At 72.5% G+C, this 922,746-nt stretch carries 756 protein-coding genes, 1 tRNA gene, 6 rRNA genes, 15 pseudogenes and 2 riboswitches (2 of these 780 cut by a window edge); of the genes and pseudogenes, 431 read left to right on the top strand and 347 right to left on the bottom strand.

Annotated features, from left to right (window positions below; genetic code table 11):
• On the bottom strand, nt 1-907 hold the 5' portion of the coding sequence (locus OG294_RS12715) for a cobyric acid synthase (protein ID WP_327066594.1). The gene continues 620 nt to the left of window position 1, outside the view; the window shows 907 of its 1,527 coding nt (coding positions 1-907); the start codon lies at nt 905-907; its stop codon lies off the left edge, out of view.
• Nucleotides 904-1,869, bottom strand: a complete 966-nt coding sequence (locus OG294_RS12710; protein WP_327066593.1) for a cobalamin biosynthesis protein — start codon at nt 1,867-1,869, stop codon at nt 904-906. The genes OG294_RS12715 and OG294_RS12710 overlap by 4 nt, the downstream gene beginning before the upstream one ends.
• 32 nt (nt 1,870-1,901) lie before the next feature.
• Nucleotides 1,902-2,083: riboswitch (cobalamin riboswitch) on the bottom strand.
• A gap of 210 nt (nt 2,084-2,293) precedes the next feature.
• Here OG294_RS12710 and OG294_RS12705 point away from each other — a divergent pair.
• Entirely contained in the window at nt 2,294-3,019 is a 726-nt protein-coding gene (locus tag OG294_RS12705) for an XRE family transcriptional regulator (RefSeq protein ID WP_327066592.1), read from the top strand.
• A 24-nt stretch (nt 3,020-3,043) separates the two neighbouring features.
• On the opposite strand, the gene OG294_RS12700 is transcribed toward OG294_RS12705, so the two are convergent.
• The 3 genes from OG294_RS12700 to OG294_RS12690 are packed head-to-tail and all read right to left on the bottom strand — an operon-like array spanning nt 3,044 to nt 4,869.
• Nucleotides 3,044-3,274, bottom strand: a complete 231-nt coding sequence (locus OG294_RS12700) for a hypothetical protein (RefSeq protein ID WP_327066591.1) — start codon at nt 3,272-3,274, stop codon at nt 3,044-3,046.
• 50 nt (nt 3,275-3,324) lie between these two features.
• A complete protein-coding gene (locus OG294_RS12695; RefSeq protein WP_327066590.1) occupies nt 3,325-4,509 on the bottom strand; it encodes a WXG100 family type VII secretion target in 1,185 nt (394 codons plus the stop codon).
• Nucleotides 4,510-4,521: 12 nt separating this feature from the next.
• On the bottom strand, nt 4,522-4,869 hold the full coding sequence (locus tag OG294_RS12690) for a type VII secretion target (protein WP_327066589.1): 348 nt from the start codon (nt 4,867-4,869) through the stop codon (nt 4,522-4,524).
• A gap of 280 nt (nt 4,870-5,149) precedes the next feature.
• Here OG294_RS12690 and OG294_RS12685 point away from each other — a divergent pair, with 280 nt between their 5' ends.
• Together OG294_RS12685 and OG294_RS12680 are read left to right on the top strand one after the other, a co-directional pair.
• Nucleotides 5,150-6,274, top strand: coding sequence for an alpha/beta hydrolase (locus OG294_RS12685; RefSeq protein ID WP_327066588.1), 1,125 nt, complete (start codon nt 5,150-5,152; stop codon nt 6,272-6,274).
• Between the two features lie 314 nt (nt 6,275-6,588).
• Nucleotides 6,589-8,040: a hypothetical protein gene (locus OG294_RS12680; RefSeq protein ID WP_327066587.1), complete on the top strand. Its 1,452-nt coding sequence runs from the start codon at nt 6,589-6,591 to the stop codon at nt 8,038-8,040.
• A 131-nt stretch (nt 8,041-8,171) separates the two neighbouring features.
• Here OG294_RS12680 and OG294_RS12675 read toward each other — a convergent pair whose 3' ends face one another.
• The 9 genes from OG294_RS12675 to OG294_RS12635 form a co-directional block, all read right to left on the bottom strand.
• Complete coding sequence (locus tag OG294_RS12675) at nt 8,172-9,068, bottom strand: CDP-alcohol phosphatidyltransferase family protein (RefSeq protein WP_391447205.1); 897 nt, start codon at nt 9,066-9,068, stop codon at nt 8,172-8,174.
• Nucleotides 9,055-9,747: a phosphatidylserine decarboxylase gene (locus tag OG294_RS12670; RefSeq protein ID WP_327066586.1), complete on the bottom strand. Its 693-nt coding sequence runs from the start codon at nt 9,745-9,747 to the stop codon at nt 9,055-9,057. The genes OG294_RS12675 and OG294_RS12670 overlap by 14 nt, the downstream gene beginning before the upstream one ends.
• A 285-nt stretch (nt 9,748-10,032) precedes the next feature.
• Nucleotides 10,033-11,235 (bottom strand): acyl-CoA dehydrogenase family protein, encoded by a 1,203-nt coding sequence (locus tag OG294_RS12665; protein ID WP_327066585.1) that lies wholly within the window; start codon nt 11,233-11,235, stop codon nt 10,033-10,035.
• Between the two features lie 147 nt (nt 11,236-11,382).
• Complete coding sequence (locus OG294_RS12660; protein WP_327066584.1) at nt 11,383-11,886, bottom strand: MaoC family dehydratase; 504 nt, start codon at nt 11,884-11,886, stop codon at nt 11,383-11,385.
• A gap of 16 nt (nt 11,887-11,902) precedes the next feature.
• Nucleotides 11,903-12,916: an HpcH/HpaI aldolase/citrate lyase family protein gene (locus tag OG294_RS12655; RefSeq protein ID WP_327066583.1), complete on the bottom strand. Its 1,014-nt coding sequence runs from the start codon at nt 12,914-12,916 to the stop codon at nt 11,903-11,905.
• Complete coding sequence (locus OG294_RS12650) at nt 12,913-14,955, bottom strand: protein meaA (protein WP_327066582.1); 2,043 nt, start codon at nt 14,953-14,955, stop codon at nt 12,913-12,915. The genes OG294_RS12655 and OG294_RS12650 overlap by 4 nt, the downstream gene beginning before the upstream one ends.
• Nucleotides 14,955-16,325 carry a crotonyl-CoA carboxylase/reductase gene (ccrA, locus tag OG294_RS12645; protein WP_327066581.1) on the bottom strand — a complete coding sequence of 457 codons (1,371 nt, stop codon included), beginning with the start codon at nt 16,323-16,325 and terminating at the stop codon, nt 14,955-14,957. Before ccrA ends, OG294_RS12650 begins: the two co-directional genes overlap by 1 nt.
• A gap of 309 nt (nt 16,326-16,634) precedes the next feature.
• On the bottom strand, nt 16,635-17,537 hold the full coding sequence (locus tag OG294_RS12640; RefSeq protein WP_327066580.1) for a TetR family transcriptional regulator: 903 nt from the start codon (nt 17,535-17,537) through the stop codon (nt 16,635-16,637).
• Nucleotides 17,538-17,728: 191 nt separating this feature from the next.
• The gene (locus OG294_RS12635) at nt 17,729-19,537 is read right to left on the bottom strand and encodes a 3-hydroxyacyl-CoA dehydrogenase family protein (protein ID WP_327066579.1); all 1,809 of its coding nucleotides are present in this window, start codon (nt 19,535-19,537) and stop codon (nt 17,729-17,731) included.
• Nucleotides 19,538-20,104: 567 nt separating this feature from the next.
• Here OG294_RS12635 and OG294_RS12630 point away from each other — a divergent pair.
• Nucleotides 20,105-21,550, top strand: coding sequence for a glutamine synthetase family protein (locus OG294_RS12630; RefSeq protein WP_327066578.1), 1,446 nt, complete (start codon nt 20,105-20,107; stop codon nt 21,548-21,550).
• Nucleotides 21,551-21,559: 9 nt separating this feature from the next.
• On the opposite strand, the gene OG294_RS12625 is transcribed toward OG294_RS12630, so the two are convergent.
• From OG294_RS12625 to OG294_RS12600, 6 genes are all read right to left on the bottom strand, one after another.
• Nucleotides 21,560-21,892 carry an ArsR/SmtB family transcription factor gene (locus OG294_RS12625; protein ID WP_327066577.1) on the bottom strand — a complete coding sequence of 111 codons (333 nt, stop codon included), beginning with the start codon at nt 21,890-21,892 and terminating at the stop codon, nt 21,560-21,562.
• A 78-nt stretch (nt 21,893-21,970) separates the two neighbouring features.
• Nucleotides 21,971-22,765 carry a hypothetical protein gene (locus tag OG294_RS12620; protein ID WP_327066576.1) on the bottom strand — a complete coding sequence of 265 codons (795 nt, stop codon included), beginning with the start codon at nt 22,763-22,765 and terminating at the stop codon, nt 21,971-21,973.
• 64 nt (nt 22,766-22,829) lie between these two features.
• A complete protein-coding gene (locus tag OG294_RS12615; protein ID WP_327066575.1) occupies nt 22,830-23,162 on the bottom strand; it encodes a helix-turn-helix domain-containing protein in 333 nt (110 codons plus the stop codon).
• A 214-nt stretch (nt 23,163-23,376) separates the two neighbouring features.
• Entirely contained in the window at nt 23,377-27,579 is a 4,203-nt protein-coding gene (locus OG294_RS12610) for a WD40 repeat domain-containing protein (RefSeq protein ID WP_327066574.1), read from the bottom strand.
• Nucleotides 27,576-27,947, bottom strand: coding sequence for a CU044_2847 family protein (locus tag OG294_RS12605; protein WP_327066573.1), 372 nt, complete (start codon nt 27,945-27,947; stop codon nt 27,576-27,578). The genes OG294_RS12610 and OG294_RS12605 overlap by 4 nt, the downstream gene beginning before the upstream one ends.
• Before the next feature lie 224 nt (nt 27,948-28,171).
• A complete protein-coding gene (locus OG294_RS12600) occupies nt 28,172-29,053 on the bottom strand; it encodes a HipA family kinase (protein ID WP_327066572.1) in 882 nt (293 codons plus the stop codon).
• 66 nt (nt 29,054-29,119) lie between these two features.
• Here OG294_RS12600 and OG294_RS12595 point away from each other — a divergent pair, with 66 nt between their 5' ends.
• The 9 genes from OG294_RS12595 to OG294_RS12555 all read left to right on the top strand — a co-directional run bounded on the left by OG294_RS12595 (nt 29,120) and on the right by OG294_RS12555 (nt 39,813).
• On the top strand, nt 29,120-29,560 hold the full coding sequence (locus OG294_RS12595; protein ID WP_327066571.1) for an SRPBCC family protein: 441 nt from the start codon (nt 29,120-29,122) through the stop codon (nt 29,558-29,560).
• Nucleotides 29,561-29,810: 250 nt separating this feature from the next.
• Nucleotides 29,811-30,938, top strand: coding sequence for a glycosyltransferase family 4 protein (locus OG294_RS12590; RefSeq protein WP_327066570.1), 1,128 nt, complete (start codon nt 29,811-29,813; stop codon nt 30,936-30,938).
• A gap of 438 nt (nt 30,939-31,376) precedes the next feature.
• The gene (locus tag OG294_RS12585; RefSeq protein ID WP_327066569.1) at nt 31,377-32,885 is read left to right on the top strand and encodes an exopolysaccharide biosynthesis polyprenyl glycosylphosphotransferase; all 1,509 of its coding nucleotides are present in this window, start codon (nt 31,377-31,379) and stop codon (nt 32,883-32,885) included.
• A 7-nt stretch (nt 32,886-32,892) separates the two neighbouring features.
• On the top strand, nt 32,893-34,275 hold the full coding sequence (locus OG294_RS12580; RefSeq protein WP_327066568.1) for an O-antigen ligase family protein: 1,383 nt from the start codon (nt 32,893-32,895) through the stop codon (nt 34,273-34,275).
• A complete protein-coding gene (locus tag OG294_RS12575; protein WP_327066567.1) occupies nt 34,272-36,020 on the top strand; it encodes a lipid II flippase MurJ in 1,749 nt (582 codons plus the stop codon). Before OG294_RS12580 ends, OG294_RS12575 begins: the two co-directional genes overlap by 4 nt.
• Nucleotides 36,010-36,801 (top strand): polysaccharide deacetylase family protein, encoded by a 792-nt coding sequence (locus OG294_RS12570; RefSeq protein WP_327066566.1) that lies wholly within the window; start codon nt 36,010-36,012, stop codon nt 36,799-36,801. The genes OG294_RS12575 and OG294_RS12570 overlap by 11 nt, the downstream gene beginning before the upstream one ends.
• A complete protein-coding gene (locus OG294_RS12565; protein ID WP_327066565.1) occupies nt 36,798-37,928 on the top strand; it encodes a glycosyltransferase in 1,131 nt (376 codons plus the stop codon). Before OG294_RS12570 ends, OG294_RS12565 begins: the two co-directional genes overlap by 4 nt.
• The gene (locus OG294_RS12560; RefSeq protein ID WP_327066564.1) at nt 37,925-38,644 is read left to right on the top strand and encodes a Wzz/FepE/Etk N-terminal domain-containing protein; all 720 of its coding nucleotides are present in this window, start codon (nt 37,925-37,927) and stop codon (nt 38,642-38,644) included. Before OG294_RS12565 ends, OG294_RS12560 begins: the two co-directional genes overlap by 4 nt.
• Nucleotides 38,641-39,813: a GNAT family N-acetyltransferase gene (locus OG294_RS12555; protein WP_327066563.1), complete on the top strand. Its 1,173-nt coding sequence runs from the start codon at nt 38,641-38,643 to the stop codon at nt 39,811-39,813. Before OG294_RS12560 ends, OG294_RS12555 begins: the two co-directional genes overlap by 4 nt.
• Here OG294_RS12555 and OG294_RS12550 read toward each other — a convergent pair.
• A complete protein-coding gene (locus OG294_RS12550; protein WP_327066562.1) occupies nt 39,785-41,260 on the bottom strand; it encodes a glycoside hydrolase family 26 protein in 1,476 nt (491 codons plus the stop codon). The genes OG294_RS12555 and OG294_RS12550 overlap by 29 nt on opposite strands.
• A 426-nt stretch (nt 41,261-41,686) precedes the next feature.
• Between OG294_RS12550 and OG294_RS12545 the strand changes: the two genes are divergently transcribed.
• The 9 genes from OG294_RS12545 to OG294_RS12505 all read left to right on the top strand — a co-directional run bounded on the left by OG294_RS12545 (nt 41,687) and on the right by OG294_RS12505 (nt 48,781).
• Nucleotides 41,687-42,625 carry a hypothetical protein gene (locus OG294_RS12545; protein WP_327066561.1) on the top strand — a complete coding sequence of 313 codons (939 nt, stop codon included), beginning with the start codon at nt 41,687-41,689 and terminating at the stop codon, nt 42,623-42,625.
• Between the two features lie 230 nt (nt 42,626-42,855).
• Complete coding sequence (locus tag OG294_RS12540) at nt 42,856-44,454, top strand: ABC-F family ATP-binding cassette domain-containing protein (protein WP_327066560.1); 1,599 nt, start codon at nt 42,856-42,858, stop codon at nt 44,452-44,454.
• Between the two features lie 437 nt (nt 44,455-44,891).
• Entirely contained in the window at nt 44,892-45,125 is a 234-nt protein-coding gene (locus OG294_RS12535) for a helix-turn-helix domain-containing protein (protein ID WP_035843861.1), read from the top strand.
• 274 nt (nt 45,126-45,399) lie between these two features.
• Complete coding sequence (locus OG294_RS12530) at nt 45,400-46,209, top strand: enoyl-CoA hydratase/isomerase family protein (RefSeq protein ID WP_327066559.1); 810 nt, start codon at nt 45,400-45,402, stop codon at nt 46,207-46,209.
• A gap of 188 nt (nt 46,210-46,397) precedes the next feature.
• On the top strand, nt 46,398-46,871 hold the full coding sequence (locus OG294_RS12525; protein ID WP_327066558.1) for an Asp23/Gls24 family envelope stress response protein: 474 nt from the start codon (nt 46,398-46,400) through the stop codon (nt 46,869-46,871).
• Between the two features lie 42 nt (nt 46,872-46,913).
• Nucleotides 46,914-47,105 carry a hypothetical protein gene (locus OG294_RS12520; RefSeq protein ID WP_327066557.1) on the top strand — a complete coding sequence of 64 codons (192 nt, stop codon included), beginning with the start codon at nt 46,914-46,916 and terminating at the stop codon, nt 47,103-47,105.
• Nucleotides 47,105-47,488: a hypothetical protein gene (locus tag OG294_RS12515; protein ID WP_327066556.1), complete on the top strand. Its 384-nt coding sequence runs from the start codon at nt 47,105-47,107 to the stop codon at nt 47,486-47,488. The genes OG294_RS12520 and OG294_RS12515 overlap by 1 nt, the downstream gene beginning before the upstream one ends.
• Nucleotides 47,481-48,083, top strand: a complete 603-nt coding sequence (locus tag OG294_RS12510) for a DUF6286 domain-containing protein (protein WP_327066555.1) — start codon at nt 47,481-47,483, stop codon at nt 48,081-48,083. Before OG294_RS12515 ends, OG294_RS12510 begins: the two co-directional genes overlap by 8 nt.
• Nucleotides 48,084-48,121: 38 nt before the next feature.
• Entirely contained in the window at nt 48,122-48,781 is a 660-nt protein-coding gene (locus OG294_RS12505; RefSeq protein ID WP_327066554.1) for an alkaline shock response membrane anchor protein AmaP, read from the top strand.
• 54 nt (nt 48,782-48,835) lie between these two features.
• On the opposite strand, the gene OG294_RS12500 is transcribed toward OG294_RS12505, so the two are convergent.
• Nucleotides 48,836-49,606, bottom strand: coding sequence for an SDR family oxidoreductase (locus OG294_RS12500; protein WP_327066553.1), 771 nt, complete (start codon nt 49,604-49,606; stop codon nt 48,836-48,838).
• A gap of 116 nt (nt 49,607-49,722) precedes the next feature.
• The gene (locus OG294_RS12495; protein WP_327066552.1) at nt 49,723-50,727 is read right to left on the bottom strand and encodes a DEDDh family exonuclease; all 1,005 of its coding nucleotides are present in this window, start codon (nt 50,725-50,727) and stop codon (nt 49,723-49,725) included.
• Between the two features lie 145 nt (nt 50,728-50,872).
• Between OG294_RS12495 and OG294_RS12490 the strand changes: the two genes are divergently transcribed.
• The 4 genes from OG294_RS12490 (at nt 50,873) to moaA (ending at nt 55,372) form a co-directional block, all read left to right on the top strand.
• Nucleotides 50,873-51,916 carry a zinc-dependent alcohol dehydrogenase family protein gene (locus OG294_RS12490; protein WP_327066551.1) on the top strand — a complete coding sequence of 348 codons (1,044 nt, stop codon included), beginning with the start codon at nt 50,873-50,875 and terminating at the stop codon, nt 51,914-51,916.
• A 346-nt stretch (nt 51,917-52,262) separates the two neighbouring features.
• Nucleotides 52,263-52,658 (top strand): DUF485 domain-containing protein, encoded by a 396-nt coding sequence (locus tag OG294_RS12485; protein WP_327066550.1) that lies wholly within the window; start codon nt 52,263-52,265, stop codon nt 52,656-52,658.
• Nucleotides 52,655-54,277 (top strand): solute symporter family protein, encoded by a 1,623-nt coding sequence (locus OG294_RS12480; protein ID WP_327066549.1) that lies wholly within the window; start codon nt 52,655-52,657, stop codon nt 54,275-54,277. Before OG294_RS12485 ends, OG294_RS12480 begins: the two co-directional genes overlap by 4 nt.
• Before the next feature lie 105 nt (nt 54,278-54,382).
• Nucleotides 54,383-55,372 carry a GTP 3',8-cyclase MoaA gene (gene moaA / locus OG294_RS12475; RefSeq protein WP_327071522.1) on the top strand — a complete coding sequence of 330 codons (990 nt, stop codon included), beginning with the start codon at nt 54,383-54,385 and terminating at the stop codon, nt 55,370-55,372.
• A 7-nt stretch (nt 55,373-55,379) separates the two neighbouring features.
• Here the strand turns inward: moaA and OG294_RS12470 are convergent, their stop codons facing one another.
• The 6 genes from OG294_RS12470 to OG294_RS12445 all read right to left on the bottom strand — a co-directional run bounded on the left by OG294_RS12470 (nt 55,380) and on the right by OG294_RS12445 (nt 61,326).
• The gene (locus tag OG294_RS12470) at nt 55,380-55,643 is read right to left on the bottom strand and encodes a hypothetical protein (RefSeq protein WP_327066548.1); all 264 of its coding nucleotides are present in this window, start codon (nt 55,641-55,643) and stop codon (nt 55,380-55,382) included.
• A 312-nt stretch (nt 55,644-55,955) separates the two neighbouring features.
• Complete coding sequence (locus OG294_RS12465; RefSeq protein WP_442789146.1) at nt 55,956-56,354, bottom strand: DUF3099 domain-containing protein; 399 nt, start codon at nt 56,352-56,354, stop codon at nt 55,956-55,958.
• Nucleotides 56,355-56,460: 106 nt separating this feature from the next.
• Nucleotides 56,461-57,024: an RNA 2'-phosphotransferase gene (locus OG294_RS12460; RefSeq protein ID WP_327066546.1), complete on the bottom strand. Its 564-nt coding sequence runs from the start codon at nt 57,022-57,024 to the stop codon at nt 56,461-56,463.
• Nucleotides 57,025-57,045: 21 nt separating this feature from the next.
• A complete protein-coding gene (locus tag OG294_RS12455) occupies nt 57,046-58,458 on the bottom strand; it encodes a metallopeptidase TldD-related protein (RefSeq protein ID WP_327066545.1) in 1,413 nt (470 codons plus the stop codon).
• Entirely contained in the window at nt 58,458-60,038 is a 1,581-nt protein-coding gene (locus OG294_RS12450; RefSeq protein WP_327066544.1) for a TldD/PmbA family protein, read from the bottom strand. The genes OG294_RS12455 and OG294_RS12450 overlap by 1 nt, the downstream gene beginning before the upstream one ends.
• A gap of 142 nt (nt 60,039-60,180) precedes the next feature.
• Nucleotides 60,181-61,326, bottom strand: coding sequence for an MBL fold metallo-hydrolase (locus OG294_RS12445; RefSeq protein WP_327066543.1), 1,146 nt, complete (start codon nt 61,324-61,326; stop codon nt 60,181-60,183).
• Nucleotides 61,327-61,600: 274 nt separating this feature from the next.
• Here OG294_RS12445 and fabG point away from each other — a divergent pair, with 274 nt between their 5' ends.
• Nucleotides 61,601-62,320, top strand: coding sequence for a 3-oxoacyl-[acyl-carrier-protein] reductase (fabG, locus tag OG294_RS12440; RefSeq protein ID WP_327066542.1), 720 nt, complete (start codon nt 61,601-61,603; stop codon nt 62,318-62,320).
• Between the two features lie 4 nt (nt 62,321-62,324).
• On the top strand, nt 62,325-63,098 hold the full coding sequence (gene fabI, locus OG294_RS12435; protein ID WP_327066541.1) for an enoyl-ACP reductase FabI: 774 nt from the start codon (nt 62,325-62,327) through the stop codon (nt 63,096-63,098).
• Between the two features lie 131 nt (nt 63,099-63,229).
• Here the strand turns inward: fabI and OG294_RS12430 are convergent, their stop codons facing one another.
• Nucleotides 63,230-63,913 (bottom strand): FadR/GntR family transcriptional regulator, encoded by a 684-nt coding sequence (locus OG294_RS12430; RefSeq protein WP_327066540.1) that lies wholly within the window; start codon nt 63,911-63,913, stop codon nt 63,230-63,232.
• A gap of 150 nt (nt 63,914-64,063) precedes the next feature.
• Here OG294_RS12430 and OG294_RS12425 point away from each other — a divergent pair, with 150 nt between their 5' ends.
• The 3 genes from OG294_RS12425 to OG294_RS12415 all read left to right on the top strand — a co-directional run bounded on the left by OG294_RS12425 (nt 64,064) and on the right by OG294_RS12415 (nt 66,194).
• Nucleotides 64,064-65,425 (top strand): CynX/NimT family MFS transporter, encoded by a 1,362-nt coding sequence (locus tag OG294_RS12425; RefSeq protein WP_327066539.1) that lies wholly within the window; start codon nt 64,064-64,066, stop codon nt 65,423-65,425.
• 69 nt (nt 65,426-65,494) lie between these two features.
• A complete protein-coding gene (locus OG294_RS12420; RefSeq protein ID WP_281404038.1) occupies nt 65,495-65,617 on the top strand; it encodes an SGM_5486 family transporter-associated protein in 123 nt (40 codons plus the stop codon).
• A gap of 49 nt (nt 65,618-65,666) precedes the next feature.
• On the top strand, nt 65,667-66,194 hold the full coding sequence (locus tag OG294_RS12415; protein ID WP_327066538.1) for a SixA phosphatase family protein: 528 nt from the start codon (nt 65,667-65,669) through the stop codon (nt 66,192-66,194).
• 76 nt (nt 66,195-66,270) lie between these two features.
• On the opposite strand, the gene serB is transcribed toward OG294_RS12415, so the two are convergent.
• The gene (gene serB / locus OG294_RS12410) at nt 66,271-67,539 is read right to left on the bottom strand and encodes a phosphoserine phosphatase SerB (protein ID WP_327066537.1); all 1,269 of its coding nucleotides are present in this window, start codon (nt 67,537-67,539) and stop codon (nt 66,271-66,273) included.
• Nucleotides 67,540-67,825: 286 nt separating this feature from the next.
• Here serB and OG294_RS12405 point away from each other — a divergent pair, with 286 nt between their 5' ends.
• Both OG294_RS12405 and OG294_RS12400 read left to right on the top strand, forming a co-directional pair.
• Nucleotides 67,826-70,516, top strand: a complete 2,691-nt coding sequence (locus OG294_RS12405; protein ID WP_327066536.1) for an FHA domain-containing protein — start codon at nt 67,826-67,828, stop codon at nt 70,514-70,516.
• Nucleotides 70,517-70,615: 99 nt separating this feature from the next.
• A complete protein-coding gene (locus tag OG294_RS12400; protein WP_327066535.1) occupies nt 70,616-72,145 on the top strand; it encodes a helix-turn-helix domain-containing protein in 1,530 nt (509 codons plus the stop codon).
• Between the two features lie 125 nt (nt 72,146-72,270).
• Here the strand turns inward: OG294_RS12400 and OG294_RS12395 are convergent, their stop codons facing one another.
• Together OG294_RS12395 and OG294_RS12390 are read right to left on the bottom strand one after the other, a co-directional pair.
• Nucleotides 72,271-72,459 (bottom strand): hypothetical protein, encoded by a 189-nt coding sequence (locus OG294_RS12395; protein WP_327066534.1) that lies wholly within the window; start codon nt 72,457-72,459, stop codon nt 72,271-72,273.
• Nucleotides 72,456-72,809, bottom strand: a complete 354-nt coding sequence (locus tag OG294_RS12390; RefSeq protein WP_327066533.1) for a hypothetical protein — start codon at nt 72,807-72,809, stop codon at nt 72,456-72,458. Before OG294_RS12390 ends, OG294_RS12395 begins: the two co-directional genes overlap by 4 nt.
• Before the next feature lie 185 nt (nt 72,810-72,994).
• Between OG294_RS12390 and OG294_RS12385 the strand changes: the two genes are divergently transcribed.
• Nucleotides 72,995-73,567, top strand: coding sequence for a Uma2 family endonuclease (locus tag OG294_RS12385; RefSeq protein WP_327066532.1), 573 nt, complete (start codon nt 72,995-72,997; stop codon nt 73,565-73,567).
• A gap of 72 nt (nt 73,568-73,639) precedes the next feature.
• Here OG294_RS12385 and OG294_RS12380 read toward each other — a convergent pair whose 3' ends face one another.
• Nucleotides 73,640-74,509: a TIGR03619 family F420-dependent LLM class oxidoreductase gene (locus tag OG294_RS12380; RefSeq protein ID WP_327066531.1), complete on the bottom strand. Its 870-nt coding sequence runs from the start codon at nt 74,507-74,509 to the stop codon at nt 73,640-73,642.
• Nucleotides 74,510-74,720: 211 nt separating this feature from the next.
• On the opposite strand from OG294_RS12380, the gene OG294_RS12375 reads away from it, so the two are divergent.
• From OG294_RS12375 to OG294_RS12355, 5 genes are all read left to right on the top strand, one after another.
• Complete coding sequence (locus tag OG294_RS12375; RefSeq protein WP_327066530.1) at nt 74,721-76,286, top strand: phytoene desaturase family protein; 1,566 nt, start codon at nt 74,721-74,723, stop codon at nt 76,284-76,286.
• Nucleotides 76,287-76,432: 146 nt separating this feature from the next.
• Nucleotides 76,433-76,624, top strand: coding sequence for a ferredoxin (locus OG294_RS12370; protein ID WP_327066529.1), 192 nt, complete (start codon nt 76,433-76,435; stop codon nt 76,622-76,624).
• A 186-nt stretch (nt 76,625-76,810) separates the two neighbouring features.
• The gene (locus tag OG294_RS12365; protein ID WP_327066528.1) at nt 76,811-77,824 is read left to right on the top strand and encodes a hypothetical protein; all 1,014 of its coding nucleotides are present in this window, start codon (nt 76,811-76,813) and stop codon (nt 77,822-77,824) included.
• Nucleotides 77,825-77,879: 55 nt separating this feature from the next.
• Nucleotides 77,880-78,677 (top strand): alpha/beta fold hydrolase, encoded by a 798-nt coding sequence (locus tag OG294_RS12360; RefSeq protein ID WP_327066527.1) that lies wholly within the window; start codon nt 77,880-77,882, stop codon nt 78,675-78,677.
• A gap of 176 nt (nt 78,678-78,853) precedes the next feature.
• Nucleotides 78,854-79,159 carry a hypothetical protein gene (locus tag OG294_RS12355; RefSeq protein ID WP_327066526.1) on the top strand — a complete coding sequence of 102 codons (306 nt, stop codon included), beginning with the start codon at nt 78,854-78,856 and terminating at the stop codon, nt 79,157-79,159.
• A gap of 85 nt (nt 79,160-79,244) precedes the next feature.
• Here the strand turns inward: OG294_RS12355 and OG294_RS12350 are convergent, their stop codons facing one another.
• The 5 genes from OG294_RS12350 to OG294_RS12330 all read right to left on the bottom strand — a co-directional run bounded on the left by OG294_RS12350 (nt 79,245) and on the right by OG294_RS12330 (nt 82,406).
• Complete coding sequence (locus OG294_RS12350; RefSeq protein WP_327066525.1) at nt 79,245-79,433, bottom strand: DUF397 domain-containing protein; 189 nt, start codon at nt 79,431-79,433, stop codon at nt 79,245-79,247.
• Nucleotides 79,434-79,450: 17 nt separating this feature from the next.
• Nucleotides 79,451-79,642 carry a DUF397 domain-containing protein gene (locus OG294_RS12345; protein ID WP_327066524.1) on the bottom strand — a complete coding sequence of 64 codons (192 nt, stop codon included), beginning with the start codon at nt 79,640-79,642 and terminating at the stop codon, nt 79,451-79,453.
• On the bottom strand, nt 79,639-80,520 hold the full coding sequence (locus OG294_RS12340) for a helix-turn-helix domain-containing protein (protein ID WP_327066523.1): 882 nt from the start codon (nt 80,518-80,520) through the stop codon (nt 79,639-79,641). Before OG294_RS12340 ends, OG294_RS12345 begins: the two co-directional genes overlap by 4 nt.
• A 108-nt stretch (nt 80,521-80,628) precedes the next feature.
• Entirely contained in the window at nt 80,629-81,498 is an 870-nt protein-coding gene (locus OG294_RS12335) for an ABC transporter permease subunit (protein ID WP_327066522.1), read from the bottom strand.
• On the bottom strand, nt 81,495-82,406 hold the full coding sequence (locus OG294_RS12330; RefSeq protein ID WP_327066521.1) for an ABC transporter ATP-binding protein: 912 nt from the start codon (nt 82,404-82,406) through the stop codon (nt 81,495-81,497). Before OG294_RS12330 ends, OG294_RS12335 begins: the two co-directional genes overlap by 4 nt.
• Nucleotides 82,407-82,538: 132 nt before the next feature.
• Here OG294_RS12330 and OG294_RS12325 point away from each other — a divergent pair, with 132 nt between their 5' ends.
• Complete coding sequence (locus tag OG294_RS12325) at nt 82,539-83,753, top strand: sensor histidine kinase (protein WP_327066520.1); 1,215 nt, start codon at nt 82,539-82,541, stop codon at nt 83,751-83,753.
• Nucleotides 83,750-84,421 (top strand): response regulator transcription factor, encoded by a 672-nt coding sequence (locus OG294_RS12320; protein ID WP_327066519.1) that lies wholly within the window; start codon nt 83,750-83,752, stop codon nt 84,419-84,421. Before OG294_RS12325 ends, OG294_RS12320 begins: the two co-directional genes overlap by 4 nt.
• Nucleotides 84,422-84,428: 7 nt before the next feature.
• On the opposite strand, the gene OG294_RS12315 is transcribed toward OG294_RS12320, so the two are convergent.
• Entirely contained in the window at nt 84,429-87,095 is a 2,667-nt protein-coding gene (locus OG294_RS12315) for a hypothetical protein (RefSeq protein WP_327066518.1), read from the bottom strand.
• A gap of 64 nt (nt 87,096-87,159) precedes the next feature.
• A complete protein-coding gene (gene eccCa / locus OG294_RS12310) occupies nt 87,160-91,116 on the bottom strand; it encodes a type VII secretion protein EccCa (protein WP_442789145.1) in 3,957 nt (1,318 codons plus the stop codon).
• A 169-nt stretch (nt 91,117-91,285) separates the two neighbouring features.
• On the opposite strand from eccCa, the gene eccD reads away from it, so the two are divergent.
• The 14 genes from eccD (at nt 91,286) to OG294_RS12240 (ending at nt 142,074) form a co-directional block, all read left to right on the top strand.
• A complete protein-coding gene (gene eccD, locus OG294_RS12305; RefSeq protein ID WP_327066517.1) occupies nt 91,286-92,668 on the top strand; it encodes a type VII secretion integral membrane protein EccD in 1,383 nt (460 codons plus the stop codon).
• A 79-nt stretch (nt 92,669-92,747) separates the two neighbouring features.
• Complete coding sequence (gene eccB, locus OG294_RS12300) at nt 92,748-94,199, top strand: type VII secretion protein EccB (protein WP_327066516.1); 1,452 nt, start codon at nt 92,748-92,750, stop codon at nt 94,197-94,199.
• Nucleotides 94,200-94,261: 62 nt separating this feature from the next.
• The gene (locus OG294_RS12295) at nt 94,262-94,606 is read left to right on the top strand and encodes a hypothetical protein (RefSeq protein ID WP_327066515.1); all 345 of its coding nucleotides are present in this window, start codon (nt 94,262-94,264) and stop codon (nt 94,604-94,606) included.
• Nucleotides 94,607-94,666: 60 nt separating this feature from the next.
• On the top strand, nt 94,667-94,951 hold the full coding sequence (locus OG294_RS12290; RefSeq protein ID WP_327066514.1) for a WXG100 family type VII secretion target: 285 nt from the start codon (nt 94,667-94,669) through the stop codon (nt 94,949-94,951).
• Nucleotides 94,952-94,961: 10 nt separating this feature from the next.
• Entirely contained in the window at nt 94,962-95,381 is a 420-nt protein-coding gene (locus OG294_RS12285; RefSeq protein ID WP_327066513.1) for a hypothetical protein, read from the top strand.
• A 112-nt stretch (nt 95,382-95,493) separates the two neighbouring features.
• The gene (locus tag OG294_RS12280) at nt 95,494-97,695 is read left to right on the top strand and encodes a hypothetical protein (protein WP_327066512.1); all 2,202 of its coding nucleotides are present in this window, start codon (nt 95,494-95,496) and stop codon (nt 97,693-97,695) included.
• 113 nt (nt 97,696-97,808) lie between these two features.
• Entirely contained in the window at nt 97,809-98,252 is a 444-nt protein-coding gene (locus OG294_RS12275) for a YbaB/EbfC family nucleoid-associated protein (protein ID WP_327066511.1), read from the top strand.
• Nucleotides 98,245-98,550, top strand: coding sequence for a hypothetical protein (locus tag OG294_RS12270; protein ID WP_327066510.1), 306 nt, complete (start codon nt 98,245-98,247; stop codon nt 98,548-98,550). Before OG294_RS12275 ends, OG294_RS12270 begins: the two co-directional genes overlap by 8 nt.
• A 56-nt stretch (nt 98,551-98,606) precedes the next feature.
• Entirely contained in the window at nt 98,607-133,763 is a 35,157-nt protein-coding gene (locus tag OG294_RS12265) for a protein-glutamine glutaminase family protein (RefSeq protein ID WP_327066509.1), read from the top strand.
• Between the two features lie 19 nt (nt 133,764-133,782).
• Nucleotides 133,783-134,262 carry a hypothetical protein gene (locus OG294_RS12260; RefSeq protein WP_327066508.1) on the top strand — a complete coding sequence of 160 codons (480 nt, stop codon included), beginning with the start codon at nt 133,783-133,785 and terminating at the stop codon, nt 134,260-134,262.
• A 157-nt stretch (nt 134,263-134,419) separates the two neighbouring features.
• On the top strand, nt 134,420-135,997 hold the full coding sequence (locus tag OG294_RS12255) for a hypothetical protein (RefSeq protein WP_327066507.1): 1,578 nt from the start codon (nt 134,420-134,422) through the stop codon (nt 135,995-135,997).
• A gap of 79 nt (nt 135,998-136,076) precedes the next feature.
• Nucleotides 136,077-139,445 (top strand): right-handed parallel beta-helix repeat-containing protein, encoded by a 3,369-nt coding sequence (locus OG294_RS12250; protein ID WP_327066506.1) that lies wholly within the window; start codon nt 136,077-136,079, stop codon nt 139,443-139,445.
• A 14-nt stretch (nt 139,446-139,459) separates the two neighbouring features.
• Nucleotides 139,460-140,779, top strand: a complete 1,320-nt coding sequence (locus OG294_RS12245; RefSeq protein WP_327066505.1) for a S8 family serine peptidase — start codon at nt 139,460-139,462, stop codon at nt 140,777-140,779.
• Nucleotides 140,780-140,994: 215 nt separating this feature from the next.
• Nucleotides 140,995-142,074, top strand: coding sequence for an alpha/beta hydrolase (locus OG294_RS12240; protein WP_327066504.1), 1,080 nt, complete (start codon nt 140,995-140,997; stop codon nt 142,072-142,074).
• A gap of 73 nt (nt 142,075-142,147) precedes the next feature.
• Here the strand turns inward: OG294_RS12240 and OG294_RS12235 are convergent, their stop codons facing one another.
• Together OG294_RS12235 and OG294_RS12230 are read right to left on the bottom strand one after the other, a co-directional pair.
• Entirely contained in the window at nt 142,148-142,381 is a 234-nt protein-coding gene (locus tag OG294_RS12235; RefSeq protein ID WP_327066503.1) for a DUF397 domain-containing protein, read from the bottom strand.
• Nucleotides 142,378-143,232: a DUF5753 domain-containing protein gene (locus OG294_RS12230; RefSeq protein WP_327066502.1), complete on the bottom strand. Its 855-nt coding sequence runs from the start codon at nt 143,230-143,232 to the stop codon at nt 142,378-142,380. The genes OG294_RS12235 and OG294_RS12230 overlap by 4 nt, the downstream gene beginning before the upstream one ends.
• Before the next feature lie 276 nt (nt 143,233-143,508).
• On the opposite strand from OG294_RS12230, the gene OG294_RS12225 reads away from it, so the two are divergent.
• The 4 genes from OG294_RS12225 to OG294_RS12210 all read left to right on the top strand — a co-directional run bounded on the left by OG294_RS12225 (nt 143,509) and on the right by OG294_RS12210 (nt 147,395).
• Nucleotides 143,509-143,955 (top strand): ATP-binding protein, encoded by a 447-nt coding sequence (locus OG294_RS12225; RefSeq protein WP_327066501.1) that lies wholly within the window; start codon nt 143,509-143,511, stop codon nt 143,953-143,955.
• A 62-nt stretch (nt 143,956-144,017) separates the two neighbouring features.
• On the top strand, nt 144,018-144,938 hold the full coding sequence (locus tag OG294_RS12220; RefSeq protein WP_327066500.1) for a radical SAM/SPASM domain-containing protein: 921 nt from the start codon (nt 144,018-144,020) through the stop codon (nt 144,936-144,938).
• Nucleotides 144,935-145,963 (top strand): mevalonate kinase family protein, encoded by a 1,029-nt coding sequence (locus OG294_RS12215; RefSeq protein ID WP_327066499.1) that lies wholly within the window; start codon nt 144,935-144,937, stop codon nt 145,961-145,963. Before OG294_RS12220 ends, OG294_RS12215 begins: the two co-directional genes overlap by 4 nt.
• An 82-nt stretch (nt 145,964-146,045) precedes the next feature.
• A complete protein-coding gene (locus OG294_RS12210; RefSeq protein ID WP_327066498.1) occupies nt 146,046-147,395 on the top strand; it encodes a phosphomannomutase/phosphoglucomutase in 1,350 nt (449 codons plus the stop codon).
• A gap of 17 nt (nt 147,396-147,412) precedes the next feature.
• Here OG294_RS12210 and OG294_RS12205 read toward each other — a convergent pair whose 3' ends face one another.
• Nucleotides 147,413-148,876 (bottom strand): hypothetical protein, encoded by a 1,464-nt coding sequence (locus OG294_RS12205; protein WP_327066497.1) that lies wholly within the window; start codon nt 148,874-148,876, stop codon nt 147,413-147,415.
• A gap of 274 nt (nt 148,877-149,150) precedes the next feature.
• Here OG294_RS12205 and OG294_RS12200 point away from each other — a divergent pair, with 274 nt between their 5' ends.
• Nucleotides 149,151-149,459: a hypothetical protein gene (locus tag OG294_RS12200; RefSeq protein WP_327066496.1), complete on the top strand. Its 309-nt coding sequence runs from the start codon at nt 149,151-149,153 to the stop codon at nt 149,457-149,459.
• 263 nt (nt 149,460-149,722) lie between these two features.
• Entirely contained in the window at nt 149,723-150,388 is a 666-nt protein-coding gene (locus OG294_RS12195) for a sigma-70 family RNA polymerase sigma factor (protein ID WP_327066495.1), read from the top strand.
• 58 nt (nt 150,389-150,446) lie between these two features.
• Here OG294_RS12195 and OG294_RS12190 read toward each other — a convergent pair whose 3' ends face one another.
• Nucleotides 150,447-153,590, bottom strand: coding sequence for an AfsR/SARP family transcriptional regulator (locus OG294_RS12190; protein WP_327066494.1), 3,144 nt, complete (start codon nt 153,588-153,590; stop codon nt 150,447-150,449).
• Nucleotides 153,591-153,852: 262 nt separating this feature from the next.
• On the opposite strand from OG294_RS12190, the gene OG294_RS12185 reads away from it, so the two are divergent.
• The 3 genes from OG294_RS12185 to OG294_RS12175 all read left to right on the top strand — a co-directional run bounded on the left by OG294_RS12185 (nt 153,853) and on the right by OG294_RS12175 (nt 158,753).
• Entirely contained in the window at nt 153,853-156,816 is a 2,964-nt protein-coding gene (locus tag OG294_RS12185) for an AfsR/SARP family transcriptional regulator (RefSeq protein ID WP_327066493.1), read from the top strand.
• 220 nt (nt 156,817-157,036) lie between these two features.
• On the top strand, nt 157,037-158,113 hold the full coding sequence (locus tag OG294_RS12180) for a GAF domain-containing sensor histidine kinase (protein WP_327071520.1): 1,077 nt from the start codon (nt 157,037-157,039) through the stop codon (nt 158,111-158,113).
• Nucleotides 158,106-158,753, top strand: a complete 648-nt coding sequence (locus tag OG294_RS12175; RefSeq protein ID WP_327066492.1) for a response regulator transcription factor — start codon at nt 158,106-158,108, stop codon at nt 158,751-158,753. The genes OG294_RS12180 and OG294_RS12175 overlap by 8 nt, the downstream gene beginning before the upstream one ends.
• A 32-nt stretch (nt 158,754-158,785) precedes the next feature.
• On the opposite strand, the gene OG294_RS12170 is transcribed toward OG294_RS12175, so the two are convergent.
• Nucleotides 158,786-159,562 (bottom strand): hypothetical protein, encoded by a 777-nt coding sequence (locus OG294_RS12170; RefSeq protein WP_327071519.1) that lies wholly within the window; start codon nt 159,560-159,562, stop codon nt 158,786-158,788.
• Between the two features lie 290 nt (nt 159,563-159,852).
• On the opposite strand from OG294_RS12170, the gene OG294_RS12165 reads away from it, so the two are divergent.
• From OG294_RS12165 to OG294_RS12140, 6 genes are all read left to right on the top strand, one after another.
• Nucleotides 159,853-160,644, top strand: coding sequence for an ABC transporter ATP-binding protein (locus tag OG294_RS12165; RefSeq protein WP_327066491.1), 792 nt, complete (start codon nt 159,853-159,855; stop codon nt 160,642-160,644).
• Between the two features lie 216 nt (nt 160,645-160,860).
• Entirely contained in the window at nt 160,861-161,283 is a 423-nt protein-coding gene (locus OG294_RS12160) for an NfeD family protein (protein ID WP_327066490.1), read from the top strand.
• Between the two features lie 60 nt (nt 161,284-161,343).
• On the top strand, nt 161,344-162,402 hold the full coding sequence (locus OG294_RS12155; protein ID WP_327066489.1) for an SPFH domain-containing protein: 1,059 nt from the start codon (nt 161,344-161,346) through the stop codon (nt 162,400-162,402).
• A 167-nt stretch (nt 162,403-162,569) separates the two neighbouring features.
• The gene (locus tag OG294_RS12150; protein ID WP_327066488.1) at nt 162,570-163,328 is read left to right on the top strand and encodes a sulfite exporter TauE/SafE family protein; all 759 of its coding nucleotides are present in this window, start codon (nt 162,570-162,572) and stop codon (nt 163,326-163,328) included.
• A 100-nt stretch (nt 163,329-163,428) separates the two neighbouring features.
• Nucleotides 163,429-163,728: a 4a-hydroxytetrahydrobiopterin dehydratase gene (locus OG294_RS12145; protein WP_327066487.1), complete on the top strand. Its 300-nt coding sequence runs from the start codon at nt 163,429-163,431 to the stop codon at nt 163,726-163,728.
• Between the two features lie 139 nt (nt 163,729-163,867).
• Entirely contained in the window at nt 163,868-165,802 is a 1,935-nt protein-coding gene (locus OG294_RS12140; protein ID WP_327066486.1) for an outer membrane protein assembly factor BamB family protein, read from the top strand.
• Between the two features lie 107 nt (nt 165,803-165,909).
• Here OG294_RS12140 and OG294_RS12135 read toward each other — a convergent pair whose 3' ends face one another.
• Nucleotides 165,910-166,458, bottom strand: a complete 549-nt coding sequence (locus tag OG294_RS12135; protein WP_327066485.1) for an HNH endonuclease — start codon at nt 166,456-166,458, stop codon at nt 165,910-165,912.
• Nucleotides 166,459-166,631: 173 nt separating this feature from the next.
• Here OG294_RS12135 and OG294_RS12130 point away from each other — a divergent pair, with 173 nt between their 5' ends.
• The 7 genes and pseudogenes from OG294_RS12130 to OG294_RS12100 all read left to right on the top strand — a co-directional run bounded on the left by OG294_RS12130 (nt 166,632) and on the right by OG294_RS12100 (nt 177,008).
• Nucleotides 166,632-167,297 (top strand): DNA-3-methyladenine glycosylase, encoded by a 666-nt coding sequence (locus OG294_RS12130; protein WP_442789144.1) that lies wholly within the window; start codon nt 166,632-166,634, stop codon nt 167,295-167,297.
• 99 nt (nt 167,298-167,396) lie between these two features.
• Nucleotides 167,397-168,662, top strand: coding sequence for a tyrosine--tRNA ligase (tyrS, locus tag OG294_RS12125; RefSeq protein WP_327066484.1), 1,266 nt, complete (start codon nt 167,397-167,399; stop codon nt 168,660-168,662).
• A 640-nt stretch (nt 168,663-169,302) separates the two neighbouring features.
• A 16S ribosomal RNA gene (locus OG294_RS12120) occupies nt 169,303-170,824 on the top strand.
• A gap of 276 nt (nt 170,825-171,100) precedes the next feature.
• Nucleotides 171,101-174,220, top strand: a 23S ribosomal RNA gene (locus OG294_RS12115).
• A 163-nt stretch (nt 174,221-174,383) separates the two neighbouring features.
• Nucleotides 174,384-174,500: ribosomal RNA gene (gene rrf / locus OG294_RS12110) — 5S ribosomal RNA — on the top strand.
• Together the 16S, 23S and 5S rRNA genes form the textbook arrangement of a ribosomal RNA operon.
• A gap of 324 nt (nt 174,501-174,824) precedes the next feature.
• Nucleotides 174,825-175,943, top strand: a pseudogene (locus OG294_RS12105) (hypothetical protein); the annotation flags it as partial.
• Between the two features lie 147 nt (nt 175,944-176,090).
• Nucleotides 176,091-177,008, top strand: a complete 918-nt coding sequence (locus OG294_RS12100) for a tetratricopeptide repeat protein (RefSeq protein ID WP_327071517.1) — start codon at nt 176,091-176,093, stop codon at nt 177,006-177,008.
• 92 nt (nt 177,009-177,100) lie between these two features.
• Here the strand turns inward: OG294_RS12100 and OG294_RS12095 are convergent, their stop codons facing one another.
• The gene (locus OG294_RS12095; protein ID WP_327066483.1) at nt 177,101-178,480 is read right to left on the bottom strand and encodes a DUF1015 domain-containing protein; all 1,380 of its coding nucleotides are present in this window, start codon (nt 178,478-178,480) and stop codon (nt 177,101-177,103) included.
• Nucleotides 178,481-178,839: 359 nt separating this feature from the next.
• On the opposite strand from OG294_RS12095, the gene OG294_RS12090 reads away from it, so the two are divergent.
• Complete coding sequence (locus OG294_RS12090) at nt 178,840-179,382, top strand: tetratricopeptide repeat protein (protein ID WP_327066482.1); 543 nt, start codon at nt 178,840-178,842, stop codon at nt 179,380-179,382.
• Nucleotides 179,379-180,422 carry an HAD-IIA family hydrolase gene (locus OG294_RS12085; RefSeq protein ID WP_327066481.1) on the top strand — a complete coding sequence of 348 codons (1,044 nt, stop codon included), beginning with the start codon at nt 179,379-179,381 and terminating at the stop codon, nt 180,420-180,422. The genes OG294_RS12090 and OG294_RS12085 overlap by 4 nt, the downstream gene beginning before the upstream one ends.
• A gap of 22 nt (nt 180,423-180,444) precedes the next feature.
• On the opposite strand, the gene OG294_RS12080 is transcribed toward OG294_RS12085, so the two are convergent.
• Nucleotides 180,445-180,792 carry a sterol-binding protein gene (locus tag OG294_RS12080; RefSeq protein WP_327066480.1) on the bottom strand — a complete coding sequence of 116 codons (348 nt, stop codon included), beginning with the start codon at nt 180,790-180,792 and terminating at the stop codon, nt 180,445-180,447.
• A 151-nt stretch (nt 180,793-180,943) separates the two neighbouring features.
• Here OG294_RS12080 and OG294_RS12075 point away from each other — a divergent pair, with 151 nt between their 5' ends.
• The 4 genes from OG294_RS12075 to OG294_RS12060 all read left to right on the top strand — a co-directional run bounded on the left by OG294_RS12075 (nt 180,944) and on the right by OG294_RS12060 (nt 183,888).
• Nucleotides 180,944-181,795 (top strand): hypothetical protein, encoded by an 852-nt coding sequence (locus tag OG294_RS12075; RefSeq protein ID WP_327066479.1) that lies wholly within the window; start codon nt 180,944-180,946, stop codon nt 181,793-181,795.
• Nucleotides 181,788-182,069 carry a hypothetical protein gene (locus tag OG294_RS12070; RefSeq protein ID WP_327066478.1) on the top strand — a complete coding sequence of 94 codons (282 nt, stop codon included), beginning with the start codon at nt 181,788-181,790 and terminating at the stop codon, nt 182,067-182,069. Before OG294_RS12075 ends, OG294_RS12070 begins: the two co-directional genes overlap by 8 nt.
• Before the next feature lie 20 nt (nt 182,070-182,089).
• Nucleotides 182,090-182,896, top strand: a complete 807-nt coding sequence (locus OG294_RS12065) for a TlyA family RNA methyltransferase (RefSeq protein ID WP_327071516.1) — start codon at nt 182,090-182,092, stop codon at nt 182,894-182,896.
• 92 nt (nt 182,897-182,988) lie between these two features.
• Entirely contained in the window at nt 182,989-183,888 is a 900-nt protein-coding gene (locus OG294_RS12060; protein ID WP_327066477.1) for an NAD kinase, read from the top strand.
• Between the two features lie 13 nt (nt 183,889-183,901).
• On the opposite strand, the gene yczR is transcribed toward OG294_RS12060, so the two are convergent.
• Entirely contained in the window at nt 183,902-185,410 is a 1,509-nt protein-coding gene (gene yczR, locus OG294_RS12055; RefSeq protein WP_327066476.1) for a MocR-like transcription factor YczR, read from the bottom strand.
• Nucleotides 185,411-185,527: 117 nt separating this feature from the next.
• Between yczR and yczE the strand changes: the two genes are divergently transcribed.
• From yczE to OG294_RS12040, 3 genes are all read left to right on the top strand, one after another.
• Nucleotides 185,528-186,157, top strand: a complete 630-nt coding sequence (yczE, locus tag OG294_RS12050) for a membrane protein YczE (protein ID WP_327066475.1) — start codon at nt 185,528-185,530, stop codon at nt 186,155-186,157.
• 75 nt (nt 186,158-186,232) lie between these two features.
• Nucleotides 186,233-187,966 carry a DNA repair protein RecN gene (gene recN, locus OG294_RS12045; protein WP_327071515.1) on the top strand — a complete coding sequence of 578 codons (1,734 nt, stop codon included), beginning with the start codon at nt 186,233-186,235 and terminating at the stop codon, nt 187,964-187,966.
• Nucleotides 187,967-188,053: 87 nt separating this feature from the next.
• Entirely contained in the window at nt 188,054-189,238 is a 1,185-nt protein-coding gene (locus OG294_RS12040) for a glycosyltransferase family 4 protein (protein ID WP_327066474.1), read from the top strand.
• A gap of 76 nt (nt 189,239-189,314) precedes the next feature.
• On the opposite strand, the gene OG294_RS12035 is transcribed toward OG294_RS12040, so the two are convergent.
• Nucleotides 189,315-191,318 carry a glycoside hydrolase family 15 protein gene (locus OG294_RS12035; protein WP_327071514.1) on the bottom strand — a complete coding sequence of 668 codons (2,004 nt, stop codon included), beginning with the start codon at nt 191,316-191,318 and terminating at the stop codon, nt 189,315-189,317.
• Nucleotides 191,319-191,993: 675 nt separating this feature from the next.
• Here OG294_RS12035 and OG294_RS12030 point away from each other — a divergent pair.
• The 10 genes from OG294_RS12030 (at nt 191,994) to OG294_RS11985 (ending at nt 204,468) form a co-directional block, all read left to right on the top strand.
• A complete protein-coding gene (locus tag OG294_RS12030; protein WP_327066473.1) occupies nt 191,994-193,670 on the top strand; it encodes a CTP synthase in 1,677 nt (558 codons plus the stop codon).
• A 114-nt stretch (nt 193,671-193,784) separates the two neighbouring features.
• On the top strand, nt 193,785-194,435 hold the full coding sequence (locus tag OG294_RS12025; RefSeq protein ID WP_327066472.1) for an NUDIX hydrolase: 651 nt from the start codon (nt 193,785-193,787) through the stop codon (nt 194,433-194,435).
• Nucleotides 194,436-194,627: 192 nt separating this feature from the next.
• Nucleotides 194,628-196,457, top strand: a complete 1,830-nt coding sequence (locus OG294_RS12020; protein ID WP_327066471.1) for an AAA family ATPase — start codon at nt 194,628-194,630, stop codon at nt 196,455-196,457.
• A gap of 356 nt (nt 196,458-196,813) precedes the next feature.
• On the top strand, nt 196,814-197,932 hold the full coding sequence (gene ald, locus OG294_RS12015) for an alanine dehydrogenase (RefSeq protein WP_442789143.1): 1,119 nt from the start codon (nt 196,814-196,816) through the stop codon (nt 197,930-197,932).
• Between the two features lie 420 nt (nt 197,933-198,352).
• Nucleotides 198,353-199,408, top strand: a complete 1,056-nt coding sequence (locus tag OG294_RS12010; RefSeq protein WP_442789324.1) for a ParA family protein — start codon at nt 198,353-198,355, stop codon at nt 199,406-199,408.
• A gap of 41 nt (nt 199,409-199,449) precedes the next feature.
• Complete coding sequence (locus tag OG294_RS12005; RefSeq protein ID WP_327071513.1) at nt 199,450-199,977, top strand: hypothetical protein; 528 nt, start codon at nt 199,450-199,452, stop codon at nt 199,975-199,977.
• 29 nt (nt 199,978-200,006) lie between these two features.
• Nucleotides 200,007-200,930, top strand: coding sequence for a segregation and condensation protein A (locus tag OG294_RS12000; RefSeq protein WP_327066468.1), 924 nt, complete (start codon nt 200,007-200,009; stop codon nt 200,928-200,930).
• A 262-nt stretch (nt 200,931-201,192) separates the two neighbouring features.
• Complete coding sequence (gene scpB, locus OG294_RS11995; protein ID WP_327071512.1) at nt 201,193-201,828, top strand: SMC-Scp complex subunit ScpB; 636 nt, start codon at nt 201,193-201,195, stop codon at nt 201,826-201,828.
• Nucleotides 201,829-201,880: 52 nt separating this feature from the next.
• Nucleotides 201,881-203,293, top strand: a complete 1,413-nt coding sequence (locus OG294_RS11990) for a pseudouridine synthase (RefSeq protein WP_327066467.1) — start codon at nt 201,881-201,883, stop codon at nt 203,291-203,293.
• Between the two features lie 194 nt (nt 203,294-203,487).
• Nucleotides 203,488-204,468, top strand: coding sequence for a helix-turn-helix domain-containing protein (locus OG294_RS11985; RefSeq protein ID WP_327066466.1), 981 nt, complete (start codon nt 203,488-203,490; stop codon nt 204,466-204,468).
• Between the two features lie 40 nt (nt 204,469-204,508).
• Here OG294_RS11985 and OG294_RS11980 read toward each other — a convergent pair whose 3' ends face one another.
• The 3 genes from OG294_RS11980 to OG294_RS11970 are packed head-to-tail and all read right to left on the bottom strand — an operon-like array spanning nt 204,509 to nt 208,642.
• Nucleotides 204,509-204,871, bottom strand: coding sequence for a DUF952 domain-containing protein (locus OG294_RS11980; RefSeq protein WP_327066465.1), 363 nt, complete (start codon nt 204,869-204,871; stop codon nt 204,509-204,511).
• A gap of 20 nt (nt 204,872-204,891) precedes the next feature.
• A complete protein-coding gene (locus OG294_RS11975) occupies nt 204,892-206,508 on the bottom strand; it encodes a DUF4139 domain-containing protein (RefSeq protein WP_327066464.1) in 1,617 nt (538 codons plus the stop codon).
• Between the two features lie 4 nt (nt 206,509-206,512).
• Entirely contained in the window at nt 206,513-208,642 is a 2,130-nt protein-coding gene (locus OG294_RS11970; RefSeq protein WP_327066463.1) for a DUF4139 domain-containing protein, read from the bottom strand.
• Between OG294_RS11970 and OG294_RS11965 the strand changes: the two genes are divergently transcribed.
• From OG294_RS11965 to der, 3 genes are all read left to right on the top strand, one after another.
• Entirely contained in the window at nt 208,609-209,931 is a 1,323-nt protein-coding gene (locus tag OG294_RS11965; protein WP_327066462.1) for a prephenate dehydrogenase, read from the top strand. The genes OG294_RS11970 and OG294_RS11965 overlap by 34 nt on opposite strands.
• 95 nt (nt 209,932-210,026) lie before the next feature.
• A complete protein-coding gene (cmk, locus tag OG294_RS11960; RefSeq protein ID WP_327066461.1) occupies nt 210,027-210,743 on the top strand; it encodes a (d)CMP kinase in 717 nt (238 codons plus the stop codon).
• A 107-nt stretch (nt 210,744-210,850) separates the two neighbouring features.
• Entirely contained in the window at nt 210,851-212,305 is a 1,455-nt protein-coding gene (gene der / locus OG294_RS11955) for a ribosome biogenesis GTPase Der (protein WP_327066460.1), read from the top strand.
• 116 nt (nt 212,306-212,421) lie between these two features.
• Here the strand turns inward: der and OG294_RS11950 are convergent, their stop codons facing one another.
• Entirely contained in the window at nt 212,422-213,093 is a 672-nt protein-coding gene (locus OG294_RS11950) for a hypothetical protein (protein ID WP_327071819.1), read from the bottom strand.
• A gap of 184 nt (nt 213,094-213,277) precedes the next feature.
• Complete coding sequence (locus OG294_RS11945) at nt 213,278-214,285, bottom strand: hypothetical protein (RefSeq protein WP_442789142.1); 1,008 nt, start codon at nt 214,283-214,285, stop codon at nt 213,278-213,280.
• A 584-nt stretch (nt 214,286-214,869) separates the two neighbouring features.
• Between OG294_RS11945 and OG294_RS11940 the strand changes: the two genes are divergently transcribed.
• The 15 genes and pseudogenes from OG294_RS11940 (at nt 214,870) to OG294_RS11870 (ending at nt 232,130) form a co-directional block, all read left to right on the top strand.
• Complete coding sequence (locus OG294_RS11940; protein WP_327066458.1) at nt 214,870-215,640, top strand: transglycosylase family protein; 771 nt, start codon at nt 214,870-214,872, stop codon at nt 215,638-215,640.
• Between the two features lie 345 nt (nt 215,641-215,985).
• On the top strand, nt 215,986-216,423 hold the full coding sequence (locus tag OG294_RS11935) for a transglycosylase family protein (RefSeq protein WP_327066457.1): 438 nt from the start codon (nt 215,986-215,988) through the stop codon (nt 216,421-216,423).
• 120 nt (nt 216,424-216,543) lie between these two features.
• The gene (locus tag OG294_RS11930; RefSeq protein WP_327066456.1) at nt 216,544-217,443 is read left to right on the top strand and encodes a ribokinase; all 900 of its coding nucleotides are present in this window, start codon (nt 216,544-216,546) and stop codon (nt 217,441-217,443) included.
• A 67-nt stretch (nt 217,444-217,510) separates the two neighbouring features.
• On the top strand, nt 217,511-218,314 hold the full coding sequence (locus OG294_RS11925) for an alpha-ketoglutarate-dependent dioxygenase AlkB (protein WP_327071511.1): 804 nt from the start codon (nt 217,511-217,513) through the stop codon (nt 218,312-218,314).
• A gap of 225 nt (nt 218,315-218,539) precedes the next feature.
• Complete coding sequence (locus OG294_RS11920) at nt 218,540-219,403, top strand: acyl-CoA thioesterase (RefSeq protein ID WP_327066455.1); 864 nt, start codon at nt 218,540-218,542, stop codon at nt 219,401-219,403.
• Between the two features lie 149 nt (nt 219,404-219,552).
• The gene (locus OG294_RS11915; protein WP_327066454.1) at nt 219,553-220,338 is read left to right on the top strand and encodes a DUF1684 domain-containing protein; all 786 of its coding nucleotides are present in this window, start codon (nt 219,553-219,555) and stop codon (nt 220,336-220,338) included.
• 84 nt (nt 220,339-220,422) lie between these two features.
• Nucleotides 220,423-221,814 carry an MFS transporter gene (locus tag OG294_RS11910; RefSeq protein ID WP_442789141.1) on the top strand — a complete coding sequence of 464 codons (1,392 nt, stop codon included), beginning with the start codon at nt 220,423-220,425 and terminating at the stop codon, nt 221,812-221,814.
• A 150-nt stretch (nt 221,815-221,964) separates the two neighbouring features.
• Nucleotides 221,965-222,038 (top strand) — tRNA-Pro (locus OG294_RS11905).
• Nucleotides 222,039-222,788: 750 nt separating this feature from the next.
• A pseudogene (locus OG294_RS41095) lies at nt 222,789-223,406 on the top strand (Fic family protein); the annotation flags it as partial.
• Between the two features lie 825 nt (nt 223,407-224,231).
• A complete protein-coding gene (locus OG294_RS11895; protein WP_327066452.1) occupies nt 224,232-225,371 on the top strand; it encodes a hypothetical protein in 1,140 nt (379 codons plus the stop codon).
• A 239-nt stretch (nt 225,372-225,610) separates the two neighbouring features.
• Nucleotides 225,611-227,332, top strand: a complete 1,722-nt coding sequence (locus OG294_RS11890) for a hypothetical protein (protein WP_327066451.1) — start codon at nt 225,611-225,613, stop codon at nt 227,330-227,332.
• 429 nt (nt 227,333-227,761) lie between these two features.
• Complete coding sequence (locus OG294_RS11885) at nt 227,762-229,234, top strand: hypothetical protein (RefSeq protein ID WP_327066450.1); 1,473 nt, start codon at nt 227,762-227,764, stop codon at nt 229,232-229,234.
• Between the two features lie 196 nt (nt 229,235-229,430).
• Nucleotides 229,431-230,042, top strand: a complete 612-nt coding sequence (locus OG294_RS11880) for a DUF5753 domain-containing protein (RefSeq protein WP_327066449.1) — start codon at nt 229,431-229,433, stop codon at nt 230,040-230,042.
• 133 nt (nt 230,043-230,175) lie between these two features.
• Nucleotides 230,176-230,976: a restriction endonuclease gene (locus OG294_RS11875; RefSeq protein WP_327066448.1), complete on the top strand. Its 801-nt coding sequence runs from the start codon at nt 230,176-230,178 to the stop codon at nt 230,974-230,976.
• A 113-nt stretch (nt 230,977-231,089) separates the two neighbouring features.
• Nucleotides 231,090-232,130 (top strand): DUF4365 domain-containing protein, encoded by a 1,041-nt coding sequence (locus tag OG294_RS11870; protein WP_327066447.1) that lies wholly within the window; start codon nt 231,090-231,092, stop codon nt 232,128-232,130.
• 284 nt (nt 232,131-232,414) lie between these two features.
• Here OG294_RS11870 and OG294_RS11865 read toward each other — a convergent pair whose 3' ends face one another.
• The 4 genes from OG294_RS11865 to OG294_RS11850 form a co-directional block, all read right to left on the bottom strand.
• Nucleotides 232,415-234,676: a tetratricopeptide repeat protein gene (locus OG294_RS11865; RefSeq protein ID WP_327066446.1), complete on the bottom strand. Its 2,262-nt coding sequence runs from the start codon at nt 234,674-234,676 to the stop codon at nt 232,415-232,417.
• A 343-nt stretch (nt 234,677-235,019) separates the two neighbouring features.
• The gene (locus OG294_RS11860; RefSeq protein ID WP_327066445.1) at nt 235,020-235,505 is read right to left on the bottom strand and encodes a hypothetical protein; all 486 of its coding nucleotides are present in this window, start codon (nt 235,503-235,505) and stop codon (nt 235,020-235,022) included.
• 1,221 nt (nt 235,506-236,726) lie between these two features.
• Nucleotides 236,727-237,152: a tyrosine-type recombinase/integrase gene (locus OG294_RS11855; RefSeq protein ID WP_327071509.1), complete on the bottom strand. Its 426-nt coding sequence runs from the start codon at nt 237,150-237,152 to the stop codon at nt 236,727-236,729.
• Nucleotides 237,153-237,190: 38 nt separating this feature from the next.
• Entirely contained in the window at nt 237,191-237,877 is a 687-nt protein-coding gene (locus OG294_RS11850; RefSeq protein ID WP_327066444.1) for a hypothetical protein, read from the bottom strand.
• A 535-nt stretch (nt 237,878-238,412) separates the two neighbouring features.
• Between OG294_RS11850 and OG294_RS11845 the strand changes: the two genes are divergently transcribed.
• Nucleotides 238,413-238,562 (top strand): hypothetical protein, encoded by a 150-nt coding sequence (locus OG294_RS11845; RefSeq protein WP_327066443.1) that lies wholly within the window; start codon nt 238,413-238,415, stop codon nt 238,560-238,562.
• On the top strand, nt 238,559-238,774 hold the full coding sequence (locus tag OG294_RS11840) for a helicase associated domain-containing protein (protein ID WP_327066442.1): 216 nt from the start codon (nt 238,559-238,561) through the stop codon (nt 238,772-238,774). The genes OG294_RS11845 and OG294_RS11840 overlap by 4 nt, the downstream gene beginning before the upstream one ends.
• A gap of 196 nt (nt 238,775-238,970) precedes the next feature.
• Here the strand turns inward: OG294_RS11840 and OG294_RS11835 are convergent, their stop codons facing one another.
• The 11 genes and pseudogenes from OG294_RS11835 to OG294_RS11785 all read right to left on the bottom strand — a co-directional run bounded on the left by OG294_RS11835 (nt 238,971) and on the right by OG294_RS11785 (nt 247,727).
• The gene (locus OG294_RS11835) at nt 238,971-239,672 is read right to left on the bottom strand and encodes a twin-arginine translocation signal domain-containing protein (protein WP_327066441.1); all 702 of its coding nucleotides are present in this window, start codon (nt 239,670-239,672) and stop codon (nt 238,971-238,973) included.
• A gap of 132 nt (nt 239,673-239,804) precedes the next feature.
• Nucleotides 239,805-240,128 carry a hypothetical protein gene (locus tag OG294_RS11830; protein ID WP_327066440.1) on the bottom strand — a complete coding sequence of 108 codons (324 nt, stop codon included), beginning with the start codon at nt 240,126-240,128 and terminating at the stop codon, nt 239,805-239,807.
• Between the two features lie 8 nt (nt 240,129-240,136).
• On the bottom strand, nt 240,137-242,332 hold the full coding sequence (locus OG294_RS11825) for a glycoside hydrolase domain-containing protein (RefSeq protein WP_327066439.1): 2,196 nt from the start codon (nt 242,330-242,332) through the stop codon (nt 240,137-240,139).
• 729 nt (nt 242,333-243,061) lie between these two features.
• Nucleotides 243,062-243,740: pseudogene (locus OG294_RS41090) on the bottom strand (transposase).
• A gap of 211 nt (nt 243,741-243,951) precedes the next feature.
• The gene (locus tag OG294_RS11815) at nt 243,952-244,176 is read right to left on the bottom strand and encodes a hypothetical protein (protein WP_327066438.1); all 225 of its coding nucleotides are present in this window, start codon (nt 244,174-244,176) and stop codon (nt 243,952-243,954) included.
• Nucleotides 244,154-245,239: pseudogene (locus OG294_RS11810) on the bottom strand (integrase core domain-containing protein). The gene OG294_RS11815 and the pseudogene OG294_RS11810 overlap by 23 nt, the downstream one beginning before the upstream one ends.
• 353 nt (nt 245,240-245,592) lie before the next feature.
• A complete protein-coding gene (locus OG294_RS11805) occupies nt 245,593-245,943 on the bottom strand; it encodes a hypothetical protein (RefSeq protein ID WP_327066437.1) in 351 nt (116 codons plus the stop codon).
• A gap of 181 nt (nt 245,944-246,124) precedes the next feature.
• Nucleotides 246,125-246,349, bottom strand: coding sequence for a hypothetical protein (locus OG294_RS11800; protein WP_327066436.1), 225 nt, complete (start codon nt 246,347-246,349; stop codon nt 246,125-246,127).
• Nucleotides 246,350-246,438: 89 nt separating this feature from the next.
• On the bottom strand, nt 246,439-246,903 hold the full coding sequence (locus OG294_RS11795; RefSeq protein WP_327066435.1) for a DUF488 domain-containing protein: 465 nt from the start codon (nt 246,901-246,903) through the stop codon (nt 246,439-246,441).
• Between the two features lie 2 nt (nt 246,904-246,905).
• Nucleotides 246,906-247,121, bottom strand: coding sequence for a helix-turn-helix transcriptional regulator (locus tag OG294_RS11790; RefSeq protein ID WP_327066434.1), 216 nt, complete (start codon nt 247,119-247,121; stop codon nt 246,906-246,908).
• A 21-nt stretch (nt 247,122-247,142) separates the two neighbouring features.
• Nucleotides 247,143-247,727 carry a hypothetical protein gene (locus OG294_RS11785; protein WP_327066433.1) on the bottom strand — a complete coding sequence of 195 codons (585 nt, stop codon included), beginning with the start codon at nt 247,725-247,727 and terminating at the stop codon, nt 247,143-247,145.
• Between the two features lie 502 nt (nt 247,728-248,229).
• Here OG294_RS11785 and OG294_RS11780 point away from each other — a divergent pair.
• Complete coding sequence (locus tag OG294_RS11780; protein WP_327066432.1) at nt 248,230-250,485, top strand: hypothetical protein; 2,256 nt, start codon at nt 248,230-248,232, stop codon at nt 250,483-250,485.
• 1,048 nt (nt 250,486-251,533) lie between these two features.
• Here OG294_RS11780 and OG294_RS11775 read toward each other — a convergent pair.
• Nucleotides 251,534-253,783 (bottom strand): MMPL family transporter, encoded by a 2,250-nt coding sequence (locus tag OG294_RS11775; protein WP_327066431.1) that lies wholly within the window; start codon nt 253,781-253,783, stop codon nt 251,534-251,536.
• A gap of 280 nt (nt 253,784-254,063) precedes the next feature.
• On the opposite strand from OG294_RS11775, the gene OG294_RS11770 reads away from it, so the two are divergent.
• The gene (locus tag OG294_RS11770) at nt 254,064-255,299 is read left to right on the top strand and encodes a sensor histidine kinase (RefSeq protein ID WP_327066430.1); all 1,236 of its coding nucleotides are present in this window, start codon (nt 254,064-254,066) and stop codon (nt 255,297-255,299) included.
• Complete coding sequence (locus tag OG294_RS11765) at nt 255,296-255,997, top strand: response regulator transcription factor (RefSeq protein WP_327066429.1); 702 nt, start codon at nt 255,296-255,298, stop codon at nt 255,995-255,997. The genes OG294_RS11770 and OG294_RS11765 overlap by 4 nt, the downstream gene beginning before the upstream one ends.
• 98 nt (nt 255,998-256,095) lie before the next feature.
• Here the strand turns inward: OG294_RS11765 and OG294_RS11760 are convergent, their stop codons facing one another.
• The 3 genes from OG294_RS11760 to OG294_RS11750 all read right to left on the bottom strand — a co-directional run bounded on the left by OG294_RS11760 (nt 256,096) and on the right by OG294_RS11750 (nt 258,840).
• Nucleotides 256,096-257,268 carry a serine hydrolase domain-containing protein gene (locus OG294_RS11760; protein WP_442789140.1) on the bottom strand — a complete coding sequence of 391 codons (1,173 nt, stop codon included), beginning with the start codon at nt 257,266-257,268 and terminating at the stop codon, nt 256,096-256,098.
• Between the two features lie 112 nt (nt 257,269-257,380).
• Nucleotides 257,381-258,547 (bottom strand): serine hydrolase domain-containing protein, encoded by a 1,167-nt coding sequence (locus OG294_RS11755; RefSeq protein ID WP_442789139.1) that lies wholly within the window; start codon nt 258,545-258,547, stop codon nt 257,381-257,383.
• A gap of 161 nt (nt 258,548-258,708) precedes the next feature.
• Nucleotides 258,709-258,840 (bottom strand): DUF6192 family protein, encoded by a 132-nt coding sequence (locus OG294_RS11750; RefSeq protein WP_327066428.1) that lies wholly within the window; start codon nt 258,838-258,840, stop codon nt 258,709-258,711.
• Nucleotides 258,841-259,106: 266 nt separating this feature from the next.
• Here OG294_RS11750 and OG294_RS11745 point away from each other — a divergent pair, with 266 nt between their 5' ends.
• Nucleotides 259,107-259,925, top strand: a complete 819-nt coding sequence (locus OG294_RS11745; protein ID WP_327066427.1) for an SDR family NAD(P)-dependent oxidoreductase — start codon at nt 259,107-259,109, stop codon at nt 259,923-259,925.
• An 857-nt stretch (nt 259,926-260,782) separates the two neighbouring features.
• Here OG294_RS11745 and OG294_RS11735 read toward each other — a convergent pair.
• Entirely contained in the window at nt 260,783-261,454 is a 672-nt protein-coding gene (locus OG294_RS11735) for a hypothetical protein (RefSeq protein ID WP_327066426.1), read from the bottom strand.
• Between the two features lie 112 nt (nt 261,455-261,566).
• Between OG294_RS11735 and OG294_RS11730 the strand changes: the two genes are divergently transcribed.
• The 4 genes from OG294_RS11730 (at nt 261,567) to OG294_RS11715 (ending at nt 263,318) form a co-directional block, all read left to right on the top strand.
• On the top strand, nt 261,567-262,001 hold the full coding sequence (locus OG294_RS11730) for an Hsp20/alpha crystallin family protein (protein ID WP_327066425.1): 435 nt from the start codon (nt 261,567-261,569) through the stop codon (nt 261,999-262,001).
• 114 nt (nt 262,002-262,115) lie between these two features.
• Nucleotides 262,116-262,409 (top strand): STAS domain-containing protein, encoded by a 294-nt coding sequence (locus OG294_RS11725; protein WP_327066424.1) that lies wholly within the window; start codon nt 262,116-262,118, stop codon nt 262,407-262,409.
• Between the two features lie 52 nt (nt 262,410-262,461).
• Nucleotides 262,462-262,866: a DUF2267 domain-containing protein gene (locus OG294_RS11720; protein ID WP_327066423.1), complete on the top strand. Its 405-nt coding sequence runs from the start codon at nt 262,462-262,464 to the stop codon at nt 262,864-262,866.
• 56 nt (nt 262,867-262,922) lie between these two features.
• Nucleotides 262,923-263,318, top strand: a complete 396-nt coding sequence (locus OG294_RS11715; protein WP_327066422.1) for a DUF2267 domain-containing protein — start codon at nt 262,923-262,925, stop codon at nt 263,316-263,318.
• A 224-nt stretch (nt 263,319-263,542) separates the two neighbouring features.
• On the opposite strand, the gene OG294_RS11710 is transcribed toward OG294_RS11715, so the two are convergent.
• A complete protein-coding gene (locus OG294_RS11710; RefSeq protein WP_327071506.1) occupies nt 263,543-263,713 on the bottom strand; it encodes a hydrophobic protein in 171 nt (56 codons plus the stop codon).
• A gap of 128 nt (nt 263,714-263,841) precedes the next feature.
• Here OG294_RS11710 and OG294_RS11705 point away from each other — a divergent pair, with 128 nt between their 5' ends.
• Nucleotides 263,842-264,015: a CsbD family protein gene (locus OG294_RS11705; RefSeq protein ID WP_327066421.1), complete on the top strand. Its 174-nt coding sequence runs from the start codon at nt 263,842-263,844 to the stop codon at nt 264,013-264,015.
• Between the two features lie 126 nt (nt 264,016-264,141).
• Here the strand turns inward: OG294_RS11705 and OG294_RS11700 are convergent, their stop codons facing one another.
• The 4 genes from OG294_RS11700 to OG294_RS11685 all read right to left on the bottom strand — a co-directional run bounded on the left by OG294_RS11700 (nt 264,142) and on the right by OG294_RS11685 (nt 266,256).
• Nucleotides 264,142-264,504, bottom strand: coding sequence for a hypothetical protein (locus tag OG294_RS11700; RefSeq protein ID WP_327066420.1), 363 nt, complete (start codon nt 264,502-264,504; stop codon nt 264,142-264,144).
• A gap of 161 nt (nt 264,505-264,665) precedes the next feature.
• Nucleotides 264,666-264,815, bottom strand: a complete 150-nt coding sequence (locus OG294_RS11695) for an amidohydrolase family protein (protein ID WP_327066419.1) — start codon at nt 264,813-264,815, stop codon at nt 264,666-264,668.
• On the bottom strand, nt 264,812-265,639 hold the full coding sequence (locus tag OG294_RS11690) for an amidohydrolase family protein (protein ID WP_327066418.1): 828 nt from the start codon (nt 265,637-265,639) through the stop codon (nt 264,812-264,814). Before OG294_RS11690 ends, OG294_RS11695 begins: the two co-directional genes overlap by 4 nt.
• Complete coding sequence (locus tag OG294_RS11685) at nt 265,636-266,256, bottom strand: NAD(P)-dependent oxidoreductase (protein ID WP_327066417.1); 621 nt, start codon at nt 266,254-266,256, stop codon at nt 265,636-265,638. Before OG294_RS11685 ends, OG294_RS11690 begins: the two co-directional genes overlap by 4 nt.
• Before the next feature lie 123 nt (nt 266,257-266,379).
• Between OG294_RS11685 and OG294_RS11680 the strand changes: the two genes are divergently transcribed.
• The 3 genes and pseudogenes from OG294_RS11680 (at nt 266,380) to OG294_RS11670 (ending at nt 267,941) form a co-directional block, all read left to right on the top strand.
• Nucleotides 266,380-267,057 (top strand): TetR/AcrR family transcriptional regulator, encoded by a 678-nt coding sequence (locus tag OG294_RS11680; protein WP_327066416.1) that lies wholly within the window; start codon nt 266,380-266,382, stop codon nt 267,055-267,057.
• A gap of 186 nt (nt 267,058-267,243) precedes the next feature.
• A pseudogene (locus OG294_RS11675) lies at nt 267,244-267,444 on the top strand (hypothetical protein); the annotation flags it as partial.
• A 224-nt stretch (nt 267,445-267,668) separates the two neighbouring features.
• Complete coding sequence (locus OG294_RS11670; protein WP_327066415.1) at nt 267,669-267,941, top strand: hypothetical protein; 273 nt, start codon at nt 267,669-267,671, stop codon at nt 267,939-267,941.
• Between the two features lie 29 nt (nt 267,942-267,970).
• Here the strand turns inward: OG294_RS11670 and OG294_RS11665 are convergent, their stop codons facing one another.
• The gene (locus tag OG294_RS11665) at nt 267,971-268,789 is read right to left on the bottom strand and encodes an alpha/beta fold hydrolase (RefSeq protein WP_327066414.1); all 819 of its coding nucleotides are present in this window, start codon (nt 268,787-268,789) and stop codon (nt 267,971-267,973) included.
• 2 nt (nt 268,790-268,791) lie between these two features.
• Nucleotides 268,792-269,610 carry an alpha/beta fold hydrolase gene (locus OG294_RS11660; protein ID WP_327066413.1) on the bottom strand — a complete coding sequence of 273 codons (819 nt, stop codon included), beginning with the start codon at nt 269,608-269,610 and terminating at the stop codon, nt 268,792-268,794.
• A 113-nt stretch (nt 269,611-269,723) separates the two neighbouring features.
• Between OG294_RS11660 and OG294_RS11655 the strand changes: the two genes are divergently transcribed.
• The 3 genes from OG294_RS11655 (at nt 269,724) to OG294_RS11645 (ending at nt 271,383) form a co-directional block, all read left to right on the top strand.
• A complete protein-coding gene (locus tag OG294_RS11655) occupies nt 269,724-270,311 on the top strand; it encodes a TetR/AcrR family transcriptional regulator (protein ID WP_327071505.1) in 588 nt (195 codons plus the stop codon).
• A gap of 126 nt (nt 270,312-270,437) precedes the next feature.
• A complete protein-coding gene (locus tag OG294_RS11650; protein WP_442789323.1) occupies nt 270,438-270,875 on the top strand; it encodes a winged helix-turn-helix transcriptional regulator in 438 nt (145 codons plus the stop codon).
• Nucleotides 270,876-270,951: 76 nt separating this feature from the next.
• On the top strand, nt 270,952-271,383 hold the full coding sequence (locus tag OG294_RS11645) for an SRPBCC family protein (RefSeq protein ID WP_327066412.1): 432 nt from the start codon (nt 270,952-270,954) through the stop codon (nt 271,381-271,383).
• Nucleotides 271,384-271,411: 28 nt separating this feature from the next.
• On the opposite strand, the gene OG294_RS11640 is transcribed toward OG294_RS11645, so the two are convergent.
• Nucleotides 271,412-271,831: a hypothetical protein gene (locus OG294_RS11640; RefSeq protein ID WP_327066411.1), complete on the bottom strand. Its 420-nt coding sequence runs from the start codon at nt 271,829-271,831 to the stop codon at nt 271,412-271,414.
• A gap of 200 nt (nt 271,832-272,031) precedes the next feature.
• Entirely contained in the window at nt 272,032-272,313 is a 282-nt protein-coding gene (locus OG294_RS11635; RefSeq protein WP_327071503.1) for a helix-turn-helix domain-containing protein, read from the bottom strand.
• A gap of 901 nt (nt 272,314-273,214) precedes the next feature.
• Between OG294_RS11635 and OG294_RS11630 the strand changes: the two genes are divergently transcribed.
• A complete protein-coding gene (locus OG294_RS11630) occupies nt 273,215-273,439 on the top strand; it encodes a hypothetical protein (RefSeq protein ID WP_327066410.1) in 225 nt (74 codons plus the stop codon).
• 277 nt (nt 273,440-273,716) lie between these two features.
• Here the strand turns inward: OG294_RS11630 and OG294_RS11625 are convergent, their stop codons facing one another.
• Nucleotides 273,717-274,115: an STAS domain-containing protein gene (locus OG294_RS11625; protein ID WP_327066409.1), complete on the bottom strand. Its 399-nt coding sequence runs from the start codon at nt 274,113-274,115 to the stop codon at nt 273,717-273,719.
• A gap of 359 nt (nt 274,116-274,474) precedes the next feature.
• Between OG294_RS11625 and OG294_RS11620 the strand changes: the two genes are divergently transcribed.
• The 5 genes from OG294_RS11620 (at nt 274,475) to OG294_RS11600 (ending at nt 278,398) form a co-directional block, all read left to right on the top strand.
• Nucleotides 274,475-275,536: an acyl-CoA dehydrogenase family protein gene (locus OG294_RS11620; protein ID WP_327066408.1), complete on the top strand. Its 1,062-nt coding sequence runs from the start codon at nt 274,475-274,477 to the stop codon at nt 275,534-275,536.
• A complete protein-coding gene (locus OG294_RS11615; protein ID WP_327066407.1) occupies nt 275,533-276,345 on the top strand; it encodes a PIG-L deacetylase family protein in 813 nt (270 codons plus the stop codon). Before OG294_RS11620 ends, OG294_RS11615 begins: the two co-directional genes overlap by 4 nt.
• On the top strand, nt 276,342-277,007 hold the full coding sequence (locus OG294_RS11610; RefSeq protein ID WP_327066406.1) for a class I SAM-dependent DNA methyltransferase: 666 nt from the start codon (nt 276,342-276,344) through the stop codon (nt 277,005-277,007). The genes OG294_RS11615 and OG294_RS11610 overlap by 4 nt, the downstream gene beginning before the upstream one ends.
• Nucleotides 277,004-277,720, top strand: coding sequence for a glycosyltransferase (locus OG294_RS11605; protein ID WP_327066405.1), 717 nt, complete (start codon nt 277,004-277,006; stop codon nt 277,718-277,720). The genes OG294_RS11610 and OG294_RS11605 overlap by 4 nt, the downstream gene beginning before the upstream one ends.
• 141 nt (nt 277,721-277,861) lie before the next feature.
• The gene (locus OG294_RS11600) at nt 277,862-278,398 is read left to right on the top strand and encodes a ferritin-like domain-containing protein (protein WP_327066404.1); all 537 of its coding nucleotides are present in this window, start codon (nt 277,862-277,864) and stop codon (nt 278,396-278,398) included.
• Nucleotides 278,399-278,626: 228 nt separating this feature from the next.
• Here the strand turns inward: OG294_RS11600 and OG294_RS11595 are convergent, their stop codons facing one another.
• The gene (locus tag OG294_RS11595; RefSeq protein ID WP_327066403.1) at nt 278,627-278,854 is read right to left on the bottom strand and encodes a hypothetical protein; all 228 of its coding nucleotides are present in this window, start codon (nt 278,852-278,854) and stop codon (nt 278,627-278,629) included.
• Nucleotides 278,855-279,361: 507 nt separating this feature from the next.
• On the opposite strand from OG294_RS11595, the gene OG294_RS11590 reads away from it, so the two are divergent.
• The 7 genes from OG294_RS11590 (at nt 279,362) to OG294_RS11560 (ending at nt 283,702) form a co-directional block, all read left to right on the top strand.
• On the top strand, nt 279,362-279,565 hold the full coding sequence (locus OG294_RS11590; protein ID WP_099897249.1) for a cold-shock protein: 204 nt from the start codon (nt 279,362-279,364) through the stop codon (nt 279,563-279,565).
• A 376-nt stretch (nt 279,566-279,941) separates the two neighbouring features.
• A complete protein-coding gene (locus OG294_RS11585; protein ID WP_327066402.1) occupies nt 279,942-281,513 on the top strand; it encodes a DEAD/DEAH box helicase in 1,572 nt (523 codons plus the stop codon).
• Nucleotides 281,514-281,715: 202 nt separating this feature from the next.
• Nucleotides 281,716-282,087 carry a CBS domain-containing protein gene (locus tag OG294_RS11580; protein WP_327066401.1) on the top strand — a complete coding sequence of 124 codons (372 nt, stop codon included), beginning with the start codon at nt 281,716-281,718 and terminating at the stop codon, nt 282,085-282,087.
• A 388-nt stretch (nt 282,088-282,475) separates the two neighbouring features.
• On the top strand, nt 282,476-282,889 hold the full coding sequence (locus tag OG294_RS11575; protein ID WP_327066400.1) for a CBS domain-containing protein: 414 nt from the start codon (nt 282,476-282,478) through the stop codon (nt 282,887-282,889).
• A gap of 85 nt (nt 282,890-282,974) precedes the next feature.
• A complete protein-coding gene (locus tag OG294_RS11570) occupies nt 282,975-283,226 on the top strand; it encodes a hypothetical protein (RefSeq protein ID WP_327066399.1) in 252 nt (83 codons plus the stop codon).
• An 89-nt stretch (nt 283,227-283,315) separates the two neighbouring features.
• Nucleotides 283,316-283,519, top strand: coding sequence for a CsbD family protein (locus OG294_RS11565; RefSeq protein ID WP_327066398.1), 204 nt, complete (start codon nt 283,316-283,318; stop codon nt 283,517-283,519).
• Between the two features lie 18 nt (nt 283,520-283,537).
• On the top strand, nt 283,538-283,702 hold the full coding sequence (locus tag OG294_RS11560) for a hypothetical protein (protein WP_327066396.1): 165 nt from the start codon (nt 283,538-283,540) through the stop codon (nt 283,700-283,702).
• 165 nt (nt 283,703-283,867) lie between these two features.
• Here the strand turns inward: OG294_RS11560 and OG294_RS11555 are convergent, their stop codons facing one another.
• Nucleotides 283,868-284,509, bottom strand: coding sequence for a carbonic anhydrase (locus OG294_RS11555; RefSeq protein ID WP_327066395.1), 642 nt, complete (start codon nt 284,507-284,509; stop codon nt 283,868-283,870).
• 134 nt (nt 284,510-284,643) lie between these two features.
• Entirely contained in the window at nt 284,644-285,399 is a 756-nt protein-coding gene (locus OG294_RS11550; protein WP_327066394.1) for a TetR/AcrR family transcriptional regulator, read from the bottom strand.
• Between the two features lie 95 nt (nt 285,400-285,494).
• Between OG294_RS11550 and OG294_RS11545 the strand changes: the two genes are divergently transcribed.
• Together OG294_RS11545 and OG294_RS11540 are read left to right on the top strand one after the other, a co-directional pair.
• Complete coding sequence (locus OG294_RS11545) at nt 285,495-286,619, top strand: FAD-dependent oxidoreductase (protein ID WP_327066393.1); 1,125 nt, start codon at nt 285,495-285,497, stop codon at nt 286,617-286,619.
• A gap of 412 nt (nt 286,620-287,031) precedes the next feature.
• Nucleotides 287,032-287,883: an NDP-sugar synthase gene (locus tag OG294_RS11540; RefSeq protein ID WP_327066392.1), complete on the top strand. Its 852-nt coding sequence runs from the start codon at nt 287,032-287,034 to the stop codon at nt 287,881-287,883.
• Between the two features lie 9 nt (nt 287,884-287,892).
• On the opposite strand, the gene OG294_RS11535 is transcribed toward OG294_RS11540, so the two are convergent.
• The 8 genes from OG294_RS11535 to OG294_RS11500 form a co-directional block, all read right to left on the bottom strand.
• Nucleotides 287,893-288,702, bottom strand: a complete 810-nt coding sequence (locus OG294_RS11535) for an inositol monophosphatase family protein (protein WP_327066391.1) — start codon at nt 288,700-288,702, stop codon at nt 287,893-287,895.
• Nucleotides 288,702-289,880: a phosphotransferase gene (locus OG294_RS11530; protein ID WP_327066390.1), complete on the bottom strand. Its 1,179-nt coding sequence runs from the start codon at nt 289,878-289,880 to the stop codon at nt 288,702-288,704. Before OG294_RS11530 ends, OG294_RS11535 begins: the two co-directional genes overlap by 1 nt.
• Nucleotides 289,881-289,886: 6 nt before the next feature.
• Entirely contained in the window at nt 289,887-291,533 is a 1,647-nt protein-coding gene (locus OG294_RS11525) for a 1-deoxy-D-xylulose-5-phosphate synthase N-terminal domain-containing protein (RefSeq protein WP_327066389.1), read from the bottom strand.
• A 74-nt stretch (nt 291,534-291,607) separates the two neighbouring features.
• On the bottom strand, nt 291,608-292,888 hold the full coding sequence (locus tag OG294_RS11520; protein WP_327066388.1) for an aromatic ring-hydroxylating dioxygenase subunit alpha: 1,281 nt from the start codon (nt 292,886-292,888) through the stop codon (nt 291,608-291,610).
• A gap of 126 nt (nt 292,889-293,014) precedes the next feature.
• Nucleotides 293,015-295,399 carry a peptidase domain-containing ABC transporter gene (locus OG294_RS11515; RefSeq protein WP_327066387.1) on the bottom strand — a complete coding sequence of 795 codons (2,385 nt, stop codon included), beginning with the start codon at nt 295,397-295,399 and terminating at the stop codon, nt 293,015-293,017.
• 54 nt (nt 295,400-295,453) lie between these two features.
• The gene (locus OG294_RS11510; RefSeq protein ID WP_327066386.1) at nt 295,454-296,752 is read right to left on the bottom strand and encodes a condensation domain-containing protein; all 1,299 of its coding nucleotides are present in this window, start codon (nt 296,750-296,752) and stop codon (nt 295,454-295,456) included.
• Between the two features lie 276 nt (nt 296,753-297,028).
• Complete coding sequence (locus tag OG294_RS11505) at nt 297,029-297,541, bottom strand: phosphopantetheine-binding protein (RefSeq protein ID WP_327066385.1); 513 nt, start codon at nt 297,539-297,541, stop codon at nt 297,029-297,031.
• The gene (locus OG294_RS11500) at nt 297,525-299,084 is read right to left on the bottom strand and encodes a class I adenylate-forming enzyme family protein (protein WP_327066384.1); all 1,560 of its coding nucleotides are present in this window, start codon (nt 299,082-299,084) and stop codon (nt 297,525-297,527) included. The genes OG294_RS11505 and OG294_RS11500 overlap by 17 nt, the downstream gene beginning before the upstream one ends.
• Before the next feature lie 126 nt (nt 299,085-299,210).
• Here OG294_RS11500 and OG294_RS11495 point away from each other — a divergent pair, with 126 nt between their 5' ends.
• The 9 genes and pseudogenes from OG294_RS11495 to OG294_RS11460 all read left to right on the top strand — a co-directional run bounded on the left by OG294_RS11495 (nt 299,211) and on the right by OG294_RS11460 (nt 305,799).
• Nucleotides 299,211-301,634 (top strand): ROK family protein, encoded by a 2,424-nt coding sequence (locus OG294_RS11495; RefSeq protein WP_327066383.1) that lies wholly within the window; start codon nt 299,211-299,213, stop codon nt 301,632-301,634.
• On the top strand, nt 301,631-302,707 hold the full coding sequence (locus OG294_RS11490; RefSeq protein ID WP_327066382.1) for a hypothetical protein: 1,077 nt from the start codon (nt 301,631-301,633) through the stop codon (nt 302,705-302,707). Before OG294_RS11495 ends, OG294_RS11490 begins: the two co-directional genes overlap by 4 nt.
• Nucleotides 302,700-302,945, top strand: a pseudogene (locus OG294_RS41085) (alcohol dehydrogenase catalytic domain-containing protein); the annotation flags it as partial. The gene OG294_RS11490 and the pseudogene OG294_RS41085, both read left to right, overlap by 8 nt.
• Nucleotides 302,946-302,963: 18 nt before the next feature.
• Complete coding sequence (locus OG294_RS11485) at nt 302,964-303,719, top strand: FAD-dependent monooxygenase (protein WP_327066381.1); 756 nt, start codon at nt 302,964-302,966, stop codon at nt 303,717-303,719.
• Nucleotides 303,720-303,835: 116 nt separating this feature from the next.
• Nucleotides 303,836-304,318: pseudogene (locus OG294_RS41080) on the top strand (hypothetical protein); the annotation flags it as partial.
• 245 nt (nt 304,319-304,563) lie between these two features.
• Nucleotides 304,564-304,782, top strand: a complete 219-nt coding sequence (locus OG294_RS11475; RefSeq protein ID WP_327066379.1) for an MbtH family protein — start codon at nt 304,564-304,566, stop codon at nt 304,780-304,782.
• Between the two features lie 61 nt (nt 304,783-304,843).
• On the top strand, nt 304,844-305,200 hold the full coding sequence (locus tag OG294_RS11470) for a nuclear transport factor 2 family protein (protein WP_327066378.1): 357 nt from the start codon (nt 304,844-304,846) through the stop codon (nt 305,198-305,200).
• A 48-nt stretch (nt 305,201-305,248) separates the two neighbouring features.
• Complete coding sequence (locus OG294_RS11465) at nt 305,249-305,563, top strand: hypothetical protein (protein WP_327066377.1); 315 nt, start codon at nt 305,249-305,251, stop codon at nt 305,561-305,563.
• A gap of 2 nt (nt 305,564-305,565) precedes the next feature.
• Entirely contained in the window at nt 305,566-305,799 is a 234-nt protein-coding gene (locus tag OG294_RS11460; protein WP_327066376.1) for a hypothetical protein, read from the top strand.
• Between the two features lie 431 nt (nt 305,800-306,230).
• On the opposite strand, the gene OG294_RS11455 is transcribed toward OG294_RS11460, so the two are convergent.
• Nucleotides 306,231-307,196 (bottom strand): phosphatase PAP2 family protein, encoded by a 966-nt coding sequence (locus OG294_RS11455; RefSeq protein WP_327066375.1) that lies wholly within the window; start codon nt 307,194-307,196, stop codon nt 306,231-306,233.
• Between the two features lie 487 nt (nt 307,197-307,683).
• On the opposite strand from OG294_RS11455, the gene argB reads away from it, so the two are divergent.
• The gene (gene argB, locus OG294_RS11450; protein ID WP_327066374.1) at nt 307,684-308,511 is read left to right on the top strand and encodes an acetylglutamate kinase; all 828 of its coding nucleotides are present in this window, start codon (nt 307,684-307,686) and stop codon (nt 308,509-308,511) included.
• Between the two features lie 347 nt (nt 308,512-308,858).
• Nucleotides 308,859-312,818 carry an amino acid adenylation domain-containing protein gene (locus OG294_RS11445; RefSeq protein ID WP_327066373.1) on the top strand — a complete coding sequence of 1,320 codons (3,960 nt, stop codon included), beginning with the start codon at nt 308,859-308,861 and terminating at the stop codon, nt 312,816-312,818.
• A 181-nt stretch (nt 312,819-312,999) separates the two neighbouring features.
• Here the strand turns inward: OG294_RS11445 and OG294_RS11440 are convergent, their stop codons facing one another.
• Nucleotides 313,000-313,794, bottom strand: coding sequence for a thioesterase II family protein (locus tag OG294_RS11440; RefSeq protein WP_327066372.1), 795 nt, complete (start codon nt 313,792-313,794; stop codon nt 313,000-313,002).
• A 548-nt stretch (nt 313,795-314,342) separates the two neighbouring features.
• Here OG294_RS11440 and OG294_RS11435 point away from each other — a divergent pair.
• Together OG294_RS11435 and OG294_RS11430 are read left to right on the top strand one after the other, a co-directional pair.
• Nucleotides 314,343-315,131 carry an SDR family NAD(P)-dependent oxidoreductase gene (locus tag OG294_RS11435; protein WP_327066371.1) on the top strand — a complete coding sequence of 263 codons (789 nt, stop codon included), beginning with the start codon at nt 314,343-314,345 and terminating at the stop codon, nt 315,129-315,131.
• Nucleotides 315,132-315,220: 89 nt separating this feature from the next.
• Nucleotides 315,221-315,757, top strand: a complete 537-nt coding sequence (locus OG294_RS11430) for a GNAT family N-acetyltransferase (protein ID WP_327066370.1) — start codon at nt 315,221-315,223, stop codon at nt 315,755-315,757.
• Here the strand turns inward: OG294_RS11430 and OG294_RS11425 are convergent.
• From OG294_RS11425 to OG294_RS11400, 6 genes are all read right to left on the bottom strand, one after another.
• The gene (locus OG294_RS11425) at nt 315,741-316,469 is read right to left on the bottom strand and encodes a class I SAM-dependent methyltransferase (RefSeq protein WP_327066369.1); all 729 of its coding nucleotides are present in this window, start codon (nt 316,467-316,469) and stop codon (nt 315,741-315,743) included. The genes OG294_RS11430 and OG294_RS11425 overlap by 17 nt on opposite strands.
• Entirely contained in the window at nt 316,466-317,329 is an 864-nt protein-coding gene (locus OG294_RS11420) for an alpha/beta fold hydrolase (protein ID WP_327066368.1), read from the bottom strand. The genes OG294_RS11425 and OG294_RS11420 overlap by 4 nt, the downstream gene beginning before the upstream one ends.
• A gap of 675 nt (nt 317,330-318,004) precedes the next feature.
• The gene (locus tag OG294_RS11415) at nt 318,005-320,797 is read right to left on the bottom strand and encodes a helix-turn-helix transcriptional regulator (RefSeq protein WP_327066367.1); all 2,793 of its coding nucleotides are present in this window, start codon (nt 320,795-320,797) and stop codon (nt 318,005-318,007) included.
• Nucleotides 320,798-321,019: 222 nt separating this feature from the next.
• Nucleotides 321,020-321,211, bottom strand: coding sequence for a ferredoxin (locus tag OG294_RS11410; protein ID WP_327066366.1), 192 nt, complete (start codon nt 321,209-321,211; stop codon nt 321,020-321,022).
• Nucleotides 321,212-321,243: 32 nt separating this feature from the next.
• A complete protein-coding gene (locus OG294_RS11405; protein ID WP_327066365.1) occupies nt 321,244-322,464 on the bottom strand; it encodes a cytochrome P450 in 1,221 nt (406 codons plus the stop codon).
• A gap of 48 nt (nt 322,465-322,512) precedes the next feature.
• Entirely contained in the window at nt 322,513-323,742 is a 1,230-nt protein-coding gene (locus tag OG294_RS11400; RefSeq protein WP_327066364.1) for a cytochrome P450, read from the bottom strand.
• 311 nt (nt 323,743-324,053) lie between these two features.
• Here OG294_RS11400 and OG294_RS11395 point away from each other — a divergent pair, with 311 nt between their 5' ends.
• The 10 genes from OG294_RS11395 (at nt 324,054) to OG294_RS11350 (ending at nt 353,882) form a co-directional block, all read left to right on the top strand.
• On the top strand, nt 324,054-325,004 hold the full coding sequence (locus OG294_RS11395) for a proline iminopeptidase-family hydrolase (protein ID WP_327066363.1): 951 nt from the start codon (nt 324,054-324,056) through the stop codon (nt 325,002-325,004).
• Nucleotides 325,001-325,936: an ACP S-malonyltransferase gene (locus OG294_RS11390; protein ID WP_327066362.1), complete on the top strand. Its 936-nt coding sequence runs from the start codon at nt 325,001-325,003 to the stop codon at nt 325,934-325,936. The genes OG294_RS11395 and OG294_RS11390 overlap by 4 nt, the downstream gene beginning before the upstream one ends.
• Nucleotides 325,937-326,008: 72 nt before the next feature.
• Nucleotides 326,009-326,260, top strand: a complete 252-nt coding sequence (locus tag OG294_RS11385) for a phosphopantetheine-binding protein (RefSeq protein ID WP_327066361.1) — start codon at nt 326,009-326,011, stop codon at nt 326,258-326,260.
• Between the two features lie 36 nt (nt 326,261-326,296).
• Complete coding sequence (locus tag OG294_RS11380) at nt 326,297-327,823, top strand: AMP-binding protein (RefSeq protein WP_327066360.1); 1,527 nt, start codon at nt 326,297-326,299, stop codon at nt 327,821-327,823.
• Nucleotides 327,824-327,854: 31 nt separating this feature from the next.
• Nucleotides 327,855-329,384, top strand: coding sequence for an AMP-binding protein (locus OG294_RS11375; RefSeq protein WP_327066359.1), 1,530 nt, complete (start codon nt 327,855-327,857; stop codon nt 329,382-329,384).
• A complete protein-coding gene (locus OG294_RS11370) occupies nt 329,381-330,619 on the top strand; it encodes a type III PLP-dependent enzyme (RefSeq protein WP_327066358.1) in 1,239 nt (412 codons plus the stop codon). The genes OG294_RS11375 and OG294_RS11370 overlap by 4 nt, the downstream gene beginning before the upstream one ends.
• A complete protein-coding gene (locus OG294_RS11365; protein ID WP_327066357.1) occupies nt 330,619-331,131 on the top strand; it encodes a cobalamin B12-binding domain-containing protein in 513 nt (170 codons plus the stop codon). Before OG294_RS11370 ends, OG294_RS11365 begins: the two co-directional genes overlap by 1 nt.
• Nucleotides 331,128-332,414, top strand: coding sequence for a methylaspartate mutase (locus tag OG294_RS11360; RefSeq protein WP_327066356.1), 1,287 nt, complete (start codon nt 331,128-331,130; stop codon nt 332,412-332,414). The genes OG294_RS11365 and OG294_RS11360 overlap by 4 nt, the downstream gene beginning before the upstream one ends.
• A 131-nt stretch (nt 332,415-332,545) precedes the next feature.
• A complete protein-coding gene (locus OG294_RS11355; protein ID WP_327066355.1) occupies nt 332,546-343,369 on the top strand; it encodes a type I polyketide synthase in 10,824 nt (3,607 codons plus the stop codon).
• A 19-nt stretch (nt 343,370-343,388) separates the two neighbouring features.
• Nucleotides 343,389-353,882 (top strand): type I polyketide synthase, encoded by a 10,494-nt coding sequence (locus OG294_RS11350; protein WP_327066354.1) that lies wholly within the window; start codon nt 343,389-343,391, stop codon nt 353,880-353,882.
• A gap of 199 nt (nt 353,883-354,081) precedes the next feature.
• On the opposite strand, the gene OG294_RS11345 is transcribed toward OG294_RS11350, so the two are convergent.
• The gene (locus tag OG294_RS11345; protein WP_327066353.1) at nt 354,082-357,003 is read right to left on the bottom strand and encodes a helix-turn-helix transcriptional regulator; all 2,922 of its coding nucleotides are present in this window, start codon (nt 357,001-357,003) and stop codon (nt 354,082-354,084) included.
• 615 nt (nt 357,004-357,618) lie between these two features.
• Between OG294_RS11345 and OG294_RS11340 the strand changes: the two genes are divergently transcribed.
• The 10 genes from OG294_RS11340 (at nt 357,619) to OG294_RS11295 (ending at nt 397,011) form a co-directional block, all read left to right on the top strand.
• On the top strand, nt 357,619-363,063 hold the full coding sequence (locus OG294_RS11340) for an SDR family NAD(P)-dependent oxidoreductase (protein WP_442789138.1): 5,445 nt from the start codon (nt 357,619-357,621) through the stop codon (nt 363,061-363,063).
• Nucleotides 363,063-367,829, top strand: a complete 4,767-nt coding sequence (locus OG294_RS11335; protein WP_327066352.1) for a type I polyketide synthase — start codon at nt 363,063-363,065, stop codon at nt 367,827-367,829. Before OG294_RS11340 ends, OG294_RS11335 begins: the two co-directional genes overlap by 1 nt.
• A 69-nt stretch (nt 367,830-367,898) precedes the next feature.
• Nucleotides 367,899-383,339: a type I polyketide synthase gene (locus OG294_RS11330; RefSeq protein ID WP_327066351.1), complete on the top strand. Its 15,441-nt coding sequence runs from the start codon at nt 367,899-367,901 to the stop codon at nt 383,337-383,339.
• The gene (locus OG294_RS11325) at nt 383,336-387,241 is read left to right on the top strand and encodes a type I polyketide synthase (RefSeq protein WP_442789137.1); all 3,906 of its coding nucleotides are present in this window, start codon (nt 383,336-383,338) and stop codon (nt 387,239-387,241) included. The genes OG294_RS11330 and OG294_RS11325 overlap by 4 nt, the downstream gene beginning before the upstream one ends.
• A gap of 246 nt (nt 387,242-387,487) precedes the next feature.
• Nucleotides 387,488-388,288 (top strand): ABC transporter ATP-binding protein, encoded by an 801-nt coding sequence (locus OG294_RS11320; protein WP_327066350.1) that lies wholly within the window; start codon nt 387,488-387,490, stop codon nt 388,286-388,288.
• Nucleotides 388,288-390,801 carry an FtsX-like permease family protein gene (locus OG294_RS11315; protein ID WP_327066349.1) on the top strand — a complete coding sequence of 838 codons (2,514 nt, stop codon included), beginning with the start codon at nt 388,288-388,290 and terminating at the stop codon, nt 390,799-390,801. The genes OG294_RS11320 and OG294_RS11315 overlap by 1 nt, the downstream gene beginning before the upstream one ends.
• A gap of 414 nt (nt 390,802-391,215) precedes the next feature.
• Nucleotides 391,216-392,430: a sensor histidine kinase gene (locus tag OG294_RS11310; RefSeq protein WP_327071500.1), complete on the top strand. Its 1,215-nt coding sequence runs from the start codon at nt 391,216-391,218 to the stop codon at nt 392,428-392,430.
• Nucleotides 392,394-393,038 carry a response regulator transcription factor gene (locus tag OG294_RS11305; protein WP_327066348.1) on the top strand — a complete coding sequence of 215 codons (645 nt, stop codon included), beginning with the start codon at nt 392,394-392,396 and terminating at the stop codon, nt 393,036-393,038. The genes OG294_RS11310 and OG294_RS11305 overlap by 37 nt, the downstream gene beginning before the upstream one ends.
• Nucleotides 393,039-393,261: 223 nt before the next feature.
• On the top strand, nt 393,262-396,273 hold the full coding sequence (locus OG294_RS11300) for a non-ribosomal peptide synthetase (RefSeq protein ID WP_327066347.1): 3,012 nt from the start codon (nt 393,262-393,264) through the stop codon (nt 396,271-396,273).
• 162 nt (nt 396,274-396,435) lie between these two features.
• Nucleotides 396,436-397,011, top strand: a complete 576-nt coding sequence (locus tag OG294_RS11295) for a DUF5994 family protein (protein WP_327066346.1) — start codon at nt 396,436-396,438, stop codon at nt 397,009-397,011.
• A gap of 379 nt (nt 397,012-397,390) precedes the next feature.
• Here OG294_RS11295 and OG294_RS11290 read toward each other — a convergent pair whose 3' ends face one another.
• The 3 genes from OG294_RS11290 to OG294_RS11280 all read right to left on the bottom strand — a co-directional run bounded on the left by OG294_RS11290 (nt 397,391) and on the right by OG294_RS11280 (nt 399,973).
• Nucleotides 397,391-397,762, bottom strand: coding sequence for a CBS domain-containing protein (locus OG294_RS11290; RefSeq protein ID WP_327066345.1), 372 nt, complete (start codon nt 397,760-397,762; stop codon nt 397,391-397,393).
• Between the two features lie 114 nt (nt 397,763-397,876).
• Nucleotides 397,877-399,400: a DEAD/DEAH box helicase gene (locus OG294_RS11285; RefSeq protein ID WP_327066344.1), complete on the bottom strand. Its 1,524-nt coding sequence runs from the start codon at nt 399,398-399,400 to the stop codon at nt 397,877-397,879.
• 369 nt (nt 399,401-399,769) lie between these two features.
• Nucleotides 399,770-399,973 carry a cold-shock protein gene (locus tag OG294_RS11280; RefSeq protein ID WP_030918248.1) on the bottom strand — a complete coding sequence of 68 codons (204 nt, stop codon included), beginning with the start codon at nt 399,971-399,973 and terminating at the stop codon, nt 399,770-399,772.
• A 397-nt stretch (nt 399,974-400,370) separates the two neighbouring features.
• On the opposite strand from OG294_RS11280, the gene OG294_RS11275 reads away from it, so the two are divergent.
• Entirely contained in the window at nt 400,371-400,592 is a 222-nt protein-coding gene (locus OG294_RS11275; RefSeq protein ID WP_327066342.1) for a hypothetical protein, read from the top strand.
• Here OG294_RS11275 and OG294_RS11270 read toward each other — a convergent pair.
• From OG294_RS11270 to OG294_RS11240, 7 genes are all read right to left on the bottom strand, one after another.
• Nucleotides 400,582-401,901, bottom strand: a complete 1,320-nt coding sequence (locus tag OG294_RS11270) for an LLM class flavin-dependent oxidoreductase (protein ID WP_327066341.1) — start codon at nt 401,899-401,901, stop codon at nt 400,582-400,584. The two genes, OG294_RS11275 and OG294_RS11270, sit on opposite strands and share 11 nt — an antisense overlap.
• On the bottom strand, nt 401,898-403,019 hold the full coding sequence (locus OG294_RS11265; protein WP_327066340.1) for an LLM class flavin-dependent oxidoreductase: 1,122 nt from the start codon (nt 403,017-403,019) through the stop codon (nt 401,898-401,900). The genes OG294_RS11270 and OG294_RS11265 overlap by 4 nt, the downstream gene beginning before the upstream one ends.
• A gap of 1 nt (nt 403,020) precedes the next feature.
• Nucleotides 403,021-403,815 carry an ABC transporter ATP-binding protein gene (locus OG294_RS11260; RefSeq protein ID WP_327066339.1) on the bottom strand — a complete coding sequence of 265 codons (795 nt, stop codon included), beginning with the start codon at nt 403,813-403,815 and terminating at the stop codon, nt 403,021-403,023.
• Nucleotides 403,791-404,681 carry an ABC transporter permease gene (locus tag OG294_RS11255; protein WP_327066338.1) on the bottom strand — a complete coding sequence of 297 codons (891 nt, stop codon included), beginning with the start codon at nt 404,679-404,681 and terminating at the stop codon, nt 403,791-403,793. The genes OG294_RS11260 and OG294_RS11255 overlap by 25 nt, the downstream gene beginning before the upstream one ends.
• Nucleotides 404,682-404,683: 2 nt before the next feature.
• On the bottom strand, nt 404,684-405,751 hold the full coding sequence (locus OG294_RS11250; protein WP_327066337.1) for an ABC transporter substrate-binding protein: 1,068 nt from the start codon (nt 405,749-405,751) through the stop codon (nt 404,684-404,686).
• A gap of 106 nt (nt 405,752-405,857) precedes the next feature.
• On the bottom strand, nt 405,858-406,808 hold the full coding sequence (locus tag OG294_RS11245) for a TauD/TfdA dioxygenase family protein (protein ID WP_327066336.1): 951 nt from the start codon (nt 406,806-406,808) through the stop codon (nt 405,858-405,860).
• Nucleotides 406,809-407,225: 417 nt separating this feature from the next.
• Nucleotides 407,226-408,413, bottom strand: coding sequence for an ROK family protein (locus tag OG294_RS11240; protein WP_327066335.1), 1,188 nt, complete (start codon nt 408,411-408,413; stop codon nt 407,226-407,228).
• A 385-nt stretch (nt 408,414-408,798) separates the two neighbouring features.
• Here OG294_RS11240 and OG294_RS11235 point away from each other — a divergent pair, with 385 nt between their 5' ends.
• Nucleotides 408,799-410,133, top strand: coding sequence for a lipase family protein (locus OG294_RS11235; protein ID WP_327066334.1), 1,335 nt, complete (start codon nt 408,799-408,801; stop codon nt 410,131-410,133).
• 120 nt (nt 410,134-410,253) lie between these two features.
• Here OG294_RS11235 and OG294_RS11230 read toward each other — a convergent pair whose 3' ends face one another.
• From OG294_RS11230 to OG294_RS11190, 9 genes are all read right to left on the bottom strand, one after another.
• Nucleotides 410,254-412,047 (bottom strand): HNH endonuclease, encoded by a 1,794-nt coding sequence (locus OG294_RS11230; protein ID WP_327066333.1) that lies wholly within the window; start codon nt 412,045-412,047, stop codon nt 410,254-410,256.
• 89 nt (nt 412,048-412,136) lie between these two features.
• Entirely contained in the window at nt 412,137-414,302 is a 2,166-nt protein-coding gene (locus OG294_RS11225; protein WP_327066332.1) for a DEAD/DEAH box helicase, read from the bottom strand.
• Nucleotides 414,302-415,636 (bottom strand): BREX system ATP-binding protein BrxD, encoded by a 1,335-nt coding sequence (gene brxD, locus OG294_RS11220; protein ID WP_327066331.1) that lies wholly within the window; start codon nt 415,634-415,636, stop codon nt 414,302-414,304. Before brxD ends, OG294_RS11225 begins: the two co-directional genes overlap by 1 nt.
• 134 nt (nt 415,637-415,770) lie before the next feature.
• The gene (gene pglZ, locus OG294_RS11215; RefSeq protein ID WP_327066330.1) at nt 415,771-418,653 is read right to left on the bottom strand and encodes a BREX-2 system phosphatase PglZ; all 2,883 of its coding nucleotides are present in this window, start codon (nt 418,651-418,653) and stop codon (nt 415,771-415,773) included.
• Nucleotides 418,650-422,582: a BREX-2 system ATPase PglY gene (gene pglY, locus OG294_RS11210; protein WP_327066329.1), complete on the bottom strand. Its 3,933-nt coding sequence runs from the start codon at nt 422,580-422,582 to the stop codon at nt 418,650-418,652. Before pglY ends, pglZ begins: the two co-directional genes overlap by 4 nt.
• A 92-nt stretch (nt 422,583-422,674) precedes the next feature.
• Nucleotides 422,675-423,142 carry a type II toxin-antitoxin system VapC family toxin gene (locus tag OG294_RS11205; RefSeq protein ID WP_327066328.1) on the bottom strand — a complete coding sequence of 156 codons (468 nt, stop codon included), beginning with the start codon at nt 423,140-423,142 and terminating at the stop codon, nt 422,675-422,677.
• On the bottom strand, nt 423,132-423,401 hold the full coding sequence (locus OG294_RS11200) for a type II toxin-antitoxin system Phd/YefM family antitoxin (protein ID WP_327066327.1): 270 nt from the start codon (nt 423,399-423,401) through the stop codon (nt 423,132-423,134). The genes OG294_RS11205 and OG294_RS11200 overlap by 11 nt, the downstream gene beginning before the upstream one ends.
• A gap of 616 nt (nt 423,402-424,017) precedes the next feature.
• A complete protein-coding gene (locus OG294_RS11195) occupies nt 424,018-424,311 on the bottom strand; it encodes a hypothetical protein (RefSeq protein WP_327066326.1) in 294 nt (97 codons plus the stop codon).
• 50 nt (nt 424,312-424,361) lie between these two features.
• A complete protein-coding gene (locus OG294_RS11190) occupies nt 424,362-424,808 on the bottom strand; it encodes an ATP-binding protein (RefSeq protein WP_327066325.1) in 447 nt (148 codons plus the stop codon).
• Nucleotides 424,809-425,063: 255 nt separating this feature from the next.
• Here OG294_RS11190 and OG294_RS11185 point away from each other — a divergent pair, with 255 nt between their 5' ends.
• Nucleotides 425,064-425,927, top strand: coding sequence for a helix-turn-helix domain-containing protein (locus OG294_RS11185; RefSeq protein ID WP_327066324.1), 864 nt, complete (start codon nt 425,064-425,066; stop codon nt 425,925-425,927).
• 17 nt (nt 425,928-425,944) lie between these two features.
• Nucleotides 425,945-426,154, top strand: a complete 210-nt coding sequence (locus OG294_RS11180) for a DUF397 domain-containing protein (RefSeq protein WP_327066323.1) — start codon at nt 425,945-425,947, stop codon at nt 426,152-426,154.
• Between the two features lie 62 nt (nt 426,155-426,216).
• Here the strand turns inward: OG294_RS11180 and pglX are convergent, their stop codons facing one another.
• From pglX to OG294_RS11160, 4 genes are all read right to left on the bottom strand, one after another.
• Nucleotides 426,217-429,804: a BREX-2 system adenine-specific DNA-methyltransferase PglX gene (pglX, locus tag OG294_RS11175; RefSeq protein ID WP_327066322.1), complete on the bottom strand. Its 3,588-nt coding sequence runs from the start codon at nt 429,802-429,804 to the stop codon at nt 426,217-426,219.
• Nucleotides 429,801-434,510, bottom strand: coding sequence for a BREX system serine/threonine kinase PglW (pglW, locus tag OG294_RS11170; RefSeq protein WP_327066321.1), 4,710 nt, complete (start codon nt 434,508-434,510; stop codon nt 429,801-429,803). The genes pglX and pglW overlap by 4 nt, the downstream gene beginning before the upstream one ends.
• Nucleotides 434,511-434,651: 141 nt before the next feature.
• Nucleotides 434,652-435,689 (bottom strand): CBS domain-containing protein, encoded by a 1,038-nt coding sequence (locus tag OG294_RS11165; protein ID WP_327066320.1) that lies wholly within the window; start codon nt 435,687-435,689, stop codon nt 434,652-434,654.
• Entirely contained in the window at nt 435,686-437,503 is a 1,818-nt protein-coding gene (locus OG294_RS11160; protein ID WP_327066319.1) for a GmrSD restriction endonuclease domain-containing protein, read from the bottom strand. The genes OG294_RS11165 and OG294_RS11160 overlap by 4 nt, the downstream gene beginning before the upstream one ends.
• A 354-nt stretch (nt 437,504-437,857) precedes the next feature.
• On the opposite strand from OG294_RS11160, the gene OG294_RS11155 reads away from it, so the two are divergent.
• Both OG294_RS11155 and OG294_RS11150 read left to right on the top strand, forming a co-directional pair.
• Nucleotides 437,858-439,348 carry a lytic transglycosylase domain-containing protein gene (locus OG294_RS11155; protein WP_327066318.1) on the top strand — a complete coding sequence of 497 codons (1,491 nt, stop codon included), beginning with the start codon at nt 437,858-437,860 and terminating at the stop codon, nt 439,346-439,348.
• A 123-nt stretch (nt 439,349-439,471) separates the two neighbouring features.
• On the top strand, nt 439,472-441,643 hold the full coding sequence (locus tag OG294_RS11150; protein WP_327066317.1) for a hypothetical protein: 2,172 nt from the start codon (nt 439,472-439,474) through the stop codon (nt 441,641-441,643).
• Between the two features lie 215 nt (nt 441,644-441,858).
• On the opposite strand, the gene OG294_RS11145 is transcribed toward OG294_RS11150, so the two are convergent.
• The 3 genes from OG294_RS11145 to OG294_RS11135 all read right to left on the bottom strand — a co-directional run bounded on the left by OG294_RS11145 (nt 441,859) and on the right by OG294_RS11135 (nt 444,772).
• Nucleotides 441,859-443,229, bottom strand: coding sequence for an MFS transporter (locus OG294_RS11145; RefSeq protein WP_327066316.1), 1,371 nt, complete (start codon nt 443,227-443,229; stop codon nt 441,859-441,861).
• Nucleotides 443,230-443,376: 147 nt separating this feature from the next.
• Nucleotides 443,377-443,733, bottom strand: a complete 357-nt coding sequence (locus OG294_RS11140) for an ArsR/SmtB family transcription factor (RefSeq protein ID WP_327066315.1) — start codon at nt 443,731-443,733, stop codon at nt 443,377-443,379.
• Between the two features lie 136 nt (nt 443,734-443,869).
• Nucleotides 443,870-444,772, bottom strand: coding sequence for a helix-turn-helix domain-containing protein (locus OG294_RS11135; RefSeq protein WP_327066314.1), 903 nt, complete (start codon nt 444,770-444,772; stop codon nt 443,870-443,872).
• A 162-nt stretch (nt 444,773-444,934) separates the two neighbouring features.
• Between OG294_RS11135 and OG294_RS11130 the strand changes: the two genes are divergently transcribed.
• The 7 genes from OG294_RS11130 (at nt 444,935) to OG294_RS11100 (ending at nt 455,335) form a co-directional block, all read left to right on the top strand.
• Complete coding sequence (locus OG294_RS11130) at nt 444,935-446,173, top strand: MFS transporter (RefSeq protein WP_327066313.1); 1,239 nt, start codon at nt 444,935-444,937, stop codon at nt 446,171-446,173.
• Nucleotides 446,174-446,236: 63 nt separating this feature from the next.
• Nucleotides 446,237-446,458 carry a type II toxin-antitoxin system VapB family antitoxin gene (locus tag OG294_RS11125; RefSeq protein WP_327066312.1) on the top strand — a complete coding sequence of 74 codons (222 nt, stop codon included), beginning with the start codon at nt 446,237-446,239 and terminating at the stop codon, nt 446,456-446,458.
• Between the two features lie 740 nt (nt 446,459-447,198).
• Nucleotides 447,199-448,720, top strand: a 16S ribosomal RNA gene (locus OG294_RS11120).
• Between the two features lie 277 nt (nt 448,721-448,997).
• Nucleotides 448,998-452,117: ribosomal RNA gene (locus OG294_RS11115) — 23S ribosomal RNA — on the top strand.
• Between the two features lie 86 nt (nt 452,118-452,203).
• A 5S ribosomal RNA gene (gene rrf / locus OG294_RS11110) occupies nt 452,204-452,320 on the top strand.
• Nucleotides 452,321-452,647: 327 nt separating this feature from the next.
• The gene (locus OG294_RS11105; protein ID WP_327066311.1) at nt 452,648-454,093 is read left to right on the top strand and encodes a glyceraldehyde-3-phosphate dehydrogenase; all 1,446 of its coding nucleotides are present in this window, start codon (nt 452,648-452,650) and stop codon (nt 454,091-454,093) included.
• A 189-nt stretch (nt 454,094-454,282) separates the two neighbouring features.
• Nucleotides 454,283-455,335: a TIGR03617 family F420-dependent LLM class oxidoreductase gene (locus OG294_RS11100; protein ID WP_327066310.1), complete on the top strand. Its 1,053-nt coding sequence runs from the start codon at nt 454,283-454,285 to the stop codon at nt 455,333-455,335.
• A 62-nt stretch (nt 455,336-455,397) separates the two neighbouring features.
• On the opposite strand, the gene OG294_RS11095 is transcribed toward OG294_RS11100, so the two are convergent.
• From OG294_RS11095 to OG294_RS11080, 4 genes are all read right to left on the bottom strand, one after another.
• The gene (locus OG294_RS11095) at nt 455,398-458,151 is read right to left on the bottom strand and encodes an FtsX-like permease family protein (protein ID WP_327066309.1); all 2,754 of its coding nucleotides are present in this window, start codon (nt 458,149-458,151) and stop codon (nt 455,398-455,400) included.
• Complete coding sequence (locus OG294_RS11090) at nt 458,148-458,924, bottom strand: ABC transporter ATP-binding protein (protein ID WP_327066308.1); 777 nt, start codon at nt 458,922-458,924, stop codon at nt 458,148-458,150. Before OG294_RS11090 ends, OG294_RS11095 begins: the two co-directional genes overlap by 4 nt.
• A 121-nt stretch (nt 458,925-459,045) precedes the next feature.
• Nucleotides 459,046-459,564, bottom strand: coding sequence for a hypothetical protein (locus OG294_RS11085; RefSeq protein ID WP_327066307.1), 519 nt, complete (start codon nt 459,562-459,564; stop codon nt 459,046-459,048).
• A gap of 49 nt (nt 459,565-459,613) precedes the next feature.
• Nucleotides 459,614-461,527 carry a putative Ig domain-containing protein gene (locus tag OG294_RS11080; protein WP_327066306.1) on the bottom strand — a complete coding sequence of 638 codons (1,914 nt, stop codon included), beginning with the start codon at nt 461,525-461,527 and terminating at the stop codon, nt 459,614-459,616.
• A 466-nt stretch (nt 461,528-461,993) separates the two neighbouring features.
• Here OG294_RS11080 and OG294_RS11075 point away from each other — a divergent pair, with 466 nt between their 5' ends.
• On the top strand, nt 461,994-462,938 hold the full coding sequence (locus OG294_RS11075; RefSeq protein WP_327066305.1) for a hypothetical protein: 945 nt from the start codon (nt 461,994-461,996) through the stop codon (nt 462,936-462,938).
• A gap of 115 nt (nt 462,939-463,053) precedes the next feature.
• Here OG294_RS11075 and OG294_RS11070 read toward each other — a convergent pair.
• Nucleotides 463,054-463,155 (bottom strand): annotated as a pseudogene (locus OG294_RS11070) (VapC toxin family PIN domain ribonuclease); the annotation flags it as partial.
• 56 nt (nt 463,156-463,211) lie between these two features.
• Nucleotides 463,212-463,412 carry a type II toxin-antitoxin system VapB family antitoxin gene (locus OG294_RS11065; RefSeq protein WP_327066304.1) on the bottom strand — a complete coding sequence of 67 codons (201 nt, stop codon included), beginning with the start codon at nt 463,410-463,412 and terminating at the stop codon, nt 463,212-463,214.
• A 250-nt stretch (nt 463,413-463,662) separates the two neighbouring features.
• On the opposite strand from OG294_RS11065, the gene OG294_RS11060 reads away from it, so the two are divergent.
• From OG294_RS11060 to OG294_RS11045, 4 genes are all read left to right on the top strand, one after another.
• The gene (locus OG294_RS11060; RefSeq protein WP_327066303.1) at nt 463,663-464,022 is read left to right on the top strand and encodes a hypothetical protein; all 360 of its coding nucleotides are present in this window, start codon (nt 463,663-463,665) and stop codon (nt 464,020-464,022) included.
• Entirely contained in the window at nt 464,019-465,836 is a 1,818-nt protein-coding gene (locus OG294_RS11055) for a GMC family oxidoreductase (protein ID WP_327066302.1), read from the top strand. The genes OG294_RS11060 and OG294_RS11055 overlap by 4 nt, the downstream gene beginning before the upstream one ends.
• Nucleotides 465,833-466,723: a hypothetical protein gene (locus OG294_RS11050; protein ID WP_327066301.1), complete on the top strand. Its 891-nt coding sequence runs from the start codon at nt 465,833-465,835 to the stop codon at nt 466,721-466,723. The genes OG294_RS11055 and OG294_RS11050 overlap by 4 nt, the downstream gene beginning before the upstream one ends.
• Before the next feature lie 69 nt (nt 466,724-466,792).
• Nucleotides 466,793-468,262 (top strand): MFS transporter, encoded by a 1,470-nt coding sequence (locus tag OG294_RS11045; RefSeq protein WP_327066300.1) that lies wholly within the window; start codon nt 466,793-466,795, stop codon nt 468,260-468,262.
• On the opposite strand, the gene OG294_RS11040 is transcribed toward OG294_RS11045, so the two are convergent.
• Nucleotides 468,204-468,833, bottom strand: a complete 630-nt coding sequence (locus OG294_RS11040) for a TetR/AcrR family transcriptional regulator (RefSeq protein WP_327066299.1) — start codon at nt 468,831-468,833, stop codon at nt 468,204-468,206. The two genes, OG294_RS11045 and OG294_RS11040, sit on opposite strands and share 59 nt — an antisense overlap.
• 317 nt (nt 468,834-469,150) lie before the next feature.
• Here OG294_RS11040 and OG294_RS11035 point away from each other — a divergent pair, with 317 nt between their 5' ends.
• Entirely contained in the window at nt 469,151-470,803 is a 1,653-nt protein-coding gene (locus OG294_RS11035; protein ID WP_327066298.1) for a hypothetical protein, read from the top strand.
• Nucleotides 470,804-470,932: 129 nt separating this feature from the next.
• On the opposite strand, the gene OG294_RS11030 is transcribed toward OG294_RS11035, so the two are convergent.
• Both OG294_RS11030 and OG294_RS11025 read right to left on the bottom strand, forming a co-directional pair.
• Complete coding sequence (locus tag OG294_RS11030) at nt 470,933-471,625, bottom strand: response regulator transcription factor (protein WP_327066297.1); 693 nt, start codon at nt 471,623-471,625, stop codon at nt 470,933-470,935.
• Entirely contained in the window at nt 471,622-472,911 is a 1,290-nt protein-coding gene (locus OG294_RS11025) for a sensor histidine kinase (RefSeq protein WP_442789136.1), read from the bottom strand. Before OG294_RS11025 ends, OG294_RS11030 begins: the two co-directional genes overlap by 4 nt.
• A gap of 214 nt (nt 472,912-473,125) precedes the next feature.
• Here OG294_RS11025 and OG294_RS11020 point away from each other — a divergent pair, with 214 nt between their 5' ends.
• Together OG294_RS11020 and OG294_RS11015 are read left to right on the top strand one after the other, a co-directional pair.
• Nucleotides 473,126-473,854: an ABC transporter ATP-binding protein gene (locus OG294_RS11020; protein WP_327066296.1), complete on the top strand. Its 729-nt coding sequence runs from the start codon at nt 473,126-473,128 to the stop codon at nt 473,852-473,854.
• Nucleotides 473,851-476,319, top strand: coding sequence for an ABC transporter permease (locus tag OG294_RS11015; protein WP_327066295.1), 2,469 nt, complete (start codon nt 473,851-473,853; stop codon nt 476,317-476,319). The genes OG294_RS11020 and OG294_RS11015 overlap by 4 nt, the downstream gene beginning before the upstream one ends.
• 41 nt (nt 476,320-476,360) lie before the next feature.
• Here the strand turns inward: OG294_RS11015 and OG294_RS11010 are convergent, their stop codons facing one another.
• Both OG294_RS11010 and OG294_RS11005 read right to left on the bottom strand, forming a co-directional pair.
• Entirely contained in the window at nt 476,361-477,290 is a 930-nt protein-coding gene (locus OG294_RS11010; protein ID WP_327066294.1) for a hypothetical protein, read from the bottom strand.
• A 78-nt stretch (nt 477,291-477,368) separates the two neighbouring features.
• Nucleotides 477,369-477,740 (bottom strand): DUF4190 domain-containing protein, encoded by a 372-nt coding sequence (locus tag OG294_RS11005; protein ID WP_327066293.1) that lies wholly within the window; start codon nt 477,738-477,740, stop codon nt 477,369-477,371.
• A 136-nt stretch (nt 477,741-477,876) separates the two neighbouring features.
• Here OG294_RS11005 and OG294_RS11000 point away from each other — a divergent pair, with 136 nt between their 5' ends.
• Both OG294_RS11000 and OG294_RS10995 read left to right on the top strand, forming a co-directional pair.
• Nucleotides 477,877-479,139 carry a sensor histidine kinase gene (locus OG294_RS11000; RefSeq protein WP_327066292.1) on the top strand — a complete coding sequence of 421 codons (1,263 nt, stop codon included), beginning with the start codon at nt 477,877-477,879 and terminating at the stop codon, nt 479,137-479,139.
• Nucleotides 479,136-479,816, top strand: a complete 681-nt coding sequence (locus tag OG294_RS10995; RefSeq protein WP_327066291.1) for a response regulator transcription factor — start codon at nt 479,136-479,138, stop codon at nt 479,814-479,816. The genes OG294_RS11000 and OG294_RS10995 overlap by 4 nt, the downstream gene beginning before the upstream one ends.
• A gap of 209 nt (nt 479,817-480,025) precedes the next feature.
• Here OG294_RS10995 and OG294_RS10990 read toward each other — a convergent pair whose 3' ends face one another.
• The 3 genes from OG294_RS10990 to OG294_RS10980 form a co-directional block, all read right to left on the bottom strand.
• Nucleotides 480,026-481,810, bottom strand: coding sequence for an ice-binding family protein (locus OG294_RS10990; RefSeq protein ID WP_327066290.1), 1,785 nt, complete (start codon nt 481,808-481,810; stop codon nt 480,026-480,028).
• A 316-nt stretch (nt 481,811-482,126) separates the two neighbouring features.
• Nucleotides 482,127-482,606: a hypothetical protein gene (locus OG294_RS10985; RefSeq protein ID WP_327066289.1), complete on the bottom strand. Its 480-nt coding sequence runs from the start codon at nt 482,604-482,606 to the stop codon at nt 482,127-482,129.
• A 28-nt stretch (nt 482,607-482,634) separates the two neighbouring features.
• Entirely contained in the window at nt 482,635-483,081 is a 447-nt protein-coding gene (locus tag OG294_RS10980) for an ATP-binding protein (RefSeq protein WP_327066288.1), read from the bottom strand.
• A gap of 258 nt (nt 483,082-483,339) precedes the next feature.
• On the opposite strand from OG294_RS10980, the gene OG294_RS10975 reads away from it, so the two are divergent.
• Nucleotides 483,340-484,236 (top strand): DUF5753 domain-containing protein, encoded by an 897-nt coding sequence (locus OG294_RS10975; RefSeq protein ID WP_327066287.1) that lies wholly within the window; start codon nt 483,340-483,342, stop codon nt 484,234-484,236.
• Nucleotides 484,205-484,426, top strand: coding sequence for a DUF397 domain-containing protein (locus tag OG294_RS10970; RefSeq protein WP_327066286.1), 222 nt, complete (start codon nt 484,205-484,207; stop codon nt 484,424-484,426). Before OG294_RS10975 ends, OG294_RS10970 begins: the two co-directional genes overlap by 32 nt.
• 132 nt (nt 484,427-484,558) lie before the next feature.
• On the opposite strand, the gene OG294_RS10965 is transcribed toward OG294_RS10970, so the two are convergent.
• Nucleotides 484,559-487,846: a BTAD domain-containing putative transcriptional regulator gene (locus OG294_RS10965; protein WP_327066285.1), complete on the bottom strand. Its 3,288-nt coding sequence runs from the start codon at nt 487,844-487,846 to the stop codon at nt 484,559-484,561.
• Between the two features lie 491 nt (nt 487,847-488,337).
• On the opposite strand from OG294_RS10965, the gene OG294_RS10960 reads away from it, so the two are divergent.
• Nucleotides 488,338-489,507: a globin domain-containing protein gene (locus tag OG294_RS10960; RefSeq protein ID WP_327066284.1), complete on the top strand. Its 1,170-nt coding sequence runs from the start codon at nt 488,338-488,340 to the stop codon at nt 489,505-489,507.
• Here OG294_RS10960 and OG294_RS10955 read toward each other — a convergent pair.
• Nucleotides 489,504-490,457 (bottom strand): IS481 family transposase, encoded by a 954-nt coding sequence (locus OG294_RS10955; protein WP_327066283.1) that lies wholly within the window; start codon nt 490,455-490,457, stop codon nt 489,504-489,506. The genes OG294_RS10960 and OG294_RS10955 overlap by 4 nt on opposite strands.
• 140 nt (nt 490,458-490,597) lie before the next feature.
• Here OG294_RS10955 and OG294_RS10950 point away from each other — a divergent pair, with 140 nt between their 5' ends.
• Together OG294_RS10950 and OG294_RS10945 are read left to right on the top strand one after the other, a co-directional pair.
• The gene (locus OG294_RS10950) at nt 490,598-490,786 is read left to right on the top strand and encodes a hypothetical protein (RefSeq protein WP_327066282.1); all 189 of its coding nucleotides are present in this window, start codon (nt 490,598-490,600) and stop codon (nt 490,784-490,786) included.
• A gap of 18 nt (nt 490,787-490,804) precedes the next feature.
• Entirely contained in the window at nt 490,805-491,284 is a 480-nt protein-coding gene (locus OG294_RS10945) for a D-alanyl-D-alanine carboxypeptidase (protein ID WP_327066281.1), read from the top strand.
• Between the two features lie 64 nt (nt 491,285-491,348).
• Here the strand turns inward: OG294_RS10945 and OG294_RS10940 are convergent, their stop codons facing one another.
• The 6 genes from OG294_RS10940 to OG294_RS10915 all read right to left on the bottom strand — a co-directional run bounded on the left by OG294_RS10940 (nt 491,349) and on the right by OG294_RS10915 (nt 497,773).
• A complete protein-coding gene (locus OG294_RS10940; protein ID WP_327066280.1) occupies nt 491,349-492,044 on the bottom strand; it encodes a hypothetical protein in 696 nt (231 codons plus the stop codon).
• A 191-nt stretch (nt 492,045-492,235) separates the two neighbouring features.
• A complete protein-coding gene (locus tag OG294_RS10935) occupies nt 492,236-493,576 on the bottom strand; it encodes a glycoside hydrolase family 10 protein (protein WP_327066279.1) in 1,341 nt (446 codons plus the stop codon).
• Between the two features lie 73 nt (nt 493,577-493,649).
• A complete protein-coding gene (locus OG294_RS10930) occupies nt 493,650-495,206 on the bottom strand; it encodes a hypothetical protein (RefSeq protein ID WP_327066278.1) in 1,557 nt (518 codons plus the stop codon).
• The gene (locus OG294_RS10925; protein ID WP_442789135.1) at nt 495,191-496,009 is read right to left on the bottom strand and encodes an ABC transporter ATP-binding protein; all 819 of its coding nucleotides are present in this window, start codon (nt 496,007-496,009) and stop codon (nt 495,191-495,193) included. The genes OG294_RS10930 and OG294_RS10925 overlap by 16 nt, the downstream gene beginning before the upstream one ends.
• A 117-nt stretch (nt 496,010-496,126) precedes the next feature.
• Nucleotides 496,127-497,377: a flavin-dependent oxidoreductase gene (locus tag OG294_RS10920; protein WP_327066277.1), complete on the bottom strand. Its 1,251-nt coding sequence runs from the start codon at nt 497,375-497,377 to the stop codon at nt 496,127-496,129.
• 3 nt (nt 497,378-497,380) lie between these two features.
• On the bottom strand, nt 497,381-497,773 hold the full coding sequence (locus OG294_RS10915; RefSeq protein ID WP_327066276.1) for a YybH family protein: 393 nt from the start codon (nt 497,771-497,773) through the stop codon (nt 497,381-497,383).
• A gap of 106 nt (nt 497,774-497,879) precedes the next feature.
• On the opposite strand from OG294_RS10915, the gene OG294_RS10910 reads away from it, so the two are divergent.
• The 4 genes from OG294_RS10910 (at nt 497,880) to OG294_RS10895 (ending at nt 501,275) form a co-directional block, all read left to right on the top strand.
• On the top strand, nt 497,880-498,764 hold the full coding sequence (locus tag OG294_RS10910) for a LysR family transcriptional regulator (protein ID WP_327066275.1): 885 nt from the start codon (nt 497,880-497,882) through the stop codon (nt 498,762-498,764).
• Between the two features lie 66 nt (nt 498,765-498,830).
• Complete coding sequence (locus OG294_RS10905) at nt 498,831-498,980, top strand: hypothetical protein (RefSeq protein ID WP_327066274.1); 150 nt, start codon at nt 498,831-498,833, stop codon at nt 498,978-498,980.
• A 99-nt stretch (nt 498,981-499,079) separates the two neighbouring features.
• Nucleotides 499,080-500,261, top strand: a complete 1,182-nt coding sequence (gene tuf, locus OG294_RS10900) for an elongation factor Tu (RefSeq protein WP_327066273.1) — start codon at nt 499,080-499,082, stop codon at nt 500,259-500,261.
• A gap of 90 nt (nt 500,262-500,351) precedes the next feature.
• A complete protein-coding gene (locus tag OG294_RS10895) occupies nt 500,352-501,275 on the top strand; it encodes an oxygenase MpaB family protein (RefSeq protein ID WP_327066272.1) in 924 nt (307 codons plus the stop codon).
• 30 nt (nt 501,276-501,305) lie between these two features.
• On the opposite strand, the gene OG294_RS10890 is transcribed toward OG294_RS10895, so the two are convergent.
• Entirely contained in the window at nt 501,306-501,872 is a 567-nt protein-coding gene (locus tag OG294_RS10890) for a helix-turn-helix domain-containing protein (RefSeq protein ID WP_327066271.1), read from the bottom strand.
• Between the two features lie 103 nt (nt 501,873-501,975).
• Between OG294_RS10890 and OG294_RS10885 the strand changes: the two genes are divergently transcribed.
• From OG294_RS10885 to OG294_RS10870, 4 genes are all read left to right on the top strand, one after another.
• Nucleotides 501,976-502,911: a class I SAM-dependent methyltransferase gene (locus tag OG294_RS10885; RefSeq protein WP_327066270.1), complete on the top strand. Its 936-nt coding sequence runs from the start codon at nt 501,976-501,978 to the stop codon at nt 502,909-502,911.
• A 622-nt stretch (nt 502,912-503,533) separates the two neighbouring features.
• Nucleotides 503,534-504,646: a GNAT family N-acetyltransferase gene (locus tag OG294_RS10880; RefSeq protein WP_327066269.1), complete on the top strand. Its 1,113-nt coding sequence runs from the start codon at nt 503,534-503,536 to the stop codon at nt 504,644-504,646.
• Nucleotides 504,643-505,842: a LuxE/PaaK family acyltransferase gene (locus tag OG294_RS10875; protein WP_327066268.1), complete on the top strand. Its 1,200-nt coding sequence runs from the start codon at nt 504,643-504,645 to the stop codon at nt 505,840-505,842. Before OG294_RS10880 ends, OG294_RS10875 begins: the two co-directional genes overlap by 4 nt.
• Entirely contained in the window at nt 505,839-508,388 is a 2,550-nt protein-coding gene (locus OG294_RS10870; RefSeq protein ID WP_327066267.1) for an acyl-CoA reductase, read from the top strand. Before OG294_RS10875 ends, OG294_RS10870 begins: the two co-directional genes overlap by 4 nt.
• 59 nt (nt 508,389-508,447) lie before the next feature.
• On the opposite strand, the gene OG294_RS10865 is transcribed toward OG294_RS10870, so the two are convergent.
• Entirely contained in the window at nt 508,448-509,746 is a 1,299-nt protein-coding gene (locus OG294_RS10865; protein WP_327066266.1) for a phenylacetate--CoA ligase family protein, read from the bottom strand.
• Between the two features lie 448 nt (nt 509,747-510,194).
• Here OG294_RS10865 and OG294_RS10860 point away from each other — a divergent pair, with 448 nt between their 5' ends.
• Complete coding sequence (locus tag OG294_RS10860; protein WP_327066265.1) at nt 510,195-510,770, top strand: DUF5919 domain-containing protein; 576 nt, start codon at nt 510,195-510,197, stop codon at nt 510,768-510,770.
• A 91-nt stretch (nt 510,771-510,861) separates the two neighbouring features.
• Here the strand turns inward: OG294_RS10860 and OG294_RS10855 are convergent, their stop codons facing one another.
• Nucleotides 510,862-511,932: a bile acid:sodium symporter family protein gene (locus OG294_RS10855; RefSeq protein ID WP_327066264.1), complete on the bottom strand. Its 1,071-nt coding sequence runs from the start codon at nt 511,930-511,932 to the stop codon at nt 510,862-510,864.
• Between the two features lie 126 nt (nt 511,933-512,058).
• On the opposite strand from OG294_RS10855, the gene OG294_RS10850 reads away from it, so the two are divergent.
• Entirely contained in the window at nt 512,059-512,937 is an 879-nt protein-coding gene (locus OG294_RS10850; RefSeq protein WP_327066263.1) for a LysR substrate-binding domain-containing protein, read from the top strand.
• Between the two features lie 76 nt (nt 512,938-513,013).
• Here OG294_RS10850 and OG294_RS10845 read toward each other — a convergent pair whose 3' ends face one another.
• Entirely contained in the window at nt 513,014-513,655 is a 642-nt protein-coding gene (locus OG294_RS10845) for a hypothetical protein (protein WP_327066262.1), read from the bottom strand.
• 386 nt (nt 513,656-514,041) lie between these two features.
• Here OG294_RS10845 and OG294_RS10840 point away from each other — a divergent pair, with 386 nt between their 5' ends.
• Nucleotides 514,042-515,466, top strand: coding sequence for an amino acid permease (locus OG294_RS10840; protein ID WP_327066261.1), 1,425 nt, complete (start codon nt 514,042-514,044; stop codon nt 515,464-515,466).
• 19 nt (nt 515,467-515,485) lie between these two features.
• Here the strand turns inward: OG294_RS10840 and OG294_RS10835 are convergent, their stop codons facing one another.
• A complete protein-coding gene (locus tag OG294_RS10835; protein ID WP_327071497.1) occupies nt 515,486-516,283 on the bottom strand; it encodes an MgtC/SapB family protein in 798 nt (265 codons plus the stop codon).
• Nucleotides 516,284-516,316: 33 nt separating this feature from the next.
• Nucleotides 516,317-516,847 carry a class II aldolase/adducin family protein gene (locus OG294_RS10830; RefSeq protein ID WP_327066260.1) on the bottom strand — a complete coding sequence of 177 codons (531 nt, stop codon included), beginning with the start codon at nt 516,845-516,847 and terminating at the stop codon, nt 516,317-516,319.
• A gap of 1,172 nt (nt 516,848-518,019) precedes the next feature.
• Here OG294_RS10830 and OG294_RS10825 point away from each other — a divergent pair.
• Genes OG294_RS10825 through OG294_RS10785 form a run of 9 tightly spaced genes read left to right on the top strand, consistent with a single transcriptional unit; the run spans nt 518,020 to nt 530,281 of the window.
• A complete protein-coding gene (locus OG294_RS10825) occupies nt 518,020-518,808 on the top strand; it encodes a glycosyltransferase family 2 protein (RefSeq protein WP_327066259.1) in 789 nt (262 codons plus the stop codon).
• Entirely contained in the window at nt 518,805-519,356 is a 552-nt protein-coding gene (locus OG294_RS10820; RefSeq protein WP_327066258.1) for a hypothetical protein, read from the top strand. Before OG294_RS10825 ends, OG294_RS10820 begins: the two co-directional genes overlap by 4 nt.
• Complete coding sequence (locus tag OG294_RS10815; protein ID WP_327066257.1) at nt 519,353-520,102, top strand: polysaccharide deacetylase family protein; 750 nt, start codon at nt 519,353-519,355, stop codon at nt 520,100-520,102. The genes OG294_RS10820 and OG294_RS10815 overlap by 4 nt, the downstream gene beginning before the upstream one ends.
• Entirely contained in the window at nt 520,102-521,247 is a 1,146-nt protein-coding gene (locus OG294_RS10810; protein WP_327066256.1) for a glycosyltransferase family 4 protein, read from the top strand. Before OG294_RS10815 ends, OG294_RS10810 begins: the two co-directional genes overlap by 1 nt.
• Nucleotides 521,244-523,649 carry a DUF2206 domain-containing protein gene (locus tag OG294_RS10805; protein WP_327066255.1) on the top strand — a complete coding sequence of 802 codons (2,406 nt, stop codon included), beginning with the start codon at nt 521,244-521,246 and terminating at the stop codon, nt 523,647-523,649. Before OG294_RS10810 ends, OG294_RS10805 begins: the two co-directional genes overlap by 4 nt.
• The gene (locus tag OG294_RS10800; RefSeq protein WP_327066254.1) at nt 523,646-524,902 is read left to right on the top strand and encodes a glycosyltransferase family 4 protein; all 1,257 of its coding nucleotides are present in this window, start codon (nt 523,646-523,648) and stop codon (nt 524,900-524,902) included. The genes OG294_RS10805 and OG294_RS10800 overlap by 4 nt, the downstream gene beginning before the upstream one ends.
• Nucleotides 524,899-525,423 carry a hypothetical protein gene (locus OG294_RS10795; protein WP_327066253.1) on the top strand — a complete coding sequence of 175 codons (525 nt, stop codon included), beginning with the start codon at nt 524,899-524,901 and terminating at the stop codon, nt 525,421-525,423. Before OG294_RS10800 ends, OG294_RS10795 begins: the two co-directional genes overlap by 4 nt.
• Nucleotides 525,420-528,005 (top strand): polysaccharide pyruvyl transferase family protein, encoded by a 2,586-nt coding sequence (locus OG294_RS10790; protein ID WP_327066252.1) that lies wholly within the window; start codon nt 525,420-525,422, stop codon nt 528,003-528,005. Before OG294_RS10795 ends, OG294_RS10790 begins: the two co-directional genes overlap by 4 nt.
• The gene (locus OG294_RS10785; RefSeq protein ID WP_327066251.1) at nt 528,002-530,281 is read left to right on the top strand and encodes a glycosyltransferase family 4 protein; all 2,280 of its coding nucleotides are present in this window, start codon (nt 528,002-528,004) and stop codon (nt 530,279-530,281) included. The genes OG294_RS10790 and OG294_RS10785 overlap by 4 nt, the downstream gene beginning before the upstream one ends.
• A gap of 385 nt (nt 530,282-530,666) precedes the next feature.
• On the opposite strand, the pseudogene OG294_RS10780 reads toward OG294_RS10785, so the two are convergent.
• The 4 genes and pseudogenes from OG294_RS10780 to OG294_RS10765 all read right to left on the bottom strand — a co-directional run.
• A pseudogene (locus OG294_RS10780) lies at nt 530,667-531,362 on the bottom strand (cellulase family glycosylhydrolase); the annotation flags it as partial.
• 318 nt (nt 531,363-531,680) lie between these two features.
• Nucleotides 531,681-532,808, bottom strand: coding sequence for a HoxN/HupN/NixA family nickel/cobalt transporter (locus OG294_RS10775; protein ID WP_327066250.1), 1,128 nt, complete (start codon nt 532,806-532,808; stop codon nt 531,681-531,683).
• Between the two features lie 34 nt (nt 532,809-532,842).
• Nucleotides 532,843-533,057: riboswitch (cobalamin riboswitch) on the bottom strand.
• A 46-nt stretch (nt 533,058-533,103) separates the two neighbouring features.
• Entirely contained in the window at nt 533,104-534,192 is a 1,089-nt protein-coding gene (gene tsaD / locus OG294_RS10770) for a tRNA (adenosine(37)-N6)-threonylcarbamoyltransferase complex transferase subunit TsaD (RefSeq protein WP_442789134.1), read from the bottom strand.
• A gap of 59 nt (nt 534,193-534,251) precedes the next feature.
• The gene (locus OG294_RS10765; protein WP_327066249.1) at nt 534,252-535,409 is read right to left on the bottom strand and encodes a HoxN/HupN/NixA family nickel/cobalt transporter; all 1,158 of its coding nucleotides are present in this window, start codon (nt 535,407-535,409) and stop codon (nt 534,252-534,254) included.
• Between the two features lie 376 nt (nt 535,410-535,785).
• On the opposite strand from OG294_RS10765, the gene OG294_RS10760 reads away from it, so the two are divergent.
• Nucleotides 535,786-536,388, top strand: a complete 603-nt coding sequence (locus OG294_RS10760) for a superoxide dismutase (RefSeq protein WP_327066248.1) — start codon at nt 535,786-535,788, stop codon at nt 536,386-536,388.
• Between the two features lie 52 nt (nt 536,389-536,440).
• Here OG294_RS10760 and OG294_RS10755 read toward each other — a convergent pair whose 3' ends face one another.
• On the bottom strand, nt 536,441-536,755 hold the full coding sequence (locus OG294_RS10755; RefSeq protein WP_327066247.1) for a hypothetical protein: 315 nt from the start codon (nt 536,753-536,755) through the stop codon (nt 536,441-536,443).
• 227 nt (nt 536,756-536,982) lie between these two features.
• On the opposite strand from OG294_RS10755, the gene OG294_RS10750 reads away from it, so the two are divergent.
• From OG294_RS10750 to OG294_RS10735, 4 genes are all read left to right on the top strand, one after another.
• Nucleotides 536,983-537,756, top strand: coding sequence for a hypothetical protein (locus tag OG294_RS10750; protein ID WP_327066246.1), 774 nt, complete (start codon nt 536,983-536,985; stop codon nt 537,754-537,756).
• 671 nt (nt 537,757-538,427) lie between these two features.
• Complete coding sequence (locus OG294_RS10745; RefSeq protein ID WP_327066245.1) at nt 538,428-539,453, top strand: tetratricopeptide repeat protein; 1,026 nt, start codon at nt 538,428-538,430, stop codon at nt 539,451-539,453.
• A 41-nt stretch (nt 539,454-539,494) separates the two neighbouring features.
• Nucleotides 539,495-540,031, top strand: coding sequence for a SigE family RNA polymerase sigma factor (locus tag OG294_RS10740; protein WP_327066244.1), 537 nt, complete (start codon nt 539,495-539,497; stop codon nt 540,029-540,031).
• Nucleotides 540,032-540,086: 55 nt separating this feature from the next.
• Nucleotides 540,087-541,310, top strand: coding sequence for a hypothetical protein (locus tag OG294_RS10735; protein WP_327066243.1), 1,224 nt, complete (start codon nt 540,087-540,089; stop codon nt 541,308-541,310).
• A 19-nt stretch (nt 541,311-541,329) separates the two neighbouring features.
• On the opposite strand, the gene OG294_RS10730 is transcribed toward OG294_RS10735, so the two are convergent.
• Nucleotides 541,330-542,484 carry a serine hydrolase domain-containing protein gene (locus OG294_RS10730; RefSeq protein ID WP_327066242.1) on the bottom strand — a complete coding sequence of 385 codons (1,155 nt, stop codon included), beginning with the start codon at nt 542,482-542,484 and terminating at the stop codon, nt 541,330-541,332.
• A gap of 197 nt (nt 542,485-542,681) precedes the next feature.
• Here OG294_RS10730 and OG294_RS10725 point away from each other — a divergent pair, with 197 nt between their 5' ends.
• From OG294_RS10725 to OG294_RS10710, 4 genes are all read left to right on the top strand, one after another.
• The gene (locus OG294_RS10725; protein WP_327066241.1) at nt 542,682-543,206 is read left to right on the top strand and encodes a PadR family transcriptional regulator; all 525 of its coding nucleotides are present in this window, start codon (nt 542,682-542,684) and stop codon (nt 543,204-543,206) included.
• Nucleotides 543,203-543,892, top strand: a complete 690-nt coding sequence (locus OG294_RS10720; RefSeq protein ID WP_327066240.1) for an ABC transporter ATP-binding protein — start codon at nt 543,203-543,205, stop codon at nt 543,890-543,892. Before OG294_RS10725 ends, OG294_RS10720 begins: the two co-directional genes overlap by 4 nt.
• A gap of 11 nt (nt 543,893-543,903) precedes the next feature.
• Nucleotides 543,904-546,234, top strand: a complete 2,331-nt coding sequence (locus OG294_RS10715; RefSeq protein ID WP_327066239.1) for an FtsX-like permease family protein — start codon at nt 543,904-543,906, stop codon at nt 546,232-546,234.
• A 219-nt stretch (nt 546,235-546,453) separates the two neighbouring features.
• Complete coding sequence (locus OG294_RS10710) at nt 546,454-547,254, top strand: helix-turn-helix transcriptional regulator (protein WP_327066238.1); 801 nt, start codon at nt 546,454-546,456, stop codon at nt 547,252-547,254.
• Nucleotides 547,255-547,266: 12 nt separating this feature from the next.
• Here the strand turns inward: OG294_RS10710 and OG294_RS10705 are convergent, their stop codons facing one another.
• The 5 genes from OG294_RS10705 to OG294_RS10685 form a co-directional block, all read right to left on the bottom strand.
• On the bottom strand, nt 547,267-548,907 hold the full coding sequence (locus OG294_RS10705; RefSeq protein WP_327066237.1) for an FAD-dependent monooxygenase: 1,641 nt from the start codon (nt 548,905-548,907) through the stop codon (nt 547,267-547,269).
• A gap of 6 nt (nt 548,908-548,913) precedes the next feature.
• On the bottom strand, nt 548,914-549,666 hold the full coding sequence (locus OG294_RS10700; RefSeq protein WP_327066236.1) for a VC0807 family protein: 753 nt from the start codon (nt 549,664-549,666) through the stop codon (nt 548,914-548,916).
• 45 nt (nt 549,667-549,711) lie between these two features.
• Complete coding sequence (locus OG294_RS10695; RefSeq protein ID WP_327066235.1) at nt 549,712-550,311, bottom strand: TetR/AcrR family transcriptional regulator; 600 nt, start codon at nt 550,309-550,311, stop codon at nt 549,712-549,714.
• A gap of 128 nt (nt 550,312-550,439) precedes the next feature.
• On the bottom strand, nt 550,440-551,216 hold the full coding sequence (locus OG294_RS10690; protein ID WP_327066234.1) for a YoaK family protein: 777 nt from the start codon (nt 551,214-551,216) through the stop codon (nt 550,440-550,442).
• A 126-nt stretch (nt 551,217-551,342) separates the two neighbouring features.
• Nucleotides 551,343-552,269 carry a LysR family transcriptional regulator gene (locus OG294_RS10685; protein ID WP_327066233.1) on the bottom strand — a complete coding sequence of 309 codons (927 nt, stop codon included), beginning with the start codon at nt 552,267-552,269 and terminating at the stop codon, nt 551,343-551,345.
• 284 nt (nt 552,270-552,553) lie between these two features.
• Between OG294_RS10685 and OG294_RS10680 the strand changes: the two genes are divergently transcribed.
• From OG294_RS10680 to efeB, 3 genes are all read left to right on the top strand, one after another.
• Nucleotides 552,554-553,435, top strand: a complete 882-nt coding sequence (locus tag OG294_RS10680; protein WP_327066232.1) for an alkaline phosphatase family protein — start codon at nt 552,554-552,556, stop codon at nt 553,433-553,435.
• 131 nt (nt 553,436-553,566) lie between these two features.
• On the top strand, nt 553,567-554,778 hold the full coding sequence (locus tag OG294_RS10675) for an EfeM/EfeO family lipoprotein (protein WP_327066231.1): 1,212 nt from the start codon (nt 553,567-553,569) through the stop codon (nt 554,776-554,778).
• Between the two features lie 65 nt (nt 554,779-554,843).
• Nucleotides 554,844-556,082 (top strand): iron uptake transporter deferrochelatase/peroxidase subunit, encoded by a 1,239-nt coding sequence (gene efeB, locus OG294_RS10670; protein WP_327071495.1) that lies wholly within the window; start codon nt 554,844-554,846, stop codon nt 556,080-556,082.
• Nucleotides 556,083-556,143: 61 nt separating this feature from the next.
• Here efeB and OG294_RS10665 read toward each other — a convergent pair whose 3' ends face one another.
• The 6 genes from OG294_RS10665 to OG294_RS10640 all read right to left on the bottom strand — a co-directional run bounded on the left by OG294_RS10665 (nt 556,144) and on the right by OG294_RS10640 (nt 561,166).
• Entirely contained in the window at nt 556,144-556,986 is an 843-nt protein-coding gene (locus OG294_RS10665; protein ID WP_327066230.1) for a hypothetical protein, read from the bottom strand.
• A 107-nt stretch (nt 556,987-557,093) separates the two neighbouring features.
• Complete coding sequence (locus OG294_RS10660; protein WP_327066229.1) at nt 557,094-557,870, bottom strand: class II glutamine amidotransferase; 777 nt, start codon at nt 557,868-557,870, stop codon at nt 557,094-557,096.
• A 39-nt stretch (nt 557,871-557,909) separates the two neighbouring features.
• Nucleotides 557,910-558,710, bottom strand: coding sequence for an amino acid ABC transporter permease (locus OG294_RS10655; RefSeq protein ID WP_327066228.1), 801 nt, complete (start codon nt 558,708-558,710; stop codon nt 557,910-557,912).
• Entirely contained in the window at nt 558,707-559,363 is a 657-nt protein-coding gene (locus OG294_RS10650) for an amino acid ABC transporter permease (protein ID WP_327066227.1), read from the bottom strand. Before OG294_RS10650 ends, OG294_RS10655 begins: the two co-directional genes overlap by 4 nt.
• Complete coding sequence (locus OG294_RS10645; protein WP_327066226.1) at nt 559,360-560,316, bottom strand: glutamate ABC transporter substrate-binding protein; 957 nt, start codon at nt 560,314-560,316, stop codon at nt 559,360-559,362. Before OG294_RS10645 ends, OG294_RS10650 begins: the two co-directional genes overlap by 4 nt.
• A 52-nt stretch (nt 560,317-560,368) precedes the next feature.
• Nucleotides 560,369-561,166: an amino acid ABC transporter ATP-binding protein gene (locus OG294_RS10640; protein WP_327066225.1), complete on the bottom strand. Its 798-nt coding sequence runs from the start codon at nt 561,164-561,166 to the stop codon at nt 560,369-560,371.
• 118 nt (nt 561,167-561,284) lie between these two features.
• Here OG294_RS10640 and OG294_RS10635 point away from each other — a divergent pair, with 118 nt between their 5' ends.
• Entirely contained in the window at nt 561,285-562,250 is a 966-nt protein-coding gene (locus OG294_RS10635) for a LysR family transcriptional regulator (RefSeq protein WP_327066224.1), read from the top strand.
• 88 nt (nt 562,251-562,338) lie between these two features.
• Here the strand turns inward: OG294_RS10635 and OG294_RS10630 are convergent, their stop codons facing one another.
• Nucleotides 562,339-563,055: a TetR/AcrR family transcriptional regulator gene (locus tag OG294_RS10630; protein WP_327066223.1), complete on the bottom strand. Its 717-nt coding sequence runs from the start codon at nt 563,053-563,055 to the stop codon at nt 562,339-562,341.
• A gap of 154 nt (nt 563,056-563,209) precedes the next feature.
• Between OG294_RS10630 and OG294_RS10625 the strand changes: the two genes are divergently transcribed.
• Together OG294_RS10625 and OG294_RS10620 are read left to right on the top strand one after the other, a co-directional pair.
• Nucleotides 563,210-564,169, top strand: coding sequence for an MFS transporter (locus OG294_RS10625; RefSeq protein ID WP_327066222.1), 960 nt, complete (start codon nt 563,210-563,212; stop codon nt 564,167-564,169).
• Complete coding sequence (locus OG294_RS10620) at nt 564,160-564,798, top strand: hypothetical protein (RefSeq protein ID WP_327066221.1); 639 nt, start codon at nt 564,160-564,162, stop codon at nt 564,796-564,798. Before OG294_RS10625 ends, OG294_RS10620 begins: the two co-directional genes overlap by 10 nt.
• A gap of 76 nt (nt 564,799-564,874) precedes the next feature.
• Here the strand turns inward: OG294_RS10620 and OG294_RS10615 are convergent, their stop codons facing one another.
• The 5 genes from OG294_RS10615 to kdpB form a co-directional block, all read right to left on the bottom strand.
• Nucleotides 564,875-565,810 carry a terpene synthase family protein gene (locus tag OG294_RS10615; RefSeq protein WP_327066220.1) on the bottom strand — a complete coding sequence of 312 codons (936 nt, stop codon included), beginning with the start codon at nt 565,808-565,810 and terminating at the stop codon, nt 564,875-564,877.
• Nucleotides 565,811-565,872: 62 nt separating this feature from the next.
• Complete coding sequence (locus OG294_RS10610; RefSeq protein WP_327066219.1) at nt 565,873-566,727, bottom strand: DUF5753 domain-containing protein; 855 nt, start codon at nt 566,725-566,727, stop codon at nt 565,873-565,875.
• A gap of 12 nt (nt 566,728-566,739) precedes the next feature.
• Nucleotides 566,740-567,252 (bottom strand): DUF6879 family protein, encoded by a 513-nt coding sequence (locus OG294_RS10605; protein ID WP_327066218.1) that lies wholly within the window; start codon nt 567,250-567,252, stop codon nt 566,740-566,742.
• Complete coding sequence (locus OG294_RS41075) at nt 567,230-567,352, bottom strand: hypothetical protein (RefSeq protein WP_442789133.1); 123 nt, start codon at nt 567,350-567,352, stop codon at nt 567,230-567,232. Before OG294_RS41075 ends, OG294_RS10605 begins: the two co-directional genes overlap by 23 nt.
• 211 nt (nt 567,353-567,563) lie before the next feature.
• Nucleotides 567,564-569,651, bottom strand: coding sequence for a potassium-transporting ATPase subunit KdpB (gene kdpB / locus OG294_RS10595; RefSeq protein WP_327066217.1), 2,088 nt, complete (start codon nt 569,649-569,651; stop codon nt 567,564-567,566).
• 280 nt (nt 569,652-569,931) lie between these two features.
• Here kdpB and OG294_RS10590 point away from each other — a divergent pair, with 280 nt between their 5' ends.
• Nucleotides 569,932-571,272, top strand: coding sequence for a DUF2254 domain-containing protein (locus OG294_RS10590; RefSeq protein ID WP_327066216.1), 1,341 nt, complete (start codon nt 569,932-569,934; stop codon nt 571,270-571,272).
• Nucleotides 571,273-571,294: 22 nt separating this feature from the next.
• On the opposite strand, the gene OG294_RS10585 is transcribed toward OG294_RS10590, so the two are convergent.
• The 3 genes from OG294_RS10585 to OG294_RS10575 form a co-directional block, all read right to left on the bottom strand.
• Nucleotides 571,295-572,290: a phosphotriesterase family protein gene (locus OG294_RS10585; protein WP_327066215.1), complete on the bottom strand. Its 996-nt coding sequence runs from the start codon at nt 572,288-572,290 to the stop codon at nt 571,295-571,297.
• Nucleotides 572,291-572,510: 220 nt separating this feature from the next.
• On the bottom strand, nt 572,511-572,966 hold the full coding sequence (locus tag OG294_RS10580; RefSeq protein ID WP_327066214.1) for a hypothetical protein: 456 nt from the start codon (nt 572,964-572,966) through the stop codon (nt 572,511-572,513).
• Nucleotides 572,967-573,109: 143 nt separating this feature from the next.
• Complete coding sequence (locus OG294_RS10575) at nt 573,110-573,484, bottom strand: SAV_915 family protein (protein ID WP_327066213.1); 375 nt, start codon at nt 573,482-573,484, stop codon at nt 573,110-573,112.
• A 425-nt stretch (nt 573,485-573,909) separates the two neighbouring features.
• On the opposite strand from OG294_RS10575, the gene lysA reads away from it, so the two are divergent.
• Nucleotides 573,910-575,268 carry a diaminopimelate decarboxylase gene (gene lysA, locus OG294_RS10570; protein ID WP_327066212.1) on the top strand — a complete coding sequence of 453 codons (1,359 nt, stop codon included), beginning with the start codon at nt 573,910-573,912 and terminating at the stop codon, nt 575,266-575,268.
• Between the two features lie 103 nt (nt 575,269-575,371).
• On the opposite strand, the gene OG294_RS10565 is transcribed toward lysA, so the two are convergent.
• Nucleotides 575,372-577,621, bottom strand: coding sequence for an MMPL family transporter (locus OG294_RS10565; protein WP_327066211.1), 2,250 nt, complete (start codon nt 577,619-577,621; stop codon nt 575,372-575,374).
• A gap of 127 nt (nt 577,622-577,748) precedes the next feature.
• On the opposite strand from OG294_RS10565, the gene OG294_RS10560 reads away from it, so the two are divergent.
• Together OG294_RS10560 and OG294_RS10555 are read left to right on the top strand one after the other, a co-directional pair.
• Entirely contained in the window at nt 577,749-578,381 is a 633-nt protein-coding gene (locus OG294_RS10560; protein ID WP_327066210.1) for a TetR/AcrR family transcriptional regulator, read from the top strand.
• Nucleotides 578,382-578,524: 143 nt separating this feature from the next.
• Nucleotides 578,525-579,301 (top strand): class II aldolase/adducin family protein, encoded by a 777-nt coding sequence (locus OG294_RS10555; RefSeq protein WP_327071494.1) that lies wholly within the window; start codon nt 578,525-578,527, stop codon nt 579,299-579,301.
• 45 nt (nt 579,302-579,346) lie between these two features.
• Here the strand turns inward: OG294_RS10555 and OG294_RS10550 are convergent, their stop codons facing one another.
• Nucleotides 579,347-580,735, bottom strand: a complete 1,389-nt coding sequence (locus OG294_RS10550) for a S53 family peptidase (protein ID WP_327066209.1) — start codon at nt 580,733-580,735, stop codon at nt 579,347-579,349.
• A 321-nt stretch (nt 580,736-581,056) separates the two neighbouring features.
• On the opposite strand from OG294_RS10550, the gene OG294_RS10545 reads away from it, so the two are divergent.
• The 7 genes from OG294_RS10545 (at nt 581,057) to OG294_RS10515 (ending at nt 586,595) form a co-directional block, all read left to right on the top strand.
• Nucleotides 581,057-582,016, top strand: coding sequence for a metal ABC transporter solute-binding protein, Zn/Mn family (locus OG294_RS10545; protein ID WP_327066208.1), 960 nt, complete (start codon nt 581,057-581,059; stop codon nt 582,014-582,016).
• Nucleotides 582,013-583,071 carry a metal ABC transporter ATP-binding protein gene (locus OG294_RS10540; RefSeq protein ID WP_327066207.1) on the top strand — a complete coding sequence of 353 codons (1,059 nt, stop codon included), beginning with the start codon at nt 582,013-582,015 and terminating at the stop codon, nt 583,069-583,071. Before OG294_RS10545 ends, OG294_RS10540 begins: the two co-directional genes overlap by 4 nt.
• Nucleotides 583,068-584,009 carry a metal ABC transporter permease gene (locus OG294_RS10535; RefSeq protein WP_327066206.1) on the top strand — a complete coding sequence of 314 codons (942 nt, stop codon included), beginning with the start codon at nt 583,068-583,070 and terminating at the stop codon, nt 584,007-584,009. The genes OG294_RS10540 and OG294_RS10535 overlap by 4 nt, the downstream gene beginning before the upstream one ends.
• Nucleotides 584,006-584,863, top strand: coding sequence for a metal ABC transporter permease (locus OG294_RS10530; RefSeq protein WP_327066205.1), 858 nt, complete (start codon nt 584,006-584,008; stop codon nt 584,861-584,863). The genes OG294_RS10535 and OG294_RS10530 overlap by 4 nt, the downstream gene beginning before the upstream one ends.
• A 132-nt stretch (nt 584,864-584,995) precedes the next feature.
• Nucleotides 584,996-585,196 (top strand): hypothetical protein, encoded by a 201-nt coding sequence (locus OG294_RS10525; protein WP_327066204.1) that lies wholly within the window; start codon nt 584,996-584,998, stop codon nt 585,194-585,196.
• Nucleotides 585,197-585,250: 54 nt separating this feature from the next.
• Nucleotides 585,251-585,691, top strand: a complete 441-nt coding sequence (locus OG294_RS10520) for an SAV_915 family protein (protein WP_327066203.1) — start codon at nt 585,251-585,253, stop codon at nt 585,689-585,691.
• Between the two features lie 175 nt (nt 585,692-585,866).
• The gene (locus OG294_RS10515; RefSeq protein ID WP_327066202.1) at nt 585,867-586,595 is read left to right on the top strand and encodes an SDR family oxidoreductase; all 729 of its coding nucleotides are present in this window, start codon (nt 585,867-585,869) and stop codon (nt 586,593-586,595) included.
• A 44-nt stretch (nt 586,596-586,639) separates the two neighbouring features.
• Here OG294_RS10515 and OG294_RS10510 read toward each other — a convergent pair whose 3' ends face one another.
• The 7 genes and pseudogenes from OG294_RS10510 to OG294_RS10480 all read right to left on the bottom strand — a co-directional run bounded on the left by OG294_RS10510 (nt 586,640) and on the right by OG294_RS10480 (nt 592,082).
• Nucleotides 586,640-587,488: a helix-turn-helix transcriptional regulator gene (locus OG294_RS10510; protein WP_327066201.1), complete on the bottom strand. Its 849-nt coding sequence runs from the start codon at nt 587,486-587,488 to the stop codon at nt 586,640-586,642.
• 191 nt (nt 587,489-587,679) lie between these two features.
• A complete protein-coding gene (locus tag OG294_RS10505; protein WP_327066200.1) occupies nt 587,680-587,892 on the bottom strand; it encodes a DUF397 domain-containing protein in 213 nt (70 codons plus the stop codon).
• Nucleotides 587,889-588,203, bottom strand: a complete 315-nt coding sequence (locus OG294_RS10500) for a Scr1 family TA system antitoxin-like transcriptional regulator (RefSeq protein WP_327071493.1) — start codon at nt 588,201-588,203, stop codon at nt 587,889-587,891. Before OG294_RS10500 ends, OG294_RS10505 begins: the two co-directional genes overlap by 4 nt.
• Nucleotides 588,204-588,239: 36 nt before the next feature.
• Nucleotides 588,240-588,794: pseudogene (locus tag OG294_RS10495) on the bottom strand (transposase); the annotation flags it as partial.
• A 104-nt stretch (nt 588,795-588,898) separates the two neighbouring features.
• Nucleotides 588,899-590,368: a group II intron reverse transcriptase/maturase gene (gene ltrA / locus OG294_RS10490; protein ID WP_327065651.1), complete on the bottom strand. Its 1,470-nt coding sequence runs from the start codon at nt 590,366-590,368 to the stop codon at nt 588,899-588,901.
• 592 nt (nt 590,369-590,960) lie between these two features.
• Nucleotides 590,961-591,478, bottom strand: a pseudogene (locus OG294_RS10485) (winged helix-turn-helix domain-containing protein); the annotation flags it as partial.
• A gap of 43 nt (nt 591,479-591,521) precedes the next feature.
• Nucleotides 591,522-592,082 (bottom strand): Scr1 family TA system antitoxin-like transcriptional regulator, encoded by a 561-nt coding sequence (locus tag OG294_RS10480; RefSeq protein WP_327066197.1) that lies wholly within the window; start codon nt 592,080-592,082, stop codon nt 591,522-591,524.
• Between the two features lie 107 nt (nt 592,083-592,189).
• On the opposite strand from OG294_RS10480, the gene OG294_RS10475 reads away from it, so the two are divergent.
• The 6 genes from OG294_RS10475 to OG294_RS10450 all read left to right on the top strand — a co-directional run bounded on the left by OG294_RS10475 (nt 592,190) and on the right by OG294_RS10450 (nt 595,167).
• Complete coding sequence (locus OG294_RS10475; RefSeq protein ID WP_327066196.1) at nt 592,190-592,492, top strand: hypothetical protein; 303 nt, start codon at nt 592,190-592,192, stop codon at nt 592,490-592,492.
• The gene (locus OG294_RS10470) at nt 592,492-592,686 is read left to right on the top strand and encodes a hypothetical protein (RefSeq protein ID WP_327066195.1); all 195 of its coding nucleotides are present in this window, start codon (nt 592,492-592,494) and stop codon (nt 592,684-592,686) included. The genes OG294_RS10475 and OG294_RS10470 overlap by 1 nt, the downstream gene beginning before the upstream one ends.
• A 324-nt stretch (nt 592,687-593,010) precedes the next feature.
• Entirely contained in the window at nt 593,011-593,523 is a 513-nt protein-coding gene (locus OG294_RS10465) for an NUDIX domain-containing protein (protein ID WP_327066194.1), read from the top strand.
• Between the two features lie 444 nt (nt 593,524-593,967).
• Nucleotides 593,968-594,096: a hypothetical protein gene (locus tag OG294_RS10460; RefSeq protein ID WP_327066193.1), complete on the top strand. Its 129-nt coding sequence runs from the start codon at nt 593,968-593,970 to the stop codon at nt 594,094-594,096.
• Between the two features lie 105 nt (nt 594,097-594,201).
• A complete protein-coding gene (locus tag OG294_RS10455; RefSeq protein ID WP_327066192.1) occupies nt 594,202-594,324 on the top strand; it encodes a hypothetical protein in 123 nt (40 codons plus the stop codon).
• A gap of 135 nt (nt 594,325-594,459) precedes the next feature.
• Nucleotides 594,460-595,167, top strand: coding sequence for an aminoglycoside phosphotransferase (locus OG294_RS10450; protein ID WP_327066191.1), 708 nt, complete (start codon nt 594,460-594,462; stop codon nt 595,165-595,167).
• Nucleotides 595,168-595,298: 131 nt separating this feature from the next.
• On the opposite strand, the gene OG294_RS10445 is transcribed toward OG294_RS10450, so the two are convergent.
• On the bottom strand, nt 595,299-597,089 hold the full coding sequence (locus OG294_RS10445; protein WP_327071492.1) for an APC family permease: 1,791 nt from the start codon (nt 597,087-597,089) through the stop codon (nt 595,299-595,301).
• Between the two features lie 643 nt (nt 597,090-597,732).
• Here OG294_RS10445 and OG294_RS10440 point away from each other — a divergent pair.
• The gene (locus tag OG294_RS10440) at nt 597,733-598,278 is read left to right on the top strand and encodes a TRADD-N-associated membrane domain-containing protein (RefSeq protein WP_327066190.1); all 546 of its coding nucleotides are present in this window, start codon (nt 597,733-597,735) and stop codon (nt 598,276-598,278) included.
• 140 nt (nt 598,279-598,418) lie between these two features.
• Nucleotides 598,419-599,870, top strand: coding sequence for an amidase (locus tag OG294_RS10435; RefSeq protein WP_327066189.1), 1,452 nt, complete (start codon nt 598,419-598,421; stop codon nt 599,868-599,870).
• Between the two features lie 13 nt (nt 599,871-599,883).
• Here OG294_RS10435 and OG294_RS10430 read toward each other — a convergent pair whose 3' ends face one another.
• On the bottom strand, nt 599,884-601,086 hold the full coding sequence (locus OG294_RS10430; RefSeq protein ID WP_327066188.1) for an FAD-dependent oxidoreductase: 1,203 nt from the start codon (nt 601,084-601,086) through the stop codon (nt 599,884-599,886).
• A gap of 104 nt (nt 601,087-601,190) precedes the next feature.
• Here OG294_RS10430 and OG294_RS10425 point away from each other — a divergent pair, with 104 nt between their 5' ends.
• From OG294_RS10425 to OG294_RS10415, 3 genes are all read left to right on the top strand, one after another.
• Nucleotides 601,191-601,808: a PadR family transcriptional regulator gene (locus OG294_RS10425; RefSeq protein WP_327066187.1), complete on the top strand. Its 618-nt coding sequence runs from the start codon at nt 601,191-601,193 to the stop codon at nt 601,806-601,808.
• Nucleotides 601,809-601,841: 33 nt separating this feature from the next.
• Entirely contained in the window at nt 601,842-602,417 is a 576-nt protein-coding gene (locus OG294_RS10420) for a hypothetical protein (protein ID WP_327066186.1), read from the top strand.
• A gap of 136 nt (nt 602,418-602,553) precedes the next feature.
• On the top strand, nt 602,554-603,771 hold the full coding sequence (locus OG294_RS10415; protein WP_327066185.1) for a CobW family GTP-binding protein: 1,218 nt from the start codon (nt 602,554-602,556) through the stop codon (nt 603,769-603,771).
• Between the two features lie 73 nt (nt 603,772-603,844).
• On the opposite strand, the gene OG294_RS10410 is transcribed toward OG294_RS10415, so the two are convergent.
• Both OG294_RS10410 and OG294_RS10405 read right to left on the bottom strand, forming a co-directional pair.
• Nucleotides 603,845-604,294, bottom strand: coding sequence for a MarR family winged helix-turn-helix transcriptional regulator (locus OG294_RS10410; RefSeq protein WP_327066184.1), 450 nt, complete (start codon nt 604,292-604,294; stop codon nt 603,845-603,847).
• Between the two features lie 126 nt (nt 604,295-604,420).
• Nucleotides 604,421-604,957 carry a hypothetical protein gene (locus OG294_RS10405; protein WP_327066183.1) on the bottom strand — a complete coding sequence of 179 codons (537 nt, stop codon included), beginning with the start codon at nt 604,955-604,957 and terminating at the stop codon, nt 604,421-604,423.
• Between the two features lie 470 nt (nt 604,958-605,427).
• Here OG294_RS10405 and OG294_RS10400 point away from each other — a divergent pair, with 470 nt between their 5' ends.
• Nucleotides 605,428-609,012, top strand: coding sequence for an Ig domain-containing protein (locus tag OG294_RS10400; protein ID WP_327066182.1), 3,585 nt, complete (start codon nt 605,428-605,430; stop codon nt 609,010-609,012).
• Between the two features lie 94 nt (nt 609,013-609,106).
• On the opposite strand, the gene OG294_RS10395 is transcribed toward OG294_RS10400, so the two are convergent.
• A complete protein-coding gene (locus OG294_RS10395; RefSeq protein WP_327066181.1) occupies nt 609,107-609,760 on the bottom strand; it encodes a ScbR family autoregulator-binding transcription factor in 654 nt (217 codons plus the stop codon).
• Between the two features lie 427 nt (nt 609,761-610,187).
• Here OG294_RS10395 and OG294_RS10390 point away from each other — a divergent pair, with 427 nt between their 5' ends.
• Nucleotides 610,188-610,817 (top strand): DsbA family oxidoreductase, encoded by a 630-nt coding sequence (locus OG294_RS10390; protein ID WP_327066180.1) that lies wholly within the window; start codon nt 610,188-610,190, stop codon nt 610,815-610,817.
• A gap of 34 nt (nt 610,818-610,851) precedes the next feature.
• Here OG294_RS10390 and OG294_RS10385 read toward each other — a convergent pair whose 3' ends face one another.
• Nucleotides 610,852-611,355 carry a MarR family winged helix-turn-helix transcriptional regulator gene (locus OG294_RS10385; RefSeq protein ID WP_327066179.1) on the bottom strand — a complete coding sequence of 168 codons (504 nt, stop codon included), beginning with the start codon at nt 611,353-611,355 and terminating at the stop codon, nt 610,852-610,854.
• 253 nt (nt 611,356-611,608) lie between these two features.
• Between OG294_RS10385 and OG294_RS10380 the strand changes: the two genes are divergently transcribed.
• The 8 genes from OG294_RS10380 (at nt 611,609) to OG294_RS10345 (ending at nt 622,399) form a co-directional block, all read left to right on the top strand.
• Nucleotides 611,609-613,090: an amidase gene (locus tag OG294_RS10380; RefSeq protein WP_327066178.1), complete on the top strand. Its 1,482-nt coding sequence runs from the start codon at nt 611,609-611,611 to the stop codon at nt 613,088-613,090.
• A gap of 2 nt (nt 613,091-613,092) precedes the next feature.
• Nucleotides 613,093-613,752 carry a thermostable hemolysin gene (locus OG294_RS10375; RefSeq protein WP_327066177.1) on the top strand — a complete coding sequence of 220 codons (660 nt, stop codon included), beginning with the start codon at nt 613,093-613,095 and terminating at the stop codon, nt 613,750-613,752.
• Nucleotides 613,739-616,279: an AMP-binding protein gene (locus OG294_RS10370; protein WP_327066176.1), complete on the top strand. Its 2,541-nt coding sequence runs from the start codon at nt 613,739-613,741 to the stop codon at nt 616,277-616,279. Before OG294_RS10375 ends, OG294_RS10370 begins: the two co-directional genes overlap by 14 nt.
• Before the next feature lie 117 nt (nt 616,280-616,396).
• Nucleotides 616,397-617,089, top strand: coding sequence for an O-methyltransferase (locus OG294_RS10365; RefSeq protein ID WP_327066175.1), 693 nt, complete (start codon nt 616,397-616,399; stop codon nt 617,087-617,089).
• Nucleotides 617,086-619,038, top strand: a complete 1,953-nt coding sequence (locus tag OG294_RS10360; RefSeq protein ID WP_327066174.1) for an FAD/NAD(P)-binding protein — start codon at nt 617,086-617,088, stop codon at nt 619,036-619,038. The genes OG294_RS10365 and OG294_RS10360 overlap by 4 nt, the downstream gene beginning before the upstream one ends.
• Nucleotides 619,039-619,147: 109 nt before the next feature.
• Nucleotides 619,148-620,269, top strand: coding sequence for an alkene reductase (locus OG294_RS10355; protein WP_327066173.1), 1,122 nt, complete (start codon nt 619,148-619,150; stop codon nt 620,267-620,269).
• The gene (locus OG294_RS10350; RefSeq protein ID WP_327066172.1) at nt 620,262-621,314 is read left to right on the top strand and encodes a class I SAM-dependent methyltransferase; all 1,053 of its coding nucleotides are present in this window, start codon (nt 620,262-620,264) and stop codon (nt 621,312-621,314) included. Before OG294_RS10355 ends, OG294_RS10350 begins: the two co-directional genes overlap by 8 nt.
• A 98-nt stretch (nt 621,315-621,412) precedes the next feature.
• Nucleotides 621,413-622,399 (top strand): ParB/RepB/Spo0J family partition protein, encoded by a 987-nt coding sequence (locus tag OG294_RS10345; RefSeq protein WP_327066171.1) that lies wholly within the window; start codon nt 621,413-621,415, stop codon nt 622,397-622,399.
• On the opposite strand, the gene OG294_RS10340 is transcribed toward OG294_RS10345, so the two are convergent.
• The 4 genes from OG294_RS10340 to OG294_RS10325 form a co-directional block, all read right to left on the bottom strand.
• Complete coding sequence (locus tag OG294_RS10340) at nt 622,368-623,120, bottom strand: polysaccharide deacetylase family protein (RefSeq protein WP_327066170.1); 753 nt, start codon at nt 623,118-623,120, stop codon at nt 622,368-622,370. The two genes, OG294_RS10345 and OG294_RS10340, sit on opposite strands and share 32 nt — an antisense overlap.
• Before the next feature lie 70 nt (nt 623,121-623,190).
• A complete protein-coding gene (locus OG294_RS10335) occupies nt 623,191-624,360 on the bottom strand; it encodes an FAD-dependent monooxygenase (protein ID WP_327066169.1) in 1,170 nt (389 codons plus the stop codon).
• On the bottom strand, nt 624,357-624,914 hold the full coding sequence (locus tag OG294_RS10330) for a hypothetical protein (protein ID WP_327066168.1): 558 nt from the start codon (nt 624,912-624,914) through the stop codon (nt 624,357-624,359). Before OG294_RS10330 ends, OG294_RS10335 begins: the two co-directional genes overlap by 4 nt.
• 128 nt (nt 624,915-625,042) lie before the next feature.
• On the bottom strand, nt 625,043-625,528 hold the full coding sequence (locus OG294_RS10325) for a carboxymuconolactone decarboxylase family protein (RefSeq protein WP_327066167.1): 486 nt from the start codon (nt 625,526-625,528) through the stop codon (nt 625,043-625,045).
• Between the two features lie 422 nt (nt 625,529-625,950).
• On the opposite strand from OG294_RS10325, the gene OG294_RS10320 reads away from it, so the two are divergent.
• From OG294_RS10320 to OG294_RS10270, 11 genes are all read left to right on the top strand, one after another.
• Nucleotides 625,951-627,048: an AMP-binding protein gene (locus tag OG294_RS10320; RefSeq protein ID WP_327066166.1), complete on the top strand. Its 1,098-nt coding sequence runs from the start codon at nt 625,951-625,953 to the stop codon at nt 627,046-627,048.
• Nucleotides 627,048-628,499: an aldehyde dehydrogenase family protein gene (locus OG294_RS10315; protein WP_327066165.1), complete on the top strand. Its 1,452-nt coding sequence runs from the start codon at nt 627,048-627,050 to the stop codon at nt 628,497-628,499. The genes OG294_RS10320 and OG294_RS10315 overlap by 1 nt, the downstream gene beginning before the upstream one ends.
• On the top strand, nt 628,496-629,863 hold the full coding sequence (locus OG294_RS10310) for a 3-deoxy-7-phosphoheptulonate synthase class II (RefSeq protein ID WP_327066164.1): 1,368 nt from the start codon (nt 628,496-628,498) through the stop codon (nt 629,861-629,863). The genes OG294_RS10315 and OG294_RS10310 overlap by 4 nt, the downstream gene beginning before the upstream one ends.
• Before the next feature lie 68 nt (nt 629,864-629,931).
• On the top strand, nt 629,932-632,058 hold the full coding sequence (gene pabB, locus OG294_RS10305; protein WP_327066163.1) for an aminodeoxychorismate synthase component I: 2,127 nt from the start codon (nt 629,932-629,934) through the stop codon (nt 632,056-632,058).
• 29 nt (nt 632,059-632,087) lie between these two features.
• On the top strand, nt 632,088-633,569 hold the full coding sequence (locus OG294_RS10300) for an AMP-binding protein (protein ID WP_327066162.1): 1,482 nt from the start codon (nt 632,088-632,090) through the stop codon (nt 633,567-633,569).
• A gap of 61 nt (nt 633,570-633,630) precedes the next feature.
• Nucleotides 633,631-635,235 carry a class I adenylate-forming enzyme family protein gene (locus OG294_RS10295; RefSeq protein ID WP_327066161.1) on the top strand — a complete coding sequence of 535 codons (1,605 nt, stop codon included), beginning with the start codon at nt 633,631-633,633 and terminating at the stop codon, nt 635,233-635,235.
• A gap of 40 nt (nt 635,236-635,275) precedes the next feature.
• A complete protein-coding gene (locus tag OG294_RS10290) occupies nt 635,276-636,523 on the top strand; it encodes an FAD-dependent oxidoreductase (RefSeq protein ID WP_327066160.1) in 1,248 nt (415 codons plus the stop codon).
• A 3-nt stretch (nt 636,524-636,526) separates the two neighbouring features.
• Nucleotides 636,527-637,375, top strand: a complete 849-nt coding sequence (locus OG294_RS10285) for an aminotransferase class IV (RefSeq protein WP_327066159.1) — start codon at nt 636,527-636,529, stop codon at nt 637,373-637,375.
• On the top strand, nt 637,372-638,901 hold the full coding sequence (locus tag OG294_RS10280) for an FAD-binding oxidoreductase (RefSeq protein ID WP_327066158.1): 1,530 nt from the start codon (nt 637,372-637,374) through the stop codon (nt 638,899-638,901). The genes OG294_RS10285 and OG294_RS10280 overlap by 4 nt, the downstream gene beginning before the upstream one ends.
• A gap of 327 nt (nt 638,902-639,228) precedes the next feature.
• Nucleotides 639,229-639,654, top strand: coding sequence for a TOBE domain-containing protein (locus OG294_RS10275; protein ID WP_327066157.1), 426 nt, complete (start codon nt 639,229-639,231; stop codon nt 639,652-639,654).
• A gap of 85 nt (nt 639,655-639,739) precedes the next feature.
• Nucleotides 639,740-640,447 (top strand): RraA family protein, encoded by a 708-nt coding sequence (locus OG294_RS10270; RefSeq protein WP_327066156.1) that lies wholly within the window; start codon nt 639,740-639,742, stop codon nt 640,445-640,447.
• 12 nt (nt 640,448-640,459) lie between these two features.
• Here OG294_RS10270 and OG294_RS10265 read toward each other — a convergent pair whose 3' ends face one another.
• Nucleotides 640,460-641,635, bottom strand: a complete 1,176-nt coding sequence (locus OG294_RS10265) for an alpha-hydroxy-acid oxidizing protein (RefSeq protein WP_327066155.1) — start codon at nt 641,633-641,635, stop codon at nt 640,460-640,462.
• An 85-nt stretch (nt 641,636-641,720) separates the two neighbouring features.
• Nucleotides 641,721-642,506 carry an amidohydrolase family protein gene (locus tag OG294_RS10260; protein WP_327066154.1) on the bottom strand — a complete coding sequence of 262 codons (786 nt, stop codon included), beginning with the start codon at nt 642,504-642,506 and terminating at the stop codon, nt 641,721-641,723.
• A gap of 57 nt (nt 642,507-642,563) precedes the next feature.
• Here OG294_RS10260 and OG294_RS10255 point away from each other — a divergent pair, with 57 nt between their 5' ends.
• Complete coding sequence (locus OG294_RS10255) at nt 642,564-642,938, top strand: MerR family transcriptional regulator (RefSeq protein WP_327066153.1); 375 nt, start codon at nt 642,564-642,566, stop codon at nt 642,936-642,938.
• A 7-nt stretch (nt 642,939-642,945) separates the two neighbouring features.
• Here OG294_RS10255 and OG294_RS10250 read toward each other — a convergent pair whose 3' ends face one another.
• Together OG294_RS10250 and OG294_RS10245 are read right to left on the bottom strand one after the other, a co-directional pair.
• Complete coding sequence (locus OG294_RS10250) at nt 642,946-643,827, bottom strand: diacylglycerol/lipid kinase family protein (protein WP_327066152.1); 882 nt, start codon at nt 643,825-643,827, stop codon at nt 642,946-642,948.
• A gap of 1 nt (nt 643,828) precedes the next feature.
• Entirely contained in the window at nt 643,829-645,523 is a 1,695-nt protein-coding gene (locus tag OG294_RS10245; RefSeq protein ID WP_327066151.1) for an FAD-binding oxidoreductase, read from the bottom strand.
• A 46-nt stretch (nt 645,524-645,569) separates the two neighbouring features.
• Here OG294_RS10245 and OG294_RS10240 point away from each other — a divergent pair, with 46 nt between their 5' ends.
• Nucleotides 645,570-646,331, top strand: a complete 762-nt coding sequence (locus OG294_RS10240; RefSeq protein WP_327066150.1) for a TetR/AcrR family transcriptional regulator — start codon at nt 645,570-645,572, stop codon at nt 646,329-646,331.
• Nucleotides 646,328-647,893 (top strand): glycerol-3-phosphate dehydrogenase/oxidase, encoded by a 1,566-nt coding sequence (locus OG294_RS10235; RefSeq protein WP_327066149.1) that lies wholly within the window; start codon nt 646,328-646,330, stop codon nt 647,891-647,893. Before OG294_RS10240 ends, OG294_RS10235 begins: the two co-directional genes overlap by 4 nt.
• A gap of 205 nt (nt 647,894-648,098) precedes the next feature.
• Here the strand turns inward: OG294_RS10235 and OG294_RS10230 are convergent, their stop codons facing one another.
• The 5 genes from OG294_RS10230 to OG294_RS10210 all read right to left on the bottom strand — a co-directional run bounded on the left by OG294_RS10230 (nt 648,099) and on the right by OG294_RS10210 (nt 653,382).
• On the bottom strand, nt 648,099-648,452 hold the full coding sequence (locus OG294_RS10230) for a DUF6204 family protein (RefSeq protein WP_327066148.1): 354 nt from the start codon (nt 648,450-648,452) through the stop codon (nt 648,099-648,101).
• A 123-nt stretch (nt 648,453-648,575) separates the two neighbouring features.
• Nucleotides 648,576-649,406, bottom strand: a complete 831-nt coding sequence (locus OG294_RS10225) for a class I SAM-dependent methyltransferase (protein ID WP_327066147.1) — start codon at nt 649,404-649,406, stop codon at nt 648,576-648,578.
• Nucleotides 649,407-649,457: 51 nt separating this feature from the next.
• Nucleotides 649,458-652,013, bottom strand: a complete 2,556-nt coding sequence (locus OG294_RS10220) for an FtsX-like permease family protein (RefSeq protein ID WP_327066146.1) — start codon at nt 652,011-652,013, stop codon at nt 649,458-649,460.
• Nucleotides 652,010-652,867 carry an ABC transporter ATP-binding protein gene (locus OG294_RS10215; protein WP_327066145.1) on the bottom strand — a complete coding sequence of 286 codons (858 nt, stop codon included), beginning with the start codon at nt 652,865-652,867 and terminating at the stop codon, nt 652,010-652,012. Before OG294_RS10215 ends, OG294_RS10220 begins: the two co-directional genes overlap by 4 nt.
• A 125-nt stretch (nt 652,868-652,992) precedes the next feature.
• Nucleotides 652,993-653,382, bottom strand: a complete 390-nt coding sequence (locus tag OG294_RS10210; protein WP_327066144.1) for an RNA-binding S4 domain-containing protein — start codon at nt 653,380-653,382, stop codon at nt 652,993-652,995.
• Nucleotides 653,383-653,850: 468 nt separating this feature from the next.
• Between OG294_RS10210 and OG294_RS10205 the strand changes: the two genes are divergently transcribed.
• The 3 genes and pseudogenes from OG294_RS10205 (at nt 653,851) to OG294_RS10195 (ending at nt 658,263) form a co-directional block, all read left to right on the top strand.
• Nucleotides 653,851-655,122 carry a S53 family peptidase gene (locus OG294_RS10205; protein WP_442789132.1) on the top strand — a complete coding sequence of 424 codons (1,272 nt, stop codon included), beginning with the start codon at nt 653,851-653,853 and terminating at the stop codon, nt 655,120-655,122.
• A gap of 154 nt (nt 655,123-655,276) precedes the next feature.
• Nucleotides 655,277-656,215: pseudogene (locus tag OG294_RS10200) on the top strand (ADP-ribosylglycohydrolase family protein); the annotation flags it as partial.
• A gap of 527 nt (nt 656,216-656,742) precedes the next feature.
• Nucleotides 656,743-658,263: an MFS transporter gene (locus OG294_RS10195; RefSeq protein WP_327066143.1), complete on the top strand. Its 1,521-nt coding sequence runs from the start codon at nt 656,743-656,745 to the stop codon at nt 658,261-658,263.
• Between the two features lie 16 nt (nt 658,264-658,279).
• Here OG294_RS10195 and OG294_RS10190 read toward each other — a convergent pair whose 3' ends face one another.
• Together OG294_RS10190 and OG294_RS10185 are read right to left on the bottom strand one after the other, a co-directional pair.
• Nucleotides 658,280-658,789 (bottom strand): DinB family protein, encoded by a 510-nt coding sequence (locus tag OG294_RS10190; protein WP_327066142.1) that lies wholly within the window; start codon nt 658,787-658,789, stop codon nt 658,280-658,282.
• A gap of 141 nt (nt 658,790-658,930) precedes the next feature.
• Complete coding sequence (locus OG294_RS10185) at nt 658,931-659,821, bottom strand: aldo/keto reductase (RefSeq protein ID WP_327071490.1); 891 nt, start codon at nt 659,819-659,821, stop codon at nt 658,931-658,933.
• A 233-nt stretch (nt 659,822-660,054) separates the two neighbouring features.
• On the opposite strand from OG294_RS10185, the gene OG294_RS10180 reads away from it, so the two are divergent.
• A complete protein-coding gene (locus OG294_RS10180; RefSeq protein WP_327066141.1) occupies nt 660,055-660,651 on the top strand; it encodes a GNAT family N-acetyltransferase in 597 nt (198 codons plus the stop codon).
• A gap of 48 nt (nt 660,652-660,699) precedes the next feature.
• Nucleotides 660,700-661,089: an NAD(P)H-binding protein gene (locus OG294_RS10175; RefSeq protein WP_327071489.1), complete on the top strand. Its 390-nt coding sequence runs from the start codon at nt 660,700-660,702 to the stop codon at nt 661,087-661,089.
• Here OG294_RS10175 and OG294_RS10170 read toward each other — a convergent pair.
• On the bottom strand, nt 661,049-662,233 hold the full coding sequence (locus OG294_RS10170; protein WP_327066140.1) for a tetratricopeptide repeat protein: 1,185 nt from the start codon (nt 662,231-662,233) through the stop codon (nt 661,049-661,051). The two genes, OG294_RS10175 and OG294_RS10170, sit on opposite strands and share 41 nt — an antisense overlap.
• Before the next feature lie 170 nt (nt 662,234-662,403).
• Between OG294_RS10170 and OG294_RS10165 the strand changes: the two genes are divergently transcribed.
• The gene (locus OG294_RS10165) at nt 662,404-663,060 is read left to right on the top strand and encodes a response regulator transcription factor (RefSeq protein WP_327066139.1); all 657 of its coding nucleotides are present in this window, start codon (nt 662,404-662,406) and stop codon (nt 663,058-663,060) included.
• Between the two features lie 41 nt (nt 663,061-663,101).
• Here the strand turns inward: OG294_RS10165 and OG294_RS10160 are convergent, their stop codons facing one another.
• A complete protein-coding gene (locus OG294_RS10160; RefSeq protein ID WP_327066138.1) occupies nt 663,102-664,376 on the bottom strand; it encodes a sensor histidine kinase in 1,275 nt (424 codons plus the stop codon).
• Between the two features lie 167 nt (nt 664,377-664,543).
• On the opposite strand from OG294_RS10160, the gene alr reads away from it, so the two are divergent.
• Together alr and OG294_RS10150 are read left to right on the top strand one after the other, a co-directional pair.
• Complete coding sequence (gene alr / locus OG294_RS10155; protein ID WP_327066137.1) at nt 664,544-665,821, top strand: alanine racemase; 1,278 nt, start codon at nt 664,544-664,546, stop codon at nt 665,819-665,821.
• Nucleotides 665,814-666,908 (top strand): D-alanine--D-alanine ligase family protein, encoded by a 1,095-nt coding sequence (locus tag OG294_RS10150; RefSeq protein WP_327066136.1) that lies wholly within the window; start codon nt 665,814-665,816, stop codon nt 666,906-666,908. Before alr ends, OG294_RS10150 begins: the two co-directional genes overlap by 8 nt.
• A 142-nt stretch (nt 666,909-667,050) precedes the next feature.
• Here OG294_RS10150 and OG294_RS10145 read toward each other — a convergent pair whose 3' ends face one another.
• Complete coding sequence (locus tag OG294_RS10145; RefSeq protein ID WP_327066135.1) at nt 667,051-667,515, bottom strand: GNAT family N-acetyltransferase; 465 nt, start codon at nt 667,513-667,515, stop codon at nt 667,051-667,053.
• 179 nt (nt 667,516-667,694) lie between these two features.
• On the opposite strand from OG294_RS10145, the gene OG294_RS10140 reads away from it, so the two are divergent.
• Complete coding sequence (locus tag OG294_RS10140; protein WP_327066134.1) at nt 667,695-668,366, top strand: hypothetical protein; 672 nt, start codon at nt 667,695-667,697, stop codon at nt 668,364-668,366.
• Nucleotides 668,367-668,370: 4 nt separating this feature from the next.
• Here the strand turns inward: OG294_RS10140 and OG294_RS10135 are convergent, their stop codons facing one another.
• Nucleotides 668,371-669,123 (bottom strand): 3-hydroxybutyrate dehydrogenase, encoded by a 753-nt coding sequence (locus OG294_RS10135; RefSeq protein ID WP_327066133.1) that lies wholly within the window; start codon nt 669,121-669,123, stop codon nt 668,371-668,373.
• 178 nt (nt 669,124-669,301) lie between these two features.
• Between OG294_RS10135 and OG294_RS10130 the strand changes: the two genes are divergently transcribed.
• On the top strand, nt 669,302-669,916 hold the full coding sequence (locus OG294_RS10130) for a cysteine hydrolase family protein (protein WP_327066132.1): 615 nt from the start codon (nt 669,302-669,304) through the stop codon (nt 669,914-669,916).
• 82 nt (nt 669,917-669,998) lie between these two features.
• Nucleotides 669,999-671,027 (top strand): GlxA family transcriptional regulator, encoded by a 1,029-nt coding sequence (locus tag OG294_RS10125; RefSeq protein ID WP_327066131.1) that lies wholly within the window; start codon nt 669,999-670,001, stop codon nt 671,025-671,027.
• On the opposite strand, the gene OG294_RS10120 is transcribed toward OG294_RS10125, so the two are convergent.
• Nucleotides 670,933-671,520 carry a DUF6817 domain-containing protein gene (locus OG294_RS10120; RefSeq protein WP_327066130.1) on the bottom strand — a complete coding sequence of 196 codons (588 nt, stop codon included), beginning with the start codon at nt 671,518-671,520 and terminating at the stop codon, nt 670,933-670,935. The genes OG294_RS10125 and OG294_RS10120 overlap by 95 nt on opposite strands.
• 222 nt (nt 671,521-671,742) lie before the next feature.
• Between OG294_RS10120 and OG294_RS10115 the strand changes: the two genes are divergently transcribed.
• Nucleotides 671,743-672,642 carry a LysR family transcriptional regulator gene (locus OG294_RS10115; protein ID WP_327066129.1) on the top strand — a complete coding sequence of 300 codons (900 nt, stop codon included), beginning with the start codon at nt 671,743-671,745 and terminating at the stop codon, nt 672,640-672,642.
• A gap of 19 nt (nt 672,643-672,661) precedes the next feature.
• On the opposite strand, the gene OG294_RS10110 is transcribed toward OG294_RS10115, so the two are convergent.
• From OG294_RS10110 to OG294_RS10100, 3 genes are all read right to left on the bottom strand, one after another.
• Complete coding sequence (locus tag OG294_RS10110) at nt 672,662-673,864, bottom strand: winged helix DNA-binding domain-containing protein (RefSeq protein ID WP_327066128.1); 1,203 nt, start codon at nt 673,862-673,864, stop codon at nt 672,662-672,664.
• A gap of 26 nt (nt 673,865-673,890) precedes the next feature.
• Entirely contained in the window at nt 673,891-675,102 is a 1,212-nt protein-coding gene (locus OG294_RS10105; RefSeq protein WP_327066127.1) for a permease, read from the bottom strand.
• A gap of 216 nt (nt 675,103-675,318) precedes the next feature.
• Complete coding sequence (locus tag OG294_RS10100) at nt 675,319-676,656, bottom strand: hypothetical protein (RefSeq protein ID WP_327066126.1); 1,338 nt, start codon at nt 676,654-676,656, stop codon at nt 675,319-675,321.
• A gap of 151 nt (nt 676,657-676,807) precedes the next feature.
• Between OG294_RS10100 and OG294_RS10095 the strand changes: the two genes are divergently transcribed.
• A complete protein-coding gene (locus OG294_RS10095) occupies nt 676,808-677,281 on the top strand; it encodes an ATP-binding protein (protein ID WP_327066125.1) in 474 nt (157 codons plus the stop codon).
• Between the two features lie 6 nt (nt 677,282-677,287).
• Here the strand turns inward: OG294_RS10095 and OG294_RS10090 are convergent, their stop codons facing one another.
• Nucleotides 677,288-677,824 carry a winged helix-turn-helix transcriptional regulator gene (locus OG294_RS10090; RefSeq protein WP_327066124.1) on the bottom strand — a complete coding sequence of 179 codons (537 nt, stop codon included), beginning with the start codon at nt 677,822-677,824 and terminating at the stop codon, nt 677,288-677,290.
• A gap of 168 nt (nt 677,825-677,992) precedes the next feature.
• Between OG294_RS10090 and OG294_RS10085 the strand changes: the two genes are divergently transcribed.
• Nucleotides 677,993-679,438: an MFS transporter gene (locus OG294_RS10085; RefSeq protein ID WP_327066123.1), complete on the top strand. Its 1,446-nt coding sequence runs from the start codon at nt 677,993-677,995 to the stop codon at nt 679,436-679,438.
• A gap of 59 nt (nt 679,439-679,497) precedes the next feature.
• Here OG294_RS10085 and OG294_RS10080 read toward each other — a convergent pair whose 3' ends face one another.
• The 3 genes from OG294_RS10080 to OG294_RS10070 all read right to left on the bottom strand — a co-directional run bounded on the left by OG294_RS10080 (nt 679,498) and on the right by OG294_RS10070 (nt 681,801).
• Nucleotides 679,498-679,929 carry a hypothetical protein gene (locus tag OG294_RS10080; protein ID WP_327066122.1) on the bottom strand — a complete coding sequence of 144 codons (432 nt, stop codon included), beginning with the start codon at nt 679,927-679,929 and terminating at the stop codon, nt 679,498-679,500.
• A 141-nt stretch (nt 679,930-680,070) separates the two neighbouring features.
• Nucleotides 680,071-680,817: an N-acetyltransferase gene (locus OG294_RS10075; protein ID WP_327066121.1), complete on the bottom strand. Its 747-nt coding sequence runs from the start codon at nt 680,815-680,817 to the stop codon at nt 680,071-680,073.
• A gap of 51 nt (nt 680,818-680,868) precedes the next feature.
• Nucleotides 680,869-681,801 (bottom strand): 1-phosphofructokinase family hexose kinase, encoded by a 933-nt coding sequence (locus OG294_RS10070; protein WP_327066120.1) that lies wholly within the window; start codon nt 681,799-681,801, stop codon nt 680,869-680,871.
• 146 nt (nt 681,802-681,947) lie between these two features.
• On the opposite strand from OG294_RS10070, the gene OG294_RS10065 reads away from it, so the two are divergent.
• Nucleotides 681,948-684,044 (top strand): FUSC family protein, encoded by a 2,097-nt coding sequence (locus OG294_RS10065; RefSeq protein ID WP_327066119.1) that lies wholly within the window; start codon nt 681,948-681,950, stop codon nt 684,042-684,044.
• Between the two features lie 14 nt (nt 684,045-684,058).
• Here the strand turns inward: OG294_RS10065 and OG294_RS10060 are convergent, their stop codons facing one another.
• The gene (locus tag OG294_RS10060; protein ID WP_327066118.1) at nt 684,059-685,564 is read right to left on the bottom strand and encodes a carboxyl transferase domain-containing protein; all 1,506 of its coding nucleotides are present in this window, start codon (nt 685,562-685,564) and stop codon (nt 684,059-684,061) included.
• Nucleotides 685,565-685,676: 112 nt separating this feature from the next.
• Entirely contained in the window at nt 685,677-686,678 is a 1,002-nt protein-coding gene (locus OG294_RS10055; protein WP_327066117.1) for an ArsR/SmtB family transcription factor, read from the bottom strand.
• A 67-nt stretch (nt 686,679-686,745) separates the two neighbouring features.
• Between OG294_RS10055 and OG294_RS10050 the strand changes: the two genes are divergently transcribed.
• Together OG294_RS10050 and OG294_RS10045 are read left to right on the top strand one after the other, a co-directional pair.
• Entirely contained in the window at nt 686,746-687,969 is a 1,224-nt protein-coding gene (locus tag OG294_RS10050; RefSeq protein ID WP_327066116.1) for an MFS transporter, read from the top strand.
• A gap of 210 nt (nt 687,970-688,179) precedes the next feature.
• Nucleotides 688,180-689,832 carry a chitinase gene (locus OG294_RS10045; protein ID WP_327066115.1) on the top strand — a complete coding sequence of 551 codons (1,653 nt, stop codon included), beginning with the start codon at nt 688,180-688,182 and terminating at the stop codon, nt 689,830-689,832.
• A gap of 59 nt (nt 689,833-689,891) precedes the next feature.
• On the opposite strand, the gene OG294_RS10040 is transcribed toward OG294_RS10045, so the two are convergent.
• The 4 genes from OG294_RS10040 to OG294_RS10025 form a co-directional block, all read right to left on the bottom strand.
• The gene (locus OG294_RS10040; protein ID WP_327066114.1) at nt 689,892-690,716 is read right to left on the bottom strand and encodes a nucleotidyltransferase domain-containing protein; all 825 of its coding nucleotides are present in this window, start codon (nt 690,714-690,716) and stop codon (nt 689,892-689,894) included.
• A complete protein-coding gene (locus OG294_RS10035; protein ID WP_327066113.1) occupies nt 690,655-691,122 on the bottom strand; it encodes a cupin domain-containing protein in 468 nt (155 codons plus the stop codon). The genes OG294_RS10040 and OG294_RS10035 overlap by 62 nt, the downstream gene beginning before the upstream one ends.
• Nucleotides 691,119-692,390 (bottom strand): M48 family metalloprotease, encoded by a 1,272-nt coding sequence (locus tag OG294_RS10030; RefSeq protein WP_327066112.1) that lies wholly within the window; start codon nt 692,388-692,390, stop codon nt 691,119-691,121. The genes OG294_RS10035 and OG294_RS10030 overlap by 4 nt, the downstream gene beginning before the upstream one ends.
• A gap of 80 nt (nt 692,391-692,470) precedes the next feature.
• On the bottom strand, nt 692,471-693,601 hold the full coding sequence (locus tag OG294_RS10025) for a PP2C family protein-serine/threonine phosphatase (protein ID WP_327066111.1): 1,131 nt from the start codon (nt 693,599-693,601) through the stop codon (nt 692,471-692,473).
• A gap of 154 nt (nt 693,602-693,755) precedes the next feature.
• On the opposite strand from OG294_RS10025, the gene OG294_RS10020 reads away from it, so the two are divergent.
• Nucleotides 693,756-695,069 carry an outer membrane protein assembly factor BamB family protein gene (locus tag OG294_RS10020; protein WP_327066110.1) on the top strand — a complete coding sequence of 438 codons (1,314 nt, stop codon included), beginning with the start codon at nt 693,756-693,758 and terminating at the stop codon, nt 695,067-695,069.
• A 36-nt stretch (nt 695,070-695,105) separates the two neighbouring features.
• Here OG294_RS10020 and OG294_RS10015 read toward each other — a convergent pair whose 3' ends face one another.
• Nucleotides 695,106-695,540 (bottom strand): hypothetical protein, encoded by a 435-nt coding sequence (locus OG294_RS10015; RefSeq protein ID WP_327066109.1) that lies wholly within the window; start codon nt 695,538-695,540, stop codon nt 695,106-695,108.
• Between the two features lie 212 nt (nt 695,541-695,752).
• Entirely contained in the window at nt 695,753-696,226 is a 474-nt protein-coding gene (locus OG294_RS10010) for a gamma-glutamylcyclotransferase family protein (protein WP_327066108.1), read from the bottom strand.
• A 186-nt stretch (nt 696,227-696,412) separates the two neighbouring features.
• On the opposite strand from OG294_RS10010, the gene OG294_RS10005 reads away from it, so the two are divergent.
• From OG294_RS10005 to OG294_RS09970, 8 genes are all read left to right on the top strand, one after another.
• Entirely contained in the window at nt 696,413-697,381 is a 969-nt protein-coding gene (locus tag OG294_RS10005) for an EamA family transporter (RefSeq protein WP_327066107.1), read from the top strand.
• Between the two features lie 126 nt (nt 697,382-697,507).
• Nucleotides 697,508-697,741, top strand: a complete 234-nt coding sequence (locus tag OG294_RS10000; protein ID WP_327066106.1) for a hypothetical protein — start codon at nt 697,508-697,510, stop codon at nt 697,739-697,741.
• A 319-nt stretch (nt 697,742-698,060) separates the two neighbouring features.
• The gene (locus OG294_RS09995; RefSeq protein WP_327066105.1) at nt 698,061-699,887 is read left to right on the top strand and encodes a peptide-N4-asparagine amidase; all 1,827 of its coding nucleotides are present in this window, start codon (nt 698,061-698,063) and stop codon (nt 699,885-699,887) included.
• Nucleotides 699,888-700,653: 766 nt separating this feature from the next.
• Nucleotides 700,654-702,726 (top strand): ATP-binding protein, encoded by a 2,073-nt coding sequence (locus OG294_RS09990; protein ID WP_327066104.1) that lies wholly within the window; start codon nt 700,654-700,656, stop codon nt 702,724-702,726.
• The gene (locus OG294_RS09985) at nt 702,723-703,271 is read left to right on the top strand and encodes a roadblock/LC7 domain-containing protein (RefSeq protein ID WP_327066103.1); all 549 of its coding nucleotides are present in this window, start codon (nt 702,723-702,725) and stop codon (nt 703,269-703,271) included. Before OG294_RS09990 ends, OG294_RS09985 begins: the two co-directional genes overlap by 4 nt.
• 32 nt (nt 703,272-703,303) lie before the next feature.
• On the top strand, nt 703,304-703,786 hold the full coding sequence (locus tag OG294_RS09980) for a DUF742 domain-containing protein (RefSeq protein ID WP_327066102.1): 483 nt from the start codon (nt 703,304-703,306) through the stop codon (nt 703,784-703,786).
• The gene (locus tag OG294_RS09975) at nt 703,767-704,402 is read left to right on the top strand and encodes a GTP-binding protein (protein WP_442789131.1); all 636 of its coding nucleotides are present in this window, start codon (nt 703,767-703,769) and stop codon (nt 704,400-704,402) included. Before OG294_RS09980 ends, OG294_RS09975 begins: the two co-directional genes overlap by 20 nt.
• A 67-nt stretch (nt 704,403-704,469) precedes the next feature.
• On the top strand, nt 704,470-705,708 hold the full coding sequence (locus OG294_RS09970) for a styrene monooxygenase/indole monooxygenase family protein (RefSeq protein ID WP_327066101.1): 1,239 nt from the start codon (nt 704,470-704,472) through the stop codon (nt 705,706-705,708).
• Between the two features lie 58 nt (nt 705,709-705,766).
• Here the strand turns inward: OG294_RS09970 and purN are convergent, their stop codons facing one another.
• Nucleotides 705,767-706,408: a phosphoribosylglycinamide formyltransferase gene (gene purN / locus OG294_RS09965; RefSeq protein ID WP_327066100.1), complete on the bottom strand. Its 642-nt coding sequence runs from the start codon at nt 706,406-706,408 to the stop codon at nt 705,767-705,769.
• Nucleotides 706,409-706,551: 143 nt separating this feature from the next.
• On the opposite strand from purN, the gene OG294_RS09960 reads away from it, so the two are divergent.
• The 5 genes and pseudogenes from OG294_RS09960 (at nt 706,552) to OG294_RS09940 (ending at nt 710,285) form a co-directional block, all read left to right on the top strand.
• Nucleotides 706,552-707,082 carry a GNAT family N-acetyltransferase gene (locus tag OG294_RS09960; protein ID WP_327066099.1) on the top strand — a complete coding sequence of 177 codons (531 nt, stop codon included), beginning with the start codon at nt 706,552-706,554 and terminating at the stop codon, nt 707,080-707,082.
• Between the two features lie 44 nt (nt 707,083-707,126).
• Nucleotides 707,127-707,789: a DinB family protein gene (locus tag OG294_RS09955; protein WP_327066098.1), complete on the top strand. Its 663-nt coding sequence runs from the start codon at nt 707,127-707,129 to the stop codon at nt 707,787-707,789.
• Between the two features lie 114 nt (nt 707,790-707,903).
• Nucleotides 707,904-708,377, top strand: a pseudogene (locus OG294_RS09950) (MarR family winged helix-turn-helix transcriptional regulator); the annotation flags it as partial.
• A 119-nt stretch (nt 708,378-708,496) separates the two neighbouring features.
• A complete protein-coding gene (locus tag OG294_RS09945; RefSeq protein WP_327066097.1) occupies nt 708,497-709,399 on the top strand; it encodes an ABC transporter ATP-binding protein in 903 nt (300 codons plus the stop codon).
• Nucleotides 709,359-710,285: an ABC transporter permease gene (locus OG294_RS09940; RefSeq protein WP_327066096.1), complete on the top strand. Its 927-nt coding sequence runs from the start codon at nt 709,359-709,361 to the stop codon at nt 710,283-710,285. The genes OG294_RS09945 and OG294_RS09940 overlap by 41 nt, the downstream gene beginning before the upstream one ends.
• Nucleotides 710,286-710,391: 106 nt before the next feature.
• Here the strand turns inward: OG294_RS09940 and OG294_RS09935 are convergent, their stop codons facing one another.
• From OG294_RS09935 to OG294_RS09885, 11 genes are all read right to left on the bottom strand, one after another.
• Complete coding sequence (locus OG294_RS09935; protein ID WP_327066095.1) at nt 710,392-711,045, bottom strand: hypothetical protein; 654 nt, start codon at nt 711,043-711,045, stop codon at nt 710,392-710,394.
• Entirely contained in the window at nt 711,042-712,472 is a 1,431-nt protein-coding gene (locus OG294_RS09930; RefSeq protein ID WP_327066094.1) for a DUF58 domain-containing protein, read from the bottom strand. Before OG294_RS09930 ends, OG294_RS09935 begins: the two co-directional genes overlap by 4 nt.
• Nucleotides 712,469-713,506: an AAA family ATPase gene (locus OG294_RS09925; protein ID WP_327066093.1), complete on the bottom strand. Its 1,038-nt coding sequence runs from the start codon at nt 713,504-713,506 to the stop codon at nt 712,469-712,471. Before OG294_RS09925 ends, OG294_RS09930 begins: the two co-directional genes overlap by 4 nt.
• A 106-nt stretch (nt 713,507-713,612) precedes the next feature.
• Nucleotides 713,613-714,221: a hypothetical protein gene (locus OG294_RS09920; protein WP_327066092.1), complete on the bottom strand. Its 609-nt coding sequence runs from the start codon at nt 714,219-714,221 to the stop codon at nt 713,613-713,615.
• Complete coding sequence (locus OG294_RS09915) at nt 714,221-715,231, bottom strand: DUF4129 domain-containing protein (RefSeq protein WP_327066091.1); 1,011 nt, start codon at nt 715,229-715,231, stop codon at nt 714,221-714,223. The genes OG294_RS09920 and OG294_RS09915 overlap by 1 nt, the downstream gene beginning before the upstream one ends.
• A gap of 205 nt (nt 715,232-715,436) precedes the next feature.
• Nucleotides 715,437-717,992 carry an ABC transporter permease gene (locus tag OG294_RS09910; RefSeq protein ID WP_327066090.1) on the bottom strand — a complete coding sequence of 852 codons (2,556 nt, stop codon included), beginning with the start codon at nt 717,990-717,992 and terminating at the stop codon, nt 715,437-715,439.
• Between the two features lie 71 nt (nt 717,993-718,063).
• Entirely contained in the window at nt 718,064-718,825 is a 762-nt protein-coding gene (locus OG294_RS09905) for an ABC transporter ATP-binding protein (protein WP_327066089.1), read from the bottom strand.
• 225 nt (nt 718,826-719,050) lie between these two features.
• The gene (locus OG294_RS09900; RefSeq protein ID WP_327066088.1) at nt 719,051-721,189 is read right to left on the bottom strand and encodes a restriction endonuclease; all 2,139 of its coding nucleotides are present in this window, start codon (nt 721,187-721,189) and stop codon (nt 719,051-719,053) included.
• Nucleotides 721,190-721,261: 72 nt separating this feature from the next.
• Nucleotides 721,262-721,996, bottom strand: coding sequence for a succinate dehydrogenase/fumarate reductase iron-sulfur subunit (locus tag OG294_RS09895; protein WP_327066087.1), 735 nt, complete (start codon nt 721,994-721,996; stop codon nt 721,262-721,264).
• Entirely contained in the window at nt 721,993-723,951 is a 1,959-nt protein-coding gene (locus OG294_RS09890; RefSeq protein ID WP_327066086.1) for a fumarate reductase/succinate dehydrogenase flavoprotein subunit, read from the bottom strand. Before OG294_RS09890 ends, OG294_RS09895 begins: the two co-directional genes overlap by 4 nt.
• On the bottom strand, nt 723,948-724,667 hold the full coding sequence (locus OG294_RS09885; RefSeq protein ID WP_327066085.1) for a succinate dehydrogenase cytochrome b subunit: 720 nt from the start codon (nt 724,665-724,667) through the stop codon (nt 723,948-723,950). The genes OG294_RS09890 and OG294_RS09885 overlap by 4 nt, the downstream gene beginning before the upstream one ends.
• A gap of 84 nt (nt 724,668-724,751) precedes the next feature.
• Here OG294_RS09885 and OG294_RS09880 point away from each other — a divergent pair, with 84 nt between their 5' ends.
• Both OG294_RS09880 and OG294_RS09875 read left to right on the top strand, forming a co-directional pair.
• Nucleotides 724,752-725,741, top strand: coding sequence for a LysR family transcriptional regulator (locus OG294_RS09880; protein WP_327066084.1), 990 nt, complete (start codon nt 724,752-724,754; stop codon nt 725,739-725,741).
• A 267-nt stretch (nt 725,742-726,008) separates the two neighbouring features.
• Nucleotides 726,009-727,835 (top strand): hypothetical protein, encoded by a 1,827-nt coding sequence (locus tag OG294_RS09875; RefSeq protein WP_327066083.1) that lies wholly within the window; start codon nt 726,009-726,011, stop codon nt 727,833-727,835.
• A 98-nt stretch (nt 727,836-727,933) separates the two neighbouring features.
• Here OG294_RS09875 and OG294_RS09870 read toward each other — a convergent pair whose 3' ends face one another.
• Nucleotides 727,934-728,326 carry an SCO5389 family protein gene (locus OG294_RS09870; RefSeq protein WP_327066082.1) on the bottom strand — a complete coding sequence of 131 codons (393 nt, stop codon included), beginning with the start codon at nt 728,324-728,326 and terminating at the stop codon, nt 727,934-727,936.
• Nucleotides 728,327-728,613: 287 nt separating this feature from the next.
• Nucleotides 728,614-729,108, bottom strand: coding sequence for a hypothetical protein (locus tag OG294_RS09865; RefSeq protein ID WP_327066081.1), 495 nt, complete (start codon nt 729,106-729,108; stop codon nt 728,614-728,616).
• Between the two features lie 478 nt (nt 729,109-729,586).
• Here OG294_RS09865 and OG294_RS09860 point away from each other — a divergent pair, with 478 nt between their 5' ends.
• Together OG294_RS09860 and OG294_RS09855 are read left to right on the top strand one after the other, a co-directional pair.
• The gene (locus OG294_RS09860) at nt 729,587-736,360 is read left to right on the top strand and encodes an RHS repeat-associated core domain-containing protein (RefSeq protein ID WP_327066080.1); all 6,774 of its coding nucleotides are present in this window, start codon (nt 729,587-729,589) and stop codon (nt 736,358-736,360) included.
• 103 nt (nt 736,361-736,463) lie between these two features.
• A complete protein-coding gene (locus tag OG294_RS09855) occupies nt 736,464-736,937 on the top strand; it encodes a hypothetical protein (protein WP_327066079.1) in 474 nt (157 codons plus the stop codon).
• A 93-nt stretch (nt 736,938-737,030) separates the two neighbouring features.
• Here the strand turns inward: OG294_RS09855 and OG294_RS09850 are convergent, their stop codons facing one another.
• The gene (locus tag OG294_RS09850) at nt 737,031-739,073 is read right to left on the bottom strand and encodes a transglycosylase domain-containing protein (RefSeq protein ID WP_327066078.1); all 2,043 of its coding nucleotides are present in this window, start codon (nt 739,071-739,073) and stop codon (nt 737,031-737,033) included.
• A 227-nt stretch (nt 739,074-739,300) separates the two neighbouring features.
• Complete coding sequence (locus OG294_RS09845) at nt 739,301-739,489, bottom strand: hypothetical protein (RefSeq protein WP_327066077.1); 189 nt, start codon at nt 739,487-739,489, stop codon at nt 739,301-739,303.
• A gap of 192 nt (nt 739,490-739,681) precedes the next feature.
• Here OG294_RS09845 and OG294_RS09840 point away from each other — a divergent pair, with 192 nt between their 5' ends.
• On the top strand, nt 739,682-740,032 hold the full coding sequence (locus OG294_RS09840; RefSeq protein WP_327066076.1) for a hypothetical protein: 351 nt from the start codon (nt 739,682-739,684) through the stop codon (nt 740,030-740,032).
• 24 nt (nt 740,033-740,056) lie between these two features.
• Here the strand turns inward: OG294_RS09840 and OG294_RS09835 are convergent, their stop codons facing one another.
• Both OG294_RS09835 and OG294_RS09830 read right to left on the bottom strand, forming a co-directional pair.
• The gene (locus OG294_RS09835) at nt 740,057-742,147 is read right to left on the bottom strand and encodes a S9 family peptidase (protein WP_327066075.1); all 2,091 of its coding nucleotides are present in this window, start codon (nt 742,145-742,147) and stop codon (nt 740,057-740,059) included.
• Between the two features lie 74 nt (nt 742,148-742,221).
• Complete coding sequence (locus OG294_RS09830) at nt 742,222-742,668, bottom strand: MarR family winged helix-turn-helix transcriptional regulator (protein WP_327066074.1); 447 nt, start codon at nt 742,666-742,668, stop codon at nt 742,222-742,224.
• A 229-nt stretch (nt 742,669-742,897) separates the two neighbouring features.
• On the opposite strand from OG294_RS09830, the gene OG294_RS09825 reads away from it, so the two are divergent.
• Nucleotides 742,898-743,254, top strand: coding sequence for a hypothetical protein (locus OG294_RS09825; RefSeq protein WP_327066073.1), 357 nt, complete (start codon nt 742,898-742,900; stop codon nt 743,252-743,254).
• Nucleotides 743,255-743,356: 102 nt separating this feature from the next.
• Here OG294_RS09825 and OG294_RS09820 read toward each other — a convergent pair whose 3' ends face one another.
• The 3 genes from OG294_RS09820 to OG294_RS09810 all read right to left on the bottom strand — a co-directional run bounded on the left by OG294_RS09820 (nt 743,357) and on the right by OG294_RS09810 (nt 747,261).
• Nucleotides 743,357-745,021 carry a sigma-70 family RNA polymerase sigma factor gene (locus OG294_RS09820; RefSeq protein WP_327066072.1) on the bottom strand — a complete coding sequence of 555 codons (1,665 nt, stop codon included), beginning with the start codon at nt 745,019-745,021 and terminating at the stop codon, nt 743,357-743,359.
• 115 nt (nt 745,022-745,136) lie between these two features.
• Nucleotides 745,137-746,501: a sensor histidine kinase gene (locus OG294_RS09815; RefSeq protein ID WP_442789322.1), complete on the bottom strand. Its 1,365-nt coding sequence runs from the start codon at nt 746,499-746,501 to the stop codon at nt 745,137-745,139.
• An 82-nt stretch (nt 746,502-746,583) separates the two neighbouring features.
• Entirely contained in the window at nt 746,584-747,261 is a 678-nt protein-coding gene (locus tag OG294_RS09810; protein WP_327066070.1) for a response regulator transcription factor, read from the bottom strand.
• A gap of 518 nt (nt 747,262-747,779) precedes the next feature.
• On the opposite strand from OG294_RS09810, the gene OG294_RS09805 reads away from it, so the two are divergent.
• Both OG294_RS09805 and OG294_RS09800 read left to right on the top strand, forming a co-directional pair.
• Complete coding sequence (locus OG294_RS09805) at nt 747,780-748,895, top strand: MGDG synthase family glycosyltransferase (RefSeq protein WP_327066069.1); 1,116 nt, start codon at nt 747,780-747,782, stop codon at nt 748,893-748,895.
• A complete protein-coding gene (locus tag OG294_RS09800) occupies nt 748,892-749,605 on the top strand; it encodes a polysaccharide deacetylase family protein (protein ID WP_327066068.1) in 714 nt (237 codons plus the stop codon). The genes OG294_RS09805 and OG294_RS09800 overlap by 4 nt, the downstream gene beginning before the upstream one ends.
• Nucleotides 749,606-749,652: 47 nt before the next feature.
• On the opposite strand, the gene OG294_RS09795 is transcribed toward OG294_RS09800, so the two are convergent.
• From OG294_RS09795 to OG294_RS41070, 6 genes are all read right to left on the bottom strand, one after another.
• Complete coding sequence (locus tag OG294_RS09795) at nt 749,653-750,792, bottom strand: cytochrome P450 family protein (protein WP_327071487.1); 1,140 nt, start codon at nt 750,790-750,792, stop codon at nt 749,653-749,655.
• Nucleotides 750,774-752,258 carry a cytochrome P450 gene (locus tag OG294_RS09790; RefSeq protein ID WP_327066067.1) on the bottom strand — a complete coding sequence of 495 codons (1,485 nt, stop codon included), beginning with the start codon at nt 752,256-752,258 and terminating at the stop codon, nt 750,774-750,776. The genes OG294_RS09795 and OG294_RS09790 overlap by 19 nt, the downstream gene beginning before the upstream one ends.
• Nucleotides 752,255-752,893, bottom strand: a complete 639-nt coding sequence (locus tag OG294_RS09785; RefSeq protein ID WP_442789130.1) for a GTP-binding protein — start codon at nt 752,891-752,893, stop codon at nt 752,255-752,257. Before OG294_RS09785 ends, OG294_RS09790 begins: the two co-directional genes overlap by 4 nt.
• Nucleotides 752,871-753,227: a DUF742 domain-containing protein gene (locus tag OG294_RS09780; RefSeq protein ID WP_327066066.1), complete on the bottom strand. Its 357-nt coding sequence runs from the start codon at nt 753,225-753,227 to the stop codon at nt 752,871-752,873. Before OG294_RS09780 ends, OG294_RS09785 begins: the two co-directional genes overlap by 23 nt.
• On the bottom strand, nt 753,224-753,649 hold the full coding sequence (locus OG294_RS09775; RefSeq protein WP_327066065.1) for a roadblock/LC7 domain-containing protein: 426 nt from the start codon (nt 753,647-753,649) through the stop codon (nt 753,224-753,226). The genes OG294_RS09780 and OG294_RS09775 overlap by 4 nt, the downstream gene beginning before the upstream one ends.
• A gap of 69 nt (nt 753,650-753,718) precedes the next feature.
• Nucleotides 753,719-755,515: an ATP-binding protein gene (locus OG294_RS41070; RefSeq protein WP_442789129.1), complete on the bottom strand. Its 1,797-nt coding sequence runs from the start codon at nt 755,513-755,515 to the stop codon at nt 753,719-753,721.
• A gap of 220 nt (nt 755,516-755,735) precedes the next feature.
• Here OG294_RS41070 and OG294_RS09765 point away from each other — a divergent pair, with 220 nt between their 5' ends.
• Nucleotides 755,736-757,568 carry an NAD-binding protein gene (locus OG294_RS09765; protein ID WP_327066064.1) on the top strand — a complete coding sequence of 611 codons (1,833 nt, stop codon included), beginning with the start codon at nt 755,736-755,738 and terminating at the stop codon, nt 757,566-757,568.
• 16 nt (nt 757,569-757,584) lie between these two features.
• On the opposite strand, the gene OG294_RS09760 is transcribed toward OG294_RS09765, so the two are convergent.
• From OG294_RS09760 to egtA, 6 genes are all read right to left on the bottom strand, one after another.
• The gene (locus OG294_RS09760; protein WP_327066063.1) at nt 757,585-758,490 is read right to left on the bottom strand and encodes an AurF N-oxygenase family protein; all 906 of its coding nucleotides are present in this window, start codon (nt 758,488-758,490) and stop codon (nt 757,585-757,587) included.
• A 1-nt stretch (nt 758,491) separates the two neighbouring features.
• Entirely contained in the window at nt 758,492-759,175 is a 684-nt protein-coding gene (locus OG294_RS09755) for a TetR/AcrR family transcriptional regulator (protein ID WP_327066062.1), read from the bottom strand.
• A 129-nt stretch (nt 759,176-759,304) separates the two neighbouring features.
• Nucleotides 759,305-760,279: an L-histidine N(alpha)-methyltransferase gene (gene egtD, locus OG294_RS09750; protein WP_327066061.1), complete on the bottom strand. Its 975-nt coding sequence runs from the start codon at nt 760,277-760,279 to the stop codon at nt 759,305-759,307.
• Between the two features lie 63 nt (nt 760,280-760,342).
• Nucleotides 760,343-761,095 carry an ergothioneine biosynthesis protein EgtC gene (gene egtC, locus OG294_RS09745; RefSeq protein WP_327066060.1) on the bottom strand — a complete coding sequence of 251 codons (753 nt, stop codon included), beginning with the start codon at nt 761,093-761,095 and terminating at the stop codon, nt 760,343-760,345.
• On the bottom strand, nt 761,095-762,480 hold the full coding sequence (egtB, locus tag OG294_RS09740) for an ergothioneine biosynthesis protein EgtB (RefSeq protein WP_327066059.1): 1,386 nt from the start codon (nt 762,478-762,480) through the stop codon (nt 761,095-761,097). The genes egtC and egtB overlap by 1 nt, the downstream gene beginning before the upstream one ends.
• The gene (egtA, locus tag OG294_RS09735; RefSeq protein ID WP_327066058.1) at nt 762,474-763,889 is read right to left on the bottom strand and encodes an ergothioneine biosynthesis glutamate--cysteine ligase EgtA; all 1,416 of its coding nucleotides are present in this window, start codon (nt 763,887-763,889) and stop codon (nt 762,474-762,476) included. Before egtA ends, egtB begins: the two co-directional genes overlap by 7 nt.
• A 254-nt stretch (nt 763,890-764,143) precedes the next feature.
• On the opposite strand from egtA, the gene OG294_RS09730 reads away from it, so the two are divergent.
• The 3 genes from OG294_RS09730 (at nt 764,144) to OG294_RS09720 (ending at nt 767,888) form a co-directional block, all read left to right on the top strand.
• Nucleotides 764,144-764,821 carry a TetR/AcrR family transcriptional regulator gene (locus OG294_RS09730; RefSeq protein ID WP_327066057.1) on the top strand — a complete coding sequence of 226 codons (678 nt, stop codon included), beginning with the start codon at nt 764,144-764,146 and terminating at the stop codon, nt 764,819-764,821.
• 150 nt (nt 764,822-764,971) lie between these two features.
• A complete protein-coding gene (locus OG294_RS09725) occupies nt 764,972-766,480 on the top strand; it encodes an MFS transporter (RefSeq protein WP_327066056.1) in 1,509 nt (502 codons plus the stop codon).
• A gap of 313 nt (nt 766,481-766,793) precedes the next feature.
• Nucleotides 766,794-767,888: a S66 family peptidase gene (locus tag OG294_RS09720; RefSeq protein ID WP_327066055.1), complete on the top strand. Its 1,095-nt coding sequence runs from the start codon at nt 766,794-766,796 to the stop codon at nt 767,886-767,888.
• A gap of 78 nt (nt 767,889-767,966) precedes the next feature.
• Here the strand turns inward: OG294_RS09720 and OG294_RS09715 are convergent, their stop codons facing one another.
• Complete coding sequence (locus OG294_RS09715) at nt 767,967-768,563, bottom strand: O-methyltransferase (protein WP_327066054.1); 597 nt, start codon at nt 768,561-768,563, stop codon at nt 767,967-767,969.
• 208 nt (nt 768,564-768,771) lie between these two features.
• Here OG294_RS09715 and OG294_RS09710 point away from each other — a divergent pair, with 208 nt between their 5' ends.
• Complete coding sequence (locus OG294_RS09710) at nt 768,772-770,724, top strand: phosphocholine-specific phospholipase C (protein ID WP_327066053.1); 1,953 nt, start codon at nt 768,772-768,774, stop codon at nt 770,722-770,724.
• 172 nt (nt 770,725-770,896) lie between these two features.
• On the opposite strand, the gene OG294_RS09705 is transcribed toward OG294_RS09710, so the two are convergent.
• The 6 genes from OG294_RS09705 to OG294_RS09680 form a co-directional block, all read right to left on the bottom strand.
• Nucleotides 770,897-771,025, bottom strand: a complete 129-nt coding sequence (locus OG294_RS09705) for a hypothetical protein (RefSeq protein WP_327066052.1) — start codon at nt 771,023-771,025, stop codon at nt 770,897-770,899.
• Between the two features lie 142 nt (nt 771,026-771,167).
• On the bottom strand, nt 771,168-771,350 hold the full coding sequence (locus tag OG294_RS09700) for a hypothetical protein (protein ID WP_327066051.1): 183 nt from the start codon (nt 771,348-771,350) through the stop codon (nt 771,168-771,170).
• A 113-nt stretch (nt 771,351-771,463) separates the two neighbouring features.
• Nucleotides 771,464-771,655: a hypothetical protein gene (locus OG294_RS09695; RefSeq protein WP_327066050.1), complete on the bottom strand. Its 192-nt coding sequence runs from the start codon at nt 771,653-771,655 to the stop codon at nt 771,464-771,466.
• Between the two features lie 220 nt (nt 771,656-771,875).
• Nucleotides 771,876-772,724, bottom strand: coding sequence for a helix-turn-helix domain-containing protein (locus OG294_RS09690; RefSeq protein WP_327066049.1), 849 nt, complete (start codon nt 772,722-772,724; stop codon nt 771,876-771,878).
• A gap of 16 nt (nt 772,725-772,740) precedes the next feature.
• The gene (locus OG294_RS09685; protein ID WP_442789128.1) at nt 772,741-773,256 is read right to left on the bottom strand and encodes a DUF6879 family protein; all 516 of its coding nucleotides are present in this window, start codon (nt 773,254-773,256) and stop codon (nt 772,741-772,743) included.
• Nucleotides 773,231-773,461: a hypothetical protein gene (locus OG294_RS09680; RefSeq protein WP_327066048.1), complete on the bottom strand. Its 231-nt coding sequence runs from the start codon at nt 773,459-773,461 to the stop codon at nt 773,231-773,233. Before OG294_RS09680 ends, OG294_RS09685 begins: the two co-directional genes overlap by 26 nt.
• A 352-nt stretch (nt 773,462-773,813) precedes the next feature.
• On the opposite strand from OG294_RS09680, the gene OG294_RS09675 reads away from it, so the two are divergent.
• Complete coding sequence (locus tag OG294_RS09675; protein WP_327066047.1) at nt 773,814-774,821, top strand: GNAT family N-acetyltransferase; 1,008 nt, start codon at nt 773,814-773,816, stop codon at nt 774,819-774,821.
• Nucleotides 774,822-774,834: 13 nt separating this feature from the next.
• Here OG294_RS09675 and OG294_RS09670 read toward each other — a convergent pair whose 3' ends face one another.
• The 3 genes from OG294_RS09670 to OG294_RS09660 form a co-directional block, all read right to left on the bottom strand.
• Nucleotides 774,835-775,044 carry a DUF397 domain-containing protein gene (locus tag OG294_RS09670; protein ID WP_327066046.1) on the bottom strand — a complete coding sequence of 70 codons (210 nt, stop codon included), beginning with the start codon at nt 775,042-775,044 and terminating at the stop codon, nt 774,835-774,837.
• Between the two features lie 99 nt (nt 775,045-775,143).
• Nucleotides 775,144-775,356, bottom strand: a complete 213-nt coding sequence (locus tag OG294_RS09665) for a DUF397 domain-containing protein (RefSeq protein WP_327066045.1) — start codon at nt 775,354-775,356, stop codon at nt 775,144-775,146.
• On the bottom strand, nt 775,353-776,183 hold the full coding sequence (locus tag OG294_RS09660) for a helix-turn-helix domain-containing protein (RefSeq protein WP_327066044.1): 831 nt from the start codon (nt 776,181-776,183) through the stop codon (nt 775,353-775,355). The genes OG294_RS09665 and OG294_RS09660 overlap by 4 nt, the downstream gene beginning before the upstream one ends.
• Before the next feature lie 106 nt (nt 776,184-776,289).
• Here OG294_RS09660 and OG294_RS09655 point away from each other — a divergent pair, with 106 nt between their 5' ends.
• The gene (locus OG294_RS09655) at nt 776,290-776,598 is read left to right on the top strand and encodes a hypothetical protein (protein WP_327066043.1); all 309 of its coding nucleotides are present in this window, start codon (nt 776,290-776,292) and stop codon (nt 776,596-776,598) included.
• A gap of 263 nt (nt 776,599-776,861) precedes the next feature.
• A complete protein-coding gene (locus tag OG294_RS09650) occupies nt 776,862-777,362 on the top strand; it encodes an NUDIX hydrolase (RefSeq protein WP_327066042.1) in 501 nt (166 codons plus the stop codon).
• Between the two features lie 61 nt (nt 777,363-777,423).
• Here OG294_RS09650 and OG294_RS09645 read toward each other — a convergent pair whose 3' ends face one another.
• Nucleotides 777,424-778,341 carry an NAD(P)-dependent oxidoreductase gene (locus tag OG294_RS09645; RefSeq protein ID WP_327066041.1) on the bottom strand — a complete coding sequence of 306 codons (918 nt, stop codon included), beginning with the start codon at nt 778,339-778,341 and terminating at the stop codon, nt 777,424-777,426.
• Between the two features lie 170 nt (nt 778,342-778,511).
• Here OG294_RS09645 and OG294_RS09640 point away from each other — a divergent pair, with 170 nt between their 5' ends.
• Entirely contained in the window at nt 778,512-779,744 is a 1,233-nt protein-coding gene (locus OG294_RS09640) for an alpha/beta hydrolase family protein (RefSeq protein WP_327066040.1), read from the top strand.
• 41 nt (nt 779,745-779,785) lie between these two features.
• On the opposite strand, the gene OG294_RS09635 is transcribed toward OG294_RS09640, so the two are convergent.
• A complete protein-coding gene (locus OG294_RS09635; protein WP_327066039.1) occupies nt 779,786-780,199 on the bottom strand; it encodes a RidA family protein in 414 nt (137 codons plus the stop codon).
• 95 nt (nt 780,200-780,294) lie between these two features.
• Here OG294_RS09635 and OG294_RS09630 point away from each other — a divergent pair, with 95 nt between their 5' ends.
• Nucleotides 780,295-781,722: an FAD-binding oxidoreductase gene (locus OG294_RS09630; RefSeq protein ID WP_327066038.1), complete on the top strand. Its 1,428-nt coding sequence runs from the start codon at nt 780,295-780,297 to the stop codon at nt 781,720-781,722.
• A 7-nt stretch (nt 781,723-781,729) separates the two neighbouring features.
• Here OG294_RS09630 and OG294_RS09625 read toward each other — a convergent pair whose 3' ends face one another.
• The 3 genes from OG294_RS09625 to OG294_RS09615 all read right to left on the bottom strand — a co-directional run bounded on the left by OG294_RS09625 (nt 781,730) and on the right by OG294_RS09615 (nt 785,724).
• Nucleotides 781,730-782,707 carry an NAD-dependent epimerase/dehydratase family protein gene (locus OG294_RS09625; RefSeq protein WP_327066037.1) on the bottom strand — a complete coding sequence of 326 codons (978 nt, stop codon included), beginning with the start codon at nt 782,705-782,707 and terminating at the stop codon, nt 781,730-781,732.
• Nucleotides 782,708-782,830: 123 nt separating this feature from the next.
• Nucleotides 782,831-784,582: a glycosyl hydrolase family 18 protein gene (locus OG294_RS09620; protein ID WP_327066036.1), complete on the bottom strand. Its 1,752-nt coding sequence runs from the start codon at nt 784,580-784,582 to the stop codon at nt 782,831-782,833.
• 320 nt (nt 784,583-784,902) lie between these two features.
• Nucleotides 784,903-785,724, bottom strand: coding sequence for a class I SAM-dependent methyltransferase (locus OG294_RS09615; RefSeq protein ID WP_327066035.1), 822 nt, complete (start codon nt 785,722-785,724; stop codon nt 784,903-784,905).
• Nucleotides 785,725-786,157: 433 nt separating this feature from the next.
• Between OG294_RS09615 and OG294_RS09610 the strand changes: the two genes are divergently transcribed.
• The gene (locus OG294_RS09610; protein ID WP_327066034.1) at nt 786,158-786,970 is read left to right on the top strand and encodes a transglycosylase SLT domain-containing protein; all 813 of its coding nucleotides are present in this window, start codon (nt 786,158-786,160) and stop codon (nt 786,968-786,970) included.
• A 75-nt stretch (nt 786,971-787,045) separates the two neighbouring features.
• Here OG294_RS09610 and OG294_RS09605 read toward each other — a convergent pair whose 3' ends face one another.
• The 10 genes from OG294_RS09605 to OG294_RS09560 form a co-directional block, all read right to left on the bottom strand.
• Nucleotides 787,046-787,960 carry an ABC transporter substrate-binding protein gene (locus OG294_RS09605; RefSeq protein ID WP_327066033.1) on the bottom strand — a complete coding sequence of 305 codons (915 nt, stop codon included), beginning with the start codon at nt 787,958-787,960 and terminating at the stop codon, nt 787,046-787,048.
• Between the two features lie 43 nt (nt 787,961-788,003).
• Nucleotides 788,004-788,699, bottom strand: coding sequence for an ABC transporter permease (locus OG294_RS09600; protein WP_327066032.1), 696 nt, complete (start codon nt 788,697-788,699; stop codon nt 788,004-788,006).
• Nucleotides 788,666-789,334: an ABC transporter permease gene (locus tag OG294_RS09595; protein ID WP_327066031.1), complete on the bottom strand. Its 669-nt coding sequence runs from the start codon at nt 789,332-789,334 to the stop codon at nt 788,666-788,668. Before OG294_RS09595 ends, OG294_RS09600 begins: the two co-directional genes overlap by 34 nt.
• Nucleotides 789,324-790,517 carry an ABC transporter ATP-binding protein gene (locus OG294_RS09590; RefSeq protein WP_327066030.1) on the bottom strand — a complete coding sequence of 398 codons (1,194 nt, stop codon included), beginning with the start codon at nt 790,515-790,517 and terminating at the stop codon, nt 789,324-789,326. Before OG294_RS09590 ends, OG294_RS09595 begins: the two co-directional genes overlap by 11 nt.
• A gap of 223 nt (nt 790,518-790,740) precedes the next feature.
• The gene (locus tag OG294_RS09585) at nt 790,741-791,139 is read right to left on the bottom strand and encodes a rhodanese-like domain-containing protein (RefSeq protein WP_327066029.1); all 399 of its coding nucleotides are present in this window, start codon (nt 791,137-791,139) and stop codon (nt 790,741-790,743) included.
• Entirely contained in the window at nt 791,133-791,669 is a 537-nt protein-coding gene (locus OG294_RS09580) for a cysteine dioxygenase (RefSeq protein WP_327066028.1), read from the bottom strand. Before OG294_RS09580 ends, OG294_RS09585 begins: the two co-directional genes overlap by 7 nt.
• A gap of 417 nt (nt 791,670-792,086) precedes the next feature.
• Nucleotides 792,087-792,365 (bottom strand): hypothetical protein, encoded by a 279-nt coding sequence (locus OG294_RS09575; RefSeq protein ID WP_327066027.1) that lies wholly within the window; start codon nt 792,363-792,365, stop codon nt 792,087-792,089.
• Entirely contained in the window at nt 792,362-792,775 is a 414-nt protein-coding gene (locus OG294_RS09570; RefSeq protein ID WP_327066026.1) for a hypothetical protein, read from the bottom strand. The genes OG294_RS09575 and OG294_RS09570 overlap by 4 nt, the downstream gene beginning before the upstream one ends.
• A 140-nt stretch (nt 792,776-792,915) precedes the next feature.
• Nucleotides 792,916-794,385, bottom strand: coding sequence for a sensor histidine kinase (locus OG294_RS09565; RefSeq protein WP_327066025.1), 1,470 nt, complete (start codon nt 794,383-794,385; stop codon nt 792,916-792,918).
• Complete coding sequence (locus OG294_RS09560) at nt 794,382-795,116, bottom strand: response regulator transcription factor (protein ID WP_327066024.1); 735 nt, start codon at nt 795,114-795,116, stop codon at nt 794,382-794,384. The genes OG294_RS09565 and OG294_RS09560 overlap by 4 nt, the downstream gene beginning before the upstream one ends.
• 233 nt (nt 795,117-795,349) lie before the next feature.
• Between OG294_RS09560 and OG294_RS09555 the strand changes: the two genes are divergently transcribed.
• Nucleotides 795,350-795,616 carry a GlsB/YeaQ/YmgE family stress response membrane protein gene (locus OG294_RS09555; RefSeq protein WP_327066023.1) on the top strand — a complete coding sequence of 89 codons (267 nt, stop codon included), beginning with the start codon at nt 795,350-795,352 and terminating at the stop codon, nt 795,614-795,616.
• 133 nt (nt 795,617-795,749) lie between these two features.
• Here OG294_RS09555 and OG294_RS09550 read toward each other — a convergent pair whose 3' ends face one another.
• The 3 genes from OG294_RS09550 to OG294_RS09540 form a co-directional block, all read right to left on the bottom strand.
• On the bottom strand, nt 795,750-797,747 hold the full coding sequence (locus OG294_RS09550) for a putative Ig domain-containing protein (RefSeq protein WP_327066022.1): 1,998 nt from the start codon (nt 797,745-797,747) through the stop codon (nt 795,750-795,752).
• A 488-nt stretch (nt 797,748-798,235) separates the two neighbouring features.
• Entirely contained in the window at nt 798,236-798,874 is a 639-nt protein-coding gene (locus OG294_RS09545; RefSeq protein WP_327066021.1) for a TetR family transcriptional regulator, read from the bottom strand.
• A gap of 89 nt (nt 798,875-798,963) precedes the next feature.
• Nucleotides 798,964-799,986 carry an aldo/keto reductase gene (locus OG294_RS09540; RefSeq protein WP_327066020.1) on the bottom strand — a complete coding sequence of 341 codons (1,023 nt, stop codon included), beginning with the start codon at nt 799,984-799,986 and terminating at the stop codon, nt 798,964-798,966.
• Between the two features lie 261 nt (nt 799,987-800,247).
• Here OG294_RS09540 and OG294_RS09535 point away from each other — a divergent pair, with 261 nt between their 5' ends.
• The 7 genes from OG294_RS09535 to paaE all read left to right on the top strand — a co-directional run bounded on the left by OG294_RS09535 (nt 800,248) and on the right by paaE (nt 808,204).
• On the top strand, nt 800,248-802,755 hold the full coding sequence (locus tag OG294_RS09535; RefSeq protein WP_327066019.1) for an RICIN domain-containing protein: 2,508 nt from the start codon (nt 800,248-800,250) through the stop codon (nt 802,753-802,755).
• Nucleotides 802,756-803,199: 444 nt separating this feature from the next.
• Nucleotides 803,200-804,405: a M20 family metallopeptidase gene (locus tag OG294_RS09530; protein ID WP_327066018.1), complete on the top strand. Its 1,206-nt coding sequence runs from the start codon at nt 803,200-803,202 to the stop codon at nt 804,403-804,405.
• A gap of 147 nt (nt 804,406-804,552) precedes the next feature.
• Complete coding sequence (gene paaA, locus OG294_RS09525) at nt 804,553-805,482, top strand: 1,2-phenylacetyl-CoA epoxidase subunit PaaA (RefSeq protein ID WP_327066017.1); 930 nt, start codon at nt 804,553-804,555, stop codon at nt 805,480-805,482.
• Nucleotides 805,475-805,762, top strand: coding sequence for a 1,2-phenylacetyl-CoA epoxidase subunit PaaB (gene paaB, locus OG294_RS09520; protein ID WP_327066016.1), 288 nt, complete (start codon nt 805,475-805,477; stop codon nt 805,760-805,762). The genes paaA and paaB overlap by 8 nt, the downstream gene beginning before the upstream one ends.
• Before the next feature lie 11 nt (nt 805,763-805,773).
• Entirely contained in the window at nt 805,774-806,649 is an 876-nt protein-coding gene (paaC, locus tag OG294_RS09515) for a 1,2-phenylacetyl-CoA epoxidase subunit PaaC (protein ID WP_327066015.1), read from the top strand.
• Nucleotides 806,643-807,137, top strand: coding sequence for a 1,2-phenylacetyl-CoA epoxidase subunit PaaD (gene paaD / locus OG294_RS09510; RefSeq protein WP_327066014.1), 495 nt, complete (start codon nt 806,643-806,645; stop codon nt 807,135-807,137). Before paaC ends, paaD begins: the two co-directional genes overlap by 7 nt.
• A complete protein-coding gene (paaE, locus tag OG294_RS09505; protein ID WP_327066013.1) occupies nt 807,137-808,204 on the top strand; it encodes a 1,2-phenylacetyl-CoA epoxidase subunit PaaE in 1,068 nt (355 codons plus the stop codon). The genes paaD and paaE overlap by 1 nt, the downstream gene beginning before the upstream one ends.
• A 55-nt stretch (nt 808,205-808,259) precedes the next feature.
• Here paaE and OG294_RS09500 read toward each other — a convergent pair whose 3' ends face one another.
• A complete protein-coding gene (locus OG294_RS09500; protein WP_327066012.1) occupies nt 808,260-808,631 on the bottom strand; it encodes a YbjQ family protein in 372 nt (123 codons plus the stop codon).
• Between the two features lie 102 nt (nt 808,632-808,733).
• Between OG294_RS09500 and OG294_RS09495 the strand changes: the two genes are divergently transcribed.
• Together OG294_RS09495 and OG294_RS09490 are read left to right on the top strand one after the other, a co-directional pair.
• Nucleotides 808,734-809,654, top strand: a complete 921-nt coding sequence (locus tag OG294_RS09495) for a hypothetical protein (protein ID WP_327066011.1) — start codon at nt 808,734-808,736, stop codon at nt 809,652-809,654.
• A gap of 9 nt (nt 809,655-809,663) precedes the next feature.
• The gene (locus OG294_RS09490) at nt 809,664-810,401 is read left to right on the top strand and encodes a peptidyl-tRNA hydrolase (protein ID WP_327066010.1); all 738 of its coding nucleotides are present in this window, start codon (nt 809,664-809,666) and stop codon (nt 810,399-810,401) included.
• A 192-nt stretch (nt 810,402-810,593) separates the two neighbouring features.
• On the opposite strand, the gene OG294_RS09485 is transcribed toward OG294_RS09490, so the two are convergent.
• The 3 genes from OG294_RS09485 to OG294_RS09475 form a co-directional block, all read right to left on the bottom strand.
• Complete coding sequence (locus tag OG294_RS09485; protein WP_327066009.1) at nt 810,594-811,481, bottom strand: alpha/beta fold hydrolase; 888 nt, start codon at nt 811,479-811,481, stop codon at nt 810,594-810,596.
• A gap of 290 nt (nt 811,482-811,771) precedes the next feature.
• Nucleotides 811,772-812,548, bottom strand: coding sequence for an SDR family NAD(P)-dependent oxidoreductase (locus OG294_RS09480; RefSeq protein WP_327066008.1), 777 nt, complete (start codon nt 812,546-812,548; stop codon nt 811,772-811,774).
• Nucleotides 812,545-813,264, bottom strand: coding sequence for a DUF998 domain-containing protein (locus OG294_RS09475; RefSeq protein WP_327066007.1), 720 nt, complete (start codon nt 813,262-813,264; stop codon nt 812,545-812,547). Before OG294_RS09475 ends, OG294_RS09480 begins: the two co-directional genes overlap by 4 nt.
• A gap of 59 nt (nt 813,265-813,323) precedes the next feature.
• On the opposite strand from OG294_RS09475, the gene OG294_RS09470 reads away from it, so the two are divergent.
• On the top strand, nt 813,324-813,932 hold the full coding sequence (locus OG294_RS09470) for a TetR/AcrR family transcriptional regulator (RefSeq protein WP_327066006.1): 609 nt from the start codon (nt 813,324-813,326) through the stop codon (nt 813,930-813,932).
• 135 nt (nt 813,933-814,067) lie between these two features.
• On the opposite strand, the gene OG294_RS09465 is transcribed toward OG294_RS09470, so the two are convergent.
• The 3 genes from OG294_RS09465 to modA are packed head-to-tail and all read right to left on the bottom strand — an operon-like array spanning nt 814,068 to nt 816,803.
• A complete protein-coding gene (locus tag OG294_RS09465) occupies nt 814,068-815,147 on the bottom strand; it encodes an ABC transporter ATP-binding protein (protein ID WP_327066005.1) in 1,080 nt (359 codons plus the stop codon).
• Complete coding sequence (gene modB / locus OG294_RS09460; RefSeq protein ID WP_327066004.1) at nt 815,144-815,947, bottom strand: molybdate ABC transporter permease subunit; 804 nt, start codon at nt 815,945-815,947, stop codon at nt 815,144-815,146. The genes OG294_RS09465 and modB overlap by 4 nt, the downstream gene beginning before the upstream one ends.
• A gap of 10 nt (nt 815,948-815,957) precedes the next feature.
• Nucleotides 815,958-816,803: a molybdate ABC transporter substrate-binding protein gene (modA, locus tag OG294_RS09455; protein ID WP_327066003.1), complete on the bottom strand. Its 846-nt coding sequence runs from the start codon at nt 816,801-816,803 to the stop codon at nt 815,958-815,960.
• A gap of 349 nt (nt 816,804-817,152) precedes the next feature.
• Here modA and OG294_RS09450 point away from each other — a divergent pair, with 349 nt between their 5' ends.
• From OG294_RS09450 to OG294_RS09440, 3 genes are all read left to right on the top strand, one after another.
• Nucleotides 817,153-818,220, top strand: a complete 1,068-nt coding sequence (locus OG294_RS09450) for an RNA ligase (ATP) (RefSeq protein ID WP_327066002.1) — start codon at nt 817,153-817,155, stop codon at nt 818,218-818,220.
• An 81-nt stretch (nt 818,221-818,301) separates the two neighbouring features.
• Complete coding sequence (locus tag OG294_RS09445; protein ID WP_327066001.1) at nt 818,302-819,327, top strand: hypothetical protein; 1,026 nt, start codon at nt 818,302-818,304, stop codon at nt 819,325-819,327.
• A 76-nt stretch (nt 819,328-819,403) separates the two neighbouring features.
• Nucleotides 819,404-820,075 carry a response regulator transcription factor gene (locus OG294_RS09440; RefSeq protein WP_327066000.1) on the top strand — a complete coding sequence of 224 codons (672 nt, stop codon included), beginning with the start codon at nt 819,404-819,406 and terminating at the stop codon, nt 820,073-820,075.
• A 57-nt stretch (nt 820,076-820,132) separates the two neighbouring features.
• On the opposite strand, the gene OG294_RS09435 is transcribed toward OG294_RS09440, so the two are convergent.
• Nucleotides 820,133-820,600 (bottom strand): nuclear transport factor 2 family protein, encoded by a 468-nt coding sequence (locus tag OG294_RS09435; RefSeq protein WP_327065999.1) that lies wholly within the window; start codon nt 820,598-820,600, stop codon nt 820,133-820,135.
• A 224-nt stretch (nt 820,601-820,824) separates the two neighbouring features.
• Between OG294_RS09435 and OG294_RS09430 the strand changes: the two genes are divergently transcribed.
• From OG294_RS09430 to OG294_RS09410, 5 genes are all read left to right on the top strand, one after another.
• A complete protein-coding gene (locus tag OG294_RS09430) occupies nt 820,825-821,760 on the top strand; it encodes a TIGR03619 family F420-dependent LLM class oxidoreductase (protein WP_327065998.1) in 936 nt (311 codons plus the stop codon).
• Between the two features lie 17 nt (nt 821,761-821,777).
• A complete protein-coding gene (locus OG294_RS09425; protein ID WP_327065997.1) occupies nt 821,778-823,259 on the top strand; it encodes an MFS transporter in 1,482 nt (493 codons plus the stop codon).
• A gap of 68 nt (nt 823,260-823,327) precedes the next feature.
• Nucleotides 823,328-824,020: an HAD family hydrolase gene (locus tag OG294_RS09420; RefSeq protein ID WP_327065996.1), complete on the top strand. Its 693-nt coding sequence runs from the start codon at nt 823,328-823,330 to the stop codon at nt 824,018-824,020.
• A gap of 140 nt (nt 824,021-824,160) precedes the next feature.
• Nucleotides 824,161-825,522 (top strand): diaminobutyrate--2-oxoglutarate transaminase family protein, encoded by a 1,362-nt coding sequence (locus OG294_RS09415; protein ID WP_327065995.1) that lies wholly within the window; start codon nt 824,161-824,163, stop codon nt 825,520-825,522.
• The gene (locus OG294_RS09410) at nt 825,519-827,045 is read left to right on the top strand and encodes a pyridoxal phosphate-dependent decarboxylase family protein (RefSeq protein WP_327065994.1); all 1,527 of its coding nucleotides are present in this window, start codon (nt 825,519-825,521) and stop codon (nt 827,043-827,045) included. The genes OG294_RS09415 and OG294_RS09410 overlap by 4 nt, the downstream gene beginning before the upstream one ends.
• Nucleotides 827,046-827,110: 65 nt before the next feature.
• Here the strand turns inward: OG294_RS09410 and OG294_RS09405 are convergent, their stop codons facing one another.
• Nucleotides 827,111-827,914, bottom strand: a complete 804-nt coding sequence (locus OG294_RS09405; protein ID WP_327071484.1) for an inositol monophosphatase family protein — start codon at nt 827,912-827,914, stop codon at nt 827,111-827,113.
• Nucleotides 827,915-828,096: 182 nt separating this feature from the next.
• Nucleotides 828,097-828,852, bottom strand: coding sequence for a MerR family transcriptional regulator (locus tag OG294_RS09400; RefSeq protein ID WP_327065993.1), 756 nt, complete (start codon nt 828,850-828,852; stop codon nt 828,097-828,099).
• Nucleotides 828,853-829,003: 151 nt separating this feature from the next.
• Between OG294_RS09400 and OG294_RS09395 the strand changes: the two genes are divergently transcribed.
• The 6 genes from OG294_RS09395 to OG294_RS09370 all read left to right on the top strand — a co-directional run bounded on the left by OG294_RS09395 (nt 829,004) and on the right by OG294_RS09370 (nt 836,381).
• A complete protein-coding gene (locus OG294_RS09395; protein ID WP_327065992.1) occupies nt 829,004-830,566 on the top strand; it encodes a flavin-containing monooxygenase in 1,563 nt (520 codons plus the stop codon).
• Nucleotides 830,563-831,483 (top strand): alpha/beta fold hydrolase, encoded by a 921-nt coding sequence (locus tag OG294_RS09390; protein WP_327065991.1) that lies wholly within the window; start codon nt 830,563-830,565, stop codon nt 831,481-831,483. The genes OG294_RS09395 and OG294_RS09390 overlap by 4 nt, the downstream gene beginning before the upstream one ends.
• The gene (locus tag OG294_RS09385; protein ID WP_327065990.1) at nt 831,480-832,370 is read left to right on the top strand and encodes an SDR family oxidoreductase; all 891 of its coding nucleotides are present in this window, start codon (nt 831,480-831,482) and stop codon (nt 832,368-832,370) included. The genes OG294_RS09390 and OG294_RS09385 overlap by 4 nt, the downstream gene beginning before the upstream one ends.
• Before the next feature lie 89 nt (nt 832,371-832,459).
• The gene (locus OG294_RS09380; protein WP_327065989.1) at nt 832,460-833,509 is read left to right on the top strand and encodes a glycosyltransferase family 2 protein; all 1,050 of its coding nucleotides are present in this window, start codon (nt 832,460-832,462) and stop codon (nt 833,507-833,509) included.
• A 117-nt stretch (nt 833,510-833,626) separates the two neighbouring features.
• On the top strand, nt 833,627-834,400 hold the full coding sequence (locus OG294_RS09375; RefSeq protein ID WP_327065988.1) for an SDR family NAD(P)-dependent oxidoreductase: 774 nt from the start codon (nt 833,627-833,629) through the stop codon (nt 834,398-834,400).
• Nucleotides 834,401-834,512: 112 nt separating this feature from the next.
• A complete protein-coding gene (locus tag OG294_RS09370; protein ID WP_327065987.1) occupies nt 834,513-836,381 on the top strand; it encodes an ABC transporter ATP-binding protein in 1,869 nt (622 codons plus the stop codon).
• Here OG294_RS09370 and OG294_RS09365 read toward each other — a convergent pair.
• A complete protein-coding gene (locus tag OG294_RS09365; protein WP_327065986.1) occupies nt 836,354-837,022 on the bottom strand; it encodes a lysophospholipid acyltransferase family protein in 669 nt (222 codons plus the stop codon). The two genes, OG294_RS09370 and OG294_RS09365, sit on opposite strands and share 28 nt — an antisense overlap.
• Before the next feature lie 126 nt (nt 837,023-837,148).
• Nucleotides 837,149-838,210: a glycosyltransferase family 2 protein gene (locus OG294_RS09360; RefSeq protein WP_327065985.1), complete on the bottom strand. Its 1,062-nt coding sequence runs from the start codon at nt 838,208-838,210 to the stop codon at nt 837,149-837,151.
• Nucleotides 838,211-838,827: 617 nt separating this feature from the next.
• Here OG294_RS09360 and OG294_RS09355 point away from each other — a divergent pair.
• The 3 genes from OG294_RS09355 to OG294_RS09345 all read left to right on the top strand — a co-directional run bounded on the left by OG294_RS09355 (nt 838,828) and on the right by OG294_RS09345 (nt 839,854).
• Nucleotides 838,828-839,094, top strand: a complete 267-nt coding sequence (locus tag OG294_RS09355; protein ID WP_327065984.1) for a hypothetical protein — start codon at nt 838,828-838,830, stop codon at nt 839,092-839,094.
• Nucleotides 839,095-839,206: 112 nt separating this feature from the next.
• Nucleotides 839,207-839,629: a YjbQ family protein gene (locus OG294_RS09350; RefSeq protein ID WP_327065983.1), complete on the top strand. Its 423-nt coding sequence runs from the start codon at nt 839,207-839,209 to the stop codon at nt 839,627-839,629.
• Between the two features lie 15 nt (nt 839,630-839,644).
• Nucleotides 839,645-839,854: a hypothetical protein gene (locus OG294_RS09345; protein ID WP_442789127.1), complete on the top strand. Its 210-nt coding sequence runs from the start codon at nt 839,645-839,647 to the stop codon at nt 839,852-839,854.
• 13 nt (nt 839,855-839,867) lie between these two features.
• On the opposite strand, the gene OG294_RS09340 is transcribed toward OG294_RS09345, so the two are convergent.
• Both OG294_RS09340 and OG294_RS09335 read right to left on the bottom strand, forming a co-directional pair.
• Entirely contained in the window at nt 839,868-843,029 is a 3,162-nt protein-coding gene (locus OG294_RS09340; protein ID WP_327065981.1) for an SMC family ATPase, read from the bottom strand.
• Nucleotides 843,026-844,195 (bottom strand): exonuclease SbcCD subunit D, encoded by a 1,170-nt coding sequence (locus OG294_RS09335; RefSeq protein WP_327065980.1) that lies wholly within the window; start codon nt 844,193-844,195, stop codon nt 843,026-843,028. The genes OG294_RS09340 and OG294_RS09335 overlap by 4 nt, the downstream gene beginning before the upstream one ends.
• Nucleotides 844,196-844,459: 264 nt before the next feature.
• On the opposite strand from OG294_RS09335, the gene OG294_RS09330 reads away from it, so the two are divergent.
• From OG294_RS09330 to OG294_RS09320, 3 genes are all read left to right on the top strand, one after another.
• On the top strand, nt 844,460-845,068 hold the full coding sequence (locus tag OG294_RS09330; protein WP_327065979.1) for a hypothetical protein: 609 nt from the start codon (nt 844,460-844,462) through the stop codon (nt 845,066-845,068).
• Nucleotides 845,069-845,217: 149 nt separating this feature from the next.
• Nucleotides 845,218-845,577 (top strand): glyoxalase, encoded by a 360-nt coding sequence (locus OG294_RS09325; protein ID WP_327065978.1) that lies wholly within the window; start codon nt 845,218-845,220, stop codon nt 845,575-845,577.
• Between the two features lie 236 nt (nt 845,578-845,813).
• Nucleotides 845,814-846,608: an SGNH/GDSL hydrolase family protein gene (locus OG294_RS09320; protein ID WP_327065977.1), complete on the top strand. Its 795-nt coding sequence runs from the start codon at nt 845,814-845,816 to the stop codon at nt 846,606-846,608.
• An 86-nt stretch (nt 846,609-846,694) separates the two neighbouring features.
• Here the strand turns inward: OG294_RS09320 and OG294_RS09315 are convergent.
• The 9 genes and pseudogenes from OG294_RS09315 to OG294_RS09275 form a co-directional block, all read right to left on the bottom strand.
• Nucleotides 846,695-847,357: pseudogene (locus OG294_RS09315) on the bottom strand (carbohydrate-binding protein); the annotation flags it as partial.
• A gap of 346 nt (nt 847,358-847,703) precedes the next feature.
• Nucleotides 847,704-848,540: a hypothetical protein gene (locus OG294_RS09310; RefSeq protein ID WP_327065976.1), complete on the bottom strand. Its 837-nt coding sequence runs from the start codon at nt 848,538-848,540 to the stop codon at nt 847,704-847,706.
• Complete coding sequence (locus OG294_RS09305) at nt 848,524-849,420, bottom strand: aldo/keto reductase (protein WP_327065975.1); 897 nt, start codon at nt 849,418-849,420, stop codon at nt 848,524-848,526. Before OG294_RS09305 ends, OG294_RS09310 begins: the two co-directional genes overlap by 17 nt.
• Nucleotides 849,417-850,586: a cupin domain-containing protein gene (locus OG294_RS09300; protein ID WP_327065974.1), complete on the bottom strand. Its 1,170-nt coding sequence runs from the start codon at nt 850,584-850,586 to the stop codon at nt 849,417-849,419. Before OG294_RS09300 ends, OG294_RS09305 begins: the two co-directional genes overlap by 4 nt.
• 14 nt (nt 850,587-850,600) lie before the next feature.
• Nucleotides 850,601-850,735, bottom strand: coding sequence for a hypothetical protein (locus OG294_RS09295; RefSeq protein ID WP_327065973.1), 135 nt, complete (start codon nt 850,733-850,735; stop codon nt 850,601-850,603).
• Nucleotides 850,736-850,908: 173 nt separating this feature from the next.
• Entirely contained in the window at nt 850,909-851,433 is a 525-nt protein-coding gene (locus OG294_RS09290; protein ID WP_327065972.1) for an NUDIX domain-containing protein, read from the bottom strand.
• Between the two features lie 96 nt (nt 851,434-851,529).
• Complete coding sequence (locus tag OG294_RS09285; RefSeq protein WP_327065971.1) at nt 851,530-851,826, bottom strand: hypothetical protein; 297 nt, start codon at nt 851,824-851,826, stop codon at nt 851,530-851,532.
• Nucleotides 851,827-851,873: 47 nt separating this feature from the next.
• Nucleotides 851,874-852,224, bottom strand: coding sequence for a hypothetical protein (locus tag OG294_RS09280; RefSeq protein ID WP_327065970.1), 351 nt, complete (start codon nt 852,222-852,224; stop codon nt 851,874-851,876).
• Nucleotides 852,225-852,312: 88 nt separating this feature from the next.
• A complete protein-coding gene (locus OG294_RS09275; RefSeq protein WP_327065969.1) occupies nt 852,313-852,786 on the bottom strand; it encodes an ATP-binding protein in 474 nt (157 codons plus the stop codon).
• 255 nt (nt 852,787-853,041) lie between these two features.
• On the opposite strand from OG294_RS09275, the gene OG294_RS09270 reads away from it, so the two are divergent.
• Both OG294_RS09270 and OG294_RS09265 read left to right on the top strand, forming a co-directional pair.
• Nucleotides 853,042-853,881 carry a helix-turn-helix domain-containing protein gene (locus OG294_RS09270; RefSeq protein WP_327065968.1) on the top strand — a complete coding sequence of 280 codons (840 nt, stop codon included), beginning with the start codon at nt 853,042-853,044 and terminating at the stop codon, nt 853,879-853,881.
• A 2-nt stretch (nt 853,882-853,883) separates the two neighbouring features.
• On the top strand, nt 853,884-854,129 hold the full coding sequence (locus tag OG294_RS09265) for a DUF397 domain-containing protein (protein ID WP_327065967.1): 246 nt from the start codon (nt 853,884-853,886) through the stop codon (nt 854,127-854,129).
• Nucleotides 854,130-854,390: 261 nt separating this feature from the next.
• Here the strand turns inward: OG294_RS09265 and OG294_RS09260 are convergent, their stop codons facing one another.
• Nucleotides 854,391-854,702, bottom strand: a complete 312-nt coding sequence (locus OG294_RS09260) for a hypothetical protein (protein WP_327065966.1) — start codon at nt 854,700-854,702, stop codon at nt 854,391-854,393.
• Here OG294_RS09260 and OG294_RS09255 point away from each other — a divergent pair.
• On the top strand, nt 854,695-855,459 hold the full coding sequence (locus OG294_RS09255) for a hypothetical protein (protein ID WP_327065965.1): 765 nt from the start codon (nt 854,695-854,697) through the stop codon (nt 855,457-855,459). The genes OG294_RS09260 and OG294_RS09255 overlap by 8 nt on opposite strands.
• Before the next feature lie 617 nt (nt 855,460-856,076).
• Here the strand turns inward: OG294_RS09255 and OG294_RS09250 are convergent.
• The 14 genes from OG294_RS09250 to OG294_RS09185 all read right to left on the bottom strand — a co-directional run bounded on the left by OG294_RS09250 (nt 856,077) and on the right by OG294_RS09185 (nt 861,740).
• Nucleotides 856,077-856,442, bottom strand: coding sequence for a hypothetical protein (locus OG294_RS09250; protein WP_327065964.1), 366 nt, complete (start codon nt 856,440-856,442; stop codon nt 856,077-856,079).
• A 35-nt stretch (nt 856,443-856,477) separates the two neighbouring features.
• The gene (locus OG294_RS09245) at nt 856,478-856,684 is read right to left on the bottom strand and encodes a hypothetical protein (protein WP_327065963.1); all 207 of its coding nucleotides are present in this window, start codon (nt 856,682-856,684) and stop codon (nt 856,478-856,480) included.
• 28 nt (nt 856,685-856,712) lie between these two features.
• Nucleotides 856,713-857,192: a hypothetical protein gene (locus OG294_RS09240; protein ID WP_327065962.1), complete on the bottom strand. Its 480-nt coding sequence runs from the start codon at nt 857,190-857,192 to the stop codon at nt 856,713-856,715.
• A gap of 93 nt (nt 857,193-857,285) precedes the next feature.
• Nucleotides 857,286-857,780 carry a hypothetical protein gene (locus OG294_RS09235; RefSeq protein WP_327065961.1) on the bottom strand — a complete coding sequence of 165 codons (495 nt, stop codon included), beginning with the start codon at nt 857,778-857,780 and terminating at the stop codon, nt 857,286-857,288.
• Nucleotides 857,781-857,832: 52 nt separating this feature from the next.
• On the bottom strand, nt 857,833-858,033 hold the full coding sequence (locus tag OG294_RS09230; protein ID WP_327065960.1) for a hypothetical protein: 201 nt from the start codon (nt 858,031-858,033) through the stop codon (nt 857,833-857,835).
• Nucleotides 858,034-858,101: 68 nt separating this feature from the next.
• On the bottom strand, nt 858,102-858,572 hold the full coding sequence (locus tag OG294_RS09225; protein WP_327065959.1) for a hypothetical protein: 471 nt from the start codon (nt 858,570-858,572) through the stop codon (nt 858,102-858,104).
• A gap of 56 nt (nt 858,573-858,628) precedes the next feature.
• Nucleotides 858,629-858,862, bottom strand: coding sequence for a hypothetical protein (locus OG294_RS09220; protein ID WP_327065958.1), 234 nt, complete (start codon nt 858,860-858,862; stop codon nt 858,629-858,631).
• Nucleotides 858,859-859,032 (bottom strand): hypothetical protein, encoded by a 174-nt coding sequence (locus tag OG294_RS09215; RefSeq protein WP_327065956.1) that lies wholly within the window; start codon nt 859,030-859,032, stop codon nt 858,859-858,861. Before OG294_RS09215 ends, OG294_RS09220 begins: the two co-directional genes overlap by 4 nt.
• 161 nt (nt 859,033-859,193) lie before the next feature.
• Nucleotides 859,194-859,526 (bottom strand): hypothetical protein, encoded by a 333-nt coding sequence (locus tag OG294_RS09210; RefSeq protein WP_327065955.1) that lies wholly within the window; start codon nt 859,524-859,526, stop codon nt 859,194-859,196.
• A 112-nt stretch (nt 859,527-859,638) separates the two neighbouring features.
• Nucleotides 859,639-859,947 (bottom strand): antirestriction protein ArdA, encoded by a 309-nt coding sequence (locus tag OG294_RS09205; protein WP_327065954.1) that lies wholly within the window; start codon nt 859,945-859,947, stop codon nt 859,639-859,641.
• A gap of 45 nt (nt 859,948-859,992) precedes the next feature.
• Nucleotides 859,993-860,178, bottom strand: a complete 186-nt coding sequence (locus tag OG294_RS09200) for a hypothetical protein (RefSeq protein ID WP_327065953.1) — start codon at nt 860,176-860,178, stop codon at nt 859,993-859,995.
• Between the two features lie 53 nt (nt 860,179-860,231).
• A complete protein-coding gene (locus OG294_RS09195; RefSeq protein ID WP_327065952.1) occupies nt 860,232-861,065 on the bottom strand; it encodes a hypothetical protein in 834 nt (277 codons plus the stop codon).
• A gap of 29 nt (nt 861,066-861,094) precedes the next feature.
• Entirely contained in the window at nt 861,095-861,490 is a 396-nt protein-coding gene (locus tag OG294_RS09190; protein ID WP_327065951.1) for a hypothetical protein, read from the bottom strand.
• A 37-nt stretch (nt 861,491-861,527) separates the two neighbouring features.
• Nucleotides 861,528-861,740, bottom strand: a complete 213-nt coding sequence (locus OG294_RS09185; protein ID WP_327065949.1) for a hypothetical protein — start codon at nt 861,738-861,740, stop codon at nt 861,528-861,530.
• Between the two features lie 573 nt (nt 861,741-862,313).
• On the opposite strand from OG294_RS09185, the gene OG294_RS09180 reads away from it, so the two are divergent.
• From OG294_RS09180 to OG294_RS08965, 44 genes are all read left to right on the top strand, one after another.
• Entirely contained in the window at nt 862,314-862,634 is a 321-nt protein-coding gene (locus OG294_RS09180; protein ID WP_327065948.1) for an HNH endonuclease, read from the top strand.
• Nucleotides 862,634-862,984, top strand: coding sequence for a hypothetical protein (locus tag OG294_RS09175; RefSeq protein WP_327065947.1), 351 nt, complete (start codon nt 862,634-862,636; stop codon nt 862,982-862,984). The genes OG294_RS09180 and OG294_RS09175 overlap by 1 nt, the downstream gene beginning before the upstream one ends.
• Before the next feature lie 12 nt (nt 862,985-862,996).
• A complete protein-coding gene (locus OG294_RS09170; protein WP_327065946.1) occupies nt 862,997-863,227 on the top strand; it encodes a hypothetical protein in 231 nt (76 codons plus the stop codon).
• Between the two features lie 10 nt (nt 863,228-863,237).
• Entirely contained in the window at nt 863,238-864,938 is a 1,701-nt protein-coding gene (locus tag OG294_RS09165) for a terminase (protein WP_327065945.1), read from the top strand.
• On the top strand, nt 864,938-866,398 hold the full coding sequence (locus tag OG294_RS09160) for a phage portal protein (protein ID WP_327065944.1): 1,461 nt from the start codon (nt 864,938-864,940) through the stop codon (nt 866,396-866,398). The genes OG294_RS09165 and OG294_RS09160 overlap by 1 nt, the downstream gene beginning before the upstream one ends.
• Nucleotides 866,319-867,209: a VG15 protein gene (locus tag OG294_RS09155; protein WP_327065943.1), complete on the top strand. Its 891-nt coding sequence runs from the start codon at nt 866,319-866,321 to the stop codon at nt 867,207-867,209. The genes OG294_RS09160 and OG294_RS09155 overlap by 80 nt, the downstream gene beginning before the upstream one ends.
• 9 nt (nt 867,210-867,218) lie before the next feature.
• A complete protein-coding gene (locus tag OG294_RS09150) occupies nt 867,219-867,707 on the top strand; it encodes a hypothetical protein (protein WP_327065942.1) in 489 nt (162 codons plus the stop codon).
• Between the two features lie 58 nt (nt 867,708-867,765).
• Nucleotides 867,766-868,800, top strand: coding sequence for a P22 phage major capsid protein family protein (locus tag OG294_RS09145; protein ID WP_327071483.1), 1,035 nt, complete (start codon nt 867,766-867,768; stop codon nt 868,798-868,800).
• Nucleotides 868,801-868,809: 9 nt separating this feature from the next.
• Nucleotides 868,810-869,238: a hypothetical protein gene (locus OG294_RS09140; protein ID WP_327065941.1), complete on the top strand. Its 429-nt coding sequence runs from the start codon at nt 868,810-868,812 to the stop codon at nt 869,236-869,238.
• Nucleotides 869,235-869,624 (top strand): hypothetical protein, encoded by a 390-nt coding sequence (locus OG294_RS09135; RefSeq protein WP_327065940.1) that lies wholly within the window; start codon nt 869,235-869,237, stop codon nt 869,622-869,624. The genes OG294_RS09140 and OG294_RS09135 overlap by 4 nt, the downstream gene beginning before the upstream one ends.
• Nucleotides 869,625-869,628: 4 nt before the next feature.
• Nucleotides 869,629-869,886: a DUF5403 family protein gene (locus OG294_RS09130; protein WP_327065939.1), complete on the top strand. Its 258-nt coding sequence runs from the start codon at nt 869,629-869,631 to the stop codon at nt 869,884-869,886.
• Complete coding sequence (locus OG294_RS09125) at nt 869,883-870,308, top strand: phage tail termination protein (RefSeq protein WP_327065938.1); 426 nt, start codon at nt 869,883-869,885, stop codon at nt 870,306-870,308. The genes OG294_RS09130 and OG294_RS09125 overlap by 4 nt, the downstream gene beginning before the upstream one ends.
• A 21-nt stretch (nt 870,309-870,329) precedes the next feature.
• Nucleotides 870,330-870,935: a phage tail tube protein gene (locus OG294_RS09120; protein WP_327065937.1), complete on the top strand. Its 606-nt coding sequence runs from the start codon at nt 870,330-870,332 to the stop codon at nt 870,933-870,935.
• 81 nt (nt 870,936-871,016) lie between these two features.
• Nucleotides 871,017-871,358, top strand: coding sequence for a hypothetical protein (locus tag OG294_RS09115; protein WP_327065936.1), 342 nt, complete (start codon nt 871,017-871,019; stop codon nt 871,356-871,358).
• Complete coding sequence (locus tag OG294_RS09110; protein ID WP_327065935.1) at nt 871,319-871,858, top strand: hypothetical protein; 540 nt, start codon at nt 871,319-871,321, stop codon at nt 871,856-871,858. Before OG294_RS09115 ends, OG294_RS09110 begins: the two co-directional genes overlap by 40 nt.
• Nucleotides 871,859-871,869: 11 nt before the next feature.
• Nucleotides 871,870-874,089 (top strand): hypothetical protein, encoded by a 2,220-nt coding sequence (locus OG294_RS09105; protein WP_327065934.1) that lies wholly within the window; start codon nt 871,870-871,872, stop codon nt 874,087-874,089.
• A gap of 117 nt (nt 874,090-874,206) precedes the next feature.
• Complete coding sequence (locus tag OG294_RS09100; RefSeq protein ID WP_327065933.1) at nt 874,207-875,001, top strand: phage distal tail protein; 795 nt, start codon at nt 874,207-874,209, stop codon at nt 874,999-875,001.
• 13 nt (nt 875,002-875,014) lie between these two features.
• A complete protein-coding gene (locus OG294_RS09095; protein ID WP_327065932.1) occupies nt 875,015-876,166 on the top strand; it encodes a hypothetical protein in 1,152 nt (383 codons plus the stop codon).
• Nucleotides 876,166-877,341: a hypothetical protein gene (locus OG294_RS09090; RefSeq protein WP_327065931.1), complete on the top strand. Its 1,176-nt coding sequence runs from the start codon at nt 876,166-876,168 to the stop codon at nt 877,339-877,341. The genes OG294_RS09095 and OG294_RS09090 overlap by 1 nt, the downstream gene beginning before the upstream one ends.
• Complete coding sequence (locus tag OG294_RS09085) at nt 877,338-877,859, top strand: hypothetical protein (RefSeq protein WP_327065929.1); 522 nt, start codon at nt 877,338-877,340, stop codon at nt 877,857-877,859. The genes OG294_RS09090 and OG294_RS09085 overlap by 4 nt, the downstream gene beginning before the upstream one ends.
• Before the next feature lie 79 nt (nt 877,860-877,938).
• Nucleotides 877,939-879,822, top strand: coding sequence for a LysM peptidoglycan-binding domain-containing protein (locus OG294_RS09080; protein WP_327065928.1), 1,884 nt, complete (start codon nt 877,939-877,941; stop codon nt 879,820-879,822).
• Entirely contained in the window at nt 879,822-880,064 is a 243-nt protein-coding gene (locus tag OG294_RS09075; protein WP_327065927.1) for a hypothetical protein, read from the top strand. Before OG294_RS09080 ends, OG294_RS09075 begins: the two co-directional genes overlap by 1 nt.
• Nucleotides 880,065-880,067: 3 nt before the next feature.
• The gene (locus tag OG294_RS09070; protein WP_327065926.1) at nt 880,068-880,379 is read left to right on the top strand and encodes a hypothetical protein; all 312 of its coding nucleotides are present in this window, start codon (nt 880,068-880,070) and stop codon (nt 880,377-880,379) included.
• Between the two features lie 132 nt (nt 880,380-880,511).
• A complete protein-coding gene (locus OG294_RS09065; protein WP_327065925.1) occupies nt 880,512-881,210 on the top strand; it encodes a hypothetical protein in 699 nt (232 codons plus the stop codon).
• Nucleotides 881,211-881,331: 121 nt separating this feature from the next.
• Nucleotides 881,332-881,886 (top strand): deoxynucleotide monophosphate kinase family protein, encoded by a 555-nt coding sequence (locus tag OG294_RS09060; protein ID WP_327065924.1) that lies wholly within the window; start codon nt 881,332-881,334, stop codon nt 881,884-881,886.
• Nucleotides 881,883-882,080 carry a hypothetical protein gene (locus tag OG294_RS09055; RefSeq protein WP_327065922.1) on the top strand — a complete coding sequence of 66 codons (198 nt, stop codon included), beginning with the start codon at nt 881,883-881,885 and terminating at the stop codon, nt 882,078-882,080. Before OG294_RS09060 ends, OG294_RS09055 begins: the two co-directional genes overlap by 4 nt.
• A gap of 75 nt (nt 882,081-882,155) precedes the next feature.
• Complete coding sequence (locus OG294_RS09050) at nt 882,156-882,953, top strand: hypothetical protein (RefSeq protein WP_327065921.1); 798 nt, start codon at nt 882,156-882,158, stop codon at nt 882,951-882,953.
• Nucleotides 882,954-883,170: 217 nt separating this feature from the next.
• A complete protein-coding gene (locus OG294_RS09045) occupies nt 883,171-883,923 on the top strand; it encodes a recombination directionality factor (protein ID WP_327065920.1) in 753 nt (250 codons plus the stop codon).
• Nucleotides 883,924-884,230: 307 nt separating this feature from the next.
• The gene (locus tag OG294_RS09040; RefSeq protein WP_327065919.1) at nt 884,231-884,572 is read left to right on the top strand and encodes a hypothetical protein; all 342 of its coding nucleotides are present in this window, start codon (nt 884,231-884,233) and stop codon (nt 884,570-884,572) included.
• A complete protein-coding gene (locus tag OG294_RS09035) occupies nt 884,569-885,186 on the top strand; it encodes a hypothetical protein (protein WP_327065918.1) in 618 nt (205 codons plus the stop codon). Before OG294_RS09040 ends, OG294_RS09035 begins: the two co-directional genes overlap by 4 nt.
• Before the next feature lie 11 nt (nt 885,187-885,197).
• On the top strand, nt 885,198-885,503 hold the full coding sequence (locus tag OG294_RS09030; protein ID WP_327065917.1) for a hypothetical protein: 306 nt from the start codon (nt 885,198-885,200) through the stop codon (nt 885,501-885,503).
• Nucleotides 885,500-885,679, top strand: a complete 180-nt coding sequence (locus OG294_RS09025; protein ID WP_327065916.1) for a hypothetical protein — start codon at nt 885,500-885,502, stop codon at nt 885,677-885,679. The genes OG294_RS09030 and OG294_RS09025 overlap by 4 nt, the downstream gene beginning before the upstream one ends.
• Nucleotides 885,676-885,855, top strand: coding sequence for a hypothetical protein (locus OG294_RS09020; RefSeq protein ID WP_327065914.1), 180 nt, complete (start codon nt 885,676-885,678; stop codon nt 885,853-885,855). Before OG294_RS09025 ends, OG294_RS09020 begins: the two co-directional genes overlap by 4 nt.
• Nucleotides 885,856-885,899: 44 nt before the next feature.
• Nucleotides 885,900-886,259 (top strand): hypothetical protein, encoded by a 360-nt coding sequence (locus OG294_RS09015; RefSeq protein WP_327065912.1) that lies wholly within the window; start codon nt 885,900-885,902, stop codon nt 886,257-886,259.
• Between the two features lie 20 nt (nt 886,260-886,279).
• Nucleotides 886,280-887,185, top strand: coding sequence for a toprim domain-containing protein (locus OG294_RS09010; protein ID WP_327065911.1), 906 nt, complete (start codon nt 886,280-886,282; stop codon nt 887,183-887,185).
• Nucleotides 887,182-888,723, top strand: coding sequence for a DNA primase family protein (locus OG294_RS09005; protein WP_327065910.1), 1,542 nt, complete (start codon nt 887,182-887,184; stop codon nt 888,721-888,723). Before OG294_RS09010 ends, OG294_RS09005 begins: the two co-directional genes overlap by 4 nt.
• A gap of 11 nt (nt 888,724-888,734) precedes the next feature.
• Nucleotides 888,735-890,594, top strand: coding sequence for a DNA polymerase (locus OG294_RS09000; RefSeq protein WP_327065909.1), 1,860 nt, complete (start codon nt 888,735-888,737; stop codon nt 890,592-890,594).
• Complete coding sequence (locus tag OG294_RS08995; protein ID WP_327065908.1) at nt 890,584-891,030, top strand: endonuclease domain-containing protein; 447 nt, start codon at nt 890,584-890,586, stop codon at nt 891,028-891,030. The genes OG294_RS09000 and OG294_RS08995 overlap by 11 nt, the downstream gene beginning before the upstream one ends.
• A gap of 726 nt (nt 891,031-891,756) precedes the next feature.
• Nucleotides 891,757-892,809: a hypothetical protein gene (locus OG294_RS08990; protein ID WP_327065907.1), complete on the top strand. Its 1,053-nt coding sequence runs from the start codon at nt 891,757-891,759 to the stop codon at nt 892,807-892,809.
• Nucleotides 892,810-892,867: 58 nt separating this feature from the next.
• Nucleotides 892,868-893,044 carry a hypothetical protein gene (locus OG294_RS08985; protein ID WP_327065905.1) on the top strand — a complete coding sequence of 59 codons (177 nt, stop codon included), beginning with the start codon at nt 892,868-892,870 and terminating at the stop codon, nt 893,042-893,044.
• Nucleotides 893,045-893,059: 15 nt separating this feature from the next.
• Complete coding sequence (locus OG294_RS08980; RefSeq protein WP_327065904.1) at nt 893,060-893,383, top strand: hypothetical protein; 324 nt, start codon at nt 893,060-893,062, stop codon at nt 893,381-893,383.
• A complete protein-coding gene (locus OG294_RS08975; RefSeq protein ID WP_327065903.1) occupies nt 893,380-893,547 on the top strand; it encodes a hypothetical protein in 168 nt (55 codons plus the stop codon). Before OG294_RS08980 ends, OG294_RS08975 begins: the two co-directional genes overlap by 4 nt.
• Entirely contained in the window at nt 893,531-894,130 is a 600-nt protein-coding gene (locus tag OG294_RS08970) for a hypothetical protein (protein WP_327065902.1), read from the top strand. Before OG294_RS08975 ends, OG294_RS08970 begins: the two co-directional genes overlap by 17 nt.
• Complete coding sequence (locus OG294_RS08965; RefSeq protein ID WP_327065901.1) at nt 894,127-894,321, top strand: hypothetical protein; 195 nt, start codon at nt 894,127-894,129, stop codon at nt 894,319-894,321. Before OG294_RS08970 ends, OG294_RS08965 begins: the two co-directional genes overlap by 4 nt.
• A 74-nt stretch (nt 894,322-894,395) precedes the next feature.
• Here the strand turns inward: OG294_RS08965 and OG294_RS08960 are convergent, their stop codons facing one another.
• From OG294_RS08960 to OG294_RS08950, 3 genes and pseudogenes are all read right to left on the bottom strand, one after another.
• Nucleotides 894,396-895,982, bottom strand: coding sequence for a recombinase family protein (locus OG294_RS08960; protein ID WP_327065900.1), 1,587 nt, complete (start codon nt 895,980-895,982; stop codon nt 894,396-894,398).
• Nucleotides 895,983-896,042: 60 nt separating this feature from the next.
• Nucleotides 896,043-896,750, bottom strand: a pseudogene (locus OG294_RS08955) (chitinase); the annotation flags it as partial.
• A gap of 190 nt (nt 896,751-896,940) precedes the next feature.
• Nucleotides 896,941-898,767, bottom strand: a complete 1,827-nt coding sequence (locus OG294_RS08950; protein ID WP_327071482.1) for an AMP-dependent synthetase/ligase — start codon at nt 898,765-898,767, stop codon at nt 896,941-896,943.
• Between the two features lie 311 nt (nt 898,768-899,078).
• On the opposite strand from OG294_RS08950, the gene OG294_RS08945 reads away from it, so the two are divergent.
• The 5 genes from OG294_RS08945 (at nt 899,079) to OG294_RS08925 (ending at nt 904,634) form a co-directional block, all read left to right on the top strand.
• Nucleotides 899,079-901,898, top strand: a complete 2,820-nt coding sequence (locus tag OG294_RS08945; RefSeq protein ID WP_327065899.1) for a sensor histidine kinase — start codon at nt 899,079-899,081, stop codon at nt 901,896-901,898.
• Complete coding sequence (locus tag OG294_RS08940; RefSeq protein WP_327065898.1) at nt 901,895-902,302, top strand: roadblock/LC7 domain-containing protein; 408 nt, start codon at nt 901,895-901,897, stop codon at nt 902,300-902,302. The genes OG294_RS08945 and OG294_RS08940 overlap by 4 nt, the downstream gene beginning before the upstream one ends.
• A gap of 122 nt (nt 902,303-902,424) precedes the next feature.
• Nucleotides 902,425-902,772, top strand: coding sequence for a DUF742 domain-containing protein (locus tag OG294_RS08935; protein WP_327071481.1), 348 nt, complete (start codon nt 902,425-902,427; stop codon nt 902,770-902,772).
• Nucleotides 902,753-903,361 carry a GTP-binding protein gene (locus OG294_RS08930; protein WP_327065897.1) on the top strand — a complete coding sequence of 203 codons (609 nt, stop codon included), beginning with the start codon at nt 902,753-902,755 and terminating at the stop codon, nt 903,359-903,361. The genes OG294_RS08935 and OG294_RS08930 overlap by 20 nt, the downstream gene beginning before the upstream one ends.
• Before the next feature lie 505 nt (nt 903,362-903,866).
• Nucleotides 903,867-904,634 (top strand): winged helix-turn-helix domain-containing protein, encoded by a 768-nt coding sequence (locus OG294_RS08925; protein WP_442789321.1) that lies wholly within the window; start codon nt 903,867-903,869, stop codon nt 904,632-904,634.
• A gap of 102 nt (nt 904,635-904,736) precedes the next feature.
• Here OG294_RS08925 and OG294_RS08920 read toward each other — a convergent pair whose 3' ends face one another.
• Complete coding sequence (locus OG294_RS08920) at nt 904,737-905,552, bottom strand: IclR family transcriptional regulator (protein WP_327065896.1); 816 nt, start codon at nt 905,550-905,552, stop codon at nt 904,737-904,739.
• A 312-nt stretch (nt 905,553-905,864) separates the two neighbouring features.
• Between OG294_RS08920 and OG294_RS08915 the strand changes: the two genes are divergently transcribed.
• The 6 genes from OG294_RS08915 (at nt 905,865) to OG294_RS08890 (ending at nt 911,578) form a co-directional block, all read left to right on the top strand.
• Complete coding sequence (locus tag OG294_RS08915; protein ID WP_327065895.1) at nt 905,865-906,872, top strand: ABC transporter substrate-binding protein; 1,008 nt, start codon at nt 905,865-905,867, stop codon at nt 906,870-906,872.
• Between the two features lie 50 nt (nt 906,873-906,922).
• Nucleotides 906,923-907,957 (top strand): NrtA/SsuA/CpmA family ABC transporter substrate-binding protein, encoded by a 1,035-nt coding sequence (locus tag OG294_RS08910; protein WP_327065894.1) that lies wholly within the window; start codon nt 906,923-906,925, stop codon nt 907,955-907,957.
• Nucleotides 907,954-908,802, top strand: coding sequence for an ABC transporter permease (locus tag OG294_RS08905; protein WP_327065893.1), 849 nt, complete (start codon nt 907,954-907,956; stop codon nt 908,800-908,802). The genes OG294_RS08910 and OG294_RS08905 overlap by 4 nt, the downstream gene beginning before the upstream one ends.
• Nucleotides 908,799-909,530, top strand: a complete 732-nt coding sequence (locus OG294_RS08900) for an ABC transporter ATP-binding protein (protein ID WP_327065892.1) — start codon at nt 908,799-908,801, stop codon at nt 909,528-909,530. Before OG294_RS08905 ends, OG294_RS08900 begins: the two co-directional genes overlap by 4 nt.
• Nucleotides 909,531-909,606: 76 nt before the next feature.
• Nucleotides 909,607-910,518, top strand: a complete 912-nt coding sequence (locus tag OG294_RS08895; protein WP_327065891.1) for an ABC transporter substrate-binding protein — start codon at nt 909,607-909,609, stop codon at nt 910,516-910,518.
• Nucleotides 910,508-911,578, top strand: coding sequence for an LLM class flavin-dependent oxidoreductase (locus tag OG294_RS08890; protein WP_327065890.1), 1,071 nt, complete (start codon nt 910,508-910,510; stop codon nt 911,576-911,578). Before OG294_RS08895 ends, OG294_RS08890 begins: the two co-directional genes overlap by 11 nt.
• A 39-nt stretch (nt 911,579-911,617) precedes the next feature.
• Here the strand turns inward: OG294_RS08890 and OG294_RS08885 are convergent, their stop codons facing one another.
• A complete protein-coding gene (locus OG294_RS08885; RefSeq protein ID WP_327065889.1) occupies nt 911,618-912,607 on the bottom strand; it encodes an aldo/keto reductase in 990 nt (329 codons plus the stop codon).
• A 355-nt stretch (nt 912,608-912,962) separates the two neighbouring features.
• On the opposite strand from OG294_RS08885, the gene OG294_RS08880 reads away from it, so the two are divergent.
• The gene (locus OG294_RS08880; protein WP_327065888.1) at nt 912,963-913,997 is read left to right on the top strand and encodes an LLM class flavin-dependent oxidoreductase; all 1,035 of its coding nucleotides are present in this window, start codon (nt 912,963-912,965) and stop codon (nt 913,995-913,997) included.
• A gap of 28 nt (nt 913,998-914,025) precedes the next feature.
• Here OG294_RS08880 and OG294_RS08875 read toward each other — a convergent pair whose 3' ends face one another.
• Complete coding sequence (locus OG294_RS08875) at nt 914,026-914,613, bottom strand: Clp protease N-terminal domain-containing protein (protein WP_327065887.1); 588 nt, start codon at nt 914,611-914,613, stop codon at nt 914,026-914,028.
• A gap of 2 nt (nt 914,614-914,615) precedes the next feature.
• Nucleotides 914,616-914,846: an RNA polymerase subunit sigma-70 gene (locus OG294_RS08870; RefSeq protein WP_327065886.1), complete on the bottom strand. Its 231-nt coding sequence runs from the start codon at nt 914,844-914,846 to the stop codon at nt 914,616-914,618.
• An 89-nt stretch (nt 914,847-914,935) separates the two neighbouring features.
• On the opposite strand from OG294_RS08870, the gene OG294_RS08865 reads away from it, so the two are divergent.
• Together OG294_RS08865 and OG294_RS08860 are read left to right on the top strand one after the other, a co-directional pair.
• Nucleotides 914,936-915,409 (top strand): group III truncated hemoglobin, encoded by a 474-nt coding sequence (locus OG294_RS08865; RefSeq protein WP_327065885.1) that lies wholly within the window; start codon nt 914,936-914,938, stop codon nt 915,407-915,409.
• Between the two features lie 206 nt (nt 915,410-915,615).
• Nucleotides 915,616-916,221 (top strand): hypothetical protein, encoded by a 606-nt coding sequence (locus OG294_RS08860; RefSeq protein ID WP_327065884.1) that lies wholly within the window; start codon nt 915,616-915,618, stop codon nt 916,219-916,221.
• Nucleotides 916,222-916,226: 5 nt separating this feature from the next.
• Here the strand turns inward: OG294_RS08860 and OG294_RS08855 are convergent, their stop codons facing one another.
• The 5 genes from OG294_RS08855 to OG294_RS08835 form a co-directional block, all read right to left on the bottom strand.
• Complete coding sequence (locus tag OG294_RS08855; RefSeq protein ID WP_327065883.1) at nt 916,227-917,201, bottom strand: DMT family transporter; 975 nt, start codon at nt 917,199-917,201, stop codon at nt 916,227-916,229.
• Nucleotides 917,188-918,672 (bottom strand): pyridoxal phosphate-dependent decarboxylase family protein, encoded by a 1,485-nt coding sequence (locus OG294_RS08850; protein ID WP_327065882.1) that lies wholly within the window; start codon nt 918,670-918,672, stop codon nt 917,188-917,190. The genes OG294_RS08855 and OG294_RS08850 overlap by 14 nt, the downstream gene beginning before the upstream one ends.
• Nucleotides 918,672-919,373: a GNAT family N-acetyltransferase gene (locus tag OG294_RS08845; protein ID WP_327065881.1), complete on the bottom strand. Its 702-nt coding sequence runs from the start codon at nt 919,371-919,373 to the stop codon at nt 918,672-918,674. Before OG294_RS08845 ends, OG294_RS08850 begins: the two co-directional genes overlap by 1 nt.
• Nucleotides 919,366-920,115 carry a gamma-glutamyl-gamma-aminobutyrate hydrolase family protein gene (locus OG294_RS08840; RefSeq protein ID WP_442789126.1) on the bottom strand — a complete coding sequence of 250 codons (750 nt, stop codon included), beginning with the start codon at nt 920,113-920,115 and terminating at the stop codon, nt 919,366-919,368. The genes OG294_RS08845 and OG294_RS08840 overlap by 8 nt, the downstream gene beginning before the upstream one ends.
• Nucleotides 920,116-920,332: 217 nt before the next feature.
• Nucleotides 920,333-921,373: an Lrp/AsnC family transcriptional regulator gene (locus tag OG294_RS08835; RefSeq protein ID WP_327065879.1), complete on the bottom strand. Its 1,041-nt coding sequence runs from the start codon at nt 921,371-921,373 to the stop codon at nt 920,333-920,335.
• 109 nt (nt 921,374-921,482) lie between these two features.
• Between OG294_RS08835 and OG294_RS08830 the strand changes: the two genes are divergently transcribed.
• Nucleotides 921,483-922,746, top strand: the 5' portion of a protein-coding gene (locus OG294_RS08830) for a carboxylesterase/lipase family protein (protein ID WP_327065878.1). It continues 104 nt past the right edge of the window; 1,264 of the gene's 1,368 nt are visible here — the first part of the coding sequence; the start codon lies at nt 921,483-921,485; the stop codon falls past the right edge of the window.

Genomic DNA, 922,746 nt, shown 5'->3' with positions numbered 1-922,746 from the left:
GCAGCACCACGAGGTCGGCGTCGGCCAGCTCCTCGGGGCGGGTGGCCCAGCGCACCAGCACCCCGGGTTCCTGGGCCAGCGCGTCCAGGTCGGTGAAGTTGGACAGCCGGGGGAAGCGCGGCACGGCCACCCGCAGCACGTCCGCGCCGTACGGGCCGACCGCCTCCGTGTGCGCCACCGCGGTGGACAGGTCCAGCGAGTCCTCGGCGTCCAGCCACAGGCCCGCCAGCATCGGCAGGGTGCCGAGCACCGGACGGCCGGTCAGCTCGTGCAGCATGTCCAGGCCGGGCTTCAGCAGCCGGGCGTCGCCGCGGAACTTGTTCACCAGCCAGCCCGCCACCAGGCGCTGGTCCTCGGCCGAGAGCAGCGCCAGGGTGCCGAACATCGCGGCGAACACCCCGCCGCGGTCGATGTCGCCGACCACCACCACCGGCAGCTCGGCGGCCCTGGCCAGGCCCATGTTGGCGATGTCGCCGGCGCGCAGGTTGATCTCGGCGGGTGAGCCCGCGCCCTCGCAGATCACCACGTCGAAGCGGCGGCGCAGGTCCGCCAGGCACTCCAGCGAGCGCTCCAGCAGATAGGGCTTGCGGTCCCGGTAGTCGAGCGCGCCGACCTCGCCGACCGGGCGGCCGAGCAGCACCACCTGGCTGCGCCCGTCGGCGCCCGGCTTGAGCAGCACCGGGTTCATCGCCGCCTCCGGCTCGACCCGGGCCGCCTGGGCCTGCATCACCTGGGCGCGCCCGATCTCGGCGCCGTCCAGGGTGACCATCGAGTTGAGCGACATGTTCTGCGCCTTGAACGGGGCCACCTTGACGCCCCGGCGCACCAGCCAGCGGCAGATCCCGGCGGTCACCACGCTCTTGCCGGCATCCGAGGTGGTGCCGGCCACCAGCAGTGCGTTGCTCATATCCGCTCCTTGTGGGTCAGCGTCCGCACGGCCAGGCGCAGCGCCACCGTGGTCCCCAGCGCCAGCAGCCCGACCCGGCGCGAGAGCCGGCAGGCCCGCTCGATGTCCGCCACCGCGACCGGGCGCAGTTCGGCGCCGAGCACCGGCCGGTGCTCCACCTTGGCGCCGTAGTGCAGCGTGCCGCCCAGGCGTACGCCCAGCGCGCCCGCGAAGGCCGATTCGGCCTGCCCGGCGTTCGGGCTCGGGTGCGCGCCGCCGTCGCGCCGCCAGACGCGCCAGGCGGTGTCCCGGCGCTCCGCCGCGGCCACCGTGAGCAGCGCGGTCAGCCGGGCGCCGGGCCAGCCGGCCACGTCGTCCAGCCGGGCCGCGGCCCAGCCGAACCGGCGGTAGCGCGCCGACTTGTGACCCACCATCGCGTCCAGCGTGTTGACGGCCCGGAACGCGAGCAGCCCGGGGGCGCCCGCGACCGCGCCCCAGACCAGGGCGTTGACCACGGCGTCGGCGGTGTTCTCGGCCACCGACTCGACCACGGCGCGGGCCAGCTGCTGCTCGTCCAGCGCGCTCGGGTCGCGCCCGCACAGGTGCGGCAGGCGCCGGCGGGCGGCTGCCAGATCACCGGCGGTCAGCGCGGCGCCGACGGTACGGGCCTCGCGGGCGAGCGAACTGCCGCCGAGCACGGTCCAGGTGGCGGCGGCGGTCAGCGCGGCGGCGCCCGCCCGGTGCCGGCCGGCCAGCTGCTGCACGCCCGCCGCGCCCGCCGCCACCGCGGTGACGCAGAGCGCGGTGTGCAGCGCCCCCGCCCCGCGGTGGTCGCGCCAGAGCGCGCGTTCCAGCCGTCCGGCCGCCCGGCCGAAGGCGGCCACCGGGTGGCCGCGGCGCGGGTCGCCGAACCGGGCGTCGGCGGCGTAGCCGGCCAGGGCGCCGAGGGCGTACGGCAGCGCGCGGTGGGAAACCCCCGCCATCTGTTGCGTGTCCTCACTCAGGGTCCGCGCCCTGGATCGACGAAACGGGGGCGAGAGTCTCCTGGCTCCCGGGTGGTGACGCACCCCCGGGCCTTCCAACGGCCCTGTGGCGGACCGCCGTGACCGTTCGTCGGGCGTGCTCCCCGGTGACAGTGGCGGGACCGCGCCGGATTCGCACCGGCTTCCTCTCCATGCCTCCGATTGGCCCAAGGATCCCATCACGCGCGCGAAGCGGGAGTCAACCAGGTCACCGGCCGAGTCGGTCACACCACCGGGGCGCCCGGGCCGGTGCCGGACCAGCGGCGGGGGCGCCGGCCGGCGCCCCCGCCGCTGGCCGATCGTCCAACGGCGGTCGGCGGGCCGCCGACCGGCTTCGTGCGTTCCGCGGGTGGGGGCGCCGCGACCCCGACTCTAGCGTCGGCCCATGCGAAGAAGCAGGCCACCGGCCCCCACCCCGGTCCCGTTCTCCCCGCGGGCCGCCCGCGCCCACCGCGAGAGCCTCGGCCTGACACCCGAACAGGTGGTGCGCGCGATGTCCGCGCACGGCGTGCGCCTGCTCGCGCCCCACCTGACCGCCTGGGAGAGCGGCGAGCTGCGCCCCACCGAGCGGGAGTTCATCGCGCTGGCCCGGGCCCTGTGGTGCCCGGCGGCCGAGCTGATGGGCGCACCGCCCGCCTCGCTGCGCGACTTCCGGGTGGCCCGGGAGCTGACCGTGGAGCAGGCCGCGGCCCGGATCGGGATGGGCCCGGACGCCTACCTCGGCGCCGAGCGCACCGGGCGCTGGAGCGGAACCCCGGAGCAGAGCGCCGCGCTGGTCGAGGTGCTCGGCCTGACCCTGCGGGACCTGGTGCTGCGGGTGTGCGGCGCGGGCGAGGCGCTCGACCAGCGGCTGCGGAGTTGCGTCGAGGGGCGCTGGCAGGCCCAGCTGCCGGCGGTGGCGGCGCTGGTGCCGGTGCCGCGGCCGAGCCTGGCCGCGGTGCTGGCCGCGCTCCCGGGCGAGTACCAGGTGGCCTCGCACTGGGGCGCCGGCTCCTGGGGCACCCCGGCGCCCGCCGCAAAGGGCCCGCGGTCCGCGGAGCCGGCGGTGCCGCGGCTCGACCGCTTCTGGGCGCTGCTGGCCCGCCAGGACACCGGTGGGATCCCGGTCTGACCTGCCGCCGGGGTGCTCCGCGGCTCAGAAGAGCGCGTAGCCCAGCCACCCCGCCAGCAGGCCCGCCGCCAGCAGCACCGTGCCGAGCCCGTAGGCCCGCCCCCGCTTGTCCGAGTGGCGGGCCAGCAGGAAGAGGAAGACCAGGCCGAACCCCGCCAGCAGCACGGCCACCACCATCACGGCCCCGCCGAGGACGGGCCCCAGCGTGCCGGAGTGGTCCGCGGGATTGGGGTGCGCTATCGCGGCAAGTTCCACAGCGCCGTCCTATCTGTTCTCATCTGTTCCCACCGCGGCCGGGCCGCGGACTAACCCGTCGGCTGTTCGGCCGGCGGGAGGTTGATCTTCGGCATGTCCTTGAGGCCAGCCTCGATCTTGGACAGTGTCTGCACGTCCGACTCGATACCGCCGCCAGCAGCATAGATGGCCGTGTTGAGACCGGTGCTGAAGCCGTCCTTGGCGCCGGTCTCGCGCAGGGTGGCGCGGTAGCTGAGGTTCTCACCGCCCAGCAGGCCCTTCTCCTCCAGGGCGTTGAAGACCTCGTGGTTGGTCGCGTTGCCGAGGCCGCCGGTGGCGGCGTTGGTGAGCGCGTCCTGCCAGTCCTGGCTGCCGGTGGCGCCGCCCCACAGGTCGGCGGTGAGTCCGCCGGAGACGTTGCCCAGCGCGCCGTTGACGGTGGTGCCCAGCCGGCCGTCCCCGCTGAGGATGTCGGCCAGCTTCCCGGACGCGCTCGGCGCCAGGCCCGCGCCGAGGCCGGTGACGACCGCGGTGCCGAGCGCTTCGCGCGACCCGGTGGTCATGTCCCCGGTGAGGTCGACCTTCTGCCCGGTGGCAGCCTGGTTGAGCGCCATCGCGCCGGTGTCGGCCACGAAGTTGGTGACGAAGGCTTCGCCGCCCTTCTTGAGGAAGGCGGCCCCGAACTTCGCCACGAAGACCAGCATCTTCTCCAACAGCTGCGCGTACTTCTCGGCCATTCCGGTGAACTTCGCGATCAGCGCGGCGACCTTCTCGGCCGCCGTGGTAAAGGCCTTCACCAGGTCCGTGATCTTGGCGACCTTGGAGACCACCGCCGCGTTGGCCAGCAGGTCGGACAGGAATCCGGTGAAGAGCGAGAGCGCGGCCCCCGCCACCTCCATCTCGGCGATCTGCACCCCGATGTCGATGATCTGCTCGTTGATCGAGTCGATCGTGTCGGCGTACTCGCGCAGACCGGCGGCGACCTGGTGGAAGTTGCCGGCGACATCCTGGATGACCTTCTTCTGGGCGGCCCATGCCTGTCCGAAGGCCGTGCGGGCCGCGCCCGACCAGTCCTTCTGGTCCAGGCCCTCGATGGCGAGGTCGATGCCGGTGGCCAGGCCGGTGAGCTCATCGCCCATCGCGTCCCAGGCAGCCGCCATCTTGCGCAGCTGGTCGCCGTCGCCGCCCGGCAGCTCCACGCCGCAGGCCTGCAGGACCTCAAGGACCTTGTGGTCTATCGCACCGTTGAACGACATGCCGTCAGCCTCTCAGGCCGTCTGTCCGACGGAGGACATCTTCTGGTGCGCGGCGGCCTCCGCCGCCGCGTAGGCGGACGCGGTCGCCCGCAGCCGGTCGGCGTTGCCGCCCAGCACCTGGTGCAGCTGCCCGAGCGCCTTGGTGGTGCTGCCGAGCAGGCTCTGGTACTGGCTCAGCGCGCCGTCGCAGGCCCCGAGCAGGCCGAACGCCTGGCCGGCGGTGTCCGCGGCCGAGGTGAAGGAGGACACCTGCCCGTTGAACTGCCCGGCCTCGGTGTCGAACCTGCCGGCCAGCGAGGTGAGTGAGGCCGGGTGGACCTCGAACTGGCCGCCCCCGCCGCCGTCTGTGCCCGCGTTCATCGCTGTTCTCCCGTTGCTCCGGCGTTCAGGCCCCCGTGGCCGCAGTCGCGCGCATCATGTTAGAGCGTCCCTCCAGCCGCGGACGGCCGGGTCCCCGACACCCGCGCAGAGCTTGCGCAAGACCGCCGCGGGGTCCGACCAATGGTGCCGATGCGGTGCGCCCGAGGTGCCCGGACGGCGGTGCTGCGGTGGCCGGACGGCATGACGCGCGGTGGACTGGGAAGGTCGTGTCCGACCCGCCGTCGCCGTGTACACCGCCGTCACCAGTCCCGGGAGAGCCATGCGTTGGGGAACCGCCGTCGTCGCAGCCACCGCCGTCGCCGCCGCGGGGGCGGCGGCCCTGCTGATCGGGCGCCGGGTCGCCGATCTGAGCCTGCGCCCCGAGCTCGCCGAGGACGGCGGCCTCAAGGGCGAGCCCGCCCTGCGGGTGCTGGAGGTCGGCGCCCAGGAGGTGAGCCTGACCCGCACTCAGGCCGGCCTGCGCCGCGGTCGCTACGCGCTGGACTGGCCGGGCGGCCACGCGGTCGTCGGCCAGGTGCTGCGCACCGGCCCGCGCAGCGTCACCCGCCGCCTGGAGCTGACGGCCGGCGCCCCGCTGACGGCGGGCACCGAGGTGGAGCTGAGCCCCCGGGTGCTGCGCGGCGACCCGGGCTCGGCCTGCGGCCTGGACTACATGGACGTGATCGTCGACGGCGAGCTCGGCGCGCTGCCCGCCTGGTACGTGCCGGCGGTCCGCGGCACCTGGGTGATCGCGGTGCACGGCCGGCTCGCCGACCGCCGCCAGGCGCTGCCCGTGCTGCCGGTGCTCAAGCGGCTCAACCTGCCCGCGCTGGTGGTCAGCTACCGCGGCGACCAGGGCGCCCCGGCCTCGCCGGACGGGATCGGGCACTTCGGCGAGACCGAGTGGCACGACGTGGAGGCGGCGATCCGGTTCGCCAAGGAGGCGGGCGCCGGGCGGATCGTGCTCTACGGCTGGTCGGTGGGCGCGTCGACGGTGCTGCAGACCGCCGCCCGCTCCGACTACCGCGAGTCGGTGGCCGGTCTGGTGCTGGACTCGCCGGTGCTCGACTGGTCGGCCTCGGTGCGCGGGGTGGCCGCCCGGTCCGGCGTGCAGGGCGCGCTGGCGGGGAAGCTGGGGGCCTGGTCGGCCGAGGCCCGCACCGGCGTGGACCAGGACGCCTTCGCCCGGATCGCCGACGGCGCCGAGCTGGCCGCGCCCACCCTGCTGCTGCACAGCCCGCAGGACACCGTGGTGCCGTTCGCCGCCGCCCAGCGCCTGGCCGACCGCCGCCCGGACCTGGTAAGCCTGTACCCGGTGCCGGACGCCGGGCACGCCGCGCTGTGGAACGCCGACCCGCACGGGTACGAGGAGCGGCTGCGGCGCTTCCTGACGCCGCTGCTCTGATCCGGCCGCCGCGCTGATCCGGCGCCGCTCCGATCCGGGGGCAGCCGCCCGTGCCGGATGCGCGCACTGGGTCACCCCTTGACCACGGTCCGTGCCCCCCACTAGTGTCGTGCACAAGTCACGCGGCCGTCCCTGGGCCCGGTTTGGCCGCTCTTGCCCCGAGTCCGCCCGGCCGGCCACCCCAGTCCGTCGAAGACGCGCCGAACTCGATGTGACAGAAGCCCCGTACACGGGGAAGACTGCACGGCGTGACGTCTCGGAATCCGCGCGACCGTGATGCCCCGCTCCCGCCGACCACGGGTACCGGCGCGACGGTGACCCGTCTACCCGGTACGACCCGGCGCGTCGACGGCACCCAGCCGGGCCGCCCCGCCGCACCGCGCCGGCGCCCGCCCAAGCCGGCCCCCGGCCGCGGCCGGCTCCCGGTGCCCGAGGGCTTCCCCGGCCCCGCCGAGCTCGCCCCGCTGGCCCGCCGGATGCTCACCGACGCGGTGCGCATCGCGCGCTGGGCCGGCGAGCTGGAGGCCGTCGACAAGCGCGGCGAACTGCTCCCCGACGACGCCCGCGCGGCCGGCCGCGCGCTGGCCATGACGGTCGGCGCCGCGGCCAAGGCCTGGGGCCAGGCCCTGCTGGTCGGCCTGGTCGAGCCGCGGGACGGCGGCGCCGCCCCCGGCTGGCGGCTGCACGCCTGGGAGCACGACGACGAGGCCGTGCTGCGCGGCTGGTCCGCGCTCTTCGACGCCTGGACCCTGCTCGCCCCGGTGCCGCCCGCCGCGCTGCGCGGCGTCTTCGCGGTGCTCGCCGGACAGGCCGTGGACCAGGCGCCCCAGCTGCTCTCCTTCCTCCACCTGGTGGACGGCCCGGTGGCCGAGAGCGAGCTGATGGAGCTGCTGCGGCGCGGCCTCGGGGCGCCGCCCGGCCACCAGGCCCACGGCGCCGGTGCGGGCTTCGTGAGCCTGTCGCCGGTGCCGCACGCGGCCTCCGCCGTCTCGGCCGTGCGCGGCACCTGCCGCGAGCCGCAGATCGACACCCCGCCCGCGCCCTCCGACATCGCCGCCGTACTGGACTGGATGCTGGACGGCCTGACCGCCGTCGGCGCCGTGGTGCGGGCCGACGCCGCCGCCGAGCTCTCCTCGCTGGGCCACTGGGCGGTGCGCGCCAAGCTGGAGGAGATCTGCACGGTCGCCCAGACCGCCGCCGGCCACATCGAGCAGAGCGCGCTGGAACTGCTGGACGCCTGCGCCCACTACTCCCCGGGCCCGGCCCGGGCCGAGTACCGGGCCTGGGTCGCCGCCCGCCCGGTGGACCGCGCCGTCCACGAGCTCCTGGAGGCCGCCCGCGGCGAGGACGCGCTGCTGCGCGGGCTCGCCTTCGAGGCGCTGCGGGTGGCCGGCGGCACCGCCGAGCAGGCCGTGCGGGCCGCGGTCGACGAGCCGGTGCTGCGCCCGTACGCGCTGCTCTGGCTGGCCGAGCAACTGGACGAGGACGGCGTGGTGCCGTCCGACGTGCTGAGCGCCGAGGACGCCGCCTGGCTCTGGGTGGACACCGCCGCCGCCGTGCTGGACCACGGCGAGGTCGAGCTGCTGGTGGGCCACGTGGAAGGGGCCAGCGCCGGCGACCCGGTGCGGCTGTTCGCCCGGGCCCGCCAGTCCGGCCACGCGCGCGCGGCCTCGGTGCTCACGGCGGTGGCCGGCGTGCACCCCGACGCCGCAGTCGCCCGGGCGGCCCGGCGCTCGGCGTTCAGCGTCCACCACGGCGGCGCCTGACCGGCCGCCCACGGCCACGACAGCCACGACGGGGCCCGCGGCCACGACGACGGAGCCCGCGCCCGCAGCAACGACCGCGGCCCCCTGATCCGGTGTGGATCAGGGGGCCGCGGTCGTTGCCGGGTGGCGGATCAGCAGCCGCGGGACTCCGCGCGGCGGGCCCGCACGTCGCCGACCTTCTGGCCGACCTTGCGGCGGATCACCAGCAGCGGGGCCATGGCGGCCAGCGCGATCTGGGCGACGGCGCCGATGTGCATCAGCACGTCACCGCCGGGCAGACCGGCGGCCCAGGCGGCCAGGCAGCCGATCGAGACCACGATCCAGGCCAGCGTGGCGGTGGCCAGCAGGCCCTGCGGCTTGGGGTACTCGACCTTGCTGACCATCAGGTAGGCCACGCCGAAGATGGCCAGCAGGCCGGCCAGGAACGGCGGGTCGAGCAGCACGATGGCGATCACCGTCATCGCGCCCATCGGGCAGGGCATGCCCTGGAAGACGCCGGGGCGCATCTTGACCGCGGAGAACCGGGCCAGTCGCAGCACCACCGAGAGCAGCACGGTCAGCGCGATGAAGGCGGACAGGCCCTGGCCGTTGCCGCCCGAGCCGCCGACGATGCCCCAGACGGCGACGAAGTAGGCGGGGGCGATGCCGAAGCTGATCAGGTCGGCCAGGTTGTCCAGCTCCGCGCCCAGCGCCGAGGAGCGCAGCTTGCGGGCCACCAGGCCGTCGAAGAGGTCGCACATCGAGCCGAGCAGCAGCAGGGTCACGGCGGTGGCCGCACCGTGGCGGATCATGCCGCCGGTGCCGTCACCGGTGCCGCTGATGTGCGGGATGAGCATGTTGGTGGTGATCGAGTAGATCGCCAGGAAACCGCAGACGGCGTTGCCCAGGGTCAGGAAGTCCGCCGTGGACAGGGTCTGCGGTGAACGCGGCGCGCGTAGCTCGCGGTCGCGTGCCCAGCGGCGCCGGCGCAGCTCGGTCTCCTCCGAGTCGCCGATGCCCACCAGGGTCTCGGGATCAGTCACGGTCAAGGCGTGTCACCCCCGCGGTCGTCTTCTGGCCGACCTCGACGCCGACCTCGACGCCGGGCGGCAGGTAGGTGTCGACGCGGGAGCCGAAGCGGATCAGGCCGATCCGCTCGCCCTGCTCGACCTTGGTGCCGGCGGGCACGTACGGCACGATGCGGCGCGCCACGGCGCCGGCGATCTGCACCATCTCGATGTCGCCGAGCTCGGTGTCGAAGTGCCAGACGACCCGCTCGTTGCGGTCGCTGTCCTTGTTGAACGCGGGGACGAAGCCGCCGGCGATGTGCTCGACGGAGGTCACGGTGCCCGGCAGCGGAGCCCGGTTGACGTGCACGTTGAGCGGGCTCATGAAGATCGCCACCCGGGTGCGGCCGTCGGGCCAGGCGTCGATGCTCTGCACCACGCCATCGGCCGGCGAGATCACTCTGCCGGCGCCGATCTCGCGCTCGGGGTCGCGGAAGAACCACAGCATGCCCGCGCTGAGCGCGCAGGTCGGTACCGCCGCGAGAGCCCACTTGCCGTTCCGCTTGGTGAGAGCGGTGGTCAGGGCCGCGGTGGCCAGGGTCGGGACGAACCAGGGGGTGGCTCCGCGCGCGATGGTGACGCGGGGTCGCCGGCCGGCCGTCTCGGGAGCGAGGGCATCGCGTTCCGTGACGGAGGAGCGTGGGGACGGGCTGATGGGCATCGAAGACCTTTATCGCGGGGGATCTTGGCCTGCACGGGGGCCAACCGCGGGGATCGGGTGATAAGGGGACAGCTGCTGTCCCGGTGGATGCTATCGGGAGCAGGTGGTGGGTGGGCAACCCGCCTGCTCGTTCAACTGTCTCCTACCGTGCCGGAGCACACGCGCTATGTATACGACCGTAGCGGGCCGGTGGTCGGTTCCCAAGGGACCGTCAAGATCCGTGAAACATCTCTCAGCCCCGTGGGTGGGCCTCGCGCGCGGCGGCGGCCCACCCACGGGTGGTCGCTACTCGGCGAGCCGGTACTCCTCCAGCAGGCGGCGGCCGACGATCATCTTCTGGATCTCCGCGGTGCCCTCGCCGATCAGCAGCATCGGCGCCTCGCGGTACAGGCGCTCGATCTCGTACTCCTTGGAGAAGCCGTAGCCGCCGTGGATCCGGAAGGAGTCCTCGACGACCTCCTTGCAGTACTCGGAGGCGAGGTACTTGGCCATGCCGGCCTCGAGGTCGTTGCGCTCGCCGCTGTCCTTCTTGCGGGCGGCCATCACCATCATCTGGTGCGCGGCCTCGACCTTGGTGGCCATTTCGGCCAGCTTGAACTGGATCGCCTGGTGCTCGGCGATCTTCTTGCCGAAGGTGGAGCGCTGCTGGGCGTAGGAGATGCCGAGCTCGAAGGCGCGCCGGGCCACTCCGCAGCCGCGCGCGGCCACGTTGACCCGGCCGACCTCGACGCCGTCCATCATCTGGTAGAAGCCCTTGCCGGGGACGCCGCCGAGGATCCGGTTGGCCGGAATTCGTACGTCCTGGAGCACCAGCTCGGTGGTGTCGACGCCCTTGTAGCCCATCTTCTCGATCTTGCCGGGCACGGTCAGACCGGGGACGGTCGGGTTCGGGCCGAAGCCGGGCGTCTTCTCGATCAGGAAGGTGGTCATGTTGCGGTAGGGGGTGTCGGCGCCCTCGTCCGTCTTGCAGAGCACCGCGACCAGGGTGGAGGTGCCGCCGTTGGTCAGCCACATCTTCTGGCCGTTGAGGACGTAGAACTCGCCGTCCTTGACGCCCTTGGTGCTGATCGCCGAGACGTCCGAGCCCAGGCCCGGCTCGGACATCGAGAAGGCGCCGCGGATCTCGCCGGCGGCCATCCTGGGCAGGAAGTACTCCTTCTGCTCCTGGGTGCCGTGGGCGTTGATCATGTGGGCCACGATGAAGTGGGTGTTGACGATGCCGGACACCGACATCCAGCCACGGGCGATCTCCTCGACCACCAGGGCGTAGGTGAGCAGCGACTCACCGAGGCCGCCGAACTCCTCGGGGATGGTCAGGCCGAACAGGCCCAGCTGCTTCATCCCCTCCACGATCGCGGCGGGGTACTCGTCCTTGTGCTCCAGCTCGGTGGCGACCGGGATGATCTCCTTGTCGACAAAATCCCGCACGGTGGCGAGGATGTCCCGCTGGATCTCGGTGAGGCCGTCGGTCTGTGCGAGGCGTCCCATCGTGCGGCTCCGAATGCTCTGGGTGTTCAGGAAAAGGCTCGGGAGGGGGTCGGGGGCCCCGCGAAGCGTGACTTTCGCGGAGCCCCCTGGACCGGCCAGGGGCCGATGACGGCGGCCCCTGACCGGGGGCATGGCGGGTGCGGCCGGTCAGGCCAGCGGGGTCGGGCGGCCGGGCTGCTCGCCGCCGCGCGCCTGGGTGTAGGTGGCGGTCGGCACCATCACCTTGCGGCGGAAGAGGCAGACGACGGTGCCGTCCTGCTTGTAGCCCTTGGTCTCGACGTAGACGATGCCGCGGTCGTCCTTGGACTTGGACGGCCACTTGTCCAGCACCGTGGTCTCGCCGTACAGGGTGTCGCCGTGGAAGGTCGGCGCGATGTGCCGCAGCGACTCGATCTCCAGGTTGGCGATCGCCTTGCCCGAGACGTCCGGGACGGACATGCCGAGCAGCAGCGAGTAGATGTAGTTGCCGACCACGACGTTCTTGCCGAAGTCCGTCGTCTTCTCCGCATAGTTGGTGTCCATGTGGAGGGGGTGGTGGTTCATGGTCAGCAGGCAGAAGAGGTGATCGTCGTACTCGGTGACGGTCTTCCCGGGCCAGTGCTTGTAGACCGCGCCGACCTCGAACTCCTCGTAGGTGCGTCCGAACTGCATCTCAGATCCCTCTTCCCTATGCCTGCGGGGGCTCGAACTTGGAGGTGCGCTCCATGCCCGCGGCACGGCCCTTGCCGGAGATCACCAGCGCCATCTTGCGGCTGGCCTCGTCGATCATCTCGTCGCCGAGCATCGCCGAGCCCTTGAAGCCGCCGGCCTCCGAGGTGCACCAGTCGTAGGCGTCCAGGATCAGCTCGGCGTGGTCGTAGTCCTCCTGGGAGGGCGAGTAGATCTCGTTCGCCGCGGCGACCTGGTCCGGGTGCAGCACCCACTTGCCGTCGAAGCCCAGCGCGGCGGACCGCCCGGCCACCTCGCGGTAGCCCTCGGCGTTGCGGATCTGCAGGTAGGGGCCGTCGATCGCCTGCAGGTCGTTGGCCCGGGCGGCCATCAGGATGCGCATCAGGATGTAGTGGTAGGCGTCGGCGTTGTAGCCGGGCGGCTGCTCGCCGACCACCAGGGACTTCATGTTGATCGAGGCCATGAAGTCGGCCGGGCCGAAGATGATGGTCTCCAGCCGCGGCGAGGCGGTGGCGATCGCGTCGACGTTGATCAGGCCCTTGGCGTTCTCGATCTGGGCCTCGATGCCGATCCTGCCGACCTCGAAGCCCATCGTCTTCTCGATCTGGGTGAGCAGCAGGTCCAGCGCCTTGACCTGCTCGGCGTCCTGCACCTTGGGCAGCATGATGCAGTCCAGGTTCGGGCCGGCGCCCTCGACCACCGTGATCACGTCGCGGTAGGTCCAGTGCGTGGTCCAGTCGTTGACCCGGACGACCTTGGTCTTCTTGCCCCAGTCGCCGTTGTTCAGCGCGTCCACGATGCTGTGCCGGGCGCTCTCCTTGACCAGGGGGGCGCAGGCGTCCTCCAGGTCGAGGAAGACCTGGTCGGCGGGCAGGCCTTGGGCCTTCTCCAGGAAGCGCGGGTTGCTGCCGGGGACGGCGAGACAGGAGCGGCGCGGGCGCAGGCGGTTGGGGGCGGCGGCGGAGCCGCTCGAAAGGAGGGTGGCGGCGGGCGACGGGTGGGCGTTGGTCATGAGGCGAGGGTCTCTTCCTTGGTCGGGGCCAGGTGGTTGGCCAGGCGGATCTCGTCGACGATCCGGCCGATGATGGTGGTGATGCCGAAGTCCTTCGGGGTGAACACGGCAGCGACGCCGGCGGCCTTGAGAGCCTCGCCGTCCGCTGCCGGGATGATGCCACCCACGATCACTGGCACATCCTCCACCCCGGCCCGGCGCAGCCGCCGCAGCACATCGGGGACCAACTCGGCGTGCGCGCCGGAGAGGATCGACAGGCCCACGCAGTGCACGTCCTCGGCCACCGCCGCCGCCACGATCTGCTCGGGGGTCAGCCGGATGCCCTGGTAGACCACCTCGAAGCCGGCATCCCGGGCGCGCACCGCGATCTGCTCGGCGCCGTTGGAGTGCCCGTCCAGGCCGGGCTTGCCGACCAGCAGGCGCAGCTTGCCGCAGCCCAGCTCGGCCGCCGTGGCGGCGACCGCCGCGCGCACCGCCGCCAGCTCGCCGCCGGGCTCGGCCGGCACCGCGACCGGCGCGCCGCCGACCCCGGTGGGAGCCCGGTACTCGCCGAAGACCTCGCGCAGCGCGAAGGCCCACTCGCCGGTGGTCACCCCGGCCCGCACGCAGTCCAGGGTGGCCGCCATCAGGTTGACCCCGGTGCCGGCGACCGCCTTGAGCTCGGCCAGCGCGCGCTGGGCCGCCGCGTCGTCGCGGGTCGCCTTCCAGGCCGCCAGGCTGTCCAGCACGCCCTGCTCGGCGGCCGGGTCGACCACCATGATCGCGGCGTCCAGGTCGGCGGTGAGCGGGTTCTCCTCGGTGGTGTCGAAGCAGTTCACCCCGACGATCTTGTCCTCGCCGCTCTCGATCCGGGCCCGGCGCTCGGCGTGCGAGGCGACCAGCGCGGACTTCAGGTAGCCGGACTCGACGGCGGGGATGATGCCCTCCCGCCCGTCACCGCTGCCCATGCCCAGCACCTTGGCGATCTCCGCCTCGGCGCCGGCCAGCAGCTCGGCGGTCTTCGCCTCGACCACGTGCGAGCCGGCGAACAGGTCCTCGTACTCCAGCAGGTCCGACTCGTAGGCCAGCACCTGCTGGATCCGCAGCGACCACTGCTGGTCCCAGGGCCGGGGCAGGCCCAGCGCCTCGTTCCAGGCGGGCAGCTGGACGGCGCGGGCGCGCGCGTCCTTGGAGAGCGTGACGCCCAGCATCTCCAGCACGATCCGCTGGACGTTGTTCTCCGGCTGCGCCTCGGTCAGACCCAGCGAGTTGACCTGCACGCCGTAGCGGAACCGGCGCTGCTTGGGGTCCTGGATGCCGTAGCGCTCCAGGGCGACCTTCTCCCAGAGCCGGCCGAAGGCCCGCAGCTTGCACATCTCCTCGACGAAGCGGACGCCCGCGTTGACGAAGAAGGAGATCCGGCCGACCACCTCGCCCATCCGCTCCTGGGGCACCTGGCCGCTGTCGCGGACCGCGTCCAGGACGGTGATCGCGGTGCACATCGCGAAGGCGATCTCCTGCACCGGGGTGGCGCCGGCCTCCTGCAGGTGGTAGCTGCAGATGTTGATCGGGTTCCACTTGGGGATCCCGGCCACCGTGTAGGCGATCATGTCGGTGATCAGCCGGATGGAGGGCCCGGGCGGGAAGACGTGCGTCCCGCGCGACAGGTACTCCTTGACGATGTCGTTCTGGGTGGTGCCGGTGAGCCTGGTGATGTCCGCGCCCTGCTCCTCGGCGACCACCTGGTAGAGCGCCAGCAGCCACATCGCGGTGGCGTTGATGGTCATCGAGGTGTTGGTGCGCTCCAGCGGGATCCCGTCGAAGAGCGCGCGCATGTCGCCGATGTGGCCCACCGGGACGCCGACCCGGCCGACCTCGCCGCGGGCCAGCACGTGGTCCGAGTCGTAGCCGGTCTGGGTGGGCAGGTCGAAGGCGACCGAGAGGCCGGTCTGGCCCTTGGCCAGGTTGCGCCGGTAGAGCGCGTTGGAGTCCGCGGCGGTGGAGTGGCCGGCGTAGGTGCGCATCAGCCAGGGCCGGTCGCGGTTCTGACGATCGGTCATCAGATGTCCCGGCTGCCCTGGTGCTTCCGCTCGTCGAGCTCGCGGAAGATGTTGATCGCCGGCAGGTGCTTGGCGCGCAGCTCGGCGTCGCGCACGCCCAGGCCCTCCTCGGGGGCCAGGCAGAGCACGCCCACCTTGCCCTGGTGCTTGTTGTGGTGGACGTCGAGGGCGGCCTGGCCGGTCTCCTCCAGGGAGTAGACCTTGGAGACGGTGGGGTGGATCTTTCCCTTGGCGATCAGGCGGTTGGCCTCCCACGCCTCGCGGTAGTTGGCGAAGTGCGAGCCGACGATCTTCTTGAGCGACATCCACAGGTAGCGGTTGTCGTACTGGTGCATGAAGCCGGAGGTGGAGGCGCAGGTGACGATGGTGCCGCCCTTGCGGGTGACGTAGACGCTGGCGCCGAAGGTCTCGCGGCCCGGGTGCTCGAAGACGATGTCCACGTCCTCGCCGCCGGTCAGCTCGCGGATCCGGCCGCCCAGGCGCTTCCACTCGCGCGGGTCCTGGGTGTTCTCGTCCTTCCAGAACTTGTAGGCCTCGGCGCTGCGGTCGATGATCGCCTCGGCGCCCATCGCCCGGCAGATCTCGGCCTTCTGGGGGCTGGAGACCACGCAGATCGGGGTGGCGCCGCCGGCCAGCGCGTACTGGGTCGCGTAGGAGCCGAGGCCGCCGCTGGCGCCCCAGATCAGCACGTTGTCGCCCTGCTTCATGCCGGCGCCGTTGCGGCTGACCAGCTGGCGGTAGGCGGTGGAGTTGACCAGGCCGGGGGAGGCGGCCTCCTCCCAGGTGAGGTGCGCGGGCTTGGGCATCAGCTGGTTGGTCTTCACCAGGGCCAGCTGGGCCAGGCCGCCGAAGTTCGTCTCGAAGCCCCAGATCCGCTGCTCCGGGTCCATCATCGTGTCGTCGTGGCCGTCCGGGCTCTCCAGCTCGACCGAGAGGCAGTGCGCGACCACCTCGTCGCCCGGCTTCCAGGCGTTGACGCCCGCGCCGGTGCGCAGCACCACGCCGGCCAGGTCCGAGCCGAGCACGTGGTACGGCAGGTCGTGGCGCTTGGTCAGCGGGGACAGCCGCCCGTAGCGCTCCAGGAAGCCGAAGGTGGAGACCGGCTCGTAGATCGAGGACCACACGGTGTTGTAGTTGACGGCGCTGGCCATCACGGCCACCAGGGCCTCGCCCGGGCCCAGTTCGGGCACCGCGACCTCGTCCAGGTGGAGCGAGCGGCGCGGGTCCTTGTCCCGGCTCTCCAGCCCGGCGAACATCTGCTCCTCGTCCTTGTGGAGCGTCACCGCCCGGTAGGACTCGGGCAGTTTCAGCGCGGCGAAGTCCGCCGCCACGCTGTCGGCGCTGAGGATCGCGTCGAGGATTTCCTTCATGGCTGCCTCCGAAGGCGTACCTGTGAGGGCGCACAGGGCGTCTGGGGGAGCCGGGAGCGGACACCGGCTTCGCTGGGTGGACTGCTGGCCCCCGGGGTGTGGGGACGCCGGACGGCGGCGCGCCGAGGTGGGGAGCCGCGGCGCCGCGACTGGTGAGTAACAAGCTACTGGCACCCTGTGCCACTCGTAAAGACACTGGGTGCCATGATTTTTGAGCCCGCTGCGAGGGCTTTCCGGCCAGCCCCGAGGCAGCCGAAAGGCCCACCCCGAATCTCGGAATGGGCCTTCTGACCTGCGGTTATCCGGCGCTCAGCGACTGAGCGCGGCCTTGATGCTGTCCAGCACCTGCTCCAGCGGCGCGTCGGTTCTGGCCACTGTGATGACCACCTCACCGCCCGGGGTGGCACTGAGGGCACTCGTGGCCAGCGGTTCCAGCGCGCCCTCGGCACCCTCGGTGGCACCGGGTGCCACAAGCGTGCCGCGGCGCCGCACCCCGCGCGGCGCGGTGGCCCAGAAGGTCCCCCGGATCACCTCGAAGGAGTGCTCCAGCTGCGCCTCCACGTCCCCGTGGCCGCCGGCCCGCAGCCAGCGGCGCAGCACGTGGTTGTGGGCCGCGACCACGGCCGCCGCCGAGACCTCGGCGAGCATCGAGTCGTCGTCCCCGCCGTGCTGCCAGCCCGGCGGGATCGCCGTCCCCTCCGTGCCCGTCCCCACCGCCGCGTCGAACCGCCCGAGCAGGTATCGCGTGAACAGCCGCTCGTAGCGGGCCACCACCGCGATCTCCCGCTCGCGCAGCGCCGGCACCTGACGGATCAGCTGGTAGCGCGCCACCGAGACGGCAGGGGTGGCCGCGTACATGTGCAGCACCTCCTTGATGCCGCGGCAGACCACGTCCAGCGGGTGCTCCTCGGGTTCCGCGCTGGCCAGCAGGTCGGCCACCCGGACCAGGGTGTCGTCGTGGTCCGGGAAGATCGCCTCCTCCTTGGAACGGAAGTAGCGGAAGAAGGTGCGCCGGGCCACCCCCGCGGCGGCCGCGATCTGATCGACCGTGGTCTCCTCGTACCCCTGGGTGGCGAACAGCTCCATCGCGGCCTGCGCGAGGTCCTGACGCATCTGCTGGCGCTGCGCGGCGGCCCGGCGATGGCCAGGGGCGTGTTCGGCGACCGCGGTGGTGCGCCCGCCCCGCTCGGTGGCTGACTGTTCCGCATCCATGGCTGGAACGCTACACGCCTGGGCGAGCGCTCCCGGCGCCGTTGCCCGGACCGGTCGCCGCACCGCGGCGGCGGCCGGGCTCACCGCGGGGCGGGGCCAGCGGCTCGCGACGGCCGCCTCGTCCCAGACCGGGCGCAGCGGGCGCGGGGGGCCGGGCCGGGTGGGCTCCTGGCCGGCGCCCTGGGTGCCGGTCATCGGCGCGCGTGGTCGCGGAAGCCGCGGCCCGTCTTGCGGCCCAGGCAGCCGGCCGCCACCAGGTGCTCCAGCAGCGGCGCCGCGGCCAGCCCCGGTTCGCGGAACTCCTGGTGCAGCACCCGCTCGATGGTCAGCGAGACGTCCAGGCCGACCACGTCGAGGAGCTCGAAGGGGCCCATCGGGTAGCCGCAGCCCAGCTTCATCGCGGTGTCGATGTCGTCGACCGTCGCGTAGTGCTCCTCCAGCATCCGCACCGCGTCGTTCAGGTAGGGGAAGAGCAGGGCGTTGACGATGAAGCCGGCCCGGTCGCCGCACTCCACCGGATGCTTGCGGACCCTGGCGCAGACCTCCAGCACGGTCGCGGTGACGTCCGGGGCGGTCAGCACCGTGGAGACCACCTCGACCAGCTTCATCGCGGGCGCCGGGTTGAAGAAGTGCATCCCGACCACGTCGCGCGGTCGCCCGGTGGCGGTGGCACAGCTGATCACCGGCAGGCTGGAGGTGGTGGTGGCCAGCACGGCGCCGGGCCGGCAGATCTTGTCCAGGGTGGCGAACAGCTCGCGCTTGACGGCCAGGTCCTCGGCCACCGCCTCCAGCACCAGGTCGGCCTCGGCCAGGTCGGTCAGCTGGGCGGCCGGCGTCACCAGGGCGAGCGCCGCCTCGCGCTGCTCCTCGGTGAGCCGGCCCTTCTCCACCGAGCGGGCCAGCGAGCGGGCCAGCTGGGACTTGGCCCGGTCGGCCTTCTCCTGGCTGCGGGCGACCAGGGTGACCTGGTAGCCGGCCTTGGCGAAGACCTCGGCGATGCCGGTGGCCATCGTCCCCGAGCCGCAGACGCCGACCCGCTCGACCGCGCGCCCGGCGGTCCTCGCGACGGTGCCCGCGCCCGGTTCGGCCACCACCTTGGAGGAGCCCGGCGCCTCGTAGGTGTAGAAGCCGCGCCCGGTCTTGCGGCCGAGCAGGCCGGCCGCGACCAGCTGGCCGAGGATCGGCGCCGGGGCGTGCAGCCGGTCCCTGGACTGCTCGTACATCGCCTCCAGCACGGTGCGGGCGGTGTCCACGCCGATCAGGTCGAGCAGCGCGAGCGGGCCCATCGGCAGGCCGCAGCCCAGCCGCATCGCCGCGTCGATGTCCTCCCGGGTGGCGTACTTGGACTCGTACATGGCCGCCGCCTGGTTGAGGTAGGCGAAGAGCAGCCCGTTCACCACGAAGCCGGCCCGGTCGCCGGCGGCCACCGGCTCCTTGCCCAGCGAGCGGGCGAACCCGGCCGCCTCCTCGGCGACCTGGCCGGCGGTCAGCACGGTGCGGACCACCTCGACCAGCTTCATCGCGTGCACCGGGTTGAAGAAGTGCAGCCCGAGCACCCGGTCCGGGCGCCCGGTGGCGGCGGCGATCCGGGTCACCGAGAGCGAGGTGGTGCCGGTGGCCAGCACGGTGTGCGGCGGGCAGATCTTGTCCAGCTCGGCGAACAGGTCGCGCTTGAGCTCCAGTTGCTCGGGGATCTCCTCGATCACCAGGTCCGCCGCGGCGGCGGCGTCGAGCTGCGCGCCGACGCCGATCAGCGCGAGCAGCGCGGTGCGCTCCTCGGCGGTGAGCCGCTCGCGCTCCACCGCATGGGCGGTGGCGGCCTCGATCCGGGCCAGCGCCCGGGCGGCGCCGGCGGCGTTGGCCTCGATGCCGATCACGCGGCGGCCACTGCGGGCGATCGCCACGGCGACCCCGGCGCCCATGGTGCCCAGGCCCACCACCGCGACGGTGGGGAAGGGCTGCGCGGTGGTGCTGCTGCTGGCAGAGTCGGGAGCCTGCATCTTTGCTGGTCCTTTCGGGAGGCCCGACCGGACTGCCGAGGCGGTGGCCGGGGGCGGGCGGGGCAGCCCGTGGGCGCGTGGCGCCGCACCGGGGCGGTGGCTGGACGGGCGCAGGCGTGCGGCGGTGGCGCGCTGGCGGCTGCTGCCGCGACGGCTGCGGGGGTGGTGGCGCACGGTTCGGCGCACCGAAGGGGCGGCGCGCGGTCCGGCGCGCCTGGGCGTCAACGGGTGTGAGGCGCGGCTCCCGGGCCGGTCCGGTCCGCTCCGGCCGTACCACGAGATCTCCGCAGGCCAGCACGGCCCCTGGGATCAGGCGGCCCGGCTGGTGAATGACGCAGAAGTGGCACCCGCCGCAGGCGTGACCCGCGGTGACTCGCCGGTGCGGCTCCCGAAGCCCGGCGGTGGTGCGTGCGGTCACTGTAGCGAAGTTGCCGGGACGCCGGAAGAGGGCATCCGAGCCCGGTGCGGGTGATCGCCGTCGCATCCGACGGACCGTCAGCTTCCGGAGAGCAGAACCACTCCTGCGGGTAATGGCCGGGCACCGGACCGCGCGACAGCATGGGTCGTATGAGCACCACCACGGCCGAGCAGGCGGAATCCTGGAGCAGCGAGCAGGTCGGCGAGCCGCCGTTCGGCGACGAGCCGCTCACCGCCGAGCTGCGGGCCGAGCGGGCCGCCCGGGCGCGGGTGGCCGCCGCCCGGCTGGCCGCCGAGGGCGTCGAGGGCGTGATCCTCGGCTGGGTGGACAACGCCGGCCTGGCCCGGGTCAAGACCGTCCCGGTCCGCCGTCTCGAACAGGCGGCCGCCTGGGGCGTCGGCGCCGCCCCCTCCTTCGACGTCTTCCTGGTGGACGACTCGATCACCACCAGCCGCCACATCGGCGGTCCGGCCGGCGACCTGCGGCTGATCCCCGACCTCGGCCGGCTGACCAGGCTGGCCGCCCAGCCCGGCTGGGCCTGGGCCCCCGCCGACCGGTACGCCCAGGACGGCACCGTGCACCCCGGCTGCCAGCGCCGCTTCGCCCAGCGGATGATCCACGCGGCCCGGTTGCGCGGCCTCGACCTGCGGGCCGGGATCGAGATCGAGTGGGTGGTGGCGCTGGCCGACGCCCCCGAGCAGCCGCCGGTCTACCCCACCCACGGCCCCGCCTACGGCCTGCACCGCCTGGTCGACCTCTCCGACTACCTGCGCGACCTGCTGCACACCTTCGACGAGCAGGGCCTGTCCGTGCTCCAGCTCCACCCCGAGTACGCCCCCGGCCAGTTCGAGCTCTCGCTGGCCGCCCAGGGCCCGCTCGGCGCCGCCGACACCACTGTGCTGGCCCGCCAGACCATCCGCGCGGTGGGCCGCCGGCACGGCCTGCGCACCTCCTACGCCCCCGCCGTCGAGCCCGGCGGCGTCGGCAACGGCGGCCACCTGCACCTCTCGCTCTGGCGTGAGGGGCGCAACCTCGCCCAGGGCGGCCCCGGGCCCTACGGCCTCAACGGCGAGGCCGAGTCCTTCCTGGCCGGGGTGCTGGCCGAACTGCCCGCACTCCTGGCCCTCGGCGCGCCCAGCCCCGCGAGCTACCTGCGGCTGCTCCCGCAGCGCTGGGCCGGCGCCTTCCAGTGCTGGGGCATGGAGAACCGCGAGGCCGCGCTCCGCCTGATCCCCGGCCCGCCCGGCGAGGGCGCCGGCAGCGCCAACGCCGAGTTCAAGTGCTTCGACGCCGCCGCCAACCCGTACCTGCTGCTCGGCGCCGTGCTCGCCGCGGGCCTGACCGGAGTCGACGCCCGCCGCGCACTGCCCGCCGAGACCTGCGACGACCCGGCGCTGCTGCCGGAGGGCGAAGTCCCGCGGCTGCCCGGCACCCTGGCCGAGTCGGTGGCCGCATACCGCACCTCGGGCGTGCTGCGGGAGGCGATGGGCGATCCGCTCTACGAGGCGGTGCTGGCGGTGCGGCTGGGCGAGATCGAACTCTTCGCGGGCCACAGCCCCGAGCAGTTGGCCGCGGCCACCCGCTGGCGGTACTGAGTACCGCGATCAGGCGGCGGACAGAGCACGGTCGGAGATCACGCCGCTCAGCACCGCGTCCAGCAGCCCGGGGTAGCGGGCGTCCAGGTCCTCGCGGCGCAGCGAGAGCAGGTGCTCCCGCCCGGCCGGCCGCTGCCGGATGACCCCGCTCTCGCGCAGCACCCGCCAGTGGTGCGTCATGGTCGACTTCGACGGCACGCTCAGGGTGCGCAGCACGCTGCTGCAGTTGTGCTCACCGGTGCCGTCGAGCAAGCGGATCACGGCGAGCCGCAGGGGACTGCCCAGGGCCGACAGGACGCTGTCGATCCGGATCTGCTCGCGCTCTGGATGGTGCAGGGTCATGTCACCACGGTACCGCGCGGCTCGAACTGGGCTGCCCTGCCTTCGACTTCCGGTGTCATGGCGCCCCGCGCGCGGAGCTCAGCAGTGGCAGAGGAGCTGCACGAGCAGCGCGTCCTCGGGCAGCCCGCGCAGGTAGGCGTCGGCCAGCCGCCAGTACGCGCCGCCCTCGGACTCCTCCGGGCGCACCTCGCCCAGCGGACGCGCGTTCCACTGGTCGGCCCACTGGCCGTCCAGGGTCAGCAGCGCGGTGGTGGGCACCGCGACCGCCGCCGCCCGCTCGACGTACTCCTGCTCGGTCCCCGAGAAGAGCGCGACGGGATCGTGCATCACGAAGCTGTTCGGATAGTGCTCGTCCCCACCGGTGACCGCGTACTGCGCCAGCGCCTGCACCAGCGGCTGCGCCAGGTGCTCCCGCTTGGCCCGCTCCAGATCGGGCGAGGCGGCCTCGGCGTCCACCCCGTAGCGCGCGAGGAACGCCGACCGCGGCTCGGCCGGCGGATGCTGAGCGGCAAAGCGCGCCCACACCGCCCAGGTGGCCGCCGCATCCGCCGCACTGATCGCCCGCATCCCGTCCAGGTCGAGCAACCCGCGCGGCCCTCCGTCGCACCGCAGCGAACCGCGCGGCCGCGGCTCCCCGTTCGGCCGCACCGCCTGGTGGATCAGCCGCGGGTCCCCGTCGTGCGCCGGCAGCACCACCAGGTTGTCGTAGCTCGATATCTGCCACCAGTCCCACTCGCCCTGGGGATTGAACCCGTCCCCACCGGTGGCCGGATCGACGTTCATGTCGAAGGGACGCATCGCCTCGGCGATCGCCGCCAGCGGATCAGCCTGCGCGGCAGCCGGCAACGTGACGGTCACCCGGAACTTCGCCATACATCCCCCATGCTCACCGGTTTCACAGCAGGTCAGCAGCCTACGGGATGCCGAGCCGGCGGTCTCAGGCAGCGTGCGGCGTGAAGACGACGCTGGACGTGCCGTCATCGAGCGCGATGTTGAGGGAGGCATCCAGTGCCTTGGCGAGGCGTGCCAGTAGCGGCAGCGTCGGCACCGTTCCGCCCAGTTCGAGCTTCGACACCTGGGGCTGCGTCATGTTCGCCCGCTTGGCCAGTTCCGCTTGGGACAGTCCCAGAGCAGTCCGGCGGTCGTAAACAGCCTGGCCGAGGTCGAAGGCCAAGCGGATCTCCGTGCGCATCGCCTCAACCTCGGGCGGATCCTGCTGCCCCTCGGCGACCGCGCGCTCGCGGGTGAGCTTCCATCGCGTGTGGTTCATCGTGCTTCTCCCTTCGTCATCGCCCGGCTGAACTCATCGTGTGCGGTGTGCCGTTCAGCCTCGCATGCCTTCCTGGCCTGCTGGGCGCGATCCACTTCGGCGCTTTGTCAATGCCGCGATGCGGCAGATGGCAGAGACGGGGGCGGCGGGCGCGCGGTCCGCCCGCTTGGATGCCGGGAGCGCCGCCGAGGTCGAGCCGCGGCGAGCGTGACTGTCAGGTATCGGCGTCCGGCGGGAGGGCGATGGCCATCACGCCGGTTTCGAGGCCGATGACGAGGGTGTCGCCGACCTGGACCAGGTCCTGCGGAGCCTGCCGGACCGGGATTTCCAGGACCTGGTGCAGGGAGTTCGGCTCCCAGAGCCTGATCGTTCGGTCGTCCTGGCCGACCGTTGCCAGTAGGTGGGCACCGTCGACCTCGACGACGCGTACGGAATTGACCCAGCCACGATGGACCTCCCGGCTGCGGACCACCTCTCCCGTGAGCGGGTCGGAGAGGGAGAGCCAACCGATTCTGAGCTCGTCGTCCGAATCGTCGTGGACATGGGAGACGGTTGCCAGCAGTGTGGTTCCGTCGATATCCAGTGCGTGCATTGTCGAGTACGAGGTGCCGGTCACCTTCATGGTCCGGACGGAATCGCCGGTCGAAGGGTCCCAGAGACATACCCGCGTGTTCCCGTAGGAGCCGACCTCGCAGTTGGCGGCGAGGAGCGCCCGTCCAGCGACCATGATGGTGCGGAGGTGGTGAATTCCGGATGTGGTAATGCCGATTTCCCTGATGAGCGTGCCTTCGAATGGGTCCCAGAGCTGCACCTGGGAGTGCCTGTCGGAGCGCGAAACGCCAAGTGCGAGGAGTAACTGCCCACCGACCTCGATCGTGCACATGGCCGGGACCCAGTGCAGGTCTTCCACGACGATGCTGACCGGACTGTTCTCGCCGGGAACAATGACGTGTACCGCGTCCGTATCGCCGGTGCGGCAAATGGCAGCCACGTAGGAGCGGTCTCCGCACTTCAGTGCGCAGATGTCGCGGATGTAGCCGGGAAAAGCATGCGTGCGAACCCGGTGTCCCGTGGTCGGATCCCAGAGCACGACCGCCGAATCGGCGATGCCGGCGACCAGAGTACGGCCGACGGCGTCCACGGTGCAGAGGTCTCCGACCCGACCGATGGGGTCGGCGCCGTCCGCCGGATCGGACTGTGAGTCCAGGTCCCAGAGACGCACCATGCCGTCCTGTCCACCTGTGACGATCAGCTCGCGACCGTCAGCCTCGACATTGCACAGAGCCCAGACCCAGCCGCCATGGCCCTCCAGGGTGCCGATGGCGCTCCCCGTCGCGATATCCCAGATGATCGCGCTGCCGCATTCGTCCTCGCCGTAGCCTGCGGCCAGCACGCGGTGGCCGCGGAAGGTGAAGCTGCGCAGGGAATGAACCGACCCGACACCGCCGTCGAACCAATCAATGGCCCGGCCTGACGTCGGATCGATCAGCTCCACACCGTCCTCATCCGTGGCGCCCGAACTGAGCGCAAGGAGATCACGGCCCGCGAGTTCAACCCGGCAGATCTGCCGGAACCAGCCGCCTCGCGTCCTGATGGTGCGGCTGGTCTTCCCGAGAACGGGGTCCCAGAGCCGCACGAACCACCTGTCGATGCCGCCACTCAAGAGGGCGAGATGCGTGCGGCCGTCGAATCGAATCGGGCAGAGGGCCTTTACGGCGTGCACCCGTCCGCGGAACGTCTGGAGCAATTCTCCGGTGGCCGGGTCCCAGACCCGCAGGCGCCGGTCGCGGCCTGCGCTGGCAATCAGGCTCCGGCCGTCAATCTGGAAGGAGCAGAGCGCAGAGACCAGCTGATCGTGGCCCTGCAAGGTACGGAGCAGCGCACCGGTATCGAGGTCCCAGAGCCGGATCAGTCCATCTCTACCAGCACTGGCGATGGCGACGGTGCCGTCGACCGGCACTGCGCAGACCGACTGGATCCAGCCTTCGTGGTCGAACACATGCACCGGCTCACCGGTGGCGGCGTCCCAGGTCCGAACGGTGCGGTCGTTGCCGGCGCTGACGATCAGCTGGCGGCCACCGACACCGGCCGCGCAGAGGTCGGCAACATGCCCGTTGTGGCCTTCGAGGATCGCCAGTTGAGCCGGCACCCGGTCCACCGCCGCCCACACCGCACGGTACGGCGCCCGCACCGCGCTCTCCCGGAACGCGCTCCCCAGCTCCTCCTGGGCCTCCGTCACGCTGAACTGCGCGACCCGCTCCGCCGCCGAGGCCCCGATCGCGCGCGGCGTCTTCCGCAGCAGCCTGGCGAGTTCGCGCCCTCGGGGAGTCTGCGCCCGCATCGCCAGCGGGACCAGCCGCCGCAGGTCAGCGTGGAGCAGGTACCGCTCGTCGGTCAGCAGCTCGTCGATGATGCCGCCTCGCACGGCGTGGAAACCGAGCGAACCCAGCAGGTACGACGGCGCGTTCTCCCAGCCGCACCGCCGCCGCTGCGCCATGAACGCACGGGCGAGGGCCGCTTCGTCGTCGGCCCGGGAGGCGGTCTCGGCACGGGCCCGCCCCAGCGACTCGTTCAGCGCGTAGTGGAAGGGTCGGAAGACCTCCTCGTCGTCGCTGGAAACCCCGCTCACCAGAACGAAGTTCGCTGCCGAGGACCGCACGAAGCGAAGCAGCTCCGCAGGATCGGGAGCCTGCGAGTACAGGGCCGCGATGGCCGTCCGCCACAGGCCCAGGGACAGGCCCGACCCCTCCGCGAGCGCCAGCGCGGTGAGCACCTCCGTCGCGGAGAGCGTTCCTACGTCGGGCAGGCGGCCGAGATAGCCGCTCAGCGCGGCGTCCAGCGTGGCAGGGAAGGAAATGAGACCCGGCCGGACCGCCTCCTTGTCGTGCAGCCCGTGCCCGCGCGCGACGAGGCCCGCCACCAGGAAGTTGCCCGCCGCCAGCGCCGCGATCCGCCGTGCGACCGGCGCGGCCACCGCCGCCTCGGCGTAGGGGTTGTCACTGCGCTCGTCGCCCGTCAGCCGCAGCGTGGCCATCGCGTAGGCCTCGAGATCGGCCTGCGCGAAGAACTCCGGGTCGTCAAGGTCCAGGACGTGCGATGCCGGTCCGAAGACGGTGAGCAGATCCCCGGCGTCGTCCCTGCGTCGGGTGCCGACGATCACGCGCACGCCCAGGTCGCCCGCGCAGGTCTCCACCAGGGGCAGCACGATGCCGCGCACGATCGTGCGGGCCTCCGCCGGTGTGACCGCCTCGTCCAGTGCGTCGATCACCAGCGTGAACGGTCGACGCGCCCCGTCGGCCGGCGGCTCCAGGCTCTCCAGGGCCTCCCGCAGGGCCGTCGCGAGATCATCGGGACGGGCCGGCAGCGCGGCGGAGGCGGCCCGGGCTATCTCGTGGGCGACCTCCACGGCCGTCTTGCCCTTAGCGTGCACGGCGCAGGAGACCGAGCCCGGCGGCATGCGGACGGCCGTGTCGGTGGCGGGGAGCTCCGCCGCGGCCTCGGGGTCGGCGGTGGTCACCACGCGTCCGAGGACCGCCGACTTCCCGGATCCCGGGCGCCCGGTGAGCACCTGGGCCTGGCGCGGCGGGTTCGTGTCGGTGAGCCACGCGGCGATGGCCCTGAGCACCGCCGTCCGGCCGCTGAACCGGTGGCCGCGCTCGGCACCGGTGCTCACGCCCCGGGCACGCGGGTGCCAGTGCTGTCGCGCCTCGGGGTCCGTCCCCAGCGCCCAGCCCCAGGCCGTCCGGGCCGTCTCGTCAGCGGTCCTGAGCGACCAGTCGGTCAGCAACTGGAGGCGCTGCTCCGGCAGAGCCGCAGCGACGGCCCGCAGGCTGAGGGCGAGGGCGTCCCCCGTGCTGCCCTGGGCCTGCCCCACCATGCCGACCACCGCCTGGTAGTCGTGCGACCACACCGCCGCACCGCTGTAGCCGGCCTTCACCGGTGAGCCGCTGCCTCCGGTGTCCAGCCGGGCCCAGAGGTAGGCCAGCGCCTCGCCGACCAGGCCGCTCGCCGAATTTCCGATCGAGCCGTTGGGGAAGCCGAACGCCCACCAGGCGGTGCCCACCAGATCTTCCGGCGCCGGTTGCCGCAGCGGGGCGGCGAGGTGGCCCGGCAGGTCCGCGTCGAGATCGAGGAGCAGGGCCGCCGCGTCCTGCAGCTCGTGGTCCTGCTCCGGCGGAGCGAGGACCTCCCGCACCCGGACGCGACGGTGCATCAGCTCCTCCGCCTTCGGGAAGGCGATCCACAACTCCCCGCCCCTGGACCACTCCGGCCACGCCACGTGGGCGCAGGTGAGCACCCTGCGGCCGTCGATCAGGAAGCCCGAACCGATCGGCGCCCGGTCGTGCTCTGTGCGGTGGACGGCCACCACCCAGGTGTCCGAGCCGGGACGCGGCCCGGCCCCGGGCGATCGGGTCATGCGGTGCCGGACTCCCCGCCGCCCGACTCCCCGCCGCCCGACTCGCCGGCCGCCTCGCCGGGCGCGGTCGGGGCCGAGGGCTTCCAGGTCAGAGTGATCTCGAAGTTGGCCTCGGTGGCGGCCTTGGCGACCAGCCAGTTGGCCGTCCCGTTGACCTTGATGCCGAACTTGACCTCCACCGCGGCCGGCTGGAGCTCAGCCACCTTGTCCAGCACGGTGCGGGCGGCGGCCACGGCCGGGCTGACGGCGTCCCGTACGCGGCCGACGATCTCGTCCGTGCCGACCGGGTGCCAGTCGTCCGTGGGCTCGACCTCGAAACGGACCACCGTCTCCTCGTCGAGCGCGTAGGACACGATCTGTGACGCCATGCCATCTCCCCCCTCGGAGCTGAGTAGGCAGAGCCTACTGCGATGCCGGCAGGCCGATTCGTGCCGGGCGCGCGACGCGCAGAGGGCCGCCGCCACCCACCTGGAGGCCCGCCCGGGGGTGACCCCCGCGGCACTGCTCACGCTGCGCGCCTACGACCGCGCGGCCCGGCTGAGCCGCCCGAGCCGGAGCGCGACAGGCCCGGCTGAGCGGAAGCCGACGGCGCTCAGCGCTCCCCGTGCAGATCGGGCACCTGCTGCAGCCAGGCCGGCCGCCCCGCCTGGGCGCGCCGGACGCGGGCGGCCTCGGCGGCGCGCAGCTGCTCCTCGGTGGCGAACTCACGCGGCAGCCAGTGCGCGGAGGCCGCCGCCCGGGCCGCCAGGTGCCGGACGTACGCCTCGCGCAGCTCGGCCGCATCCGCGAAGCCGTCCTCCGCGGGGGCCAGCCACTCCGCGGGGACCAGGGCGACGACCTCGCGCAGCAGTTCCTCGGTCACCTGCGGCGCGAGTTCGGCGTCGGCGGCGGGCAGGTCGGGGGAGTAGCCGCCGAGCGCGTGGCCGCTGAGGTCGTAGGCCCGCTCGACGACGGCGCCGGCGGCGGACCAGCGGTGGTGGAAGACCAGCGCGGCGCCGTTGTCGATCAGCCAGAGCCGCCGGTGCCAGACCATGAGGTTGGGGTTGGCGCGGGTGCGGTCGACGTTGGCGGTCAGCGCGTCCAGCCAGACCACCCGTCCGGCCTCCAGCGGGTCCACCGTGGGCAGCGCGGGCTCGGCGGCCCTGAAGTCGCGGGCTCCCGGCAGGTAGTCCATGCCGAGGTTGAGCCCGGTGGAGGCCCGCAGCAGGTCCTGGATCTCGGTGTCCGGCTCGTGCTCGGCGACCGCCGGGTCGAAGTCGACCAGCACCAGCTCTGGCACCCGCAGGCCCAGCCGCCTGGCCAGTTCGCCGACGATCACCTCGGCCACCAGGGCCTTGTGGCCCTGGGCGGCGCCGGTGAACTTGACCACGTAGGTGCCCAGGTCATCGGTCTCGACGATGCCTGGCACCGAGCCGCCGGCGCGCAGCGGGGCGAGGTAGTGCAGGGCGGTCACCCGGGTCAGCTGTGAAGACACCCGGCCAGCCTAAGCTGTGCCCCGACGCACACCACCACGTATTTCGGCACCGAAGGAGCTCCACCCATGGCCCAGGTCCAGGCCCGCACCGAGCGGACCTACTCCGCCACCCCCGAGCAGGTGTACGAGGCGATCGCCGACTACAGCACCGTCCGGCCGACCCTGCTGCCCGCGCAGTACAGCGAGTACGAGGTGCGGGCCGGCGGCATCGGCGCCGGCACCCAGGTGCACTGGAAGCTGCAGGCCACCGAGAAGCGGGTCCGGGACTGCCTCTTCACCGTCAGCGCCCCCGCGCCCGGCACCCTGGTGGAGAAGGACGCCAACTCCTCGATGGTGATCACCTGGACCGTCTCCGGCGCCGGTGCCGACCGGACCACCGTGGCGATCGAGACCACCTGGCAGGGCGCCGGCGGCATCGGCGGCTTCTTCGAGCGCACCTTCGCGCCCAAGGGCCTGAACCGGATCCACGACGAGGTGCTCGCCAAGCTCGCCGACCACCTGAAGTAGGCCGGTCGCCTGCCACAGGCTTCCTGCCGCAGGAAGTCTGAAGCAGGAAGTCTGAAGCAGGAACCCAGACGCAGGAGATCTGGAGCGGGGAGCCCGGACCGGCCCGAGCGGCCGGAGATCCGAACAACGCGGACACCCGTACGACCTGCCCGCCCGTACGAGTGGACCGCGCCCCCGGGCGGGTGACGGCAGGCGGTCCGCCGCGCCGCGCCACCCTAGGCTCGCGGCCGTGCATCTGACGATCCTTCACGTGTCCCAGCCCGTCGACGGCGGCGTGGCCCAGGTGGTCACCGACCTGGTGCGCGGGCAGCGGGCGGCCGGCCACCGGGTGCTGCTGGCCTGCCCGCCCGGCGGCCGGCTGGCCGCCGGGGCCACGGCGGCGGGCGCCGAGCTGCTGGAGTGGCCGGCCCGCCGGTCGCCGGGTGCGAGCGTGCCGGCCGAGACCGCCCGGCTGCGCCGGCTGGTGCGCAACTCCGCGCCCGATCTGGTCCACCTGCACAGTGCCAAGGCGGGTCTGGCCGGGCGGCTGGCGCTGCGCGGCCGGCTGCCCACCGTGTTCCAGCCGCACGCCTGGTCCTTCGCCGCCGCCACCGGTGCGCTGGCCACCGCCAGCACGCGCTGGGAGCGGTACGCGACCCGCTGGGCCACCAGTGTGCTCTGCGTCAGCGAGCAGGAGCGGCTGGACGGTGAGGCGGCCGGGATCAGCGCCCCGTTCGCCGTGGTGCCCAACGGGGTGGACCTCGGCCACCACACGCCGGCCGAACGCCGGTCCGCACGGCTCTCGTTGGGCCTGGACCTGTCCGATCCGCTGGCGGTCTGCGTGGGGCGGCTGTGCCGGCAGAAGGGCCAGGACCTGCTGCTCGCCTGCTGGCCCGCGGTGCTGCGCCGGGTGCCGGGCGCCCGGCTGGCGCTGGTCGGCGGCGGTCCGGACGCGCAGGCGCTGGCCGCGCAGGCCCGGGCGCTGCCCGAGCCCTACCGGGTGCGGCTGGCGGGCGAGGTGCTCGACCCGCGGCCCTGGCTGGCGGCGGCCGATCTGGTGGTGCTGCCCTCGCGCTGGGAGGGGATGGCGCTGGCACCGCTGGAGGCGATGGCGATGGCCCGCCCGGTGCTGGTGGCGGAGGTGCCCGGTGCGCGTGAGCAACTGCCGCCGGAGCAGCGGGAGACCGGGCTGATCCCGGTGCAGGATCCGGCGGCGCTGACCAATGCGCTGGCCGAGGCGCTGTCCGACCCGCTGGAGTGCGCCCGCCGGGGGGCGGTCGCCCGGGAGTGGGTGGCGGCCCGGCACGACGTGCGCACGGTGGTCGCGCGAGTGTCGGATCTCTATCAGAAGTCGATCAGTGGAGGCCAGTCGACTCCCCGTGTCCCCGCGCGGATCTGATCGTTTCTCAGGCAGTGAAAAGCAGGCCGTTCCGATCGGGTGCGGACGCGTTCTTTCCGTTTGGCGGCGCTTGTCGCCCTTTTCGGACAGGCGTGCCCAACGACCCGTACGGGCGTGCTCGTTGCCCCGGATCGCTCTCGCCGCTCACCCTTTTCGGTCGCGCCCAGCGACCAAATCGGAAATTCCTATTAATGGGCGGGTGGAATGAAATGGCAAGTCAGCTTCCGGAAATGTAGCAGACATTCGGTAATGTCTGATTTTGCCTGCTTCGTTCTCCAAGTGCGAGAACCTTGACCGCCCCGGTGGTCGAGAACCCTCACCGCTCACACGGCAGCAGGTGCTACCCGGACCGCGCCCACGGAACCGGGCTCCGCGGTGCCGGGCACCCGGTGCCGGGATCCGCCACCAAGGGCACACAGCAGGGGAGTTCGTGCGCTGATGACCATTGACCACGAGAGCGTGCCGCGGCCTGGGCGAGTCGCGGCCGACAGCCGGCGGCTGGCGACCGAGTTGCTGGAGCGGCCGAGCCGGCCCGCGCAGTCCCAAACGGCGACCCAGCTGGGCCGCCACCGCCGGGGCCTGCGCTCCGCGGTGGCGCTGCCCGCGGCGCTGTTCGTGGTCGACGTGCTGGCCACCTGCGCGAGCGCGGTCGGCTGCACCGCCGAGTCCGGCTACCCGGTGGGCACCGCGGCCGCCGTACTGCCGGTCCTGCTGCCGCTCAACCTGGCCGGCGGCCTCTACCGCACCCGGATGACCCCGTCCGTGCTGGACGAACTGCCCGCGCTGATCGGCCGCGCGGCCGTCGCGCTCGCCTTCGCCGTCACCCTCTCCGGCTGCCTGCCCGGCGCCTGGCCGGCCTGCGGTCCGCTGGGCTGGGCCCGGCTGCTCGCCCTGCTCACCGCGCTGACCGCGCTCGCCGCGCTCGGCCGCGGGATGGTCTACGCCCTGCTGCGCCGCCTGCACCGGCGGCGTCCGGTGCCCGTGCTGGTGCTCGGCGCGGGAGCGCTCGGCCAGCGGGTGACGGCGGCGCTGCGCGAGCACCCCGAGTACGGGATGCGCCCGATCGGCTACCTGGACCCGGATCCGGTGCTGCTGCCCGGCGACTCCCCGGTGCCGGTGCTCGGGGGCCGCGAGGCGCTGGAGCGCGAGGTGCGCCGGCACGGCGTGGTGCGGCTGATCGCCACGGCCGGCGCCGCGGACGAGGCGGAGACGGCCGTGGCGATGCGCGAGGCGGTCCGGCTCGGCTGCCAGGTCTGGCTGGTCCCGGCCCTGCGCGAGCACGCCGCGCTGGGCGCCGGAGCCCGGCAGCTGCCCGACCACCTGTGGGGCTACCCCTGCCTGCGGCTGCCGCGACCGCCGCGCCGCCGGCCCGGCTGGCTGGTCAAGCGGGCCGTCGACATCGCCGCCGCCGCCCTGGGCCTGATCGCCATCTCCCCGGTGCTGGCCCTCTGCGCGCTGGCCGTCCGCCTCGACACCGGCCCCGGCGTGCTCTTCCGCCAGCAGCGCACCGGGCTGGACGGCCAGGTCTTCACCTTGCTCAAGTTCCGCACCCTGCGCCCCGCCAACGAGCACGAGTCCGCCACCCACTGGAACATCTCCCAGGACCACCGGATGAGCGCGGTCGGCCGGCTGCTGCGCCGCAGCTCGCTGGACGAGCTGCCGCAGCTGTGGAACGTGCTGCGCGGCGACATGACCCTGGTGGGCCCGCGCCCCGAGCGCCCGTACTTCGTCATGCGGTTCAGCCAGGCCTACCCGGAGTACGCCGACCGGCACCGGGTCCCGGTCGGACTGACCGGCCTGGCCCAGGTCAACGGGCTGCGCGGGGACACCTCGATCGAGGACCGGGCCCGCTTCGACAACCGCTACATCGAGAGCTGGAGCCTCTGGCAGGACGTCAAGGTCCTGCTGCGCACCGCCGTGCTGATGCTCCGCCCGGACGGGAGCTGACCCCACCGTGGCCCTGACCCTTGCGCCGCATCCCGCTTTAGCCGCCGACCGCCCGCCAGCCGACCGCCCGCCGGCCGATCGGCGCCCGGCCGATCGGCCGCCGACCGCCCTGCCGCGTGCGGCGGTCGCCGCCGTGCTGCGCCGCCCGAGCCTGCTGGTCGCGCTGACCGTCCTGCTCGTCTGCGTCCCCACCGGCGAGGAGAACGTCACCGCCGCCGTCCACATCACCCCCGCCGACCTCGCCTCGCTCGCGCTGGTGGGCCTGCTCGGCCTGGACCTGCTGCGCGGGCGCCCCCCGGCGCTGAGCCGGTCCGCCTGCCTGGTCCTCAGCGGCGTGGTCGCCGCTGCCGCCGCCGCCACGATCACCTCGGTCGACCCCGCCGCCAGCCTGACCGGCTTCATCCGCCTGGTGCAGATCTTCGTGCTGGTCCCGGCCGCGGTGCTGACCGCGCTGCGCGACCGCACGGACCTGCGGCTGGTGCTGGGCGCCTTCGTGCTCGCCGCGCTGATCGAGGGCGGCCTGGGCGCCGAGCAGTACCTCACCGGCACCGGCGCCTCCTACACCGGTGAGCCGATCCGGGCGGTGGGCACCTTCGGCGCGCTCGACATCATGGCGATGTCCGGCGTGGTCAGCTTCGGCCTGCTGGCCGCCCTGGCCCTCGGACTGATGGAGCGTCAGAGAACGTGGTGGCGGCGCGGGTTGCTGGCCGCGGCGGCCTTCCTGGTGTTCCCGCTCGCGGTCTCCTTCAGCCGGGGCAGCTGGATCGCCACCGCGGTGGCCGCCGCCGTGCTGCTGCTCAAGGCGGACGCCCGGCTCGCGCTGCGCTGGGCGGGCCTGGGGCTGGCGGCGGCGATCGTGCTGGTCGGCGGGCTCGGCGCGGGCGGCGGTGGCGTGGCCGAGCGGCTGAGCAGCATCGGCTCGGTCTCCGGCGGCAACGAGGACCACTCGGTCAGTGACCGGTACGACCTGTGGGCCACCGCCCGGTCGATCTGGGCCGATCACCCCGCCACCGGCGCCGGACCCAAGAGCTTCCCCCAACTGCGCGACTCCCACGCCCCGTTGCGGCTCTCCTCGGGCAGCGACGCGGCCGACGCCACGATCGGCTTCGAGCGCGAGCCGCTGCTCTCGCCGCACAACATGTACTTCCTGGTGCTCTGCGAGCAGGGCCTGGTCGGCATCGTCGCGTACGGCGGGCTCTTCCTGTCCCTGCTGCTCGGCTGCCTGCGCCGCGCCGGGGCCGCGGGCCCCGCGGCGCTCGGGCTGCTCTGCTGGGTGCTGGTCGACTTCCTCTACGCCGACATCGGCGGCACCACCACGGTGCTGACCTCGGTGATCCTGGGGGTGGCCGCCAGCTGGGCGCTGCCCGCCGAGCGGGAGCAGATGGCATGACGATCAGTCAGGAACTGCCCACCGTGGCGCCGGTGGCACCGGACCCGGTCCGCCGCGGCCCGTCCTTCCTCGCCAAGGCCTTCGGGATCACCGCCGTGCTCAGCGCGGCCGGCTCCGGGCTCGGTCTGCTGCGCGACCTGCTGCTGGCCCGGTTCTTCGGCGCGGACGAGGGGACGGACGCGTTCCTGGTCTCCTGGACCGTGCCGGAGACCGCCGCGCCGCTGCTGATCGAGGACGCGATGACGTTCCTCATGGTCCCGGCCTTCAGCCTGGCCCTGGTGCTGCGCGAGGAGCGGCCCGAGGGCGCCGACCCGGTGCGGCAGCTGACCGCCGACACGCTGCCCTGGCTGCTGGGCGGTCTGTGCGCGCTGTCCGGTGCCACCGTCCTCTGGGCGCCCGAGGTGGTGCGGCTGCTGGCCCCCGGCCTGGCCGACCCCGGGCTCGCGGTGACCTGCACCCGGATCACCGCCCTCACGGTGCTGCCGTTCGGCCTGGCCGGCTACCTGGGCGCCGCGCTCCGCGCCCACCACCGGTTCACCGCGCCGGCCGCCATCTACGTGGCGTACAACCTCGGCATCCTCGCGGTGCTGACCCTGCTCCACCTGGCCCTCGGGGTGCGGGCCGCCGCGCTCGGCGTGGCCTTCGGCAGCCTGCTGATGGCCGGGCTGCTGATCGCGCCGTTCCTGCGGGCCCTGCGCGCGGGCCCTGCGCGCGGGCGCGCCGCCCGCGGCGGGCGCGGACTGCTGCTCAGCCCGCTGGCGCTGCTGCCGGTGGCGGCCTTCACGATCACCCGGCAGTCCCAGGTCTTCATCGAGCGCTCGCTCGGCTCCGACCTGCCGGTCGGCACCATCTCGCACCTCAACTACGCGGCCAAGGTCTCCCAGCTGGCGATGACCACCGCCCTGCTGATCTGCACGGTGACCTTCCCGCTGGTCGCGCGGGCGCTGGCCGCCGGCGACCTGGCGGCGGCCCGGGACCGGGTGGAGAAGGACCTCGGGCAGGCCGCGGCCGTGGTGCTGGCCGGCACCGCCTTCCTGATCGCCTGCGCGCACCCCGTGGTCGCCCTGCTCTTCCAGCGCGGCGCGTTCGGCCCGGCCGACACCACCGCCACCGCCCAGGTGATCCAGGTCTACAGCTGCGGGCTGCTGGCCCAGGCGCTGATCGGCGTGATGGTCCGGCCGTTCTTCTCGATGCGCCCGGCCGTGCGCCGGGCGGACGACCCGCGCCCGATCCAGGCGGGCCACCCGCTGCTCGACTGGTACCCGGTGGCCGCGATGGTGATCGGCCTGGCCGTCACCACCTCGGTCGGGGTGCTCAGCACCCACCGGTTCGGCGCACTCGGGCTGGCCGCGGGCAACGCGGCGGGCATCACCACCACCGCCGTGCTGCTGCTGCGCGGGCTCGCACTGCGCGGCATCGCGCTGCGGATGCCCACGGTGCTGGCCGGCCAGGCCCGGCTGCTCGCGGCGGCCGGCGGTGCGGCGGCGGCCGGCACGCTGACGACCCGGCTGGTCCACGCCGAGGCGCCGTCCATCGCGGCCGGCGGGGCCGTGGTGCTCGCCGTCTACCTGGCGCTCGGCGGGCTGCTCGGCGCCCACGAGCTCACCGCACCGCTCACCAGGGCACTCGCGATGGCCCGCGGCCGGCGGGCCCGGACCGGGCCGCAGGCCCACGCAGGGCCGGGGGGACGGCGTTCGGCAGGAGAAGAACTCCTGGAGGAAGGAACGGTCCCCGATGGTTGCTGAACTCGTCCACCGGCCGCAGCTGCCGCGCCAGGGCGGTGCCACCGCCCGATGGCCCAGGGCGCCGTGGATCCTGATGTACCACTCGGTGGCCGTCGAGGAGGAGGATCCCTACCTGCTCACGGTCAGCCCCGACCGGTTCGCCGCCCAGCTGCGCTGGCTGGCCGCCCGCGGCTGGCGCGGTGTCAGCATCCGTGAGCTGCTGCGTGCCCGCGCCGAGGGCCGCCGCGAGCGCCTGGTCGGGCTGACCTTCGACGACGGCTACGCCGACTTCGCCGGGCACGTGGTCCCGGTGCTGCGCGGCTACGGATTCACCGCCACCGTCTTCGTGGTGGCCGACCGGCTCGGCGGCGACAACTTCTGGGACGCCAAGGGCCCGCGCAAGCCGCTGCTCAGCGTCGATCAGGTGCGCGAACTGGCCCGCAGCGGCTGGGAGATCGGTTCGCACGGGATGAGCCACCTGGCCCTGCCCGGCCTCCCGGCCGGCCTGCTGCGCTCGGAGGTGCGGGAGAGCCGGCGGGCGCTGAGCGAGCTGCTCGGCGGCCCGGTCGGCGGCTTCTGCTACCCGTACGGCGCGGTGGACGAGCCCGCCGCCCGCGCGGTCGAGGAGGCCGGCTACGACTACGCGGTGGCGATCGGCCACAGCACGCTGGCCGGCCGCTTCGCGCTGCCCCGCTGCTACGTGGGCGACCGCGACGGCGCGTGGCGGCTGCGGGCCAAACGCGGCCGGTGCGGGCTGCGGGACGTGGTCACCGAGCTGCGGCGGCGAGGGGAGCAGCGATGAGGGTGCTGCACGTGATCACCGGCCTGGCGGCGGGCGGCGCCGAGCAGCAGCTGCTGCTGACGGTCCGGCACCTGCCGCCGTCGGTCGAGTGCGAGGTGGCCACGCTGACCAACCCCGGCAGCGTGGCCGCGGCGCTGCGCGCCGAGGGCGTCACCGTGCACGAGCTCGCGATGCGCGGCAACCGCGACCTCGCGGTGCTGCCCCGCCTGGTCCGGCTGATCCGCCGGGGCCGCTACGACGTGGTGCACACCCACCTGTACCGGGCCGGCCTCTACGGCCGGCTGGCCGCCCGGCTGGCCGGGGTGCGCACGGTGCTGGCCACCGAGCACTCGCTGCACGCCGGGACGATCGAGGGCCGGCCGGTCGGCACCGGGGTCAAGTCCCTCTACCTGGCGGCCGAGCGCCTCGGCGTCACCACCGTGGCGGTCTCCGGGCGGGTGGCGGGCACGCTGACCGCGTGGGGCGTGCCGGCGCAGCGGGTGGCGGTGCTGCCGAACGGCATCGAGGCGGCGAGCTTCGCGGTGCCCTGGGACCGGCGGACGGCGGTGCGGCGCAGGCTCGGCATCGCGGCCGATGCCGTGGTGATCGGCGCGGTGGGGCGGCTGGTGCCCGGCAAGCGGTTCGACGTGCTGGTGCAGGCGCTCACCGTGCTGCCCGAGGCGGTGCTGCTGGTGGTGGGGGAGGGGCCCGAGCGTGCTGCGCTCACCGAACTGGCCCGCGAGCTCGGGATCGGAGCCCGGGTCCTGCTGATCGGCGAACGCGCCGACGTGCCCGACCTGTTGAGCGCGATGGACGTGCTGGCCGCGCCCTCGGTGGAGGAGACCTTCGGCCTGGCGGTGCTCGAAGGGCTGGCCGCCGGCCTGCCCGTGCTGCACAGCGGCTGCCCGGCGCTGGAGGAACTGCCCGCCGCGGACGCACCCGGCGCCCGCAAGCTGCCGTCGACGGTGGCGGCCTACCAGGAGGCGCTGCTGGCGCTCGGCCCGGCGCCGCTGGCCGTCCCGCTGCCCCGGCCACCGGCGGTGGCGCACTACGACATTGTCCGCACAGCGGCCCGACTGGGCGAGTTGTACGAGCGGCTGGGGCAGGCCGAGCGGCCTGTACCGGCCGGGAGGGAGTCTGGAAGATGACCGAGCAAGGGATGGCCGGGCCGACGAAGCGCGACCGGGTCCTGACGGCGGCCAAGCGCTGGTGGCCGCTGGCCGCCGCCGTCCCGCTGGGCGCGGTGGCGGGGGCCGGCTACGCGGTGCTCGCGCCGCCGGTCTACACGGCCAACTCCTACGTGGTGGTGGTCCCGGACAGCAGCGGAGAGGCGGGCCTCGCGGTCAACTTCGCCCAGGCGTACGGCCGGCTCGCGGCCCAGCCGCAGGTGCTGGCGATGGCGGCCCCGGACGCCGGACGCACCGGGGCCGAGCTGGCCAGCCAGGTGACCGGGACCACCTCGCCGGACGCCCCGGTGATCGAGATCGCCGGCAGCGGCCGGCACCCGGACCAGGCGGTGAAGGCCGCCGACGCGGTGGCCAAGGCGCTGGTCTCGTTCGCCAACACGAGCAGCAAGGAGACCGGCGTCAAGCTGGTGCCGCTGGCCGCCGCGGCCGACCCGGACAAGCCGACCACGCCGAGCCGGCAGCTCGACGTCGCGGTGGGCGGCGCGGCCGGGGTGCTGGTCGGGTCGCTGGCGATGATGGCCCGGCGCCGGGCGACGGGCGAGGCCGGGGCGGCCGGACCGGTGGCCGCCGAACCCGTGGCCGGCGAACCCGTCGCCGCCGTGCCCACCCCGAGCCGGGAGCCGAGCGAGAGGCCGGAGAAGGCCGAGAAGACGGCGAAAGCGGGGAGCGCGACATGACGGCCCTGCACCCGGGCCCCGCGGCACCGGCGGAGCCCGGAGGACCTGCCGCGCCCACCGGGTGGACCACCGAGACGCACCGGGACGACCAGGCGCTGACCCGGCTCGCCCCCGAGTGGGACGCGCTGGCCGCCCGCTGCCGCACCGCCACACCGTTCCAGTCGGCCGCCTGGCAGGCCTCCTGGTGGCGCGGCTACGGCCGCCCCGGCGCGCTGCGGGTGGTGCTGGTGCGCCGGGACGGCGTGCTGGTCGGGGCCGCCGCCCTGATGCGGACCAGGACCGGCACGCTGACCGGCCTGGGCGGCGGGCTGATCGACTTCACCGACGTGCTGCTCGACGAATCCTGCGCCGCCGAGGCCGCCGCCGCGCTGGCCCGCGCGCTGCCGCTGCGCCGGCCCTGGCAGGCCCTGGACCTGCGCGAGGTGCGGCCCGGCTCGGCGGCGCACCAGGTGTACGCGCACTGGCACGGGCGGCGCCACCAGCTGCTCGACTCGGTCTGCCAGCAACTGCCGGCCGTCCCGATGGAGCAGTTGCTGTCCCGGCTGCCGGGGCGCACCGCGCAGCGCAGCCGGGCCAAGCAGCGCAAGCTGCTGGAGAGCGGGGTGGTGGCCCGCCGGGTGCCGGCCGAGGAGGTCGGCCCGGCGATGGACGACCTGCTGCGGCTGCACGCGCTGCAGTGGCAGGGCCGGACGGTCACCGCCGAGCACACCAGCGAGCGGTTCGCCACCCACTTGCGCGAGTCCACCGCCGCGCTGGCGCTGGCCGGCCAGGCGGTGGTCTACCGCTACTACCTGGACGAGGAGCTGATGGCGGTGGACCTGCTGCTCTGCTGCCGCTCCTTCGCCGGCCTCTACCTCTACGGCGCGCACCCGCAGCTGCGCGAGCGGATCGACATCGCGGGCCTGCTCTTCGGCACCTCGCTGGAGGAGACGGTGCGCGCGGGCATCCCGGAGATAAGCCTGATGCGCGGCGAGGAGCCGTACAAGGAGCGCTGGCGCCCCGAACGCGAGCACAACCACCGGCTGCTGCTCGGGCCGCGCCACTTCGCCGGCGCGCTGAGCCTGCGGCTGTCGCTGGCCCGGGTCCGCGCGGCGGCCGTGCCCAGGCTGCGCGGACCGGTCCGCCGGCTGCGCGGGCTGCTCAGCCGTCCAACGACCGCCAGCCACTGATCGCCGGCGGGGTCGAGGACGGGGCCGCCGGTCGCGACGGCGTCGTGGAGGGTTTGGCCGAGGGCGTGGCCGCGGTGCCGGCGGACGGCGAGGGTGCCGCGGAGGGCGCCGGGGCGGCCGTGGCGGACGGGCTGGGCGAGGGCGAGGCGGAGGTCGCCGCGTCGGTCGGCGTCGCCGAGCCGCTCGGCCCGGTCGGCAGTGCGGTCGGCAGCCCGGTCGGCAGTGCGGTCGGTGAGGTGCTCGCCGACGGTGCGGCCGAGGTGGCCGGGCTGCCCGCGCCTGCGGGCTGCCCCTGGCCGGAGCAGCCCCGGGAGAAGAGCGGCGGGCGCAGTCCGGGCCGGTTCGGCAGCGCCCCGAGGCCCGGCAGCCGGCACGGCGGCTCGGTCGGCACCGGCGCGCCCTTGGAGCCGCTGAGCAGCTCCCGGTAGACGGCGCTCGAGCGCGGATTGCTGCGGCACTGCCAGAAGCCGTGCGGACAGTAGTCGGTGACGGTCTGGTAGAGGGTGTCGTGGGTGCGCATCCAGTCGACCATCCGCCGCACGAACTCGGGGTTGTCGCCGTTGCGGAACAGCCCCCACTCCGGGTAGGAGACCGGCTTGCCGCGCCGGGCCGCGAACTCGACCTGGTCCTCCAGGCCGTAGGGCTCGTGCACGTAGTCGTCGAAGGTCGCGCCGGCCGGCTGGTCGTAGCTGTCGGTGCCGATCACGTCCACCACGTCGTCGCCGGGGTAGCACTTGGTCCAGGCGATCGCGTCCAGGCCGCGGTTGGGGGTGAAGTCGAAGCGGAACTTCTGCCCGGGCACCGAGCGCATCACACCGATGATCCGCCGCCAGTACGCCTTCCAGGCAGCCGGGTCGGGCCCGCAGCGGCTGGTGTAGGTGATGCCGTTCATCTCCCAGCCGAGCACGATCACGGTGTCGTTGCCGCCGAGCGCGACCAGCCTGCGGGCCAGCCGCAGGAAGTGCTGGTCGAAGGCGCCGTGCGCGCCCTGGTTCAGCAGCTCGGCGACCTGGTCGTCGGGCAGGTCGCCCTCGTTGGGCACCAGCATCGGCACGTTGAGCACCAGCGTCCGGCCCTGGTCGCTCATCCGCCACTGCGACCAGAGCGCCAGCACCTTGGCGTCGCCCTCGACGTCGGCCCAGCTGTTTCCGGCCAGATAGGTGTGGCCGACCTGGAGGTTGGCGCCGTCCAGCCAGCTGGAGAGCCGGGCGATCTGCGGGATGTAGTTGTCCCAGGAACCGACGAAGGCGCCGAACGCGACCTCGTGGCTGGCCCGCCGGGTGCTCGGCCGGGGTGCGGCCGAGCGCGGCCGGGCGCCGGGGCCCGCCGCCTGGTCGCCGCCCGGCCAGCGGTCGGCGGCGGTGAGCGGAGCGCCGCCGGCGCCGAGCCCGGCCGTGGTGAGCAGGAGCAGGGCGGAGGCGGCCAAGGCCAGCCGGCCGATTCGCATGGTCTCTCCTCCACCACGGATTGAGTTCCGCTTCATGGACTGTTCCTTCGCTGCGGGCGGGTGCCGCCTCGTTCCTCGGCGACCCCCACCCTTCGCTGCGTCGCAGCCCAGCCGCGGGAGGGACGCCGACCCGGACGCCAGTCGTAGGCATCCGCCTACCGACAGTAAGCTGAGGCGCATTCAGAAAAGCCGAATGTCACCCTAAAGTGGACAATTGTCGCGAGCCTGGTCGACCTCGACTGGTGATCCGGAGCGCCTTGATCGATCGTCAGCACTTTCCGGTCGCCACGGACGGCCCGACGGCCGTGCGCGAGGCGCTCGATCCCCGTCCACCGACCCCCGCCGAATGTCCGGTTATCCGTCGGTAGGCCCGCGGGGTGGCCCCGCCATGCTGACGGTCGAGCGCCCACCAGGTACCCTCCCGAGGTGTCCTGGAAGCCGCTTCGTACCCTGACCCCCCGCTCCGCCCTGCCTGCCGTGGCGGTGCTGCTGGTGCTCGGCGTGGGCGCCGCGGCGCACGCCAACCGCCCGGTCCCGTTCGGCGACCAGGTCTCGGAACCCGGTAACGCGCAGGCCAGCCCGGTGGGCGCCCAGTCGGCGGATCCGGTCGTCCCGGACTTCCGGGTGGGCCCCGGCCTGGAGGCGTACGACCCTTCGAGCGGCACGCTGCTCTGGTCCTACCGGCGCGACGGCGCCACCGCGCTGCACGTGACCCTGGTCGGCCAGAGCGCCATAGTGGTCTGGGACGACGGCATGGTCACCTCGGTGGAGATCAGCGACCACGAGGTCCGCTGGCACCGCGCGATGCCGGGCCTGGCCGAGTGGCTGCACGGGGACGGGGAGCCGGGCGCCGACCAGCGCACCGCGGCCCAGCGCAAGCAGCTGGAGCTGACCCGGGCCGCCGCCGCGGTGCAGGTCGCCTCGCAGACCCAGCCCTGGGTGCAGGTGCTCAGCCCCGGTCTGACCATGGGCTTCCGCGACAGCGACGGGGACCTGCGGTTCAACGCCCGCCCGCAGGCCGGCTGCGTCTTCGACGTGCTGGGCGCGGTCAGCACCGACGGCGCCGTGCTGGTGCCGCGCACCTGCACCGGCACCACCGGTTCCGGTCACCCGCTGCCCGGCTCGATCACCGGGTTCCGGATGGACCAGCCCGGCTACGTGCTCAACGCGGGCCCCACCGTCAAGCTCACCAAGCTGGACGGCACCCGGGTGCTGATCGACGACGGCCCGGTGCTCGGCAGCCGGGTCTTCGACACCGATCAGGGCGCCTCCGCGATCCCGTGCGGCAGCCCCGAGGAGCCGTTCGCCGCGGTCAAGCCGCCGGCCGGCTGCCCGGTGGCGGGCGGCGACAGCGGCGCCCACTGACCGGAAATTCATCGAGGGACGTCCGGCGCGCCCGGTAGACTGGCCGGCATGGCTGTTCTCCTCGGGCATTAGCGGCGGCAGTCGGTAGGCAAATCGGTCCGCGTCGGTAGTCGCGGGCCGCTGCCGTGCCGGACCGCCCAGCACCGCCCATACCCCCGCCGCGTCCCCGTGTCCGACCGCGCTGCCGCCCGCGTGCGCCGGTCCGCCCAGTTTCAGGAGTCTTCCCAGCCATGATTGCCGCCAACGCCCTCGAACTGCGCGCCGGTGCCCGCATCCTGATCGAGTCCGCCAGCTTCCGGGTCACCCCCGGTGACCGGATCGGTCTGGTCGGGCGCAACGGCGCCGGCAAGACCACGCTGACCAAGGTGCTGGCCGGCGAGGGCCTGCCGGCCTCCGGCACCGTCACCCGCTCCGGCGAGGTGGGCTACCTGCCGCAGGACCCGCGCACCGGCGACCTCGACGTGCTGGCCCGCGACCGGATCCTGTCGGCCCGCGGCCTCGACACCGTGCTCAAGAAGATGCGCGAGAACGAGGAGCGGATGGCCACCGGCAAGGGCGCCACCCGCGACAACGCGATGAAGAAGTACTCGCGCCTGGAGACCGAGTTCCTCACCAAGGGCGGGTACGCCGCCGAGGCCGAGGCCGCCACCATCGCCGCCGCGCTCGGGCTGCCCGACCGGATCCTCGGCCAGGAGCTGCACACGCTCTCCGGTGGCCAGCGCCGCCGGGTCGAGCTGGCCCGGATCCTCTTCTCGGACTCCGACGTGCTGCTGCTGGACGAGCCGACCAACCACCTCGACGCCGACTCGATCGCCTGGCTGCGCGACTTCCTGAAGACCTACAAGGGCGGCTTCATCGTGATCTCGCACGATGTCGAGCTGGTCGAGACGGTCGTCAACAAGGTCTTCTACCTGGACGCGAACCGCTCCTGCATCGACGTCTACAACATGGGCTGGAAGCAGTACCAGCAGCAGCGCGAGGACGACGAGAAGCGCCGCAAGCGCGAGCGGGCCAACGCCGAGAAGAAGGCGGCCACCCTCAACGCGCAGGCCGACAAGATGCGCGCCAAGGCCACCAAGACGGTCGCCGCGCAGAACATGGCCCGCCGTGCCGAGAAGCTGCTCTCCGGCCTGGAGGAGGTGCGGGCCTCCGACAAGGTGGCCAAGCTGCGCTTCCCCGACCCGGCCCCGTGCGGCAAGACCCCGCTGACGGCCAGGGACCTGTCCAAGTCCTACGGCTCGCTGGAGATCTTCACCGGCGTCGACCTGGCCATCGACCGCGGCTCGCGGGTCGTGGTGCTGGGCCTCAACGGCGCGGGCAAGACCACCCTGCTGCGGATGCTGGCCGGGGTGGAGGCGCCGGACACCGGCGAGGTGATCCCCGGCCACGGCCTGAAGATCGGCTACTACGCCCAGGAGCACGAGACGCTCGACCCCGAGCGCACCGTGCTGGAGAACATGCGTTCGTCCGCGCCGGACACCGACCTGGTGCAGATCCGCAAGATCCTCGGCTCCTTCCTGTTCTCCGGCGACGACGTCGACAAGCCGGCCGGCGTGCTCTCGGGCGGCGAGAAGACCCGCCTGGCGCTGGCCGCGCTGGTGGTCTCCTCGGCCAACGTGCTGCTGCTCGACGAGCCGACCAACAACCTGGACCCGGCCAGCCGTGAGGAGATCCTCGGCGCGCTGCGCACCTTCACCGGTGCGGTGGTGCTGGTCACCCACGACGAGGGCGCCGTGGACGCGCTGGAGCCGGAGCGGATCATCCTGCTGCCGGACGGCGTCGAGGACCTGTGGACCCCGGCGTACCACGATCTCGTCTCGCTGGCCTGACCGGCGGATCACCGGCCCCGACCGGTGACCGCCGGCGCTGATTTCCGCGTCGGATCCGCGCTGTCGCGGATCACCGCTCTGACCTCGCCCGTGACCGGTCCGCCGGTCGCGGGCGCTCGGCTTTCGTAGACACACGCTCCTGCATCCGGCCGAGCCTTTCTCATCAGAGATCCCCAATCGGGAATCCCGGGGCCTCGGATTCCGTTTTATTCGGACCCGCTGCTTTCACCGCCGGTCCGACCCTGCTGATCAGCTCTTTCGTCCGCCGACGCGGATTCGGCCGGGGTCGTGTACACCCAGGGTGAGCGCCACGACGCGCGCAAGGCGCCCCCGGGCGGAGCCCTTTTCGCAGGACAGACCTTGTCGAATGGGTGGCCAGGACGCTGGGGATGGGTGATCATGGGAATCTGACCGAGCACAGCTACGAGGAGGCACGGGTGGCCGAGACTCTGAAAAAGGGCAGCCGGGTGACAGGTGCCGCGCGTGAGAAGCTCGCGGCCGAGCTGAAGAAAAAGTACGACTCCGGCGCGAGCATTCGCGCACTCGCGGAGGAGACCGGCCGCTCGTACGGCTTCGTGCACCGGATGCTGAGCGAGTCCGGAGTCAATCTCCGGGGTCGTGGTGGCGCCACGCGTGGAAAGGCCAAGGCTGCTGCGGCAGCCGGTTCCTGACGTATCGTCAGACCGGGATGGTGGCCCTTCCTCCCGGTCGGCCGGTCGACACAGGCAGCAGGTTCCGACAGTTCGTCAGCACACCCCGACGCATCGGCGACCGTGACAGGTGCCCTCCCCCAGCCTCTGGCCGGGGGGACCCCCATGGCCGCCGATCGTCATGCCCGCGAGCTGCCGCGGATGGCGGTATCCAAGGCGCGGGCAATTAAGTTACTCTCCGGTAGATGAGTGGGCAGCGCGCTGGAGCCTGTCCCGACCCGTGCCGGAGGTGCCCATGACCGCGCCCGTCTCCACCCCTGCCACGCCGGACGCGTGGCGGCAGGCCGGTGTCGGCCTGGAGGTCGAGGGCGAACTCGCGACGGTGACGCTCTGCCACCCCCAGCGGCGCAACGCCCAGACTCCCGCGATGTGGCGCGCGCTGGCCGCGATCGGCCGCGAGCTGCCCGCGACCGTGCGGGTAGTGCTGCTCCAGGCCGAGGGCCTGTCCTTCTCGGCCGGCCTGGACCGGGCCATGTTCACCCCCGAGGGCCTGCCCGGCGAGCCGAACTTCCTGGCCCTGGCCGCGAGCCCGGACCAGGAGCTGGACGCCGCGATCGCCGGGTTCCAGGAGGCGTTCAGCTGGTGGCGCCGTCCCGACGTGATCACGATCGCCGCCGTGCAGGGGCATGCGGTGGGCGCCGGGTTCCAGCTCGCACTCGCCTGTGACCTGCGGATCTGCGCCGAGGACGCGCAGTTCGCGATGCGTGAGACCTCGCTCGGCCTGGTCCCCGACCTGACCGGCACCAAGCCGCTCACCGACCTGGTCGGCTACGCCAGGGCGCTGGAGATCTGTGCCACCGGCCGCTGGGTGCCCGCCGCCGAGGCGGTCGCGATCGGACTGGCCAACCAGGTGGTGCCGGGCACCGAGCTTTCCGGCGCGGCGCGCACGCTCGCCGCCGCGCTGCTCGCGGCGCCGCGCAACGCCGTGATCGAGACCAAGGCCCTGCTGCTCGGCGCGGGCGACCGCTGCTACGAGGAGCAGCGGGCCGCCGAGCGCGCGGCGCAGGCCCGTCGGCTGCGCGACCTGGCGGGGATCGGCGACTGACGCCGACCTGGACCGTCGGCCGCCCCTCGGGGCGGCCGCGATGCTGTGGGGCCCGGCTCTTGGAGGGGGAGAGCCGGGCCCCACTGTCATGCTCCGGAGGGCAGGCTCCGGGCGCGGGTTTCGTGGCGGAATGTCAGAGTTGGGACAGATTGCGGTATAGCTAGGGACATCCTTCAGGAGGCACCCCCATGCCCGAGACCCCCAAACCGTCCGATCTGACCAAGCCCGGGACCGCGCAGCACGGCACCCCTGCCGAGGAGCGCGGGCGCACCGCGCTGGCCGACGGAGTGGTGGAGAAGATCGCCGGCATGGCGGCCCGGGAGGTCCCGGGGATCCACGCGCTCGGCTCGGGACTGGCCAGGACCTTCGGGGCGGTGCGCGACCGGGTGCCCGGCGGGCGCTCCAGCATCTCGCGCGGCATCAAGGCCGAGGTGGGCGAGCGGCAGACGGCGATCGACATCGCGCTGGTCGTGGAGTACGGGGTGGTGATCCCGGAACTGGCGGCGACCGTGCGGCGCAACATCATCCAGGCGGTGGAGCGGATGACCGGCCTGGAGGTGGTCGAGGTGAACATCGCCGTCAACGACGTCCACCTGCCCGACGAGCCGGACGAGGAGGAGGGCGAGCCGCCCTCCTCGGAGCGGCGCGCCCGGGTCCAGTAATCAGCCCGTCCGACCGAAGACCGCACCGCTCGGGAGCTCATCTTGAATCTCGCCTTCATCGGCCTGGTCGCCGGCATGGCCCTGGGCTTCGCCGGCTACTTCGGCGGCTTCGCGGCCTTCCTGCTGGTCGCCGTGCTCGGCGCGGTGGGATTCGTGGTCGGGCGGGTGCTGGAGGGCGACCTCGACCTCGGCGACCTCGGCGACCTGCTGCGCAGCCGCGACCGGCGCCACTGATGACGGCCGGGGCGGGCGGCTCGGCCGGCTCCGCGATCGAGCGGGGCTGGGGGCGGGACACCGGCCGGGCCACACCGGCGGCCCGGCGCGGACGCCTGCGGATCGCCGACCGGGTGCTGACCCGGATCGCCCTGGTCGCGGCGCGCGGTGCGCTCGGGCACGGCGGTGCGGGGGAGGAGCCCCGGGTGGCGGTGGCCGTGGCGGACGGCGTGGCACGGGTGCGGGTGGGGGTGGACCTGCCGTTCCCCAGCGACCTGACCGCGCAGGCCGCGGCCGTGCAGGCGGCGGTCGCCGACCGGGTCGGCGCGCTGACCGGGATCCCGGTGCGCGAGGTGGTCGTGGTGGTGGAGCGCCTGCATCCGGTGGGCGGATCCGGTGACTGACCTCGCGCCGCAGCCCGCGGGCCCGCAGGAGCCGCCGCCGGCTCCCGGGGAGCGCCCGAGCGGGCCCGGCTACCGGGCGCCGCGCTCGCCCCGCACCAGGGCGGCCGCCCTGGTGGCGGTGCTGCTGCTGGCCGGCAGCGGGGTGCTGCTCTACGACGCGGCCTCCTCCTGGGCCGGGCACCGGCCCGGCAGCTGGCGCAGCTGGCTGGCCGGGCAGCTCGCCACCCGGCCGGTGGACTCCGGATGGGTGCGCGGCGGTGCGGTCGTGGTGCTGCTGCTCGGCGGCTGGCTGCTGTGGCTGGCCGTGGCCTCCGGCTCGCGGCGCTGGCTGGTGCTGCGCCAGGCCCCCTGGGTGGTGATCGACCGGATGGGGGTGGCGGCGCTGCTGGAGACCCGGGCGCTGGACCTGCCCATGGTGGCGGCGGCCCGGGTGCGGGTGGGACGGCGGCGGGTGCGGGTGACGGTGCACGGCAGCGCCGACCTGGCCGCCGCCCGGTCGGCGCTCGCGGCCGAGCTGGCGGCGGTCGGGCTGCTCCGGGAGCCGGGTCTGCAGGTGCGGGGCCGACCGGCCAAGCACCGGCCGCCGATGCACTAGGGCTTGTCCGGGGCGCGTTTCATCGAGGAGGTGTGGTGATGAGCCGAGCCACCGTCAACCGGTTGCTGCTCGGGCTGGTCGGACTGGTGCTGGTGCTGGGCACGCTGCTGGTGCTGGCCGGCGGCCTGCACGTGTACCGGCACCTGGGGGTGACGCCGCCGCGATGGTGGCCGCTGACCTCGCCGGGCCGACCGGTGCTGAGCACCGCCTCGCGCACCCGCTGGCGGGACCGGGGCTGGTGGTGGCCCGCGGTGGTGGCGGGCCTCGCCGCGGTGGCGCTGCTCTCGCTGGCCTGGCTGGTGGCGCAGCTGCGCCGCCCCGCGCCGGCCGAGCTGGAGCTGCCCACCCCCGGGGTGCCGGGCCTGCGGCTGCGGCTGCGCGGTGCGGCCTTGGCGGCGGCGGTCCAGTACGCGGCGCTGGACGTGCCGCAGGTGACGGCGGCGCGGGTGAGCCTGGTGGGAGGCGGCAAGGGGCTGCGGCTGCGCGCGCTGCTGCTGCTGGAACCCGGGGCCCGGGTGACGCGGGCGGTGCGGGAGTTCCGGTCCGGACCGCTCGACCACGCGGCGGCGGCGCTCGCCCACCAGGGCGAGCTACCGCAGGACCTGCGGATCCAGGTGGCCCCGACCGAGCCGCCCCGCCCCCCGCGGCCCCCGCGGCAGCCGCGCGGCCGGGCCGGGCGGGCCGCCCGGGTGCGGTGAGCCGAGCGGGCTCGGTGACCGGGTTGGTCACCGGATCGCTCACCGGGCGGGCGGTCAGAGAGCGTGCAGGGCACCGCCGTCGACCGGGATCATCAGGCCGGTGAGGTAGGAGGCGGCGGGGGAGAGCGCGAAGGCGGCGACGTTGCCGAACTCCTCGGGGGTGCCGTAGCGGCCCAGCGGGATCCGGGCACTGGCGGCGGTGCGGGCGGCGGCGGGGTCCGGGGCGAGGGAGTCCAGCTCGCGGACCCGGTCGGTGTCGATCCGGGCCGGCAGCAGGCCCAGCACCCGGATGCCACGCGGGCCCAGCTCGCCGGCCAGCGCCTTGGCGGCCATCGCCAGACCCGGGCGCAGGCCGTTGGAGATCCCGAGACCGGGGATCGGCTCGCGCACCGAGCTGGAGAGCACGAAGGCGATCACGCCGCCCTCGGTCAGCACGGCGGCGGCCGCACGGGCCAGCCGCAGGGCGCCGAGGAAGACCGTCTCGAAGGAGTCGCGCCAGGTCTCGTCGGTGGCGCTGAGCACCGGGCCGGCGGGCGGGCCGCCGACGCTGATCAGGATGCCGTCCAGCCGGCCGAAGCGGCGCAACGCGGCGGCCACCACCTGCTCGGCGGCGGCCGGGTCGTTGTTGTCGGCGACCAGCGCGGCGGCCGGGCCGTCGGGCGCGCCGCCGCCCAGGGCGGTCACGGCGGCGTCCAGGGACTCCTGCCGACGGCCCGTCAGAAGCACCTTGGCGCCGTCGGCGGTCAGCGCGCGGGCGGCGGCGAAGCCGAGTCCGCGGCTGGCGCCGGTGACCACGTACACCTTGTCCTGCAGTCCGAGATCCATGGCCTCATCCTGCCGCAGGGCGGTCCGGGGGTGCTGGGGCGGGCACCGGACGTCGGTTCGCGGGGCGCTGGGGAGTGCCCGCTCGATCCCGTCGGATCGGCGTGCGGAGCCGCAGGTCAGGCGTCCGGGTGCGGCGAGACGTCGGCCAGCAGCTGGAGGAAGGCGTCCTCGCCGATCACCGGGGTGCCCAGCTCGCGGGCCTTGCGGGCCTTGCCGCTCCAGCTGCCCGGCTCGTTGGTGACCAGCACGCTGGTGAGCCGGCTGACCGAGCTCGCGATGTGCAGGCCGGCCGCGATCGCGCGGTCCTCCAGCAGCTCGCGGTCGGTGGCGGTGTCGCCGGTGATCGCCACCCGCATGCCCTGGACCAGCGGGCCGTCCTGCTGCCAGCGCCCCGGGTTCGGGTACGGGCACGGCGGGCGCTTGCGGCTGGGGCGGTAGGAGGAGGACCACGAGCCGCGGGCGGCGGAGGGGGCGGGTGCGGTGGCGTCCTCGCCCAGGTCGGTCACGGCCACGCAGGTGGTCAGCGGCAGCGGCACCCCGCCGCTGAGGGCCAGCTGCAGGCTGGGCCGGAAGGCCTCGGCGAGCACCCGGGCGTCGTCGAGCGCGTTGTGCGCGTTGCGCTGCTGGACGCCGAAGTACTCCGCGAGGGTGGCGAGCTTGCCGTTGGCCAGCGGCAGGCCGAGGTCGCGGGAGAGGACCATGGTGCACAGCCGCTGCTCCACCGGGGCGCGCAGCCCGGCGCGGGAGTACTCACGGGAGATCATGTTCCAGTCGAAGAGCGCGTTGTGGGCGACCATGACCCGGTCGCGCAGCCGCTCGGCCAGCTCCTCGGCGATCTGCGGGAAGGTCGGCGCGTCGGCCAGCATCGCGGTGGTCAGGCCGTGGATCCAGACCGGGCCCGGGTCGCGCTCGGGGTTGACCAGGGTGTACCAGTGGTCGACCACCTCGCCCTCGGCGTCCAGCCGGTAGACGCCCGCGGAGATCACCCGGTCGGTCCGGCCCAGGCCCGTGGTCTCGACGTCGACCACCGCGTAGCCCGCGGGGCTCTCCTGCGGCAGGGCCGCGGGCGCGCCGGTGCGCTGGGTCGGGAACGGGCGAGCCGTGGGCTGGAGCGGATGCATGGTGCACCACTTTAAGGGGCGTCACCGTCGGCGCACGACGTGATCGTCCGGCACGCTGGTCGGGCGGGGCGGGAATAGAGTGGCCGAGGGGGCGGTCGTACTTGCGGAGCAAGGTATTCCGTTTCTCTGTTCGAAGGACATCGACATGCGTGCCACCGTGATCCACGGCCCCCGTGACATCCGGATCGAGGAGGTCCCCGACCCGGTGGTCCAGCGGCCGACCGATGCCGTGGTGCGGGTGGTCAACGCCTGCATCTGCGGCAGTGACCTGTGGGCCTACCGCGGGGTGGCCGCCCGTGAGCCGGGGCAGCGGATCGGGCACGAGTTCCTCGGCATCGTCGAGGAGGTGGGCTCCGAGGTCGGCCGGTTCGAGGCCGGGGACTTCGTGGTCGCACCGTTCGTCTGGTCGGACGGCACCTGTGACTTCTGTCGCGACGGGCTGCAGACGTCCTGTCCGCACGGCGGCTTCTGGGGCAGTGTCGGCTCGGACGGCGGGCAGGGCGAGGCGGTGCGGGTTCCGTTCGCCGACGGCACCCTGGTCAAGCTGCCCAGGGACGCGGCCACCGACCAGGCGCTGCTGCCCAGCCTGCTCGCGCTCTCCGACGTGATGGCCACCGGGCACCACGCGGCGGTCTCGGCCAGGGTCCGCCCGGGGTCGACGGTGGCGGTGGTGGGCGACGGCGCGGTGGGCCTGTGCGGGGTGCTGGCCGCACACCGGCTCGGCGCCGGCCGGATCATCGCGCTGGGCCGCCACGAGATGCGCACCGGGATCGCGCGCAGGTTCGGCGCCACCGACGTGGTGCCGGACCGCGGTGAGGCGGCGGTCGAGAAGGTGCGCGAGCTGACCGGCGGTCAGGGCGCGCACGCGGTGCTGGAGGCGGTGGGCACCGAGGAGTCGATGCGCACCGCGATCTCGATCGCCCGGGACGGCGGCGCCGTCGGCTACGTCGGGGTGCCGCACGGCGGCAGCGCGGGCGTGGACATCGGCCAGATGTTCGGCCGCAACGTGACGCTGGGCGGCGGCGTGGCGCCGGCCCGTGCGTACATCCCCGAGCTGCTCGCCGATGTGCTGGCCGGGGACATCGAGCCGGGCCTGGTCTTCGACCGCACGGTCGGGCTGGCCGAGGTGCCGCAGGGGTACCAGGCGATGGACGACCGCTCGGCGCTCAAGGTGCGGATCGCGTTCTAGGGCCCGCGCGGCGCGGGGCCGGCTGAGGTCATCCGGATAATCTGATAAGACGTCAACTTCTTGAGGGGCTTTACCAGTTATTGGTGAAGCCCCTCAAGTCGTGTCCGAAGATCGGCGCTGGACGGCGCCTTTCGGCCAGTTTCCTACGGCGCCGGTGTGAAGAGTGCGCCGAACGTGTCCAATTCGCGTTTCGCAGGGAACCACTCGCTCTTAGCATGCATCGGCACGCACAGGACGCGTGATGCCCATCACGTCCCAGGTGCCCCACCGGCGCAGCTCCGCGCGGTCGTTCCCCGTCCCCCCTTGGCCGCGCGGCCTGTCCCCCCAAGACGTCAGGAGAGACGGAGTGGACCATCCCCCGCAGCCCGGAATCCGACCCGACGGCCCCGCCGCCGGTCCCGCTCCCACCACCGGTGCGGTGGCACAGATCGAGCGGAGTCCCGAGTTCCGCGCCCTGCGCAGCGCCTTCCACGGCTTCGCCTTCCCGGTGACCGTGGCCTTCCTGTTCTGGTACCTGCTGTACGTGCTGCTGTCCTGCTACGCGCACGACTTCATGGCCACCACCCTGTTCGGGCATGTCAACACGGCCCTGCTGCTCGGGCTGCTGCAGTTCGCGAGCACCTTCGCGATCGCCGCCCGGTACGCCGGCTTCGCCGCCCGCCGGCTCGACCCGCGCGCCGCGGAGCTGCGAGAACGCCATAGTTCCGCCATGCCCGCCCCCTCCCGGGAGGCAGTCGAATGACCCACCCGAGCAGCCTCGCGCTGGCCGGCCCCGCCGACCACCGAGCCCTGACCATCTCGCTGTTCGCCCTGTTCGTGCTGGCCACCCTGGCCATCACGCTCCGGGCCGGGCGGCAGACCAGGACCGCGACCGACTTCTACGCCGGCGGGCGCGGCTTCAGCGGCCTGCAGAACGGGCTCGCGATCTCCGGCGACTACATGTCCGCCGCCTCGTTCCTCGGCATCGCCGGCGCCATCGCGCTGGCCGGCTACGACGGCTTCCTCTACTCGATCGGCTTCCTGGTGGCCTGGCTGGTCGCGCTGCTGCTGATCGCCGAACCGCTGCGCAACTCCGGCCGCTACACGATGGCGGACGTGCTGGCCTTCCGGATGCGCCAGCGCCCGGTGCGCACCGCGGCGGGCATCTCCACCATCGTGGTCTCGGTCTTCTACCTGCTGGCCCAGATGGTCGGGGCCGGCTCGCTGGTCGCCCTGCTGCTCGGCGTCCACGGCGAGGCCGCCCAGCGCTGGACGGTGGTGGCGGTCGGCGCGCTGATGGTGCTGTACGTCACCGTCGGCGGGATGAAGGGCACCACCTGGGTGCAGATCGTCAAGGCGGTGCTGCTGATCCTGGGCGCCGCCCTGATGACGGTCCTAGTGCTGGCCAGGTACGACTTCAACCCCTCCACCCTGCTGGGCGCCGCCGCGCACGCCAGCGGCAAGGGCTCGGCGTTCCTGTCCCCCGGGCTCAAGTACGGGGTGAGCGGCACCAGTCGGCTGGACTTCGTCAGCCTGGCCCTGGCCCTGGTGCTCGGCACCGCCGGACTGCCGCACGTGCTGGTCCGCTTCTACACCGTGCCCACCGCGCGCACGGCCCGGACCTCGGTGCTCTGGGCGATCGGGATCATCGGCGTCTTCTACCTGATGACGCTGGTGCTCGGCTTCGGCGCGGCGGCCCTGGTCGGGCCGAAGGCGATCAAGGCCTCCAATACGGCGGGCAACACCGCGGCCCCGCTGCTGGCCCAGCAACTGGGCGGCGGCGCGGGCTCCACCGGCGGCGCGCTGCTGCTCGCGGTGATCTCGGCGGTGGCCTTCGCCACCATCCTCGCCGTGGTCGCCGGGCTCACCCTGGCCTCCTCCGCCTCCTTCGCCCATGACCTCTATGCCGGAGTGCTGCGCCGGGGCCGGGTCAGCGAGGGCGAGGAGGTGCGCTCGGCCAAGCTGGCGGCGGTGGTGATCGGGGCGGTGGCGATCGCGCTGAGCATCTACGCGGACAAGCTGAACACTGCCGCCCTGGTCGCGCTGGCCTTCGCGGTGGCGGCCTCGGCCAACCTGCCGACGCTGCTCTACTCGCTGTTCTGGCGGCGCTTCACCACCAGCGGCGCGGTCTGCTCGATCTATGCGGGGCTGGTCAGCTCGGTGCTGCTGGTGGTCTTCTCGCCGGTGGTCTCGGGCAGCCCGGCCGCGCTCTTCCCGCACGCGGACTTCCACTGGTTCCCGTTGGAGAACCCCGGGCTGGTCTCGATCCCGGTCGGCTTCCTGGCCGGCTGGCTCGGCACCCTGTTCTCCCGCCGCCCGGCCGATCCGGCGAAGTACGCTGAACTGGAGGTTCGTTCCCTCACCGGGATCGGCGCGCACTGAGGCCCGAGATCCCGCCGGTCTATGCTTGCGCCCGGTCCGCCGTCGGCGGGCCGGGCGCCGGTTCGGCGCTGGGGAGCGCCGGACGAGAAGGGACTGGTGGGCACCGTGCTGCTGGACAGCCATGGACGGCAGGCCGTCGATCTGCGGGTCTCGCTCACCGACCGGTGCAACCTGCGGTGCACGTACTGCATGCCCGAGGAGGGCCTGCAGTGGCTCGGCAAGCCGGAGCTGCTGACCGACGAGGAGATCGTCCGCCTGGTCTCGCTCGCGGTGACCGCGCTCGGGGTGCGCGAGGTGCGGTTCACCGGGGGTGAGCCGCTGCTGCGGCCCGGGCTGGTCGGTATCGTCGCGGCCTGCGCACAGCTGGCGCCGCGTCCCGAGCTCTCGCTCACCAGCAACGGCATCGGCCTGGCGCGCACCGCGCGGGCGCTGCGGGAGGCGGGTCTGGACCGGGTCAACGTCTCGCTGGACACGCTGGATCCGCAGACCTTCCACACCCTGACCCGCCGCCGTCGCCACCAGGACGTGCTCGACGGCCTGGCCGCGGCCGAGGCCGCGGGGCTGACGCCGGTCAAGCTCAACGCGGTGCTGATGCGCGGGGTCAACGACCACGAGGCGCCCGAGCTGCTCGCCTGGTGCCTGGAGCGCGGCTACCAGCTGCGGTTCATCGAGCAGATGCCGCTGGACGCGCAGCACGGCTGGGACCGCTCCCGGATGGTCACCGCCGAGGAGATCCTCGACCTGCTCGCCGCCCGCTTCACCCTCACCCCCGAGCCCAGCACGGTGCGCGGGGCCGCGCCGGCCGAGCGCTGGGTGGTCGACGGCGGGCCCGGGACGGTCGGGGTGATCGCCTCCGTCACCCGCCCGTTCTGCCGGGCCTGCGACCGGACCCGGCTGACCGCCGACGGCCAGGTGCGCAACTGCCTCTTCGCCACCGGCGAGACCGACCTGCGCACCGCGCTGCGGGCGGGCGCCTCGGACGCCGAGCTGGGCGACCTGTGGCGGGCGGCTATGTGGGGCAAGAAGGCGGGCGCGGGGATAGACGACCCGCAGTTCCACCAGCCGGACCGGCCGATGTCGGCGATCGGCGGCTGACCGGCGGTCAGTGCTCCGGGGGAGTGTCCGACTGCGCCGCCCAGTCGGCCAGGGCCACCACCTCGCGCAGGAAGCCGCGCACGCCCAGGAACTGGGACAGGTGCTCGCGGTGCTCGGCGCAGGCGAGCCAGGTCTTGCGGCGCTCGGGGGTGTGCAGCTTGGGGTTGTTCCACACCAGCACCCAGACGGCGTCCGCCTGGCAGCCCTTGGCCGAGCAGACGGGGGGACCGGAGGGGCCGCCGGCCGCGTTGCCGAAGAAGTCGATGCTCATGATCGAAGTTTCTCACCCGGCGGGGCTGAGCAGGATTGCACCATGCTCTTGAAGTGGACATGGCGTCGCGTGGACATGGCGACGCCGGGCAGCCACGGGGGGAGCCGCCCGGCGTCGGTCCATCGCCCCGACGGGGGATGCGGAGCGCGTACGCAGTATGTCACGGAAAGGAGGGGGTTTGGCTAGAGCCCGCATGACTTATTTGAGCTTCTCCTGAGGTTCAGTGGCCCCATAGGGCAGCAAAATTGGGCAATCCGGGCACAGCTGATATGAAACCTCAGCTGTGCCGTCGACGTGCCTGTGTACGGAGAGTCAGCATGCGGTGCTTGTGTCCGGCTCGCCGTCCGCGGGGCCGGTGGCGGTCTCGGCGCCCAGCGGGCCGGTGCCGAGCGGGCCGGTGCCGCCCGGGCCGAGCATCAGGGGGGTGGCGGCCGGCACGTCGAAGGTGCTCGGCAGACCCGGTGCGCGCTCGCGCCCGGCGTTGGCGATGATCACCGCGAAGTACGGCAGCAGCACCCCACCGACCAGTGCGCCGATCGCCACGTAGCGCTCGACGTTCCACAGGGCCACCGCCAGCAGCACGCAGAGGGTGCGGACCAGCATCGAGATCACATAGCGGCGCTGGCGCCCGCGGACGTCCTCGGTGAGGCTGGTCCGGGCCCCGGTGATCCGGAAGACCTGCTTGTCGTCCGTGCTCCTGCCCACCTGCATCGCCGCCTCAGCTCCCGCCGCTCCCACCCGCGCGACACCGATTCCGCCCGGTTTGGTCCACGGTACGCCGGGCCGCGCCCGGGAAGGAGAGCGGGGGAGCCGGCCGTTACGGCGCGCCGGTCGGGGTGTGAACGGTGAGGTGGGTGGGCGGGACGTGGTCGGTGAGCCAGACGCCGTTGTCGCTGCGCCGGAACCGGTGCCCGGCGGCGGCCAGCGCGGCGGCGTCGACCCGCAGCACCACCGGGCTCCCGTGCCGGGCACCGACCTTGAGCGCGGTCGCCACGTCGGCCGAGAGGTGGACGTCCTGACGGCTCATCGGGCGCAGGCCCTCGGCGAAGATGGCCGGCAGCGAGCGGCCGGCGGTGCCGTGGTAGAGCACCGCGGGCGGCTCGGCCGCGGCCAGGCCGAGGTCGACGGCCACCGAGTGGCCCTGGTTGGCGCGGATCCGCCGCCCGTCCTCGGAGAAGCCGAAGCGCTGCTTGTCGCTGGTGGCCACGATGTGGTCCAGGTCGGCGCGGCCGAGCCGGTTGCCGTGCCGGGCGAGGGCGGCGAGCAGCGCGTCGATCGCCACCCAGCCGCCCTCGTCCAGGGTCAGGCCGACGGATCCCGGGTCGTGCCGGAGTATCCGGGAGAGCCGCTTGGAGGCCTTGACCGTGTGCTTGTCGTCCAAAGAGGGTTCCTTGCTCACGGCCTAGGAGGCCTGGCTGACCGAGCTCATGTTGAAGTCCTTGACCCGCACCGGGGGCATCGCGGCGCGGCTGAACCAGTCGCTCCACTCGCGGGGCAGGCAGTGCTCGGTGCGGCCGGCCTCGGTGATCCGGCCGAGCAGGTCGACCGGGGACTCGTTGAAGCGGAAGTTGTTGACCTCGCCGACCACCCGGCCGTCCTCGACCAGGTAGACGCCGTCCCGGGTCAGGCCGGTGAGCAGCAGGGTGGCCGGGTCCACCTCGCGGATGTACCAGAGGCAGGTGAGCAGCAGCCCGCGCTCGGTGCTCGCGACCAGCTCGGCCATGGTCGGGGCGGCGCGCTGGTCGGCCAGTTCGAGGATCAGGTTGTCGGCCGCCGGGCGCAGCGGCAGGCCGGTGACGGCGGCGGTGTGCCGGGTGGTCTGCAGGCCGGCCACCTCGCCCTTGGAGATCCACTCGGTGGCGCCCACCGGCAGGCCGTTGTCGAAGACCGAGCGGTCGTCGTGCGAGGCGTGCGCGAGGACGAACGGCGCGCTCTGCAGGCCGGGTTCGGCCGGGTCGGAGCGCAGCGTCAGCGGCAGGTCGGTGAGCCGCTCGCCCAGCCGGGTGCCGCCGCCGGGGCGGCTGAAGACGGTGCGGCCCTCGGCGGCCTCGCGGGCATCCATCGCCCAGCACAGCGAGATCATCAGGTCGGCCAGCGCGGAGGGCGGCAGCAGGGTCTCGTAGCGGCCGGCCGGCAGCTCGATCCGGCGCTTGCCCCACTCCAGGCGCTCGGTGAGCGAGGCCTGCAGGGCGGCCACGTCCACGTCGGTGAAGTCGCGGGTGGCGGCCCCGGCCCAGGCGGAGGAGCCGTGCGCCTTGGCGTTCAGCTCCACGGTGCCGGTGGGCTGGTCGTGGCGCAGCCGCAGGCCGGTGGAGCTGCCCAGGTAGGTGCTGGTCAGCTCGTGGTGGGCGAAGCCGTAGAGCGCCTGGCCGGCGGACCTGGCCCGGGCGAAGGCCGCGCCGAGCTCGGGGGCGAGGGCGGCGAAGACGTCGATCGAGGTCTCGGCGGGCGGCGCGGTGAAGTCGGCGGAGACCGGAGCCGCGGGCAGCAGCGGCTGGGCGTCCTCGGCCGGGCCGGCCGCCCGCGCCGCGTCCTCGGCGGCGCGGACCAGCTCCGCCAGCTCGTCTCCGGTGACCGCCTCCCGGGAGACCACGCCGGCGGCGGTGCCCTCGGTGCCGTCCACGGTGGCCACCACGGTCACCCAGCGGCCACGGGTCACGCCGTTGGTGGTCAGCGCGCTGCCGGGGCGCGAGTCCACCGCGGCCCAGCGCAGGTTGGCGGTGGACTTCTCGTCGACCAGGACCACGCAGCCGTCGGCCCGGGACAGCTCCAGGGCGCGTTCGACCAGCTCGTGGGGGGTGTGCTGGGTGGCCATCAGTGCGCCGCCTCCTGCTGCGTGTTGAGGATGCTGACCTGCTCGAAGAGGGCGGACGGGCAGCCGTGGCTGACCGCGGCGATCTGACCCGGCTGCGCCTTGCCGCAGTTGAAGGCGCCGGCCAGCAGGTAGGTCTGCGGCCCGCCCACCGCGCGCATCGAGCGCCAGAAGTCGGTGGTGGTCGCCTGGTAGGCGAAGTCCTTGACCTGGCCGCCGAGCCGGCCGTTCTTGATGGTGTAGGCCCGCTGCGCGGTGAACTGGAAGTTGTACCGCTGCATGTCGATCGACCAGGAGCGGTCGCCGACCAGGTAGAGCCCGTTCTCGACCCCGGCGAACAGCTCGGCGGTGTCCGGCCCGTCGGCGGCCGGCTGGAGCGAGACGTTGGCCATCCGCTGCACCGGGACGTGCGCGGGGGAGTCGGCGAAGGCGCACCCGTTGGACCGGCCCAGGCCCTTCGCCTTCGCCATCCGGCGGTCGAGCTGGTACCCGGTCAGGACGCCGTCGGTGACCAGGTCCCAGGACTGGGTGGCCACCCCCTCGTCGTCGTAGCCGATGGTGGCCAGGCCGTGTTCGGCGGTCCGGTCGCCGGTGACGTGCATCAGCTCCGAGCCGTAGCGCAGCGTGCCGAGCTGGTCGAAGGTGGCGAAGGAGGTGCCGGCGTAGGCGGCCTCGTAGCCGAGCGCGCGGTCCAGCTCGGTGGCGTGGCCGATCGACTCGTGGATGGTCAGCCAGAGGTTGGTGGGGTCGATCACCAGGTCGTAGCGGCCCGCCCGGACGCTGGGGGCCTTGACCTTCTCGGCCAGGTGCTCGGGCAGCTGGGCCAGTTCGCCCTGCCAGTCCCAGCCGGTGGCGTGGCGGCCGGGTCCGGCGCCCGGGGCCCCGGCGAGGTACTCCCAGCCGCGCCCCACCGGCGGGGCCAGGGTGCGCATCGACTCGAAGGCGCCGGTGCGCTCGTCCACCGAGACCGCCTCCAGCGTGGGATTCAGCCGGATCCGCTGCTGGGTGGTGACGGTGCCGGCGCTGTCGGCGTAGAACTTGTTCTCCTGCACGGTCATCAGCTGGGCGTCCACGTGCGAGACGCCCTCGGCGGCCAGCAGGCGGGCGCTCCAGTCGGCCAGCAGGCCGGTCTTCTCGGCGTCCGGCACGTCGAAGGGGTTGATCTCGTAGGAGGAGACCCAGGTGGCGTCGGCGTGCACCGGCTCGTCGGCCAGCTCCACCAGGTCGTCGGAGCCGGCCGCCCGGCTGATCCGGGCCGACAACCGGGCCACCGCGACGGCCTGTTCGGCCACCTTGGCGGCGGCCTGCTCGGTGAGGTCGACCCCGGCGGCGAAGCCCCAGGCGCCGTCCAGCACCACCCGCACCGCGTAGCCGAGGCTCAGCGTGTCGGCGCTGCCGGCCGGCTTGGCGTCGCGCAGTCGCAGGGTGCCGTTGCGCACCCGCTCCAGGCGGAAGTCGGCATGGGAGGCGCCGAGTTGCCCGGCCCGCTCGAGGGCGGCGGCGGCCAGCCGATGCAGCGGCAGGGCGAGGAAGAGCGGATCGACCGGGCGGCCGGACGGTGCGCTGCTGGTGGTCGGCGGCATCGGACTCCCTGGGTGTGACACGGCGATGCGGGGCCCCTTGAGCACAACAGGGGCTCCCGCATCGAATCATGTCCTGTCACCGGGGTTCTCGGCCAGGAAATATCGCGCCGTCTGCCTGACGGAACGTCAGATTCCGGCCGTCTCAGGCCAGGTCGGCCCACCAGGGGTCGAGCTCCGGCGGGTCGGCCACGTCGACCCGCTCACCCGGACGCGGCACGGCGACCGGCACGCCCTGGGCCTTGGCCTCCGCCAGCAGCCGCTCGACCGGCTCGGCCCACGGGTGCAGGCCCAGGTTGAAGGTGCACCAGTGCACCGGGACCAGCAGCCCGCCGCCCAGCTCCCGGTGGGCCAGGACGGCGTCCTCGGGGCTCAGGTGGATGTCCGCCCAGTACTGGTCGTAGGCGCCGATCTGCACCAGGGCGGCGTCGAAGGGGCCGTGCGCGGCGCCGATCGCGGTGTAGCCCTCGAAGTACCCGGAGTCGCCGGTGTAGAAGACCTTGCGGGTGGGCCCGGCGATCACCCAGGAGCCCCAGAGGGTGGTGTTGCGGGTCAGCGAGCGGCCGGAGAAGTGGTGTGCGGCGGTGAGCGTGACGGTCAGCTCGCCCAGCGTGCACTTCTCATCCCAGTCCAGTTCGATGATCCGGTGCTCCGGCACGCCCCAGCGCCGCAGGTGGCCGCCGATGCCCAGCGGTACCGCGAAGGGCGCGGACTGGCTGCGCAGCAGGCGCTTGACCGTCGGCATGTCCAGGTGGTCGTAGTGGTCGTGCGAGATCAGCACGACGTCCACGGCCGGCAGGTCCTCCAGCTCGACCGGCACCGGGTGCAGCCGCTTGGGGCCGACCAGGCCCGAGGGCGAGCAGCGCTCGCTCCAGATCGGGTCGAGCAGCACCCGGGTGCCCTCGATCTCGACCAGCGCGGAGGCGTGGCCGTACCAGGTGATCGCCACGCCGGAGGCGGCGGGCTGCGCCGACAACTGGTCGGCCAGCGGGATCGGGCGCCTCGGTGCGCGCCCGGCGCGCTCGGTGAGGAACCGGCGCAGGGTGCTGGTGTTGAGGGGGGAGAACCCCAGGGGGGTGCGGGCGAGCTCGGACGGGGAGTTGTGGAAACTGCCGTCGGCGAACTGCGGGGAGTTACGGATGCGGTCGTCGTGCTCGGCGTCCGGGGTCCGGCCGAAAGCGGCGGGGACCTCGCGCAGGGCCCAGGCCGCGGCGCCGAGGCCGGCGGCCACGGTGGCCAGGGTGAGCAGCCGGCCCCGGTGCCAAGAGGTCCGGGGGTTTGCCTCGCTCATCGGGATGCCGCCCTTTTCTGGAGAGTTCTCGGCAGTCGGTCGGGGCACAGGCTACGACTGCACCGGCCCGCACCGACAGGGCAACGGGTACTCGGCGTTCGGCGTTCCCGACAGTACCCGGGGGTCGGCCGGACGGGCGAATTGTCGGAATGTGACAGAACCGGACCGGATCACCTGTGGAGGCCCGATTCGCCGCGGTACTGATGCGACCGATAGCGTCACAGTGCGTACGTTCACCTGCGCGCCACAGGACACGACAGGGAGAGGTGGATCGTTGAGCCGCTCGGTTCTCGTCACCGGAGGTAACCGGGGCATTGGCCTCGCCATCGCCCAGGCCTTCGCCGAGGCGGGCGACAAGGTCGCCATCACCAGCCGTTCCGGCGAGGTCCCCGAGGAGCTGGCCAAGTTCGGCGTCCTCGCGGTGCGCTGCGACATCAACGACGCCGAGCAGGTGAACGCCGCCTTCACCGAGGTGGAGGCCGCCAACGGCCCGGTCGAGGTGCTGGTCGCGAACGCCGGCATCACCAAGGACATCCTGATGCTGCGGATGACCGAGGAGGACTTCACCTCGGTGGTGGACACCAACCTCACCGGTACCTTCCGGGTGGTCAAGCGTGCTTCGGCGAAGATGCTGCGGGCGCGCAAGGGGCGCATCGTGCTGGTCTCCTCGGTGGTCGGCCTGACCGGCTCGCCGGGCCAGGCGAACTACGCGGCCTCCAAGGCCGGCCTGGTCGGCTTCGCCCGCTCGCTGGCCCGTGAGTTCGGCCCGCGCAGCATCACCGTCAACGTGGTCGCCCCCGGCTTCGTGGACACCGACATGACCGCGGTGCTCAGCGAGGAGCGCCGCGCGGAGATCGTCTCGGGAGTGCCGCTGGGCCGGTACGCCGCGCCTGCCGAGGTCGCCTCCACCGTGCGGTTCCTCGCCTCCGACGAGGCCGCGTACATCACCGGAGCCGTCATTCCCGTGGACGGCGGATTGGGCATGGGTCACTGAGGACATGAGCGGAATTCTCGACGGCAAGCGGATCCTGATCACCGGAGTGCTGATGGAGTCCTCCATCGCCTTCCACACCGCGAAGCTGGCTCAGGAGCAGGGTGCCGAGATCATCCTGACCGCCTTCCCCCGGCCCAGCCTGACCGAGCGGATCGCCAGGAAGCTGCCGCGCCCGGAGAACGTCAAGGTGCTGGAGCTGGACGTCAGCAACACCGAGCAGCTGGACGGCCTGGCCGACCAGGTGCGCGAGCACCTCGGCAGCCTGGACGGCGTGGTCCACTCGATCGGCTTCGCGCCGCAGGACGCGCTCGGCGGCAACTTCCTGAACACGCCGTGGGAGTCGGTGGCCACCGCGATGCACGTCTCGGCGTACTCGCTCAAGGCGCTGACCATGGCCTGCCTGCCGCTGATGCCCGAGGGCGGCTCGGTGGTCGGCCTGACCTTCGACGCGCAGGTCGCCTGGCCGCAGTACGACTGGATGGGCCCCGCCAAGGCCGCGCTGGAGGCGACCTCCCGCTACCTGGCCCGTGACCTCGGCAAGCAGAACGTGCGCTGCAACCTGATCTCGGCCGGCCCGATCGGCTCGATGGCCGCCAAGTCGATCCCGGGCTTCGGTCAGCTGGCCGACACCTGGAACGCCCGCTCGCCGCTGCCCTGGGACGTCTCGGACCCCGAGCCGGCCGGGCGCGGTGTGGTGGCGCTGCTGTCGGACTGGTTCCCGAAGACCACGGGCGAGATCATCCACGTGGACGGCGGGCTGCACGCGATCGGCGCCTGAGGCTTTAGGCCGTGTCTCACAATTCCCGCCAGGCGCGCGTTGTGAGACACGGCCCAGCGCCGAGCAACGGTGAACGCCCCCTGGTCTCGACCAGGGGGCGTTCACCGTTTCCGGGTTCCGGTGCGGGCCGGTCAGTGGCCGGCCCGCTCCATCCGCTCGCAGGCGCCGATCACGGTGGAGGAGTGGGTGGCCGCCGCCGCCGCGTCGCCGGCCCGGATGGCGGTCAGGATGCCGTCGTGGCCGACGTAGCGCTCGGGCGAGAGCACCGGGCCGATGTCCTGGCGCAGGTGCGCGCGGGTCACCTCGCCGAGGTCGGCGTAGAGCGCGGCCAGCACGTCGTTGTGGGAAGCGGCCACCACGGCCTGGTGGAAGGCGGCGTCGGCCTGGACGAAGAGCTCGGTGTCGCCGCCGAACCAGGCCTCCTCGCGCCGGGCGAGGGTGGTCTCCAGCAGCGCCAGGTCCCGCTCGGTGCGCCGCTCGGCGGCCAGTGCCGCCGCCGAGGCCTCCAGCAGCGAGCGCAGCTCGGCGACCTGGTCCGGCTCGGCGTCGGCGAACCGGCGGTGCATCACCCCGGCCAGCTCGCTGGTGGCCAGCACGTACGTCCCCGAGCCCTGGCGGATGTCCAGCAGCCCGTTGTGCGCCAGCGCCCGGACCGCCTCGCGCACGGTGTTGCGGGCCACGCCCAGCTGTTCGACCAGCGCCGTCTCGGTGGGGATGCGGGAGCCGACCGGCCACTCGCCCGAGGTGATCTGGGCCCGCAGCTGGGCGATGACCTGATCGGCCAGCGGGGTCCGCCGGGGCGAGGACAGCGTCATGGTGCTCCTTGGATGGCTCGGGTGGGGACCATCTTCCCTCCTCCGGCCCGGGTCCGGGTGATGGGTGCGGGAGTGGATTCCGGGGAGTGGATGTCAGGGAGTGGATCAAAACGGGTGGCTAAATCATCCCATCATTCTATGATGGCGCTCATGTCCTCCGCAGCAGACACCACGACCGATCCGACCGCGCCGGCCGCCGGCCCTGCCACCGACGGCCCGGCGGCCGTGGCCGACCACCCCCGCGCCCGCCTGCTCGGCGTGCTGCTGGCCGTCGCGGTGGCGCTGGCCGCCGTCAATCTGCGCCCCGTCGTCAGCAGCCTCGGTCCGCTGCTCCAGCGGGTCCGGGACGACCTGCACATGAGCGCCGCGGTGGCCGGGCTGCTCACCGCGGTGCCCTCGTTCTGCTTCGCGGTGCTCGGCTTCGCGGCCCCCGTGCTGGCCCGCCGGTTCGGGCCGATCGTGGTGGTCGCCGCCGGGATGGGCGCGATCACGGCCGGCGTCGCCGCGCGTTCGTTCGCGGGCGGGACGGCCGCCTTCCTGCTGCTCACCGCGCTCGCGCTGGCCGGGGTGGCGGTGTCCAACGTGCTGATCCCGGTGGTGATCAAGCGGTACTTCCCCGAGCGGGTCGGTCCGATGATCGGCCTGTACTCGATGGCGCTGTCGGCCGGCACCGCGCTCGCCGCCGCCGTCACCGTGCCGCTGACCAGCGCGCTCGGCGGCAGCTGGCGGGTGGGCCTGGGCATCTGGGCGGTGCTGGGCGGGCTCGGGCTGCTGAGCTGGCTGCTGGTCCTGCTGCTGCGGCGCGACGGACGGCGGGGCGGTCCGGCGGGCGTTCGGGCGGGCGTTGAGGCGGGCGGTCGGCCGGACGTCCAGGCGGGCGGGGGGCCGGGCGGGCAGTCGGCAGCCGCGGAGGCTGCGGCGGGTGACCGGCTGGCGATCACCCGCAGCCGGACCGCCTGGGCGCTGGCCTGCTTCTTCGGCATCCAGGCCACCGGCGCCTACGCGGTGATGGGCTGGCTCTCGAAGATCTTCCAGGACGCCGGGGTGAGCGCCGGCACCTCGGGCCTGCTGCTGGCGCTCACCATGGCGGTCGGGGTGCCGGTCTCCTTCGTGCTGCCCAACTGGGCCGCCCGGCGCGGCGACCAGCGGATCTTCGTGGTGGCGCTGGCCGCCTGCGGGGTCGCCGCCTACCTGGGCCTGATGATCGCGCCGGTCGGCGGGGCGTGGCTGTGGGCGGTGCTGCTGGGCCTGTCGAACTGCGCCTTCCCGCTGACCCTGACCATGATCGGCCTGCGGGCGCGGACCAGCGGTGGCGTCTCGCAGCTGTCCGCGTTCTCCCAGGGGGTCGGCTACCTGATCTCCATCCCCGGCCCGATCCTGGTCGGCGCGCTGTACCAGAGCACCAACGGCTGGACGGTGCCGCTCGGGTTCCTGGCGGTGCTGCTGGTGCCGCAGGTGCTGATCGGGCTGCGCGCGGCCCGGGCCCGGCACATCGAGGACGAGGTCGGCTGAGGGCCGCTGCCGCGGGTGTCCGTCCACCCCGGGTGCCGTCCGGTCGGGAACGGGTGCGAGACTCTGGCCATGCCAGTTCTCGAACCCAACCCCACCGACGGCCGCAAGAAGCTGCTGCTGGTCTTCGCGGCGATCATCGGCATCGTGGTCCTGATCTCGATCATCGCGACCATCGCCCAGTCGATGGGCTGAGAGGTCCGCCGACCCGCGGCCGGGCGGGGTTTTCTGCGAAGCTTTTCCAATGAGCGTCAACGCGTCCCGCAGGATCATCGTGCTCCGACACGCCAAGGCCGACTGGCCGGAGGTGACCGACCACGAGCGGCCACTGGCCGACCGCGGCCGGCACCAGGCACCGGCGGCCGGCCGGTGGCTGGCCGACTCGGGGATCGACCCCGACTACGTGCTCTGCTCCACCTCCCTGCGCACCCGGGAGACCTGGAAGCTGGCGGCACACGAGCTGCCCAAGCGGGCCCGGAAGACGGTCTTCGAGGACCGGATCTACGACGCGACCGCGGGCGAGATCATCGAGGTCCTGCAGGAGACCCCGGACGCGTACGCGGACGTGCTGCTGGTCGGCCACAACCCCGGGGTGCAGAACCTGACCGAGGTGCTGGCCGGGGACGCGAGCCTGGGCGACGAGCTGGTCCAGCTGCGCCGGGGCGGCTTCCCGACCGCCGGCATCGTGGTGCTGACCTTCGAAGGGTCCTGGAAGGACGTCGAGCCGGGCGTGGCCACGCTGGTCTCGTACTTCGCGCCGGCGCAGGACTGAGCGGCGAGCTGCCCCCTCGCCACCTCGGACGGGCCCGGTACGCCTCGCGCACCGGGCCCGTCCGGGTGGTCGGGGCTCAGGACCCCGGGAGGTCCTGCGGCTCGTACTCCGGCGGGGTGCCGTGCAGCTCGTCGGCGGCCTCGACCTCCTCGCGGGTGATCCCCAGCAGGTAGAGCACGGTGTCCAGGAACGGCACGTTGACCGCCGTGTCCGCCGCCTCCCGGACCACCGGCTTGGCGTTGAAGGCGACCCCGAGCCCGGCGGCGTTGAGCATGTCCAGGTCGTTGGCGCCGTCGCCGATCGCCACCGTCTGCTCCAGCGGCACCCGGGCCCGCTCGGCGAACCTGGTCAGCCAGCGCGCCTTGCCGGCCCGGTCCACGATCTCGCCGGTGACCCGCCCGGTGAAGCGGCCGTCGGCCACCTCCAGGGTGTTGGCCGCGGCGAAGTCCAGTCCGAGCAGCTCCACCAGGTAGTCGGTGACCTGGGTGAACCCGCCGGAGACGATCCCGACCTGGTAGCCCAGCCGCTGCAGGGTGCGGATCAGTGTGCGCGCCCCCGGCGTGAGCCGGACCTCCGAGCGGACCTTCTCCACCACCCCCGCGTCCAGCCCGGCCAGCAGCTCGACCCGGGCCCGCAGCGACTCGCCGAAGTCCAGCTCGCCGCGCATCGCCGCCGCCGTCACCTCGGCGACCTCGGCCTCGCAGCCCGCGTGGGCGGCGAACAGCTCGATCACCTCGTCCTGGATCAGCGTGGAGTCCACGTCCATCACGACCAGGCGCTTGGCCCGCCGCTCCAGGCCGGCCGCGACCACCGCGATGTCCACCCGCTGGGCGGCGGCCTCCAGGGCGAGCACCGCCCGCAGCCGGTCGGTGGCCACGCCCGAGACCGCCAGCTCGACGGCGGTCACCGGGTACTTGGCCAGGCGGAACATGCGGTCGATGTTGCCGCCCTCGGCGGTGATCTGGTGGGCCAGCGCGCAGACGGCCGCGGCGGTCAGCGGGTGGCCGAGCACGGTGACGTGCGAACGCCCCTCGGCGCGCGGCCGGTTGTCGCCGGTGCCGGAGATGATCTCGGCCTGGAGGTGCTGCTCCTCGGCCCAGCGGTGCACGGTGACGCGCAGTGCGCCCTCGGCGCCGGGGCCGCCGCCGGTCGGCGGGGTGACCAGGGCACAGAGCGTTATCCGGCCCCGGGTGACCACCTGTTCGAGGTCGATCACATCGACCTCGAAAGCGGCCAGCGTGGCGAAGAGTCCAGTGGTGAGGCCCGGGCGGTCCTTGCCGAACACCTTGACCAGCAGAGTGCGCTTGTCGTCGGCGGACCGGGGCTGCGGGGGTGTGGTGTCCATGGTACGGACCACGCTACCCGGACCGGGCGCGGGAGCCGGTGCGCGTCCGTCCCGTGGACGCCCGGTGTGCACCGTGAACCGGTCCGGTGGACCCGGCGGGCACCGGGCCGGGCGGGCTGTCACCGGGGGAACCTGGGAACGTTGCCGCCTGGTCACAGTCGTCGGGGGCGACTTTTCGCCCTCCGGGCCAAGCTGGAATGATTACCCCCCGTCAGACGCGATATTCCTCACCCTCCCCGCTCACGGGGAAACCATCGGGGGACCGAGAGAGCGGGGCAGGCGGACAGTGCCGCAACTCGTACTAGAGATCAACGGGCAGCAACGGACCCTCGAACCGGGGCGTGCCTACACCATCGGACGGGACCCGCAGGCGGACTTCCCGTTCGAGGACGCCAGGGTCTCCTGGCGGCATGCCACCATTTCGTTCACCGGTGCCGCTTGGCAGTTGGAGGACCACGGCAGCACCAACGGGACCTGGGTCGCCGGCGGACGCACCCTGCACGCGCAGCTGGTGCCCGGCACGGTGCTGAACCTGGGCAACGGCGAGAACGGGCCGCGGCTGGTCTTCTCGGCGCCGGCCGCCGCGGTGCCCGCCCAGCAGGGCGCGCCCGGCTACCAGGCCGCGCCCGCGCAGACGGCTCCGGCGCAGGCCGCACCGGTGCAGGCAGCTCCGGCGCAGGCGGGGGTGCAGGGGGCGCCGCCGCAGTGGCAGGGCGGGCCGCCGGCCCAGCCGCAGCACGGGTACCAGCAGCAGGGGTACCCGCAGGGATACCAGCAGCCGCCGGCCTTCCCGCAGCAGCAGGGGCAGCCGCCCCAGCAGGGCTACCCGCAGCAGGGGCAGCCGCAGGCCGGGTACGCGCAGGCGTCCGCGCCGTCGCCCGCGTACGCGCAGCCGGGCCCGCCGGCCTATCAGCAGGGGGCGGCGCAGCCGCAGTTCGCCGATGCTCCGGGCACCGGCCTGGGCGAGCGCAACCCCACGATGGTCCGCAACCTCACCGCGGGCATGCGGATCGTCCGGATCGGCCGCGCCCTCGACAACGACGTCGTCGTCTCCGACCTCCAGGTCTCCCGCCACCACGCCGAGCTGCGCCAGCTGCCGGACGGCCGGTACGAGATCGTCGACCTCGGCTCGCACAACGGGATCTTCGTCAACGGCATGCCCGCGCAGCGCCAGCTGCTCGGCCCGCAGGACCGCCTGACGGTCGGCCACTCCTCGTTCCAGCTGGTCGGCGACCAGCTGCAGGAGTTCATCGACAACGGCCCGGTCTCCTTCTCCGCCCACCACCTGACGGTGGAGGTGGAGCACAAGGGTGCCAAGAAGATCCTGCTCAACGACGTCAGCTTCGGCGTGCCGGAGAAGTCGCTGGTCGCCGTGATCGGCCCGTCCGGCTCCGGCAAGTCCACCCTGCTGCGCGCGCTGACCGGCTACCGCCCCGCCGACCGCGGCGAGGTGCTCTACGACGGCCGCAACCTCTACAAGCAGTTCGCCGAGCTGCGCCAGCGCATCGGCCTGGTGCCGCAGTCGGAGATCCTGCACAAGGAGCTGACCGTCCGCACCGGCCTGAAGTACGCGGCCCGGCTGCGGTTCCCCGGTGACACCGAGCCCGCCGAGCGGCAGCGCCGGATCGACGAGGTGCTCTACGAGCTGCGCCTGGACAAGCGCGCCGACAACCGGATCACCGCGCTCTCGGGCGGCCAGCAGAAGCGCGTCTCGGTCGCCCTCGAACTGCTCACCAAGCCTTCGCTGATCTTCCTGGACGAGCCCACCTCGGGCCTGGACCCGGGCATGGACCGCGAGGTCATGCAGATGCTGCGGGGCCTGGCCGACGACGGCCGCACGATCCTGGTGGTCACCCACTCGGTGGCCGAACTCGCGCTCTGCGACCGCCTGTTGGTGATGGCGCCGGGCGGTTCGGTGGCCTACTTCGGCCCGCCGGACGAGGCGCTGCACTTCTTCGGCTACGAGACCTGGGCGGACGTGTTCCAGGCCTTCGAGAACTACCCCGACCACGACTGGGCGGGCCGCTACCGCGGTTCGGTGCACTTCCAGCAGTACTCGGCGGACGTGGACGCCGTCGCCGTGCAGCACGCGCCGGTCAACCACCAGCCGGTGCAGCTCTCCAAGCCGCAGAGCTGGGGCTCCCAGCTGTGGACGCTGATCCGCCGCTACCTGTCGGTGATCGCCTCCGACCGGGGCTTCCTGGCGCTGTCGGTGCTGCTGCCCGCGGTGCTCGGCGTGGTCTCCACGGTCGTCCCGGCCACCCACGGCCTGGCGCCCAATCCCCAGGGCGGCTCCAACAACGCGGCCGGCACCATCATGCTGGTGCTCGCGATCGGCGCCTGCTTCTCCGGGGCGGCCAACTCGGTCCGTGAGCTGATCAAGGAACGGGCGATCTACGAACGAGAACGCGCCACCGGCCTGTCCCGGTCCGCGTACCTGATGTCGAAGATCATCGTGCTCGGCATCTTCAGCGTGCTGCAGGGCGCGATCATCGCGGCGGTGGGCTTCTCCACCCGGGCGCTGCCCACCCAGGGCCTGATCTTCAAGAACGCGCCCGCCATCGAGATGGCGATCGGCATCATCCTGCTGAGCTTCGCCTCGATGATGTTCGGCCTGGTCATCTCGGCCCTGGTGAAGACCGCCGAGAAGACCATGCCGCTGCTGGTGATGTTCGCGATCATCCAGGTCGTCTTCACCGGCTGCCTCTTCCAACTCTTCGACAAGGCCGGGCTGGCGCAGTTCGCCTGGCTGATGCCGGCCCGCTGGGGCGTCGCGGTGGTCGGCACCACGCTGGACCTGGGCCACATGATGATCCTCGATCCGGCGCACATGAACGAGCATGACGGCCTGTGGAAGCACTCGGTGCTGCAGTGGTCGATCGACTCGGCGATGCTCGTGGTGCTCTCCACCGCGCTGGCCTTCCTGGTGCTGCGGCTGCTGCGACGGCACGAGCCGGAGGTCATGCAGAAGGGCTGAGGCGCCTGACGCGTCTTCATCGCAGGTCAGGGCGGGCGGTACTCCGAACGGGGGGTACCGCCCGCGCCCGTATCTCATACGTGAGATATCGTCTCGGCTATGGCAGATGACTACCTCTCGCGCATCGGCAAGCTCATCCGTGACGCTCGCAAGCACCGTGGCTGGACGCAGGCGGAGCTGGGGACCGCTCTCGGCACCAGCCAGAGCGCGGTCAACCGGATCGAGAACGGCGGACAGAACATCAGCCTTGAGATGATCGCCCGCATCAGTGAGGCCCTGGACAGCGAGATCGTCTCGCTCGGCTACGCCGGTCCGATGCACCTGCGGGTGGTCGGCGGGCGCCGCCTGTCGGGCAGCATCGACGTCAAGACGAGCAAGAACGCGTGCGTCGCGCTGCTCTGCGCCTCGCTGCTCACCACCGGGCGCACCACGCTGCGCCGCGTCGCCCGGATCGAGGAGGTCTACCGCCTGCTGGAGGTGCTGCACAGCATCGGCGTGAAGACCCGTTGGATCAACGACGGCGCCGACCTGGAGATCACCCCGCCGGCCGAACTGGACCTGGACGCGATGGACCAGGACGCGGCCCGCCGCACCCGGTCGATCATCATGTTCCTCGGCCCGCTGATGCACCGGGTGGACCGCTTCAAGCTCCCCTACGCGGGCGGCTGCGACCTCGGCACCCGCACCGTGGAGCCGCACATGGCCGCGCTGCGCCGCTTCGGCCTGGAGGTCACCGCCACCACCGGCCTCTACCACGCCGAGGTCGACCGCACCGTCAGCCCCGAGCGCCCGATCGTGCTGACCGAGCGCGGCGACACCGTGACCGAGAACGCGCTGCTCGCCGCCGCCCGGCACGACGGCATCTCGGTGATCCGCAACGCCAGCCCCAACTACATGGTCCAGGACCTGTGCTTCTTCCTGGAGCGCCTGGGCGTCAAGATCGAGGGCATCGGCACCACCACGCTCACCGTGCACGGCCGGGCCGTCATCGACTGCGACGTGGACTACGCACCCTCCGAGGACCCGGTGGAGGCGATGAGCCTGCTGGCCGCCGCCGTGGTCACCGAGTCCGAGCTGACGGTCTGCCGGGCGCCCGTGGAGTTCCTGGAGATCGAGCTGGCGGTGCTGGAGGAGATGGGCCTGGACTACGACCGCGGCCCCGAGTACTTCGCCGACAACGGCCGCACCCGGCTGGTCGACCTGACGGTCCGCCCGTCCAAGCTGCACGCGCCGATCGACAAGATCCACCCGATGCCGTTCCCCGGCATCAACATCGACAACGTCCCGTTCTTCGCGGCGATCGCCGCCACCGCACAGGGCTCCACGCTGATCCACGACTGGGTCTACGACAACCGCGCCATCTACCTCACCGAGCTGACCCGCCTCGGCGCCAACGTCCAGCTGATGGACCCGCACCGGGTGCTGGTGGAGGGGCCGACGCGGTGGCGCGCCGCCGAGATGATGTGCCCGCCGGCGCTGCGCCCCGCGGTGGTGGTGCTGCTGGCGATGCTGGCGACCGAGGGAACCTCGGTGCTGCGCAACGTGTACGTGATCAACCGGGGGTACGAGGACCTGGCGGACCGGCTGAACTCGATCGGGGCGCAGATCGAGACGTTCCGGGACATCTGAGGGGACGGGAGGCATGGGGGCGGAGCACATCGACGAGCGGGGTCTGCGCTCACGGCGTCAGCCGTAGTGGTGAACCCTGACGATGTAGATCGCTTCGCCTCTGACGTCCGTGATGCAGAAGACCATCAGGTCCGGCCTGGAGACACTGCGCAGGCCGGGCCGGCATCCTGGAAGTCCGGGCCGTCCAGGCAGACCATGGAGTTGACGACGGACAGCTCCGTGGCGATCTCCTCCACCTCCTTGACCACCTCGGGAGGCAGGCCCGCGACCACCGCGTCGGCGTCCGGGAGGAACTCCCAGGTCCACTGGCTCACGCGGAGATCTCCTGGTCGGCCTCGGCCAGCAGGGCGGCGAGCTCGAGAGCCGCGGCACGCCGCTCGGCGGGATCTTCGGACTGGGCCACCAGCCGTTCGCAGCTGTGGAAGCGCTCCGCCCGAGCGGGCACGCGCTCGATCGCGACGATGACGCCCCACTTGCGGTGGAAGAGGTGGACCGGCGCCAGGCTGTCACGCTCGGAGGCCCAGGTGAAAGCCTGCTGCATGTCCTCGAACAGTTCGGGCAGGCGGGACGGAACGAGCACCGCCACCGCCTTCCGGAGAGCCGGGTACTCCAGGGGCGGCATCGGGATACGAGGCTCGTCGGAGTGGTGCGCTGCGCTGGTCACGGTGGACTCCAAGGGCTGTGCGGCCACCGTACGGCAACGGGGTGGTGGGGCGCCAAGAGCGACGGGCTCAGTGGGCGGGGCCGGATGAACTCGATCGGGGTGCAGAACGCGACGGTCCGGGACATCTGAGGAGGCGGGTGGCTAGGGTCGTGGGCGGAACAGCTTGGTAGAGGGAGGTTCTGCCCGTGATCGGGAGCGGTGATCGGGCGCAGCTGTGGCCCGAGGCGTTCGAGGAACTCGCCCGTGCTGCCCACCGGGTGGCGGAGGGGCTGCGGCTTGAGTATCTGGACGGGAAGCTGCGGGCAAAGCCAGGAGCGGACGGCAGCCACGCGACGATGGTCGGGTGGCTGACACGGGTCCTGCTGATGGAGCGGCCGGAGGCGTTCCTGCACAAGCAGGGCCTGCGGATTCCAGCCGGGTACGCCTGCCCGGATCGGGTGTTCGCTGTGAGTGATGCCTTCGCGGGGCTGGGGGAGTGGGCGAGCGCCGGGGACGTGCTGATGGCGGTGGAGGCCACGGCGGGCGAGGCTGACGCCGATCGCTCGGCGAGGGTTGAGAAGCCGCGTGTCTATGCGGTGGCCGGGATCCCGGTCTATCTGCTGATCGACCGGGATTCGTGTGAGGTGAAGGTCTACAGCGAGCCCGACGGGGTCCGGTACGAGAACCTCCAGATCGTGCCGTTCGGGAAGTCGGTGACGCTGCCGGACCCGGTGGGGATCACGCTGGAGACGGAGCCGCTCAAGGAGTGGGTCCGGTGAGCTGCGGGCGGTCCCGTCGGGCAGTCCACCGGAACGTCGTGGTCCAGGGGTAGCTGCCGCCCGGAGGGCTGCTCAGTGGGCGGGGTGGAGCCAGTGGGCGGCGAGGGCGTCGACCCAGGCGGCGGCTTCGCGCGGGGCGGCTGGTGGGGCGCCGACCACGACCAGTTCGGTCACTCCTGCCGAGGCCAGCGCGGGGAGCAGGTCCGGGGTGCCGTCGGTCAGGGCGACCGCGACCGAGAAGCCCGCAGGGCCCTGGTCGAGCCGCGCGCCGTGTGCGGCAAGGGTGTTGACGTGGGCGGCGACCTCGGCGGCCGGGAGGTTGAAGCCGTACCAGCCGTCTGCGAGGGTGGCCGCCCGGCGCAGGGCCGCCTCGCTGTTGCCGCCCAGCACGACCGGCAGCTGCCGGTCCCGCACCGGCCGGGGGTTGACCCTGATCCCTTCGAAGCGGACGAACTCCCCCTCGAAGGAGGCGACATCGTCGGACCAGAGCACCCGCATCGCGGCGAGGTACTCCGCCGTGCGCCGGCCGCGACGGGCGAAGGGCACGCCGAGCGCGGCGAACTCCTCGGCGGACCAGCCGACGCCGACGCCGAGGGTGAACCGCCCCGCGGAGAGCACGTCCAGCGTCGCGGCCTGCTTGGCGACCAGCACCGGGTTGTGCTCGGGCAGCAGCAGGACACCGGTGGCCAGCTCGATCCGGCTGGTCGCCGCCGCGGCGAAGGCGAGGGTGAGCAGCGGGTCCAGCCAGTCGGCATCGGCGGGGACGGGAATGCTGCCGTCGGCGGCATAGGGGTAGCGGGACCGTGGTTCGTCCACCAGCACCACGTGCTCGCCCACCCAGAGCCGCGCGAAACCGCGGGCCTCGGCGGTGCTCGCCACCGCCCGGATCACCTCGGGGCGGGCGCCGTCTCCGATGCCCAGCGCGTGCAGTCCGATCTGCATCGTCCCACCTCCTGCGGCCGCACCGCCGTACGGGCGGGAACCGGGGAGGGGCTCACCCGACGGGACTGGGGGCCTACCCGTCGATCGTAACGAGGACGGCGCGGCGGTCGCCAACGCTCGCGCTCGGAGTGCGGAGCCAGGAGCCCGGCAGGACCGGGTCGGGTCGGACACGCACCTAGCCGGTCGGGATGGCTGCGTGTTACCAAGGGGTATGGCGACGTATGACGCGGTGATCGTCGGTGGTGGCCACAACGGGCTGGTCGCGGCGGCCTATCTGGCCCGGGCCGGGCGGCGGGTGGTCGTGCTGGAGCGGCTCGGGCGGACCGGGGGTGCGGCGGTCTCCACGCGGCTGTTCCCCGGGGTCGACGCCCGGGTCTCGGCCTACTCCTATCTGGTCAGCCTGCTGCCGTCGAAGATCGTGACGGACCTCGGTCTGCGCTTCGCCGTGCGCAAGCGTGCGGTCGCCTCCTACTCACCCGCCGTGCGGGCCGGGCGGCCGACCGGGCTGCTGGTGGAGCGCGATCCGGTGCGCACCCGCGAGTCGTTCGCCCGGTTCACCGGCTCGGACAAGGAGTTCGACTCCTGGCAGCGGTTCCAGGGCATGCTCGGGCAGGTGGCCGAGCGGGTCTTTCCGACCCTGACGGAGCCGCTGCCCACGCGCGGCGAACTCCGTGCCCGCGTTGATGATCCGGCGGCCTGGGAGGCGCTCTTCGAGCGCCCCATCGGCGAGGCGATCGAGGCGGCCTTCGAGGACGACCTGGTGCGCGGCACGGTGCTCACCGACGCGCTCGTGGGCACCTTCACCCACGCCCACGACCCCTCCCTGCGGCAGAACCGCTGCTTCCTCTACCACGTGATCGGCGGTGGCACCGGCGACTGGGACGTCCCCGTGGGCGGGATGGGAGCCCTGACCGACGCCCTCGCCGACGCGGCCCGTGCGGCTGGTGCGGACATCCGCACCGCGTGTGAGGTGACGGGCATCGCCACGGACGGCAGGACGGCCGAAGTGGCCTCCACGGGCGGCACGTTCGCGGCGCGGTACGTCCTGGTCAACGCCGCTCCGCACGAGCTGGCCCGGCTGCTGGGGGAGCAGGCTCCGCCGCCGTCCGAGGGGTCCCAGCTCAAGGTCAACATGCTGCTGCGGCGGCTGCCGAGGCTGCGCGACAGCGCCGTCGAACCGCGCGCCGCCTTTGCGGGGACCTTCCACATCAGCGAGGGGTACGAGGAGTTGGAGACCGCCTACCGGCAGGCGGACGCGGGCCGGATCCCGTCGGCCCCGCCGTCGGAGATCTACTGCCACTCGCTGACGGACCCCTCCATCCTCGGCCCCGAGCCGGCCCGCGAGGGGTATCACACCCTCACCCTCTTCGGCCTGCACGCTCCCGCCCGGCTGTTCACCGCCGACCACGGGACCACGCGCGAGCAGCTGCTCCGGGCCACGCTGGACCAGCTCGACTCCCACCTCGCCGAGCCGATCGCCGACTGCCTGGCCCTCGACAGCGACGGCCGTCCGTGCTTGGAGGCCAAGAGCCCGCTGGACGTGGAGCGGGAGATCGGGCTGCCCGGCGGCAACATCTTCCACACCGCGCTCGACTTCCCCTACGCGGAGGGCAGCGGGGAGGGGGAAGGGGAGAGCGAGGGGGAAGGGGCGGCGGCCCGGTGGGGGGTCGGGACCGCCCACGCCAACGTGCTGCTGTGCGGGTCGGGTGCGGCGCGGGGCGGCGGGGTCAGCGGCATCCCCGGCCACAACGCGGCGATGGCGGTGCTGGGGCGGTGAGGGGCGGGGAGGGTTGGAGGGGGAGCAGGGGTTGGGTTGGGGGTTGAGATCGCGGGTCCGGGCAATCGCCTGACGGCTGGTCATGCCGGTCCCTATGCTTCGACCGCTGTTGACGATCGAGCTGACGTCCTAGCTGTGGAGGCACGATGAGAATCTCCGTGGACCATGACCACTGCATTGGCTCCGGGATGTGCGAGGTGACCGCACCGAAGGTGTTCACCCTGAACGACGACGGATACGCCGAGATCATCGCCGGGGCGCAGGACGGCGCGGGCGACCCGATGGTGAAGGAGGCCGTGCGGGGGTGTCCGGTGCAGGCCATCAAGATCGGCGAGTAGCGGGCGAGTAGAGGTCCGGAACGGGCAGAGGTCCGGAACGGGCCGGTCGTGGCCGGGTGTTGGCGGCCGTGGCCGGCCCGTTCGCCGCGCGGCGCGGGGCGGTGAACCGAGGAGTGGTCCGGGGCGTTGTTCGGGGTGGGCGCGTGTGCTGCCCATCGTGTGTGCGGCAACCTCGGGAGGACAGCGGTGCTCAGGTTCGAAGGTGCGTGGCGGATCACCGTGCTGAGCAAGAACGCCGACTTCGAGCAGCGCGCGGTGGTGCGGGGGAAGTACGGCGCCAAGGTGCTGCCCGGGGTGGCCGGGGCCAGCATCGAGGTCGACATGGAGAGCTGGGGCCTCGCGCTGGAGCACCTGTTGTGGGGGCGCAACTGGGAGCAGAACCTGCGGACCATTCCCGGGCCGGTCACCGAGCAGGGTGGGGTGCGCAGTCAGGTGCTGACCAGCAACGACTGCCACTGGCCCGGGAAGGCGATGGACTACCCCAACTTCGTGGTGCGGCTGGACCAGGTGGTGGCGGAGAAGGTCGAGCGGCGCGCGGCGCCCGGGGTTGCGCCGGTGACGGCCGCGACGCAGCATGTGCGGACCTCGACGGGGTCGGGGGCGGGGTTCGGGGCGGTGCCGGGAGTGCCGGGGGTGCCGGTCGCGGGGGCGGGGTCGGGGTCGGGGGCGGGGTCTGAGCAGGGGTGGCGGACGGGGACCTCGGAGGCGGAGTGGTCCGGTGCGCAGCAGGCTGTGCAGCCCAGGCTGGTGCCCGCTTGGCGGCGTTCCGGCCCGGTGGCTCCGGCGGGCGGGGAGGCGCCGGCCACTGGTGCCGCCGCAGGGGAGCGTGGGCCGATGGGTAGGGGGCAGCAGACCTCCCCGGGAGTTCCGGGGCAGCTCGGAGCGGGGCAGGGGGTCGTCAGGGCCGAGCGCGGGGTGCTGCCGGTTCCGGGGATGCCGGGGACTCCGGCGGAGCGTGCGGTGCGGCCTGCTGGGGCGGATGAGGTGCAGGGGAATCTGGTGCCAGGGGTGCGGAAGGCGCGGTCGGTCGCACCCGGGGTTCCGGCGCAGCCCGCCGTGCGGCCCGGTGCGAGGCCTGAGGTGGCGCGCGAGGTGACGCGTGAGGCGGGTGGGAGCGATGGGTGGTGGCCGAGTACGGTGAGTGCCGGGGAGGATCTCGGTAGCCTGATCGAGCGGGAGTTGCGTGCTGATGGGTCGTGAGAAGCCCGTTCTTGAGCGGGTCACCATTCAAGTGGGCCCGCATGCGCATGGTGCGTTGGCGGCTGGCCCGGTCGAGGGCGAGCTCGTGCTGTTGCTGCACGGCTGGCCCGAGTTCGCGGACTGCTGGACGCCGGTGCTGCACGCGCTGGGCTCGGCCGGCCTGCGGGCCGTCGCTGTCGACCAGCGGGGATACGCCCCCGGTGCCCGGCCCGGCGAGGTCGCCGACTACGCGGTGACCGAGTTGGTCGCGGATGCCTTGGCCTTCGCCGACGCGCAGGGCGCCGAGCGGTTCCACCTGGTCGCCCACGACTGGGGCGGCCTGGTGGCCTGGGTGCTCGCCGCCGAGCATCCGGAGCGGCTCAAGTCGCTGACCGTGCTGGCCACTCCGCACCCGAACGCGCTCGCCCAAGCCGCCGCCGAGGACGAGGAGCAGGACCGCCGGCTCGACTACGTGCGCGTGTTCCGCAGGGAGGGCGGTGTCGCGGAGGAGCGCCTGCTCGCCGAGGGCGCGGCGCGGCTGCGGGGCGTCTACGGTGGTCGGGTGGCGGCGGAGTTGGTGGAGGAGAACGTCCGGCGGCTCTCCGAGCCCGGGGCGCTCACCGCCACGCTGAACTGGTACCGGGCACCGTCTGGTCCGCTGGCCGTCGAGGCCGGTCGGATCACCGTGCCGACCCTGTTCCTGTGGGGGAGCGGGGACTTGGCGCTGGGGCGTGGTGCGGCCGAGGCCACGGGAGCTTGGGTGGACGGCCCGTACCGGTTCGAGGAGTTGGTGGGTGCCAGTCACTGGCTGCCCGAGGAGGTCCCCGAGCTGGTGATCCCGCGGCTCCTGGAGCACCTGTCCGGCCGGGACTGACCGGGCGGGCAGGGCGATGGCCCGGACGATCTGTGGGGGATCGTCCGGGCCGTTGTGTGTCCGGGCGCAGCCGCCCGGCGGTTGAGTGGTTGAGTGGTTCAGCGGTCCGAGGGCGGTGGCAGAGTGAGGGCGAGCGGCCTCACGCGTCCGGGGCCCCAGGGGGGGGAGGGAGCGCCATGAGTATGCCGTTGTGGAGTGGGCTGGTCATGGGCGGTGCGGTCATGACCACGGGAGTGGCGACCCTGCGGGGGTGGCAGGCGGCCGGCTACAAGCGGCCCCGTGCTGCCGGGTGGGCGGGCCTCCTGAGCGGCCTGGGGATCGTGATGGGCACGCTCCTGGTCATGCTCGGAGTCTCCGACGGCGCCCTGCGCTGGTGGGCGTGGGGCATCGGGGGCCTGCTGCTGCTCGGGCTCGTGCTGCTGGTGGTCAGCGGGCCGCCGACGCGTTTCGGCTCCCGTGCCAGGCGGGGCGGCGATCGCTGAGCAGCCCGCGACAGCAGCGGCCCGGACGATCGGCGGGGATCGGCCGGGCCGTGGTGCAGGTGCAGGTGCAGGTGCGGGTGCGGGGTTAGAGGGTGGTGGTGGCGAGGGTGAGGAAGGCGGTCCAGCTGGTGGGGGTGATGGTGAGCTGGGGTCCGGCCTGGTCTTTGGAGTCGCGGATGTGGATGGTGTTGGGGGTGGCGGCGATTTCGATGCACTCGCCGCCTTCGCCGCCGCTGTAGCTGCTCTTGAACCAGGTGAGTTGGGTGCTGGCCACTGTCGCTCCTCGGGGGGTTAGAGGGTGGTGGCGAGGGTGAGGAAGGCGGTCCAGCTGGTGGGGGTGATGGTGAGCTGGGGTCCGGCCTGGTCTTTGGAGTCGCGGATGTGGATGGTGCTGGGGGTGGCGGCGATTTCGATGCACTCGCCGCCCTCATTGCCGCTGTAGCTGCTCTTGAACCAGGCGAGTTGGGGCGCTTCGATGTTCATAGTTCTCCCAGCATCTTCTCGATCAGGGTCTGTGACTCCCGAGGCGTGAGTGCTTGCGCTCGCATGGTCCCATACTTCGCAGCGAGCAGCCGGACCTCCTCGAAATCGGTGATCAGGCGGCTGACCTGCTGGACTTCGACGTAGCCAACCTGCGGTCCGCCCTTGGGAGTCAGCAAGGTGAAGGATCCGTCAAGGGCGGTGTGATCCTGACAGCTTGTCGGCATGACCTGGAGTTCGCCGTTTCTCAACGTACTGAACGTCAGGAGGCTTTCCAACTGTCCTTTCTGAATCTGCCTGCCGCCGATCGGGCGTTGCAGGACCGACTCTTCGATGAGACAGCTCACCATGGGTGGTGGCCACTTTCGGTTCATGATTTCCTGCCGGGCCAAGCGCGCTGCCAGGCGCCACTCGATTGTCTGCTCATCCCAGAGTGGGCGCCGGACATTGAAGAGGTGGCGGGCATACTCGGGGGTCTGTAGCAGTCCAGGGACGGCCATGGTGCTGTAGTAGTTCAGCTCCACTGCCTCCGGCTCCAGGCGGGCGTAGTCCCGGAAGAAGACCGGATGCCGCACACGTGGTTTCTTGGCCTTCTTCGTGTCCTCGACGCCGGCCTTCAGTAGGCCTCCGGCGTCCAGGAAGTCGTCAGCAGCGATGAGCAGGTCCTCCTGCGCATTGCGGCGACCGCGTTCGATGGAGGAGATCAAGTCTTCGCTGTAGCCGAGCCGGACGGCCAGTTCGCGCTGGGTCAGGCCCTTACGTTCGCGCAGGATCTTCAGTTGTTTGCCCAGGATGGTGGAGAGCGCCTGGGACTCGTCCGCAGCTTCGTCATCATCCAACTCGATTGGCTGCTCCGGGATCTGCCCCTCCGGAACGGTCACCGTGACCACCGCCTCGCCCGCGTGCGTTCGTTTGCTGGCGAGCGTACGCGCGGCCGTGCGCGGCGGACGGGGAACAGCGGAACTGAACTCGTTTGGAGTAGTCGGTAGTCAGTGGTCCCGGTGGCGGACGATCAGGAGGGGGAGCAGCACCGCGACCAGCGGCCAGAGCAGGAAGACCACGGCTGACCCCGTCAGCGTCGGGTGGAAGCCCGGGTCGCCCAGCATGTCGGCATCGAGGACGAAGACCAGGCGCTGCCAGGCGGCGATGGGTGTGGCGTTGTGGAGGTCGATGACCCACTGGTGGAGGCTGCTGTTGAGGAGGGTCGGCAGCAGGAGGAGCGCCACGGATACCATCACCATGGTGGTCGCGCTGTGCCGGATGAGGGCACCGAGGCCGAGCCCGACCAGCGCGCAGACCACCGGGAACACCGCGTCCGCGAGGATGCAGCGCAGGGCGTGCGGCTGGCTGATCGAGATGCCGATGTGCTGGGTGGACAGGATGGCCTGGGAGATCCAGAACGAGCCGAAGGCCATCACCAGGCCCGCGACCAGCATCAGCGCGGTCAGCACGACCACCTTGGCGGCCAGTACCGCCCGGCGGGCCGGGACGGCCGCGAAGGTGGTGCGGATCATGCCGCTGCTGTACTCGCCGACGATCGCGATGGCGCCGATGCTGCCGGTGGCCAGGGCCAGGATGAACGAGGAGTTGTTGGGGAACGCGTCGCCCATCGACCAGAGCGGGACGAAGTCGGCCTTGGTCGACGGCGGATAGTCGGGCCAGTTGCTGAGGTCGGAGCGGGCCGCGTTGGCGCTGATGGCGAGCACCGCCAGCACGGTGGTCAGCAGGGCCCAGCGGATCGAGCGCAGGGACCAGAGCTTGGTCCACTCGGAGGCGAGCAGGTCGCGGAACCGGGCGCGGGGATCGTCGACGATCTGCGGGGAGGCCGGGGTGGAGATCGAGGCGTGAAGGGCGGTCATCGGGGGTCTCCGGCGAGGTATTCGACGCTGTCGGCGGTCAGTTCCATGAACGCCTGCTCCAACGAGGCGTGGCGGGTGGTCAGTTCGTTCAGTCGCAGCTGGTGCTGGAAGGCGAGTTCGCCGACCCGGTCGGCGTCCAGGCCGGTCACCGTGAGCTGGTCGGGCCCGTCCTGGTGGACGCCGGCGCCGTGGCCGAGCAGCAGGGCGGTCAGTGCGGCGGCCTGCGGGGTGCGGACGGCCACGCTCGCCCCCGTGGCGCGGGCCGCGAACTCCGCGATGGTGGCGTCCGCGAGGAGTTCGCCGCGGCCGATCACGATCAACTGCTCGGCGGTGCTCTCCATCTCGCTCATCAGGTGGCTGGAGACGAAGACGGTGCGCCCCTCGGCGGCCAGCCGCTGGAAGAGGCCGCGCACCCAGAGCACGCCCTCGGGGTCGAGGCCGTTGAACGGCTCGTCGAAGAGCAGCACCGGCGGGTCGCCGAGCAACGCGGTGGCGATGCCCAGGCGTTGGCGCATGCCGAGCGAGAAGCCGCCGATCCGGCGCCCCGCCGCGCCGGCCAGGCCGACCTCGCGCAGCACCTCCTCGACCCGGGTGCGCGGGATCCGGTTGCTCTGGGCCAGCGCCGTCAGGTGGGCCCGGGCGCTGCGTCCGCCGTGCACGTCGCTCGCGTCGAGCAGGGCGCCGACGTGGCGCAGGCCGCGCGGGTGGTGCTGGAAGGGGCGTCCGTCGATGGTGGCGGTGCCGCTGGTGGGCGAGTTGAGGCCGAGCAGCAGGCGCAGCGTGGTGCTCTTGCCCGCGCCGTTGGGGCCGAGGAACCCGGTGACGTGGCCCGGGCGGACGGTGAAGCTCAGCTGGTTGACGGCGGTGGTGCGGCCGTAACGCTTCGTCAGTTCGTTGACTTCGATCACGGGATCCACCGTGCCCCCCGGCGGTGCCGCCGCGCATGGGGCCGTGGGCTGCACCGGTGGGGGCAGGGTAGCCCCGGGGTGTAAGCCCGTGGGCCCATGCCTGGTCAGCGGGCTGACGGCTACCATCGCGGGGTGAAAACACCCTTGCTCAAGCGGATACCTGCCAGGGTATGGACCGGCCTGGTGTGGGGAGTGGTGCTGGCCTCGCCCGTCGCGCTGTTGCTGACCGTGCGCCCCGGGGTGCAGGCGGGTACGCAGGCGGTCCTTCCCGTGCTCGCCACGCTGCTGCCGCTGGTGCTGCTGCGCCGACAGCCGCTGCTCGGGCTGGCGTTGATGCTGGGCGCCGCGTACTTCGGGGTCGTGACGTTCTGGTGGTGGTGGTTCGGGGCGATCGAGTGCCTGGCCGCGGACCTGGCGCTGGTGTACATCGCCCGCAGCAGGCCGCGCCGGGAGTCGCTCTGGAGCGCGGCGCTGATCTGCGTCGCGATGGCGGGCGCGGTGCCCAACTGGCTCGGGGCGCACGGCCTCGGGTACCGCGGGTTCGACTACTCGCTGGGGGTTCCGTTGGCGCTCGTCTACCTGCTGGCGACCTGCCTCGCCTGGCTGGTCGGCCGCTACCTGCACCAGCACCGCGCCTACACCGAGTCGCTGCGCAGCCAACGCGCCGCTCAGGCGGCCACGGCCGAACGACTGCAGATCGCCCGCGAGTTGCACGACATGGTCGCGCACAGCATCGGCATCATCGCGATCCAGGCCGGGGTGGGCAGCCGGGTGATGGACACCCAGCCGGAGGAGGCCCGCAATGCGCTGCGGGCGATCGAGGCGACCAGCCGGGAGACCCTGGCGGGGCTGCGGCGCACCCTCGGCGCGCTGCGCCAGCCGGTCGCGGGCCAGACCGCGGGAGCCTCGCCGCGGGAGCCGGCGCCCGGTCTCGGGGACGTCGGGCGGCTGGCGGAGGCGACCGGGCAGGCGGGGGTGCGGGTCGCGGTGCGGTGGACCGGGGAGCGGCGTGCGCTGGCGCCGGAAGTCGACCTGGCCGCCTTCCGGATCATCCAGGAGGGGCTCACCAACGTGGTGCGGCATGCCGGAGTGATGTCCTGTCAGGTGCTGGTCGACTGCCGGGAGGAGGAGTTGGTCATCGAGATCACGGATCGCGGGAGCGGTGGTGGCAACGTGGGTATGAGTGGGGCCGGGTACGGGCTGATCGGGATGCGTGAGCGGGTGGCGCTGTTGCACGGTGAGTTCGCGGCCGGGCCGCGGGACGGGGGCGGGTACCGGGTGGCGGCGCGGCTGCCGCTGGTGGCGGGTGCGCGTGCGGGAGCAGGAGCGGGGGCGGGGAGCCGATGACGGTACGGGTGGTGCTGGCCGATGACCAGCCGCTGGTGCGGGCCGGGCTGCGGGTGCTGGCGGCGGACACCGAGGACCTGGTGGTCGTCGGCGAGGCGGGGACCGGGACCGAGGCGGTGCGGCTGGCCCTGGAGGAGCAGCCGGACGTGGTGGTGATGGACATCCGGATGCCCGGCATGGACGGGATCGAGGCCACCCGGGCGATCACCGCCGGGGGCGGTCCGGTGCGGGTGCTGATGCTGACCACCTTCGACGAGGACGACTACGTCTACGCCGCGCTGCGCGCCGGGGCGAGCGGGTTTTTGGTCAAGGACATGGCGCTGGAGGACATCCTCGGCGGCATCCGGGTGGTCGCCGCCGGGGACGCGCTGATCGCGCCGGCTGTCACGCGGCGGCTGATCGAGGAGTTCGTCAGCCGGCCCGAGCGGCCGGGAGCCCTGCACGTGCCACCGGCGGTCGAGGGGATCACCGAGCGCGAGCGCGAGGTGCTGACGCTGGTGGGGCGGGGGCTCTCCAACAGCGAGATCGCGGCCGAGCTGTTCATCAGCGTGGCCACGGCCAAGGCCCATGTGGCGCGGCTGTTCAGCAAGTTGGCGGCGCGCGATCGGGTGCAGCTGGTGATCACGGCGTACGAGCTGGGGCTGGTGAGGGTGGGGGAGCGGGGGTAGGGCCTGGTCAGGCGGCGCCGAGGTCGAGGTGGAAGTGGTCCGGGTGGGCCGGGCGGACGCGGGCGTCGGGGGTGGTGGCGTCGCGGCGGGCGAGCCAGGCGCGCAGGCGCTCGGGGGACGGGCGGGGGCCGGCGATCTCGTGGAGCAGGACGCGGGTCGGGCGGTTGACCGAGAGGTCGGCGGGCTCGACTTCCAGGACCTCGAAGGTGCTGCCCGGGGCGAAGACCACGGTGGGCTGCTCACCGGGCTCGCCGAAGGCCGAGGTGCGGCGGCCGGTGGCGGACCAGAGGGCGAACTCGACCTCGACGTCCTCGCCCAGGTCGGCTGCCACGGCGCTGATCCCGCTGATCGGGGCGGACTCGGTGAGCAGCGCGCCCGGGGTGTAGCGGTCCAGCTCGAAGGGGCCCGGCGGGGCGCCGACCAGCACCGCGCCGTGGTGGCTGGGCAGTCGGCGCAGGCCGGCGGCGAGGCAGCGCAGGTAGGGGAGCAGGGTGCCCGGGTTGCCGGAGCGGGCGGCGGCGGCCAGCGCGGTGCGGGAGGCGGGGACGGGGGCGTCGACGTGGTGGAGCAGCACGGCGACGAGCTCGGGGCGGAGGTCCTCGCCGGCGGCCGGGCGCAGGCCGGGGAGGCGGGTGGCCACCTGGTCGGCGCGGCTGGCCCAGCGGATGTAGGGCTGGCCGAGGAGGGCGACCAGGGCCTCGCGGTCCTCGTAGGGGGTGGTGGAGGGGGCGGGAGCGGGTGTGGGAGTGGGTGGGGTGGGAGCGGGTTCCGGGGCCGGGGCGGGCTCGGGGAGGGGTTCAGGGGCAGGGGTCGGCTCGGGCTCGGGGGTGGGCTCCGGGGCAGGGGTCGGCTCGGGGGTGGGTTCAGGTTCGGGCGTGGGCTCCGGCTCCGGGACGGGCTCGGGCTCGGGCTCGGGCTCGCGGACGGGCTCCGGGACGGAGGTCGCCTCGGGGGCAGGCGTCGGCTCGGGCGTGGGCTCCGGCTCCGGGACGGGGGTGGGCTCGGGTTCGGGTGCCGGCTCGGGTTCGCGGGCGGGCTCGGGTGCCGGCTCGGGCTCGGGGGTGGGGGCAGGCTCAGGGGTCGGCTCGGGTTCGGGCGTCGGCTCGGGCTCGCGGGCGGGCTCGGGGGCAGGCGTCGGCTCGGGCTCGGGGGTCGGGGTGCGGACCGGGGACATGGAGAGGGTGGGGACGTCGTCCGGGTTGGCCGTGCTCAGCATCGTGGTGGGCCGGTCGGCCGAGGTGGGGATGGGAATGGCCAGGCCTGCCATCTCCGACGCGGTGGGGATCGGGATGGGGAGCTCCGGCTCCGGCGCGAGGGGTGCGACGGGCGCCGGGGCCGGAACAACCACCGGCTCCGCTACCGGTACCGGCTCCGCTACCGGCGCCGGAACAGCCGCAGGCGCCGCCCGCCGCACCGCCCCCTCCGTGCCCAGCCAGGTGAGCTTGTGGATCCGTGCGCTGAACCGCCCCACCGTCTCCGACTCGGCGTCCATCGACCCCGCCACCGCGACCGCCAGCCCCAGCGGCCCGCTCGGCCCGGCGCCGAGCGGGGGGAAGCCCGGGAGCAGCGTGCCCAGGTGCTCCCAGACCTCCTGGGTCACCGGGAACCCGGCCGCGCCGACCACCAGCACCGGCTGCGCCGGGTCGGGTCGGCGCAACCGGGGGGCGCGGTCGGCGGTGCCGATCGCCGGGCGCAGCCAGAGGCCGGCCGAGATGGCCTCCAACTCCCAGCCGGGGAAGGCGTGGTAGCGCGCCGGTCCGGCCGGTGCCCAGGAGGGGTGGCCGCGCCAGGCGACGGCGGTCACGCTGCGCCTGACCGGGCAGGCGGTCAGCTCGGTCAGGTAGGGCTCCCAGCCGGGCGTGCCGTCGGGGGCGAGGTGCACGCTGGAGTAGCCGCTCGCGGTGAGCAGCGGCAGGCCCATGGCGGCGTGCACCTCGCGGTCGAGCGAGGCGGCCAGGATCGCGGAGAGTTCGACCAGGGCGACGGGGTCGGCCCAGGGGGCGCTGAGCAGCAGCCGCAGGTCTCCGGCGGTGGGGGCGGCGGTGGCGAGCAGCGATGCTGCCACCGAGGCGAGTTGCACGCCGGTGGGCAGCGGCGCGCCGGGCTCGCCGAGCACCAGGAGCAGGGTCCCGGTCGGCGCCGAGGCGAAGTCGAGGATGGCGGGCGCGAAGGCGGGGGCGGTGGCGGTGATCCAGACGCCGCCGCTGCGCAGCGGGTTGATCGCCGCGTCGCCCGGCCAGCGCTCGCCGAGCGCCTCGGGCTCGCCCGCCGGCCGGCAGCGCCACCAGGAGCCGCCCGTCACCAGCAGGGTCCCGTCCGGCTCGATGGAGACCAGTGCGTCGGGTGCCACCACCGTCAACCCGGTGCGCTGGGACAGGAGTTCGGCCGGACGCCGGCCGTCGGGGCCGCTCGCGCCGAGCCCGGAGGCGGCCAGCACCAGGGTGTCGGCCCCCCGGGCACCCGCGTTGCGGGTCAGCTCGCCCAGCGATTCGCGCAGCACCGGGGCGGCGTCCGGCGCGGCGGCGAGCAGCACCAGGGCCCGGGGGTCGGCGCGCACCGGGCCCATGGCCGCGGCCAGGCCCTCCTGCTCGGCGCCCGGCGGCGCGATGAGGAAGTGCGGACCCACCGCGCGCAACGTGGACCGCTCGGTGACCTGGGATTTTGCCGAGTCCATGGCCTGGCCTCCGTTCTGCTGAGTGAGCCCCAGCCGGGACTACGGGCCCGTCACCCCCGCCGGTTCACCCGTCCTTGCCCAGGTGCCCGGTCTGCACCTGCACGGTGCGCCGGCGGGTGATGTAGAGGCCGCGGCCGGTGGTGAGCTGCCTGGGCTTGATGTTGCCGAACAGGTAGCCCTCGGAGGGCGGGCAGGACATCAGCAGGGCCGGCGAGTTGACCTCCTGCAGCTTGCGCAGCAGCGGGTCGCTCATCGCCCGCCCGATGCCGTTGGCGCCGCGCGCCACGATCAGGTGCAGGCCGATCTCGGCGCCCTGGGCCAGGTTGTCGAGCACCGCGGCGAAGGGGTGGCTGCCGGAGCCCGCGCCGACCAGGTCGTAGTCGTCGACCAGGATGAACAGCTCCGGACCCTCCCACCAGTCGCGCAGCTTGAGCCGGGCGGGGCTGATGTCGTCGGCGGGGATCCGGTTCTTCATCGCGCGCGCCGCGCCGTCGACGATCTGGCGCAGCATGTCGACGGCCACCGCGTAGCCGAGCTGGTACTCCTTGGGCACCACGTCGTAGAGCCCGCGGCGGTAGTCGACCACCATGATCCGGGCCTCGGCGGGCGTGTAGGCCCGGGTGATGGACTGGGCCATCAGCTTCAGCAGGTTGGTCTTGCCGGACTCGGTGTCGCCGATGACCAGCAGGTGCGGGTTCTCCTCGAAGTCGTGCCAGAGCGGCGCGACCTCGGTGTCCTCCAGGCCGATCGGCACCCGCAGGCGTCCCTCGGGCGCCGGCAGGTCGGCGGCGTCCAGGGTGAGCGGCAGCATCCGCACCTCGGGGGCGCGCGGCCCGGTCCAGTGCGCGGCGATGGCGTCGACCAGGTCGGCGATGCCCTCGCCGAGGTCCTCGGTGGTGCCGGTGCCGTCGATCCGGGGCAGCGCGGTGAGGAAGTGCAGCTGCTCGTCGGTCAGGCCGCGGCCCGGACTTTTGGGCACCTTGCCCGCCGCGCGCATGTTGATCACCGAGTCGACCGGGTCGCCCAGCCGCAGCTCGAACCGGGTCTGCAGCAGGTCGCGCAGTCCGGCGGTGACCTCGCCCCAGCGCGTGGTGGCGACCATCAGGTGGACGCCGTAGTTGATGCCGCGCTGGGCGATCAGGGTGAGCACCTGGGCCAGGTCGTTGAACTCCTGGCGCAGCGTGTTCCAGCCGTCGATCACCAGGAAGACGTCACCGTGCGGGTCCTCGGTCAGCTGGCCGGCCGCCTTGCGGCGGCGGAAGTTGGCGATCGAGTCGATGCCCAGCTCGGCGAAGTACTTCTCGCGCCGGGTGATGACCCCGTTCACCTCGGCGATGGTGCGCAGCACCCGCTCGCCGTCGTGCCGCCCGGTCACCCCGCCCAGGTGCGGCAGGCCGCGCAGGGTGGAGAGCGTGCCGCCGCCGAAGTCCAGGCAGTAGAACTGGACCTCGCGCGGGGTGTGGGTGAGCGCGAGACCGGTGATCAGGGTCCGCAGCAGCGTGCTCTTGCCGCTCTGCGGGGCGCCGGCGATGCCGACGTGGCCGCCGGCGCCCGACAGGTCGGCGGTCATCAGGTCGCGCAGCTGGTGGAACGGGCGGTCGATCACGCCGACCGGGACGTTGAGCGCGCCGTGCGTCTGGGCCGCCTCGGTGGTCAGGCCGCGCTCGGGGTGCGCGGTGAGCGGCGGCAGCAGCTCGTCCAGGGTGGGCGGCACGTCCAGCGGCGGCAGCCAGACCCGGTAGGCGGGCGGGCCGACGTCGTAGAGCTTGGCGGCCGCGATCTCCAGCAGCGTGCCGGCCGCCTCCTCCTCCACCGGCTCCTCGGCGACGACGGGAAGCTGTTGGGGCGCCACGTAGTTCGTGCCGTACGCGACCACCTGGCCTTCGAGCACCGCCTGTTGGGCCGCCCGGCGCTTGGGCTTGTACGGGCCCGAGACGTAGGCCGCCTTGAAGCGGGTCAGGGTGGAGATGTCGCTGCGCAGGAAGCCGTTGCCGGGGGCCGAGGGCAGCTGGTAGGCGTCCGGGACGCCGAGCACGCCACGGCTCTCCATCGCGGAGAAGGTGCGCAGACCGATCCGGTAGGAGAGGTGGGACTCCAGCGCGTTCATCCGGCCCTCGTCCAGGCGCTGCGAGGCCAGCAGCAGGTGCACGCCCAGCGAGCGGCCGAGCCGGCCGATCATGATGAACAGCTCCATGAAGTCGCGGTGCGCGGCGAGCAGTTCGCTGAACTCGTCGACCACCACGAAGAGCACGGGCATCGGCTGCAGCGGGGTGCCGTTGGCTCGCGCGGTCTCGTACTCGAGCAGCGAGGCGTAGTTGCCGGCTGCCCGCAGCCACTCCTGGCGGCGGACCATCTCGCCGTGCAGCGCGTCGCGCATCCGGTCCACCAGGGAGGCCTCGTCGGCCAGGTTGGTGATCACGGCCGAGGTGTGCGGCAGTGCGTCCAGGCCGAGGAAGGTCGCGCCACCCTTGAAGTCGACCAGGACGAAGTTGAGCACCTCGGAGGAGTGCGTCACGGCCAGCGCCAGCACCAGGGTGCGCAGCAGCTCGGACTTGCCGGAGCCGGTGGCGCCGATCAGCATGCCGTGCGGGCCCATGCCGCCCTGCGCGGACTCCTTGAGGTCCAGGTCCACCGGGCGGCCGTCCGGGCCCAGGCCCAGCGGCACCCGCAGCCGCTGCGGGATGCCGCGCTGGGCCCAGAGCGCCTCGACGTCCAGCTTGTGCAGGTCCGCGATGCCGAGCAGCGCGGTCAGGTCGAAGTCGGTGGCCAGCGGCTCGGCGGCCTCCACCGTGTCGCCGATCCGGTAGCGGGCCAGCCGGGTCGCCAGGTGGGTGGCCTGACGGGTGGTCAGCAGGTCGGGGCGGCCGAGGTCGGTGACGGTGTCCTTGCGGTTGCGGTCCGCGCCGATCATCGTGAGGCGTCCCTCGGTGATCCGCAGCCGCAGCGTGGTGCGGGCCGGGCGCCACTCCAGGCTCTCGGTCAGGTCGATCAGCACGGTGTTGCGGTAGCCGGTCAGTACGGCCCGGCTGCTCGCGTGCGCCCCGGGGCCGTCCAGCACCAGGACGGTGAACGGCTCGTCGCGGTTCGGCGTGGCGTCCGGCTCGTAGCCCGGGCGGCCGGTGAACTCCTCACCGAGCAGCTGCTCGGCCTCGCCCAGACTGGCCGCCACCAGGCGCAGCGGCCCGGCGCCGTCGCTCTCGCTCGGGTGCAGCGCGTGCGGCAGCCACTTGGCCCACTCCCACTGCGCGCGGTGCTCCGGGGCCGCCACGATGGCGACCCGCAGCTCGTCCGGGCCGTGCACCACGGTGAGCTGGGCCAGGATCGCGCGCACCATCGCCCGGGCGGCGGAGGGATCGTCGGCGCGCAGCAGCACCTGCGCGAAGCCGCGCAGGTGGATCGCGATCGGCTGGTCGTCCAGCGTGCCGTAGGCGTGGATGAAGCGGCGCAGCGCGTGCGCGCAGAGCGGCTCCAGGTCCTCCACCGGCTTGGTGGAGAGCGGGGCGAGCGGGGTGGCCAGGCGCTGCGGCCCGGTACCGATCCGCACGTCACTGAAGTCCGGGTGGGCGGCGCGCCGCTCCCACAGCCGGGAGGTGTCCACCAGCGAGGAGAGCTCGCGCGGCTCCGGGTGCCGCCAGGCCAGTGCCTGCTGCTGCGCGGCGATCGACTTGCGCACCTGGCGACGGATCTGCGAGAGGTAGCGCAGGTAGTCGCGGCGCTCGCCGCGCAACTGCTGCTTGCGGTCGCTGGAGCCGCGGATCAGCTGGGTGACCAGCATGCCGATGGCGGAGAGCGCCATCATGCCCATCCCCAGGTAGCTCATGGCGCCGCCGCCCTCACCGCCCGGGCGCAGGAACATGAAGACCATGGAGAGCGAGCCGAGCGCCATCGGCGCCATGCTGATGATGCTGGACATGCCGCTCTGCTTCTCCGGCAGGACCGGCGGCTCCTGCAACTGGATCTCGCCGTCGGGCATCTCGGGCCCCGGACGCCGAGGCGTTCGGTTGACCAGGACCACGCTCACCTAACAGCTCCCTTGCTCGCGCAACCGTCCTCAGGAGGTGACGGGTGGTGGGGCGAGGCGGGTTCACCAGGTTTGAACCCGGCTGAACGCGTCGCGGCATCCGGCCCGTACAGCTGGGAGGAGTGGGCCTTTCGTGGAGTGGGCCCCCGTGGAGCTTGTGGGGAGTGGCGTGAACAGCAGTGCCGTCGCCGGGCTGTGCCGGTTGAGGTTCCACGCACCGGGGACGGCCTTCGAACTCGCCGTCCCCGCCGACGTGCCGTTGGCCGACCTGCTGCCGGCCGTGCTCGGCCACGCCGGACCGGAGCTGGCCGAGGCCGGCCTGGACCACGGCGGCTGGGTGCTCCAGCGGCTCGGCGAGGAGCCGCTGGACGAGGAGCAGAGCGCCGAGGCGCATCTGCTGCACGACGGCGACGCGCTCTACCTGCGCCCGCGTCGCGAGGCCCTGCCGCCGGTGCACTTCGACGACCTGGTGGACGGCGTGGCCACCGGCATGAACGAGCGCGGCGACAGCTGGCGGCCGGCGCTGACCCACCGGCTGGCGCTCGCGGTGACCATGCTGGCGCTGGCCGGGGGCTGGCTGCTGCTCGCCCTGCCGGGCGCCAGCGGGCCGCGCGAGGCGGTGGCCGCCGCCACGGCGGTGCTGCTCCTGCTCGGCGCGACCAGTGCCGCGCGGGCGATGGCCGACCCGGCCGCGGGCACCGCGCTGGGCGCCGCCGCCGTCCCGTTCCTGACCCTGGCCGCTCTGCTGCTGCCCAGCGGGCCCACCGGCGAGGTGCTGCTCGGCGCCCGGGTGCTGGCGGCGGCCTCGGGCGCGGCCGGTGCCTCGGTGCTCGCGCTGGCGGCGGTCGGCGGCTCCGCGCCGCTCTTCCTGGGCCTGGTGCTGGTGGCGCTGCTCGGGATGGTGGGCGGCGGGCTGGTGCTGGCCGGGATGTCGCTGGACCAGCTGATGGCGGTCATCGCGGTGGTGGCCGTGCTGGTCGGCTCGTTCGTCCCGTCGATCTCCTTCCGGCTCTCCGGCCTGCGGCTGCCGATGCTGCCGCGCAACGCCGAGGAGCTGCAGGAGAACATCGAGCCGTTCCCGGCCCCCGCGGTGCTGAGCCGCAGCCTGATCGCCGACGACTACCTGATGGCGCTGTACACGGCGATCGGCGCGGTCTGCGCGGTCAGCCTGACGCTGCTCGCCTTCACCCGCGGCTGGGCGGGCCCGGCCCAGGCCGGCGCGCTGAGCCTGCTGCTCCTGCTGCACGGTCGGGCGATCGGCAGCATCCGGCAGCGGCTGAGCGTGCTGCTGCCGGGCGTCTACGGTGTGGTGGTGCTGGGCGTCAAGCTGGCGATGAGCCAGCCGGCGAGCGGGCGGCTGATGCTGCTGGGCGGTCTGCTGGCGGTGGCCGCGGCGCTGTTGGTGGTGGCGTGGACGGTGCCGGGGCGCAGGCTGCTGCCGTACTGGGGGCGGCTCGCGGACGTGCTGCACACGCTGAGCGCGGTGGCGCTGCTGCCGCTGGCGCTGCTGGCCTGCGGGGTCTACCACACGCTGCGGGCGATGAACGGCTGAGTCGTACCGGCTGGTTGGAGCGGCTGGTCGTACCGGCCGGGTGTGCGTTGAGTCAGGGCCGAACCCGAGGAGAAGCAGGATGCAGTCCCGACGCGACCAGGTGCAGGCTCACCTGTTCGTGATGAGCAGGCTCGCCTCCGGCATGCTGCGGGCCGAGCCCGACGCGCCGGACACCCCCACCGGACGCACCACCCGCGGCGCCCTCACCGGCCTCGCGCTGGGCATCGTGATCGCGCTGGTGGTGACCGTCTACGGGGTGATGAAGCCCGGCGGCAGCACCAGCTGGCAGAAGCCCGGTGCGCTGGTGATGGTCGAGGAGAGCGGCGCGCGCTACCTCTACCTGGGCGGGGTACTGCACCCGGTGCTCAACCAGGCCAGCGCCAAGCTGCTGGCGGGTGACCAGATGACGCTCCAGCAGGTGAGCGAGGGCTCGCTGAGCGGCGTGCAGCGCGGCGCCCCCGTCGGCCTGGTCGGCGCGCCGGACGCGCTGCCGACGGCGGCCGAGCTGAAGCCGGCCGCCTGGCTGGCCTGCGGCCTCCAGCAGCCCGCCACCACCCCCGGTGGCAGCAGCAAGCCGCAGCTGGCCCTCAGCATCGCCGCGGCGCAGCAGGGCACCGCACTGACCCCCGGTCAGGGCGCGCTGGTCAGCGCCCCGGACGGCAACACCTACCTGCTCTGGCAGGGCCGCCGGCTGCGGGTCGACAAGCAGAACAGCGCGCTGCAGGCGCTCGGCTACCCGACCGCGACGCCGTTCCCGGTCACCGCCGCGATGCTCGGCACGCTGCCGGCCGGCCCCGACCTGGCCTCGCCCGACATCCCCGGGCGCGGCGGTGCGGGCCCCACGCTGGCGGGCCGTCCCACCAAGGTCGGCCAGCTCTTCACCGACCCGACCGGCAGCCACTACGTGCTGAGCTCGGCGGGCCTGGTGCCGCTCACCGTGCTCCAGTACGACCTGCTGCTCGGCGACCCGCGCACCCAGGACAAGGCCTACGGCGGCTCGGCCGGCACCCCCGCGCCGATCGGGCCCGCGGACCTGGCGGCGCACACCGCGGCCGGCCCCGGCCTGCCCGGCGGACTGCCCGCCGAGCCGCCCGCGCTGGTCGACCCCGGCCAGAACCAGGCGCTCTGCGCCGACCTGCACCCGAGCACCGACGGCAACCCCGTCACCTCCGTCGCCGTGCTGGACGCCGGCGCGCTCGGCGGCCAGGCGCCGGACAGCGAGCCCGGCGTGGCGCCCGGCTGCGCCGCCGCCGACAGGATCGCGGTGCGGCCCGGCGCGGGCGCGCTGGTCCGCGCGCTGTCGGGGTCGGGGGCCGGGACGAGCCAGTACCTGGTGGCGGACAACGGCGTGAAGTACCCGCTGCCCTCGGCCGCCGCGGCCAAGCAGCTGGGGTACGCGGCCGTGGCGACCCAGGCGGTGCCGCAGGCGTTGCTGGCGCTGCTGCCCAGCGGGCCGAGCCTGGACCCGAGCGTGCTGTCGGGGGCCCAGATCGTCTCCCCGGCGGCCGGTGGTAACGGCTGTTCCGGCTGAACCGCCCTGCGCGGCAAGGCCGTTCTCATCACTGACAGATTCCCCGACAGAGGAGATCCGCGATGACCACGCCCGGTGGCAACATGTTGAAGACGAGCGACCAGTCCATCCAGAACGCGCTGATGAGTCTGGAGGGTCAGATCTCCGCGATGATCAGCTCCGGCCAGACGGTCGAGCGGATCAACGAGGAGATCGCCGCCCACTACGTCTCCGGCGCGAGCACCGCCTTCCAGGGCAAGATCAACGACTGGGTCACGCGCTACAAGAAGATCATGCAGGCCTTCCAGCAGCTCTCCGAGAGCACCCAGGGCGCGAGCAAGACGCTCACCAAGGCCGAGGAGGACGCCCATGTGATCGGCGGCAACTGGGGCGCCTCGGACGGCGTCTACAGCGCGCTGAACGGCTGACCGCTGCTCCGGTAGCCGACCACCCCCTCTCCCTTCCAGTGACAGCGAGGACCCATTCCCATGGCTGACATCCAACTCCAGCACGAGTCGATCGACCAGGCCTACACAGATCTGCTCCAGGCGGCCCACACCATGGAGAGCAACCTCAACGAGCTGGTCCAGCGGCTCACCCCGCTCCGCGAGGAGTTCCAGGGTGCCGCCGGTACCGCGTTCGAGGAGTTCTTCAAGGTGGTGCAGGGGAACGAGGGCCAGATGCACGAGGACATCCACCAGGGCGCCCAGATCCTGGACCAGATGAACCACACCATGAAGTACGCGGACCAAGCCGCCGCACAGGGCTTCTGAGTAGGCCGGCATGGGCGACACGCTCAAGGTCACAGACGACATCCTGACGGGGTACGCGAACGGCCCGGTCGCGGAGCTGTACCACCGGTTCAACGGGGACAGCACCGTCGACACGGACGGAGCGGCGCTGATCCAGCTCCTCAACGAGTACGCCAACGGCTCGACGCCCGGGAAGGACAGCCTGGGCAACTACACCATGCTGATGGGCGGAACCTCCGTCGAGGCGAAAGCCATGCAGGACAAGTTCAAGGCCTACGCCGGAAACATCGTCGCGCAGTTCACCGCGCTGAAGAACGACATGACCACGCTCTCGACCGCCATCAGCAATGCGAAGACGACCCTTAACAACGCTGAGGAAGACGCCCTCACCGCTGCCCAGATGTTCGAGATCCTCGGCGGCTCGCCCCTGACGCCGCCCCCGAAGCCCTGAGGCACTCTCCCCGTCGCGTGGGTCCGGCTCCTGACGGCAGGTCCGGAGCCGGACCCGCGCGACGGGCCCGTATCCCTGATCAACCATCCAACGCGCTGGGAGTCGAACACACGTGGGAGCCTGGGAAGACACCATGAAGAGCCTGGCCGGTACCGACGTGGCCGGCGGCTCCGTCGACCGGGGGGACGTGGCCAAGCCCGGCAACGGCGACTGGGTGACGGGTTACGGAGTCTCCATCGTCGACGCCTCCACATGGAACTGGGACAAGCCCCCGTGGGACGTCAACTGGCTCTCCGACGCCTTCCAGGTCACGACCCACACCACGGCGAGCGGCAATCCGCACCGGGACGACTACGTCCCGGCCGGTTCCTCCACCGGGGTCTACTACGTGGTGGCCCACTGCAACACCAACTGGTCCGACAGCGGTATGAGTGACAACAGCAAGTGGTCCAAATTCGTCAGCTTTCCGAGATCCATTCTGCCCCTGCTGGTCAACAGCCCGCACGAGACCCTGGGCAGCACGAGTCTGCCGAGCTTCGACGCGGCCGCCGCGATCTTCGGCAAGGTGAGCACCTTCATTACGAACCAGCAGAAGTACATCAGTGACTGGGCCAAGGAGGTCGACAGCGAGGACAGCGACTTCCAGGGCAGCGCGGCCGGGGAGCTCAGGTCCTACCTCGACAGCCTCGGCACGGCCCTCGGGGACCTCCAGCACCAGATCAACTGGCCCAACGATCCGGTTGCGGCGATCAACGCTGCCAGTACGGCGCTCCGGGGCCCCAATGGCTTCCTGGCTCTGCAGAACGCGTACAACGCGTGGTACCCCGTCGCCAGCCCCGTCTACCAACTGAAGCTCGCGCTGCGGGATGCCATCTGTGGAACGACGGGCGGTAAGCCGACGGTCAAGCTGAACAGCCTGACCGACTACTCGATCACCACGTTCGACGGCAAGGCCGTCAACAGCCAGGACTTCTTCAACGCGGTCGAGACGAGCGGCAAGAACTACTGGATCAACTCGATCGTGACCAACCTGGACGCCGGCGTGACGACGTACGCGAAGGTCGCCGCCCCTGCCTTCACCGCCGTCAAGAGCGCGGTCGACAAGACGCTCACGGTGCAGAGCCCGAAGGGCACCGCGATAACGCCGCCCGGTGGTGGCGACGGCGGTGGTGGCGACGGCGGAGGTGGTGGCGGTGGAGCCGGTGGTGGTGACGGCGGCGGCGGCGCGCCGCCGCCCCCCAACGTCAAGGACCTCGGGCCCGGTGCGGGCGGTGGCGGTGGGAACAACCCGAACCTGCACATGCCGCCGCCACCGCCCACGGTCACCGACCTCGGCCCCGGCGGCGGTCAGCAGCGGCAGCAGTTGCTCGGCCCGGACGGCCAGCCGCTGCCGGGTATGACGGCGCCGCCCGGCTCGCACATCGACGCCAACGGTCATGTGATCGGCCCGGACGGCAAGCCGGTGCTGGGTCCGGACGGCAAGCCGGAGATCGTGCCGAAGGGCAGCACGATCGGTCCGCCGATCGCCTCGTCCTTCGGCGGCGGCCCGTACATGGTGCCGGCCGGGTCGCACGTCGACGACAACGGGATGGTGATCGGCCCGGACGGCAAGCCGGTGCTGGACCGCAACGGCAACCGCGTGTACGCCGGCAAGGGCGCCAAGATCGACAAGGACGGCAAGGTCCTCGACCCCAACGGCAACCCGGTCGACGATCAGAGCCAGCTGCTGGCCGACGAGGAACACGCGATGGGTGACTCGATCTCGCCGCTGAACCCGAACCTCGGTGGTGGCGGCGGCATCGGTTACCTGCCGCCCCCGCACGAGATCTTCGGCAGCTCGCCGCTCAGCTCGGGCCTCGGCGGATTCTCGGGGGACTCGTACGCGCCGAGCATCAGTGGGCTCGGTGGTGGACTCGGCGGCGAGTTCGGTGCCGGACTCGCCGGTACTTCGTCGCGGCCGCTCCCGGCCGGCAGCATCAGCAACGGCGAGGGCGTCATGGCCCTGAGTCCCAGGGCGGTGGCCTCCGGCGCCACGCTCTCGCCCAAGGAAATCGCGGCACAGGAGGCCGCCCAGCAGGCGCAGGCCGAGCGGGCCGCGGCCAGCGAGCAGGCCGAGGAGGCCCAAATGATGGGCCGCTCCGTCGCCACCACCGGCGGCGCCGGAATGCCGCCGATGATGCCGCCGGGCGGGGCGGGCGCGGGGGCAGGAGCCGGACAGAACGACAAGGAGCGGCAGCGCACCACCTGGCTGTCCGAGGAGGAAGAGGTCTGGGGCACCGACAGCGGGACGATCGGCGGTGTGATCGGGCGCTGAACGGCATCCGGTGCCACAGCCGTAGGTACCAGATGACGAGCTGTGCGCCGACGCGCATCGGCCCCCGGGGAAATCCGGGGGCCGATGCGCGTCGCCGAATCGAGAGGTGCGAGATGGCGGTTTCCCCGTTCGCGGAGCAGATCGAGCAGACCATGGCCAACCTGCGCGAGCAGCAGATCAAGATCGCCGAGGCCACCAAGGAGTTGCAGGCGAGCACTGCCTCGATCACCTCCAAGGACCGGATGGTCACCGCCGTGGTGGGCGCGCAGGGCCAGGTCGTCTCGCTCACCTTCCACACCACCGCCTACCGCTCTATGGCCCCGGCCGAGCTGTCGAAGGTCCTCACCGACGTGCTCAACGAGGCCCGCGCCGACATGGGCGCGAAGGTCACCGAGTCGATGCGTTCCTTCCAGGGCCTCGGCGAGATGCTGCGGAACTCGATGACCGGCGGGACCGAGCTGGACGAGCTGCTCGCCCCGCTCCAGGCGATGCGCCCCAGCGTGGCGAGGGGCCAGGCGGAGCGTCAGCACGGACGGCAGGAGGAGTTCCGTGGCTAACCGGCTCTCCGCCCTCTCGGACCTGCAGGGATTCAGCAAGTTCGGCGACGCCTCGGACATCCTCAAGCGGATGCAGAAGAAGGTCGACGAGATCAACAAGTACAACAAGGACTCGGCCGGCAACGACGACATCGGCAAGCAGTACCACCAGACGGTCGACCAGCCGACCTCGGACCTCACCGACCTGCTCGGCCAGGTCAGTGACGCGCTCGAGAAGGTCCGCCAGAGCGGCAAGTCGACCTCCGACCTCTTCAACAGCTCCGATCAGGACCTGGCGGACAACGTCAACGGGTCCTGATCCGACGCCGCCGACGCCACTGCCGCCACTGCCGCCACACCAGGAGTGCCACCCGCATGTCGATTGAGATCTCGGACGGGCTCGCCAAGCTCTTTTCGGGCCTGACCGGCATGCAGTGGCCGCAGGCGGACGAGGACAAGCTGCGCGCCGTGGGCGACGACTACAACGACGTCTCTCAGGACATGCCCCAACTGAGGGACGACATAGCCCAGTTGGTGTACTACTGCACCACCCAGATCGAGGGCCAGGCGGCCGACGCGTTCGTCTCGACCATGGGCCAGCTGATCGGCAACGGCGGTGGCGACGACTACCTCAGCGCGGCCGGCAAGCAGGCCGCCGACCTGGCGAAGACCGCGCACGACACCGCCAACCAGGTCGAGTACGCGAAGTGGATGACGATCGCCCAGCTGGTCCAGCTGCTGGCCGAGATCGCCTGGGCGATCGCCTGGGCGCCGTTCACCGGCGGCGCCTCTCTGGGCGAGATCGTGGCCGAGAAGCTGATCGCGGAAGGGATCATCCGCAAGATCTTCGCCTGGCTGCTCGACAAGATCGCCATGCACACCTTCCTGAGCATCGTGGGCGGCGTGGGCCTGGACGCGATCATCCAGATGGTGCAGATCGCCGAGGGGCACAAGAGTTGGAGCGACTGGGACACCAAGTCCACCCTCCAGGCACTGGAGTTCGGTGCGCTCAACGGCCTCATCGGCGGACCGCTCGACCTGCTCGGCGGCGCGCTGGGCAAGCTCTTCAAGAACACGATCGGCAAGAGCCTGGGCAAGGACGCGCTCGAAACCGCGTTCAAGGACCTGTCGAACGGACTCGCCAAGGACGGGCTCAAGACGCTCTCCTCGGACGCGCTCAAGACCATCGAGAACGACCTGCTCAAGACCGTCGAGAAGGACGGCCTCAAGACCGTCTCCAACGATGCCGCCAAGACCGTCGAGAAGGACGCCGCCAATGCGGCCGAGAGCAGCGCGGCCAGGGAGATCCAGCAGACGGCGGCGCGGAAGGCCGAGCAGTCCGCGGAGAAAACCGCGGAGGCCGCGGCGGAGAAGACCACCGCGGCTCAGAAGGCGGCCATCGCCCAGGCGGAGAAGACCGCCGAGTCGGTGTCCCACGTAATGTCCGAAGGCCTGTCGCGGGCGACCAAGGACGGCGAGGCCTGGCTGGAGAAGGAGGCCGCCCAGAAGTTCGGCCGTGAGCTGGGCCAGACGATCGGCCGCTTCTCCCACGAGTTCGGCACCCACTTCATGTCCGCCGCCGAGAAGTTGGACGAGAAGGCGCTCGCCAAGTTCGAGGGCGAGATGGGCAAGGTGTTCCAGGAGCACCTCAGCGGTCTGCTCGGCAAGGAGGAGTCGCAGCAGCTCGGCAAGGACTTCGGCAAGGTGCTGGCCACGGCCAGGGCCGCCGAGGCCAAGGGGCTCGGCACCCTGGACGGCGGGATGCGCGACGTCCTCAAGAACGCGGGGATGCACGGCGGTGCGATCGACACGCTGGCCAAGCAGGTGCCCGGCCTGCTCGACAAGGTCGGCGGCAACACCCCGCTGTTCAAGCTGGGCGCCGCACTCGGCGACTACCTGAAGAGCGGGGTGCACAACAGCCTGACCGAGGGCTTCTACAACCTCACCTTCGGCGACGACCACACCTTCTCGCTCACCTGGCAGACCTTCGTGTCGGGCATCGGCATGGGCGCCCTCGGGCACGGGGCGCACGTGGTGGCCGATCACACGTTCGGCAAGAAGTACGTGAGCTGGGCGAAGGCTTATCTGGAGAAGGAGAACGAGGGCTCCACGGGCAAGTTCTACGGTCCGCTGCACCCGCTCACCCTGATCTCGCTGCTGGGCAACCTGACCGGGCACTCGGCGCCGTTCCCTGTGCCGCGGCCCAGGAGGACGCAGGAGGGCGGGGACGAGACGGCGGCGAAGGGGTCGGCATCCACGCCCGACCGGCCGAGGACGGTGTCCGCGGGCTCCGAGGAGGAGCTGCCGGCGTACTCCCCCGAGCGGCCGCCGGCGTACACCCCCGCCGAGGCGCCGCCGACCTACTCCGCCGGCCCGACGCACTCGTCCGGCTCGACGCACTCGTCCGGCGAGGAGCCGGTGGGGGCGCCGCAGCGGCGGTCGACGGTCTCGCCCGGGGGCGGGCAGGAGCAGCAGCACGAGCAGACCGAGCAGCCGCCGGCCACCGAGCCGAAGACGGCCACCGCCGGGAGCGAGATCCCCGCTCCGGCGCGGCCGCGGATGACCTCCTCCGACTCGCCCGCGCCCGCGCCCACGCCCGCGCATCGCGAACCGGCGCCGGAGCCCAGGCTGTCGGAGCCCAAGCCGTCCGAGCAGCCGAAGGCGTCGGAGCTGCCCGAGGTCCCGGCGCCGCCCAAGGCGTCCGAGCGGCCGCAGACCTCGGTGGACCACGAGCAGCAGCCGAACTCGGCCGAGCTGCCCACTGCGCCCCGCGCACCCCACCACAGCGACCCGCCCATCGTGCCGTCCGGGCCCCGCGAGAGGGTGGTGACCGAGCAGATCGGCCGGCCCGGCCAGCCGCAGCAGACGTATCGAATCCACCAGCCCGACCAGCCCGACCAGCCCGACCAGCCTCGGCAGCCCGAGCAGACCCACGAGTCCGACCAGCCCAACCAGTCCGGGCACACGGACCCGTCGCAGCAGCACCAGGGCCCGGTACCGCCGGGCCACGAGACCAACGAGCAGCCCGACCCGCAGCAGCCGCAGCCCGAGCCCACCCGCTCGTACCACTACACGCCCGCGCCCGAGTTCACCAAGAGCGTGCCGGAGGCTCGGCGCAAGGAGGTCGACGAGCGCGCCGAGCAGTGGCAGCAGGCGCAGCGCGACCTGCAGGACGCGTACGACGCCAAGCTCCGCGAAGCGCTCAAGAACCCGTCGCCGAGCCCCGAGGACGGCGAGCAGCCGGCCGCCCCGGCGGACGCGGAGGCCGAGGCGAAGCTGAGCGAGTCCGTCGGCCGCACCCTGCCCGGGGGCGTCGACCAGCGGGTCGCCGAGGCGGTCCGGCAGCGGGCCAAGAACCTGATGTACGAGCAGCTGAAGGCTCGTCCGGAGGAGCGCGAGCAGGTGCTCGCCGAACTGGACGGGCTGGCCCGGCTCGCCGGTGTCCGCGAGGCGGCGCTGCAGGTCGCGATGGAGCGCTTCGACCGCGCGGTGACGCTGTGGGGCACCCCGTCCCGTCGCCTGGGCGACGGCGGCGAGGGCGAGGCGCCGACCGGCGGGGCCCGCAGGGACATCCCGCCGACCACCCTGGCCAAGATCCGTCGTGAGATGTCCGGCCGGTTCCGCAACGACGCCGAGAAGGCCGTCACCGAGCTGTACGCCAAGCCGGAGGACGCCGCCCAGGAGGGCAACGCCAGGGCCGCCCAGCGGGAGCTGGCGGGGATGCTCACCCGGCTGAATCACGACCTCGACCTGCGGGCCGACTACGAGACGGCGCTGGACCAGGTCGAGCGCCTGACGACGGAGACCGCACGGTCCTGGCGTTCGCGCGTCGACGAGACGGACAGCGAACTGCTGGCCTCCGTCAAGCTCCCGGAGAAGGCCGAGCTCTCCGAGGAGAGCCTGGAGCTGATCAAGGAGTCGCTGCGCGACAAGCTCTCCGCCGACTTCGAGGAGATCGCCGGCTCGACCCGCTCGGCCGCCGGCCACTTCGCGCGGGCGCTGGCCGCCCACGCCGACGGGCTGCCGCACGAGTTCGCCGTCCAGGCGACGCGGGAGGCGGCGATCCGCCGGGCCGTCGAGGCCACCGAGAAGGCCGTCTCGACCTGGGGCAAGGACGGCGGCCAGGACCGGCTCGTCCCGGAGCTGGCCAAGACCCTCGGACTGACCGACCTGCAGATCCACCAGGCGCGCGGCGTGGTCGGCCGCGAGCTGGCGAAGGAGCTGGACGAGCAGGTCACCGTCCACCTGAGCCTGCTCAGGGGCGACCGGAGGACGGTCTCCGTCGAGCCCGGTGAGGAGGTCGTCGAACTCGACGTCCGCGACAAGAGCACTGCCCCCGGCGAGTCCGACGGGGCCGCCGCCGAGCCCGGTACCGAAGGCAAGGCCCCCGCTGCCGCCCAGGCTGATCTCGCCAAGAAGATCGCCGAACTCACCGACCCCAAGCGCCTGTACGACCGGCTGAACCTCGAGGCCGCCCGTCAGGCCATGACGAGGAACGCCGAGGCAGCCGCCGGCGACGCCGCGACGCGCGGCGGGCTCCCCCCGGGGAGCCGTGAGCGGGTCCGGCAGGCCCACGTCCGCCGGGTCGGCGAAGCCTTCGAGAAGATGTTCCGGCGGCCGGGTGACCTCAGCCAGGGCCGTGTCCGCCAGGCCGTCGAGGCCTACGAGAAGCTGTCCCGGCAGTCGGGGGACCTCGGGGCTCCCGAGTCCGCGGGGGGCTGGAAGGCCCTCCAGGCGGACCTCGACGCCCTGTTGACGTCGCATGTCCTCTTCGAGACCGAGGTCATGCCCGCGCTCAAGGACGCGGCCGAGGGCTTCGAGGACCTCGCCGCGGAGCACAGCGGGAGCGAGGCGGCGAAGGCCGCGGGCCACAGCGCCACCGAGGCGGCGATCGCCGACCTCAAGCGCACGTACGGCGCGGACTTCTTCGACAAGTACCACGAGCTGTGGGGCCCGGGAGACCTGGACACGGCCCGCTGGCGCGAGCACGAGCGCGCGGACGGGGACGTCTTCGCGCACCAGGAACGGCCGGTCGAGCGGCGCACCGAATCCGCGGAGCCGACCGAGGAGCAGCACAACGAGCAGCAGCACGCCGAGGAGCCGCACACCGAGCAGCAGCACGCCGAGGAGCACGTCGAGGCCTCGGAGAGCGAGCGGCGCGTCGCCACGATCGAGGACATCCTCAACGGCACCGCGCCGGCGCGGCAGGAGGCCCCCCAGCGGCCGGACGAGCGGCAGGAGCCGCAGAGCCGGCTCCCCGACCTCGCGTACGTCGACCTCGCCAATCCGCGCATGGAGGAGGCGCTCTACGACTTCCCGGTCGACAAGGAGCACTTCGTCATCGCCCTGGAGGTCGGCAAGGACGGCCCGCTGGCCTCCGTCGCCCAGGTGGTCGAGGACCTCCACCAGGCGTACCTCGACGACCGCTGGGACAACACCGTCCCGGTGCGCTTCGTGGCCTGTGGGCTGGCCCACGACCACGAGGCGTACGTGCATGCCGTGGTCGACACCATGCGCGCCGAGCACGGGCTGGGCATGGACGCGAAGGCGGCGAACGGTCCGGTCCTGTTCGCGCCCAGCCGCACCGGCGGCGCGGGCGAGCTGGTGGTGGCGCAGCACGTCGGCTACGACGCCGACGGGCGCCCGGTGGTCTTCGGCGCCGGCCACTGGCAGGAGTACAGCTCCGGCCTGGCCAAGGCCCCGGTGGTGGAGTCCGGGGTGCCGGAGGGCTACCGGGAGGTGGCCACCAAGGACGAGATCGACACGCTGTTCAAGGGTGTCGTCGCGTTCGGCGCCAACCGCGAGCTCTACAAGGACCCGGCGTACGTCACCAAGTCCAAGGAGTTCGAGACCCGGCTGGGCGGCTACGCCTACGGCCGTCCCGAAGCGGTGAAGGCGGCGCGCGGGGTCGTCACCCGGCTCTTCGAGGTGCTGAAGGCGGCCCACGAGGACCCGACCGGGGAGACGGTCTACAAGGTCTTCCTCAACGACGCGGTGAGCTCGGCCGGCCAGGTCGGCACGCACCTGACGCTGGACGAGTTCACCGAGATGCTCGCCCACGGCAACCCGCGCGAGCTGATGACGGCGTTCTACAACGCGGCCTACGTCAACGACTCCAGGTTCAACCTCAAGAACCTGCTCGTCGAGGTGGCCGGCTCCCGCGACCTGCAGAGGGGTGAGCAACTCGGCCTCAACCTCCAGGAGTTGAAGGCCCACGGCGACTTCCTGAACAGCAACGTCCGCTCGCTGCTGGACGCTTCCGTCAACACGTTCACCAGCAAGCGGGAGTACACCTTCGCGAAGGACCCGTTCGCCACCGGTGCCTCGATGGCCCGCTCGGGCAAGGCCCTGGAGTACCTCAAGAGCAACTCGGCGCGGAAGGTGATCCCCGCCGACCAGCGGACCCTCAACCACCTGCCGTCCGACTACGACCTGCTCGGCGCGTCGCTCAGCCCGCGCGAGACCGAGTTCCAGAACCGGCAGCAGGACCCGCAGAGCCCGCAGGGGCCGCAGCGCTCGCTCACCTGGCACGCGGGCCGCGACGCGCTGGCGCTCAAGGAGAACTCCTGGACCAAGCAGACCGCCGACAAGGGCCTGTCGACCATCGCCGGCCTCTCCGCGACCGCCGCCAAGATGATGGGCGGCTACAAGGTGCTGGACGTCGAGGGGGTCTCGCCGAAGGACATGACGCTGGCGCTCTTCGGGTGGATGCTCACCCCGGGCGACCACTCGGTCTACGAGATCCTCAAGGGCATCGAGCTGTCGGGCGAGAAGCTGGACCTGCCGTCGGGCGCGCTGGACGACGCGGCCACCATGCTCCAGCACCTGCCCGGCATCACGCCGGACCAGCTGCGGGCCCAGGTGGGCGAGAACGGCATGCTCCCGCACGAGGTGGTCTACCACGACAAGGTCAACCTGCGGGAGCGCAGGGCGGATCTGGAGACGCGGATCGGGGCCGTCGAGGCGGCCGAGGCCCTGGGTCACGACGAGGGTCGGCAGGAGTCGCTGCGTCAGCTGAAGGAGGAGCTGGCGGCGCTGCCGCCGGCGGACTCCGGCTTCGGTGAGCCGGGTTCGGGATCGCTGGCGAAGGTGCGTGCCCGTCGGGCGGCCTTCCAGGCGATCGCGGACGGCAACCGGGCTGGTCACGACCGGGACACGCAGGAGCTGATCGATCAGCTGGACCGCTGGCTGGCGGACAACGGGATGACCGCGGCCGAGGTGCTGCGGACGATGACTCCGGCGCACTTCGAGGCGCTGGCGGTGTACACCGGTCCGGCCTTCAAGCTGATCAACCCGCTGATGAGGGCCCCCGGCCGGATGAGCCAGCTGGTGCTGCGCAGCGAGGCCCACAAGGTGCTCCGGATGCTCCCCAAGGACGTCCCGGCCGTGCTGAAGGACCACCCGGACCTGCGGGACCTGGTGCGGCAGCCGCTGCACCGGCTGACGGGCCAGCAGAAGGCCGAACGCCTGGCGAAGATGGACGAGATCGCCGACCGGCTGATGCCCGCCATCGAGAAGGAGATGCGGGAGCACATCGAGCTGGTCAAGGAGGCGCTGAAGCAGCTGCCGCCGGTCAAGGGCACGGTCTACCGCGGCGGCACGGCCGTGGGCTCGAGGGCGAGGTCGCTGGAGAACAACGACCTGATGAGCACCAGCCGCGAGCAGAGCGTCGGCAAGAACTTCACGCAGTCCGCGAAGCCCCACCCGGCCGCGCACCGGATCCTGATGGAGATCGAGCTGAGCGGCGCCGGGGCCGGGCGGGACGTCTCGGCGTTCTCGGTGATGCCTCCCGAGAAGGAGGTGCTGGTCGAGCCCGGGAGCTCGTTCAAGGTGACCGGGCGCCGGGCCGGTGAGACGGACGAGGCGTACAACCCCAAGCCCTACGAAGTGGTCAGCGCCAAGGAGCGCGATCCCGAGTTCCCGGCCGAGAACGGCCCGAACCCGGCGGTGAACCGGGCGGACGCGCAGGAGCTGTCCTCCGCGCTGGCCGACCTGGCGGGCGTGACGCGGGTGGAGCGCCGCGAGGACCTGTGGCCGCTGGCGGAGAAGATCGGGGCCGGGCACGGGGCGTCGGGCTCCGCGCAGGTCACCCACCTGCTGCTGCCGGGCGCGGCGATCCGTGCCGCGGGCCTGCGGACCTGGTGGACGGGCCGGCTGGCGGCCGATCTGCACGGCGGCGTGGACAGCCTGACCGTCGAGCAGCTGACGGCCGTGCGGCGAGCGGCGGACGTGGTCCGTGCGGACCTGGGCCTCAAGCACGACGCCCAGGTCGGCAAGGATGAACTGGACAGCTACATCCGGAAGTTGAACGGCTCGCCGGACGATGCCCGGGTCAGTCCCGCGGACCGGCAGCGGCTGGTGGAGACGGTGGCCGGGCTCAAGCAGCCGGGTCGCCGGGTCACCGGCCAGGAGGTGGCGGCCGCCTGGGGTGGCGGGAGCACGGTCCACTCGGCGCACGACGCCGCCGCAGGGCCGGGGCCGCGGCCGCGGGTGGCGTGGATCGGGGACGCGCACCCGGAGCAACTGCGGCTGACCGGCGAGGTGTTCGCCGACTTCCCGGCGGACGACCGGTTCCAGCCGGTGGCGATGCACACCAGGGACGGTGTGCCGACGCGCAACGGCGAGCCGATCCCGGCCGTCGAGCTGGCGAACGAGCTGCTGGGGATGGCCGATTGGGACCGTGCCACGCCGCTGCAGTTCGTCGCCTGCGACCTGGGCAGGATCGACTCGGCCTATCTGGCCGAGGTGATGACCGAGCTGTGGAAGCACGGAGCCACCGCGGACGCCTACGCGGCTGACGCGCCGGTCTGGTTCGCCCCGAAGGTGCCGACCCCCGGCACGCACGACGGCCCCGGGGCGGGCGACCTGGTGGTCACGGCGAAGCTCGGCTTCGACGCCAACGGCCGCCAGGTGCTGGTGCCGGGCGGTCACTGGATCAAGTTCAGCCGGCCCAAGGACGGTTCGCTCGAACCGGTCACCGAGCGGCTGGGCGCCACCCTGCCGATGGAGGGCGGCTCGCGTCCGCGCCCGGACAACTACCTGCCCGCGGCCGAGGACAGGATCACCGGGGACATACCCGGCGCGGTCAAGTTCGGGGCCGGCGCCGCGAAGAGGGGGCCGGAGCCGGAGCCGGCCCGGCCGCTGACCGATCCGTCGGTGGAGGATCCGCTGACCCGGCCGGACGTGGAGCCGTGGCTCGAACCCGGGCACGAGTCGGAGTCGCAGGACGGGTTCGAGGCGGAGCCGCAGGCCGAGCCGGACTTCGGGCCGGAGCCGGCGCGTCCGCTCACGGACTCGTCGGTGGAGGACCCGCTGACCCGGCCGGACGTGGAGCCGTGGCTCGCGTCCGCGCACGAGTCGGAGCAGCAGCACGAGCCGGAGCACGAGCAGGAGCTGGTCGCCGAGCAGCAGCAGGCCGTCCAGCAGCACGAGGAGGCCGAGCAGGAGCACCGGGAGGTCGTCGAGGAGGCCCAGCAGCAGGTCACCGAGCAGCAGCAGGAGCAGGAGCCGGACCAGCACGTCACGCAGCAGCAGGACGAGCCGGTCACCCAGCAGGAGCAGGTCACCCAGGAGCAGGTCGCCCAGCAGCCCCAGCACGACCAGGTCGCCCAGCAGCAGGTCACCCACCAGCCCCAGCACGACGAGATCACCGAGCTGGTCGTCGCCCCCGCCCCCACCCTCGTCCCCCCGCACGCCCCGGCCCCGGAGCGGCCGACCGGCCCCGAGGCTCCTCAGCGGTTCGCGGACCACCACCTGGCCGCCTATGACGTGCTGCGCGGTCTGGACCACGACGAGGCCGTCATCGACCAGCTCACCCAGCGGTTCTCCCAGGCGCTGCACGGCGACGAGCCGGCCGCGCGGACCCTGGCCGAGTACCTGTTCGGCAGCGACACCCTGCAGCCGAAGTTGTCCGCGCTCTCCCGCGGCGATGCCTGGGAGGTGCCGTTCTCGGCCGGCAACTGGTCGGGCACCGTCCGGGTCCGGGCCTCGGTCGAGGGCGGCGAGTACCTGGAGACGGTCGACAAGTTCGAGTTCGAGTACGGCACGGAGCACCAGTCCTCGGTGGGCATCACCGGTGACACGCTCTGGCAGTTGAGCCTGGGCGGGCAGGCGAAGTTCAAGTTCGGCAGCAACGGTGACCTCACCGAGGCGCTCGCCTACCAGCACGGCTGGATGCGCGGCAAGAGCAGCGTCGACGCCAGCCGGACCATCGCCCGGGGCAAGACCGTCGAGCCGGCCGCGCTCTTCCGGACCAGGTTCAACCTCGCGGTGGAGTTCCGCGACGCCAAGCACTTCGGGGTCGACCGTCCCGTGGCGGTGACCCACCAGGATCCGCTGGAGCTCACCGGTCAGGTGGCCGTTCCGGTCCGGGAGACCGGCAGCGAGCCGAAGGTCCTCGACCAGCACTTCACGGTCCCCACGCAGGTCGTCGAGCAGCACCGGCTGGCCGGTTCGCACATCGTCAGTGACGTCTGGGTCCTCAAGGACCCGGCCGAGACGCCCGTGACCGCGGCCCCTGGCGAGGGGGCGCCGCAGCATCAGTTCGACGACTTCGTCGCGCAGTTCGACGAGCAGGCCCGGGAGTTCTTCGGCAGCGAGTGGCCCGACCTCAGGGCCAAGCTGGTTGACGAGGTCGACCTGGTCACGCTGCACCAGGAGCTCAAGGGCCTGATGTCGGGCCAGGAGCACTCCGTCGAACTGGTCGGCCCCGCGCTGGTCAGCAGGAGCGGCGTGAGCCAGTTGGCCCGGGACGTCAAGAACCTGCTGCCGGGGCAGGAGCGGTCCGCCGAGTCGGGCGGGCTCAACCGTCCCAGCTCCGTGATCACCTTCAAGCGGGCCACCGTCGCGAAGATGCAGCAGGTGGACAACCTGCCGACCACCGAGTTCACCATCGGTACCGCGACCTCCCGTTCGCAGGCGAAGCAGGCCACCGACAGCGACAGCCTGCAGCTGCCGTTCCCCGGCACCGGCAACGGCGCCGCGAAGGCGGGCTACGGCGGCGGCAGCGGCGGCCTGCGGTTCGGCCGGGACAAGGTCGACCTGAAGGGCACCGGCGACGACCTGGCGCTCACCACCAAGCTCAAGTCGCCCGCCGTCGTCTACCAGGGCGAGGCGAGGCTGCAGATCGAGTTCCGGCAGACCACGCGCGTCGGCTCCGTCAAGGAGGAGACGGCGCTGGCCGGCCTGGGCTTCCGGGCCGTGGTCGACCGGGCAGAGGCGCAGGAGGTGGCGATCACCACCGACCCGCTGACCCGGGAGCGCTCGCGGCCGCCCGTCTTCGAGGTTCCCGAGGCGCCAGAGGCGCCCATGGTCCCCGAGGTTCCCGAGGCGACCCAGCACGAGACGGCGCCCGACGAGATCGAGCTGACCCCCCTCCACCCGTCCGGGCCCGCGGCCACCACCGAGTCCGACTCCAGCTCCGTCTCCGAGTCGGTCTCCGAGTCGGTCTCCGAGTCGATCTCCGAGTCCGAGACCACCGTCGAGTACCCGAGCCCGCCGGACGAGGTCTGGAGCGAGGACCCGGACACCACGGGTCTGCCCGACACCACCACCGTCCGCGACCTGCGCGACATCTCCCCGCTGCACACCCAGTTGGACCGGGCCGGGCGGGAGCTGCTCGGCGAGAAGCGCTGGCGGGAGATCCGCGGTGAGGTCCTGCAGACCTTCTCGCACTCCTCCGTCTCCGCCCACCTGACCGCGATGACCCGCAAGGTCTCGCTGCACACCCCCGAGGTGACGGCCGGACCGCTGAGGAACGTGCACATCTCGCTGGTCGCCAAGGTGACGGAGATGGCGCACAAGCGGCCCCAGGAGCTGGCCGACCTGAACACGGTGCGCGAGAGCAGCATCTTCCAGTCCTCCCGTCGCCTGCTCTCCGACACCAAGAGCGTCCAGGTGCAGGGCGGCGGCAAGATCCCGCTGAAGCAGGAGGAGGAGCTCAGGGACATCCACGGGAAGGCGCTGAAGGACAGCCTGCAGATCAGCCCCACGGTCAGCCGCGAGGTCCGCGACCGCGACGGCTGGCGGGACGGCGAGTCCACCAAGAGCTACGCGAGCGGCAAGTTCCGCAGTCCGCAGGAGCTCTTCGACTCCAAGGTCGAGCTGGAGCTGACGTTCAGCCACGGCGACCGCACCGCGCCGGTGGACCCGATCGAGCTCCGGGCCGAGCTCGGCCTGGAGCAGAAGCTCACCCACAACCACCCGGAGGGTGCGAACGACCAGGGCGCGGGCGGCGTCTTCACCGGCCCGGCCCGGCGGACCGAGGAGCAGGCGGAGGAGCAGTCCGACCAGCACGTCGGGGAGCATGCTGAGCAGCAGTCCGACCAGCAGTCCGACACGTCGTCGGTGCAGGCGCCGAACGCTCCGAAGCGGCTGGCGGGCGGCCGGCTGGACCACTCCGACGTGCTGGTCAGCCTGGGCAACGGCGGCCACAAGGTGCTCGCCGCGGTGAAGAACACCCTGACCGACCAGCTCGGGAGGGTGCCGGCGGAGCTGGCCGGGGACCTCGCCCAGCGGCTCGACCCGTTCGCGCTCAAGTCGGCGCTGTCCCGGCTGAGCCGGGGCGGGGACATCCGCGTCCCCGTCGACTACGGCGGCTGGCACGGCGACGTGGTGGTGAAGGCCAGGCTGGACCGCTTCGCGCACCAGGAGTCCGTGACGGGCTTCGAGTTCGAGCTGGGCGGCCAGCAGCGCACCTCGGCCGGATTCACCTGGGACAAGCTCACCCGCACCAAGATGAAGATCGCGGTCAAGGGCAACGGCTGGCACCTGACGGCCAGCGGCGAGTACGCCCGCACGACGGACTCGGTGCGGGGGCTGAGCGTCGACCGGACCGGCGGCACCGGGAGCCGTGGCAAGAGCGTCGAAGCGGCCGATCTCTTCGACGGGAACGCGAAGTTCGACATCACCTTCCGGCCCAAGCGGCTGAGCCGGGCCCTGCCCAAGCCGCCGGACGTCGATGTGCCGGCCGTGGTCGCGGTGCCGCACCGCGACGTGGTCCGGGACGAGGCGCAGCGGGAGGCGGAGCGGGCGGCGCAGGCGGCGGTCGCCGCGGGGCAGCCCGAACCGCCGGCAGCGCCGAACCTGATCGACGCGCGGGGCGGCCGGCTCGGCTCCTCCGACATCGTGACCAGCGTCGTCCCGCTCACCGAGGTGCGCCCCGGGCAGCGCCAGGTGGACGCGGTCATCGACCGGATGGACACCTGGGGGAAGAAGGTCCTCGGCTTCGACTGGCCGGGGATGAAGACGAAGCTGGCGGCGGAGCTGGACTTCGAGCGGCTGCACGCGCTGCTCAAGCCGATGATGTCGGGCCACGAGATCCTGGTGACGCACAACGGCGCCAAGGCGTGGGTCTCGGCCGAGCTGGCCACCCTGACCCACGAGGGCGACGCCCCCGAGGTCGAGTTCAACACCGGGACCAGCGCCCAGACTTCGCTCACCAGCTCGGACGGCGCGACCAACACCGGCGGCGGCCACGCGAACGCGATCACCGTGGCCCTGCTGGGCACCAGCGACCCGCTGGGCACCGGCACGGCGCTGACCGGCGGCGTCAGCGTGACCGGTGCCCGGGGCGTCGACCACCTGGACCAGCAGAGCGGGTCGTCCAGCACCGGCACGGCCGTCAAGGCCAAGCTGGCGGCCGATGCCCTGGACGGCACGGTCCGGCTGAAGGTCCGCATCGAGCGCAGCCCGCTGGTGAAGGTGGCGAGCCCCGACAAGGTGCTGCCGGGCTGGGCGCGCAGGTGGCAGGCCGAGCGCTCCCGGGGCGAGTCCGAGCAGGCGAGCCCGTTCAAGAGGGTGCTCGACGCCGGCAAGGGCGTCGTCGCGCGGATCGGCTTCTACCAGCAGTACCACGCCAGGGTCGAGGTCGGCGTCAAGGTGCTGGCCGAGTCCGGCCGGTACCGGCTGCCGGTCGAGCACACCCCGACCACCGAGCACGCCCCGACCACCGAGCACGCTCCCGCGACCGAGCACACCGCGCTCACCGAGCAGCAGCCGGTGCCGCAGAAGACCGTGTACGCGCCGCCGTCGGGGGTCTTCACCCACGGCCTGCGGGACGTGGACGTGCTGCGCTGGATCCAGGACTCCTCCGGCGTGCGGGACCTGATGAGGAACTACGGCCCGCGCGCCTTCGGCCGCCGGGACTGGAAGTCGATCGAGGCGCTGACCCGGAACTCGCACAGCCACGCCCAGCTCTCGGCCCGGTTCGGCACGACCTTCTCGACGCCCTCCTCGGGTCACCGCCGGCTCGTCGACGACCTGAGCGTCAAGGCGACCTTCAAGGTCGTCCACCTGGACTACCAGGGCGAGAACAAGAAGGCCGCCCTGAGCCCGGCGAACGAGAGCTCGGGCGGTGCGCGGCACATCCGCCTGGACTGGCAGCAGGAGAGCGGCCAGCTGCAGTTCGGGGCGCAGAGCGAACTGCGGGGCGGCTACGACGTCACCGCGACGGCCAGTGCCGGTCTGAGCCACCGCGGGCGCGAGGGGGCGAGCGAGGGCACCGGCGGCAAGGTGGTGGCCGGCGCGAAGATCCCGACCGAGATGATCCGCTACGAGGGCAGCGCGCAGGTCGAGCTGACCTTCAAGAAGGGCGACAAGGAGTGGGTCGAGCGCGGCCTGGTCCCGGTCGAGCTGGAGATCCCGAAGGCGGACACCACGCCGACCGTGGTGGCGAGCGACCGGCAGGTCTTCTTCACCCCGGAGAACCACAGCGGCGTCGCCCGGGTCGCGGACATGGCCCGCGCCCTGGCGACCGGCCACGGGCCGGCCGACGTGCACTGGCCGATCGAGCCGCTGAAGGGGGACGAGAGCGAGAGCACCCTGCGCAGCCGGCGGGAGATCGAGGAGGCGCTCGCCCACATCACGCCGGACCCCGACTCGTTCACCCTCGCGTACCACAGCACGAGCGGCCACGGCGGCCCGACCTGGGAAGGCCGCCCGGTGTCGGCGGCGGAGCTGGCCGACGTGCTGCTCGACCTCCACGACCGGGGCGTCTGGGACGGCCGCCCGCTGCGGCTGCTGGGCTGTGACGCGGGCACCAGCGACACCCGGCGCCCGGCCGGTGCACCGGACACCCCGCGCACCGAGCCGCATGCCGAGGCCTCCTTCGCCGCCTCGGTGCTGAAGGAGATCCACAAGCGGCGCCCCGACATGGCGCTGGAGTCGCTGGCGCCCGCCGGACAGCTCTGGGTGATCAGGCCGGAGCACACACCGGACGGCCGGAGCCGGATGCTGGTGGGCTCGGCGGTCGGCTTCGACGCGGCCGGCCACCCGGTGGTCACCCCGGACGGGCACTTCCGGCGGATCACGCTGCCCGCGGGCCGGGACGCCAGGCTGACGGCGACCGACCTGCCGGTCGAGCCGCACGAGCAGGCCACCGGTGCCCAGCAGATCGTGCGCCCCATCCCGGAGGGCGGGGCGACGGTGTTCGGCCTGCCCAAGCAGCCGCTCTACGCGAACGACCACTATGCGGCGCACGCCAAGGAGTTCGAGGAGAGCCTCGGCGCATTCGCGTTCCGGCACCCGAAGGCCCGGCAGGCGGCCGGCAACAGCGTGCGCCGGCTCTTCGAGGCGCTGAAGGCCGCCCATCCGGAGCTGGACGAGGCGCAGGTCGCCCAGGTCTTCCTCAAGGACGACAAGGGCTCGGCCGGACAGGTCGGTGAGAACCTGTCCCTGGAGCAGTTCCACGAGATGCTGCGGAACGGCAACCCCAGGGAGCTGATGACCGCGTTCTTCAACGCGGCCTACGCCAAGGACTCGCCGCTCGGCCTCAAGGCCGTCCTGCTGGACGTCCTGGCGAAGAACGACGAGGCGCGCGCCAGCGCCATGGGGCTGGACCTGCACGAGGTGCGTGCGCAGTCGGACTTCCTCAACGGCGGGCTGCGCGCCACCCTGGAGAAGCTGCCCGGCGTCGGCACGATGGCGCAGAAGGACTTCTTCGCCACCGCGGGCGTCATCAAGCAGGGCGATGCGCCGCTGAAGAACGCCGCGGAGTACCTGAGCAGCCTGAAGGCCCGGGTCCGGCGGGAGGACGCGCTCAACACCCTGACCGTCGACGAGCTCAACCGGCGCGGTATGCCGCTGAGTTCGCGCGAAGCGGCGTTCCAGACCGGGCCCGACGGCCGGGTCGGGCTGCAGTGGCAGGCCGGCGCGGACCTCTACCGGCTCAACGACAAGACCGGCTGGTACGCCGGGGCCCACGACGACAAGGGCATGGCGCTGAGCACCGGCATCTCGGCCACCACGGCGAAGATGCTGAACGCCTTCAAGCTGCTCAAGGTCGAGAACACCAGCTCGCAGGAGATGCTGCTCGCGCTGATCGGATGGATGCTGCCGGTCGGTGACCACTCGCTGTACGAGATCCTCAAGGGCGCCGAACTGCTGGACGAGCTGCCGCCGCTGCCGCCGCACGCGCTGGCGGACGCGGCGACGATGTACCAGCACATCCCGGGCGTCTCGCAGCAGGAGGTGCGGGAGCAGGTGGCGGTGGAGGGCATGCTGCCGCACGAGCACGGCTACGACGCCCTGGTCAACACCCCTCGTGAGCAGGGCGGTTACTTCGACGACAAGATGGTCAAGGCCCGGCAGAACCGGCAGCAGTTCGAGGCCGCGCGCGACGGCGATCCCGACGTGAAGCAGGGCGTCACCGACTGGCTGGCCCACAACAACCTGACGGCCGCCGAACTCCTGGACAAGCTGACGGTGGCGCACTTCGAGGCGCTGGCCGTCTACACCGGGCCGACCTTCCCGCTGATCAACGTGCTGCTGCGGCACGGCCCGGCCACCCGGCAGGCCGCGCTGGCGTTCCAGGCCAAGAGCCTGCTGGACGACAAGCTGCTGAATCAGGTGCCCTCCATCCTCAAGGAGAACCCGACCCTCAAGGCACTGCTGAACAACACCCAGCCGAGGAACCGGACGCTCGAGCAGAAGACTCAACTTGCGCTGGCGATACCGAAGCTGGTCCCCGAGATCGAGCGGGAGCTGCTGGTCCACACCGAGCTGATCAAGGAGTCGCTGGAGAAGCTGCCGCCGGTGTCGCAGCCGCTGTGGCGCGGCGACCGCGGCTGGCTGCGGCGGGACTCGGCGTTCAGCGGCCGGCTGCTGAGCAGCAGGCTGGTCAACCGCGACTTCCTCAGCACCAGCACCGACCGCTCGGTGGCCGAGAGCTTCGCGAACGGCCGCAAGCAACTCCCCACCACCCACAAGGTGCTGATCCAGTTCGAGCTGAAGGGCGGCGGCAGCGCCTACGACATCGAGCCGTTCTCGGTCAGCGCGGGCGAGAAGGAGGTCCTGATCAAGCCGGGCGCCTCCTTCGAGCTGTCCGCGCCGCACGGGCAGCAGCGGACGGATCCGTTCGAGGTGGTCGTCGCCACCGAGTCGACGCCCCCGCCGCCGCCGTTCCCGCACGACGGTGACGAGAACCAGGCGTTGCACGAGGTGCTGACCAAGCTCGCCAACGTGCCCGAGCTGAAGACCCACGAGGACCTGTGGCCGCTGGCCGAGCACATCGGTGCCGACCACCGGCGCGGGCTCGCCGGTCAGGTCACCGACCTGATCGCCGGGCCCGAGGCCCGCCGCGCGGCGACCGAGCACGCCTGGCGCACCGCCAAGCTCACCCTGGAGCTGACCGGAACGCCCGAGCGGGTGACCCTGGACGAGCTCACCAAGGTGCGCCGTACTGCCGACCTGGCCCGTGAGGAGCTGGGGCTCGACGCCGACCACCAGCTCACCAAGGCCGACCTGGAGCGCTACGTCCGCCGGCTGAACGGCTCGGCGGAGACGCACCCGGTCGCGCCCCGCGACCTCGACCGGCTGGTCGGGCTGGTCGACACCCTCAAGCGCCCGGGCCACGCCGTGACCCGGCAGGAGGTGCGGCAGGCCTGGAACCACGAGGCTCCCCGGGCGACCGACCTGGGCGCGATCCCCCAGCAGCCGCACACCTACTGGATCGGCACCCGGCACGGCGACTGGAACCACCTGACCCGCGAGGTGTTCGGCCGGTTCCCGGACGCCGACAAGTACCTCACCCTCGCCATGCACACGGTCGACGGCCTGCCCGTGCTGGACCACGCCGCACTGGCACCCATGGACATCGCCCGCGAGTTGCTCAGGCTCCGCGACGAAGGCCTCTGGGACGAGGACAAGCCGCTGCGCTTCGTCGCCTGCGACCTCAACTCGGAGCTGAACGGCGGGTACGCCCAGGAGGTCATGCAGCACCTGTGGGACGCGGGCCTGACCAAGGCCGTGGCGTACGCGGCCGACGGTCCGGTCTGGTTCAGCGACGCGCTCACCGAGCAGGGCGCGGCCGACCGCGGGGTCAACGGCCACCTGCTGGTGACCGCCAAGGTCGGGCTCACCGCCGCCGGTCGTCCGGTGATCACGGAGGGCGGCAACTGGCTCAGGATCAGCCACGGTGCCGCGACGCCGGAGAAGCTCGGCCCGCGCCTGCCGGAGGACACCGGCGCCGCGCGCTACCCGGAGGTCCCCGAGCACCGGATCACCGCCCCGATGCCGGGCGCCGTCCGGTTCGCGATCAGCCGTCAGCAGGCCGACACGCTGTTCCACGACCTCGTGGCCCGGGCCGCCACCGCGCCACCCCCGGACCCCTTCGCCGTCAACGAAGCCGACTTGCCGATCTCCTTCGACCACCCCGACGACGGGTGCTACAACCGGGCGCACCAGATGGCCCTGCACCTCGATGCCCAGGGCGTCCAGTGCAAGAAGATCTTCGTCACCTACCGGACCGGTACGCCGACGAACTACTCCGAGGCCCTCGCGGTGTCGTCCGACCTCAGCCGCACCGCGCTCCCGGGCTGGCCGGGCCCGATCAACTGGGGCTACCACGTCGCGGTGGTCGTCCAGGTGCTGGAGCACGGCTCGACCGTCCCCAGGGAGATGGTCGTCGATCCGTCGATCAACTCCACCCACCTGGTGACCACGGACGAGTGGCTGCAGTCGATGGGTGTCACCCCGGGGACGTACGACCGGATCGGCGAGTCCTTCAACGAGGCGCTCCAGAACCTGGGCACGCGCTACGCGGGCCAGCCGACCGTACGGAGCTACCCCCTCAACAGGGCGGTCGTCTGCACCACCGAGAGCGACGTCTACCTCGCGCCGGAGTACGACAACAACGGCCAGCCGTACCCGGCGATCAGGCTGCACGAGCCGGCGTTCTTCACCCGCTTCATGGACTACCGCACGGAGGTGACGGACCACGCACTGGAGGTCCCGCGCCTCGCCCAGCTGCGGCAGGCCGTCACCGTGCCAGGACCGCACACCACCCGTCAGCTCCTCGATCAGCACGGCAATCCGCTGCGGTTGGTCACGGTCAGGTCCACGCTCTACCCGCACACCACAGACCACACGCAGCCGGCCGCCAGCACGGTCGCGCTCTACAGCCACGACTTGGGGCCGACGCAGACGCTGCTCAGCAGCAACGGTCAGCCACTGATCCCGGTCCACACCGCTCAGGACCCCTTCGCCGGCCTACTGCCGATGAGGGCCAGCGCCGTCCTCTGGGGAGCGCAGGGCCAGCCCCCGGTGACGCACACCAGCCGCACGCTGCTGGACGACCAGGGCAACCCGATCCTCACGGTCACCACGGCCGTGACGGTCCTCGACCGGAACAGCCAGGTCATCCAGCCGGCCGGCACCACCAGCACCACCGTCAACTTCGCGCTCGACACCGGCGACCCGACGGACGCCGTGATCCAGTTGCAGCACAACGGCAACCCGCTCCCGGTCGCGGCCACGGTCGTGTACGACGGGACCGGTGGGCTCGCGATCGGCCCCACCGTTGGCCTCGACAGCACCGGCCAGCCCTTGGAGCCGGTCGTCAGGACCGACACGACCGACCAGCACCAGCTGACCCAGGTCACGCACCCCGGCGCGCCCGCACCCGACCACACCGAGAGCCTGTACGTTCCGGAGAACCTGTCGGGCACCCTGCACGACCTGGTCGCCGCGGAGCAGGATTCGCGGTGGGCGCAGCCGGTGGAGCATCCGGTCACCGTCGACCAGTGGCAGCATCGGCGTGGTTCGGCGCCGGCGGTGGTGCGGCACACCGAGCGGTTCGCTCCGTCGGACAAGCCGTTCGAGAACCGTCGGCCGGGTCTGCTCGACGGCCGGATGGTGTACGTCCGTAACACGGTGCGCCGGATCCAGGCGGACGACGGGCGCTGGGTGCGGGTGGTCTCCTTCCACCTGCCGGTGAAGTACGGCACCGGCATGACGCACGAGCAGTTGGAGGGCTTCCAGCAGCGGGCCCGTGACCTGCTCGACCGGCACCTCAACATCGGCCACGTGCTGCCGCGTTCGGGCGACCAGGTGCACTTCGAGGTGAGCTTCAGCCACGCCCCCGGGCACGGCGAGGCGATCGAGCTGACCGACGCGCCGGTGTCGCCCGTCACCGGCCGCCCGGGCCGGGCCGACCAGCTCCACCTGGACCTCAAGCACAGCAATGCGGTGGTGCTGCACGAGCTGCTGCACTACGCGGGCCTGCGGGACGAGTACCGCAGCAGCACCTCGCTGTTCCGCAACACGGCGGCGAAGTCCGAGCGGACCGGGTTGATGGCGGACGTCCTCACCCCGCTCACCAAGGCTCTCCCGCACCGCTACCTGAGCGAGATCGAGACGCTCAGCGAGGACGGCGCGCCGTTGCGCGACCACCCCCTGACCACCCGCGAGGAGCAGTCACTCCCGACGGTCGGCGACACGCCGGCGCCCGGCGAGCACGAGCCCACCCACCCCGCGGCGCCGATGCCCGAGGAGTCGCCCTCCGGCTCCTCGGCGAACCCGCCTGCCGCTCCCCACCACGAGCAGCCCCCGGCCGGGCAGCACGAGCAGCAGCACGAGCAGCAGCCGCCCGCCGAGCAGCAGCCTGCCGCGCAGCCGCCCGCCGAGCCGCAGCAGCCGGTGCTGGAGCAGGTCGTGACGGAGCAGCGCGCCCGCGACGCGTTCCAGGAGATCTTCGCCCGCCGGTTCATCGAGCTGCGACCGGAGAGCATCGCCGGGGTGCCCGAGTCGGGACTGACGGTCCCGTTCGACCACCCCGAGGACGGCTGCTTCAACCGGGCGCACCAGATGGCCATGCACCTCAACAGCCTGGGCATCGCCAACAAGAAGATCTTCATCACGTACTGGACCGGTACGCCCGCAGCGCCGAAGCAGTCCCTCATGGTGCGTTCCGGGAACGCCCGGACCGCGCTCCCGGGCATGCCCGCGGAGGTCAACTGGGGCTACCACGTCGCGGTGGCCGTCCGGGTGCGGGAGGAGGGCCAGACTCCCGAGGGTCAGAGCACCGAGGGCCAGAGTACCGAGGGTCAGAGCGCCGGGGGCGAGGACACCGGGAAGGAGATGGTCTTCGACCCGTCGATCCACCCCGAAGGCCCGGTGCCCACCGAGAGCTGGCTGCAGTCCATGGGCCTCGCCCCCGGGATGTACGACCGGATCGGCGAGTCGTTCAGCGAGGCGAGCCAGTACCTGGTCGGTCTCGATCAGACGAGCCCCCCGGGTGAACTCCACCAGGGATACCCCCTCAACCGGGGGATCCTCCTCACCAGCGAGAGCCACATCTACAACCGGCCGGGGATGTGGCCCTACAACGGGGCCAACCTGCCGTTCGACCCGATCGACCTGTCCACCAACGACCAGAAGCGGACGGAGTACCGCGACACCACGCTGCAGCACGCGCAGGAGGCGAGCGTCCGAAGGGCGGTGCGCCAGGCCGTCACGGCGCCGGAGGGCCGCACCGCACGACCGGTGGGAGTGCCGGAGACGAGCACCCCCAGGCTCGTCGACCACTACGGCAACCCGCTGAGGCTGGTCGCGACCGCCACCACGCTGTACGAGCGCGGTGTTCCCGATGCGTCGTCGGCCCACGAGGAGCCGGTCGCCAGCACGGTCGCGCTCTACGTCCACGGCGAGCCGGTCGAGCACGCGGCAACGGCCCAGGTGATCGACGTCAGCAACCGGAGGATCCTGCCGCCGACCGCCGTCAGCGAGGACCTGCTGCCGGCCACGGTCAGGGCCACGCTGCACGGCCCCCACGGCGAGCCGCTCAAGCCGACGACCCCGACCACCGTCACGATCCTCGACGGCAACGGCCGGCCCCTGCGGTCGGTCACCACGGTCGTCACGTTCTACGGCCGCTCCGGCGAGCCCCTGCTGCCGACCGGCGCCATCACCAGCCTGCACGGCGAGTCCGCCGACGGTCCGCCGTCGTACGCCACCGTCGATGTCTTCCGCAACGGCATCACGGTGAAGCCGATCGCCTCGGCGCTGTACGGCGCCGACGACAAGTTCCTGCGCAGGCTCCCCACGGGGTCGGATCCCGCGGGATCGAACACCGCCGAGAACCTGCCGACGACCCTCTCCACCAACGTCGTGTTCGAGCCACCGATGATCTCGGCCTTCGACCCCAACGCTCCCCAGCCGATGGCCGGCGAGTCGATGGAAGGGATCGAACAGGGGGGCGTCCCGCAGCCTCCGGCTCAGCTGCCCGGTGAGGACACGACCATGGCGGCGCCGCCCGTCGCGCTCTTCGACACCAACGTGGTGATGTCGGCCGACGAGATCGATGCGCTCTTCGACAACAGTACTTTCCTGCCCGGGGGCGAGTTCTACGGCGTGGGCACCAACGCTCTGATGTCGGAAGCCGAGATGGCGGCGTTCTTCGCTGCCACCGGCCCGCTGCCCGGGGACCAGCTCCTCGGCACGGGGAACAACGTGGGGATCGCGGGCACCGATCCGCTGGACTTCTTCACCAGCGGGGGCGGTTCCACGCACGAGTCCACGAACCAGCCCACCGACCAGTCCACCGACCAGTCCACGCACGGGTCCACGCACGAGTTCTCGCACGATTCCGCGCAGCAGCCCGAGCAGCCGGAGCGGTCCGAGGGCCTGTACCTGCCCGGGAACGTGTCGGGCACGTTGCACGATCTGGTGGCCGCGCACGAGCCTTCGCGGTGGGCGCAGCCGGTGGAGAAGCCGGTCACGGTGGATCAGTGGCAGCACCGGCGTGGTTCGGCGCCGGCTGTGGTGCGGCACACCGAGCGGTTCGCTCCCTCGGACAAGCCGTTCGAGAAGCACCCGGCGGGTTATCTGAACGGCCGGATGGTGTACGTCCGTAACACGGTGCGGCGGATCCAGGCGGACGACGGGCGCTGGGTGCGGGTGGTCTCGTTCCACCTGCCGGTGAAGTACGGCACGGGCATGTCGCACGACCAGCTGGAGGGCTTCCAGCAGCGGGCCCGTGACCTGCTCGACCGGCACCTCAACGTCGGTCATGTGCTGCCGCGTTCGGGTGATCAGGTGTACTTCGAGGTGGCTTTCAGCCACGTCCCGGCGCACCGGGAGGCGATCGAGCTGACCGATGCGCCGGTGTCGCCCGTCACGGGCCGCCCGGCTCGGGCCGATCAGCGTCACCTGGACCTCAAGCACAGCAATGCGGTGGTGCTGCACGAGCTGCTGCACTACGCGGGTCTGCGGGACGAGTACCGCAGCAGCACCTCGCTGTTCCGCAATACGGCGGCGAAGTCGCAGCGGACCGGGTTGATGGCGGACGTCCTCAGCCCGCTCGGCCAGGGGATCCCGCACCGCTACCTGAGCGAGATCGAGACGCTCAGCGAGGACGGCGCCCCGCTGCGCGACCATCCGCTGACGTCCACGGGCCGGCCGTCGGCGACCGTCGGTGACACGCCGGCGCCCGGCGACCACGAACTCACCCACGAGGCGGCGCAGATGCCGCCGGATTCGACCCCCGGCAGCTCCGTGAACGAGCCTGCCGCGCCCCACAACGAACAACCGCCGGACGCTCAGCACGTCCAGCCCCCGGCCGGGCAGCACGAGCAGCAGCAGTCCGCCGACCAGAGCAACCCCCCGGCCGCCGGCGAGCAGCGGCCGGTTCCACAGCGGGTCGTGACCCACGAACGAGCCAATGAGCTGTTCCAGGAGATCTTCGCCCGCCGGTTCACCGAGCTGCGACCGGAGACCATCGCGGGCGTACCCGAGCTGGGACTGACGGTCCCGTTCGACCACCCCGAGGACGGCTGCTTCAACCGGGCGCACCAGATGGCCACGCACCTCAACAGTCTGGGTGTCTTCAACAAGAAGATCTTCGTCACCTACTGGACCGGTACGCCCGCAGCGCCGAAGCAGTCGCTCAGGGTGGAGTCCGCGAACGCCCGGAGCGCGCTTCCGGGCATGCGCGCGGAGCTCAACTGGGGCTACCACGTCGCCGTGGCCGTCCGGGTGCGGGAGGAGGGCCGGCCGGCCGGCAGCGAGGGCCAGGAAGCCACCACGGAGATGGTGTTCGATCCGTCGATCCATCCCGAAGGCCCGGTGCCCACGGCTACCTGGCTGACGTCCATGGGCCTGACGGAGACGATGTACGACCGGATCGGCGAGTCCTTCGACGACACGGGCCGCGCCCTGATGGATCTCTATACGAACCATCCGGATGGGACCCACCAGGGGTACCCCCTCAACCGGGCGGTCGTCTGCACCACCGAGAGCCAGATCTACAACCGGCCGGGGGTCTGGGTCTTCGACGGAGACAACATCCCCCGTCTGTTCGACAAGATCGAGCTGGCCACCAACGACGACAGCCGGACGAAGTACCGCGCGACCACGCTGGAGCACGCACAGGAGACGAAGGTCAGAAGGGCGGTGCGAGACGCCGTCATCCCGCCGAACAACAGCACCTCCAAGCTCCTCGACCGCTTCGGCAACCCGCTGCGGCTGGAAGCCACAGCCATCACGCTGTACGAGCGCGGCGGCGGTGCCGGAGAGCCGGTCGCCAGCACGGTCGAGCTCTACAGTCACGATGAGCAGCCGCAGCCGCAGCCGCAGCCGACTCAGCAGCCGGGCCAGCCGCTGGAGGTGCCGGCCCAGCAACAGGGGCTGGCCCCGGTGCTCCACGACAGCAACAGCAGGGCCCTGCAGCCGGTCGCCGGCTCTGGGGACCTCCTGCCGCCCGCTGCCAGGGCCACGCTCTTCGGCCCCCTCGGCGAGCCCCTCCACCCGACGACGCCCACCACCGTCACGTTCTTCGGCCCCGCCGGTGAGCACCTGCGATCGTTCACCACGGCCGTCACGGTCTACGACAGCCTCGGCGCGCGCATGCGGCCGGCCCGCGTCGTCACCAACCTCCAAGGCAGGACCGCCGACGATCCGCCGTCGCATGCCACCGTGGATGTCTTCCACAACACCGCCCCTGTGAAGCCGATCGTCTCGGCGCTGTACAACGCCGACGGCATCTTTGTGCGGAAGCTCAGCTCGGAGTCGGATCTTGCTGCAGGCGTGCGGCCGACCATCACCACCAGTGCCACGTTCGAGCCACCGCACATCACGCTCACCAACCACGACGCTCCTCAGCCGGTGGCCGGCGAGTCGATGGAAGGGATCGAACAGGGGGGCGTCGACTTCAACGTGGTGATGTCGGATGCCGAGCTTGCGGCGCTCTTCGACAGCACTGGCCTGTTGTCCGGGGGCGAGCTCCTCGGCGCGGGCACCAGCACTCAGATGTCGGATGCCGAGTTCGATGCGCTTCTCACCAATGGTGCCTTCCTGCCCGGGGGGGAGTTCTCCGACGTGGGCACCAACGCTCTGATGTCGGAAGCCGAGATGGCGGCGTTCCTCGGTGTCACCGGCTCGCTGCCGGGGGATCAGCTTCTCGGCGCGGGGAACACCGCAGGGCCCTCGGGCACCGATCCGCTGGACTTCTTCATGGGTGGGGGCGGCTCCATGGACTCGTCCATGGACGAGTCCATGCACGATTCCGCGCAGCAGCCCGAGCAGCCGGAGCGGTCCGAGGGCCTGTACGTTCCGGAGAACCTGTCGGGCACGCTGCACGATCTGGTGGCCGCGCACGAGCCTTCGCGGTGGGCGCAGCCGGTCGAGCACCCGGTCACCGTCGACCAGTGGCAGCACCGGCGTGGTTCGGCGCCGGCTGTGGTGCGGCACACCGAGCGGTTCGCTCCGTCGGACAAGCCGTTCGAGAACCGTCGGCCGGGTCTGCTCGACGGCCGGATGGTGTACGTCCGTAACACGGTGCGCCGGATCCAGGCGGACGACGGGCGCTGGGTGCGGGTGGTCTCGTTCCACCTGCCGGTGAAGTACGGCACGGGCATGTCGCACGACCAGCTGGAGGGCTTCCAGCAGCGGGCCCGTGACCTGCTCGACCGGCACCTCAACGTCGGTCATGCGCTGCCGCGTTCGGGTGATCAGGTGCACTTCGAGGTGGCTTTCAGCCACGTCCCGGCGCACCGGGAGGCGATCGAGCTGACCGATGCGCCGGTGTCGCCCGTCACGGGCCGCCCGGCTCGGGCCGATCAGCGTCACCTGGACCTCAAGCACAGCAATGCGGTGGTGCTGCACGAGCTGCTGCACTACGCGGGTCTGCGGGACGAGTACCGCAGCAGCACCTCGCTGTTCCGCAACACCGCGGCGAAGTCCGAGCGGACCGGATTGATGGCGGACGTCCTCACCCCGCTCACCAAGGCCGTTCCGCACCGCTACCTGAGCGAGATCGAGACACTCAGCGAGGACGGCGCCCCGCTGCGCGACCACCCGCTGACGTCCACGAGCCGGCCGTCGGCGACCGTCGGTGACACGCCGGCGCCCGGTGACCACGAACTCACCCACGAGGCGGCGCAGATGCCGCCGGCGCCGATCCCCGGCACCTCGGTGTTCCGGGTGGAGCCGCCGGCCGCCAATGGGCCCGCCGCCCCCGTGCAGCAGCATCCGGTGGCCGAGGTGCGGGGCATGCTGCCCGGCGCCGTACGGGACCTCGCGGCCGAGCTGCACCGGCAGTTGACGGCCGCGCAGCTCAACCCGACCGCCGTCCACGTGCTGTTGGACAGCCTGGACGGTGACCCGAGGAACGTCGCCGCGCTGGAGCGGCGCTACCGGCAGGAGTTCGGGTCCTCGCTCACGGCGACGCTCTTCGAGGCGGCGCAGAGCGGCCGGTTGGGAGCGGGCCCCGACGCGGCGCGGCAGGCCGTCTCCGACCTGCTCGGGATGACGCAGACCTTCGCCCTCGGCGGGCTGCGGGAAGTGCCGTCCACGCACGAGGAGTTCGTGGCGCTGGCCCAGCGGGTGCGGACCGCGATCGGCAACCGCAACCAGCGCGAACTGCTCGGGCTGATCCGCCCGTTGCGGCGCGACCTGCCGGTGCTGTGGCGGCTCGCCGACACCTACCAGGGCCTGCACCACACCTCGCTCTCCGAGCACGCCCGGGCCAACCTGCCCGAGGCGCCGTTCCTGCACTCGTACCTGCTGGGCAGCGAGGCGCTGGAGCGGCAGACCCAGACCCGGGCGCAGGCCGAGGACCTGTTCCGGCAGTTGGCGCAGCTGCAGTTCACCAGCCGGACCGGTGACTCCATCCAGGTTCCGTACGACCACCCGGAGACCGGCTGCGCCGACCGGGCCCACCTGATGGCCATGCACCTCACCAAGCTGGGCATCGCCAACAAGAAGATCTTCGCCAACCACATGCGCTCCGACGGGTCCGCGCTGCAGGTGCAGTCCGAGAACGCCCGCGACGCTTTCCAGGGCGTCCCCCTGCCGGTCGTCTGGCGGTACCACGTCGCCGTGGTGATCCACGTGGAGGAGGCCGGGCAGCTGGTGGAGATGGTGATCGACCCGTCGGTCGCCGACCGCCCGCTGACCACGCACGAGTGGCTCTCCCTCATGGGCATCCGGCCGGACGAGGCGGTGCAGCGGGTCGGGGAGAGCTACCACGAGGCGCTCGGCTTCCTCCAGGCCGCTGCCGGCCTGGGGATGCACATCGATCCTCATGCCGGGTACCCCTACGACGTGCCGATCGTCTTCACGGCCGAGCGGCACACGTACACCAGGCCGGCGCTCGGTCAGCACGCACAACCGGAGGCGGACCTGCGGGCCGCCAACGCTTTCTTCCGGACCTCGGGCGTGCAGACGGCCGAGGAGCACGCGGCGGAGGCCGAGCGCAGGCGGCAGGAGCGGGCGCAGCTCGATGCCCTCTGGGAGCAGCATGCGCAAGCCGCCCTCCAGAACTGGCAGCCGCACGAGCCGGCGCAGGCCGGTGACGTCAACGCCGTTGCCCAGCCCGGATTCGACGACCTCGCGAACCTGCTCTTCGGGGACCTGGGCCTGGGCAACGCCAACCCGCAGCCCGAGGTCCAGCACCTGGAGAACCTGCTCTTCGGCGACCTGAACCTCGGCGACGGCAACCCCCCGTTCGACCCGGGCCCGTTCGGCGGTCCGGGCAACGGCGGTCCGGGCAACGGCGGGCTGCCGGGGGCCGCCCACTTCGGCCTGCCGCAGCGCGACCTGTCGGTGCCCTACCAGGGCGGCCACGAGCTGCTGGCGGACCTCGGCGACACCAGCACGGTGCCGGACCTCCGGGAGCTCCCGCAGCAGCCGGGGCCGATCGGCGTCGACCTGTTCGGGATCCTGCAGCCGCGTCCGGCACCGGAGTTCATGACCGACCCGGCGACCGGAAAGGCGTACGACTACCGCGATCTGACGGCAGATCAGCTCACGCCCTTGATGGACGCGATGGACATGCGCCATGACGTCGACCCCACGCGGATGGATCCGGCCTCGCCGGCCTGGCAGAAGCAGCCCGGCACCTTCAGCAGCGTCCACGACCGCGAGGACACCCGGTGGGCGCCGAGTGCCGACGCGCCCGAGCCGGCCTCCGCGCGGGTGCAGATCCCGCTGATGGTGCACGCGGTCTGGTTCGGCCCGTTCCGCGAGCAGGGGGCCTCGGCCACCTTCTGGCACGGGTACGGGGAGTCGGCGAAGTACTTCAAGGACGAGGCCGCGTTCGTCCTGTGGACCGACGTGCCGCGCGAGCACTTCGCGGCCGTCCGCGACCTGACCGAGGCGCCGCAGGACCCGCAGCTGGCCGACGCCTGGAGGATGCTCCAGTGGGCCGACGAGGGCGACATCCGTTTGGTCAACCCGTTCGAGGTGTTCCACAGCGAGCGGCCGATGAGCCTGCACGACGAGGTGCTGACCGAGCTGGCCAAGCAGACCGGGGCGGGCAGGGCGGCGGCCAGCGGCGCGTTCCGGGTGGTGATCGGCGAGGAGTTCGGCGGTCTCTACAGCGACGGCGAGAACCAGATCCTCTCGTTGGACGACCTCTACGAGGTCGGGGGCACCGAGGCCGGCTTCGCCGTGCACGCCGGGGCCGGTGAGAACGGCGAGGCGGCCACCTTCGGCGACTCCGCCTTCGTCGCGCCCAAGGGGCACCCGTACCTCCTGGGGCTGCGGGACGAGATCCGGGCGAACTACCGCAAGACGCAGACCGAGTTGGACCACGAGGCGCCCGGGCTCGCGCCGGTGGCCAGGAAGCTCGGCTACAGGAGCGCCGCCGACCTGCCCGCGCTGGACCGGACGAAGATCACCGTGGAGTCCGACAGCAGCCGGCCGCACCCCGAGCACACCGAGCTGCCGCGCGAGTGGTCGGCCCAGGAGACGCTGGAGTTCACCCAGCGGGTGGTGCACACCCTGGTCCGCGACCTGTTCGACCGCAACGGCGATCTGCACCTGACCCAGGTCCACGAGGCGATCGCGCAGCACCCGCACCCCGAGCAGATCTGGCACGCCGCGCTGCACTACCTGGCCGGGCGCGAGGACCTGCGCGCGCTGGTCAAGGGCGTGACCCGGACCAAGGTGGCGAACGACGGGACCACCACCGTGGTCGAACTCCCGTCGAGCGTCGCGCACTTGCTCCAGCCGCAGCACGACGTGCCGGCCCCGGTCGGCGACCGGGACGGCTGGCGGCTCTCCGAGAAGTCGGAGCCGGTCTCGCTGCTCGCGCCCGTCGTCGAGCACGTCGAGCCTGTCGCGCAGATCGCGCAGATCGCGCACATCGCGCACGAGGACGTGCCGTTGTCGGATCTCGGTGGTGCGGCGCACGGTCGGTGGATCCGCAGCTCCACGGGTTCGCCGGAGGCGGATGCGGCGGTGCGTGCGGCGTTGGCGCATCTGCCGGTGCGGGAGGGTGTGTTCACGGTCGCGGTGCACACCGATCCGCGTACGGGGTTGCCGGTGCGCGACGGGCGGCCGATCAGTGCGGAGGAGTTCGCCGGGCTGCTGAAGAAGTGGTTCGACGACAAGGTGTGGAACGGCACCGACCGGATCGAGTTCGTCTCCTGCGGTCTGGGTCTGACCGGTGCGCGCAGTTATGTGCCGAAGGTGTTGGAGAAGCTCGCCGAGTACGGGATCCACGCGTCGGCGCGGGCGGCGACGGAGACGGTCTGGTTCGTGCCGAAGGTGGACGGGTCGGGCAGGGTGCTGCCGGATGCGCCGGGGCATCTGGTCTCGGCGAAGGCGGTCGGGTTCGGTCCGGACGGGCGTCCGGCGATCACCGAGGGTGGTCAGTGGTTGGAGTTCGACGGCCCGGGGCAGGCGCCGCGCGTGGTCGGCCAGCAGCTGCCCGAGGGGTACGGACACGCGACGGCGGAGGAGCTGGCCAAGCTCCCGGGCCGGGCGAGGTTCACGCTGGGGTCCGATGACGAGGATCCCGAGCACGGCCGTCCCCCGACCGCCGAGGAGGAGAGGCAGCTCGCCGTTCCCGGGGGACGGCACCTCGGGCCCAACCGCCCGCTGGCCGACCAGGTCCTGTTCAAGCCGTCCATCGAGGGGAAGCCCGGCGGATTCGCGTTCCAGCGCGTTCCGGGGACGCTCCCTCCCGAGACCCTGCGGCGTGAGGCGGAGCTTGCCTCGGTCGTGTACCGGGGTGTGGTCGAAACGGAGCCCGGCCCGGACGGTGCCCCGTACGTCCGGCTGTACACCACGATCTTCAAGCGCGAGGGAGCGCTCGCGGACGTCGACCCTGAGACCGGTCTGGCGACCTCCGATCACAAGGACGTCCATCAGGACCCCGCGTCCGGACGGATCCTGATCTCGCCGGGGGACGGCGACGGGGTCTTCTGGATCGGTGCCGGCAGTCCGTTGCGGGCGATGAAGTGGGCCGAGAAGTACCGCGCCCAGGCGCCGGAGACGAAGAACGGGGTGCGGCAGCCGGAGGAGGAGGTCGCCCGGCCGCTGGTCCGCTCCTACCTCGTGCCGTTGCAGACGTACCACGAGGTGTTCGGTCACGCGATCCACGAGGACGACCGCCGGAACTGGCCGATGAGCGACGAGCAGATCGCGAACCTGGGTGATCTGAAGGCCGAATACGAGCGGAAGATCGGGCAGGCACGCGATGCGGGAGCCAATGCGGACCAGCTGGCGTTCGTGCGCTGGAACACACCGGACGAATTGCTCAAGGAGCCCAAGCGCCTCAAGGAGCAGACCCGCTCACCTCTCTTCGAGAGGCCGTTCAATGTGGACCACCGTGGCGAGGAGAACCAGTTCGGAGTCCGTGGGGAGGCGCTGAGGGCGCTGAGCGCCAACGCCCTGGCGAAGTCCCTGGTCACCTACCACTACGACGACACGACGCCGCCGCCGCCCGGCGAGGGCGACAGGTTCGCGAGGGACGGCAGGGTTCAGCACATCAACGTGCTGCGCGAGTCGGTCGGTGCGCCGACGCTCGACTTCCCTCCGCCGAAGGGCATGGACCCGTGGCTGAGTGGCACCGGGTTCCAGATCAAGGCCGGCGAACTGAACAGGATCGCCCTGACGCTGCGTCTGCATCTGGTGACCTGGCGCCAGTTCCATCAGGAGCCGGAGGATCGCCGTCCCGAGGCGCTGCTGGACGGGGCCAAATTCGTCGACCAGTTCGCGAACCGGCTGGTGCAGCTCAACAAGTTCCTCGAGGAGAACGATCTGCCGGACATGACCCCGGAGGACCCAGGGGGCCGCATCAGCGAGTTCATGACGAAGCGGGTGGAGCCCTGGGCGAACCAGGCGGCCATCGGCGAACTGCTCTCCCGTGGCTTCGACGAGCTGCAGGCGAGCTTCGACGTGCTCCGGGAGTCCAGCCCGACCGACTACCTCGCCCTGTTGGAACGCCTCCCGGAGGAGAGGAGCCTCCAGTGGTGGGTGGGCGAGAAGCTGACCCGGAGCTGGCACGCGGGCGCGGATCCGTCCGAGATGATCAGGACGATCACGGAGAACTTCCCCCACCTGGTCCGCAAGTACGACGAGATCGCCGCCGCCAGCGAGAAGTACACCTTCCACGCGCACGCCCAGATGGTGCTCGGCCAGTACCGCAAGCTCGTCGAGGGCTCGGCTGCGAAGCGCTTCGTCCCGCAGGAGGTGATGGCCAAGGCGATCCTCTTCCACGACATCCAGAAGCAGAACTCCAAGGACATGTTCCCCTCCCCGAAGGGCGCCAGGATTCCGCACGACCGGGAGCCCGAGCACATCGGCTCGGTCGAGATGATCAGGAACCTGCGCCACCTGTGGACCGCCGAGTTCGAGCCGAGGGCCGAGGAGCGCCCGTCGGACCCGAACGAGGAGTACTGGGGTTCCGACGAGCACCTGCGGTCGACCGACGAGCGTCAACTGCTGGCCGCCGCCCTGCTGGTGGACTCCGACCCGATCGGGTTTTTCCTGCGCAACGACCACTCGGCGGACACGGCCTTCGGCTACATCGCCCAGAGCACCCTGCGGATCAGGGGCGAGGACCCGCGGGCCGCGGAGCTGACCGAGGAGCAGGCACAGGACATCCAGCGCTTCTTCCACGAGTTCCACCAGTACTACCAGGCCGACTTCTCCTCCTACACCAGGTCCAGCAGCTACCTGGACGCCGAGGGCAACAGGCGGACCGGCAAGTCGACCTTCGACAGGTCGTTCTCCTTCGTCGACGCAACGGGGAACGAGCTGCGCACCATGGCGACGCCGGCCGGGCGCCGCTTCGTCTACAACGAGGACTACGAGCAGAGGATCGCCGGGCTGACGGGCCTGTTCGACGACACCCGCAGCATCCAGGAGAAGTTCCGGACGCTCGTCCAGGCACGGTCGGAGCGGGAGCGGCGCGAGCTGAGCACCACGAGGGCGGAGCGCGTCAAGCCCCAGCCGACGGAGCCGGTGGTGGAGGAGGAGGTGGACTACGGCGGCCTGGGCTTCGACGAGCCCGACCCGTCGGACGACGAGGGGCTGACCTTCGCCGAGCACTTCGAGGACGACGAGGACGACGAGCACGCCGAGGACGCCGCGCACCCCGAGAGCCCGGAGGGCCCCGAGCTCCCTCCCGCACCGAGCGAGGTCGTCGAGTACCCCCTCCTCGACTCCGGCAGCCACCTGTCCAACAGCGCCGGCGAGCAGCACGGCTGGTGGATCGGCGACAAGAACCTGCCCGCCGCCACCCGGTCGGACCTGGAGGCGATCCTCCGTCGGTTCCCGTCCCGTCCCGGCCGCTTCCTGCTGGCCGCCCACGGTGACCCCGAGACCCACCGCCCGGTCCAGGACGGGAAGCCGATGACCGAGGGCGATCTGGTGGACCTGATCGTCCAGCTGAAGAAGGCCGATCACTGGAACGGCAAGGACGAGCTGCAGTTCGTCTCGTGCGGGCTGGGCGCCGCCCCGGACCACGAGTACCTGCGGGCGGTGATGAAGCAGCTGAGCGACACGTACGGGATCCACGCCACCATCCGGGTCGCCAAGCAGGCTGCCTGGTGGGCGCCGAAGCTGAACACGAAGGGCGAGGAGGAGGCCGGCGACGGCGTCGTCGTGGTCGCCGCCGCCCTGGGGATCAACGCGGCCGGCAAGCCCGCGGTGACCCTGGACGGCTCGTGGCTGGTCTTCGACAAGGAGGGCGGCGAGCCGACCGAGGAGCCCCAGAAGCAGCCGCAGGGCTACCTCGCGGCCAAGGAGGGCGAGAAGCTCCGCGAGCTGTGGGGCAGCCAGAAGTTCTCGGCCGGCCCACCGGCCACCACCGGCCGTCCGGAGCCGGAGCCGGAGCCGGAGCCCGAACCCGAGCCGGAGCCCGAGCCGGTCGCCCCCGTTGCCGCCGTCGACCCGGTCGACCTGATCGAGCAGATCCTCTCCGGCCGCCGGCACCCGGAGCCCGACAGCGACGAGCCGCCCGCCAAGCGGCCGCACACCCGCGCCTACGAGCTGACCGACGGCCCGCTCGACGCCCGCGGCCTCAAGCGCTGGACCGAGGAGCAGGAGGCGCAGCTGCACACGTACCTCGACGACCTCGGCGAGGGCTACCACCCGCCGACCGAGAAGCTGCTCGAACTGATCAACCCGCACGACCTCGCCGAGGACGGCGCCACGCTGCACCACTGCCTGGAGACGGTCAGCGCCCTGCGCGACACGCACTACGGGAACCGGCGCCCGGCCGCGCTCCCGAAGGAGGGTGTGCCGGAGCCCAGGCCGGCCTGGACCCTGCAGAAGCTCCACGGCCTGACCCAGGACCACGGGCTCGGCGACGACGCCCTCGCCGACCTGGTGCACAAGGTCGAGGAGGCCGGCCCCGGCACGTTCGCGACCGTCCTGCTGGTCCGCCCGGACCAGCAGGAGGGCCACGCCCTGGCCCTGGTCCACGGCGAGGACGGCAAGCTGCGCTGGGTCGACCCGAGCCAGCGCAAGGTGCGCGTGGTGGGGGAGGAGCACCCGGACCCGCTGCCGTCCGGGTTCACCTCCGACACCCAGGTCCGCTCGTCCGCCACGGACGCCGACGACTGGCCGCTGCCGGGCCACGCCGACCTGAGCCTCTTCGAGGAGGGCGCGCCCCTCTTCGGAGCGTTCGAGCCGACGGGCGACCACGTGCGCGAGGCGGGCGAACTGCTGACACTGGTGGCGCCTCAGGTCCTGCAGCAGTTCACCGACCACACGGAGACCCGGGCGGCGGCGGTCCTCCGGCTCGGACAGCAGGAGGCCTGGTTGTCGACGACCCGGAAGAGCGGCTCGGACGGGGCCAGTTGGAGTGGGCTCGACACCGACAACGTCGCCTGGCAGGAGGTCGAGGCGTGGGGAGAGAAGAGCGGACTCAAGACACAGAAGAACGATGCCGAGGTCAAGGTGCTGGCGGAGCTGTACAACCGCTTGGCGGACGCGGGCTTTCCGCTGACCTGGAACGCCGCACAGGAGGTGTGGACACCCAATCCCACGCCCACGGGCAGCGTCGCCATCATCTCGACCAAGGGAACCTGCACCAGCTGCCGGGCACAGGTCACGACCTTCCGCAGGCTCTACCCGAACATCCGCAGCTACATCGCCTACCCCGACACCTCGGAAGCCGCCTACACCAAGAAGACGCGCGAGGGTGAGAGGTTGGGCAGCACCATACCCCTCACCTACGGTCTGCCGGCCGACGAGCGGGCCGAGCTGCAGATCGGCGGGCGCAAGGTGTACTGGCGCACCGATGCCCGGCAGCAGTCGACCGCCGCCGCACCGACCGGAGCGGCGGGTGTCGCGGCCGCTCTGAACGGGCACACGCTGACCGCCGCACGGCGGGCGGTCATCACCGAACTCACCAGCAGTTTCGGCCTCACCTCGAAGGAGTTCAGGAGGCAGCTCACCAGCAAGCTCAACAACCTCCTCGGCGTGCGACTGCCCACCGGGCTCGTCCCGGCCCTGGTGAAGTGGTACGACGACCAGCTCACGAAGACCCCGGCTGAACGCAGGCCGCTTACCCTGCCGTAGACAGAGACGTAGCAGCAGGATGATCCACAGGACGGAGCAGTACACGATGACGGAGCGGCCCGAGCACGCGACCTTGTCCACCCCGTTCCAGCTCGCGGCGGTGTTCGACAAGGTGGACCCGGTGACCGGGCCGGCCTTCGCCGAGGACCACCCGCGGCTCGCGGACGGGCCCGAGCGCGCGGTGGTCGCCGACTACCTGCGGTCGGGGCCGCACGTGCTGATGACCCCGATGCTGATGGACGACGTGCTGGACCCCGAGCGGCGCGGCGTGGTGCCGATGAGCTTCCGCACCGACGGCGAGTGGATCTGGACCGACACCATCGCCTACTACCTCGACGAGTACGGCCTGGCCCCCGAGCCCGGACTGCTCGCGCACATCCGGGCGCAGGCCGACGTGCAGCGTGCCGAGCCGGCGCCCGAGGTGCTGGAGCAGGCCGTCGCGTTCATCCTCACCCCGCCCGCCGAGGAGGACGAGCCGGTCTGGAACGTGGGGCAGTAGAGCGGGCCGGCGAACACCGGGCAGCAGCGGTGCTGAACCCTGCCCACCTCCCCGTCCGTCACACCGGCAGGAGTGTTGTCGAAGGCAGGGGACGACGGTGGGCGAGGAAAAGCGCGGCTCTGGGGAGCAGCCGGCGCGTGGGTACCAGCTTCCGGCGGTGAGCTGGGCATTCGAGGAGGAGGCCGAGCCGGCGCCTTCTCCTGCTGCTGCCCCGGTGCCGCAGGAGCAGAAGGCTCCGGCGGTGCCCGGCCAGGCCGCGAAGCCGCCTGCGGCCTCGGCTGTGATCGGCGCTGCGCCCGAGATCGCGGCCCCGGCCGCGCCGGGCGCCGATGCCAAGGCAGGCGCCGATACCAAGGCGGGCAGCGACGCCAAGGCGGACGCCGACCCGAAGAAGTCCCTGGGGACCGCCGCCCCGGCCGCTGCCGCCAGCACCTCTGCCGCCACCTCCGCCGCCGCTGCCAAGGCGGCCCCCGCCGCCGGTGCGGCCGGGACGGTCGCGGCCTCCGCCGCCGGCCGGGCGCTGCCCCAGGTCGAGGCCGCCGCCGACCTCGCCACGGGAGCCGAACCCGCCGATCCCGAGAACGGGCCCAAGCCGGGCCGGATCTCCAAGCCGATGATCGCCGCCGCCGTCGCGGTGGGCCTGGTGCTGGTCGGCGTGCCGCTGGGGCTCACCCAGCTCGGCGGCGACAAGCCGCCGCACGGGCCGAACCAGGGCAGTGCCCCGATGGGGTACAGCCAGCAGGGCGGCAACGGGGGCGGCAACGGCTTCGTCCCCGGCTTCGACTCGCACGGTGACACGGGCGGCGCCGCCGCGTCCGGCTCGTCCTCCCCCTCCCCGTCGGCATCCGCCGGCTCGCCCGCCGCCGGCGCCTCCGGCTCGCCCGCGCCGGGCCAGAGCAGCCCGAACGGCCAGAGCAGTCAGGGCAGTTCGAACAGTCCGACGGGCACGGCCAACCAGGCCAACCACCCCGCCGGCGGGGCGAGCTCCGGCGGTTCGACCTCCGGTGGCTCCAACTCCGGTGGTGGCTCGGGCGGTTCGGGCGGCTCCAGCGGCGGCGGTGCCGGTGGCTCCGGCGGCGGCAGCTCCAGCGGCGGCTCCGGCGGGACCAGCGGTGGCGGCGGTACCGGTGGCGGCAGCGGCAGCAGCAGCGCCCCCCAGCAGCCCGCCCCGCAGCAGCCCGCGCCCACCACCGCCGCCGCCCAGCAGCCCGCTCCGCCGGTCGCCCCGCCGCCGCCCGCCCCGGTGGTCGCCGTGGCCGCCCCGTTCTGCACCTCCGGCGGCGGCTCCATCACCTCGGCCGGCTCCGGCTCCGGCTCCGGCTGGGGCACCAACAGCGCCGGCGGGTTCACCGGCAGCGGCTGCAACGGCAAGTACTGGTCGGTGCCCATGTCGGGCGACGCCAACAAGGACGACGGCTCCAACTGGGTCCGCTGGACCTTCAACGTCAGCTCGGTCGGCAGCTGCGACATCGCCGTCTACGTCCCGGACAACGGCAACGTCCAGCAGGTCGGCGGCAACCCGACCTACTACACGGTCAACAACGGCAACGGCGGCATCGGCTCGTTCTCGATCAGCCAGGTCAACAGCACGGGCCAGTGGGTGGACGAGGGCAGGTTCCCCTACAGCGGCTCGCTCTCGGTGACCATGCACAGCCGGGGCCAGGACTGGAACAACAGCGGCAAGACCAACGCCCACCACGCCGCCGACGCGGTGCGGGCCACCTGCACGGCCTGACCCGCTCCGGCCCCAGCACGTCACGAGCGGCTGCCCGCCCCAGGGCAGCGCTCACCACCAACGAAGGGAACCCCTGGCAATGTCGCGCCCGGTGCTGACGGTCTGCGCGGAACAGCGGGAGTCCGGCTCCTACCGCACGATCGGTGAAGCCTTGCAGGCCGCCCGCAGCGGTGCGGTGATCTCGGTGCGTCCCGGCCGCTACGAGGAGAACCTGGTGATCACCAAGATGGTGACCATCACCGCCGAGGACGTGCGCGGCAGCGTGCGGATCAGCCCCAAGCGCGGCGCGGTGCTCCAGGTGGTCGCCGAGGCGGTGCAGCTGACCGGCCTGGTGCTGCACGGGCAGGACGACGACCTGCCCACCGTGGACGTGCCGCGCGGCCAGCTCGCACTGCAGGACTGCGAGGTGATCGGCAACTCGTGGACCGCGGTGCTCACCCGCCAGCAGGGCTCGCTGGCGATGCGCGGCTGCCGGGTGGTCAACTCGGCCGGCGCGGGCCTGGTGGAGACCTCCAGCGGCACCAGCGTGATCGAGGACAGCGTGATCGAGCACCTGGGCACCTCCGCCCTGGTGATCGGCGAGCGGGCCAACCCCACCGTGCGGCGCTGCGTGATGCGCGACGCGCGCGGCAACGGCATCTGCGCCAACGGCGAGTCCCGCGGGGTGATCGAGGACTGCGAGATCTCGGCCACCGACAAGCCGGCCGTCGCGCTGGAGGAGAACAGCACCACGCGCCTGCTGCGCACCGAGATCCGGGACAGCGCGCTGGGCGTCTACCTCAGCTCCACCGCCCAGGTGGTGCTGGAGGAGGTCACCGTCACCGGGGTGCGCGGCCACGGCATCGCCCTCGCCAACGGCACCGACCCGCTGCTGCGCCGCTGCCGCGCGGTGCGCACCCAGGGCCACGGCCTGCACATCGCCGGCCGCGCCCGGGGCACCTTCGAGGACTGCGAGGTGATCGGCGCCGCCCAGGTCGGCATCCACGTCGGGGAGTCGGCCGGCCCCTCGCTGGTGCGCGCGGTGGTGCGCGACAGCGGGTCCGACGGCGTCGAGCTGACCGGGGAGAGCAGCGCCGAGTTCGACCGCCTGGAGGTGTACGACGCCTCGGGCAACGGGGTCGTGGTGCGCGAGGGCGCCAACCCGCTGCTGCGCCGGATCACGGTGAACGGTGCGACCGGCCACGGCGTGGCCGTGCTGCGCGACGGGCGCGGCCGGCTGGAGGACGCCACCGTGGTCGACGCGGGCCAGGCGGGCGTGTGGATCGCCGAGGGCGGCAACAGCTACCTCGGCAGCTGCACCGTGCGCGGCAGCGGCGCCGGCGGGATCGTGATCGGCGACGACGGGATCGCCACCCTGCGCGACTGCGAGAGCGCCGACAACTCCTACGACGGCGTCAGCGTCGAGCGGGGCGGCGAGCTGACGGCGACCAGGTGCCGGCTGCGCGCCAACCGTCGGCACGGCCTGCACCTGCAGGCCGGCTCCCGGGCCACCCTGACGGACTGCCGGCTGACCGACAACACGGTGGACGGCGCCCGGGTGGAGACCACCGAGGCGGTCCGGCTCACCGACTGCCTGGTCGCCGAGAACCAGGGCGCCGGGCTGCGCCAGAGCGAGCCGAGCGACCGCCTCGCGGTGGAGAACCTGGACAGCCGCGACAACCGCTCGCCGGACGCGCACGGCACCGCCACCGCCGCCCCGACCGCCGGCGGCCCGGGCGGGAGCGACGACCCGTCCGGGGAGCAGCACCAGCAGGCCGCCGCCCCCGCCGAGGTACGCGGACCGCAGGCCGTGCTGCAGACCCTGGTCGGCCTGGAGGGCGTCAAGGAGCAGGTCGCGACCCTGGTCAACCTCAACAAGCTGGCCAAGCGCCGCGAGCAGGCCGGCATGCCGGCGCTGCCGATGAGCCGCCACCTGGTCTTCGCGGGCCCGCCCGGCACCGGCAAGACCACCGTGGCCCGCCTCTACGGCGCGATCCTGGCCGAGCTGGGCGTGCTGCGCAGCGGCCACCTGGTCGAGGTGGCCCGCGCCGACCTGGTCGCCTCGATCATCGGCGGCACCGCGCTGAAGACCACCGAGGTGGTCAAGGAGGCGTTCGGCGGGGTGCTCTTCATCGACGAGGCCTACACCCTGTCGGCCGGCTCCAACGGCGGCACCGGCCCCGACTTCGGCCGGGAGGCGATCGACACCCTGGTCAAGCTGATGGAGGACCACCGGGACGACCTGGTGGTGATCGTGGCCGGCTACCAGGAGGAGATCCAGGAGTTCCTGGCCTCCAACCCGGGCCTGGCCTCCCGGTTCAGCCGCACCATCGAGTTCGAGAACTACAGCGTCGAGGAGCTGGCCACCATCGTGGAGATGGCGGCCACCGGCCACGGCTACGAACTCGCCGAGGGCACCCGCGAAGCGCTCGTCCTGCACTTCGAGGCGGTGCCGCGCGGCGCCGACTTCGGCAACGGGCGCGCGGCCCGCAAGGTCTTCGAGGAGATGGTGGACCGCCAGGCCTCCCGGCTCGCCACGCTGGAGAGCTTCGACAACGCCGCCATGGCGCTGCTGCTCCCCGAGGACGTCGGCGAGCTGGCCGCCGCCGCACTGGCGAAGGCCAACGGCGCGGAGCAGGAGCCCGAAGGTCCGGGCCTGCTCGACCAGTTGCGCGACATGGTCGGGCTCAGCGAGGCCAAGGAGCAGGTCGAGGACCTGGTCAACCTCACCCAGCAGACCCGCCGCCGGGTGGAGGCCGGGCTGCCCGCCCCGCAGATCAGCCACCACGTGGTCTTCTCCGGCCCGCCCGGCACCGGCAAGACCACGGTGGCCCGCCTCTACGGCCAGCTGCTGGCCGAGCTGGGCGTGCTGCCGACCGGCCAGCTGATCGAGACGGCCCGCGCCGACCTGGTCGGCCGTTACATCGGCCACACCGCCCAGCTGACCAAGGAGGTCTTCGACAAGGCCCGCGGCGGCGTGCTCTTCATCGACGAGGCCTACACCCTGACCCCGCGCTCGGGCGGCGGCGGCGACTTCGGCCAGGAGGCCGTCGACACCCTGATGAAGCTGATGGAGGACCACCGCGACGAGGTGGTGGTGATCGTGGCCGGCTACCAGGAGGAGATGCAGGGCTTCCTGGCCTCCAACCCGGGCCTGGCCTCCCGGTTCTCCCGGGAGATCACCTTCGCGCACTACTCGGACGAGGAACTGGTCACCATCGTGCGCCTGCAGGCCGAGAAGGCCGGCTACCACTGCGCACCGGAGACCATCGCCGCGCTCCTCGCGATGTTCCAGTCCGTCGCGCGCGACCGCACCTTCGGCAACGGCCGGTTCGCCCGGCAGACCCTGGAGGCGATGATCACCCGCCAGGCCGGGCGCCTGGCCAAGCTGGACGTCTCGGACCTGGCCGAGCTGAGCCTGCTGCTGCCGCAGGACATCCCGGCCCAGCGGATCGGCAGCCTCGCGTGAGGCGGGGACGCCGGGTGGCGACCGTCGCCGTGCTGGCCGGCGCCCTGCTGCTGCCCACCGGCGCGGCGCTGGCCAGCGGACCGGGGGCCTCGCCCTCGCCGTCCGGTTCCGGCTCCTCCTCCGGCTCCGGCTCCGGTTCCGGCTCCTCCGCCTCCTCCTCGGACGACACCCTGCCCGGCGTCACCCAGCTGCTCACCTCCCAGAACGGACAGGCCCCCTCCTGCCTGACCCCGTCGACCAAGAACACCCAGGCCACGCCGTGGCCGCAGACCTTCCTGCGGCCCGACCAGGCCTGGCAGCTGAGCCAGGGCGCGGGCGTCACGGTCGCGGTGCTCGGCTCCGGGGTGAGCGACGGCGCCGGGCTGCTCTCCGGCCGGCTCGACGACGCCCCGAAGCTGCCCGGCGGCGGCGACCCGGCGCACGACTGCGTGGGCCACGGCAGCTTCCTGGCCGGCCTGATCGCCGCCGCTCCCCGCGGTGACACGGGCTTCGCGGGCCTGGCGCCCGGGGCCCGGATCCTCGCGGTCGGCGTCACCGACAACACCGGCGCCAGCAGCCCCGACCTGCTCGCCAAGGGCATCAGGGCCGCCAGCGACAAGGGCGCCCGGGTGATCGACGTGGGCGTCACCCTGCCGGGCGGCAGCGACGCGCTCGCGGCGGCCGTGCACGACGCGGTGGGCAAGGGCGCGCTGATCGTGGCCCCGGCGGCGGCCGACACGGTGCCCCAGACCCAGGACGGCTCCTCGCCGCCGCCCCCCGCGCCCGTCTACCCGGCCGCCTACCCGGAGGTCCTCGCCGTCCGCGACCTCGGCCCGGGAGGCACCCTCACCCAGGGCAGCACCCCGGTCGGCGGCCGGGTCGACCTCGCCGCCCCGGGCGACGCCGTGATGAGCGTCGGCCCGGCCGGCAGCGGCTACTACACGGGCGCGGGCGCCAGCTTCGCGACGGCCTTCGTGGCGGGCTCCGCCGCGCTGGCGCTCTCCTACCGGCCCGACCAGACCGAGGCCCAGCTCGCCCACCGCCTGGAGGCCACCGCCTACCGCCTGGGCGGCGCCTTGCCGGACCCGCAGTTCGGCTACGGCTCGGTGGACCCGGTGGCCGCCGTCACCACCGTCCTCCCCACCCCCTCCGGCGCCGCCCCGACCGTCCGGGCCGCCAAGCTCGCCATGCCCCCGGCCCGCCCGGCCTCCAGCGCCCCGAGCACCGCGGTCACCGTGGCCCTGGCCGCCCTCGCGGTGATCGCCCTGGCCGCCCTGGCCGCCGTCGTCGTCCCCCGGGGCCGCGCCCGCGGCTGGCAGCCGCCGCAGCGCGGGACGCAACGCGAGTTCGGTTAGTCATTCAGGAAACTGTCAGGGTTGATCCAGCGTCCTACCTCCAGGACGACGTCCCGCTCCAGCCGGAGCAGGTGCGCCGTCCCGAGGTCGGGAGGAGTGCAACCCGGCAGCCCGCCGCCGGTCCACCGGCTCACTGCTCGCGACCTCCCGCCCCACTCGGGGGCCACCGCCCGGATCCGTCCGGCCGGGCGTGCTATCGATCGGAGAGTTCCACCGTGCAGCCGCAGCAGTCGCAGCCGCAGTCGCAGCCCACCCGCACCCGCGCCGTCCTGGCCGGTATCACTGCGCTCGCACTGTCCGCCGCGCTGGCCGCCTGCAGCAGTGGCAGCAGCAAACCGGCCGCCGCGCCCAAGCCGGGCGGCAACGCGGCAGCGGTGGCCACCCCGCCCGCCGGCAGCCCGGCCGCCACCCCGGGCGCCCCGGCGAGCAGCGCGCCGCCGGCGGACGGCAAGGTCGTGATGCCGACCGGTCCGGCCGCCGACCTGAAGAAGGACCATGACACCAAGGCCGGCCCGATCATGGTGACCACCCTGGCGGGCCAGAAGTCCGGCGTCTCCGGCCGTGTCTGGGTCTGGCTGCCGCCGCAGTACAACGACCCGAAGTACGCCAAGTTCGGCTTCCCCGTGCTCACCCTCTTCGCGGGCGGTCAGAGCAACGGCTACAACACCTGGACGGACGAGAAGCAGCTGCCGATCGAGGACATCGACGCCCAGCTCTCCCAGCAGCAGCAGGCGCACCCCTTCATCATGATCATGCCGGTGCAGAACCTGACCAGCGACGAGCACAAGTCCTTCGACTGCTCGGACATCCCCGGCCAGCCCAAGATGGGCACCTGGCTGTCCCAGGACATCCCGGACTTCGTGCACGCCAACTTCCGCACCCTCAAGGGCCGCGACAGCTGGGGCCTGATGGGCGCCTCCAGCGGTGCCGACTGCAGCGCCAAGCTGGCCATGCAGCACCCCGACCTCTACAAGGCCGCCGTGCCGATCGACGGCGACTTCAAGGCGGACTCCACCCTCTGGAAGGGCCACGAGGCCGAGCAGGCCGCCAACAGCCCCGACAAGCTGATCTCCACCAGCAAGGCCGACGTCAAGATGCTCGCCACCGCCGGCGGCGGCAGCGCCTACGAGGTCGGCGTGGTCAAGAAGTGGGTCGCCAGCGCCGCCGCCCCGACCACCGTCGAGTACTACGAGGAGCCGGGTGGCAAGCACCTCACCACGGACTTCGAGAAGCTGATCCCGATGTCCCTCCAGTGGCTCACCAAGAACCTCACCGGCCCGCAGAGCGACAGCTGAGCGGCCGAGACAAGTGGGAAGGCCCCGGCCCCTGGGTTTTTTCCAGGGGGCCGGGGCCTTCGCACTCTGGTCGCTACGGTGTGAACCGCGGATCGCCGGCCTCGATGGCGGCCACCACGGCGGCCCACTCGTCACGGCGGAAGGCGAGGTGCGGCCTGGTCAGGTCCTTGTCGTCGCCGAGCCAGATGTCCCCGTTCGGAAACCGAGCACTGAGAACGCAGTTGCCGCTGCCGTCCCCGGAGAACCGGGACTTGCCCCAGTCGGCCTCGGAGGGGTCGTGGTCGTAGGGGTCGTGCTGCTCGCTCATGTGATCTCTTCCAACTTGCGCTCAAGAGCTGTGATGGTGTCCTCCGGCGACAACGCGTACCGCTTCACACGGTTGAAGGCCCGCTCGGCTCGCCGCACATCGCGTCCCGACCTACGCGGGAGCATACCGCCCACCGCCTCGATGAAGACGAACTCCGCATCTGCCCCTTGCGGGAACCGCAGCAGCGTGACGCCCGAGGCCAGGACCGCCGGCCGACCGGCACTCAACGGGATCATCCGCAGTGTCACGTTCGGGTACCGGGCCACCTTGATGGCGTGCCTGATCTGTTCGGCCAGGACCTCCTGGTCGCCTGCGATCAAGAGCGTGACTTCTCCGAAGTACGCCTCGACAGTGAGGATCGGTTCCTCGGTCAGCCTGCGTTGACGGAGCATTCGAACTTCGGTCGCAGCCTCGATCTGCTCCTCGCCCGGGCTGTCGAGCCCCGCCGCGATCATCTCGTTGGCGTAGCCCTCGGTCTGAACCATGCCGGGAAACCCGGTAGGGAAGTACTCCATCATGTGCGCCGCTTCGGCTTCGAGGCCGAGATACTCGGCGTACGCAGCGGTGATCGTGTCGTTGAAGTCGCGCCACCAGCGCCTGGACGGGCCGTCCTCCAGCAGGCCCTCCATCTCCTCGCGCTCCTGGCCCGTGATCCCGCAGTGGTCCAGGAGTTCGGCGAGGTCGGCTGCCGTGATCGGTAGTAGGGCGCGTTCGACCTTGCTGAGCCGGGCCGCATCCCAGCCCTTCAGGCCGGCTGTCGCCTCGGCGAGCGTCTTGCTGTTCTCCAGCCGCCAGCTGCGCAGGTCGTCCCCGAGACGGATCTTCTTGTAGGCGGACAGGTCTTTGCCCACTCAGCCCCTCCTTCCGATGCAGCTGCCAGTCTCTCCGGACGGCTGCGCCAGCTCAACCCTCAAACTTTTTCCAATTTGGTTCACCGTTTGAGTTGCAATTTTCTGTGCATGCCCGCCACACTCAACGTGACGACACAGAGCAGTCACTGACTAGCTGTCAGTGACATTGCCCGGTGCCCCGGCCGTGCTGTGCCCAAGTCGGCGACCGGGGATCTGGTTCACCACATGACCGCCGCGCCCGGGCTACGCCTTGGCCATCGGCGAAGGGACTGGACTGTGGACATCATCAGTAGAGCGGTGCTGCGGCGGTGGCAGCTGGAGCTGGCGGCAGATCCGCGTTCGGCCAGCCTGGCCCGCCGTCAGGTGCGGGAAGTCCTCGCGGAGTGGGGCTGGACCGGTGAGCGGGTGGACGACGTGCTGACGGTCTGTTCGGAGCTGGTGGCGAACGCGGTGGAACACGCGAGCCCGCCCGGCGCCGTGGTGGTGGTCCGGCTGCAGGAGATCCGTGGCGACTGCCGTCTCGAGGTGGTCGACGGGCGTGCCGATCTGTGGCCCAGGGAGCGTTCGGCGGCGCTGGGGGAGAGGGGTCGGGGCCTGCTGCTGGTGCGCTTGCTCTCGGAGGACTTCGGCGTGGTGCGGCAGCTGCGGCAGGGCCGGAAGACGGTGTGGTCCCGGATCCTGCTGAGCCGCCCGACAGATGGAGAGCCGGGGGTCGCGGCCTGAACCACCGGACCACACTGGGTCAACCGCCAACCACGTCAAGTGATTTCGACTGAGGATTCGCCATGGCTGAGCCGCTCTTCCTGGCCGGTGCCGTCATCCCGACGGCGCGACCGCACCTTCCGTTGGTCCCACCGCCGGACCGACCGCTGGCGGGTGTGCGGTATGCGGAGATCGAGACTTCGCGGCTGTGCAACCGCTCGTGCTCCTGGTGCCCGACGGGGCAGACCGTCTGGCGCAAGCACCAAGAGCTGATGGACTGGAGCCTGTTCGCGAAGGTCACCGCCGAACTCGGAGCCGTCGGCTTCGACGGATACTTCGCGTTCCACAACTACAACGAGCCTTTGGCCAATCCGAGGCTGCTGCGCGAAGTCGTCCGGGTCCGGACCGAGGTGCCCCGGGCGAAGCCTTCGGTCTACACGAACGGCGACCTGCTCAAGCGCGACCTGCTGATGCAACTGCGCGACGAGGGCGTGAAGTACATCAGAGTCACCCGCTACCCGCACCGTGCAACCACGGTCCCGACGTACGAGGCGCTGCGACGCTGGCTGAAGCTGGCCGGGCTCGACGGCCCGGAATTCGACTGGCGGTTCTCCGAGGTCCGGCAGGGGCTGGCCGCTACCTGGACGGACACGGTCACCGGGATCAGGACCGAGGTCATCCGGCCGGCGATCGACACCTACAACGACCGCGGCGGCACGGCGGTGGTGCCGAAGAGTGGTGAGCCCCGCAGGTTCCCGTGCCTGATGACGGCAACCTCGATCAGCGTCAACTACCTCGGTGACGTCAAGATGTGCTGCAATGTCGAGCCGCTTGAGGAGCAGCACCGGCAGTATGTCGTGGGCAATGTGCGCGACGCCAGCCTCGGCGAGTTGTTCGGCGGCCCTCTGATGGCTCTCTGGCGTGAGCGGCAGGCTCAGGCGGACTGGTCCGCTTCCGCCGCCTGCCGCACCTGTGTTCAGCCACTGCCGGACACCCGGCGATGACCGACGTGGAACTCCGGGTGGTGACGGCCTCCGCACCAGGGCGGCTCTGCCTCGCGGGGGAGTCGTTGGACTGGATGACGGGCGGCTCCTCGGTGGTCGCCGCGGTGCCGCTGCGAACCCGGGTGAGCGCCTGGCGAGCTCCAGGTGGCGACGCCTTGGCCCTCTCCTCGGGCGCACCGTTGCACCGTACTCGACTGCTGCCCGCCCAGCGCGCGGCCGAACGCCGTTACGACGGCGACGAGCTGGACCACCTCCAGGCAGCGGCTCGGGTCGCCCTGCGCGAAGTCGGCCGCATCGCCGGAACCGTCCTCACCGCGACCACCGACCTCCCCGTCTCCGCGGGGCTGTCCTCCAGCGCCGCTCTGACCCTCTCGGCGGTCGCCGCGCTGGCCGGCCTGAGCGGCGCCGCACTCGACGTGGACGCCGTCTGCTGCCTGGCTCGCCGGGCCGAGGCGGGCGAACTCGGTTCGGGGGCGGGCTGGATGGACTTCCTGGCCTGCGCGCATGGTGGCGTCAACCAGGTGGATGCCGGTGAAGTGCCAGGCGTCCGGCGCCTGGCGGCCACCCTCGGTGTCCCCGTGATCCTCATCGACACCCGGCAGCGCCGCGCCACCAGGACGGTCCTCGCCTCCAAGCGCGACCGATTCCAGGCGCGCGAGCCGGACATGATCGCGTACTCCCGGGAGGCTCCGCTTCTGGTCGACGTGCTGACCGGCGTGCTCACCGCCTCGGTGGTCGACTTCCGGGAGGCCGGGCGCCTCGTCAGCGCCTACCACGGCCTCCTGCGGGACAAGGTGCGTTGTTCCACCGGACTGATCGACACATGCGCTCGACTGGTTGTCGCGGCGGGCGCATTCGGCGCCAAACTCAGCGGATCCGGACATGGCGGCTGCCTGTTCGCCTTGGTCCCCGGCGACGCCGTGACGTCGGTCCTGCGGTCCCTGGCGGACCTGCCCGTCCACACCATCGTGCTGCCCGATGGCGAGCCTGACGGGCTGATCGTCAACGGGCGGTCGGCCGGGTAGACCCTCTTCCCTTCCGAACTGTGGCGATCCGGCCACGGTCGGTAATCTCCTCCCAAGGTCCAGCAACCCAGGAAGGCACCTCATGCCCGACTACTCCCGCCTCGTGAAGGCGTACGACATCCGTGGCCAGGTTCCCGAGCAGCTGAACACCGAGATCGCCACCAAGGTCGGTGCGTTGTTCGTCCGTCTCACCGGGGCGGACCGGATCGTGGTCGCCCAGGACATGCGCACCACCTCCCCGGCGCTGGCCGAGGCGTTCGCGGCCGGGGCCAACAGTGCGGGAGCCGACGTCATCGACGCCGGACTCGGTTCGACCGACTATCTGTACTACTGCTCCGGCAGTCTTGACCTCCCCGGTGTGATGATCACCGCGAGCCACAATCCGGCCCGCGACAACGGCATCAAGCTCTGCCGCAAGGGGGCCGCCCCGATCGGCGAGGACACCGGCCTGGCCCAGATCCGCACCTGGCTGGAGACCGACGACCTCCCCGCCCCTGCACCGACGCCCGGCACCACCACCCGGCGCGAGCTGCTCACCGAGTACGCGGCCCACCTGAACTCGCTGGTGGACCTGTCCGGCAGTCGCCGCCTGAAGGTCGTAGCCGACGCCGGGAACGGCATGGCCGGGCACACCGTCCCCGCGGTGTTCGCCGGCCTGCCGATCGACCTGGTGCCGCTCTACTTCGAACTCGACGGCAGCTTCCCCCACCACGAGGCCAATCCGCTGGAGCCGAAGAACCTCCTCGACCTCCAGGCCAAGGTCACGGAGGTCGGCGCGGACATCGGTCTGGCCTTCGACGGCGATGCCGACCGGTGCTTCTTCATCGACGAGAAGGGCGAAGCCGTCCCGCCCTCGGCGATCGTCGGCCTGGTCGCCGTCCGCGAGCTTGCCAAGGACCCCGGGTCGGCCATCATCCACAACGTCATCACCAGCGCCGCGGCCGTGGAGATCATCCGTGAGCACGGTGGCACCCCGGTCCGTTCCCGCGTCGGCCACTCCTTCATGAAGGCCCTGATGGCCGAGCACGACGCGGTCTTCGGCGGCGAGCACTCCGGGCACTACTACTTCCGCGACTTCTGGCGCGCCGACACCGGCATGCTCACCGCCCTGCACGTCCTGGCGGCGCTCGGCGAGCAGGGGCGACCCCTGTCGGAGCTGGTCGCGGACTACTCCCGCTACGTCGCCTCCGGGGAGATCAACTCCGAGGTCGCCGATGTGCCCGGGGCGCTCGACGAGGTCGAGGCCGCCTACCGGAAGGCCGACCAGGTCACGAGCGACCGCCTGGACGGCCTCACCGTCGACTTCGGCGACGGCCGGTGGTTCAACCTCCGCCCCTCCAACACCGAACCCCTGCTGCGGCTCAACGTCGAAGCGCCTGACGAGCGGTCCATGGCGGCCCTGCGGGACGAAGTTCTCGCCCTCATCCGCTGATCCGGCTTCTGGCCCTGCTACCAGGGCCCGGCGGCCGGCGGCTGCTGCCGGGCCATCGCCTTGCCCACCAGGGCGGCCAGCTCCAGGCAGGCCTGGCGGGTCCTGGGCTTGAGCCTGGCCGGGTCCACCTCGCCGCCCGCCGCGAGGTGGGCGTCCGCGGCGATCACCGCCACGCCGCCGCAGCGGGTGCGGAAGTGTGCGGCCAGCTCCTGGGCCGGCAGCGGTCGGCCCTGGCCGGCCTCGGTGGCCGGGACGGTGGAGATCACCGTGACGCTGGTGCGGACCAGCTCCCCGTGGCCCTGGGCGACCAGCTGGTCCAGGGTGGCGGTCGCGCCGTCGGCGCCCGCCACCGACGCGCTCGCGCAGATCACCAGCTGGTCGGCGAGTTCGACCGCGGCCCGCCGCACGCCCTCCGGCGCGGTGCCCGTGTCGCTGAGGATCACCGGGTACTGGCTGCTCAGCACCGACAGCACCTGCCGGTAGCCGTACTCGTCGAAGCCGGCCCCCGGTGCGCCCGGCAGTTCGGCCAGCACCTCCAGGCCGCTGGCCGCGCGCGAGGTGAAGGCGCGCAGCTGCTGGTAGCTGTTGAGCGAGGGGAGCACCGCGAGCAGGTCGCCCAGGCTCCGCGTGGTCTCCCGGCGCACCCGGGCGCCCAGGGTCTTCGCCGGCCCGCCCGGACCTGCTCCGGCGAGATCGAGGGCGATCACCCGGTCCGGGCGGTTGGCGGCCAGCAGCGTGCCGAGGGTCAGGGTGACGGCGGTCTGCCCGGTGCCGGCCGGGTGGCCGAGCACCGCGATCCGGTGGCAGCCGTGCAGCGGGGTGCGGATGCCCTCCAGCAGGCGCCGCTGCTCCTCCTGTCCGCCGCCCGCGAACGGCCGCCGCAGGGCGCGCGGGCCGCGGGCCGCCGCGCGCCGCAGCAGCCGCTCGGGGCTCAACTCGTGGGCGGCGGCGCGCCCGAGCGAGAGGTCCGGGCGCGGAATGAGCCGGTTCGGGGGCTCGGCAGGCCCGCCCACCGCGGGCACGGCCGCACCGAACGGCGGCGGCGCGGACGCCTGGACCGGTGGCGGCCCGACCACCGGCAGCGGACCAGCCACCGGCAGCTGCACCGGCACCGGCTGCACCGGCAGCTGCACCGGCGCAGGCATCGGCTGCACCGGCACCGGCTGCATCGCCATCGGCAGCGGAGAAGCCGCCGGCTCCGCCCCCGGCCCGCGGGTCAGCACCGCCCGGACGTTCGGCGGGATCAGCACCGTGCCGAGCGGGTCGAGCGGGGTCCGGGCGACCACCACCACGGCCTCGGGCCAGCGCGCCGGGGTGTAGTCGGGTGCGTCCGCCGCGCCGGCCTCCGGCCCCAGCCGCAGGATCGCCGCCACCGGGCCCGCTCCGGCCACCGTCCCGCCGCCCCCGACGGTCCCAGCAGCCCAGCCGGCCCAGCCCGACCCACCCGTCACACCCGGGGCACCGCCCGAAAGAACCGTCATGTGTCCTCCCGCTTTCCGGCTCGCCCCCATGACCCCCGTCCAGTCAGGGAGAACGGCTTTTCGGTCCGCCCCGGTTCATCCTGCCCGCCGATATACGCCTGCTGAACCGGGCTACCACCCGGTACCGTCCCTCTTGGATGGCACGCGAGCCCGGGTGCCATGACAGGTCGACAGGTCGGGCCCGGCAGCGGGCGGACGTCCCGCCGCGGGACAGGGGGAGGTGCTGATGTCCGGAGACGGGTCGTCATCGAGACCGCGTCAGCTCATCGCGTCCTTGGTCTCCCGGCCGCAGGAGAGCCTGCCGGGGCAGCCCGCGCTGCCGGTGCCCGAGGCCCCGGCGGCCGAGGTGATCGCCACCGCGCAGCGGATCACCCAGCTCGGCCGGCCCGGTGAGCGGGCCTGCCCGACCCCGCGGCCCGACCTGCTGCGCCTGGCGACGGTGCTGGTGGTGGACGAGCACCCGTCCGCGCCGGGCTGGTCGGCGGCGGACCGGGGCGCGCTGAGCCGCTGGGTCGCGGTACTGATCGAACGGCGCGGGGAGGACGGCGTGCAGCACCTGATCAGGGCGCTCAACCGGGCCTGAACCGTCGTCCACCTGCACGTACGCCCTGCCGGCGCCCCCGCAGACACCCCGCCGACGTGGCCGCCCAGGTGGCCGCCAAGGTGCGCCAATGTAACGGCCAAGGTCGCCGCGCCCCCGCATTGGCGCCGACGTTGGTGGCTCGTTGGTGCATCCTTGGCGCTCCCCGGCAACGTACTTCTGGCGAGGCCGGGGGACCCCCGCCCGGCCTCGCCCAGGCCCCGCCCGGCCTGCTTCGAGACCCCGCCGGACCCAAGAGGTAGTGCGTGTCCACTAAGCCCGTCGCCCCGCCCGTCGTGCCCGCCGCCCTGCCGCCCGCCGACTCGCCGGCCGCCCCGGCCGCCGTGCGCCCCACCCTCGACCAGGAGACGCTCGCCGAGCTGTACCGCCTGCACGGCGGTTACCTGCTGCGCGCCCTGCTGCGGGTGACCAACGGTGACCGCGGCAAGGCCGAGGACATCCTGCAGGAGACCCTGCTGCGTGCCTGGCAGCACCCGGAGGCGATCTCCCGCGGCCCCGAGCACAGCCGGCCCTGGCTGTTCACGGTGGCCCGCCGGATCGCCATCGACCACTTCCGGATGGCCGCCGCCCGCGCCCAGGAGGTGGCCGGCGAGATGCTGGAGGACCGGCCGCTCGCGGAGGACCCCTACGAACAGGTGCTCGCCTCCCGGGACATCGCGCAGGTGCTGGAGCGGCTGCAGCCGCACCACCGCGACGTGCTGGTCGAGCTGCACCTCAAGGACCGCTCGGTGCTGGAGGCGGCCGAACGGCTCGGCGTGCCGCCGGGCACGGTCAAGTCCCGCAACTTCTACGCGATCCGGGCGCTGCGCCCGGTGCTGGCGGCGCAGAGCGAGTACGCCCCGTCCGTGCTGCCGACCGGCCGGAGCAAGTCTGCCGCCAAGGCCACCGGCAAGGCGGGCGCCGCGGCCTGACGCGCCGGCGCCCGACCGGCTCGCTCAGCAGGGCTCCAGTCGCTGCCAGGCCCTGTCGTCAAACCCCCTTCTGTTCGGCGACAGGCCCTGGCTGGGGCAGCGACCGGCTGCCCGGCCGGCAGATCAGCGACTGCTCGACCACCGCGAGCAGGTCGGTGACGGCCCCCGCCAGATGGCCGTGCAGCCGGTAGAGCCGGACGGCCGCACGCAGGTGCTCGGCCGCCTCCCGCTCCCGGCCCAGGGCCAACAGGAAGGTGGCGTACGACTGTTCGGAGATGGCGTGCAGGTGCAGGAAGCCCGCCTCCTGGCAGGTGGTCAGCAGTCGCGACCAGACCCGCTCGGAATCCTCGGTGGCGCCCAGCGCCTGCAGTGCCTGTGCCTCGGTCAGCATCGCCCAGGCGTGGATGGTGGCGCCCGGGTGGCCGGCCAGCAGCCGCTGCGACTCGCGGGACTCGCGCAGCGCCGCCTCGGCCTCGCCGGTCATCAGGTTGATCGCGGCGGCGTAGCCCAGCACGAAGGAGAGCTGGGTGGGCGAGCAGCTCGCCTTGGTCAGCTCGACGGCCGCGGCCGACAGCCGCACGGCCTCGGCCGGGTCGCCGAGGGCCGCGCTGATCAGCGCCAGGGTGACCTGCGAGCGGGTGTGCGCGAAGCCGTCCGCCGGCGTCGTCCCGGCCACCGCCCGCTGCGCCAGCTCGAGGGCCTCCTGCGGACGTTCGACGCCGATCAGGGCGTTGGCCATGGTGCTGCAGAGCAGCGCGGCAGCCGCCGTGGAGCCGCACTGCTCGGCGGCCCGCTGCCCGGCGCGCAGGCAGCTCAGCCAGTCGGTCAGCCGGCTGGCGCCGTAGTACAGCGGGCTCGCCGCCAGGCTCAGCCGCCAGGCCCGCTCCGGGTCGCCCGCGACGCCCGCGGTGACCAGGGCGCGGATCGTCGGCTCCTCGGCCCGGAACCAGTCCAGCGCGGTGCGGGCGTCCGCCGGCCGCGGCAGCGCCGCGGGCGGGTGGGACCGCTCCCCGAAGGGGCCGAGGCTCGGCTCCAGGTGGTCGCCGCAGCGCAGGGACGCCGCCACGTAGTAGTCCAGCAGCCGCTCGGAGCTGAGCCGTCGCACCTCGGCGGGCTGCTCGGCGAACAGCTCCACGCCGAACAGCCGGATCAGGTCGTGCCGGCTGTAGCGGCCCGGGGTGCTCTCGGTGAGCAGGTGGTAGGCGGCCAGCTCGCCGAGCGCGCCGCGGGCGGTGGCCGGGTCGGTGCCGAGCAGCGCGGCCCCGGCGAAGGTGTCCACCTCGCAGCCCGGGTGCGCGGCCAGCACGGTGAGCAACCGGGCCGCCTCGGCGGAGAGGTGGCGGTAGGTCAACGTCAGGGCGGTGCGGATGCTCACCGCCCCCTGGGTGTCCAGGGTGAGCAACCGGGTGCGCTCGTCGGCCAGTTCGGCCACCAGGTCGGCAATCGTCCAGTCCGGCCGGGCGGCCAGCCGGGAGGCCGCGATCCGCAGCGCCAGCGGCAGGTGGTCGCAGAGCTCGATCAGCTGCTCGGCCGCGGCCACCTCGGTGTGCACCCGCCCGGGGGTCAGCCCGCGTTCGAGCAGCCGCAGCGCGTCGCCCCCGGGCAGCGCCTCCAGCCGCAGCAGCGCGGCGCCTTCGGTGACCACCAGGTCCTCCAGCGTGTTGCGGCTGGTGACCACGGCGGCGCAGTCGGGCCCGCTGGGCAGCAGGTCGGTGACGTGTTCGGCGCTGCGCGCGTTGTCCAGCACGACCAGCAGCGCGCGGGTGCCGGTGCGGGCGCGGTAGAGCGCGACGCGGCCGGGCAGGTCCTCGGGCACGGCGGACTCCGCGACGCCCAGGGCGAGCAGGAACCGGCCGAGCACCTCGGCCGGTTCCGCCGGTCCGGCCGGATCGAAGCCGCCCAGGTCGACGAAGAGCTGGCCGTCCGGGAAGCCCGCGGCGACCTGGTGCGCCCAACGGATCACGGTGGCGCTCTTGCCCGCCCCGGCGGGGCCGACCACCAGCGCCAGGCCGTCGCCGGTGCGCTCGGGCCCGCACTCCCGGTCCAGCCAGCGCGACTCCAGCGTGCGGCCGACGAAACCGGCCGGCTGGCGGGGGAGCTGGCGGGGCGCCGGCGGCTCGACGGAGTCGGGCTCCGGGTCGGCCTCCGCGGTGAGGGCCTCCACTGCCGGGAGCACCGGGGTCAGCGCGCTCCCCGGCAGCATCGGAACCAGCAGCCCGTGCTCGGCCGCGTCCCCCTCGCCGTCCCCGGCGTCCTCCGGTCTGCCGCCCGGGTACTCGCCGCCCGGGTGCTCGACGGCGCCGTACGCGACGCCCCCGTACCCGGCGCCCGGGTAGCGGACCTCCCCGAGCCCCGCGTTCTCCTCGGCGAGCACCTGCGCGAACGCCGCCTGCAGCTCCGCGCCCGGCAGCATGCCGAGCTCGCTGTCGAGCAGCTCGCGGGCGTGCTGGTAGGCCGTCAGCGCGTCGGAGGGTCGCCCGGCCTGGTGCAGGCAGCGGATCAGCAGGGCCACCACCGACTCCCGCAGCCCGTCGGCCCGCACGCTCTGCTCCAGGGCCGGCACCGCGGCCGCCCCGGTGCCCCGGCGCAGCCGCAGCTCGGCCCAGTTGATCAGCACCCTGGTCCGCGCCTCGTCCAGCTGTCCGACCATGGCCCGGCGCAGCTCGGTGTCGGGCAGGTCGGCCAGCGCGGCCCCGGTCCACAGGCCCAGCGCCTGTTCCAGCAGCCCGATCGCCTCGGCGTCCGCGGCCCGGCCGTCGTCTCCCGGCCGGTCCGCCGCCTGGCCGAGCCCTGACTGCCCGAGCCCTGCCTGCCCGAGCCCTGACCCTCCGGCCGCCACCGCCTGCCCACCGCCGCCCGCCGCGCGCTCCCGGGCCGCTGCCGCGAGCGCCTCGAAGCGCAGCACGTCCACCAGCTCGGCCGGCCCGATGAGCAGATAGCCCGGCGCCCGGGTGTGCAGCGTGAACGTGGTGTCGGCGAGCACCTTGCGCAGCGCGGCGATGTGCCCCTGCAGCGCGGCCCGGGCGCGGGCCGGCGGCTCCTCGCCCCAGAGCAGCTCGAAGAAGTGGTCCACCGCCACGACCCGCCCCAGGCGCAGCGCCAGCAGGGCGAGCACCGCGCGCCGCTGGGAGCCGGAGAGCGGTACGAGCACGCCGCCGCGGGTCTTCCGCAGCTCTACCGGACCGAGGAGCCGGATGCCCATGCGTCCCCCACAGTCGCCCACCCCGAAGCCGTCGGGCTCGAATCTTGGACTGCAGTCTAGCCACGCCGTTCGACTGACCAGGACGCCTGCCCGGGCCCGGGGAAGCGTGGATAAGATTGCCGCCCCCGGCGACCGGATCAGCGGCCCGACACGTCTTATCCTCTGACGGAATCGGGCCCCACCGGCCCGACCACGGGGGCGGGGCGACAAGTCGGACGTGAACTGCCAGGTATGAGCTGTCAGGCGTGAACTAGGGGCGTGGATGCGGATCGATCTGCTCGGCGCGGTCGCCGTCCGGTACGACGACGGGGCCGCGGCCACGCCCTCGGCGCCCAAACGCCGCGCGCTGCTCGCCGCCCTCGCCGTCCGGCTCGGCCGCCTGACGCCCACCGAGCAGCTGATCGAGCTGGTCTGGGACGGCAGCCCGCCGCCGACCGCCCGGGCCGCGCTGCAGGGCCACATCGCCGAGCTGCGGCGGCTGCTGGACGGCCGCCTGGAGCTGGCCACCCGGGGCGCCGGCTACCTGCTGGCCGGTGACCCGGACCAGGTGGACGCGCTGCGCTTCGAGCGCCTGTGCCGCGAGGCCGGCCTGTTGCTGCCCGACCCGGCCGCGCCCGCTGCCGCCCGCGCTGCCACCCGAGCCGCCGCCGACCCGGTCGCCGCCGCCCCGCCCGCCGGGAGCGAGCCCGACCCCGCGCTGCCCCTGCTGCGCGCGGCCCTCGACCTGTGGCGCGGCCCGGCCCTGACCGACTGCGGCTCCGCCCTGCTGCGCGAGCGGACCGCGCCCCGGCTGACCGATCTGCGCCTGCGCGCCCTGGACCGGCTGGCCGACGGGCTGCGCCGGCGCGGCCGCGGCGCCGAGCTCATCGCCGAGCTCACCGAGGCCGTGCCGGCCCACCCCACCCATGAGCAGCTGGCCGTGCACCTGCTGGCCTGCCTCGATCAGGCCGGGCGCGGCGCGGAGGCGCTGGAGTGGTACGACCGGGTGGCGGCCCAGCTGCCGGCCGCCCCGGGCCCGGCGCTGCGCGCCGCCCGCGACCGCCTCGCCCGCACGCCGTCGCCGGTCCCCGGCGGGGCCGTCGCCTACGCCGACGACGCCAGCTCCCCGCGCACCGCGACGCCGTCCGGGGCGAGGGCCGCGGTCGCCCCGCCCCGGCACCTGACGCCCGCCCAACTGCCGCGCGCCAACCGGCGCTTCGTCGGCCGGACCGGCGAGCTCGACCACCTCGACGGTGCGATCGCCGCCGGGCGCGAGAACCGTCCGATCCTGGTCACCGGGCCGGCCGGGGTCGGCAAGACCAGCCTGGTCCAGCACTGGGCGCACCGGGTCGCCCACCGCTTCCCCGACGGCCAGCTCTACGCCGACCTGCGCGGCTTCGACGAGACCGAACCGCGCGAGGCGGCCGAGGTGCTGGCCTGCTTCCTGGCCGCGCTCGGGGTCGCCGAGAGCGCGATGCCCAGCACGCTGGAGGACCGCTCCCGGCGGTACCGCGAACTCCTCTCTGGCCGGCGGCTGCTGGTCGTGCTCGACAACGCGCGCTCCTACGAGCAGCTCTCCCCGCTGCTGCCCGACCCGCCCGCCGACGACGCCGCGCCCGACGGCGGTCCGGTCACCGTCATCACCAGCCGCAGCCGGCTCGGCGACCTGCTCGTCCAGGAGGGCGCCGCCCCGCTCTCGCTGGACGTGCTGACCCCGGCCGAGGCCCTGGAACTGCTGGCCCGGGTGCTGGACCCGGCCCGGGTCGCCGCCGAACCGCAGGCCGCCGCCGAACTGGCCGAGCGCTGCGACCGGCTGCCGCTGGCGCTGCGCCTGGCCGCCGCCCGGCTGGCCACCCGCCCGGGCTGGGCGCTGCGCGACCTGGTGACGGAGATCTCCGACGAGCAGGCCAGACTCGCCTCGCTCTCCTGCGCGGGCCGCGGCTCGCTGGGCGTGGCGGCCACCCTCAACCTCACCTGCCGGGCGCTGCCGGCCGCGGCGGTGCAGCTGTTCACCCTGCTCGGCCTGCACCCGGGCGCGGTGATAGACGCGCACACCGCCGCCGTGCTCGCCGACGTGCCGCCGGTCGAGGTCCGCGGCGTGCTCGCCCAGCTCGACGCCGCCCACCTGATCGAGGAGACCGCGCCCGGCCTGTTCGCCCGGCACGACCTGGTGCGCCTCTACGGTGCCCAGCTGGCCGCCGAACTCACCTGTGACGAGCGGCTGGCGGCGATGGACCGGATGATCGACCACTACCTCGCCGCGACCGCCGCCGCCTGCGCGGGCCTGAACACCCACAGCGTGCTGCCCACCGGCACCCCCGCAGCCGCCGGCACCGCCATGTCCGCCGGCACCGCCGCGTCCGCCGGCACCGCCGCGTCCGCCGTCGCCTCGCCATCCACCATCACCTCGCCGTCCACCGCCAGCCTGCCGCCGCTGGCCACCCCGGGCCAGGCCGTCGACTGGTTCCGCCGCGAGGAGCGCGCGGTGCGCGGCGTGGTGCTCTGCGCCGAGCACTACGAGCGCTCCGCCGCCGCCTGGCAACTCGCCCACCAGGCCGGGGTGCTGTACTACAACGCCAACCACGGCCGCCCCGAGTGGCGCAGCACCGCCGAGGCCGGCCTGCGCGCGGCCCGCGCCTGCGCCGACCCCGCCGCCCTGGTGCGGATGCACGCCGACCTCGCCGTGGTCCTCATCGACCAGCGCGAGTTCCGCGCCGCCTCCGACCACCTCGACCAGGCCATCGCCCTCGCCGACGAACTGGGCGACCCGGTGCTGCGCCACCAGTGCCGCACCCGGCTGGCCAACGGCCTGGTCCGGGCCGGCCGGCAGGCCAGCGCGATCCCGCTGATGACCGACATCGTGGACCGCGCCCGCGAGCTGACCGACGACCGGCTGCTCGCCCAGGCCCTCAACAACCTCGCCAACGCCCTGGTGATCGCCGGCACCCCCGAGCTCGCCCTGCCGCACGCCGACGAGGCCGTCCGCATCCTCACCGCCCGCCCCGAGGACCCCAAGCTCCCGCTCGCCGCCCACACCCGCGCCGAGGTGCTGCACGCCCTCGGCCGCCACAACGCAGCCCTCGCCGCCGCCCGCCACGCCCTCGCCCTCGGCCGCGCCCAGGGCAACCTGCGCATCGAGTCCCAGGCCCACGCCCTGCTCGCCACCCTCCTGCACGCCCTCAGCCGCACCGCCGAAGCCCTCGCCGAGGAGCGCCTGGCCGACACCCTGCCCCCCGACGCCGGCTGAGCCCGCGCCCCCGGCTGCGGCACCACCTCCGCCGCACGCCCTACGCCCCCCGTCCCACCCGCGCCCCGCCCACCGCCCCACGCCCGCTCCCGCACCCCGGCGGTACGGTGGCCGCATGGGGATCAAGCACCAGCCACCGTGCGAGCACCCGCTCGACGACCCGTGCCTGGACGACGCGTGCCTGGACGGCCTCGAAGCGGTGAGCGACGCGGTGCTCGCGATGAGCGCGCACCTCGAAGTGCGCGAGGTGCTGCGCCGCATCACCGCTTCCGCGCGCTCGCTGCTCGGCGCCCGGTACGCCGCGCTCGGGGTGCCGGACGACCACGGCGGCTTCGCCCAGTTCGTGGTGGACGGGGTGACCGACGAGCAGTGGAAGGCGATCGGGCCGCTGCCGCGCCAGCACGGGGTGCTCGCCACGATGCTGCACGAGAGGGGGCCCACCCGGCTGGCCGATGTCCGCAAGGCACCGGCGTTCGGCGGCTGGCCCAGTGCGCACCCGGAGCTGACGGACTTCCTCGGGATGCCGATCCTGGACGGCGAGGAGATCCTCGGCGCGATCTTCCTGGCCAACAAGGAGGGCGGCTTCACCGTCCACGACGAGCGGCTGCTGCGGATCCTGGCCGCGCACGCCTCGATAGCGCTGGCCAACGCCCGGCTCTACGAACGCAGCCGCGAGCTGACGCTGGCCGGCGAGCGGGCCCGGATCGCGCACGACCTGCACGACGCGGTCTCGCAGAAGCTGTTCAGCCTGCGGCTGACTGCCAAGGCCGCCGCCAAGCTGCTGGACCGCGACCCCGAGCGGGCCAGGGCCGAGCTGACCGAGGTGGCCCGGCTGGCCGCCGAGGCCGCGGACGAGCTGCGGGCCGTGGTGGTCGAGCTGCGCCCGGCCGCGCTCGACGAGGACGGTCTGGTGGCCACCCTCGCCTCCCAGGTGCAGGTGCTGGACCGCGCGCACACCGCCGGCGTCGAGTTCACCGACGACGGCGGGGTGCGCACGCTGCCGCCGGCCCAGGAGGCGGCGGTGCTGCGGATCGCCCAGGAGGCGCTGCACAACGCGCTGCGGCACGCCGACGCGACCAAGGTCACGGTCACGCTGCGCGGCACCGCCGGCCGCGGCGCCGTCCTGCGGATCACCGACGACGGACGCGGCTTCGACCCGGACGCGGTCCACCGGGCCGGCCGGCACCTCGGGCTGGTCTCGATGCGCGACCGCGCGCAGAGCGTCGGCGGCCGGCTCACCCTCACCTCGGCCGCCGGCCGGGGCACGGTCATCGAACTGGAGGTTCCCGGTGCCTGAGACCCACGCGCCGATCCGCGTCCTGCTGGTCGACGACCACCAGGTGGTCCGCCGCGGGCTGCGCACCTTCCTGGAGGTGCAGGACGACATCGAGGTGGTCGGCGAGGCGGCCGACGGCGCCGAAGGCGTGACGAAGGCCCAGGAGCTGGCCCCGAACGTGGTCCTGATGGACCTCAAGATGCCGGGGGTGGACGGGCTGGAGGCGCTCAAGCGCCTGAAGGCGGAGGGCAATCCGGCCCGGGTGCTGATCGTCACCAGCTTCACCGAGCACCGCACCGTGGTCCCGGCGCTGCGCGCGGGCGCGGCCGGGTACGTGTACAAGGACGTCGACCCGGAGGCGCTGGCCGGGGCGATCCGCTCGGTGCACGCCGGACACGTGCTGCTCCAGCCCGAGTTGGCCGGCGCGCTGCTGGCCGACGACGCCCCGCGCGCTCCGCAGGGCCGGGGCGGGACCCTGACGGAGCGTGAGCGCGAGGTGCTCGGCCACCTCGCGGACGGCCGCTCCAACCGGGAGATCGCCCGCAGCCTCAGCCTGTCGGAGAAGACGGTCAAGACGCACGTCTCCAACATCCTGATGAAGCTGGACCTGGCCGACCGCACCCAGGCCGCCCTCTGGGCGGTCCGCCACGGCGAGGGCTGAACGCCCCCGAACACGCCCCCGACCGGAGCCCCTCAGTCCTCCCGCTCGTCCACCAGCGCGTTGTACGCCGCCACCTGTGCCCGCCGCGCGATCCGCCGCAGCGGCGCCAGCACCGCCGCCCGCGCCGTCATCTCGGCGGCGCTGACCGCCGCGCCGTGGCCGCCGGCCGCGATCGACAGCAGCGCCGAGACCTGCCGCGCCGACTCCAGCACCCGCACCGCGCGCGGCGGGTAGCCGGGGGCCAGCAGCTTGCTGTGCCCGCGGCGCCGGTACTGCTCCAGCGCGCGCAGCGCCTCCGGCCCGGCCCCGGCCACGTCCAGCCGGGAGAGCAGCACGGTCGCCTCGCGCAGCCCCTCCACCAGCTCCCGCTCGGCCTCGTGCAGCGAGGGGACGTCGGCGGGCGGCGCCGGGCGCACCTCGTGGCAGCGCCACAGCACGGTCACCGCCTGGTCGCCGGGCGGCCCGTACACCTCGATCTCCGGGACCAGCCCCAGCGGCACGCCGACCGCCAGCACCGCCTCGCCCACCGCGAGCGCCGCGGCGTTGAAGGGGGCCGGCCCGGTCAGCCCGAGCGGATGCCCCTCGGCGGGCAGCGCCAGGCGCAATCCGGTCACCCCGAGCACCCGCAGCCGGCCCAGCGCCCAGCTGAGCGCGTGCTGCTCGCCCTCGACGTCGCCGGGCAGGCCGATCACGCGGTGTCTCTCGTCCTTGCCGACGACCTCCTCCACCACGTGGTCGGGCGGGGCGAAGCCGGCCAGCAGCGAGTTGCCCCACGCGGTCAGCCGCGCGGAGCGCGCCTCGGCGAACAGGCCGGCGGACGGGTCGGCGAACGGGTTTTCGGCAGGAGTCAGCGGCATCCCGCCAGCCTACGGACAACCCGGCCACCCGCGTGGCGTAGGTTGGCCCTGTGCTGTGCGAGTAACCGCGCTGCCGTGCGAGTGGCGGCGCTCCCTCCCGCCTACCCGGTCGGCGGAGTAGGCTGCCCGCCCGCACCGACTTGTCGACACGAGTGGACCGCACCCCGAGGACCCCGCCGCGCCGCACCCCGCCGCGTAGGACCCCGGACGGCCGAAAATCTGTATTGGGGAAGGCGTTAGGCATGAGCGACGTGCTGGAGCTGGTGGACGTTTCCGTGGTCCGGGATGGACGTGCGCTGATCAGCCAGGTCTCCTGGTCGGTCGCCGAGGGGGAGCGCTGGGTGATCCTGGGCCCCAACGGCGCCGGCAAGACCACCCTGCTCCAGGTCGCGTCCAGTTACCTGCACCCCACCAGCGGCACCGTCGCGGTGCTGGGGGAGAAGCTCGGCTCGGTCGACGTCTTCGAGCTGCGCCAGCGGATCGGCCTGGCCGGCGCCTCGCTGCTGGACCGCATCCCGCGCGAGCAGACCGTGCTGCAGACGGTGCTCACCGCCGCCTACGGCATGACCGCCACCTGGCAGGAGACCTACGACAAGGTGGACGAGTCGCGCGCGCTGCTGCTGCTCGACCGGCTCGGCATGGGCGGCTACGAGCAGCGCAGCTTCGGCACCCTCTCCGAGGGCGAGCGCAAGCGCACCCTGATCGCCCGCGGCCTGATGACCGACCCCGAGCTGCTGCTGCTCGACGAGCCGGCCGCCGGCCTGGACCTGGGCGGTCGCGAGGACCTGGTCCGCCGCCTGGGCGCGCTCGCCCAGGACCCCTACGCGCCGGCCATGGCCGTGGTCACCCACCACGTCGAGGAGATCGCGCCCGGCTTCACCCACGTCCTGATGATCCGTCAGGGCAAGGTGCTGACCGCGGGCCCGATCGACACCGAGCTGACGGCCCGCAACCTCTCGCTCTGCTTCGGGCTGCCGCTCACCCTGGAGCGTCACGGCGACCGCTGGTCCGCGCAGGGCCTGCCGCTCGGCTGACCCCGCCCGCGGACACAGCCCGCGGACCCCGCCCCGGGCCAGCCCGTCGCCGAACCGGCGCCGGGCCGAACCGGCCTGCCCGCCGCCGGGCCGAACCACCGTGCCGGCCCGCTCCGTTGACCAGGCGCGGGCCCGGCGGCCCCGGCTGATCGGTTTCCCTCCGTCCACCTGCGGGAACCCACCCACCGGACATCGTTTCCTCCCTAGGATGGCCCTGTGGACAGCTGGGTGTGGTGGCTCGTGCTCGCCGTCGGTCTTGGCATACCGCTGGCGATCACCGCGCTGCCGGAATTCGGCCTGTTCGCGGTCGGCGCCGCCGGCGCCGCGATCGCCGCCGGGGTGGGGGCCGGGGTGGTCTGGCAGTTCCTGACCTTCATCGTCGTCTCGGTCGCGATGCTGACCGTGGTGCGGCCGATCGCCTATCGCAAGCTCGACCGGAGCCCGCGGGTCCGGATGGGGATCGAGGCGCTGGCCGGCGCACGGGCCGTGGTGCAGGAGCGGGTGGACGAGCACGGCGGCCGGATCAAGCTCAACGGCGAGATCTGGTCGGCACGGGCGCTGCACCCCGACCACGTGTACGAGCCGGGCCAGCAGGTGGATGTCGTGGAAATCCAGGGCGCGACCGCCCTGGTCGACTAGCGGCCCTCCCGGCCTGCCAGTCGTCCGAGTTGCCCGTCGTAGATGTCCAGGGGAGACACTGTGGAACCCGTCCTGATCGTGCTGATCGTTCTGGTGGTGGTGGCGTTCATCGCACTGATCCGGACGATTCAGGTGATCCCGCAGGCGAGCGCGGCGATCGTGGAGCGCTTCGGCCGCTACACCCGCACCCTCAACGCCGGCCTCAACATCGTGGTGCCGTTCATCGACACCATCCGCAACCGGATCGACCTGCGCGAGCAGGTCGTGCCGTTCCCGCCGCAGCCGGTGATCACCCAGGACAACCTGGTGGTCAACATCGACACCGTCATCTACTACCAGGTGACCGACGCCCGGGCGGCGACCTACGAGGTGGCCAGCTTCATCCAGGCCATCGAGCAGCTCACCGTCACCACGCTGCGCAACATCATCGGCTCGATGGACCTGGAGTCCACCCTGACGTCCCGTGAGGTGATCAACGCCGGGCTGCGCGGGGTGCTGGACGAGGCCACCGGCAAGTGGGGCATCCGGGTCAACCGGGTCGAGCTGAAGGCGATCGAGCCGCCGACCTCCATCCAGGACTCGATGGAGAAGCAGATGCGCGCCGAGCGGGACAAGCGCGCGGCGGTGCTCACCGCCGAGGGCGCCCGGCAGGCCGCGATCCTGCGGGCCGAGGGTGAGAAGCAGGCCGCGGTGCTGAGCGCCGAGGGCGAGGCGCAGGCCGCCGTGCTGCGCGCCGACGGTGAGGCCGCCGCGATCCGCACCGTCTTCGAGGCCATCCACGACGGCGACGCCGACCAGAAGCTGCTCGCCTACCAGTACCTGCAGACCCTGCCCGAGTTGGCCAAGGGCGACGCCAACAAGCTCTGGATCATCCCGAGCGAGGTCGGCGACGCGCTCAAGGGCCTGGGCGGCGCGTTCGGCGGCCTCACCGGCCAGGGCGCCGGACCGGGCGCGGGCCCGGACCTGACCAAGCCGCCGGTGGCGGCGCCCGAGGGCAACGGCAGCCGCCCCGGCGTCGCCGGCGGCGGCGGGCCGCGCCCGGTGGACACCGACCAGAGCGGTGCGGCCCGGCCCCGGGTCACCCCGCCCCGGGAGTACCCGAAGATCGACCCGGAGTAGCGCCCGTGGCCCCGGGCAGTCCCCGGCAGGACCGGCCGGGACTCCCCGGAGCCGGGAAACCCGGTCTCTGATCCTGGAACCCACTGGGCACCCGGCCCGCTGTCCGGCATGATCGCGACCGCCGCCACCCCACCGGGGGCGGACACGCGAGAAGTAAGGACGAGTCCATGACTCCTTGGGAAGGGCTGGCGGTCTTCGCGGCCGGAGCCGGCGCGGGCACCATCAACGTCATCGTGGGATCGGGAACGCTGATCACGTTCCCGGTCCTGCTGGCGGTCGGGCTGCCCCCGGTCACCGCCAACGTCTCCAACACCCTCGGCCTGGTGCCCGGTTCGGTCAGCGGAGCGATCGGCTACCGCCGCGAACTGGCCGACCAGCGCGGCCGCCTGGTGCGGCTGGGCACGGCCGCACTGCTCGGCGGACTGGTCGGCGCCGTGCTGCTGACCCGGCTGCCCCAGGGCGCCTTCAACGCCATCGTCCCGGGGCTGATCCTGCTGGCCCTGGTGCTGGTGGTGATCCAGCCGCGGGTGGCCCGTGCGGTGGCGGCCCGCGGCGGCAAGGTCGCCGACCCGGACGGCAGCCCGCTGCTGGTCACCGGCATCTTCCTGACCGGCATCTACGGCGGCTACTTCGGCGCCGCGCAGGGCGTGCTGATGCTCGCGCTGATGGGCATGCTGCTCCGCGACGACCTGCAGCGGATGAACGCGGTCAAGAACGTGCTGGCGCTGATCGTCAACGCGGTCGCGGCGGTCTTCTTCATGTTCACCGCCTCCATGGACTGGCTGGCGGCGCTGCTGATCGCGGTCGGCTCCGCGCTCGGCGGCCTGGTGGGCGCCAAGGTCGGCCGCCGGCTGCCGCCGGTCGCGCTGCGCACGCTGATCGTGGTGGTGGGCCTGGCCGCGGTCACCAAGCTCCTGCTGGCATGACGCCGCTCGCGCCCGGGCGCCGGCTCCCGGACCGACGCGGGGTCAGCCACTAGCATCACTGAGGCCCGCCTGACCTGGAGCGACGGACCGGAGTGACGCGATGACCAACAGCCCCCTGCTGACCGAGGACGAGATCACCGCGGGCCTGGCCGCACTGCCGGGCTGGCAGCGACAGGGCGCGGCGATCACCCGCACCGCCGACGCTGCCGACTTCCCGTCCGCGATCCGCGTGGTGGTGGCGGTGGCCGAGGCGGCCGAGGAGATGAACCACCACCCGGACATCGACATCCGCTGGCGCACCCTCACCTTCGCCCTCAGCACCCACAGTGCGGGCGGCGTGACCGACCTGGACCTCCGACTGGCGGCCAGGATCGATGCGGCGTTCAACCAGCAGAGCTGACGGGTTCATTCACCGTACCGACACGTTCGCCGACCGTACCGACCGTTGCAGCGGGCCCTGTTGCCAGCCGAACGGTCGGTACGGGTGGGCGGCGTGAGATGCTGTCCGTCGTTGTACGCAGTCGGGACGGACGGAACGCATGGCTCAGGACTTCCCCCCAGCCGCCGACCGGGGGTACCCCCAGGACAGCAGCGGGCCTGATCCCGCCGCCTACGGGCAGCAGCAGGGCTGGTACCCGAACGAGCAGCAGCCCTACGGGACGGCGCAGCCCTACCCGGGGGAGCAGTACGCGGGCGAGCAGTACGCCGCCGACCCGTACGCCCCCGGCGAGTACCCCAACGCCCAGCACCCCAACGCCCAGCACCCCGGCGAGCAGTACGCCGGAGAGCAGTACGCCGGCGACGGGCAGCCCTGGGAGTGGCCCGAGGCCTACCAGGGCATCCCCGAGCAGCAGCACTATCAGGCGGGCGAGGAGTTCGGCCGGCCGAGCGAGCCGCCGCTCTACGCCGACCAGTTCGCCGCCGGGCCCGGCACGGAGGAGAGCGCGGTGACCACCACCGCGGAGTTCTCCGCCGTCGAGTCGCCCGACACCCCCGGATCCGCCGCCGACCCCGAGGCGCCCGTCGATCCCGAGGCGCCCTCCGCGAAGCCGTCCCGCTCCCGCCGTGGCGGCGGCAGTGCTGCGGCCGCCACCGACGGCTCGCTGATCGGCCGCGTGCGCGGCGCCGCGCAGGGCGCGCTCGGTTCCGTGCTCAACACCGAGGGCGCCCCCGGCCACCGGACGCTGCTGATCCGGGTCGCCGCCGGCGTCGCCGCCCTCGGCGTCCTGGTGACCGCCGGCGTGGTCGCCACCAGCGGCGGCAGCACGCACCACGACAACACCGCAGCCCCCTCCAGCGACCCCGGCTTCGCCGTCGCGCACAACAAGATCTGGTCCGCCCAGCCCGCCGGCGCACCGCAGGCAGGCGCCTACGACACCCTGATCGGCAGCTGGCTGCTGGCCGACGCGCTGGTCCGCGCGGACGGCAGCGGCGTGCACGCCTACGATCCGGCCACCGGCAAGCCCACCTGGAACCTGGACGCCCCCGCGGCCGGTGCCACCCCCTGCGGCATGTCGCCCACCGTCAACCCCTCCGGGATCGGCGCCGTGCTCTTCCACGCCCAGGCCGATCCGAAGAGCCCCTGCACCCAGCTCGCCGCCGTGGACACCAAGGCCGGCAAGACCGCCTGGACCAAGCAGCTCTCCGACCACAACCCCTACGCGGCCCAGGTCGCGGTCACCGACGACAAGGTGGTCGCGGTCGGCGACGACAAGGCCATCGCCTGGGGCTCCGCCGACGGCAAGGACGCCTGGCAGTACGGCGGCCAGGGCAAGTTCTGCACGCTGTCCGGCAGCGCCTCCGGTGCCACCGTCCTGCTGCACAGCAGCTGCGTCGACAGCAACCCGGGCGACCAGGTGGTCGCGCTGGGCACCGCCGACGGCAAGACGCTCTGGGCCAAGGGCCTGCCCACCCAGCCCAGGACCGCCACCGTGCTCTCCGCCGAGCCGGCCGTGATGCTGACCACCGGGGACCAGCCGACCGACGACAAGGTGCTCACCTGGAACGCCAACGGCGACCAGGCCGCCACCATCCCGGTCAGCGACCCCGGCGGCGGCCGGCTGGACGTCACCCGCGGCACCTTCGACGCGCTGCCCGGCGTCTTCTTCCAGGACCACAGCATGGTCACCACGCTGGTCGGCGCCGCCGGCGGCCCGACCTCGGCGGTCGCCTTCGACGTCACCAACGGCAAGCAGCTATGGCGCACCCCGGCCAGCGAGAAGGGCACCGTCCGGGCCGTCGGCCTGGACAACGGCACCCTGGTGCTGGCCGCCGACGAGCGCACCGACCAGCCGGCCCACCTGAGCCGCATCACCCTGAGCACCGGTCAGGAGAGCGTCGGCGGCGGCTTCCCGCCCGCCACCGGCTCGCTGCTCACCTCGGGCCGGGTGCTGATGGGCGCCGACCGGGTCGTCGCCGTCCCCGGCCACTCGGCCAACTTCGGTGTGGCCACGGCCTTCCAGGCCAAGGGCTGATCGCGCGCGAGCCCGGTGGTGATCCGGTGGGCCGGCCTGTCCCCTGAGCAGGCCGGCCCACCGGACGTCTGTGCCCCCCGGTCCGGTGGGCCCGCGCGGTCGTCGCCTCAGCCCATGGCGACCGCGACCGGCTGGGCCCCGCCCGGCTGGGCGGCGCGCGGCAGCCAGGGAGCCAACTCGCCGGCCTCACCGGCCCGCAGGCCCAGCGCCAGCAGCAGGGTGGCCTCCGGGGTCGGCTCGAACGGGCGCCGCAGCAGCGCCATCCCGGCCTGCTCCGGAGTCCGGTCGGCCTTGCGCTGGTTGTCGGTGGCGCACGCCGCCACGGTGTTCAGCCAGCTGTCGGCGCCCCCGCGCGACTTGGGCAGGACGTGGTCCACCGTGGTCGCCCGGCGCCCGCAGTAGGCGCACAGGTGCTGGTCCCGCACCAGCACGCCCCGGCGCGACCACGGGGCCCGTTGTCGGAACGGCACTCTGACGTACCGCCGCAGTCTGATCACCCGGGGCACCGGTACCGAGAGCCCGGCGGCACGCATCGCACGCAGGGGATGAACCTGCTCGACCACGGCCTTGTCCTGGAGCACCAGCACCACTGCACGCTGCAGGGACACCGTCGACAGCGGCTCGTAGCTCGCGTTCAGCACCAACGTGTTGCGCATTCCGGACACCTCCCAGGCCCGTCCGCCACCCCGGCGGACCCGACCACTGTGACCGCCAAGCACCTTGTCCGACAACGGAATTTCCCCCGCTCAGCCGCCGGGTGACGGCGGGCGGGCCGCCCCCCCTGCCGCCGCCCGGCCGACTGTCGGCGCCCGCCGTTAGGCTCGGACCCGTGGCCACCGACAGCTCCGCCGAGCACCCCGACGACGGGCCCGCCGCCCTGCCGCGCGCCTTCTTCGACCGCCCCTCCACCGAGGTCGCCCCCGAGCTGCTCGGCCGCCGGCTGCGCTGCACGCTGCCCACGGGCACCGTCGAGCTGCGGCTGACCGAGGTCGAGGCCTACCAGGGTCCGGACGACCCCGCCTCGCACGCGTTCCGCGGGCCCACCGCGCGCAACGCCGTGATGTTCGGCCCACCCGGCCACGCCTACGTCTACTTCACCTACGGCATGCACTACTGCCTCAACCTGGTCTGCGGCCCCGCCCTGCACCCCGGCGGGGTCCTGCTGCGAGCCGGCGAGGTGACGGCGGGAGCGGAGCTGGCCCGCACCCGCCGGCCCACCAGCCGCCGCGACCACGACCTCGCCCAGGGCCCGGCCCGGTTGGCCCAGGCGCTCGGCGTCGACCGGGCCCAGAACGGCGAGGACGCGATCGAGGGCCCGGTCTTCCGCCTGCTGCCCGGCACCCCGCCGCCCGCCGCGCTGATCCGCTCCGGCCCGCGCACCGGGGTCTCCACCGCCGCCGACACGCCCTGGCGCTTCTGGATCGAGGGCGAGCCGTCCGTCAGCCCCTACCGGGCCCACACCCCGCGGCGCAGGCCGCTGGGTAAAACCGCGTAGCGCGGACCGCGTAGTCTCGGACAGGCTGGAACCCGACGGAATTCCCTTCCCGGACCGCCCCCCAGCCGCGGCCCGGACCGACCAAGGAGAAGCGTGACCGTGACGGACATCGTCGACGAGCTGCGGTGGCGAGGGCTGATCGCCCTGTCCACCGACGAGGACGCATTGCGCAAGGCGTTCGCGGACGGCCCGGTCACCTTCTATTGCGGATTCGACCCGACCGCGCCGAGCCTGCACCTCGGCAACCTGGTGCAGATCCTCACGATGCGCCGGATCCAGCAGGCCGGAAACCTGCCGCTGGGCCTGGTCGGCGGTGCGACGGGCCTGATCGGTGATCCCAAGCCGACGGCCGAGCGGGTGCTCAACGCCCCCGAGACGGTGGCCGCCTGGGTGGACCGGCTGCGCGGCCAGATCGAGAAGTTCCTCGACTTCGAGGGTCCGTTCGCCGCCCGCATGGTCAACAACCTGGACTGGACCTCGGGCCTGTCCGCGATCAACCTGCTGCGCGACATCGGCAAGTACTTCCGGGTCAACAACATGATCGCCAAGGAGGCCGTCGCCCGGCGGCTCAACTCCGACGCGGGCATCAGCTACACCGAGTTCAGCTACCAGATCCTGCAGGGCATGGACTACCTGGAGCTGAACCGCCGCTACGACTGCACCCTGCAGACCGGCGGCAGCGACCAGTGGGGCAACCTGACGGCCGGCACGGACCTGATCCGCAAGGCCGACGGCAAGTCCGCGCACGCGCTGGCCACCCCGCTGATCGTCAAGGCGGACGGCACCAAGTTCGGCAAGACGGAGACCGGCACGATCTGGCTCGACCCCGAGCTGACCACGCCGTACGCCTTCTACCAGTTCTGGCTCAACACGGACGACCGCGACGTCTCCAACTTCCTGCGGATCTTCAGCTTCCGCTCGAAGGAGGAGATCGAGGAGCTGGAGCGGGAGACCGCCGAGCGCCCGGCCGCCCGGCTTGCCCAGCGCGCCCTGGCCGAGGAGCTGACCACCATGCTCCACGGCGCCGAGCAGTACCAGCGCGTGGTGGCGGCCTCCAAGGCGCTGTTCGGCCAGGGCGACCTCGCCGAGCTGGAGCCCGCGACGCTGACCTCCGCGCTCGCCGAGGTGCCCAAGGCCACCGTCACCGAGCTGGCCCCGATGGCCGATCTGCTGGTGGCCGTCGGCCTGGCTCCCAGCCGCTCGGCCGCCCGCCGGACGCTGAAGGAGGGCGGCGCCTACCTCAACAACGCGAAGGTCGCGGACGAGGACGCGGTGCCGACCACCGACGACCTGCTGCACGGCCGCTGGCTGGTGCTGCGTCGCGGAAAGCGGAACCTCGCCGCGGTCGAGCTGACGGGTGCATGAGTCAACCGAAAACTGACGCCAGCTCACGCCGACGAAGCATGAGTATGCGTCAGGTGGCTTGAAATGCATCGCCACTGAGCTGCGACTGCTTGCCCGAGGGGCCAGATCTGGTCAGATCTGGCCCCTCAGTGTTTGACGCGACCGCCCAGCTGGCCTAGTGTTGTCCGAGTCGCCTGATCCGGACGGACGGAAGGGGCAGCCGAGAGGCCGGCCCGAACCCACCCGGAGCGACCATCAGATTTGCCGATTTAAAACCTCGCTTATTCCTCCGGGATTCAGCATGGTCCGGACCTGGTCCGGAAATACGGTAAAGTGGCGGTCGCCGCGGAAAAGGCGGACCTGGCCAGCCAGGAAGTCGGAAAAGGCACTGAGCCGGATCTGATAAGCTAGAAACACGAAAGAACGAAGCGCCCGGAGGGGCCACGGAAGTGGCTGCAAAGGAAGCGTCCGTTCCTTGAGAACTCAACAGCGTGCCAAAAGTCAACGCCAGATATGTTGACATCCCCGGCCTTGGTCTTCGGACTGGGGTTGGAGATTCCTTTTGAAGTAAAACACTAGCGAGGACGCAGTGCGCGAGGCCACCCTATTCCGGTGGTTGTCGTGCCGCTCGACGCGGGTGTTGCTCGATTACGAGCAGACATTCACGGAGAGTTTGATCCTGGCTCAGGACGAACGCTGGCGGCGTGCTTAACACATGCAAGTCGAACGGTGAAGCCCTTCGGGGTGGATCAGTGGCGAACGGGTGAGTAACACGTGGGCAATCTGCCCTGCACTCTGGGACAAGCCCTGGAAACGGGGTCTAATACCGGATACGACCTTCCTCTGCATGGGGGTTGGTGGAAAGCTCCGGCGGTGCAGGATGAGCCCGCGGCCTATCAGCTTGTTGGTGGGGTAATGGCCTACCAAGGCGACGACGGGTAGCCGGCCTGAGAGGGCGACCGGCCACACTGGGACTGAGACACGGCCCAGACTCCTACGGGAGGCAGCAGTGGGGAATATTGCACAATGGGCGAAAGCCTGATGCAGCGACGCCGCGTGAGGGATGACGGCCTTCGGGTTGTAAACCTCTTTCAGCAGGGAAGAAGCGCAAGTGACGGTACCTGCAGAAGAAGCACCGGCTAACTACGTGCCAGCAGCCGCGGTAATACGTAGGGTGCGAGCGTTGTCCGGAATTATTGGGCGTAAAGAGCTCGTAGGCGGCCTGTCGCGTCGGATGTGAAAGCCCGGGGCTTAACCCCGGGTCTGCATTCGATACGGGCAGGCTAGAGTGTGGTAGGGGAGATCGGAATTCCTGGTGTAGCGGTGAAATGCGCAGATATCAGGAGGAACACCGGTGGCGAAGGCGGATCTCTGGGCCATTACTGACGCTGAGGAGCGAAAGCGTGGGGAGCGAACAGGATTAGATACCCTGGTAGTCCACGCCGTAAACGTTGGGAACTAGGTGTTGGCGACATTCCACGTCGTCGGTGCCGCAGCTAACGCATTAAGTTCCCCGCCTGGGGAGTACGGCCGCAAGGCTAAAACTCAAAGGAATTGACGGGGGCCCGCACAAGCAGCGGAGCATGTGGCTTAATTCGACGCAACGCGAAGAACCTTACCAAGGCTTGACATATACCGGAAACGGCTAGAGATAGTCGCCCCCTTGTGGTCGGTATACAGGTGGTGCATGGTTGTCGTCAGCTCGTGTCGTGAGATGTTGGGTTAAGTCCCGCAACGAGCGCAACCCTTGTTCTGTGTTGCCAGCATGCCTTTCGGGGTGATGGGGACTCACAGGAGACTGCCGGGGTCAACTCGGAGGAAGGTGGGGACGACGTCAAATCATCATGCCCCTTATGTCTTGGGCTGCACACGTGCTACAATGGTCGGTACAAAGGGCTGCGATACCGTGAGGTGGAGCGAATCCCAAAAAGCCGGCCTCAGTTCGGATTGGGGTCTGCAACTCGACCCCATGAAGTTGGAGTTGCTAGTAATCGCAGATCAGCATGCTGCGGTGAATACGTTCCCGGGCCTTGTACACACCGCCCGTCACGTCACGAAAGTCGGTAACACCCGAAGCCGGTGGCCTAACCCTTGGGAGGGAGCCGTCGAAGGTGGGACCAGCGATTGGGACGAAGTCGTAACAAGGTAGCCGTACCGGAAGGTGCGGCTGGATCACCTCCTTTCTAAGGAGCACATGGCCGGATGCGAGCGAATGTCTCGCACGGTTGCTCATGGGTGGAACGTTGACTATTCGGCACACTGGGTGATGGTTCGTGAGTACTGCTTCGGCGTGGAAAGCGTTTCTTGAGTCTGGTGTGTTGGGCACGTTGTTGGGTCCTGAGGGAACGAGTAATCGTTGTCTCAGTGCCGGTCCCACGGACCGACCTGGTGTTTGCCGGGTTGTGTAGGTGGGTGTCTGGTCGTTGTTTGAGAACTGCACAGTGGACGCGAGCATCTGTGGCCAAGTTTTTAAGGGCGCACGGTGGATGCCTTGGCACTAGGAACCGATGAAGGACGTGGGAGGCCGCGATAGGCCCCGGGGAGCTGTCAACCGAGCTTTGATCCGGGGGTGTCCGAATGGGGAAACCCGGCAGTCGTCATGGGCTGTCACCCATACCTGAACACATAGGGTATGTGGAGGGAACGCGGGGAAGTGAAACATCTCAGTACCCGCAGGAAGAGAAAACAACCGTGATTCCGGGAGTAGTGGCGAGCGAAACCGGATGAGGCTAAACCGTTGTGGTGTGAGACCCGGCAGGGGTTGCCACTTCGGGGTCGTGGGAAAGTTCTTCGGTCGTCTGCCGGCGATCGGGTGAGTCAGAAACCGTATGGGTAGTCGAAGGACATGCGAAAGGTCCGGCGTAGAGGGTAAGACCCCCGTAGACGAAACTTGTACGGCTCACTTGAGCTTCTCCCAAGTAGCACGGAGCCCGAGAAATTCCGTGTGAATCTGGCGGGACCACCCGCTAAGCCTAAATATTCCCTAGTGACCGATAGCGGATAGTACCGTGAGGGAATGGTGAAAAGTACCGCGGGAGCGGAGTGAAATAGTACCTGAAACCGTGTGCCTACAAGCCGTGGGAGCGTCGTTGGTCAGCTTGCTGATCAGCCGTGACTGCGTGCCTTTTGAAGAATGAGCCTGCGAGTTTGCGGTGTGTAGCGAGGTTAACCCGTGTGGGGTAGCCGTAGCGAAAGCGAGTCCGAATAGGGCGGTTGAGTTGCATGCCCAAGACCCGAAGCGGAGTGATCTAGCCATGGGCAGGTTGAAGCGCGGGTAAGACCGCGTGGAGGACCGAACCCACCAGGGTTGAAAACCTGGGGGATGACCTGTGGTTAGGGGTGAAAGGCCAATCAAACTCCGTGATAGCTGGTTCTCCCCGAAATGCATTTAGGTGCAGCGTCACGTGTTTCTTGCCGGAGGTAGAGCACTGGATAGGCGATGGGCCTTACCGGGTTACTGACCTTAGCCAAACTCCGAATGCCGGTAAGTGAGAGCGTGGCAGTGAGACTGTGGGGGATAAGCTCCATGGTCGAGAGGGAAACAGCCCAGAACACCGACTAAGGTCCCTAAGCGTGTGCTAAGTGGGAAAGGATGTGGAGTCGCAGAGACAACCAGGAGGTTGGCTTAGAAGCAGCCACCCTTGAAAGAGTGCGTAATAGCTCACTGGTCAAGTGATTCCGCGCCGACAATGTAGCGGGGCTCAAGCACACCACCGAAGTCGTGTCATTCACAGAATACGCCCAACGGCGCTGTGGATGGGTAGGGGAGCGTCGTGTGCCGGGTGAAGCGGCGGAGGAATCCAGTCGTGGACGGTATACGAGTGAGAATGCAGGCATGAGTAGCGATACAAGAGTGGGAAACTCTTGCGCCGATTGACCAAGGGTTCCTGGGTCAAGCTGATCTGCCCAGGGTAAGTCGGGACCTAAGGCGAGGCCGACAGGCGTAGTCGATGGACAACGGGTTGATATTCCCGTACCCGCTTTGAAGCGCCAACGCTGAACCTCTGAATGCTAAAGCCGTGAAGCCGGCCCGGAGTCTTCGGACAATGGGACGTGGTGGAGCCGCTGATCCAACAGGGTATTAGGTGAGCGATGGGGTGACGCAGGAAGGTAGTCCAGCCCGGGCGGTGGTTGTCCCGGGGTAAGGGTGTAGGCCGAGTGATAGGCAAATCCGTCACTCATTAAGGCTGAGACCTGATGCCGAGCCGATTGTGGTGAAGTGGATGATCCTATGCTGTCGAGAAAAGCCTCTAGCGAGTTTCATGGCGGCCCGTACCCCAAACCGACTCAGGTGGTCAGGTAGAGAATACCGAGGCGTTCGGGTGAACTATGGTTAAGGAACTCGGCAAAATGCCCCCGTAACTTCGGGAGAAGGGGGGCCGGAACTGGTGGAGGCACTTGCTGCCCGAGCTGGGGCCGGCCGCAGAGACCAGCGAGAAGCGACTGTTTACTAAAAACACAGGTCCGTGCGAAGCCGTAAGGCGATGTATACGGACTGACGCCTGCCCGGTGCTGGAACGTTAAGGGGACCGGTTAGCTCTGATTCGTCGGGGCGAAGCTGAGAACTTAAGCGCCAGTAAACGGCGGTGGTAACTATAACCATCCTAAGGTAGCGAAATTCCTTGTCGGGTAAGTTCCGACCTGCACGAATGGCGTAACGACTTCTCGACTGTCTCAACCATAGGCCCGGTGAAATTGCATTACGAGTAAAGATGCTCGTTTCGCGCAGCAGGACGGAAAGACCCCGGGACCTTTACTATAGCTTGATATTGGTGTTCGGTTCGGCTTGTGTAGGATAGGTGGGAGACTTTGAAGCGGCAACGCCAGTTGTTGTGGAGTCGACGTTGAAATACCACTCTGGTCGTGCTGGATGTCTAACCTGGGTCCGTGATCCGGATCAGGGACAGTGTCTGGTGGGTAGTTTAACTGGGGCGGTTGCCTCCTAAAGAGTAACGGAGGCGCCCAAAGGTTCCCTCAGCCTGGTTGGCAATCAGGTGTTGAGTGTAAGTGCACAAGGGAGCTTGACTGTGAGACCGACGGGTCGAGCAGGTGCGAAAGCAGGGACTAGTGATCCGGCGGTGGCTTGTGGAAGCGCCGTCGCTCAACGGATAAAAGGTACCCCGGGGATAACAGGCTGATCTTCCCCAAGAGTCCATATCGACGGGATGGTTTGGCACCTCGATGTCGGCTCGTCGCATCCTGGGGCTGGAGTAGGTCCCAAGGGTTGGGCTGTTCGCCCATTAAAGCGGTACGCGAGCTGGGTTTAGAACGTCGTGAGACAGTTCGGTCCCTATCCGCTGTGCGCGTAGGAGTGTTGAGAAGGGCTGTCCCTAGTACGAGAGGACCGGGACGGACGAACCTCTGGTGTGCCAGTTGTCCTGCCAAGGGCATGGCTGGTTGGCTACGTTCGGGAGGGATAACCGCTGAAAGCATCTAAGCGGGAAGCCTGCTTCGAGATGAGCACTCCCACCTCCTTGAGAGGGTAAGGCTCCCAGTAGACGACTGGGTTGATAGGCCGGATGTGGAAGCCCTGTAAGGGGTGGAGCTGACCGGTACTAATAGGCCGAGGGCTTGTCCTCAGACGCTCGCGTTCACTGTGTGGTTCCCGGGTAGCGAACAGCTATCGCCGGCGAACACTGAGCCGATTTATCGGCTCTGCCACTGGGTCGATTTATTTCGACTCCGGCAAACAAAGAAACACTTATCAACTGAAAAGTGTGTTCGCTGAATACCCAATAGGGTTTCGGTGGTCATAGCATGAGGGAAACGCCCGGTTACATTCCGAACCCGGAAGCTAAGCCTCATAGCGCCGATGGTACTGCAGGGGGGACCCTGTGGGAGAGTAGGACGCCGCCGAACAATTATTCAAAGGCCGTGGCCCCAGCGATGAGCTGGGGCCACGGCCTTTTTGTTTTTCACGAACCACTTGATCCCGCGCAGCCCGCCCGCTGTCCCCCAGCGCGAGCCTGCTGCTGATGCTTGACAATGAAGAAGGTGCCTGGCCCAGCGGCCGGCATCGTGCCGCGTCGGGCATCCCCCTGCCCGACCTGCGGCGAAGCTGATGATGTAGAAGGAGTCACCGCGATGTCGAACCCGCCCCAGGACCGCCCCGACCGTCGATCGGACGATGGCCGAGGCCACGAGTCCCGCTCGCGCGGTGGCTGGTCGAACGACCGTGGCCCGCGCCGCGACGACCGTCCCTCCACCGGTGACCGTGGCGGCTTCCGTCGCGACGACCGTCCGTCCTACGGTGACCGCGACCGCAGTGGCGACCATGGCGGGGACCGCGGTGGTGACCGTGGTGGGTTCCGTCGCGATGACCGTCCGTCCTACGGTGACCGTGACCGCGGTGGCGACCGTGGTGGCTTCCGTCGTGACGACCGTCCCTCGGGCGGCGACCGTGGCGGCTTCCGTCGCGACGACCGCCCCTCGTTCGGTGACCGTGACCGCGGTGGCGACCGTGGCGGGTTCCGTCGTGACGACCGTCCCTCGGGCGGCGACCGTGGTGGCTTCCGTCGTGACGACCGTCCGTCCACGGGTGACCGTGGCGGCTTCCGTCGCGATGACCGTCCGTCCTACGGTGACCGTGACCGCGGTGGTGACCGTGGTGGGTTCCGTCGCGATGACCGTCCGTCCTACGGTGACCGTGACCGCGGTGGTGACCGTGGCGGGTTCCGTCGTGACGACCGTCCCTCGGGCGGCGACCGTGGTGGCTTCCGTCGTGACGACCGTCCGTCCACGGGTGACCGTGGCGGCTTCCGTCGCGATGACCGTCCGTCCTACGGTGACCGTGACCGCGGTGGCGACCGTGGTGGCTTCCGTCGTGACGACCGTCCGTCCACGGGTGACCGTGGCGGCTTCCGTCGCGACGACCGCCCCTCGTTCGGTGACCGTGACCGCGGTGGCGACCGTGGCGGGTTCCGTCGTGACGACCGCCCCTCGACCGGCGACCGTGGTGGCTTCCGTCGTGACGACCGTCCGTCCACGGGTGACCGTGGCGGCTTCCGTCGCGATGACCGTCCGTCCTACGGTGACCGTGACCGCGGTGGTGACCGTGGCGGGTTCCGTCGTGACGACCGCCCCTCGACCGGCGACCGTGGTGGCTTCCGTCGTGACGACCGTCCGTCCACGGGTGACCGTGGCGGCTTCCGTCGTGACGACCGCCCCTCGACCGGTGACCGTGGCGGGTTCCGTCGTGATGACCGTCCGTCCACGGGTGACCGTGGCGGCTTCCGTCGCGACGACCGCCCCTCCCACGGCGACCGCGACCGCGGTGGCGACCGTGGCGGCTTCCGCCGCGAGGGTGGCCGCCCCTCCGGTGACCGCGACCGTGGCGGGGACCGCGGCGGCCGTTCCTACGGCGACCGTGGTGGCCGGTTCGAGGGGCGCCGTGACGACCGTGGCGGCGACCGTGGTGGCTACGACGACCGTCGCGGCCACCAGGAGCCGGTGCAGCGCCTCGCCATCCCCGAGGACGTCACCGGGACGGAGATCGACGGGGACGTGCGCCAGGAGCTGCTGAGCCTGCCCAAGACGCTCGCCGACGACGTGGCGCGCAACCTGGTGATGGTCGCCCGCCTGCTCGACAGCGAGCCGGAGGAGGCCTACAAGTACGCCCGCGTGGCGCTCCGCCTGGCCTCCCGCGTGCCGTCGGTGCGCGAGGCGGCGGGCTTCGCGGCCTACATGACGCAGCGCTACTCCGAGGCGCTGACCGAGTTCCGCGCCGCGCGCCGGATGACTGGTCGCTCGGACCTCTGGCCGGTGATGGCCGACTGCGAGCGCGGTCTGGGCCGTCCGGAGCGGGCGCTGGCGATGGCCGGCGAGCCCGAGGTGAAGCAGCTGGACAAGGCCGGCCAGGTCGAGATGCGCCTGGTCGCGGCCGGTGCCCGCGCCGACCTGGGCCAGTTCGAGGCTGCCGTGGTCACCCTGCAGAGCCCGGAGCTCGCCTCCAGCGCGCTGCACCCGTGGACCGCCCGCCTGCGCTACGCCTACGCCGAGGCGCTGATCGCCGCCGACCGTGCGGACGAGGCGCGCGACTGGTTCGCCAAGGCCGCCGACGCCGACCCGGACGGCACCACCAACGCCTCCGAGCGGCTGGCCGAGATCGACGGCCTGGAGTTCGTCGACACCCTCGACCCGGAGCTCGAGGACGAGGCCGCCGAGGGCGAGGAGGACGAGGTGGCCGAGGCCGCCGAGCGCCCCGAGCCGCGCGGCCGTCGTACCGACCGCGAGGAGGGCACGGACGAGGTCATCTTCGAGGACGACGAGGACGTCGAGGAGTACTACGACGAGGACGACCTGGAGATGGAAGAGGCCGACGAGGCCGAGGTCGCCCGCGCCCTGCGTGACCGCGAGGACAACCGCTGAGCACCAGTTGCCGGTGAGTAGTGCGTGACAGGGGAGGAGGCTCCCGCCCGGCCGGGCGGGAGCCTCCTCCCTTTCGCTGTTCCCCGGACGGGTCAGCCCAGTTCGAGGCTCCGCAGCACCAGCCCGGTGGCGGGCTTGGGGCCGAAGGAGGTGGACTTGCGCGGCATGGTGACCCCCTGCTCGGCGAGCCGGCGCACCACGCCCTCGTCCACCGGGTGCAGCAGGACGGCGGTGCCACCGGTTCTCGCCGCCTCCCGCTCGGCGGCCACGGCCGCGTGCAGGTAGCCGATGTCGTCCGGGCCGTCGGGGACCTGCCAGACGTGCTCCAGCAGGGTGGCGTGCAGCACGGTGGCGTCCAGGTGCCGCCACTCCTCGGGCTTCTCCTTGGGCACGGTGGCGTTGAGCAGTGCCTCGTCGGGGCCGGTGAGCAGGTGGTAGACCGAGTCGCCGGCGGTGAGCACGAAGGCGTTGCCGCCCGCCAGCTTGGCCGCCGCCAGGGCGTCCAGTGCTTCGTTCAGGTCCCCGGACAGCTTCTCCAGCTGCCAGCCGTCCTCGGCCGTGTTCAGCGCCGCCAGCGCGCGTTCGAGCGGCAGCCGGAAGAGCACCCGGTGGATCGCCCGCACCCGCAGCGGGTAGCGGGCGGTGTCCACCAGCAGCACCATGCCGCGGTCCCAGGGGCTGAACGGCAGGTGGCGGTGCTCGCGCTGGAGCCGCAGGTACATCTCCCAGCGGTGGTGCCCGTCGGCGATCAGGGCACGGCAGGTGGCCAGATCACGGGTGACCTCGGCCAGCTGGGCACGGTCGGTTACGGCCCACAGGCGGTGGCGGGTGCCGTCCGAGGTGGTGGTGGTGAGCAGCGGTTCCCGTTCCACGGTCCGCTCGATCACGGCCGCCGCGCCGCCCTTGCCCCGGTAGGTGAGCAGCAGCGGCTCCAGGTTGGCCCGGGTGGTGCGCATCAGGCCGACCCGGTCGGCGACCGGCCGGGGCATCACGTCCTCGTGCGGCAGCACCACCCCGCTCTCCCGGCCGCTGACGGCCAGGGCGCCGATCAGCCCGCGCTGCAGCAGCTCCCCGCTGGGGCTGTCGGCGGCGGTGCGCTGCTCGTAGACGTAGAGGGCCGGCTTCGGATCGGGCGCCAGCACGCCCTCGCCGAGCCAGCGCTTCAGCAGCCGGGCGGCGTGCCGGTAGCGGGTGTCCCGGTCGGGGCGCTCGCCGGTGTCGTCGGGTTCGGGGCGCGGGAGGATCAGGCGGACCACGTTGTGCGGGTCGGCGGTCTCCAGGCTGAGCCGCCGGTGCGGGTCGACCACGTCGTAGGGCGGGGAGGTGACGGCGGCCAGCGTGCCGACCCGTTCGGGGACGTACCGCAACCCGCGGAAGGGCGACAGGGACAGGCCCGCGGCCGCGACGTGTCCCGGGTTGCCGGGGCCGCCGTGCGGGGGTGTCGCGCCGCTTCCTGCACTGGGTGCACTCATCAGATCTCTCCCGTCGGGCTCCGGCCTGATGGGCCGGGGAGGGTGGGGTCTCGGTCGGACCGTTGGACCGGAGGAGCAGGACGCCGGACTACGGGTCGTACGAGGGGTGGTGCACGCCGTGGTCGGCGCCTGCGGACTTGACAGCTTAGTTTCCGTCGCGGGTCCGCCGGATGGCCCGGTGGTGGCCGGGAACGGAAAGCCCCCTCCCGGATCCGCAGTGGCCTCGTCACTGTGAGGTGACCGGTGATCAAACCTGGGAAGGGTATCCGAGAACGGCGTTGTTTCCGAGATGGTGCGGGCTCCCACGATCGTTCGTACGAGCGGGAGCCGGTGGCAGGACGAGAGAAGTGAGGCCGAGCATGAGTGGTGGGCAGGAGCAGGCCGCGGGCGGAGCGGGCGAGCCGCCGGTGACCGGCAGCGCGGACGGGACCCCGCTGGGTGACGTGTACGACTGGTTCCGCCGGGGCGAGCAACTGCTGGCCGAGGGCCATCCGGCGGCGGCCGAGCAGCTGCTGGCGCGGGCAGCGGCGGCCGAGCCGTCCTCCAGGAGCATCCGGGAGGCGCTGGCCAGGGCCCAGTTCGACGTGGGCTCCTACCGGGCGGCGCTGGAGAGCTTCCGGGTGGTGGCGCTGGCCGATCCGTCCGACGACTACGCTCAGTTCGGCTGGGGGATCGCAGCCGCCAGACTCGGCGACTTCGAGACCTCGGTCGAACACCTGGCGCTGGCCGTGGCGATGCAGCCGCAGGTCGCGCACTACCAGGCGGCGCTGCGCCAGAGCAGGGCCACCCTGGCGGCCCGGGCGGGCGCCTTCGGCCCGCTGCTGCCCGGCGCCCCGGGCTACCTGCCGCCGCAGTCGGGCGGCCGGTCCACCGATTCCGACGATGGGGAAGATCAGGCATGACGAACCCGCAGGCTCCCGGCCACAGTGACAAGCCGCTGATGGCGGCCTACGACACGGCGCTGCTCGACCTGGACGGCGTGGTCTACGCCGGCCCGTCGGCGATCGAGCACGCGGTGGACTCGCTGGACGCGGCCCGGGCGGCCGGCATGCGGCTGGCCTACGTCACCAACAACGCCTCGCGTCCGCCCCGGGTGGTCGCCGAGCACCTCACCGAGCTGGGCGTGCCGGCGGCGGCGAGCGACGTGATCAACTCCGCCCAGGCCGCCGCCCGGCTCGTCGCCGAGAAGGTGCCGGCGGGCTCGAAGGTGCTGGTCGTCGGCGGCCCGGGGCTGGTGGAGGCGCTCGCCGAGCGGGGGCTGGTGGCGGTCGAGTCGCTGGCCGACGGTCCGGCGGCCGTGGTGCAGGGCTTCGACCCCTCGGTGGGCTGGGAGCGCCTCGCCGAGGCCGCCTACGCGGTGGCTGCGGGCCTGCCCTGGGTGGCGTCCAACACCGACATGTCGATCCCCACCGCGCGCGGGGTGGCGCCGGGCAACGGGACGCTGGTGGCCGCCGTCCGGGCCGCGACCGGGGCCGAGCCGGAGGTGGCGGGCAAGCCGCTGCCGCCGATGCACCGCGAGACGGTGCTGCGCACGGGGGCCGAGCGCCCGCTGGTGGTCGGCGACCGGCTGGACACCGACATCGAGGGTGCCTACAACGGCGGGGTGGACAGCCTGCTGGTCTTCACCGGGGTCAGCACCCCCGCCCAGCTGCTCGCCGCGCCGCGGCAGCACCGGCCCACCTACCTGGCCGCCGACCTGCGCGGGCTGCTGGAGCCGCACCCGGCGGTGACGGCGGCGGCGGACGGCGGCTTCGAGTGCCGTGGCCGGTCCGCCCGCGTGGTGGACGGCGAGCTGCGCCTGGGCGGTGCCGGCGCGGCGCAGGGGTCCCAGGACGGGCGGTACGACGGGCTGCGGGCGCTGTGCGCGGCGGCGTGGGCGGAGCTGGACCGTGGCGGGGAGCCGCTGGACGGGCGCAAGGTGCTGGCCGAGCTCGGGTTCTGAGCCGCCCTGCCGCCGGGCCGGGTCAGAGCAGGGCGCGCAGGCGCAGCAGGTCGCGGAAGCCGGCCTCCAGCCTGACCCGCCCTGCGGCCCAGGCGCCGGCGAAGTTCAGCCGGCCGCCGACCAGGGCCACCAGGTCGTCGCTGGTCATGGCCAGCCGGATCGCGGCCTTCTCGGTCGGTGCGCCGGGTGCGTGGACGAGGTCCTGGATCCGGCCCTCGCGCAGCATGCCGGTGAAGGTCAGATCGAGGTCGGTGAGCCAGCAGCTGAGCGAGCGGTCCAGCGCGGCGGCCTTGCGGACGTTGCCTTCGGCCTGCGCCATGTTCCGGCTGAGCTGCTCCAGCGCCGCGCGGCATGCGTCGGTGTCGGCCATGATCGGATTCTCCCGGCTCCGGCTGAGGGGTATTCGAGCCACGGTACCCGCTGCGGGCGTTGCTCCTGACGCCGGTTGCTGCCGCGCCCGGCCGGGTGGACACGGTAGCGTCACTTCCGGGGATCAGGACGGCTCGAGGAGGCACCGGGAGATGCGGCAGATGCTTCGGGGGTATGTGGAGTTGGCCGCCGGGCTCGCGGAGGCGGCCGGCAAGCGCGTGGTGGGCACGGCGGTCGAGCTGCTGGAGCGGGCCGGGGTGGACGTGGAGGGGGCCGAGCGGGCCGTCACCACCCAGCTGCCGCCGGCCGTGCAGAAGCTGGAGACCCTCGCCCAGGAGGTCGTCACGGTCGGCCGGGGCGGGCTGGACCTGGCCGTCGGGCTGGCGCGGGCCGAGGCGGAGAAGGCGGTCGAACGGGTCGGCAAGCTGGGCGACCAGGTGGTGAAGGCGGGCGTGGTGCTGGCCTACCTGGAGGGCAAGCTGCGCGATCTGGCCGGCGACGGCCAGGGCAGCGGTGCGGGCGGCGGCACGGCGCCGACCGAGCAGGCGCAGCAGGAGTCGGCGGGGTCGACGTCCGGGGCGCCGAGGCCGGGCCGGGCGGAGTCGCTGTTCGCGGCGGACTGGCAGCCGGAGGCGGACCTGGAGCCGGAGCCGGAGCCCGGCCTGGACGCCGAGCCGGACTGGGACGACGCGCAGACCGGGGCGGCCGGCTGGTACATCCCGCCGGAGCCGGCGGCCGAGCCGGCGGCCGAGCCGGCGGCGCCCCGGAAGCGGACGGTGCCGAAGGCCGTGGCGAAGACCCCGGCGGCGAAGACCCCGGCGGCGAAGAAGACGGCCGCGAAGCCGACGGTCGCGAAGAAGAGCGCGGCCAAAAAGACCGTGGCGGAGAAGACCGCCGCGCAGAAGACCGCCGCGAAGCACACGGCCACGAAGAAGACCACTGCCAAGAAGACCGCCACGAAGAAGGCCACCCCCAGGAAGCCGGCAGGCGACAGCGATGACTGAGCCCGCCGCCCCCCAGCCTGCCGTCGCGGAGCCCCAGCCCGCCCCTGACGACCTCCCGCCGCTCCCCACCCTGTGGGCCCCCGAACCCGCCCCGCTCGGTGTGGAGATCGAGCCCACCGGCCACCCTGAGGTGGACGCCGCGCTGGAGCCGCTGGCCGCTCTCGACGGGGCCCCCACCACGGAGCACGCCGCTGTGTACGAAAATGTCCAGCAGAGCCTCAGTACCATCCTCACCTCGCTGGACGACAGCAACGGCGAGCGCAACAGCAGCTAGGAGCTGAACCACCCGTGGCAGTGGCACGACGCCGACTCGACGCAGAGCTCGTCCGCCGCAATCTGGCCCGCTCGCGCGAGCACGCCAGTGAGCTGATCGCCGCCGGCCGGGTGAGCGTGGGCGGCGCGACGGCGACCAAGCCCGCCACCCAGGTGGAGACCGCGGCGGCCGTCGTGGTGGCGAAGGACGAGAACGACCCCGACTACGTCTCGCGCGGCGGCCACAAGCTCGCCGGCGCGTTCGCGGCCTTCGTCCCGCAGGGCCTGGTGGTCGAGGGCCGCCGGGCGCTGGACGCGGGCGCCTCCACCGGCGGCTTCACCGACGTGCTGCTGCGCGCGGGGGCGGCCGGGGTGCTCGCGGTGGACGTCGGCTACGGCCAGCTCGCCTGGTCGCTGCAGAGCGACGACCGGGTGACCGTGATGGACCGCACCAATGTGCGCGAGCTGACCCTGGAGCTGATCGGCGGCGAGCCGGTGGACCTGGTGGTCGGCGACCTCTCGTTCATCTCGCTGGGCCTGGTGCTCCCGGCACTGGCGGCCTGTGCGGCGCCCGACGCCGACCTGGTCCTGATGGTCAAGCCGCAGTTCGAGATCGGCAAGGAGCGCCTCGGCAGCGGCGGGGTGGTCCGCAGCCCGCAGCTGCGGGCCGAGATGGTCCGTCAGGTCGCGGGCCAGGCCTGGGAGTTGGGGCTGGGTGTGCGGGCCGTGACGGCCAGCCCGCTGCCGGGCCCGTCCGGTAACGTCGAGTACTTCCTGTGGCTGCGCCGTGACGCTGCGCAGCTCGATCCGGCCGAGGCGGACCGGGCCGTGGCCGAGGGGCCCCGCTAGGCTGCCGGGACAGGTGCGTCGAGGCCGGCGCCGCAACAGCGGGGGGACCGGTCCAGGGCCAAAGATGACCCGGTGGACGTTGGGAGAGGGCATTGAGCGAGGGACGTACGGTCTTCCTGATCGCGCACACCGGTCGTGAGGCCGCGCTGCGCAGCGTCGAGCAGTTGGTGGAGGGGCTGCTGAAGGCCGGAATCAGGATCAGACTGCTCGCCGCAGAGGCGGTCGACCTCGACCTTCCCGACGGGGTGGAGACCGTGCAGTCCGGCCACGGTGCGGCCGACGGCTGTGAGCTGATCCTGGTGGCGGGCGGCGACGGCACGCTGCTGCGCGGCGCCGAGCTGGCCCGCGACACCGGCCTGCCGATGCTCGGCATCAACCTGGGCCGGGTCGGCTTCCTGGCCGAGGCCGAGCGCGACGATCTGGCGGTGGTGGTCGACCGGGTGGTGGACGGGGCCTACGAGGTCGAGGAGCGGATGACGCTCGACGTGCTGGTCCGCACCAACGGTGACGTGGTGCACGAGGACTGGGCGCTGAACGAGGCCTCGGTGGAGAAGATCTCCCGGGAGCGGATGCTGGAGGTGGTCACCGAGGTGGACGGCCGCCCGGTGTCCACCTTCGGCTGCGACGGCGTGGTGCTCTCCACGCCCACCGGCTCCACCGCCTACGCGTTCTCCGGTGGCGGCCCGGTGGTCTGGCCGGAGGTCGAGGCGCTGCTGATGGTGCCGATCAGCGCGCACGCGCTGTTCGCCCGGCCGCTGGTCACCTCGCCGAACTCGGTGCTGGCCGTGGAGGTGCAGCCGAAGACGCCGCACGGTGTGCTCTGGTGCGACGGGCGGCGCTCCTTCGAGCTGCCGGCCGGCGCCCGGGTGGAGGTGCGCCGCGGCCGGGTGCCGGTGCGGCTGGCCCGGTTGCACCAGGCGCCGTTCACCGACCGCCTGGTGGCCAAGTTCGCGCTTCCGGTGACCGGTTGGCGGGGCCGCTCGCGCTGCTGAGGCCGGTCGGCCGTCAGACGGCCAGCGTGGTGACCGGTGGGGCGCCGCGCCAGTCCCGCTCGGCCGTCCGGGCCGCCGCCGCCAGCCGTGCGGCGGCCTGGGCGGCGCTGTGGGCGGGCACGGTCAGCGGGACGCGGATGAAGCCCTCGAAGGCGCCGTCCGCCCCGAACTGCGAGCCTGCCGCGATCCGCAGCCCGGCCTGGTCGCCGGCGTGCGAGAGCGCCGCGCCGGACAGGCCCGCGGTGTCGATCCAGAGCGTCATGCCGCCGACCGGCTCGGCGAAGCGCCACTGCGGCAGCCACTCGCGCAGCGCCGGCAGCAGCGCCGCGGAGTCCGCGCGCAGCTGCGCCAGCCGGTGTTCGCGGACCTCGGTGAAGCGCTCGCCCAGCAGGTCCGCGCAGATCAGCTGGTCCAGCACGGGGGTGCCGACGTCGGTGTGGATCCGGTCGGCGGCCAGCCGGCGGACCAGCGCCGGCGCGGCCCTGATCCAGCCGACCCGCAGGCCGCCCCAGAGCAGCTTGCTGGCCGAACCCACGGTCACCACCTGGGCGGCCCGGTCCAGCGCGGCCATCGGCCGGGGCAGCTGCTCGGTGCCCCACCCCAGCTCGGCCATGGTCTCGTCCACCAGCACCACGCTCCCCACCGTCCGCGCGGCGGCCAGCAGTCGGCGGCGCTGGTCCTCACCGATCAGCGCACCGGTCGGGTTGTGGAAGTCCGGGATCAGGTAGACCAGCTTCGGGCTCGCCCCTTGCAGCACCCGGTGCCAGTCGGTCAGGTCCCAGCACGGCAGCTGCTCGGGCCCCTCGGGCCGGTGCTGCGGGACCGGCACCAGGCGGGCCTCGGCCTGCCGCAGCGCCCGCAGCACGTGCGCGTAGCTGGGCGACTCGACGGCCACCCGGTCGCCGCGCCGCAGCAGGGAGCGCCGCACCAGGTGGAGCGCGCTCATCGCGCCGGTGGTGATCAGGATCTGGTCGGGGGTGGTGGGCAGCCCGCGCTGGGTGAACCGCCGGGCCACCACCTCGCGCAGCACCGGGACGCCGGTGGGGTAGGTGCCGTGGCCCAGCGCATAGGCGGGCAGCAGCTCGACGGCACCGGCGGCGGCCTCGGCGAGCATGGGCTGCGGGGCCGCGGGGGAGGCGGCGCCCAGGTCGATCAGCTGCCCGTGGGAGTCGTCGGGCGGCAGCGGGAAGAGTGCGTCGGTGGGCGGGGTGCTGCCGGCCGGCAGGGCCGTCCAACTGCCCGCGCCGCGCCGGCTGTGCAGGTAGCCCTCGCTGCGCAGCGTCTCGTAGGCGGTGGCGATGGTGGTGCGGCTCAGTGCCAGGGCGGCGGCCAGTTCGCGTTCGGCGGGCATCCGGGTGCCGACCGGCAGCCGGCCCTCGCCGATCAGCCGCCGGACCTGGTCGGCCAGCGACCGGTAGGCGGGGCGGCGGGCCGGGGCGTCCGCCGCGGTGGGCGCCGGGCCGGTGGCGCGCAGCAGCCGGGCGAGCGCGGGCGGGGTGATGGTGCTCTGCCAGTCGGCCACGCGGATCAGTCCACCTGAGTCGAATTGGACCTGTCGAGCAGGTAAGTGGACTTCCCATGATGGCAGAGCGCCCGGCCGGTGTGCGGCCGATGCACAGCACCACGACAAGGAGCCCTCATGGCGATCCTCGCCCTGCCGAGCGACACCGCAGCACTCGGCCGCCGTCTGCCGCAACTCTTCGCCGGCCTGGTCCTGTACGGCGTCAGCATGGGCCTGATGTACCGCGCGAGCCTCGGGCTCGACCCGTGGGACGTGTTCCACCAGGGCGTGGCCCGCCTGGTGGGGCTGAGCATCGGCACGGTGGTGGTCCTCACCGGCGCGGCCGTGCTGCTGCTGTGGATCCCGCTGCGCCAGCGCCCCGGCATCGGCACCGTGGCCAACGTGCTGGTGCTGGGCGTGGCGATGGACCGCACGCTGGCGCTGCTGCCCGCCCAGCACGCGCTGGCGCCGCGGATCGCACTGCTGGCCGCCGGGATCGTGCTCAACGGGCTGGCCACCGGCCTCTACATCGGCGCCGAACTCGGCCCGGGCCCGCGCGACGGGCTGATGACCGGGCTGCACCGGCGCACCGGGCGCTCGCTGCGGCTGCTGCGCACCAGCCTGGAGCTGACGGTGCTGCTGGTCGGAGTGCTGATGGGCGGCAACGCGGGGGTGGGTACGGTCGCCTACGCGGTGTCGATCGGCCCGCTGGCGCAGTTCTTCCTGCGCTGGTGCACAGGTGCGCGGCCACGGCCCCGGAAGGAATGAACTTCGCCTCCCAAGACCGCCGCTCGTCGCGCGCCGGGGCCGCGGTCTCGTAAGGTCGTCTCCGTGTTGGACGAGATGCGGATACGGGATCTTGGTGTCATCGACGACGCGGTGGTGGAGCTGGCTCCCGGCTTCACGGTCGTGACCGGTGAGACCGGCGCGGGCAAGACCATGGTCGTCACCAGCCTCGGTCTGCTGCTGGGCGGCCGCGCCGACCCCGCGCTGGTGCGCAACGGTGCCGACCGGGCCGTGGTGGAGGGCCGCCTGACGCTGGCCGCCGACTCGCCGGTGGCCGCCCGCGCGCTGGAGGCCGGCGCCGAGCTGGACGACGGCGCGCTGCTGATCAGCCGGACCGTGTCGGCCGAGGGCCGCTCGCGCGCGCACCTCGGCGGCCGCTCGGTCCCGGTGGGGCTGCTCACCGAGCTGGGTGAGGACCTGATCGCGGTGCACGGCCAGAGCGACCAGCAGCGCCTGCTGCGCCCGGCCCGCCAGCGCGGTGCGCTGGACCGCTACGCCGGCGCCGCGCTGGCCGAGCCGCTGGCCCGCTACCGGAGCGGCTACCGGCGGCTGCGCGAGGTCAGCACGCTGCTCGCGGAGCTGACCACCCAGGCCCGCGAGCGGGCCCAGGAGGCCGACCTGCTGCGCTTCGGCCTGGAGGAGATCGCCGCCGCCGAGCCGGTGGCCGGCGAGGAGCTGGAGCTCGCCGCCGAGGCCGAGCGGCTGGGCCACGCCGACGCGCTCTCCTCGGCCGCCGTGCTGGCGCACGCCGCGCTGGCCGGCGACCCGGCCGATCCCGACCTGCTGGACGCCGGCACCCTGCTCGGCCAGGCGCGCCGGGCGCTGGACGGCGTGCGCGGCCATGACGAGCGCCTGGCGGCGCTGGCCGACCGGCTGGCCGAACTCGGCTACCTCTTCGCCGACGTGGCCGGCGACCTCGCGCTCTACGCCGACGGCCTGGACGCCGACCCGATGCGGCTGGCCACCGTGGAGGAGCGCCGGGCGGTGCTGGCCCAGCTGATCCGCAAGTACGGCGACACCGAGGGGACCACCGCCGAGGTGGTCGCCTGGGCCGAGCGGGGCGCGCTGCGGCTGGCCGAGCTGGACGGCGACGACGAGCGGATCGAGGAGCTGGCCGCCGAGGAGGCCGAGCTGCGCGCCGCGCTGGCGGTGCTGGCCGCCGAGGTCTCCGCGGCCCGGCAGGCCGCCGCGGCCCGGTTCGCCGAGGCGGTCTCGGACGAGCTGACCGAACTGGCCATGCCGCACGCCAGGGTCACCTTCGACCTGAGCCGGATCGACGACCCGGCGGGCCTGGAGCTGGACGGGCGCACCGTCGCCTACGGATCGCACGGCGTGGACGAGGTGGAGGTGCTGCTCGCCCCGCACCCGGGCGCGCCACCGCGCCCGATCGCCAAGGGTGCCTCCGGCGGCGAGCTCTCCCGGGTGATGCTCGCCGTCGAGGTGGTCTTCGCCGGTGCGGACCCGGTGCCGACCTACCTCTTCGACGAGGTGGACGCGGGCGTCGGCGGCAAGGCGGCCGTCGAGATCGGCCGCCGGCTGGCCAAGCTGGCCCGCAGCGCGCAGGTCGTGGTGGTCACCCATCTGCCACAGGTCGCGGCTTTCGCGGACCGCCACCTGGTGGTGGAGAAGACCGTCGACGGCACCGTCACCCGAAGCGGGGTCAAGACCCTCAGCGACGAGCAGCGGGTGCGCGAACTCTCCCGCATGCTGGCCGGACTGGAGGACTCCGAGCTGGGCCGTGCGCACGCCGAGGAACTGCTCGCCGCCGCCCGCGGTCCTCAGGAGGTCTGAGGCCCTCCCGTGGCGCCGACTGTCCAAGAGCCCTCGGGACCTGGCATGGTGGCGACGGAATCAGATGTGAGCGGGATCCCAGAACTGATGTCGGAGCGAAACGACGTGGACCATTCCTCCGCCCGGGAGAGTGCGAACGGCCCGGGCCCGGGCCAGTTGCACGTGGTGCTGGTGCTGTCCGCCGGCAGCGGCGGGATCGGCGCCCATGTGCGCTCGCTGGCCCAGGGCCTGACCGCGCACGGCGTGAAAGTCACGGTGTGCGCGCCGGCCGAGTCCGACGCGCTCTTCGGCTTCTCCCGCACCGGCGCCGTCTTCCATCCGGTGGAGATCACCGCGACCTCGGGCGCCCGCAGCGACGCCAACGCGATCGGGGAGCTGCGCCGCGCCTTCACCAGTGCCGACCTGGTGCACGCGCACGGCCTGCGGGCCGGGCTGCTGGCCGACCTCGCGCTGCGCACCGCCGGGCGGCTGCCCGGGCTGCGGCCCGAGACGCCGCTGGTGGTGACGTTCCACCACGCCCTGCTGGCCACCGGCCTGGAGCGGCGGCTGCAGCGGCTGATGGAGCGCCGGGTGGCCAGGGCCGCCGACCTGGTGCTCGGTGCCTCCTCCGACCTGGTGGCCCGGGCCCGCGAGCTGGGCGCCACCGACGCCCGGCTCGGCCCGGTGGCCGCCCCGCCGCCGGCCGTCGGTCACCTGGACCGGGCGGCGGCCCGGGCCGCGCTGCTGGGCCCCGGCGAGCTGGACCGCCCGCTGGTGCTGGCCGTCGGCCGGCTCGTCCCGCACAAGGGGTTCGGCCAGCTGCTGGAGGCCACCCGGGAACTGACCGGCGAGCCGCGCCCGCTGGTGCTGCTGGCCGGGGACGGTCCGCTGGCCCTGGAGCTGGCGGAGCGGGCGGCCGCCGAGCGGCTGCCGGTGCGGCTGCTCGGGCACCGCACCGACGTGCCCGGACTGCTGGCCGCCGCCGATCTGGTGGTGATCAGCAGCCGCTGGGAGGCCCGCTCGCTGGTCGCCCAGGAGGCGCTGCGGGCGGGCGTGCCGCTGGTGGCCACCGCCGTCGGCGGGATTCCCGAGCTGGTGGGCGACGCGGCGGTGCTGGTGCCCGGCGGTGACCCGGCGGCGCTGGGCGGCGCGGTGCGCGAGCTGCTGGCCGACCCCGCGCGCCGGGCCGCGCTGGCCAAGGCGGGCCCGGCCCAGGCCGAGACCTGGCCGGACGAGGCCGCCACCGTCGCGCAGGTGCTCAGCACCTACGACGAGCTGGTCCAGCGCGGCTGAGCCGGTCCGCCCCCCAGGGCTTGTCCGAGGAAATTGTCAGACAAGCCCTGACGGCACGGGGCGGACCGGCCCGGGGTCAGGCCGGCTGCTGCGCGCTGTGCTGCGTGCCCTGCCGGGCGGCGGCTTCGGCGGCCAGCGGCTGCGGTGCCAGGAAGGCGGCGCCGCAGGCGGTCAGCCGCAGCGCGGTGTCGATCAGCGGCACGTGGCTGAAGGCCTGCGGGAAGTTGCCGACCTGCCGCTTGAGCCGCGGGTCCCACTCCTCGGCCAGCAGGCCCAGGTCGTTGCGCAGCGCGAGCAGCCGGTCGAACAGCTCGCGGGCCTCGGCCACCCGTCCGATCATCGCCAGGTCGTCGGCGAGCCAGAACGAGCAGGCCAGGAACGCGCCCTCGTGGCCGGAGAGCCCGTCGACGTTCTCGCCCGACTCGTCGTGGGTGGGGTAGCGCAGCACGAAGCCGTCCTCGGTGGACAGTTCGCGCTGGATCGCCTCGATGGTGCCGATCACCCGCTTGTCGTCCGGCGGCAGGAAGCCCACCTGCGGGATCAGCAGCAGCGAGGCGTCCAGCTCGGTGCCGCCGTAGTACTGGGTGAAGGTGTTGCGCTCGGGGTCGTAGCCCTTCTCGCAGACGTCCGCGTGGATCTCGTCGCGCAGCGCCCGCCAGCGCTCCAGCGGGCCCTCGGCCTCGGTCTGTTCGATCAGCTTGATGGTGCGGTCCACCGCGACCCAGGCCATCACCTTGGAGTGGACGAAGTGCCGGCGCGGCCCGCGCACCTCCCAGATCCCCTCGTCGGGGGCCTTCCAGTGCTCCTCCAGGTAGCCGATCAGGCGCAGTTGGAGCAGGTGGGCGTGGTCGCTGCGGGACAGTCCGGTCATCTGCGCCAGGTAGAGCGCCTCGACCACCTCGCCGTAGACGTCCAGTTGGAGCTGGTCGGCGGCGCCGTTGCCGACCCGCACTGGCTGGGAGCCCTCGTAGCCGGGCAGCCAGTCGAGCACCGACTCGTTCAACTCGCGCTGGCCGGTGATGCTGTACATGATCTGCAGGTTCTCCGGGTCGCCGGCCACCGCGCGCAGCAGCCACTCGCGCCAGGCCCGCGCCTCCTCCCGGTAGCCGGTGCGCAGCAGCGAGGAGAGGGTGATCGCGGCGTCCCGCAGCCAGGTGTAGCGGTAGTCCCAGTTGCGCTCGCCGCCGATGTCCTCGGGCAGCGAGGTGGTGGGCGCGGCGACGATACCGCCGGTGGGGGCGTAGGTGAGCGCCTTGAGGGTGATCAGCGAGCGGACCACGGCGTCGCGGTAGGGGCCCTGGTAGGTGCACTGGGCGACCCAGTCGAGCCAGAACTCCTCGGTCAGCGTCAGCGAGCCCTCGGGGTCGGGGATCTCCGGGGGCGGCAGGTGGGAGGCCTGCCAGGTGAGCGCGAAGGCCACCCGCTCGCCGGCCGTGATGGTGAAGTCGGCATAGGTGGTGAGGTTGCGCCCGTAGGTCTCGGCCTCGCCGTCCAGCCAGACCGAGTCGGGCCCGGCCACCGCGGCGGTGCGGTGCACGTCGCCCTGCTCGACCCGGTGCACCCAGGGAACGATCTTTCCGTAGCTGAAGCGCATCCGAACGGCCGAGCGCATCCGCACCTGGCCCGAGACGCCCTCCACGATCCGGATCATCTGCGGCACCGGTTCCTGCCCGCTCAGGTGCCGCGGCGGCATGAAGTCGATCACCCGCACGCTGCCGCGCGGGGTGTCCCACTCCTGCTCCAGGATCAGCGAATCGCCCCGGTAACGGCGCCGGTCGGCCGGCACGGCGGGAGCCGCCGCGCTGCTCGGCACGGCCTTGAGATCACTCGTATCGGTGAACGGCGCACGCGGCGCGGGTGCGGTCGGCACCGCGCCGGCCTGGCTCTGGGGAGCAACGGGGGCGGCCTCGGCGGGGCCGATCCGCCAGAAGCCGTGTTCATCGGTGCCCAGCAGGCCGGCGAAGACGGCGGGGGAGTCGAAACGGGGCAGGCAGAGCCAGTCCACGGCGCCGTCTCTGCTGACCAGCGCGGCGGTCTGCATGTCTCCGATAAGTGCGTAGTCCTCGATACGGCCGGCCACGTGCATCTCCAGTTCGCGGTAGTGCTCGGCGGTCGCCGACGGAGGCGAGAGCGTCACTGCGGGGCCGGGGGTGATGCGGATACCAGGGCCAGGGCCGCTCGGAACCGCTGGTGACGGTGGCCGAGGAGGGGCCGCGCGAGGGTGTCGGTGAACAGCGCACGGTGGGTTTCTGGACTTGCCTGGCAATGAACTGGTGGTGCGGGGAGTCCGGTCGCGCATCGGGGACGGAGAGGTGTCGTCCGGACCCCTCGTCCTCGGCTTTTGCTCTGCTGTCGGCGATGCGTCCGTGCAGGATACGACGCCAGGGCTGGGCTCAGCACCCGGAAACGATCAGGTACCGCCGTCTGCTCAGGCGCAAGGGGTGAAAGTAGCCCGCATGGGTGAGAGGAGCCGCCGGACGGGGCATCCGGCAGTGATCACTGCGGGCCATCCCGCCCTGGTCAGCTCGGCGGACGGCGCCCTGCGCCTGCGGGCGGACCGGCACCCTTCCGGGCCATCGGACGGGCGTGGGACCGCGCGCTGTCCTGCTCGCTGATACCCTGGTATCCCGTGGACTGGTGGATAAACCGCCCCGGACCCGCTGACTGACGACCCCGGTTTTTCGGCCTCTCGTCGGCTCTGCGGACCGCACATCCACCGGCGTCATCCTCGACAGCGACCCACGGGAGCCCCCTCTTGGCACAGCCCCATTCCGGCAAGGCGGCGAACGGCCGCGCCGTGACGACCAAGCACCTCTTCGTCACCGGGGGTGTTGCCTCATCGCTGGGCAAGGGCCTCACGGCCTCCAGCCTCGGTGCCCTGCTCAAGGCCCGCGGCCTTCGAGTGACGATGCAGAAGCTCGACCCGTACCTGAACGTGGACCCGGGCACGATGAACCCCTTCCAGCACGGTGAGGTGTTCGTCACCGACGACGGTGCCGAGACCGACCTGGACATCGGTCACTACGAGCGCTTCCTCGACACCAACCTGCACGGCTCGGCCAACGTGACCACCGGTCAGGTGTACTCGACGGTGATCGCCAAGGAGCGGCGCGGCGAGTACCTGGGCGACACCGTCCAGGTCATCCCGCACATCACCAACGAGATCAAGTCCCGGATCCGCCGGATGGCGACCGAGGACGTCGACGTGGTGATCACCGAGGTCGGCGGCACCGTCGGCGACATCGAGTCGCTGCCGTTCCTGGAGGCCGTGCGCCAGGTGCGCCACGAGGTCGGCCGGGACAACGTCTTCTTCGTGCACGTCTCGCTGCTGCCCTACATCGGCCCCTCCGGCGAGCTGAAGACCAAGCCCACCCAGCACTCGGTGGCCGCGCTGCGCAACATCGGCATCCAGCCGGACGCCATCGTGCTGCGCGCCGACCGCGAGGTGCCGCAGGCCATCAAGCGCAAGATCTCGCTGATGTGCGACGTGGACGAGGAGGCCGTGGTCGCGGCCATCGACGCCAAGTCCATCTACGACATCCCCAAGGTGTTGCACGGCGAGGGCCTGGACGCCTACGTGGTGCGCCGGCTCGACCTGCCGTTCCGCGACGTGGACTGGACCACCTGGGACGACCTGCTGCGCCGGGTCCACGAGCCGCAGCACATCGTCAAGGTGGCGCTGGTCGGCAAGTACATCGACCTGCCCGACGCCTACCTGTCGGTCACCGAGGCGCTGCGGGCCGGCGGCTTCGCCAACAACGCCCGGGTCGAGATCAAGTGGGTCACCTCCGACGACTGCGAGACGCCCGAGGGCGCGGCCGAGCAGCTGGGCGACGTGGACGCGATCTGCATCCCCGGTGGCTTCGGCGACCGCGGTGTGACCGGCAAGGTCGCCGCGATCACCTACGCCCGGGAGAACAGGATCCCGCTGCTCGGACTCTGCCTGGGTCTGCAGTGCGTGGTCATCGAGGCCGCCCGCAACCTGGCCGGCCTGCCCGAGGCCAACTCCACCGAGTTCGAGCCGGCCGCCAAGCACCCGGTCATCTCCACCATGGCCGAGCAGCTGGCGATCGTGGACGGCAAGGGCGACCTGGGCGGCACCATGCGCCTGGGCCTCTACCCGGCCAAGCTCGCCGAGGGCTCGATCGTGCGCGAGGTCTACGGCGGCGAGCAGTACGTGGACGAGCGCCACCGCCACCGCTACGAGGTCAACAACGCCTACCGCGCCGACCTGGAGAAGACCGGCCTGGTCTTCTCGGGCCTGTCGCCCAAGGGTGACCTGGTGGAGTACGTCGAGTACCCGCGCGAGGTGCACCCCTACCTGGTCGCCACCCAGGCGCACCCGGAGCTGAAGTCCCGTCCGACCCGCCCGCACCCGCTCTTCGCGGGTCTGGTGGCCGCGGCGATCAAGATCAAGACCGGCGCCGAGTAACACGGCGGCGCCTCTCTGAACCTCGGCTCGTACCGAACGGCGGCCTCGCGGACCACGCGGGGCCGCCGTTCGGCGTTAGATTGTGTCGTACTGACGAGAAGTGGGGAGATCGCAATGCCTGACGGGATCGGGGAGCACGGGATTCGGGACGTGGCGGAGCAGTGGGAGGTGCGGGCCACCGAGCTCCCGTTCCAGGGCCGGGTCACCGGGGTGCGCAGCGACGAGGTGCTGATGCCCGACGGCAGCTACGCCCGCCGGGACTACCAGACCCACCCGGGCTCGGTCGCGGTGCTCGCGCTGGACGACCAGCAGCAGGTGCTCCTGGTGCGCCAGTACCGCCACCCGGTGCGCCAGCGCCTGTGGGAGCTGCCGGCCGGGCTGCTCGACGTGCCGGGGGAGAACCCGCTGCACGCCGCCCAGCGCGAGCTGTACGAGGAGGCGCACTGCAAGGCGGAGACCTGGCGGGTGCTGGTCGACTTCTACTCCTCGCCCGGCGGCACGGACGAGGCGCTGCGGCTCTTCCTGGCCACCGACCTGGCCGAGTCCGCGCAGGAGAGGTACGAGGCGCAGGGCGAGGAACTGGAGATCCAGACCGCCCAGGTGCCGCTCGCGCGGCTGGTGGAGCTGATCCTGGCCGGCGAGCTGCACAACCCGACCCTGATCACCGGCACCCTCGCGCTGCACGCGGCGCTGACCGGCGCCGGCCCGGCGGCACTGCGCCCGGCCGACGCCCCCTGGCCGGCCAGGCCCTTCACCGCTGCTTAGGTCGTGCGCGGACTCCCTCGTGAGGGTCATCTTCAGGAGGGAGTTGACGCATCGTCTAGTGCGGTTGGGTGATTTGCCACTTGGTCATACCGATGTCCGCTCGGCCCGGCGCTCCCAGCGAACTACGCTTCGCTGACGGGAAGCTGGGCGACCGGGTCGGGAGTGGCGCAGGTGGCGAGAAAGACGGCGACGATGGACGCACGTCCGGCCCCCGACGGGCCGGTGGCCGGCCTGCCGCCGGGCCCCGAGCCGTTCGCCGGGCGGGCGGCCGAGCTGGCCGCGCTGCGCACCGAGGCCGGCCGCCCGGCCGGGGCCGCCTGCCGGGTGCTGGTGGTCAGCGGTCGCGCCGGCTCCGGGCGCACCGCGCTGGCCCGCCGCTTCGCCCGTTCGGTGGCCGGCGGGCGCCGGGTGCTGGTCGCCTCGCTCAGCGCGCCCGACGGCAGCGCCGTGGCGCCCGGGGCCGTGGCCCGGCGCCTGCTGGCCGCGCTCGACCACTCTCCGGCCGCCGCCCCGCCGCCGGACGGCGCACCCGGCGAGGCCGAGGATCCGGCCTGCGCGGGCCTGCGGGAGGCGCTGACCGGGCGGGAGACCCTGCTGCTGCTGGACGACGTGGCGAGCGCCGAGCAGCTGCGCCCGCTGCTGCCCGCCGAGCCGCGCTGCCTGGTGCTGGCGGTCACCAGCGGGCCGCTCAGCGCGTTGGCCGACCGCTTCCGGGTCGACCCGGTGATCCTGCGCGGCCTGGACGAGCCGGCCGCGATCGAGCTGCTCACCACGCTGGTCGGCGGCACCCGGATCAGCTGCGACCCGGTGGGCGCGGCCGAGCTGGCCGAGGCCTGCGCCGGGCGGCCCGCCCCCCTGCGGCTGATGGCGTACTGGTTGCGGGCCCACCCCAAGGCGGCCGTGCCCGAGGCGGCCGCGGCGCTGCGCGAGGCGGGCGAGGAACTGGGCGGGGAGGGCGGCGGCGAGGTGCTGGCCGCCGCGTTCATGCTGCGCTACCGGGCGCTGCCGGTGGCGCAGGCCCGGCTGCTGCGGACCCTCACGCTGGCCCCCGACGGCGTGGCGGACCTGCGCACCGCCTCCGCGCTGGGGGGCTGCCCGGCCCCGGAGGCCGCCGCCGCGCTGCACGCGCTGGCCGAGGGCGAGCTGCTGGAGCAGCTGGAGGCGGCGGCCGACGGCACCGCGCGGTACCGGGTGCCGGGCCGGTTCTTCGCCCAGCTGACCGCGATGCGGAGCGAGCTGGACCGCCCCGGTGAGGTGCAGCTGGCCCGCGCCCGGCTGCTGGAGCGGCTGGTGCGGCTGGTGGACTCGGCCCGCGCACTGCTCGACCCCGGCCGGCAGTCACCCGATCCGCTGCCCGGGCCGCTGCGGCTGCGGACCGCGGCCCACGCCCGCCACTGGCTGCTGGGGGAGCGCGAGTCGCTGCTGGTGACGGCCGAGCTGGCGATCGGGCAGGGTGATCTGGACGGCTCGGCGGCCCGGCTGACCAGCGCGCTGCTGCGGGCGCTGCCGCTGGCCGGCCCGCTCGCGCCCACCGACGCGGTGCGGCTGCACCAGCTGGTGCTGACCTGGGCCGAGCGGCAGGGCGCGGCGCGCCGGGCGGCGGCGGCACTGCTCAACCTGGCCGAGCTGCGGGCCGCGGCCGGGCAGTGGGCCCGGGCCTGCGAGGACTACCGGGCGGCCCTCGCGCACAGCAGGGATCCGCTGGACGATTCGGTCGCGGCCCGCGCGCTGGAGGGGGTGGGCGAGTGCCACCGGGCGCTGGGCGACGCGGTGCGGGCGGCCGACAGCTACGGCCGGGCGCTGGCGCTGCGGCGCGGCCTGGACGAGCCGGCGGCCCAGGCCCGGCTGCTGGCCCGGATCGGCGAGGCGCACGCCGCCCAGCGCCGTTTCGAGGAGGCGGCCCGGGAGTACCGGGCGGCGCTGGGGCTGCTGCGCCGGCTCGGTGACGAGCGCGGCACGCAGGCGGTCGCGGCGGCGCTGGCGGCCCTGGCGCCGCGCTCCGCGACGGACCGGGCCCGCTAGGGCCCGGCGGGCCCGTCCGGGGCTGCCCAGGGCGTCGGCCGGTGCTCCACGGGGCTCCGGCCAGCGGTTTTCGCGGTCGCCGGCCGCCGGTCTTGCGGCCGGTCCCGGGCGGGATGGGAAGGTTTGCCGGTTCTGGGCGGGTTTGCCAGGAAAACCCAGAGGCATGCCTACGAATCTGCCAACGTGTCCAGCGGATTTAGTCACTTTGGAAGGCTGGCGGATCTGCTGGGCTTCATTACACTCGACATTGTCGCGCAGTGCAGCGTGTCCCGGCCATGCCGGAGGCCTGCCCGCGTGCGGCACCCGCCGGTCTTCCCCCGGTTGGGACTCCCATGGCAAGAGGGACGTGTTTAACCGTGACCAAGGTCGGCATCCCCCGCGAGGTCAAGAACCACGAGTACCGCGTGGCCATCACGCCGGCCGGCGTGCATGAGCTGGTCCGCAACGGCCACGAGGTCTTCATCGAGGACGGCGCCGGCGTCGGCTCCTCCATCCCCAACGAGGAGTACGTGGCCGCCGGTGCCACCATCCTCGCCACCGCCGACGAGGTGTGGGCCACCGCCGACCTGCTGCTGAAGGTCAAGGAGCCGATCGCTCAGGAGTACCACCGCCTGCGCAAGGGCCAGACGCTCTTCACCTACCTGCACCTGGCGGCCGACCGGGCCGGCACCGACGCGCTGGTCGCCTCCGGCACCACCGCGATCGCCTACGAGACCGTGCAGCTGGCCAACGGCGCGCTGCCGCTGCTCGCCCCGATGTCCGAGGTCGCGGGCCGGCTGGCCCCGCAGGTCGGCTCCTACCACCTGATGCGCCCGGCCGGCGGCCGCGGCGTGCTGCCCGGTGGCGTGCCCGGCACCCACCCGGCCAAGTGCGTCGTCATCGGCGGCGGCGTCTCCGGCTGGCACGCGGCGACCATCGCGATCGGCATGGGCTACGACGTGACCCTGCTGGACCGCGACATCAACAAGCTGCGCGAGGCCGACCGGATCTTCGGCAACAAGATCAAGGCGATCGCCTCCAACTCCTTCGAGCTGGAGAAGGCCGTCATCGAGGCCGACCTGGTGATCGGCGCGGTGCTGATCCCGGGCGCCAAGGCCCCCAAGCTGGTCACCAACGAGCTGGTCTCCCGGATGAAGCCGGGCTCCGTGCTCGTCGACATCGCGATCGACCAGGGCGGCTGCTTCGAGGACTCCCGTGCCACCACGCACGCCGAGCCGACCTTCGAGGTCCACAACTCGGTCTTCTACTGCGTGGCCAACATGCCGGGCGCCGTCCCGAACACCTCCACCTACGCGCTGACCAACGCCACCCTGCCCTACATCGTGGAGCTGGCCAACCGGGGCTGGAAGGAGGCGCTGCGCCGCGACGCCGCGCTGGCCAAGGGCCTGAACGTGCACGAGGGCCAGATCACCTACGGCGCCGTCGCCGAGGCGTTCGGCCTGCCCTCCATCTCCCTGGACAGCGTGCTCGCCTGACACACCGCCAGGGTGGCCTGACACCCCGGCAGGACGCCCGGCGACCGCCGCGCGGTCGTCCGTCGGACCCCCGAAGGCCCCTGGTCGGCAGCAGCCGACCGGGGGCTTCGGCATGCGTCAACGCGCCGAGGGTCGGCTCACCCGCCCCTTGACAGAACCCGGTCGGGCGGCCGACACATCGGGCCCACTACCGTGGATTGTGTTGCTGCGAACGCCCGAAACGGCCTAGAGTCGCAAACCGTCGGCATGGTGTCAGGCTGACGAATCGACATAATGCCCTGGATGCCCAAGGAGGTAAGACGACTTGTGAATGAGTCGACATTTGCTCCCGGGGGTGGTCAGCCAGGACTGGCGGAGCGCGTCTCCGGACAGCCGACCGACGACACCGGGGCCGCATATTCCACCGTCGGAGCCAGCGAGATCGGCACGGTCGCCGTGCGGACCTTCGAGGCCCGGCAGGCCGCCGCGCACAGCGCCGGCCCCGATGTCTACGAGGCCGATCTGAGCTCCGCACAGCATCTGGGCTACAGCGAATTCGCCTACGGTTCCTACGACGACCCGGACGCCGAGTACGAGCCGGACCCGGAGTACGCCGCCACGCTGGCCCCCGACGCGGCCCGCCAGCGCCGTGAGCGGATCGGTCCCACCGGCCGCCCGCTGCCGTACTTCCCGATCCCCGCGCCGCTGGCCGAGCACGGCCCCGCGCAGATCATCGCGATGTGCAACCAGAAGGGCGGCGTCGGCAAGACCACCTCCACCATCAACCTGGGCGCCGCGCTGGCCGAGTACGGCCGCCGGGTGCTGCTGGTCGACTTCGACCCGCAGGGCGCGCTCTCGGTGGGGCTCGGGGTCAACCCGATGGAGCTGGACGTCACGGTCTACAACCTGCTCATGGAGCGGGGCCTGACCGCCGACGAGGTGCTGCTGAAGACCGCCGTGCCGGGCATGGACCTGCTGCCCTCCAACATCGACCTGTCGGCCGCCGAGGTGCAGCTGGTCAGCGAGGTGGCCCGGGAGTCGGCGCTGGCGCGCGCGCTCAAGCCGCTGCTGCCCGACTACGACTACGTGATCATCGACTGCCAGCCCTCGCTGGGCCTGCTGACGGTCAACGCGCTCACCGCGGCGCACAGCGTCATCGTGCCGCTGGAGTGCGAGTTCTTCGCGCTGCGCGGGGTCGCGCTGCTGACCGAGACGATCGAGAAGGTCTGCGAGCGGCTCAACCCCGAGCTGCGCCTGGACGGCATCCTGGCCACCATGTACGACTCGCGCACCGTGCACAGCCGCGAGGTGCTGGCACGCGTGGTCGAGGCCTTCGGCGACCACGTCTTCCACACGGTGATCGGGCGCACCGTCCGGTTCCCCGAGACCACGGTGGCCGGCGAGCCGATCACCACGTACGCGACCAACTCGGTGGGCGCTGCCGCCTACCGGCAGCTCGCCAGGGAGGTGCTCGACCGGTGCCGCCCCGTCGAGTGAGCCTCCCGGGGGCCGACGAGCTGTTCCGCACCACCGGGGGGATGGCGCTCTCGCCCTCCCTGGCCAGTCGCTCGGCCGCCGACCCGGTGGACGGCGGCAGCGGTGCGCAGCAGCCCGACGCCACTTCGGTGGACGCTCCCTCGGCGGACACCGGGACGGGCGCCGTCGGCGCGACCGTGCAGCGCCCCCGCATCGAGCGGGTGCCGGGTGTCCCCGGCGTCCCCGCCGGCACGGCCGGCAGCGCCCCGCTCAGGGCCCCGCAGGGCGGCGTGCCGGCACCGGCCGGGTCCGAGGAGCAGCAGAGCGGCGACGGCGCGGCCAGGCGCCGTCCGCGCGGGCGCGCGCCCCGGCGCCCCAGCGGGCGCGAGCGGCACGACGAGAAGATCACCGTGTACGTCTCCGCCGAGGAACTGATGGACCTGGAGCACGCGCGCCTGGTGCTGCGCGGCGAGCACGGCCTCGCGGTGGACCGCGGCCGGGTCGTGCGGGAGGCCATCGCGGTCGTCCTGGCCGACCTGGAGCAACGGGGTGAGGCCAGCATCCTGGTCCGGCGGTTGCGCGGCCGTTGAGCGCGGTCGGCGTGTGAGGATGGGCCGCGATGTCCAGCACCCGCACGGATCCCGCAGCAGCCCCGGCCGAAGCCCCGTCCGGCGTCCCTGACGCCGCCGTCGGTGGCGGCGCCGATGCGGCGCGCGGTGCGTTCCAGGTGCGGCTGGCCAACTTCGAAGGGCCCTTCGACCTGCTGCTCGGTCTGATCGCCAAGCACAAGATGGACGTCACCGAGGTCGCCCTCGCCCAGGTCACCGACGAGTTCATGGCCCACCTGCGCGCCATGGGGCCGGACTGGGACCTGGACGCGACCACCGAGTTCCTGGTGGTCGCAGCCACCCTGCTCGACCTCAAGGCGGCCCGGCTGCTGCCCGTCGCCGAGGTCGAGGACGAGGCGGACCTCGCGCTGCTCGAAGCCCGTGACCTGCTCTTCGCCCGCCTGCTGCAGTACCGCGCGTACAAGCGGGTGGCCGACGTCCTGGAGCAGCGCTGGGCCGAGGAGCAGCGGCTGCGCCCGCGCACCGTGGGCCTGGAGCCGCAGCACGCCGAGCTGCTGCCGGAGGTGGTGATCCACGTCGGCCCGGAGCGCTTCGCGCAGCTGGCCGCCAAGGCGATGACGCCCAGGCCCAAGCCGGCCGTCTACGTGGACCACATCCACACCCCGGCGGTCAGCGTCCGCGAGCAGGCCGCGCTGGTCACGGCGTACCTCACCGCGCACGGCTCGGCCGGCTTCGCGGCCCTGGTGGCCGACGCCGGGGACACCCTGGTGGTGGTGGCCCGGTTCCTGGCCCTGCTGGAGCTCTACCGCGAGCGGGCGCTGGCCTTCGAGCAGCCCGAGGCGCTGGGGGAGCTGACGGTCCATTGGGTGGCCGACCCGCAGCGGACGGTGATCGAGGTGACGGACGAGTTCGACGGCGGCGCCGGCGAGGCGCCCGGGCGAGGAGAGGGAGCCGGGGATGAGCGGGACCGCTGAGGACCACGGGGCCGCCGGGCAGGGCGGCCGGCCCGCGCGCCGCGCGCTCGGCCTGCCGGGCCAGGCGCGCGAGGGCGAGTGGCAGGAGTCGGCCTATCCCGGCGCGGTGGAGGACGGCCCGGCGGGCGAGGCCGCGCAGTGGGTGGAGCCGGCCGCGGCCGAGCCGCTGCCGGTGCCGCCGCAGGCCGTCCCCGAGGCGGTGGCAGCGCTCGACCTCCCCGACCTTCCCGGCCTCCCTGAGGGCCCTGGGGGCTCCGAGGGCCTGGCGGACCCCGAGGCTTTCGCGGAGGCGCCGACCGGGCCGGCGGTCGCGCTGCGGCCCGCGCTGGAGGCGGTGCTGATGCTCGCCGACGAGCCGGTCACCGAGGCGCGCCTGGCGCAGGTGATGGAGCGCCCGCGCGCCGAGGTGGCCGCCGTGCTGCGCGAGCTGGCGGCGGAGTACACCGCGCAGGGGCGGGGATTCGAGCTGCGGCTGGTGGCCGGCGGGTGGCGCTACTACAGCGCGGCGGCCTGCGCGCCGGTGGTCGAGCGCTACGTGTTGGACGGTCAGCAGGCACGGCTGACCCAGGCCGCCCTGGAGACGCTGGCGGTGGTCGCCTACCGGCAACCGGTGTCCAGATCCCGGGTCTCCGCGGTACGCGGTGTGAACTGTGACGGCGTGATGCGTACCCTGGTACAGCGAGGACTGGTGGAAGAGACCGGATCCGAGCCCGAAACAGGTGCGATCCTGTATCGGACGACGAACTACTTCCTGGAACGGATGGGGCTGCGCGGCTTGGACGAGCTGCCGGAGCTCGCGCCCTTCCTGCCCGAGGTCGACGACGTGGAAGCGGAGTCCCTCGAAGGCACGGTGCTCGCGGACGCGGTGGCCGCTGCGGGCGCACGGGAAGTGCAGTGAGGTCGGCCGGCACGACCCGCACTTTCCGATGGAATCGACGTACGGACATTTGATGCGTAGCAGTGGCAGCGGTAACGGCAGGAACAGCGGCGGCGGTAGCCGGGGAGGCTTCGGCGGCGGCAGTGGGCGGGGCGGCAGCAGCAGCGGCGGCGGCTACGGCGGCCGGGGCGGCAGTGGTGGCGGCAGCAGCAGCGGCGGCGGCGGTTACGGCGGCCGGGGCGGCAGTGGTGGCGGCAGCAGCAGCGGCGGCGGTTACGGCGGTCGTAGCGGTGGTGGCAGCAGCAGCGGCGGCGGCCGGGGCGGCAGCGGCGGCGGCTACGGCGGCCGGGGCGGCAGCGGTGGTGGCAGCAGCAGCGGCGGCTACGGCGGTCGTGGTGGCAGCGGCGGCGGCGGTGGTTACGGCGGCGGCAGCGGTGCCGGCCGCGGGCGCAGCGGTGGCGGGAGCACGGGCGGCGGTCGGGACGACCGCCGCGACGACCGCCGGCAGTACCCCGACCGTCCGCTGCGCCCCGAGGAGCGCCGCTACGACCGTCCCGAGTACGGCGGCGGCCCCAACGCCACCCCCGCCCGCGGCGGCTTCGCCGGCCGGCGTCCCGGCCCCGCGCCGCGCCCGCGCCGCGAGGGCCAGGGCGCCCCTGGCGACCCGCGCCGCCAGCCGCCGCAGCGCTCGCGCGAGCTGCAGGCCAAGATCGAGGACGCGGTGCTGCGCCGCCACGACGGCCCCGGTGCCAAGGCGAGCAGCGAGGAGGGCGAGCGCCTGCAGAAGGTGCTGGCCCGGGCCGGCGTCGGCAGCCGCCGCGCGTGCGAGGAGCTGATCGAGCAGGGCCGGGTCGAGGTCAACGGCTCGCTGGTCACCGAGCAGGGCAAGCGGGTCGACCCCGAGAACGACGAGATCAAGGTGGACGGCCTGACCGTCGCCACCCAGTCGTACCTGTTCTTCGCGCTGAACAAGCCGGCCGGCGTGGTCTCCACCATGGAGGACCCGGACGGCCGCCAGTGCCTGGGCGACTACGTGACCAACCGGGAGACCCGGCTGTTCCACGTGGGCCGGCTGGACACCGAGACCGAGGGCATCATCCTGCTCACCAACCACGGCGAGCTGGCCCACCGGCTGACCCACCCGCGCTACGGCGTGACCAAGACCTACCTGGCCGCGATCCAGGGCCCGATCCCGCGCGACCTGGGCAAGCAGCTGGCCCAGGGCATCGAGCTGGAGGACGGCTTCGCCCGCGCCGACAGCTTCAAGGTCGTCTCCAACGTCGGCAAGAACTACCTGGTCGAGGTCACCCTGCACGAGGGCCGCAAGCACATCGTGCGCCGGATGCTCGCCGAGGCCGGCTTCCCGGTGGAGAAGCTGGTCCGCACCCACTTCGGCCCGATCGCGCTCGGGGACCAGAAGTCGGGCTGGCTGCGCCGGCTGACCAACCCCGAGGTCGGCCAGCTGATGCGCGAGGTCGGTCTCTGACCCCGCCCCGCCAGCCGTCCAGGGGCCGCGCATCCGTCGGGTGCGCGGCCCCTGCCGTGTCCGCCGGGATTCCGTGCCGGATTGCGCGGGTCGGCCGGGGCGGGTTGTCACGGGGAACGTCCGTGGCAGAAGATGGCCACGAAAACATCACTCGACAATTGGCGTGAAGCCGCCATGTGTGGGGAGGGGACGTCATGCTTGACGCTTTCAGCGCGCTCGGGCTCTCCGAGCCCGACGGTCAGGTCTACGCCGCACTGGTGGCCGCCCCGCAGTCCACCGCCGCCGAACTCGCCGCCCGCTGCGGCCTGACCGCCCAGCAGAGCGGCAAGGCGCTCAGCCGGCTCGCCCAGCACGGCATGGCCACCCGGGCGCCGGTCGAGCGGGACCGCTACCTGGCCGTGGCACCCGACGTCGCCATCGGCACCCTGATCGGCCACCGCGAGGCCGAACTGCGCAGCGCGCGGGCCGAGATGCACCGGTTGATGGACGCCTTCCGCGAGGCGTCGCGGTTCACCGACCCGGCCCGTTCGGTCGAGGTGCTCACCGGCGGCGAGGCGATCGCGCAGCGCCTGGCGCACCTGCAGGACACCAGCATCCAGCAGGTGCGCGGCTTCGACTGCCCGCCCTACGTGCAGGACCCGGTGGCCAACCTGACCCGCCAGCGCACCCGGCTCAAGGCGGGCGTGCGGTACCGCACCGTCTACGACCGGGAGGCGGTGGCCTGGCCCGGGCGGCTGGAGAACGAGATCCTGATCGGGGTCCAGGACGGGGAGGAGGCCCGGGTGCGCAGCACCCTGCCGATGAAGATGATCCTCTCCGACCTCCGGATGGCGATCATCCCGATCAGCATCGGGGACAGCGTGCTGGACGCCGCCTACGTGATCCACCCCTCCGCGCTGCTGCAGGCCCTGGATGGGCTCTTCGAGGCGGAGTGGGACCGGGCGGTGCCGCTGCAGGCCGCGCTCGGCACCGAGCCGGGGCCGAACGAGCCGGAGTCGGACCAGCGCAAGCTGCTCGGCCTGCTCGCGGCGGGCCTGACCGACGAGTCGATCGCCCGCTCGCTGGGCTGGAGCGCGCGCACCACCCAGCGCCGGCTGCAGGCGCTGATGCGCGAGTTGGGTGCGACCACCCGGTTCCAGGCCGGCATGGCGGCCCGCGAGCGCGGCTGGCTGTAGCCGGCCGGTCGGGGGCCGGGGCCCAGGCCGGCCGCGCCGGTCAGCTCCAGGGCTCGAAGCGGGCCCAGCGTCCGTCCGAACCGCGTTCCAGCTTGGCCAGGCCCTTGACGGCGCTGCGGTTGAGCCGCCCGTAGATGTGCGGGAAGAGCACGTCGGGTGCCACCCCCAGCGGGCGCTCGCCGCTGGGCGCCTCCCAGCGGAGCATCGGCTCCACCTCCTCCGGGTCGATCAGCAGGGCCATCAGCGGATCCGGCGCCGTGGCGAAGAACAGGTTCGCCACGGCCAGGGCGGTCGGCTCGTCCGGCGAGCAGTGGATGAAGCCGTCCGTCAGCAGTGAGCCGGCGCTGTACGGCCGGCCGGGATCGCGGAGCCAGTCGTCCAGGGGTGCGAGGTGCAGGATCATAGGTCTTTTGTACCTGACGGCTACGCGGTCAGCCCCGCGACCTTGGCCGAAGCGAGCACCTCGTAGACCAGGGTGACGGTCCGTCGGCCCCCGGGCGGCAGCGGCAGCTCCCAGCGGACCACGCCCTCGGCGTCCACCTCCGCCGGGGCCGGGTCGCACTCCTGCGCGCGCAGCCGCACCTCGACCGCCGAGACCTCGGAGACCGGGATCCGCTCGCGCAGCGTCAGGGACCGCTCGCCCTGCTCGCCCGGTGCGGAGAGCCGCGAGACGTGCACCCGCACCGTGCGGGTCAGCACGCTGCGCTGGCCCAGGCCCGGCAGGCCCGAGCTGCTGCGGCTCTCCGCGACCTCGCGGAACAGCCGGTAGTCGTCCGCTCCGGGGAAGGCCAGCTCGGCCGTCGCCCCGGTGGCGGTGAAGCGCAGCTCGCCGCGGCCGACGTAGCCGCTGTCGCGGACCAGCTCGACCGGGCCGGCCAGCAGCGGGTGGCCGGCCCGGTTGCCGAACCGCACCACCTCGCTGACCAGCGCGGAGAGCTCGGGGGCCGCGGTCAGCTCGGCGCCGGCCGGTGCGCTGAAACCGGCCAGCGGGATCCGGTGCGCGCGACCGTCGCCGGGCAGGTTCGCCGGGGCCGGGGCGGTCAGCACCCGCACCTCGCCGCCGTCGTCCACCCCGGGCAGGTCGCCCGCGGCAGCCGTCGCTGCGGTGCCCGGGGCGGTGCCGTCCGGGCCGAGCGTGCCGATCTCCTCCTCGCGCAGTTCGACCTCCACGGTGCGGCGCTCGGCGCTGCTCAACTCCCGCAGCGTCAGCCGGTCCTCGACCAGCAGCGGCGGCTCGGCGGCGAGCGCGGAGCGGGCGGTGGAGAGGGTCAGCCGCACCCCGGACCAGTCCTCGCCGGTGGCCTGCCAGAGCACCGCGTCCGACTCCAGCCGCAGCTCCTTGCCGGTCAGCACCGCCCGGTAGGCCGGGCGCCAGAGCGCGCAGGGCGTCAGGTGGCGCACCGTCAGGGCGGCGGTGGCGGGGCGGTCGGCCAGCACGGTGAGGTCCAGGTAGGCGGTCAGCTCCCGGGGCTGCGACTCGGCGTCGGCCAGGGCCTGCCGCGCGGCCTGCTCCTGCTCCGCGAGCTCGGCCAGCTCCGCCTCCAGCGCGCGCAGCCGCTCGCCGTGGGTGTCCTGCTCCTCGGCCACCCGGTCCAGCTCCCGCGACCAGCGCGCCGGTTCGGCCTCGCCCAGGCCGGTGCCCTCGCCGATCTCGCGCAGCAGGTCGGCGTCCAGCTGGTCGAGCAGTGCCAGGCGGGCGGTCAGCCGGTCCCGGCGCTGGGCGCCGGTGCGCAGCGCCGTCTCCAGCTCGTGCAGGCGGTGGCGCAGCGTGGAGTCCCCGGCGCCGGGCGGGCCCACCTCGCGCGGGGTCCAGCTGCGGGTCAGCCGGGCGTCCAGCACCCGGGCGGTGGCGTCGGCGGCGGCCAGCTCGGTGCGCAGGCTGTGGTCGACGGCCAGCGGGCTGACCGGGCCCAGGCGCAGCCGCTGCTGGCCCGCGGCGAGGGTGAGGGTGGCGGTGCGCTCGACGTGGGCGCGGTCCTCCAGGCAGGTGACGGCGGTGACGGGGAGCGGGGTGGTCGGGTGGACCTCGGGCGTGGGCATCTGGTCAGCTCCTTCGGTTTCCGCCGGTCAGGGCCTTGCCGGCCGGAATGCGGATCTCGTAGCCGGCGCTGAGCGCGACCCGGCCGCCGGGCGGCAGGTCGACCTGCCAGAGCCGGCTGCCCGGCGGATGGATCTCCAAGGGGGTGGCCGGGGCGGACCAGGGCGGGGTGCCGGGGCGCTCCTCGATCCTGATCTCCTTCTCGCCGGTCACCGGGATCCGCTCGCGGACCTCGACCGTCACCGGGCGGGTCAGCCGGTTGGCCAGCTCCAGGTGGATCTGCTCGGTGAGCACCGTGGTGGAGCCGCGCAGGCCGGCCGTGGACTCCTGCGACTCGGTCCGCCGGGTCACCCGCACGCTCTCCGCCACGCCCAGGCCGATCCGGCGGGTGGCGCCCGGGGCGAGCGTGGGCAGCGCGGTGGTCAGCAGGAACGCGTCGTCCACGGTGACCTCCAACGGGCCGGCCAGCAGCGCGCGGTCACCGGTGTTGGCCAGCAGCAGGGTGGCGTAGACGGTCGGGTCGACGGCCGGCACGCAGACGTACTCGGGGCGCAGCGCCACCGGGAGCCGGCCGAGGCCGACGGTGTGCCAGACGCCGTCGGAGGGCACGTCGGTGCGGGCCTCGGCGTCGTGGCGCTGGTCGAAGGAGCCGGCCGAGACCCGGGGCGGGACGGCGTGCGGGGGCAGCGCGGGCGCGAGGGCGTGGTCCGCGGCGGTGCGGTGCCGGGCGTCGGGGTGCAGCCGCCCGCGCCGGCCGGCCGGGGCGGTGGGCCCGGCCAGGGTGAGGCCGGCGTAGTCGAGCAGGTCGGGGGCCGGGTGCGGGGGCTGCGGCTCCGGCGGCACGGGTGCGCCGGGCGCGGGCGGGGCCGGCGGAGCGCCGTCGAACGAGGCCAGCTGGGCGTGCATGAGGCGGGGCGCCCCGGCGCCGGGAGGGGGACCGGAGGGCGTGGGCGCGGACTGGGGCGCGCTCGGCGCGGCGGGCGGCGGTCCGCTCGGGACCGCGCCGTAGGACCTGGGGCCGGCGGCGCGATGCCTGAGCTGCTCGGGCCGGGGCGGCCCGGCCGGTGCGGCGCCCAGCGCGACGGGCTGCGGGCGCGGGGCGGGCGCGGTCGGCCGCGGGACGCTGTCGTAGTCCGCGAAGAGGTCGCCGAGGCCGCTCGGCGGTTCGCGCCAGCCGGAGGGCGCGGGGGCGGGCTGGCGCCGGCCGATCCGGATCGAGCGGAGCTCGGGCAGCCCGGCCGGGCGGTGCAGGTCGGCGCTGGAGAAGGCGATCCGGACCCCGCTCCAGTCCTCGCCGGTGCGCTGGGCGACGGCGGCGCGCAGCAGCAGGGTGCCGCTCGCGCCGTCCTGCCGGTGGTCCAGTTGATAGGTCGGCACCCAGCGGGCGTCCGGGACCCGGTACTCCAGCGCGACGGCGATCGGCTCGGCGGGCAGCGGCCGGGCGTCCTCGTCCGGGGTGAGGGTGAGCAGCACCACCGCGCTGGTCCCGACCGGGGTGGTGGGCTCGGCGGTGGAGGCGCGGGCCAGCCGGTCGGCGAGCAGTTCGCGCTCGCGGGTGGCCTGCCGCAGCTGCTCGCCGAGCGCCTCGGCCTCGGCGTGCAGCACGGTCAGCCGCTCGTCGACGAAGTCGGCGAGGGTGAGCAGCGCCTCGGCGGGCGCGCGGCGCAGCGGCTGGGCGCCCTGGCCCGGGGCGGCGGGGCGCCCGGGGTCGGTCGGGTGCTGTGGTGGGGGCACGGCGCGCAGCTCGGCGGTCTGGGCGATCCGGGTGGCCAGCCGCCCGCTGCGCGACGACAGGGCGGCCTCGGCCTGCTCGGCCTGCGTCAGCCGGGTGCGCAGCTCGGGCAGCTGCTCGGGCTCGGTCAGCCGGGCCTCGGCCTCCTGGCGGACCTCGGTGATCCGCCAGCCGGCCGGGCCCTCGGGCAGCGCGGCGCGCAGCGAGTCGGGGCGCAGCGAGGAGGGCAGGCCGGTCAGCCGCAGCCGGCGCGGGGCGGGCGGGCTGCCCTCGGGCGCGCTCTGGACCGGGAGGGTGCCGTGCGCCAGGCGCCGGCAGACGGCGCCCGAGGCGTGGACCACCACGCTGTCCAGCACGGTGGGCCAGGCCGGTGGCGCGGTGGTGTCTGTTCGCTCGTCGGTCATGCCGTCTCCCCTGGTGCACCGCTGTTTCCGGACCGCTGCGATGGCCCAGTCTGCCCGTCGTAGGTGACAGCTGTCACAGGCACGCGGCACGCATACGGGCCGGGGCCTGTCCCAGGGGGCGGGGGAGCAGAGCCGGGACGGGTGCGGGAGGATGTGGAGATCGTCCATCGTCCCCTCCAGGAACGCAGGAGAACAGCAGCGCCATGCGTACTGTCGCCGTCGTCGGCACCGGTCTGATCGGCACCTCCGCCGCACTCGCGCTGACCGGGCGGGGCATAGCGGTCCACCTGTCCGACGCCGACCCCGACGCGGCCCGCACCGCCGCCTCGCTGGGCGCGGGCACCGTCGAGGAGCCCACCGAGCCGGTGGACCTGGCGATCATCGCCGTCCCGCCCGCGCTGGTCGGCAAGGTGCTGGCGGACTGCCAGCGCAGCGGCCTGGCCCGCTCCTACACCGACGTGGCGAGCGTGAAGTCCGGACCGCGCGCCGAGGTCGCCGCGCTGGGCTGCGACACCGTGCACTACATCGGCGGCCACCCGATGGCCGGCCGTGAGCAGTCCGGGCCGCTGGCCGCGCGCGCCGACCTGTTCGAGGGCCGGCCCTGGGTGCTCACCCCCACCGCCGACACCGACACCGGGACGCTCAACGCCGCGCTGGAGCTGGTCGCGCTCTGCGGCGCGATGCCGGTGGTGATGGACGCCGCCGCGCACGACCGCGCCGTCGCGCTGGTCTCGCACACCCCGCAGCTGCTCTCCTCGCTGGTCGCCGCCCGCCTGGAGCACGCCGACGAGACGGCCGTGCGCCTGGCCGGGCAGGGGGTGCGGGACGTCACCAGGATCGCCGCCTCCAACCCGCGGATGTGGCTGGACATCCTGTCCGCCAACGCCGGGGTGGTGGCCGACATCCTGGAGGAGCTGGCTGCCGACCTGGGCACCACGGTCGCCGCGCTGCGCGCGCTGGAAACCGGCGACGAGACGGTCCGGCAGGCGGGCAGCGCGGACATCGAGGCGGTGATGCGCCGTGGCAACCACGGCCAGGCGCGGATCCCCGGCAAGCACGGCGCCCCGCCCACCCGCTACGAGACGGTGGTGGTGGCGATCGGCGACCAGCCGGGCGAGCTGAGCCGGCTCTTCCGGGAGGCCGCCCGGGCCGGGGTCAACATCGAGGACGTGGCGATCGACCACTCGGCCGGCCAGCGGGTCGGCCTGGTCCAGCTCCAGGTGGAGCCCACGGCCGTGCGGCGGCTGGTGGAGGCGCTGGGGGAGCGCGGCTGGGACGTGCGGGACTAGGCCGGGGCAGGTCCGGCGGCAGCGGCAGCGGGAGGGGTGTCCGCGGTCGTCTAACCTTGAGGTAACTCCCCGGGTGTTGAGAAGAGAGGTTCCCTGTGGACACTGCCGACCGAGCGCACGCCGCGGTCGTCGTCGCCATCGACGGACCCTCCGGCTCCGGCAAGTCGACCGTCTCCCGCGCGGTGGCGACCCGGCTCGGCCTCAGCTTCCTCGACACCGGTGCCATGTACCGGGCGATGACCTGGTGGATGCTGGCCAACGAGGTCGACGTGGAGGACCCGGAGGCGGTGGCCATCGCCTGCGGCAAGCCGGTGATCGTCTCCGGCACGGACGCCGACGGCCCGACCATCACGGTCGACGGCCAGGACGTCTCCGGCCCGATCCGCGGCCCCGAGGTGACCGCCAAGGTCAGCGCGGTCGCCGCCGTCCCGCAGGTGCGGACCCGGCTGGTCGAGCTGCAGCGCGGTTGTGCCGGGCACGCCGAGCGGGGCATCGTCGCCGAGGGCCGGGACATGGGCACGGTGGTCTTCCCCGACGCCACGGCGAAGATCTTCCTGACCGCCTCCGAGGCCGCCCGGGCCGAGCGGCGCGCGGCCGAGCTGCGGGCCAAGGGCGTGGACGAGGCGACCATCGCCGCGATGGCGGCCGACCTGGGCCGCCGCGACGCCGCCGACTCCTCGCGGGCCACCGCACCACTGACCCAGGCCGCGGACGCCGTCCTGGTGGACACCAGCGACCTGACACTGCAGCAGGTCATCGACACCATCGCCGAGTTGGTGGAGCAGCGGGCCGGCCAGCGTTCGGCCGCCTAGAGCCCCTGCCTGACGAGTTTTTTTACGCGCTGCCCGACGTTCGCGTCCGGGCAGGTACGCACGGTCCGTCCGGTCGACGGGCGGACCGGGAAATGGAACAGACGAAGATGAGCAACGAGCACGTCGCCGACGGTGCCGACCACGGTGAGCTGGATCCGGCCGAGTACGCCGAGTTCATGAGCCTGGCCGCGGAGGAGGGCTTCGACGGCGAGGACCTCGACCTGGCCGAGCACGAGCACGTCCCGCTGCCGGTGCTGGCCGTCGTCGGCCGCCCCAATGTCGGCAAGTCGACCCTGGTCAACCGGATCATCGGCCGCCGCGAGGCGGTCGTCGAGGACAAGCCCGGCGTCACCCGCGACCGGGTGAGCTACGAGGCGACCTGGAACGGGCGCCGCTTCAAGGTGGTCGACACCGGCGGCTGGGAGATCGACGTCCTCGGCATCGACGCCATGGTGGCCGCGCAGGCCGAGCTGGGCATCGAGACCGCCGACGCCGTGCTCTTCGTGGTGGACGCCAACGTCGGCGCCACCGACACCGACGAGGCCCTGATCAAGGTGGTCCGCCGGGCCGGCAAGCCGACCGTGCTCTGCGCCAACAAGGTCGACGGCCCGTCGAGCGAGGCCGAGGCCTCCTACCTGTGGTCGCTGGGCCTGGGCGAGCCGTACCCCGTCTCCGCGCTGCACGGCCGCGGCTCCGGCGACCTGCTGGACGCCGTGATGGAGGCGCTGCCCGAGGCTCCGCCGCAGACCTTCGGCGTGGCCGTCGGCGGCCCGCGCCGGGTCGCGCTGATCGGCCGCCCGAACGTCGGCAAGTCCAGCCTGCTGAACAAGGTGGCCGGCGAGGAGCGGGTCGTCGTCAACGAGCTGGCCGGCACCACCCGCGACCCGGTCGACGAGCTGATCCAGCTGGGCGGCAAGACCTGGAAGTTCATCGACACCGCCGGTATCCGCCGCCGGGTCCACCTGACCTCCGGCGCCGACTTCTACGCCTCGCTGCGCACCTCCGCCGCGCTGGACAAGGCCGAGGTCGCGGTCATCCTGATCGACTCCAGCGAGCCGCTCGCGGAGCAGGACACCCGGATCATCTCGATGGCTGTCGAGGCCGGGCGTGCCGTCGTGGTCGCCTACAACAAGTGGGACCAGATGGACGAGGAGCGCCGCTACTACCTGGAGCGCGAGATCGAGCAGGATCTCGTCCAGGTGCAGTGGGCGCCCCGGGTCAACGTCTCGGCGCTGACCGGCCGGCACATGGAGAAGCTGGTCCCGGCGATCGAGACGGCGCTGGCCGGCTGGGAGACCCGGATCTCCACCGCCAAGCTGAACGCCTTCCTCGGTGAGCTGGTCGCCGCCCACCCGCACCCGATCCGGGGCGGCAAGCAGCCGCGCATCCTGTTCGGGACCCAGGCCGGCACCCGGCCGCCGCGGTTCGTGCTCTTCGCCTCGGGCTTCCTGGAGGCGGGCTACCGGCGGTTCGTGGAGCGCCGGCTGCGCGAGGAGTTCGGGTTCGTCGGGACGCCGATCTCGATCTCGGTGCGGGTGCGGGAGAAGCGCAAGCGCAAGTAGTGGTCGCTCGTCCGTCTCTTCCTCTTCCTTTAATAGGGGAGGGGAGGACGGGCAACGCGGAACGTGAACGGTCCGGTGGCTGGAGCAGCCACCGGACCGTTCTGTCTGTGCGCGGGTCAGCTGCGGCCCGGGGGGAGCGAGAGCAGCGCGCCGCGGTGGCGGCCCGGGGTCGCCGGGGCGGGGGCGGCCGGTGCCGGGGCGGCGACCGGGGAGAGGTAGCCGGCGGCGACCCAGCCCTGGCCGGTGCTGGCCTGGCCCTGCGGGTGCTGGTGCTGCTGCTGCTGCTGGTTGGGCTGGTGCTGCTGGGGGTTCTGGTGCTGTTGGTGCGGCTGATGGTGTGCGGGGTGGGGCTGGTAACCGGTGTTCTGGAACTGCTGGTGACCGGTCTGGTGGTGGACCGCCTGCTGCTGCGGCACGAACTGCGGGGCGCCCGCCGGCTGCCCCGCGTGGGTGGGGAACGCCTGGTGGTGCGGGAACGCGGCGAACTGGTGGTCCGCGGCGAGGGAGGTACGGCTGCCGTACGGGTCCCGGTAGCCGTCCAGCTGGCCGAGGTGCGGGGCATGGAGCGAGCCGGCGTGCGGTCCGGAGTGCGGGCCCAGGTGTGCGCTGGCGTGCGAGCCGGGGAAGGGGCGCTCGCGCACCGCGAAGCCGGTGAACCGGAGGTCCTCCTCGCCGCTGCGGTCGCCCGGCAGCGCGCGGAAGAGGCGGCGGTACTCGGAGTACAGCTCGTCGTAGATCGGCGTCGGGGTGGGGGCGACCGGATGATCCCCGTCGTACGACGGCCTCATCGCCGGGATCCCTCGGGTTGCGGTGGTCTGGCGGAAGGCTGAGGTCACGTCGTAGCTGTACACGCAGAGCCCAACGAGCGAAGCCTGACGGGGATGCGGCCGGGGCGGCGGGCGCCCGGGGCACCGGGGCGTGATGGGCGCTTGCGGTCCGTCGCGCGCCGGTGCCCCCGGGGCTCGTGGTCGCTCAGGTACCGGCCAGCGGGAGGCTGGCGGCCACCAGCAGGCCCTGGGCCGCCGCGCGGTCCAGTGCGTTGCGCAGCAGGTCCTCCCGGGGCTGGCGGCCGATCGTCCCGGCGGGCGCGGCGTACATGATCACCTCGGACTGCCGGGCCGCCGCCGCGCGCCAGGCGTCGGTGACCACCAGCGGCTGGTGCGCCTGCCACCAGGCGCTGTTGCCGACCGCGGACGGCTGCAGGATCGCGTGCAGCCGTCCCATCGCGACCAGCACCGACCAACCCGCCAGCCGGGCCGGCGGCTTGTCGACGTCGTTGATCGGCAGGAAGCCGTGGTCGCAGAGCAGCGGGAGGAACTCGTCCGCGCCGGTCACCGTGCCCGGCCGGCCGACAGGCCCGGTCGGCTCCACGACCAGCGCGGCGTGGCCGGTGTCGCCGCAGAGCACCAGTCCGCAGGTGACGCCGAGGACGGCCGGCTCGCCCGGAGCCGGGACCCTGGCGCCCTGGTCGGCGGCGGGAGCGGCCGGGGCGGTCGACGGGGCCGGAGCGGGGGCGGTGGGGGCCGGGGCGGCTGCGGCGGGGCTGGGGGCCTGGGGCGCGGGCACGGCGTGGGACGGGGTGACCGGCAGGCCCAGGGCGTCCACGGCGGCGGCTGGGACCGCGCCGGCCGGGTCGACCGCGGCCCCCGGGACGCCGGGCTGGGCGTAGGGGTCCGCCGGGTAGCCCGCCTGGGTCGGCTGTCCGCTGCCCTGCGCCTGGCTGATGCTGCGCACCGCCCCGAGCAGCTGCTCCTCGGAGACCGGCACGACCTGCGAGGGGATGCACCGTGCGTGGGCGAACGCCAGCACCGCCGTCTCGTCACCGACGAAGAGCACGGTGCTGGTCGGCTCGCTCTGGGAGTCGCCGGGGGTCCGACAGGAGGTGCAGTCGTAGGTGTCTGGGGTGTGGGCGCCGCCGAGAAGTTGGTCGGCCTCGTCGTCGCCGATCTCGGCTCGGACCTCGTCGCTGACATCGAGCATGCGCGGCAACAGGACTCCTAGATTCGTTGGCTGGGCGGCCCGGGCAGGCCCGGCCGCCATTACCAACGGCGGGCTGTGGTCGGAGTCACGGGTTGGGGGGTCGAGTGTCGCTTTTTTCCGTATCGACGACTGCGGGTGGTACCCGTCCGATCACATTCTGTCGACAATGTGGCCAGGCTCACACTCCACAAAGAGTGGTCGGCGTCACGTCGGCCAGAGGTTTGAGTCATGGAAAAGGTTACAAAACGGACATTGGACCTTGGAACCGTCTGATCGTTACCGCGGGTAACATTGCGCTGACCTGGCTGAACCTTGACCGGACCATGAATTTGTTGATTCGGGGCAGCCTCGCGGCCTAGCTTCATCCCCGGTGCAACGAGCACCACCCGGGCTCACTCCCCGAGGCACCGCACCTGGTGCCCACCGCGTCGGCGACACGTCTGTGCCGGCGGTGATGGCGGAGTGGCCGGGGCGGCGCGGTACGTCGGACACGTACTCGGCCGCCCACAGGACGCCGCATGCGCAACCGGCCCCTCACCGGGCCTGGTTCCGCCTGCCCGCCCGGGGCTGCCGAGAGGGATTCCATGACTTTCCGTAACGAGAACGCCGCTGCCACCACCGCTGCCACCAAGCGCAACCGCGTTCGGCTGGCCGTTCTGGGCGGCGCGGTTGCCGTCCTTCCGGTGGCGGGCCTCGTCACGGCCACCACGGCCTCCGCCGCCTCGACCTCGACCTGGGACGCCGTCGCCCAGTGCGAGAGCACCGGCAACTGGAGCATCAACAGTGGTAACGGCTTCTACGGAGGCCTGCAGTTCACGTCCAGCACCTGGGCCGCCTACGGCGGTACCCAGTACGCCGCGCAGGCCAACCAGGCCACCAAGGCCCAGCAGATCGCCGTGGCCGAGAAGGTCCTGGCCAGCCAGGGCCCCGGCGCCTGGCCCGTCTGCTCGGTGAAGGCCGGCCTGACCGCCGGTGGCGCCCCCGCCGCCGTCGACACCTCGGCCCCGGCCCCGGCTGCGAAGGCCGCCGCCGCGCCGCAGGCTCCCGCCAAGCAGACCCCGGCGCCGCAGGCCCCGGCCAAGCAGGCGCCCAAGCAGGCTCCGGCCCAGTCGGCCCCGGCCCAGGACTCGAAGCCGGCCGCGAAGCCCACCAAGCCGGCCAAGCCCGCCAAGCCGGCGGACAACGGCGGCAACTCCGCGAAGTCCGCGGGTGGTTACACCGTCAAGGCCGGCGACACGCTGAGCCGGATCGCCGCCGCGCACGGCACCGACTGGCAGTCGCTGTACCAGAAGAACGCCCAGGTCATCGGCGCTGACGCCGACCTGATCATGCCTGGCCAGGTGCTCTCCGTCTGAGCCCTCGACCGCTGACGCCCCGTCGCTGCCGCGGCGGGCGGAAGCGGGGTCAAGCGCGCTGAAGTCGTACGTGGTTCGACCGTCGTCCCGATCGGGGCGACGGTCGAACGCGTTGGTGCGGGTGCGGGTGCGGTGGTGCGGTGCGGGATCGGTGCGGGTGCGGGGGTGGTGGCGGGGTAGGCGGGCCGGGTAGGCGCGCGGCTCTGATGGCGTAGCCGGGGGCGGGCCCGCTCGCGGGTGGGCGGGTGGCTCGGGGACAGTCGGAGGATGCGATCCGGTCGGTCGGGCAGGCGCCGAACAGCGGCCAAGGCCCGAATACCCGTCAGCGTTCGAAGAGCCGTCAGAGTGCGAAGCCGCGTCAGGCCTCGACTGCTCGCGATGCTCTGCGGCGCCGCGTTCGTCCTCGCGACCCCCGCCAGGTCCGTCTCCGCAGGCGGGCCGGTCCCGGTCGCGGACGCCACCTGGGACCAGGTCGCCGACTGCGAGAGCGACGGCGACTGGGCCGCCGACACCGGCAACGGCTACTACGGCGGTCTGCAGATCTGGCCGCCGACCTGGCGGGAGGCCGGTGGTCTGCGCTACGCCACCCGTCCGGACCTGGCGAGCCGGCGCCAGCAAATCACGGTGGCCCAGGAGATCCTGAACGAGCAGGGCTGGCAGGCCTGGTCCGCCTGTGCCCGCGAGCTGGGGCTGCTGCCCGCCCGGCCGCCGACGGGGACCGGCGGGGGGAGTGGCGCGGGTGCGGGTGCGGGGACGGATCCGAGGCATGGCGACGAGCGCTGAGGGCTGCCTGCCCCCGGGTGGTGTGGGTGCGGGGTGCGAAGCTGGTGCTGAGGCTGGCGACAGGGCCGGCGACGGGACCGGCGTGGTGGCCGGCGGCTGGTGGCGTGGAGGTGGGATCCGGTGGCGGTGGATGTCGTGGTGGTGGGCAGCGTCAACCTCGACCAGGTGATCGAGGTCGAGTCCCTGCCCGTTCCCGGGGAGACCGTCCAGGGCGGTCCGATCATCCGACTCGGCGGCGGCAAGGGGGCCAACCAGGCGGTGGCCGCCGCCCGGCTGGGCTGCTCGGTGGCCTTCGTCGGTGCCGTCGGTACGGATGCCGACAGCGCGCAGTTGCGCGCCGAACTCGTCGCCGAGGGCGTGGACCTCACCCGGCTCGCGGCCGTGGACGGCCCGCCCGGCCACGCCGTCGTCCTGGTCGACCGGCAGGCGGAGAACGTCGTCGTGGTCTCGCCCGGGGCCAACGCCCGGCTCGATGCCGCCGCTGTCGAGGCCGCCGGTGAACTGCTCGACGGCGCTTCGGTGGTGGTCGCACAGCTGGAGATCCAGCTGCCCGCCGTGCTGGCCGCCGCCCGGCTGGCGGGCGGCGCCACCTTCGTCCTCAACCCCGCGCCGGCGCCTGCCGGGCTGCCCGACGAACTCTGGCCGCTGATCGACGTCCTGGTGCCCAACCGCACGGAGCTGGCCCGGCTGTGCGGCGTCCCCGACAGCGCGCTGCGGGCGCCCGGTGAGGTGGCCCGGCTGGCCGCCGGACTGCCGTGCGAGCGGGTGGTGGTCACGCTGGGCGCAGAGGGCGCACTGGTCCGCGACGGCGCCCGGACCGAGCTGATCGCCGCGCCGACCGTGCGCGCCGTCGACACCACCGGCGCCGGCGACACCTTCTGCGGCGCGCTGGCCGTCGCGCTGGCGGAGGGCCGGGGCCTGGCCGACGCCGCGCGCTTCGCGGTCCGGGCCGCCGCGCTGAGCGTCGAGCGGACCGGTGCCCGCACCGCGATGCCGACCCGGGCGCGGCTGGCGGGGTGAGCGGTATGGCGAGGTGATGGGTTGATGGGACGTCTCGTGGTCTCGTGCTCTGGTGGGTGGTGAAGCGGTGACGGGTGAGCTGTTCGGGCGGTCGAGGAGGTGGCTCGCGCCCGGTGCCGTGCTGCTGCCCGACTGGCTGGACGCCGCCGAGCAGCGCGAACTGGTCCGCGCGTGCCGCGAATGGGCCTGGCCGCCCGCCGGACTGCGGACCGTGCGGCTGCCCGGTGGCGCGGAGATGTCGGTCCGCCAGCTCTGCCTCGGCTGGCACTGGGGCGTGGTCCCCCGCTGTCCGACCTGCGGGGTCGCGCGCAAGGTGGTGGCCGACTGCCCGCAGCACTGGTTCCCGTACGCGTACACGCGCCGGGTGCACGACGGCGACGGGGCGCCGGTCAAGCCGTTCCCGGCGCTGCTCGACACCCTGGCCCGGCGCGCCGTCGTGGCCGCGTACGGGGCGGCGGGGGACGGGGACGGGCGGGTGGGAGCCGGTGGCGAAGGGGTTGCCGGTGCCGTCGGGTACGCGCCCGACGTGGCGCTGGTGAACCACTACGCCGCCGGCTCCCGGATGGGCCTGCACCAGGACCGCGAGGAGCGGACCGACGCCCCCGTCGTCTCGTTCTCCCTCGGCGACTCCTGCGTCTTCCGGCTCGGCGGCAGCCAGGACCGGACCGGCCCGTGGACCGACGTCGAGCTGCGCAGCGGTGACCTGCTGGTCTTCGGCGGCCCGGCGCGCTACGCCTACCACGGCGTCCTGCGCACCCTGCCCGGCACGGCCGATCCCGAGCTGCGGCTCGGCGAACCCGGCCCCGCGCTCAGCGGGCGGCTCAACATCACGGTGCGGCAGTCCGGGCTGGCGGCGCCGTCGGCCGGGTAGCCGTCGTGTGACCACGGGGGGCGGTCAGGGGCGGTCACAGGTGGCCGTCAGGGACGGTCGTGGTCAGCGGTCCGTCACCGGTCGGTGGCTGTGGGTGGGATCATCGCCGTTCTTCGGCTGGCGCGCCGACCTGCGGGAATTCCCCGGTGGTGCGCAGACTTCCACTGGACAGCAGCGGTATGCCGCCGGCTCCTCCGGCGTGCCCGTTGGGAGAGGACGCACACCATGGGAACGCCTGTCGATCAACTCGTCGACCTGCTCGATCTGGAGCAGATCGAGCTCAACATCTTCCGCGGCCGCAGCCCCGAGGAGTCGCTGCAGCGAACCTTCGGCGGGCAGGTGGCCGGCCAGGCGCTGGTGGCAGCCGGTCGTACGGTGGCGGACGACCGTCCCGTCCACTCGCTGCACGCCTACTTCCTGCGCCCCGGGGTCCCCGGGGTCCCGATCGTCTACCAGGTCGACCGGATCCGGGACGGCCGTTCGTTCACCACCCGCCGGGTCCTCGGCATCCAGCAGGGCCGCAGCATCTTCGCGCTCACCGCCGACTTCCACGTCCCCGAGCCCGGCGGCATCGAGCACCAGGAGGCGATGCCCGTCGTCCCCGCCCCCGAGGAGCTGCCCAGCGCGCTGGAGGAGGTCGGCCAGCGGCTCGGCGAACTCCCGCCGTTCATCAGCCGCCGCCAGCCGTTCGACATCCGCTACGTCGAGCGGCTGCGCTGGACGCAGGAGGAGCTGGCCGGCGTCGAACCGCGCAGCGGGGTCTGGCTGCGGACCAACGGCGCCCTCCCGGACAACCCGCTGATCCACGTCTGCGCGCTGACCTACGCCAGCGACATGACCCTGCTGGACTCGGTCCGCGCCCCCGTCGAACCGCTCTGGGGCCGACGGAACTTCGACATGGCCTCGCTCGACCACGCGATGTGGTTCCACCAGCCGTTCCGCGCCGACGAGTGGCTGCTCTACCAGCAGGAGTCCCCGATCGCGCAGGGTGCGCGGGGCCTCGCCCGTGGCCAGATCTTCGACCGTGACGGCCGGTTGGTGGTCTCGGTGGTGCAGGAGGGGCTGTTCCGGCCGCTGCGGGAGAGCTGACGCTCGGGAGGGCTGACGTTCGGGAGGGCTGGCAACCGTCCACGTACTCGAGTACGCAAGCACCCAGGCATGCAAGCACCCAGGTATGCAAGCACCCAGGTATGCAAGCACCCAGGTATGCAAGCACCCAGGTATCAGGAGAGCTTTCCATGACGACCGACGCCGAGGAATGGCAGCGCTGGACCGAGGCCCGGGTGGCGTCCGTGAGCGCGCCGCACGGCGTGCTGGCGCTCACCGGCACGCACTGGCTGAGCGCGGACCCGGCCGCGATACCCGGCGTCCCCGGCCGCTGGTCCGCGGAGCCGGACGGCGTGCGGGTCTCGGCCTCGGCCGCCGACGGCCTGCGGGGCGGCGCCGGTGACGAGGTGGTGGCGGGCGAGCCGCTGTTGCGTCCCGACACCCACCCCGAGGCCGCCGTGGTCCGCTACGGGGAGGTGCTGCTGATCCCGATCGAGCGGGAGGGGGAGCTCGCGCTGCGGGTCTTCGACCCCGACGCCGAGGGCCGGGTGCACTTCGCGGGCATCTCCACCTTCCCGTACGCGCCGGAGTGGAGCGTGCCGGCCGTCTTCACCCCGTACGAGACCGGCGCGCGCACGGTGACCGTCCCGAACGCCGACGGCCGGGAACGGCCGCTGGCCGTCGCCGGTCAGGTCGCCTTCCGGCTGGCCGGCGAGTCGTACTCGCTCACGGTGAGCCACTCGGGCGACCAGCTGAGCGCCGTGTTCGCCGACGCCGGCAGCGGACGGGAGAGCTACCGCTTCCGTTTCATCACCCTGCCCGGCCCGGACGCCGAGGGCCACACCGTGCTGGACCTGAACCGCGCCTACCTGCCGCCGTGCGCCTTCGCGGACCACTTCATCTGCCCGTTCCCGCCCCCGGGCAACCGGCTGCCGGTCGCCGTGCGGGCGGGGGAGAAGGCGGTGCTGAGCGGCTGAGCGGCTGAGCGGCTGAGCGGCTGCGCGGCCGGGAACGGGACCCGGTGACGGGGCGCGGGGGAGCGGGGGTGACGATAGGTCGTTGTGTCGACCAATCATCCCACCTCTTCCGCGCCCGGCCCGGACGCGCCGGACTCTGCTGCTGCCGCTGACGCCGCTGCTGTCGTCGCTCCAGCTGCTGGTGCCGCCCCTGGTGCCGCCGCTGACAGTCCGCAGAGCCCGACCCGCATACGGCGGCTGCTGCGGGGCGCGGTCGCCGACCTCACCCCGCTGCGCGCGAGCGCGGACTACCGGCGGATCTGGTTCGGCCAGGCCGTCTCCTCGATCGGGCAGCAGATGACCGCCGTCGCGGTCTCGGTCCAGGTGTACGCACTCACCGGCTCCACCCTCGCCACCGGCGCGGTCGGGCTCTGCTCGCTCCTCCCGCTGCTCGCCTTCGGCCTGTACGGCGGGGCGATCGCCGACACCGTGGACCGCCGCAAGCTGGGCCTGACCGGCGCCGCCGGCCTCGCCGTGGTCTCCGCACTGCTGGCCACCCAGGCCCTGCTCGACCTGCGCCAGGTCGCCCTGCTGTACCTGGCCGTGGCGCTGCAGGGCGGCTTCTACGCGATCTCCTCGCCCGCCCGCTCCTCGATGATCCCGCGCCTGCTCCCCGCCGAGCAGCTGCCCGCCGCCAACGCCCTCAACACGATCAGCATGAACCTGGGCATGACGATGGGTCCGATGCTCGGCGGTCTGCTGATCGGAACATACGGCGGACAGGCCGCGTACCTGGTCGACACCGTGGCGTTCACTGCCACCCTGTACGCGATGTGGCGCCTGCCGGCGATGCGCCCCGAGCGCGCGGGCGGCGCCGCCGGGCGCGCCTCGGTGCTGGACGGCCTGCGCTTCCTGCGCGCGCAGCCCAACCTGCGGACCAGCTTCCTGGCCGACCTGGCCGCGATGATCTTCGGCCTGCCGCGCTCGCTCTTCCCCGCCCTCGCCGCCGCCTACTACGGCGGCCACGCGGGCACCGTCGGCCTGCTGGTCGCCGCCCCCGCCGTCGGCGCCCTGACCGGTGCCCTCTTCTCCGGCTGGATCTCCCGGGTCCAACGGCACGGCGTCGCCGTCCTCGCCGCCGTCACCGCCTGGGGCCTGTCCATCGCCGCCTTCGGCCTCACCGCCGGCCACCTCTGGCTGGGCCTGGCCCTGCTTGCCGTGGCCGGCTGCGCGGACACCGTCAGCATGATCTTCCGGAACACGATGATGCAGGTCGCCGCCCCCGACGAGATGCGCGGCCGGCTCCAGGGCGTCTTCATGGTCGTGGTGGTCGGCGGCCCCCGCCTCGGCGACTTCGAATCCGGCACCGTCGCCACCCTCACCACGCCCACCGTCTCGGTGATCTCCGGCGGCCTCGCCTGCGTCGCCGTCATCGCCCTCCTCGCCGCCCGCCGCCCCGCCTTCCTCCGCTACGACGCCCGCCACCCCACCCCCTGACCCCCACCCCCAGCTCCCCCGCCACCCACTTCGTGACCTGCACCGGAACCTGGCAGCGAGCACCCCCCGCCGTGCTGTATTGTTTTCCACGTCGCCGGGACACCGGGGACAAGGTCGAGAAGCCGGGAGTCAATCCCGGCAGCGAGACCACGGGACGTGGCGCAGCTTGGTAGCGCACTTGACTGGGGGTCAAGGGGTCGCAGGTTCAAATCCTGTCGTCCCGACGTGAGTCGGAAAGGCCGTTGGCCGGGTTAACGCCCAGGCTGGCGGCCTTTTTGCTGATGGCATGTTAGCGGATCGGGCCCGAGCCAAGGACCCTCTGGCGATCTTGCTGGGGACCAGCTGGGGACCAGAGCCAAGGAGTCGCGGTCACGATTCACCCCTGAGTCGCATCGGCATGGTCCCCGCGTTCGGGGTTTGTGCCCGTATTGCCCAGATTGCTGCTGATGCACTGTCGTGTCTTGGGTGCGGTGGAGAGTCTGATGGTGACGCACCTTGACCCGCCAGGCTCTCCAGTCAAGTGCGGTAGCGGGTGGCAAATCGGCGCAAACCGGTCAAAGTTTCCGACCGTGCGGATCAGGGGCGGCGAGGCTGTGCATCGCCACAGGATGGTCAGACGATCCGCTGTGTCGAAAGTAGCGCCGAATTCCGCAGGTGGGTGATGGGCGTCTGGAATCGGTTTCTGTCCTGTCGCCTCATGACGAGCCCGGATATGACGATGTGCCGGGGGGTGCTCCTATGTCGAGCACTTCAGAAGGGGGCAAGGCGGCAATCCTGTGCGTGCCGCTGCTGGTCGGGCATCCGACTGATGCCTCACTTCGGGTATGTGCAATTCGATCTCGGTGATGCAGGTGCTTGTTGTCGAAACCCGACAGGGCGGTGGCACGGTCCAGGGTCGAGGCCGGCTGGTCGTGTGCGGCGCAATCGCCGAGGCTGCGCTTGACGTGGTGATGCCATGATGGTGTTATTGCTGCATGTTGTACTCGTCGCCTTTGCTGGGAGAAGCGGATCTTCGGATCCTCGCCGAGATTGAGGAGATGCGGGACCGTCTGCGGTTGCATCTGCGCACCTCACGACGGTGGGAGGGGCAGCTGCGGCGCAATCTGACCGCGCGCGCGATCGCAGGGTCGAACACCATCGAGGGTTACGCTGCGAGCGTCTCCGATGTCGAGGACATCATGGTCGGTGAGGCGCCGATCGACGCGAACGAGACCGTGACTGCCGAGATCGACGGCTACCGTCAGGCGATGACCTACATCCAGCGCCTCGCCGAGGCCGGTGACGACTTCGCCTACAGCAAGGGCTTGTTGAACGCGCTGCACTTCATGATGCAGGGTCACCACCTGCTGAAGCGGCCCGGTTGGTGGCGCAGCGGCCCGGTCTACGTGACTTCGGCGGAGGATCCGACCATCGCCGCGTACACCGCTCCGGGTGCCGAGCAAGTGCCGGCCTTGACCGGGGAGCTGGTGGGCTGGCTCAACGAGGGCGACTTGGAAGCGCCGGGGCTGGTTCGAGCATCGATGGCGCACCTGAACCTCGTGGCGATCCACCCGTGGTCCGACGGCAACGGGCGCATGTCCCGCGCCTTGCACACCCTGGTGCTGGCCCGAGAAGGGATCATGGCTCCCGAGTTCTCCAGCATCGAGGAGTGGCTCGGGCGAGCCCGCAACACCTACCGCTACTACGACGTCCTGGCCGAGGTCGGCGGCCCCGTCTGGACCCCCGAGCGCGACACCCTCCCGTGGGTGCGGTTCTGCCTGCGTGCCCACCACCAGCAGGCCCAGACCGTCGAGCGGCAGGTTCAGACCACCCGTGAGGTCTGGTCGGCTCTCGATGAGGCGCTCGAGCAGCGCGGTTGGCCCGACCGCATGCTCTACGGTCTCTACCCCGCCGCAATGGGCAACCGAGTCCGCCGCGCCACCTATCAGACGGATGCCGGCCTCAGCGAACAGCAGGCCCAGCGTGACATCCGCGAACTCGTGCGCGCTGGTTGGCTGCTGGCCAAGGGCGAGGCCCAAGGACGCTACTACACCGCTGGTCCTGACCTGCCGGAGGAAATCACCCGCGGAGTCCGCGAGCCCAGGCCGCTGCGCGACCCATACGCGTAGTCGTGGTGAGCTGGTTATCTTGCACTCGCCAGTCGGTTCGGTGCTGGGCTGGCCTCAGTCAACGCCCTTGATGCGTCGACAAGCGCGGCTGAGCGGGAGGGTGCCTCGGCCGACAGGCGCGTACTCAGCGAGGCTCACCACTCTGATCCGGCTGGGACGGAAGTGGGCAAAATTCGATGACCACAATCCGACCAGCCAGTCCCGCTCTCAGTGGCTGACCTGGGATGACCCCTTTCCTTTGCCCCCAAGCGCGCTCGCCGTCGTCACGTTCGGCCCCGGGGTGTCGGTCGCATAGGGCAGGCTGGTGTCATGAGCTACGCGGTCATTGTGGACACCAGCCGGCCCGACGGAACTCCCGAACTCGACGAGTTGCAGCGCGCAGGCGTCATCCATCTCCTGCGCGAGGCGTTCGACGCGGTCGAGGCCATCGAGGGAGAGGACGGGGAGGTTGTCGAAATCACCGATACGTTCATCGGAGTCCACGCTGAGGGCGCGCTGCTGAAGGTATTCGTCGACGCGGTGTCCCTGGAGAACGCCGAAGCGGCTGTCGGAGCCCTGGTCGCCGAATTGCTGGAGGGCTGTGATCCGTTGGCGGAGTGGTCGATCAACTCGTGCGAGGTCCAACTGCACGTCGACTCAGCAAAGGAGAGCCTGGAGGCAGCCGGAGGTCCTGACGCGCCCGCGCCCGACCTGGCCGCCCGCGCTGCTGCCCACCGCAAGTCCCGCCAGGAGCCTGTGTCGCAGACCGGGACGACTGAGGAGGAGCGGGAGGAGATGCGAGCGAGGCTGCAGGCGCTCGCGCCGCAGCTCGCCGGTGCCGGCCCCGCGACTTTCGGGTACCTGACTGCTGAGGATCTGGAGGATGAGGATGGGGAGGAGTTCGACGAGGAGTTCAACGTCGCACGCGAGGACGCCGAACTCGCGGCCGGTGCCCTCTTCTACTCCATCGACATCCTGCTGGACGAGCTCTTCGAGGATCTCGACACCCTCGGCGACAGCCCCAGCGTTGCGCACTGCGACGGTGGACTGCTCCAACTGGAAGAACTTCCGCCCCAGTTCGCGCACTTGTACACGCCGCTGTTCGCGCGCCAGCTGCTGGTCACAGCCGTTGACCTGACCGGCCGCCTGAGCCGGCCGGGGTTCGCTCAGCTGAGCAGCGTTGCCGAGGAACTGCTGCTGCGGCTGTTGCTGGAGACCACCGAGGTGACCCTCGACCTTCACGGCTTGCTGGACGACGGCGCCAAGGAAGCGCTCGGCTCCTTTCGCGAGAACGTGTACGAGGACCTGGACCACGAATGGCTCTACGAGCTAGCCATGGACGGGTTCGACCAGAGTCCTGGGGCCGAGGCGCTGGGCGTCGCTCCGATGAGTGTGGATGCCTGGTTCACGCCGTTCAACGCTGAGCGACCAGTCCACCCCTATGCCGGCAACTGCAGCAGCGACGAGTAGCTGGCTTGGTGGTGTGGGACACCAGGCAGATATGTGTGAGGCGCACGCCCCGGGGGACACCGGGTCCACCAGCGCCATTGCGTCCCGCTTGAGCTTCCCCGAGTTACCTCGCAGTACCCACGAGGACATCCTCTCCACGGGTCCCAAGAGCCGCTTCGCAGGAGTGTCCACAATCCGGGGTAAGCCCGGGCGGCGGCCTTGCGCCCAGTACATGCTCTATGCACGAGGAAGGCGACCCGATGCCAGACGTTGATCCCGCGGTCTTGACCGCGCTCGACAATGCCTCGAGCGGCTTCATATCAAACCGGCAGGTTGCAGTCTCGCTCGACTCCGAAGCCGCAGGCTCGCCGAAAGCTGCCGATCACTTCGAGGCCTTGCGGGCGGCCCTGCTCTTCGAGCGCCAGGACGGATCGCTGACGGGCATGTACCACGGCGATCCAGAGGACCCCTGGCCGACCGACCCGAAGATGGTTCCCAGCGAGACCCAAGAACTATGGGCCCTCTACGCCGAACACGCAGCGCATCCGGGCATCCGTGGTCATCTTCACGACCTCCTGCGCGCATGCGGCCACGGCCGCCGGCATCTCCACGCGCAAGGGGCGATCGCCGGCTACCGAGAGGGAGCCGCGATTTTCTGGGCCGCTGACGAGCAGCCCGCCGGGCAGGTGAGGGCTGTTCACGCCGTCACCGACGCCTTGGACCTGGCACTCACTTGGGGGCAGACCGATCTCCGAGACCGTGTGGTCCGGGACATGGTGGCCATGGTGGAGGAGATCTTGGACGGTCCAGAACAGCGCGATGGTCTGCTCCGTGCGCTCCTGGAGCCGCTTCAGCAGGAGGGCTCGGTCGAGGCAAAGGTCTCCGAACTGCTGGACCGCGCGATCGGACACGTCAGCAACCCCCATCTGAAGGTCACCTTCCTCAGGGTGAAGCGGTCACGGGCCAGGGACGCTGAGAGCGCAAAGGCGATCGAACAACAGATCGTCGAGATCATGCTGCAGCATGCCGAGGCGGCCTCCGGTGCCCTCAAGCCCATGCTGCTCAGCGACGCCGCCACCGCAGCCCGGAACTTCGGGTTGGGCGACCTCCATGACGAAGCGGTTTTGAAGATGCAGTCGATCAACACACAGGACCTCGGCCTCGTCCGACTCGGCGGGCGTGTCGAGCAGCTCAAGGAGCTGACCGACCTCTACTTGGCTCGCATCGAGGGAGCCCCGACGCTCAAGGAGGCCCTCTGGGCGGTCGTCCTCCCGGATTCACCACCGGCAGGCAGCGGTGCCACGGCCAAACGCGCCGCTTCGGTGCTCGCCGAGTCGGCCCCCTTCGTAGCCACCATCGCGAGCGGCCGGCTTAACCCCAACGGTCCGGTGCCGGTCTCGGCAGAGGGGGTAGATGGTCGTACTGCGATCCAGGCCAGGTACCACCTCCTGGCCATGGAAATGGAAGGTCTCCGGATCGAAGCGCAACTTGACCGGATCCGCGAACGATTCAACCCGGACGAAGAAGAACTGATCGACGTCTTCACACCCAACCAACTGGCCCCGGATTGGCGCCTGCGGATGCTAGCCCACGCCTTCCAACACTTCTGGCTCCACGAAGACGACGCGGCAATCCATCTGGCCCTGCCACAGGTCGAAGGCCTGCTACGTGAGATCTTGCGAAGTCGCGGTGTGACCGTTATCCAGGTCCCGAAGGGAGAAACACCCGGCGGGGTGAGCCAGCTCGGAAGACTCATCACAGACATGCGCGAGGCTGGCTTCACCGAGGACTGGATACGCTCGATCCGGCTGCTCCTCACCGACGGAGAACAGGGCATGAACCTGCGCAACGACGTTCTCCACGGCCTTACCGTGTGTCCTCCCCGCCACCGAATCGCCCTAGTCCTCCAGGCCGCTCTCCTACTGCTGAGAGAGATCCACATGGAAGGAGATCTTGGAGCGGGAGAGCCTTCCGCGACCTGACCCGCACCCGACCGGGAGGACGAAGGGCTCGGGACGGCGAACACGAAGAAGGCTAGGACCGTTGCACAGAGCGGCGACATGCGGCTGCCAGGCGCATCGGTCGGCGAAGATGAGGCAGCAGCGGCCCTACCTGAAACCTGGCCCTCATGAGGCGGTAGGACAACGCCCGGTGCGTGGATGCGAAGGGGCTGGGCGGCCGAGGCGGCGTTGACACGGGCCCGCTGAACGCCCGCCCGTGGTACACCGACGGTCCCGATGACGGATGACGGGCTAGACAGCACCTTTCGCGCACTGGAGGGAAAGTCGTGTGGTGACGAGTGCCTCGCGCAGGCCCTCCCGGCTGAGGCCCGGCACCGACTGGCAGTACCGCATCGTCGCCGTGGTTGATCTGACAGTGGGTGGTGTGAAGGCGCACGATCCGAACGGAGGATGCGTTCTTCCGCCCGTACACGCCCTGGCGCGCGCCCCGAGACAAATGCCTATGGTGCGTTGTCAGTCCTGCGGGAACGGCGAGCCGGAGGGGAAGAACACACGTTGGCCCACGCAGCCGAGATACTTCGAGAACTGGCCCAACCATCCAACGCCGCAGCGCATTCCACGCCCAGACTCCTCGGGCAGGTGGAAGCGGCCGCGGCGAAGGACGACAAGGAGCGCGAGGAGAACGACCTCGAACCCCTCCGCCGCAAGCCCGACCTCCAACCTGTACCGGCACGAGAATTGGGCGCCGCAGTCCAGTTGGCGCCGTGGCAGGTCCTGCACAGCCTCGCCCGGGCGATCGCACTGTCGCGCCGCGGTGCGGGGCGCGGGCTGGCGGAACACTGGGGGTGTCTGAAGTACACCCAGGCCCTGACCGGCGCCCCTGGCACGTTCATGGCCCTGTCGGCCGAGGGACGCGATACCGCGGAGTACTACAAGAAGACCCAGTCCGACGAGCTCGCCATGGGTTTCGGCCTCGCACTGGCCCGGCACGTGCTGACCCGGCGCCACCCGGACCACAGCGTCTCCATCGTTCCCTCGGACACGGTGCTGCGGGCGGGGTGGGCGCTGGCCGCGCGGGACGTGACCAAGAATGATCCCCGGCAGACGATCGGCTACCGGTACCGGCCGCAGTTCTTCGCCGAGGTGTGGAAGCCCGGCCGTCCTTCGCGCGTGTATCCGATCGTGTGCAAGGGCAACCACAGCGGGACGTCCGTGTCCCACACGCAACTCCTTTCCGCCGCCGTCCACACCGAGGGCGTACACATCGGCGGATGGGCCGACACGCCCGCCCTGGTGTTCAGTACCGAACTCCCGGTGGAAGGTCCGATGACCGTGCACGCACTCCATGCTCCCGGCAACGGCGGCAAGCTCGCCGGACCGGGGGTGATCCTGCGCGATCTGGACGCGGTGCTGGAGCAGGACAACTTCTTCCCCGGCATCCAGCCGTCGGCGGAAGGCGACGAGACACTCGAACCGGAGCCGGGTATCCACGTCAGGGCCGAGCACTTCGCCTGGTTCCAGCACTCCATCGCCCGCACTTCTGCGGCCGCTCTGGCCGCGTTCGCGGGGGATGCGGGAACCATCGCCCGATACCTGACCCAGCGCCAGGGCAGGGAGCGGTTCACCGGCGTGGCGCACGCGGCGCTGGGCAGCGTCCAGGATGCCAAGGCGACCCTCCACGGCATCCCGTTCGTCGGCACCGACCACGTGCTCCGGCTGAACGGGACACGCGTCGAGGCCTTCTCGGGTGTCGAGGCCGACCTCTTCGGTCACCTCGCAGGCGGTCGCCTCGCCCAGTACCGCGAGGAAGCCCACGACCGCCGAGCCGACTGGCCCGCCGACACCTGGGATTCCGAGTGGGGCGGCCCGGTGTCCGTCCACCCGGACGGCTCCGTCCTGGCCATCCGCATCCTGGTGCCCTGAGCGTAGGCGCCGACACCTGTCGCGGGGCCTCGCGTGATTGCGCGAGGCCCCGTACGTTCGAGCGATGGCGATGGCGATGGCGATGGCGATGGCGATGGCCATGAGCCCTCGGCCCCGATGCCCGCAGAGGCTGTACTGGCCGCGAGAGCGAGCAACTTCGGGACAGGCGTCACCATCCACTGGAACAATCTCGCGTATGGCGACTGCATCGGGCTCGGCCGACGGCACCTGGGATGACCTTCTCCAACAGGGAACCGGCCCAGTACAGGAGTCCTTTCTGGACCTCGTCAGGACGACCCGCCACTACCTCGGCTACTCGCCGAACGTAGTGTGGGGCAATCTCCAAACACCCCAGTACGCCGAAGCCATGCTGCACCTGGTCGTCGACTTCCACGGCATCCCTGACGACATCGAGGCCGGCGTTGCAGCCCGGACCGCCCGCGCTCAGTTCATCGGACAGGAAGGCCGGACGTACCACGTCCTCCTCGGGGAACAGGCCCTGCTGACCAACATCGGAGGCCCCGAGGTGATGCACGGTCAGCTGCGCAGGCTGACCGACGCGCTCTCCCTGCCCGGGCTCACGCTCGGGATCGTGCCCGCCAGGGCCCGGCTGCTGGTCTACCCGGGGGACGGGTTCTCCATCTTCGACGACCGCCGGGTGGAGGTGGAGGGCTTCCGCGGTGGCGAGACCATCACCGCCCCGGAGCGCCTCGCGGTGTTTCGCAAGGCCTTCGACCGCCTCCAGCCGTCCGCGGTCTACGGCGCGGCCGCACGCGACCTTATCGAGACCGCACTCGGTGGAACCTGACAGCCGCAGCGCGACGGACGCTGGGCAAGACGAGACCCCGGCTTCCTCCCGAGAAGAGCGACAGCGCGCGACTACGCTTCCCGGCCGCGTCACGATCGCGCTCGGGAACGGCGACCAAGGACTGGAGACTGGAATGACGTCGCAGGGCGGCGGCACCACGCAGGGCGAGAGTGATCGGACGGGACTCGCCTTGCTCGTCGCCGTACTCGTTGTGGCCGCAGCTCTGTGGCAGGGGGCGATCTGGGCCTGGGCCAACCCGCTCGCCGCAGTGGTCGTACTGGTCTGCGCTGCGGTGGTGATCGTCGGGCTGCGCTGGACGCTCATCCGTACGGGCCTGGACCGCCCACTACGTCGATTCCTCACCCCACTGTGGGCCCTGGTCCGCACAGGCATCACCACCTGCGTCGTGCTCGCCCGCACCTCTGCGGCCGACGCCATCACCGACCGCCTCGACCAGTGGGCACAGCGGCCGCTGCGCCCGGCGACGCCGCCTGAGCCGGCCGCCTCCTACGAGTCCCGTCCCATCGGCTACACCCTCGAGCAGTTCGACGGATCATCACCTGACCGGTTTGAGGAGATGTGCCGCGAGCTTCTCGAACGGGACGGCTTCACTGATGCGGTGAAAGTGGGCGGAACCGGCGACCTGGGGGCCGACGTCATCGCCCGCGACATGGTGGGCCGACGGGTCGTGGTGCAGTGCAAGCGGTACGCGAAGCCGATCGGCTCCGGGGACGTTCAGACGTTCAACGGCACCGCCCGGCCAGAGCATCAAGCCGCTGTTCCGATCATGGTGAGCTTAAACGGCTTCACGGCACCGGCCGTCGCCTTCGCGGAGAAGCACCAGCTCGACCTCATCGACCGCGAGCGCCTCGCCGGCTGGGGCGCCGGCCACCACCTCTACGACGTCCTGGGAATCAGCCGCACGGACAGGTAGCCCCCAGAGCTCACTCGCGAAACGGGCTCGGAGACACTTCGTGGGACCACCGGGCAGCGCTGGACAAGCGCCTCCGCTCCCCGAACGCATGAGCCGATGAGGAGGCGCCGAACGTGACGAGGATCAGCCCGCGTCGGCGAATCGAGCGGGCGGGCGTCAACGCGCTGCGTTCCCTGCTGGAAGACCACGATCACCTGGTCCAGGAGATCGACGGCGGCGCTGATCACGGAGAAGACCTCTACGTTGCCATCGTCCGAGACGGCAGGCGCACAGGGCATGTCGTCGCTGTACAGGTCAAGAGCGGCAAGAAGTATCGGAGGGCCAGCGGCTACGCCATTCCGGTAGAGGACCATCGCGAAGACTGGACGCAGAGCCAGATCCCCGTCATCGGGGTGGTCTACGACCTCGACGAGGGACGGCTGTTCTGGATCAACCTCACCAAGGAGCTCCGCGATGGCAGCGCGGCCAGCTGGATCCAGATCCCTCGTGAAAACGAGCTGAGTCATAAGACGATCTGCCATTTCATCGCCAGCTTCGAGGCGTTTGGCAAGGCCCCGCAGTCGCAAACGCAACCTGCCAGTACCGGTCGGAGTGATCGGGAAGGCGGTTTGCAACAGGGAGCTCGGTTGTCCAGCGGACTTGATGGAGGGAGCGGGGCGAGAAGCGTCAGCCGGCCGCGCAGCCAGGCGTTGGAAGAGCAGCAGAACGGAGGCGCTGTTATCGAGCCCGCCGCACCGGCAAGGGGCCAGGCGATGTCCGCAGCGGTCGTGACACCACCAGACCTCCCTCGCCCCCAGCAGGGCCTGATCACCGTCAAAGGCGTGCTCGGGAGCATCAACTTCGACGGCGAGACCGTCACCATCCGCAAAGACGGCTACGGCCCACGCATGAAAGGCATCCAGTCACTTCCCGTCGGGGAGATCGACCACGTCATCGTCAAGCCCGCCACAGCCATGTTCCACGGCTACATCCAACTCGTCGTACCAGCCCATCCACCCGCGTCAGATCGGCGCCTGAGCACAGCTAGCGGTCGACCGCATCGGGAAGACCCGGATTCCATGTCGTACCCTCGCCGCGTCAATCGTGAGATCGAACTCCTAAAGATGGAGATCGAAAGCGCCATCGCTCGAGCCAAGCGCGCGCAGAACTCATGACGGGCAGGCCAGGCCTGCGTCTGACCGGCGGTTGGGCTCCGCCACCGCCGGCCAGGTGCCCGAACTTTTCCACACCTCGGCAACTACACGGTCTTCGATCAGCCCCGAGCATGCCGGCCGATCGGACCGCCACACCGGGAAGGCTCCAAGATCCCCGACAGGTTCCAGTTAGGGCAACACTTGTGATGGATCGTCCGAATGCGCAGACAGGGGCTACCGTCCACCATCCCCGCCCCGCTCAGCGCCAACGGCGAGTGCTCCGGTCCGTCGTCGGCTGTCCGGGTTCAGCGGCGAGCCGGCGACGATCGGCGCGGCGCGGGCGGGCGGGACGTCTTCGCCTCCAGGAGCCGGGACTGGAGGTTGGCCTCCATGTCGGTGGCGGCGGCGTCGTCGCCGGCGGCCCGGAACGCCTCAACGGCCCTCGCCGCCTCGGTCGTCGCGCTCTCGAGGCGGCCGGTAGAGGCCAGGGCCAGCGAGAGGTTCGCGCGGGCGATGGCGAGGTCGTGGAAGGCATCCTCGGCCGCGAGGATCTCCACTGCTTGTGCGAGCAGGCCGACGGCCTTCTTGGCCGTGATGCCAGACCGCACCATCACGGCGCTCCGATTGACCAGTACGCAGGCCTTGTCATAGCGGTTACCGATTTCGGCGAACAGCTGCGTGGCTCGAGTGAGCGCCCTCAGGGCCTCCTTGGCGCGCCCGAGCTCCTCAAGGGAGAGCGCCTTACCGGCGAGCGCGCAGGCCTCGCTGTGGCGCTCTCCGGCCGCGCCGGCGACGGTTTCGGCCTGGGCGAGGAGCCGCACCGCCTCCTCGTGGTGGCCTGCACCCTGTAGACCGTGGCCGATGTTCAGCAGTGCCTTGGATTCGAGGGCGCGGTCCGAGAACTCCCGTGCTGTAGCCAGCGCTTGCCTGCCGACGGTGACGGCGTCGTCGAACTGCCCGTTGTCGTTGAGCGAGCTGCTGACGTTGGTGTGCGCGAGCCCGCCGCAGCGACGGTCGTCGAGTTCCGCGAAGATGGCCGCCGCTTGGCGGTGCCGGGCGAGGGCCTCCCTGTGACGTCTCAGCCTGCCCAGCGCGTTGCCGGAGTTGTCCACGGCCATCGCTTCGCTGTGTCGGTCGCCGGACCTGCGGAAGTTGCGCACGCCCGCCTCGCAGAGCATCAGCCACTCTTCGAAGAGTCGGTTCTTCTCGAAGTAGTCTGGGATCGTGAAGGACACGCGGAAGGCGATCCCCGAGTCCTCGCTGGCCTCGACCATGGCGATCAGGTTCCGGCGCTCGTTCTCCAGCCAGGTGGTGGCCTCGTTCTGGTGCTCGAAGTGTGGTGAGAGCTTGGTGTCAGGCTCGGGCCGGAGGTGGGTTGCCGCGGCCGACACGCAGTGCACGTAGTGCCAGAACAGGCGGTCCTGGGCCTCCGCGCGGCCGTCCGCGTCAGCGTTCTTCTGTCCCAACTGGTCGGAGTAGAGCCGAACCAGGTCGTGTAGACGCCAGCGGCCCCAGGTTTGGCCGGGTTCCACCAGGTGGGCGCGGGCGAGGTCCCGGAGGAGTGTCTCGGCCTCGTCCGTGTCGACGGAAAGGAGGTACTCGGCGGCCTCGGTGGAGAGGTCGGGGCCGGGGTTGGTGGACAGCAGCCGGAACAGAGTGGCCTGCTGCGACGACAGTTGGCGGTAGGACAGGTCGAAGGCCGCGCGAACGGCGAGGTTCTCGCGGCTGATCCGGTCGAGCCGGTTGCGGGTTGCTTCGAGGGAGTCGGCGAAGTCGCGCAGTGGCTGTCGGGGTGTGTCGGCGAGGATGGCGGCGCAGATCTGCAGGGCCAGCGGGAGCCGTCCGCATAACTCGGCGATTCGCGTGGCGGCCCCGGGGTCGTCGTCCACTCGGGTGTCACCCTCGCCCCGCGTCCGTCGGAGGCAGCGGCGGATCAGTTCGGCTGACGTGTCGGCGTCGAGTACGTCCAGGTCGTGCAGCCGTGCGTCGATGGCGAGCGTATGGCGGGAAGTCACCAGCGTGTCGGCGGTCCCCTCCGCCGGGAGTAGCGGGGTCACCTGCCACGGGGCGCAGGCGTTGTCGAGCACGATGAGCAGCCGCTGCCCGTGCTCTGCGTAGCAGCTCACCACTGAACGGTAGAGGCGTGACCGGTCCTGGAGGTTGGGCGGGATGTGTTCGGTCGGGATCCCGAGGGCGCGGAGGAAGCCTTCGAGGGCTTGTGCAGGAGCGACCCGGCGGTTGTCGTCATAGCCGAACAGGTCGATGAACAGGGCGCCGCCGCGGAACCAGTCCGGCTGCCGGAGCGCCCGGGTGGCGGTCTGGAGGACGAGTTCCGTCTTGCCGACACCGGCGAGGCCGGCGATCGCGGTGACTAGGACGGGGGAGTGCGGTTGCTCCGGCGCGAGGTCCCGCAGGAGGCCGTTCACCGCGTCGTCGCGCCCGGTGAAGGTCGATGTTGGTGAGGGGAGTCCGGACAGGGCTGGGGTGATCCGCGACGGCAACTGGACGGTGATGTCGCGGCCCTGGACGACGGCGCTGAAGAAGATCCCGTTCTCGATCAGGTTCACTGTCGGCCCCCTCATGCTGGACGGTGCCGGTTGTTGGCTCCGTGCCCGGTCGTCCCCGGAAAGCATGATACGGGCGTCGTCCGCCTGACCCACCTGGTGGAGAGAGCCACGACGCGGCGACGCGTGGCTAAACCTTTTCCTTCGGATCATCTGATCGATGGTTGACGTGTGTCGTTGACCGATGTGCAGGGGCGTGTATAGAGCACCGGATTCAGAAGCGCAGTTGGAGCGGAAGGCTTCCAGCCGTGGATGAGACTTGGACGTTGACGCCATCGGTGAGTCGACTGGCGAGCCGGTCGTGCGTCACGCCTCCAGGGGTGCTCGTCGTCCCCCACGTCATGGCTCAGCCCTGCCCAGATGCCACATCGTCGCCGGCACCGACTGCCGGCCTGGCGATCGGTGGCTGCGTGAAGGACAGGTTGGAGAAGTCCCGCCCCTGCAGCACCGGCCCGTACTGAGTACCACCGCTGATGGTGCTGCTGACCGAGCCGGCTGTCGCTTCAGCGGGGCGGGCCAGCCCGTGCAGCTCCTCGATGAGCCCCCCCAACGCTTCGGCGAACTGAGGGTCTTGCTCAGCAGCCTCCTCCAGGGCGAGCCGGACTTGATCGCCCGTGCGTTCACTGAGCTGGTCCTGCCCCGCGTCGGCCTCCTCGGCCAGCTTGCGCAGTGCCGAATTCTCTCCGAGCTTCCCGCTCACCAGATTGTGCAGGCGGTCGATCCCTTTATCGAGGACGTGGTTGACCTCAGCGTCTAGCTGGCCGCTGACCCGGCTCGCCTTGCGGAGAGCCCATGCAAACAGGTAGCCCACCGCGACTTCGATGCCCGTCATCCCACACCCCTTAGCTGTACTTGACTGTCCGTCACCAAACCTACCGTGCCCTTCCAGCTCGACACCATGAAGCGCCGGACCGCTACCGCGTCGCGCTCGAGCTACCCGATGAACGGCCTGCTGTCGCCAGACACGGAGCTGCAAGACCCGATCAAGTGGTGATGGCGTGTCCAGAATTGCCGAAGTGGTGAGTGCGGCGGCAGAGCGCGCGAGGCAGGAGGGTGGAGCACGGCGAGATCGACTGGCCGGGACATGTGCTGGCGACACGCCGCGCGGGTGGTCACGGAGCGCCTTCGGTGGGTATGGCACCGTGACCGCGCAGTATCGGCCCGCACGGGTAGCTGCTCGGAAGAGCGGCTGCGGGGCCGGGAGAAGGCAGCCTGCCGGTCGGCCGTGGGTTGTTGGGCTCGTACAACCCGTAGCTACGCGCGGTGCGATGGCGCCGAGCCTCGGACTGGCCTTCGGAGTGCGCGACGGCGAGCGCCGAGAATTCCGCGAGCCTGCAGGGGAATGGGTGAGGCAGAGATTTATGTGCCTGGTTTTCTGGCTGGCGTTCAGCCCGGATCTGATTGATTTCCCCGAGCATTTCAGGATCCTGTTTGATGACCCTCTGTCGGATTCGCGAGAATTGCTGGCTCCTTGCTCGAGGTGGCGCTACCCTAGAGCCATGAACGGCACTCGGACCCTCCGCCAAGCCCCTGGCCTGGGGACCAGCTGGGGACCACACGTCATGCGCGCTGCCGCACGAGGTGCGCGAAACATGCTCATCTGCACACGCACGACGTGTGCGCGAGCGCATTTCAGGCAGGAATAGGGGAGCCCTTCCTGACTGGGGGTCAAGGGGTCGCAGGTTCAAATCCTGTCGTCCCGACCGGCGTTTACGCAGGTCGGAGGCCGTTTCCGCTGAACAGCTGGAACGGCCTTTTTGCTGTAGTGGTCGCAGTGTGGTCGCAAGCGGTTCCTGCGCGCCGCGTCGGGGGAGCTGGGCTCTCTTTGTGCAACCCTTGTGCGGATTTTGCTCGTTTGATCGAGGTGACTGAGTGTAGTCGGCGACCGATCAGGCTGGTATCCAGGCTCGCCGTGGGTCCGGCTGGCCGAACGTGGGCATGCCTGGGGGACCCACCGCAGTTGCTGGGGTGGGCGGTGAGCCTGAGTGATCGCCAGCTCTGGGCTGGCGGTGTTGGCTCTTGCCGCGGCTCGGCGGGTCGGGGGGTGCGGCTGTCAGGCCGCGTGGCTGAAGAGCGGGTTCGGCCTGTTGGTGTTGTGGACGAGGGCATCGGCGGTACGGCCGGCGCGGGCCTCGACGAGGCAGAGCCTGGTTTCGATGGTGTGTACCGCGGCCATGGCGACGTCCCAGGTCAGGTGGCTGTAGATGTTCGCGGTGGTCGAGAGCGTGGAGTGCCGCAGGGTCTTGGAGATGATCGCCATGGGGACGTTGCCCTCCAGGGCGAGGGTGGCGGCGAGGTGGCGCAGGTCGTGGATGGTCACGTGGGGAAGGCCGGCTTGCTTGCGCAGTTCGTGGAAGCGCCGGCGGACCGTAGCCGGGTGGAGGGGCTTGCCGTCGGGGCCTTGGAAGACGTGGTCGTTGCCGGCGTAGGTGCTCCTGGCCATGGCGCGTTGGAGGGCGGCGGCGACGCGGTCGGACAGGGGTACCCAGTTGCGGCTCTTCCTGGTCTTGGGCGCGGTCAGGACGAGTTCGTGGTTGTCGATCGCGGAGAGGTGTGGCGGATGTACATGACGCGGTCCTCGATCCGCACGTTCGGGCGTTGGAGGCCGAGTGCCTCTCCCTTGCGCAGGCCGGTGCCGATGATGGTCTCGAAGAGGTCGGCGAAGGCGGGGTCGACGTCGCGGCAGTGGGCGAGGAAGGCGACGGCCTGCTCGGCGCTCCAGGGGATGCGTTCGTCGGGTCGGGGCCTGCGCAGGGGCAGGGGCTGGGCGGCGTTGTAGGGGAGGCGGTGGGTGCGTACGGCGGTGCCCAGGGCGCTGGAGAGGGTGGCGAGGCAGTGGTAGAGGACCTGGCGTCCGCGTCCGGCTTCGAGTTGCTGGTGGGTGCAGGTGGTGATGTGGTCGTGGGCGAGTTCCTCGAGGCGTATCTCGCCGAAGACGGGGATGAGTTCGCCGTGTACGTAGGTGCGGTAGCGGGCAAAGGTGGTGGGCTTGAGCAGGAACTCCATCATCTTGGGCCACCTGGTGAGGTAGGCAGCGACCGTCTCGTGGGGGTTGGCGTCGAAGCCCAGCCGGCGCCCTTCGAGGAAGCGCCGCAGCGCGCTCTCGGCGGCGAAGTCGTCCTCGAAGCCGCCGCGGCGCACGGTGCGCCGGCGGCCGTTGAGGGAGGCGAAGTCGACGGCGAAGGTCCACGTGCCGTGCTCCACGGATTTGGGGCTCTGGCCTGCGGGTTCGCGGTGGGGCCCGCACCTGAGTGCTGGGTGGCCGCCATCGGGCTCGCTACACGTTCTCCGGCCGCTCGGGTGCCTGCGAAGACGGCGCCGACATCCGATTTGGCTACGGTGCATGACCAAAATGGGGATCTCGATCTCGGGGATCGCGTGGCGAACGGTCCGGGCGTCCACCATGACGGATCATCAGGTTTGTGGTACGGAGCGTGGCTGATTTGGCAGATGTTCGGCACGGCCGCGAATGCCTCCTTGGCCACCATTTGGTGACCTAGGGTCACCAAATTGCGTCAAGCGGGGTCGCGGTGGGCGGTAGCTTCACGGCGAGTCGGGTCAGTGCTCGCGGCTACGTGCTGGTGCTGTTCGATCTGATCGTCGTGCCGGTCCTCCGAGCTGTCCTCGGTCAGAGCTGGATGGTGGGTTGCTGCGTGAGCCCCGCGCGTAGTTGCTGGTGTTGGCGGTGTCTGCTTGGTTCGGCGGTTCAGATCAGGCGGTCACGGTTGTCTGTGGCGGCTTGGCGGACGAGTTGGGCGAAGCGGACGCGCTCGGCATGATCTGGTCGAAGAACGCAGGCGTCTGGGAACGCGGCTACGCGCATGCTGTCGCGTTCCACCACCACCACGGCCACCTCGCGGTCCCCGCGACGGCGAAGCTGGACGAATGAACCGCTCCTACCGCCGCCTGCTCGCCCACCTGGAGGCCGGCGGCACCCTGGACGGCCCCGTCAACCGCACCGGACTCGGCGACGATCCAGCGTTCCGCCCCGGCACGTGGCTGCGCACGCAGGCCAGGGTCCGCACGGAGGGAAAGCTGCCCGACCACCAGACCTCGCTCTTGGAGGCCCTTCACCGGCACACCGAGACCGTCACCGGCTGACCCCCGTCCGTACGCTCCGACGTGCCGCTCAACCAGGCCGGGACGGGCGTCCGTGCCGGCCCCGGGTTCCGGAGGCACGGCGCGATGACCGACAGCACCCGCCCGGCTACGCCGCCGTACCCGATCGGCTGGAGCCGGCCCCGTACGGCATCCGGCCCGCGCCTGGGCCGTAGGAATTTCGCTGGTCCCGACCGGTTCAGGACGTGCGCTGGGCGTGGGCCAGGCGGTCCGCTTCGCTGCGGCGGGCCGGGGAGAGCACGTCGACCGGCGCGCCCGCGCCCTCGCCGGGGCGGGCGCGCCAGCCGCGCAGGCGGTCGGCGAGCTGTCGGACTCGCCGGTCCTGCGGGCCGGACGCGAGGTAGAACAGCGACTCGTCCACCTCGCCGTCGTCCCCGCCCCAGCGCACGACGCCCTCGCACTGGGCGAGGATGTCCCGCAGCACCAGCTCCTGGTAGGCGAAGAACCCGCCTTTCGCCGAAGCGCCGGGGCGGATGCGCACCGCCGTGCCGGAAGCGAGGTTCGACTCCGGCAGGGCAGCGCGCAGGCCGTCGATCGGCCGCCAGCCGAGCAGGTCGCCGCCCGGCAATTCCTCGACCTCGTAGTGGAAGCGCCGGATCACGTGGACGAGGATCTCCTCGACGTCACCGATCCGGACGTCCACGGTGAGCCCGGTGCCGGCCACCGTGCGGGTCCAGACGGTCGAGACGTGGTTCGCCTCCTTCTCGATCGTCCAGCCGTTGGCACTGGTCGGCAGGTTCCGTCCCGGGTTCTCGGGCTCGGTGCTGTGCTCGGCCGGTGCCGCCCAAGCGGCACGGGGAAGTAGCGGCCCCACGGCCGTGGCCGCACCGAGCACGGCGGCTCCCTTGACCGCGGACCGGCGAGTGATTGCGCTCCGCACGTCTTCCATCCTCTCCAAGACCTTCATCCCTTCAACCCCCGGCTTCCAAGCCCTGCAGCTCCCTCGAGCCCTGCAGGTCCCTGGAGTTCTCCAAGCCCCTGGAGTTTTTGAATTCTTCGAGCCCTGCAACGCCTACAGAGCGACGATCAGCACGGACGTGGGTACGAGCAGCAGCAGCACGCTCAGCGGCCAGTACACCCGGGCCGGGCCCGGGGCCGTACGCCGTCGTACCGCCCGGTTGGCCAGCCACCACAGCACTGTGAACACCCCCACGACCGGGACGAGCACCACCAGCATCGGCAGGACACCGTCGTTCTCGGTCGGCTCGCGGGAGGTCCACCCCAGCGCGGAGAGCGGCCAGTTGACGGCGAAGTACCAGAGCAGCCAGACCGGTACCACAGCCGGCACTCCCAGCAACAGGTTCAGGACCGCAGCGGTCGGCGAGTAACTGCGCATCGGCGCTGTCACTTGGTGCGCGACAGCAGGTTGTAGTTCTCCAGCACGTTGTACAGTCCGATCAGCTCCCGACCGTACTGCTGCGCCGCGTCGCCGAGACCGTTGTACCGGGCGAGCAGCGCCTGGGTGTCCGCTTGGCTCGTGGCCAGGCCGGGGCGGGCGATACCGAGCTGGCGGGAGTTGTAGATCGTCAGGTGGGTGACCGCGCGGATGTTGTAGGTCGGATCCTGGAGGTTGTCCCACACCTCGCGCAGGTTGGCCTCGGTCAGCCGAGCTCCGTTGATGAGGCCCTCCTGGAGGCAGTGGTTGCGCGCCTCGATCGCGATCCGGGCGAAGGTCTGGCCCCATCCGGTGCTGCAGTCGTCCTTGAGTCCGTTGCGGACAGCGGTGTCGGCAACCCAGTCGAGCGGGTTCAGCTTGCGCAGCTCCCACAGCACCGGGGCTTGGATCAGGGCCTTCCGCAGCTTGAACTCGCGGGCGAGCGCGGTGAACAGCCAGTCCGCGCTGAGCACCAGGTCGAACGCCTTCGTGGTGGACACGCCTCCGAGAGTGGCCCAGTCCTTGTCCGTCCAGCCGTCGCCACCGGTTTCGGGTACGCCGATCGAGCTGAGGTATGCCTGCACGTCACGGAGTGCCGCGTCGCGGTACGCGGTCTTGTCGAGGTCGCGGTCGAGCCCGGCGACGGTGCCCCCGGCGTCGAAGTCGCCCTGGCCGATGTCGCGGCCGGAGGCGATGTCGCTGTCGATCTCGATCGCCGAGGCGCCGCTGCCGACATTGGTCGTGACGATCTGGTCGAACGCCCAGTTGCTCGGCAGCGGGTAGCCGAGGTTCCCGGAGAAGCCGCTCGACATGTCCGACACGAAGCTGGTCTGCGCGAAGCCGGCGTCCGCGACCCGCTGGCAGACGTTGCGCGGTCCGTAGACGCCCACCTGGTAGGACGAACTCTCGCTGACGGTGTGGTGCACGCCCCGGAAGTGCGGGATCACGTACTTGCTGACCTCACCGTCCATGGCGTCGTAGTCCACTGCGAAGTAGATGGTCGTGCCCGGCTTGAAGCCGTGGAAGCGCGCCCACTCGATCGCCCGGAATGCGTCCCCGGTGCCCTGGTCGTAGCTGAAGTAGTCGGCCGACCGGCTCCACGTCTGGAAGATCGGGAAGCAGCGCAGCCCGTACTGCTTGATGGTGGCCAGCTCGCCTGGCTGGATCTGCTTCTCCGGTGTGTCGGTGGTCGATGGGTTGAACAGGTAGCGCCCGATGTACTGGTAGCCGGCGTCCCTGAGCGCCTGAGCACGGGCCGGGGTGATCTTGGTGACGCCGTCGCAGGCTGTGCCGCGGCGGCTCTGGTCGCCGTACGAGACGAGCAGCGAGGCCCAGGTCTGGAAGTCGCCCGCGCCGGTGACCGGCAGCTTCACGAACGACTGGTATGCCTCGACCGCGTTCTTCACGGTGGGCGTGAAGTCACCGAACGGGACGTTCCGCCGATTGAGCACCATCGCGGCTGTGAACAGCATCGCCCAGGCGCCGGTGGCGCCGACCGTGACGGTGCGCGACTTCAGCCCCGCCTGCGTGCCGGGCCCGAAGAGCCCGTTCGCGGTGCCGTCGGCCATACCCAGCTCGTACTGGACCGCGAACAGCATGGATCGCGCGACGTCCCGGGAGTGGATCCCGTCGCACGGGACGACGGAGAAGTCCTTGCGGTTGACGTAGCGTCCGTTCAGCCACCGCTGAATCGCCCGGATGCCTTCGGTCCCGCCGCTGACGGTGACGTACGCATCCATGGTGAGCAGGCTCTTGACGATCTTCGGTTCGAGCGCGCTGCCCGGGAGCACCCCGTCCAGCCCCATGTGGAGCTTCAGCTTGGCGACTGCGGCCTTGACCCGGCCGTTGTACGTTCCGTCGATCTCGCCGCCGTCGTAGCCCTTGCAGTACAGCGCGGCCTGGAGGATCCGGCAGAAGTTCGCGGACGGTACGGTCGTCTCGTCCAGCTTCGGGTACTTGGCCTGGAGCGTCGACAGCGTGGTCGGGCCGAAGGAGTTCGAGAGCGCGGTGATGCCCATCTCGTACTGCAGCGCGCGGGTCAGTGCGTACATCACCGTCCAGCCGGTGCGGCCGTCCTCGTCCAGCTTCGGGATGCCGAGGGTGGCACCGTTGTTGTAGGCGGTGTTGACGAACCTCTGAGCCAGACGAACCATCTCGTCAGCCATGGACTGCCTCCTGCGTTCTGGGTGTTGCGGGCCGGAAGGTCCGGGCGGTGCGGCGCACTGAAAGGGCATGGCAGCGAGAACCCCCTGTGCCGGCCGCGCCCCAGGCCGCGGCAGAGGCACGACCGGGAACTTTACCAAAACTTTTACTATCCTTGGTCGACGCTTGATGCAGTGACATGTCCCGCCATGCGTCCGATGGTTCAGTAGATGGGGCCCCTGCACTCCTGTGCGGGCGTGCGGTTCGGTGCCCCCGGCCCGTAGGCGAGGAACCGCAGCCCGTAGCGGGTCCTTCGCGTGCCTGAAGACCACGTCCTCTCCCGCGCCGCAGCCTGGGTCGAAGCAGGCCAGGGACACCTGGTCGGGCAGTTCGGTGACGGCTCTGGTCTGCAGGTCGACTCTCGCCGCGAACGCTGCCCTTGCCGAGAACCTCGTCCGGCCGGATGAGAGGCAGGGTGCACAAGTGCCGTCCTCGTCAGTCGGATAGGCGCCCTGGCGGAGCCGACGAGCTCCGCGACATGATGATCGGCTGTGCTGCTACGACTGGCGTACCCGGGTGTGACGAACGCGTTCGCGTTACTGCGGCTGCTGCCGATGAGCGACCGCGAGAAGGACGTGGAGATCCTGGCCCTGCGCCATCAGAGGGTATTCGAAGTGGACGGATTGCCGTCCATGTCCCCATAGGTCCCTCGCCAAGTTGGTGTGGTCTCGTCAGTTACTGACTTCGGCGCTTCAGGGTGATGAGGGTGGGAGGTCGAGCGAGAGTCCGGTCCCGGCGAGGAAGCCGTCAAGGATCTCGGAGCGGTACTGCAGTCGCTTGAGGCGGTTTCGGACAAGGGCTTCGAGTCGGTCGAGGGCGACGCTTGTGAGGTTCGCCAGGCTTCGTTTGTCGTGGGCCCACAGGTACTCGACAGCGTTCAGGTCGGGTGCGTATGCGGGCAGCACGAACACCGTCAGCCAGTCCCGTGCGCCGATCAGGTCGCGCATGACATGGGAGACGTGGGTGTTCAGCCGGTCCGCACCAGCACGATCGGCGCCCTGACCAGGTGGTGCAATCCCGCGCTGTACGACACGTGGAACTTGCGGCCGATCAGCGTTGCCACTCGCGCTCCGGTCCACACCTGGTCCTGGTCCCAGCCGTGCACGGCCGGCCCCTGCTCAAGGTACTCGGCCAGCTTCTCCTGGCACCGCACCGACAGCTTGCACCGCTGCCCACCCGGTCCCCGTGACGTCAGCGCACCCGATCCGTTCTCCCGCCAGGCCGCATGCCGCTGGTAGGCCGATTTCGCGGTCACCTGCAGCCTGTGGGCGACCTCCCTCGGCGGAACGCCTTCTTCGATCAACGCGGCCGCACCGACTCGCGGCGCTGGCGTGCCTTCGACGTCAGACCGCCCCCATCCGAATAGCGCATACCAATGGCATGGCGCGCACATGACCGTCGGTCAGCTACACAAACAAGCCAATCACCGTGAAGCGCCGAAATCAGTAGTTGACAGTCAATCAGTTCGATCGTCCGGAAAGCCGATTCGGCTATCGGATGCCGACGTGGTTGGCGAACGCCCCGATGATCGTGGAGCGGCCGACCCCGAACAGCAGGCGCAGAAAGGCGGGCCCCAGGTCCGCTACACCCTCGACAAGAGCCAATTGAGTTTCTGGTCAATATGTGTCACGAGCACCTCGGCGCCCTCGGCCTTCGCCGTCGCCCGGATCGCCGGCCAGGTCTCCTTCAGCCAGCCACGCACCGCCTCGGGATCCTGCTCGACGGCCCAGTTGTCCGGACGCTGGAACGGCAGCCTGTGCCGTTCGGGAACTCGTCGCTGCTGGTCAGGCCGCGTATCGGTACCCATTGATGACGCCGCCGAGCACGCGCGGGCGGAGGAGCCGGTGAGCGGCCAGGCCGGCTCTTGGCACCGGGTGCTCCTGGGCGAGGGGAGGGAGCTGTCCCCGAGCCTGGTGTGGGCGATGGCGGTTGTAGTGCCGGGCGTAGGTGTTGAGGACCTGCCGCGCGTGGGTCTCGTTCCATATCAGCAGGTGGTCGGGGGCCTCGCGCCGCAGCGTTCCGATGGCTCGTTCGCAGTGGGCGTTCGCTCGCGGCGCACGAGGCGGCGTCTTGATGACCTCCACGTCCTCAGCCTCGAAGACCGCATCGAAGGACGCGGTGTACTTCGCGTCCCGGTCGCGGATCAGGAAACGCAGTGAGTCGAGCCGGACGTCCAGCTCGACTGCGAGGGTTTCTCGCCTGTTGCACCGCCCAGGGAGCTGTCGGGTGGGCGGTCACTCCGGTGACGTGCAACCGCCGTGTGCCGTGCTCGAGGAACACCAGCGCGTACCCGCTGCGCAGGTCGACCAAGTCGATGTCCACGAAGTCGCAGCGATGAGGCCCTCGGCTTGCGCGGTCAGGAACTCGCGCCACGTCGGCCCACCGCGGCGCGGGGCCGGATCGATGCCCGCCGCCGTCAGGATCTCCCAGACCGTCGTCGCGCCGATCGGATGCCCGAGGCGGACCAGTTCGCCCTGGATCCGACGGTTGCCCCAGCGCGGATTCTCGTTGGCCAGCTGCAACGCCAGCGCCTTCACCGCGCTCGCGGTCGGCGGCCTACCGGGCCTGCCTTGCTGCTTGCTGCAGTCCCACTTCCGGGCGATCAGCCTTCGGTGCCACGCGAGCAGTGTCCCGGGCGTCACCGGAAACACCTGCGCCCACCGGCGCCGGGGGATCAACGACGACAGTGCCGCGAACCACAGCCGGTCTGCCTGCTCGTACCGCACTGGTGCGGTGAGTTGCCTGCGCAGCACCGCGTTCTCATGCCGCAGCACCAGGAGTTCGGCGCCCTTGGCCGTGTCCCGACGCAGCAGTACTGCCGGGAGCGCGAGCAGCTTCCACGCCACCTTGTAGACCAGTAAGACGATCACCCGAACAGGGTTTCAGGAGGTCGTGACGGCTCGCCAGACCCTCCGAGTAGCAGCGATGAGTTTCCGAATGGCACAGGGGGCAGTGGGTGCCGAGCTGGCGGTGGTGGTCGTCGCGGCAGCCGCAGCGCCGGTAGACGCGTCCTCGGTCTCGGTCGGGGGTCGGTGAGTAGCGCATGGTGATCGCCTCGGAGGGTCGAGCGCGCGGGATCTCTAGTGCCTCGTCCGCAGGCGACGATTCCTTGCTCATGGTGTAACCGACCAGGAAGACGAACCAGCCGAGCTGCCGTTGACCAGCCTAGCGGCGGGGTGACCGGTGATGCCGCCACCCCGCCGCCACCTGTACAGGCTGATCGTCAGGCCGTCGACTCCTCTCCCGGCATCGGGTACCGCGGCGCGCCTGGCGGGCGTCCCTCTCCAGCACTCAGTCGCTTGACCTTGGAGTAGTCGCACCCGTCCAGGAATACCACCGAGTCGATGGGGACCCAGGTCGGGACGGAGCCTGGTTCGATCGATTCGGTGTAGGGCTCGTCGGAAAGCACGTGCCTGTACCAGATCGTCATTGAGACCTGCAGCCATTCGAATCCACCCGGCCGCTCCTCGCGAGCGATGAGCTTAGCCAGGACCCGACCGTTACCGTGCGGAAGGCTCACCAGGACCATGCAGCTGTCGGATTCCTCGTGTGCCGGTGAGATCTCCAGGTTCATCGGGTTCCTCCAGGTCTAGCACGGGGCCGTGCCGTTGACGAATGTGGTGATCGCTCGTGCCTCGGGTGTTCCGCAGACATACCTCAGCTCATGCGAGGTCCAGCCGCTTCCGAAGTTCTTTCCTGCGAGGACATCTACGAGGTCTGACATTCCGGCCAGGTTGAAGCTGATCTGCCCGCCACTATCCACGACACGATCGATCACCCTCGACGACGGAGTACTTCCCGAATCGCTTCTCCTCGTCGAGCAACCGGTGCGGGACGGGGAACAGCCGAACAAGCCGCAACTGGTCGGTGTCCAGGCGGATGCCGGCGACGCAGCAGGTTTCCAGGTACTTGTGCGAGACGTCGGGATACGTCTTGACGGTGATCAGGATGCGCGCTCGTTCCCAGCCCGATGCCGACATGGCAGCCCCCTGGTCCGCCTCCTGTCACCATTGGGCGGGCGCGGTGCCGAATGCGCAAGGGTGCCTGTTCGAAGGGGAGTTGAAGTGGATCAGGTCAGGGCGGCGACGGGCAGCGCGGTTCGCTGGTGCAGTTCGGCCAGGACGGCCTGGCGGTGGCAGCGGCTCTCGTCCTGCTCGAAGCACAGCACCGCCACCGAACGCTCGACGGCCAGCTCGGCCAGCTCGGCCAGCTCGGCCAGTTCCTCCAGCTCCCGGCGGGCCGGTTCCGCCGCCAGGCCCTCGTCGACGCGGCCGTCCCAGAACGGCGCCCGATTGTTCTTCGGATTGCCCAGGGAGCGCAGGTGCAGATAGGAGATGTCCGCCTCGGCCAGGGCTGCACTCAGCCGGGTCTTACTGAACCCGGGCTTGCGGCTGATCGGCGTCAGCCGGACATCCGCCACCGCGTCCACACCTGCATCGACCAGCGCCGCAACGAACGAGTCGATCGTTCGGCCCTCGTAACCCGTGGACCACAGGCCCGGCACCGGACCCGCAGCCGCCACCAGCTCGTCCACCGTCACCTCCAGGGCTCGCGCCAGGCCGCGACGGTGAACAGTCCGGGCTGCGCCACGCACTCGGTCTCCAAACGGGACAGTGTGCGCAGGGGTACACCGGCTGTGGAGGCCAACTCGGGGCGGGTCAAGCCGTACGACTCTCGCAGCGCCCGTAGCTGGCGGCCCAGGCGGTGGGCGCGAGCGCGTTGGGTGCTATCGGCGGAGGGGCGACCAGACATGGCGGGAATCCTAACGAGCAGTCAGCTGGAGTCGGTCGCCGCATCCCCGACCGGGTGAAGGCCGTGAGCGACGTTCGGGGCGGCGAAGTCACGGTGTACGTAGATGGTGCTGCGACCGTGCTGCCGAGCGATCACGGATCCGTCGCGGAGCCACTCCTCGAGCCACGGACTGCTTCCGCGCCACGAGCTCTTGTCCGCCTCCCCGATCAGTGGCAGGAATTTGGTCTTGAACATGCCGATCTCGCCTGTCCCGCGAAGCACGTCGAGCAGTTGCGCTTGTGCGCGCCGCTTGTAGAGCTCGCTGGCATTCGGTGACTCCCGAACGCGCACCGACGTCTCACCAAGCTCTATCCCGCGTGCTGCGGCCCAGTTCAAGACGTAGCTGTCGACGGAGGCATCGTCCGTGACACCCAGCATGTGGCCCAGACACCGCAGAATCGCATCCTCGCGCATGGCACTGAGCGTGTGCTCCATGTCCTGGAAGTTGACTCCACCTCCGAATCGGCTTGCATCATGAGCCTTCTGGTGCGCTTCTTCGCGGATCTGCAGGACGTCCCCGATGATGGCCGCAGCGGCCTCTGCGGGTGCGGCAAAGGTCTGTGTCATGAGGCTGACCGTATCGGAGACGTCGACGGCTGTTGCGGCCACCGGACAGGCGAGCCAGGTGTCAGTCCCAGTTCGCCGACGAGCGCCGGCGAGGCGACGCTTACAAGGGTCCGCTTGATCCAGGCAGCGCCCAACAGCGGCGATGGCTTGGTCAACTCGCCTTGATGCGGCGTACCAGCGGGTGGTGACCGGCTGGCCGTCAGGGTGTCGTCTCCCACGGCTCCGCCGAAGGTTGGTTCACCATCCTGTGCCACACGCTGCAGTTCCCCAGCCTCGCCCGTCCGCTCTCCGAGGCTGCGCCACCTGCTGGAGCGGACGGCGACGGACCAGAGCCTTTGCCAGCAGAACCCTGACCGGCGGCTCTGATCTCCATCGTCGAGCGCAGGCTTCCTCGCGTGAGCACCGGGCAGATGTCAACCGCCGTGCTCCACCGCGATGGTTTCCGAGTCACCTGTCGGTGTCCCCGGTTAGGCTCGCAAGCCGAGACCGATAGGGGAGTTACGTGCTCGACAGCTCACTGACCGCCGATGTCCCGCTCGGCCTCTTCGAGGGCGCGCCCGTCACCGTCCACTCGACCAGGGGCAAGAATGCCAAGCTCCACGCCACGGCGACGTGCACCCAGCTTCGCAGCCGCGACATCACGACGACCCAGGTGCCGCTGAACGCGGACACGATCGGCCGGATGTGCTCGCGCTGCGCGCAGTGGGGTGCGTGGGCGCGGCCGGAGACGGGGCTTGGCATCTTCCTGCGGGCGCTCGGCGGTGTCGGGCTGCTGTACCAGCTGCAGAGCTACGCGGGGCCGGACCCCGACGACTGCTGGGAGCAGGACGAGGTCCAGGCCGCCGCCGACCTGCTGCGCATTGAGCCCGTCGAGCCGGCCGCCGCCGCAGGTGGCGAAGGCGAGGACGACGACGAGGAGCCGGACGAGGAGGACTGGGAGGCGCGAGACGAGGCGAAGCGTCTACGGGACAGTGTGCTGTCCACCTGGCGCGCAGCGGCCACGAGCCTCCACCTGGCCCAGGCCGCGGTCGCCGTGTTCCCCTGGCTGGCGCAGTGGGCGGAGCCGAAGCTCGCCGTGAAGCAGCAGTACCTGGAGGCCCTGTGTGCCCAGGCTGCGCTGTTCGTCGACCGCGAAGGGCTCATGGCGGCGGCCGCCGCGGCAGCCATGGAGGAGCCCGAACTTCCCGGTGAGGACGAGGCGTTCAGCGCGATCGGCACCAGTAGGGAAGTCGGCTCACAGCTGAAGGCGCTCTGGAGTGAGTGGCAGGACGAGGCCGGACGCGGCTGGGAGGGGCCCAGCGCGCGGACCTACCTCGCCTACGGCCCCACCCACGGCATCCGCCCCAATCGGAAGGGCTACGCCCAGGCCCGCGCCGCGGTCGACGAACTCGTCGCCTCCTGGGAGAACCTGGCCCGGGACGTGGCCGCGTCCGCGGAGCCCGCCGCGCTGGGGTGGGTGACCGTGCGGCTGCCCGAAGTCAAGGAGGACACCGCGCCGCCCTGGCGCGAGCACGGCTTCCTCGCCGACCTCGACGACTGGACGACCGGCGTCGTGATCACCTACCTCACCGACGCCGACTGGGCGGGCCGTACCCTCTCCCTGCGCGTGCCCCGGCTCATCGCCGACCGGCTCCTGTCCCCCTCCCACCACCTCGACTGCCAAGCCCACCAGGACAGGCCGACCCCCACCACACCCGCACCCTCGGAGAGCCCGATCCGGCCCGGGATCTTCGACGACACCCCGGTCCGAGGGCGCCAGCCGCTCACCGCGGATCATCTGCGCCTGCTGCGTTCGACGCGCACCGCCGCCGCAGACGAGCTGTCCATCGTCTTCTCGACGGACGGCGGTACCGAGGTCCTGCCCCTGCCGGTGATCGAGAAGCGCCTGGCCGGCGGATGGCAGTGCTTCCTCCTCGCCGGTGCCTCGGACCTTCCCGCCGACGTGATCGAACCATGGACCCGCGAGGTCGGCCCCAGGCCCGAAGACCGGGAAAGCCTCTGGCCGCGGTACCCGCGCAGCGCGCACGACCCGCTCTTCGGCGAGGACCTCGGCCTGGCGCAGGGAGCCACACGGGCAGCCTGGCTCGCGTACGAGCACCAGGACGCGGAACGCAACCTGCGTCTGCTCGCTATGGCCCGCGGTGTGCGGGACCTGCGGACACTGGACGGCGGATACGACGACCACGGCCGATCCCGCACCCTTCCCCACCCGGTGTGGCTGGGGCTGCTGGCCCACGCCCAGGACCTGGACCTCGAGCCGTTCGAGGCCCCGGACGCAGACCGCTGGCGCGGCGGTGGCAGCGGCATCCCACTCGGCGTCCTCGCCGACGTACAGGTCTACACGACCAACGCCGACCTCCGGATCCAGGGCAAGGGCCACTCGCCGTTCTGCCCACACTCCAGGGAACGCGGCGTCGTCGCCGACGACGACCTGCTGACCGCCGCCGACCTGCTCGACAACGACGACTACGACTGGTGCAGCAAGTGCCAGGGCTACGCGATTCGCCGCCTGACTGACACCCAGCTGTCCTACTACCGCGCAGCCCACCGGCTCCACGACATCGCCCAGAGCCTCGACCCCGGCCGAGCCGGCCACGGCCGCCTCGACACCGATACGATCACCCGACAGCTCCGCGAACTCGCCGACTGGCGACCGGTCGGCGAAGAGCACTGGTACACCGGCGGAGCGCGGCGCTGGCGGCGCATCGTCCACGAGCTTCAGGCGAAGGCCGAAGCAGCCGGCCGCGACACCCCGTGACAGCCAACCGCACAGCACCCCACACACGACCGCACTGAACAGACATCGATGACCAGCACACCGTCCGACGCCCTGTCACCCCACGCCACCGGCCCCGCGGCTGCTCGCCAGGCTCACCGCGCCCCTCTGGCACGCCGGCTGGATGGAGAACGAACTCTGGGACGAGAGCGACGAGGAGGACGATGAACCAGGCCCCACCTGCCGGGAGTTCTCCCGCCGAAGCCGGCCTCCTCGACGCCTCCATCCACGTTCCCGAACCAGCCCAGGCTCTGCGCCACGACCTGGTCCTGGTCTGCCGCTGTGGGCGGACACCATCCACGACGCGATCGCCGGGCGCTGCCGCCGACGACAGCTGAGTGGCCGTCGGATTGCTTAACTGCAGGTCGTAGGCCGTTTCCGCTTCTGGCGGGAGCGGCCTTTTTGATGTTCTGTCGGCTGGTGGTCGCGGTGTGGTTGCCGGGCCATTCGGCCGGGCGGTGGTGGGTTCGATTTCCTGGGGCGTCTGATGGGTGGCCAGGCGGTGGTGGGGGCGCGGGTGCTGGTGCCAGGGGCGCCGGGCGCGGCAGGTGGGTTCGCCGAGGACTGTGCGGTCGGCGGTGGTGAGGGTCCAGGCGATGGCGTCGACGGCTGCCCGCTCGGCGAGGTGGGTGAGTTCGGCGTAGATGTTCGCGGTGGTGGACAGGGTGCGGTGGCGCGGGGTCTTGGAGATGACCGGGAGGGCCACGGGGGTCGGTGGCGAGGTGGGGGCATCGGGTGCCGAGCTGGCGGTGGTGGTCGTCGCGGCAGCCGCAGCGCCGGTAGACGCGTCCTCGGTCTCGGTTGCCTGAGGGGTTGGGTGAGCAGCGCATGGTGATCGCCTCGGTGGGTCGCGCGCGGGACCCTCCACTCCCGGTCTGCGCTCGCGGGACGACCACTATGCGCGCTGACCTGCTGATCTCCCTTTGATCAGCGACAAACCTCGGACTCCATCACGGCGGCACCACGTGGCAAGTCCGAGCCACCGCCTGACGGCGGCAGCCCGGACCACACCAGGACCTGCATCTGTCTTCTAGGGGTAGTAGGTGTCCTGGTGCTGCGGCGCGGGCCACTGGGACAGGGGCGCCGACTGCGGCGAGTGCGGTGCGTCCGTGCGGTGCCGGCTGGCGGGTCGGGCGGTCGTGCGTCCGGGGCGCAGGGGCCACCACAGGCGGCGGCCGAGGATCGCGGCCAGGGCGGGCACCAGCACGATGGACAGCAGGAACGCGGAGAGCAGGATGCCGAGCGCGGTGGCGAAGCCGATCTGCTGGGTGGAGGGTTGCGGGGTCACCGCGAGGCTGCCGAAGGAGCCGGCCAGGACGAGGCCCGCCGTCGCGATGGCCGGGGCGGTGTGCCGCAGGGCGCGTGCGACCGCGGCCCGGGGCGGCCCGGGGTGTTCCATCTCCTCCCGGATGCGGTCGCTGATCAGGATGTTGTAGTCGGTGCCGAGCGCGACCACGAACAGGAACAGGACCAGCGGCAGCGTGAAGTTGACGCCCGGCTTGTCCATCGCGTGCTGGAACAGCAGGGCGGCCGCGCCGAGGGTGGCCGCGAAGCCGAGGCCGACGGAGAGCATCAGGATCACCGGTGCCAGCAGGCTGCGCAGCAGCAGGAGCAGGATCACGCCGATCAGTACCGCCGCGACCGGGAAGACCAGCCGGAGGTCGTGGTCGACGGCGGTGGAGACGTCGGCGAAGACCGCCGGGGTGCCGCCGACGTGCGCGGTCAGGTCGGCGGGTGTGCTCTGGGCGACGGTTGCGCGGATCGGGCCGGAGACCAGGTCACGGGCCTGCTTCGACTGCGGGTCCGCGGTGAGGAACAGGTCGATCCGCGCGGCCTGCCGGTCCTCGCTCAGGACCGGCTCGGCCACCTGGCCGACGCCGGCGACCCGGGTGAGGTGCTGGGTCAGGCCGTCGAGCGTGCCGGGGGAGAGCGGGCCGGCGTTCTTGGTTTCGACGTAGACGCTGGTCGGGTCGGCCACGCCGGCGGGCAGGGCGCGGGAGATCTCGAGGGCGGTGCTCTGGGACGCGGTGCGGGGGCCGCCGTCCAGGCCGTAGTCCATCTTGATCCCGGCCAGCCCGCCGGCCAGGGCGGCCAGGAGGGCGAGCGAGGCGAGGACCATGGTCAGCGGTCGGCGGGTCACCAGGTCGCCGAACCGGGCCGCGGCGCCCTCGCGGGGTTCGGCCTCGAGGGCGCGGGAGGGCCAGAAGAGCTTGCGTCCGCAGGCTGCGAGCACGGCAGGCATCAGGGTGAGGCTGGCCAGCAGCATGACCAGGACGGAGACCGCGATGGCCGGGCCGAGCACCCGGAACTGGCCGAAGCTGGCGACCCCGAGGGTGGCGAAGGCGGCGACGATGGTCAGCGCGGCCGAGGTGATCGCGGTGCCGACCTTCTGGCTGACCGCGGCGGCGGTGGCGCGGTGGTGGCGATCGGGGTGGGCCCGCAGCTGCTCGCGGAAGCGGAACATCAGGAAGAGGAAGTAGTCGATGCCGATGCCCAGGAGCACCACGGCGATCAGGTCCGGTACGGAGGGGTCGATCTTGATGCCGGTGAGCAGTGCGGTGCCCACGACCGCGCCGCTGGCCGCGCCGCTGATCAGGGTCACCGAGATCAGCGGCAGCAGGGCGGCCAGCACGCTGCGGAACACGAGGATGTGGAGCAGCACGATCAGGGCGAAGGCGCAGGCGCCGGCGACGGTCTTGAGGGTCTTCCCGTCGTCGGTGGAGTCGACCTGGTCGGCGAGTGCGCCGGTGAAGCCGGTTCGCAGGCCCTGGGCGGCGAACTCCGCCCGGGCGTTGTCCCGGAACGCCCGGAAGGTGCTCGCCAGGCCAGGGTCAGCGGAGTTTCCGGTGAGGTTGGCGGAGAGCAGCTCGAAGGTTCCGTCAGGTGCCGTCATGGCCGGACCGACCTGGGGGATCTGCGAGTAGTCCTGCTGGAGGGGCGCCGCGTCCTTGGTCCTGGGCATGGTGACCTTGAGGCGGCTCAGCCGCTGCGCCCCGGCGTCGATCTGCGCCTTGTCCGCGGGAGTCAGGGCCCGGCCCTCGGTCCGCGCGACCAGGATGGTCACCGGGTTGGCGTCCGGCTTCGTTCCGAAGCGGTCGTGGGCGATCTGCATGGCAGCGGCCGAGTCGTAGCTCTTCGGCAGGAAGTCGGCCGTCTGGGTCTGGGTCACCCGGTAGATCAGGGTCTGGCCCAGGACGGTCAGGAGCATTCCCAGGACCGCCCAGACGGCGATCACCTTCCACGGATTCCTGGTGGAGAATCCGGTCAGGGCGCGGATCACGATGTCCTCCGGCTGTGGTGCGTCAGCCGGCGAGTTCCGGCACGTCTTCAGACCATCACGGCGTACCGGGCGCTCTCGTCCGTGCGCGGGAGGAGAACGCCGTCAGGACCTGAGCCCGGTGCACGGCCCTGACCAGGACCAGGGGCCTGGTCGGGGATCGGTCCGGGGCGCCTGCCCGGGGCTGGGAGCCGCTGCGAGAATGGACCGCGAGAACATTCCCCCCCCGAGGATCGCGGGCGAAGGCCGGTGCCGACCGGCCGCAGAAAGGACCACCACCAGCATGTCGACGCACCACCGGCCGCTGCCGCTGCCGCCGTCGCCGAGAGCCGACGGCCTGCCCTGGACGGCCAGTGACGCGCTGCTGGCCGTCGGGGCGGCCGCCCTGGACCTCATCGGCTACACGCTCGGCGGTCCCGACGGAAGCCAGCCGATCGCCCTGACCGCCCTGGTCCTGCTCGTGCTGGCGGCCATGCCGCTGCTCACCAGGCGCCGCTATCCGCTGGCGTCACTGGCGGTCGTGCTGGTCCTCGGCGTGGCACTGAACCTGAGCGGGCCGGTGCCGCACCACTTCAACTGCACGCTGTGCGTCGCGCTGTTCGCCGTGGCCCGCTCCCGCGGCATCGCGGTGGCGGCGCCGGCCGCCCTGGTGGCGGCCGCCGTGCCACTGCTGGGTCGGGGGCATCCGCTGCCCCCGCCGGTGGTGGAGGTGGCGGCCAACGTGCTCGCCGCGGCGCTGGTCATCGTCGCGGCCGTGGTGCTGAAGCGTTGGCAGCAGGAGGTGGAGGTCAGGCGCAGGCTGCTGGCCGACCGTGCGGTGGCGCAGGAACGGCGCCGCATCGCACGGGAGTTGCACGACATCGTGGCCCACCACATCACCACCATGCAGCTGATGGCCGGCGGCGCCAGGGCGAACCTCGGGCGTGACACCGAGGTGGTGCGCGACGCCCTGGTCACGCTGGAGGGCTCCGGGCGGATGGCGCTGCGCGAGATGCGCCAACTGCTCGACGTGCTGCGGGAGGGCGACGCGCCGGGGGAGGCGGACCGGGCGCCGTCCGCGCCGCAGCCCGGTGTCGGGCACCTCGGAGAGCTCGTCGAGGAGTCCCGCAGGGCCGGTCTGCCCACGGAGTTCGCCGTCCTGGGGGAGGAGCGTCCGCTGCCGCCGAGCACCGGCCTGGCGGTGTTCCGGATCGTTCAGGAGTCCCTCACCAACACCCGCAAGCATGCCGGCCGGGCCGAGGCGCGGGTCCGGCTGACGTACCACCCGGACCGGGTCACCGTCGAGGTGTCCGACAACGGCGCCGCCGCGCCGGCCGACACCCTGGTGGGAGCCGTGGCGGGGGCGGGCGGTGCGGCCGGACCGAGGGCGGGCCGCGCCGGGTACGGTCTGATCGGCATGCGCGAACGCGTCGCGCTGCAGGGCGGCAGCATGGTGGCCGGCGCCGTCGACGGGGGTGGCTTCCGGGTTGTGGCCGACCTGCCGGTGGCGCCGGGCGACGGAGAGGAACGGCTCGGATGACGGGTGCCCAGGAGCGGATCAGGGTGCTGATCGCGGACGACCAGCCGCTGGTGCGGCGGGGCCTGGCCCTGATCCTGGCACCGGACCCGGCGTTCGAGGTGGTGGCCGAGGCGGACGACGGGCAGCGGGCGGTCGACCTCGCGCACCGGCACCGGCCGGACGTCGTGGTGATGGACATCCGGATGCCGGTTCTCGACGGGGTCCAGGCGACCGAGCGGATCGTGCGGGAGCTGCCCGCGTGCCGGGTCCTGGCGCTGAGCACCTTCGACATGGACGAGTACGTGGTGGCCGCCCTGCGCGCCGGCGCCTCCGGGTTCCTGCCCAAGGACGTCTCCCCGGAGGAGCTCTCGGCGGCCGTGCGGACCGTGCACACCGGGGAGGCGGCGGTGGCGCCGCGCCTGCTCACCCGGTTGATCTCCGCTTACGTCACCACACCCCGCCTGCCGCAGTCGCCGTCGCCGGTGCTGGTGTCCGACCTGGGTGAACTGACGCCCCGTGAGGTCGAGGTGTGGCGCCTGCTGGCCACCGGCCTCGACAACGCCGAGATCGCTGCGGCGATGGGCATCAGCGTCTCCACGGTCAAGAACTACATCACCAGCATCTTCGCCAAGCTGAGCGTCCGCGACCGCGCCCAGGCGGTGATCGCGGCCTACGAGACCGGCCTGGTGGAGCCCCGGAGCGCGAACCCGGCGGGCTGAAGCGCAGCAGTACTTCGCGGACGGCACCGCGGCCCCCGATCACGGAAGCCGCGGGGCCGTCCGCCCGGTGCCCGGCACCCCGAACGCGCCGGGGCGGGTCAGCGGCAGAGGGCCGCGTCCAGGGCGTCCGCCATGCGCTGCGCGCCGGCGTCGCCGGGGATGGTGGTGACCGTGATGCTGGCGGCACGGCCGTCGTCGGTGACCCCGCCGCGGGAGCGGTAGCCCGGAATGGTCCCGCCATGGCCCCAGAGGAGGCCGCCGCAGGAGAGCGGCTTGCTCTGCAGGCCCAGCCCGTAGCGGACGCCCGGGCCCAGGAGCTCGGCGGGGACGGTGGTGCGCATCTCGGCGAGCTGCGCCGCGGGCAGGAGCCGGCCGCCGAGGAGCGCGGTGAAGAACGAGTTGAGGTCGCTGTTGGTGGAGACGATCGCCCCCGCCGCCCAGGCCATCGAGGGGTCCATCTCGGTGTAGTCGTGGAGCGAGCCGTCGGCGTCCTGGTTGTACCCCTCGGGGTGGGCCTCGTGGATGGTCATGTCCCCCGGGGTGGGGAAGTAGGTGTGGCGCAGGCCGATGCGGTCGATGACGCGCTTGGTGATCTCCTCGCCGACGGGCCGCCCGGTGACCTTCTGGATCAGGAGTCCGGCGACAATGTAGTTGGTGTTGCTGTACTCCCAGCGCGCGCCCGGGGCGAAGCGGGCCTTCTGGGCGAGGGCGCCGTCGAGGAGCTCGCGGGGCTCGAAGTAGCGGTGCTGGATCGTGCTGAAATCCGAGAGCGCGGGGGCGTCCGTGTAGTCGGGCAGTCCGCTGGTGTGCTGGAGCAGTTGGCGGACGGTGATGTTGCGTCCGTCGATGCCGTCGCCGCGCAGCAGGCCGGGGAGGTAGGTGTCGACGGAGGCGTCGAGGCCGATCTTTCCTTCGGCGACGAGCTGGAGGGCGACGACGGCGGTGAAGGTCTTGGTGTTGCTGCCGATCCGGATCTGCCCGTCCACCGGGACCTTGGCCTTGGTGGTGAGGTTGCCGACGCCGGCGGTGTAGTTGTGGGTGCGGCCGTCGCGGCCCTTGACGGTGGCCAGCGCGGCGGGCACGCCGTCGTCCTTCACCAGCGCGTTCAGGCTCGACTGGACGCTGTCCGGCCGGCCGCCCGCGAACGCCGCGGTCGGCGCCAGGGGCGAGGCCGCCACGACGCCGGCGGCCACGGTGGCCACGGCCACCGCCAAGCCGCGCCGGCCCCGATGGCGCAGCTTGGCCCGGTTGTGCTGTACGTGCTCGTTCACGGGGGAACTCCTCTGCTGGAGGGGGAAGTTGGTGGGGGCGGGTTCTGCGCGCAGGCGCGCGCAGAACCCGCTGGTCGTACCGGTGCCGACGCTCAGGCCGGATCGGGTGGGGTCAGTGGCACAGGGCGGAGTCCACTGCGGCCTCCACGCCCTTCCCGGCCGCGTCACCCGGGATCATGGTCACCGCGAGGTTGACGGCGCGGCCGTCGTCGGTGGCGCCCCCGGCGGTGAAGTAGCCCGGAATGGTCCCGCCGTGGCCCCAGAACACGCCTCCGCACGACAGCGGCCTGCTCATCAGGCCCAGCCCGTAGCGGACGCCCGGACCCGCCTCGTCCGCGGGGACGGTGGTGCGCATCTCGGCGAGCTGGGCCGCCGGGAGGAGCCGGCCGCCGAGCAGCGCCGTGTAGAAGCGGACGATGTCGCTGTTGGTGGAGACGACGGCGCCCGCCGCCCAGCCCCAGGACGGGTCGAGCTCGGTGTAGTCGTGGAACGAGCCGTCGGCGTCCTGGTTGTACCCCTCGGGGTGGGCCTCGTGGATGGTCATGTCCCCCGGGGTGGGGAAGTAGGTGTGCCGCAGGCCGATGCGGTCGACGATGCGCTGGTCGACCTCCTCGCCGAGCGGCCGCCCGGTGACCTTCTGGATGATCAGGCCCGCCACCAGGTAGTTGGTGTTGCTGTACTCCCAGCGGGCGCCCGGGGCGAAGTGGGCCTTCTGGGCGAGCGCCGCGTCGAGCAGGTCACGCGGTTCGAAGTACCGCTTCGGATCGGCGAGGATCGCGCCCTTGTCCACGTAGTCGGGCAGTCCGCTGGTGTGCTGGAGCAGTTGGCGGACGGTGATGTTGCGTCCGTCGATGCCGTCGCCGCGCAGCAGGCCGGGGAGGTAGGTGTCGACGGAGGCGTCGAGGCCGATCTTTCCTTCGGCGACGAGCTGGAGGGCGACGACGGCGGTGAAGGTCTTGGTGTTGCTGCCGATCCGGATCTGCCCGTCCACCGGGACCTTGGCCTTGGTGGTGAGGTTGCCGACGCCGGCGGTGTAGTTGTGGGTGCGGCCGTCGCGGCCCTTGACGGTGGCCAGCGCGGCGGGCACGCCGTCGTCCTTCACCAGCGCGTTCAGGCTCGACTGGACGCTGTCCGGCCGGCCGCCCGCGAACGCCGCGGTCGGCGCCAGCGCCGCGACCGTGATGCCCACGGCGGCCACAGCGGTCACGACCGCCGCCGCGCGGTGCCGGCTGCCCCGACGGGAGAGCGGGAAGCGGCTGTGCGGTGCATGCTCGTACACGAAAGGACCCCTCCGATGAATGGTGCCGGTGATTCCCGGCCTTGATCAAGAGGACCATTCGGGGACAGGGGAGTTCGTCCGTACCCAGGACGAAACCGCGCCCGGGAGCAGACTCCGGGAGCCGTCCCCGGCCAGGACCGTACTCCTGGCCACGGGTGCCGCTACTCGCCCCGCAGCAGTGCGGCCGGGCCCTCGTCCAGGCTCGAGTTGCCGGTCGTGACCGCGGACTCCACCCAGTCGGAGGCGTTGCGGACCCGGGACAGGTCGCGGTTGACCGTGTGGGGTTCCAACACTTCCGCACTCGCTCTGACCTGGCTTTGCGTCAGCTGTTCTGATCTTCGTCAGGCGGTGTTGCGGTACGCGTGGACGAGTCCGCCGAGGACGTCGTGGCGAGCTTCCGAACGGCACAGGACCAGCGCCATCTTCTCCATGCGCTGCGCGTGTTCGAGACGCGAACCAATCGACAACCCGGAACAGAGCGCTCGCCTCGACATGCGACCGGGGTGCTTACGTATGATTACCCTGCGTATGTGACATCTTCTTGTGGAGGCTGAGTTCCATGGCGGATCAGCGAGTTGTCGTCGTTACCGGTGGTGGCACAGGAATCGGCGCCGCTACGGCTCGGCTCTTGCGTGAGGCTGGTCATCAGGTGGTCGTTTCCGGGCGTCGGGCCGAGCCCCTGGAGCGGGTCGCGGCGGAGACGGGAGCTCTGGCCTACCCCGCCGATGCGGCGGAACCGGCCGCGGTGCGGGGACTGGTCGAGACGACGGTGGCCACTTTCGGTCGACTGGACGGGGTGGTGCTCAACGCGGGGATCGGGCGCAGTGGGGGAGTGGGTGAGCTTTCGGACGAGGACTGGGAGGCGGTGATGCGCACCAACGTGACCGGCCCCTTCCTGCTCCTGCGCGCAGCGCTCGGGCACTTGTTGCAGGCCCGGGGCTCGGTGGTGGCGGTCGCTTCGGTGTCGGCGTTGCGCAACGGGACGGCCAACGCCGCGTACGCGACCTCCAAGGCCGCGCTGCTCCAGCTGACGCGATCCGTGGCGGTGGACTACGGGGGGCAGGGTGTTCGGGCGAACATCGTGTGTCCCAGCTGGGTGCGCACCGAGATGGCAGACCGGCGGATGAGTCGGTTCGCCGAGGAGACCGGAGGGCCGGGTGATGGCGTCGAGGCGGCCTACCAGGAGGCGACCCGGCTCGTGCCCATGGGCCGCCCCGGAGATCCGCGTGAGGTGGCCGAGACCGTTTCCTGGCTGCTGTCGCCCGCCGCCTCCTTCGTCAACGGAGCGGTACTGACCGTCGACGGTGGTGTCACGGCGCTCGACCCGGGGACCGTTGCGTTCGACTACCACCTCGAACCGCGCAACGCTGGGCGTTGACTTTCGCCCACCCTGTGGGGTTCGGAAAGCGTGGATGCGGCGGTCGGGTGCCCGAGGCGGGCCGGCTCGCCCTGGATCCGCTTGTGGCCCCACCCGGCGTTTTCCCGAGCCAGGCGTAGCACGAGGTTCTTGACCACCGCTGCAGCACCTCGGGGAAGGACAGCAACTTGCGCGCCACCTTGTACAGCATCGAAGCGAGCGCGTGGACATGGTGCCAGCCGAGGTCTCCCTACTCATCCCACCTGTGGCGATGACTTTCCGAGCCCGACAGGATCTCCCTCGACCAGCGGGTGGGGACGTGTCGGGGGGCAGCGCTGACAGCGGTCACCAGGAATGGACTGATCACCAGGGTGGCCCGGTCGGTCGGTCAGTGCGGCAGGACCAGGGAGGGGTGGCCGGCGATGAATGTCGTCCAGGGGGGCGAGGGCCGGCGGTGTTCGCCCGCGCCGTTCACCGGCGACCCGTCACAGCGACCGGGAGGTGGAGAGGGTTGGGGTCAAGTGGCTTGCTCACGGGCGGACTTCTGGCGGAGAGCGGCGGTCCGGGGTGGTTGAACCACCCTGGGGGTGAACCGCCTCCGGGCCTTTTCGATCGTGGATCGGCGGTCTTCGGATGACGAGGTTCTCGCGTGAGGGACGGCATCCGGGGTTGCGCTGTCTCCTTCGGTGTCCGGCGGATCCGTGAGGTGGCTCCAGGGGTGGTCGGCGAGGTGGCGGCGCAGGGTGTCGAGCTTGGTCAGGCAGGCGTCGATCGAGGCGATGGCGTCGCTGGTCTCGGCTCGCGCGCGGGCTCGGGCCTGGGCCAGCTGGTCCTCGATGTGGTGCCAGCGGATCTTGTGGTGGGTGTCGTGGGTGGGGTCAGGCGCGTCGGCGGTTGCTGTCGTGTCGGAGCTCGGCGGTGTGGTTGGTGAGGTCGTCGAGGCGGGTGGTGAGGTCGGGGTGGCCGGCGCGGAGGTGGGGGCGCATGGAGGCAAGGGGCGCGATGAGGTCGGCGGCATCGGGGGCTCCGAGGGCGGTGCGCACGGCGTTCTGGTCCGGTCGGGCTTCGGGTGGCAGGTCGGTGAGGGCGGAGATCTGGGCGGCGAGGACGCGTAGGTCGGCGGCGTTGTCGCGGGCCCAGGCGGTGACGGTGCGCTCGGCGGCCCGGCGGTCGCGTACGGCCTTGACGCGCTCGGCGCCGGTCGCAGTCGTCTGGGGCGCAGTGGGGGCGGGGCGCAGGCGCAGGTAGCGGTTCTCGGCGGCCTGGCGGCTGGCGACGCCCATGGGCTGGGCGAGGTCGGCCCAGGTGGCACCGGTGGCGCGGGCGAACTCCACCAGCCCTGCCTCCCAGCCGGCGAGTTCGGTGCGCAGTTCGCGCAGCAGCACCAGGGCGGCCAGGGCGGGTTCGGGTCCGTCCGCTGTCTCGAGGCCCGTCGGGTGGGTGGGTGCCGGGGTTCGGGTGGTGCGGACGGCGTCGTCTATGGCTGCCAGTGCTGCGGCGGCAGCGAGGAAGGAGACCGGCTCGGTGGGCGGGGTGGGTGTCTCTCGCATCTGTGTCACTCTCTGGGCGACGGTGGAGGTTGTCATCGGATGGATGACATGTTAGAACAGTTTCAGACCAAGCGCACTGGCACCCCTTTGAACCGACTGGAGGTGTTTCGCGATGCTGATGCGCACTGACCCGTTTCGCGAGCTGGACCGTCTGACCCAGCAGTTCCTCGGCAGCACTGGTACCTGGTCGCGTCCGGCCCCGATGCCCTTGGACGCCTACCGCGCCGGCGACGAGTACGTGATCTGCTTCGACCTGCCCGGGGTGGACCCGGATGCGATCGACATCGACGTCGAGCGGAACATGCTGACCGTCAAGGCCGAGCGCCGCCCGCGCCATCAGGGCGAGGGCGTGAAGTGGGAACTCGCGGAGCGCCCCCTCGGGATCTTCTCCCGCCAGGTCATGCTTTCCGACACCCTCGACCCCGAGGGGATCAGCGCCGACTACGACGCCGGCGTGCTGACCCTGAAGATCCCGGTCGCGGAGAAGGCCAAGCCCCGGAAGATCGAGATCAGCCGCAGCGGCGACCGCAAGCAGATCCGGGCCTGACCGAGCAGCCGAAGCCGTTCCGCGCCGCCCGTCCCCCCGGGGCGGCGCGGAACACCCCGCCGACCTCGCACCCTGGCCAGGCGCGGACCGGGCCGATCGGCAGCGGGAGACATCATGCGTGACCGGAGCTCCACTCCCACCGTGGTGAGGCCGAGCGGCGACATCGATTTCGACACCGCCCCCGCGCTGGAGCGCGCCCTGGCCGACGCACTGCGCTCGCACCGCGAGGTCGTGCTCGACCTGTCGGAGGTGACGTTCATGGACTGCGCGGGCCTGAACGTGATCGTCGCGGCCCGCAACCAGGCAGACCGGCACGGTCGGCGGCTGGTCCTGAGCGGCGTCGGCCACCGCGTGGTCCGGCTGCTGAAACTCACCGGCCTGCACCGCCACCTGACCGTCGGGTCCTGACCGAAGTGCCGAGGGCGTTCGCGCCCACCCCGGAAACGGAGGGAGAACCGCGGTGACTCTTCGATGGGAGGCGTTCCTGGACGCGGTCCAGGAACGCGGCGAATACGACACACCCCAGGAAGCCGAGCGGGCCACCCGCGTGGTCCTGGCCCTGCTCGGCGCCCACCTGGTCGGCGAGGTGCGCGCCCATCTCGCGGCCCGCCTGCCCGAGACCCTCGCCCTGATCCTGCTCAACCCCCTGCAGGCCGCCGAACCGCTCACGCCCGACCGGTTCGTGCGCGCCACCGCCGCCTGGATCGAAGGCGCCACCGAGACCACCGCCCTGTGGGACATCGGCGCCGTCCTGTCCACCGCGGCCGACGCCGCAGGCGACGACCTCACCGAACGCATCCTGCTCCAACTGCCCCCCGGCTACGACCTCCTCTTCGGCCGGCCCGCCCCCGGCCAACGCCCCTGACCACCCACGCAGCCCCGCCTCCGGCGGGGCACGGCACGCCCGGAAGGCCAACCGCCATGACATGGCACCACCTCGTCCAACAGGTGCGCGACCTCGGCCGCTATGAGACCGACCAGGAGGCCGAACGCGTCCTGCACACCGTCCTGACCGTCCTCGGCGGCCAGCTCGTCGGCGAGGAACGCTGCGACCTGGCCGCCGCCCTGCCCGAACCGGCCCGCACCACCTTCGCCTCGCAGCTGCCCCTCACCCAACCACTGGACGCCCACACCTTCGTCGACACCGTCGCCGCCACCCTGGGCACCACCACCCACGCCGCCCGCTGGCACACCGGCGCCGTCCTCGCCGCACTCGCCGACCTGGCGGGCGAACCCCTGAACGGCCGCCTCCTGACCCAACTCCCCAACGGCTACGCACTCCTCTTCGGCCGCGCCGATCTCACCGCCGCCGCCTAGTGACGCGTCGGGCAGCCTTTGCGCGGCGGGGCGAAGGCTGCCTGGCGCGGCACCAGCAGAGGCCACACCGGCAGGCCACACCGCAACGGGTCGATGACGGACGTCCCCCGCCGACCACAGGCGGTGGCAGGGCAGGGTCTCCGACCACACCTTCCTGTATCCGGTCATGACGGAGCGGGGCGCGCAGATGGGCGCGCCCCGCTCCGTCATCACCTGGCGAGGTCCTACCAGCGGTACCAGCGTCCGCGGGTGCCGGAGGCACCGGCGCCCCGCGCGACGAATCCCAGCAGCCAGAACACCAGGACGACGATCGCCACCCACCACAGTGCCTTGAGTGCGAAACCGGCACCGAACAGGATCAGGGCCAGAAGAAGAACGAGAAGAAGGGGAACCACTTCGACCTCCACAGTCAGCCAGCGTCGGGGACCGTGTGCCCTGCCCCGGGCCGGATATTCGCAGGAATCCTGCAGGCCCGCCGGGGCAGGCATGGCGTCACCACAACCGCGACGCACAGGAGGCTGACATGAGTGCCGGCGACACGATCGAAAACACCGCGGACAAGGCCATGGGCGCGATCAAGGAAGGCGTCGGCAAGGCGACCGGCAACGAGCGCCTGCAGGCCCAGGGCAAGGCCGACCAGATCAAGGGCGATCTGAAGCAGGTGGGTGAGCACGTCAAGGACGCGTTCGGCCACTGACCCAGGGGCGGGGCGGCCGGTCAAGGGAGGGTCGTCGGCCGCCCCGGCACATGGCCGGGACGGCGGACGCGTGACTCCGGGACGTGGGATGCGAAGCCTGGGCAGCCACTTGGCCTGCCGCGACCATCAGGTGTCGGAGTAGCTGAGGTCTCCGACTGTCCAGCTGCTGACGTCTTCGATGGCGATGCGGTACATGCCGCCCGTGTGGGGCAGCCCGAAGTCGCCCTGCAGGATTTGCGCCCGGTGGAGGTGGAGGTGGGTGGGCCGCGCGGGCGGGCTCTCTCCGGGTGGGGCGAAGAGGGCGGCGAACGGCTTCAGGTGATCCGAGGCCTGGAGGACCTCCGCCACCCGCTCCCACCACAGGGACACCGGGGCGAGCCTGCCGGTGATCACCGCGCCGGGGACCACTACGGTCAAGGACATCTGATTGCTGTGCTCGGACTCGACCATCGCGGCGATGTCGACGAGCAGCCCGTCAGGGTTCGACATGATCCCCAGGATAAGTCACGGTCTCCGGGCCCCTGCCCGCGTTGGGGCCGGGAGACCCCAGCGGGCCACAGGCCTGCCACCGGCTGAGCGGCCGGGCGCCTACCCGTCAGTTCTCCGACGCTCACGCACGGGTGGGCCGCAGCCGGCTCCCGCCTGGGACCTCACAGACGCAGCAGGCGCCGCGCGTTGCCGGAACCGATCTTCTGCCTGTCGGCATCCGAGAGAGCGGTTCGTTCGAGGGCGGCGATGGCCGAAGCGGATGTCTCGTAGGGGTAGTCGATCGCGAACAGGACTGCGTCGGCGCCGATCACGTGGACGAGCGCCTCGACCGCGGCGGGGGACAGGACACCCCGCTCGTGGTGACGACCACATTCGTCCCGAAGTACTCGGACGGCGGCCGTTGCAGCGGGTTCGGGACGGCGAGGGTCGCGTAGCGGGAGTCGAACCTGGAGAGCTGGAAGGGCAGGAACTCGCCCGCGTGGCCGAGGATCATCCTCGCGTCCGGGTGGCGGTCGAAGACCCCTGCCATGATCACGCGCATCGCGTGTCCACCGGTGGTGGCCTGCCAGCTCCAGAGGGCGCCGTCGAGTTCGGGATGCCCGTCGAGGACGTGCCAGCTGTCCGCGGGAGGCATGCCCGGATGCAGATACAAGGGCACGTCGAGCTCGGCCAGCGTCGCCCACAGCCGGTCGAAGGCGGGGTCGTCGAGGTATCTGCCCTGAACGTGGTCGTTGACCAGGGCGCCCTTGAACCCGAGGTGCTCGACGGCGCGGCGCAGTTCGGTCACGGCGGCGCCGGGGTCCTGAAGGGGGAGCGCGGCGAACGCCGCGAACCTGTCGGGGTGGGCGTGGACGATCTCTGCGAGCGAGTCGTTGACGTAGCGGGCGTTGTCCACTGCGCGTTGCGCGTCGGGGTCGGCTTCGATCCCGGGGACGGTGAGGGAGAGCACCTGCATCGCGACGCCGTTCGCGTCCATGTCCGGCAGACGCAGGTCTGCGACGTCGGGAAGCCGCGCCATCACGTGTTCGACGAACGCCGGGTCGATGGTGCCGGGCAGCGTGATCGGCGGCCGACGTTCGGCGAGGCCCGGGACGGCGACGGCCTCTTCGACGGCGATGTAGCCGTTGCCGGTCATCGCGCGTTCCCCACGGGGACGAGGATCGTGGCGCCGTGGGTGGGGCGTTCGGCTTCGTCGAGCATGAGCGCGGCGGCGGTCGCGCGCGAGACGCGGGGCGGCCAGAACGGCTTCGGGTACTTCTCCAGCGGTATGTTGCGGCGGCCGGGGCTGATGCCGCCGACCTGCAGGTCGGGGGCGTGGAAGACGGTCGCCCCGCCGTTGAGGGCGATCGTGTCGGCGGCCGCCTTCTCCGGGAGCTGTCTGCCGATGACCATCTTCATGATCGCCTGGTACATCCCGCCGCCGGCGCCGGCCGAGGTTCCGGAGCCGAGCGCGCCGAGCGCGAGCGTGCGGACCGGCAGGCCGGCGAGCATCTTCGCGCCGGAGAGGAGTGTCCCGGGTTCGTCGCCCGTGCTGATCCCGAGGGCGGAGATCACGACGTCCACGTCGCCGAGGCCGGGGAACGATTCGGGCTTGGTGACGTCGGCCTGCCGGACCTCGACGGCGCCCTGCCCGGGCGGTGCGTAGGCCTGCGGGCTGCGCACCAGCGCGACGACTTCGTGGCCGCGTTCGACGGCCTGCTCGACGATCAGGCGCCCGACTTTGCCGGTGGCGCCGAGTACTGCGACACGCATGAACCGCTCCTCTGGCCGAACAGCTGTTGGTGATGTAAGTGAACAAGTGTTGGTTACGGGTGTCAAGTGCGGCCCCCCACTAGACTGAACAGTCGTTGGCGAACAGGCGGAAGGAGCGGGGCCTTGGAAGACGGCAGGCGGCGGCGCAACCCGCGCGGGCAGGGCGGACTGCTCCGCGACCAGTTGATCGAGGCGACGGCACGTCTGCTCGCGACCATGGACCGTCCGGAGACGCTCACGCTGCGCCAGGTCGCCCGCGAGGTCGGCGTCGCACCCGCGAGCATCTACAGTCACTTCCCCGACCTGACGGCACTCGTCGAGCACGTCCTGAAGCTGCGCTACGACGAACTCGGACGCCTGATGAACGACGCCGCTGCCGCCGCCACGACGCCGCTCGCCGAGCTCGTGGCCAGGTGCGCGGCGTACGTCCACTGGGGCGTCGAGCACCCCGGCGAGTACCGCACGATCATCGGCGGCGCGATGCCCGAACAGCTCGGCCCGCTCAACGCGCACGGCGCCGGCGAGGAGCTGCTCCAAGCTCTCGTCGTCGCGCTCGACCGCGCCGACGAGCGAGATGACGAGCCGGCCACGCCGGAGATGCAGTGGCGGGCCGGACTCGTCCTCTGGACCGGGATGCACGGACTGGTGTCGCTCTACAACAGTCACGGCACCATGCCCTGGCCGGCACTCGACGAACTCCTGGCCCGACTTCTCGGCCTCCACACCGGCTGTCCGGCAGCCACGATCCACGACCTCATCGCGGGCGCCCGAGCCGAAGCGCACACGGCGCGCACGGATTGACCCCCTGACTGTACGTACGTACTTCGACCCCGGCCGGTCCGTGCAACCGAAGCCGGGCCTGCTGCGCGCCGAATGGGATGCGTTCCGCGAGGGCGGGTTCACCACCGTGCGCTCGTTGGAGGAGGCACTCGTCGGCAATGTCCGCAAGGCACTGGCTGACGGCCCGATCGTGGAACGAAGCACAGCATGGCCTGGAGCACTGACGACGCTCCCCGGACCCTCACAGCACGAGGCGGACGAAACCACATGTCTGACACACCGGACGCCACGGTCGCGGCGCGCGGAGCCAGGGCCGTCGGCAAGCGGGAGGCGATCCTGCACGTCGCTGAGCGCCCCTTCGCCCTGAAGGGCTACGACGGCACAACGATGCGGCAAACCGCCGAGGTCGCAGGCATCCAACTCTCGCTCGTCGTCTACCACTTCACCTCGAAGATCGGCCTGTGCACTGCGATCTTCGAGGAGCGGCGGTATGTCAACGACGAACGGCTGGTGCGATTGAAGACGATCTCCGACCTGCACGCCGACGACGCCGTCGAGAAGATCGTCGACGCCTTCACAGGCCCGGTCCTCGCCCTGACGAGGACCCGGACGACATCTGGTTCGCCCACCTCGTGCTGCGGGAGAGCTCCGATTCCTCAAGCCAGGAGCGTCCCGTCATCCGGGAGCACTCCGACCCGCTGGCCCGTGAGTTCATCAAGGCGCTCCAGGTGGCGCTGCCCGGGAAACCCGAAGGTTTCCACCAGTGGGCCTACCTGTTCTCCGTCGGTGCACTCACCCAAATCGCCTCCGACACCCGCATGCTGGCCCCGGCCGGGAACCCCGGTGACGACCACAAGCACGACTGGCTCCGGTCCTGTCTGGTCGCCGCCCTCCGAGACGGCTGAAAGTCTGGAGCCGGCTGCGGTTCATGTGCTCAACGAGTATCAATCGGTTGGAGCCGGATGAAGTCGAGGACGGTCTTCGCGACGGCCGCCGGGTCCTCCAACGGCATCGCATGGCTGAGCCCGGCCATCGTGAGGCAGGAGGCGTTGCGGAGGCGGCGGGCGAGCGCGCGGTTGCGTGCGCGGTACGGGCTGCCCAGGCGCTCGCCCTCGCCGCCGTCGACCAGCAGCACCGGTTGTTCGAGAGTCTCGACGCCCGCGGTACCGCTGTCCCACCCGACCAGTGCCGCGATTTCACGGTCGAAGAAGTACCGGCCACTTGCGACGGATTCGGCCAGGCCTCGGGCGCCGAGGGCGCGGGCGAGCACGTCCCGGTAGCCCGGGCTCATCACGTCGCCCAGGAACAGGTCGAAAGCGCGCTCCAAGTCCCCCTCGTGGGCGGCGGAGATCGCCTGGCCGATCGCCGGATTCCGCGTTTCACCGGCGGCGGGGGGCGCGGCGGGTTCCAGTGCGATCAGCGAGTGCACCAGGTCCGGGTACGCGACGGCCAGGTGCAGCGCGATGCTTGCGCCGCTGGAGTGGCCCACCACGTGCGCGCGGTCGATCCCGGCGCCGTGCAGGACTTCGGCGAGGTGCCTGGCGTGATCGGCGACGGTCAGATGCCCGCTCAGGTCGCGGCTGGCGCCGTAACCCGCGCGGTGCGTGCGCACCACGCGGTGGCCCGGCAGCAGCGCGGCGAGCGGCGCGAACCAATCGGCGCCGAAGGACGCGTGCACCAGCAACACCGGTTCGCCGGCGCCCTCATCCCAGTACACGATGCTCGCGTCGGTGCTCAGATGAGTGGCGGCCACGGTCAGTTGCCCTCGCTGTGGCGGTCGATGAAGGAGCTGACGACCTCGAAGTAGCGCTCCGACTGCTCGATCTCGATCAACTCGCCGGCGTCTTGGAAGACGACCAGCTCCGATGCCGGTATTTCGCGTGCGAGTTCTTCGGACAGCGGCATCGGGGTGCAGTGATTGTTGTCACCGCACAGCACCAGCGTCGGCCGGGTGATCTCGCCGAGGCGGGCCGAGGTGTCGTGGGCCGCGATCATGTCGATCCGCTCGAGGTCGATCTCGCGGTCGCCGGGCCCCGGGTGCATGCTGCTCGCGATCTCGATCCAGTCGGCCACGCGGTCGGGGTGCTCGAAGGTGAACCGCGGCGAGAAGAGGAACAGGGCGTATGCGGAGATGACGTCGAAGCGGTCCCACTCCGCGGCGATCTTGCGCCGGATCTCGAACTCGCGGTGCATGAACGCGTCGAACCGCGCGAACGAGGAGGAGAGCGTGAGCGAGCGGACGAGGTCGGGGCGCTTGAGCGCGAGGTGCTGCGCGATGGCCCCGCCGGTGGAGGCACCCACGATGTGCACCGAGTCCAGGCCGAGGCGCTCGATGAGCGCAAGCATGTCCAGGGCCAGACGGCTGGTGGTGTATCCGGTCTCGGCGCGCGTGCTGCGCCCGGTGCCACGCTGGTCGGGCAGGATCACGAAGTACCGCTCGGCGAAGCGGTCGATCTGCGGTCCCCAGCTGCGCCCGACGCCGCCGAGGCCCGAGATCAGGAGCACCGGCGGATGGGCGGGGTCGCCGTGGGTCTCGTAGTACTGGTCGATGTCCTGCGTGCTGAACGTAGCCATGGTCGTGGCCTTCCCGTTGATTCGGAACAGATCTGCTCCGTTTCGAAATGTACGCCGCGCGCCAGGCGGAACGCAACAGCCCTGTTCCGTTATAGAGTCGGAGGGTGGATTCCATGCAGCGCGCGGCCGGACGACGGCGCGACCCCCGCACCGACACCGCCGCCCTCGACGCGGTGCTCGACCTCGTCGCCGCGGGCGCGACCTTGTCCGGCCTTTCGCTGGTCACCATCGCCGAGCACGCCGGGGTCTCGCGCAACTCCCTCTACCGGCGATGGAAGACCAAGGACGCCCTCTACCTCGACGTCCTCGACGCGATCAACCGGGCACTTCCCGAGTTCACCGGGCCCTCGGTCCGCGAAGACCTCGCCGCGTATCTCGCGGAACTGATACGACGCACGCTCGACCCGCGCGCCGCGGCGGTCCTGCGTGCCTTGCAGGCCGAGGCCGCGGCCTTCCCGGAGTTGCACCGCCGCTACTTCGACGAGATCGTCGCCCCCCGCCGCCGAGCCGTCTACGGCATTCTGCGGCGGGGTGTCGACTCGGGCGAACTCAGGCCCGACCTGGATGTCGAGTTCGCCGGTGAGGTTCTCGTCGCGCCCGTGTTGGCCCGCCTCGGCACCGGTACCGTCGAAACCCTCGACCCGGCCGCGACCAGCCGCCGGATCGTCGACCTGCTCTACGGCGGCATCGAAGCGCGCTGAGGCCTGAACTTCGACCCAGACCGTGGCGCCGACCGCTCTCCCGTCCTGTCACTCGTGCCCGGAGCGACTCGGCCGAGGAACCCGGTGAGGAGTTCGACCAGTGCGTCGGGCCTGTCGAGGGGGATGATGTGCCCGACTTTTTCGTCAGGCGGTGAGGTGAAGGTGACCGACTCTTCGACAGGCGCGCGAGGTGATCTGTTCGATCCGGCGTGCCCGACCAGGCAGTTGCTGGACCGGATCGGCTCGAAGTGGACCTCCATGGCGGTCAAGGTGCTCGCTGCGGCGGCGCCGGGAGAGGTGCGGTTCGCCGAACTGCGGCGCCGCATGCCCGGTGTGTCGCAGAAGATGCTTTCGGTGACTCTGCAGAGCCTGGTCGGGGACGGTCTCGTCGCCCGGCGCGTCGAGCCGACCGTCCCGCCTCGGGTCCATTACCGGCTGACCGAGCTCGGACTCTCCTTGGAGGAGCCGCTCTCCGCGCTTCGCGCATGGGCCGAGGAGCACATGGGCGAGATCGATCGCGCCAACCGTCGAACCGGCGGCTGCGAGCGTTCCGGGGAGTCTTGACCGTATCAAGGTCCAATCCATCCGGCGCTCGGCGACGAATGAGGGGGACGGACGGAGCTGTCGGAAGGAGTACGACGTGGTTGCGGTTTCCCGCACTTTCACAGTCCACCAGCCCGTGGAGAAGGTCGTGGACTATCTGGCGGACTTCGCGAACGCGCGCGACTGGGATCCCGGGACGCTCAGCTGTGTGCGCGAAGACACCGGGCCGCTGCGCGTCGGCTCACAATGGGTCAACACCTCCGCGTTCATGGGCCGCAGAACGGTGCTGACGTACCGCCTCGAGACGCTCGAGCCGCGGCACCTGGCGTTCCAGGGCACGAATGAGTCGGCTACCAGCCGCGACGACCTCCGCTTCGCCGAGGTTCCGCGCGGCACCGAGATCACCTACCGTGCCGAGATCACGTTCGCCGGCGCACTGCGCATGCTCAGTCCCCTTCTACGCCTGCCCTTCGAGCGCCTCGCCGACCGTGTCGTCGCGCAGATGACCCACGTCGTCGATGCCCTTTGACATTCTGAGGCCGAGCGCCCCGGCCGAGCTAGCTAGCTAGCTCGGCGACGCCGACCGCCGGGCGCGCCGGTCGACTGCGCCGTGGTGCAGGGCAGGTGGGAGTGGCCGCGATGGCTGGTGTGGCGCCCGGATCGAGTGGGTTCGCGGTGACGAGCAGGTCGGCTCCGAGGGTGGTGACGGTGAAGCCCGCGGCGTCGAGGACCTCCGAGAGGGCCAGCATGAGCGCGCCGCGGATACCGCGGAACTCGGTGCGCCCGGCGGCGTCGGCGGGATGCGGGCAGGCGTGGAGTGTCGGTCCGATCAGATCCTCGCCCGGCCTCCATCCCAGCACCAGGCCGGCCCCTGGGCGCAGCCGGACGGAGAGCCCGGCCGCCCGCGGCGGTGCCAGCTCGAACCCGTGGAGAGAGAGAACTTCGCAGACAGACACAAACAGATGTTTGTCATCCACGCGAAGATTCTAGCGCCTGTATGGCCAGCCAATAACCGCTGGTGACGGATCGTCACGCAGCTCGCCGGGTATCACCGGTACCGCTTCGGACCTTGCGCTGCGCAAGGTCCGCCGGCCCGGCGGCGTCGTTTTCCGCGGGGTGGCCTGCGGTGAGCGCCTGTCGCTCACCGCGGACCGGTCTCATCGGCCTGGTGGACGGGTCAGGTGTCGGCGGCGGGTTCCTGACCGGGCTGGGAGCGGCGGAGTTGTTCGTTGATGCGCAGGGCTTCTTCGAGTTGGTCTTCGAGGATGACGATGCGGCAGGCGGCGTCGACGGCGGTGCCCTGGTCGACGAGATCGCGGGCACGCATGGCGATGCGCAACTGGTAACGGGAGTAGCGGCGGTGGCCTCCGTCGGAGCGAAGTGGGGTGATGAGGCCTTGTTCGCCGAGGGAGCGCAGGAAGCCGGGGGTGGTTCCGGTCATCTCGGCGGCGCGGCCCATGGTGTAGGCGGGGTAGTCGTCGTCGTCGAGGGAGTCGGGGGTGTGGGGTCGGATGGTTGCCGTGGTCACTGCACCTCTTCTTGATCGTGTCGGGGACGCGCTGAGGGGCCCCGGGGCCATTGCGGCTCCCGGGGCCCCGAAGGGTATTTACACCATCTACCGGCCTTGAGGCCGGGTTCGTTATGTCCGCACGGCCCCGGGGGAGGGGGCGTGCGGGGATCGCGTATGCGTGACCGGAAACCACCGTCCTTGCCTTGGGGTCTTCGGATTCCGCCCGGGTGAATGCCTCACGGGCCGGGCGATCCTGATGGCGCTCTGTCCCCTCCATTCATCCTCTGTACTGACTGGCCAGTAATGCCATGGCGGTCCTGACGGTCCGCCGGGTCCGGCAGTCGGCCCCGTCGCCCGTCCTGCTCGGCTTGGAACCCCACTGGCCGGACCCCCAGCACGCGCGCCGGCAGTCCTGGCGCCTTTGCTGGGGTACCTCGTCCTGCGACTGCCGGTATCGCTCAACCCAACTTCACCTGCTGGTAGTGCACTTGCTGAACTGCGGTACCGCTGATGGCGGCCCCTGATACCCGCGGGCCGCCCGGCCCGGCCGCCGGTCCTGTCGCCTCACTGCACCATTCCTGGCTTCAGAACCCTGCAACCGTGCCGACCTGCGAACTTCCGTACTGCTGCCCGCCAGTTCGTGTCTGGCGGGTACCGCTCGACCGCGTCTACGAGAGAAACCCTAGCCACGGATCGGGGCAATGTCTACTCCAGCGAGCACAGATTTTTCCATGACGGTCGGGGAGGTATTCTCCGTCCCGCGCGGGGGCGGGCCGGTCCCGCAGCCGCGCCCCTGCCGCAGGACGCCGCGTGCAGCGGCCCAGGACTACGAATGAAAGGGAGGCGAGCGGTGGAAGGGCCGCAGGCCGCGCCGCACGTGCGCATCCCCGACCCCCATACCCAGGCGTCGCTGGCGGCGGCCATCGCCGAAGCCGTGCGCGACCAGGACGAGCGGGTCCTGCGCAGGCTGCTGGCCCGCTTCGCCGAGCAGGCCGCCATCGCCGACCTGCCCGCTCTGCGCGACGCCCTCGACGCCACCCGGCAGCACAGCAGTCGGCCGCCGGCACCCCGGTAGTCGGCCTGGCGCCACAGCGCCCGCTGGGTCGGAGCGCCCCGAACGACCGCGAGGATCCGCTGGTGGTCCGGCGGCAGCGCGTCCACGTCCACGCCGGGCCCGCGGTGCGGGACCAGCGAGCTCTGCCCGGTCCCGGGCCACGGTAGGACGGTAGGGGGGCTCGGGCCCGAAGGGTCGCTAGGTGAGCCTTCGGGCCGGAGCCGCGCAGGGCGGCCCTTCGGGCGGTGCGGTCAACGCTGGCAGCCAGCAGCCCTGCGGAGGATGTCCATCGGCGATGTCACGGAGCGCCCTGGGAACTCGTGGACACCGGATCGAGGGTGGCCAGTGCCGACTCGACATCAGGCTGGACCGGGTGGGTGAGACCGATTCCGGTGAGGCGGAAGAGCTTGTCGACGGTGGGAGTCAGAGCCGTAAGCGTCAGACTCCCGCCGGCCAGCCTTGTCTCGCGCATCGAGCGGATGATGACGTTCAGGCCCGACGAGTCCATGAACGGCACTCCGCTCAGATCCACGATCACGTGCTTGCGGCCGTGGGACAGCTGGTTGGCGAGGTGGACGTAGAGCAACGGCCCGGTGTCGATGTCGAGTTCACCGGTCACCGACAGCACGGCTACCTGATCCCGGATCACACAGCTCACGGTCAGCCCGGTGGTGCCGTCGGAGATCGGGGTGGACATCGGTCAAGCCTCCTGAGCGTCTGGCGGGGTCGCCCTCGTCTGCCCCGACCGCGCGGAGCCATGCCTACGCCTTCGGGCGGATCGGCGACACGGCGCACCGCTGCGCCGATGTGAAGCTCCTGAAGCGAGGCCGATCGGTCGGGTCGCCGCTCGGGGCGGGGCCGCTCCGGGCGTGCGGGCGCCCGGCGTGCGGTGCAGAGTCGGAGCAATGCCGAGTGTCTGCGCCGCTCCGCCCGGCGCAATGGTGAGGAGTACGACGTGATCGCTGGATCGTCCTTGCGGCCCTCCGTCCTGCCGCCATGGCCTGCGCGGTCCCCGCGGCAGCCTGATCCCCGCAGGACCGACAGGGCCGGTAGCCCATGAGCGCCACCGAAACGGGAGTCGGCGTGCGGGGCAGCTGGAACGAGGCCGCCAGGACCGGTGCCGGTGCGGAGGACCACCGCCGGTGCGTCGCCGAGGCGTTCACACGGATGGCGGCCTGCGGCGAGCTGGATCTGCCGCTGCCCGGCGGGGGGCGGACCCGTGCCCGTTGGGAGGCGCTCACCCGCTGGGCCCAGTGGGACCTGTCGCTGGCCCGGCTTGCCGAGGGCCACACGGACGCCGTCGCGATCCTCGCCGAACTCGGCATACCGGCAACGGAAGACCTGCCGACGGCTGCGGACGGCGCCCGCTGGGGGGTGTGGGCGGCCGAACCGCCCGGCTACACCCTGGAGGCACGCCGGCTGCCGGGCGGATGGCGGCTCTTCGGCGTGAAACCCTTCTGCTCGGGCGCCCGGGTGTGCACGCACGCGCTCGTGACCGCCCGCGAAGGGGAGCGGCGCCGTCTGTTCGCCGTCGAGGTCGAGCAGCCTGGTGTCGGCCCGCTGCCGGACAGCTGGCCCGGCCCGGGCATGGCGGGCAGCGACACCCTGGACGTGAACCTCGACGGCGTCCGGGCCAGCCCGGTCGGAGAGCCGGGCGCCTACCTGGAGCGTCCCGGATTCCACCACGGAGGGATCGGTGTCGCGGCTTGCTGGCACGGCGGTGCCCGCGCGGTCGCCCGCACGCTGCTGACCGCCTCGCGCACGTGGGACCTGGACCCGCACGCCCTGGCGCACCTCGGCGCCGTCGACGCCCGTCTGGCCACCGTCGACACGCTGCTTGCCAGTGCCGCCGCGGCCGTGGACGCCGATCCCCTCGACACGGACGGCACCGCGCAGCTTCGCACGATGCGCGTGCGTGCCGCCGTCGAGAACGCCGCCGCTGACGTCCTGGCCCGGGTCGGCCGGGCGCTGGGCGCCGCCCCGCTGGGCCATGACGCCGTTCATGCCCGCGCCGTCGCGGACCTGACGGTCTACCTGCGCCAGCACCATGGCGAGCGTGACCTGGCCGCCCTCGGCAAGGCCGCCAGCGGCACCCGACTGGAATGGGAGGAGATGTGACGAGCCACCCGGCCCCGCCACCGACCGCTCTCGCCCCGAAGCGGACTGCAGCCGACCCCATCCAGGAGACCGGGACGCCCGAAGAGGACTGGCAGACCTGGCCCGCACTTCGCAGCCTTCCCGTCATCGACCCGCTCGCCTGCCTGCCGGCCCCGCGGGACCGTCCCCCGAGGGTCCTGGTGGTGGCCGCCCACCCCGACGACGAGGTCCTCGGCTTCGGCGGCACGATCGCCGTCCTCGCGGCAGCCGGCGCCCGGGTGCGCCTGGTGTCCGTCACCGACGGCGAGGCCTCCCACCCGCACAGCACCGCCCCCGCGGCCCGCAACCTCGCGGCCGTCCGCACACGGGAACTGCGCCAAGCGCTGGGCCAGTTGGGTGCCGACGTGCAGAGCGTGGCACTGGGCCTGCCCGACAGCGGGCTCGCCCGGCACGAACAGGGACTGACCAGTGAGCTGGCCGGACTGCTGGCGGACTGCGACCTGTGCGTGGCGCCGTTCAGCCGGGACCTGCACCCGGACCACGAGGCCGCGGGCCGCGCAGCACTGGCGGCCGGCACGGCACGGGGCGTGCCCGTGTGGGAGTACCCGGTGTGGGCGTGGCACTGGGCGGTGCCCGGCGATCGACGGCTGCCCTGGCACCGCGCGGCCCGCATCGCGCTGCCCCCGGCCGCCCGAGCCCGCAAGCGCGCGGCACTGCAGTGCTTCCGCAGCCAGATCGAGCCGCTCGGCGACGGGCCGCAGGACGAGGCGATCCTGCCTCCCGCCGAACTCGCCCATTTCAGACGCGACTTCGAGGTGATCTGGCGATGACCACGCCCCACGCGACCACGGGAGCACAGCCGCAGGACACCGGAACGCCGGGGACCTACTTCACCCGCATGTATGCCGATCACGACGATCCCTGGCAGCTCGCGGAACGCTGGTACGAGCAGCGCAAGTACGCCCTGACGCTCGCGGCCCTCCCCGAGCCGGTCTACCGCAGCGCGTTCGAGCCGGGCTGCTCGGTCGGAGTCCTGTCCGCCATGCTCGCCGATCGCTGCCAGGCCCTCCTGTCCTGCGACCGGGAGGAGCGCGCCCTCGCGCAGGCACGGGTCCGCCTCGCCCAGCTACCGCACGTGCAGGTGGAGCACCGTCTGCTGCCCGACGATTGGCCCGCGAAGAGCTTCGACCTCATCGTGCTGTCCGAGCTGCTGTACTACTTCACCGCCGCCGCCACCGCCGACATCCTGGACCGTGCGGTGCACTCCCTGGAGCCGGGAGGGACCGTGCTGCTCGTCCACTGGCGCCACCCGGTCGCCGACCACGCCCGCAGCGCCGAAGCCGTTCACGACCAGGCCCGCAGCCATCCCGCCCTGGTGCGGATCGCCGCGCACACCGAGCCGGACTTCCTCCTCGACGTCTTCTCCCGGCCCGAACAGCCCGGCACCCCGGCGGCCCGCCTCTCGGTCGCCGCCTTGGAGGGGCTGACGTGATCCGTGCGCTGGCCGCCGTCGTCCCCGCCCGCGACGAGGAGGAGCTGCTCGGCGACTGCCTGGACGCGCTGCACCGGGCCATCCGCCACCCGCGCGTACGCGACCTGCCCAGCCGGGTGATCGTGGTGGCCGACGCCTGCACGGACGGCACCGCGGCCATCGCCCGCGGGCACGGTGCGGAACTGCTGGAACTGACCGCGGGCAACGTCGGGGCGGCTCGCGCGGCCGGCAGCGACCGCGCCCTGGACAGCACCCTCGCCTCCTGGCCGGGCCTCACCCTGGACAGTGTGTGGCTGGCCCACACCGACGCCGACTCCCGAGTCCCGGCCGACTGGCTCGCCCACCAGCTCGCCCACGCGGCCCGCGGCTGGCATGCGGTCGTGGGCACCGTCCGCGTCGCGGACTGGACCGGCCACCCGGAAGGCGCCGCCGCCGCCTTCCGACGGCACTACCAGCGCAAGTGGACCGCTGACGGGCATCGCCACGTCCACGGGGCGAACCTCGCTGTGCGGGCCGACGCCTACCGCGCAGCCGGCGGCTTCAGGCCGCTGCCCGCCGGCGAGGACAGCGCCCTGGTCACCGCCCTGGAAGCCGCCGGCCACCGCGTCCAACGCACTGCCCGCAGCCCCGTCACCACCTCCGCGCGACGCAATCCCCGCGCCCGCGGCGGATTCGGTGACTTCCTGCGCGACCTCGACCCCCTGACCGGCTGACACCCCCGAGCAGCCCAACCGTGAGCGGAAACGGCATCGGTGTGGTGCGAATCGGTGGTGTCGTGCCCGTCCCGGTGTCACGTCGCCCGGCATCGGGAAGGCGTCTGCGGACCCTCCCCCTCCACCACTTGGGAGTACCGCATGGCAGGCGACGACTTCGTCATCGACGTGACCCGGATCCGGGACGAGGCCCGGCAGAAAATGGCCGAAGGAGCCGTGACCAGCACCTACGGCTTGGACGCCGAGAAAGTGATCGCCGTACTGAACGACGTGGTCGCCACCGAGGTGGTCTGCTGGCTGCGCTACACGCGGCACGCGATCTCCGCCGCCGGCATCGACCGCGCCCAGGTGGCCGCGGAGTTCACCGAGCATGCCGCCGAGGAGATGCAGCACGCCCTGCGGGCCGCCGGGCGGATCGCCCAGCTCGGTGGCGAACCCGACTTCGACCCCGCCACCCTCGCCCGGCGCGCCCACACCGACTACACCACGCCGGCCGAGAAGGACCTCAGGGCCATGCTGGAGCACAACCTGCTGGCCGAGCGGATCGTCATCTCCACCTACCAGGAGATCGCCCGCTGGCTCGGCGACCACGACCCCACCACCCGGCGTCTCATCGAGTCCATCCTCGAAGAAGAGGAAGAACACGCCGACGACCTCACCGACCTGCTCGCCGGCTGACCTGGACGGGTTGGCAGCGGACTCAGGGTCGGCCGTTCCCTGGCCGGGCAGCCGCACGAGAGCCGGCCGGCCAGGGCAGTCACAGCCACGGCGGAGATCGCGATGGTGAAACTCCTCCACAAGCCTCGGCGCTGACGGTGAAGCCCGCGGCGTCGAGGACCTCCGACAGGGCCGGCACGAGCGCGCCACGGATACCGCCGAACTCGGTACGCCCGGCGGCGCCCTGGGTCAGAGTTTGAACATGGCGGTGTACGGCTGGGTGATGCGTTCTTGCCGCGATCCGAAGTCGACGAGTACGGCGATGTCGCTGTCGCCTTCGACGCCGATGGCCCGGCCGAGGCCGTAGCGGTCGTGGGTGACGCGGTCGCCCACGGCGAACCGCTTCAGGGGCGCCTCGACCCGGGCCTTGAAGGGACTGGTGGGCAGGGGCCGGCGGACTGCTACTGATTTCGTCATTCCTTGCAGTATGCGCCGGAAATCGCGGGGCGGGCCCGTTCGCCGGGACTCGACTGCGAATGAGGTGGAGTTTCGGATCGGTTCGCGCTGTCTCCGCTGTCTCCGCTGCTGCCGATGACGGCTGGCACGGTGGCCGACCCGTGTCCGGGGTCGGCGTGTCGGGGGCTTGTCCGCGTCGCACCGCCGGCGGAGCCACCGCCCCGGAGAGGTCACCAGGCGATCAACAAGCCTGTTCACACGGTGTGTTGATGCTCCTGGCTGCTCGGGTCGGCGGCCCGGCGGGGGAGGGTCCTGCGAAACTGGGGGTGACATATTCCGCCGTGGCGGGCCCGGGGCTGCTAGAGTCTTCTTAGTTGCAGTAGTGGTTCCCATGAACTTTGTGTGCGCCTGCTGATGTTTCGCAGGCGCATTTCTGTTTCCCGGCTCTTCCCCGGGTGGGTGCTCATCGCGGCGACTCGGAGCCCGCGCTGTGCGTGCTCCGGACAGCCCCTTGAAGGAGAATTTTTTATGGCTAATGGCACTGTGAAGTGGTTCAACGCGGAAAAGGGCTTCGGCTTCATCGAGCAGGACGGTGGCGGCGCTGACGTCTTCGCCCACTACTCGAACATCAACGCCAACGGCTTCCGTGAGCTGCTCGAGGGCCAGAAGGTCGAGTTCGACGTCACGCAGGGCCAGAAGGGCCCGCAGGCCGAGAACATTCGTCCGCTGTAGTTTTTCTGCCATGGCACCCGCCTAGCAGCGAGGGGCCCGCACCGCGTACATGATGCCCGGTGCGGGCCCCTCGGCCTTGCGCCACCATGCTTTTACCCGGCCGTTCAGGCCCCCCTGGCTCCGCCACCGGCGGCCATCCCCACGCGAGACGCCCAGCGCCGCGTCCGGATCGGCGCCCTGCCGTGACATCCCACGGTTCGAGGTCCTCGCTCCCGCCCCTTCGCGGTGAGCGCCGACCGTAGGTGACGTGCCGCACGGTTCTACCGTCCACGCCCCGCCTGTCACATCTCTCGGCCCGTTCCCTTGCGGTCTCCCGTCGGCGCCCCGCGCCGCGGAGCCTTCCTTGCGACGTGCCGCCCTGAGGAAGGTCTCCCGCATGAATCGTTCCAGTCGCTCCTCGTACCAGAACGCCAACTCCCGCTCCGGCGCAGGCTCGCGCTCCGGCGGCGGCTACGGATCCCGCTCCGGATCCCGCTCCGGCGGCAGCTCCTTCTACGGCGACAGGCCCACCGGCGGCCGGAACTCCTCCGGCCGCAGTGCCCGTCAGAACTCCTCCCCGCAGGGCGAGTTCGCGATGCCGGTCAGTACCACCCCGGCGCTGCCGGCCGTCGAGTCGTTCGACGAACTGGACATGCCGAAGGCACTGCTGTCGGTGCTGACCCGCCAGGGCGTCACCTCGCCATTCCCGATCCAGGCCGCGACGCTGCCGAACTCGCTGGCCGGACGCGACGTGCTGGGACGCGGCCGCACCGGCTCCGGCAAGACCATCGCGTTCGGTCTCGCGGTGCTGGCCCGCACCGCCGGCCAGCGGGCCGAGCCGCGCCGGCCGCTGGCCCTGGTGCTGGTGCCCACCCGCGAGCTCGCGCAGCAGGTCACCGACGCCCTCACCCCTTTCGCCCACGCGGTGCGGCTGCGGATGGCGGCCGTGGTGGGCGGGATGTCGATCGGCCGCCAGGCCCAGGTGCTGAACCGCGGGGCGGAGGTCGTGGTGGCCACCCCCGGCCGCCTCAAGGACCTGATCCAGCGCGGCGACTGCCAGCTCGACGGCGTCGGCATCACCGTGCTGGACGAGGCCGACCAGATGGCCGACATGGGCTTCCTGCCCCAGGTGACCGAGCTCCTCGACCAGGTCGCCGAGGGCTGCCAGACGATGCTCTTCTCCGCCACCCTGGACCGCAACGTCGACCGCCTGGTGCGGCGCTTCCTCACCGACCCGGTCACCCACTCGGTGGACCCCTCCGCAGGAGCGGTCAGCACCATGGAGCACCACGTCCTGCACGTCCAGAGCCGGGACAAGGACGCCACGATCGCCCACATCGCCTCGCGCGAGGGCGGCGTGATCATGTTCACCGACACCAAGCACGGCGCCGACCACCTGGTGCAGGACCTGCTCGCCAGCGGGGTGAAGGCGGCGGCGCTGCACGGGGGCAAGTCCCAGCCGCAGCGCACCCGCACCCTGGAGCAGTTCCGCACCGGCGCGGTCACCGCGCTGATCGCCACCAACGTCGCCGCCCGCGGCATCCACATCGACGGGCTCGACCTGGTCGTCAACCTGGACCCGCCGAGCGACCACAAGGACTACCTGCACCGCGGCGGACGCACCGCCCGGGCCGGCGAGTCCGGCACCGTCGTCACCCTCGTCCTGCCCAACCAACGCCGTGAGACGGCCCGCATGATGACCACCGCCGGCATCACCCCCGAATCCACCCGGGTCACCGCCGGCGACGAGGAACTGGCTCGGATCACCGGCGCCCGCGTGCCCACCGGCATCCCCGTGGTGATCGCCGACCCCGTCCTCGAGCGGCCCCGCCGCAGCGCGTCCACGGGACGCAACCGCCGCAGCCGCCCCGCCTACGCCGGCGGCGACGCCCGGGCCGCTGCCGGTCGCGACAACCAGGGCTCCTCCGGCCGTCGCCGGGCGCCCAGGCGCGTCGCCCTCGCCGCGTAGCACCCAGCCCAGCGGGCCCGGCTCGCAGTGCGGACCGGGCCCGCGCAGCTCGCCGAGTGGGCGACACCGGCTTCCTGCGACAGCCGCTCACGGAATCCGTCGGGAGCGCCGCAACCCCATCCGGCCGATCACGCAGGCCCTCCCACCACCAGTGCCCTGATCGCCACCGCCACCGGCGCGAGCGACACGAAGGAGTCCCTCCATGACCATCACCCTCGAACGCCCCGCGACGGTCGGCGACCTCATGAAGGACCCGGAACTGCAGATCAGTGACGACGTCATGGTCGACACGGCGATGGACATCCTGCAGAGCTCCGGCGCGGACCACCTCCTGGTCCGCGACGACGACGGCCGCTGCGCCGGACTGCTGACCCGCGTGCACCTCGCGCCGTTCCAGGCCCGCTCCTGGTACACCGAGCGCACCGCGGTGCGCGACATCGTCCTCGACCGTGCCCCGTTCGCCACCGCCGACATGCCCGCCACCGACGCGGTCGCCGCCATGCGCTCCCGCCGAATGGACACGTGGCCGGTGGTGGACCACGACGGCCACGCCATCGGCCTGCTCACCTTCTGAGGTCGACAGCAGGCGCCCCACGCCGGCATCCAAGCCGCTGTGGGTGCGATGACCGCGCCACCGACCCCGAGGCTGGCCCTGCGGTCTCGCCGACACCTGGCGGAGCTCCCGCAGACAGGTTGGACGGTGCCCGACGGCACGGCTTCCGCGGCCGGCTTCCTGACTTGTCCACACTGACAGTGGAGTTGAACCGGCAGCGGGATCGGGTGCCCGGCACCACCATGAACCCCGAGCCGTGGCCACACCTCCCACGACGGGCCCCAGCCGCAGGTCACAGCGCCCAGACGCCCGCGCTCGTGGCGCTCGGCCCGGGCGAGACCCACACCGTCACGGCAGCCGCCCTGATCACTGTCGGCCGCGGCGAGTGCGACGCGAAGGAGCTTCGCCGATGACCTTCACCCTCGAACCCCCGATGGCGCGCGTGAGCGCCGGCGCGAACCTGGCCGCCACCGTGGGCGACCTCATGGGGGCTCCACAGCTGCAGATCAGCGACGATGTCACGGTCGACACGGCCATGGACATCCTGCACAGCGCCGGGACGGACCAGGTCCTGGTGCGGGGCGAGGACGGACGGTGCGCCGGTATGGTGACCCGCGCTCAGCTCGCGCCCTTCAGCTCCCGGTCCTGGTACACCGAACGCAGCGCGGTCCGCGACATCGCCCACGACCGCGCACCGTTCGCCACCGCCGACATGCCCGCAACGGTGGCGTTTGTCGCGATGTACTTCCGGGGCTTGGACGTGTGGCCGGTGGTCGACGACGACGGCCACGTCATCGGCCTGCTGAACCGACGCGTGCCGTAGACCAGCCGGGATCGGTGCGCCCGGGGACTTCAAGGCGGCGGCGTCGGGCCAGCAGCACGCCCTGGGGGCCTGGGGGCCTTGGTGCTTGCGCGCCCCGATTCCCGTGGACCGGGCGGTCGCCGCTTCCGCCTTCGTCGAGGCCATCGCCCCCAACCTCAACACCACGCTCGCAGGCGCCCGTTGGGACGCAGCCTGCGTCCTGACCGCCATCGCCGACCTCGTCGGCGATCGGCTCACCGACCATCTGCCGGCCTGCCTGCCGCGCGGCTACGCGCTCCTGTTCGGCCGCGCCGATCTCACCCCGCCGCCTGACTCCTGTCGGCCATGGCGGCTGTGATCCATCCCGCGCGCATGAAAGCGCCGATATCGGTAAAAAGGGGATGAAAGGTGGTGCGACTGCGCCGCCGGCGGAGACTGGAGGAATCGATGAGCGACCTGTCGAACAAGGCGCAGGGCCTGGCCGGCAAGGCGAAGGAGAAGGCCGGCGACCTGACCGGGGACGAGGAACTCAAGGGCGAGGGCCAGGCCGACCAGGTCGAGTCGAAGGTCAAGCAGGCCGCCGACGGCGTCAAGGATGCCGTGCAGGGTGCCGCCGACCGGGTGAAGGGCGCACTCAAGCGCAACGACTGACCAAAGGAGGTGGCCGACATGGCCCTGTTCCTGTTCATCCTGCTCATCGCCGTGGTGTTCGGCTTCGTCGGCGCCTTGGTGAAGGGCCTGCTGTGGTTGCTCGTCATCGGCGCCGTGCTGTTCGTCGCCGCCCTGGTCCTGGGCGGCATGCGCCTGGGCCGCAGGCGCGAAGCACGCAGGTAGGAACGGCGCGACGCCGCAGGCCCGCACGCGGGACGAGCCTCCCGGGTGCGGGCCTGCGGACCTGCGCAACGATCCTTTGGGCGGGACAGCTCTCGCGGCTGTCCCGCCCCGCGTGTGTCCTTCCGCTGTGTCCTTCCGGAGCTGGAGGAACGCTGAGCAACCCGGTCAGGCCGCCGCACCGGCGGACAGGTCCAGGCCGCGGGTGGTGACCAGGTGGGCTGTACCGTCGGCCAGCCGGTAGGACAGCCCGACGACGGCGACCCGGCCCTCCTCGACCGCTTCGGCGAGCGCGCGGGAGCGGTCCAGCAGCAGATCGACGGTGTGCCGTATGTGCTCGGCGACGAACTCCGCGTCCTCGGTGTGCCCGGCCGCGCGGGCGGCCAGCACGCTCGGGGTCACCTTCTCGACCACGTCCCGCACGTAGCCGCCGGCGGTGGTGCCGTCGGCGACAGCGGCACGGGTGGCCGCCACGGCCCCGCACGCGTCGTGGCCGAGCACCACGACCAGCGGCGTACCGAGCACGCCCACCCCGTACTCGATGCTGCCGAGCACCTCCGGCCCGGCGACGTGTCCGGCGGTGCGGACCACGAACAGGTCACCCAGCCCCCGGTCGAAGATGATTTCGGCGGCCAGCCGGGAATCCGAGCACCCGAACAGCACTGCGAACGGGCTCTGAGCCGGTGCGATCTCGGTACGGCGGGCAGCGTCCTGGTTCGGGTGCTCCGGGTAACCGGTGACGAACCGCCGGTTGCCGGCCAACAGCGTCTCGAAGGCTTCCTGGGGCGTCGCATTGAGGGCATCGATCATGGCCGCAGACTATGCCCCGGCCTCAGTGGTGCGCACGGGCGCCCCTTCCCCACACAGTGGCCTCCTTGGTCTTCGCCAGCAGGCCGGCGGTGCCGGACTTGGCGGCGGTTCACCTTCGATCACGCAGTTGGTGATCATTCCGGCCGCGGCCGGCCGGTGCCGGAGTGACCGGATGCGGGCCGCAGATCGTTCATGAGCTGGCCGAGGGCGAACTCGAAGCGGTCGTGTCCGGTGCCGGAGATCAGCTCGGCGGCGTGGCGTCGAGTGTGCGGAAACTGCTCGGCGGGCAGTGCGGTGAAGCGGTCCAGCAGCTCCTCGTCGCCGAGCACCCATTCCTGATTCGGCTGCCGGCGCCGTTGCCGGACCAGCGACTGCTCCAGTGCGTAGGCGCTGACGTGGAGGGACAGCGCGTCGCGGGCCCAGCCGGCCGTCCTCGGTTCGACGCCGCCCGCGAGCAGGATCGCCAGGATCCCTTCGCCGACCCGCAGCGTTTCCAGGTTGGTCGGCACCATGGCCAGTGCGGCGCGCGAGACTCCGGGGTATTTCAGGTACAGGTCGCGGATCTGCGTGTACACCCCGAGCAGCTGCTCGCGCCAGGCGGCCGGGTCCGGTTCGGGGAGCACGACCTCGGCGTAGAGCCTGCCGATCAGCAGGTCGTCGATGTCGTCCTTGTTGACGATGTGCGCGTACAGCGAGGACGGGCCGGTGCCGAGCACGGCGGCGACCCGGCGGATGGTCAGCGCGTCGTACCCCTCGGTGGCGACGACTTCCAGGGCGGCGTCGGTGATCCGTTCGACGGTGATCGGCTTCTTGCGCGGCGCCGACGCGGCGACCTCCGCCGCGGGTTGGGCGTGGCGAGCTGCGCGGCGTTGGCGGGGATCGGCGGACACGCCGACCACTCTACCTTGACACGATCTAAGTTCGCTGAGTAGAACTTAGATCGTCAGGACGAACTAAGTTCGTGCCAGTGGCGCGGAGGTGTGTGATGCGAGTTTCCGTTGTCGGAGCCGGTCTGGGAGGTCTGGCTCTCGCGCAGGGTCTGCGTGGTGCCGGGATCGAGGCCGACGTGTTCGAACGCGACCCGGGGATCGTCGCGCGGTTCCAGGGCTACCGCCTCGTGCTGGATCCGGTCGGTCTCCAGGCGGTGCGCGACTGCCTGCCGACGCGCTGGCACCCGCTGCTGGACGAGATCGTCATGGAGGCCTCCGCCGAGCAGCTGATCCTGGACCCGCGGCTGAACGAGATCGGCAGGCTCGGCGCGGGCCGGACCGGCATCGTGGTCGACCGGCAGGTGCTGCGGCACCTGTTGCTGACCGGCCTCACCGTGCACACCGGTGCCGCGCTGACCGGCTACGACGTGCTGGCCGACGGCAATGTCCGGGCCCGGTTCGCCCGCCGCGGCCCGGCCACCGCCGACCTGCTCGTCGGCGCCGACGGCGTCGCCTCCGCGGTCCGCGGGGTGTTGTCGCCGCAGACCACCCCGACCGACACCGGCGTCCGATTCGTCATCGGCCGCACCCCGCTGACCGACGAGTTCGCCGGCCTGTCCAAGGCATACGGCTCGAAGATCGCGGGCGACGGCGTCAGCCTGCTGCTCGGCGCGATGCGCTTCCGTACCCCGCCGAAGCAGGCCGCCGAGCAACTGGCCCCCGAAGTCACACTGCCCGACATCGGCGACTACGTGCGCTGGGCCATGATCCTGCCGCCGAACGGCTCGCTGGAGAACCTGACCGCGCAGGACGCCGTGCTGTCCAGGATGGAAGGCTGGCACTCGGAGCTGCGCGCGCTGATCGAGCAGGCCGACCCGGACAACAGCACCCTGCTGTCCATCCGGGTGGTCAGGCCCGGCGAGCGCTGGGCGGCCGGCCCGGTCACCCTGCTCGGCGACGCGATCCACGCCACCTCCCCGACCGGCGGCAACGGCGCGAACACCGCACTGCGCGACGCCGACCTGCTGCGCCGCTGCCTGATCGAGGCAGGCGAAGGCCGCCGGGATCTGCTCGGCGCGGTCGACGACTACGAGCGGCAGATGTTCGAGTACGGCGCGGAGGCCGTGCGCAGCAGTCTCGAGAAGCTGCCCGCCTTCGCCCCCGAAGCGCAACTGTCCTGAGGCCGAAGCAACTGTCGAAGTCCCAAGTGTCGGAGATGGCAGCGCACTTGGCCGAGTGGGTCGCCGAGTTCCGCAACCGTCCGGGCCGACCAGCGGCGCTGCATCGGCACGTACGAGCCGGAACGGACTCTCGGGATCGCCAGGTCGACGGTCCCGACGCGGGTGTCCACCACGATGTGCCTCGTGCGGCCGTTCACCGGACCCCGGAAGCGGCCTGCCGGACGAATCGACCGGGCGTCACGAAGGCGGGCCCGTACGCCCGTTGTCACAGGTGGTCCGGGACAGCCTCGGACGGGGCAATGTAGGGTTCACCAGGCAAGTGCTCCGGTCCTCTGGAGGTCTCGGCGTGTCGGGGCCAGCACTCGGATCCGCCTGGTGAACAGCCCGGGCCAGATCGTTCATAAGGGGAGTCATGTCCGCCGATCGCGTGGTTGATCAGCTGAGCGACGTGTGGGTGGCCATGCCGATCGGCGGCATGGCCACCCGGGCCAGGGAGATGACCAACGACGCCGTCCCCAAGCACCTGCTGCGCCTCGACAGCGGTGAAACGATCCTGTCGACCATCTGCCGCGAATTGCAGCGGATCGGCTTTCGACGGTTCGTGTTCTGCGTGGGACATCTGTGCGATCAGATCGTCGAGCACCTGCGGGGCGAGGAGTGGATATGGAAAGAGGGTGTTTCCTATGTCTTCTCCGAGGAACGGACCCCGCTCGGGCCCGATGGCGCGGTGCTCGCGGCGGTCAAGCGCTGGCAGTTGCAGGGCCAGGTCCTGATGATGCCGGGCGACCTGCTGCTTCCCTGGGACGAGGTCGCCGAGATGACCTTGGCCCATGCCCGTCGTGAGCCGTCGATGACGGCTGCTGTCACGAGCCACATAACCCCTCGCACCACCGATGTCGGGCGGTTCATCGTCGATGCCGCCACCTGGCGCCTTCGGCATGTCTACGACCGCAGCCAGCCGGTGTCGCCGACGGCGCCCGGCGAACTGGCACTCACCAGTGCCGGCGCGATCGTGCTGTCGACGGATCACTTCGTCGAGGTGTGCGAGGGGTACGCCGAGGCCCACGCGGGCGAGAACGGCCCGCTGGGACTCCGTGACAACGTGTTCCCCTGGGCCATCGAGAGCGGCGGCTTCAACATGTACGCCCACGACCTCCGGGGCGAGTTGCTCGACCTGGGCACTCCCGCGAACATCCGCCACGGCCGGGAGAACTGGCAGCGCTATGTGAGTACCCAGGTCGCCGGGATCCGGTCGTCACGGTAGCTGCCGGGCTCAGCGGTCTCCCCGGCCGTGGGCCAGCGCCAGCAGGATGTCACAGGTGCGTTCGGCCCCGACCACGAGGACGGACGAGCCGCTGTCGAGGCTCTCGATGGCGACCACGGCTCCGGCCTCCTTCGCGATGACGAGGCCGGCGGCGATGTCGATGTACTTGTCCTCGGTGAGTCCCCAGCTGAGGTATCCGCCGAAGTGCCCCTGGGCGAGCCAGGCGAGAGCCAGCGAACCGGACCCGATGCTTCGCACCCGGTAGAACGAGTGGAACAGCTCGGCCAGCAGATCGTCCTGCCGTACTTTTCTCGCCGGATCGTCCTGGCGCATGAAGAAGTCGATGGCCAGCTGCATCCGGGCCGGATCCGCGGGAGCGCTGTACGAGAGCCGGCGGCCGTTGAGGTGGGCGCCGCGGCCTTCCATGGCCGTGTAGAGCTGCCTGCTGACCGGGTTGTATATCACCCCGAATATCGGGGTGCCGTCTTTTTCGAGACTTACCGTCACGCTCCATATCGGCACTTCGTGGGCGAAGTTCTTCGTCCCGTCGATCGGGTCTATGTTCCAGGTGTAGCCGTTGCTGCTGCCCGTGCTCAGCTCGGGCAGCTCCTCCCCCCTGAAACCGCATCCGGGAAAGAGGTCGCGGCACAGTCCGTGGAACGCTCGTTCGATCTCACGGTCAAGGTTGGTGGCCAGGTCGCCGCCGATGTCCTTGACCTCGACGACATCGAAGCTCCGCCACCGGTCGAGGGCCGAGTCGCCGGCCGACTTCACGAAGTCGATGACCTGTTCAAAATGATGGTCGGCAAATTCCAGCATCATGGTGCCCGCACGATCGAGGGGAGGAGGACGCTTCGGGCCGATGCGTCGGGATCGGCTTCTTCGAGCAGATCCAGGTGGTCGTTGGCCGCCTCCAGGTGGTAGAGCAGCAACGGCAGGGCCATCTCCGGCCGTGCCGTGGGGATGAAGGTGTGCGCGGCGGCGAGGGCGTGGAGGTCGGCGGCGAGGACGGCCCGGTCGAGGAGTCCCGGGTCGGCGACCAGATCGGCCGCGAATATCTCGGGCAGCACGTCCTCGATCACGGCTCGCACGATCTCCCTGGAGCGGAGGCCGAGATCGGGGTCGATGAAGCTCTTCAGGGCTCCGACCGTGATGTCGCCGCCACGTGACGACACGGTCGGCAGGACGAGCTTCTTCTCGTAAGAAGGCTCGAGATAGTCCAGCGAGAGGATGAGCTTGCCGATGTCGTAGGCCATGTCGCCCCCGGCGTGAAAGCCGTTCGGGTCGAAGAACAGCGGCTTGTCCGTCCCCTCCCTGATCATGATGTTCCCCAGATGGGGATCACCGTGTATGAGCCGCATCGAACCCTGCCGGGGCACCATGGTCCGCATCAGGGACGGGGTGGCCCTGATCCTGTCCACAATGGCGAGCGGCGTGAGCAGCCTGCGCCCGTTGAGGGAGATGGACGGTCGGCTGATGATGTCCCTGAAGAGCGGATCCAGCTGCATGCTGGTCAGCTCGCCGGCGTTGGCACCGGTGATGTCGAGGACCCGGTCGGTCCGGCCGGTGTACCGGTCGACCCGCTTCGCCACCCGATCGATGTAGTACGTGCGGGCGAACGCGCCGGGCTGCTCGGTGGAGGGATGCGCGTACAGCGTCGTCTTGAGGGCCGTGATGCTCGCCCTGATATGGCTGACCGACTCGACGACCCCGATGTTCCCATCGACAGCGATGTGCCGGAGCAGCCTTCCCTCGTAATAGGGCATGTCGTACGAAAAACTTCGACCGGGCACATCCCGCTCGGCCCTGGTGACCTGGCAGAAGTATTCTCTGGCCGGCCCCGGCAGGGTTTCGCGAATAAAGGCCGCTTCGTTCTCCAGCTTATCGTCCCCCGGATATGCGGAGAACTTCCTGACGAACGGTTCGCTACTCGCGTCGAGGCCGTACCACAGTTCGGTGAATTCCCCCTTGTGGAGTAGTCGTGCTGTCTCTGGCATCGTGTCCTACGCGTTCATGAGCTGCTGCGCTGCCGCCAGCACCGCCGCATCGTCGAAACCGATGTCCTCGAACACCTCGTCCAGCGTGCCGATGCCCGGGAAGCGGTCCCGGACCCCGAGGATCTCGTAGCGCATCGGCTTGTGCAGGAGGCTGGCGACAATGTGCTGCCCGATGCCCGACCGCACAAAGCCGTCCTCCAGGATCAGCATCCTGCTGCTGTCGCCCATGGCGCGCTGGAGTGCGTCGAGGTCGACGGGCGCGACCTTCTGGATGTGCAGGACCTGGACGTCGCCCAGCGCGTCGGCCAGGCGGACTGCCTTGCCCAGGGTGTTCCCGATGGAGATGACACTGAGCTTGCCGCCGTCCCGTACTTCGACGACACCGCTCTCCGTGACGCCGGCCTCGATGTCCTCGCCGGGCTTGTGGAGGAAGACCGGACCGTTGTGTTCGTGTTCGAGCGCCCGGTCGAGGAGCCGGTCGAAATCGGCCAGGCTTGACGGGTGGTACAGCGTGGCGTGAGGAATCGCATTGAGGATCGGCAGGGTGTAGATCCCCTGCAGGGTCTGCCCCTGGGCTGAGATGCCCGATCCCGGCAGAACGAACACCATGGGGACCCGCAGCATGCACGCGTCGGTGATCTGGTCCAGCGCCCGGGGGAAGAAGGTCGCGGGAACAAAGCAGATCACCTTGTTGCCGTTCAGGGCCAGGCCGGCGGAGAACGTCACGCAGTGCTGCTCGTTGATCCCCGTGTCGAAGACATGGTCGGGGTAGATCTTCTTGAGCTCCTTGAGGCCCGTGCTCCGGGCGGCGGCGGGCGAGACCCAGTACACCTCCCCGTGCTTCTCCGCCAGTTCGGGTGCCTTCTTGAGGATCAGGTCCCGGAACTTGTTGACGGGCTTCTTCTTGAGCGCGCCCGTTTCGAGGTCGAACGGATCGAGCCAGTGGAACGTGACGGGGTCCCGGAGGGCGGGCTCGTAGCCCTTGCCCTTGACGGTCTTCACATGGAGGAACACCGGGTGCTTCCGCTGCTTGATGTCGTCGAGCAGCTCGATCAGCTGCTGCGTGTCGTGGCCGTCCACGGCGCCCACGTAGTCGAAGCCCAGGCTCTCGCTGAACTCGCGCACGGTGTTGTGGGTGTGGAGGTACCCGACGGTCTCCGTGACGGCGAAGTCGTTGTCGTTGTAGATGACCAGCAGGTTCGACGCGAGAGCACCGGCGTGGTTGAGCGCCTCATAGGGCTGTCCGGCGGTCATGGAGCCATCGCCGAGCAGTGCGATCGACTTGTACTCGGGGTGGTTGACGGCGTAGCCGAGCGCGGCCGAGATGGAGATCCCGATGCGGCCGCCGATGTAGAAGTCGTACGGGCTCTCGTGGATGTCGGCGTACTCGCCGATGCCGCCGCGGTGGTCCATGGTGGCGAAGGCCTCGGCGCGGTCGGTCAGCAGCTTGTAGGCGTGCATCTGGTGGGCGCCGTCGAAGACGATCTTGTCCTTGGGGAAGTCGAAGACCTCGACCAGTGCCTGGATCAGCTCGATGACCGCCAGCGGCGAGCCGACGTGGCCGCCGTCGACGGACATCTTTTCGATGATCAACTTCCGCATGTCCGCAGCCTCTGTGACCAGTTGGGCGGCCGACTTCCTGTTCACCGACATACTCTCTCCTTCGTGGCACTCACGACGCTGACCGTGCTCAAGGCTCGTACGGCTGTACGGCTGTACGACACTGACTACGGCACTGACTTGGGGGCTTGGGCGGTCAGGAAGTCCTGACTGATCCCCATGGCCTTCTCGAATGCGTGCCGCACGTGTGCCGGCTGCCCGGCCTGCATGGCATAGGACGGATCGTCGCTGAGCCGCCAGTCGAACACCCTCTTGAGGCGCCACTCGAAGAACTCGCGATCGACTCCTTCGCGGTACAGCTGGGGCCGGTCCAAGGGCAGCGCGATGCAGGTGTTCAGCTCGGGATCGCGGACGATTCCGCGCGGGTCCTCGCCCTGGGAGACGCGCTCGATGTCCGCGAAGAGCCGCTTGCGGAGCAGGATGATCCCCTCGTCACTGCGACCCAGGTGCTCGCTGGTGCGGTCGGCTATCACGCCCTGGCCCACCCAGGCCGCGAAGTCCTGGTTCAGGATGTGACTGGTGATCAGCTCGCCGTTGTCGTCCGTCACGGGCCCGTACCAGTGGGGGACCGGATCCTGATCGACCGCGGGCATGTCCTTCGGAAGCGGAGCGTAGTGCCAGACGATGTTGAGCGTGCGGGTGTCGTCCACCGGAACGCGCCACTCCAGGCTGCTTCCGGCGTAGAGCACGTTCGGCCACAGGCACGCGATGCCGCTGCTGTCCAACTGGTTCGTCGGGGCGAGCGGAATGGGCAGGACGGGGGTCGTCAGCTCGGCCTGCCGGGCCACGGCGATGCCGAACTCGAATTCCTGGAACTCGATGTCCGTGTGGCGGGGGCCGACCTCGGGGTTCTCGGGGTTCCCCGCGCGCGCGACGTAGTTGGTGTGCCGCCACTCGAAGTGCACCGGGTCCACGCCGTTCTCATGGCACTGCAGCCAGTTGCACGGGAGTTCGGACAGGATGACCTGGACGAAGCCGCGGTCCCAGGTGAACGGTTCGAACATGGGGATGAGCGGGGCCGGCGCCGGGCCCAGGTAGGCCCAGACCATGCCGGCGAACCCGACGGCCTGGTACGAGGTGACCTTCACCTTGTCCCGGAACGGCGCGGACGACTCGGCGAGGTCTTCGTAGGGCTGCTCGACGCACGTTCCGGCTTGATCGAACAGCCAGCCGTGGTACGAGCAGCGCAGGCGCCGGCCTTCGACCCAGCCTTGGCCGAGGTCCGCGCCACGGTGGGGACAGCCTCGCTGCACCAGGCCGTACTCGTCGGTGTCGGTCCGGTAGAGGACCAGGTCCTCGCCCAGCAACCGAAGCGTCTTCACGCTCTTCTCGGCGAGCTCCGAGACCGCGGCGATCGGGTGCCAGTACCGGCGCAACAGTTCACCCATGGGAGTCCCCGGGCCGACCTGGGTCAACATCTGATTCTTCGCTTCGGAGAGCAACTCGCCACTTTCCCTTCGGTCCAGGGCACATGCCTAGGAGTAACGCCTACAGCTGCAGAACGGACGGCCGGCTCAGGCCGGGGATTCCCCTTGGCCCACGAGTGTGCGCATGGCCGGGGAATTGGCCATGAGATCCGCGTAGTCACCCTGGGCGACCACCCGGCCGGCCTCGACGACGATCACCTGGTCGGTGGCTTCGAGCACGGTCAGGCGGTGGGCGATGACGATCAGGGTGTGGTCGAGGGCGGCCAGTCCGTTGAAGACGGCCTGCTCGGTCGCGCTGTCCAGTGCGCTCGTCGCCTCGTCGAGGACCAGCAGTTGGGGCTTGCGGATCAACCCGCGGGCCAGGGCGATGCGCTGGCGCTGGCCGCCCGACAGGCCCAGGCCGCCCGGGCCGAGCAGGGTGTCGTAGCGCATGGGCAGCGCCATGATGTCCTCGTGGATGCACGCCAGTGTCGCGGCCTGTTTGATGTCCTCGAACGTGGAGCCGGGCTGGGCGTAGGTGATGTTCTCCCAGATGGTGCCGGCGAAGATCCTGGAGTCCTGTGAGACGTAGGAGATCGAGCGCCGCAGGGACACGCGGTCGAGTCGGTCCATGGGGTGGCCGTCGATGTGGACGGATCCGCTGGTGGGGGTCTGGAGGCCGGCGATGACGGAGGCCATCGTGGACTTGCCGGAGCCCGAGCGTCCCAGGATCGCGGTGAACTTCCCGCCGCCGAAGCGGACATCGACCTGGCTGAGGACCGGTGTGGTGCTCCCGGGGTAGGCGAAGGAGACGTCGCGGAGCTCGACGGGGCCGCTCACGTCCTCCAGCACGAGGGCATCGGCCGGGCGCTGCTCGGGTTCGGTGCCGAGCACGTCGGTGAGCCTGGCCAGGGTGGCGCCGAGGCCGGCGACCTGGAGTGCGCTCTGGACGACGCCGGCCAGGGGGACGAACATGCCCACGGCGAGGGAGGTGAAGCCCACCACGGAGCTCAGCGACGCGGTGCCGTTGGAGATCCTGTAGTAGCCCAGGTCGAGGACCGCGAGCGGGGCGAGGAACTGGATCGTGGCGCTGAGCGCCGAGCCGATGACCTGGTTCCTGCGGCTGCGGCCGCGCTGGTTGATCTCGTCGATGACGGTGTGGCTCCAGCGGTCGTGCGCGGTGTCCTCCAGGCCGCAGGCCTTGATCGTCTGCAGTCCGTCGAGGAGTTCGAGGAGCGCGCCCTCCGCGATGGACTGGCGTTCCAGTTCCTCCGCGGAGAGGTAGCGCTGCTTCTTCCAGAACACGACGAGGACGGTCACCATCACGGCGGCCAGGGCCATGCTGATCAGGGCGAACTGCAGGTCGATCACCAGGAGCAGGGTCAGGTAGACCAGCACCAGGGTGCCGTCGAACACCGCGGACAGGGCCGCGCCGGTCAGGACCTGGCGGACGGCCGAGCTGGTGCGCACCCGCAGTGCGAGGTCGCCGGGGTTGCGGCGGGTGAAGTAGTCGTAGGGCAGGGAGAGCAGGTGGCCGAAGACGCCGAGTGTGACGCGCCGGTCCGCGATCGACTGGAGCGCGATGAGTGCCAGTCCGCGCACGATCTGCAGCAGCGCGAAGGTGGCGCCGCCCACGAGTGCGAGGCACAGGATGACCAGGGCCTGGCCGGACTGCCCTCCGCTGCCGACGTGGGCGACCAGGTAGGAGGAGGCGTAGGGGGTGGCGAAGTTGAAGACGAGCAGCAGGAACGAGGCGACGGCCAGGCCGATCCAGCGGCGGTCGCGGGTGACGAACAGTTTGAGGTACTGCCAGGAGCTGTGGGCGACGCCCGGTGTGCGGCGGCGTGCCGGTGTGCCGGTGTCGGTGAGCGGTGCCTCGAATTCCAGTGCCACGCCGGTGAAGACGTCGGCGACCTCGCCCAGGGTCAGGCGCCGGCGTCCCAGCGCCGGGTCGACGATGAAGGCGTGCGTTGCGGTCACCTGTTCGAGGACGACGAAGTGGTTGAAGTTCCAGAACAGGATGCTGCCGGTCTTCAGGCGGTCGAGTCCGCCGGTGCCGACCCGCACGCCGCGTCCCAGGGCCCCGAAGTGCCTGGCCGCCTGGAGGAGTGCGCGCGCCGAGACCCCTGCCTGGCTGCTGTTGAGCTGGCGCCGTACGGCGGTGATGTCGGCGTCGATGCCCAGGTAGGCCAGGACCATCGCCAGGCTCGTGGGTCCGCAGTCGGCGCTCTCGGTCTGGTAGTAGACCGGAACCCGCTGGCGGCGTCGCCGCGGCAGCGCCGCCGAGCCCGCCGCCATGAGCTTGTGCAGGCGGCCCTGCGGGCGCTCCGTGAGCAGCCCGGGCAGGGCGAGGGCGTCTCCCAGGCGCCGGCCGGCGGCGCGCTTCTCGGCCGCCTGGCGGCTGAACCTGGCCCGGCCCACCGGCCCCGGAACCGGAGCCGGGGGCTGGGGCTGGGACTGCTCGGCTTCGGTCGCCTCATTGGATTCGATCACGGACGGCGCCTCCCTTCGGGCGTGGTGGTCTGGTCGGACGACAGGGCGGCTGGCTCAGCCCAGCAGGATCCGCTCGACGTCGGCCGTCAGCCGGCGCGCCGCACTCTCGGTGAGGCGGGAGCGGTTGAACAGCAGACGGAAGTGGACGCTGTCGTCCCAGCTGCCGGCCTTGAGCTGCACTCCGCTGACCACGCGCTCGATCGAGGGCGGGTAGGCGCCGTAGTGCACGGCGAGACCGCCCACCGTGTCCCTGAGCCGGTTGCGGGGATGGCTGACGTAGGCGAAGCGCACGCCGCGCTCCGGGCCGCCCACCAGGTCTCCCAGCGCGGCGACCTGGCTGGCGTCGACGGTCTGGCGGGTGACCCGGCGGTGCTTGAGCGTGTCGAACCAGTCACCGGTGAGGGCCCGCACGAGATCGGGCGGCGTGGCAGCGCGGTCGACGACCGTCGGCAGGCCCAGGGTGAGCATGCCCAGCAGCCGGCGCTGCCGCGTGCCGCGGGTGTCGACGGGCAGCCAGAGCGCGATGGAGTCCGCGTCGGTGTGCTCGAACACCGCTGACGCCAGGGCGTGCTGGATCCAGATGAACTCGGTGGCGCCGTTCGACCGCGCCGCCTGCCGCATCGTGCGCAGCCGCTCGCCCTCGAGGACGAAGCCCGTCTTCAGGGTGCCGGTCGCAGCACGGTCAGGGGTGCTGGGAGCGGAGGAGGCGAGGAATGCCCGGTCCTCGGGTATCCGGGCGTACCGGTGGCGCCAGAAGTCGGCGATGTCACGACTCTCGGCGCCCGGGGCCTCGCGTTCCGCGGCCGTGTCCAGGAACTGCGGACCCGGTTCGGCGACGGCCTCGTGATCGCCCAGACGCCGGCGGTACGCCCGCCACAGGTCCCCGCCGAAGATCGCCCGAACACTGCCGTCGACCGCGAGCTGGGAGAAGGTCGCGATGAACGCGTGAAGACCGGGTGAGTACTGGAGCAGCCGCAGCCGGAACGGGAACTCCGTGCGCAGATCCCAGCTCTCGGAGACGTCCTTCGTCGCCAGGCCGCAGACATACCGGGAGAACCGCTCCTCGGACCCGGCCGTGACCTTCTGGCAGGTGACCAGCTCGGCCGGCGGGGGTGTCGGCCTCGCCCACTGGTGCGGCCCGAGGGCCCCGCACCCGCAGACGGCCAACCGCAACGCGTCGTGGCCGGCGACGACCTCGCCCACGCTCGCGATGAATGCCGGGACGTCCAGCGGTCCTTCGATACGGTACGACAGTTCCAGGGTCGGTCCGGGATCCGTGCTGTCGCGCAGAGTCCGGTGGATCAAAAGCTGCGGGAGCGTCAGCGGTACCGCTTCCTGGCCCTGGTGGTGCATTCCGTCGTCTCCATATCGCTGAAAATCTTGGCTGGCATCCGGGATCCCGGATGCCAGCCAAGATTCAGTTACTGCCTACTACGCGACACAGTGCCCGTTGACCTTGGCACCGCCGACGATGTCGTCGAGGGCCTCGTCGGACAGGGACTCGATGTCCACGATCTCCGTGTTGAAGTACTCCATGGTTTTCACCTCCACAAAGGAATCGGATTTTTATGGTTCCATCCTCCGCACGGGCCGCACACCGGGGTGGCGGGCCCGAGCAAGGATGAGTCTCTAGGGCCGGGACCGCTCGTGGACGAGCGCTGCCAGCCGGGCGACGGTGAAGTTGTCGCCGATGTCGAAGAAGCCGATCCGGGCGCCGTACTCCTGAGCCAGGAATTCGATGGTCTCAACCGCCCCGAGGGAGTCTCCGCCGTGCTCCCAGAAATCATCGGAAGCACCGACCTCCGGCACTTCGAGAAGCTCCTCCCAGAACTTCGCGAGAGCCTGCTCCAGCGGGCCCGACGGCTGGGTGTAGACGTATTCGAATGGCGCTTCCGGTGACCCGTCGGCCAGGGCGGCCCCTTGGTCGCACCAGCCGTCCGCCGGCCATTCGAGCCCGCGGACGAACAGGACCCGCCGGACGTCCACGCCGTAGCACCGGCGGAACGCCGCGCGGATGTCGACGCCGGACCGGTTGCCACTGGTGGACAGGTGGACGGTGGGTTCGGGGCTCTCCTGGTAGGAGGCACCGAGGGCGTCGGGGCAGACCTTGCGGAACAGGGAGACGTCAAGCTGTCGAGCCACGAGGCACCTCCTCTTCGAAGGGGGACGTCACCGGAGTGCGGGCTTCCCGAGAACCGGCGGAGCTGAAAATCGCCCTTATCGCCGTGGCGTCGGGCTTGCCGATCTCCGACCGGGGTATCTCGGCCACCTGCAAGTGGATCCGGGGGAACCCGTGACCGCCCGCCTGGGTGGCGCAGAACCGCTCGAGCTCCGCGAGATCGGGGACAGCCTGGGGGTCGCGGGTGACGAGCAGCATCCCCACGTCGACCTGGCCGTCGTCCGTGAGCGCGATGCACTCGGCGTCCAGGATGTCCGGGTGGGTCCGCAGGACCAGCGACAGACGTCCGAGCCAGGCGACCCCGCTGGCGGTGGCGGTCTGGTTGGCCGCACGGTCGAAGACGTAGAGGTACCCGTCCTCGTCGACCCACCCCATGTCGCCCAGGCTCACGAAGCCGTCAGAAGTGCTCCGGAGCCAGGGGGTCGCCGCGTGGGTGCGCGCGGAGGCGCCGAACCGGCGAAGGTAGATCTGGCCGATGCCGTCCTCACCGCGCTCCAGGCCCTGCGCATCACCGATCCGTATGTCCGTCAGCAGTCCACGCCCGACCGATCCGGGCTTCGCCAGCCACTCGGAGCCGCTGATCACCGTGACGCCGACGCCTTCGGTGCCCCCGTACATCTCGAAGACACGTTCGCCGCCCAGGAGGTCCAGCCAGGCCTGCTTCAGCGGCGCAGGACACGGCAGCGCGGTGTGGAGAAGTCCGTTCAGGCTGTTCAGGCGTTCGGGGCGACGCGCGGCGGCCGGCAGCAGGTGCCTCAGGTAGTTCGGGGTCAGCATGAGCCACTCGATCCGGCGGTCCGCGATCGCGTCGAGCATCTCCTCCGGGTCCAGCTGATTGGCCAGGAAGAGCTGGTTCCGGTCCAGCACACCCTGGATGAGAGCGGCCACCGTCCCGATGTGGTAGATCGGAAGCACGATGAGCTGCTTCTGCCCGCTCTGCCACTTGCAGGTCCGGAAGACGACATCGGGCACGGCCCTGGGGTCGTAGCCGCCGAAATTCCGGAACGGAACGAGCTTCGGGATTCCCGTCGATCCGCTCGTCGCCAGGAGATAGTGTGGACGGCGCCCTTCGGCGGGGTGTTCCCAGCGCGTCATACGGACCGTCGCACCCGGTCCCTGGTCGGTCTCGGGTGCCCCGGGCATCCGGACGCTTCGGAGGTGACCGCTCAGCCCGGCCCGGCTCAGCGCACTGGAAAGCACCTCGGCATCGATCAGCGGTGCGTGCGGCAGTACGGTGACGCCCGCACACAGCGCGGCCAGGATGGTCTTCGCCGACTCGATGGAGACCGACGCCGGATGACAGATGACGGCGTCACCGTCCATGTCGCGGTTCCAGGAGTCGAAGAGCCCGGCGAGCGCAGAGACGTCTTCGAAGAGGCGCCGGTACGTGATTTCGCGGTACGTGCCGCCGGCGGCCAGTTCGGTGATCGCAGGGCGGTCCGGAGTTTCGGCCGCCAGCTCGGACAGTCTCTCTGATATCGATTGCACACCCGTGCCGCGTCGCATCGCCCCTCCTTGCCGCCTCTTGGTTACAGCACTTTTGCTTGCAGCGCTTTTCCTGCGTATTGAGCCGGGCTCGCGGAGAAAGGCGCCGAATAATCACCGGCCATCGTTGTTCTATGATTTCGAACCATGATCAGCAACTTGTTTGCAGATCCAATCATGGGGGTTCGGGCGGCGTCAAGAGCCTCGCTTCCTGCCCTTTCGGGCATTTCTTACGGCCCTGACTTGACGGTTGCTATTATCCTGAGGATCGCATCGCCGACGGCATACATCCTGTTCGTCATAGGGAGACCCGCATTTCATGTGTTCCATGACTCTGAGCCGTCCTTGCTCGGACTCTGTTACTCCTGCCGAAGCACTCCGGCACCAGCTGTCGGCACCGGCATCGGTACGGGTGCACTCATGACGACCAACGATGCCGTGGTGGTCTTCGACGTCGGCGGGACCCATGCGCGCTCGGCGGTGCTGGACGGCGAGGGCCGGCTGCACGATCTCGCCGTGCGGGCGACGCCGTCCTGGGCCAGCTGCCCGGGTGAGGGGGCGGCCGCGCTGCACCAGCGTCTCGTGGACCTGGTCGTCGCCGATGCGCGTCGGCTGGCCCGCCGCCACCGGGCGACCGCGGTCGGGGTGTCGCTGGGCGCGGCGATCGATGCACGGACCGGCATGACGGTGGGGTCCGGCCCGCTCTGGGGCGACGGAGACGGGCAGCGGTTCGACACCGCCGGGGCACTGCGGGATGCGGCGCCCGAGTTCCGCTGGACGGTCGTCAACGACGTCACGGCGAGCGCGGTGGCACTGGCCGCCCGGCCGGACGCCCAGCACCTGCGCCGACTGGCTGCCGTCGTCGTCGGCAGCGGTATCGGGCTGCGCACCGTCGAGGTCGGCACCGGCAGGGTCCCGGTATCCGCGGACACCGGCCTGCAGGGGGAGATCGGGCATCTGCCGGCCGGGTTCCGCATCGGCGCGCGGGAGATCGTGTCGCACTGCGACTGCGGAGCGACCGGGCACCTCAGCGCGTACGCATCGGGTCGTGGCATCGACCGGATCCTGAGGCTGCTCGCCGCCGAGGGCACCTCCTGGCTGGCCGGCGACGCTCCACTGAACAGCCAGTTCGCCCAGGCCGTGGCCGCTGGTGACGGAGAGGCGCTCACGGTGCTCGAAGCCGTGACCCGGCCGCTCGCGCACGCACTGCTCTCGGTGCTCAGCACCGACGCCGAGATCGACCGGGTGGTTCTCACCGGTGGAGTGCCGGCGGGGCTCGGTCGTGCGTACCTGGAGTCCCTGACGGCCCAGATGGATGCGGTGGGGCTCTACGGACGGTCGGGCTCGCTGGCCGACACGATTCAGGTGGCCGCACCCGATGCCGAGCTCGCGCTGCACGGAGCCGGGATGCTGGCCCGCTCCGGCGCCGCCGGGGCGCGAAGCTGGATCGTGCCGGGTGACAACCCGAAGTCCTACAGCGTGGTCATGGCTCCGGACACGCTCGCTTCCGGCCGGGGCACGGCGCAGGTCACGGCAAGGCCGGGCCGGGACGGTGCCGCCCGGCGACTCGTCGTGGCCGACAAGCGGGTGTGGAAGCTCTACGGGGACGCGCTGACGAACGCGCTGACGGGCGGATCGCAGGCCGTCGCCCTCGAAACGCTGCTTCTCGAACCGGACGAGTCGGGCAAGAACCTGGCCACGGTGTCCGATCTGGTGGACGCCTTCGACCGGTTCGGTCTGCTGCGCCGCTCCGAACCGGTCATCGCGGTGGGCGGCGGCGTGCTGCTCGATCTCGTGGGCTTCACCGCCAGCATCTACCGGCGCGGTGTTCCGCTCATCAAGGTGCCGACCACCCTGCTCGGGATGATCGATGCCGGCATCGGCGTCAAGACGGCGATCAACTACGGCGGGCAGAAGAGCCGGCTGGGCACCTACAGCCGTCCGGGCCAGGTCGTCATCGACCCGGGATTCCTGCCCACCCTGGATCCCCGTGAGTACCGCTGCGGTCTCGGCGAGGCGATCAAGATAGCGGTCGTGGCCGATGCGGTGCTGTTCGACCTGCTCGACGCGCACAGCCGTCCGCTGGCCGCGGGCACACCGGACCCCCGCGTGGAGTCCGAGGTCATCGAGCGCAGCATCGCGGCCATGCTCGGCGAACTCGTCGGAAATCTCGGCGAGGACCGACTGGAGCGGCTCGCGGACATCGGGCACGCGTTCTCCGGCGCGCTGGAAATGTCCCTGGAGCCCACGCTCCTGCACGGTGAAGCCGTCGCCATCGACCTCGCCGTGACCGTCATGCTCTCGCGGAACCGGGGTCTTCTGCCGTCGGCCGTCGCCGACCGCGTCATCCGCGTGCTGACCGACCTGGGCCTGCCGACGTTCCACCGGGAGATGACCCTCGACCTGCTGGTCGAGGCCTTGGCCCACACCAGCCTGCACCGTGACGGCCAGCAGCGCCTGCCCCTGCTGGAGGACGTCGGCCGCGCGGTGTTCGTCAACGATGTGACCGAGGCGGAACTGGGCGAGGCGCTGGCAGCGCTCCAGACCCGACAGCTGCAGGTGATGTCGTGACCGGGTGGCAGCTGGTCCGCTCCGGCCGTCAGGTCCGGATCGTGCCGATGGAGAGGCCGCGGGGTGATCAGCCGTACGTGTCGATGCTCGCCGTAGGGCTGTGCGGCACTGATGTCCAGATCGGCGCGGGCCACCGGGGGGACGTGGCCGCAGTGCTCGGCCACGAAGGCATCGGGATTCTGCACGGCGCTCCCGGTGGCGATCGGACGGTCGTGTTCAACCCCGTGGACGTGCGCGACCAGGACTCGATTCTCGGCCACAGCTTCGACGGGCTGTTCCGCAGCTGGGTCCCGCTGGGGCCGGAGCTGCCGCTCGGCGCGTTGCAGGAGGTCGAACCGCTGGACCCGGTGGCGGTCCTCGCGCTGTGCGAGCCGCTCGGCACCGTCCTCTACTCGTGGGAGCTGATCGGGCGCTCGGCCCCGGCCGGCCCCCTGTCGGTCGGGGTCTGGGGCGGGGGACCGATCGGGTTGCTCCACGTCCGCAGGGCGATCGATCTGGGACACGAGGTCGAGCTGGTCGAGGCGCGGCCGGAGCGTCTGGCCTGGGTGGAGAACCATTCCCGCCTCGCGCCCACCCACCTCTCCACGGCCGGGCACCGTACGCCGCGGCCGGTCGACGTGGCGATCGTCTGCTCCCCGCGGCCGGCGATGGCGAGTGCGGTCCGGCAGGCGGCGGACGCCCTGCGACCCGGCGGGACGATGGTGCTCGTCACCGCGCTCGACGCGGCCGCCGCAGCCGCCACCTTTGTCGACGCCACCGTCGGCCGGGTGCGCCGGCACAACGTCTGCGGCAGCGTCGATCCCGGGCTGGGCACGGTCACGGCGGTCACGCACGAGGGCAAACCGCTGGTGCTCACCGGCCACCGGGGGACCTCTCGGGCCCAGTTGCACACGGCGGATTCGCTCCTGCGCGCGGATCCCGACGGGTACAGCGCCCTCATCACCCATGAACTGACTCCCGAGGACGCGGTGGATGTGATCAACCGTCGGCTCGACGGGCGGTTCCGGACCGACGACGGCGCTGAGATCGTCAAGGTCGTCGTCCGCTTCCCCGACAGCGGTCGCCATGGGTGAATCCTCAAGCAGCGGCTTGGAGTTGGTGCCCGGCGGGGTTCGGCTCACCACCGGTCCGTGGCCGTGCCCGACCTCCCCGTCATGGGTGCTGGTCCTGCCACGGACCGTGGGGCTGTGCAGCTCGGACCTCAAGGAGGTCCGCCGGAGCCGGGACGTGCGGTCCGACTTCGGCCACGAAATGGTCGGGCTCGTCCACAGCAGCAGCACGGACGACCTTCCACCCGGTCTGAGGGTGTGCTTGGACCCGCACATCCCGGTGACCCGGACGACCGCCTTCGGTGAGACGACACTGCTGGAAGGACCGCCCGACCAGCTGCGCGCTGCCCTGCCCGCCGTGCTCGACGGCACTCCGGACGACCGGGCGGTCTTCACCGAGCCCCTCGCGTGCGCCGTGCACTGCGCCGGCAACGTCCTGGCCGGTTCCGACGTGGCGATCGTCGGTGCGGGGACCGCCGGGGTGCTGCTGGCGGTCCTGCTGAGGCTGAAGGGGTGCCAGGTCACCCTGGTCAACAGGAGCCCCGAACGGCTGACCGCCCTCTCCGCCACGGCGTTGCTGCGAGAGGTGCCGAAGCTTCTCACCAGCGAGGTGGGAACGCGCACCTTCGGCACCGTGGTCGTGACCACGGCGCTGCTCGACGACAGCACCTTCGACAGCGCCTGGGGCCTGTTGCCGCGCGACGGCGGACGTCTCGTCCTGTTCGGCGGCATCAGGCCGGACTGGCCGGTACCGGGCACGCGCGTGCTGTTGGACGGCATCCGGCGCGGCGAAGAGGTGCGCGAGCTGGAGCTGGGCGGGCGCCGCGCGCTGGTGGTGGGGACGCACGGCGCCACCGGCGCCGACTTCGCCGCGGCCGGCGCGGTGCTGGCGGCGCCGCTTCCCTGGACGGCCGGCCACATCGAGGAGCTCATCGTGAACCGGGTGCCCCTGCCCGCTCTGGCCGCGCTGCTCAACGAGGCGGTCAGGGCGGGCGTGGATCCGATCGGGAAGCACGTGGTGGACATCGGCCGGTAGCGGAGTCCGGCGCACCGCGCCGGGAGCGGGGCGGGGCGTCAGGTTTCCGGGGTGAGGAATCCCTGCAGCGCGTCGCGGCGGAGCCGCTGCGTCAGGGTGAGCTGCTCGCGGAGCAGGTGTTCGTGGTTGGCCCGACACCATGTCGGTCCCCACTCCAGCCACTTCCCCCGGTCGGCTTCGGGGATGCCCACGAGCTCGCAGATGACGGTGATCGACAAGGGGGAGGCAAGGTGCTCGATGAGATCGACGACGCCGTCCTCGGCACGACCGGGGAGTTCGGAGAGCAGTTCGTCGGTGATCTGCTCGACGCGTGGCCGGAGTTCACTGATGCGCCGAGCGGTGAAGGCCCTGGAGACGAGCCGGCGCAACCGCAGGTGGTCCTCGCCGTCGGCATTGAGCATGGTGCCGAGCAGATACCTGTGGACCTCCTCCGGGAAGCCCCGCATGCTCATCAGCCCACCGCGGGGGTCTGCGCCGCTGTGTCCGGGGACCGCGGCCGGGTGCCCGAGGTGGGGCTGGAGGACGACTTCTTCGACCTGGGCGGGCGCGCGTTCGCCGCCACCCGCCTGGTCGCCGGGATCCGGGCGGCGCTGGGGGCCGACCTGTCCCTCCGGACCGTATCCGCAAGCCCGACGGTCGCCGCGCTGGCCGCCCGGCTGGACGAGGTGTCGAATCACGGTGCCTTCGAATCCGTACTGCCCCTGCGTCAGGGCGGATCCCTGCCGCCGCTCTTCTGCCTGCACCCGGACCGAGGTCTCGGCCGGTGCTGTTCTGGCCTGGTCTCGAAGGTGGAGAAGGACCGGCCGGTCTACGGCCTCCGGATTCACCGAAAGGCAAGGACATCATGGGCAACCCGTTCGAGAAGGAAGACGGCAGCTACTTCGTGCTCACCAACTCGGAGGGGCAGCACTCCCTCTGGCCGGTCTTCGCCGAGATCCCGGCCGGCTGGTCGGCCGTCTACGGCGACGCCGACCGGGCGGCCTGCCTGGAGTACGTCACCATGCACCGGACCGACCTGCGGCCCCTTTCACTGATCGAGGCCATGGCCGCCGCCGAGAAGTAGCCGAGAATTGAGCGCCCCGCCGACCGGACCGGGGGCGGGCCCCATCCCAAGGAGCAGACATATGGCACTGAACCGCGCGGAGAAGGTGCGCGAGTACTACGAGCGGGTCGACGCCGCCGACTACGAGGCCGTGTTCGAGATGTTCTGCGACGACGTGGTGTACGAGCGTGGTGGCACCGAACCGATCGTCGGCATGGAGGAATTCAAGCGGTTCTACCTCGCCGACCGGATCATCGAGTCCGGTCGCCACGAGGTCGAGGCGGTCGTCGACAACGGGGACTGGGTGGCGGCCCGGGGCGTCTTCTCCGGCCGCCTCAAGAACGCCGAACTGGTCACCGTCCGGTGGGCCGACTTCCACCTCTTCAAGGGCGAGAAGATCTGGCGCCGCTACACCTACTTCGCCGATCGGGCTGTCTAGCAGTCCTCGTCGGCCCTCAGGAATTCCCGTGCGGCACACGCGCAGGGCGTGCGGGTCACGGTGGAGTCCCTGCTGGCGGGCTCGGTCCGGACGATCGAGGCGGACGCCGTCGTCTACGCCACCGGCTACCGGCCGAGCGACCCGCTCTGGCTCCTGGAGGGGCTGATCTCCGAGTGCAAGCGCGACGAGGAGGGCCGGCCGAACGTGGCGCGCGACTACCGGATCGTCACCTCGGACTCGGTGTGCTGCGGGATCTACCTGCAGGGTGCGAGCACCGAGCACCGAGCACTCGCACGGCCTGTGGGCCGGTCTCCTGTCCAACACCGCGGTCCGCTCCGGCGAGATCGCCGGCTCCCTCCTTAAGGGTGTACCTCGATCTGCTCACCCACCAGGTGGCCGCGTACCACGGCTCGGCACCGGCCTGGGGCGGCGACGTCGTCAACGTCGTGTCCGCCGACAGCCCGTTCCAGGGGGAGTGGCCGGGTGCCCGGAACACCCGGGTGGAGCGCGTCGCAACCGATCGGCCGACCCTGCTCGCCGACGCGCACACGCGCGAGGTGGTGGTGGCCGTCCTGGCGGAGTCCGCCGGACGGGACTGACGTCGGGGCGGGAACGGCTCGGTGGACCGGCGTCCGGCTTTCGTGAGCCGGCGTCCGGCTGCTGATCCGTCGTCACCTATGGCGGCGCCCCTGAGGCGCGCAACCTTTTCAGCGGTGGTGCGGAGAAGCGGGGCGGCCGGCGCGGTCCGTCGTCGGCCGCTCCGGTGCCAGGATTCCCCGGGTGTGCTCACCGGGGTTCTTCCGAACGCTTGGCATAGCTCGCCGGACCGGAACGGAATTCCACGCCGGCGGCGGACGAACGGGGGATTTCGCGACGGTCGCCGCGTATTCCGTCGGACCAGGTGGTGACGGGATACGCCGCTGACAGGGACAGGTCGTGAGAGGACCTCACAAGCCCTTGATGGTGTCAGCGCTCTGACAGGATCATGGGGTCCTCCGGGATGGGCGCGCCTACTCGTCAGTATGGGAGGTCAATCCTTCAGCCGCACGGTCCGAGCGGAGGTGAAGGCCCCGGCGGCGTCGTCCTCCGCCGCGTCCTGCTGCGGTATCCGGACCGGTTCCGCCGACGGTGCCGCACGGTAGACCGGCCGTCCTTGCAGGATGCGCTGGACCAGGAAGGCGGCAGCCAGGGTGACCAGGCCGCCGACCGCGTCCAGGACGTAGTGGTTGGCCGTAGAGATGATGACGGTGAAGGTCGCCACCGGGTAGAGGATGCCCAGGACCTTCACCCACTTGCGCTTGGCCAGGTGGGCGATCGCCAGGGCGCACCAGACCGACCAGCCGATGTGGAGGGACGGCATCGCGGCGAACTCGTTCGTCATCGAGCCGGACAGGCCCGCGACACCGCTGCAGGTCTGCTCGCCCCAGGTGTGGTGGACGCAGAACGTGTCGATGAACCGGGTCGGGTCGAGCAGGCGAGGCGGGGCGACGGCATAGAGGTAGAAGCCGATCAGCGCCACGCCGTTCATCGCGAACATCACGGTGCGGACCGCGCGGTAGCGGTCGGGGAACTTGAGGTAGACCCAGACGAAGACCGCTATCGTCACGATGAAGTGGAGCGTCGCGTAGTAGTAGTTCATCCCCACGATCAGCCAGTCGATCTTGGCGACCGTGTGGTTGAGCCAGTGCTCGATGTCGATGTGGAGCACGCGCTCCAGGCTCAGGATGTCCCGGCCCCGGCGGAAGGGGGACTGGCCACTGGTGCTCGCCGCGTTCTGCGTCACCCGGTAGCAGTAGTAGGCGATGCCGATGAGCGCGATCTCGATCCACATGGTGGGGCGGTTCACCGGGCGCAGCCGGGCCGGCAGGATCGGGCCGATCTTCGGGAAACGGCGCTTCGTGCCCGTCCCTGCGCCGTTCGTCCCGTTCTCGTTCCCGGCGCCGGTGCCGCTCCTTGTGGACTCTGTTTGTTTGTCAAGCGGTTGCGTCGTCGTCATGATCTGAAATGCTAGCCCCGATCAATCCGGCCGCCTCCTCGGCCCGGGTCCGTCGCGCGCCTCGACGCAACGCCTTCCTGGGGGAACGCGACCCGGCCCCGTCGTCGGTCCCGACGCCTTCCGCGGCCACCGGCACGACCGCACCCGAGGCCTCCTGCACGAATACCACCAGGTCGGGTGTGTTTTCGGCATCCTCCGAGGCACCCCGGAGCGAAGATCAAAAGGATTGCAGCCCGGCGGGGCGACTTGTAGGGTCGAAAAGCTGATCTTGGTTGTCAGTACCCTGACATGCCACCACTGTCAGTGCTCCGGTTGTCACAGCGGGCGCTCGCGGCGGGCAACGGTCCGCCGGTGGAAGACGCGGAACTGCTGGTCGAGTCGAGGGAAGGGAATCGCCGTCAACACGCCGATAGCTCAACAGCAGGCCGGCAGTGCCGGAGCCGTCACCGAACCGCTCGCCGTGCCGGGCGCCGCCCCGGTGAGCCCGGTGGACGCAGCGCACGACACTCCGGTGATCGTCGTCAAGTACGGCGGTGCCGCATTCGACAGCAGCCTCCTGTCGCCCTCGGCCGCGCGGAACCTCGCCACCCTCGTGCGCGGCGGCCGTCGTGTGCTGCTGGTGCACGGCGGCGGCCGCGCGGTGACGGAGGAGGCGGCCCGGCGCGGCCTCTCCACCCGCTTCGTGGACGGACTGCGGGCGACCGACCGGGAGATGCTCGACGTGGTCCGGACGGTCATGGTCGGCCGCCTGAACAAGGACCTGGTCGGGCAGCTCGGCCGCAGCGGCGTGCGCGCGGTCGGCCTGTCCGGCGAGGACGCGGGGATGATCCGGGCCCGCACGGTCCGCCTGGGCGGAACCGTGGACCTCGGCTACGTCGGCGAGCCGGCCGAGGTGCGCACGGACGTCCTGCACATGGTGTGGCGGGCCGGCATGGTGCCAGTGGTCGCGAGCGTGGCCGCCGACGAGGCGGGAGTCCCGCACAACATCAACGCGGACTCCGCCGCCGCCGCCCTCGCCGCGGCCCTGCGCGCCGAGCGCCTCGTCTACGTGACCGACGTGGACGGACTGCTGCGGGACCCGGCCGACCCGGAGTCCCGGATCGTCCGGCTGAGCAGTCCGGAGCTCGACGAACTGCTGCGCAGGCAGCCGCCCGAGGGCGGCATGCTTCCCAAGCTCACTGCCGCGCTCGACGCGCTGCGCTCCGGTGTGCGCCAGGTGCGGATCGTCGGCGCCCGCCAGGAGGACGCCGTCCTTCTCGCCGCCACCACCGATACCGCCGTCGGAACGACCCTGACGGCCGTGAGCGATGAGTGACGGGCGTCAAGGGGCTGGGCGGTGAACCCGTCCGGAAATGACGCCGCGAGTTCTTCGCGCTGCGTCGTCCATTCCTGTGTCTGAAATACGACGAATATACGGGACCGCGGTCTTTCCCCCGATCGCGGCGCCCGGTCGGCTCGACAACACCCGCCGCTGATACTCCGTCAACGTACACATCCGCTTCACGACTTGCGAAAGCCGATGCGAACAGGAGTCCGATAGGCTCCCGCTGGCCGCATGATCACTTGAACACGTGTCCACTTCTGGGGGGAAGGTCCGACGATGTGCGACACGACGCTGCTCACTGGTCAGAAGTCTGTCCGTTTTCGTTGGAAGGCGCACGCATGTCCGGTTCTGTAAACGGTGAACTCAACCTGATGGCGAGCCAGGAGGGCGTGTGGTTCGCCCAGCAGTTCGCTCCTGCCGGCATGACGTACCAGATCGCCGAGTACGTGGAGATCCATGGCGCGGTGGACCTGGCCCTGTTCGAGGCGGCGCTGCGGAAGACGGTGGCGGAGGCCGAGACGCTGTCGCTGCGCTTCCGCCAGGTCGGGGACCGGGTGAGCCAGGTCCTCGATCCGCGGCCGGACTGGCCGCTCGACGTGGTGGACGTCAGTGGCGCGGACGATCCGTTGGCCGATGCGCTCGCCCGGATGCGTGCCGAGACCGCCCGTCCGATGGACCTGGAGCACGGACCGCTCTACACCGTGGTGCTGTTCGTGGCCGGCCCGGACCGGCTCCTGTGGTACCAGCGCGGACATCACCTGGTGGGCGACGGCTACACCGGATCCCTGTTGGCCCGACGGGTCGCCGAGATCTACACGGCCATGACCGAGGGGCTGGACGACTTCGGGGCCGCGCTGCCACCGCTGCGCCACCTGCTGGAGCAGGATGCGGCCTACCGCGCGTCCGAACGGTTCGCGGCCGACCGGGAGTACTGGACGCAGGCGCTGGCGGATGCGCCGGAGCCGGTCAGCCTGGCCGGACGCATGGCCCCGGCCTCGAGGAGCTTCCTGCGCCACACCGTCGACATGGCACCGGACACGGCGGAGCGGCTGCGTGCGGCGGCCAGGAGCTACCGCACCGCGCTGCCGGTCCTGGTGATGGCCGCGGCGGCCCTGTACACAGCCCGGCTGACCGGGAGCGCCGAGGCGGTGCTCGGCCTGCCGGTGAGCGCCCGCACCAGCGAACTGCAGCGCACCATCCCCGGAGACCTTGCGAACGCGCTTCCCCTGCGCATACCGGTGGACCCCGGTGCCACGCTGGCCGACCTGATGCGACAGGTCAGCGCCGTCATGCGCGGCGCGCTGCGCCACCAGAACTACCGGCTCGAGGACATGCGCCGAGACCTCGGCCGCGTCGGAATGGGTGGAGACCTCTTCGGGTCGAGCGTCAACGTGATGGCGCTCGACGAGGACGCGCTTCGCTTCGCCGGCCACCACGCCACGGTGCACAACCTGTCCAACGGGGCGGTCAAGAACCTGGACTTCGTGGTCTACGACCGCGGGCGGCACGGGATCCGCTTGACGATCAACGCGAACCCGGCGATCTACGGGGCCGACGACGTGGCCGCGCACACCGAGCGCTTTGCCCGGCTGCTCGAAACGCTGGTGGCGGCGGATCCGGGCGTTCGGGTCTCGGGTGTCGAGGTGTTGGACGCGGTCGAGCGTGAGCGGGTGTTGGTGGCGTGGAACGACACTGCTGTCGAGGTGCCGGCGTTGGCCGGGACGTTGCCGGGTCTGTTCGAGGCGCAGGTGGTGAGGTCTCCGGGTGCGGTTGCGGTGGTGTTCGAGGGGCGGGAGGTGTCGTACGGGGAGTTGAATGCGCGGGCGAATCGGCTTGCGCGGTTGTTGGTTGGTCGGGGTGTGGGGCCGGAGTCGCTGGTTGCGGTGGTGATGGAGCGGTCGGTCGAGTTGGTGGTGGCGTTGCTGGCGGTGGTGAAGGCCGGTGGTGCGTATGTGCCGATCGATCCGGCGTATCCGGTGGACCGGATCGGCTACATGCTCCAGGACGCTGCTCCGGTACTGGCGTTGTGTGATGCCGCTGCTGGGCGGGTGGTGGCTGGTCTGGTCGGGGCGTTGCCGGTGGTGGTGGTGGATGATCCGGCGGTGTCGGGGGTGCTGGCCGGGTTTGGTTCGGTGGATGTGTCCGATGCCGAGCGGATTGTGTCGCTTCTGCCGGCGCATCCGGCGTATGTGATCTATACGTCGGGTTCGACGGGGCGTCCGAAGGGTGTGGTGGTTGCGCATCGGGGGGTGGTCAATTATGTGGTGTGGTGTTGGGGGGCGTATCCGGAGTTGTCGGGTAGCACGTTGTTGCATGCGTCGGCGTCGTTCGATGCGGGTGTGACGGGGCTCTATGGTGCGTTGACGTGTGGTGGGCGGGTGTTGCTGGCCGGGCTGGACGAGGGGTTGCCGCGGGCGGCTGCTGGGGTGGGCGGGTTCACGTTCTTGAAGGCGACGCCGAGTGGGTTGGCGTTGCTGGGGGCGTTGGGGGAGGGGTGTGTGCCCAGTGGTCTGATGATGGTGGGTGGTGAGGCCGTTAGTGGTGCGCAGTTGCGGGAGTGGCGGCGTGATCATCCGTCGGTGGGGTTGGTCAATCACTATGGGCCGACCGAGGCGACGGTGGGGTGTATCGACTTTGCGATGGGGGTGGGTGATCGGATTCCTGAGGGTGTTGTGCCGATCGGTCGGCCGATGGCCAATACGCGGGTGTATGTGCTGGATGATGCGTTGGGTCCGGTGCCGGTGGGTGTGGTGGGTGAGTTGTACATTGCCGGTGTTCAGTTGGCGCGGGGGTATCTGGGGCGTGCGGGTCTGACGTCGGAGCGTTTTGTGGCGTGTCCGTTCGGTGGGCCGGGTGAGCGGATGTATCGCACGGGTGACCTGGCGCGGTGGAACGGTGACGGCCAACTGGAGTTCCTGGGGCGTGCGGACGACCAGGTGAAGATCCGTGGGTACCGGATCGAGTTGGGTGAGGTCGAGTCGGTGCTGGCCTCGCACCCGCAGGTCGCTCACGGTGTCGTGGTGGTGCGGGAGGACCGGCCGGGGGACAAGCGCCTGGTCGGGTACGCGGTCCCGGCTGTCGGCGCTTCGGTTGATCCGGCGGGGCTGCGGGGCCACATGGCGGATCTGCTGCCGGATTACATGGTTCCGGCGGCGGTGGTGGTGCTGGATGCGTTGCCGGTGACGGTGAACGGGAAGCTGGACCGCCGCGCGTTGCCCGCACCCGAGTACGGGACGGGCTCCGGAGGCGGCCGCGGCCCGGCGGATGCGCGTGAAGAGGCGATGTGCCAGGTGTTCGCCGAGGTGCTCGGTGTTCCCGAGGTCGGCGTGGACGACAACTTCTTCGACCTGGGCGGGCATTCGCTGCTGGCGGTGTCGCTGGTCGAGCGGTTGCGTGCGCGTGGTGTGTCGGTCGACATCCGGGCGCTGTTCTCGGCGCCGACGGTGGCCGGGCTCGCACAGCAGGTGCAGCAGGGGACCAGGCGGGACGACCTGGAGGTGCTGCTGCCGTTCCGCACGACCGGCAGCCGGCCGCCGCTGTTCTGCGTCCACCACGGGTTCGGGTTCGGTTGGAACTACCGGGAACTGCTGCCGCACCTGCCGGCCGACCAGCCGCTCTACGCTCTCCAGGCGCGCAGCCTGCGCGAAGCCGACGGCCTGCCGGACAGTGTCGCAGCGATGGCCGCGGGCTATCTGGAGCACATCCGCGCCGTGCAGCCCAACGGCCCTTACCAGCTCCTCGGATGGTCCTTCGGTGGGCTCGTCGCCCACGAGATGGCCGTTCAGCTGCGACAGCAGGGTGAGCAGGTGAGCCTGCTGGCCATCCTCGACAGCTATCCGCGGGTGGAGGAGTCGCAGGGCGATGCGCCGGACTTCGACGAGTCAGCCGCACTCGCGGGCATCGCCCGGGCGCTGGATCTCGATGCGGACCCCGGATCCGGGCAGCCGTGGACGGCCGCTGAGATCACCCGCGTCCTGCGGGAGCGCGGCGACGGACCGGCGGAGTTGAGCACCACCGATGTCATGGCGGCGGCCGCCGCCTCCTCGCGGGTCCACAACATGAAGCTCGTGCGCGGTCACCGGCCCGGAGCCTTCGACGGCGATGCCCTGTTCTTCGTCGCCACCGAGGGCCGGCCGCCGCAGGCACCCACGGCCGACAGCTGGCACGCCCATGTCCGCGGAAAGGTCGTCAGCAGCGATGTTCCCTGCAGCCACACCGAGATGATGGAGCCGCATGCCCTGACGCACATCGCCCCGATCCTCACGGCTGCGCTGGACCGGGCGCCCCGGGAGGCCTAGCGAAGGGGAGGGGGAGTCCCGGAGGACGGACTGCTGGTGAGGCAGGCCAGGGGAGTGCCCGGCGAGAACGGCCGGGCACTCCCCTGGGCCTCGGGCCGCCGGACGGCAGCGGCGGGCGCACGTGCGCGGGTTCGCGACCCGCGAGCAAGGCAGCGCTGGACGTCGCGCTCGCGGTGGCCCCCTACCGCGGTCGGGCAGGACCCGTCGCGGTGGCCGGTCCGCTGCCGAGGCTTGCGAAGAGGTGCGCCAGCAGCTCCTGGCGGTGGTCTGCGAGGTAGAAATGACCGCCGTCGAACGAACGCACAGTGAAGGTGGCAGCGGTCACCGACGACCACGCCGCAACGGAATCGCGGTCCAGGCCCGCCTCGTCGTCGCCGTAGTAGGCGACGACCGGGGTGTCGAGGGGGGCGTGGCTCGTCAGCGCCCGGTAGCCGTCGACCAGACGGTAGTCGGCGCGGATGGCGGGGAGCACCAGCCCTCGCAGCTCCGGGTTCGCGAAGGTCCGCGCATCGGTGCCGCCCTGCAGGGCGATGTCTTCGATCAGTTCGTCGTCGCTGGCCAGGGAGAGGCTCCGGTGCTTCTCCCGTCCGGGCGCCGGGCGGCTGGAGACGAAGAGCCCGGCCAGGACGGCACCGTGCGCCGCCCGGAGCCGCAGGGCCACCTCGTAGGCGACCGACGCGCCCATGCTGTGACCGAACAACGCCAAGGGGGCGTCGAGGAATCGGGAGCACCCGTCGGCTATCGGGTCGGCCAGCTCCGCCATGGTCCCGGCCAGCGGGTCGAGGAGCCGGTCCTCGCGTCCGGGATAGCGGACAGCGATGAGCTCCACGTCGTCCGGCACGAACTCGGCCCACGAGCGGAAGAAGCTCGCCGCGCCTCCCGCGTGGGGAAAGCAGATGATCCGGACACGTGGAGTGGGACAGCGCTGCACGGTCCGAAACCATCGATCGGCCGACCCGTTTTCGGTACTGCGCATGCCCACTCTCCTCGACCGGTGCGAATCAAAGGTTCGTTCAGCCCCTGTTGCCGCCTGATTCACTACCGGGCCATTCATCGTCGTGCACGTTCTTCCCGGGTGCTGTGCGGAGAGTCCCGGAATTCTGCACGCGTTCGGCAGTGTTCATGATCAGCTTCGCGATGCTACAAGCCGGCTTGTCCGGGCTGCAAGGGCGAACCCGCCGCGCTCGGCTCCCGCCTGCGCACCGGTGCCGCACTCCTGGCCGTGGCCGCCCTCGGCATCACGTGATCAAACCGGGCAGATCCACTGAATGGCGCCGCCCTGCACGAAATCCTCCCTTAATGTCTTCGGCTTCTCCTTCGGCGGGCGTCAGTTCCGCGGACCGTAGCTGTCGCTGCATCAACTCGCTTACGCAGATGGTTGGACAGATCATTCTTCAGGGGATACGGTGCATCTCCTGAGGCTCTGCAGTACCCGAGGATGGCAAACTGCGCGGAATGGCCGTGCTTCGGTCGCCCTTTTCGCGGGCCCGGATCCGTCATTCATTCCGATCAGGAGGCCTGTGGGTGAAGAGTATTCCGCAAGCGTCTGCCGCTCTTGTCACCGGAGCCTCGTCCGGATTCGGAGCAGCGATCGCCCGATCCCTCGCCAAAGAGAGCCGGCCGGTCATCGGGCTGGCCCGGCGCTCCGCACGGCTTGAACAGCTGCGCGAGGAGATCGGCGTGGACCTGTTCCACCCGGTCGCGGTCGACGTACGTGACGCCGATGCGGTGGCGGCGGCGCTCGACGGCCTGCCGGAACGATTCGCCGACATCGGCATACTCGTCAACAATGCCGGTCTGTCCAAGGGATTCGGCCCGGTCCAGCACGCGGCCTCCGCGGACTGGCAGGAAATGGTCGAGACCAACATCAACGGTGTCCTCAACTGCACCAGGGCAGTGCTGCCGCGCATGCTCGCGGCGGGATACGGCCACATCGTGAACCTGGGCTCGATCGCGGCGAGTTATCCCTACCTCGGCGGCAATGTGTACGGGGCCACCAAGGCCTTCGTGCGGCAGCTCAGTCTCAATCTGCGTACCGACCTCGACGGCACGGGCCTGCGGGTCACCTGCGTCGAGCCGGGCATGGCCGAGACGGAGTTCGCGCTGGTGCGGTACGACGGTGACCAGGACCGCGCGCGTGCGCTCTACGAAAACCTCACGCCCCTGAGTGCGGAGGATGTCGCGAACGCCGTCGTGTGGTGTCTGGCCCAGCCTGTTCACGTCAATGTCAACCTCATCGAACTCATGCCGACCCAGCAGCTGTTCGGTCTCGGTTTCAGTGGTGCTGCCGTCCCGGAGAAAGTCCGGAAATGAGCCTCGGGGTCCGGAGCGCTGATGCCGGCCGCCGCCCCTGCCATTCGATGCCGATGAACCCGGAACCGACAGCCTCCGCCAGGACCTCCGTGCGCGGGGCGCGCGTCGGCGACATCGAGGCCGTCATCCGGCTGTCCGAACCGCATGCACGCACCGGTGCGCTGCGACGGCGCTCGCCCGATGATTTCGTCCGGCAGCTGGGCGACTACCAGGTGGCCGAAGCCGACGGCGCGGTCCGCGGTTGCTACGCCTTGGAACTGATCGACGGATCCGAGCGGCGCTGCGCATTCCTGTACAACCTGTGCGTGGACGAATCATGGCACGGTCGGGGGCTCGGCAGCCGGCTCCTGGGGCACGCGGTCGACCGGCTGGCCGAACGCGGTGTCACCGTCCTCTACACGGCGACGAACCGGCGCGACCGCTGGTTCGAGCAGCGCGGGTTCCGGCTCCCGGAGCCCAGGTCGGCCGAGCCTGAGGTGAGCCGGCGGCTGGTGCCGGAGCGGCGCTCCCGGCTGCTGGAACTGGACCTCGCCACAAGCGCGGACCCGCACGTCGTGCGTGGTGCGGCCGGATCATCGCTCGACTGCCGTGACGGCGGGGATCCGCTCCTCACGTCCCACGCTTGACGCCGCCGAAGATCGCGTGACCGGCCTCCAGCCAGTACGCGTCGACCTGGGCGAAACCGGCCGCCCGCAGCCAGTCCAGCTGGTCCACCAGGGTGGACGGCTGGTCCAGCGGGTCGGGGAACTGACAGCCGTTCCACTCCAGTTCACGGAACGTGCGGTGGAGCCCGGTGTCCCCGGTGGCCTGGCGGGACTGCGCCTCCACGGCCTCGTCCCACATCCGCCGGGCCAGGTCGAGACCGAGGTCGCCGGCGGGCTCGACCAGGTCGACGACCACGAAGGCCCCGCCCGGACGGAGCATCGCGTACACGTCGCGGAAGAGCGCTTGCTTCCCCGGCCCGTCCAGGTGGTGGATGGCGAGCGAGGACACCACCGCGTACGGGGCTTCGTCCCGCTCCCGCCAGTCGGTCGCGCCCAGGTCGAACCGCTCGGTGCGGAAGCGCCCGCCGTACTCGGCCAGTTCGCCGGCCGCGGTGGAGAGCATCGCGGGGCTGAGGTCGAGGCCGGTCACCGTGACCGAGGGGAAGGCCTTGAGCAGGGTGCCGCTCAACCGCCCCTCCCCGCAGCAGAGATCGAGCACCACGGCGGGGCCCTCGGGCGCCCGGATGACCGAGGCGACCACGTCCGTCCGGGTCTGCCGCTCGGGGGCGGAGTACTCCCCGTACGCGACGAAGTCGTCGGAGTCCTGCTCCTGCCACTCGGCCCCGGTGCTCACGGCTGCGTCCTTTCGGCGGTGCCATCAAGGTTTTCAAGGAAGTCCAGTACGGCGCGGCGTACCGGCCCGGGCGCGTCCACCTGCGACATGTGACCCGCGCCGGGGAGCACCCGCACCCGCGCACCCGGGATCACCGCGGCGAGCTCGTCCGCGTGCTCGGGCCCGGCGTACGGGTCGCGGTCGCCGGTGAGCACGAGGGTGGGGCAGGCGATCGCCGCGGCGGCCCAGGTGACGTCGAGCCGCGGGAAGACCTGCTGGTCGAAGAAGAGCGCGGCGTCCGGGTTGACGGTCAGCGTGCGGCTCAGGGCCGCCCAGTCGGCTCCGGCGGTCTCGGGGCGAGCCAGCCAGAGCGGCAGGATCTCGGCGATCCGCCGGCCCAGTTCCCGGGGTGAGGAGTACGCGTCGCCGTCCGGCTCGTCGAGTGCGGCCAGCGCTGCCGCGACACCCGGCTCGCCCTCGCGGGAGGCGAAGAACTCGGCAGCCCGCTGCTCGGCCCGGCCGCCGCCGTAGGCGGGGGTGTTCAGCAGGACCAGCGCGTTCACCCGCTCGGGATGGGCAGCCGCGTACCGTGCGGCGACGATGCCGCCATGCGCGTGCCCGAGCAGGTCCAGCCGCTCGAGCCCGAGGTGACGGCGAGTCAGTTCGAGGTCGGCGACGTAGTCGTCGATCCGGTAGGCGGCGCGATCCGCGGGGGCCGGCGAGCGGCCGGTGCCGCGGGGGTGGAGCAGCGTGACGGTGCGGCTGCCCGAGAGCTCGCGCAGGCTCCGCAGGTAGTCGGGAGGGAAGCCGGGTCCGCCGGGCATGCAGACCAGTCGTTCCCCGCTGCCTTCTTCTTCGAATGCCAGGACTGCGGCGGTCATGGTGTGGGTTCCTCGGGGATCAGGAAGCGGGCGCTCAGTGCGGGGATCGTCCGTGCTGGGATCCGTGCTGGGATCCGTGGGACGAGCCGCGGTACGAGCTGCGGTACGAGCCGTGGCGCGGGCCGCGGTGGGCTCCGCGGTGCGGTTCACGGGTGGTTCACGTGTGCTGCGCCCGGCCCTGTGCGGGCCGGACCCCGAGCGTGTCGGACGCGGTGCCGTGCTGGTCGGGGGCGGTGCGGCGGCAACACTGCCAGACCCGGGCGGCGGCGGGCCAGCACGAGTTTCGGCCACCCACCGCCGCCGGATCGGTGAACGGCCCCGCACCGGAGGCCTGTCCGACGGCGCCTGCCGATCCGCGGACCGGGCCGCCGAGCCGCCCCGGCGTCCGCCTGCGGCGGTGCTCCGGGTCCGGTCCGCGGCGTGGCGCAGGGCCGACGGGATGGCCGGAACCGGGCGATTACCTAATCACGGCGCCCGGTGGGCGCGTTGGGTTGGGTAGCCGGAACGCGTAGTTCTACGGATGGTCGGTGCCGCGGCATCGGCCACAGTCGTCGTGGGCACCCGATTCCGGACCGAGAGGCGACGACCCGGCGATGGCGGCAATGGCGGCAATGGCTGCGAGGTCGGCGAGGTCGGCGAGGTCGGCGATGGCTGCGACGGACGACCGGGCCGGGGTCACCCCGACCCCAGCAGCGCGCGGGTCAGGCTCGCCCGGTTGGAGACGCCGAGTTTGCGGTAGATCCGGCCGAGGTGGCTGTCGACCGTGCGCACGCTGAGGAAGAGCGTGCCGGCGATCTCCGCGCTGGTCAGGCCGGTGCTGGCGAGGCGGGCGATCTCCCGTTCCCGTCCGGTGAGCGGGCTCAGCACAGCCGGGTCCGCACCGCCCCGGGCGTCGGAGGCGACGGGCGGGACGGGAGCGGTGGTTGCGGCGGGAGCGGTCGGCACGGAGCTCAACCGGGCACGCTGGTGGGCGACTTCGTCGGCCAGCCGGGCCGAGTCGCACTGCTGGGCCAGCGCCGCGGCGCGGTCCAGCCACCCGTCCACCTGCATGGTCCGCCCGGCGTCCAGCGCGAGCGCGGCCACCGCGACCAGCGTGCGGCCCACCTCGATGCGCTCACCGCCGACGGTGAAGTCCGCGACCGCCGCCAGCCCACTGTGCCGGGCCCGCTCGAAGTCCCCGAGCATGCTGTGGGCCCACATCCGGGCGCGTGCGGCGTACCCGCGCCGACTCGCGGAAGGCAGCTCGTCGACCCGGGCCTCGGCGAGCCGAGCCCACTGCTCGGCCGCCGCCCGGTCGCCCTCGGCGACCGCGGCCCGCACCAGGGTCTCGTAGCAGCGCGGTTGGCGCCAGGTGGTGATCCGGGGCAGCTCGACGCCGCCCGCCGCCTCCAGCAGCAGCCCGCCCGCCCGGGCCGGATCACCGGTGAGCAGCAGGAGTTCGGCGTAGAAGCAGCGGACGTTGACGGCCCAGGCGGTGGACCGGCCGTCGGCGAGCGCCGCGGCGCGATCGGCCGACGCGAGCACCTCGCGCCACCCGGTGGAACCGCCCTGCCACAGCAGGACCTCGGCGCGGACCATCGCCAGCACCGCCTGGATCGCCGGGTTGCCGTCGAGCTCGGCGTGCCGGTCGGCCTCGTCGAGCGTGGCCAGCGTGTGGCGCAGGTTCCCGCTGCGCAGTTGGGTGTTGGCCAGCGCCATCAGGAGCGCGGGTCGGATGTACGTCTGGCCGGTGCGCCGGGACAGCGCCGCGCCCCGGGTGAGGTGGCGCTCGGAGGCGGCCAGGCGGCCGAGGATCCCTTCGGCCATGCCCACCTGGTACAGGGCCTCCAGATTGGTCAGCAGGGTGGCGTCGGAGGTGGCGTCGACGAGTTCGACCGCGCTGTCCGCCGTGCGGTCGGCCGCCGCCAGGTCCCCGGTGAACAGGTGGGCGAGCGAGACCTGGGCCAGCGACTTGGCCTCGTTGACCCGGTCGTGGTTCCGGCGCGCGATCGCGGCGGCCGTCTCGGCGTGCTGCCGGCAGCCCGCGTAGTCCTGCAGGTCGTAGGCGCAGTCGGCGAGTTCGGCGTGCAGTGCGGCTGCGGTGGCGCCGTCGCGGTCGGCCAGGGCCGCGAGCCCGGCGCGGGCGACGGCACCGGCCTCGGTGTAGCGGCCGAGCTGGCGTTCGACCCGGCTCGCATCGGCGAGCGCGGTCAGGTCGTGACCCTCGTGCGGCGGCCGGCCGCCGACGGGCCGGCGCAGCGCGTCGAGCAGGGCCCGGCTCTCGGCGGCGTCGCCGGTCAGCAGCCGGGTCTGGGCGAGCAGCACCCGCGCTTCGTGCCAGTGCTCGCCGCCCTCCCGGAGCAGCGGCAGGGCGACCTCCAGATACCCGGCCGACACCGCCGGAGAGGTGTGCAGCGCGTCCCGCGCGGCGGCGATCAGGGTGGTGAGGTGCTCCGGCTCGTTCGGGTCGAGGGACCGCGCCACGTGGTGGGCCCGCCGGGCGATCGGCACGGCCAGCTTGGCGAGCGCATCCGCCGAGCGGCGGTGCAGGTCCTGGCGCCGACTGGGGCCGAGCTGCTGGTAGACGACCGCACCCACCGCCGGGTGGCGCAGGATCATCTTCGCCCCGACCTCGGCGGGCCGCACCAGGTCGAGGCCGGTGAGCAGGTCCAGCGCCCGCATGGTCTCGGTCAGCTCCAGCTCCAGGGCCGCGGCGAGCAGCTCCGGGTGGAACGCGTGATCGAAGACCGCCGCGGCCTGGAGCACCGTGAGCGCGGTGTCGTCGAGGCCGGCCAGCTCACCGAGGATCGCCGTGCCGGCCGCGGCGATCGCCCGGTCGTCGGCGGCCATGATCCTCAGGTACTGCGGATTGCCCTGGCCCTCGCGGTGGAGCTCGTCGAGGTCGGGGCGTTCGCCGAGCAGCTCCCGGGTCGCCGCCCGGGAGAGCGGCCCGACCTCCCACACCTCCAGCAGGCCGGCGGACATCGCGCGGGACAGCACGGCGGCGAGCGCGGGCGAGAGCTGGCGCTGCCGGTAGGCCAGCAGGCAGAGCAGCGGACCGGTGGCGGTCGCCCGGAGCAGCTGCTCCAGGCCCGGGATCTGATCGGCCGCGAGGTGGTGCAGGTCGTCCACGGCCACCACCGCGGCGCCGCCCTGCGCCACCTGCGCGCGCACGTCGCAGTGCCCGCCCAGCAGTGGCCGCAGGCCCGGGAGCGCGGGTGCGATCGCGTGCTGCCCCTGCGCCGCCTCCACCCGCACTCCGGCGGCCCTGGCGTGCGCGACGGCCGTGAACATCAGCGCGCTCTTGCCGATGCCCGGCTCCCCGACCAGGGCGATCGCCCGTCCGCCCGCCGTCTTGAGGCCGCCCAGCACCTGCAGCAGGGCCTCGACCTCCCCCGCCCGCCCGGACAGCTGCCGCCCCCCGGCGGGCACCCCCCACGCCGGTGAACCCTGGAGAAGGGTTGCGCCGTTCCGTATGTCATCCGCCATGACCGGCACCTTAGTGGTACCGGGTGTCAGGGACACCAGTCACGCACCGGAGCAGCGGGCTTGACGGCTGGTCACCGTCTTCGCGGCCGCTGTCGCGGACGTCACGGCAGCCGCTGTCACGGCCATCGCCGCAGCCGCAGCCGTCGGCGCGCACGCGCCGCGCCCCGCCGAACGTGTGGGGCGTTCGGCGGGGCGGTCGGTGAGGGCGGTGACGGCAGCGGGCTACTCGGTGATCTGGATGAGCCGGACCGGGCAGAGCGAGGCGGTCTGCCTGACCACCGTGTGCAGCTCTGCGGGCGGCTCCGCCTGGAGCAGGGTCACGATGCCGTCGTCGTCCTGGTCGAAGACGTCGGGGGCGAGCATGACGCACTGGCCGGCCGACACGCAGCGGTCGGGGTCGACGCTGACACGCATAGTGGGTGTACCTCGCTCTGTCGGGTGAACGGTCACCAGGTGACGGGGAGTTCGTGGACGCCGTAGACCAGCGCCTCGTCCTTGAACCTGAGCTCGGACATCGGGACGGCCAGCCTGAGGCCGGGGATGCGCCGGAACAGGGTGCCGTAGACGATTTCGAGTTCGATCCGGGCCAGGTTCTGCCCGATGCACTGGTGGATGCCGTAGCCGAAGGCGAGGTGGCTGCGGGCCTCCTCGCGCCGGATGTCCAGGGTGTCGGCGTCGGGGAAGACGCTCTCGTCGTGGTTGGCGGAGTTGTTGAGCGACAGGATGCCCTCGCCCGCCTTGATGACGACGCCGTCGAGCTCGATGTCCTCCAGCGCGACCCGGGCGGTGCCGGAGTCGGAGATGCTGAAGAAGCGCAGCAGCTCCTCCACCGCGCCGGGCAGCAGCTCGGGGTCGGCCTTGACGGCGTCCAGCTGCTCGGGGTGCTCCAGCAGGCCGAGCACGCCGAGCGAGATCATGTTGGCGGTGGTCTCGTGCCCGCCGACCAGCATCAGCCGGGCCATGGTGACGATGTCGGTGTGGTCGGCGATCGGCTCTTCGCGGTTCTTCTCGATGAACCGGCTGATCAGGTCGTCGCCGGGCTCGGCCTCCTTGGCGGTGATCAGCTTGTCCAGGTACATGTCCAGGCCGACGACCGCGGCGCCGTACTCCTCCGGACTGATGTCGTGGTTCATCATCAGCGCCGACCACTCCTCGAACTGCGGGTGGTCCTCGTAGGGGACGCCGAGCAGCTCGCAGATCACCAGCGAGGGCACCGGCAGCGCGAGGGCGGACACCAGGTCCACCGGTCCGCCGGCCGCGAGGATCGCGTCGATCCGGGCGTCCACGATCTCCTGGATCCGCGGGCGCAGCGCACGCATCCGCCGGGCGGTGAACTCGGGGATCAGGTAGCGGCGCTGGGCGGTGTGGTCCGGCGGGTCCATGGAGAGCAGCATGAGGCGGACCTCGCGCAGCATCTCCTCGGGGATGTGGAACTGGTGCGGGTAGCCCGGCAGTTTGAGGTTGGAGCTCACGCGGGAGTCGCCGAGCACCGCCTTGACGTGCTCGTGCGTGGTGACCAGCCAGGCGGGCTTGCCGGTGACCTTGAGGACCGCCTGGGAGAGCGGCTCGCTCTCCCGGAGCTTGGCGTACTGCGCCGGCGGGCTGAACGGACAGGTGCGGGTCATCGGGAAGTTCGGCAGTTCGGTGGCCAGGTGGTCCTGGGTCATGGTGCCCTCTCGGAGTCGGGTTCGACTGGTCGGATCAGTCCGTCTGGGTCACCAGGTGACGGGCAGCTCGTACATGCCGTAGACGATGGCGTCGTCCTTGAACTTGAGCTCGGACAGCGGGGCGTCGAGCTTGAGGCCGGGGATGCGCCGGAACAGGGTCTCGTAGACGATTTCGAGTTCGATCCGGGCCAGGTTCTGGCCGATGCACTGGTGGATGCCGTAGCCGAAGGCGAGGTGGCTGCGGGCCTCGCGCCGGATGTCGAGGGTGTCGGCGTCGGGGAAGACGCTCTCGTCGTGGTTGGCGGAGTTGTTGAGCGGCAGGATGCCCTCGCCCGCCTTGATGACGACGCCGTCGATCTCGATGTCCTCCAGCGCGACCCGGGCGGTGCCGGAGTCGGAGATGCTGAAGAAGCGCAGCAGTTCCTCGACGGCCTTGGGCAGCAGGGCGGGGTCGGCCTGGACGGCGGCGAGCTGGTCGGGGTGCTCCAGCAGGGCCAGGGTGCCCAGCGCGATCATGTTGGCGGTGGTCTCGTGGCCGGTGACCAGCATCAGCCGGGCCATGCTCACGATGTCGGCGTGCTCGACGGAGGGCTCGGCGCGGTTGGCCGCGATCAGCCGGCTGATCATGTCGTCGCCCGGCGTGGTCTCCTTGATGGTGACCAACTGGTCGACGTACTGATCGAGTTCGTAGTGCGCCAGGCCGCGCTCCGCGTCGCTGATGTCCTGGTTCATGATCTGGCCGGCCCAGTGCTCGAAGCGCGGGTGGTCCTCGTAGGGGACGCCGAGCAGCTCGCAGATCACCAGCGAGGGCACCGGCAGCGCGAGCGCGGCCACCAGGTCCAGCGGGCCGCCCTTGGCGAGCATCGCGTCGATCCGGTCGTCCACGATCTGCTGGATCCCCGGCCGCAGCGCGCGCATCTGGCGCAGGCTGAACTCGGGTGCCAGCAGCCGGCGCTGGACGGTGTGTTCGGGCTGGTCCATGGAGAGGAAGGTGAGCGGAACGGCCTGCAGCATCTCCTCGGGCACCGGCACCTGCAGCGGGTAGCCGGGCAGCTTGAGGTTGGCGCTCACCCGGGAGTCGCCGAGGATCTTCTTCAGGCTCTCGTAGGTGCTGACCAGCCAGGTGGGCTTGCCGTTGACCTTGAGGACCGCCCGGGAGACCGGCTCGCTCTCACGGAGCTTGGCGTACTGCGCCGGGGGGCTGAAGGGGCAGGAGCGCGGCATCGGGAAGGCCGGCGGCTCGGTGGCCGCGCGGTCCTGGTCGGCAGTCTGGGTCATGGTGCCCTCTCGAACTCACTCGAACGAACTCGCATACGGCGACGAACTCGCATACGTCGGAACCCGCGTGTGTCGTATGCGCGAGCACGCTGATTGGCGCATTCGACCGCTGTTCGCACGTTAGGCGCCCCGGTCGCCGCACCACACCCCCCTGCCGACCCCTACCGTGCGGCCTGCGCGGTCGCCCGGACCGGGCCCCTGCCGGCCTAGGGGCCGCTAGGGGTCCAGTGGGGCCGTCGCAGCGCGTTAGCGTCGGGACCGGATCACGATCCCGTGCACCCCGAACACGTCTGTCGACTGAGGTGGTTACCGTGCCCCTGGAACCCAGCGCCAAGGGAACCGTCCCGTTCGGGGAGTACCGAACCTGGTACCGGGTCACCGGTGATCTCCACGCGGACAGGCCGGCCGTGGTGGTGGTGCACGGCGGTCCCGGCAGCACCCACGACTACCTGCTGCAGCTGACCGAACTCGCCGAGCAGGGCTGGCCGGTGGTGCACTACGACCAGCTCGGCAACGGCGGCTCGACCCATCTGCCCGACAAGGGGGCCGACTTCTGGAAGGTCGACCTCTTCGCTGCCGAACTGACCAACCTACTGAACGAGTTGGGCATCGCCGACAACTACGTGCTGTTCGGCCAGTCCTGGGGCGGCCTGCTCGCCGCGAAGCACGCGATGGGCCGGCCGGCCGGACTGCGCGGCCTGGTGGTCGCCAACTCGCCCGCCTCCTACCCGCTGTGGCTCAGCGAGATGGCCGTGCTGCGCGCGCAGCTGCCGCCGGACGTGCAGGAGAGCCTGCTGCGGCACGAGGCGGCCGAGACCTTCGAGTCGCCCGAGTACCTGGCCGCCATGCGGGTCTTCTACGACCGCCACGTGTGCCGGATCCTGCCCTGGCCGAGGGACTTCCTCTCCTCCTTCATGGAGATCTACAACGACCCGACCGTGTACTACACGATGAACGGGCCCAACGAGTTCCACGTGATCGGCACCCTGAAAGACTGGTCGATCATCGACGAACTGGACGCGATCCGGACGCCGACGCTGCTGGTCAGCGGCAAGTACGACGAGGCCACCCCGGTGACGATGCAGCCCTACTTCGACCGCATCCCCACCGTGCGCTGGGAGATCTTCGAGAACTCCAGCCACTGCCCGCACCTGGAGGAGCCCGAGCGCTTCACCGAGGTCATGGCGGGCTTCCTGGCCGAGCTGGCGGAGCTGGCGCAGCCGGCCGACCGGGCGCTGCAGGCGGGGGAGCGCCGGTCATGACGAAGCGGACAGCGATGGTCTTCCCCGGCATGGGCCCGGCCGCCTTCAACGACGTCGGCCGGTTCATGGTGGCCAACCGCTTCGCCAGGGAACTGGTCGCGGTCGCCGACGAGGTCCTCGGCTACTCATTGGTGGACGCCTTCCGCGAGGCCGAGGGCGACTACTCCGAGGCGGCCCAGGTGGCCTTCCTGGTCAACTGCCTGGCCAGCGCCGACTGGGCGCAGGACGCCCTCGGGGTCGAGGCCGAGGCCGTCCTCGGCCCCAGCTTCGGCGAGAAGGCGGCAGTCGCCTTCGCCCGGGCGCTCCCGCTGCCCGAGGCCGTGCGGATGACCGCCGAACTCGCGCGCTGCATGGAGGAGTACTTCAGCCAGGAGCACACCGACGTCGTGGTGCTCTCCTTCGTCCGCACCCCCGCGGAGAAGCTGGGCGAGATCCTCGCCGAGCTGGACGAGCAGGGCGAGTGGCACGACATCTCCTGCTACATCGACGAGGGCTTCCACATGCTCTCGCTGCGCGAGTCCCGGGTGGAGTGGATGCAGCAGCGGCTGCGCGCGGTCGGCGGGATGCCGCTCTACACCATGCGTCCGCCGCTGCACTCGGGCGCCTTCGCCGGGCTGCGGGACAAGGCCGAGCGCGAGGTGCTGTCCACCCTGCACTTCACCGACCCGAAGCTGCCGGTGGTGGCCGACCAGGACGGCGCGCTGCTCACCACGGCCGAGCAGGTGCGCACGATGCTGCTGGACAGCATCGTGCGGCCGCTGCGCTGGCCGGACGCGGTGGCCGGGCTCAAGCGGTTCGGCATCGAGCGGGTCTGTGTCGCGGGCCCGGACAGCCTGTTCGGCCGAGTCCCGTGCACCACCGCGAACTTCGAGGTCCTGCCGGCCAACCCCCGGCTGGCGATGACCCCCAGGCGCCGGTCAGTCGTCGCCTGAGCGCCGAAGCGCGGGTCCGCCCGCTGAACGCACCTACTGGAACGCAAGAACACCAACAGTGATGGAGTCGCCATGTGGGACGAGAAGTTCGAAGAGACGCTGCGCCGCTTCCTGCCCTTCCTGCCCCCGGGCGAGCAGTTGGCGAGCGACACCCCGCTGCGTGAGCTGGGCCTGGACTCGCTCGGCACGGTCGAGCTGCTGGGCAACCTGGAGAACGCCTACGACATCCGCTTCCTGGACGACGCGCTGACCCTGGAGACCTTCGAGACCCCCGCCGTGCTCTGGAAGACCGTGTCGGGCCTGCTGCCCGGCACCGCGGCCTGAGGGACGACGGGACATTCGAGCGAAAGGCCCACCACGATGGATGACACCGTGGACCTCGCGCTGTCCGGGCGCTTCCTGCGCGGACTCGCCAAGTCGGCGGACCGCCCTGCGCTGCTGGCCGGCGGGGTCAGCCTGACCTACCAGGAGCTGCACGAGCGCGCGCTGCTGCTGGCCGGTTCGCTGCTGGCGCACCTGCCGTCGCGGCCCGCGGCGATCGGCGTGCTGGCGGGCAAGGGCCCCTCGGCCTACGCGTCGGTGCTGGCCGGCCTGTACACAGGGATCACCATGGTCCCGCTGCAGCCGGCCTTCCCCGCCGCCCGCACCCGGCAGATGATCGAGGCGAGCGGGGTCGGTGCGCTCATCGCCGACGACGGCTCGCTGCCGGCGCTGGTCGGGCTGCGGGAGGAGGGCGTCGACCTCCCGGTGCTCTTCGCCCCGGGCGGCCAGCCGCAGCCGGCCGTGCCGCTGGCGGCGGGCAGCGCGCTGTCCGCGCCGGTGCCGGTGCGCGGCGAGGACACCGCGTACGTCCTGTTCACCTCGGGCTCGACCGGCCGGCCCAAGGGCGTCCCGGTCACCCACGCCAACACCCACCACTACTTCGGCCTGCTCGACGAGCGGTACGACTTCGGTCCCGAGGACGTCTTCTCGCAGAACTTCGACCTCAACTTCGACTGCGCGATGTTCGACCTGTTCTGCGCCTGGGGCGCCGGTGGCACGCTGGTCGTTCCGCCGCCGCAGGCCTACCGGGACATGCCGGGGTTCATCGCCGACCAGGGCCTGACCGTCTGGTTCTCCACCCCCAGCGCGATCGCGCTGGTGCGGCGGATGGGGGGCCTGGGGCCCGCCAGCATGCCCTCGCTGCGCTGGAGCTTCTTCGCCGGCGAGGCGCTGAGCTGCCAGGACGCGGGCGACTGGCTGGCGGCGGCACCGGAGTCGACGCTGGAGAACCTCTACGGGCCGACCGAGCTGACCATCACCGTCGCCGCCCACCGCTGGGCGGGCGAGGACGCGCTCAACGACATGGTGCCGATCGGCTCGGTGCACGGCGGACACCAGGTCCTGCTGCTCGACCCGAGCGGCGAGGACAGCGCCGTCGAGGGGGAACTGTGCATCGCCGGGCCGCAGTTGACCGCCGGGTACCTGGACCCGGGCGACGACGCGGGGCGGTTCTTCGACCGCGGCGGTCGGCGCTACTACCGCACCGGGGACCGGGTGCGCCGGGCGGACGGCGGCGAGCTGCTCTACCTGGGGCGGGACGACGCGCAGGTGCAGGTGCTGGGGGTGCGGGTGGAGCTGGCCGAGGTGGACGCCGCGGTTCGCAACTGCCCCGGCGTCCAGGACGCGGTCACCGTGGCGGTGGCGGCCCAGGGCTCGGTGGAGCTGGCGGTCTTCTACACCGGCGAGGTCGTGCCGCCCGCCCGACTCGCCGGCGACCTGAGGAAGGTGCTGCCGGTGGCGATCGTCCCCAAGCGCTACCAGCACCTGTCCGAGTTCCCGCTCAACTCGAACCGGAAGATCGACCGCAAGCAGCTCGCACGCCAGGCCGCGACCACATCCGAGTGAGGCCCAAAGATGGAGAGGACGTACACACGCCGTGAGTCGTAACGCGATACCGCAGGCCGAGCCCGCCGTGCTGGTGCACGGGGTGCTCGACGAGGCGACGGCGGACGCCGCGCCCGGTGCCGTCGCGGTCGGCGACCGGGACGGGCGCTGGACCTACCGCGAGCTCAGCGAGCACAGCCACGCGGTCGACGCGTGGCTGGAGGCGCGCGGCGTGCGCGCCGGTGACCGGGTGCTGGTCCAACTGCCGAGCAACCGCGCGCTGGTGGCGCTGTTCTACGGCACGGCCCGGCGCGGCGCGGTGCTGGTGCCGCTGAACCCGGGCATGAAGGAGTACCACCTGCGCTCGGTGCTCGCCAACGCCGAACCCCGGCTGGTGATCGTCGCCGACGAAGCGGTGGACCGGATCGCCGGGTTCTCGCCGGCCCCGGTGCTGGGCTTCGGCGCGGTCTGGCCCGAGGTGACCGCGCTGCAGGGCGCCGGCGCGCGGGCGGCCGTCCAGCAGGTCGACGCCGACGAGGTCGCCGTCCTGGTCTACACCTCCGGCAGCACCGCCGCGCCCAAGGGCGTGATCTGCCCGCACCGCCAGATGGTCTTCGCCTCCCGGGCGATCAACGAGGAGCTCGGCTACCGCCCCGACGACGTGGTGTTCTGCCGCTTCCCGATCTCCTGGGACTACGGGCTCTACAAGATCCTGCTCGCCGCGCTCGGCCGCTCCGAACTGGTGCTGGCCGACACCGACTCGGACCTGGTGCTGCTGCGGCGGATCCGCGAGAGCGGCGCGACCGTGGTGCCGATCGTGCCCTCGCTGGCGGCGATGATCTGCTCCCTCGCCGAGCGCGACCCGGGCGGCTCCTCGAAGGTGCGGATGTTCACCAACACCGGTGCCGCGCTGCCGAAGACCACGGTGGACGCGCTGCGCACGGCGTTCCCCGGCGCCGAGGTGATCCGCCAGTTCGGCCAGACCGAGTGCAAGCGCATCTCGGTGCTGCCGCCCGAGTTCGAGGACAGCAAGCCCACCTCGGTGGGCCGTCCGCTGCCGGGGACCAGGGTGCTGATCCTCGACGAGGACGGCAACGAGGTGCCCACCGGCGCGGCCGGCGAGATCGTGGTCGAGGGCCCGCACGTGATGCCCGGCTACTGGCGGGCGCCCGAGCTCACCGCCAAGGCCTTCCGCACCGACCCGGTCACCGGCCAACGGCGGCTGCACACCGGCGACTTCGGCAGCGTGGACGAGGACGGGTTCCTCTACTACGAGGGCCGCCGGGACGACATGTTCAAGCGCAAGGGCGTGCGGATGAGCACGATCGAGATCGAGGCGGCCGCGACGGACATCCCCGGTGTCCAGGCCGCCGCGGTGCTGCCGCCGACCGAGGGCCGCGACCTCGCGATCTGCGTGGTGGGCGAGCTGGCGCCGCACACCGTGCTGCGGGAGCTGTCGCTGCGCCTGGAGCCGGCCAAGGTGCCGGGCCTGTGCCAGGGGGTCGACGAGCTGCCGCTCACCCTGCACGGCAAGCACGATCGCAGGAAGCTCGCTCTCCTCTTCGAAGGGACCACCCCGTGACCGGCTACGCCGAGCTCGCCAAGCGCTTCGGTACTCCGTCGTACGTCTACGACCTGGACCGCATCGCGGCTGCCCGACGCGACCTGTTCGCCGCGCTGCCCGAGGAGGTCGAACTCTTCTACGCGGCGAAGGCGAACCCGCACCCCGAGCTGCTGCGCGAGATGCGCGCCGGCGAGGGCCGGCGCTGCCGGGCGGAGATCAGCTCCACCGGTGAGCTGGCCGCGGTGCTGAAGGCCGGCTTCGGCGCCGACGAGATCCTCTACACCGGCCCCGGCAAGACCGACGAGGAGCTGACCGAGGCGCTGGGCGCCGGGGTGCGGCTCTTCTCGGTCGAGTCGCTGGGCGATCTGCGCAACATCGGCGCGGTCGCCAGCCGGCTCGGCACCGTCGCCACCTGCCTGCTGCGGGTCAACAGCGCCAACGCCAGCGCCACGTCGAGCATCCGGATGACCGGCGTGCCCTCCCAGTTCGGCTTCGACAGCGAGACGCTGCCGGAGCTGCGCGAGCAGCTCTTCGACGTGCCCGGGACGGACGTGGCGGGTGCGCACTTCTTCCCGCTCAGCAACGCCAAGGACGAGGCGAGCCTGATCGGGGAGTTCCAGCACACCATCTCGGTGGCCGCCCGGCTGCAGGACGAGCTCGGCACCCGCTTCCGCTTCGTCGACATCGGCGGCGGCTTCTCGGTGCCCTACGCGGTCAGCGGTGAGCGGCCGGTGTACGGCAACCTGCGCGAGGCGATGGCGGGTTCGCTGGACGAGTGGTTCCCCGGCTGGCGCAGCGGCGAGGTGAGGTTCGCGGTCGAGTCCGGGCGCTACCTGGTGGGCGACAGCGGCACCCTGATGGTCGGCGTGGTCAACCTCAAGGAGAGCCGCGGCCGGCGCTTCGTGATCCTGGACGGCGGGATCAACACCTTCGGCGGCATGTCGGGCCTGGGCCGGATCATGCCGGTCTCGGTGCGCCTGGACGACGAGGGGATCCCGCTCGAGCAGATCGCCAGCCTGGTCGGCCCGCTCTGCACCCCGGGCGATGTGCTCGGCCGCGACATCGAGCTGCCCGCGCTGGCGCCCGGGGACGTGGTGAACATCCCCAACGCCGGTGCCTACGGCCCGACCGCCAGCCTGCTGATGTTCCTCGGCCGCCCCGCACCGACCGAGATCCTGGTCCGCGGCGAGGAGTTGGTCTCGGTGTCGCGGATCGAGCACACCCGCGCCTACGAGCTCGGCCAGGAGCTGTGATGCCGCTGCCCGCCGAGCAGGACGGCACCGTGCCGGCCGAGCGGCGCGAGCCCGCCGCCACCGGGTCGGACAAGCCCGCGGTGGTCAAGCGGGACGCGACGGTGATCGTCGCGGGCGGCACCTCCGACTCGCACACCTGGAACCTGGTCTTCCTGCAACTGCTGCTGGAGGAGCTGGGGTTCGACGTGGTGAACCTCGGTCCGTGCGTGCCCACCGACCTGCTGGTCGCCGAGAGCCTGGCGCGGCGCCCGGCCCTGCTGGTGGTCAGCAGCGTCAACGGGCACGGCTACCAGGACGGCATCCGGATGATCGGCAAGGTGCGCGAGTGCGCCGAGCTGAGCGCCCTGCCGGCGGTGATCGGCGGCAAGTTGGGCATCGCCGGTGCCCAGAGCGCCGAGCAGCTGGCCGAGTTGATCGCCGCCGGCTACGACGCGGTCTTCGACGACGGGGCGGAGGGAATCGCCTCCTTCCAGCGGCTGCTCGACTCGCTCCCGCAGCGGGTGCTGACGTGAGCGGGGGCGGGTTCGGTGCGTTCGTCCGCCGGGCGCACCAGGCGGGTGAGCTCGTGGTGCAGCCCCGGATGGGGATGAGCGACCCGGAGCTGATGCGGGCCGGACTGCTGGCCACCAAGGGCGCCGCCGGGCGCACGGTCGGCACCGTCACGCTGGACAGCTACACCCGGGTGAACGACCTGGAGTCGGCCGAACTCGCCCTGCTGGAAGGTGTTTCGCTCAACGGCTACCCGATCGTCAGCCACGACCTGGAGACCACCAGGCGGGTGCTGGACGGGATCCACGGCGCGGACTTCCCGGTGCAGGTCCGGCACGGCTCGGCCGCGCCGCTGGCCATCTTCCGGGCGCTGATGACGGTGGGACTGGACGCCTCGGAGGGCGGCCCGGTCTCCTACTGCCTGCCGTACGGGCGGATCCCGCTGCACGAGTCGCTGGCGAACTGGGAGCGTTCCTGCGACCTGTTCAGCCGCCTGCGCGAACTGGGGCGGGAGCCGCACCTGGAGACCTTCGGCGGCTGCATGCTCGGCCAACTCTGCCCGCCCAGCCAGCTGGTGGCGATCAGCGCGCTCGAAGCGCTCTTCTTCCACCAGCACGGGCTGCGCTCGATCTCGGCCAGCTACGCCCAGCAGACGCACCCCGGTCAGGACGTGGAGGCCGTGTTCGCGCTGCGCCGGCTCTGCGCCGAGCTGCTGCCCGACACGGACTGGCACGTCGTCATCTACGCCTACATGGGCGTCTACCCCACCACGGCGCGCGGATCGCTGGCGCTGCTCGGCGGTGCGGCCGAGCTGGCCGCCGCGACCGGCTCGGAGCGGCTGATCGTGAAGACCGTCGCCGAGTCCGTGCGGATCCCGACGGTGGCGGAGAACGTCAGCGCGCTGGAGCACGCGGCGGCGCGCGCGGCCCGCACCGAGCGGGTCGCCGACGACGGCGGCGACTCGCAGACCTACGCGGAGGCCGCGGCGCTGGTCTCCGCGGTGCTGAACCTGGACCCGGACGTCGGGCGGGCGATGCTGCTGGCGTTCCAGCGCGGGTACCTGGACATCCCCTACTGCCTGCACCCCGACAACCAGGGGCGCACCCGCAGCTACCTGGACGGGGAGGGGCGGCTGCGCTGGGCGGACATCGGCAGGCTGCCGCTGGCCGGGGTGGTGGAGGCCGGCGAGTCCCACACCGTCACCTCCGGCGAGCTGCTGGGGTCACTGTCCTACATCCGCTGGAAGTTCGACAACGAAGCGATTGCCGCCGGGCAGAGCCATGCGCTCGCCGGCGGTGCCGCCTGAGCCGGCCGGGCTCGGGAGCCGGGCGCTGAGAGCGGCGCGGCGTGATGGGGGCGATGCGCGGCCGGGCGCCGATGCCCCCGCGTAACTGTTCGTCTGGTAAACGGTCTTGGCCGAATGTGGGAGATGCGCGGATGAATGAGTCCAGTTCCGATTCAGTACTGGCCCGGCTGCTGGCCGCTGCCGCGCCGTCGGAGCACCGGAGGTTGGTTCTCGACCTCGTGAGCAGCACGGCGGTGGCGGCGCTGAAGGCCGCACGCCCGGAGGCGGCCGAGACCCTGGACACCGCGCTCGCCTTCACCGAGCTCGGCTTCGACTCGCTGGCCTCGGTCGACCTGCAGGCCCGCCTGGTCGCGGCCACCGGTCTCGACCTGCCGGTCACCGTGGTCTACGAGTGCCCGACCCCGGCCGCGCTGGTCGACCGGCTGCTCGCCGCGGCGCTCGGCGTCGTCACCCCCGAACCGGCCCCGACCGCCAACCTCGGTGCGGCGGACGAGCCGATCGCGATCGTGGGCATCGGCTGCCGGTTCGCGGGCGGGGTGGACTCGCCGGACGCGCTGTGGCAGCTGCTGCTCGACGGCGGCGAGGTGCTCTCCGACTTCCCCGAGGACCGCGGCTGGGACCTCGATCGGATGTTCGACGAGGACCCGGACACCCCCGGCAGCAGCTATGTCCGCAGCGGCGGATTCCTCGACACGGCAACCGAGTTCGACGCCGACTTCTTCGGCATCAGCCCGCGCGAGGCGCTGGCCATGGACCCGCAGCAGCGGCTGGTCCTGGAGACCGCCTGGCAGGCGCTGGAGCACGCCGGTGTCGACCCGCTGGCGCTGCGCGGCACCGAGGCCGGGATGTTCTTCGGCGCCGAGGTGCAGGAGTACGGCCCGCGGCTGCACGAGGCCCCCGACGGCCTGGACGCCTACCTGATGACCGGCAACGCGCCCAGCGTCATCTCCGGGCGGGTGGCCTATGTGCTCGGCGCGGTGGGCCCCGCGGTCACCGTCGACACCGCCTGCTCGGCCTCGCTGGTCGCCATCCACCTGGCCTGCCAGTCGCTGCGTGCGGGCGAGTCCTCGCTGGCGCTGGCCGGCGGCGTCGCGGTGATGGGCGGCCCGGGCGTCTTCACCGCCTTCAGCCGGCAGCGCGGCCTGGCCCCCGACGGCCGCTGCAAGGCCTTCGCGGCGGCGGCGGACGGTACGGGCTTCGCCGAGGGCGTCGGCGTGCTGGTCCTGGAGCGGCTCTCCGAGGCGCGGCGCAACAACCACCAGGTGCTGGCCGTGGTGCGCGGCTCGGCGGTCAACCAGGACGGTGCCAGCAACGGGCTCACCGCGCCCAGCGGCACCTCGCAGCAGCGGCTGATCCGCCAGGCCCTGGCGAACGCCGGTCTGCGCGCCGCCGAGGTGGACGCCGTCGACGCGCACGGCACCGGCACCACGCTGGGCGACCCGATCGAGGCGAGCGCGCTGATCGCCACCTACGGGCAGGACCGGCCCGAGGGCGCACCGCTGCTGCTCGGCTCGGCCAAGTCGAACCTGGGCCACACCCAGGGCGCCGCCGGTGTGGCCGGTGTGATCAAGATGGTGCTGAGCATGCGCAACGGCTTCCTGCCGAAGAGCCTGCACATCGACGCCCCGAGCCCGCACGTCAACTGGTCGGCCGGCGCGGTCGAACTGCTCACCGAGGGCCGGCCGTGGCCGCGGACCGGGGCGCCGCGCCGTGCCGGTGTCTCCTCCTTCGGCGTCAGCGGCACCAACGCCCACCTCCTGCTGGAGCACGAGGCCGAGGCCGAGCAGCCCGCCGCCGAGGAGGCCGCCGCCGACCCGGCCGGCCCCACCCCCTCCGGCGTGCTGCCGTACGTGCTGTCGGCGCGCGGCGAGCAGGCGCTGCGCCAACGGGCCGCGGACCTGCTCCCGCTACTGGACCGCGACGAGATGCGACTCGCCGACCTGTCCTACTCGCTGGCCACCACCCGGGCCGGCCTGGCGAACCGGGCCGCGATCGTTGCCGAGGACCGCGAGGAGCTGCGCGCCGCGCTGAGCGCGATCGCCTCCGGCGCGGCCTCCTCCGGCGCGGCCCTCTCCGGTGTCGCCGGCCCCGGCAAGCTCGCCTTCCTGTTCACCGGGCAGGGCAGCCAGCGCCTGGCGATGGGGCGTGAACTGATCGACGCCTTCCCGGTGTTCGCCGGCGCCCTGGAGCAGGCCTGCGGCTACCTGGACCTCCACCTGGAGCTGCCGCTCACCGAGGTGCTGTTCGCGGCCGAGGGCTCGGCCGGGGCCGAGCTGCTGCACCGCACCGAGTACGCCCAGCCGGCCCTGTTCGCGATCGAGGTCGCCCTGTTCCGGCTGGCCGAGAGCTGGGGCCTGCGCCCCGACTACCTGGCCGGACACTCCATCGGCGAGCTGGCCGCCGCGCACGTGGCCGGGGTCCTCACGCTGGAGGACGCCGCCATCCTGGTGGCCGCGCGCGGCCGGCTGATGCAGGCGCTGCCGGCGGGCGGCGCGATGGTCGCGGTGCAGGCCACCGAGGCCGAGGTGGCGCCGCTGCTCACCGGGCAGGTCGGCCTCGCTGCGGTGAACGGCCCGCGTGCGGTGGTGCTCTCCGGCGCCGAGCAGGAGGTGCTGCGGATCGCCGAGGAGCTGGCCGCGGCCGGGCACCGGACCAAGCGGCTGCGGGTGAGCCACGCGTTCCACTCACCGCTGATGGAGCCGATGCTCACCGAGTTCCGCCGGATCGCCAGGGTCCTGGCGTACGCCGCGCCGAAGATCCCGATCGTCTCCACGGTCACCGGCGAGCTGTGCTCCGAGCAGCTGGCGACGCCCGAGTACTGGGTCGAGCACGTGGCCGCGCAGGTGCGGTTCGCCGACGCCATGACGGAGCTGGCCGGCGCCGGGGTCGGCACCTTCCTGGAGATCGGTCCGGACGGCGTGCTCTGCGCCATGGGCCAGGAGTGCCTGGAGGACCCCGCGGCCGTCTTCGCCCCGCTGCTGCGCCGCGAGCACCCCGAGCCGCGGCAGGCCGTGCTGGCCCTGGCGGCGGCCTACCGCGCCGGTGTGCCGGTGGACTGGGCCCGCTTCCACGCCGGTCGCGACGGGCAGCGGATCGACCTGCCGAACTACCCCTTCCAGCGCAGGCGGTTCTGGCTGGAACCTGGCTCGGCCCGTGCGGACCTCGCCGACCTCGGCCAGCTGCCCGCCAGTCACCCGCTGTTGAGTGCGGTGGTGGCCGTCGGCGCGGACGGTGTGGTGCTGACCGGACACCTCTCGCTGCGGTCCCGGCCCTGGCTGGGCGATCACGTCATCGCCGGGCGGGTGCTCTTCCCCGGCACCGCCTTCGTGGAGCTGGCCGTGCGCGCGGGCGACCACGTGGGCGCGGGTGCGATCGAGGAACTCACCCTGGGCGCCCCGCTGGTGCTGCCGGCCGAGGGCGGCACGGGCATCCAGGTCGCCGTCGGCGAGCCGGACGAGAGCGGGCGCCGGCAGCTGACCATCCACTCCAGGGCGGACGGCGCGGACGCGGGGCAGTGGACCCAGCACGCCAGCGGTGTGCTGGCACCCGCCGCCGAACCGCTGCCGCAGCCGCTGGACAGCTGGCCGCCGCAGGGCGCCGAGGCGATCGACCTCACCGGCGTCTACGAGACCCTGGCGGCCCAGGGCTACGGCTACGGCCCGGCGTTCCAGGGGCTGCGGGCAGCCTGGCGGCACGGCGGCGAGATCTTCGCCGAGGTCGCGCTGACCGCCGAACTCGCCGCCGAGGCAGGAGAGTTCGGCCTGCACCCGGCGCTGCTGGACGCCGCCCTGCACGCCGCCGACCTAGAGCCCGTCCGGGGCGCCGAGCCCCGCGCCGAGGTGCTGGTGCCGTTCGCCTGGACCGGGGTGTCGCTGTACGCCGCCGGTGCCGCCGCGGTGCGGGTGCGGATCTCCCACTCGGGCCAGGACGCCCTCGCGCTCGACTTCGCGGACGCCACCGGCGCGCCGCTGGCCACCGTGCGGGGCCTGGTCTCCCGCCCGGTCTCGGACGACGAAGTCCTCTACGCCGTACGGCAGTCGCCGCTGGGCGTGCCGAGCGCGCCGGAGCCGCTGCGGATCGCGGTGCTGGCCGGCGAGCCTGCCGAGACCGGCCTCGCGGGCCTCGCCGACCCGCTGCCGCAGGCGGTCGTGCTCCACGCGGCCGCCGACGCCGGAGCCCTGCCGCTCGCGACCAGGAACGCCACCGCCCGGGTGCTGCGGGTCCTCCAGGCCTGGCTGGCCGAGGACCGCTTCGCCGACGTCACGCTGGTGGTGGTCGCCTCGCCCGCGCTCGCCCAGGCGCCGATCCGCGGCCTGGTGCGCTCCGCGCAGGCGGAGAACCCCGGGCGCTTCGTCCTGATCGAGCACGCCGACCTGCCCACCGACGCCGAGCTGACCGCTGCGCTGGCCACCGGCGAGCCCGAACTGTCGCTGCTTGGCAGCGAGTTCACCGCCCCCCGGCTGACCGTGCTGCCGTCGGCGGCGAACGAGGCGCCCGAGTGGGGGAGGGTCCTGATCACCGGCGGCACCGGCGGCCTGGGCGGACTGCTGGCCCGGCACCTGGTCACCGAGCACGGTGTGCGCCGCCTGGTGCTGGCCGGGCGCCGCGGCTCGGCTCCCGAACTCGCGGCCGATCTGACCGAGTTGGGCGCCGAGGTGGCCGTGGTCGGCTGCGACGTGGGCGACCGCGCCTCGGTGGCCGCGCTGCTGGCCGCCCACCCGGTCGACTCGGTGGTCCACGCCGCCGGCACGGTGCGCGACGGGGTGATCGGCTCGCTCACCGAGGAGGCGCTGGAGGAGGTGTTCCGGGCCAAGGTGGACGGCGCCTGCCACCTGCACGAGCTCACCGCCGGGCTCGACCTGAAGGCCTTCGTGCTCTTCTCCTCGCTCGCCGCCGTCCTCGACGGCGCCGGACAGGGCAACTACGCGGCGGCCAACGCCTTCCTGGACGCGCTGGCCGAGCACCGCGCCTCGCTGGGCCTGCCAGCCACCGCCCTGGCCTGGGGCCTGTGGACGGGTGAGGCGGGCATGGGCGCTGCGCTCGACGGTGCGACGCTGGCCCGGATCGCCCGCTACGGACTGCCCGGACTGGACGCCGCGCACTCGCTGCGCCTGTTCGACGCCGCGGTGCGCACCGGCGAGGCCAGGGTGGTCCCCGTCGAGGTGGACGCCGCCGCCGTGCGCGGCCGCGCGGACGGCATCCCCGCGCTGCTCAGCGGCCTGGTGCGGCCGGCCAACCGCCGGGCGGCGGCGGCCCGGGGCACCCGCGACCTGGCCGCCGACAGCGCGCTCGCCGCGCTGCCCGCCGCCGAGCGGGAGCGCGCGCTGCTGGAGCTGGTCCGCACCGAGGTGGCTGCCGTGCTGCGGCACGAGGGCGCGGCGGCGATCAGCCCGACCCGGGCGTTCACCGAGCTCGGCTTCGACTCGCTGGCCGCCGTGGAGCTGCGCAACCGCCTCAACTCGGCGACCGGGCTGCGGCTGCCGGCCACCCTGGTCTTCGACTACCCGTCACCGAAGCTGCTGGCCGAGCACATCCGCGACACCCTGTTCGGCAGCGCGTCCGCGGAGCAGGCCGCCCCGGCGGTGACGTCCGCCGGCCTGGCCGAGGACCCGATCGTGATCGTTGGGATGAGCTGCCGCTACCCTGGCGGCGTCGAGTCGCCGGAGGACCTCTGGCGCCTGGTCGCCGACGGCGTCGACACCATCGCGGACTTCCCCACCGACCGCGGCTGGGACACCGAGGCGATCTTCGACCCGGAGCCGGGCACGCCCGGCAAGACCTACTCCCGTGAGGGCGGGTTCCTCTACCGGGCCGCGGAGTTCGACGCCGACTTCTTCGGCATCTCGCCGCGCGAAGCGGTCGCGATGGACCCGCAGCAGCGCCTGCTGCTGGAGGTCTCCTGGGAGGCGTTCGAACGCGCGGGCATCGATCCGGCAACGGTCCGCGGGACCGCGACCGGGGTGTTCGCCGGGGTGATGTACCACGACTACGGCAGCTGGCTCACCGAGGCCCCCGAGGAGGTGGCCGCCTACTTCGGCAACGGCACCCTCGGCAGCGTGGTCTCCGGACGCGTCGCCTACGCGCTCGGGCTCGAAGGACCGGCGGTCACCGTCGACACCGCCTGCTCCTCCTCGCTGGTCACCCTGCACCTGGCCGCGCAGGCGCTGCGCGGCGGCGAGTGCACGCTGGCGCTGGCCGGCGGTGTCACCGTGATGTCCACCCCCGACACCTTCATCGACTTCAGCCGCCAGCGCGGCCAGGCCGCCGACGGGCGCTGCAAGTCCTTCGCGGCCGCGGCGGACGGCACCGGCTGGGGCGAGGGCGTCGGCATGCTGGTGCTGGAGCGGCGCTCCGACGCCGAGCGCAACGGGCACCGGGTGCTCGCCGTGCTGCGGGGCAGCGCGATCAACCAGGACGGCGCCTCCAACGGCCTGACCGCCCCCAACGGCCCCTCCCAGCAGCGGGTGATCCGCCAGGCGCTGGCCAGTGCCGGGCTGTCGGCGGCCGAGGTCGACGTGGTGGAGGCGCACGGCACCGGCACCACGCTGGGCGACCCGATCGAGGCGCAGGCCCTGCTCGCGACGTACGGGCAGGAGCACGCGGCGGACCGGCCGCTCTGGCTGGGCTCGATCAAGTCGAACATCGGTCACACCCAGGCCGCCGCGGGCGTGGCCGGGGTGATCAAGATGGTCCAGGCGATGCGCCACGGCGTGCTGCCCAGGACCCTGCACGTGGACGCCCCCTCGGACCAGGTGGACTGGACGGCGGGCGCCGTCGAACTGCTCACCGAGTCCCGGCCCTGGCCGACCGAGGGCGGCCCGCGCCGCGCCGCCGTCTCCTCCTTCGGCATCAGCGGCACCAACGCGCACGTGATCCTCGAAGAGGCGCAGCCCGTCGAGGACACCCCGGCCACCGGCACCCCGCCCACCCTGGTGGCGCTGCCGCTCTCGGCCCGCAGCCCCGAGGCACTGGGCGCCCAGGCCGAGCGGCTGGCCGCCACCGGCGAGCCGGCCCTCGCCGACCTGGGCCTCGCGCTGGCCACCACCCGCAGCGCGCACCCCTACCGCGCGGTGGTGCTGGCCACCGAGCGCGCCGAACTCGACGCCGCGCTCGCCGCGCTGAGCGCAGGGCAGGAGGCGCCCGGGCTGGTCACCGGCACGGTCGGCGAGGGCGGCCTGGCGTTCCTCTTCTCCGGCCAGGGCTCGCAGCGCCCGGGCATGGGACGCCAGTGGTACGAGGCCTTCCCGGTCTTCGCCGAGCACTTCGACCGCGCCGCCGCCCACCTGGACCCGGCGCTGGAGCGGCCGCTGGCCGAGGTGGTCTTCGGCACGGACGCCGAGCTGCTGAGCCGGACGGCCTACACCCAGGCCGCGCTCTTCGCCATCGAGGTGGCGCTCTTCCGGCTGCTGGAGTCGTTCGGCCTGCGCCCGGACTTCCTGGCGGGCCACTCGATCGGCGAGCTGGCCGCGGCGCACGTCAGCGGCGTCTGGTCGCTGGCGGACGCGGCGAAGGCGGTCGCCGCCCGGGGCCGGCTGATGCAGGCGCTGCCCGAGGGCGGCGCGATGGTCGCGGTGCGGGCGGGCGAGGCCGAGGTGCTGCCGCTGCTGGACGAGCGGGTCGGCATCGCGGCGGTCAACGGACCGCGCTCCGTGGTGGTCTCCGGCGACACCGAGGCGGTGCTGGAACTGGCGGCCCGCTTCGAGCGCTCCAAGCGGCTGACCGTCTCGCACGCCTTCCACTCGCCCCGGATGGACGGCATGCTGGCCGAGTTCGGCGCGGTGCTGGCCGAACTCGACTACGCCGAGCCGGTCATCCCGATCGTCTCCACCCTGACCGGCCGACCGGCCACGGCGGCCGAGCTGGGCACGCCCGAGTACTGGGTCCGGCACGTGCGGGAGGGCGTGCGCTTCGCCGACGGCATCGCCGCGCTGGCCGGCCAGGGGGTCACCACCTTCCTGGAGCTGGGCCCGGACGCCGTGCTGAGCGCGCTGGGCCCGGACTGCGTGGCCGAGGACGCGGACGCCGTCTTCGTCCCGGTCGCCCGCAAGGACAAGCCCGAGGTGGCGGAGCTGCTGGGCGCCCTCGCGCTGACCCACACCCGCGGCGCCGCACTGGACTGGCCCGCGCTCTACGGCGACTACACCGCCCGGGCGGTCGAGCTGCCCACCTACGCCTTCCAGCACCGGCGGTTCTGGCTGGACGCCCCGGCCGCCAAGGGCGACGCGGGCAGCCTGGGCCAGGCGCCGGTGGACCACCCGCTGGTCGGCGCCGAGATCCGGCTGGCCGCCTCCGACGAGGTGGTGCTGACCGGGCGGGTGTCACGGGCCACCCACCCGATGCTCGCCGAGCACGCCGTCCTCGGCACGGTCCTGCTGCCGGGGACCGCGCTGGTCGACCTCGCGATCCGGGCCGGCGACCTGCTCGGCCTGCCGGTCCTGGAGGAACTCACCCTCCAGGCGCCGCTGCTGCTGCCGGAGTCGAGGGCCGTGCAGCTCCAGGTGGTGGCCGCGCGCCGCGGAGCCGTGCAGATCTTCTCCCGCCCGGCGGGCGACGAGGAGACCGGCTGGACCACCAACGCCACCGGCCTGCTCGCCGAGCGCGGCACCGCCCGCCCCGAGCCGTCCGCCCCGTGGCCGCCGGCCGGCGCGACCGAGGTCGACGTCACCGGCCTGTACGAGCGGATGCGCACCGAGGGCTACGAGTACGGCCCGGTCTTCCAGGGCGTCAAGGCGGCCTGGCGGCGCGGCGAGGAGGTCTTCACCGAGCTCGAACTCCCCGCCGCCGAACGGCCCGACGCCGCTCGCTTCGGCCTGCACCCGGCGCTGCTGGACGCCGCCCTGCACGCCACCGCGCTGCTGGACGAGGAGCGTCCTGCGGACGGCAAGGTGCTGCTCCCGTTCGCCTGGAACGGGGTCGAACTGCACGCCGGCGGCGCCTCGGCGGCCCGGGTGCGGCTGACCCGCGAAGGCGGCGAGGGCATCCGGATCGAGCTTTCCGACGGCGCCGGGACCCCGGTCGCCACCGTCTCCTCCTTCGTGACCCGGCCAGTGGCGGCCGGCCAACTCGGCCCCCAGCAGGACTCGCTGTACACCGTGGAGCTGACGCCACGCCCCGATCTCACCGCCCAGGGCGTGGGCAACCGGCAGTTCGCGGTGCTCGGCACCGACGGCCTCGGCCTCGACGTGCCCGTCCACCCGGAGCTGACCGCGCTCGGCGACGCCGTCCCCGACGTGGTGCTGCTGCCGGTGCCGACGGCGGCCGAGGGCCCGGTGCCCACGGCCGTGCGCGCCGCGCTGCACGCCGTGCTCGGCCCCGTCCAGGAGTGGCTGCGCGAGGACCGGTACGCCAAGGCGACGCTGGTGGTGCTGACCGCCCAGGGACTGGCGGACGCCGCCGTGCGCGGCCTGGTCCGTGCGGCGCAGGCCGAGGACCCGGGCCGGATCGTCCTGGTGGACGTCGCGGGCCTGGGCGAGGAGCCGCTCACGCTGCCGCTGCTGGCCGCCGCGCTCGACTCGGGCGAGCCCGAACTGGCGCTGCGCGAGGGCGGGATCCAGGTGCCGCGGCTGGCCAGGGTCCAGCTGCCGCAGGCCGATCAGGAGGGCCCCGACTGGGGCACCGTGCTGATCACCGGCGGCACCGGCGGCCTGGGCGCGCTGGTGGCCAGGCACCTGGTGCGCCAGCACGCGGTCACCAGCCTGGTGCTGGCCGGGCGCCGGGGCCTGCAGGCCCCCGAGGCACGGGAGTTGCAGGCCGAGCTGGCCGAACTGGGCGCCCAGGTGGCGGTGGTGGCCTGCGACGTCGCCGACCGGGCGGCGCTGGCCGCGCTGCTCGCCGAGCACCCGGTGCGCAGCATCGTGCACACCGCGGGCGTCCTGGACGACGCGCTGATCGGCTCGCTGACCCCCGAGCGGATCGACCCGGTGCTGCGGCCCAAGGTCGACGGGGCTTGGCACCTGCACGAGTTGACCCTGGAGCGGGAGATCAGCAGGTTCGTGCTGTTCTCCTCGGCGGCCGGCACGCTGGACGCCACCGGGCAGGGCAACTACGCGGCGGCCAACGTCTTCCTGGACGCGCTGGCCGAGCAGCGGGTCGCGGCCGGCCTGCCGGCCACCGCGCTGGCCTGGGGGCTGTGGGCGGGCGCCGGCGGGATGGGCGGCGGGCTCGGCGAGGCCGACCTGGAGCGGATCGAGCGCTCCGGCATCGGCGCGCTGGACCCGGCCGAGGGGCTGGCCCTGTTCGACGCGGCGCTGCGCGCCGAGCGTGCCACCCTGGTGCCGGCCCGCCTGGACCTGGCGGCGCTGCGCGGGCGCGGCGAGGAGATCCCCGCCGTGCTGCGCGCCCTGGTGCGGCCCACCGTGCGCCGGGACGCGGCCACCGGGGCCGGCGGCTCGGGCGGCTCCGGCGGTGCGGCCTCGCTGGCCCAGCGCCTGAGCACGCTGCCGGCCGCCGACCACGAGCACGCGGTGCTGGAGGCGGTCCGCTCGCAGGTGGCCGCCGTGCTCGGGCACGACGGTCCGTCCTCCGTCCAACCCCGGCGCGCCTTCACCGAGTTGGGCTTCGACTCGCTCGCCGCGGTGGAGCTGCGCAACAAGCTGAACGCGGTCAGCGGGCTGCGCCTGCCGTCCACGCTGATCTTCGACTACGCCACCCCGGCGGCGCTGGCCGGCTACCTGCTGGACAGGTTGCGGCCGGAGAAGAGCCGGGCGGCGGCCGAGGAGCCCGACGACGCCCGGGTGGCCGAACTGCTGGCCGGCATCCCGGTGGCCAGGCTCCGCGAGTCCGGGCTGCTGGAGCGCCTGCTGGAGCTCTCCGGGACCGCCCCCGCCGACGCGAAGCCGGCCGCGCCCGGCGCGCCTGCCGAAGCGCAGGCGGAGGCCGACCGGAGCTCGGCCATCAAGAACATGGACATCAACGACCTCATCCGCACTGCGCTCGACCGTAGCGACGCCAAGTAATCAGGGAGCGACACCGACCGTGGATACATCTGTCGAGCAGATCGTCGAGGCGCTGCGCGAGTCGTTGCTGGAGAACGAACGCCTGCGCCAGCAGAACACGCGGATCGAGGCGGCGGCGCAGGAGCCGATCGCGATCGTGGCGATGAGCTGCCGCTACCCCGGCGGCGTCAGCTCGCCCGAGCAGTTGTGGCAGCTGGTCGACCAGGGCGTGGACGCGGTGGGGGACTTCCCCGCCGACCGCGACTGGGACGTCGAGGGGCTCTACGACCCGGACCCGGACGCGCCGGGCAAGACCCACGTGCGTGAGGGCGGCTTCCTCTACGACGCACCGCGCTTCGACGCCGCGTTCTTCGGCATCTCGCCGCGCGAGGCGATCGCGATGGACCCGCAGCAGCGCCTGCTGCTCGAGGTCTCCTGGGAGGCGTTCGAGCGGGCCAACATCGACCCGCACACCCTGCGCGGCAGCCGGACCGGCATCTTCGCCGGGGTGATGTACCACGACTACGGCAGCTGGCTGGCCGAGGTGCCCGAGGGCGTCGAGGGCTACCTCGGCAACGGCAACCTGGGCAGTGTCGCCTCCGGCCGGGTCTCCTACACGCTGGGCCTGGAGGGGCCCGCCGTCACGGTGGACACCGCCTGCTCCTCCTCGCTGGTCGCGCTGCACCTGGCGGTCCAGGCGCTGCGCACCGGCGAGTGCGCCTACGCGCTGGCCGGCGGTGTCACCGTGATGTCCACCCCGGACACCTTCGTGGACTTCAGCCGCCAGCGCGGGCTCTCGCTGGACGGCCGGTGCAAGTCCTTCGCCGCCACGGCGGACGGCACCGGCTGGGGCGAGGGCGTCGGCATGGTGCTGCTGGAGCGCCTGTCGGACGCCGAGCGCAACGGGCACCGGGTGCTGGCCGTGGTCCGCGGCAGCGCGATCAACCAGGACGGCGCCTCCAACGGCCTGACCGCCCCCAACGGGCCGTCCCAGCAGCGGGTGATCCGCCAGGCGCTGGCCAACGCCCGGCTCAGCGCCGACCAGGTGCACCTGGTGGAGGCGCACGGCACCGGCACCCCGCTGGGCGACCCGATCGAGGCGCAGGCGCTGCTCGCGACCTACGGGCAGGAGCGCGCCGGCGGTGAGCCGCTGTGGCTCGGCTCGATCAAGTCCAACATCGGCCACACCCAGGCGGCGGCGGGCGTCGCCGGGGTGATCAAGCTGGTGATGGCGATGCGCCACGGCCGGATGCCGAAGACGCTGCACGTCGAGGAGCCCACCCCGCAGGTGGACTGGACCGAGGGCGCGGTCGAACTGCTCACCGAGGCCAGGGACTGGCCCGAGCGCGGCGAGGCCCGGCGGGCCGCGGTCTCCTCCTTCGGCATCAGCGGCACCAACGCCCACGTGATCCTGGAGAGCGTGCCGGAGCCCGAGCTGCCGCCGCGCGCCACCGAACCGGCCGGACCGCTGCCGCTGGTGCTCTCCGGCAAGGGCGAGCAGGGCCTGGCCGGCCAGGCGCAGCGGCTGCTCGACCACCTGGACAGCGCGCCGCTGCCCGACCTCGCCTGGACGCTGGCCACCTCCCGGGCCGCCCTCGGCGACCGCGCGGTGGTGATCGGCGCGGACCGCGCCGCGCTGGCCGCCGGGCTGACCGAGCTGGCCGCCGGACGCGCCGCGGCGAACGTGGTGCAGGGCAGCCGCCAGAGCGAGTCCCGGATCGCCTTCGTCTTCCCCGGGCAGGGCTCGCAGTGGATCGGCATGGCGGCCGAACTGCTGGACTCCGCACCGGTGTTCGCCGCCAGGATGGCCGAGTGCGCCCAGGCGCTGGCCCCGCACGCGGACTGGGACCTGCTGGAGGTCATCCGCGGCGCGGGCTCGCTGGAGCGGGTGGACGTGGTGCAGCCCGTGCTCTGGGCGGTCATGGTCTCGCTCGCCGAGCTGTGGCGCTCCTACGGGGTGCGCCCGGCCGCCGTGATCGGGCACTCGCAGGGCGAGATCGCCGCCGCCTGCGTGGCCGGGGCGCTCTCGCTGGCCGACGGCGCCAAGGTGGTGGCCCTGCGCAGCCTGGCCATCGCGGACGACCTGTCCGCGCGCGGCGGCATGATGTCGGTGGCGCTGGCGGCCGAGCAGGTCCGTGCGCGGCTCGCCGCGTACCAGGGGCGGCTCTCGGTGGCCGCCGTCAACGGCGCGGCCTCCGTGGTGGTCTCCGGCGACGCCGACGCCCTGGACCAGCTGCACGCCGGGCTGAAGCAGGACGGCGTGCGGGCCAAGCGGCTGCCGGTGGACTACGCCTCGCACTCGGCCCAGGTCGAGTCGATCCGCGAGCGGCTGCTGAAGGAACTCTCCGGGCTCGCCCCGCGCTCCGCCGAGGTGCCGTTCTACTCCACGGTGACCGGCGAACTCTTCGACACCGCGGGCCTGGACGCCGACTACTGGTACACCAACCTGCGCCAGAGCGTGCTCTTCGAGGGCACCACTCAGGTGCTGCTCGACAGCGGCTACGGCGTCTTCGTCGAGTGCAGCCCGCACCCGGTGCTGCTGCACAGCGTGGCGGAGACGGCGGAGGCGCTGAACGCCGAGGCCGTGGGGATCGGCTCGCTGCGCCGCGACGAGGGCGGTGCGGAGCGCTTCCTGACCTCGCTGGCCGAGGCGCACGTGCACGGCGTCGCCCTCGACTGGGCGGCGGTCTTCGCCGGGACACCGGTGCGCACGGTGGACCTGCCCACCTACGCCTTCCAGCGCGAGCGGTTCTGGCTCGGCAGCTCCCAGGCGGTGGGCGATGTGACCGCGGCCGGCCTGGTCGCCGCCGGACACCCGCTGCTCGGCGCCTCGGTCACGGTCGCCGACGGCGGCGGCATGCTCTTCACCGGGCGGCTCGCCACCGCCACCGCGCCCTGGCTGGCCGACCACGCGGTGGGCACCGCGGTGCTGCTGCCCGGTACCGCGTTCGTGGAGCTGGCCGTCAAGGCCGGTGACGAGGTCGGCTGCGGCCGGGTGGCGGAACTGACCATGGAGGTGCCGCTGCTGCTGCCCGAGCGCGGCGCGGTCCAGCTCCAGCTCCACCTCGGCGAGCCGGACGAGGCGGGCCGGCGCCCGCTGACCGTGCACTCGCGCCCCGAGGGCGGCGAGGGCGAGTGGACCCGGCACGCCAGTGGCCTGCTGGAGCCCGACACCGCGGAGGCCGGCTTCGACCTGGCGGCCTGGCCGCCGGCCGGTGCGCAGCCCGTCCCGGTGGACGGCGTGTACCAGGCGCTGGCCGAGCAGGGCTACCACTACGGCCCCGCCTTCCAGGGGCTCAAGGCGGCCTGGCGGCGCGCCGAGGAGGTCTTCGCCGAGGTCGAACTCCCGGTGGAGGACCAGCGGTTCGCCCTGCACCCGGCGCTCTTCGACGCCGCCCTGCACGCCGCGGGCCTGGGCGGCGGCCAGGAACCGGAGCAGGCCCGGCTGCCCTTCGTCTGGAACGGCGTCTCGCTGTACGCCTCGGGTGCCAGGGCCCTGCGCCTGCGGATCACCGGCACCGACGCGCTGACCATCCAGCTCGCCGACACCACCGGTTCCCCGGTGGCCTCGGTGGACGCGCTGACCACCCGCGCGGTCGACCCCGCCGCGCTCGGCGCGGCCGGCCGCGCCGACGCCCTGTTCCGGCTCGACTGGCCGCTGCTCGCGGTCCAGGGTCCGGCACCCGAGCACGCGGTGCTCGGCGAGGGCGGTCCGGCGCAGCTGGCGGAGCTGGCGACCGTACCGGAGTTCGTGGTCCTGCCGGTGCGGCAGGACGGGGATCCGGTCACCGGCACCAGGACCGCCGCCGCCCGGGTGCTCGACACCCTGCGGCAGTGGCTGGCCAGCGAGAAGGTCGCCGCCTCCCGCCTGGTGGTGCTCACCAGGGGAGCGGTGGCGGTGGGCGCCGAGGGCGTCCAGGACCTCGCCGCGGCCGCCGTCTGGGGCCTGGTCCGCGCCGCCCAGGGCGAGAACCCCGAGCAGTTCGTCCTGGTGGACGCCGACCGGGACACCACCGTCGAGCAGGCCCTGGCGGCGGTCGCCGCCTCGGGCGAGCCCCAACTCGCCGTGCGCGACGGCAAGGTGCACGTCCCCCGGCTGGCCAGGAGCGCGCCGCAGGGCACCGCAGCCCCCTTCGGCGCCGAGGGCACCGTGCTGATCACCGGCGGCACCGGCGTGCTCGGCGCACTGGTGGCCCGCCACCTGGTGGCCGAGCACGGGGCGCGCCACCTGCTGCTGGCCGGGCGCAGCGGCGTCGCGAGCGAGGACTTCGCCGACCTGGACGCGGAGATCACCGTGGCCGCGTGCGACGCGGCCGACCGCGAGCAGCTCGCCGAGCTGCTCGCCACCGTCCCCGCCGACCGCCCGCTGACCGCCGTGCTGCACCTGGCCGGCGCGCTGGACGACGGCCTGGTCACCTCGCTCACCGCCGAGCGGCTGGACGCGGTGCTGCGCCCCAAGGTGGACGCGGCCTGGCACCTGCACGAGCTGACCGCCGGTCTGGACCTCAAGGCGTTCGTGCTCTTCTCCTCGGCCGCCGGCACCGTGGACGGCGCGGGCCAGTCCGGCTACGCGGCGGCCAACGCCTTCCTCGACGGTCTGGCCCAGCACCGCCGGGCGCTCGGCCTGCCCGGCCTCTCGCTGGCCTGGGGCTTCTGGGAGCAGCGCACCGGGATGACCGCCCACCTGAGCGAGGCGGACGTGGTGCGGATGGCCAGGTCCGGGGTGCGTCCGATCACCACCGCCGAGGGCCTGGCGCTGCTCGACCTCGCGCTGGCCGGGGACCGGGCGCTGCTGGTGCCGATCGGCCTGGATCTGCCCGCGCTGCGCTCGGCGGGCACGCCCTCCCCGGTGCTGCGCGGCCTGCTCCGGCCGGCTGCCCGGCGCACGGCGGCAGCGGCACCCGCGGCACCGGGCGGCGCGCTGGACAAGCTGGCCGCCCTCGGGCAGGCCGAGCGCGACGCGGCCCTGTTCGAGCTGGTCCGCACCCATGTCGCCGCGGTGCTCGGCCACGACCCGGACATGGTGCTCGACCCGCGACGGGCCTTCCGGGACTGGGGCTTCGACTCGCTGACCGCGGTGGAACTGCGCAACCGGCTGGGCCAGGCGGTCGGGCTGCGGCTGCCGGCCACCCTGGTCTTCGACTACCCGGACCCCACCGCCCTCGTCGGCCACCTCAGGACCGAACTCTTCGGCGCTGCCGAGCCGGTCCCCGCATCCGCCGCCGGCGCGCAGCAGGCCGTCGACGAGCCGATCGCGATCGTGGCGATGGCCTGCCGCTTCCCCGGCGGCGTCAGCACCCCCGAGGAGCTGTGGCAGCTGCTGGCGGAGGGCGGTGACGGGATCTCGCCGTTCCCGGCCGACCGCGGCTGGGACATCGAGGGGCTCTACGACCCGGAGCCGGGCAAGGCCGGTCGGACGTACGCCCGCGAGGGCGGATTCCTGCACGACGCCGCCGACTTCGAGCCGGACTTCTTCGGCATCTCGCCGCGCGAGGCGATCGCGATGGACCCGCAGCAGCGCCTGCTCCTGGAGACCTCCTGGGAGGCGCTGGAGCGCGCCGGCATCGACCCGTACTCGGTGCGGGGCAGCGCCACCGGTGTGTTCGCCGGGGTGATGTACCACGACTACGGCAGCAGGCTCAGCAACGCGCCGGAGGACGTGCGGGACTACCTGGGCAACGGCAGCCTCGGCAGCGTGGCCTCGGGCCGGGTCGCCTACACCCTCGGCCTGGAGGGTCCCACCCTCTCGGTGGACACCGCCTGCTCCTCCTCGCTGGTGGCCCTGCACCTGGCGGCGCAGGCGCTGCGCGGCGGCGAGTGCACGCTCGCCCTGGCCGGCGGCGTCTCGGTGATGTCCACCGTGGACACGTTCGTGGACTTCAGCAGGCAGCGCAATCTCGCCGCCGACGGCCGGGCGAAGTCCTTCGCGGACGGCGCGGACGGCACCACGCTCTCCGAGGGCGCCGGGATGCTGCTGCTGGAGCGGCTCTCGGACGCGCGGCGCAACGGGCACGAGGTGCTGGCGGTGGTTCGCGGCTCGGCCGTGAACCAGGACGGTGCCTCGAACGGGCTGACCGCGCCCAACGGTCCGTCGCAGCAGCGGGTGATCCGTCAGGCGCTGGCGAGTGCGGGGCTGTCGGCGACCGAGGTCGACGTGGTGGAGGCGCACGGCACCGGCACCACGCTGGGTGACCCGATCGAGGCGCAGGCGCTGCTGGCCACCTACGGCCAGGGCCGCTCGGCGGACCGGCCGCTCTGGCTGGGCTCGATCAAGTCGAACATCGGTCACACCCAGGCCGCGGCCGGTGTCGCGGGTGTCATCAAGATGGTCCAGGCGATGCGCCACGGCGTGCTGCCCAGGACCCTGCACGTGGACGAGCCCTCCAGCAAGGTGGACTGGTCGGCCGGCGAGGTCAGGCTGCTGACCGAGGCCCAGGACTGGCCCGAGGCCGAGCGCCCGCGCCGGGCGGGGATCTCCTCCTTCGGGATCAGCGGCACCAATGCGCACACCATCATCGAGGCCGTCACCGAGCAGCCCGCCGAGCCGGCGGGCACCGAGGCGCCGCTGCTGCCCGTGCTGATCTCCGGGGCCACCCCGGAGGCGCTCGCGGCCCAGGCGGCGAAGCTGACCGCCCTGGTGGACGCGCCGATCGCCGACCTCGCCTTCTCGCTGGCCACCGGCCGCTCCGAACTCGGCCACCGGGCCGCGCTGATCGCCCGCGACCGGGACGAACTCGCCGCAGGACTTGCCGCGTTGGCAGCCGGTGAGGCGGCACCCGGGGTGCTGCGCGGCAAGCCGGCGGCCGGCAGGCTGGCCTTCCTGTTCACCGGCCAGGGCGCGCAACGCCCCGGCATGGGAGCGGAGTTGTACCAGCAGCAGCCGGTCTTCCGGCGCGCCCTGGACGAGGTCTGCGGGCAGCTGGACCCGCACCTCGACCGGCCGCTGCGGGAGCTGCTCTTCGATCAGGACGCCGAGCTGCTCGACCGGACCCGCTACACCCAGTGCGCCCTGTTCGCCCTGGAGGTCGCGCTCTTCCGGCTGCTGGAGTCCTGGGGCATCAGGCCGGACTTCCTGGCCGGGCACTCCATCGGCGAGCTGACCGCCGCCCACGTCGCGGGCGTGCTGAGCCTGCCGGACGCCGCCCGCCTGGTCGCGGCCCGGGGCCGCCTGATGCAGGCGCTGCCCGCCGGTGGCGCGATGCTGGCCGTGGACGCCACCGAGGAGGAGGTGCTGCCGCACCTCGGCGCGTCCGTGGGCATCGCCGCCGTCAACGGGCCGAACGCCGTCGTGGTGTCCGGGACCGAGGAGGCGGTGGCCGCCCTGGAGGCGGCCTTCACCCACCGCAGGACCAAGCGCCTGCGGGTCAGCCACGCGTTCCACTCGCCGCTGATGGACCCGATGCTGGCCGAGTTCGCCGAGGTCGCGCGCACCCTCGCGTACGCCCCGCCGAGCGTGCCGATCGTCTCCAACCTGACCGGCCTGCGCGCCACCACCGAGGAGCTGACCTCCCCCGAGTACTGGGTGCGCCACGTGCGCGAGGCCGTCCGCTTCGCCGACGGGATCCGCACCCTGGAGGCGGAGCAGGTCCGCACCTTCGTGGAGCTGGGCCCCGACGCGGTGCTCTCCACCATGGGCGCGCACTGCCTGGCCGACCCCGAGCGCTCGGCCCTGGTCTCCGTGCTGCGCCGGGACAAGGAGGAGCCCGTCGCGCTGGCGACCGCGCTGGGCGCGCTCCAGGTGCGCGGCGTCCCGATCGACCGGCAGGGGCTCTACGGCGGTACGGCGGTGCGCCGGATCGACCTGCCGACGTACGCCTTCCAGCGCCGGCGGCTCTGGCTGGAGGACGGACCGTCAGGACCGGGCGAGGCGGCCGGCTTCGGCCAGGCGACGGCCGGGCACCCGCTGCTCGGCGCCGAGCTCAGGCTGGCGCAGAGCGACACCGTCGCGCTGACCGGACGCCTCTCGCTGAGCACCCACCCGTGGCTGGCCGACCACGCGGTCGCCGACGTGGTGCTGCTGCCCGGCAGCGCCTTCGTGGAACTGGCGGTCCAGGCGGGTGACCGGGTGGGCAGCGCGCTGATCGAGGAGCTGGCCATCGAACGGCCGCTGGTGCTGCCCGCGCAGGGCGGGATCCAGCTCCAGGTGGTCACCGGCGCCCGCGACGACGCCGGGCGCCGCCCGGTCACCGTGCATGCCCGCACCGAGGAGAGCGGTGCCGCCTGGACCAGGCACGCCACCGGCGTCCTGGCCGAGCCGGCCGCGCCGGAACCCGCCGCGCTCCCGGTCTGGCCGCCGGCCGGTGCCGTGCCCGTCGACCTCGGCGGCAGCTACGACCGCCTGGCCGACCAGGGGTACGGCTACGGCCCGCTGTTCCGCTGCCTGCGGGCCGCCTGGCGGCTCGGCGAGGAGATCTACGCCGAGCTCGCCCTGCCCGAGCAGGCCGAGCAGGCCGGCTTCGGCCTGCACCCCGCGCTGCTGGACTCCGCGCTGCACGCCATCGACCTGCTGGACGGCCAGGACCCCACGGTGATGACCCTGCCGTTCTCCTGGGAGGGCGTGACGCTGTACGCGGCGGGCGCCTCGGCCCTGCGGCTGCGGCTCACCCCGCAGAGCACCGAGCAGCTGAGCCTGCAGCTCTTCGACGGCGCCGGCGCACCGGTGGCCGTGGTCAGCGCGCTGCGGATCCGTCAGGTGTCCGCCGAGCAGCTGAACGCGGCCGCGGCTGCCACCGCCGGGGCCACCGGCTCCGGCGACCTGTTCGAACTGCACTGGGAGCCGGTGCCGTTGGCGCCTCTCCCGCAGGACGCGCGGCTCGAACCGGACACCGTGACCATCACCGTCGACGGCCCGGACGAGGCGTACGCCCCGGCCCGGGCGAGCAGGACCGGGCACCGCGCGCTGGCCGTCCTGCAGCAGCGCCTCGCCGAGGAGCGCGCCGAGGGCGCGCCGCTGGTGGTCCTCACCCGGGGAGCGGTGGGCGTGGACGGCGCGCCGGACCTCGCGCAGGCCGGGATCTGGGGCCTGGTGCGGGCGGCGGCCGTCGAACACCCCGACCGCCTGGTCCTGGTCGACCTCGACGAGGACCCCGCCTCCGAGGCCGCGCTCGCGGCGGCGGTGGCCACCGGGGAGCCGGAGCTGGCGCTGCGGGCCGGTCAGGCGTACGTCCCGAGGCTGGCCGAGGCCGCCGCCGCCGGAAGCGTCCGCCCGCTCGACCCGCAGGGCACCGTGCTCATCACGGGCGGCACCGGCAGCCTCGGCCGCCTGCTCGCCCGGCACCTGGTGGGCGAGCACGGCGTCAGGCACCTGCTGCTGACCAGCCGCACCGGCGTCCTGCCGACCGAGCTGGCGGACCTGGCCGAGCTGGGCGCGACCGTGACGGTGGCCGCCTGCGACGCCGCCGACCGCGAGGCGATGGCCGCGCTGCTCGACGCCGTCCCCGCCGAGCACCCGCTGACGGCGGTGGTGCACGCCGCCGGGGTCCTGGACGACGCGCTGGTCTCGGCGCTCACCGACGAGCGCCTGGACGCGGTGCTGCGGCCCAAGGCCGACGCGGCCTGGCACCTGCACGAGCTGACCGCGGGCCTGGACCTGGCCGCCTTCGTCCTGTTCTCCTCGGCCGCCGCCACCCTCGGGGCCGCCGGGCAGGGCAACTACGCGGCGGCCAACGCCTTCCTGGACGCCCTGGCCGCCCAGCGGCACGCGGCCGGGCTCCCCGCGCTCTCGCTCGGCTGGGGCCTGTGGGACACCGGATCCGGGATGGCCGGCTCGCTCGGCGAGGCGGAGCTGCGCCGGCTCTCCCGGGACGGCATCCAGCCGCTGCCGGTCGACCGGGCGCTCGCGCTCTTCGACCGGGCGCTGACCTCGGAGCAGTCGCTGCTGCTGCCGATGCGGGTGCAGCCGACCGAGCAGGCGCCCCCGATGGTCCGCGCGCTGGCTGCCCGGACCCCGGCCCGCCGCACCGCCCAGGCCGGGCCGGCCGCGACCGACCGGCCGCAGCTCACCCCGCTGCCCGAGCGGCTCGCGGCGCTCTCCCCGGCGGAGAGCCGGCAGTTGCTGCTGGAGACCGTGCGCGGCCATGTCGCCGAGGTGCTCGGACACCCGGGTGCCGAGGCGGTGGACCCGGAGCGCGGGTTCGGTGAGCTGGGGGTGGACTCGCTCTCGGCGCTGGAGCTGCGCAACCGGATCAGCGCCGACACCGGCCTGCGGCTGTCCTCCACCCTCACCTTCGACTACCCGACCCCGGTGGCCATCGCCGACCACCTCTTCGACGAACTGGTCGAGGACCTGGACGGTGCGCCGGATGTGGAGGCCGAGGTGATCCGCCTGGAGTCCCTGCTGGAGGCGGCCGTCTCGGTCAGCTCGGTCAACGAGGAGCAGCGCTCCCGGGTGGCCCTGCGCCTGCGGGCGCTGACCGCCAGGTGGACCGGCGACCTGCACCCGGAGCCTGCCGACCAGGGCGGCCCGGAGCTGGACACGGCCACCGCCGACGAGCTCTTCGACCTCCTGGACGACGAGCTCGGCAAGTTCGACTAGCCGGCCCCGGGGCCTGCCCGGCGCAACCCGCCGGCCAGGCCCCGTGCCCCGATCGACCCCCAGCTGTCCCGACCCCCGGCCAAGCCCGTCCCGCCCCCAGCTCGTCCCGACCCCGAAGGGAGCCCTCCCGATGCGCCAACGCCGAAGCCGCCGCCGACTGCCCGCAGGGCAGTTCGGACGCGGCGGCTTCGGGCACGGCCTAGAGCGCCAACCGGCGCCAGAGCGGGGGGAGTTCCTTGGTGACCACGGGGTGCTGGCGGGGCCGGCGATCGCCGGCCGGCCGGTGCTTGGGCAGTGCGGGGATCTGGCGGTCCAGCAGCTTGGACGGCAGCTCGGTGCGGCTGGCGACGTTCAACTTCCGGTACACGCGGGTGAGGTGCTGCTCGACCGTGCTGACCGTCACATGGATGCGGCCGCTGATCTCACGGTTGGTGTATCCGAGCGCGGCCAGCACGGCGACCCGGCTCTCCGCGTCGCTGAGCAGCGAGGCGGAGTCGGCGACCGCGGGGGCCGCGGGGCCGGGGGAGGGGCTGGCCGGGGCGGCGGGCGAGGGGGCGACAGGCGCGTCGGTGGGCACCGGCTCGCTCTGCGGCAGCTCCTCGTCCGCCGGCTGCGGCTCGCCGTCGCCGGTCTCCTCGGCGGCCTGACGCGCCACCAGGCGGGCTCTGGCGTAGTCGCCCAGCTCGTAGTAGGTGGCGGACAGGTCGGCGAAGGCCAGCGCGAGTTCCAGCCGGTCGCCGCAGGTCTGCAGCAGGTCGATCGACTCGCGCAGCAGCGTGGTGCGGTGCCGCGGCTGGCTGGTGCCGGCCAGCACCCGCAGGGCGATCGCCCGCGAGCGGGTGCCCAGCGGGTGGCGCTGCCCGGCCTGCTCCTCCGCCAGCTCCTTGGCGATCCGGGTCTTGCCGATCTGCAGGTTGGCCTGGGCGAGGTCGGTGCGCCAGGGGACCAGCGGCTGCAGGTCGGGGTTGCGCTCGCGCATCAGGTGCCCGCAGGTCTCGAAGTCGTTCAGCGCGGCGAACGGCCGGTCGGTGGAGAGGTAGTGGTGTCCCCGGGCACGCAGGTACTGCACGCCGAAGACGGTGTTGAACATGCCGTCCGGCACCTTGCGCCGCAGCAGCTGTGTCGTGGCCTCGTGCCGGCCCAGGGCCGCGTTGGCGAAGATCGCCGTCGCCAGCGGCAGGCCGATCAGAACCCCCCAGGCCTGGGAGTTCAGCAGTTCGAGCGCCTCGGCGGCCTTGGCCGCCGCGGTGCCCGGATCACCCTGCAGCAGGGCGATCCGGGCCCGGACGCTGAGCAGCAGCGCCTGCCAGGTCGTCCAGCCGCGCCGCACGGAGTCGTTCAGCAGCGCCTCGCAGACCTCGATCGCGGTCTGGGCCTGGCCGGTGACGGCGATGACCAGCAGCGAGACGACCGTCAGTTCCAGTTTCAGGTCACTGACCTGGCCGCTCTGCAGGGCCTCGGTCACCTGCGACACCGACTCGGCGCTGACGTCTCCGCTGACCAGCAGCGCCACCGTGGCCCACAGGGTGTTCACCTTGCCCGTGGTGGCCCGTTCCAGGGCGGCCATCTTGGCGAGGTCACCGCGGTGGCTGACCCGGGGCACGCCGTAGAAGCAGTGCCGGACGAACTCCACCTCGGCCAGCACATGGGCGTCGCCCGGGTCGAGCGAGGCGGCCAGCGCGGTCACCGCCTCGTCGGCGAGGCCGGTCTCGCCGTGCCAGAGCATGTGCCGCACCACGGTGGCCGCGTCCCGCGCGTCCAGTTCCCCGCCCACCACGCTCCGGTGGAGCGGTTGCAGGTGCGGGGTCACCGCGGCCGGGTTCACCCGCCACTCCGCCCGCGCCAGCGCGGTGGAGAGGGTGTGCCGCTCCTGCTCGTCGGTGGACTCGCGCAGGGCCAGGCGCAGGTAGCCGGTGGACTGTTCGACCTCGTCCGCGGCCAGCGCCTGTTCGGAGGCCAGCCGCAGCACCGACAGGCCCCAGGGCTCCTCGACCTGGCCCGCGGCCATGAGGTGGTTGGTCACCACGGGTGCGGGCGCCCCGTCCAGGTAGAGCAGCCGGGCGATCTCGCCGTGCAGCCGCGAGCGCTCACCGGGGGCGAGGTCGCTCAACACCGCGCTGGCGCCGGCGGGCAGGCGGAACCGGTAGCCGTCGAGCAGACCGATGGAGCCCAGCAGGTCGGCCACGACCTGCACGGCGTCGGGGCTGATCGACAGCAGCAGCGCGGCGGTCCGGGCGCCGGCGTGGTCGCCGAGCGCGGCCAGCGCCCTGGCGACGGAGAGATGTCTCGGCTCGCCCCGGTAGAGGCAGGCCAGCACCGCCTGCCGGTAGGCGATGCCCGGGACGGGCTCACCGAGTTCGGTGCCGAACTGGGTGCCGTCGTCCAGCAGGGCGTGCACCAGCATGGGGTTCCCGCCGGTCACCTGGTGGTAGGTGGCGCTGAGTTCGGCGGGCAGCGCCCCGGTGGCCTGGGCGGCGAGCATCCGGGTCACGCCCTGCTCGGACAGCGGCGCCAGCCGGACCCGGTGGTGCGGCTGGCGGCTGAGCCCGTCGTGGATGAGCGGGTCCGCCAGCGCGGACTGCTCCCAGCCGGCGCAGACCACGATGATCCGCTTGTTCCTGATCCGCCGCAGGAGGTACAGCAGGGTCTGCAGGGACTGGGTGTCCAGAAGATGGGCGTCGTCGATCACGATGGCCACAGGACGCTCGTGTGCCAACTCCAGGACCGGTCCGGTCACCGCCTGGAGGAGGGTTTCCGGGGCGTATTGTGCGGCGCCGTGGTCCAGTCCAACCGATGCCGCCCGGTAACGGGTGCTTGATGCAGGGTTGACTCCGGCATCAGGCGATAACGAGCCCTCCAGGACTTCTGCCGAGAGCTCGCCGCTGTGCAGGAGTTCCCGGACGGCGCTCATCGGCCGGCGCCGCCCGCGCGCGCAGCCGCTGGCGGTCAGCAGCCGGGCACCGGCCTTGCCTGCGGCGTTCGCGAACTCGTGGAGCAGCTCGGTCTTGCCGATCCCCGGGCCGCCGGTGATGATGACAAGCTGTCCTGCTCCGGCGACGCACTCCGCGAATGCGTCGCGCAGGGTCTCAAGTTCTCGGTGGCGCTCGAATAGGCGCACCATGACCTCCCCCCGTGGCCAGGATTCCTGAAATGAATCCGCAAATGACTTTATCGGGGCAGCCCCGCCCCCACGGGTCCCCTGGAACACTATCTCCGCTGCGCGACGACGACCGGTGGTAACGTGGCAGCGAAATCCGCTCTACATCAAAAATTCATGCCCATGTCACAATGGACATCGCCTTGCCCTTTCGGGCATTTCGCGTGGCGCGGGCGGCAGTGCTGGCGCTGTTGAATTCTCGGAACTGGTCCAGACCTCCCAGGGGCCGGGCGGGCTTGCCCGGAGTCCCCGGGGCGATCGTGGACTTGTGGCTGCTCAGAGGGGCTCTTCCCGTTCCCCAGAGCCAACTTGACGTTATGTTGGGGCTGCCAACGTTGTCAACATCGGTCTCGCTGGACGGTCCTCGGCGGCGGTCCCTGCAGGTCCGTCGATCGTGGCCGCCACGTCGGCGGGCCAATCGGCGGGTCATTCGGCGTGCTTCGGAAAGCGGCGGCGGGTCCACTCCAGGGGGCAGTAGGGGGATGACCCCGAGACCCCCTGCTCCCTAGCCTCACAAAGGCGGGGGCATGGACCGACGAGCCGGGATCCCGCGTTTCCGAAGGCTTCGATCCCGATCGGATGGCTGCGTTGGTGAACAACGAGGACCGACTGCTCGACTATCTCAGGCGAACCACTTCGGATCTGCGCGAGACGCGGCGCAGGCTGCGCGAGTCGGAGTACCGCGCGCACGAGCCGATCGCGATCGTGGGGATGGCCTGCCGGTACCCCGGAGGGGTCGCCACACCGGAGCACCTGTGGGACCTGGTGGCCGCCGGCGCCGACGCGGTGTCGGACTTCCCGGCCGACCGGGGCTGGGACGTCGAGTCGCTGTACGACCCCGACCCCGCGCGGGCGGGCAAGACCTACGCCCGGACCGGGGCCTTCCTGCACGAGGCCGCCGACTTCGACTCGGACTTCTTCGGCATCTCGCCGCGCGAGGCGCTGGCGATGGATCCGCAGCAGCGGCTGCTCCTGGAGACCTCCTACGAGGCCTTCGAGGACGCGGGCATCGTCCCCGCGGCGCTGCGCGGCTCCCGCACCGGCGTCTTCGTCGGCGTCATGTACAACGACTACGCGACCCGGCTGCTCTCGGTGCCGGACGACCTCGACGGCTATCTCGCCAACGGCAGTGCCGCCAGCGTCGCCTCGGGCCGGGTGGCCTACACCTTCGGCCTGGAAGGGCCCGCCGTCACCATCGACACGGCCTGCTCGTCCTCGCTGGTGGCACTGCACTGGGCGGTGAAGGCGCTGCAGTCGGGCGAGTGCACGCTGGCGCTGGCGGGCGGGGTGACCGTGATGTCCACCCCCGAGACCTTCATCGACTTCAGCCGGCAGCGCGGGCTGGCCCCCGACGGCCGCTGCAAGGCCTTCGCCGAGGGTGCCGACGGCACCGGCTGGGGCGAGGGCGCGGGCATGCTGCTGGTCGAGCGGCTCTCCGACGCCCAGCGGCTCGGCCACCGGGTGCTGGCCGTGGTCAAGGGCAGCGCGATCAACTCCGACGGCGCCAGCAGCAGGCTCACCGCGCCCAACGGCCCCTCCCAGCAGCGGGTGATCAAGCAGGCGCTGGCGAGCGCCGGCGTCTCCCCGGCCGATGTCGACGTGGTCGAGGCGCACGGCACCGGGACCTCGCTGGGCGACCCGATCGAGGCCCAGGCCCTGCTCGCGGTGTACGGCCAGGACCGGCCCGAGGGCCGGCCGCTGTGGCTCGGCTCGATCAAGTCCAACCTCGGGCACACCCAGGCCGCCGCGGGCGTGGCGGGGGTGATCAAGATGGTGCAGGCGATGCGGCACGGCGAACTGCCCAGGACGCTGCACGTGGACCGCCCCTCCACCCAGGTGGACTGGACGGCGGGTGAGGTGCGGCTGCTGACCGAGGCCCAGGAGTGGCCCGAGAGCGGGCGGCCGCGGCGGGCGGCGGTCTCCTCGTTCGGGATCAGCGGCACCAATGCGCACGTGGTCCTCGAACAGGCCCCGGCGCTCGAAGCGCAGGCCCCTGAGGCGGACGGCGAACCGCAGGCCGCCGAGACGCAGGCCGAGACGCAGGCCGCCGACACCCCCGCGGTGGCCCCCGCGCCGCGGCTGGAGGCCGTCCCGTGGCTCCTGTCGGCGCGCACCCCCGAGGCGCTCGCCGAGCAGAAGCGCCGCCTGCGCGCCTGGGTCGAGGCCCGCCCCGGGCTGGACCCGGCGGAGGTGGCCTGGTCGCTGGCCTGCGCCCGCTCCTCCTGGGAGCACCGCGCGGTGGCCGTCGGCGGCTCCACCGGAGAACTGCTGGACGCCCTGGCCTCGGCCGCGGGCACCGTGGCCGGTCACGGGAAGCTGGCGTTCCTCTTCACCGGGCAGGGCTCGCAGCGCCTCGGCATGGGGCGGGAGCTGTACCGGGCGTTCCCGGTCTTCGCGGCCGCCTTCGACGAGGTATCCGCCCTGCTGGACCCGGAGTTGGAGATTCCGCTTGCCCGGGTGATCGAGGCGCAGCCGCAGCTGCTGAACCGCACCGACTACGCCCAGGCGGCGATCTTCGCCGTCGAGGTGGCGCTCTTCAGGCTGGTGGAGTCGCTGGGCGTGCGGCCCGACTACCTGGTCGGCCACTCGGTCGGCGAGCTGGCCGCCGCGCACGTCTCCGGCGTGCTGTCGCTGGAGGGCGCAGCCGCCCTGGTGCTGGCGCGCGGCGGCCTGATGAGCCGGCTGCCCGCGGGCGGCGCGATGGTGGCGATCCGGGCCACCGAGGCCGAGGTGCTGCCGCTGCTCGGCGAGCAGGTGGGCCTGGCCGCGGTCAACGGGCCGCGCTCGGTGGTGGTCTCGGGCGAGCACGAGGCGGTGCTGGCGCTCGCCGCCCGGTTCGGGAAGAGCACCCGGCTGACCGTCTCGCACGCCTTCCACTCCCCGCTGATGGAGCCGATGCGGGAGGAGTTCGCCCTCGTCGCCAAGGCGCAGTCGTACGGCGCGCCGGCCATCCCGATCGTCTCCACCGTGACCGGCGCCCTGGCCGGCGCCGAGGAGCTCGGCTCGCCGGACTACTGGGTGGACCACGTCCGCCGGCCCGTGCGGTTCGAACCGGCCGTGCGCGCACTGGCGGCCCTGGGCGTGCGCAGGCTGCTGGAGCTGGGACCGGACGCGGTGCTGACCGCGATGGCGCAGGACTGCCTCGACGGTGACCCGGTGGCCGCCGCGACCATGCGCCGCGACTCGGCCGAGACGCGCGAGCTGCTGGGAGGCCTGGCCCGCCTGCACGCCGACGGCGTGCCGGTCGACTGGGCCGCGCTCTTCGAAGGCCGTCGCCCGAACCGGGTCGACCTGCCGCTCTACCCGTTCCAGCGCACCCGGCTCTGGCTGGAGGCCACCGCCGCCGGCGGCGACCCGAGCGGCCTCGGCCAGCTCCCCGTCGAGCACCCGCTGCTGGCCGCGGCGAGCGAACTGCCCGACTCGGGCGGGCTGGTGCTGACCGGGCGGCTCTCCCGCTCCGCCCAGCCCTGGCTGGCCGACCACGCCGTGCACGGCACGGTGCTGCTGCCCGGTACGGCCCTGGTGGAGCTGGCGGTCCAGGCCGGCGACCGGGTCGGCTGCGCCCTGCTGGAGGAGTTGACGCTCCAGGCCCCGCTGACCCTGCCGGAGCACGGCGCGGTGGCGGTGCAGGTCGCCGTCGGCGCCGAGGACGCCGGGCGGCGCACGGTCGCGGTGTACTCCCGGCCCGCCGACGCGCCGGACACGCCGTGGAGCCGGAACGCCGGCGGCCTGCTCGCCGCCGCCGCCGAGGAGCCGCAGTTCGACCTGCGGGTCTGGCCGCCCGAGGGCGCCGAACCCATCGAGCTGGGCGAGCTCTACCCCAGGCTCACCGGGGTCGGCTACGGCTACGGCGAGGTGTTCCAGGGACTGCGCGCCGCGTGGCGGCGCGGCGAGGACCTGTTCGCCGAGGCCGCCCTGCCCGACCGCGCCCGGAGCACGGCCGCCGCCTTCGGCCTGCACCCGGCGCTGCTGGACGCGGCCCTGCACGTCAACCTGCTCGACCTGGGTGACGGGCAGGCGGTGCTGCCGTTCAGCTGGGGCGGGGTCACCCTGCACGCCGGCGGGGCCGGTGAGGTGCGGCTGCAGGTCGCCAAGGCCGGCTCGGATGCGGTCTCGCTGGCGGTCGCGGACGGCACCGGCGCGCCGGTGGCCACCGTCCGCACCCTGGTGGCCCGCCCGGTCTCGGCGGGGCAGCTGGCCGCCGGACCGGGGGAGTCGCTCTTCCGTCTGGAGCTGGTCCCGCTCGACCCCGCCCCGGCCGAGGCCCTGCCCGCGGACGCCGTGGTCTGCGGCCCCGACGACCTCGGCCTCGGCGTGCCGGTCCACCCGGACCTGGCCTCGATCGAGGCAGCGCCGGGCCTGGTCGTGCTGCCGGCGGCCACCATCGCCGGTGAGGTGCCCGCGGCGGTGCACCGGAGTGTCGGCGAAACCTTCTCCGTCCTGGGGGCCTTCCTGGCCGACCGGCGCTTCGACCACTCCCGGCTGGCGGTGGTGATCCGGGCCGATGAGCTCGCCCACGCGCCGCTGGCCGGACTGGTGCGGGCCGCCGAGGCGGAGAACCCCGGCCGCTTCCTGCTGGTGGACACCGACGGCGGCGCGGGCCTGGCCGCCGCGCTGGCCTGCGGCGAGCCCGAGGTCGCGGTGCGCGGGGGCGAGCTGTCGGTGCCCAGGCTCGCCAGGGCGAAGCCGGCGCAGCCGCCGCACTTCGACCCCGAGTCGTATGTGCTGATCACCGGCGGTCTCGGCGGCCTCGGGCAGCTGATCGCCCGTCACCTCGCGGGCGCCCACGGCGTGCGGCGGCTGCTGCTGACGGGTCGGCGGGGCGCGGACACCCCCGGCGCGGCCGAGCTGGCGGCCGAGCTCGAAGAGCTCGGCGCCGAGGTCGCGCTGGCGAGCTGTGACGCGGCCGACCGCGGTCAACTCACCGAGCTGCTGGCCCGCTACCCGGTCGGCGCCGTGGTGCACTCGGCCGGCGTGGTCGACAACGGGATGCTCGCCGCGCTCGGCCCCGAGCAGGTCGAGCGGGTGCTGCGGCCCAAGGTGGACGCCGCCTGGAACCTGCACGAACTCACGAAGGACCGCGAGCTCAGCGCCTTCGTGCTGTTCTCCTCCACCGCCGGTCTGCTGGTCGGCGGCGGCCAGTCCAACTACGCCGCCGCCAACGCCTTCCTGGACGGCCTCGCGGCCCACCGCCGGGCCGCCGGGCTGCCCGCCGTCTCGATGGCCTGGGGCCTGTGGTCCGAGGTCGGCGGCCTGGCCGACCAGGTGGACGCCGCCGACCTGGAGCGGATGCACCGGATGGGCCTGCCTCCGCTGCCCGCCGCCCAGGGCCTGGAGCTGTTCGACGCCGCCCTGGCCGCCGAGGACGCCCTCGTGGTGCCGATGCGCCTGGACGTCGCCGCGGTGCGCGCCAGGACCGACGGCGTCCCGACGCTGCTGCGCGGGCTGGTCCGCGGCGCCGCGCGCCGCGCCGCCGGGTCCGCGGCCACCTCCCGCGCCGACGCGCAGAGCGGCTGGCGGGAGCGCCTGGCCCCGCTGCCGGACGCCGACCGCGACCAGCTGCTGCTGGAGCTGGTGCTCACCGGGGTGGCCGCCGTCCTCGGCCACGCCTCGGCCCAGGCGCTCGACCCCGACAAGGCGTTCCAGGAGATGGGCTTCGACTCGCTGGCGGCGGTCGAACTGCGCAACCTGCTCGGCGCGGCCACCGGCCTCTCGCTGCCCGCCACCCTGGTCTTCGACCAGCCGGCACCGGTCGTCCTGACCGCCTACCTCAAGGCCGAACTCGTCCCCGGCCCGGCCGACCAGGCCCGGCTGATGGTCGCCGAGGTCGACCGGCTCGAAGCCGCGCTGACCGCGCTGCCGGACCAGGACGGCTCACACGCCCGGATCACCGCGCGCCTCGAAGCGCTGTTGCGGACCTGGCGGGACACCCACAGCACGGGCGGCGAGGCGCTGGACGACTTCGACACCGCCACCGACGAAGAACTCTTTGCGACGATCGACAACGAATCTGGAGTCCAGTGATGGTAGACCCGGCCAACGTCGACAGGCTCCGCGACTACCTGAAGCGGGCCACCACCGAGCTGGAGCGCACCCGCCGCCGGGTGCGCGAGCTGGAGGAGCTCCACCGCGAGCCGATCGCGATCATCGGGATGGCCTGCCGCTACCCCGGCGGCATCCGCTCGCCCGAGGACCTCTGGCGGATCGTCAGCGAGGGCACCGACGTGGTCTCCGGCTTCCCGGTGGACCGCGGGTGGGACGTGGAGAACCTCTACGACCCCGAGGTCGGCGCGCCCGGCAAGAGCTACGTGCGCCACGGCGGCTTCCTGCACGACGCCGCCGAGTGCGACCCCGCGTTCTTCGGCATCAGCCCCAAGGACGCGCCGGGCACCGACCCGCAGCAGCGGATGCTGCTGGAGACCTCCTGGGAGGCGTTCGAGCGGGCCGGCATCGACCCGCAGTCGATGAAGGGCACCAGGACCGGCGTCTTCGTCGGCCTGATGCACCACGACTACGTGGGCGGCACCATCTCCGGCAGCATCGTCTCGGGCCGGATCGCCTACACGCTGGGCCTGGAGGGGCCCGCGGTCACCATGGACACCGCGTGCTCCGCCTCTCTGGTGGCCCTGCACCAGGCGACCCAGTCGCTGCGCCGCGGCGAGTGCGAGTTCGCCCTGGTGGGCGGCGCCGCGGTGATGGCCAGCCCCGAGATGTTCATCGAGTTCAGCGAGCGGCGGGCGCTGGCGGCCGACGGGCGCTGCAAGTCCTTCTCCGAGGACGCGGACGGCGCCGCCTGGTCCGAGGGCGCGGGCGTGCTGCTGGTGGAGCGCCTGTCGGACGCCCGGCGCAAGGGGCACCGGGTGCTCGCGGTGGTCCGGGGCAGCGCGATCAACCAGGACGGCGCCTCCAACGGCATGACCGCGCCCAGCGGGCCGGCCCAGATCCGGGTGATCCAGGCGGCGCTGGCCGACGCCCAGTTGTCGCCGAACCAGATCGACGTGGTGGAGGCGCACGGCACCGGCACCAAGCTCGGCGACCCGATCGAGGCCCAGGCGGTCATCGCCGCCTACGGGCAGAACCGGCCCGAGGGCCGGCCGATGTGGCTGGGCTCGATCAAGTCCAACATGGGCCACCCGCAGGCCGCCGCCGGCGTGGCGGGCGTGATCAAGATGGTCATGGCGATGCGCCACGGCGTGCTGCCCAAGTCGCTGCACTCCGAGCGCCGCACCTCCGCGGTGGACTGGTCGGCGGGCGACGTCGAGCTGCTGACCGAGGCCCGGACCTGGCAGACCCACGGCCAGCCGCGCCGCGCCGCCGTCTCGGGCTTCGGGATCAGCGGCACCAACGCGCACACCATCCTCGAAGAGGCCCCCATCGAGGAGGCGTCGGCCCAGGATGCGGCAGAGCAGGCGCCGCGCGCCGCCCTGCCGGCCGTGCCCTGGGTGCTCTCCGCGAAGACCGCGGAGGCGGTCAAGGACCAGGCGAACCGGCTGATCGCCGCGACCGAGGACCTCGATCCGCTCGACGTCGGCTTCTCGCTGGCCACCACCCGCGCCCTGCTCACCCACCGCGCCGCGGTGGTCGGCCGCGACCGCGCCGAACTGCTCGAGGGGCTGCGCGCGCTGGCCGAGGGCCGGGAGCTGCCGCAGGTCGCCGCCGGCCCCGGCAAGCTCGCCGTGGTCTTCTCCGGCCAGGGCTCCCAGCGCCCCGGGATGGGACGCGAACTGCTGGAGGGCTTCCCCGAGTTCGCCCGCGCCTTCGACGAGATCTGCGCCGAGTTCGACCAGCACCTGGAGCGCCCGCTGCGCGAGGTGGTGCTGGACACCGAGTCCGAGCTGCTGAACCAGACCGTCTTCACCCAGGCCGGGCTGTTCGCCTTCGAGGTCGCGCTCTACCGCCTGCTGGAGTCCTGGGGCATCCGCCCCGACCTGCTCGGCGGGCACTCGATCGGCGAGGTGGTCGCCGCCCACGTCGCCGGTGTGCTCTCGCTGAGCGACGCCGTCACCCTGGTGGCCGCGCGCGGCCGGCTGATGCAGGCGCTGCCCACCGGCGGCGCGATGGTCGCGATCCGGGCGAGCGAGGCCGAGGTCGCCTCGCTGCTCACCGAGGGCGCCGACCTCGCCGCGGTCAACGGCGAGCGCGCGGTGGTCGTCTCGGGCGACGAGGAGGCGGTGCTCGCGGTGGCCGCCCGGTTCGAGAAGACCACCAGGCTGAAGGTCTCGCACGCGTTCCACTCGCACCGGATGGACGGCATGCTGGAGTCCTTCCGGGCCGTGCTCGACACGCTGGAGTTCCACCAGCCGCGGCTGCCGGTCGTGTCCAACCTGACCGGATCGCTCGCCGACGAGCTGACCTCGCCCGACTACTGGGTGCGCCACGTGCGCGAGGCCGTCCGGTTCCACGACGGCGTGCGCACGCTGGCCGCCGAGGGCGTCACCCGGCTGCTGGAGGTGGGCCCCGACTCGGTGCTCACCGGGATGTCCCAGGACATCGTGGCCGAGGTGGTCGCCACCCAGCGCCGCGACCGGGGCGAGGCCGGGGCGCTGCTGACGGCGCTCGGCCGGCTGCACGTCAGCGGCCTGAGCCCCGACTGGTCGGCGCTGTTCACCGGCGCCCGCGTGGTGGACCTGCCGACCTACCCCTTCCGGCGCGACCGGCACTGGGAGAACGCCCCCTCCATCACGGCGGCCAGTGCCCCGGGCCGGGCCGGCGACGAGGGCGCCGAGTTCTGGGAGCTGGTCCGGGAGCAGGACGTGGCCGCGGTCGCCGCCACCCTCGGCGTGGACGACCAGGCCCCGGTGGCCGCGCTCGTCCCGGCACTGGCCTCCTGGTACGACCAGCGGCAGGCCAACGCCACCGTGGACGGCTGGCGCTACCGCGTCGGCTGGCGGATGCTGCCTGGCTCCGAGGACCGCACCGCCGCGTTCCGCTGGCTGGCCGTGGTCTCCGAGGCGCTGGCCCAGGACCCGTGGGTCGAGGCCGCGCTGGCCGCGCTGCGCGAGCGCGGCCACCAGGTCGAGCTGCTGGCCGTGCCCGCGGCCGCGCAGCAGCGCACCGCCCTGGCCGCACTGCTCGACGGCCGCGGTGCGGTGGACGGCGTGCTCTCCCTGCTGGCGCTCGACACCCGGGCGGCCGTGACCGCCGCGCTGGTCCAGGCGCTCGGCGACACCGGGATCGCGGCGAAGCTGTGGGCCGTCACCCGGGACGCGATGGCCCACGAGTCCTCGGCCCGCCCGAGCGGCTTCGCCCAGGCCGAGGTCTGGGGCCTGGGCCGGGTGGCCGCGCTGGAGCACCCCGAGCGCTGGGGCGGTCTGCTCGACCTGCCCGCCGAGCCCGGCCCGCTCACCCTGGCCCGACTCGCCACCGCGCTCACCGCCTACGGCGACGAGGACCAGCTGGTGCTGCGCGAGTCCGGCCTGTTCGCCCGCCGCCTGGAGCACGCGCCGGTGCGGCCCGGAACCCCGTGGCAGCCCACCGGCACGGTGCTGGTCACCGGCGCCACCGGCGCGGTCGGCGCCCGGGTGGCGAACTGGCTGGCCGAGCAGGGCGCCGAGCACCTGCTGCTCACCAGCCGCCGCGGCGAGGCGGCGCCCGGCGCCGCCGAACTGCAGCAGGAGCTGGCCGCGACCGGCACCAAGGCCACCTTCGCCGCCTGCGACGCGGCCGACCGCGAGAGCCTGGCCGCGCTGCTGGCCACCGTCCCGGCCGAGCACCCGCTGACCGCCGTGATCCACCTGGCGGGCGTGCTCGACGACGGCGTGCTGGACGCGCTCACCCCCGAGCGCTTCGCCACGGTGCTGCGGCCCAAGGCACAGGCCGCCCTGAACCTGCACGAGCTCACCGCGGAGCTGGACCTGTCGGCGTTCGTCCTCTTCTCCTCGCTCACCGCCACCGTCGGCGGCGCCGGGCAGGCCAACTACGCGGCGGCCAACGCCTTCCTGGACGCGCTGGCCGAGTACCGGCGCGGCGAGGGCCTGGCGGCCTCCTCGATCGCCTGGGGCCTGTGGGGCGGCGGCGGCATGGCCGACCACGGCGCCGTGCGGGACGCGGGCCGCAGCCTCGGCATCTCCGCCATGGACCCCGACCGGGCGCTGACCGCGCTGCGCCGGGCGCTGGAGGGCGGCGAGACCACGCTGACCGTGGCCGACGTGGACTGGACCCGGTTCGCGCCCGCCTTCGGCGCCGCCCGGCCCAGCCCCCTGCTGGCCGACCTGCCCGAGGTCCAGGGCCTGGCGGCCGGCGGCGGCGGTGACAACGCGGTCCCCGACGGCTTCGCCCAGAAGCTGGCCGGCCTGACCGGCGGCGAGCGCAAGCGCGCCCTGGTGGACCTGGTCTGCACCCAGGCCGCCACCGTGCTCGGCTACGGCGCGGCCGGCGGGATCGAGCCCAGCACCGCCTTCCGCGACCTCGGCTTCGACTCGCTGACCTCGGTGGACCTGCGCAACCGGCTCAGCACCGCCGCCGGGGTGGCCCTGCCGGCCACGCTGATCTTCGACTACGCAACGCCCGCCGCGCTGGCCGAGCACCTCGGCAGCGAGCTGGGCGAGGGCACAGGCGGCTCCTCGGCCGACGCACTGCTGGCCGAACTCGACCGGCTGGAGGCCGCGTTCGGCGACCTGAAGGTCGAGGAGATCGAGCAGGGCCGGTTCACCGCCCGCCTGCAGGCGATGCTCAACGGGCTGACCGAGACGCTGTCCGCCGCCGGCGGCGAGTCGGTCGCGGGCCGGCTGGAGAACGCCTCCGCCGACGACATCTTCGCCTTCATCGACAACGAGCTCGGCACGGCGTGACGACGTGACTGAGAGCAAGCACGCCCCGCACGCCAGGCTGAATCTTTCGCACAGAAGTGGCCACAATCGATGACCAACGATGACAAGCTGCTCGACTATCTCAAGAGGGTCACCGCCGATCTGGCCCAGACCCGGCAGCGGCTGCGCGACGTGGAGACCGAGGAGAAGGAACCCATCGCCATCGTGGCGATGAGCTGCCGGTTCCCCGGCGGCGTCAGCACCCCCGAGGAGCTCTGGCGGCTGGTCGACGAGGGCACCGATGCCATCACGGACTTCCCGGACAACCGGGGCTGGGACGGCGAGGCGCTCTACGACCCCGACCCGGACGCCGCCGGCAAGAGCTATGTGCTGCGGGGCGGGTTCCTGCACGAGGCCGCCGACTTCGAGCCGGACTTCTTCGGCATCTCGCCGCGTGAGGCGCTGCTGATGGATCCCCAGCAGCGCCTGCTCCTGGAGGTGGCCTGGGAGGCGCTGGAGCGCGGCGGCATCGCGCCGGACTCGGTGCGCGGCGCCCGGATCGGGGTGTTCGCGGGCACCAACGGCCAGGACTACCGCGACGTGCTGGCGAAGCTGCCGGAGGACCCCGAGGCGGCGCTCGGCACCGGTGTGCTGGCGGCGGTGATGGCCGGGCGGATCTCCTACACCCTCGGCATCGAGGGGCCCGCGGTCACCATCGACACCGCGTGCTCCTCGGCCCTGGTCGCGCTGCACCTGGCGGTGCAGGCGCTGCGCCAGCGCGAGTGCACGCTGGCGATGGCCGGCGGTGTCTCGGTGATGTCCACCCCGGGCGCGTTCGTCGCCTTCAGCCGTCAGCGCGGGCTCTCGCTGGACGGCCGGTGCAAGTCCTTCGCCGACGAGGCGGACGGCACCGGCTGGGGCGAGGGCGCCGGGATGCTGCTGTTGGAGCGGCTCTCGGACGCGCGGCGCAACGGGCACGAGGTGCTGGCGGTGGTTCGCGGCTCGGCCGTGAACCAGGACGGTGCCTCGAACGGGCTGACCGCGCCCAACGGTCCGTCGCAGCAGCGGGTGATCCGTCAGGCGCTGGCGAGCGCGGGGCTGTCGGCGACCGAGGTCGACGTGGTGGAGGCGCACGGCACCGGCACCACGCTGGGTGACCCGATCGAGGCGCAGGCGCTGCTGGCCACCTACGGTCAGGGCCGCTCGGCGGACCGGCCGCTCTGGCTGGGCTCGATCAAGTCGAACATCGGTCACACCCAGGCGGCGGCCGGTGTCGCGGGTGTCATCAAGATGGTCCAGGCGATGCGCCACGGCGTGCTGCCCAGGACCCTGTTCGCGGAGCAGCCCTCCAGCAAGGTGGACTGGTCGGCGGGCGAGGTCAGGCTGCTGACCGAGGCCCGCGCCTGGCCGGAGGTCGAGCGTCCGCGCCGGGCCGCGATCTCCTCCTTCGGGGCGAGCGGCACCAACGCGCACACCATCATCGAGCAGGCCCCTGTGGAGGAGGCCGCCGAGCGTGAGCCGGGCAGCGCGCCCTCGACCATCCCATGGCTGCTCTCCGGGCGCACCCCCGAGGCCCTGCGCGAGCAGGCGCGACGGCTGGCCGCCGTGGCGGACACGCTGGACCCGGTGGACGCCGGCTTCTCGCTGGCCACCACCAGGACCGCCCAGCAGTACCGGGCCGTGCTGCTCGGCCAGGACCGCGAAGCGCTGGTGACCGGCCTGAACGCGCTGGCCGAGGGCGCGCCCGGGGTGCTCCAGGGCCGTACCACCAAGGGGCTGACGGCCTTCCTGTTCACCGGCCAGGGCTCGCAACGCCCGGGTATGGGCCGGGAGTTGTACCAGGAGTTCGAGACCTTCCGGCAGGCCTTCGACGAGGTCTGCACGCACTTCGACAGTGGCGACAGCGGCAATGTCGAGGGCGGCCTCAAGGGCCTGGTCTTCGGCGACGACGCCGAGCCGCTGAACCGGACCGCCACCACCCAGGCCGCCCTCTTCGCGTTCGAGGTGGCGTTGTTCCGGTTGGTGGAGTCCTGGGGTGTGGTGCCGGACTTCCTGGCGGGGCATTCGATCGGTGAGGTGGTGGCCGCGCATCTGGCGGGGGTGCTGTCGTTGGCGGATGCGTGCCGTCTGGTGGCGGCGCGGGGTCGGCTGATGCAGGCGTTGCCGGCCGGTGGGGCGATGGTGGCGGTGCAGGCGGGTGAGGCCGAGGTGCTGCCGCTGCTGACCGAGGGGGTCGGTATCGCGGCGGTGAACGGGCCGCGTTCGGTGGTGGTCTCGGGCGAGGAAGCGGCGGTGCTGAGGGTCGCGGAGTCGTTCGGGAAGTCCAAGCGGCTGAAGGTCTCGCACGCGTTCCACTCGCCGCTGATGGAGCCGATGCTGGCGGAGTTCCGTGAGGTGGTGTCCGGGCTGTCCTACGGCCGGGCGCGTGTGCCGGTGGTCTCCAACCTCACGGGTGCGCTCGCCACCGAGGAGCTGGCGGACCCAGAGTACTGGGTGCGCCACGTGCGCGAGGCCGTCCGTTTCCACGACGGCATCCGGGCCCTTGAGGCCGCGGGCGTCACCCGTTTCGTGGAGCTGGGCCCCGACGCCGTGCTGACCGCGATGGCCCGCGAGTGCCTGGACTCCGAGGAGGCCGTGCTCGCCGCCGCCACCCGGCGCGAGCGCCCCGAGCCGGAGACCCTGCTCACCGCGCTGGCCCAGCTGCACATCGGTGGCTGCTCGCCCGACTGGGGCAGCCTGTTCCAGGGGGCCGCCCGGGTCGACCTGCCCACCACCGCCTTCCAGCGCAGCCGCTTCTGGGTCGAGGTCCCGGCCTCGGTCGGCGACGTCGCCTCCGTCGGCCTGGACTCCACCGAGCACCCGCTGCTCGGCGCGGCCACCATGCTGGCGGACTCGGACGGCGCGGTGCTCACCGGGCGGCTCTCGGTGCGCACCCACCCGTGGCTGGCCGACCACGTGGTCGGCGACCGGGTCGTGGTGCCCGGCACCGCCATGGTCGAACTGGCCATCAGGGCCGGCGACCAGGTCGGCTGCGGCCACCTGGAGGAGCTCACCCTGGAGGTGCCGCTGGTCCTGCCCGAGCAGGACGGCATCCGGGTGCAGGTCACCGTCGGCGCCCCCGACGCCGCCGGCAGCCGCACGGTGAGCGTCTACTCGCGCGCCGAGAGCGTGGCCGCCGACGTGCCGTGGACCCTGCACGCCTCCGGTCTGCTCGGCCGGGCGCCCGCACGTGCGGGCGAACGCCTCACCGAGTGGCCGCCGGCCGGTGCCGAGGCGCTGGAGACGGCCGGCCTCTACGAGCGGCACGCCGCCTCGGGCCTGCACTACGGTCCGACCTTCCAGGCGCTGCACGCCGCCTGGCAGCGCGGTGACGAACTGTTCGCCGAGGTCCGCCTGGCCGAGCGCCCGGCCGCCGACGCGGCCCGGTTCGGCCTGCACCCGGCCGCCTTCGACGCCGCGCTGCACGCGCTCGCCCTGCTCGGCGACGGCTCCGACGACGAGACCGCCCGGCTGCCCTTCATGTTCTCCGGCGTCTCGCTGCACGCGGTCGGCGCCTCGGTGCTGCGGGTGCGGCTGCTCGCCACCGGCGCGCACTCCTTCGCCGTCGACCTGGCCGACGCCACCGGCGCGCCGGTCGCCTCGGTGGCCTCGCTGGCCTCCCGCCCGCTGACCAACCTGCGCCAGCAGCAAGGCCCTTCGAGCGACGCGCTGTTCCGGCTCGGCTGGCACCCGGTCCAGCTGGCCGAGACGGCAGCCGAGACCGACCACCGCCTGCTGCACAGCGTGGCGGGCAACGACGCCGAGGCCGTCCGTGCGGCCGTCCACACGGCGCTGGCCGCCGCGCAGGACGAGGACCCGCGCCCGCTGATCGTGGTCACCCGCGGCGCGCTCTCGCTCGCCGGGGAGGCGGTGGCCGACCTGGCGGGCGCCGCGGTGTGGGGCCTGCTGCGCTCGGCGCAGTCGGAGAACCCCGACCGCTTCGTGCTGCTGGACCTCGACGCGGACGCCGACGCCGAGGCGCTCGCCGCGTCCGTGCTCGCCAGCGGCGAGCCGCAGCTGGCGATCCGCGCCGGCGCGGCCCACGCGGCCCGGCTGACCGCCGCCGAGCTCAGCGCCGAGGCCGCGGCGGAGCTCGACCCCGAGGGCACCGTGCTGCTGACCGGCGCGACCGGCGGCCTGGGCCCGGTGCTCGCCCGGCACCTGGTCACCGCCCTCGGCGCGCGCCGCCTGCTGCTGCTCAGCCGGCGCGGCGGCGCGGACGAGCTGACCGCCGAACTCACCGGGCTCGGCGCGCAGGTCACCGTCCGCGCCTGCGACGTGGCCGACCGCGCCGCGCTCGCCGAGGTGCTGGCGCAGGTCCCGGCCGAGCACCCGCTCACCGCCGTGGTGCACGCCGCCGGGCTGCTCGACGACGGCGTGGTCGCCTCGCTGACCCCCGAGCGGATCGACGCCGTGCTGCGGCCCAAGGTGGACGGCGCGCTCAACCTGCACGAGCTCACCGCCGCAGCGCCGCTGCGCGCCTTCGTGCTCTTCTCCTCGGTCGCCGGGCTGGTGGGCGCACCGGGCCAGGGCAACTACGCGGCGGCCAACGCCTTCCTGGACGCGCTGGCCGCCCAGCGCCACGCGCTCGGCCTGCCCGCCCTCTCGCTGGCCTGGGGGCCGTGGGCACCGGTCGGCGGGATGACCAGCGGCCTGGACGCCGCCGACCGGGCGAGGATCTCGCGCGGCGGCATGACCGAGCTGTCCGCCGAGGACGGCGTGGCGCTCTTCGATCTGGCCCGGGCCACCGGGCTGGCGGCGCTGGCCCCGGTGCGGCTGAACCTTGCGGCGTTGCGCGGCCAGGGTGCCGCGCTCGCCCCGGTGTTCCGCTCCCTGGTGGGCCGCACCGTGCGCCGCGAGGCGGTGGCGGTCGAGGGCCCGGAGTTCTCCTTCGCCGACACGATGGCCGAACTCGGCGAGCAGGAGCGGGCGGACGCGCTGCTCCAGCTGGTCCGGGCCCAGGTCGCGGCCGTGCTCGGGCACGCCTCCGCGGAGGCGATCGACCCGGGCCGGGCCTTCCAGGACCTCGGCTTCGACTCGCTGGCCGCCGTCGAGCTGCGCAACGCGCTCACCGCCGGGACCGGCCAGCGGCTGCCCGCCACCCTCGTCTTCGACTACCCGTCGCCCGAGGCCCTGGCCGGCCACCTCGCCACGAAGTTCAGCGGCGTCACGTCCGGTCCGCGCAAGGCCGTTCGGGCGAGCACGGCCCGCACCGACGAGCCGATCGCGATCGTGGGCATGTCCTGCCGCTACCCGGGCGGGGTGACCTCGCCGCAGGAGCTGTGGGACCTGGTGATCGGCGAGAGCGACGCGATCAGCGCCTTCCCGGACAACCGGGGCTGGGACATCGACCGGATCTACGACCCGACCCGCGAGCGCCCCGACACCAGCTACGTCCACGAGGGCGGGTTCCTGCACGAGGCGGGGGCCTTCGATGCGGGGTTCTTCGGGATCTCGCCTCGTGAGGCGCTGTTGATGGATCCGCAGCAGCGGTTGCTGTTGGAGGGTTCCTGGGAGGCGCTGGAGGGTGCGGGGATCGATCCGCTGTCGTTGAAGGGCAGTCGTACCGGTGTGTTCGCCGGGGTGATGTACCACGACTACTTCGGTGCGTTCGGCAGTGGCAGCATCGTCTCGGGTCGGGTGGCCTACACGCTCGGGCTGGAGGGGCCGACGCTGTCGATCGACACGGCGTGCTCCTCCTCGCTGGTGGCGCTGCACCTGGCGGCGCAGTCGCTGCGCGGTGGCGAGTCCACCCTCGCCCTGGTGGGCGGCGTCGCGGTGATGTCGACCCCGGACCCGTTCGTGGAGTTCAGCCGCCAGGGCGCGCTCGCCCCCGACGCGCAGTGCCGCCCGTTCGCCACCGGCGCCGGCGGCACGGTCTGGGGCGAGGGCGTCGGCGTCCTGGTCCTGGAGCGCCTCTCCGACGCCCGGCGCAACGGGCACCAGGTGCTGGCCGTGGTCCGCGGCACCGCCGTCAACCAGGACGGCGCCTCCAACGGCCTGACCGCGCCCAACGGCCCGTCCCAGCAGCGGGTGATCGAGCAGGCCCTGGCCAACGCCGGGCTCTCGGCGACCGAGGTCGACGTGGTCGAGGCGCACGGCACCGGCACCACGCTGGGCGACCCGATCGAGGCGCAGGCGCTGCTGGCCACCTACGGCCAGGACCGCAGCGAGGACCGGCCGCTCTGGCTGGGCTCGATCAAGTCCAACATCGGCCACACCCAGGCCGCCGCCGGCGTGGCGGGCGTCATCAAGATGGTCCAGGCGATGCGCCACGGCGTGCTGCCCAGGACCCTGCACGTCGACGAGCCCTCCAACCACGTGGACTGGGCGGCCGGCGAGGTCCGGCTGCTGACCGAGGCCCGGGCCTGGCCCGAGACCGAGCGCCCGCGCCGGGCCGGGATCTCCTCCTTCGGGATCAGCGGCACCAACGCGCACACCATCATCGAACAGGCCCCGGCCACCACCGGGCAGCCCGAAGGAGGGACGAGTGCGGCGCCGGCCACGGCCCCGTGGCTGCTCTCCGCGAAGTCCCGGGCGGCGCTGCCCGCCCAGGCCGCACGGCTGCTGGCCTTCGTGGACGCCAACCCCGAGCTCGCGCCCGCGGACCTGGCCCACGCCCTGGCCACCACCCGCGCCCACTTCGAGCACCGCGCGGCCATCGTCGGCGCGGACCGCGCCGAACTGCGCGACTCGCTGGCCGCGTTGGCCGCCGGGCGGACCGCCCCCGGGCTCGTCGAGGGCACCGCCACCGGCTCCCGCCCGGTCTTCGTCTTCCCGGGCCAGGGCTCCCAGTGGCAGGGCATGGCCACCGAACTGCTGGCCTCCTCACCGGTGTTCGCGGCCAGGATGGCCGAGTGCGCCGCCGCCTGCGCGCCGTTCACCGACTGGGACCTGCTGGCCGAGCTGAACGGCCCGCTGGACCGGGTGGACGTCGTCCAGCCGCTGCTCTGGGCCGTCATGGTCTCGCTCGCGCAGACCTGGATCTCGCACGGGGTGCGCCCCGCCGCGGTGATCGGGCACTCCCAGGGCGAGATCGCGGCGGCCGTGGTGGCCGGCGCGCTGTCGCTGGAGGACGGCGCCCGGATCGTCACCCTGCGCAGCCAGGCCATCGCCCAGGACCTGTCCGGCGGGGGCGGCATGATGTCGGTCGCGCTGCCGGTCGAGCAGGTGGAGGAGCGGCTGGCCGCCTTCGACGGGCAGCTCTCCGTCGCCGCGCACAACGGGTCGGGCTCGGTCGTGGTCTCCGGCTTCGTGGACGCCCTGGACCGCCTGCAGGCCCAGCTCAAGGACGAGGGCGTGCGGGTCAAGCGGCTGCCGGTGGACTACGCCTCCCACTCCGCGCAGGTCGAGTCGATCCGGACCAGGCTGCTCCGGACCCTGGCGGACGTCTCGCCGCGCCCCGCCGAGGTGCCCTTCCACTCGACCGTCACCGGCGAGCTCATCGACACCACCGAGCTGAACGCCGAGTACTGGTACACCAACCTGCGCCAGACCGTGCTCTTCGAGCAGGCCGCCGGGGCGGTGGTCGGCAAGGGCCACGGCGTGTTCATCGAGTGCAGCCCGCACCCGGTGCTCACCGTCGGCCTCCAGGAGACCTTCGAGGGCGTGCGGGCGCTGGGCTCGCTGCGCCGCGAGGAGGGCGGCCCGGACCGGTTCGCCGCCGCGCTCGGCGAGGCCTTCGTGCACGGCGTCGCGGTCGACTGGCGACAGGTCTTCGAGGGCCTGCGCCCGCGCCGGGTCGAGCTGCCGACCTACGCCTTCCAGCACGAGCAGTTCTGGCTGGACAGCGTCTCCGGCAACGCCGACGTCACCTCGGCCGGTCTCACCCCGACCGACCACCCGGTCCTGAGCGCGGCGATGACCCGCGCCGACACCGACGGCACCGTCCTCACCGGCCGCCTCTCGCTGGGCACCCACCCGTGGCTGGCCGACCACGTGGTCGGCGGGGAGCTGCTGTTCCCCGGCACCGGCTACCTCGAACTGGCCCTCCAGGCCGCCGACCAGGTGGGCCTGGGCCGGGTCGCCGACCTCACCCTGCACGCCCCGCTGGTCTTCCCCGAGCACGGCGCGGTGCAGCTGCAGGTGGTGGTCGGCGCGGCGGCGCAGTCCGGCCGCCCGGTCGGCATCTACTCGCGCGCCGAGAGCGAGGCCGACGACCAGCCGTGGACCCGGCACGCCGACGGCGTGCTCGCCCAGGGCGGCGCACCCGCCGAGCCGGAGCTCACCCTCTGGCCGCCCACCGGCGCCGAGCCGATCGATCTCGACGGGGTGTACGAGCAGCTCGCCGAGGCCGGGCTCGCCTACGGGCCCGCCTTCCAGGGCCTGCGCGCCGCCTGGCGCCTGGGCCAGGAGGTCTACGCCGAGGTGGCCTTCGCCCAGCAGGTGGACGGCTACGGCCTGCACCCGGCGCTGGCGGACGCCGCCCTGCACGCGGTCGGCCTGACCGGTGTCGCCGCGGACGAGGCGCTGCTGCCGTTCGCCTGGTCCGAGGTGCAGCTGCACGCGACCGGCGCCAAGGAGCTGCGGGTGCGGGTCAGGCCGCTGGGGCAGAGCGGCGCGGTGGAGCTGACCCTCGCCGACGCCGGCGGCGCGCCGGTGGCGAGCGTCGGCTCGCTCGTCCTGCGCCCGATCCCGGCCGAACAGCTCGCCGCCGCCGCCAGGTCGGCGCGGGCGGGCGCGCTCTACCAGGTGGAGTGGATCACCGCGCCGACCCCGGCCGCCGGCCCCGCCCACGAGGCGGTGGTGCTGCGCAGCCCGGCGGGCACGAGTGCGGACGAGGTACGGGCGGCCGTGCACACCGTCCTCGAGCAGTTGCGCGAGCACCTGGCGGGCGAGGCCACCGTGCTGGTGGCCACCGGCGCCGACCTGGCCGGTGCGGCGGTTGCCGGACTGGTCCGTTCGGCGCAGTCGGAGAACCCGGAGCGGATCGTCCTGGTCGAGCTCGACCAGGACCCGGCCTCCGAGGCGCTGCTGCCCGCCGCCCCGGCCGTGGGCGAGCCGCACCTGGCGATCCGCGGCGGTGCCGTCCAACTGCCCCGCCTCGTGCGGGCCGAGGCGGCCGCGGACGACGCGCCGTTGGAGCTCGACCCCGCGGGCACCGTGCTGCTGACCGGCGCGAGCGGTGCACTGGGCACCCTGATCGCCCGCCGGCTGGTCACCGAGTGGGGCGTGCGGCACCTGCTGCTGCTCAGCCGCCGCGGCGCGGCCCCCGAGCTCGTCACCGAACTCACCGAGCTCGGCGCCGAGGTCACCACCGCCGCCTGCGACGTGGCGGACCGCGCGGCGCTGGCCGAGGTGCTGGCGCAGGTCCCGGCCGGCCGGCCGCTGACCGCCGTGGTGCACGCGGCCGGGGTGCTCGCCGACGGCGTGCTCTCCTCGCTCACCGCCGAGCGGCTGGACGCGGTGCTGCGCCCCAAGGTGGACGCGGCCTGGCACCTGCACGAGCTGACCGCCGGTCTGGACCTCAAGGCGTTCGTGCTCTTCTCCTCGGCCGCCGCCACCCTCGGCTCGCCGGGGCAGGCCAACTACGCCGCGGCCAACGCTTTCCTGGACGCGCTGGCCGGCCACCGCCGCCGGCTCGGCCTGCCGGGCCAGTCGCTGGCCTGGGGCCTGTGGGCGCAGGCCAGCGGGATGACCGGCACGCTGGACGACACCGACCTGTCCCGGATCTCCCGGGGCGGCGTGGCGGCGCTGGCCACCGAGGAGGGCCTGGCGCTCTTCGACGAGGCGCTGCACTCCCGGCACCCCGCCGTGCTGCCGATGAAGCTGGAACCGGCCGGACTGCGGGCCCAGGGCGATGCCCTGTCACCGCTCTTCCGCGCCCTGGTGCGCTCCCGGCGCCAGGCCGTCTCCGGCCAGCCGACCGCCGGCGCGGACTCGCTGCGCGGCCGCCTTGCCGCCCTCGGCGAGGCCGAACGGAGGCCGTTCCTGGTGGAGTTGGTGCGCACCCAGGCCGCCTCGGTGCTCGGGCACCGCTCGGCGGAGGCGGTGGAGCCGCACAAGGCCTTCCGCGAGCTGGGCTTCGACTCGCTGGCCGCGGTCGAACTGCGCAACGGCCTGGCGGCGGCCACCGGGCTGCGGCTGCCGGCCACCCTGGTGTTCGACTACCCCAACCCCGTCGAGCTGGCCGGCTACCTGCTCGACCAGCTGGTCGGCAACCTGGCCGCCGTGGCGGTGCAGACCGCGCCCAGCGGCGCGGACGACGAGCCGATCGCGATCATCGGGATGAGCTGCCGCTACCCCGGCGGCGTCAACTCGCCCGAGGACCTGTGGCAGCTGGTCGTCGGCGAGGTGGACGCCATCGGCGAGTTCCCCACCGACCGGGGCTGGGACCTGGAGTCGCTCTACGACCCGACCCTGGACCGCCCCGGCACCAGCTACGCCAAGCACGGCGCGTTCCTGTACGACGCCGGCGACTTCGACGCCGACTTCTTCGGCATGGACCCGGAGGAGGCGCTGGTCACCGACCCGCAGCAGCGGGTGCTGCTGGAGACCGCCTGGGAGGCGCTGGAGCGGGCCGCCATCGACCCGGCCTCGCTGCGCGGCAGCGCGACCGGGGTGTTCGCCGGCGTGATGTACCACGACTACTTCGAGAGCTACGGCTCCGGCAGCGTGGTCTCGGGCCGGGTCGCCTACACGCTCGGCCTGGAGGGGCCGACGCTGACGGTGGACACCGCCTGCTCCTCCTCGCTGGTGGCGCTGCACCTCGCGGTGCAGTCGCTGCGCCAGGGCGACTGCACCCTGGCCCTGGCCGGCGGGGTGACGGTGATGGCCACCCCGGGGACCTTCGTCGAGTTCAGCCGGCAGCGCGGCCTGTCCCGCGACGGGCGCTGCCGCCCGTTCGCGGACGCCGCCAACGGCACCGGCTTCGGCGAGGGCGCGGGCGTCCTGCTGCTGGAGCGGCTCTCCGAGGCCCGCCGCAACGGCCACCAGGTGCTGGCCGTGGTGCGCGGCACCGCGATGAACCAGGACGGTGCCTCCAACGGCATCACCGCCCCCAACGGTCCCGCCCAGCAGCGGGTGATCCGCCGCGCGCTGGCGGCGGCGGGCGTGCCCGGCGGCGAGGTCGACCTGGTCGAGGCGCACGGCACCGGCACCACGCTGGGCGACCCGATCGAGGCGCAGGCCCTGATCGCGACCTACGGCAGCGAGCACACCGAGGAGCGCCCGCTCTGGCTCGGCTCCATCAAGTCGAACATCGGACACACCCAGGCCGCGGCCGGGGTGGCCGGTGTGATCAAGATGGTGCAGGCGATCCGCCACGGGGTGCTGCCCAAGTCCCTGCACGTGGACGAGCCGTCCCGGCACGTCGACTGGACGGACAGCCACGTCCGGCTGCTCACCGAGTCGTTGGCGTGGCCCGCGTACGACCACCCGCGCCGGGCCGGGATCTCCTCCTTCGGGATCAGCGGCACCAACGCGCACGTGGTGATCGAGGCCGCCCCCGAGCAGGAGCCCGCCGCAGCAACCGCGCCGCAGCAACCGGACCTGCAGGCCCCGCTGCTGCTCTCGGGCCACAGCCCGCAGGCGCTGCGCGAGCAGGCCGAGCGGCTGGCGGGTCACCTGGGCGAGCGGGCCGAGCTCGATCCGCGCCAGGTCGCGGCGGCGCTGGCGAACACCCGCGGCCACCACGCCCACCGGGCGGCGGTCAGCGGCGCCGACCGGGACGAACTCCTGCGCGGCCTGCGGGCGCTGGCCGAGGGGCAGAGCGTGCCGAGTGTGGCGCTCGGCACCCCGGCAGCCGGTCGCACCGCGTTCCTGTTCTCCGGTCAGGGCTCGCAACTGGTCGGCATGGGCGAGGAGTTGATCGAGACATATCCCGCCTTCGCGGCCGCCTTCGAGGAGGTGTGCGAGCAGCTGGACCCGCTGCTGGAGCGGCCGCTGCGCGAGGCGCTGTCCTCGGCCGAGCTGCTGGACCGCACCGAGTACACCCAGCCCGCCCTGTTCGCGCTCGAAGTCGCGCTCTTCAGGCTGCTGGAGTCCTTCCGCATCCGCCCCGACCTGCTGGCCGGGCACTCCATCGGCGAGTTCGCCGCCGCCCAGGTGGCCGGGGTCTGGTCGCTGGCCGACGCCGCCCGACTGGTCGCCGCGCGCGGCCGGCTGATGCAGGCGCTGCCCGCCGGCGGTGCGATGGTGGCGGTCAAGGCCACCGAGGCCGAGATCGAGCCGCTGCTGACCGAGCGGGTGAGCATCGCGGCGGTCAACGGGCCGAGCTCCGTGGTGATCTCGGGCGAGGCGGCGGCGGTGCGGGCGATCGCCGAGCGGTTCGAGCGGACCAGGGAGCTGACGGTCAGCCACGCCTTCCACTCGCCGCTGATGGAGCCGATGCTGGCGCAGTTCCGCGAGGTCGCGGCCGGGCTGGAGTACCACCCGCCGCGGATCGCCGTCGTCTCCACCCTGACCGGTGCACAGGCCTCGGCCGAGGAGCTGTGCTCGCCCGAGTACTGGGTGCGCCACGTGCGCGAGGCGGTGCGCTTCGCCGACGGCGTGCGGGCACTGGCGGAGGCCGGCGCGCGCCGGTTCGTCGAGATCGGTCCGGGCGGGGTGCTCACGGCGCTGGCCGCCGAGAGCCTGAGCGGCGAGGCCGCGCTGATCCCGCTGCTGCGCAAGGACCGGCCGGAGCCGGCCGCGCTGCTCACCGCCCTGGGCGCCTTCCACGTCCACGGCGGCACGGTGGACTGGGCCCGGCTGCTGCCCACCGCCGGCACGGTCGAGCTGCCGACGTACGCCTTCCAGCGCCGCCGGTACTGGATGGCGAGCGAGCCGGTGGGCTATCGGGCGACGGCCGACCACCCGCTGCTGGGCAGCGCCGTGGACCTCGCGGGAGGCGAGGGCACGCTGTTCACCGGACGGCTCTCGCTGCAGAGCCACCCCTGGCTGGCCGATCACGCGGTCGGCGGAGTGGTGCTGCTGCCCGGCGCGGCCTTCGTCGAGATGGCGCTGGCGGCCGGCGCGGACCTCGGGGCCGGCGCGGTCGAGGAGCTGACCATCGCCGAACCCCTGCTGCTGCCCGAGCAGGGCACGGTCCGGCTGCAGTGCACCGTGCGTCCGGCCGACGAGGGGACCTGGACGTTCCAGGTGTACTCCCGCACGGCGGACGGCGAGCCGTGGACCTCGCACGCCACCGGGCTGCTGCGGGCCGCTTCGGCCCCGGCGCCCGGCACGCCGCAGGCCTGGCCGCCGGCCGGCGCCGAGGCGCTCGACCTGACGGGCACCTATGAGCGCCTGGCCGAGCTCGGCGCCGAGTACGGCCCGCTGTTCCAGGGGCTGCAGGCCGCCTGGCGGCTGGGCGAGGAGGTCTTCGCCGAGGTCGAACTCCCGCTGGAGGCCGACCGGTTCGGCATCCACCCGGCGCTCTTCGACGCCTCGCTGCACGCGATCGGGCTGCGGGCGGGGGCGGCGCAGCGGATGAGCCTGCCGTTCGCCTGGAGCGGGGTCGAGCTGTACGCGGTGGGCGCGCGGGCGCTGCGGGTGCGGATCGGCCCGGCCGGCCCGGACGCGGTGCGGATCGAGCTCGCCGACGGCGCCGGTGCCCCGGTGGCCCGGGTGGAGTCGCTGGTGCTGCGCGAGGTCGCGGTCGACCGGCTGGCAACGGCCGGCGGCAACGACTCGCTCTTCGCCCTGGAGTGGACCCGGCTCACCGGCGGTGCAGCGCCCTCGGGCGGACACTGGGCGGTGCTCGGTACGCACCGGCGGCGGCTGCTGGACGCCTTGGCGGCCCAGGTCGCCACGGTCAGCACGGTCGCCGACCTGGACGAGCTCGCGGCGCTGGCCGACCCGGTGGACGTCCTGGTGCTGCCCTTCGCGGGCGGTGACGATCCGCGGGCGGTCCACGAGGGCCTGGCCGCGCTCCTCGGCCGCCTGCAGTCCTGGCTGGCCGACGAGCGGTTCGCGCAGGCGACCGTGGCGGTGGCGACCAGCGGCGCGGTCTCCCGGGCCGGTGAGGACGTCACCGACCTGGCCGCCGCGGCGGCCTGGGGGCTGATCCGCACGGCGCAGTCGGAGAACCCCGACCGGATCGTGCTGATCGACCTGGACGACCACGACGCCGACGACGAGGCCGACCCGGGCTGGCACCTGCTGCCGGCCGCCGTCGCCTGCGGCGAGGCGCAGCTCGCGGTGCGCTCGGGCGTGCTCCACGCACCGCGGCTCACCAGGGCGGCGAAGGCCGTGCTGGACGCCCCCGTCGAGTGGAGCGGCCGGGTGCTGCTCACCGGCGGCACCGGGGCCCTGGGCCGCCTGGTCGCCCGTCACCTGGTCACCGAGCACCGGGTGTCGAGCCTGCTGCTGCTCAGCCGGCGCGGCGAGGCGGCACCCGGCGCCGCCGAGCTGCACGCCGAACTCACCGGCCTGGGCGCCGAGGTGGCCATCCTGGCCTGCGACCTGGCCGACCGGGAGGAGCTGGCCACCGTGCTGGCGCGCTACCCGGTCTCCGCGGTGGTGCACTCCGCGGGCGTGCTGGACGACGGGATGCTCGCCTCGCTGACGCCCGAGCGGCTGTCCGCCGTGCTGCGGCCCAAGGTCGACGCGGCCTGGCACCTGCACGAGCTGACCAAGGACCGGCAGCTGTCGGCGTTCGTGCTGTTCTCCTCGGCCGCCGGCCTGCTCGGCAGCCCCGGGCAGGCGAGCTACGCCGCCGCCAACGCCTACCTCGACGCCCTGGCCCTGCACCGCAGGGCGGTCGGCCTGCCGGCCACCTCACTGGCCTGGGGCGCCTGGTCGGGCAGCGGCGGCATGGCCGACCGGCTCAGCGAGGCCGACAGCCGCCGGATGGCCCAGTCCGGGGTGGGCAGCCTCGGCGAGGAGGCCGGTCTGGCGCTGTTCGACGCCGCGGTCGGCCGGGCGGAAGCCGTCCTGATGCCCGCGCAGCTCGACCTGGCGGCACTGGCCCAGGGCAACCGGGTCCCGCCGCTGCTGAGCCGGCTGGTGCGCTCCTCGTCCTCGCGGCGGGTGGCGCAGGCCGCCTCCACGGCCTCGGCCGCGCTGCGGCGCAGCCTGGCCGAGCGGGTCGGCGAGGAGCGGACCGCGCTCCTGCTCGACCTGGTCGGCACCCAGGCGGCCGCGGTGCTCGGGGTCGCCGAGGTGGCCCTGGACCGGGCGTTCAACGAGCTCGGCTTCGACTCGCTGACGGCGGTGGAGTTCCGCAACCAGCTCAACGAGGCCACCGGGCTGCGGCTCTCGGCCACGTTGATCTTCGACTACCCGAACCCGGTGGTGCTGGCCCAGCACCTGGAGGCCGAACTGGCCCCGGCGACCGGCCCGGAGGCAGGACCCGGCGGCGAAGCCCAGGAGGCCGCGGTGCGCCAGGCGCTGGGCGCGATCCCGCTGGCCCGACTGCGGGACGCCGGCCTGCTGGACAGCCTGCTCGAACTGGCCGGACTGGCGGCCGAGTCCGCCGCCGGGTCCACGGACGACGACGGCACGAGCGGCACGTCGATCGACGCGATGGACATCGAGAGCCTGATGAACCTGGCCCTCGACGACCTCGGCGGACAGGAGGAGGAACTGTGACCCAGAACCCGGACACCAGGATGGTCGACGCCCTGCGGGCGTCGCTGAAGGAGACCGAGCGGCTGCGGGAGCAGAACCGCAAGCTGACCGCGACCCTGCGCGAGCCGATCGCGATCGTGGGCATGTCCTGCCGGTACCCGGGCGGGGTGGCCTCGCCGCAGCAGCTCTGGGAGCTGGTGACCGAGGGCGGGGACGGCATCACGCCGTTCCCCACCGACCGGGGGTGGGACGCCGACCTCTACGATCCGCAGCCGGGCCTTACAGGGAGGTCCTACACCGCCGAGGGCGGGTTCCTGCACGAGGCGGGGGCCTTCGATGCGGGGTTCTTCGGGATCTCGCCGCGTGAGGCGCTGTTGATGGATCCGCAGCAGCGGTTGCTGTTGGAGGGTTCGTGGGAGGCGCTGGAGGGTGCGGGGATCGATCCGCTGTCGTTGAGGGGCAGTCGTACCGGTGTGTTCGCCGGGGTGATGTACCACGACTACTTCGGTGCGTTCGGCAGTGGCAGCATCGTCTCGGGTCGGGTGGCCTACACGCTCGGGCTGGAGGGGCCGACGCTGTCGATCGACACGGCGTGCTCCTCCTCGCTGGTGGCGCTGCACCTGGCGGCGCAGTCGCTGCGCGGCGGCGAGTCCACCCTCGCGCTGGCCGGCGGGGTGACGGTGATGGCCTCGCCCGGCACCTTCGTGGAGTTCAGCCGCCAGCGCGGGCTCTCCCCGGACGGCCGCTGCAAGGCGTTCGCGGAGGGCGCGGACGGTACCGGCTTCGCCGAGGGCGTCGGTGTCCTGGTGCTGGAGCGCCTCTCCGACGCCCGGCGCAACGGGCACCAGGTGCTGGCCGTGGTCCGTGGTTCCGCGGTGAACCAGGACGGTGCCTCCAACGGCATCACCGCCCCCAACGGTCCGGCCCAGCAGCGGGTGATCCGCCAGGCGCTGGCCAGTGCCCGGCTGTCGGCCGCCGACGTCGACGTGGTGGAGGCGCACGGCACCGGCACCACGCTGGGCGACCCGATCGAGGCGCAGGCGCTGCTGGCCACCTACGGCCAGGACCGCAGCGAGGACCGGCCGCTCTGGCTGGGCTCGGTCAAGTCGAACATCGGTCACACCCAGGCCGCGGCAGGTGTCGCGGGTGTCATCAAGATGGTCCAGGCGATGCGCCACGGCGTGCTGCCCAGGACCCTGCACGTGGACGAGCCCTCCAGCAAGGTGGACTGGTCGGCGGGCGAGGTCAAGCTGCTGACGGATGCTCAGCCGTGGCCGGAGGTCGAGCGTCCGCGCCGGGCCGGGATCTCCTCCTTCGGGATCAGCGGCACCAACGCCCACGTCATCCTCGAACAGGCCCCGGCTCCGGCCCAGGAGCAGGCCGAGCAGCAGGCCGACCCCGACGCGGCGCCGCCGATGGCCCTGTGGCCGCTCTCCGCCCGCACCCCGCAGGCGCTGTCGGCCCAGGGCGAGCGGCTGCGCGCCTTCGCCGCCGACCGCCCCGAGCTGGAGGCGGGCGCGGTGGCCAGGTCGCTCGGCACCGAACGCGCCGTCTTCGAGCACCGGGCCGCCGTCCTCGGCCCGGACCGCGACGGACTCCTCGACGGGCTGGGGGTGCTGGCCGCCTCGGAGAGCTCGCCGTCGGTGCTGCGCGGCCGGGCCCGCACGGGGGTCAAAACCGCCTTCCTGTTCACCGGGCAGGGCGCCCAGCGGCTCGGGATGGGCGCCGAACTGCGGGCCCACTACCCGGTCTTCGACGAGGTCTTCGACGAGCTGAACGAGCAGCTCGGGGTCGGTACCGCCGAGGTCCTCTTCGGCACCGACCCCGACCGGGTCGATCGGACGCTCTATGCGCAGACCGGTCTCTTCGCGTTCGAGGTGGCGTTGTTCCGGTTGGTGGAGTCCTGGGGTGTGGTGCCGGACTTCCTGGCGGGGCATTCGATCGGTGAGGTGGTGGCCGCGCATCTGGCGGGGGTGCTGTCGTTGGCGGATGCGTGCCGTCTGGTGGCGGCGCGGGGTCGGTTGATGCAGGCGTTGCCGGCCGGTGGGGCGATGGTGGCGGTGCAGGCGGGTGAGGCCGAGGTGCTGCCGTTGCTGACCGAGGGGGTCGGTATCGCGGCGGTGAACGGGCCGCGTTCGGTGGTGGTCTCGGGGGTCGAGGCCGAGGTGCTGAGGGTCGCGGAGTCGTTCGGGAAGTCCAGGCGGCTGAAGGTCTCGCACGCGTTCCACTCGCCGCTGATGGAGCCGATGCTGGCGGAGTTCCGTGAGGTGGTGTCCGGGCTGTCCTACGGCCGGGCGCGTGTGCCGGTGGTTTCCAACCTCACGGGTGCGCTCGCCACCGAGGAGCTGGCGGACCCGGAGTACTGGGTGCGCCACGTGCGTGAAACCGTCCGCTTCGAGGACGGCATCCGCACGCTGGCCGGGGCCGGCGTCACCCGCTTCGTGGAGCTGGGCCCCGACGCCGTGCTGACCGGGCTCGCCGGGAAGAGTGCCCGGGCGCCGGGCACGGTGTTCGTCCCGCTCGGCCGCCGGCTCGGCTCGGAGAGCGCCACCCTGCTGACGGGGTTGGCCAAGCTCTACGTGGACGGCCTGTCTCCCGACTGGCAGGCGGTCTTCCCCGGCAGCGGGCGGGCGGCGCTGCCGACGTACGCCTTCCAGCACCAGCGGTACTGGCTGGCGGCGGACGTCCCGTTGACCGTCGGCGCGCTCGACACCCCCGACCAGCAGGCCTCGGAGGCGCAGGCGCAGGCGCAGGCGGTACCGTTGCGCGCCCGCCTCGCCGGCATCGGCGAGTCCGAACAGCAGGAGCTGCTGGTCGAGTTGGTCCGCGCGCAGAGCGCCGCCATCCTCGGCCACTCCTCCGGCGAGGCGATCGAGCCGGAGGTCGGCTTCCTGGAGGCCGGGATGGACTCGGTCTCCGGCACGGAGCTGCGCATCGCGCTCTCCGCGGCCACCGGGCTGGCCCTGTCCGCCGGTGTGGTCTTCGACCACCGCACCCCGGCCGACCTGGCCGCCCACCTGCGGACCGAGCTGGCCCACGCCGGGCCCGGTGCTGCCGAGAACACCGCGGACGCCGAGGACGCCGGGGACGCCGCCGCGGACCTGGAGTCGATCAGCGGACTGCTGCGCCGGGCCGCCACCGAGGGCCGGATGATGAAGGGCATGGCGCTGCTCGACGCGGTCGCCGAGATCCTGCCCGCCTTCTCCTCGGCGGCCGAACTGGAGCGCCTGGCCGAGCCGGTCCGCCTGGCCCAGGGGGAGCAGGGCCCCAAGCTGATCTGCTTCCCCTCCCCGATGGCGCTCGGCGGCGCCCACCAGTACGCCCGGTTCGCCTCGCACTTCCGTGGCCGCCGCGAGGTGGTGGTGCCGCCGGTGCCGGGGTTCGGCCCCGGGGAGGCGCTGCCGCGCTCGGTGGACGCCGCGGTCGAGGTCTTCGTCGAAGGCGTGCTGGCCGCGGCGGCGGGGGAGCCCTTCGTCCTGCTCGGCTACTCCTCCGGCGGCCAGTTCGCGCACGCCACCGCCGAGGTGCTGGAGAAGGCGGGCACCCCGGCGGCCGGGGTCGTCCTGCTGGACACCTATCTGCCGGACGGCGAGGGCCAGGACGAGCTCTGGCCGCAGATGTTCCGGGGCATGCTGGACCGGGAGTCCTCCTTCGGCCGGTTCAGCGCCGCCCGGCTCGCCGCGATGAGCCGCTACAGCGACCTGATCGTGGACTGCCTGCCGGGTGCGCTGTCGGCCCCGGTGCTCTTCGTCCGCCCGGCGCAGTCCTTCACCGACGCGCCCGGCACCGAGGAGTGGCGTGCCTCGTGGAGCGGCGAGCACCTGCTGAAGGAGGTGCCCGGCACCCACTTCACCATCCTGGAGGAGTCGGCGCCGGCGGCGGCCGAGGCGGTCGACGCCTGGCTGTCGACCCTCGGCAGCTGACCACGACGCACCGGCCCCCACCGTCAGGGGGCCGGTGACCAGGGGGCGCGGAGCCACCGGTTCCGCGCCTCTTGCTGTTCCCGTTGCTGTTCCCGGAAGCGGCCTGCGGTGGTGGTGGAACCTCCGCACCGAGGTAGAGAAACCTCTACCTCGGATACGCCAAGCAATGCCAATGTGCCGGGCCGCCGCCGCTTCTACCGTTGATATCAGTTCGCGTGAGGTGTGACTAACCGGGTGGGAGTTCCAGTGCAGACTCAGGAGAACGGTCAGCAGACGGTGGCCGTCCGGCTGGAAGCGGTCGAGAAGATCTACGGCAAGGGCGACAACGAGGTGGCCGCGCTCAAAAGACTGAGCATGACCTTTGACACCGGCAGTTTCACGGCCGTGATGGGCCCCTCGGGATCGGGCAAGAGCACCTTCCTGCACTGCGCCGCCGGTCTGGTCCAGCCCACGTCGGGCAGGGTGCTGGTCGGTGACACCAACCTCGCGGACCTGGACGAGGTGCGGCTGACCAAGCTGCGCCGCGACCGCATCGGCTTCATCTTCCAGTCGTTCAACCTGCTTCCGGCCCTGACGGTCATGCAGAACATCGTGCTGCCACTGCAGTTGGCCGGTAAGCGGCCGAACAAGAACCAGATCCTGATGGTGGTCAACCGGGTCGGTCTGGCCGACCGGCTCGACCACCTGCCCGGCCAGCTCTCCGGCGGCCAGCAGCAGCGCGTGGCGATCGCCCGCGCCCTGGTGACCCGGCCCGCCGTGGTCTTCGCCGACGAACCGACCGGCGCGCTGGACACCCGCACCGCCGCGGCCGTGCTCGGCCTGCTGCGCGAATCGGTGACCGCCGGCGGGCAGACCCTGGTCATGGTCACCCACGACCCGGTGGCCGCCTCCTACGCCGACCGCGTGGTCTTCCTCGCGGACGGCCGGTTCGTCGGCGAGATGTACCAGCCGACCGCCGAGGCGGTCGCCGCGCGGATGACCCGGCTCGGCGCCTGGGACGACGAGAACATCGCGCCCTCCTCGACCCTGTCGGGGGGTGGCCGCTGATGTGGCTGCTGGCGCTGCGCACACTGAAGTTCCGTAAGACCGGGTTCATCGCCACCTTCGTCGCGATGTTCCTGGGCGCCGCGATCGTGATGGCCTGCGGCGGCCTGATGGAGACCGGCGTCCGGATGGCGGCCCCGCCGCAGCGGCTGGCCGGGGTGCCGATCGTGGTGACCGGTCAGCAGACCTACGACTCCACCGCGCTGACCGAGCGCAACCGGATCGACCCGGGGGTGCTCGACACGGTCAAGGCCGTTCCCGGCGTCGGCAGCGCGATCCCCGACCTGTCCTTCCCCGCGACCGTGGTGGTGGGCGGCAAGGCGGTCGACGCCGGCTCGCAGGGGCACACCTGGACCAGCGCCGGGCTGACCCCCTACACGCTCGCCCAGGGCGCGGCCCCGGGCAGCGGCCAGGTGGTCCTCGACTCGAAGCTGGCGGCCGACTCGGGCGCCGCGGTCGGCTCCAGCGTGCAGCTGACCGTGCACGGCGCCCCGCGGACCTTCACGGTCTCCGGCGTCGCCCAGCAGAACACCGGCGGGACGATCCAGCCGAGCCTCTTCTTCTCCGACTCCCAGGCGCAGCAACTGGCCGGATCGGACGGGAAGTTCGACTCCATCGGAGTGCTGCCGGCGCCCGGCGTCCCCGTCGCGACGCTCAAGCAGGCCGTGAGTTCGGCGGTCGGCGGCAAGGCGATGGTGCTCACCGGCGAGCGGCGCGGCCTGGCCGACCTGCCGGGCACGCTCTCCAGCCAGCAGACCGTGACCATCCTGGCGGCGGTCTTCGGCAGCTGGGCGGTGCTGATCGTGATGTTCGGCGTCGCCTCCACGCTCGGACTCTCGCTCCAGCAGCGGGCGCACGAGATGGCCCTGCTGCGGGCGATCGGCACCACCTCCCGGCAGGTGCGCCGGATGATCCTCGGCGAGACCGCCGTGCTGTCGGTGCTCGCCACCGCCCTGGCGATCGCCCCCGGGTTCGTCATCGGCAAGCTGCTGTACGGGCAGCTGACCGGCAACGGCGTGGTCTCCAAGCAGATCGCCTTCCACCAGGGCTGGATCCCGATCACGGCCGGCGCGTTCGCGGCGATCGCGGCGGCCGTCGGCGCGGCGCTGTTCGCGGGGCGCAAGGCCGCCAGGACCAAGCCGGTCGCGGCGCTGGCCGAGAGCACCCTGCAGACCAAGTGGCTCACCACCACCCGCTTGCTGCTGGCGCTGTTCTTCATGGTCAACGGCGTCATGCTGTCGGTCATCACGGTCACGGTGATGACCGACGGGCCGACCCTGGCGAGCACCGCGGGACCGGCCTCGGTCCTGTTCGCGATCGGGTTGGCCCTGCTCGCCCCGGGGATCACCAAGGCGATCGTGGTGGCGGTCAGCTGGCCGGTGCGCGCGCTGTCCGGGCTGTCCGGGTACATGGCGCTGCGCAACGCCACCACCAACAACGTCCGGATGGCGGGCGCGGTGGCGCCGATCGTGCTGCTGATCGGTGTCGCCACCGGCACCCTGTACATGCAGTCCACCGAGGACCACGTCTCCGCCAAGAGCTACTCGAGCAACGTGCTGGCCGACTACGTGCTCGACTCCTCGACCGGCGGCTTCGCGCCGGGTGTGGTCGGCTCGGTCCGCTCCATCCCGGGCGTGGCCGGCGCCTCCGAACTGGTCAGCTCCGTCGGCTTCGTGGACGCCGCCGGCAGCGGCAACACCATGGACCTGCGCGGCGTCTCGGCCGACGGCGTCCAGCAGACCATCGCGCTCGACTCGCTGACCGGGTCGATCGGCGACCTGCGGGGCAACACGGTGGCCCTGTCGGACAAGCAGGCGAAGAACTTCGGCGTCCACATCGGGGACAACCTGAAGATCCACTTCGGTGACGGCACCGCCGCCGACCCGAGGGTCGTGGCCACCTACGCCGACAACCCCCAGGAGGAGTACCTGCTGCTGCCCTCCGACGTGCTGGCCCCGCACACCACCGCCGGGCTGCCGACCAAGATCCTGGTCCGGGCGGACGCCAACGCCGACCTCGGCCGGATCCAGTCCCACCTCGACAGTGTGGCCGCCGCGGTGCCCGGCACCGCGATCGCCGACCGCTCCACGCTGACCAGCTCCAACAACCAGATCCAGCAGATCCTGGTCGCCTCGAACTACACCATCGTCGCCATGATCGTCGGCTACGCGGCGATCACCGTGATCAACACCCTGGTGGCGGTGACCCGCAAGCGCCAGGGCGAGTTCGGCCTCCAGCGCCTGACCGGCGCCACCAAGGCCCAGGTGCTGGGCATGCTGAGCGTGGAAGGCGTCCTGGTCGCCGTCATCGCGACCGTCCTGGGCACCATCGCCTCGGCGACCACGATCGTCCCGTACAGCCTGGTGAAGGCCCACTCGGTCCTGCCGCAGGGCTCGATCGGCATCTACCTCGCGATCGTCGGCGGCGCGCTCGTCCTGATCTTCGGTGCGACTCTGCTCCCCTCCTGGCGGGGGATGCGGACTCCGCCGATCGAAACGGCCAGGTCCCCCGCCTGACCGGCACGCCGGGGCCGTTCCTCCGTTCACCCCCGGACGGAGGAGCGGCCCCGCAGCCGTGTTCCGGGACCTGTCGGTCGGTCAACTCGTCACGGCCCGTTGCGTTTGAGTAACGTGGTGCTCATCAGAAACCCGCTGTCACGGATGGACGATCGCTCAGGTGTGCTTCGCTTACCGCCCTTCCTCGGACCCGTCCACCGACCGAGCCGCGGATCCGGTGACCCGGCCCGGGTTCCGCCGGGCCGCCTCCCGCCGTGTCACAGCCCGCTGCGTCACATCCCCCTGCTCCATATTCCCTTGGGCGGACCCGTGCGAGTCCCGGTGAGTATCAGGAACGGCCTGCGCGAGTTCCCCGCCCGACTCCGCCGGGCCGGCGCCGACCTGGTGGTCGGGGTGCTGATCGCGCTGGGCGCCATGCTCTCCGTCTGCCTGTTCCTGGTCACCACCTACTTCGTGGGCCTGTTCGTCATCGGCATCGGCGCGGTGATGCTGCCGATCGTCACCAAGTGGGTCCGCTGGCTGTGCAACGCCAACCGGCGCGCGGCCGCCCGGTCGGGCGTCGAGATCGCCGTTCCCTACCGGCCGGAGCCCAAGGAGTTCGAGAAGGACATCGTCGGCTGGATCCGCCGCTGCAAGTGGATCCTGACCGATCCGGCCACCTGGCGGGACCTGCTCTGGCTGCTGCTCAACTCGGTCGTCGGCATGATCGGGTTCCTGCCCGCCGCGGTGCTCTACTACGTCCTCGAAGGGCTCGCGCTGGCCTGCGGCCTGTGGCGGCCCATCCTGCGGGCGCAGGGCACCGGGCGCGAGTACTTCTTCGTCCCGGTCCAGAGCCAGCCCACCGCCCTGCTGGCCGCGCTGGCGGCAGCGGCGCTCTTCGTCGTCTGGGCGTGGTACAGCCCGGTCTTCCTCACCGCGCACGCGTACTTCACCCGCCTGCTGCTCGGCCCCACCGAGAGCTCCCGGCTCGCCGTCCGGGTCCAGCACCTGGCCGAGACCCGCTCCGGCGCCCTGGACGCGGCCGCCGCCGAACTGCGCCGGATCGAACGCGACCTGCACGACGGCGCCCAGGCCAGGCTGGTCGGCCTCGGCATGACCCTCGGGGCGCTGGAGCGCCACCTGGACACCGACTCGGAGGAGGTCCGCAGACTGCTGCTCGACGCCCGCACCTCCTCCGTCTCGGCCCTGCGCGAGCTGCGCGACCTGGTGCGCGGCATCCACCCCCCGATCCTCGCCGAACGCGGCCTGGCCGACGCGCTGCGCGCCCTCGGCCTGGCCAGCCCGCTCCAGGTCGAGGTGACGGTGAGCATCCCGGGCGAGGTGCCGCCACCGCTCGAGTCCGCGCTGTACTTCGCGGTGTCCGAGCTGCTCACCAACGCCCTGAAGTACTCCGACGCCGAGCACGTCGAGGTCAGCGCCTGGCACGACGGCGCCGTGCTGCACGCCTGGGTCGTCGACGACGGCCGCGGCGGTGCCGACGCCACCAGGGGAACCGGTCTGCACGGCATCCGCCGGCGGCTGGCGACCTTCGACGGAACCCTCGACATCAGCAGCCCGCTGGGCGGTCCGACCGCGATCAAGATGGAGATACCGTGCGTGTTGTCCTCGCCGAAGACCTCTTCCTCCTGAGGCAGGGGCTGATCCAACTCCTGGGCGCCTACGGCTTCGAGACGGTGGCGGCCGTCGACAACGGCCCCGACCTGCTCGAAGCCGCCGCCACCCATCGCCCCGACATCCTGATCGTCGACGTCCGGCTGCCGCCGACCTTCACCACCGAAGGCCTCAAGGCCGCCCTGCAGGCCAGGCGCGAGATCCCCAAGCTCCCGATCCTGGTGCTCTCCCAGCACGTCGAGCAGATGTACGCCCGGGAGCTGCTGGCCGACGGCACCGGCGGCATCGGCTACCTGCTCAAGGACAGTGTCTTCGACAACGAGCAGTTCATCGACGCGATCCGCCGGGTCGCCGCCGGCGGTACCGCCATGGACCCCGCCGTGGTCTCCCAGCTGATGGTGAGCCACGCACGCGACGAACCGCTCGGCGCACTCACCGCACGCGAGCGCGGCGTCCTGGAACTGATGGCCGAGGGCTGCTCCAACACGGCCATCGCACAACGCCTGTTCATCACCGAGGGCGCGGCGGCCAAACACATCTCGAACATCTTCGTCAAGCTCATGCTGCCGCCGGACAGCGACAGCAACCGACGCGTCCTGGCGGTCCTCGCCTACCTCAACGCCTGACCCGATCACCGGCGGTCGGTAGGGGGGACCAGGGGTACCTCGCGGCGGGGGCGAAGTCATAGCGTCCGAAGGGAGCGGAGCGCGGCGCGACGTCGGTCGGGCCATGGACAAAAAAAGAGTGTGATCAGTTTTGAGAATTCAGACCGGTAGCAGCTCGAGATCGAGATCATCGCAAGCTCTCACCCCGTCCGGGGGCCGGCCCTACACGCGTGCCGTCTCGCCCATGGAGTGGGTGTTCCTGGGCATGGGGCCGGGTCACTGCGTGGCCCACGTGGTCGAGGGCGAGGGCAGCCTGACGCTCGATCAGCTGACCTGGGCGGTCGAGATCGCCGCGCAGGCGTCGCCCGGGATGCGGCTGGTGCGCGAGGGCAAGTGCTGGGTGGACCGGGGGACGGCGCCGCCCGTCGTGCGGCTCGACGCCGCCGCCGGCCTGCTCGACGCGCCCGCCCTGCAGCGCCCGCTCGACGCGGGCAGCCGGACCTGCGAGGTGCTGCTGGCCCCCGGAAGCCGCTCCACGGTGGTGTTCCGCGCCTTCCACGGCATCACCGACGGGCGCGGACTGCTGCAGTGGGCGGCGGACGTGTTCCGGGTGCTGCGCGGCGAGGAGCCGCTGGGCGCGGACTCCCGGCTCAACGACAGCGAGCTGATCCAGGGGCTCGACCGGCAGGGCGGACTGCCGCCGGCCCAGCCCAACCCGAAGCTGGAGTGGCCGCCGCTGCTCGGCCGCCGCTCGCCGGGCTCCTCCGGCGTGCTCTGGCGCCGCCGCACCGTCGACGGCCGCCACCCGGCGGCGACGGCCAAGGTGGCCGCGGCCCTGGCGCAGACCTACGGCTCCGGGGGCGGGCGCTTCTTCGTCCCCGTCGACCTGCGCCGGCACCGTCCGGAGCTGCGTTCCACGGCCTCGCTGGCCCGTGCGGTGCAGTTGCAGGTCGAGGCGGGCGACGGCTGGCCGCAGGTGCAGCAGCGGCTGCTCACCCTGCTCGCCGCGGACGCCGAGCTGGCCCCGCAGTTCGCCGACTCGGTCCTGCGCACGCCGCTGCCGGTGATGCGCCTGGTCAACGCCGGGATCGACCGCTTCGCGGCCAAGAAGAACCAGTACAACAGCCTGGCCTACCTCGCCCACCTGGGCAACGTCGCACTGGCCGACTTCAGCGCCGGGGACTTCCAGGCGGCGGCGGTCTATCCGCTGGGCACCACCGGCCCCGGCGGTCCGCTGGAGGTCAACCTGCTGGAGAGCGCGGCCCGCACCGAGATCACCGTGGCCTGGCACGACGGCCCCGGCCTGGCGGAGCGGGCCGAAGCCGTGCTGGACACCATCGAGGAGGCGCTCTCCCCGCGCGAGCACCGGCAGTGGGAGGGGAACCGCACCGAGCGCCCGCTGCCCTCCCAGCGCTCGGTGGTCGAACTCTTCCGGGAGCAGGTCGAGCGCACACCGGAGCGGATCGCGCTCAGCGGCCCCGAGGGCGAGGTCAGCTACGCGCAGCTGAGCCGCCGCGCGGACGCGGTCGCCGCGGCGCTGCGCGAGCGGGGCGTCGGCCCCGGTGACGTGGTCGGGCTCCTCGCGGGCCGCACGGTCGCCGCGGTCGCCGCGGTGTGGGGCGTGCTGCGGGCCGGCGCCTGCTACCTCCCGCTGGACACCCGGCACCCGGACGCGCGCCTGTCCGACCTGCTGACCGACGCCGGCTGCACCTACTGCCTGGTGGAGAAGCCCTACGACACCCGCGGGTGCGTGCAGTCGGGCTGCAAGCCGCTGCTGCTGGACGACCTCGCCGTGGACGGCGCCGCACCCGAGGACTGGCAGGACGTCGTCACCGACCCCGAGGACCTGGCCTACATCATCTACACCTCGGGCTCGACCGGTCGGCCGAAGGGCGTGCAGATCGAGCACCGGAACCTGGTCAACTACGTCCACTGGGGGATCCGCGCCTTCGACGTGGACGCCGACACCCGGCTGCCGCTGCTGACCTCGCCCTCCTTCGACGTCACGGGCACCTCCGTCTACCTGCCGCTGCTGGCGGGCGGCCAGGTGATCCTGATGCCGGAGGACCCCAACCACCTCTCGCTGCGCCGGCTCCTGACGGAGTCGGGTGCCAACGCGCTCAACCTGACCCCCTCCCACCTCGACCTGATCGGCCAGCTCGACCTGTCACCCACCGGGTACCGCACGGTGATCGTGATCGGCGAGCAGCTGCGGGTCGAGGTCGCCGCCCGGGCCCAGCAGATGTTCGGCCCCGACTGCCGGATCATCAACGAGTACGGGCCCACCGAGGCCACCATCGGCTGCACCGCGCACACCTTCGACGCCGAACTGGACGGCGGCACCGCCGTGGTGCCGATCGGGCGGCCCGCGGACAACACCACGGTGCACCTGCTCGACGCGGACGGCCGCTTCGTCGCCCCCGGCGAGACCGGCGAGATGTACCTGGGCGGTGTCCAGCTCGCCCGCGGCTACCTCGGCCGCCCCGAGCTCAACCGCGAGCGCTTCGTCCACCTGGCCGACGGCAGCCGCGTCTACCGCACCGGCGACCTGGCGCGGGTCCTGCCGTCGGGCGAGATCGAGTGCGTGGGACGGATCGACGACCAGGTCAAGGTGCGCGGTCACCGGGTGGAGCCGGCCGAGGTGGCCCAGGCCCTGGAGGACCACCCGGCCGTGGACCGCGCCGTGGTGGTCGCCCGCAGCCGGGCCGGGCGGTCGGGCAACGCCCTGTACGGCTACGCGCTGACCAACTCGCCCGTCACGGCGGAGGAGTTGGCCGGGCAGCTGGCCGCGGTACTGCCCTCGTACATGGTCCCCGCCGCGATCACGCTCGTGTCGGAACTGCCCTACACGGTGAGCGGCAAGGTCGACGTCAAGGCCCTGCCCGACCCGTTCGCCGACGAGTCGCCCGGCACCGCCCCCGCCGGCACGGCACCGCTCACCCCGATGGACCCGACCGAGCAGGCGGTGGCCGACATCTGGGCCCGCACCCTGCAGGCGGACCGCTCCCGGCTGGAGACCCAGTCCGACTTCCACCACCTCGGCGGGGACTCCGTGTCCCTGCTCGGCATGCTCGCGGCCGTCTGCCGCGAGGTGCTGAGGCCGGACCAGGAGGCCGCCTTCATGGCCGAGTTGCCCCGGATCCTCGCCGAGCCCACCGTGGAACGCGTGGCCGCCCTGGCCCATGCCGCCTGCGGCGGCGACGCCGACCACGCTCTCGTCGGCGGACACAGTGTGACGGGTGGCGCCCCTCGGTGAACCGAGGCGAACGCCGGGCCGACAGGTGCTCCGCGCGGGCCTTGCGCGGAGTAACCTGGAGATCACCGAAGGCACCTCGTATGCCGGCACCGGACACTGGCGTCGTCTCCGGCGAACGGCTCTGCCGGCTCGCGTCCGCGGGCCGGGGACAGGTCCTTCATCATGACCGTGACTCTCGATCGTGCGACTGCGATGCGGTCCGCCGACTCCGCCGCCCGGTTGTCGCTTGCGCCTGACGGCGTACGGCCCGGCCGCCTGGACGGTGCCTGGTGGCCCCGATCGCGTGACCTTCTTCTCGAACTCCCCTCTCTTGCAGCGGAGTTGGACAAGCGGTGGAGTCGGCTCACCCGGATCACCGTGAACCCGGCGCAGTGGCTGGCCTTCCCGCGGCAGATCCCGGTGGTGGGGCACACCGTGCACGTGGGCTGGTTCGACGAGGAGCAGAACCAGGACATGGTCATGGTTCGTTCCTACGACCCGCTCCGACTCGACCTGCTGGTCGTCCCGCCGTCCACGGACGCCGTCGAGGCGGCTCGGCTGATGTCCGAAGCGGCCGACCCGGCCAGTACCCGCACCGCACACGCCCTGATCGCCGCCGGGAACGACGGCGCCGCAGGGCGCGAAGCCCGCTCGGGCTTCCTGCCGTCGACCGCCGAGGCGGTCGGTGGCCCCGGCGGGGCCACCGACCGCGCGCGCGTCGCCCGGGCACGGGCGGCCGCGTGGCCCGGCCCGCGGTAGCCGGGCCGGGCACCAGCTGGACCGGTGGCTGGACCGCATCGCGAACGGCCCTGTGGGACAGCGCAATTAGTTGACCGGCTGCCAGGAATGCGGGTCGCGCGGAGTACCCTGGACAGTGCCGGAAGACTTACCGGCAGAGCGATTCTTGGAGGTGCATATGGGATTCGGTAGGACAGGATCGCTGATTCTGCACCTCGTGACCACGAACTTCGTGCCCGGCTGTGACAGCGGGAAGTAGACAGAATCCTCACGTGGTCCGCGCGGTGCGGGGTCAACCCTCCGCCCCGACCGGCGTTCACGCTGGTCGCAGGCCGTTTCCGCAGAGCTGCGGAGACGGCCTCTGGTGTGTGCCGCTGCTCTGGTGTGGGCCGCGTGGTCGCTACACGCTGAGCAGGCCGACGACGTGGCCGTCGTGGTCCACCACCGGCCAGCTGGCCAGACCGCGGGAGCGCATGGCGGCGACCGCGTCGGTGGCGGGCATGTCGGCGGTGGCGAACGGGGCGCGGTCCAGCACGATGTTGCGCACCGCGGTGCGCTCGGTGTACCAGGACCGGTTCTGGAACGGCGCGAGGTGAATACGGGTCAGCAACCCGGCACAGCGGCCCTCGTCGTCGCGGACCAGGACGTGGTCCGCACCGGAGCTCTGCAGGATGTCCATCGCCGTGTCGACCATGACGTCGTCACTGATCTGCAGTTCCGGGTGTTCCATGAGGTCGCCGACCGTCGCGGGGCGTTCGAGGGTGATGCTCATGAACGGGCTCCTTCGTGTCTCTCCCGCCAGTGGTGGCGGCGATCAGGCGCACGGACGGGTGGGACAGGTGCGGACAGCCGTGACGGGTGCGCGGGGCCGGCCCGCGCACCCGCTCTACGCCGCGAGGGTGACGCGCCTGGACGACGCGCCGCGGGAGCCGCTGCGGGAGCTGCCGGCGGTCGCCGGGTTGCGCCCGGCGTGCGCGGGGCGGCTGCGGCGGTTGCGTCCCGTGGACGCGCTGCGGCGGGGCCGCTCGAGGACGGGGTCGGGGATCACCACGGGGATGCCGGTGGGCACGCGGGCGCCGGTGATCCGAGCCAGTTCCTCGTCGCCGGCGGTGACCCGGGTGGATTCGGGGGTGATGCCGGCGGTGGTCATCATGCGGGCCATCTCACGGCGTTGGTTGGGCAGGACCAGGGTGACGACGGTGCCGGACTCGCCGGCCCGGGCGGTGCGTCCGCCGCGGTGCAGGTAGTCCTTGTGGTCGCTCGGCGGGTCCAGGTTGACGACCAGGTCGAGCCCGTCGATGTGGATGCCGCGGGCGGCGACGTTGGTGGCGATCAGCGCGGTCACCGCGCCGGTGCGGAACTGCTCCAGGGTGCGGGTGCGCTGCGGCTGGGACTTGCCCCCGTGCAGTGCCGCCGCCTTCACCCCGGTGGAGAGCAGGTGGTCCACCAGGCGGTCGGCGCCGTGCTTGGTGTCGGTGAACATGATCACGCCGCCCTCGCGCGAGGCGATGTGCGCGATCGTGGCGTCCTTGTCCCGGCTCTGGACGTGCAGGACGTGGTGCTCCATGGTGCTGACCGTCGCGGCCGAGGGGTCCACCGAGTGGGTGACCGGGTCGGTGAGGAAGCGCCGCACCAGCCGGTCGACGTTGCGGTCCAGGGTGGCGGAGAAGAGCATCGTCTGGCAGCCCTCGGCGACCTGGTCGAGGAGCTCGGTGACCTGGGGCAGGAAGCCCATGTCGGCCATCTGGTCGGCCTCGTCCAGCACGGTGATGCCGACGCCGTCGAGCTGGCAGTCGCCGCGCTGGATCAGGTCCTTGAGGCGGCCGGGGGTGGCCACCACGACCTCCGCCCCGCGGTTCAGCACCTGGGCCTGGCGGCCGATCGACATCCCGCCCACCACGGTCGCCATCCGCAGCCGCACCGCGTGGGCGAAGGGGGTCAGCGCCTCGGTGACCTGCTGCGCCAGCTCGCGGGTGGGCACCAGCACCAGGGCCAGCGGCCGGCGCGGCTCGGCCCGCTGGCCGGCGGTGCGGGCGAGCACCGCGAGACCGAACGCGATGGTCTTGCCGGAGCCGGTGCGGCCGCGTCCCAGCACGTCGCGTCCGGCCAGCGAGTTCGGCAGCGTCGCGGCCTGGATCGGGAACGGCGAGGTGACGCCCTGGCGGGTCAGCACCGACAGCAGCGCCTTGGGCATGTCCAGTTCGTCGAACGACTCGACGGCCGGCAGCGCCGGGGTGGTACTGACCGGCATCGCGAACTCGCCGCGCGGCGACGAGTTCTGGCGCCCTGGACGCCCCTGGCGCCCGCCCCGGCCGGACGGCCGTTCGGCGCCCGCCGAACGGGAGCCCTGGAAGGCGCTGCCGGAGCGGGAGTTGGCGTTCTGGTAGGAGGATCGACTGGAACGATTCATGCGAAAACCTTCCTCGGGGCGGCACGTCACGAGGAAGGCTCCGCGGCGCGGGGCGCCGGCGGAGGCCGCAAGGGAACGGGCCGGAAGTACAACGGGTGAAGCGTGGACGGCAGAACCGTGCGCCACGTCACCTGCGGTCGGCGCTCACCGACCTGGGCGGGAGCGAAGACCTCGAACCGTGGGATGTCACGGCAGGGCGGCGCCGATCCGGACGCGGCGCTGGGCGTCTCGCGTGGGGATGGCCGCCGGTGGCGGAGGCAGGGGGCCTGAACGGCCGGGGCTGCGTGGTGACGCAATGCCGAGGGGCCCGCACCGGGCATGTACGCGGTGCGGGCCCCTCGCTGCTAGGCGGGTGCCGTGGCAGTAGAACTACAGCGGGCGAATGTTCTCGGCCTGCGGGCCCTTCTGGCCCTGGGTGACGTCGAACTCGACCTTCTGGCCCTCGAGCAGCTCACGGAAGCCGTTGGCGTTGATGTTCGAGTAGTGGGCGAACACGTCAGGACCGCCACCCTCCTGCTCGATGAAGCCGAAGCCCTTTTCCGCGTTGAACCACTTCACGGTGCCATTTGCCATGGAAAAATCTCCTTCAAGGGGCTGTTCGAAACACGCACAGTGCTTGCTTCGAGTCGCCGCGATGAGCACCCACCCGGGGAAGAGCCGGGAAACAAAAATGCACCTGCGAAACATCAGCAGGCGCACACAAAGTTCATGGGAACCACTACTGCAACTACGACGACTCTAGCAGGCCCAGGCCCGCAGCGGTGGATTATCCGGCCCCGGGTTTCGCGGCCGCCGTTCTCCCCGGCCGTCGCCCCCTGGGCGTCGGGGGCGTCAACGCGCCGTGCGGACAGGGAGGTTGAGGGCATGCAGCGCCCGCTGCGGCCGGCATCGGCGGTTCTCCGGGGCCCCAGCCGAATTCGTGACCTTCGGAACGACCCGGTCCCGGGATTTACGGCGCATACTGGCAGTGATGACGAAATCAGCAGCAGTCCGGAGAGTCCTCCCCACCAGCCCCTTCAAGGCCCGGGTCGAGGCACCGCCCAAGCAGTTCGCCGTGGGCGACCGCGTCACCCACGACAGCTACGGCCTCGGGCGGGCCATCGGTGTCGAAGGCGACAGCGCGGTGCTCGTCGACTTCGGATCGCGCCAGGTGCGCATCACCCAGCCGTACGCCAAGTTGTTCAAACTCTGAACTGGTTCGCCGGGCGGGGCAGGCCGTAGTGCTCGCGCAGGGTGCCTCCTCGGTACTCGGTGCGGAAGAGCCCGCGCTCGCGCAGGATCGGCAGCACCTTCGCCACGAACACCTCCAGTCCGGAGGGCAGGACCGCGGGCATCACGTTGAACCCGTCGGCCGCACCGTGCTCGAACCAGTGCTGGATCGTGTCGGCCACCTGGACGGGCGTGCCGGTGAAGGTGCGGTGGCCGCGGCCACCGCCGAGCCGTGCGATGAGTCGGCGCACGGTCAGGTTCTCGCGCTGGGCCAGTTCCACGATCAGCGTGTAGCGGCTCTTGGCCCCCTCGACCTCGTCCTCGGTGGGGAGGTCGTCGGGCAGCGGTTCGTCGAAGCGCAGCCGCTCCGGCTCCACCTTGAGCAGCGTGGCGAGCTGCTCGCGCGCGTAGTGCGCACTGATCAGCCGGTCCAGTTCGGCCTCCAGCTCGCGGGCCTCGGCCTCGGTGTCGCCGATCACCGGGACGATGCCGGGCAGGATCTTGAGGTGCCCGGGGTCGCGTCCGGCGGCGACCGCGCGGCGCTTGACGTCAGCGTAGAACGCCTGCCCCTCGTGGAGCGTCGGCTGCGCGGTGAAGACCGCCTCGGCCCACCGGGCGGCGAACTCCTTGCCGCTCTCCGAGGAGCCGGCCTGCACGAGCAGCGGGTACCCCTGCGGCGAGCGGCGCACGTTCAACGCCCCCTCGACCCGGAAGAACCGGCCGCGATGGCCGGCCGGGCGGACCCGGTCGGCCAGCGCGTGCACGCCGGCGGCCTTGTCCGCCACCAGCGCCCCGTCGGCCCAGCTGTCCCAGAGCTTGGTGGACACCTCCAGGAACTCCGCGGCCCGCTCGTAGCGGGTCCGGTGCAGCGGCTGCCCGTCCAGGCCGAAGTTGCGGGCCGCCGCGTCACCCGCGGTGGTGACGATGTTCCAGCCCGCGCGGCCGTTCGACAGGTGGTCCAGCGAGGCGAACCGCCGGGCCAGGTTGTACGGCTCGTTGTAGCTGGTCGAGGCGGTCGCGATCAGCCCGATGTGCGTGGTGCCCGCGGCCAGGGCGGCGAGCAGCACGGTCGGCTCCAGCTTCCCGGACGGCCGGCGGCCGGGGTCGCCCCAGAGCACCGGGCTGTCGGCGAGGAACACCGAGTCGAACTTCGCGTCCTCGGCGAGGCGGGCCAGCCGCTGGTGGAAGCCGAGGTCCAGGTCGGCGGCCGGGTCGGACTGCGGCAGCCGCCAGGACGCCTCGTGGTGCCCGGTGTCGTGGATGAACAGGTTGAAGTGCAGCTGCTTGCTCACACGTGATCCTTCGTGCGGTCGGAGTGCGGTCGTTTCGGGACCTGCGCGGGGGTCGTGGCCGGCCGCAGCAGCGGGAGGAGTTCGTCGCCGATCCGGGCGATCTCCTCCTTGTACGGCGTGTCGGAGAGCACGAAGTGCGTCACCCCCAGCTCGCGGTACTTGCGCAGGGCGTCGGCGACCTGCCGCGCCGAGCCGACCAGCCACGTGGTCCCGGCACCGCCGCCGCCGTACCGGCCCGGCGCGGTGTAGAGGCAGTCGTCCAGGACCTCGCCCCGGTCCGCCAGGTCGAGCAGCCGTCGCTGGCCCACCGCCGGCCGGCGCAGGAACGCCGCGGCTTCCTGCCCTCCCTGCCGCGCCATGCGGGCCACCCGCTGCTCCGCCTCGCGCCACGCCTGCTCGGCCGTGTCCCGGACGAGGGTCGTCACGCGCAGCCCGAACTCCAGCGGCCGGTGCCGGCGCTCGACCGCCGCGCTGAGCGCCCGGAGCCGGTCGATCCGTTCGGCGACGCCGTCCAGGGGCTCGCCCCAGAACAGCTGGACGTCGGCCTCCCGTGCGGCGACCTGCTCGGCGGCGCCGCTCGCGCCGCCGAAGTACAGCCGCGGATGGCGCCCCTGCTCGGCGCCCCACGGCCGCGGTCGCAGGGCGGAGCCGTCCACCCGGTAGTGCTCCCCGTGGAAGGTCACCTCGTCCTCCTGCCACAGGCGGCGCACCAGGTGAAGGAATTCGAGCGTGCGCTGGTAGCGGCGGGCCGGGTCGAACTCGCCGTCGCCGTAGGCGGCGGCGTCGTCCAGGCCGCTGACGACGTTGACCAGGACCCGGCCGTGGCTGAGCTGATCGAGGGTGGCCGAGGCCGCGGCGAAGTTCGCGGGGTGCCAGTACCCGGGCCTGATCGCGATCAGCGGCTTGAAGGCCGTCGTGCGGGCCGCGAGGGAGGCCGCGACGGTGAAGGTGTCCGGTCGCCCCCAGCCGGTGCCCAGCAGCGCCCCGCCCCAGCCGTGCCGCTCGGCTGCGTGCGCGAGTCCGGTCGAGTGGTCGAGCGTGCCCCAGCCCTCGCGCGTGTTGTCGCCGCGGTGCCCGGGTTCGACCGTGTTCGGGATGTACCAGAGGTGTTCGCCCATCTCAGTTCTCCGCTCCGTGGTCGGTGGATCCGGCCCGTGCGGTGGCGGGTTCGCCGTCGGGTCGTACGCCGAGGGCGGCGAGCAGCCGCTCGCGGTACTCGCCCAGGCGCGGGTCGCGGTAGGAGCGGGGGTGGGGCAGCTCGACGGCCAGGTCGACGGCGATCCGGCCGTCCTCCAGGACGAGGACCCGGTCGGCGAGCGCGGCGGCCTCGTCGACGTCGTGGGTGACCAGGAGCACGGACGGGTGGTGGCGTTGCCACAGCTCGCGCAGCAGGGCGTGCATGCGGATCCGGGTGAGCGCGTCGAGGGCGCCGAAGGGCTCGTCCGCGAGCAGCAGTTCGGGCTCCCGGACCAGGGAGCGGGCGAGGGCGGCCCGTTGCTGTTCGCCGCCGGAGAGCTGGCCGGGCCAGGCGCGCTCCCGGCCGGCCAGGCCGACCTCGGCGAGCGCGGCTCGGCCGCGGGCGGCTGCGTCGCGGCCCTCGGCGTCCCGTCCGGGGGTGCCCAGCAGCACGTTGTCCAGCACGCGGCGCCAGGGCAGCAGGCGGGAGTCCTGGAAGACCACCGACACCCGTTGCGGGGTGACGAGCCGCCCGCTGCCGGCGGTGTCGTGGTCCAGGCCGGCGACGGCGCGCAGCAGGGTGCTCTTGCCGGAGCCGGAGTGGCCCAGGAGGGCGACGAACTGGCCGGGCGGGATCTGCAGGTCGATGCCGTCGAGCACGGTGCGTCGGCCGAAGGAGCGGGTCAGGCCGGTGAGGTGGACGGCGGGAGAGGTCAGCTGCTCAGCGATCGGCGCCATGCCAGGACCCTCCTTTCCAGGAGACGGACGGCGGAGTCGGAGGCGAAGCCGAAGACCGCGTAGATGAGCAGCCCGAGGACGATGACGTCGGTCCGGCCGTAGTTCTGCGCCTGGAACATCAGGTAGCCGAGGCCGTTGGTGGCGTTGATCTGCTCCAGGACCACCAGGGAGAGCCAGGAGCCGGTGACGGCGAGTCGCAGACCGACGAAGAAGCCGGGCAGTGCGCCGGGGAGGACGACCTGCCGGACGAACTGCCAGCGGCTCAGTCGCAGGACCTCGGCGAGCTCGACGTAGCGGGCGTCGATGCCGGCCAGGGCGGCGTGCAGGTTGAGGTAGACCGGGACGGAGACGACGATCGCGATGATGACGATCTTGAACGTCTCGCCGATGCCCAGCCAGAGGATGAACAGCGGGATCAGGCCCAGCGTGGGCACGGCGCGGCCGACCTGCACCGTGCCGTCGATCAGGGCCTCGCCGATCCGGCTCAGCCCGGCGGCCAGCGCCAGCAGCACACCGGCCAGCAGGCCGATCGTGAATCCCTGCACGGCACGCCGGAGCGAGGTGGCCAGATCGGTGCGCAGCGTCCCCGTGGCCCACAGGTGCGCCCCCGTGTGCAGCACGGTCCAGGGCGCGGGCAGGCTCCGCGGGTCCAGCAGCCCGGCCGCGCTGGCCCCGGCCCACAGGGCCAGCAGGAGCAGCGGCCCCAGCAGCCGGGCGCAGCGGCGGCGCCGGCCCGGCGCGAGCCTGCGGGTCCGGTGGTGCCCGGTGGTCGCCCCCGGGCCCGGGGCGGGCCCGGTGGTCGGGCCGGGCGCGGTGCGGGGCCGCTCGGGCGCCGCCACCACGGCGGTCGACAGGTGTTCGGCCATGGTCAGCTCCGGTACTCGGCGGGCACGGCGGCGGACGCGAGGTGCTCGAAACGGCGGTCGAAGAGCGCCTCGGCCTGGAAGGACTTCACATAGCCGCCCTGGGCGAGCAGGTCGACGGTCTGCTGCTCCCAGGCGATCGCCTCGTCCCAACTCGGCGGCAGCAGCGGCTTGTTCGTCAGTGTGGTCACCTGCTGGGCCTGGCTGAGGCTGATGTTCTGGGTCTTGACGTAGTACTCCTGCTCCCAGACGGACGGGTTCTCGTAGACCCAGACCAGGCCTTTGGCCCAGATGGGGACGAAGGCCGCGACCGCCGCCGCCCTGGCGGAGTCGGCGAGCACGTCGGCCGGGGCCCAGAGCAGGTTGAGCAGGTCCACCACGTCGGTGGGGATGGTGTGCGCGCCGTCGGCGGCGTAGCGGTTGAGGTAGGCGGGGGCCTGGGAGACGGCCAGCGGGGCGATGTCCACCTGGCCGGCCTCCAGGGCGGTGAGGAACTGGTCGCTGGTCAGCGGCACCAGGTGGACGTCGGAGTCCTTCAGCCCCGCCCCGCGCAGGGCGCGCAGCAGCACCACGCCCTGCGCCTGGCCCTGGGAGAAGGCCAGCTTCCGGCCCGCGAACTGGGCCACCGACTGGATGTCGCTGTGCGGCTTGGTGGCGAACAGGTAGGACGGCTTGCGGGTCAGGTCGACGGCCACGATGCGGGCGTCGTAGCCCTGGAACTGCGCCTGGATCGGCGGGATGCCGGCGTTGTTGGCCAGGTCGAGGGAGTCCGCCCGGAAGGCGTTGATGACGTCCGGCCCCGCCGCGATGTTCGGCCAGGACGGGACGGTGAAGGGAATCTGCTTGATCAGGCCGGAGAGCTGGAGCTGGAGCTGCTCGGCGCCGAGCGCGGAGGCGATGCGCAGGCCGGTGCCGGCGGGCACCTGGGTGGGCAGCGGCGCGCTGCTCGACAGCGCCGGGCCGCTGGCCCGGGCGGTGGCGCAGGCGCTGAGGCCGAGCGCGGCGCCTGCGCCGAGCAGGGTCCGCAGGAAGAGCCTTCGGTTCGGGGCGGGGACGCCCTGGAGCGGGGACACGGAGGTGCGGTTCCTTCCGGACGGATGCGAAGGGGGTGGGGCGGGCCGCCGGACGCCGCGTGGTGCGGGGCACCGGGCGCGGGGCCGGCGGCCGTGCGGCGCAGCGTCAGGAGGCCACGGCGACGCGGTGGTCGGCGGTGAAGGGGCGTCCGGCGACGAGCTCGGACTCGCGTCCGTCCGGTCCGACCGGGGTGTCGCCGATCAGCGTGACGCGGTGCAGGCGCCGTTCGACGTCCAGGTGTTCCAGGTCGCGCGGGGCCAGGTGGGCGGTGACGCGGTTGTCCCAGAAGGCGACGTGGCCCGCCTCCCAGCGCAGGCGCACCGTGTACTCGGGCCGGGTGATCTCGGCGTGGAGCAGGTCGAGGATGCGCCGGCTCTCGACCGCGGTGACGTCGACGATGTGGCTGGTGAAGACGGGGTTGACGAACAGCGCGCGCTCCCCGGTCTCCGGGTGCACCCGCACCACCGGGTGGACGGCCACCAGCAGGTTGTCGTTGATCCGGCGGGCGTACTCGCCCTCGCCCTCCACCGGCCGGCCGCCGCCGTAGCGGTGCTCGGCGCGCAGGGTGTCCACGAAGGCCCTGACGGGGGCGGACAGCCCCTCGTACGCGGCGACGAGGTTGGTCCAGTGGGTGTCGCCGCCGACCTCCGGGACGGTCTCGGCCCGCAGGATCGACCCGGCGGGCGGGTTCACGGCGGCGGTGACGTCGGTGTGCCAGCCGTCGACGTAGCTGTACTGGCGCTTGCGGTACTCGTCGCGGAAGTTCTTGCCGTAGCGCTCCTCGAAGCGGCGCGGGTCGACGGTGAAGATCTCCGGGTGCGCCTGCGGCGGGGCGTCGTCGTGCGGGTGGGCGTAGGTGAGCTCGCCGAACTGGCGCGCGAAGGCGATCTGGGCGGCGTGGTCGAGGTGCTGTCCCCGGAAGAAGACGACCTTGTGGCGGTGGAGCGCCTGCTTGATGGTGTCGACGGCCTCGGCGGGCAGCGGCCGGGCGAGGTCGACGCCGTCGATGTCGGCGCCGATGTGACCGGCGACGGGACGGACGGAGGGCGTGCTCATGCTGGCGGGTCCTTTCGGTGGTGGCTGGTCGGCCGGGCGGGTGCCACGACCCCGCGGCAGCGCAGCGCAGGGCAGGGCAGGGCAGGGCAGGGCACGGCCGGGCGGTGGCACGGTGGCACGGCGGCACCGGGGTACGGCGGGGTCACCCGGCAACGGCAGCGGGAACAGGAACGGGCTGCGCGCGGCCGTCAACGCCGCGCGGCACCCGCGCCGGAGCGCCTCGGCGGAACTCCGGTCAGCAGCCCCGACAGCCCAGCCCGGCGAAGTGGTGCGCGCGGAAGGCGTTCACGGGGAGCCGCTGTGCGGCTGCCCGGATCGTGGCCCTGTGCTGCGCGTCCATGGCTGCAGTCTGCTGCCCGGACGACCACCCGGACAATGGTTTCCAGCGGCGCGGAAGAAACCCCACCGGACGGCCCCTCACCTGACGCCGCCGACCGTGCGCAGGGCCAGTGGGTCCTGGTAGACGGCGGCGAGCACCGGCACGGCCGCCGCCACCGCGAGCGTGTCCGCGCCGAAGGAGCCGGCCCGCACCAGATCGCCGGCGCCGCCCAGCTCGCGGCCCACCTCGGCCAGCAGCCGCGGCAGTTGGAGCGTGACGGCCTCGGTCAGCACCACGGTGTCCGGGCTGATCACGTCGAGCATCGGGCGGACGGCGCGGGCGATCATCCGGAGTCGGCTGCGGCACAGCTCCACGGCGCGCGCCTCGCCCGCGGCCGCCGCCCCCAGCAGCAGGGGCAGGTCGGGGTACGGGGTGATGCCGTCCGCGGCGGCACGCTCGGCGATGGTGCGGTCGGCCACGGTGACCTGGAGGCAGCCGGTGCGCCCGCACGGGCACGCCGCCGCCGACCCGGGAACGGGCAGGTGGGCGATGCCGCCGGCGCCGTACCCGCGCCCTCGCAGCAGGATCCCGCCGGTGGCGATCGCCGCGTCCACGGCGTTGCCCACGAACAGGTGCACCAGGACGCCCTCGCCGGCCCGGCCGAAGAGCATCTCCGCCCGGGCCAGCGCCCGGGCGTGGCCCTCCACATGGACGGGCAGCCGGACCGCCCGCTGCAGCGCCCGTCGCAGCGGGACGTCGCGCCAGCCCAGCGCGGCGTTCTCGACCAGCACCCCCGCGTCCGGATCCACCCGGCCGCCGGTGACCACGCCGAGCCCGAGGACGGAGCGCCCGTGCACGTGCCGCCCCAGGAACCCCGGCAGCCGCGCGGCGACCTCCTGGAGCACCGCGCCCGGATGCGGCCCCCGCGGCACGTGCTCGGCGGCGAGGACCCGCCCGCGCAGATCGGTGAGCGAGAAGGTGAGCCGCGGAATGGCGATGTGCACGCCCGCCGCGACGTGGTGCGAGGTGTCGATGTCGAGCGGGATCCGGGGGCGGCCCGGCCGGGGGCGCTGCGCGGGCTCCGGCGGCTGCCAGACCAGTCCCATCGCGAGCAGGTCGGCCGCGTACCGCGACACGGCGGCCGAGCTCAGGCCGGTCTCCCTGCCGATCGCCGTGCGGGCCAGCGGCCCTTGGTCCAGGACGGCCCGCAGCACGGCGGTCGCCCCGTCCGGCCGGTCGGTGCCGGGCTGGTGCGGGCCCGGCGTCGCGATGAGCGCTGGCAGCATCGGTGATCCTTCGTCCGGAGTCGGCCACGAGGCGGCGTGGTAGCCCGGGGACCCAGGGCTACCGGCTGCGGGGACACTTCGACGACGTCATGTGCCGAATGCTCGCAAGCACCGCCGGACCGGTCAATGGACCAGCGTTACGGGCCCGTGGCCGTTCTGCGAAGCCCGCCGAGGCACCGGGCCCGACGCTGCTCGCGGGGCTGCCCGCGCGCGGCTGGACCGGGCAGGTGCGACGGACGGGAGGGGCCGCGGGCAAGGCGAAACGCGGTCCCTTCACCAAGTGCCCACACGTTGCCGTGTCATCTCTCTGTACGGATCTTTTACCCGCAGGTAACTTACTGGGCAGTCAGGAGTGGTATCCGTCACACGATTCCGGGGAGCAGCCATGTACAGAAGACCTGTCCGACGCCTGGCCGTCGTCGCCGCCGCCGTCGCGGCCATGGCCTCGGCCGCCGTCCCGTGCGCCTCGGCCGCGGCGAGGAGCAGCGCCGCCGGCGACTCCTTCTACGCCTACGACGGCAGTGCGCCGCTGGCCTCCTTCGCGCCGGGCACCGTGCTCAAGACCCGGACGCTGCAGTACCACATCGAGGGCATCCCCACGCCGGTCAGCGCGATCCAGCTGCTCTACCGCACCACCGACGCCCAGGGGCGGCCGGCCGCCAACGTGACCTCGGTGGTGCGCAGCATCACGGGCAACAGCACGAAGGCCGTGTCCTACCAGTCGTTCTACGACTCCCTGAACCCGCAGGACGGGCCGTCCCGCGCCATCGCCGGGAACGTGACCCTGGGCGGCACGATCGCCAACTTCGAGTCCGCGGCCCTCTCGGCGCTGCTGCTGCAGGGCGACAACCTCGTCATCCCGGACACCGAGGGCCAGTCGGCGGACTTCGCGGCCGGACCGGAGTACGGCTTCAACACGCTGGACTCGATCCGGGCCGCGGTCAACTCCCCGTCGACCGGCCTGAGCGGCGCGACCAGGTTCGGCCTGATGGGCTACTCCGGCGGCTCCATCGCCACCGACTGGGCAGCGGCGCTCGCCCCGAGCTACGCGCCCGACGTCAACAAGAAGCTCACCGGCTTCGCCGAGGGCGGGGTGCTCGTCGACCCGGCGCACAACCTGAAGTACGTCAGCGGGTCGCTGGTCTGGTCCGGCGTCATTCCCATGTCGGTCATCGGGGTCTCCCGCTCGTTCGGGATCGACCTGACGCCGTACATGAACAGCTACGGCCGCCAGATCTACGACCGGCTGCAGAACGGCTCGCTCCTCGACGCGCTCGGCCACTTCCCCGGTCTGACCTGGCAGCAGATCGCCAAGCCCGAGTACGCCGACCCGGACTCGGTGCCCGCGTTCGTCGATGCGGTGAACAGGATCAACCTGGGGTCGGCCCCCACCCCGACCGTTCCCGGCTACATCGCGCAGGGCGACGGCGGCGTGCTGGAGGGCACCTTCGCCAGCCCGTCCGGCATCGGAACCGGTGACGGCGTCATGGTCGCCGGAGACGTGCGGGCCCTGGCCGACCAGTACTGCGCCACCGGCAACAACGCGATCAGCTACGACCAGTACGACCTGCTCAGCCACCTCGGAACCGCGCCGGCCTGGGCCCTCAAGGCGGCGTCCTGGCTCAACGACCGCTTCGCGGGCAAGCCGGCCCCGTCCGACTGCGGAGACATCCCGGCGGGCAACTCGCTCGCGCCGGAGCGGACGGTTCCCGCGTCCTGACGGGAGCTGCGCGAGGGGGGATCGCTGCGGCGGCGCTGGCAGGTGTACCTGCGCTGACTGCGCAGGTACACCTGGAACGCTAGGTGGAACGGAGCCAGGCGGGGTCCGTGCGGTTCTGGTTCAGGCGTTGAGCGTGCACAGTGTCCGGTGGTAGCTGAGGTGCTCCTCGCCGATGGGGTGTTCGGGGCGCCGGCGGAGTCGGCCCAGCGGCTCGCCGCCATGGGTTTCCCGCACCACGTCATCGGCGTCGACGTATATCTCCAGGCCGTCGAAGAGGACGTGATGGTTGGGACACAGGCACAACAGGTTGTGGAGTTCGTCGGGGCCGTCGTGCGGCGACCCGAGGCCACGGATGTGGGCGGCCTCGATGTAGGGCTTCAGCCTGTACCGCAGCCTGGTGTCGCAGACCTGGCATCTGTAGTCGTGTATCTCCTTCACCGATGTCGCGAGCGTGGTGTTTCGCACGATGCGGGAGGAAGTGGATTCCCGTCGGGAGGCGGAACCGGTCGCCCGCTTTACGATGGCGCTCTTCTGGTCCCCTTCGTCCGTGGCGTCGTCGACTGTGGAGTCGTCGACGAGACCGTCCGCCGTGGTGTATCCGGCCAGCCCCAACCTGCTGAGCAGAGCGTGCTGGTCGATGTCCTGGAGATAGCGACGACGGAGTCGGGCCAAGGCATCGAGACGGGTGACCGGGTCCTGCAAGAGCACGGCAGCGTCGTGACCGATGCCTGCGACCGGCTGGGCAGAGTTGAACTCGCTGACCCTTGGCATGGCATCAGCGTTCTCGGACACTCCGTGGACCTCCCACAGGCCGCTTCCCCGGAGATGCCAGAAGGGGTACTCGGGGGTGACCTGGGAACCTGGCAAGCCGAACTCGGACAGGAGCGCTCCGACTTCCGCGCGGAAAAGCGACCATGGTGCCAGGCGCGGCTTGCCAGTTGCGATTCGGGCGACCATCCAGAGGAGCGCGAGTGGCTGATGGCGGCTTGCTTCCCTAACCCCAGAGTTCCGGTGGACCTTGAGAGTTTCCAGCCGGGCAAGCAACTCGCCACTGGACAGGGGAGTGGAGCGGGAGCGGGGCAATGCTGCTCCGGAGGCGAATCGGGAACGGCCATCGGGCGGGAGCAGGGGGGCGACGCGTGCGTAGTCCTCGGCTGATCGCAGGGTGAGTCCGCGCAGCGGGGGAGTGAGCCCGAGGGCCGTCAGAATCTCGGGCGCCGAGACCGGCTGGGAGAATTCCTCGAAGTCGCCCAGGGCCATGATGTGTTCCCAGGTTGTGCCGTCCTTGCCAGTTCCCCAGACCGCTCGGGCCACCGTGGCACTGGTGAAGAGCCGGAGGATCCTCGCACGGGCGAGGAAGCGGTGCTCGGCGTAGAAGAGGACGGTATCGCCGACACGGCGACCGCGCAGGGCCCGAGCCTTGTCATTGTTGGCCTGCTCTGTCGGCGTGGAGCCCCACAACCGGGCGATGCCGTCCGGGTAGAGGTCGGCGAGCACCTCAGCCGCTGAACCGACCGCGTTTTGAAGCTCCGCGACCGGGATGCCTTGCCGCATCGACCTGGCGAAGTGCTGCGGGCCGCGCTCTCTGGCAGTTCCGCGCGGCTGGAGGACCAGTTGCGGGGCATCCTCGGCCGTGCCGTGGTGCTCCTCGACAGTGAAGCCCAGCTCGTGCAGGCGGCGGACCTCTGCCTGCTCGCCGCCGTCGGCGCCCTCGGGCGTGAGCAGCGTGCCTGCGGAGTACAGGTGTCCTACAGCGGCGATGGCGAACGCGTCGTAGCGACGGCCGTCCACGCACAACTCGTAAGCGGAAGCTTGTACACAGCCGTGCTGGCTACGGAAGGCGGAGGAACCGAGAAGGTCGTGCTCCCCAATCGCAGCCTGTATTCCTGCACGCGTCAGATCTTCGAGGCCCATGAGGGAGAGGGTAGTAGGAAGATCTGACAAGTATTACTGATGGATGGTGTAGCTGCTGGACAGGTGTCAAGTAACCCATGGAGCGCTGTTCAGGGCTGTACGGTGTGCAGCCGCACCGGCTCCGCGAGCGCGGCAGACGCCCCACGAAAATCGGCCAAACGCGCGGCGACCGTGGCCATTGCGAGTCGTTCCGGCAGGGCGGTCGAGAACTTGAGCCCCTTGACGGCCCGCCGGTCGATGTCAGGGAAGACCAGGCCGTCGCCGGCGCTCGCGCGGGCGCTCTGCCACATCGGAGCCGTCAGGTCCTCGCGCAGTCGCAGGTAGCAGTCCGTAGGTCGTTGCACCGGGTCCGCGATAGACGACAAGGTGGCGGCGAGTGTCGCGTTGGCGCGGAAGCCCGCCCAGGTCCACCACCGAACGTCGGTTCCGAAACGCGTGATGAGCGTCCCGGCGGGATGCACGCTGTCGGGGGCTTCCTCCTCGCGCAGTTGCTGGAGCCGGGCCTGCGCCCGGCGGGTGAGCGAGACCGGCGGATCGGCCCCGAGCAGCACGTCGCGCATGGACCGGGTCAGTTCGTACGAGAGACCGGCGATCCCGTTGCCCGACCACTTGGCGACGCCGCCGCCATCGGCAGGCTCCACGAATGCCCGGCGCCTGGACCAGTCGATGAACGTGACCTGCCAGCTCCGCCCGCCGAGCAGGAGCCTGCGAGGTCCGGGTCGTTCCTCGGTGAGGACCGAGGGATCGGTCTGCCCGATCTCCGTGCGCCCCGACAGGACGGTGAACTGGGGAGGGGCCGTGAAGGAGGCGGTGAGCTCGATGAAGTGGCGCCGGCCGAATCGTTGCTCCGCCTCCGGGCCGATGAAGAGCAGGCCGTTGTCGTCGTCCAGGAAGCCCGCACCCACCAAGTGACGCAGGATCGGCTCACCGGAGCGGTCGAAGGGAGCCAGTCCGTTCCATTCCTGGCTCCACAGATGGTTGCCGAGCGTGTGTTCCTGGAGGGTCACCGCGAGGAGCTGCTGGGCCACGAGATGCCGGGGCTCGGGCGGTGGGGTGACAGCCTCCACCCAACCCCGGCCCCACAGCAGTAGGAGGCCCGCGGCCTGGAGCAGGGTCTCCTCCTCGGTGGTCAGGAAGAGGCAGTTGCGCAGGCTTCCGGCGCGCCGGCCGGTGCGACCGATGCGTTGGAGGAACGAGGCGACCGTGCGCGGAGCGTCGACCTGGATGACGCGGTCCAGGTCCCCGACGTCGATGCCGAGTTCCAAGGTGGAGGTGGAGACGATGACGCAGTCGCGAGCCTCGGCGAAGGCCTGCTCCGAGCGTGCCCGCTCATCGACCGAGAGCGAGGCATGGGAAAGGAACGTGGTGACCTCACGGGCCCTCAGAGCGGCACCGAGGAGCTCGACCTGCCTGCGGGAGTCGCAGAAGACCAGTCGCTTCTCGCCGCGGTGCAGGGAGGCGATGAGCTTCGCGGCGTTGTCCAGCGAGCCGACGTAGTCGAGCTCGACCTCGCCGGCCGGTCGGGTGCCTGCGGTGCTGGTGGGGGTGACCGCGAGATCGGGTGCGACGACCCGGCCGGAGCGGCTGTTCGCACCCGAGCCCTGCAACCAGGTGAGCAACTGCTGCGGGTTCCCGACCGTCGCCGAGAGACCGATGCGTTGGATGGGACGGCCGGTGATGCGTTCGAGCCGCTCCAGGACAGCCAGGAGGTGCCAGCCGCGGTCGTCCCCCGCGAAGGCGTGGACCTCGTCCACGACGACTGCACGGATGGATGAGAGGAGCCGCGCATGGTCGGTCTTGATACCGATCAGCATGGCCTCGAGCGACTCGGGGGTGGTGAGGAGGACATCGGGCGGGTCAATGCGGATCTGCCGGCGCTGCGACTGCGTGGTGTCGCCGTGCCAGAGCGCGGCCCGTCGACCGAGCCACTGCGCGTACGAGTCGACGCGTGTGACGAGGTTGTTGAGCAAGGCCTTGAGCGGGCACAGGTAGAGCACCGAGACGCCGGTCCAGCGGTGCTGGGCCATCGCGGAGAGCACCGGGAAGCACGCGGCCTCGGTCTTGCCGCCGGCGGTCGGTGCCAGCAGTACCGCGTCCTCTCCGTCCATGAGTGGACCGATGGCGGCGCGCTGCAGGGGACGCAGATCGGGCCAGCCCAGCGTGTTGACGATGTGGTGGAGGACCACCGGATCGAGCCGGTCGAGCGGGCTCGGTGAGTCGGCGGTGCCTGCTGCTCGGTCCTCGGGGCCGGACATCAGAGGTCCAGGTCGATGTCGTCGGCCGATCCGGCGGCGGCCAGGTTCCGCTCCGTGGCGGTGAGTTCATGGGCGGAGACGGTCAGCCGGTAATGCTGCCGCGGGTCGAAGTCGTCGAACTGGTCGATCCGGTCCAGCACGTCACCGACCAGCTTCTTCAGGAACAGCCTCGGTGCCACACCCACCTTGCCGCCCAGCGCGCCACCCACGGCATCGGCCAGGTCGGCGATGTAGGCGTCATCCGCGAGTGCCTCGATCCGGTCGGCGGATGCGGCACCCGCCGCGTAGAGATCACGGATCGTCACCCCGAGGCCGATGAGCGAGTCACGGGTGAAGCCGGGCAGCCGCAGCTGGACGGCGCGCGGATTGTCGAAGCGTGGGTCGGTGGTGAAGTCGGTCGCGAGGCGCTGGGCGAGTGGGGCGAGGCGCTGGACGCCCTGCTGGCCGTCGTAGAAGGCGGGCGTGCCGGTGATCACCAGGTAGAGGCCGGGAAAGCGGCCGGAGTGGACCTCGTCGATCAGCTGGCGCAACGCGTTGAGCGCCTTGTCGCGGGCATCGGAGCGGACCCGCTGGAGCGTCTCGACCTCGTCCAGGACGAGGAACAGCCCGGCGTGCCCGGAGTCCCGGAGCACGGTGAGCAGGCCCTGCAGGAACCCGAGCGCCCCGAAGTGGTCGAGGTCGCCGCGCACCCCGGCGGACCGCCGCGCGGCTGCGGCCACGTTCGGTTGCCCGCCGAGCCAGGCGAGCACCGCGGCAGCGGTCCCTTCGTCCCCCGAGGCGAGGGCGGCCCGGTAGCCGCGCAGCGCTGCTGCGAATGACGGAGCGTGCCGGGACACCTCGCTGAGCCGGGCGGCGAGCAGCAGCTCCACCTCTTCGGTGAGCTGCTCCTCGGAGGACCCGGCGGCCAGGGCGTCCTCCTCCAGCGCGTAGAACCAGGCGTCCACCACAGGCCGCAGTGCACTCGGAGGGAAGCTCGAGGTGCCGAGCCGCTCCGTCAGCCGCCGGTAGACGGTCTCCAGCTTGTGCAGCGGCGTCTCGGTCTCCGAGATCTGAATCTCGGCGACGGCGAAGTTCCGGCGTTTGGCGCGTTCGCCGAGCCACCGGGTGAAGAACGTCTTGCCCGACCCGTACTCACCACGCACCGCCTTGAACACCGAGGAACCGGAGACCACGGCGTCCAGCTCCGCGTCGAGGGCGGATTCGAACCGGCCAAGACCGGTGGCGAGCAGGTCGAGCCCGTTCTCGGGCACCGCACCGCGGCGCAGCGCGTCGATCACGTCCCGGCGGCGGGCCGCGCTGACGACAAGGGATCGGGAGGTTCCTTCGGCACTCACCCGGCAAGTCTCCCATCAGCAGGACAGGGTGATCACGGCCGCGCCCGCCTCCGCGGTCGGGTCATGGCCCGTCAGGGGCCGATCCAGCCTGTTCACCGACCGGGCACCGGGGCAGGGCCTCCCCGGCGCCCGGCTCAACGCAGGTTGAACTGGGTCTGGAGCAGCCCCGTGTCGAGTCGCAGGGTCCGGCCGTCCGGAAGGGTCTCCAGGACCTGGACGCTGTCGTAGTTGAGCAACTGTCGTAGCACAGCGGCGAAACCGTCCGCGCGGACGGCGAGCAGCCCGATCCGCTGGGCCAGAGCGGTCACGGGCAGGGTGCCGCCCGCGTCCAGCAGCGCCCGCAGGGCTTTCTCGACCTTGGCCAGGTCGGGCTTGCGGGCGAGCAGGTTCACCTGGTCCTGGAAGATCTGGGAGACCAGCAGGCTCTTGACCATGGCGTCCTGGGGAGTGACCAGGGAAGGAGCCAATAGTGCGTCGCCGGCTTCCACCGCTGGCTCGAGCGCAACCTCGAAGAGAGTCTCAGGGCCAGGTGCGGCGGGCTTGGAAGGCCGAGTCGCCTTCGCGGGCTTCTTCGGCGGGGCAGTCTGGACCGGACGAGGCTGGGATGCCTCCGGCACCAAGGCCCACCAGGAAGGCTCGGGGTTGCCGAGCTCACGCCAGCCCTTCGGCGGGGTGGCTCCGAAGGGGAGGAGAGCGAGCACCGGGATGGCGACCTCGGCGAGCGAAGCCCCACCGTGATAGCCGGCCTTGAGGGCGGTGTAGCGGGAGTCGGCATCCCAGAGCGCCACGATCTCGCCGCCGGTCTGCGGAGAGACCACCCGCGGTCCGGCAAGGACGATCTCGGCCTCACCGGTCTCCCCGCCCGGTGCACGATGCCGGGCGGAGACCGCGCCGTCGCGCTCCACCTTGATCCCGCGCCGGTCGACCACGTGCCCGTGGTCGCTGGTGAGGATGACCGCACGCCCCTGGGCGGCGGCGAAACGCAACAGGTCCTGCAGCCCTCCGATGTGGGACAGTCGCCACGAACCGTCGCCGTGCTTCTGCTCCTTGGCGAGGCGGTCGTCGACAGTGTTGAGCACCACTGCGACGTGGGTGTCGCCGGCCAGCGCCTCGGAGAGCGCGGAGCCGAAGACCGCGCCGCCGGTCTCACTGCGCAGGTCGTCCTTGTGGAAGACCGCCGCCTTCTCACCGCCCCAGAATCGATGCGTGGGGACGATCCGCTTCTCGTCGGCCTGAGTGCCCGTCATCAGGCGCGCAGCGAAGAGCGAGGTCCGGGAGACGGCGGTCACGGTCGGCAGGGCCGCGGCGACGGCCCGGCGCTGCGGCGGCCCTGTCGGGTCGGCAATGGCTGCACTACCGGCGGGCCGGGGCGTCGGGTCGTACTCGGCCCAGTGTTCGCGAAGCTCCGTGCCCAACTCGGCCGCTATGGCGGCGCTCATTCCGTCGATCACCACGAGCAGCACCCGGCGCTCGCCGGACTTCACCACCGGACCGACCACCCGCGGCAGGAACGTCTCGACCGTGAGCATGCTCCTCGGGTCCGTCCCCGCCGCCGTCCAGGTGGCCAGGGCGGTCGCGAAGTGGTGATCGATCTCCCGCCGCTTGGCGCGGACCGAGGAACAGAGCCGGTCGTAGGCGGACTTCAGCACGTCCTCGCGGTCGCCACCCGCCTCGATGTGCTCGAGCGCCAGGTCGACCCAGCCGGTCTCGATGACGTGCCGGCTGATGCCATCCGCCACGTTCGCGATCTCCGTCGACGGGTCGCCGGCGAGCCATTGGGCGAGCCGCTGGGCCATCCGGGCCCGCTCGACCCTGGTCCGGGCCGCGTCGGCCGAGGCCAGGCGGTGGTCGCCCACCAGCACCACCGCCTGCGCGAGGCGTGGCAGATCGCCCGTCCCGAGAAGCCGGCCGACCGCGGCGAAGCGGGCCTCGAGGCCGGCCGCCAGCACGGGGCTGGCCTCGGCGGCCGTCTGCGCGCCGAACTGCTCGATCAGCGCCTCCGCCCGGTCCAGGACAGCACCGGTCAACCGCCGGGCGGCAGCCGCCTCGTCGTCGAACCCGGCGCGGCCCGTCAGCAGCAGGACGGAGACGAACTCCTCACAGCTGCGCCCGAAGGCGGCTGCCAAGGCGTCCAGTGCCTCGCCCTGGGCCGGCGGTTCCTCGCCGAACCACCGCTCGGCACGTCCACGTGCGCGGTAGTCGGCGGCCTGTGCCGACACCGCGTCCGCGTGCACCCACAGGGCAGCGCAGACCAGGCCGAACGCGACCGCGTCCGGGCCGTGCTCCGCCTGGACCAGTGCTACCAAGGCCCGACCGGCGAGACCGGCTTGGTCCTCCTCGCCGAGGAACTCGGCCAGCCCGGCCCGCTCTGGCGCGCGCAGCGCGAGGAAGCGGTCCGGCCCACCGGGCGTCAGCGACCAGCGCAGCAGGGCGGCCGTGTCCAGGCCGGTGTCGGTGGCCGCCTGCGCCGGCTGGTCCGGGTCGAAGCGGCCGATGCCGAGTCGCCGCATGGCGAGCGCACCGAGCGCGCCACTGCGGGCCAGCACGCCGCCGCCCACTCGCGGCCAGCCGGCCGGCGGGGTCGCATCGAGCAGTGACTCCGCGGCCCAGTTGTCCTTGAGCAGGCGGTTGTCGGTGTCGACAGCGCCGAATGCCTGACGGACCACGTCCCAGGTGTCGACGGCGTTGACTCGCTGCCGGTACACCCGGGCCAGCAGGTCGGGGCCCAGCTCCGACTCCTCCCGGTCCGTCAGCACGACCAGGACCTCCGGGCCCCTTGCGTCGGCGGCCAGGTGGGCCAGCACCAGCTCGTACACGGCGAGCGGGGACGGTGCCACCGCCACCTCGGCCCGTCGCCGATCACCCCAACCGAGTTCGGGCGCGCCCTCCCACTCGGGGGCGGCACGCAGCAGGACGGCCCTGCGCCGCCCGCCGGCCAGCCCCTTCTGCGAGGCCAGGTACTGGGAGACGGTGCCGGTGTTCAACCGGACCGCGCTGGTGGTGTTCGGGATGCTCATTCCACTACTCGCCAGGTGATCTCGACGGTGGCGTCGGGTTCCTGGGCCGCCAGCTCGTCCAGCTCGGCACGGAGTTCGGCGATGGCCCGGGACGCGGTGGTCCGGCCACCGCCGGAGCGGCGCCCGCGGCTGCGGGAGGTCGGCTCGCCAGGCTCCGTCGGCACTCGGGGGTCACTGGTACGGGTGTTCAGATCCTCGTCGTCGGCCCGAGGAGCGGGCGCAGGTGACGCCACGGGAGCGACGGGCGCCGGCTGGGGAGTGGTGGCCGCCCGGCTGCGGTCGATGACCTCGACGATGTCGCGCCGCGCGTCCTTCAGGGCCTGCGGCAGGTCCTTGGTCTTCTGGTCCGCCTGGGCGGCGCCGCGCAGCTCCTCCAGGACGGCCTGGCCGGCCGGACCGTAGTTGGGCGCGAGCTTGAGCATGTCCCAGGCGGCTCCGGCCAGCGCGGCGGCCACGGCTTCGGCCTGCTTGATCGAGGCGGCGTACCGCTCGGGGGACACCGTGCCGAGGTCGAAGGTGGCGAGGACACCGATGACCTGCTTGGCCGATCCCGATCCGGCCGCGGGGCCCTTGGCCGCGGCGATGAGCGCGTCGAGCAGATCGAGCGAGCGCCTGGCCAGGGCGAGCCGGCCGGTGCCGTCCGTCTCGTCGAGACCGAGCAGGTCGGCATGCTTGCCCAACTGCTCGACGAGGCTGGTGGCGTGCGGCTGGTACGTGCGGGCGGCAGCCACGAGCTCGGTGGCGAAATGGCTCACGATCCGGCTGCGGCGCAGGGTCTTCGGCTTGGCGCCGAAGATGCGCTCGTAGCGGTAGCCGGCCTCCTCCCAGACCGCCTCGTCGGGCAGCGGCTGGGTGCGCAGGGCGTCGCCCGGCTTGATCGCGGCGGGCTCGGGCGCGGGGTCGAGCAGGCCCCCGCCGCGCACCCAGACCCGGTCGTCGAGCTCGGCGAAGGAGGCGATGACCAGATTGGCGAGGAACGGATCCAGGCCCATCGGCTCGGGCCGGTCCAGCCAGTCGGTGAGGCGCACGACGGTCAGGTCGCCGGTGATCCCCTCGGTGCTGGCCTCGCGGCGGAAGTGGTCGGGCCAGCGGGTGGAGAGCTCGAAGTACGCCTCCTTCTGCTGCCCCAGGCCGAGTTCACCGGCGATCCGCTTCATCACCGGGCGGTCCTTCGCCGGGATCTCGACCCGCCGATCGCTGCGCTCACCGGCGTCCCGGATGTGGGCGAAGACGATCTTGGCATCGGCCGGCCTGACCACAGTGCCTGGGGCATCCCGATCGAAGAAAGGGTGGGCCGGGTACTGGTGGGCGAGCAGCTTGCCTGCCACGTGCCGGGCGGCGTCGTGCAGCGACTGCCCGATGGACGGCCGCAGATCCGGGACGTCCGGCAGCGGCTCGAAGTGGTCGTCGAAGCCGAGCTCGACGTCGGAGCTCTTCTTCTCGGCCAGCCCGTATGCCTGCTTGAGGGCCGCCTTCACCGTCTTGGTCAGCGACTCGCGCTGGCCCTCCAGCAGGGCCTTGGCCCGACTGCGGTTGTCGGCGTTCAGGTGTCCCGCGTACTGGGTGTCGAAGCGCCGCTGGTCGCTGAGCGCGTAGTCGATGGTGACCAGGCGGCGGAAGTCCTGGAACCGCGCGGTCGACAGGTGGGTGGGAATCCAGGCGACCGTCCTGGCGCGCTGCTCGCCGGAGCGGGCGCGCAGGTCGCGGATCCGATTGGCGTCGTCGACCGGGCCGAACTCGGTCTCGTTGAAGGGCAGATCGATGACGAAACGCCAGCTGTTCGCGAAGCTGGGGGTGAACTCGTGGTCAGGCATGGCGTCCGAGTTGGCGATGTTGCCGAAGACGACCTCCACGGAGCGGTTCGAACCGCGCCAGACGAACTTCAGCTCGTCGGCGTCGAGCCGGCCGTCGTGCGTCTCGATGCCCAGCTCCTCGGCCAGCAGCCGGCGGGCCAGCACGCGCCGGTTGCCCGGGTTGTCGTTGACGTTGGCGTTGGCGATCACGGAGTCCACGTCCACGCCGGCAAGTTCGAGGCGCACACCCGCGTTGGCCTGGGTACCGGTCTCCTTGATCTCGGCGAACCTGGCGGCCCAGGTGGCGACCTTGTTCCGGATGACGCCGATCTCGGCGCCCGGGATCGGGGAGACGACGGAGCCGTGGTTGAGCGCGCCCAGGCGGCGGATCGTCAGATCGCGCAGGGCAGGCACGCTCGGAGCCAGCGCGGACAGCAGCAGGGTGCACATCAGCCGGTTGTCGCCGATGAAGTTGCGGCAGCGCTGAGCGAGTTGCTGATCGGTGATGGTCTCCGGCTGGGTCCGGAAGCGCTCGATGTCCTCCTCGGTGATCTCACTCTCACCCAACAGGTAGGGGCGCAGCTTGGTGCGGTAGAGCTTGTCGGCCGCCTGGAACTCCACCTTCAGGCTGTCGACGAACGGCTTGTCACCGCCGTCCGCGATCACCGGGTAGAGGTCGCCGAGCGGGATCAGCTGCTCCAGCCGGGCGTCGTCGCGGTGATCGGCGAGCAGCTGGCCCATCAGCTTCAGACCGGTCCGGGAGCGCTGGAGCGCGGAGGAGATGTGGACGAGGGTGTCCATGAAGGCGGGGGAGAACGGGTAGGTGAGGCGGAACGAAGCCTCGTCCGCCCCGGTGGTGGTTCCCTCCTCCGAGCCAAGCAGCACGTCCCAGACCTGCGGGCCCACCCGCTTGGCCTTCGCGAACGCGGCGTTCAGCTTTTCGGCGGCCTCGTCGTCCTTGGGCTTGAGCAGTCGGGCGTGGGCGATCTGCGGGAGGTTGCGGTCCTCCAGGGTGATCTTGTCGAACCGGCCGGAGGCGAGGTTGAGGCTGTCCTGGATCGCGGTCTCGCCCGCGCCGGAGACCTCCTCGCCGACCAGCTCGCGCAGGTCGCGCTGGCGGGCGATGAACGAGACCACCGGCACGGCACGCCGGGAGTCGGCGCCCTCCACGAAGTTGGTGATCTTGTCGGCCTCGCGGGAGACGAACTTCTGGTCGTGGATCCGGTTGGCGAGCCAGAGGATCAGCTCGTCCATGAAGAGGATCAGGCCGTCGTAGCCGAGCGACTTGGCGTGCGCGGCGATCACGGAGAGGCCGGCGTCGAGGGAGATGAAGCCGAACTCGTCCTCCTTCGCGTTCTGCGCGAACCCGGGGAACCAGCCCGCGATGGCGTCGTGCACGAGCTTGGCGCGCAACTCGGCGGGGGTGGTGGGGCTGACGATGTTCAGGTTCGTCTCGGCGGCGTCCTGCTGCTCGGCCGCGAGCGCCGAGTCGAGCAGCGCCGGCGTCCAGGCGAAGCCCTCGCCCCACTCGTCGTCCTCGTCGGCACCGGTCCCGTCGCCGCTGTCGCCCGCGAGGCCCGCGATGAACTGCGCGTCACCGACCTTGGCGCGCAGCCGCTGCACGTCCTCGAAGAGTGCGTCCGTGCGGTACACCTGCGGCGTCGGTGCGTCCGGGTGCAGCGCCTTGACGTGCGAGACGTAACCGCCGAGGACGCGCTGCTCCAGCGACTTGGCGCCGAGCATGTGGTACGGGACCAGCAGGAACTTCTTGCGCTCGGCGCCCAACCAGGCGTGCTTGGCCAGCGTCTTGTCGAACTCGCCGCGCTCCAGCGCGGCCGGGTTGCCGCGGAGCAGCGCGTGCAGGACGGCCATGAAGTGCGACTTACCGGAACCGAACGAGCCGTGCAGGTAGGCGGCCTTGGAGGTGTGCCCGTCGAGCGCCGCCTTGATCAGGCCGAGCGCCTCGTCGAAGTTCTCCAGCAGGCGCTCGGTGAGGACGTAGTCCTTGAGCGCGGCAGCGGCGCCCTCGTCGGTGACCGCCTCGGCGAGCTTCAGGACGTAGTCGGAGGTGGAGATGGACTGCTTGATGTCGATGACATCGCGGAGGAGGGGCGGCTGGGCCGGCGTCGGGGCCATGGTCTGCTTTCGTCCGTTCCATCTTCGTCGTTGGTCCTGCGGTGAGGTGCCGTGTGCGCTGGGCGAGGCCCTCGGCCGGCTGTCGTCGCTGCTCAGCGGTCGTGGAGCACCCGAGGCCGGGTCACCGGCACGATGGTGAGCAGGTCCTCCAGCCCCTTGAAGTCGTCGGGGTTGGTGGTGAACAGCGGAAGGCCCTCGGCGACGGCGATGGCGGCGATCATCAGATCGGCCACCCTGCGTCGCGGCTTGCGGCCCGCGCCGATGACCGCTGCGCAGACCCGTCCGTAGATGCGGGCGGCTTCGGCGTCGAACGGGATCGGGTCGAACTCGCTCTCGGCGCGCTGGAGCACGTCCATGCGCCGGGCGCGTTCGGCGTGCTCGTCGTAGTCGTCCTGCTCGGCGTTGCCGCGCACCTCGTGCGGGCCGGCGGAGAGCTCGGCGAGGGTGACGGTGGTGATCGCCATCTCGTCGGGCAGCTCCTCCGGGTCCAGCCACCTGCGGAGGATCATGATGTTGGTGTCGAGCAGGCCCTGCTCGTGCCGCTTCGGCTCAGCGGTCATACGGCGAGTCCAGGTACTGGTCGGCGGTTGCGTCCTGGTCGGCGCGGAAGGCGTCGAGCGCGATGTCCGGAGCGCTCCGGGACATCGCCGCGAACTCCCGGCGGGAGACGAACCGCCTGCGCCGCCGCAGCGGCACGAGCTCGCCGATCTGGTGGCCGTCCCGGGTGACCGTGAACGACTGGCCGGCCTGGACCGCGTCCATGATCTCTTTGGACTTGTTCCGCAGGTCGCGCTGGGTGATCTCGGGCTGCGCCGTCATGGCATCCATGGTAGGGCGGTGTGGCACTCAGTGCTACCAGGTAGCACTGAGTGGTTTTCGACAGTGGGGGCTGGCCGGCTTTGCGCGTCACGTCCAGCGGACCGGCACATCCTGCCACTCGGAAGCGCCGTAGTCGGCGGGGACGGTGGTGCGGCGTCTCGGGCTGGTCGGCGTTCGGCGCGAGAGTGCAGGTCCAGTGCCAGGTGTCGCAGGACTCCCAGGGGCGGCGGGCTTGAGCTGGTTGAACCACTGACATCCTTCCGGCGCTGAAACGCTGGGATTCCTGCCTTGGTCGTCCGACCGTCTCCGAATCGCTTCACCAGGAGGGCGCTGTGGTGGCCATGTCGCTGAGCGCTCGGCTCGTGGGGAGGGCCGCCGGCGGGATGGAGACGGACGCGGGTGGTGTCGTCGCCGCGGTGGCTGCGGGCGGAGGAGCTGGGTGGTGTGCTGTCTGCGACATACGGCGTGGGGGGTGGAGGCTGGTTAAGAAGTCGGCGCTGGGTGAAGGGGCGGGGAGTTGGGTTGGTGCGGGAGAAGAGGGAGGTGGCTCGGCTGCCTGGGACGGGTGACGTCGGCCCGGTACGGGGCGGCTGCACTTCCTCCCTCGGGGTGTCGGCTAGTTCGGAGGGGCAGGGGCGGCGTGCGGGAGCGGGACGGGGCGCACGCGGAGCAGGTGCTGCCGGCGGGAGTCGGTGAGGGAGAAGGCGAGGGTCAGGTCGCCGTCGCGCTGGAGGGTGCGGGTGACCTGGGCCGCTGCTTCGGGGCGCGTGAGGTAGTAGCCGAACCAGTCATGCTGGAGGTCGCTGAGGGGCAGCACCCGCATCGACCGCCAGAGCGCGGCCAGGGCCTCGGGGACGCGGGGGAAGGTGGCCGGGGCCGTGATGCCGGTCAACTCCACGATGACAGGCATGGGTTCGGGCTCGGGTGTGGGCGGGGGTGAGGGAGGAGGCGGGCTGGTGGTCACGGGGAGACTTCCGCATTCTCGGGCATCGGGCCGACGACGGCCCAGACGCGCTTGCCGATGCCGTTGCGCGGCCCGCAGCCCCATTCGCGGGCGAGCTGCTCGACCATCAGGAGGCCACGGCCGGACTCCTGGCCCAGCGTCAGCGGACGGATCATGGGCTTGGTACTGCCGGCATCTTCGACGGCGATGTAGAGCTGGTCGTGGTCGACCTCGAAGCCGGCCCAGATGCGCTGGCCGGGCGCGGTGCCGTGCTGCCAGGCGTTGGTGACGAGTTCGCTGACGAGCAGTTCGCCGACGTCGGCGAAGCGGTCGCCACCCTCGACGCGGCCCAGCAGCTCGCGCAACTTGCGACGCGCGAGGCCGGGAGAGCGGCGGGAGTTGGGGAGCCAGCAGTGGGCGGTGGCGGGGGAGGGGGAGGGGGGTTCGTCGGGTGTTTCGGGCATGGCGCAGCTCCCGAGGTCGGCTGGATGAGGTGCGACGGCTGTGGTGCCGAGACGGTCGACTCAGGGCATGGGGATGCCCGGTGACGAGCCGTCATGATCACTAGAAGTGACGAGTTGATCGACTGTCGGTAGCCTGCTCCTGTGGATGCCTAAAGTGCAACCCGTACTTCAGAAGTCACCCCGGAGGAGTGACTGACGTGGATCTCGCATGCCAAGCGGGGGCAGACTGTTCCTGATCGTCAGGGAGGTGCGGACATGCCCGCAGACCAGAGTCCAACCGTTCGCCGCCGTCGGCTCGGAGCGGAGCTACGTCGACTGCGCGAGGAAGCCGGGCTCACCGCGGAGCAGGTGGGTGCCGAACTCTCCTGCCATGCCTCGAAGATCGGCAGGATTGAGAATGGTCGCAGCGGCGTTCGAGCGCTCGATCTGCGGGAGATGTTCAGCCTTTACCGCGTGACGGATCAGAAGACGCGTGATCAGTTGACCGGGCTCGCCAAGGAGAGCCGGAAGCGCGGCTGGTGGCATGTCTACAACGATGTGTTGTCGCCGACTACGGCCGAGTTCCTCAGCCTTGAGGCGTCGGCAAGCCATATCAGGAGCTACGAACCGCTCCTGGTGCCAGGACTTTTGCAGACCGAAGACTACGTTCGCGGCCTCATGACCGGAGGACGTGTCGGATCGCCGCCCGACGAGATCGAGAAGCGCGTGCGGCTTCGGATGGAGCGCCAGGCTCGTTTCGTGGCCGAGGATCCCCAGCAGCTCTGGGCTGTCATCGGTGAAGGTGCGCTCCGCAAGAAGATCGGCGGAACCGAAGTCATGCGGGGCCAGCTTCAGCGTCTGCTGTCGGCCTGCGACCAGCCCAACGTGACGCTACAGGTGCTTCCGTTCGAGGTGGGAGCACATCCCGGGGTTGAAGGAGCATTCACCGCTCTGTCCTTCCCGGAGCAGGACGAACAGGATGTGATCCTCATCGAAGCGATGACGAGTACGCTCTACCTGGAGACTGAACAGCAGGTCAGCCGCTACAAGTTCGCGTTCAACCACATCCGCGCGGCTGCTCTCGCACCCCAACAGTCCCAGGAAGTCCTGGAACGAATGCTCCATGATTACTCGACGTGACGAGATTGAGGTACGCGATGGCCGCCCCTGACCTGTCCCGAGCCCGCTGGTTCAAGAGCACCTTCAGTGGGACCGAAACGAATTGCGTTGAGGTTGCGAACGGCTTCGTCGAGGTCATCCCAGTGCGGGACAGCAAGGACCCGAGTGGTGGCGCGCTCGTCTTTCCGGCCGACGCCTGGGCGGCGTTCGTCGCCAGGGTCAAGGCGGGGGAGTTCCCGATCGCTTGAATCGCAGGTACGTCGCGGCCCGGAGCTGGAGTGCGCTCCGGGCCGCGACGTATCGCGTTGTGCTACTTCTTGGCTGTGCGGCCCCCGCGTCGCGTCGCTGCCGCCGGGCGCCAGGCTCGCAGGTCCTCGTCGGTGAGGCCGTGCTCGCCCTGGATCTGCGCGCGGTAGCCGGCGAAGAAGTCTGCGGGCGAGCTGCCATACATCGCGTCGAACTCACCGTGCCACTGGCTCAGCCAGGGCTGCAGTTCCAGCAGACCCGCGAGGTAGGGGGTCAACTCCCCAGTGCTGAGGTCGTTGTTGGTGAAGTACGTGGTGAGAGCCTGCGCCTGCTCGCGGTGGTCCCAGCCGGCCCACCCGAATAGATCGGGAGTGCCGGAGGTGGTCGTCGCGTAGGAGATGAACCGCTCCTTGGGGACGTCGAGCTTGCCGCGGGCCTTCCAGTAGGAGGGCTTGAGGAAGTCAGCCGATGTGTACTTCGGGGGGACCGGGATCGAGTCTCGGATCTTCCGCTTGGCCGGCTCGTCCGGGGCGGCGTCCTCTTGGCGCTGGAGGTCCCAGACGTGCTCCCAGTCGGACCTCTTCTTCAGACCGGTGGGCTTGTAGCGGAGGGCGGGAAGGAAGGGGACGTGCTCGTCGGCGAGGAGATCGGCGACGATGCTGGCAAGTTCCTTGCGGGGGGCGTAGATCTCGGCGACGGAGACGAAGTCGGCGTCGCGGGAGAGTGCGTCGGTGAGGTGGGCGGGGGTAAGGAGCCTGGGCTGGTCGTCCTGGAACCAGTGCTCGCGGGCCTCGAGGCGGTCGAGCAGCCAGGAACGGAGAGCCTTCTCCTGGAGTGAGTCCCAACCTTCGGTCGCCCAGCGGCGCTTGTACTCCGGGCGCTCGATCATACCGATGGCGCGTGAGGACTCGATTGCCTCGATTCGCTTCTGGACGATGGCCTTGTAGGCGTTGGGCCAGTCGGAGGGGAACTCGGTGATTGGGGTGGAACCGTGTCGCTTGAACCATTCGCTTGATGCCTCACCTGCTTCGATCCGGCGCGCGAGCACAATTTCGAAGGCCCGCTGCCCAAGGATGAGTCCAGGTGCATCAGCTTCGGAGGCGCGAAGGTCATCGGGGTGAAGGCTGTAGAGCGTATACACCTGCCAGTCCAACTCCTCTTGGATCGCGATCATTTCAGCGCGTGTGGAGTCCCAGATGGTGTGCGCTTTGCGGAGGGAAGTCACAGTGGGTGTGGGCGAATCACTGGAGGTCAGAGCGGAAGGCGTCACGGATGAGAGCGCTTGGGCAAGGGCATCGAGCTTCGAGGCGAGAGCGCTTGGATAGGAGCTAGGCAGGGGAAATTCCTGAAGCTTGGTTCCAGTGAACTCGAAAAAGCGTTCCCAGTCCTGCGACTTGAAGCCTTCGTTAACGCCTTGACTGCCCTTGTCGTGGCTGACTTGCTTGAGCCAGAAGCATGCGGTAGAACTGTTAAGTAGCCCAAGAAGCTCCAGATACTGTTCCTCGCATGCCCCTTCGGGAAGCTTGATTACTGGTGCATGCCGATTGAATACCTTCTCGCCTCGGCCAAGTGCGAAGTGGTTGTGGGTTGCAACAAATGGAAACGTGAGAACGAAAGAGCTGTTGAGTCGCGCATCGTTGTGAAATGCATAATTTGACCAAGGTAGCTTTCGCTGTTCCTTTGTAGTGCCAAACATCAGTCCATTGCGCAGGATCTGACGCCCGTGCCACAGCGTGTATTTCTCCAGCCTGAGGCGCTGATCGGTGGTAGCGGCTGAGGGGAAGACGGCATCGGCAGCTAGATGGCAATCCCAGTCGCGGACCTGATCTCCAGTCACGAAGGCGCGCATTGGGATGTCGCGCTGGCGGCCCCAGGAGGCGGAAGGGCGTGGGACTACGAAGTATTCGTCATCGCCAGTGATTGCTGCAAATCCGGTGCTTTCCGTCCGGCTTGACAGTCTGGCCACTGAGTAATGCTCAAGGCGCTGCACCATCTCGAGGCCACCGTCTGCCAAGATCCATGGCTGCTTGCAGAAGTACCGCTCGCGGTTGAGGTCATCTACTGACACCCACTGGCTGATTGACCCAGGCTTATCGATTTGCTCGATGATCGCTCGCCAGACCAGCCCTTCGGCGCCGTCCTCTGGTGTGGCAGGTTCGCCCTGAACGCTTCGGATGGTGCGGATCGTCTCCGCTCGGCTGATGGACCGATGCCGTCCGATGAGAATGACGGTCGGTGTGCCGTGTCCAGGAATGTACGCTCCGGAGGTATCCACGACCTCCGTGAGTTCCACTTGGTGCGCGAAGTATTCCTCAATCAGTTTTGTCCCGAACTCTCGTTTCATGAACGAGTTCGCGGTGATCTGGCCGACCATTCCGAATCCGCGGCCGTCGATGCTGCCCTTTTTGGCAAGGTTAAAGAAGCGCTGGGCAAACGGCACTGTAAACGCGTATTTTCCTCCGCAGGCGTCGTACAGATCCCGATACAGCGCGTTGAGCTTCTTATCCTTCACTGTGATATACGGAGGATTCCCCACCACAACGTGGTACCGCCCCTCCTCCAGAATCCCCGGGTACTCGTGCACGTCCTCCGTTGCGTACGCGAACTCCGCCAGCTCGTCCCCCGACTCCTCGCCCAGCAGTGTCAGCTCGAGCTGCCGCGCCTTAATGAGCGAGTCGCCCACCGCCAACTGGATCGGCCAGTCGTACTTCCCCGCATCCGCCAGCGTCCGCACCTGCGCCGCCGCCATCGCCGCGACCAGCAACCGGAACCGCGCGATAGCCACCGCGAACGGGTTGATGTCCACCCCGTGCACCGAGTCCAGTGCCGCCCGCACTCGCTCGTACCGGTCCGTCCCCGGCCGACCCTCGCCCCACAGCCGCACCAGCCGCCGGAACGCCCCCAGCACGAAGTGCCCCGACCCGCACGTGGGGTCGATCATCTTCAGGCCCTCGTACCCGAATTCCCGCACCGCCGGGTCCATCGCGCGGTCGAGGATGAACTCCTCCACGAACTCCGGCGTCTGCAACAGCGCATACGTCTTCCGCGCCGCCTCCGACAGGTCCTGGTACAGGTCACCCAGGAACCGGGTGTCCCACCCCTCGGTCCCGTCCTCGTTCAGCTTGTCCGTGAAGTCGTGGACGAGCACACCTGCCTCGTCACGCTCCCGCCAGAACTCCACCAGCGCCCGCGCACCATCGTGAGACAACGGGATCTGGAACAGCGGGTTGTGCCGCCGGTCGAACAGCAGCTTCCCCGCCTGTCCCGCACCCAGCTCCGCGAACGCCTTCTCCAGCCACCCGCGGTACGTCGGGTCGGCGTCCTCGTCCACGTACGCCGCGTACCGCTCCGCCGCCAGATCCCGCCGCTCGTCCGAGGCACCCGCCAGGTACGGCTCCGGGATCAGCTCATTGTCCTCGCAGAACCGCACGAAGACGGTGCCCAGTACCCACGCCACCGCGACCTGCGTGATGCGCTCGTCGAGCCACGAGTTCCAGGTCGCCGCCGTGCGCCCCAGCTTCCGCGCCAGGTCGTACTCGCCGCGCAGCTTGACCCGCACGTCCTCCACGGCCTTGACCTGGCTGCCGAGGTCGACCTCGACCGCCTTGACCTGCTTGATCAGATCCGCCAACAGGGCCTTGCGGTCGATCACTTCGTTGCCTCTCCGCTTGCGCCGGCTCGGTGGGCGTTGTTGACCCACGAGTCCGGAAGTTCGATCCATTCGCCGAGCCCCGACTGGTACGGCACGGCCGTCGTCCCCAGTCGGGGGTCACGCGCCGGGTCGCTCTGCGGGCAGAGCAGCCACAGGCCGCGACCACCTTCGCGCGAGCGCCCGGCCAGCCGGTCGAGGACGCCCATCGCGTCGTACCGGGCGAACACCCCGCTGTCGACCAGCAGCACCGGCCGCCCGGGGCCGCCCGTCGTCACCAGCTCGCCGATCCTCGGCTCGACCGCGCCCCACGCCGTCCGCACGTACTCGGCGAACCGCATCGCCGCCGGCGTGCCCGGCTCGGCCGCGTCGGCGCGCAGGATGGTCTCCCAGGTCGGCTTCGGTCGGGGGTCCACGAGCTCGTGCAGCGCTGCGATGAGCAGCTCGGCCACCGACACCGCCTCGGCCCCGAACCTGCCGCTTTCCCCGCCGCTCCCGGTCAGCGCCCGCGCCGCTTCCCGGGCGAGCCCGGTGCGGACGGTCAGCGCCCGGAAACCGTCGCGCCGGGCGGAGGAGAGCAGCCGCTCCTCCGCCTGCATGGCGCCGGCGAGCAGTGGGTCGTCGTCGTACCGGGTGATCTGCGAGATCTGTGTCGTCCGCCGGCCCGCACCGGAGGTCAGGTAGCTGGAACCACCGTCGACCCGGCGCGGCAGGTAGCGCATGATCCGAGTGCCCTCGCGCAGGGCGGAGACCAGGTCGAAGCCGGCGTCCCGCAGCGCCTTCGTCAACGGCCCGCCGGTGGGCAGGGAGTGCCCGCCCCGGCCGTCCAGCAGTTCGGGGAATCGGGCGCTGACGCGCTCGTGCACGTCCTCCGCGGTCAGGCCGGGCTGCTGGGCCTCCGGAATGCCCGGTGTGATCCGGACCAGGCCGGCCTGGGTGAGCCTAAGGGCGCGGACCAATGACAGATCGCGCGGGTAGATCTCCAGGCGGGGTGTGGCCGCCGCGTTGCGGGAGGCCGCCGCGGCGAGCACCACGGTCCGCCGCTCGTCCCACTCCACCACGCCGTTCGGCGGTGTGACGGCACCCAGTTCGGCCAGCACGGTCGCCGCCGTCGGCAGGGTGTCGAGCTTGGCCAGCCGGTCGGCGACCCGGCCCAGCCGCTGGGCGTAGTCCAGCAGTCCGGGGGCCGACGGGGTGTCGGGGGAGTCGTCCTCGCCGACCTCCAGGGCCAGCAGGCCGGCGCCCATGCCTTCGTCGGCCGCGTCGCGGTTGGCGACGTGCCGGAACTGGGCGGCAGCAGGCTCGAGTTGTTCGACCTCGAGGATGGCCCGCACCGCGGCGAGCGCCAGGGCCCGGCGGTCGCCGCGCTCCGGGAGCTGAGTGCCGCGCCGGACGGCGAGCGCGTCCGCGATCTCGGCTGCCGAGGCGACCCGGCCCAGCGTGTGCAGCAGCTCGAGTATCTCGCCGCGCAGCACCCGGACCGCCGCGTTCTTGCTCCAGCGGGTGCGCTGGGCCTTGAGGATCTGCGGGATGCGCCCGGCGGTGAGGCCGAGGGCGTTCGCGACGTCCTTCTGCTTGGGCCAGACCCCGATCTCCGGGAGGGCGCCGCTCTCGTCGGGCAGGCGCAGCAGCAGGCGGACCGTCTCGACCTCGTTGTGGTTCGAGCCGTCCTTCTTGAGTGCCGGTACGAAGATCGTGGCCAAGGTGTCCAGGCTGACGGTGCGCAGGGTCCGAGCGGACAGCTCGGCCACCGTGCTGGTCGTGGACAGCGCATCGACGGCGGCCTTCTCGACCACCGACAGCTCGGCCATCTCCTCCTTCGCGGCCTTGCGGCCCTCCGGAGTGAGCGGACCGGGCGGCTGCTCGGCCAGAAGGCGGCGCCACTCCTTGATCCGGGAGAGCACCTCGCCACGCGTCTTGGGACCGAGCCCCTTGGCGTTGACCAGCCGCTGCTTGCTCAGGTCCAGCAACTCACCGACGGTGTTGACGCCGAGGCCGAACACGAAGGACTCGGCGGCGGGGCTCAGCCCGGCTGCCGAGATCGCGGTCTCCCGGTTGGCCTCCGCGGCCTTCCGGTCGCGGTCCCGCTCAGCGTTCTCCGGCTCGGCGTCCGCGATCCCCGACCCGGAGCCGTCCGTCGTGCGGTCTTCGGGAGACTGCTCGGCAGTGCCCCCGCCGTCGGTGACCGGATGCCGGCTGCGCGTCGGACTCGGCTTCGCCTGGTCCAGCTGAAGGAAGATCTTCTTCCAGGCGTCCTGCATCGGCTTGAGATCGGGGAACCGCTGGGCGGCATCCCGGTGGAGTGCCTTGCGGAAGAAGGCGGTAAGGCCCTCCCGCACAGCAGGGTCGAACGCCTCGACGGCGATCGTCGGGTACGGCTCCTTCTCTGCGTCGGTCTGGCGCGCGGAGACCCGGCCGCCGCCCCAGACCGGGAGCTCGCCCGAGGCCATCTCGTGCAGGGTCGCGGCCACGGCGTACCGCTCGGCATGCGCGTCGTACACCGAGCGGGTCAGCGTCCCGATGAACGGGTCGAGGTAGCCGTCGGTGCCGGCGCTGGTGTCCTGCACGCGGTAACCGGCCAGCGAGAAGTCGATCAGCACCAGCTCGCGGGTCCGGTTGGGGCGGACCCGGATCGCGATGTTGTCCGGCTTGATGTCCCGGTGCCAGACGCCCTCGCCCTCGAGGAAGTCCACGGCACCGAACAGGTAGTCGCCGTACCGCTCCAGCTGGTCGACCAACAGGCGCCCGTTCTCTCGCAGTTGGCGGGCGACGGTCTCCTCGCGCCGGCGGGTCCGGGGCTCCGGGGTCGTTCCCTCGTCCTCGCGCTCGTCGCCGACGTACTCCAGGACGAGCACGGTCCGGCCGCCGATGGACAGCGGCTCCGGCTCCACCAGCCGGATGATCCGGGAGTCGGGGCGCAGTCGTCCCATGATCTCGGCCTCGTGCGCCAGTACCTCGCCGCGGCTGTCGCTCAGCGCCACCTTGAGCACGCACAGCGCCTTGGAGCGCGGGGCCCGCGGGTCGGCGGCCAGATCGCGGACCAGGAAGGCCCGGCTGGTGGAGCCGGTTCCCAGTCGCCGGCGCACCTCCCAGCGGCCGGCCAGCACGTCGCCCGCAACCGCCTCCAGCGGATCCTTCTCGGGCTGCTCGGCACGCTCGGGCTGGTCGGCTTGCCCGGACTGTTCGGCCGGACCGGCTGCAACCGCTGTCTCGGCTGCCGGTGCCGTCAGGGAGTCCTCGACGAACTCCAGCATCTCCAGGAACTCGTCGACCGAGGCGAGCCGCTGCTCGGGCTTATAAGCGGTCGCGGCCTGGACCAGCTCGTCGATGTCCTCGGAGAGCCCGTCGACCACCGCGCTGGGGCGCAGCCCCTCGCCGGCCTCCAGCCGGGCGACCAGCTCGGCCTGGCTGGCGGCCGGCGGCTGGAGGGTCGCGAGCAGATAGGTGAGCACCCCGAGTCCGTAGACGTCGAGCATGATCGGGTCGGGGTTGAGGGCGGTGAGTTCGGGGGCGAGATAGGGGTCGGCGGCCTCGGCCAGGTGCGCGCCTGCCTGGGAGAGCGCGGTCGGTGCCAGCCGGGCGGCGCCTTCGGAGGTGTCGCCCGTGGAGCGCTGCACGGCGATCTGCCAGTCGGAGATCTGCAGGTGCGGGTTGAGCCAGCCCGACTCCTCGCCGTCGGCGCCCAACGAGCGACCGCGCCGGCGCGGGATGACGTGGATGGCGCGGGCGGCCAGGGTGCGGTGGAAGATCCGGTTGCTGTGCCCGGAGCGCATCGTCTCGGCGAGCTGGCGCACCAGCGACATCCTGGTGAGAATGTCCAACTTGGGCCCGTACTGGACCAGGTACTCGTCCAGCCGCAGAGTGCGCGGATCGTAGTCGAAGATCAGCGCGGGGCCCGCCGAGTGCCCGGAGGAGTCGTACTGGCGCAGCTGTACCACACCGGGGTGCTTGAACCGGCGCAGCACCGCGGCCTCGCGCAGCGCGGCACGCTCCACCGAGGCCCGCAGACCGGCGTCCGAGCCGCGCTCGCGCAGGTAGATCCGGACCCGTGCGGCCTCCGGGAGTTCGCTGTGCCGGGCCAGGTAGTCGGCCCAGGTCGGGCCGGAGTCGAAGGACTTGCGGTTCAGCAGGTACGGGCCGACCTTGTACTCCGCGTCGCTGCGCGCGATCCCGACCCGCTCCAGGGCCGCCTTGATCTCCCGCGATGCGACGGCGTCGACGCGTCGGCGCTCGTCCCGCGGCGGCTGCTGGAGCATCGCGACCAACTCGTCGACGGTGTGGACACCGTGCTGGTCGGACGGGGCGAGCCGTTGCCGCAGCGAGGCATCGGTGAAGCAGACCGCCTCCGACACCCAGATCCGGCGGCCGTTCTGGGTGAGCAGCCCGGCCAGCTCCTTGGCCTTCCTGTTCGCGAGGTGGAGCGGGTTGCCGTGGGCGACCGGGCGCCCGTTGGGCTGGGTCTGCAGCCAGGTGCCGTTGCGGGACTCGACTGAGCCGTGCCAGTCCTTCAGCTCGATCAGATAGACCCCACCGGGCGCGACGACCAACAGGTCGACCTCACGGACGTGCCCGGTGTTGGCGGTGAAGGTGAAATTGGACCAGGCGCGCCACGGGTCGGCGTTGGGCAACTTCTCCCGGATCGCCTCCAAGCCGCGGCGTTCGTGCGGGAACTCGGAGTCGGTGACCGTCACCCACCGGCCGTCCCGCATGCGCCACCACCGCTTCTTCGTCTACTTGGCTGCGTCGTGCTCTCGCCACTGGTCAGCAGCCGGACCACCCGGACGATCGTAGCGGGTGGTAGTTGTCTGTGTCGGGCTCGCGTGAAATCCGGGTCGATACGACGAAACAGGTCAGGAGACGAAGTCGCGGAGCAGCTTGGTGAAGGTGGTCAGTTCCGCGAGCAACTCGTCCGGCAGTGGCTTCTCGTCGAAGTGGGCAATCCGGTTGCGGATGTCCTTCACCCGTTCCAGATGGCGGACGAACTGGGCCCGGTCCATGGCCGGCCAACCGAGCGTGCCCCAGTTGGTGTCGGCGTTCGCGGCCATCTCCTGCTTGGTCTGCGTGCCGTCCAGCAGCTTGATGTAGTCGCCGAACATCAGGTCGGAGATCAACCCGGTCCGGTCCGCGACCTTCCGGTTGGTCTGCACCGCCCTGATCGCCTCCTCGTCGAGCGCTGCGCCGAGGCATCGTCGGAGCAGCGACTCGATCTCGCCGACCAGGAAGAAGGGGCGAGCGGCTCCTTCGAAGCGCTCCGTGACGTCTGCCGCCGTCACGATCCCGGACAGGCAGCCGTCGTCCCCGCGGACCAGGAGGTAGCCGTGCTCCTTGATCATGGGCAGGCAGCTGAAGAACTCCTGCCGTGCATCGGCGATGGGCAGGGAGTCCTTCTGCATGGCGTTCTCGAGCGTGGGCGCCTTGCCGGTCTCGTACATCTTCGCGACCGAGCGCCAGGTGATCACTCCGTGCACCGTGGCCATGCCCGTGGTGACCGGAAGCTGCGGATGACCCGTGGTGCGCATCAGGTAGGTCGCCTGGGTCAGGGTCGACCCGAGGCCGACACCCACCACGCCGTTCCGGGCGGGCGCCAGGTCGCCGATGTGGAGTCGCTGAGGCAGAGCGTGCGAGGGCAGTGCCTCCTGCTCGCTCTCGTCCTCCGGGGACGCTGCCGCCACGAGGGTGGTCAGCGCGACGATGTCGACGTCATCACGCTGGCCGCAGACCGCGAAGTCGGGGAGGGTGGCCAACCCGACGTCCGCCAGCGCCTGCGAGATCAGGTGCACGGTCCCGTGGTTGCGAACCCGCACGCCGAAGAGGTCCAGCACGCGCTGGACCGGGATCCGGGTGCCCTTGAGCGCGAGGAGATCCTGCTGGGACGGCTTCGCGGTCACCGGTCGCCGTCTCCATCCGCGAGGCCGCGCAGCGCGGTCCGCTTGCCCATGGCCCCTTGGACCAGCTCCACCAATTGCCTGGACCGGTCATGGTAGAAGCGCTCGTAGTCGTTGCTGTGCAGGGCGTCCGGGTCGATGAGGTGCGTCGCGATCACGTCGTCGAACCACTCGGGCCGCATGTCCGAGGCGGCCACCAGCGAGGTCAGGTACGAGGCCGGCGGCCCTGCCATGTCCTGGGCGGCCCGCAACGAGAGCGGCGTCTTGTTCACGATGGAGTTGGCTGGAAGCTCCTGGCCGTACTGCTTGGCGATCCATGCCTTGGGGAAGATCTGCCGGACCCCCACCGCGTGTTCGTCCAGCCGGGCGGGGCTGAGCGGCGCGCCGGTGAAGTGCCAGTCCACTGCCCCCTGCTTGATGAGCAGGGCGTAGATCCCCTTGTACGCGGCACTGTTGCGGGTGGTCAGGGTGTCCAGGCGGTCGGGGAAGAAATACGCGTCGCCGACCGTGTCCGGCATCTCGCCGGTGCGACGGATCCAGGCGATGAGCTGTTCCACGTCACGGGTGAAACGGGTCTCGGTCGATCCGCCGTACATCTCGCCGAGCACTCCGCACCAGTACCAGCGGGTGATCATCTCCTCCGCGGCGAGGCTGTCGGTCTCGTCACCGAGGATGGCCCGAACCGCCGCGAGCGGGACGAGCTGGGTACGGTAGGGCAGGTCGGCGGCGCGCACGATGCACTGCTGCTGAAGGAAGTCCCCGACCCAGCTGAAAGCCTCCGCCAAGCGCGGGGCCAGCCGGTCGAAGTCGACGAGGGGAAGCTCCAGGAGATCACGTCGTTTGCAGGACACCGCGGTACCGGGGCGCGCCTGCTTGCGCTCCCAGGTGCGCACGAGTGCGACGGCCTGCAGGAAGTCGCTGCTGCTCAGGCCGTCCTCGACGCCCTGGTCCAGCCGGCCGAACACCGGGAAGCGGGTGGTGAGGTCCTGCTTGATCGTCTGCCAGACCGTCGGGAGCTGGTAGTAGTCCCCGGTCTTCTCGGTGAAGACGCGGTCACCCGCGTAGGTGGCCGTGAGCAGCTCGAAGACGTTCAGCGGCACGCCGCCGGTGTTGACCCGCTCGAACACCGCGCAGACGGCGTCCATCGAGGTCGAGGCGGCGAGCCGGATCATGGGGACCTGGAATGTGCGGATCTGATCCAGCACCCGCTCCTCGAACTCGCCCCACAGGTCCCAGTTCCGGGCCTCGTCCGCCTTGACGAACGCCCGCTTCCAGGAGTTGACACGCTGGGTGTCGAACACGAAGTGGAGCGGGAAGAGGCTGGCCGCGCACTCGTTCTCGACGCTGCTCAGGTCGAGGACGACCGTGCGGGAGAAGTCCGTCCGGAGCACCTTGTTCTCCGGGACGGACACGATCGCCTCGTCCCGGTCCGCCGAGGCACGTACGGCTTTGGCGATATCGACGTAGTACCAGCGCTTGATGGCCTTGCCGCGGGCATCGACCGTCTCCACCGGAGCGTCGAGATACAGGGCCTGGAACAGGGAGGTGAGCCGTTGCTGGCCGTCCAGGAGGAGAAGGCTGGGCTCCCCGTCCTGGCCGAGCCCGGCGCCCGTGAGCGCACGGGCGCGGAACGGCGAAGCTCCGCCCGTCTCCAGCGTCATCACCACGCCGAGCGGGTAGTCGAGCGTCACCGTCGCGATGATCGCTCGGATCCGGTCGTCGTCCCACTTCCATTCGCGTTGGAAGTCGGGCAGCTGCAGCGTGCCTGACGCGACGTCCGCGAGGACGTCCTTGAGCCTTGGACTGTCAAGCGCCACCCGGTCTGTTCCCCACCTTGAAGCCAGCATGTGCTGAGAGTGATTCGACCAACACGCTCCCTTCGCAGTCAACTGCTTTGGCGAAGTTCCCAGGCAGCGGCAAGGTCGATGGCAAGTCATTTGGAGCAGGAGACATGGCTATGGCCGGTTGTGGAGCTGGGGTGGCCAGGGCTGCCATGAGCGCGAGGGCTGCTTTAGGAAGGGGTGCCCCCGCTGTGCGAGGGCGTCACCCCAGCGTGGTCTGATGCGTATGCCGACTGACTGTTGTGGAACCTGATGGGCGGTCGGTTCGTCCATGGACTGACCGCAGGATCATCGGAAGGAGTTCACGTGGCCAGGTGGATACGTAAACGCGTGCTGACGCGGACGGCCGGGACGCTCGTCGCCCTCGCTGCCGCGGCGGCGCCGTCGGCGCCCCTGACCCTCGCCTCACCAGTGGCGTTCGGTGTGCCGGCGTCCGCCGCGGCGGGTGGGGCGACGCCGGGCGGGCAGCCGCCGGCGGACGGCGGCGGCCCGCGGGTGCTGCCGCAGCCGCCGGGGGTGGTGGCCGGATCGCCGTTCGCGGCGCCGGGCACCGTGCTGCCGGGCGGGAGCGGGGCCGGGAACGGCGCGGGGACGTCGAGCACCGTTCCGGTGACGCCCGCGACGTCGCTGTCGGTGGGCGGGGCGCGGCTGCCGGCCACGGTGTTCGCCGCCTACCGCAGCGCCGAGACGTCGCTCGCCGGCAGCGACCCCGGCTGCCACCTGCCGTGGCAGCTGCTGGCCGGCATCGGCCAGGTGGAGTCGGGTCAGGCGGACGGTGGCGCGGTCGACGCCTCCGGTACGACGTACACGCCGATCCTCGGTCCGGCGCTGGACGGGACCAGCGGCTTCGCCGCGATCCCCAACAGCACCAGCGGCGCCTACGACGGCAGCGGTTCCTGGGCCCGGGCCGTCGGTCCGATGCAGTTCCTCCCCTCCACCTGGGCGACCTGGGGTGCCGACGGCAACGGGGACGGCAAGGCCGACCCCAACAACATCTGGGACGCGGCGCTGGGCGCCGGCCGCTACCTGTGCGCGGGCGGCCGCGACGTGTCGGTGCCGGCCCAGCTCGACCGGGCGATCCTCAGCTACAACAACTCCACCGACTACCTGAACACGGTGAAGAGTTGGATGGGCTACTTCCAGACCGGCGCCCTGACCGTGCCGGACCTGCCGGCCGGACCGGGCCCGGTCACGGTGCCGCTGCCCGTCGGCGGCGGATTGTTCACGGTCGTGCCCGCGAGCCGGCCTTCGGCCTCCTCGGCCCCCTCGGCCCCCGCGACCCCGATCCCGGCCGGTACCCCGGCGGGCACACCGTCGGCCTCGCCGACGCCGAACGCGCAGCCGTCGCCCGCGGCGCCCACCGCCTCGCCCACCCCGGCGTCGCCGTCGGCCTCCGCGTCGCCCAACCCGGCGGCCTCGGCGTCGGCTTCGGCCTCGCCGACCCCCGCGCCGTCGGCCTCGCCGACGCCGTCCGCGAAGCCGTCGCCCACGACCCCCGCCTCGCCGTCGCCGACCGGGTCGCCCTCGCCGTCGCCCACCGCCTCGCCGACCGGCACCCCGAGCCCGGCGCCGACCGGCTGCCCGACGCCGACGGCCGGCGCGTCCGCCTCGCCGAGCCCGTCGCCGACCGGGACCCCCTCGCCGGCGCCGACCCCGTCGCCGAAGCCCTCCGGGACGCCGACGCCCTCCGCGTCCGCCACCCCGGGCTCCCCGGCGCCGTCCGGCAGCCCCTCGCCGAGCTGCGGGTCCCCCTCGCCGGCTCCCACCGCCGCCGCGCCGACGAGCTCCCCGAGCCCGTCGCCCTCCGCGTCCGCGAAGTGAGCAGGGCGACCGTGACGTGAGCAGGGCGCCGGGCGCCGCGAGCAACGGCTCGCGGCGCCCGGCGCGCCCGGTGGTCCGAAAACCCGGGTGCGAGGCCTCAGGCGGCTCTGGGATCATGCCCGGATGGCCCTCCGTCTCGAACCGCTGGTCGTCCGGCACACCCACCGCCTCCCCGCGCCCACTGCGCCCGCCGGTCAAGGCGCCGTCGCAGCACGGCAGTTCGACGCCACGCTGCTGTCCGTGGGCTTCAAGCTCTCGGCGGCGCTGCTGGAGCGGCTGTCGGGGCTGAGCGAGGAAGCGGTCGTCGCCGTCGCCGCGCGCACCCTGGCCACCGTGCGGGAGATGGTCGGTGACCATGTCGAGCACAACGTCTACTTCGTCGACTTCCCGGCCAACGTGCCGGACACCTTCGACTTCTGGATGCGATGCATCGCCGAGGCGCTGGCGGAGGACGTCTCGCGCGCGGGCACGCCGGCGCAGCTCGGCACCGGTGCGGTCGACCTGCTGACCCTCCCGTCGTACGGCAGCTACGCCCACACGTACGCCGAAATGCTCGCCGCCCACGGCGAGTTGATCGCCGCCGCGGGCGACCGCCTGACGGTCCTGCACCCGGGCGGCACGCTGGAGGACGAGGTCACCGCGCTGTACCTGGCCCTGGCGGGCAGCACGACGCCGCTGGGGGAGGAGGCGCTGCGCGACCTCGGTGCGCTGGCCGGGCACTGCGTCGACGGTCCCCAGCCCGCGGCGATACCGGTCCGGGAGAACCGGGCCGTGGTCAACCTCGCCCGGCTCGACGCCGGTGCGCCGCTGCTGCTGGACACCGTCACCGATGTGCTGCGGCTGGCCTGCGCGCTGTCGGACGGTGACGTGACCCTGCTGGAGCCGACCCGGTTCCGCTCGCTGTCCCGCCCGGTCCGCCGCGCCCTGCTCGCCGGGCTCGACGCGGTGGTCGCCGCGGCTCCCGCCAAGCTCGCCGACGTCAGCGCGCACCGGGAGGCGTTCAAGCGCCTCGGTGAGCGACTGCACCCGCACGAGTACCCGCGCTGGCCGCACGCCGCCGAGGTGTTCGCGGTGGCCCGGGGCGAGCAGCAGGTCCGCTCCTTCGACAGCCGTGTCGAGGAGCTCTTCGCCGCGCAGGACGTGACCGGGGCGGCACGGCTGCTGACGGCCGCTCCGGGCAGGCTGTTCCGCGCCCTGGACCGGCTGCTGCGGGCCTGCCGCACCCAGGACGAACGCGATGCCGTGGTGGCCGCCGCCGAGCAGGTCGCCCCGCAGGTGGCCGGCCGGGTGCTGCTGTCGGTCCGTGAGTACTTCCACAACCGGCCGCGGCAGCCGGGCGAGCGCCGCGTCTTCGTCAACCGCCGTGGCCGTGGCTGGGTCACCGCCGACACCCGCCCACCGGTGCTGCCGCCCGAGTGCGAGCGCCTGATCGCCGCGCTGGACGCCGAGCTGCGCCGCCGTCTGCCGGCGCCCGGGCACCTGCTGATCGACCCCGACATCCTCGACGTCGCGCTCCCGCTCAGCGGCAACGCCACGGCCGCCGGCCTCGGCGTGCTGCCCCGGGGCTCGCTCTCCCCGGTCGACGGCGACCTGCTCCGGTTCTTCGTGTACTGGAAGCAGACCAGCCGCACCACCGACTTCGACCTGTCGGCGCTGCTGCTCGACGCCGAGTACGGGACGGTCGGCTGGCTCTCCTGGACCGAGCTCACCCAGGTCGAGGGCGAGCACTCCGGGGACATCACCGACGCGCCCGACGGCGCCTCGGAGTTCATCGACCTGCGCCTGGGTTCCGTGCGCGGCGACTTCATCGTCCCGCAGGTCAACGTGTACGCGGGCGAGGGCTTCGATGAGGTCGAGGAGTCGTTCTTCGGCTTCATGCTGCGCGAGGCCGAGCAGCAGGGCCGCCCGTTCGAGGCGCGCACCGTGCGGATGAAGTCGGAGCTGCGCGGTCCGGGCCGGGTCGCGCTGCCGCTGGTGTTCCTGCGCGGGGCCGACGGCAGCTGGCGCGCGAAGTGGCTGCACCTCCATCTGCAGGGCGACCCGCAGGCCAACCAGGTCGAGGGCAACCAGATGTCGGTGGCGACGCTGGTGCGCGGCATCGTCGAGCGCGAGCACCTCACCGTCCGCCACCTCACCGACCTGCTGGCCGAGCGCGCCACGGCGACCACGCTGTGGGACGGCACCACGGTCCCGAAGGGCCCGGTCACCTACGTCGGCCTGGGCCGCCCGCAGGGGCTGCACCCGGACTCGGTGGTCGTCACGCCGGAAAACCTGCGCGACCTGATCCCCGGCTGACTGCTAGCGTTGCCCCCGGCGAGGCCATGGGGGGACTTCCTTCTCACACCTCACTTGCAGCTAGTCCCTCCGCTTTCCTCGCCGCTGACCGCAGGACGACGCCGGGGTGCCCGATGGCACCCCGGCGTCGTCCTGTCGACCTGTCGTCAGCGGATCGGGTCCGCACAGGCGTTCCAGCGCGGCGGAAGGACCGCCGGACAGGCCCTGGCCCCGGTTCAGCCGGCCGCCGCCCGCCGCGCCACCGGGTGCGGCCAGCTGTGGTGGTGCCGGTCGATGACGTAGTGGTGGCCGTGGCTCCAACTCCCGGTCGGCGTGCGGCGGGCGCCGGCGAGGTGCGGGTGGCCGGCGGGCAGGTCGGTGTGGAGGTGGGGCAGCGCCCCGGGATCGTGGCGCGGCCAGAGCAGCACGGCCCCGCCGGCCGCGGCGAGCGCGAGGGCGCCGAGCACGAGGGCGGTGGCGCGCAGGCCCGCCGCGGCGGCGACCCAGCCGGCCAGCGGGTAGGTCAGCAGCCAGCAGGAGTGCGAGAGGGAGAACTGGGCGGCGAAGGCGGCGGGCAGGTCGGCGTCGGCGGCCGAGCGGCGGACCACCCGCCCGCCCGGGGTGAGCACGGCCGAGCTGCCCGCGCCGATCAGCGCCCACGCGGCCAGCAGCGCCGCCCAGGACCAGCTGCCGGGGGCGGCGGCGGTGAGCGCGGCGACGCCGGCCAGGACGGCGGGCAGCGCGAACGCGGCGGGCAGCATCACGGCCCGGTCGCTCACCCGGTGCAGCAGACGGGGCATCAGCAGGGCGGTGGCCATCGACCCGGCGCCGTAGGCACCGAGCGCGAGGGAGACGTCGCCGGCGGGGCGGTGGAAGTGCTCGCGGACCAGGACGACCGTGTTGACGAAGACGATCGCGCCGGCCGCGGCGACCGCGAGGTCGAGCGCGAGCAGGGCGCGCAGCCGCGGAGTGGCCCGGTACAGCCGTGAGCCGAACACCGCCTTGGTGTAGACGCCGCCGGTGCGCTCGACCGGGGGAGCCTTCGGCAGCACGGCGGAGGCCACCAGGGCGGCCGAGGCGAGGAAGCCGATCACCGTGCCGGTGAAGAGCCAGGCGTAGGAGACGGCGGTCAGCAGCAGCGCGGCCAGCGCCGGGGAGAAGAGCGACTCCAGGTCGTAGGCGAGCCGGGACATCGACAGCGCCTGGGTGTAGTCGCGTTCGGCCGGCAGCACCTCGGGGATGGTGGCCTGGAAGGTCGGGGTGAAGGCGGCGGAGGCGGCCTGGAGCAGGAAGACCGTCAGGTAGACCTGCCAGACCTGGGTGACGAACGGCAGGGCGAGGGCGACGCCGGCGCGGGTGAGGTCCGTCGTGACCATCAGCGCCCGCTGCGGGACGCGGCCGGCGAGCGCGCCGGCGAGCGGTGCGATCGCCACGTAGGCGACCATCTTGATCGCCAGCGCGGTGCCCAGTACCGCCGAGGCGTCGTTCCCCGCGATCCGGTAGGCCAGCAGCGACAGGGCCACCGTCGCCAGGCCGGTGCCGACCAGGGCGACGACCTGTGCGGTGAACAGGTGGCGGTAGGTGCGGTTGCGCAGCACGGACAGCATCGGTCGCGCCCTCGGGTCGGCGATGGTGACCTGGTCAGCATAGCCAACGTGTGCGTACCTGCGCACGTGTGGGGCGGAGCTCGCGGACCCTCGCCCGTGCCGCAGCGCGGGCGAGCGGAGCGGTCGGCGAAGAGGTCGGCACAGGGGTCAGTCGTGCGGCGGCAGCGAGCCGATCTGGTGGTCGGCGACGTTCAGCGCCTCGTCGACCAGGCGGCGCAGGTGGCCGTGGCGCAGCGAGTAGACGACGCGGCGCCCGTCCTTGCGGGTCGAGACGAGCCCGGCGAGGCGGAGCTTGGCCAAGTGCTGGGAGACGGAGGGGCGTGCGGCCCCGGTGGCCTCGGTGAGCGTGGTCACGTCGGCCTCCCCGCGGCCGAGCCGCTCCAGCAGGGCGAGCCGGGTGCGGTCGGCGAGCAGCGCGAGGATCGAGGCGGCGACCTCCAGGTGATCGCCTCTGCGATGCTGCTGCGAGCCGTGTGCATCTGCTGCCGGTGTGCGCTCGTCCATCCGGCCATCGTAGAGGTGCCCGGGATTGCGCAGGTGCGCACATGTCAGTGCATCCCGGTCAGGGGTGCACCTCTCGCAGCCGGCCATCGCGACGCGCAACGCCTGCCTGCGGCGGGTCCTCTCCTGACGGAGCCGGTCAGCGGCCTGTCCCGGTGGCCCGCCCGTCCGCTCGGCGTGCCCGTTCCCCGCGTGCCCGTTCCCCGCGGGGCGGGCGCGCGCCGGTGTCCTGCTCGGTGAGCGTGCGGAGCAGCGCCAGGGCGTCGGCACCGGGGCTGCCGGGCTCGGCCGAGTAGACCAGCAGTCGCTGGCCGGGGGCGCTGGAGACGGTGAACGACTCGAAGTGCAGGTACATCTCGCCGACCTGAGGATGCCACAGCGGCTTGTCGTCACTGGTGCACGGCCGGACGTCGTACCTGGCCCACAGACTCGCGAACGCGGGGCTGCGCAGCGACAGTTCACCGATCACCTGGGCGATCCGCGGGTCGTCCGGGAACGGCGCGGACTGCGCCCGCAGGTTGCTGACCATGCTGCGGGCGGCGCGGTCCCAGTCACGGTAGAACCGGCGCCCGGCAGGATCGAGGAAGAGCATCCGCAGCTGGTTGTCGACCCGGGCGAAGTCGCTGTAGAGCTGCCGGGTGCCGTGGTTGGTGGCCAGGATGTCCAGGGCCGGGCTGACGATGCAGGCCGGCAGGCCCAGGAAGTGGTCCATCAGGCGCAGCAGTTCGGGGCTGACCGTGGTCACGGGCGCGGCGACGGCCGGCGGCGCCGGCTGGGCGAGCCGGAACAGGTGCGCGGCGCTGTCCGGGTCCAGCTGCAGCGCGCGGGCGACGGCGCCCAGCACCTGCTCCGAGGGGTTCCGCTCGCGGCCCTGTTCGAGGCGGGTGTAGTAGTCGGTGCTCACCCCGGCGAGCAGCGCGACCTCCTCGCGGCGCAGGCCCTTCACCCGGCGCGAGGTGTGCGACGGCAGGCCCGCGCGCTCCGGCGGCACCAGGTCGCGGCGGGCGCGCAGGAAGTCACCGAGCTCGGTTCCCTTCGTCATGCGCCCACCGTAGCGGGCCGCCCGGCACCGGACCTGGGTGTGGCGCACCCAGGCTGACGGGGGGTGCGGCGCACCCTTCCCCATCCGGGCGGCCCTGCCTAGCGTCTGCTTCCGGAAGCGCCTGTTCGAAGAGCGCTCGCACGCAAGGAAGGTCGAAGAGAGATGCCCCAGCCCGCACCAGGGCCCGCGCCGACCGCAGCGCAGCAGATGAACCCCGCCACGACCCTGGTCCTGGCGGTGGCCTGCGGCATGACCGTGGCCAACCTCTACTACGCGCAGCCCCTGCTCGAACTCGTCGCCCACTCCTTCGGCGTCGGTCAGGGCGCGGCCACCACGGTCGTGACGCTGACCCAGGCCGGATACGCCCTGGGCCTGCTCTTCGTCCTGCCGCTCGGCGACCTGGTGGAGAACCGCCGACTGGCCACCCGCACACTCCTGGTGACGGCGACGGCCCTGCTGCTCGCGGCGGTGAGCCCGGTCTTCGGGCTCTTCCTGGCCGCCTCGGTGCTGGTCGGCACGACCTCGGTCGTCGCGCAGGTGCTCGTCCCGCTCGCCGCCCACCTGGCCCCGGCCGAGCTGCGCGGCAGCATCGTCGGCCGGGTCATGAGCGGCCTGCTGCTGGGCATCCTGCTCGCCCGCACCGTCTCCAGCCTGGTCGCCGACCTGCTGGGCTGGCGGGCGATCTACCTGCTGTCCGCCGTGCTGATGATCGGGCTCAGCCTGGTGCTGCGCCGGCTGCTGCCGACCCGCACCCCGGAGCACCGGGCCGGCTACCGCGCACTGCTGGCCAGCCTGGTCACGCTGGCCCGTCAGGAGCCCGTGCTCCGTCGGCGAGCGCTCTGCCAGGCGACGATGTTCGGCTCCTTCACCGCCTTCTGGACCGCGATCGCCTACGAGCTCGTCGACGAACACCACTTCGGCCAGGTCCAGATCGCCCTCTTCGCCCTGGTCGGCGCCGGCGGCGCAGCCGCGGCACCGGTCGCAGGGCGGCTCGCCGACCGCGGCCACGGCCGCAGCGCCAGCGGCGCGGCCCTGCTGCTCGCCGCCTGCTCCTTCGCCCTCGCCGCCGCCGGCCGCCACAGCGTGCTGCTGCTCGCCCTGGCCGCAGTGCTGCTCGACTTCGCGGTCCAGGGCCACCAGGTGATGAGCCAGCACGAGATCTACGCCCTGCGCGGCGATGCCCGGGCCCGGATCAACACCGTCTACATGACCACCGTCTTCGCCGGCGGCGCCGCCTCCTCCGCCGCAACCGGCGCCCTGCACGCCGCCTACGGCTGGACGGGCGTCTGCACCCTCGGCACCGCGCTCCCGCTGCTCGGCCTCCTGCTGTGGGCCCGCGGCCAGTGGAGCAGGGCAGTCGACGTGCCCAGCGGTGCGGCTGCGCGCGCAGCCGCACGGTGATCTACCGACCGTGCAACCAGCCTGACATCCTTGATGCACAGCTTGACAGTAAGGAGATGTCCGGTGGCCAGGACTGTGATCGACGTGGACGGAGCCCTCCTCGCGGACGCGGCTCGGGCGCTCGGCGCGGCGACGAAGACGGAGACGGAGACGGTGAGGTCCGCCCCTCGCGAGGCGCTGGAGACTCGGCGGCGGGCGCTCGCTCTTCATCGCCTTTGCACCACTGCGGCGGACGGAGCCTTTGACCTGGAGCTGCTGGAGAACAAGGGGAACTACCGCGGATGAGTGCGACTGCACAGTGAGTGCGGTGACCGCCGAGCTCCAGGCCTCTGCTGCACGGAGGCCGCGACTTCGACCGCATCGCTGCGGCGCCTGTCGCTGGCGGGGTGCTGCGTCAGGTGGGGGACTTGCTTCTGGGGCTGGGGAGGTCTAGTGTTTCCAAGTCGCTCGGCAGGGAGCACCGGACACGCATCGGCGCGGACGGTCCCGGGGCGGCCACTCTCCTGAAACACCATCCCGGCAGGGTCGTCGGCTGTTGGCGTGCCGCTATTCGCACGCTTATGCGGCTGGCTTTCTTTGTCGTGCCGGTATTTCGGCGAGTGGGCCGGATTCGCTTTTCGGAGCGGGGCTGGGCTAAAGTTCAACACGTCGGACAGGCCGTCAGGTCGGTTACGGCGAAGGCCTCTTGAGGCCGAGCGGTGCGGAAGACCTGGTAAGGTTGGAAACACCGAGAGCGAGTCGGGAAACGCCGAGAGGCGGGTCTGATAAGCTCGAAGAGAAGAAAGAACGAAGCGCCCGGAGGGGCCACGGAAGTGGCTGCAAAGGAAGCGTCCGTTCCTTGAGAACTCAACAGCGTGCCAAAAGTCAACGCCAGATATGTTGACATCCCCGGCCTTGGTCTTCGGACTGGGGTTGGAGATTCCTTTTGAAGTAAAACACTAGCGAGGACGCAGTGCGCGAGGCCACCCTATTCCGGTGGTTGTCGTGCCGCTCGACGCGGGTGTCGACCCGATGACGGGTAAACATTCACGGAGAGTTTGATCCTGGCTCAGGACGAACGCTGGCGGCGTGCTTAACACATGCAAGTCGAACGGTGAAGCCCTTCGGGGTGGATCAGTGGCGAACGGGTGAGTAACACGTGGGCAATCTGCCCTGCACTCTGGGACAAGCCCTGGAAACGGGGTCTAATACCGGATACGACCTTCCTCTGCATGGGGGTTGGTGGAAAGCTCCGGCGGTGCAGGATGAGCCCGCGGCCTATCAGCTTGTTGGTGGGGTAATGGCCTACCAAGGCGACGACGGGTAGCCGGCCTGAGAGGGCGACCGGCCACACTGGGACTGAGACACGGCCCAGACTCCTACGGGAGGCAGCAGTGGGGAATATTGCACAATGGGCGAAAGCCTGATGCAGCGACGCCGCGTGAGGGATGACGGCCTTCGGGTTGTAAACCTCTTTCAGCAGGGAAGAAGCGCAAGTGACGGTACCTGCAGAAGAAGCACCGGCTAACTACGTGCCAGCAGCCGCGGTAATACGTAGGGTGCGAGCGTTGTCCGGAATTATTGGGCGTAAAGAGCTCGTAGGCGGCCTGTCGCGTCGGATGTGAAAGCCCGGGGCTTAACCCCGGGTCTGCATTCGATACGGGCAGGCTAGAGTGTGGTAGGGGAGATCGGAATTCCTGGTGTAGCGGTGAAATGCGCAGATATCAGGAGGAACACCGGTGGCGAAGGCGGATCTCTGGGCCATTACTGACGCTGAGGAGCGAAAGCGTGGGGAGCGAACAGGATTAGATACCCTGGTAGTCCACGCCGTAAACGTTGGGAACTAGGTGTTGGCGACATTCCACGTCGTCGGTGCCGCAGCTAACGCATTAAGTTCCCCGCCTGGGGAGTACGGCCGCAAGGCTAAAACTCAAAGGAATTGACGGGGGCCCGCACAAGCAGCGGAGCATGTGGCTTAATTCGACGCAACGCGAAGAACCTTACCAAGGCTTGACATATACCGGAAACGGCTAGAGATAGTCGCCCCCTTGTGGTCGGTATACAGGTGGTGCATGGTTGTCGTCAGCTCGTGTCGTGAGATGTTGGGTTAAGTCCCGCAACGAGCGCAACCCTTGTTCTGTGTTGCCAGCATGCCTTTCGGGGTGATGGGGACTCACAGGAGACTGCCGGGGTCAACTCGGAGGAAGGTGGGGACGACGTCAAATCATCATGCCCCTTATGTCTTGGGCTGCACACGTGCTACAATGGTCGGTACAAAGGGCTGCGATACCGTGAGGTGGAGCGAATCCCAAAAAGCCGGCCTCAGTTCGGATTGGGGTCTGCAACTCGACCCCATGAAGTTGGAGTTGCTAGTAATCGCAGATCAGCATGCTGCGGTGAATACGTTCCCGGGCCTTGTACACACCGCCCGTCACGTCACGAAAGTCGGTAACACCCGAAGCCGGTGGCCTAACCCTTGGGAGGGAGCCGTCGAAGGTGGGACCAGCGATTGGGACGAAGTCGTAACAAGGTAGCCGTACCGGAAGGTGCGGCTGGATCACCTCCTTTCTAAGGAGCACATGGCCGGATGCGAGCGAATGTCTCGCACGGTTGCTCATGGGTGGAACGTTGACTATTCGGCACACAGGGTTGGTTGTTTCCTAGTACTGCTTCGGCGTGGAACGGTTACGGGTGATCTGGTGTGTCGGGCACGTTGTTGGGTCCTGAGGGAACGAGTAATCGTTGTCTCAGTGCCGGTCCCACGGACCGACCTGGTGTTTGCCGGGTCGTGTAGGTGGGTGTCTGGTCGTTGTTTGAGAACTGCACAGTGGACGCGAGCATCTGTGGCCAAGTTTTTAAGGGCGCACGGTGGATGCCTTGGCACTAGGAACCGATGAAGGACGTGGGAGGCCGCGATAGGCCCCGGGGAGCTGTCAACCGAGCTTTGATCCGGGGGTGTCCGAATGGGGAAACCCGGCAGTCGTCATGGGCTGTCACCCATACCTGAACACATAGGGTATGTGGAGGGAACGCGGGGAAGTGAAACATCTCAGTACCCGCAGGAAGAGAAAACAACCGTGATTCCGGGAGTAGTGGCGAGCGAAACCGGATGAGGCTAAACCGTTGTGGTGTGAGACCCGGCAGGGGTTGCCACTTCGGGGTCGTGGGAAAGTTCTTCGGTCGTCTGCCGGCGATCGGGTGAGTCAGAAACCGTATGGGTAGTCGAAGGACATGCGAAAGGTCCGGCGTAGAGGGTAAGACCCCCGTAGACGAAACTTGTACGGCTCACTTGAGCTTCTCCCAAGTAGCACGGAGCCCGAGAAATTCCGTGTGAATCTGGCGGGACCACCCGCTAAGCCTAAATATTCCCTAGTGACCGATAGCGGATAGTACCGTGAGGGAATGGTGAAAAGTACCGCGGGAGCGGAGTGAAATAGTACCTGAAACCGTGTGCCTACAAGCCGTGGGAGCGTCGTTGGTCAGCTTGCTGATCAGCCGTGACTGCGTGCCTTTTGAAGAATGAGCCTGCGAGTTTGCGGTGTGTAGCGAGGTTAACCCGTGTGGGGTAGCCGTAGCGAAAGCGAGTCCGAATAGGGCGGTTGAGTTGCATGCCCAAGACCCGAAGCGGAGTGATCTAGCCATGGGCAGGTTGAAGCGCGGGTAAGACCGCGTGGAGGACCGAACCCACCAGGGTTGAAAACCTGGGGGATGACCTGTGGTTAGGGGTGAAAGGCCAATCAAACTCCGTGATAGCTGGTTCTCCCCGAAATGCATTTAGGTGCAGCGTCACGTGTTTCTTGCCGGAGGTAGAGCACTGGATAGGCGATGGGCCTTACCGGGTTACTGACCTTAGCCAAACTCCGAATGCCGGTAAGTGAGAGCGTGGCAGTGAGACTGTGGGGGATAAGCTCCATGGTCGAGAGGGAAACAGCCCAGAACACCGACTAAGGTCCCTAAGCGTGTGCTAAGTGGGAAAGGATGTGGAGTCGCAGAGACAACCAGGAGGTTGGCTTAGAAGCAGCCACCCTTGAAAGAGTGCGTAATAGCTCACTGGTCAAGTGATTCCGCGCCGACAATGTAGCGGGGCTCAAGCACACCACCGAAGTCGTGTCATTCACAGAATACGCCCAACGGCGCTGTGGATGGGTAGGGGAGCGTCGTGTGCCGGGTGAAGCGGCGGAGGAATCCAGTCGTGGACGGTATACGAGTGAGAATGCAGGCATGAGTAGCGATACAAGAGTGGGAAACTCTTGCGCCGATTGACCAAGGGTTCCTGGGTCAAGCTGATCTGCCCAGGGTAAGTCGGGACCTAAGGCGAGGCCGACAGGCGTAGTCGATGGACAACGGGTTGATATTCCCGTACCCGCTTTGAAGCGCCAACGCTGAACCTCTGAATGCTAAAGCCGTGAAGCCGGCCCGGAGTCTTCGGACAATGGGACGTGGTGGAGCCGCTGATCCAACAGGGTATTAGGTGAGCGATGGGGTGACGCAGGAAGGTAGTCCAGCCCGGGCGGTGGTTGTCCCGGGGTAAGGGTGTAGGACGCAAGGTAGGCAAATCCGCCTTGCACATAGTCTGAGACCTGATGCCGAGCCGATTGTGGTGAAGTGGATGATCCTATGCTGTCGAGAAAAGCCTCTAGCGAGTTTCATGGCGGCCCGTACCCCAAACCGACTCAGGTGGTCAGGTAGAGAATACCGAGGCGTTCGGGTGAACTATGGTTAAGGAACTCGGCAAAATGCCCCCGTAACTTCGGGAGAAGGGGGGCCGGAACTGGTGGAGGCACTTGCTGCCCGAGCTGGGGCCGGCCGCAGAGACCAGCGAGAAGCGACTGTTTACTAAAAACACAGGTCCGTGCGAAGCCGTAAGGCGATGTATACGGACTGACGCCTGCCCGGTGCTGGAACGTTAAGGGGACCGGTTAGCTCTGATTCGTCGGGGCGAAGCTGAGAACTTAAGCGCCAGTAAACGGCGGTGGTAACTATAACCATCCTAAGGTAGCGAAATTCCTTGTCGGGTAAGTTCCGACCTGCACGAATGGCGTAACGACTTCTCGACTGTCTCAACCATAGGCCCGGTGAAATTGCATTACGAGTAAAGATGCTCGTTTCGCGCAGCAGGACGGAAAGACCCCGGGACCTTTACTATAGCTTGATATTGGTGTTCGGTTCGGCTTGTGTAGGATAGGTGGGAGACTTTGAAGCGGCAACGCCAGTTGTTGTGGAGTCGACGTTGAAATACCACTCTGGTCGTGCTGGATGTCTAACCTGGGTCCGTGATCCGGATCAGGGACAGTGTCTGGTGGGTAGTTTAACTGGGGCGGTTGCCTCCTAAAGAGTAACGGAGGCGCCCAAAGGTTCCCTCAGCCTGGTTGGCAATCAGGTGTTGAGTGTAAGTGCACAAGGGAGCTTGACTGTGAGACCGACGGGTCGAGCAGGTGCGAAAGCAGGGACTAGTGATCCGGCGGTGGCTTGTGGAAGCGCCGTCGCTCAACGGATAAAAGGTACCCCGGGGATAACAGGCTGATCTTCCCCAAGAGTCCATATCGACGGGATGGTTTGGCACCTCGATGTCGGCTCGTCGCATCCTGGGGCTGGAGTAGGTCCCAAGGGTTGGGCTGTTCGCCCATTAAAGCGGTACGCGAGCTGGGTTTAGAACGTCGTGAGACAGTTCGGTCCCTATCCGCTGTGCGCGTAGGAGTGTTGAGAAGGGCTGTCCCTAGTACGAGAGGACCGGGACGGACGAACCTCTGGTGTGCCAGTTGTCCTGCCAAGGGCATGGCTGGTTGGCTACGTTCGGGAGGGATAACCGCTGAAAGCATCTAAGCGGGAAGCCTGCTTCGAGATGAGCACTCCCACCTCCTTGAGAGGGTAAGGCTCCCAGTAGACGACTGGGTTGATAGGCCGGATGTGGAAGCCCTGTAAGGGGTGGAGCTGACCGGTACTAATAGGCCGAGGGCTTGTCCTCAGTTGCTCGCGTCCACTGTGTTGTTCTGAAACAACGACCCCTGCCAGGGAAAGATGGGCGGGTTGCGGTCGACAGTTTCATAGTGTTTCGGTGGTCATAGCGTGAGGGAAACGCCCGGTTACATTCCGAACCCGGAAGCTAAGCCTCACAGCGCCGATGGTACTGCAGGGGGGACCCTGTGGGAGAGTAGGACGCCGCCGAACAATCATTCAGAGAAAGCCCCGCCCCGGGAGACCGGGTGCGGGGCTTTTTCGCGTTCGCCCCCCCGCTCTTGTCGGCCGGCGATACGGAATCGGCAATGTGTTCCTCGCCACGGTCCGCGGATCTCCGCGGCGGCCGGCTCGAATAGCCAACTCGCCTTCCCTGGGCGGTTGTTGTGCTGTTCCTGGGTGCCGCTGGCCTGCGGCACAGGGGCTCGCAACGGCTCTCGGAAGGGGGAGATGCGCAGCTCAGGGTGGGTCCGCTCGAACGGGCGCGCGGGCCGCTGGCTAGCATGGTGGCACCCTCCCAGCTCGAGAGATGGACCCCCTGTGACTGTCAATGAAGACGTGTTCACTAACTGGAAGAACCGCGAGGAGATCGCGGAGTCGATGATCCCGATGATCGGGAGACTGCATCGGGAGAGGGACGTCACCGTCCTGCTCCACAGCCGTTCGCTGGTGAACAAGTCTGTGGTCAGCATCCTCAAGACGCACCGGTTCGCCCGCCAGATCGCCGGCGAGGAGCTCTCGGTCACCGAGACCCTGCCGTTCCTGCAGGCCCTCACCGTGCTCGACCTCGGCCCCTCCCAGATCGACATCGGCATGCTCGCCGCCACCTACAAGAGCGACGACCGCGGTCTCTCGGTGGAAGAGTTCACCGCGGAGGCGGTCGCCGGGGCGACCGGCGCCAACAAGCTGGACCGCAGTGAGCCGCGCGACGTCGTGCTCTACGGTTTCGGCCGGATCGGCCGCCTGCTGGCCCGTCTGCTCATCGAGAAGGCGGGTTCGGGCAACGGCCTGCGGCTGCGCGCCATCGTGGTGCGCAACAGCGGCGGCGAGGACCTGGTCAAGCGCGCCTCGCTGCTGCGGCGCGACTCGATTCACGGTCAGTTCAACGGCACGATCACCGTCGACGAGGCCGACGACAAGATCGTCGTGAACGGCCACGAGATCAAGGTGATCTACTCCAACGACCCGACGACCGTGGACTACACGGCCTACGGGATCAAGGACGCCATCCTGATCGACAACACCGGCCGCTGGCGCGACCGCGAGGGCCTGTCGAAGCACCTGCAGCCCGGCATCGCCAAGGTCGTGCTGACCGCGCCCGGCAAGGGCGACGTGCCCAACATCGTGCACGGCGTCAACCACGACACGATCAAGCCGGACGAGCAGATCCTGTCCTGTGCCTCCTGCACCACCAACGCGATCGTCCCGCCGCTGAAGGCGATGGCGGACAAGTACGGTGTGCTGCGCGGCCACGTGGAGACCGTCCACTCGTACACCAACGACCAGAACCTGCTGGACAACTACCACAGCGCCGACCGCCGTGGCCGTTCGGCGGCGCTCAACATGGTCATCACCGAGACCGGCGCCGCCTCCGCCGTCGCGAAGGCGCTGCCGGACCTCAAGGCGACGATCACCGGCAGCTCGATCCGTGTCCCGGTGCCGGACGTCTCGATCGCGATCCTGAACCTGCAGCTCGCGCAGGAGACCAACCGCGAGGAGGTCCTCGACTACCTCCGCAACGTGTCGCTGACCTCGCCGCTCAAGCGCCAGATCGACTTCATCAGCGCGCCCGACGCGGTGTCGAGCGACTTCATCGGCTCGCGGCACGCCTCGATCGTCGACGCCGGTGCCACCAAGGTCGAGGGCGACAACGCGATCCTCTACCTGTGGTACGACAACGAGTTCGGCTACTCCTGCCAGGTGATCCGGGTCGTCCAGTACGTCTCCGGGGTCGAGTACCCGACCTACCCGGCTCCGCTGGTCTGAGCCGCACCGAGGTAGCCGCCCTGCGGTAGCACGACGAACGGCCGCCGGCCCGGGACGCCTCCCGGTCCGGCGGCCGTCGGCTTCGGCTGCTCGCCGGGATCCGGCGGCGGGCCCGCCGCCGGGGCCGGCGGAGCGGACGTGCGAGGGTACGAGGGCATCCGTGCCGCTCTCCCAGGAGGATCCGACCCGATGGACGACCGTCCGACCCCCGCCTTCCGGCTCGACGCGACCGCCGCCGGGCGCCCCGCCGGGATCCTGGCCGCCGCCGAGCAGGCCGAGCAGTGGGGCATGGACCGGCTGGTGGTCGCCGAGACCGCCCACGACCCGTTCCTCCAACTCGCCCGCGCCGCGGACCGAACCAGCACCATCGAGCTGGCCACCGGGGTCGCGATCGCCTTCGCCCGGACCCCGATGACGCTGGCCTACCAGGCCTGGGGACTGCACGAGGCGTCCGGCGGGCGGGCCGTCATCGGGCTGGGCTCGCAGATCAAGCCGCACATCGAGCGCCGCTTCGGCATGCCGTGGGACCGGCCCGCGGCGCGGATGCGGGAGTACGTCCACGCGGTGCGGGCGATCTGGCACAGCTGGCAGACGGGCGAGCGGCTGAGGTTCCGCGGCGACTTCTACACCCACACGGTGATGACGCCCGCCTTCGCCCCCGAACCGGTCGCCGCCGGTGTGCCGCGGATCCTGCTGGCCGGGGTCGGCCCGCTGATGACCCGGACCGCGGGCGCGGTCGCCGACGGCTTCATCAGCCATCCCTTCACCTCGGTCGACTACCTGACCGAGCGGGTGCTGCCCGGGGTGCGGGCAGCCCGCGCCGAGGCCGAGCGGGCGGGCGCCGCCTGGACCGGGCGCCCGTTCGAGATCGTCGGCAACGTGCTCACCGCGACCGGGCGCACCGAGGAGGAGCTGCGGGCGAACCGGGCCCTGGTGCGCGAGCGCCTCGCGTTCTACGCCTCCACCCCCGCCTACCGTCCGGTACTGGAGCAGCACGGCTGGCTCGACCTGCACGAGGAACTGCACCGCCTGTCGACGCGCGGGCGCTGGCAGCAGATGGCCGAGGCGATCGACGAGGAGGTCTTCGAGACCTTCGCGGTCGCCGGACCGGTGCCCGAGGTCGCGGCCGAGATCCACCGCCGGTACGCCGGGCGGGCCACCCGGATCTCCGCCAGCCTGCCCGAGGAGGCCGACCAGAGTCTCGGCCTGGAGGTGCTCGCGGCGCTGCGCGAGCTGGGCTGACCGGCGCAACGCCCCGAGGGCCGCGCACCAGGTCGGTGCGCGGCCCTCGGCAGTGCTGTCGGTCAACTGGCCCGGCGGCCCAGCGGGATGCGGGAGCTGGTGGTGGCCGCGGCCACCAGGCCGGCGACCAGCGGGAGCACCAGCACGACGAGCAGGATCAGGCTCCACGGCGTGAGGATCGGCGTGTGCACGCCCTGCGATCCGGAGTACGCCAGATCGCGGGCCCGGCGCAGGGCGACGGCGGGGACGTACCCGCTCAGCGTGCCCAGCACCGCGCCGACCACGGCGATCAGGCCGCACTGCAGGCCGGCCAGGGTGCGCCGGATCCGCGGCGGAGCGCCGACGGCGGCCAGGGTGGCCTGGTCGGGGCGGGAGTCGGCGGCGGCCAGCCCGGTGGCGATGCCGGCCGCGCCGAGCACCACCAGGACCGCGAAGCCGGTCAGCGCGAGGGTGACCAGGTCGCTCTTGGACTGGAAGCCGCGCTCGACGTCCAGCTCGGCCGACGCGTTGATGCCGTTGACGGCGGCCGTCGCCCGCTGCTGGTCCTGCTCGGTGGGCGCGGCGGCCGGCAGCCACACGGACTTCGCGGAACGCAGCTGCAGGTGCAGCTGTTCGACCGTCGCGGGGCTCACCAGTCCGGTGCCGTAGGCGGCTTCGACGGGGTTGTCGACGAGCAGCGCGTCCAGGCTGACCTCGTGCTGGCTGGGCTGGACCGACTGGCCGGGCTGCACCGGCGCGCCGATCGCGCCCTGCAGCACGAGGGTCACCTTGCCGTCCTTGATGTATCCGGGGTCGAAGACCACGGCCTTGCCGCCGGCCAGCGCGGCCTCGGCGGCGGGGTCGTTCAGGCCGAAGAGGTTGTGCAGCGCGGTGGCGTCGCCGGCCAGTACCCGGGGGAGGCCGCGGTTCTGCTGGCCGGGGGTGTCGGGCTTGAAGGTGACGTCGCTGCTGCACTGGTCGCAGAAGGTGTAGGTGACCTGCGCGATGTCGGCGCGCCGGCCCAGACCGGGCAGCTGTTCCTCGACGGTGGTGCGCATCCGCGGCACGGTCGGGTCGTCGTTCGTGAGGCTGAGGGTGACCGCACCACTGGGCGCAGCGGCCCGGTACTCGGCCTTGGCCTGGGCATCGCTGCTGGTCGTGTAGACGCCGACGGCCACGGCGCCGGCCACGGCCGCCATCATCGCCGCGACGGCGGGGGCGGTGCGGCCGCGGTGGCGGGCCGAGTCGCGCAGCGCCAGCCGGGGGCCGAGCGGCAGGTGGTGGGCGAGCCTGCCCAGCAGGCTGACCAGCATCGGGGTGCAGAGGAGCAGGCCCAGCTCGGCGGTGACCGAGCCGCCGAAGACGGCCAGGGTCCGTGCGTCGTAGGAGCCGAGGACCAGCCGGTTCGCCTGGGCGACACTGGCGCCCAGCAGGGCCGTCGCGGCGCCGGCGAGCACCATCAGCGCGCCCAGCAGGGTGATCCGGCGGCCGGCGGGCTTGACCCTGGTGGTGCCGCGGAGCGACTGGACGACGTCCTGGCGGGCGGCCTGGACGGCCGGCAGCACGGCGGCGAGCAGCGCGGTGACCAGCCCGACCACGGCGATGCCGAGCAGGTCCAGCGGGTGCAGGTCGAGGTGGCCGAAGCGGCTGCCGGCGGTCTGCTCGAACCACGGGCGCAGCACCGCCACCAGGCCGGTACCGAGCAGCACACCGGCGGCGGCGCCGACCGTGCCCAGCACCACGCCCGCGCCCAGCACCACCGCGCCCACCTGGCTCCGGTCGCCGCCGGCGGCGGCCACCAGGGCGAGTTGGCGGCGGGAGCGGCGGGCGCCGACGGCGAAGGCCGGGCCCGCCAGCAGGGCGGTCTCCAGCAGCGCCATGCCGGCGACGGTGGCCACCACGACGGCGGTGAAGCCGCTGCCGGGCAGGGTGAACTGGAAGCGGTAGTAGGGGACGGCCGAGCGGGGCGGCGGGTTGAGCGCGACGCTGCGCGAGGTGACGGTGTAGCCGTAGCGGTTGAACTCCTGGACCTTGTTCCAGTCCAGGCTGTCCCCGGCGGGCAGCTGCACCAGCCAGGCCGGTACGTCGATCGTGTCGCCCGGGTCGGCGACGGCGGCCGCGAAGTCCTTGGGGGCGGGCTGGGCGTCCTTCAGCGGTGTGATCACCTCGCCGGGACGGCCGATCAGCGCCACCTTCGACAGGTCGCCCGGGTACTCCACCACGGCCGTCAGCGTGTACGGCTGCTTCTCCAGGCCCTTGAGCGTGGTGGTGGACCCGAGGGAGAGACCCGACTGGTTGAGGAAGTCCTGGGTGACCGCCGCCTGGAACGGGGCGTTCGGGGCGTGGCCGCGGACCACGTTGAGCCGACCTGACCAGAGCGAGCCGGTCAGGTCGGCCTCGCCGGTGGCGGTGGCGAACAGCCCGTCGCGCGAACTGGCGGTGGCCTCGGGGCCGGGGGCGGCGGGGACCAGCCGGCTGCCGGCGGGCAGCAGGCTGGTGATCAGCGCGGCCGGGTCGGTGCGCAGGCTCTTCGCCACCTCGGGCGTGGAGGCCTGGTCGGCCCCGCTCGGCACGTACCGGGTCCCGTCGTCGGCGAACGGAGCCTGCTGCACCGCGCTGCCCGGTGCGGGGTAGCTGATCAGTGCGTCGGCGGTGCCCATGACGCGGGCCACCCGCTCGCCGGGGTCGAGTTGGGCGCTGCGGTAGACCACGTCGGCCCCCGCGACGCCGATCACCGGCAGCGCGATCATGGCGAGCACCAGGGCGCTGCGGCCCTTGGCGCGCAGTGCGTCGCGGCGGGCGATCCGCAGGGCGAGCTTCAGCGAGGTGAGGTTCACTGTGCCGCCCCGAATCCGCCGGCCAGCTCGTTGGCCAGGGCCAGCAGCGTCGCGGCGTCCTGCTGCCCGACCTCGTCGACCAGCAGGCCGTCGCGCAGGAAGACCACCCGGTCCGCCCAGGCGGCGTGCCGGGCCTCGTGGGTGACCATCATGGCGGCCGCCCCCGCGTCGCAGCGGGCGCGCAGCACGGCCAGTACGGCTTCGCCGGTGGTGGAGTCCAGTGCGCCGGTGGGCTCGTCGGCCAGCACCAGGCGGCGCTCGCCGATCAGTGCGCGGGCGATCGCCACCCGCTGCTGCTGGCCGCCCGACATGTCGTCGGGGAAGCGGTCGGCCAACTCGCCGATGCCCAGCTCCTCCAGGGCGGCCAGCGCCTCGTGACGGGCGTTGCGGGTGGCTACCCGGTCGAGCTCGCGGGGCAGCATGATGTTCTCCGCCGCGGTCAGCGCGGGGATCAGGTTGTAGTCCTGGAAGACGTAGCCGACGGAGCGGCGGCGGATCGCGGCCAGTTGGCCCCGGCTCAGCACGCCGAGCGGCTGCCCCTCCACCAGGATCCGCCCGCTGGTCGGGCTGTCCAGCCCGCCGGCCAGCGTGAGCAGGGTGGACTTGCCGGAACCCGAGGGACCCATCACGGCGACGAACTCACCCGGATGGACCCGCAGGTCCACACCGCGCAGGGCGTGCACCTCGGCGGCGCCCTGGCCGTGGACCCGGCTCACCTGCGCCAGGTGCAGCACCGGCTCGGTGGCGCTCCTGGTCGGTTCGATGTGCAACAACGTTCCCCCTCTTTCCGGGATTTCCCTGCGGCGGGCAGCGCTCGGTCCCGCTGCATACCTGGTATGTATACCCGGTATGCAGCGGCACCTCAAGCGACGCCCTGCCCGATCGGGCAGGGCGTCAGCGCATGTCGTGCGCCGCAGGGGTGGCGGGGGAGATGACGACGGTGACCGTGAAGTCGGCCTGTCCGGGGCGGCACCGCACGGCCTCGCCGCAGCTGGTGCGGGTGCTGGTCAGCCGCACGGTGGCGGCGGTGGCGGCTCCCCGGGCGAGGAAGTCGGCGGTGACGGTGCCGCAGCCGGAGCCCGGACGGCAGCCCGGGCCGGTCGAGGGGGCGGAGCTTGCGGCGGCGACCGGCGCCAGCCGGTCGGGGGCCGAACTGCGCGGCGCGGCCCAGAAGGTGCTGTGCAGCACCAGGCGGACGGTGGCGCCGGCGGTCACGGTGACCGAGCCGCCGTCGGCCTGCTCGCTCAGCACGACGAGCGAGCGGCTCGGAGTCGGGAGGGTGGGGGCCGGCTGGGTGGGAGCGGGGGAGCCGGCGCAGCCGGCCGTGGCCAGCAGGGCGGCAAGGAGGAAGTGCCCCCGGGAGATCCCGGGGGCACCGCCTGCTTGTCGGGCTGTGCTGCGGGGGCGGGCCACGGCCCCCGCCCCCGCAGGTTTTTGGGTTCGACTCACCTGGTCCGCTGGATCAGCTGGTGGTGATCGCCGTGTCGTCCAGGACGAAGCTGGTCTGCTGCGAGGAGGAGTTCTCCACGCCGGTGAACTTCAGCGTCACGGACTGACCCGCGAAGCTGGAGAGGTCGAAGGTCTTCTGCACGTAGCCCGAGTTGGCGTTCAGGTTCGAGTACGTGGCCAGGGTGGTGGAGCCCGCCGCGACCGTCAGCTTGTCGGCGGCGGTGGTGCCGGTCTTGGCGGTGTCGATGTGCAGCCAGAAGGTGAGTGTGGCGTGGCAGCCGGTCGGGACCTTCACGGTCTGCGACAGGGTGTCGGTGTGCGAGGCGCCGTAGCCGTCCAGCCAGGCGTCCCAGGAGCCGGAGTGGGCGGGCTCGGAGCTGGTGTCGTTGTTGATGACACCGGCGGTGGCGGTCCAGGGCGAGGCGCTGCCGGTCTCGAAGCCGGGGTTGCCGAGCAGCTGGCTCGCGGTGCAGCCGCCGCCGCCCGAGGTGGACACGGTCCAGGAGAACGAGGCGCTGCCGGCGGCGCCGGTCGAGTCCTTGGCGCTGACCGTCACGCTGGAGGTGCCCGCGGCGGTCGGGGTGCCGGAGATCAGGCCGGTCGAGGAGTTGATCGACAGGCCGGCCGGCAGGCCGGTGGCCGAGTAGGTCAGGGTCCGGCCGGAGCCCGAGTCGGTGGCGCTGATCTGCAGGCTGGCCGCCGTGCCGACGGTGCTGCTCTGACTGCCCGGGTTGCCGACCGTCACGGTGTTGCCGGTCGAGCCGCCGCCCACGATCGGGTGCGAAATGGCGCACGCGTTGGTGTCGTTGGACCAGCTGGCCTGCTCGGCGAAGGTGCCGGTGCTCATGGAGACCATGGCGGCGCCGCCCGCGGTGCCGGGCGCGAGCCAGGCGCACTCGTCGGAGTTCTCCTGGCCGTTGTAGGAGCTGCCGCTCTGCTGGTTGGTCCAGCCGCCGGCCGGATACATGTCCGACATCATCTCGTGCCACTCGTGGCCGAGCGTCATGGTCCAGCCGTCAAGGGTGCCGGGGGAGTTGACGAAGCCGACGCCGCAGCCCTGGCCGGAGTCCATGTTGTACGGCTGGTTGCTGAACGCGATGTCGCCGTAGGGCGAGTTGACCGCGCCGCCGGTCAGCGAGCTGTCACCGGTGTAGTCGTGCCAGGCGCAGTACTGCCCCTGGTAGTTGTCCGGGTTGGTGCCGGTCGGCGACATGATCACGTAGTACGTGTGCCGGTTCGAGGCGGCCGTGGTGTTGCCGAAGTGGGCGGCCGCGTTGACGGCCTCCTGGCCGAGCTGGTTGCCCGAGGCGGCACTCGGCGAGGCGGCCGATTTGTCGTACCAGACGCCGGAGAGCACGCCGCCGGCCTGGTAGGGCACGAAGCTGGCGTTCGAGGGACAACTGGTCGCACCGGTGGCCACGTTGGGGCCGTCGCACCACTGGGTCAGGTCGGCCGACCAGAGCTCGTTGCCGGTGCCGATGCCCTTGAACATCTGCTGGGCGGCCTGGGCGGCGCCGTCCGCGTCACCCGAGAAGGTGGCGTTGCCGTTGGAGTCGGTGCCCTGGGTGCCCCACTGGGAGCCGTAGAACACCAGGTAGACCTGCGCGTGGCCGTCGTTGACCCCGACGCCGTCGACCCCGCCACCGTAGGAGAGCGTCTCCGGGCCGGTCGCCACGTTCGGGGTGGCCTGGTTGGCCGCCCACGACTTCATCTTGGCGCTCTGCTGGATGGTCGGGATGACACCGTGGCGATAGGCGTGCTGGTACGACGGGTTGTACGGGTTCGCGGCGCTGCTGGCCGGTGATGCGGCCGGTGCGGCCACCGCCTGGGGTGTGGCGGCGGCGAGGATGACGCCGGTGAACAGGGACAGCGACGCGAGGCCGGTGAGGGCTGCTCGGGCCGTGCCGCGCATGCGGGGGGTGCCCATGTGTGGGGGAGTCCTCTCTGCTGCAGATCGCCCGTCGCCGGTCGGCTGGGGCGGTCGGCTCGTGGGAACAGGGCAGCTGGGCGCGCGGTGCTTCCTGTCAGGAGCCCTAGCTCCGGGCGGAGTTGACGCCGAAAGCGGCGCACGACGGCGGGCGTCGCGCGTCAGGGATGGGGGAGCGATCGCCACGAAGGGTCGGCCTGACCGCGGCCTGACAGGGTGGTGCGCCGTTGCTGGCGTGTAGCAAAACAGAGTTGGCGGACACCGGTCAACGGATCGAGCGGTACGGCGGCGGCGATGGCCGACATTCAGAGGCTTCTGAGAAGTTGGGCCCGCCCGGGGGCCGTCGGGGGCTGGTGGCGGCGCAGGTTCAGAGCATTCTCAGAGGAAGGGAGATCTGTCGGGGCGTCGGATGCCACGCCACTATTGGCAGGGCCACGCCGACCCCGTTCCAGGAGGCCACCCCCACATGCGCGTTCGCCCCTTCAGCAGCAAGGCCCGGGCCCTGGGCCTGCTCTCGCTCGCGGCGCTGTGCGCCGGTTCGTTCGCCGAGGCCGGCTCGGCCGCCGCGGCCCCGGTCGCGGGGCACCACGGGGCCAAGCCGATCCACCGGCAGGCCGAACCGGCGGCGCAGGCACAGGCGGTGAGCAACACGCTCAGCGTCGGTTCGGCGGGGACGCAGGGCGTGGTGTCGCCCAAGCCCAAGGTGTACCTGGTCTTCTGGGGCTCGCAGTGGTCCAAGGACCCGGCCGGGGTCGCCCCCGACCTGCAGAACCTGTTCAAGGGCCTGTACGGGAGCAAGGACACCTGGGGCACCATCCTCGACCAGTACTGCGAAGGCGTGGCCAAGGGCACCACCACCTGCGGGAGTTCGGGCACCCACGTCAGCCACCCGAGCAGCACCCCGCTGGCCGGCACGTGGTTCGACAACTCGGCCGCCGCGCCTGCCAGTTCCACTGCCGCACAGATCGCCGCCGAGGCCGCCAAGGCGGCGGCGCACTTCGGCAACACCACCCAGGCGCCCAACCTGAACGCCCAGTACGTGGTGGTCTCGGCGACCGGCACCCACCCGGACGGCTTCCCGAACAGCGGCTTCTGCGCCTGGCACGACTTCACCACCTCGTCCTACGGCAAGCTCGCCTACACCAACCTGCCCTACGTCCCCGACACCGGCGCCGGCGGCTGCACCACCTTCACCGACGGCCGCCTCCTGTCGGGCCTGGAGTCCACCGAGACCCACGAGTACGCCGAGACCGTCACCGACTTCTGGCCCAGCATCGGCTGGAACGGTGGCAACGGCGAGATCGGTGACGAGTGCGAGAACATGGACGCCTACGTGACCCTCACCACCGGCACCTTCGACCTGCAGGGCCTCTGGTCGAACAGCGCCAACAAGTGCGTGACCAAGGGCTGAGGGCGCCCCGCCGCCGTCGACGGGCGGCCGAGCACCCGCACCTGCCCGGCGTGGGGGCCGGGCAGGTAGGGGGTGGGCAGGTGGGGGGTGGGCACGGTGCGGCTGCGGGGCGGGCTCAGTCCGCGCTGCCCGAGGGAGCGACCCGGCGGGTGGGCTGCCCGGTGATCGCCGCGATCATGTCGTAGTCGCCGTCATAGTGCAGGACGGTGACCTGGTGCCGGCCCTCGCCCCAGCGGGCGAGGGCCGATTTGTCGATCAGGTAGCGCTCCCTGCTCACGCGACCGACCGCTCGCCCGGTTCGTCGAGGAGGTTGAACTCGCCGCTTGCGATGCCGTCGGCGAGTGCTGTCCGCCGTGCGAGCTTCACGGCCTCGAGCAGGGCGGCGTTCACAGTGGCGACCTTGGTCGCGGTGCCGAAGAGCTGCTGGGCCTCGGCGAGGAGGTCGTCGTCGAGGTCGATGACGGTGCGGGTCATGGTCACTCCGCTGGTAGCCAGGAGGGTCGTGATCAATGAACTGGTGATCAAGATATCGAGGATTGCCCGGAGGGCTCGCTGGGGCAGGCGCTGTCGAGAGAGGGATTGGTTGCCGCGATAGCACGAGTGTGGGTGCTATTTGGAGTTATGGCATTCAATTCACTCGATCGGGTGCGGAGTGCATGGGGTGATCGGGTGGGTGGGTAGCTTCGGGCCGCCAGGGGGAGTGCGGGCCGGAGGGGGCTGAGTGGTGGCGTCGATCGATGAGTTCATAGCCGCGTCGGCGGAGTTGACCGGGTTCGGTGGTGCGGAGCTGTGGGCCACCGGGATGGCCGAGGTGTACTGGGCGGTGGTGCTGGAGGAGGCGGGGGCGGCGGCGGTCGGGCGGCTGGTGGTGGAGCCGTTGGGGCAGGGGGAGCGCGAGTTGGCGCGGGCGGTGGCCGGGCTGTGGTACCTCGGGAGCTGGTCGGTGGCGGGCGGGGTGCCGGTCGTGGTCTCGTCGGCGGCCTATGAACGGGGCCTGGTCTGGCGGGCGTTCGGTGGGCAGGCGCCCGGGACCGGCCCGCGGGGTCACGGCAGTTGGACCGTCGAGCCGGAGCGGTCGCGGTGAGCGCGCCGGAGGCCGGGCGGTGGGACGTGATCGTGGTCGGCGCCGGGTTCGCCGGGTCGCTGGTCGCCCAGCGGCTGGGCGACCAGGGCTGGCGGGTCCTGGTGCTGGAAGCCGGCCAAGGGGAACCGGAGGGGGCGGCGGGGCACCGGGCCGCGGTCGAGGCGTACCGCTCGGCGGCGGTGAAGGTGCCGAACGCGCCCTACCGGACGACCGCGGCGGCGCCGTCGCCGAGTGTGCTGGACCTGTCCGGCCGGGCCGAGGGCGGCTACCGCTCGGACGGGTACGTCGTGCAGCGCGGTCCGCTGCCCTACGCGAGCGGCTACCTGCGCGCCAACGGCGGTACCGGGCTGGCCTGGACGGGGCTCGCGCCGCGCATGCACCCCGAGGACTTCCGCGCCGGTGACTTCGGGCACGGCCGCAACTGGCCGATCGACTATGCCGAGTTGGAGCCGTACTACCGGGCCGCCGAGCGCGAGATCGGGGTGGCGGCCGATGTCGCGGAGCAGCGCGAGGCGGTCGGCCTGCCGTTCCCGGACGGTTACGCGTTCCCGATGCGGGCGATCCCGCGCAGCCACCTGGACCAGGTGCTGGCCGACGCGCTGGACGGCAAGTGCGTGCAGGACCCGGCCGAGGAGGTGCCGACCCCGCTGCGGGTGGTCGGCACCCCGCACGCCCGCAACGGCCTGCCCAACCCGGGCTACCAGCTGGAGGGCAACCTCTGCTCCGGGCACGCCAGTTGCGTGCCGATCTGCCCCGCCCAGGCGAAGTACACCCCGTTGCGGACCCAGGCCCGGTGGAGCGCTTCGGTGACCCTGGTGACCCGGGCCGTGGTCTCCCGGGTCCGGATCGACGGCAACGGCCGGGCCACCGGCGTGGAGTACCGGACCTACGAGGGCGACGACCATCCCACCGGGATCGCCGAGCGCCGCGCCGACGCCGCTCTCGTGGTGCTGGCCGCGCACGCGATCGAGAACGCCAAGCTGCTGCTTGCCTCCGGGGCGGCCAACAGCAGCGACCAGGTGGGCCGGAACCTGATGGACCACCCGGTCCTGCTGACCTGGGGGTTGATGCCCCAACAGGTCGGCGCCTACCGCGGCCCCGGCTCGACCTCAGGCCTGGAGGGCTTCCGGTTCGGCGCGGCCCGCGCCCGCCGCGCCCCGTTCCGGGTCGAGATCGGCAACTGGGGCTGGACCTGGGCGCTGGGCCCGCCGGACCTGCGGGTGGCCGAACTGCTGCGCAGCGGGGGAGCGGCGGGCCGCGGGCTGTTCGGCCCGGAGCTGCGGCGCACCCTCGGCGACCGGATCGGGCGCGAGATCGCGTTCCAGTTCGAGATGGAGCAGGAGGCCGACCCCGCGAACCGGGTCACCATCGACCCGCGCCACCGCGACGCGCTGGGCAACCCGCGCCCGGTGCTCCACTACGACCTCTCGGAGTACGTCAAGCGCGGCATCGTCGCCGCGAAGGCCGTCTCCGACCAGCTCTTCGCGCTGCTGGGCGCGCAGGACCACACCCGCTTCGAGCCCGGACCGGCCTGGCCGGGCTACTTCGAGTACCAGGGCCGGCCGTACGCCTACCGGGCCGCCGGGCACGGCGCGGGCACCCACATCATGGGCGACTCGCCCGCCGACTCGGTGGTCGACGCGTGGCAGCGCTGCTGGGACCACCCCAACCTGTACGCCGTCGGCTGCGGCAGCATGCCCACCGTCGCCACCTCCAACCCCTCGCTCACCATGGCGGCCCTGGCTCTGCGCAGCGCCGAACGGATCCACCACGACCTGCAAGGCCTCGCCCGCGAAGGAGCCCTGTCCCCGTGAACCAGAGCCCGAGCCACAACCCCGCCCCGTACCCGGGCCCGGAACTGCCGCCGGTCCCGGAGCCCTATCAACTCCCGTTCCATTACGGCGCTCTGCACAACATCGGGATCGACTGGCTGGTCGACCCGGCTCCCGTGCGGGACGTGCTGGCCGAGCACCACCCCGGGCTGGTCGCCGCCGAGTTCGACGGCCGGGCCTGCGTCTCGGTCAACTACCAGCTCTACTTCGCCCAGTACCCGAACGGCGGCGGGATCACCCAGGAGATCGAGGTGAACATCATCGCCCACCCGGCCGCCGCGCTCGGCCGGCTGCCCGCGCTCGGTTACCAGCAGTACGCGCACGGCTTCGACCAGACCAAGCTGCTGGGCATCGCCCGGATCCACGTGCTGTGCGACAACCCGCTCGCGATCGACGCGGGGTCCCGGCTCTACGCCGAGCCCAAGTACCCGGGCTGGTTCGAGACCACCATGCCCTCGCTCAACGGCCCGGCGCGGCAGCGGAGCTGGTCGGTCAGCTGCAAGCGGGCGGGCTTCACCGCGGACGGCGGCGGCATCGTGCGCGAGGAGCACCCGCTCTTCTCCTTCGAGGCCGACCTGGCCGGGCTCACCGCGGAGCCGGTCAACAACACGCCGATCACCGGCTACGGCACCGATCCGCGCGAGGGCCTGCTGGCCGGCCCGATGAACGTCTACCAGCCGTACCAGCACCATGCGCTGGACGCGGGCGCCGCCGACCGGGTGCGCCTGACGGTCGCCGACCCCGACAGCGGCGTGGGCCACCACCTCGCCGAGCTGATCGGCCAGGCGCCCGCCGCGGGCGTCTGGAGCTACCAGTCGCCGCCGGTGGCCGCGCACAACCGGCCGTACTACGTGCCGGCGAAGGACTGACGACGGGGGCCACCGGCGGGCCCCGCCCGGTCCCTTGCCGACATACGTACTAGTAGGTATGTTCGGCGCATGGTCACCACACGTACGGACGTCACCAGGTCACGACGGGTCGTCGACTCCGCCGCGCGCAGGCGGGGACTCGGCCTGGCCGGCCTCTGCCTGGGCACGGCGCTGATCGTGATGGAGGCCAACGTGGTGAACGTGGCCGTCCCGGCGATCCGGGCGCAGCTGCGTGCCGGAGCCGCGGCGGGCCTGTGGGTGGTGGACGCCTACACGCTCGTCCTCGCCGCCCTGCTGCTCTCCGCGGGGCGGCTGGGGGACCGGATCGGTCCGCGCCGCGGCTACCTGATCGGCCTGGGCGTCTTCGGCGCGGCCTCGGTGCTCTGCGCGCTCGCGCCCGGCGCCGCCCTGCTCGTGCCCGCCCGCGCCCTGCAGGGCGCCGGTGCCGCGCTGCTCGCGCCCGCGCCGCTCACCCTGATCGCCCACGCCTGTCCGGGGCCCGCCGAGCGGGCCAGGGCGGTGGCGGTCTGGGTGGGCGTCGGTGGTGTCGGCATGGTGGTCGGGCCGCTGCTCGGCGGCCTGCTGGTGGACACGCTGGGCTGGCGCAGCATCTTCGTCCTCAACGTCCCGGTGGTGGCGGTGACGTGGTGGCTGGTGCGGCGGTACGTCGAGGAGCTGCCGAGGCGGCCGGTGGCGTTCGACCCGGCCGGCCAGCTGCTCGCGGTGCTCGGGCTGACCGCGGTGGTCTGGAGCCTGGTCACCTCCGCGCGGGCCGGCTGGGGCTCGCCGACCGTGCTGCCGGTGCTGGCCGGCGGCCTGCTCGCACTGCTCGGCCTGGTCGTCGCGCAGCTGCGCCGCGGGCGCCGCGGCCACGACGTCCTGCTGCCGCCGGCCGTCCTGACCGCCCGGCCCGTGCAGGCCGGACTGCTGGGCGGCGCGGTCTACAACTTCACCCTGTACGGCATGCTGCTGGTCCACACCTTCGCTTTCCAGCAGCTGCGGCACTACTCCGCGCTGCGCACCGGGCTGGCCTTCCTGCCGCTGACCCTGGCGGTCACCGCCGGCGCGGGCCTGCTCGGCGGACGGTTCACCGAGCGGCGCGGTCCACGCACCGCCCTCGCCACCGGGATGGGCCTGTCCGCCGCCGGGCTGCTGGTGCTGGCCCTCGGGGTGCGGCACACGCCCTACCCGGTGACCGCCGCCGGCTTCGTCCTCTTCGCGCTGGGCCTGGGCCTGTCGGCGCCCGCCCAGACGCTGGCGGTCCTGGCCCACGCCCCCGAGGAGCACCGGAACATGGCCTCCAGCACGCTGAACGCCGCCCGGCAGACCGGCGGCGTGCTCGGCGTCGCGCTGCTGGGCGCCTTCGTCGCGCCGGACGTGGCGGCGAGGACGCCGGTCGCGATGGCGCTCGCCGCGGGCTGCTGCGTGGGCGCGGCGGTGACGGCGCTGCGCCGGATACCCGCCCGGGGCAGTGGCCCGCTCAGCGGGGTCGGGGCGGCTGCCGCAGCGCGGCCAGGGTCTCCTGGTAGCCGCGGATGAGGGCGGACAGGCCGGCCTCGAAGGCGAGTTCGCGGTAGTTCGGCGGGGCCTGCAGCATCGGTTCGAGGCCCGGCGGGAGCTGTTCGGTGGGCAGCGGGAGCTCGCAGGCGGTGTCGACCAGGGCGAGCGCGGAGCCGCTGAGGAAGTACTCGAAGGACTGCACGAGCGGCACCAGGTGCTCCTCGGGCCAGCCGGCCTCGCGCAGCACCTCGAACGCCTCGGCGTAGCTGTGCAGTGCGGGCAGCGAGCGGACCGGGCGGCCGGTGAGCAGCGGGATGGTGTGCGGGTGCGCGGCGATCGCGGCGCGGTAGGTGCGGGCCCAGCTGTCGAGGGCGGCCGTCCACGGACGGATGCCCATGTCGAGCTCCATCTCGGCGAGGATCAGCTCGCGGATCCCGTCGACGATCTCGTCGCGTCCGGAGACGTGGTTGTAGAGCGAGGGGCCTTTGACGCCCAGCCGGGCCGCGAGCCGCGGGGTGGAGAGGGCGCCGGGTCCCTCCTCGTCGACCAGTGCGAGGGCGGCGCGCAGGATGCCCTCCCGGGTCAGCAGCGAGCGCGGGGGTCTGCCCATCGTCGGGTCCCTTCGCCGGCGGCCCGTCGGGCCGTCAGAAGTGGTGGTGGCCGCGAGTTGTAGGGCCAAGTGCCGATTAGTGTACGGTCGCACTGGCAAAACTACTGGCTCTAGTTTTAGGGGGGGGCGCCAGGGGCTTGCGCGGCGGTGGTCCCGACGGCGGCGGGACGGTCCGGCGCGGGGCAGGCCACCGGTCCGCTCCGGTAGTCGAGCCGCACTGACACGGGACGGCACGGCTTCCCGGCGCCGTCAGTGACGGGCTGTCAGGGCCCCGCTCCCGTTCTCCCCGACCGTTCTCGCCGAAGGTGACCCTCCGCTTGTCCATGCGCACCCTCGCGCTGTCCGCGCTCGCCGCGTCCGTCGTGCTCTCGCTCAGCGCCTGCGACCCGACGACGCCCGCAGCCCCGTCAGCCGACCCCACCGCCGCGGCCGCCCTGGCCGCGACCGTCCCGGCCGGCGGCACCCTGCCGGTGACCCCGGCCCCCGGCGGCACCGCGCCGGTGACCCTGGTGGTGCCGGCCGGCGCCCAGTCACCGGCCGCGCCCACCGCCGCCGCTACGCCCAAGGCTCCCGCCGGAGCCTCCCCCGCCGCCCGGACCAGTGCGCCCGGCACCCCGGCGGCGACCGCGGCCGGCTCCGCTCCGTCGGGTCGGCCCGCCACGGTCGGCCAGGCCAACCTCACGCTGGACTCCTACGACAAGCAGACCGGCAAGGTCGTGCTGGCCGCCGCCGACAACGCGGCCCAGGGCAGTACCGGGCAGGGCAGCACCGGCCCGAGCGCCTCGGCCACCGCCTCGGCGCCGGCCAGTGCCTCGGCCAGTGCTGCCTCGGCCCCGGCGTCCGCCCCGGCCTCGGCGCCTGCCTCGGGGGCCGCCTCGGCCGTGCCGTCGGCCACCGCCTCGGCCTCGGCCGTCGCCGCCGTCCGCCCCGGCCAGCTGATCGACAGCCCGCCCTCGGCCGCCGCGCCGCAGGGCGCGCTGCTCGCGATCACCGACGTCAAGCCGGTGGCCGGCGGGAAGGTCGAGGCGAGCACCCGCCCGGCGGCCATCTCCGAACTCCTCGGCCAGGCCCAGGCCGACATCCGCACCGCGCTCGACCCGCACAACATCCAGGTCACCCCGCAGGTCAAGGACCTCAAGGTGTCCTACACCGCCACCTCCGGCGGCGGCAGCGGCGGCGCCTCGGCCGCGCTGAAGCTGGACGCGAACGACAACGTCCCGCTGCCCGGCGGCGCCAAGGCCACGCTCACCGGCTCGATCGAACTCGACCCGAGCGTGGACTTCAGCTACCAGGGCGGCGTCCTCAGCCTGCAGCAGGCCAAGGTCGGCTTCGACCTCGGCGCGCACGCCGACTGGCACGTCACCGCGGGCCTGACCGCGGCCACCGGGCCGGTGAAGATCCCGATCGCCACGCTCGCCGCCACCCCGACCGTGATGGTCGGCGCGCTGCCCGTGGTGATCACCCTCAACCTCACCGTCTACGCCGAGATCAGCGCGGACGGCACCGTGACCGTCGACGCCCAGCAGAGCGTGGACGGCACCTGGGGCGTCCACGCCGACTACACCAGGGCGGGCGGCTGGACGGGCGTCACCGACCCGGGCAGCACCACCGTCTCCCCGGTGCGGGCCACCTACACCGGCAACGCCGCGGTGCGCACCGGCCTGGTCGCCGACGGCTCGGTCGCCCTCTACGACGCCCTGGGCGTGAAGGCCACCATCGAGCCGTACCTGCGCGCCACGGTGAACGGCCGGGTCACCCTGGACGGCAGCGGGACGACGCCGACCGTGGACGGCAAGGCGGGCCTGTACGGCGGGCTGAACGTCACCGGGGACGTGCTGGCGCGGATCGCCATCCTCGGCACCCCGCTGCTGGAGAAGGACCTGCCGTTCCAGCTCTACCAGCACGAGTGGCCGATCGTGACCCGGCAGGCGGGCACCGGGACGGGCGGGGCAGCGGCGCCCAAGGGCTGACGGAGCGTCGGTGCGGCGGCCGGCCGGGGCGCTCCCAGGCCCTGGGCCGTGTCTCACAATTCGCGTCGGATCAGCGCGCGGCGTTGGGCGCCCGGCGTCGCGCGCCTGGCGGGAATTGTGAGACACGGCCTAACCCGCCGCCGCGCCGCCGCCCACGCTGACCAGGCCCGTCTCGTAGGCGACCACCACCGCCTGGGCCCGGTCGCGCAGGTTGAGCTTGGCCAGGATGCGGGCCACGTGCGTCTTCACGGTGGCCTCGGAGAGCGTGAGGTGGGCGGCGAGTTCGGCGTTGCTCAGGCCGCGGGCCAGCAGGCCCATCACCTCCAGCTCGCGCGGGGTCAGCGCGGCCAGATCGCGGTGGACCGCCGCGGCCGCCGGGTCCTTGCGGGCGAAGCGCTCGACCAGGCGGCGGGTGATGGCGGGGGCGAGCAGCGCGTCGCCGCCGCGCACCATCCGCACGGCGCCGGCCAGGTGCTCGGGGCTGACGTCCTTGAGCAGGAAGCCGCTGGCGCCCGCCGAGAGCGCCGCGTAGACGTACTGGTCCAGGTCGAAGGTGGTCAGGATGATCACTCGGGGACCGTCCGGGCCGCCCGGTGCGCCGGCGCCGACGATCCGCCGCGTCGCCTCCAGGCCGTCCATCTCCGGCATCCGGATGTCCAGCAGGACCACGTCGGGCCGGGTGCGGCGGACCGCCTCGACGGCCTCGACGCCGGTGGCCGCCTCGGCCACCACCTCGATGCCCTCGGACTCCAGGATCATCCGGAACCCGGTGCGCACCAGCGCCTGGTCGTCCGCGACGACCACGCGCAGCGGCTCGGTCACAACGCCTCCAGGGGTATCAGTGCGCGCACGCGGTAGCCGCCGGAGACCCGGGGACCGCTGGTGAGGGTACCGCCGTAGACGGCGAGGCGTTCGCGCAGGCCGAGCAGTCCGCGTCCGTTGCCGCCGGCCGCGGACGGGCCCGGGCGTCCGCCGGTGTCGCAGACCTCCACCCGCAGCCGGTCCGCGCCGTACTCGACGACGACCTCGGCGGCGGCGCCGCTCGCGTGCTTGACCGTGTTGGTCAGCGCCTCCTGCACCACGCGGTAGGCGGCCAGTTCGACGCCCGGCGGCACCGCGCGGCGCGGCCCCAGCACGGTCAGCTCGACCGGCATCCCGGCCTGCCGCACCCCGGTGACCAGGGCCTCCAGCCGGCCCAGGCCCGGCTGCGGGGCCAGCTCGGCGTGCGCGGCCGGATCGGCGGCGCCGTCGCTGTCCATCGTCAGCAGCCCCATCACCTGGCGCAGTTCGGCCATCGCCGCCCGTCCCCCGGTCTCCACCGCGAGCAGCGCCTCGCGGGCCCGCTCGGGGGAGGTGTCCATGATCTTGCGGGCGGCGCCGGTCTGGATCACCATCACGCTCACGTTGTGCGTCACCACGTCGTGCAACTCGCGGGCGATCCGGGCGCGTTCGTGCTCCACCGCGCGCTGCAGCGCCGCCACCTGCTCGGCCTCCAGGGCGGACAGCCGCCGGTGCCCCTCGTCGACCCGGCGCCGCCACATCCGGATCTCGTAGGCCACCGCGAAGACCGGCACCAGCACCAGCAGCGCGATCACCGCGTGGGGGAACTGCGGCAGTTGGGCGCCGTCGAACAGGTACACCAGCACCCCGGCGGCGACCGGCAGGCTGGCCAGCGTGGCCGTGCGGTGCGGGCCGTGGGCCGCGGCGCTGTAGGCGGCGACGATGCAGAGGACCCCCGCGCAGTAGGCGATGTCGCCCGAGTCGTGCCGGATCGGCGGCGTCAGCACCAGCACCGCCCAGAGCACCGCCAGCGGGTAGCGGCGGCGCAGCGCCAGCGGCACGGCGGCGAGCGGCACCAGCAGGGCCGAGCCGCTCCAGGCGGAGAGGCCGCTGCTCATCGGGTTCATCAGGTAGTGGACACCGGCCAGGGCGAGGGCCAGCGCGAGCACGGCGTCGAAGACCCGGGCGCGCCGGGTGGGCGCGGGCGGTGGTGCGGCGCCCGGGCCCGGCAGGATCCGCCGGACGGGCCCCAGGGTCCGCTCGGCCAGCTCGCGCAGTTCGCGCAGTCGTGCGGCCGCCGGTGGGCTCGTCAGATGATCATCCGTCACCTGAGCATTGTGGGGGAGAGCGCCGTCCCGGTACATCCGCCCGGGTGTGGTTTCCCGCTGCACCGCTCGACTACATCGCAAGGATGACACCGCGCCGCATGCGCCTGGCGCGGTAGCGCAGATGCCCCGGCCGGGCGACGTGCCGCAGCCGTCCCCGCTCCTACCTTCGTGGTGGCCGCCAGGCCGGCGGACGGACGTGTCGAGGGAGACGACGATGACCACCACACCGGTGATCGAACTGAGCGGTGTCAGTCGCTGTTACGACCAGGGGCGCGCGGCGCTGGACGAGGTGTCGCTGACCGTGCGGGCCGGGGAGTCGGTGGCGATCCTCGGACCCTCCGGCAGCGGCAAGTCCACGCTGCTCAACCTGATCGCCGGTCTCGACCGGCCCAGTTCGGGCACCGTCACGGTGGACGGCGTGCGGGTGGACCAGCTGGGCGAGGCCGCCTCGGCGCGCTACCGGCGGGCCAGGATCGGCATGGTCTTCCAGTTCTTCAACCTGCTGGACGATCTGACGGTCGCCGACAACGTGGTGCTGCCGGCCGAGTTGGCCGGCCTGGCGCGGGGCGAGGCGCGGCGGCGGGCGGCCGAACTGCTCGACGCGCTCGGCATCGCCCGGCACGCCGCGGCCCGGCCGGCCCGGCTGTCCGGCGGCGAGCGCCAACGGGTCGCCGTGGCGAGGGCGTTGATGAACCGGCCGGCGCTGCTGCTGGCCGACGAGCCGACCGGCGCGCTGGACTCCGCCGCCGGCGAGGAGGTCAAGGCGCTGCTCAACGAGTTGCACGCGGACGGCCAGACGATCGTCACGGTCACCCATGACCTGACCCTGGCGCAGGCCTGCGCGACCCGCACCGTCACGCTCGCCGACGGCCGGGTCGCGGGCGACGTGACCACGGCCGACGGTCGGGGCGCCGGCGACGCCACCGGGGCGGTGGCCCGATGAGCGGCCTCGGCAGGGTGGTGCGCTCCGGGGTGCGGCGGCGCCGGGTCCAGAGCGCGGTGACGGGGCTGGCGACCATGATGGCGGTGACCGTCTCGGTGCTCGGCGGATCGCTGCTGGTCGCCTCCGACGGCCCGTTCGACCGGGCCTTCGCGGGCCAGCACGGCGCGCACCTGGTCGCGCAGTTCGACGCGGGGCGCGCGGGCTCCGGCGGCGGGGGACTCGCCGCCTCCGCGCACGCCGCGGGTGTCACCGCCGCCGCCGGGCCGTTCGCGACCGCGACCCTCGATCCGCACGGCGGCCCGGAGCTCCAGCTGCCCGCGGGCATGAGCCTGTCGCCGATGGCGGTGGTCGGCCGGCCCGACCCCGGCGGCCCCGTGGACGACGTGACGCTGCTGCGCGGCAGCTGGGCCTCGGCCCCCGGCCAGATCGTGCTCGCCGACGACTACGCGAGCCCGATCCGCGACCTGGGCACCACCCTGGACTTCCCCGCGCTGCCCGGCGATCCGCGGCTGACGGTGGTCGGCGTCGCCCGCTCGGTGAGCCAGAGCGCCGACGCCTGGGTGGCTCCGGCCCAGCTCCCCGCGCTCACCACCCCCGCCGCGCCCGGCGGCTACCAGATGCTCTACCGCTTCGCCGCGGCCGGCAGCACCGCTCAGATCGCCGCCGACCGCGCCGCGGTGACCGCGGCGACGCCCGCCGGTGCGCTGACCGGGGTGCAGTCCTGGCTCAACACGGCGCAGGGCAGCAGCCGCAACACCGCGCTCTTCGTGCCGTTCCTGATCGCCTTCGGTCTGCTCGGCGTGCTGATGTCGGTGCTCATCGTGGGCATCGTGGTGTCCGGCGCGGTCGGCAGCGGCACCCGGCGGATCGGCATCCTCAAGGCGCTGGGCTTCACCCCTGCCGAAGTGGTGCGCGCCTACATGGCCCAGGCGCTGGTCCCGGCCGCGATCGGCACCGCGGTCGGCGTGGTCGCGGGCAACCTGGCGGCCGTGCCGGTGCTCTCCGCCACCGCCGACGCCTACGGCGGCACCAGCGCGGGCGTCGCCCCCTGGGTCGACCTCGCGGTGATCGCCGGTGCGCTCGGCCTGGTCACCCTCACCGCCTGGGCCGCCGCCCTGCGGGCCGGCCGGCTGCGCACCGTGGACGCGCTCGCCGTCGGGCGCACCGCGCGGGCAGGCCGTCGCACGGAGGGCCGGGCCGCCGCCCGGGCCGCCCGCGTGGCGGCCCGGCTCCCGCTGCCGCGGCCGGTCGGCCTCGGCCTGGCCCAGCCCTTCGCCCGGCCCGCCCGCACCGCCGGGATGGTCGCGGCGATCGTCTTCGGCACCGCCGCCGCCACCTTCGCGGTGGGCACCGGCGCCTCGCTGAGCTGGGTGCAGGCGGCGAAGAACCACGACAACGCCGACGTCACCGTCGACGCTTACCGGCCGCCGCCGCCGGGGGGTGCGGGGGCTGCGGGGTCCACTGGAACTGCTGGGGCTGGAGGGGCTGCTGGGGTCTCCACGCCGGGCGCCGCCGGGGCGCACCCCGCGGCGGACCCCGCCGCGGTGGCCGCCGCCGTCCGAGCCGCCGTCAACGCCCAGCCCGGCACGCTGAAGTACTACGGCACCGCCGAGACCGACGTGACGGTGGCCGGGGTGGCCGGCACCACCAGCGTCTTCACCTTCAGCGGCGACGCCTCCTGGGCCGGGTACCGGATGGTCGCCGGACGCTGGTTCACCGCTCCCGGCGAGGCCGTGGTGCCGTCCACCTTCCTGACCGCCACCGCCGGCCGGCTCGGCGACACCGTCACGCTGGAGGACCACGGCAGGGCGATCCCGGTACGGATCGTCGGCGAGGTCTTCGACCCGCACACCCAGACCAACGAGGTCCTCACCGACGCCGCCACCCTGGCCCCCGCCGAGCCCCGGCCCCAGCCGATGAGCTACTCGATCAAGCTGAAGCCCGGTACCGGCGCGGTCGGTTACGCCACCGCCCTGAACACCGCGCTGACCCCGCTGGGCCTGACCGCCGACAGCGCGCAGGGCCGCAGCGAGAGCGGCACCATCGTCGCGATGGACGCGCTGACCGGCCTGCTCACGCTGATGCTGGTCGCCGTCGCGGGTCTGGGCGTGCTCAACACCGTCGTCCTGCAGACCCGCGAACGGGTCCGCGAGATCGGCGTGGCCAAGGCACTGGGCATGACCCCCGGTCAGACCGTCGCCATGGTCCTCGCCTCGGTCACCCTGGTCGGCCTGGTCGGCGGCGCCGTCGGTCTGCCGCTGGGCCTGGCCCTGCACGCGGTGACGATGCCCGCGATGGGGCGCAGCGCCGGTCTCGACTTCCCGCCCGCGCTGATCGACGTCTACTCGGACGGGCAGCTCGCGCTGCTCGGCCTGGGCGGCCTGCTGATCGCGGTCCTCGGCGCGCTCCTCCCGGCGGGCTGGGCGGCCCGGACCCGGACGGTGACGGCGCTGCGCACGGAGTGACAGCGGATCGGGGGCGGGGCGGGGAACGGTTGCTTCCCCGCTCAGTCGCGCGGGCGGCGCTCCACGCCGCGGGTGCTCGCCACCGCCGCACAGCCGAGCAGGCCGAGGCCCAGCGCCGCGGGCAGGCCCCACACCAGGCCGGCCTGCTCCAGCGAGGCCGAGTCCGCCAGCACCGGCCGCAGCGGGGAGTCGCCGCCAGGCCTGTAGTAGACGCCGACCGGGGCGCCGTCGGGCGCCGGGCAGGAGCCGGTGGTGCGCAGCGCCTCGGTGTAGTTGTCGGGCAGCTCCACGTAGCACTGCTTGTACGAGGTGTTGTGGCTGCCGGTGTCGGTCTCCTCGTAGGCGATGTGCGCGACCCCGTGGGAGCCGAGCACCATCACCGCCACGGCCCCGGTGGAGGCGGTCGCGTAGCAGAGCGCGAGCGCGCCCAGCACGTAGGTCACCTTCACCGCGCGCGGCGCGCTGCGCCGGCCGTAGACCAGCCGGCGCACCGCCAGGAACCAGCCGACGACCAGTGCGAGGCCGCCGATCACCATCCCGATGCCCAGGTCCAGGATGCCCAGCACCGCCTGCAGGACGACCAGCAGCAGCACCACCGCCCAGCCCACCGCGGCCCGCACCGGGGTGCGCGGCCGGTACTGCTGCTCCTCGGCCTTGGCCTTGGCCTCGGTCCGGGCGTCCAGGTGGTCGAGTCCGTGCCGGGTCAGCTCCCTGCGCAGGATCGTCGCGGGCTTGTCGCTCGCCAGCCGCCACACCTCGCCGACCCGGGCCACGTCCGCGACGGTGGGCCGCTCGCCCGGGCACGCGTCGGTGAAGCAGCGCAGCACGCTGCGCACCTGCGAGACGCCGTACGTGCTGCGGCTCAGCCCGTAGAGGCGCTTCAGGTCGAACCCGACCTGGGCCAGCTGCCCGCGCTGAGCCTTCGTCAGCTCCGGCAGCCCAGGCGAGAGCCATTCGTCCGCAATACCCACAAAAGCCCCCCGTTTGTACTCGGAGCGGACCCTACCGCACAGCGGTCCGGCCCCGGCCAAGCCCCCCCGGGCTGCCGGTCAGTGACCGGAGAGCTGCTGGTGCACGCACTGGGTGTACTGCCGGAAGCTGTCGGGCTGGTAGCACTTCTGCGTCCTGTCGGCGTACCAGACCGCGAAGAACGCGAGCAGCACGGACACCAGGATCGCGAGGAACGAGGTCACCAGACCGGTGACGGCCAGGCCCCGGCCGACGCCGCTGCGCCGGGCCCTGGCCAGGGCGACGGTGCCCAGGACCAGGCCGACGAGCCCGAACACGCCGCCGACGAAGACGATCGAGCTGATCATGCTGACGATGCCCACCACCAGGGCGGCCACGGCCGGACCGTTCCGTTCGCTCGCACGGACCGGGCTCGGTACCACCGTCGGCATGTCGATCTCCTGCGTGTACATCGGCTGTCCTCTCGTCACCTGACCTGGAGACGATCTTGGCGTCCTGGGGCGCTGGTGCGCATCGCGGGAAGGCGGGAGCCGGTCCTCCCCCGATCGGGGGAGGGCGCCGGTGTGCCGCCCCGTCATACTGGCGATCATGATCAGGGGAATCCGGCCGCTGCTGCGCGGCTCCACCTACACGGGCGTGCTGTTCGCCGCTGCCGGCGCGCTGGCTGCTGTGCCGCTGCTGCCCTTGGCGATGGCGCCGGCGCTGGCCTGGCGGTCGGGTCCGTACGGGGTCCGGGCCGTGCTGACCCTGGTGGTCTGGGCGCTGCTGATCGCCGTGATCGGGCTGTTCCGCGGCCCCCGGCGGCTGCTGGTCGCCGGTGCCCGTCGGCTGTTGCGGGTGCCGCTGCCGGAGGTGGTGACCGTCCGCCGTCCGCCGGTGGCCGGTTCGGTGCCGTCGGCCGCCGACCGCTGGCGGACCCCCCTGTGGCTGGTGCTGCACGTCGCGCTGGGGTGGGCGGGGGGCCTGGCGAGCATGGTGCTGCTCGGGCTGGGCGTGAGCCTGCCGGGGAACTGGCTCTCGGGTGAGGCTCGGCTGAGCTGGAGCGGTGGGTCGTTCCGGCTGACAGGCGCCTGGAGCTGGGTGGTGGGGATCGTCTTCCTGCTGCTCGTACCCGTGGTCTGCGCGGTGGTTGCGGGCGCGCTGCGCCGGCTGGCAGCACCGCTGCTCGGGCCGTCCTCGGCCGAGCGGCTCGCACTGGCCGCCGAGCGGGAACAGCAGCTGGCCGAACGCAACCGGCTGGCCCACGAGTTGCACGACTCGATCGGGCACACGCTGACGGCGGCCACGATCCAGGCCGCCGTGGCGGGCGAGGTGCTGGCCGCCGACCCGGCGGCAGCGCGGGCCGCCCTGCGCAGCATCGAGGAGTCGACCCGGGCCGCCCTGGAGGACCTGGACTACGTGCTGGGCGTGCTGCGCGAGGAGGAGCCGGGCACCGCGCCGACCCGGACCCTGGCCGACCTGCCCGAACTGCTCGACCGGCTGCGGCACGCGGGCGCGGTGGTCGAGCCGCAGCTGTCGGGCGAGTTGACGCAGGTGCAGGGCACCCTCTCGCGGGCGGCGTACCGGATCGTCCAGGAGGGGCTGACCAACGCGCTGCGGCACGGGACGGGCGGCCCGATCGAGGTCCGGGTGGCGGCGTCGCGGGACGGGCTGGAGATCGGCGTGGTCAACCGGGTGGGGTCCGCTGGTGCCGGCTCGCGGGCGTTCCCGACCTCCGGGCACGGTCTGCCCGGGCTGGCCGAGCGGGTGCGGCTGCTGCACGGGGAGTTCGCGGCCGGCCCGGAGGCCGGTCCGGACGGGGCGGCGCACTGGCGGCTGGCGGTCCGGCTGCCCGTGCGGTTGTCGGCATGACCGGCGCTGCCCTTCCTCCTGTCACCCTCCTGATCGCGGACGACGACGAGGTGACCCGCAGCGGTCTGCGCATGCTGCTCGCCGCTCAGCCGGGGATCGCGGTGGTCGGCGAGGCCGCCGACGGCGTCGAGGCGGTCGAGCAGGCGCGGCGGCTGCGGCCGGACGTGGTGCTGATGGACGTGCGGATGCCGCGGCTCAACGGCCTGGAAGCCACCCGGCAGCTGCTGACCTCCGACGACCTGCCCGACCCGCCGAAGATCGTGGTGATCACCACCTTCGAGAACGACGGCTACGTCACCGCTGCGCTCAGCGCCGGTGCCAGCGGCTTCGTGCTCAAGCGGCGCCCGGTCCGGGAGATCGCGGAGGCGGTCCGGGTGGTCGCCGCGGGCGAGGCGATCCTCTTCCCCGCCGCCCTGCGCCGCATGGTCGCCGCCCGCCCCCTCGGCTCCGCCTCCGCCCTGCCGAACGCGGCACTGACCGGCCGTGAGGAGGAGGTGCTGCGCCTGATGGCCACCGGCCGGTCCAATCCGGAGATCGCCGACTCGCTCACGGTGAGCCTGGAGACGGTCAAGACGCACGTCGGCAACGTCCTGACCAAGCTCGGCGCCCAGAACCGCACCCACGCCGTGGTGATCGCCTACGAGTCCGGCCTGGTGGTCCCGGGCTTCGCCGGCTGAGGGCGGGCTCTCTCGGCGTGGGGCAGGGGGAGAGCAGATCCGCCAAGTCCTGAGACCGGCTGGCCAGTTCGGGGGAGCACGTGCCGATCAGGACGGACCGGGCACCGCGGGCCCGCGGAGAAGAGCCCGCCGGCCGACGCGCCAGTCCGCCGGCGGTGGGTGGGGGCGGACCGCCGGTCGGAACCTGTCCGATGGTCCACCCCGATGGGTCAATGCCGTCGACCGGCTCTCCGCCCTTGGCTTCTCCTCACGAGGACGAGGGCCAGGCATCCCAGAGCCAGCATGGTCAGCGAGCCGGCTGCAATGTCGGCGGCCATGCCTGCACCGGTTGCAGCGAGCGCGCCCGGCTTCTTCGGGTGCTGCCCGTTGCCACCCTGGTCGTGACCGCTGGGGACCGTCGCGTGGTTGCCCTGATCGTGACCGCCGGAGCCCTTCTCGTGATCACCCTGTCCAGGGCCTACTTGGCCGTGATCGCCGTGATCGCCGTGATCGCCGTGATCGCCGTGATCGCCGTGATTCCCCGGAGTCTCGGGAGGTCCGGCGGGGCCAGCAGGTCCGGCGGGTCCGGCGGGTCCGGCCGGACCGGGGGCACCTGGAGCACCGGGGGCGCCGGGGGCTCCGTTGGGGCCGGGAGCACCAGGAGCGCCGGGGGATCCGTTGGCGCCCGGCAGGCCGTTGGGGCCGGGGGATCCGTTGGCGCCGGGAGCACCGGGGGCGCCTGGAGCGCCGTTGGGGCCAGGAGCGCCGGGGGATCCGTTGGCACCTGGGGCACCGTTGGGGCCGGGGGATCCGTTGGCACCTGGGGCACCGTTGGGGCCGGGGGATCCGTTGGCGCCGGGGGCACCTGGAGCGCCGTTCGGGCCGGGCGCGCCAGGAGCGCCGGGAGAACCGTTGGCACCGGGAGCACCGGGAGCACCGGGAGCACCGGGAGCTCCAGGCGCACCGTTCGTGCCGGGGGAGCCGGGCGCACCGTTAGGACCGGGCGCACCGTTAGGACCGGGCGCACCGGGAGCTCCCGGCGAGCCGGGCGCGCCAGGCGCACCGTTGGGGCCGGGCGCGCCAGGAGCGCCGGGAGAACCGTTGGCGCCGGGGGCACCGGGAGCACCGGGAGCACCGGGAGAACCGTTGGCACCGGGAGCACCGGTCGGGCCGGGTGAGCCGGTCGGGCCGGCGGGCCCGCTGGGTCCGGCCGGTCCGGAGGGTCCGGCGGGGCCGCTGGGTCCGGCCGGTCCAGGCGGGCCGACGGTGCAGGCCGCTCTCGTGATGGTGTTGGTGTCCAGCGTGACCGCGCCGTTGCGCGCCAGGGCCCGGCCCTCGATCACGGTGCCGGTCTGTGCCGCGATGGATGTCAGGGCCAGGATGTTGCCCTTGAAGAAGGAATTGGTCCCGATCGTGGCGGAGCTCCCCACCTGCCAGAACACGTTGCAGGCCTGCGCCCCGTTGACGAGACTGACGTTGCTCGCCGAGCCGGTGATCAGGGTCGAGGCGATCTGGAAGATGAACACCGCACTGGGATCGCCCTGGGCGTCGAGCGTCACCGTCCCGGTCAGTCCCAGCGGCCCGGTGGACTTGTAGACGCCGGGCGTCAGTGTCAGCCCGACCAGGTCACCCGCGACGTTGGCCGTGGGTGCTCGGCCGGCCGCGTCGTTGTACGCGATGACCAGGTCCGACTGTGCCTGCAGGGCGGGCGCGTCAGCGACGTGCTGCGCGCCGTTGACGATGCCCGGCGGAAAGCCCGTGACCGAGGAGCCCGGGCTGAGGCCCAGGTCGCCGTTGATCACACTGGGCCCCGTGTTGGTGACCGTTGAACCGCCCAGAACCGCGTAGCTGGTGTCGGTCCCCAGCTCCACGGGTGCGTCCGCGGCGTGCGCGATGCCGGGTTGAAGCACGCCCGTTGCCAGCAGCGCCAGGCCGGGAAGCAGAACCAGGGCCTCCTTGAGCCGGGTGCGTCTACGCCTTCGGCTGGGGGCGGACACGATGACATCCACTGTCATATGAGCAAGACCTTTCTTGCCGCCGTTGAACTCGGACTCCCAGGTGGGGAGGCTCCGAGCTGACGTGGTGAGCTCTGGTCAAGCCGCAGGTGCCAGTCGGCGCGTCGAGCCTGTTCGCGGACTCACCGGACGGGAGATCGCTCGGCCTTTGCCTGCCGGGGCAGTGACGTTCCATCGCTCACTCGTACGTACACTAAAGGCCTCATGAGTTTGATGGTGTGTTAAAAATCCAAACGGGTTCATAGCTGATCTGAAGATGCGTCAGAAGTCGGATCCGTGCGCATGGCCGTGCGGCTGGGAGGAGCATCCGGGGAGGTCAGAGGCCGAGGATCTCGCGAATCAGGTCGAGCTTGTCCTCCGGGGAGAGATCCTGCGGCCGACCGGTGAGCAGCCCGTTCAGGACTGCGGGAACATCGCAGTCATCAGGTTCCTGGATGGCGCAGATGATTTGACAGCGGAGGCCGCCGTCCCGCGCGAACACCCAGAGTTCCTGGTCCTTGTGCGGCTTGTCGTTCCTCGGCGACAGGCGCCAGGAGGGGAACCAGCCGAGCCCCTCCAGGGTCAGGCTCTCCGCCGCCTCCGCCAGGACATGCCTGCCGAGCCGTCCGTAGCCGAGTTCCTCGCGCAACTCTCCGAGGGTGGTCCTGAACAGGCCGCCCGCGGCATGACAGCGCTCGGCCAATGTGATGGGGGTGCCATCCTCGCCCGTGTCCGGACGTTCGTCGTGCAGATTCGTTAATGCGCCCATATCCGGGCAAACGAGGAGGTCTGCGCAAACGATGTGCCTGTGCCCCATCTGGGCGCATCCGGCGGTGCCAGGGTGATCACCGCCGGCGGCAGGGCTGTCCCGCCGCCGGGTCGGGGGAGCAGACGCACCAGACCTGTTTGCCGACGCCCTCGCGCGGACCCCAGCCCCAGGCGTCGGCGAGTGCCTCTACCAGGAGCAGGCCTCGGCCCGACTCGCCGTCGGTGCTCTTGCGTGGTTGCGGTACCTGGTCGGAGGCGTCCTCCACGGTGATCCACAGCTGCTCCTGGTCCACCTCCAGGCGCAGTCGGATCCGCTGGTCGCTCCTCGTCGCGTGGACGACTGCGTTGGTGACCAGCTCGCTGACCAGCAGCTGCCCCTTGTCGCTGAAGCGTTCGCCGCCGCGCACGCCTGACAGGAAGCTGTGCAGCAGCCGTCTGGCTACGGCCGGGGAGTGGTCGGACTTCGCGAGCCAGGTCGGCTCCATGGTGCGGGCGAGGGGGAGGTGGTCGAGCGTTTCCGGCATGGCGAAACTCCCTGTGCGGCACGGCTGTTGAATGAAGCGGGCGCGAGCGAAAGGCGCCCCGGGGACGGCCGGACGCGGGCACGGGGATGCCCGGTGACGAACCGTCATGATCACGGTCTGTCGTGGTGTTATCCACTCCGAGTAGCATCCTCTTGGAAGTCACTATGGTGCAAGTCCCTACTTTGGGAACCTGTTAAAGATTGTTGTCCTGGTCGCGGGAGGGCAGACTTACGAGCCACACCCGAGGGGAGGTCCATCGTGCCCGTGAACAGGAATCCGACTGTCCGTCAGCGGCGGCTCGCCCGAACGCTCAAGGAGCTTCGAACTGCCAAGCGGTTGACTCTCGCTCAGGCCGCACAGCAACTCGCTTGCGCCGAAAGCAAGATCAGCCGGATCGAGGCGGCGCAGTCCGGGATCAGGATCGTCGATCTACGGCTTCTGCTCGATCTGTACGGAGTCCATGATCCAAGTGTGCGGGGTGGCTTGGAGGCGCTGTCACGCGAGGGGCGGCTGCGTGGCTGGTGGGACCGCTACTCGGAGACGCTGTCTCCGCTCTACGCCGACTACATCGCGCTGGAAGCCGACGCCTCGGATGCCTACAGCATTCAGACCCTCCTCGTACCCGGTCTCTTGCAGACCGAGGACTACACCCGTGCCGTGGTCCGTGCGCAGATAGAGGATGCGACCCCGGAGCAGGTCGAAACCCTGACCAAGGTTCGTCAGGAGCGCCGTTCGGTACTCACCCGTGAGGTGCCGTTGCGCCTGTGGGTGGTGCTCTCGGAGTCCGTGCTCAAGCATCAGATCGGCGGGCCGTCGGTGATGCGTGATCAGCTCGGTTCTCTCGTGGTCGCCTCCGGACAGCCGAACATCAGCATCCAGGTCCTGCCAGAAGCCTCGGAGATCCACGCTGCCCTGTTCGGCCCGGTCGTCGTGCTGAGCTTCCCGGAGACGACCGAGACGGATGTCGCGTATGTGGACAGCCTGCTCAGCACGCTCTACATCGAAGAGCCGGACGAGGTGCTCAAGTACGCCACGCTGTTCCGCCGTGCTCTCGCGGAATCGTTGTCACGCACCGAATCAGTCGCGCTGATCGAGCGCATCGCAAAAAGGAATGGTCTAGATCATGACGAGCAATCTTCCCCTGACTGCCGCTGAGGATCGGATCGAGTGGCGCAAGTCCTCGTTCTCAGGGGCTCAGAGCGACTGTGTGGAGACGGGCCGCATGGGCACGGGAGGCATGGCGGTCCGCGATTCCAAGGACCCGCACGGCCCCGCGCTGGCCTTCGCGGGGGAGGAGTGGCAGGCGTTCGTGGCGAGCGTGCGGGGTGACGGGCGTCTCCGGTGAGCTTCCCTTCCGCGCCCAGCGTCCCACGGCCGGCGCCGTGCCGATCAGGCACTCGATGTCGGTCGGGAAGCCGACGAGGGTGTGGGCGGTCAGGCACCGGAGGTTCCGGCCGGACCTCCCGCTGACCGGGCCTCAGTCCCCGGCGCCACCCGGGGCAGCAGAACCGGCGAGGGTGACGGCCGCCAGCTCCCGCACCGCCGCCGGCGTCGCCGGGGTCAGGCCCGCCGTTCCCGAGGTCACCGCGGCGCCTGCGCGGGCTGCCTCGGCGTAGTGGTCGCCGAGGGCGGTGCGGGTGGCGGCTTCAACTCTGGGGGCGTCGGGGCGGGAGAGGTCGGGGCCGCCGCGGACCGCGTGGGCGGCGGCGAGGAGTCGGGCGGCCTGGGAGGGACTGCCCTGGCGCAGCGCCTGGTCCGCGAGGCCGACCAGGGTCTGGGCGATGGTGGGGGCGTGGCCGGCCGTCAGGGCGAGGTCGAGGGCCGTGCGGCGGTGGGTGCGGGCGGCCGTCAAGTCGCCGTCCGTGGCGTCGAGATGGGCCAGTGAGTCGAGCAGCATCGCGCGGAACACCGGGTGCACGACGATGCTCCGGGTGATCTCGTCGGCCCGGGCCAGCTCGGCGCGGGCGTCGGCGGTGCGGCCGGACCAGCGGGCGATCTCGGCCGTGGAGTGGGCCAGTCCGGCGAGCGCGTCGGTCCAGGGCAGCGTGCGGGCCTCGCGCTCGGCCTGCGCCAGGACGGAGGCACTGCCCACCCGGTCGCCGAGCAGCCAGCGCAACTCGGCCTGCCGGCCCTGGGTGTGCAGGCGGTCCTCGATGCCGCCGAGTTCGGTGGTGACGGCGATGGCCTGCTCGTACAGGTCGACCGCGGCGGCGTGGTCGCCGCGCCGGGCGATGAGGTCGGCCAGCACGCTCAGCGCGAAGGAGATGCCCCAGCGTTCGCCGATGGCGCGGAACCCGGCCAGCGAGGCGCGGATCCGGTGCTCCGCCTCGGCCGGTGGGCCGCCGATGTTGAGGAGTGCGCGGGCGCCCTCCAACCGGGCGGAGGCAAGGACCCAGGGATCCTCGTCGGCGGCCTCGTCGGCCAGTTCGTCCCAGACCCGGACCACCGCGCCGGGCTCCTCGTCGCGCACCAGCAGCTGGTTGAGCGGCCGGGCGAAGCGCACGATCGGGTTGCGGCTGCCGGTCAGTTCGGCGAGCAGCTGGGCCTCGTGCAGGAGCTCGACGATCTGGCGCTCGTCGCCGAGCCCGGCCATGGCCAGCATCACGGTGACCGCGCAGGCGACGGCCCGCGCCTCGTCCTGCTCACCGTCCGGCAGTGCCAGCGCCCGGGCGGCCAGTTCGGCGCCCTCGGCCTTATGGCCGCTGAGCCACCAGTACCAGCCGCAGCCCGCCACCAGCCGCACCGCCGACCGGGCCTCGCCCGCCGCGAGCGCACCGCGCAGGGCGGCGGTGAGGTTGTCGTGGTCGGCGGCGAGCAGGGCCAGCCACTCCAGCTGCTCGGCCCGGTGCAGGTACGGGTCCGCCCGTTCGGCCAGTTCGGCGAACCAGTCGGCGTGGGCGCGGCGCACGGTCTCCCGTTCGCCGGCCTCGGTCAGCTTCTCCAGGCCGTACGCCTTGATCGTCTCCAGCATCCGGTAGCGGCCGTCGCCGGTGGCGACCAGGAGCGACTTGTCGGTGAGCGAGCTGATCAGGTCCAGGACGTCGGCCTGGTCGACTTCCTGCTTCAGACCGCTGCCGGCGCGGTCCGCGCAGACCTGCTCGGCCGCCTCCAGGGTGGCGCCGCCGGCGAAGACGGCCAGTCGGCGCAGCAGGATCCGCTCCGCCTCGCTGAGCAGCTCCCAGCTCCAGTCGACCACCGCGCGCAGCGTGCGGTGCTGGCGCGGTGCGGTGCGGGCGCCGCCGGTCAGCAGCCGGAACCGGTCGTCCAGGCGGGCGGCCACCTGCTCGGCGCTCATCGTGCGCAGCCGGGCCGCGGCCAGCTCGATCGCCAGCGGCATGCCGTCCACCGCGCGGCAGATCCGGCCGACGGCCGCCACGGTCTGCTCGCTCACGGTGAAGCCGGAGCCGGCGGTGGCCGCCCGGTCCTCCAGCAGTCGCACGGCGGGGGAGCCCAGCGCCTCGGCCACCCCCGCGTCCGGCGCGGGCAGCGCGAGCTGCCGCACCGGCCAGAGCGCCTCGCCGGTCAGGCCCAGCGGCTCGCGGCTGGTGGCCAGGATCCGCAGCCCCGGGCACTCGCCGAGCACCTGGTCGACCAACTCCGCGGCGGCCTCGATCAGGTGCTCGCAGTTGTCCAGCAGCAGCAGCGTCTCGCGGGAGCGCAGCACGGCGCGCAGGCGGTCCAGCGGCGTCCCGCCCGCCTGCGCCTGCTCGCGCGGGCCCAGTGCGGCGAGCACGGCCTGCGGCAGGTCGGCGCCGTCGGTGAGCGGCGCCAGCTCCACCAGCCAGACGCCGTCCGGAAACCGGTCGAGCAGCGGGCGGGCAGCCTCGATCGACAGCCGGGTCTTTCCGGCGCCGCCCGGCCCGGTGAGCGTGGTGAGCCGGTGCTCGCCGACCAGCCGGCTCACCTGGGCGAGGTCCTCCTCGCGGCCGACGAAACTGGCCAGCCCGGCCCGCAGGTTGGTCAGCGGCCCGCGCGGCGCGGGCGGGGGCGCCGGTGCCGGCGCCGGTGCCGGCTGGGCACTGGTCGCGAGCTCGCCGCGCAGCAAGGCGGTGTGCAGTGCGGACAGTTCCGGCGAGGGGTCGGCGCCGAGTTCGTCGGCGAGCACCTCCCGGGCCCGCTCGTAGGCGGTCAGTGCCTCGGCCGGGCGCCCGGACGCGACCAGCGCCCGCATCAGCGCGCCCACCAGCCGCTCCCGCAGGGGGTATTCGGCCACCAGCGCGGCCAGCTCGCCGGTCAGCTCGCGGCCGTGGCCCAGCCGCAGGTCCGCCTCGACGCGGTCCTCCAGCGCCGCCACCCGCAGCTCGGAGAGCCGGGCCACCGGACCGCGGAAGAAGTCGGCGCCCGCGACCTCCAGCAGCGCCGGCCCGCGCCACAGCTCCAGCGCCTCGCGCAGCAGCCGCGCCGCCGCGCCGGTGTCCCGCTCCAGGGCGGCCCGGCCGTCGGCGGCCAGCCGCTCGAAGCGGATCACGTCCACCGCGTCCGGCTCCACCACCAGTCGGTAGCCGGCCGGGTGCGACTCGACCGCCACCGGCAGCGCCCGCCGCAGCCGCGACACCAGCGCCTGCAGCGCGTTGGCCGCACCCATCGGCGGGTCCTGGTCCCAGATCCCGTCGATCAGCGACTCCGCCGACACCACCCGCCCCGGCTCCAGTGCGAGCACGATCAGCAACGCCCGCAGCCGCGCGCCCCCCACCTCGATCCGAGCGCCCCCGCCACCACCGGCGTCGGCCCGGACCTCCAGCGGCCCCAACATCGAGATCAGCATGGGGTGCATTCTGCTACCACCGCGCGAGCCCGGGGTATCGGCGGGCAGGTCAGGCAGGTCAGGCAGGTCGGGCAGGTCGGGCGAGGCCGGCAAGGCGTGCACGGGCGCCCACGGCCGGGCGGATTCCGTCGGAATGGGACGGTAAGCGGAATGCGTCGTTCTGGATATTGTGACCCACCGTCAAATTCGCCAATAGTGCTGCCGTGCTACGCGCGTGGATTGACATCAGGTGAACCCCGGACCGGCTGGTGGCCGTACTGGTAGGCGTAGCAATGGGGTTGGCCATTCACAAACACTTCACCAAGTGATGGTTGTCGACCCGATCGGCCCTATGGGCAGAATGTCGTCGTTTCCTGCCCTGCGGCAAATGGTTCCAGGCGCGAAGAGTTCGATGGGAGAGTCGTCCAGTGAGGTTTCGCGCCAGGCGTTCCACCGGTGATGTCGTCGCGCCCACGAATCCGGTGGCGATGCCGCAGGCTGCTCCGTCGGCCGTGGCGGCGGCGCCTGAGCCGGGAGCGGCCGGGGCGGGGCTGTCGGGGCACGACATCGGGCTGATCCGGGCGAGCCGGGCGGCGGTGGAGCCGCACGCGGCGGCGCTGCCGGTGCGCTTCTACGGGACGCTGTTCAGCCGGTATCCGCAGGTGCGCGAGCTGTTCCCGCCGGACATGGACGTCCAGCACGACCGGCTGGTGCGGGCGCTGCTGCTGATCGTCGACCTGGTGGACGACCCGGCGAACCTGGCGCGCTTCTGTGGTGACCTGGGGCGCGACCACCGCAAGTTCGGCACGCTGAGCGGACATTACGCGGCGGTCGGCGAGTGCCTGCTGGACACCCTGGAGCACTTCGCGGGCCCGGCCTGGACGCCGCAGGTGGCGAGCGCCTGGACCCGCGCCTACGGCATGGCCGCCCAGGCGATGGACCAGGCGGCGGTGGCCGACGCGGCCCGGCGGCCCGCGGTGTGGCACGCGCCGATCGTGCAGCACGTGCGGCGCGGACCCGACCTCGCGGAGATCACGGTGCGGCCCGAGCAGCCGTACACGTTCACCGGCGGGCAGTTCGTCAGCGTGGAGACGCCCTGGCGGCCGAAGGTCTGGCGCTACTTCTCGCCCGCCAACGCCCCGCGGCCGGACGGGACCATCACCTTCTACGTCCGCGCGGTGCCCGGCGGCCGGATCAGCAGCGCGCTGGTGGGACAGGCCGTGGTCGGCGACGTGCTGCGGCTGGGCATGCCGCTGGGCGAGCTGGCCATCGACCCGGCCTCGCACCGGGACGTGGTGTGCGTGGCGGGCGGCACCGGGCTCGCGGTGATCCGCGCGCTGGTCGAGCAGGCCCTGCTGGACGGCGCGCAGCGGCGGGTGGACCTGTTCGTGGGCGCTCGCACGGCGCAGGAGCTGTACGGGCTGGAGGACCTGCTGCGGCTTTCCCAGCGCCACCGCTGGCTCACCGTGCGGGCGGCGATCTCGGACGAGGACGCCCGGCTGACCAGGCGCTCGCTGGTGGAGGCGCTGGCGGAGTCCGGCCCGTGGCAGCAGCCGGACGCCTACCTCAGCGGCCCGGCGCCGATGATCAGGGCCGCCGCCCGGGTGCTGCACCGCACGGGCGTGCCCTTCGAGCAGCTGCACCACGACCCGTTCGTGCAGCTCGACCTGCTGGACGGCTAGGTGTACTGACCCGTGAGGTTGGGGACGCGGCTGGCGGGTGGCTTGCCTGCGAGTGCGGTGTGTCCGCGGTGGTGATTGTAGGTGTGGAGCCAGGTGGGGTAGGCGTCGCGTCGTTCCTGCTCGGTGCGGTAGGGCCTTGCGTAGGCCCATTCGTCGAGCAGGGTGCGGTTGAAGCGTTCGACCTTGCCGTTGGTCTGCGGGCGGTAGGGCCGGGTGCGCTTGTGGGTGATCCCGGCCGCCGCGAGGACGTCGCGCCAGGGGTGGGACTTGTAGCAGGAGCCGTTGTCGGTCAGCACGCGCTTCACGGTGATCCCGGCCCGGGCGAGGAACTCGTTCGCCCGGGTCCAGAACGCTGCGGCGGTCTCCTTGCGTTCGTCGGCCAGGATCTCGCTGTAGGCCAGGCGGGAGTGGTCGTCCACGGCGTTGTGCAGGTAGCTGTATCCGGCACCGGAGCGGGTCTTGCGGCCGGCCTGGCGGCCCAGGGTTTTGTGGCCGCCGCCGTCGGGGATGTTGCCGAGCTTCTTGATGTCGACGTGGACCAACTCGCCAGGTGCGCTGTGTTCGTAGCGTCGGATCGGCCGACTTGTGGCGCGGTCGAGGTGGGCCAGGCGGGCGAGGCGGTAGCGGGTCAGGACCCGGTGCACGGTGGCCGGGTTGAGCCGCAGCAGGTAGGCGATGCGGGCCGGGCCCCAGCGCCGCAGGACGCGGACCTTGATGATCCGCCGCTCGGTGCGGGTCGGGGTCCGGCGGGGGCTGTGGTGGGGTCGGCTGGACCTGTCGGTCATGCCGGCCTCGCCCAGTGCGCGGTAGCGGTCGGCCCAGCGCTTGGCCGTGGTCGGCGAGACCTGGAAGCGTTCGGCGGCCCGACGCAGGGGCCAGCCGTCCTCGACCACGCAGCGGGCCAGGCGCAGGCGTCCGGTCTCGGTCAGCGGTGCGTTACGGTGTGGCATGAGGGCCTTTCTGAAGTCGGTGCAGATGTCGCAATCCACACCGAGCCAGAAGGCCCTCACTCATTTCAAGATCACCCAGCCGTGAGCTCTGTCACCAACCTCCGTGGTCAGTACACCTAGCGGCTCGCTCGGGCGTCACGGTGACGGCCCCGCCGACCGGACCGAACCCCACCGGCCTGCTGCCCGACTCCTACGACGGCACGCAGCGGGTGGCCGCCTACGTCTCGCCGGAGTACGCGCAGTACGCGCGGCTGATCTTCAAGGTCAGCCACAACCTGGGGGCGAACGTGGCCGTCTGCCTGATGGCCGTCACGGCCGGCAGCCATTAGTGCATCGACGGCTTCCCGGTGCTGAACGACTTCCTGAAGCTGGCCGGCATCGATCCGGCCCAGGCCCAACTGCTGGACGGGCGCGGCGGGAACCCGGTCGACCGGGTCACCCCGCGGGTGATCGACCAGTTGCTGCACTACTGGCAGGGCACGCCGGACGCGACCCGGTTCCGGCTGGCGCAGCCGATCCTCGGGGTGGACGGCCTGCTGGCCGACGTGTGCGCGGGGTCCGCGACCTGTCCGGGCAAGGGCAAGGTGTGGGCCAAGACCGGCGCCGTGGCCGGGCTCGACGCGCTCAACAACCGCCTGGCGGCCGGCGCGATGACCATCGGCGGCTACCTCGACGCGGGCCACGGGTGCCTGCACACCTTCTACCTGGCCGTGAACGGCGCCTCCGCGCCCAGTACGGACATCAACGGCATCATCGACATCGGCAACGACCTGGCCCGGATCGCCGGCCTGCTCCAGGAGCAGGCCGAGGCGCGCAACGGGGCCTGACCCCACAGAGGGACGGCGGACGGCCTCGCGACCCACGGTGGTGGGTGGCGAGGCCGTCACGGTGTCAGCCGGCCTTCCAGGCCAGCGGGGTGTTGTCCTTGTTCATCCACAGGATGTACGTGATCGGCTTGTCGCTCGGGGCGAGGTAGACCGCGCACTCGTGCTCGGTCTGGCCCTTGACGAAGTTGGCGCCGCCGACCGGGACGTCGCTGGAGCACTTGGGGAACGAGCTCAGCAGGTCGAGCTTGGGCGCCTGGTTCTGGGCGTCGAGCATCGCGCGCAGCTGGAGGTTGAAGTACGGCTCGAAGATCCCGTTGCCGCCGGTGTGGGTGTAGCTGACCGAGACGTAGTACGGCGTCTTGCCCGCGGTCTGGTCCGGCTTGAGGTCGAACTTGGCCAGGTCGGCGATGTCGCCCTTGACGACCTTCACCGGGCCGATGGCGAGCGAGATGTCGCCCTGCTGGTGGTCGGTGAAGACACCGTTGGCCTGCGCGCCGGCCGCCAGGGCACCGGGGAAGGCGTCGCCGGCCGGGGCGGCGGCGGACTTCGAGGCGCTCGCGGTGGTCAGCGAGGACGGCGCGCCGGTCGGGGACTTGGGCGTGGCAACGGCGGGGTGCGAGGCCGGGGCGCTGGTGGCGGTGGCCGGGGCGCTGGTGGTGCTGCCGGTGGCGGTGGTCTCGTCCGGGCCGCACCCGGTCAGCAGCAGCGTGAGCGCGGCCGCGGTCGGAACGGCGGCGCGCAGGAGCGTCGTGGTACGCATAAGAACGAATTCCCCCATGAAAAGGATGATCCAGTCGCGGGGGCAGCGTGAAGCTCGGTTCGGCGCCCCCGCGCGCACTGACGGACCGCAAGGACTGCGGTGCGTCGGCCCATGACTGTAGCGGAGGGGCGGGTGTGGCTGCTGTGGCGCTCGGGTGGAGCGGCGGTGCCCACCGCGGCCACCCGCACCCGTCAGCGGGGCGGTCGCACCCGGGTCCGGTAGTGGTCGGTGACGACCTGTCGCATCGCCCCGATCCGGTCCGCGGCCACGTCGCCGGCGGTGAAGAAGAGGTTGCCGCGCACCTCGGGGAGGTCCTGGGTGAGGGTCAGGTGCCGGGAGAGCTCGGCCGGGTCCTGCCACGGCGCCGACTGGTCCGGATCGCCGGCCTTGTACAGCGCCTCGCCGAGGAAGAGCAGGGTGTCGGTGCCGCGCACCAGCTCGGCCCACCAGGGGGCCAGCTCGGCGTAGTCGCAGGTGGCGAAGCCGATCGACCAGTAGAGCTGCGGGGCGATGTAGTCGAGCCAGCCGCTCAGCACCCAGCCGCGGGTGTCGGCGCACAGGTCGTCGAACGAGGACAGGCCGCCGTGGGTGTCGGAGCCCAGCGGGTCGACGGAGCGGTCGCGCCAGACGCCGAACGGGGAGATCCCGAACCGCACCGGGCGCCGGGGCCGGCCCGAGCCGGTGGTCTGCGAGCGGTTCAGCTCGGCGATCCGCCCCGCGGTCTCCCGCACCAGCCGGTCGACGTTGTCGCGCCGCCAGGCGGCCCGGTCGGTGAACCCGTCGCCGTAGCGCCGGTAGGCGTCGTCGTCGTCGAAGTCGTGACCGGCCACGGGGTAGGGGTAGAAGTAGTCGTCGAAGTGGACGCCGTCGACGTCGTAGCGGGCGACGGCGTCGAGCATGGCGTCCTGCACGAAGCGGCGCACCTCGGGCAGGCCCGGGTTGTAGAGCAGCGAGCCGGCGTACGGCACGACCCAGTCGGGGTGCTGCCGGGCCGGGTGGTCGGGCGCCAGCAGCGAGGGGTCGGGCCGGGTGGCGATCCGGTAGGGGTTGAACCAGGCGTGCAGCTCCAGGTCCCGGGCGTGCGCCTCGCGGACGGCGAAGTCCAGCGGGTCCCAGCCGGGGTCGCGGCCCTGGTCACCGGTCAGCACGGCCGCCCACGGCTCGTACGGCGAGGGCCAGAGTGCGTCGGCCGTGGCGCGGACCTGCAGGACGACGGCGTTGAGGCGGTGGTCGACCGCGGTGTCGAGCAGGGCGAGCAGCTCCTGCTGCTGGGCCCCGGGCGACAGGCCGGGCCGGCTGGGCCAGTCGCGGTTGGAGACGGTGGTCAGCCACATGCCGCGGAACTCGGTGGCCTCGGATGCCGCGGGTTCGTCGGCGGGTCCGGTGGCGGGTTCGCCGGCCGGTCCGGTGGCTGCCGGGTCGCCGTCCGCCGCGTGGGCCGGGCGGGCGGCGAGCCCGGCGGCCGCGGCCAGCGCCGCCGCGCCGGCCGCCGTGGTCAGGGTGCGCCGGGAGACGTTGCTCGAAGGGGACATCCGCCCAGTCTTGCGAGTGCCCGCAGGCCGGTCGGGGTGCAACGCCGGGCCGCCACCGATGGACCAGCGGGGCTCAGCCGGCCGGCGTGCGGACCAGGGCGAAGACCTCGGGCCCGCGCCGTTCGAGCCGGCGCAGGGCGAGCCGGCCCAGACCCCAGCAGAGCAGCGCGCCCCAGCCGAGGCCGACGGGCACCGCCAGCCAGGACAACGCCCCGCTGCCGGTGGCCGCGCCGGCGATCAGCGGGACCAGCGGCGGGGCGAGGGTGACCAGCAGGGTGGCGAAGAGCATCAGGTTCACCTTGAGCTGGCGCGGCGGGGTCGGGCCGCCGGTCGCGGTGAGCGGGAAGACCGTCAGGATCGAGACCAGCACCAGCACGCCGGCCCCGCCGAGCAGCAGCGCGGGCTCGGCCGCCAGCGCCCAGGGCCAGGCCCAGCGCTGGCCGCTGACCGCCGTCAGCACGATGGTGAGCAGCAGCGCGGCTGGTCCGACGACCAGCAGCCAGGCCCACTGCCGGCCCCGGACGTCGGCCCGTTCGACGTTCGGCATCACCAGAATGAGCCAGAGCGCCGAGCCGTCGTCGCCGTAGAGGTTGGTGGCGCAGGCGGCGGCGATCGCGGTGAAGAGCACGCCGGCGAACGGCAGCAGCAGGCGCACGCCGCTGAGCGCGGGGACCACGCAGACCAGCACGCCCACCAGGAAGGCGATCATCAGCTGCACGCTGCGCAGCATCGAACGCGAGTACAGCCGCAGCTCCTTGCCGATCACCGCGCCCAGCGCGGTGGCGGGCAGCAGCGGGCGGCGGCGGGTGGCGCGGGTGCGGCCGCGGGCGGTGGCGCGGGAGCGTCCGCCGGGGGCCATCGCCAGGCGGCGGCCGAGCAGCGGCGGCCAGGCCAGCACCAGGGCGCCGGTCAGCAGGGCCAGCCCGGCCAGCGCCAGCGCGCTCTCGGCCCAGGCACCGCGCCCGGCCGCGTCCACCGCCAGCGCACCCCAGCCCGAGGGCAGTGCCCGGACCACGGCGGAGAGCACCGGCGACCGACCACTCGTCAGCTTGCCCGCCAGGAACGGCACCGAGCCGGAGGCCAGCGACAGGCCGGTGATCGCCAGCGCGATCAGCATGGTGCCGAAGTCACGGCCGCGCCGCGAGCTGACGGCCGGCCCGAGCACCGCGACCGCCACCGTGGAGGCGACCACGGCCAGCGCCAGTTCCAGCAGCACCGCGACCAGGCCCACCAGCGCCGGACCGGCGCCCGACTGGGCGCCGAAGGCCACCAGCGCGCCGAAGGCGATCAGGCTGAAGAGGAGCGAGACGTTGGTGAAGGCGGCTCCCAGCATGGCGAAGGCGAGCTTGCGGGGCGGGATCGGCAGCAGCTTGAAGTAGTCGAGCCGCAGGGTGGCGTCGTCGCCGGTGAGCACCGGGCCGGTGATCCAGCCGAGCAGCCAGCCGAAGCAGAGCACGGCCAGCACGTCGGTGCCGGCGCCGGGGTGCCGGTAGTGGGTGAAGCCGGCCAGCAGCGAGCTGACGGCCAGCAGGGTGACCACCAGCAGCAGGGCGAGCGTGCCGTAGCCGCGCCTGCCCTGGGCGGAGCGCCGCTGGATCGCCGTGCGCATCTCGATCAGGACGCCAACCATGCCAGCCCCTCCGCTCCGCCGGTGCGGGCGCCGACCAGGTGTACGAAGGCGTCCTCCAGGGACTGCCCGCCGCGCACCTCGTCCAGCGTGCCGCAGGCCTCCACCCGGCCGCCCGCGATCACCGCGACGTGGTCGCAGAGCCGCTCGACCACCGCCATCACATGGCTGGAGAAGACCACCGAGCCGCCGGAGGCCACGAAGCGCTGCAGGATGGTGCGGATGGTGGCCGCGGAGACCGGGTCGACGGCCTCGAACGGCTCGTCCAGCACCAGCAGCTTCGGGCCGTGCAGCAGGGCGGTGGCCAGCGTGATCTTCTTGCGCATGCCGGTGGAGTAGTCCACCACCACCGTGCTCTCGGCGGAGTCGAGTTCGAGCACCCGCAGCAGTTCGTCGGCGCGCTCCTCGACCACCGGGCGGGGCAGGCCGCGCAGCAGGCCGAGGTAGGTGAGCACCTCGCGGCCGGTCAGCCGGTCGGGCAGCGCCATGCCGTCGGGCAGCACGCCGATCAGCGACTTGGCGGCCACCGGGTCGCGCCAGACGTCCCGGCCGAAGATCCGCGCCGAGCCGCCGTCGGGACGCAGCAGGCCCACCGCCATCGACAGGCTGGTGGTCTTGCCGGCGCCGTTGGGGCCGACCAGGCCGAAGAACGAACCCCTCGGCACCACCAGATCGATGTGGTCCACCGCGAGGTGCTCGCCGAAGCGCTTGACCAGGCCGGCGAACTCCAGTGCCGGGGCGGCGTCGTGGGTCGGGTGGTCGGGGCTCGATCGGTCGGGGGTCGGTTGGTCGGGCGAGGGGGTCAACGGGCTCTCCGGCGATCGGCGGGGCGAGGGGCGGGGCGCCGTGACGGGAGAGCGCAGAGGAGCCGGCGACGCCCCCCGTCCGCTCCGTGCGGGGACCATCATGCAAGGTCGCCGGGGTCAGGACCAGGGGGTTGTGGGGTTTGTGGGCATATCTGCGGGTGCGGGAGCGGGCGGGTCGAGCGAGGCGCGACTGTTGAGCGCCGCGACGTCGCCGCCGGTGGCGCTGCGGTAGGCGGCGGTGATCCGGGCCAGCTCCTGCGGGGTGCGTCCGCCGTCCCGGTGCATGGCGCGGTTGGCCCGGACGATGGCCGCGGTGGCCTCGCGCCGCGCGCTCTCGTAGCGCGCCAGGCCGGTGGGCAGGTCGGCGGCGCCCGCCAGCTCGTGGGCGAGCACCCGGGCGTCGACGACGGCCTGCGAGGCACCGTTGGCCCCGACCGGGTACATCGGGTGTGCGGCGTCGCCGAGCAGCGTCACCCGGCCGCGGCCCCAGGACGGCAGCGGCTCGCGGTCGACCATCGGGTACTCCAGGATCTCCTCGGCGCCGGCCAGCAGCCCGGGGACGTCGAGCCAGCCGAGCGCCCAGTCGCGGTAGTACGGCAGCACCTCCGCCAGCGCTCCCGGCCGGCTCCGGGCCGCATCGCCCGCCAGCGGCCCGGGCTCGCCCGTGCGCACCTGGCAGACCCAGTTGATCCGGCCCTGGCCGATCGGGTAGGCGATCATCTCCACGTCACCGTCGCGCACGATCACCGCCGAGCGGCCGGTGAGGAACGGCTCGGCCAAGGTCACCCCGCGCCACATCCGGATCCCCGACCAGAGCAACGCTCCGCCCTGCGGGTGGAGTTGGGCTCGCACCACGGAGTGCAGCCCGTCCGCCCCGATCAGCGCCGCGGCCCCGGTCTGCTCGGTGCGACCGCTCGCCCGGTCCAACAGCTCTGTCCGGACGACGCCTTGGGCGTCGTCCTGGGTGAAGCCGGTCAGCCGGACCCCGGTGCGCACCGCGTCCGCGCCCAGTCGCTCGCGCACGGCCGCCAGCAGCATCAGCTGCAACTCGCCTCGGTGCACGGCGTACTGGGGCCAGCGGTAGCCCTGCGCCGTGCCGCGCGGCTCGGTGAAGAGCCGGCGCCCTGACGGGTCGCAGTACACCAGCTCGACCGAGTCCACGCCGATGGCGGCCAACTCCTCGCCGAGCCCGAGCTCGGTGAGCTCGCGCACGGCGTGCGGCTGCAGGTTGAGGCCGACGCCCCGGGCAGGCCCGAGCGGCCGGATCTCCCGCGAACTCTCCACCACGGCCGCCTCGATGCCCGCGGCGTGCAGGCTCAACGCGGCGGTCAGGCCGCCGATCCCGGCTCCCGCGATCAGTACCGTCATCGGTCAGTCCACCGCCTTCGACGTCGTCGGGTCGGCGGGCCGGGTCTCCGGGCGGTCCATGATCCGCAGCCAACTGCCGTCCAGCTGCTGCCGGTTGACCTGGACCCGGCCACCGGTGCCGTCGGCGGCGCGGGTGCTGGTGAGGGCCAGGTCGCCGTACCGGACGGTGGGCAGCGGCTCCTCCACCGCGAAGGGCCGCGGCGCGTGTTCGAGCATCCGCTCGCAGACGGCGCGGATCGCCTCCCGGCCGACCGTCACCGAGCCCGGCGGGTAGGCGAGCACGGCGTCCGGCGCGTAGAGCTCGGCGAGCCCGGCGGCGTCGCCGGCGTTCGCCCGGACGACGAAGAGGCGGGCCAAGTCCTCGGGGGTGTGGGCGCGTTCGCGGGTCTCGGTCATGACCAGGCTCCTTGTTCGGGTTGGTCTCGTTTGCCGGTGTCCAGCCTGCTGCGTCGTCCACCAGAAGTCCAAGATCTGGATCTTCTCCTTGCTAGAATCAACGGTTATGGAACTGCGCCAGCTGGAGTACCTCGTCACGGTGGCCGAAGAGCGGAACTTCACCAGGGCCGCCGAGCGGCTGCACGTGGCGCAGCCCGGGGTCAGCGCGCAGATCCGCAAGCTGGAGCGCGAGTTGGGCGAGGAGCTGCTGGACCGCTCCGGGCGCGAGGTGCGGCCGACCGCGGTGGGCGAGGCCGTGCTGCCCTACGCCCGGGCGGCGCTCGCGGCCGTGGCCGGTGCCCGCTCGGCCGTCGACGAGCTGGCCGGGCTGGTCCGCGGCCACCTCTCGGTCGGCACCGTGACCTCGCACAACGTCGACCTGCCCGGCCTGCTGGCGAGCTTCCACCAGGCGCACCCGGAGGTCGAGATCACCCTGATGGAGGCCAACACCGACCAGCTGCTCGCGGGCCTGCGGACCGGGCGGCTGGACGCGGCGATCGTCAGCCTGGGCAGCGAGACGCCGCCGGACCTGGAGTGCCTGGTGGTGGACGACCAGTCCCTGGTGGCCGCCGTGAGCCACGACCACGAACTCGCCGTGCACCCCGTCATCTCGCTGGACACCCTGCGCGGCCGCCCGCTGATCAGCCTGCCGCGCGGCACCGGGCTGCGCACCCGGCTGGACGAGGCCTGTGCCGCCGCCGGCTTCGCCCCGAAGATCGCCTTCGAGGCCAGCTACCCCGAGGTGCTCGCCCAGCTCGCCGCCCGCGGCCTGGGCGCGGCGATCCTGCCCGGTGCCTTCGCCGAGGCACGCGCGGAGCAGCTGCGGGTGATCGCCATCGACCGCCCGGCGTTGCGCGGGCGCCTGGTCTTCGCCTGGCGCTCGGGCGGGCCCGACAGCCCGGCGGGGCGCGCCCTGGTCGCCCGCGCCCGGCGGGAGCTGGGGCTGCGCTGACGGATCCCGCCGGGCGCGCGGAAATTCAGTGGCGTGCCGATCCGTCGCAGGAGCAGGATGGTTCGCATGTTCCAGCACGCCATCGCCGAGTTCCCCGCAGCCGCGGGCGCGATGGCCGCTGCCCTGGCCCTGGCAGTCGCAACCGCCGCTGACGCCGCTCTCGCCGGCGCAGCAGCAGTCGACGGCGCGACCGCATTCGGCGGCGCCCGAAGCTGACCTTCCCCGGGACGTCCCGGGACCTCGGACGGGGAAGGTCGGCCCGTCGCAGAGGTCCCGTCCCATGTTTCAGGACGACTCCAGGAGAAGATCCCCGCCATGGCCAAGCAGGCCTTCGTGCGCACCAAGCCGCACCTCAACATCGGCACCATGGGTCACGTCGACCACGGCAAGACCACCCTCACCGCCGCCATCACCAAGGTCCTCGCCGAGCGCGGCGGCAGCACCTTCGTGCCGTTCGACCGGATCGACCGCGCCCCGGAGGAGGCCGCCCGCGGCATCACCATCAACATCTCGCACGTGGAGTACGAGACGGCGACCCGGCACTACGCCCACGTGGACATGCCCGGACACGCCGACTTCGTGAAGAACATGATCACCGGCGCCGCCCAGCTGGACGGCGCGATCCTGGTCGTCTCGGCGCAGGACGGCGTGATGCCGCAGACCGCCGAGCACGTGCTGCTGGCCCGTCAGGTCGGCGTGGAGCACGTCGTCGTCGCGCTGAACAAGGCCGACGCCGGCGACCCCGAGCTGCTCGAACTGGTCGAGCTGGAGGTCCGCGAGCTGCTGAGCGCCCACGGCTACGACGGCGCCGGGCTGCCGGTGGTGCGGGTCTCCGGACTGCGCGCGCTGGAGGGCGACCCGTTCTGGTCGGTGGCGCTGCTGGAGCTGCTGGACGCGGTGGACACCTACGTCCCCACCCCGGTGCGCTACACCGAGGCGCCGTTCCTGCTGCCGGTGGAGAACGTGCTCACCATCACCGGGCGCGGCACCGTGGTCACCGGCGCCGTCGAGCGCGGCCGGGTCCGGCTGGGCGACCGGGTGGAGGTGCTCGGCTACGGCTCGGAGCTGGTCTCCACCGTCACCGGCGTGGAGACCTTCGGGCGCACGATGGAGTCCGCCGAGGCGGGCGACAACGTCGCGCTGCTGCTGCGCGGGGTGCAGCGCGGGCAGGTCCGCCGCGGCCAAGTGGTGGTGGCGGTGGGCGGAGCCTCGGTGCACACCCGGTTCACCGCCCGCGTGCACCTGCTCTCCACCGCCGAGGGCGGTCGCCGCACCCCGATCAGCAGCGGCTACCGGCCGCAGTTCTACCTGCGCACCGGTGACGTGGTCGGCGACGTCGAGCTGCCCGAGGGCCACGGCCCGGTGCAGCCGGGGGAGACCGTCGAGCTGACGGTGACCCTCGGCCAGCCGGTCCCGGTCGAGCCCGGCCTCGGCTTCGCGGTCCGCGAGGGCGGGCGGACGGTGGCCGCGGGGGCGGTGCTGACCGTGCTCGACTAGGGAGCGCCCAAGCCCCGGCCCGGCCCCGGCCCGCCCCGGCCCCGGCCCCGGCCTGTCCGGAGGGTGGGGCGGGGGAGCATGATGGGTGGCATGACGACCGTGCCGCCGTTCCAACCGGCCGCGCTCGCGGCGCCGTTCGAGGCGCTGCGGGCGCGGCTGCTGGCCGAGGTGAACGCGACGGTGCACGGCCAGGACCTGCACCTGGAGCGGTACGAGGGGCCGCCCGGCGACCCGGGTCTGTTCGGCCCCGCGAGCATGACCTGGCGGGTGCACGGGCACCCGGCGGGGATGCTCACCGGCGGGTTCGCCGCGCTGCTGCTCCAGTCGCTGCACCCGCTGGCGATGGCCGCCGTGGACGCGCACTCCGATTTCCGGGCGGACCCGGCCGGCCGGCTCAACCGGACGGCGCGGTTCGTCACCACCACGACCTTCGGCTCGACGGCCGCCGCCGAGCAGGCGATCGCGGCGGTGCGCCGGATCCACCCCCGGATCCGCGGCACCGCGCCGGACGGCCGGCCCTACCGCGCGGACGATCCCGAGCTGCTCACCTGGGTGCACACCGCCGAGGTGCGCTGCTTCCTGGCCGGCTACCAGGCGCTCGCCGCCACCCCCCTGACGCCCGCCGAGTGCGACGCCTACTACGCGGACGCCGCGCTGGTGGCCGAGCGGCTGGGCGCGGTCGGGGTGCCGGGTTCGCGGGCCGAGGTGGCGCGGTACTTCGCCGCCGTCCGTCCGCAGTTGCGGGCCACTCCCGCGGCGCTGGACTGCCTGCGGTTCCTGCGCGGGTTCGGGCGCAGTCCGCGCGAGCGGGCCGCCACCAGGCTGGTGATGAACGGGGCGGTCGGCCTGCTGCCCGGGTGGGCCAGGGCGGAGCTCGGGGTGCGCCGGCCGGCGGTGGTGCGGCTGGGGGTGGACCGGCCGATCGCGCGGGGGATCAGCCGGACGCTGGTGTGGGTCTGCGGGCCGTCCGAGATCCAGCGCGCGGTGCGGCGACGGGTGGGCGTGGGGGCGTAGCGGCCCTGCCCCGCGCACCCCGGTGGCCGCTCACTTGCCGCGCGGCCGGGCACGGACGTGCATCCGCTCGCCCTGCGGGCCGAACAGGCTGAGCACCTCCACCGGCCCGTCGCCCGTGCTGCCGAACCAGTGCGGGACCCGGGTGTCGAACTCGGCCGCCTCGCCGGTCCTGAGCAGCAGATCGTGCTCCGCCAGCACCAGGCGCAGCGTGCCGCCGAGCACGTAGAGCCACTCGTAGCCCTCGTGGGTCCGCAGCTCGGGGGCGTTGCGGTCGGTGTTGATGATCATCTTGAAGGCCTGCAGCCCGCCCGGGTGCTGGCTCAGCGGCAGCACGGTGGTGTCCCCGTGCTTGACCGGCTTGAGCCGCACCCGGGGGTCGCCCACCGGCGGAGCGCCGACCAGCTCGTCCAGCGGGACCTGGTGGGCCTGGGCGATCGGCAGCAGCAGCTCCAGGGTGGGTTTGCGCTGCCCGGTCTCCAGCCGGGACAGGGTGCTGACCGAGATCCCGGTGGTCTGCGAGAGCGCGGCCAGTGTGCAGTCCCGCTGGAGGCGGATGCGCTTGAGCCGTGGCCCGACGGCGGCGAGGATGTCTTCCATGCCCTCCATTGGACACGATTGCCGAATCAGCAACAACGTTTGCGGCCAGGTCCGGGCCGGGTGCACTGTCGAGGCAGATCCGCATGCCGACGGAGGTAGCACGATGAACCGCGACCACAAGCACGGCCACGACCAGGGCCACAGCCAGGGCGGTGGCCACGGCCACGGTCACCCGCACGACGACGACTTCGACTGGGACGCGATGGCCGACCTGCTGGTGCTGGAGGGCGAGGCACACGGCCCGTACGTGCAGCAGGCCATCGCCGAGTTGCAGCGGCTGACGGTGCGTGGCGACCGGCGGCCGGGCCGGATCCTGGACATCGGCAGCGGCCCCGGCGTCGCCGCCTGCCGACTGGCGGCGGCCTTCCCGGCGGCCGAGGTCACCGCCGTGGACGGCAGCGAGCAGCTGCTGGCCCGCGCCGAGCAGCGGGCCGCGCGGCTCGGGGTGAAGCTGCGCACCCGCCGGGCCGAGTTCCCCGCAGGGCTGGCCGACCTGGCCGAGCCGGGCGCGGCGGACCTCATCTGGTCCGGCCAGGTGGTGCACCACGTCGGCGATCAGCAGGGCGCCCTGGAGGCGCTGGCCGGGCTGCTGGCGCCCGGTGGCGTGCTGGCCGTCGTCGAGGGCGGCCTGCCGACCCGCGGCCTGCCCCGTGACCTCGGCTTCGGGCGCCCCGACCTGTTCGCCCGGCTGGATGCGGCGATGGTCGAGCGGTTCGCCCGGATGCGTGCCGAACTGCCGGGCTCGGTCGCCGTGGTGGAGGACTGGCCCGGGATGCTGCGTGCCGCGGGCCTCACCGAGGTGCGCAACCGTACCTTCCTGGTCGAACACCCCGCCCCGCTCGCCGAAGGGCCGCGGCAGTGGCTGCGCGGCAACCTGGAGCGCAGCCGGCAGACCCTCGGCGACCAGCTGGACGCCGAGGACCTGGCGACCCTGGACCGCCTGCTCGACCCCGCCGACCCGGCCGGCATCGACCAGCGGGCCGACGCCTACCTGCTGCTCGCGAAGACCGTCCACTTCGGCCGGCGCACCGGAGCCTGACCATCGCGGGACGCGTATTCCCCCTCTGGACATGCCAATTGGCAGCCAATCCACCGACGGACCCCCGGGCACATATTTCCCGGGGGTCCACCGCTTTCCCGTTGGCCCCCGCCCGCTTTCCGCGGAGTTCACGGGAACGTCGTGTGCCGTCCCTTGCCACAGTGGCAAAAAGTGCGACCACCGCTCAACTACGGTGGATCAGCAGCTCGTTGTCCGAAAAGTGGCGCAACTCCGGCCGGAATGTCACCGGCCGGCCCGGTGGACCGTGGACATCCTGTGATCTCAGTCGCACTCGATGTCCATCCGGCCAGGTCAGCCAACTGACGCATGGTCAACTTCGGTTGCTGCGAGCTAGAGTGAGGAGGTCGGTCGCGTGACACCGCGGCCGTCTCCTCCTTTCGGCCGGCAGGCCGCCGGGCACCCCACTCCGGCGGAATTGCGGCACGGTAAGCCGCCCTATGCGGACTTCCGCATGCGACCCACCCCACCAGGGCTGCGCATTCGAACGCGAGGACTGCCCATCCTGACGCGCCGACGCGATCCGCCGGTGCGCGGGCAAGACTGGGGAGGTATTTTGACGCAGCAGTTCTCTGCCGTTCGGCAGAGCGATATCAACGGACTGTTGGCGCTCTATCGACACGTCTACGGCAGCGGGTACGCGCTGCCGATCGGCACCGATCCCGCCGTGATGGCACGGGAGATCGCGGCCCCGAACACCACCTGGCTGGCCGCCCGGGAGCCGGACACCGGCCGGATCGTCGGGACCATCATCGGCACCCTCGACCCCGGTGAGCGGCTCGGCAAGCTCCAGGGCCTGGTGATCCACCCCGACGCCCGCGGCACCGGACTGGCGCACCAGGCAGTGCGCCAGCTCGCCGACGCCCTGCTGACCGGCGACGGCACCCGGCAGCCCGCCGACTCGGTCTACGCCACCGCGCGCACCAACTCCACCGCGCCGCAACGCGTCTGCCTGGGCGCCGGGTTCCGCGCGCTGGGCATCTTCCCCAACCTGCGCAAGGCGGACGAGCACGAGACCATGGTGCTGCTCGCCAAGCACCGTCCGGGCGTGCTGGAGCGGCGCCTGCCGGTGGAACGGGTGCCGGCAGGGCTGGCCGACCTGGTCCGGGCGCTGCACCAGGCGGTCGGCCTGTCCGAGCAGCCGCTGCCCGCGATCGACGACGAGCCGCTGCCGCGGCGCCAACGCCGTTCCGTCGGCGTCGAGATGGAGTTCGTCGACGCGCCGCAGTTCGTGGCCCGGCGCACCACCGAGGTGATGCCCGACCCGGAACAGCGCTTCTACCCCTTCCACACCCCGAACGTCATGCTCTCCTCCGCGGACGGCGCCCACGAGGTCTACGCCCAGCTGAACCGCTCGGACGGCTACTGCGCGCTGATCGGCACCGCCGGCGGCGACCTGGCCACGCTCGCCCCGGTCTTCGAGACCCTGATCGCCCGGCTGGCCGAGGGCGGCGCCTCGCACATCGAGGCGCTGCTGCCGCTGGACCGTTACCAGGACCTGCGGCTGCTGCTCGCGTACGGCTTCCTGCCGGCCGCCGCCTATCCGGCGATGCGCCGCCAGGGCGAGGGGTTCCGCGACTACGTGGTGATGACCCGCAGCCTGCAGCCGCTCGACTTCCGCGGCCTGTCCATCGACGCGGCCTTCCAGCCGTTCACCGAGCAGTACATCGAGCTGTGGAAGCAGCAGTACCTCAACACGCACGAGGTGTTCCAGTGAGTACGACCATCCCGGTGGACCTGGCGAGCCGCTACCTCGAACCGGTCCAGGTCCCGGACCCGTCCGCGCTCGGGCACGTCCAGCAGCTCTTCGACGTCGCCGAGCCCTACCTGGCCGGCCCCGAGCTCGACGAGCTGTTCGCCCAGGCGATGAACGAGTCGAACGCCTGGCACGCCGCCCGCTCGCCGTTCTTCGGCAGACTGTGGGCGTCCAGCGCGGCTGCCGACCAGCCGCTGAAGTCGGCCGCCGACCTGGCCCGACCGCCCTTCGTGCACGCCAACTTCTTCAAGGCGCACGAGGTGGTGTCGATACCCGAGGACGACGTCAGGATCCACCTGACCTCCTCGGGCACCACCGGGCAGAAGTCGCAGATGTTCTTCGACGACTGGACGCTGCGCAACGGGCAGCGGATCGTCGCCCGGATCTTCGACTCCTACGGCTGGCTGGGATCGGACGAGCCGGTCAACTACCTGCTCTCCAACTACCAGCCGCGCCCCGGGCTGAACCTGGGAACCTCGTTCACCGACGAGTACCTGGCCCACTTCGCGCCGGTCCGCTCGGCCGAGTACGCGCTCAAGCACACCGGCAGCGGCCACGAGTTCGACCCGTTCGGCTGCGTGCGGGCGCTGCTGCGGTTCGCCGAGGAGGGCGCCCCGGTGCGCATCCTCGGGTTCCCTGCCTTCCTCTCCTTCACCCTGGACCGGATGCGCGAACTCGGCCTGCCGCCGATCACCTTGGACCCGCGCTCGCTGGTGGTCTTCGGCGGCGGCTGGAAGGGCAACGCCGACAAGCAGGTCACCAAGCCGGAGCTGTACCGGCGCATCCACGAGCAGTTGGGCATCCCGGACGAGCGGATCAGGGACGGCTTCGGCGCGGTCGAGCACTCGGTGCTCTACATGGAGTGCGCCAACCACCACCTGCACGTGCCCACCTGGTCGCGGATGCTGGTGCGCGACGTGCGCACCCTGCAGCCGCTGGGCCACGGGCAGCGCGGCTACGCCCAGTTCATCTCGCCCTACATCACCTCGGTGCCCGCACAGTCGGTCCTGATGGCCGACATGGTCTCGCAGCACGCCCCCGAGGAGTGCGGCTGTGGCCTGCCCACACCCTGGTTCACCGTGCACGGGCGGGCCGCGCTCAGCCGGAACCGCAGCTGCGCCATCGCCGCCGCCGAACTGCTCAAGGGGAACTCGTGACCACCGCACCGCACACCTCTTGCGAGGACCGACCGCACTACTGGCAGGGCGAGTTCCTCGACGACGCCGAGGCCGGGCGACGGCTGGAGGAGCTGGAGGCCCACGTCCGCTCGGTGCTCGCCGAGCCCCGGCTCAGCCCGCTGACCGTGCTGGCCGCCTGCGACCTGCTCGCCACCGCGCTGCGCGACCCCGCGAGCGCACAGACCAAGTTGCTGGCCGAGGAGTTGGCCGGCGCCGGGGTCGACGCGGCCGAGGTGGTCCGCACCCTGGGCGACGTCGCCGGCGCACTCGACCGGGAGGCGCTGGAGACCAAGCTGATGCGCGAGCTCGGCGGCACCGACCCGGGCCGGCTGGCCCGCTTCGACTTCCGCCGGGAGATCTTCGAGGGCTGGCTGCCGGTCGGCCTGCTGGTGCACGTCACGCCGGGCAACGCGCCCGCCGCCGGCGCGCTCAGCGTGATCGAGGGCCTGCTCGCCGGGAACATCAACGCGGCCAAGACCAGCGGCGATTCACGCTTCACCCAGCAGCTGCTGGCACAGCTCGCGGCGCTCGACCCGAGCGGCGCGATCGCCCGCCGGGTGATCGTGCTGGCCTTCCCCTCCAGCCGCACCGACTGGCTGGCCCGGCTCTGCGCCTGCGCCGACGCGGTGGCCGCCTGGGGCGGCGAGGAGGCGCTGGCCGGGGTGGGCAAGCTGGTGCCGGCCGGCTGCCGACTGGTCGACTGGGGCCCGAAGCTCTCCTTCGCCTACCTTACCGAGGAGCGCTGGGCGGACCCGGCCACGCTGCGCGGCATCGCCGCCGACATCTGCCGGCTCGACCAGCAGGCCTGCTCCAGCCCGCAGTTGGTCTACCTGGACACCGAGGACGAGGCGCAGGTGCTCGCCTTCGCCGAGCGCTTCGCCGCCGTCCTGGCCGAGGCGGTGGGCGAGTTGACCGTGCGCGAGCGCGATCCGCTGGAGAGCGCCGAGATCAGCAACACCGTGCTGGTGACCGGCCTGGAGGAGCACCTGGGCCTGACCCGGGTGCACGCCGACCCCGACGGCAACTGGCACGTGCTGGCCGACCTGCGCAGCGCGCTGCGCGCCTCCCCGCTGCACCGCACCGTCTGGGTCAAGCCGCTGCCGCGCACCCGGATCGTGGAGGTGCTGCGCCCGATGCGCCGCTACCTGCAGACGGTGGGACTCGGTGCCGGCCGGGCCGACACCGCCGTGCTGGCCGGCCTGGTGCTGACCGCCGGCGCCCAGCGGGTCACCGTCCCCGGCGGCATGCTCGACAGCTACAACGGCGAGCCGCACGACGGCGTCTACGCGCTGCAGCGCTACAGCCGCCGGGTGGACGTCCAGCTGGACGGGCGCTTCGGCTCGGACGCCTGCCTGGACGACCTGGTGGGCGTGCGTGAACTGCCGTTGCCGCAGGTGCCGGTGACGGTGAAGAGCGAGTTCGAGCGGCTGCAGGGCGACGGCCGGCGGGCCGAGGTCTTCTTCCGCAGCGGCGGCAGCTCGGGGGCTCCCAAGCTCTCCGCCTTCGCCTGGGACGACTACCACGAGCACATGCGCTCGGGCGCCGAGGGCCTGCTGGCGGCGGGCTTCGACCCGCGCACCGACCGCTCGATGAACCTCTTCTTCAACGGGCAGCTGGCGGGCGGGTTCCTCAGCTTCTACTCGGTGCTGGAGACCCTGCAGGCCGTGCAGTTCCCGATGGTCGCCCAGCCGGACCATGCGATGGTGGCCGATGCGATCGTCGAGCACCGGGTGGACACCCTGTTCGGCATGCCGAACTACCTGCTGCGGGTCTTCACCGAAGGGGCGGACGCGCTGCGCGCCTATCGGGGTGTGCGGAAGGTCTTCTTCGGCGGCGAGCACTTCTCGAAGGGCCAACAGGACTGGCTGCGCGAGGAGTTCGGTGTCGAGCTGATCCGCTCGGCGGCCTACGGCAGCGTGGACGCCGGACCGCTCGGCTACCAGTGCGCGCAGGCCGGCGACCGGGTGCACCACCTGTTCAGCGGCGTGCAGACGCTGGAGATCCTGGACCGCACCGAGGACCGCCCGGCGGCCCCCGGTGAGGCCGGGCGCCTGGTCTTCACCGCGCACACCCGGCGCGGCCAGCGGCTGGACCGCTACGAGGTCGGCGACCTCGGCCGCTGGATCGAGGGCGACTGCCCCTGCGGGCGGCGCACCCCGCGCTTCGAACTGCTCGGCCGCTTCGGCGACACCTTCCGGGCCGGCGGGCACTTCCTCAACTACCGCCGCTTCGTGGCGATCGCGGAGGAGGCCCTGGACCACGTGGGCGCGGTCCAGGTGGTGGTGGAGGAGGGCGCCGGGTCGGCCGGCACCGCGCTGACCGTCCTGCTGGGCGACTTCGACGCCGGTGGCCGCGACGCCGCGCGGCTGGCCGAGGCCTTCCTGGCGGAGTACCCGCAACTCGCGGTCGACGTCGTCCACGACCGCGTGGTCGAGCTGCACGTCAAGGCGGCGCCGGCGGCCGCCTTGGCCCGCACCGAGTCGAGCGGAAAGCTCCGTGAGGTGGTCGACCTGCGGGTCGGCTGACCTCCTCGCGCGTCGGGGGTGACGGCGGTTGCCGTCACCCCCGACGCCCTTGCCCGCGCTCAGCCCAGCCGCTTGTTCAGCCGCTCGTCCAGCCGCTCGTCCAGCAGCCGGATCGCCTTGCCGCTGCGCGGGTTGACGGTCAGGCCGGTCGGGCCGACCCACTCCACGGCCACCGGGTGGATCGCCCCGCGCGCCACCTGGTCGGTGAAGAGCGGCCTGCGCACGTCCAGTTGCTCGATGATGGCGGCCTCCAGCGTGTCCCGTCCGGTGGCCTGCGGGGTGCTGTCGGCCAGGCGCAGGGTCATCTGGTCGCGCCCGTCGAAGTGGCGCACCACCACCTGGAGGCCGCCGATCCGGCCCTCGGCATCGGTGTCGGTCACCAGCGCCCGCAGGTCCTCCAGGAAGATGCTCACCGGCCCGACCCGGGCTCCCTCCTCGGCCCGCCCCAGCAGGCGGAGGGTGCGGCTGGGAAAGTCCACCCACTCGGCCAGGTCGCCCACCGGGTAGCGGATCATCGGCGTCAGCCGCCGCACCAGGTCGGTGGCCACCACCCGGCCCGCCCGCCCCGGCTCCTCGATCGGCTCACCGGTCACCGGATCCAGCAGCTCCACCACCTTCTCGGGGGTGAGCACTTGGTGCACCCGGTTGTCGAACTCCCCGGCGACGGGTGCCGCCAGCACCCCGGCGTCCACGCTCGCATAGCCGATGGAACGGACCGTGATATGGGGGAACGCCTGCTTGATCAGCGGGAGTTGGTCGTCATGGAACGCCTCGCCGCTGAACAGCGCGAGCCGGATCAGCGGCATGCTGCCCACCGTGTCCACCACCTCGCGCGCCAGCCGGGAGAGCGAGGTCGGCAGCGCGGCGATCACGGTGGCGGAGAAGTCCCGCATCGTCGCCACCACCTGCTCGGGCGTGGCCGCCCCGCCGATCGGCAGCTGCACGGTTGCGACCGGCGCCTCCTGGAACAGGTTGAGGGTGAAGACGAAGCTGGAGTACAGCTCCCCGGCGTAGAACAGATTCGCCACCCGGTCCCCGGGCTCCACCCCGGCGGCCGTCAGCCCGGCACTGAACCGCCCGGCCATCGCCCGCCACTCGGGCCGCGTGTAGAACGAGATCCGCGGCATCCCGGTGGTGCCACCGGTCTTGAACACGATCCCGTCGGTGTGCGGCCCGGTCAGCAGCTTGCTGTCCGCGACCGTGTGGGCCTCCCAGAACGCGGTGTGGTCGATGAGCGGGAGGGAGCGGAGATCGGCGACGTCCGCGGGCAGGTGCGCATAGAGGTCGCGGTAGAAGGGCGAGTGCGCGCGGGCGAAGGCTATGAGGTCCGCGGGGTCGCTGGGCCGAGCGTCAGTCATGGGTGTCACTTCCGCCGAGTGGTGAGAGGACGGTGGCCCTCCGGTGATCCACCTTAGGAGGAGCGATGGTCGTGCGATCAACCGGGTCTGACGCACCGTCGGGTCATGGGGCATGCCCGATCTGCCGCCCCGCTTCGTTCACCTCCCGGACCGCCCGAAGCAACGCGGCGCGCTTGACGCGCTTCCTTGTGGACGACCTCATCCCCATATCCGAGACAGCGCGGCTGCTCCGGCGGTACCGTCCGAGAAAGCCCGAACGTCCAAGGGATGCACCTTGAACAAAGCGCTGCGGGACGCTATGTCAGGCGCCGAGTTCAGCGTTCGGCAGCTCGCCACCCGGGTCGGCGTGACGCCCAAGACCGTGGAACGCTGGTTGTCCGACGCGGCTCTCGTGCCGCACCAGCGGAATCGCACCGATGTCTGTACCGCGCTAGGAGTTGATGAACGGATGATCTGGCCGGACTCCGTCCGGGCGAACGTCAAGACCGGGCATGACCGGGAGGTGTTCGCCGTCTACCCCTACCGCTCGGCCTGCCCGACTTCGGTCTGGGCTCAGCTCATCTCCGATGCCACGTCCGAGATCCTCCTGGCCGGATACACCAACTACTTCGTCTGGCTGGAGCAGCCGGCGCTGCACCAGACGCTGCGGCGCAAGGCGGAGGGCGGCTGCCGGGTCCGGTTCCTGCTCGGCGATCCCGCGTCCGGGACGACCCGGCAGCGTGAGCAGCTCGAAGACGTCGCCCTCACCGTCTCCACCCGGATCCGGATCACCCTGGAGAACCTCGCCAAGCTCGCCGAGGTCGACGGAGTCGAGGCCCGGTTCAGTGCGCCCGAGGACGGGCCGAACCATGTGGGCCTGTCCGTGTTCCGTTTCGACCAGCACGCGTTGGTGACGCCGCACCTCGCGCGCGTCGTCGGGCACGACTCGCCGATGATGCACCTGCGGCGCTGCGAGGAGGGCGGACTCTTCGACCGCTTCGCCGAGCACGCGCAGGAGTTGTGGGGGCGTGGCGTGCCGGTGTAGCTGACCCGTAGTGTCACTGGGTGGAGGCGGCCTGCCGCGGACGCGGGCCGTCGCCGACGGGTCCTTCGCCGGGATCGACCTCGCGACGGCGTCAGCGGACCGAGCTCGGGCTCGTCCGGCGCCGGTCCGGTGCGGTGCCGCGGCCCGGTGCCGTCGCCGCTGCCTCGACCGCCTGCGACTGCGCGCCCCAGCGGCGGGCGAGGACGGCGCAGACCATCAGTTGGAGCTGGTGGAAGAGCATCAGGGGCAGCACCATCAACCCCGCTGCGGGGCCCGGGAAGAGGACGGTGGCCATCGGTACGCCGCTGGCCAGGCTCTTCTTGGAGCCGCAGAAGACGATCGCGATCAGGTCGGCCCGGTCGAAGCCGAGGCGGCGGCCGGCCAGCAGGGTGGTGGTCAGGACGAGCGCCAGCAGGGCGGCCTCTACCAGGAGCAGGGCCGCCAGCCGGGGCAGCGAGAGGGTGCCCCAGATGCCGCCGACCACGGCGGCGCTGAAGGCGCTGTAGACGACGAGCAGGATCGAGCCGCGGTCGACCAGGCCGAGGACGGCGCGGTGGCGGGCCATCCAGGCGGTGAGCCGGCGGCGCAGGAGCTGGCCGGCGGCGAAGGGGAGCAGGAGCTGTTCGGCGATCTGCAGGACGCTGCCGGGGGAGATGCCGCCCTTGGTGTGCAGCAGGAAGGCGGCGAGCAGCGGGGTGAGGACGATGCCGAAGAGGCTGGAGAAGGTGGCGCTGCACACGGCTGCGGCCGTGTTGCCGCGGGCGATGGAGGTGAAGGCGATCGAGGACTGCACGGTGGAGGGCAGCAGGGTCAGGAAGAGCAGGCCCTGGTAGAGCTGGGGGGAGAGCAGCCCCGGTACCAGCAGGTGGGCGGCGACCCCGAGCAGCGGGAAGAGGCCGAAAGTCACGGTGAGCACGGTGCCGTGCAGCCGCCACTGCTTGAGACCGTCCCAGGCCTCCTTGGCGGAGAGCCGGGCGCCGTAGAGGAAGAAGAGCACGGCGACCGCGCCGGTGGCGGCGCCGGAGGCGAGGGGTGCGGCGGCGCCGCGGGCGGGGAGCAGGGCGGCCAGCGCGACGGTGGCCAGCAGGGAGGCGATGAAGGGGTCGACCCGCGGCAGGCGCCCGGGTATGCGGGAGCGGAAGGGGCGGTCGGCGCGAGGCATGGTTCTCCGCGGGAACGGTTCGGGCAGGGATGATCCCAGCCTGCCGTCCGGCCGGGTGATTGTGAATCCCGCTGGCCGCGCTCACTGTCATCATGAATCGTGATATCAGCAGATAGGATGGGTTGTGTGTTCGATCCCGTCCAGCTGAGGTCCTTCCTCGCCGTGGCCCAGAGCGGCGGCTTCACCCGGGCCGCCCAGCGGCTGGGGCTGCGGCAGTCGACCGTCAGCCAGCACGTGCGGCGGCTGGAGGAGGCCGCCAACCGGCGGCTCTTCCTGCGCGACACCCACTCCGTGCAGCTGACCAGCGAGGGCGAGGCCATGCTCGGCTTCGCCCGCACGATCCTGGAGGCGCACGAGCAGGCACTCGGCTACTTCGCGCAGACGCAGGTGCGCGGGCGGGTGCGGTTCGGGGCGTCGGAGGATTTCGTCTACACCGAGCTGCCGCAGATCCTGCGCGGGTTCCGGCGCAGCAACCCCCAGGTCGACCTGGAGCTCACCGTCGGTCTCAGCGCCGTGCTCTACGAGCAACTGGCGGACGGACGGCTGGACTTGGTGCTCGGCAAGCGCCCGCCGGGTGGCGGTGCGCAGGGGCAGCTGGTCTGGCAGGACAAGCTGGTGTGGATCGGGGCCGAGGACGTCCGGACGGACCCGGGCGAGCCGCTGCCGCTGATCGTCTACCCGCCGCCCAGCTTCACCCGGGCCCGCGCGCTGGAGGTCTGCGAGCGCGAGGGGCGGCCCTGGCGGATCGCCTGCACCAGCACCAGCCTCTCCGGGGTGCGGGCCGCCGCGCTGGCGGGGCTCGGGGTGGTGCCGCACGCCCGGAGCCTGGTGCCGCCGGGCCTGCGGGTGCTGTCCGACCAGGTGGGCCTGCCGGACCTCGGCAGCACCGAGTTCGCGCTCACCACGGGACGCACCACGGCGCGCGGGCCCGCCCGGGTGCTGGCGCGGGCCGTCCTCGCGGACGCGTTCCGCCTGCAGCGCGCACCGGAGCGGACGGCGCCGTGAGGTCGTGAGGTCGTGCACACGGGAGCGGACGGCGCCGTGAGGCCGTGGCGCCGCCCGCCGAGGGGTGCCGGGAGCGTCAGCTCACGGTGGTCGAGCTGAGCACCGAGGCCGTCGCGGGGTAGCAGGCGGTCGGCACGTTCACCGTGAAGAAGGCGACCGGGATGGTCGCCGAGAAGGTCAGCCCGGCGTCGGAGTAGCTGGTGCCGCCCAGGGCGGTCCGGACGGTGCTGCCGGAGGCGCCGGCCGTCAGGGTCAGGGTCAGCGCGGGCAGCGTGAAGGTGCTGCCGCCGGCGACCGAGCCGGTGACCGTGATCACCAGGTTTCCGCCGTTGACGGCCACGCTCGCGGTGCTCGTGTTGATCCCGGCGCCGCCCGAGAGCGACTCGCCGTCCAGCGTGGCGCCGGCCGGAACCGGGATGGTGAGCTTGATGTTGCTGATCGACCGGACGCTGTAGCCGCTGACGGTGGTGGGGACGGTCAGCGCGTCGGGGGCCAGTGTGACGGTGAACTGGCTGCCGGCGGCCACCGAGGCGGGCGCGGTGGCGTTGACGCCGGCGGCGAGGTTGAAGGTCTGCGCGGAGCCGATCGGCGGCGTCGCCTGACAGGCGAAGCTCACCGGGGTGTCGGCGGCCGAGGCGATGGGGGCGAACAGTCCGAAGGCGGCCAGCGAACCGGCGAGCACGACCGAGGCGCGCGAGAGGCGGGGCGGCATTCGCATGTGGGGGTCTCCTGCCCAGGCGAAGGGTGGGGGAGCAGAGGGCTTGGCCGGCCCGGTCGGTGGGGGTTTCGCGGGCCATGCCAAGCGGGTTTCAGGATGGGCGCCGAACTCGGCGGTAACAAGGCCGGGGGCCACAATGGTTGAACAAGTTTCGGCCATTTCTCGCCATTGGGCTGCCGTTCACGCGCCGTTGTGGCAGCGCACCGGATGCCGCCCCGGGTCCGCCGGACGAGTGCCGGTCGGCGGCCCGGCTCGCCGCAAGTCTTACGGCCGCTGACCAGGCACGGAGAACAAAAGCGACTGATTTGGTGGCAGGTGTCCGCTAAGCGACGATTGGCGTTCGCTCCACCGAGCGCGAGCAGGACCAGGAAAGGCGCACCACCCTCATGCAGACCAGCCCGGCCGTCCCCCGCCAGGCAACGCTCCCCGGCCCGTCCGACGGCCCGCCCGACACCTCAGGGTCGGGGCCAGGATCAGGGCCGGGGTCGGGGCCGAAGCAGGCGAAGGGTGGCCGGTTCGGACTGCCGACCGCCACCGCGCTGGTGATGGGCAACATCATCGGCGGCGGCATCTTCATGCTGCCGGCCGCGGTCGCGCCGTACGGGACGGTGAGTCTGCTCTCGTTCGCCGTGCTGACGGTGGGCGCCATCGCGCTCGCGCTGGTCTTCGGCAAGCTGGCCCGGCGCAACCCGCGCACCGGCGGCCCCTACGTCTACGCGCGCGAGGCCTTCGGCGACTTCGCCGGCTTCCTGTCCGCCTGGTCGTACTGGATCACCACCTGGGTGAGCAACGCCGCGCTCGCGGTGGCCGCGGTCGGCTACCTCGACGTGCTGCTGCCGATCCAGCACTCCACGCTGCTGACCATCGGTGCCGCGCTCACCCTGCAGTGGCTGCCCGCGCTGGCCAACCTGGCCGGCACCAAGTACGTCGGCGTGGTCCAAGTCGTCTCCACCGTACTGAAGTTCATCCCGCTGCTGCTGGTGGCGATCGGCGGCCTGGGCTTCTTCGACCCGGCCAGGATGGGGCCGTTCGACGCCTCCGGCAGCGGTTGGCTGGGCGGGATGACGGCGGCTGCCGCGATCCTGCTCTTCAGCTACCTGGGGGTGGAGTCGGCCGCGATGAGTGCGGGTCAGGTCCGCGACCCGGAGCGCAACGTCGGGCGGGCCAGCGTGCTCGGCACCGCCGGGGCGGCCCTGGTCTACCTGCTCGGCACGCTCGCGGTCTTCGGCACCGTCGCGCACAGCCGGTTGGTCCACTCCACCGCGCCGTTCTCGGACGCCGTCAACGCGATGTTCGGCGGCTCCTGGGGCGGTGTGGCGATCGCGGTGGCCGCGCTGGTGTCGATGACCGGCGCGCTCAACGGCTGGACCCTGCTGGCCGCGCAGGCGCCGTACGCCGCCGCGCGGGACGGGCTCTTCCCGGCCGTCTTCGCGGTCGAGCGGCGCGGGGTGCCGGTCTTCGGCGTGCTGATCAGCGTCGGGCTGGCCTCGCTGCTGACCGTCCTCAACTTCGCCTCGGGCGCCAAGGGCGCCTTCGAGATCCTGGTGCTGGTGACCTCCTTCACCGCCACCGTGCCCTACCTGCTCTCCACCGCGGCGCAGCTGTACTGGCTGGTGCGCGGCGAGCACGGCAAGGTGGCGCCGGGCCGGCTGCTGCGGGACGCGGCGCTGGGGCTGGGCGCGTTCGCCTTCTCGCTCTGGCTGCTGGCCGGCGCCGGGTACGCGGCCGTCTACCAGGGCGTGCTCTTCCTCTTCGCCGGGATCCTGATCTACGTCTGGATGGCGGGCCGGCGCGACCAGCAGCCCTCCTGACGGATCGCCAGGAGGCTGGCTACTCGTCCCCCGGGCTGCTGCGGTTGCAGGACAGCACGCCCGGGATCCGGGCCAGGTTCGCGGTCAGCTCGTCCAGATCGCCGCGCCCTTGGACGGCCACCGAGACCTCCACGACCGGGCCGATGGCCGGGCCCTCGTCCTCCGCACGCTCGCTGCCGGGCAGCCCGGCGGACGAGGTGTCCCCGCTGCCGGAGGCGAGGGTGGCGAACTCCAGGACGGCGAAGCCCGAGCCGGTGAACTCGTCGAGCACCGAGCGCAGCAGGCCTTGGCCGCCGGTGTAGGTGATCCGGAAGACGGTCGGCAGGGTGCGCAGCCGCACCAGCCGGTGGGTCACCGGGCGCAGCCCGTAGCAGACCGCGAAGTAGGCAGCGGTGGTGGCGACCGCGAGCACCGGCAGCCCGGCCGCGGCGGCACTGCCCACCGCCGCCGTCAGCCAGATGGTGGCCGCGGTGGTCAGCCCGCGCACCGAGCCGCGCTGGACGAAGATCACCCCGGCGCCGATGAAGCCGAGACCGGAGACGATCTGCGCGGCCATCCGGGAGGGGTCGAGCTCGACCTGGCCGGAGTGCAGCACGTCGGTGAAGCCGTACTTGCTGATCAGGGTGAAGAGCGCGGCGCCGAGCCCCACCACCGTGTAGGTGCGCAGGCCCGCGGCCTTCTGCCGGATCTCCCGCTCCAGGCCGATCGCGCAGGAGAGCAGCAGGGCGATGCCGAGTTCGGCGAACTGCGTCCACCCCTGCCCGAACGGCTCGTTCACCCCGGGGGCGCCGAGCAGCGCACTCGCGCCGGCCGTCATCGCTGTCATCGCGTCATACTCCGCATGCCTCCGTCATACTCCTCGGCGGGTTCCGCCACCAGCGCCGTCGCCTGCGCGTCGCGTCCAGTACTGCCAACCGGCCTCGATCTGCCCGTCGGACCAGACCAGGGCGGCCTTCTCCAGGCTCTCCCGCTCTCCGGTCCAGTGCTTCAGCTCCCCGGCGGCCCGGGCGGCGGGCTGGACGGCGCAGGCCCGTTCGAGCAGGATCGCGGACATCACCGCGTGCGCCACGTCGCGGCCCACCGCGAGCAGCCCGTGCTGCGGCATCAGGCAGGCGGCGGCCGGCCCCAGGTCGCGGGCCAGTGCCCGGCCGAGCTCGGGGGAGCGGACCAGGTTCGCGGTCGCGGTGTACCGGGGCAGTCCGTGCTCGCGGCCCGGTGGCAGCCGTTGACGGTGCTGGCACCGGCCGACCTGGAGATCGTGGTACGGGCCCGCAAGGCTGCGCGCGTGCGTGCACGAGCCGGCCGTGGCGCGGGCCGGCGAGTTGGTCGGGCACCGGTCGCCGAGTTGTCTGAAAGAACCGTCCGACTCGTTCGTGACCAAGTACCCACTGCGCCGTCAGGGATGCTCTGAATACTGAGAGTTCACTGAATCCACGCAACACCGCCGTGCGGCCGAACATGGATATGGGCGCCCGGCGCGGCCGGTTGCCCTAAGGATTACCAGAGAAACGTTCAGCTTTCCCCCGCCGACTGACGGCCGCCATTTGGCCGAGAGGTTTCGGAGGTCGTCCGCCGGCATGTGCCGATGGCGACTGCCGGTGGCCATGAGCGCCGCTGGGCGGGTGGACGGGCGGGTGCGGATGTGCCGTCCCCGATGGCCCCGGGCGCGGTTGGCCGGTACCTGGCGAGTGCACAGCGTAAGCGGTACAAGGGTTCTGACCTGGCATCAGTCCTGTGATGCTCTTCACAGTCGTGGGGGCGGCCGTCACCGAAGGGGGCGCGCGGCTTTGGTGCTTCGCGCCCCTCCCATGCGGGGCGGTCCCGGCTGTGCGCGGCCGGGTCGACGGAAGTCGAACCCGCTGCTGGCGTGCCGTCAGGGGTACTTCTGAGCAGCTCCATTGGCCGCACTCCAAGATCATTGCGACTCGGCTGTCAGGTGACTTTAAGCCTTCTCATCCGTTCCGTCAGTTTCGCAAAAAACCCCAAGTCCGAGCGTTGTAACGCTTAAAATCGGACGCGGAAACCGGAAGATGCTTCACAACTAGTCGCGCCTCTGGCTAGTGTGGTCGTCACGTACAGCGACGCGCTAGGTACAGCCATCCATGCCTGAGGGGGATCACAGCCGTCTCTGGTGTCGCTGCCACGGACCGGGAAACCAGCCGCGCCCGCGTAGTTCGGGGGAGCCGGTAGGCGCTTCGGCGCCGCCGACGGGTGCGGCGGGTGGTTCGTGGCCGGGCGCCACATCGACCGCCAGCACGTTCAAGCCGACTCATTTCAAGACGACTTCCTGAACCGGTGGGCAGCCGGGCCCACTCCGCGCCGGGGTTTGCCGACCCCGTGCACCCCGACGGGCAGCCGCCCGCCGGCGAGCCCGGCCACCCACTGTGGTGTTCACACTCCACCCATGCGGATCACGACCGTAGCGGCACAACTGCCCTACGGTGCCGAAGGGTTGCCCAACCGCGCTGCCAGGCGCGGTCTCACCCGGCTCCACGCGCTCTCGTGGAATCCGGACCATCCAGCGTTGATCTCCGCCTGCCAGAGGGAGCTCACATGAACACTCTGTCCATCGTCATACCCGCGCTCAACGAGGCCGAAAACCTGCCCGCCGTGATGGCCTCCATCCCGTTCGCCGAACTCAAGGACGAGGGCTGGGACACCGAGGTGTTAGTCGTGGACAACGGCTCCACCGACGGCACCGGCGACATCGCCCGCACGCTCGGCGCCCGGGTGGTCAGCCAGCCCGTGCGCGGCTACGGCAACGCCTACCGGGCCGGCTTCAGCGCCGCCACCGGTGACGTGATCGCCACCGGCGACGCCGACCGTACCTACCCCTTCGACGCCCTGCCCCGCCTGTTGCGGACCCTGGTCGACCACGATGTCGAATTCATGACGACCAACCGGCTGGTCGGTGGCAACAGCGAGGCGATGAAGCCCTCGCACTCGCTGGGCAATCACGTGCTCAGCGCGATCAGCCGGGTCCTGTTCCGCAACGAACTGCGCGACTCGCAGTCCGGCATGTGGGTCTTCCGCCGCTACGTGTGGCAGCGGCTGGACGTCCGCTCCGGCGGCATGTCCTTCTCCCAGGAGATCAAGAACGCGGCCACCAGGGCCGGTTACCGATATGTGGAGATTCCGATCGAATACCGCAAGCGTGGCGGCCAGGTGAAGCTGAACGCCTTCCGGGACGGCACCGAGAACCTGCGCCAGCTCTTCGAGCACAACTTCCGCCGCACCCGCCCGGTGCTGCGCCCGGTGGTGGCCACGGTCGGGCCGGGATACGCCGCCGGCCAGGGATATGCCGGCCAGGGGTACTCCGCCCAGGAGTTCGACTCCGTATGACCTCGCTCCTCGGGAAGGTCCCGGACCCGGTCCAGTCCCCGACGCCCCGGCCGCCCCACCGGGCCCGCCGGCGCCGGGGACCGGACGGTGCCGGCCGTCGGTCGGCCCGGCGGCGCGGTGCCGCGGTGCTGGCCGCAGTGCTGGCGGTGCTGGTCGCCGCGCCGCTGCTGTGGGCGCAGCCGGCGGTCCGCCTCGCGCTGCGCCAGACCTTCACCCGGATCCCGGCCGACTACGACGAGTTGTACTTCACCCAGCTGCCGACCACGGCCGGCGGCCAGGCGGTGATCCCGCTCTCGGTGGTGCAGCACGGCACGCCCACCGCGACCCTGCAGCTGCGGGTCTCGCTCACCACCCCCGGCGGCACGGTCACCGGGAGCAGCACCGTCACCCTCGTTCCCAAGCCGGACACGGCGGTCGGCACCACCGTCCGCCTGCCGCTGACCGAGCCGGACGCGGAGGTCCAGGTCGCGCTGGTGGGCCATGACCAGGCCCTGCACTACCGCTTCCAGGCCGCCGCCTCCCCCGACCCCAAGGCAACGACACCATGAACGCCCTTACCGGCACGGCGAGTCCAGCCGATCCGCCGCACGTCACCGTCACCACCAGCTGGGACGACGGGCACACCCTCGACCCCCGCCTCGCGGCACTGCTGGAGCGCTACCGGCTGCCCGGCACCTTCTACATCGCCCCGCGAAACCGGGAGTTCACCCCGGCCCAGCGGCTGTCCGCCGCCGGCATCGGCGAGTTGGCCGAACGCTTCGAGATCGGCGGCCACACGCTGACCCACCAGCGGCTGCCGCAGCTGACCGACGCCGCCGCGGCCGAGGAGATCCGGGGCGGGCGGGCCGAGTTGGAGGACATCATCGGCGAGCCGGTGACCAGCTTCTGCTACCCGCGCGGCGAGTACACCCCGGGCCAGGTCAAGCTGGTCGAACAGGCCGGCTTCACGCTGGCCCGCACGGTGCGGCGCAGCAGCCTGCGCCCGGGCCCGGCACTGGAGCTGGACACCACGGTGAACGCCTACGCGCACCGGGTGGACGCGCCGCTGGCGCTGCGGCTGGCCGGGGGCCGGCCGTGGCGGGCGGCCCGGCTCTTCCTGGCCTGGGACGAACTGGCCGTCCACTGGTTCGACCGGTGCCTGCGCGAGGGCGGTGTCTTCCACCTGTGGGGACACAGCTGGGAGGTGGACGCCCGGGGCGACTGGGCGCGCCTGGAGCGGGTGCTGGCCCATATCGCGGACCGCCCGCAGGTGGCCTACCGCACCAACCGCGAACTGCTCCGGCTGGCGGCCTGATGAGTACCATCGTGCAGATCACGCCGTACTACCCGCCCCATCTGGGCGGCCTGGAACGGGTGGTGGAGAACCTGGCGGCCGGTCTGGGGGACCGCCACGAGGTCGAGGTGCTGACCACCACGATCGGCGCCGCGGGCGCGCCGCGCCGCAGCCGGCAGGGCGCCGTGACGGTGCACCGGCACCGCTCGGTGGAGTTCGCGCACACCCCGCTGGTGCCCGGCCTGCCGCTGGCGCTGCTGCGCCGGCCACCGGGGCGCTCGCCAGGCCGCCCGGGCGACACCGTGCTGCACCTGCACTCCGCGCACGCGCTGCTGCCCGAACTCGTCGCGCTCACGGCATGGTTGCGCCGTCAGCCGGTCGTGCTCCACTTCCACCTGGACGTGGACGCCTCGGGCCGGTTCGGCCGGCTGCTGCCCGCCTACAAGAAGCACGTCTTCGGGCCGGTGCTGCGCGCGGCGGCGGCCGTGATCGTGCTGACCCCCGGCCAGGCCGAGTTCGTCGAGTCGACCTACCGGGTGCCCGGCGAGCGGATCCATGTGGTGCCCAACGGGGTGGACGGCGGCTACTTCATGCCGGTGCGCGAATCGGCCGAGGCGGGCGCGACGGAGGAACGGCCGCTCGAGCTGCTCTACGTGGGCCGGTTGAGCCCGCAGAAGAACGTCGCCCGGCTGCTGGAGGCGATGCGCCTGGTGCGAGAGCCGGTCCGGCTGCGGATCGTCGGCGACGGCGAGCTGCGCGGCCGGCTGGAGGCGCAGGCCCGCGAACTTGGCCTCACCCGGGTGGAGTTCGCCGGTGCCCGGCTGGGCGACGAACTGGTGAGCGCCTACGCCGAGGCGGACGCCTTCGTGCTGCCCTCCGACAAGGAGGGGATGCCGCTGGTGGTCCTGGAGGCGATGGCCGCCGGGCTCCCGGTGATCGCCACCGACGTCCCCGGCAACGCCGAACTCATCGGCGGGGTGGGCCTGCTGGCCGCGCCGGAACCGGCCGCGCTGGCCGCCGCCATCGACCAGGTGGCAGGCGATGCGCGACTGCGCCGCACGCTCGCCGAGCGCAGCGCCGCGACCGCACCGGCCTTCGCCTGGGACGCGGTGGTGCGACGCGTGGAGCGGGTGTACGCCGAGGTGCTGACGGGGACGGGCCGATGAGGCGCCCGGCGGCACAGCTGCGCCGCACCGCCGCGGCCGTCGTCCGTCGCAGCGGCGCCCGTTGGACCCTGCTGGCCGGCACCGCACTGGCCGCCGGCGTGGAGCTGCTGCCCGGCGTGCCGGTCCCGCTGCTGGCGCCGGCCGGTTTCTGGCTGCTGCTCGGCGCGCCCTGGCTGCTCTGGTACGGGTGCGCGGACGCCTTCGTGTCGACCAGGGACGGGCGGGCGCTGGTGGCCGTCGCGCTGGCGATCGGCAGCGACCTGGTCACCGAGCTGCTGCTGAACACCGTGCTGCCGCCGCTCGGCGACGACCGGCCGCTGCGCCAGGCGCCGTTGGCGCTCGCCGCGGCCCTGGCCGTGCTGCTGCTCGCCTGGGCCCTGCCGCCCGGCCCGGCGGGCCCGGGGCCCACCCGCCCCCGCTCCCGGGCCGCGGCCAGGGCGGCGCGGCGCAACCAGCGCCGCAACCCGCGCCGCACGCCGGGCCTGCGCCCGGTGCTGCTGCTCGGCGCCGGCTGCCTGCTGCTCAGCGTGGGCGGGGCGATCCGGCTGAACAACGGCCTGGGGTCGACCATGGCCGTCCTCGCCCTGGTGGCGATGGCCGTGCTCTTCGTCCAACTGCTGCGCGGGCGCCGCCGCTACCCCGAGGCGGTGCTCGGTCTGGGCCTGTTCTTGCTGGCCGCCGCCCTGTTGCTGCTCACCTCGCTGCGCGGCTGGTTCATCACCGGTCATGACATCCAACGCGAGTACGAGGTCTTCGAGTTGGCGTTCAGCGCGGACCGCTGGCAGATCGCCGCGTTCCGCGACCCGTACAACGCCTGCCTGAGCATCACGCTGCTGCCCACCGCGTTCGCCCGGCTGACCGGGATCGGCGGACTGTACGTCTTCAAGGCCGTCTTCCCGCTGCTCTTCGCGCTCAGCGCGCCCCTGGTCCACCGCTCGGTGCGCAACGTGACGCAGCGCGTGGTGGCGCTGCTCTCGGCGCTGTACTTCGTGGCGTTCCCCACCTTCTTCACCGACATGACCTTCCTGGCCCGCCAGGAGATCGCCTTCCTGCTGCTGGGCGCCGCCCTGGTGGTGCTCACCGACCGGAGCCGCCCGATCCGCGCGCGCCGCCTGGCCTTCACCGGCCTGATGGGCGGGGTGGTGCTGTCGCACTACTCGACCACCTTCGTGGTCGTCATGGTGCTGGCCATCGCGCTGCTCACCGACCACGCCTGGCGCCTGGCGGCCCGACTGCGCGCCCGCCGCCGCGGCGGCCCGCGCCAGCCGGTCACCGCCTTCGTGACCTGGTGGATCGTGGTGGCCACCGCGGTGGCCGCGGTGCTCTGGACCGGGCCGCTGACCGGCACCGGCGGCCAGCTGCGCAGCACGGTCACCGCCACCGTGCAGGACGCGGTCGACCCGGCGCAGGCCCAGTCCGGCTCCTCCGACACCTCCTACAGCCTGCTCGGCGGCCAGGCGGTCACCCCGCAGCAGCGGCTGGCCCAGTACCAGGCGGACACCCTGCAACTGACCGCCAAGGACCGGGCGAACGGCGACTACCTGCCGGCCCAGGAGGTCGCGCAGTACCAGGTGCAGGCGGTGGCCGAGCCAGACCTGCCGCTCACCGCGGTCGGCCGTGCGCTGGGCCGCACCGGCCTGGACGTGTCGGGGGCCAACAAGCTGGTCCGCCAGTGGGCCGCCGACCTGCTGCAACTCCTGCTGCTGGTCGGGCTCGCGGTCTGCCTCTGGACCCGCGGGGGCCGGGTCCGCCGGGCCTTCCGCCCGGCCCGCGACCAGGTCACCCTGAGTGTCGCGATGATCGTGGTGATCGGCCTGCTGACCGTGCTGCCGCAGCTGTCGGTGGACTACGGCGTGCTGCGGGCCTTCCAGCAGGGGCTGTTCTTCTTCGCGCCGTTCATCGCGGCCGGCTCGCTCTGGGCCTTCCGCTGGGCCAGGCGGTGGGCGCTGCCGCTGGCCGGCACCCTCGCGGTGGCGTTCTTCCTCGATCTGACCGGGGCGGTCCCGCAGGTGATCGGCGGCTACCCGCCACAGCTCAACCTCAACAACGCGGGCCAGTACTACGACATCTACTACGTGCAGCCGCAGGAGCGTTCGGCGATCGGCTGGCTGGAGCAGCTCACCACGGACGACCAGAAGCAGAACGTGCAGTCCGAGGTGCAGACCGACCGCTACACCTTCAGCCGGCTCCAGACGCTGATCCGCGGCCGGGCGCTGGACGACATCTACCCGACCCTGGTCGGCAGCAACTCCTATGTCTTCCTGGGCTCCACCACGGTGACCAAGGACGAGGCGACCACCTTCTACCGGGGCGATCTGGTGACCTACCGCTATCCGACGGCCCTGCTCGACACCACCAAGAACGAGATCTACAGCAGCGACGGAGCGGAGATCTTCCGGTGACCGAGCGGAGCACAGGACCTGACAGCGCCAGGACCGGCCGGGTCCTGCTGGTCAGCCACTACTACCCGCCGCACGTGGGCGGGATCGAGAACGTGGTGCGCCAGGAGGCCGAACAACTCGCCCGCCGCGGCTCGGTGGTGAGCGTGCTGACCACCGGGGGCCGGCGCAGCACGGCGGAGCTGGAGGCGGGGGTGCGGGTGCTGCGCCACGCCGCCTGGAACGGGATCGAGCGGCGCACCGGCGTGCCGTTCCCGGTGCCCTCGCCCGGGCTGCTGGCGCAGACGGTGCGCGAGGCCCGCCGGGCCGAGGTGATCCATCTGCACGACTGCCTCTACCCGACCTCCTGGGCCGCCTGGGCCGCCTCCGTGCTCACCCGCACCCCGCTGGTGCTGACCCAGCACGTCGGCCTGGTGGCGCACCCCTCGGCGCTGGTGCGCGGCGCGCAGCGGGCGGTGTACGGGGTGTTCGGGCGGCTGCTGCTGCGCCGGGCCCGGCGGGTGCTGGTGCTCAACGACACGGTCCGCGCGTTCACCCGGGCCCACGGCGCCCGGCCCCACACCGTACGGCAGTTGGCCAATGGCGTGGACACCGCGCTGTTCCACCCGGCCGGCTCGGCCGCGGAGGTGCGGCAGGTGCGCGAGCGGTACGGGCTGCCGGTGGACCGGGTGCTGGTGGTCTTCGTCGGGCGGCTGGTCCCCAAGAAGGGCTACGACCTGCTGCGGGCGGCGGCCGACCCGGCCTACGAGCTGGTCTTCGTCGGCACGGGCGCCGGGGGCGGGAAGGGGGAGAGGAGCAGGGGAGCGGAAGCCGGGGTGCACCACCTCGGGGCGCTGGCGCCCGAGCAGGTCGCCGAGGTCTACCGGGCCTGCGACGTGTTCGCGCTGCCCTCCACCGCCGAGGGCTTCCCGCTCACCGTGCAGGAGGCGATGGCCGCCGGCCTCGCGGTGGTCACCACCGACGACCCGGGCTACGCGCCCTACGCGCTGGACCGTGCCGGGGTCAGCCTGCTGCCGCGCGATGCGACGCGGCTGCGGGCCGAACTGGTGGCGCTGGCCGCCGACGCGCCCCGCCGCGAGCGGATGGGGCGCTACGCGCGGGCGTACGCGGAGCGCAGCTTCGGCTGGGCCGGGCACGTGCGGGCGCTGCTGGGCCACTACGCGGTGGCCGGTGCGGGGCGGCCGGGCGGCCCGACCGCTGCTGCGGCGGATGCGGCGACGGATGCGGATGCGGATGCGGCGGCGGGGACCGGATGAAGCCCCTCGCCCCGCGCGGCCGGCTGCGCCGACCGTCCGGCCCGCTGCTGGACGTCGCGCTGGTGCACGGCCTGCTCGGCTGGCTCTACGTGGCTGCCTGGGCCGCGACCCGTCCCGACACCCTCTCCGGCCCGCTCACCTCCTGGCTGCCGCTGCGCCGCGACACCTTCGGCGCCGTGTGCTTCGCGCTCTCCGCCCTCGCCCACCTGACCCGCGGGCTGCGCCCGCAGGGGCCGCCCTGGCGCGCCCCGCGCGGGCCGGACGGCCGGCCGGGGCGGCCGCGGGACCGGCTCACGGCCGTGCTGCGCACCCTGGTGGGCTATCCGCTGCTGCTCTGGGCCTATCTGTGCGTCAACTCGCTGACCCACCCGCAGACCATCGACCGGCAGCTGACCCACTTCGCCACCGTCCCCACCGAGGGCACCGCGGCCGTCGGCTGCTTCGCGGCGTCCGCCGTCGCCCTGCTGGCCCTGCGGCTGCGCGCGGGCGACCCGGCGACAGCCGCGGGAGGCGACGCATGAACGCCCAGCGTGACCAGGTGGCCCGCGGCTCCGCCTACCTGCTGGCCGCCACCGTCGGCTCCGCCGGCCTGGGCTTCCTCTTCTGGGTGGCCGCCGCCCGCCTGTTCACCCCGGCCCAGGTCGGCACGGCCACCTCGCTCACCAACGCGATCACGCTGATCGCCTACTTCAGCCTCTGCGGCCTGAACAGCACCCTGGTGCGGTTCCCCGCCCCGCCCGAGCGGCGGCACGCGCAGATCAACCGGGCGCTGCTGCTGGTCTTCGCGGCCGGCTGCGTGCTCGGCACCGGCTACCTGCTGGGCCTGCCGCTGTACGGCGCCCGGCTGCTGGCGGTGCGCCAGGACCCGGTGCAGGCCGTGCTGGTGGTGCTGTTCTGCGCGCTGTCGGCGGTCAACCTGCTCACCGACGCGGTCTTCATCGGCGAGCGGCTCCCGCAGTACAACACCCTGGTCGACGGTGTGCTGCAGGGCCTGAGCAAGCTGGGGCTGCCGTTCCTGCTGACCGGTCTGGGCGCGTTCGGGCTGGTCACGGCGGTCGGCGGCGGCTACGCAGTGGCGGTGCTGGCCTCGCTCTGGTTCCTGCGCCGCCGGATCGGCCTGCGCCCGGCCCTGCGCGGCGGCGGCACCCGGCTGCGCGAGCAACTGGGCTTCTCGGCGGGCAGCTACCTGTCCAGCCTGCTGAACCTGCTGCCGCTGCTGGTGCTGCCGCTGCTGGTGCTCCAGCGGCTCGGCACGGCGGCTGCCGCGTACTACTTCGTCGCCTTCCAGGTCGCGAACCTGGCCAACGCCGTCTCGTTCGCGGTCTGCGAGTCGATGTTCGCCGAGATCTCCGCCGACGAGTCGCGCTTCGGGCCGGTGCTGCGCCGCTCGGTCCGGCTGATCGCGCTGGTCCAGCTGCCGGGCGCGGTGCTGCTGGCCGCGGGCAGCGGGCTGCTGCTGCGGCTGTTCGGCGGCGCCTACCCGGCCCGGGCGCAGAGCCTGCTGGTGGTGCTGGCCGTGGGCACCACCGCGGTGGCACTGAACACCGTGGGCAGTTTCGTGCTCAAGCTGGTGCGCCGGATGGCGCCGCTGATCTGGAGCAACGTCGTCTACGCCGTGGTGACCATCGGTCTGGCCGCGCTGTGGGCCGGGCGCGGCCTGGTCTGGTTCGGCTGCGCCTGGGGCCTGGGCAACCTCGCCTCCGGTCTGTACGCCGTCCTCGCGCTGTACCGCACCCGGCTGCCGGGCCGGCGCGGCCCCCGTCATGCCGCCCCCGCGCGGACCGCCCGTCCCTCCGCCCCACGAACGGAAGCCACCGCCATGAAGGTCCTCGTCGTCAACGCCTACGTCCGCGAGAACGCGGGCGACGCCGCCCTGCTGGCGGTCTGTCTGCGCCAGGTGCGCGCCGCCTTCCCGCAGGCCCGCGTCACCGTCGCCGGGATGGAGGACCGGGCGGTCCACCCGGCCTTCGACGGCGCCGCCAACCTCGGCTCGATCCGCCGCTACGTGGCGGACGCCGCGATCGGCACCCCGCGCCGGATCCTGCGCAAGGCGGTGGGGTTCCTGGTCTCGCTCGGCCTGCTGCTGCCGCCGCGGGTGCTGGCCGGGCCACTGGCCGGGCTGCTGCGCCCGCTGCTGCCGGCCGAGGTGCGCCGCGAGGTGGACGCGGTGGCCTCCGCCGACCTGGTGGTCTCGATGGGCGGCGGCTACTTCAACGCCCGCCCCGGGCTGGACGGCTACCAGAACGTCTTCTACGTGGTGCTGCCGCTGCTGCTGGCGCTGCGCCGGGGCGTGCCGGTGGTGCTGGCCCCGCAGTCCTTCGGCCCGTTCCCGGCCCCGGCCCAGCGCCGGCTGGCCGCCTACGTGGTGCGCCGGGCCGCGCTCGTGCTGGCCAGGGAGGACGTCAGCGTGGACATCCTGGCCGAGTGCGGGGTGCGCGGCACCCCGGTGCGCCGCGCGGTGGACTCCGGCTTCGCCTTCGCGCCGCCGCCGCAGGGCGACTGGCGGGCCAGGATCGGCGTGGACCCGCACGCCACGCTGGTCGGGGTGACCGCCCGGCAGTGGCTGGCCCCGGGCCGACAGGAGCAGTACGAGCGGGCGCTGGCGGCCACCATCGACGCGGTGCGGGCCACCGGCGCCCAGGTGGTGCTGATCCCCCAGGTCACCACCGACTACCTGGGCGACGACGACCGGATCGTGGAGCGCCGGATCGCCGGTTACTGCGCCACGCCGCCGCTGCGGGTGGACGAGACGGTCGACTACCGCGACCTCAAGGGCCTGTACGCCGAGTGCGCCTACGTGCTGGGCACCCGGTTCCACTCGGTGATCTTCGCGCTGACCAGCGGGGTGCCGTGCATCGCGATCGAGTACGAGCACAAGACCCGCGGCATCATGCGGGACCTGGGGCTCGAATCCTGGGTGCTGCCGATCGCCGACGTCTCGGCGGCCAGTCTCGGCACGCTGGTGGAGCGGCTGCGGACCGGGCGTGAGGAGTACCTGCGGACCCTGGCCGAGAAGCTGCCCGGCTACGTCGCCCGGGCCGAGGAGCTGCCCGAGCTGCTGCGCGCGGCCACCGCCCGCCGGCCGGTGGGGGCGGGCGCATGACCGGTCGTCGGGCAGGCGCCGGGCGCACCGTGCTGCTGGCCACCCCCTACTTCCCGCCCGACACCGGCGGGGTCGAGCAGTACACCTGGCAGCTGGCCCGGCAGCTGCGGGAGCGGCACGGCTACCGCGTGGTGGTCGCCGCCACGGTGGGGGACGGCGGCGCCGTCGGGCGCCACGAAGCGGACGGGCTCGTGGTGCACCGGCTACCCGCCCCGCTGCGGATCTCCCGCACCCGGATCGGCGCCGGCTGGCGCGCCGCGCTGGGCGCGCTGATCCGCGAGGAGCAGGTGGACCTGGTCAACGCGCACGCCCCCGTGCCGCTCTTCGCCGACGCCGCCGCCCGGGCCTGCGGTCCGCTGCCGTTCGTGCTGACCTACCACACCGGGCGGATGCGCAAGGGCGATCCGCTGGGCACCGCCGTCTGCTCGCTCTACGAGCGCACCCTGCTGGCCGGCACGGTGCGCCGGGCCGGCGAGCTGATCTGCTCCTCCGACTACGTCCGGGCCGACCTGGCCCGCCTCTTCGCCGGCCGGGCCGTCACCGTCTCGCCCGGGGTGGACCTGGCGCGGTTCGCCCCGAGCCCGCTGTCGGGCGAGCCGCTGATCCTCTTCGTCGGCTCGCTGGAGCGCGCCACCGCCTACAAGGGCCTGCCCGATCTGCTGCGCGTGCTGGGCGAGTTGGCGCGGCGGGTGCCCGGGGTGCGACTGGAGGTGGTCGGCGACGGATCGGCCGCCGCCGCGCACCGGCGCCTGGCCTACCGGCTGGGCGTCGCCCACCTGGTGCGGTTCAGCGGCCGGCTGACCGGGGACGAGCTGGTCGCCGCCTACCGCCGCTCCCGGGTGCTGGCGCTGCCCACCCACTACGACAGCTTCCCCAGCGTGCTGGTGGAGGCGATGGCCTGCGGGCGCCCGGTGGTCAGCACTCGGGTCGGCGGCATCCCCTCGCTGGTGGCCGAGGGCGAGTCGGGCCTGCTCGCCGACCCCGGTGACCTGCCGGCCCTGACCACCGCGCTGGCCGCCGTGCTGACCGACGACCCGCTCGCCGGGCGGCTCGGTGCGGCGGGCCGGCGGCTCGCGGCGGCCGAGCTCTCCTGGGAGCGGCAGGCCGACCGGACGGCGGAGGTCTTCGCCCGGGCGCTGAGCCGCCGGCGCCGGCGCGGGGTGGCGGTGGTGGCGCCGTACTACCCGCCGAAGATCGGCGGGGTGGAGGGCTACGCGGCCCGGGTCGCCGGGGCGGTGGCCGCCGACCCCGGGCTGCGGGCCGCCGTGATCACCACCAACACCGCGGGCCGGCGCACCACCGTCACGGTCGAGGACGGCCTGCCGGTGGTCCGGCTCGGCACCTGGGCCCGGCTCTCCAACACTCCGCTCAGCCCGCTCTGGCCGCTCCAACTGCCCTACTGGCTGCGCCGGCTGGGCATCGACGTGGTCAGCGCACACGCCCCGGTGCCGGGCCTGGGCGACCTGGCGGTGGCGCTCAGCGGCCCGCGGCCGACCGTGCTGACCTACCACGCCGGCTCGATGGCCAAGGGGCAGCGCGGGGTGGACCAGCTGATCGGCGGCTACGAACGCCTGGTGCTGCCACGGCTCTTCGCGCGGGCCGGGGCGCTGGTCGCGGTCTCCCCGGTCTCGCTGGCGGCGAACCGGCGCGGTGCGGTGCGGATCCCGCCGGGCGTGGACACCGAGCGCTTCACCCCGGGCCCGCCGGCCGCCGAGCGCCCGCCCACGGTGCTCTACGTCGGACGGATGGACCGCACCTCGGCCTGGAAGGGCGTGCCGGTGCTGCTGAACGCCTTCGCGCAGCTGGCCGACCAGTCGCGGGCCCGGCTGCGCCTGGTCGGCGACGGCGACGCCGTTCCTGAGCTGCGCGCCGAGGCCGAGCGGCTGGGGGTGGCCGGGCGGGTGGAGTTCACCGGGGCGCTCACCGGGGCGCCGCTGGTCGCCGAACTCCAGCACGCCGCGCTGCTCGTACTGCCCTCGCTGAGCCCGGCGGAGTCCTTCGGGATGACCCTGATCGAGGCGATGGCCTGCGCCACCCCCGTGGTCGGCTCCCGGGTGGGCGGCATCCCGCACGTGGTGGACGACGAGGTGACCGGCCTGCTGGTGGAGCCCGGCGATCCGCAGGCGCTGGCCGCCGCCTGCCGGCGCCTGCTCACGGACGCCGGCACCGCTGAGCGCTTCGGCACCGCGGGCCGACGGCACGTCGTCGAGCACTACGCCTGGCCCGGCCTGACGCGGCGCTACCTGGCACTGTTCCGAGCGCTGTCGCCGGCCTGAGCGAGGGGCGCGGCAGGCTGCCGGGTCCGCGGGTGGCGGCGGTGGTGGCCGACGCGGTCGAGGTGGGGGCGGCCGAGGCGTCGGTCGAGGCGCGCAGCTGGGTGATGGCCGAGCGCAGCGCGGCGAGCGCGGGCTTGGCGCTGCCGTCGGCGCGGCGCAGCCCGTACCAGTCCTCGGTGCTGCCGCCCGCGCCGGCGCCGGTCGCCGCGGGATTGTCCCGGTCGGTGTACCAGATCAGCGCGCCGATGCCCGGGTCGGCGGCCGCGGTGCGCACGCCGTCGGCGGCGATCTCGGCCTGCCGGGCCTCGGTGACATGGGTGGTGCCGGGGCCGATGTCGCCCGGCGAGCCGTCCGAGGCCGCGCCCGGTCCGCCGGTGGGCGCGCCGAACTCGGTGAGCCAGATCGGCAGTCGAGGAGTACCGGCCTGGGTGAGCACGCTGCGCAGGCTCTCCTTGGTCCGGTCGATCTGCTCCCAGGCGGTGCCGAACGAGGTGCTCGCGCTGGGCAGGTAGGGGTAGCAGTACGGGTGGTAGCCGACCGCGTCCACCACCCGGGTGGCGCCCTGTTGGGCCACCTCGGCCAGGAAGGCGGTCGGCGCCAGGTCGCCGTGCCCGCTGTCGGTGGGGGCCAGGCCGCCGAGCACCACGAAGGCGTGCGGGTCGGCGTGGTGCAGCGCGGCGGCGCCCGCCTTCACGGTGGCGGCGTAGCCGGCCGGGTCGGCCGCCGGCGCCCAGAAGGTGGTCAGGTTGGGTTCGTTCCACAGCTCCCAGTCGTGCACTCCGCGCGGCGCGTAGCGCTGGGCGGCGGCCGCGGCGAAGGCGGCGAACCGGGCGGCGTCGTGCGGCCCGCAGGCCGGTTCCGTGCAGCCGGGCGACCGGGCCCACGGCGGGGTGGCGGTGAGTACCGGCAGCACGCTCAGGCCGCGTGCGTCGGCCGCCGCGACCACCCGGTCGAACAGGTGCCAGGCGTAGTCGCCCGGACCGTTGTGCTGGATGTCGTCCCAGGACAGGTCGGCGCGCACCAGGGTGGCGCCGACCTGCACGGCGGTGTCGAGCGCGGCGGCCAGGTCGGCGTCCGACATCCAGACCAGCCGGTCACCGTAGGCGATTCCGGTGACCGGGCGGGTCGGCGCGGGCGGGGTGGGCGGCGTCGGCCGCGGGTGCGAGCCGCCGCCGCAGCCGGCCAGCAGCGGTGTCAGCAGCAGCGCGAGCGACAGGACGGCCGCCACCGTCCACCGCGGGCACGGCCGTTGACGCTCCGGCCGCTGGAGATGGCGCCGCCGCATCGTTCCTCCCGCCCGGCCCCCGCCTGGCTCCTCGGTCCCCCGAGGTCACCCGGGGCCGTCCGGTCGACCGTACACCCGAGTCGGTGGACGGCGGCGGCGGGAGGGCCGTGAGGCTCAGTCAGCGGCCGGGGCCCCGCCCCAGCGCTTCTCCACCCCCGCGAACTTCCAGTACCCCAGCGCGCAGGCCCAGACCACCACGAACAGGCCGACGATCACGAAGCCGACGTTGTTGAGGTCGATCCCGGAGATCCAGCCGCTGACCGGGTCGGTGAGGTCCAGCTGGTCGTGCAGCACGCCGACCAGTTCGATGGTGCCGATGAAGAAGGCCACCGCGATCGAGAGCCCGGTGATGGTGAGGTTGTAGTACACCTTGCGGACCGGGTTGGAGAACGCCCAGTGGTAGGCGAAGTTCATGAAGGTGCCGTCGAGGGTGTCGAACAGGCTCATGCCCGAGGCGAAGAGCAGCGGCAGCAGCAGGATCGCGTACCAGGGCAGCCCAGCGGCGGCGCCGGAGCCCGCCATCACCATCAGCGCCACCTCGGTGGCGGTGTCGAAGCCGAGTCCGAAGAGCACACCGACCGGGTACATCTGCCAGGGGCGGCTGATGGACTTGGTCAGCCGGCCCAGGATCCGGTTCATGAAGCCGCGGTTGGCCAGGTGCTTCTCCAGCTCGTGCTCGTCGAACTGGCCCGCCCGCATCGCCCTGAAGACCCGGTAGATGCCGACGAGGGCGACCAGGTTGAGCGCGGCGATCAGGTAGAGGAAGCTGCCGGAGACGCTGGTGCCGATCACGCCGAGCGTCACATGGGCGTCCGACTTGTCGTCCACCAGGGTGCCCGCGATCTTGGCGCCCATCGCGATCAGCGCCGCCATCGCCATCACGATGGAGGAGTGGCCGATGGCGAACCAGAAGCCGACCGAGACCGGGCGCTGGCCGTCGGCCATCAGCTTGCGGGTGGTGTTGTCGATGGCGGCGATGTGGTCGGCGTCGAAGGCGTGCCGCATGCCGAGGGTGTAGGCGGTGACGCCCAGACCGAGGCCGAAGACCTGGCCGCCGACCTGGTAGTGGTGCGGGGCGACCATGCCCAGCAGGACGGCGAAGCCCACCACGTGCATGGCCACGATGACCGCCAGCAGCCCGGAGGTGCGGATCGTGTCGGCGCGCTGCCAGCGCGGGGGAGTGGTGGTCGCCGGGGCTGTCGTGGCCGGGGCGGGTATGACGGGGTTTTCGGGCAGACTCATGGCAGGGAACGCCTCTCCAGCACCTCGTGGACAGTTCTCGTAAGGTGCCGTGGCCGGTCTCCTGGCTGACGGGTCGAACGTGTCCGCGGCTCGCCTTCCCGGGCGCCTTGCGGCGCCCGGTGGCGGCCCGTCGTGGACGGGCGCGACGCGGACACTTCCCGATCACAGTGGCGAGGGCCGCTCCGGTCTGGAACCCCTGTTGAGGGTCCGTCACCGGTCTTCCCGAACACCACGGCGATCAACACCGTAGGTGCTGGGTCGTCATGTCGACAAGCCCGGCCGACTGCGACGCACCTCACCCGGTGAGCTGCGGCTCCCGTGCCGTCGGGGTCAGCCGCGCGAACTCCAGCGGGGCCGAGGGGTCGATCGAGAGCTCCGCGGGGGCGGGTTCGGCCCCGGCCCGCACCAGCAGGTCGCCGACGGCGGCGACCATCGCGCCGTTGTCGGTGCACAGGCCCACCGGCGGCACCCGCAGCGCGATGCCCGCCGCCGCGCAGCGCCGTTCGGCCAGCGCACGGACCCGCGAGTTGGCGGCCACCCCGCCGACCAGCACCAGGGTGCCGATCGCGTGGTCGCGGCAGGCGCGCACCGCCTTGCGGGTCAGCGTGTCGGCGATCGCCTCCTGCAGCGCGGCGGCGGCGTCGGCGACCCGCGGCTCGGCCCCGCCCGCGCGCTGCGCCTCCACCCAGCGGGCGGCGGCGGTCTTGAGACCGGAGAAGGAGAAGGCGTAGGGCGGGTCCGCCCGGCCGCTGAGCGGGCGCGGGAAGCGGACGGCGGACCGGTCGCCCGCCTTGGCCGCGCGGTCGATCGCCGGGCCGCCCGGGTAGGGCAGGCCCAGGATCCGGGCCACCTTGTCGAAGCACTCGCCGGCCGCGTCGTCCAGGGTGTCGCCGAGGTGCACGATCGGGTCCTTGGCCAGGTCGCGCACCAGCAGCAGCGAGGTGTGGCCGCCGGAGACGATCAGCACCACGCACGGGTCGGGCAGCGGCCCGCCGTCCAGCGTCGCGGCGGCCACGTGCCCCGCCAGGTGGTGCACCCCGTACAGCGGCACGCCCAGCGAGAAGGCGTAGCCCTTGGCGGCGGCCACCCCGACCTGCAGCGCCCCGGACAGGCCGGGGCCGGTGGTGACGGCGACCGCGCCGACGTCGGCCAGGGTGAGGCCGGCGCGGTCGAGCGCCTCGCGCACCACCGGTGCCATCGCCTGGACGTGGGCGCGGGCGGCGATCTCCGGCACCACACCGCCGAACCGGGCGTGCTCGTCCATGCTGGAGGCCACCGCCTGGCCGAGCAGCACGCCGTCGCGCACCAGGCCGGCGCCGGTCTCGTCGCAGGAGGACTCGATGCCCAGCACCACGGGGGAGGCGGATACCGGCGCTGTGGACACCGGCGCCGACGGCCTTGGCGCTGCGGACACCGGCGCTGAGGGCGTCGGCGCTGCGGGCATCAGACCTCCTCCACGGCGGCCGGCCCGGCGGCGGGCACGTTGGCCGACCACTTCTCCTCGATCCGCCCGACCTTCCAGATCACCAGCGCGGCGATCCAGACGACGAAGAAGAGCCCGACGATCAGGAAGCCGAGCAGATTGATGTCGATCCCGCTGACCCAGTCCCAGAACGCCCCGTGCAGGTCGAGCTGGTCGGCGAGCAGGCCGAGCAGCTCCACGGTGCCGATGATCAGCGCGACGGCCACCGACAGGCCGGTGATGGTCAGGTTGTAGTAGACCTTGCGCACCGGCTTGGAGAACGCCCAGCCGTAGGCGAAGTTCATGAACGAGCCGTCGATGGTGTCCAGCAGCGACATACCGGCCGCGAACAGCACGGGCAGGCACAGGATCGCGTACCAGGGCAGGCCGGAGGCGGCGCCGGAGCCTGCCAGCACCAGCAGTGCCACCTCGGTGGCGGTGTCGAAGCCGAGCCCGAACAGCAGTCCCACCGGGTACATCTGCCACGGCTTGGTGATCGACTTCATCACCCGGCCGAGCAGCCGGTTCATGAAGCCGCGGTTGTTCAGCTGCTCCTCCAGGGCCGCCTCGTCGAAGTGGCCCGAACGCATCTTCCGGAACACCTTCCAGATGCCGGCCAGCACGACGAGGTTGATCGCCGCGATGATGTAGAGGAACGTGCCGGAGACAGTGGTGCCGATCAGCCCGGTGACCTGGTGCAGCTTGGAGCCGTCGTCCTCCACCGGCCCGGCGAGCGCCTTGACGCCGAGCGAGAGCAGGAAGGCCAGCCCGAAGACGATCGAGGAGTGGCCGAGCGAGAACCAGAAGCCCACCGAGAGCGGTCGCTTGCCCTCGTGCATCAGCTTGCGGGTGGTGTTGTCGATGGCGGCGATGTGGTCGGCGTCGAAGGCGTGCCGCATGCCGAGCGTGTAGGCGGTGACACCGATGCCGATGCCGAAGCTCTTGCTGCCCAGGCTCAGGTGCTGCGGGGCGACGATCGCGACCAGGGTGAACCAGCCGACGACGTGCAGGGCCAGGATGAAGCCGGCCATGCCCGCCAGGCGGGTCCACTCCTGGCGGCTCATCGAGGCGGCGGCCTGCCGCCAGCCGCCGCTGGTTCTGCCGGGGCCGGTCTTGGCGGGACTGGAGGCTGTGGTCATGGGTGTGCTCCTGCTGCTTGTGGTGACAGCGGCACAACCTAGATGCACCCTGATCCTAGTTGCAATACGGTGGCAATTAGAACGGGGGTGCCGGGGGCGCGCGGGGGGCTCGTGACAGCGGACGGCGGGTGGTGGACGGCGGGTGGTGGGCCGTGGATTGGTGCGGGGTCGGCCGGACGTCCCGGCGGGCGCCGGTTGGGAAGACGATCGTCGGTCGGAAGGACACGCCCGCGGGGAGTGCGCCCAGGTCGGCTGACGGGCCGACCCCACAGCTGACATGCTGATGCACTGTGGTGGCTATTGCAAGTGATGCGCAATAGTGTGTTCGCCGGCACGATCATCCGCGTGATCCACGTATGAAAGGGGCCGTGTCCTGATGGGCACCTACTCGCTTCCCGACCTGCCGTACGACTACTCCGCCCTGGAGCGGGCGATGTCCGCCGAGATCCTGGAGCTGCACCACTCCAAGCACCACGCCGCCTACGTCAAGGGCGCCAACGACACCATCGAGCAGCTCGCCGAGGCCCGCGACAAGGAGCAGCTCGGCGGCCTGGTCGGGCTGCAGAAGACGCTGGCCTTCCACCTCTCCGGCCACGTCCTGCACTCGCTCTTCTGGCAGAACCTCTCCCCGGAGGGCGGCGACCGCCCCGAGGGCGCCCTCGCCGACGGCATCACCGAGCACTTCGGCAGCTTCGAGGCGTTCAAGAAGCAGCTCACCGCCGCCACCGTCGGCGTCCAGGGCAGCGGCTGGGGCATCCTCTCCTGGGAGCCGCTCGGCAAGCGCCTGATCGTCGAGCAGGTCTACGACCACCACGGCAACGTCGGCCAGGGCACCACCCCGCTGCTCGCCTTCGACGCCTGGGAGCACGCGTACTACCTGCAGTACAAGAACGTCCGCCCCGACTACGTGACCCGCCTGTGGGACGTCGTCAACTGGCAGGACGTCGCCGCCCGCTTCACGGCGGCCACCAGCGCCTGACGTACTGCGACGGCCCCGCCCGGCCCCCAGGGCGCCGGGCGGGGCCGCTCTGCTACTCGAAGGCGGCCCGGACCTGGCGGGCCTCGCTGTCTGCCCCGGACGCGTTGGGGTGCACGAAGGTGCACGCCTCACCGGTGCCGGGGATCTCGGTACACAGGCCGGCCGGGGGGTCCGTCTGGTCGCCCTGGCCGGTGAGGTCGTCCTTGACCCCGTACATCCACTTCTGCGCTTCGGGCGCGCACACCCCGTGGCCGACGCTGGGACCGTAGGTGTCGACGTAGGTCGCACCGATGTCGGCGGCGTGCGCGGCGATCAGGCACCGAGGGCGGGCCGTAGAGCTTCGAGGGCGGCTGCGGGCCCAGGACACGTTCGCGCGCTGGGTGACGTGACCCGAGCTTCGGGGTTCGGGATCCGAGCGCTCTCTCCGAGGAACGGTGGGTGGTCATCTCCCGCCCACCCGCCCAATGCCTTTGCTGGTCAATGAATATGACTTCTCGTCACGACTTGACTACGTCTGGCGATCGCGGTGTACGGTTCGCGCAAAGAAACGACCCCCGCCGGTGCTACCAACACCGAACGGGGGTCTGACCGAACTTGATCGAGATCGAGGTCGATCCAGTGGCTGTCTGCCACCCTACCGCCGCGCCCGGCTACGGCAAGCGTTCCGCGCCGTCCCAAAGCCCCCGCACCCAGCAGGACTTCTCCCACCTGCCCGAACGCGAGGCCTACCTCGCCGCCTACATCGACCGTCTGCCCGACGGCGCGGCGATCGACACCAAGACCCTCGCCCGCGAACAACCCCGCTACGGCCAACAGGCCGTCCGCTCCGCCCTGCGCAAACTCGCCGACCTCGGCCACCTGCTGCGCATCCGCGAACGGGTCGGCGAGGGCCTCACCCGCTGGGTCTCGCGCACCTACTTCTCCCGCACCGCCCGCCCGGTGGTGTGGTGGCAACGCTTCCTCGCCGACCGCCGCACCACCGCCGGCGGCGGTAGCGCGGACCCCGCCCCCACGCCCCCCGCACGCTCCATCGCCTACCGCGCCCTCGCCTCCCTCGGCGCGGCGGACAAGCGGATGATGCTCTCGGCTCGCGAGTGCGAGGAGCTGGAACCCCTGGCGGCGGGCTGGTTCGCCCGCAACGTGACGGTCGAACAGTTCCGGTATGCGATGACGAACGGCCTTCCCGCCGCCGTGCAATGCGCCGGTGCCTTCACCCGCAGACGGTTGGTGGACCGAATCCCGCCAGAGCCGGAGCACGTCGGCCCCCACCGCCGGGAGGCGCCACCCCGTCCGGCCGCCGACGTCCACCGCCGGGCCACCGAAGTCCGCGCCATCCTGCGGAAAAACAGGACGGCCGTGCCGGGGTAGAACCCACCGGAATCCACCTGCGCGTCCTGGACAGCCTCTGGGGCTTCCGGGACGCGGTGGCCACCTGGCCCTGCGGGTGATCGGACTTCCCATCGGACGCGAACTCACCGCCAGCTGAACAGGCGAACCGGGGCCACGACGGCGAGGGCGCGCCGCACCGCGACACGCGATGCGGCACAGCTCCCGGCCGCCGCTGTCGCCGCCCGGCGGCCCGGCAACTCGCCCAAGCCGCATCATCGACTCGGCCACCCTCACCTTCACCGACGGCACCACTCGCACCGTCACCGGGGCCACCCCCTACTCCCGGTAAGCCGCAATGGTCGGAGGCCGCCCCGCGCGGTGGATGAGTACTTCCCCGCGCCTCGCGAGCAGGCCGCCCAGGTGCTGGCCTGCTGGCGCGGCGACGAGTGACCGCTGACGCGCTGCCAAAGTCGGCTACCTCAACTTTGGCGGCGCGCGAGCTGCGTCGACTCAGCGGATGACGGGGAACCGGTCGCACCGCCAGTCGTTCACCCGCTTGCGGATGCTCGCCACCATCGGCAGGCAGTCCACCTCGTCCGGGGTGAACCAGGCCATCTCGGACGACTCGTCCTGCGGGCGCGCTGGACTGGGGGCAGCAACGACCGCCAGAGTGAGCAGGAGGATCCGCGGCCCGCTGAGACCTCGGGAGCATGGACATGGACCCATCGCGAAGGGGCGTGCTCGGGGCGGGCCTGTACTCGGTCGCCCTGACCATCCCCGGCTGGCAGGACGTCGTCGGACGGTTCGGCAAGCTCAGGACCGACCCGCACACCCGCATCGGCATGGCCGAGGTCGAGGCGGTGATGGCCATGACCGAGCGCATCAGCGAGATGGACGACCAGTTCGGCGGGCGGACCGCCCGGCCGATGGCCGCCGCGTTCATGGTCAACAACGTTGCCCCGCACTTGCAGGCCACTGCCTCGGAGGGCGTCCGCAAGGCCATGCTGTCCGCCGCCGCGGACCACCTCTACCTGACCGGCTACATGGCCGTCGACGAGCGCCTGGACATGCTCGGCCAGAACTACTACACGAAGGCGCTGGAACTGGCCGGCGCCGCCGGCGACCACCTGACCTACTGCACCGTCCTTCGGGGGATGAGTGTGCAGGCCGTCGAACTCGGCCACGGCCAGGCCGCCCTGCGGTACGCGGACGCCGCGTCAGCCGCTTCGCCAGAGGCGGGCCCGAGGATGCGTGCGTTCCTCGCCGGACAACAGGCACACGCGCTCGCCCGGATCGGCGACCGGCGAGGAGCGCTGGCGATGCTTCACGCGGCGGAGGCAGCGATGGAACAGGCCGAGTCCAAGGCGAAGGCCCACGGCTCCTACGACCCCGCCTCACTCGCCTACCACGTGGCCCAGGTGAACTACGAACTCGGCGACCGCGAAGGCGCGATCCGCGCGCTGGAGCAGTCCGAGAAGGTCAGGCCGCACGTCTACCGCCGAGCCCGGGTCCGGCACCGCTCCATGCTCGCCGAATGGAAGCTGGAGGCCGGACTGCTGGAAGAGGCCGTCCAGACCTGGCACCTCGCACTCGACGACTACCCGCATGTCCAGTCCGGCCGGGCCGACGACCGCTTCCGAGCGATGCTGGCCGCCATCAGACCGCACGCCCGGAATCCACGCGCCCGGGACCTCCTCGAACGCGCCCGGCCGATGGCTGCCTCGCAGCTCGGCTGAGGTCCTGGGACGCGGGGGCGGGGGCAGCGCGTTGAACGGGTATGGACCGCACAACGACGGGTTCCGGATCGCCGGAGCCGCTGGAATTCCGGGCGTTCGCCGCCGCGATGGGGCGACGGCTGGTGCGCACGGCGTATCTGCTGACCGGTGGTGACGCGCATCTCGCCGAGGATCTCGCGCAGGAGGCGCTGGGGCGGATCTACGGGAAGTGGCGCCGGATATCCCGGCTGGAGAACCCGGCGGGCTATGCGCAGACGGTGCTGTTCCACACCTTCCTGTCGCACCGCCGGCGGCGGGCGAGCACCGAGCACGTCACCGACCGGTTCGCGGAGACGGCCGAGACGGCCGTCAGCGACCCGGACCCGGCGCTGCGGCTCACCATGCTCCGCGCGCTCGGCGAACTGCCCGTCCAGGACCGCGCCGTGCTGGTGCTGCGGTTCTGGGAGGACCGCAGCGTCGAGGAGACCGCGGCGGTCCTGCGGCTCAGTGCCAGCGGGGTGCGTTCCCGCAGCAGCCGGGCGCTGGAGCGGCTGCGGGCGGTGCTCGGCGACCAGTTGGACGAGTTGCCCCACCCCTGACCTGACCTGACCTCACCTGACCGTCACCACCCCATCCAGAAAGGCCCGCTCCACCATGCCCCTTGAGGACTCCATCACCGAACTCCTGCGCGAGGCCGCGGACCTCGCCCCCGACACGCCCGGCGAGCTGCTGGCCGACGGCGGCGAGCGGCGCGGCCGGCGCCGGGTCGCCCGCCGCCGGGCGGGCATCGTGGCCGGCGGTGTGGCCGTGCTGGCCGTGGCCGGTCTGGTCGCCGTCCAACTGCGCCCCGGTGACGACCGGGTGGCGCCGTCGAGCCGGCAGACCACCGCCTCTCCAGGGCCGAGCTCGGCGCTCGCCACCCTCGTGCCCCTGCTCCCGCCGGGGCGGACCAGTGAGCGGAGCGGCCCGGACCCGGTGACCGGCCAGGGGCCGGCGGCGAGGCTCGTCTTCGACGACGGCCACGGCGCCACGCTGCTGCAACTGTCCACCGCCACGGTCGGCCTGCCGCTCGGCGACGACACCGACGGAACCCAGTGCCCGGATCCGTTCATGATGCCCACCGAGGACTGCACGCGGACCGTCCGGCCGGACGGCGCGATCCTGGTCGTCGACAGGGCGGCCCCGTTCTCCACCGACCCGGCCAAGGAGTGGAGCGCGGTGTACACCCGCGTCGACGGGCGGCAGGTGCGGCTCGACGAGTACAACTCCCGTACGCCGGCCGGCCCGGCGACCCGGGCCGATCCCGCGCTGTCCGCCGAGCAGTTGACCGCCGTGGTGACCAGCAGCTCCTGGGACGGGCTGATCGGCGCGGCCCGTCCGGTCACCGCCCCGACGACCGGAACGCCCGCGCCGAAGGCTCCGCGGCCCGCCGACGTCCTGGCGACCGCCGACCGGCTGCTGCCCGCCGGTGTGCAGCACGACAACGGCACCACACCGCAGACCACCGCCGGCGAGGGGCATCTGACGGTGACCGCCGCCGGGCGCAGCAGCGTGCTGGTGATCACGGTCGATCCGCAGCTGGACCGGGGCGCCGGCGATCCCCGGGGCGCCTTCGAAGGCAGCGTCCGCGCGGGCCAGCAGCTGACCCGCGCGGTGAACGGCGGCAGCAGCGTGATCACCTCGACGACCCCCGTCACCACGAGCAGCGGCGCGCCCGCCAGCCTGTGGATGGTCGAGGCCATGCTGCCGGACGGCACCGGGGTCACCATCGACGAGACCGACGGCAGCAACGGCTACGACATCCAGCCAGGGCCGCCGGTGCTGACCATCGACCAGCTCACGGCCCTCGCCACGGACCCGGGCTGGCAGCAGCACTGAGCGGCCGTCACGCCGACCGTCAGGCGATCACCGCCTGGTAGACGGCGCGGGCCAGCCGCTCGTTCTCCGGCGCGGCGCCGCCGGGGAAGGCGAAGCGGCGGCGGGTGTAGCCGTAGGCCAGGCCGGTGCGCGGGTCGCCGAAGGCGAGGGCGCCGGCCGCGCCGGCGTGGCCGAAGGTGTCCGCGCCCAGCGCCGGGTACTCGAGGCCCAGCGCCTGGAAGCCGAGGGCGTAGCTCGCCGAACCGCCCGCCACCAGGTCCTCCCCGACCGACTGGGGCCGGGCGAAGTCGCGCACCGTGTCCGCCTTGAGCAGCGGGCCGCGGCCGTTGAAGCCGCCGAGCATCGCCGCGTACATCCCGGCGATGCCGCGCGCGTTGCCGACGCCGCCGACCGAGGCCGGGCTCTTGGCCAGCGCGGTGGGCGAGTTGACGAAGGCGACCAGGTCGAAGGCGGGGTCGGCGCTGGTGTTGAAGGCGATCGCCAGGCGGTTGTAGCGCCCGGGGTGGGCACTGGCGGCCATGGTGGCCTGCTGCTCGGCGGTCGGCAGCATGGGCAGCACGTCGCGGTGGCGGTGCCGCTCCGACTCCGGCAGGCCGAGGTAGAAGTCGAGACCGTACGGGGCCCGGACCCGCTCCTCGTAGAGCTCCTGGACGCTGCTGCCCGTCACCCGCCGTACCACCTCGCCGACCAGCGCGCCGATCGCCAGCGCGTGGTAGCCGTGGGCCGTGCCCGGCTGCCAGAACGGGCGCTGCCCGGCCAGTCGCTCGGCGATGATCCGGTCGTCGGCCAGCTCCTCGGCGGCGAAGCCGTCGTCCGCGCCGATCACCCCGGAGCGGTGCGAGAGCAGCTGGCGCAGCGTCACCGCGCCCTTGCCGTGGGCCGCGAACTCCGGCCAGTAGTCCGCTACCGTGCGGTCGAGTTCGAGCAGGCCCTCCTCCACCAGCAGGGCCGTGACCAGGTACGCGGCGCCCTTGGTCACCGAGAAGACACCGCTGAGCGAATCGCCGGTGACCTCGCCCGCCCACAAGTCGACCACCAGGCGACCGTCCTGATAGGCGGCCAGCTGCGCGCCCGGATCGACGGGCTCGGCGCCCACGAACGCCGCGAACTCCGCCCGCACCGCCTCGAACCCCTCGGCCACCGTCCCGTGGACCTCTCCTGCTCCCTGCGCCATGAAATCCCCCAAAGGTCGTCCGTAGCCGCCGGCCGTGATCACCGGCGCGCCAGGAGAACCCGGCCCTGTGCCGATTCATTCCAGGTGTCCGATCGCCTTTCCAGGCCGCGTCACGACATGACACACGATCAGGAGGGCCGGCAGGCAGCGGCGGAGTCGATTGACGCGGTGTACACACTCAGTGTAGACACTCGGTTATGACAGTTCCTCTCGCACTGCTCGGGCTGCTGGAACGGGAGCCGAGCCATGGGTATGACCTCAAGCGCGACTACGACACGTACTTCGGGCGGGGCAAGCCGCTGCTGATCGGTCAGGTGTACTCCACGCTCGGGCGGTTGGCCCGGGACGGGAAGGTGGTGGTGGGGCCGGCGGAGCCGGGGGCGGGGCCGGACCGCAAGCGGTACGTGATCACCGACAAGGGGGCCACCGAGCTGCAGAGCTGGCTCGCCGAGCCGATCGAGGCCGAACCGCACCTGCAGACGGTGCTGTTCACCAAGGTGGTGCTGGCGCTGATGCTGGGGCGCGACGCGGAGGCGTACCTCGACGTGCAGCGGGCGGCACACGTGCAGCGGATGCGGGAGCTGATGGAGATCAAGCGCACCGGTCCGCTGGTCGACAAGCTCCTCGCCGACCACGGGATGTTCCACCTGGAGGCCGACCTGCGCTGGATCGAGATCACCTCGGCCCGGCTCGGCGCGCTCAAGGCGGAGGTGCTCGGATGAGCGAGTTCTTGGTCGAGGCGCGCGAGGCGGTGCTCTCGTTCGGTCGGACGCCCGCGCTGCGCGGGGCGAACCTGGGGGTGGCGCGGGGGGAGATCCTGGCCATCATGGGGCCGAGCGGGTCGGGCAAGTCGACGCTGCTGCACTGCCTGGCGGGCATCCTGACCCCCGACAGCGGGGAGATCGTCTTCGACGGCCGGCGGGTGGACCAGCTGCGCGAGACCGAGCGCAGCGAGCTGCGGCGCGACCGGTTCGGGTTCGTCTTCCAGTTCGGCCAGTTAGTGCCGGAGTTGACCGCCGAGGAGAACGTGGCGCTGCCGCTGCTGCTCGGTGGCGTGCGTCGGTCCGCGGCGCTGGCCGAGGCGCGCGGCTGGTTCGAGCGACTCGGGCTGGAGGGTCTTCAGGGGCGCAGGTCGGGGGAGCTGTCGGGCGGTCAGGCCCAGCGCGTCGCGCTGGCCCGGGGCCTGGTGGCCAAGCCGGACGTGCTCTTCGCCGACGAGCCGACCGGGTCGCTGGACTCGCTCACCGGCGAGCAGGTGATGGAGCTGCTGGTCACCTCCGCCCGGGAGCAGGGCACCACCGTGGTCATCGTGACCCACGAGCCCCGGGTGGCGGCCTGCGCGGACCGCGAGGTCGTGGTGCGGGACGGCAAGGTCTCGGGGTTCTCGCTGGGGCGGGTGGCCTCGTGATACGCCTGGCGATGATCAGGCTCGGTCTGCGGCTGACGGTGGGCGGCGGACGGGAGGCGGCGGCGCGGCTGGCCGTCATCGCGGCGGCCACCGCCCTGGGGGTGGGCCTGCTGCTCAGCACGCTCGCCGCGACCAACGCCGTCACCACCCAGAACGACCGCAACGCCTGGCTCAACAGCGGGGGAGTCTTCGCCGGTTCGGGCGACGCCTCCGCCGAAGCGGGTGCCGCTGCCGGGTCCGTCGGCTCGACGGCGAGCCCGCAGGCGGCCACCGGCACCACCGGCGCGCGGGTGGACCCGCTGTGGTGGCAGATCGGCGCGGACAGCTACAAGGGCACCATCCTGGGCCGGGTCGATGTGGCCGCCACCGGGCCGAACTCGCCCGTCCCGCCGGGCATCCCGCGCCTGCCGGGCCCCGGCGAGTACTACGCCTCGCCGGCGCTCGCCGAGCTGCTGCGCACCGTCCCGGCCGCGCAGCTCGCCGACCGCTACCCCGGCCGCCTGATCGGCACCATCGGCGACAAGGCGCTGCCCGGCCCGGACTCGCTGATCATCGTGGTCGGCCACCGGCCCGACGAGCTCGCCGCCGGGCACCAGGCCCGCAAGCTGACCGCGATCTCGGGCCTCTCGCCGGCCGACTGCTCCAGCGGCTGTGTGGTGGGCACCGACCACAGCGGCATGAACCTGATCCTCTCGGTGGTGGCCGCCGCGCTGATCTTCCCGGTGCTGATCCTGATCGGCACGGCCACCCGGCTCGCAGCCACCCGGCGCGAGCAGCGGTTCGCCGCGATGCGGTTGGTGGGGGCGACGCCCCGGCAGATCTCGGTGGTCTCGGCCGTCGAGTCCACGGTGGCCACGGTGGCCGGTGTTCTGGTCGGCTTCGCCCTGTACCTCCTGGTGCGGCCGGAGCTGGCGTCGGTGAACTTCACCGGCACGCTCTTCTTCCGCGCCGACCTGGCGCTCAGCCCGGCCGACGTGCTGGTGGTCGCCCTCGGCGTGCCGGTCGCGGCCGCGGTCTCGGCCCGGATCGCGCTGCGCCGGGTGCAGATCTCCCCACTGGGCGTCAGCCGGCGGGTCACGCCGCGCCCGCCGCGGGCCTACCGGGTGATCCCGCTGGTCGGCGGCCTGCTGGAACTCGGCTACTTCATCGGCCGGCGTCCCGCGACCATCGACGGCCAGACCTACGCGTTCCTGACGGGGATCCTGCTGGTGCTGGCCGGGATCGTGGTCGCCGGGCCGTGGCTGACCATGGCCGGCGGCCGGCTGATGGCCAGAGGGACCAGCCGGCCGGACCGTCTGGTCGCCGGGCGGCGCCTGGCGGACGATCCGAAGGGCGGCTTCCGGGCGGTCAGCGGGCTGGTGCTGGCGCTCTGCGTCACCAGCGGCGCGGTCGGGGTGATCACCTCGATGGTCGCCGAGCGCGGCATTCCGGGCGGCAGCGCGGCGATCCGCAACACCCTGATCGCCGACTACATCGACTTCGACAACCAGGGCCGGCAGATCAACACGGTGACCCCGCCGCCGGACGCGGTGCTGACCGAACTGCGGGCGATCCCGGGCGTGCAGGGTGTGCTGGTCAACCACGAGGACCCGAGCTACGTCCGCGGGCCCGGCTACGGCGGCGGCCTGGTGACCTGCGCGCAGCTGGCCACCCTGCCGTCGGCCTTCGGCGCCTGCCCGGCCGGCGCGCAGACGGCGGCGGTCAACTCGGCCTTCGACATCATCGGCCTGCAGGGCCCCGACGCACCGCCCTGGCCGACGGTCTGGCCGGCCGCCACGGACTCCGCCGCGCAGCTCCAGCAGGACACCCGGGTCCAGGAGATCGACGTGGCCACCGACGGTTCGACAGCGGCGATCGAGCGGGCCCGGACCCTGTTGGTGCGCGCCTACCCGGGCGAGAGCCCGCCCGTGACCATCGGCGAGGACCGCGCGCGCAGGGCGCAGGAACTCGCCGGCTTCCAGCGGCTGGCCGATGTGGTGATCGGCGTCAGTTTCCCGATCGCCGGCTGCAGCCTGGCGGTGAGCGTGGCCGGCGGTCTGGCCGACCGCAAGCGCCCGTTCAGCCTGCTGCGGCTGACCGGGGTGCGGCTGGCGGTGCTGCGCCGGATCGTGCTGCTGGAGAGTGCGGTGCCGCTCTTCGTGGTCGCCGCGGTGGCGATCGGGACCGGATTCCTGGCCGCCGCGCTCTTCCTGAAGGCGCAGCTCGACTACACGCTCCGGGCCCCCGGCGGCGACTACTACCTGATGGTCGTCCTGGGGCTGGCCGCCGGGCTCGGGGTGATCGCCGCCACCCTGCCGCTGCTGCGGCGGATCACCGGACCGGAGGTGGCCCGCAACGATTGAGCCAATCACCACGAGGGTGCGCGCGGGTGCCGCAACGGTGTCCGGTCCTGGGGAGAGCTCCTGGGCCGGGCGCCGTTGCGTCGTATTCAGGCCGGATATCGGCCGGCTGACGGCCACGGATCCGCATGTGTACTGAGCGTTTCCCCCACCGTCATCCGTTACCCCTGATAGCGCGGTCATCCGGCCGCTATGCGGCGGGGGAGGAAAGAGGGGCGTGAGATGAGTGCTCAGGTGACGGCCGGACAGCTGCTGCGCGGGCAGCGCCAGGCGTGTTCCGACGTTCGCACGGTGCCCCCGGGACGGATGGTCAAGAAGGGCGGGGGGCCGGTGCCGGACGTCATGGTGCTGACCAGAGCCGCCGATCCGATCGCCCGGGCCGGTCTGCAGAGCTACCTGCGCGCCGTCCCGGGGGTGACCCTGGTCGACGACCGGCCGCCGGGCCTGCGCTGCACGGTGGTCCAGCTCGCCGACTCGGTCAGCCCCGAGCTGCTGCGCGAGGCGCGGCTGCTGGCCGCCGATCCGCGGCTGCGCCTGGTGCTGATCCTCGGCCGGCTCCAGGAGTCCGAGCTGCTCGACGTGGTGAGCTGCGGGGTGACCTCCATCCTGTGGCGGCACGAGGTGACCCAGGCCCGCCTGCTGAAGGCGGTCCACAGCGCGCAGACCGGCCGCAACTCGCTGCCGACCGACCTGCTCTCCCGGTTGCTCGACCAGGTCGGCCGCACCGGGCGGCCGGGCGCGGGCGCGGGCGCGTCGGGCGGTGCGGGCGCGGCCGCGGGGGCCGGGGCCGGTGCGGCGCGGGCGACGGCCCAGGCGGTGGACGATGCCGCGGGCGCGCTGAGCGAGCGGGAGACCGGGATCCTGCGGCTGGTCGCCGACGGCCTGGACACCGCGGAGATCGCCGACACCCTCGGCTACTCCGAGCGCTGGGTGAAGAACGTGCTGCACGGCCTCACCACCCGGCTGAGCCTGCGCAACCGCTCGCACGCCGTCGCCTACGCGCTGCGCCGGGGGCTGATCTAGCGCCTGTCCTCCTTAGCGCCTGCTGCTGGGGAGCGGGAGCTCGCAGGGGTCGCCGAACCAGGTGCGCAGCGCTGCCTGCGGCTGGTCGGCGGCGTCCTGCCCGACCCAGCAGACGTAGCCGTCGGGGCGGACCAGCAGGGCCTGGGCACCGCCCTGGGCATCGGCCCGGTCATCGGCCCGGGCACCGGTGAAGGCTTCCGGGGCGACCGCCCGGTCGACGCGGTCGGCCCACGGCGCCAGCACGGCCGCCAGGTCCGGGCGCTCGCCGCGGGTCAGCAGCAGCCCACGGCCGGCGGGCAGTTCGAGCCTCGGCAGCCGGGCGCCCAGCAGCGGGTGCGCGGGGGAGCCGGGCAGCTCGTAGCGGATGCCCAGGCCCGAGATCATCCCGGCGATCCGCCGGTTGGCCTGCTCCTCCGTCAGCAGCCCGGCCACGATGGCGCGCAGCCCCTGCACGTCGATGTCCGGGACCAGCAGGACGCCCTGCGCCCTGGTGTTCTCCAGCACCTGCGCCCCCACCGGGTGGCGCTCGGTGTGGTAGCTGTCCAGCAGGCCGGCGGGGGCCCAGCCGTTCAGGGTGGCGGCGAGCTTCCAACCGAGGTTGAAGGCGTCCTGGAGGCCGAGGTTCAGCCCCTGCCCGCCCGCGGGGGTGTGGATGTGCGCGGCGTCCCCGGCCAGCAGCACCCGCCCCGTGCGGTACTGCTCCACCTGCCGCGAGGCGTCGGTGAACCGCGAGGCGATGCGCAGCTCGCGCAGCCGGTAGCGCTCGCCGTGGTGGCGGTGCAGCGCGGTGGCGACCTCGGCCCCGGTGACCGGTGCGGTGCGCTCCAGCTGCTGCTGCTCGGGGCCGGTGAACAGCACCCGGTGCAGACCCTGGTCGAGCGGCAGGACCACGCAGAGGCCGCCGGCGTCCGGGGCCAGCTCCGGCAGCCGCCAGTCGGTGGACTCCTCGGAGCGGGTCTCCAGGACGACGTCCGCGACGACCATGGAGACGCGGCCGTCCCGGCCGGGGAAGCCCACCTTCAGCAGGCGGCGCACCGTGCTGCGCCCGCCGTCGGTGCCCACCAGGTAGCGGGCCCGCAGCTGCTGCGGGACGGCCGAGCCGTCGGTGCGGTCCGGGGCGCCCGGGCTGCCTTGGCCGTCCGGGCCGCCCTGGCCGTCCGGGCCGGTGACCGTGACGGTCACGCCGGTCTCGTCCTGGACGAGGTCGAGCAGCTCGCACCCGCGCCGCACCGGCACCCGGTGCTCGCCGAGCAGCTCCTCCAGGAAGCCCTCGACCCGGGCCTGCGGGATGCCCACCTGGTAGGGGAAGGGGGAGTCGAACACCCCGTAGTCCAGCGGGAGTCCGGCGAAGTGGCCGCCGGGGACGGTGTCCACCGCCCGGCTGAGCAGCGGCTCCAGCCAGCCGCGCAGCTGGAGCATCTCGGCCGAGCGCGGCTGCAGGCTCAACGCCTTGGACTGGCCGGAGCGTTCGGTCAGCCGCTCGACCACCAGGGTGCTGATCCCGGCCAGCCGCAGCTCGTTGGCCAGCAGCAGGCCGGTGGGGCCGGCGCCGGCGATCAGCACGTCGGCGTCCAGCCGGTCGGCGCGGTTGTCGCGGTCGTCGTGCCGGGCGGCGGTGCCGGGGGTGGAGACGATCGTGGTGTCGGTGCTCATCGCGGATCAGACCTTCAGACCGTTGCGGTTGACGTACCAGAAGTGGAAGCCGAACAGACCGCCCAGCACCACCAGCCACTGCAGCGAGCTCACCAGCGGCACGAGGTCGACCGGCAGCGTGTAGGCCAGCACCACCCGGACGACGGCGTCGACGGTGAACCCGAGGCCCCAGACGGTGGTGAGCGTGCGGATGTGGTGGCGGAAGGTCGCGTCGTAGGCCCAGCGGCCCACCCACTCCTCGGCGCCCGCCTCACCGATCTTGGTGGCGACGATCGACCGCGCCGCGGTCAGCATGAACGGGCGCTGGGTCGCCAGGGTGCCCAGCACCCAGATCCCGATCACGCCGAACACCCAGCTGTCGCGCACCAGCAGCACCCGGGGGCTGCCGCTGACCATCGACATCAGCGCGCCGACCACGATCAGCACCAGCGTGAAGACCGGCATCACCTCGACCCGGCGGCTGCGGACCATCCCGAGCACCAGCCACGGCACCAGCAGCAGGCTGCTGATCAGCAGCGAGGCCCACTGGCTGAGCCCCACCCCGTGCAGCAGGTAGTAGCCGCCGAGCGGCACGGCCAGCTCGAAGACCAGCGACTTGGTCAGCTGCCGCTTGGCGGCGCGGGCCTTCTCCGCGGCGCTCGGCCCAGTGCTCGGCCCGGCGCTCGGTGCGGCCTCGGCCTCGGCCGCGGCGGCCGGCGCAGCGGCTTCCTGCTCGGTCGACGTGTTCACGTTCTCCCCCATCACGTTCGTCCCTCCCATGACGTGCTTCCTCCCCTGTCCTGCGTGTCCGTGCGGACTGTCCCGCTACGGTTCGGCGCGGGTCGCCCGGTCGAAGATGTCGGCCAGCTCCCGGCCCGCCCGGGCCACGTCGAACTCCGGATCCCCCACCCAGCGCAGCACCACGGCGTCGATGGCCCCGCGCAGGGCGGTGAGCATCACCCGGGCATCGAACTCCCGGAACTCGCCGGCCCGTTGTGCCGCGTGGACCGCCTGCTCCTGGCTGTCGATCACCAGCTGGACGGCGGCGTTGTAGCCCGCCCGGGTCGGATCGTCCCCGCCCAGGTTGGGCAGGACCTCGATCAGCGCCTTCAGGTGCTGGGGGCAGACCGAGAGCAGCTCGATGTTGGACTCGATGAACGTCCGCAACCGTTCGCGCGCACCCTCGGCCGCGTCGACCCTGGGCGCCATGTACTCGGTGGTCACCCGGGTCACCTCGGCGACGACCTCGTGCATCAGGTCGTCCTTGCCGGCGAAGTGGTACGAGATCATCCCGGTGCTGCTCAGTCCGGCCTGCTTCGCGATCCGGCTGAACGAGGCCTTCGCGTAGCCGACTTCGGCGGCCACCTCGATCGCGGCCTGCACGATCTGTGCTCGGCGCCCCGACTCGGTGAACGTCCGGCCCATTCCCCACACCCTCCTGCTTGCCCGAGCAAGTTCTTGCTTGCCCGAGCAAGACTGTAGAGCAGTTTGCTTGCCCGAGCAAGAACTTGCTCGGGCAAGCAGGGGCGGGGTGGTCGGCGGCCGACCGTCGGTCAGCGGAGCTGGGCCCAGGGGGCGTTGGTGCGCTCGGCGCGGCGGACTGCCGTTGCCGTGGCGGCCGCGGTGGCCAGGAGCAGCAGAGCGGCCGAGAGGAGGGGAAGGACGGGGGCGTGGTGGTGCAGGAAGAGGGCGCCGGCCAGGACGCCGAGGAACATCGCGGCGGCGGAGAGCAGGCGGCGCCCGATCCGGCTGCCCGCCCCGCCCGCGGCCCGGCTGTCGGCGGCGATGCCGGTGATGGTGAGGGTCAGCACGGTGGTGGTCAGGTCGGGCACCGCCAGTGCGCGGGCGGCGGCGTTCTGCAGACCCATGGCCAGGCCGAGCAGGACGATCAGCAGCTGCCGGGCGGGGGCCGGGAAGGGCGCGGCGGACAGCCAGGCGGTGACCAGTGCGCCGAGTACCAGGACGCTCTGCAGCAGCAGGGCCGCGAGCAGCACCCGCCCCTGATGGCGCCGCAGCCGGTGCACGAGCAGGCCGCCGGCGAAGGCCCCGACGGCGAAGGCGGCCAGGGCGAGCAGCGAGGCGCTCAGCGAGAAGCCGGGGGCGCCGCCGAGGGTGAGTGCGAGGAAGACCACGTTCCCGGTCATGTTGGCCACGAAGACATGGCCGAGCGCCAGGTAGCTGAAGGCGTCCACCAGCCCGGTGACCACGGTCAGCGCCAGCAGCAGCGGCGGCAGCGGCCCGTGCGGCGCACCCGGGCCGGGGCGCAGCGTGCGGTACGCCTCGTGCAGCGCGGTGGAGCGGGTGGCGGGGCTCGTGGTGGCGGCGGGCATGGCGGGACTCCGGGATCCGGCGGCGGACTGGGTGGGTGGCTCCAGCCTGCCGCCGGAGCCGTCCATCCGTCCAACAGATGAAACAGCTCTCAGCGATCGGTCGGACAGATCAATGGTTCAGGCAGATCAGTCGACGCGGCCGGTGCCGAGGACCGCCAGGAAGGCCGCCCCCGCCGGGGACAGCCGGGCGGCGTCGTGGACCACCGAGACCTCGTTCACCGCCTGCCTGTCGGTCAGCGCCAGGACGGCCGCGCCCGTGGTCAGCGACTCGCACGAACCCGGGCCGCGGACCGCCGAGCGCGGCACCACGGTGATGCCGACCCCGGCGGCGGCGAGGCGGACCATGTCGTGGATCTGGCCGATCTCGAAGGACTGGTCCGCCGCCAGCCCGGCCCGGGCGAAGGCCGCCTCCACCTGGTGCCGCAGGCCGGTGCCCCGGGCGCCCTGGATCAGCGTCGGGTACTCCCCGGCGGCCCCGGCCAGCTCGGTCAGCGCGATCCGCGCCCGCCCGGCCAGCGGGTGGGCGCCGGGGACGACGGCCACCAGGGGGTCGCGGGCCAGCACCTGCCGCACCAGGCCGGCCGTGGTCGCCCGGTCCGCGACCAGGCCGACCACGGCGAGGTCCAGGGTGCCCTCGGCGACCGCGGCGACCATCTCGGCGCTGGGCGCGGTGCGCACGTGCAGTTCGATCCCCGGATACCGGCGGCGGTACTCGCCGAGCACCGCGGCCACGTCCGTCGCGCCGCCCGCGGTCTGGATCAGCCCCAGGCGCAGCCGCCCGCGGCGCAGGCCGGTGAGGGCGTCCAGTTCGGCGCGGGCGTCGTCGACCTCGGCCAGGATCCGGCGGGCCAGCGGGACCAGCAGCTCGCCGGCCGCCGTCAGCCGCACCGAGCGGCTGGTGCGGTGGAAGAGCCGGGCGCCGACCTCGCCCTCCAGCCGGGCGACCTGCTGGCTCAGCGCGGACTGGGCGACGAAGCAGTCGGCGGCCGCCCGGGTGAAGCTGCCGGTCTCGGCGACGGCCAGGAAGTACTTCAGGTACCGCAGCTCCACCATGCCTCCCACTACGCCTCGGACCCGTGGGTAAACCTTAAGGAAGGAGAAGTTCACCGCCGCCACACCGCCCCATGAAGTTCACTATTTCGCCAGTCCACCGACAACTACGGCGCCGCCGCTCGCCTCTACGCTTTATCCGCACCGAAGCCGGGCGGATCGCGCCGCCCGGCCAACGCCCCCGCACCGCCGTCGCATCCGCAGCCGCCCCAGCGGTGCGGCGGGCTCCGCACCCTCTTCTCCCCGAGCCGGCAACCGGGCCTGGCTCGTTCCTCCCTGGAGTCTTCATGCGTTCGAGGTCGCGTCTTGCCGGGCTGTGCGCCGTCGCCATGACGAGTGCCGTGGCGCTCACCGCCGCCCTGTCCACCAGCGGTTCCGCCGTCGCCGCCGGCGCGAGCGTCAGCGCCGCCGCCGTTCCGGCGTTCTCGCACATCGTGGTCGTGATGGAGGAGAACCACTCCTACGACGACATCATCGGCGACACCAGTGACGCCCCCTACATCAACTCGCTGGCCGGCCAGGGCGCGCTGATGACCTCCTCGTTCGGTGTCTCGCACCCCAGCGAGCCCAACTACATGGCGATCTTCGGCGGCAGCACCTTCGGTCTGAGCGCCGACTCCTGCCCGGTGAGCGAGGGCAAGACCGCCAACCTCGGCTCCGAACTGCTGGCCGCCGGAAAGACGTTCAAGGGCTACTCGGAGGGCCTGCCCTCGGTCGGCTCCACCAAGTGCACCTCGGGCGCGTACGCCCGCAAGCACGCGCCGTGGGCCAACTTCAGCAACGTCCCGACCGCCGACCAGCAGCCGTTCACCGCGTTCCCCACGGACTACAACACGCTGCCCACCGTGTCGTTCGTGATCCCGAACCTGGACGACGACATGCACGACGGCACCATCGCCGACGGCGACTCCTGGCTGCAGAACAACCTCTCGGCGTACGCCACCTGGGCCCAGCAGAACAACAGCCTGCTGGTGGTCACCTGGGACGAGGACGACTACACCGAGAGCAACCAGATCCCCACCATCTTCGTCGGCGCCCACGTCCAGCCGGGCCAGTACAGCGAGCAGATCAACCACTACAACGTGCTCGCCACCCTGGAGCAGGCGTACGGGCTGCCGCTGGCGGGCCAGAGCAGCAGCGCCGCGCCGATCACCGACATCTGGGACTGACACCGGCCGCCCAGGGCTTGTCCGACAGGCCCGTGCGCCGCTGAGCACAGCGACCACCAGGTCATCCGTCCGGTACCGGGCCCCGCGTGCGGGGCCCGGTACCCCCGCCCGACCGAAGGACCCCGCCAGCCATGCCGGAGCGAACGCCTTCCCCACCCACCGCCAGCCCCCGGTCCGGGCGCCGGCTGCGCGCCGCGCTGCTCGGCGTCCTCGTGCTGGGCACCGCCACCCTGCTCGGCTCCGCCCTCGCCGACGGCCAGGCGCACCCGCCGGGCGGCAAGCTGGCAGTGGACACCACCGGTTGCGGCGCACCGCCCGCCACCCTGCCCGCGGGCCGGCTCTCCTTCGACGTCACCAACAACTCCAAGGTCTTCGTCACGGTCTACGTCATCTCCCCGGACGGCACCCTCGCCTACGCGGAGATCCCCTGGCTCGGCCCGGGCAGGACGCTGCCGCTGGACACCACCCTGAACGGCGGCCAGTACGCCGTCCGCTGCGTCTTCTCCAGCGGCCCGGTGGCCACCAGCAGCGCGATCCGCCTCGACGGCACCGCCGCGGACGCCGTGGCCGGCTACCGCCCGATGTCGGACAAGGAGCTGACCGGACCGGTCAACGCCTACCGCGCCTACGTCACCGCGGCGCTGCCGAAGCTGCTCGCCGCCGCCCGGACCCTGGACGCCGACGTGGCCCGGGGCGACCTGAACGCGGCCCGCGCCGACTGGCTGCCCGCCCACCTGGACTACGAGCGCCTGGGCGCCGCCTACAACTCCTTCGGCGACTACGACGACGCGCTGAACGGCATGGCCAACGGCCTGCCGCAGGGCGTCGACACCCCGGGCTGGACCGGCTTCTTCGCGCTGGAGCACGCCCTGTGGCACGGCTGGACCGCCGAGCAGGTGCGTCCGCTCAGCCAGCAGCTGGTGACCGACGCGAGCGGCCTGATCGACGACTTCCCCAGCGAGGACACCGACCCGGGCAACCTGCCGCTGCGCGCCCACGAGATCCTGGAGAACGCGCTGCAGTTCCAGCTCGGCGGCATCGCCGACTACGGCAGCGACAGCACCCTGGCCACCCTGGACGCCAACATCCAGGGCACCCAGGAGGTGCTCGGCACCATCGCCCCGGTCGTCCAGGAGCTGGACGCCGACCTGCTCGGCCGGCTCAACGGCCAACTGGCCGCCTACCAGAGCGAGGTGGCCGGCTACCGCGCCGCCGACGGCTCCTGGCCCGCCCTGAGCAGGCTCGGTACCGCCCAGCGCCAGCGGCTGAACGCCGACCTCGGCGGGCTCCTGGAGCAACTCGCCGCCCTGCCCAACCTGCTCACCCCGAGGAACCACGCATGACCGAGACCGACTCGCCCGAGGAGCAGCCTGGTTCGGCCGGGCAGCAGCTGCCCGCGGCCTGTCCGATGGCGGGGCCGACGCTGCGGCGGCGGGCGTTCCTGCGGGGGGCCACGATCGGTGGGGCGGTCGGGGCCGGGGCGCTGGCCGGGGCGTTCGCGGGCAGTGCCGCGGCGGATCCGGCACCCGGTCCGTCCGGGCGGGCGATCCCGTTCCACGGGCAGCACCAGGCGGGCATCAGCACGCCGCAGCAGGCGGCCGCCTCGTTCGTCTCGTTCACCGTGCTGGCCACCGACCGGCCGGGGCTCCAGGAGCTGTTCCGGACGCTGACCGAGCGGATCCGCGCGCTGACCGTGGGCGGCCCGGTGCCGGCCACCGACCTCGCCTCGCCGCCCACCGACAGCGCCACCCTGGGGCCGGTGCTGCCCAACGACGGTCTGACCGTCACGGTGAGCGTCGGCGCCTCGCTCTTCGACGGCCGCTACGGGCTGGCCGCGCGCAAACCCGCCCAGCTGGTGGCGATGCCCGCCTTCCCGGACGACGACCTGGTCGGCTCCAAGGAGCTGCACGGCGACCTGATGCTGCAGATCTGCGCCGACTCGCGGGACACCGTGATGCACGCACTGCGCGACATCGCCAAGCACACCCGCGGTGCCATGCAGGCGAGTTGGAAGGTCGACGGGTTCCACGCCGCGCCGCGTCCCAGCGGCACCCCGCGCAACCAGCTCGGCTTCAAGGACGGCATCGCCAACCCCGACCCGGGCAACCGCACGCTGGCGGACCAGGTGCTGTGGACGCACGGCGGGGCGAACGGCGAACCGGCCTGGGTGGAGGGCGGGTCGTACCAGGTGGTGCGGATCATCCGGATGCTGGTCGAGTTCTGGGACCGGGTCTCGCTGAACGAGCAGGAGCGGATGATCGGCCGTCGCCGCGACTCCGGCGCGCCGCTGGACGGCACCAAGGAGAGCGACATCCCCAACTACCCGGCCGATCCGCAGAACCTGCTGATCCCGATGAACGCGCACATCCGGCTGGCCAATCCGCGCACGCCCGACACGTTCGACCAGCAGATCCTGCGCCGGGGCTACAACTACGAGCGGGGGATCGACCTGAACGGCAACCTGGACGTGGGGCTGGTCTTCTGCTGCTACCAGCAGGACGTGGCCCGGCAGTTCCAGACCGTGCAGCAGCGGCTGGCCGGGGAGCCGCTGGTCGACTACATCTCGCCCACCGGCGGCGGCTACTTCTTCGCGCTGCCGGGGGTGCCCGGACCGGCGGACACGCTGGCCGCGGGGCTGTTTGCCTGACGGAGCGTCACGGTGTGCTGCGCGGGCGGTGCGTGAACCGCCCGCGCAGCGGCCCGCGTGGTCAGCCGCTGGTGCAGCCGTCCGTCGTGCAGCTGTGCCAGGCGCCCCAGGGGCCGCCCGGGGTGAGCTCGGAGATCTCGCAGTAGTACCCGGAGGAGGCGTCCCACAGGTGGGCGACGGCGGTGAGGGTGCCGTCGGCGGCCTGGGTGACCTTGGTCGGGGTGCCGACCGACTCGGGTTCGGGACCGGCGCCCAGGTCGGTCCAGCTGCCCCAGCTGCCGCTGGCGTCCTGCTCGTCGACGTAGAGCTCGGGCACGCTGCCGATGTCGTAGACCTCGAAGAAGGCGAGCGAGCCGTCGGCGCGCTGGAACACCGTCGGGTAGCCGAAGAACCTCGGGATGCCCGCGGATCCCGGGCCGAAGGCGGTCGGCGCCGACCAGGCGCCGTCCGGGGCGAGTTGCGCGATCCGCACCACGGTGGAGGTCTCGTACTCGACGGTGAACACCTCCAGGCGGCCGTCCGCGTCGACCCCGGCCGACAGCACCGGGTTCTGGAAGTTCACCGGGGTGTCGAGGACTTGGCTCCAGTCGCCCCAGGAGCCGCCCGGGATGGACTGGGTGCGGTAGAAGAGCCGCTCGTTGGGAGTGTTCCCGGGCAGCGAGAAGATCGCGAACTCGGCCACCCGGCCGTCCGCCCGGGTCACCGAGACGGACTCCTCCAGGGGGCCGGGGTCGGCCTTGGCTGTCCGCGCTGCTGCCTCTGCCTGTGCCTGTGCCTGCGCCCGTGCCTGTGCCTGTGCCTGCGCCCGTGCCGGTTGTTGTGCGTGTGCGGCCGGTGCGAGGACGATCGCGGCGGCGCAGGCGGCGGCCACCACCAGCGCCTGCCGTGAGCCCTTCCCACGCATAGCTGTTCCCTTCCGTTCGGGGGACGGCCCGGCGGGGTGGTGAACCCGGGCCGCGTGTCATCCTGCCGGGTGGAAGCCGGAGAAACCGCCGGACGAGGGGATTTGGCTCAAAAGGTGGCGGCGGCCAGGCCCGCCCGCACCAGGTGGGTGGAGATCCGCAGGTCGCCGCGGCGGATCTCCAGCACCTGCCGGTAGGGCAGCAGTGACCAACTGCCGTCGTCCTGCGCTCCGATCCCGCTGGAGGCGACCACCACGCGGTCGGCCCGGGCCTGGTAGCGCAGCCGGAAGAAGTCCGGGCCGCGGCGCCGGCTGACCTCCGAGTCCGGGTTCTCCTCCGCGTAGGCGTAGAGCGCGTCGGGGGTGAGCAGCAGGCAGTTGAGGCTGGCGAAGTCGGCGCGGGCGCGGATGTCGGCGGCGGCCAGGGCGAGCGCGTCGACCGGGTCCTGGTCGTGCAGCCGGGTGAGCACCCGCAGGAAGTAGCGCTCGGAGTCGGTGCTCCCGCCGGCGCCCGCCAGCAGGTCGGGGTCGATCAGCTCGTCGAGCGCATCGCGCGGCGCGAAGTACCCGTTGTGCGCGAAGGCTAGCGCGCCGGCGGTGAACGGGTGGGTGTTGCCCGGCTCGGTCGCCAGGCCGGGGCTGGCCATCCGGATGTGCAGCAGGGCGGCGTCGGTGACCGAGCCGGCCAGCGTCCGGGTGAAGGCGGGGCTCGCATGGGCGGGCAACAGGTCCCGGCCGACCGCGAGTTCGCCGTTGGCCTGCCAGGCCGCGATGCCCCAGCCGTCACGGTGTTCGCGGGAGAGCCCGGCGAACGGCTCGATCAGGTCGGTCAGCGCGTCGGCCAACCGCGTCGGGACGTGCGTGACCACGCCGAGCAGGCGGCACATGCCGGATCCTTTCAGCTTGCAGGAAGAGGTGACGGTGCATCAGCCGCGCTGGCGGCGTTCCAGGCGCCCGGCGAGCCAGGACAGGCTCGCGTTGATCAGGACGTAGCAGGCGGCGCCGACCAGGTAGCTGGAGAGCACGGTGTGGTAGTACTCGCCCAACACCTGGGTCTGGTGCAGCAGTTCCAGGTAGCTGACCACATAGCCGAGCGAGGAGTCCTTGAGCAGCCGCACCAACTGGCTGACCAGGGCGGGCAGCAGTTTGCGGACGGCCTGCGGCAGCACCACCCAGCGCATCGCCTGCCAGTAGGTCATCCCCAGGCTCTGGGCCGCCTCCGCCTGGCCGCGCGGCTGGGCGAGCACGCCGGCCCGGAAGACCTCCGCGACCACCGGCACGTTGCTCAGTGCGATCGGGATCAGCAGCTGCCAGAAGATCGGGAAGGTCAGCCCGGCCCGCGGCAGCGCGAACAGGAAGACGTAGAGGAGCAGCAGCAGCGGCACGGCGCGGAACAGCTCCACGTAGCCGCGGGCGAGCGCGCGGGCCACCCGGCTGCGGCTCAGGCGCACCAGCGCGACCAGCGCCCCCAGCGGGAAGGCGATGGCCGCGCCGACCACCGTGACCAGCAGGGTCTTCTCGATGCCGTCGAGCAGGAAGCGGATGATCGGCCACTTGCCGTACATCGACCACTGGTCGGCGGCCAGTTGCCCGTGGTCGGCGAACTGGCGCAGCACCAGGGCGAGCAGGCCGGCGATCACCACCAGCGAGGCACCGGTGGCGATCCTGATCCGGCGCCGGGCCCGAGGGCCCGGCTCGTCGAAGAGCAGGCGGCTCTCGTCGCTCATCGCCGGATCGCCACCTTTCGTTCGATCCGTCCGGCGATCAGGCCGGAGGTCAGCGTGATCAGCACGTACACCACCGTGGTCGCGGCGAAACTGGTCAGCGGCTGGTCGTACTTGAGGGTCACGAACTGGGCCTGGCCGGTCATCTCGGCCACCCCGACGGCCGCGGCCAGCGAGGTGCTCAGCGCGACCGCGATGAAGACGTTGGCCAGCGGCTGCACCATCGAGCGCAGCGCCTGCGGCAGGATGATGTGCCGGATGCTCTGCGTGGCGGTCAGCCCCAGCGCGCGGGCGGCCTCGGCCTGACCGAGGGGCACGGTGCGGATGCCGGCCCGCAGCACCTCGCAGATGAACGCCGCCCAGTACAGCGCCATGGTCAGCGTCACGGTGGCGAAGAGCGAGAAGAGCAGGCCGACGTCCGGCAGGCCGAAGACGAAGAGCACCAGCAGCACCAGCAGCGGCACGTTGCGGAAGACCGTGACGTACGCGGTGCCCAGCGCGCGCAGCGGCGGCACGGGGCTGATCCGGCACACGGCCAGCAGCACACCCAGGCCCAGCGCGCCGGTGAAGGCGATCGCCGTCATGGCGAGGGTGAGCTGCAGGCCGTGGCCGAGCGGCCCGAGCGTCTCGTGGAGTCCGGCGGGCAAGACCGTCAACTGCCCTGTGCGGAGCCGATCGCCGGCGGCGTCGGCGCGTCACCGCTGAGCACGGTGCCGATGGTGGACTGCCAGAGCTTGGTCCATTCGCCGTCGGACTCGAGGGTCTTGAGCCAGTCGTTGACGAAGGTCTTCATCTCGGGCGAGGCCAGCGGCAGGCCGATCCCGTAGGGCTCGGTGGTGAACGGCTGCCCGACCACCTTGACCTTCGGGTCGCGGACCTGGTCACCGAGCAGCAGCGCCTGGTCCAGCACGTAGGCGTCGGCGCGGCCCTGTTCGACGGCCTGCTCGCACTCGGCGTTGGTCTGGAAGAGGATCACGTGGGCGCTGGGCGCGTACTGCTTGAGGTCGTTGGCGGCCGTCGAACTCGACTCCGTGCAGACCGTCTTGTTGGCCAGGTCGGCCACCTTGGTGATGGAGGTGTTCCCCTTGGCCACCAGGATCGCGTCACCCGAGGAGTAGTACGGACCGGCGAAGGCGACCTTCTGGGCCCGCGCGGGGGTGATCGTGTAGGTGGCGAAGACGCTGTCGACGGTGGCGTTCTGCAGCAGCGTCTCGCGGGTGTCCGCGGTGACCAGCACCAGGTTCACGCTGGGCTTGCCGGTGATGTACTTGGCGAGCATCTGGGCGAGTCCGGCGTCGAAGCCGGTGAGCTTGCCGGTGACCGGGTCCTTGAGCGAGAAGAGCGCCGAGGCGTCGGTCCCGCCGACGTTCAGCGTGCCGCGCGCCTTGATCTTCGCCATCAGGCTGCCGGCCGGGATGGCCGAGTCGGGCGCCACCGGGGCGCCGTCGATGACCTGTTGGAAGGTCGGCGCGCCGGCGGGGTGCGAGCCGGAGCCGCTCGGCGCGGGCAGGCTGCCGGACGAACCGCACGCGGCCAGGGCGGTGGCCAGGGCGGCGGTCAGCGCGGTGGCGGCCAGGGTGCGCGCCGACGTACGTATTCTCGCCTTCATGGGCGTGGTGTCCTCCGTCGCTGTGCGAGATGGTGACGGTGCGTCAGATGCGTTAGTGGCTGAGGATCTTGGAGAGGAAGTCCCTGGCCCGCTCGGTCCGCGGGGCGCTGAAGAACTCCTGCGGCGTGCCGGTCTCCAGGATCCGGCCCTGGTCCAGGAAGACGATCCGGTCGGCGGCGCGGCGGGCGAAGCCCATCTCGTGGGTGACCACGAGCATGGTCATGCCCTCGGCGGCCAGCTCGACCATGACGTCGAGCACCTCTTTGATCATCTCCGGGTCGAGCGCCGAGGTCGGCTCGTCGAAGAGCAGCAGCCGCGGGCCCATGGCCAGCGCGCGGGCGATCGCCACCCGCTGCTGCTGCCCGCCGGAGAGCTCGGCCGGGTAGGCGTCCGCCTTCTCGGCGAGCCCGACCCGGGCGAGCAGCTCGCGCGCCCGCTCGACGGCCTGCTCGCGCGGGACGCCGTTGACCCGGACCGGGGCCAGGGTGATGTTGTCCAGCACGCTCTTGTGGCCGAACAGGTTGAACGACTGGAAGACCATGCCCACCTGGGCCCGCAGCCGGGCCAGCTCGCGCCCCTCGGCCGGCAGCGGGACGCCGTCCAGGGTGATGCTGCCGGAGTCGATCGTCTCCAGCCGGTTGACGCAGCGGCAGAGCGTGGACTTGCCCGAGCCGGAGGCACCGAGCAGGACCACGACCTCGCCGGAGTGGACGTCGAGGTCGATGTCGTGGAGCACCTGGTGGTCGCCGAAGGACTTGTTGACCTTCGTCAGGCGCACCAGGACGGCCGGGTCCTGGCCGGGGGCGGCGGTCGAGTCGGCGGGGGGCTGGGTGGGATGGTCGGGACGCATCTCGGATACCTACCCTTTCGCTTCCTCGCATCGCGTCCGCACAGCATGGCGGGCGGGAAACTCATATGTCCAGTAGGGCTTTTCATGCAGATTGATAAACATCATTTATTCTTTTCCGGTGTTTGATCTCCGCCAACTCCAGGTCCTCTCCGAGGTGGCCCGCACCGGCACCTACACCGCCGCCGCCGAGGCCCTCGGCTACAGCCAGCCCGCCATCAGCTACCAGATGCGGACCCTGGAACGGACCGTCGGCGCGGCGCTGGTCACCCGCAGCGGCCGTGGCGTGCGGCTCACCGAGGTCGGGCAGACCCTGGCCCGGCACGCCGAGACGGTGCTCGCCGCACTGCGCACCGCCGCCGACGAGGTCTCCACGCTCACCTCCACCGGCGGCGGCCAGGTCCGGCTGGCCGCGATGCAGAGCGGTTGCGTGGCGCTGGTCCCCGCCGCGCTGGGCAGCCTGCGGCGCACCCACCCCGAGCTGGAGGTGGTCGTCACCCAGACGGAGTGCCCCGTCTCGCACCAACTGGTGCTGGGCGGCGAGGTCGATCTGGCGATGATGTGCGACCTGGAGATCGGCCAGGTCGACGGCGAGGGGGCGGGCCCGCGCGAGGGGCAGGGCCTGCTGCCGGACCCGCGACTGCTGCGCGTGCCGCTGCTCAGCGACCGGCGCTGCGTGCTGCTGCCCGCGGACCACCCGCTGGCCGCCGCGCCGACCGTCGAGCTGGCCGACCTGGCGGAGGAGCGCTGGGTGCTGGAGAGCGGGCGTGCCCGGTTCCTGGCCGCCTGCCGCCAGGCGGGCTTCACCCCGCGGGTGGCCGCGACCTCCGACGACCAGCTGACCATCCACTGCCTGGTGGCCAACCGGATCGGGGTGGCGATCATGAACGAGCTGGGCGTCGGCGCACACACCGACCCCCGCGTGGTGGCCCGCCCGCTGCGGGACTGGCCGGCCCGGCGGGTCTTCGCGCTGCTCTGGCCGGACATGGCCAAGGTCACCCCGGTGGCCGCGCTGCTCCAGGCCCTGCGCGCGACGGCCGACGAGTACACCCGGCGGTCGGCCGGTGGCCGGGTGGGGGCGCGGTAGCGGCGGCAGGGAGCGGGTCGGGGGAGCGCGCGAGGACGCGGGCGCCTGGGGCTCGTCGGGCGAGCCCCAGGGCGTCAGGTGTCAGGCGTCAGTAGGAGCGCTGCAGTTGCTCGCGATGGCCCTGCGCCATCTTGGCGAACATCGCGATCACCTGGCCGTTGAGGGCGGCCAGTGCCTGCTCGGTCAGCGGCAGGTCCCTCTCCAACGCGCGGCGCAGCACGTCCGAGAGCAGGTCCGCGCGCTGCTCGACGCTCAGCCCGTCGTCCTCGCCGAGCTCGGCCGCGCCGAGGAAGCCGCGGGTGACGTTGACCAGGACGTATCCGGCTGCCCCGGGGGTCAGGCCCGCGCGCAACGCACCCTGATCGCTCAGCAGTTGAAGGTAGTCGGCGTTCTCCGCCAGCTCCTGCTGGGCCGAGCGGACCGTCTCGTCGCCGGCCAGGTTGCCCAGGACGGCCGGGTCGTTCAGCAACAGCGCCTTGACCAGTGGACGCCCGGTGATCTCCAGGTAGATCGTGCGCATCAGGCGGTGCGGCAGTGCCGACTCCGGCTCCCTGGCAAGTTCGGCCAGCAGGTGCTCGAAGAGCCGGAGCGCCTCGCGCTGCAGGGTCGCCCAGAAGAGTGCCTCGCGTGTCTTCCAGTGCAGGTACACCGTGCCCTTGCCGACACCGGCCCGCCCGGCGACGTCGTCGATCGTCACCTTCCGGTAGCCGTAGGCCGTCAGCAGGTCGGCGGTGGTGTCCAGGATCCGCTCCGCACGTAGCTGACGTGCACTGGAGCCGGCCGGCAGACGACTCGGGGTGCTCATGACGTCACTGTAGAACCAACTTTCAAACCTGGTCAACACTCTCCGAGGCTCGGTTGCATGATTGACCAGATTTGAAACCTGGTCATACGCTCACCGTGATGAGCGGGCCAACCGCGATTCAGCCGTCGTGCGTGTTCCGAATCGGAGACAACTGATGCCCCAGAAGGCGCCTGACCCACGGACGGGCGGGACTCCCGCCCCACGAACCCACGCCAGGTGGTGGGCGCTGGCCGCCCTTGCGCTGAGCGTGCTGGTGGTCGGCCTGGACAGCTTCGTCCTGTACACCGCACTGCCCACCCTCTCCAGTGCCCTGCATGCCTCCACCTCCCAACTCCAGTGGATCCAGAGCGCGTACACGTTGGCCTGGGCCGGACTTCTGCTGCCGATCGGCAAGCTGGGCGATCGGGTCGGGCGCCGCAGGATCCTGCTCGGCGGGCTGCTGGTCTTCGGCGTTTCCTCGGTGACCGCCAGTCAGGTGACCACCGCCGGTGCGCTGATCGCCATGCGCGCGGTCATGGGCGCGGGCGCCGCCGTCATCATGCCGATGGTGATGGCGATGCTCCCCTCGCTCTTCCCCGAGCCGGCCGCCCGCCGCAAGGCCGTCTCGGCCGTGACCGTCGGCGCGGTCCTCGGACTGCCGCTCGGGCCGTTGCTGGCCGGCTGGCTGCTGACTGCCTTCAGCTGGGGCGCGGTCTTCCTCATCAACGGCCCCGTGGTGCTGCTGAGCCTGATCGGCGTCGCGGTCCTGGTGCCGGAGAGCCGGGATCCGGCCGTCTCCAGGCAGGACTGGCCCGGCGCGCTGCTTTCCGCGACCGGCGTGATGGGCGTGGTCTACGGGATCATCGAACAGCCCACCGAGGGGTGGGGCGGGCGGACCCTGGTACCGCTGACCGGTGGCCTGCTCCTTGTCGTCGCCTTCCTGCTCCACCAACGGCGCTCCAGCACGCCCTTGGTGGACCTGCGACTGTTCGGCAACCGCACCTTCACCTGGGGCACCGTCGCCTTCGCGGTGATCAGCTTCGCCCAGGCCGGCATCCTCTTCGTGGTCAGCCCTTCCTCCAGGTGGTCCAGGGCAACGACGCGCAGGGCACCGGGATACGGCTGTTGCCGATGATCGCCGCGCTGCTCGGCGGGGCCGGGATCAGCGACGCCAGGGCCGCGCGGTTCGGTGCGCGGCTCGTGATCCCGGTCGGCATGGCGGTCAGCGCCGGCGGGCTGGCGATGTTCGTCATGATCAGCCCCGACAGCGGATACGGCGCGGTGGCGCCGGCACTGCTGGTCTTCGGTTTCGGCCTGGGCCTGGGCCTGCCGCTGGCCGCGGACACCGTGCTGGACGCGCTGACCTCAGGCCAGGCCGGCATGGGTAACGCGCTCTCCCGGACCCTGCAGAGCGTGGGTATCTCGCTCGGCTCGGCGATCCTGGGCAGCGTGGTCGACAGCACCTACCGCAGCAGCGTCGGCCCGGCCCTGACCGGGTTGCCGGGCGAGGCCCGGACCACCGCGCGCTCCGGTGTGGCAGGCGCCCACGCCGTGGCGTCCCACCTGCCGCCCCCGGTCGCCCGCCCGCTGACTCGGGCTGCCGACCACGCCTACCTCCATGGCATGAGTCAGGCCGCCATCACCACCGCCGTCCTGCTCGTGGTCGGCGCTGCCCTGGTCCTCCTCCTGCTGCCCAAGGAGCACGGCGAGCTCCTGGCGGAGCCGGAGCGCCGGCCCGAGCCCCGCGCACGGGCGAGCCAATGACCCCATGGGGGCGCGTAGCGGGGGGAGACGCCTCTGTCATGGATCCCGCCTCACCGCAGGCCGGGCACGAACTCGATCAGCAGGTCGATGGCCTTGATCCCGAGGAACGGCACCGCCAGTCCGCCCTGGGAAGGTAGCGGGAGCTGACCCGCGTCCAGTCGGCCAGGGCACGGCGGAAGTCGTCGAGCGAGCGTGCGAGGCGGCGGGTGGCGGCGTCGAGCTCGGCATCGTCGCGGACGGCGGTGCACAGCCACCAGAAGCGGCGCTCCTCGGCCTCCAGCACCAGCTGCACCTGCTCCCGGGCCTGAGTCGTTGGCAAGCCTTGGCCAACGCTCAGGGCGTCCGCCGCGGTGAAGGTGTCGGAGTCGGTGGCGGCCAGGTCGTTGGTCAGGCACCCGAGCGTGGAGAAGCTGCGCAGCAGGGACTGCACCAGTGCGTCGTGCCAGTCGGGCGTGACGCACCGCCCGGCCAGTTCGCACCACATCGCGGCGAGCACCATGCCGCCGTCGGTCGGCCGGAGCAGCAGGTACTCGCGCAGGGTGGGCGTGCGCCGCGGCTGCACGAAGTCGACCAGCTTGGCGCAGGCGGCGTGCACCCACTCCTCCAGGTGCGTCAGATACCGCTGCCACCAGAACTCCGGCACCATCGCCCGCGTATCCGCCGCGAGAGCGGCGAGCGCATGCACGGCGGGATGATCGCCGGGCCCTGGCCGCGTACTGCCACCCGCGACGAGCAGGAGTGACAGGGCGAACTCACCCACCACCTGCCGCGATTCACCCAGCAGCTCCGCATCGAAGGTGTCGTCCACGATCCACGTCCACACCGCCCATCGGGTGGCGAGGTCCAGCTCGGCGCCACAGGCGCCTGGCCAAGCGGCGAGACAGAGATCGACGTACCCGTGGGCGAGGTAGACGGCGGGGTCGGGGTGGAGACCGTATTGAGTGAGGAAGGTGGCGGCACTGACGTAGAGATCGGTGTGCCGGTGGTCGTGGGGGAGGGGGAGTTCGGCCATGCCGACGACGGTAGGAAGGAGCGAGCGACGGCCACCACAGGTGTGCGTGAACTTGCGGAACGTCACTCCAAAGCGTCGATCGCCGAGGTGATCAGGGCCCGGGCTGCGGCGCCGTGGACGGCAAGTTCCTCAAGCTCGGTGAAGGCGCGGACGTATGCGTCGATCTCGCCGGGGCTGGTGACCGTCAGGTGCGCGGAGACCAGCTCGACGTTGACCTGGGCGTCGTCATAGACCGTGAAGGACTCGACCGGCCAGCCGCCGCCGCGGAGCCTGCCGAGAGGTACGACTCCGAGGCTGACCGACGGGATCGAGGCTAGGGCGATCAGCCGACGGAGCTGGGTCGCCATCACGTCCACATCGCCGATCAAGCTCCGGAGGACCCACTCCTCGATGACGATCGCGAAGCGGTGGTGCCCTGTGTGCAGCATGCTCTGACGCTCCATGCGCACGGCCACGGCCTCCTCGACATCGTTATGCACGTCGCGTAAGGCGACGATCGTGTCAAGGACCGCTCTCGTGTATTCCGCTGTCTGAAGGATGCCGGGGATGACACAGGACTGGTACATGCGGAACCGCCGGGTGCGCTCGAAGAGCGGTCTCACCGCCTCCTGGGCACGCTTCAGCCCGGGGCGTTCGATGCGGCGCCATTCGACGTAGGCTCCGTCTATACCCCGGGCCGTGGCGATGAGGTCCCCAGCCAGCTCCGGCACCCCGCAGTACAGGGTCCAGGTGCGGAGGTCGGCGTCGGAGGGCATGGTGTGCCCGTGCTCCAGCCGAGAGCACTTCGACTCGTGCCACGACGCACGCGCGGCCAGCGCCCGAGCGGTGAGACCGGAATCCTTCCGGATCTCGCGCAGGCGCTGGCCCAGGGCAAGCCTGGCCTCCTGGACTCTGGAGGATGGTGAGCTTCTGGACATCGAACTGACCGGTCAGGCCGGCTGGTACTCCTCATGCGGAACGGAACGATCCCAGACGGCTTCGAACGCGTCTGCGCACAACTTCACGACCTCGGGATCAGTGATCAACTCGTGGTCGATGAAGTTGCCTTCACCATCGAAGTGGTTGAGCAGGAGCACCTGGCTGTCGAAGAGCCAGACGTCATTGCCCGGGAGCGCCAGGCTCGTGGCCCGGCGGCGCGGCAACCAGCGGACAAGCTCGCCCGACAGCACGTTTGCGGTTGTCACATCGTATTCGAATCGGATGTAGTCGCTGATCGGCTCCGAGACGATCCGGGCCCGACGCACGGCGATCCCGCGGGACGTGGTGGCGGCCATCAGAGCCAGCCAGGGGCGATCGGCCTCGCCCCGGCTCTGGTCGAGTCGGCCTTCCTGCCAGGCGATGAACATCGGGTCGTCCCGCATGTAGCCGTCCCGCATCTCCAAGTGAACGGCCGACTGCTTGCAGGTCGTGAGGAGATCGTCAATCGAGGGGGCCTCGGGCACTGTTCACCTCCGGGAAGAACTGGATCATCCGCTTCGGGTACTCGATCACGGTCTCGTGGTCGGGCAGGTCGAGTTGAGCCAGCCGTTCCGGATCCGTCACCTTTCAGCCCTGGATGATGTAGTTGTCGGTCTGGTCGTCGTAGTAGAGCGTCGGCGACTTCCCGTCCGGGCTGTCGGGGTCCTGGCCGAGTTTCCGAAGTGCCATCATGACCTCCGCTTCGAGGCTTCTTCCTTGTGATCAGGGTTTCACGCTGGGCAACAGCTCTGCCAGGAGTTTGCGCAAACTTGCGCACCTCGACCGGCGGCCTCGCCTACCGCAGGCCGGGCACGAACTCGATCAGCAGGTCGATGGCCTTGATCCCGAGGAACGGCACCACCAGTCCGCCCAGCCCGTAGACCCGCAGGTTTCTGCGCAGCAAGTCTGTTGCGCTGGCGGGCTGGTAGCGGACGCCGCGCAGGGCGAGCGGGATCAGGGCGACGATGATCAGGGCGTTGAAGATGATGGCCGAGGCGATGGCGGAGGTCGGGCTGTGCAGGCCCATGATGTTGAGGCGGTCGAGGCCGGGGTAGGAGTGGCCGAACATGGCGGGGATGATCGCGAAGAACTTCGCCACGTCGTTGGTGATCGAGAAGGTGGTCAACGCACCGCGGGTGATGAGGAGTTGTTTGCCGACCCGGATGATCTCGATCAGCTTGGTGGGGTTGGAGTCGAGGTCGACCATGTTGCCGGCCTCCTTGGCGGCCGGGGTGCCGGTGTTCATCGCGACGCCGACGTCGGCCTGGGCGAGGGCGGGGGCGTCGTTGGTGCCGTCGCCGGTCATCGCGACCAGGTTGCCGTTGGCCTGTTCCCGTTTCAGGTAGGCGAGTTTGTCCTCGGGGGTGGCCTCGGCGAGGTAGTCGTCGACGCCGGCCTCCTCGGCGATCGCCTTGGCGGTGAGCGGGTTGTCGCCGGTCACCATGACGGTGCGGATGCCCATCCGCCGCAGCTCGGCGAAGCGTTCGGCGATGCCCTCCTTGACCACGTCCTTGAGGTGGACCACGCCAAGGGCCCGGGCGCCGTGCCAGTCGTGGACGGCGACCAGCAGGGGAGTGCCGCCCTCGGCGGCGATCCGGTCGACCAGCGCCTTGGCCTCGATCGGCAGCCGCCCGCCGCAGGAGACCACCCAGCGGGCGACCGAGGCCGCCGCGCCCTTGCGTACCCGGCAGAGCGAGCCGTCCGGCCAGTGCAGGTCGACCCCGCTCATCCGACTCTGCGCGCTGAACGGGACGAACTCTTGCTTGCCGAGCTCGTCCTCCTCCCGTGGCAGGACGAAGAACTGACGCTCCGTCAGTGAGACGATCGAGCGCCCCTCGGGGGTCTCGTCGGCGGCCGAGGAGAGCTGGGCGGCCTCCGCCAGCTGGTCGACCGGCACGCCGGGGAAGGCGTGCAGGTCCACCGCCCGCCGGTTGCCGTAGGTGATCGTCCCGGTCTTGTCGAGCAGCAGCACGTCCACGTCTCCCGCCGCCTCCACCGCCCGACCGGAGACGGCGACCACGTTGCGGCGCACCAGCCGGTCCATGCCGGCGATGCCGATCGCGGAGAGCAGGGCGCCGATCGTGGTGGGGATGAGCGCGACCATCAGGGCGACCAGCACGACGGTGGTCTGCGGGGCGTGCGCGTAGATCGCCATCGGCTGCAGGGAGACCACGGCGAGCACGAAGATGATGGTCAGCGAGGCGAGCAGGATGTTGAGGGCGATCTCATTGGGCGTCTTCTGCCGGTTGGCGCCCTCGACCAGGCGGATCATGCGGTCGATGAAGCTCTGCCCGGGGCGGGCGGTGATCCGCACCACCAGCCAGTCGGAGAGCAGCCGGGTGCCGCCGGTCACCGAGGTCCGGTCGCCGCCCGCCTCGCGGATCACCGGCGCCGACTCGCCGGTGATCGCCGACTCGTCCACCGAGGCGACGCCCTCGATCGCCTCGCCGTCACCGGGGATCACCTCCCCGGCCTGCACGAGCACGATGTCGTGCAGCAGCAGCTCCTCGGCGGGGACGACCTCCTGCGGACTGTCGGCGATGCCCAGCCGCCAGTGCAGCAGGCGCCGCGCGGTGGTGCCGGACTGGGTCTGGCGCAGCGAGTCGGCCTGCGCCCTGCCCCGGCTCTCGGCCACCGCCTCGGCGAGGCTGGCGAAGAGCACGGTCAGCCAGAGCCAGACGCTGATGGTCCAGGCGAAGACGCCGGGGTGCAGCACGGCGGTGAGCGAGGTGAGGGTGGCGCCGGTTTCGACGACGAGCATGACCGGGTTCCTGGCCATGGTGCGCGGATGCAGCTTGCGCAGGGCCACGGGGAGCGCGGCGCGCAGCTGCTCGCGGTCGATCAGCCGGCTGGCGGTGCCCGGGGTGTGGACCGAACGGCGCATCAGGGCGCGGACCTCCAGGAACGGTGGACGTGAGCCGTCCTCGCGGACAGCGGTCAGCCAATCACTCGCAGGTGCGGCACCCGCGCGCCCTTGACGTGACCTTGGCACCGGCCCGCCCGTCCTTGATGAGCCCCTGACGTGCCCGCACGCGCGTTCGCCGGGGCCGTGGCGGGGCCCTGGCGGGCCGCGGCGAGGACGGGCGGGCGGGGCCCGCCCGCTGCGGTTACCGTGGAAATGGTCGACCTGCCTGGTCAGGGAGTCAGGGACGGTGGTGGGCGAGGTGATCCGCAGGGTTCACCTGGAGTCGCAGTGGCGCACCGAGGCGCTGCGCACCAACCTGTGGCTGGTCCCCACCCTGGAGGTGATCCTCGCCGTCGGCCTCTTCCTGGTCACCTGGAGCCTGGACCGGGCCGCCTACCGCGGGTCGATCACCCTTCCCTCCTGGGTGATCAGCGGCACCGCCGACGCGGCCCGTCAGATCCTCGCCGCCATCGCGGCGGCGCTGATCACCGTGGTCGGCGTGGTCTTCTCGATCATGATCGTGACCCTGACGCTGGCCTCCACCCAGTTCGGGCCCCGGATGCTGCGCAACTTCATCCGCGACCGCGCCACCCAGCTGACCCTGGGCACCTTCGTCGGGACCTTCGTCTTCGCGATGCTCGCGTTGATCTCCATCGGGCCCGCCTCGCACGGCGACTTCGTGCCGCACCTGTCGATCACGGTGTGCATGGTGCTGGTCCTGGTCGACCTGGCGGTGCTGATCCACTTCATCCACCACATCGCCACCTCGATCCAGCTGCCGCACGTCATCGCGACCATCGCGGCCGATCTGTCGACGGCGATCGAGGCGGGCGCGGGGGAGCCGGAGTGGGCGGGCGGCGTGGAGCACGGGCCCTCGGCGGCCGAGCTGGAGGACCGGCTGGACGCGGAGGGCGCCACCGTGCCCGCCCCGGCCAGCGGCTACCTCCAGTTCGTCCGGCACCGCACGCTGGTGGCCATCGCCACCGAGCTCGGCGCGGTGATCCGGCTCGACCACCGCCCCGGGCACTTCCTGGTGCAGGGGCACCAGCTGGCCACGGTCTGGCCGCCCGCGGCGGCGCCGGGTGTGGCGGCCAGCTTCGCCCGGGCGCACATCACCGGCCCCTCCCGGACCCTGGCGCAGGACATCTCGTTCGCCGTCGACCAGCTGGTGGAGATCGCCATCCGCGCGCTGTCCACCGCCGTGAACGACACCTTCACCGCGCTGACCTGCATCGACTGGCTCGGCGAGGGGCTGTGCCGGATCGCCGCGGGCTGGCGGCCCAATCCGGTCCACCGCGACGGGGGCGGTTACGTCCGGGTGCTGGCCGTGCCGGTGAGCTACGAGCGGCTGGTCCAGCGCGCCTTCGAGAAGATCCGCCAGGCGGGGCACGGCATGCCGGCCGTGCTGATCCGGCTGCTGGACGCGCTCGCCGAGATCATGGCCGAGACCCGCACCGAGGAGCAGCGGCGGGTGCTGCTCGCCCAGGCCGAGATGATCGACCGGCTGAGCGGGGAGTCGGTCGCCGAGCCGGCCGACCGGGCCGACGTGCACCGCCGCTACCTGACCGTGCTGGCCGTCCACGCGAGCTGCCAGGACTGAGGCCGGTCCGGGCGGAGCCGGCTCAGCCGACGGTGAGCAGGCGGACCGGGTTGGTGCGCATCATGGTCTCGATCTGCCGCTCGCCGACGCCGAGTTCGGCGAGCAACGGGAGGAAGACGGCGGGCAGGTAGCGGTATCCCCACCGCCCGTGCGTGGTCGGGTTCAGATAGGCCTGACCTCCCGTCAGATCCTGGGAGAGGACGATCTGTTCGGCGTAGCCCTCGGCGACCAGCCGGGCCAGCCGGCGGGCCCGGGTGCGGTCGCTCCGGTGCAGGGCGCGCTTGGCGTGCTCGCCGTCCGGGCGCTCGGCGGCCGGCGGCGGGGTGCGTTGGTCCCAGTCCTGTTTGCCGACCGAGTCGAACGCGATGCTCGCCCCGGTGTCCAGTACCCGGCGCACGTAGTCGAGTTCGGGATGGTTGTCCAGGTGCCCGATCACCACCCGGTCGCGCGGCACCTGCTCCTGGTCGAGGATCGCGAGCTGCTCCAGGGCCATCGTCCCGTGCGTGGTGTGGGTGGTGAGCGCGAGGCCGGTGGCGTGGTGCGCGCGGGCGGCGGCGCGCAGACCGGTCTCCTCGTGCGCGCTCACCTCGCCCAGCCCGGTCGGCTGCTCGCCGAGGACGCCCGCCCGCACGTCGGTCGGGCCGATCCCGCTGCGCGCGTCGGCGACGAACCGGGCGGTCAGTTCCTCGCCGCCGGCCGCGCGCACCCACGGCGGGCTGAACTCGGCCCGGTAGGTGGCGGTCCCGGCGACGACGTGCACCCCGCTGCGCCGCGAGATCTCCCGCAGCAGCAGGACGTTCGCTCCGTACGGGTCGCGCCCGGCATCGCCGTACGGGCTCAGGTCGACCACGGTGTCGACCCCGTACGCGGCCAGCCCGCCGAGCGCGGCCACCGCCTGCTCCACCGGATCCTGGGCGAGCCCCGGGCCCGGGGTGAGCGCCAGCAGGTGCTCGTGACTGAGCACCCGGCCCAGCAGCGAGGGCGCCACCGGGCCGAGGACGGTCTGGACATACGGCACGGCAGGCTCCTCGGGCGGCAGGCGGGCAGGCGGGCAGGCGGTACGGCCGGTTCAGCCGGTTCAGCCGGACGACGATCCTCACCCGCCGATCCTTCGTCCGCGCCCGAAACATGGGCGGACGGAGGGCTCGCCCCGACCTCGGCGCACGAAGAAGGGCACCCGCCGGTGGAACACCGACGAGTGCCCTGCCGTCAGATACCGCGACGGCGAACGGCGACTGCTATGCCTGCGGCTGCGGCTGCGGCTGCGGCTGCGGCTGCGGCTGCGGCTGCGGCTGCGCCGGCGCCTGCTCCGTGGCGCCGGCGGGGGCCGCCGGGCCGGCGCCGGTGGACAGCCCGGCCTGGTACACCGCGAACGGCACCGGCGCCTGGGACGCCTTTGCCGCCTGGCGTCGGGCTGCGAACGAGCGGACGAAGTTGACGATCATCACCACCGGCAGGATGAACGCCTTGAAGAAGATGATGTACTCGCTGCCCTGGAAGATGAAGCCGAGGTACACGCCGTAGCCGATGAAACCGACGCCGGCGATGATGTTGAAAACGCGCCAACCCGCACTGAGGCAGGCGGAATTGACGGCACCGATGCCCAGCATCGCGAGACCGCTGACCAGCAGCAGCACGACGTACCAGGAGAAGAGGGGCTCGGCGCTGAAGTCGAGGTTCACCAGAATTCCCAAGTAAAAATAAGATAAGCACTGAGTGGGACGCCGCGTACAGTACTACGGGGCTGACACATCGTCCACACAATACTTTTACTGACGTATCGCCAGGTCGTCTCTCCTCTCATGGAGGTCGGCCGTGAGTGGCTCGCCGGGGCTGCTCAGGCGGCAGCGGGCGCGAGCGGGGAAACGGCGGCCGGGGCAGTGGCGGCCGGGGTGGTGACGGTGGCCCGGGCCGGCAGCGGCCTCGGGGCGGGCGCCGCCAGCTGCGGGTCCACGGTGAGCGTGGTGACCCCGAGCGGCTCGGTGAGCGCGCGCAGCGCGGGCTCGGCCAGCGCGATCCAGGGCTGCGCTTCGCCGAGCACAGCGGTGAGCCGTTCCCGGCTGCTGAACGCGACGGCCGTGCGGTCGCCGAGCGGAGTGCGGAAGAGCCGGGCCGTGTGGCCCAGCGGACCCGACCGGACGGGAACGAGGAGCTGTCCGGCCGGGACGGGTTCCGAAGGCTCCGGGTCCTCGGTGTTCTGACGCTGGTTCATCGTGGTCCTCCGGCGACTGGTGGCGCGGAACGTGCGTGCAGGATCGACGCTAAGCCCGCCCACCGGCGTGCCGCGCGCGGCCCTGACGCCTCCTTGACCCCGATCCGCGATCTCCTGACACGCCGTTGACACCACGGCTGACACCATGTGCATCGTCAGCCCGATCGACGTCCTGCCCCACCACCGCCCGGCCGCTGCGCTCGGTGGCGGCGCACGCGGTCCGCGACCCGCCCCGGACGCCGGACCCGGACCCCGCAGCGGCCCCGGACCCGGACCCGGACCCCGTCAAGGTGTTGTGAAAGAACGCGTGTTCCGCGTAGGCCACGCGTCAAGACCGGGTGCGAACGGCCGGTGCAGGGACTCCACTGGAGACGGGCCAAGATCCCTTGTGCGCCTGTGCCGTGAGTGGAAGGAACCGATCCGCCATGCCTGAGACCCAGGTCGCCCCCAGCCCCGCAGCCGCCGGCGGACAGCCGTGCGACCAGCCGCTCGGCAGCCCGTGGCCCGCCTCGGCCCGCACCGCCCCCGGCGGCGAGGTGCTGGTCGGCGGCGTCGGGCTGGACGAGGCGGCCGACCGCTTCGGCACGCCGCTCTACGTGCTGGACGAGGCCGAGGTGCGGGCCCGTGCCCAGGCCTACCGCCGCGCCCTGCCACACGCCGAGGTGCTCTACGCGGCCAAGGCCTTCCTGTGCAGCGCGATGGCGGACTGGGTGGCCGAGGAGGGGCTCGGCCTGGACGTCTGCTCGGCGGGCGAGCTGCGGCTGGCCACGGCCGCCGGCTTCCCGGCCCACCGGATCCTGCTGCACGGCAACGCGAAGACCCCCGAGGAGCTCCGGCTGGCCCGCCGGCTGCGGGTCGGCCGGATCGTCGTCGACGGCATGGCCGAGATCCCCCGGCTGGCCGCGCTGGCCATCGCGGACGTCCCGCAGCGGGTGCTGATCCGGGTGCTGCCGGGCGTCGCCGCCGGTCACCACAGCGCGGTGCAGACCGGCGTGGACGGGCAGAAGTTCGGCTTCCGGATCGACGGCGGCGACGCGGCCGAGGCGATCAGCCGCACGCTGGCCCAGCCCAGCCTCGAACTCGTCGGCCTGCACTGCCACCTGGGCTCCCAGATCACCGAAGTCGAGCCCTACCTCGACGCGTTGGACCGCCTGGTCGAGCTGCTCGCCGAGGTGCGCGAGCGGCACGGCGTCCAGCTGCCCGAGCTGGACCTCGGCGGCGGCCACGGCGTGCGCTACCTGCCGCAGGACCGCGAGCTCGACCCGGCCCGGTTCGCCGCCGCCGTCGGCGAGCACCTGGCGGCCCGCTGCGCGGTGCACGGCCTGAAGGCGCCGCGCCTGGTCGTGGAGCCGGGCCGCGCGATCGCCGCCCCGGCGGGCGTGGCGCTCTACCGGGTGCTGTCGGTCAAGCACACCGCCGACGGCCGGACCTTCGCCGCCGTCGACGGCGGCATGAGCGACAACCCGCGCCCGGCGCTGTACGGCTCCGCCTACGACGTGCGCCTGGTCGGCCGCTCCTCCACCGCCCCGACCGCCGTGATCGACGTGGTCGGCCGGCACTGCGAGGCCGGCGACGTCCTGGTCCACGACGCCCGCTTGCCCGCCGACCTGCGCCCCGGCGACGTGCTGGCCGTCCCCGCGGCCGGCGCCTACCAGTTCTCCATGGCCTCCGGCTACAACCTGGTCGGCCGCCCGGCGGTGGTGGCCGTCCGCGACGGCCGGGCCCGGCTGCTGATCCGCCGCGAGACGGTCGAGGACTTCCGCTCCCGCGAGGTGGGTCGCTAGTCCCGCGTCAGGCATCCTTCGCCCCGTCGCGACGGTTGCCTGACGCGGCACTGGACAGCGGCCGGCCGGCCGGACGGCCTGCCCGGAGCGGCCGCCAACCCCGTCACTGCGTGCCGGACTTGACCAGGGTGAGCTCCGGCGGCGACTCCTGGTGCGGCTGCGGGAGCCCTTCGCCCTCGATGTCGAGGTTCGGCAGCAGCTGGGCGAGCGGGCCCGGGAGCCACCAGGCCGCGTGGCCGGTGAGCGCGAGGACGGCCGGCACGAAGGTCATCCGGATCACGAAGGCGTCCAGCAGCACGCCGGCGGCGAGTGCGAAGGCGATCTGCTTGAGCATCTGGCTGTCGGTGGTCAGGAAGGCGGCGAAGACCGCGATCATGATCAGCGCCGCGGCGGTGACCACCCGGGCGCTGTGCCGGCCGCCGCTGTGCACCGCGGCGAGCGGCTGCCCGGTGTGGACGTAGGCCTCGCGCTGGCGGGACACCAGGAAGACCTCGTAGTCCATCGCGAGCCCGAACAGCACGGCCAGCAGGATGATCGGCAGGAAGCTGCTGACCGGCCCCGCGCGGTCCACGCCGATCAGCGTGCCGAAGTGGCCCAGCTGGAAGACCGCGACCACGGCGCCCAGCGTCGCGGCCACCGAGAGCAGGAAGCCCACCGCGGCCTTGACCGGGACGACCAGCGAGCGGAAGACCAGGAGCAGCAGGAGCAGCGAGAGCCCGACCACCACGGCCGCGAACGGGATCATCGCGGCGTCCAGCTTGGCCGAGACGTCGATGCCGACCGCGGTGCTGCCGGTCACGCCGATCGTCGCCCCGGTCTGCTGCTGGAGCGCGGGGGCGTTCGCCCGGATCGTGCTGACCAGCGTCTTGGTCGCCTGGTCGCTGGGCGCGCTGGCGGGGACCACCTGGATCAGCGCGGTGTGCGTGCCGGCGTTCAGCACCGGGTGCGCGACGGCGCTGACGTCGGGCAGCGCGCGGATCGCGGTGGCGATGTGGTCGGCCGCGGCGGTGGGGTCGGTGCTGTGGCCGGTGTCGGCCAGCACCAGCAGCGGCCCGTTGAAGCCGGGCCCGAACTCCTTGCTCACCTGGTCGTAGGCCAGCCGCTGCGAGGAACCGGCGGGGGCGGTGCCGTTGTCCGGCAGCGCCAGCCGCAGGCTGTGCGCGGGCCAGGCGAGCGCGCCGACGCCGATCAGCACGGCGAGCAGGGTCAGCAGCGGGCGCCGGGTGACCAGCCTGAACCACCGCTCGCCGCCGTTCGCGGGCCTGCCCGCAGCAGCGGCAGCGCCGCTCGGCGCCTCGGCCACCGCCTGCTCGCGCCGCATCGCCCGGGATCCGGGCCGGGGCGCCAGCCGCGACCCGGCGAAGCCGAGCAGCGCGGGCAGCAGCGTGGTCGCGACCAGGACGGCGATCAGCACGGCTGCTGCCGCGCTCAGGCCCATCACCGTCAGATAGGGGATGCCGACGACCGACAGGCCCGCCATCGCGATCACCACGGTCAGCCCGGCGAAGACCACCGCGCTGCCGGCCGTGCCGACGGCCAGCGCGGCCGACTCCTGCGGCGAGGTGCCGCGGGCCAGCGCGGCCCGGTGGCGGCTGACGATGAAGAGTGCGTAGTCGATGCCGACCGCCAGGCCGATCATCAGCGCCAGGCTCTGCGCGGTGGAGGAGATCGCCGTCACGCCGGTCAGCGACAGCACCCCGGCGATCGCGGTGACCACGCCGGCTATCGCGCTCAGCAGCGGCAGACCGGCCGTCAGCAGCGAGCCGAAGGTCAGCGCGAGGATGATCACCGCGATCCCCACGCCGATCAGGTCGCTGCCGCCGGACTTCGAGGGCCCGGAGCCGAACGCGGCGCCGCCGACCTGCACGTCCATCCCCGGCTGGTGCTGTGCGGCCACCGCCACGGAGCCCTTGAGCGCGTTCAGCGAACCGGACGCCAGCTGGCTCGGGGTCACCTCGTACTGCACCTGGGCGACGGCGGTGCTGCCGTCCGCGGAGACCGTCTGCGCGGCGACCGGGTCGATCACCTTGGCGACCTGCGGCGCGGACTTGGCGGCCGCGAGCGCGGTGCGGATCGCCGCCAGGTCGGCGGGGTCGGTCACCTTCTGCCCGGCGGGCGCGGTGAAGACCACCTGGGCGCTGGTGCCGGAGGAGGCGGGGAAGTCGCTCTTCATCCGGTCCAGCGCCTGCTGCGACTGCGAGCCCGGGATGGCGAAGGTGTCGTCCAGCTTGCCGGGGCCGCCGAAGGCCACCATGCAGCCGACGACCGCGGCGATCGCCGCCAGCCAGAGGGCCAGCACACGTCGTCGGTGCCGGAACGCGCACCGGCCCAGACGGTAGAGAAGGGAAGGCATGGGGGCTCCATGGCTGAGGATCTGCGCGGGTAAAAAAAGTGGCAGTTCTGCCACGTTAGCAAACATGGCAGAACTGCCAGATTCGCCCCCCGCACGACCGCGCGACGCGAGCTGAGATGATCCAGGAGTGAACGACGAAGGACCGGGCCGCAGGGAACAGAACAAGCGCCGCACCCACGACGCCTTGGTGGAGGCGGCCACCCGGCTCTTCCGCGAGCAGGGCTACGAGGTCACCACCGTGCGGGACATCGCGCTGGCCGCAGGCGTGGGCGAGCGCACCTTCTTCCGGTACTTCCCCACGAAGGAGAGCCTGATCCTGCAGCAGGTCAAGGACCTCGTCCCGCTGCTGGCGGAGGGCATCCGGTCCCGCCCGGCGGCCGAGCCGCCGCTGGCCGCGCTGCGCGAGGCGACCCTGGAGCTGGCCCGCCACGCGGAGTCCCCGCCGCTGCTCCTGCTCGGCCCGCGCCCGCTGAACCCGGACCCGACCAGCCGCGGCGACCGGTTCCTGCTCTTCGACCTGGAGGAGGCGGTGGCCGCCGCCTTCCTCGCGCGCCTGGCGCCGGGTGCGGACGTGGACCCGGAGCGGGACCCGGAGGACGGACGGGTGCTGCGCGCCGCCGTGCTCTCGCGCGCGGGCGTCTCCGTGCTGCGCGCGATCCGGATCAGCTACTCGCGGCTGCCCGAGTCCCGGCGCGCCACCCTCGACCTGCTGGACTTCGTGCACCGGGCCTTCCTGGCGCTGGAGGAGCGCGAGCGCTGAGCGGGCGGCCCGGGCGGGCCGTGATCCGGGCATTGGCCGATCGCAGGCGCCGACGTATCTTCTGGAGGGTCCGCATCGCCGCCGACCCGTTGGAGTCCGCCGTGAGCAACCCCGCCGTCAGTGCCCCCACCGCGCTCGCCGCCCTGCTGGGGCCGGCCCCGGACGGGGGCACGCTGCCGATGCCGCCGAGCTTCGACTCGGTCGAGGCCGAACGCCAGTACCGCAAGGAGCAACTGGCCGCGGGATTCCGGCTGTTCGGCAGGTTCGGCTTCTCCGAGGGGGTGGCCGGGCACATCACGGTGCGCGATCCGGAGAACCCGCAGTGGTTCTGGGTCAACCCGTTCGGCATGGCCTTCACGATGATCAAGGCCTCGGACCTGATCCTGGTCGACCACGAGGGCCGACTGCTGCACGGCAACCGGCCGGTGAACCGGGCGGCGTTCGTCATCCACTCCCAGGTGCACGCGGCCCGCCCGGACGCGGTGGCCGCCGCGCACTCGCACTCGCTGCACGGCAAGGCGTTCTCCAGCCTCGGCATCCCGCTGGACCCGATCACCCAGGACGCCTGCGCGTTCTTCGAGGACCACGCGGTGTACCGGGACTACCGGGGCGTGGTCGACGAGGTCGACGAGGGGCAGCGGATCGCCGCCGCCCTCGGCGACTGCAAGGCGGTCATCCTGCAGAACCACGGGCTGCTGACGGTGGGGCAGTCGGTGGCCGAGGCGGTGTGGTGGTTCGTCACCATGGAGCGCTCCTGCCAGGCGCAGCTGCTGGCGATGGCCGCGGGCACCCCGAAGCTGATCGACCGGGAGACGGCGCTGATCACCCGGGGGCAGCTGGGCTCGTCGCTGGCCGGCTGGTTCCAGGCCCGCCCGCTGTGGGACCAGATCACCGCCTCCGACCCGGACCTCTTCGACTGAGCGGGAGGCCGTCCGGAACCGGACGGCCCCGTCGTCGAAGGGTGCTCAGCCCAGTGCCGCGATCGCCGGCACGAACTGCGCCGCGTTCACCGTGCCCCAACCGGTCGCCAGGTCGTAGCCCTTGGTGGCGGGGAAGCCGGGCACGCCGTTGTAGGTGTTGGAGCCGCCCGTCACGTCGGTGATCCCGGTCCCGGGGGCGCCCAGCTGCTGCAGCCCGCCCAGCGCGTACAGGCCGCTGTTCAGGTTGCCCAGCCGGTGTCCGGCGTACTGGTCGGCCAGCGCCACCACGCCAGAGAAGACCGGGCAGGCCACGCTGGTGCCGCCCCACAGCTCCCAGCCGTTGTCCTGCGGCCCGAAGCTGTTGTACGTCCAGACCCCGGTCTTCGGGTCGCCGACCATGCTGATGTCCGGCACGCCGCGCGAGCCGCCCACCACGCCCGCCACCCCGAGCTGGAACGAGGGCCGGTTGAAGACCTTGGACCTGCCGCCGCCCGAGGCCCCGTCGTTGGTGGCGGGGGAGTCCCAGACGGTGTCCGGGCTCTGCCGGTCGCCCTGGTCGTCCAGGTGGACCGAGGTGCCGCCGACCGCGGTGACCAGCGGGTCGGAGGGCGGCCAGGAGGTCACCGGGTAGGGGTAGAGGGTGCTGCCGTCCGACTCGGAGTCGGTCACGCCGTTGTCGCCGGAGGAGGCCAGCACGGTCACCCCGTGCGCCGCCGCGTCCTTGAAGGCGTAGCGGAGGTTCAGCAGGCTGGAGTAGTCGCCCTTGTCGAAGCCGGGGAAGGTGTTCTCGGTGGCGCCGAAGCTCTGCGAGACGACGTCGCCGACGCCCTTGTCGATCAGCGACTGCTCGGCGTCCATCATCTCGGGCAGGCCGGTGGTGCCCTCGTTCTCCGACACGCCCGTCTCGACCAGCACGATCTTCGCGCCGGGCGCCATCGCGTGCGCCATGTCGACGTCGATGGTGGTCTCCTCGGCCCAGCCGGTCATGTCCGAGTCGGTCGGGTCGAAGGTCGGCACCGAACCCCACTTGACCACCTGCACGTTGGTGCTGGGTATGCCGAACTGCTTGCTGTAGACGTCCAGGTCGTGCTGGATCGTGGGCGAGCCGTAGGAGTCGACGATCACGATGGTGCGCCCGGCGCCGTTGATGCCCCGGTCGAACAACGGGTGCTCGTTGTAGGCCTGTTCGAGCTGGGTGGCGCCGTAGCAGAGGGACTGGAGCTGAGCCTGGCACTGGCTCGGCGTCAGCGGGGAGGCGTACTCCCCGGCCACCAGCCGGTGTCCGACGGCCGCCGGCAGGGGCCTGGCCGGGCTGCCGAGGGCCGCGCTGAAGGCGGCGCTCGCCGGAGCGGCGCCGGTCAATGCGGTGGTGGCGAGCAGGGCGAGGGTCCCGAGCGCGGAGGTGGTGGCCCGGCTGAGGGTGGTGCGTCGCATGGAAGTCCTTGTGGGGATGGAGATCGACAACGGCTGCGCGCCATCGCACTCCTGTCCGGGAGGGCCTGTCCCCGGCTTGTCCGATCCATGAGGAAAGTTTTGTCATGCCTGTACCGAGCGCCGCCAGGGCCGCCGAGACGCTCCGTGGCCGGCCGGTGGCGGCCGGTACCCGTCGCAGCTCGGCGGGTCAAAAGTTGGCAATGATTATCAGATCAGTGGCAGCTGGCCTGGATGTGAAAACCATTTCTAATTACTCTGTGTGGTGTCCACGAGAGACGGATCCCCAGGTCGGGAACCGCAGGCCTGAGGAGTGACCGAGCCATGAGCACCGCCATACCCGGCGCCGGTCTGCGGCGAGCCGTCACCGCGGTCGCCCTCGGCGCGATCACGGCCGCGGTGCTCGTCGCGACCGGCGGGTGCTCGACGGCCTCCAGGGCCGCCGCTCCGGGGCCCGGCGGTGCGCGGGTGATCCAGGTGGTGGCCGCGGAGAACTTCTGGGGCAGCATCGCGAGCCAACTCGGCGGCACCCACGTCAAGGTGGCCAGCCTCATCAGCAACCCGGACACCGACCCGCACGCCTACGAGCCCACCACGGCCGACGGCCGCGCCGTGTCGGTCGCCGACTACGTCATCAGCAACGGGATCGGCTACGACACCTGGGCCGGCAAGCTGCTGAGCGCCAACCCGATGCCGCACCGCACCGCCCTGACCGTCGGCACCCTGCTGGGCAGGAAGGCCGGCGACAACCCGCACCAGTGGTACTCGGCGGACAGCGTGCACCAGGTGGTCGACCGGATCACCGCCGACTACCAGAAGATGGACCCGGCCGACGCGGCCTACTTCGACGCCCAGCGGCAGACCTTCCTGAACCGGACGCTGGCCCCGTACGACCAGCTGGAGACCGCGATCAGGACGACGTACGCGGGCACCCCGATCGGCGCCTCGGAGTCGATCGTGACCCCGCTGGCCGAGAGCCTCGGGCTCAAGCTGCTCACCCCCGCGTCCTTCCTGGACGCGGAGAGCGAGGGCAGCGACCCGACCGCCGCCGACAAGGCCGCCATCGACCACCAGATCGCCGCCAGGCAGATCAAGGTGTACGTCTTCAACACCCAGAACTCCGACCCGGACGTGATGGCCCAGGTGAGCGCCGCCAAGGCGCAGGGCATCCCGGTCGCCCAGGTCACCGAGACCCTCGCGCCCGCGAACGACAGCTTCCAGGACTGGCAGGTCCAGCAGCTGCAGGGCATCGAGCACGCACTGGAGCAGGCGACCGGCAAATGAGCGGACAGACGATCGAGGAGGCCGGTGCCGGCATGAGCGTGACCGATGTGACGAAGAGCGGAACGACGAAGAGCGGGACGGCGACGGGCGGGACGCCGAGCGGGACCGGCACCGGCGGTGCGCCGGTGCCGGTGGTGTCGCTGCGCGGCGCCGCGGTGCGGGTGGGCGGACGTACGCTCTGGTCGGGCGTCGATCTGACCGTCGGCCCGGGGGAGTTCACGGCCGTCCTCGGCCCCAACGGGGTCGGCAAGTCCACCATGGTGAAGGTGCTGCTCGGCGTGCTGGCGCCGGCGGCCGGCGAGGTCGCGGTGCTCGGCGCCGCGCCCGGCGCCCGCTGGGGCTCCCGCGGGGCGCAGGCCGCCGGCGCGGCGGTCGGCTACCTGCCGCAGCGCCGCCACTTCGACGCGAGCGTGCGGATCCGCGGCGTCGACGTGGTGCGGCTGGGCCTGGACGGGGACCGGTGGGGGATCCCCGTCCCGGGCCTGGCGGCGCTCAAGCGGCGGCGCGCGGCCCGCCTCGGGATATCCGGGGCCGACGAGGCCGCGCGCGTCGCGGAGGTCATCGAGCTGGTCGGCGCCACCGCCTACGCGCACCGTCCGATCGGGCAGTGCTCCGGCGGCGAGCAGCAGCGGCTGCTGATCGCCCAGGCGCTGGTGCGCCGCCCCGCGCTGCTGCTGCTCGACGAGCCGCTGGACAGCCTGGACCTGCCCAACCAGAGCGCGATCGCCGCGCTGCTCGGCCGGATCTGCCACCAGGAGGGGGTGGCGGTGGTGATGGTCGCGCACGACGTGAACCCGATCCTGCACCACCTGGACCGGGTGGTGTACCTCGCCGAGGGCGGCGCGGTCTCCGGCACGCCGACCGAGGTGATCACCTCCGAGACGCTGACCCGGCTGTACCGCACCCCGGTCGAGGTGCTGCGCACCAGCGGCGGGCGCCTCGTGGTGGTCGGCCAGCCGGAGGCACCGGCCCGGCACACCGACCGGCACGCCGACGTGGGCTCCGACGTGGCTGCCGACGTGCCCGCCGCACGGAGCGGGGGTGCGGCCGCATGATGCTGGCAGCCGATGTGACGTCACCGACCTTCTCCTGGAACCTCGTCGCCGACTTCCAGGACATGTGGTCCTACGCCTTCATGGTCAACGCCTTCCGGGCCGGCCTGGTGGTCTCCGTGGTCTGCGCGCTGGTGGGCTGGTTCATGGTGCTGCGCCGGCAGACCTTCGCCGGGCACACCCTCTCGGTGGCCGCCTTCCCCGGCGCCTCGCTCGCCGTCCTGGTGGGCTTCAGCACCTCGCTCGGCTACTTCGGCTTCTGCGTGGCCGCCGCCCTGGTGATCGGGCTGCTGGGCCGCAAGGGCCGCACCGACGGCGCGGAGGAGTCCGCGGTGACCGGCACCGTGCAGGCCTTCGCGCTCGCCTGCGGCTACCTCTTCATCAGCCTCTACAAGGGCCTGCTGGAGGGACCGACCGCGCTGCTGTTCGGCAGCTTCCTCGGGATCACCACCAGCCAGGTGACGGTGCTGGCGGTCGTCGGCGCCGCCGTCCTCGCGGTGCTCGCGGTGATCGGCCGCCCGCTGCTGTTCGCCTCCGTCGACCCGCAGGTGGCGGCCGGGCGCGGGGTGCCCGTGCAGGCGCTCAACATGCTCTTCCTGGTGCTGCTCGGCGCGGCCACCGCCGAGGCCAGCCAGATCACCGGCACGCTGCTCGTCTTCGCGCTGATGGTGATTCCGGCCGCCACCGCCAACCAGCTCACCGCCCGGCCGGGCCTGAGCCTGCTGCTCTCGGTCGCGCTCGGCCTCGGCGCCTGCTGGGCGGGCCTGGTCGCCGCGTACTACCAGCCCTACCCGCTCGGCTTCTTCGTGACGGGCTTCGCCTTCGCCGGCTACGTCCTGGCGCACCTGGTGCGCCGTGGCCGCGAGGCACTGGAACGGTCGCGCGAGCGCGGCCCGCTGCACGTCGGTCCCCTGAGCGTCGGCCCGGGAGGCGCGGCATGATGTCGGTACTGTCCCAGGACTTCTTCCAGAACGCGCTGCTGGCCGGCACGTTCATCGCCCTGGCCTGCGGGCTGGTCGGCTACTTCCTGGTGCTGCGCGCCCAGATGTTCACCGGTGACGCGCTCAGCCATGTGGCGTTCACCGGTGCGATGGCGGCCCTGGCGGGCGGCTACGACCTGCGGCTCGGCCTGTTCGCCGCGACCATCGGGGTCGGCCTGCTGCTCGGCGGCCTCGGGCGCCGGGGCAAGCCGGACGACGTGGTGATCGGCAGCGTCTTCGCCTGGATCCTGGGCCTGGGCGCGTTCTTCCTCACCGTCTACACCACCTCGCGCAGCGGCTCGGGCCAGGGCGGGGCCGGGACCTCCGTGCTCTTCGGCTCGATCTTCGGCCTGCACGGCAACCAGACCACGCTGGCCGTCGCCATCGCGGGCGCGATCTGCGTGCTGATCCTGCTGATCGGCCGGCCGCTGCTGTTCGCCACCCTGGACGAGGCGGTGGCGGCGGCGCGCGGGGTGCCGGTCCGGGTGCTGGGCCTCGGCTTCCTGGTGCTGGTCGGGGCGTGCGCGGCCGAGGCGACCCAGGCGGTCGGCTCGCTGCTGCTGCTCGGCCTGCTGGCGGCCCCCGCCGGTGCGGCGATCCGCTTGACGGACCGTCCGTTCCGCGCGCTCGCGCTGTCCGCCGGGCTCGCGGTCGGCGAGATGTGGGGCGGGCTGCTGCTCAGCGCGGCGCTGCCCAAGCTGCCGCCGAGCTTCACCATCATGGCCGCGGCGAGTGCCGTCTACGCGCTGACCTTCCTGGTCCGCCCGCGGCGCGCGATTGCGCCGGACGGGGGAGTCAACGTCAAGGTGCCGTAAAGGAGGGGCGGCTGCGCGTAGTCCACGCGTCAAGGCCGGGTGCGCTTGCGCTGGGATGGGGCTCCACTGGAGCTGCGCGTGGGGATCACCGAGGTCCCCGGCGTCACGGCTCCTGGAAGGAAGCGACGCACCATGACCGATACCCAGGTCATCACCGTTCCGATCCCGACGGCCTTCTCCCTGGTCGACGCCGACGCCGAGGCCGAGGCCGAGGCCGACGCCGCCGGCCGGGCGTGGCTGCGGTCGGCGCGGGACGAGGAGGCCCTCCAGCCCGCGGACCCCGAGCCGGCCGCACCTGCGCACTGCCGGTACGCGATGCAGTATCTGGACTGACCGGGGCTCGTCGCCCGGTCTCCCGTCCCGACCGCTCGTCATCGGAGGAGCACCGTGACCACCGCAGCGCACGCCTCGCAGCCGCCCGAGGCGCCCGAGGCGCCCGAGGAACCCCCGGATACCGCCGTCGTCCGACCCGGCCCGATCCACGCGGGCCCGATCCGCTACTACGTCCCCGTCCGCGAGGCGCCGCTCGGCCACGCCGGGGTCACCCAGGTGCTCCGCCTCTTCCGGCAGCGTGACGGCAGCCGCTGCGCCGTCGCCTTCAGCTCGCCCGGAGCCCTGCACGCCCTGCTCGGCGCCGCCCAGCCGAGCGCCGAACTCACCGAGGCGGCCCTGCGGGCGCTGACCGAGCCGCTGGGCGTCCACCGCCTGGTCCTCGACCCGAAGCTGGTCGCCCCGCCCGCGCCCCCGGACGCCGCGGCCCCCATCGCCCCGCTCCGGACCGAGCGGCAGTGGCTGCGGCCCACCGCCGTGGGCCCTGACAGGGAGTGAACTGCACAGGATAAAAGTCCCCCTGCCTGTCTCCTGGCAGGGCTGCGAAAGTCGACGTCAGAGCCCGGTGCGGGCCGTGGCCGGCACCGCCGAGCGGTGCCGTACCGACGGGCGGCGAGCCGTTCCCGCTCGCGCCGTGATCGTCGACCATCCAGATCCATCCAGGAGAAACACCATGAGTTCGTCATCCCTGACCACCCTCTCCGGCAGCCGCGTCGTGGTGGTCGGTGGCAGTTCCGGCATCGGGCGGGCGGTGGCGCGGGAGGCCGCCGCGGCCGGTGCGCAGGTCGTCGTGGGCTCACGCTCCGCGGCGAAGCTCGCCGACACCGCCCGGGAGATCGAGGGCATCACCACCGGCGTCGTCGATGTCACCGACGAGCAGAGCGTGAGCGCCTTCTTCGCCGGTATCGACACCATCGACCACCTGGTGGTCTGCCCGGGGGACATGGCGACCGGGTCGGTCTACGACGTTTCGCTGGAGGCGGTCCGGCGCTCGTTGGAGACGAAGATCGTCGGCCCGCTGCTCTGTGTCCGGCACGCCGGGCGCAAGATCGCGGAGACCGGCTCGATCGTGCTGCTGGCCGGCGCCGCCGGCTACAAGCCCTACTCGGACCTGAGCGCCACCGCCGCCGCCAACGTCGGGATCGGCGGTCTGGGGCGCTCGCTGGCCCTGGAGCTGGCGCCGGTGCGGGTCAACGTGGTGGTGGCCGGCCTGATCGACACCCCGCTCTGGGACTTCGTCCCGGCCGAGGCCAGGGCCGCCATCTTCGAACAGACGGCCGCCGCCACGCCGCTGCGCCGGATCGGACAGCCCGAGGACGTCGCGCAGACCGTGCTGCACCTGCTGCGGAGCAGCTTCACCACCGGCGTCCTGAGCCACGTGGACGGCGGCGCCGTGCTCTGACCGGGGCGGCGGCTCGGATGGCCGCCCGGTTGGCGGCCGGATGGTCAGCGGGTCGGCTCGCCGACCCGCTCGACCAACTCGGCCAGCCGGGGCATCAGTCCGGAGCCGTCCAGCGGCTGGTAGGCGACCAGGGTGGCCTCGGCGCCCGCCAACCGGAGCTTGACGGCCCCCAGTTCGATCCGGCCGAGGGCCGGGTGCCGGAAGACCTGCGCGGCCGGACTGCCGATCCGCAGGTCCATCCGCTGCCACAGCTCGCGGAACTCGGCGCTCTCCTGGGACAGCTGCCCGACCAGCTCGGCGTACTCGGGCCGGACCAGCTGGTCCGCCGCCTGGGCCCGGAAGAGCGCGACAGCCTGCTCCGCGGAGTGCGCCCAGTCCTCGAAGAGGTCGCGGAAGAGCGGGTCGAAGGCGACGACCAGGTTGTTGCGGCGCTCGGGCGGAAGCGCGGCGAACCCCGGGAACAGCGTGGCGTAGCCGTCGTTCCACGCCAGCACGTCGAAGCGGTGGTTGGTGATGCAGGCCGGCAGCGGGCCCAACTGCGCGAGGAAGGAGAGGTAGAGGGCGGGGACCTGCTCCCTGGTGCAGAGCGGTGAGTCGCTGGGCAGGACCTCGCCGGCCAGCCGGAACAGGTGCCCGGTCTCGATGGCGTCCAGCTGCAACACCCGGGCCAGGCTGTTCAGCACCTGCCGGGAGACCTTGATCCGGCGCGCCTGCTCCAACCAGGTGTACCAACTCACGCTCACCCCGGCGAGCGAGGCCACCTCCTCGCGGCGCAGCCCCGGGGTGCGCCGCGTCCCGCTGCTGTACGGCACCCCGGCGGCCTGGGGGCTGATCCGGGCGCGCCGGCTGCGCAGGAAGGCCGCCAGCTCACGCCGCTGCTCGGTCGTCTCCACTGCCCCGTGCCCCCGTCCCTGTGGCCCCGCCCCTGTGCGTTCGGACAGCTTATCGGCCCAGGTAGGAGCGGGGAGGAGCGGGAAGGCGCAGCTGGTGCGTCGTCAGTGCTCCCGCAGTGATCGCCTGACCGCTCCAAGCACTGAGCCCCTGCGCGGCGATCGGCTACGCAGGGGATCAGTGGTGGAGTGGGTCAGACGGTGCCGAAGGTGCCCGCCTTGACCTCGGTGACGAACGAAGCGAACGCGTCGGCGCCGAAGATCAGGGCGCCCCCCTCGGGATTCTTCGAGTCACGGACGGGAGCGAGGCCCGGGAAGTTCGGGGCTACCTCGATGCAGTCGCCGCCGTTGTTACTGTAGGACGACTTGAACCAGGAGGCGCCGGACAGGTCTACGCGGTCGTTCATGGCTGAATTTCCTTTCGCGCCTTACGGATCAGTGCGAGGGATGGCGCCCGGGGCAGCGCTTCCACTAGCAGGTGATCGTACTCCCTGGACCAAGCCGTCACGGCTGCGCGCGACCGCTCAAGGTGGCCCTTGGCGATTGATTCGGCGTACCCAACTACAGAGTGGTCCGGGAGGTCAAGCAGCACAACCGGCAAGGTGAACGTCAGGTTCTCCCCGAGGCTGAAGGGGGCAATCTGAATTGTGATGTTCGGGCGTTGTGCCAGTTCCTCAAGATGACGCAGCTGCTCCGCCATTACCTGGTGCCCCCCGATACTGAACTTGAATTCGTGATGTCGGTCTGAGGATGATCAGCCGTCCATGATCAGGCCAGTGGTGGCGAGGCAGGCGTCGATGAGGTGAGGCCGGTACTGGATCTTCTTCAAGCTGCGTCTGACGGCTCGGGCGAGCTGGTCGAGGTCGGCGGCGGCGAGGTTGCCGATGGTGCGCTTGACCAGCGACCAGATGCCCTCCTGTGGGTTGAGGTCCGGTGCGTAGGAGGGGTGTTGGAAGACGGTCAGCCAGTCCTTGCTGGCCTGGATGAACTCCTGCATCGGCGGCATCAGGTGAGCACGGAGGTTGTCCCGCACGAGCACGATCGGGCCGCCGAGCTGGATGTGTGCTCGGATCAGCAGGTCCCGGTAGTCCTGCCAGGTCAGGCCCTTCCTCTCGCCCTTGCGACCGTGGTAGACGTGGAAGCTGTAGAACATCCGCGAGCGCTGGCCGGGCTTGTAGCAGCTCAGCCCCGCCATGGAGACCCGGCCGGCACCCCTGCCCCGCACCCGCACGACGGGGGTGCACCCGAGCCTGCCCCAGGTCCTGGCGCGCGGCGGCCTCATCGACTGCCCGGCTTCGTCGCTGAGTAGGCCCGGGGCGCGGTGCCGGGATTGCTCCCGGTCCGTTTCCCCGGACCTCTCGCCGAACCCGCCGTGCGTCTCTCGACGCAACGGGCTCTCCACGGTCTCTGCCGTCAGGTGGTCCCAGTGACCCAGGGGTTGGGGATCGTGTTGCCGCGGTAGCGATACCGGGTGACCGGGATCGCGCTGATCTTCCGCAACTCGATCTCGCCCGCGCTAATCGGCAGCCACCGCCCGGTGGGGGTGGTGAGCCGTCTGCGGACGTCCGACCAGTTCCAGTGATGCCGCTCTTGCAGCAGCCGGATGACCCGCCACCAGACGAGGTTGTCCAGGTTGCTGAAGGTGTGCTTCGCAACGGCATGCCTGAAGTAGTTGGCCCATCCGTGGGTGACCCTGTTCAGATTGATCAGCACCACGGCCAGGTCCTGCTGCGACGTTCTGTGGGTGAGGGCACGGATCTTCGCCTTCACCGACCGCAGAGGCCGGTCGGCGATGAAGGTGTAGACGTACCACTTGTCCGTTCCGCGCTTGCGGCGCCACTGGATGTGGAACCCCAGGAAGTCGAACCCCTCGCTCAGGTGCACCAGTTGGGTCTTGGCTTCCGAGAGCCGCAACCCCATGGGTGCGAGAACCTGGGCGATCTCCCCGCGCAGTGCCTCGGTGTCCTGCCTGGCCCCTTTGACCAGGACGACGAAGTCGTCCGCGTAGCGGACCAGCCGCCACGAGGGCAGGCCCTTGGCGCTCCGCTTCTCGCGCCGAGAGCTGGTGGACAGTTCCCCGTCCGGTTCCCATGCCCGGTGCAGGTGCTCATCGAGCATCGACAGGGCGATGTTCGCCAGGAGCGGGGAGATGATGCCCCCTTGCGGTGTGCCGGTGAAGGTCTCCTGCTGTTCCCCGAGCTCTGTAAGGAGACCGGACTTCAGGAACGCCTTCACCAACGCCAGTACCCGTTTGTCCTTGACCCGGCTCCGGACCCGGTCCATCAGCGCGACGTGGTCGATCTCGTCGAAGCACGCCGCGATGTCCGCGTCCAGCACCCACCGATAGCCGTGGGTGCCGTAGAAGTGGATCTCGGCAATCGCGTCCTGGGCCCGCCGCTTGGGTCGGAACCCGTAAGAGACCGGCTTGAAGTCGGCCTCGAAGATCGGCTCCAGCACCAGCTTCAGCGCGGCCTGGACGACCCGGTCGGCGATCACGGGAATCCCCAACCGCCGCACCTTCCCCGCCCCGCCCGGCTTGGGGATCTTGCGTTCCCGTACCGGTAGCGGCCGGAACGAGCCCTGCCTGAGCTGGGCCCGAAGGTCGTCCAGGAACCCGGGGACCCCGAATCGCTCCTCGACGTCGGCGGCCGTCAGGCCGTCCACGCCGGGAGTGCGGGCTCCCCGATTGCCGGCGACCCGGTCGAACGCCGCGATCAGCGTCGCCGGGTCGTGCACGAGGTTGAACAGATCATCGAACCGGCGGCCGGGATCGGCCGCCGCCCAACGGTGAAGCTTGGCCTGCATCTCCGATACCCGCTGGCGTGGACCCACCGGGTCCGCCTCCAGCGGAGCGCCGCTGTTCAGCGGTGCGTCTTTCGGCATTGCAGTCTCCTTCCCTTCTCGATACCGCTGCCGCCCTTCCCCATGTGCGCGGGCTCTCCCCGGCTCGGAGTACTACGGCGGCTCCGCCCCACCCGGACCATTCGGCAGTCGATGTGCCTATCCCCAACCGGGCACTGGCCGTGCACGACCGGGGAGTTGAGAACGGGTGGTTCCCGTGTTCACTGCGATTCGCTCGTTGGAGTAGGAGCCCGACTGTGTCCCTGCGGCATCGCCACGAGTACGCCGTAGACCTTCCTCGTGGCCTCCCGAACGGCTTCGAAATACCGGTCAAGGAGTTCCTCACTGCCACAGGACAGCGAGTGCGCACCGCCTCCGGCCCAGATCCGTCAGGTTCGAGCCGGTGTATTGGTTAAGAGACGTAAAGACGCCGGTTCCTCGCGTACTCCTCTCCATCCCGCTCGCCGGACCCGCACCATCTGGCAGTACTGGCACGTCCCGGCTTTGTCAGGGCCGCTCCCGCCCTCCCCGGCATCACCCGGATCAGGCTGCCCTCAGCTCCACCTCCCTGCTACGACAGGTCGGCGGTGAAGGTCTCTCACCTCCACACGAATCACAGCGCCTCACGGCGCAACTCGAAGACCAGCCAGGCACCGCGGGCCGCCGCGGCGCTTTTACCCGCGGCCACGTGTCCTTCTTCCACAACTCAACCGCCGAATCGTCGCGTTCGATCGCCCGGCGGGCCGGCTGCTGCCAGGACCAGCCGTGCCGCTTGAGCAGGACCCAGGTGCCCTCCACGGTGTAGGACACGTGGAACAGCCGGCCGATCAACGTCTTCACCCGTGCCAGGGTCCACCGCTGGTCCTCCCAGCCGTGGGCCAGCGGCCCGCGCTCCAACTCCCTTTCCAGTCGCACGATCTGGGCGTCGGAAAGCTTCGGACGACCGGGCGATCCCTTCGAAGCCACACCTGCCGCACCGCCCTCGCGCCACTGCCGGCGCCAGCGCTCCACCGAACGCACGCTCACCCGCAGTACGGCCGCGATGTCCCTGTTCTTCTCGCCGCCCTCGAAGCGTTCCACGGCCTGCTGCCGGATCCGCTCCCGCGCGGCCCTCTGCGCGTCGGTCAAACCACCGCCCTGTGCATACCTCACAGCACACGACTACCGGGACCGTCCCTCCGCCGGCAGGCGAACGCTACTGCTTCACCCAACCGAGCGACATCACGCATTCAAGTTCAGTAGCCCGGTGCAGACACCCCTCCTCAAGCACTGCATGGAGAACCGGTGGCGCCTTCTGGTTAAGCAGCTCTTGACGGACAGCCAGGTACTCGATTCGTTCGTCTGCCTCGGTCTGGGTGATGGCCCCCCGTCGGACCGCCGCGTGCGCGAGAGCTGCGGCATAAGCCGGTGTCTGGAACAGACCAGGAACGATGATCAAGCCAACTGTTCGCAGGCGGCGACACTTGGCCTCCGCATCCGCGAACTCGGGGAACCCTTCCAGTAGCGCCGCGCGTGTGTACTTGCGCCACAACTCATAGAACTTCTGCCCGGTTTCGAAGACCTCATCGGCCTTAACAGCAACCTCGCGTGTTGGAGCTCGCTTAGCTCGTTCGAGGTACGAGACGAACGCGCCGGTGTAGCCCAAGCGCTTCCCAAGCTCCACCTGTGACCACTGCCTAGCCCGCCGTGACCTGCGCAGTTCCAGGCCGAAGCGCACGTGTGGAGATGACTGAGGGGCAGCGTCGTTATCGCTCAAGATCGTCGAACTCCTTAACGCGACAGAGCTGTCAAGGTCAAAACACTAGCGAGCGTACGGGGTCGTGCCGATCCTTGGTAGTGGAACCACTACGGAGAGGAGCGATGGTGAGTGCGCGCAGAACGCCCCCACAAGCGCAGTGCGATCCCGAGGCGAACGGGCGTGCGATCAAGGCCACTTGTACCAGCGACAGTGCCACGGCCGCCCAGCCCGTCGCCCTGGTGGTCGACGTCCCCGACACCGCCCCGCCGACGAGACCGCGCCGGCGGGTCAGCCCCGAGGAATCGGCGGCGATCCTGGCCGAGTACAGCCCCACCATGGCGGACGCCGTTGGTCGCAGGCGCGCCCCGGTCGACTGGCCGTTCTGCGAGTGCGGCAGCAGCAACTGCCCGGACAAGGGCGCGGCGTAGTGACCACTCCCGACCGCCCGGCCGGGACCGCCGGTGACTGCGACAGTTGCCAGTACCTGGACGCGATGGCCTGCACGTACGCCGGTAACACCCATCAGGTCGCGGCCATCGTCCGACTGCGCGACGCCCATGCCCCCACCTGCCCGAATCCGCGCGGCGGTGACCCCGGCGCGCAAGCCGATCACGATGGCTGACGATCCCGAACCGATTGCCCTGCCGCCCTCGCACCAGTGGCGCCCGGGTCGCTGCATCTGCTGCGACCGTCGCGCATTGGTTGCTCCAGGGCCGCAAATTCCGACCCCAGAGAACCAGTTGGTGACGCTGCCCTTCTGCTTGGTCGGATTCGAGCGGGCAGCGCGCTACCTCCACCGCATCCGGATGTCGACTCAACTTCCGTACATCCAGAAGTAATTGAGAACCCAAACAGACTCCCGTGTCGCGCCGCCAGTAGCGCGGCCACCAACACGGGGTGCCCTGGTGAACACCGCCAGGGCACTTCCCCCGAGGAAGGCACCACCATGGCCCACTGTGATGTTGACTCCGCGAGCCCGCCCCGCCGTCGTATCGGCGCCGTGGTCCTGGTGCGCACGCTCACCGGAGCCGTACTGCTGGTCAAGCCGACCTACAAGGAAGGCTGGACCCTCCCCGGCGGCGCCGCCCACCAGGGCGAGAAGGTCTCCGACGCGGCGGCCCGGGAGTTGAAGGAGGAGACGGGCCTGATCCGCGAGATCACGCACTACCTCGCCCTCGACCAGGTCCCGGCCGGCGACGACGGCAGCTCCGCCGAGGGCTTCAACATCGTCGTGGACGGCGGCACGCTCACCCCCGCCGAAGCGGGGTCCATCGCGATCCCCGCGAGCGCGTCCGACGAACTGTCCGGCATCACCTGGGTGCCCCTGGAGCAGCTCGGCGGGTACACGGTGCCCTACCAGGAACGGCGCATCCGTCAGGCCTACGCCGCTGCCCAAGTCGGCCTCCGCCTCCCGCTGCTGGACCACGGCCGGGCCGTCGGCGACGGCGTGCATGGCTGAGCCGGCCGACCCTCGTGATGCCTGTGCACCGCCCACGTCGCCCTGCCCGCGCTGCGACGAGCTGGATGCGCGGCAGAAGACGGCCAAGGCGGCGCACGACAGATCCGCCCTGGTGGACGAACGCGTACTGAGACGCGAGCACGCGCGCCTCGCGCGGTGTGAACGGGCCCGTGCCATCGTGCAGACCTTTCCGTCTCCCTGACAGGAACAAGCCTCCTGGCGCCCTCAGCTGCTTCCCCGACGCCGGGCGGATCCCGAACCCTTCGACACCATGAAAGGAGTGCCCTTGGCCACGCCGCCCCCGCGGTGCCCCGTCTGCGGGTCCGACTGCCCGGGCATCTGCCGACGGATCCTCTACTGACCCGGCACCGGTTTGCCCGTGGGCTCATCCCTCGGGGACATGCCGACGGGCAACCCGTCCAACTCCCAAGAATGGATGGACACATGCCGTACAAGAACGCTATCTGGAAGGTTCTCCTGCAGAGCGCCGGCAACCCCAACTGCCCGTTCTGCCGGGGGACCGGAGTACGACTCGGGTCGGAGCCCGGCAAGGTGCGGATCTGCACCGGCTGAATCTCGCGCCTCAGCACCCGGGACGGGGCTCGCACAGTGCTCGCGAGGACCGGACGCCGGGGCGGGTCCGAAAGGTTCATCAACCTCACGAAAGGACGTACGGTCATGCGACCCAAGATCACGGCGCACATCCTCGAGAGCGGCTCCTGCCCGGCGGGCGGAGACCACCAGTACCAGATGTGGAGCGCCAAGATGAGGTGCGTCAAGTGCGGTGCCACGCTGGGCTGAGCACGTGAATCCGGGGGAGGGCGCCCAATTGGGTTCCCTCCCCCTTGCAGGAGGGATTGCGCCATGGAGCCTCATGTCACCTGGGGTGAACTCCCACAGTCAGTAAGGAGATTGGTCAGGGAGCGAGAAGGAGAGGTGATCTCTGCAAAAACCGTGGAAGATGGGATCACCTGCCGAACGGCACTCATCCTCTCAACGGCAACGGAGACGCTGTTTCTGAAGGGTACGCCGGTCTCTGATCGCAGCGGCGTGGAAGCACAGCGCATGGAAGCTGACGTCAACGCAGCAGTCGCGCGGGTGGGTCCGGCGCTTCGCTGGGAAGCTGTTGCCGATGGGTGGCACCTGATCGCCTTTAACTATGTGAGTGGCCGGCACGCGGACCTCACGCCCCAAACTCGCGACGCTGTGGTAGTGGCTGACACGCTCAAGCGTGTTGGTTCATGTCGCCCACCCAAGGGCGGCATCGTCCCGTTGCTGGTTGAGCGGTACCGTCAGACTCTCGGGCCCGGGGACTATAGAGCGCTTGACGGCTCATCGCTGCTGCATACTGACACCAACCCGCACAATCTCTTGATCGTGTCTCAGCGCGGCTACCTGGTCGACTGGGCCATGCCGGCTATCGGGCCCGCTTGGGCGGACGCTGCACAGATGGCCGTCCGACTCATGGGTTACGGCTGGAAGCCCCAGGATGCCCGTACGTGGCTCAGCAGGTTCCCCGAGTGGGAGCGCGCCGGCCAAGCCACCAAGGGCACATTCGTACGTGTGGTCACCGACGACGCAACGATCCGTTTCGGCACACATGCAGAGGAGGAGAACGCCCGGTACCGCGCGCTGTTGGGGTGACCAGTCCCGTCCGTGTGTCGATCAGGGCGCATGGGCGGGGCCCTCGCTGTCAGTGCTGAACTGACGGGTAGGTGGATCAGCACGAACACCCGTACCGTGCAACCCACGACAGAGACGCCGTCAGTGCGCCGTCAGTGCGGCGGCACCTGCAAGCGGTACCGCAGGCGGCAGATCAGCGCGTCGGTGTGCCGCCGGATCGCGCGGTCCAGCAGCACCCCGCGCTGGTTCTGCAGCAGCCGCTGCCAGGGGTGCGGCAGGTGCAGCTCGGGGATCAGCACCACCAGCTGGTCGTGTTCCAGCGACTCCTCCAACCGCCGCAGGTAGTCCACGATCGGCCGGGACAGCGAGCGCGAGGGGCTGGTCAGCACGGTCAGCGGCACCTGCGGGTGCCACCGGTCCCAGAGCTGGCGCAGCTGCTCCCCGCCCGGCATGCCCTCGTCGTCCGGATACGACACCGTGACGGCGCGCACCTCGTCGCCCAGCGAGAGCGCGGTCGACAGCGCCTCCTGGGTCAGCCGGTTGGCCGAACTCACCGGCACGATCACCAGCGAACGCTGCTCGTGCGGTGGCCCGGGCAGCTCGCCGATGTGCAGCGCCTGCCCGATCCGCTGGTAGGCCCGGTGCACCGACTCGAAGAGCAGCACCAGCACGGCGACCGCCAGGAAGACCAGCCACCCGCCCTTGCCGAACTTGGCGATCAGCTCGATCACCGTCGCCGCCGCCGTCAGCACCGCGCCCACACCGTTGAGCAGCGCCCGGCCGCGCCAGCCGGGACCGCGCTCCAGCTGCCAGTGCCGCACCATGCCCACCTGGGAGATGGTGAAGCCGATGAAGACACCGATCGCGAAGACCGGTACCAGCGCCTGCGTGTCGCCCTGCGCGGCGACCAGCAGCACCAGCGCCGCACCGGCCAGCACCAGCACCCCGTGCCGGTAGACCTGCCGGTCGGCGCGGAGTGCGAAGATGTGCGGCACGTGGTGGTCACGGGCCAGTAGCGAGGTCAGCACCGGCATGCCGCCGAACGAGGTGTTGGCCGCCAGCGCGAGCAGCGCCACGGTGCTGAACTGCACGACGTAGAAGCCGATGTTGTGGCCGAGCGAGGCCTCGGTGAGCTGGGCGAGCACCGTCCTGGTGCTGTTCGGCGCCACATGGAAGCGGCCGATCAGCACCGACAGCCCGATCAGCATCGCCCCGAGCAGCCCGCAGAGCGCGATCTCGGTGCGCTGCGCGCGCTGCACCCGCGGGGTGCGGAAGGTCGGTACGGCATTGGCGATCGCCTCCACCCCGGTCAGCGCCGCGCAGCCGGAGGCGAAGGCCTTGAGCAGGAGCAGCAGCCCGACGGTCTGGGTGGCAGGGCCCGGGTGCGTCGGCTCGGTCACCGGGTGTGCGCGCAGCAGGCCGACGACGATCACGGCGAAGACCGCGACGACGAAGACGACCGTCGGCAGGATCAGCGCCTTGGCCGACTCCGCGATGCCGTACAGGTTCACCCCGGTGATCAGCGCCAGCACCAGCACGCAGAACCACACCCGGTCGCCGTAGAGCGAGGGGAACGCCGACGTCAGCGCCGCCACACCCGCCGAGACCGAGACCGCGACGTTCAGCACGTAGTCGATGATCAGCGAGGCCGCGGCCACCAGACTGACCCGCCGCCCCAGGTGCCGCCCCGCCACCGCGTAGGCGCCGCCGCCATTGGGAAAGGCGGCGATGACCTGCCGGTAGGAGAACGTCAGCGCCGCCAGCAGCACCACGATCGCCACCGTCACCGGCAACGTGTACCGCAGCCCCTCGCTCCCGGCCACCGCCAGCACCACCACGATCGCCTCGGGCCCGTACGCGACGGACGCCAGCGCATCCAGCGAGAGCGCGGCCAACCCCTGAGGTACCGTCAGCCGATCGCGCTCTTTGCCGCCCACGGGCATCGCCACCACCGTCCTTTCCCGTCATCGTTTCGCCGTGCTGACGGCGACGCTAGTGCGCCGTGGGGGACCGGCGCGCGACTGACGCGCGGTCAGCCGACTGGTTCGCCGCCTGCCCCCGGAACGCGCAAAAATGCGCAAACTCCTGGCGCCACGACCGGTCGCCTCAAGCCGCCCATTCCGTCAGCCGTGCAGACGCGTCCACTGCTCGGCCGCTTCTGTGAGCCGCGCCCGCTGTGGCAGCGGGTCGTCAGCGGTACGGCTCGCCCAGAACCGTGGATGGTCCGGGCGAAGACTGCCAGCCGCGCGGGGTTCGCGTCGCGGTAGGCCGGTACCTGTCGGGCCACGCAGTCGGCCTGGCCGGGAGTGTGACCCGCAGCGATCAGGCCGGGTACCAGCAGGGCCGCGTCCGTCCATTCCGGCCCCGGATGGATTTGGTCGCGTAGTTTCCGCCACGCCCGCTCAGGCCGGTCGCTACGGTAGTTGTAGTCAGGCTCGCCGCAGTGCTCGGCCTGTTCCATGAGGGGGACTCATGCCAGATGACCAGGACCGCACAGTTGAGGGACCGCCTGCTGTGGAGTGGACTACTGCCCCACCAGGACAAGTCGGCATTTCACATACGGGTGCCATCTCCCAGAGCGGTGGAGTGCAGAACGTCTTCATCAACAGTCACGCCCTGGTGCCGGCTCCGGCTCCGGCTCCGGCTGAGGACCCGCGACAGAAGTTCCTCTCCGACTTCCTTCGCCAGGCGCTCAGCCAAGGCGAGACTACCTTCAGGCTGAGCGTGATCTTCATGTCAGCCGGGGCGATCGTCCTGCTGTGTGGGGGTGTACTGGCTCTGATGCGTCACGGGGCGTCGGCTGGAACTGCTGCTGCGCTGATGACCAGCCTGGGCGGCGTTCTGATCGGTACTTGTGGCGGAGCCTTCGCCGTCCACGCGAATCGATCACGGAAGCACCTGACTGCCCAAGCCGAGCGCGTCAGCGAAGAACTGCGTGCTGATCTCACCCGTGAACAGGTGCTCGCGCTGATCGACCGGATTGACGATCCGGTCGCGCGGGACCGGCTTCGGTCATTCAGCGCGATGCAGTCCCTCGGACTGGCCCCGACACCGGACGAGGTCACGAACCGAGTGTTCCCATCGGCTGGCAGCACGGCGCCGGAGATCGAGCCGACCCCGCCCGCGTCCTAGCGCCGCCCTGTCACCACAGCGGAGTTGATGGCCGACCAGTTGCACGCCGAACAACAGCGCGGGGGACCGACCAGTACGGATAGCCCGTTGCGCGAATTGGTATTTCGTGGCCTGTTTCACCCCTCGCTACGGTCGACCGCATGGACTGGAACCTTCATTCGGCCGAAGACCTCATCACCGCCCTCCGCGCCGGCGACGTGACCTCGGTGGAACTCACCGACCAGGCGATCGCCCGCATCGAGCGCGACGACAAGGCGATCAACGCCATCTGCGTCCCCGACTTCGACCGTGCACGCGCTGCCGCCCACGCGGCCGACCAGGCACGTGCCCGTGGCGAGGAGCACCCGCTGCTCGGGGTTCCGGTGACGGTCAAGGAGTCCTACAACGTGGCTGGGCTGACCACGACTTGGGGCATGCCGGAGCACCGGGACCACGTGCCGGCCGAGGATGCGGTGCAGGTGTCGCGGCTCAGGTCCGCGGGCGCGGTGGTGCTGGGCAAGACCAATGTGCCGTTGGGGCTGCAGGATATTCAGAGCTTCAACGCGATCTACGGCACCACCAACAACCCGTGGGATCACACGCGTACGTCGGGCGGCTCCTCCGGCGGGTCGGCGGCGGCGCTGGCGGCCGGGTTCGGTGCGCTGTCCATCGGCTCCGACCTCGCCGGTTCGCTGCGCACGCCCGCACACTTCTGCGGTGTCTATGCGCACAAGCCGAGCCTCGGGCTGGCGGCGAGCCGCGGCATGGTCCCGCCGGACGCACCGGTGTTGCCCGTCGACCTCGACCTCGCCGTCGTCGGTCCGATGGCGCGCACGGCCCGCGACCTCACCCTCCTGCTCGACGTCATGGCCGGACCGGATCCGCTGACGCACGGTGTGGCCTACGACGTGACGCTGCCGCCCGCGCGCCACGAGCGGCTCGGCGACTTCCGGGTGCTGGTGCTGGAGGAGCATCCGTTCATCCCCACCGGGGCCGCGGTGCGGGCCGGGGTGAACCGGGTGGCCGACGCGCTCACCGGCGCCGGTGCCCGCGTCGAGCGGCACAGCCCGCTGCTGCCCGATCTGGCCGAAGCCGCCACGCTCTACACGCAGTTGCTGTTCTCGGGCTCCGTGGCCCGCTTCCCCGTCGAGGCGTACGAGCAACTGCGCTCCCGGGCCGCCGCGTTGAGCACGGACGACCGGAGTCTCGACGCGACCCGGCTGCGCGGCATGCTGTTCAGCCACCGCGACTGGATGGAGGCGAACGGCCGCCGTGAGCTCCACCGCCACGGCTGGCGGCAGCTCTTCGCCGAGTTCGACGTGGTGGTGTGTCCGATCACGCCGACTCCCGCGTTCCCGCACGACCACAACCCCGATCCGCTGGGACGCCGGCTCGACATCGACAGCGTCGAGTACCCGTACTTCGACCAGCTCGTCTGGGCCGGTGCGGCCACCATGCCCGGCCTGCCCGCCACCGCGGTGCCCGCGGGCCGGTCTCCCGAGGGGTTGCCGGTGGGCGTGCAGCTCATCGGCCCGATGTTCGAGGACCGCACCCCGCTGCGGCTGGCCGAACTGCTGGAGCAGGAGATCGGCGGCTTCCGGGCACCGGAGTAGGCCGCACCGATCGTCAGGCCGTGGCCGCGGCCGGGGCCGACCAGTCGATCCGGTGCTCGAACTGCCAGGCCATCTTCTCCGGGCTGATGAGCTTCATCCCGAGGGGCATCAGCGCGTCCCGCAGCACCCGGGCCACCGGGCCGGCCGCCTTGTTGCTGTTGGTCCGCTCGGCCGCCTTGATGATCCGCTCGACCCGCGGGCGGCGCAGCTCCTCGTACCGCGCGAGGGCCTGACGCAGCGGCAGATCCCTGAGGCAGCGCGCCAGTTCCACCGAGCTCTCGATGGCCAGCGACGCCCCCTGGCCGGAGCTGGACGAGGGCGCGTGCGCGGAGTCGCCGACCAGCACCATCCGGTCCCGGCTCCACTGCGGGACCGCCGGCATGTTCTCCATCGGGCCGGTGATCAGCAGCTGGGCCGGATCGGTGCGGCGGATCAGCTCGGCGGCCGGGGTGCGGTCGCCCGCGCACGCGGTTGCCAACTCCTTCAGCCACCGCTCGGCGCCGCGTGCCACCGCCTCGGCCTGGGTGAGCGGCTCGGCCCACGGCAGGTTGACGAACCAGACGGCGCTCCCGTTGATCACCTGGAGGCCGAAGAAGGCCCGCTTGCCGAAGGTCATGTACATCTTGCCACCGGTGTCCGGCACCAGGCCGGCCTGCGCGTTCATCGAGCCGAAGCCCTGCAGCCCGGCGTACCGTGGCTGCGGGGCGGCCGGGTCGATCAGGCCGCGCACGGTGGACCGGATCCCGTCGGCGCCGATCAGCAGGTCGCCGGTGGCGGTGGAGCCGTCGGCGAACTCCGCCGTCACGCTGTCCGCGGTCTGCGTGACGCCGATCAGCCGCTTGCCGTGCTCGATCCGGATGCCCCGCCGGAGGGCTTCCGCGTACAGCGCCTGGTACAGGTCGCTGCGCATCACCAGCCGGGTCGGCTCCAGCCGGCCGGGGCTGCCGAACGAGGCGAGCTGCTTGCCGTTCCAGCTCTGCAGCACGATGGCGTCCATCGGGTCGCCGAGCCGGCGCACCAGGTCGCCGGTGCCGATCACGTCCAGCGCGGCCAGCCCGTTCGGTGCGAGCCCGAGGGCGGCGCCGACGCCGGTGGCGGTCTCCGTGTACGCCTCGTGGACGGTGGCCTCGATGCCGGCCTGCTGGAGGGCCATCGCGGTGACGGGGCCGGCGACTCCGCCGCCGATGACCAGCGCCTTCTTGATCTCCGTTGCCATGGTCTCGTCCCTCTCCTCTCGGGGTCGGCTGTCCGCCGACCTCTCCATAGTTGCACTGAATCTAGTTTCAGTGCAACTAGTTCCGCAGTGGGTAACATCAGGGCATGAGTACCGCCGTGAAGAGCTCGCCCATGGGCCTGACCGTCCTGTCGTTGCTGCACTTCAAGCCGCTGCACCCGTACGGCATGCAGCGGCTGCTCAAGCAGTGGGGCAAGGACCAGGTGGTGAACGTCGGCCAGCGGACCGGCCTGTACCGCACCATCGACCGGCTGCTCACGGCGGGCCTGATCGCGGTCCGCGAGACCGGGCGCGACCAGCAGTATCCGGAGCGGACCGTCTACGAGCTCACCGAGGCGGGTCGGCGGGCCACCCGCACCTGGCTGCTGGACATGCTCCGCTCGCCCAAGCAGGAGTTCCCCGAGTTTCCCGTGGCCCTCTCCAATCTGATGCTGCTCACCCCGGACGAGATCGTCGAGGCCCTGGCCGCCCGCCTCGCCTCGGTGTGCGGCACCCGGGCCGCGCTGGAGCGCGCGCTGGCCGAGACCGCGGAGTCCGGTGTCCCCCGGGTCGCTCTGCTGGAGACCGAGTACAGCCTCACGGTCGCCAGGGCCGAGGTCGGCTGGCTGGAGTCGGTCATCGCGGACCTCCGCTCGGGCGCCCTCGCCTGGAGCGCCGAGGAACTGCTCGCCGTCGCCGCCGCCAGCGAGGCCCAAACCCCCTAGCAGCGCCCGTGACTCGCGGACGATGATGGCGGCATGATCGAGAATCAGTCAGTGGAGCAGGCAGTAGAGAAGGCGGCAGAGAAGGCACCGGGGGAGTACCTTCACCCGCTCCCCGCCGCCGTGGACGGATCCGCCCTCCTCGCCCTCGCGGCGGGCCACCATGCCCGCGCCGTACGGTTCGTCGGCGTTCGGGAGGTCGCCGGGCACCTGGTGAAGCTCTATGTGATCGAGGCGCCCGAGCGCACGCTGGCCGAGCGCGAGCTGGAGCCGATCGTGGCGATCGCCGGCGGGCAGCTGGCCGGCGCCGCCGCCCGGGGGTCGCTCGGGCTGGGGGTGCTGATCGTGCACGCCGGTGGGGATGGTGACTACGTGCTGGTGCACAGCTGGATCGAGGGGTACATGTCGGACCTCGCGATCTTCACCGGGCCCGCCGGGCAGCCGGATCAACTGCGGCCCGGGCGCGCCGGGTTGGCGCCGTGCGTGTGGGAGGCGGCGGTACTGGCGCACGAGCGGGAGGCGTTCGTGCGGCGGGTGCTGGACGGCGCCGGTCCGGTGGCGGAACGGCTGGCGGCCTGGGCGGCGGACGTGCTGACGGGTGAGGTCCGCTAGAGCAGCCCGGGAGTCCTGGCGCGAAAGCATAATGAAAGTCGTTTTCATCTAGGGTAAAGTGCGTGCTGCCGGGGTCGTCGCGCCCCGTCGCGCCCTGGCGGCATGCACATCCACACCCAGCATCCGGAGTCCTGCCATGTCCGAAAGTGAACCGACCGCTGACGCCATGGACGCCGTTCGACTGCCGGTCGTGGTGGTCGCGGGCCTGCACGCGGCCCGGCGCCGCCAGGCCGTGCTCGAACTGCTCGACGGCTGCGTCGAGGCCGTCGTCCTCCACCACGACCTGCGGGACGCCACCGACGGCATCGTGTACCGGCGGATCCGGGACGGCGGGGGCGAGTTCGCCCCGACGGCGGTTCCGCTGACCAATGACTGCCCCTGCTGCGCGCTGCGCGAGGACCTGCTGCCCGAGCTGCTGCGGATCGCCGAGCGGGGTCAACACGGGCTCGCGATCGTGGAGTTGTGGGGCGCCAGTGATCCCCATCCGGCGGTGGAGCTGATCGCCGAGGGCGAGGTGGACGGACGCCCGCTGCACGAGGTGATCGAACTCGCCGGTGTCATCACGGTGGTGGACCCGTTGCACCTGGTCGCCGACCTCTCCGTGCCGGACGAACTCGGCGCCCACGGTCTGCAGGGCTGTGCCCAGGACACCCGCACCCGGGCCGAGGCGCTGGCCCACCAGATCGAGTACGCCGGTGCGCTCGCCGTGCCACGGGCGGGAGCCGAGGGCGGTGACGCGCCCCGGCGGCGGACCGCACTGGCGATGCTGCGGCAACTGCACCCCACCGCGCGCATCGTCCGGCTCGCCACCGGCGAGCTGATCCGGGCCGCGCTCGCCGGTTTCGACGTGCCCGCCGCCCGGGACCGGGTCAATCCGGCGCTGGCCCTGCTGCCGCAGGAGCGCGACGAGGCGGGTGTGGCCACGGTGGTCTGGGAACGCCGCCGCCCGCTGCACCCGGCCCGGCTGTACGAGGCGCTGAACCGGCTCGTCCCGGCCGCCCAGCGCAGCCGGGGCCGGTTCTGGCTGGCCAACCGGCCCGACCAGCTGCTGGCCTGGGACGCGGCCGGGGCCAGCCTGGCGGTGGAGGAGTGCGGCCCGTGGCTCACCTGCCTGCCGGACGCCGCCTGGGAGCTCTACCCGCCCAGCCGCCGCGCCGCCGCGGCCCTGGACTGGCATCCCCTGCACGGTGACCGGGTGCAGCAACTCGCCTTCACCGCCGCGGGCCTGGATGCCGAGGGGATCGTCCGGCTGCTCGACTCCTGCCTGCTCACGGACGCCGAGCTGGTGGGCGGCGAGGCGGGCTGGAAGGCACTCGCCGACGCCTTCGAGGGCCTGCTCGACCCGGTCTCCTGACCGGCAGCCCCGAGCCCGAGATCCTGCCCGGCGGTCCGCCCCGGCGCCCCGATCCGGCCGCCGCCCCCGGTGCCTAGTCGGCTGCGAACGGCCCGTCGGTGACGAAGCGGTGCAGCTGGTGGGCGAAGGTCCTGGCCTCGGCGGCGGGCCAGGAGCCGAGGGCGGCCTCGATGCGGGAGGCCAGGCGCCGGCGGCTCTCGGCCACCACCGCCTCGCCCTGCTCGGTGAGGATCAGCAGGGCCGCCCGCCGGTCGGCCGGGTCGGGCTCGCGGCGCACCAGGCCCGCGTCCTCCAGGCGGGAGGCGCGCCGGGTGACGCCGGACCGGTCCAGCCCCACCTCGGGCGCCAGCTCGGCGGCGCTGCACGGGCCGGTCCGGGCCAGACCGCTGAGCACCGGGTAGGTCAGCTCGTCCACGCCCTCGCCCAGGCCCTCGGTCAGGCCGCGGTAGAGGCGTTCACGGGTGGTGCGCCGCAGCAGCAGCCCCAGCGCATCGGCGATCTCCCGGCCCACGTCGTTCTCCATGGCTCCAGAGTAGCGTGCGCTGCGCACGCTTCGCACGTTCAACACTCCTTCACCATCCCCTTGCGATTCCCTCGCGATTCGGGGTCCCACGGCTGAGAGCCGAGCCCCCGTGCCTCGTGGGCCCGTTCAGTCGGCCGGCCGGACGGGCCCACCGCCGTTCGCGGCCAACTCGGCGCGCAGTTCAGCCAGGTGGGCATCCGCATGGTCGTGCGGCAGGTACTCGACCACGTCGAGGAAGCGGAACATCACGTTGGTCCCGGTCACCGCGAACTCGTAGTCGCCGAACCCCACCACCGCACCGAGCACCCCGCGCACCGCCCCGCGCACGACGTGCCCGGTCAGCTCGTCCGGCTGCTCCGCCGTCAGGCTCCGGCGCGCGTTGGGCCTGGCCAGGTACGGGCAGACCATCGAGGCGTACAGCATGCACGCGCGGTGCCCCGGCCCCTCCAGGGTCGGGGCCATGTTGCGGTACAGCCGCCCGGCCGCCAGTGCCTCGCCGATCGCGGCGCTCTCGCCCGCCCCGACCACCCGCCACACCGGTCCGCGCGGCATCAGCGTGTTGCAGACCGAGCAGAGCCGCTCGCGCGCGCAGTCGGCACTGCGTCCGTAGTCGGTCAGCGCGAACTGCGGCTGCCCCTCCTCCCACGGAGTGATGGCGGGCACAGGGTAGCCGCGGTTGTCCCGCGGTCGGTCCCGGACGGTCGGCGGCATGGGTACGAGATCGAAGCGCACGTACCCATACTTACCAGGCGGCATGGACCTGCCTACACCCTGTGGGCTCCACGTCCACTGCTTAAGAGGGTCCGCCGGTAGGGGGCCGGCGTCGCGACGCCCGGGCTCTCGCCTGGACGGCTTCTCCTCAGTCGCCGATGCTCCGCATGGACTCCCTCGTCGGCGCCGCCCAGACTCGGCCCACTGCGGACATCAGCCGCTGACGCGGCGGGCGCTCCTTTCTCCGGCCCCCTACCGGCGGACCCTCTAAATGAATATTCACCCTTAAATTTGTCATATCTCCCCTCGTCGAAGTCTCGCCCCACGATGCTGTGGTGGCCGACCGTCAGGTCGGCGAAAGACCGTACTCACGTGGGGTGGGAACTTTGCTGAAACGAGGAGCGCGATGGTTCGCTGCAGGGGTGGCCGCGCTCACCCTGGCAGCGACCACGCAGGCCGTGGTGCCGGCCCTCGCGGCCACGCCGCCGCAGCTTGATCTGAAGGTGCTGCTGGTCGGTGGGGGATCGGACGACCCCACCACGACCGCCTGGCAGAAGGCGCTCGACACCGAGGGTGTGCCGTACACGCTGGTGACGGCCGCCGGGGCGATCGGCAGCGAGACCGTGACGCTGCCCGCGCTCTCCAGCGGGACCCACGGCTACTACAACGGCGTGGTGATCGCCGACTCGCCCACCTTCTTCGCCGCCGGCCAGCTGGGCGGCCTGGACAGCTACGAGTCCAGCTTCGGCGTGCGCCAGCTGGACGGCTACATGTACCCTTCGGCCTCGCTCGGCCTGACCGCCGCCGGCTCCGGTACGGTGACCGGGACCGCACAGCTGACGGCCCCGGCGCTCGCCCAACTCCCCGAGCTGAAGGGCCCGGTGCCCTTCGAGTCCGGCTCCTACGGCTACCCGGCCACGCCGGTGGCCGGCGCCCCGGTGACCCCGTGGCTGGAGAACCCGGCGGGCCAGACGCTGGCCGCCGTCTACCAGCACCCCAGCACCGACGCGCAGGCGGGCGTGTCCGAGCTGTCGCTGACCTTCGACTACAACTCGACCATGCTGCCCTGGCTGCTGCTCTCGCCCGGGCTGATCGACTGGGTCACCCAGAACACCCACCTCGGCCTGTACCGGAACTACTTCGGTCAGGACATCGACGACATGTTCATCTCGGACAACGAGTGGAGCCGGCAGTACCAGTGCACGCCGGGTGCCACCGACCCGAACGACGTGCTCTGCCCGCAGGGGGTCGGCGGCAACGCGGCCGACGGTCCGCCGGACGTCCAGATGAGCGCGGCGGACGTCGACTACGTGGCCAACTGGGAGCAGCAGACCGGCATCAAGCTGGAGTTCGCGTTCAACGCGATCGGCGCCTGCACCGCGCCCAGCAGCACCACGACGTCCGGCGCCAACTGCTCGGGCAGCACCACGGTGAACGGCAACACCTTCACCGACCCGGGGCAGACGGTGGACAGCGGCTACCCCAACGACGCGGCCTTCGTCAACGAACTCCTCAAGCAGCAGGCCTCGTTCAACTGGATCACGCACACCTGGTCGCACATGTACCTGGGTTGCCAGGTCGGCGGGCCGCAGCCGGCGAACGCGCCGACCGCGGGCACCGGCGGATCGCTGGCGGCGGGCGGCTACAGCTACGAGGTCACCGCGGCCACCGCCTACGGTGAGTCGGAGCCCTCCACCCCGCAGCAGGTCACCGTCGGCGCGAACGGCTCGGTCTCGCTGAGCTGGCCGGACGCCCCGAACGGCGGCGGCCCCTCGCTGGCCAAGCTGGAGTCCGAGTACTTCGGCGGCACCGGCTTCTGGGGCTACGACATCTACCGCGCCCCGGCCGGCTCGACCAGCTTCGGCCTGGTCGGCCAGGTCAAGGAGGACCCGACCGGCGCCACCGGCAGCTACTCCTTCACCGACACCGGGGCCACCGCTCCGGGCGGCGGCCCGGGCAGCACCAGCACCTTCCCCACCGCCACCGACCCCGGCATCGGCTGCTCCTCGGCCGCTGCCTGGCTGCCGGCCACCAGCGCCAACCCGGACTCCAGCATCGAGCAGGAGATCGGCCTGGACGACGCCTTCGCCGCCAACAACGGTCTGACCAACTTCAGCCCCAGCGGCCTGGTCACCGGTGAGCACTCCGGCCTGGAGAGCCCCACCATGCCGCAGTCCATGGCGGACATGGGGATCAAGGTCTTCGGCAGCGACGCCTCGCGCCAGCCGCAGAGCTACACCATCTCGGGGACCTCGGCCTCCGGGGCGAGCAACACCGCGTCCTCCGCGCCGCGTTACCCGAGCAACATCTACTACAACGCGTCCAACTGGCCGGACGAGCTGAGCGAGTACAACACCGCCTACGTGGCGACCGGCTCCTCGATGGGCGACTCGCTGTACCCGGCCGAGACCGGCAAGTGCGAGGACACCCCGTCGACCACCTGCACCACCACCCCGGCCGGCGAGAGCTCGGTGCTCGCCAGTGAGTCCCGGATCCTGCTCGGCCACGTGCTGGCCGACGACCCGCGGATGAACTACGCGCACCAGACCAACCTGATCGGCCCGGCCACCCAGACCGTCAACGGGGTCACCTCCGACTACGGCTACACGATCCTGAGCCTGATCAACGACATGCTGGCGCAGTACAACAGCTGGTACACCGCGCCGCTGACCCAGATGACCGACGCGAGCACCGCGCAGACACTGGGCCAGTCGGCCGCCTGGGCCGCGGCCGAGCAGGCCGGCACCGTCACCGCCTCGGTGCAGAACGGCAACGTGGTGATCGCCGACTCCGGCAGCGGCTCGGTCGACGTCCCGGTGACCGTCCCGGCCGGGACCACCGTCAACGGCGCGGCCTTCGGCCAGTCCTACGGCGGCACGCTCTCCGCCTGGACCCCGATCGCGGCCGGCGGCTCCACCACGCTGACCATCAACGTCGCCCCGCTGATCACCAGCGCGGCCACCGCCGCCGCCACCGTCGGCGCCGCGTTCAGCACCACCGTCACCGCCACCGGCTCCCCGCTGCCCGCGCTCAAGGAGAGCGGCGCCCTGCCCGGCGGTGTCACCTTCACCGACAACGGCGACGGCACCGCGACCCTGGCCGGCACCCCGGCGGCCGGCAGTGGCGGCAGCTACCCGCTGGTCGTCACCGCGACCAACGGCGCGGGCTCGGTCACCCAGAACCTGTCGCTGACCGTCGCCCAGGGCCCGGCCGTCACCAGCGCGGGCACCGCGGCCTTCACCACCGGTACCGCGGGCACCTTCGCGGTGACCACCTCCGGCTACCCGGCCCCCGCGCTCAGTGCGAGCGGCACCCTGCCGAGCGGGCTGAGCTTCAAGGACAACGGCGACGGCACCGGCTCGATCGTAGGGACCGCCGCCTCGGGCACCGCCGGCAGCTACCCGGTGACCGTCACCGCGACCAACGCCTCGGGCAGCAGCTCCGCCCAGGTCACCGTCACCGTCACGCAGGCCACCGGTCCCTCGGTGACCAGCGCGAGCTCGACCACCCTCACCACCGGCGCGCCGGTCAGCTTCGCGGTGACCGCCACCGGCTACCCGGCCCCGGCCCTGAAGGTGGCCGGGGCACTGCCGAACGGCCTGTCCTTCAAGGACAACGGGAACGGCACCGGGAGCCTGACGGGCACCCCGGCGGCGACCAGCGGCGGCGTCTACCCGCTGACGCTCACGGCCACCAACCCGGTGGGCGCGGCGACCCAGGCGCTGGCGGTGACGGTCGACCAGCCGCCGGCGATCACCAGCAAGGCGAGCGCGACCGCCTTCCTGCTGATCCCGTTCAGCTGCACCATCACCACGACCGGTTTCCCGAACGCGGTGCTGAGCGAGAGCGGCACCCTGCCGGCCGGGCTGCGGTTCACCCCCGGGGCCAACGGCACGGCGACCATCTCGGGTTCCGAGCTGGCGCTCGGAGCCTTCCACCTCACCATCACGGCCAAGAGCGCGGCGGGCACCGTGAGCCAGCCCTTCACGCTCTACGCGACGCTGTGAGCCGCTGAGTCGGTGCGGTAGCCGACGCGGCACGGCCGCCCGGGACTTCGGTCCCGGGCGGCCGTGCTGTTTTGGCGTGGCCGCGCCGCCGGGCTCAAGGCGCTCCGGCGGCGTGTTCGGCGGCGTGTTCGGCGAGCAGCCGGGCGGCGCGCTCGGGGGTGAAGTCCATCGAGGTCAGCACGGCGGGGACGGTGATGCTGGGGAACAGGTGCCGGAGCAGCACGCAGAGGCGGTGCGGCAGGTCCTCGTAGCGGCTCATCGCGAAGGACATCAGCTGGATGCCCGCGAAGGTGGCGACCAGCAGCTCGGCGGTCTCGGCCGGGTCCACCTGGGGCAGCAACTCGCCCTGGCGGGCGGCGGCTTCGAGGATCTCCCGGTTGCGCCGGCTCCACTCCTCGAACGGGCCGCGCTGGTCCAGGCCGTCGGTCTGCCGGTCGAGGGTGAGCCGGACGCCGGCCCGCACCAGTGGGTCGGTGCGCAGCCGGTGGGCCAGCACCACGGTGGAGTCGACCAGTTCCTGCAGCTTGACGCTCTGCGGATGGAGCGCGGCGGAGTGCTGCTCACCGAGCACGCACCGGGCGAGGTCTTCCTTGGACTGGAAGTGGAAGTAGAGGGCGCCCTTGGTCACGTCGGCCACCTTGAGGATCTCGGCGATGGTGGCGGCCTGGTAGCCCTGCTGCTCGAAGACGGTGGCGGCCGCTTCGAGGATCTTCCGGCGGGTGCGGATCGCTCGGTCCTGCTTGGCCACAGTCGCCCCTTTCCCGGGCTGTGCCGGCGCGGTGTCGGCGGTGCTGGTCGGCGGCGTTCAAGTGGGGAGCAGCGGGGGCCAGGCCTCGTCCGAGTGGTGACGCTTGAAAACAAAACCGACGCGTCCGTACGGTACCACCGCCCCCTCTCGGGCCCGATCGGTGGCCGACAGCGAGTCTGACGGCCAGTCAGCAGGTGGTCCGCAGTTGTACATCTTCCATGCCTGACGCCCTCTCACCTCGCCTGTCACGGAAGGATTTCGAGGATGCGGGGAAAGCCCCGGAGGATCCTTGAAAGCCGCTGGAGAGGTATGTTTCCATGTCTCGCCGGTGGTGGCCGAACGGGCGGCCGGACACGGGGCACAGCGGCCGGGCCGCGGCCACCACCCGCATACCGTGACTTCTTGAGCTGGGAAGGCGTGCCCTCGAATGGCCATCACGATCGAAGCCTGGTTCGACTACCGATGCCCGCTGAGTATGCTGACCCGCCGGTTGCTGACCCCGGTGGCCGCCTCGCACGGCGCCACGTTGCGCTGGCACCCGCACGAGAAGCAGGGTGGCCAGTCCTGGGACCCGGTGCCGTCGGCCCGGGTGTGGCGGCACGGGGTGCGACCGCTGGCCGAGCGCCTCGGGGTGACCGTCTCCGAGCGCCAGCCCGCGCCGGCCAGCGACTACCGACTCGCCTTCCACGGCTACCAGTTCGCCCTGGACCAGGGGCGCGCGGAGGCCTACGGCGACGAGGTGTTCGCGGCCCGCTTCGTGGCCGGGCTGGACCTCGGCGACCCGCAGGTGCTGACCGCGGCGGCGCAGCGCGCCGGGCTCGCCGGGCCGGAGTTCCGTGCGGCCGTGCGCTCCGAGCACTACGCCGACCGGCACCGCGCGGCACTGGTCGCGGGCTGCGGCCACGGCCCGGTCCGGTTGACGCCGACCACGGTGATCGGCGACCGCCGGATCGAGGGGGTGCCCGACCTGGCGCAGCTCGACCGGCTGCTCACCCGCGCGCAACTCACCGCCCCGGCCGCCCCGGTGGCCACGTCCGAGGCCGTCCTGCTGGGCTGAGCGGCGCCGCGCCGGCGGTGAGGCGTGCGGCCGCTCAGCGCGCCCGGCTGCCGCTGAGCGCCCGCCCTGCGGGCTGCCCGGCCGCCGCCTCCAACTGCCCGACCGCCGTGTCCAGCAGCGCCGCCAGCGCCTCCGCGATGCCCTCGGGCAGCCGCTCCAGCAGCCGGGCGTGCTCGGCCGCCGCCGTGTCGGTGACCAGCCCGGCCAGCCCGCGCCCCTCCTCGGTCAGCTGCACCCAGGAGCTGCGCCCGTCCTCGGCGTTGGCCTCGCGGTTGACGTATCCCGCCTGCGCGAGGCGGTTGATGATGTTGCTCGTCCCGCCCGAGGAGAGTCCGCAGCCGGCCGCCAGCGTGGTGGGCCGCAGCCGGTGTTCGTGTGCCCGGTAGAGCGCCAGCAGCACGTCCGCGTCGGCGTGGGTGAGGCCGGCCTCGACGGCGGCCGCCTGGGTGGCGGCGTTCACCAGCTGCGCCAGCCGGGCGGCCTGGCGGGCCAGCCGGTCCAGGGCCGCGGGGCCGCCGGCTCGTTCGGTGTCGGGCATCTCTCTCCTTCTGCTGCGGTGCGGCGCACCCCTCATCATGCCGTCGCCGGACGGCTGCGGGGAGTATTCCCCCGATCTTCCCATCAAAAAAGGTTTCGAAGAACCTTTCTGCTGAGGGTGCAAATCCTCATCTACCCCCACAACACCACCCGTATCAGGCGGTCGGCGGCCGGTTGCCGCCCCGGGATCGGCGAGCTAGCATCTTCTTCGAAAGCTTTATTGAAAGCTATCAGTCGAGCTGAAGGGTGACGGCATGTCCTCCCCGGAGAGTCTGCGCGAGCTGGACGGTCACGCCCAGGCGGACCTGGTCCGCCGCGGCGAGCTGACCGAGAGCGAGTTGCTGCGGTACGCCGTCGAACGCATCGAGCGGTACGACGGACGGCTCGGTGCGCTCGCGGTGACCGCCTTCGACCAGGCGCTCGCCGAGGCGGCCCGAGCCGAACGGGCCGCCGGGCAGCGCGCCAAGGAAGGCACCAAGGAGCGCACCGGCCCGCTGCACGGCGTGCCGTTCCTGCTCAAGGACCTCGGGCCCACCGTGGCCGGCCTGGAGGCCACCATGGGATCGCGGTTCCTGGCCGGCTTCACGCCGCGCCAGGGCAGCGAGCTGACCGACCGCTTCCGGTCCGCCGGGCTGCGGGTGCTCGGCAAGAGCAGGACCGCCGAGTTCGGGGTGCTGCCCACCACCGAACCGGTCGCCCAGGGCCCGACCCGCAACCCCTGGGACCCGACCCGCAGCGCGGGCGGCTCCAGCGGCGGCGCGGCGGCGGCCGTGGCGGCGGGCCTGGTGCCCGTCGCGCACGCCAACGACGCGGGCGGCTCGATCCGGATCCCGGCGTCCAACTGCGGAGTCTTCGGCCTCAAGCCCACCCGGGCGCGCACCCCGCTGGGGCCGGCCGTCGGCGACCTGATGAACGGCCTGGCCGCCGAGCACGTGGTCAGCCGCTCGGTGCGGGACAGCGCGGCGGTGCTCGACGCTATCGCCGGGCCCGCCCCCGGCGACCCGTACTGGGCGCCGCCGATCGCCGGACGGTTCGCCCAGGCGGTCCGCCAGGGGCCGGACCGTCCGCTGCGGATCGCCTACACCACCCGCCCCGGCACCGGCCCGCTCGACCCGGCCTGCGCCACCGCCGTGCTGGACGCGGCCAAGCTCTGCGCGGACCTGGGCCACCAGGTCGGCGAGGCCGCGCCGGAGGTCGCCTTCGCCGAACTGGTCGACCCGTTCCTGGTGTTGTGGGCCGCCGGGGTCTCCTCGGCGATCACCTCCTACGCCCAGCTCAGCGGCCGGATCCCGAGCGCGGACCGGTTCGAGGAGCTGACCTGGCAGCTCTACCAGCAGGGCCGCACCCTCAGCGCCTCCCAGTACCTGCTGGCGGTCGGCACCCTGCAACGCGCCGCCCGCTCGATCGCCGGCTTCTACCAGTCCTACGACGTCCTGCTGTCGCCGGTGACCGCCTGGCCGGCGCCGGAGCTCGGCACCTTCGCGATCGGGAGTCCCGATCAACAGCTCATGCGGGCCATCGAGTTCTGCCACGAGACCCCGCTGGCCAACCTGACCGGCCAGCCCGCCATGTCGGTCCCACTGCACTGGACCGAGGCCGGGCTGCCGATCGGGGTGCACGCCACCGGCCGCTTCGGCGACGAGGCCACCCTGTTCGCCCTGGCGGCCGAGCTCGAAACCGCCCAGCCCTGGGCCGACCGCCTGCCGGCGCTCGCCCACCTGCGATCGGAGAGCTAGCCTTGCTGAAAATCACCGTGGTGCCCCGGAACTCCGCTCACTGGCTGGAAGCCGGCGAGCTGGTCCGCACCACCTACGCCAACACCTACGGGGCGATCGTCAGCCCCGATCCCGACGCCTTCATCGTCGCCACCACCCAAGCCGCGGACGGCGTGCGCCGGATCGCCGGCTGCGCCGGGTGCAGTTACGCCTCGGGGACACCGTTCTTCTCGGAGCGCTATCTGGACGTCCCGGTCGAGACCGCCATCGCCGAGCGCCTGGGCGTCCCGGTGGACCGCTCCCGGGTGATCGAGATCGGCCCGCTGGCGGGGCACGGCGGGGCCGGCCGGGAGATGATCCGGCTCACCCCCATCATCGCCTGGTCGATCGGCATGGAGTACATCCTGTGCACCGTCACCGACTACCTGCGCACCGCGCTGCAGCGGGTCGGGATCACCTTCACCCCGCTGGGCGTGGCCGACCCCGAGCGGCTGCAGCCCGGTCAGCGCGACGCCTGGGGCAGCTACTACGCCGGCCGGCCGCAGACCGGCTTCATCGAACTGCGCGCCCTGGCACCGCTGTTCGCCGAGGCCACCGGACGCTACGCGTTCCTGGACCCGGAGGTCGGACTGCTCGCCGAGGCGAGCGCACCCAGGGAGGTGGTCGGCGGTGCGGGCCGTTGACCAGGCGCTGAGTGAATTCGGGGAGAGCGAGCGGCCGTTGGTGCGGGTGCTGGACGAGCACGGGGCGACCGTGGCCCGGCACAGCTACCGCGAGATCACCCGGGCGGCCCGCGCACTGGCCGACCGCCTCGCACTCGCACCGGGCCTGCGGGTCGGGGTGATCTGCGGCAACACCCCCGAATTCGTGGTCGCCGACCTGGCCTTGCTCGCGTTACGGGCCACCGAGATCCCGGTGCCGCTGGCCTTCAGCCGCGAGCAGGCCGCCGGGCTGCTCGAATCCGCGGACCTCTGCCTGGTGGACGCGCAGGGTGCGGCCCGGCTCGCCGAGTGGGGCCTGGGCGCGGTGCTGCCCTCGGGCTGCCGGGTGGTGCTGGCCACGCTCGACGGCGGGTCCACCCCGTGGTACCCGAACGAGCCGACCGCGCCGAACGGCCGGACGGAAGAGGAGCCGGACGAGGAGTGGATCTGCAAGATCATCCACACCTCCGGTACCACCTCGCGGCCCAAGGGCGTGCGGATCCGGGCCGCCGGCATCGGCGCGCTGATCGACTCGCTGCACACCGCGATGCCCGCCAGGGCGTTCAGCGCCTACCTCTCGCTCGTCCCGTTCAGCCTGCTGATCGAACAGGTCACCGGCCTCTACCTGGTGCTGCTGGACGGCGGCTGCGTCACCCTGCTGCCGCCCGCCTCCGCACTGGTCGGCACCAGCGCGGGCGCGGTGGAGAGCGCGCTGCCGCAGCTGGCCGCCGCCCGGCCCACCGCCGTGGTCGCCACCCCGGCGCTGGCCGCCGCGCTGGCGGACGCCGCCGGGCGCGCCCGGCGGGCCGGACTGCCGGTCAGTCGGACCCTGTTCGGCACCGAGCAGCCCCCGCTGATCTGCTGCGGCGGTGCGCCCGTGCACCCCGACACGCTGCACGAGCTGGACGGCCACGGGATCGCCGTCCACGAGGGCTACGGGCTCTCCGAGAACAGCTCGGTGGTCAGCTGGAACACCCCGGCGGCGCGCCGGATCGGCACGGTGGGCCGCCCGCTGGCGCACGTGCGGGTCCGGCTCGCCGAGGACGGCGAACTGCTGGTCGCCAGCAGCTCGCTGTTCGCCGGCTACACCAGGCCCGACCCCTCCAGCTGCGCCGTCGTCGACGGCTGGCTGCACACCGGCGACCTCGCCGCGATCGACGAGGACGGCTACCTGACCATCACCGGACGCAAGAAGAACATCATCATCACGGCCGCCGGGCGCAACATCGCCCCCGAATGGGTCGAGGCGCAGTTCGCCCGGCTCCCGTTCGTGCGCGCCGTCGGCGTAGTCGGCAACGACCTGCCCGCGCTGCACGGCCTGTTCGTCATCGACCCCGCCACCGACCCGGCCGAGGCCGCGGACGCGATCACCGCCTTCGGGGCCGAGCACCTGTCCGCGGTCGAACGCGTCGCGGAAGTCCACCTGCTCCGCGCCGACCAGGACGGCTACCGCCGCTACTTCACCGTCACCGGGCGACCGGTGCGGGCCGCGATCACCGCCGACCTCGCGCTGCTGGCGACCACCCGGCCCAGCACCCGGGGCACCACCACACCCGACACCGACAAGGGGACAGCCATGGCCACCACCCGACCGGACGTGCGGCCCTACGGGACCGGCACCGGCAAGCTCGTCCAGCCCGCCCCGGGCCGCACCACCCTGGCCGACCTCGACCCGCGGCAGACCATCGACCTGCTCGCCGAGTCCGGCTTCCTGGTGCTGCGCGGCTTCGACCCCTCGATCGAGGACTTCTCGCTCTTCGTCAAGCAGCACTCCGACCGGGTGACCCTGGACCCGGCCCGCTCCTTCCACGGCGGCGACGTCGCGCAGAAGGTCGACGCCGGCACCGACGAGCTCGGCCTGCACATCGAGAACGGCAACAGCCCCTTCATCCCCGACCTGACCTGGTTCCTCTGCGAGAAGGCCGCCGCCTCCGGCTCGCAGACCACTGTCTGCGACGGCTACCGGGTCTGGGACGCCGCCACCGAGGCCGACCGGGCCGCCTTCGCCCAGGACATCGTCTACGCCCGCCGGGTCGAGGAGGCCAAGTGGCGGCAGTTCGTGGTGCACCAGCTCGGCGGGGTCAAGACCGTCGAGGAGGTCACCTTCGCCGACTTCCAGCAGCTGGCCGCGGTCGGCGGCGAGGGCACCACGGTCACCGAACTGCCGGACGGCGCCGTGCACTACGCCTTCCGCACCCCCGCCGCCCGCCCCACCCTGTTCGGCGCCCGGCTCTCCTGGGCGAACAGCATCTTCGGCCCGTCCTTCAACTACGAGAAGCCGACCATCACCTTCGCCGACGGCAGCGAGCTGCCCGCCGGGCTGGTCGAGCGGCTCAAGGAGCTCACCGACGAGCTGACCGAGGAGCTGGACTGGCAGGACGGTGACGTCGTGCTGGTCGACAACACCCGGGTGATGCACGGCCGGCGCGCCATCACCGACCCGGCCCGCACCATCTACAACGCACAGAGCTACCTGCGCCGCGAGCTGCTGGCGACCGACGAGGCCTGACCGCTCGCCCCACCGCTCCGCGCTCCTGCCCGCCCGCCCCCTCGATCGTCCTCTTGCCCGGCCCGCCGCCCGCCCCACCGCGGGCGGCGGGCCCCGAACCCGGAACCGGGAGACCAGATGTCCGTCCTGCCCGCACGACCGGGCGCCCTCGGCCTCGACGACCCGACCGTGAGCTCCGTGCTCGCCCGGCTCTACGCCGACGCCCGCCAGGGCGACCAGCGCGCGATGGCGAACGCCTTCGCCGAGGCCGCCAAGCTCGCCGCCCCGCCCACCCCCGCCGAGACCAGCGCGCTGTGCGCCGACGCCTCGCTGCCCGTGCACCCGAGCACCGGCCAGTTCCTCTACACCCTGGCGCGGATGCTGCGCCCGCGCACCGTGGTCGAGTTCGGCACCTCCTTCGGCACCTCCGCGATCCAGCTGGCCGCCGCGCTGCGCGACAACGGCGCCGGCCACCTCACCGGCACCGAACTCGACGGGAGCAAGGTCGCCAAGGCCCGCGCCAACCTGGCCGAGGCGGGCCTGGCCGACTGGGTGACCGTGCTGGCGGGCGACGCCCGCGACACGCTGGCCACCGTGGCCGGACCGGTCGACCTGGTCCTGCTGGACGGCTGGAAGGAGCTCTACCTGCCGGTGCTCACCGTGCTGGAGCCGCTGCTGCGCCCCGGCACGGTGATCGTCTCCGACAACCTGCCGATGCTGCCGCAGGAGTTCCTGGCCTGGATCCGCGACCCGGCCCGCGGCTACGTCTCGGTCGAACTGCCGCTCGGCGACGGCGTCGAGCTCACCACCTGGACGGGGGACGCGGGATGAGCGGGCAGCACGCACAGCTGTGCATCGTCGGCGCCGGGCCGCGCGGGCTCTCCGTGCTGGAGCGGCTCTGCGCTCAGCTCTCCTCCGGCGAGGGCGGGGCCGACGTCACCGTGCACATCGTGGACCCCCACCCGCCGGGCGCCGGCGCGGTCTGGCGCACCGACCAGAGCCCGCACCTGCTGATGAACACCGTGGCCTCGCAGGTGACCGTCTTCACCGACGACTCGGTGGAGCTGGCCGGCCCGGTGCTGCCCGGACCGAGCCTCTACGAGTGGGCCCGGTTCCTGACCCTGATGGGGCCGGTGGACGAGTCCTTCGCCAGCAGCACCGAGGAGGTGCTGGCCGAGGCCAAGCGGCTGGGCCCCGACGACTACCCGACCCGCGCGCTCTACGGGCGCTACCTGCGCTGGGCCTTCGACCGGGTCTGCGGCACCGCCCCGGCCGGGGTCACCGTGCAGGTGCACGCCTCGCGCGCGGTGGCGCTGGACGACACGGGGGAGACCCAGCGGCTGCGGCTGGCCGACGGCACCGTGCTGTCGGACCTGTCCGCCGTGGTGCTGGCCCTCGGCCACACCGCCGCCCGCCCGGGGGAGACCGAGCGGCGGCTGACCGCCTTCGCCGACACCCACGGCCTGGCGTACCTGACCCCCGCCAACCCTGCCGACCTGGACCTGTCCTTCATCGTGCCCGGCGAGACGGTGCTGCTGCGCGGCCTCGGGCTCAACTTCTTCGACCACCTGACGCTGCTCACCCAGGGCCGCGGCGGCCGCTTCGAGCACCGGGACGGCCGGCTGGTCTACCTGCCCTCGGGCCGCGAGCCGAGGCTGGTGGCCGGCTCCCGGCGCGGCGTGCCCTACCACTCGCGCGGCGCCAACGAGAAGGGACCGCACGGGCGTTACTACCCGCGGCTGCTCACCGTCGAGCACGTCACCGCCTTGCGCAAGCGCGCGGCGGCGGGCGATCCGGTGGACTTCCGCGCCGAGATCTGGCCGCTGGTGGCCCGGGAGGTGGAGAGCGTCTACTACGAGGCGCTGCTGCGCCGGGCGGGCCGCGCCGCCGAGGCCGGGCCGCTGGCCGAGCGCTACCTGACGGCCGGGACCGCGGCCGAGCAGCAGGCGGTGCTGGACGCCTTCGCGGTGCCCGCCGCCGAGCGCTGGGACTGGCAGCTGATCGCCCGCCCGTACCAGGGACGGGAGTTCGCCTCCGCCGCCGAGTACCGCAGCTGGCTGCTCGACTACCTCGGCCGTGACCTGGCGAACGCCGCCCAGGGCAACGTCAGCGGTCCGGTCAAGGCCGCCCTGGACGTGCTGCGCGACCTGCGCAACGAGATCCGGCTGGCGGTCGACCACGCGGGCCTGCACGGCGCCTCGCACCGCGGCGACCTGGACCGCTGGTACACCCCGCTCAACGCCTTCCTCTCGATCGGCCCGCCCGCCTCGCGGATCGCCGAGATGATCGCGCTGATCGAGGCCGGGGTGCTGGAGGTGCTCGGCCCGGACCTGGCCGTCGAAGCAGACGGTGCGTCAGGAACCTTCCTGGCCAGTGCACTCGGCGCCGGTGGTGGGACGGTCGCGGCCCGGGTGCTGATCGAGGCCCGGCTGCCCGAGCCGGACCTGCGCCGCACCGCCGACCCGCTGCTCGCCCAGCTGCTCGCCACCGGCCAGATCGCCCCCTACCGGATCCCCGGGCTGGACGGCGTCCCCGGCCACCAGACCGGCGGGGTCGCGGTCACCCCGCGCCCGTACCACGTCCTCGACGCGCGCGGGCGGGCGCATCCGCGCCGCTTCGCCTACGGGGTGCCGACCGAGTCGGTGCACTGGGCGACCGCCGCCGGGATCCGGCCGGGCGTCAACTCCGTGACGCTGGGCGACTCCGACGCGATCGCGAGCGCGCTGGCCTCGCTGGTCCGGGCCTCGGTCGCCGCACCGCTCGCCGAGGCGCGGGCGTGACCAGCACGCGGACCTGACCGGGGAGCCGACATGAAGCCCGGCCGACTCGCCCGGCCACCACCACGGTTCACTCCCTCATCCCTTCGACCTCGCCCAGCACGGAGACCCCATGAGTTCCTCGCCCACCCTGCACACCCCGCTGACCGCCGGAGCGCTGGCGCTGGCCAACCGCGTCGTCATGGCACCCATGACCCGCAACCGGGCCGACGCGGCGGGTGTCCCGACCGCCCTGATGGCGCGGTACTACGCCCAACGCGCCTCGGCCGGCCTGATCATCACCGAAGGCGCCCGGATCAGCCCCACCGGCCACGGCCCGGTGGGTCAGCCCGGTCTGCACACCGCCGCGCAGATCGCCGGCTGGGCCGCGGTCACCGAGGCAGTCCACCAGGCCGGCGGACGGATCGTGGTGCAGCTCGCGCACCACGGGCGGATCGCCCACCCCAGCCTGCTGCCGCACGGCGTCCAGCCGTTGGGGCCCTCGGCGGTGACGGCGGCCAGCGACGCGCGGATCACCCCGGACACCCTGGTGCCGACCGTCGAGCCGGGCGCGATGTCCCGGGTGGACATCTCCGAGACCCTGGACGACTACGCGGCAGCCGCCGAGGCGGCGCTGCGGGCCGGCTTCGACGGCGTCGAGCTGCAGGGCGCCAACGGCTACCTGATCCACCAGTTCCTCTCCGACAACGCCAACCAGCGCACCGACGCCTACGGCGGCTCCGCCGAGAACCGGATCAGGTTCGCGGTGGAGGCCGTGCGGGCGGTGGCCGGCGTCGTCGGCGCCGGGCGCACGGCGCTGCGGCTGTCGCCCGGGTCCGGCTACAACGACATCCTGGAGCTGGACCCGGCCGACAGCTACGGCCTGCTGGCCGAGCGGCTCGGCGCCGGGCAGGGCGGGGAGCCGTACGCCTACCTCCACGTGATCGAGGGCCCCGACCCCAAGCTCACCCGCCTGCTGCGCGAGCGCTGGAGCGGCGCACTGATCGTCAACCCGTTCACCGGCGACGACCCCACCGACCCGGCCACCGCGCTCGCCCGGCTCGACGCGGGCGAGGCGGACGCGGTGAGCTTCGCCCGCCTGTTCGCCGCCAACCCCGACCTGGCGGAGCGGATCCGGTGGGGCGTGGCGCCGGCCGCCCCGGACCCGGACACCTTCCACGACGGTGGCGCCACCGGCTACACCGACCTCGCCCGGCACGACCTCGTACAGAAGGGCCCCACCCACCATGAGTGAGCAGACCGACCAGTATGCGGCGATCGGCGAGCGGTACTCCGACTTCAAGGACACCGCCCCCCTGGCCGGCCCCGAGCAGCACAACGTGCTCAAGCACCTCGGCGAGCTGCACGGCGCCCGGGTGCTGGACCTCGCCTGCGGGCACGGCCACTACACCCGGCTGATCAAGGCGGCGGGCGCGGCCGAGGTGCTCGGCGTCGACCTCTCGCCGGTCATGGTCGACCTGGCCCGCGACCTGGAGCGGGAACGGCCGCTCGGCATCTCCTACCAGGCGGCCGACGCCGTCGAGCTGCCCCGGCTGGGCAGCTTCGACCTGGTCAGCGCGGTGTGGCTGCTCAACTACGCCACCACCGAGGAGGAGCTGACCCGGATGCTGGCCGGCATCCACCGCAACCTGGCCCCCGGCGGACGGTTCGTCGCCGTCGCCGTGTGGCCGGAGTTCGACCCGGCCGGCCCGCGCTGGGACGAGTACGGCCTGCGGGTGGTCGGCGAGCAGCGGGACGGCGAGCGCGGCGTCCTGGTCACCGACCTGATCGGCACCGAGACCTCCACCATCACCACCTCGCGCTGGACCCGGGCGGCCTTCGCCCGCTGCCTGGCCGCCGCCGGGTTCGAGTCCTTCGACTGGCACCGGCCCGAGGTGCCCGCCGAGGCCGTGGCCCGCTTCGGCGACGCCTTCTGGGACAACTACCGGGCCAACCCGGTGCCGGGCCTGCTGGTCGGCACCCGGGCGGCGAGCCCGGACTCCGCCGCCCTGCTGGCCGCGGCCGGCCGGCTGGCCGAGGACCTGGCCGGCGGCAGCTGGGCGCCCAACGAGCTGGAGCGCACCCTGGCCCGACGCCTGGTCACCGCCTCGGCCGGCACCGGCCTGCTGACGGTGGCCGCCCTGCGCGCCGTCTTCTGGGAGGGCTCCGAGGCCTTCCCGCGGGAGAACGGCGGCCGGCTGGCGGGCCTGCTCGCCGCGGTCCTGCCGGTCGTCGAGGCCGACGGGCTCGACCCGGCGGTGGCGGCGGTGCTCGACCTGCTGCGGCAGCTGGAGCACTGAACCAGCCGGAGCGCTGAACCAGCTGGAGCGCTGAGGCAATTTCGGTGGGCAACTGCGCGTTCCATGCAGTTGCCCACCCCCGTTGGAGGGAACCGGAGATGACCGCCCTGCCCGTTCACGCGCTGCCGCCCGCCGCACCCGTCGGCGCGGTCCAGCTGCTCCCGATCGCCGCGCTGCGCCCGGCCGACTCGCCGCGTGCCGTCGCCGAGGACGCCGGGCACCTGCGCGCGCTGAGCACCACCGAGGGCGCGCTGCCGCCGATCACGGTGCACCGGCCCTCGATGCGGATCATCGACGGCACCCACCGGGTCCGCGCGGCCCACCTGCGGGGCCGCAGCCACATCGAGGCGCGGTTCTTCGACGGCACCGCGGACGACGCCTTCGTGCTGGCCGTGGAGTCCAACGTCAGCCACGGGCTGGCCCTCACGCTCGCCGAGCGCTCCGCCGCCGCCGAGCGGATCCTCGCCTCCCACCCGCACTGGTCGGACCGCGCCATCGCCTCGTCCACCGGCCTGTCCGCGCACACCGTCGCGAGCCTGCGCCGCACCGCGCCCGAGGCGCAGCCCGCGGCCCGGATCGGCCGTGACGGCAAGGTCCGCCCGCTGAACACCGCCCAGAGCCGCCGCGAGGCGGGCCGGCTGCTGACCGGCTCGCCGACCGTCTCGCTGCGCGAGGTCGCCCGCCGCACCGGCCTGGCCCCCGCCACCGTCCGCGACGTCCGCGACCGCCTGCAGCGCGGCGAGGACCCGGTCCCGCCCCAACAGGCCGGCACCGCGGCGCCGCAACCCGCTCCGGCGCCGCCCGCACCGCCGCCCGCCCCGCCGGCCGAGGAACTCGCCGCGCTGCACCGCAACCTCTGCCGCGACCCGGCCCTGCGCCACACCGAGCGGGGCCGCCAGCTGCTGCGCCTGCTCGGTGTCGCCCTGCTGCCCGGCGCCGACTGGTCCGCCCTGGCCGCCACCGTCCCGGCGCACCGCACCCGGGCGGTGGCGGAGCTGGCCCGCGCGTGCGCGCGCGGCTGGGAGTCCTTCGCGCAGGCGGAGTCCGCGGCGGCTAGCGCGGCGGGTGGGCGTCCGGGGTGGTGAAGGTGTAGCCGTCGTCGAGCAGCTGCGGCAGGTAGCGGCTCAGCGCCTCCACCGTCTGCGAGCGGTCGCCGCCGCTGCCGGGCTCGGGGTCGTCGTCGCCGCCGTCGGTGCCGTCGTGGTCGAGCACGATGGCCCCGGTGGCGGCGCCGTCGAGGACCCGCTGGACGATGGTGTCGGTGCCGGGGTTGGCCCAGTCCTCCGGATCCACCGACCAGGAGATCGGGCGCAGGCCGAGGTCGCCGCAGATCGCCAGCGTGTCGTCGGTGAACACGCCGTAGGGGGCGCGGAACAGCACCGGCGCCTTCCCGATGACGTGCGCGACGGCGTCCTGGGTGCTCTGGATCTCGTCGCGGATCTCGTCCTCGGAGAGGTCCTCGAGGTAGGGGTGGGACCAGGTGTGGTTGCCCACCGTGTGGCCCTCAGCGACGATCCGGCGCAGTACGTCCGGGTACAGCCCGAGGTTGTCGCCGCAGACGAAGAACGTCGCCTTGACGTCGTAGTCGGACAGCAGGTCCAGCACCTGCGGCGTGTACTGCGGGCTCGGGCCGTCGTCGAAGGTCAGGGCCATCACCATGGGTCCGGCATCGACCTCGGTCTCCGGCTCCAGGGCCGAGCGCGCCTGCGCGGCGGCGGGGCGGGCCACGGCCCCGAGGCCGAGCAGCGCGGTGGCGCCCGTGGCGAGGAAGTGACGGCGGGTCAGCGGACGGGGGGTCAGTCGCATCCGACCATTCTGTGCGGCCCCGGTCCGCCTCGGTGATCAGCCGCGCCGAGGTTGCTGCAGGCGTGGCGGCTCAGTACGTCACTGCGCGCAGCTGGGGTCCGTAGGGCGCCGCGTCCAGCCAGCGGCCGGCCCGGGGCCACCAGGGGGCTGCCGCCGCGGCGGCCCACTGGGCGGCGCGCCGGCGGGGGCGGGCGGCGAGGAGGTGGTCGAGGGCGCCGGCCGCGGCGTGGATGTTCTGCTGGGCGGCGGCGCGGCGGGCCAGGGCGTAGGCGGGGACGGTGGCGGTGTGGACGGCCCGGGCGGCGGCGACGGCGTCGGCGATGCCGGAGTTCATGCCGCGTGCGCCGAACGGCGGCAGCAGGTGGGCGGCCTCGCCCGCGAGCAGGATCCGCTGGTGGCGGTCGGTGAAGGCGCTCGCCAGGCGCTGCTGGAAGCGGTAGACGGAGGACCAGGTGACCTCGTGCGCGGGCAGCTGGGGCAGCACGCCGGGCAGCCAGTCGGGCGCCTCGTCGATCAGCCGGCCGCCGTCCTCGCCGGGGCGGCACTGGACGTCCACCCGCCAGCCGCCGCGGAACGGGACCAGCAGCACGTTGCGCCCGCCGACGGCCGGGTGGCGGTAGTGGAAGATCCGCTCCGGCTCGGCGAGCCCCGCCGCGTCGGCGACGTCGATGACCACGAACCCGGTGGCCGAGGTGCTGCCGCGCAGCGCGAGCCCGGCCTCGGCGCGGACGGTGGAGCGCGGCCCGTCGGCCGCGATGACGTGGGAGGCCTCGTGCGCCACGCCGCCGGCCGTGCGCAGCCGCACGCCGCCCTTCTCGGACGCCACCCGGGCGACCGGGTCGCCCCAGTGCTGGGCGATGCCCGCGCGGTCGCAGGCGGCCCGCAGCAGGTCCTCCACCACGGTCTGCGGCAGGCTGGTGAACGGCGGTGCGGCGGACGAGGGGCGGTAGCTGCGGGCGTGCACCTCGCGCCCGGCCCACAGGGTCCGCTTGGTGCGCCAGACCAGCCCGCGCGCGGCGATCTGCTCCCCGAGCCCCGGGCTGATCCGCTCCAGCAGCTCCAGGGTGGCCCGGTGCACGAAGATGGCCCGGCTGCCGGGGCGGGCGGCGGCGGCCGCGCGGGGCTGCGCCTCCAGCAGGACGGCCGGCAGGCCGAGCGCGTGGGCGGCGAGGGCCGCGCTCAGGCCGACCGGCCCGGCCCCGACCACGGCGAGGGGTCCGGGGGCGGCGACGGCGCTCATGCGGCCCACCGCGAGGTGTCGGCGGGCGTGGTGTCGGCAGGCGTGGTGTCGTCGGGTGTGCTGTCGGCGGGCGTCGCCGGGACCACCGCCGGGTTGAACAACTCCAGGACGTACAGCGGGGCTTCCTGCCCGATCCGCAGCAGGTAGCGCCGCCGCACCGCCGTCGTGCCGTCCGGCCAGCGGCTCAGCGAGACGCCCAGCGGGGTGCGGTGCTCGGTGATGCCGTGGGCGGCCAGCGCCCGGCCCAGCGGTTCGGTGAGCCCGGTGACGATCTCGGTGAGCTCCTGCTGCTCGGGGAGCCGTCCGAGCACCAGGTTGCGCGAGACGACCAGCCCTTCGGGGGTCCGCAGTTCGGTGCGCCGGACCAGATGGGCCTCCTGGGCGGGCGGGTCCGGCACGACCAGCCGCTGGTCGATCAGCCGCAGCCGCAGCCGGGTGCCCAGCCGCTCCTCCAACTGCGCGGTGGTGGAGGCCGTCCGGCCCAGCAGGCGGCGGGTGAACGGGTCGGCGAAGGCGTGCGCCGGTATCCCGGTCGCGGTGGTGGTGGAGGGCATGGCGGGGTCTCTCCGATCGGCGGACAGGTCGGCGCACAGGACGGCGGACAGGACGGGCCGCCACCGCGCCGGAGGCGGACAGTGGCGGCCCTCGTGATGGTGGGCGCAGCAGCGGTGCTGACGGATCGTCAGGCACCGGGGGTGTAGCCGCCCGGCACCAGGCGCGGGGTGATCGCGGCCCGGTTGTAGCTGTTGATCACGATGATCACCCAGATCAGCTGGGCCAGTTGCTCCTCGCCGAAGACCTTGGCGGCCTTGTCGTAGACCGCGTCCGGCACGTGGCCGTCGTGGATCAGGGTGATCGCCTCGGTCAGCTCCAGCGCGGCGCGCTCGCGCTCGGTGTAGAACGGGGTCTCGCTCCAGGCGCTGACCGAGTAGACGCGCTGCTCGGTCTCGCCGGCGTGGCGGGCGTCCTTGGCGTGCATGTCCAGGCAGTAGGCGCAGCCGTTGATCTGCGAGGCGCGGATCCGCACCAGTTCGAGCAGCGGCTTCTCCAGGCCGGCCTGCTCGGCGGCCTCGGCGGCGGTGCCGGCCAGGCGGTTCATCGCCGCGTAGGTGCGGGAGGAGAGTTGACGGAGATTCAGGCGCTCGGTGGCGCCGGGGGAGGTGGTCATGCCGCCGATGCTAGGCACGGCCCGGCGGCCCGGCCCAGCCGGCTTCGTGGGCAGTTGAACGGTGCCGCCCGGTAGGCGGTCGATCGCCCGGAACCTGCTTGACAGCCAAGGTGTCTCGCGGAAAAGATAAATTCACCGACAGGCCGGAGCGGTCCGAGGGAGCGATCCCCAGGGCCGGTCTCCGCTGCCGCGGCGCGGCCCGGCCGTACCCCGGTCCCGTCGCCGGCACCCCCTGCCCGCTCTTCGGGCCCGCCGAGTGCCGCACCCGACCGGCGCCGTGCCACCTGGCGTCTGCAGGGCACGGAAACGCCTGAGCGCCACGGAACGCCTGAACGCCACGGAAACGCCTGAACGCCCCGGAATGCCGTCGTCCCGCCGCCCGCCGGGCCACCGGGACCGATTGACGAAACGGTTGGACGTACATGACTGAGCTGGCAAGCGTCGAGCATCCGAAGACCGACCGGCAGCACCCCGCCGCCACCACCGACGAGCACCTGCGCTCCATCCTGGCCTGGCACTTCAGCCCGGCCACCGGCTCGCCGTTCTGGCTGCGCAAGGCGGCGGGCCTCGGCTTCGACCCGCTCACCGACATCACCACCGTCGCCGACCTGCGCCGGTTCCCCGACGTCAGCGAGGAGTTGCGCCACGTCCCGGTGGAGGACCTGATCCCCGAGGGCCTGGTGGACCGCACCTTCGAGGTCTTCGAGTCCGGCGGCACCACCGGCGCGCCCAAGCGCGTGGTGGACGCCACCGCCCGTACCCGCAACGTGGACTGGACGAGCGAGGTGCTCGCGGCCCACGGCTTCCCCGAGCGCGGCCACTGGCTGCACGTCGGCCCCACCGGCCCGCACGTGGTGGGCCGCACCGTGCGGCGGCTGGCCGAGCTGCGCGGGGCGATGACCTTCACGCTGGACTTCGACCCGCGCTGGGTCAAGCACCTGATCGGCTCGGGGCGCACCGAACTGGCCGCCGAGTACCGGGAGTACCTGCTGGACCAGGTCGAACTCGTGGTCGCCTCGCAGAACATCAAGGTGCTCTTCATCACCCCGCCGGTGCTGGAGGCCCTCTGCGCCCGCCCGGCGCTCTACGACAAGCTGGCCGGCTCGCTGGAGGGCATCCTCTGGGCGGGCACCAGCATCAGCCCGGAGTCGCTGCACCAGATCGAGGAGACCTTCTTCCCGAACGCCAAGGTGGCGGCCATCTACGGCAACACCCTGATGGGCATCGCCCCGCAGCGCCCGCGCCAGGACGGCGACCCGTACCCGTGCGTCTTCCGCCCCTACGTTCCGCAGTCGATCGTCGAGCTGGTCGACCCGCAGAGCGGCGGCGAGGTGGCCTACGGCGAGCGCGGCCGGGTGCTGGTGCACCAGTTGAGCCAGGACCTGTTCCTGCCCAACGTGCTGGAGCGCGACACCGCGATCCGGGTCCGCCCGGCGGCCGGTGACGACGTGGACGGTCTGGCCGACATCGCCCCGCTGAAGACCGAGAACGCCCCCGCCGCGATCGAAGGGGTCTACTGATGACCACGCCTTCCCCCTCGGCCTCCCCGCCGACTCCCGCCACCGCCTCCCCTCCCGTCGTCAACCCCGTGATCGCCGGCCGCGAGGTGGCGAGCCGGGACCGCACCGAGCTGACCGCGGTCGACGGTTCGCCGCTCGCCTCGGTCGGGCTCGCCCCGCGCCTGCTCGCCCAGGCGGCCCTGAACCGGATCAGGGCGGCGGCCGACACCGCGCCGCCGAGCCCGGAACTGTTCGCCGCCGCCGGTGAGTTGTTCGCCACCGCGGAGCTGGACGGCGAGTCGCCGGCCGAGTACCGGCGCCGGGTGGCGCTGGCCACCGGCACCCCGGGCCCGGCGATCACCCGCGCGATCGACACCATCCGCGGCTCGCTCGGCATGGTCGAGCGGCTGACCCGCGCCGAGCTGCCGGAGCCCGTCGTGCGGCCCGGCTACCGCACGCACTGGGTGCCGCGCGGTGCGGTGCTGGCCGCGGTGGTGCCCAACAACCACCCCGAGCCGAACGTGAGCTGGGTGCGCGCGCTGGCCATGGGCGCCCGGGTGCTGGTCCGTCCGGGCAGCCGGGACCCGTTCACCCCGCGCCGGCTGACCGCCGCGCTGCTGACGGCGGGCCTGGACCCGCAGACCCTCGCCTTCCTGCCCGGCGGCCACGAGGTCGGCGAACACCTGCTGGAGCAGGCCGACCTGGGCCTGGTCTACGGCGGCCCGGCCGCCGCCGCCCGGTTCGCCACCCGCAACGACGTGCTGGTACGCGGCCCGGGCCGCAGCAAGGTGCTGGTCCCGGCGGGCGCCGAGCTGGACCACGGGCTGCTCGCCGACCTGGTGGAGTGGATCGCCGACGACGGCGGGGTGCGCTGCAACAACATCTCGCTCGTCCTGACCAGCGGCGAGGCCGCCCCGCTGGCCGAGGCGCTGGCCGAACGGCTCGCCGCACTGGCGGTGCTGCCGGTGCTGGACGAGCGGGCCGCGCTGCCCGCCGTCGGCGCGGCCGACGCCAAGGCGCTGGCCGACTACCTGACGGAGGTGATCACCGCCCATGGCGCCCGTGACCACAGCACCCACCGCTACGGCGGCTCCCCGCTCGCCGAGGCGGGCGACGGCAGCACCGTGCTGCGCCCACTGGTCCTCTCGGTGGACGGCCCCGCAGCCGCCCCGGCCGGCACCGAACTCGGCTTCCCCTTCGTCGTGGTGGCGCCATGGCGTGCGGTGGACGGGGTGCGACCGCTGCGCGAGTCCCTGGTGGTGAGCCTGCAGGGCGAGCACGCGGCACTCGCCGAAGCCGTGCTGCGCGAACCCTCGGTGCGCAAGGTGGTGACCGGCCGCGCCAAGCCCTGGGCCGGCCCGCCGGAGACCCCGCACGACGGCAGTCTCGCCCAGTTCCTGCTCGAACCCAAGGGCCTGCTCGCGGCAGTTGCCCCCGCCGCCGACCCGGATACCGCCGAGGTGACCCAGTGAGCACCCCGCAGCTGACCATCGCCCAGCCGGTCGTCAGCCCGCCGCAGACCACCGACTGGCGCAACCTGCCCGCCGACCAGCAGCCGTCCTGGCCGGACCCCTCGGCCGCCGCCCAGGTCCAGGACCAGCTCGCCCTGCAGCCCGCGCTGACCGCCCCGGCCGATGTGCGCCGGCTCGGCTCCGCGCTGGCCCACGTCGCCGCCGGTCGCTCCTTCCTGCTCCAGGCGGGCGACTGCGCCGAGCCGATCGGCGCCCCGGGCCTGGCGGCCGTCCGCGGCAAGCACCGGATCATCGGCGAGATGGGCGAACTGCTCAGCGGGCACGCCGGACTGCCCACCCTCACGGTCGGCCGGATCGCGGGCCAGTACGCCAAGCCCCGCTCCAAGCCGCAGGAGAGCTACCCCGGCGGCGTCCTGCCGGTCTACCGGGGCGACCTGGTGAACGGCTTCGCCGCCGACCCCGAGGCCCGGACCGCCGACCCGCGCCGGATGCTGACGGCCTATCACACCGCCCGCGCGGTGCTGAACGAGCTGCACCTGATCGCCCACGAGACGGCCTCCGCCCTGCTGCCGCGCACCTGGCACGAGCCGGCCGGCACGCTCAGCACCCTGGCGGTGCCCACCACCACCTGGGACGGCACGCTGCGTTCGGTGCTCAAGGGCTACGGCCAGACCGTCGAGCTGGACGGCAGCTGGCGCCGCACCGGTCTGTGGACCAGCCACGAGGCGCTGGTGCTGGACTACGAGCAGGCGATGGTGCGGCGCGACTCGCGCACCGGCGAGCACTACCTGCTCTCCACCCACCTGCCCTGGATCGGCGAGCGGACCCGTCGACTGGACGGCGCCCACCTGGCCTTCCTCGCCCAGGTCGCCAACCCGGTGGCCTGCAAGATCGGTCCCGGCACCACGCCGGAGGACCTGCTGGAGCTGTGCCGCCGGCTCGACCCGCACCGCCGTCCCGGCCGGCTGACCCTGATCACCCGGTTCGGCGCCGGACAGGTCCGCGACCGGCTGCCCGCGCTGGTGCGCGCGGTGGCCGACGCGGGGCACGGGGTGGTGTGGTCCTGCGACCCGATGCACGGCAACACCGTCACCGCCGCCGGCGGGCTCAAGACCCGGCTGATGAGCGACATCCTGGCCGAGATCACCGGCTTCTTCGAGGTGCTCTTCCGGGCCGGCCGGTGGCCGGGCGGGGTGCACCTGGAGATCGCCGGCGACCAGGTGACCGAGTGCCTCGGGCATGGCGGCCCCAGCACCGAGGAAGGGCTGCGACGCGCCTACCGCACGCTCTGCGACCCCCGGCTGAACAACAACCAGGCCATGGTTGCGGCCCGCACCATCGCCGAGCTGCTCGCCCGGGGCTGACCCCGGCGCCCTCGGTCCACCCCGCTCCCCTGGCCACCCCCACCCGTGACCCGTCAGAAAGCCGCGTGATGCGCACTCTGCTGATCGACAACCACGACTCCTACACCTACAACCTCTTCCAGCTGATCGCCGAGGTCAACGGCGTCGAACCGACCGTGGTCACCAACGACGACCCGCGGGCCGCCGAGCTCGACCTGGCCGGCTTCGACAACGTGGTGATCTCGCCCGGACCCGGACACCCGGCCCGGCCGCGCGACTTCGGCATCTCCGCCCGGATCGTGCGGGAGGCCGCGATCCCGGTGCTCGGCGTCTGCCTGGGCCACCAGGGCATCGGCCACGGCGAGGGCGCCGAGGTGGTGCCCGCGCCCGAGCCGCGGCACGGCTTCCTCAGCGCCGTGCGGCACGACGGCCGCGAGCTGTTCGCCGGCCTGCCGCAGGACTTCACCGTGGTCCGGTACCACTCGCTGAGCGTGGCCGAGCCGCTGCCGCCCACCCTGGAGGCCACCGCCTGGTCCGAGGACGGCGTGATCATGGCCCTGCGGCACACCGACCGGCCGCTCTGGGGCGTGCAGTTCCACCCCGAGTCGATCTGCACCGAGTACGGCCGCCAGCTCTTCGCCAACTTCCGCGAGCTGACCCTGGCCCACCAGGGCCGCAGCCCGCAGCAGGACCGCGGCCCGGCTCCGGCCGCCCCGGCGCCGCTGCCCGCCGCGCGGGCCGGGGCCGCCCCGGCCCAGCTCTACCCGTCCGAGCCGGCCGCGGGCCTGCGGGTGCACGTGCGCACCATCGAGACGGCCGTGGACACCGAGGCCGCCTTCACCCACCTCTACGCGGACTCCTCCGCGCCCGCCTTCTGGCTGGACAGCGCCCACGTGGAGCCGGGGCGCTCCCGGTTCTCCTTCCTGGGCGACGCCACCGGGCCGCTGGCCGAGACGGTGCGCTACCGCACCGGCGACGGCTCGGTGGAGGTGCGCCGCACCGGACAGCTGCCCCGGCACTTCCCCGGCACGGTCTTCGACTACCTGCAGACCCAGCTGCGCCGCCGCCGCACCGACGTGCCCGACCTGCCGTTCGACTTCACCGGCGGCTACGTCGGCTACTTCGGCTACGAGCTCAAGGGCGACCTCGGCGCGGACAACAAGCACGTCTCGCCCACCCCGGACGCGATGTGGCTCTTCGCCGACCGGGTGATCGTGGTCGACCACCAGGAGGACAGCACCTACCTGCTGGCGCTCAGCGACGCCGACCCCGGGACCGAGTCGGGCGCGCTCGGCTGGCTGGACCGCACCGCCGCGCGGCTGCTCTCGCTGCCGGCCACCGAGCCCGCCGCGCGGGCGGCGGCCGACTTCGAGCAGACCGAGGGCTGGCTGACCCACGACCGGGAGCAGTACCGGGCCCGGATCGCCGAGATCCAGCAGCAGCTGCGGGCCGGCGAGAGCTACGAGGTCTGCCTGACCACCTCCGCCTGGCTGCCGGCCGTGGAGGACGGCTACTCCTTCTACCGCTCGCTGCGCCGCTCCAACCCGGCGCCCTACGCGGCCTATCTGCGCCTGGACGAGCTGGAGATCGCCAGCTCCTCGCCCGAGCGGTTCCTGACCATCGACCGCTCCGGCGTGGTGGAGACCAAGCCGATCAAGGGGACGGTGCCGCGCGACGCCGACCCCGCGCGGGACGAGGAGCTGCGCGCCTCGCTGGCCGCCAGCCCCAAGACCCGGGCCGAGAACCTGATGATCGTGGACCTGCTCCGCAACGACCTGGGCCGGGTCTGCGAGGTGGGCAGCGTCCACGTGCCGCGCCTGATGGCCACCGAGAGCTACACCACCGTCCACCAGCTGGTCTCCACCATCCGCGGCCGGCTGCGCCCGGGCAGCGACGCGATCGACGTGGTGCGGGCCTGCTTCCCCGGCGGCTCGATGACCGGGGCGCCCAAGCTGCGCACCATGGAGATCATCGACGAGCTGGAGAACGAGGCCCGCGGGGTCTACTCCGGGTCGATCGGCCTGCTCTCCACCAACGGCACCGCGGACCTGAACATCGTGATCCGCACCGCCGTCAAGGTCGGCGACCAGTGGCGGGTGGGGGCCGGCGGCGCGATCATCCTGGACTCCGACGCGGACGAGGAGTTCGACGAGATGGTGCTCAAGGCGTCCGCCCCGCTGCGTGCCTACCGGGTCGCCGACCCGCTGGCCGCCTGAGCCGCCGCCGAGGGACAGGAGCCCACGCGATGAACCTGGCCGCTTTCCTGGCGGACGCCGCCACCGAGGGCGGGTGGCAGGACCGCCCCGCCTTCCACGAAGGGGAGCGCACCATCACCCACGGTGCGCTCCACCCGCTGGCCGCCCGCGCGGCCGGCGTGCTCGCCGGGCACGGCGTCGGCGTCGGCAGCCGGGTGCTGATCGCGCTGCCGGACTCGATCGCCTGGGTGGTGGCGTTCCTCGCCACCGCCCGGCTCGGGGCCACCGCCGTGCTGGCCAACCCGCACCTGACCGCCGAGCGGCACCGGTTCCTGATCGACGACAGCGCCGCCCACCTGGTGATCGCCGACGACGAGTTGGCCGAGCGCTTCGCCGGCCTGCCGCGGCTGACCGGCCGGCGCCTGCTCGACCTGGCAGCCGGGCAGGCGCCGGCCCCGGCGCCCGAACTGGCCGACGGACACGAGCTCTACCTGCAGTACACCTCGGGAACAACCGGGCGCCCCAAGGGTGTTGTGCACCGACACGGGGACCTGCCGCGCTACTGGAGCGGGGCCGGTGCCCAGGTGCTCGGCTTCGGCCCGCAGGACGTCGGCTTCTCGGTCTCCAAGCTGTACTTCGCCTACGGTCTGGGCAACTCCCTCGCCTTCCCGCTCTGTTCGGGCGGCTCGGCGGTGCTGGAGCCCGGGCTGCCGCGGCCGGCGCGGATCGCCGAGCTGGCCGCCCGGCACCGGGTGAGCTACCTGTTCGCCGTCCCCTCCGCTTTCGCCAACCTGCTCGCCGAGACCGACCCCGCCGCCTTCGCCGGCGTGCGGGCGGCGGTCTCGGCGGGGGAGCGGCTGACCGCGGACCTGGCGGCCAAGGTGGCCGACTTCCTCGGTGCCCCGCTCTACGACCAGCTCGGCTCCACCGAGGCGGGCCACGCCATCGCCACCAACGGCGCCGCCTTCCACGCGCCCGGCACCGTCGGGCGTCCGGCCCCCGGCTTCGAGGCGCAGATCCGCGACCGCGAGGGACGGGTGCTGCCCGACGGCACCGAGGGCGAACTGTGGGTGCGCGGCACGACCGTGACGACCGGCTACCTCGGCCTGCCCGAGGAGAACGCCCGCACCCTGGTCGACGGCTGGCTCGCCACCAAGGACCGGGCGCTGCGCAACCCGGACGGCAGCCTGGTCCACCTCGGCCGGGTCGACGACCTGGAGATGGTCGGGGGCATCACCCTCGCCCCGGCCGAGATCGAGCAGGTGCTGGCCCGTCACCCGGCGGTGCGCGACGTCGCGGTGGCCGGCGTCAGCAACGAACGCGGCGCCACCAAGCTGCGCGCCTTCGTGGTCCCCGAGCCCGGCACCGTGCACGCGCTGGACGCCGCGGCCCTGGAACGCGAGCTGATCGCGCTGGCCCGCACCGAGCTGGAGCCCTACAAGGTCCCGCGCCAGGTGGCGGTGGTCGAGCGGCTGCCGCGCACCGCCTCCGGCAAGCTCCAGCGGTTCCTGGTCCGCCAGGGCCGCTGGTGACAGCGCCCGCACCTCCGCCCCGACTCCCGACTCGCCCGACTCGCAGAAAGTGGTAGGAACCATGTTCGCAAACGTCTCGAAGCTGGTCCGCAAGCTGCCCGAGCAGGCCTTCTACCTCGGTCTGCTCTGGGAGCGGGCGGCGGCCAAGTTCCCGACCGCGCCGGTCACCCTGGACCAGCCGCTGGCCACCCTGCCCGGCCTCGGCACCGAGTTCAGCTACGCCTCGCTGGCCGACGTGGTGGACGACCTGGCGGCCCGGCTCTGGCAGTTGGGCGTGCGCCCGGCCGAGCGGGTCGCGGTGCACAAGAGCGACAACTTCGACATCTCGCTGCTGGCCGCGGCGATCTCCCGGATCGGCGCCGTGCCGGTGATGGTCTCCTCCGCGCTCTCCGGCGAGATCGTCGCCCAGCTGCTCGGCCGCCTGGAGCAGCCCTGGCTGATCACCGACGCCGCCAAGCTGGCCGGCCCGCTGGACGGCGTGGCGGTCGGCGAGCTGACCCGCGAGACCGTGCTGGCCGGCACCGCCGCCTTCGGTGGGCTGCGGCTGATCGCCGAGGTGACCGGCGCCCCGCGCCGGCCCTCCGTCGAACTGCACCCCGGCCAGCCGGCCCTGATCACCCACAGCTCCGGCACCACCGGCGTCTCCAAGCTGATGGTGCACAACGCCCGCGGGCTCTTCCACCGCCTGCTGCCGCAGCAGATCATCGCCTGGCCGGTGCGCCGCAAGGAGACGGTGGCGCTGTGCATGTCCTTCGTCCACTCGCGCTTCTTCCACTCGCTCGGCGTCTTCCTGAACTTCGGCAACCCGCTGCTCATCCTCAACGACCCGAACCCGGACAAGATCGGCCCGCTCTTCGTCACCCACCGTCCGGGCCTGGTGGAGACCCACCCGAACAACTTCGTCCAGTGGGAGGACCTGGCCCAGGCGCCGGACGCCCCGCTGTCCAGCATCCGCTACTACAGCAGCACCTTCGACGCGATCCACCCGCGCACCATCCAGCGGCTGCTGGCCGCCTCCCGCCGCCACCGCCCGCTGCTGGTCCAGCTCTACGGGCAGAGCGAGACCGGCCCGATCTCGGGCGCCTGGTACACCCAGAAGAGCGCCGAGAAGAACGACGGGCGCGACGTCGGCTACGTGCTGCCGGGCTTCATCCGGGTCCGGGCGGTGGACGAGAACGGGCGCGAGGTGCCCAAGGGGCAGCCCGGCCACCTCGAACTGCGGGGCCGCAGCACGATCATGACCTACCTCGGCGAGCACGAGCGCTACCTGCGCAACAAGACCGAGGGCTGGTGGCGGCTGGGCGACATGGGCTACCTCGGCCGGTTCGGCAAGCTGCACCTGATCGACCGGGAGATCGACCAGATCGAGGACATCGACAGCAACCTGGAGGTCGAGGACGTCCTGATGTCCCGCCTCGAGGAGCTGCTGGAGGCCGTCATCGTGGTGGGCCCCGAGGGCGAGCCGGTGCCGGTGGTCTGCACCCGGCGGGACGCGCCGCTGGACCCCGAGCGCTGGGCGAAGGCCACCGCCGACCTGCCCACCCTGGCCGCCCCGCTGCACTGGGCCTTCACCGAGGTGCCGCGCACCTCCACCTGGAAGGTGCGCCGGGTGGAGATCACCCGGATGCTCCGCGAGCACACCGCGCCCGCCAACCTCAGCCGGTAGCCGGCCCTCCGCTCGTCCCGCTCTTCGAGGAGAACCCGAGATGTCCCACACATCAGAGCCCACCGCCGCCGAGCACGGGACGCTGCCCGTGGTGGTGGTCGGCGCGGGGCCGGTCGGACTGACCGCGGCCCTGGCCCTGCGCAGCCACGGCCTGCCGGTCACCGTCCTGGAGGCCGAGCCCGAGGACCGCGTGCGCCCCGGCAGCCGCGCGCTCTTCGTGCACCGCGAGTCGCTCGACCTGCTCGGCCGGATCAGCCCCGGCCTGGACCGCACGCTCATCGACAACGGCGTGATCTGGCCGACCCGGCGCACCGTCTACCGCAGCCGCACGGTCTTCGCGCGCAGCTACCCCGCCCAGCCGGCCCGCCCCGGCGTCACCCCGCCGTTCACCAGCCTGCGGCAGATCGAGACCGAGCGGCACCTGCTGGCCGCCTGCCGGGCGGCGGGCGTGGAGTTCCTCTGGGGCGCCGAGCTGCTCGACCTGCGCAGCCACCCGGACGGCGCCGAGCTGACCTGCGCCGACGGCACCGGGCTGCGCGCCCGCTACGTGATCGGCGCCGACGGGGCCCGCTCCCAGGTGCGCCGCTCGCAGGACATCACCATGGAGGGCGAGCGCTCCGAAGCCTTCCACGTGGTGGTCGACATCGAGGAGGACCAGGCGGACCCGCTGCCGCTGGAGCGGGTGTTCATCTACGAGCACCCCGAGCTGGGCCACCGCAGCGTGATGCGGGTCCCGTTCGCCGGAGGCTTCCAGCTCGACCTGCAGTGCAAGGACGGCGACCGGCCCGAGGACTGGGCCGACGAGGAGGCGGCCCGCAGCTGGGTGGCCAAGGTGGTCGGCGCCAAGTACGCTGACCGACTGCTCTGGGTCTCGCGCTACCACTTCCTGCACGTGGTGGCCGAAAACTTCACCGATGCCAACCGCCGGGTGCTGCTGGTGGGCGAGGCCTCCCACCTGTTCCCGCCGTTCGGTGCGCGCGGCATGAACAGCGGCATCGCCGACTCGGTGGCCGCCGCCGAGGCGGTGGCACAGGCGCTCGCCGATCCCGGCCGACACCTCGCCGCCATCGACGCGTTCGCCGACTCCCGCAAGGCCGCCGCGCGGTTCAACAGCGAGGCCGCCCGCACCGCGCTGGCCCACCTGCGCCCGCGCCGGCGGATCACCAGGCTGCGGCAGGCGGCCGGGGCCGCGCTCTCCCCGCTGGTCGGCTCCTGCGGCGAGTGGCTGGAGCGCGCACCGTACGGGCCGCGCACCGGTGCGCCGACCAACAGGGCCGGGCGGTACTGAGCGATGACCGGCCCGACCACCCCCACCGGTCCCACCGCCCCCGCCGCCGAGCGCTGGCTGGCCTGGGAGCCCGAGCGAGGCCTGGTCACCCGACCCGACCTCGGGGCACCCGGCCTGCTGGCCGCCGACTCCTGGCTCGTCGAGGACGGCCGGGTGCGCGCGCTGGAGCTCCATCAGGAACGCTTTACCGCGGCTTGCCTGGAACTCGGCCTGCAGCGGCGGGCGGTGGACCGGTTCTGGGCGGCGGTCACCGCCGAACTTCCCAGAGTAGGCGTGTGGTTTCCACGAGTTGAGCTCCGCGTCGGGGGCCGGCTGGGGCTGCGGCTGCGCCCGGCCCCGCCGCGCACGCACAGCGTGAAGGTCTTCCCCTGGACGCGCGGCGACCCGCGCACCGTTCCCCATCGCAAGGGCCCTGACCTGGCGCTTCTGGCCGACCTGCGGGCCGGCGCGCAGGCCCGGGGAGCCGACGACGCGCTGCTGAGCACCGAGTCGGGGGAGCTGATCGAGTCCGCCACCGCGAGCCTGCTGTGGTGGTCGCAGGGGGCGCTGTGCCGGCCGGCGGCCCATGGACAACTGTCGAGTGTCACAGCAAGACTGATTGCCCGTCAGGCCGAGAGCCTGGGCATCGCGGTGCACCGCCGTCCGGCCAAGCTGGCCGAACTGGCGGACTGCGAAGCCTGGTTGGTCAACGCGCTGCACGGTATCCGCCCGGTGACGCACTGGGTGGGCACCGAGTACCAGGCCGGGCAGGCCGAGCGCGCCCTGCGGTGGCGGCGGCTGCTCAGCGGACTGACGCAAGCACTTCCCACCACTCGTCAGGTATCCGCTCCAACCGATGGAGGCCACCCATGATCAGCCGCAGGACCCTGCTCGGGGCCACCGCCGCCACGGCCGCCACCGCCGGCCTGGTACTGGCCGGCCCCGCCGTGGCCGCCGGCCGGCGCCGTCCGTCCAGCACCTGGGACCGGCTGGACAACGCGCTCGCCGGCGACCTGGTGCTGCCCGGCGACCCGGGCTACGACCAGGCCCGCCAGCTGGAGAACGCCCAGTTCGACACCGTCTTCCCGCAGGCCGTCGTCTACGCGGAGAACGCCGCCGACGTGCGCACCGCGATCCGGTTCGCCCAGGACGAGGGCCTGCCCACCGCGGTGCGCAGCGGCGGCCACAGCTACGCGGGCTGGTCCACCAGCGAGGGCCTGGTGATCAACCTGACCCGGCTGAACAAGGTCGCCGTCAAGGGCGGCACCGTCAGCCTGCAGCCCGCCGTGCAGGCCGTGGACGTGCCGGGGCAGCTGGCCCCGCGCGGGCTGAGCGTGCCGGCCGGCTTCTGCGCCACCGTCAGCCCCGGCGGCTTCGTCAGCGGCGGCGGCACCGGCTGGCAGTACCGCAAGTACGGACCGGCCTGCGACCGCCTGGTCGGCGCCGAGGTGGTGCTGGCCGACGGCCGGATCGTCAACGTCTCCAAGGACTGCCACCCCGACCTGCTCTGGGCGCTGCGCGGCGGCGGTGGCGGCAACTTCGGCGTGGTCACCGAGTTCAGGATGGCCCCCACCCAGGTCGGCCGGGTCGGCCACTACACCCTGACCTGGGACTGGGCGCACGCCCAGCAGGCGGTGGCCGGCTACCTCCAGTGGACCACCGAGGCCTCGCCCGACCTGTCCTCGGACGGCGTGCTGCTGCTGCCCGACGCGAGCCCGGGCACCGCGCCCAGCTTCCTGGTCACCGGCGTGGACCTGGCCGGAATCGACGCGCTGAAGCAGGAGTTGGCCCATCTGACCGCGCTGATCGGGGTGCCGCCGGCCACCCAGGTGGTCCAGGACCTCAGCTACCCGGACGCGTTGATGCAGGTCTTCGGCTGCGGCAGCCTGACCGTGGACGCCTGCCACACCACCGGCGCCAACCCGCACGCCTCGCTGCCGCGCCAGGCCTACGTCAAGAACCGTGGCCGGATGTTCACCCGGGTGCTGCCCGCCGACGGGATCGACCGGCTGCTCACCGCCTTCGACGCCGACCGCCGGGCCGGCCAGACCCGGGTGGTCAGCCTGCTGGGCCTGGGCAAGAACGCCAACAACCGCTCGCTGGACTACGGCGCCTGGCCGCACCGCGACTCGCTCTACAGCGCCATCGCCACGGTGAGCCTGGCGAACTGGAACCCGCCCGCCGAGGAGCGGGAAGCCGCGCAGGACTGGATCGACGGGGTCTTCGACGCCTTCGACCCCTACTCCAACGGCCGCTCCTACCTGAACTTCCCCGACACCAGGCTCACCGACTACGCCGACGCCTACTGGGGCCCCAACCTGTCGCGGCTGAGCCGGGTCAAGCGGGCCTACGACCCGCACGACTTCTTCCACTACGCGCAGTCCGTGCCGCTCGGTTGAGCAGCGGCTCAAGCGATTCGCAAGGGGCCGGGGGCAGACTCGTCCCCGAGCTCGCCGGATTCCCCCGTTTCCAGTGCGAGCGAGGTCTCGCCCCGCGGCCCGTCCGGCCCGGGGCGAGGCCCTTGCCGGTGTCCGCGCCGCTCGTGTGGATCTCGCCGGGCGCGGTGGCCTTCCCGTGGCGGCGCTCGATGCGGCCCGCAGCCGATGTGCGCCGGCTCAGAGCGGCACCCCGCGCGGGTGCGGCGGGCGTGGCAGGGTGAGCGGTGGCGGAGGAGTCCGATCCGCCCCCTTCGTCCCCTGCCTGACCGTTCGAGCGAGGAGCAGCGCATGAGCCTGAGCATCCGCAACCGGATCCCCGGCACCGTCACCGCGATCACCGGCGGCGCCGTGATGGCGACCGTGCGCGCCCGCCTGGTGGGCGGCCAGGACATCACCGCGGCGATCACCCTGGAGGCCGTGCGGGAGCTGGGCCTCGCCGAGGGGTCCCGGGTCGAGGCACTGGCCAAGTCCACCGAGATCGCCCTCGCCGCCGCCGACGCCCCGGTCGCGGGCCTGAGCATCCGCAACCAGCTGCCGGGCACCGTCACCGAGGTGGCCGCCGGTGGCGCCATGGCCACCGTCAAGGTCGCCATCGAGGGCGGCGAGCTGACCGCGGCGATCACCAAGGACGCCGTCGACGACCTCGGCCTGCGCACCGGCACCCCGGTGGTGGCCCTGATCAAGTCGACCGAGATCTCGCTGGCCGCCGCCTAGCGCGAGTGCCTGTCCTGCGTTGCGCCGGAGGCGTCCGGCCCCTGATACTGCGTCAGTGCGGCAATCAAACTGAGAGGCGGGCCGGATGGATCACCAGGAGCTTCAGAAGCGCTTCGAAACCCTGACCACCGCCCACCTGGCGGACGCCTGCCTCCGCGCGCGGGTCCCGGTGCGCTGCGCGCCTGCGCAGCTGCGGCCCGTGGTGCCGGGCGGCCGGGTGGCCGGGCGGGTCCGCCCGGCCCGGCACGTCGGCAGCGTGGACATCTTCCTGGAAGCCTTCGAACGGTCCGCGCCCGGCGACGTGCTGGTGGTCGACAACGCCGCCCGGCTCGAAGAGGCCTGCATCGGCGACCTCGTGGTCCTGGAGGCCCGCGCGGCCGGGCTCTCGGGCCTGGTCGTCTGGGGCCTGCACCGCGACACGGCCGACATCCTGGCCATCGGGCTGCCGGTCTTCAGCCTGGGCGCCCTGCCCACCGGCCCGCAGCGCCTGGACCCGCGCCCCGCCGAGGTGCTCGACTCCGCCCGGGTGGGCGAGTGGACGGTGACCCAGGAGGACCTGGCCCTGGGCGACGAGGACGGCGTGCTCTTCCTCCCCGCCGCCCGCGCCGCGGAACTCTTCGCACTCGCCGAGCAGATCCGCGACACCGAACGCCGCCAGGCCGAGCGGATCCGCACCGGCGACACCCTGCGCACCCAGGTCCACTTCGACCGCTACCTCGCCGCCCGCCGGACCCGACCCGACCTCACCTTCCGCGACCACCTGCGCGCGGTGGGCGGCGCGATCGAGGAGTGACGGACGACCTGGTCACACCCCGCCAGGGAGGCGCACCAGGCCCTCGCGGCGGAGGTCGGCCAGGGTCGGGTAGCCGTCGACTGCCATGATCAGGTCGGCCTCGGCGAGCAGGGTGCGCAGGACGTGGACGATGCCGTCGGTGCCGCCGAGGGCCAGGCCGTAGGCGTAGGGGCGGCCGATGCCCACGGCGGTGGCGCCGAGGGCGAGGGCCTTGGCCAGGTCGGCGCCGCTGCGCACGCCGGAGTCGAAGAGCACCGGGAGGCCGTCGGCCGCGGCGACCACGCCGGGGAGGGCGGTGAGGGCGGGCAGGCCGCCGTTGGCCTGGCGGCCGCCGTGGTTGGAGCAGTAGACGGCGTCCGCTCCGGCGTCCTTGGCGCGGCGGACGTCGTCGGGGTGCAGGATGCCCTTGAGGATCAGCGGCAGGGTGGTCAGCGAGCGCAGCCAGGGCAGGTCGGCCCAGGTCAGCGGGGTGGCGAAGATGTTGGTCCACTCCAGGACGGCGGCTGCCGGGTTCTGCTCCGGCGGCTCCTTCAGCCGGGCCCGGAAGACCGGGTCCGAGGTGTAGTTGGCCAGGCAGTGCCCGCGCAGCTGGGGGAAGTTGCCGGTGCGCAGGTCGCGCGGGCGCCAGCCGGTGACCCAGGTGTCCAGGGTGACCACGATGCCCTGGAATCCGGCCGCCTCCGCCCGCTGCACCAGGCTCGCCGCGAGGTCCCGGTCGGTGGGGGTGTAGAGCTGGAAGAAGCCGGGGGTGTCGCCGAGTTCGGCCGCCACCTGCTCCATCGGGTCCACGCTCAGGGTGCTCGCGGTCATCGGCACACCGGTGCGGGCGGCGGCCCTGGCGGCGGCCAGGTCGCCGTGGCCGTCCTGGGCGCAGAGCCCGAGCACGCCGATCGGGGCCAGGAAGAGCGGCGAGGGCAGCGTGCGCCCGAACAGTTCGACCGTCAGGTCGCGCTGCGCCGCGCCGACCAGCATCCGCGGGACCAGCGCCCACTGCTCGAAGGCGCTGACGTTGGCCCGCTGGGTGAACTCGTCACCCGCGCCACCCGCCACGTAGGACCAGATGCCCGGTGGCAGCGCGGCCTGCGCCCGTTCGGCCAACTCCGCGAAGGCCATCGGGAACTCGGGGAGGACGCCGCCCAGGGCGTTGAGGTAGATCTCGTTCTGGTAGTCACCGAAGTGCGAGGTCATGCCGGCCATCCTGCCACCGCGGGCCGCCGCTCGCGGGCCGAACCGCGAACCGGCGGGCGGACTACCGAGCGTACTGGTGGGCGGACTACCGGGCGAGCAGCCGGGTGAGGTTGCCCGTGAGGACCTGGTCGAGCAGCCCGGGGTCGGGGACGGCCGCCTCCACGGTGCAGCGCGCGGCGAGCACGTCGCCGTACGGGGTGTTGGAGCCGAAGAGGCACTGCGCGGGCAGCGCCTGGACGGCCATCCGGACGGCGAACACCTGGAGCGCGCTGGACAGGTCGACGAAGAGGTTGCGGTGTTCGAGCGCGAGGTCGACCAGGTCCATCCAGTTCAGGCCGCCGAGCGCGCCGACGATCACCGGCACCTGCGGGAAGCGCGCCGCCATCGTCGCGTAGGTCCGCAGGTCGGCCGCGGTGTGCGGGGCGAACCCGTGGACCAGGACGGGCAGTCCACCGTGGTCGGCGCTGACCGCCAGCACCGGTTCGATCGCCTCCGCCTGCCCGGGGGTGGGGCTGAGCTCGCCGATGCCGACGATCCCGGGCAGGGCGAGGTGGTCGGCGAGCCAGGCACCGGTGGCCTGTTCGGTCAGGCCCAGCGGGACGTTGACGAAACCGGCCAGCTCGGTGGGGTGGGCGGCCAGCGCGGCGGTCAGCTCGGCCGTCGCCGTGCGGTAGCCGTCGAACGAGGAGCGCTCGCCCCCGAGGACGCTGCCGAGCCGGGCGAACTCGGCCCGCAGGTCCGTCAGATCGGCCGACGCCTCGGGGTGCACGTGGGTGGAGAGCAGCACGGTGCGGGTCACCCCGGCCCGGCGGGCCCGGGCGAGCTGGGCGGGGAGGTCGGTGGTGACATGGGCGTGCACGTCGAAGGCCATGGCGGATCACATCCGTTTCCTGGGGGGCGGTGATCCTCACGCTAAACTTTGACACCGGTGACAAGGTCAAACGCGACGGGGGCGGCGGTGCTGATCAACGAGCTGGCGCGGCGCACCGGGATCAGCACCCGGGCGCTGCGCCACTACGACCAGCGGGAGTTGCTCCCCTCCACCCGCCGCACCAACGGCTACCGCGACTTTCCCGAGCCGGCGGTCGAGCAGGTGCGGCGGATCCGCCTGCTGCTGGACATCGGGCTCGACCTGGACGCGGTCGCCCGCCTGCTGCCCTGCTTCGCCGAGGACGGCAGGCTCAGCCCCTGCGAGAGCGCGCAGACGCGGCTGCGCGCCCAGATCGAGGCGATCGACCGCTCGATGGCGACCATGCGCGAGACCCGCGCGATGCTGGTCACCGCGCTCGGCCAGGGGAGTTGACGGTCCGTCAGGGAGCGATGACGGTCAGCGCCCCCGGTCGCACCCGGATGTCGGCGGGCAGCTGCGCGATCTCGTCGCCGTCCGCGCAGACCGGTATCGGGCGGTCGGCGTCCACCGTCACCCGCCGCGCGGTCCGCACGGTGACCTCGGGGCGGCTCGAGTGGGTGCCCCGCTTGGCCTCGCGCATGAAGGCGACGATCTTGGCGCGCGGTCCGTCGCCGACCACCATGACGTCGAGCAGCCCGTCGTCCAGCACGGCCGACGGCACGATGCGCAGACCGTGGCCGTAGGCACCGGAGTTGGCGACGACCACGGTGTGCGCGCGCACCTCGCGGCGCTCGCCGTCGACGGTCAGCGTGTAGCCGGCCGCGCGCCAGCGGAGGATCGCCTGCAGCGGGGCCAGCCGGTAGAGCAGCAGGGCCGGCAGGCCGCGGCCCGCGTTGATGATCCGGGTGGCCAGCGAGTCGATGCCGATGTACACGTTGCCGGGTGCGATCACCCCGTTGACCTCCAGCACGTCGAGCGTGCGGGTGGGCGCGGCCAGCAGCAGCTCGGCGATCGCGGTCGGGTCGCCGGTGCCCGGCAGGCGCAGGGTGCGGGCCAGGTCGTTGCCGCGGCCCGCCGGGACGATGGCCATGGTGCCGCCGCCGCGCACGGCGCCCTCCGCCACGTCGCGCACCATGCCGTCGCCGCCGACCGCGACCACCACGTCACCGCGCTCGGCGGCCTGGGTGGCGCAGCTGATGGCGTGGGCGCGGTCGTGGGTCGGCACCGTGCGGACGGCGGCGCCGGCCGAGCGCAGCAGGACGGCGACCGGCTCCCACCGGGCGGCGGCGTGGCCGCCGCCCGAGACGGGGTTGACGATCGCCGTGAAGGTGGCGGGGGCCACCTCAGTTCCCGCCCTCGGCCCGACCGCTCCCGGCCTGACCGCCCTCGGCCCGACCGTCCTGCGCCGCCGCGTCCTGCATCGCCGCGTCCGAAGTGGCGATCAGCACACCCGGGTTGAGGATGCCCGCCGGGTCCAGCACCTGCTTGACCGCCCGCAGCGAGGCCACCGCCAGCGGGCCCACCTCGCGGGCGTAGACCTCGCGGTGGTCGGTACCGACGCCATGGTGGTGGGTGATCGCGGCGCCGGCCGCGCGGATCGCCTCGTTGGCGGCCTCCTTGGCCAGCCGCCACTGCGCCACCGGGTCCTCGGTCTGCGCGCAGGCGACGGTGAAGTAGAGCGAGGCGCCGGTCTCGTAGACGTGCGAGAGATGGCACAGCACCAGCGGCGGAGTGCCCTGCGCGGTCAGCGAGTTGCTCAGCGCCTCGGTGACGGCGGTGCGCAGCGCGTGCAGGTTGGACCAGAAGGTCACCGTCTCCAGTGTCTCGATCAGCACGCCCGCGTCCAGCAGCGGATCCCGCAGGTAGGGCGCGCGGTAGCGGCCGCTGCGCCAGGACTCGCCGGGCTCGGTGCCCAGCGACTGCCCGCCCGCCGCGGCGAGCACCGCGCTCGCGCCGGCCCGGCGGGCGGCCACCTCGGCGGCGCTGCCCTCGTAGCCGGTGACGGCCAGGCAGCAGCCGGGGCCGCCGCCGAACATCGCCGCCGGGTCCGCCAGGTTGATCGAGGTCTCCGCCTCGTCGGACAGCCGCAGCACGGTCGGCACCGGGCCGTCCTGGACGAGCCGGCGCAGCGCGTCCGCGCCGGCCGCGAAGGAGTCGAACCGCCAGGCCTCGTAGAGGCGTTCGGCCGGCACCGGGCGCACCCGGACGGTCACCGAGGTGATCACGCCGAGGCTGCCCTCCGAGCCGAGCACCAGCTGGCGCAGGTCGGGGCCGGCCGCCGACTTCGGCGCGGTGCCCAGCGTGAGGGTGCCGCGCGGGGTGGCCAGCACCAGGCCGACCACCATCTCGTCGAACCGCCCGTAGCCGGCGGAGGCCTGCCCGGCCGACCGGGCCGCCGCGTACCCGCCGATGCTCGCGCCCTCGTAGGACTGCGGGAAGTGACCCAGCGTCAGACCGTGCCCGCGCAGCAGCTGTTCGGCCTCGGGACCGCGCACGCCCGCCTGCAGGGTGGCGGTGCGGGAGATCTCGTCCACCGCGAGCAGGGCGTCCAGCCGCTTGAGGTCGAAGGCGATGACGCCGGTGAAGCCGGCCCGCTCGGGTGCGAGGCCGCCGACCACCGAGGTGCCGCCGGAGTAGGGGACGACCGCGATCCGCTCGCGCTCGCACACCTCCAGCAGGGCCACCACCTCCTGGTGCGAGCCGGGCAGCACGACGGCGTCGGGCGCGTCCGTGACGTCGCCGGCCCGCAGCCGCAGCAGGTCGGGGGTGGACCAGCCGCGGGTGTGCGCGAGCCGGGCCGCGGTGCCGGTCTCCAGGTGCTCGGCGCCGACCAGCTGGGCCAGCTCGGCCAGCACCTTGGCGTCCACCGCCGGGTCGGGCAGCGTCAGGTCGGCCAGGTCGACCGGCGGCTGCGCGGGTGTGCGCACCCCGAAGGCGGCCAGCGTCTCGCGGGCGGCGGCCGGCAGGTCGGTGTGGTGGGCGGGGTCACCCCAGCGGTAGGGGTGGAAGTCCGCGACGGGCAGGTCTGACTCGGTCATCGAGGTCCTCGGGGCTGGAGAGGTGGGCGCTGATACACTTGTACATGTGGTGTCGCAGCGAATCAACAGCAGGGCAGACAGCAGCGAGCCGGAGGCCGGCCGAGTCGCACTACGGGCCGCGAACGCGATCCCCGAGGAGCGGATCCTGGACGCGGCCTACCAGCTGCTGCTCACCATCGGCATGCAGCGGATCACCATGGCCGACATCGCCCGCCGGGCCGGGGTCTCGCGCGCTACGCTCTACCGCCGCTGGGGCGGGGTGCGCGAGGTGCTCGGCGCCCTGACCACCCGGGTCTGGACGGAGCTCGCGGAGAGCGCCTTCCCCTCGGCGGACGCCGCCGGGGCCGCGCCTGCCCCGCAGGCCGCGCACGGCCGGGCCCACGTGGTCGACGGGGTGGCGCGCCTGGTGGCCGCCATCCGGGTCCACCCGCTGCTGCGCAAGATCATCGAGCTGGACCCGGACTTCCTCACCCCGTACCTGCTCAAGCGGCGCGGCACCAACACCAACCACCAGCTCGCGATGCTCGAAGCCGGCCTGCAGGCGGGCATCGCGGACGGCTCGATCCGGCCGGGCGACCCCGCCCTGCTGGCCCGGGCCGTGCTGCTCACCGCCTGGTCGTTCACCCTCACCGGCCCGGTCTTCGTGGACGCCCCCGAGGGCACCGGCGAGGCCGTCGGCCGGCTGGACGACGAGCTGCGCCTGCTGCTCGACCGCTACCTCGCGCCCGAGGCGCCGTCCGCATCCTGTGCCCCGTCCGCGCCCCAGGCCCCGTCCGTACCCTTGACCGAAGGCGGTACCGAGCAATGACCAGCACCCCCGCCGCCGACCGGCCCACCGCCTCGCTGAACGCCGCCCGCCGGGCCCGCGAGCTGGCGCAACTGGCCGAACCCGGCGCCGTGGTCGACCTGCTGGTGATCGGCGGCGGGGTCACCGGCGCCGGCATCGCGCTGGACGCGGCCGGCCGCGGCCTGTCCGTCGCCCTCGCCGAGAAGCACGACCTCGGCTTCGGCACCAGCCGGTGGAGCTCCAAGCTGGTCCACGGCGGTCTGCGCTACCTCGCCTCCGGCAGCGTCGGCATCGCCCGCGAGAGCGCCGTCGAGCGCGGCATCCTGCTGGAGCGCACCGCCCCGCACCTGGTGCACGCGCTGCCGCAGATCGTCCCGCTGCTGCCCGGCACCACCCGGGCGGGCGCCGCGCTGGTGCGCACCGGCTTCCTGGCCGGGGACCTGCTGCGGGTCACCGCCGGCACCCCCGCCACCACCCTGCCCCGCTCCCGGCGGCTGACCGCCGCCGAGGTGCTGCGCTACGCGCCCACCGTGCAAGCCGCCGGGCTGCGCGGCGGGTTGGTCTTCTGGGACGGCCAACTCGTGGACGACGCACGCCTGGTGATCGCCCTCGCGCGCACCGCGGCGGCGCACGGCGCCCGGATCCTGACCCGCTGCTCGGCCGGTGGCGCGAGCGGGTCCGGCGCCCGACTGCGAGACGAACTGACGGGCGAGAGCTTCGAGTTGCGCGCTCGCGCGGTGATCAACGCGACCGGCGTCTGGGCCGGCGAACTGGCCCCCGGCATCACCCTGCGGCCCAGCCGGGGCACCCACCTGGTGCTGCCGGCCGCCGCCTTCACCGGCCCGACCGGCGGCCTGAACGCCGGGCTCACCGTGCCGGTGCCCGGCGAGAGCAACCGCTTCGTCTTCGCGCTGCCGGCCCCCGACGGGCGGGTCTACGTCGGCCTCACCGACGAGGACGCCCCCGGGCCGATCCCCGACGTGCCGCAGGCCGCCGAGGGCGAGATCGACTTCCTGCTGCGCACCATCAACACGGCGCTGCGCACCCCGCTCACCCGCGCCGACCTGCTCGGCACCTTCGCCGGACTGCGCCCGCTGCTGGACGACGGCACCGGGCGGACCGCCGACGTCTCGCGCAAGCACGCGGTACTGACCGACGCGGACGGGCTGGTCACGGTGGTCGGCGGCAAGCTCACCACCTACCGGCGGATGGCCGAGGACGCGCTGGACGCGGCCCTGGCCCGCACCGGTCTGCCCGCCCGCCCCTGCCGCACCCGCTCGCTGCCGCTGGTCGGCGCCGCGCCGCGGGCCCGCCTCGACCGGCTGGACGCCCCGCTGCGGCTGGTCCGCCGCTACGGCACCGAGGCCGCCGCGGTGCTGGCCGAGGCCGGGGACGACCCCGCGCAGCTCACCCCGATCGCACCCGGCACCGAGACCACCGCCGCCGAACTGCGCTTCGCCGTCCGCCACGAGGGCGCCCTCGACGAGGCCGACCTGCTCGACCGCCGCACCCGCATCGGCCTGGCCGCCGCCGACCGCGCCGCCGCCCTGACGGCAGCCCGGCAGGCGCTGGCCTCCGCCTGACACTCCCCAGCACCTACGCGCCACCGGGCCCACGCGCCACCGGGCCTCCGGGCCTCCGGGCCTCCCGGCCGGAAGGCCGGGGCTGGGGCCGCGGGACCTGGCGCGGGCTTGCTGGTTGGGTGGGGCACCGGTGCGGTCGGTCGGGCAGGCAGGCGGGCCGCTCGCCGTGCGAGGCGGCGCGGGCCCGTTGCCCCTGCCCCTGCCCCTACCCCCGGGCCTGGGCCTTGCGCTGGCGCTTGCTCAGCGCCGCCTTCGACATGTCCTCGGCCTGCGAGCGCAGGTTCTTGTAGCCGTAGCCGCGCTCCTCCAGCCAGGTCGCCGCCGCGGCCTCGGCCCGCGCGCCGGCCGCGACGATGTCCTCGTCCGCCTCGCCGGTCTCCAGGTAGCGGAAGGAGAACACGTCCCGGGGCGCGAGCTCGTAGCTGAGGTTGCCCTCGGTGGTGAAGGTGGCGAAGAGCATGCTGTGCCGGTCCGCCTGCGCCGCCAGCTCGGCGCGCTGCTCGGCGCTGAGGGTGGCGAAGCTGCCGCGGACGGTCACTCGGAAGGTGCGCTCGGTCATGCGCGCGACCCTAGCCCGCGAAGCTCCGCCCGTTCCACCCGAATACGAGAGGCCCCGAATACGAGGGGCCCCGAATACGAGGGGCCCCGAACCGGACGCGCCCCGAACCGGACGTGCCCCGGCTCAGCGCCTGCGGGCGAGGAAGAGGTCGGTGAGGTGGAGCATGCCGATCCCGCCGCCGCGCGCGTCGAGCAGGCGGCCGGTCTCGGCCAGCGCCCGCTCGCGCTGCTCGGCGGGCAGGACGCGGTAGGAGGAGATGGAGGCGAGCATGCTCAGGTAGCGCTCGGTGTCGTACTGCACCTGGACCCCGTGGCGCAGCGAGCGCAGGTCGGTGAAGCGCCCGTCCTGCCGGCACTCCGCCTCCGGCCAGCCGCTCGGGTCCTCGTCCCCGTCGGCCCAGTAGCCGGCCTGGTCACCGTAGTCGGCCGCGAGGGCGGCGTGCGGCGAGCTGGCCACCTCGTACCGGCGGTCGATCTCGCCGAGCTCGGCGTGCAGGTCGGGGTCGAGCACACCGTGCGGGTTCCAGAGCAGGGCCACCGCGCCGCCGGGGGCGAGGGCCGCGTGCACGAGGTCCCAGCGGCGGGCGGGGTCGAACCAGTGCCAGCAGGTGGCGGCGAGGAAGAGCCCGAAGCGCCGGTCGCCGGGCTGCCACTGCTCGAAGCCGCTCACCTCCACCGACACCCGGGGGTGGCCCGCGGTGTTGCGGCGCAGCACCTCGGCCATCTGCGGGTCGGGCTCGACGCAGACCAGCGGGACGTCCCGCTCGGCGAACAGCACCGAGGCCTTTCCCGTCCCCGCGCCCGCTTCGAGCGCCGTCAGACCGTCCAGCGCGGCATAGCCGAGCACCTCGTCGACCAGCTCGGCCGCGTACCCGGACCGCCCGGCGTCGTACTCCTCGGCCGCCTGACCGAACACCAGCGCCCGCGGGTCCTGGACGTGTTTCTCGGTGCTCATCGTTCCCCCTCGTGATCAGGTACCGCCGTGATCAGGTACCGCCGGATACAGCTACCGCCGCCCCGCGCTCGCCGTCAACGGCTTTTCGCGCAGCAGGGCCCGCCCCGGCAGGGCGGTCGCGGCCAGAGCCAGCAGCACCACACCGGCCGCCACCGGCAGCACCAGCGCCGGCGAGACGTACGGAGCGGAGTCGGTCAGGCCCCGGGCGACCGGGACCAGGGTGACCCAGGCGATCGCGCCGCCGAGCAGCAGGCCGGTGGTCGCCACCAGCAGCGCCTCCCAGCGGAACATGCCCCGCACCTGGCGCCGGGTGGTGCCCGAGAGCCGGAGCAGGCCGACCTCGCGGCGGCGGTCCAGCACCGTCATCACCAGGGTGTTCGCCGCCGCGACCGCCGCGAAGCCGCCCAGCACGCCGGCCATCACGGTGTTCGCCCAGGTGTTGAGCTCCTGGTCGCGGTCGGAGGCGGCGGCGTACCCGGCCGCGTCCGTCACGGTGAGGGGCGCGCCGTCGCCGAGCCGGGCCAGCGCGGCGGCCACCGCCGCCCGGTCGGCCCCGGGGGCGTCGTGCACCAGCACCTGGCTGTCGTAGCCGGTGCCGACGTGGCCGGCCAGCGCGGCCCGCGGCAGCACCAATGCGCCCAGTCCCAGGCCGCGCTGGTAGACGGCCACCACCGTCGGCCGGACCGGCGTGCCGTCGCCGAGCTGCAGCGGCAGGCGGTCGCCGACCTTGACCTTCATCGTGTCGGCCACGGAGGCGTCGACGGCGACCGTGTCGGTGCCGCCGGCCAGCCCGCTCAGCGAGCCGTCCCGGACCCCGAGGTCCAGCACCTTGGACGGATCGCCGGAAACACCCAGCACCGTCGCGGTGTTCAGCGTGTCGCCCGAGCGCAGCACCGCCCCCGTGTGCAGCACCCCGACGGCGTCCGCCACCCCGGGCACCTTCGCGGCCCGCGCGGCGGCGTCGACCGGCAGCCCGGGCCCGGCCGAAGCGACGATCTGGTCGGCCACCATCCCGCCGCGCACCTGCTCGGCCGAGACGTGCGCGATGCTGCTGCCCATCACCAGCAGGGTGCCGCAGAACGCGGTGACCATCACGATCGGGGTGATCGCCGAGGCCAGGCGGCGGGCGTTGGCCCGGGAGGTGTCGGCGGCCAGCGAACCGGCGGCACCCGCCGGGCGGGTGCGCAGCGGCAGGCCGAGCACGGTGGTGGCGAGCCAGGCGACCAGCGGGCCGAGCAGCGCCATCGCCAGCAGGAAGCACATCACCACGCCGAGCGCGGTGTTGGCGGCGTCCGCCCCGCTCTGCCCGGTCGTCACCCCGGCCAGCACGCAGCCGCCGACCAGCGCCAGCAGGCCGACCGTGGTGCGGATCCAGCCCGGCCGGGCGCGCTCGACGGCGCTCTCGCCCAGCGCCTGGCTCGGCCGCAGCTTCGCCGGGCGGCGCGCGCCGAGGTAGCCGGCCAGCAGGGCGGCGAGCAGACCGGAGCCCGTGGCCGCGAGCATCGGGATCGGGCCCACCGAGAGCGACAGGCCCGCCGGAACGGCGCCGCGCGAGACCATCTGTCCGAACCACCAGTGCGCCAGGCCCAGACCGGGCAGGATGCCGAGCAGGCCGGCCAGCGGCGCGATCAGCATCGCCTCGGTGGCGATGGTGCGCCGGATCTGCCGCGGGGTCGCGCCGATCGCCCGCAGCAGCGCGAACTCGCGGGCCCGCTGGTTGGTGGCCAGCGCGATGGTGCCCATCACCACGAAGACCGCCGTCATCGTCGCGATGCCGCCGAAGCTGCCGCCGAGCGCGGTCAGCATCACCTTGGCCTGGAGCAGCAGCGGCTGCTCCACGGTCGCCCGGCCGTCGCCGGTGAACACCTGGGCCTGGCCGCCGACCGCCTGCCGCACCTGGGCGGCCACCTCCTTGACCGAGGCTCCGGGACGCACCTGGACGGCGATCGCGTCGATGCGCCCCGGGTGGCCGGAGAGCTGCCCGGCGACGGCGTCGGTGAACCAGGCGCCGGTCGTCCCCACCCGGGGGTCGGCCAGCCCGGCGACGCGGTAACTGCCGCTGCCGGTCGGCGCGGTGAGGGTGACGCGGTCACCGACGGCCAGGTGCGCGGTGCGCGCCGTCGCGGCGTCCAGCACCACCTCGCCGACCCCGGGGGCCCGGCCCTCGGCGAGCAGGCCGCCGCCCGCTCCGGGCTGCGGGCCCGGGGCGGTCAGCCCGATGCTCGCGAAGCCGTGCGCGGTGAGCACCGGCGCGCCGGGCACGGCGGCCTGGACCGGGAAGGCCAGGTCGGGCAGGGCCGCCGCGACGCCGGGCAGTGCGGCCAGCCTGTCGGCCAACGCCGCTTCCACCCGGGCCCGTTCGGGCAGCGGGGTGCTCTCGGTCTCACGGCTCTCGCCGTGCCGCACGGAGATCTTCGCGGACGGGTCGGCGGCCACCACCACCGGCGCGTTCGCGTAGCGGACCGGGGCGAGGTGGGCGGTCACCCCGGTCTGCAGCAGCAGGCCGCAGGCGGTGATCACCGTGCTGGCGAGCAGCAGGGCGACGAAGCTGCCGACGAAGGAGGCGGGTCGAAAGCGCACGGCCGCGCGGGCCAGGCCGTTCATCATGCCGCCACCGCCGCGCTGTAACCGGCGGCGGTGCCCGTGCCCGTGCCCGTGCCGGTGACGGCGGCGGTCAGGCTGAGCATCCGGGCGGCGACCGTGCCCGGGTCGGGCTGGGCGAGGCAGTCCACCAGCTGCCCGTTCGCCAGGAAGAGCACCTGGTCGGCCTGGGAGGCGGCCACCGCGTCATGGGTGACCATGACCACGGTCGCGCCGAACTGGTCCACCGCCTGGCGCAGCAGGCCGAGCACCTCCAGCGCGGTGCGGCTGTCCAGTGCGCCGGTCGGCTCGTCGGCGAAGACCACCTCGGGGTCGGTGATCAGCGCCCGGGCGATCGCCACCCGCTGCTGCTGCCCGCCGGACAGCTCCCCGGGGCGCCGCCTGCCGTGCTCGCCCAGGCCCACCCGGGCCAGCAGCTCCTGCGCCCGCCGCCTGTCCTGCCGCTTCCCGGCGAGCCGCTGCGGCAGCAGCACGTTCTGCTGCACGGTGAGCGAGGGGAGCAGGTTGAAGGACTGGAAGACGAAGCCGATCCGGCTGCGGCGCAGCGTGGTCAGCCGGTTCTCGCTCAGCCCGGTCAGCTCGGTGCCGCCCAGCAGCACCTGCCCCTCGTCCGCCCGGTCCAGGCCGGCCGCGCACTGCAGGAAGGTGCTCTTGCCCGAGCCGGAGGGGCCCATGACGGCGGTGAAGGTGCCGTGCGGCAGCGCCAGGTCGACGCCGCGCAGTGCCTGCACCGCCTGGTCGCCGCGGCCGTAGACCCGCCGCACCCCGCGCAGCTCCACCGCGAACGGCGAATCGGCGGGGCGCTGCGGTGAGGCGGCGGCGGAGTCGTGACGAGGGCGGCGGCCTTCGCGCGGTGCCATGGGAGTTCCTTCCAGCGCGGGTCTTTCTGACCCTGCCAACGCTAGGAACTCGCGGCCGCACGAACCATGGTGATCACCTGTGTCCTGGGGGTGGGGTTATCCCCCCGTCGTGCCGGGGGGTTCCCTCAGGAGCCCTGCCCGCCCCGCCCGAAGAGCTGCTCCAGCGCCCGGCGGTCGCGCTTGGTCGGCCGCCCGGCGCCGTGGTCGCGCACGGCCACCGGGGCGGGGCCCTGCGAGGCGGGGGCGGGCGGGCTGTTGTCGACGAAGCAGTCGACGGCGACCGAGGCGCCCACCCGCTTGTTGATCACCCGGGAGACCACGACCACCCGGCCCCAGTCGCCCTGCCGCACCCGCACCTCGTCACCGACCCGCACCGGGTGCGCCGGCTTGACCCGCTCGCCGTTCACCCGCACCTGCCCGGCCCGGCACGCCGCGGCCGCGACCGCACGGGTCTTGGCCAGGCGCACCGACCAGATCCAGCTGTCGACCCGCGCGGTGCCTTCGTCTACGCCCATGCCTCCGACTCTAAGCCACCACCACGGCCTGTTCGACTCTGTTGGTGTCTGTGCGCTGCTGCGCAGTGCGGCGGAATTGCCGAGTTCGTGTCCGATGATCCGGGGCGCCAAAAAAGAGCCCCGGTTGCGCAAGCGGGAGAGTATCTGCATGTGACGTGACATCAGCATTGCGCTACATCAACAATCCTGACGGTAATTCAGTGTATGCGGGCCCGGTCGGTTAACGCCTCAGGTCAGCCAACCTGCGATGCTCATCGGGTAGTTGTTTCCGTCGATGGCGCCCGCAGGTAACGATCGGTCACTCGTGCTGCTCCCAGGTAAATCCAAGGTTGAATCCTGCGCGGACTCTTGTTTGACCTGACCATGCCTGGCTAATCTCAACGCCAGTTGCCCGGCCGAACGTTGATTCGGGCCGCTCACCCCCACATTTTGCAATGCCCCCGATCCACCAGCCATTGGAGGCAGTTCGTGCTCAGCACCCTCACGGCGACCGGCACCCCCACCGCCGCTCGCGCCCGCCGCATCGCGCTCGCCCTCACCGGGACCGCCGCGCTCGCGCTCTCCGCGTTCGCCACCGCCGGTCCGGCCGGCGCCGCCACCGCGGCCACCGTCCACACCAAGAACGGTGTCTCCTGGGTGCAGTCCTGCGCGACCCTCGCGGCAGGCGACAACATGGCGTGCAACGCGCTCCGGGTGACCAGCGTCGCCCAGCACATCGCGCCGCTGGGCGTCACCCCGAACGCGGCGCCCTCCGGCTACGGCCCGAGCGACCTGCGCAGCGCCTACAACCTGCCCGCCAACGGCGGCGCTGGCCAGACGGTGGCCATCGTGGACGCCTACAACGACCCGAACGCCGAGTCCGACCTGGCCGTCTACCGCTCGCAGTTCGGCCTGCCGGCCTGCACCACGGCCAACGGCTGCTTCAAGAAGGTCAGCCAGACCGGCAGCACCACCAGCCTGCCGACCAACGACTCGGGCTGGGCCGGGGAGATCTCGCTCGACCTGGACATGGTCTCGGCGATCGCCCCCAACGCGCACATCATCCTGGTCGAGGCGAAGACCGCGACCACCGCCAACCTCGGCACGGCGGTCAACGAGGCCGTCAAGCTGGGCGCCAAGTTCGTCTCCAACAGCTACGGCGGCAGCGAGTCCTCCTCGGACACGACCTACGACAGCCAGTACTTCAACCACCCGGGCGTGGCGATCACCGTCTCCGCGGGTGACTCCGGCTACGGCGTCGAGTACCCGGCGGCCTCGAAGTACGTGACCTCGGTCGGCGGCACCGCGCTGTCCAAGGCGTCCAACGCCCGTGGCTGGACCGAGAGCGTCTGGAACACCAGCAGCACCGAGGGCACCGGCTCCGGTTGCTCGGCCTACGACGCCAAGCCCACCTGGCAGAAGGACACCGGCTGCAGCAAGCGCACCGTCGCCGACGTCTCGGCGGTCGCCGACCCGGCCACCGGTGTCGCGGTCTACCAGACCTACGGCGGCTCGGGCTGGAACGTCTACGGCGGCACCAGCGTCGCGGCCCCGCTGATCGCCGGCGTCTACGCCGACGCGGGCACCCCGAAGGCGGCCGTCCCGGCGGCCGACGCCTACGCCCACCCGAGCGCGCTGAACGACGTGACCACCGGCTCGACCGCGAGCTGCTCGCCGTCCTACCTCTGCAAGGCGGGCGCGGGCTACGACGGCCCGACCGGCCTCGGCACCCCGAACGGCCTGGCGGCCTTCACCGGCTGACGGTTGCCCGGCCCGGTCGAGCATCCCCCTCGCCGGTCCGAGGAACATCCCCCGCTCGCCACTGCGCCCCGCCCTCCCCGGCGGGGCGCGCTGGCGTGCGGGCTCCGGAATTCGCCTGGCCGAGTGTCCGCGCGGGCTGGCAGGATGGTTCGCAATGACCGCCAACCCTGCGAACCCGACCGGCTCGACCGGTCCGATCAACCCGACCGGTACTGCTCTCCCCTTCGACCACCGCGCCGCCGCCCGCGACTGCCTGCGCGGCCTCGCCACCGGCGACGCCTTCGGCGCCCAGTTCTTCGTCCCGGCCAACCTCCCCGCGCTGCACGAGCGGCGCCTGCCGCCCGGCCCCTGGCCCTGGACCGACGACACCGAGATGGCCTGCTCCGTCTTCGCCGCGCTGCGCGACCGCGGCACCGTGAACTCCTACGAACTGGCGCACTCCTTCGCCGAGCGCCACGACTTCGACCGCGGCTACGGCGCCGCCACCAACCGCCTGCTGCGCCTGGTCCGCAAGGGCGGCAACTTCCGCAAGCTGGCCGCCGAACTCTTCGACGGCCAGGGCTCCTGGGGCAACGGCGCCGCCATGCGGGTGGCCCCGCTCGGCGCCTGGTACGCCGTCGACCCGGCCGAGGCCGCCTGGCAGGCCGTCCGCTCGGCCGAGGTGACGCACACCCACCCCGAGGCGGTGGCCGGTGCGGTCGCGGTGGCGCTGGCCGCCGCCTGGGCGACCCGCGCCCGCGTCCAGTGGCTCACCGACGCGGACCTGCTGGCCGCCGTCCTGGAGTCGACCCCGCCCAGCCGGGTCCGCGACGGCATCGCCGAGGCCCGCCGCCTGCTGGGCCAGGACGCCGCCCACGTCGCCCAGGTGCTCGGCAACGGCCGCTACGTCAGCGCGATCGACACCGTCCCCTTCGCCCTGTGGTGCGCGGCCACGCACCTGCGCGACTACCCGCAGGCGCTGTGGACCACCGCCGGCCAGGGCGGCGACATCGACACCACCTGCGCGATCGTCGGCGGCATCGTCGCGGCCTGCGTCGGCACCGAGGGCATCCCGCCGGAGTGGCGCGCGGCGACGGAGCGGCTGCCGCAGTGGGCGGGGGAGGAGCGGCTGGGCGCGGACGTCGGGCCGGCCGACTTCCGGCGCCACGGGAAGATGCAGCAGCCCGAACCGCTCCCGCTGCCGCAGCCGGCCTGGACCCCCGGGCAGTGGCAGCGCATCCGACACGGCGTCATCTCCCGTGAGATGGAGGAGCGCTGGGAGGCCTACCTGGCGGCCGCGGGCGACCATCTGCTGATCTTCCGCAACTCCATGGACCGACCGCTGTACGACCTGGCCATCACCCACACCCCGCACGGCCCACGCCCCACCGCCGCCTGGGTGGAGGGCACCCACCGGGAGCGCCGCGGTGGTGTGGCGGCCGACCTGGCGTTCCTGGAGCTCCTGCTGGACATGCTCTTCGGCCACGACCGGCCGCAGTTGTGGGACCGGTACCAGAAGCTGTCGACCGGCTCGTGAGGGTGGCGGGCGGCTCGGGATGATCTTGGAGGTCTGAGCGGTTGGCTGCGAGCGGGCCCTGACGCCCGCCCGCAGCCAACCGCACGGAACCAAGGGGGCCAGACGTGATCGACGCACGGCAGCGCAACACCGCTCTCCTTGTCGCCGGGTGCTTCTTCATGGAGAACCTCGACGGCACGATCGTCACCACCGCGGCCCCGGAGATCGGCAGGTCGCTCGGCGCGCCCCCGACCTCGGTGGGCCTGCTCGTCACCGTCTACCTGTTGACCCTCGCCGTCCTGATACCGCTCAGCGGGTGGCTCACCCGACGCTTCGGCAACCGCAGGGTGTTCCTGTCCGCGATCACCATCTTCACCCTCGCCTCGCTCGGCTGCGCGGCCGGCGGCAACCTCGGCGAACTCCTCGCGCTGCGGGTCCTGCAGGGCGTCGGCGGCGCGATGATGGTCCCGGTCGGGCGGCTCATCGTGGTGGCCAGGACCGAGAAACGGGACCTGATCAGGATCACCTCCTACATCGTCTGGCCCGGTCTGCTCGCCCCCGTCATCGCCCCGCTGGCGGGTGGCCTGATCACCACGTACATCTCGTGGCACTGGCTGTTCCTGATGAACATCCCGCTCGGGATCGCGGCGTTCGGCGTCGCCTGGCGGCTGATCGAGAACACCGGCACCACCGCGCCGCCGCCGCTGGACCGGGCCGGCGTCCTGCTCACCTGCACCGGCCTGGGCGGGCTCACCTACACCGCGCACCTCGTCGCCGAGACCACCGCCTCCTGGGCGGTGGCCGCCGCAGCCGGCGCCGTCTCCCTCGCGCTGCTCGTCGCGGCCGTGCTGCACCTGCTGCGCACCCCGCACCCGCTGGTCTCGCTGAGGCCCCTGCACACGCCGACCTACCGGGCCACGGAGACCGGCGGCTTCCTGTTCTGGCTCGTGGTCGGTGCCGCCCCCTTCCTGCTGCCGCTGCTGTTCCAGACCCAGTTCGGCTGGAGCCCGGTCAAGTCGGGCTCCGTGGTGCTCTGCGTCTTCGCCGGGAACATCGCCATCAAGCCCGCGACCACCCCGCTGATCCACCGCTTCGGCTTCAAGCCCCTGTTGATCGCGGCCACCCTCGGCGTCGCCGTCACGATGGCGGGCCTCGGACTGACCACCGCCGGTACCCCGCTGCCGGTCATCGCCGTGCTGAGCCTGCTCAGCGGTGTCGCCCGCTCGGTCGCCCTCAGCGGGTACGGCACGGTCTCGCTCAGCGACATCGCGCCGGACCAGATGCGCGACGCCACCACCCTCGGTGCCACCACCCAGCAGCTCGCGAGCGGCCTCGCCGTCGCGGCGGCCACGGTCGCGCTGCGGCTGGGAGAGCGCTTCGGTGGGCTCCTGCCCGGCGCGCCCAGCCGCACCGCCGCCTACACGGTGGCCTTCGGGCTGCTCGCCTGTGTGGCGCTCGGGGCGACCCTCTCGGCACTTCGGCTGCCCTCGCAGGCCGGTGACTCGCTGCGCCGCGAGCGTCCCGTGACCGACCCGCCCGGGGGTGGCGCGGGCGGGTCGGTGGCCGTCACGCGCGGTTCGCTCCCCGGATCGGGGAGGCGCCAGCCGCAGTCGGCGCCCCCGGACGGTCGGTTCGACCGGCCCTGACGCCGTCCGCGCGCGCTCACGCCCCCACGGTGCCGTCGATGCCCTCGCGCAGGAAGTCCGCGTGGCCGTTGTGGCGGCCGTACTCCAGCAGCACGTGCACCATCACCATCCGCAGGGAGACCTCCTCCTCCCAGCGCGGCTGGTAGCCGGCCAGGTCCAGGGACTGCGCCGCCTGCTCGATCCGGCGCGAGTGCTCCACCTCGGCCTGCCAGGCGGCGAACGCCTCTTCCCTGGTCGACCCGCTCGCGTCGTACGCCGCCTGGAAGTCCATCGTGTCGGACCACACCAGCGGCAGGTCCCGGTCCTCGAAGACCCGGCGGAACCAGGTGCGTTCCACCTCCGCCATGTGCCGCACCAGGCCGAGCAGCGTGAGGGTGGACGGCGGCATCGAGCGCCGGCGCAGCTCCTCGTCGGAGAGCCCCTCGCACTTCATCGCGAGGGTCGCGCGGTGGAGTTCCAGGAAGGCCCGCAGCATCTCGCGCTCGGTGCCGAAGTGGGGCGGTCCCACGCGGTTGTCACTGGTCATCGGTCGTTCTCCCCGTTCGTACCTGTTCCGCACCTGCATCGAGCAGCCAGTATCCACCCTCCGCCCGGCGGTGACGTCAGTGCGCAACCGCCCACAGCACCCCGCGATGCTGCTCGGCCCTCAGTCCGTAGCCCTCAGCACTCAGCCTGCAGTGCGCGAAAGCAGGGCGCACTCCGCCGCCGTGAGCCGCAGCGCGCCCGCTGCCACGTTCTCCGCCAGGTGCACCGGATCACCCGTCCCCGGGATCGCCAGCACGTGCGGCCCCTGCTGCAGGGTCCAGGCGAGCCGCACCTGCGCGGGCGAGGCGCCGTGCGCGCGGGCCACGGCGAGCACCTCGGCACCGTTCTCCTGGTACCCGCGCCCGCTGCCCGCGATCGCGAAGAACGGCACGAAGGCGATGCCCAGTTCGCCGCACTGCCGCACCAGCTCCTGCTCCTCCCGCGGCGCCCCGATGCCGTAGGCGTTCTGCACGCAGACCACGGGCGCGACGGCCCGCCCCTCGGCCAACTGCTCGCCCGTCACGTTGGACAGGCCCAGATGCCGGATCAGCCCGGCCTGCCGCAGCTCGGCCAGTGCCCCGACGTGCTCGGCGATCGAGCTGCCCCGACGGCTGGGCGGCACCCGCAGGTTGACCACGTCCAGGTGGTCGCGGCCGAGCTGGCGCAGGTTCTCCTCGACCTGGCCGCGCAGTTGGCCGGGTGCGGCCCACCACCAGGCGCCGGAGGGGTCGCGGCCCGGCCAGACCTTGGTGGTGATCACCAGGTCGTCGGGGTAGGGCGCGAGCGCCCGGTTGATCAACTCGTTGGCGGAGCGCGTCGAGGAGAAGTAGAACGCGGCGGTGTCGATGTGGTTCACGCCGAGTTCGACCGCGCGTCGCAGCACGCCGAGCGACCGCTCGCGGTCGCTCGGCACGCCCTGGTCGAAGGGCGCGCTGCCGGTCAGGCGCATCGCGCCGAAGCCGATCCGGTGAACGGGCAGGTCGCCGCCGAGCCGCCAAGTCCCGGCGGCGGCAGCGGTGGTGTGGGGTGACATGTGTGCAGGCATGAAAAAAGCCTCCTGTCGGGGACCGGAGTCCGCGGCGAGGAGGCTCGAAGCATCGGGTGATGTTCTATCAGGACTGCTCCGGCCCCGTCCACCCCCAGGGCAAGGGCGGTGGCTGGTAAAGCGGTTGCCTGGTGTCGGGCGTTCGGCGAGGATCCCTTGTGTGATGACCGACCTCTTCAGCCGCCGCCCGACCACCGCCACGCCTGCAGAGGATCACCACCATGAGCTACACCATCCGCGCGTACACGCCCGCTGACGAGACCACCTGGCTGCGCTGCCGGGTCCTCTCCTTCCTCGACACGCCGTACTTCGACGACGTCCTGCGGACCAAGCCCGTCTCCGCGACCCCCGGGCCGGACCTGGTCGCGGTCGACGCGAGCGGTGCGGTCGTCGCGATCATGGACGTCGGCATCGAGGGCGAGCTCGCCACCGTCGACACCGTCGCCGTGCACCCCGACCACCAGCGCCGCGGCCTGGGCCGCCGCCTGCTGCGCGAAGCCTGCTCGCGCGCCCGGCAGCTCGGGGCGACCACGCTCGACGCCTGGACGCGCGACCACCCCGGCACCCTCGCCTGGTACCGCGACATGGGCTTCACCGAGAGCAGCCACTACCTGCACGTCTACGCGAACCACTACACGGCGCCCGAGGAGCCGGTCCGGGCGGTCGAGCAGGCCGGCGACGGCCTGCGCCCGATCGCGGCGTTCCTGCACGCGAAGCTCGCCGACGAGGAGCGGTTGCGCGGCGAGTACACCCGGGTGCACGTCTGCCGGCGCTTCGCGCTGCCGCTGGCGACCTCAACCCCGGGCAGTCAAGGGTGACTTCACCCGTGCTCGTCACCGCCGGCAGCCACACCCCCGGCCGACGGCATCGCCCACGTCGCCGGTGACCTGCGCACGGGGAAGGCGGTCGCCGCCGCCGTGGCCGAGGCCGTCCTGCACCTCGCGGGCGCCCCCGAGGGCGACGCCGAGGCGACGCGCCACCTGGTCCGGGCCGCACGGGCCGCCGAGGTGCGGCACCTGGTGTCCGTCCCGGTGATCGGGGCGGGCCGGATCCCGCTCGACTGGTTCGCCGCCGAGCGGGCGGTGGCCGACTCCGGCCTGCCCTGGACGACGCTGCGCCGGCGACAACCTGGCGCGTGGGGGAGCGTGGTTCGGCACCCGCACCTGGGAGGAGTCCCGGCGGAGCGGCTGGGCGGTTCCGGGGATGGCCCCTCGCTCACAGAGTGCCGGGGCCCAGCAGGTCCCGCAGCGCGTTGACTCCCCGGCTGTCGTACGGATCGCGCAGGTCGACGAAGACCGTGTGCAGCCGGCCGTCGCGGGTGTAGACGTCGAGGTGGCCGCTGCCGTACCCCGGTCGTCCCATCGACCACTCGGCGGACTCGATGTCGGCCACCTTGAAGGTGCGGTTGCCGACCGTGATGGTGCGCTCCGCCTGTCCGTACTGGGGATCGAGGTCCCGCAGCAGGCTGCGCGCCCGGGTCGCCGTCTGCTCGTCCCCGTGCGCGGTCGCCTCGGCGATGGCCCGCACATAGACCTCACAGCCCTCGGCGAGACGGCCGGAGTCCACCGCGACGAGCCGCCGGTGGGCCCGCTGGGCGGTGTCCCCGAGGAAGGGGGGCTCCATCGCCTGCAGGAACAGGCCGCACGCCTCGCCGACCCGGCCCTGATCGACGGCCAGGTTCGCCAGGTTGAACAGCGCCTTGCGGGCGTGCTCGGGATGCCCGCTCGCGACGGCCTGCTCGTACAGCTGCCGGGCGTGCGTCAGTTCGCCGCTGCGCTGCTGGAAGATCGCGAAGTTGAACATCGACTGCGGCGCGTGGTCCGGATGCCCTGTCGCGATCGCCTGCTCGAACGCGGCGCGCGCCTGCGCGACCCGTCCGGCCGAGGCCTCCAGCACGGCCAGGTTCGCCAGCGCCTTGGGGCCGATCTCCGGGTCACCGGTGGCGACGGCCCGCTGGAACGCCCGGCGCGCACCGTCCACGTTCCCCGCGGCCCGTTCGCTCGCCCCCAGCTCGAACGCCTCCTCGGCCGGCAGCTCCGGATCGTCCTCGGGACGGCCCAACCGCTGGTCCTCGACGAGGTTCCCGCTCTCGTCCCAGCGCCGGTGCCGGTACGGAACCCCGTTCGGCGCGTGCGACACGACGGCGGACAACTGCCCGTTGGGATGCCACTGCCGTGTGTCGCCCAGGTTCATACCCTGGTCGACCACGCCCTCGGACTCCTTCGTCCCGTCCGGGTACCAGGTCAGCTGCGGCCCGCTCTTGTGCCCGCTCCGGTACCCGTACACCGCGAGCACCTGCCCATCGGGCCCGGTCACCTCCACCTCCCCGGTGTACAACTCGCCCTGGTACAACAGGCGGTGCCCATCGCCGCACTCCGTGTCCCGCTGGTTGATCCGCATCCCCACAGTCTCGGCGCCCCACCTCCCCCGGACAAGGCGGGGAGGGGCCGGGCCGCCCGGCGTGCCCGTTCAGGCAGAGGCCCGCGCGCCCGCAACCGGCGCCCAGCCATTCGCGTCCGATGCGATACCGGGGACCGGTGTGACGACGGAGAGAGCGGGGGGCGGCGGACGTGCGCGTGCTGGTGGTCGAGGACGAGGAGATGCTGGCCATGGCCATCGCCGAGGGTCTGCGTCAGGAGGCGTTCGCCGTCGACGTGGTGCACGACGGGGCGGCGGCGGTGGAGCGGCTGGGCGTCCACAGCTACGACGTGATGGTGCTGGATCGCGACCTGCCGCGGTTGCACGGCGACGAGGTGTGCCGGTGGGTGGTGGCGAAGGGGCTGGAGGTGCGGGTGCTGATGCTGACCGTCTCCACCACGGTCGCCGAGCGCGTCGCGGGCCTGAACCTGGGCGCGGACGACTACCTGGCCAAGCCCTTCGCCTTCGCCGAACTGGTCGCCCGGATCCGCGCGCTGGGCCGGCGCTCGCGCCCCGCCACGCCGCCCGTGCTGGAGCGCGCGGGGCTGCGGCTGGACCCGCACCACCACGCGGCCAGCCGGGACGGGCGGCCGCTGGCGCTCTCCCGCAAGGAGTTCGCGGTGCTGGAGGTGCTGCTCGGTGCGCAGGGGGCGCCGGTCTCGGCCGAGCAACTGCTGGAGCGCGCCTGGGACGAGAACATCGACCCGTTCACCACGATCGTCCGGGTCACCATCCGCAGCCTGCGCCGCAAGCTGGGGGACCCGGACCTGATCGAGACGCTGACCGGCACCGGGTACCGCATCCCCTGACGCCCTCCCGAGGTCCGCTGGCGGGCTGCCCCGAGGAACCGTCAGCTCCGGTCCGTCGGCAGCACCACCCGCACCTCGATCCCGCCGCCCGGCAGCGGTCGCGCGGTCGCCTCCCCGCCGTGCGCCTGGGCGACCGCGCGCACGATGGACAGCCCCAGGCCGCTGCCGCGCGCCGAGCCCACCCGGTCGGTGAGCCGGCGGAACGGCGCGAAGAGCACCGGGATCTCGTGCTCGGAGATCACCGGTCCGGTGTTGCCGACCAGCGCCTCGGCGCCGTACAGCCCGCCCCGGGTGCGCACCGTGACCCGCCCGCCCGGCACGTTGTAGCGGATCGCGTTGTCGACCAGGTTGCGCAGCACCTGCTCCATCAGGATCGGGTCGCCGGTGGCGCGGGCTGGCGCCAGGTGGCACTCCAGCGTGACGTCCTGGCGGGCGGCCTCGGCACCGGCGGCGGCCACCACCGCCTCGGCCAGATCGGCCAGGTCGAGCGGCAGTTGCTCGGTCAGCGCGTCGTCGGCCCGGGCCAGGGTGAGCAGCGCGTCGATCAGCCGCTCGTGGCGCTCGCTGACGGCCAGCAGGTTCTCGCCGAGCGTCCTGACCTCGGGCGGGGCGGTGGGCCGGTTCATCGCGACCTCCACCAGGGTGCGGGTGACGGCGATCGGGGTCTTCAACTCGTGCGCGGCGTTGGAGATGAAGCGCGACTGGCCGGCGAAGGCCTGGTCGAGCCGGTCGAGCATGCTGTCGAAGGAGTCGGCCAGGGACTTCACCTCGCCGGGCGGTGCCTGGAGGCCGATCCGCCGGTGCAGGGTGCGGGTGGCGATCCGCTCCGCGTGCGAGCTGATCACACTGAGCGGGCGGGTCAGCCGCCCGGCCACCAGCCAGCCCGCCGTGGTGGCGACGACCCCCACGGCGAGCACCGTGAGGCCGCCCTTGATCAGCAGGTTGCGCTTCATCGAGGACAGGATGACGGCCTTGGTGGCCGCCTCGCCGCCGTGCTGCCGGGCGAGGTACTGCTGGAGGGCGGCGGAGGGGTGCGGGTCGAGGGCGTAGCCGGGGGAGAAGGCCAGGTCCAGGCTGTACCGCATCGAGTTGTCGACCAGGATCAGGGTGACGGCCAGCACCGCGGCGGCGGCGACGAAGAACATCAGGCCGAAGACCAGCGAGAGCCGGGTCCGCAGGCTGCCGCGCCAGGCACCGCGCCCGCCGCCGCCCCCACCAGGCCGGTCGGAAGCGCTGCCCCGCTCGGAAGCATCGCCCCGGTCGGAAGCGCCGCCCTGGTCGGATTGCTGCTCGGGCCCGCGGACCGGTGTGCGCATACTGCCCGTTCGTCGTCGTGGTGGCCCGCCGCGTGCGGTTCAACGCGGCGTCCCACCCAGTATGCAGACCCGGTGTGAGCTGGGTGTGAGTGATCACCTCACCGGGGTTTAACGGGGTCTCGGCTGGAGTGGCGTGCGGAAACGGCGACACCAGGAGGCCGGTGCTCATGCGGAGCGCGACGAGAGAACGGGGCCCGGTGCCCCACGACGGGCACAGCAGGGCCCGACGGGGTCAGGACACCTGCACCACCACGCGGTCGACCGGGAGCGGCGACGCCTACGCCGAGGCGGTGGTCGACCTCGGCGCGATCGCGCACAACACCCGGCTGCTGGCGGCGCGCTCGCGCGGCGCGGTGATGGCGGTGGTCAAGGCGGACGGCTTCGGGCACGGCGCGGTGCCGGTGGCCCGTACCGCGCTGGCCAACGGCGCGAGCTGGCTGGGCGTCACCTCGACCCGGGAGGCGTTGGTACTGCGCGCGGCCGGTCTCACCGCGCCGGTGCTCAGCTGGATGCAGCTGCCCGACGAGGACTTCACCCCGGCGCTGCGGGCCGGGATCGACCTCTCGGTCTCCTCCTACCTGCACCTGGCCGGCGTCGCGGCCTGGGCCGCGCGCACCGGGCTCACCGCGCGGGTGCACCTCAAGGTCGACACCGGGCTGCGCCGCAACGGCGCCGCACCGCGCGACTGGGCGGCGCTGGTGCGGGCCGCCCGGGCCTTCGAGCTGCGCGGCACCGTGCGGGTCCGCGGGATCTGGTCGCACCTGGTGGACTCCGACGGCTCGATGGGGTCCGCGCCGAGCTGCACGGCGCGCCAGGTACGGGACTTCGAGGAGGCGGTCGCCTTCGCCCGCACGGCCGGACTCCGCCCCCGGCTGCTGCACCTGGCCAACTCGGCCGCCGCGCTGAACGATTCGAGCACCCACTACGACCTGGTCCGGGCCGGGATCGGGCTGTACGGCGTCGAGCCGGTGCGGGGGCGCACCTTCGGCCTGCGCCCGGCCATGACGCTGCGCGCCCGCGCCGTCATGGCCCGCCCGGTGCGGGCCGGTGAGGGCGTGTCCTACGGGCACGAGTACCGCGCGCCGCAGGACGGCAGCCTGCTGCTGGTGCCGCTCGGCTTCGCGGACGGCGTGCCGCGCGCCGCCTCGGGCCGCGCCGCGATGTGGGCCGCCGGGGCCCGCCGCCCGGTCGCGGGACGGATCGCGATGGACCAGTGCGTGCTCGACGCCGGGTCGGCCGAGGTCGGCATCGGCGAGCCGGTGGTGGTGTTCGGACCGGGGGACCACGGCGAGCCCACGGTCGGCGACTGGGCCCGCTGGGCGGGCACCAACGCGCACGAACTGCTCACCGGCATCGGCCCCCGGGTGCCCCGGCGCCATCTGCCGGCCGTTCACCCCGGCACCACCCACCAGTTGGACAGCAGCGAGGAGAACCGGCATGGCTGAGCAGGACCGGATCCGGGTCGCGGTGGTCTTCGGTGGCCGCAGCGGTGAGCACGACGTCTCCTGCGCCTCGGCCGCGGGCATCATCACCCACCTGAACCGCGACCGCTACGCGGTCCGGCCGGTGCGCATCACCAGCACCGGCTCGTGGGTCCCGGGCCCCGAGGACCTGCCCGCCGGCCCGTACGGACCGGACGACCTCCAGCGCCTGCTGCCCGACACCGGCGTGCCCTGCTGGGCCGGCCTGGCGCAGGCGCTGCCGGTCCTCGCCGCCGCCGACGTCGTGCTGCCGGTGCTGCACGGTCCGTACGGCGAGGACGGCACGGTGCAGGGCCTGTTGGAGACGCTGGACGTTCCGTACGTGGGCAACGGCGTGTTCGCCGGCGCGGCCGGGATGGACAAGGACGTCACCAAGCGGCTGCTGGCCTCGGTCGGCCTGCCGGTGGCGGCCTCGGTGCTGCTGCACGGGCCGGCGGCCGAACTGCCGGAGCAGGAGCGGCAGTGGCTGGGCCTGCCCGCCTTCGTGAAGCCGGCCCGGGCCGGCTCCAGCCTCGGTGTCACCAGGGTGAACGACTGGGCGGAGCTGGACGCGGCGCTGGCCGGCGCCCGCGCTTTCGACACCAAGGTGCTGGTGGAGGAGGCGGTGCTGGGCCGCGAGGTGGACCTGGCGGTGCTGGAACACCCGGACGGCCGCCTGGAGGTGGGCCCGGCGCTGGAGATCCGGGTGCGCGGCGGGCAGCCGTTCTTCGACTACGCGGCCAAGTACCAGGACAGCGCGACCCGTTTCGAGATCCCCGCCCGGCTGCCCACCCGGGTCGCCGAGCGGTTGCGGGAGATGGCGGTGGAGGTCTTCCGGACGCTGGGCTGCTCGGGGCTGCTGCGGATCGACTTCCTGCTGCGGGACGACACGGAGCCGGTGGTGAACGAGGTGAACACCTTCCCCGGCTTCACCGCCGCCTCCCAGTACCCGCGGATCTGGGCCGCGACCGGGCTGGCGTACCAGGAGCTGCTGGACGTGCTGATCGCCACCGCCCTGGCGGGCGGCGGCCCCCGGACGGCCCCGGCCGCCGTGCCGGCCGCGGCCCGGTGAGGGCGCCCGCCTGGCGGCGGCTGGCGGGGGCGGCCGCCGTCCTGCTGGGCGTGGCCACCTGCGTGGGCGCGGTCCTGCTCCACGCACCCCCACCGCCACCGCGAACACCGGCCGCCCCTCTGACGATCGGGCCGGACACTCACTAGCCGAGGTCCGGGACCAGGTCCTTCGTCATGAACACCCGGCTGGTGCCCGGCGGGTCGCACGGGATCTCGCCGAACACCCGCCAGCCGTGCCGCTGGTAGAAGCCGGGGGCCTGGAAGGTGATGGTGTAGAGCACGGCGCTGCGGCAGCCGCGGCGCCGGCCCTCCTCCTCGGCCCGCCGCAGGATCTCGCTGCCGAGGCCGTGGCCGCGCAGCGCGGGCGGCAGGTGGAACAGGTCCACGAAGAGCAGCCCGAGCGAGGTCCGGCCGGTCAGGCCGCCGAGCACCGCGCCGGTGTCCGGGTCCTTGACCAGGACGGCCAGCGGGCGGCGGTCGGCGGTGCCGCTGGCCTCGGTGTTGAAGCGGTCCAGCTCGTCCGAGATCAGCGCGAGGTCGGCCGGCGCCGGGGCGTCGGTGACCACGATGTCGGGGGCGGCGGTTCGGGAAGCAGTCGGTTCAGCCATCCGGCGACCGTAGCCCCGCCCGCTGACACTGATCGTCGTACCGGGCCCCCGCGCAGCGAGGACAGGTCCGTGTTCGCCCCGCACAGCACCACCGCGACCCGCTCGCCCGGGGCGCTGTACGGCACGGGGTGGGCGTGCTCTAGGCTGCGCGCCATGCTTTTGGTCGGATCATCACATCAGTGCCTGGCCAGCGAAGCGGGCTGGTGACCGTGGCCGACTGGAACGTCATCTCCGCGCTGGCCACCGCCGCGGGCACCCTGGTGCTGGCCGGCGCCTCGTTCGCCTCGATCCGCTCGGCCGACCGCGCCGCGCTCTCGGCGGAGCGCGCGCTGCAGGCCTCGCTGCGCCCGCTGCTGATCACCTCCCGGCTGGAGGCGCCGCAGCAGAAGCTGATCTGGCAGGGCGGCCACGGGGCCTACCTGCCGGGCAGCGCGGGCTACCTGCGGCTGACCGAGGACAACCTGTACCTGGCCGCCTCGATCCGCAACGTCGGCCCCGGGCTCGGCGTGATCCACGGCTGGCGGTTCGCGCCGCCGGAGACCTACCAGGACGTGGTCCACCCGGACCCGGCCGACTTCCGCCGCCAGGCCCGCGACCTCTACGTCGCGCCCGGCGACACCAGCTTCTGGCACGCGGCGCTGCGCGACCCCGAGGACCCGTACCACCGGGCGCTGGTCGACCCGGTCAAGAACGGGGAGCGGGTCAACATCGACCTGCTCTACGGGGACGCCGAGGGCGGGCAGCGCACCATCAGCCGCTTCTCGCTCATCCGGGTCGGCCCCGAGCTGGAGGAGCGCTGGATCTGCCAGGTGGTGCGGCACTGGAACCTCGACCGGCCCGATCCCCGCTGAGCGCTCAGTGCGCCGTCCAGCCGCCGTCCAGCGTCAGCGAGGTCCCGGTGACGTACCCCGCCGCCGGTGAGCAGAGCCAGCGCACCGCCTCGGCGACCTCGGACGGCTCGATCAACCGCTTGATCGCGGTGCGCTCCAGCATCACCTCCTCGATCACCTGCTCGGCGGGGATCCCGTGGGCGGCCGCCTGGTCGGCGATCTGACGCTCCACCAGCGGGGTGCGGACGTACCCCGGGCTGACGCAGTTGCTGGTCACCCCGTGCGGTGCGCCCTCCAGCGCGACCACCTTGCTGAAGCCCTCCAGGCCGTGCTTGGCGGTCACGTAGGCGACCTTGAACGGGGAGGCGCGCAGGCCGTGCACGGAGGAGAGGTTGACCACCCGGCCCCACCCCTGCCGGTACATGTGCGGCAGGGTGCGCCGGACGATCCTGAACGGCGCCTCCACCATCACCCGTTGGATCAGCGCGAACCGGTCGGGCGGGAACTCCTCCACCGGCGCCACGTGCTGCAGGCCCGCGTTGTTGACCACGATGTCGGCGTCGGCGGGCAGCCGGTCCACGGCCGCGGGGTCGGCCAGGTCCACCACGTGCGCCTCGCCACCGAGTTCGGCGGCCAGTTCGCGCGCGGCCGCGCCGGCCAGGTCCACCACGTGGACCCGGGCGCCCGCCGCCGCGAGGGTCCGGGCGCAGGCCCGGCCGATCCCGCTCGCCGCGCCGGTGACCAGCGCGGTGCGTCCCGTCAGCTCGGTGCTCTCCATGCGCCGACACGCTACGGGCGGTGCGGGCCGGCCCCCATGGGTGCCGACCCCACAGTGAAGGCCTCGGAGGTGGTGCCAGGAGCCATGACGATTTCCCGGTCTCGCTGACCGGATCGTTCCGCACCCGGGCCTGATCGGGCCTTCGCGCGGGGCCTGCCCGGCGGCCAGGATGGTGCCCATGGAAATCACGCAGGCAAGCGCCGCCACCACCCGCACCGCACTGATCGTCATCGATGTCCAGGAGTCCTTCCGCCGCTACGACAACTGGCCGGCGGTCTCCAACCCGCAGATCGTCGAGCAGGTCGACCGCCTGGTCCGGCTCGCCCGCGCCAAGGGCGACCTGGTGGTCTGGGTGCTGCACAGCGAGCCGGGGACGGGCAACCTCTTCGACCCGGCGCTCGGCCACGTGCACCCGATCGAGGGCCTCGCGCCGATCGACGGCGAGCCCGTGGTCACCAAGACCTCGCACAACGCCTTCACCACCACCAACCTCCAGCAGCTGCTGGTCCAGCACGGCGTGGGCGAGCTGGTGATCTGCGGCATCCGCACCGAGCAGTGCTGCGAGACCACCACCCGGGTCGGCTCCGACCTCGGCTACCAGGTCGTCTTCGTCACCGACGCCACCGCCACCCACCCGATCGAGCACCGCGACGCCCCGGCCGGGCGCAGCCTGGCGGAGATCCTGGCCGACCCGCGCACCCTGGGCACCGCGGAGATCATCGCGCGCACCGAGTACGCGCTGGCGGGCCGCTTCGCCCGGATCGCCACGGTCGCCGAACTGGAGCAGGGCTGAGCCCTGGCCGGCGCCGGACGCGGTCGACCGGCGGCTGACCGGATCGTGCCGCGCCGGCCGGGCCCGGCGGTAGACTGACGGGATGAGCAAGGTCGTCTTCCTCCTCGCCCCCCAGCTGCACCTGCTGGACCTGGCCGGCCCGGCCCAGGTCTTCTCCTCCGCCGCCGAGCTCGGTCACTCCTACGAGATCCACTTCGTGGGCGAGCAGGAGTCGATCCGCACCGCCCAGGGCCTCGAACTGCGGGCGGCCACCGCCTGGCCGCGGCTGGCGGTGGACGACCTGGTGATGGTCCCCGGCTGGAGTTCGCGGGACCCGCGCGAGCGCGAGCGCGGGCAGCCGCAGGACAACGGCCGACTGGAGCAGGCCACCCTGGACCGCCTGACGGCCCATCACGCGGCGGGCGGCACGGTGGCCAGCATCTGCGCGGGCGCCGACGCGCTCGGCCGGGCCGGCCTGCTCGACGGCCGCCGCTGCACCACCCACCACGACCTCCAGGAGGACCTGGCCCGCCGCTACCCGCGCGCCACCGTGCTGCGCGACGTGCTGTACGTGGTGGACGACCGGCTGATCACCTCGGCCGGCATCGCCAGCGGCATCGACCTCGCACTGCACCTCATCGCGGTGCGCCACGGCCCCTACGACGCCGCCCGGGTGGCCCGCGCGATGGTGGTCTACGCCCGGCGCAACGGCGACGAGCAGCAGGCCAGCGCGATGCTCCGGCACCGCGCGCACCTGTCCGACGCCGTGCACCGGGCCCAGGACCTGATCGACGGCGGCTACACCGGCCCGCTGGCGCTGGCCGACCTCGCCGCCGCGGTGGGCGTCAGCGAGCGGACGCTGACCCGGCGGTTCGTCGCCGCCACCGGGCTGACCCCGCTGCGCTACCAGCAGGAGCTGCGGATCGAGCACGCCGAGCACCTGATCGCCCAGGGCGGCACCGCCGAGGCCGCCGCCCGTGCGGTCGGTTTCCAGGACGCCCGGATGCTGCGCCGGCTGCGCGCGGCCCGGTCGGTGGCTAGCGACGCTCCTGCGGCCGGTCCGGCGGGTCACCCAGCGCCTGTGTCACCGCGTGCCAGGCCGGTGCACTCAGCAGGGGCCGCAGCGAAGTGAAGAGCCGCCCCAGGGCCTCGCCCCAGCGGGCCCGGATCTCCGGGCTGATCAGCAGCAGGTCGAGCTCGTTGGCCACCGTCAGCTCGGCGAAGTCCCGGCGCTGGGCCGGGGAGGGGACGAACGCGGTGCCGGTGAAGCGGTCGTGGAAGGCGCCGTCGGCCCGCGGCAGTGCGGCGTAGGAGGCCTTGCGGTCGCAACTGGCGTAGCGGTACACGATCTCCTCGGCCGCCGGGCCGATCCGCCGCACCAGCTCGGCGCGGCCCGGTCCCTGCGGCGCGAGCAGCGCGACCGCGAAACCGTCGGTGCCGTAAGCGGCGTGGCACAGGCCCGCCGACTGCAGCTCGGGGCGGGCGCCCCAGGCGGCCAGCATCGCCCGTACCCGCTCCAGGTGCGCGAGCAGGGTGCCGCCGGGGTGCTCGATCCCGGCCGCGCCGAGCGAGCCCAGCCAGGCGACCGCCGGGTCGACCGCCTCCGGTTGATTCCCCGTCACCATGTCCTCCTCCGATGCCGGGTCGGCACCTGTCCAGCCCGGTCGACGTCCGGATTCCGGCTCGCCGCCACGGCCCCCCTGCTGCGGCGGACAGGTGGCCGCCCCGGTCGTAGACGATGGTTCTGCACCGGTGACACCCAAGTCAATCCTCGGGTTTTCTTCCATTCCTCCAAGCAATACCTTGACACGCCCCTTCAGCTGGTCGGCCTGGTAGCTTGCCTCCCCGTGACCCTCGACGATCTCCGCGTCTTCGTCGCCGCCTGCGAGAGCGGCAATCTCAGCGCCGTCGCGCGCGAGTTGTCCCGCACCCAGTCGGCGATCAGCCAGCACGTCCGCCGCCTGGAGACCGAGCTCGGGCTGACCCTGCTGGAGCGCCGCCCGCGCGGGGTGGCGCCGACCCAGGCCGGGCGGATCCTGCACCGGGCGGCGGCCCAGGGCCTGGGCCACCTCGATCTGGCGCTGCGTGAACTGCGCGATCTGCGCACCGGCGAGCGCGGCACGGTGCGGGTCACCACGGGGGCCACCACCATGCGGCACTTCATGACCGCGGCCGTCGTCCAGTTCCGGCGGCAACACCCGGACGTGGACCTGGAGTTCCGCACCGAGACGTCCAGCCGCAGCTGCTTCGACGCGCTCGCCGCGGGCGAGGCCGACCTCGCCTGGATCACCATCGGCGCCCCGGTCCGCGGGATCGAGCAGCGGCCGGTGGTCGAACTGCCCTGGGTGCTCGCCGTCCACGCCGAGGACCCGCTGGCCCGGCGGGAGTCGATCGACCCCGCCGACCTCGCCCGGATCCGCCCGATCCGGCTGCCGGAGAACTCGGTGGCCCGTGCCCAGCTGGACGGCCAACTCGCCCACCACGAGGACGAGTCGGCCGCCGGGACCAATGCCACCACGAGCGTCGCCGACTGGGACACCGCGGTGCTGCTGGCCGGGATCGGCCTGGGCCACGCCGTGGTACCCGCCCTCCCCGGCTGGCGCGGCTCGGACCACCCGACGCTCCGGCTGGTCCCGATCCCCACCCTGCCGCCCCTCGCGGTCGGCTGGGCGGTCCGCCAGTGGGGCGCCCTGCCCACCCTGGCCCAGGAGTTCGCCGAAACCGTCGCGACCCGGGCAACCCGCTAGGGTCGTCCCCCCGGCGCGGTCAGCCGGTCAGTTCGCGCTCCAGCGGCGTGCGGAACCGCGGGGTGACCCGCACCGCGCCGAGCCAGCCGGCCAGCCGCTCGGCCTCGGCCGCGATCGCCCGGCCGGCGGGCTCGGCCTCGGTGCCGAGGTCGGCGAGCAGCCGCCAGACCAGTTCACCGTCCGCGCGCTGCGCCCAGCCGCCGACCACCCGGCCCCGCCACCAGACGGTCGGGCCGGGGTTGCCGGCCCGGTCGAAGAGGGCGGGCACGTGGGCCGGGTCGAGGTACCAGTCACGGCCGCGCCAGCCCAGCACGGTCGGATCCAGGCCCGGCAGCAGCGCCGCCCACGGCTCCAAGGCCCGCCCCTGGCCGGCCCGCTCCTCGTCGGGCAGGTCGTCCCCGGGCAGCGCCAGCCCCGGGCCGTTCGACAGCCCGACCTCGACGGCGCCGACGTCGGCCAGCGCCTTGCGGGTGTCGCCGAGCGTCCACCCCGTCCACCACTTCACGTCCTCCACCGTGGCCGGTCCGAAGGCGGCCAGCCAGCGCCGGACCACCTCGGCCTTCGCCTCGCGGACCGGCAGGTCGGGCCACTGCGGGACCAGCGCCCACGGGTAGCTGCTGCTCAGCCACGAGCCGCGCGGGCGGCACCGCCGGACGTGCCCGTCCGAGGCGAGCAGCCGCAGCAGCCGGCTGCCCACGCTCTGCCGCGCCTCGTACGGCTTGCCCGGCGCCATCAGGATCGTCTCGCGCAACGCGGGCACGTCGGCGGCGAGTTCGGCGGTGGTGGCCTCGCCGCGGGCGGCCAGCGCGGCCAGCACCGCCTGTTCGGTGGCGGCCAGCCGCGGCTCGTCCCAGCCCTCGGCGCTCTCCCGCAGGTGCTTGACCAGGGTGGCCCGCTCCTTCACCGCGATGGCGCGCGCGGTGGAGGAGCTGACGTAGGGCGCGAACTCCTCGGTCACGGCGAAGATGGTGCGTCGCATGGAGAGCAGCTTCACCAGCGACACGTCCTCGTAGAGGGCCCGCTCGACCTCGGCCGCGGCCGGCCGCGCCAGCCTGGCGCAGACCGAGAGGTAGACGGTCGCGGGGTCGGTGGCGTGCAGGCCGACCATGGCCTCGGTGACCTGCTCCACGGTGGCCGCCCGGTACGCGGGGGCGAGCAGGTGCCGGCGGGCGAGCCGGGCGCGGCGCTCTTCGTCGTCGAGGAACGGGGGTTGACGGGTCATGGGCCCGAGCGTAGCCGGGGGGCGGCTCAGGACTCGTGCGTGTGGCGGTGGTGTTCGTGGTGCTCGTGGTCGTGCCCCTCGTGCTCCTCGTGGCCCTCGTGCTCCGCGTCCGGCGAGCCGCCCATCATCCGCAGCATCGCCCGCCCGCCGGTCCGCAGGAACCGCACCACCAGCACCGCCGCCAGCAGCAGGAAGACGATGTTCAGCCAGCTGGTGTAGTCCCAGCTCACCCCCGCCGTCGGGACCTCGGCGTCGTGCTGGTCGGGCACCAGCCCGAGCCCGCCGAAGAGGAGCTCCACCACGTACCCGGCCACCACCATGGCCGCGTAGAACGTCGCGAGCAGGAAGCCGGCCGTCCTGGCGCCGTAGTACTTCCGGTAGATGTTCAGGATCGGCAGGATCAGCAGGTCCGCGAAGATGAACGCGACCACCCCGCCGAAGCTGATCCCGCCCTTCCAGAGCACCACCGCCAGCGGCACGTTGCCGATCGAGCAGACGAACGAGAGCATCGCCACCAGCGGCCCGATCAGCGGCCCCCAGATCTTGCTCGCCACCGGATGGCCGGCGAAGAAGAACCCGTGCCAGAAGCTGTCCGGCACCCAGGCGGCGATGGCGCCCGCGATGAACAGGCCGATCACCAGGTCCTTCAGGATCGCCGCCCACTCCATCACGAAGACGTGCGCGGTCGCGGTGAACCCGGCGGGGGAGAGCAGCCGGCGCCCGAAGGAGCCCTCGCCGCCCACCGACATGTCCATCGCGGCGTGTCCCTCCATCGACCCCGCCACTCCGCGGTCGGCCTGCTCGCGGGCCGCGCGCAGCAGCCGGTCCCGCAGCAGCAGCCGGAAGAGCAGGGCCAGCACCAGGATCATCACCGGGCCGCCGATGAACTCGGCCGCGGTGAACTGCCAGCCCATCAGCAGCGCTAGGATCACGCCGAGTTCGACCACCAGGTTGGTGGAGGCGATCTCGAAGGCCATCGCCGCCGTGAAGTCCGCGCCCTTGCGGAAGAGCGAGCGGGCCAGCGCCACGGCCGCGTACGAGCAGGACGAGGAGGCCGCGCCGAGGGCCGCGGCGACGGCGAGCGTGCGCGGCCGGTCGTCGCCGAGCAGCCGGACGATGGTGGATTTGCGCACCACCGCCTGGACCACCGCGGAGAGCGCGAAGCCCAGGATCAGGGCCCAGGTGATCTCCCAGGCCATCGAGCCGGTGATGGACAGGGCGTGCCGGATCGCGTCCATGGCCGATGGTCCGCCTTCCTCGACGTGGGCAGGACAGCGGACCGAGCCTATACCCCTGAGGGGTATAAACCCGTGCAGGTTGCGAGCAGGCGGCGGCGGTTCGACCGCCCTCGGGGAACCCGCCTCCGCTCGCGTCCCCCGGCCGACCGGCCCAGCCGTCCGCCGCCCTCGTCGCCACCCGGCCGTGGCACCCCGGCCGTTGTCACCCGGCCGTCGCTACCCGGCGGCCTTCTGCGCGGCCACCACCCGGACGCGTTCGCCCAGCCGCCGCACCGCCCGGCTGCCCGGGTGGCTCACCACGCTCTGCCGCAGCAGGTCGAAGTGCTCGTCGCCGCGGGCGGTGGCCAGCGTGGTGTAGTCGTCCAGGAACTCGCCCCAGGTCAGGCAGGCCGCCTCGATGTGCCCCAGCTCCCACTGCCGCGCCGCCAGCAGGCCGTTGGCGTGCAGCCGGCCCTGGCGCTCGGTGGCCGGCCGCAGGCGGTTGGACTGCTGCATCGCCTGGATCGAGCCCGGCAGGTCGCCGAGCGCGTACAGCACGCTGCTGACGTGGAAGTGGTACGCGGACCAGTCGTAGCCGCCCACCGCGTCGTTGCGCCCGTCGGCCTTGGCGAGCGCCGCCTCGGTCTGACCCAGTCGGGTGAAGGCCAGCCGCTGGTTCTGCACCAGGGCGGCGCCGTGCGCCTGCTGGCCGCGCAGGAACGCGGTCAGCCGGGGCCCGGCGGCCGGCGCGCACTCGGCGGCGGCGTCCGCGTACTCCAGCGCACGCGGGCCGTAGCCGAGGTTGGCCGCCTGCAGGGACATGCCGCGCAGGGTCCGGCAGTAGGTCACGTGGTCCTGGCCGTCCTGGGCCAGCGTCAGGGCCTCGGTGAAGTACTGCTGGCCCAGCCCGTGGGCGCGTTCGTACATGGCCATCCACCCGGTCAGGTAGACCAGGTCGGAGGCGGCGGCGAGCATCGAGCGCTTGACCTTCGGCGTGCCGTCGGCCTGCAGCCACGGCATCACCGTGTTGGCCAGGAACGCCGCGCTCATCGGGCGGGCGTGGCCGCCGCCCAGCTCGTCGAGGATCCCCGCGATCCGGACCGTCATCGCCCGGACCGTCTCCACCTCGCTCTCTCCTATCCGCACGGTGCGCCCCGCCCGCACCTCCTGCTTCGAGGTGTCCAGCCGGTGCGCCAGCTCGGTGTAGCCGGGCACCAGGAGCGCGGCCGAGTAGAGCCCGGCGGTCAGCACGCTGCGGCGCGACGGGTCCATGTCGCTGCGCACCAGGTCGACCAGGTCCGCGCCGGGCTTGCCGTCGGTGGGCGCCGGCCCGAGGCCGGCCTCCTGGACGGTGACCGGTCGGCCGAGCCGGCGGCTGAACGCCTCGGCGACCACCGGGCGGACGGCCGGTTTCGGACGGACGCCTTTCAGCCAGTGCGAGACCGCAGAGTGATCGTATGTCAGTTCCAGGCCGGCGTCCCGGCCGATCCGGTTCACCGCGCGGGCCAGCTGGTCATTGCCCCAACGGGCTTCCGACAGCAGTGCCGCCAGCTGTCTGTTCGGCGTGCGAGTCATAGCTCCCCCTGCCTGATTCACGTCGTTCACGGCTTCGCCCAGCATGAACCGTTCTCTTCTCCGGCGTAAGTCGGTTGACTGTCAATCAGCCGCTCGGGGACGGCGGAACGGTAGCTCGGCCGCTCCCTGGATCGTCGAGGAGATGTCCTACATGGAGCGCGTGTACCTTCCCCAGTCGGATGTATTCCAGGTCACCGCGGGAGCCAGCGCCGTTCGGCACGCCCGTGACCGGATCGTTGCCGTGGCCGTCGCCTGGGGTGTGCCGCTCGCCCCGGAGGCACTGGGGGACCTGCGGGTGTGTGCCAGTGAGGTCGTCACCAATGCGCTGGAACACGCGGGCGGGGAGTGCCGGGTCACGGTGCGCTGGACCGGTCGGCGGCTACTGGTGGAGGTGGCCGACCGGTCCAGGCGCGCACCCGTGATGCTCGCCCCGGGCGACGAACTGCCCTCGGGGCGCGGCCTGCTGATGGTGCAGGCGCTGGCGGGCGGCTGGGAGTGGGAGCGCACCGAGAACGGAAAGGTGGTCCGCTTCGCGTTCGCCGCCGGAGCCTTCGCCACTGGAGCCTTCGCCGCGGGCGCCACCGTCGCCGGGTGCGACGTCGCACTGGTGGCCCACTCCCGCTGATCCGCGCTACGCCTGACCTTCCGTCGACAGCGGGGTGAGCAGTCGGTGCGGCCGGGTCAGGGCGCGGGAGACCGGGTCGGTGCGCGGGCTGAGCCGGCCGTGGGGGGCGGGGCGGATGATGACGTGGGCAGGGGGGACGGCGATCCCGCAGGGCACGCAGAGGCCGGCCGGGCTCAGCCGGTTGCCGCAGGTGTCATGGGTGAAGACGCGGTACGACTCCTGTTCGGCGGCGTGCCGTTCGCCCCAGCGGGCCAGCGCGTGGATGGGCGGCCAGAGCTCCAGGCCCGCCTCGGTGAGCAGGTAGCCGTACCGCACGGGCGAGTCCTGGTAGGGCTCCTTGTAGAGCACTCCGGCCTCGACCAGCGCGCGCAGCCGGGCCGTGAGCACCGCCCGCGGGATGTCCAGGTGGACCAGGAAGTCGTTGAAGCGGCTCACCCCGTAGAAGGCGTCGCGCACGATGAGCAGGCTCCACCGCTCGCCGATCACCTCCAGTGCGCGGGCGAGCGAGCAGTCCTGCTGGGCGTAGTCCGTTCCGAGCGCCATGGAAGCAGTGTACCCGTGGTCGGTTCGTTGAACAGACTCATGGTGTAGGGTGGCTTCTGGGTCAGTTCGTTCAGCGGACCCATGTGGTCGAGTGAGTTCATTCACCAGACCTTCCCGGCGTCCAAGCCGGCGAGTGACTGGATCCGACTGGTCGGGGAGGCCGCGGAGATGACGTTGCACAGCACCCACCCAAGCCCGGTGGCGAGCGGCCCGGTCAGCGCCACCGCGGTGCGCGGACCGCGCCGGGCGCTGCTGACCGCCTGCTACGGGACGCTGCTGGTCCTGATCACCTACACCGTGCCGACCACCACGCTGGCGCCCACCGCCGCCGCGCTGCACGCCGGTGCCGCCGCGCAGACCTGGATCCTCACCGGCGCGCTGCTCGGCCTCACCGCCCTGCTGCTGATCTCCGGCACCCTCGCCGACGACCACGGCCGCAAGCGCGTCTTCACCCTCGGCGCGGTGCTGCTCGCCGCCTCGGCCGCGCTCGGCGCGCTCGCCCCGGACACCGCCGTCTTCCTGGTCGCCCGGGTGGTCCAGGGCGGCGCCTCGGCCGCCGTGCTCGCGCCGAGCCTGGGCCTGGTCAGCCATGCCTACCCGGCCGGTGCGGCCCGGGTGCGGGCACTGGGCGGCTGGGGCGCCGCCGTGGGCCTCGGGATCGCGGTCGGCCCCGTCTATGCCGCGCTGCTGGCGCAGTGGGCCAACTGGCGCGCGGTCTACGGCGTGCTCGCCGCGCTCGCGCTGCTGCTGGCCGGCCTCGCCGCCGCCTTCCTCACCGAGTCGCGCAGCGAGCATCCGCGCCGGCTCGACCCGCTCGGCGCGCTGACCCTGGCCGCGGCCACCGCCGCGCTGATCGCGGGCCTGGCCGAGGGCCGCAGCGGCTGGCTGCGCACCACCCCGCTGCTGCTGCTCGCGCTCGGCGTGCTGGGCCTCGCGGCGTTCGCGCTGGTGGAGTCCAAGGTGGCCGAGCCGATGCTGGAGCTCGCACTCTTCCGTGACCCGGGCTTCATCGCCTCCGGCACCGGCGCGCTCTTCACCGGGCTCTCCATCGTCGGTCTGATGAGCTGTCTGCCCACCGTCCTGGAGCGCGGCCTCGGTCAGACGCCGCTGGCCGCGGGCCTGGTGCTGGCGATCTGGTCCGGCCTGTCGGTGGTCGCCGCCCTGCAGGCCCGCCGTCTGGCCACCCGGCTCGCCCCGACCACCCAGCTGGCCGCCGCGCTGCTGGCCTGCGCGATCGGCGAGGCGGCGCTGTTCGGGCCGGCACCGGGCTCCGGCTGGCTGCGGCTGGTGCCAGGGCTGGCCGTGGCGGGTGTCGGCAGCGGGGTGCTGAACGCGGCGCTGGCCCGGCTGGCCGTCAGCAGCGTGCCGGCCCACCAGTCCGCGATGGGCTCGGGCGCCAACAACACCGCCCGCTACCTGGGTTCGGCGCTCGGGGTGGCCATCGCGCTGGCCCTGATCAACTCGGGCCATGCGGCCGCCGGGCCCGCCGCCGGCGTCATGGCGGGCGCCGACCGGGCGATCGTGGTCGCCGTCGTGCTCTGTCTGCTGGGTGCGGCCGTCGCACTCTGGGCCCGCGCGGCGAGCCGACGCCGCACCGCCGCACCCGAGGCCTGACGGGCGGGATCAGCGGCGCGGCTCAACGGCGGGATCAGCGGCGCGGCTCAACGGTGGGATCAGCGGGGCGGCTCCAGTGAGCCGAGCGAGGCGAAGAACGCCGCGTCCAGCGGCAGCTCCCAACTCCCCACCGCCACCAGGTAGCCGCGCCACCCGAACCGCGCCGTCCGCAGGCGCGGTTCGGACCAGCTCTCCAGCACCGCGCGCACCGGCACACCGTCCACCTGCACTGTCAGGGCCCGGGCGCCCAGCGACTCGACGTACTCGGGGCGCCCGGTCGGGTCGAGCAGGTTGCGGCGCACCGCCTCGGACTGGTCGCGCTCGCTGGACTGCCCGAAGACCACCGCGGCCGGCGAGCGCCGGGTGTCCCCGGCCAGGTAGGAGTGGATCGCCGACCGGGGCGCCGGCCCCGTGCCGCCGGTGATGGTCAGCCCGCGCCGGCCGGGCCAGCCGGGGATGCCGAGCAACGGGAAGGAAGACTCGTCGAGCACCGTGCACCTTTCCAGGAACTGACACACTTTCAACCATTGTGCTCTGCCCGGTGCATGGAAAGTCGGCCGGCTCCCGTCGTCCCGTCGGACCAGCCCTTCAGCAGCCTGGCCTCCACCTCGGCGCTGATCCCGGCGGGGGTCTCAGCTCAGCGCGTGCCGGACCCAGACGTTCGGTTCGGTGTAGACCGCCGCGTCGGCGTCCGGCATGCAGTGCACCGGCACCAGGGCGCCGGGCACGATCACCGGCCCCGGGGTGTCGAAGGGCAGCCCGGTCCAGGCGCGCCACTGCGCGAGCGGACCGGCCACCGTCATCGAACAGGGCGCGATCGAGTCGATCACCCCGCCGGCGCGCACATGGGTGCGCAGCCACGGGTCGGCGGGCAGGCCGTCCGAGGGCCGGGTGCGGAACGCGTACTCCGCCATCGCCGTGGCCGGCTCGAGGTGCTTGCCGGTCGGCCGCACCGGCGCGACCAGCTCGGCGAAGCCGCGCGAGCGCGCGTTCTCGCGCATCGCGGCGAGCATCAGGGCGGACAGGCCGTGGCCGAGCCAGTCGGTGTGCACGGTGACGTCGATCGCGCTGACCGTGTCGGGCCCGGTCCCGAGCCGGCGGTCCCTGAACGCCCAGAGCAGCACCTCGTCCCAGCCACCCGGCGGCAGGCCGGCGCGCTCCGGCTGCCGCAGCGCGAACGGGACGCTGTGCCCGACCGCGACCACCGCTCCCGCCGGATTCGTCGCCACGATCGTGAACTCGGGGAAGACGTCGTTCAGTTGACCGAAGAAGGCGCGGCCGACCGGATCGGCCAGGATGAACTCGGGCCAGTTGTCCGGGAATGAGAGCGCCGCCTGCAGCTCCGGGCGGTCGGCGAGCGTGGTGATCTTGACATCCATGCGCGGCAGATTAGTGTCGTCCGAGTCCCGGGCCAACCGGGTTTCCGCCGGTCACAACCGGGTGACCCGCACCCGCGGGAGCAGCGCGTGGTAGGCGGCCTCGTCGTAGCCGCCCGCCAGCGGGCTGAGCACGGTCGCGGCGGAGAGGGCGACCGCCTGGGCCAGCCGTTGCGACCAGGGCAGGAAGTCGACCTGGCCGACGCTCAGTGCCGCTACCGCCGAGTCGCCGGCCCCCGTCGGATTGCCGGCCAGGTGCTCGGGCGGCTCGGCCCGCCAGGCGCCCTGCGGGGTCACGGCGAGCACGCCCTCGGCGCCGAGCGAGGCGACCACCGCGCCCGCGCCCCGGGCGAGCAGGGCGCGGGCGGCGGCCATCGGGTCGGCCAGGCCGGTGGCCTCGCGCAGCTCCTCGGCGTTGGGCTTGACCAGCTCGGGGCCGGCGGCGAGGGCGGGCAGCAGCCAGGGGGAGGCGGTGTCCAGCAGGACCGGGACGCCGCGGTGACGGGCGAGGGCGACCAGCGTGGCGTAGGCGTCCGGCGCCAGGCCGGGCGGCACGCTGCCGGAGAGCACCGCCGCCCGGCAGCCCGCGTCGAGCAGGGCGGCGAAGTGGGCGGTGAACCCGGTCCACTCGTCGGCGGTGATCCGCGGTCCGGGTTCGTTGAAGAGCGTGGCGTCCGCCGCGAGCGGATCCACCACCGCGATGGTGCGCCGGGTCTCGCCCCGCACGGCGAACAGCGCGTCGGTCGGCCCGGCGGTGGCGAGATCGGCCCGCACCGCGCCGCCCGTGGCGCCGCCGACCAGCCCGGTGACCACGGCGGGGTGCCCGAGCCGGTGGAGCACCCGGGCGACGTTGACCCCCTTGCCGCCCGCCCGCGCGGCCACCTGCGCCACCCGGTTGCTCTGGTGCAGTCGGACGGCGGGCACCTGGTAGGTGAGGTCGAGCGCGGTGTTCAGCGTGACGGTGAGGATCGGGTCGGGCGCAGGCACGGGGGAGCCCTCCGGTGTGATTGATAGTGCTTATTTCATAGCAGTTCCGCGCAGAACTGAGCAAGAGCGACGAGGCAGGGATGCGCGGATCGTCCTCGCGCCTCCGCGAGGGTGACGGACCGCCGGGCGAGGATCGTCCGGTGAGGATGAGCGAGCACGACGACGACCCGGCCGACCCGGGCGGCACCGGAACCGGCCTGCTGGTGCCGCCCGCCTGGCTGGTCCGCACGCTGCGCCCGCAAGCGACCGCCGTCCCCAGGGCGGCGGCGGTCCGGGCGGCCATCGGGATGGCCCTGCCGGTGGCCGTCGGTGCGGCGGTCGGCCGCAGCGCGGAGGGCGCGCTGGTCGCGATGGGCGCGCTCGGCGCGGTGCTCGGCGACACCGCCGACGCCTACCGGCTGCGGGTCTTCAACATCGCCGTCCCCCAGCTCTTCGCCGCCGCCGGGCTCGCGCTCGGCGAACAGGTGCACGGGCACGGCTGGGTCGCGGTCGGCGCGCTCACCGGGCTCGCCCTGGTCGCGGGGATGATGAGCACGATCGGCGCGGTCTCCTCCGCCGCCGGGCTCAACGTGCTGCTGATGGCGGTGATCGGCGCGGGCCTGCCGTTCCCGCCGCCCTGGTGGCGCGGGCCGGTGCTGGTCCTGCTCGGCGCCGCACTGATCCTGGTGATGGCCCTGCTCGCCTGGCCGGCCCGCTCGCGCGTCCCGGAGCGGACGGCGGTGGTCCAGGCGTACCGGGAGACCGCGAACCTGCTGGAAGCCGCCGGCGGCGCCGACTGGAGCCTGGCGCGCACCCGGCTGACCGCGGCCCTGGACCACGCCTACGACCTGCTGCTCAGCCGCCGCGCGCTGGCGCCGGGGCGCAGCCGGGGCATGGTGCGCCTGATCGCGCTGCTCGGCGCGCTCACCCCGCTGGTCGAGGTGGCCCCCGCCGTGCACGCGGCCGGCGGCCACCTCAGCGCGGGGCTCGCGGGCGAGGTGCGCGTGATCGCCGTGGCGGTGGACAGTCGCAGGCCGCTCCCCGCGCTCCCTGGGCACCCCGCCGAGCTGGCCCCGGGCGAGGCCGCCGACCCCGTCGAGCGGGCCGCCGCGGCCGCCCTGCTGCACGCGCGCGAGGTGCTGGCCGGCGGCTACCAGGACGGCGCGCCCACACCGGTGCTGCGCCCGGCGCCACTGCGGCTGCGGCTGCGCGACCGCACCCGCGAGGTGCTGCTCTCGGCCGACTCCTGGCACTACGGCCTGCGGCTGGCGCTCTGCCTGGGCCTGGCCCAGACGCTGGTCTCCACCGTCACGGTGCCCCGCTCCTACTGGGTGCCGCTGACCGTCACCTTCGTGCTCAAGCCGGACTTCGGCTCGGTCTTCTCGCGCGCCGTGCTGCGGGCGCTCGGCACCGTGGTCGGCCTGGTGCTGGCCGCGGCCGTGCTGGAGACCGTCCCGCGCGGCGGTTGGGAGGCGCCGGTGGTGGCCGTGCTGGCCGCGGCCCTGCCGATGGTGTCGCGGCGCAGCTACGGCCTGCAGACCGTGGTGATGACCCCGCTGATCCTGATCCTCTCCGACCTGCTGAGCCATCAGGGCGTCCACCTGATCGCGCCCCGGCTGCTGGACAGCCTGCTCGGCTGCGCGATCGTGCTGGTCGCGGGGTACGCGCTGTGGCCGGAGAGCTGGCACTCGCGGGTCGGCGCCCGGCTCGCGGACGCGGTGGACGACGTGGCGCGGTACCTGGAGTGCGCCTTCGCGGGTGAGGGCGACGGCGGGGGCGGGGGCGGCGCCGTGTCCGTGGGCGGTGCTGACACGGCGCCGCTGCCCGGGGTGGTGTTCCCGCCGGCCGTCCCCGCGCCGGCCGTCCCCGCCGCGGCCGCCGTGCCCGGGTCCCGGGCCCGGCTGCGGCGCCGGCTCTACCGGGACCTCGCCGGCGTGCGCACCGAGTTCCAGCGGGCGCTGGGCGAGCCGCCGCCGGTGGGCGCGCGGGCCGCCGCCTGGTGGCCGCTGGTGGTCGCGGTCGAGCGGGTGATCGACGCGAGCACGGCCACCGCCGTCCGCACCGAGCAGGGCGCCGAACCGCCGCGGCCCGCCGAGGTCGCCGCCGTGGCCGCCGAGCTGCGGGCACTGGCCACGGCGATCCGCGCGGGCGGCGCGGACCCGGGCCCTGTCGCCCTGCCGCGCGACACCACCGCCGGCAGCGCGCTGGCCGCCGTCCGCCGCGAGGTCGCCGCCGCCCGCTCCGCGCTGGCCGGCCCGGGGTAGCCGGTCGGACGGCCCTACTGCGCCAGGCCGTTGAAGCGGACCAGGCGCGGGCCCGGCGGGGTGAGGGCCGCGGCGGCGGCCAGTTCCTCGCGGATCGCCTCGACGGTGTGCCGGACGAACAGCTCCGGCGTCGCCGGCTCCGGCAGGATGCGGTCGATGACGCCCTCCCGCAGCAGCTCCGCGGCGCCGATCCGCTGCTGCTCGGCGAGGCGCGGCGCGTGCTCCGGGGTGCGGTAGAGGATCACCGAGGCGCCCTCGGGCGGCAGCGGGGAGAGCCAGGCGTGCTCGGTGGCGAGCGCCCGGTCGGCGGGCAGCAGCGCGAGGGCCGCACCGCCCGCGCCCTCGCCGAGCAGCAGGCTGACCACGGGGGTGGGCAGGGTGCTCAACTCGGCCACGCAGCGGGCGATCTCGCCGGCCAGCGCGCCCTCCTCGGCCTCCTGGCTGAGCAGCGCCCCGTGGGTGTCGATCACGGTGAGCAGCGGCAGCCGCAGCTCCGCCGCCAGCCGCATGCCGCGGCGGGCGGTGCGCAGCGCGCCCGGGCCCACCGGGCCGTGCACGGCCGCGGCGGCCCGGTCGTGGCCGACCACCACGCAGCTGCGGTCGCCGAACCGGGCGAGCGCCAGCCGCAGCGCGTCGTCCCGCTCCCCGGCGCCGGTGCCGGACAGCGGCAGCACGGTGTCGGCCTCGGCCAGCAGCTCGGCCAGACCGGGCCGGCCGGCCCGCCGGGTCTGCTGCACGGAGTCCCAGACGGAGCCCGGGGCAGCCGCTGCGGGCTCGTCCGGGTGCCGGGCCACCACTGGTTCGGTGACCGAATCCTGAGGGCCGGTCAGCAGACCCACCGCCGTCGTCAGCCACTCCCGCAGCTCGCCGGCCGTCAGCACCGCGTCCACCGTCCCGAACCGCGCCAGGTGCTCGGCCCGCTGCACGCCCTCGGGGAACGGCGCACCGTAGAGCGCCTGGTACACCCGCGGGCCCAGGAATCCGACCAGCGCCTGCGGCTCGGCGGTGGTCACCTGGCCGAGCGAACCCCAGGAGGCGAGCACCCCGCCGGTGGTGGGGTGGCGCAGGTGCACCAGGTACGGCAGCCCGGCCGCCTTGTGCGCGGTCACCGCGTTGGCGATGGCGATCATCCGGACGAACGCTGGCGTGCCCTCCTGCATCCGGGTGCCGCCCGAGGCCGGGAACGCGAGCAGCGGCAGCCGCTCGGCCGTCGCCCGCTCCACCGCGTGCAGCAGCCGCGCGGCGGTGGCCGCCCCGATCGAGCCGGCGAGGAAGGTGAACTCGCTCAGCAGCACCGCGACCCGCCGCCCGCCGATCCGCCCCTCCCCGGTGAGCGCGGCCTCGTCGGCTCCGCTGCGCGCCCGGGCCCGGGCCAGATCGGCGGCGTAGCCGGCGTTCCGGACGCCCTCCTCGGCATGGCTCGGCGGCTCGTCCCAGCTACGGAACGAGCCCGGGTCGAGCACCTGGCCGGCGAAGACCAGGGCGGCGGGCACAGCGGGCGTCGAAGTCGGTTCGTCCACAAGGTCAAGTGTCCTGAGCCGGACCATGATCGGACAACCCCTGCCTTGCTCACACTCCACCGGAGCTCAAGCCGGCCGGGAGCGTCACAGCAGTGTCGGCGTCAGGGCGGTGTCAGTCGGCCGCCGCCGCGCCACCGAGCAGGGCCTCGGCCAGCGGCGTGCGGCAGTAGAGCACCGTGCGGCCGGACCGGGCCCGGTGGAGCAGGCCGGCGCGGCGCAGCACGGCGAGGTGGTCGCCGACCGCGCCGGTGGTCATGGCCAGGCTGCGGGCGAGCTGGGTGGTCCCGGCCGGCTGGTCGAGCGCGGCGAGCAGACGGGCCCGGGAGCTCCCGAGCAGGGCGGCCAGCGCCTCGGGCGCCGCCTGCGGCCGCTCCTCCCACAGCGCCGCGATCCCCCGGGCCGGGTAGACGATCGCCTTGGGCCACGGGTCGTCCACGTACGCCGCGATCTCCGGGTGGACGAAGACGGAGGGGACCAGCAGCAGCCCCTCACCCGCCAGCGGGACGGCCGGCTCGGTGGTGCGGCCGGCCACTTCGATCCCGCCGTCGCGCCAGCTCAGCCGCGGGTGCAGCCCCTCCAGCGCCGCCGCCCAGCCGTGCCGCCCCAGCAGTCCCGCCCGGTGCACCACGTCGCGCTCGCAGATGGCCCGCAGTTGCGGCCAGTCCGGGGCGAGCAGCGCGTGCCAGGCCTGGTCGAGCGCGGTGGCGATCCGGTCGACCGCGTCCGGCGCGGCCAGCACCGCCCGCACGGCGGGGCGGGCGGGGCGCACGGTCGGCCGGGCGGTGAGGCAGCGCGCGATGTCCGCGCGGGCCGTGGCGGGCGCGGTGCGCCGGATCGCGGCCAGGTCGTCGGCCCAGCTCTGGGCGAGGCCGGTGGGCGGCGGCGCGATGAAGTTCGCGCCGAAGGACGGGTTCTGCAGGCTGAGCACCGCGTCCAACTCGGTGCGGACGCGCAGCTCTTCGAAGACCGGGCGCAGCCGGGCCGCCCAGCCGGCGGGCAGCCGGCGGCCCGGTACTCCCTCCAACAGGCGCAGCAGGGCGCAGAGTTCGAAGGAGGGGGAGAGCGCGAAGCGGCTGTGCAGCAGGTCCTCGGTGCCCACCTCGAAACGCGGCATGCACCGAGCTTACGTCCAGCGACGAATGAGTGGGCCGGGCCGGGCACCCTGCGGGAGGCTGCCGCGCATGACCGCTGCCGCCACCGACACCACCACGACCCCCGCGGGCCCGGCCGGCTACCGGGAGGTCCTGGCCCGCCCGCTGTTCCGCCTGCTCTTCGTCACCCGGACGCTCGCCGTGGTGGCGGACAGCCTGCGGATCACCACCCTCTCGGTGCTGATCTACGCCACCACCGGGTCACCGCTGCTCGGCGCCCTGGCCTTCGGCGTCGGCTTCGCGCCGCAGCTGCTCGGCACCCTGCTGCTCGGCGCGCTCGCCGACCGGGGCCGCCCACGCCCGCTGATCGTCGCGGGCCACCTGCTGCCGGCGCTCGCCGCGGCAGCCCCGGCGCTGGTGTGGCTGCCGACGGCGGCCACCCTCGCACTGGTCGGCGCCGTCTCCTGCCTGACTCCGGTCTTCGGCGCGGCGAGCAGTCGACTGATCGCGATTGAACTGACGGGCGACGCCTATGTGTTGGGCCGCTCGTTGAGCAATGTCGCCAGCTCGGGCGGGCAGTTGCTCGGGCTGGCGGGCGCGGGGGCCGCGGTGACCGTGCTCGGGGCACGCGGTGCGCTGCTGGTCAGTGCGGCGGGGTATCTGGCGGCGGCGCTGCTGGTCCGGCTGCGGCTGCCGGCGCTGCCCTCGTCGTCGGGCGACGGCAGGGGAGCGGCGGTGCTGCGGCACAGCTGGACGGGCAACCGCGCGCTGCTCGCCGACCGTGCGGTGCGCCGGCTGCTGCTGGTCCAGTGGCTGCCGCCCGCCTTCGCGGCGGGCGCCGAGGGGCTGATCGTGGCGTACACCGGCGAGCGCGGACTGCCGCCCGGCTGCGCGGCGTTGCTCCTCGGGGCGCTCCCGGTGGGGATGCTGGCCGGCGATCTCGTGGTGGGCCGCCTGCTGCGCCCGGCGCTGCGCGAGCGGCTGGTCGCGCCGCTGGTCGGCCTGCTCGGGATGCCGCTGCTCGGCTTCGCGCTGCATCCGGGCGTGCTGGTGGCTGTCCTGCTGCTGGCGGCGTCCGGCGGCGGGTTCTCGTACGGGCTCGGGGTGCAGCGCCGCTTCCTGGCCGTGCTGCCGGCGCAGCGACAGGGGCAGGCGTTCGGGCTGCTCTCGGCCGGGGCGATGACCGCGCAGGGGCTCGGTCCTGCCCTCTTCGGCGGCCTCGCGCAACTCGGTTCCGCCGCTGGGGCGATGGCCGGTGCCGGCGTCGCGCTGCTGCTGACGGCCGGCTGGATCCGGTGGCGCGCCGGTCATTGACACGGACTGGCCCGGACCGCTTCAGTGGTCTAGTCCAACGGGGTCGCTGCGCGCTGCGGGGTCGCTCCCCGTGCTGCCCCGACGGGCCCTCCCACCCCATCCGTCCGGCAGCAGAGACGCAGGAGCATCCCCCACATGCGCAGTCTCACCAGAGCAGGTTCCCCGTACGAACACGCCCGCCCCCGCCCGCGGGTCCGCAGTCTGGCCGCCATGACGACCGCCTGGGCGCTGGCCGCCGCCGGTGCCGTGGGCCTCACCTTCGGTCTGGCACCGAGCGCCTCGGCCGGCGAGTACCTGGTCAACGGCGGCTTCGAGAGCGGTGCGCTCAATCCGTGGAGCTGCGACGGCAGTTCCGGAAGCGTCGTCAGCAGCCCGGTGCACGGCGGCAGTCACGCGCTGGCGGGTGCGGCCACCGCGGCGGACGACGCCCAGTGCACGCAGACCGTCACCGTCACGCCGAACACCACGTACACGCTCAGCGCCTACGTGGACGGCGCCTACGTCTACCTCGGCGTCAACGGCGGTACCAGCACCTGGACTCCGAGCACCGGCGGCGGCTACCAGCAGCTCTCGGTCAGCTTCACCACGGCGTCGAACCAGACCAGCGCGACGGTCTACCTGCACGGCTGGTACGGCGAGGGCACCTACTACGCCGACGACGTCTCGCTCAGCGGACCCGGCGGCCCGACCTCCTCGCCGACCTCCACCGTCTCGCCGCCGTCCTCGCCCACCGGAAGTCCCACCGGCAGCCCCACCGGAAGTCCCACCGGAAGTCCCACGGGAAGTCCCACGGGGACGCCCACCTCCTCGCCCACCGGCAGCCCCACGCCGCCGCCCGACAACGGCCTGCCCACCCACGCCCTGGTCGGCTACCTGCACGCCAGCTTCGCCAACGGCGCCGGCTACCTGAAGATGTCCGACGTCCCCAGCTCCTGGGACGTCATCGACCTCGCCTTCGGCGAGCCCACCTCGGTGACCTCCGGCGACATCCAGTTCAACCGCTGCTCGGTCACCGACTGCCCGACCGCCGAGTCCGACGCCGACTTCAAGGCGGCCATCGCGGCCAAGCAGGCCCAGGGCAAGAAGGTGCTGCTCTCCATCGGCGGCGCCAACGGCGAGGTCCAACTCACCACCACCGCGGCCCGCGACGAATTCGTCAGCTCGGTCTCGGCGATCATTGACAGGTGGGGACTGGACGGCCTGGACGTCGACTTCGAGAACCAGTCCCTGTCGCTCAACGCCGGTGACACCGACTTCAAGAATCCGACCACGCCGGTCATCGTCAACACCATCGCGGCGCTGCAGCAGCTCAAGGCCAAGTACGGCGCCAAGTTCGTGCTGACCATGGCCCCGGAGACCTTCTTCGTCCAACTCGGCTACCAGTACTACGGATCAGGCCCCTACGGCGGCCAGGACCCGCGAGCCGGCGCCTTCCTGCCGGTGATCTACGCGCTGCGCAACGACCTGACCCTGCTGACCGTCCAGGACTACAACTCCGGCTCCATCATGGGCCTGGACAACCAGTACCACTCGATGGGCGGCGCGGACTTCCACATCGCGATGACGGACATGCTGCTGGCCGGCTTCCCGGTGGCGGGCAACACCAACAACATGTTCCCGCCGCTCGCACCCTCCCAGGTGGCGATCGGCATGCCGGCCAACACCTATGCGGGCAACGGCTATGTGGCGCCCAGCGCGGTGGACCAGGCACTGGACTGCCTGACCAAGGGCACCAACTGCGGTGGCTACGTGCCGCGCAGCGGACCGCAGCCCGGTCTGCGCGGCCTGATGACCTGGTCGATCAACTGGGACCAGTACAACGGCAACGAGTTCTCCGGCAACTTCCACAGCTACTTCGGCTGAGACCGCTGCTTCGGCTGGGTCCGCGCCGCCCTCCGCGCCGCCGTCCGTCCGCCCGCCGGCTACGGCCGCGGCGTCTTCACCCCGTGGACGGCGGCGTACTCCTCGGCCAGCCACGGGCCCAGCTCCGTGAGCAGCAGGGCGAGCGCGCGTGGATCCGTGCTGCCGGCGCGGGCGATCGCGGCGGCGGCGCGCATCCGGTCGCCGTGCTCGGGGTAGTAGCGGGCGAAGACCTCGGCGGACTCGGCGAGATCGCTGGTCCAGCCCTGCCAGCGTGGCATCACGAGGGTGAAGCCGGCCCGCACGATCGTGCGGGCCGCGCCCCGGCTCAGCGTGCGGCGCTCCGCCTCGGTGCCGGCGGCCGTCGCGCGGGCCTGCCAGCGGGGCAGGAGGCGCCCGAGATCGCCGTTGGTCTCCCGGGCGAGCAGGCTGTCGGCGCGGTAGCGGGGGAGCCGCTCGGCGAGGTCGGGGCCGAGCAGCGGGGTGCACAGGCAGGCGACGAACCACCCCAGGTCGTGCCGCTCCAGCTCGCTGAGCAGCGTCTCGGCGCCGAAGAGCAGGATGCCAGCGCCGTTGATCTGCTCGAACCGCGCGTCGAGTCCGGCCTGCAGGGCGTCGGCGGCCGAGCGGTCGGCCGCCGTGGGCGGCCGGCGCAGCGACAGCAGCAGATCGAGGTCGGACTGCCCGGGGACGGCCGTGCCGCGCGGGATGCTGCCGTAGAGGTAGGCGCTGTCCAGCAGTTCGGGGCCGAACGCCGCGGTGATCCCCTCCCGTGCCGCGGCGACCACCGGCGCGAAGGCCGCGGGCACCTTGCTCAGCGCGCCCTCACGGACGAACAGGCCGTGCTGGTCCAGGCCCTTGGGCGTCACGCCGATGATCTTCGTCATGGCCCTCAGCCTGCCACGGTCCCGCCTCCGGGCGCGCCTCGGTTTCGGTGCCGGGCCAGGACGGCACGGTGGCGGCGAGGATCACCAGCGCGTCGGCGCCCTCGTCCGCGCGGAACTGGAAGGCGGTCCCGAGCGGAATGCTCACCGTGATGCCGACCAGGAGCGCGTTGACCTCCTCCCGGTCGCCCTGCCGCCGCCACAGCCGGCCCGAGCCGGCCACCACGTGCCAGATCTCCTGCACCGTCGCGTGCGACACCGCCCGCGCCACCGCGCCCGCGGCCAGCTCGAAGCGGGCCATGCTGGCCACCCCGGGCAGCGCGCCGAGCGGCGTGACCGTGGAGCCGTCCGGTGCCGGCACGTCCACCGCGTCGGCGAGCTGCCAGGTCCGGTAGGGCTGTTGCGTCATCCCTGTCCCTCTCCGTGGGCTGTCTGGGCGGCCTGGGCTGTCTGGGCGGCCTGGGCTGTCTGGGCTGTCTGGGCGGCCTGGGCCGCTTGGGCTGTCGCCCAGGCCCGTGCCGCCGCGATCCGGCGGGCCGTGCTCGGGTGCGTGGCGAAGAGCAGCTCCAGCAGCCGCGGCGGGTCCACATCCGCGACGTTGGTCAGCGCGAGGCGGCGCTGCATCGCGATGAACTGCTCCGGATCGCCGGTCAGTCGCAGCGCGTGCTGATCCGCCCTGGCCTCGATCCGGCGGCTCACCGCCGCCTGCACCGGCCCGCTCAGCGCGCCGAGCAGCGCGGCGAGGGCCGCGAGCAGCGGCAGCGAGCGCGGGTCGGCCACGTCGGGGGCGCCGGCGGCGGACAGCAGCGGGTGCAGCGAGGCCAGCAGGCCGAGCACGGCCACCGCCACCGCCGCGCCGAGGGCGCCCAGCGCGGTGCCGCGCGGCACGTCGCGGTGCACCACATGGCCCAGCTCGTGCGCGACCACCAGCTCCACCTCACGCGGTTCGGCGGTGCGCAGCAGGGTGTCGTAGGCGACGATCCGGCGGGTCGCACCGAACCCGGAGACATAGGCGTTGAGGGCGGTGGTGCGCCGCGAGGCGTCGGCGACCAGGACGTCCCGCACCCGTACCCCGTCCCGCTCGGCGAGGGCCAGCAGCGTGCTCCGCAGCTCGCCGGGCGGCAGCGGGGTGAAGCGGTTGAAGAGGGGCTCCACCAGCAGCGGGAAGAGGAACGAGAGCGCGACCGTGAGCAGCGCGGCGGCCAACGCCGCAGGGGCCCACCACCAGCGGGTCGACCACCCGGTGAGCGCGTAGACGCCGAGCACGGTGGGCAGCGCGATGAGCAGGCCCAGTGCCAGGGCGCGCAGCTGGTCCACCGCCCAGCCGGCCCAGCCCTGGGTGACCAGCCCGTAGCCGCGCCGCACCACCCGCACCCCGGCGGCGAACGGCAGCTCGACCAGCTGCCCGATCAGCACCAGCGCCGTCGTCCCGGCGAGCAGCTGGGCCGTCCACGAGCCGCCGAACAGCCCGCCGGCCCCGTTCACCAGGTGCGCTCCGGCGGGCGTCAGCCCGAGCACGAGGGTCACTGCCAGGCCCACCAGCCGCCCGCCGAGCACCCAGGGCACCTGCGCCCGCCGCAGCGCGCGCCCGCGGGCCAGCTGCTCGGGTGTGAAGTCGGGCCCGACCCCCGGTGGGTTGCCACCCTCGTGCCCGGCCTGCGCCGCCACCCCGCTCACCCGCGACCACCTTCCGCTCGCCCATCGCTGCCAGCCACCCTAGGCCGCTCACCCGCACGGCGGCAGCCGCCCCGCACCGGCTACCGCGTCCCGGCGGAGCCGTCCTCGGGCACCCGCTCCACCGCCACCATCGCCGCGTCGTCCCCCAGCCGCCCGCCGGCGTGGGCCAGCAGGTCGTGCCGCAGGTGTTCGAGCAGGGGCATGGGGCGGTCGGCCGTCCAGGCGCGCAGGCGCTCGGTGAGCGGGTAGAACGCGCGGGTGGCGTCGCGGGCCTCGATCACGCCGTCGGTGTAGATCAGCAGCCGGTCCTCGGCCGTGAACGGGAACTCCTCCGCGTAGTAGGCGCTCTCCAGCAGGTTGCCCAGCCCGAGCGGCGGCGCCGGGCACCCGGCGTCCAGCGACAGCACCTCGCCCCGGTGCAGCAGCAGCGGCGGCGGGTGACCGCAGTTGATGACCTGGATCCGGTCGCCCTTGTCGGGGATGTCCAGCAGCACCGCGGTGATGAACGACTCCGTCGGCTGCTGGTCCACCCCCAGCAGCAGGTCGGCCTCCTGCGGCGGAGCATCCTGCGGGTCGTCCAGCGGGCTGGGCTCCAGGGCCGCCGCCAGGTCCCAGCTGACGCTGCCGTCCAGATAGGCCGCCAGCTCCGGCAGCGAGGCCTGCAGGTGCGCGGCGGCCCGGAACGCGCCGAGCAGCAGCGAGGCCTCGCCCAGCGAGGTCAGGCCCTTGCCCCGGACGTCGCCGACCAGCAGCCGGGTGCCCGAGGCGGTGCGGGCCGCCGCGTAGAGGTCGCCGCCCACCTGGGCCTCGGCCTCGGCGGGCAGGTAGACCGAGGCGATCCGCAGCGAGCCGATCCGGGGCGGCAGCGGACGCAGCAGCACCTGCTGGGCGGCCGTGGCCACCGAGCGGACCTGGACCAGCTCGCGGGCGTGCCGGTCGCGCAGCGCCGTGAACGCCACCACCGTGGCCGAGACCACCACCAGGGCGGCGAGCTGGGTCTCGTGGTTGGAGGTGCCCAGGCCGTCGCGCATCACCCCGATCACCGTCAGCGCGGCCAGGGCCAGCAGGCTGACCAGCGCGGTCAGGCGGGTGCCCGCGAAGGAGGCGGTGATCGCGGGGGCGACCACGAGCAGCGGACCGAGGTGGATCTGCGGCGGGCTCAGGATGTCCACCGTGGTGATCACGACGATCAGGGTGAGGGGAAGCAGCACCAGGGCACTGCCGGATCGCCGGGGCCGGGGGACGAAGTCGTCGGAACGCCGCTGGGGAGGCACCTTTCCTCTCTACACCTCGCCTGCCCGCCGCGCACCGCGAGGTAAAGTCGCGGCCAACGGATCTCGGGGGCGGGGGCGAGGGGGAGCGGGCGTGAGCACGGGCGGGAGCGGGGGTTCCTGGCGCTTCGACGACGAGGAGGGCGCGGCGGGCGAGCCGATGGAGGTGCTGGCCGACCCCGCCTCCTCGTCCCCCGGGCGGCGCCCCGGGCCCACCCGTCGACAGCTGTTGTTCGGCGGGGCCGTGGTGCTGGCGGGCGGCGTCGCCTGGGCGGTGAGCCGCGGCTCGGCGAGCCCGCCCGCGCGGTCCGCCGCGCTGCCGTCCGCCGCGCCCGGCCCGGGCTCTCCCCGGCCGGCGCCCAGCGGGCCGAAGCCGCGCTGGACCTATCGCGGCACCGGGCGGCTCCAGAACGACCGGGTGGCCGGGCCCACCCATCCGCCGCTCTTCCTGTCCGGCGCCGACCTGGCGCAGCTCGATCCGGCCTCGGGCAGCGCACTGCGGCACTTCTCGGTCTCCACCGCGGGGCCGCTGATCGTGGGCGGAACGCTGCTGCTCGACGCCGGCGGTGCCGAACTGGACCGCATCACCGCCCACGACCTGGACAGTGGCGACTCGGACTGGCAGTACACCCTCCCGGCGAGCGGATCCGGCAGCGGGCCGGGGCAGCTGCGGGCGCTCGACAGCGACGGCACCACCGTCTACTGCCGCGGTGAGAGCTCCGGCGGGCCCGGCCCGAACGATCCCGGACTCACCGGGAGCACCCTGATCGCCGTCTCGCTCGCCACCCGCCAGCCCCTCTGGCAGGTGCCGCTCGACCACAACGAGCTGGCCCTGCGGCTCGCCGTGGTCCCGGGCGGACGACTGCTGGTCCAGGGCACCTTCAGCACGTTCCTGCTGGACGCCCGGGACGGGCACCGGCTCTGGACGCTCGGCGGGATCGGCTGGTTGACCGCCGACCAGCAGTGGATCTACGCGTCGGACAGCAGCACCGGGCTGCGCGTGCTCAGCCTGGCGGACGGCAGCGTGCACCGGACGATCAGCCCCGGGGCGGGGGAGTCCTGGCGCTACCTGTCCCCGCTGCCGGGCGACGGCGGGCGGCTCGTCCTCTTCAACGACGACGGGCTGGTCACCGCGCTGGACTCGCCCGACGGCCCCACGCGGTGGACCTGCCAGCTGCCGTTCCGGCTGGACTACCGCAGCCGGCCGCTGTCGGCGGGCGGCCTGGTGCTGGTGCCGGGGCCGACGGACGGCGGCGTGGTCGCGCTCGACGCTGCCACGGGGGCCAGGCGCTGGACCTTCCAGGACGGCGAGCCGGGCGTGGACGTCTGGTCGCTGACCACCGACGGCCGGTACTGCTACGCCGGGCACGACCTGGTGCTGCACGCCATCGATCTGCGGAGCGCGTGAGCGGGGGCCACCTGGGCGGGGCCACCTGAGCGGGGGCTACTTGACGACGGTCACGTGCACCGTCATGGTGCCCAGCACGCAGGGGGTCGGGTCGCGAGGGTCCTTGGCCGGGCTGCAGCTCGGCAGGTTCTGGTAGGACCAGGTGAGGTCGGTGTCACCGACGGCGGTGGCGGTGTAGAGCTCCTGCACCTCGCTCTCGCAGCCGGCGTTGGCGGGTGCGCAGCCCTCCGTGGTGACCTCCGGATCCTGGTGCACGATGCGGGAGTTGGCGCTGGTGCCGGTCGTCCAGGCGTGGGACTGGGCGTTGTGGACGGTGGCGACCCCCAGTCGTTGGCCGACGTGCAGCCGGACTTGGCTGGACTGGTCGGCGTTCGTGCTCAGGGGGAGGGCGATCGTCTGGGCCGGCACCGGCCGCGGCGTCCCCGATGAGCAGCCGGCCACCGCCAGCAAGGTCACTGCCAGCAGGCTCATGTGACGCTTCGTCAGATGATGGTGCGTGCATGTCGGGACCGTGGCCATGCTGCTTCTCCCCCGTGCCTGCTCGGCTACCGCGCCCGCTTCGGTGCGTGCGGGCGCGGTAGCCGAGCATAGAGGGTGGTCCGTGTACGGCCGCGGGGCGCCAGGGGTGCGGGGTGCGGGGCGCCAGGGGGAGCCGGTGGGGGCGGTGGGAGGTCGGCGGGAGGTCAGCGGGGGTCCGGCCAGCTGCCGGAGGCGATCGGGGCGGGGTTCGCCCGCAACCGGGCGGCTTCGTCCGGGCCGGCCAGGTAGACCCAGGCGGTCACCTGCTCAGTGGGGCCGGGGCCGGGGGTGCCGGTGGCGCCGGTATCGGTGGAGCTGTCGGCGGTGGTGACCGTGACGGGGAGCGGTCGGCGCACGTAGAGCCCGCTCCCGTCCGGGCGGCACTCCTCCAACAGGTCCAGCGCGGCCAGCACCTGGGCGAACTCGCCCGGCCGGACGGTGACCAGCTCGCCGTGCACCCGGCGCCGGGGGTCGGGGTCGGCGACCAGGTACGGGTAGCCGGGCCCCTCGTGCAGCAGCGCGCCCGGCAGCACCGCCGGTTGGATCCGCGCGCAGTGGCCGCCCAGGAAGTGCGCGTGGTTGCGCTGCCCGGGGCGCAGCGTGCCGTAGACGAAGAACGGCAGCGAGCGGTCGGTCACGGTGGGCCTTCCTTCTCCGTGGCGCGGGTGTGGTGCACCGTCGATTCTCGCCGCTGGCCGGGTGCCGGGAACAGGGGCCTGCTCGGTCCTCCCGGCCCGATCGGCCCGTGATACCTGCTGGCGGCGCAGGGCTCCGATGCGCTCTGATGTCCCCTGGCCGGACAGCACCGACATGGGGAGACACGCATGACATCGATGGGGGCCCAACGCTCCGCCGCCGCCTCGGACCCGGGTCCGGGCCCCACCGCCCCGCCCGAACCGGGTGGCGTGCGGATTTCCAGCACCGTCTGGGCCGCGCTCGCCGTGGTCTACGTGGTCTGGGGCTCCACCTACCTCGGCATCCGGATCGCGGTGGAGACCATGCCGGCGCTGCTCTCCGGCGCGGTCCGCTTCCTGGTCGCCGGGCTGTTGCTGTTCGGCGTGCTTGCCTGGCGGCTGGGGCCGGGCGCGCTACGGGTGACCCGGCGCCGGCTCGGCTCGACGGTGCTGGTCGGCGTGCTGCTCCTGGTCGGCGGCAACGGGCTGCTGGTGCTGGCGGAGGGCCGGATCCCGTCGGGGCTGGCGGCGCTGCTGGTGGCGGTGGTGCCGCTGTGGGTGGTGCTGCTGCGCACCGTCTTCGGTGACCGGCCCGGGGGAGCGGCGCTGGTCGGGGTACTGCTCGGCCTGGTCGGGCTGGGGGTGCTGTCGGCAGCCGGGTTCAGCGGCAGCGTGTCGCTGAGCGGCGTCGTGCTGATCATGGTGGCGTCGTTCTCCTGGGCGGTCGGCTCCTTCGCGTCGAGCCGACTGCCGATGCCCGCCAACCCGCTGGTGGCGAGCGCGTACGAGATGCTGGCGGGCGGACTCGGCTGCCTGCTGGTGGCGCTGGCCCGGGGCGAGGAGCGCGGCCTGGACCTCGGCGCCGTCTCCACCCGCTCCTGGCTCGCGCTGGCCTACCTGATCGTGGTCGGCTCGCTGGTCGGCTTCACGGCCTACGCATGGCTGCTCCAGTCCGCCCCGCTCAGCCTGGTCGCCACGTACGCGTACGTGAACCCGGTGGTCGCGGTCTTCCTCGGCTGGCTGGTGCTCTCCGAGCGGCTGACCGGGTCGGAGCTGCTGGGCGGCGCGATCGTGGTGGCGGCGGTCTGTGTGGTGGTGAGCACGGAACGGCGTCGGTGAGGCCGGCGGAGCCCGGGGGGGCGGAGGGTGTCGGCATGGGTGGGCGGGCTGCGCCGGCGCGGGCGGGCAGGGGGCGCGGGGCGGCCGTACCTTGGGGGAGGGGGCTAGGAGTGATTGGAGTCCTTGATGCCTGGTTCCGTCACGATCGGCCACACCGAGGCCGTCACCGCTGTCGAGCACGCGGATGCCGAGCGGCTGGCCGTGCTGCTGGATGAGATGGGCCACCTGCTGGCCATGGGCGGCCCCAACCGCCTGACCGACGCCCAGGTCAGCGCCCTCTGCGGTGGCCAGGAGCGCAGTCGGGACGAGTTCGCCCGCTGGTGCCGTGGGATGGCGGCCCACCTGCACGAGAAGCACTGAACCCGCGGCGCGGTCGGCGGTTTGCGGTCAGCTGGTCGCTGAGGGCCGACCGCTGACAGCTGACAGCCGACAGCCGACGGTCGTCAGCGGTCAATCGGTGGATAGCAGATGACGGATGACAGATTTCAGAATCTGTCATCCGTCATCTGCTATCCACTATCCAGTCCCCGCTCTCTGCCATCTGCTGTCCGCCAGCGCTTTGACCACATCGCCCCAACGCCCGCCCCCACCGCCCCGCCGTCCCCCCCGACAGAGCATCAACCCCCCTGCCAGGCACGGCACACGGAACCCTTGACAGTGATCGCGGGCCCGTGAGTACATGCCAACCGTGCCGATACCCGCTCCCGCCCCAGCCTCCCTGCGGCGCCCGCTCGCCCGCGCCGTACCCGCTCTCGTGCTGGCTTTCGCCGCCGCACTCTGCCTCCCCACCGCCGCCACGGCGGCGACCGCCCCCGCCGCCCGCGCCCTCGCGGCACCTGCGACCGCATCTGCGACCGCACCCCTGACCACCCCCGCGGCCATGCCCTCCACCAGCGCCCCCGCGCCCACCGGGCACCTGGAGACCAACTACGGCAACCCGGCCACCGCGCTGCCCCCCATCAGCCGGCCGGACACCCCGCACTGCACGGTCACCGCCATGCAGCACGACTTCGCCAACAGCTACGGCCAGCCGTTCACCGGCACCCTCGCCCCGCCCGCGTCCTGCTCGGGACCGTGGAACAAGGTGGTGCTGGACTGGAGCGGCAGCGTGGCGGGCCGTCAGTACGACCGGCTGGCCGGGGTCTGGATCGGCGGCTCCGAGGTCCTGCGCACCAGCACCCCCGAGCCCGACCCCGCCGGCATCAGCTGGCACGTGGACCAGGACCTGACCAGCTTCATCCCGCTGCTGCGCACCCCGCAGCCGCTCGTGGTGGACCTCGGCAACGTGGTCAACTCCACCTACACCGGCGTCTACCACATGACGCTCACGGTCACCTACTACCAGGCCGACCGGCACCACCCGGCGGCCACCACGGCCGACCAGGTGCTCCCCGTCTCGCAGTCGACCACCGCCGCGGGCTGGTGGACGCTGACCAAGGGGCAGACCGCCACGTCGACGCTGACCTTCCCGCGCAACCTCACCAGCGCCCACCTCCAGCTCTACGCCCGCGGGGGCGGCTGCGAGGAGTTCTGGTACTCCAACGTGCCGGACGACTACGCCGCCGCCCACCCCTCCTGGGGGCTCTGCGGCGGCGGCACCTACCGCGAGGTGCAGGTCCTGGTCGACGGTCGGCTCGCCGGGACGGTGCAACCGTTCCCGGCCATTTACACGGGTGGGATCAGCCCGATGATGTGGCGTCCGATCCCCAGCATCGACGCGTTCCGCACCCAGCCCTACGACGTCGACCTGACGCCGTTCGCGGGCACCCTCACCGACGGCAAGCCGCACACCGTCACACTGGTCCCGCCGGCCGGGATCAGTGACGGCTGGACGCTCGACGGCAGCCTGTTCCTGAATACCGACCCGCTGCGCGCACAGACCGGCGGCGCGGTCACCACCGACACCATCACCGCCGCGCCGCAGGTGGCCACCACCGAGACCGCGCAGGCCGACGGCGGCGAGCTGATCACCGCGAGCACCGGCCGCGACTGGACGGTGGCCGGCTACGTCGACACCTCGCGCGGCCGGATCACCACCCGGCTCGATCACCACGCCGAGTACCGCAACAGCGACACCATCTCCGGCCAGGGCCAGAACCAGGTCACCTCGCAGCAGGACAGCGGCTGGACGGTGACCAGCACCGACCGCGGCCACGGAACCCCGGAGCAGGCGCGCAGCAGTTGGTCCTACCCGATCGACGTGACCAGCACCTACGTGCCGGGCTCGGACGCGGACAGCTACCTGGCCCGCGGTCAGGTCACGGTGGCCCGCCATCTGGTGGACGAGACGCGCCGCGGCAACGGGCGCTGGCACGAGCAGGCGAGCACCGACGACCGGATGTCGTCGCAGGGCGTGCTGCAGCGCCAGTCCGGGACCATGGTGCAGGCCGACGGCAGCTCGGACGAGCACTACGTGGGCCGCACGGCCGACGGCGGCTGCTACGACCACGAGTTGGCCTCCGATCACGGCTACCTGACGCTGGACAGGCTCCGCTCCTGTCATTAGGGCCTGTCCAGTTCTGTTCCGGCGGTAGTTGACGGTCCGTGTGCCGTCGACTGCTGCCGGAAGAGGTGCCACGGACCGCAATCGCCGCGCTGATCCGGATTCCCTTCGTCGGCGAACTCTCCACTCGTCGCCCCACCGTGGACGGCGATCGTCGCCCGATCCGAAAAGCGCTTTCCGCCCACCTCGGCCGGGCTCGCCGGATTCGGCTCGCTCGCGCACCGTCCCCGGCCGGGGAATACGGCGGGAAAGGGATGCGGAACCGGCGAGGCGGTGGTCTGCGGCTCCGCGAATTCTCCGGCCGGCGATCTGTCGCGCCGTCCGCCCGCGTGCTCCCAGGGTGCGGGCGGACGAGGCGTCAGGGACCCGTCAAAGTGCCTCTGGCCTGCCCTCATGTCCGTTCGAGGATGGTCGGAGCATGCGGCGCCGGACCTTCGTCGGGCGGGGCGCGGCCGGCCGCCTGATGCTCCGTCGGCCGAGTGGCCGGTATGACCCTGTGTGCGATGAGATCTCCGTCACATCATCGTTCCCGAAGGTTTTCGTCCGACGGCCAGTGATACATCTGTGACCTGCGGAAACGCGCTGCAGTGGGCATCGCACTTGGAGGATCGACCAAGTCCACCGACTGAGTTGATCTTGTTCTCGACTGTGTTCTGCGCTTCACTCGTGCGGGTGTCAGCGGCGGAACGGGGTGCGGCCGCCTGTCTGAGAGTGCGATCGGGGCCGGGCGCGGCGTCGATGCTTGAGGCCTGACGAGATGAGAGCACCTTTGCGTAAGAGGACCGCGCGTCAGAAACCCGCGCTGCGCCGCCACCTGGCTCGGGTGACGGACCGGCGGCTGCCGCGTCGCCTCCTCGGGACGCTCGTCGCCCTGCCCGCCCTGACCTCGCTGACGGGCTGCGACACCGGGCACGGGCAGGGCGGCAGTGAGCTGTGGGTCGCCGGTGGCGCCGCCGCCGTGGTGCTGCTCGGCGGGACCGCGGTGGTGGTCCGCAGGGTCACCGCCCGGCCGTTGGAGAAGGCCCGCGACCTGGCCACCCGCAACCTGGCCGCGCTGCTCGACGAGCGCGGCGGCCTGTTGGAGGAGCGCGCCCGGCTGACCGCCGAACGCGACGCGCAGAGCGGTCAGGTGCAGTCGCTCGCCGGAGAGCGCCGGATGCTGCTCCAGGAGCGGGAGGAACTCCAGCGTCAGCAGCAGGAGTTGAACCGCCAGTGGAGCGAGGCCGTGGCTGCCGGCGGCGAGTCGGCCGAGCGGGTCGAGGAACTGCTGCGCGAGTGCGAGCTCCTGCTGGCCGAGCGGGACGGCCTGGCCAAGGAACGGGACGAGCTGCAGGGCAGCGTCGACGCGACCTTCGTCAACCTCGCGATGCGCACCCTGACCCTGGTCGAGCGCCAACTGGTGCTGATCGAGGCACTGGAGAGCCGTGAGGCCGACGCGGCCCAGTTGGAGAGCCTGTTCCGGCTCGACCACCTGGCCACCCGGATGCGCCGCAACAGCGAGAACATGCTGCTGCTGGCCGGGTTGGAGAACAGCTCGCGCAGCCGCAAGACCGTCACCCTCCTGGACGTAGTGCGGGCCGCGGTCTCCGAGATCGAGCGCTACGAGCGGGTCAGGATCGGTTTCCTGGCCGCCGTCCGGCTCTCCGGTGCGGTCGCCGACGACACCAGCCACCTGCTGGCCGAACTGCTGGAGAACGCCACCGCCTTCTCCCCGCCGCAGGAGCAGGTCGAGGTCGGCGGCTGGCAGCTCGACAACGGCGAGGTGATGATCTCGGTCAGCGACCGGGGCATCGGCCTGCCCGCCGAGCGACTGCACGCGATCAACGGGCAGCTCGCCGAGCCGTTGGCCGCCGGGGCGGCCGACCGCCGGGACGTGCTGCTCTCGGGCGCGCTGTCCGGCCGCAGCATGGGCCTGTTCGTGGTGGCCCGACTGGCCGCCCGGCACGGCGTGCGGGTGCAGCTGCGCGAGAACGGGCAGGGCGGCGGCGTGACCGCCATGGTGGTGCTGCCGCGCGAGGCGCTGCACCAGGACGGGACGGGCACGGCCGACCTGGACGACCAGCGGCGCGCCGAACGCAGCGCCGCCGCTCAGGCGCAACAGGTCCGCACAGCGGCGGAGTTCGCCGCGGCCGAGCTGCCGTCGGCAGCGCCGTCGGCGGCATCGTGGCCCGCGCCGTCGGCAGCGCGACCGGAGGCGGGTGCGGGCGGCGAGGCGGCTCCCGACGCGGAGCTGCCGCCGTTGCCGCGCCGTCGCCCGGCCCATGCGGCGCCGGGCGCCTCCCCCGCCGAGCCGGCGCCCGCCGCCCCTGCCGCGCCCGCCGCAGCCACGCCTTCGGCGGACCCTGCCGCCGGGCCGGCGCCGGTCGCCGAGGACGACCGGGCCGCCGAGATCGACCCGCCGACCCAGCAGTTGATGGTCGGCCATCTCCGCCGGGCGCTCGGCGCCCAGGCCGGGGCCGCCGCCGAGACCCCGGCAGGCACCGAGTCCGCCGCCGAAGTCCTCCCCGAGGCCGCCCCCGGCGCCGGTACCGCTGAGGCCACCGAGGCCACCGCGATCCCTGAGGCCACCGCGGCCCCCGAGGGCGGCGAGGTCACCGCGCTCGGCCTCCCGAGGCGGGTTCCCCGAGGCGGTGGGCTCCCGGGCACCGGCGAGACCCCGACCTCCGGCCTGCGCCGGCTCGCCGCCGAGCCGACCGCTCCCGAGACCGGCCAGGGCACCGCCGCCACGCCGCCGCGCCGGCCCCGTACCTCCGCCGAGGAACTGCGCCGCAGGCTCGGCGGCTTCCAGAGCGGGCTGCGTCAGGCGGCCCGCGACTCCGCCGCCGAGGAACAGGACCGATGACCGAGCCCGACCACCGGAACACCCCGGCAGCCGCCCCGCTGTCCAGCTCGTACGCGACCCCCTACGCCCTGGGACAGCCCGCCACCGGGCAGGCCGGTCCGGGGCAGGGTCAACTCGCCGTCAGCCACCAGCCGGTGAGCCAGGGCGCGTCCAACGTCCGATGGCTGCTCGGAGACTTCTGCGGCTCGGTCATCGGAGTGGAGGAGGCCGTCGTGGTCTCCTCGGACGGGCTGCTGCTCGCCGACGCGCGGCACAGCACGCGCTCCGACGAACTGGCCGCCATCGTCTCGGCGTTGACCAGCCTGGCCGGCGGTCTGGCGCGGGCCATCGAGTTCGGCGGGGTCAAGCAGACCATGGTCACCATGGACGAGGGGCACCTGGTGGTGATGGCCATCAGCGACGGGTCCTGCCTCGGCGTCTACGCCTCGCTGCAGAGCGATCTCGGCGTGCTGGCCTACCAGATGGCGCTGCTCGTGGAGCGCGCCGGACATGCGCTGACACCCCAGGTGCGCAGCGAACTCCACCGGGCGATGGCCGTCCGATGACTGCAGAGACGAGTCCAGAGGAGGTCGGGAGCATGCCTGGCACCGTCGGGAGCGGGAGTACGGGGAACGGTGGGTTCGGCCCGAGCGGCCCCGGGGGTGTCGGCCCCGGACACGGGCGGCGCACCGACACCGCCCGTCCCGGGCAAGGGCGTTCGTCCCGGGTGCGGCCGTACGCGATCACCCGCGGCCGGACCAGGTTCGGCCGGGTGCTGCTGGTCGAGACCCTGGTGTCGGCGCTCAACCGGCCGGCCGACCCGGCCGACCGCGGGCTGCCCGAGCTGACCGCGATCTGCGATGTCTGCCGGGGGCAGATGCGCTCGATCGCGGAGATCTCCGCGTTGCTGCACATGCCGCTCGGCGTGGTGAAGGTCCTGGTCAGTGACCTCGCCGACCAGGGCAGGATCCGGGTGCACGGTGCGGACGTGGCCGACGGTACGGATCTGGCCGGGGAGCTTCCCGGTGCGTCGCAGCGTGATCTGCTGGAGAGGGTGCTGGGTGGACTTCGCAAGCTCTGAGGCGGTGCCGCCCGGCGTCCCGTTGGTCGCGGGGAACGCGACCTCCACCAAGATCGTGGTGGCGGGCGGGTTCGGCGTCGGCAAGACCACCTTCGTCCGCTCGGTCTCCGAGATACCCCCGCTCACCACCGAGGCGGTGATGACCGAGGCGAGCGTCGGGGTGGACGACACCGCGGCGGTCTCGGCGAAGACCGCCACCACGGTGGCGATGGACTTCGGACGCATCACCCTCGAATCCGACCTGGTGCTCTACCTGTTCGGCACGCCGGGGCAGGGCCGCTTCTGGTTCATGTGGGACGACCTGGTGCGTGGCGCGGTCGGTGCCGTGGTGCTGGCCGACACCCGTCGACTGGCCGACTCGTTCCCGGCGTTGGACTACTTCGAGGGCAGCGGGCTGCCCTTCGTGGTGGCGGTCAACCAGTTCGACGGCGCGCCGGTCTACACGCCCGAGGCGGTCCGCGACTCGCTGGCCGTGCCGGAGCAGGTGCCGGTATTGATCTGCGACGCCCGCCGGCGGTCCTCCGCGGTCGAGGTGCTGACCGCCCTGGTGACGCGCGCGCTGGCCGTCGACCCCGGGGCGCCGTCCGCCGGTTCGGTTCTGACCGCCCAATTCTGACAGTTCATCAAGTGCCGTGGAGCCGTCAGGCACGTCAGTGATCCACCAAGCAAGAAGGCAGGCAGCGATGCGCAAGATACTGATCGTCGGGGCCGGGCAGGCCGGACTCCAGCTGGCGCTGGGCCTCCAGTCGCACGGCTACGACGTGACGGTGATGACCAACCGCACCGCGGCCGAGGTACGCGACGGGCGGGTGCTCTCCACCCAGTGCATGTTCCACACCTCGCTGGGCCACGAGCGCGAGCTGGGCATCAACTTCTGGGAGGACGCCGCACCCAAGGTCGAGGGGCTCGGCGTCTCGGTCAGCGGCCCGGAGTCCGCCCGGGTGATCGACTGGGTGGGCGAGCTGGACGGCTACGGGCAGTCGGTCGACCAGCGGATCAAGATGTCCGGCTGGCTGGAGACCTTCGCCCAGCGCGGCGGCCAGGTGGTCATCCACGGTGTCGCCGTCTCGGACCTCGACTACTTCTCCCGCACCTACGACCTGGTCCTGGTCGCCGCCGGCAAGGGCGAGTTGGTCTCGATGTTCGGCCGCGACGCCGCCCGGTCGCCGTACGACGCGCCGCAGCGCGCCCTCGCGGTCTCCTATGTGCACGGCCTCGGCCCGCGCCCGGAGCACGACTTCAAGGCGGTGCGCTGCAACCTGGTGCCGGGCGTCGGCGAGTTGTTCGTGATCCCCGCGCTGACCATCTCCGGCGCCTGCGACATCCTGTTCTGGGAGGGCATCCCCGGCGGCCCGCTGGACGTCTTCGGGGGCGTCAAGGACCCGGGCGAGCACCTGCGCCTGACGCTGGACCTGATGAAGACCTACACCCCCTGGGAGTATGACCGCGCCCGCGGCGGCGTCGAACTCACCGACGCGGGCGGCACGCTGGCCGGCCGCTACGCCCCGGTGGTGCGCAACCCGATCGGCGAACTGCCCAGCGGCGGCCTGGTGCTGGGCGTGGCCGACGTCGTGGTCGCCAACGACCCGATCACCGGCCAGGGTTCGAACAACGCGGCCAAGTGCGCGGCCGTCTACCTGGACGCGATCCTGGCCCACGGCGACAAGCCGTTCGACCGGGACTTCATGCAGGCGGCGTTCGACCGCTACTGGGAGAACGCCCAGCACGTCACCAAGTGGACCAACGCGATGCTGGCCCCGCCGCCGGAGCACGTGCTCAACCTGATCGGCGCGGCGGGTCAGCTCCCGGCCGTGGCCCACCGGTTCGCCAACGGCTTCGACAACCCCGCCGACTTCGAGAACTGGTTCTACGACCCGGAGAAGGCCGGCGCCTTCCTGGCCTCGGTCACCCCGCAGGCCTGATCCGGCCGGCGATCCCACCGCCCCGCCCCGCACTCCCGCGTGGGCGGGGCGGCCCGCTTCAGGAGCCCTCGGCGGCACTGGTGGCACCGGCGGCACCGGCGGCACCGGCGGCTCCGGCGGCCAGTGCCAGCGCCTGGACGGTGGCGGGCAGCAGCGCGTGCTCGATCGGCAGCACCCGGCCGGCCAGGGACTCCACGGTGTCCCCCGGGCGCACCGGGACCGGCCGGGCGGCGAGCACGGTGTGCGGCCGGCCGTCCGGCACCACCAGGTGGACGGAGACACCGGTGAGGCACTCGCCCGCGGCGAGCACGGCGCGGTGCACGTGGTGGCCGTGCAGCCCGGGCCCGGTGTGGCGGGGGAGCAGCGACGGGTGGACGTTGACGATCCGCCCGGCGTATTCGCGCAGGGTGCGGGGCCCGAGCCGTTTCAGATAGCCGGCGGTGACCACCAGATCGGTGGCGTGCTCGCGCAGTTCGGCCACCACGGCGGCGTCCAGGTCGGCGGACTGCGGATGGGTGCGGCCGGACAGGTGCCGGGCCGGGATGCCCGACTCCCGTGCGTGGGCCAGGGCACCGGCGCCGCTGTTGTTGCTGATCACCAGTGTGACGGCGTAACCGGCGCCGGGCCGGCCCGCGGCGGCGGTCAGCGCCCGCAGGTTGCTGCCGGTGTGCGAGGCGAGCACCGCGACCCGAAACGTCATGGCCCGATCGTCCCGGCCGGGATCCGCCGCCGTCCCACGACCGGTGCATGCCGGTGGAGTGTCCCTGAGGTCGCGCCGTCGACTGTGGCAGTTCCGACCCACCGCCGGAGGTCCTAACCTGGGCTCCGACGAAAGGGGCGGCGATGCCGGAGAGTTCGGGTGCGATCGAGGTCCGGCGGCGCTGGTCCGGGGATCTGGACGGCTGCGTGGCCGCGCTGGCCGGTGTGCACGAGGCCGACGGCTATCCGGTGGACTGGCCCGCCGACCCGGCCCGCTGGCTGGTCGAGTCGGACCAACTCGCCTCCTGGGTGGCGGTGTCGGCGACCGGGGGGATTGTCGGGCACGTCGCGCTCGGTCGTGGGACCGGGTCCTCGGCCGGCGAGGTCTGGGCGCGGCGGGCCGGGCGGGAGGCGGCGGAGGCGGGTGCGGTGGGCCGGCTGTACGTGGCGCCGCTCGCGCGCGGGCGCGGGCTCGGTGAGCGGTTGCTGGCCTCGGCGGTCGGGCAGGCGCACGCGTGGGGGCTGCACCCGGTGCTGGACGTGGTGACGTCCGGCGCCGCCGCCGTCGCGCTGTACCAGCGGCTGGGCTGGGAACTGATGCTGACGGTCGATCAGATCTGGCCCAATGGGTCGGTGGTGGCCGTGCACTGCTTCGCGGGAGCCGAGGGCGCCTGATCGGCCCGGCTGCGCGGTGGGCGGCCCCTGGTAGCTTTCGCCGCATGAACAATGATCATGGAGTACGCCGACCCGCCCCCGTCACCGCGGACGACGTCGATCAGGCCGTCCGGCTCGCCCTGGCGACCCTGGCGGGGGCCGTCGATGCCGACTGGTCGGTGCCGGCCGGCGAGTTGGAGTGGGACTGCTGGGAGACGCTGGAGCACGCCGCGGACAGCCTGTGGGCCTATGCGGCCCAGGTGGTCACCCGGCGGGTCCCGTTGGACCGCTACCTGGCGCTGCGCTGGCACCGGGAGCGGCCGGGCGGTCCGGCGAACGCGGTGTGGGGCCGGCGCGAGGAAGGGCCCACCGCACTGCTCGAACTCCTCGAAGCCGGTGGCGCGTTGCTGGCCTCGGCGGTGCGGACGACCGATCCGCAGGTGCGCGGCCACCACTCGTACGGGGTCGCGGATCCGGAGGGGTTCGCCGCGATGGGCGTGGTGGAGACCCTGGTGCACACGGAGGACGTGGTGCGTGGGCTCGGGCTCGACTGGGCGCCGCCGGGGGAGTTGTGCGAGCGGGTGCTGGCGCGGCTCTTCCCCGAGGTGCCGCGGGAGGGCGCGGTGGCGGACCAGTGGACCAACCTGCTCTGGGCGCTCGGCCGGGTCGAACTGCCCGGACGGCCGCGCCGCGTGTTCGAGCAGTGGCACAGCGCGCCGCTGGCCTAGGGATGCCTGAAGGGCGGTGTCTGAAGGGCGGCGTCCGAAAGGTGGTGTCCGAAAGGTGGTGCCTGGAAGGTTGCCTCTGGACAGATAGCTCTTATTGAGAGCTAAAATTATCGTATGCCTGTCACCGACCCCGGGATCCCCGCCGCGCGAAGCTCGGACCCGGACCCCATCGACGAGTTTCCCGCCCTCCTCGCGGGCATCCCGCGCCTGGTGCGCCGCCGCCTGCGCCAGGAGCTCACGGTGCCGCGCCTGCGCGGTGCCCAGGTGGAGCTGCTGCGCCTGGTGGCGGCCAACCCCGGTCTGCGGGTCTCGGCCGCCGCCAAGGAGCTGTGCCTCGCGGGCAATTCGGTGTCCACCCTGGTCAACCAGCTGGTCGCGGACGGTCTGCTGCGCCGCGAGGTGGATCCGGCCGACCGGCGGGCGGCGCTGCTGCACGTCACCCCGGCGGCGGCCGAGCGGCTGGAGGTCTGGCGGGCCAACCACCAGGCGCTGGTCGGCGGCCTGGTCGCCGGGCTCCCCGCCGAGGACCGGGCCGCGCTGGCCGCCGCGCTGCCCGCGCTGCGCCGCCTGGCGGCCGGACTCCAGCGCGGTGACAGTGACCGCGGTGACGACGACCGTGGTGACGGCGACCGTGGTGACGGCGACCGCGGTGACCGTGACAGCGACCGCGGTGACCACGACCGCGGCGACGACGGAGGGGACGACCGATGACGGACACCCGCACCGACACCGACACCACCGGCGCTGCGGCCCCACCCGCCCCGGGCGAGGCCGTGGTCTGCCACGACCTGGAGTACTCCTTCGGCCACGGCAAGCGCGGCTCGGCCCCCACCAAGGCCGTGGACGGCGTGGACCTCACCGTGCACACCGGCGAGGTGTTCGGCCTGCTCGGCCCGAACGGCGCCGGCAAGACCACCACGATCCGCGCCATCACCACCCTGCTGCCGGTGCCCGCCGGCATGGTCCAGGTCTTCGGCCAGGACGTCGCCCGGCGCCGGATGGAGGTGCGGCGGATGCTCGGCTACGTGCCCCAGCAGCTGTCCGCCGACGCCGGGCTGACCGGCCGGGAGAACGTCGAGCTGTTCTCCCGGGTCTTCGACGTGCCGCGCGGCGAGCGCGGCCCACGGGTGGCCCAGGCACTGGCGGCGGTCGACCTGACCGAGGCGGCCGACCGGCTGGCCGGGACCTACTCGGGCGGCATGGTGCGCCGTCTGGAGCTGGCGCAGGCCCTGGTCAGCGCGCCCCGGCTGCTGGTGCTGGACGAGCCGACCATCGGGCTGGACCCGATCGCCCGGACCAGTGTCTGGGAGTGCATCGACGCGGTGCGCCAGGCCACCGGCATGACCGTGCTGGTCACCACCCACTACATGGACGAGGCCGATCAGTACTGCGACCGGGTGGGCCTGATGGACCGCGGCAAGATCCGCGCGCTGGGCACCCCCGAGCAGCTGAAGGACCAGGTGAGCGAGCAGGACCCGGAGCTCGAACACCCCACCCTGGATGACGTGTTCCGCCACTTCGCCGGGCGCGACCTCGGCCGTGGCCAGGCACCGGAAGGAGACTTCAGCGATGTCCGCCGTACCCGCCGCACCGCTTCCCGCGTCGGCTGACCAGGCCGCGGGCGCTACCGCCACCGCCGCTGCCGCCGCCACCGACCAGGCCGGCGCCGGGCAGTCGCAGGCCCGCCGGCCCGAGCTCGGGCTGCTGCTGGTCCCGCCGCGCGCCCGGACCGGCTGGCGACTGGTGCCCGCCCGCGTGATGGCGATGTGCGCGGTCGAGCTGCAGAAGCTGCGCCACGACCGCACCGAGCTGTACACCCGTGCCGTCCAGCCGGCCCTGTGGCTGCTGATCTTCGGTGAGACCTTCACCAAGCTGCACGCCATCCCCACCGGCGGGATTCCCTACCTCGACTACCTGGCGCCGGGGATCATCGCGCAGTCCGCGATGTTCATCGCGATCTTCTACGGCATCATGATCATCTGGGAGCGCGACTCCGGGGTGCTCACCAAGCTGCTGGTCACCCCGACGCCGCGGGCCGCCCTGGTCACCGGCAAGGCGTTCGCCGCCGGGGTGAAGGCGGTGATCCAGGCCGTCGTGGTGGTGCTGATCGCCGCCGCGCTCGGGGTCGCGATGACCTGGAACCCGCTGCGGCTGCTGGGCGTCGTGGTGGTGGTCCTGCTCGGCTCGGCGTTCTTCTCCTGCCTGTCGATGACCATCGCCGGGATCGTGCTGACCCGCGACCGGCTGATGGGCATCGGCCAGGCGATCACCATGCCGCTCTTCTTCGGCTCCAACGCCCTCTACCCGGTGGCGCTGATGCCGGGCTGGCTCCAGGTGATCAGCAAGGCGAACCCGCTGAGCTACCAGGTGGACGCGCTGCGCGGCCTGCTGATCGGCACGCACGCGCACCTGGTCTCCGACTTCGCGGTGCTGGCGCTGGCCACGGCGCTCGGCATCACCGCCGCCTCGGCCCTGCTGGGACGGCTGGCGAGGTAACACCCCGCGAACCGACGAGGGGGTGACCGCTGAGCAGTAGCGGCCACCCCCTTCGTCGTACGTCGGAGCCGTACGCCGGAGCCGTACATCGGAGCCGTACGCCGGCTCAGCGCCGCTCGTAGAGGGTCAGCCCCACCGCCCCGGCCGCCACCGCCACGCCCAGCGCGGCCAGCAGCCGGGCCGCCGAGGAGTGCCCGGTCGGCACGAGCGCGGCGAGCAGCACCACGCCGGACGCCAGGTAGGCGACCGCGAGGGTGGTGCGCCCCGGCGGCCGGTGGACGTCGCTGAAGGTGTCCACGTACAGCAGGTAGGTCAGCACCAGCACGGTGCTCGCCGCGGCGAGCCAGGCCGCGGCGGGTGCCATCGCCGCGAGCAGCAGGGCGACGGCGGCCAGCACCGTGTTGCGGTGCCGGGACAGCTGCCGGAACAGCCGCAGCCGGGGCTGCGCCGCGTCCTCGGGCACCGGCGGTGCGGCCCACCAGGCGAAGCCGGCCCCGACGACGGACAGCCACAGGGCGATCCCGAGGCCGCCCTTGGTGCCCAGGGCCAGCGGCACGGTGCCCGAGACCACCAGGGCCACGCCCAGGCAGCGGGCCGCCAGGTGCCCGGTGAGCCTGCGGACGACCGGGCTCCCGGGCTCCTCGGCGCGCACCCGATCGTCCGGCACCCGATCGTCCGCCACGTGACCGTCTGCCCTCCGATCGGCCATCGCGCGGTCGGCCGCCACTCGATCGGCCATCACCTGATCGGTGGAGCTCATCGGTTCCTCCCCTGGATCCGGCTGCGCAACAGCGGGGCGAGCGCCAGGTCGAGCGCCTCGCCGGGACGGTGGGCGACCACCGGGATGCCGCGGTTGCGCAGCGCGAACCGCATCGCCTCGCGGTCGGCCCGCCACAGCCGCAGGGCCGGCGGGCCGATCTCGTCGTCCTCCTCCACCACCGGGTCGCCGACCGGGATCTCCACCACGACCAGCGGGTTGCCCCGGTCGGCGAGGTCGACGAGCAGGTTCAGCATCCGCTGGTCGGCCAGCGGCGTGAAGACGTAGACCAGCGCGCCGGCGGGCAGCGCGGTCGGTGGCAGGCGTTTCAGCTCGGGCGTGCGGTAGCCGAGGTCGGTCCGGACGTCGAGCACGGTCTGCACGATCCGGTAGAAGTGCTGGCTGCCGCTGCCCGCCTGCAGCCAGCGGGTGGCGCCGCCGACCGAGACCACGCCGATCCGGTCGTGCAGGCGCAGGTAGGCGCGGGTCAGTCCGGCGGCGGCGCGCACCGACTCGTCCAGCGTGGAGGTGCCGCTGGCCGGGTCCCGGAAGTCGCCCAGCGCATCGAGCAGCATCACGGTGTCGGCCGCCCGCTCGGCGCTGAACTGGTTGAGCTGGATGCTGCCGCGCCGGGTGGTCGAGGGCCAGTGGATCCGCCGCTGCCGCTCGCCCCAGACGTGCGGGCGCACCCCGTTGACCTCGGCGCCCTCGCCGCGCTGGCGGGTGGTGTGCTCGCCGATCCGCTCCGGCAGCCGGACCGGGATCGGGGTCAGCCCTGCGGTGGTCGGCAGCGGGAAGACCTCGGCCTCGCCCAGGTCGACCCGCACGGTGCACCTGGTCAGGTGGCCGGCGTCGTAGACGTCCAGGTCGACGTGGCCGATCGTCCAGCGGCCCCAGCGGGTGGCGGTGAGTTCCAGGGTGACGGTGTCGAGGGTGATCCGCTCGGAGTCGACGCAGACGCCGTGCCCCAGCACGCTGCGCGGGTCGAGCAGTCCGGCCTCGCCGTCGTGGCGGACCCGGATCGTGACGGTGATCCGCTCGCCCTCGAACAGCCGGCGGGACGAGACGCTCGCCTCGGCGTCGATCCGGGTCGGCCTGGTGCGGCCGGGCGCGGCCAGTGCCAGCAGCACGGCCACCCCGGCGGCCGGTGCGAAGAGCCAGGCGTGCCCGGTGACCAGCGCGGCGATGACCGCGACCGTGCCCACCGTGAGCAGCCGCAGGGTGCGCGCGGTGGCGCGCCAGCCGGTCGGCGGCGGGCTCGCCAGCTCGCTCATGGCCAGCTGCCACTTGCGCTCCTCGGTCAGCGGCGGGCGGCCGGTGACGATGGCCCGGCTGCTGCCGACGGCCGCCGGCCCGGCGCCGGCCCCGTCCGCCGGCCCGTCCGCCGAGCCTCCCGCCGGCCCGTTGGTGGTGGCCGCACCCGTCGTCATGACCGGGCGGCCTCGGCCGCAGCCCCGCCCTCGGCCGCAGCCGGCACCGCAGCCGGCGCCGAGGGACGCGGTACCGTCTGCGGGGTCGGCACCTGCGCCACCAGCGCTGCCAGCACGTCGTCCGCCTCGACCTGGCGCACCCACAACTCCGGCTTCAGGGTGACCCGGTGGGCCAGCGCCGGCACCGCGACCGCCTTGACGTCCTCCGGGGTCAGGAAGTCACGCCCCTCCAACGCGGCACGGGCCCGCGCCAGTTGGACCAGTGCCAGGCCACCGCGCGGCGAGGCGCCGACCTGGATCTGCGGGTGCGAGCGGGTGGCGTCGATCAGTGCGACGACGTACTCGACCAGGTCGTCGGAGACCTCCACCTGCTCCAGCGAGGCACGCATCGCGAGCAGTTGGGCGGGGTCGGTCACCGCGCTGAGCACCGCCTCGGGCGCGGCGCGGTCGACCCGGGCCCGCAGCATCCGGGCCTCCAGCTCGGTGGTCAGGTAGCCCATCCGCACCCGCAGCAGGAAGCGGTCGAGCTGCGCCTCGGGCAGCGCGTAGGTGCCCTCGTACTCGATCGGGTTCGCGGTGGCGATCACCACGAACGGGTCGGCCAGCTTGTGCGTGGTGCCGTCGACCGACACCTGCGACTCGGCCATCGCCTCCAGCAGCGCCGCCTGGGTCTTGGGCGGGGTGCGGTTGATCTCGTCGGCCAGCAGCAGGTTGGTGAAGATCGGCCCGGGACGGAACACCATGTCGCCGCTGCGCTGGTCGTAGAACGGGGCACCGGAGACGTCCGAGGGCAGCAGGTCGGGGGTGAACTGGATCCGGCGGAACTCCAGGCCGAGCGTGGTGGCGAAGGAGCGGGCGAGCAGGGTCTTGCCCAGGCCGGGCAGGTCCTCGATCAGGATGTGGCCGCCCGCCAGCACGCCGAGCATGACCAGCTCCAGCGCCTCCGGCTTGCCGACCACGGCGCGCTCGATCTCCGCCAGCACCTCGCGGGCGAGCTTGCCGGCCTGCTGGGGCGTCAGGGTATCGGTGGTCACAGGGTCCTCACAGAAGGGAAAGTGTTCGCGATGGTGGGTGCGGGGCCGGCGGGGCGCCCGGCACGGGGAAGTCGAAAAGCGTCGGTGCGTCAGGCCGGTGCGCGGGTCACAGCGCTTCCAGCCGGTCGATCAGCATGGTCAGCACCGCCGGCGACAGCTCGGACTCGGCGCTCGGGTCCTCGGGGTCGAGCCACGGCCAGACCTCGGGGCCGACCAGGGCCGCGGCCCGCTGCGGCTCGGCGAAGAACGAGATGTTGTGCCGCTCGGTGAGCCGCGCGGCGTACAGCCGGCGCAGCCGGGTCCGCAGCGGGTGCGGGAAGTCCTTGGCGTTCAGGCCGTTGCGCACGGTCCAGTGCCAGTCGGCCAGGCTCGGGTCCCGGCTGGACATCAGCCGCTGGCGCCGCCGGAAGCCCCCGTTCTCGGTGTCGGCGCCGATCACGTGGCGGGCCAGCACCAGGGCGGTGCCGCCCAGCAGGACGACCCCGGCGGCCAGCCCGGGGACGCCGCCGGTCAGGCCGAACAGCAGCAGGGCGATCGGCACCAGCTGGCCGAGCACGACCAGGGTGTGCCGGGTCGAGCCGAGCTCCACCGCGCGCTTCGGGCTCCCGGCGGCGGCCGGGGCACGGTCGGCCCGGCGAGCGGCCTTGCGGTCGGCTTTCCGGTCGGCCCGGCCGCGGGTGATGCTCTCGCGCTCCGGAGACTGTTGCTGGTCCATCAGGAGTGCACCCCCGTCGACTGCGAGGCGGATCCGGCCGCCGCTGCCCGGGCCGCGGCGGCCTCGGCCTCCGCGGCCGCCCGCTCGGCGATCCGCCCCGCGAGCTGCTCGGCGATCGCGTCCAGTGCGGCGCCGGCCCGGGCCAGGTGGCCCTGGTCCATCGGGTGACGCGAGAACCGGGCCTCGCGGAAGAGCGCGGTGAGCTCGGTGGCGTCCGCACCGCGCAGCGTCCCGGCGGCTGCCGCGCGCTCCAGCAGGTCGGTGGGGCTGTCCGAGACCTCCCGTTCGACGCCCGAGGCCGCCAGCGACTCCTCCATCGCCAGGTAGCAGGCGATCACGGCGGTGCGCGCGTCGTCGCCGTGCAGCAGCGCCCGGCGCGCCTCGCCGACCGCCTCGGCCAGTTCACGCTCGGTGGTGCGCACCCGGCGCTTGGGCGCCGGCGCGGCCCCGGTCGGCCGGCGCAGCTGGCGAAAGACGAACCAGAGCAGGACGATCAGCCCCACCAGGCCGACGATCAGCCCGATGAAGGCCAGCAGGCCCATCGAGGGGGAGTCGCCGTGCGGCTCCGGCGGGGGCCCGTCGAGCTTGGGCGGCGGGCGGAGCACCGACACCGGCGGTAGCTCGTGCAGCACGCTCGCGGCGCGGTAGACCAGCAGCAGGGCGACCGGCAGCAGCAGGCCCACCAGCGGGAGCAGCCGCAGCGCCGCGTCCTTCAGGCGCTCGGCGCGCGGCGACAGGTCCGCCAGGTGCTGGACCTGGCCGCGGAAGTGCCGATAGGTGCGTTCGATCAGGAAGACCCAGCCGAAGCCGATCAGCACCACCAGGCCGAACTTGTCGCTCAGCGGCGCGTGGGTGCTGCCCTGCAGCAGGCTGCTGCCCGGGCGCAGCTCCAGGGCGGCGAAGCCCAGGCCCGCCACTGCGATGACGGCCAGGGTCTGGCACAGCCGGGCGGTGCTCGGTCCGGGACGCTCCGGGTGTTCCCGGTCGTCCGAACCATGCGGTGCTCTCATGGTCGTGCTCCCCCCGTACGGGTCCGCCCGCATTCCGGTGACGGCCCGCTAGCAGTGCAGCTTGGCACAGTGGTCCAGACATTGTCAGCACCCGCAGGAACGTGCTCCGCGCCGGGGGTGCCCAACTGCCCGAAAGGGCCTGGACACCCCGCCTGGACACCCCGACCGGACACCCCGCCTGGACACCCCGGTGCGAGGCCCCGGCTCAGCTGGCCCGGATGCTGTCCAGCACGTCCAGCCGGGAGGCCCGCCGGGCCGGCCAGAGCGCGGCCAGCAGGCCGACCAGCGCGGCAGCCGCGACGAAGCCGAGCATCGGCAGCGGCGGTACCACCGTGGTCAGGTCCTTGAAGCTGCCGGCGATGGTCCGGTTGCCGGCCCACCCGGTCAGGATCCCCAGCCCCACCCCGAGCAGCCCGCCGAGCAGTGCGATCAGCAGCGACTCCAGGCGCACCATCCGCCGCACCCCGCGCCGGTCGAGCCCGACCGCGCGCAGCATGCCGATCTCCCGGCGCCGCTCGAAGACGGACATCGCCATCGTGTTCACCACGCCCAGCACCGCGATCACCACCGACATGCCGAGCAGCCCGTACATGATGTTCAACGCCGCACTCAGCATCTGCCGGTTCTCCTTCTTCAGGTCGGCCTGGCCCTTGATCGAGATGAGCGGGTTGCCGCCGGTCGCGTCCTGCAGCGCCTGCTTGAGCGCGGCGTCGGCGCCGTGCGCGCCCTTGACCAGTACCCGGTCCGGGCCCTGGCCCGCGCTGTGCGGGGCGAGCAGCGCGTCGGGTGCGAGCAGTCCGTTCACCACCGAGTTGTCGGCCACGATCCCGCCGACGGTGAACGTCCCGGTGCTGCCGTCGGGGAAGCTGCCGGTGAACGAATCCCCCACCGACAGACGGTCGTACGTCGCGGTGCTGCGGTCGACCAGCAGTTGACCCTTCGTCAAGGCGTCGAGAGATCCGCCGACTTGGGTGAAGTTCACCAACTGGCCGATGGCGGCCGGGTTCACGCCGGTGATCCAGCGGTCGTCGTCGTCGCCGACCGACACCGGCACCTGGCGCAGCACGCTGCTCGCGCTCACCCCGTGGGTGGCCGCGATCTGCGGGGCCACCTCGGGCGCGAGCTGGGCGTAGTTCTGCATCGCCACCGCGTAGTCGGCCCGCAGGTCGTTGCCGGCCGCCCGGTCGACGGCGCGGTTCACCGAGGCACCGACCACGGTCAGCGCGGTGATCAGGGTGACTCCGACGGTCAGCGCGGAGGCGGTGGCGGCGGTGCGGCGCGGGTTGCGCAGCGCGTTCTCCCGGGCCAGCTTGGCGGGGCTGCCGTAGAGGCGCTGGAGCAGCGGGGCGAGCAGCGCGATCAGCGGGCGGGAGAGCAGCGGGGTCAGCACGAAGACCCCGATCAGCAGGGCGCCGGCGCCCAGGCCCACGGTGTTCGTGTCGTGGCTGCCCGCGCCGCGCAGCAGCAGACCGGCGCCGGCCGCGGCGATCAGGGTGCCGACGGTGTTGCGGATCAGCAGGCTCTTCTGGGTGGCGGGCTGGTCGCCGTTGCTCATCGCGGCCACCGGCGCGATCCGGGCGGCGCGGCGGGCCGGCAGCCAGGCGGCCACCACGGTGACCAGCACGCCGACCAGCAGGACGCTCGCCACGGTGCTCGCGGTGACGATCAGCGGGCCGTCGGGCAGGTTGGCCTGCCCGGGGCCGTTCAGGATCGCGCGCAGTCCGGCCGCGATGCCGACCCCGGCCGCCAGCCCGCCGGTGGCCGCCAGCAGGCCGACCAGCAGCGCCTCGATCAGCACCGAGCGGGTGATCTGCCTGCGGCTGGCGCCGATCGCGCGCAGCAGCGCCAGCTCCTTGGTGCGCTGGGCGACCAGCATGCTGAAGGTGTTGGCGATGATGAAGATGCCGACGAAGAGCGAGATGCCGGCGAAGACCAGCAGCGAGGCGCTCAGCCCCTTGGTGCTCTCGGTGATCCGGCGGTCCTGCTCGGCGGCCAGTGCGGCGCCGGTCTGTGCGGTGAAGTCGCCGTCTCCGGGCAGCAGTCGGCGGACCTGGTCGAGCAGCTGCTGGTCGTCGGTGCCGGCCTTGGCCCGCACGTCGATCTCGTTGAACCGGCCCTGCGCCAGGTAGAGCTGCTGCGCGGTCGCGGTGTCGAAGGCGGCCAGCGAGCCGCCCGCGGTGATCCGCGGGTCGTTGACGTGCAGCAGGCCGGTGAGCTTGAGCTGCATCACCGGGCCGTTGACGGCCACCCGCACGGTGTCGCCGACCCGGTAGCCGCCCTTCTGCGCGGTCCTGGTGTCCAGCGCCAGCTCGTCGGGGTGCTGCGGACCACGGCCCGCGGCGAGCGGGTAGCGGGTGTCCTGACCGCCCGTGTCCGGCACGTAGTTGGTGCCGGTGGTCGAGAAGCCGTCACCGATCAGGGCGCCGTTGTGGTCGGCGATGCCGGCGAAGCCGCTGACCACGCCGCGGGCCTCGGCGACGCCGGACAGCGCGGCGATCGCCTGCCTGGTCTGCTCGGTCAGGTGGCCGGTGACGCCCTTCCGGCTGCCGCGGCTGTAGCCGTTGCTGACCGCGCCGTCGTCACTGACCGAGACGGCGATGCCGGTGAAGCTCCTGGCGTTCTGCGACTTCAGCGCGCTGCCGAGGGTGTCGGTGAAGACCAGCGTGCCGGAGACGAACGCGGTGCCCAGCAGCACGGCCAGGGTGGTCATCAGCAGGCGGGCCTTGTGGGCCAGGACGTTGCGCAGGGCGGTGCGGTACATGGGCTGCGGGCTCTCGGTCCTTCTCGGCGCGGCCGGTTTCGGTCGTCCGCGGTCGGGGTGGGGTGGACGGGTCAGACGGTCCGGCCGGCGCCCTCGAAGCGGCGCATCCGGTCCAGCACGGTGGCCGGGGTGGGCAGCGACAGCTCGTCCACGATCCGCCCGTCGGCCAGGAAGACCACCCGGTCCGCGTAGCCGGCCGCCATCGGGTCGTGGGTCACCATCACCACGGTCTGGCCCAGTTCGCGCACCGAGTTCTGCAGGAAGCCGAGGATCTCGGCGCCGGCCCGGGAGTCCAGGTTGCCGGTGGGCTCGTCGGCGAAGACGATCTCCGGTCGGCCGGCCAGCGCGCGGGCGCAGGCGACCCGTTGCTGCTGGCCGCCGGAGAGCTGGCCGGGCCGGTGCGACAGGCGTCCGGACAGGCCCACCGTCGCCACCACCCGCGCCAGCCAGGCCTGGTCCACCTTGCGCCCTGCGATGTCCATCGGAAGGGTGATGTTCTCCAGCGCGGTCAGCTGCGGCAGCAGGTTGAACGACTGGAAGACGAAGCCGAGTTGGTCGCGGCGCAGCTTGGTCAGGGCCCGGTCGGGCAGGCCCACCAGCTCGGTCTCCCCGATCCGCGCCGAGCCGGCGGTGGCGTAGTCCAGGCCCGCCATGCAGTGCATCAGGGTCGACTTGCCCGAGCCGGAGGGGCCCATGATCGCGGTGAACTCCCCGGGCCGGAAGGAGACGCTGACCTGGTCGAGCGCCACCACCCGGGTCGCGCCGGAGCCGTAGACCTTGGTCAGCCCGGTCGCGGTGGCGGCGGCTCTGACGGGGGCGAGGGTCATGGGCATGTGGGGGCTCCCGGGGACGGACAGACTCGTGCAGGTTCGGTCCCATCCTGGTGGCGCCCACGGGCCGATCCGTCGCTCCGTCGAACGGTTGCCCGGTCCCCGGCCGGAGGGGCGGCGGGGGCGGGTCTCCTCCTCAGGTATGACGTGACCCTGAAATGCCGCCGCGGTTGCAACCGGACGGCCCCGCCGGCCCGTCAATGACCGGACTCCCCGGGACGGCGGAGCTCAGGCGATCGCCACCCCGCGCCCGGTCGCCAGCCCCGCCAGCCCGCCCCGCACCGGGCGCACCGCCGCCTCGAAGCGCCAGCCGCCGCCCGGCCCGGTGCGCCGGAAGGCGCCCAGCTCCAGCGCGCTCTCGGCGATCCCGCTGGTGCCCTCGGCCCAGCGGTGCAGCTCCAGCTCCGAGGCGCGCTCGGTGACCACCAGGGCCAGACCGTGCAGATAGCCCAGCGGCAGCGCCGGCCCCGGGTCCTCCTCGGTGGAGACGGCCACGGCCACCTCCGTCACCTCGGGGCCCACCCGGTCCAGCGCCAACGCCAGCGTCGCGGTGCGCAGTCGGTCGCCCGCCGCGGTGCGCGCGGAGCCGAGCCTGACCGCCCCGCCCGGATCGGCGGGGTTGTTGAAGAAGACGAAGTGCTCGTCGCTCAGCACCCGCCCGCCCGCGCACAGGAAGGCCGAGACGTCCAGCTCGACCGGATCGCCGCCCACCGTGCGCGACTGCCACTCGATCCGCAGCCGGACCTCGCCCGCCCCGGCTCCCGGCGCTCCGGCTGCCGCCTCCCCGGCCACCGGCGCGGCCGGTGCCGGGCCGAGCCGTCCGCGCAGCCCCTGCTCGGCCAGCAGCTCGACCAGCTCGGGCCCGTTCACCAGCGACAGCGGCTTGTTCTCGATGTAGTCGTAGGAGCCGCGCCCGAAGTGCGCCGTGGTCACCAGGATGCCTTTGATCGCGCCGTGGTGGCGCACGGTGCTGTCCAGGTCCCGCACCGCGGTGGGGGAGACGGTCGAGCGGTAGCGCTTGGCCTGGATGACGATCTTGCCGCCGGTCACCGGATCCGGGTCGACGGCCACCACGTCCACGCCTTCGTCCCCGCTGCGCGCGGTTGTCGCCACCCGGTAGCCGCGGGCCCGGAACAGCTCGGCGATCAGCTCCTCGAAGGCGATCGGGTCCATCGTGAAGAGATCCGGCTCGTCCTCGCCGTGGCCCAGCACCCGGGCGCCCACCTCGTGCGGCCGCCGCTCCTCGCGCACCTCGGCCAGCCGCTCGGGGCGGGCCGAGAGCCGCCCGCCCAGGCCCTCCAGGCACTCCACCGGCGCCACCCGGTCCAGCGCGATCGCCCGGAACGCGGCACGGGTGGCGGTCACCGCCACCAGCACCCGCCCGGTCTCCCGCCCGGTCGCCGGATCCACGCCCTGCACCAGGCCGTTCAGCGCCACCGAGTCGACCAGGCCGCGCTGATCGGCCCGGAACAGCTCGTCCAGCACCCGCAGCGTGCCGCGCGCCAGCACCTCGCGGTAGATCCGCTTGCGCTCGGCCGCCGCCCTGGCCACCGGGGCCTGCCGGTCGTCCGTCTTCACGTACCGCACCCGGCTGTGCTCGGGCACCACGTCGAACCCGGGCAGCTCCCACTCCACGACAAGCTGACGATGCGTCACATCCCAGGCCAGGCTGATCCGGTGCGGGAATCCCTCGGGCCAGCCGGTGGAGCCGTAGAGCGCCGCGCTGAAGTACTCGCGCACCGCCTCGTCCTCGCCGCGGCCCAGCCGCTCGGCCAGCTCCCGGGTGCGGGCGATCCGCTCGGCGTCGTGCCGGCGGTGCTCGGCCGCCCACTCGTCGAAGCCGCGCTGGTACTCCGTCAGCTGCCGCAGCCGCTCGCGCTCGGCGGCCTGCGCCCGGTGCCAGTCCCGCTCGTACTGGGCCTGGGCCTGCGCGCGCTGCTCCTCGTAGCGGCGGCGCTGCAGCATCCCGCCCTGGGCCGGCACCTGGTAGCGCGCCGGATCCGGCATCGGGACGGGCACCCCGAGCCGTCCGGGGTCGAAGGCGGCCGGCAGCGCGGCGGGCGCCAGCAGCGGGTCCAGGCTGAACGCGGGGCGGGCCAGGCCCACCCGCAGCAGGCCCTCCAGCTCGGCCACCCGCTCCTCGAGCCGCGCGCTCAGCTCGCCGGCCTCGGCCTCCCGGCTCTGCTGGTACGCCTTGGCCGCCTCCCGCTCCCCGCGCGCCGCAGCCAGTTGCGCGGCCCCGGCCGCCTGCGCCGCCTGCCGCTGCGCCGCCACCTGCGCCCGCTCCTGGGCCTGCCTGCGCCGCTGCTCCTGCCGCTGCGCCTCCGCCCAGACCGAGAGCACCCCGCCGCCCGCTCGCCTTGCCACGTCCACCCCTTCACCCTGCCGCTGTCTCGCGCACAGATACCTTAGGGGGTGTACGGCGCAGCGCGGAGCGGGTCACCGCCCGCCGAGCAGGAACTCCCGGTTCAGCGTCGCGATCGCGTTCAGCCCGATCCCCTTGGGGCAGGCGGTGGCGCACTCGCCGGTGTTGGTGCAGCCGCCGAAGCCCTCCGCGTCCATCGCCCCCACCAGGGCCCGCGCCCGGCTGCGCCGTTCCGGCGCACCCTGCGGCAGCACGTTGAGGTGCACCACCTTGGCCGAGGTGAAGAGCATCGCCGACCCGTTGGGGCAGGCCGCCACGCAGGCCCCGCAGCCGATGCACTCGGCGTGCTCGAAGGCGAGGTCGGCGGCCTCCTTGGGCACCGGGGCGGCGTGCGCCTCGGGGGCGCTGCCGGTGGGCGCGGTGATGTAGCCGCCGGCCCCGATGATCCGGTCGAACGCCGACCGGTCCACCACCAGGTCCCGCACGACCGGGAAGGCCGCCGAGCGCCACGGCTCGACGTCGATCACGTCGCCGTCCTGGAAGTGCCGCATGTGCAGCTGGCAGGTGGTGGTCCGCTCCGGGCCGTGCGCCTGGCCGTTGATCACCATGCCGCAGGCGCCGCAGATGCCCTCGCGGCAGTCGTGGTCGAAGGCCACCGGCTCCTCGCCGCGCGGGATCAGCTCCTCGTTGAGGGTGTCCAGCATCTCCAGGAACGACATCTCCGGGCTGATCCCGGTGACCTGGTAGGTGGTCAGCGCGCCGGGCGCGTCCGGTCCGGCCTGCCGCCAGATCCGCAGGGTGAGGTTCATGCGTAGCTCCGCTGGGTGGGGTGGACCTCGGTGAAGGTGAGCTCTTCGCGGTGCAGCACCGGTGCGCCGCCGTCGGTGTACTCCCAGGCGGCCACGTAGCCGAACTCCTCGTCCTTGCGGGCCGCTTCGCCGCTCGGGGTCTGGCTCTCGGTGCGGAAGTGGCCGCCGCAGGACTCGGTGCGGTGCAGCGCGTCCAGGCACATCAGTTCGGCCAGTTCGAAGTAGTCGACCAGTCGATTGGCCTTCTCCAGCGTCTGGTTGAGCTCCTCGCCGGTGCCCGGCACGGCGAGCCGGCGCCAGAACTCGGCGCGCAGCTCGGGGATCCTGGCCAGCGCCCGGCGCAGCCCGGCCTCGTCGCGGGCCATCCCGCACTCGTCCCAGAGTAGTTGGCCCAGCTCGCGGTGGAAGGACTCGGGGCTGCGGTCGCCGTCCACGGCCAGCAGCCGCTTGAGCCGGTCCGTCACCTCGGCGATCACCGTGGTGACCTCCGGGTGGTCGGCGGCCACCGGGGCGACCGGCGCCTGGGCCAGGTAGTCGGCCAGGGTGGCCGGCAGCACGAAGTAGCCGTCGGCCAGTCCCTGCATCAGGGCGCTGGCCCCGAGCCGGTTGGCGCCGTGGTCGGAGAAGTTGGCCTCGCCGATCGCGAACAGGCCCGGCACGCTGGTCTGCAGGTCGTAGTCGACCCACAGTCCGCCCATCGTGTAGTGGATCGCGGGGTAGATCCGCATCGGCACCCGGTACGGGTCCTCGGCGGTGATCCGCTGGTACATCTCGAAGAGGTTGCCGTACCTGGCCTCGACGGCCGCCCGGCCCAGCCGGGCGATCGCGTCGGCGAAGTCCAGGTAGACGCCCTGCCCGCCGGGTCCGACCCCGCGGCCCTCGTCGCAGACGTTCTTCGCGGCCCGGGAGGCGATGTCGCGCGGCACCAGGTTGCCGAAGGCGGGGTAGATCCGCTCCAGGTAGTAGTCCCGCTCGTCCTCGGGGATCAGCTCCGGCGAGCGGGTGCCGCCGGCGGTCCTCGGCACCCAGATCCGCCCGTCGTTGCGCAGCGACTCGCTCATCAGGGTGAGTTTGGCCTGGTGCTCGCCCGAGCGCGGGATGCAGGTCGGGTGGATCTGGGTGAAGCACGGGTTGGCGAAGTACGCGCCGCGCCGGTGCGCGCGCCAGATCGCGGTGGCGTTGGAGTTCTTGGCGTTGGTGGACAGGTGGAAGACGTTGCCGTAGCCGCCGGTGGCCAGCACCACGGCGTCGGCCAGGTGGGCACTGACCGCACCGGTCACCAGGTCGCGGGCCACGATGCCGCGCGCCCGCCCGTCGATCACCAGCAGGTCGAGCATCTCGGTGCGCGGGTGCAGCTCCACGTTGCCGGCCGCGACCTGCCGGGAGAGCGCCTGGTAGGCGCCGAGCAGCAGCTGCTGTCCGGTCTGGCCGCGGGCGTAGAAGGTGCGCGAGACCTGCACGCCGCCGAACGAGCGGGTGTCCAGCAGGCCGCCGTACTCGCGGGCGAACGGCACGCCCTGGGCCACGCACTGGTCGATGATCTGCACCGAGACCTCGGCCAGCCGGTGGACGTTGGACTCCCGGGCCCGGAAGTCGCCGCCCTTGACGGTGTCGTAGAAGAGCCGCCGCACCGAGTCGCCGTCGTTGCGGTAGTTCTTCGCCGCGTTGATCCCGCCCTGCGCGGCGATCGAGTGCGCCCGCCTGGGGGAGTCCTGGAAGCAGAACTGCACCACGTGGTAGCCGGCTTCGGCCAGCGTGGCGCCGGCCGAACCGCCCGCCAGGCCGGTGCCCACCACGATCACGGTGCGCCCGCGCCGGTTGGCCGGGTTCACCAGCTTCGCCTCGAACCGGCGCCGGTCCCAGCGCTCGGCGATCGGGCCGTCCGGCGCCCGGTCGTCGGCGATCGGCGCGCCGACGGTGAAGTCGCTGTAGTCGGTGGGCACTTCGGAGGTCATCGGACGATTCCTGTCATCACGGCGAGCGGCACGGAGAGGAAGCCGGCGGTCAGCACCAGCGCCAGCAGGTTGGCGGTCAGCTTCAACGCCCGGTCGCGGCGCGGGTTGTTGACGCCCAGCGTCTGGGCGGCGCTCCAGAAGCCGTGCCGCACGTGCAGCCCGACCGCCAGCATCGCCACGCAGTAGATCCCGCCGTCGTACCAGGTGCGGAAGGCACCCACCACGTTCTGGTACGGGTGCCCGGGGTCGGCCACCGGGTTCACGGTCAGGGTGGTCAGGTCCAGGATGTGCCAGACGATGAAGAGCGCCAGGATCACCCCGCCCCAGCGCATGGTGCGCGTCGCGTAGCTGGCCCGCGCCCGGGTGCGCCGGTAGCCGGTCGGCCGGGCGGCCAGGTCGCGCCGGCTCAGCTGGTAGGCGGCCACCCCGTGCACCACCACGGCGAGCACCAGGCCGACCCGGGCGATCCACAGGAACCACGCGTGGCCGAGGAAGGGCTGGCCGATGGTGCGCAGCCAGGCCGCGTAGCCGTTGAGCTCGCCGGCCCCGAAGAAGATCTTCAGATTGCCCAGCATGTGGAGGACCAGATAGGTCAGCATCGCCACACCGCTGACCGCCATCGCGGCCTTCTTGCCGATGGTCGAACCCCAGAGCACCGCCAGGGTGGACCGTTCCCGCGTCGACCCGCGGGGTCGCGCTCCCGTTGTCACTGCCATGCCGAGAACGGTAGGAACCGCAGTGGTGATCCGTCCAAGACATCTTCCGGCTCGCCACGATAGGCAGCGGCTATGATGGCAGCTGTGCAGTTCCACCAGCTCCGCTACTTCGTGGCCGTCGCCGAACTGCGGCACTTCACCCGCGCCGCCGAGCGGACCAGGGTCGCCCAGCCCTCGCTCTCCCAGCAGATCCGTTCACTGGAGAGGGAGTTGGGTGCCGAGCTGTTCCACCGGACGCGCGGCAACATCGCGCTCACCGACGCGGGTGCGGCGCTGCTGCCGCTGGCCCGGCGCATCCTGGCCGACGCCGAGAGCGCCCGGCTCGCCGTCCAGGAGACGGTGCAGCTGCGGCGCGGCCGGGTCCGCCTCGGTGCCCCGCCGAGCCTGTGCACCAGCCTGGTCCCCGACGTGCTGCGGGCCTACCGGTCCCGGCACCCGGGCGTCGAGCTCGTGGTGCGCGAGGACGGTTCGCGCGATCTGGTCCGTACCCTGACGGCCGGCGAACTGGACCTGGCGCTGATCATCACACCGCAGGCGGGCGAGGCACCCGGGCTCGCGGTCACCGAACTGCTCTACGAGGACCTGGTGCTGGTCTCGGCCACCCCGATGCGGCGGCGCAGGGCCCGGATCGAGGACCTGCGCGGGCAGCCGCTGGTGATGTTCCGGGAGGGCTACGACCTGCGCGAGGCCACCCTGGCGGCCTGCCGGGCCGCCGGTTTCGAGCCCGAACTCGCGGTGGCCGGCGGGGAGATGGACGCCGTGCTCGGCTTCGTCCGGGCCGGCCTCGGGCCCGCCGTGCTGCCCGGCATGGTGGCCGCCCGCAGCGGCCTGAGCGTCACCCCGTTCGCCGGGTCCGGCCTCGGCCGGGTGATCGCGCTGGCCAGCGGTGCCGAACTGCCGCTCAGCCGCGCGGCTGCGGCGCTGCGCGAGGTGCTGCTCGATCACCTGGTCGAGGCCGGCCGGGCGGGCGCACTGCCGCCCGGCACCCGGCTGCTCGATCCCGACCGGCCCGGCCCGTTCGGCCGCACCGCGGCCTCTCGGTCTGACGATGTGTCAGCTGATCGCCTCGGGTGACGCGGCACCATCGGCTCGCCGTGCGGCGCGTGTCAGGCGGGCGCCGCGGCCCCGGGCGCGCCACAGTGGCAGCGGACAGGGTCAGGTGCGTGCAAGCCTCGAACGCCCACCCGTATCCTGGCCTACCAGCACGGACACCGGTGCGCGGGACTCGCTCCACCCGCCCCGGGCGCCGTCCCGCCCCGCCCCGTCGACGTTTTACCCAGTCTTCCCGAAAACCCGCCTTCCCCGCCACGAACCGGACGGTTCTCAATGACAGTACTTCCCGTGCAGAACGCCGATGTACCGCCGCAGGACCGCTCGGCCGGTCCCGCGGCCGACCGGGCGCCGGACCTCCGTACGGACCTGCTCCGGTACGCCGAGCTGGGCGGCTTCACCCTCGCCGCCGACACCCACGCCTGGTACGCCGCAGCAGGCACCGTGACCAACCCCGAGGAGGCCAGGGCGGCCTCCACCGTGCTGGCCGAGGTGCGCGGCGGCGACCTGGCCGTCCTGCAGGAGGCGGCCGAGCGGCTTGCCGCCGAGGCCGCGCTGCGCGAGCCGACGACCCTCGCCGAGGTGCTCACCCTGCTCGCGCTGCTGCGCCGGGTCCAGGAGACCGCCGCCACCCTGCGCTCGGGCGCCTACGAGGCGGACCTGGACGCGCTCGCCGCAGCCACCGCGAACGGCAGCTGGCGCAAGGAGCGCGGGCTGAAGATCTCCTGGGGCCGACGCCGCAAGCTGCGGGCCGAGGCCAAGCGGCTGGCGGTCGCCGACCGTCCGCGCCGTGAGTCGCTGCACGCCGCGCTGGTCGCCGCCGCCACCGAGCGCACCGAGTGGCAGACGCTCGCGCCGGCCCCCGGCACCACCGCCCGCCCGGTCGACGCCGAACTCCTGGAGGTCACCGGACAGGCCGCCGAGACCCTGGCCGGCGCGCTGCGCGGGCTGGGCCGGCTGCTGGCCGACCGCGAGCTGACCGGCCTCCCGTTCGAGGAGCTGGCCGCGCTGGTGGACGCGCTGGCCGCCGACGAGGGCACCCTCTACCGCCTGCCCGAACTGCGCACCCTGCGCGCCGGGCTGGAGGAGGGCGGGCTCGACGACCTGCTCGCCGAGCTGACGGCCGCCCGCGCCGACCGCTCGGCCGTGCTGCTCGCGTACGCGCGCACCACGGGGGAGGCGGAGGCCGAGGAGGCGGCGGAGGCTGCGTCGGCGCTGGATGCGGATGCGGATGCGGATGTCGAGGCCGAGGCCGAGGTTGATGCCGAGGTCGAGGCTGCGGCCGAGGTGGCGGAGGCGGTTGTCCCGCACATCGCCATCCCGTCCCCGTCGCCCGAGCCGTCCGCCGAGACCATCGCCCGCACCGAGGTGACCGTGGCCGAGGAGTCGCTGGTTGAGGAGTCGGCGGTCGAGGAGTCGGCGATCGAGGCGCCGGTGACCGAGGCAGCGGCCGAGGAGGTCGACGCCGAGGAGGCCGAGGCTGCGGACGCGGCTGCCGAAGAGCCTGCCGCGGAGGAGCCGGTCGCCGAAGAGCCGGTGGTCGAGGAGCCCGCTGCGGAGGAGCCGGTCGCCGAGGAGCTCCCCAGCGAGCCGGAGCCGGAGCTCACTCCCGAGCCCGAGCCCACCCCTGTGGCCGCCGCAGAGTCCGAGCCCGAGCCCGAGGCGGCCCCCGAGCCCGAGCCGGAGCTCACTCCCGAGCCCGAGCCCACCCCTGTGGCCGCCGCAGAGTCCGAGCCCGAGCCCGAGGCGGCCCCCGAGTCCGAGCCGGAGCCCGCTCTGGAGACCGCCCCCGAGGCCGTCGCTGCCGTGGAGCCCGCTCCCGCCCCCGCCTCCGAGTCCGAGCCCGAGCCCGAGCTCAAGGCGGCCCCCGCCCCCGCTGCCACCCCCAAGCGGGTGCGTCGGCCGAAGAAGCCCGACCTCGCCCCCGGCCGCCCGATCACCGCCTACTCCGCCGAGGAGCTGCTCGCCCTGGTCCGCTGGATCGACGGCGACTTCGTCCAGCGCACCGACGACGAACTGCTGCGCGCCACCATGAAGGAGCTCGGGTTCGCCCGGCTCGGCCCCCGGATCAAGGAGGCGCTGGGCGCAGCCGTCGCCGCGGCCCGCCCCACCGACTGACCACCGGCACCGAGCGCAGCACCAGGCGCAACAGCGGGCCCGGCCCGAGCGAGTCACTCGCTCGGGCCGGGCCCGTTTCCGCTACCGCTTCCCCCGCCTCAGCAACTGCGCAGCTCGGGTGTCTGGTTGAGCAGCTGGGCGCGCATCGAGACGAACGCCCGGTACTCCGCGCCGTGCTCCGCACCGACCGGGAAGACCGCCACCCGGTGGCAGTTCATGAACGCCAGCCGCACGCCGAAGTGCCGCTCCAGGCTGCCCCGGATCGAGTCGCTGGCCATCGCGCGCAGCAACTGCCCGCGCTCGGCGTCCGACGGCGGCTCCACCTGGTTGTCCGCGAACGCGACACCGCCGGCGGCCAGTTCGATGCTGAGCTGCTCGACCATCCCGTAGGCGTAGGGGAGCGACTCGCGGACGGTGGCGACGAAGTCGGCTTCGGCGACCTCCCCGGCCTCGGCCTGGGCGAGCAGTTCGGGGGAGACGGTGAGAGACATGCTGGAGGGCTCCGTTCACGTGAGCGAAATGAAATCCATTTCCACTAAGGATCGTGGCTACCGCTGACGCCCTGTCAACCGACAGCGCCCCTCGATCCTGGCTGCGTGGTGCCCTTGGGGCGGCCTCGTGCCTCGGAGTACCACGAAGCCGCCGTGGGCACTGACCCCTGGTCGGTGCCCACGGCGGCTTCGGCGGGATGCATCCAGTTCTGACGCAGCATTATTTCCATGGATCCCATGCTGACGCCTATTCACCAGCGCCCGGGTATCGCGAGAAATGCGCGCCATTACTGACAGGCGTGCACCGTGCCCTGCTGGTTGTTGTAGGTGCCGGTCGCCCAGGTCGCCTGTCCAGCGGTGTTGTAGATGACGAAGTTCCCGTCGTCCTGGATCACCGCGGTGCCGCCCGGTGCAAGATTGTTGCTTCCGAGGTCGCAGAAGACGCCGGTGCCCCAGTCCTCGGTCCTGAGCATCTCGATGTCGCCGTTGTGCGAGAAGTCGAGGATGGTCGGATTGTTGGTGGTGCCGTAGGTGCCGGTGGCCCACATGGCGTGACCATCGCTGTTTCGGTACAGCACCAGGTTTCCGTCGCACTGGAACTTCAGGGTGGTCTGGGCCGCATACCAGGCCGCGCCGCAGCCAAAGTTCGGCGTGCTGGTGGACAGGCGCTCGCTCGGGCCGCCAGGGAGGGCGAACGCCGAGGTGGCGCCTGCGAGCAGGGTGGCGAACGCCACGCCGGTCGCCACTGCGAGAGTTCCGACCCGCTTGGTGATTTTCTTCATGGGGGGTCCTTTGGGGCGCTCTGTTATTTCGTTCCGAAAATGATCAAGATGGCGCGGGGCGCGGCCGGCGCCGCGGTGCTACCGGGGTGATGGATTTTCATCACATAGAAATCAGGGTTGTCAAATCTCGGATTTTGGAAGATGGCTGATGATTTATCAGGAGAATGAATGAGCGGGATTGTCCGCTTTGCCCCGGGCTGCCATGGCAATCGCCGGTTGGCTCTCTTTTCTTCAACTGATTCGGTAACGAATCAACAAGTGCACTACCGTGCGCCATCGGCGACGAACTACCATCTCGTCCGAAGACAGCCGAGGCGTCGACCCGAGGGCCCACCTCGCCAAGGGGTGAGGCTCCCTCCGCCTGCCCGCTGCTGCCCTCGGCAGGACAGTCCCCGTATTTTTCACAGCATCCGTGCGACGCCGGAGCGCGCGCGGGGAGCGCCGGTGCGCACCTGAAGAAGTCAGGATCCCTTTCCCAGTGCGTCTCTCTCGTTTTCTCGACCGGGCCGGCGGCTGGCCGGCGCCCGGCCTACCAGTGGCGGGCCTGCTGTCCGTCGCTCTGGTGGCCGGCGTCGTCTCGCCGGCCACCGCGGACACCAAGCCGGCGCAGCCGGCCACGCCCGGCTCGTCCTCCTCCTTGCCCACCGGCGGCGGCAAGCCGCTCGGCCCCTCCGACGACGTGCTGCTCAACGGCTGGGGTGACGCGAGCGGGTACCACCTGGCGGTGGCCAAGGGCGGTAACGGATACAGCTGGCGCGAGGTGGCGCTGCTGAAGCCCGCAGGCATCGACGACGATTCCTGGACGGGCTACCAGTGCACCTCGGGTGACGGGGACTTCGCGGCGGTCACGGTGCTGCCGACCTCCGCGGCGAACTCCACCGAGGCGCGGGACCACGGGGCGTTCGCGTACTCGGTGGACCTGCGCAGCGGCACGGTCAGGCCGGTGGCCGCCGGTGTGGCGCTGAAGTACTACTCGCCGGGCTGTGGCACCGGTGACCTCGCGGCCTTCACCTCCAACCCGGGAGTCGAGGAGCAGACCACCCAGGTCCTCACCGTCGACCTGGCCGCCGGGAAGGTGCAGCACATCACGACGGTCGGCGCCCAGGTCACCTCGGTGGTGCCGACGAGTGACGGTCCGCTCGGCGTGGTCGGCGCGAACCTGGTGAAGATCCCGGAGAGCGGCGCCAGGACGGGGCAGCCGCAGAAGCTGGCCCAGGTGTCAGGCTCGGCCTTCGACCTGCGACCGCTCGCCGACGGATCCGTCGGGTTCGTGACGGTCCACCAGGACGACCAGAACGCGACGGTGCTGAAGGAGCACGGCGGCGCGGTGACCCAGGTCGGCTCGGGACCGCGCACCTCGGTGCAACTGCTGCCGGGCCGGGCGGGCAAGGCCGTGGTGGTGGGCACCGACAAGCTCGACGCCAAGGCGGGTCTGGTCGCGGCGAGCGCGAAGAGCCTGCCGCTGGGCGCGTCCGCCGCGTCACTGGACGGCGGTGCCGTGCTCGGCGCCGGTCCGCAGACGGATGCCGCCACGCCGCTGGTGGTGGCGACCGCGAGCAACACCCAGGTGCAGCCGGCAAAGCCCACCAACACCCCCGCGCCCTCGACGGTGCTGCCGGACACCACGGTCGGCGGCGGCTCAGCCGCCCCGCCGGCGGCACCGCAGGGCGGTGGTACGACGCAGGGCAAGGCGCTCTCCGAGGGCCTGCTGGCCGCGGCTCCGGCCACCGTCCCCGCCGCCGTTCCGGCCGACACCGGGCCGAACACGACGACGCCCAAGTGTTCCGTCCCCCGGCTGGCGGAGAACCGTCAGGTGATGCAGCCCTCGGCCGCGCAGGTGGAGTGGGCGGTGCAGATGGCCGAGCAGGGCCTGCTGACCGGCTCGCAGTACACCCGTCCGGCGAACTACGCCAACCTGGGCCTGGCCGCCTACGCGCCCAACGGCGACTTCCCGAGAATCCCGCTGCAGCACCCGGCCGGCGACAGCTGGGACTCGGTGCCGCGCTCGGTCTACCAGGCGATCGTGGCGCAGGAGAGCAACTTCAGCCAGGCCTCCTGGCACTCGGTGCCCGGCATCCCCGGCGACCCGCTGATCGGTGACTACTACGGCGCCGGCGGCACCGTGACGCAGCTGGACTACTCCAAGGCCGACTGCGGCTACGGTCTGGGCCAGGTCACCGCGGGCATGTCCACCGGTGACGGCATCTTCTCGGCGCACGGTCAGATGAAGATCGCGGTCGACTACCAGGAGAACATCGCCGCGGGCCTGCAGAACCTGGAGAACACCTGGAACAAGCTCTACTCCATGGGCATCCTGGTCAATGGCGGCGACCCGCGCTACCTGGAGAACTGGTACCTGGCCGCCTGGGCGTACAACTCGGGCATACAGCCCGATGCCGCGCACGGCAACACCACCAACTGCACGCCGAGCGCGACCTGCACGGGGCCCGACGGCACCTGGGGGCTGGGCTGGGGCAACAACCCGATGAACCCGGACTACCCGCCCAACCGCGCCCCGTACCTGTCGACGACGTACGACGACGCCCGGCACCCGGGCAGTTGGCCGTACGAGGAGCGGATCATGGGCTGGATGGGCAGCCCGATCCTGCGCTACACCGGCACCGCCTACTCCCCGGCCTTCGCCAAGCCGACCTACCACGGCGGCAAGTCCTGGCCGCAGATCCCGCCGATCAGCCAGTTCTGCACCGCCGACAGCAAGTGCGACCCGACCTACGTCAACCAGTCCAACCCGAACATCAGCTACTGCACGCTGGCGGACCGCGAGTGCTGGTGGCACACCCCCACCACCTGGATCCCCGACTGCTCCACCACCTGCGCCACCAGTGACTACACCTGGGCAGCCGGCTCGACCGAGCCCGCCCAGTCCGACCCGCACCCGCCGACCTGCAACGTGGACCCGTCGAAGGTCCCCACCACGTCCAATGGCGCGCCGATCATCGTCGCGGAGTCGCAGAGCTATCCACCCCTGAACCTGGTCGGCTGCGCCAACCCGAACTGGACGCAGGGCGGCACCTTCAGCTACAGCTACGGGACGAACGCGGGCGGTGCACCGCTCGGCGCGATCGACACCCACCAACTCGGCGTCGGCTTCGGCGGTCACATCCTGTTCAACCACACGGTCGACGGCTCCGACCCCAGCCAGGTCGACACCGGTACCTGGACGCCGAACCTGCCCAAGCTCCAGTACTACAAGATCAAGCTGCACCTGCCGGCCACCGGCGCCTCGGCCACCAACGTCGTCTACACGATCAACCCCGGTGGGGGCGTGGCCCCGTGGAAGATCCGGGTGAACCAGGACTGGGGCTCCGAACAGTGGGTCACCATCGGCACCTTCGCGATGCAGAGCGGCGGCAACGTCCAGCTCACCAACAAGAGTGACACCTACGGCTCCGGCAACATCGACTACTCCAGCTATGACGTCGCCTACGACGCGATCGCGTTCATCCCGCAGGGCGGCACGCCGGGCCAGCCGATCGGCGGCCCGCCGACCGTCCAGGACGCGCCGAAGGGCAGCAACCCGGCCTTCATCCAGTGCGGTTGCGCCCGTCGCACCGCCGGTGACCCGGTCGACACCAGCACCGGCTACTTCGGTGACGACTTCACCGACCTGAGCACGCCGGGCCGCGGCATTCCGCTGAACTTCACCCGCAGCTATGCCTCCGCGCTCGCCGACCCGAACGGCCCCAACGGCTCGCTGGCCGTCAACGGCCCGTTCGGCTGGGGCTGGACGGACTCCTACAACCTCAGCACCACGACCGATCCGAGCACCGGCAACGTCACCGTCCACCAGGAGGACGGCTCCCAGGTCACGTTCGTGAACACGAACGGCAGCTACGCGCCGTCCGCGCCGCGCTACGACGCCACGCTGACCAGCAGCGGTTCCTCCTACACCTTCACCCGCCAGTCGAAGGAGATCTACACCTTCGACACTGCCACCGGCCACCTGACCGCCGAGACCGACGTCGCGGGCAGCAAGGCCGCCCCGCCGTACGCCACCAAGCTGTCCTACGACAGCAACGGCAACCTGTCCACCATCACCGACCCGGCCGGCCGCGCCTACACTCTCACCTGGTCCGGCGGCCACATCACCGCGCTGACCGACACCGCCGGCCGCCAGGTCAGCTATGGCTACGACGGCAACGGCAATCTGACCGACGTCTACGGTGTGGGCACCATCCGCACCCCGACGCTCCAGGACAACGACCACGCGCAGTACGGCTACACGGCCGCGCACCTGATGAACTCCATCCGCAGGCCGGCCCAGTTCGGCAGCACCGCCACCCCGTCCCCGGTCGTCTCGACGACCTACGACGCGAACGAGCGCGTCCTGACCCAGACCGACCAGGTCGGCGCCACCACCCGGTTCACCTACGGCCCCGACAGCACCACCCAGCTGGTCGCCGGCCAGACCCTGGTCACCGACCCGGCCGGCCACAAGACCCTGGACACTTACCAGAACGGCCTGCTGGTCACCGAGACCAAGGGCTACGGCAGCTCCGCCGCGGGCACCTGGAGCTACTCCTACGACCCGGTCAGCCTCGGTGTCATCGGCATCACCGACCCCAATGGCGGCCTGCAGACCTTCACCTACGACGACCACGGCAACCAGACCTCGGCCAGTGACCCCCGAGGGTTCACCACGGTCAAGGCCTACGACGCCAACGACAACCTGATGTCCACCACCGACCCCGCCGGTCTCCAGACCACCTACACCTACGACCCCACCACCCTCCAGCTCACCGGGACCACGCAGACGCCCACCGACGGCGTCACCCCCGCCCGCACCAGCACGGTCTCCCATGACGATCCGGCCCACCCCGGCGACGCCACCCGGACCACCGACGCCCGCGGCAACACCACCACGACCGGCTATGACGCGATGGGCGACGTCATCAGCGTCACCGACCCGCTCGGCAACACGACGAAGAACGGCTACGACACCGCCCGCGGCCTGCTGAGCTCCACGGTCAGCCCCGTCGGCACCGCAGCGGGCACCGCCCCGGGCTGCACCCCGCCCGCCAGGGGCTGCACGACCTACCAGTACGACGCCCATGGCAACCGCACCAGTACCACCGACCCGCTCGGGCACACCACCCTGGCGACGTACGACGCCGACAACAACCGCACCACCAGCACGGACGGCAACAACCGGACCACCGGCTACGCCTACGACGCGGACGACCGGGAGACCTCGGTCACCAAGCCGGACCACACCGTCTCGCACACCGACTACAACCCCGACGGCACGGTGGCCGACACCGTCGACGCCACCGGCGCCAAGCTGTCCTACGGCTATGACGGGCAGGGCCACCGGAACAGCCAGACCAATGCCGACCAGCAGAAGACCGCCTACACGCTGAACACCCTCGGCCAGGTACTGACCGTCACCAACCCGGCCGGCCAGACCACCACCTACGGTTACAACCCGGCAGGACAGGTCACCTCGATCAGCTACTCCGACGGCAGGACACCCGCAGTCACCTTCGGCTACGACGCGGGAGGCCGGCGTACCGGCATGACGGACGGCACCGGCTCGACGACGTGGTCCTACGACGCCTTCGGCGAGGTCCTCAAGGAGGTCAACGGCGCTGGAGCGAGTGTCGGTTACGGCTACGACAGCAACGGCAACCAGACCTCGGTCAGCTACCCGGGGCAGACGACCCCGGTCGCGCAGGCCTTCGACAAGGCCAACCACCTCACCGGCGTGACCGACTGGAACAACGCCGCCACCGGCTTCGGCTACGACGCCGACGGCAACGTGACTTCGGTGACCTATCCCAACGGTGACACCATCAGCAGCACCTACGACGACACCGACAGCATCACCGGCGCGGCGGCGGCGCACGGCACGACTCAGCTGGCCTCGCTCGGCTACACGCGGGACAACTCCGGTCAGCTCTCGGGCACCTCGCCGACCGGTCTGCCGGACGCCGCGCAGAGCTACCAGTACAGCCCGCGTGAGGAGTTGAGCTCGGCGACCACCGGGTCGACCACGACCGCGTACGGCTACGACGCGGCCGGACGTCCCACCTCCAACGCCGGCACGGCCCAGGCCTTCGACCTGGCCGGCCAGTTGTGCTGGACCCTGCCGGGCGCCGCCACCGGCAGCGCCGCCTGCGGCACGCCGCCGGTCGGCGCGACCACCTACACCTACAACAGCCAGGGAGACCGCACCGCCGCCACCCCGATCACCGGGACGGCAACGAGCTACACCTACAACCAGGCCGACGAGCTCACCGGTTACAGCGGCCCGGGGGGCACCGCCACGTACGGATACAACGGTCAGGGCCTGCGCATCAGCAAGACCGTCGGCGGTGTCAGCACTGCTTTCACCTGGGACGCGGCGGCCGCCGCCGACCTGCTCAGTGACGGCACCACCAATTACCTCTATGGGCCTGGCGGTCTGGCCATCGAGCAGATCAACTCCACCGGCAGCCTCTGGTACTTCCATGACGCCCTCGGATCCACCAGAGCGCTGCTGGACGGCACGGGCGTGGCGGTCGCCGGCTACGCCTACGACGCCTTCGGCAACCAGACCAGCCACACAGGCGTCGCCGGGACGCCGCTCCGCTTCGGTGGTGACTACAACGACAGCGAGTCGGGTCTGGTCTACCTGCGAGCCCGTTACTACGACCCGTCCACCGCGCAGTTCATCACGGTGGACCCGGCGATCGCCGCGACCCACAGTGCCTACGGCTACACCGACGACAGTCCGGTCAACATCACCGACCGGACCGGCCTGTGCTTCCCATGGTGCACCGCGCTGATCGGCGCGGTGATCGGTGGTGCGGCCGGTGCCATTGGCGGCATCGTCAGCGGTGCGGCCAGCGGTCACATCAACTGGGGAGATGTCGCGATCGACGCCGGTGCCGGCGCGGTCATCGGTGCCGCGGTCGGCGCCTGCGGTCCGTGCGGTGCGACCGTCGCGGCCTCGGCGGTGACCGGCGCGGTCTCCGGGGCAGCCGACGGCTTCGTCACGAGTGTCGGCACCCAATGGCACGACAACGGAGGCCTCGGAAAGGTCGACTGGGGGCTGGCCGGTGGCGAAGCCGCCTTCAACGGGATCATCGGTGGTGTGACCGGCGGTCTCGGCGGTCGGATCAGCACCACCTCTCCCTGGGGCCCCGCCGTGACCTCCGTCATCTCCAACATCCCCGGCCTCGGGGTCGGCGGCATGTTCGCCGGCATCGACCCGCCAGGGCTGATCAACCAGGGATGCCACCAGCAGTAGTGTCCGCGCCCTGACCGGTCGGGGTGCGGCCCGTTCCGCCGAACGGGCCGCGCCCCGGCGCTCGGCCCTGCGTCTCCCCGACCCCGTGATAGGGAAGGACCTCATGTACTACTCTCTGCGCCGCCCGCCGATCAGCGCCGGCGCCATCGCTCTGACGCCCTCCGGCCGGTGGCAGTGGGCCGCGGTGATCCCCTTGGCCGTCGCCGGGCTGGTGGCCGTGTTCGTCCGGGCGTCGGCGGGCCGGGGCATCTGCCTCGCTTTCGGGGTGGCGGTCGCGCTGCTCGTCCTGGTGCGGACCAGGGTGCTGCTGGCGCTGGACGGCGATCGCCTGGTAGTGCGGCTCTTCGTCGTCTGGAAGACCGTCGCGCTCGACCGGCTGGCCGAGGCACGTGCCCTGCCGCGGACCCGCGGTGGCCCGGTGCTGAGGATCACCGACCGCGACGGCCACGGCTGCCACCTGATGCTCTCCGGCCTGCGCCCGGCCGGACTGGCCCAGCTGCGCGCCGTGCTGCGCCGGCAGCTGGCCGCCGGCGGGGTGCGCACCACCGGCCCGGTGACCGAGCTGCTTGCGGACTGAGCCGGCCGAACGGAAGCGGCTGAACGGAAACGGCCCGGGCCCGGCGGAATGACCGCCGGGCCCGGGCCGTGGCATCGCCTGCGGCGGTACCGCCTACGGCAGCGGCACCGAGGCGAGCGAGGACGGCGGGGTGTTCTGCAGTGCGCCGCTCATCGCGTCCCGCCAGATCGGCCCGGACAGCGTGCCGCCGAAGGCCTGGTCGACGTACTTGCCGCCGATCCGCTGTCCGTCCAGCGAGGTCGGGTTGTCGGTGTCGGTGACCACCGTGGCGCCCGCCAGCTCCGGCGTGTAGCCGACGAACCAGACCTGCTCGCTGTCGTTGGTGGTGCCGGTCTTGCCGGCGCTGTCCCGGTCGGTGAGGCCGGCCGGGCTGCCGGTGCCGTCCTGCACCACGCCCTTGAGCATCGTGGTGATCTCGTCCGCGGTGGTGGCCGACATCGCCTGGCTGCACTGGCTCTGCGGCACGTTCAGCGGCTTGCCGTCGGGGCCGGTGACGCTGGCGATCGCGGTCGGCGTGCAGTACGTGCCGTGCGCGGCGAAGGTCGCGTAGACGTTCGCCATCTCCAGCGGGGTCAGGTCGTTGCTGCCCAGCGCCATCGCCGGCACCACCTGCAGCGGCTCGTTGCCGGCCTGCTGGGTGATCCCGAGCTTGTTGGTCATCTGCGCCACGTTGCACAGCCCGGCGTCCGCCTCCAGCGAGGCGAAGTAGGTGTTCACCGACTGCGCCATGGCCGGCGCCATGGTGAAGGGGCCGACCAGCGAGGTGGCGTCGTTGTGCACCTGGGCGGGGCGGAAGCCCTGGCCCTGGCAGTCCTTCATCTTCGGCCAGGCCATGCTGTACGGCGAGGGGTAGGACTGCGAGGGGTTGATCCCGTTCTCCAGCGCCGCCGCCGCCACGATCGGCTTGAAGGTCGAGCCGGTCGGGAACCCGATGCCGCCGCCCATCGACTTGGTGACGTTGTAGTTGATCTGCGTCTGGTTGGCGTTCACCCCGTACGGGCGGCTCTGGCCCATCGCGATGATCTTCCCGGTGCCCGGCTGCACGATGGTCATCGCGGTCGCCGCCTTGTCGGTGGCGTACACGTGGCCGGTGACCGACTTCTGCAGGGCGGTCTGGGCCGTGGGATCCAGGGTGGTGTGGATCTGCAGGCCGCCGCGCTTCCAGAGCGCCGCCCGGTCGGCCGAGCTGGCACCGAACGCCGGGTCGTTGAGCACCTGGTTCTTCACGTAGTCGCAGAAGAAGCCCTCGCCCTGCTGGGCGGTGATGCAGCCCTGGTTCGGCTTGTTGACGTTCAGCGTGACCGGGGTGGCGATCGCCTGGTCGGCCTGGGCCTGGGTGATCGTGCCGTACTGCGCCATCTTCTTCAGGACGGTGTCCCGGCGCTCCTTGGCGGCCTTCGGGTTGACGATCGGGTCGTACCCGGAGGGGGACTGCACCAGGCCGGCCAGCAGTGCGGCCTGCGGCAGGCTGAGGTCCTTGGCGTCGACGCCGAAGTAGCGCTGGGAGGCGGCCTGGATCCCGTAGGCCTGCTCACCGAAGAAGGTGATGTTGAGGTAGTTGGTCAGGATCTGGTCCTTGGTCAGGGTCTGCTCGACCTTGATCGCGTACTTCATCTCCTTGACCTTGCGGCCCACGTCCTGCGCCTGCGCCGCCTGGACGGCCGCCGAGTCGTTGCCGGCCTCCTCGACGAAGACGTTCTTCACGTACTGCTGGGTGAGCGTGGAGGCGCCCTGGGTGCCGCCGCCCGAGGCGTTGCTGCTCAGTGCGCGCAGCACACCCTTCACGTCGATCGCGCCGTGCTGGTAGAAGCGGTTGTCCTCGATGTCCACCAGCGCCGACTTCATCAGCGGGGATATCTGGTCGCTGGGGACCACGGTGCGGTCGCGGTCGAAGACGGTGGCGATCACCCCGCCGTTGGCGTCGTAGATCGTCGACGCCTGGCTGAGCGGGGGTGTGGTGAAGTCGTCGGGCAGGCTGTTGAAGTCCCCCACGGCGCTTTTGGCGCCCAGCCCGAGCCCACCGACGGCGGGCAGCGCGAGCCCCGCGGTGAGTGCGCCGGCCACCACACTGACACCGAGGAAGGTGGCGGTGAGCTTGGTCTTGTGGACGAACGAGCCCGAGTGCGACGAAGACATGCACTGAAGCCTAAGCACTAAAAATGAGTAAATCGGACCAATCGGCGAGCGGGATCTGTCACAAGCCTGCGACAATCGTGCACCCACGGGTGCTGGGCGGTCCGGGCCGTTCGTGTTCGCAGCGCTGTCGGGCGGGCCATCGAGCCTGGCCCGCGCACGCCGACGCCGCCGCTCCCGGGCCAGGCCCGGAAGCGGCGGCGTCGCGAGGTGACGGCGCCCGTTCGGCGTCAGGGGAGCACGCGCTCGACGGCGGCCGCGCCGTCCCGTGCGATGGCCTGGCGCGCCTTCTCGATCAGCGCCGGGGTCGGGTCCTGGCCGGAGGCCATCACCAGGTCCACCGGGTCGATCGGGCGCTCGGCTCCGGTGTGCAGCAGGCGGTCAGGGGTGGGCGACTCGCTGTCGATGGGCTCGGACATGAATGCCTCCGTTGTTCGGGGCGTGGTCGGCCGGATGGCCCTGCTCTCACGAGTGTGGAACCGAAGTGGCCCTCCGCGCACCTCCGAGAGGGGATGAATCGGTACGAACTTCGTGAAGGGTCTTCGCGGGTGTTCGCCCCCTTGGCCCCCTCGAAGGCGCCCCGGCCACGGCGGCGTGCTTAGTCTGCGGTCATGACCAGCCACGATGTGACGTCCCGAGTCGGGGCGCGTTCCCGGGAGCAGGTTGAGAGCGCGCTCGCGCGCCTGGAGTACATCGGCGACACCCCCTTCGAACCCTCGCACGCCCGCGAGGGGGCCCTGGACGGCTACCGCTGGGCGCTCGGCCGAGGCCGGCTCGCCCCGGTCACCGCGAGTGTCGCCAGCGGACCCGAGGGCCCCTGCCCGGCGCAGCTCGGCGCCGAGCAGCAGGCCGCCCAGGTGCGCCACCTGGACCTGCGACTGGACGCCGAGGTGCGCGAGTACGCGCGCGGGGTGCACGACGCGATCGCCTGGGTCTCCGGGCGCAGCGACGTCCAGCCGTAGGGCAAGACCAAAGCGCGCGGGGCCTCAGCCCAGGCCCAGGTGCCGCTGGAGGAACTCCAGCTGGTGCCCGAGCAGCTGCGGGTAGAGCGGCGAGGCGAGCCCGGAGTGGCTCACCCCGCTGAGCGGCAGCACCTCGTGCGGCCGTCCGGCCGCCAGCAGCGCGGTGGACAGCCGCAGGGTGTTGGCGACGAACACGTTGTCGTCGGCCAGCCCGTGGATCAGCAGCAGCGGACGGCTCAGCTTCGGCGCCTCCGCGAGCGGTGAGCACGCCTCGTAGCGCTCGGGGTGCTCGGCGGGGTCGCCCAGGAACCGCTCGCGCCAGTGCGTGTCGTACAGGCTCTGGTCGCCGACCGGGGCACCGGCCACCGCGGCGTGGAAGACGTCGGGGCGGCGCAGCACGGCCAGGGCGGCCAGTCCGCCGCTGAACGACCAGCCCCGGATGCCGACCCGCCCCAGGTCCAGCAGCCCGGGGTGCTGCCGGTCCACCTCGTGCAGCGCGTCCACCTGGTCGTCCAGGACCCGACCGAAGGTGTCGCCGTGGATCTCCCGCTCCCAGGCCGGGCCGCGCCCGCCCACCCCGGCGCCGTCGGTGACCAGCACCGCGAAGCCCTGCTCGGCGAACCACTGCGAGGCCAGGGTGTGCCCGGCCTGCTGGGCGAGCACCTTCTGCCCCGCCGGTCCCGCGTACGGATCGAGCAGCACGGGCAGCGCCGGGTCGCCGGGCCGGTGCCAGGAGGGCAGGTAGAGCATGGTGCGCAGCTCGCGCGGCCCGACGGCGGCCGGTATGACGCGCAGCGTCAGCACCGGGGTCTCGACGAACGCGGCGATCGGCACGGCGGGCCGACCCGGGCGCCGCACGGTGGTGCGCGGGCCGGCCTGGTCGAGGGTGCGGGCGGTGTGCACCAGGGTGCCGCCGCTGAGCCGCCCGGTGTGCACGCCCGGCTCGGAGGTCAGCCGCTCGGTGCCGCGCTCCGGGTGGTAGGACCACAGGTGGATCTCGGTCGGTTCGCTGCCGCCGGTGAAGAGCACCGTCTCGCCGTCGGTGCCGAGCACCGCGCGCAGCTGGAGGCCGGGCTCGGTGACCGGGGTGCCGGCCACCGTCAGGCGCCGGGTGTCCCCCTCGTCGAGGTGCCCGAGCAGCGCGCCGCCGGCGGTGCGCGCGGGCAGGCCGGCCACCAGCTGGACCCAGTGGTCGTCGCGCTGCTCGTGCAGCACGGTGGTGGAACCGTCGGCGGGGTCGATGGCCAGCACCCGCACGGTGCGCTGGTCGCGGCTCTGCACGGCGGCGAAGGGGCCGTGCCGGTCCCAGCCGGCGGCCGGCAGGTACTCGAAGGCGGTCCGGTCCCAGGGGACCTCGCGCCGGGTGCCGTCCAGCTCGGTGAGCCAGAGGGTGACCTCGGCGTTGCGGCTGCCGGCCGCCGGGTAGCGCATGGCGCGCGGCGGGCGGTCCGGGTTGGCCGGGTCGGCGATGTACCAGACCTGCACCTCGGACTCGTCGACCCGGGCGACCAGCAGCCGCTCGCCGTCGGGGGCCCACCAGTAGCCGCGGTCGCGGTGCATCGACTCGGCGGCGACGTGCTCGGGGGCGCCGAAGGTCACCTGCGGGCCGTCGGGGGCGGCCAGCGCCCGGTCCCCGGTGCCGTCGGCGCCGATCACGCGCAGGGTGGCGCCGCTCAGGTAGGCGATCCGGCGCCCGGTGGGGTCGGGACGGGGGTCGACCACCGCGCCCTCGGCGGGCAGCCGGCGGGCGGCGCCGGTGCCGGTGTCCACCGTCCACAGGCTGCCGGAGAGGGCGAAGACGGCGAGCTCGGCCGCCGCGTCGGTGGTGTAGGAGGCGATGCCGCGGGTCAGCCGGCGGCTGCGCTCGCGGCGGGTCCGCTCCTCGTCCGACAGCTGCTCGGCGGCTCCGCCCAGCAGCTCGGCGGGGTCGACCAGCAGGCGCTCGTGCCCGCTGTCGAGGTCCAACGCCCACAGGCAGTTGACCGGGTCGTCCCCGGCCCGGCTGCGCAGGAAGAGCACGGTGGCGCCGTCGGGGGTCACGGTGGCCTGATCGACGGCGCCGAGGGTGAAACCACGGGTCCGGGACAGCTGGTGGGGCAGCGAGATCATCGGCATGCCGGACACTCTCGCATCCGCCGCGCGCCCTGCGGCCGCCGGGGCCCGGTGGTGGCGCGGGACTCGACGGGCCGTCAGTTCATCAGCCCGAGCGTGGTGGTGAGGGTGGCGAGAGCCGCGTCCAGGGCCTGGCGGGCGGCCGGGTCCAGGCCGGCGGTCAGCTCCTCGTCCAGCTCCCGGGCGATGGCGGTGCAGCGGGTCAGCAGCTCCAGGCCGGTGTCGGTGAGGACGAGCTGCTGACGGCGCCGGTCGCTCTGGTCGCGCAGGCGGCGCACGGCGCCCAGCGCCTCCAGCCGGTCGGCCACCGTGACCACCAGGCTGGGGGCCACGGCCAGGCGCCGGGCCACCGCCAGCTGGGTCGTGGGGCCCTCGGAGTGGAGCAGGCCGAGCAGGGCGACGTCCTTGGGCTTGAGGCCGAGCGAGCCGATCCGCTCGGTGAAGCGGGCGTGGGCGAGCGCGCCGAGAAGGCCGAGCCGGTAGGTGGTGGTGGCGGTCAGTGGCGCCCGGGCAGCGGCATTCATGGCAGGAACGGTATCAGGGAGGAAATCGTTCGCCAGCGGAACGGTTGTGCCGGGTGAGGTGGGCCCCGTTCGCCCCGTGGGTCGCACAGGGCGGCCAATCTGGCCATCCGGGGTGCGCGGGCGGCCCAGCGGGGCCAGTCTGAGCACATGGGCGGAGTCGAGCGGCCACACAGGGTGACCGAGGTCGATCCGCCCAGAACACTGGAGATCTCACCCTGGAGCTGAACCGATGACCTCGGACCTGACACCGCACCAGCTCACCGCCGCCCGGCCGCCGATCGCGATCGACTACCACCCGATCGACGGCCCCGCCCAGCAGTTGCTGGTCAGTGGTGAGCAGCTGCACGCCGACGCCTGCCTCTACTGCGGCACCGATCAGCAGCAGCTGCACACTGCCGGGCACGCCTACACCCACAGCGGCGGCCTCGCCTGGGTGGTGGTCGCCTGCGCCGCCCACCTCGCGCTCGGCCGCGCCGAAGTGCAGGCGGCCCAGGCCGCCCAGGCGAACGCGGCGGGCGCCGTGCCCGCCGCGGTCCCGGATCTCGGGGCGCCGCCCGGGGCGGGCGGGGTGACGCGGGCGAGCTGAGGGTCGGTCGGGGTCCTGCTCCGGGGTCGGAGCAGGACCTTTCCTGTGTCCGCCGCCACCGAGCGGCTGGGCCGGACCGGTGGCGGGCCGGGCCGGGTCGGGTCAGGCGGGGGAGCCGAAGTCCTGGGTCCACCAGGGGCCGCCGCTGCCGTAGTGGACGCCGATGCCGATCTCCTTGAAGGAGCAGTTGAGGATGTTCGCGCGGTGGCCCGGGCTGTTCATCCAACTCTCCATCACCGAAGAGGCGTTGCCCTGTCCCTTGGCGATGTTCTCGCCCCAGCTGCTCCACTGGTAGCCGGCCGCGTCGATCCGCTGCTGCGGGCCGGCGCCGTCCGGGTTGGTGTGGTCGAAGAACTGACGGGCCGCCATGTCGTTGGACTGGCCCTGGGCGGCTGCCTGGAGCTTGCTGTTCGCGCTGAGCGGGCCGCAACCGTTCTGCGCGCGCTGGGTGTTGACCAGGCTGAGCACCTGCTGGACGTCGCTGCCGGCGGCGGCGCCCGCGCGCGGGGCGGTGGTGGTGGGCGTGGCCGCCGGGGCGGCGGTCGGCGGCGCCGCCTGGAGGGTCGAGGGCGCGGCGGACGGCGGCTGCGGCTGCGACGGGGACGGGGAGGACGACGGCGCGGCGGTGGGGCTCGGGGAGGCCACCCCGGAGACCGCGTCCAGCACCACCCCCGCGCCCGGGATCAGCAGGCCGGCCGGCTCGGCCGAGGTCCTGGGCGGTGCGCCCGCCGCGTCGGCGGTCCGCGGGGTCGGCTGCAGCCCGTCCCAGACCAGCCCGGCCGCCACCAGCGCGGCCAGCGCCCCGAGGGCCAGCACCGTCACGCGGCGGCGACCACGCGGGCGGGTGGACCGGCGCCGGCCTGCGCCGGGGCGCTGCCGCGAGCCGTGGCCTGCGGTGGGGCGGTGGGCCGCGCCGGAACGGGCCGCCGCCCGGCCGCCGTGAGCGGTGCCGTGTCCGGTGCCGGTGCCGGTGCCGTTGGCGCTCGCGGTGGGCCGGGCGTGCAGCCGGCGGGGCAGCGGCAGCAGGGCGAGCCCGGCCAGCAGCCCCTCGGCCGGGACGAGGTCGTCCGCCCGGCCCTGGCAGGTGGCGCAGTCCCGCGCGTGGCGGGCGATCCGCTTGCGCCACAGCGCCCCCGGCTGCCCGTCCCAGTCGGCGGTGAGCGCGGCCAGCTCGGGGCAGGCGGGGGTGGCGGCCAGCGCCCGGACCACCACCCGGGCGGTGTCCAGCCGCTCCTTGGCCCGCTGCACCCGCACCGCCGTGTGCTGCGGCGTCAGCTCCAGCGCCGCCGCCAGCTCGGCCCGGTTCAGCTCGCCCGCGGCCTCCTGCCACCACAGCGCCAGCAGCTCGCGCTCGGCGGGCTCCAGCCAGCGGGTGGCCTCGGCGACCTCGCGGCGCTGGCCGGACAGGCCCAGCCGGACGATCGTCAGGGCCACGAAGTCGCTGGCCGGGTCGGCGATCTCGCGCGCCTCGTCGAGACCGCCGCCGGCCTGGGCGGCCTGCTGCGCGCGGTGCCGGTCGCGCACCTGGTTCATCGCGATCGCTACCAGCCAGGACCGGAAGGCGCCCGGCTCGCGCAGCTCGGGCAGCCCGTCCACCGCGCGCAGCATGGTCTCCTGGACCACGTCGTCGGTGTCCGGATGCCCGTTGAGCGCGCGGCCCACGATGTTGTAGACCAGCGGCAGGTGCCCGGAGATCAGCTCCTGGCGGGCACGCTCGTCGCCGGTCCGTGCCCGGTCCACCACGTCCTCGTCCACTGCCCTGTCCACCGTGCCCACCCTCTCCGTCCAACGGCCTGTCCACCTTGGGAGACGCGTCCGGTGCCGGCCGATAACGAAAACCTTCTCGCGAATCCGGCCTGACGGCAGAGAATCCTAGGGACGCTCAGCGCGCGAGAACCGCCCGGGGGCGTGGGGCGGCCAGCGGCAGGCGCGCCACCAGGCGGGCGCCCTGGTCGGCGGGCTCGGCGGTCAGCGTGCCGCCGTGGTGGGCGGCCAGGTCGCGGGCGATCGCCAGGCCCAGGCCGCTGCCGCCGTGATCGCGGCTGCGGGCGTCGTCCAGCCGGGTGAAGCGCTCGAAGACGCGCTCGCGGTCCGCCGCCGGGATGCCGGGGCCGTCGTCGCGCACCTCCAGGACGGCGCAGCGCCCGTCCTCGGTGGGCCGCAGCAGCACTGTGACCTCCCGCACCGCGAAGCGCTGCGCGTTGTCCAGCAGGTTGGTCACCACCCGGGTCAGCCACAGGCCGCTGCCGGTCACCGCGACCCCCGGGGCCAGCTGCGCGCGGATCGGCAGCGGGTCGCCGCGCCGTTGGCCGATCGCCTCCTCGACCAGCTCGGTCAGGTCCAGCTCGGCCCGCGGTGCGGGCTCGGCGGCGTCGATCCGGGCCAGCAGCAGCAGGTCGGCGGCCAGCTGCTGGAGCCGGTCGGTGTCCTCCAGCGCGCCGCTGATCAGCTCGGGCCGCAGTGCCGGGTCGGGCACCGCGAGGGCCACCTCCAGCTGGGTGCGCAGCACCGCGATCGGGCTGCGCAGCTCGTGCGAGGCGTCCGCGATGAACTGGCGCTGGCGCTGCCCGGAGGACTCCAGGCGGTCCAGGGTGCTGTTCATGGTGACGGCCAGCCGGGCGATCTCGTCATGGGTGCGCGGCACCGAGACCCGGCGGTGCAGATCCCGGTCGCTGATCTCGGCGACCTCGGCCCGGATCGCCTCCACCGGGCGCAGCGCCCGCCCGGTCACCCACCAGGTGACCCAGGCCACGGTGAGCAGCAGCAGCGGCCCGCCCACGGCGAGTGCGGCGGCGGTGGTCGAGTCGGCGGCGTCGGCGTCCCGCAGCGAGGTGCCGGCGTAGACGGTGACCAGACCCTGGCCGGTCCGCGTGGTGACCTCCACCACCCGCTGGCGGTTGTCCCGGCCGAGCGGTCCGGTGTCCCAGGTGGTGCGCACGACGCCGGGGACGGTGGGCCGCTGGGCGGCCACCGGCGGGCGGCCGAGCAGGTTCTGGCTGGCGGTGAGCACCCGTCCGTCGGCGGCCACCACCTGCAGGAAGTCCGCGCCGTGGGTGGGCGTCAGCAGCGGGTCGAGCCGGCCGGCGTCGGCGAGCTGGGCCACGGTGGTGGCCTGTGCCTCGGCGTCGCTCTCGGCGTTGTGCAGCAGGTTGGCGTCCAGCAGGCCGAGCAGCGCGAGCGAGGCGAGGGCCAGGGCGGCGGCCACCACCGCGCTGGCCCCGAGGGTGGCGCGGGCCCGCACCGTCATCGGGCGCAGCCGGTCGAGGGCCCGCCGTCGGACCGCGGGGCGGGCCCCGTCGGCCGTCACGTCCGCGGCGCTGTCCGCCGCCTCAGCCACCGTCGGCCGCCAGCCGGTAGCCGACCCCGCGCACGGTCTCCAGCGCGCTGCGGCCGAACGGCGCGTCGATCTTGCGCCGCACCGCGCTGATGTGCACCTCCACGACGTTGGGGTCGCCCTCGAAGGCGCTGTCCCAGATCTGCTCCAGGATCTCGCGCTTGGCCACCACCTCGCCGGCCCGCTGCGCCAGGCACTCCAGCACGGCGAACTCGCGGGCGGTCAGCTTGATCGGGGTGCCGCCGCGGGTGCAGCTGTGCCGCGCCGGGTCGAGCACCAGGTCGCCGAACTCCAGCGACTGCGGGCGCCGCCGCCCGGTGCGCCGGGCCAGCGCGCGCAGCCGGGCCACCAGGACCACGTAGGAGAAGGGCTTGGAGAGGAAGTCGTCGGCGCCGGTGTCCAGCGCCTCGGCCTCGTCGTACTCGCCGTCCTTGGCGGTGAGCATCAGGATGCCCGCCTCGTTGCCCGCCGCCCGCAGCCGGGCGCAGACCCGGTAGCCGTTGACACCGGGCAGCATGATGTCCAGCACGATCACGTCGTAGTCGTGCTCGCCCGCCAGCCACAGGCCCTGGGGCCCGTCGTGGGCCACGTCGACGGTCATGCCCTCGGCCTGCAGCCCGCGCTGCAGCGCCGCGGCCAGTCGCCGCTCGTCCTCCACCACCAGTACCCGCATGCCGACCAGGATCCCAGGCGCGCCTAGGCGTTTGCTGAAGACGGCTTCAGCTGCCTTCAGCCCGGCTTCAGCAACCGCCGCCCATGCTGTGCCGCAGCAGTCCACAGGGCGGGTGCACGCAGGGCGCCGGTCACCGGCAACCCGGTCATCCCGGGCGATTCGGTGCGCAGTTGGCCGACCCGTCGGGGTCCGGACACCTGGTGTCCGGTCAACCGCCACATGGACTCCCGCTGGGCGGCCTACCGTCACGTGCCTGACCGGCCCACCGGGGCGGTGGGGCGGACGTCGACACCGGGGCCGCCCGGCCCGACCGGATCGGACCGGTGTGCCGGGGGCGGTTCCTCAGGTTCCCGACCGAGCCCGGCCAAGGGAGTCGGGGTGCTCGGTGCGCGGGTCGGGGATCGGCCCGCGCACCGCCGGACACCCCGTTCTCCCCGGTACATCCGTCAGACGCAGTGGAGTCGCGGGTGCGGTCTCCGCCGTCGGCGGTCGGCCGCACCCGCTCTGGAAGGAGCCTGATGCGGTCGACACAGCCGCGCCGGATCGTCGTCGTGTCCGCGAGCGTGGGGGCGGGCCACGACGGCGCCGCCCGCGAACTGGTCCGCCGCCTGCGGACGGCCGGGTTCGATGCCGAGTGCCACGACTTCCTCGACCTGCTGCCGCGCGGCTGCGGGCGGCTGCTGCGCGGCAGCTACGCGCTGGAGCTCAAGGTCGCGCCCTGGGCCTGGGGCTGGCTGCTGCGCGGCCTGGAGAAGAACCGGCACTCCGCGGCGCTGGTCGGCGCCCTGTTCGCGGTGGCCGGCGGCCGGCGGACCGCGAAGCTGGCCGGGGCCGGGACGGCCGCGGTGGTCTCCACCTACCCGCTGGCCAGCCAGGCGCTGGGCCGGCTGCGCCGGCGCGGCCGGCTGGGGGTGCCGGTGGCCACCTTCCTCACCGACATGTCGGTGCACCCGCTCTGGGTGGCCGAGGGCGTCGACCTGCACCTCGCGCTGCACCCGGTCGCCGCCGACCAGGCGCAGCGCCACGGCGCGCGCCGGGTGGAGATCTGCGACCCGCTGGTCGGCCCGGCCTTCCGCCCGGCCCGCTCGGCGGCCGAGCGGCGGCGCGCGCGGGCCCGCTTCGGGCTGCCCGCCGAGGGACCGATCGCGCTGGTCACGGCCGGCTCCTGGGGGGTCGGCGAGGTCGAGCTGACGGCCCGCGAGATCGCCGCCTCGGGCCGGGCCGTGCCGGTCACCGTCTGCGGGCACAACGAGGCGATGCGCGAGCGGATCTCCGCCGCCGGCCACGGCGTGGCGCTCGGCTGGGTGGACGACATGCCGGACCTGCTGCGGGCCTGCGACGTGGTGGTACAGAACGCCGGCGGCCTCACCTCGCTGGAGGCGATGGCCAGCGGCCTGCCGGTGGTCAGCTACCGCTGCCTGCCGGGGCACGGGGTGACCAACGCCGCCGCGCTGGACGAGGCCGGACTGGCCGACTGGATACGCGAGGAGAAGCGGCTGGGGGCCGCCTTGGCCGATGCGCTCGCCCAGGGCGCCGCGCCGCGCCGGCGGCCCGCCGCCCGGCCCGACGCGATCGTGGCCGACCTGGCCGGCGGGCTGCCCGCTCCGGCGACGATCCTGGAGGTGGCCTCGTGAAGCCGGTCCGTACGCTGGCGCTGACCGCCGGCGCCCTCGCGGTGGGCCACAGCCTGCCTGCGCTCACCTCGCTCGGCCCGCTGCGCCCGCTGCTCGCCCCGGGGCTGAGCGGCCCCGGCGACCCGGGCCACGTCGCGCTGACCTTCGACGACGGCCCGGATCCGGCTTCCACCCCGCGCTTCCTGGCGGAGCTGGCGAAGACCGGCACCAGGGCGACCTTCTTCCTGCTCGGCCGGATGCTGCAGCGGGCTCCCGAGCTCGGCCGGGAACTGGTCGAGGCCGGGCACGAGGTGGCGGTGCACGGCTGGGAGCACCGCCCGCTGCTGGTCCGCTCGCCCCGGGCCACCCGCGACGACGTGGCGCGGGCCCGCGACCTGGTGGCCTCCGTCACCGGACAGCAGCCGCGCTGGTACCGGCCGCCGTACGGGGTGCTGAGCGCCTCGGCGCTCTACGCGGCGAAGGAGAACGGGCTGACGCCGGTGCTCTGGACCCACTGGGGACGGGACTGGACCGCCTCGGCCACGCCCGAGTCGGTGCTGCGCACCCTCACCCGCACCCCGCTGGCCGGCGGCACCGTGCTGCTGCACGACTCGGACTGCACCTCCGCGCCCGAGTCCTGGCGCGCCACGCTGGGCGCGCTGCCCCGGCTGCTGGAGCTGTGCGAGCAGCGGGGGCTCGCGGTCGGCCCGCTGCGCGACCACGGGATCTGAGCTGGTGCACCCGGCCGGCCCGGAACTCCGGGCCGGCCGGGTGACCGTCAGCTCGCGGCCGGGCGCAGCACCACCGGCAGCTGCCGGTGGCCGTTGGAGATGAACGACTCCATCGGCGTCAACCCGCCCTCGGCGAGCGCCAGGTCGGGGAACCGCTCGAAGAGCGCCGGCAGGGCGACGGCGGCCTCCAGGCGGGCCAGCGGGGCGCCCAGGCAGAAGTGCGCGCCGTGGCCGAAGGCGACGTGGTCCTTGACCTCGCGGGTGAGGTCGAAGACGTCCGCGTCCGCGCCGTGCACCGCCTCGTCGCGACCGGCGGTGGCGTAGGCCGCCATGATCGCCTCGCCCTTGCGGATCAGCACGTCGCCGGCCTGGATGTCCTCCAGGGCGTAGCGCAGCGGCAGGTTGGCCACCGGTGACTGCACCCGCAGCGTCTCGTCGATCACGTCGTTCCAGGAGGCCCGGCCCGAACGGACCAGGGCCAGCTGCTCGGGGTGGGTCAGCAGCAGGTGGATCGCGTTGTCCAGCAGGTTGACCGTGGTCTCGTGGCCGGCGCTGATCACCAGCAGCAGGGTGTCGAGCAGTTCCTTCTCGGTGAGCGTGCTGCCGCCGGCGGCGTCCTCGCCGTCCGCCTCGGTGTCCCGGGCGGCGATCAGCGCACTGGTCAGGTCGTCGGCCGGTTCCTTGCGCTTGATCGCGACCAGCTCGCCGAGGATCCGGTAGACCTCCTCGGCGTTGGCCTGGGCGGCCTCGGGCGTGATGGTGGTGTCGAAGAAGCCGTCCACGCAGCCGCGCAGGCCGGGGTGGAGGTGCTCGGGGACGCCGAACAGCTCGCAGATCACCTGGATCGGCAGCGGGTAGGCGTACCCCTCGCGCAGGTCGGCGGCGGTGCCGGCGGGGGTGGTGGCGAGCGCGGTCAGCAGGTCCTCGGTGATCCGCTCGACGCGCGGGCGCAGCGCCTCGGTGCGCCGGTTGGTGAAGGAGCCGGCCACCAGGCGGCGCAGCCGGCGGTGCTCGGCGCCGTAGGCGGTGAACATGTTGTCGACCGCCACCCAGATCATCAGCGGCCAGTCGGCGGGGATCTCACCGTTGATGAGGGCGGGCCAGTGCTGGCGGGCGCTCTTGGAGACCCGGGGGTCGGCCAGCAGCTGCTTGATCAGCTGCTGGTTGCCTACCGACCACGCAACCACGCCACCAGGGAGCTCCACCTTGGCCACCGGCCCGTCCTGGTGGATGCGGCGGGCCTCGCCGTAGATGTCGCTTCCGCTCGGGTCGATCCGGAAGGGGCAGCGGTCGGGTTCCATGCAGGGCCTCCAGGGGTGGGGTGGGGTGCGGTCGGTGCCGGCTGCGGGGCGGCGGGCGCGGTGGGGATCGCCGAGGCCGTCGTGAGCAGGCTGCCGGGGGCCGCCGGATGGGCGAGCGGCGCGGTGCCGGTGGCCGGCGGGAAGTACACCGGCAGGTCGGCCAGCGCGCGGTGGAACGGCCCCGGGCGCCACCGCAGTTCATCGGGCTTGATGGCCAGCTCCAGGTCCGGCAGCCGGTCCAGCAGCTTCTCGACGGCCACCGCGGCGATCAGCCGGGCCGGGCCCTGGGCCGGGCAGGTGTGCGGGCCCGCGCTCCAGGCCAGGTGGGCCCGGTTGCCGCCGCGGGCGCGCCCGGCCAGCGCCGGGTCCGTGTTGGCAGCCGCGAAGCTGACCACCACCGGCTCGCCCTCCGGCAGCAGCACGCCGCCCATCTCGACGTCCCGCACCGGGAAGTGCACCCCGTAGTTGGCCATCGGCGGGTCGGTCCACAGCACCTCGTCCAGCGCGTCGTCCACCGGCAGGGTGCCGCCGGCCAGGTCGCCGGCGAAGCGGTCGTCGGCGAGCAGCAGCCGCAGCGTGTTGCTGATCAGGTTGAGCTGCGGCTCGGTGCCCGCGCCCATCAGCAGCACCAGCTGGTGCAGCATCTCCTCGTCGGTCAGCGCGGCCGGATGGGCCATCAGCCAGCTGGTCACGTCGGCGCCCGGCTCGGCCCGCTTGAGGGCCACCAACTCCAGCAGCGCGCCGGTGAGTTCGGCGTTGGCCCGTTCGGCGTCGACGCCGTCGAAGATGCCCGTCATGCCGGCCACCAGGCGGTCGCCCAGGTGCGCGGGGGAGCCGAACAGCTCGTTGAAGACCAGCAGCGGCAGCGCCCTGGCGTAGTCGGCCACCAGGTCGGCGGAGCCGCGTCCGGCGAAGGCGTCGATCAGCCGGTCGGCGCTGCGCTCGACGTAGCCGCGCAGCGCGTTCGGGTCGACCCGGTCCAGCGAGTCGGTCACCGCGCCGCGCAGCCGGTCGTGCGCGTCGCCGTCGCTGAACAGCGCGTTGGGCCGGTGCGCCATCATCGGCACGGCCGGGTTGTCCGGGGCGACCCGGCCGTCCGCCAGGCCGCGCCAGCGGCGGGAGTCCTTGGAGAAGGTCTCCGGGCTGCGCAGGACCTCCAGCGCCGCCTGGTAGGAGAGCACCAGGGTCGCGGTGGTGCCCGGGTAGAGCTCGACCGGGGCGAGCGGGCCGTACGCCCGCAGCCGGGCGTAGACGGCGGCCGGGTCGGTGGCGAACTCCGCGCCGTAGAGCGGGAAACCGGTGGGCCGCGGCTGGTGGGCCGGGCAACCGGGCGGTGGCGAAGGGGCGTTCACGCGGACTCCTGGTCGGTGGTGCGAAGCAGGTACTGGACGAGAGAGATCAGCGCCAGGGTGGCCGACTCCGGGTCGCGGGCGTCGCAGGTCACCAGCGGCGTGCTGGGCAGCAGGTCGAGCGCCTCGCGCAGCTCGTCCTCGGCGAACTCCGGTGCGCCGTCGAAGCGGTTGACCGCCACCGCGTACGGCAGCCCGTGCTCCTCCAGCAGGTCCATCACCGGGAAGGAGTGCTCCAGGCGCCGGGTGTCGGCGAGCACCAGGGCGCCGAGCGCGCCGAGCGTCATGTCCCGCCACAGCGGGGTGAACCGCTGCTGGCCGGGGGCGCCGAACAGGTAGAGGACCAGGCTCTGACTGAGCGTCAGGCGGCCGAAATCCATCGCGACCGTGGTGGTCTCCTTGTTCGGCACCCCGGTCAGGTCGTCGACCAGCACGCTGGCCTGGGTCATCGGCTCCTCGGTGCGCAGCGGCTCGATCTCCGAGAGGGTGCCGACGAAGGTGGTCTTGCCGACCGCGAAGTGCCCGGTGATCAGCAGCTTGACGGCGGTCTGGATGCCCTCGCCCAGGTAGCTGACCTGCCCCGGGGCGGGCGCGGCCAGGGTGCCGGGCAGCATGTCAGAGCCGGGCGCGGAGACCATCGAGCACCTCCTGGAGCAGTTGGTAGGTGGGCAGTTGGGCGCGCGGCACGGCCGCCCTGGTGATCAGGTGGCCGCTGTCGACCAGGTCGCCGAGCAGCACCTTGGTGACGCTGACCGGCAGGTGCAGGTGCGCGGCCACCTCGGCGAGCGAGAGCGAGCCGTGCAGGCACAGCTCCACCAGCCGCCGCTGCTCGGGGCCGAGCCCGGCGAGCGGGCGGTCCGGCATGGCGGTGACCAGGGTGACCAGGTCGAAGGTGTTGCGGGTCGGCTCGAACCGCCCGTTGGTGACCACGTAGGGCCGCACTAAGCCCCGGTCGCGCCGCGCCGCGCTCATCGCAGGGCTCCCAGGTCGTGCCGGGGCGGGGTGCTCAGTTCCTTGCCGAGGCGGTCCACCAGCTTCTGCATCCGGTAGCTCACCGCCTCCATGTCCACCCGTTCCCCCGCGGAGACCGCCAGGTAGGCACCGGGGCCGGCGGCGACCAGGAAGACGTAGCCGCCGGCGAACTCGATCAGGGTCTGCCGCCAGGGGGTCGGGGTGGCGCCGAGGAACCCGGCGGTGCTGCGGCTGATCGACTGGACCCCGGAGAGCGCGGCGGCCTGCCGGTCCGCCTCGTCGCGGCTGATGCCCGCCGAGTGCGCGCGCAGCAGGCCGTCGGCGGACAGCAGGATCGCGTGCCGGGCCTCGGGAACGAGCAGGACGTCGTCGAGCATCCAGCCGAGATCGTTGGTCGGGTGGCTGTTCAGCCGGCTGTTCATCGCAGGGCTCCTAGCGGGGGGCGGACGGCGGCTGTGCCGGGGGACCAGCCGCGGGTGGCTGCCAGGGGGTCAGCCGGTGAAGGGATCGTCTGGTGCGGTGCCGTCGGGGCGCGCGGCGTGGCGGCCGTAGCCCGGGGGCGGCAGGTCGGGGTCGGACTCCCGCCCCGCCCGGGTGCCGCGGGCGAAGGCGCCGAGCCGGCGGGCGGTGGCCTGCGCGTCCCTGGTCCACTCCGCGGGCAGCTCGGTGGCGGGGGCCGCGCCCTCGGCCGCCTCGGCGGCCTGCTCGACCTCGGCGAGCTGGGCCTCGCTCAGCGGCTCGCGCCGGCGCCGCTTGGGCAGACCGCCGGCGGTGCGCGGGGCGGGTGCGGTGGGCGTGACCGAGGCCGCGTGCGGGAGCGGTGCGGCCTGCGGGGGCGGCGCGGCGGTGCGCGGGGGCAGCGGGGCGGGGCGGCCGTAGCCGCGGTTGTTGAAGCCGTGGTTGTCGAGCCCTGGGGTGTCATGGCCGTGGCCGTCGTGGCCGGGGGCGACGCCGTCGCCGGGCCCGGGCAGCCGGCCGAGCGCCGCACCGTGCGCCGCGGCGGGCGTAGCGGCGGGGGGCTGGGAGGCCACGGCCTGGGGCGCGGGGTGCGGCGCGGCTGCGGGCGCCGGGGCGTGGTGCTGGGGGGCTGGGTGCTGGGTCACGGTGTGGTGGGGCGCGCTGTAGCGGGGGGTGCCGTGCGGGGTCGCGGTGTGCGGCGTCGCGGGGTGCAGGGGCGCGGGGTGCTGGGTCACGGTCTGCTGCGGCGCGGTGTGCTGGGGTGTGCTGTGCTGGGGCGTGCTGTGCTGCGGGGCGCCGTACGCCGGGGCGGCGGCGGGCTCGGGGGCGAGCGAGCTGAGCAGCACGGTCGGCAGGAAGAGCACCGCGCGCACGCCGCCGTACGGCGAGCGGGTGTCCACCGAGACGCTGAACCCGTAGCGCGCCGCCAGCACGCCGATCACGGCGAAGCCGAACTGCGGCGGGTCGCCGAGCCGGGTGACGTCCACCACGCGCTGACCGGTCAGCAACTGCCCGGCGAGCTGGGCCTCGCGCGGGTCCATCCCGACGCCGGCGTCGTCGATCACGATGCAGGCGCCGTTGTGCGCGGGCTGGAGGTTGACCTCGACGGTGGTGTTGGGCTGGGAGTGGCGGGCCGCGTTGTCCAGCAGCTCGGCCACCGCGAGCACCACCGGCTCGACGGCCCGGCTGACCACCGCCAGGTCGACCTGGGTGCGCACCTCGACCCGCTTGTAGTCCCGCACGCGGGACTTGGCCCCGCGCACCACGTCGCTCAGCGAGGAGGCCTCGCGCTGGCGTCCGGGCCAGGAGCCGCAGAGCACCGCGATGGCCTGCGCCCGGCGCCCGAACTGGGAGTTGGCGTGGTCGATCTCCAGCAGATCGCGCAGCACGGCGGGTTGGTCGTGCCGTTCCTGCATCTCGGAGATCGCCACCTGCTGCTCGTTGGCCAGCCCCTGCAGTGACCGCATCGCGCCCTTGAGCGCGGACTTGGCGTTCTGGTCGGCGCGCGTCTGGGCCTGCTCCACCGCGCCGCGGAACTGTTCGGCCACCGCGAGGAGGCTGCGCTCGTAGTCGGTTCCGGCCAACAGCGGGTCGACGGTGAGCGGCTCGACGGGGACCGGGCTGGCGACCGCGGAGGACGCGAGCGAGGGCAACTGGCGGGTGGCCAGCCGGTGCGCCTCCTCGTCCCTGGCCCGGAGGGCCTCCCGCAGTTCGGCCAGGGACCGGGCCCTTGACCTGGCGGTGAGCCACTGGCGGATCAGCAGGCCGGCGGCCACCAGCAAGCCCGCACCCAGGCTCCAGGTCACCGCCTGCGGTATCTGTGACGACATCAAGTTCCTTGCACGAGCAGACGGTTCGTGGGGGCAGCGCAGGAGGGCCCGCGAGCGGCAGGCGCGGATCATCTAACCAGATTGACGACTGAATGTCAGAAGTCTGTCTCACTAAGTGATCTGATGAACAGTAAAGACCACGTCAGTGGCTGAAATTGATCGGTGGCCCGGTTGATGACGGACGGTCCCATCCGGGTCATCCGCAAGTACCATCCGGGCTATGACACAGGTAGCTCGGGGGGTGAATCCGGGAGCGGGGGAGCCGTCGGCGCCCTGCTTCCGGGAGCACTACATCGTCTGCGGGGCCAATGCCTTGGCACACCGCCTGATCCTGGAACTGATCGAGCACTACGAGGTGCCCGTAGTGGCCCTGGTGCCCGACCGGATGCGCGACCACGCGCCGCGGATCGAACGGATCGAGGGCGTGGCGGCCGTCCTGGAGTTCAGCAGCGTCACCCAGGAGGCGCTGCTGGCCGCCGGTGCCGACGGCGCGCGCGGGATCGCGCTGGTCGACGGTGACGATCAGGCCAACATCCACGTGGCGCTCGCCGCGCAGGGCCTCAACCCGGAGATCCGGATCGTGCTGCGGATCTTCAACCAGCGGCTCGGCGACCAGATCCAGGTCCTGCTGAAGAACTGCGCCGCGCTCTCCGGCTCGGCCACCGCCGCGCCGGCCTTCGCCAACGGCGCGCTGGCCCGCCCCAACTCGGTGCAGGTCGGCGACCGCTACCTCTACATCGCCTACGACGAGGACCTGCGGGCCGGCCACCTGTGCGTGGCCGCCGACCGGATCGACCGGCAGGACCTGACCAGGCTGCGGCTGCTGCCGGAGACCGAACCGGCCTCCACCGACTTCATCCGGCTGGCCCAGGCCTTCGGCGAGGGTGCCCCGATCCCGGTGGCGGGGGCCAGCAGGGGCAGCGGCGGGCCGGGGCAGCCGGACGGCATGGCGGTGCTGCAGACCCTGCCCACCGAGCCGCGGCTACGGGTGCCGCTGCGCTTCCGGCTGCTCTACCGCTTCCTGGACACCCTGCGGTTCTTCACCGGGGTGCGGATCCGGATGGTGCTCTTCGGCGCCTTCGCGGCGATCGCGACCGCCGCGCTGATCATCTGGTACTTCAACCGGAGCTTCGGCTGGACGCTCTACCTCACCCTGCTCGACATGGCCGGCTCCGCCCAGCCCGACCAGATGGGCGACCCGACCGCCGGCACCGGCGGCCCCTGGCAGCGGGTCGCCCAGGTGATCATCACCTTCAGCGGCATCGCCCTGGTGCCGGTGCTCACCGCGATCGTGGTCGACTCGCTGGCCTCCGGACGCCGCGGGCTGCCGCGCGCGCCGAGCGCGGGCCTGCGCGGCCACGTGATCGTGGTGGGCCTGGGCAACGTCGGCACCCGGGTGGCCACCCAGATGCACGAACTCGGGGTGCCGGTGGCCGCGCTGGAGCGCGACCCGCTGGCCCGCGGCATCGTCGCGATGCGGGCGCTGGGGATACCGGTGGTGGTGGGGGACGGGCCGCTGGTCGAGCAGCTGCGCCTGGCCAGGGCCCGGCACGCGCGCGCGGTGGTTGCCGTGACCAGCGACGACGCGGTCAACCTGGAGGCGGCGCTGGAGGCCCGCGCGCTGCGCGAGGACGTGCGGATAGTCGTTCGCCTGTTCGACGACGACTTCGCGCAGCACGTCTACGCCACGCTCGGCAACGTCGCCTCGCGCTCGGTCTCCTACCTGGCCGCGCCCGCCTTCGCCGCCGCGCTGATGGGCCGGGAGGTGCTCGGCACCCTCTCGGTCTTCCGGCACGTGCTGTTGATCGCCGAACTGGTCGCCGAGGAGGGCGGGGCGCTGGTCGGGATGAACCGCAACGAGGTGGAGGCGATCGGCGGCCTGCGGGTGCTCGCGGTGCGACTCGCCCGCTCGCCGCAGAACTACCAGTGGGGCTACGCCGACCGCAGCCGGGGCTTCGCGGTGGGCGACCGGGTGGTGGTGGTCGCGACCCGCAGCGGCCTGGCCCGGCTCAACAACGCCGCGCCGGAGCCGCTGGTGGCCGAGACGACCTAGTGCCGCGTCAGGCGGGTCAGCCCAGCAGCCCCGCCCGGCGCCACATGCCCTCGCTGCGCCGGTCGATGATGCCGAGCTCGGTGAAGAAGGCGACCGCCTTGCGGGCCCAGTCCCGCCGGGCGGCCTGCCAGTGCGGGTTGGCCGCCGCTGCCGCCTTGGCCTGCTGGACGTCGAGCCCGGCCAGCGCGTAGATCCGCGGGTTGACGCACTCCAGCACCGCCTCGTACACCAGCACGCCGATCACCTGGCGGAACACCGCCCGCCGCGCCGGGCTCATCCGGGCCCAGCGCCGCTCCAACTCCGGCTTGGCGTAGCCGATGTGCCGGGCCTCCTCGATCACGTGGATCTTCGCCACCGAGCGGGCCAGCGGCTGCAGGCTCTCGTCGCGGATCATCTCGCGCTGCATCGCGTCGGTGAACTCCTCCACGAAGATCGCGCCCGCGAAGGTCAACGTGGTGTCGTTGAGCAGCAGATGGAGCCGCCCGCGCCGCTCGGCGCGCCGGCTGGGACGGGCGGTGGGGTAGCCGGTCCTGGTGATGTACTTGGCGAACATCGTGGAGTGTCGGCACTCGTCGGCCACTTCGGTCAGCGCGTACTGCGCGTGCTGGGTGGTCAGGTCGCTGTCGTAGACGTGCCGGACCAGGCCGTGCATCAGGATCAGCTCGAACCAGATGCCCGCCGCGGTGACGCTGGCCAGCTGGTGGGTGCTCAGCTTCGCCTGCTGACGGAGCGTCATCCGCTCCCACAGGTGGGTGCCGTAGAGCGAGACCCGGTGCGGGGGAAGGGCGAACTGGTCGGGATCGATCGGCTCCTGCCAGTCGATCTCGGTGAGCGGGTCGTGGGAGTGCTTGGCCGAGACGCGCAGCAGGCGTTCGGCGTTCTGCTCGCGGGCTTCCAGGGAGGTGGGGGCAAGGTCTCGCATGCTACGGCTCCGGTTCGGGCTCGGGCTCGGTTCTCGCGCCGGCGGGGTCGGCTGTGCCGGGGTGGCCGGCTGCGCCCGGGTGGGTGGGCGTGCCGCCCAGGGCGCGCAGGGCGAAGGAGATCAGTGCGGGGATCAGGTCGTCGGGTGCCCGGCCGCCGTCCGCGAGCGGGCCCACCAGCGCCTCGCCCACCCCGCCGACCAGCAGGGCGGCGGTCAACTCGGCGTCCTGGGCAGGCAGTCGGCCGGCCGTCACGCCCTCGGCGATCCGGGCGGCGATCACGTCGCGGAACGCCCGGCGGAAGACCAGGCGTTCGGCCTCCACCTCGGGGTCGACCGGCTCGGCCAGCAGCGCGTAGGCCAGCCGCGGGTGACCGAGCGCGCGACCGGCGAAGGTGCCGATCACCGAGGCGACCTGGGCGTGCAGATCGCCGGCGAAGGCGGCCGCCTCGCGCACCGCCGCCACCTCCCGGCCGACCACGATGCCGAACACCTCGGCCACCAGCTCGGCCTTGCTCGGGAACGAGCGGTACACGCTCCCGGTGGCGATCCCCGCCCGCTCCGCGACGGCCGCCACCGAGCAGGCGGCATAGCCGCGTTCGGCGAGCAGTTCGGTCGCGGCCGTCAGCACCGCCTCGCGCTGGGCGTCGAGCCGGGCTTGGACGGCGGGGGTCTTCCGATAGGCCACGGCAAGAAGTGAAGCAGCGATTCAGTTCTTCAGCAAGACCCTGGGCGACCTTTGCCGGACAAGCGGAACCGGGGCCCCGGCGCAGTGCCGGAGCCCCGGTTCGACGGGCCGCCCCGGTGGACCGGCCCGCTACACCGGCTCGGCCAGCGACAGTCCGAAGCGTCCCTCGGGATCGGTCCACCAGTGCCGCAGTGCGAAGGAGGCGTCGGCGAGCTCGGCGGCCACCTTGTCGCGGCGGAACTTCGCCGAGATCTCGGTGCGCAGTTCCTCACCCTCGGCGAAGTCCACCTCCAGCCCCAGCGCCGCGACGGACACCCGCTGCGCGCGCCGCGAGCGCAGCCGCATCTCGATCCACTCCTGCTCGGCGTCCCAGCGGGCCACGTGCTCGAAGGCCTCCGGGTCGAAGCCGGCCTGCAGCTCGCGGTCCAGCACGTTGAGCACGTTCTTGTTGAACTCCGCGGTCACGCCGGCCGCGTCGTCGTAGGCGGCCACCAGCACGGCCGGGTCCTTGACCAGGTCGGTGCCGAGCAGCAGTGCGTCGCCCGGCGCCAGGTCGGCCCGCAGCGCGGTCAGGAAGCGGGCCCGCTCCTCGGGCAGCAGGTTGCCGAGCGTCCCGCCGAGGAAGGCCACCAGTCGCGGCGCCTGCACCGCGCGCGGCAGTCCGAGCCGCGCGGTGAAGTCGGAGACCACGCCGTGGATGGCCAGCGCCGGGTACTCGGTGGCCAGTTGGCGGCCGGCCTCGCGCAGCGCGCTCTCCGAGACGTCGACCGGGACGTAGCTCTCCAGGGTGCCCAGCGACTGCAGTGCGTCCAGCAGCAGCCGGGTCTTCTCCGAGGAGCCCGAGCCCAGTTCGACCAGGGTGCGGGCCCGGGTCACGCTCGCGATCTCCTTGGCCCGCTCGGTCAGGATGGCCCGCTCGGCGCGGGTCGGGTAGTACTCCGGCAGTCGGGTGATGTCCTCGAACAGCTCACTGCCGCGCTTGTCGTAGAACCACTTCGGCGGCAGCCACTTGGCGGGGGCGGTCAGACCCTGGCGGACGTCCGCGCGCAGGGCCTGGGCGAAGTGGTCGGCGGGGAGCAGGCGGGTGAGCTCGAAGGCGGTCATCGGATGTGGTCCTCTCGTGGTGCGGCCCAGCAGGAAGCGCGGGTGGGGGCTCAGGTGGGGGTCTCAGGGGGTGGCGGGGTCCAGCGGACGGATGGTGACGGCATCGGGGGTGGCCAGCAGCACGGACCGGTCGGGGACCGGCACCCAGCCGGGCCCGTCGTCGCCCGGTTCCGAGGCGACCAGCACGCTGCGCCCCAGCTCCAGGCGGTGGAAGAGGGTGTCGCCCCAGGTGGTCGCGGCTATCACCCGGCCGTCGGTGACCAGCAGGTTGAGCCGGGCCTCGGTGTGCGCGGCGACCTCGGCGACGGTGTCGGCCAGGGCGGCGCCCACCTCCTGGCCGCCTGTCAGCCGGCGCCGCAGCAGTGCCCAGACCAGCGCGGAGTCGCAGCGGGCCGCCAGCTCCAGCAACTCGCCCGGGGTCAGCAGCCCGGCCAGGGCGGTGGCCGTGCCCGGCCAGCCGCCGAGCGCGCCGTTGTGGCTGAACAGCCAGCCGTCACCCCGGTAGGGCGCGGCGGCGCTCTCGTCCGGGCTTGTGCCGGCGGTGGCCGAGCGGACGGCGGCCAGCAGTGCCGTGGTGCGGATCGCGCGGGCCAGGTCGGTGAGGTTCTCGTCCGCCCAGATCGGCACCGCCCGGCGGTAGCGGACCGGCTGCGGGTCGCCCTCGACGAACCAGCCCAGCCCGAAGCCGTCCGCGTTCACCGTGCCGTACCGCTGCAGGCGCGGCGCCCAGGACTGCCGGTAGAGCCCGTAGGGCGGCTCGACCAGCACCTCGGTGGCGGCCACCGGGGTTCCCAGATAGGCGAGGTGACGGCACATCAGGCGGCATCCAGATCCCGGGCGGTCCGGAAGCCGGCGAAGATCTGGCGGCGGATCGGGTAGTCCCAGTTGCGGAAGGTGCCCCGGCAGGCCACCGGGGCGACCGCGAAGCTGCCGCCGCGCAGCACCTTGTACTCGGCCTGCTCGCCGGGGGCGGCGAAGAAGACCTCCGAGTACTCCCGGTAGGGCCAGGCCCGGAAGCCCGGGTAGGGGGCGAAGTCGCTGGCTGTCCACTCCCACACGTCACCGATCAACTGCCGCACCCCGTAGGGCGATGCGCCGTCCGGATAGCTTCCGACCGGGGCCGGCTGCAGATGGCGCTGGCCGAGGTTGGCGTGCTGCGGCCCGGGAGGGGTGTCGCCCCAGGGGAAGCGGCGCGAGCGGCCGGTGGCCGGGTCGTGCCGGGCGGCCTTCTCCCACTCCGCCTCGCTGGGCAGCCGCCGCCCGGCCCAGCGCGCGTAGGCGTCCGCCTCGTACCAGGTCACGTGCAGCACCGGCTCGGCGGCCGGCACCGGTTCGAGGTGGCCGAAGCGGCGGCGCAGCCACTGGCCGTCCGTCCGGCTCCAGAACAGCGGCGCGGTCAGCTTCGCGGTCATCCGGTGCGCCCAGCCCTGCGCGGTCCACCAGCGCGGCTCCTGGTAGCCGCCGTCCTCGATGAAGCGCTGGTAGTCGGCGTTGCTGACCGGGGTGGTGTCGATCGCGAACCCCGGCAGGTCCACCTGATGCGCGGGGCGCTCGTTGTCCAGCGCCCACGGCTCGGTGTCCGTGCCCATGGTGAACGGGCCTGCGGGGATGGTCACTTCGGCCGGCAGCAGGTCGACCGGGGCCGGCTCGGGCGTCGGGGCGGAGAGCACGGCGGCGCCGCTGCGCAGCTGATGGGTGATCAGCATCGTCTCGTCGTGCTGCTGTTCGTGCTGGGCGATCAGCCCGAAGGCGAAGCCGGCCTGGAGCAGCGGCGGTCCGGCGAGTTCGACGCCGGCCAGCAGGTCGAGCACCCGGCCGCGCACCTCGTGGGCGTAGCCGCGGGCCTCGGCGGGCGGCAGCAGCGGCAGCGTGGGGCGTTCGGAGCGCGGGTGCTCGAAGGCGTCGTAGAGCGGGTCGATCTCGGGGTGCATCGGCTCGCGGCCGCCCACGTTGCGCAGCAGCCAGAGCTCCTCCTGGTTGCCGATGTGGGCCAGGTCCCAGACCAGGGGCGACATCAACCGCGAGTGCTGGGCGGTCAGTTCGGCGTCGTCCAGGCACTCGGTCAGGCCGCTGGTGCGGTTTCGGGCGGCCAGCAGTTCGGTGGCGACGGCCTCGCGCAGCCGCTCGTCGGTCAGCTCCGCGCCCGGCTCGGCCCGGCCCGGCGTGCGGTTCTGCGCGGGGCCCGGTTCGGCGTTCAGCATGGTGCGTCCTCCTCGGACTTCGGGGAGTTCCCGGACGGCGGGGAGTCCGCGGACCGGCCCGCGCCGGTGCGCGGCGGCGCGGCGCCGTCCAGCAGGTCGTCCGCCGGGCAGCGGCCCCTGGCGGTGTAGCGCTCGGCGAACTCGCCCAGTGCGGACCGCAGTCGGCCCTCGCCGGGCCGGTCGGCGAGCACCGTGTCGGCGGCCGCGAAGCAGTCGAGCGCGGCCTGGCGCAGCACCGGATCGTCCATGCCGCGGGTGGCCGCCCGGCTCCAGGCCGGCCCGCGCGGGCCCGGCTCGGCGGTGCCGGACGCGCCGGCGGCCAGCGGCTCCAGCGCGGCGAGCGCGGCGTCGACGGAGCGGGGGCCGGCGAAGAGGGCGGAGGTCAGCGCGGCGGGGACCACCCAGCCGTCGCCGGGCTGCGCGTCGATCATCCGCAGTTCCAGGTAGCCGCGCGGGCGCACCGGCGGGAAGAGCGTGCTCAGGTGGTAGTCGAGATCGGCCAGGCTCGGGCGCTCGGCCTCGGGCCGCCGCAGCCAGGCGCGGAAGGTGAGCCCGACCGGCGCGTTCCACGGCCGTCCTTCGGGCCGGCGCACGCAGAGCACCGCGGCGTCCAGCACGTAGCGGGCCCAGGCCGCGCACGGATCGCCGTCCGGGCCGCAGCCGTGCACGCCGCCCGGGGCCAGGGTGCGACTGGGGTCCATCCGGGCCCAGACGGCCTGCCGGGTGGACCGGTAGCCGGTCGGCCGTCCGTCCAGCAGCGGGGAGTTGGCGAAGGCGGCGACCAGCACCGGACCGAGCAGGTGGGCCAGGCGCCAGCGGGTGCGGAAGCCGTCGGGGCCGGCGGTGTCGGTGCCCGCGTCCAGGCAGACCTGGGTGGAGGCGGTGGCGCACATCATGATCTTGCCCCAGGGGCCGGTGCGGCCGAAGAACTCCTCCATCGCCAGGTAGCGCGGCTGGCGCAGGGTCACCCGGCGTTCCTTGGGATGGGGTTCGGTGCCGTAGCCGGCGAGGTCCAGGCCCTGGGCGGCGAAGGCGGCGCGCAGGGCGGCCAGGTCCTGGTGGGTGGTCTCCACGCAGCCGGGGAGATCGGCGGCGGCCGGGGAGCTGAGCTCGACCTGGCCGCCCGGCTCCTGGGTCACTCGCGAGCCGTTGGGGAGGAAGGGGTGGTCGGGGGGCAGGTGCAGCGCGTCGAGAGCGGCGCGCACCCGCGCGGGGTCGGGGGCGGTGTGGGGTCGACAGGAGTCATGGACGAACCACTCCAGCTCGACGCCGACCCGCCCAGGGGGGCCGATCTTGAAACAGGTGCTGGCCACGTACGCCTCGGCGGACGATTCGGTCAGCGGGGTCACCGTCGGTGGCGCCTGCGGTTCGGTGTCGAGCGACAGGCTCGACGGTCGTGCGAGGTTCACGTTGATCACCGTCCTCGTCATCCGGCTCACGACAACCTGAGGTTCCTGCCCAGTCTGCTGCGGCCCATACGGCGTCGCCCGGTGCTCGGGCCGTAACCCATGGATTCCCGCTGGTCAGGTCGGGCAACCGGGTGAGGTGAGCTGCCTCACATCTCACGCAACAGGCGCCTGGGCGGAAATATCCGGGGACCTTCTCCCCGTTTGCCGTACAGTCGATGGAAGTGGGGACGGAATCCCCGGAAAGGAGCGCAGCCATGGACACCCTGCAGGCGGGGACGTGCATCCCCGAAGCATCGCCCTGTGCCCGTGCCGCCACGCCCCGACTCCGGGCGGACGCCACCCGCAACCGCGAGCGGATCCTGGCCGCGGCCCGCGAGCTCTTCGCCGACGAGGGCGCCCTCGTCCCGCTGGACGAGATCGCCAAGCGCGCCGGGGTCGGCAACGCGACCCTCTACCGTAACTTCCCCGACCGGGTGACCCTGATCCACCAGGTCGTGCTCTCGGTGCTGGGGGGCGTGCTGGAGCAGGCCAAGGAGGCGCTGGCCGACCAGGGCGACCCCTTCGAGGCGATCAGCCGCTATGTGCACGCCGCTGCCGGCGAGCGGATCGGCGCGCTCTGCTCGCTCCTGTCCGACCACCTGAAACTCCACGAGGACGAGGACCTGCTCGCCACCCGGACCGAGCTGGAGCGCGTGGTCGAGCAACTGCTCGACCGGGCCCGGCGGGCCGGCCGGCTGCGGCCCGACGTCGGCCCCGGCGACCTGTTCGTCGCGCTGGCCCGGCTGACCCGTCCACTGCCCGGCAAGGAGTGCCTGGAGGACGAGATGTTCGTCCACCGGCACCTCCAGCTCTTCCTGGACGGGATGCGCGCCCCGGCGCCCACCGTCCTGCCCGGGCGCGCCGCCACCATGGAGGACCTGCGGCGCGCGTGACCGCCTCCGGGTCGTCCCCGGTCTCCTGATCAACCACTGAGTCGCCTGATCAACCACTGACCTGCTCGACCGTTGAACACTCAAGCTTCCCGTGGGCGCGGCACCCCGCGCCCCACCCTCAGCAACTCCTGCCGTTAGGTGAGTACAACCATGTCTCAAACCGTCCCGCAGGCCGACCCCAGGCGCTGGAAGGCACTGGGCTTCATAGCCCTGGCCCAGCTCATGGTGGTGCTGGACGCCACCATCGTGAACATCGCCCTGCCCTCGGCCCAGCGAAGCCTCGGCTTCTCCGACACCAACCGCCAGTGGGTGATCACCGCCTACGCGCTGGCCTTCGGCGGCCTGCTGCTCTTCGGCGGCCGGATCGCCGACCTGTGGGGCCGCCGTCGCACCTTCATGACCGGTCTGATCGGCTTCGCCCTGGCCTCGGCGCTCGGTGGCGCCGCGCAGAGCACCGGGATGCTGATGGGTGCCCGTGCCCTGCAGGGCCTCTTCGGCGCGCTGCTCGCCCCCGCCGCCCTCTCGCTGCTGACCGTGACGTTCACCGAGGCGAAGGAGCGGGCCAAGGCCTTCGGCATCTTCGGCGCGGTGGCCGGTGGTGGCGGCGCGATCGGCCTGATCCTGGGCGGCGTGCTCACCGAGTACCTGAACTGGCGCTGGACCTTCTTCATCAACGTGCCGTTCGCGATCATCGCGGTGACCGGCGCCGTCCTGGTGATCCGGGAGCCGGCCGGTACCCGTAACCGCAACCGCCTCGACATCCCTGGCGTGCTGCTGGTCTCCACCGGTCTCGTCTCGCTGGTCTACGGCTTCACCAAGGCCTCGGAGGACGGCTGGACCTCGCACGTGACGCTGGCCCTGTTCGCCGCCGCCGTCGTGCTGCTCAGTGCGTTCGTCTTCGTCGAGAGCAGGGTCAGCGCGCCGCTGCTGCCGCTGCGCGTGGTGCTCGACCGCAACCGCGGCGGTGCCTACCTCTCGCTCGGCCTGGCCGTGATCGGGATGTTCGGGCTCTTCCTCTTCCTGACCTACTACATGCAGACCGTGCTGGGTTACTCCCCGGTCATGACCGGCGTCGCCTTCCTGCCGATGGTGGCCGGCATGATCACCGGCTCCACCCAGATCGGCGCCCGGCTGATGAACCGGCTGCCGGCCCGGGCGCTGATGGGCCCCGGCTTCCTGGTCGCCTCGGCGGGCATGCTGATCCTGACCCAGATCAAGGTCGACTCCTCGTACTGGCTGATCCTGCCCGGTCTGATCCTGATGGGCCTGGGCATGGGTACCGCGTTCATGCCGGCGATGAGCCTGGCCACCTTCCGGGTCCGGCCGCAGGACGCCGGTGTCGCCTCCGCGATGGTCAACACCTCGCAGCAGGTCGGCGGCGCGATCGGCACCGCGGCACTGAGCACGGTGGCCACCAGCGCCTCCAAGGCCTTCGCCACGTCGCACCCGATCAACCCGAAGTCGCCCGTCGAGCTGCAGATGCTGGTGCAGGCGCAGACCGCGGTGCACGGCTTCTCCACCGCGATCTGGTTCTCCTTCGGCATCCTGCTGGCGGCCGCCGCGATCGCCACGGCGCTGCTCAACGGCGGCGGCAAGGCGAACCTGGTGGCTGCGGGCGCCGAGGGCGAGGTCGTCGATGTCCCGGTGATGGCGCACTGACGGCTCCGCGGCAGGAGCGCTGACGCTGCGTCGTACGCACAGCTGGTGGGCCGGATCCCTTCGGGGGTCCGGCCCGCTGTCGTCCGCGCGTCGTCGCCGGGGCGTCGCTGTCGGGGCGTCACGGTTTGCGCGTCGCGGGCGCCCGGAAACGCGCTGGACGGTGGCGGCCGCGCCGTGGTCGACTCCTGCGTCGGCACCGAGGGCGGTCGCCCCCGCGAACGGTCGACACCGCACGGCGGAGCTGGACTGAGCTGCGCGGGGCGAGGGGTAATTCCCTGGTCGCCGTGGACCCGGCGTTCATAGGATCGACGCCATGACGGCACCCGAACCCGTACCCGCGTCCGTACCGGCACCCCCCGTGCCCGTGCCCGTACCCGCGTACCCGGCCAAGCCCCGGCCTGGCGACCGCGTCGCGGTCCTCTCGCCCTCCGCCGCGCTGCCCGGTCTCTTCCCGCACCCCTACGAGCTGGGGCTGCGCCGGCTGCGCGAGGAGTTCGGCCTCGAACCCGTGGAGTACCCGGGCACCCGCAAGCTCGGCGCCACCGCCGAGGAGCGCGCGGCCGACCTGCACGCGGCCTTCGCCGACCCGGGCATCAAGGCGGTGATCGCCACCATCGGCGGCGAGGACCAGATCACCGTGCTGCCGTACCTGGACCGGGAGTTGATCCGGGCCAACCCCAAGCCGTTCTTCGGCTACAGCGACAACACCAACCTGCTGCTCCTGCTGCGCAACCTGGGCATCGTCAGCTACCACGGCTGCTCGGTGATGGTGCAGCTGGGACGCGGCGGCGCGCTGCACCCGGCCACCGCCGAGTCGCTGCGCGCGGCGCTGCTCGGCTCCGGCGCGTACGAGCTGCGGCCCAGCGCCGAGGTCGGCGACGTCGAGCTGCCCTGGACCGAGCCCGACCTGCTCGCGGGCGAGCCGGTGATGGAGCCGGGGGAGGGCTGGACCTGGCACAACGCGGACCAGGTGGTCGACGCCCCGGGCTGGGGCGGCAACCTGGAGATCCTCGCCTGGATGGCGATGGCCGACCGGGAGATCGGCCCGGTGGAGCAGTACGCCGGGCAGGTGCTCTTCCTGGAGACCTCCGAGGAGATGCCGCGGGCGGACGAGGTCTACCGGATCCTGCGCAACCTCGGCGAGCGCGGGCTGCTGCGCCAGTTCCCCGCGCTGCTGATGGCCCGGGCCAAGAGCTGGAGCTTCGAGCAGATGCTGGAGCCGGCCGCCAAGGTCGAGTACCGCAAGGCCCAGCGGGCCGCGGTCCTCCGCGCGCTGGCCGAGTACGCACCGCAGACGATGGCCGTCTTCGACGTCGACTTCGGCCACACCGACCCGCAGCAGATCCTCCCCTGCGGCGGCCGGATCCGGGTGGACGGTCCGGCCCGGCGGATCACCGTCTGGTACTGAGCTGTTCGGTACCGAGCTGTCCGGTACTGAGTCGTCCGGTACCGGGCCACGGGAGTCCTCGGCGAGCCGGGCCGCTGATCAGCCGCGCAGCGTGCCGACCAGCGTGCTCAGGTCGGCGGCCAGGCGCAGTTCGGTGGTGCGCAGGGCCGGGTGCTCGAGCCAGTGCAGGCGGGCGGTGTCCGGGCGGCCCTCGTGCTGTGGGGGCCAGGTGGTGCAGGGGGTGAAGTCGTCCACCGTGACCGTGCCGCCGGGCGTCAGCAGCCGCACCGGGTCGGCCGGCGGCTCGACGCCCTTGCCCTGGCCGCCGCCGTCCAGCACCAGCAGGTCGAACGGCCCGCGCCGGTAGAGCTCGCTCCAGTCGCCGGTGACCACCTCCACCTGCGGCTGGTCGGCGAAGACCGCGGCGGCCACGGCGGCGCGGGCCGGGTCCCGTTCGACGCTGACCAGCCGCACCCCGGGCCCGGCCCCGCTGGCCAGCCAGGCCAGGCCCACCCCGCACCCGGTGCCGCTCTCGCCGATCCGGGTGGCCGCGCCGTGCGCCAACGCGCTGATCAGCAGGCCCTGTTCGGGGCGGCAGGAGTTCTCGAAACCGTGCGCCCGCGCCGCCGCCAGCGCGCGCCGGACCAGCGGCGGCAGGTCGGTGGCGAGGTGCAGGGCGGTGCCGTTCAGGGACATGGGCGGTCTCCGGCGGGGCGAAGTCGTCAGTGCTGCCTTGAACCTGATGATTGATCAGCTGCCGTTTGTGTGGCAAGTGCGCGCAATGCGGGACGGACATGTATGGACACCTTTTTGGCTGTCCCCGGGTCTTCCACCGTTCACCCTCCGCTGGAATCATCCCCCTACCCGCAAGTAGCCAACTGCGCCCCCGCCTTCAGGAGGACCCGTGTCCCCGCTCTCCCGCCGCGCCCTGCTCGGCTCGGCCGCCGCCTCCGGTGCCGCCCTCGGCCTGGGCGCGCTGCCCGGCTCCGTCCAGCAGGCGCTGGCCGCGCCGGCCGCGCCCGGCACGATGGACGATGTCGAACACGTCGTGGTGCTGATGCAGGAGAACCGGTCCTTCGACCACTACTTCGGCACCCTGAACGGCGTGCGCGGCTACGGCGACACCTCCAGGGTCCGGTTCCCCGGCGGCTCGGACGTGCTGCGCCAGAAGCTGCTCGGCACCGTCGGCGGCACCGACCTGCTGCCCTGGCACCTGGACACCTCCACCAGCGACGCCCAGCGGATCTTCGACCTGGACCACTCCTGGGGCGGCACCCACAGCGCCTGGGCCAACGGGCAGTGGAGCAACTGGGTCCCGGCCAAGACCTGGTACACGATGGGCTACTACACCCGCCAGGACATCCCCTTCCAGTACGCGCTCGCGGACAACTTCACCCTCTGCGACCAGTACTTCTGCTCCGCGATGACCTCCACCGACCCGAACCGGCTCTACCTGTGGTCCGGGATGATCGACCCGAACGGCACCGGCGGCGGCCCGGCCACCGACAACAGCAAGTCCGGCTTCACCTGGACGACTTACCCGGAGCGCCTGCAGGCCGCGGGCATCTCCTGGAAGGTCTACCAGCAGCAGGACAACTTCGACGACAACGCCCTGGCCTGGTTCAAGAGCTTCCAGACCGCCCCGCAGGACTCCCCGCTCTACCAACGCGGCATGGCCCGGGCCGGCGCCGACGACTTCGCGAACGACGTGGCGGCGGGCACGCTGCCGGCGGTCAGCTGGGTGGTCGCCCCGACCGCGCAGTCCGAGCACCCCAACTACCCGCCCGCCCAAGGCGCGGACTTCACCTCCGCGTACGTGCTCCAGGCGCTGGCCGCCCACCCGGAGGTCTGGGCGAAGACCGTGGTGCTGCTCAACTACGACGAGAACGACGGCTTCTTCGACCACGTCGTGCCACCGGTGGCGCCCGACGGCACCCCCGACGAGTTCATCGGGGGCGTGCCGATCGGCCTGGGCCCGCGGGTGCCGATGATCGTCATCTCGCCGTGGAGCCGCGGCGGCAGGGTCAACTCCGAGGTCTTCGACCACACGTCGGTGCTGCGCTTCCTGGAGAACTGGACCGGCGTGAAGGAGACCAACATCTCCGCCTGGCGCCGCACCGTCTGCGGCGACCTGATGTCCGCCTTCGACTTCACCACCAGCAACCGCACCTTCCCGGCGCTGCCCGACACCAAGCAGCTGCTGGCCGACCTGGCCGAGCAGGACAAGAAGCTGCTGCCGCCGCTCTTCCCGCCGGTCATCCAGAAAGCCCCCCAGGTCGAGCCCGGCGACCGGCCCGCCCTGCCCACCGGCTACCGCTTCGGCTCCTCCTCGCGCACCGACACCACCACCGGTCAGCTCTGGATCACCCTGGGCAACCTGGGCACCTTGGGCGCCGGGATCTCGATGTACACCGTGAACTTCCGCCAGTTCGGCGCCTGGCGCTACACGCTGCCGGTCGGTGGCACCGTCAGCGACTTCTTCAGCGCCCTCGGCGTCAGCGGCGGCCCCTACGACATCGACGCGCACGGCCCCGACGGCTTCCTGCGCGGCTACCAGGGCGACGTGCGCACCTGGAGCGACCCGGCCAAGGGCCACCCCGAGGTCGCCTCGGTGGAGACCCCCGACGGCGTGCGGATCACCCTGACCAACCAGGGCGGCAAGCCGGTGGTCTTCACCATCGGCGCCAACTCGGCCTTCGGTGCCGCCGGTTCGACCCCGGCCACGGTCACGGTCGCCCCCGGCGGCAGTGCCGAGGCGGTGCTGGCGCCGACCGCCGCCGGCCGCTACGACTACACGGTCACCGCCGACACCGCCGACGCCTTCGCCCGCCGCTTCGCGGGACGCCTGCAGCCGTAGCCGTCCGCCCACCTGAACCTGAGCACGGTGTAACACCGGCAACGCGAACAACATCCGCTCCGGAGCCGAGCCGGCCGGTGCGTCACCCACGCACCGGCCGCCGGCTCCACCGCTCCCGCACCTCCCCACCGCGCGGCCGGAGCGGCCATCCCAGCGATCAGAGGGCTGCCGGTCACCGGCCGCCGGGCCAGCCGAACAGGCCCAGGACCGGCCGGTCCCGCAGCGCGTTCGCGTACTCCGACGACTCGTCGAACTCACGGAAGTTGGTGATCGGATCGTCGGCCGCGTACAGCATGGCCACGGCGCACGGTGTGCAGAAATCCTGTCCGGTGTCGAGGTCCCGCAGGTTGGCGTATCTCTGACATCCTGCCCACTGGCAAGACCTGCGGTGCTTGGCCACCTACCTGCTCAGCCCCTTCGGTGGTTCTCGTGGTGCTGTGAGGCTAGGCGATCGCCAGGACCTCGCACTGCTGCCTGTCACTGGTCCACTGCCCGGCCGCGCTGAGGTCGAGGCGCTCCAAGAAGTTCACCAGGGCACTCCGGGCGTCAGCGGCGACGGCTTCCGGTAGCCGGGAGGACAGCGCCGGGGGCAGGGCCGCGCGCAGCGCAGGATCTTCGGCAGCCATCCCCAGCAGCATGCTCACTGGCACTCTCCGGATGGTGTGCTGGACTGGGGGCGGGACAGGTCCCCGGGGCGCTGCATGCCCCGGGGACCTGCCTTGTGTGTGGTGAGGGAGGGTCAGGCGACCAGGTGGTCGAACTCGCCGGCCTTCGCCCCGGCGACGAACGCCGCCAGCTTGGTTCGGGTGGCGGTCAGCGGGACCTGCGACGGGTCGGTGGTGATGCCGATCCGGATCCGTCCCTCGGGGGTGACGGCGAGGCCGATCGAGTCGTCGAGTTGCTGCTTGTTGGACTGCTCGACTTGATCCACTGGAGGCCGGGCGCGCCCTCGGGGTTGTACCCGTCGACGGCGATGGCACTGGACATGGTGGTGCTCCTTCCCGTTGATGCCGATGAGTGCGGTGATGGTGCGACGCCCGCATGCCGTAGCCCGGCGGCGGGCTGCAGCGGGGCCGCGAGATCTGCCATGCCGACGACCGTACGGAGTTGCGGGTGACGGCTTCCACGAACGTGCGCGAACTTGCATGCGATCAACCGTGAGAGGTAATCGCCGATGTGATCAGAGCACGGGCGTCAGCGCCGTAGACAGCAAGCTCGGCGAGGGTCGAGAACGCCTGGACGTACAGGGACAGTTCGTGCGGCTGCGTGATCGTCAGCCATGCAGACACAAGCTCCACATTGACTTGCACGTCATCGAAGATCCAGAAATCCTCCACCGGATGCATGGCACTCCGATCCGCGGAATCCGGGATGATCCCGAGGCTTACGCTGGGCAGTGAGCTGACCGTGATCAGATGGCTGAGCTGGCCGGCCATCACGTCTGTGCCGCCGACCAGCTTCCGAAGAGCGGACTCCTCGATCAGGACGGCGAAACGGCGGGCACCCTCGTGCAACACCCGCTGCCGCTTGACCCGGACCGCGACCGCGTCCTCGACGTCCTCCGGCAGTCCCCGCCGGCGCGCGGTCCCTTGAAGGACTGCCCTCGTGTACGCCGCGGTCTGGAACGGCCCAGGGATCAACCATGATGAGTAGGAACGGAACCGCTGCGTGCGTTCGAACAGGGGGCTGGCGGACTCCTGCGCGCGCTTCAGGCCAGCGCGCTCCATCCGGCGCCACTCGACATATGTTCCCTCGATACCGCGAGCAGTGGCGATCAGATCCGCGACCTGCTCCTCGGCCCCACAGTGCAGCGCCCATACCCGGATATCGGTATCTGACGGTGGGGTACGACCGTGTTCGATCCGCGAGCACTTGGACTCGTGCCACCCGGCGCGAACAGCCAGCGCCCGCGCGGTGAGTCCGGAGTCCTTCCGGATCTCGCGCAGGCGCTGGCCCAGGTCTCGCCGTGCTTGCTGAACGGCGGAGTACTGCGACGTCATGAAGGATTGGTCCCCATCACGCAGGTCGGTACTCCGAGTGCGGAACGGCCCGGTCCCACACTGTCTCGAAGGCGGCCGAGCAGAGCCGTACGGTCTCCTGGTCCTCTGTCAGCTCGGGTGCCGTCGGCTCGCCGTTCCCATCGAAGTGGTTGACGAGCAGCAAGCGGTCATCGAACAGCCAGAAGTCGTTTCCTGGCAGAGGCACAGCGGTTGCCCGCCGTCGCGGCAACCACCTGACGTCCTCCCCAGCGGTGATGTTGAGGCCGTCGGTGATGTCGTACTCGAAGCGTACGTAGTCGCTGATCGGCTCCGAGATGATGCGGGCCCTGCGAACCACGACGCCTCGGCTGATTGCCTCGGCAAGCATGGCGCCCCACTCCGGCCAGCGCGCGACGGGATCCAGACGGTGACCGCCCTGCCAGTCGATGAAAGCAGGATCCGTCCGCATGTACCCGTCGCGCGTCTCCAGATGCACGGCGGATCGCTCACAGCGCCGCAACAAGTCGTCAAACCTGTTCGGGTCCAGCGTCACCGCTCACCTCCGGAAAGAACTGCATCATGCGCCTGGGCCACTCGATGACGGTCTCGTGGTCGGGGATCTCCATCTGCGCGAGCCGCTTCGGGTCCGTGACCTTCCACGACTGGACCAGGTAAGTATCGGTCTCATCGTCGTAGTAGAGGGTCGGCGAGTTGTTGACCGGCGACTCCGGATCTTTTCCCAGCTTGTGAAGTGCCATGGCGACCTCCAACTGTGAAGCGGACGATCTCTGTGCAGGCTTGCACGCTGAGCAATCTTGTCGCCACGATCTTGCGCGAACTTGCACGGCGCCCGTCAGTGATTCGAGCAGGTGGGCGATCCTGTCCGGTGAGCCCGCCGACTCCTGGGAGATGGGTGAGGAGCGCGTGCTGCCAGCATCCCTCAACGGCGACGCGCGCGATCTGCCAGCGTCGCACCCGGGGGTAGGTCCAGTGGTGGCGCCTCCTCGATGGTCGGCGTCTTCGTGGCGGTGGAGTGCGAACGGCGGACATCTCTCCGGGGGGAGAGTTAGATTGAGGGCCTGAGTGATCGTCAGCGGGGGAACCATGAGCATGGAGATACGGCCGTTCGACGCGGCGACGGCTTCGGAGCGCGAACTCTCCGAGTACCACCTCGCCTCGGCGGCCGCCTGGCGGGTCGACTTCCCCGAGGAGCCATCGGCCGGCTACGAGGCCACGGTCGGCCGACTGCGGACACCCTGGCCGCACGAGGGGAGGTGCCGGTACTGGGCCGCCTACGTGGACGGGGTGTTGGTCGGTCTGGGCCGGCTCGCGTTGCAGGACGGCGAGAACAGCGGGATCGCGCAGGTGACCGTGACGGTGCATCCCGAGTACCGGCGCCGGGGGATCGGCACCGCCGTGCTGCGGGCCGTCCTGCCGGCGGTGCGGGAGACCGGGCGGCCGACGGTGACCGGCGAGGCGATGAAGTCCGGCTCCCCCGGGGACCTGTGGGCCGTTCGCCTCGGGTTCCGGGTGGTCAACCGCACGGCGATCATGATGCTGATGGTCGACGAGACCGAGCCGGAGCGGTGGGACGTGCCGGTCCCGGCCGGGTACCGCCTGGCCGGTTGGGTCAGTACGACCCCGGAGGAGCTGATCGAGGCGTACGCGGCCGCCAGGGAGGCGGTGCAGGACGCGCCGATGGGCGAGTCGAGTATCCAGATCGCTCGGTGGGACGCCGAGCGGATCCGTCGGGAGGAGCGGGAGCTGGCCGACCAGGGTGCCGAGGAGCGGGTGGTGGTCGCGGTCCACGAGGCGAGCGGTGAGATCGCCGGTGTCACGGGGCTCCTCACCTACGCCTATCGTCCGGACAAGTCCTACGTGAACGACACCTCCGTGGTGCGGGCGCACCGTGGACACGGCCTCGGCCGGGCGCTGAAGGCGGCCATGACGCGCCAGGTCCTGCGGGAGCGACCGCAGGTGCGGCGCATCGTGACGAGCAACAACGAGGACAACGTCCACATGATCGCGGTGAACGAAGCCATCGGGTACCAGGTCCTCCGCCGCCTGATCTGGGTGGAGACCACCGCCGACGGGTTGACGGGGGCGCTGAGCCGGTAGCTGGTGGTGGTGGTCAGAGGAATGCGAACCGGCCGGTCTTGACGCCGGTGATGAAGGCCGCGAAGGCGGTGGTGGTGAAGAGGAGGGTGGGCTCGTCCGGGTTGGTGGAGTCCCGGAGGGGGACGAGCCCGGGGATGTCGGCGGCGATCTCGATGCAGGTGCCGCCGTTGTTGCTGTGGCTTGACTTGAACCAGTTGGCCTGGGAGAGGTCCGGGTCGGTCATGGGCACAAATTGTCCCGCGCCCTGGTGAGCGGGACAAGGGTGCCTCGGAACGGCTCCGGGCCGACCTGAGGAGGTCAGGCCGGCCCGGCTGATGTGCGGTCAGACAGAAGTGAACTGGCCGGCCTTGACGCCGGTGATGAAGGCGGCGAAGGCGGTGGCGGGGAAGAGGAGGGCGGGCTCGTGGGGGTTCTTTGAGTCACGGACGGGGACGAGTCCGGGGAAGTCGGGAGCCACCTCTACGCAGGAGCCTCCGTTGCCGCTGTGGGACGACTTGAACCAGGCGGCACCGGTCAGGTCTACGGAGTCGGTCATGGATGAAGTTCCTTTCGGGCCTTACGGATCAGAGCTACAGAGGCGGCCTGTGTGAGCGCTTCCACTTGCAACTGATGGTAGGCCCTCTCCCACGCCCGGATAGTTTCATCCTGCCTCACGACCTGGCCTTGTTCGGCTGACTCGGTGTAGCCCACGACGGATCGGTCCGGAAAGGTCAAGAGGGTCATGAACGCGGTGAACGGAACATGCTCTGCCATGCTGAAGGGTGCGATCTGGATGATCACTTGAGGGCGTGCAGCCATGTCGATCAGGTGATCGAGTTGGGCACCCATCGTCTTTGCACCCCCGATGGTGCGGTGGAGGCAGCTCTCGTCCATGATTGCGTGGACAAGCGGCGGTGCGGCTCGGCGTAGCAGTCGCTGGCGTGTCGCGAGGAACCGCCGCCGTTCGTCGGCCTGGTCCTGGCTGGCGCCGCCGCGCTGGACGGCCGCCGCCTCCAGGGCTGAGGCATAGTCCGGGGTCTGGAGTAGGCCGGGAATCCGGTTCGGCTCGAAGATCCTGATCTCCGCCGCCCGCGCCTCCTGTGCCGCGTGCTCCGGGAAGCCCTCCAGCAGTGCGGAGTTCTTGATCCCCCGCACCATCAACTCAAGGGTCTGACCCGTTCCCAGGGCCGAGTCCGCCGACTTTGCGAACTTCAGGGTGGGGGATTTACGGGCCGTTTCCAGCGCGGAGATGTAGGTGTCCGAGTAGCCGATGCGCCCGCCCAGTTGGGTCTGCGACCAGCCGCGCGCCTCCCGCGAGGTGCGGAGCTGGTGTCCGAAAGCGGCTCGGGGGGATGACTGGGGATCAAGCTTCTTCCGGTTCACGGGCACTCCTCGGACTCCACTTAGCCCATGGGCAAGTTGAACAGTTCCCGAGCGTACGGGACAGTGGGCGCTCTCGGTAGTGGATCGATTACGGAAAGGAGTGGCCATGCCCGCGTACCCGGCATCCCCCACCACTGTCTACCGTCCCCAAGTCGGCCAACTGGTAGCCGACTTGGCCAACCACGGCAGACAGGGCATCTACATGGACACCTTGGGTGGCCGCGCCTACCTTCGCCCGAATGGGGGAGGCTGCGAATGGGACACCGACCCCGATCGGCTCGAACCCGTGCTCGACGCACCGGATCTGGCGCCCGTCGTCCAGCGCAACGCGCCCCGCTGCGCCGCCGATGTCCGGCTGCCGGAGGTGCCGCCGCTTCCCGTCGCGCCCAACTCCGGCCCGGAGCCGACGGCATGATCGACCTCGCGCCGTCCATGCTCCCCACGCCCCCGATCTCACCCCAACCCCCTCCCCTCCCCGCTCCCGTCCCCGGCTGCCAGGAGTGCGCGCGCCTCGTCCACAAGGAGCGCGCCGACACGGCCAACGGTGACCCGAGCGGCGCTGTCGACGCCCGCGTGCTTCGCCGTCGGCACGGCCTCCAGCACACCAAGTGCACCTAGCCCGAACGAAGTTCTCCGCAGTTAGCCCGCACCACCCGCACCACCCGCAAGGAGGCCCCGTTGTCCTGGGACCGGACTCACTTCACCACCCCGCCCCGCCGCCGGATCGCCGGCCAGGCCGTGCTGCTCCATCCCGACGACCGCTCCGTGCTGCTCCTGGAGTTGGCCCACCGTCCCTGCCTCAATCTGCCCGGCGGCCACAGCCGGTCGGACGAGGAGCCCCGGGCGACCGTGCAACGCCTGGTCAGGGCCCAACTCGGGCTCGCGCTGCCGTTCGGCGGGGCCGACCTGGCGACCGTCGACTACGCGCGCGCCAAGCCCGAGTCCGGCGTGTGCGAGGGCTACAACTTCGTCTTCGCCCGTGAACTCACCGCCGCGCAGGCCGCCATGGCCCGCCCCCGTGCGGAGGCGGGCCCGGACCTGCGTGCGATCCACTGGGTCAGGGTCGAGCACCTGCCCACGGTCTGCGCGGACTACCACGTGCGGCGGATCACCGAGGCGGCCTCCTGGCTCGCGGACGCCGCCTCGGCCGTCCTCCTCACCAACGGCGCCCTGGCCTGACCTCGGCCTCGGGCCGCCACCCCAGGCCCGACCGCCGCCCCCTCGGCCCCGCCCCGCGCTCTCAGCCCTGCCCAGCGCCACCCCGACGCCTGGCCGTCTCGCCGAGGGCGGCCAGATCCCGCTCGCCGTCGCCGTGCGCGATGCTCTCGATCAGGGCGTCGCGCAGCACGCTCGCGATCGGCATCGGCACCTTGGCGGCGGCGCCCGCGTTCAGCGCCAGGCCCACGTCCTTGAGGCCGAGCACGAGCCGGAACGCCGCCGGGTCGTACCGCCGTTCGGCGATCATCGAGCCGTAGCCCGCGTACACCGGGCCAGGGAAGAGCGTGCCCGAGAGCAGCTCCACCAACTGGTCCGCCGCCAAGCCGTTGGCCTCGGCCAGCGCTGTCGCCTCCGACAGTGCCTCGATGGCCGAGATCAGCATGAAGTTGACGCTGATCTTCGCGATGTTCGCCAACTCCGGCCGCTCGCCGAGCCGGTAGGTCTGACGCCCCATCGCCTCGAACAGTGGTGCCACCCGGTCGACCAGCGAACTCTCGCCTGCCGCCAGGATGCTGAGGTTTCCCGCGGCGGCCACGTCGGTGCGGCCCAGCACCGGCGCGGCGACGTAGCCGATCCCGTGCCGTTGGTGCAGCTCGGCGGCGCGCCGGGCCAGCTCCGGCGAGACGGTGGCCATGTTGACGTGCACGCTCGCGCCCGCCGCTGCCAGCAGCTGTTCGTCGAGCAGCAGCTCCGTCACCACCGCGTCGTCCGCGAGCATCGAGACGACCACGTCGGCCGCCATCGCCTCGGCCGGCGTCGCCGCCGCCTCGGCGCCCAGCTCGACCAGTGCCGTCACCGGCGCGGGGGAGCGGTTCCACACCCGCACCCGGTGGCCGGCCTTGACCAGGTGGGCGGCCATCTCCCGTCCCATCCCGCCCAGCCCGATGAATCCGACATCCAGTCCGACTGCAGCCGACCCGGCCTTCGCTTCGACGCTCACGAGGTGTCTCCTTGTCTCTGGTGGTGACTCTACGTATCCGACAGTCTCGCATCCTTCCGGGTCGGCAGGGGGTCGTCACCCCGGGGCGTACATCTGTGGGCCACTACGCAGGCCGCGGGTCAGCCCGTGGTCGGATGTGTTCGCATGCGACGCGTGACAGCGTTCGACTCATGGATACGAACCGGCACCAGACGGACCATCAGCAGGCACCCATCACGATGACGCGCCGTCACATACTTCGCGCCGCAGTCGCCGTCGGCGCCGCCGTTCCGCTCGTCGCCGCCGCACCCGCGTGGGCGGCTCAGGCGACCGCCGCCGCGGCTCCCGGCCCGGCGCAGTTCACCCTCCCCACGCCGACCGGGCCGCACCCGGTGGGCACGGTGGCGCTGCACCTCGTCGACAGCTCACGGCCGGACCAGGTGGCCGGCCCGGGGCACTTCCGCGAGCTGATGGCCAGCGTCTGGTACCCCGCCCGGGACGTCGAGGGGTACCCGGCGGCGCCCTGGATGACCACGGGCGCCCTGCGCGCGTTCCTCGTCTCCGGTGGCTACGACATCGACCCCGCCCTGGCGCCGCTCACGGCCGGCCACGAGGGCGCTCCGGTGCGGCGTGGCGACCGGCGGCTGCCGATCGTCGTCTTCTCGCACGGCGCGCACAGCCACCGCAGCGACCACACCACCATCGTCCAGGAACTCGCCAGCCACGGGTACGTGGTGGTCACGGTGGACCACTCGTACGACTCGTTCAGCGAGTTCCCCGACGGCCGGGTGGTCACCCCGGTCCAGGACCCGGCGTACATGCCCGGTCCCAAGGACTTCGCCACGGACCTGCGGTTCGTCCTGGACCGCGTCGAGGACCTCGCCGCCGGGCGCAATCCGGATGCCGAGGACCGTCCGTTGCCCGCCGGCCTGTCCGGCGCTCTCGACCTGGACCGCATCGGCGTCTTCGGCTGGTCGAAGGGCGGGACGGCGACCGCCCTCACCATGCTGGCGGACCAGCGCGTCCGGGCCGGGCTGAGCCTGGACGGCCCGATGCAGCCGACCATCACCACCGACCTGGACCGGCCGTTCCTGATGATGACCGCGGTGTTCACCCGCGCCCAGGATCCCGCCGCCGCCGCGTTCTGGTCGCACCTGCGGGGCTGGCGGCTCAACATCCAGGCCGAGGGCGCGATCCACGCGTCGTACGGCGACGACGCGGCGCTGATCCCGCAGCTGGCGAAGGTGCTCGGGATGACCGAGGCGCAGGTTCAGGACGCGATCGGCACCATCGATCCGGCCCGGGCGGTGCGGATCCAGCAGGCGTACCCGCGGGCGTTCTTCGACCGGTACCTGCGGGAGCGCCGGGGGCACCTGCTCGACGGCCCCTCCCGCGCCTTCCCCGAGGTGAAGTTCCTCCCGTGAGCCGCCGGGGAGTGGCGCGCCGCGCCACTCCCCGAGCGTGTTCAACCCTGCCCGGCCGTCGCGGGCACGACCGCCAGTGCCTCGATCTCGAACAGGAACTCGGGCCGGACCAGCGCCGCCACCACCAGCGCGCTGCAGGTCGGCAGCCGCTCGGCGTCGAACACGGCGTCCCTGGCCGCGCGGATCGCGGGCAGGTGGGCGAGGTCGGTGAGGAAGAAGGTCAGCTTGAGCACGTCGTCGAAGCCGGCCCCGGCCGCGACCAGACAGCGGCGGATGTTCTCGAAGACCTGCTCGGCCTGGGCGGCCGGGTCGCCGACGCCGACCAGCTCGCCGTGCTCGTCCAGGGCGATCTGTCCGGCGACGGTGATCAGCCGGCCGGTGCCCCAGGCCACCTGGCTGTAGCCGTTGCCGGGGGCGACCCCGGCGGGTGCGAGCACGTGGACGTTGTCGGACATGCGGAACCCCGTTCTCCTCGGGCGAGAAATCGATCAAGCCCGGCCACGCTAACGGAAACACGTGCGGGAGGGCAGTGCCCGGCTACCGTTGCCCTGTGACGCCGCCCGCCACCCCCGACCCCGCCCCCGCCGCGCTCGCCCCCGCGCTCGCCGAGCTGCGCCGCGCGCTGGGCGCCGACCGGGTGCTGGCGCCGGGCGACGCGGCGGCCGGCTTCGTGCGCGACGAGCGCGGCCTGCTGCCCGCCCACCCCGCCGCCGTGCTGCGTCCGCGCAGTACGGCCGAGGTGGCCGCGGCCGTCTCGGTCTGCGCCCGCCACCGCGTGCCGGTGGTGCCGTTCGCCGGCGGCACCGGTCTGGTCGGCGGCGCGATCCCGCTCGGCGAGGGCACCCAGGTGGTGCTGAGCGTGCGCGAGTTGAACCGGATCCGCAGCGTCGACGTGCCCGACTTCGCACTCACCGCCGAGGCCGGCTGCGTGGTGGCCGACGTGCAGCGGGCTGCCGCCGAGGCCGGCCTGCTCTTCCCGCTGCGCCTCGCCTCCGAGGGCAGCTGCCGGATCGGCGGCGTGGTGGCCACCAACGCGGGCGGCAGCAACGTGCTGCGCTACGGGATGACCCGGGAGCTGGTGCTGGGCCTGGAGGCGGTGCTGCCGGACGGCCGGATCTGGCACGGGCTGCGCACCCTGCGCAAGGACAACACGGGCTACGACCTCAAGCAGCTGCTGATCGGCTCCGAGGGCACGCTCGGCGTGGTCACCGCCGCCACCCTGCGGCTGTTCCCCCGGCCCCGGCACCGCGCGGTGGCCCTGCTCGCGCTGCCCGGACTCGACGTGCTGCCCGGACTGCTCGCGCTCGCCCGCGAGTTGCTGGAGGAGCGGCTGAGCGCGCTGGAGCTGTTCAGCCGCACCGGACTCGGCCTGGTGCTCGCCCAAGTGCCGGGTGCCAAGGACCCGTTCGACCGCCCGCACCCGCAGTACGTGCTGGTCGAGGCCACCGCCACCCGGGACGGTGCCGCGCTGACCGCCGCCCTGGAGGGACTGCTGGCCGAGGCGATCGAGCACGGCCTGGCCGTGGATGCCGTCCCGGCGCTGGATGCGGCCCAGGCCCGTGCGCTCTGGGCGCTGCGCGAGGCGCTGCCGGAGGCCGAGAAGCGGGCGGGTGGCGCGGTCAAGCACGATGTGAGCGTGCCGCTGGGTGCGATCGGCGCGTTCATCGAAACCGCCGAGCGGGCGGTGGCGGCAGCCTGCCCGGGGGCGGTGGTGAACGCCTTCGGGCATGTCGGCGACGGCAACGTGCACTTCAACGTGCTGTCGGGGGAGGGGAGTTCGGCAGTCGTCCACCGTCTGGTCGGCGAGTTCGACGGCAGCGTGAGCGCCGAGCACGGCATCGGCGTGCTCAAGCGGGAGGCGCTGGCCGCCACCCGCTCGCCGGTCGAACTCGCCCTGCTGCGCACGGTGAAGGATGCGCTCGACCCGCAGGGGATCATGAACCCGGGCAAGCTGCTCGAAGCGTCGACAGCGGACTGACGGGCCGTCACATCGCCTTGTAGTGCCGCAGTGTCAGCTCCACCGCCGCCGCCAGGTCGGTCACCTCCCAGCCCAGCGCGTGCCGGGCCAGCCGCGCGTCCGGGTTGACCTCCGAGGTGAGGAAGTGCAGCTCGCCGAAGGAGATCTGCGGCGCGGTGCCGGTGAACTTCGCGGTCAGCTCGCCGATCGCCGTGTACGCCCAGGCGACCGGGGCGCCCATCGTCATCGGCACCCGGGCCGAGGGGCGCACCGACTTCACCAGCTCGGCGATGGCCGGCAGCTCCAGGAACCGGTCGCTGAACAGGTAGCGCGAGCCGATCGGCGCCTCGGCGGCCAGCAGGTGCCCGCGGGCCAGGTCCTCGTTGAAGACCACCGCCATGCCGCCCGGCGGCAGCATCGGCACCCGGCCCCGGGCCAGGTCGACCAGCATCCGGTTGAGCGCGGCCGGGCGGGCCGGGCCGGGGCCGAAGACCGCCGCCGGGTGGGTGATCCGGGCGGGCAGCCCGCGCTCGGTCACCGCGGCGGTCACCAGCCGGTCGGCCTCCTGCTTGGAGCGCTCGTACGCGGTGCCCAGCGGCTCGGCGGCGAGCACCGTCTCGTCGAAGGCCACGGCCCGGTCGCGCGGGCGCTCGAAGACGTCCATGGTGCTGGTGTGGACGAAGCACTCGACGCCCTCGGCCAGGGCGGCCGCCACCAGTTGCTCGGTCCCGGTCACGTTGACCCGGTGGAACCCGCCCTTGTCCCGCAGCCACTGCTCGGCCAGCCCGGCGGTGTGGAAGACGGTGTCGCACCCGGCGACGGCCGCCCGCAGCGAGGCCGCGTCGGTGAGGTCACCCGCCACCGCCGTCACCCCCTCGGGCAGCAGCGGTGCGGCCCGCGCCGGATCCCGTACCAGCGCCCGCACCTGATCGCCGCGCTCGACCAGCAGGCGGGCCAGCGGACGGCCGACGGTGCCGGTCGCACCGGTGATCAGGACCTTGCGCATGGCGACTCCTGGTGTCCGTGGGAGAGGGGCCGGGTGGTCCCGATCATGCCGTATCGACGCCGATGGCCCCACCCCGCCGGAGGACGGCGGGGTGGGGCCACGAAGGTCGGCGGGAGAGAGCGGTCAGCTGACCGCGAAGTCGTCCGCGTACACGTTGGCCTGGCCGTACCAGCCGTGCACGTACACGGTGACCTTGCCGGTGGCGTCGGTGGTGAACGGCACGCTCAGCTGGGTCCAGCCGCTGCTGTTGGTCCAGGTGGAGCCGGTGGCGCCGCCGCTGACGCCGATGTAGGCGTACGAGCCCTGCACCCAACCGGTCAGCGTGTAGGCGTGGTTGGGCAGCAGGGTGACGCTCTGGTCGCACTCGCCGGTCTGGCTCGCGCTCGGGGTCACCTGCAGCGCGTGGCTGCCGGAGTGGACCGGGGTGCTGACCACGGCGCTGCCCGACTGGCAGGTCCACGGGCTCGGGCTGCCGCTCTCGAAGCCGCCGTTGGCCAGGCCGCTGGTGGTGGCACCGGTGACGGTCAGGGTGTAGCCGGCGGTGTGGCTGCCGGAGGCGGCGGTGCCGGTGATGGTCAGCGGGTAGCTGCCGGGCGCGGTGGCGGCGGTGGTGCTGATGTTCAGCGTGGAGCTGCCGCCGGCGGTGACGCTGGCCGGGCTGAGGGTGGCGGTGACGCCAGCGGGGGCGCCGGAGACGGTCAGGGCCACGCTCTGCGCGCTGCCCGAGGTGACCGCCGTGCTGACGGTGGCACTGGTCGAGGAGCCCGGCTGCACCGAGCCGCTCGCCGGGGAGGCGGCGAGCGAGAAGTCGTTGGTCACCACGCCGCCGCCGGAGGTGAAGGGCTCACCGGCGTGACTGAAGTCCCAGGTGTTCTGCGCGATGCCGGAGCAGGTGTCCGAGCCGGCCGTGCCCACGCAGCCGCCGTTGTCGCGCTCCAGCGCCCAGAACGACAGGGTGTTGACGCCCTTCGCGGTGGCCCAGCTCTGCACGTTGGCCATGTCCGCGACGGTGGTGGTCTCGCCCGCGCCGAAGTCGTCGATGCCCGGCATCATCGTGATGCCGATCGAACTCCACAGCTGGGCGGGCGTCTTGCTCGGGTACAGGCTCGCCAGCTGGCTGTAGAGGCCGCTGGCGGCGTTCTCCGCGTCGGTGCCCATCTCGTGGCTGGCGCCGTCGTAGTAGTCGAACGTCATGATGTTGACGACGTCGATCCGGGCGCCGTTGCTCACCGCGTTGCGCAGCACGGCCAGCCCGCTGTCCGCCAGCCCGCTGGTGGTGGTCGGCAGGGTGTAGGAGAACTGGACGTTGCGCCCGTTCGCCGCCGCCCAGTCCTCGACCAGCTTGACCGCCTTGTTGCGGCGGTCGATGCCGGCGGTGTTGGTCAGCGAGTTGTCCTCGGTGTCGAGGTCGATCCGGTTGACGTTGTAGGTGGTGATGACCGACTCGTACTGCGCCGCGATCTGGTTGACGTCGGTGCAGCTGTCGGCGATCTCGGTGCCGCCGTCGTCGGCCGCGTAGCCGCCGAAGGACGGGATCACGTCGCCGCCCGCCGCCTGGATCGAGCTGATCTGGCTGCCGTAGGTGGAGGCGGCGATCGGGGTGCTCGTGGCCCCGTTCCAGTAGGCGGTGCAGGAGCCCTTGGTGGCGGCCTGGACGAACGCCATCGAGAGGTACTTGTTGCCCGACTGGCTGGCCAGGGTGGCCGGGTTGTCGCTGCTGTAGGCCTCGAAGTAGGGCGCGAAGACGTGCGCCGGCAGCGGTGTGGCGGCGGGCGCGGCGGTGGCGGCGGTGCCGACACCGGCCATCAGGCCAGCCGAGGCGGCCAGGGTGGCTCCGGCGGTCAGCACCGCCTGGACGGATCTGTGAAGTCGCATCAGTGCTCCAGCAGACGTAACGGAAAGGGTGGGGGACAGAGCGAGGTGCGCATGACGACGACCGGCCTGCGGGCAACAGCCGCGAGCCAGTGGGTGCGGTGAACGAGTAGGGGGCGGTGGGCAGATCAAGGCAGGGCGAGTCCCTGCCGGCCGGTGGTCACACCCCCACAGTGCATCCCGGTCGGATGGACAGACCTTATGGTTGGACTAGACCACTGTGCTGTCAAGAGCGCCGACCGCCACGCGGCCGGATCCCCCGTGGAATCCGGCCGGTGCGCATACGGTGCCTGACCAGCCGTCAGCGTGTTCCGGCGGTCGGCTCATCCCTGCGGTCGGCGAGTCCCGGCCGTCAGCAGATGCCCGCTGATCCCGAGCAGCGAGGGCTCGGATTCGGCCCGCCGCAGTGCGTCCAGTACCAGCGCGCGCTGTTCCGGGTCGTCGAGCCGCTCCTCGATCCCCAGCAGCCAGGCCGCGCCCTCCAGCCCGTACTGGCCCCGCACGGTCAGCCCGGCCTCCTCGAACTCCACCGGAACCTCCGCCGGTTGATGGAAGTAGGCGGTGGTGAACAGGCTCTGCCCGCCCACCGGGCGCAACTCGCCACCGGCCACGCAGGCGTCGGTGACGGCCCGGTTGGCCGGCTCGAAGTACGCGCCGCTGCGCAGGGTGTCGTGCAGGCCGGCGAAGCGGTTGATGGTCGCGGCCACCACCAGGCCACCGGGGCGCACCACCCGGCGTGCCTCGGCGAGCGCGCGCAGCCGGTCCGCGCGCTCGGGCAGGTGGTAGAGCGGGCCGAGCAGCAGCACCGCGTCCGCCGAGGCGTCCTCGGCCTCCAGCGCCCGGGCGTCACCGAGTTCGGCTGCCACGCCCGGCAGCTGCCCGGCCTGCTCGACGTGGAGCGGGACCGGGTCGACCAGCGTCACCCGGTGCCCGTCGGCGGCCAGCCACTGCGCGTGGATGCCGGCGCCCCCGCCCACGTCCAGGACCCGCAGCGGCTCCCCGCCCGGGGCGGCCCCGGCCAGCAGCCGGCGCAACACGTCCTGGGTGCGCCACAGCTCCAGGCGGTTGTGGCCGTGGTGCAGGCGGCCCGCCTCCGCGCCGCGCTCGTAGTAGGCGAGTACTTCGGGGTCGAGAAAAGGTGTCATGCGCCGACAGCCTGGCCGGGCCGCGTCCGCCGGGGCAAGCGATTTCGCGGCGCAGCCGACCGGTGACCCATGGTGACCGGCCTGGTGACAACAACCACAGGCCGATCGGGACTACGGCCGGGGATCGTGGCCCGGCACGCTGGCAGCACTGGTCGGCGCCGGTACCTCGCAGACCGACCTACGATCGACCGTCGTAGTGGCAGGGTTTGATCCCCCCGGAGCGCTCGGGTTAAACCTGGACGAGTCGCCAAGCGCGCCGCCCGCACCGGGCCGATCGGTTCCGGTGCCGTTCCTTCTGCGGTGGCGCGCTTCCGTACGGCACCGACCGACACCGGGGTGCCCACGGTTCCGATGTGCCCGCAACAGCCTGCGGCCTGCCGCCGCGCTGCTGTCGTGCGCCCGGGACCGGCTACACGAACGAGGTAGATCCAGCATGCGCAGCGCCCTGATGTCCACCGTGCGTCGACGATCCTCCGTGGTCCTCGCCTCGGCCGGCCTCGCCGCCACCTGTGCCGCCTCCGCCGTGGCCTTCGCGCTCCCCTCCGACGCCGCCACCACCGCGGCGCCGAGCGCCCGGGCCGCCGAGGTGGCCGGCGCCTCGCTCAGCCTCTCCACCAAGGCCGCGCCCGACGCCGTCGCGCCGCTGGCGGCCGGTGGCGACACCGGCAAGATCGACGCCGCGTCCTACCTGAAGCCGAACACCCCGCAGGGCGGCTCCCTGCTGACCGCCGAGCCGTTCGGCGCCCCCGAGCAGCCGCAGGCCGACGCCCCGGCCGCCGACGCCCAGCCGGAGCAGCAGCAGCCGGAGCAGCAGCCGCAGGCCGAGCAGCAGCCCGCCGCGCAGCCCGAGCAGCAGCCGGCCCCGGCCGAGCAGCCCGCCCCGGCCCCCGCGCCCGCCGAGCAGCCCGCGCCCGCCCCGGCTCCCGCCCCGCAGCCCCAGGTGGCCACCGACACCAGCCCCAGCGGCATCCGCGCGCTGGCCCAGAGCATGGTGCCGGCCAACCAGTGGACCTCGTTCGCCAACATCGTCAGCCACGAGAGCAGCTGGAACTTCCAGGCCACCAACCCGTCCTCCGGCTCCTACGGCCTGGGCCAGGCGCTGCCCGCGAGCAAGATGGCCTCGGCCGGCTCGGACTGGCGCACCAACCCGGTGACCCAGATCAAGTGGACGCTGAACTACATGAACGAGCGCTACGGCAGCCCGAACGCCGCCTGGTCCTTCTGGCAGTCCCACCACTGGTACTGAGCCGCCGGTCCGACGAAGAAGGCGCGGGCCCGGGACGGAGAGATCCGTCCCGGGCCCGCGCCTTCGTCATGGGCTTCAGCTCAGCCCGGCGGTCTTGACCCAGTCCTTGGCGACCGCCTCCGGGTCGTCCTTGTCGATGGAGACCTTCTTCATCAGCGCGACCAGCGTCGCCGTGTCCAGCTTCGCCGAGACCGCGTTCAGCGCGGCGGCGGCGGTGTCGTTCACCCCGGCCTTGTAGACCAGCGGGGTCACGTTCTGCGCGCCGAACACGTTCTTCGGGTCGGTCAGCGAGACCAGGCCCAGCTGCAGCAGCTTCGGGTCGGTGGTGAAGACGTCGCCGACCTGGATCGTGCCGTCCTTGATCGCGTTGGCCGTGGTGTCGGCGGTCGGCTTCCAGTCCTTGAAGGTCAGCCCGTAGGCGTCCTTGAACTGCTGCTCACGGCGCGACTTGAACTCCGGCATGCCGCCGACGGTGAAGTTCGAGGCCTGCGCGGTCAGGTCCGCGATGCTCTTCAGGTTGTACTTGGCGGCGGTGTCCTGGGTGACCGTGAGCGAGTCCTTGTCCTCGGCGGCCGAGGAGTTCAGGATGCCCAGGCTGCCGGGCAGCTCCTTGGTCAGCGCGGCATTGACGTCGGCCTCGGTGGCGGCGGTCGACTTGCTGTCCAGGTAGGCGAGCAGCGCGCCGTTGTACTCCGGCAGCACGGTCAGCTTGCCGTCCTTGATCTGCCCGTAGAGCAGCTCGCGGCTGCCGATGTTGAACTTCTCGGTCACCTTGACGCCCTTGGCCTGCAGCGCCTGCGAGTAGATCGAGGCCAGCAGCACGTTCTCCGGGTAGTTCGCCGACCCGACGGTGACGGTCGAGCCGTCGCCGGCGGCTTTGGAGCCGCCACCGAGCGGATTGCCGGACGAGGAGCTGGAGCAGGCGCTGGCAGCCAGCGCGACGGCGCTGAGCAGGACGACGGAGCTGACGGCACGCGAACGCGAACGCATGGAAAGGGTCCTTTCAGGAACAGGAAAGAGGGCGGAGCCGGGGTCAGCGCCGTCGCAGCCCGGCGGGCAGTGCCCAGCGGCCGAGTGCCGCGAAGAACAGCTGGGCGGCCACCGCGAGCAGGACCACGAGCAGCGCGCCGCCCAGGGTCTGCGGGAAGTCCTGGGTGGCCAGTCCGTCGACCACGTAGCGGCCCAGGCCGCCCAGGCCCACGTAGGCGGCCACCGTGGCGGTGGCGATCACCTGGACGGTGGCGGTGCGCAGGCCCGCCAGCAGTGCGGGCAGTGCCCACGGCACGCAGACCTGCCAGAGCACCTGGGGGTGGGTGAGGCCGATGCCCCGGGCGGCGTCGCGCAGGTCGGGGTCGGTGCCGCGCACGCCCTCGCAGGCGGCGACCAGCAGCACCGGCGCGGCCAGTGCCACCAGCGGTACCAGGACGGCGCTGTCGCCGACCCCGGCGACCAGCACCGAGAGGGTGACCAGGCCCAGGGTGGGCAGCGCGCGGGCCGCCCCGGTCAGCGCGGTCACCAGCGCCGCCGCCCGGCCGGTGTAGCCGAGCAGCAGGCCCAGCGGCACCGCGATCAGGAAGGCGAGACCGAGCGCCTCGCCGCACAGCAGCAGGTGTTCGGTGACCCGGTGCACGATCGAGTCCGGGCCGTGCAGCCGGTCCGGATCGGTGAAGAACGTCGACAGCCAGCCGCCCCAGTTCACCGGCCCACCGCCGATTCGCGGACGGCCCACGGCGCGAGCAGCCGGCGGGCCAGCAGCAGGACCGCGTCGGTGGCCAGCGCCAGCGCCGCCACCAGCACGATGCCCGCCACGATCGGGGTCGGGAAGGTGCGCTGGAAGCCGTCGATGAAGAGGTAGCCCAGCCCGCCGCGCCCGACCAGCGCGCCCACGCTGGCCAGCGAGATGCTGGAGACCGCCGCGACCCGCAGGCCCGCCATCAGGTAGGGCACGGCTGCGGGCAGCTCGACCGCGGCCAGCCGTCGCCAGGGGCCGTAGCCCAGCGCGGTGGCCGCCTGGCGGACCGGCTCGGGCACCGCGCGCAGCCCGTCCACCGTGGTGGGCAGCAGCACGGCGAGCGCGTAGCAGGTCAGCGGGATCATCACGGTGGCCTGGGTGGCCAGACCGGTGTAGGGGATCAGCACGACGAAGACCGCGAGTGAGGGCAGCGCGTAGACCACGTTGAAGACCGCGGCCAGTGGCTGGTAGAGGCGGGGGAAGCGGGTGCAGAGCAGCCCGAGCGGGAGCGCGATCAGCAGGCCGAGCAGCACGGGGACCAGCGAGATCACCGCGTGGTCGCGCAGCAGGTCCCAGAGGTAGCCGAGGTGGTCGCGGATCCAGTTCCAGCGGACCAGGGGCTCACCGTCCATGGCCGGCTCCGCTGTTGCTGGCCGGGTCGGCGGCTATGCCGGTGGCGTCCGCCACCGGTTCGGCGCCGCTCGCCCCGGTGGCGGGCGTCTTGGTCAGGGCCGTGGGGGCCGGGTCGCTGAGCGCGGGCGCCTGCGGGCCCGCCGCGTCGAGCGCGTCGAGCACCGCCGCGCGCGGGGCCAGGCCCAGCACCCGGCCCGCCGGGTCCACCGCCACGGCCGCGCGGGCGGGGGAGAGCACGGCGCTGTCCAGTGCGGTGCGCAGGGTGTCGGTGCCCGGCCGGTAGACGGCGACCTGGCGGTGGCCGTCCACCGCTTCGGCGGCGGTGTCGCCCAGGGCGGCCGGGCGCCACCCGGTGGGCCGGCCATGCGCGTCCACGGTCAGCGTCCAGCCCTCGAATGGCAGGGTGTGCGGCACCAGGGTGATGCCCTCCGCCGGGCGCAGTCCGAGTGAGCGCAGGCCCCGGTCGCGGCCGAGGAAGGCGGCCACCAGCTCGTCGGCGGGCGCGCTGAGCAGCGTGGCCGGGTCGGCGACCTGCCCGATCAGGCCGTGTTCGCGCAGCACCACGATCTGGTCGCCGAGCCGCACGGCCTCCTCGATGTCGTGGGTGACGAAGAGCACGGTCTTGTTCAGCTCGGCCTGCAGCCGCAGCAGTTCCTCCTGCAGTCCGGCGCGCACCACGGGGTCGACGGCGCTGAACGGCTCGTCCATCAGCAGCAGCGGCGGATCGGCGGCCAGTGCCCTGGCCACCCCGACCCGCTGCTGCTGGCCGCCGGAGAGCTGGAACGGATAGCGCTTGGCGGTCTCCGGAGCCAGCCCGACCAGTTCGAGCAGCTCCATCGCGCGGGCGCGGGCCCGCTTGCGGTCCCAGCCGAGCAGGTACGGCACGGTGGCGATGTTGTCCAGCACCCGGCGGTGCGGGAAGAGGCCGACCTGCTGGATCACGTAGCCGATGCCGCGGCGCAGTTTGGCGGCCTCCAACTGGGCGACGTCGGTCCCGTCCAGCAGGACCCGGCCCGAGGTGGGCTCGACCATCCGGTTGACCATGCGCAGGATCGTCGTCTTGCCGCACCCGGAGGGCCCTACCAGGACGGTGGTCTGCCCGGCGGGCACGGTGAGATCCAGGCCGGCCACGGCGATGGTGCCGTCGGGATGGCGCTTGCCGGCGCCGTCAAATCTGATCACAAGGAATTCCTAGCTGGGGTGCCGGGGCACCGTCGTCGGTGGGGCGAGTGCGGCGTTGTCAGGGCGGACACCCGTGGCTGCCTGCCCCCGACTGCACCAAGGGAAACCCTGAACGGTGATCGGTGACGGATCCGACACGCCGACCGGACCTGGCGCGATGTCAGAATCGCGACAAGATTCGGCCGATCCGGGACGGAAGTGGCACAGGTTCTGACCGGATGGGCTACGTTCCGTCCGGCCCGGGCACGGTGGGTAGTCCTGCGGCGGCCCAGGCGACGAAGCCGCCGTCCAGGTCGGTGGCCCGGTGCAGGCCCAGCTCGCGCAGCGAGGCGGCGGCGAGCGAGGAGGCGTAGCCCTCGGAGCAGAGCAGCACCACCGGCAGGTCGTAGCCGGTCGCCTCCGGGATCCGGTGGCTGCCGGCCGGGTCGAGCCGCCACTCCAGCACATTGCGCTCGATCACCAGCGCGCCGGGCACCTGTCCCTCGCGGGCCCGCTGCGCGGCCGGGCGGATGTCGACCAGCAGCGCGTCCTCGCGCTGCCAGGCGCGGTGGGCCTCCTCGGGCCCCGGGCGGTGCACGCCCGCGCGGGCCCTGGCCACCAGATCGTCGACGGTCGTCACCACTGCTCCTTCCCCTCCCGCGCGGTCAGCCGCAGGCCGCTCGCGCGCAACTCGTAACGCGACATCTCGTTCAACGGTGGAGAGTACGCGTGCAGAGTGACAGCCGGGCCGCCCGCGGTGTTGCGCACGTCGTGCAGGAACTCCGGTCCGAACGCGCGGGCCGTGCCGGTCGGCAGCCGGCGGGTGCGCAACTCGCCGTCCTCACCGCCGATCGACAGCTCCTCCAGCTCACCGAGCGCCACGGTGAACGCGCCGCGCGAGCCGCCGTGGTCGTGGAACCCGGTGGACTGGCCGGGCAGCCAGCTGATCAGCCAGACCTCGTGGTCCTCGGTCAGGGCCAGCCGCTCGTACCAGCGCTCGCCGACCGACAGGCGGACCTTGTGGATCCACTCCTGCGGCCGTTCGGCCAGCTCGGTGACGATGGCGCGCAGTGCGGCGGGGCTCAGCGCGGCGGGGCTCAGCGGGGTGCGCTCGTCGGTGGGGTGGCCCGCCGGGGCGGACGGCGGATCGGTGCTCACGAGTTCGACACTCATGGGGAGTCCTCACGGAAGCTCGGGGTGCGCGCGGCGGCCGGCACCCGCAGCCGCAGCCGCGTGACGTGCGGCTACCGACGAGCGGGAGGGGCCCGATGACGGTGAAGAGTGCGGGGCCGCACACCCCGGCAGGTGGTCACGGGGCGGGGTGCGGCGGAGCGGAGCGCGCCGGAGCGCGTGCTCAACAGGTCAGCAGGCACACATGTCGCTCGCCTGGCGTCGCAGATCGACGTGCAGGCGGCAGACGAGCTCGGTGCCGTGGTCCATGCCCGAGATAGTGGTTGATCGCCCACCGGGACGTCAAGCCGACGGGCGGCGGGTCCTGACAGGTGGACCGGCCGAGCGCACGGCCGCCCACGGCGGCGCAGAGCCGTCAGCGCCCGGTCCTGTCGGTCAGGACCGGGCGCTGATGTGGCGTCAGTTGTTCTGTGCGGCATCCGAGTCGGCGGCGGAGGCGGCGCTCTCGGCCGCGTCGAGCTTCTGCTGCATGTCCTTCAGCTGCTGGTCGGCCGGGGCGGAGCCGGTGGACGTCGCGGCGGGTGTGGCGGCGGCGGCCGGCTGCGCGCCGGTGCCGGGCCCCGCGTTCGCGCCGGAGCCGCCGGAGCCGCCGCAGGCGGTCAGGGTCAGTGCGGCGAGCACCGCGCCCACCGCGAGCGCGGCGGTGCGCCCGGCCCGGGCCGCCGGCGGCCGGATCACTGGGCGGTGCCGCTCGGCGCGGCCAGGCCCTGCGAGGAGCACCAGGTGGCCACCGACTGGAGGTCGGACTGCCGGGTGGTCAGGGTCGGCAGCAGGCTCTTGCGGAAGGTCAGCCGGTCGTTGAGGTAGGTGTAGATCGCGGTCTGCCCGGCGTTCTTGGCGTTGTCGACCCGCTGCTGGAGCCGGGCGACCGAGCCGTTCTCGGTGGCCGGACCGTTCAGCCGGTCCAGGGCCTTCTGCACCCGCTGCTCGGTCTTCGGCAGCCGCTTGCAGATGCCCTTGGCGCCGTCGCCGGTGGGGGCGGTGCTCGGGGTCGGGGTCGCGGCCTGGGCGGGGACGGCGGCGGCGAGCAGCGTGCCGCCGAGGGCGAGGGCGCCGAGGGTGGCTCCGGCCTTGCGGTAGGAGAGCATGACGTGGTCCTCCAGGTCCTGGATCGGGTGGCGCCGGGCCCGTGGGCGGCCCGGCTGAGCAGGACGGTAGGGGGGTTCCTTGTGGATTCCTTGTGAGTGGATCCCCGGCTCGGCTCCCGGCCGGACAGCTGGTCGGCCGGTCAGCCGGTCGCCCCGATCCAGTCCCGGCGGGCCGGCAGCGGCAGCGTCGGCGCGTCGGGGGAGGCCAGCAGCGGCAGCCGGACCTCGATGCGGCAGCCGCTCCCGGACGGCGGCGTCGCCACCCTCACCGCGCCCCGGTGCAGGGCCACCTGCTGGGCCACCAGGGTCAGCCCGAGGCCGGAGCCCGGGCTGTCCCGCCGGCGGTGGAACCGGTCGAAGACGGCGGCGCGCTCGGCCTGCGGGATGCCCGGCCCCGCGTCGTCCACGGTCAGCACCACCTGGTCGGCCTCCTGGCGCAGCGCCACCGCGATCCGCCCGGGGCGGCCGGGCTGCCGCCCGTGCACGGCCGCGTTGGCGAGCAGGTTGTCACAGACGATCCGCAGTCCGGCCTCCCAGCCGAACACCCGCGGGGCGCCGCCCGGACCGGCCGCCTCCGGCAGGTCGGTCATGATCTCCAACTCCGGGCACCGCCGCCGTAGTTCGGCCACTGCTGCGGTGATCTGATCGGCCGGGTCCAGCGGCCCGAAGGCCTCCTGCTCCACCAGATCGCCGCGGGCCAGCATGCGCAGCGCGGTGAGCAGGTCGAGCATCCGGCGGTGGTCGTTGCGCAGGTCGGCGAGGATCTCCGCGCGCTCGGCGGGCGGCAGATCGGGGTGGGCGGCGAGCACGTCCAGGTTGGTCTGCAGGCCCATCAGCGGGGTCCGCAGCTCGTGCGAGGCCGCCGCCGAGAACGAGCGCGCGGTCTCCAGCGCCCCCGCAGTGCGGGCCGCCTGCTCGTCGTACCGGGCCAGCGCCCCGGCCAGCGCGGCGGCCAGCTCGTCCACCTCGCCGATCCCGCTGTGCCGGTGGTCGAAGCCGGCCGCCCCGGCCTGCGGGTCGAGCGCGGCGGCGCGGCGCCCGAGCCGGCTGAGCGGGGCGGTGGCGCGCCGGGCCAGCCCGTAGGCGAGCAGGCCGGCGAGCGGCGCGGCCAGCAGGGTGACCAGGACGATCCGGCCCCGTACCGCGCTGACCTGCGCGGCCGTGGCGGAGGCCGGGACGGCCACCCAGAGCGTGCCCGGGTCGGCGCCGGTCACCGGGCGGGCCAGCACCCGCCAGGCCTGGCCGCCGGCGCGCACGGTCACCGGACCCGCCGCGTCGGTGGTGGCGGGCGGCAGGGCCGCGGCGGCGGGCAGCCGGCCCTCGGCGAGCAGCTGGGCGCCGCTCGCGTCGGCCACCTCGATCCCGACGTCCAGCGCGGCCCCCAGGACCTTCTGGTGCTGGTTCTGCTCGACCCTGGTGCGGCCCGCGTGGTCGGCGTTGAGGTAGGCGCGGACGTACGGCAGCTCCAGCTGCGCCCGGTCGCGCAGCTTCGCGTCCTGCTCGTTGCGCAGATCGTGGCTGACCAGGCCGAGCAGCAGCGCGCTGGTGCCCAGCACCAGCAGCGGCAGCAGCACGGCGGCCCAGATCGCGATCCGGGTGGCGAGCCTCATCGCACCGCCCCCGTCCCGTCGCCGCTCCCGTGGCCCGGTGCCGGGACCCGCAGCACGAACCCCACCCCGCGCACGGTGTGGATCAGGCGCGGACGACCGCCGTCCTCCAGCTTGCGGCGCAGATAGCTGACGAAGGTGTCGACCGCGTCGGTGCGCACCTCGAAGTCGTATCCCCAGACCCGGTCCAGCAGTTGGTCCCGGGTGAGGACCAGGCCGACGTTGCGGGCCAGGTGCTCCAGCAGTTCGAACTCGCGGCGGGTCAGGTGCACCGGCTCGCCGTCGCGGTGCACCTCGCGGGTGTCCGGGGCGATCGCGAGCGGTCCGACCCGCAGCACGCCGTCGGCCACCGGCGGGCGGCGGCGCAGCAGCGCGCGCAGCCGCAGCACCAGCTCCTCCAGTGCGAACGGCTTGACCAGGTAGTCGTCCGCCCCGGCCTGCAGACCGGCCACCCGGTCGGCCAGCTCGTCCAGGGCCGAGAGCATCAGGACCGGGATGTCGCTGCCGTGCTCGCGCAGCCGGCGGCAGACCTCGGTGCCGCTCAGGTCCGGCATCGAGACGTCGAGCACCAGCACGTCCGGCGGTTCGGCGGCGAGCAGCGCGAGGGCGGGCAGCCCGCCCTCGGCCGAGCGCACCGCGAAGCCGCTCAGCCGCAGGCCGCGCTCCAGCGAGCGGCGGATGGTGTCGTCGTCGTCGACCACCAACACGCGTCCCAGGGGCTGGGCGCCGGTCATCGGTGCTCTCCTCGTGCGTCGTGCATTCGTGCTTCGGGCGTCATGCTGTCGGGCGTCATGCTGTCGGGCGTCGTGCTGTCCTGCTGTCGTCCGTGCCCGGTGGGTCGGGCGACCGCCCAGGGTCGCAGGCCACCATGAGAGCGCTCTCAGGAAAGCCCGGCGCAACCGGAGCCGGGTGTCCCGGCGTCTGGGTGGGCAGACTGCCGCGTACGAGGACAAAGGGGGAGAGGAACATGGGCGTCATCAGTTGGATCGTGCTGGGCCTGCTGGCCGGGGCCATCGCCAAGCTGCTGCTGCCCGGGCGCGACCCGGGCGGCCTCATCATCACCACGCTGATCGGCATCGCCGGGTCGTTCGTCGGCGGCTGGCTCTCCGTGCGCTTCCTGCACCGGCCGGTCGCCCACCACTTCTACGACCCGGCCACCTGGGGCTCGGCCATCGCGGGCTCGCTGGTGCTGCTGATCATCTACCGGCTGCTCTTCGGCAACTCGCGGCGCTAGCCAGACCGTTGACAGCAAAGGACAGCGGGGGCGGGCCAGTGGGCCCACCCCCGCTGCGCCGTGGTGGTGGCCGTGCCGAGGTCGGGTCGGCACGGAGTTCAGCACCCGGTCAGCGCCGGGGCGAGGCGTTCGATCAGCTGGCGTTCAGCGCCGTGTCGTCGATCACGAAGCTGGTCTGCGCGGAGGAGGAGTTCTCCACGCCGCTGAACTTCACCGTGACGCTCTTGCCGGCGAACGCGGAGAGGTCGTAGCTCTCCTGGACGTAGCCGTTGTTGGCGTTCAGGTTGGAGAAGGTGGCCAGCGTGGTGGAGCCCGCCGTGACGGTCAGCTTGTCGGCCGCGGTCTTGCCGGTCTTCGCGGTGTCGATGTGCAGCCAGAAGCTGAAGGTGGCCTTGCAGCCGGTCGGCACGGTCACCGTCTGCGAGAGGGTGTCGGTGTGCGAGGCGCCGTAGCCGTCGAGCCAGGCGTCGTAGTTGCCGGAGTGGGCCGGCTCGTCGGTGGTGTCGCTGTTGATCACACCGGCGGTGGCGGTCCACGGCGAGGCGCTGCCGGTCTCGAAGCCGGGGTTGCCGAGCAGCTGGCCGGAGCCCGAGCAGCCGCCACCGGAGGTGGAGACGGTCCAGCCGAAGGTGGTGGAGCCGCTGGCACCGGTGGAGTCGGTGACGGTGACGGTCACCGAGTAGCTGCCCGCGGTGCTGGCGGTGCCGCTGATCAGGCCGGTGCTGGAGTTGATCGACAGGCCGGTGGGCAGGCCGCTGGCCGAGTAGGTCAGGGTCTGGCCGGAGGCGCTGTCACTGGCCTTGATCTGCAGGCTGGCCGCGCTGCCGGTGGCGGTGGACTGGCTGCCCGGGTTGGTGACGCTCACCGTGTTGCCGCCGGTGCTGCCGCCGGAGGTGAAGGCGGCGGTGCCGTTCGGGGTGCCCCAGCCGGTCGGGCCGTCGTAGCCGGTGCCCGCGGTGCACAGGTAGGTCGGCGAGCAGCTGCCGTTGCTGCCGCTGGTCACGTCGTTCAGCGCGCTGGTGTGCGCGTAGGGGTACGACGCCGGGTAGGTGCTCGCGGCCGGGGTGCCGGCCAGCGCGTACACCGAGGCGATGATCGGCGAGGAGGCGCTGGTGCCGCCGTAGACGTCCCAGCCCGAGCCGCCGTAGGTCTGGTAGACCGCGACGCCGGTGGCCGGGTCGGCGACCGCGGAGACGTCGGCGACGGTGCGCTCGCTGCAGCCGCTGTCGGTCTGCCAGCTGGGCTTCGGGTCGTAGGCCGAGCAGCCGGAGCCGGTGCCCTCGGTGCTGCTGGTGTTCCACACGCTCTCGCTCCAGCCGCGGGCGTTGGACGCCTTGGAGAGCGAGGTGCCGCCGACGGCGGTCACGTACTGCGAGGAGGCCGGGTACTCGGCGCCGTAGCCGCCGTCACCCGCGGAGACCGTGATGGCCACGCCCGGGTGGTTGAAGTACTGGCTGTCCGAGCTGGTGTCGGTGGAGTCCTCGGAGCCGCCGTAGCTGTTGGAGACGTACTTGGCGCCCTGCGCGACGGCCTGGTTGACCGCGGTGCCCAGGTCGCTCATGTTCGCCGAGGTGGCCTCGACCAGCACGATGTGGCAGTTCGGGCAGACCGCGCTGACCATGTCGAGGTCGAGCGAGATCTCACCGGCCCAACCGGTGTCGCCGGTCGGGTAGCTGGTCCCGCCGTTCTCGTCGACCTTCTTGAAGCAGCCGTTCGCCGTGGTGCAGGCCGGCAGCCCGTAGGTGGAGCGGTAGGTGGCCAGGTCCGACTCGGCGTTCGGGTCGTCCTGGGCGTCCACGATGCCGACCGTCTGGCCGGAGCCGGCCGAGGTGGGCAGGTTGTAGGCGCTGGCCAGGTCGGTCGGGCCGTAGCCGGAGGGGGCCGCGTTCGGGGAGATCACGTGCGGCTCGGCGACGTTCGTGCGTTCCAGGGCGAGACAGGCCATCTGGCCCGGGTGCGTCGGTGCCGCACAGGCCCGCTTGACCGCGACGTTGTCGCTCGTGCCGGCCGGTGCGGCGGCGTGGGCGGCGGGCGCGAGCAGGCCCAGGGCGACCAGGGTCGCCGACGGGAGCAGGGCGGTCAGCGCGCGCAGCCTGCGCGGGCGTGGACCGGCCGTGGGATTTGTGCGCAAGATTGAACCCTCCGTGGGGGTCGGGGCGTCGCCCGGCCGGTCCGGGGTGCGACTGGCGGTTGGGCGGGCCCGGTGCTGGTGGATCTCGGCACGTGCGGACGGCTCACGACTCGTGGCCGCGAGCCGGGGTACGCCGCGCACGGGCGCATGCCGTGTGCGGCGCAGGGGAGAAGCAACGCGCTGATCTGGACGACGCACCGGGCCGCCGACCGCGGACCGGGCACGTGGGTGGGGCAGTGAGCGCGCGAAACAAGGGGCCGCCGACCGTCCGGCGCCGCACGGCACCGCGCTGAGGTCAGCGGGGTGGCACGGTCATGACAGAAGAAGGCCCCACACCTGTCCCGCCGGTCAGGGCTGGGCTGGTGTGGGGCAGACGCTAGTGCGCGTTCACGTCAAGCGGCAAGGTGCGGGCAGCATCCTTTACCTGCCCGAAACGCTCAACTCACGGACCAACTGGAGTGGTTCGCGATCAACCTGATGACGGGCCGTCACTTCCCGGCGGTGCGCGGCTTCGACGCGGGGGCGTCCGGGGTGCCCCAGGGGCCGCGCAGGCCGGCGTGCAGCAGCGCCCACAGCGCCTCGAAGTCGGTCGCCGAGCGGCGCTCGTCGGCCCACTCGCCGGCGTAGCCGGGGTCGTGGAAGTGCGAGCCCGCCTGGAACACCGCGCGGGCCGTGGGCGCCACCGGCACCGGGCTGAACTCGCCCTGCCAGATGCCGTCCTGGATGATGTGCGCGATCTGCTCGGTGAGCGTCTGCAGGTGCGCGTCGACGGTGTTGCTGTGCTCGGCGACCAGGGTCAGATAGGTGGCGAACAGCTCCGGGTCGTCCAGCGCCTTCTTGCGCTTGGCGGCGAACAGGGTGCTCAGCCAGCGGTGCAGCCGCTCGCCGGCCGGGCCGGTCTCGATGCTGATCGAGTGCAGGCTCTCGTGCGCCTGGTCCAGCCAGCGCTGGGTGACGGCCTCGCGCAGCGCGGCCTTGCTGGGGAAGTGGCGGTAGACGCTGCCGTGGCTGACCCCGAGCGCGCGGGCGATGTCGACCACGGTGGCCTTGGCCGGGCCGAACCGGCGCAGCACGTCCTCCGCCGCGCTCAGGATCTGCTCGGGGGTGAGGGTGGTCTCGGGGGTCACGGAGTGCTACGTCCTTACTGGTCCGGCGGGTGGGTCGACGGCCCTGCCGGTCGGCCCCGGGGCGGGCTGCCCGGGGCCGACCGGTCGACTCAGTGCGCGCCGGGCGCGCTCCGCTCGCTGTCGAGGGAGGCCATCTGTTCGGCAGCGTACCGGTCGCCGGCCGCGGCTCCGGCCGGGACGGCCGCCTCGATGGCCGCGAGGTCGGCGCCGGTCAGCTCGATCCGCAGGGCGCCGAGCGCCTCGGCCAGCCGCTCGCGGCGCCGGGCGCCGACCAGCGGCACGATGTCCTGGCCCTGCGCGGCCACCCAGGCGATCGCCACCTGTGCGACGGTGGCGCCCTTGGCCTCGGCGATCCGGCGCAGCGCCTCGACCAGGGTGAGGTTGTGGGTCAGGTTCTCGCCCTGGAAGCGGGGGCTGTGGCCGCGGAAGTCGCCGCCGGCCATCGCCCGGTCGGCGCTCCAGTGGCCGCTGAGCAGGCCACGGGAGAGCACGCCGTAGGCGGTGACGGCGATGCCCAGCTCGCGGGCGGCGGGCAGTACCTCGGCCTCCAGCGAGCGGGAGATCAGCGAGTACTCGATCTGCAGGTCGCTGATCGGGTGGACCGCGGCGGCCCGGCGCAGGGTGGCGGCGCCGACCTCGGAGAGGCCGATGTGGCGCACGTAGCCGGCCTTGACCAGCTCGGCGATGGCGCCGACCGTCTCCTCGATCGGGACGTTCGGGTCGAGCCGGGCCGGGCGGTAGACGTCGACGTAGTCGGTGCCCAGGCGGCGCAGCGTGTAGGCGAGGGCGGTCTTGGTGGCGGCCGGACTGGTGTCGACGCCGATCCAGGAGCCGTCCGGGCCGCGCTGGGCGCCGTACTTCACGCTGAGCTCGACCGAGGCGCGGTCGCGTCCGCGCAGCGCCTGGCTGATCAGCAGCTCGTTGTGGCCCATGCCGTAGAAGTCGCCGGTGTCGATCAGGGTGACCCCGGCGTCCAGTGCGGCGTGGATGGTCGCGATGCTCTCGGCCTCGTCGGCCGGGCCGTAGAGGTCGGACATGCCCATCGCGCCCAGGCCGAGCGCGGAGGTGACGGGGCCGGTGCGGCCGAGCTTGCGGGTGGCGATGGCGGTCATGGGTTGCCTCCGGGGCGGTCGTGCTGGGTGCTTGCGATGACAACATTGGCATGACGGCTGACAGATTTCAATATCTGTCATCGGTCATCTGTCGAGTGTTATCTGCCATCACCCATCCCGACATGCGGAACTGTCGATCAATGCACAGTTCTTGACGCCCAGTCAGTCGATCCCTACCGTTTGCTTTTGCTCGGTATCGTTCGATTTACCGTGAGCAGCGCTCACAATCCCCCACGGCGAACCACGGGAGGACTGCACCTGATGCGCACCGACCCCCGCACCCCGCCCCTTCGCTCCGCCCGCCCTCTGGGACGCAGCGCCCCCGCCGCCGTCCTCGCCCTCTGCTTCGCGCTCTGCCTCGCGCTGCTGGTCGGCCGGGCCCAGGCCGCCCCGGCCCCGGCCACCCCCGCCGCCCCCGGGGCCCGCGCCGCGCTCGCTCCCACCGCCATCACCGTCGACGGCACCTCACCCGGCCGCACCTTCGACGGCGTCGGCGCGATCAGCGGCGGCGGCGGCAACTCCCGCCTGCTGCTCGACTACCCCGAGCCCCAGCGCAGCCAGATCCTGGACTACCTCTTCAAGCCCGGCTACGGCGCCGCGCTGCAGATCCTCAAGGCCGAGGTCGGCGGCGACACCAACTCCACCGACGGCGCCGAGTCCTCCATCGAGCACACCCGCGGCACCATCGACTGCAACAACGGCTACGAGTGGTGGCTGATGGAGCAGGCCAAGGCCCGCAACCCCGCGATCAAGCTCTACGCCCTCTCCTGGGGCGCCCCCGGCTGGATCGGCAACGGGAACTTCTGGTCGCAGGACATGATCGACTACCTGATGAGCTGGCTCGGCTGCGCCAAGCAGCACGGCCTGTCCATCGACTACCTCGGCGGCTGGAACGAACGCGGCTACAACGCCACCTGGTACGAGAACCTGCACGCCGCCCTCGCCGCCAACGGCTACGGCAGCACCCAGGTGGTCGGCGCCGACGACACCTGGGCCATCGCGACCTCGATGCGCTCCGACAGCGCGCTGAACGGCGCCGTCGACATCGTCGGCACCCACTACCCCTGCGGCTACATGTCCGCGATGACCAGCTGCAGCAGTACCGCCGACGCGCTGGCCACCGGCAAACCGCTGTGGGCCAGTGAGAACGGATCGGAGGACGCCGACACCGGGGCCGGCCCGATCGTGCGCGGGATCAACCGCGGCTACCTGGACGCCAAGCTCACCGCCTTCATCAACTGGCCGGTGGTCGCCGCCCTCTACCCCAACCTCGGCTTCAACACGATGGGCCTGGTGACGGCGAACCAGCCCTGGTCCGGTGCCTACGCGGTGGGCCGCAGCGCCTGGGCGATCGCCCAGACCACCCAGTTCACCGCGCCCGGCTGGCAGTACCTGGACACCGCCTCCGGCTACCTGGGCGGCAACCGCGCGAACGGCAGCTACGTCAGCTACGCCGCGCCGGACCGCTCGGCCTGGAGCACCGTCATCGAGGCGCTGGACGCCACCGCCCCGCAGACCGTGACGCTGAACGTCACCGGCGGCCTGCCCGCCGGCGCGCTGCACGTCTGGTCCACCGACTTCTCCTCCAACTACTCCACCGACCACCTGGTCCCGGGCCCGGACCTCACCCCGAGCGCCGGCGGCTACCAGCTGACCCTCCAGCCCGGCCACGTCTACACCGTGACCACCACCACCGGGCAGGGCGCCGGCACCGCCACCTCCCCGCAGCGCGGCCTGCTCGCGCTGCCCTACCAGGACAGCCTCGCGGGCACCGGGACCGGTCAGGAGGCCCGCTACTTCAGTGCCATGAACGGCGCCTTCGAGACCGAGCCGTGCGCCGGCGGCCGACCGGGCAACTGCCTGCAGCAGCAGGCCCGGACCACCCCGATCCGGTGGACCGACGAGACCGGCGACCAGCCCTACACCACCATGGGCGACCTGAGCTGGACCAACTACACGGTCAGTGCCGACGTCCTGCTGCAACAGTCGGGCACCGCCGAACTGCTGGGCCGGGTCGGCACCCAGGGCCGCAACAACGGCGGTCTGAACGCCTACAACCTGCGGGTCGGCGACAACGGCGCCTGGACGATCCTCAAGGACGGCCAGGGCTGGAGCTTCACCACCCTGGCCTCCGGCACCGTCGCCCCGCTCGGCCTGAACACCTGGCACCACGTCGAGCTGGGCTTCCAGGGCAGCACCCTCACCGCCCGGCTGGACGGCGTCACCCTGGGTTCCGTCACCGACAGCTCCTACGGCGCCGGCCAGATCGCGCTCGGCACCGGCGGCTACTACAACGCGCAGTTCAGCAACCTCGCCATCACCCCGGGCACCAGCACCGCGCTGGACGGCACCTACAACCTGGTCAACGGCAACAGCGGCCAGCTGCTGGACGCCTCCAACCAGGGCACCGCCGACGGCACCCCGATCATCCAGTGGACCGGCAACGGCGGCAGCAACCAGCAGTGGCGGCTGACCAGCACTGGGGACGGCTACTACACGATCACCGGCGTGGGCAGCGGCAAGGCGCTCGACGTGCCGAACATCACGACGGTGCCGGCCACCCAGCTCGACCTGTGGACGCCCAACGGCGGGACCAACCAGCAGTGGCTGGTGGTGCCGGCCGGCGGCGGTCGCTACACCCTGGAGTCCCGCTCGGACGGCGAGCTGGTCGACGTCTCCGGCGCCTCGCTGACCATGGGCGCCCCGGCCATACAGTGGCCGCCCAACGGCGGCGCCAACCAGACCTGGCAACTCGCCCCGGTCGGTTAGCGCGCGTCAGAGAAGCCCTGGGGCCTGTCCGGATCCGCCGGACAGGCCCCAGGCCGTGTCCGGGGCCGGTGGATCGGCGGGGGCGGGCCGGCTCCACGGCGGGGCCGAGGATTCGTTCACTTGTGGCGGTTCATCATGCCGAGGCGCCCCGGCAGGTCCATCGTGGGAGATGGCCGCTGTGAAGGGCCACCTCGCCGGGGAGCGAGGCGTTCTTCTAGGCTCACTTCGGCCTCCGCTGCCCGGAGGCCGGTGTCCACGGGGGGTTCCGCGCCTGCGGGGCCGCCGGATCGAGCAAGGAGGACGTATGCCGACCAGCCGTTCCACCGCACCACACTGCTCAATCGCACCAGGGGTTCTCCGTCCACCAACCACGTGGCGTGCCCGGCCGGCTCTCGACACGCTGAGTACGGACTGCCGCCGCGGAGGTGCCCGGTGAGCCAACGCGTGACGACCCCGCCGGCCGACCCCGCCTCCAGGACCGAGGCGCTGCCCGGTCTGCCGGGCACCCTCGCCGCCCAGGCCAAGGCGCGCTCCGCCGGCATCCGCCGCCGGTGCGCCGCGCTGGCCGCCATCGAATCGCCGAGCGGCGACGCGACCCGCCTGAACAACCTGGCCGAGGAGCTGTCGGCCGGCTACCGGGCCACCGGCGCCGAGGTCCGCCGGGTGCCGGGCGCGGCCGGCGACCACCTCCAACTGCACTGGCGGGGCCAGGACGAGAGCCTTCCGCATCTGCTCTTCGTCGGGCACCACGACACCGTCTGGCCTGCCGGCACGCTGGCGGACTGGCCGGTCAGCGAGCACGACGGCGTGCTCAGCGGACCTGGCGTGCTCGACATGAAGGCCGGTCTGGCCCTTCTCGAAGGCGCCTTCGCCCTCCTCGCCGACCTCGGCCTGCGCCCGTACCACTCGGTGCGGGTGGTGGTGACCGCGGACGAGGAGGTCGGCAGCCCGGACGGCCGCCGCGTGGTGGAGCGCCAGTTCCCCGGCGCCGCCGCCGTCCTGGGCCTGGAGCCGCCGCACGAGGACGGCCGGCTGAAGACCGCGCGCCGGGGCTCGACCCGGGTGCGGCTGACGGTCACCGGCCACGAGGCGCACGCCGGCAACCACCCCGAGGACGGCACCTCGGCGGTGGACGAGCTGGTGGACCAGCTGGTCGCGGTGCGCGACCTGGCCCACCAGCCGGGCACCGAACTCAACACCGGCCGGATCCGTGGGGGGACCCGGGCGAACGTGGTGGCGGGGCAGGCCGAGGCGGAGCTGGGCCTGCGCTTCTCCACGCCCGAGGCCCAGCGCAGCACGCTGGACAGCCTGGCCCACCTGACCGCGCTGCGTCCGGGCGCACTGGTGCGCACCGAGGTGCTCTCCAGCCGCCCCGCCTGGCCCGAGCGGGCCGGCGACAACGCGCTGCTGCACCACGTGCGCTCGCTGGCCGCCGCGCTCGGGCAGCAGGTCGACGGCGCCCCGGCGGGCGGCGCGGGGGACACCAACCTGGCCGGCGCCCGGGGTCTGCCCACCCTGGACGGCCTGGGCGCGGTGGGTGCCGGGCCGCACGCCCGCGACGAGCGCATCGCGCTGGACCAGCTGGCGCCCCGGCTCGCGCTGCTGACCGGGCTGCTGGCGATGCCGCTGCCCCGGCTGGGCGCGCGCTAGCCTCCCGCACCCCCGATCCCGAGGGCGGGCCCGGTTCTGCCGGGTCCGCCCTCGGGCGTTGTGGCAGGTGATCCGTCCGTGCTTGTCATCCGTAGGTCACTGGCTACACAATGGAACCGACCGAACGGTCAGTCGGGAGGATTTCTCATGGTTGAGTTGGCCGAGCGTTTCGAGGCGGTGGTCGACGCCGAGCAGCGGATCGAGCCGCGCGACTGGATGCCCGACGCCTACCGGGCGACCCTGATCCGGCAGATCGCCCAGCACGCGCACTCCGAGATCATCGGCATGCAGCCCGAGGGGAACTGGCTCACCCGGGCCCCCTCGCTGCGCCGCAAGGCGATCCTGCTGGCCAAGGCCCAGGACGAGGCGGGCCACGGCCTCTACCTCTACGCCGCCGCCGAGACGCTGGGCGTGGACCGCGCGGAGCTGACCGAGAAGCTGATCAGCGGGCGGCAGAAGTACTCCTCGATCTTCAACTACCCGACGCTCACCTTCGCCGACGTCGGGGTGATCGGCTGGCTGGTGGACGGCGCGGCGATCTGCAACCAGGTCCCGCTCTGCCGCTGCAGCTACGGCCCGTACGCGCGGGCGATGGTGCGCATCTGCAAGGAGGAGTCGTTCCACCAGCGGCAGGGCTTCGAGCTGCTGATGACCCTGATGCGCGGCACCGAGGGCCAGCAGCGGATGGTCCAGGACGCGGTGGACCGCTGGTGGTGGCCCTCGCTGATGATGTTCGGCCCGCCGGACGACGACTCGCCGAACACCGCGCAGTCGATGGCCTGGCGGATCAAGCGGCACACCAACGACGAGCTGCGCCAGCGATTCGTCGACATGACGGTTCCGCAGGCCCAGCACCTCGGCGTCACGCTGCCCGACCCCGCGCTGAGCTGGAACGAGGGGCACGGCGGCTGGGACTTCGGCGAGCCCGACTGGTCCGAGCTGCAGCGGGTGATCAAGGGCCAGGGGCCGTGCAACACCCAGCGGATCGACCGCCGCCGGGCCGCCCACGAGGAGGGCGCCTGGGTCCGCGAGGCCGCCGCGGCCTATGCGAAGAAGCGTGAGGAGTCCCATGTCTGACCAGTCCTGGCCGCTCTACGAGGTCTTCGTGCGCCCGCGGCGCGGCCTCAACCACGTCCACGTCGGCTCGCTGCACGCCGCCGACGACCGGATGGCGCTGCTCGCGGCCCGCGACCTGTACACCCGCCGCAACGAGGGGGTGAGCCTGTGGGTGGTCCGCTCGCAGGCGATCACCGCCTCCACGCCCGACGAGCGCGACCCGTTCTTCGAGCCCAGCGGGGACAAGGTCTACCGCCACCCCACCTTCTACGACATCCCCGAGGATGTCCCGCACATCTGACGGGGGCCCCCATGACGGACGATCACGTCTACCTGACGCTCGCCGAAGGCGATCACGAGGCCGAGGCCCGCTGGGCCTACGGCACCGGCTTCGCCGACCCGCTGCTCGGCGTCGACACCTCCGTGCCGCCGGAGGTCGACGGAGCCGACCTCTCGCTCTACTGCCAGCTGCTCGGGGACGACGCGCTGATCCTGGCGCAGCGGCTGATCGAGTGGTGCACCCGGGCGCCCGAGCTGGAGGAGGAGGTGGCGCTGGCCAACCTCGGCCTCGACCTGCTCGGCCAGGCCCGCCTGCTGCTCACCCGGGCCGGGCAGGTGGACGGCACCGGGCGCACCGAGGACGACTTCGCCTACTGGCGCGCCGAGCACGAGTTCCGCAACGTGCGCCTGGTGGAGCTGGCCAACGGTGACTTCGGCTTCTCGATCGCCCGCCTGCTGCTCTTCGCCACCGCCCGCCGCGCCCTCTACGAGCGGCTGGCCGCCGGGCCTGACCCGGTGCTCGCTGCGGTGGCCGCCCGCGGCGTCAAGGAGCTGGCCTACCACCAGGAGTACGCCGCCGCCTGGACGGTGCGCCTGGGCGACGGCACCGCCCACTCCGCGGCCCGGATGCAGGCCGGCCTGGACGCGGTCTGGCCGCTGCTGGAGGAGCTGTTCACCGCCCACGAGGTCGAGCTGCGGCTCGGGCTGGACCCGGCCGGGCTGCGCGAGCCGGTGCTCGCCGAGCTCGCCGCCGTGATCGCCGAGGCCCGGCTGACCGTGCCGAGCGCGGGCCCGCTGGCCCGGATCGGCGGGCGGGCCGGCCGGGACGGCGTGCACACCGAGGCGCTGGGCCCGCTGCTGGCCGAGCTGCAGTGCGTGGCCCGCGAGCACCCGGGGGCGACATGGTGAGCACCCTGGCCGCGCCGGACGCCGCCCGGATCGCGGGCGCCGTCCCCGACCCCGAGCTGCCCATGATCACCCTGGCCGAGCTGGGCGTGCTGGCGGGCGTCGAGCGGGACGGCGACGCCGTGACGGTCTGGCTCACCCCGACCTACTCCGGCTGCCCGGCCGTCGCCGAGATGGCCGCCGACGTCGACCTGCGGCTGCGCGCGGCCGGCTTCGCCGAGGTGCGGGTGCGGCTGCGGCTGGACCCGCCGTGGAGCACCGACCTGATCACCGAGTCCGGCCGGGCCAAGCTCGCCGCCGCCGGGATCGCGCCGCCGTCCCCGGCGGCCCCGGGCCTGCTGCAGCTGGGCCCCACCCGGCTGGTGGTGGACTGCCCGCAGTGCGGATCGGCCGACACCGAGGAGCTGTCCCGGTTCGGCTCCACCGCCTGCAAGGCGCTCTGGCGCTGCCGAGCCTGCCGCGAGCCGTTCGAACGCATGAAGGAGATCTGATGGCGCCCCGCCGTGCGCAGTTCCACCCCCTGCGGATCGCCGCCCTGGAGCGGCTGTGCGACGACGCGGTGGCCGTCACCTTCGAGGTCCCGGCCGGACTCGGCGAGGAGTACGTGTTCCAGGCCGGACAGACCCTGACCCTGCGGCAGCTGACCGAGGCCGGCGACGAGCGGCGCTCGTACTCGATCTGCTCCCCGGTCGGCGGGCCGCTGCGGATCGCGGTGCGCGAGGTGCCCGGCGGGCTCTTCTCCGAGCAGCTGGTGCGGCGGGCCGCACCCGGCGACACCGTGGAGGTGCTGCCGCCCGCGGGCGCCTTCACCGCCGACCTCTCCCGCCCGGCCCGGCACGTGCTGCTGGCCGCCGGGTCCGGGATCACCCCGATGGTCTCGATCGCGGGCACCGTGCTGGCCGCCCACCCCGAGTCCACGGTCACCCTGCTCTACGGCAACCGCCGCAGTGACACCGTGATGTTCGCCGACGAGCTGGCCGACCTGAAGGACTGCTACCTGGAGCGCTTCGAGCTGGTCCACGTGCTCTCCCGGGAGGCCCGGGACGCCGAGCTGCTGAGCGGACGGCTGGACGCCGAGCGGGTGCGGGCGCTGCTGACCGCGCTGGTGGACGTGCCGGCGGTCGGCCACTGGTGGCTCTGCGGCCCGTTCCAGATGGTGGCCGAGGCCCGCGCGCTGCTCGCCGGGCTCGGGGTCGCGCCCCAGGCGGTGCACCAGGAGCTGTTCCACGCCGAGGACGAGCCGGTCTCCGAGCGCGCGGAGGAGGAGCCCGGTGCCGAGGGGACCAGTGAGGTGACCGTGGTGCTGGACGGGCGGCGCAGCACGCTGCGGCTGCCGCGCGACCGCAGCGTGCTGGACGGCGCCCAGCGCTCCCGCCCCGACCTGCCGTTCGCCTGCAAGGGCGGGGTCTGCGGCACCTGCCGCGCCCAGGTCACCGAGGGCGAGGTCGAGATGCGCCGCAACTTCGCGCTGGAGGAGAAGGAGCTGGCGGCCGGCTACGTGCTCACCTGCCAGGCCCGCCCGGTCACCGACAAGGTGACGGTGGACTACGACGCCTGAGCACGAACGGTCCCGCCCGTGCACCGGCACGGGCGGGACCGTTCGTCGTGCTGCGTCAGGCGGCCGGACCGATCACCACGGCGGTGCCGTAGGCGCAGATCTCGGTCCCCAGATCAGCCGCCTCCGTGACGTCGAACCGCATCGCCAGCACCGCGTTCCCGCCGCGCGCCCTGACCTGCTCGACCAGCCGCTCCATCGCCTGGTTGCGGCTCTCCACCAGGGTCTTGGTCAGGCCCTTCAGCTCGCCGCCGAGCATCGACTTGAACGAGGCCCCGATCTGGGTGCCCAGGTGCCGGCTGCGCACCGTGAGCCCGAACACCTCCCCGATCACCCGCTCGACCCGGTGGCCGGGCACGTCATTGGTCGTCACCACCAGCACATCCGCGTTCGCCGTCGGACCGCCGCCATATTCGTCAAGGTTGCTCATCTCGTCATACTGCACGGTGGGTTGGGCCGTGTCCGGTAGCCGCGCCCGAAAACCTGGGGCCGCACCGGTGAGCGGCGCCGCGAAAAGCCGTACCGTAGGCGCATGGGCGAGCGACGTGATCATCCGCAGGGGCCGGGCGCGACGGACAATCCGGGAGCGCTGGAGGTCGAGGCCACCGTGGTGCTCGGAATCCGGGTGACCGACTGGCCGGCGCTGCGCGCTGCCGCGATGGCCGCCGTGGAGGAGCTCGACTTCTCCGGGATCGATCCGGCGGCCCAGCGCCTGGAGCTGCTGCGCGAGGTGTCCGAGGACCCGCACGCCGCCCTCGGCGCCCTGCTCCACCCGGACCGGCTGATCGGCTCGCTGCCCGGCATCGAGGCGCTCGGCGGCACGCTGGAGATCAGCGCCACCGAGGACTTCGCGCCGGACTTCGCCGAGCTCTTCCCGCTGGACGGCGAGGACGGCGAGGCGGGCGACTGGACCCTCACCCCGCGCACCGCCTGCCTGCTGCACACCCAGCTGCTCGCCCTGGCCGACGCCGCCTACGACGACCTGGACGAGCACGCCGACGAGCCGGTGAACGACGAGGACGACCAGGACTGGGCCGTCTTCGCCCGCCTGCCGCAGCGCAGTTGGCGGATGCACCGGTCCTGGCGGCGGGCCATGGCCCGGGCCTTCGACGACCTCGCCGAGGACCTCGGCCTGGGCGAGTGGCCGCTGCCGCGCTGCCCGGGCGAGGAGCTGGCGCTGCGCCTGGCGCTGTCCGACGCCCGCTCGCTGCTGGGCGCCCAGCCCCAGGCGGTGGCCGACCTGATGGGCGACCTGCCCGCCGACCTGTACGACTACGACTGGGACGGCTGCGCCGACGAGCTGCTCGGCGTCTACGACATGGCCGGCCAGGAGGCGGAGGAGGACAGCGGGGCCCGGCTGGAGGCGCTGCTGTCCGCCACCCACCCCGAGGGCTGGTTCCTGCCGTACGAGGAGGCCGAGGAGCGGGAGCCCGGTCGCGGCTACCGCCGGTAGCCTGTCCAGGTGACCTCACCGTTCGACGCCCCGAGCCCCGCCGCCGACCCCGTGGACCGCGACGCCCGGCCGCAGTACGTGCTGCCGCTGGTCGTCCGGCTGGAGAAGAGCGAGCCGCCCGCCCGCACCGACGCCCTGGAGACCTCGGCCCGCGCGGTGCTCACCTTCCTCGCCGACGAGCGGGTGAGCGGCGAGGGCGAGTGGGCCGAGGCGGTGGCGGCCTGGGAGGACGCCCGGATCCGCAAGGTGGTGCGGCGGGCCCGCGGCGGCGAGTGGCGCAAGGCCGGCGAGCTGCCCGGCATCACCGTCACCGGTGGCAGCGCCGAGGTGCGGGTCTTCCCGCCGATCCCGCTGGACGGCTGGCCCAAGGAGCTGGCCAAGCTCCAGGTCTCCGGCACCGAGCTGAGCGACCCCGAGGACTGGCAGCCGCCCGCGGTCGACCCCGGGCTGCCGGTGCTCTGGCTCAACCCCGAGCTGGAGATGAGCGCCGGCAAGACGATGGCGCAGACCGGCCATGCCGCCCAGCTCGCCTGGTGGCAGCTGGACGAGCCGCAGCGCAAGGAGTGGGCCGCGAACGGCTTCGCGCTCGCCGTGCGCACCGCCGAGCCGGGGCGCTGGGCGGAGCTGACGGACGGGCGGCTGCCGGTGGTGCACGACGCCGGCTTCACCGAGATCGCCCCCGGGCCGACTGTCGCCGTAGAGGGGGGCGAGCGCTACTGCCCCACCCCGCGCCTTCGGCGCCCGTGAGCAGTACGCCACGACTCGCCGGTACCTGGAAGGCGGCGGCCCCGCGAGTTCACCGGCTGCGGCATGCTGACGCTGCGCGCCTCGCACCGGGTCGAGGACCCGGAACCGACCCGTACTCCGTCGAACGTGTGGCGCCGGCGCCGGAGGGTTCCCGGCAGGCTTGCCGCCTGCCGGGAACGCATCGGTCTTCTGTCAGCGGGCGGTGGCCCGGGCAGCCTGTTCGATCAGGTCGGTGACTGCGCCGGGCTTGGTGAGCATGATCAGGTGGGGGCCGTTGGCCTCGACGGTGTGCGCGTGGGCCCGGGTGGCCATGAACTCTTCGAGGGCCGGGGCGATGGCGTGGTCGCCTTCGGCCACCATGTACCACGACGGGATCGTCTGCCACGCCGGTGTGCCGGAGGTCTCGGTCACCGCGGCGAGGCTCAGCGGCCGCTGCTCGGCGGCCAGCGCCTCCTCCTGGTCGAGCGGGAGCTCGTTGTCCAGGAAGACGCCGGGGTACCGGGTCGGGTCGATGGTCAGCTCCGTCCCGGTGGTGCCGCCGGGACCCGGGTAGCTCGTCGCGGTGACGGGGAGCGCGGGGATGGTCCTGCCCGGCTGCGAGCCGTTGAGGCCGGCCAGCGAGTCGCCCGTGGCCGGTGCGAAGGCGGCGATGTAGACCAGTGCCTTGACCTCGGGGTCGCCCTGGACGGCGTTGGTGATCACGGCGCCGCCGTAGGAGTGGCCCACCAGGATGACCGGGCCCTGGATCTGTTCCAGGACGCTGTGGATGTACTGCGCGTCGGAGTCCAGGCCGCGCAGCGGGTTCGGCGGCGCCTTGACGGGGAAACCGGCCGCCTCCAGCCGTTCGACGACCGGGGTCCAGCCGGCGGCGTCCGCCCACGCGCCGTGCACCAGCACGATGGTGGGCTTGGCGCCGTGCCAGTCCGCGAGGGCCCGGGTCTGGGCCGAGAGGGCCTGGGCCTGTACCGCGTTGGCCTGGGACGCCCTGGCCTGGGCGTTGGAGGTGAGCGCGACCGTCGACAGCCCGGAGGCCGCGAGTGCCGCCGCGACCAGGCCGGCGATCCGTGCGTTGCGTTTCATCGCAGTTTCTCTCCCGCTTCGGTGGGGGTTGGGTCGTGCGATTGCGACGTCGGCTCCGTCCGGGGCCGGCGCCCACGGTGCCGCGAGTCGAACTCGCGGCACCGCGCTGTGTTTTCGGACATTCCTCGCCCCCGCGGGCCGCGGAGGCCCGCCGTCGACCGCAGGCGCCGCGCCATGGATCGTCGAAGCCTGCTCAGAGGCTCGGAATGCACCACGGCACCGGCTCGCTCCGGGGGATCGACGGCTCGATCGGCCATGCGCAGGGCGCGCCGACCGGCCCGTCCGTGGCCCTATCGGGCGGCCAGGTATCCCCCGTCGACCGGAAGGGTCACGCCGTGGATGTGCGTGGCCCGGCTGCTGGTCAGGAACACGACCGCGTCGGCGACCTCGTCGGAGGTGCCCGGGCGTCCGTGCGGGGTGGTGGCCGTGTAGCCGCGCAGCGCGTCGTGGAAGGCGGCGTTCTCCTCGGTCATCGTCGGTCCGGGCGCCACCGCGTTGACCCGGATGCCCTTGGAGGCCAGTTCCGCTGCCCACGACGCGGTCAGCGAGTGGAGCGCGGCTTTGGTCGCTCCGTACAGTGCCGCGACGGACATGCCGATCGCGCCGTTGATCGACCCGACGTTGACGACCGCACCGCCGCCGGCCTCGATCATGGCCGGGACCAGGGCCGCGGTCAGCAGGGCCGGCGCCTTGATGTTCACCGCCAGGGCCAGGTCCGCCAGTTGCTCGTCGACCTCGGTGAGCGACTGCGCGGGGATGAGCAGCGCCGCGTTGTTGACCAGCACGTCGATCGGTCCGCCCGCCGCCTCGGCCGCGGCCTGGGCCAGACGCGTGGCCGCCCGGGCTCCGTCGGCCAGGTCGGCGCGCACGAAGTGCGCCGCGCCGCCGACCGAGCGGATCTCGGTCACCACCTTGTCGCCGGCGTCCTTGTTACGGCCGCAGACCACCACGGTGGCGCCCTCACGGGCCAAGGCCGTGGCGATCGACCGGCCGATGCCGGAGGTCGAGCCGGTGACCAGGGCGCGACGGCCGGCCAGACGCGCCACGGAGTGCGGAACAGCCGTCATGATGCGAGCCTTTCAGGGGAGTTGGGCACAGAAGGAAGGGTGCGCTGACGCGGCGGACGGATCAGCAGGATCCCCCCGAGCAGCAGCTCGAATGCCAGAATCGTGTACACCGCGATGCGTTCGGGCACTCCTCCGTAGGAGTCGTAGAGCGGCCGGTCGGCCTGAAGGAGCACGAATGCGGCCAGGCCGAGGACCCCGAGCGCGGTGCCGGCCGCGCGCAGCCACCGGGGGGCGCCCAAGGCTGCGCCGCCTGTGCCGACCAGGATCGGGAGCACGTTGCCGGCGATGATGGTGGCGGCCGCGCCGATGCTGTGGACCACGATCACGCCGTTGTGCAGAGCGGCGGAGGACTCGTGGAAGAAGCCGACGAGGATCACGCCCACACCGTGGGCGATCGCCAGCCCGAGTAGCACCCGTTTGAACCGTCCCACGTTCACGGCACTGAGCAGCAGCACACTGGCTGCGATGAACAGTGCTCCCTGGGCGATGAACGCGGTGTCCATCACCAGGTGCAGCGGCGAGTCGACCATCCGGCCCTGGAACACGTCCCCGGGGACCGGGTTGCCCAGGTCACTGATGAAGTCGACGGCGTAGTTGTACGAAGGGCTGTGCCAGGCCGCGGCGGCGACGTACTCCAGCACCGCGTACTGCACGGCGGCGAGTACGAGGAGTGCTCCTGCAACGCGTATACGGGCTACGGGGTTTTGGACTTTCACGTCCATAAGGCTGGCACGCAAAATTTGGACTATCAAGTCCAGAAAGTTAGGCTTGCCGCATGCCCACGCCCAAGGGAGAAGCGACCAAGGCCCGCATCGTCGAGGCCGCAGCGGACCTGCTGATCACCGCGAACGACATCAACCTCGACGAGGTCATGCGACTGACCCGCACCAGCAAGGGGCAGGTGTTCCACTACTTCCCCGACGGGAAGGAGGAACTGCGCCGCGCGGCCGCCCAGTGCCACCTCGCCCGACTGGCCCAGGCCGAGGCACCTGCGGTGCCGCTGGCCACCTGGCAGGACTGGGAGTCGTGGATCGAGCAGATCCTGCGGCTGCACGAGCAGCAGGGGCGCGACGACGCCTGCGAGGTCGCAGCCCTGGCGGGCCGGGCGCTGGACACCGACCGGATCACCCGGGACCTGGTCGGCCGGATGTACGAACAGTGGGCTGCCGAGCTACGGGAGCAGCTCACTGCCATGCAGGCGAGCGGCCTGCTGCGCGAAGGAACCCCCGTCACCGAACTCGCCTCCATGATGCTCGCCGTACTCCAGGGCGGCGCGGTCATCGACAAGGCGACCGGATCCCATCAGCACCTCGCCCGCGCACTGCGGCAGGCCCTCGTCCTGCTCCGCTCCTACGCCGCAAAGCAGCCGGGTGGCGAAGGCTGAAGATGTCTGCCGGGATCTCGCCGCCGTTATCCGGGCTGGGGCTTCCGGTGTAGTCGAGCAGTTCGTGGGTCGTGCAGGTTCGGGTGGGGTGCTCGGCGACGAGGTCGATCCGCTGCCGAGCCCTCCGGAGCCCGGTCAGGCCGGGTAGGCGTGGGTCTGCGCCGCCTTCACCGAGACCCAGACCCGCGTGCCCTGGCCGAGGTCCAGCTCGGCGGCGGCCGCCGGGGTGAGGTCGGCGGCCAGTGGCAGCGTCCCGGTCAGCTCGGCGCGCACCTGGTCGCCGTGCAGGTCGAGCCCGGCCACCGTCAGCTCCCAGACGTTGCGGGCGCTGCTGGTGGGCCGCTCCCGGTAGAGGGTCACGGCGCCCGGGGCGAAGGCCACGAAGGCCGGCCCGGACACCTCCTCGGCCGCCGCCACCACCACGCCGTCCGGCAGCCGCACCGCGTGGCCCTCGCCGGTGCCCTGGTAGAGGTTCAGGCCCACCAGCCGGGCGATGTAGTCGGTGCGCGGGCGGCGCGCCACCTCGGCCGGGCTGCCGGACTGCACCTCGCCGCCGTCCTCGATCACCACCAGCCGGTCGGCCAGCACCATCGCGTCCAGCGGATCATGGGTGACCAGCACCGCGACCGCCTCGAACTCGGCCAGGTGCCGGCGCAGTTGGGCCCGCACGTCGAGCCGGGTGCGGGCGTCCAGCGCGGCCAGCGGCTCGTCGAGCAGCAGCAGCCGGGGCCGCACCGCCAGCGCCCGGGCGAGCGCGACCCGCTGCGCCTGCCCGCCGGAGAGCCGGCCGGGGCGGGCCTCGGCGTGCTCCGCCAGGCCCATCCGCTCCAGCCATTCGCGGGCCAGGGCCCGCGACTCCCGCTTCGAGCGGCCCTGGCAGCGCGGGCCGAAGCCGACGTTGTCGAGCGCGCTCAGGTGCGGGAAGAGCAGGTAGTCCTGGAAGACCACGCCGACCGGGCGGCGCTCGGCGGGCGTGTGCCGCCCGGCCGCCGGGTCCTCCAGCAGCTCGCCGTCCAGACGCAGGTGCCCGTCGCCCAGCGGCAGCAGACCGGCCAGCGCGCGCAGTGCGGTCGACTTGCCGGCGCCGTTCGGGCCGAGCAGCGCGATCACCTCGCCGGGGGCGGCCCGCAGCGCGAGGTCGAGGGTGAAGCCGGGGCGCTCGACCCGCAGGTGGGCGTCGAGTCCTGGCCCGCTGCCGGGCTGCGGTCCGGTCATGGTGTGCTCATCCAGCGTCCGCGCAGCCCCGCCAGGACCGCGATCGAGACCGCGAGCAGCACCAGACTGAGCGCGATCGCCGCTTCGGGATCGTTCTCCATCGCCAGGTAGACCGCCAGCGGCATGGTCTGGGTGGTGCCGGGGAAGTTCCCGGCGAAGGTGATGGTGGCGCCGAACTCGCCCAGCGCCCGCGCCCAGGCCAGCACCGCGCCCGCGCCCACCCCGGGCGCGATCAGCGGCAGCGTGACCCGGCGGAACGCGGTCAGCCGGGAGGCGCCCAGGGTGGCGGCGGCCTCCTCGTAGCGCGGGTCGGCGGCGCGCAGCGCGCCCTCCACGCTGATCACCAGGAACGGCATCGCCACGAAGGCCTCGGCGACCACCACACCGGGCGTGGTGAAGGGCAGCGTGATGCCGAAGGCGGAGTCCAGCCAGCGCCCGACGATCCCGTTGCGCCCCAGCACCAGCAGCAGCGCCACGCCGCCGACCACCGGCGGCAGCACCAGCGGCAGCGTCACCAGCGCCCGGATCAGCCGCCGCCCGGGGAACTCGGTGCGCGCCAGCAGCCAGGCCAGCGGCACCCCGAGGACCAGCGACACCGCCGTGGCGGCGGTGGCGCAGATCAGCGAGAGCCGCAGCGCCTGCCAGACCTCGGCGCTGGCCAGCTGCCCGGGCAGCGCCCGCCAGGGCGCGCGGATCACCAGCCCGAGCAGCGGCAGCACCAGGAAGAGCAGCCCGAGCAGGGCCGGCAGCAGCAGGGCGAACGGGATGCGGGCCGAACCGCGGCGGCGCACGCCCGTCACCGGTGGGCCGTCACGAGGCGGACGGCGCCGGGGAGGAGGCGGCGGCCGGGGGCTGGAAGCCGGCGGCGGTCAGCACCGCGATGCCCTCGGGCGACTCCACGTACTGGACGAAGGCCTTGGCCCCGGCCGCGTTGGGCGCCTTGGCCAGGTCGGCCATCGGGTAGTCGTTGATCGCCTGGGCGGCCTCGGGGAAGTTGACCCCGGCCACCTTGCCGCCGGCGGCCTTCACGTCGGTCTGGTAGACGATCGAGGCGTCCACCTCGCCCAGCTCGACCTTGGTCAGCGCGCTCTTCACGTCCTGCTCCAGCGAGACCGGCTTCAGGTCGACGCTGCCGGCCTTGAGCGCGGTGATCGCCGCCGCGCCGCACGGCACCTGCTGCGCGCAGAGCGCCACCTTGACGCCGGGGGCCGCGAGGTCCTTGAGCGAGGCGATGTGCTTCGGGTTGCCCTGGGGGACCGCGATCTCCAGGGTGTTGCGGACGAAGACCTTGGGGTCGCCCGCGTTGTCCTTGGCGTCGGTGACGGTCTTCATGGTGGCCGGCGAGGCGGCGGCGAAGACGTCGGCCGGGGCGCCGGAGACGATGCTCTGGGCCAGCGCGGAGCTGCCGCCGAAGTTGAACTTCACCGTGGTGCCGGGGTGGGCGGCCTCGAACTTCTTGCCGAGGTCGGTGAAGGTGTCCTGCAGCGAGGCCGCGGCGAAGACGGTGACGGTGCCGCTCACGGCGGGAGCAGAGGAGCCCGTCGAGCCGCCGCTCGCGCTCGACTTCGCGCTGCTGCCGCAGGCGGTCAGGCCCCCGGCCAGCGCGAGCGCGGCCAGGGCGACGGCGGCGGTGCGGGTCCGGCTTGAGAACTGCATCGGGAATCCCCTCCTGCCGGTCCACGCGGGCCCGGCGGTGCGGTCAGGTGCGGGCCGGTCCGCCGCACTGCGCGACGGAAGGGGGCGACCCTGGACCGGTGGCCACGTGCGGCAGGCTCCGCCGCGTTCCGCCGGAGGCCTGCCCGGGGGTTGCCGGGGGCCCAGCCGGGCTGGCGGTGGGTCTGCGGGTGCTCGTATCTGCGGTCGTTGTGGCGATCATAGTGCCGCAGATGCAAGCCTGAAATCCCTTGTGCCTTTGCACAGCGTGCTGGCCCCGGGTTCCCCCGTCCGGCTGTGCGAACCCGAAAACCGGTGGCAGCGGAACCCCGGCGACCAGCACAGTTGCCCAATGTCCACACTGCGGGTCACCGTCGAGCGGCTGACCATCCACGAACACCCGAACGCCGACGCGCTGGAGCTGGCCCAGGTCGGCCTCTACCGCGCGGTCGTCGCCAAGGGCGCCTACCGCACCGGCGAGTTCGCCCTCTACATACCCGAGCAGGCGGTGCTGCCCGCCGCGTTGATCGAGGAGCTGGGACTGACCGGCAAGCTGGCCGGCTCGGCGGCGGACCGGGTGCGCGCGGTGCGGCTGCGCGGAGAGCTCTCCCAGGGCATCGTCTGCCGCCCGCGCGCGCTGGCCGCCACCGACCTGGCCGCGGCCGCCGCCGAGGGGCGCGACTTCGCCGGGCAGTTGGGCATCACCAAGTGGCAGCCCCCGATCCCGACCGCGATGAACGGCGAGGTCGAGGCGGCTCCCGACCTGCTGCCCTGGGTCGACATCGAGAACCTGCAGCGCTTCCCGGACGTCTTCGAGGCGGGCGAGCCGGTGGTGCTGACCGAGAAGCTGCACGGCAGTTGCTGCCTGCTCACCTACCACGCCGCCACCGGCCGGGTGCAGGTCTCCTCCAAGGGCATCGGCGCCCAGCACCTGGCGCTGCGGGAGGACGGGCGCAACCTGTACTGGCGCGCGGTGCGGGCACACGGGGTGCCGGAGGTCGCCGCGCGGCTGGCCGAGCGGCTGGGCGCCGAGAGCGTCGGCGTCTTCGGCGAGGTCTTCGGCGCCGGGGTGCAGGACCTGACCTACGGCGCCTCCGGGCGCACCGAGCTGCCCGGCTACGCGGTCTTCGACGTCTCGGCCCTGATCGACGGTCAGCTGCGCTGGCTGCCGGCCGCCGAGCTGCTGACCGGCGAGCTGCCGCTGGTGCCGGAGGTGTGGCGCGGACCGTTCGACCCGGCCGTGGTGCTGGCCCACGCCGAGGGCCGCGAGACCGTCTCGGGCCGGGCGCTGCACCTGCGCGAGGGTGTGGTGGTGCGGCCGCAGCAGGAGCGGCACAGCCCGCTGCTCGGCGGCCGGGCGATCGCCAAGGTGGTCAGCGGGGCGTACCTGACCCGCAAGGGCGGCACCGAGTACGAGTAGCAGCGGCGCGCGGTGGGGGGCGACGCACCGGCCCGACGAGGAGTCAGGGGTCGGCCCGGAGTGGACCGTACGCTGACAAATATGATCACGCACGAGGAGTCGAAGGGCCGCGCGCCGGGGGCCGACCGCCGCTGGACCGAGTTGCTCGACAGCTACCGGCGCACCCGGGTGGCCGCTGCCGTGCGCGGGGGCGCGCGGGCGGCGGTCGAGCGCAGCGCCGTGCTGGGCCACGAACTGGCCCTCGGCGCACCGGCTCCGGTGGCCGCCGCCCTCTTCGACCCGGCGGCCGGCCTCGGTGCGGCGGGGGAGTCGGACGGCTGGGTGGGACCGCTCTGGGAGGTGCTGGCCGCCCGGCAGCCCTGGGCGGTGCTGGCCGCACTGCCGCTGCCGGAACCGGTGCGCACCCTGATGGCGCACACCCGGGTGCTGCTCGGCGAGGACCTGACGGGCGGGCGCCCCGCCGTGCCGCGGCCGCTCGGGGCCCCGGGCGGCCGGGCCGATCCGGGCGGGGCGCTCGCCGTGCCGCTGGTCCTGCAGCCCTGGGAGCAGGCCGGCTGGGAGGCGGCGGACCGGGTGACCGCCTACCGCGTCGACGGCGCGGCCACCCCGCACTTCCCGCTGCCCGACAGCCGCGAGGGGCTGGGCCCGACCCGGCTGCCCGAGCCCGGGCCGCCGCTGCCCGGCCCCGAGCAGCCCGCCACCGCCGCCCTGCGCGGCCTGTGCGGCTGGCTGGACGCCCGCTGCCTGCGCGGCACCGCCCCGCAGGCGGCCGCCCTGCTCGCGCCGGCCGCGCTGCGCGCCGAGGCGACCGCCGGCTACCTCCCGTTCGCCGCCGCCTATCCCGCGCTGGTGCGGGCCGGCTCGGGCGCCGGAGCCTACGGCCGCTCCGGCGGCGCGGCGAGGGGCCGCCTCGCCGTGTGGCAGGCGCTGGCCGCGATGGCCGATCCGGCCGGGCACTGCACGCTCGCCGAACTGCTCGCCCTGGTGGCCAGGCTGCGCTGCTTCACCTGGTGCGAGCCCGCCGACGAGGTGTGGCACCTGCACCTCGCCCTGGAGGACCCGGCCACCGGCCTGGCCTGGGCGGTCAGCGGCGGCGACTACGACTGAGCCGCTGACCCAGCGCGCCCGGAACCCCTAAGGTGGAGCCCGCCATGGGGAGCGGTCGGAACGGGGGGCCACGGGCGTGACGCGCGTGCTGGTGGTGGACGACCAGATGCTGATCAGAGCCGGGCTCGCGGCGCTGCTGCGCGCGGCGCCGGGGATGCAGGTGGTGGGGGAGGCCGCCGACGGCGCGCAGGCGGTGGCGCTGGCCGCCTCCGAGCGGCCCGACGTCGTGCTGATGGACGTCCGGATGCCGGGCATGGACGGCATCACCGCGACCGGGACGATCCTCGGCCTGGCGGCGGAGCCGAAGCCGCGGATCATCATCCTGACCACCTTCGACCTGGACGAGTACGTCTACTCCGCACTGCGGGCCGGCGCTGCCGGCTTCCTGCTCAAGGACACCCCGCCGGAGCGCCTGCTGACGGCGGTCTCGACGGTGGCGGCCGGTGACATGCTCTTCGCGCCCAGCGTGGTCTGCCGGCTGATCGAGGCCTACGCGCACCGGGCCGGCGGGCGGGCGGCCATGGCGCCGCCCGGCCTGGACCCGCTGACCAACCGGGAGCTGGACGTGCTGCGACTGGTCGGCCAGGGGCTGTCCAACCCGGAGATCGCCGGGCGGCTGGTGGTCAGCGTGGCCACGGTCAAGACCCATCTCAACCGGACCATGGCCAAGCTGAACCTGTCCAGCCGGGCCCAGGCCGTCGTGCTCGCCTACGAGAGCGGGCTGGTGATCCCGGGCGGCGCCGCCTGACGGTGGCTCAGCGGCGGCGGCCCAGCGGCGCCCTGTGACCCAGCAGCGCCCCGTGGCTCAGTGGTGCTCGTCCTGCTCCGCCTGCGCCGCCTGGGCGATCGCGAAGATCTCCCGGTTGCCGCTGGCCCAGAGCGCGGTCATCACGATGGACTCGATCTGCCAGGCGTCCTCCACCAGCCGCAGCCCGAACCGGTAACGCCCGCCCAGGGTGTAGGTGTTGTCGCCGAGCGCGAGGTCGACCACATGGGTGGCCTGGAAGTGCGCGGTGCAGATGGCCTGGTCGCCCTCGACGGTGACCAGGTGGTTGGTGAGGATGTGCTGGGTGGCCTTCATGCCGCCCAGCAGGGAGCGCCAGGAGGCGATCAGGTCGGCCCGGGAGACCTCGGCCGGGGCACCGGCGCCGAAGCTGGAGTAGTCCAGCGCCACCTTCTCGGCCATCACCTCGCCCAGTCTGTCCCAGGCCCGCAGGTCGGTGTACCAGCACATCCGAACGGTGGTCTCGATCACGTCATCGCGGGTGCTCACGTGGTCACTCCGAAGTGGTCGGCGGTCAGTCCCTTGGAGGCCCAATACACACCGCAGCTGATTGCCTGTCAACAACAACGTGTGCGCATAGTCACAAACTGACGTTCTCCCCGGCGGGACGTCCCCAGGTGTGGCTGTTCGGGCTCAGGGACCGGTGCTTGACGGACTGTCAGGCCTAGTTTTACCTCGGACCGTCACAGGCAATCGTGAGCAAGGAGTGGCGAATGACCGGCGACCTGCTGCTCGGCGTAGGAGTACCCCAGTCCGGCGCCTGGGCCACCGCCGCGGGGCAGCTGCGGGTGGCCCGGCAGGCGGAGCGGCTCGGCTACCACTCGCTGTGGACGTTCAGCCGGCTGCTGGTGCCGGTCGCCGACGGCGGCGGCGGGGGCGGCGCGTTCTACAACGGCTCGGCCGAGCCGCTGATCAGCCTGGCCTATCTGGCGGGTGCCACCGAGCGGATCCGGCTGGGCCTGTCGGTGGTCAACGCGCCGTTCTTCGCGCCCGCCGTGCTGGCCAAGCAGCTGATCCAGCTCGACAACGCCTCCGGCGGCCGGCTGGACGCGGGCATCGCCCAGGGCTGGTCGGCGGCCGAGTACCTGGCGGCCGGGGTGCCGCCGGAGCGCCGGCTGGGCCGGACGCTGGAGTACCTGAAGGTGCTCCGATTGATGTGGGAGAACGAAGTCGCCGAATTCAAGGGCGAGTTCACCGAACTGCCGCGCACCCTGGTGCGTCCGCGCCCGGTCCAGCCGGCCTTCCCGCTGCTGCTCGGCGGCGCGGTGGACAAGGCCTTCGACCGGGCCGGCCGCCTCGCCCAGGGCTGGCTGAGTCCGGGCGCGGTGAGCACCGAGCTGGTGGCCCGGGCCTCGCGCGAGGTGCGGGCCGCCGCCGAGCGGGCGGGCAAGGACCCGGCGACGGTGCGGATCGTGATCCGGGGCAAGGTCTTCTACGGCCCGAGCGAAGGTCCCGGGCGCGGGCTGCTGCACGGCGACGCCGACCAACTCCGCGGCGACCTGGCCCTGTTGCACGACCTCGGGGCCACCGAGGTGTTCCTGGACTTCAACTTCGACCCGCGGATCGTGGGCGACCAGGCGGATCCGGCGGCCTCGCTCGCCACGGTGACCGAGGCGCTGGCGGCGCTCGCGCCCGCGGGAGGCGGCTGACCGGGAGCGGTGGCACCGTGCTCCCCGCGCTCTTCCCCGGGCGGCGCTCCGCCCACCGCACCCACCGCCCCGGCGCCGGTGCCACCCGGACCGCCGGGCCCGGTGCCGCCACGGTCGCCGCCGCCGTCCTCGGCCTGGGTTTCTTCCTCACCATCTCCGACACCACCCTGGTCAACGTCGCCCTGCCCGCCATCGGCCGGCACTGGCACGACGAGGTGACCGGGCCGCAGTGGGTCTCCGACGCCTACACCCTGGTCTTCGCGGCCCTGCTGCTGTGGGCCGGCACGCTGGCCGACCGGATCGGTGCCGTGCGGGCCTTCGGCACCGGCCTGGTGCTGTTCGGCGTCACCTCGGCGCTGTGCGGCCTGGCCCCCGGCCTCGGCGTGCTGATCGCCGCCCGGGCGGCGCAGGGGGCCGGCGCGGCGATCATGCTGCCGGCCTCGCTGGCCCTGGTCAGCCGGGCCTATCCCGATCCGGTCGAGCGGGCCCGGGCGATCACCCGGTGGATGGCCGGCGGCGGGGTGGCGATCGCGGTGGGCCCGGTCCTGGGCGGCGCGCTGACCAGCGGGCTCGGCTGGCGCTGGGTCTTCCTCGGCGGCTGCGCCGGCCTGCCGCTGGGGGTGCTGGCGCTGCTCGTCCTCGGCCGGGCCGCCCGGGCGGCCGGCGAGGGGGCGGTTTCCCCGCCAGGCGGGCGCAGACCCGACGGCCGGGCGCCGCTGGACCTGGGCGGGCAGGCCGCCATCGGGCTGGCGGTGGCGGTGCTGGTCTTCGCGGTGATCGACGGCGGCGCGCACGGCTACGGCTCCCCGCGCACCGTGCTGGCACTGCTGCTCGCCGCCGCGCTCGGGACGGCCTTCGTACTGGTCGAACGGAGCCAGCCGCACCCCGCCGTCCCGCTCGCGTTCTTCCGCGACCCGGTGGTGGCGCTCTGCACCGCCACCGGCTTCGTGCTCAACTTCGCCTCCTACGGCCTGGTCTTCGTGCTGACCCTCTTCTTCCAGCAGGAGCGCGGCGCCTCGGCGCTGACCGCGGGCCTGCTGTTCATCCCGATGACCGCGCTGACCACGGTGGTCAACCTGGCCGCCGGTGCGCTGACCTGCCGGCGCGGGCCCAAGGTGCCGCTGATCCTGGGGCAGCTGGTCCAGGCGGGCGCGCTGCTCGCGCTGCTGTCCGTCGGACCGCACACCGGCACCGGGCCGCTGCTGCTCCTGCTGGTGCCGCTCGGGATCGGGGTGGGGCTGGCGGTGCCGCCGCTGACCTGCGCGATGCTGGCCGCGGTGGACACCGGGCGGGCCGGGCTGGCCTCGGGGATCCTCAACTCCGCCCGGCAGTTGGGCGGGGCGGTGGGGGTGGCGGTCTGCGGCGCGCTGATCGCCGCACCCGGGGGCTTCATGGCGGGGCTGCACATCGTGCTGCTGATCGGCGCCGCGCTGCTGCTGGCCGGCACGGCGGCGGTGGCGCTGCTGCTGCCGTCCGGCCGGGGCCGCCCGCCGGGGTGAACTGCGGCCCCCGCGACCGGAGCTGACACCCTTGCCAGTGCGGCTGATGCTGGGTCAGGATCGGCCGCATGATCAAGGGAATCATGTTCGATTTCTCCGGCACCCTCTTCCGGGTCGAGCCGACCGAGCGGTGGCTGGCGGCGGTGGCGGCTTCGGCGGGCCTGGAGCTGACGGCCGAGGAGCTGGCAGCGGGCGCGGCCCGGCTGACCGAGTACGGTGCGCTGCCCGGCGGCGCCGAGCCCCGGACCCTGCCGGCCGGGCTGGCGGCGGCGTGGGAGGCCAGGGACCTGAGCGCGGAGCAGCACCGGGCGGCGTACACCGGGCTGGCCAGGGCGGCCTGGGAGCCGGGGCGGGAGCTGGCCGACGCGCTGTACGACCGCCACATGACGCCGGAGGCCTGGCAGCCCTACCCCGACGCCGAGCCGGTGCTGCGCGAGCTGCGCCGGCGCGGCCTGCCGGTCGCGGTGGTGAGCAACATCGGCTGGGACCTGCGCCCGGTCTTCCGCGGCCACGGGCTGGACGAGCTGGTCGACGCCTACCTGCTCTCCTGCGAGGTGGGGGCGAAGAAGCCGGATCCGGTGATCTTCAAGGCCGCCTGCGACCGGCTCGGCCTGGCGCCGGCCGACGTGCTGATGGTGGGCGACCACCGGACGCAGGACGGCGGCGCCGCGGCGCTCGGCTGCTCGCTGCTGCTGGTCGACCACCTGCCGGTGGAACACCGGCCGGCCGGGCTGGCCCCGCTGCTCGACCTGCTCGACTGAAGCGGGGGGCGGACCCGTGACCCGCGGGCGCGGGCGTCGTTGACAACGGGGTGGCCCAGGGTGCCGGGGACGGTGGCTGACGGTACGTAAACTTAGGTTAGGCTAACCTAAGTTTACCGTCCCGCACCCTGGAGTCCACGGTGACCCTGACAGCCGAGTCCCCCCACCCCGTCGGCGACGCGATCCTGCGCCGTCAGCGGGTCCGCGAGTCCGCCGCCCGCACCTACGCGCGCTCCTTCCCGATCGTCCCCGTGCGCGCCAGCGGCATGACGGTGGAGGGCGCCGACGGCCGTCGCTACCTCGACTGCCTCTCCGGCGCCGGCACCCTCGCGCTCGGCCACAACCACCCCGTGGTGCTGGCCGCGATCCGCCGCACGCTGGACAGCGGCGCCCCGCTGCACCTGCTCGACCTGGCCACCGCCGAGAAGGACGACTTCACCACCGCGCTGCTGGAGAGCCTGCCGGCGCCGTTCGCGAACGACGCCCGGGTGCACTTCTGCGGCCCGGCCGGCACCGACGCGGTGGAGGCCGCGCTCAAGCTGATGCAGACCGCCACCGGGCGGCGCGGCGCGCTCGCCTTCACCGGTGCCTACCACGGCATGACGGCGGGCGCGCTCGCGGTGACCGGCAACGTCGCCGTCAAGGAGCCGCTGCCCAGCGGCGGCGAGGTCACCCGGCTGCCCTACCCGTACTCCTACCGCTGCCCGTTCGGGGTCGGCGGCGAGGCGGGCGAGCGGCTGGCCGCGGTCTACGCCGAGCGGCTGCTCGACGACCCGGCGGGCGGGGTGGTGCCGCCCGCCGCGATGATCGTGGAGGCGGTGCAGGGCGAGGGCGGCGCGGTGCCCGCGCCGGACGGCTGGCTGCGCGAGATGCGCCGGATCACCGCCGAGCGCGGCATCCCGCTGATCGTCGACGAGGTGCAGACCGGCGTCGGGCGGACCGGCGCGATGTGGGCGGTCGAGCACAGCGGCATCGTCCCCGACGCGATGGTGCTCTCCAAGGCGATCGGCGGCAGCCTGCCGCTCGCGGTGGTCGCCTACCGCGCGGAGTACGACGGCTGGCGCCCCGGCGCGCACACCGGCACCTTCCGCGGCAACACCCTCGCCATGGCGGCCGGCGCCGCCACCCTGCGCCACGTGGCGGCGAACGGCCTGGCCGCGCGGGCCGAGCAGGTCGGGCGGCGGCTGATGACCGAGCTGACGGCGCTCAAGGAGCGGCTGCCGGTGATCGGCGACGTCCGCGGACGCGGGCTGATGCTCGGCGTCGAACTCGTCGACCCGGCGGGCGGGCCGGACGCCGTCGGCTCCTGCCCGCCGGACCCGGCGCTGGCCGTGCGGGTCCGGGAGGCCTGCCTGGCCCGCGGACTGATCGTCGAGCTCGGCGGGCGGCACGACGCGGTGCTGCGCCTGCTGCCGCCGCTGACCATCACCGACGAACAGGCGGGGGCCGTGCTGGAGCGCCTCGCCGAGGCGATCGCGGCGGCGGCCGGGGACGGGTCGTGACCGGTCTGACGGAGCACCGGCACCGCGCGGTGGCCGTCGACCCGGCGGCGCTGGCCGGCGGCGAGCACGGGCCGGCGGCGCTGCGCCCGCTGCTGGAGCAGGTGCTCGCGGCGCTGGCCGCCGGCGCCGCCCGGCGCGGCGGCCCGGTGACCGGCGGCGATCCGCGTGAGCTGGCCGAGCGGGTGGCCCGCGCCGCCCGGGCACCGAGCGGGGCCGGCGCGCTGGGCGCGCTCACCGAGCTGCTCGCCCACGGCGCCGCCGACCCGGCCGACCCCGCCTGCGCCGCCCATCTGCACTGCCCGCCGCTGGCCGTCGCGGTCGCCGCCGACCTCGCGGTCAGCGCGCTCAACCCCTCGCTGGACTCCTGGGACCAGGCGCCGGCCGCCACCGTGCTGGAGACCGAGCTGCTGGCCGAACTGGCGGCGCTGGTCGGCTACCGGCCGGACCGGGCCGCCGGGGTGCTCACCTCCGGCGGCACCGAGTCCAATCTGCTCGGTCTGCTGCTGGCCCGCGACCGGCTGCTGCCCGGACAGCCGGAGCTGACCGGGGTCGACCCCGCCCGCCGCCCGCGGGTCTTCGCCTCCCGGGCCGCCCACTTCTCCATCCAGCGCGCGGCGGCGGTGCTCGGCCTCGGCGAGCGGGCGGTGGTCCCCATCGAGGTCGACCGCGACCAGCGGATGGACCCGGGGGCGCTGGCCCGGGCGCTGACCGAGGCCCGGCGCGCGGGGCAGACCCCGCTCGCCGTGGTCGCCACCGCCGGCACCACCGACACCGGCGCGATCGACCCGCTGACCGCCTGCGCCGAGCTGGCCGCCGACCACGGTGCCTGGCTGCACGTGGACGCCGCGTACGGCGGCGGCGCGCTGCTCTCCGCGCGGCTGGCCCCGCTGCTGGCGGGCCTGGAACTCGCCGACTCGGTCTCGCTGGACTGGCACAAGCTGGGCTGGCAGCCGGTGGCCGCCGGGGTGTTCCTGGTCCGGCGGGCCGAGAGCTACGACTCGCTGGCCCGCCGCGCGGCCTACCTCAACCCGGCGGACGACGAGGAGGCGGGCTACCCGAGCCTGCTCGGCCGCTCGCTGCGCACCACCCGCCGGGCCGACGCGTTCTCGCTCATGGTCACCCTGCGCACGCTCGGCCACGTCGGCCTGGGCGCCCTGGTCGACCGCTGCCGCGAGCTGGCCCTGGCGGCGGCCGGCGGGATCCGGGCCAGGGCGGAGCTGGAGCTGCACGGCGACCCGCTGCTGACCACCGTGCTCTTCCGCCAGCTGCCCGCCGACCCGGTCCGGCGGGCCGACCCGGCGGCCGTGGACGCCTTCAACGCCGCGCTGCGCCGGCGCCTGCTGGCCACCGGGCGGGCGGTCCTGGGGCGGACCGAACTGCCGTGCGCGGGTGGGAGGGCGGTGGCCGGACAGGTGCGGCTCAAGCTCACCCTGCTCAACCCGCAGGCCACCGAGGCGGACCTGGAGCGGCTGCTCGACCTGGTCGTCCTGACCGGCCGCGAGCTGGACCGGGCGGGGGAGTAGGGCCGGCCCGGAGGCCCGCGTGGTCTGCGGGTGGAGCGGCGAGGGCCGGGCCCGGCTCCCCGGGCTCAGCTCTCCAGACCGAGCAGGAGCGCCCGGGTGCGCTCCCAGGTCTGCGGGTCGCAGGCGACCAGCAGTCCGTCCGCGCCGCCCGGCGGGTCGGCGCGGTAGGGGGTGCCGTCCAGCCGGGCCGAGACGCCGCCGGCCTCGCGCACCAGCAGCGAGCCGGGGGCGTGGTCCCAGGGGAGGGTGCGCCAGTACAGCAGGAAGTCCAACGCGCCGTCGGCGAGCAGCGGGTACTCCATGCCCGCCGCGCGCCGCCCCGGGGTCAGCTCGCCGAAGGCGCTGGAGTCGGGGGCGAGGCCGGGGAAGTGCTCCGGGCGGCGCAGGTAGGGCTTGACCGAGCCGCGCCAGCGGGCGGGGTCGGCGGGTGCCGGGGCCCGGGTCAGCCGGTGCCCGTCGCGCCAGGCGCCGGCGCCCAGCTCGGCGGCGTAGGCGGTGCGGGTCATCGGCTGCCAGATCCAGGCAGCCACCGCCTGGCCGTCGCGCACCAGCGAGGCCATCACAGCGAAGTCCGGCCGCCCGGCGACGAAGTTGGCGGTGCCGTCGACCGGGTCGACCAGCCAGCAGGCGGGCTCGTTGTGCAGCGCCAGGGCGAGCGCGGGGTCGGCGGCCACCGCCTCCTCGCCGACCACCGGCAGCGGCAGCAGCTCCTGCAGCCGACGGGTGATGATCGCCTCGGCCTCCCGGTCGGCGATGGTCACCACGTCGCCGGGGGCCTTCTCCATCACCTCGCCGGCCGCCAGCGCCCGGAAGCGCGGCTCGACGGCCTGGGCCGCGGCCTCGGTGAGGATCTCGGCCACCTTCTCCATCAGCACGCCGGTGCGCTCCCTTCACTCGGGACCACTCTCGCACGCCCGCACCGATCCGACCTGCGCCGACCAGGGAGTGGACCCGGGCCGTCCGAGGGGCGGCGGTGGTGCTGCGGTCAGCCGGTGGTGGACTGGCACACCATGGAGCGCTGGGCGGCGGCCCGCAGCTGGGACCTCTGAGGTCAGCGGCGGCGGCGCAGCACCTCGTCGTACTCGGCGTGCACCCGGCGGTCCAGGGCCAGGCCGAACTGGGCGTCCGCGACGGTGCGGGCCAGCGGGCGGATCCGGGTCAGCGCCTCGGTGAGGTGGGCGGCCTCGCCGGGCGGCAGCGGCTCCTCGCCGGCGAGCGCGCCGAGCAGCTGATCGCGGATCAGGCCGACGAAGACCTCGGCCACCGCGTCCGCGTACTCCTGCGCCTTGCGGCTGGCGTCCAGCACCGCGGCCAGCGGGATGCCCTCGGCGATCAGCGCGGTGGTGGCGTCCATCAGGCGGCGGCTGACGTGGGTGATGCCGTCCTCGGAGACGGTGATGTAGCCCTGGGCCAGCGACTCGGCGGTGTTGGCCTCGGTGAGCTGGTCGCCGAAGGCCGTGCGCAGCTCGTCCCAGTCGAGCGAGACCGGGGTCTCGTCCGACCAGGGGGAGATGATGGCCGCCGCCAGGCCGATCAGCTCCGCGACGTCCCGCCCGCTCTCGCCCGCGCCGATCAGCTCCGCGATGCCGCCCAGGGTGTGGCCGCGCTCCAGGAGCTCGGCGATCACCCGTAGCCGGGCCAGGTGCGCCTCGCCGTACCAGGCGATCCGGCCCTCCCGGCGCGGCGGCGGCAGCAGTTTGCGCTCGCGGTAGAAGCGCAGCGTGCGGGTGGTGATGCCGGCGGCTGCGGCCAGCTCCGCCACCCGGTACTCGCGCGGGCCGGCCGCTTCGTTCTCGATCTCCGCCACGCCGTCAGCATAGGGCGCGGGGACGGCGGAACCGGCGCGGTCGGACGTCTTCCTAGACACGCTGTCAACAGCTACCCTGCCAATCATGCCAGTAATCACTGGCGCGATTGATCCTCATACGCTTAGGCGTCCCCCAGAGAGGACTCGCCGCATGGCTGCCAGCAAGTCCGCGCAACGCACCCGGCCCAAGGCGCCCGACGCCACCCAGCATGTCGCCGTCGCCGTGATCGGCTCGGGCTTCGGCGGCATCGGCGCCGGCGTCCGGCTGCGCCGCGCCGGGATCACCGACTTCGTGATCCTGGAGCGCGCCGGCTCGGTCGGCGGCACCTGGCGGGACAACAGCTACCCCGGCTGCGCCTGCGACGTGCCCTCGCACCTCTACTCCTTCTCCTTCGCGCTCAACCCCGACTGGCCGCGCAGCTTCTCCGGCCAGGGCGACATCCGCGCCTACCTGGAGCAGGTCACCGACACCTTCGGCCTGCGCCCGCACCTGCGCTTCCACCACGAGGTCACCGAGGCCCGCTGGGAGAGCGCGCACACCCGCTGGCGGATCACCACCACCGGCGGGGAGTGGACCGCCGACGCGCTGGTCTCCGCCACCGGCCCGCTCTCCGACCCGCAGATCCCCGAGCTGCCGGGCCTGGACGCCTTCCCCGGGCAGGTCTTCCACTCCTCGCAGTGGGACCACGGGCTGGACCTCGCCGGCAAGCGGGTCGCGGTGGTCGGCACCGGCGCCTCGGCGGTCCAGATCGTGCCCGAGATCCAGCCGAAGGCGGCCCGCCTCACGCTCTTCCAGCGCACCCCCGGCTGGGTGCTGCCGAAGCTGGACCGGGAGATCAGCGCCCTGGAGAAGCGGTTGCACCGCGCGGTGCCGGCCACCACCGCGCTGCGCCGGGCGGCGCTGTTCGCGGTCCGCGAGCTGCAGGTGGACGCCTTCGTGCGCCGCCCTGGCACGCTGAAGCTGGTCCAGAAGCTCGCCCTGCGGCACCTGGCCCAGCAGGTCGGCGACCCCGCGCTGCGGGCCAGGCTCACCCCCGACTACCGGATCGGCTGCAAGCGGATCCTGCTCAGCCAGACCTACTACCCGGCGCTGGCCGCACCCAACAGCGAGGTGACCGCGGGGCTGCGCGAGGTGCGCGGCTCGACCCTGGTGGCCGCCGACGGCAGCGAGCACCAGGCCGACGTGATCATCTTCGGCACCGGCTTCCACGTCACCGACATGCCGATCGGCGCCCGGGTCTTCGGCGCCGACGGGCGCAGCCTGGCCGAGGTGTGGAAGGAGGGCATGGAGGCGCTGCGCGGCTCCACCGTGCGCGGCTTCCCCAACCTCTTCTTCGTGATCGGCCCCAACACGGGCCTGGGCAACAGCTCGATGATCCTGATGATCGAGTCGCAGCTGAACTACCTCGTCGACGCGCTGACCACACTGCGCTCGGTGGGCGCCACGGCCCTGCAGCCCACCGAGCGGGCCCAGCGGCACTGGAACCAGCGGCTCCAGCACCGGATGTCGCGCACGGTGTGGACCACCGGCGGCTGCCGCAGCTGGTACCTGACCGAGGACGGCAAGAACACCACGCTCTGGCCCGGCTCCACCGGCGCCTTCCGCCGCGCCACCCGCCGCGTCGATCTGGCCGAGTACGAGCTGATCAAGCGCCGGCTGCCCGCCACCGCCGCTGCCGACGCCGACGCCGACGCCGAGGAGGTCCGCGCGTGAGCCGGTCCGAATTCGTCCTGCCCGAGCCGGTGCAGCGGCTGCGGGTGCGCTCCGCCGACGGCAGCTGGCTGAACGCCGAGACCTTCGGCCCGTCCGGGGCGCCGATCGTGGTGCTGGTGCACGGCTGGACCTGCAACACCGCCTTCTGGGCCCCGGTGGTGCACCGGCTGGCCGCCGAGCACCAGGTGATCGCCTACGATCAGCGCGGCCACGGCCGCAGCGACATCCCGGTCGGCAGAGCCGGCTACAGCACCAGAGCGCTCGCCGAGGACCTGCAGGCCGTGGTCACCCGGCTCGTCCCCGAGGGCCGGCGGGCCGTGCTGGCCGGCCACAGCATGGGCGGGATGACCGTCATGGCGGCCGGCGGGCGCCGCGCGGTGGCCGCGCGGACGGCGGCGGTGCTGCTGTGCAGCACCGGCGCGAGCGACCTCACCGACCACCTGCGGGTGCTGCCGCCCTTCGTCCGCCCGCCCGCGCTGCGCCGGGCGCTGCACCGGCACGTGCTGCAGTCCGCCCTGCCGATGGGGCCGGTCAGCGCGCTCTCCAAGGCGCTGCTCAAGCAGGGCACGATGGGCCCGGGCGCGACCGCCGCACAGGTCGCCGCCTGCGCCGAGATCGTGCACGCCTGCCCCGCCGGGGTGCGCTCGGGCGCCGCGCGGATGCTCGGCGACCTGGACGTGCGCCCCGGTCTGACGATGCTGGAGGCGCCCACCGCGATCATGGTCGGCAGCCGTGACAAGCTCACCCCGCCGCCGCACGCGCACGCCATGTACGCCGCACTGCGCCGCCCCGACGGCCTGCAGGAACTGCCGGGCGTCGGCCACATGGCGCCGATCGAACGCCCCGACGAGGTCGCCGCGGAGCTCCGCCGCCTCGTGCGCACCCATCTGACCAGCGAGAGGACCGAAGTCGCATGACCGTTCCGCCGTTGCACGCACAGGTCGTCGTCGTCACCGGCGCGGCCCGGGGGCTGGGGGCGCTGATGGCCCGCAAGCTGGCCGATCGCGGCGCCCGGGTGGCGCTGGTCGGCCTGGAGCCGGCCGAACTTAAGACGGTCGCCGAGCAGTGCGGCCCCGAGGCCTCCGCCTGGGAGGCCGACGTCACCGACCTGGTCGCGCTCAGCGCGGTGGCCCAGCAGGTCAAGGAGCGGTACGGGCGGATCGACACGGTGGTGGCCAACGCCGGCATCGCGATCGGCGGCCCGCTGCTGGACAGCGATCCGGCGGCCTACAACCGGGTGATCGAGGTCAACCTGCTCGGCAGCGTGACCACCGCGCGGGCCTTCCTGCCCGCGCTGATCGAGAGCCAGGGCTACCTGCTGCAGATCGCCTCGCTGGCCGCGATCACCCCCGCGCCGCTGATGAGCGCCTACTGCGCGAGCAAGGCGGGCGTCGAGGCGTTCGCCCATGCGCTGCGCGCCGAGGTCGCGTACCAGCAGGTGCGGGTCGGGGTCGGCTACCTGAGCTGGACCGACACCGACATGGTGCGCGGGGCCGACCAGGACGACGTGCTGCGCGAGATGCGGGCCAAGCTGCCCTGGCCGGCCAACCGCACCTACCCGATCGAGCCGGCCGTGGACCGGCTGGTGGCCGGCATCGCCCGCCGCTCGGCGCACGTCTACGCCCAGGCCTGGCTGCGCGGCATGCAGCCGGTCCGCTGGCTGCTGCCGCCGCTGGTCGCCGCGGTCGGCTCCCGCGAGGTGGCCCGCCTCGCGCCCCGGCTGGCGGCCACCGCCGCGGCCCGGCTGCGCCCGGTCGGCGCGGGCGGGGCGGCCGACGAGGCCTCGCGCAGCGTGCGGGGGTAGCTCCTGTCGGCGACGGTGGGCGGGGGAGGAGGCGACGGGCCGGACGGTAGGATCTGGGCACACCCCTGATCGAAAGGCCCGCGTAGCCGATGGCCCCCCGCCTGTCCGTCGTCGTCCCGATCTACAACGTCGAGCGCTACCTCCAGGAGTGCCTCGACTCGATCGCCGCCCAGACGTTCCGCGACTTCGAGTGCGTCATGGTGGACGACGGCTCGACCGACTCCAGTGCGGCGATCGCCGAGGCGTTCGCCGCCGAGGACGCGCGGTTCCGGCTGGTCCGCCAGCAGAACAAGGGCCTCGGCGCGGCCCGCAACACCGGCTGGCGCAACCTGACCGAGGGCACCGAGTTCCTGGCCTTCGTGGACAGCGACGACAGCCTGCCGCCCGGCGCCTACCAGCTGATGATCAGCACGCTGGAGCAGACCGGCTCGGACTTCGTGGCCGGCAACGTGCTGCGGTTCCGCTCGACCGGCTCCTACCAGTCGAACGCGCACGTCAAGCCGTTCCGGCAGACCCGCCTCAAGACCCACGTGACCGAGCTCCCGGCGCTGGTCACCGACCGCACCGCGTGGAACAAGGTCTACCGGCGCGGCTTCTTCGACGCGGCCGGCATCCGCTACCCCGAGGGCATCCTCTACGAGGACGCCCCGGTCAGCGTGCCGCACCACTACCTCGCGGTCAGCGTGGACGTGCTCGCCGACCACATCTACCACTGGCGCGAGCGCGAGCTGGACGATCCGTCGATCACCCAGGGGCGCACCAACCCCCGCGGGCTGGCCGACCGGGTCCGCTCGATGGAGCTGGTCCGCGAGTGGCTGCTGGCCCGCCCCGAGCCGAAGTTCCGCGAGTACCTGCGCTCCTACGACCAGAACTGCCTGGTCGAGGAGATCCCGATGTTCTTCTGGTGGGTGCCGGACGGCGACCGGGCCTACCGCGCGGTCTACCAGGAGCACGTCAGCCGGCTGCTGCGGCTGATCGGCACCGACCGGCTGCGCGCGCTGCGCGCCCCGCTGCGGGTCAAGTACCAGCTGACGCTGGCGAACCGGATGGAGGAGTTCGTCGCGCTGCAGCGGGTGCACCGCGCCTACCGGCGCCGGGTGACCCGGCTCAAGGCCCGCGCGGCCGCGGCCCGGGGCTGACGGTTCGGGGCTGAAGACTCGGGCCTGACCGTCCGGGGCGGACGGCCCGGGCCCCGCTGGACCGTCGGGCACGGACCCTGACTGCCCATCAGCGGCGCGACCCGCTACGGTCGCGCCATGACAACTGCCCTCATCACCGGCGCGACCGCCGGAATCGGTGCCGCCTTCGCCCGCCGCCTGGCCAAGGACGGCCACGACCTGGTGCTGGTCGCCCGCGACACCAAGCGGCTGACCGAGGCCGCCGCGGAGCTGGAGTCCCGCTTCGGCGTGCACGCCGAGGTGCTCACCGCCGACCTGGCCACCGAGGAGGGGATCGGCGCGGTCGAGCAGCGCCTCTCGGACGGCGAGCGGCCGGTCGGCATCCTGGTCAACAACGCCGGCTTCGGCAACCGCGGCAGCTACCTGAGCGTCCCGCTGGAGCAGGAGCTGGAGATGGTCAAGGTGCACATCGAGGCGGTGCTGCGGCTGACCAGCGCGGCGCTGCCCGGGATGCGCGAGCGCGGCTTCGGCGGGGTGGTGAACGTCGCCTCGGTGGCGGCCTTCGTGCCCCGCGGCACCTACGGGGCGAGCAAGGCCTGGATGGTCAACTTCACCCAGGGCGTGGCGCGCGACCTGGCCGGCAGCGGTGTGCGGCTGCTGGCGCTGTGCCCCGGCTTCACCCGCACCGAGTTCCACCAGCGGGCCGGGATGGGCACCAAGAACGTGCCGGCCTGGGGCTGGCTGTCCGCGGAGCGGGTGGTGGACGAGGCGTTGCGCGACCTGGCCCGGGGGCGGACCCTGTCGGTGCCGAGCAAGCGCTACAAGGCCGTGGTGGCCCTGGCCCGGATCCTGCCGGCCGGCCGCTTCGGCGGGATCTCCACCAAGGCGGCGCGCAGCTACGGCACGGACTGATCCGGGGCGCACGGAATGCGGGCGGTGCGCCACTGGTTTTCGGGGATAGCTCATTATTAGCTCACCTAACAATGAGCTATCCTCGCCATGTCGCCTTCCGCTTGGAGGTTCCATGAGGCCCGACAGAATCGACTGGACGCCGCCCACCCGCGATCCGGACCAGCCGCGCCCGCCGGCGCAGCTGCGCCGGATCCTGGCGCTGTTCCGCCCCTACCGCGGACGCCTGGCCGTGGTCGGGCTGCTGGTCGCGGCCTCGGCCGTGGTCTCGGTGGCCACCCCGTTCCTGCTGCGCGCCGTGCTCGACGTGGCGATCCCGCAGGGCCGCACCGGGCTGCTGAGCCTGCTGGCGCTCGGCATGATCGCCGCCGCCGTGGTCAACAGCGTCTTCAACGTGCTGCAGACGCTGATCTCCACCACGGTCGGCCAGCGGGTCATGCACGACCTGCGCACCGGCGTCTACAGCCACCTGCAGCGGATGTCGCTGGCCTTCTTCACCCGCACCCGCACCGGCGAGGTGCAGTCCAGGATCGCCAACGACATCGGCGGCATGCAGTCCACCGTCACCTCCACCGCCACCTCGCTGGTCTCCAACCTGACCAGCGTGGTGGCCACCGTGGTCGCCATGGTCGCGCTCGACTGGCGGCTGACCGTGGTCTCGCTGCTGCTGCTCCCGCTCTTCGTCTGGATCAGCCGCCGGGTGGGCAACGAGCGCCGCCGGATCACCACCGAGCGCCAGCGGCAGCTCGCCAGGCTCTCCTCCGCCGTGCAGGAGTCGCTCTCGGTCAGCGGCATCCTGCTCGGCCGCACCATGGGCCGCGCCGACTCGCTGGCCCGGGACTTCACCCGGCAGAGCGACGAGCTGGCCGAGCTGGAGGTGCGCTCCAGCATGGCCGGGCGCTGGCGGATGAACGTGATCCAGATCGTGATGTCCGCGATGCCCGCGGTGATCTACTGGGCGGCCGGCCTGACCGCCGGCGGCGGGGCGCCGATCGTCTCGATCGGCACCCTGGTCGCCTTCGTGACCCTGCAGCAGGCGCTCTTCCGCCCGTCCGTCCAGCTGCTCTCCACCGGCGTGGACGTGCAGACCTCGCTCGCGCTGTTCCAGCGGATCTTCGAGTACCTCGACCTGCCGGTGGAGATCGACGAGCCGGCCGACCCGGTGCGCCTGCCCGAGGTGCGCGGCGAGGTGCGCTTCGAGCACGTGGACTTCGGCTACGACCCCGAGCGCCCGGCCGGAACGCTGGCCGACATCGACCTGACGGTGCCGGCCGGCACCTCGCTGGCGCTGGTCGGGGAGACCGGCTCGGGCAAGACCTCGCTCAGCTACCTGGTGCCCCGGCTCTACGACGTCACCGGCGGCCGGGTCGCCATCGACGGCGTGGACGTGCGCGAGCTGGCCTTCGAGACGCTGTCGGCGACGGTCGGCGTGGTCTCCCAGGAGACCTACCTCTTCCACGCCTCGGTCGCCGAGAACCTGCGCTTCGCCAAGCCCGAGGCCACCGACGAGGAGCTGGTCGAGGCCGCCCGGGCGGCCCAGATCCACGACCACATCGCGGGCCTGCCGGACGGCTACGACACCCTGGTCGGCGAGCGCGGCTACCGCTTCTCCGGCGGCGAGAAGCAGCGCCTGGCGATCGCCCGGACCGTCCTGCGCAACCCGCCGGTGCTGATCCTGGACGAGGCCACCAGCGCGCTGGACAACCAGACCGAGCAGGCCGTGCAGCAGGCGATCGACGCCCTGGCGGCGGGCCGCACCACGATCACCATCGCGCACCGGCTCTCCACCGTGCGCCGGGCCGACCAGATCGCGGTGCTGGACCACGGCCGGGTCGTCGAGCTCGGCACCCACGAGGAGCTGGTCGCGCTGGACGGCCGCTACGCCGCGCTGCTGCGCCGCGAGGCGCCCACTGATGCGGCCGGGGCCGCCGGAGTGGCGGCGGTCGAGCCGGAGCTTCAGGCGGCCTTCGGCACCTCGTTGTAGACCTCGGCGGGTTCCTGGCCGGAGAGCTGCTGGATGGCCTGCATGATCTCGTCGGTCACCTGGCGGCGGACCCGGGCCGAGCCGGCCTGGCCGTGCAGGGCGGCGAAGTCCAGCGGCTCGCCGAACTTCACCGTCACCTTGCGCAGCCGGGGCCGGCGCTTGCCCACCGGCAGGATCTTCTCGGTGCCCGCCAGCGCCACCGGCACCACCGGCACGCCCGCGGTCAGCGCCAGCCAGGCCACGCCGGTCTTGCCCCGGTAGAGCCGGCCGTCCAGCGAGCGGGTGCCCTCGGGGTAGATGCCGAAGGCCCGGCCCTCCTCGAGGATCTCCAGGGCTGCGTTGAGCGCGGCCTGCGCCAGGTGGGCCTCGCCGCGCTGGACCGGGACGGCGTCGATGGCGTGGAAGAACGAGCGGGAGAGCCGCCCCTTGAAGCCGGTGCCCGTGAAGTACTCGGCCTTCGCCAGGAAGCTGATCGGCCGCGGGGCGGTCAGCGGGATCACCACGCTGTCGATGAACGACAGGTGGTTGATCGCCAGGATCACCCCGCCCTTGCGCGGTACCTGGTCAAGACCCTCGATGACCGGCCGGTAGAGCGCCTTCGCCAGCGGCTTGAGCACCAGCTTGGTGATGATCTTGATCATGGACCCTCCCCGGGGCGCCGGGCCCGCGTAGCTCGATTCTCCCGGCTGGCGAACGTTCTGGAATGACCTTTCATACCATCAGTACGACCGGAGGCCACAGTCGAGCAGGGAGCCCCGGGGCGTGCGCTACCGCGCGCCGAGGCCCTTGCGCACGCCGGCTTTGAGGGTGCGGGGCAGCCGGGCGGCGCGGCGCAGCTCGTCGTAGCCGCGCCAGGAGTCGCGGGCCGCCAGCCGGTACTGCAGGCCGCCCACCCCGCCGGGGTAGCGGTAGCCGGCCGGGCGGTGGGCGGCGAAGTGTGCGGCGATCCGGCCGAAGAAGTCGCGGCGCAGCTCGGCGGGGACCAGCCCCGGGGTGTCGTAGATGGTCAGCGCCTGCTTGACGGTCCGCTCGAAGACCAGGGTGCGCAGGTCGTCCGCCTCCGGGTGGCGGTCCAGGAAGGCGAAGATCGCGTCGTACTGGGCGAAGGCGTCGGCGTGCTTGGCGGAGGAGGTGGCGGTGATCGCGCCGGGCCGGCCGCGGCGGTAGTTGTAGCAGGAGCGGTCGAGGTAGCGCAGCCGGCCGGCGGTCAGCAGGGCCGGGTAGGTGACCGAGATGTCCTCGTAGAAGCCGCGCCCGAAGGAGACCTGCAGGCCGTCCAGGAAGGCGCGGCGGAAGACCTTGTTCCAGACCGAGAGCACGGTGCGCAGCAGCGTCCGGTGCTCGCGCAGCGTGCAGCCCTCGGCGCTCTCCAGCGGGGAGCCCGCCAGCAGGTGGCGCCAGGGGTTGGGCTCGGTGCTGTCGTCGGGGTAGACGTGGCTGAAGCCGGTGATCAGCACGTCCAGCGGGGTGCCGCCGGCCGCCGCGCGCTCGCGTTCGGCCCGCAGCTCGGCCAGCACGGCGGTGAGGGCGCCCTCGGGGAGCCAGTCGTCGCTGTCCACGCACCAGAGGTACTCGCCGCGCGCCTCGGGCAGCGCGGCGATCCGGGCGCCGCCCAGGCCCTGGTTCTCGGCCAGGTGCAGCACCCGCAGGCGGGAGTCGCGGGCGGCGTACGCGTCGAGGATCGCGCCGCAGTCGTCGGGGGAGCGGTCGTCGACCGCGATCACCTCGAAGTCGGTGGCCTCCTGCCCGTCGAGCAGCGAGTCCAGGCAGCGGGGCAGGAAGCGCTCCACGCCATGGACGGGTACGACGATGCTGAGGAGGACTGGCACGTCGGCCACTGTACAGAGGCGCCGGTGCCGCGCCGGGAGCGGGCGGCACCGGCGACCGTTGGCGGCCTGGCCGACCCTCAACGGCCGGCCGCCGATCCTCCACTGCCTGAAGCCTGGCCGCCGCACCATTGGGGAGGCCTGACAGTGGACTCAGGAAGTGGTGGAAGCTGAGCTGGAGGCTCAGTGGTCGTGCGTGTCATGTTTTGTGTTCATCAGTCGAACGCTCAGGTCGGCTGGATGGCGACTGAAGCCACTGTGACAGATACTGCTTGGACGGATCGAGCCCGTCAATCCCCCGCAAGTATTCAGTTTCCGAACGATCGGGGGGCCGTCGTCGGCGGCCTGGCGGCCCGGGCGCCCCGCAGGCGGGGTTCTCGTGACGGCGGGGCTGACGTACCGTGGCCTTGACGCTTCGTCAGCGGCTCGGATCGCGTGCGGGTTTCGGTCGGGTTTGCCCGTATCGATGCCCAGTCGTGACCGAGCCAGGGGTCCCTGGTGCCACGTGAGTTGTCATCACACGATACGGTGGCAGAACTCCAGGACGGTTGCGTGAGGACCGTCCCTCCCGGATAGTCTTCGCCTCACGGCCCTGGCGCCTCGTAGGGGTGGGAATAGTCATGGAACAGTTGCAAGTGCGGAACAGGCCCCGCGTGCCGGCCATTCAGTGCGGCGTGGGCACGACCGGGCGGCGGATCGAGCGCCACCTGTCCGTACTCGGCGCGCCCGCCGTTCCCGCGGTCGACACCGCGGAGGCCCTCGGCCTGATAAGGGAGCTGACGCCCCGCGGCGTGAGCCCGCACGCGGCCCCGCGCCGCACCACCCGGGTGCTGCTGCTGGCCCCGCTGCGCCGCCTCAAGCGCAGCCTCTTCGGAAGCCGCCACTAGGGCTTGCCCCAAGGCTGCCCCAGGGCCTGTCCGGCCTCGACGGACGACCTCCGGTGCCCGGTCGGGCAGGCGGAGGTTGTCCCGCACCGGTGTCGCAGCGCAGGATGGCGCCATGGCCGACACGTTCCAGACCCGGACCTTCGAGATTGTGACCGGCGACCGCGAGGTCGCCCTGGACATCACCGAGCGCTGTGCGGACTTCCTCGCCGAGGCGGCGGCCGGACGCGACGGGCTGTTGAACGTCTTCGTCCCGCACGCCACGGCCGGTGTCGCCGTGCTGGAGACCGGCGCCGGCAGTGACGACGACCTGCTCGCGGTGCTGCGCGACCTGCTGCCGCCCGACGACCGCTGGCGCCACCGCCACGGCAGCCCGGGCCACGGTCGCGACCACGTGCTCCCCGGCCTGGTGGCCCCGCACGCCACGCTGCCGGTGATCGGGGGGCGGATGGCGCTCGGGGTCTGGCAGTCGGTGGTGCTGATCGACACCAACGGGGACAACCCGCGCCGCACGGTGCGGCTCTCCTTCCTGGGCTGAGCGAGGATGGACCGCATGTCCGACGACGATGCCGCCTACTGTCCCGCCCCCGCCGCGGCCGACGCCGCGCTGAGCGCGCTCGCCCCCGCCGAGCCCGGCGCCGGCCCCCGGGCGGACTGCGTGCTGTGCGGCGAGGCCACCGAGTACCCGGCGGGCACCCCTGGCAGCACCCTGTGCGCCCGCTGCGCCTGGCAGCAGGCCCAGCGCGGGGCCTGCTCGGGCTGAGCCCCCTGGTCGGCTAGCCCTCTTCCGGGCCGGTGAGGTGCAGGGTGGAGCCGTGCCGGGTCTTGCGGACCAGGAGCTGGGCGGGGACGCGCTGGCGCAGGTCGGCGACGTGGCTGACGATGCCGACCGCGCGGTCGCGCTCGCGCAGCCCGTCCAGGACGTCCATCACCTCCTCCAGCGCCTGCTCGTCCAGGGTGCCGAAGCCCTCGTCGATGAAGAGGGTGTCCAGCGGCATGCCGCCCGCCTCGTCGGTGACCACGTCGGCCAGGCCCAGGGCCAGCGCGAGGGAGGCGAAGAAGCTCTCGCCGCCGGAGAGGGTGGCGGTGTCCCGCTCGGTGCCCGTCCAGGCGTCGACCACCAGCAGGGACAGGCCGGAGCGCCGGCCGCCCGGGCCGCGTTCGTCGCTGTGCACCAGGGTGTAGCGCCCGCCCGACATCCGGACCAGGCGGGTGCTGGCGGCTGCCGCGACCTGTTCCAGGCGCGCGGCCAGCACGTAGGACTCCAGGCGCATCTTGAGCCGGTTGTCGCCGCTGGTGCCGCCGGCCAGCTGGGCGAGCCGGCTGATCTCGCCGAAGGCGGTCAGCCGGGGCGCCAGGTCGCGGGCCAGCTCGGCCAGCCGGTGGCCGAGGCCGGCCAGCTCGTGGCGGCGCTCGCGGGCGGCGTGCTCGGCGGCGGCAGCGGTCCGCAGCGCGCCGGTGGCCGTGGCCAGCACCTGCTGCGCCCGCGCGGGATCGGCCGGCGGCAGCGCGGCGGCGGCCACCAGCTCGGGACGGCCCAGCTCGTCGGCGACGGCGCGGCGCTCGGCCGCGCGCTCGGTGAGGCGTCGGCGCAGCGCCGCCAGCTGCTCGGCGGGCAGGGCGGCCGCCGCTGCCTCGTCCGCCGTGGCGAAGCCGGCGGTGCGGGCGGTCAGGGCCAGCTCCTGCTCGGCCTCGCGCAGTTGCTCGGCGGCCTGTTCGGCCGCCCGGTCGGCCTGGACGGCGGCGGCCAGCGCCTGCGCCAGGCGGCCCAGCCGCTCGGCGCGGGCGGCCACCGAGGGGGCGTCGCCGCGGGCCTCGGCGACCCGCTCCGCCAGCTCGGCCCGCTCGGCGGCCAGCGCGTCCAGCCGGGCGGTGCCGGCCGCCACCCGCTCGCGGCTCTCGTGCAGCTGGGCGCTGTACCGCTGCTCCTGCTGCTCCAGCCGCTCGCGCTGCTGGAGCAGCACGGTCAGCTGCTCGGCGGCCTGCAGCTCGCCGCGCAGCTGCCGGGTCAGCTCGTCGAGCTGCCCGGCCAGCACGGCGACGGGCTGCTCGCCCGCCGTGGCGTCGGCCGCGGCGGCAGCCACCCGGAGCCTGGTCAGCTCCGTCTCGGCGCCGGCGAGTGCGCGCTCGGCGCGCTGCTGGGCCGCGGCGGCGGCCTGCTCGTCGGCCTCCCGGACCGGGGCACCGGCCGGGGCGGCGGGCGCCGGGTGCTCGGTCGAGCCGCAGACCAGGCAGGCCTCGCCGCCGCGCAGGCGGTCGGCCAGTTCCGCGGCGATCCCGTCCAAGCGGCGCCGGCGCAGCTCCAGGCCGTGCTCGCGGGCGTCCAGCGCATGCTGCCGGTGGTCCAGCAGGGCGCGCTCGGCCTCGGCGGTCGCGGTGCGCAGCTCGTCGCGCCGGTGCGCGGCGGCCAGCCGCTGCTCGGCCTCGGTGCGCTGGGCGCGCAGCTGCTCGGCGCGGGCGGCGGCACCACGGGCGGTCTCCTCGCGCTGCCGGCGCTCCTCGGCCTCGGCCTGCTCGGTGGCGAGCCAGCGCTCGGCCTCCTGCGCGGCCTCCTCGGCCCGGCGCAGCTCGGCGGCCTCCCGCTGCCCGTCGGCGGTCAGCGCGGCGGCGCGGCGCTCGTCGGCGGTCGCCGACTCCAGCCGCCCGATCGCGGCGCTGGTCGCGGCCTCGGCCGCGACCAGCCGCTCGACGGGGGCCGCGGCGTCGGCCGCGCTCTGGGGTGCGCTTGGGGGGGTGTCGGGGGCGCCCGGCTGGCCCGCCGCACTCCACAGCGGCGCCAGCGCGCGCCGGGCGGCCTGCGCGGCCTGCCCGGCGCGGTGGTGCGCCGTCGTGGCGGCCGAGCGGCGGCGCAGCGCGGACTCCACCGTGAGCGCGGCCTGGGCCAGGGTCAGCCGTTGCTGCTCGGTGTTCTCCTGGTCCAGCGTCCGGGCCAGATCGGCGGAGCGGCGCAGTGCCTCGGCGTGCCGCCGCTGCCGGGCCGCCAGCTCCTGGTGGGCGGCGAGCGCCTGCTCGGCGTCCCGGTGGCGGGCCTCGGCCGTGCCGAGCGCGACGGTGGCGGCGGTGTGCGTCTCGGCGGCCTCGCAGCGCAGCAGCGCGGCCCAGCCCAGGGCGGCCTGGGCCAGGTCCGGCTCGGCGGCCCGCGCCGCCGCCTGCCCGGTGGCCGACTGCTGGGGGATGGCCGCCCGGCGCCGGGTGCCGTCCTCGGGGTGCGGCTCGGCGTCGGCGGGCAGCCACTGCTCCGCCGGGTGGGCGGTGCGGCCGGCCGCCTGCTCGGTGCGTCCGACCAGCTCGCGCAGCCGGCGCCGGTCGGCCTGGACGGCCGCCTCGTGCTCGCGGCGGCGCTCGGTCAGCCAGGACTCCACCCGGCGGTAGCGCTCGGTGTCGAAGAGCCGGCCGAGCAGCTCGGCGCGCTGGGTGGCGTCCGCCTTGAGGAACCGGGCGAAGTCGCCCTGCGGCAGCAGCACCACCTGGCAGAACTGCTCGCGGCTCATCCCGATCAGGCGCAGCAGCTCCTCGCCGGTCTCCTGGTGCGAGCGGCTGGCCGCCTGCCAGCCCGGCTGCCCCTGACCGGCGTCGGCGACCCACTCGCGCAGCAGGGTCTGGGCCTTCTCGGTGGTCCAGCCGGTGCCCTTCTTCTTGGGGCGCGGCTGCTCGGGCAGCCGGGTGATCTCCAGCCGCCGCCCGCCCAGGGTCAGCTCCAGCGTCACCGCGGTGAGCTCGTGCGGATCGGCGTGGTCGCTGCGCATCCGGTTGGCCCGGCGACTGCCGGGCAGCTCGCCGTAGAGCGCGTAGCAGACCGCGTCGAGCACGCTGCTCTTGCCCGCGCCGGTGGCGCCGCGCAGCAGGAACAGCCCGCCGGCGGCGAGCGCGTCGAAGTCCACCTGCTGGCGGCCGGCGAACGGGCCGAAGGCGGTGACGGTCAGCCGGTGCAGTCTCATCGGGGCAGCTCCGCCCGGTCCTGCTGGTCCAGCCGCACCTGCTCGAAGCCGGCGCGCAGCAGGGAGCGCTCGGCCGCGGCCAGCTCGACGCCCGGGCGGACGTGCCGCACGAAGCTCTCGGCCACCTCCAGCTCGGCGCGTCCGCGCACCCGCGCGGCGTAGGAGACGGGGGCCTCGGCGGGCTGCTCCTCCGGTTCGAAGAGCAACTGCAGGGTGTGCGGGAAGCGGCGGCGCAGCCGTTCCATCGGCTCGCTGGGGCGGCCCGGGTCGGTGAGGGTGACCTGGACCCAGGACTGCTCGTGCTCGGCGTACTCGGGCTGCTCCAGGAGCTCGTCGAGCCGGCCGCGCAGGCAGGCCAGCGGGCGCGGCACCGGGCAGTCGATCCGCTCGGCGCTGACCTCGCCGTCGGCGGCCAGGTCGACCAGCCACATGGTCTTGCGCTGGCGGGCCTCGGAGAAGGAGTAGGCGAGCGGCGAGCCGCTGTAGCGCAGGTGCGGGGCGAGGGTCTGGGCGCCGTGCAGGTGGCCTAGCGCGGCGTAGTGCACGCCGTCGAAGACGCTCGCCGGCACGCTCGCCACGCCGCCCACCGCGATGTCCCGCTCGCTGTCGCTGGGCGCGCCGCCGGTGACGAAGGCGTGCGCGAGCACCACCGCCCTGGTGCCCGCGGGGCGGGTCGCCAGATCGGCCCTGACCTGGTCCATCGCCGCGCCGAGCACGGTGGCGTGTCCGCCGCGGGCCAGCCCGAACCGCTCCCGCACCAGGGCCGGCTCCAGGTAGGGCAGCCCGTAGACCGCCACCGGGCCGTGCCGGTCGGCGAGCAGCACCGGGGTGCCGCAGCCGTCCGGGTCGGTGCGCAGGTGGATGCCGGCCCGCTGGATCAGGCCGGCGCCCACGCCCAGGCGGCGGGCCGAGTCGTGGTTGCCGCTGATGAAGACGGTGGGCACGCCCAGCTCGGCCAGCCGGTGCAGCACCTCGTCGAAGAGCGCGACCGCGTCCAGGCCGGGCAGCGCCCGGTCGTAGACATCGCCCGCGACCAGCACGGCCTCGACCTCGTGCGCCCGGACCACCGCCACCAGGTGGTCGAGGAAGGCGCGTTGGGCCTCGTGCAGGTTCTCCCGATGGAAGGAGCGGCCCAGGTGCCAGTCGGAGGTATGCAGCAGACGCATGCCGTCGACCCTAGCGGGCGGCGCCGACAAACCACGGCCACTCTTTCGGCACACTGGTCCCGGGAGCGTTCCGGCGCTCCCGCCCTGCGACCTGGGACAGGCGGTGGGCGGAGGTGCCCCAAGCGGGCGTGAGGGCTGTTCATCGACCTCCTGTTCGGGGAAGATCAACAGGTCGGACCCCGCGCGGCCCCTTGATCCCCGCGCCGGTGCCGGCCAGCGCACCACGACCACCGGCCCGGCGGGCCCGACCCCGGAGGGAGAGCTATGCAGCGGATCGAGTACAGCGCGGAAATCGCCGAGCTGCTGGGCCGCATCCGGCGCCGCCCGGCGGCGGGCTGGCCCTGGCGGCCGGGCGAGGAGGTGCCGCCGGGGCTGCCGGTGAAGCAGTCCTGGGGCTGGCTGTTCGCACCGGACGGGCGGGTGCTGACGCTGGTGAACCCCAGGGACGGGATCGTCAGCCTGCCCGGCGGTTCGCTGGAGCCCGAGGACCGCGGCGATCCGGCGGCGGCACTGGCCCGGGAGGCGGGCGAGGAGGCGCAGGCGCTGATCGGCCCCGCGCACTACCTGGGCTACCTCTACGACCGGGTCGGCTCGGCCAACGGCGGCCACGAGTGCGCCCGGGTGCGGATGGCCGCCGCGCTGCGCGCGGTCGGGGCGAGCGAGCCCGATCCGGCCTCCGGGCGGCACTACCGGCGGCTGCTGGTGGCGCCGGGCCTGGCGGTGGAGCTGCTCGGCTGGGGCCCGCCCGGTCTGCGGCAGGCCCGGGCGGCGGTGCGCGCGGCGGTGGCGCAGCTGGGGGTGCCGGCGGCGGCGAACGAGGTGATCGAGGAGCTGCCGCTGACCGGGTGCGAGGTCTTCCCGCTGGTCGGCTGAGAGCCGGACGGGCTCGGGGCCCGGCCGGGGAGCGCCGGTCCTGGCGCGGTACTCACACCTGTGGGCGTTCCGGGCGGGCGGTGTGCGCGTTTCGGGTGAGCCGTGCGGGCCGGTCGGCTAGGGTCGGTGGCGACCCGAGGGAGGTGCCCATGTCCGGGCCCAGCGGCCGTCTCATCCACCACGTCGAACTCTGGGTGGACGACCTGGTGTTGGCCGCCGAGCAGTGGGCTCCGGTGCTGCTCGCGCTCGGTTGCACCCCGTTCCAGAGCTGGGCCGCCGGCCGCAGTTGGCGACTCGGCGAGAGCTATCTGGTGATCGAACAGTCGCCGGCGCTGCGCCCCGGCGGGCACGACCGGCTGCGCGCCGGGCTCAACCACCTTGCCGTGTACGGATCGCGCTCGGCCGTCGGTGCCGCGCTGGCGGCGGGCTGGACGCTGCGGGTGGACACCGGGGAGACGGTGCACCTGGTGGACGGTCAGGGTTTCGAGCTGGAAGTGGTCTGCGACTGAGGAGGATTGGCGTGGCGTCTGCCGCCAGTGGGCTCCCAGCCGGTACTCAGCCGGCGGTCAGTCTCCCGTCAGTGCATTCGCGACCATTCGCCAGGAAGGCGACAGCCGGCTGACATCTGGGTCAACTTCTGCTGGTGCAGTGAGAATTCCCGTCAACATCTTTGGCATGGGCACTTCCCGAGACCCGGCGCCACTGGTACCACGGAGTAACCCCAACACTCTCCCGTGGAGGTGCAATGCGCCCCGTTCGTGTTGTCTCCGGCGCTGCCGTGGCGTCGCTGTTCGCTGCCGGCACGCTTTTCTTCGCCGGTCCGGCAAGTGCCGCAGGTGTCAACTACGTCGCCCTGGGCGACTCCTACTCGGCCGGCGTGGGGGCCGGCAACTACGACAGCTCCAGCGGTAGCTGCAGCCGCAGCTACGACGCCTACCCGGAACTGTGGGACGCCGCCAACAGTCCGGCCAGCTTCAGCTTCGTCGCCTGCTCCGGGGCGAAGACCGGTGATGTGCTCAACACCCAGCTCTCCGCGGTCAACTCCAGCACCACCCTGATCAGCCTCACCATCGGCGGCAACGACGCCGGCTTCACCAACACCATGGAGACCTGCGTGCTGGACGGCACCAGCGCCTGTCAGAGCGCCGTGGCCACCGCCGAGTCGTACGCCCAGAACACCCTGCCCGGCCAGCTCGGCAACCTGTACCAGGCGATCAGAGCCAAGGCACCCGGCGCCGAGGTCGTCGTGGTCGGCTACCCGCACCTGTACGAAGTGCCGGGCAGTTGCTGGTTCGGGATCAGCGACACCTCACGGACCGCCATCAACGGGGCGGCCGACGCACTGGACGGGGTGATCGCCAAGGCGGCGGCCAATGCCGGGTTCACCTTCGCCGACGTGCGCAGTGCCTTCACCGGGCACGAGATCTGCAGCGACGACGAGTGGCTGCACAGCACCACCCTGCCCATCGACGAGAGCTACCACCCCACGGCGGACGGTCAGTCGCAGGGGTACCTGCCGGTCTTCTCCGGCGCAGTCTGATTCCTGACGCCTCGTCAGCACTATAGCGCAGCAGCCGCACGGGTGCACCAGGCACCCGTGCGGCTTCGCCGTGCGTCGGCGCGGGATCAGCAGGGGCCGTCGTCGGCCCAGACGCCGTACTGGCCGCTGGCGCTGGGGACCTCGTTCAGCGTCCACCACTTGGCGTGGTAGTTGTGCCCGTTGTAGGAGACCTTGTTGCCGGCCACGTACGTGGTACTGGCGCTCCAGGCCGGCGCGGTGCAGGTGCCCGGGGAGCTGGGCGGGGTGACCGGGGGCGTCACCGGCGGGGTCACCGGCGGCGTGACCGGCGGGGTGGTGGGCGGCGTCACCGGCGGGGTCGCGCCCGCGAACTGGGTGGTGAACTTGGTGAAGTCCCAGGGGTTCTGGGTCACGCCGGAGCAGGAGCCGGACAGGCCGGGGTCGACCACCGGGGTGCACTGGCGGTCCCGGTTGACCGACCAGAAGGTGTAGCGGGCCAGCCCGTTGGTGGTCGCGAAGTTCAGCACCGTCTGGAAGTCGGCCTGGCTGAAGTACTCGGCGGCGTCGGTGCGCCCGTTCATCATCGAGACGCCCTCGTGGGCGTAGGCGGTGGCCGCGCTCCAGCCGAAGGTGTTCTGCAGGATGCCGTTGAACGCGGTCAGCGCGGCGACCTGGGCGGCGCCGCCGTTGAAGCCGCCGTCGAAGGGCATGATCGAGTAGTTGTTGGGCGTGAAGCCCTGGGAGAACGCACTAGCCTTGCATCTTGTTCCCGACCTGCGGAAACGACCTGAGATGCAAGAGGCCACGATGGTCCCACTTGGTCAGGGCATCGCCTTCCGCCCAGGCATCCGCACGGGGGTCCACGGCACGGGCTCAAGCTCGCGCGCGACGGCGACCTCGTGGACGGTCCGAAGGCGTAGGCCCTCCTTGACGAGCTGATCGCGGAGCCAAACGGGGTCACAGGCGTACATGGTGGCGAGGGCCCGGATGCCCATCCCTGCCTTGTACCGGCCGATGACGACGGGCAGCACGGCCAAGACAAGACTTCTGATCATGGCGCCTCGCTCGGGTCCATCACTCGCCCACATGGGCGTCTCCTATTCGGTGACTGGACCCCTACTCCGTCAGAACATCCAGGTGCTTACGAGCGGCAGGGGCCAGGGCGGTGTAGAAGGGAGTCCGGTCGGCGGCCTGGAGAATCTGCGTCACGGCGATGAGCTGGGCGAGGTGGCCACCATCGCTGTCCAGTACGTCAGCGAACCCCTCGGCTACCCGCGAAGCTGTCGCTGGCTCCAGTAGGGAGTGCACTAGCAGCATGGCCGCATCGAAGCCGACCGGCGCTTTTCCCCATGTCTCCCAATCGAGAATGGCCAAGGTCGGGCCGCACAGGTTCGACCAGTGCAGGTCGCCGTGTGCAGTGGTCCATTGGATCTCGCCCGGGACAACTCCTGTGAACTCTGGGACTCGGCGTCGGATGTAGACCTCGCGGCAAGCGTCCCGGTCGAGAGGGTCCGCTGACCCTAGGGTGTCGATCGCGCTGCGGAGATTCGCCCACCATTCGGCCGGTAGTTCGGGGTCTGTCTCGATGACCGGGGACGCCGAGACCAGTTGCTCCGTCAGCAGGTCGTAGACCTCGGCCCGGTAAGTGTGGTCATCCTCGACCCACTGAGTGATGGTGCGCAAGGCGGGCCGGGGAATGCCGGGCGAGAGCTGCCGCTGTGCTGCGGCCGGCCCCTCCCAGAGTCGGCCGTTGGCCCGGTCGGTCGTCTCGCCGACCAGCCGGAGCCACACGGACTCACCGTTGTCGGTGGTTGCATGGCCGGACAAGGTCCGCCCCTCGTAGCCCCACAGCGAGCCACGGCCCGGAGTGATCAGGCCGCCGGTCGCCGCCTGGGTGTGCTCCCAGGCGACGACCATGCGCTGTGTGGTGGCGGCATCAGGGGGATAGAACACGGTGGATCTCCCGGAGGGCAGCAGCAGGCATCGGGGGCAACTCTAGGGCTCTGAGAGCCCGTTGCCAGTGTGCCGCGTTGGAGGTGCCCAGGAGAATCCGCGAGATGCCCGGCGTTGACGCGACCACATGAAGGGCGGCCTCGGGAGGCTTGAGCCCTGGGTGGATCAGCTCCACCAGATCACCGGTGATCATGCCGGGCAGATCACCCCCGTGAAGGGGCGACGAGGCAAACACGTCCAGACCAGCGGCTGCTGCTGTGCCGATCGGGCCGGCTCTGTCCAGCGCTTCCACGGCGGCATCCAGGGCAACGAGCGACACGGGAAGCTGGATGGCTCGTAGGTGGTGGCGTGAGCCGGCCGTCCGGTAGGCGGCGTCAACCAGGTCGGCCACCGTGAACGTCCCGGCCGAGAATCCCGACCAAGTTGCCACGCCGTACCCACCGATCAGACCAGCGGCCACCAGCTCTTCCAGCGTTTCGAAGGCGCGCGAGATGGCGGCCAGAACCGCGTTCCGCTCTCCGATCCGCTCGGGGTTGTGCAGGAACACAACCTCCGGGTGCCGTCCGAGTTCGACGGTGCTGCGCTCGGTCTGCCAGCGGACATAGGAGGGGCGCAGGCTGTGCCCCTCCTCGGCCTGCGCGGGCGTGATCGCTCCCGCTGCCACTGCCTCAAGTGCGGCAGTCCGGGAGATGAACCCGACCTTGGTCGAGACGGAGATGCCGGGATGGGTACGCAGCGCGGGCGCCAGGTCATGATGCGCCGAGCCGCCCCGGTAGTTGGGGGCAGTGTCGATCCAGGTGGCCCCGAGGGCGGCGGCAAACGCCGCCGCCCCAGGGACATCCCGGCACAGGTGGGTACCCAGGGCCAGGGATGGAGTCACAGCTGACCCACCGCCGCGAAGTTCTCCGCAACCAAGGCCGTCAGCAGCTCGGCGACCTGGTCCACCGGGAGGCCGGAGCGGTCGGAGAGTTCCCCGATCGTCAGCGACTCCCCCTCGACCAGCGGAGTGATCATGCCGATGGCTCGACTGGCGAGCCTCCACTCCTCGCCGCCCGCAGTGAGGACGGTCAATCCGTCCTCGTCGGTGTGGACGCGCGCCCGAGCTGTGGTGAAGTGGACCTTCAGCGCCGGGTCAGCAGGGATGGTCTCGACGTTCGGCAACGATGGTGCCGGCCTGCCAACGTCGATCGCGTCGCCGGCCGCCATGTACTCCGGGATCACCCCGTCGTGCAGGGCCGCCGTGATCTCCTTGCGGAGCACGTCCAGGTAGGCGGCCTGCTCGCTGGGGCTGGCATGGATGGGCAGGGTGGCGCGCACAGCGTCCGAGGTCCGCACGCGTTCGCCGATCCAGGTGATCAGGTCGGAGCCCGTCGTGGACTTGATCCCGCATGTCAGGTGGAGCGACCGGCCCTCGACCGCGCCAACGGCATGCCACCATCCGCGCGGCATGTAGAGCATGTCTCCGGCGCGAAGGACCAGCTCAATCAACGGTTCGCCGGTCGGGGCCTCGGGCGCCTCGGTGTCTCGGTACAGCGGGTCAGACCGGGTCTGGCCGTAGATCCGCCAACGCTTGGCACCCTCAAGCTGGACCACCACCGTGTCGTGGTCGTCCCAATGGATGCCGAAGCCCTCGCGGGGCGTCCACGACGCGTAGGCATTGACCTGCACCCCGGCCCGGAAGTGGCGCTCCAGCGCCTCGGCGAACTGGCCCACGCGGGGGTGGATTTCGTCGGCCGCGTCCAGCACGAGGGAAGCGCCGTCCGCGAGCTGCGCGTGCATCCTCGACGGCTCGATGCGGTGCCAGATCGTGTTGCGGCGTGTGGTGACCGCGGTGGTGTACGCGTGCTGGGGGATCATGTCCCCATCGGCGGAGAGCCGCAGCCGGGGCGGCTCCAGACGATTCCGGGCGACGATGGCATTCAGGTCATCCCAGGTGAGCAAGTCGGCGAAGTCGCCGACGCCCTTCCAATGGCGGTAGGTGCGACCGAACTGCTGGGCGGGGAAGTCCCCGCCCAGCAGACGGACCACCGTGTCAATGGTGGTCAAGGTGCAGCTCCCGGTCAGTCGTTGCTGTCGGTCTTGCCGGTGCTGCCGCCGTCGGACGCCTGCGCGTCACGGGAGCGGGCGGTGGCGATGGCCCGCCGCGAGACGATCAGGCCGTCGCTCTTCGTCGTGCTCTGGGCGATCTCGGGCATCGTGCTGTCCCTTCTTTCCACTTCACTCCGCCCGGTTGGGCGGAGCGCCGTTCACCCCGCTTTCAGGTAGCCCAAACGCGCACCGGGCATGCTGTGGAGCGGGGGTGGTGCCCCCGCGCTGCCGTCGGAAGGAGACGGCGACGCGGGGAGTTTTTGGGCGCCAGGCTGGCGCGTCAGCGGGCGTGCTCGACCTTGCGGCCGTGCACCAGCTCCCTGACCGTTCCGTTCTTGAGGGCGTGGACCGACTCTTCGAACCGCCGCAGGGAGTGGCCACCGAGGAGGGCTTGAGCCTCAAGGACGTTCACCCACGCGGAGTCGACGTACCCGCCGGACAGGGTGAGCTGGCGGTTCCAGACGCTGACGTGGAACACGTCGTTCCGTCCCTCGAACTGACCCGGCGCGGCCGGCACGTGATCGGAGGCCAGCCACCTGCCGACCGCGCCCCGCGACGACGGTCCCGTCACCCGCAGATCCAGCTTCTCGGCCAGCGTGCGAGCCAGGGCGTCTCGGGGCAGTTCGTTCGGGGCAGCGGAGCCGCCGGGCAGCCCCCACGCGGCGTCGCCCTCCCGGTAGCCCCTGCGGACGACCAGATAGCGGCCGTCCTCTTCGCTCTGGACCAGGGCGAGCGCTCCGGCTCGGCGCGGGGCCGGGTCCGCGAAGTGATCCACTCCGGGCGTGCCGGTGATGGTCTCGGTCATTCTTCGTCCTCAGTTCTGTCCCCAGGCAGGGGACTTACGGTTCCAACCGCAGGGGACCGGCTCATCCGGGGGGATTCGGAATGCCGGCCCCCCGCGTCATCCGCGCGCCAGCGCCTTCCCCGGAGCCAGCGGCGGGAACGTCCCCAGCGTGAGCTGGGGGGTATCGGAGAGGCCCGAAAGCCTCAAGATCTCTTCCAGGACGTACCTGTGACCGTCGTTGCCGACGCCGGTGATCCGCAGCGTTCGGACGGCCAACTCCCGCATGTGGAGAACCGATCCGATGACCTGTAGGCCAGGCTCATCCGTGGGGAAGTTGTACCGGCCGAAGCCGGGCAGCAACAGCAGGGACACGGTCTCGCGGGATGGCGTCAGGCCGCCTTCGCCGTCGGGCACCAAGAGAGGGCGGGCAATGCACGCCAGTCGCTGCTTTCGGCCCGCGCTCACGCCGAGACCTCATCGGATCTCAGAAGGCTGGCGTGGACGTAGCTCAGGGTGCCCGGCGGGGTCCAGGTGTCTCGCCGCTCGGCGATCTGCCTCGGGGTGAGGGTGGCGGCCAGCCAGGCCCCGGGCTCGCGGCGGGCCGCCAGGGGCAGGACGACGGCCTCTTCGGGGGGTGGCGGCTCTGGGGGTGCCGGGGGCTTCCGTCTTGCTTCGGTGAAGCGCCGCATCTGCATGCTGTGGATCTGGGACTTCAGCTCCGCCAGCAGGGCCCAGTTGACACGAAGTTCCAGCAGGGGCGGAGGTGCCTCGCCGGTCGGGTCGTGGATGACGCCGCTGACCACGAGGCGCATGGGCAAGTCCGGCTCAGACAGCCGCTGCATCTCCTGAGGAGATATCTCCTCCACGGTGATGCGGCTTCCCCGCCATGCCGTACCGTCCTCAACTGGCAAGGGCCGTAAGACCACTTGCGGGGTCAGCTTCGGTGCCAGACTCATTCTGATCCCCCTTGGGAGTGAAGCAGATGATCTTGTTGCCGCTAGCCTTATCTACGTCGGTGTGCCAGGACACTGACAGTGCGTCGAGCAGTTCAAGTCCACGCCCGCTGTCGTCCTCCGAGCTGGCGACCCGGCGCTTGGGGCGCTCCGGCGATCGGTCTTGCACCTCGATCCACGGCGGTCTGCCGACCAGTGCGACGACGGTCACCCTGAAGGGTGATCCGGCATGCACGACGGCGTTAGTTGCCGCTTCGCTGACCAGCAGCACGGCGCTGTCCAGGTCCACCCCGATGCCCTTGCAGACGCTGCGGATGAACTTCCGGGCGAGCGAAACAGACTCCGGCATGCCTGGGAACTCTTCGGAACGAATCAGTCGAACCAGGCCACTGAGGTGGACGTGATCGAGCAGTTCTTGCACAGCTCCTCCAGGATCAGCCGGAGGGGGCCGTGCGCCATGGCGGACGCACTACACTCCGCCATCGGACCGTTGCGGTTGGTGCATCACCGATGTTGCTCGTACGAGGCACTCGTACGCAAGCCCTTCGTGATGACTCGTCAAAAAATCACCCCCCAGGGGCATAGTCCACGGTTCTGCGCGCTACCCTCCTCCCAAGAGGGTTGCCGCTGGACAGGGAGGTAGCGCGTGGCGACGAAACCCCAAACGTCCCGAGCCATGGCCAGCGTCGGCCGGCGACTGAAGACGCTGCGGCTGGACGTGCGCCCGCGCCTCACGCAGGGTGCTGTCGGTGCGAAGATCGGCAAGTCACAGGACCTGATCTCGCTCATGGAGAAGGGTGGACAGCTCCCTACGGACCAGCAATTGCGGGTGATGCTGGACCTATACGGCGTTGACCAGCCGACGAGGCTCGACCTCCTCGCGGAGATTCGGGAGGCGCGTGCAACCGAGCACGTGTGGTGGACCGAGTACCTGTCGCACCTTCCCCGAAGTCTCGTCAGGCTGATCGAGATCGAGGACACCGCCTCGAAGATCGCGGTTGCCACGGGCGGCCTGATTCCGTGGCCGTTCCAGACTGCCGCCTACATGGCGGCCCTTGATGACCAGAGCGTTCGTGAGAACGGCGCGGAGAAGATGTCTGGACAGCATGCCGTTCGCCAGAAGCGGCAGGACATCGTCACGAGGTCAGATAGGCCGGTGATCGTCAACGCGGTGTTCTCCGAGGCGGCGATACGAGCCCAGGTCGGCGGGGCTCTGGCTATGAAAAAGCAGCTCCATAGGGTAATCGAAATGGCGGAGCAGGCGAACGTGAGCGTTCGCATTATCCCCTTCGTGGCTGGCGCCGCTGCGGCATCGCAGACGAACCTCACGATCATGGATTTCCCGGCACCGAACGACCCAGGGGTGGCCTCCATGGATACGGGGACGGGCGTCTCCATCCTTGAGGACCCAAGGGAAGTCCGCGCTCGCCGGAGGCGGTTCGACTACCTGGTGGGGCAGGCGCTGAGCCCCGCCGCTTCGGTAGAACTCATCAGAACAGTAATCAAGGAACAGTAGCCATGAAGAAGCAGAACCTGTACGACATCACCCCGCCCGTAGAAGAGCGGTTCAAGTCGCCGCTGAGCGAGGCGAACGGTTCTTGCGTGGACTTTGCGGCCACCGGGCGTGATGCAAGCGGAGTGGCGACCGGTGTCTTCGTGGGAGACAGCATGAACCCTGGTCTGCTCGGGCTGCGGTTCACGCCGGAGGAGTTCACTGCGATGGCTGACGGCATCGCAGCCATCCGCAAGCAACTCGGCCTCTGACCTCGTGACGAACGCCCCGGTCCCAACGGGCCGGGGCGTTCGCGTTGCTGAGGGTAGGCTACTCGGCGTAGAGGTCTATGTCGGAATGTCATTTTGGAGTGGCATTCCAAGAAGACATAGACACAGGGCCCTAACGGTGGAGCTCAAACAAAATCGGGCTCCGGCCCTTGGCATTCCGACGGCGGGGTGGAGCTGGCGACCCTTGTCCACCCCGACGCCAAGGGAGTTGCTGGCCCGGGTACGGACATAGCGGGCGTGGACCTACGAGGGGGTGGGGCCTGGTGCCACCCGGTACTTCTCCTCTTCCTCGGGCGGAGGCAAGGGCACGGCGATGGACAGCTCGATCGCGGCGACCCGGCGGGTGAGGTAGCCCCGTCGGCCGGCGGCGGCTCCGACCCAAGCCCCGGTGGTGTCCTTGGGCATCCAGACACCTCCGTGCTTCTCCACGGTGCCGATCTGTTCGCCCAGGCCCCGGACGACCCGGTAGCGGCCCTTGCGGCCTTCGTAGGCGAACTCGAAGCACCGCGGATTCCATCGGCCGTCGGGCAGGACGTTGTCGGGGTGGATGGGCAAGGGCATTCTCCTTCTCGGGGGTGGGTCGGGGTGGGGCCTGGTGCCATCGGCCGGCGGGGACTTCGACCGAAGGGTGGCCGGGAGGGGCGGGGGTGGGCTCTGGTATCCGCTCTCCGAATTCGACGCCGTCGGCGAGGAGCTGGCGGATCTCGGCGGCGGCCTGGTGCTCGTAGCGGTGGCGGGCGAGGAAGACGTCGTTCTCCCGGATCTCGTACGAGTCGTGGGCGAAGTCGGTGGTGTTGAGGGTGACGACGAGTCGGCGGTCGTGGCCGGAGCCGGTCACGGTCCAGCGGCCGGCGGCCACCGCGGACCAGGTGAGTTCGATGTCCCGCCCGGCACGGGCCCGCTGGGCGCGCTCGCGCTCGGCCCACTCGTCGGCCTTCTGCCGTTCCCGGGCGGCTCGTTCCTCGGCCTCGGCGTGCTCGGCGCGTTCCTGCCGACGGAGGAAAGCTGCGCGGGTCTCAGCTCGCCAGCGCTCCAGCTCCACGGCGCGCTGGCGGGCGGCCTCGCGGCGGCGGGCGGCTTCCTGGCCGCCGGGGAGCGGGGGCAGGGCCTGGGGTTCGTGGCGGACCGCCCAGGGCTCGGCGAGGTCGGCGCGGTGGTGCCGCCAGATGGTGAGCATGGCGCGGCCGTCGGCGGTGGCGAGCACGTCGCCGTTCTCCTCCTGCCGGAGGAACCCGGCGGCGATGACCAGCTCGACCACGCGGCGGCGCACCCGGCGGCCCTTGGCGTCGATGCGGGCCCCGTAGGGGATTAGGCGGTAGCCGGTGCCGTCCCACCAGACCCCGCTGTCGGGGTCCTCCCCACTGGCGGCCACGACGAGGGCGTGCACGCGGGTGGTCCACCCGGAGTTCTCGCGGGCTTCGCGGGTGCGCTCGGCGGTGACGAAGCGGCGGAACTCGGCTTCGTGGGCGTCGGCGTGGAGGCGGGCGGCGTGGTGGGCGTCGTCGCGGTGGCTGTGGTCGTCGCCGACCTGGGCGGGGCGCCCGGTGTACCGGTCGCCGCAGTCCAGGCACCAGACCGCGCCGCCTTCGCCGGAGAGGCCGGCTGGCCCCACCCCGACGGGGCATGGGATGCGCAGCCCCCAGTCCAGGGCGGTGCCTCCGCCGGGAATCCAGGGGGCGCGGGGGGTGGGCACTGGTGTCTCCTGCGGTCGGTGGGGCGACCCCCGGTCTTGGTTACCTGGGGTGATTGGTTGGGGTACTCGGCGTAAGGGTCTATGTCATAATGTCTTTTTTATTGACATTTAAAAAATATCTATACATAAGCCCCTGGCGGTGGGACTCAACCCAACTCGGGGTCCGACACCCGGCATACCGACAGTGGGGTGACGGCAGCCGGGCGAGGGGATGGGGCCTGGTGCCAGCGGGCCGGTCAGCCGGTCCCGACGGCTTCGAGCCACTGGCCGGCGTCCATCCCGTCCAGGGTCGGGCAGCCGTTGCGGAAGCGGACGTCCCGGGGTTCCAGCTCGATGCCGAGCATCTGCCCGAGGTGCAGGCACTCACGGACGAGGAGACCCCGGTAGGCGGCTTCGGCCCGGACCTGGGCCTCATCCCCGTAGTACCGGCGGGGCTGGTCGCCACCGAGTATCCGGCCAGCCGCTCCGTGCGCCTGGCGCTCGACGGTCCACGTGCCCTTGTCGTCGGGGGCGACGGTGAACCGGACGGCCATCGGGGGCCGGTCACTGATCGGCGGGTAGGTGAGGGTGTAGCCGGTGGTGGTGATGGTGGCGGTGGGCACTGGTGTCTCCGGGGTGGGCGGGGTGGGGGCTGGTGTCAGAGCTGGACGAGCGTCGCGCAGGCCGGGCAGAGCGGTTCGCCGTTGGTGGCCCAGTCCGCGACGAGCGGAGCATGCGGGGCGCACAGTGCGCGGCGGCCGGGATCGTCCACCAGCGCGACGTGCGGGGCGGTGCTGGGGCTGGCGTAGCCGAAGGTCAGGTGCCGGGGCAGGTCCATGACCCGCAACGGCTCGGGGGCGTGCACAGGGATTCCTCCGGGGGGGGGGCTGGTGTCAGGCGTGGGCGGTGCGCAGGTGGCGGCGGCGTTCGTCGTCCACGTAGCCCTTGCCGGGGGACTTGATCGACCACTCGCGGCAGGTGCAGACGGCCTTGGAGTACGCGCGGCCGGGGCACTCGGCGACGAGCGGCTTGCCGCTGCTGGTGTGCTTGTGGGCGGGCGGACATGGGGTGTCGTCGCCGTGGTGGTCGGTGCGGGGAGCGGTGAACTTCTGGGCGGGGGTGGGCTTCTGGTGGCGGGCCCGGGGTGGGGCCTGGTGCCCGCCACTGCGGCGGTCGACGGCCTCCTGCTCGGCGTCCCACTCGGCCTCGGTCTGGGCGTCGCCGACCACCAGGGGCTCGGTGTGGTCGAACCACACCTTCCGGTCGGCCGCCACGATGCGCTCGGCCTCGCGCTGGGCAGCCTCGGGGGTGGGGGCGAGGACGGGCACCCAGTGCACGCGGATCTCGTCCACGGCGACGATGTACTTGGGCATGCTGCTGCTCTCCTGCGGGTGATCGGGGGTGGGGCCTGGTGTCTGACCGGCCTCGGCACGGTCCGGAGGGTGTCCGGGCCGCACCGGGGCGGGTCAGGCCGCCAGTACGGTGCCGCTGACGAGCAGGCCGGGCAGGCAGTCCTGAAGCAGCGCGGGGACCATGACGGTGTCGCGGTCGCGCATCCACGGATGGCCGGGCGCGGTGACGATGGCGAACGCCTCGCCGCCGTCGGCCGGGACGACGACGCGGTACCGGGCACGGGGCTTGGCCACCGCCGGGCAGTCGAGCCCGAGCACGCTCGGGTGCGTGTCGCTGGCGACGCCGTAGCGCACGGTGCCGTCCTTCTCGGTCCAGCGCTGCCAGCCAGCGCCCTTGCTGCGGACCTTGCTGGGCTTCGTGGCGGGGCGGGGACCGGGCCCGATCTTCACGGCCTTGCCGGGGCTGCTGAGCGTCGGCAGGTCCAGCGCGGTCTGCACGGCCTTGGTGTGCTTGTTCTGTGCGCCGCGCTGGGCCGGGGTGGTGACGACGACGGGCTTCTTCTCGCCGGGCAGGCGGAGCGTGGTGGTCAGGGTGGCGGGGGTGGGCACTGGTATCTCCTGGGATGGGGTGGGGGTGGGGCCTGGTGTCAGCGGCGGGTGGTCACGCCGCGACGGGGAGCGGGAGCGCGTCCAGCAACTCCGGTTCAGGAACCTCTGGTTCGTGGCCGTGGCTGTAGCCGCTCTCGCGGTCGTCGCTCTCGAAGATGGCCAACCCGGCGGCCTCGGCGGCCTCGTAGTCGTCGGCCTCTACCTCGTAGCGGTAGGTGCTGGTGTCGTTGATGTAGACGGCAAAGCGGGGCACGGAGGTCTCCTGCGGGGTGGGTCGGGGTGGGGCCTGGTGCCAGGCCGGCCGGAGGGTGGGGCCTGGTGTCAGCGGCCTTCGTAGGAGATCCACCAGTCGGTGTGGCCGGTCTCGTAGGCGAACCACTCGCCGTCGTCGCCGGTCAGGCCGACGGCTTCGGCCCAGGCCCGGTATCCGGCCCGGCTGAGCCGCCAGCCGCGCATCCTGCCCGCGTCCTCGGCTCCCTTGCCGTACGCCCGGCTGTCAGGGGTCCACTCGGGCAGGTCGGCCGGGTCGCTGGCCCACGCGGCTTGGACGACGGGCAGCCACACCACGCGGACGGTGCGCTTGGGCCGGGGCCACTCGACGGTGACGGCTCCGCCGGGGCCGGGGGTGACGGTCGCGACGTGGTGGGCTCCGTGCCGTGCGAGACGCTGGGCCAGGACGTCCGGGCTGCTGCTCGGGGAGTCGTCGTTGGTGGCGTACGCCTTCGCGCCGTGGGTGCTGGCGTGGTCGCGGACCGTGGCCCGGATGCTGGCGTAGGTGGTGCGGGGGTTCATCGGTGCTTCGCTCTCTTCGTCGGGGAGGGGGTGGGGCCTGGTGCCAGCGGGGCCGATCAGAACGGGATGCCGCCGACGCGCTTGCCGATCGGGTGGACTCGGAGGTACGCGCCCCGGGCGGCCCGGCCTTCCCGGGTGATGCGCCACATGCCGTGGACGGCTCCGGGGGCGAGGTATCCGGCGTCGGCCAGCCGGGCGGTAGCCGTGCCGTCCGGGTCGGCGACGTCGGCCCCGATGCGGTCGGCGTAGGCCCAGTGGGAGAGAACCGCGAAGTCCTCGGCGCTGATCACTTGCCCGCCCCCATCTCGCGGATGAGGGCTTCGAGTTCGCGGGTGAGGTCGAGCAGCAGGGCACGCGCGTCGTGGGCCCGCTGGTCGTCCAAGTCGTCCCACTCGCCCATGTCTTCGTCGGTGGCGGGCTGGTCGGCGGTGGTGGGGTCGTAACTGGGCACGTGGGCCACGAAAGAGGCTTCCCAGTCGCGTTCGTTACGGTGTACTCGGTCAACGAGCCTTTGGAGCAGCGCTGCGGACATGGCGGAACCTCCGGGACGGTGAGGGGGTGGGGCCTGTTGCCTGAGCGGCTACGGCAGGGGCCGGGGTGTCCGGCCGCCACCGAAGCGGCTCAGACCTCCAGGCCGGTCAGCGCCGCGTCAATCGGGCACATGGCGTCGGTGATCAGCCGGTTCAGGTGGTCCCCGGCGTCCCGGCCGCAGTCGGCACAGCTGATCGTGGCGGCTTCGATCCCGACGCCGTACACGTCCAGGGCCGGGGTTCCGTCCGCGCGCCGGGTGATGTTGAACCACAGCGGGGCCGCCGCTTCGATCAGGCCGCCGCAGTCCTCACAGGCGAACTCGTCCTCGCTGGCGCTGATCTCCGGGTCGGGGAGGTCGGCGACCAGCGCCGTGAACGTCTCGTTCACGTCGGAGGGGGTGGGGTTCGGGGTGTTCTCGGACATGGCTGTGCCTCCGGGGGTGTCTGCTGGGGAAGGGAGAGGGTGGGACCTGGTGTCTGTGCACCCTTGGCGGGGGCCCGGCGGGGGCGCTGAGCCCTCACCAAGGGGGCACAGCTCAGATGGACTGGAAGACGTAGTTGCCTTCGGTGTGGGCGTAGTCGCACTGCCACGCGATCATGTCCAGGTGGGGACGCCACCCCCGGCAGCTCTCGACCGCCGCGCGGTACTCGTCGTCCATCTCCATCAGCTGGTCATGGGCGAAATCCTCCAGGTCGTCCCACTGGCCCTGATAGGCGTCTTCGAAGGTGGCTACGGCGTACTCGGCGTTGCCGACGAGTGCGGCGTAGGCGGTCAGGGCTTCCAGCTCTGCGACGATTCCGGCGTCTTCGGCAAGCTCGGTCAGGTAGTCGGCGGTGCGGCTCATGGTGGTGTCTCTCTCGGGTCGGTGCGGGGGAGGTGCGGGGGCGCGTCAGACGGTGTCGGGGGCGTCGAACAGCTCGCTCAGCAGTAGGTCAAGGCCGGGGCCGAATTCGGAGTCGTCGCGCATGTCGCGGAAGGCGTCGAACATCGCGTGTACGTCGTCGGGGTGGTCCATGCCGAGCTTGGCCAGGTTGGGCCAGTAGCCGGACAGGCGGATCATGTCGGTGCGGGTCATGGTGGTGCTTCCGTTCGGTGGTGCGGGAGTTGGGAGGGGGTGGGGCCTGTTGCCTACGCGGCGCGGCCGTACACGGCGCGGTATCCCTGCCGGGAGCCCCGGACGATGGCGCGGACGTCCTCGCGGTACGCGGCCCCCTGCTGGGCTGCGTAGCCGTCCAGGTAGGGCAGGAGAACGGCGGTCAGGGGCTTGCCGTGGCCGTAGACGGTGCGGGCCTGCCACTGCTCAGCCCCGGGCATCAGGAAGTTGGACGTCTCGACGGGACGCGACTCCTCCAACGCGCATTCACGGCAGAGCGGTTCGCCGCTCCGAGCGGACATCACGGTCAGCCACTCGTCACAGTCCGAGCAGGCCGTGTACCCCATGCCGGACAGGGCGTCCTCCACCATGTCCATGGTGATGCTGCCGAGTTGGGGACAGGGCAGTTCGCGCAGCACGTCCGCGCCGTCCACCCCGTCCGGGAGGGTGAGGGGTGAGCCTTCGATCTCTTCGACCATGGCGACGTGCTCGCGCTCGCTGTGGTCGTCTTCGTCCAACAGCGGGTATCCGTGGAGACAGCCGGTCACGCGCTCCGCCACCGCGACGGCTGCCGGGTCGTCCGCGTTGTACATGATCCATCCGGTGTCGTCCCACGTGCCGCCGATCGGCCCGCACTCGGCTTCGAACCAGGCTTTGGCGGTCGCGTAGTTGGACGCCGCGCGGACCTGTTCGGCCTCGGTGGAGTACCAGTGGTCCCCGTCCTCAAGGAACCCCGAGACGTCCATCACGATGGCTATCCGGGCCCAGTCGTGCGCGGCGCACTCGTTGATCAGGTTCTGTGCGGTGTCCCACCGGTGGGCGAACTGATCGACGGTGGCAGCAAGTTCGGGGGCGAGAGTGGCGTTCATGGTGCGTCCTTGCGTGGTGCGGGTGGTGGTCAGTTGGTGCCGGAGAGCCAGTTGCAGGCGTAGGCCGCCCCTTGCTCGCATGCGTCGTGCATGCCTTCGGCCCATCCGTCGTTGAAGGCGCGGACGTAGGCGTCTTCACTGGCCGGGCCGCTGCCCGTGAGTGACCACGTGCCGTCCTCCCAGAAGGTCACGGCCTGCCCGGCCAGCGCCATGCCCTGCGAGCCGTCAAGGGCCGCCTGGCAGGCTTCGTGCCCCCGTCCGCAGGCTGCCGCTACGGTCTGCCCTTCGCCGAGTACGGCGTAGACGTCATCCGCCGTGATGCTCGGCGGAGTTGGGGCCGGTGCGTGGTGGCTTCCGGCCGCCCATCCGCCGAGTGCGGACACGGCGGACAGGGCGAGTGCGGACAGGGTGAGGCGGGCACGCACGGGTGTTCTCCGGTGTTGAGTGGGGTGGGGTAACGGCTCAGGCGTCGTCGCGGTCGGCGTCGACCGCCGGAACGTCTGCCGGGCACTGCACGGGCCGCCGGAAGCGACCGGCCAGCCGCTGCACCCCGTGCGCCAGAAGGCCGGTCAGCAGGGCCGCCGCGATCCCCCCGCCCCAGTTGTGCGTCTGCCACGGGTTGCCCGCCAGCAGCATGGCCAGACCCAGAGCAGCGGGGGTGATGTGGTTACGCATCGTGATCTCGTTTCGCTTGGCTCGTTCGTTCTGAGGGCAACACTGCATGGCCGGAAGCGTGTAGGTCAAACGCTGGAGGTGTGATGCCCATCACACATGCCCAAACGCTCGGCCTCGCCAAGGCGGAAGACGCGCGCCTGCGCGAAGCGAAGCCAAATCCCTTGTGCCACAACGGCTATAGCGACGCGTCGGCGACGGTTCGACGGTCGATCCAAGGGCACCCGGGGGGTGCCTCCCGCGCGCGTTCCTTCATTGCCCGGAGCGTCATAGCAGCCGAGATCCGATACGAACGCCGGCCGATCCCTTCTTCTGGATCATCTACGCAGCGTGACCAGCAATGATGTACTCATTGCCACGAACTGACCACTGAGAGTGAGGCCGCGGCGTTGGTCGGCGTGTTAACCGGGCTGCCTTAATACATATGGAGGCGGCTTACGCGCGTGCGCGCACCTGTTGCTGCGGCACCCCGGTCGGCCTCCCCTCGCAGTCCCGCCAGGGCAACGCTCCCCGATCGGTCCTCTCTCCCCGGTCGTGGTCGAGCACCTGGCGGGGCCCTGCGCCAAGGAGGCTGCCGTGCCGTTGAGTTCACGCCGCACGACGCCGCTTCCCCCGCACTGGGCCCGCCTTCGCCGGGCGGTGATGAACCGCGACTCCTGGATGTGCCAGCACATCCGGTACGACACCGGGGAGCCGTGCGGCGAGCCCGCGCGCCACTGCGACCACATCGTCCCCGCCTCCGAAGGCGGCCCGGACGACCCCACGAACCTGCGGGCCCTGTGCGACTGGCACGTCCTGCGCAAGGACGCGGCCGACGCCGGCCGAGCCCGCCAGCGGGCCACCGCGGACCGCTGGCAGCCCATCCGAACCCGCCGACGCCACCCCGGGGAGGTCTGATGAACATCGACCCAGGTGAGAAGGACGCGGCGAAGATCCGCGCCGCGCTGGTCGCCCTGTACGAGACCGAGTTGGACTTGGAGCCGACCGACCTCACGCTGATCGACATCGCCGCGCCGATGCTCGCTCGCGCCGCCCAGCTCGACGCCGTGGTGAAGCGCGAAGGCCAGATGATCGAGGGCGGCAACCGCAAGGACATGATGGTCCTGCACCCCGGGATCGCGCAGGCCCAGCTGAACCGCACGCAGGCCGCCGGCCACCTCGCCAAGATCCGCGGTGAGGGCGACGGCCCCAAGCGCGGCCACAACGCCCGCGACGCTATCGGCGCTCGCTGGGGAAACCGCGTCTGAGAGGAGCCCGCCGTGGCACGCCGCAAGGCAGCACGGGCCGCTGGCCCATCGGACGAGTCGCTGCGCATCGCGCGGACGATCACCTACTACCAGACTTGCCTGGACGCCGCCGTGCCGCACGAGACGGCCCGGGAGCTGTGGGCCCACGACATGACCCACCCGTTCGAGGCCGGTGAGCACGTCTCCGCCACGATGGCCCGCGCCCTGGAGCTGCGTGCCCACCAGGAGGCGAAGACTCCCTGAGTCCCGACCAATGCCCAAATGGGCATTGGTCCAGCCGACTTCCGGACCGAGGAGGGCCGCGCTGCTTCACTACGAGCCGGTTCGCACCCTCGCGGACACCGTCCCCCACCCGCACCGCACCCTCGCCGGTGAGCTTCTGCGCTGGAGCGCCCACGCGTTCCGGCCGGACTGGAAGTACACCCCCGAGCAGGTCAGAATCCTGGCCCGCTGGTACGAGCTGCGCGACGACGCGGTCCCGGAGGACCCGAACGACCCCGAGACCTGGGGCCGGGCCTTTCGCTACGAGTCCGGCACTCTGCGCCGTCTCAAGGGCTGGGGCAAGGACCCGAAGATGGCCAGCGTCGCCGCGATGGAATTCGTCGGCCCGTGCCGCCTGGTGGGCTTTCGCGCCGACGGTTCACCGATCGGCGGCCCGCCGCAGGAGGCGTGGGTGCAGATCTTCGCCACAGCGGCCGGCCAGAACGTCAACACCATGTCGGCGCTGGCCACGATCTTCTCCCCGGCCGCCATCGACCGGTACGCGATCAAGCTCGGCCAAGAGGTCTGCTACGCGAGCCAGAGCGACACCGACGGCCGCCAGTGCCGCCTTGAAGCCAAGGCTTCGAGCTTCCGCGCCGCCGAGGGCGGACGGCCCAGCTTCGCCCTGATGAACGAGACGTGGCACTGGGTCGAGGGCAACCACGGCCCGCGCCTGGCCGCCACCATCCGCCCGAACGCCACGAAGGTCGGCGGGCGGACGATGGAGATCACCAACGCCCCGGTGATCGGCGAGGAGAGCGTCGCCGAAGGCACCTGGTACGCCTTCGAGAAGCAGCGCGACGGCGTGAACCGCGACGCCGGTATCTACTACGACTCGGTGGAGGCCCCGCCCGGGGTCGATCTCGCCGACGAGGACCAGCTGCGCGCCGCGATCCTGTGCGCCCGGGGCGACTCGGTGTGGATCAACCCGGACCGCGTGATGCGGGACATCTGGTCGGCCAGCACCTCCGAGGACGAGTCCCGCCGCAAGTACCTCAACCAGCTCTCCAGCCATGACGACGCCCTGGTGGACCGCGATACCTGGGACCTGGCCACGGTCGAGCCGGCCGACGGCATCCGGCCCGGTGAGCGGATCGTGCTGTCCTTCGACGGCGGCAAGACGGACGACTCAACCGGCCTGATGGCCATGCGCGTTCGGGACAAGCTCGTCCAGAAGCTCGCGCTGTGGGAGAAGCCCGACGGCCCGGCCGGCAAGAACTGGGAAGTGGACGGCCAGGAGGTCAACGACATGGTCGGCCACGTCTTCCAGAAGTACACCGTCGTCGCGTTCTTCGCCGACGTCGCCGGGTGGGAGTCCTACGTTGCCGACTGGTCGGAGAAGTACGGCAAGCACCTGCTCATCAAGGCCAGCGGCAAGTCCACTGTCGGCTTCGACATGCGCGCGAACCAGCGCGAGATCACGACCGAGCACATGGCGCTGGTCGGGGCGATCGAGACCGTGGCATTGCCGCACGTGCGCGACTACTCCCTGACCCGGCACACCATGAACGCCCGCAAGAGGCCCAATCAGTACGGCTTCTCGTTCGGCAAGGAGTCGCGCGAGTCGAAGCTGAAGGTGGACCTGTACGCGGCGATGGTGCTCGCGTGGATCGCCCACCGCCGCCTGACCGAGAGCGGAAAGCTCAAGCCCCCCAAGCAGCCCGGAACGCTACAGACCCGAGGAGGGTTCTGATGTCCCTCCCCGTCGTGCTCCAGCGTGCCCGCCACGCCAAGGAGCTGATCGACCGCGACTTCGACCGGCTGAACCTGGTGGACCGCTACGCCCGCGGACTTCACCGCGCGCCGTGGATGCCGGCCAAGTCCAACTCGGAGTTCAAGGACCTCGTCAAGCGGTCCATCCTGAACGTGACCGGCCTGGTGGTCGAGACCCCGCTGAACGCCCTGCGGGTGCAGGGCTTTCGCCGCCCGGGTTCGGGTGAGAACGCCTACGAGTGGGCGTACTGGCAGAAGAACCGGATGGACGAGCGGCAGGCCGCCGTCCACCGCGCCGCGCTGACCTCCGGAGCGGCCTACGCCGTGGTCACCCCCGACCCGCGCAAGGGCCGCCGCGAGCCGCTGATCCGGGCCTACGACTCGATCAACACCGTCGCGGTCTACACCGACCCGGCGTGGGACGAGTACCCGGTGTACGCGCTGCACGTCCCCGAGCAGCAGCCCGACGAGGACACCACCGTCGGCTACCTGTGGGACGACGTGGCGAAGTACACCATCGACCTGGACTCCGAGCCCGACACGGCGGTGCTTTCCGCCGAGCCGCACGGCATGAACGTCTGCCCCGTGGTCAGGTTCTCGCCGTCGGTGGACCTGCGGGGCCGAACCCGGGGCCTGGTCGAACCGCTGGTCGTCTCACAGGACCGCCTCAACCAGCAGACCCTGTCCCTGCTGCTCAACCAGCACTGGGGCGCGCACGCGATCCGCTACGCGACGGGCCTCGCCCCGTCCGAGCGCCTGGACCCGGAGACGGGTGACCCGGTGCGCGACGCGGAGAGCGGTGAGCCGGTCTACGACGTGCCGAGCCTGGACCCGTCCACGCTGCTGATGGCCCCGAACTCGGATGCCAAGTTCGGGCAGCTCCCGGCCATGCCGACCGGCGATCTGATGGCCTCGCGTCGCCAGACGATCGAGGAGATCAGCTCACTGGCCGATGTGCCGCCGCACTACCTCGCCGGGGCCAGCCTGGTGAACCTCTCGGCGGATGCCCTGGCCGCCGCCGAGACCTCGTTCAAGCGGATGCTGGGCTCCCTTCAGGACTCGCTGGGCGAGTCGTGGGAGTCGGTGTTCCGGCTGTGCGCGGTGGTGGCCGGCCGGGGCGAGAGCGAGCAGGACGAGAGCCAGGTCGAGTGGGCCGAGAAGTCCACCCGCTCTCTCGCGCAGGCCGCCGACGCCATGGTGAAGCTCATGCAGCAGGGCGTCCCACTCTCGGTCGCACTGCGCAAGGTGCCCGGGTTCTCTCAGGCCGACATTGACGAGGCGGTGAAGGCCGCCGAGGAGGCTGCCCGCAAGGCGGAGGCCGCCGAAGCCGAGGCCCTGAAGCAGCAGAAGGAGGCGGCCCGTGGCGTGGACTCCCAGAACCGCCGAGGTCCTTCGGGCGGTGGCCGCGTACCAGCTCGCACAGGAAGCACTGGCCGGTGAGTTCGCAGCCCGCTGGGCTCAGGCACTGGCCGCCGTCGAGGCCCGCGAGATCGCCGGGTCGTTGACCGAGCTCGAAACCGAGTACGGGGCGGCGGTCCGGGAATCCGCGGCGGCCTCCTACGCCCTGTCGGTCGTCTTCTACCGGCTGGTGCGTGCGTTGGAGACCGGCCGCGTGATCGGGGGCCCCGGCTACCGGCCGGCCTCCTCGCTCGCCTCCCTGTGGGCCGACTTCAACCGCGCCACGGGCAAGCGGACCGGCTCCGGACCGCGCGAGCAGCTGCCGGTGGACACCCGCAACCCCTTCCCCGCCGAGGACATCGCCCGCGAGACCCGCAGGGCGGAGGAAGCGTTCCGCGAGCAGGTCGCCGACCGGGTGGCCAAGCATGAGCGCGAGCGCCCCGGCCGGGAGGGCTCGGCCGCGCTGGACGACCCCGCGCTGATCGCCTGGGAGCGCGAGTTCCTGGAGTCGCTGAAGACCGGTGGGTCCGGGGCGGGCGGGCAGATCGTCCAAGACGGCGGCCGGGACATGATCAACAACGCGCTGCAGGACGACCCGGGGGCCATCGGCTACTACCGCGTCACCGAGGGCTCACCCTGCTACTTCTGCGCGCTCATGGCCGCCCGAGGCGCGGTCTACAAGTCGAAGCGGACGGCCGCCTTCGGCGCTCACCCGCACTGCCACTGCCAGGCCGTCCCGATCTTCTCGCGCCGCTACCAGCTCCCCGACGCCAACGCGAAGTTCGCCGGGATGTGGCGCGAGTTCGGCGGGGGCTCGCTGGCCGACTGGCGTACCCACTACACCAAGACCTAGGAGAGAGACATGTCCGAGCAGTCCACGACCCCAACCCCGGCCGAGGCGATCCCCGGCGGCGTCGCCAACCCGGCCACCCCGCCCGCCGCTTCGGAGCCCGAAGCCCCTGCCCCGCAGGCTCGCGAGGAGAGTCCGGCCCCTGCGCCAGCGGAACCGGACTACAAGGCCCTGTACGAGAAGATGCAGGCCGACCTGACCGCGACGCGCGAGCGCTCGAACGAGTCCGGGGTCGAGGCGGACGAGCTGCGCGCGCAGGTCGCCCAGCTCCAGGAGCAGGCCCTTCGGGACCGCATCGCGGCCGAGTACGCGCTGCCGCCGGTCCTGGCTGCCCTGGTCCAGGGCGGTGACGAAGCCGCTGTGCGCAAGCACGCGGAGGCCCTGGCGACCGTCGCCGCGCCGAAGCCCCTGCTGGGTGCCGGCGGGCTGACGCCGCACTCCGAGCCCGACCCGTACAAGGGGCTGGCCGAGAAGCTGCGCAAGCGCCGCTTCGGCATCTGAGAACCCCCACCCGCCTTGAGGCTGCCCTGTCCCGGGGTGGCCTTCCGTCTTCCCGAGGATCAGCGCCATCTCTCTCAACCCCGCACGTGCCAATGCCTTCCAGAACCCGGACAAGCTGGTCCTTCAGGCCATCGCGAACCTGAAGGACAGCGTCCTCCTGGCCCACAAGTTCGACCGCCGCTCGGCGGACGAGTTCGTGAACGCCACCGGTCAGGTCATCAACATCCGCCGCCCCGCCCGCCTGAAGGGCGCTGAGGAGCGGATCGACGCCAAGCGCAAGTTCGGCGACCCGACCACGTGGATTCAGTCGGAGAACCTGAACGAGGGCCTGCTGACCGTCAAGCTCGACACCCACGCCTACTCGGCGGTGGACCTGTCCGACGCCGAGCTGACCCTTGACCTGCTCAGCTTCGGTGAGCAGGTCATGGTGCCGCAGGTGGACTCCATCACCGAGCGCCTTGAGGACAAGGTCGCGAGCGCGATGAACGAGTTCCCCGACGTGGCCACCGCCGCGAAGATCCCCGTTGACCTGACCAAGGCGACCTCGGACGAGCAGGCCGGCCAGATCATCCGCAAGAGCCTGGCGCGCCTGCGCGTCCAGCTCAACAAGGAGAACATCCCGGCCGAGGGCCGTACCGCCGTGGTCGGCTCCGAGGCCGCGTACTACCTGCTGAACGACCCGAACATCACCAAGGCCAACGAGTCCGCCAACGGCGGCGCGGCGCTGCGTCAGGCGACCATCGGCAACCTGTACGGCTTCGACATCGTGGAGTCCACGAACGACGTCCTCGCCCCGCTCGGCGTGTACGCGTTCCACCGCTCCGCGATCCAGCTCGTCTCGGGTGCGCCCTCCGTCCCGGAGTCCGCGAAGGGCGGCCGGCAGAACGCGGACGGCTTCGCGCTGCGCTGGATCAAGGACTACAACTCCGGTGCCGCGATGGAGCGTTCCTTCCTCTCGTCCTACTGGGGTGCGACCCTGGTCACCGACCTGAAGAAGAACGAGACCAACTGGCAGGACCCGAAGAACCTGGTCAAGGTCCGTGGCATCCGCCTGACGTTCACCGGTGAGCCGACCGCCGTCCCCGCCAAGTAAGGGGCCGCCGTGGCGCTCGAAGTCGCCGACCTCTTCAAGCGCCTGGGCAAGCCCGCTCCCGCCACCGGCACGCCGGACTGGGAGCGGGCGAGTGCCGCGCTCGAAGACGCCTTCTGGGTGATCGCCGCCCAAGGCCACCCTGCGTGGACCCCGCAGCGCCACCCCCCGGTGATCCGCACCCTGGCCCTGGCCGTCGCCGACCGCCGCTTCCGCAACCCCGAGGGGTACGTGCAGGAGCAGGCCGGCGAGGTCTCCTACCGGATGCCGGACGGTTCACCGATGGGCCTGGCCCTGACCCGGGGCGAGGCCGCGCTGATCGACAGGGTGTCAGGCCGCGGGGGTCTGAAGTCGGTGAACGGTCAGCGCTCCGTGCTCTCGCGCGGCCTGCGGACCGGCTACCCGTACCCCGATCCCGAGGACTCCTGGGGGCTCGCGTGAGCCTGCTGGAACGCGGACGTACCCGCGTCACCGTCTTCACCGTCCGCATGGTGAGCGACGGCTACGGCGACCACCGGCCCGCCACCGGGCAGGGCACCACCTACTCGGCGTGGGTCCAGCCGGTCGGCGACGCCGCAGGCTGGCGTGCCCCGGTCGGCGCTCAGGTCGGCTGGTCCCCGCCGGTCCGCCGAAAGATCGTCTTCCCACCCGAGGCGGTGATCGACAAGTGGTCAGCCGTCGCCTTCGAGGACGAGGGCGACCCCGGCACCAAGTGGGCCGTGGTGGACGCCCCGCGCGCCCACCACGGCGCTTCCGACCGCATGCGGTTCGTGACCGTCATCGTGGAAGGGGGTGGGCAGAGTGGTCGAGATCCGGCCGGACTGTGACGCCATGATCGCCGGACTTCCCGGGGTGATGGCCGCGCTCAAGCTGGAGGCCGAGGAGCGCAAGGTGCGCATCACCGCGAAGGCCGCCCTGCACATCGACACCGGCGAGTTCATCGCCGGACTGAAGGTCAAGCGCCACGCCAAGGGCTACGCCATCGTGAATGAGGACCCCTTGGCCGCTCATAAGAACTGGGGCGGCTTCAACCACCGGGCCGGGCGGCACGTGGACGGCATCCATGCGATGGAGGCCGCCCTGTGGTGAGCGAGCCGTACCTGATGCCCGACTCCGAGCGGATCGTCATGGAGGCTCTGCGCACCGCGCTGCCCGGCTACCGGTGCGCGGTCTACCTGCCCACCGACTGGCAGCTCTCGCTGCGCGAGGCCGGCGGCCTGGTCATCGCCCGCCGCGTCGGCGGGGTGATGCGCGACAAGCGGTTCATAGACGAGGGCATGTTCACCGTCCAGACGTACGCCACCGCCCGCGCGGACGCCTCCCTGCTGGCCCGCCGCGCCCGCGCCGCCCTGGTGCGCCTCACCCGCGACCAGTGGGGCAACACCGACGGCTACCTCTCGCACTTCCGGGAGGCGACGGGGCCGTTCATGACCACCGACCCGATGACTGAGGCCCAACCGGACTTCTACCGGTTCTCGGCCAACTACATGATCGCTACAAGGCCCCGCTGACGGGCCGGAAGGGAGTCAGCGATGGCTGCTGACGACGCCCCGGTCCTGGTACCGGGCACCGGATACATCTACGTCGCCGACCCGGGAACCGCGCCGCCGGACCTGAGCAAGCCCGGGTTCGACCCGAAGGACACCACCAAGTGGGGTACTGGCGCGGCGTCGTGGAAGTCCGTGGGAAACACCTCGCTGGACAACGGCATCGAGCTGTCCGTGGACGGTGACGACCCGGAGGTTCTGGGGAGCTGGCAGTCCAAGAGCCTGAAGACCACCGACCCGGGCAAGACCTACGCGGTGACGGTCAATTTGGAGGACTTCACCGCGGAGTCGTACAAGCTCTACTACGGCACGTCCAAGGGCCTGGACAGCAAGGGGTTCTTCTCGATCCCCACCAGCCCCACCGCCCAGAACCGCGCGCTGATGATCTGCGCGGTGGACGGCGGCAAGGCCGTCGTGTGGCACTACCCGAAGACCAGCATCATCGGCGCGGACGCCGTGAAGATTGACCCGGCCGCGCTCACCGAGATGCCGGTCAAGGCCACCGTCGTCGCCCTCAACCAGGCCGCACCGCTCGGCACCGTGACGCCGGTCTTCGACCTGGCCGTGGGCCTCCTGCCGCCCGCAGCCTGACCCGCCGGCCCGCCCCGTGAACACTCCGGGGGCGGGCCGATGCTTCCCCGCAACCAGTACCGCAGCAAGGAGAGTTAGACCGTGACCACCCTGGACTTCGCCGACCTTCAGGCCGAGGCCGACCGCAAGCACGCGGGCAAGGGCCTGCCGTTCGTCGCCAAGGGCGGCAAGAAGCTGCGCCTGCGCCGAATCGAAGCCCTGCCGGGCGGCGACCTCAAGGCCGCCATGGCACTGATGGACGTCATGCAGTCCGAGAAGGTCAGCAACGAGCGCCGCATCGACGCCATGGGCGCGCTGCTGGTCGCGGTCGCCTCCGACAAGAAGCGGATGCGCGAATCCGTGGACGCCCTGCCGCTGGAGCAGACCATGACCGTGGTCGAGGCGTGGATGGAGCAGGCCGCGCCGGGGGAAGCATCGGCCTGATCAGGCTGCTGGACAAGCACGGCGCGGAGATCACCGCCGACCTGCGCCGCTTCTGCGGCGTGGACGTCCTGGACTGGGTCCGGGGCCGGCACTCCGCGCGCTTGATCCTCGCCCTGATCGGGACGCTCCCCGACGACTGCGCGACGCTGGCCGCGATGCGCGGCGGCCGTGAGGCCCTGGGCTGGGACGCGCGGACCTACGTCCTGGCGGACCTGGTGGACGCCGTGCAGGCGCTCACCCACGTCCAGGTCGCCAAGGCCGCCAAGAACCCCCGGGCGGTCGAGAAGCCGACGCCCTACCCGCGCCCGTACGCCAAGCGCACCCGCAGGCCCGCCGACGGCAACCCGTTCGCCGCCGCCCTCCAACGCGAGGTCGGCGAGGGCGGAGGCCCCGCCGTGGCCCTGCCTTCTACCCCTCTTGCAGAAACGTTCCGCCTACCGGCGGCCGTGCTCGCGCGCTCCACCGCGCCGATGCGGCCCGCACCGGTCCGACTCACGTAGGAGGTGAGCCGATGGCCGGTCCCGGCGGCAAAGAGGCCGGGCGCGTCCACATCCGCGTCCTGCCCGACACTGACGGCTTCCGCCAGCGCCTGAAGCAGTACCTGGAGATGCTGGAGAAGTACACCAAGCTCAAGGTCAAGCTCGACCTTGACACCACGGGCGTGAACGCGCGCCTGCGGGAGCTGACCCACGACCGCAACGTCCGGGTCAACGTCGTCGCCGACACCGGCGAGGCCGCCGCCCGGATCGCAGCCCTCACCCGCGAGCGACGAACCCGGGTCCGGGCGGACGCGGACACCGCGCCGGCCGAAGTCCAGATCCGGGCCTTCACCGGCCGCCGCTGGCGACTCGGGATCAACGTCCACCTCGCCCGAGGCGGGTTCGACCGGGTCAAGTCCGGTCTTGCGAACCTGGGTTCGGGGGTCGCGGACATCGGCCGCAACTTCGGCCGGCTCTTCACCCTCTCGATCGAGCAGACGGCCTCCGCCCTCCAGGGCATCGGGTCGGGCATCAGCTCGGCCGCACAGGGCACGCTCGGCATGGCGGCCGGGTTCGCCCAGTCCGCCGCCGCCACGCTGCCCCTGCTCGTCGCGGTCACGGCCATCGCCGCCTGGGTGACGGTCATAGCCTCCGGGCTGATCGGCGTCCTGGCGCTGGCAGCCCTACCGGTCCTTCCGCTGGGCCTCGCCGCCGTCGCGGCGGCGGGCAACATGAAGGACCTGGGCAAAGCCGCCGAGGCGGCGATGACCAGTGCCTCCGAGGCGCTGAAGCCCGCAACAGCCCGCATCCGCGACGAGTTCGGCGGCGCGGTCAAGGATGTAACGGCCTGGTTCAAGCAGGCCCAGCCCGAGTTCAAGGCGTTCTTCGACGCCGGGGCGCAGTACGTCCGACCGATGGTGAAGTCGATCACCGACTTCACCGACACGCTGTTCCCGAAGCTCACGGCGGCGATGTCCTCGCCGGGGATGAAGGCTTTCACCGACGAGCTGCCGAAAGCGCTCGTCGGTCTCGGCGCTGCCCTGGGGGACTTCTTCCTCACCCTGTCCAACGGTGGCGCCCAACTCCAGCTGATCCTGGGCCCGTTGGTCGGTCTGCTCGACGCCTTCCTGCAAGGAATCGCCAAGCTCGCGGTCCAGTTCTCGCCGGAGATCGCCGCGTCGATCAGCTGGTTCGCAGACACCCTGCGCCAGTTCTTCCAGGTCTTCTCCGACAACGCCGAAGCAACGTCCGCCCTGATGCGGCTGGTCGACCTCGGCCTGCGCGCGTTGGTCATCACCTTCAGCGTGACGATGCAGGCGTGGAACGGCCTGGCAGTCGGAGCCCAGTGGGCCTGGCAGATGATCCAGGCAGCCTGGGACGGGGTGACCTCGGCCACCAAGTCCTGCTGGGAGGCCGTGAGTTCAGCCGTCTCGTCAGCGTGGTCGTCCGTGACCTCCTGGACGTCGTCGGCGGCCTCCTCCGTGGCCTCCGCTGTCTCGTCAGCCTGGGCGTCAGTGACCTCGTGGACCTCGTCATCCTGGGCGTCAGTGACCTCGTGGACCTCCTCGTCCTGGGCGTCGGTGACGTCCGCCGTGTCGTCAGCGGCCTCGTCCACGGCCAGCGCGGTGGCCGCAGCCTGGGGAAACGTCCAGTCGTGGACCTTGTCCGCGTGGAACTCCTGCGTCTCAGCAGTGAGTTCAGCCTGGTCCCAAATCGCAAGCGGCGTGTCGTCCGGGATCGGCACCGTGGTCTCCTACGTGGCCAGCCTGCCAGGCAAGATCCTCGGCGCGATCGGCGACCTGGGCTCGCTGCTCTACGACAAGGGCAAGTCCGCGATCCAGGGGCTGGTCAACGGCATGAAGTCGATCTCTGTCGGCGGCGTGGTGAGCGGCATCATGTCGTCGCTGAACCCGTTCAGCTCGGCGCCCGCGTCCGCCCCGACGGCCGCAGCCCCGCGCTCCCTGATGGCCGCGCCGAGGATGGCCTTCGCCGCCATGCCGGCCGCCCTCGCCGCTCCGTACGCCAGCCCGCTGGAGCAGGCACTTCGCCCGGTCACCGCTGGGCTGCGCTCGCTCGACAGCTACGGCTACGGCCAGCGGGCCGCCGCGAGCCTGCGCCACCCGGACCCCGTTTCCAAGGCCGCCGGCCGCGAGCGCTACGGCGCAAACATCACCGTCAACGCCCGCACCAGCGCGGACCCCCACGAGATCGGCAAGGCCATCGCGTGGGAGCTGAAGACCTCCGGGAGGTAGCCCATCGGACCGAGCGACATCACCACCGGCACCCCGCTGTCGGCCTCCAACCCCTACACGGGCCGCGACTGGACAGCAGCGTGGGGCGGGCTGCTGCTCGGTGAGGACTCCTCCGTCGTGCTGGAAGAGGTGTCCGGCCTGCTGGACGCCCCCGAGGTCCGTACCTCGGACGCCGAACTGCTCCAGCGCGACGGCCTGACCCCCGGCACCGACTACATGGGCTCGCGCACCGTCACCCTGACCATGCTGGCCCTGGACGACCGCGAGGTGCCCGCGCTGCTCGGGGCCTTCGCCCCCGGCGGTCCGGAGCGGCCGTTCGAGTTCGCGTTCCCCCCGGTGGCCGGCGGGCGCTCGCGGATCATGGCCCGGGTGCGCAAGCGGGCCGTCACTGTGGACCGCGAGTACCACGCGGGCCGCCGCCGCTTCACGGTCGAGCTGGCCGCCACCGACCCACGTCTCTATGGGGCGTGGCTCCAGAGCGCGACCGTGGCCGTGGACGTGCCCCGGGGCGGTCGGCCGATCTTCCCGCTGACGTTCCCCTTCGACATGGGCAACGGCCCCGCCGCCCGGTCAGCTCCGGACATCTACAACGCGGGCTCGGTGGACTCCTGGCCGATCGTGCGGCTGACCCCGCGAACCGGCGAGATCCGCGACCCGGCGCTGACCCTCGTCCACGACGGGGTCCGCCGACGCTTCGCCACCCGGGGCCTGCGGGTCGGGCGCGGTGACGCCCTGGTGGTGGACATGGGCCGCCGCCGCATCACCCTCAACGGTGCCTCCCGCTTCGGACAGGTCGATCCGGGCTCGGCCTGGTTCGCCCTGCCCCCGGGGCCGAGCGCCGTTCAACTCGACGTACTGGAAGGCCCCGACGGGGTCACGGCGGATGTGCAGTGGCGCTCCGCCTGGATGTAAGGACCCCCTTCTCTTGGCTGTAGAACTCCGTGCCCCGCTCTTCGTGCAGCAGGGGCGTTACGACGCATTGGACCTGCGCACGATGATCGGCGGAACCCGGGGCGCCCACGTCGGCGTCTCGGGCCCGGCCGCGCTGCTGGTCGAGAAGGTGGACAACCCCACCCCGCGCGTGAGCGTCGCCGCAGGCTCGCTGTGGCTGCCGGACGACGTGGCCGTCTCCCACAAGGGGGCCGTCCACTTCGCCAACCTGGACGCCTCCATTCAGCTCCAGTGCTCCACCCCGAAGCCCGGCGAGGCCGCCCGGCAAGACCTCGTCGTGGCGTTCGCCGACCCCGACACCGCCCCGGCCGGCCCGCTGCTGATGGACATGAAGACCACCGCGGACCGCTACATGCAGTCCGTCACCTACGCCGCCGACGGCACCCCCTACGCCGCAGCCCCCGGCACCGGCACACAGGTGACCAAGGAAGGCGCGCGCGGCTGGTCGCTGGCGGTCCTCGCCGAGTCCACCCCCGGCGCGAAGGACTGGCCGGTCCCGTCCAACTGCATCCGCCTGGCACTGGTGAACATCGCCCAGACCGGCATCACCGGCATTGAGGACCAGCGCTTCGTGTTCGCCGGTCAGCTCGACACCACACCGCTTCGCCAGCTCCGCACAGCAGGCCCGCAGGGCATCGCCCAGGCCGCCACCGGAGCCCCGGCCGGCTCCCTGGTCTACGACTCGGTGACCACCGCCCTGCACAAGGTCACCGGCCCCGGCACCACCGCCCCGGTCCTGCCCGGCGCGACCCGCCTTGACGCCAGCTACCAGGCTCCCGAAAACGCCTGGGGCTCCGAAGGCTGGCACACCTTCACCGCCCCCGCGACCCCGTACCCGCGCCTGGTCACCGTCAGCTTCGAATGCACCTACGCCGGAGACTTCGGCGAGGGGTGGATCAGCCCCGTGGTCTTCGGGCACGGCGAGAGCCGCCGGGCCGGTCGGCCGCAGTACATCCGGGCGGGCGACAACCGCGACGTCCGGGGAACCGGCACCATCAAGGTTCCCGCCGGGGCGGCGATGAGCGTCAGCACCTCGTGCCGCCCGGACAACACCGTGAACAACAACGTGAAGTTCAAGGCGGCGTGGACGTCCTACGCCGAGGCCATCGTCATACAGGCGGCCTGATGACCGAGGCCGCTGACTACCGCGTGATCCTGTCCGAGTTCAAGGGCGGCCGGCTGCTGGCCGAGCTGCCCGTCTCTGGCCTGTCCTTCCGCTCCATCCTCAACGCCCCTGGCTCCGCGAGCTTCACCGTCCCGCTGTCCGCCGAACCCCTGGCGGGCCTGGACTGGTCGCTCGTCTCGCCGTGGCGGATCATCGCCCACGTCCAGCGCGGCAGTCGCGTCCTGTGGGGCGGCCCCCTGCTCTCCTGGTCGGTCGACATGGCCACCGAGACCATGACGCTGGATTGCCCCGGCCTGTGGGAGTACTACCGCCGAAACATGGTCAACCTCGGATACAGCACGGGCACCACCCCGCGCGAACAGACAACCATCGCCCGTGAGCTGATCCAGACCTTCGCCGACAACCCGTCCCCGGTCGCCCCAGGGCAGGCCGGGTACTGGGGCAGCAACGGCCCCGGCGCGCTCACCTTCGGCCCGGACCTGGACACCATGAAGCGCGACCGCACATATCCCTGGTTCGAGTGGAAGTCCGTCGGTGAGGCGGTCGAGCAACTGGGCGCGGTCATCAAGGGCTTCGACTTCCGCATCGACCACGACTGGGACGTGGACGCCCGGATCATCCGCAACCGGTTCCGCTTCCTCGCCCCGGCCGGAGGCGTGGACACCGGCATCGTCCTGGAGCACGGCACCAACTGCGACGTCACCTCCGTCACCAGCGACGGCGACAAGATGTGCACCGAGACCGGCGTCAACGGCGCGGGCGAGGGCTGGTCGCAGCTCAAAAGCTGGTGGTACAACGGCCAGTTGGAGACCGAGGACGGCCGCCGCATCCCGCGCCTGGCCGCCGTCGAGACCAACAACTCCGTCGTCCGCGTCGAGACCCTGACCGCCCAGGCCGAGCGCATGACCGCCGTCGGCGCGTTCCCCATCGTCGTCCCCGAGGTGCGCCTGCACCCCGGCGGCGAGTACTCGGTGGCCGAGCTGCGCGTGGGCCACAAGATCCGGGTCCGTGCCCGAACCGCCAACTGGCCCGGTATCAACGCCGAGTACGTCATCCAGGAGATCAGCACCAAGGTCTCCCAGACCGGCGAGGAGACCACCCTGTCCCTCGTGCCGACGACCGTCTTCGAGCGCGTGGACGACTGGGTCAAGGGGGAGCTGGTGAGCGTCGCATGACCGTCTACGGCCGCCCCACCCTCGCGGATGAGTTCCAGGGCATCGACACCCGCCTGTCCGCGATGGAACGCACCGCCAGCGCACTCGGCGCGGTCCTGCCCATGACCCCCTACCGCCAGGGCCTGGACGTCCAGACCGCCTGGCGCGCCGCCGCCACCATCCCCACCGCCGGAATCGCCCACCCCGTCATCCGCCTGGACTGCCGCGTCTCCTCCAAGCAGGGCGCAGGCGTCTGGCTCAGGCTCTTCGACGTGGACAAGGCTCGCGCCGTCACCTCCGAGTGGCAGTACACCGGCGGCGCACTCAACAACGGCTGGGTCCGCCTGGACTGGGTGCTGCCCATGGGCGGCACCCAGCCCGGCGAGTGGCAGCGCCTGCTGCTCCAGACCCGCACCGACGTGAGCGGAGGCGGCACCGTCGATCCCGGCGTCGCCATGACCCTGCCCCTCAACCAGGCGCCCCAGGCCACCGAGGCCGGCACCTGGACACTCGTCGCTCTGCCACCCGGCTACGCCTGACCCTCCGCCAACCGGCCCCGCCCGAACTCCCGGGCGGGGCTTCGTCATTGAAAAGGACAGCTATATCTCCCGCGAAGCGATGATCGCCGAGGCCACCAAGTGGGCCGACCAAGGTTACCGAGGCGGCCTCTCCCCGAACGGCAAGTACTACGACACCCCCTTCGGCAAGTGGTACGCCCCCGGTTTCAACCACGAACCCTTCTGCGACATGTTCGTCTCCTGGTGCGCCGACAAGGGCGGCGAGGCCGCCACCGTCGGCAGGTTCGCCTACTGCCCCTCCCACGTCCAAGCCTTCCGCAACAAGGGCCAGTGGCTCGGGCGCGACGCCGCGTTCAAGCGCGGCGACGTGATCTTCTTCAGCTGGTCGAACAACGGCGTCGCCGACCACGTGGGCATCGTCCTGGAGGACTCCGCCCCCGGCCAGCAGGTCAAGACCGTTGAAGGCAACACCGCCCGCGACAGCGGCGCGGGCCAGGGCTCCGGCGGCTACGTCGCCCGCAAGACCCGGCCCCGCTCCGTCGTGCTCGGCGTCGGCCGCCCCGCCTACACCTCCGGCGGCACTGGCACCGAAACCGGCACCGGCACTCCGACCGGCCGGCCCGTCACCATCAACGGCCTGATGTACGGCCCCGGCGCGCGCGGCCAGCACATCACCGAGATGGGCCGCGCCCTCGTCCGCGCGGGCTGCTCCCGCTACACTCAGGGCCCCGGCCCGGTGTGGGGCAGCGCGGACACCGAGTCCGTGCGCGCCTATCAGATCAAGATCGGCGACACCGCCGACGCCGACGGCATCCCCGGCCCCAAGCAGCTCGCCCGCCTGCTTGCCGAGTTCGGCCGTGGCCCGGTCACCGAGCCCCTGCCGCCCGTCACGCCCCCGCCGGCCACCCGCACGTTCACCATCCGCAAGGGCATGACCCTTGGCGGTATCGCCGTGGCGCTCGGCACCACGGTTGCCGGGCTGCTCTCCCTCAACCCCCAGATCGGCAACCCCGACCGGATCACCGAGGGGCAGCAGATCACCGTCCCCGCCCCGGCCACCCCGAGCAGCACGCCGCAGACCCCGGCCCCGCCGGTGACCGAGACCCCGGCCCCGCCCACCCCGGTCGAGACCCCGGTGCCGACCCCGGACCCCGTTCCCGCCCCGGACCCGGCCCCCGCAGCAGCCACCCACACCGTCGCGGCCGGGGACACCCTGTCTGCCATCGCCGCCCGCTACGGCGCGAGCCTGGACGCCGTGGTCAACGCCAACCCGCAGATCGCCAATCCGGACCGGATCGAGGTCGGGCAGGTGATCAGCCTGCCGACCGCCACCGCCGGAGCTGCCGCCGCGCCGCCGGTCCACACCGTCGTTCCCGGTGACACCCTGTGGGACATCGCCGCCTGCTACCGGGTCACCCTGGAAGCGCTGGTGGCCGCCAACACCGCCACGGTCGCCAACCCGGACCTGATCTTCCCCGGGCAGGACATCGCGATCCCCGACGGCTCCGCTCCCGTCCCGCGCCCTGCCGCGCCCAAGCCGCAGGCCCCCGCGCTCAAGCCCGCCCCGGCCCCCGCCGAGCAGCCCACCCCGACCCCGGAACCCGCACCGGCCCCGCCGGTCGAGGAGAAGCCGGCCACCCCGAGCACGGGCTACTCCAACGACCTCGCCGGATGGATCGAACAGGCCCGGGACGTCCTGCGCGCCAACGGCGACCTCGTCCCCAGCGCTGCCGCGATCGAGCACCGCGCGATGATCGAGTCCGGCGGCAACCCGAAGGCCGAGAACCACTGGGACAGCAACGAAGCGGCTTACGGCGGCACTTACGGTCTGCTCCAGACCATCCGGCCCACGTTCGACGCCTACTCGCTGCCCGGCCACCGCGACATCCTCAACCCGGTGGACTCGATCATCGCGGGCGTCCGCTACGCGAACGCGACCTACGGCTCGTTCGAGTCCATCGCCTGGAACGCAGGGGGGTACTGATGGCCCGAGACGAACAGCTCGGCGGCGTGGTGATCGGACCACGCGAGATCTACGACCAGCTGGTCGGCGTGCGTGAGGACGTGCGCTCGCTGGCCCAGAGCAGCGCGACCGTGGACCAGATGCTCAAGGACCACGAAGACCGCGTCCGCGCGCTGGAACGCTGGCGCTACGGCGTCGTGGCCTCCGGCCTCGCCGGAGGCACCGCCCTGGCCGCCGACGTGGTCGCCCGACTGAAGGGATAAAGGATGAAGGACTGGCTCAACGCCAACCCCGTCAAGGCCCGCGCCGCCGTCGTCGCGCTGCTGACCGTGCTCGGCACCGTCGTGCCCAAGCTGGCCGGCATCGAGACCGACGAGGCCATCATCGGCCTCCTGCTGGCCGCCGCCGCGATGGCCGGCGGGCACTCCGCGGGTAAGCGCGTCGTCACACACGAGACCGACGCAGCCCGCACCGAGGAGGCCCGCACCGCAGCACTCGCCGAGGGCTGCGCGTGCCCGCATACCGACACCGAGCCGCGCGTCCGGCTCGGCGACGACGGGATGAAGGCGAAGCGATGAACAGGGCCCCGGCCTGCCTTCGGGCGGGTCGGGGCTTTTTCTCGTTGCGGAGCGTGACTGTGGTGGAATGGGAATGGCGGGGGGGCGACCAGGGGTTGCACATCACTCCGCGCAGCGACCCGAGAGGAATCCATGGCCACGAAGAAGCCGTCCGCACCGCGCTGGCAGGAGGTTCCCGGCGCGCAAGAGGTGATGGACAGGGCCCTGTCCTTGGCGGCTGCCGGCCCGGCTCGCGCCTACGGGCAGCTCGCTGCCGTGGTGTTCGAGACTGCCCTTCTCTTCACTAACGCCGATGGCCTTCCAGATCTGCGGAGGGAAAGCTACCTGGCGCGGCGATGGATGTCCGACCTGCTCGACGCCGCCGGGTACAAGCCGGTGCCGGGAATGTCGAAGGAGATGAGGGAGAAACTGGCGAAGGACCGGACCAGCATGTCCCAGGGCATCCGGGCAGCCATGTCACAGGTCCGTGTTGATTACCTCCGAGGGTTGGACAACGACCCGGCTGAGCGGGACCGGAGGTTCTCGGCGTTCGGATCATCGGACGCGATCTTCGAGTACTACCGGATCGTGCCACAGGCGCGGAACGAACTCCAGGCTGGGAAGCTTCAGGCTCTCCAGGCCGCCAGCCGGATCGGCCAGGCGGTGGAAGACGGCGATCTGACCATCCCCCCGCTTCGAAGCCCGCAGGTGGTCCGCACCTTCCGCCAGGCAATCGCCACGCTCTCCCCGGAGGCCCTGGCTTGCCTTGACCGAACCACTGCGGACCAGCTCCGTGAGGAACTGGCCGAGACCCGTGCGGCTCTGCTCGCGCTGGAGGAGTCCCTGAGCTGACGTCCCGCCCCCAGGCCCCGCCTTCCCGATTCCGGGAGGGCGGGGCCTTTTCGCGTTCCGGCAGGCCGTCGAGTCGGTTGTTAACCGGGTCGCCTCAACCGTGGCGAAGGAGGGCAACGACATGAAGAACATCGCATTGATCGGCCGCGCGAGATCCGGCAAGGACACGGCGGCCGGCGTGCTGCGCGAGCAGGAGTACGTCCGCCTCGCGCTGGCCGACCCGCTCAAGCAGATGGCATACGACATCGACCCGGTGGTGGGCACCGAGCTGCTGGGCATCAACGCCCCGGCCCAGATCCACCTGGCGGGCGCGGTGGACCGCTACGGCTGGGAGAAGGTGAAGGACCGGTTCCCGGAAGCGCGCCGGTTCCTTCAGCGGCTCGGGACCGAAGGCGTCCGCCGCCACGTGGACCCGGATTTCTGGATCGGCCGGACAGTCCGCAGCGCGACTGGTATCCCGGGGCCGGTGGTGGTGACGGATGTGCGGTTCGACAACGAGGTGGACGCCCTGCGCGCCGCCGGATTCGTCGTCTGGTTCATCGACCGGGGCGCCCCCGACGGCGACCACCCGAGCGAACGGCTCGGCCCCGAGCACGCCGACCTCGTGATCCCGAACACCGGCACCATCGCCCAGTTCTCCGACCGCGTCCGCGCCGCCTTGGAGGCCACCGTATGACCTTGCGCGACCGCTTCGATTCCCTGGACCGCACCGCGAGCGCCATCGAGAACGTGGTGTTCATCTACACCCCCGTCCCCGACGTGCTGACCCCGGCGGAGCGCGAGGCCGACGAGCAGGCCGCGAACGCCCGCGTCCTGGCGGAGGTGCCCGGCTACTCCGACACCCTGCCGTCCCTGCTCGCCGCTGCCTGATCCCGCGTCATTCCGCGGTGGCCCGTCCCGACCGGGGCGGGCCTTTTGCATGCCCTCAAGTAGAGAAGAGAACCCATGTCCGAAGGCGTCCGCACGATCCACCAGAAGGGCTCGCGGTACTACGTCCACCCAGAGTCTGGAGACCTCGCCCCGTCGGTGACGTCGATCTTGAACATGGAGGCGAAGCCGTTCCTTCAGGACTGGTCGGCCGGTATGGCGGCCGAGTGTGCGGTGACCGACCTTGAGGTGGTGCAGCGCATCGCGGCGCGCGACCGCCAGGCCGCCGTGGACTTCTTGAAGTACGCAGCGAAGAGGTACACCAAGGTCCGCGCCGATGTGGGCAGCCTGGTGCACGACTACTTCGAGCTGCGGCTGCGCGGCGAGGAGGTGCCCTACCCGCACCACGATGTCGAGCCGTACGTGGGGCACATCGAAGCGTGGCTGGACCGCTACCAGCCCGAGCTGCTGCACGCGGAAGACGTGGCCTGGTCGCGGGAGCACGGCTACGCCGGGTCGTTCGACTTCCTGGTGAAGATCAACGGCAAGACCGTTCTCGGTGACCTCAAGACCAGCAAGAGCATCTATCTGTCGGTCGCTGCCCAGCTCGCGGCCTACGCCCACGCGGACGACCTGATCACCGTGGACCGGCGCATCCAGCCGTTCCCGAAGGTCGATGCCGGGGCGGTCCTGCACGTCACCCCGGCCCGCGCCGAGTTCCGGCCCGTCACGATCGACCGCCGGATCTTCGAGCGCTTCCTGACCCTGCGCGCCCGCTTCGCCGACGACCGCGACTCGGACGCCGGGATCATCGGCCGCGTCGCCTGGAAGAACGAGGCCGGCCACCAGAGCGGCACCGCCCGCCGCGCCGCCTGACCAGAGCTCGTTAACCACCCCGTCTCAACCTCCACGGGGCGGTGTTAACCACCCCGGCTCTACTCCCACGGGGCGGTGTTACCGACCCCGTCTCAACCTCCACGGGGCGGTGTTACCGACCCCGTCTCAACCTCCACGGGGCGGTGTTAACCGCCCCGGCTCTACTCCCACGGTGCCGACCCATTGGCGGCCACCGACCCGACAGAACGGATCACACTTGAGCAACGCACTCGACAACATCTTTGCCTCCGACCCCGAGCTTGCCGAGCGTGCGGAGCGTGCCGAGGCCGCCGGTCGCCCGGACGTTGCGGGCACCTTCCGCAACTACGAGGCCGCCCCCGACGGTGGGTTCCCGACCACGCTCCACCAGTGGCAGGTGACCAGCGCGCTGCCCTCCACCGCCGACGCGGTGGCGGAGCTGCTGGGCGGCACCCCCTACGAGCGGGAGACCGAGGCGGAAGACGCCATGGCGGTCAACACCGACACCGACCGGGTCGAGGTCGTCATCGACGGCCCCGGCGCGATCGAGTTCGACATGAAGCAGTGGGTGAACGGCAAGCTCGCCCACCACTGCGACACCCGCGCATTCCTCTCCCCGCCGGAGGACGTGGGCGTGCCCTGCCGCTGCCCCGGCACGCTGGCGGAGCTGAAGGACCGGGCAAAGGCCGAGCGCGGCCCCAAGCCCGCCATCACCCTGACGTTCCGCCTCGCGCACGACACCGGCCTTGGCGTCTTCCGCTACAAGTCCTCGGGCTGGTCGCTCATCAGCGAACTGCCCGCGCTCAAGACCGCACTGGCCAAGGTCGGCGGCCCGGCCCTGGCCCACCTGATCAACGAGCGGGTGCAGTACACGGCCAAGAGCGGCCGGGACGTGGATTACCAGAAGCTTCAGCTGAAGGTCGTCAAGGCGTTCGAGCAGGCCATCACCGACGCGCCGAACGCGGCCGTCGAGGAGGAGCCGCCGTTCTAACCGGCGCTCCACCCATCACACCAGCGGGACCGGTCCTTCGGGGCCGGTCCCGCTCCCGTTTCCCTGGAGAGAGAAACCCATGTACCCCTGCACCAACCTCACGGTCCTGTCTTCGGCTGGTCGAGTCGGCCGCGAACGCCACGGCCTGTCGTGGGAGCCCTCGGAAACGCGTCGGCTCACGGCGCTTCACACCCAGGGCGTCCGGTGGGATGAGATCGCCCGGCTGCTCGGCCGTACCGAAGCGGCGGTGCGGGCCCAGGCGAAGAAGACCGCGCCCACCGCAGCGTCTGTCCCGGCCGCAGCACGCATGGCCGTGCCAGACATGCCGCCGGCCCGCATGCGCGGGGCCGAGCTGCTGGAGCAGCGGGACCGCACGGGTCTGACCTTCGAGCAGATGGCGGCCCGCGTCGGAATCTTCAACGGTCCCGGCATCCTGTACGTCGTCGCCGACGGCAAGAACCAGCTCTCCCCGCGCTACACCGCCGCGATCCGGGCACTGCCCGACGCCGCCCGCCGGACTGCCCCGGCCCTGACCGTAGTTCTTCCCGTCTCGCCGCAGCCCGCTCCCGGCTTCGTCAGCGTCATGGTCCCGGATCACCTGGCCGCCGCGTTCCAGGTGATCCTTCACGCGATGGGTGCCCAGCGATGACCGCCTGGGAAGCCGACGCCGAGCTGTTCGGCAAGGCCAGTAGCAAGGCGTTCCTTGCGTTGCTCGCGGCGCGCTGTGTGGAGCCCGGTGAGAAGGGGGGCGCCAATGCCCATTTGGGCATTGGCAAGGTGTTCGCCTCCGAGTTCGCCAAGGTGGCGGGCAAGGGGATTAGCACGGTCAAGCGCTACCTCGCCGCGTGGGATCTCCTCGCCGAGGACGGACACGTCCCGTCGCGCACCGAGCTGGTTCCGGGGCTGGACGTGGAGCTTCCCGCTGCGAAGACGTGGACGGAGTACTACCGCCGGGCGAATCCGCCGAAGCCGAAGAACCCCGGTGACGTGACGCTGGAGCAGGCCGAGGCGGAGATCACCGAGGACCCTGCCGCGCGGCTGCTTCCGACCCCCCGGAGCCGCCACGTGGACACCTACCTTCTGCGCATGTTCGACGCCACTTCGGACATTCAGAACCGCCTCCCCGGCCCGGCTGCCACCGCCATGAACCGCCTGGTGGACGCACTCGCGGACCTCACCGACCCCGACCAGACGAACCGCGCCTTCCTGCACAGCCTTGACGCCGTGGCCGAGCTGGCTGCCGCGCTCGGAACCCCTGAATGAGAGAGAACCCCATGCAAACTCCGACTGGTGCGGAGCCGATTCCGGCCCGCCTCGTCAACGTCCTGCCCGCGACCGACCGCGCGCAGGAGATCATGCGCTTGGCGTTCCGGGAGTCGCCGCGTCCGCCTTCGGCCGGCACCCGCAACAGCCAGGCGAAGCTGACCGAGCGCAAGGTCTACGCGATCCGCCGCTCGGCCGACCTGGGCGCCAGCCTGTCCGCTCTGGCCGAGGCGTTCGACATCTCCGAGCGGGCGTGCCGCCACATCGCGCGGCGGACCTCCTGGGCGCACCTGCCCGAGGAGAGGGCGGCCCGTTGAGCGACCACCGAACCCCGTTGTGGGAGATCGCTCCCGAGGAGCGGCGGGCGTTCCTGCACGCCCGAGCGCGAGCGCTGGCCGCCGAGGGTGCGAACCCGCGCCGTCTGCTGCGGGCGTCGGACGCTGCCCATGTCGGCGATTTCCGCGAGCCACGTGCGGGGGAGGGCGAGACGTGACCTTCCGCATCGGCCTGGGCATAGCCCCGGCGCTCGGTGACCTTCGGGCCGCCGGTCCCGGGGACGTGATCCTGTTCCTTCACGACGCCCGCCAGCGCCCGGACTTCGCCCGCTATTGGCAGGCCGCCGCGACGGCCGTCTTCCGGGGCGCGGGCCTGACGGTGGTGACGGCCTAGTGGTCAACCGATCGAAGGCCAAGGGAACCGCGTGGGAGTCCGCGGTGGCCGACTACCTGAACGAACAGCTCGGCCTGTACCGGGAGTTCTGGAAGGACGGTGACCGCGCGGTCCGCTGGAAGGACCCTACCGACCGGGACAACGTGCGTCGCAACGTCCAGGAGGGCGCGGCGGACATCGGCGATCTCGGGGTGCGGCCGTTCGCTGGGGAGTGCAAGGCGGAGAAGTCTTACGACCTGGCCGCCTATGTGCGCCAGGCGGAGGCCGAGGCCGTCAACGCCGGGATGCCGTTCGGGGTCGCGTACGTGAAGCGGCCTCGCGCGAAGACCGAGGATGGGTACGCCGTCACGTCGATCCGCACGCATGCGGCGATCGTCAAGGCCCTTCGGGAGGCCGGTTACTAGAGAGGAGAGGGCCGTTGCGGATGTCGGAGATCCTGGACCGCTTGGAGGAGTGGCGGGACTACCAGGGCGGTGAGTGGGTGGCGCGCTGCCCGGCCCACGACGACGGGAAGCCGTCGCTGTGGATCAACCTCAAGTCGAACGGCATGGTGGGCCTGGCCTGCCGCGCCGGGTGCCGCTTCGAGGACATCGTGGCCGCGCTGGACTTGCTGCCCCGGCACCTGTTCAACGTGGACGCCGAGGGCCTGGCGGTCGTCGCCGAGGCCCGGCCCGAACCGGTCTCGCCGTTCCTGACGGCGGGGCTGCGGGTGTGGCTGGACAGCCTGCCGGCCGGGCAGGACGACGCCCCGGCTGCCGTTGCCTACGCGCAGAAACGTTTCGGCCTCGCTGCGGCGGAGCAGGTCCGGCTGGGCCTGCGCTGGTGGCCCGGTCCGCAGCCGTGCCCCGAGTGGGTTCCGACCTCGTTCGTCCGGTATCCCCGCCTCGTCGTGCCGATGGCCGACTTCGCGGGAGTGGCCAGGGGCGCCCAGGGCCGGGACCTCTCGGGGCGCTGCCCGGTGCGGTGGATCTCGCTGGCCAACCCCGACGGCTTCGAGTGGCAGCGGTTCGGGGTGTTCCCCGGCCCGGACCCCGGTGCGCCGTGGGTGATCGCCGAGGGCCTGTCCGATCCGTTGGCGGTCGTCGCCGACGGCTTCAACGTGGTCGGGGTGCGTGGGGCCGCGCTGCTCAACAACGACCCCGCGACGCTGGACGCCCTGGCCGCCGGGCTGGCGGGCAGGGACGTGCGGGTGTGCGGCGACAACGACCGCTCGGGGCGGGAGTTCGCCCGGACCATCCTGGCCGCCCTTAACGAGCGGGAGGTGCCCGCCCGCCAACTGACTTTGCCTGCGGGCTTCAAGGACTACGCAGTATGGAGAGAGACCCGGTGACGACGACCTACGCCATCGACAGCCTGACCACCCCCTACGAGCCGCAGCGGGCCGCGTTGACCCTGCCCCCTGCGCAGGCGGTGGCCGCCTATCGCGACGCGGCCTCCCGCTACGGGGCATCCGACATCGTCAACGCCCATGCCCTGGTGCAGTTCCAGAAGGGCGGCATCAAGTACGCCGACGGCGTGGGCTTCCACGTCTGGGACGGCCGGCGGTGGGTGCGCTCGGAGGTGCTGGTGCGCCAGGCCGCCCACGACCTGGGGGCCGCGATGGTCGAGACGCTGGCCCGCGAGAAGGAGGTCATCCGCGCGGCCCTGGAACTCAAGCTCGCCGGGGAGGCCCTGGACGCCGAGTACGAGAAGCAGGTCCAGGCGCTCCCGCTGGCCAAGGCCGCCAAGGGCTTCACGATGGCCCGCCGGATCGACGACCTGATGCGCGAGCTGGCGTCGGTGCGGGGTGTCCACTGCGAGGTGGACGACTTCGACAACCGTCCCGAGCTGCTGACCTTCGCCAACGGAACCGTGGACCTGCGCACCGGGGTCATCCGGGCGCACGACCCGGCCGACATGCTGACCAAGGCTCTGCCGTGGGACTACAACCCGCAGGCGAAGGCCCTGCGGTGGCTCGGATTCCTCTCCGAGGTCTTCCCCACCGAGCCGTCGATGCCCCACTACATCCGCCGCCTGTGCGGGTACGGCGTCACCGGCTCGACGGCCGAGCAGGCGTTCGCGGTGCTGATCGGGACCGGCGCGAACGGGAAGAGCGTCTTCTTGGACACCCTGTCGCACGTCTTCGGCGACCTGTCCGAGACGACGCGCTTCGAGACGTTCGAGGACCGGGGCAGCTCGATCCCCGCCGACCTGGCCGCGCTGCGCGGGGCCCGGATGGTGATGGCCAGCGAGGGCGAGGCCGGGAAGCCGATGAGCGAGTCAGTGCTGAAGCGCGCCACCGGCAGCGACAAGCTGACGGCGCGTTTTATGAGGGAAAACTTCTTCACTTACCAGCCGACGTTCCTGCTGTGGCTGGCCTCCAACCACACCCCCGCCTTCCGGTCGCAGGACGAGGGCCTGTGGCGACGCGTGAAGCTGGTGAAGTTCGACCGGTACTTCAAGCCGGAGGAGCGCGACCACGGCATCTTCGCCACGCTGCGGGAGGAGGCCGAGGGGATCGCCGCGTGGGCGGTGGCTGGCGCGGTCGAGTGGTACGCCGAGGGCCTGAAGGAGCCGGCCTGCATCAAGAGCGCCACGTCCTCGTTCAAGGAGAACTCGGACGCGCTGGCGGAGTTCCTGACGGATGTGCTGGTGAAGACCGGCAGCGACAAGGAGCACGTCCCCGCCCAGGACGCGTACACCGCGTACCGCGACTGGTGCGAGGCACAGGGCGAGAAGGCGTGGACCCGTCGCGGGTTCATCTCCGCCCTGGACGAGCGCGGCATCCGCCAGCACCGCATGACCCGGGGCCGCGTGCTGCTCGGCGTCCGCTTCGCCAGCCAGCCGTCACCGGCCGGGCCGGGAGTGTTCGACACCACCAACGACTAGGAAGAGAGCACATGCGGGTACACCCGTACCGACTGGCCGGAGAGCCGGTCGAGATCAAGGTCGCCGAGAACGGTGACGACCTGCGGGAGTTCCGCACCTGGTGGACCGGCCACGCCAACGCCGGGACACTGCTCGGCTTCGACACCGAGACCACGGGCCTGGCCTGGACCGACCGAATACGGCTCGCGCAGTTCGGCGACGAGCACACCGCGTGGGTCATCCCCGTCGAACTCGGCGGCCCCTTCCGCGAGGCGGCGCGCGAGGCGCTGGCGACGCTGCCGAACCTGGTGGCGCACAACCTGGCGTTCGACGCGCTGAAGGTGGACACCGAGTTGGGCATTCGGCTCGAAGACCTCTACCCCCGGGCCCGGGACTCCCGCATCGCCGCCCACCTGCTCGACAGCCGCCACGACTACGAAGGCGGCGTCGGACTGTCCCTCAAACCGCTGTCGGCCTGGTACGTCGATCCCGCCGCACCCGACACACAGGGCGATCTGACGAAGGTGTTCAACGGGCTCGGGCTGACGAAGCAGACCGGCTGGGCCGGGATCGACCTCTCGCACCACGTCTACGAGCTGTACGCCGGTCTCGACGCCCTGCTCGTGGCCCGGCTGCTGCCCAAGCTGCTGGCCCGGTACAAGGCCGAGGGGCTGCGCTCGGCGCTGCTGCCCTACGAGCACAGCGTGGCCCTGGTCTGCGCGAAGATGCAGCGCCGGGGCATGCTCATCGACCCCGAATACACCGAGGGCCTTGTCCGTCGGCTCGGACATGAGAAGGAACGCTTCTCCGCCGTGGCCGCGCGGTTCGGGGTGTCCTCGGTGAACTCGTCGGATCAGGTGGCCGGCGCGCTGCTGGGCATGGGCGAGCGGCTGACCGAGCGCACCGACAGCGGCGCGCTGTCGGTGGCGAAGGACGTGCTGCTGCCGTTGGCCGATCTCGACCCGGACTGGGTGCGGCTCGGGATGCGCGAGCCCAACGCGCTCGCGGACGCCGTGCTGCGGGCCAAGCGCGCGGGGAAGTGGAGTTCGAGCTACGCCGAGGCGATGCTGAACAACCGCGACGAGCACGGCCGCATCCACCCGAAGATCAACCCGCTGGGGGCTCAGACCGGCCGCGCCTCCCACTCCGACCCGGCGATGGCCCAACTTCCCTCCCACGGCTGGGAGGTACGGCGAGCCGTGGTCGCAGAGCGGGGCAGCGTCTACTTCTCGGTGGACCAGCAGGCGGTGGAGCTTCGGGTGCTGGCCGCCCTGTCGGGTGAGTCGCGGATGGTCGAGGCCATCGCGGCGGGCAAGGACCTGCACGGCTTCGCGGCGGAGCTGATGTTCGGCCCCGACTTCACGAAGCCGCAGCGAGGACTGGCGAAGATCGCCGGACTCGGCACCGCCTACCAGGGCGGGGCCGCGACGCTGGCCAAGCAGACCGGACAGGACGTGGAGGTCATGCGGGACACGCTACGGCGGTACAGCCGGGCGTTCCCCGGGATCAAGCGGTGGGCCCGCAAGATGCAGCGTCAGGCGCTCGCCGAGCGCTGCACGATGACCACGGCGGTGGGCCGCAGGCTCCACCTGGACCGCGACAAGCTGTACAAGTCAGTCGCCTACGCCTGCCAGTCCACGGCCCGCGACACGATGGGCCAGGCGCTGCTGACGATGGACGCCCAGGGCCTGACCCCCTACCTCACCATGTGGGTTCACGACGAGGTCGTGGGCACGGCCCCGAAGCACGAGGCCGCGGAAGTGGCCCAGGCAGTTGCCGAGGCCATGAAGATGACCCTGAAGGGCGTCCCGCTGGACACCAAGGCAGAGGTCTACGGGCCGAGTTGGGCCGATGGCTACAAGCTGCCGAAGGAGTGGGCCTATGCGGCGTGAGCCGGAGAGCGAGCACACGCAGTTCTGCGAGGTCTGCGACGACGAGAAGCCGCTTGGGCAGTTCGGCCGGCGCAAGAGAGCGCCGAACGGCCGGGCGAACGTCTGCCGGGCCTGCGTGAAGGCGGCCAACAACCGGGCCAGCAAGGACCCGGCCGTCGTCCGCAAGCGCCGGGACGCCCGCCTGCGGCGGGTCTACGGCATCACCCTGGCCGACTACGAGCGGATGGGCCGCCAACAGCGCTGGCGGTGCGCGATCTGCGGTCAGAAGGCCGTGGCCGGGGACCGCCTGGTGGTGGACCACGACCACGCCAAGCCCCACGGCCAGGCGGTGCGGAGGCTGCTGTGCCGGGGCGAGAACTCCGCGCTCGGGCACTTCGGCGACTCCTCCGCCCGACTCGACCGGGGCGCTGGCTACTTGCGCGCCCACGGCAAGTGAGGCCCAAGTCACATTACCTTCTCTTTGCAATTAAACCCGCAGGTAGCGGGCTTGATCGTTACAAACAGTGACGGATCTGCCGTTTTTGCACACAACGGACACAATCTAAGCTCTGCTCACGTGCCGCACAGAGGAGTGCGCAGCCAGTTAACGAACAGGAGTGGTGATGCGTCGTCGCGGCTGGACGGCCTACTGCGGCATCCGCAGACTCCTCGCCTATCAGGCGCGAGTCCGCAGGGAGTTCGCCAAGCTGACAACTCGCCGTGCAGCGTTGGCTGTTCGCCGCGCGATGGGAGTGACCGACGGCAGCTCGCTCGATCTGGAGCTGTGCGCCCGCGAGTTCGACGCGCTTGAGTGCGTCCGCCCGGACATGCGGGCATTAGCGCCTTCGCACGTACACCGGTACGTGGCGACCGATCGCCTCGGGGCTCGCGTTGCCCGCCTACTGCACCTTCGCCTTTCTCGCTGCATGGCGCTGTTTACGCGCTGCCTTGCCCTCACCATTCCTCCGGCACTCCGCCGGAGTGTTCGGGAAGTCTGACCGGCCTGACCTGACGACAGGCCGCTCCAGGCCCCTGCCCTTCGGCTGACCCGAAGGGCAGGGGCCTTTTCCATGCCCCGACACGGCCACCCGCGCCGGCCGGGGCTTCGTCATGCCCTGGCGCGCCCGCCGATCCGCGATACCGCGCGCCCATCTCTCTGTTGTGTACATGCCAAGGAACCATCATGCCTTCTTCCTGCATCACGCCCGCCCTGATCGCCCAGGCCCAGACCCCCAAGCCGCTGACCGCCCTGACCGGCGTCGGCAAGCTCGACCGGGGCCGCGTCGCCACCGAGGAGATCCTGAACGGACTTGAGGGCATCGCCCGGTCCGTCTCCCGCAAGCGGGCCCAGCAGATGGAGGGCGACAGCCACCAGGCCGCCCAGGACATCGCCCAGGAGATGCGCCTGAGCTTCTGGCGCGCCCTCAACGACTGGGACGTGGACGCCCCCAACACCGCCGAGTTCACCAGCTACGCCTTCCAGCGCGCCAAGCTCGACGGCCGCTCGGCCGCCACCCGCGAAATCGCCCCCGGCGCACCGCGCTCAGCCGCAGCCGCCTACATGGGCGCCCTGTCCCGCTCCGCAGGCGACTTCCAGGCCGCCAAGGACGAGCTGATCAACCACCCGGACGCCAAGCGCCGCTTCTCACCCGAGCAAGCCGACCTCGTCGCTGCCGCCTTCGCGCGACCGCTCCCCATCGAGAGCGTGCCCAAGACCGTGCTCGAAGCTTCACCCGCCCAGGACCCGGACACCCTGGTCGAGTACACCGCGCTGGGCACGACGCCCCGCACGCCACGCCTTCACACCGTCGTCACGAACGGGCGGGAGGTGGTGGCCGGAGCAACCACGGCCGGCTGGTGCACCGACCTCCAGCCCTCCCTTGCGGCGAACCCGCTGGCCATCTCCCGCGACGCCGTCCGCTGCAAGGGTGTCAAGGTCACCGGCACCAAGCGGGGCAAGCACGCCAGCGGAGCCATCATCGACCGCGACGCTGACGCGGAGGCCACCGCCCGTTTCACCGTCGCCGCTCAGGTCAAGGCTGACGAACTGCTCAACGGCATGTCCCCGACCGAGGCCGCCATCGCCCGCCTCGCGTTCGGCTTCGACGGCCCGCCCATGCTCACCGACGCCGGGAAGCTCGACGCCACCGCGATAGCCGAAGCGCTCGGCAAGACCCCCGGCACCGTCAAGGCCACCTGGTCCCGCGCCCTGAAGAAGCTCCGGACCGCCGCGTGAACACCGCTGTTAACCGCCCCGGCTCAAGCCTTCCAAACCCCACCGGAAGGAACACGCGATGAAGTCCCCAGTCGGAACCTACGAGCTGACCAGCGGCGCGAGGCTGCGCGTCTTCGCCGACCACGGCGACAGCGACGGCTACGGCCTGGAGATCACCTGCGACGGCCACACCGTCCGCTACGACGCCGGGCACTCCGCCCGCGAAGTCCACGCCTTCGTGGCCCTGTTCACCTGACGAGGAGAGAGAACCATGATCGAGACCACCGAGCACAAGGCCACCCTGTCCGTGCGGCACGGCTCCGTCGTCGGCGTCCGAACCGACCGCATGGGCCCCGTGCTGGCCTTGACCGTCGGAGCGCAGACCGGTCGCCCAGCCAAGCTCAACGCCTACCAGTGCCACGAGCTGGCCGCCTACCTCATCCGCCAGGCTGCCGAGCTGGTCCGAGACGAGACGGACGAGCAGGCTCCCGAACCAACGGGACGTCAGGCCGCGGGGAGACCGGCGGCGGGTCTGTACGACCGGCGGCCCGCACCCCCGCTCGTCGGCATCGACTCGCATTGGGAGAGCCGGTGACCCGCACCGAGGCCCTGGCACTGGCCCAGAAAACCGTCACCGCCATGTCCACCAACACACGCGGCTACCAGGACCAGCCCTTCGACGCCCGCGTGAGCGCCGTCCTGCGCATCGCCAACTTCCTTACCGCGACCGGAGAGAACCCCGATGACGACCGCACCTGAGCAGCAGACCGTGTACGTGGACGAGCAGCAGTTCCCCTGCAAGTACGACGGCCCGCGCGACTTCGCCCGCCTGCACATCGACGCCGAAGGCGACATCGGCCTTCTCGTCCGCTCCGGCGACCCGGACGCCAACCCCGCCTCCATCTACCTGAACCCCGAAGTCGCCGAACCCCTGGGCCAGTCCCTGGTCAACCTCGCGGCACGCTCACGCGCCATCACCGAGGAGATCCGCCGCGTCCAGGCCCAGGAAGCCGAAGCCGCACGCCGCCTCGGTGAGATGGAAGCCACCCGCCAGGCCGAGGAAGCCCGCCAGGCCGGGGCGCCCTTCATGGTGCCCGGCGGCTCGACCTCACCCGCCGCCTATCCGCAGACGCCCGCCCTCGCGGACACACTGGTCCGCCAGAGCACTGCCACCGCCGGGGCCCCGGCCCCGTCCTTCGCTGACACGATGCTCCCGCAGAGCAACACCGCCGCAGAACGAGAGCGCGCCTTCCTGCGCGCCGCCGAACTCCTCGGGCCGGACTCCGGTGTCGCCAGCAAGATCGCCATGGCCAACTTCCTGCTCCAGGGCACCACGAAGTGACTTCGCCCGTGATCCACGCCGTCGTCCACCGCTCCGCCCGCGCCTACGAGGCCCACACCCCCGCCGGAGAGCGGGTCATCGTCATCGAGACCGAGCACACCGCCCCAGGACAGATCACCCGAACGGTCGTCCCCCTACCGGAGCACGTCGCGCTCGACCTCGCCACCGACATAGAGAGCTTCGGGTGGTGACCCCCACCTGACCCACGCCAAGGCCCCCGGCCGGCACTGTTCGCACAGTGCTGACCGGGGGCCTTTTCTGCGTTTCAGGACTCGTCCACCCCAGGCTGCTCATTCGCCTTCGGAGGTTTCCACCCACGCGGCTTCTTCCACACGATGTCCAGCCGTTCCGCCTTGAAGTGCGCGCCCCGGTAAGGAGCCTTCTTCACGTACACCCGCTCGATCGCCAGTCGCAGCAGCTTCCCTCGGTAGACGTCATCCGACTCTTCCCAGAGCTTCGCGCAGCGGACCGGGTCGGTGAGCACCGAAATATCGGCCATCGGCTGCGCCAGCGCCTCCCACTCCCGTCGTGCGCTTTCCACATCCGCGACGGCTGCCCGGCGCATCCGGATGTACGTTGCCTCTCCGTCCCGACCTGGGTACGCTCCCGCCGCCTCCAGCCGGTCGATGCGCGCCACCGCCTCCTCAGCCAGCTTCAACTGCCCCCGGGCCTGGGACTCCTTCTCGCTCTCCTCCGGCTGGGACAACTCGACCCAGCCCTCCGCGACGGCCAGCAGGGTCGGGTCCAGCGGGCCCGCTGTCGAAAGCTTCTTGCGCCATGCCTCCGCCAGGGCCTGGACCACGACTTTCCGCATCGCGCTCGCAGGCTCGGGGCAGTCCACCATTCCGGCGTTGGCCCTGCTGCATCGGAAAGAGTGGCCGTGGACCGTGGCCAGATGGCCGGTCTTCGGGTCGCGGCCCCCTCCTTCGCACCACATGAGCCCCGACCCCGGCGAATGCTCGGCGGGCTTCGACCGTTCCCCCGTCGGCAGGTGATTGCGTCGCTCGATCTGAGCCGCGATCCGCCGGTGCTTGTCCCACGTCGCCTGGGGAATACCCTCCACCCCCTTGGCAAAGACCCGGACCGGCTTGCCCTTGGAATTCAGGTAGATCTGAGGGCGGCCCTTCACCAAGATGATCTGCCATCCGAGGTACACCGGGTCTCGCAGGATATTGCCGACCAGGGACGGCAGGACCGGGCCGCCTCGCGGCCCACGGTACCCGTCGATCGACAGCCCCTGCGCGATCTTCCTGTTCGATCCGCCCTCAGCGGCCTCGTTGTGGATACGCTCGATCATCGGCCAGAGCTTGTCGTGCTTGAGCTTGCGCTTCTTCGTGGCTTTCAGCCCGACCGGCGCGAACGCGAGCCACTTGCCCTCGTCCCGCTGCTGGGCCTTCGTGTCACGGACCTTCTCGGACAGGATTCGGCTGTACTCGCGGGCCTGCTCGGCCTCCGCGACGATCCGCATCCGGTCGGCGGCGACCTCGGTGTCCAGCCGGTTGAGGTGGAAGTACAGACGTTTGCCGGGGTTGTCTAGGACCTTGAGGACGTCTCCCGCTCCCTTGCGGCTGTACCGCGAGGAGTCGTAGACCCACAGGCAATCGGACTCGCCTTCAAGCAGGGCGTGTACGGCCTCGTCGAAGTCCGGACGCTCCACACCCGCCTTGTAGGCAGACAGGTTCTCACGGAAGATGCGGCGGATCGTGTAACCGTCCGCCTGGCCCCAGGCCCGGCCCTGAGTCTCCTGCGCCTTCAGGGACAGGATGTCCTTCTTGGCGGTACCCCGCACCACCTCGGACTTCCGCAGAAGAAGATCCAGGTAGCGGACCCCGCTGTCGGCCTTACGTGCCATGGTTCCACTCTCCAGTCAGCAGCGCGCGCCCGCACCCTGGAGATGCAAGGCTGACTACACGCCCTGCGACTTGGCCTCGTTCAGCATCTGGGTGCCGAACCAGCCGGTGCCGGCGGTGGTCCCGGCGGTGGTGATCGAGATGTAGAGCCCGGGGTTGTTCGCCTGCAGGATCTTCGCCGCGCCGATCTCGTTGTGGATCGCCGCGCTGTTCTCGTACTCCGGCTCCTCGAGGTCGAAGTCGATCGCGTGCAGCCCGTACTTGGTGATCACCTTCTGCTCGGCGGCGGCGGTGGCCTCCGGCGTGCCGCAGTCCTGGCCGAGCTTGTTGCCGCCGTAACCGCCGAAGGAGACCGAGACGTCGCCGCCCCTGGCCCGGATCTCCTGGATCACGGCCGGGATGGTGGTGTCGGTGTCGATCGAGGAGGTGCCGCCCCAGGCGGGGGTGCAGCCGCCGGAGTCGAGGATGAAGGCGAGCTGGAAGGCCTTCTGGCCGGTGGCGTCCATCACCGTGCCGGCGTCCGGCGCGCTGTTGTCCTCGGGCATCAGGTACGGCGCGGAGGCGTACCAGTTGCTGCTCAGGGCGCCGCCGCTGTCGGCCGGTGCGGTGCTGGAGGCGAGGGCCGAACCGCCGCCGGCCAGGGTGGTGAAGGTGCCGGCCAGCAGGCCGAGCGTGGCCAGCCCGGTCAGGGCGGTGGTGCGGCGCCGGCGGTGCCGGGGTGCCGGGGCCGCCGCGGTGGCGGCGGCCGGGGGGAGCTGGGCGCGTTCCATCGGAACCTCTCCAGGACATGGGCAGTGGGGGACCGCCTCGGCACGCCGTGGGGGAGCGCGCAGGCGGGTGTCGCGGGTGTCGCCGACCGGATCGGCAGAGACCCGTGCCCAATAAAGTGGACTAGACCAACTGTCAGGTCAAGAGCCGGATCCCGGATTAAGGCCGCTTAAGGCTTGCTTCAGCGTGCGGTCACCCGTGGTAGAGCGCCTCGATGTCCGCCGCGAAGCGCTGGGCGATGGCCTGGCGGCGCAGTTTGAGCGACGGGGTCAGCAGCCCCTGCTCGACGGTGAACTCGCCCGGCAGCAGGCGGAAGGCCCGGATCGACTCGGCCCGGGAGAACGCGGTGTTGGCGGCCGCCACCGCGCGCTGGATCTCCGCGTGCAGCTCCTCGTCCGCCAGCGCCGTCCAGCCGTCCACCGGGGCCCGGCGGCGCGACAGCTGCCAGTGCTCGAAGGCCCTGGCGTCCAGCGTGATCAGCGCCGTCACGTACGGGCGGTTGTCGCCCACCACCAGGCACTGCGCGACCAGCGGATGCGCCCGCACCCGCTCCTCCAGGGCGGCGGGCGCCAGGTTCTTGCCGCTGCTGGTGACGATCAGCTCCTTCTTGCGCCCGGTGATGCTCAGGTACCCGTCCTCGTCCAGCGAGCCCAGGTCGCCGGTGGCCAGCCAGCCCTCGTGCAGCGCCTCGGCGGTGCAGCGCGGGTGGTTGAGGTAGCCGCCGAACACCCCGGGACCGCGCACCCAGATCTCGCCGTCCGCCGCGATCGCCACCGCGGCGCCGGGGATCGGCCGGCCCACGGTGCCGAACTTGGGGCGCCCGACCGGGTTGGCGATGATCGCCGCGGTGGTCTCGGTCAGCCCGTAGCCCTCGTAGATGGTCATGCCGGCGCCGGCGAAGAAGAGGCCCAGGTCGCGGCCGAGCGTGGAGCCGCCGCAGATCATGTTGCGCACCCGCCCGCCCAGCGCCGCCCGCAGCTTCTGGTAGACCAGCCGGTCGTAGGCCAGGTGCCGCATCCGCAGCGAGGCACCGGGCCCCGGGCCGTGCCCGAGGCCGCGCCGCTCGGTCGCCTCCGCCCAGCGGATCGCCGTCTCGGCGGCCTGGGCGAAGTTCTCGCCGCGCCCGGCCGTCTCGGCCGCCAGCCGCGCCGAGGCGTACAGCTTCTCGAAGACGTAGGGGACGGCCTGCAGGAAGGTGGGCCGGAACGAGGCGAGCGCCTCCAGCAGCGGCCGGGCGCCGAGCTCGGCCAGATGGCCCAGGCGCATCCTGCCGCGCACGGCCGCCACCTGCACCATCCGTCCGTAGACGTGGGCCAGCGGCAGGATGAGCAGGGTGGCGGCCTGCTCATCCGACCCGTCGCTGAAGACCGGGTCCCAGCCCGCCAGCACGTTGTCCGCCTCGGCGCTGAAGTTGCCGTGGGTGAGCAGGCAGCCCTTGGGGTGGCCGGTGGTGCCGGAGGTGTAGATCACGGTGGCGATGGAGTCGGCGGTGACGGCGGCCCGTTGACGGTGCACCAGGGACTCCGGCACGCCGGTGCCGTCGGCGGTGAGGGTGCGCACGCAGCCCTGGTCCAGCTGCCAGATCCCGGACAGCCTGGGCAGGGCGTCGCAGACCGCGCCGATCGTCATCGCGTGGTCCTCGTCCTCCACCACGCAGGCCACCGCGTCGGTCTCGGCCAGGATCCAGCGCACCTGCTCGGCGGCGGCCGTCGGGTAGACCGGGACCGGGATCGCGCCGATCGACCAGAGCGCGTAGTCGAACAGGGTCCACTCGTAGCGGGTCCGGGACATCACCGCGACCCGGTCGCCGAACCGGATGCCGCGGGCGAGCAGGCCCTTGGCCAGGCCCAGTACTTCGTCCCGGAAGGTGGCGGTGGTGACCGGGGTCCAGCGGGCGGTCGCGCCCGAGCGGCGGGAGAACTGGACCAGCGCGGGGACGAGTTCGGCGTTCTGGTAGACCGAGTCGGCCAGCCCACCGGGCGCGGGTGGCGCCAGTGGTGGGGTGCTCAGCTCGCGCAGCATCGTCCTGGCCCTCTCCGGCCCCGCCACGACCACGCTCCGTGGCCCGTCCGGAGACCGTTGGTGACCTTCCCGGGGGCTCACTGGCGACGGTAGCGGATCGCCGCCGCGCTGCCCAGGGTTGCGCGATTCCCCCACTGGAAAGTCACCGTCAGGGGTATTTCGTGCCAGTGCTTCCGGGGTGCTCAGCAGCGGATCAGACAAGGGCCAACAACAGATCAGGATCGATCCTGAAGAGGCGTCGAACACGTCAGGATCGAGTAGTAAGCTCGCGCAGACTCCCACCCGGGCACACCCGACCGAGGGCCCTCATGCGTCTGCGAAGCAGCTCGATCCGCGCGAAGATCATCGCGCTGCTCCTCGTGCCCATCGTGGCGCTGGTCGGCCTGTGGGCCTACGCCACCCTGGTCACCACCAGCGACTTCTGGAACCAGCTGAACGTGGCCTCGGCCATCCGCGCCTTCGCGGCCCCGGTCGACCAGGTCACCCGCGACCTGCAGGCGGAGCGCACGGCGGCCGTGGTCCGGCTGGCCGGACCGCAGGCCGAGGACGTGCAGAACGAGTACCTCGCCGCGCAGAAGACCACCGATCAGGACCTGCAACTGCTGCAGCAGAAAGAGTCCGGATCGTCCGCGGGCAAACTGAACGGCGCCGAGCGGGCCCAGCTGCAGAACGTATTGAAGGTGGCCGGTCAACTCACCCAGCTCCGCGGCCAGGTCGGGCAGCAGACGATCAACTGGGAGTACGCGATCGGGCAGTACAGCGAGCTGGTCAAGCCCTCGTTCTCCTTCTTCACCTCCTTCGTCAGCCAGCAGGCCGGCCAACTGCCCCGTCAGGGCGAGGTCCTGATCCAGCTGAACCGCGCCAGGGAGTACCTGGCGCAGGAGGACTCGGCGATGCAGGGGCTGCTCGGCCCCGCCGCCCCGGACTCCACCGCGTACCAGGCCGTGCTCGACCCGATGCACAACCAGCAGGCCCTCTACACCGTCTTCATCGAGGAGTTGGACCAGCCCGACCAGAGCGACTACACCGCGTTGCGCGGCGCCTCGGACTGGAGCGCGCTGGACATGTACGAGCGCGAGTTCCAGAGCGCGGCCTCGCCCGGCGACGCGCAGCGCAACATCAGCGAGGACAGCTGGCGGCAGACCTCGGGCCGGGTGCTCGGTGACCTCGCGCAGGAGAACGGCAAGCTGGCCGGCGTCCAGGCGGACCGGGCCGACTCGTACGCGATGGGGCTGCTCTGGCGCGGCGGGATCGCCGGTGCGGTCGGCCTGTTGGCGATCGTCGTCACGGTGCTGGTCTCGCTGCGGATCGGCCGCGGCATGGTGCGCGAACTGGTCGGCCTGCGCAACGCCGCCAACGACCTGGCCGCCGCCCGACTGCCCTCGGTGATGCAACGGCTGCGCGAGGGACAGCCGGTGGACGTCGCCACCGAGGCGCCCGAACTCGACTTCGGGTCGGCCGAGATCGGCCAGGTCGGCCGGGCGTTCAACCTGGTCCAGCGCACCGCCGTGCGGGCCGCGGTCGAACAGGCCGAACTGCGGCGCGGGGTCTCGGCGGTCTTCGTCAACCTGGCCCGGCGCAGCCAGGTCCTGCTGCACCGGCAGCTGACCCTGCTGGACACCATGGAGCGGCGCACCGAGGACCCGGCCGAGCTGGAGGACCTCTTCCGGCTCGACCACCTGACCACCCGGATGCGGCGGCACGCGGAGGGCCTGATCATCCTCTCCGGCGGCTCGCCCGGACGGGCCTGGCGCAAGCCGGTGCGGATGGTCGATGTGGTGCGCGCGGCGGTCGGCGAGGTGGAGGACTACGCCCGGGTGATCGTGCGCCCGTTCCCCGGCACCGGGCTGCTCGGCAGCGCGGTCGCCGACGTGACCCACCTGATCGCCGAACTGGTCGAGAACGCCGCGGTGTTCTCGCCGCCGCAGACCCAGGTGACGGTGCAGGGCGAGGTGGTGGCGCACGGTTTCGCGCTGGAGATCGACGACCGCGGGCTCGGGCTGAGCGAGGCGGCGCTGGCCGAGATCAACCAGCGCCTGGAGGTCGAGCAGGCCTTCGACCTGACCGACACCGACCGGCTCGGGCTCTTCGTGGTCAGCCGGCTGGCGCGGCGGCACGGGATCCGGGTGAGCCTGCGGGCCTCGCCGTACGGGGGGACCACGGCGGTGGTGCTGATACCCAGGGAGCTGTTGGCGGAGGTGCCGGGAGGCGTTGCCGGGGGTGCTGGTGTCGGTGCCGGGGGTGCCGGGGCTGTCGGCGGTTCCGGCGGGGCGGTCGAGGGGGCACCGCGGCAGCGGGATCTGGTGGCGGTGGCCGGCGGGGCGCGGGCGGAGTCGCCGCGCCTGGGCGAGGCGGGCAGGGGGCACGGGGACACCGGGGGGCGGGGCGCCGAGGCGCGCACCCGCGGGGCGAACCACCGGCCGGCCACCGGGCCGCAGCCGGCCGGTGCCGAACCGGCCCGCACCCCCGGCGGGTTGCCGCGGCGGCGGGCGGCCGGTGGGCCGGTGCTGGTCCCGGCGCCCGACGGCGGGGGCGGCGGTGATCCGGGCAGGAGCGGCGGGCGGCACCGGCGACAGGCGCCGAGCACGGTGGTTGACGGGGCGTCAGCCACGGGACCCGCGGCCGGGGCCGAGCGGCCGGCCGGTGGGCTGCTGCCGCGCCGGGTCCGGCAGGCCAGCCTCGCACCGCAGTTGAAGGAGGCGGCGGCCCGCCGGGCGGAGCGCGGGGCGCACCGTGCGGCCGAGCCGCCGATGCCGGAGCGGTCGCCCGAGGAGGCCCGCGCCGCCTTCAGTTCGTTCCAGCGAGGCTTCAGCCGGGGGCGGGCGGACGCCGCGCCCGGCACGGTGCCGTCGGTGCCGTCGGGCCTGCCCACGCGGTCGCGAGGCGGCGCGCCGTCGAGTGCGCCCTCCGGTGCGCCGGTGTCCGCCACACCGCCCGGACCGGCGCCCGGATCGCCGTCCGCGGCCCCGCTTTCCGTTGTACCGTTGCCCGCCGCGCCCTCGCCCGTCGAGGTCCGTTCGCTCTCCCCGGAGGCCCGCCGCGCACTGGCGGCCCCGCCCGTACCGGCGGCCCTGCCGGCCGCTCCACGCCCCGCAGTACCCGCACCATCGGAAGGACCCGATCGATGACCGCAATGACCCAGCCCGCCGGCGACCTCAACTGGCTTCTGGACGACCTGGTGGGACGCGTCGCGGCACTGCGCCACGCGGTCATCCTCTCCAGCGACGGTCTGGCCACCGGGGCTTCGCAGGGGCTCGGCCGGGAGGACGCCGAGCACCTGGCCGCGGTCGCGGCCGGTTTCCACAGCCTGGCCAAGGGCGCGGGCCGCCACTTCGAGGTCGGCGGGGTGCGGCAGACCATGGTCGAGCTGGACGAGGCCTTCCTCTTCATCACGGCTGCGGGTGACGGCAGTTGCCTGGCGGTGCTGAGCGACGCGGACTCCGACATCGGCCAGATCGCCTACGAGATGGCGCTGTTGGTCAAGCGGGTCGGGGAGCACCTGGCGGCCGAGCCCCGGCACCCGGCCGGATGACCGGCCGGCCACCGCGGCGGGACGCGGGCGAACCCGCGGTGCCCGCGCAGCCCGAGGGGCCCGTGCAGCCCGAGGAGCTCGACGAGGCCCAGCAGCAGTGGTTCGACGACGAGGCGGGCCCGATGGTGCGCCTCTTCGCACTGACCAAGGGCCGGGCCAGGCCGGTCGGCGACGGGTTCTTCGACCTGATCTCGATGATCTCGCTCGCCGACCCCCGGGCCCGGGACCCGTTCCAGCCCGAGCCGGTGCTGGACCCGGAGCACCGGGCGATCCTCGACCTGTGCGCCGACGGCCCGCTCTCGGTGGCCGAACTCGGCTCCTACACGGACCTGCCGGTGAGCGTCGTCCGGGTGCTGCTGGGCGACCTCGACGACGCCGAACTGATCCACGTCACCAGACCCGTCCCGCTCGCCGAACTGCCCGACGAGCGCCTGCTGCGAGAAGTGATCAATGGCCTCCGTGCGCTCTGACGGTCCGTCAGTCTCCGTACCGTTCCGGGCTCCCGACGGATCACCGACGACCGCGCTGAAGATCCTGGTGGCCGGCGGTCTGGGGGTGGGCAAGACCACGCTGGTCGGCGCGGTGAGCGAGATCCGGCCGCTGCGCACCGAGGAGCGGCTCAGCGAGCTGGGCCGCCCGGTCGACGACACCAGCGCGGTGGCCGCCAAGCACACCACCACGGTGGCGATGGACTTCGGGCGGATCGACCTGCGGCCCGGCCTCGCGCTCTACCTCTTCGGGACCCCGGGGCAGGACCGGTTCTGGTTCGTCTGGGACGAGTTGGCGCTGGGTGCGCTGGGCGCCGTGGTGCTGGCCGACACCCGGCGGCTGGCCGACTGCTTCCCCTCGGTGGACTTCTTCGAGCGGCGCGGCCTGCCGTTCCTGATCGCGGTGAACTGCTTCGAGGGCACCGAGGTGTTCGACGTCGAGGACGTGCGGGCCGCGCTCGACCTGGATCCGGACGTGCCCGTGCTGCTCTGCGACGCCCGCCGCCGCGAGGACGGCCGCGAGGTGCTGATCCGGCTCGTGCAGCACGCCGCGCGCCGCCGGTCGGTCTGAGAGCGGTCGATCCGGTCCGGCCGGTGGACCGACGCTTGCCCTCGGCCCGGTCGGCATGGAACCCTCGGACCGAACACGCCGCGACGCGATCAGCGCGTCCGGCCGATCCACCCGGGGGAGGGCGGCACCATGACGGCGGAGCGGGGACACCTTGCGCGCCGAGCGGTGCGACGCGCCGCCCGGGGGATCTGCTTCAATGGGGTCATGCACACCACCGTGGACAGCAGCCGAGGTCATCAGGACCTTGAGCCGTTCTGGCCGTCCCGGCAGCCGCACCTCTTCGACCAGACCTGTCCGGGCTCGCCTCGCGCGTCCCGGCTCGCCCGCCACTGACTCCAGGTCACCACCTCGGATCAGGCACGGACAGCAGAGTCCGGTCCGACGCGCAGACGACGTCCACCCGAAGCGTCCTGTGCGAAAGAGCTGCCTTATGTCCTCCTCCTCGGCCATCCTGACCCCGCCCGCCGCCACCCCGCACCTGCGGGCTGTCCGTTCCGTCTCCGCGATGCCCACCGGTGCGGACCGCTGGCATCCGGCCGCCGCAGGCCCACCGCCCGTCGCCGCCCCGGCTCCGGCCGCCGCGCCGGACCGCGTCGCGCCCGAGCTGTTCGGCGCGCTTCCCGAGGGCGCCACCGTCGTCGCCGCGCTGCCGCACTCCGCCCTGCCGCAGGCACTGCTCGCGCAGTACGGGGCCCAGTTGGGCGCCCAGGGTGCCGGGCAGCCGCTGGTCGGCTACCTGGTGCTGGTGCCGGCCGAGTCGGCGCCGGGCGCGGTCGCCCCGCTGGGCCTGGCGCCGCTGGCGCCGGCCACCGTCCCGCTCGCCCCGGCACCGGAGTACCCGCCGGTGCCCGACTACGCCCCGCTGCCGGAGTTCGTGCCGCAGGGCGCACTCGACCACCCGGCCCCGGAGGAGCCGGTGGCACACTTCCGGTCCGAGTCCGCACCCGATCTCGCGGCGCAGCGACCGGCGCGGCAGCCCGCCCGCGGCATCCGTGTCGACCTGGACCGGCGCAGCGCCTACGTCGACGGTGAACTGCTCGATCTCACCTACCTGGAGTTCGAGTTGCTCGCCCACCTCACCCAGCACCCGCAGCGGGTACACACCCGCGACCACCTGGTCTCCGCGGTCTGGGGGTACGGTCACGTCGGCGACGGCCGGACGGTGGACGTCCATGTCGCGCGACTGCGCCGCAAGCTGGGCGCCGCGCACCGGGACAGCATCGTCACCGTGCGGCGGGTCGGCTACAAGTACGCGCCGATCGGCCGCAGCTGACGGCAGGTCCAGGCTCGGTGAGGCCCGGCTCCGCGGGGGAGCCGGGCCTCACGCCTGCTCCGCCTCGCGTCCACTGCGCCTCGCGTCCACTCCGCCTCGGGCCTACGCGGGTCGTGGCCGCTGCTCCGGCGGCAGGAGCAGGACGCGCAGCGCGGCCGCGCAGCCGTGCGCCTCGCGCAGCACCTCGGGCAGCCGCTCGGCGGTGAGCCGCTCGGGCGTGGAGCGGACGGCGAGCGCGAACCTGGCCTGCCCCGCCGCGTCCAGCACCGGTACCGCCACGGTGCGGACGCCGTCGGCCGACTCGCGGTCGTTCAGGGCGTGGCCGGCCTGCCGGACCCGGTCCAACTCGGCTGCCAGCTGGGCGGGATCGACGATGGTGCGGGCGGTGAAGGCGCGCAGCGGGTGGCCGGCGGCCAGGCCGGGCGCCGGCTCCGCCGGGTCGGGCCAGGCGAGCAGCACCTTGCCCAGTGCGGTGGAGTGCAGTGGTCGGCGCAGGCCCAGCCCGGAGTCCGGGCGCACCGAGTCGCCCACCAGGATCAGCGCGTGCTGGCCGCTGCGGATCGCCAGGTCGGCGGTGGCGCCGGTGCGCCGGGCCAGCACCGCCAGCTCGGGGGCGGCCAGGTGCAGGCCCCGCTGGTGGAAGCTGAGCTGGCCCAGTTCGGCGACCGCGGGGCCGAGCCGGTAGCGGGCGGTCAGCTGGTTCTGCTCCAGGAACTCCATGCTGACCAGGGTGCGGGCCAGCCGGTGCGCGGTGGAGACCGAGAGCCCGGTGCGCCGGGCCAGGTCGGAGGCGCTCAACTCCGGTCCGTTGTCGTGGAAGCAGTGCAACAGCCCGAGTGCGCGGACGACCGCCTGCGCGCCGCTGGGCGGGGTGCGGGCGGCCGGCGGCGGGGGCGTGGTGGCGGCGGCCTCGGCCATAGGTGCTCAGGTCCTCTGCTGGTGGGGAGGGCGGTGGTTCCCAGAGTATGGGAGCTTGGGCTGCCGCACTGTGGCGGCAATGTTTCATCACCATGGCATTGATGAACATCGCATCCCATCATGTGGCAAGGCTTGCCCTGGCCGATCGGGCCGTGGAACGCTCGGCACATCGCGGCGCCGCTCTCCCCGAGCCGCCGCCCCTCTCACCCCCGTTGCCCCCGGCCGCTGTCGGCGGCCTGTCCCGGGGTGCCGCCGTGACCGTCGCGCCAGCGGCGGACGTCAGCCGAAACCAGCAGCAAAGGTTCCGCCACCATGCCCACGCCCGCTCCAGCCCAGGCACCCGACGCACTCTGGTTCACCCGCTGCCCGGTCCCCACCGCCACCGGCATCGCCGCCGACCAGGGCTGGCTGGCGGCCGAGTTCGCCGCCGAGGGGATCGCCGTCCGCTCGCTGCAGGACGTCCCCGCCGAGCTGGCCGCGGACCACCACTACACCCACGCGCTGCCCGGCCTCTTCCGCGAGGGCGGCAACGTGCCCGCGCTGTGGGCCCGTTCGCGCGGCGAGCACACCAGGCTGATCGGTCTGACCTGGATCGAGGAGCGCCAGGTGGTGCTGGTGCGGGCCGGTAGCGGCCTGCGCGGCGCGGGCGCGCTGCGCGGACTGCGGCTGGCGGTCCCGCGGCACCCGATCGGCATCGACTTCTGGCAGGCGATGGCGCTGGCCGGCTTCACCGGGGCGCTCGGATCCGTCGGACTCACCCTGGCCGACGCCCGGTTGACCGAGGTGACCGCCCAGCCGGGCGCCGGCCAGTGGACCGCCGAGCTGACCGCGCTGCGCGAGGGCCGGGTGGACGCCGTCTACGTCAAGGGTGCGCTGGCGGTGGAGGCGGCGCAGCGGTTCGGCGCCGAGGCGGCCGTCGAGCTGGACGCCGAGCCGGACCGCCGCACCCGGGTCAACAACGGGACACCGCGTCCGGTGACCGTCCGCCAGGACCTGCTGGACGCCCGGCCCGACCTGGTCGCCAGGTTCCTCGCGGTGCTGCTGCGGGCCGCGGACTGGGCGGCCGAGCGGCCCGGCGAGGTGGCCCGGATCCTCGGCGCGGAGACCGGCGCCGGTGCGGCCGGTGTCGCGGGCGCCTACGCCGCCGACAGCCACCGCACCCTGCACCTCTCGCTCGCCTCCGACCGCCTCGACCTGCTCGCCCAGCAGGAGCGGCTGCTGCGCCAGCACGGCTTCCTGCCCGAGCCGGTGGACGTGGCCGCCTGGGCCGACCCCGAACCACTGCGCGCCGCACAGGCGTTGCTCGCTGCGCGCAGCTGACGGCGCAACCCCGTGCCCTTCCTGCGCCGATTCCCGACCCGGAGCCCGAAGTGAACCTCTCCCGCCCCCTGCTCGCCGCGGCTGCCGCGCTGCTCACCCTCTCGCTCGCCGTCGCCTGCTCCTCCTCCCCGGCCACCGGCCACGGCGCCGCCGGCGCCGCCGAGGTGACCGTGCGCATCCCCGACCCCGGCAACTCCGGTGTGCTGGCCCTCGGCAAGAAGGACGGCACGCTGGAGCGCGCGCTCTCCGCCGTGCACGCCAAGGTGGCCTGGACCGGCAGCGCGGGCCCGTTCGCCCCCGCCGCCCAGGAGTTGAACGCCGGGCAGCTCGACTTCGCGCTCGGCTCGATCACCTCCGCGGTGACCGCGCTCGCCGCCAAGCCGGGCTTCAAGCTCTTCGCCGCCACCGACCCCGATCCGGTGGGGGAGGGGATCCTGGTCAAGGACGGCTCGCCGATCGGCTCGGTCAAGGACCTGGTGGGCAAGAAGGTCGCCGTCAACCAGGGCGGCACCGGTGAGTACCTGCTGCTCCAGGCGCTGGCCAGGAACGGTGTGCCGGCCGATCAGGTGCAGCGCGTCTACCTGCGCCCCGACCAGTCCGCCCCGGTCTTCAACTCCGGCCAGGTGGACGCCTGGGCGACCTGGAGCAGCTACGCGGTCGCCGCGCTGGCCGGCTCGGGCGCGCACTTCCTGGCCAACGGCCAGGCGCTCGGCTCGGACAACTACAGCGTCTGGGCGGTGCGCACGGCCTTCGCCGATCAGCACCCCGAGGTGACCCGGGCGCTCTACCAGTACCTGCACGACGGCGACGTGAAGGCCAAGGCCGATCCGGCGGCCTACCTCAACGTCTTCACCGACGCCGGACCGCTGGCGGTCAACGGGCGGACGAAGGAGATCAGCGTGGACTTCGGGCGGCAGAACGGCGTGCTCGGGCCGATCAACGACACGGTGGCCGCGCGCTTCGACCGCGTCGCCGCCTTCTACGCCGACCAGAAGATCACCAGGAGCAAGGTGGCGATCCGGCCCGACCTGCTGGACATCACCAAGCTGCCGACCGCCGGTGCCGCCTCGGCCGGTGCCCGATGACGGCCGGTCCCGCGCTCGAGGAGCGGGCCGCCGAGGTGGCCGCGCTGGTCACACCGCGCGTCGCTCAGGCCCGTCCGCGACCCCGGGCCCTCTCGCTCACCCTGCGCGCGATCGGCCCGCTCGCGCTGCTCGGCGCCTGGAGCGCCGCCTCGGCCGGCGGTCTGCTGACCCCCGACGTGCTCGCCTCGCCGGCCGATGTGGTCCGCGCGGTCGGGGAGTTGTGGGGCAACGGCCAGCTCGGCGACGCCCTCACGGTCTCGCTCACCCGCTCCGGCCTCGGCCTGCTCTTCGGTCTGACGGCGGGGCTGCTGCTCGGCGTCACCACCGGACTCTCCCGGCTGGGCGAGGAGTTGCTCGACTCGCCGATGCAGGTGCTGCGCACCGTGCCGTTCCTCGCGCTGGTCCCGCTCTTCATGGTCTGGTTCGGCATCAACGAGACCGCCAAGGTGGTGATCATCGCGGTCGCCACCACCTTCCCGATGTACGTCAACACCGCGCAGGGCGTGCGCGGTGTCGACCGCAAGCTGATCGAGGCGGCGCGCGCCTTCGGCCTGGGCCGGCTCGCGCTCGTCCGCGAGGTGGTGCTGCCCGCCGCACTGCCCGCGCTGCTGGCGGGCCTGCGGCTGTCGATGACGCTGAGCGTGATCGCGCTGATCGCCGCCGAGGAGATCAATTCCACTGCGGGCATCGGCTACTTGATGACCCAGGCGCAGAACTACGCACGGACCGACATCCTGGCCGTCTGCATCCTGATCTACGGCCTGCTCGGCCTGCTCGCCGACCTGCTGGTGCGGCTGCTGGAGCGGGTGCTGATGCCCTGGCGCGCGACGGGAGCCGGCCGATGACCGCCGAGGCTCGGCTCGCCGTCCGACTGCGCGGTCTGCGGCGGGTCTTCGCCGGCCGGGCGGTGCTCGACGATCTCGATCTCGACCTGCCCCGCGGCGAGTTCACCGCGCTGCTCGGGGCCAGCGGCACCGGCAAGACCACGCTGCTGCGCATCCTCGGCGCACTCGACGCCCCCGACGCGGGCCGGGTCCTGGTGCCGGAGGCCCGGACCGTGGTCTTCCAGGAGCCCCGGCTGGTCCCGTCCAAGCGGGTGCTGGCCAATGTCGCACTGGGCCTGCCGCGCGGTCGGGACACCGAACTGAGGGCCCGCCGGGCACTCGCGGAGGTCGGCCTGGAGCAGCACGCCGAAGCCTGGCCGAGCACCCTGTCCGGCGGCGAGGCGCAGCGGGTCGCGCTGGCCCGGGCGCTGCTGCGCGAGCCCGAACTCCTGCTGCTGGACGAGCCGTTCGCCGCGCTGGACGCGCTGACCAGGTTGCGCATGCAGGACCTGGTCGGCGAGCTGTGCCGCAAGCACCGGCCCGCGGTGCTGCTCGTCACCCACGACGTGGACGAGGCGGTGCGGCTGGCCGACCGGGTGGCCGTGCTGCGCGAGGGCCGGCTGATCCGCGACGAGCGGGTCGAGGTGGCCCGCCCGCGCGACCCGGCCGACCCCGCGTTCGCGTCCCTGCGCCGCCGGCTGCTCGCCGACCTCGGGGTCGAGCAGTCCTCGCCCGGGCCACGTGCTTAGAAGGCACTTGGCCTCCGCGCCCGTCTCCGAACCCTCGTAACCCCGCACATCCCGAACTCCCCACCGGAGCAAACCGATGACCATCACCCTGGGCGTCCACCGCAGCAACCCCTCGCTCTACTACCTCTCCCGACTCGAATACCTGGAGGAGGAGTTGGCCAAGGTCGGGGAGCAGGGCCGGTTCCACCACTACAGCGACGGCACCCGCACCGGAGCGCTGCTCGCGGACGGCACCATCGACCTGGGCGGCACCGGCTCGACCCCGCCGATCACCGCCCAGGCAGCCGGGCACGACCTGGTCTACACCGCCGTCTCGGCGCCGCGCCCGGACCACGGCGCGCTGCTGGTGCGGGCGGACGGGCCGATCCGGACCGTCGCCGACCTCAAGGGCACCACCGTGGTGCTCGGCGTCGGCTCCTGGCAGACCCACCTGCTGGCCAAGGCGCTGCACCGGGCGGGCCTGTCCTACCGGGACGACCTCACTGCGCAGCGGCCGACGGGCACCGAGGCCGAGCGGCTGCGCGACGGCGGGATCGCCGGCTGGGTCGCGCAGGGCGCCGAACTGGTCCGGGCGCTGCGCGAGGACCAGGTCCGGGTGCTGATCCGCACCAGCGAGGTGATCACCGACCGCTCGGTCTTCTTCACCCGCCGGTCCTTCGCCGCCGAGCGGCCCGAGGTGGTGGGCGCCGTCACCGCCGCCCTGCAGCGCGCCGACCGCTGGGTGGCCGCGCACCTGGACGCGGCCGCCGCACTCGCCGCCGCCGACCAGGGCGGTGAGCTCGCCGATCACCGGGAGGCGCTCTCCCGGCTGCCCTGGCTGCTGGAGCCGGTGAGCGCCGCGTTCGTCGCCGAGCAGCAGGAGGCCGCCGACATCTTCCACCAGGTCGGCTTCATCGACCGGCCGATCCGGCTGGCGGATGCCCAACTGCCGCAGCTGGCCGAGACCGTGGCCGCCGCGCTGGAAGGGAGCCGCAGCAATGGCCAGTGAATTCCTCTGGTACCTGATCCCGCGCGAGGGCCACTACCCGTGGGAGCCGGCCGGGCGCCGTCCGGTCGACCTCGGCTACCTGCAGCGCCTGGCCGCCGATACCGAACGGCTCGGCTACAGCGGCGCGTTGCTGGCCACCGACCTGTATGACGTGTGGACCCTGGGCAGCGCCGTGGCCGCCGCCACCGGACCCGGCTTCCAGCCGCTGCTGGCGGTGCACCCGGGGCTGGTCTCGCCCACCCTGCTGGCCAAGATGGCGCTGAGCTTCGAGCACCTGCACGGCCCGCGCCTGCGGTTCAACGTGGTCAACGGCTCGACCGGTCAGCTGCGCGAGTACGGACTGGACGTCGGGCACGACGACCGCTACCGGCTGAGCGCCGAGTACTGGAGCCTGGTCAAGCGTCTGACCTCCGGCGAAGTCTTCGACCACGAAGGCGAGTTCTACCGCCTGAAGAACGCCGGCGCGAGCCTGCGGGAGCTGGCGCCCAAGCGCGAGGGGCACATCCCGCTCTGGTTCGGCGGCTCCTCGCCGGCCGGCATCGAGATGGCGGCGGAGCACGTCGACGTCTACCTCACCTGGGGCGAACCGCCGCACCTGCTCAAGGAGAAGCTGGCCCGGGTGCGCGAGCGGGCCGCCGCGCACGGGCGCACGCTGCGGATCGGCCTGCGGCTGCACCTGATCGTACGGGACACCGAGGAGCAGGCCTGGGCGGCGGCCGACCGGCTGCTCGACGTCACCAGCCAGGCCACCTACGCCCGCCAGCTCGGCGGCCGGGAGGCCGAGGACGGGGTCGGCTGGCAGCGCCAGTTCCGCCAGCACGGCGGCCAGGTCCCGGCCAGGGCACGGGAGTTGGAGACCTCGCCGAACCTCTGGCCGGGGATGGGCCTGTTCCGTCCGGGGCCGGGCACCGCGGTGGTCGGCAGCACCGCCCAGGTCGTCGAGCGCCTGCGGGAGTTCGAGGACCTGGGGGTGGACACCTTCATCCTCTCCGGCAACCCGTTGCTGGAGGAGGCCTACCGGGTGGCCGAGACGGTGCTGCCGGCCCTGCGGGCGCGCTGACGGACGGCGCAGCGGGCCGAGCAGCGCCTGCCGGAGGTCCTAGGCCGACAGCCGGTCGATCTCGGCCAGTTCCTCGGCGCTCAGCGGTCCGGCCGCCAACGCGTCGAGGTTCTGGTCGAGTTGCGCCACGCTGCTGGCCCCGATGATCACCGAGACCACCCGCGGGTCGCGCAGCACCCAGGCCAGCGCCAGCTGGGCCAGGCTCTGTCCGCGCTGCCCGGCCAGCTTGTCCAGCGCCCGCAGCCGCTCCAGCTTGTCCTCGGTGAGCGCCTCCTGCCGCAGGAAGTGCCCCACCGACATCCGCGAGCCGGCCGGCACCTCGCCACCCAGGTAGCGGTTGGTCAACAGGCCCTGGGCGAGCGGCGAGAAGGCGATCAGGCTGGTCTGGGTGTCGCCCACCGCGTCCAGCACGCCGTCCTCGACGTGGCGGTCCAGGATCGAGTAGCTGGACTGGTTGAGCAGCGCCGGGGTGCCCAGCTCGCGCAGGATCGCCACCGCCTCGCGGTGCTGCTCGGCCGGGTAGTTGGAGATCGACGCGTAGAGCGCCTTGCCCTGCTGGACGGCCGAGGCGAGTGCGCCCATGGTCTCCTCCAGGGGCGTGTCGGGGTCGTAGCGGTGCGAGTAGAAGACGTCCACGTAGTCCAGGCCCATCCGGCCCAGCGACTGGTCAAGACTGGCCAGCAGGTACTTGCGGCTGCCGCCGTCGCCGTACGGGCCGGGCCACATGTCGTAGCCGGCCTTGGAGGCGATGAACAGCTCGTCGCGGTACGGGCGGAAGTCCTGGGCGAAGAGCGTGCCGAAGTTCTTCTCCGCCGAGCCGTACGGCGGGCCGTAGTTGTTGGCCAGGTCGAAGTGGGTGACGCCCCGGTCGAAGGCGCGGCGCAGCACCGCGCGCTGCACCTCCAGCGGGTGGGTGTCGCCGAAGTTGTGCCACAGCCCGAGCGAGACGGCGGGCAGCTGCACGCCGCTGCGTCCGGCGCGGCGATAGGTCATCGAGGTGTAGCGGGACTCGGCCGCGAGGTAGCTCATGCGGGCATCCTGCCAGGTCGGATGGGGCGTCGGCGCCAGCGCCACGGGCCCTTGCCCGGAGGGTCGGGCCCGATCTAAGATCAGTTGAATTTTGTCCAATCTCTGCTGTCGCTCAGTGGGAGGGGTGGGTCCGATGCGTCGTCCGGTCACCGGCCGCCTCCCGCGCCGCTGTTGTCGTCGCGGCGCGCTGACGCGTCCGGGCTGCTGAGGACCGCTCTCCCGGCTCCGCCCGCCGCGCACCTCGCGGTGCACCGCCGCGCACCTCGCGGTGCACCGCCGCGCACCTCGCGGTGCATCCGTGCGCCCCGCTTCCGTTCCGCCCTCCCCTCTCTCGGCTCAGCGAGGAGTCACCGCCATGCGGTTCATCGTCTCGTCCCTGCTCTCCAACGGCCCCGATCCGGTCACCGGACGCCAGTACACCGCGTACGAGAAGTACCAGAACGTCATCGACCAGGCCGTCACCGCCGAGGAGTTGGGCTACGACGGCTACGGGGTGGGGGAGCGCCACGGCGCGCCCTTCCTGTCGCCGGCGCCGCCGGTGCTGCTGGCCACCGTCGCGGCCCGGACCAGCGTCATCCGGCTCTTCACCACGGTGACGGTGCTGAGCGTCCTGGATCCGGTCCGGGTCGCCGAGGACTATGCGATGCTCGACCAACTGTCGGCCGGGCGCCTGGAATTGATCATCGGCAAGGGCAACGACCCGCGCCACTTCGAGCTGTTCGGGCTGAGCGAGGAGCGGCAGTGGGACGCCCTCGCGGAGAACTACGGCCTGCTGCACCGGCTCTGGCGCGAGGAGGGGGTGGACTGGGCCGGCAGTACCCGCCCGGCGCTGACGAACGTGACCAGCTACCCACGGCCCTACCAGCAGCCGATCCCGGTGTGGCACGGCAGCGCGACCAGCCGGCAGTCCACCGACCTGGCCGCCCGCTACGGCGATCCGCTCTTCTCCGCCAACAGTTTCCACCCGCTGGAGAAGTACCGGGCGCTGGTGGACCACTACCGCGAGCGCTGGGCGCACTACGGCCACGACCCGCGCGAGGCGGTGGTGGGCACCGGCTTCGGCGGGCTCTTCCTCGCCAAGCGCTCGCAGGACGCGGTGGCGGGCTTCCGCCCCTACTGGGACGCGCTGTTCAACTCGGCCGCGGGCAAGCACAACAACTCGCCGTTCGCCTCGCTGGAGGACGCCCTGGAGCGCGGGTCGGCCCTGGTCGGCAGCCCGCAGCAGGTGATCGAGAAGATCCACCGGTACCACGAGGCCTTCGGCAACGAGGTGGTCGGGATCGGTGTGGACGCGCTGACCGAGGAACTGCAGCACGACCAGCTCGCCCTGTTCGCCTCGGAGGTGGCGCCGGTGATCCGTCGGGAGCTGCCCGCGCCGGTACGGCCCTAGCCCGGCCGGTCCGGCCGGTCCAGCCGGTTCAGCGGTCGACGGTGGCGAGGACGGCGGCGTGGACGGCCGTGACCGCCAGGCCGTGGTCCTGGAGCACCCGGGCCGCCAGGCCCTGGCGCTGCTCGCGGGTCGGGCCGAGGGCGGCCTCCTGGAGCACCCCGAGCAGCAGGTGGCCCGGTGTGATCGCCTTGCTCTTGCGGGCCAGCGCGGCCCGCAGGCTCAGCTCCACGGCCTTCTTCGCGCGATCGCTGAACCGCACCCGCCCGTCGGCGGGGCCCTTGTCCTTCTCCGGCCGGCTCGCGGGGCCGTCCAGAGCGCCGCGTCCGAAGCCGGCCTCCACCGCCTCGCGCACCGCCGTCAGATCGATGCCGATGCTGCCCAACGCCTCGGCGTCGCCGCCGGCCGTGCCGTCGCCGAGCAGCCGGACGACGCCGGCCCTGGCCGTCGGCAGGTCGAGACCGAGCTCGACCAGGACCGCGACCGAGCTGTCCTCGGGGTGGTGCAGCAGGCCGAGCAGCAGGTGCTCGGTGCCGAGGTAGGGGTGGTGCAGCCGGGTGGCCTCCCACTGGGCCACCGAGACCGCGTCGCGGGCGGCCGGGGTGAAGCGGTCGAACATGGTCACTCTCCGTCCAGGAAGTGGGGGCGTCGGGCGTGTTTCTTGTGCACCGCCTGCCGGCTCACGCCCAGGCAGGCGGCGATCTCCTGCCAGGACCAGCCGTGCGCCCGGGCGTTGCCGACCTGGAGGTCCTCCAGGCGGTCGGCCAGGTCGCGCAGGGCCCGCACGGCCCGCAGGCCGATGGCGGGGTCGCGGCTGCTCGCGTCCGCGGCGAGCTGGGTGGTCTCACTCATGCTGTCAACATAGGTTGACGGCGGGAGGATGTCAACCAAGGTTGACAGTTACGGTTGCTGCCGAGCGTCCACCGCAGAGGAGGCCCCCGATGCCGCACCCTGACGCCGCCGGCTCTGGCGCGGCCGAGCCGGACATCGCCACCCGGTCCGACCTGGAGCACCTGCTGCGCCGCTTCTACGCCGCCGCCTTCGCCGACCCGCTGATCGGCCCGCACTTCACCGAGGTGGCCCGGATGGACCTGGCGGCCCACCTCCCGCGGATCACCGACTTCTGGGAGAGCGCCCTGCTGCGCTCGGCCGCCTACCGCCGCAACGCCTTCGCCCCCCACGCGGCCCTGCACGAGCGCGAGCCGCTGACCGCCGCCCACTTCGGCCGCTGGGTGCAGCTCTGGAGCGCCGCCGTCGACGGCCTGCACCGGGGCCCGCTCGCCGACCGCGCCAAGGCCCAGGGCGAGCGCATCGCCCTGGCCATGCTGCGCCGCACCTCCGGCGAGGACCCGGCGACGGGCGGCCCCGGCGGCTTCGTCCCGCTCTCCGCCGTCCTGCTGCGCAGCCCCGGCTGAGCGTCAGGCTCCGGGGCCGCCGGATCCCGCCGGGCAGCCGAGCGCGGTCAGGGCCCGGCGGACCAGGGCCACCCGCCGGTCCGTCGGCGCGGCCGGGACGTCGATCAGCTCGAACCCGAAGGCCCGGTAGCTCTGCTCGTGGACCCGCTCTGACTTCGCTCAACTTCGTTTCCTCTTCGTCGTCCTGGTCAGTACGCTCACCGCCCATGAAGATCGTGCGGGGTGGGCAGGCGGTACCGGCCGAGGCGGCGTTGCGAAGATCGCGGCGGCAGGCGGCGATCGAGATGGCCGTGACCTTCGTGCTGGGGTTCGCGCCGGCACTGTGGGTGCGGCCGGATCCGGATCCGCCGGGCATCCTCCTGCTGGGCCTGATCTCCGGGTTCCATCTCGCCTTCTTCCCGATGCGGTGCGAAGCCGGGACGAAGGTGTGGGTGGACCCTGCCGACCCGAACCTGGTGACGGGGCGGACCTTGAGCGGTCGGCGGACCGTGGACCTCGCTCGGATCACCCGCATCAGGATGTACAAGTACACCTCGCGCGGTTACTCGCCGCCCATGCTCATGGTGCGGGACCACCGGGGCGTCCGGCTCGGTCTGAGCGGCAGCGACGGCTACCGGCTGGTGCGGGAGGCGCTGCAGCGCCGTGACGCGAGCCTCCCGATGCCCCGGGTGTCGAGGTCCGCTCGACGCCTGATCGACACCGGTTCCCTCCGGTGGGGACGCGAGGCGCTGTACGGGGCGTTGAGCGTGCTCTGGGGCCTGGCGTGCGCGGGGGGCGTCGTCTGCGCGGCCGTCGTGGTCGCGATGTCCTGAGCGCCCTATTCGGCCGGTTCGCTGCGCCTCGCCTCCGCCAGTGCGCGGTTGAAGAGGTAGGCGCAGAGGAAGACGCCGCCGACGACCAGCAGGCCGCCCCACAGCTCGGGGGAGGTGGGCAGGCGCCGTTCCCGCATGAGGTTGAAGACCACGCCGAAGACGGCCTCCATCCCGATGATCGGGCCCATGACGGTGGTGGGCAGCCGTCGGGTCGCCGCGTTCCAGAACCAGGTGGCGCACCAGGAGCCGAGCAGGGCCAGGGCGGCGCACCAGGCCAGGTAGCGCCAGAAGGTCCCGGTGTCGTGGAACGGCGAGGGGCCGCCACCCGCGCGGGCGAGTGGCACCAGCAGCAGCGAGGCGGCGAAGGCGCCGGTGCCGATGCTCGCGGTCCACACCGCGTTGTCGACGGGGGTCTTGGCGCGCTTGAGGACGATGCCGTTGGCGATGACGAAGTACGCCCAGGCCAGGCAGGCCGAGACGCCCAGCACGATCCCGAGCAGGGTCCGCCCTGCGGAGAGGCCGGCCCGGTCGGCGGCGGAGGAGGCGCTGTCCACCAGCAGCAGCCCGCCGGACATGACGGCGATCGGCAGCAGCAGCCGGCGCCAGCCCAGTGCCTTCTCGAAGACGTTGGAGGCCAGCGCGACCATCGCGGGGATCAGTCCGGTCAGGGTCGAGGCGAGGACCCCGCCGCCGATCCTGGTGGAGAGCGACAGCAGCAGGTAGAAGCCGATGTACCCGACCACGCCCAGGTGCATCGCCGTCAGGAAGCTGCGCACCCCGAGGGCCCGCGCCCGGTCGGAGTTGAGCGCCAGGACGGTCAGCGACATCACGCCGAAGACCGCGTACCTGCCCACCACCAGGTAGTAGACGTTGAGCGGGGCGATGACGGCGGGCCCGAGGAAGGTGAATCCCCACAGCGCGGTGGCGACCAGCGCCGCCGGCAGCCCGACCGAGTACGTGCCTGACCTAACGGGAATCACCTCTCGGGGCCGCGGGCAGCTGCCGGGTGAGCCGGTCGCCGATCGCCTGGATCCGGTCGACCAGGAACTCGATGTCGGCCGTCGTCGTCCGGTGGTTGTTGTTGGCGACCCGGATGACGAACTTCCCGTCGATCACGGTGTGCGAGGGCATCGCCAGCCCGCCCACCTGGAGCTGTGACAGGATCTCCCGGTTGACCTGGTCCAGCGCCTGCGCCCCGCCCTGCGGCCAGACGTAGCGCAGCGTGGCGATGTTCAGCCGGCTGCGCGAGACGACCTCCAACGCCTCGGACGCGTCGGCGAGTTCGGTCAGCCGGGCGATCTGCTCGATGTTGCCCGCGATCGCGTCGGCGAAGGCGTCGATGCCGTGGGTGCGGAGCGCGAACCACACCTTCAGCGCCCGGAACCGGCGGGACTGCTCGATGCTCCGGTCGGAGAACGCCACCTCGTAGGCGGCCGGCCCGCGGTCGGTGCGGCTGATGTAGTCGGCGGTGGAGCTGAAGGCGGCTTCGAGGGCGTCCGGCCGGTTGACCAGGACGCAGCTGACGTCGAACGGCAGGTAGAGCCACTTGTGCAGGTCGAAGACGAGCGAGTCGGCCTGGTTCAGGCAGGCCAGCAGCCGCCGGTGGCTCGGCAGCAGGTAGGCGAACGCGCCGAAGGCGCCGTCCAGGTGCAGCCACAGGCCCGCCTCGCGGGCGAGGGCCACCAGCTCCTCCAGCGGATCGATCGCGCCGGTGTTGACGGTGCCGACGTTCCCGACCACGCAGAGCGGGTGGAACCCCGCCGCGCGGTCCTCGCGGATCGCCTCGCGCAGCGCGGCCACCTCGATCCGGAAGTCCTCGTCGACCGGGATCTGCCGGAAGAACGTCCGCCCGATCCCCAGCAGTTCGACCGCCTTCTCGACCGAGTGGTGCGTCTCGGTGGAGCCGTAGACGGTGAGCTGGGGGCCGGCCAGGTTGCCGTCGCGGCGCACGTCCCAGCCGCCGGTGCGGGCCTCGCGCGCGGCGGCCAGGGCGATGATCTGCCCCATCGAACAGCCGCTGGTGAGCACCCCGGAGCCGGTGTCGGGCCAGTCGAAGGCCTGCATCAGCCAGTCGATCACCTGCCGCTCGACCAGCATGGCCGCGTTCTCGCCCGAGCCGAGGGTGCAGTTCATCACGGAGGCGAGCAGATCGGCGTAGGCGGCGATGGGCACGCCGGATCCGTTCGCCCAGCCCCAGAAGCGCGGGTGGATGTTGCCGCGCGGGTACGGCAGGATCGACTCGCAGAAGTCCTGGTAGACGGCGGCCATCGGCGTCCCGGTGCGCGGCAGTTCGGTGGCCAGGCGGGCACGGACGGCGTCCGGTACCGGCTGCCAGACCGGCCGGTCCCGGACGCCGGCGAGGTAGTCGACCATGTCGTCGACGATCTGCTTGCCCAGCGCCCGGAACTCCTCCCAGTCGGCGGGATCGAGCGGTGCCGTCTCGTGGCCCATCAGGTGTCCCCTCCGTTGACTGCGCCGGCCCCGCTGACGTCGAACGGAGCGGGCTGCAGCCGCAGGGCGAGGCAGGGCCCGGAGTCGTCGATCACGAGGGAGGTGCCGGTCCACCCGTCCCGGAAGGCCTGCTCCAACTCCTCGGTGGCGCCGAGCGCGACGGTCCGCCGCGGGCCGGCGGCCGCGGGCCAGCCGGCCGGGCTGGGGCGGTAGCAGAGGAAGCGGAGCTTGCCGCCGAACTTCCGCACCAGCCGCACCGGCCTGAAACCCGTCTCGATCAGCGAACGGACCCCGTGCGGATTGGCGGGTGAGCTGGTGGAGAGGAGGTGACGGATGTCGGTCTGCTCCAGGTCGGCCAGCGCCCGGGTGTTCAGCAGCCTGGCCAGCTGGAATCCGCGCCACTGGGGAAGGACGGCGATGGTGTCCCAGTGCGCCACCCGGAGGTGCTCGGCGGGCGGCAGCGGGGTGTCCCGGGCCAGATTGAACTCACGATCGCGCGGGAAGTACACCATGCGGTAGGCGACCGTTTCGCCGCCGCGCGAGACGCCGTAGCAATGGCCGCCCTCCGCAAGGCAGTAGGAGATGAACTCCGGCGAACTGGTCTGGAAAATCGCCTTGTCGGCGAGGCCGGAACGGATGCGTTCCTGGAGTTCCAGAATGAGCCCGAGATCCTCGGGGGCGAGGCGGCGGAGTTCAAACACGGGGCTGCCTCGCTGCCGTGACGAAGGCGGATATCAACGGGTCGGCCGGCAACGAGTCCGGCAGTAACGGGTCGGCCGGCAACGAGTCCGGCAGTAACGGGTCGGCCGGCACAGGGATTTCGCCGCCATTCGTCGTCGCGGGCAGCTCCGGGTGCCAGAGCACGCCGACGGCCCAGCCGCCCTCGACCTGTTCGATGGCCTCGACGAGCGAGTCCTCGGAATGCGCGGTGGCCCGCCAGCGCGCATCCGGGGCCTCGGGCATCGTCAGCCCCTGGTGGTGGTAGGAGGTGACCCAGCGGGACCGCTCCCCGTAGGCCCGCGCCACCACGCCCTCGGCGGCCAGGGTGACCAGGTGCCGGGACGGTTCGGTGAGCGAGAGCCGGTGTGCGACGCTGCCGTCGGTGACCTCGGGGATGTCCGGGATCAGCCGGTTCCCGGTCGCGACGTGCAGCACCTGGCAGCCGCGGCAGATGCCGAGGACCGGCACTCCGGCCGCCAGGGCCAGGGCGGCCAGGCGCAGTTCGAAGGCGTCCCGGTCGGGGTGGTAGTCGTATCCGGGCTGGCGCGGGGTTCCGTCGGCATAGGCGGGATCGATGTCCTCGCCGCCGGTGAGCAGAAGGCCGTCCAGTGCGGACAGCACCGGTTCGCAGAGCTTTTCGTCGCCGAACGGAATGACGATCGGTACACCGCCTGCCCGGGCGACCTGGTCGACGTAGGCCTGGTGGACACAGTGGCTCTGCACTGACCGGCGTAATCGCGCGGTGATACCGATCCTGGGTTGCATGACCCGCCCCATGAAATCGTGCACGTGATGGAACACGAACAAGAGGAACGCTAACTGACGCCACGTCGGCTGCGCAAGATCGGACGGGCCCGGTTCGGGTCCGCCGGCGCGCGCCGCCGACGTGGGACAACTCCACTGCCCGGCAGCCTGGTTGACGCCGCGCGAGCGCGTGGGTTCACCAGGCCGGACGGGTCAGCCCGGTGCGCTTGGCGGTCGCCAGGATCGGCGTGGTCTCGATGCCGGTGATCTTCGTCAGGGTGCCGACGGTCCCGGTCAGGAACCCGTACAGGGCGCTGAGGTCCGCCACGGCCACCGCCACCAGGAGATTGGCGGGGCCGGTGGTGGCGGCGACGAACCGGACCCGGGGGTGGCGGCCCAGTGTCCGCCCGGTGGCCTCCAGCGCGCCGGGGCTGACGGTCAGCCAGAGCAGCGCCTCGCTCTGGCAGCCGAGCAGGGCCAGGTCCACCTCGGTGGCCAGCCGGACCACGTGGCCGCGCACCAGCGCCGCCACCCGGCGCCGGGCGGTGAGCGGGCCGAGGCCGGTGCGGGCGGCCAGCTCGGTCCAGCCGGCCCGGCCGTTCGCGGTCAGCGCCTCGATCAGCGCGGCGTCGCCCGGCGCCTCGCCGGCCTCGGTGACCGCGGGCACCTCCGGTGCGTCCGGTGCGTCTGGTACGTCCGGTGCCTCCGGCCCGGGCGCGTCGGCCGGCAGCGGATCGGTCGCCTGGAGCAGTGCGGTCTCCTGGGCGGAGAGCAGGCCGCCGCTCCAGTGGAACGAGGTCGGAAAGACCCGCAGCAGCGTGTGCGCGGTCCAGGAGGCGACGGCGGCGGTGGCGGGCAGGTCGCGCAGCAGCAGGGTGTTGCGGGCCTCGGGGCCGTCCAGGAAGAGGATCGTGCTGATCTCGTCGCCGCCGCCCAGCACGTCCACCCAGACCGTGTCGGGCCGGCGGGCCAGCGTGGCGGCCACCGCCCGCACCCGGTTCGGGCGGCAGCGCACCCGCAGCGCCAGCGGGACCAGCGCGGGGAACCGGGCGGGGCTGCGCACCACGGTGGCCCGCAGCGTGCCGTCGGCGTACAGCGGCCCGGCCCGGCGGACCACCGTGCGCTCGGACAGCTCCAGGCAGTGCGCGAGGGTGCGCCAGGAGGCGCGGGGTGCGATCAGCAGCGCGGCGGCGATCCGGCGGTCGGTCTGGTCCAGCGATTGGCGCACATTCGGCATTCTAGAGTGCTTCGGTGACGCACTTTCGGAAGCCGGGCCCCCTGTGATGGCCCGGTCCTGCCGGGAGGTCGTACACCTGGGACGTCAGCACGACGAGAGGGGACGGGCCATGACCGACGGAACGAGCGCAACGGGCAGCACGAGCGGAGCGGACGGCACGGGGCCGGTGCTCGCCACCGCCCACGGGCTGCTGCGCGGCACGGTGGAGGGGACGGTGGCGGCGTTCCGCGGCGTCCCGTACGCGGCCTCCCCGGTGGGCGCGCTGCGTTTCGCCGCACCGGGCCCGCAGCCGGGCTGGTCCGGGGTGCGCGACGCGGTGCGCCCGGGCCCGGCGGTGCCGCAGGGCCCGTCCCGGCTGGAGGTCGTGATGGGTCCGCGCACGCCGGACTGGGACGAGGAGGGCTGCCTCACCCTCAACGTCTGGACGCCCCGGCCGGCCCTGGACGCCGCCACGGCCGCGCCGCGCCCGGTGCTGCTCTGGTTCCACGGCGGCGGCTTCAGCAGCGGCAGCGGCGGCTGGGACTGGTACGACGGCGCCCGGCTCGCCGCCCTCGGCGACATCGTCGTGGTCACCGCCAACTACCGCCTGGGTCCGCTGGGTTACCTCTACCAGCCGGAGTTCGGCGCGGACAACCCCGGCTGCCAGGACCAGGGCGCCGCGCTGCGCTGGGTCGCCGAGAACATCGCCGCGTTCGGCGGCGACCCGGGGGCGATCACGGTCGGCGGCCAGTCGGCCGGCGCCTACTCGGCCCTCGCGCTGGCGGTCGACCCCGCCACCGGCGGCCTGGTGCGCCGGGTGATCGCGCAGAGCGGCCCCTGGGGCATGCGCCCGCAGGGCCCGGACGAGGCCGCCGGGTCCGCCGCCGACTTCCTGCGCCTGCTCGGCACGGCCCCGGGGCGGGCCGGCTGGGAGGAGCTGCGCACCCTGCCCGCCGAGCGCCTGCTCGACGCCTACCGCCGGTTGGCCGCCGACCGCGCCGGGTCCGGCGACCCGAACCCGCCCATGTACCCCGTCCTCGGCGGCGCGGGCCTGCCGCAGCCGCTGCTCCCGGCGGTGGCCGCGGGCGCGCTGGGCGGCAAGGACCTGCTGCTGGGCACGACCACCGACGAGATGACGGCCTTCGGCCTGCGCGGCGAGGTCGCCGGGGCCGTCACCCGCGGGTTGTTCCACGCCGGCGCCACCGAGCTGGCCGAGCACCGCGCCGCCCAGGGCACCCCGGCGTACGTCTACCGCTTCGACCGCCGCCCGGTGCCCGACGACCTGGGCACCGGCGTCACGCACTGCGCCGAACTGCCCTTCCTCTTCGGCACCTTCGACGCCTTCGCAGCCGCCCCCATGCTGGGCGGGGTCAGCGCGGCCGACCGCGCGCTGG

This window comes from Kitasatospora sp. NBC_01302 (genome assembly GCF_035976515.1).
In the GTDB taxonomy this organism is placed as follows: Bacteria; Actinomycetota; Actinomycetes; order Streptomycetales; family Streptomycetaceae; genus Kitasatospora.
Note: the sequence above shows the minus strand (reverse complement) of the source record. Positions and strands in the feature narration are given on the sequence as shown.

Coding starts and splice junctions, on each gene's coding strand:
- OG294_RS12710 (WP_327066593.1), bottom strand. CDS start 1,869: ATGGCGGGGGTTTCCCACCGCGCGCTGCCGTACGCCCTCGGCGCCCTG.
- OG294_RS12705 (WP_327066592.1), top strand. CDS start 2,294: ATGCGAAGAAGCAGGCCACCGGCCCCCACCCCGGTCCCGTTCTCCCCG.
- OG294_RS12695 (WP_327066590.1), bottom strand. CDS start 4,509: ATGTCGTTCAACGGTGCGATAGACCACAAGGTCCTTGAGGTCCTGCAG.
- OG294_RS12690 (WP_327066589.1), bottom strand. CDS start 4,869: ATGAACGCGGGCACAGACGGCGGCGGGGGCGGCCAGTTCGAGGTCCAC.
- OG294_RS12685 (WP_327066588.1), top strand. CDS start 5,150: ATGCGTTGGGGAACCGCCGTCGTCGCAGCCACCGCCGTCGCCGCCGCG.
- OG294_RS12670 (WP_327066586.1), bottom strand. CDS start 9,747: ATGCCCATCAGCCCGTCCCCACGCTCCTCCGTCACGGAACGCGATGCC.
- OG294_RS12665 (WP_327066585.1), bottom strand. CDS start 11,235: ATGGGACGCCTCGCACAGACCGACGGCCTCACCGAGATCCAGCGGGAC.
- OG294_RS12660 (WP_327066584.1), bottom strand. CDS start 11,886: ATGCAGTTCGGACGCACCTACGAGGAGTTCGAGGTCGGCGCGGTCTAC.
- OG294_RS12655 (WP_327066583.1), bottom strand. CDS start 12,916: ATGACCAACGCCCACCCGTCGCCCGCCGCCACCCTCCTTTCGAGCGGC.
- OG294_RS12650 (WP_327066582.1), bottom strand. CDS start 14,955: ATGACCGATCGTCAGAACCGCGACCGGCCCTGGCTGATGCGCACCTAC.
- ccrA (WP_327066581.1), bottom strand. CDS start 16,325: ATGAAGGAAATCCTCGACGCGATCCTCAGCGCCGACAGCGTGGCGGCG.
- OG294_RS12640 (WP_327066580.1), bottom strand. CDS start 17,537: ATGGATGCGGAACAGTCAGCCACCGAGCGGGGCGGGCGCACCACCGCG.
- OG294_RS12635 (WP_327066579.1), bottom strand. CDS start 19,537: ATGCAGGCTCCCGACTCTGCCAGCAGCAGCACCACCGCGCAGCCCTTC.
- OG294_RS12630 (WP_327066578.1), top strand. CDS start 20,105: ATGAGCACCACCACGGCCGAGCAGGCGGAATCCTGGAGCAGCGAGCAG.
- OG294_RS12625 (WP_327066577.1), bottom strand. CDS start 21,892: ATGACCCTGCACCATCCAGAGCGCGAGCAGATCCGGATCGACAGCGTC.
- OG294_RS12620 (WP_327066576.1), bottom strand. CDS start 22,765: ATGGCGAAGTTCCGGGTGACCGTCACGTTGCCGGCTGCCGCGCAGGCT.
- OG294_RS12615 (WP_327066575.1), bottom strand. CDS start 23,162: ATGAACCACACGCGATGGAAGCTCACCCGCGAGCGCGCGGTCGCCGAG.
- OG294_RS12610 (WP_327066574.1), bottom strand. CDS start 27,579: ATGACCCGATCGCCCGGGGCCGGGCCGCGTCCCGGCTCGGACACCTGG.
- OG294_RS12605 (WP_327066573.1), bottom strand. CDS start 27,947: ATGGCGTCACAGATCGTGTCCTACGCGCTCGACGAGGAGACGGTGGTC.
- OG294_RS12595 (WP_327066571.1), top strand. CDS start 29,120: ATGGCCCAGGTCCAGGCCCGCACCGAGCGGACCTACTCCGCCACCCCC.
- OG294_RS12585 (WP_327066569.1), top strand. CDS start 31,377: ATGACCATTGACCACGAGAGCGTGCCGCGGCCTGGGCGAGTCGCGGCC.
- OG294_RS12575 (WP_327066567.1), top strand. CDS start 34,272: ATGACGATCAGTCAGGAACTGCCCACCGTGGCGCCGGTGGCACCGGAC.
- OG294_RS12570 (WP_327066566.1), top strand. CDS start 36,010: ATGGTTGCTGAACTCGTCCACCGGCCGCAGCTGCCGCGCCAGGGCGGT.
- OG294_RS12565 (WP_327066565.1), top strand. CDS start 36,798: ATGAGGGTGCTGCACGTGATCACCGGCCTGGCGGCGGGCGGCGCCGAG.
- OG294_RS12560 (WP_327066564.1), top strand. CDS start 37,925: ATGACCGAGCAAGGGATGGCCGGGCCGACGAAGCGCGACCGGGTCCTG.
- OG294_RS12555 (WP_327066563.1), top strand. CDS start 38,641: ATGACGGCCCTGCACCCGGGCCCCGCGGCACCGGCGGAGCCCGGAGGA.
- OG294_RS12550 (WP_327066562.1), bottom strand. CDS start 41,260: ATGCGAATCGGCCGGCTGGCCTTGGCCGCCTCCGCCCTGCTCCTGCTC.
- OG294_RS12540 (WP_327066560.1), top strand. CDS start 42,856: ATGATTGCCGCCAACGCCCTCGAACTGCGCGCCGGTGCCCGCATCCTG.
- OG294_RS12530 (WP_327066559.1), top strand. CDS start 45,400: ATGACCGCGCCCGTCTCCACCCCTGCCACGCCGGACGCGTGGCGGCAG.
- OG294_RS12525 (WP_327066558.1), top strand. CDS start 46,398: ATGCCCGAGACCCCCAAACCGTCCGATCTGACCAAGCCCGGGACCGCG.
- OG294_RS12515 (WP_327066556.1), top strand. CDS start 47,105: ATGACGGCCGGGGCGGGCGGCTCGGCCGGCTCCGCGATCGAGCGGGGC.
- OG294_RS12505 (WP_327066554.1), top strand. CDS start 48,122: ATGAGCCGAGCCACCGTCAACCGGTTGCTGCTCGGGCTGGTCGGACTG.
- OG294_RS12500 (WP_327066553.1), bottom strand. CDS start 49,606: ATGGATCTCGGACTGCAGGACAAGGTGTACGTGGTCACCGGCGCCAGC.
- OG294_RS12495 (WP_327066552.1), bottom strand. CDS start 50,727: ATGCATCCGCTCCAGCCCACGGCTCGCCCGTTCCCGACCCAGCGCACC.
- OG294_RS12490 (WP_327066551.1), top strand. CDS start 50,873: ATGCGTGCCACCGTGATCCACGGCCCCCGTGACATCCGGATCGAGGAG.
- OG294_RS12480 (WP_327066549.1), top strand. CDS start 52,655: ATGACCCACCCGAGCAGCCTCGCGCTGGCCGGCCCCGCCGACCACCGA.
- OG294_RS12470 (WP_327066548.1), bottom strand. CDS start 55,643: ATGAGCATCGACTTCTTCGGCAACGCGGCCGGCGGCCCCTCCGGTCCC.
- OG294_RS12465 (WP_442789146.1), bottom strand. CDS start 56,354: ATGCAGGTGGGCAGGAGCACGGACGACAAGCAGGTCTTCCGGATCACC.
- OG294_RS12455 (WP_327066545.1), bottom strand. CDS start 58,458: ATGGCCACCCAGCACACCCCCCACGAGCTGGTCGAACGCGCCCTGGAG.
- OG294_RS12450 (WP_327066544.1), bottom strand. CDS start 60,038: ATGCCGCCGACCACCAGCAGCGCACCGTCCGGCCGCCCGGTCGATCCG.
- OG294_RS12445 (WP_327066543.1), bottom strand. CDS start 61,326: ATGAGCGAGGCAAACCCCCGGACCTCTTGGCACCGGGGCCGGCTGCTC.
- fabI (WP_327066541.1), top strand. CDS start 62,325: ATGAGCGGAATTCTCGACGGCAAGCGGATCCTGATCACCGGAGTGCTG.
- OG294_RS12430 (WP_327066540.1), bottom strand. CDS start 63,913: ATGACGCTGTCCTCGCCCCGGCGGACCCCGCTGGCCGATCAGGTCATC.
- OG294_RS12425 (WP_327066539.1), top strand. CDS start 64,064: ATGTCCTCCGCAGCAGACACCACGACCGATCCGACCGCGCCGGCCGCC.
- OG294_RS12420 (WP_281404038.1), top strand. CDS start 65,495: ATGCCAGTTCTCGAACCCAACCCCACCGACGGCCGCAAGAAGCTGCTG.
- OG294_RS12415 (WP_327066538.1), top strand. CDS start 65,667: ATGAGCGTCAACGCGTCCCGCAGGATCATCGTGCTCCGACACGCCAAG.
- serB (WP_327066537.1), bottom strand. CDS start 67,539: ATGGACACCACACCCCCGCAGCCCCGGTCCGCCGACGACAAGCGCACT.
- OG294_RS12400 (WP_327066535.1), top strand. CDS start 70,616: ATGGCAGATGACTACCTCTCGCGCATCGGCAAGCTCATCCGTGACGCT.
- OG294_RS12380 (WP_327066531.1), bottom strand. CDS start 74,509: ATGCAGATCGGACTGCACGCGCTGGGCATCGGAGACGGCGCCCGCCCC.
- OG294_RS12375 (WP_327066530.1), top strand. CDS start 74,721: ATGGCGACGTATGACGCGGTGATCGTCGGTGGTGGCCACAACGGGCTG.
- OG294_RS12370 (WP_327066529.1), top strand. CDS start 76,433: ATGAGAATCTCCGTGGACCATGACCACTGCATTGGCTCCGGGATGTGC.
- OG294_RS12355 (WP_327066526.1), top strand. CDS start 78,854: ATGAGTATGCCGTTGTGGAGTGGGCTGGTCATGGGCGGTGCGGTCATG.
- OG294_RS12345 (WP_327066524.1), bottom strand. CDS start 79,642: ATGAACATCGAAGCGCCCCAACTCGCCTGGTTCAAGAGCAGCTACAGC.
- OG294_RS12335 (WP_327066522.1), bottom strand. CDS start 81,498: ATGACCGCCCTTCACGCCTCGATCTCCACCCCGGCCTCCCCGCAGATC.
- OG294_RS12320 (WP_327066519.1), top strand. CDS start 83,750: ATGACGGTACGGGTGGTGCTGGCCGATGACCAGCCGCTGGTGCGGGCC.
- OG294_RS12315 (WP_327066518.1), bottom strand. CDS start 87,095: ATGGACTCGGCAAAATCCCAGGTCACCGAGCGGTCCACGTTGCGCGCG.
- eccB (WP_327066516.1), top strand. CDS start 92,748: ATGCAGTCCCGACGCGACCAGGTGCAGGCTCACCTGTTCGTGATGAGC.
- OG294_RS12295 (WP_327066515.1), top strand. CDS start 94,262: ATGACCACGCCCGGTGGCAACATGTTGAAGACGAGCGACCAGTCCATC.
- OG294_RS12290 (WP_327066514.1), top strand. CDS start 94,667: ATGGCTGACATCCAACTCCAGCACGAGTCGATCGACCAGGCCTACACA.
- OG294_RS12285 (WP_327066513.1), top strand. CDS start 94,962: ATGGGCGACACGCTCAAGGTCACAGACGACATCCTGACGGGGTACGCG.
- OG294_RS12275 (WP_327066511.1), top strand. CDS start 97,809: ATGGCGGTTTCCCCGTTCGCGGAGCAGATCGAGCAGACCATGGCCAAC.
- OG294_RS12265 (WP_327066509.1), top strand. CDS start 98,607: ATGTCGATTGAGATCTCGGACGGGCTCGCCAAGCTCTTTTCGGGCCTG.
- OG294_RS12260 (WP_327066508.1), top strand. CDS start 133,783: ATGATCCACAGGACGGAGCAGTACACGATGACGGAGCGGCCCGAGCAC.
- OG294_RS12250 (WP_327066506.1), top strand. CDS start 136,077: ATGTCGCGCCCGGTGCTGACGGTCTGCGCGGAACAGCGGGAGTCCGGC.
- OG294_RS12235 (WP_327066503.1), bottom strand. CDS start 142,381: ATGAGCGAGCAGCACGACCCCTACGACCACGACCCCTCCGAGGCCGAC.
- OG294_RS12220 (WP_327066500.1), top strand. CDS start 144,018: ATGGCTGAGCCGCTCTTCCTGGCCGGTGCCGTCATCCCGACGGCGCGA.
- OG294_RS12215 (WP_327066499.1), top strand. CDS start 144,935: ATGACCGACGTGGAACTCCGGGTGGTGACGGCCTCCGCACCAGGGCGG.
- OG294_RS12210 (WP_327066498.1), top strand. CDS start 146,046: ATGCCCGACTACTCCCGCCTCGTGAAGGCGTACGACATCCGTGGCCAG.
- OG294_RS12205 (WP_327066497.1), bottom strand. CDS start 148,876: ATGACGGTTCTTTCGGGCGGTGCCCCGGGTGTGACGGGTGGGTCGGGC.
- OG294_RS12190 (WP_327066494.1), bottom strand. CDS start 153,590: ATGGGCATCCGGCTCCTCGGTCCGGTAGAGCTGCGGAAGACCCGCGGC.
- OG294_RS12185 (WP_327066493.1), top strand. CDS start 153,853: ATGCGGATCGATCTGCTCGGCGCGGTCGCCGTCCGGTACGACGACGGG.
- OG294_RS12180 (WP_327071520.1), top strand. CDS start 157,037: ATGAGCGCGCACCTCGAAGTGCGCGAGGTGCTGCGCCGCATCACCGCT.
- OG294_RS12165 (WP_327066491.1), top strand. CDS start 159,853: ATGAGCGACGTGCTGGAGCTGGTGGACGTTTCCGTGGTCCGGGATGGA.
- OG294_RS12150 (WP_327066488.1), top strand. CDS start 162,570: ATGACTCCTTGGGAAGGGCTGGCGGTCTTCGCGGCCGGAGCCGGCGCG.
- OG294_RS12145 (WP_327066487.1), top strand. CDS start 163,429: ATGACCAACAGCCCCCTGCTGACCGAGGACGAGATCACCGCGGGCCTG.
- OG294_RS12140 (WP_327066486.1), top strand. CDS start 163,868: ATGGCTCAGGACTTCCCCCCAGCCGCCGACCGGGGGTACCCCCAGGAC.
- OG294_RS12135 (WP_327066485.1), bottom strand. CDS start 166,458: ATGCGCAACACGTTGGTGCTGAACGCGAGCTACGAGCCGCTGTCGACG.
- OG294_RS12095 (WP_327066483.1), bottom strand. CDS start 178,480: ATGAGTGCACCCAGTGCAGGAAGCGGCGCGACACCCCCGCACGGCGGC.
- OG294_RS12090 (WP_327066482.1), top strand. CDS start 178,840: ATGAGTGGTGGGCAGGAGCAGGCCGCGGGCGGAGCGGGCGAGCCGCCG.
- OG294_RS12085 (WP_327066481.1), top strand. CDS start 179,379: ATGACGAACCCGCAGGCTCCCGGCCACAGTGACAAGCCGCTGATGGCG.
- OG294_RS12080 (WP_327066480.1), bottom strand. CDS start 180,792: ATGGCCGACACCGACGCATGCCGCGCGGCGCTGGAGCAGCTCAGCCGG.
- OG294_RS12075 (WP_327066479.1), top strand. CDS start 180,944: ATGCGGCAGATGCTTCGGGGGTATGTGGAGTTGGCCGCCGGGCTCGCG.
- OG294_RS12070 (WP_327066478.1), top strand. CDS start 181,788: ATGACTGAGCCCGCCGCCCCCCAGCCTGCCGTCGCGGAGCCCCAGCCC.
- yczE (WP_327066475.1), top strand. CDS start 185,528: ATGGCGATCCTCGCCCTGCCGAGCGACACCGCAGCACTCGGCCGCCGT.
- recN (WP_327071515.1), top strand. CDS start 186,233: ATGCGGATACGGGATCTTGGTGTCATCGACGACGCGGTGGTGGAGCTG.
- OG294_RS12040 (WP_327066474.1), top strand. CDS start 188,054: ATGTCGGAGCGAAACGACGTGGACCATTCCTCCGCCCGGGAGAGTGCG.
- OG294_RS12025 (WP_327066472.1), top strand. CDS start 193,785: ATGCCTGACGGGATCGGGGAGCACGGGATTCGGGACGTGGCGGAGCAG.
- OG294_RS12020 (WP_327066471.1), top strand. CDS start 194,628: ATGGACGCACGTCCGGCCCCCGACGGGCCGGTGGCCGGCCTGCCGCCG.
- OG294_RS12005 (WP_327071513.1), top strand. CDS start 199,450: ATGGCGCTCTCGCCCTCCCTGGCCAGTCGCTCGGCCGCCGACCCGGTG.
- OG294_RS12000 (WP_327066468.1), top strand. CDS start 200,007: ATGTCCAGCACCCGCACGGATCCCGCAGCAGCCCCGGCCGAAGCCCCG.
- OG294_RS11990 (WP_327066467.1), top strand. CDS start 201,881: ATGCGTAGCAGTGGCAGCGGTAACGGCAGGAACAGCGGCGGCGGTAGC.
- OG294_RS11985 (WP_327066466.1), top strand. CDS start 203,488: ATGCTTGACGCTTTCAGCGCGCTCGGGCTCTCCGAGCCCGACGGTCAG.
- OG294_RS11980 (WP_327066465.1), bottom strand. CDS start 204,871: ATGATCCTGCACCTCGCACCCCTGGACGACTGGCTCCGCGATCCCGGC.
- OG294_RS11975 (WP_327066464.1), bottom strand. CDS start 206,508: ATGCCCACGCCCGAGGTCCACCCGACCACCCCGCTCCCCGTCACCGCC.
- OG294_RS11970 (WP_327066463.1), bottom strand. CDS start 208,642: ATGACCGACGAGCGAACAGACACCACCGCGCCACCGGCCTGGCCCACC.
- der (WP_327066460.1), top strand. CDS start 210,851: ATGAGCAACGAGCACGTCGCCGACGGTGCCGACCACGGTGAGCTGGAT.
- OG294_RS11950 (WP_327071819.1), bottom strand. CDS start 213,093: ATGAGGCCGTCGTACGACGGGGATCATCCGGTCGCCCCCACCCCGACG.
- OG294_RS11945 (WP_442789142.1), bottom strand. CDS start 214,285: ATGCTCGATGTCAGCGACGAGGTCCGAGCCGAGATCGGCGACGACGAG.
- OG294_RS11940 (WP_327066458.1), top strand. CDS start 214,870: ATGACTTTCCGTAACGAGAACGCCGCTGCCACCACCGCTGCCACCAAG.
- OG294_RS11920 (WP_327066455.1), top strand. CDS start 218,540: ATGGGAACGCCTGTCGATCAACTCGTCGACCTGCTCGATCTGGAGCAG.
- OG294_RS11915 (WP_327066454.1), top strand. CDS start 219,553: ATGACGACCGACGCCGAGGAATGGCAGCGCTGGACCGAGGCCCGGGTG.
- OG294_RS11895 (WP_327066452.1), top strand. CDS start 224,232: ATGAGCTACGCGGTCATTGTGGACACCAGCCGGCCCGACGGAACTCCC.
- OG294_RS11890 (WP_327066451.1), top strand. CDS start 225,611: ATGCCAGACGTTGATCCCGCGGTCTTGACCGCGCTCGACAATGCCTCG.
- OG294_RS11885 (WP_327066450.1), top strand. CDS start 227,762: ATGCGTTCTTCCGCCCGTACACGCCCTGGCGCGCGCCCCGAGACAAAT.
- OG294_RS11880 (WP_327066449.1), top strand. CDS start 229,431: ATGGCGACTGCATCGGGCTCGGCCGACGGCACCTGGGATGACCTTCTC.
- OG294_RS11875 (WP_327066448.1), top strand. CDS start 230,176: ATGACGTCGCAGGGCGGCGGCACCACGCAGGGCGAGAGTGATCGGACG.
- OG294_RS11860 (WP_327066445.1), bottom strand. CDS start 235,505: ATGACGGGCATCGAAGTCGCGGTGGGCTACCTGTTTGCATGGGCTCTC.
- OG294_RS11840 (WP_327066442.1), top strand. CDS start 238,559: ATGAACCGCTCCTACCGCCGCCTGCTCGCCCACCTGGAGGCCGGCGGC.
- OG294_RS11830 (WP_327066440.1), bottom strand. CDS start 240,128: ATGCGCAGTTACTCGCCGACCGCTGCGGTCCTGAACCTGTTGCTGGGA.
- OG294_RS11825 (WP_327066439.1), bottom strand. CDS start 242,332: ATGGCTGACGAGATGGTTCGTCTGGCTCAGAGGTTCGTCAACACCGCC.
- OG294_RS11815 (WP_327066438.1), bottom strand. CDS start 244,176: ATGGGTACCGATACGCGGCCTGACCAGCAGCGACGAGTTCCCGAACGG.
- OG294_RS11805 (WP_327066437.1), bottom strand. CDS start 245,943: ATGAACCTGGAGATCTCACCGGCACACGAGGAATCCGACAGCTGCATG.
- OG294_RS11800 (WP_327066436.1), bottom strand. CDS start 246,349: ATGTCGGCATCGGGCTGGGAACGAGCGCGCATCCTGATCACCGTCAAG.
- OG294_RS11790 (WP_327066434.1), bottom strand. CDS start 247,121: ATGTCTGGTCGCCCCTCCGCCGATAGCACCCAACGCGCTCGCGCCCAC.
- OG294_RS11785 (WP_327066433.1), bottom strand. CDS start 247,727: ATGACACAGACCTTTGCCGCACCCGCAGAGGCCGCTGCGGCCATCATC.
- OG294_RS11770 (WP_327066430.1), top strand. CDS start 254,064: ATGTCGACGCACCACCGGCCGCTGCCGCTGCCGCCGTCGCCGAGAGCC.
- OG294_RS11765 (WP_327066429.1), top strand. CDS start 255,296: ATGACGGGTGCCCAGGAGCGGATCAGGGTGCTGATCGCGGACGACCAG.
- OG294_RS11745 (WP_327066427.1), top strand. CDS start 259,107: ATGGCGGATCAGCGAGTTGTCGTCGTTACCGGTGGTGGCACAGGAATC.
- OG294_RS11735 (WP_327066426.1), bottom strand. CDS start 261,454: ATGCGAGAGACACCCACCCCGCCCACCGAGCCGGTCTCCTTCCTCGCT.
- OG294_RS11730 (WP_327066425.1), top strand. CDS start 261,567: ATGCTGATGCGCACTGACCCGTTTCGCGAGCTGGACCGTCTGACCCAG.
- OG294_RS11725 (WP_327066424.1), top strand. CDS start 262,116: ATGCGTGACCGGAGCTCCACTCCCACCGTGGTGAGGCCGAGCGGCGAC.
- OG294_RS11715 (WP_327066422.1), top strand. CDS start 262,923: ATGACATGGCACCACCTCGTCCAACAGGTGCGCGACCTCGGCCGCTAT.
- OG294_RS11705 (WP_327066421.1), top strand. CDS start 263,842: ATGAGTGCCGGCGACACGATCGAAAACACCGCGGACAAGGCCATGGGC.
- OG294_RS11700 (WP_327066420.1), bottom strand. CDS start 264,504: ATGTCGAACCCTGACGGGCTGCTCGTCGACATCGCCGCGATGGTCGAG.
- OG294_RS11690 (WP_327066418.1), bottom strand. CDS start 265,639: ATGACCGGCAACGGCTACATCGCCGTCGAAGAGGCCGTCGCCGTCCCG.
- OG294_RS11685 (WP_327066417.1), bottom strand. CDS start 266,256: ATGCGTGTCGCAGTACTCGGCGCCACCGGCAAAGTCGGGCGCCTGATC.
- OG294_RS11660 (WP_327066413.1), bottom strand. CDS start 269,610: ATGGCTACGTTCAGCACGCAGGACATCGACCAGTACTACGAGACCCAC.
- OG294_RS11655 (WP_327071505.1), top strand. CDS start 269,724: ATGCAGCGCGCGGCCGGACGACGGCGCGACCCCCGCACCGACACCGCC.
- OG294_RS11650 (WP_442789323.1), top strand. CDS start 270,438: ATGTGCCCGACTTTTTCGTCAGGCGGTGAGGTGAAGGTGACCGACTCT.
- OG294_RS11635 (WP_327071503.1), bottom strand. CDS start 272,313: ATGGGCCGCGCCGCCGAGATGACCGGAACCACCCCCGGCTTCCTGCGC.
- OG294_RS11625 (WP_327066409.1), bottom strand. CDS start 274,115: ATGTCCACCCCGATCTCCGACGGCACCACCGGGCTGACCGTGAGCTGT.
- OG294_RS11620 (WP_327066408.1), top strand. CDS start 274,475: ATGAGCGCCACCGAAACGGGAGTCGGCGTGCGGGGCAGCTGGAACGAG.
- OG294_RS11610 (WP_327066406.1), top strand. CDS start 276,342: ATGACCACGCCCCACGCGACCACGGGAGCACAGCCGCAGGACACCGGA.
- OG294_RS11600 (WP_327066404.1), top strand. CDS start 277,862: ATGGCAGGCGACGACTTCGTCATCGACGTGACCCGGATCCGGGACGAG.
- OG294_RS11595 (WP_327066403.1), bottom strand. CDS start 278,854: ATGACGAAATCAGTAGCAGTCCGCCGGCCCCTGCCCACCAGTCCCTTC.
- OG294_RS11590 (WP_099897249.1), top strand. CDS start 279,362: ATGGCTAATGGCACTGTGAAGTGGTTCAACGCGGAAAAGGGCTTCGGC.
- OG294_RS11585 (WP_327066402.1), top strand. CDS start 279,942: ATGAATCGTTCCAGTCGCTCCTCGTACCAGAACGCCAACTCCCGCTCC.
- OG294_RS11580 (WP_327066401.1), top strand. CDS start 281,716: ATGACCATCACCCTCGAACGCCCCGCGACGGTCGGCGACCTCATGAAG.
- OG294_RS11575 (WP_327066400.1), top strand. CDS start 282,476: ATGACCTTCACCCTCGAACCCCCGATGGCGCGCGTGAGCGCCGGCGCG.
- OG294_RS11565 (WP_327066398.1), top strand. CDS start 283,316: ATGAGCGACCTGTCGAACAAGGCGCAGGGCCTGGCCGGCAAGGCGAAG.
- OG294_RS11560 (WP_327066396.1), top strand. CDS start 283,538: ATGGCCCTGTTCCTGTTCATCCTGCTCATCGCCGTGGTGTTCGGCTTC.
- OG294_RS11555 (WP_327066395.1), bottom strand. CDS start 284,509: ATGATCGATGCCCTCAATGCGACGCCCCAGGAAGCCTTCGAGACGCTG.
- OG294_RS11545 (WP_327066393.1), top strand. CDS start 285,495: ATGCGAGTTTCCGTTGTCGGAGCCGGTCTGGGAGGTCTGGCTCTCGCG.
- OG294_RS11540 (WP_327066392.1), top strand. CDS start 287,032: ATGTCCGCCGATCGCGTGGTTGATCAGCTGAGCGACGTGTGGGTGGCC.
- OG294_RS11535 (WP_327066391.1), bottom strand. CDS start 288,702: ATGCTGGAATTTGCCGACCATCATTTTGAACAGGTCATCGACTTCGTG.
- OG294_RS11530 (WP_327066390.1), bottom strand. CDS start 289,880: ATGCCAGAGACAGCACGACTACTCCACAAGGGGGAATTCACCGAACTG.
- OG294_RS11525 (WP_327066389.1), bottom strand. CDS start 291,533: ATGTCGGTGAACAGGAAGTCGGCCGCCCAACTGGTCACAGAGGCTGCG.
- OG294_RS11520 (WP_327066388.1), bottom strand. CDS start 292,888: ATGGGTGAACTGTTGCGCCGGTACTGGCACCCGATCGCCGCGGTCTCG.
- OG294_RS11510 (WP_327066386.1), bottom strand. CDS start 296,752: ATGCACCACCAGGGCCAGGAAGCGGTACCGCTGACGCTCCCGCAGCTT.
- OG294_RS11500 (WP_327066384.1), bottom strand. CDS start 299,084: ATGCGACGCGGCACGGGTGTGCAATCGATATCAGAGAGACTGTCCGAG.
- OG294_RS11495 (WP_327066383.1), top strand. CDS start 299,211: ATGATCAGCAACTTGTTTGCAGATCCAATCATGGGGGTTCGGGCGGCG.
- OG294_RS11475 (WP_327066379.1), top strand. CDS start 304,564: ATGGGCAACCCGTTCGAGAAGGAAGACGGCAGCTACTTCGTGCTCACC.
- OG294_RS11470 (WP_327066378.1), top strand. CDS start 304,844: ATGGCACTGAACCGCGCGGAGAAGGTGCGCGAGTACTACGAGCGGGTC.
- OG294_RS11455 (WP_327066375.1), bottom strand. CDS start 307,196: ATGACGACGACGCAACCGCTTGACAAACAAACAGAGTCCACAAGGAGC.
- OG294_RS11445 (WP_327066373.1), top strand. CDS start 308,859: ATGTCCGGTTCTGTAAACGGTGAACTCAACCTGATGGCGAGCCAGGAG.
- OG294_RS11440 (WP_327066372.1), bottom strand. CDS start 313,794: ATGCGCAGTACCGAAAACGGGTCGGCCGATCGATGGTTTCGGACCGTG.
- OG294_RS11420 (WP_327066368.1), bottom strand. CDS start 317,329: ATGACCGCCGCAGTCCTGGCATTCGAAGAAGAAGGCAGCGGGGAACGA.
- OG294_RS11415 (WP_327066367.1), bottom strand. CDS start 320,797: ATGGCGGATGACATACGGAACGGCGCAACCCTTCTCCAGGGTTCACCG.
- OG294_RS11410 (WP_327066366.1), bottom strand. CDS start 321,211: ATGCGTGTCAGCGTCGACCCCGACCGCTGCGTGTCGGCCGGCCAGTGC.
- OG294_RS11405 (WP_327066365.1), bottom strand. CDS start 322,464: ATGACCCAGGACCACCTGGCCACCGAACTGCCGAACTTCCCGATGACC.
- OG294_RS11400 (WP_327066364.1), bottom strand. CDS start 323,742: ATGACCCAGACTGCCGACCAGGACCGCGCGGCCACCGAGCCGCCGGCC.
- OG294_RS11390 (WP_327066362.1), top strand. CDS start 325,001: ATGACGAAGCGGACAGCGATGGTCTTCCCCGGCATGGGCCCGGCCGCC.
- OG294_RS11385 (WP_327066361.1), top strand. CDS start 326,009: ATGTGGGACGAGAAGTTCGAAGAGACGCTGCGCCGCTTCCTGCCCTTC.
- OG294_RS11380 (WP_327066360.1), top strand. CDS start 326,297: ATGGATGACACCGTGGACCTCGCGCTGTCCGGGCGCTTCCTGCGCGGA.
- OG294_RS11365 (WP_327066357.1), top strand. CDS start 330,619: ATGCCGCTGCCCGCCGAGCAGGACGGCACCGTGCCGGCCGAGCGGCGC.
- OG294_RS11355 (WP_327066355.1), top strand. CDS start 332,546: ATGAATGAGTCCAGTTCCGATTCAGTACTGGCCCGGCTGCTGGCCGCT.
- OG294_RS11345 (WP_327066353.1), bottom strand. CDS start 357,003: ATGGTGCGCCTATTCGAGCGCCACCGAGAACTTGAGACCCTGCGCGAC.
- OG294_RS11340 (WP_442789138.1), top strand. CDS start 357,619: ATGGCTGCGTTGGTGAACAACGAGGACCGACTGCTCGACTATCTCAGG.
- OG294_RS11335 (WP_327066352.1), top strand. CDS start 363,063: ATGGTAGACCCGGCCAACGTCGACAGGCTCCGCGACTACCTGAAGCGG.
- OG294_RS11330 (WP_327066351.1), top strand. CDS start 367,899: ATGACCAACGATGACAAGCTGCTCGACTATCTCAAGAGGGTCACCGCC.
- OG294_RS11315 (WP_327066349.1), top strand. CDS start 388,288: ATGTGGCTGCTGGCGCTGCGCACACTGAAGTTCCGTAAGACCGGGTTC.
- OG294_RS11310 (WP_327071500.1), top strand. CDS start 391,216: ATGCTCTCCGTCTGCCTGTTCCTGGTCACCACCTACTTCGTGGGCCTG.
- OG294_RS11300 (WP_327066347.1), top strand. CDS start 393,262: ATGGAGTGGGTGTTCCTGGGCATGGGGCCGGGTCACTGCGTGGCCCAC.
- OG294_RS11295 (WP_327066346.1), top strand. CDS start 396,436: ATGACCGTGACTCTCGATCGTGCGACTGCGATGCGGTCCGCCGACTCC.
- OG294_RS11290 (WP_327066345.1), bottom strand. CDS start 397,762: ATGAGCATCACCCTCGAACGCCCCGCGACGGTCGGCGACCTCATGGAA.
- OG294_RS11285 (WP_327066344.1), bottom strand. CDS start 399,400: ATGAATCGTTCCAGTCGATCCTCCTACCAGAACGCCAACTCCCGCTCC.
- OG294_RS11280 (WP_030918248.1), bottom strand. CDS start 399,973: ATGGCAAATGGCACCGTGAAGTGGTTCAACGCGGAAAAGGGCTTCGGC.
- OG294_RS11275 (WP_327066342.1), top strand. CDS start 400,371: ATGACGAAATCAGCAGCAGTCCGGAGAGTCCTCCCCACCAGCCCCTTC.
- OG294_RS11265 (WP_327066340.1), bottom strand. CDS start 403,019: ATGGGCGAACACCTCTGGTACATCCCGAACACGGTCGAACCCGGGCAC.
- OG294_RS11260 (WP_327066339.1), bottom strand. CDS start 403,815: ATGGCGCCGATCGCTGAGCAGCTGACCTCTCCCGCCGTCCACCTCACC.
- OG294_RS11255 (WP_327066338.1), bottom strand. CDS start 404,681: ATGGCCGAACACCTGTCGACCGCCGTGGTGGCGGCGCCCGAGCGGCCC.
- OG294_RS11245 (WP_327066336.1), bottom strand. CDS start 406,808: ATGAGCACGCCCTCCGTCCGTCCCGTCGCCGGTCACATCGGCGCCGAC.
- OG294_RS11240 (WP_327066335.1), bottom strand. CDS start 408,413: ATGCTGCCAGCGCTCATCGCGACGCCGGGCCCGCACCAGCCCGGCACC.
- OG294_RS11235 (WP_327066334.1), top strand. CDS start 408,799: ATGTACAGAAGACCTGTCCGACGCCTGGCCGTCGTCGCCGCCGCCGTC.
- OG294_RS11230 (WP_327066333.1), bottom strand. CDS start 412,047: ATGGGCCTCGAAGATCTGACGCGTGCAGGAATACAGGCTGCGATTGGG.
- OG294_RS11225 (WP_327066332.1), bottom strand. CDS start 414,302: ATGTCCGGCCCCGAGGACCGAGCAGCAGGCACCGCCGACTCACCGAGC.
- pglZ (WP_327066330.1), bottom strand. CDS start 418,653: ATGAGCATCCCGAACACCACCAGCGCGGTCCGGTTGAACACCGGCACC.
- pglY (WP_327066329.1), bottom strand. CDS start 422,582: ATGGCCCCGACGCCGGCCCAGCCGCCCCTCCTCCGCGATGTCATCGAC.
- OG294_RS11205 (WP_327066328.1), bottom strand. CDS start 423,142: ATGACCGCTGAGCCGAAGCGGCACGAGCAGGGCCTGCTCGACACCAAC.
- OG294_RS11200 (WP_327066327.1), bottom strand. CDS start 423,401: ATGACGGCGCAGCCCGAGATCACCCAGCGCGACCTGCGGAACAAGTCC.
- OG294_RS11195 (WP_327066326.1), bottom strand. CDS start 424,311: ATGCCTGTCATCGTGGAGTTGACCGGCATCACGGCCCCGGCCACCTTC.
- OG294_RS11190 (WP_327066325.1), bottom strand. CDS start 424,808: ATGCCCGAAACACCCGACGAACCCCCCTCCCCCTCCCCCGCCACCGCC.
- OG294_RS11185 (WP_327066324.1), top strand. CDS start 425,064: ATGCCCGCAGACCAGAGTCCAACCGTTCGCCGCCGTCGGCTCGGAGCG.
- OG294_RS11180 (WP_327066323.1), top strand. CDS start 425,945: ATGGCCGCCCCTGACCTGTCCCGAGCCCGCTGGTTCAAGAGCACCTTC.
- pglW (WP_327066321.1), bottom strand. CDS start 434,510: ATGCGGGACGGCCGGTGGGTGACGGTCACCGACTCCGAGTTCCCGCAC.
- OG294_RS11150 (WP_327066317.1), top strand. CDS start 439,472: ATGGCCCTCCGTCTCGAACCGCTGGTCGTCCGGCACACCCACCGCCTC.
- OG294_RS11145 (WP_327066316.1), bottom strand. CDS start 443,229: ATGCTGTCCGTGCTGCGCAACCGCACCTACCGCCACCTGTTCACCGCA.
- OG294_RS11140 (WP_327066315.1), bottom strand. CDS start 443,733: ATGGACGAGCGCACACCGGCAGCAGATGCACACGGCTCGCAGCAGCAT.
- OG294_RS11135 (WP_327066314.1), bottom strand. CDS start 444,772: ATGACGAAGGGAACCGAGCTCGGTGACTTCCTGCGCGCCCGCCGCGAC.
- OG294_RS11130 (WP_327066313.1), top strand. CDS start 444,935: ATGCCCCAGCCCGCACCAGGGCCCGCGCCGACCGCAGCGCAGCAGATG.
- OG294_RS11100 (WP_327066310.1), top strand. CDS start 454,283: ATGGACGACCGTCCGACCCCCGCCTTCCGGCTCGACGCGACCGCCGCC.
- OG294_RS11080 (WP_327066306.1), bottom strand. CDS start 461,527: ATGGGCACCCCCCGCATGCGCGGCACGGCCCGAGCAGCCCTCACCGGC.
- OG294_RS11075 (WP_327066305.1), top strand. CDS start 461,994: ATGCGCGTTCGCCCCTTCAGCAGCAAGGCCCGGGCCCTGGGCCTGCTC.
- OG294_RS11065 (WP_327066304.1), bottom strand. CDS start 463,412: ATGACCCGCACCGTCATCGACCTCGACGACGACCTCCTCGCCGAGGCC.
- OG294_RS11045 (WP_327066300.1), top strand. CDS start 466,793: ATGGTCACCACACGTACGGACGTCACCAGGTCACGACGGGTCGTCGAC.
- OG294_RS11040 (WP_327066299.1), bottom strand. CDS start 468,833: ATGGGCAGACCCCCGCGCTCGCTGCTGACCCGGGAGGGCATCCTGCGC.
- OG294_RS11020 (WP_327066296.1), top strand. CDS start 473,126: ATGACCACCACACCGGTGATCGAACTGAGCGGTGTCAGTCGCTGTTAC.
- OG294_RS11015 (WP_327066295.1), top strand. CDS start 473,851: ATGAGCGGCCTCGGCAGGGTGGTGCGCTCCGGGGTGCGGCGGCGCCGG.
- OG294_RS11005 (WP_327066293.1), bottom strand. CDS start 477,740: ATGTACACGCAGGAGATCGACATGCCGACGGTGGTACCGAGCCCGGTC.
- OG294_RS11000 (WP_327066292.1), top strand. CDS start 477,877: ATGATCAGGGGAATCCGGCCGCTGCTGCGCGGCTCCACCTACACGGGC.
- OG294_RS10995 (WP_327066291.1), top strand. CDS start 479,136: ATGACCGGCGCTGCCCTTCCTCCTGTCACCCTCCTGATCGCGGACGAC.
- OG294_RS10990 (WP_327066290.1), bottom strand. CDS start 481,810: ATGACAGTGGATGTCATCGTGTCCGCCCCCAGCCGAAGGCGTAGACGC.
- OG294_RS10985 (WP_327066289.1), bottom strand. CDS start 482,606: ATGGGGCACAGGCACATCGTTTGCGCAGACCTCCTCGTTTGCCCGGAT.
- OG294_RS10980 (WP_327066288.1), bottom strand. CDS start 483,081: ATGCCGGAAACGCTCGACCACCTCCCCCTCGCCCGCACCATGGAGCCG.
- OG294_RS10970 (WP_327066286.1), top strand. CDS start 484,205: ATGACGAGCAATCTTCCCCTGACTGCCGCTGAGGATCGGATCGAGTGG.
- OG294_RS10965 (WP_327066285.1), bottom strand. CDS start 487,846: ATGCTGATCTCGATGTTGGGGCCGCTGGAGGTCCGGGCCGACGCCGGT.
- OG294_RS10955 (WP_327066283.1), bottom strand. CDS start 490,457: ATGCCACACCGTAACGCACCGCTGACCGAGACCGGACGCCTGCGCCTG.
- OG294_RS10940 (WP_327066280.1), bottom strand. CDS start 492,044: ATGCGTACCACGACGCTCCTGCGCGCCGCCGTTCCGACCGCGGCCGCG.
- OG294_RS10935 (WP_327066279.1), bottom strand. CDS start 493,576: ATGTCCCCTTCGAGCAACGTCTCCCGGCGCACCCTGACCACGGCGGCC.
- OG294_RS10930 (WP_327066278.1), bottom strand. CDS start 495,206: ATGGTTGGCGTCCTGATCGAGATGCGCACGGCGATCCAGCGGCGCTCC.
- OG294_RS10920 (WP_327066277.1), bottom strand. CDS start 497,377: ATGACGGTACTGATCGCGGGAGCCGGGATCGGCGGCCTGACCGCCGCG.
- OG294_RS10915 (WP_327066276.1), bottom strand. CDS start 497,773: ATGACCGAGACCCGCGAACGCGCCCACACCCCCGAGGACTTGGCCCGC.
- OG294_RS10910 (WP_327066275.1), top strand. CDS start 497,880: ATGGAACTGCGCCAGCTGGAGTACCTCGTCACGGTGGCCGAAGAGCGG.
- OG294_RS10905 (WP_327066274.1), top strand. CDS start 498,831: ATGTTCCAGCACGCCATCGCCGAGTTCCCCGCAGCCGCGGGCGCGATG.
- tuf (WP_327066273.1), top strand. CDS start 499,080: ATGGCCAAGCAGGCCTTCGTGCGCACCAAGCCGCACCTCAACATCGGC.
- OG294_RS10895 (WP_327066272.1), top strand. CDS start 500,352: ATGACGACCGTGCCGCCGTTCCAACCGGCCGCGCTCGCGGCGCCGTTC.
- OG294_RS10890 (WP_327066271.1), bottom strand. CDS start 501,872: ATGGAAGACATCCTCGCCGCCGTCGGGCCACGGCTCAAGCGCATCCGC.
- OG294_RS10885 (WP_327066270.1), top strand. CDS start 501,976: ATGAACCGCGACCACAAGCACGGCCACGACCAGGGCCACAGCCAGGGC.
- OG294_RS10865 (WP_327066266.1), bottom strand. CDS start 509,746: ATGACTGACGCTCGGCCCAGCGACCCCGCGGACCTCATAGCCTTCGCC.
- OG294_RS10860 (WP_327066265.1), top strand. CDS start 510,195: ATGATCTGGCCGGACTCCGTCCGGGCGAACGTCAAGACCGGGCATGAC.
- OG294_RS10855 (WP_327066264.1), bottom strand. CDS start 511,932: ATGCCTCGCGCCGACCGCCCCTTCCGCTCCCGCATACCCGGGCGCCTG.
- OG294_RS10845 (WP_327066262.1), bottom strand. CDS start 513,655: ATGCGAATGCCGCCCCGCCTCTCGCGCGCCTCGGTCGTGCTCGCCGGT.
- OG294_RS10840 (WP_327066261.1), top strand. CDS start 514,042: ATGCAGACCAGCCCGGCCGTCCCCCGCCAGGCAACGCTCCCCGGCCCG.
- OG294_RS10835 (WP_327071497.1), bottom strand. CDS start 516,283: ATGACGGCCGGCGCGAGTGCGCTGCTCGGCGCCCCCGGGGTGAACGAG.
- OG294_RS10825 (WP_327066259.1), top strand. CDS start 518,020: ATGAACACTCTGTCCATCGTCATACCCGCGCTCAACGAGGCCGAAAAC.
- OG294_RS10820 (WP_327066258.1), top strand. CDS start 518,805: ATGACCTCGCTCCTCGGGAAGGTCCCGGACCCGGTCCAGTCCCCGACG.
- OG294_RS10815 (WP_327066257.1), top strand. CDS start 519,353: ATGAACGCCCTTACCGGCACGGCGAGTCCAGCCGATCCGCCGCACGTC.
- OG294_RS10810 (WP_327066256.1), top strand. CDS start 520,102: ATGAGTACCATCGTGCAGATCACGCCGTACTACCCGCCCCATCTGGGC.
- OG294_RS10805 (WP_327066255.1), top strand. CDS start 521,244: ATGAGGCGCCCGGCGGCACAGCTGCGCCGCACCGCCGCGGCCGTCGTC.
- OG294_RS10795 (WP_327066253.1), top strand. CDS start 524,899: ATGAAGCCCCTCGCCCCGCGCGGCCGGCTGCGCCGACCGTCCGGCCCG.
- OG294_RS10790 (WP_327066252.1), top strand. CDS start 525,420: ATGAACGCCCAGCGTGACCAGGTGGCCCGCGGCTCCGCCTACCTGCTG.
- OG294_RS10785 (WP_327066251.1), top strand. CDS start 528,002: ATGACCGGTCGTCGGGCAGGCGCCGGGCGCACCGTGCTGCTGGCCACC.
- OG294_RS10775 (WP_327066250.1), bottom strand. CDS start 532,808: ATGAGTCTGCCCGAAAACCCCGTCATACCCGCCCCGGCCACGACAGCC.
- OG294_RS10765 (WP_327066249.1), bottom strand. CDS start 535,409: ATGACCACAGCCTCCAGTCCCGCCAAGACCGGCCCCGGCAGAACCAGC.
- OG294_RS10760 (WP_327066248.1), top strand. CDS start 535,786: ATGGGCACCTACTCGCTTCCCGACCTGCCGTACGACTACTCCGCCCTG.
- OG294_RS10745 (WP_327066245.1), top strand. CDS start 538,428: ATGGACATGGACCCATCGCGAAGGGGCGTGCTCGGGGCGGGCCTGTAC.
- OG294_RS10740 (WP_327066244.1), top strand. CDS start 539,495: ATGGACCGCACAACGACGGGTTCCGGATCGCCGGAGCCGCTGGAATTC.
- OG294_RS10735 (WP_327066243.1), top strand. CDS start 540,087: ATGCCCCTTGAGGACTCCATCACCGAACTCCTGCGCGAGGCCGCGGAC.
- OG294_RS10730 (WP_327066242.1), bottom strand. CDS start 542,484: ATGGCGCAGGGAGCAGGAGAGGTCCACGGGACGGTGGCCGAGGGGTTC.
- OG294_RS10725 (WP_327066241.1), top strand. CDS start 542,682: ATGACAGTTCCTCTCGCACTGCTCGGGCTGCTGGAACGGGAGCCGAGC.
- OG294_RS10720 (WP_327066240.1), top strand. CDS start 543,203: ATGAGCGAGTTCTTGGTCGAGGCGCGCGAGGCGGTGCTCTCGTTCGGT.
- OG294_RS10715 (WP_327066239.1), top strand. CDS start 543,904: ATGATCAGGCTCGGTCTGCGGCTGACGGTGGGCGGCGGACGGGAGGCG.
- OG294_RS10710 (WP_327066238.1), top strand. CDS start 546,454: ATGAGTGCTCAGGTGACGGCCGGACAGCTGCTGCGCGGGCAGCGCCAG.
- OG294_RS10705 (WP_327066237.1), bottom strand. CDS start 548,907: ATGAGCACCGACACCACGATCGTCTCCACCCCCGGCACCGCCGCCCGG.
- OG294_RS10700 (WP_327066236.1), bottom strand. CDS start 549,666: ATGGGAGGGACGAACGTGATGGGGGAGAACGTGAACACGTCGACCGAG.
- OG294_RS10695 (WP_327066235.1), bottom strand. CDS start 550,311: ATGGGCCGGACGTTCACCGAGTCGGGGCGCCGAGCACAGATCGTGCAG.
- OG294_RS10690 (WP_327066234.1), bottom strand. CDS start 551,216: ATGCCCGCCGCCACCACGAGCCCCGCCACCCGCTCCACCGCGCTGCAC.
- OG294_RS10685 (WP_327066233.1), bottom strand. CDS start 552,269: ATGGTGGAGCTGCGGTACCTGAAGTACTTCCTGGCCGTCGCCGAGACC.
- OG294_RS10680 (WP_327066232.1), top strand. CDS start 552,554: ATGCGTTCGAGGTCGCGTCTTGCCGGGCTGTGCGCCGTCGCCATGACG.
- OG294_RS10675 (WP_327066231.1), top strand. CDS start 553,567: ATGCCGGAGCGAACGCCTTCCCCACCCACCGCCAGCCCCCGGTCCGGG.
- efeB (WP_327071495.1), top strand. CDS start 554,844: ATGGCGGGGCCGACGCTGCGGCGGCGGGCGTTCCTGCGGGGGGCCACG.
- OG294_RS10665 (WP_327066230.1), bottom strand. CDS start 556,986: ATGCGTGGGAAGGGCTCACGGCAGGCGCTGGTGGTGGCCGCCGCCTGC.
- OG294_RS10660 (WP_327066229.1), bottom strand. CDS start 557,870: ATGTGCCGCCTGCTCGGCGTGGTCACGCACGTCCCGACGCGGTTGGCC.
- OG294_RS10655 (WP_327066228.1), bottom strand. CDS start 558,710: ATGAGCGACGAGAGCCGCCTGCTCTTCGACGAGCCGGGCCCTCGGGCC.
- OG294_RS10645 (WP_327066226.1), bottom strand. CDS start 560,316: ATGAAGGCGAGAATACGTACGTCGGCGCGCACCCTGGCCGCCACCGCG.
- OG294_RS10640 (WP_327066225.1), bottom strand. CDS start 561,166: ATGCGTCCCGACCATCCCACCCAGCCCCCCGCCGACTCGACCGCCGCC.
- OG294_RS10630 (WP_327066223.1), bottom strand. CDS start 563,055: ATGAGCACCCCGAGTCGTCTGCCGGCCGGCTCCAGTGCACGTCAGCTA.
- OG294_RS10625 (WP_327066222.1), top strand. CDS start 563,210: ATGCCCCAGAAGGCGCCTGACCCACGGACGGGCGGGACTCCCGCCCCA.
- OG294_RS10615 (WP_327066220.1), bottom strand. CDS start 565,810: ATGGCCGAACTCCCCCTCCCCCACGACCACCGGCACACCGATCTCTAC.
- OG294_RS10610 (WP_327066219.1), bottom strand. CDS start 566,727: ATGTCCAGAAGCTCACCATCCTCCAGAGTCCAGGAGGCCAGGCTTGCC.
- kdpB (WP_327066217.1), bottom strand. CDS start 569,651: ATGCGCCGTTCGGTCCACACCCCGGGCACCGCCAGCCGGCTGATCGAC.
- OG294_RS10575 (WP_327066213.1), bottom strand. CDS start 573,484: ATGAACCAGCGTCAGAACACCGAGGACCCGGAGCCTTCGGAACCCGTC.
- lysA (WP_327066212.1), top strand. CDS start 573,910: ATGCCTGAGACCCAGGTCGCCCCCAGCCCCGCAGCCGCCGGCGGACAG.
- OG294_RS10565 (WP_327066211.1), bottom strand. CDS start 577,621: ATGCCTTCCCTTCTCTACCGTCTGGGCCGGTGCGCGTTCCGGCACCGA.
- OG294_RS10550 (WP_327066209.1), bottom strand. CDS start 580,735: ATGCGACGCACCACCCTCAGCCGGGCCACCACCTCCGCGCTCGGGACC.
- OG294_RS10545 (WP_327066208.1), top strand. CDS start 581,057: ATGAGCACCGCCATACCCGGCGCCGGTCTGCGGCGAGCCGTCACCGCG.
- OG294_RS10540 (WP_327066207.1), top strand. CDS start 582,013: ATGAGCGGACAGACGATCGAGGAGGCCGGTGCCGGCATGAGCGTGACC.
- OG294_RS10535 (WP_327066206.1), top strand. CDS start 583,068: ATGATGCTGGCAGCCGATGTGACGTCACCGACCTTCTCCTGGAACCTC.
- OG294_RS10530 (WP_327066205.1), top strand. CDS start 584,006: ATGATGTCGGTACTGTCCCAGGACTTCTTCCAGAACGCGCTGCTGGCC.
- OG294_RS10525 (WP_327066204.1), top strand. CDS start 584,996: ATGACCGATACCCAGGTCATCACCGTTCCGATCCCGACGGCCTTCTCC.
- OG294_RS10515 (WP_327066202.1), top strand. CDS start 585,867: ATGAGTTCGTCATCCCTGACCACCCTCTCCGGCAGCCGCGTCGTGGTG.
- OG294_RS10505 (WP_327066200.1), bottom strand. CDS start 587,892: ATGAACGACCGCGTAGACCTGTCCGGCGCCTCCTGGTTCAAGTCGTCC.
- ltrA (WP_327065651.1), bottom strand. CDS start 590,368: ATGCCGAAAGACGCACCGCTGAACAGCGGCGCTCCGCTGGAGGCGGAC.
- OG294_RS10465 (WP_327066194.1), top strand. CDS start 593,011: ATGGCCCACTGTGATGTTGACTCCGCGAGCCCGCCCCGCCGTCGTATC.
- OG294_RS10460 (WP_327066193.1), top strand. CDS start 593,968: ATGCCGTACAAGAACGCTATCTGGAAGGTTCTCCTGCAGAGCGCCGGC.
- OG294_RS10455 (WP_327066192.1), top strand. CDS start 594,202: ATGCGACCCAAGATCACGGCGCACATCCTCGAGAGCGGCTCCTGCCCG.
- OG294_RS10445 (WP_327071492.1), bottom strand. CDS start 597,089: ATGCCCGTGGGCGGCAAAGAGCGCGATCGGCTGACGGTACCTCAGGGG.
- OG294_RS10435 (WP_327066189.1), top strand. CDS start 598,419: ATGGACTGGAACCTTCATTCGGCCGAAGACCTCATCACCGCCCTCCGC.
- OG294_RS10430 (WP_327066188.1), bottom strand. CDS start 601,086: ATGGCAACGGAGATCAAGAAGGCGCTGGTCATCGGCGGCGGAGTCGCC.
- OG294_RS10425 (WP_327066187.1), top strand. CDS start 601,191: ATGAGTACCGCCGTGAAGAGCTCGCCCATGGGCCTGACCGTCCTGTCG.
- OG294_RS10420 (WP_327066186.1), top strand. CDS start 601,842: ATGATCGAGAATCAGTCAGTGGAGCAGGCAGTAGAGAAGGCGGCAGAG.
- OG294_RS10415 (WP_327066185.1), top strand. CDS start 602,554: ATGTCCGAAAGTGAACCGACCGCTGACGCCATGGACGCCGTTCGACTG.
- OG294_RS10410 (WP_327066184.1), bottom strand. CDS start 604,294: ATGGAGAACGACGTGGGCCGGGAGATCGCCGATGCGCTGGGGCTGCTG.
- OG294_RS10390 (WP_327066180.1), top strand. CDS start 610,188: ATGGCCATCACGATCGAAGCCTGGTTCGACTACCGATGCCCGCTGAGT.
- OG294_RS10385 (WP_327066179.1), bottom strand. CDS start 611,355: ATGCCCGACACCGAACGAGCCGGCGGCCCCGCGGCCCTGGACCGGCTG.
- OG294_RS10380 (WP_327066178.1), top strand. CDS start 611,609: ATGTCCTCCCCGGAGAGTCTGCGCGAGCTGGACGGTCACGCCCAGGCG.
- OG294_RS10365 (WP_327066175.1), top strand. CDS start 616,397: ATGTCCGTCCTGCCCGCACGACCGGGCGCCCTCGGCCTCGACGACCCG.
- OG294_RS10360 (WP_327066174.1), top strand. CDS start 617,086: ATGAGCGGGCAGCACGCACAGCTGTGCATCGTCGGCGCCGGGCCGCGC.
- OG294_RS10355 (WP_327066173.1), top strand. CDS start 619,148: ATGAGTTCCTCGCCCACCCTGCACACCCCGCTGACCGCCGGAGCGCTG.
- OG294_RS10350 (WP_327066172.1), top strand. CDS start 620,262: ATGAGTGAGCAGACCGACCAGTATGCGGCGATCGGCGAGCGGTACTCC.
- OG294_RS10345 (WP_327066171.1), top strand. CDS start 621,413: ATGACCGCCCTGCCCGTTCACGCGCTGCCGCCCGCCGCACCCGTCGGC.
- OG294_RS10340 (WP_327066170.1), bottom strand. CDS start 623,120: ATGCGACTGACCCCCCGTCCGCTGACCCGCCGTCACTTCCTCGCCACG.
- OG294_RS10335 (WP_327066169.1), bottom strand. CDS start 624,360: ATGAGCGCCGTCGCCGCCCCCGGACCCCTCGCCGTGGTCGGGGCCGGG.
- OG294_RS10330 (WP_327066168.1), bottom strand. CDS start 624,914: ATGCCCTCCACCACCACCGCGACCGGGATACCGGCGCACGCCTTCGCC.
- OG294_RS10325 (WP_327066167.1), bottom strand. CDS start 625,528: ATGACCACCTCCCCCGGCGCCACCGAGCGCCTGAATCTCCGTCAACTC.
- OG294_RS10320 (WP_327066166.1), top strand. CDS start 625,951: ATGACTGAGCTGGCAAGCGTCGAGCATCCGAAGACCGACCGGCAGCAC.
- OG294_RS10315 (WP_327066165.1), top strand. CDS start 627,048: ATGACCACGCCTTCCCCCTCGGCCTCCCCGCCGACTCCCGCCACCGCC.
- pabB (WP_327066163.1), top strand. CDS start 629,932: ATGCGCACTCTGCTGATCGACAACCACGACTCCTACACCTACAACCTC.
- OG294_RS10300 (WP_327066162.1), top strand. CDS start 632,088: ATGAACCTGGCCGCTTTCCTGGCGGACGCCGCCACCGAGGGCGGGTGG.
- OG294_RS10295 (WP_327066161.1), top strand. CDS start 633,631: ATGTTCGCAAACGTCTCGAAGCTGGTCCGCAAGCTGCCCGAGCAGGCC.
- OG294_RS10290 (WP_327066160.1), top strand. CDS start 635,276: ATGTCCCACACATCAGAGCCCACCGCCGCCGAGCACGGGACGCTGCCC.
- OG294_RS10285 (WP_327066159.1), top strand. CDS start 636,527: ATGACCGGCCCGACCACCCCCACCGGTCCCACCGCCCCCGCCGCCGAG.
- OG294_RS10280 (WP_327066158.1), top strand. CDS start 637,372: ATGATCAGCCGCAGGACCCTGCTCGGGGCCACCGCCGCCACGGCCGCC.
- OG294_RS10275 (WP_327066157.1), top strand. CDS start 639,229: ATGAGCCTGAGCATCCGCAACCGGATCCCCGGCACCGTCACCGCGATC.
- OG294_RS10270 (WP_327066156.1), top strand. CDS start 639,740: ATGGATCACCAGGAGCTTCAGAAGCGCTTCGAAACCCTGACCACCGCC.
- OG294_RS10265 (WP_327066155.1), bottom strand. CDS start 641,635: ATGACCTCGCACTTCGGTGACTACCAGAACGAGATCTACCTCAACGCC.
- OG294_RS10260 (WP_327066154.1), bottom strand. CDS start 642,506: ATGGCCTTCGACGTGCACGCCCATGTCACCACCGACCTCCCCGCCCAG.
- OG294_RS10245 (WP_327066151.1), bottom strand. CDS start 645,523: ATGACCGAGTCAGACCTGCCCGTCGCGGACTTCCACCCCTACCGCTGG.
- OG294_RS10235 (WP_327066149.1), top strand. CDS start 646,328: ATGACCAGCACCCCCGCCGCCGACCGGCCCACCGCCTCGCTGAACGCC.
- OG294_RS10230 (WP_327066148.1), bottom strand. CDS start 648,452: ATGACCGAGCGCACCTTCCGAGTGACCGTCCGCGGCAGCTTCGCCACC.
- OG294_RS10225 (WP_327066147.1), bottom strand. CDS start 649,406: ATGAGCACCGAGAAACACGTCCAGGACCCGCGGGCGCTGGTGTTCGGT.
- OG294_RS10220 (WP_327066146.1), bottom strand. CDS start 652,013: ATGATGAACGGCCTGGCCCGCGCGGCCGTGCGCTTTCGACCCGCCTCC.
- OG294_RS10215 (WP_327066145.1), bottom strand. CDS start 652,867: ATGGCACCGCGCGAAGGCCGCCGCCCTCGTCACGACTCCGCCGCCGCC.
- OG294_RS10210 (WP_327066144.1), bottom strand. CDS start 653,382: ATGGGCGTAGACGAAGGCACCGCGCGGGTCGACAGCTGGATCTGGTCG.
- OG294_RS10190 (WP_327066142.1), bottom strand. CDS start 658,789: ATGACCAGTGACAACCGCGTGGGACCGCCCCACTTCGGCACCGAGCGC.
- OG294_RS10185 (WP_327071490.1), bottom strand. CDS start 659,821: ATGTCACCCCACACCACCGCTGCCGCCGCCGGGACTTGGCGGCTCGGC.
- OG294_RS10180 (WP_327066141.1), top strand. CDS start 660,055: ATGAGCTACACCATCCGCGCGTACACGCCCGCTGACGAGACCACCTGG.
- OG294_RS10170 (WP_327066140.1), bottom strand. CDS start 662,233: ATGCGGATCAACCAGCGGGACACGGAGTGCGGCGATGGGCACCGCCTG.
- OG294_RS10160 (WP_327066138.1), bottom strand. CDS start 664,376: ATGCGCACACCGGTCCGCGGGCCCGAGCAGCAATCCGACCAGGGCGGC.
- alr (WP_327066137.1), top strand. CDS start 664,544: ATGCGGAGCGCGACGAGAGAACGGGGCCCGGTGCCCCACGACGGGCAC.
- OG294_RS10150 (WP_327066136.1), top strand. CDS start 665,814: ATGGCTGAGCAGGACCGGATCCGGGTCGCGGTGGTCTTCGGTGGCCGC.
- OG294_RS10145 (WP_327066135.1), bottom strand. CDS start 667,515: ATGGCTGAACCGACTGCTTCCCGAACCGCCGCCCCCGACATCGTGGTC.
- OG294_RS10135 (WP_327066133.1), bottom strand. CDS start 669,123: ATGGAGAGCACCGAGCTGACGGGACGCACCGCGCTGGTCACCGGCGCG.
- OG294_RS10130 (WP_327066132.1), top strand. CDS start 669,302: ATGGAAATCACGCAGGCAAGCGCCGCCACCACCCGCACCGCACTGATC.
- OG294_RS10125 (WP_327066131.1), top strand. CDS start 669,999: ATGAGCAAGGTCGTCTTCCTCCTCGCCCCCCAGCTGCACCTGCTGGAC.
- OG294_RS10120 (WP_327066130.1), bottom strand. CDS start 671,520: ATGGTGACGGGGAATCAACCGGAGGCGGTCGACCCGGCGGTCGCCTGG.
- OG294_RS10110 (WP_327066128.1), bottom strand. CDS start 673,864: ATGACCCGTCAACCCCCGTTCCTCGACGACGAAGAGCGCCGCGCCCGG.
- OG294_RS10105 (WP_327066127.1), bottom strand. CDS start 675,102: ATGGACGCGATCCGGCACGCCCTGTCCATCACCGGCTCGATGGCCTGG.
- OG294_RS10100 (WP_327066126.1), bottom strand. CDS start 676,656: ATGACTCGCACGCCGAACAGACAGCTGGCGGCACTGCTGTCGGAAGCC.
- OG294_RS10095 (WP_327066125.1), top strand. CDS start 676,808: ATGGAGCGCGTGTACCTTCCCCAGTCGGATGTATTCCAGGTCACCGCG.
- OG294_RS10090 (WP_327066124.1), bottom strand. CDS start 677,824: ATGGCGCTCGGAACGGACTACGCCCAGCAGGACTGCTCGCTCGCCCGC.
- OG294_RS10085 (WP_327066123.1), top strand. CDS start 677,993: ATGACGTTGCACAGCACCCACCCAAGCCCGGTGGCGAGCGGCCCGGTC.
- OG294_RS10075 (WP_327066121.1), bottom strand. CDS start 680,817: ATGGATGTCAAGATCACCACGCTCGCCGACCGCCCGGAGCTGCAGGCG.
- OG294_RS10065 (WP_327066119.1), top strand. CDS start 681,948: ATGAGCGAGCACGACGACGACCCGGCCGACCCGGGCGGCACCGGAACC.
- OG294_RS10055 (WP_327066117.1), bottom strand. CDS start 686,678: ATGCCGCGTTTCGAGGTGGGCACCGAGGACCTGCTGCACAGCCGCTTC.
- OG294_RS10050 (WP_327066116.1), top strand. CDS start 686,746: ATGACCGCTGCCGCCACCGACACCACCACGACCCCCGCGGGCCCGGCC.
- OG294_RS10045 (WP_327066115.1), top strand. CDS start 688,180: ATGACGACCGCCTGGGCGCTGGCCGCCGCCGGTGCCGTGGGCCTCACC.
- OG294_RS10040 (WP_327066114.1), bottom strand. CDS start 690,716: ATGACGAAGATCATCGGCGTGACGCCCAAGGGCCTGGACCAGCACGGC.
- OG294_RS10035 (WP_327066113.1), bottom strand. CDS start 691,122: ATGACGCAACAGCCCTACCGGACCTGGCAGCTCGCCGACGCGGTGGAC.
- OG294_RS10015 (WP_327066109.1), bottom strand. CDS start 695,540: ATGAGCCTGCTGGCAGTGACCTTGCTGGCGGTGGCCGGCTGCTCATCG.
- OG294_RS10005 (WP_327066107.1), top strand. CDS start 696,413: ATGACATCGATGGGGGCCCAACGCTCCGCCGCCGCCTCGGACCCGGGT.
- OG294_RS10000 (WP_327066106.1), top strand. CDS start 697,508: ATGCCTGGTTCCGTCACGATCGGCCACACCGAGGCCGTCACCGCTGTC.
- OG294_RS09995 (WP_327066105.1), top strand. CDS start 698,061: ATGCCAACCGTGCCGATACCCGCTCCCGCCCCAGCCTCCCTGCGGCGC.
- OG294_RS09985 (WP_327066103.1), top strand. CDS start 702,723: ATGACCGAGCCCGACCACCGGAACACCCCGGCAGCCGCCCCGCTGTCC.
- OG294_RS09980 (WP_327066102.1), top strand. CDS start 703,304: ATGCCTGGCACCGTCGGGAGCGGGAGTACGGGGAACGGTGGGTTCGGC.
- OG294_RS09970 (WP_327066101.1), top strand. CDS start 704,470: ATGCGCAAGATACTGATCGTCGGGGCCGGGCAGGCCGGACTCCAGCTG.
- purN (WP_327066100.1), bottom strand. CDS start 706,408: ATGACGTTTCGGGTCGCGGTGCTCGCCTCGCACACCGGCAGCAACCTG.
- OG294_RS09960 (WP_327066099.1), top strand. CDS start 706,552: ATGCCGGAGAGTTCGGGTGCGATCGAGGTCCGGCGGCGCTGGTCCGGG.
- OG294_RS09955 (WP_327066098.1), top strand. CDS start 707,127: ATGAACAATGATCATGGAGTACGCCGACCCGCCCCCGTCACCGCGGAC.
- OG294_RS09945 (WP_327066097.1), top strand. CDS start 708,497: ATGACGGACACCCGCACCGACACCGACACCACCGGCGCTGCGGCCCCA.
- OG294_RS09940 (WP_327066096.1), top strand. CDS start 709,359: ATGTCCGCCGTACCCGCCGCACCGCTTCCCGCGTCGGCTGACCAGGCC.
- OG294_RS09935 (WP_327066095.1), bottom strand. CDS start 711,045: ATGAGCTCCACCGATCAGGTGATGGCCGATCGAGTGGCGGCCGACCGC.
- OG294_RS09930 (WP_327066094.1), bottom strand. CDS start 712,472: ATGACGACGGGTGCGGCCACCACCAACGGGCCGGCGGGAGGCTCGGCG.
- OG294_RS09920 (WP_327066092.1), bottom strand. CDS start 714,221: ATGGACCAGCAACAGTCTCCGGAGCGCGAGAGCATCACCCGCGGCCGG.
- OG294_RS09915 (WP_327066091.1), bottom strand. CDS start 715,231: ATGAGAGCACCGCATGGTTCGGACGACCGGGAACACCCGGAGCGTCCC.
- OG294_RS09910 (WP_327066090.1), bottom strand. CDS start 717,992: ATGTACCGCACCGCCCTGCGCAACGTCCTGGCCCACAAGGCCCGCCTG.
- OG294_RS09905 (WP_327066089.1), bottom strand. CDS start 718,825: ATGCCCATGACCCTCGCCCCCGTCAGAGCCGCCGCCACCGCGACCGGG.
- OG294_RS09895 (WP_327066087.1), bottom strand. CDS start 721,996: ATGAACCTCACCCTGCGGATCTGGCGGCAGGCCGGACCGGACGCGCCC.
- OG294_RS09890 (WP_327066086.1), bottom strand. CDS start 723,951: ATGACCTCCGAAGTGCCCACCGACTACAGCGACTTCACCGTCGGCGCG.
- OG294_RS09885 (WP_327066085.1), bottom strand. CDS start 724,667: ATGGCAGTGACAACGGGAGCGCGACCCCGCGGGTCGACGCGGGAACGG.
- OG294_RS09870 (WP_327066082.1), bottom strand. CDS start 728,326: ATGTCTCTCACCGTCTCCCCCGAACTGCTCGCCCAGGCCGAGGCCGGG.
- OG294_RS09865 (WP_327066081.1), bottom strand. CDS start 729,108: ATGAAGAAAATCACCAAGCGGGTCGGAACTCTCGCAGTGGCGACCGGC.
- OG294_RS09855 (WP_327066079.1), top strand. CDS start 736,464: ATGTACTACTCTCTGCGCCGCCCGCCGATCAGCGCCGGCGCCATCGCT.
- OG294_RS09850 (WP_327066078.1), bottom strand. CDS start 739,073: ATGTCTTCGTCGCACTCGGGCTCGTTCGTCCACAAGACCAAGCTCACC.
- OG294_RS09845 (WP_327066077.1), bottom strand. CDS start 739,489: ATGTCCGAGCCCATCGACAGCGAGTCGCCCACCCCTGACCGCCTGCTG.
- OG294_RS09840 (WP_327066076.1), top strand. CDS start 739,682: ATGACCAGCCACGATGTGACGTCCCGAGTCGGGGCGCGTTCCCGGGAG.
- OG294_RS09835 (WP_327066075.1), bottom strand. CDS start 742,147: ATGCCGATGATCTCGCTGCCCCACCAGCTGTCCCGGACCCGTGGTTTC.
- OG294_RS09830 (WP_327066074.1), bottom strand. CDS start 742,668: ATGAATGCCGCTGCCCGGGCGCCACTGACCGCCACCACCACCTACCGG.
- OG294_RS09825 (WP_327066073.1), top strand. CDS start 742,898: ATGACCTCGGACCTGACACCGCACCAGCTCACCGCCGCCCGGCCGCCG.
- OG294_RS09815 (WP_442789322.1), bottom strand. CDS start 746,501: ATGACGGTGCGGGCCCGCGCCACCCTCGGGGCCAGCGCGGTGGTGGCC.
- OG294_RS09810 (WP_327066070.1), bottom strand. CDS start 747,261: ATGCGGGTACTGGTGGTGGAGGACGAGCGGCGACTGGCCGCGGCGCTG.
- OG294_RS09805 (WP_327066069.1), top strand. CDS start 747,780: ATGCGGTCGACACAGCCGCGCCGGATCGTCGTCGTGTCCGCGAGCGTG.
- OG294_RS09785 (WP_442789130.1), bottom strand. CDS start 752,893: ATGGTCTCCGCGCCCGGCTCTGACATGCTGCCCGGCACCCTGGCCGCG.
- OG294_RS09780 (WP_327066066.1), bottom strand. CDS start 753,227: ATGAGCGCGGCGCGGCGCGACCGGGGCTTAGTGCGGCCCTACGTGGTC.
- OG294_RS09775 (WP_327066065.1), bottom strand. CDS start 753,649: ATGAACAGCCGGCTGAACAGCCACCCGACCAACGATCTCGGCTGGATG.
- OG294_RS41070 (WP_442789129.1), bottom strand. CDS start 755,515: ATGTCGTCACAGATACCGCAGGCGGTGACCTGGAGCCTGGGTGCGGGC.
- OG294_RS09765 (WP_327066064.1), top strand. CDS start 755,736: ATGACACAGGTAGCTCGGGGGGTGAATCCGGGAGCGGGGGAGCCGTCG.
- OG294_RS09760 (WP_327066063.1), bottom strand. CDS start 758,490: ATGCGAGACCTTGCCCCCACCTCCCTGGAAGCCCGCGAGCAGAACGCC.
- egtD (WP_327066061.1), bottom strand. CDS start 760,279: ATGACCGCCTTCGAGCTCACCCGCCTGCTCCCCGCCGACCACTTCGCC.
- egtC (WP_327066060.1), bottom strand. CDS start 761,095: ATGTGCCGTCACCTCGCCTATCTGGGAACCCCGGTGGCCGCCACCGAG.
- egtB (WP_327066059.1), bottom strand. CDS start 762,480: ATGCTGAACGCCGAACCGGGCCCCGCGCAGAACCGCACGCCGGGCCGG.
- OG294_RS09730 (WP_327066057.1), top strand. CDS start 764,144: ATGGACACCCTGCAGGCGGGGACGTGCATCCCCGAAGCATCGCCCTGT.
- OG294_RS09725 (WP_327066056.1), top strand. CDS start 764,972: ATGTCTCAAACCGTCCCGCAGGCCGACCCCAGGCGCTGGAAGGCACTG.
- OG294_RS09720 (WP_327066055.1), top strand. CDS start 766,794: ATGACGGCACCCGAACCCGTACCCGCGTCCGTACCGGCACCCCCCGTG.
- OG294_RS09715 (WP_327066054.1), bottom strand. CDS start 768,563: ATGTCCCTGAACGGCACCGCCCTGCACCTCGCCACCGACCTGCCGCCG.
- OG294_RS09700 (WP_327066051.1), bottom strand. CDS start 771,350: ATGGCTGCCGAAGATCCTGCGCTGCGCGCGGCCCTGCCCCCGGCGCTG.
- OG294_RS09690 (WP_327066049.1), bottom strand. CDS start 772,724: ATGACGTCGCAGTACTCCGCCGTTCAGCAAGCACGGCGAGACCTGGGC.
- OG294_RS09680 (WP_327066048.1), bottom strand. CDS start 773,461: ATGGCACTTCACAAGCTGGGAAAAGATCCGGAGTCGCCGGTCAACAAC.
- OG294_RS09675 (WP_327066047.1), top strand. CDS start 773,814: ATGGAGATACGGCCGTTCGACGCGGCGACGGCTTCGGAGCGCGAACTC.
- OG294_RS09670 (WP_327066046.1), bottom strand. CDS start 775,044: ATGACCGACCCGGACCTCTCCCAGGCCAACTGGTTCAAGTCAAGCCAC.
- OG294_RS09665 (WP_327066045.1), bottom strand. CDS start 775,356: ATGACCGACTCCGTAGACCTGACCGGTGCCGCCTGGTTCAAGTCGTCC.
- OG294_RS09655 (WP_327066043.1), top strand. CDS start 776,290: ATGCCCGCGTACCCGGCATCCCCCACCACTGTCTACCGTCCCCAAGTC.
- OG294_RS09640 (WP_327066040.1), top strand. CDS start 778,512: ATGGATACGAACCGGCACCAGACGGACCATCAGCAGGCACCCATCACG.
- OG294_RS09635 (WP_327066039.1), bottom strand. CDS start 780,199: ATGTCCGACAACGTCCACGTGCTCGCACCCGCCGGGGTCGCCCCCGGC.
- OG294_RS09625 (WP_327066037.1), bottom strand. CDS start 782,707: ATGCGCAAGGTCCTGATCACCGGTGCGACCGGCACCGTCGGCCGTCCG.
- OG294_RS09620 (WP_327066036.1), bottom strand. CDS start 784,582: ATGCGACTTCACAGATCCGTCCAGGCGGTGCTGACCGCCGGAGCCACC.
- OG294_RS09615 (WP_327066035.1), bottom strand. CDS start 785,724: ATGACACCTTTTCTCGACCCCGAAGTACTCGCCTACTACGAGCGCGGC.
- OG294_RS09610 (WP_327066034.1), top strand. CDS start 786,158: ATGCGCAGCGCCCTGATGTCCACCGTGCGTCGACGATCCTCCGTGGTC.
- OG294_RS09605 (WP_327066033.1), bottom strand. CDS start 787,960: ATGCGTTCGCGTTCGCGTGCCGTCAGCTCCGTCGTCCTGCTCAGCGCC.
- OG294_RS09595 (WP_327066031.1), bottom strand. CDS start 789,334: ATGGACGGTGAGCCCCTGGTCCGCTGGAACTGGATCCGCGACCACCTC.
- OG294_RS09580 (WP_327066028.1), bottom strand. CDS start 791,669: ATGAGTGTCGAACTCGTGAGCACCGATCCGCCGTCCGCCCCGGCGGGC.
- OG294_RS09570 (WP_327066026.1), bottom strand. CDS start 792,775: ATGCTCTCCTACCGCAAGGCCGGAGCCACCCTCGGCGCCCTCGCCCTC.
- OG294_RS09565 (WP_327066025.1), bottom strand. CDS start 794,385: ATGAGGCTCGCCACCCGGATCGCGATCTGGGCCGCCGTGCTGCTGCCG.
- OG294_RS09560 (WP_327066024.1), bottom strand. CDS start 795,116: ATGACCGGCGCCCAGCCCCTGGGACGCGTGTTGGTGGTCGACGACGAC.
- OG294_RS09555 (WP_327066023.1), top strand. CDS start 795,350: ATGGGCGTCATCAGTTGGATCGTGCTGGGCCTGCTGGCCGGGGCCATC.
- OG294_RS09540 (WP_327066020.1), bottom strand. CDS start 799,986: ATGACCGCCATCGCCACCCGCAAGCTCGGCCGCACCGGCCCCGTCACC.
- OG294_RS09535 (WP_327066019.1), top strand. CDS start 800,248: ATGCGCACCGACCCCCGCACCCCGCCCCTTCGCTCCGCCCGCCCTCTG.
- paaA (WP_327066017.1), top strand. CDS start 804,553: ATGGTTGAGTTGGCCGAGCGTTTCGAGGCGGTGGTCGACGCCGAGCAG.
- paaB (WP_327066016.1), top strand. CDS start 805,475: ATGTCTGACCAGTCCTGGCCGCTCTACGAGGTCTTCGTGCGCCCGCGG.
- paaC (WP_327066015.1), top strand. CDS start 805,774: ATGACGGACGATCACGTCTACCTGACGCTCGCCGAAGGCGATCACGAG.
- paaD (WP_327066014.1), top strand. CDS start 806,643: ATGGTGAGCACCCTGGCCGCGCCGGACGCCGCCCGGATCGCGGGCGCC.
- paaE (WP_327066013.1), top strand. CDS start 807,137: ATGGCGCCCCGCCGTGCGCAGTTCCACCCCCTGCGGATCGCCGCCCTG.
- OG294_RS09500 (WP_327066012.1), bottom strand. CDS start 808,631: ATGAGCAACCTTGACGAATATGGCGGCGGTCCGACGGCGAACGCGGAT.
- OG294_RS09495 (WP_327066011.1), top strand. CDS start 808,734: ATGGGCGAGCGACGTGATCATCCGCAGGGGCCGGGCGCGACGGACAAT.
- OG294_RS09485 (WP_327066009.1), bottom strand. CDS start 811,481: ATGAAACGCAACGCACGGATCGCCGGCCTGGTCGCGGCGGCACTCGCG.
- OG294_RS09480 (WP_327066008.1), bottom strand. CDS start 812,548: ATGACGGCTGTTCCGCACTCCGTGGCGCGTCTGGCCGGCCGTCGCGCC.
- OG294_RS09470 (WP_327066006.1), top strand. CDS start 813,324: ATGCCCACGCCCAAGGGAGAAGCGACCAAGGCCCGCATCGTCGAGGCC.
- OG294_RS09465 (WP_327066005.1), bottom strand. CDS start 815,147: ATGACCGGACCGCAGCCCGGCAGCGGGCCAGGACTCGACGCCCACCTG.
- modA (WP_327066003.1), bottom strand. CDS start 816,803: ATGCAGTTCTCAAGCCGGACCCGCACCGCCGCCGTCGCCCTGGCCGCG.
- OG294_RS09450 (WP_327066002.1), top strand. CDS start 817,153: ATGTCCACACTGCGGGTCACCGTCGAGCGGCTGACCATCCACGAACAC.
- OG294_RS09445 (WP_327066001.1), top strand. CDS start 818,302: ATGATCACGCACGAGGAGTCGAAGGGCCGCGCGCCGGGGGCCGACCGC.
- OG294_RS09430 (WP_327065998.1), top strand. CDS start 820,825: ATGACCGGCGACCTGCTGCTCGGCGTAGGAGTACCCCAGTCCGGCGCC.
- OG294_RS09420 (WP_327065996.1), top strand. CDS start 823,328: ATGATCAAGGGAATCATGTTCGATTTCTCCGGCACCCTCTTCCGGGTC.
- OG294_RS09405 (WP_327071484.1), bottom strand. CDS start 827,914: ATGGAGAAGGTGGCCGAGATCCTCACCGAGGCCGCGGCCCAGGCCGTC.
- OG294_RS09395 (WP_327065992.1), top strand. CDS start 829,004: ATGGCTGCCAGCAAGTCCGCGCAACGCACCCGGCCCAAGGCGCCCGAC.
- OG294_RS09385 (WP_327065990.1), top strand. CDS start 831,480: ATGACCGTTCCGCCGTTGCACGCACAGGTCGTCGTCGTCACCGGCGCG.
- OG294_RS09380 (WP_327065989.1), top strand. CDS start 832,460: ATGGCCCCCCGCCTGTCCGTCGTCGTCCCGATCTACAACGTCGAGCGC.
- OG294_RS09375 (WP_327065988.1), top strand. CDS start 833,627: ATGACAACTGCCCTCATCACCGGCGCGACCGCCGGAATCGGTGCCGCC.
- OG294_RS09370 (WP_327065987.1), top strand. CDS start 834,513: ATGAGGCCCGACAGAATCGACTGGACGCCGCCCACCCGCGATCCGGAC.
- OG294_RS09365 (WP_327065986.1), bottom strand. CDS start 837,022: ATGATCAAGATCATCACCAAGCTGGTGCTCAAGCCGCTGGCGAAGGCG.
- OG294_RS09355 (WP_327065984.1), top strand. CDS start 838,828: ATGGAACAGTTGCAAGTGCGGAACAGGCCCCGCGTGCCGGCCATTCAG.
- OG294_RS09350 (WP_327065983.1), top strand. CDS start 839,207: ATGGCCGACACGTTCCAGACCCGGACCTTCGAGATTGTGACCGGCGAC.
- OG294_RS09345 (WP_442789127.1), top strand. CDS start 839,645: ATGTCCGACGACGATGCCGCCTACTGTCCCGCCCCCGCCGCGGCCGAC.
- OG294_RS09340 (WP_327065981.1), bottom strand. CDS start 843,029: ATGAGACTGCACCGGCTGACCGTCACCGCCTTCGGCCCGTTCGCCGGC.
- OG294_RS09335 (WP_327065980.1), bottom strand. CDS start 844,195: ATGCGTCTGCTGCATACCTCCGACTGGCACCTGGGCCGCTCCTTCCAT.
- OG294_RS09330 (WP_327065979.1), top strand. CDS start 844,460: ATGCAGCGGATCGAGTACAGCGCGGAAATCGCCGAGCTGCTGGGCCGC.
- OG294_RS09325 (WP_327065978.1), top strand. CDS start 845,218: ATGTCCGGGCCCAGCGGCCGTCTCATCCACCACGTCGAACTCTGGGTG.
- OG294_RS09320 (WP_327065977.1), top strand. CDS start 845,814: ATGCGCCCCGTTCGTGTTGTCTCCGGCGCTGCCGTGGCGTCGCTGTTC.
- OG294_RS09295 (WP_327065973.1), bottom strand. CDS start 850,735: ATGCCCGAGATCGCCCAGAGCACGACGAAGAGCGACGGCCTGATCGTC.
- OG294_RS09290 (WP_327065972.1), bottom strand. CDS start 851,433: ATGACCGAGACCATCACCGGCACGCCCGGAGTGGATCACTTCGCGGAC.
- OG294_RS09280 (WP_327065970.1), bottom strand. CDS start 852,224: ATGCGCCTCGTGGTCAGCGGCGTCATCCACGACCCGACCGGCGAGGCA.
- OG294_RS09270 (WP_327065968.1), top strand. CDS start 853,042: ATGGCCAGCGTCGGCCGGCGACTGAAGACGCTGCGGCTGGACGTGCGC.
- OG294_RS09265 (WP_327065967.1), top strand. CDS start 853,884: ATGAAGAAGCAGAACCTGTACGACATCACCCCGCCCGTAGAAGAGCGG.
- OG294_RS09255 (WP_327065965.1), top strand. CDS start 854,695: ATGGGCAAGGGCATTCTCCTTCTCGGGGGTGGGTCGGGGTGGGGCCTG.
- OG294_RS09240 (WP_327065962.1), bottom strand. CDS start 857,192: ATGCCCAAGTACATCGTCGCCGTGGACGAGATCCGCGTGCACTGGGTG.
- OG294_RS09225 (WP_327065959.1), bottom strand. CDS start 858,572: ATGAACCCCCGCACCACCTACGCCAGCATCCGGGCCACGGTCCGCGAC.
- OG294_RS09210 (WP_327065955.1), bottom strand. CDS start 859,526: ATGTCCGAGAACACCCCGAACCCCACCCCCTCCGACGTGAACGAGACG.
- OG294_RS09205 (WP_327065954.1), bottom strand. CDS start 859,947: ATGAGCCGCACCGCCGACTACCTGACCGAGCTTGCCGAAGACGCCGGA.
- OG294_RS09200 (WP_327065953.1), bottom strand. CDS start 860,178: ATGACCCGCACCGACATGATCCGCCTGTCCGGCTACTGGCCCAACCTG.
- OG294_RS09195 (WP_327065952.1), bottom strand. CDS start 861,065: ATGAACGCCACTCTCGCCCCCGAACTTGCTGCCACCGTCGATCAGTTC.
- OG294_RS09185 (WP_327065949.1), bottom strand. CDS start 861,740: ATGCGTAACCACATCACCCCCGCTGCTCTGGGTCTGGCCATGCTGCTG.
- OG294_RS09175 (WP_327065947.1), top strand. CDS start 862,634: ATGAACATCGACCCAGGTGAGAAGGACGCGGCGAAGATCCGCGCCGCG.
- OG294_RS09165 (WP_327065945.1), top strand. CDS start 863,238: ATGCCCAAATGGGCATTGGTCCAGCCGACTTCCGGACCGAGGAGGGCC.
- OG294_RS09160 (WP_327065944.1), top strand. CDS start 864,938: ATGTCCCTCCCCGTCGTGCTCCAGCGTGCCCGCCACGCCAAGGAGCTG.
- OG294_RS09150 (WP_327065942.1), top strand. CDS start 867,219: ATGTCCGAGCAGTCCACGACCCCAACCCCGGCCGAGGCGATCCCCGGC.
- OG294_RS09130 (WP_327065939.1), top strand. CDS start 869,629: ATGATCGCCGGACTTCCCGGGGTGATGGCCGCGCTCAAGCTGGAGGCC.
- OG294_RS09120 (WP_327065937.1), top strand. CDS start 870,330: ATGGCTGCTGACGACGCCCCGGTCCTGGTACCGGGCACCGGATACATC.
- OG294_RS09105 (WP_327065934.1), top strand. CDS start 871,870: ATGGCCGGTCCCGGCGGCAAAGAGGCCGGGCGCGTCCACATCCGCGTC.
- OG294_RS09090 (WP_327065931.1), top strand. CDS start 876,166: ATGACCGAGGCCGCTGACTACCGCGTGATCCTGTCCGAGTTCAAGGGC.
- OG294_RS09085 (WP_327065929.1), top strand. CDS start 877,338: ATGACCGTCTACGGCCGCCCCACCCTCGCGGATGAGTTCCAGGGCATC.
- OG294_RS09080 (WP_327065928.1), top strand. CDS start 877,939: ATGATCGCCGAGGCCACCAAGTGGGCCGACCAAGGTTACCGAGGCGGC.
- OG294_RS09075 (WP_327065927.1), top strand. CDS start 879,822: ATGGCCCGAGACGAACAGCTCGGCGGCGTGGTGATCGGACCACGCGAG.
- OG294_RS09070 (WP_327065926.1), top strand. CDS start 880,068: ATGAAGGACTGGCTCAACGCCAACCCCGTCAAGGCCCGCGCCGCCGTC.
- OG294_RS09065 (WP_327065925.1), top strand. CDS start 880,512: ATGGCCACGAAGAAGCCGTCCGCACCGCGCTGGCAGGAGGTTCCCGGC.
- OG294_RS09060 (WP_327065924.1), top strand. CDS start 881,332: ATGAAGAACATCGCATTGATCGGCCGCGCGAGATCCGGCAAGGACACG.
- OG294_RS09055 (WP_327065922.1), top strand. CDS start 881,883: ATGACCTTGCGCGACCGCTTCGATTCCCTGGACCGCACCGCGAGCGCC.
- OG294_RS09050 (WP_327065921.1), top strand. CDS start 882,156: ATGTCCGAAGGCGTCCGCACGATCCACCAGAAGGGCTCGCGGTACTAC.
- OG294_RS09040 (WP_327065919.1), top strand. CDS start 884,231: ATGGCCGTGCCAGACATGCCGCCGGCCCGCATGCGCGGGGCCGAGCTG.
- OG294_RS09035 (WP_327065918.1), top strand. CDS start 884,569: ATGACCGCCTGGGAAGCCGACGCCGAGCTGTTCGGCAAGGCCAGTAGC.
- OG294_RS09030 (WP_327065917.1), top strand. CDS start 885,198: ATGCAAACTCCGACTGGTGCGGAGCCGATTCCGGCCCGCCTCGTCAAC.
- OG294_RS09010 (WP_327065911.1), top strand. CDS start 886,280: ATGTCGGAGATCCTGGACCGCTTGGAGGAGTGGCGGGACTACCAGGGC.
- OG294_RS09000 (WP_327065909.1), top strand. CDS start 888,735: ATGCGGGTACACCCGTACCGACTGGCCGGAGAGCCGGTCGAGATCAAG.
- OG294_RS08995 (WP_327065908.1), top strand. CDS start 890,584: ATGCGGCGTGAGCCGGAGAGCGAGCACACGCAGTTCTGCGAGGTCTGC.
- OG294_RS08990 (WP_327065907.1), top strand. CDS start 891,757: ATGCCTTCTTCCTGCATCACGCCCGCCCTGATCGCCCAGGCCCAGACC.
- OG294_RS08985 (WP_327065905.1), top strand. CDS start 892,868: ATGAAGTCCCCAGTCGGAACCTACGAGCTGACCAGCGGCGCGAGGCTG.
- OG294_RS08980 (WP_327065904.1), top strand. CDS start 893,060: ATGATCGAGACCACCGAGCACAAGGCCACCCTGTCCGTGCGGCACGGC.
- OG294_RS08970 (WP_327065902.1), top strand. CDS start 893,531: ATGACGACCGCACCTGAGCAGCAGACCGTGTACGTGGACGAGCAGCAG.
- OG294_RS08960 (WP_327065900.1), bottom strand. CDS start 895,982: ATGGCACGTAAGGCCGACAGCGGGGTCCGCTACCTGGATCTTCTTCTG.
- OG294_RS08945 (WP_327065899.1), top strand. CDS start 899,079: ATGCGTCTGCGAAGCAGCTCGATCCGCGCGAAGATCATCGCGCTGCTC.
- OG294_RS08940 (WP_327065898.1), top strand. CDS start 901,895: ATGACCGCAATGACCCAGCCCGCCGGCGACCTCAACTGGCTTCTGGAC.
- OG294_RS08935 (WP_327071481.1), top strand. CDS start 902,425: ATGGTGCGCCTCTTCGCACTGACCAAGGGCCGGGCCAGGCCGGTCGGC.
- OG294_RS08930 (WP_327065897.1), top strand. CDS start 902,753: ATGGCCTCCGTGCGCTCTGACGGTCCGTCAGTCTCCGTACCGTTCCGG.
- OG294_RS08925 (WP_442789321.1), top strand. CDS start 903,867: ATGCCCACCGGTGCGGACCGCTGGCATCCGGCCGCCGCAGGCCCACCG.
- OG294_RS08920 (WP_327065896.1), bottom strand. CDS start 905,552: ATGGCCGAGGCCGCCGCCACCACGCCCCCGCCGCCGGCCGCCCGCACC.
- OG294_RS08915 (WP_327065895.1), top strand. CDS start 905,865: ATGCCCACGCCCGCTCCAGCCCAGGCACCCGACGCACTCTGGTTCACC.
- OG294_RS08905 (WP_327065893.1), top strand. CDS start 907,954: ATGACGGCCGGTCCCGCGCTCGAGGAGCGGGCCGCCGAGGTGGCCGCG.
- OG294_RS08900 (WP_327065892.1), top strand. CDS start 908,799: ATGACCGCCGAGGCTCGGCTCGCCGTCCGACTGCGCGGTCTGCGGCGG.
- OG294_RS08895 (WP_327065891.1), top strand. CDS start 909,607: ATGACCATCACCCTGGGCGTCCACCGCAGCAACCCCTCGCTCTACTAC.
- OG294_RS08890 (WP_327065890.1), top strand. CDS start 910,508: ATGGCCAGTGAATTCCTCTGGTACCTGATCCCGCGCGAGGGCCACTAC.
- OG294_RS08885 (WP_327065889.1), bottom strand. CDS start 912,607: ATGAGCTACCTCGCGGCCGAGTCCCGCTACACCTCGATGACCTATCGC.
- OG294_RS08880 (WP_327065888.1), top strand. CDS start 912,963: ATGCGGTTCATCGTCTCGTCCCTGCTCTCCAACGGCCCCGATCCGGTC.
- OG294_RS08875 (WP_327065887.1), bottom strand. CDS start 914,613: ATGTTCGACCGCTTCACCCCGGCCGCCCGCGACGCGGTCTCGGTGGCC.
- OG294_RS08870 (WP_327065886.1), bottom strand. CDS start 914,846: ATGAGTGAGACCACCCAGCTCGCCGCGGACGCGAGCAGCCGCGACCCC.
- OG294_RS08865 (WP_327065885.1), top strand. CDS start 914,936: ATGCCGCACCCTGACGCCGCCGGCTCTGGCGCGGCCGAGCCGGACATC.
- OG294_RS08860 (WP_327065884.1), top strand. CDS start 915,616: ATGAAGATCGTGCGGGGTGGGCAGGCGGTACCGGCCGAGGCGGCGTTG.
- OG294_RS08850 (WP_327065882.1), bottom strand. CDS start 918,672: ATGGGCCACGAGACGGCACCGCTCGATCCCGCCGACTGGGAGGAGTTC.
- OG294_RS08835 (WP_327065879.1), bottom strand. CDS start 921,373: ATGCCGAATGTGCGCCAATCGCTGGACCAGACCGACCGCCGGATCGCC.